At 50.1% G+C, this 922,746-nt stretch carries 863 protein-coding genes, 18 tRNA genes, 2 other RNA genes, 27 pseudogenes, 2 riboswitches and 2 other annotated features (2 of these 914 only partly in view); of the genes and pseudogenes, 593 read left to right on the forward strand and 317 right to left on the reverse strand.

Annotation, left to right across the window (positions count from 1 at the left end; genetic code table 11):
* The 4 genes from napB to D8682_RS21830 all read left to right on the forward strand — a co-directional run.
* Window positions 1-225 carry the 3' portion of a nitrate reductase cytochrome c-type subunit gene (gene napB, locus D8682_RS21815; RefSeq protein WP_064544552.1) on the forward strand. 213 nt of this gene lie to the left of the window's left edge, so 225 of the gene's 438 nt are visible here — the last part of the coding sequence; its start codon lies beyond the left edge, outside the window; its stop codon occupies window positions 223-225.
* An 8-nt stretch (window positions 226-233) separates the two neighbouring features.
* A complete protein-coding gene (gene napC / locus D8682_RS21820) occupies window positions 234-836 on the forward strand; it encodes a cytochrome c-type protein NapC (protein WP_064544554.1) in 603 nt (200 codons plus the stop codon).
* A 162-nt stretch (window positions 837-998) separates the two neighbouring features.
* Complete coding sequence (nudK, locus tag D8682_RS21825; protein WP_064544556.1) at window positions 999-1,574, forward strand: GDP-mannose pyrophosphatase NudK; 576 nt, start codon at window positions 999-1,001, stop codon at window positions 1,572-1,574.
* 152 nt (window positions 1,575-1,726) lie between these two features.
* Window positions 1,727-2,764, forward strand: coding sequence for a DUF1176 domain-containing protein (locus D8682_RS21830; RefSeq protein ID WP_370090882.1), 1,038 nt, complete (start codon window positions 1,727-1,729; stop codon window positions 2,762-2,764).
* Window positions 2,765-2,865: 101 nt separating this feature from the next.
* Here the strand turns inward: D8682_RS21830 and tkt are convergent, their stop codons facing one another.
* Both tkt and tal read right to left on the reverse strand, forming a co-directional pair.
* Complete coding sequence (gene tkt, locus D8682_RS21835; RefSeq protein ID WP_121815125.1) at window positions 2,866-4,863, reverse strand: transketolase; 1,998 nt, start codon at window positions 4,861-4,863, stop codon at window positions 2,866-2,868.
* 21 nt (window positions 4,864-4,884) lie between these two features.
* Entirely contained in the window at window positions 4,885-5,835 is a 951-nt protein-coding gene (tal, locus tag D8682_RS21840; protein ID WP_064544560.1) for a transaldolase, read from the reverse strand.
* A gap of 269 nt (window positions 5,836-6,104) precedes the next feature.
* Between tal and maeB the strand changes: the two genes are divergently transcribed.
* Window positions 6,105-8,384, forward strand: coding sequence for an NADP-dependent oxaloacetate-decarboxylating malate dehydrogenase (gene maeB, locus D8682_RS21845; protein WP_064544563.1), 2,280 nt, complete (start codon window positions 6,105-6,107; stop codon window positions 8,382-8,384).
* Window positions 8,385-8,439: 55 nt separating this feature from the next.
* Here maeB and hemF read toward each other — a convergent pair whose 3' ends face one another.
* A complete protein-coding gene (hemF, locus tag D8682_RS21850; protein ID WP_064544603.1) occupies window positions 8,440-9,345 on the reverse strand; it encodes an oxygen-dependent coproporphyrinogen oxidase in 906 nt (301 codons plus the stop codon).
* 5 nt (window positions 9,346-9,350) lie between these two features.
* The gene (gene amiA, locus D8682_RS21855; protein WP_064544604.1) at window positions 9,351-10,223 is read right to left on the reverse strand and encodes an N-acetylmuramoyl-L-alanine amidase AmiA; all 873 of its coding nucleotides are present in this window, start codon (window positions 10,221-10,223) and stop codon (window positions 9,351-9,353) included.
* A 196-nt stretch (window positions 10,224-10,419) separates the two neighbouring features.
* Between amiA and D8682_RS21860 the strand changes: the two genes are divergently transcribed.
* The 12 genes from D8682_RS21860 to D8682_RS21915 all read left to right on the forward strand — a co-directional run bounded on the left by D8682_RS21860 (window position 10,420) and on the right by D8682_RS21915 (window position 23,101).
* Window positions 10,420-10,845, forward strand: a complete 426-nt coding sequence (locus D8682_RS21860; RefSeq protein WP_064544564.1) for a GNAT family acetyltransferase — start codon at window positions 10,420-10,422, stop codon at window positions 10,843-10,845.
* Window positions 10,845-11,291 (forward strand): DUF2919 domain-containing protein, encoded by a 447-nt coding sequence (locus tag D8682_RS21865; RefSeq protein ID WP_064544566.1) that lies wholly within the window; start codon window positions 10,845-10,847, stop codon window positions 11,289-11,291. Before D8682_RS21860 ends, D8682_RS21865 begins: the two co-directional genes overlap by 1 nt.
* 64 nt (window positions 11,292-11,355) lie before the next feature.
* Window positions 11,356-11,931, forward strand: coding sequence for an RpoE-regulated lipoprotein (locus D8682_RS21870; protein WP_064544568.1), 576 nt, complete (start codon window positions 11,356-11,358; stop codon window positions 11,929-11,931).
* Window positions 11,932-12,034: 103 nt separating this feature from the next.
* On the forward strand, window positions 12,035-12,934 hold the full coding sequence (locus D8682_RS21875; protein ID WP_121815127.1) for a Dyp-type peroxidase: 900 nt from the start codon (window positions 12,035-12,037) through the stop codon (window positions 12,932-12,934).
* Window positions 12,935-13,146: 212 nt separating this feature from the next.
* Entirely contained in the window at window positions 13,147-14,163 is a 1,017-nt protein-coding gene (locus D8682_RS21880) for a sulfate ABC transporter substrate-binding protein (protein WP_064544572.1), read from the forward strand.
* Complete coding sequence (gene cysT, locus D8682_RS21885; RefSeq protein ID WP_064544574.1) at window positions 14,163-14,996, forward strand: sulfate/thiosulfate ABC transporter permease CysT; 834 nt, start codon at window positions 14,163-14,165, stop codon at window positions 14,994-14,996. Before D8682_RS21880 ends, cysT begins: the two co-directional genes overlap by 1 nt.
* Window positions 14,996-15,871, forward strand: coding sequence for a sulfate/thiosulfate ABC transporter permease CysW (cysW, locus tag D8682_RS21890; protein ID WP_064544576.1), 876 nt, complete (start codon window positions 14,996-14,998; stop codon window positions 15,869-15,871). Before cysT ends, cysW begins: the two co-directional genes overlap by 1 nt.
* On the forward strand, window positions 15,861-16,961 hold the full coding sequence (gene cysA / locus D8682_RS21895; RefSeq protein WP_064544579.1) for a sulfate/thiosulfate ABC transporter ATP-binding protein CysA: 1,101 nt from the start codon (window positions 15,861-15,863) through the stop codon (window positions 16,959-16,961). The genes cysW and cysA overlap by 11 nt, the downstream gene beginning before the upstream one ends.
* A 71-nt stretch (window positions 16,962-17,032) precedes the next feature.
* Complete coding sequence (gene cysM, locus D8682_RS21900; RefSeq protein ID WP_064544580.1) at window positions 17,033-17,944, forward strand: cysteine synthase CysM; 912 nt, start codon at window positions 17,033-17,035, stop codon at window positions 17,942-17,944.
* Between the two features lie 203 nt (window positions 17,945-18,147).
* Window positions 18,148-19,005 carry a helix-turn-helix domain-containing protein gene (locus D8682_RS21905; RefSeq protein ID WP_064544583.1) on the forward strand — a complete coding sequence of 286 codons (858 nt, stop codon included), beginning with the start codon at window positions 18,148-18,150 and terminating at the stop codon, window positions 19,003-19,005.
* 94 nt (window positions 19,006-19,099) lie between these two features.
* Window positions 19,100-20,404 (forward strand): MFS transporter, encoded by a 1,305-nt coding sequence (locus tag D8682_RS21910; protein ID WP_121815128.1) that lies wholly within the window; start codon window positions 19,100-19,102, stop codon window positions 20,402-20,404.
* Between the two features lie 42 nt (window positions 20,405-20,446).
* Window positions 20,447-23,101, forward strand: coding sequence for an alpha-L-rhamnosidase (locus D8682_RS21915; RefSeq protein WP_121815129.1), 2,655 nt, complete (start codon window positions 20,447-20,449; stop codon window positions 23,099-23,101).
* A 93-nt stretch (window positions 23,102-23,194) separates the two neighbouring features.
* Here D8682_RS21915 and crr read toward each other — a convergent pair whose 3' ends face one another.
* From crr to cysZ, 5 genes are all read right to left on the reverse strand, one after another.
* Window positions 23,195-23,704: a PTS glucose transporter subunit IIA gene (crr, locus tag D8682_RS21920; RefSeq protein ID WP_034459029.1), complete on the reverse strand. Its 510-nt coding sequence runs from the start codon at window positions 23,702-23,704 to the stop codon at window positions 23,195-23,197.
* 40 nt (window positions 23,705-23,744) lie between these two features.
* Window positions 23,745-25,472 (reverse strand): phosphoenolpyruvate-protein phosphotransferase PtsI, encoded by a 1,728-nt coding sequence (ptsI, locus tag D8682_RS21925; protein WP_064544588.1) that lies wholly within the window; start codon window positions 25,470-25,472, stop codon window positions 23,745-23,747.
* Between the two features lie 44 nt (window positions 25,473-25,516).
* Window positions 25,517-25,774: a phosphocarrier protein Hpr gene (ptsH, locus tag D8682_RS21930; RefSeq protein ID WP_034459025.1), complete on the reverse strand. Its 258-nt coding sequence runs from the start codon at window positions 25,772-25,774 to the stop codon at window positions 25,517-25,519.
* 395 nt (window positions 25,775-26,169) lie between these two features.
* A complete protein-coding gene (gene cysK, locus D8682_RS21940; protein ID WP_064544589.1) occupies window positions 26,170-27,141 on the reverse strand; it encodes a cysteine synthase A in 972 nt (323 codons plus the stop codon).
* Between the two features lie 164 nt (window positions 27,142-27,305).
* A complete protein-coding gene (gene cysZ / locus D8682_RS21945; protein WP_121815130.1) occupies window positions 27,306-28,067 on the reverse strand; it encodes a sulfate transporter CysZ in 762 nt (253 codons plus the stop codon).
* A gap of 231 nt (window positions 28,068-28,298) precedes the next feature.
* Here cysZ and zipA point away from each other — a divergent pair, with 231 nt between their 5' ends.
* From zipA to D8682_RS21960, 3 genes are all read left to right on the forward strand, one after another.
* On the forward strand, window positions 28,299-29,309 hold the full coding sequence (gene zipA / locus D8682_RS21950) for a cell division protein ZipA (protein ID WP_064544592.1): 1,011 nt from the start codon (window positions 28,299-28,301) through the stop codon (window positions 29,307-29,309).
* Between the two features lie 68 nt (window positions 29,310-29,377).
* Complete coding sequence (ligA, locus tag D8682_RS21955; protein WP_121815132.1) at window positions 29,378-31,396, forward strand: NAD-dependent DNA ligase LigA; 2,019 nt, start codon at window positions 29,378-29,380, stop codon at window positions 31,394-31,396.
* A gap of 1 nt (window position 31,397) precedes the next feature.
* Window positions 31,398-31,613 carry a DUF3820 family protein gene (locus D8682_RS21960; protein WP_034459012.1) on the forward strand — a complete coding sequence of 72 codons (216 nt, stop codon included), beginning with the start codon at window positions 31,398-31,400 and terminating at the stop codon, window positions 31,611-31,613.
* On the opposite strand, the pseudogene D8682_RS21965 reads toward D8682_RS21960, so the two are convergent.
* Window positions 31,614-32,602, reverse strand: a pseudogene (locus D8682_RS21965) (bile acid:sodium symporter family protein).
* A gap of 91 nt (window positions 32,603-32,693) precedes the next feature.
* On the opposite strand from D8682_RS21965, the gene D8682_RS21970 reads away from it, so the two are divergent.
* On the forward strand, window positions 32,694-33,632 hold the full coding sequence (locus tag D8682_RS21970) for a LysR family transcriptional regulator (RefSeq protein WP_121815133.1): 939 nt from the start codon (window positions 32,694-32,696) through the stop codon (window positions 33,630-33,632).
* A 119-nt stretch (window positions 33,633-33,751) separates the two neighbouring features.
* Here D8682_RS21970 and D8682_RS21975 read toward each other — a convergent pair.
* The 4 genes from D8682_RS21975 to D8682_RS21990 all read right to left on the reverse strand — a co-directional run bounded on the left by D8682_RS21975 (window position 33,752) and on the right by D8682_RS21990 (window position 34,152).
* Window positions 33,752-33,827, reverse strand: a tRNA-Lys gene (locus D8682_RS21975).
* A 3-nt stretch (window positions 33,828-33,830) separates the two neighbouring features.
* A tRNA-Val gene (locus D8682_RS21980) sits at window positions 33,831-33,906 on the reverse strand.
* 33 nt (window positions 33,907-33,939) lie between these two features.
* Window positions 33,940-34,015 (reverse strand) — tRNA-Val (locus D8682_RS21985).
* Between the two features lie 61 nt (window positions 34,016-34,076).
* Window positions 34,077-34,152: transfer RNA gene (locus D8682_RS21990), tRNA-Val, on the reverse strand.
* A gap of 260 nt (window positions 34,153-34,412) precedes the next feature.
* Here D8682_RS21990 and gltX point away from each other — a divergent pair.
* Window positions 34,413-35,828 carry a glutamate--tRNA ligase gene (gltX, locus tag D8682_RS21995; RefSeq protein ID WP_064544606.1) on the forward strand — a complete coding sequence of 472 codons (1,416 nt, stop codon included), beginning with the start codon at window positions 34,413-34,415 and terminating at the stop codon, window positions 35,826-35,828.
* Between the two features lie 63 nt (window positions 35,829-35,891).
* On the opposite strand, the gene D8682_RS22000 is transcribed toward gltX, so the two are convergent.
* Window positions 35,892-36,245, reverse strand: a complete 354-nt coding sequence (locus tag D8682_RS22000; protein ID WP_064544608.1) for a YfeC-like transcriptional regulator — start codon at window positions 36,243-36,245, stop codon at window positions 35,892-35,894.
* A gap of 221 nt (window positions 36,246-36,466) precedes the next feature.
* Between D8682_RS22000 and D8682_RS22005 the strand changes: the two genes are divergently transcribed.
* From D8682_RS22005 to D8682_RS22020, 4 genes are all read left to right on the forward strand, one after another.
* Window positions 36,467-36,542, forward strand: a tRNA-Ala gene (locus D8682_RS22005).
* Between the two features lie 48 nt (window positions 36,543-36,590).
* Window positions 36,591-36,666: transfer RNA gene (locus D8682_RS22010), tRNA-Ala, on the forward strand.
* Between the two features lie 278 nt (window positions 36,667-36,944).
* Window positions 36,945-39,122, forward strand: a complete 2,178-nt coding sequence (locus D8682_RS22015; RefSeq protein WP_238392786.1) for an EAL domain-containing protein — start codon at window positions 36,945-36,947, stop codon at window positions 39,120-39,122.
* Between the two features lie 41 nt (window positions 39,123-39,163).
* Window positions 39,164-40,804, forward strand: a complete 1,641-nt coding sequence (locus D8682_RS22020; RefSeq protein ID WP_121815135.1) for a diguanylate cyclase — start codon at window positions 39,164-39,166, stop codon at window positions 40,802-40,804.
* Between the two features lie 44 nt (window positions 40,805-40,848).
* On the opposite strand, the gene D8682_RS22025 is transcribed toward D8682_RS22020, so the two are convergent.
* Window positions 40,849-42,036: a NupC/NupG family nucleoside CNT transporter gene (locus D8682_RS22025; protein WP_064544614.1), complete on the reverse strand. Its 1,188-nt coding sequence runs from the start codon at window positions 42,034-42,036 to the stop codon at window positions 40,849-40,851.
* Window positions 42,037-42,386: 350 nt separating this feature from the next.
* Between D8682_RS22025 and D8682_RS22030 the strand changes: the two genes are divergently transcribed.
* Window positions 42,387-43,625, forward strand: coding sequence for an Nramp family divalent metal transporter (locus tag D8682_RS22030; RefSeq protein ID WP_121815136.1), 1,239 nt, complete (start codon window positions 42,387-42,389; stop codon window positions 43,623-43,625).
* 42 nt (window positions 43,626-43,667) lie between these two features.
* Here the strand turns inward: D8682_RS22030 and D8682_RS22035 are convergent, their stop codons facing one another.
* Entirely contained in the window at window positions 43,668-44,024 is a 357-nt protein-coding gene (locus tag D8682_RS22035; protein ID WP_064544618.1) for a DUF2502 domain-containing protein, read from the reverse strand.
* A gap of 152 nt (window positions 44,025-44,176) precedes the next feature.
* Window positions 44,177-45,166, reverse strand: coding sequence for an L-glyceraldehyde 3-phosphate reductase (gene mgrA, locus D8682_RS22040; RefSeq protein WP_064544620.1), 990 nt, complete (start codon window positions 45,164-45,166; stop codon window positions 44,177-44,179).
* Window positions 45,167-45,348: 182 nt separating this feature from the next.
* On the opposite strand from mgrA, the gene D8682_RS22045 reads away from it, so the two are divergent.
* Complete coding sequence (locus D8682_RS22045) at window positions 45,349-47,007, forward strand: alpha-keto acid decarboxylase family protein (RefSeq protein WP_121815137.1); 1,659 nt, start codon at window positions 45,349-45,351, stop codon at window positions 47,005-47,007.
* Window positions 47,008-47,070: 63 nt separating this feature from the next.
* Here the strand turns inward: D8682_RS22045 and D8682_RS22050 are convergent, their stop codons facing one another.
* The gene (locus D8682_RS22050) at window positions 47,071-48,303 is read right to left on the reverse strand and encodes an ion channel protein (protein WP_121815138.1); all 1,233 of its coding nucleotides are present in this window, start codon (window positions 48,301-48,303) and stop codon (window positions 47,071-47,073) included.
* A gap of 220 nt (window positions 48,304-48,523) precedes the next feature.
* Here D8682_RS22050 and glk point away from each other — a divergent pair, with 220 nt between their 5' ends.
* A complete protein-coding gene (gene glk / locus D8682_RS22055) occupies window positions 48,524-49,489 on the forward strand; it encodes a glucokinase (protein ID WP_064544626.1) in 966 nt (321 codons plus the stop codon).
* A gap of 30 nt (window positions 49,490-49,519) precedes the next feature.
* Here glk and D8682_RS22060 read toward each other — a convergent pair whose 3' ends face one another.
* From D8682_RS22060 to D8682_RS22070, 3 genes are all read right to left on the reverse strand, one after another.
* Window positions 49,520-50,251 (reverse strand): LytTR family DNA-binding domain-containing protein, encoded by a 732-nt coding sequence (locus D8682_RS22060; protein WP_064544627.1) that lies wholly within the window; start codon window positions 50,249-50,251, stop codon window positions 49,520-49,522.
* Entirely contained in the window at window positions 50,248-51,954 is a 1,707-nt protein-coding gene (locus tag D8682_RS22065; protein ID WP_121815139.1) for a sensor histidine kinase, read from the reverse strand. The genes D8682_RS22060 and D8682_RS22065 overlap by 4 nt, the downstream gene beginning before the upstream one ends.
* Window positions 51,955-52,777: 823 nt before the next feature.
* A complete protein-coding gene (locus tag D8682_RS22070; RefSeq protein ID WP_121815140.1) occupies window positions 52,778-54,019 on the reverse strand; it encodes a DUF1479 domain-containing protein in 1,242 nt (413 codons plus the stop codon).
* A gap of 241 nt (window positions 54,020-54,260) precedes the next feature.
* On the opposite strand from D8682_RS22070, the gene alaC reads away from it, so the two are divergent.
* Window positions 54,261-55,466, forward strand: coding sequence for an alanine transaminase (gene alaC, locus D8682_RS22075; RefSeq protein WP_064544633.1), 1,206 nt, complete (start codon window positions 54,261-54,263; stop codon window positions 55,464-55,466).
* 51 nt (window positions 55,467-55,517) lie between these two features.
* On the opposite strand, the gene ypdK is transcribed toward alaC, so the two are convergent.
* Together ypdK and D8682_RS22085 are read right to left on the reverse strand one after the other, a co-directional pair.
* A complete protein-coding gene (ypdK, locus tag D8682_RS27500) occupies window positions 55,518-55,592 on the reverse strand; it encodes a membrane protein YpdK (RefSeq protein ID WP_115631778.1) in 75 nt (24 codons plus the stop codon).
* A 343-nt stretch (window positions 55,593-55,935) separates the two neighbouring features.
* Window positions 55,936-56,127, reverse strand: a complete 192-nt coding sequence (locus tag D8682_RS22085; protein ID WP_064544635.1) for a hypothetical protein — start codon at window positions 56,125-56,127, stop codon at window positions 55,936-55,938.
* Window positions 56,128-56,446: 319 nt separating this feature from the next.
* Here D8682_RS22085 and D8682_RS22090 point away from each other — a divergent pair, with 319 nt between their 5' ends.
* From D8682_RS22090 to D8682_RS22110, 5 genes are all read left to right on the forward strand, one after another.
* Window positions 56,447-57,946, forward strand: a complete 1,500-nt coding sequence (locus D8682_RS22090) for an MDR family MFS transporter (protein ID WP_064544637.1) — start codon at window positions 56,447-56,449, stop codon at window positions 57,944-57,946.
* 75 nt (window positions 57,947-58,021) lie between these two features.
* Window positions 58,022-58,528, forward strand: coding sequence for a hypothetical protein (locus D8682_RS22095; protein ID WP_064544639.1), 507 nt, complete (start codon window positions 58,022-58,024; stop codon window positions 58,526-58,528).
* 12 nt (window positions 58,529-58,540) lie between these two features.
* Complete coding sequence (locus D8682_RS22100; RefSeq protein ID WP_064544641.1) at window positions 58,541-58,987, forward strand: DUF421 domain-containing protein; 447 nt, start codon at window positions 58,541-58,543, stop codon at window positions 58,985-58,987.
* Between the two features lie 119 nt (window positions 58,988-59,106).
* Window positions 59,107-59,958 (forward strand): aldo/keto reductase, encoded by an 852-nt coding sequence (locus D8682_RS22105; protein WP_121815141.1) that lies wholly within the window; start codon window positions 59,107-59,109, stop codon window positions 59,956-59,958.
* A 26-nt stretch (window positions 59,959-59,984) separates the two neighbouring features.
* Window positions 59,985-60,974 (forward strand): aldo/keto reductase, encoded by a 990-nt coding sequence (locus D8682_RS22110; protein ID WP_121815142.1) that lies wholly within the window; start codon window positions 59,985-59,987, stop codon window positions 60,972-60,974.
* A gap of 61 nt (window positions 60,975-61,035) precedes the next feature.
* Here the strand turns inward: D8682_RS22110 and D8682_RS22115 are convergent, their stop codons facing one another.
* The 3 genes from D8682_RS22115 to hpaX all read right to left on the reverse strand — a co-directional run bounded on the left by D8682_RS22115 (window position 61,036) and on the right by hpaX (window position 64,383).
* Window positions 61,036-61,929 carry a LysR family transcriptional regulator gene (locus D8682_RS22115; protein ID WP_064544648.1) on the reverse strand — a complete coding sequence of 298 codons (894 nt, stop codon included), beginning with the start codon at window positions 61,927-61,929 and terminating at the stop codon, window positions 61,036-61,038.
* A gap of 4 nt (window positions 61,930-61,933) precedes the next feature.
* Entirely contained in the window at window positions 61,934-62,734 is an 801-nt protein-coding gene (locus D8682_RS22120; RefSeq protein WP_064544730.1) for a MipA/OmpV family protein, read from the reverse strand.
* A gap of 260 nt (window positions 62,735-62,994) precedes the next feature.
* On the reverse strand, window positions 62,995-64,383 hold the full coding sequence (gene hpaX, locus D8682_RS22125; protein WP_121815143.1) for a 4-hydroxyphenylacetate permease: 1,389 nt from the start codon (window positions 64,381-64,383) through the stop codon (window positions 62,995-62,997).
* Between the two features lie 299 nt (window positions 64,384-64,682).
* On the opposite strand from hpaX, the gene D8682_RS22130 reads away from it, so the two are divergent.
* From D8682_RS22130 to catA, 13 genes are all read left to right on the forward strand, one after another.
* A complete protein-coding gene (locus tag D8682_RS22130) occupies window positions 64,683-65,147 on the forward strand; it encodes a MarR family winged helix-turn-helix transcriptional regulator (protein ID WP_064544651.1) in 465 nt (154 codons plus the stop codon).
* Window positions 65,148-65,478: 331 nt separating this feature from the next.
* On the forward strand, window positions 65,479-66,600 hold the full coding sequence (locus D8682_RS22135) for an amidase (protein ID WP_121815144.1): 1,122 nt from the start codon (window positions 65,479-65,481) through the stop codon (window positions 66,598-66,600).
* 42 nt (window positions 66,601-66,642) lie between these two features.
* A complete protein-coding gene (locus tag D8682_RS22140) occupies window positions 66,643-67,770 on the forward strand; it encodes an acyl-CoA dehydrogenase family protein (protein ID WP_064544655.1) in 1,128 nt (375 codons plus the stop codon).
* Window positions 67,771-67,792: 22 nt separating this feature from the next.
* Window positions 67,793-68,152 carry a hypothetical protein gene (locus tag D8682_RS22145; protein WP_064544657.1) on the forward strand — a complete coding sequence of 120 codons (360 nt, stop codon included), beginning with the start codon at window positions 67,793-67,795 and terminating at the stop codon, window positions 68,150-68,152.
* 8 nt (window positions 68,153-68,160) lie between these two features.
* Window positions 68,161-68,676 carry a nuclear transport factor 2 family protein gene (locus tag D8682_RS22150; RefSeq protein ID WP_238392787.1) on the forward strand — a complete coding sequence of 172 codons (516 nt, stop codon included), beginning with the start codon at window positions 68,161-68,163 and terminating at the stop codon, window positions 68,674-68,676.
* A gap of 28 nt (window positions 68,677-68,704) precedes the next feature.
* Window positions 68,705-70,015 (forward strand): Rieske 2Fe-2S domain-containing protein, encoded by a 1,311-nt coding sequence (locus D8682_RS22155; protein WP_064544661.1) that lies wholly within the window; start codon window positions 68,705-68,707, stop codon window positions 70,013-70,015.
* Between the two features lie 3 nt (window positions 70,016-70,018).
* A complete protein-coding gene (locus D8682_RS22160) occupies window positions 70,019-70,498 on the forward strand; it encodes an aromatic-ring-hydroxylating dioxygenase subunit beta (protein ID WP_064544734.1) in 480 nt (159 codons plus the stop codon).
* 10 nt (window positions 70,499-70,508) lie between these two features.
* Window positions 70,509-71,249 (forward strand): SDR family NAD(P)-dependent oxidoreductase, encoded by a 741-nt coding sequence (locus D8682_RS22165; RefSeq protein ID WP_121815146.1) that lies wholly within the window; start codon window positions 70,509-70,511, stop codon window positions 71,247-71,249.
* Window positions 71,250-71,258: 9 nt separating this feature from the next.
* A complete protein-coding gene (locus D8682_RS22170; RefSeq protein ID WP_121815147.1) occupies window positions 71,259-72,191 on the forward strand; it encodes a PDR/VanB family oxidoreductase in 933 nt (310 codons plus the stop codon).
* 10 nt (window positions 72,192-72,201) lie between these two features.
* Window positions 72,202-72,696, forward strand: coding sequence for a flavin reductase (locus D8682_RS22175; protein ID WP_121815148.1), 495 nt, complete (start codon window positions 72,202-72,204; stop codon window positions 72,694-72,696).
* 44 nt (window positions 72,697-72,740) lie between these two features.
* Window positions 72,741-74,081, forward strand: a complete 1,341-nt coding sequence (locus D8682_RS22180; RefSeq protein WP_064544670.1) for an MFS transporter — start codon at window positions 72,741-72,743, stop codon at window positions 74,079-74,081.
* Window positions 74,065-75,180 (forward strand): muconate/chloromuconate family cycloisomerase, encoded by a 1,116-nt coding sequence (locus tag D8682_RS22185; protein ID WP_064544672.1) that lies wholly within the window; start codon window positions 74,065-74,067, stop codon window positions 75,178-75,180. Before D8682_RS22180 ends, D8682_RS22185 begins: the two co-directional genes overlap by 17 nt.
* 33 nt (window positions 75,181-75,213) lie before the next feature.
* A complete protein-coding gene (gene catA / locus D8682_RS22190) occupies window positions 75,214-76,140 on the forward strand; it encodes a catechol 1,2-dioxygenase (protein ID WP_121815149.1) in 927 nt (308 codons plus the stop codon).
* Between the two features lie 43 nt (window positions 76,141-76,183).
* Here the strand turns inward: catA and D8682_RS22195 are convergent, their stop codons facing one another.
* The 3 genes from D8682_RS22195 to D8682_RS22205 all read right to left on the reverse strand — a co-directional run bounded on the left by D8682_RS22195 (window position 76,184) and on the right by D8682_RS22205 (window position 77,278).
* Complete coding sequence (locus D8682_RS22195) at window positions 76,184-76,459, reverse strand: type II toxin-antitoxin system RelE/ParE family toxin (RefSeq protein WP_121815150.1); 276 nt, start codon at window positions 76,457-76,459, stop codon at window positions 76,184-76,186.
* Window positions 76,460-76,741, reverse strand: coding sequence for a CopG family ribbon-helix-helix protein (locus D8682_RS22200; protein WP_121815151.1), 282 nt, complete (start codon window positions 76,739-76,741; stop codon window positions 76,460-76,462).
* 105 nt (window positions 76,742-76,846) lie between these two features.
* On the reverse strand, window positions 76,847-77,278 hold the full coding sequence (locus tag D8682_RS22205; RefSeq protein ID WP_083963319.1) for a hypothetical protein: 432 nt from the start codon (window positions 77,276-77,278) through the stop codon (window positions 76,847-76,849).
* A gap of 828 nt (window positions 77,279-78,106) precedes the next feature.
* On the opposite strand from D8682_RS22205, the gene D8682_RS22210 reads away from it, so the two are divergent.
* Window positions 78,107-78,679, forward strand: a complete 573-nt coding sequence (locus tag D8682_RS22210; protein ID WP_121815152.1) for a lysozyme — start codon at window positions 78,107-78,109, stop codon at window positions 78,677-78,679.
* Between the two features lie 210 nt (window positions 78,680-78,889).
* Window positions 78,890-79,420 (forward strand): hypothetical protein, encoded by a 531-nt coding sequence (locus D8682_RS22215; protein WP_121815153.1) that lies wholly within the window; start codon window positions 78,890-78,892, stop codon window positions 79,418-79,420.
* A 286-nt stretch (window positions 79,421-79,706) separates the two neighbouring features.
* Here the strand turns inward: D8682_RS22215 and D8682_RS22220 are convergent, their stop codons facing one another.
* Entirely contained in the window at window positions 79,707-80,246 is a 540-nt protein-coding gene (locus D8682_RS22220; protein ID WP_121815154.1) for a DUF2058 domain-containing protein, read from the reverse strand.
* A 233-nt stretch (window positions 80,247-80,479) separates the two neighbouring features.
* Between D8682_RS22220 and D8682_RS27505 the strand changes: the two genes are divergently transcribed.
* Window positions 80,480-80,725: a hypothetical protein gene (locus tag D8682_RS27505; protein WP_370090883.1), complete on the forward strand. Its 246-nt coding sequence runs from the start codon at window positions 80,480-80,482 to the stop codon at window positions 80,723-80,725.
* Between the two features lie 23 nt (window positions 80,726-80,748).
* Here D8682_RS27505 and D8682_RS22230 read toward each other — a convergent pair whose 3' ends face one another.
* Entirely contained in the window at window positions 80,749-81,675 is a 927-nt protein-coding gene (locus tag D8682_RS22230; protein WP_121815155.1) for a LysR family transcriptional regulator, read from the reverse strand.
* Between the two features lie 168 nt (window positions 81,676-81,843).
* Between D8682_RS22230 and D8682_RS22235 the strand changes: the two genes are divergently transcribed.
* Window positions 81,844-83,217 carry an MFS transporter gene (locus D8682_RS22235; protein ID WP_202914353.1) on the forward strand — a complete coding sequence of 458 codons (1,374 nt, stop codon included), beginning with the start codon at window positions 81,844-81,846 and terminating at the stop codon, window positions 83,215-83,217.
* On the forward strand, window positions 83,214-83,669 hold the full coding sequence (locus tag D8682_RS22240) for a type II 3-dehydroquinate dehydratase (protein WP_121815157.1): 456 nt from the start codon (window positions 83,214-83,216) through the stop codon (window positions 83,667-83,669). The genes D8682_RS22235 and D8682_RS22240 overlap by 4 nt, the downstream gene beginning before the upstream one ends.
* A gap of 149 nt (window positions 83,670-83,818) precedes the next feature.
* Here the strand turns inward: D8682_RS22240 and D8682_RS22245 are convergent.
* The 4 genes and pseudogenes from D8682_RS22245 to D8682_RS22260 all read right to left on the reverse strand — a co-directional run bounded on the left by D8682_RS22245 (window position 83,819) and on the right by D8682_RS22260 (window position 86,364).
* Window positions 83,819-84,343, reverse strand: a pseudogene (locus D8682_RS22245) (GNAT family N-acetyltransferase).
* 3 nt (window positions 84,344-84,346) lie between these two features.
* A complete protein-coding gene (locus D8682_RS22250) occupies window positions 84,347-84,616 on the reverse strand; it encodes a DUF1778 domain-containing protein (RefSeq protein WP_121815158.1) in 270 nt (89 codons plus the stop codon).
* Window positions 84,617-85,133: 517 nt separating this feature from the next.
* Window positions 85,134-85,208: transfer RNA gene (locus D8682_RS22255), tRNA-Arg, on the reverse strand.
* Between the two features lie 202 nt (window positions 85,209-85,410).
* A complete protein-coding gene (locus tag D8682_RS22260) occupies window positions 85,411-86,364 on the reverse strand; it encodes a formate/nitrite transporter family protein (protein WP_121815159.1) in 954 nt (317 codons plus the stop codon).
* A gap of 205 nt (window positions 86,365-86,569) precedes the next feature.
* On the opposite strand from D8682_RS22260, the gene ccmA reads away from it, so the two are divergent.
* The 9 genes from ccmA (at window position 86,570) to mlaA (ending at window position 93,728) form a co-directional block, all read left to right on the forward strand.
* A complete protein-coding gene (gene ccmA, locus D8682_RS22265) occupies window positions 86,570-87,178 on the forward strand; it encodes a cytochrome c biogenesis heme-transporting ATPase CcmA (RefSeq protein ID WP_121815160.1) in 609 nt (202 codons plus the stop codon).
* Complete coding sequence (ccmB, locus tag D8682_RS22270; protein WP_064544691.1) at window positions 87,175-87,834, forward strand: heme exporter protein CcmB; 660 nt, start codon at window positions 87,175-87,177, stop codon at window positions 87,832-87,834. Before ccmA ends, ccmB begins: the two co-directional genes overlap by 4 nt.
* Before the next feature lie 117 nt (window positions 87,835-87,951).
* The gene (locus D8682_RS22275; protein WP_121815161.1) at window positions 87,952-88,689 is read left to right on the forward strand and encodes a heme ABC transporter permease; all 738 of its coding nucleotides are present in this window, start codon (window positions 87,952-87,954) and stop codon (window positions 88,687-88,689) included.
* Complete coding sequence (gene ccmD / locus D8682_RS22280; protein ID WP_121815162.1) at window positions 88,686-88,898, forward strand: heme exporter protein CcmD; 213 nt, start codon at window positions 88,686-88,688, stop codon at window positions 88,896-88,898. The genes D8682_RS22275 and ccmD overlap by 4 nt, the downstream gene beginning before the upstream one ends.
* On the forward strand, window positions 88,895-89,374 hold the full coding sequence (gene ccmE / locus D8682_RS22285; protein WP_064544697.1) for a cytochrome c maturation protein CcmE: 480 nt from the start codon (window positions 88,895-88,897) through the stop codon (window positions 89,372-89,374). The genes ccmD and ccmE overlap by 4 nt, the downstream gene beginning before the upstream one ends.
* Complete coding sequence (locus D8682_RS22290; RefSeq protein ID WP_064544699.1) at window positions 89,371-91,323, forward strand: heme lyase CcmF/NrfE family subunit; 1,953 nt, start codon at window positions 89,371-89,373, stop codon at window positions 91,321-91,323. Before ccmE ends, D8682_RS22290 begins: the two co-directional genes overlap by 4 nt.
* Window positions 91,320-91,877 (forward strand): thiol:disulfide interchange protein DsbE, encoded by a 558-nt coding sequence (gene dsbE, locus D8682_RS22295; RefSeq protein ID WP_064544701.1) that lies wholly within the window; start codon window positions 91,320-91,322, stop codon window positions 91,875-91,877. The genes D8682_RS22290 and dsbE overlap by 4 nt, the downstream gene beginning before the upstream one ends.
* On the forward strand, window positions 91,874-92,956 hold the full coding sequence (locus tag D8682_RS22300; RefSeq protein WP_064544703.1) for a cytochrome c-type biogenesis protein CcmH: 1,083 nt from the start codon (window positions 91,874-91,876) through the stop codon (window positions 92,954-92,956). The genes dsbE and D8682_RS22300 overlap by 4 nt, the downstream gene beginning before the upstream one ends.
* A 13-nt stretch (window positions 92,957-92,969) precedes the next feature.
* Window positions 92,970-93,728, forward strand: coding sequence for a phospholipid-binding lipoprotein MlaA (gene mlaA, locus D8682_RS22305; RefSeq protein ID WP_064544704.1), 759 nt, complete (start codon window positions 92,970-92,972; stop codon window positions 93,726-93,728).
* 66 nt (window positions 93,729-93,794) lie between these two features.
* Here mlaA and fadL read toward each other — a convergent pair whose 3' ends face one another.
* Window positions 93,795-95,117 carry a long-chain fatty acid transporter FadL gene (gene fadL, locus D8682_RS22310; RefSeq protein WP_064544706.1) on the reverse strand — a complete coding sequence of 441 codons (1,323 nt, stop codon included), beginning with the start codon at window positions 95,115-95,117 and terminating at the stop codon, window positions 93,795-93,797.
* A 375-nt stretch (window positions 95,118-95,492) separates the two neighbouring features.
* Between fadL and D8682_RS22315 the strand changes: the two genes are divergently transcribed.
* From D8682_RS22315 to D8682_RS22340, 6 genes are all read left to right on the forward strand, one after another.
* Window positions 95,493-95,777, forward strand: coding sequence for a YfcZ/YiiS family protein (locus D8682_RS22315; RefSeq protein ID WP_064544709.1), 285 nt, complete (start codon window positions 95,493-95,495; stop codon window positions 95,775-95,777).
* Window positions 95,778-95,928: 151 nt separating this feature from the next.
* Window positions 95,929-97,080 carry an integrase core domain-containing protein gene (locus D8682_RS22320; protein ID WP_121813461.1) on the forward strand — a complete coding sequence of 384 codons (1,152 nt, stop codon included), beginning with the start codon at window positions 95,929-95,931 and terminating at the stop codon, window positions 97,078-97,080.
* 275 nt (window positions 97,081-97,355) lie between these two features.
* Window positions 97,356-98,666 carry an acetyl-CoA C-acyltransferase FadI gene (gene fadI, locus D8682_RS22325; protein WP_064544711.1) on the forward strand — a complete coding sequence of 437 codons (1,311 nt, stop codon included), beginning with the start codon at window positions 97,356-97,358 and terminating at the stop codon, window positions 98,664-98,666.
* A complete protein-coding gene (fadJ, locus tag D8682_RS22330) occupies window positions 98,666-100,789 on the forward strand; it encodes a fatty acid oxidation complex subunit alpha FadJ (protein WP_121815164.1) in 2,124 nt (707 codons plus the stop codon). Before fadI ends, fadJ begins: the two co-directional genes overlap by 1 nt.
* Window positions 100,790-101,010: 221 nt before the next feature.
* The gene (sixA, locus tag D8682_RS22335) at window positions 101,011-101,499 is read left to right on the forward strand and encodes a phosphohistidine phosphatase SixA (protein WP_064544715.1); all 489 of its coding nucleotides are present in this window, start codon (window positions 101,011-101,013) and stop codon (window positions 101,497-101,499) included.
* A 167-nt stretch (window positions 101,500-101,666) separates the two neighbouring features.
* Entirely contained in the window at window positions 101,667-102,818 is a 1,152-nt protein-coding gene (locus tag D8682_RS22340) for an integrase core domain-containing protein (RefSeq protein WP_121813461.1), read from the forward strand.
* A gap of 114 nt (window positions 102,819-102,932) precedes the next feature.
* Here the strand turns inward: D8682_RS22340 and D8682_RS22345 are convergent, their stop codons facing one another.
* Window positions 102,933-103,919: an IS110 family transposase gene (locus tag D8682_RS22345; protein WP_121813607.1), complete on the reverse strand. Its 987-nt coding sequence runs from the start codon at window positions 103,917-103,919 to the stop codon at window positions 102,933-102,935.
* Between the two features lie 243 nt (window positions 103,920-104,162).
* Window positions 104,163-104,714, reverse strand: a complete 552-nt coding sequence (gene smrB, locus D8682_RS22350) for an endonuclease SmrB (RefSeq protein WP_121815757.1) — start codon at window positions 104,712-104,714, stop codon at window positions 104,163-104,165.
* A 170-nt stretch (window positions 104,715-104,884) separates the two neighbouring features.
* On the opposite strand from smrB, the gene prmB reads away from it, so the two are divergent.
* The 6 genes from prmB (at window position 104,885) to D8682_RS22380 (ending at window position 109,493) form a co-directional block, all read left to right on the forward strand.
* Window positions 104,885-105,817, forward strand: coding sequence for a 50S ribosomal protein L3 N(5)-glutamine methyltransferase (prmB, locus tag D8682_RS22355; RefSeq protein WP_121815165.1), 933 nt, complete (start codon window positions 104,885-104,887; stop codon window positions 105,815-105,817).
* Window positions 105,818-105,896: 79 nt separating this feature from the next.
* On the forward strand, window positions 105,897-106,982 hold the full coding sequence (gene aroC / locus D8682_RS22360; RefSeq protein ID WP_121815166.1) for a chorismate synthase: 1,086 nt from the start codon (window positions 105,897-105,899) through the stop codon (window positions 106,980-106,982).
* 4 nt (window positions 106,983-106,986) lie between these two features.
* A complete protein-coding gene (gene mepA / locus D8682_RS22365) occupies window positions 106,987-107,811 on the forward strand; it encodes a penicillin-insensitive murein endopeptidase (protein WP_121815167.1) in 825 nt (274 codons plus the stop codon).
* Window positions 107,812-107,822: 11 nt separating this feature from the next.
* Window positions 107,823-108,620: a sulfite exporter TauE/SafE family protein gene (locus D8682_RS22370; protein ID WP_121815168.1), complete on the forward strand. Its 798-nt coding sequence runs from the start codon at window positions 107,823-107,825 to the stop codon at window positions 108,618-108,620.
* A gap of 16 nt (window positions 108,621-108,636) precedes the next feature.
* Window positions 108,637-109,191 (forward strand): elongation factor P hydroxylase, encoded by a 555-nt coding sequence (locus D8682_RS22375; RefSeq protein WP_162303073.1) that lies wholly within the window; start codon window positions 108,637-108,639, stop codon window positions 109,189-109,191.
* Window positions 109,192-109,217: 26 nt separating this feature from the next.
* Window positions 109,218-109,493, forward strand: coding sequence for a YfcL family protein (locus D8682_RS22380; protein ID WP_034497311.1), 276 nt, complete (start codon window positions 109,218-109,220; stop codon window positions 109,491-109,493).
* A 106-nt stretch (window positions 109,494-109,599) separates the two neighbouring features.
* On the opposite strand, the gene mnmC is transcribed toward D8682_RS22380, so the two are convergent.
* The gene (gene mnmC / locus D8682_RS22385; RefSeq protein WP_202914354.1) at window positions 109,600-111,600 is read right to left on the reverse strand and encodes a bifunctional tRNA (5-methylaminomethyl-2-thiouridine)(34)-methyltransferase MnmD/FAD-dependent 5-carboxymethylaminomethyl-2-thiouridine(34) oxidoreductase MnmC; all 2,001 of its coding nucleotides are present in this window, start codon (window positions 111,598-111,600) and stop codon (window positions 109,600-109,602) included.
* Between the two features lie 157 nt (window positions 111,601-111,757).
* On the opposite strand from mnmC, the gene fabB reads away from it, so the two are divergent.
* The 11 genes and pseudogenes from fabB to D8682_RS27510 all read left to right on the forward strand — a co-directional run.
* Complete coding sequence (gene fabB / locus D8682_RS22390; RefSeq protein WP_064544726.1) at window positions 111,758-112,975, forward strand: beta-ketoacyl-ACP synthase I; 1,218 nt, start codon at window positions 111,758-111,760, stop codon at window positions 112,973-112,975.
* Between the two features lie 231 nt (window positions 112,976-113,206).
* A complete protein-coding gene (locus D8682_RS22395) occupies window positions 113,207-114,388 on the forward strand; it encodes an MFS transporter (RefSeq protein WP_121815170.1) in 1,182 nt (393 codons plus the stop codon).
* A 469-nt stretch (window positions 114,389-114,857) separates the two neighbouring features.
* Window positions 114,858-116,252: pseudogene (tssI, locus tag D8682_RS22400) on the forward strand (type VI secretion system tip protein TssI/VgrG); the annotation flags it as partial.
* A gap of 67 nt (window positions 116,253-116,319) precedes the next feature.
* Window positions 116,320-117,482, forward strand: a protein-coding gene (locus D8682_RS22405) for an IS3 family transposase (RefSeq protein WP_121813398.1) whose coding sequence is annotated in 2 segments (ribosomal slippage) — window positions 116,320-116,581 and window positions 116,581-117,482 — 1,164 coding nt in all. Because the reading frame shifts where the segments join, the coding sequence is not laid out codon by codon here.
* 28 nt (window positions 117,483-117,510) lie between these two features.
* Window positions 117,511-118,227: pseudogene (locus tag D8682_RS22410) on the forward strand (type VI secretion system tip protein VgrG); the annotation flags it as partial.
* Between the two features lie 169 nt (window positions 118,228-118,396).
* Window positions 118,397-118,852, forward strand: a complete 456-nt coding sequence (locus D8682_RS22415) for a sugar tyrosine-protein kinase (RefSeq protein ID WP_162303037.1) — start codon at window positions 118,397-118,399, stop codon at window positions 118,850-118,852.
* A gap of 30 nt (window positions 118,853-118,882) precedes the next feature.
* Window positions 118,883-119,680: pseudogene (locus D8682_RS22420) on the forward strand (RHS repeat-associated core domain-containing protein); the annotation flags it as partial.
* Window position 119,681: 1 nt separating this feature from the next.
* Window positions 119,682-120,116: a hypothetical protein gene (locus D8682_RS22425; protein WP_064544743.1), complete on the forward strand. Its 435-nt coding sequence runs from the start codon at window positions 119,682-119,684 to the stop codon at window positions 120,114-120,116.
* 30 nt (window positions 120,117-120,146) lie between these two features.
* Window positions 120,147-120,957: pseudogene (locus D8682_RS27255) on the forward strand (RHS repeat-associated core domain-containing protein); the annotation flags it as partial.
* Window positions 120,958-120,968: 11 nt separating this feature from the next.
* Window positions 120,969-121,259 carry a hypothetical protein gene (locus D8682_RS27260; protein WP_238392788.1) on the forward strand — a complete coding sequence of 97 codons (291 nt, stop codon included), beginning with the start codon at window positions 120,969-120,971 and terminating at the stop codon, window positions 121,257-121,259.
* A 144-nt stretch (window positions 121,260-121,403) separates the two neighbouring features.
* Window positions 121,404-121,556, forward strand: a pseudogene (locus tag D8682_RS27510) (hypothetical protein); the annotation flags it as partial.
* A 41-nt stretch (window positions 121,557-121,597) separates the two neighbouring features.
* On the opposite strand, the pseudogene flk reads toward D8682_RS27510, so the two are convergent.
* Window positions 121,598-122,601 (reverse strand): annotated as a pseudogene (gene flk / locus D8682_RS22445) (flagella biosynthesis regulator Flk).
* A 104-nt stretch (window positions 122,602-122,705) separates the two neighbouring features.
* Here flk and pdxB point away from each other — a divergent pair.
* The 15 genes from pdxB to hisP all read left to right on the forward strand — a co-directional run bounded on the left by pdxB (window position 122,706) and on the right by hisP (window position 137,014).
* Window positions 122,706-123,836 carry a 4-phosphoerythronate dehydrogenase PdxB gene (gene pdxB, locus D8682_RS22450; protein ID WP_121815175.1) on the forward strand — a complete coding sequence of 377 codons (1,131 nt, stop codon included), beginning with the start codon at window positions 122,706-122,708 and terminating at the stop codon, window positions 123,834-123,836.
* Between the two features lie 69 nt (window positions 123,837-123,905).
* Entirely contained in the window at window positions 123,906-124,919 is a 1,014-nt protein-coding gene (locus D8682_RS22455) for an aspartate-semialdehyde dehydrogenase (RefSeq protein WP_121815176.1), read from the forward strand.
* Complete coding sequence (truA, locus tag D8682_RS22460) at window positions 124,919-125,734, forward strand: tRNA pseudouridine(38-40) synthase TruA (RefSeq protein WP_121815177.1); 816 nt, start codon at window positions 124,919-124,921, stop codon at window positions 125,732-125,734. Before D8682_RS22455 ends, truA begins: the two co-directional genes overlap by 1 nt.
* 24 nt (window positions 125,735-125,758) lie before the next feature.
* On the forward strand, window positions 125,759-126,418 hold the full coding sequence (locus D8682_RS22465) for a DedA family protein (RefSeq protein ID WP_064544758.1): 660 nt from the start codon (window positions 125,759-125,761) through the stop codon (window positions 126,416-126,418).
* A 138-nt stretch (window positions 126,419-126,556) separates the two neighbouring features.
* Entirely contained in the window at window positions 126,557-127,477 is a 921-nt protein-coding gene (gene accD / locus D8682_RS22470) for an acetyl-CoA carboxylase, carboxyltransferase subunit beta (protein ID WP_064544761.1), read from the forward strand.
* Between the two features lie 66 nt (window positions 127,478-127,543).
* Entirely contained in the window at window positions 127,544-128,812 is a 1,269-nt protein-coding gene (gene folC / locus D8682_RS22475) for a bifunctional tetrahydrofolate synthase/dihydrofolate synthase (protein WP_121815178.1), read from the forward strand.
* Window positions 128,802-129,530 (forward strand): cell division protein DedD, encoded by a 729-nt coding sequence (gene dedD / locus D8682_RS22480; protein ID WP_121815179.1) that lies wholly within the window; start codon window positions 128,802-128,804, stop codon window positions 129,528-129,530. The genes folC and dedD overlap by 11 nt, the downstream gene beginning before the upstream one ends.
* A gap of 268 nt (window positions 129,531-129,798) precedes the next feature.
* Window positions 129,799-130,284, forward strand: coding sequence for a colicin V production protein (gene cvpA / locus D8682_RS22485; protein WP_064544767.1), 486 nt, complete (start codon window positions 129,799-129,801; stop codon window positions 130,282-130,284).
* A gap of 39 nt (window positions 130,285-130,323) precedes the next feature.
* The gene (purF, locus tag D8682_RS22490) at window positions 130,324-131,841 is read left to right on the forward strand and encodes an amidophosphoribosyltransferase (protein WP_064544769.1); all 1,518 of its coding nucleotides are present in this window, start codon (window positions 130,324-130,326) and stop codon (window positions 131,839-131,841) included.
* Between the two features lie 157 nt (window positions 131,842-131,998).
* Window positions 131,999-132,568, forward strand: a complete 570-nt coding sequence (locus D8682_RS22495; RefSeq protein WP_064544771.1) for a UbiX family flavin prenyltransferase — start codon at window positions 131,999-132,001, stop codon at window positions 132,566-132,568.
* A 295-nt stretch (window positions 132,569-132,863) separates the two neighbouring features.
* Window positions 132,864-133,646 (forward strand): lysine/arginine/ornithine ABC transporter substrate-binding protein ArgT, encoded by a 783-nt coding sequence (gene argT, locus D8682_RS22500; protein WP_064544773.1) that lies wholly within the window; start codon window positions 132,864-132,866, stop codon window positions 133,644-133,646.
* 327 nt (window positions 133,647-133,973) lie between these two features.
* Window positions 133,974-134,756: a histidine ABC transporter substrate-binding protein HisJ gene (gene hisJ / locus D8682_RS22505; RefSeq protein WP_064544775.1), complete on the forward strand. Its 783-nt coding sequence runs from the start codon at window positions 133,974-133,976 to the stop codon at window positions 134,754-134,756.
* A 74-nt stretch (window positions 134,757-134,830) separates the two neighbouring features.
* Complete coding sequence (locus D8682_RS22510) at window positions 134,831-135,517, forward strand: histidine ABC transporter permease HisQ (protein ID WP_064544777.1); 687 nt, start codon at window positions 134,831-134,833, stop codon at window positions 135,515-135,517.
* Window positions 135,514-136,230, forward strand: a complete 717-nt coding sequence (locus D8682_RS22515) for an ABC transporter permease (RefSeq protein ID WP_064544779.1) — start codon at window positions 135,514-135,516, stop codon at window positions 136,228-136,230. Before D8682_RS22510 ends, D8682_RS22515 begins: the two co-directional genes overlap by 4 nt.
* A gap of 10 nt (window positions 136,231-136,240) precedes the next feature.
* Entirely contained in the window at window positions 136,241-137,014 is a 774-nt protein-coding gene (hisP, locus tag D8682_RS22520; protein WP_034497324.1) for a histidine ABC transporter ATP-binding protein HisP, read from the forward strand.
* Between the two features lie 78 nt (window positions 137,015-137,092).
* Here hisP and D8682_RS22525 read toward each other — a convergent pair whose 3' ends face one another.
* From D8682_RS22525 to yfcG, 3 genes are all read right to left on the reverse strand, one after another.
* Window positions 137,093-137,986: a TIGR01777 family oxidoreductase gene (locus D8682_RS22525; protein ID WP_064544781.1), complete on the reverse strand. Its 894-nt coding sequence runs from the start codon at window positions 137,984-137,986 to the stop codon at window positions 137,093-137,095.
* Window positions 137,987-138,002: 16 nt separating this feature from the next.
* Window positions 138,003-138,377 (reverse strand): dihydroneopterin triphosphate 2'-epimerase, encoded by a 375-nt coding sequence (gene folX / locus D8682_RS22530; RefSeq protein ID WP_064544783.1) that lies wholly within the window; start codon window positions 138,375-138,377, stop codon window positions 138,003-138,005.
* Window positions 138,378-138,468: 91 nt separating this feature from the next.
* Window positions 138,469-139,098, reverse strand: coding sequence for a GSH-dependent disulfide bond oxidoreductase (yfcG, locus tag D8682_RS22535; RefSeq protein ID WP_064544785.1), 630 nt, complete (start codon window positions 139,096-139,098; stop codon window positions 138,469-138,471).
* A 150-nt stretch (window positions 139,099-139,248) separates the two neighbouring features.
* Between yfcG and yfcF the strand changes: the two genes are divergently transcribed.
* From yfcF to yfcD, 3 genes are all read left to right on the forward strand, one after another.
* Window positions 139,249-139,893 carry a glutathione transferase gene (yfcF, locus tag D8682_RS22540; RefSeq protein WP_121815180.1) on the forward strand — a complete coding sequence of 215 codons (645 nt, stop codon included), beginning with the start codon at window positions 139,249-139,251 and terminating at the stop codon, window positions 139,891-139,893.
* A gap of 56 nt (window positions 139,894-139,949) precedes the next feature.
* Window positions 139,950-140,501 (forward strand): phosphodiesterase, encoded by a 552-nt coding sequence (yfcE, locus tag D8682_RS22545; RefSeq protein ID WP_064544790.1) that lies wholly within the window; start codon window positions 139,950-139,952, stop codon window positions 140,499-140,501.
* A 117-nt stretch (window positions 140,502-140,618) separates the two neighbouring features.
* Window positions 140,619-141,164, forward strand: coding sequence for an NUDIX hydrolase YfcD (gene yfcD / locus D8682_RS22550; protein ID WP_064544792.1), 546 nt, complete (start codon window positions 140,619-140,621; stop codon window positions 141,162-141,164).
* Between the two features lie 133 nt (window positions 141,165-141,297).
* Here yfcD and D8682_RS22555 read toward each other — a convergent pair whose 3' ends face one another.
* The 3 genes from D8682_RS22555 to ackA form a co-directional block, all read right to left on the reverse strand.
* Window positions 141,298-141,687, reverse strand: a complete 390-nt coding sequence (locus D8682_RS22555) for a hypothetical protein (RefSeq protein ID WP_064544794.1) — start codon at window positions 141,685-141,687, stop codon at window positions 141,298-141,300.
* 497 nt (window positions 141,688-142,184) lie between these two features.
* Window positions 142,185-144,326, reverse strand: coding sequence for a phosphate acetyltransferase (pta, locus tag D8682_RS22565; RefSeq protein ID WP_064544798.1), 2,142 nt, complete (start codon window positions 144,324-144,326; stop codon window positions 142,185-142,187).
* 134 nt (window positions 144,327-144,460) lie between these two features.
* Window positions 144,461-145,663 (reverse strand): acetate kinase, encoded by a 1,203-nt coding sequence (gene ackA / locus D8682_RS22570; protein ID WP_121815181.1) that lies wholly within the window; start codon window positions 145,661-145,663, stop codon window positions 144,461-144,463.
* A gap of 337 nt (window positions 145,664-146,000) precedes the next feature.
* Here ackA and yfbV point away from each other — a divergent pair, with 337 nt between their 5' ends.
* From yfbV to D8682_RS22595, 4 genes are all read left to right on the forward strand, one after another.
* Window positions 146,001-146,456: a terminus macrodomain insulation protein YfbV gene (yfbV, locus tag D8682_RS22580; RefSeq protein WP_064544802.1), complete on the forward strand. Its 456-nt coding sequence runs from the start codon at window positions 146,001-146,003 to the stop codon at window positions 146,454-146,456.
* A gap of 72 nt (window positions 146,457-146,528) precedes the next feature.
* Window positions 146,529-147,023: a YfbU family protein gene (locus D8682_RS22585; protein ID WP_064544804.1), complete on the forward strand. Its 495-nt coding sequence runs from the start codon at window positions 146,529-146,531 to the stop codon at window positions 147,021-147,023.
* Complete coding sequence (locus D8682_RS22590; RefSeq protein ID WP_121815183.1) at window positions 147,016-147,696, forward strand: sugar phosphatase; 681 nt, start codon at window positions 147,016-147,018, stop codon at window positions 147,694-147,696. The genes D8682_RS22585 and D8682_RS22590 overlap by 8 nt, the downstream gene beginning before the upstream one ends.
* 81 nt (window positions 147,697-147,777) lie before the next feature.
* On the forward strand, window positions 147,778-149,610 hold the full coding sequence (locus D8682_RS22595) for an SLC13 family permease (RefSeq protein WP_064544809.1): 1,833 nt from the start codon (window positions 147,778-147,780) through the stop codon (window positions 149,608-149,610).
* Window positions 149,611-150,182: 572 nt separating this feature from the next.
* On the opposite strand, the gene yfbR is transcribed toward D8682_RS22595, so the two are convergent.
* Both yfbR and alaA read right to left on the reverse strand, forming a co-directional pair.
* A complete protein-coding gene (gene yfbR, locus D8682_RS22600; RefSeq protein ID WP_064544811.1) occupies window positions 150,183-150,782 on the reverse strand; it encodes a 5'-deoxynucleotidase in 600 nt (199 codons plus the stop codon).
* An 80-nt stretch (window positions 150,783-150,862) separates the two neighbouring features.
* Window positions 150,863-152,077, reverse strand: coding sequence for an alanine transaminase AlaA (gene alaA, locus D8682_RS22605; RefSeq protein WP_064544813.1), 1,215 nt, complete (start codon window positions 152,075-152,077; stop codon window positions 150,863-150,865).
* 1,010 nt (window positions 152,078-153,087) lie between these two features.
* On the opposite strand from alaA, the gene lrhA reads away from it, so the two are divergent.
* The 14 genes from lrhA to nuoN all read left to right on the forward strand — a co-directional run bounded on the left by lrhA (window position 153,088) and on the right by nuoN (window position 169,957).
* Entirely contained in the window at window positions 153,088-154,023 is a 936-nt protein-coding gene (lrhA, locus tag D8682_RS22610) for a transcriptional regulator LrhA (RefSeq protein ID WP_064544815.1), read from the forward strand.
* Window positions 154,024-154,792: 769 nt separating this feature from the next.
* The gene (gene nuoA, locus D8682_RS22615; protein ID WP_064544817.1) at window positions 154,793-155,239 is read left to right on the forward strand and encodes an NADH-quinone oxidoreductase subunit NuoA; all 447 of its coding nucleotides are present in this window, start codon (window positions 154,793-154,795) and stop codon (window positions 155,237-155,239) included.
* 15 nt (window positions 155,240-155,254) lie between these two features.
* Entirely contained in the window at window positions 155,255-155,929 is a 675-nt protein-coding gene (gene nuoB, locus D8682_RS22620) for an NADH-quinone oxidoreductase subunit NuoB (protein WP_034458804.1), read from the forward strand.
* A gap of 89 nt (window positions 155,930-156,018) precedes the next feature.
* Window positions 156,019-157,830: an NADH-quinone oxidoreductase subunit C/D gene (gene nuoC / locus D8682_RS22625; RefSeq protein ID WP_121815184.1), complete on the forward strand. Its 1,812-nt coding sequence runs from the start codon at window positions 156,019-156,021 to the stop codon at window positions 157,828-157,830.
* A gap of 2 nt (window positions 157,831-157,832) precedes the next feature.
* Window positions 157,833-158,333 (forward strand): NADH-quinone oxidoreductase subunit NuoE, encoded by a 501-nt coding sequence (nuoE, locus tag D8682_RS22630; RefSeq protein ID WP_064544821.1) that lies wholly within the window; start codon window positions 157,833-157,835, stop codon window positions 158,331-158,333.
* Window positions 158,330-159,670: an NADH-quinone oxidoreductase subunit NuoF gene (nuoF, locus tag D8682_RS22635; protein ID WP_121815185.1), complete on the forward strand. Its 1,341-nt coding sequence runs from the start codon at window positions 158,330-158,332 to the stop codon at window positions 159,668-159,670. Before nuoE ends, nuoF begins: the two co-directional genes overlap by 4 nt.
* A gap of 202 nt (window positions 159,671-159,872) precedes the next feature.
* Complete coding sequence (nuoG, locus tag D8682_RS22640) at window positions 159,873-162,596, forward strand: NADH-quinone oxidoreductase subunit NuoG (RefSeq protein WP_121815759.1); 2,724 nt, start codon at window positions 159,873-159,875, stop codon at window positions 162,594-162,596.
* Window positions 162,593-163,570 carry an NADH-quinone oxidoreductase subunit NuoH gene (gene nuoH, locus D8682_RS22645; RefSeq protein WP_064512669.1) on the forward strand — a complete coding sequence of 326 codons (978 nt, stop codon included), beginning with the start codon at window positions 162,593-162,595 and terminating at the stop codon, window positions 163,568-163,570. Before nuoG ends, nuoH begins: the two co-directional genes overlap by 4 nt.
* Before the next feature lie 14 nt (window positions 163,571-163,584).
* Window positions 163,585-164,127: an NADH-quinone oxidoreductase subunit NuoI gene (gene nuoI / locus D8682_RS22650; protein WP_064544825.1), complete on the forward strand. Its 543-nt coding sequence runs from the start codon at window positions 163,585-163,587 to the stop codon at window positions 164,125-164,127.
* A gap of 12 nt (window positions 164,128-164,139) precedes the next feature.
* Window positions 164,140-164,697: an NADH-quinone oxidoreductase subunit J gene (gene nuoJ / locus D8682_RS22655; protein ID WP_064544827.1), complete on the forward strand. Its 558-nt coding sequence runs from the start codon at window positions 164,140-164,142 to the stop codon at window positions 164,695-164,697.
* Window positions 164,694-164,996 (forward strand): NADH-quinone oxidoreductase subunit NuoK, encoded by a 303-nt coding sequence (nuoK, locus tag D8682_RS22660; RefSeq protein WP_034458791.1) that lies wholly within the window; start codon window positions 164,694-164,696, stop codon window positions 164,994-164,996. The genes nuoJ and nuoK overlap by 4 nt, the downstream gene beginning before the upstream one ends.
* Window positions 164,993-166,834 carry an NADH-quinone oxidoreductase subunit L gene (nuoL, locus tag D8682_RS22665; RefSeq protein ID WP_121815186.1) on the forward strand — a complete coding sequence of 614 codons (1,842 nt, stop codon included), beginning with the start codon at window positions 164,993-164,995 and terminating at the stop codon, window positions 166,832-166,834. Before nuoK ends, nuoL begins: the two co-directional genes overlap by 4 nt.
* 129 nt (window positions 166,835-166,963) lie before the next feature.
* Window positions 166,964-168,493, forward strand: a complete 1,530-nt coding sequence (gene nuoM, locus D8682_RS22670; protein WP_121815187.1) for an NADH-quinone oxidoreductase subunit M — start codon at window positions 166,964-166,966, stop codon at window positions 168,491-168,493.
* Between the two features lie 6 nt (window positions 168,494-168,499).
* Window positions 168,500-169,957, forward strand: coding sequence for an NADH-quinone oxidoreductase subunit NuoN (nuoN, locus tag D8682_RS22675; RefSeq protein ID WP_064544832.1), 1,458 nt, complete (start codon window positions 168,500-168,502; stop codon window positions 169,955-169,957).
* Window positions 169,958-170,083: 126 nt separating this feature from the next.
* On the opposite strand, the gene D8682_RS22680 is transcribed toward nuoN, so the two are convergent.
* Window positions 170,084-171,871, reverse strand: a complete 1,788-nt coding sequence (locus D8682_RS22680) for a methyl-accepting chemotaxis protein (protein WP_064544834.1) — start codon at window positions 171,869-171,871, stop codon at window positions 170,084-170,086.
* Window positions 171,872-172,253: 382 nt separating this feature from the next.
* Here D8682_RS22680 and D8682_RS22685 point away from each other — a divergent pair, with 382 nt between their 5' ends.
* The 7 genes and pseudogenes from D8682_RS22685 (at window position 172,254) to D8682_RS22715 (ending at window position 178,426) form a co-directional block, all read left to right on the forward strand.
* On the forward strand, window positions 172,254-173,210 hold the full coding sequence (locus D8682_RS22685; protein WP_121815188.1) for a 2-thiouracil desulfurase family protein: 957 nt from the start codon (window positions 172,254-172,256) through the stop codon (window positions 173,208-173,210).
* A gap of 12 nt (window positions 173,211-173,222) precedes the next feature.
* Window positions 173,223-174,640 (forward strand): annotated as a pseudogene (phrB, locus tag D8682_RS22690) (deoxyribodipyrimidine photo-lyase).
* 10 nt (window positions 174,641-174,650) lie between these two features.
* Window positions 174,651-175,394, forward strand: a complete 744-nt coding sequence (locus tag D8682_RS22695; RefSeq protein WP_121815189.1) for a type 2 GTP cyclohydrolase I — start codon at window positions 174,651-174,653, stop codon at window positions 175,392-175,394.
* A 20-nt stretch (window positions 175,395-175,414) separates the two neighbouring features.
* Window positions 175,415-176,071, forward strand: coding sequence for a 5-oxoprolinase subunit PxpB (gene pxpB, locus D8682_RS22700; RefSeq protein ID WP_121815190.1), 657 nt, complete (start codon window positions 175,415-175,417; stop codon window positions 176,069-176,071).
* Entirely contained in the window at window positions 176,065-176,997 is a 933-nt protein-coding gene (pxpC, locus tag D8682_RS22705) for a 5-oxoprolinase subunit PxpC (protein ID WP_064544844.1), read from the forward strand. The genes pxpB and pxpC overlap by 7 nt, the downstream gene beginning before the upstream one ends.
* Before the next feature lie 17 nt (window positions 176,998-177,014).
* The gene (gene nei, locus D8682_RS22710; protein WP_121815191.1) at window positions 177,015-177,806 is read left to right on the forward strand and encodes an endonuclease VIII; all 792 of its coding nucleotides are present in this window, start codon (window positions 177,015-177,017) and stop codon (window positions 177,804-177,806) included.
* Between the two features lie 92 nt (window positions 177,807-177,898).
* Window positions 177,899-178,426: a hypothetical protein gene (locus tag D8682_RS22715; RefSeq protein WP_238392789.1), complete on the forward strand. Its 528-nt coding sequence runs from the start codon at window positions 177,899-177,901 to the stop codon at window positions 178,424-178,426.
* Window positions 178,427-178,541: 115 nt separating this feature from the next.
* Here D8682_RS22715 and D8682_RS22720 read toward each other — a convergent pair whose 3' ends face one another.
* Entirely contained in the window at window positions 178,542-179,828 is a 1,287-nt protein-coding gene (locus D8682_RS22720; RefSeq protein ID WP_064544847.1) for a citrate synthase, read from the reverse strand.
* Window positions 179,829-180,470: 642 nt separating this feature from the next.
* On the opposite strand from D8682_RS22720, the gene sdhC reads away from it, so the two are divergent.
* The 8 genes from sdhC to sucD all read left to right on the forward strand — a co-directional run bounded on the left by sdhC (window position 180,471) and on the right by sucD (window position 190,210).
* Window positions 180,471-180,875: a succinate dehydrogenase cytochrome b556 subunit gene (gene sdhC / locus D8682_RS22725; protein WP_162303039.1), complete on the forward strand. Its 405-nt coding sequence runs from the start codon at window positions 180,471-180,473 to the stop codon at window positions 180,873-180,875.
* Window positions 180,869-181,216, forward strand: a complete 348-nt coding sequence (sdhD, locus tag D8682_RS22730) for a succinate dehydrogenase membrane anchor subunit (RefSeq protein WP_064544851.1) — start codon at window positions 180,869-180,871, stop codon at window positions 181,214-181,216. The genes sdhC and sdhD overlap by 7 nt, the downstream gene beginning before the upstream one ends.
* Entirely contained in the window at window positions 181,216-182,982 is a 1,767-nt protein-coding gene (sdhA, locus tag D8682_RS22735; protein WP_121815192.1) for a succinate dehydrogenase flavoprotein subunit, read from the forward strand. The genes sdhD and sdhA overlap by 1 nt, the downstream gene beginning before the upstream one ends.
* Window positions 182,983-182,997: 15 nt before the next feature.
* Entirely contained in the window at window positions 182,998-183,714 is a 717-nt protein-coding gene (locus D8682_RS22740; protein ID WP_121815193.1) for a succinate dehydrogenase iron-sulfur subunit, read from the forward strand.
* A 275-nt stretch (window positions 183,715-183,989) separates the two neighbouring features.
* The gene (sucA, locus tag D8682_RS22745; protein WP_064544857.1) at window positions 183,990-186,797 is read left to right on the forward strand and encodes a 2-oxoglutarate dehydrogenase E1 component; all 2,808 of its coding nucleotides are present in this window, start codon (window positions 183,990-183,992) and stop codon (window positions 186,795-186,797) included.
* 14 nt (window positions 186,798-186,811) lie between these two features.
* Window positions 186,812-188,038, forward strand: coding sequence for a 2-oxoglutarate dehydrogenase complex dihydrolipoyllysine-residue succinyltransferase (odhB, locus tag D8682_RS22750; protein ID WP_064544859.1), 1,227 nt, complete (start codon window positions 186,812-186,814; stop codon window positions 188,036-188,038).
* A 133-nt stretch (window positions 188,039-188,171) separates the two neighbouring features.
* A complete protein-coding gene (gene sucC / locus D8682_RS22755; RefSeq protein WP_064544861.1) occupies window positions 188,172-189,338 on the forward strand; it encodes an ADP-forming succinate--CoA ligase subunit beta in 1,167 nt (388 codons plus the stop codon).
* Entirely contained in the window at window positions 189,338-190,210 is an 873-nt protein-coding gene (gene sucD / locus D8682_RS22760; protein WP_064544863.1) for a succinate--CoA ligase subunit alpha, read from the forward strand. The genes sucC and sucD overlap by 1 nt, the downstream gene beginning before the upstream one ends.
* A gap of 409 nt (window positions 190,211-190,619) precedes the next feature.
* On the opposite strand, the gene D8682_RS22765 is transcribed toward sucD, so the two are convergent.
* The 8 genes and pseudogenes from D8682_RS22765 to D8682_RS22800 form a co-directional block, all read right to left on the reverse strand.
* Window positions 190,620-191,057 (reverse strand): sugar tyrosine-protein kinase, encoded by a 438-nt coding sequence (locus D8682_RS22765; protein ID WP_162303040.1) that lies wholly within the window; start codon window positions 191,055-191,057, stop codon window positions 190,620-190,622.
* 122 nt (window positions 191,058-191,179) lie between these two features.
* Window positions 191,180-191,302, reverse strand: a pseudogene (locus D8682_RS22770) (hypothetical protein); the annotation flags it as partial.
* Between the two features lie 671 nt (window positions 191,303-191,973).
* A complete protein-coding gene (locus D8682_RS22780) occupies window positions 191,974-192,459 on the reverse strand; it encodes a hypothetical protein (RefSeq protein ID WP_121815196.1) in 486 nt (161 codons plus the stop codon).
* Window positions 192,460-192,504: 45 nt separating this feature from the next.
* On the reverse strand, window positions 192,505-192,873 hold the full coding sequence (locus D8682_RS26845; RefSeq protein WP_162303041.1) for a hypothetical protein: 369 nt from the start codon (window positions 192,871-192,873) through the stop codon (window positions 192,505-192,507).
* Between the two features lie 114 nt (window positions 192,874-192,987).
* A pseudogene (locus tag D8682_RS22785) lies at window positions 192,988-193,455 on the reverse strand (RHS repeat-associated core domain-containing protein); the annotation flags it as partial.
* Between the two features lie 141 nt (window positions 193,456-193,596).
* The gene (locus D8682_RS22790; RefSeq protein WP_121815197.1) at window positions 193,597-194,340 is read right to left on the reverse strand and encodes an ankyrin repeat domain-containing protein; all 744 of its coding nucleotides are present in this window, start codon (window positions 194,338-194,340) and stop codon (window positions 193,597-193,599) included.
* Window positions 194,337-198,401, reverse strand: a complete 4,065-nt coding sequence (locus D8682_RS22795) for an RHS element core protein (RefSeq protein WP_162303042.1) — start codon at window positions 198,399-198,401, stop codon at window positions 194,337-194,339. The genes D8682_RS22790 and D8682_RS22795 overlap by 4 nt, the downstream gene beginning before the upstream one ends.
* 459 nt (window positions 198,402-198,860) lie before the next feature.
* The gene (locus tag D8682_RS22800; RefSeq protein ID WP_162303043.1) at window positions 198,861-199,577 is read right to left on the reverse strand and encodes a GntR family transcriptional regulator; all 717 of its coding nucleotides are present in this window, start codon (window positions 199,575-199,577) and stop codon (window positions 198,861-198,863) included.
* 184 nt (window positions 199,578-199,761) lie between these two features.
* Here D8682_RS22800 and mngA point away from each other — a divergent pair, with 184 nt between their 5' ends.
* The 21 genes from mngA (at window position 199,762) to pnuC (ending at window position 216,946) form a co-directional block, all read left to right on the forward strand.
* Window positions 199,762-201,681 (forward strand): PTS 2-O-a-mannosyl-D-glycerate transporter subunit IIABC, encoded by a 1,920-nt coding sequence (gene mngA / locus D8682_RS22805; protein WP_121815198.1) that lies wholly within the window; start codon window positions 199,762-199,764, stop codon window positions 201,679-201,681.
* Between the two features lie 25 nt (window positions 201,682-201,706).
* Window positions 201,707-204,349: a mannosylglycerate hydrolase gene (mngB, locus tag D8682_RS22810; RefSeq protein WP_121815199.1), complete on the forward strand. Its 2,643-nt coding sequence runs from the start codon at window positions 201,707-201,709 to the stop codon at window positions 204,347-204,349.
* Window positions 204,350-205,068: 719 nt separating this feature from the next.
* Window positions 205,069-206,637 (forward strand): cytochrome ubiquinol oxidase subunit I, encoded by a 1,569-nt coding sequence (gene cydA, locus D8682_RS22815; RefSeq protein ID WP_064544870.1) that lies wholly within the window; start codon window positions 205,069-205,071, stop codon window positions 206,635-206,637.
* A gap of 15 nt (window positions 206,638-206,652) precedes the next feature.
* Window positions 206,653-207,792, forward strand: coding sequence for a cytochrome d ubiquinol oxidase subunit II (gene cydB / locus D8682_RS22820; protein ID WP_121815200.1), 1,140 nt, complete (start codon window positions 206,653-206,655; stop codon window positions 207,790-207,792).
* 14 nt (window positions 207,793-207,806) lie between these two features.
* Window positions 207,807-207,920 (forward strand): cytochrome bd-I oxidase subunit CydX, encoded by a 114-nt coding sequence (gene cydX / locus D8682_RS22825; RefSeq protein ID WP_064544874.1) that lies wholly within the window; start codon window positions 207,807-207,809, stop codon window positions 207,918-207,920.
* Window positions 207,920-208,213 carry a cyd operon protein YbgE gene (gene ybgE, locus D8682_RS22830; RefSeq protein ID WP_121815201.1) on the forward strand — a complete coding sequence of 98 codons (294 nt, stop codon included), beginning with the start codon at window positions 207,920-207,922 and terminating at the stop codon, window positions 208,211-208,213. The genes cydX and ybgE overlap by 1 nt, the downstream gene beginning before the upstream one ends.
* 147 nt (window positions 208,214-208,360) lie before the next feature.
* On the forward strand, window positions 208,361-208,765 hold the full coding sequence (gene ybgC / locus D8682_RS22835) for a tol-pal system-associated acyl-CoA thioesterase (RefSeq protein ID WP_064544878.1): 405 nt from the start codon (window positions 208,361-208,363) through the stop codon (window positions 208,763-208,765).
* Window positions 208,762-209,448 carry a Tol-Pal system protein TolQ gene (gene tolQ, locus D8682_RS22840; protein ID WP_072009447.1) on the forward strand — a complete coding sequence of 229 codons (687 nt, stop codon included), beginning with the start codon at window positions 208,762-208,764 and terminating at the stop codon, window positions 209,446-209,448. The genes ybgC and tolQ overlap by 4 nt, the downstream gene beginning before the upstream one ends.
* 10 nt (window positions 209,449-209,458) lie before the next feature.
* Window positions 209,459-209,890, forward strand: a complete 432-nt coding sequence (gene tolR / locus D8682_RS22845; protein ID WP_064544880.1) for a colicin uptake protein TolR — start codon at window positions 209,459-209,461, stop codon at window positions 209,888-209,890.
* 28 nt (window positions 209,891-209,918) lie between these two features.
* Window positions 209,919-211,175, forward strand: a complete 1,257-nt coding sequence (tolA, locus tag D8682_RS22850; protein WP_064544883.1) for a cell envelope integrity protein TolA — start codon at window positions 209,919-209,921, stop codon at window positions 211,173-211,175.
* Window positions 211,176-211,306: 131 nt separating this feature from the next.
* Window positions 211,307-212,599, forward strand: coding sequence for a Tol-Pal system beta propeller repeat protein TolB (gene tolB, locus D8682_RS22855; protein WP_064544885.1), 1,293 nt, complete (start codon window positions 211,307-211,309; stop codon window positions 212,597-212,599).
* A gap of 26 nt (window positions 212,600-212,625) precedes the next feature.
* Window positions 212,626-213,147 (forward strand): peptidoglycan-associated lipoprotein Pal, encoded by a 522-nt coding sequence (gene pal / locus D8682_RS22860; RefSeq protein WP_064544887.1) that lies wholly within the window; start codon window positions 212,626-212,628, stop codon window positions 213,145-213,147.
* Window positions 213,148-213,156: 9 nt separating this feature from the next.
* Window positions 213,157-213,954 (forward strand): cell division protein CpoB, encoded by a 798-nt coding sequence (cpoB, locus tag D8682_RS22865; RefSeq protein WP_064544888.1) that lies wholly within the window; start codon window positions 213,157-213,159, stop codon window positions 213,952-213,954.
* A gap of 164 nt (window positions 213,955-214,118) precedes the next feature.
* Window positions 214,119-214,194: transfer RNA gene (locus tag D8682_RS22870), tRNA-Lys, on the forward strand.
* A 63-nt stretch (window positions 214,195-214,257) separates the two neighbouring features.
* Window positions 214,258-214,333: transfer RNA gene (locus D8682_RS22875), tRNA-Lys, on the forward strand.
* 64 nt (window positions 214,334-214,397) lie between these two features.
* Window positions 214,398-214,473: transfer RNA gene (locus D8682_RS22880), tRNA-Lys, on the forward strand.
* A 16-nt stretch (window positions 214,474-214,489) separates the two neighbouring features.
* A non-coding RNA gene (locus tag D8682_RS22885) (RtT sRNA) lies at window positions 214,490-214,616 on the forward strand.
* 24 nt (window positions 214,617-214,640) lie between these two features.
* Window positions 214,641-214,716 (forward strand) — tRNA-Val (locus tag D8682_RS22890).
* Between the two features lie 3 nt (window positions 214,717-214,719).
* Window positions 214,720-214,795 (forward strand) — tRNA-Lys (locus tag D8682_RS22895).
* A 348-nt stretch (window positions 214,796-215,143) separates the two neighbouring features.
* The gene (nadA, locus tag D8682_RS22900) at window positions 215,144-216,205 is read left to right on the forward strand and encodes a quinolinate synthase NadA (protein WP_064544897.1); all 1,062 of its coding nucleotides are present in this window, start codon (window positions 215,144-215,146) and stop codon (window positions 216,203-216,205) included.
* A 24-nt stretch (window positions 216,206-216,229) separates the two neighbouring features.
* Entirely contained in the window at window positions 216,230-216,946 is a 717-nt protein-coding gene (gene pnuC, locus D8682_RS22905) for a nicotinamide riboside transporter PnuC (RefSeq protein WP_121815202.1), read from the forward strand.
* Here pnuC and zitB read toward each other — a convergent pair whose 3' ends face one another.
* Both zitB and D8682_RS22915 read right to left on the reverse strand, forming a co-directional pair.
* A complete protein-coding gene (gene zitB / locus D8682_RS22910) occupies window positions 216,947-217,879 on the reverse strand; it encodes a CDF family zinc transporter ZitB (protein ID WP_121815203.1) in 933 nt (310 codons plus the stop codon).
* A gap of 123 nt (window positions 217,880-218,002) precedes the next feature.
* Window positions 218,003-218,380: a YbgS-like family protein gene (locus D8682_RS22915; RefSeq protein ID WP_064545107.1), complete on the reverse strand. Its 378-nt coding sequence runs from the start codon at window positions 218,378-218,380 to the stop codon at window positions 218,003-218,005.
* 320 nt (window positions 218,381-218,700) lie between these two features.
* Here D8682_RS22915 and aroG point away from each other — a divergent pair, with 320 nt between their 5' ends.
* Window positions 218,701-219,753, forward strand: a complete 1,053-nt coding sequence (gene aroG, locus D8682_RS22920) for a 3-deoxy-7-phosphoheptulonate synthase AroG (protein ID WP_064544904.1) — start codon at window positions 218,701-218,703, stop codon at window positions 219,751-219,753.
* A gap of 63 nt (window positions 219,754-219,816) precedes the next feature.
* Here the strand turns inward: aroG and gpmA are convergent, their stop codons facing one another.
* From gpmA to modE, 7 genes are all read right to left on the reverse strand, one after another.
* Window positions 219,817-220,569 carry a 2,3-diphosphoglycerate-dependent phosphoglycerate mutase gene (gene gpmA / locus D8682_RS22925; protein ID WP_064544906.1) on the reverse strand — a complete coding sequence of 251 codons (753 nt, stop codon included), beginning with the start codon at window positions 220,567-220,569 and terminating at the stop codon, window positions 219,817-219,819.
* A 209-nt stretch (window positions 220,570-220,778) separates the two neighbouring features.
* The gene (gene galM, locus D8682_RS22930) at window positions 220,779-221,819 is read right to left on the reverse strand and encodes a galactose-1-epimerase (protein WP_064544909.1); all 1,041 of its coding nucleotides are present in this window, start codon (window positions 221,817-221,819) and stop codon (window positions 220,779-220,781) included.
* Entirely contained in the window at window positions 221,813-222,961 is a 1,149-nt protein-coding gene (gene galK, locus D8682_RS22935) for a galactokinase (protein WP_064544911.1), read from the reverse strand. Before galK ends, galM begins: the two co-directional genes overlap by 7 nt.
* Before the next feature lie 2 nt (window positions 222,962-222,963).
* Entirely contained in the window at window positions 222,964-224,010 is a 1,047-nt protein-coding gene (galT, locus tag D8682_RS22940; RefSeq protein WP_064544913.1) for a galactose-1-phosphate uridylyltransferase, read from the reverse strand.
* A gap of 9 nt (window positions 224,011-224,019) precedes the next feature.
* Window positions 224,020-225,036 (reverse strand): UDP-glucose 4-epimerase GalE, encoded by a 1,017-nt coding sequence (galE, locus tag D8682_RS22945; RefSeq protein WP_064544914.1) that lies wholly within the window; start codon window positions 225,034-225,036, stop codon window positions 224,020-224,022.
* Window positions 225,037-225,269: 233 nt separating this feature from the next.
* Complete coding sequence (gene modF, locus D8682_RS22950) at window positions 225,270-226,751, reverse strand: molybdate ABC transporter ATP-binding protein ModF (RefSeq protein WP_121815204.1); 1,482 nt, start codon at window positions 226,749-226,751, stop codon at window positions 225,270-225,272.
* 76 nt (window positions 226,752-226,827) lie between these two features.
* Entirely contained in the window at window positions 226,828-227,619 is a 792-nt protein-coding gene (gene modE, locus D8682_RS22955) for a molybdenum-dependent transcriptional regulator (RefSeq protein WP_121815205.1), read from the reverse strand.
* A 128-nt stretch (window positions 227,620-227,747) separates the two neighbouring features.
* On the opposite strand from modE, the gene D8682_RS22960 reads away from it, so the two are divergent.
* Entirely contained in the window at window positions 227,748-227,897 is a 150-nt protein-coding gene (locus D8682_RS22960) for an AcrZ family multidrug efflux pump-associated protein (RefSeq protein WP_064544922.1), read from the forward strand.
* A gap of 57 nt (window positions 227,898-227,954) precedes the next feature.
* Here the strand turns inward: D8682_RS22960 and D8682_RS22965 are convergent.
* Window positions 227,955-229,234: pseudogene (locus D8682_RS22965) on the reverse strand (DUF445 domain-containing protein).
* A 211-nt stretch (window positions 229,235-229,445) separates the two neighbouring features.
* On the opposite strand from D8682_RS22965, the gene umuD reads away from it, so the two are divergent.
* Together umuD and D8682_RS22975 are read left to right on the forward strand one after the other, a co-directional pair.
* A complete protein-coding gene (gene umuD, locus D8682_RS22970) occupies window positions 229,446-229,841 on the forward strand; it encodes a translesion error-prone DNA polymerase V autoproteolytic subunit (protein ID WP_238392790.1) in 396 nt (131 codons plus the stop codon).
* Window positions 229,842-229,843: 2 nt separating this feature from the next.
* Window positions 229,844-231,112 carry a Y-family DNA polymerase gene (locus D8682_RS22975; RefSeq protein ID WP_121815207.1) on the forward strand — a complete coding sequence of 423 codons (1,269 nt, stop codon included), beginning with the start codon at window positions 229,844-229,846 and terminating at the stop codon, window positions 231,110-231,112.
* Between the two features lie 79 nt (window positions 231,113-231,191).
* Here D8682_RS22975 and D8682_RS22980 read toward each other — a convergent pair whose 3' ends face one another.
* Window positions 231,192-232,292, reverse strand: coding sequence for a nickel/cobalt efflux protein RcnA (locus D8682_RS22980; RefSeq protein WP_121815208.1), 1,101 nt, complete (start codon window positions 232,290-232,292; stop codon window positions 231,192-231,194).
* A gap of 125 nt (window positions 232,293-232,417) precedes the next feature.
* Here D8682_RS22980 and rcnR point away from each other — a divergent pair, with 125 nt between their 5' ends.
* Window positions 232,418-232,690: a Ni(II)/Co(II)-binding transcriptional repressor RcnR gene (gene rcnR / locus D8682_RS22985; RefSeq protein WP_064544933.1), complete on the forward strand. Its 273-nt coding sequence runs from the start codon at window positions 232,418-232,420 to the stop codon at window positions 232,688-232,690.
* A 77-nt stretch (window positions 232,691-232,767) separates the two neighbouring features.
* On the opposite strand, the gene D8682_RS22990 is transcribed toward rcnR, so the two are convergent.
* From D8682_RS22990 to D8682_RS23000, 3 genes are all read right to left on the reverse strand, one after another.
* Window positions 232,768-232,844, reverse strand: a tRNA-Pro gene (locus D8682_RS22990).
* Window positions 232,845-232,918: 74 nt separating this feature from the next.
* Entirely contained in the window at window positions 232,919-234,682 is a 1,764-nt protein-coding gene (gene yejM, locus D8682_RS22995) for an LPS biosynthesis-modulating metalloenzyme YejM (RefSeq protein WP_064544935.1), read from the reverse strand.
* Window positions 234,683-234,701: 19 nt separating this feature from the next.
* Window positions 234,702-234,929, reverse strand: coding sequence for a YejL family protein (locus tag D8682_RS23000; RefSeq protein WP_064544937.1), 228 nt, complete (start codon window positions 234,927-234,929; stop codon window positions 234,702-234,704).
* Between the two features lie 136 nt (window positions 234,930-235,065).
* Between D8682_RS23000 and yejK the strand changes: the two genes are divergently transcribed.
* Window positions 235,066-236,073 carry a nucleoid-associated protein YejK gene (gene yejK / locus D8682_RS23005; protein ID WP_064544939.1) on the forward strand — a complete coding sequence of 336 codons (1,008 nt, stop codon included), beginning with the start codon at window positions 235,066-235,068 and terminating at the stop codon, window positions 236,071-236,073.
* A gap of 50 nt (window positions 236,074-236,123) precedes the next feature.
* Here the strand turns inward: yejK and rplY are convergent, their stop codons facing one another.
* On the reverse strand, window positions 236,124-236,408 hold the full coding sequence (gene rplY, locus D8682_RS23010) for a 50S ribosomal protein L25 (RefSeq protein WP_064544941.1): 285 nt from the start codon (window positions 236,406-236,408) through the stop codon (window positions 236,124-236,126).
* Between the two features lie 126 nt (window positions 236,409-236,534).
* Entirely contained in the window at window positions 236,535-238,295 is a 1,761-nt protein-coding gene (locus D8682_RS23015) for a DEAD/DEAH box helicase (RefSeq protein ID WP_121815209.1), read from the reverse strand.
* A 188-nt stretch (window positions 238,296-238,483) separates the two neighbouring features.
* On the opposite strand from D8682_RS23015, the gene rsuA reads away from it, so the two are divergent.
* The 3 genes from rsuA to D8682_RS23030 all read left to right on the forward strand — a co-directional run bounded on the left by rsuA (window position 238,484) and on the right by D8682_RS23030 (window position 241,095).
* Window positions 238,484-239,191: a 16S rRNA pseudouridine(516) synthase RsuA gene (gene rsuA, locus D8682_RS23020; protein WP_064544945.1), complete on the forward strand. Its 708-nt coding sequence runs from the start codon at window positions 238,484-238,486 to the stop codon at window positions 239,189-239,191.
* 15 nt (window positions 239,192-239,206) lie between these two features.
* Entirely contained in the window at window positions 239,207-240,409 is a 1,203-nt protein-coding gene (locus tag D8682_RS23025; RefSeq protein ID WP_121815210.1) for a Bcr/CflA family multidrug efflux MFS transporter, read from the forward strand.
* Between the two features lie 341 nt (window positions 240,410-240,750).
* Window positions 240,751-241,095: a YejG family protein gene (locus D8682_RS23030; RefSeq protein WP_064544949.1), complete on the forward strand. Its 345-nt coding sequence runs from the start codon at window positions 240,751-240,753 to the stop codon at window positions 241,093-241,095.
* Window positions 241,096-241,111: 16 nt separating this feature from the next.
* Here the strand turns inward: D8682_RS23030 and yejF are convergent, their stop codons facing one another.
* The 9 genes from yejF to D8682_RS23080 all read right to left on the reverse strand — a co-directional run bounded on the left by yejF (window position 241,112) and on the right by D8682_RS23080 (window position 252,931).
* On the reverse strand, window positions 241,112-242,701 hold the full coding sequence (yejF, locus tag D8682_RS23035; protein ID WP_064544952.1) for a microcin C ABC transporter ATP-binding protein YejF: 1,590 nt from the start codon (window positions 242,699-242,701) through the stop codon (window positions 241,112-241,114).
* Between the two features lies 1 nt (window position 242,702).
* On the reverse strand, window positions 242,703-243,728 hold the full coding sequence (locus D8682_RS23040; protein ID WP_121815211.1) for a microcin C ABC transporter permease: 1,026 nt from the start codon (window positions 243,726-243,728) through the stop codon (window positions 242,703-242,705).
* Complete coding sequence (locus D8682_RS23045) at window positions 243,725-244,822, reverse strand: microcin C ABC transporter permease YejB (RefSeq protein WP_064544956.1); 1,098 nt, start codon at window positions 244,820-244,822, stop codon at window positions 243,725-243,727. Before D8682_RS23045 ends, D8682_RS23040 begins: the two co-directional genes overlap by 4 nt.
* 8 nt (window positions 244,823-244,830) lie before the next feature.
* Entirely contained in the window at window positions 244,831-246,639 is a 1,809-nt protein-coding gene (locus D8682_RS23050) for an extracellular solute-binding protein (protein ID WP_121815212.1), read from the reverse strand.
* A 157-nt stretch (window positions 246,640-246,796) separates the two neighbouring features.
* On the reverse strand, window positions 246,797-248,374 hold the full coding sequence (locus D8682_RS23055) for a cyclic di-GMP phosphodiesterase (protein ID WP_064544960.1): 1,578 nt from the start codon (window positions 248,372-248,374) through the stop codon (window positions 246,797-246,799).
* Between the two features lie 242 nt (window positions 248,375-248,616).
* A complete protein-coding gene (mepS, locus tag D8682_RS23060) occupies window positions 248,617-249,183 on the reverse strand; it encodes a bifunctional murein DD-endopeptidase/murein LD-carboxypeptidase (RefSeq protein ID WP_064544962.1) in 567 nt (188 codons plus the stop codon).
* 421 nt (window positions 249,184-249,604) lie between these two features.
* Entirely contained in the window at window positions 249,605-250,312 is a 708-nt protein-coding gene (locus D8682_RS23070) for a phosphatase PAP2 family protein (protein WP_121815213.1), read from the reverse strand.
* A gap of 42 nt (window positions 250,313-250,354) precedes the next feature.
* Entirely contained in the window at window positions 250,355-251,335 is a 981-nt protein-coding gene (locus tag D8682_RS23075; protein WP_121815214.1) for a GTP-binding protein, read from the reverse strand.
* 132 nt (window positions 251,336-251,467) lie between these two features.
* Window positions 251,468-252,931 carry a mannitol dehydrogenase family protein gene (locus D8682_RS23080; protein WP_121815215.1) on the reverse strand — a complete coding sequence of 488 codons (1,464 nt, stop codon included), beginning with the start codon at window positions 252,929-252,931 and terminating at the stop codon, window positions 251,468-251,470.
* Window positions 252,932-253,139: 208 nt separating this feature from the next.
* On the opposite strand from D8682_RS23080, the gene uxuA reads away from it, so the two are divergent.
* Window positions 253,140-254,333 (forward strand): mannonate dehydratase, encoded by a 1,194-nt coding sequence (gene uxuA, locus D8682_RS23085; protein WP_064544970.1) that lies wholly within the window; start codon window positions 253,140-253,142, stop codon window positions 254,331-254,333.
* A gap of 113 nt (window positions 254,334-254,446) precedes the next feature.
* On the opposite strand, the gene yeiP is transcribed toward uxuA, so the two are convergent.
* Window positions 254,447-255,019: an elongation factor P-like protein YeiP gene (gene yeiP / locus D8682_RS23090; protein ID WP_064544972.1), complete on the reverse strand. Its 573-nt coding sequence runs from the start codon at window positions 255,017-255,019 to the stop codon at window positions 254,447-254,449.
* A gap of 166 nt (window positions 255,020-255,185) precedes the next feature.
* Here yeiP and D8682_RS23095 point away from each other — a divergent pair, with 166 nt between their 5' ends.
* Window positions 255,186-255,440 carry a YkgJ family cysteine cluster protein gene (locus D8682_RS23095; RefSeq protein ID WP_064544974.1) on the forward strand — a complete coding sequence of 85 codons (255 nt, stop codon included), beginning with the start codon at window positions 255,186-255,188 and terminating at the stop codon, window positions 255,438-255,440.
* Window positions 255,441-255,578: 138 nt separating this feature from the next.
* Entirely contained in the window at window positions 255,579-257,186 is a 1,608-nt protein-coding gene (locus D8682_RS23100) for an ABC transporter substrate-binding protein (RefSeq protein WP_064544977.1), read from the forward strand.
* Window positions 257,187-257,199: 13 nt separating this feature from the next.
* Here the strand turns inward: D8682_RS23100 and setB are convergent, their stop codons facing one another.
* Window positions 257,200-258,381, reverse strand: a complete 1,182-nt coding sequence (gene setB / locus D8682_RS23105) for a sugar efflux transporter SetB (RefSeq protein WP_064544979.1) — start codon at window positions 258,379-258,381, stop codon at window positions 257,200-257,202.
* A gap of 370 nt (window positions 258,382-258,751) precedes the next feature.
* Here setB and fruB point away from each other — a divergent pair, with 370 nt between their 5' ends.
* From fruB to fruA, 3 genes are read left to right on the forward strand one after another with little or no spacing between them, the layout of a single operon-like run.
* A complete protein-coding gene (gene fruB / locus D8682_RS23110; RefSeq protein WP_064544982.1) occupies window positions 258,752-259,885 on the forward strand; it encodes a fused PTS fructose transporter subunit IIA/HPr protein in 1,134 nt (377 codons plus the stop codon).
* A complete protein-coding gene (fruK, locus tag D8682_RS23115; protein ID WP_064544984.1) occupies window positions 259,882-260,820 on the forward strand; it encodes a 1-phosphofructokinase in 939 nt (312 codons plus the stop codon). The genes fruB and fruK overlap by 4 nt, the downstream gene beginning before the upstream one ends.
* A 16-nt stretch (window positions 260,821-260,836) precedes the next feature.
* The gene (fruA, locus tag D8682_RS23120; protein WP_064544986.1) at window positions 260,837-262,528 is read left to right on the forward strand and encodes a PTS fructose transporter subunit IIBC; all 1,692 of its coding nucleotides are present in this window, start codon (window positions 260,837-260,839) and stop codon (window positions 262,526-262,528) included.
* Between the two features lie 52 nt (window positions 262,529-262,580).
* Here fruA and nfo read toward each other — a convergent pair whose 3' ends face one another.
* Together nfo and D8682_RS23130 are read right to left on the reverse strand one after the other, a co-directional pair.
* Window positions 262,581-263,438, reverse strand: coding sequence for a deoxyribonuclease IV (nfo, locus tag D8682_RS23125; protein WP_064545109.1), 858 nt, complete (start codon window positions 263,436-263,438; stop codon window positions 262,581-262,583).
* Between the two features lie 66 nt (window positions 263,439-263,504).
* Window positions 263,505-264,554, reverse strand: coding sequence for a YeiH family protein (locus tag D8682_RS23130; RefSeq protein ID WP_121815216.1), 1,050 nt, complete (start codon window positions 264,552-264,554; stop codon window positions 263,505-263,507).
* Between the two features lie 104 nt (window positions 264,555-264,658).
* Between D8682_RS23130 and yieE the strand changes: the two genes are divergently transcribed.
* The 4 genes from yieE to cirA all read left to right on the forward strand — a co-directional run bounded on the left by yieE (window position 264,659) and on the right by cirA (window position 270,952).
* Window positions 264,659-265,525, forward strand: a complete 867-nt coding sequence (gene yieE, locus D8682_RS23135; protein ID WP_064544990.1) for a DNA-binding transcriptional regulator YeiE — start codon at window positions 264,659-264,661, stop codon at window positions 265,523-265,525.
* A gap of 176 nt (window positions 265,526-265,701) precedes the next feature.
* Window positions 265,702-266,811, forward strand: coding sequence for an SDR family oxidoreductase (locus D8682_RS23140; RefSeq protein WP_121815762.1), 1,110 nt, complete (start codon window positions 265,702-265,704; stop codon window positions 266,809-266,811).
* Window positions 266,812-267,016: 205 nt separating this feature from the next.
* On the forward strand, window positions 267,017-268,486 hold the full coding sequence (locus D8682_RS23145; RefSeq protein WP_064544994.1) for an amino acid permease: 1,470 nt from the start codon (window positions 267,017-267,019) through the stop codon (window positions 268,484-268,486).
* A gap of 495 nt (window positions 268,487-268,981) precedes the next feature.
* Window positions 268,982-270,952 carry a catecholate siderophore receptor CirA gene (cirA, locus tag D8682_RS23155; RefSeq protein ID WP_121815217.1) on the forward strand — a complete coding sequence of 657 codons (1,971 nt, stop codon included), beginning with the start codon at window positions 268,982-268,984 and terminating at the stop codon, window positions 270,950-270,952.
* Window positions 270,953-271,422: 470 nt separating this feature from the next.
* Here the strand turns inward: cirA and fghA are convergent, their stop codons facing one another.
* Window positions 271,423-272,253, reverse strand: a complete 831-nt coding sequence (fghA, locus tag D8682_RS23160) for an S-formylglutathione hydrolase (protein WP_121815218.1) — start codon at window positions 272,251-272,253, stop codon at window positions 271,423-271,425.
* A gap of 106 nt (window positions 272,254-272,359) precedes the next feature.
* Between fghA and D8682_RS23165 the strand changes: the two genes are divergently transcribed.
* From D8682_RS23165 to mglC, 7 genes are all read left to right on the forward strand, one after another.
* Window positions 272,360-273,484, forward strand: coding sequence for a YbfB/YjiJ family MFS transporter (locus D8682_RS23165; RefSeq protein WP_121815763.1), 1,125 nt, complete (start codon window positions 272,360-272,362; stop codon window positions 273,482-273,484).
* 116 nt (window positions 273,485-273,600) lie between these two features.
* Window positions 273,601-274,266 carry a GTP cyclohydrolase I FolE gene (folE, locus tag D8682_RS23170; protein WP_064545000.1) on the forward strand — a complete coding sequence of 222 codons (666 nt, stop codon included), beginning with the start codon at window positions 273,601-273,603 and terminating at the stop codon, window positions 274,264-274,266.
* 19 nt (window positions 274,267-274,285) lie between these two features.
* Window positions 274,286-275,443: a DUF418 domain-containing protein YeiB gene (yeiB, locus tag D8682_RS23175; RefSeq protein WP_064545002.1), complete on the forward strand. Its 1,158-nt coding sequence runs from the start codon at window positions 274,286-274,288 to the stop codon at window positions 275,441-275,443.
* Window positions 275,444-275,598: 155 nt separating this feature from the next.
* A complete protein-coding gene (gene galS, locus D8682_RS23180) occupies window positions 275,599-276,621 on the forward strand; it encodes an HTH-type transcriptional regulator GalS (protein ID WP_064545004.1) in 1,023 nt (340 codons plus the stop codon).
* A gap of 290 nt (window positions 276,622-276,911) precedes the next feature.
* Window positions 276,912-277,910: a galactose/glucose ABC transporter substrate-binding protein MglB gene (mglB, locus tag D8682_RS23185; RefSeq protein ID WP_064545006.1), complete on the forward strand. Its 999-nt coding sequence runs from the start codon at window positions 276,912-276,914 to the stop codon at window positions 277,908-277,910.
* 203 nt (window positions 277,911-278,113) lie between these two features.
* Window positions 278,114-279,634 (forward strand): galactose/methyl galactoside ABC transporter ATP-binding protein MglA, encoded by a 1,521-nt coding sequence (gene mglA / locus D8682_RS23190; protein WP_064545008.1) that lies wholly within the window; start codon window positions 278,114-278,116, stop codon window positions 279,632-279,634.
* Between the two features lie 19 nt (window positions 279,635-279,653).
* Entirely contained in the window at window positions 279,654-280,664 is a 1,011-nt protein-coding gene (gene mglC / locus D8682_RS23195; protein WP_064545011.1) for a galactose/methyl galactoside ABC transporter permease MglC, read from the forward strand.
* A gap of 41 nt (window positions 280,665-280,705) precedes the next feature.
* Here the strand turns inward: mglC and D8682_RS23200 are convergent, their stop codons facing one another.
* From D8682_RS23200 to ldtB, 6 genes are all read right to left on the reverse strand, one after another.
* Complete coding sequence (locus D8682_RS23200) at window positions 280,706-281,479, reverse strand: hypothetical protein (protein WP_121815219.1); 774 nt, start codon at window positions 281,477-281,479, stop codon at window positions 280,706-280,708.
* 23 nt (window positions 281,480-281,502) lie between these two features.
* On the reverse strand, window positions 281,503-282,216 hold the full coding sequence (gene sanA / locus D8682_RS23205; protein ID WP_064545015.1) for an outer membrane permeability protein SanA: 714 nt from the start codon (window positions 282,214-282,216) through the stop codon (window positions 281,503-281,505).
* A gap of 131 nt (window positions 282,217-282,347) precedes the next feature.
* Entirely contained in the window at window positions 282,348-283,232 is an 885-nt protein-coding gene (gene cdd / locus D8682_RS23210; RefSeq protein ID WP_121815220.1) for a cytidine deaminase, read from the reverse strand.
* A gap of 130 nt (window positions 283,233-283,362) precedes the next feature.
* Complete coding sequence (locus D8682_RS23215) at window positions 283,363-284,058, reverse strand: CidB/LrgB family autolysis modulator (protein ID WP_064545019.1); 696 nt, start codon at window positions 284,056-284,058, stop codon at window positions 283,363-283,365.
* Entirely contained in the window at window positions 284,055-284,456 is a 402-nt protein-coding gene (locus D8682_RS23220; RefSeq protein WP_121815221.1) for a CidA/LrgA family protein, read from the reverse strand. The genes D8682_RS23215 and D8682_RS23220 overlap by 4 nt, the downstream gene beginning before the upstream one ends.
* 194 nt (window positions 284,457-284,650) lie before the next feature.
* Window positions 284,651-285,571 carry a L,D-transpeptidase gene (gene ldtB, locus D8682_RS23225; RefSeq protein WP_064545113.1) on the reverse strand — a complete coding sequence of 307 codons (921 nt, stop codon included), beginning with the start codon at window positions 285,569-285,571 and terminating at the stop codon, window positions 284,651-284,653.
* Between the two features lie 232 nt (window positions 285,572-285,803).
* Here ldtB and D8682_RS23230 point away from each other — a divergent pair, with 232 nt between their 5' ends.
* Complete coding sequence (locus D8682_RS23230; RefSeq protein WP_121815222.1) at window positions 285,804-287,399, forward strand: ABC-F family ATPase; 1,596 nt, start codon at window positions 285,804-285,806, stop codon at window positions 287,397-287,399.
* Between the two features lie 136 nt (window positions 287,400-287,535).
* On the opposite strand, the gene D8682_RS23235 is transcribed toward D8682_RS23230, so the two are convergent.
* Together D8682_RS23235 and D8682_RS23240 are read right to left on the reverse strand one after the other, a co-directional pair.
* Window positions 287,536-289,899, reverse strand: a complete 2,364-nt coding sequence (locus D8682_RS23235) for a glycoside hydrolase family 31 protein (protein ID WP_121815223.1) — start codon at window positions 289,897-289,899, stop codon at window positions 287,536-287,538.
* 17 nt (window positions 289,900-289,916) lie between these two features.
* Window positions 289,917-291,218, reverse strand: coding sequence for an MFS transporter (locus D8682_RS23240; RefSeq protein WP_121815224.1), 1,302 nt, complete (start codon window positions 291,216-291,218; stop codon window positions 289,917-289,919).
* Between the two features lie 296 nt (window positions 291,219-291,514).
* Between D8682_RS23240 and D8682_RS23250 the strand changes: the two genes are divergently transcribed.
* The gene (locus D8682_RS23250; RefSeq protein WP_064545027.1) at window positions 291,515-292,588 is read left to right on the forward strand and encodes a LacI family DNA-binding transcriptional regulator; all 1,074 of its coding nucleotides are present in this window, start codon (window positions 291,515-291,517) and stop codon (window positions 292,586-292,588) included.
* A gap of 39 nt (window positions 292,589-292,627) precedes the next feature.
* On the opposite strand, the gene D8682_RS23255 is transcribed toward D8682_RS23250, so the two are convergent.
* The 6 genes from D8682_RS23255 to moeA form a co-directional block, all read right to left on the reverse strand.
* Window positions 292,628-293,761 carry a CfaE/CblD family pilus tip adhesin gene (locus D8682_RS23255; RefSeq protein WP_064545029.1) on the reverse strand — a complete coding sequence of 378 codons (1,134 nt, stop codon included), beginning with the start codon at window positions 293,759-293,761 and terminating at the stop codon, window positions 292,628-292,630.
* Complete coding sequence (locus tag D8682_RS23260) at window positions 293,758-296,445, reverse strand: TcfC E-set like domain-containing protein (RefSeq protein ID WP_121815226.1); 2,688 nt, start codon at window positions 296,443-296,445, stop codon at window positions 293,758-293,760. Before D8682_RS23260 ends, D8682_RS23255 begins: the two co-directional genes overlap by 4 nt.
* Window positions 296,446-296,568: 123 nt before the next feature.
* Entirely contained in the window at window positions 296,569-297,102 is a 534-nt protein-coding gene (locus D8682_RS23265) for a CS1 type fimbrial major subunit (protein ID WP_064545032.1), read from the reverse strand.
* 514 nt (window positions 297,103-297,616) lie between these two features.
* Window positions 297,617-298,333: a hypothetical protein gene (locus tag D8682_RS23270; RefSeq protein ID WP_064545034.1), complete on the reverse strand. Its 717-nt coding sequence runs from the start codon at window positions 298,331-298,333 to the stop codon at window positions 297,617-297,619.
* 334 nt (window positions 298,334-298,667) lie between these two features.
* Window positions 298,668-299,417, reverse strand: coding sequence for a molybdopterin-synthase adenylyltransferase MoeB (moeB, locus tag D8682_RS23275; protein WP_064545036.1), 750 nt, complete (start codon window positions 299,415-299,417; stop codon window positions 298,668-298,670).
* 2 nt (window positions 299,418-299,419) lie between these two features.
* Window positions 299,420-300,652: a molybdopterin molybdotransferase MoeA gene (gene moeA / locus D8682_RS23280; RefSeq protein ID WP_064545039.1), complete on the reverse strand. Its 1,233-nt coding sequence runs from the start codon at window positions 300,650-300,652 to the stop codon at window positions 299,420-299,422.
* Between the two features lie 256 nt (window positions 300,653-300,908).
* On the opposite strand from moeA, the gene iaaA reads away from it, so the two are divergent.
* The 5 genes from iaaA (at window position 300,909) to gsiD (ending at window position 307,234) form a co-directional block, all read left to right on the forward strand.
* Window positions 300,909-301,862, forward strand: coding sequence for a beta-aspartyl-peptidase (iaaA, locus tag D8682_RS23290; RefSeq protein ID WP_064545043.1), 954 nt, complete (start codon window positions 300,909-300,911; stop codon window positions 301,860-301,862).
* Window positions 301,862-303,712 (forward strand): glutathione ABC transporter ATP-binding protein GsiA, encoded by a 1,851-nt coding sequence (gsiA, locus tag D8682_RS23295; RefSeq protein WP_121815227.1) that lies wholly within the window; start codon window positions 301,862-301,864, stop codon window positions 303,710-303,712. Before iaaA ends, gsiA begins: the two co-directional genes overlap by 1 nt.
* Before the next feature lie 31 nt (window positions 303,713-303,743).
* Window positions 303,744-305,285 (forward strand): glutathione ABC transporter substrate-binding protein GsiB, encoded by a 1,542-nt coding sequence (gene gsiB / locus D8682_RS23300; RefSeq protein WP_121815228.1) that lies wholly within the window; start codon window positions 303,744-303,746, stop codon window positions 305,283-305,285.
* A gap of 114 nt (window positions 305,286-305,399) precedes the next feature.
* A complete protein-coding gene (gene gsiC, locus D8682_RS23305) occupies window positions 305,400-306,320 on the forward strand; it encodes a glutathione ABC transporter permease GsiC (RefSeq protein ID WP_064545050.1) in 921 nt (306 codons plus the stop codon).
* 2 nt (window positions 306,321-306,322) lie between these two features.
* Window positions 306,323-307,234 carry a glutathione ABC transporter permease GsiD gene (gene gsiD, locus D8682_RS23310; protein ID WP_064545052.1) on the forward strand — a complete coding sequence of 304 codons (912 nt, stop codon included), beginning with the start codon at window positions 306,323-306,325 and terminating at the stop codon, window positions 307,232-307,234.
* On the opposite strand, the gene D8682_RS23315 is transcribed toward gsiD, so the two are convergent.
* Window positions 307,231-308,235, reverse strand: coding sequence for a LacI family DNA-binding transcriptional regulator (locus D8682_RS23315; protein WP_064545054.1), 1,005 nt, complete (start codon window positions 308,233-308,235; stop codon window positions 307,231-307,233). The genes gsiD and D8682_RS23315 overlap by 4 nt on opposite strands.
* 258 nt (window positions 308,236-308,493) lie before the next feature.
* Here D8682_RS23315 and D8682_RS23320 point away from each other — a divergent pair, with 258 nt between their 5' ends.
* Window positions 308,494-310,542, forward strand: a complete 2,049-nt coding sequence (locus tag D8682_RS23320; protein WP_064545056.1) for a TIM-barrel domain-containing protein — start codon at window positions 308,494-308,496, stop codon at window positions 310,540-310,542.
* Between the two features lie 23 nt (window positions 310,543-310,565).
* Window positions 310,566-311,945, forward strand: coding sequence for an MFS transporter (locus D8682_RS23325; protein ID WP_121815229.1), 1,380 nt, complete (start codon window positions 310,566-310,568; stop codon window positions 311,943-311,945).
* Window positions 311,946-311,986: 41 nt separating this feature from the next.
* On the opposite strand, the gene rimO is transcribed toward D8682_RS23325, so the two are convergent.
* Window positions 311,987-313,300 carry a 30S ribosomal protein S12 methylthiotransferase RimO gene (rimO, locus tag D8682_RS23330; protein WP_064545060.1) on the reverse strand — a complete coding sequence of 438 codons (1,314 nt, stop codon included), beginning with the start codon at window positions 313,298-313,300 and terminating at the stop codon, window positions 311,987-311,989.
* Between the two features lie 208 nt (window positions 313,301-313,508).
* Here rimO and D8682_RS23335 point away from each other — a divergent pair, with 208 nt between their 5' ends.
* The 4 genes from D8682_RS23335 (at window position 313,509) to D8682_RS23350 (ending at window position 316,787) form a co-directional block, all read left to right on the forward strand.
* Window positions 313,509-313,814, forward strand: a complete 306-nt coding sequence (locus tag D8682_RS23335) for a hypothetical protein (RefSeq protein WP_064545063.1) — start codon at window positions 313,509-313,511, stop codon at window positions 313,812-313,814.
* Between the two features lie 3 nt (window positions 313,815-313,817).
* Window positions 313,818-315,035, forward strand: coding sequence for a serine hydrolase (locus tag D8682_RS23340; RefSeq protein ID WP_064545065.1), 1,218 nt, complete (start codon window positions 313,818-313,820; stop codon window positions 315,033-315,035).
* A gap of 143 nt (window positions 315,036-315,178) precedes the next feature.
* Entirely contained in the window at window positions 315,179-315,562 is a 384-nt protein-coding gene (locus D8682_RS23345) for a biofilm formation regulator BssR (RefSeq protein ID WP_064545067.1), read from the forward strand.
* Between the two features lie 106 nt (window positions 315,563-315,668).
* Window positions 315,669-316,787: a PQQ-dependent sugar dehydrogenase gene (locus D8682_RS23350; protein ID WP_064545069.1), complete on the forward strand. Its 1,119-nt coding sequence runs from the start codon at window positions 315,669-315,671 to the stop codon at window positions 316,785-316,787.
* Between the two features lie 3 nt (window positions 316,788-316,790).
* On the opposite strand, the gene D8682_RS23355 is transcribed toward D8682_RS23350, so the two are convergent.
* A complete protein-coding gene (locus D8682_RS23355) occupies window positions 316,791-317,417 on the reverse strand; it encodes a glutathione S-transferase family protein (RefSeq protein WP_064545071.1) in 627 nt (208 codons plus the stop codon).
* A gap of 248 nt (window positions 317,418-317,665) precedes the next feature.
* Between D8682_RS23355 and dacC the strand changes: the two genes are divergently transcribed.
* Window positions 317,666-318,871: a serine-type D-Ala-D-Ala carboxypeptidase gene (gene dacC / locus D8682_RS23360; RefSeq protein WP_064545073.1), complete on the forward strand. Its 1,206-nt coding sequence runs from the start codon at window positions 317,666-317,668 to the stop codon at window positions 318,869-318,871.
* Window positions 318,872-319,005: 134 nt separating this feature from the next.
* On the opposite strand, the gene deoR is transcribed toward dacC, so the two are convergent.
* Window positions 319,006-319,773: a DNA-binding transcriptional repressor DeoR gene (gene deoR / locus D8682_RS23370; protein WP_121815230.1), complete on the reverse strand. Its 768-nt coding sequence runs from the start codon at window positions 319,771-319,773 to the stop codon at window positions 319,006-319,008.
* 90 nt (window positions 319,774-319,863) lie between these two features.
* The gene (gene ybjG / locus D8682_RS23375) at window positions 319,864-320,472 is read right to left on the reverse strand and encodes an undecaprenyl-diphosphate phosphatase (protein WP_121815231.1); all 609 of its coding nucleotides are present in this window, start codon (window positions 320,470-320,472) and stop codon (window positions 319,864-319,866) included.
* A 235-nt stretch (window positions 320,473-320,707) separates the two neighbouring features.
* Between ybjG and D8682_RS23380 the strand changes: the two genes are divergently transcribed.
* Window positions 320,708-321,928 (forward strand): MFS transporter, encoded by a 1,221-nt coding sequence (locus D8682_RS23380; RefSeq protein ID WP_064545079.1) that lies wholly within the window; start codon window positions 320,708-320,710, stop codon window positions 321,926-321,928.
* A gap of 129 nt (window positions 321,929-322,057) precedes the next feature.
* On the opposite strand, the gene metG is transcribed toward D8682_RS23380, so the two are convergent.
* On the reverse strand, window positions 322,058-324,091 hold the full coding sequence (gene metG, locus D8682_RS23385) for a methionine--tRNA ligase (protein ID WP_064545081.1): 2,034 nt from the start codon (window positions 324,089-324,091) through the stop codon (window positions 322,058-322,060).
* 163 nt (window positions 324,092-324,254) lie between these two features.
* Between metG and apbC the strand changes: the two genes are divergently transcribed.
* The 6 genes from apbC (at window position 324,255) to D8682_RS23415 (ending at window position 329,685) form a co-directional block, all read left to right on the forward strand.
* Window positions 324,255-325,367: an iron-sulfur cluster carrier protein ApbC gene (apbC, locus tag D8682_RS23390; RefSeq protein WP_121815232.1), complete on the forward strand. Its 1,113-nt coding sequence runs from the start codon at window positions 324,255-324,257 to the stop codon at window positions 325,365-325,367.
* Between the two features lie 795 nt (window positions 325,368-326,162).
* Window positions 326,163-327,851, forward strand: a complete 1,689-nt coding sequence (locus D8682_RS23395; protein ID WP_121815765.1) for a sensor histidine kinase — start codon at window positions 326,163-326,165, stop codon at window positions 327,849-327,851.
* Complete coding sequence (gene btsR, locus D8682_RS23400) at window positions 327,845-328,573, forward strand: two-component system response regulator BtsR (RefSeq protein ID WP_064545087.1); 729 nt, start codon at window positions 327,845-327,847, stop codon at window positions 328,571-328,573. Before D8682_RS23395 ends, btsR begins: the two co-directional genes overlap by 7 nt.
* Window positions 328,574-328,629: 56 nt before the next feature.
* Window positions 328,630-328,893, forward strand: coding sequence for a type II toxin-antitoxin system Phd/YefM family antitoxin (locus D8682_RS23405; RefSeq protein ID WP_064545089.1), 264 nt, complete (start codon window positions 328,630-328,632; stop codon window positions 328,891-328,893).
* A complete protein-coding gene (locus D8682_RS23410; protein ID WP_064545091.1) occupies window positions 328,877-329,146 on the forward strand; it encodes a Txe/YoeB family addiction module toxin in 270 nt (89 codons plus the stop codon). Before D8682_RS23405 ends, D8682_RS23410 begins: the two co-directional genes overlap by 17 nt.
* 68 nt (window positions 329,147-329,214) lie before the next feature.
* Window positions 329,215-329,685, forward strand: coding sequence for a DUF1456 family protein (locus D8682_RS23415; protein WP_064545093.1), 471 nt, complete (start codon window positions 329,215-329,217; stop codon window positions 329,683-329,685).
* A 45-nt stretch (window positions 329,686-329,730) separates the two neighbouring features.
* Here the strand turns inward: D8682_RS23415 and D8682_RS23420 are convergent, their stop codons facing one another.
* Window positions 329,731-330,699: an XdhC family protein gene (locus tag D8682_RS23420; protein WP_121815233.1), complete on the reverse strand. Its 969-nt coding sequence runs from the start codon at window positions 330,697-330,699 to the stop codon at window positions 329,731-329,733.
* Window positions 330,686-331,276, reverse strand: coding sequence for an NTP transferase domain-containing protein (locus D8682_RS23425; protein WP_121815234.1), 591 nt, complete (start codon window positions 331,274-331,276; stop codon window positions 330,686-330,688). The genes D8682_RS23420 and D8682_RS23425 overlap by 14 nt, the downstream gene beginning before the upstream one ends.
* 202 nt (window positions 331,277-331,478) lie before the next feature.
* Here D8682_RS23425 and D8682_RS23430 point away from each other — a divergent pair, with 202 nt between their 5' ends.
* The 5 genes from D8682_RS23430 (at window position 331,479) to D8682_RS23450 (ending at window position 340,005) form a co-directional block, all read left to right on the forward strand.
* A complete protein-coding gene (locus D8682_RS23430) occupies window positions 331,479-334,268 on the forward strand; it encodes a xanthine dehydrogenase family protein molybdopterin-binding subunit (protein WP_121815235.1) in 2,790 nt (929 codons plus the stop codon).
* The gene (locus D8682_RS23435; protein ID WP_064545101.1) at window positions 334,265-334,819 is read left to right on the forward strand and encodes a (2Fe-2S)-binding protein; all 555 of its coding nucleotides are present in this window, start codon (window positions 334,265-334,267) and stop codon (window positions 334,817-334,819) included. Before D8682_RS23430 ends, D8682_RS23435 begins: the two co-directional genes overlap by 4 nt.
* The gene (locus tag D8682_RS23440) at window positions 334,816-336,057 is read left to right on the forward strand and encodes a cytochrome c (protein WP_121815236.1); all 1,242 of its coding nucleotides are present in this window, start codon (window positions 334,816-334,818) and stop codon (window positions 336,055-336,057) included. The genes D8682_RS23435 and D8682_RS23440 overlap by 4 nt, the downstream gene beginning before the upstream one ends.
* Window positions 336,058-336,854: 797 nt before the next feature.
* Window positions 336,855-338,654 (forward strand): carbon starvation protein A, encoded by a 1,800-nt coding sequence (locus tag D8682_RS23445; RefSeq protein WP_064545105.1) that lies wholly within the window; start codon window positions 336,855-336,857, stop codon window positions 338,652-338,654.
* A gap of 364 nt (window positions 338,655-339,018) precedes the next feature.
* Window positions 339,019-340,005 (forward strand): IS110 family transposase, encoded by a 987-nt coding sequence (locus D8682_RS23450; protein ID WP_121813607.1) that lies wholly within the window; start codon window positions 339,019-339,021, stop codon window positions 340,003-340,005.
* A 377-nt stretch (window positions 340,006-340,382) separates the two neighbouring features.
* Here the strand turns inward: D8682_RS23450 and D8682_RS23455 are convergent, their stop codons facing one another.
* Window positions 340,383-340,760, reverse strand: coding sequence for a hypothetical protein (locus tag D8682_RS23455; protein WP_202914357.1), 378 nt, complete (start codon window positions 340,758-340,760; stop codon window positions 340,383-340,385).
* A gap of 213 nt (window positions 340,761-340,973) precedes the next feature.
* On the reverse strand, window positions 340,974-343,397 hold the full coding sequence (locus D8682_RS23460) for a DUF3772 domain-containing protein (protein WP_064545115.1): 2,424 nt from the start codon (window positions 343,395-343,397) through the stop codon (window positions 340,974-340,976).
* Between the two features lie 375 nt (window positions 343,398-343,772).
* On the opposite strand from D8682_RS23460, the gene D8682_RS23470 reads away from it, so the two are divergent.
* The 11 genes from D8682_RS23470 (at window position 343,773) to sfmF (ending at window position 356,289) form a co-directional block, all read left to right on the forward strand.
* Window positions 343,773-344,234 carry a PTS sugar transporter subunit IIA gene (locus D8682_RS23470; protein WP_064545119.1) on the forward strand — a complete coding sequence of 154 codons (462 nt, stop codon included), beginning with the start codon at window positions 343,773-343,775 and terminating at the stop codon, window positions 344,232-344,234.
* The gene (locus D8682_RS23475) at window positions 344,231-344,554 is read left to right on the forward strand and encodes a PTS fructose transporter subunit IIB (RefSeq protein WP_064545121.1); all 324 of its coding nucleotides are present in this window, start codon (window positions 344,231-344,233) and stop codon (window positions 344,552-344,554) included. Before D8682_RS23470 ends, D8682_RS23475 begins: the two co-directional genes overlap by 4 nt.
* Window positions 344,555-344,567: 13 nt before the next feature.
* Window positions 344,568-345,671: a PTS fructose transporter subunit IIC gene (locus D8682_RS23480; RefSeq protein WP_121815238.1), complete on the forward strand. Its 1,104-nt coding sequence runs from the start codon at window positions 344,568-344,570 to the stop codon at window positions 345,669-345,671.
* Between the two features lie 30 nt (window positions 345,672-345,701).
* Window positions 345,702-348,335 (forward strand): mannosylglycerate hydrolase, encoded by a 2,634-nt coding sequence (mngB, locus tag D8682_RS23485; protein ID WP_121815239.1) that lies wholly within the window; start codon window positions 345,702-345,704, stop codon window positions 348,333-348,335.
* 8 nt (window positions 348,336-348,343) lie between these two features.
* Window positions 348,344-350,254: a PTS sugar transporter subunit IIA gene (locus tag D8682_RS23490; protein ID WP_121815240.1), complete on the forward strand. Its 1,911-nt coding sequence runs from the start codon at window positions 348,344-348,346 to the stop codon at window positions 350,252-350,254.
* Between the two features lie 372 nt (window positions 350,255-350,626).
* Window positions 350,627-350,761: a hypothetical protein gene (locus tag D8682_RS27360; RefSeq protein ID WP_255424152.1), complete on the forward strand. Its 135-nt coding sequence runs from the start codon at window positions 350,627-350,629 to the stop codon at window positions 350,759-350,761.
* A 10-nt stretch (window positions 350,762-350,771) separates the two neighbouring features.
* Window positions 350,772-351,323, forward strand: a complete 552-nt coding sequence (fimA, locus tag D8682_RS23495) for a type 1 fimbrial major subunit FimA (protein ID WP_064545243.1) — start codon at window positions 350,772-350,774, stop codon at window positions 351,321-351,323.
* 115 nt (window positions 351,324-351,438) lie between these two features.
* Entirely contained in the window at window positions 351,439-352,134 is a 696-nt protein-coding gene (gene fimC, locus D8682_RS23500) for a type 1 fimbria chaperone FimC (protein WP_121815241.1), read from the forward strand.
* Window positions 352,134-354,734, forward strand: coding sequence for a fimbrial biogenesis usher protein (locus D8682_RS23505; RefSeq protein WP_255424154.1), 2,601 nt, complete (start codon window positions 352,134-352,136; stop codon window positions 354,732-354,734). The genes fimC and D8682_RS23505 overlap by 1 nt, the downstream gene beginning before the upstream one ends.
* Window positions 354,735-354,761: 27 nt before the next feature.
* The gene (fimH, locus tag D8682_RS23510) at window positions 354,762-355,766 is read left to right on the forward strand and encodes a type 1 fimbria D-mannose specific adhesin FimH (protein ID WP_064545132.1); all 1,005 of its coding nucleotides are present in this window, start codon (window positions 354,762-354,764) and stop codon (window positions 355,764-355,766) included.
* Window positions 355,767-355,797: 31 nt separating this feature from the next.
* Window positions 355,798-356,289, forward strand: coding sequence for a fimbria assembly protein (gene sfmF / locus D8682_RS23515; RefSeq protein WP_121815766.1), 492 nt, complete (start codon window positions 355,798-355,800; stop codon window positions 356,287-356,289).
* A gap of 83 nt (window positions 356,290-356,372) precedes the next feature.
* Here sfmF and fimZ read toward each other — a convergent pair whose 3' ends face one another.
* The 3 genes from fimZ to D8682_RS23530 all read right to left on the reverse strand — a co-directional run bounded on the left by fimZ (window position 356,373) and on the right by D8682_RS23530 (window position 359,262).
* Window positions 356,373-357,005 (reverse strand): fimbria biosynthesis transcriptional regulator FimZ, encoded by a 633-nt coding sequence (gene fimZ / locus D8682_RS23520; protein WP_064545134.1) that lies wholly within the window; start codon window positions 357,003-357,005, stop codon window positions 356,373-356,375.
* A 553-nt stretch (window positions 357,006-357,558) separates the two neighbouring features.
* Complete coding sequence (locus tag D8682_RS23525) at window positions 357,559-358,290, reverse strand: LuxR C-terminal-related transcriptional regulator (protein ID WP_064545136.1); 732 nt, start codon at window positions 358,288-358,290, stop codon at window positions 357,559-357,561.
* A 369-nt stretch (window positions 358,291-358,659) separates the two neighbouring features.
* Window positions 358,660-359,262 carry a LuxR C-terminal-related transcriptional regulator gene (locus tag D8682_RS23530; protein WP_064545138.1) on the reverse strand — a complete coding sequence of 201 codons (603 nt, stop codon included), beginning with the start codon at window positions 359,260-359,262 and terminating at the stop codon, window positions 358,660-358,662.
* Window positions 359,263-359,517: 255 nt separating this feature from the next.
* Window positions 359,518-359,614, forward strand: a riboswitch (TPP riboswitch).
* Between the two features lie 34 nt (window positions 359,615-359,648).
* On the opposite strand from D8682_RS23530, the gene thiM reads away from it, so the two are divergent.
* The 3 genes from thiM to D8682_RS23545 all read left to right on the forward strand — a co-directional run bounded on the left by thiM (window position 359,649) and on the right by D8682_RS23545 (window position 362,060).
* Entirely contained in the window at window positions 359,649-360,437 is a 789-nt protein-coding gene (gene thiM, locus D8682_RS23535; RefSeq protein ID WP_121815244.1) for a hydroxyethylthiazole kinase, read from the forward strand.
* Window positions 360,434-361,243: a bifunctional hydroxymethylpyrimidine kinase/phosphomethylpyrimidine kinase gene (gene thiD, locus D8682_RS23540; RefSeq protein ID WP_121815245.1), complete on the forward strand. Its 810-nt coding sequence runs from the start codon at window positions 360,434-360,436 to the stop codon at window positions 361,241-361,243. Before thiM ends, thiD begins: the two co-directional genes overlap by 4 nt.
* A gap of 70 nt (window positions 361,244-361,313) precedes the next feature.
* Window positions 361,314-362,060, forward strand: a complete 747-nt coding sequence (locus D8682_RS23545) for a GntR family transcriptional regulator (RefSeq protein ID WP_064545144.1) — start codon at window positions 361,314-361,316, stop codon at window positions 362,058-362,060.
* Window positions 362,061-362,170: 110 nt separating this feature from the next.
* On the opposite strand, the gene D8682_RS23550 is transcribed toward D8682_RS23545, so the two are convergent.
* The 3 genes from D8682_RS23550 to D8682_RS23560 are packed head-to-tail and all read right to left on the reverse strand — an operon-like array spanning window position 362,171 to window position 365,414.
* Window positions 362,171-363,133, reverse strand: a complete 963-nt coding sequence (locus D8682_RS23550) for a PfkB family carbohydrate kinase (protein WP_064545146.1) — start codon at window positions 363,131-363,133, stop codon at window positions 362,171-362,173.
* On the reverse strand, window positions 363,120-364,136 hold the full coding sequence (locus D8682_RS23555; protein ID WP_121815246.1) for an ADP-ribosylglycohydrolase family protein: 1,017 nt from the start codon (window positions 364,134-364,136) through the stop codon (window positions 363,120-363,122). Before D8682_RS23555 ends, D8682_RS23550 begins: the two co-directional genes overlap by 14 nt.
* Entirely contained in the window at window positions 364,137-365,414 is a 1,278-nt protein-coding gene (locus D8682_RS23560; RefSeq protein ID WP_121815247.1) for a nucleoside permease, read from the reverse strand. It lies immediately after the preceding gene.
* A 263-nt stretch (window positions 365,415-365,677) separates the two neighbouring features.
* Between D8682_RS23560 and fbaB the strand changes: the two genes are divergently transcribed.
* Window positions 365,678-366,730, forward strand: coding sequence for a class I fructose-bisphosphate aldolase (gene fbaB, locus D8682_RS23565; RefSeq protein ID WP_121815248.1), 1,053 nt, complete (start codon window positions 365,678-365,680; stop codon window positions 366,728-366,730).
* Between the two features lie 75 nt (window positions 366,731-366,805).
* On the opposite strand, the gene yegS is transcribed toward fbaB, so the two are convergent.
* On the reverse strand, window positions 366,806-367,705 hold the full coding sequence (gene yegS, locus D8682_RS23570; protein WP_064545154.1) for a lipid kinase YegS: 900 nt from the start codon (window positions 367,703-367,705) through the stop codon (window positions 366,806-366,808).
* An 886-nt stretch (window positions 367,706-368,591) separates the two neighbouring features.
* Between yegS and D8682_RS23575 the strand changes: the two genes are divergently transcribed.
* Together D8682_RS23575 and D8682_RS26850 are read left to right on the forward strand one after the other, a co-directional pair.
* Window positions 368,592-370,736 (forward strand): autotransporter domain-containing protein, encoded by a 2,145-nt coding sequence (locus D8682_RS23575; RefSeq protein WP_237930532.1) that lies wholly within the window; start codon window positions 368,592-368,594, stop codon window positions 370,734-370,736.
* 247 nt (window positions 370,737-370,983) lie between these two features.
* On the forward strand, window positions 370,984-373,353 hold the full coding sequence (locus D8682_RS26850; RefSeq protein ID WP_162303044.1) for a diguanylate cyclase: 2,370 nt from the start codon (window positions 370,984-370,986) through the stop codon (window positions 373,351-373,353).
* A gap of 220 nt (window positions 373,354-373,573) precedes the next feature.
* Here the strand turns inward: D8682_RS26850 and D8682_RS23595 are convergent, their stop codons facing one another.
* Entirely contained in the window at window positions 373,574-374,587 is a 1,014-nt protein-coding gene (locus D8682_RS23595; RefSeq protein ID WP_121815250.1) for a tyrosine-type recombinase/integrase, read from the reverse strand.
* 115 nt (window positions 374,588-374,702) lie between these two features.
* Entirely contained in the window at window positions 374,703-375,002 is a 300-nt protein-coding gene (locus tag D8682_RS23600) for a helix-turn-helix transcriptional regulator (protein WP_121815251.1), read from the reverse strand.
* 143 nt (window positions 375,003-375,145) lie between these two features.
* Between D8682_RS23600 and D8682_RS23605 the strand changes: the two genes are divergently transcribed.
* The 9 genes from D8682_RS23605 to D8682_RS23645 all read left to right on the forward strand — a co-directional run bounded on the left by D8682_RS23605 (window position 375,146) and on the right by D8682_RS23645 (window position 381,165).
* Complete coding sequence (locus tag D8682_RS23605) at window positions 375,146-375,424, forward strand: regulatory phage cox family protein (RefSeq protein ID WP_121815252.1); 279 nt, start codon at window positions 375,146-375,148, stop codon at window positions 375,422-375,424.
* Between the two features lie 10 nt (window positions 375,425-375,434).
* A complete protein-coding gene (locus D8682_RS23610; RefSeq protein WP_121815253.1) occupies window positions 375,435-375,614 on the forward strand; it encodes a hypothetical protein in 180 nt (59 codons plus the stop codon).
* Complete coding sequence (locus D8682_RS23615; RefSeq protein ID WP_121815254.1) at window positions 375,611-376,111, forward strand: replication protein B; 501 nt, start codon at window positions 375,611-375,613, stop codon at window positions 376,109-376,111. The genes D8682_RS23610 and D8682_RS23615 overlap by 4 nt, the downstream gene beginning before the upstream one ends.
* 66 nt (window positions 376,112-376,177) lie before the next feature.
* Window positions 376,178-376,414, forward strand: coding sequence for a DUF2732 family protein (locus tag D8682_RS23620; protein WP_121815255.1), 237 nt, complete (start codon window positions 376,178-376,180; stop codon window positions 376,412-376,414).
* On the forward strand, window positions 376,411-376,701 hold the full coding sequence (locus D8682_RS23625) for a DUF5405 family protein (protein WP_121815256.1): 291 nt from the start codon (window positions 376,411-376,413) through the stop codon (window positions 376,699-376,701). The genes D8682_RS23620 and D8682_RS23625 overlap by 4 nt, the downstream gene beginning before the upstream one ends.
* 2 nt (window positions 376,702-376,703) lie before the next feature.
* Window positions 376,704-376,979, forward strand: coding sequence for a DUF5405 family protein (locus D8682_RS23630; protein ID WP_121815257.1), 276 nt, complete (start codon window positions 376,704-376,706; stop codon window positions 376,977-376,979).
* Complete coding sequence (locus tag D8682_RS23635) at window positions 376,969-379,107, forward strand: replication endonuclease (protein ID WP_121815258.1); 2,139 nt, start codon at window positions 376,969-376,971, stop codon at window positions 379,105-379,107. The genes D8682_RS23630 and D8682_RS23635 overlap by 11 nt, the downstream gene beginning before the upstream one ends.
* 289 nt (window positions 379,108-379,396) lie before the next feature.
* A complete protein-coding gene (locus tag D8682_RS23640; protein WP_121815259.1) occupies window positions 379,397-380,506 on the forward strand; it encodes a ParA family protein in 1,110 nt (369 codons plus the stop codon).
* Window positions 380,503-381,165: a RelA/SpoT domain-containing protein gene (locus D8682_RS23645; protein WP_121815260.1), complete on the forward strand. Its 663-nt coding sequence runs from the start codon at window positions 380,503-380,505 to the stop codon at window positions 381,163-381,165. Before D8682_RS23640 ends, D8682_RS23645 begins: the two co-directional genes overlap by 4 nt.
* Before the next feature lie 339 nt (window positions 381,166-381,504).
* Here D8682_RS23645 and D8682_RS23650 read toward each other — a convergent pair whose 3' ends face one another.
* The 3 genes from D8682_RS23650 to D8682_RS23660 form a co-directional block, all read right to left on the reverse strand.
* The gene (locus D8682_RS23650) at window positions 381,505-382,743 is read right to left on the reverse strand and encodes a DUF3644 domain-containing protein (RefSeq protein WP_202914358.1); all 1,239 of its coding nucleotides are present in this window, start codon (window positions 382,741-382,743) and stop codon (window positions 381,505-381,507) included.
* A 361-nt stretch (window positions 382,744-383,104) separates the two neighbouring features.
* Window positions 383,105-384,139 carry a phage portal protein gene (locus D8682_RS23655; RefSeq protein WP_121815261.1) on the reverse strand — a complete coding sequence of 345 codons (1,035 nt, stop codon included), beginning with the start codon at window positions 384,137-384,139 and terminating at the stop codon, window positions 383,105-383,107.
* A complete protein-coding gene (locus D8682_RS23660) occupies window positions 384,139-385,911 on the reverse strand; it encodes a terminase ATPase subunit family protein (RefSeq protein WP_121815262.1) in 1,773 nt (590 codons plus the stop codon). Before D8682_RS23660 ends, D8682_RS23655 begins: the two co-directional genes overlap by 1 nt.
* 165 nt (window positions 385,912-386,076) lie before the next feature.
* Here D8682_RS23660 and D8682_RS23665 point away from each other — a divergent pair, with 165 nt between their 5' ends.
* From D8682_RS23665 to D8682_RS23750, 18 genes are all read left to right on the forward strand, one after another.
* On the forward strand, window positions 386,077-386,898 hold the full coding sequence (locus D8682_RS23665) for a GPO family capsid scaffolding protein (protein WP_121815263.1): 822 nt from the start codon (window positions 386,077-386,079) through the stop codon (window positions 386,896-386,898).
* A 31-nt stretch (window positions 386,899-386,929) separates the two neighbouring features.
* Window positions 386,930-388,000: a phage major capsid protein, P2 family gene (locus D8682_RS23670; protein ID WP_121815264.1), complete on the forward strand. Its 1,071-nt coding sequence runs from the start codon at window positions 386,930-386,932 to the stop codon at window positions 387,998-388,000.
* A 3-nt stretch (window positions 388,001-388,003) separates the two neighbouring features.
* Window positions 388,004-388,756, forward strand: a complete 753-nt coding sequence (locus D8682_RS23675) for a terminase endonuclease subunit (protein WP_121815265.1) — start codon at window positions 388,004-388,006, stop codon at window positions 388,754-388,756.
* 92 nt (window positions 388,757-388,848) lie between these two features.
* Window positions 388,849-389,355, forward strand: coding sequence for a head completion/stabilization protein (locus D8682_RS23680; RefSeq protein WP_121815768.1), 507 nt, complete (start codon window positions 388,849-388,851; stop codon window positions 389,353-389,355).
* Window positions 389,355-389,558 (forward strand): tail protein X, encoded by a 204-nt coding sequence (locus tag D8682_RS23685; RefSeq protein WP_121814369.1) that lies wholly within the window; start codon window positions 389,355-389,357, stop codon window positions 389,556-389,558. The genes D8682_RS23680 and D8682_RS23685 overlap by 1 nt, the downstream gene beginning before the upstream one ends.
* Window positions 389,549-389,770, forward strand: coding sequence for a primosomal protein (locus D8682_RS23690; protein WP_115631019.1), 222 nt, complete (start codon window positions 389,549-389,551; stop codon window positions 389,768-389,770). Before D8682_RS23685 ends, D8682_RS23690 begins: the two co-directional genes overlap by 10 nt.
* Window positions 389,754-390,263, forward strand: a complete 510-nt coding sequence (locus D8682_RS23695) for a lysozyme (protein ID WP_121815266.1) — start codon at window positions 389,754-389,756, stop codon at window positions 390,261-390,263. Before D8682_RS23690 ends, D8682_RS23695 begins: the two co-directional genes overlap by 17 nt.
* Window positions 390,260-390,685: an Rz-like lysis system protein LysB gene (gene lysB, locus D8682_RS23700; protein ID WP_121815267.1), complete on the forward strand. Its 426-nt coding sequence runs from the start codon at window positions 390,260-390,262 to the stop codon at window positions 390,683-390,685. The genes D8682_RS23695 and lysB overlap by 4 nt, the downstream gene beginning before the upstream one ends.
* On the forward strand, window positions 390,573-390,818 hold the full coding sequence (lysC, locus tag D8682_RS27265) for an Rz1-like lysis system protein LysC (RefSeq protein ID WP_121815268.1): 246 nt from the start codon (window positions 390,573-390,575) through the stop codon (window positions 390,816-390,818). Before lysB ends, lysC begins: the two co-directional genes overlap by 113 nt.
* Window positions 390,781-391,248, forward strand: coding sequence for a phage tail protein (locus D8682_RS23710; protein ID WP_121815269.1), 468 nt, complete (start codon window positions 390,781-390,783; stop codon window positions 391,246-391,248). The genes lysC and D8682_RS23710 overlap by 38 nt, the downstream gene beginning before the upstream one ends.
* Window positions 391,241-391,693: a phage virion morphogenesis protein gene (locus D8682_RS23715; RefSeq protein WP_121815270.1), complete on the forward strand. Its 453-nt coding sequence runs from the start codon at window positions 391,241-391,243 to the stop codon at window positions 391,691-391,693. The genes D8682_RS23710 and D8682_RS23715 overlap by 8 nt, the downstream gene beginning before the upstream one ends.
* Window positions 391,694-391,885: 192 nt before the next feature.
* Window positions 391,886-392,596: a hypothetical protein gene (locus tag D8682_RS23720; protein ID WP_121815271.1), complete on the forward strand. Its 711-nt coding sequence runs from the start codon at window positions 391,886-391,888 to the stop codon at window positions 392,594-392,596.
* Window positions 392,597-392,747: 151 nt separating this feature from the next.
* Window positions 392,748-393,389, forward strand: coding sequence for a phage baseplate assembly protein V (locus D8682_RS23725; RefSeq protein WP_121814361.1), 642 nt, complete (start codon window positions 392,748-392,750; stop codon window positions 393,387-393,389).
* Window positions 393,386-393,736 carry a GPW/gp25 family protein gene (locus D8682_RS23730; protein WP_121815272.1) on the forward strand — a complete coding sequence of 117 codons (351 nt, stop codon included), beginning with the start codon at window positions 393,386-393,388 and terminating at the stop codon, window positions 393,734-393,736. The genes D8682_RS23725 and D8682_RS23730 overlap by 4 nt, the downstream gene beginning before the upstream one ends.
* A gap of 4 nt (window positions 393,737-393,740) precedes the next feature.
* Entirely contained in the window at window positions 393,741-394,649 is a 909-nt protein-coding gene (locus D8682_RS23735; protein ID WP_121815273.1) for a baseplate assembly protein, read from the forward strand.
* Window positions 394,642-395,172 carry a phage tail protein I gene (locus tag D8682_RS23740; RefSeq protein ID WP_121815274.1) on the forward strand — a complete coding sequence of 177 codons (531 nt, stop codon included), beginning with the start codon at window positions 394,642-394,644 and terminating at the stop codon, window positions 395,170-395,172. The genes D8682_RS23735 and D8682_RS23740 overlap by 8 nt, the downstream gene beginning before the upstream one ends.
* Before the next feature lie 11 nt (window positions 395,173-395,183).
* Complete coding sequence (locus D8682_RS23745; protein WP_121815275.1) at window positions 395,184-397,106, forward strand: phage tail protein; 1,923 nt, start codon at window positions 395,184-395,186, stop codon at window positions 397,104-397,106.
* Window positions 397,107-397,118: 12 nt separating this feature from the next.
* Window positions 397,119-397,643, forward strand: a complete 525-nt coding sequence (locus tag D8682_RS23750) for a tail fiber assembly protein (RefSeq protein ID WP_121815276.1) — start codon at window positions 397,119-397,121, stop codon at window positions 397,641-397,643.
* Window positions 397,644-397,671: 28 nt separating this feature from the next.
* On the opposite strand, the gene D8682_RS23755 is transcribed toward D8682_RS23750, so the two are convergent.
* Window positions 397,672-397,860 (reverse strand): hypothetical protein, encoded by a 189-nt coding sequence (locus tag D8682_RS23755; protein ID WP_121815277.1) that lies wholly within the window; start codon window positions 397,858-397,860, stop codon window positions 397,672-397,674.
* A 245-nt stretch (window positions 397,861-398,105) separates the two neighbouring features.
* Here D8682_RS23755 and D8682_RS23760 point away from each other — a divergent pair, with 245 nt between their 5' ends.
* The 8 genes from D8682_RS23760 (at window position 398,106) to D8682_RS23795 (ending at window position 404,685) form a co-directional block, all read left to right on the forward strand.
* Window positions 398,106-399,293 (forward strand): phage tail sheath protein, encoded by a 1,188-nt coding sequence (locus D8682_RS23760; protein ID WP_121815278.1) that lies wholly within the window; start codon window positions 398,106-398,108, stop codon window positions 399,291-399,293.
* A gap of 13 nt (window positions 399,294-399,306) precedes the next feature.
* Complete coding sequence (locus D8682_RS23765; protein ID WP_121815279.1) at window positions 399,307-399,828, forward strand: phage major tail tube protein; 522 nt, start codon at window positions 399,307-399,309, stop codon at window positions 399,826-399,828.
* Window positions 399,829-399,890: 62 nt separating this feature from the next.
* Window positions 399,891-400,196: a phage tail assembly protein gene (locus D8682_RS23770; protein WP_121815280.1), complete on the forward strand. Its 306-nt coding sequence runs from the start codon at window positions 399,891-399,893 to the stop codon at window positions 400,194-400,196.
* Between the two features lie 32 nt (window positions 400,197-400,228).
* Window positions 400,229-400,348 carry a GpE family phage tail protein gene (locus D8682_RS23775; protein WP_121814353.1) on the forward strand — a complete coding sequence of 40 codons (120 nt, stop codon included), beginning with the start codon at window positions 400,229-400,231 and terminating at the stop codon, window positions 400,346-400,348.
* On the forward strand, window positions 400,341-402,746 hold the full coding sequence (locus D8682_RS23780) for a phage tail tape measure protein (RefSeq protein WP_121815281.1): 2,406 nt from the start codon (window positions 400,341-400,343) through the stop codon (window positions 402,744-402,746). Before D8682_RS23775 ends, D8682_RS23780 begins: the two co-directional genes overlap by 8 nt.
* Before the next feature lie 12 nt (window positions 402,747-402,758).
* Window positions 402,759-403,220: a phage tail protein gene (locus tag D8682_RS23785; protein ID WP_121815282.1), complete on the forward strand. Its 462-nt coding sequence runs from the start codon at window positions 402,759-402,761 to the stop codon at window positions 403,218-403,220.
* Window positions 403,220-404,386, forward strand: a complete 1,167-nt coding sequence (locus D8682_RS23790; protein ID WP_121815283.1) for a phage late control D family protein — start codon at window positions 403,220-403,222, stop codon at window positions 404,384-404,386. Before D8682_RS23785 ends, D8682_RS23790 begins: the two co-directional genes overlap by 1 nt.
* 77 nt (window positions 404,387-404,463) lie before the next feature.
* Window positions 404,464-404,685, forward strand: a complete 222-nt coding sequence (locus D8682_RS23795) for a DNA-binding transcriptional regulator (RefSeq protein WP_162303074.1) — start codon at window positions 404,464-404,466, stop codon at window positions 404,683-404,685.
* 390 nt (window positions 404,686-405,075) lie between these two features.
* Here D8682_RS23795 and yegQ read toward each other — a convergent pair whose 3' ends face one another.
* The 11 genes from yegQ to D8682_RS23850 all read right to left on the reverse strand — a co-directional run bounded on the left by yegQ (window position 405,076) and on the right by D8682_RS23850 (window position 422,412).
* Window positions 405,076-406,437, reverse strand: a complete 1,362-nt coding sequence (gene yegQ, locus D8682_RS23800; RefSeq protein ID WP_064545158.1) for a tRNA 5-hydroxyuridine modification protein YegQ — start codon at window positions 406,435-406,437, stop codon at window positions 405,076-405,078.
* A 108-nt stretch (window positions 406,438-406,545) separates the two neighbouring features.
* Window positions 406,546-408,654 carry a DUF4034 domain-containing protein gene (locus D8682_RS23805; RefSeq protein WP_121815285.1) on the reverse strand — a complete coding sequence of 703 codons (2,109 nt, stop codon included), beginning with the start codon at window positions 408,652-408,654 and terminating at the stop codon, window positions 406,546-406,548.
* An 11-nt stretch (window positions 408,655-408,665) separates the two neighbouring features.
* Window positions 408,666-409,352: a DUF1266 domain-containing protein gene (locus tag D8682_RS23810; protein WP_121815769.1), complete on the reverse strand. Its 687-nt coding sequence runs from the start codon at window positions 409,350-409,352 to the stop codon at window positions 408,666-408,668.
* A gap of 32 nt (window positions 409,353-409,384) precedes the next feature.
* Window positions 409,385-410,587, reverse strand: coding sequence for a PcfJ domain-containing protein (locus tag D8682_RS23815; RefSeq protein ID WP_121815286.1), 1,203 nt, complete (start codon window positions 410,585-410,587; stop codon window positions 409,385-409,387).
* Between the two features lie 27 nt (window positions 410,588-410,614).
* On the reverse strand, window positions 410,615-411,322 hold the full coding sequence (locus tag D8682_RS23820; RefSeq protein WP_121815287.1) for a tetratricopeptide repeat protein: 708 nt from the start codon (window positions 411,320-411,322) through the stop codon (window positions 410,615-410,617).
* A 26-nt stretch (window positions 411,323-411,348) separates the two neighbouring features.
* Complete coding sequence (baeR, locus tag D8682_RS23825; protein WP_064545165.1) at window positions 411,349-412,071, reverse strand: two-component system response regulator BaeR; 723 nt, start codon at window positions 412,069-412,071, stop codon at window positions 411,349-411,351.
* Window positions 412,068-413,462, reverse strand: coding sequence for a two-component system sensor histidine kinase BaeS (gene baeS, locus D8682_RS23830; RefSeq protein ID WP_064545167.1), 1,395 nt, complete (start codon window positions 413,460-413,462; stop codon window positions 412,068-412,070). Before baeS ends, baeR begins: the two co-directional genes overlap by 4 nt.
* Window positions 413,459-414,874, reverse strand: coding sequence for an MFS transporter (locus D8682_RS23835; RefSeq protein ID WP_121815288.1), 1,416 nt, complete (start codon window positions 414,872-414,874; stop codon window positions 413,459-413,461). The genes baeS and D8682_RS23835 overlap by 4 nt, the downstream gene beginning before the upstream one ends.
* A gap of 85 nt (window positions 414,875-414,959) precedes the next feature.
* Window positions 414,960-418,040 (reverse strand): multidrug efflux RND transporter permease subunit MdtC, encoded by a 3,081-nt coding sequence (gene mdtC, locus D8682_RS23840; protein WP_121815289.1) that lies wholly within the window; start codon window positions 418,038-418,040, stop codon window positions 414,960-414,962.
* Complete coding sequence (locus D8682_RS23845) at window positions 418,037-421,162, reverse strand: MdtB/MuxB family multidrug efflux RND transporter permease subunit (protein WP_121815290.1); 3,126 nt, start codon at window positions 421,160-421,162, stop codon at window positions 418,037-418,039. Before D8682_RS23845 ends, mdtC begins: the two co-directional genes overlap by 4 nt.
* Window positions 421,162-422,412: an MdtA/MuxA family multidrug efflux RND transporter periplasmic adaptor subunit gene (locus D8682_RS23850; protein ID WP_121815291.1), complete on the reverse strand. Its 1,251-nt coding sequence runs from the start codon at window positions 422,410-422,412 to the stop codon at window positions 421,162-421,164. Before D8682_RS23850 ends, D8682_RS23845 begins: the two co-directional genes overlap by 1 nt.
* A 229-nt stretch (window positions 422,413-422,641) precedes the next feature.
* Here D8682_RS23850 and D8682_RS23855 point away from each other — a divergent pair, with 229 nt between their 5' ends.
* Together D8682_RS23855 and D8682_RS23860 are read left to right on the forward strand one after the other, a co-directional pair.
* A complete protein-coding gene (locus D8682_RS23855) occupies window positions 422,642-422,989 on the forward strand; it encodes a type II toxin-antitoxin system RelE/ParE family toxin (RefSeq protein ID WP_064545177.1) in 348 nt (115 codons plus the stop codon).
* A 1-nt stretch (window position 422,990) separates the two neighbouring features.
* Window positions 422,991-423,308, forward strand: a complete 318-nt coding sequence (locus tag D8682_RS23860; RefSeq protein WP_064545179.1) for a helix-turn-helix domain-containing protein — start codon at window positions 422,991-422,993, stop codon at window positions 423,306-423,308.
* Window positions 423,309-423,339: 31 nt separating this feature from the next.
* Here D8682_RS23860 and yegD read toward each other — a convergent pair whose 3' ends face one another.
* Window positions 423,340-424,698, reverse strand: coding sequence for a molecular chaperone (gene yegD, locus D8682_RS23865; RefSeq protein ID WP_064545181.1), 1,359 nt, complete (start codon window positions 424,696-424,698; stop codon window positions 423,340-423,342).
* A 97-nt stretch (window positions 424,699-424,795) separates the two neighbouring features.
* On the opposite strand from yegD, the gene alkA reads away from it, so the two are divergent.
* Complete coding sequence (alkA, locus tag D8682_RS23870) at window positions 424,796-425,647, forward strand: DNA-3-methyladenine glycosylase 2 (RefSeq protein WP_121815292.1); 852 nt, start codon at window positions 424,796-424,798, stop codon at window positions 425,645-425,647.
* A gap of 20 nt (window positions 425,648-425,667) precedes the next feature.
* On the opposite strand, the gene D8682_RS23875 is transcribed toward alkA, so the two are convergent.
* Entirely contained in the window at window positions 425,668-429,000 is a 3,333-nt protein-coding gene (locus D8682_RS23875) for a diguanylate cyclase (protein ID WP_121815293.1), read from the reverse strand.
* A gap of 370 nt (window positions 429,001-429,370) precedes the next feature.
* Here D8682_RS23875 and udk point away from each other — a divergent pair, with 370 nt between their 5' ends.
* The 3 genes from udk (at window position 429,371) to asmA (ending at window position 432,548) form a co-directional block, all read left to right on the forward strand.
* Window positions 429,371-430,012: a uridine kinase gene (gene udk / locus D8682_RS23880; protein WP_064545187.1), complete on the forward strand. Its 642-nt coding sequence runs from the start codon at window positions 429,371-429,373 to the stop codon at window positions 430,010-430,012.
* 86 nt (window positions 430,013-430,098) lie between these two features.
* Window positions 430,099-430,680 (forward strand): dCTP deaminase, encoded by a 582-nt coding sequence (gene dcd, locus D8682_RS23885; RefSeq protein WP_064545189.1) that lies wholly within the window; start codon window positions 430,099-430,101, stop codon window positions 430,678-430,680.
* 23 nt (window positions 430,681-430,703) lie between these two features.
* Complete coding sequence (asmA, locus tag D8682_RS23890; protein WP_121815294.1) at window positions 430,704-432,548, forward strand: outer membrane assembly protein AsmA; 1,845 nt, start codon at window positions 430,704-430,706, stop codon at window positions 432,546-432,548.
* 105 nt (window positions 432,549-432,653) lie between these two features.
* Here asmA and D8682_RS23895 read toward each other — a convergent pair whose 3' ends face one another.
* The gene (locus tag D8682_RS23895; protein WP_121815770.1) at window positions 432,654-434,234 is read right to left on the reverse strand and encodes a TerC family protein; all 1,581 of its coding nucleotides are present in this window, start codon (window positions 434,232-434,234) and stop codon (window positions 432,654-432,656) included.
* Between the two features lie 660 nt (window positions 434,235-434,894).
* Between D8682_RS23895 and D8682_RS23900 the strand changes: the two genes are divergently transcribed.
* The 41 genes and pseudogenes from D8682_RS23900 (at window position 434,895) to wzzB (ending at window position 480,632) form a co-directional block, all read left to right on the forward strand.
* Window positions 434,895-436,028 carry a polysaccharide export protein gene (locus tag D8682_RS23900; RefSeq protein ID WP_064545195.1) on the forward strand — a complete coding sequence of 378 codons (1,134 nt, stop codon included), beginning with the start codon at window positions 434,895-434,897 and terminating at the stop codon, window positions 436,026-436,028.
* 6 nt (window positions 436,029-436,034) lie between these two features.
* A complete protein-coding gene (wzb, locus tag D8682_RS23905) occupies window positions 436,035-436,478 on the forward strand; it encodes a low molecular weight protein-tyrosine-phosphatase Wzb (protein ID WP_064545197.1) in 444 nt (147 codons plus the stop codon).
* A 2-nt stretch (window positions 436,479-436,480) separates the two neighbouring features.
* Entirely contained in the window at window positions 436,481-438,649 is a 2,169-nt protein-coding gene (gene wzc, locus D8682_RS23910) for a tyrosine-protein kinase Wzc (protein WP_121815295.1), read from the forward strand.
* Between the two features lie 132 nt (window positions 438,650-438,781).
* Window positions 438,782-439,618 carry a colanic acid biosynthesis glycosyltransferase WcaA gene (gene wcaA, locus D8682_RS23915; RefSeq protein WP_064545201.1) on the forward strand — a complete coding sequence of 279 codons (837 nt, stop codon included), beginning with the start codon at window positions 438,782-438,784 and terminating at the stop codon, window positions 439,616-439,618.
* Window positions 439,619-439,620: 2 nt separating this feature from the next.
* On the forward strand, window positions 439,621-440,106 hold the full coding sequence (gene wcaB / locus D8682_RS23920; protein WP_074388546.1) for a colanic acid biosynthesis acetyltransferase WcaB: 486 nt from the start codon (window positions 439,621-439,623) through the stop codon (window positions 440,104-440,106).
* Window positions 440,103-441,320: a glycosyltransferase gene (locus D8682_RS23925; protein ID WP_121815296.1), complete on the forward strand. Its 1,218-nt coding sequence runs from the start codon at window positions 440,103-440,105 to the stop codon at window positions 441,318-441,320. Before wcaB ends, D8682_RS23925 begins: the two co-directional genes overlap by 4 nt.
* Window positions 441,295-442,515 carry a colanic acid polymerase WcaD gene (wcaD, locus tag D8682_RS23930; protein ID WP_121815297.1) on the forward strand — a complete coding sequence of 407 codons (1,221 nt, stop codon included), beginning with the start codon at window positions 441,295-441,297 and terminating at the stop codon, window positions 442,513-442,515. Before D8682_RS23925 ends, wcaD begins: the two co-directional genes overlap by 26 nt.
* Before the next feature lie 8 nt (window positions 442,516-442,523).
* Window positions 442,524-443,276 (forward strand): colanic acid biosynthesis glycosyltransferase WcaE, encoded by a 753-nt coding sequence (wcaE, locus tag D8682_RS23935; RefSeq protein WP_121815298.1) that lies wholly within the window; start codon window positions 442,524-442,526, stop codon window positions 443,274-443,276.
* 97 nt (window positions 443,277-443,373) lie between these two features.
* Complete coding sequence (gene wcaF / locus D8682_RS23940) at window positions 443,374-443,919, forward strand: colanic acid biosynthesis acetyltransferase WcaF (RefSeq protein WP_121815299.1); 546 nt, start codon at window positions 443,374-443,376, stop codon at window positions 443,917-443,919.
* 129 nt (window positions 443,920-444,048) lie between these two features.
* Entirely contained in the window at window positions 444,049-445,170 is a 1,122-nt protein-coding gene (gene gmd / locus D8682_RS23945; protein ID WP_064545254.1) for a GDP-mannose 4,6-dehydratase, read from the forward strand.
* Between the two features lie 2 nt (window positions 445,171-445,172).
* Window positions 445,173-446,138, forward strand: a complete 966-nt coding sequence (locus D8682_RS23950) for a GDP-L-fucose synthase (protein WP_121815300.1) — start codon at window positions 445,173-445,175, stop codon at window positions 446,136-446,138.
* A 2-nt stretch (window positions 446,139-446,140) separates the two neighbouring features.
* A complete protein-coding gene (locus tag D8682_RS23955) occupies window positions 446,141-446,620 on the forward strand; it encodes a GDP-mannose mannosyl hydrolase (protein ID WP_064545212.1) in 480 nt (159 codons plus the stop codon).
* Window positions 446,617-447,837 carry a WcaI family glycosyltransferase gene (locus D8682_RS23960; RefSeq protein WP_121815301.1) on the forward strand — a complete coding sequence of 407 codons (1,221 nt, stop codon included), beginning with the start codon at window positions 446,617-446,619 and terminating at the stop codon, window positions 447,835-447,837. Before D8682_RS23955 ends, D8682_RS23960 begins: the two co-directional genes overlap by 4 nt.
* A gap of 2 nt (window positions 447,838-447,839) precedes the next feature.
* A complete protein-coding gene (gene cpsB, locus D8682_RS23965) occupies window positions 447,840-449,285 on the forward strand; it encodes a mannose-1-phosphate guanyltransferase (protein WP_121815302.1) in 1,446 nt (481 codons plus the stop codon).
* Between the two features lie 61 nt (window positions 449,286-449,346).
* Window positions 449,347-450,720, forward strand: a complete 1,374-nt coding sequence (gene cpsG, locus D8682_RS23970; protein ID WP_121815303.1) for a phosphomannomutase CpsG — start codon at window positions 449,347-449,349, stop codon at window positions 450,718-450,720.
* A 119-nt stretch (window positions 450,721-450,839) separates the two neighbouring features.
* Window positions 450,840-452,234: an undecaprenyl-phosphate glucose phosphotransferase gene (gene wcaJ / locus D8682_RS23975; protein ID WP_121815304.1), complete on the forward strand. Its 1,395-nt coding sequence runs from the start codon at window positions 450,840-450,842 to the stop codon at window positions 452,232-452,234.
* A 108-nt stretch (window positions 452,235-452,342) separates the two neighbouring features.
* The gene (locus D8682_RS23980; RefSeq protein WP_121815305.1) at window positions 452,343-453,815 is read left to right on the forward strand and encodes an MOP flippase family protein; all 1,473 of its coding nucleotides are present in this window, start codon (window positions 452,343-452,345) and stop codon (window positions 453,813-453,815) included.
* Between the two features lie 80 nt (window positions 453,816-453,895).
* A complete protein-coding gene (gene wcaK, locus D8682_RS23985) occupies window positions 453,896-455,176 on the forward strand; it encodes a colanic acid biosynthesis pyruvyl transferase WcaK (RefSeq protein WP_121815306.1) in 1,281 nt (426 codons plus the stop codon).
* Complete coding sequence (gene wcaL / locus D8682_RS23990) at window positions 455,173-456,399, forward strand: colanic acid biosynthesis glycosyltransferase WcaL (RefSeq protein WP_121815307.1); 1,227 nt, start codon at window positions 455,173-455,175, stop codon at window positions 456,397-456,399. The genes wcaK and wcaL overlap by 4 nt, the downstream gene beginning before the upstream one ends.
* A gap of 9 nt (window positions 456,400-456,408) precedes the next feature.
* Window positions 456,409-457,836: a colanic acid biosynthesis protein WcaM gene (wcaM, locus tag D8682_RS23995; protein ID WP_121815308.1), complete on the forward strand. Its 1,428-nt coding sequence runs from the start codon at window positions 456,409-456,411 to the stop codon at window positions 457,834-457,836.
* Between the two features lie 177 nt (window positions 457,837-458,013).
* A complete protein-coding gene (galF, locus tag D8682_RS24000) occupies window positions 458,014-458,910 on the forward strand; it encodes a UTP--glucose-1-phosphate uridylyltransferase GalF (protein ID WP_121815309.1) in 897 nt (298 codons plus the stop codon).
* 369 nt (window positions 458,911-459,279) lie between these two features.
* A complete protein-coding gene (gene rfbB / locus D8682_RS24005) occupies window positions 459,280-460,365 on the forward strand; it encodes a dTDP-glucose 4,6-dehydratase (protein WP_121815310.1) in 1,086 nt (361 codons plus the stop codon).
* Window positions 460,362-461,264: a dTDP-4-dehydrorhamnose reductase gene (gene rfbD, locus D8682_RS24010; protein WP_121815311.1), complete on the forward strand. Its 903-nt coding sequence runs from the start codon at window positions 460,362-460,364 to the stop codon at window positions 461,262-461,264. The genes rfbB and rfbD overlap by 4 nt, the downstream gene beginning before the upstream one ends.
* A 55-nt stretch (window positions 461,265-461,319) precedes the next feature.
* Window positions 461,320-462,198 carry a glucose-1-phosphate thymidylyltransferase RfbA gene (gene rfbA / locus D8682_RS24015; RefSeq protein WP_121815312.1) on the forward strand — a complete coding sequence of 293 codons (879 nt, stop codon included), beginning with the start codon at window positions 461,320-461,322 and terminating at the stop codon, window positions 462,196-462,198.
* A gap of 1 nt (window position 462,199) precedes the next feature.
* Entirely contained in the window at window positions 462,200-462,748 is a 549-nt protein-coding gene (rfbC, locus tag D8682_RS24020) for a dTDP-4-dehydrorhamnose 3,5-epimerase (protein WP_121815313.1), read from the forward strand.
* Between the two features lie 5 nt (window positions 462,749-462,753).
* Complete coding sequence (locus D8682_RS24025; protein WP_121815314.1) at window positions 462,754-463,728, forward strand: FAD-binding oxidoreductase; 975 nt, start codon at window positions 462,754-462,756, stop codon at window positions 463,726-463,728.
* A 15-nt stretch (window positions 463,729-463,743) separates the two neighbouring features.
* Window positions 463,744-464,517, forward strand: a complete 774-nt coding sequence (gene rfbF, locus D8682_RS24030; RefSeq protein WP_121815315.1) for a glucose-1-phosphate cytidylyltransferase — start codon at window positions 463,744-463,746, stop codon at window positions 464,515-464,517.
* Window positions 464,518-464,521: 4 nt separating this feature from the next.
* Window positions 464,522-465,603 (forward strand): annotated as a pseudogene (gene rfbG, locus D8682_RS24035) (CDP-glucose 4,6-dehydratase).
* A gap of 26 nt (window positions 465,604-465,629) precedes the next feature.
* Window positions 465,630-466,943, forward strand: a complete 1,314-nt coding sequence (gene rfbH / locus D8682_RS24040; protein WP_121815316.1) for a lipopolysaccharide biosynthesis protein RfbH — start codon at window positions 465,630-465,632, stop codon at window positions 466,941-466,943.
* A 47-nt stretch (window positions 466,944-466,990) separates the two neighbouring features.
* The gene (gene rfbC / locus D8682_RS24045; protein WP_238392791.1) at window positions 466,991-467,527 is read left to right on the forward strand and encodes a dTDP-4-dehydrorhamnose 3,5-epimerase; all 537 of its coding nucleotides are present in this window, start codon (window positions 466,991-466,993) and stop codon (window positions 467,525-467,527) included.
* 8 nt (window positions 467,528-467,535) lie between these two features.
* On the forward strand, window positions 467,536-468,414 hold the full coding sequence (locus D8682_RS24050) for an NAD(P)-dependent oxidoreductase (RefSeq protein ID WP_121815317.1): 879 nt from the start codon (window positions 467,536-467,538) through the stop codon (window positions 468,412-468,414).
* A 15-nt stretch (window positions 468,415-468,429) separates the two neighbouring features.
* The gene (gene wzx / locus D8682_RS24055) at window positions 468,430-469,791 is read left to right on the forward strand and encodes an O-unit flippase-like protein (RefSeq protein WP_162303045.1); all 1,362 of its coding nucleotides are present in this window, start codon (window positions 468,430-468,432) and stop codon (window positions 469,789-469,791) included.
* Window positions 469,772-470,758: a glycosyltransferase family 2 protein gene (locus D8682_RS24060; protein WP_238392792.1), complete on the forward strand. Its 987-nt coding sequence runs from the start codon at window positions 469,772-469,774 to the stop codon at window positions 470,756-470,758. Before wzx ends, D8682_RS24060 begins: the two co-directional genes overlap by 20 nt.
* A gap of 162 nt (window positions 470,759-470,920) precedes the next feature.
* A complete protein-coding gene (locus tag D8682_RS24065; protein WP_121815319.1) occupies window positions 470,921-472,018 on the forward strand; it encodes a glycosyltransferase in 1,098 nt (365 codons plus the stop codon).
* A complete protein-coding gene (locus tag D8682_RS24070; RefSeq protein ID WP_121815320.1) occupies window positions 472,015-473,094 on the forward strand; it encodes an EpsG family protein in 1,080 nt (359 codons plus the stop codon). The genes D8682_RS24065 and D8682_RS24070 overlap by 4 nt, the downstream gene beginning before the upstream one ends.
* A 2-nt stretch (window positions 473,095-473,096) precedes the next feature.
* Window positions 473,097-474,164 carry a glycosyltransferase gene (locus D8682_RS24075; protein WP_121815321.1) on the forward strand — a complete coding sequence of 356 codons (1,068 nt, stop codon included), beginning with the start codon at window positions 473,097-473,099 and terminating at the stop codon, window positions 474,162-474,164.
* Between the two features lie 11 nt (window positions 474,165-474,175).
* Window positions 474,176-474,943, forward strand: a complete 768-nt coding sequence (locus tag D8682_RS24080) for a glycosyltransferase family 2 protein (RefSeq protein WP_121815322.1) — start codon at window positions 474,176-474,178, stop codon at window positions 474,941-474,943.
* A 41-nt stretch (window positions 474,944-474,984) separates the two neighbouring features.
* A complete protein-coding gene (gene cpsB / locus D8682_RS24085) occupies window positions 474,985-476,406 on the forward strand; it encodes a mannose-1-phosphate guanyltransferase (RefSeq protein WP_121815323.1) in 1,422 nt (473 codons plus the stop codon).
* Between the two features lie 61 nt (window positions 476,407-476,467).
* A complete protein-coding gene (gene cpsG, locus D8682_RS24090) occupies window positions 476,468-477,841 on the forward strand; it encodes a colanic acid biosynthesis phosphomannomutase CpsG (RefSeq protein WP_121815324.1) in 1,374 nt (457 codons plus the stop codon).
* 145 nt (window positions 477,842-477,986) lie between these two features.
* Window positions 477,987-479,396: an NADP-dependent phosphogluconate dehydrogenase gene (gndA, locus tag D8682_RS24095; protein ID WP_121815325.1), complete on the forward strand. Its 1,410-nt coding sequence runs from the start codon at window positions 477,987-477,989 to the stop codon at window positions 479,394-479,396.
* Window positions 479,397-479,645: 249 nt separating this feature from the next.
* Window positions 479,646-480,632, forward strand: a complete 987-nt coding sequence (gene wzzB, locus D8682_RS24100) for an LPS O-antigen chain length determinant protein WzzB (RefSeq protein ID WP_121815326.1) — start codon at window positions 479,646-479,648, stop codon at window positions 480,630-480,632.
* A 64-nt stretch (window positions 480,633-480,696) separates the two neighbouring features.
* Here the strand turns inward: wzzB and hisIE are convergent, their stop codons facing one another.
* The 9 genes from hisIE to hisL all read right to left on the reverse strand — a co-directional run bounded on the left by hisIE (window position 480,697) and on the right by hisL (window position 487,932).
* Window positions 480,697-481,308 (reverse strand): bifunctional phosphoribosyl-AMP cyclohydrolase/phosphoribosyl-ATP diphosphatase HisIE, encoded by a 612-nt coding sequence (hisIE, locus tag D8682_RS24105; protein ID WP_121815327.1) that lies wholly within the window; start codon window positions 481,306-481,308, stop codon window positions 480,697-480,699.
* Window positions 481,302-482,078 carry an imidazole glycerol phosphate synthase subunit HisF gene (hisF, locus tag D8682_RS24110; RefSeq protein ID WP_121815328.1) on the reverse strand — a complete coding sequence of 259 codons (777 nt, stop codon included), beginning with the start codon at window positions 482,076-482,078 and terminating at the stop codon, window positions 481,302-481,304. Before hisF ends, hisIE begins: the two co-directional genes overlap by 7 nt.
* Entirely contained in the window at window positions 482,060-482,797 is a 738-nt protein-coding gene (gene hisA / locus D8682_RS24115) for a 1-(5-phosphoribosyl)-5-[(5-phosphoribosylamino)methylideneamino]imidazole-4-carboxamide isomerase (RefSeq protein WP_064545274.1), read from the reverse strand. Before hisA ends, hisF begins: the two co-directional genes overlap by 19 nt.
* A 5-nt stretch (window positions 482,798-482,802) precedes the next feature.
* Window positions 482,803-483,393 (reverse strand): imidazole glycerol phosphate synthase subunit HisH, encoded by a 591-nt coding sequence (gene hisH, locus D8682_RS24120; RefSeq protein WP_121815329.1) that lies wholly within the window; start codon window positions 483,391-483,393, stop codon window positions 482,803-482,805.
* Window positions 483,393-484,460 carry a bifunctional histidinol-phosphatase/imidazoleglycerol-phosphate dehydratase HisB gene (gene hisB / locus D8682_RS24125; RefSeq protein WP_121815330.1) on the reverse strand — a complete coding sequence of 356 codons (1,068 nt, stop codon included), beginning with the start codon at window positions 484,458-484,460 and terminating at the stop codon, window positions 483,393-483,395. The genes hisH and hisB overlap by 1 nt, the downstream gene beginning before the upstream one ends.
* Complete coding sequence (gene hisC, locus D8682_RS24130) at window positions 484,457-485,539, reverse strand: histidinol-phosphate transaminase (RefSeq protein ID WP_121815331.1); 1,083 nt, start codon at window positions 485,537-485,539, stop codon at window positions 484,457-484,459. Before hisC ends, hisB begins: the two co-directional genes overlap by 4 nt.
* Window positions 485,536-486,843 (reverse strand): histidinol dehydrogenase, encoded by a 1,308-nt coding sequence (gene hisD, locus D8682_RS24135; protein ID WP_121815332.1) that lies wholly within the window; start codon window positions 486,841-486,843, stop codon window positions 485,536-485,538. Before hisD ends, hisC begins: the two co-directional genes overlap by 4 nt.
* Before the next feature lie 4 nt (window positions 486,844-486,847).
* Window positions 486,848-487,747, reverse strand: coding sequence for an ATP phosphoribosyltransferase (gene hisG / locus D8682_RS24140; protein ID WP_064545284.1), 900 nt, complete (start codon window positions 487,745-487,747; stop codon window positions 486,848-486,850).
* Window positions 487,748-487,783: 36 nt separating this feature from the next.
* Window positions 487,784-487,906 (reverse strand) — a sequence feature (His leader region).
* A complete protein-coding gene (gene hisL, locus D8682_RS24145) occupies window positions 487,882-487,932 on the reverse strand; it encodes a his operon leader peptide (protein ID WP_202914407.1) in 51 nt (16 codons plus the stop codon). (Overlaps the previous feature by 25 nt.)
* 197 nt (window positions 487,933-488,129) lie before the next feature.
* On the opposite strand from hisL, the gene D8682_RS24150 reads away from it, so the two are divergent.
* The 5 genes from D8682_RS24150 to D8682_RS24170 all read left to right on the forward strand — a co-directional run bounded on the left by D8682_RS24150 (window position 488,130) and on the right by D8682_RS24170 (window position 492,918).
* Window positions 488,130-488,957, forward strand: a complete 828-nt coding sequence (locus D8682_RS24150; RefSeq protein ID WP_121815334.1) for an SDR family oxidoreductase — start codon at window positions 488,130-488,132, stop codon at window positions 488,955-488,957.
* Between the two features lie 38 nt (window positions 488,958-488,995).
* Complete coding sequence (locus D8682_RS24155; RefSeq protein WP_121815335.1) at window positions 488,996-489,922, forward strand: LysR substrate-binding domain-containing protein; 927 nt, start codon at window positions 488,996-488,998, stop codon at window positions 489,920-489,922.
* Window positions 489,923-490,048: 126 nt separating this feature from the next.
* Window positions 490,049-491,347, forward strand: coding sequence for a 4-aminobutyrate--2-oxoglutarate transaminase (gene gabT / locus D8682_RS24160; RefSeq protein WP_121815336.1), 1,299 nt, complete (start codon window positions 490,049-490,051; stop codon window positions 491,345-491,347).
* A 154-nt stretch (window positions 491,348-491,501) separates the two neighbouring features.
* On the forward strand, window positions 491,502-491,564 hold the full coding sequence (gene yoeI, locus D8682_RS27515; protein WP_115631794.1) for a membrane protein YoeI: 63 nt from the start codon (window positions 491,502-491,504) through the stop codon (window positions 491,562-491,564).
* Complete coding sequence (locus tag D8682_RS24170; RefSeq protein ID WP_064545291.1) at window positions 491,554-492,918, forward strand: APC family permease; 1,365 nt, start codon at window positions 491,554-491,556, stop codon at window positions 492,916-492,918. The genes yoeI and D8682_RS24170 overlap by 11 nt, the downstream gene beginning before the upstream one ends.
* A 113-nt stretch (window positions 492,919-493,031) precedes the next feature.
* Here the strand turns inward: D8682_RS24170 and sbcB are convergent, their stop codons facing one another.
* The gene (gene sbcB, locus D8682_RS24175) at window positions 493,032-494,459 is read right to left on the reverse strand and encodes an exodeoxyribonuclease I (RefSeq protein ID WP_064545293.1); all 1,428 of its coding nucleotides are present in this window, start codon (window positions 494,457-494,459) and stop codon (window positions 493,032-493,034) included.
* Between the two features lie 276 nt (window positions 494,460-494,735).
* Here sbcB and dacD point away from each other — a divergent pair, with 276 nt between their 5' ends.
* From dacD to cobT, 24 genes are all read left to right on the forward strand, one after another.
* Complete coding sequence (gene dacD / locus D8682_RS24180; RefSeq protein WP_121815772.1) at window positions 494,736-495,902, forward strand: serine-type D-Ala-D-Ala carboxypeptidase DacD; 1,167 nt, start codon at window positions 494,736-494,738, stop codon at window positions 495,900-495,902.
* A gap of 218 nt (window positions 495,903-496,120) precedes the next feature.
* Entirely contained in the window at window positions 496,121-496,591 is a 471-nt protein-coding gene (gene sbmC / locus D8682_RS24185) for a DNA gyrase inhibitor SbmC (protein WP_064545295.1), read from the forward strand.
* 90 nt (window positions 496,592-496,681) lie between these two features.
* Window positions 496,682-497,740, forward strand: coding sequence for an FUSC family protein (locus tag D8682_RS24190; protein ID WP_064545296.1), 1,059 nt, complete (start codon window positions 496,682-496,684; stop codon window positions 497,738-497,740).
* 155 nt (window positions 497,741-497,895) lie between these two features.
* Window positions 497,896-498,216 (forward strand): DUF496 family protein, encoded by a 321-nt coding sequence (locus D8682_RS24195; protein ID WP_064545298.1) that lies wholly within the window; start codon window positions 497,896-497,898, stop codon window positions 498,214-498,216.
* A gap of 302 nt (window positions 498,217-498,518) precedes the next feature.
* Window positions 498,519-498,696: riboswitch (cobalamin riboswitch) on the forward strand.
* Window positions 498,697-498,798: 102 nt separating this feature from the next.
* Entirely contained in the window at window positions 498,799-500,181 is a 1,383-nt protein-coding gene (locus tag D8682_RS24200; RefSeq protein WP_121815337.1) for a cobyrinate a,c-diamide synthase, read from the forward strand.
* Entirely contained in the window at window positions 500,178-501,137 is a 960-nt protein-coding gene (gene cbiB / locus D8682_RS24205) for an adenosylcobinamide-phosphate synthase CbiB (protein ID WP_121815338.1), read from the forward strand. The genes D8682_RS24200 and cbiB overlap by 4 nt, the downstream gene beginning before the upstream one ends.
* 9 nt (window positions 501,138-501,146) lie before the next feature.
* The gene (locus D8682_RS24210; protein ID WP_121815339.1) at window positions 501,147-501,779 is read left to right on the forward strand and encodes a cobalt-precorrin-8 methylmutase; all 633 of its coding nucleotides are present in this window, start codon (window positions 501,147-501,149) and stop codon (window positions 501,777-501,779) included.
* The gene (gene cbiD / locus D8682_RS24215) at window positions 501,776-502,924 is read left to right on the forward strand and encodes a cobalt-precorrin-5B (C(1))-methyltransferase CbiD (RefSeq protein ID WP_121815340.1); all 1,149 of its coding nucleotides are present in this window, start codon (window positions 501,776-501,778) and stop codon (window positions 502,922-502,924) included. The genes D8682_RS24210 and cbiD overlap by 4 nt, the downstream gene beginning before the upstream one ends.
* Entirely contained in the window at window positions 502,918-503,520 is a 603-nt protein-coding gene (locus D8682_RS24220) for a cobalt-precorrin-7 (C(5))-methyltransferase (RefSeq protein WP_121815341.1), read from the forward strand. Before cbiD ends, D8682_RS24220 begins: the two co-directional genes overlap by 7 nt.
* Window positions 503,510-504,079 (forward strand): decarboxylating cobalt-precorrin-6B (C(15))-methyltransferase, encoded by a 570-nt coding sequence (locus D8682_RS24225; RefSeq protein ID WP_121815342.1) that lies wholly within the window; start codon window positions 503,510-503,512, stop codon window positions 504,077-504,079. Before D8682_RS24220 ends, D8682_RS24225 begins: the two co-directional genes overlap by 11 nt.
* Window positions 504,072-504,845, forward strand: a complete 774-nt coding sequence (locus D8682_RS24230; protein ID WP_121815343.1) for a cobalt-precorrin-4 methyltransferase — start codon at window positions 504,072-504,074, stop codon at window positions 504,843-504,845. The genes D8682_RS24225 and D8682_RS24230 overlap by 8 nt, the downstream gene beginning before the upstream one ends.
* Window positions 504,826-505,887 (forward strand): cobalt-precorrin 5A hydrolase, encoded by a 1,062-nt coding sequence (cbiG, locus tag D8682_RS24235; RefSeq protein ID WP_121815344.1) that lies wholly within the window; start codon window positions 504,826-504,828, stop codon window positions 505,885-505,887. Before D8682_RS24230 ends, cbiG begins: the two co-directional genes overlap by 20 nt.
* On the forward strand, window positions 505,881-506,606 hold the full coding sequence (locus tag D8682_RS24240; RefSeq protein ID WP_121815345.1) for a precorrin-3B C(17)-methyltransferase: 726 nt from the start codon (window positions 505,881-505,883) through the stop codon (window positions 506,604-506,606). The genes cbiG and D8682_RS24240 overlap by 7 nt, the downstream gene beginning before the upstream one ends.
* A gap of 158 nt (window positions 506,607-506,764) precedes the next feature.
* Window positions 506,765-507,562 (forward strand): cobalt-precorrin-6A reductase, encoded by a 798-nt coding sequence (locus D8682_RS24245; protein WP_121815773.1) that lies wholly within the window; start codon window positions 506,765-506,767, stop codon window positions 507,560-507,562.
* Window positions 507,559-508,356 carry a sirohydrochlorin cobaltochelatase gene (locus D8682_RS24250; protein WP_121815346.1) on the forward strand — a complete coding sequence of 266 codons (798 nt, stop codon included), beginning with the start codon at window positions 507,559-507,561 and terminating at the stop codon, window positions 508,354-508,356. The genes D8682_RS24245 and D8682_RS24250 overlap by 4 nt, the downstream gene beginning before the upstream one ends.
* Window positions 508,353-509,054, forward strand: a complete 702-nt coding sequence (locus tag D8682_RS24255; protein ID WP_121815347.1) for a cobalt-factor II C(20)-methyltransferase — start codon at window positions 508,353-508,355, stop codon at window positions 509,052-509,054. The genes D8682_RS24250 and D8682_RS24255 overlap by 4 nt, the downstream gene beginning before the upstream one ends.
* A gap of 53 nt (window positions 509,055-509,107) precedes the next feature.
* On the forward strand, window positions 509,108-509,635 hold the full coding sequence (locus D8682_RS24260) for an energy-coupling factor ABC transporter permease (RefSeq protein ID WP_121815348.1): 528 nt from the start codon (window positions 509,108-509,110) through the stop codon (window positions 509,633-509,635).
* Between the two features lies 1 nt (window position 509,636).
* Entirely contained in the window at window positions 509,637-509,918 is a 282-nt protein-coding gene (locus D8682_RS24265) for an energy-coupling factor ABC transporter substrate-binding protein (RefSeq protein ID WP_121815349.1), read from the forward strand.
* Window positions 509,905-510,501 (forward strand): CbiQ family ECF transporter T component, encoded by a 597-nt coding sequence (locus tag D8682_RS24270; protein WP_121815350.1) that lies wholly within the window; start codon window positions 509,905-509,907, stop codon window positions 510,499-510,501. Before D8682_RS24265 ends, D8682_RS24270 begins: the two co-directional genes overlap by 14 nt.
* An 11-nt stretch (window positions 510,502-510,512) precedes the next feature.
* A complete protein-coding gene (locus tag D8682_RS24275) occupies window positions 510,513-511,322 on the forward strand; it encodes an ATP-binding cassette domain-containing protein (RefSeq protein WP_121815351.1) in 810 nt (269 codons plus the stop codon).
* Window positions 511,319-512,854, forward strand: coding sequence for a cobyric acid synthase (locus D8682_RS24280; protein ID WP_121815352.1), 1,536 nt, complete (start codon window positions 511,319-511,321; stop codon window positions 512,852-512,854). Before D8682_RS24275 ends, D8682_RS24280 begins: the two co-directional genes overlap by 4 nt.
* Window positions 512,851-513,393: a bifunctional adenosylcobinamide kinase/adenosylcobinamide-phosphate guanylyltransferase gene (gene cobU / locus D8682_RS24285; RefSeq protein WP_121815353.1), complete on the forward strand. Its 543-nt coding sequence runs from the start codon at window positions 512,851-512,853 to the stop codon at window positions 513,391-513,393. Before D8682_RS24280 ends, cobU begins: the two co-directional genes overlap by 4 nt.
* Window positions 513,393-514,136 (forward strand): adenosylcobinamide-GDP ribazoletransferase, encoded by a 744-nt coding sequence (gene cobS, locus D8682_RS24290; RefSeq protein ID WP_064545358.1) that lies wholly within the window; start codon window positions 513,393-513,395, stop codon window positions 514,134-514,136. Before cobU ends, cobS begins: the two co-directional genes overlap by 1 nt.
* A 222-nt stretch (window positions 514,137-514,358) precedes the next feature.
* The gene (gene cobT / locus D8682_RS24295) at window positions 514,359-515,411 is read left to right on the forward strand and encodes a nicotinate-nucleotide--dimethylbenzimidazole phosphoribosyltransferase (protein WP_121815354.1); all 1,053 of its coding nucleotides are present in this window, start codon (window positions 514,359-514,361) and stop codon (window positions 515,409-515,411) included.
* A 9-nt stretch (window positions 515,412-515,420) separates the two neighbouring features.
* Here the strand turns inward: cobT and D8682_RS24300 are convergent, their stop codons facing one another.
* The 6 genes from D8682_RS24300 to D8682_RS24325 form a co-directional block, all read right to left on the reverse strand.
* Window positions 515,421-516,710, reverse strand: a complete 1,290-nt coding sequence (locus D8682_RS24300) for a Fic family protein (protein WP_121815355.1) — start codon at window positions 516,708-516,710, stop codon at window positions 515,421-515,423.
* Window positions 516,711-516,825: 115 nt separating this feature from the next.
* A complete protein-coding gene (locus D8682_RS24305) occupies window positions 516,826-517,800 on the reverse strand; it encodes an MDR family oxidoreductase (RefSeq protein ID WP_121815356.1) in 975 nt (324 codons plus the stop codon).
* Between the two features lie 78 nt (window positions 517,801-517,878).
* Window positions 517,879-518,994, reverse strand: coding sequence for a hypothetical protein (locus D8682_RS24310; RefSeq protein ID WP_162303046.1), 1,116 nt, complete (start codon window positions 518,992-518,994; stop codon window positions 517,879-517,881).
* Window positions 518,927-519,352 carry a hypothetical protein gene (locus D8682_RS24315; protein ID WP_121815358.1) on the reverse strand — a complete coding sequence of 142 codons (426 nt, stop codon included), beginning with the start codon at window positions 519,350-519,352 and terminating at the stop codon, window positions 518,927-518,929. The genes D8682_RS24310 and D8682_RS24315 overlap by 68 nt, the downstream gene beginning before the upstream one ends.
* A gap of 55 nt (window positions 519,353-519,407) precedes the next feature.
* Entirely contained in the window at window positions 519,408-520,424 is a 1,017-nt protein-coding gene (locus D8682_RS24320) for a hypothetical protein (RefSeq protein ID WP_121815359.1), read from the reverse strand.
* A gap of 2 nt (window positions 520,425-520,426) precedes the next feature.
* A complete protein-coding gene (locus tag D8682_RS24325; protein ID WP_064545349.1) occupies window positions 520,427-520,897 on the reverse strand; it encodes a DUF6795 domain-containing protein in 471 nt (156 codons plus the stop codon).
* Between the two features lie 282 nt (window positions 520,898-521,179).
* Here D8682_RS24325 and D8682_RS24330 point away from each other — a divergent pair, with 282 nt between their 5' ends.
* The 4 genes from D8682_RS24330 (at window position 521,180) to D8682_RS24345 (ending at window position 524,522) form a co-directional block, all read left to right on the forward strand.
* Window positions 521,180-521,512: a helix-turn-helix transcriptional regulator gene (locus D8682_RS24330; RefSeq protein ID WP_121815360.1), complete on the forward strand. Its 333-nt coding sequence runs from the start codon at window positions 521,180-521,182 to the stop codon at window positions 521,510-521,512.
* Window positions 521,513-521,811: 299 nt separating this feature from the next.
* Window positions 521,812-523,254 (forward strand): IS1182 family transposase, encoded by a 1,443-nt coding sequence (locus tag D8682_RS24335; protein ID WP_121815361.1) that lies wholly within the window; start codon window positions 521,812-521,814, stop codon window positions 523,252-523,254.
* Window positions 523,255-523,562: 308 nt separating this feature from the next.
* Window positions 523,563-524,024 (forward strand): DUF6389 family protein, encoded by a 462-nt coding sequence (locus D8682_RS24340; protein ID WP_064545376.1) that lies wholly within the window; start codon window positions 523,563-523,565, stop codon window positions 524,022-524,024.
* Window positions 524,025-524,075: 51 nt separating this feature from the next.
* Window positions 524,076-524,522: a GNAT family N-acetyltransferase gene (locus tag D8682_RS24345; protein ID WP_121815362.1), complete on the forward strand. Its 447-nt coding sequence runs from the start codon at window positions 524,076-524,078 to the stop codon at window positions 524,520-524,522.
* A gap of 298 nt (window positions 524,523-524,820) precedes the next feature.
* Here the strand turns inward: D8682_RS24345 and D8682_RS24350 are convergent, their stop codons facing one another.
* From D8682_RS24350 to D8682_RS24360, 3 genes are read right to left on the reverse strand one after another with little or no spacing between them, the layout of a single operon-like run.
* The gene (locus tag D8682_RS24350) at window positions 524,821-525,528 is read right to left on the reverse strand and encodes a GNAT family N-acetyltransferase (protein WP_121815363.1); all 708 of its coding nucleotides are present in this window, start codon (window positions 525,526-525,528) and stop codon (window positions 524,821-524,823) included.
* Between the two features lie 37 nt (window positions 525,529-525,565).
* Complete coding sequence (locus D8682_RS24355; protein ID WP_121815364.1) at window positions 525,566-526,036, reverse strand: SRPBCC family protein; 471 nt, start codon at window positions 526,034-526,036, stop codon at window positions 525,566-525,568.
* Window positions 526,037-526,051: 15 nt separating this feature from the next.
* Window positions 526,052-526,729: a DUF1571 domain-containing protein gene (locus D8682_RS24360; protein ID WP_121815365.1), complete on the reverse strand. Its 678-nt coding sequence runs from the start codon at window positions 526,727-526,729 to the stop codon at window positions 526,052-526,054.
* A 334-nt stretch (window positions 526,730-527,063) separates the two neighbouring features.
* Here D8682_RS24360 and D8682_RS24365 point away from each other — a divergent pair, with 334 nt between their 5' ends.
* Complete coding sequence (locus D8682_RS24365; RefSeq protein ID WP_064545387.1) at window positions 527,064-527,327, forward strand: DUF1471 domain-containing protein; 264 nt, start codon at window positions 527,064-527,066, stop codon at window positions 527,325-527,327.
* Between the two features lie 84 nt (window positions 527,328-527,411).
* Here D8682_RS24365 and D8682_RS24370 read toward each other — a convergent pair whose 3' ends face one another.
* Window positions 527,412-528,338, reverse strand: coding sequence for a LysR family transcriptional regulator (locus tag D8682_RS24370; RefSeq protein ID WP_064545389.1), 927 nt, complete (start codon window positions 528,336-528,338; stop codon window positions 527,412-527,414).
* Between the two features lie 224 nt (window positions 528,339-528,562).
* Between D8682_RS24370 and D8682_RS24375 the strand changes: the two genes are divergently transcribed.
* The 3 genes from D8682_RS24375 (at window position 528,563) to D8682_RS24385 (ending at window position 532,694) form a co-directional block, all read left to right on the forward strand.
* Complete coding sequence (locus tag D8682_RS24375) at window positions 528,563-529,795, forward strand: dicarboxylate/amino acid:cation symporter (RefSeq protein ID WP_064545391.1); 1,233 nt, start codon at window positions 528,563-528,565, stop codon at window positions 529,793-529,795.
* Window positions 529,796-529,827: 32 nt separating this feature from the next.
* Window positions 529,828-531,018 (forward strand): cystathionine beta-lyase, encoded by a 1,191-nt coding sequence (gene metC / locus D8682_RS24380; RefSeq protein ID WP_064545393.1) that lies wholly within the window; start codon window positions 529,828-529,830, stop codon window positions 531,016-531,018.
* Window positions 531,019-531,308: 290 nt separating this feature from the next.
* Entirely contained in the window at window positions 531,309-532,694 is a 1,386-nt protein-coding gene (locus D8682_RS24385) for an FAD-binding oxidoreductase (protein ID WP_121815366.1), read from the forward strand.
* 127 nt (window positions 532,695-532,821) lie between these two features.
* On the opposite strand, the gene D8682_RS24390 is transcribed toward D8682_RS24385, so the two are convergent.
* The 6 genes from D8682_RS24390 to D8682_RS24415 all read right to left on the reverse strand — a co-directional run bounded on the left by D8682_RS24390 (window position 532,822) and on the right by D8682_RS24415 (window position 542,207).
* Window positions 532,822-534,834, reverse strand: coding sequence for an acyltransferase family protein (locus tag D8682_RS24390; protein WP_121815367.1), 2,013 nt, complete (start codon window positions 534,832-534,834; stop codon window positions 532,822-532,824).
* Between the two features lie 333 nt (window positions 534,835-535,167).
* Entirely contained in the window at window positions 535,168-535,866 is a 699-nt protein-coding gene (locus D8682_RS24395; protein ID WP_121815368.1) for an RluA family pseudouridine synthase, read from the reverse strand.
* Window positions 535,867-535,958: 92 nt separating this feature from the next.
* Window positions 535,959-539,096, reverse strand: a complete 3,138-nt coding sequence (locus tag D8682_RS24400) for a CusA/CzcA family heavy metal efflux RND transporter (protein WP_121815369.1) — start codon at window positions 539,094-539,096, stop codon at window positions 535,959-535,961.
* Between the two features lie 10 nt (window positions 539,097-539,106).
* On the reverse strand, window positions 539,107-540,357 hold the full coding sequence (locus D8682_RS24405) for an efflux RND transporter periplasmic adaptor subunit (RefSeq protein WP_121815370.1): 1,251 nt from the start codon (window positions 540,355-540,357) through the stop codon (window positions 539,107-539,109).
* Between the two features lie 85 nt (window positions 540,358-540,442).
* Window positions 540,443-540,787, reverse strand: a complete 345-nt coding sequence (gene cusF / locus D8682_RS24410; RefSeq protein WP_121815371.1) for a cation efflux system protein CusF — start codon at window positions 540,785-540,787, stop codon at window positions 540,443-540,445.
* A gap of 34 nt (window positions 540,788-540,821) precedes the next feature.
* Window positions 540,822-542,207, reverse strand: coding sequence for a Cu(I)/Ag(I) efflux RND transporter outer membrane protein (locus D8682_RS24415; protein ID WP_121815372.1), 1,386 nt, complete (start codon window positions 542,205-542,207; stop codon window positions 540,822-540,824).
* 182 nt (window positions 542,208-542,389) lie between these two features.
* On the opposite strand from D8682_RS24415, the gene D8682_RS24420 reads away from it, so the two are divergent.
* From D8682_RS24420 to ldtA, 3 genes are all read left to right on the forward strand, one after another.
* Window positions 542,390-543,073: a copper/silver response regulator transcription factor gene (locus tag D8682_RS24420; RefSeq protein WP_064545410.1), complete on the forward strand. Its 684-nt coding sequence runs from the start codon at window positions 542,390-542,392 to the stop codon at window positions 543,071-543,073.
* Complete coding sequence (locus D8682_RS24425) at window positions 543,063-544,505, forward strand: Cu(+)/Ag(+) sensor histidine kinase (RefSeq protein WP_121815373.1); 1,443 nt, start codon at window positions 543,063-543,065, stop codon at window positions 544,503-544,505. The genes D8682_RS24420 and D8682_RS24425 overlap by 11 nt, the downstream gene beginning before the upstream one ends.
* A gap of 91 nt (window positions 544,506-544,596) precedes the next feature.
* Window positions 544,597-545,529, forward strand: coding sequence for a L,D-transpeptidase (gene ldtA, locus D8682_RS24430; RefSeq protein WP_121815775.1), 933 nt, complete (start codon window positions 544,597-544,599; stop codon window positions 545,527-545,529).
* 97 nt (window positions 545,530-545,626) lie between these two features.
* Here the strand turns inward: ldtA and D8682_RS24435 are convergent.
* Window positions 545,627-545,702, reverse strand: a tRNA-Asn gene (locus D8682_RS24435).
* Between the two features lie 455 nt (window positions 545,703-546,157).
* On the opposite strand from D8682_RS24435, the gene D8682_RS24440 reads away from it, so the two are divergent.
* From D8682_RS24440 to D8682_RS24480, 9 genes are all read left to right on the forward strand, one after another.
* Window positions 546,158-547,279: a branched-chain amino acid ABC transporter substrate-binding protein gene (locus tag D8682_RS24440; protein WP_064545415.1), complete on the forward strand. Its 1,122-nt coding sequence runs from the start codon at window positions 546,158-546,160 to the stop codon at window positions 547,277-547,279.
* 163 nt (window positions 547,280-547,442) lie between these two features.
* Window positions 547,443-548,357, forward strand: a complete 915-nt coding sequence (locus D8682_RS24445) for a branched-chain amino acid ABC transporter permease LivH (protein WP_064545417.1) — start codon at window positions 547,443-547,445, stop codon at window positions 548,355-548,357.
* Window positions 548,358-548,367: 10 nt separating this feature from the next.
* Window positions 548,368-549,660, forward strand: a complete 1,293-nt coding sequence (gene livM / locus D8682_RS24450; RefSeq protein ID WP_121815374.1) for a high-affinity branched-chain amino acid ABC transporter permease LivM — start codon at window positions 548,368-548,370, stop codon at window positions 549,658-549,660.
* On the forward strand, window positions 549,657-550,532 hold the full coding sequence (locus D8682_RS24455; protein ID WP_121815375.1) for an ABC transporter ATP-binding protein: 876 nt from the start codon (window positions 549,657-549,659) through the stop codon (window positions 550,530-550,532). The genes livM and D8682_RS24455 overlap by 4 nt, the downstream gene beginning before the upstream one ends.
* Window positions 550,529-551,260, forward strand: coding sequence for an ABC transporter ATP-binding protein (locus tag D8682_RS24460; RefSeq protein ID WP_121815376.1), 732 nt, complete (start codon window positions 550,529-550,531; stop codon window positions 551,258-551,260). The genes D8682_RS24455 and D8682_RS24460 overlap by 4 nt, the downstream gene beginning before the upstream one ends.
* A 205-nt stretch (window positions 551,261-551,465) precedes the next feature.
* The gene (locus tag D8682_RS24465) at window positions 551,466-552,899 is read left to right on the forward strand and encodes an EmmdR/YeeO family multidrug/toxin efflux MATE transporter (protein ID WP_305038225.1); all 1,434 of its coding nucleotides are present in this window, start codon (window positions 551,466-551,468) and stop codon (window positions 552,897-552,899) included.
* Between the two features lie 278 nt (window positions 552,900-553,177).
* Window positions 553,178-554,692, forward strand: coding sequence for an AbgT family transporter (locus D8682_RS24470; protein WP_121815378.1), 1,515 nt, complete (start codon window positions 553,178-553,180; stop codon window positions 554,690-554,692).
* A gap of 112 nt (window positions 554,693-554,804) precedes the next feature.
* On the forward strand, window positions 554,805-555,956 hold the full coding sequence (locus D8682_RS24475; RefSeq protein ID WP_121815379.1) for an integrase core domain-containing protein: 1,152 nt from the start codon (window positions 554,805-554,807) through the stop codon (window positions 555,954-555,956).
* 375 nt (window positions 555,957-556,331) lie between these two features.
* Window positions 556,332-557,318, forward strand: coding sequence for an IS110 family transposase (locus D8682_RS24480; RefSeq protein ID WP_121815380.1), 987 nt, complete (start codon window positions 556,332-556,334; stop codon window positions 557,316-557,318).
* Window positions 557,319-557,399: 81 nt separating this feature from the next.
* Here D8682_RS24480 and D8682_RS24485 read toward each other — a convergent pair whose 3' ends face one another.
* From D8682_RS24485 to D8682_RS24495, 3 genes are all read right to left on the reverse strand, one after another.
* Entirely contained in the window at window positions 557,400-558,320 is a 921-nt protein-coding gene (locus tag D8682_RS24485; RefSeq protein ID WP_121815381.1) for a L,D-transpeptidase family protein, read from the reverse strand.
* Window positions 558,321-558,538: 218 nt separating this feature from the next.
* Window positions 558,539-561,985, reverse strand: a complete 3,447-nt coding sequence (gene mfd / locus D8682_RS24490) for a transcription-repair coupling factor (RefSeq protein ID WP_121815382.1) — start codon at window positions 561,983-561,985, stop codon at window positions 558,539-558,541.
* A 143-nt stretch (window positions 561,986-562,128) separates the two neighbouring features.
* Window positions 562,129-563,202, reverse strand: coding sequence for an acyltransferase family protein (locus tag D8682_RS24495; RefSeq protein ID WP_121815383.1), 1,074 nt, complete (start codon window positions 563,200-563,202; stop codon window positions 562,129-562,131).
* Window positions 563,203-563,502: 300 nt separating this feature from the next.
* On the opposite strand from D8682_RS24495, the gene lolC reads away from it, so the two are divergent.
* The 5 genes from lolC to cobB are packed head-to-tail and all read left to right on the forward strand — an operon-like array spanning window position 563,503 to window position 568,413.
* Window positions 563,503-564,702, forward strand: a complete 1,200-nt coding sequence (gene lolC / locus D8682_RS24500) for a lipoprotein-releasing ABC transporter permease subunit LolC (protein WP_121815384.1) — start codon at window positions 563,503-563,505, stop codon at window positions 564,700-564,702.
* Window positions 564,695-565,399 carry a lipoprotein-releasing ABC transporter ATP-binding protein LolD gene (lolD, locus tag D8682_RS24505; RefSeq protein ID WP_121815385.1) on the forward strand — a complete coding sequence of 235 codons (705 nt, stop codon included), beginning with the start codon at window positions 564,695-564,697 and terminating at the stop codon, window positions 565,397-565,399. The genes lolC and lolD overlap by 8 nt, the downstream gene beginning before the upstream one ends.
* Entirely contained in the window at window positions 565,399-566,643 is a 1,245-nt protein-coding gene (gene lolE, locus D8682_RS24510; RefSeq protein ID WP_064547765.1) for a lipoprotein-releasing ABC transporter permease subunit LolE, read from the forward strand. The genes lolD and lolE overlap by 1 nt, the downstream gene beginning before the upstream one ends.
* Window positions 566,644-566,673: 30 nt before the next feature.
* Complete coding sequence (nagK, locus tag D8682_RS24515) at window positions 566,674-567,585, forward strand: N-acetylglucosamine kinase (RefSeq protein WP_121815386.1); 912 nt, start codon at window positions 566,674-566,676, stop codon at window positions 567,583-567,585.
* A gap of 3 nt (window positions 567,586-567,588) precedes the next feature.
* A complete protein-coding gene (gene cobB / locus D8682_RS24520) occupies window positions 567,589-568,413 on the forward strand; it encodes a Sir2 family NAD+-dependent deacetylase (protein WP_121815387.1) in 825 nt (274 codons plus the stop codon).
* A 758-nt stretch (window positions 568,414-569,171) separates the two neighbouring features.
* Here the strand turns inward: cobB and potD are convergent.
* The 4 genes from potD to potA are packed head-to-tail and all read right to left on the reverse strand — an operon-like array spanning window position 569,172 to window position 572,973.
* The gene (gene potD / locus D8682_RS24525) at window positions 569,172-570,218 is read right to left on the reverse strand and encodes a spermidine/putrescine ABC transporter substrate-binding protein PotD (RefSeq protein WP_121815388.1); all 1,047 of its coding nucleotides are present in this window, start codon (window positions 570,216-570,218) and stop codon (window positions 569,172-569,174) included.
* Between the two features lies 1 nt (window position 570,219).
* Window positions 570,220-570,999, reverse strand: coding sequence for a spermidine/putrescine ABC transporter permease PotC (gene potC / locus D8682_RS24530; protein WP_121815389.1), 780 nt, complete (start codon window positions 570,997-570,999; stop codon window positions 570,220-570,222).
* Complete coding sequence (potB, locus tag D8682_RS24535) at window positions 570,996-571,853, reverse strand: spermidine/putrescine ABC transporter permease PotB (RefSeq protein WP_121815390.1); 858 nt, start codon at window positions 571,851-571,853, stop codon at window positions 570,996-570,998. Before potB ends, potC begins: the two co-directional genes overlap by 4 nt.
* Window positions 571,837-572,973, reverse strand: coding sequence for a spermidine/putrescine ABC transporter ATP-binding protein PotA (gene potA, locus D8682_RS24540; RefSeq protein ID WP_121815391.1), 1,137 nt, complete (start codon window positions 572,971-572,973; stop codon window positions 571,837-571,839). The genes potB and potA overlap by 17 nt, the downstream gene beginning before the upstream one ends.
* Window positions 572,974-573,239: 266 nt before the next feature.
* Here potA and pepT point away from each other — a divergent pair, with 266 nt between their 5' ends.
* The 4 genes from pepT (at window position 573,240) to D8682_RS24560 (ending at window position 577,888) form a co-directional block, all read left to right on the forward strand.
* Window positions 573,240-574,466 (forward strand): peptidase T, encoded by a 1,227-nt coding sequence (gene pepT, locus D8682_RS24545; RefSeq protein ID WP_121815392.1) that lies wholly within the window; start codon window positions 573,240-573,242, stop codon window positions 574,464-574,466.
* A 229-nt stretch (window positions 574,467-574,695) separates the two neighbouring features.
* Window positions 574,696-575,415: a hypothetical protein gene (locus D8682_RS24550; protein ID WP_121815393.1), complete on the forward strand. Its 720-nt coding sequence runs from the start codon at window positions 574,696-574,698 to the stop codon at window positions 575,413-575,415.
* A gap of 146 nt (window positions 575,416-575,561) precedes the next feature.
* A complete protein-coding gene (locus D8682_RS24555; RefSeq protein ID WP_121815394.1) occupies window positions 575,562-576,713 on the forward strand; it encodes a hypothetical protein in 1,152 nt (383 codons plus the stop codon).
* A gap of 641 nt (window positions 576,714-577,354) precedes the next feature.
* Window positions 577,355-577,888, forward strand: coding sequence for a hypothetical protein (locus tag D8682_RS24560; RefSeq protein ID WP_121815395.1), 534 nt, complete (start codon window positions 577,355-577,357; stop codon window positions 577,886-577,888).
* Window positions 577,889-577,952: 64 nt separating this feature from the next.
* Here the strand turns inward: D8682_RS24560 and D8682_RS24565 are convergent, their stop codons facing one another.
* The 7 genes from D8682_RS24565 to D8682_RS24595 form a co-directional block, all read right to left on the reverse strand.
* Window positions 577,953-579,074 (reverse strand): cupin domain-containing protein, encoded by a 1,122-nt coding sequence (locus D8682_RS24565; RefSeq protein ID WP_121815396.1) that lies wholly within the window; start codon window positions 579,072-579,074, stop codon window positions 577,953-577,955.
* A gap of 71 nt (window positions 579,075-579,145) precedes the next feature.
* The gene (phoQ, locus tag D8682_RS24570) at window positions 579,146-580,606 is read right to left on the reverse strand and encodes a two-component system sensor histidine kinase PhoQ (RefSeq protein WP_064547720.1); all 1,461 of its coding nucleotides are present in this window, start codon (window positions 580,604-580,606) and stop codon (window positions 579,146-579,148) included.
* A 2-nt stretch (window positions 580,607-580,608) separates the two neighbouring features.
* Window positions 580,609-581,280: a two-component system response regulator PhoP gene (gene phoP / locus D8682_RS24575; protein WP_064547718.1), complete on the reverse strand. Its 672-nt coding sequence runs from the start codon at window positions 581,278-581,280 to the stop codon at window positions 580,609-580,611.
* Between the two features lie 157 nt (window positions 581,281-581,437).
* On the reverse strand, window positions 581,438-582,808 hold the full coding sequence (purB, locus tag D8682_RS24580; RefSeq protein WP_064547716.1) for an adenylosuccinate lyase: 1,371 nt from the start codon (window positions 582,806-582,808) through the stop codon (window positions 581,438-581,440).
* A gap of 20 nt (window positions 582,809-582,828) precedes the next feature.
* Window positions 582,829-583,458, reverse strand: a complete 630-nt coding sequence (hflD, locus tag D8682_RS24585) for a high frequency lysogenization protein HflD (RefSeq protein ID WP_064547714.1) — start codon at window positions 583,456-583,458, stop codon at window positions 582,829-582,831.
* A 46-nt stretch (window positions 583,459-583,504) separates the two neighbouring features.
* Window positions 583,505-584,626 (reverse strand): tRNA 2-thiouridine(34) synthase MnmA, encoded by a 1,122-nt coding sequence (mnmA, locus tag D8682_RS24590; RefSeq protein ID WP_255424172.1) that lies wholly within the window; start codon window positions 584,624-584,626, stop codon window positions 583,505-583,507.
* Window positions 584,627-584,680: 54 nt separating this feature from the next.
* Window positions 584,681-585,130 carry an NUDIX hydrolase gene (locus tag D8682_RS24595; RefSeq protein WP_064547710.1) on the reverse strand — a complete coding sequence of 150 codons (450 nt, stop codon included), beginning with the start codon at window positions 585,128-585,130 and terminating at the stop codon, window positions 584,681-584,683.
* Between the two features lie 115 nt (window positions 585,131-585,245).
* On the opposite strand from D8682_RS24595, the gene D8682_RS24600 reads away from it, so the two are divergent.
* Entirely contained in the window at window positions 585,246-585,743 is a 498-nt protein-coding gene (locus tag D8682_RS24600) for a methylglyoxal synthase (protein ID WP_064547709.1), read from the forward strand.
* Here D8682_RS24600 and rluE read toward each other — a convergent pair.
* On the reverse strand, window positions 585,738-586,370 hold the full coding sequence (gene rluE / locus D8682_RS24605) for a 23S rRNA pseudouridine(2457) synthase RluE (RefSeq protein ID WP_121815397.1): 633 nt from the start codon (window positions 586,368-586,370) through the stop codon (window positions 585,738-585,740). The genes D8682_RS24600 and rluE overlap by 6 nt on opposite strands.
* A 134-nt stretch (window positions 586,371-586,504) precedes the next feature.
* Between rluE and icd the strand changes: the two genes are divergently transcribed.
* On the forward strand, window positions 586,505-587,755 hold the full coding sequence (icd, locus tag D8682_RS24610; RefSeq protein ID WP_064547705.1) for an NADP-dependent isocitrate dehydrogenase: 1,251 nt from the start codon (window positions 586,505-586,507) through the stop codon (window positions 587,753-587,755).
* A 148-nt stretch (window positions 587,756-587,903) separates the two neighbouring features.
* Window positions 587,904-588,653, forward strand: a complete 750-nt coding sequence (locus D8682_RS24615) for a hypothetical protein (protein WP_162303047.1) — start codon at window positions 587,904-587,906, stop codon at window positions 588,651-588,653.
* A 51-nt stretch (window positions 588,654-588,704) separates the two neighbouring features.
* Here D8682_RS24615 and D8682_RS24620 read toward each other — a convergent pair whose 3' ends face one another.
* Together D8682_RS24620 and D8682_RS24625 are read right to left on the reverse strand one after the other, a co-directional pair.
* Window positions 588,705-589,832 (reverse strand): site-specific integrase, encoded by a 1,128-nt coding sequence (locus D8682_RS24620; RefSeq protein WP_121815399.1) that lies wholly within the window; start codon window positions 589,830-589,832, stop codon window positions 588,705-588,707.
* Window positions 589,813-590,058, reverse strand: a complete 246-nt coding sequence (locus D8682_RS24625; RefSeq protein WP_121815400.1) for an excisionase — start codon at window positions 590,056-590,058, stop codon at window positions 589,813-589,815. The genes D8682_RS24620 and D8682_RS24625 overlap by 20 nt, the downstream gene beginning before the upstream one ends.
* Before the next feature lie 578 nt (window positions 590,059-590,636).
* On the opposite strand from D8682_RS24625, the pseudogene D8682_RS27270 reads away from it, so the two are divergent.
* The 4 genes and pseudogenes from D8682_RS27270 (at window position 590,637) to D8682_RS24645 (ending at window position 591,975) form a co-directional block, all read left to right on the forward strand.
* Window positions 590,637-590,924, forward strand: a pseudogene (locus D8682_RS27270) (site-specific DNA-methyltransferase).
* Window positions 590,925-591,007: 83 nt separating this feature from the next.
* The gene (locus D8682_RS24635; protein ID WP_121815402.1) at window positions 591,008-591,277 is read left to right on the forward strand and encodes a type II toxin-antitoxin system RelE/ParE family toxin; all 270 of its coding nucleotides are present in this window, start codon (window positions 591,008-591,010) and stop codon (window positions 591,275-591,277) included.
* A 95-nt stretch (window positions 591,278-591,372) separates the two neighbouring features.
* Window positions 591,373-591,747, forward strand: a complete 375-nt coding sequence (locus D8682_RS24640; RefSeq protein WP_121815403.1) for a helix-turn-helix domain-containing protein — start codon at window positions 591,373-591,375, stop codon at window positions 591,745-591,747.
* A 93-nt stretch (window positions 591,748-591,840) separates the two neighbouring features.
* Window positions 591,841-591,975 (forward strand): HP1 family phage holin, encoded by a 135-nt coding sequence (locus tag D8682_RS24645; protein WP_370090884.1) that lies wholly within the window; start codon window positions 591,841-591,843, stop codon window positions 591,973-591,975.
* A 54-nt stretch (window positions 591,976-592,029) separates the two neighbouring features.
* On the opposite strand, the gene D8682_RS24650 is transcribed toward D8682_RS24645, so the two are convergent.
* Window positions 592,030-593,141, reverse strand: a protein-coding gene (locus tag D8682_RS24650; protein ID WP_121815405.1) for an IS3 family transposase whose coding sequence is annotated in 2 segments (ribosomal slippage) — window positions 592,030-592,880 and window positions 592,880-593,141 — 1,113 coding nt in all. Because the reading frame shifts where the segments join, the coding sequence is not laid out codon by codon here.
* A 75-nt stretch (window positions 593,142-593,216) separates the two neighbouring features.
* Here D8682_RS24650 and D8682_RS24655 point away from each other — a divergent pair.
* Window positions 593,217-593,741, forward strand: a pseudogene (locus D8682_RS24655) (IS3 family transposase); the annotation flags it as partial.
* Between the two features lie 99 nt (window positions 593,742-593,840).
* Here D8682_RS24655 and D8682_RS24660 read toward each other — a convergent pair.
* Window positions 593,841-594,047 carry a DUF6500 family protein gene (locus D8682_RS24660; RefSeq protein WP_121815406.1) on the reverse strand — a complete coding sequence of 69 codons (207 nt, stop codon included), beginning with the start codon at window positions 594,045-594,047 and terminating at the stop codon, window positions 593,841-593,843.
* 275 nt (window positions 594,048-594,322) lie between these two features.
* On the opposite strand from D8682_RS24660, the gene D8682_RS24665 reads away from it, so the two are divergent.
* Window positions 594,323-594,694, forward strand: a complete 372-nt coding sequence (locus tag D8682_RS24665; protein ID WP_121815407.1) for a hypothetical protein — start codon at window positions 594,323-594,325, stop codon at window positions 594,692-594,694.
* A 651-nt stretch (window positions 594,695-595,345) separates the two neighbouring features.
* Here D8682_RS24665 and D8682_RS24670 read toward each other — a convergent pair.
* A protein-coding gene (locus D8682_RS24670; protein WP_121813401.1) for an IS3 family transposase occupies window positions 595,346-596,508 on the reverse strand; the annotation gives its coding sequence in 2 pieces (ribosomal slippage) (window positions 595,346-596,247 and window positions 596,247-596,508; 1,164 coding nt in all).
* A gap of 666 nt (window positions 596,509-597,174) precedes the next feature.
* Between D8682_RS24670 and D8682_RS24675 the strand changes: the two genes are divergently transcribed.
* The 12 genes and pseudogenes from D8682_RS24675 (at window position 597,175) to D8682_RS24725 (ending at window position 607,754) form a co-directional block, all read left to right on the forward strand.
* Window positions 597,175-597,603 (forward strand): DUF1441 family protein, encoded by a 429-nt coding sequence (locus tag D8682_RS24675; RefSeq protein WP_202914361.1) that lies wholly within the window; start codon window positions 597,175-597,177, stop codon window positions 597,601-597,603.
* Between the two features lie 5 nt (window positions 597,604-597,608).
* Window positions 597,609-597,758: a hypothetical protein gene (locus D8682_RS26965; protein WP_202914362.1), complete on the forward strand. Its 150-nt coding sequence runs from the start codon at window positions 597,609-597,611 to the stop codon at window positions 597,756-597,758.
* A 308-nt stretch (window positions 597,759-598,066) separates the two neighbouring features.
* Entirely contained in the window at window positions 598,067-598,747 is a 681-nt protein-coding gene (locus D8682_RS24680; protein ID WP_064547701.1) for a DUF1120 domain-containing protein, read from the forward strand.
* A 138-nt stretch (window positions 598,748-598,885) separates the two neighbouring features.
* Window positions 598,886-599,554, forward strand: coding sequence for a DUF1120 domain-containing protein (locus tag D8682_RS24685; protein ID WP_162303048.1), 669 nt, complete (start codon window positions 598,886-598,888; stop codon window positions 599,552-599,554).
* 275 nt (window positions 599,555-599,829) lie between these two features.
* A complete protein-coding gene (locus D8682_RS24690; protein WP_121815410.1) occupies window positions 599,830-600,543 on the forward strand; it encodes a fimbria/pilus chaperone family protein in 714 nt (237 codons plus the stop codon).
* Between the two features lie 21 nt (window positions 600,544-600,564).
* Window positions 600,565-602,979, forward strand: a complete 2,415-nt coding sequence (locus tag D8682_RS24695; RefSeq protein WP_121815411.1) for a fimbrial biogenesis usher protein — start codon at window positions 600,565-600,567, stop codon at window positions 602,977-602,979.
* A complete protein-coding gene (locus D8682_RS24700; RefSeq protein ID WP_121815412.1) occupies window positions 602,976-603,551 on the forward strand; it encodes a hypothetical protein in 576 nt (191 codons plus the stop codon). Before D8682_RS24695 ends, D8682_RS24700 begins: the two co-directional genes overlap by 4 nt.
* A gap of 83 nt (window positions 603,552-603,634) precedes the next feature.
* Entirely contained in the window at window positions 603,635-604,303 is a 669-nt protein-coding gene (locus D8682_RS24705) for a DUF1120 domain-containing protein (protein WP_064547694.1), read from the forward strand.
* A 68-nt stretch (window positions 604,304-604,371) separates the two neighbouring features.
* Complete coding sequence (locus D8682_RS24710) at window positions 604,372-605,028, forward strand: DUF1120 domain-containing protein (protein WP_162303049.1); 657 nt, start codon at window positions 604,372-604,374, stop codon at window positions 605,026-605,028.
* Window positions 605,029-605,139: 111 nt separating this feature from the next.
* On the forward strand, window positions 605,140-606,087 hold the full coding sequence (locus D8682_RS24715) for a LysR family transcriptional regulator (RefSeq protein ID WP_121815413.1): 948 nt from the start codon (window positions 605,140-605,142) through the stop codon (window positions 606,085-606,087).
* Window positions 606,088-606,414: 327 nt separating this feature from the next.
* Window positions 606,415-606,624 (forward strand): annotated as a pseudogene (locus D8682_RS27520) (hypothetical protein); the annotation flags it as partial.
* Between the two features lie 254 nt (window positions 606,625-606,878).
* Window positions 606,879-607,754 (forward strand): 5'-methylthioadenosine/S-adenosylhomocysteine nucleosidase, encoded by an 876-nt coding sequence (locus tag D8682_RS24725; RefSeq protein ID WP_121815414.1) that lies wholly within the window; start codon window positions 606,879-606,881, stop codon window positions 607,752-607,754.
* Between the two features lie 497 nt (window positions 607,755-608,251).
* Here D8682_RS24725 and D8682_RS24735 read toward each other — a convergent pair whose 3' ends face one another.
* Window positions 608,252-608,908, reverse strand: a complete 657-nt coding sequence (locus D8682_RS24735; RefSeq protein ID WP_064547685.1) for a VIT1/CCC1 transporter family protein — start codon at window positions 608,906-608,908, stop codon at window positions 608,252-608,254.
* 237 nt (window positions 608,909-609,145) lie between these two features.
* Window positions 609,146-609,421, reverse strand: coding sequence for a DUF1471 domain-containing protein (locus D8682_RS24740; protein ID WP_121815415.1), 276 nt, complete (start codon window positions 609,419-609,421; stop codon window positions 609,146-609,148).
* Between the two features lie 353 nt (window positions 609,422-609,774).
* On the opposite strand from D8682_RS24740, the gene D8682_RS24745 reads away from it, so the two are divergent.
* Together D8682_RS24745 and D8682_RS26970 are read left to right on the forward strand one after the other, a co-directional pair.
* Window positions 609,775-610,017: a hypothetical protein gene (locus D8682_RS24745; RefSeq protein ID WP_064547681.1), complete on the forward strand. Its 243-nt coding sequence runs from the start codon at window positions 609,775-609,777 to the stop codon at window positions 610,015-610,017.
* A 133-nt stretch (window positions 610,018-610,150) separates the two neighbouring features.
* On the forward strand, window positions 610,151-610,327 hold the full coding sequence (locus tag D8682_RS26970) for a hypothetical protein (RefSeq protein WP_166642068.1): 177 nt from the start codon (window positions 610,151-610,153) through the stop codon (window positions 610,325-610,327).
* Between the two features lie 79 nt (window positions 610,328-610,406).
* On the opposite strand, the gene D8682_RS24750 is transcribed toward D8682_RS26970, so the two are convergent.
* Window positions 610,407-611,111 carry an oligogalacturonate-specific porin KdgM family protein gene (locus tag D8682_RS24750; RefSeq protein ID WP_064547679.1) on the reverse strand — a complete coding sequence of 235 codons (705 nt, stop codon included), beginning with the start codon at window positions 611,109-611,111 and terminating at the stop codon, window positions 610,407-610,409.
* A gap of 444 nt (window positions 611,112-611,555) precedes the next feature.
* The gene (locus D8682_RS27280) at window positions 611,556-611,924 is read right to left on the reverse strand and encodes a hypothetical protein (RefSeq protein WP_064547677.1); all 369 of its coding nucleotides are present in this window, start codon (window positions 611,922-611,924) and stop codon (window positions 611,556-611,558) included.
* A gap of 208 nt (window positions 611,925-612,132) precedes the next feature.
* Here D8682_RS27280 and D8682_RS24760 point away from each other — a divergent pair.
* Window positions 612,133-612,208 (forward strand) — tRNA-Thr (locus D8682_RS24760).
* A gap of 286 nt (window positions 612,209-612,494) precedes the next feature.
* Here D8682_RS24760 and D8682_RS24765 read toward each other — a convergent pair.
* Together D8682_RS24765 and D8682_RS24770 are read right to left on the reverse strand one after the other, a co-directional pair.
* On the reverse strand, window positions 612,495-612,737 hold the full coding sequence (locus D8682_RS24765) for a DinI family protein (RefSeq protein WP_074388583.1): 243 nt from the start codon (window positions 612,735-612,737) through the stop codon (window positions 612,495-612,497).
* 104 nt (window positions 612,738-612,841) lie between these two features.
* Window positions 612,842-614,272 (reverse strand): lytic transglycosylase F, encoded by a 1,431-nt coding sequence (locus tag D8682_RS24770; RefSeq protein ID WP_232886923.1) that lies wholly within the window; start codon window positions 614,270-614,272, stop codon window positions 612,842-612,844.
* Window positions 614,273-614,652: 380 nt separating this feature from the next.
* On the opposite strand from D8682_RS24770, the gene cspA reads away from it, so the two are divergent.
* The 3 genes from cspA to D8682_RS24785 all read left to right on the forward strand — a co-directional run bounded on the left by cspA (window position 614,653) and on the right by D8682_RS24785 (window position 615,766).
* Entirely contained in the window at window positions 614,653-614,862 is a 210-nt protein-coding gene (gene cspA / locus D8682_RS24775) for an RNA chaperone/antiterminator CspA (protein ID WP_034456078.1), read from the forward strand.
* A 280-nt stretch (window positions 614,863-615,142) separates the two neighbouring features.
* Window positions 615,143-615,301 carry a YqaE/Pmp3 family membrane protein gene (locus D8682_RS24780; RefSeq protein WP_064547671.1) on the forward strand — a complete coding sequence of 53 codons (159 nt, stop codon included), beginning with the start codon at window positions 615,143-615,145 and terminating at the stop codon, window positions 615,299-615,301.
* Between the two features lie 159 nt (window positions 615,302-615,460).
* Window positions 615,461-615,766, forward strand: coding sequence for a hypothetical protein (locus tag D8682_RS24785; RefSeq protein ID WP_121815417.1), 306 nt, complete (start codon window positions 615,461-615,463; stop codon window positions 615,764-615,766).
* A gap of 14 nt (window positions 615,767-615,780) precedes the next feature.
* Here D8682_RS24785 and D8682_RS24790 read toward each other — a convergent pair whose 3' ends face one another.
* Window positions 615,781-616,308 carry a DUF523 domain-containing protein gene (locus tag D8682_RS24790; RefSeq protein WP_064547667.1) on the reverse strand — a complete coding sequence of 176 codons (528 nt, stop codon included), beginning with the start codon at window positions 616,306-616,308 and terminating at the stop codon, window positions 615,781-615,783.
* 155 nt (window positions 616,309-616,463) lie between these two features.
* Between D8682_RS24790 and D8682_RS24795 the strand changes: the two genes are divergently transcribed.
* A complete protein-coding gene (locus D8682_RS24795; RefSeq protein WP_064547665.1) occupies window positions 616,464-617,171 on the forward strand; it encodes a CTP synthase in 708 nt (235 codons plus the stop codon).
* Here the strand turns inward: D8682_RS24795 and D8682_RS24800 are convergent, their stop codons facing one another.
* Window positions 617,172-618,380, reverse strand: coding sequence for a CynX/NimT family MFS transporter (locus D8682_RS24800; protein WP_121815418.1), 1,209 nt, complete (start codon window positions 618,378-618,380; stop codon window positions 617,172-617,174).
* Window positions 618,381-618,477: 97 nt separating this feature from the next.
* On the opposite strand from D8682_RS24800, the gene D8682_RS24805 reads away from it, so the two are divergent.
* Complete coding sequence (locus D8682_RS24805; RefSeq protein WP_064547660.1) at window positions 618,478-619,266, forward strand: helix-turn-helix transcriptional regulator; 789 nt, start codon at window positions 618,478-618,480, stop codon at window positions 619,264-619,266.
* 5 nt (window positions 619,267-619,271) lie between these two features.
* On the opposite strand, the gene D8682_RS24810 is transcribed toward D8682_RS24805, so the two are convergent.
* The 3 genes from D8682_RS24810 to yeaG all read right to left on the reverse strand — a co-directional run bounded on the left by D8682_RS24810 (window position 619,272) and on the right by yeaG (window position 623,206).
* The gene (locus D8682_RS24810; protein WP_121815776.1) at window positions 619,272-619,718 is read right to left on the reverse strand and encodes a DUF441 domain-containing protein; all 447 of its coding nucleotides are present in this window, start codon (window positions 619,716-619,718) and stop codon (window positions 619,272-619,274) included.
* A gap of 199 nt (window positions 619,719-619,917) precedes the next feature.
* On the reverse strand, window positions 619,918-621,201 hold the full coding sequence (locus D8682_RS24815) for a YeaH/YhbH family protein (RefSeq protein ID WP_064547658.1): 1,284 nt from the start codon (window positions 621,199-621,201) through the stop codon (window positions 619,918-619,920).
* 70 nt (window positions 621,202-621,271) lie between these two features.
* Window positions 621,272-623,206 carry a protein kinase YeaG gene (gene yeaG / locus D8682_RS24820; protein ID WP_064547656.1) on the reverse strand — a complete coding sequence of 645 codons (1,935 nt, stop codon included), beginning with the start codon at window positions 623,204-623,206 and terminating at the stop codon, window positions 621,272-621,274.
* Window positions 623,207-623,690: 484 nt separating this feature from the next.
* Here yeaG and D8682_RS24825 point away from each other — a divergent pair, with 484 nt between their 5' ends.
* The gene (locus D8682_RS24825) at window positions 623,691-624,440 is read left to right on the forward strand and encodes a MipA/OmpV family protein (RefSeq protein ID WP_121815419.1); all 750 of its coding nucleotides are present in this window, start codon (window positions 623,691-623,693) and stop codon (window positions 624,438-624,440) included.
* A gap of 91 nt (window positions 624,441-624,531) precedes the next feature.
* Window positions 624,532-625,383, forward strand: coding sequence for an aldo/keto reductase (locus tag D8682_RS24830; protein WP_121815420.1), 852 nt, complete (start codon window positions 624,532-624,534; stop codon window positions 625,381-625,383).
* Here the strand turns inward: D8682_RS24830 and D8682_RS24835 are convergent.
* Both D8682_RS24835 and gapA read right to left on the reverse strand, forming a co-directional pair.
* The gene (locus tag D8682_RS24835; RefSeq protein ID WP_121815421.1) at window positions 625,380-626,267 is read right to left on the reverse strand and encodes a D-hexose-6-phosphate mutarotase; all 888 of its coding nucleotides are present in this window, start codon (window positions 626,265-626,267) and stop codon (window positions 625,380-625,382) included. The genes D8682_RS24830 and D8682_RS24835 overlap by 4 nt on opposite strands.
* A gap of 76 nt (window positions 626,268-626,343) precedes the next feature.
* Complete coding sequence (gapA, locus tag D8682_RS24840) at window positions 626,344-627,339, reverse strand: glyceraldehyde-3-phosphate dehydrogenase (protein WP_064547648.1); 996 nt, start codon at window positions 627,337-627,339, stop codon at window positions 626,344-626,346.
* Between the two features lie 345 nt (window positions 627,340-627,684).
* Between gapA and msrB the strand changes: the two genes are divergently transcribed.
* Together msrB and D8682_RS24850 are read left to right on the forward strand one after the other, a co-directional pair.
* Window positions 627,685-628,098 (forward strand): peptide-methionine (R)-S-oxide reductase MsrB, encoded by a 414-nt coding sequence (gene msrB / locus D8682_RS24845; RefSeq protein ID WP_064547646.1) that lies wholly within the window; start codon window positions 627,685-627,687, stop codon window positions 628,096-628,098.
* Between the two features lie 42 nt (window positions 628,099-628,140).
* The gene (locus D8682_RS24850) at window positions 628,141-628,416 is read left to right on the forward strand and encodes a YeaC family protein (protein ID WP_121815777.1); all 276 of its coding nucleotides are present in this window, start codon (window positions 628,141-628,143) and stop codon (window positions 628,414-628,416) included.
* 98 nt (window positions 628,417-628,514) lie between these two features.
* Here D8682_RS24850 and D8682_RS24855 read toward each other — a convergent pair whose 3' ends face one another.
* The 4 genes from D8682_RS24855 to sppA all read right to left on the reverse strand — a co-directional run bounded on the left by D8682_RS24855 (window position 628,515) and on the right by sppA (window position 633,550).
* Window positions 628,515-629,786, reverse strand: coding sequence for a glycoside hydrolase family 18 protein (locus D8682_RS24855; RefSeq protein ID WP_121815422.1), 1,272 nt, complete (start codon window positions 629,784-629,786; stop codon window positions 628,515-628,517).
* Between the two features lie 164 nt (window positions 629,787-629,950).
* On the reverse strand, window positions 629,951-630,580 hold the full coding sequence (gene pncA / locus D8682_RS24860; RefSeq protein ID WP_121815423.1) for a bifunctional nicotinamidase/pyrazinamidase: 630 nt from the start codon (window positions 630,578-630,580) through the stop codon (window positions 629,951-629,953).
* Between the two features lie 9 nt (window positions 630,581-630,589).
* A complete protein-coding gene (ansA, locus tag D8682_RS24865; RefSeq protein WP_064547638.1) occupies window positions 630,590-631,606 on the reverse strand; it encodes an asparaginase in 1,017 nt (338 codons plus the stop codon).
* A 93-nt stretch (window positions 631,607-631,699) separates the two neighbouring features.
* Window positions 631,700-633,550 (reverse strand): signal peptide peptidase SppA, encoded by a 1,851-nt coding sequence (sppA, locus tag D8682_RS24870; protein ID WP_064547636.1) that lies wholly within the window; start codon window positions 633,548-633,550, stop codon window positions 631,700-631,702.
* 159 nt (window positions 633,551-633,709) lie between these two features.
* On the opposite strand from sppA, the gene D8682_RS24875 reads away from it, so the two are divergent.
* The 4 genes from D8682_RS24875 (at window position 633,710) to D8682_RS24890 (ending at window position 637,624) form a co-directional block, all read left to right on the forward strand.
* Window positions 633,710-634,261, forward strand: a complete 552-nt coding sequence (locus tag D8682_RS24875) for an NAD(P)H nitroreductase (RefSeq protein ID WP_121815424.1) — start codon at window positions 633,710-633,712, stop codon at window positions 634,259-634,261.
* A 118-nt stretch (window positions 634,262-634,379) separates the two neighbouring features.
* A complete protein-coding gene (selD, locus tag D8682_RS24880; RefSeq protein ID WP_064547632.1) occupies window positions 634,380-635,423 on the forward strand; it encodes a selenide, water dikinase SelD in 1,044 nt (347 codons plus the stop codon).
* Between the two features lie 4 nt (window positions 635,424-635,427).
* Window positions 635,428-637,416, forward strand: coding sequence for a DNA topoisomerase III (locus tag D8682_RS24885; protein ID WP_064547629.1), 1,989 nt, complete (start codon window positions 635,428-635,430; stop codon window positions 637,414-637,416).
* Window positions 637,343-637,624: a DUF1496 domain-containing protein gene (locus D8682_RS24890; RefSeq protein ID WP_074388582.1), complete on the forward strand. Its 282-nt coding sequence runs from the start codon at window positions 637,343-637,345 to the stop codon at window positions 637,622-637,624. The genes D8682_RS24885 and D8682_RS24890 overlap by 74 nt, the downstream gene beginning before the upstream one ends.
* Here the strand turns inward: D8682_RS24890 and D8682_RS24895 are convergent.
* Window positions 637,584-637,997: a pyrimidine (deoxy)nucleoside triphosphate diphosphatase gene (locus tag D8682_RS24895; RefSeq protein WP_064547628.1), complete on the reverse strand. Its 414-nt coding sequence runs from the start codon at window positions 637,995-637,997 to the stop codon at window positions 637,584-637,586. The two genes, D8682_RS24890 and D8682_RS24895, sit on opposite strands and share 41 nt — an antisense overlap.
* 76 nt (window positions 637,998-638,073) lie before the next feature.
* Here D8682_RS24895 and D8682_RS24900 point away from each other — a divergent pair, with 76 nt between their 5' ends.
* The 8 genes and pseudogenes from D8682_RS24900 (at window position 638,074) to D8682_RS24930 (ending at window position 645,165) form a co-directional block, all read left to right on the forward strand.
* Window positions 638,074-638,649, forward strand: a complete 576-nt coding sequence (locus D8682_RS24900; protein ID WP_202914408.1) for a carboxymuconolactone decarboxylase family protein — start codon at window positions 638,074-638,076, stop codon at window positions 638,647-638,649.
* Window positions 638,642-639,262 (forward strand): CDP-alcohol phosphatidyltransferase family protein, encoded by a 621-nt coding sequence (locus tag D8682_RS24905; protein WP_064547623.1) that lies wholly within the window; start codon window positions 638,642-638,644, stop codon window positions 639,260-639,262. The genes D8682_RS24900 and D8682_RS24905 overlap by 8 nt, the downstream gene beginning before the upstream one ends.
* Window positions 639,263-639,559: 297 nt before the next feature.
* Window positions 639,560-641,936: pseudogene (locus D8682_RS27365) on the forward strand (type VI secretion system Vgr family protein).
* Window positions 641,937-641,940: 4 nt separating this feature from the next.
* Complete coding sequence (locus tag D8682_RS24915) at window positions 641,941-642,699, forward strand: hypothetical protein (RefSeq protein ID WP_133521357.1); 759 nt, start codon at window positions 641,941-641,943, stop codon at window positions 642,697-642,699.
* A gap of 19 nt (window positions 642,700-642,718) precedes the next feature.
* Window positions 642,719-643,420, forward strand: coding sequence for a hypothetical protein (locus tag D8682_RS24920; RefSeq protein WP_121815426.1), 702 nt, complete (start codon window positions 642,719-642,721; stop codon window positions 643,418-643,420).
* Between the two features lie 539 nt (window positions 643,421-643,959).
* The gene (locus tag D8682_RS27295) at window positions 643,960-644,181 is read left to right on the forward strand and encodes a hypothetical protein (protein ID WP_238392793.1); all 222 of its coding nucleotides are present in this window, start codon (window positions 643,960-643,962) and stop codon (window positions 644,179-644,181) included.
* A 23-nt stretch (window positions 644,182-644,204) separates the two neighbouring features.
* Complete coding sequence (locus tag D8682_RS24925) at window positions 644,205-644,837, forward strand: hypothetical protein (RefSeq protein ID WP_238392794.1); 633 nt, start codon at window positions 644,205-644,207, stop codon at window positions 644,835-644,837.
* Window positions 644,838-644,877: 40 nt separating this feature from the next.
* Complete coding sequence (locus D8682_RS24930) at window positions 644,878-645,165, forward strand: type VI secretion system PAAR protein (RefSeq protein WP_121815427.1); 288 nt, start codon at window positions 644,878-644,880, stop codon at window positions 645,163-645,165.
* A gap of 49 nt (window positions 645,166-645,214) precedes the next feature.
* On the opposite strand, the gene D8682_RS24935 is transcribed toward D8682_RS24930, so the two are convergent.
* From D8682_RS24935 to D8682_RS24965, 7 genes are all read right to left on the reverse strand, one after another.
* Window positions 645,215-646,510, reverse strand: coding sequence for a rhodanese-like domain-containing protein (locus D8682_RS24935; protein ID WP_121815428.1), 1,296 nt, complete (start codon window positions 646,508-646,510; stop codon window positions 645,215-645,217).
* A gap of 84 nt (window positions 646,511-646,594) precedes the next feature.
* A complete protein-coding gene (locus tag D8682_RS24940) occupies window positions 646,595-647,218 on the reverse strand; it encodes an ATP-binding cassette domain-containing protein (protein ID WP_121815429.1) in 624 nt (207 codons plus the stop codon).
* Window positions 647,218-648,786, reverse strand: coding sequence for an ABC transporter permease subunit (locus tag D8682_RS24945; protein ID WP_121815430.1), 1,569 nt, complete (start codon window positions 648,784-648,786; stop codon window positions 647,218-647,220). The genes D8682_RS24940 and D8682_RS24945 overlap by 1 nt, the downstream gene beginning before the upstream one ends.
* A complete protein-coding gene (locus D8682_RS24950) occupies window positions 648,783-649,958 on the reverse strand; it encodes an ABC transporter substrate-binding protein (protein ID WP_202914363.1) in 1,176 nt (391 codons plus the stop codon). The genes D8682_RS24945 and D8682_RS24950 overlap by 4 nt, the downstream gene beginning before the upstream one ends.
* A gap of 10 nt (window positions 649,959-649,968) precedes the next feature.
* Window positions 649,969-650,628: a TVP38/TMEM64 family protein gene (locus D8682_RS24955; RefSeq protein WP_121815431.1), complete on the reverse strand. Its 660-nt coding sequence runs from the start codon at window positions 650,626-650,628 to the stop codon at window positions 649,969-649,971.
* Window positions 650,629-650,646: 18 nt separating this feature from the next.
* Window positions 650,647-651,453 (reverse strand): exodeoxyribonuclease III, encoded by an 807-nt coding sequence (xthA, locus tag D8682_RS24960; RefSeq protein ID WP_064547592.1) that lies wholly within the window; start codon window positions 651,451-651,453, stop codon window positions 650,647-650,649.
* 199 nt (window positions 651,454-651,652) lie between these two features.
* Complete coding sequence (locus D8682_RS24965; RefSeq protein ID WP_064547589.1) at window positions 651,653-652,525, reverse strand: hypothetical protein; 873 nt, start codon at window positions 652,523-652,525, stop codon at window positions 651,653-651,655.
* A gap of 530 nt (window positions 652,526-653,055) precedes the next feature.
* Between D8682_RS24965 and D8682_RS24970 the strand changes: the two genes are divergently transcribed.
* The 6 genes from D8682_RS24970 (at window position 653,056) to spy (ending at window position 659,891) form a co-directional block, all read left to right on the forward strand.
* Window positions 653,056-654,276: an aspartate aminotransferase family protein gene (locus D8682_RS24970; RefSeq protein ID WP_064547587.1), complete on the forward strand. Its 1,221-nt coding sequence runs from the start codon at window positions 653,056-653,058 to the stop codon at window positions 654,274-654,276.
* Window positions 654,273-655,307: an arginine N-succinyltransferase gene (gene astA, locus D8682_RS24975; RefSeq protein WP_064547585.1), complete on the forward strand. Its 1,035-nt coding sequence runs from the start codon at window positions 654,273-654,275 to the stop codon at window positions 655,305-655,307. Before D8682_RS24970 ends, astA begins: the two co-directional genes overlap by 4 nt.
* Window positions 655,304-656,776 (forward strand): succinylglutamate-semialdehyde dehydrogenase, encoded by a 1,473-nt coding sequence (gene astD / locus D8682_RS24980; RefSeq protein WP_121815432.1) that lies wholly within the window; start codon window positions 655,304-655,306, stop codon window positions 656,774-656,776. The genes astA and astD overlap by 4 nt, the downstream gene beginning before the upstream one ends.
* Before the next feature lie 2 nt (window positions 656,777-656,778).
* Entirely contained in the window at window positions 656,779-658,107 is a 1,329-nt protein-coding gene (gene astB, locus D8682_RS24985; protein ID WP_121815433.1) for an N-succinylarginine dihydrolase, read from the forward strand.
* A gap of 11 nt (window positions 658,108-658,118) precedes the next feature.
* Window positions 658,119-659,084 (forward strand): succinylglutamate desuccinylase, encoded by a 966-nt coding sequence (astE, locus tag D8682_RS24990; protein ID WP_064547579.1) that lies wholly within the window; start codon window positions 658,119-658,121, stop codon window positions 659,082-659,084.
* A 324-nt stretch (window positions 659,085-659,408) separates the two neighbouring features.
* Window positions 659,409-659,891: an ATP-independent periplasmic protein-refolding chaperone Spy gene (gene spy / locus D8682_RS24995; protein WP_064547577.1), complete on the forward strand. Its 483-nt coding sequence runs from the start codon at window positions 659,409-659,411 to the stop codon at window positions 659,889-659,891.
* A gap of 177 nt (window positions 659,892-660,068) precedes the next feature.
* On the opposite strand, the gene hutG is transcribed toward spy, so the two are convergent.
* Both hutG and hutI read right to left on the reverse strand, forming a co-directional pair.
* Window positions 660,069-660,866 carry an N-formylglutamate deformylase gene (hutG, locus tag D8682_RS25000; RefSeq protein ID WP_121815434.1) on the reverse strand — a complete coding sequence of 266 codons (798 nt, stop codon included), beginning with the start codon at window positions 660,864-660,866 and terminating at the stop codon, window positions 660,069-660,071.
* Window positions 660,850-662,079 (reverse strand): imidazolonepropionase, encoded by a 1,230-nt coding sequence (gene hutI, locus D8682_RS25005; protein WP_121815435.1) that lies wholly within the window; start codon window positions 662,077-662,079, stop codon window positions 660,850-660,852. The genes hutG and hutI overlap by 17 nt, the downstream gene beginning before the upstream one ends.
* Window positions 662,080-662,284: 205 nt before the next feature.
* Between hutI and D8682_RS25010 the strand changes: the two genes are divergently transcribed.
* Entirely contained in the window at window positions 662,285-663,649 is a 1,365-nt protein-coding gene (locus D8682_RS25010) for a formimidoylglutamate deiminase (protein WP_121815436.1), read from the forward strand.
* Window positions 663,649-664,194: an environmental stress-induced protein Ves gene (gene ves, locus D8682_RS25015; RefSeq protein WP_064547570.1), complete on the forward strand. Its 546-nt coding sequence runs from the start codon at window positions 663,649-663,651 to the stop codon at window positions 664,192-664,194. Before D8682_RS25010 ends, ves begins: the two co-directional genes overlap by 1 nt.
* Here ves and hutC read toward each other — a convergent pair.
* Window positions 664,185-664,943: a histidine utilization repressor gene (hutC, locus tag D8682_RS25020; protein WP_064547568.1), complete on the reverse strand. Its 759-nt coding sequence runs from the start codon at window positions 664,941-664,943 to the stop codon at window positions 664,185-664,187. The two genes, ves and hutC, sit on opposite strands and share 10 nt — an antisense overlap.
* Window positions 664,944-665,103: 160 nt before the next feature.
* Here hutC and hutH point away from each other — a divergent pair, with 160 nt between their 5' ends.
* Together hutH and hutU are read left to right on the forward strand one after the other, a co-directional pair.
* Window positions 665,104-666,648 (forward strand): histidine ammonia-lyase, encoded by a 1,545-nt coding sequence (gene hutH, locus D8682_RS25025; RefSeq protein ID WP_121815437.1) that lies wholly within the window; start codon window positions 665,104-665,106, stop codon window positions 666,646-666,648.
* Between the two features lie 17 nt (window positions 666,649-666,665).
* Entirely contained in the window at window positions 666,666-668,351 is a 1,686-nt protein-coding gene (gene hutU, locus D8682_RS25030) for a urocanate hydratase (protein WP_064547564.1), read from the forward strand.
* Window positions 668,352-668,355: 4 nt separating this feature from the next.
* Here hutU and yddG read toward each other — a convergent pair whose 3' ends face one another.
* Window positions 668,356-669,246: an aromatic amino acid DMT transporter YddG gene (gene yddG / locus D8682_RS25035; RefSeq protein WP_121815438.1), complete on the reverse strand. Its 891-nt coding sequence runs from the start codon at window positions 669,244-669,246 to the stop codon at window positions 668,356-668,358.
* A gap of 94 nt (window positions 669,247-669,340) precedes the next feature.
* Window positions 669,341-670,165 (reverse strand): ammonia-dependent NAD(+) synthetase, encoded by an 825-nt coding sequence (gene nadE, locus D8682_RS25040; protein ID WP_121815439.1) that lies wholly within the window; start codon window positions 670,163-670,165, stop codon window positions 669,341-669,343.
* 265 nt (window positions 670,166-670,430) lie between these two features.
* Here nadE and osmE point away from each other — a divergent pair, with 265 nt between their 5' ends.
* Window positions 670,431-670,769: an osmotically-inducible lipoprotein OsmE gene (gene osmE / locus D8682_RS25045; RefSeq protein ID WP_064547558.1), complete on the forward strand. Its 339-nt coding sequence runs from the start codon at window positions 670,431-670,433 to the stop codon at window positions 670,767-670,769.
* Window positions 670,770-670,865: 96 nt separating this feature from the next.
* Here the strand turns inward: osmE and katE are convergent, their stop codons facing one another.
* Window positions 670,866-673,124, reverse strand: a complete 2,259-nt coding sequence (gene katE / locus D8682_RS25050) for a catalase HPII (RefSeq protein WP_121815440.1) — start codon at window positions 673,122-673,124, stop codon at window positions 670,866-670,868.
* Window positions 673,125-673,270: 146 nt separating this feature from the next.
* Between katE and cedA the strand changes: the two genes are divergently transcribed.
* Window positions 673,271-673,510, forward strand: a complete 240-nt coding sequence (gene cedA / locus D8682_RS25055; protein ID WP_121815779.1) for a cell division activator CedA — start codon at window positions 673,271-673,273, stop codon at window positions 673,508-673,510.
* A gap of 75 nt (window positions 673,511-673,585) precedes the next feature.
* Here cedA and D8682_RS25060 read toward each other — a convergent pair whose 3' ends face one another.
* The 13 genes from D8682_RS25060 to D8682_RS27370 all read right to left on the reverse strand — a co-directional run bounded on the left by D8682_RS25060 (window position 673,586) and on the right by D8682_RS27370 (window position 683,753).
* Complete coding sequence (locus tag D8682_RS25060; protein ID WP_064547554.1) at window positions 673,586-674,272, reverse strand: tetratricopeptide repeat protein; 687 nt, start codon at window positions 674,270-674,272, stop codon at window positions 673,586-673,588.
* Window positions 674,273-674,405: 133 nt separating this feature from the next.
* A complete protein-coding gene (locus tag D8682_RS25065; protein ID WP_121815441.1) occupies window positions 674,406-675,803 on the reverse strand; it encodes an L-cystine transporter in 1,398 nt (465 codons plus the stop codon).
* 133 nt (window positions 675,804-675,936) lie between these two features.
* Window positions 675,937-676,527: a metal-dependent hydrolase gene (locus tag D8682_RS25070; protein ID WP_064547550.1), complete on the reverse strand. Its 591-nt coding sequence runs from the start codon at window positions 676,525-676,527 to the stop codon at window positions 675,937-675,939.
* A 114-nt stretch (window positions 676,528-676,641) separates the two neighbouring features.
* Window positions 676,642-677,403: a 2-dehydro-3-deoxy-D-gluconate 5-dehydrogenase KduD gene (kduD, locus tag D8682_RS25075; protein ID WP_121815442.1), complete on the reverse strand. Its 762-nt coding sequence runs from the start codon at window positions 677,401-677,403 to the stop codon at window positions 676,642-676,644.
* A 153-nt stretch (window positions 677,404-677,556) separates the two neighbouring features.
* Window positions 677,557-678,225 (reverse strand): hexitol phosphatase HxpB, encoded by a 669-nt coding sequence (gene hxpB, locus D8682_RS25080; RefSeq protein WP_121815443.1) that lies wholly within the window; start codon window positions 678,223-678,225, stop codon window positions 677,557-677,559.
* Between the two features lie 284 nt (window positions 678,226-678,509).
* Complete coding sequence (locus D8682_RS25085; RefSeq protein ID WP_121815444.1) at window positions 678,510-679,073, reverse strand: BRO family protein; 564 nt, start codon at window positions 679,071-679,073, stop codon at window positions 678,510-678,512.
* A gap of 268 nt (window positions 679,074-679,341) precedes the next feature.
* The gene (locus D8682_RS25095; RefSeq protein ID WP_121815446.1) at window positions 679,342-680,457 is read right to left on the reverse strand and encodes a phage integrase Arm DNA-binding domain-containing protein; all 1,116 of its coding nucleotides are present in this window, start codon (window positions 680,455-680,457) and stop codon (window positions 679,342-679,344) included.
* Entirely contained in the window at window positions 680,432-680,695 is a 264-nt protein-coding gene (locus D8682_RS25100; RefSeq protein WP_202914364.1) for an excisionase, read from the reverse strand. Before D8682_RS25100 ends, D8682_RS25095 begins: the two co-directional genes overlap by 26 nt.
* Before the next feature lie 138 nt (window positions 680,696-680,833).
* Window positions 680,834-681,055: a hypothetical protein gene (locus D8682_RS25105; RefSeq protein ID WP_121815448.1), complete on the reverse strand. Its 222-nt coding sequence runs from the start codon at window positions 681,053-681,055 to the stop codon at window positions 680,834-680,836.
* Window positions 681,048-682,883: a hypothetical protein gene (locus D8682_RS25110; protein ID WP_121815449.1), complete on the reverse strand. Its 1,836-nt coding sequence runs from the start codon at window positions 682,881-682,883 to the stop codon at window positions 681,048-681,050. The genes D8682_RS25105 and D8682_RS25110 overlap by 8 nt, the downstream gene beginning before the upstream one ends.
* A 211-nt stretch (window positions 682,884-683,094) precedes the next feature.
* A complete protein-coding gene (locus D8682_RS25120) occupies window positions 683,095-683,373 on the reverse strand; it encodes a hypothetical protein (protein WP_121815451.1) in 279 nt (92 codons plus the stop codon).
* 72 nt (window positions 683,374-683,445) lie between these two features.
* Window positions 683,446-683,625: a DUF1482 domain-containing protein gene (locus tag D8682_RS25125; protein WP_121815452.1), complete on the reverse strand. Its 180-nt coding sequence runs from the start codon at window positions 683,623-683,625 to the stop codon at window positions 683,446-683,448.
* Window positions 683,622-683,753 (reverse strand): hypothetical protein, encoded by a 132-nt coding sequence (locus D8682_RS27370; RefSeq protein ID WP_255424155.1) that lies wholly within the window; start codon window positions 683,751-683,753, stop codon window positions 683,622-683,624. Before D8682_RS27370 ends, D8682_RS25125 begins: the two co-directional genes overlap by 4 nt.
* Window positions 683,754-684,054: 301 nt before the next feature.
* On the opposite strand from D8682_RS27370, the gene D8682_RS25130 reads away from it, so the two are divergent.
* Complete coding sequence (locus D8682_RS25130) at window positions 684,055-684,264, forward strand: hypothetical protein (RefSeq protein ID WP_121815453.1); 210 nt, start codon at window positions 684,055-684,057, stop codon at window positions 684,262-684,264.
* 57 nt (window positions 684,265-684,321) lie between these two features.
* On the opposite strand, the gene D8682_RS25135 is transcribed toward D8682_RS25130, so the two are convergent.
* Together D8682_RS25135 and D8682_RS25140 are read right to left on the reverse strand one after the other, a co-directional pair.
* The gene (locus tag D8682_RS25135) at window positions 684,322-684,480 is read right to left on the reverse strand and encodes a DUF1391 family protein (protein ID WP_121815454.1); all 159 of its coding nucleotides are present in this window, start codon (window positions 684,478-684,480) and stop codon (window positions 684,322-684,324) included.
* A gap of 210 nt (window positions 684,481-684,690) precedes the next feature.
* A complete protein-coding gene (locus tag D8682_RS25140; protein WP_121815455.1) occupies window positions 684,691-685,131 on the reverse strand; it encodes a helix-turn-helix domain-containing protein in 441 nt (146 codons plus the stop codon).
* A 104-nt stretch (window positions 685,132-685,235) separates the two neighbouring features.
* On the opposite strand from D8682_RS25140, the gene D8682_RS25145 reads away from it, so the two are divergent.
* The 22 genes and pseudogenes from D8682_RS25145 to D8682_RS27375 all read left to right on the forward strand — a co-directional run bounded on the left by D8682_RS25145 (window position 685,236) and on the right by D8682_RS27375 (window position 696,652).
* Window positions 685,236-685,487, forward strand: a complete 252-nt coding sequence (locus D8682_RS25145; protein ID WP_121815456.1) for a YdaS family helix-turn-helix protein — start codon at window positions 685,236-685,238, stop codon at window positions 685,485-685,487.
* 9 nt (window positions 685,488-685,496) lie between these two features.
* Complete coding sequence (locus D8682_RS25150; RefSeq protein ID WP_238392795.1) at window positions 685,497-686,048, forward strand: toxin YdaT family protein; 552 nt, start codon at window positions 685,497-685,499, stop codon at window positions 686,046-686,048.
* A gap of 10 nt (window positions 686,049-686,058) precedes the next feature.
* Complete coding sequence (locus D8682_RS25155; RefSeq protein WP_121815457.1) at window positions 686,059-686,301, forward strand: hypothetical protein; 243 nt, start codon at window positions 686,059-686,061, stop codon at window positions 686,299-686,301.
* A 67-nt stretch (window positions 686,302-686,368) separates the two neighbouring features.
* The gene (locus D8682_RS27525) at window positions 686,369-686,569 is read left to right on the forward strand and encodes a DUF4222 domain-containing protein (RefSeq protein WP_370090885.1); all 201 of its coding nucleotides are present in this window, start codon (window positions 686,369-686,371) and stop codon (window positions 686,567-686,569) included.
* 16 nt (window positions 686,570-686,585) lie between these two features.
* A pseudogene (locus D8682_RS25165) lies at window positions 686,586-687,311 on the forward strand (conserved phage C-terminal domain-containing protein); the annotation flags it as partial.
* 308 nt (window positions 687,312-687,619) lie between these two features.
* On the forward strand, window positions 687,620-688,321 hold the full coding sequence (locus D8682_RS25170; RefSeq protein ID WP_121815460.1) for a DUF1627 domain-containing protein: 702 nt from the start codon (window positions 687,620-687,622) through the stop codon (window positions 688,319-688,321).
* Window positions 688,322-688,323: 2 nt separating this feature from the next.
* Window positions 688,324-688,617, forward strand: a complete 294-nt coding sequence (locus tag D8682_RS25175; RefSeq protein WP_121815461.1) for a hypothetical protein — start codon at window positions 688,324-688,326, stop codon at window positions 688,615-688,617.
* A 62-nt stretch (window positions 688,618-688,679) separates the two neighbouring features.
* Window positions 688,680-688,829 (forward strand): hypothetical protein, encoded by a 150-nt coding sequence (locus D8682_RS26860; protein ID WP_162303050.1) that lies wholly within the window; start codon window positions 688,680-688,682, stop codon window positions 688,827-688,829.
* On the forward strand, window positions 688,826-689,350 hold the full coding sequence (locus tag D8682_RS25180) for a hypothetical protein (protein ID WP_121815462.1): 525 nt from the start codon (window positions 688,826-688,828) through the stop codon (window positions 689,348-689,350). Before D8682_RS26860 ends, D8682_RS25180 begins: the two co-directional genes overlap by 4 nt.
* Window position 689,351: 1 nt before the next feature.
* Window positions 689,352-689,747, forward strand: a complete 396-nt coding sequence (locus D8682_RS25185) for a hypothetical protein (RefSeq protein WP_238392796.1) — start codon at window positions 689,352-689,354, stop codon at window positions 689,745-689,747.
* On the forward strand, window positions 689,737-690,237 hold the full coding sequence (locus tag D8682_RS25190; protein ID WP_121815463.1) for a hypothetical protein: 501 nt from the start codon (window positions 689,737-689,739) through the stop codon (window positions 690,235-690,237). The genes D8682_RS25185 and D8682_RS25190 overlap by 11 nt, the downstream gene beginning before the upstream one ends.
* Entirely contained in the window at window positions 690,230-690,721 is a 492-nt protein-coding gene (locus D8682_RS25195) for a class I SAM-dependent methyltransferase (RefSeq protein WP_121815464.1), read from the forward strand. The genes D8682_RS25190 and D8682_RS25195 overlap by 8 nt, the downstream gene beginning before the upstream one ends.
* Window positions 690,722-690,897: 176 nt before the next feature.
* Window positions 690,898-691,764, forward strand: coding sequence for a hypothetical protein (locus D8682_RS25200; RefSeq protein ID WP_121815465.1), 867 nt, complete (start codon window positions 690,898-690,900; stop codon window positions 691,762-691,764).
* An 11-nt stretch (window positions 691,765-691,775) separates the two neighbouring features.
* Entirely contained in the window at window positions 691,776-692,018 is a 243-nt protein-coding gene (locus tag D8682_RS25205) for a hypothetical protein (RefSeq protein WP_121815466.1), read from the forward strand.
* Between the two features lie 2 nt (window positions 692,019-692,020).
* Entirely contained in the window at window positions 692,021-692,419 is a 399-nt protein-coding gene (locus D8682_RS25210; protein ID WP_121815467.1) for a hypothetical protein, read from the forward strand.
* 544 nt (window positions 692,420-692,963) lie between these two features.
* Window positions 692,964-693,143, forward strand: a complete 180-nt coding sequence (locus D8682_RS25215; RefSeq protein WP_121815468.1) for a hypothetical protein — start codon at window positions 692,964-692,966, stop codon at window positions 693,141-693,143.
* A 155-nt stretch (window positions 693,144-693,298) separates the two neighbouring features.
* Window positions 693,299-693,613 carry a Ref family recombination enhancement nuclease gene (locus D8682_RS25220; RefSeq protein ID WP_121815469.1) on the forward strand — a complete coding sequence of 105 codons (315 nt, stop codon included), beginning with the start codon at window positions 693,299-693,301 and terminating at the stop codon, window positions 693,611-693,613.
* A pseudogene (locus tag D8682_RS25225) lies at window positions 693,610-695,085 on the forward strand (DNA cytosine methyltransferase); the annotation flags it as partial. The gene D8682_RS25220 and the pseudogene D8682_RS25225, both read left to right, overlap by 4 nt.
* Before the next feature lie 2 nt (window positions 695,086-695,087).
* Window positions 695,088-695,228 carry a YlcG family protein gene (locus tag D8682_RS25230; protein WP_121815471.1) on the forward strand — a complete coding sequence of 47 codons (141 nt, stop codon included), beginning with the start codon at window positions 695,088-695,090 and terminating at the stop codon, window positions 695,226-695,228.
* Complete coding sequence (locus D8682_RS25235) at window positions 695,225-695,827, forward strand: hypothetical protein (protein ID WP_121815472.1); 603 nt, start codon at window positions 695,225-695,227, stop codon at window positions 695,825-695,827. The genes D8682_RS25230 and D8682_RS25235 overlap by 4 nt, the downstream gene beginning before the upstream one ends.
* A 374-nt stretch (window positions 695,828-696,201) precedes the next feature.
* A complete protein-coding gene (locus D8682_RS25240) occupies window positions 696,202-696,471 on the forward strand; it encodes a hypothetical protein (protein WP_162303051.1) in 270 nt (89 codons plus the stop codon).
* A 58-nt stretch (window positions 696,472-696,529) separates the two neighbouring features.
* On the forward strand, window positions 696,530-696,652 hold the full coding sequence (locus D8682_RS27375; protein ID WP_255424156.1) for a hypothetical protein: 123 nt from the start codon (window positions 696,530-696,532) through the stop codon (window positions 696,650-696,652).
* A 117-nt stretch (window positions 696,653-696,769) separates the two neighbouring features.
* Here the strand turns inward: D8682_RS27375 and D8682_RS25245 are convergent, their stop codons facing one another.
* The gene (locus D8682_RS25245; protein ID WP_121815474.1) at window positions 696,770-697,180 is read right to left on the reverse strand and encodes a type II toxin-antitoxin system HicB family antitoxin; all 411 of its coding nucleotides are present in this window, start codon (window positions 697,178-697,180) and stop codon (window positions 696,770-696,772) included.
* A 64-nt stretch (window positions 697,181-697,244) separates the two neighbouring features.
* Window positions 697,245-697,433: a type II toxin-antitoxin system HicA family toxin gene (locus D8682_RS25250; RefSeq protein WP_121815475.1), complete on the reverse strand. Its 189-nt coding sequence runs from the start codon at window positions 697,431-697,433 to the stop codon at window positions 697,245-697,247.
* A gap of 135 nt (window positions 697,434-697,568) precedes the next feature.
* Here D8682_RS25250 and D8682_RS25255 point away from each other — a divergent pair, with 135 nt between their 5' ends.
* The 22 genes from D8682_RS25255 (at window position 697,569) to D8682_RS25360 (ending at window position 716,385) form a co-directional block, all read left to right on the forward strand.
* Window positions 697,569-697,874 carry a hypothetical protein gene (locus D8682_RS25255; RefSeq protein ID WP_162303052.1) on the forward strand — a complete coding sequence of 102 codons (306 nt, stop codon included), beginning with the start codon at window positions 697,569-697,571 and terminating at the stop codon, window positions 697,872-697,874.
* Between the two features lie 43 nt (window positions 697,875-697,917).
* Window positions 697,918-698,298 carry a hypothetical protein gene (locus D8682_RS25260; protein WP_121815477.1) on the forward strand — a complete coding sequence of 127 codons (381 nt, stop codon included), beginning with the start codon at window positions 697,918-697,920 and terminating at the stop codon, window positions 698,296-698,298.
* Window positions 698,299-698,479: 181 nt separating this feature from the next.
* Window positions 698,480-698,971: a DUF1441 family protein gene (locus D8682_RS25265; RefSeq protein WP_121815478.1), complete on the forward strand. Its 492-nt coding sequence runs from the start codon at window positions 698,480-698,482 to the stop codon at window positions 698,969-698,971.
* Window positions 698,971-701,046: a phage terminase large subunit family protein gene (locus D8682_RS25270; protein ID WP_121815479.1), complete on the forward strand. Its 2,076-nt coding sequence runs from the start codon at window positions 698,971-698,973 to the stop codon at window positions 701,044-701,046. Before D8682_RS25265 ends, D8682_RS25270 begins: the two co-directional genes overlap by 1 nt.
* Window positions 701,047-701,057: 11 nt before the next feature.
* A complete protein-coding gene (locus D8682_RS25275; protein WP_121815480.1) occupies window positions 701,058-701,282 on the forward strand; it encodes a hypothetical protein in 225 nt (74 codons plus the stop codon).
* Window positions 701,282-702,805 (forward strand): phage portal protein, encoded by a 1,524-nt coding sequence (locus D8682_RS25280; RefSeq protein ID WP_121815481.1) that lies wholly within the window; start codon window positions 701,282-701,284, stop codon window positions 702,803-702,805. Before D8682_RS25275 ends, D8682_RS25280 begins: the two co-directional genes overlap by 1 nt.
* The gene (locus D8682_RS25285; RefSeq protein ID WP_121815482.1) at window positions 702,714-704,798 is read left to right on the forward strand and encodes a ClpP-like prohead protease/major capsid protein fusion protein; all 2,085 of its coding nucleotides are present in this window, start codon (window positions 702,714-702,716) and stop codon (window positions 704,796-704,798) included. Before D8682_RS25280 ends, D8682_RS25285 begins: the two co-directional genes overlap by 92 nt.
* Window positions 704,799-704,843: 45 nt before the next feature.
* A complete protein-coding gene (locus D8682_RS25290) occupies window positions 704,844-705,209 on the forward strand; it encodes a DUF2190 family protein (protein WP_121815483.1) in 366 nt (121 codons plus the stop codon).
* A gap of 45 nt (window positions 705,210-705,254) precedes the next feature.
* Window positions 705,255-705,608, forward strand: a complete 354-nt coding sequence (locus D8682_RS25295; protein ID WP_121815484.1) for a head-tail joining protein — start codon at window positions 705,255-705,257, stop codon at window positions 705,606-705,608.
* Window positions 705,605-706,243: a hypothetical protein gene (locus tag D8682_RS25300; RefSeq protein ID WP_121815485.1), complete on the forward strand. Its 639-nt coding sequence runs from the start codon at window positions 705,605-705,607 to the stop codon at window positions 706,241-706,243. Before D8682_RS25295 ends, D8682_RS25300 begins: the two co-directional genes overlap by 4 nt.
* A complete protein-coding gene (locus D8682_RS25305) occupies window positions 706,240-706,809 on the forward strand; it encodes a hypothetical protein (protein WP_121815486.1) in 570 nt (189 codons plus the stop codon). The genes D8682_RS25300 and D8682_RS25305 overlap by 4 nt, the downstream gene beginning before the upstream one ends.
* On the forward strand, window positions 706,809-707,318 hold the full coding sequence (locus tag D8682_RS25310) for a phage major tail tube protein (protein WP_121815487.1): 510 nt from the start codon (window positions 706,809-706,811) through the stop codon (window positions 707,316-707,318). The genes D8682_RS25305 and D8682_RS25310 overlap by 1 nt, the downstream gene beginning before the upstream one ends.
* 43 nt (window positions 707,319-707,361) lie before the next feature.
* The gene (locus D8682_RS25315) at window positions 707,362-707,979 is read left to right on the forward strand and encodes a phage tail protein (RefSeq protein WP_121815488.1); all 618 of its coding nucleotides are present in this window, start codon (window positions 707,362-707,364) and stop codon (window positions 707,977-707,979) included.
* Window positions 707,979-708,602: a phage baseplate assembly protein V gene (locus D8682_RS25320; RefSeq protein ID WP_121815489.1), complete on the forward strand. Its 624-nt coding sequence runs from the start codon at window positions 707,979-707,981 to the stop codon at window positions 708,600-708,602. The genes D8682_RS25315 and D8682_RS25320 overlap by 1 nt, the downstream gene beginning before the upstream one ends.
* Window positions 708,603-708,640: 38 nt before the next feature.
* On the forward strand, window positions 708,641-708,976 hold the full coding sequence (locus D8682_RS25325) for a GPW/gp25 family protein (protein WP_121815490.1): 336 nt from the start codon (window positions 708,641-708,643) through the stop codon (window positions 708,974-708,976).
* Entirely contained in the window at window positions 708,973-709,869 is an 897-nt protein-coding gene (locus tag D8682_RS25330) for a baseplate J/gp47 family protein (protein WP_121815491.1), read from the forward strand. Before D8682_RS25325 ends, D8682_RS25330 begins: the two co-directional genes overlap by 4 nt.
* Window positions 709,866-710,396 carry a phage tail protein I gene (locus D8682_RS25335; RefSeq protein ID WP_121815492.1) on the forward strand — a complete coding sequence of 177 codons (531 nt, stop codon included), beginning with the start codon at window positions 709,866-709,868 and terminating at the stop codon, window positions 710,394-710,396. The genes D8682_RS25330 and D8682_RS25335 overlap by 4 nt, the downstream gene beginning before the upstream one ends.
* On the forward strand, window positions 710,397-712,304 hold the full coding sequence (locus tag D8682_RS25340) for a phage tail protein (protein ID WP_121815493.1): 1,908 nt from the start codon (window positions 710,397-710,399) through the stop codon (window positions 712,302-712,304).
* 90 nt (window positions 712,305-712,394) lie between these two features.
* Window positions 712,395-713,870 carry a phage tail sheath C-terminal domain-containing protein gene (locus tag D8682_RS25345; RefSeq protein ID WP_121815494.1) on the forward strand — a complete coding sequence of 492 codons (1,476 nt, stop codon included), beginning with the start codon at window positions 712,395-712,397 and terminating at the stop codon, window positions 713,868-713,870.
* A 10-nt stretch (window positions 713,871-713,880) separates the two neighbouring features.
* A complete protein-coding gene (locus D8682_RS25350; RefSeq protein ID WP_121815495.1) occupies window positions 713,881-714,390 on the forward strand; it encodes a phage major tail tube protein in 510 nt (169 codons plus the stop codon).
* A gap of 60 nt (window positions 714,391-714,450) precedes the next feature.
* The gene (locus D8682_RS25355) at window positions 714,451-714,738 is read left to right on the forward strand and encodes a phage tail assembly protein (RefSeq protein ID WP_162303053.1); all 288 of its coding nucleotides are present in this window, start codon (window positions 714,451-714,453) and stop codon (window positions 714,736-714,738) included.
* Between the two features lie 114 nt (window positions 714,739-714,852).
* Window positions 714,853-716,385 (forward strand): hypothetical protein, encoded by a 1,533-nt coding sequence (locus tag D8682_RS25360; protein WP_121815497.1) that lies wholly within the window; start codon window positions 714,853-714,855, stop codon window positions 716,383-716,385.
* A gap of 87 nt (window positions 716,386-716,472) precedes the next feature.
* Here the strand turns inward: D8682_RS25360 and D8682_RS25365 are convergent, their stop codons facing one another.
* The gene (locus D8682_RS25365) at window positions 716,473-716,982 is read right to left on the reverse strand and encodes a hypothetical protein (protein ID WP_162303054.1); all 510 of its coding nucleotides are present in this window, start codon (window positions 716,980-716,982) and stop codon (window positions 716,473-716,475) included.
* 46 nt (window positions 716,983-717,028) lie between these two features.
* Here D8682_RS25365 and D8682_RS25370 point away from each other — a divergent pair, with 46 nt between their 5' ends.
* The 5 genes from D8682_RS25370 (at window position 717,029) to D8682_RS25390 (ending at window position 720,794) form a co-directional block, all read left to right on the forward strand.
* A complete protein-coding gene (locus tag D8682_RS25370; protein WP_121815499.1) occupies window positions 717,029-717,235 on the forward strand; it encodes a tail protein X in 207 nt (68 codons plus the stop codon).
* A gap of 4 nt (window positions 717,236-717,239) precedes the next feature.
* Entirely contained in the window at window positions 717,240-718,280 is a 1,041-nt protein-coding gene (locus D8682_RS25375; RefSeq protein ID WP_121815500.1) for a phage late control D family protein, read from the forward strand.
* A 322-nt stretch (window positions 718,281-718,602) separates the two neighbouring features.
* Entirely contained in the window at window positions 718,603-719,523 is a 921-nt protein-coding gene (locus D8682_RS25380) for a hypothetical protein (RefSeq protein WP_121815501.1), read from the forward strand.
* Window positions 719,524-719,598: 75 nt separating this feature from the next.
* Window positions 719,599-720,033, forward strand: a complete 435-nt coding sequence (locus D8682_RS25385) for a hypothetical protein (protein ID WP_121815502.1) — start codon at window positions 719,599-719,601, stop codon at window positions 720,031-720,033.
* A 224-nt stretch (window positions 720,034-720,257) separates the two neighbouring features.
* The gene (locus D8682_RS25390) at window positions 720,258-720,794 is read left to right on the forward strand and encodes a YniB family protein (RefSeq protein ID WP_064547543.1); all 537 of its coding nucleotides are present in this window, start codon (window positions 720,258-720,260) and stop codon (window positions 720,792-720,794) included.
* Window positions 720,795-720,828: 34 nt separating this feature from the next.
* On the opposite strand, the gene D8682_RS25395 is transcribed toward D8682_RS25390, so the two are convergent.
* From D8682_RS25395 to pfkB, 3 genes are all read right to left on the reverse strand, one after another.
* Entirely contained in the window at window positions 720,829-721,689 is an 861-nt protein-coding gene (locus tag D8682_RS25395) for a fructosamine kinase family protein (protein ID WP_064547541.1), read from the reverse strand.
* Window positions 721,690-721,791: 102 nt separating this feature from the next.
* Window positions 721,792-722,082 (reverse strand): type V toxin-antitoxin system endoribonuclease antitoxin GhoS, encoded by a 291-nt coding sequence (gene ghoS, locus D8682_RS25400; protein WP_064547539.1) that lies wholly within the window; start codon window positions 722,080-722,082, stop codon window positions 721,792-721,794.
* Between the two features lie 113 nt (window positions 722,083-722,195).
* A complete protein-coding gene (pfkB, locus tag D8682_RS25405; RefSeq protein WP_121815503.1) occupies window positions 722,196-723,125 on the reverse strand; it encodes a 6-phosphofructokinase II in 930 nt (309 codons plus the stop codon).
* Between the two features lie 288 nt (window positions 723,126-723,413).
* Between pfkB and D8682_RS25410 the strand changes: the two genes are divergently transcribed.
* The 11 genes from D8682_RS25410 (at window position 723,414) to ihfA (ending at window position 733,710) form a co-directional block, all read left to right on the forward strand.
* Window positions 723,414-724,172, forward strand: a complete 759-nt coding sequence (locus D8682_RS25410; RefSeq protein WP_121815504.1) for a YdiY family protein — start codon at window positions 723,414-723,416, stop codon at window positions 724,170-724,172.
* Window positions 724,173-724,525: 353 nt separating this feature from the next.
* A complete protein-coding gene (locus D8682_RS25415) occupies window positions 724,526-724,756 on the forward strand; it encodes a hypothetical protein (RefSeq protein ID WP_121815781.1) in 231 nt (76 codons plus the stop codon).
* 347 nt (window positions 724,757-725,103) lie between these two features.
* Window positions 725,104-726,204 (forward strand): porin, encoded by a 1,101-nt coding sequence (locus D8682_RS25420; RefSeq protein ID WP_064547532.1) that lies wholly within the window; start codon window positions 725,104-725,106, stop codon window positions 726,202-726,204.
* Between the two features lie 384 nt (window positions 726,205-726,588).
* Window positions 726,589-728,517, forward strand: coding sequence for a threonine--tRNA ligase (gene thrS / locus D8682_RS25425; RefSeq protein WP_064547530.1), 1,929 nt, complete (start codon window positions 726,589-726,591; stop codon window positions 728,515-728,517).
* A gap of 4 nt (window positions 728,518-728,521) precedes the next feature.
* Window positions 728,522-729,064 carry a translation initiation factor IF-3 gene (gene infC / locus D8682_RS25430; RefSeq protein WP_074388328.1) on the forward strand — a complete coding sequence of 181 codons (543 nt, stop codon included), beginning with the start codon at window positions 728,522-728,524 and terminating at the stop codon, window positions 729,062-729,064.
* A 96-nt stretch (window positions 729,065-729,160) separates the two neighbouring features.
* Complete coding sequence (gene rpmI, locus D8682_RS25435; protein ID WP_005968897.1) at window positions 729,161-729,358, forward strand: 50S ribosomal protein L35; 198 nt, start codon at window positions 729,161-729,163, stop codon at window positions 729,356-729,358.
* Window positions 729,359-729,404: 46 nt separating this feature from the next.
* Window positions 729,405-729,761, forward strand: a complete 357-nt coding sequence (gene rplT / locus D8682_RS25440; protein WP_000124850.1) for a 50S ribosomal protein L20 — start codon at window positions 729,405-729,407, stop codon at window positions 729,759-729,761.
* Window positions 729,762-729,833: 72 nt separating this feature from the next.
* Window positions 729,834-729,957 (forward strand) — a sequence feature (Phe leader region).
* Window positions 729,839-729,883, forward strand: coding sequence for a pheST operon leader peptide PheM (gene pheM, locus D8682_RS25445; protein ID WP_001386830.1), 45 nt, complete (start codon window positions 729,839-729,841; stop codon window positions 729,881-729,883). (Overlaps the previous feature by 45 nt.)
* Before the next feature lie 63 nt (window positions 729,958-730,020).
* Entirely contained in the window at window positions 730,021-731,004 is a 984-nt protein-coding gene (gene pheS / locus D8682_RS25450) for a phenylalanine--tRNA ligase subunit alpha (RefSeq protein WP_064547527.1), read from the forward strand.
* 14 nt (window positions 731,005-731,018) lie between these two features.
* Window positions 731,019-733,406, forward strand: a complete 2,388-nt coding sequence (gene pheT, locus D8682_RS25455) for a phenylalanine--tRNA ligase subunit beta (RefSeq protein ID WP_064547525.1) — start codon at window positions 731,019-731,021, stop codon at window positions 733,404-733,406.
* Window positions 733,407-733,410: 4 nt separating this feature from the next.
* Window positions 733,411-733,710: an integration host factor subunit alpha gene (ihfA, locus tag D8682_RS25460; RefSeq protein ID WP_001229265.1), complete on the forward strand. Its 300-nt coding sequence runs from the start codon at window positions 733,411-733,413 to the stop codon at window positions 733,708-733,710.
* A 61-nt stretch (window positions 733,711-733,771) separates the two neighbouring features.
* On the opposite strand, the gene D8682_RS25465 is transcribed toward ihfA, so the two are convergent.
* Window positions 733,772-734,716, reverse strand: coding sequence for a VirK/YbjX family protein (locus D8682_RS25465; protein ID WP_121815505.1), 945 nt, complete (start codon window positions 734,714-734,716; stop codon window positions 733,772-733,774).
* A 387-nt stretch (window positions 734,717-735,103) separates the two neighbouring features.
* On the opposite strand from D8682_RS25465, the gene btuC reads away from it, so the two are divergent.
* The 7 genes from btuC to selO all read left to right on the forward strand — a co-directional run bounded on the left by btuC (window position 735,104) and on the right by selO (window position 741,457).
* Window positions 735,104-736,084, forward strand: a complete 981-nt coding sequence (gene btuC / locus D8682_RS25470; RefSeq protein ID WP_064547521.1) for a vitamin B12 ABC transporter permease BtuC — start codon at window positions 735,104-735,106, stop codon at window positions 736,082-736,084.
* A 14-nt stretch (window positions 736,085-736,098) separates the two neighbouring features.
* Window positions 736,099-736,650: a glutathione peroxidase gene (locus D8682_RS25475; protein ID WP_121815506.1), complete on the forward strand. Its 552-nt coding sequence runs from the start codon at window positions 736,099-736,101 to the stop codon at window positions 736,648-736,650.
* Window positions 736,650-737,396 (forward strand): vitamin B12 ABC transporter ATP-binding protein BtuD, encoded by a 747-nt coding sequence (gene btuD / locus D8682_RS25480; protein WP_064547517.1) that lies wholly within the window; start codon window positions 736,650-736,652, stop codon window positions 737,394-737,396. The genes D8682_RS25475 and btuD overlap by 1 nt, the downstream gene beginning before the upstream one ends.
* Window positions 737,397-737,475: 79 nt before the next feature.
* Window positions 737,476-737,937 (forward strand): NlpC/P60 family protein, encoded by a 462-nt coding sequence (locus D8682_RS25485; protein ID WP_064547515.1) that lies wholly within the window; start codon window positions 737,476-737,478, stop codon window positions 737,935-737,937.
* 135 nt (window positions 737,938-738,072) lie between these two features.
* A complete protein-coding gene (locus tag D8682_RS25490) occupies window positions 738,073-739,047 on the forward strand; it encodes a LacI family DNA-binding transcriptional regulator (protein ID WP_064547512.1) in 975 nt (324 codons plus the stop codon).
* 168 nt (window positions 739,048-739,215) lie between these two features.
* The gene (locus tag D8682_RS25495; RefSeq protein ID WP_121815507.1) at window positions 739,216-739,947 is read left to right on the forward strand and encodes an EAL domain-containing protein; all 732 of its coding nucleotides are present in this window, start codon (window positions 739,216-739,218) and stop codon (window positions 739,945-739,947) included.
* Between the two features lie 64 nt (window positions 739,948-740,011).
* Window positions 740,012-741,457, forward strand: a complete 1,446-nt coding sequence (selO, locus tag D8682_RS25500) for a protein adenylyltransferase SelO (RefSeq protein WP_121815508.1) — start codon at window positions 740,012-740,014, stop codon at window positions 741,455-741,457.
* Between the two features lie 14 nt (window positions 741,458-741,471).
* On the opposite strand, the gene D8682_RS25505 is transcribed toward selO, so the two are convergent.
* The 8 genes from D8682_RS25505 to D8682_RS25540 all read right to left on the reverse strand — a co-directional run bounded on the left by D8682_RS25505 (window position 741,472) and on the right by D8682_RS25540 (window position 749,710).
* Window positions 741,472-742,251 (reverse strand): heme ABC transporter ATP-binding protein, encoded by a 780-nt coding sequence (locus tag D8682_RS25505; RefSeq protein WP_121815509.1) that lies wholly within the window; start codon window positions 742,249-742,251, stop codon window positions 741,472-741,474.
* A complete protein-coding gene (locus D8682_RS25510) occupies window positions 742,244-743,230 on the reverse strand; it encodes a FecCD family ABC transporter permease (protein WP_370090886.1) in 987 nt (328 codons plus the stop codon). The genes D8682_RS25505 and D8682_RS25510 overlap by 8 nt, the downstream gene beginning before the upstream one ends.
* A gap of 11 nt (window positions 743,231-743,241) precedes the next feature.
* Window positions 743,242-744,072, reverse strand: coding sequence for a hemin ABC transporter substrate-binding protein (locus D8682_RS25515; RefSeq protein WP_121815510.1), 831 nt, complete (start codon window positions 744,070-744,072; stop codon window positions 743,242-743,244).
* Window positions 744,069-745,100 carry a hemin-degrading factor gene (locus D8682_RS25520; RefSeq protein ID WP_064547503.1) on the reverse strand — a complete coding sequence of 344 codons (1,032 nt, stop codon included), beginning with the start codon at window positions 745,098-745,100 and terminating at the stop codon, window positions 744,069-744,071. The genes D8682_RS25515 and D8682_RS25520 overlap by 4 nt, the downstream gene beginning before the upstream one ends.
* Window positions 745,101-745,109: 9 nt before the next feature.
* Window positions 745,110-747,086 carry a TonB-dependent hemoglobin/transferrin/lactoferrin family receptor gene (locus D8682_RS25525; RefSeq protein ID WP_064547500.1) on the reverse strand — a complete coding sequence of 659 codons (1,977 nt, stop codon included), beginning with the start codon at window positions 747,084-747,086 and terminating at the stop codon, window positions 745,110-745,112.
* A gap of 203 nt (window positions 747,087-747,289) precedes the next feature.
* Complete coding sequence (hemP, locus tag D8682_RS25530) at window positions 747,290-747,454, reverse strand: hemin uptake protein HemP (protein ID WP_064547497.1); 165 nt, start codon at window positions 747,452-747,454, stop codon at window positions 747,290-747,292.
* Window positions 747,455-747,671: 217 nt separating this feature from the next.
* Window positions 747,672-748,718, reverse strand: a complete 1,047-nt coding sequence (gene aroH, locus D8682_RS25535; protein ID WP_064547495.1) for a 3-deoxy-7-phosphoheptulonate synthase AroH — start codon at window positions 748,716-748,718, stop codon at window positions 747,672-747,674.
* Window positions 748,719-748,876: 158 nt separating this feature from the next.
* Window positions 748,877-749,710, reverse strand: a complete 834-nt coding sequence (locus D8682_RS25540; RefSeq protein WP_064547494.1) for a pyruvate, water dikinase regulatory protein — start codon at window positions 749,708-749,710, stop codon at window positions 748,877-748,879.
* 348 nt (window positions 749,711-750,058) lie between these two features.
* On the opposite strand from D8682_RS25540, the gene ppsA reads away from it, so the two are divergent.
* Window positions 750,059-752,431 (forward strand): phosphoenolpyruvate synthase, encoded by a 2,373-nt coding sequence (gene ppsA, locus D8682_RS25545; RefSeq protein WP_064547492.1) that lies wholly within the window; start codon window positions 750,059-750,061, stop codon window positions 752,429-752,431.
* 139 nt (window positions 752,432-752,570) lie between these two features.
* Here ppsA and D8682_RS25550 read toward each other — a convergent pair whose 3' ends face one another.
* Window positions 752,571-753,968 (reverse strand): glycoside-pentoside-hexuronide (GPH):cation symporter, encoded by a 1,398-nt coding sequence (locus tag D8682_RS25550; RefSeq protein ID WP_064547491.1) that lies wholly within the window; start codon window positions 753,966-753,968, stop codon window positions 752,571-752,573.
* Window positions 753,969-754,280: 312 nt separating this feature from the next.
* On the opposite strand from D8682_RS25550, the gene D8682_RS25555 reads away from it, so the two are divergent.
* Both D8682_RS25555 and gss read left to right on the forward strand, forming a co-directional pair.
* Window positions 754,281-756,665, forward strand: coding sequence for a glycoside hydrolase family 3 N-terminal domain-containing protein (locus D8682_RS25555; protein WP_121815511.1), 2,385 nt, complete (start codon window positions 754,281-754,283; stop codon window positions 756,663-756,665).
* Window positions 756,666-756,750: 85 nt separating this feature from the next.
* Entirely contained in the window at window positions 756,751-758,628 is a 1,878-nt protein-coding gene (gene gss, locus D8682_RS25560; protein WP_121815512.1) for a bifunctional glutathionylspermidine amidase/synthase, read from the forward strand.
* 3 nt (window positions 758,629-758,631) lie between these two features.
* On the opposite strand, the gene rprA is transcribed toward gss, so the two are convergent.
* Window positions 758,632-758,738: antisense sRNA RprA (rprA, locus tag D8682_RS25565), an RNA gene on the reverse strand.
* Window positions 758,739-758,935: 197 nt separating this feature from the next.
* A complete protein-coding gene (gene ydiK, locus D8682_RS25570; protein ID WP_064547487.1) occupies window positions 758,936-760,036 on the reverse strand; it encodes an AI-2E family transporter YdiK in 1,101 nt (366 codons plus the stop codon).
* A 287-nt stretch (window positions 760,037-760,323) separates the two neighbouring features.
* Here ydiK and D8682_RS25575 point away from each other — a divergent pair, with 287 nt between their 5' ends.
* The 19 genes from D8682_RS25575 to eutR all read left to right on the forward strand — a co-directional run bounded on the left by D8682_RS25575 (window position 760,324) and on the right by eutR (window position 778,861).
* Window positions 760,324-763,380, forward strand: coding sequence for an FAD-binding and (Fe-S)-binding domain-containing protein (locus D8682_RS25575; RefSeq protein WP_121815513.1), 3,057 nt, complete (start codon window positions 760,324-760,326; stop codon window positions 763,378-763,380).
* A complete protein-coding gene (menI, locus tag D8682_RS25580) occupies window positions 763,377-763,787 on the forward strand; it encodes a 1,4-dihydroxy-2-naphthoyl-CoA hydrolase (RefSeq protein ID WP_121815514.1) in 411 nt (136 codons plus the stop codon). Before D8682_RS25575 ends, menI begins: the two co-directional genes overlap by 4 nt.
* A 183-nt stretch (window positions 763,788-763,970) precedes the next feature.
* A complete protein-coding gene (gene eutS, locus D8682_RS25585) occupies window positions 763,971-764,306 on the forward strand; it encodes an ethanolamine utilization microcompartment protein EutS (RefSeq protein WP_064547481.1) in 336 nt (111 codons plus the stop codon).
* A gap of 4 nt (window positions 764,307-764,310) precedes the next feature.
* On the forward strand, window positions 764,311-764,772 hold the full coding sequence (eutP, locus tag D8682_RS25590) for a EutP/PduV family microcompartment system protein (protein ID WP_064547479.1): 462 nt from the start codon (window positions 764,311-764,313) through the stop codon (window positions 764,770-764,772).
* The gene (eutQ, locus tag D8682_RS25595; protein WP_064547476.1) at window positions 764,769-765,458 is read left to right on the forward strand and encodes an ethanolamine utilization acetate kinase EutQ; all 690 of its coding nucleotides are present in this window, start codon (window positions 764,769-764,771) and stop codon (window positions 765,456-765,458) included. Before eutP ends, eutQ begins: the two co-directional genes overlap by 4 nt.
* 12 nt (window positions 765,459-765,470) lie before the next feature.
* Window positions 765,471-766,280 (forward strand): ethanolamine utilization cob(I)yrinic acid a,c-diamide adenosyltransferase EutT, encoded by an 810-nt coding sequence (gene eutT / locus D8682_RS25600; protein ID WP_121815515.1) that lies wholly within the window; start codon window positions 765,471-765,473, stop codon window positions 766,278-766,280.
* Complete coding sequence (gene pta, locus D8682_RS25605; protein ID WP_121815516.1) at window positions 766,270-767,280, forward strand: phosphate acetyltransferase; 1,011 nt, start codon at window positions 766,270-766,272, stop codon at window positions 767,278-767,280. Before eutT ends, pta (D8682_RS25605) begins: the two co-directional genes overlap by 11 nt.
* Window positions 767,281-767,525: 245 nt before the next feature.
* Window positions 767,526-767,819 (forward strand): ethanolamine utilization microcompartment protein EutM, encoded by a 294-nt coding sequence (gene eutM, locus D8682_RS25610; RefSeq protein ID WP_034455942.1) that lies wholly within the window; start codon window positions 767,526-767,528, stop codon window positions 767,817-767,819.
* A 105-nt stretch (window positions 767,820-767,924) separates the two neighbouring features.
* Window positions 767,925-768,212 carry an ethanolamine utilization microcompartment protein EutN gene (eutN, locus tag D8682_RS25615; protein WP_064547470.1) on the forward strand — a complete coding sequence of 96 codons (288 nt, stop codon included), beginning with the start codon at window positions 767,925-767,927 and terminating at the stop codon, window positions 768,210-768,212.
* A 15-nt stretch (window positions 768,213-768,227) separates the two neighbouring features.
* Window positions 768,228-769,637: an aldehyde dehydrogenase family protein gene (locus tag D8682_RS25620; protein ID WP_064547468.1), complete on the forward strand. Its 1,410-nt coding sequence runs from the start codon at window positions 768,228-768,230 to the stop codon at window positions 769,635-769,637.
* A 10-nt stretch (window positions 769,638-769,647) separates the two neighbouring features.
* Window positions 769,648-770,487 carry an ethanolamine utilization protein EutJ gene (gene eutJ, locus D8682_RS25625; protein ID WP_121815517.1) on the forward strand — a complete coding sequence of 280 codons (840 nt, stop codon included), beginning with the start codon at window positions 769,648-769,650 and terminating at the stop codon, window positions 770,485-770,487.
* On the forward strand, window positions 770,477-771,664 hold the full coding sequence (locus D8682_RS25630) for an iron-containing alcohol dehydrogenase (RefSeq protein ID WP_064547464.1): 1,188 nt from the start codon (window positions 770,477-770,479) through the stop codon (window positions 771,662-771,664). The genes eutJ and D8682_RS25630 overlap by 11 nt, the downstream gene beginning before the upstream one ends.
* 46 nt (window positions 771,665-771,710) lie before the next feature.
* The gene (eutH, locus tag D8682_RS25635) at window positions 771,711-772,955 is read left to right on the forward strand and encodes an ethanolamine utilization protein EutH (RefSeq protein WP_064547462.1); all 1,245 of its coding nucleotides are present in this window, start codon (window positions 771,711-771,713) and stop codon (window positions 772,953-772,955) included.
* A complete protein-coding gene (gene eutA, locus D8682_RS25640) occupies window positions 772,952-774,349 on the forward strand; it encodes an ethanolamine ammonia-lyase reactivating factor EutA (protein WP_121815518.1) in 1,398 nt (465 codons plus the stop codon). The genes eutH and eutA overlap by 4 nt, the downstream gene beginning before the upstream one ends.
* A gap of 12 nt (window positions 774,350-774,361) precedes the next feature.
* The gene (locus D8682_RS25645; RefSeq protein WP_064547459.1) at window positions 774,362-775,723 is read left to right on the forward strand and encodes an ethanolamine ammonia-lyase subunit EutB; all 1,362 of its coding nucleotides are present in this window, start codon (window positions 774,362-774,364) and stop codon (window positions 775,721-775,723) included.
* 19 nt (window positions 775,724-775,742) lie between these two features.
* Window positions 775,743-776,636, forward strand: coding sequence for an ethanolamine ammonia-lyase subunit EutC (gene eutC / locus D8682_RS25650; protein ID WP_064547457.1), 894 nt, complete (start codon window positions 775,743-775,745; stop codon window positions 776,634-776,636).
* 13 nt (window positions 776,637-776,649) lie between these two features.
* Window positions 776,650-777,309 carry an ethanolamine utilization microcompartment protein EutL gene (gene eutL / locus D8682_RS25655; RefSeq protein ID WP_064547455.1) on the forward strand — a complete coding sequence of 220 codons (660 nt, stop codon included), beginning with the start codon at window positions 776,650-776,652 and terminating at the stop codon, window positions 777,307-777,309.
* A gap of 7 nt (window positions 777,310-777,316) precedes the next feature.
* On the forward strand, window positions 777,317-777,790 hold the full coding sequence (gene eutK / locus D8682_RS25660) for an ethanolamine utilization microcompartment protein EutK (RefSeq protein WP_064547453.1): 474 nt from the start codon (window positions 777,317-777,319) through the stop codon (window positions 777,788-777,790).
* An 18-nt stretch (window positions 777,791-777,808) separates the two neighbouring features.
* Complete coding sequence (gene eutR / locus D8682_RS25665) at window positions 777,809-778,861, forward strand: HTH-type transcriptional regulator EutR (protein WP_064547451.1); 1,053 nt, start codon at window positions 777,809-777,811, stop codon at window positions 778,859-778,861.
* Between the two features lie 130 nt (window positions 778,862-778,991).
* On the opposite strand, the gene D8682_RS25670 is transcribed toward eutR, so the two are convergent.
* Window positions 778,992-779,426 carry a hypothetical protein gene (locus tag D8682_RS25670; RefSeq protein WP_121815519.1) on the reverse strand — a complete coding sequence of 145 codons (435 nt, stop codon included), beginning with the start codon at window positions 779,424-779,426 and terminating at the stop codon, window positions 778,992-778,994.
* A 227-nt stretch (window positions 779,427-779,653) separates the two neighbouring features.
* Here D8682_RS25670 and nudI point away from each other — a divergent pair, with 227 nt between their 5' ends.
* The 5 genes from nudI (at window position 779,654) to D8682_RS26975 (ending at window position 783,032) form a co-directional block, all read left to right on the forward strand.
* Window positions 779,654-780,079 (forward strand): nucleoside triphosphatase NudI, encoded by a 426-nt coding sequence (gene nudI, locus D8682_RS25675; RefSeq protein WP_121815520.1) that lies wholly within the window; start codon window positions 779,654-779,656, stop codon window positions 780,077-780,079.
* Window positions 780,080-780,114: 35 nt separating this feature from the next.
* Window positions 780,115-781,434 (forward strand): sensor histidine kinase, encoded by a 1,320-nt coding sequence (locus D8682_RS25680; RefSeq protein ID WP_121815521.1) that lies wholly within the window; start codon window positions 780,115-780,117, stop codon window positions 781,432-781,434.
* Window positions 781,434-782,048, forward strand: coding sequence for a response regulator transcription factor (locus D8682_RS25685; RefSeq protein WP_121815522.1), 615 nt, complete (start codon window positions 781,434-781,436; stop codon window positions 782,046-782,048). The genes D8682_RS25680 and D8682_RS25685 overlap by 1 nt, the downstream gene beginning before the upstream one ends.
* A gap of 101 nt (window positions 782,049-782,149) precedes the next feature.
* Window positions 782,150-782,653, forward strand: a complete 504-nt coding sequence (locus D8682_RS25690; protein ID WP_121815523.1) for a heme-binding protein — start codon at window positions 782,150-782,152, stop codon at window positions 782,651-782,653.
* Window positions 782,654-782,870: 217 nt separating this feature from the next.
* Window positions 782,871-783,032: a hypothetical protein gene (locus D8682_RS26975; RefSeq protein ID WP_166642090.1), complete on the forward strand. Its 162-nt coding sequence runs from the start codon at window positions 782,871-782,873 to the stop codon at window positions 783,030-783,032.
* Window positions 783,033-783,103: 71 nt separating this feature from the next.
* On the opposite strand, the gene D8682_RS25695 is transcribed toward D8682_RS26975, so the two are convergent.
* Together D8682_RS25695 and D8682_RS25700 are read right to left on the reverse strand one after the other, a co-directional pair.
* The gene (locus D8682_RS25695; RefSeq protein WP_051873658.1) at window positions 783,104-783,418 is read right to left on the reverse strand and encodes a hypothetical protein; all 315 of its coding nucleotides are present in this window, start codon (window positions 783,416-783,418) and stop codon (window positions 783,104-783,106) included.
* A gap of 296 nt (window positions 783,419-783,714) precedes the next feature.
* Window positions 783,715-783,903: pseudogene (locus D8682_RS25700) on the reverse strand (hypothetical protein); the annotation flags it as partial.
* A 213-nt stretch (window positions 783,904-784,116) separates the two neighbouring features.
* Between D8682_RS25700 and D8682_RS25705 the strand changes: the two are divergent.
* From D8682_RS25705 to D8682_RS25740, 8 genes are all read left to right on the forward strand, one after another.
* A complete protein-coding gene (locus tag D8682_RS25705) occupies window positions 784,117-784,944 on the forward strand; it encodes an aminoglycoside phosphotransferase family protein (protein ID WP_121815524.1) in 828 nt (275 codons plus the stop codon).
* A 413-nt stretch (window positions 784,945-785,357) separates the two neighbouring features.
* Window positions 785,358-785,726 carry a Fe-S cluster assembly scaffold SufA gene (gene sufA / locus D8682_RS25710; protein WP_121815525.1) on the forward strand — a complete coding sequence of 123 codons (369 nt, stop codon included), beginning with the start codon at window positions 785,358-785,360 and terminating at the stop codon, window positions 785,724-785,726.
* Window positions 785,727-785,734: 8 nt separating this feature from the next.
* Window positions 785,735-787,219, forward strand: a complete 1,485-nt coding sequence (sufB, locus tag D8682_RS25715; RefSeq protein WP_121815526.1) for a Fe-S cluster assembly protein SufB — start codon at window positions 785,735-785,737, stop codon at window positions 787,217-787,219.
* 16 nt (window positions 787,220-787,235) lie between these two features.
* A complete protein-coding gene (sufC, locus tag D8682_RS25720) occupies window positions 787,236-787,982 on the forward strand; it encodes a Fe-S cluster assembly ATPase SufC (protein WP_121815527.1) in 747 nt (248 codons plus the stop codon).
* Window positions 787,957-789,237, forward strand: coding sequence for a Fe-S cluster assembly protein SufD (gene sufD, locus D8682_RS25725; protein ID WP_121815528.1), 1,281 nt, complete (start codon window positions 787,957-787,959; stop codon window positions 789,235-789,237). The genes sufC and sufD overlap by 26 nt, the downstream gene beginning before the upstream one ends.
* Window positions 789,234-790,454, forward strand: a complete 1,221-nt coding sequence (gene sufS / locus D8682_RS25730) for a cysteine desulfurase SufS (protein WP_121815529.1) — start codon at window positions 789,234-789,236, stop codon at window positions 790,452-790,454. Before sufD ends, sufS begins: the two co-directional genes overlap by 4 nt.
* Window positions 790,455-790,467: 13 nt before the next feature.
* The gene (sufE, locus tag D8682_RS25735) at window positions 790,468-790,884 is read left to right on the forward strand and encodes a cysteine desulfuration protein SufE (protein WP_121815530.1); all 417 of its coding nucleotides are present in this window, start codon (window positions 790,468-790,470) and stop codon (window positions 790,882-790,884) included.
* A 100-nt stretch (window positions 790,885-790,984) separates the two neighbouring features.
* Window positions 790,985-792,034, forward strand: coding sequence for a L,D-transpeptidase family protein (locus D8682_RS25740; protein WP_121815531.1), 1,050 nt, complete (start codon window positions 790,985-790,987; stop codon window positions 792,032-792,034).
* Window positions 792,035-792,106: 72 nt separating this feature from the next.
* Here D8682_RS25740 and D8682_RS25745 read toward each other — a convergent pair whose 3' ends face one another.
* Window positions 792,107-792,343, reverse strand: coding sequence for a major outer membrane lipoprotein (locus D8682_RS25745; protein ID WP_034455915.1), 237 nt, complete (start codon window positions 792,341-792,343; stop codon window positions 792,107-792,109).
* Between the two features lie 307 nt (window positions 792,344-792,650).
* Entirely contained in the window at window positions 792,651-794,063 is a 1,413-nt protein-coding gene (gene pykF / locus D8682_RS25750; protein WP_064547424.1) for a pyruvate kinase PykF, read from the reverse strand.
* Window positions 794,064-794,810: 747 nt separating this feature from the next.
* Between pykF and D8682_RS25755 the strand changes: the two genes are divergently transcribed.
* Window positions 794,811-795,125, forward strand: coding sequence for a hypothetical protein (locus tag D8682_RS25755; RefSeq protein ID WP_064547422.1), 315 nt, complete (start codon window positions 794,811-794,813; stop codon window positions 795,123-795,125).
* Between the two features lie 88 nt (window positions 795,126-795,213).
* On the opposite strand, the gene D8682_RS25760 is transcribed toward D8682_RS25755, so the two are convergent.
* The 8 genes and pseudogenes from D8682_RS25760 to dhaK all read right to left on the reverse strand — a co-directional run bounded on the left by D8682_RS25760 (window position 795,214) and on the right by dhaK (window position 803,792).
* The gene (locus tag D8682_RS25760; protein ID WP_121815532.1) at window positions 795,214-796,104 is read right to left on the reverse strand and encodes a transporter substrate-binding domain-containing protein; all 891 of its coding nucleotides are present in this window, start codon (window positions 796,102-796,104) and stop codon (window positions 795,214-795,216) included.
* 56 nt (window positions 796,105-796,160) lie between these two features.
* Window positions 796,161-796,961, reverse strand: coding sequence for an amino acid ABC transporter substrate-binding protein (locus tag D8682_RS25765; protein WP_121815533.1), 801 nt, complete (start codon window positions 796,959-796,961; stop codon window positions 796,161-796,163).
* A gap of 523 nt (window positions 796,962-797,484) precedes the next feature.
* Window positions 797,485-797,658 (reverse strand): annotated as a pseudogene (locus tag D8682_RS27530) (EAL domain-containing protein); the annotation flags it as partial.
* Between the two features lie 152 nt (window positions 797,659-797,810).
* Entirely contained in the window at window positions 797,811-798,527 is a 717-nt protein-coding gene (locus tag D8682_RS25775) for a PTS transporter subunit EIIC (protein WP_121815535.1), read from the reverse strand.
* A 396-nt stretch (window positions 798,528-798,923) separates the two neighbouring features.
* Window positions 798,924-800,569 (reverse strand): annotated as a pseudogene (locus D8682_RS25780) (dihydroxyacetone kinase subunit DhaK).
* A 72-nt stretch (window positions 800,570-800,641) separates the two neighbouring features.
* Window positions 800,642-802,062: pseudogene (gene dhaM, locus D8682_RS25785) on the reverse strand (dihydroxyacetone kinase phosphoryl donor subunit DhaM).
* A gap of 16 nt (window positions 802,063-802,078) precedes the next feature.
* A complete protein-coding gene (gene dhaL / locus D8682_RS25790) occupies window positions 802,079-802,711 on the reverse strand; it encodes a dihydroxyacetone kinase subunit DhaL (protein WP_121815536.1) in 633 nt (210 codons plus the stop codon).
* Between the two features lie 10 nt (window positions 802,712-802,721).
* Entirely contained in the window at window positions 802,722-803,792 is a 1,071-nt protein-coding gene (gene dhaK / locus D8682_RS25795) for a dihydroxyacetone kinase subunit DhaK (RefSeq protein ID WP_121815537.1), read from the reverse strand.
* A 580-nt stretch (window positions 803,793-804,372) separates the two neighbouring features.
* On the opposite strand from dhaK, the pseudogene D8682_RS25800 reads away from it, so the two are divergent.
* Window positions 804,373-805,473 (forward strand): annotated as a pseudogene (locus D8682_RS25800) (glycerol dehydrogenase).
* 124 nt (window positions 805,474-805,597) lie between these two features.
* Window positions 805,598-807,523, forward strand: coding sequence for a dihydroxyacetone kinase operon transcriptional regulator DhaR (gene dhaR / locus D8682_RS25805; protein ID WP_121815538.1), 1,926 nt, complete (start codon window positions 805,598-805,600; stop codon window positions 807,521-807,523).
* Here the strand turns inward: dhaR and D8682_RS25810 are convergent.
* The 4 genes from D8682_RS25810 to D8682_RS25825 all read right to left on the reverse strand — a co-directional run bounded on the left by D8682_RS25810 (window position 807,501) and on the right by D8682_RS25825 (window position 810,112).
* Entirely contained in the window at window positions 807,501-808,049 is a 549-nt protein-coding gene (locus D8682_RS25810) for a cob(I)yrinic acid a,c-diamide adenosyltransferase (protein ID WP_121815539.1), read from the reverse strand. The two genes, dhaR and D8682_RS25810, sit on opposite strands and share 23 nt — an antisense overlap.
* Before the next feature lie 2 nt (window positions 808,050-808,051).
* Window positions 808,052-808,417 carry a glycerol dehydratase reactivase beta/small subunit family protein gene (locus D8682_RS25815; RefSeq protein ID WP_121815540.1) on the reverse strand — a complete coding sequence of 122 codons (366 nt, stop codon included), beginning with the start codon at window positions 808,415-808,417 and terminating at the stop codon, window positions 808,052-808,054.
* Window positions 808,418-808,486: 69 nt separating this feature from the next.
* Window positions 808,487-809,650, reverse strand: coding sequence for a 1,3-propanediol dehydrogenase (gene dhaT, locus D8682_RS25820; RefSeq protein ID WP_121815541.1), 1,164 nt, complete (start codon window positions 809,648-809,650; stop codon window positions 808,487-808,489).
* A 33-nt stretch (window positions 809,651-809,683) separates the two neighbouring features.
* On the reverse strand, window positions 809,684-810,112 hold the full coding sequence (locus D8682_RS25825; RefSeq protein ID WP_121815542.1) for a heme-binding protein: 429 nt from the start codon (window positions 810,110-810,112) through the stop codon (window positions 809,684-809,686).
* Between the two features lie 401 nt (window positions 810,113-810,513).
* Between D8682_RS25825 and D8682_RS25830 the strand changes: the two genes are divergently transcribed.
* Genes D8682_RS25830 through D8682_RS25850 form a run of 5 tightly spaced genes read left to right on the forward strand, consistent with a single transcriptional unit; the run spans window position 810,514 to window position 815,902 of the window.
* Window positions 810,514-812,181: a propanediol/glycerol family dehydratase large subunit gene (locus D8682_RS25830; protein WP_121815783.1), complete on the forward strand. Its 1,668-nt coding sequence runs from the start codon at window positions 810,514-810,516 to the stop codon at window positions 812,179-812,181.
* Between the two features lie 13 nt (window positions 812,182-812,194).
* A complete protein-coding gene (locus tag D8682_RS25835; protein WP_121815543.1) occupies window positions 812,195-812,785 on the forward strand; it encodes a propanediol/glycerol family dehydratase medium subunit in 591 nt (196 codons plus the stop codon).
* Window positions 812,782-813,207 carry a diol dehydratase small subunit gene (locus D8682_RS25840; protein ID WP_121815544.1) on the forward strand — a complete coding sequence of 142 codons (426 nt, stop codon included), beginning with the start codon at window positions 812,782-812,784 and terminating at the stop codon, window positions 813,205-813,207. The genes D8682_RS25835 and D8682_RS25840 overlap by 4 nt, the downstream gene beginning before the upstream one ends.
* A 13-nt stretch (window positions 813,208-813,220) precedes the next feature.
* The gene (locus D8682_RS25845; RefSeq protein ID WP_121815545.1) at window positions 813,221-815,041 is read left to right on the forward strand and encodes a diol dehydratase reactivase subunit alpha; all 1,821 of its coding nucleotides are present in this window, start codon (window positions 813,221-813,223) and stop codon (window positions 815,039-815,041) included.
* A gap of 45 nt (window positions 815,042-815,086) precedes the next feature.
* Window positions 815,087-815,902 carry an MIP/aquaporin family protein gene (locus D8682_RS25850; RefSeq protein WP_121815546.1) on the forward strand — a complete coding sequence of 272 codons (816 nt, stop codon included), beginning with the start codon at window positions 815,087-815,089 and terminating at the stop codon, window positions 815,900-815,902.
* Between the two features lie 478 nt (window positions 815,903-816,380).
* On the opposite strand, the gene D8682_RS25855 is transcribed toward D8682_RS25850, so the two are convergent.
* The 4 genes from D8682_RS25855 to pth form a co-directional block, all read right to left on the reverse strand.
* Entirely contained in the window at window positions 816,381-817,415 is a 1,035-nt protein-coding gene (locus D8682_RS25855) for an IS110 family transposase (RefSeq protein WP_121815547.1), read from the reverse strand.
* Between the two features lie 214 nt (window positions 817,416-817,629).
* Complete coding sequence (locus D8682_RS26865; protein WP_162303055.1) at window positions 817,630-818,007, reverse strand: HTH domain-containing protein; 378 nt, start codon at window positions 818,005-818,007, stop codon at window positions 817,630-817,632.
* 492 nt (window positions 818,008-818,499) lie between these two features.
* Window positions 818,500-819,591, reverse strand: coding sequence for a redox-regulated ATPase YchF (gene ychF / locus D8682_RS25865; protein ID WP_064547413.1), 1,092 nt, complete (start codon window positions 819,589-819,591; stop codon window positions 818,500-818,502).
* A gap of 137 nt (window positions 819,592-819,728) precedes the next feature.
* On the reverse strand, window positions 819,729-820,313 hold the full coding sequence (gene pth / locus D8682_RS25870; RefSeq protein ID WP_064547411.1) for an aminoacyl-tRNA hydrolase: 585 nt from the start codon (window positions 820,311-820,313) through the stop codon (window positions 819,729-819,731).
* A gap of 274 nt (window positions 820,314-820,587) precedes the next feature.
* On the opposite strand from pth, the gene ychH reads away from it, so the two are divergent.
* Complete coding sequence (gene ychH, locus D8682_RS25875) at window positions 820,588-820,866, forward strand: stress-induced protein YchH (protein ID WP_064547408.1); 279 nt, start codon at window positions 820,588-820,590, stop codon at window positions 820,864-820,866.
* A gap of 57 nt (window positions 820,867-820,923) precedes the next feature.
* Here ychH and dauA read toward each other — a convergent pair whose 3' ends face one another.
* The 4 genes from dauA to lolB form a co-directional block, all read right to left on the reverse strand.
* Window positions 820,924-822,630, reverse strand: a complete 1,707-nt coding sequence (gene dauA / locus D8682_RS25880) for a C4-dicarboxylic acid transporter DauA (RefSeq protein ID WP_121815548.1) — start codon at window positions 822,628-822,630, stop codon at window positions 820,924-820,926.
* Between the two features lie 97 nt (window positions 822,631-822,727).
* Window positions 822,728-823,675: a ribose-phosphate diphosphokinase gene (prs, locus tag D8682_RS25885; protein ID WP_008454180.1), complete on the reverse strand. Its 948-nt coding sequence runs from the start codon at window positions 823,673-823,675 to the stop codon at window positions 822,728-822,730.
* Between the two features lie 122 nt (window positions 823,676-823,797).
* The gene (ispE, locus tag D8682_RS25890; RefSeq protein WP_064547404.1) at window positions 823,798-824,667 is read right to left on the reverse strand and encodes a 4-(cytidine 5'-diphospho)-2-C-methyl-D-erythritol kinase; all 870 of its coding nucleotides are present in this window, start codon (window positions 824,665-824,667) and stop codon (window positions 823,798-823,800) included.
* Entirely contained in the window at window positions 824,667-825,290 is a 624-nt protein-coding gene (gene lolB / locus D8682_RS25895; protein ID WP_064547402.1) for a lipoprotein insertase outer membrane protein LolB, read from the reverse strand. The genes ispE and lolB overlap by 1 nt, the downstream gene beginning before the upstream one ends.
* 204 nt (window positions 825,291-825,494) lie before the next feature.
* On the opposite strand from lolB, the gene hemA reads away from it, so the two are divergent.
* Genes hemA through kdsA form a run of 6 tightly spaced genes read left to right on the forward strand, consistent with a single transcriptional unit; the run spans window position 825,495 to window position 830,816 of the window.
* Window positions 825,495-826,751: a glutamyl-tRNA reductase gene (gene hemA / locus D8682_RS25900; protein ID WP_121815784.1), complete on the forward strand. Its 1,257-nt coding sequence runs from the start codon at window positions 825,495-825,497 to the stop codon at window positions 826,749-826,751.
* 35 nt (window positions 826,752-826,786) lie between these two features.
* Window positions 826,787-827,869 carry a peptide chain release factor 1 gene (gene prfA, locus D8682_RS25905; protein WP_064547400.1) on the forward strand — a complete coding sequence of 361 codons (1,083 nt, stop codon included), beginning with the start codon at window positions 826,787-826,789 and terminating at the stop codon, window positions 827,867-827,869.
* Window positions 827,869-828,699 (forward strand): peptide chain release factor N(5)-glutamine methyltransferase, encoded by an 831-nt coding sequence (gene prmC, locus D8682_RS25910; RefSeq protein ID WP_121815549.1) that lies wholly within the window; start codon window positions 827,869-827,871, stop codon window positions 828,697-828,699. The genes prfA and prmC overlap by 1 nt, the downstream gene beginning before the upstream one ends.
* A gap of 19 nt (window positions 828,700-828,718) precedes the next feature.
* Window positions 828,719-829,108: an invasion regulator SirB2 gene (gene sirB2, locus D8682_RS25915; protein ID WP_064547396.1), complete on the forward strand. Its 390-nt coding sequence runs from the start codon at window positions 828,719-828,721 to the stop codon at window positions 829,106-829,108.
* A gap of 3 nt (window positions 829,109-829,111) precedes the next feature.
* Window positions 829,112-829,921 (forward strand): invasion regulator SirB1, encoded by an 810-nt coding sequence (gene sirB1 / locus D8682_RS25920; RefSeq protein ID WP_064547394.1) that lies wholly within the window; start codon window positions 829,112-829,114, stop codon window positions 829,919-829,921.
* A 40-nt stretch (window positions 829,922-829,961) separates the two neighbouring features.
* Window positions 829,962-830,816, forward strand: coding sequence for a 3-deoxy-8-phosphooctulonate synthase (gene kdsA, locus D8682_RS25925; protein ID WP_064547392.1), 855 nt, complete (start codon window positions 829,962-829,964; stop codon window positions 830,814-830,816).
* A 148-nt stretch (window positions 830,817-830,964) separates the two neighbouring features.
* Here kdsA and chaA read toward each other — a convergent pair whose 3' ends face one another.
* Window positions 830,965-832,068 (reverse strand): sodium-potassium/proton antiporter ChaA, encoded by a 1,104-nt coding sequence (chaA, locus tag D8682_RS25930; protein WP_064547379.1) that lies wholly within the window; start codon window positions 832,066-832,068, stop codon window positions 830,965-830,967.
* 475 nt (window positions 832,069-832,543) lie between these two features.
* Between chaA and D8682_RS25935 the strand changes: the two genes are divergently transcribed.
* The gene (locus D8682_RS25935; RefSeq protein ID WP_133523077.1) at window positions 832,544-833,236 is read left to right on the forward strand and encodes a gamma-glutamylcyclotransferase; all 693 of its coding nucleotides are present in this window, start codon (window positions 832,544-832,546) and stop codon (window positions 833,234-833,236) included.
* A gap of 44 nt (window positions 833,237-833,280) precedes the next feature.
* Here D8682_RS25935 and D8682_RS25940 read toward each other — a convergent pair whose 3' ends face one another.
* Complete coding sequence (locus D8682_RS25940; protein WP_121815551.1) at window positions 833,281-833,634, reverse strand: DsrE/DsrF/TusD sulfur relay family protein; 354 nt, start codon at window positions 833,632-833,634, stop codon at window positions 833,281-833,283.
* A 107-nt stretch (window positions 833,635-833,741) separates the two neighbouring features.
* On the opposite strand from D8682_RS25940, the gene D8682_RS25945 reads away from it, so the two are divergent.
* Entirely contained in the window at window positions 833,742-835,142 is a 1,401-nt protein-coding gene (locus D8682_RS25945; protein WP_121815552.1) for a YchO/YchP family invasin, read from the forward strand.
* Between the two features lie 95 nt (window positions 835,143-835,237).
* Here D8682_RS25945 and narL read toward each other — a convergent pair whose 3' ends face one another.
* Both narL and narX read right to left on the reverse strand, forming a co-directional pair.
* Window positions 835,238-835,888: a two-component system response regulator NarL gene (narL, locus tag D8682_RS25950; protein ID WP_064547361.1), complete on the reverse strand. Its 651-nt coding sequence runs from the start codon at window positions 835,886-835,888 to the stop codon at window positions 835,238-835,240.
* Complete coding sequence (narX, locus tag D8682_RS25955; protein WP_121815553.1) at window positions 835,875-837,665, reverse strand: nitrate/nitrite two-component system sensor histidine kinase NarX; 1,791 nt, start codon at window positions 837,663-837,665, stop codon at window positions 835,875-835,877. The genes narL and narX overlap by 14 nt, the downstream gene beginning before the upstream one ends.
* 307 nt (window positions 837,666-837,972) lie before the next feature.
* Here narX and D8682_RS25960 point away from each other — a divergent pair, with 307 nt between their 5' ends.
* The 9 genes from D8682_RS25960 to D8682_RS26000 all read left to right on the forward strand — a co-directional run bounded on the left by D8682_RS25960 (window position 837,973) and on the right by D8682_RS26000 (window position 850,859).
* Window positions 837,973-839,367, forward strand: coding sequence for a NarK family nitrate/nitrite MFS transporter (locus D8682_RS25960; RefSeq protein WP_121815554.1), 1,395 nt, complete (start codon window positions 837,973-837,975; stop codon window positions 839,365-839,367).
* A gap of 195 nt (window positions 839,368-839,562) precedes the next feature.
* Window positions 839,563-840,270 carry a GntR family transcriptional regulator gene (locus D8682_RS25965; protein ID WP_064547355.1) on the forward strand — a complete coding sequence of 236 codons (708 nt, stop codon included), beginning with the start codon at window positions 839,563-839,565 and terminating at the stop codon, window positions 840,268-840,270.
* 8 nt (window positions 840,271-840,278) lie between these two features.
* Window positions 840,279-841,253 carry a sugar phosphate isomerase/epimerase gene (locus tag D8682_RS25970; RefSeq protein ID WP_064547353.1) on the forward strand — a complete coding sequence of 325 codons (975 nt, stop codon included), beginning with the start codon at window positions 840,279-840,281 and terminating at the stop codon, window positions 841,251-841,253.
* Window positions 841,254-841,368: 115 nt separating this feature from the next.
* Window positions 841,369-842,610, forward strand: coding sequence for an MFS transporter (locus tag D8682_RS25975; protein WP_121815555.1), 1,242 nt, complete (start codon window positions 841,369-841,371; stop codon window positions 842,608-842,610).
* Between the two features lie 299 nt (window positions 842,611-842,909).
* Entirely contained in the window at window positions 842,910-846,656 is a 3,747-nt protein-coding gene (locus D8682_RS25980; protein ID WP_121815556.1) for a nitrate reductase subunit alpha, read from the forward strand.
* Window positions 846,653-848,188 (forward strand): nitrate reductase subunit beta, encoded by a 1,536-nt coding sequence (narH, locus tag D8682_RS25985; protein ID WP_121815557.1) that lies wholly within the window; start codon window positions 846,653-846,655, stop codon window positions 848,186-848,188. Before D8682_RS25980 ends, narH begins: the two co-directional genes overlap by 4 nt.
* Window positions 848,185-848,886, forward strand: a complete 702-nt coding sequence (narJ, locus tag D8682_RS25990; RefSeq protein ID WP_121815558.1) for a nitrate reductase molybdenum cofactor assembly chaperone — start codon at window positions 848,185-848,187, stop codon at window positions 848,884-848,886. Before narH ends, narJ begins: the two co-directional genes overlap by 4 nt.
* 2 nt (window positions 848,887-848,888) lie before the next feature.
* Window positions 848,889-849,566, forward strand: a complete 678-nt coding sequence (gene narI, locus D8682_RS25995) for a respiratory nitrate reductase subunit gamma (RefSeq protein ID WP_064547343.1) — start codon at window positions 848,889-848,891, stop codon at window positions 849,564-849,566.
* Window positions 849,567-849,872: 306 nt separating this feature from the next.
* The gene (locus D8682_RS26000; protein ID WP_121813607.1) at window positions 849,873-850,859 is read left to right on the forward strand and encodes an IS110 family transposase; all 987 of its coding nucleotides are present in this window, start codon (window positions 849,873-849,875) and stop codon (window positions 850,857-850,859) included.
* Window positions 850,860-851,011: 152 nt separating this feature from the next.
* Here D8682_RS26000 and D8682_RS26005 read toward each other — a convergent pair.
* The 4 genes from D8682_RS26005 to D8682_RS26020 all read right to left on the reverse strand — a co-directional run bounded on the left by D8682_RS26005 (window position 851,012) and on the right by D8682_RS26020 (window position 852,745).
* Window positions 851,012-851,096: transfer RNA gene (locus D8682_RS26005), tRNA-Tyr, on the reverse strand.
* 43 nt (window positions 851,097-851,139) lie between these two features.
* Window positions 851,140-851,224 (reverse strand) — tRNA-Tyr (locus tag D8682_RS26010).
* Between the two features lie 166 nt (window positions 851,225-851,390).
* Window positions 851,391-852,233, reverse strand: coding sequence for a formyltetrahydrofolate deformylase (purU, locus tag D8682_RS26015; protein ID WP_064547341.1), 843 nt, complete (start codon window positions 852,231-852,233; stop codon window positions 851,391-851,393).
* A gap of 53 nt (window positions 852,234-852,286) precedes the next feature.
* The gene (locus D8682_RS26020; RefSeq protein WP_121815559.1) at window positions 852,287-852,745 is read right to left on the reverse strand and encodes a YchJ family protein; all 459 of its coding nucleotides are present in this window, start codon (window positions 852,743-852,745) and stop codon (window positions 852,287-852,289) included.
* A 115-nt stretch (window positions 852,746-852,860) separates the two neighbouring features.
* On the opposite strand from D8682_RS26020, the gene rssA reads away from it, so the two are divergent.
* From rssA to D8682_RS26045, 5 genes are all read left to right on the forward strand, one after another.
* The gene (gene rssA, locus D8682_RS26025) at window positions 852,861-853,769 is read left to right on the forward strand and encodes a patatin-like phospholipase RssA (RefSeq protein WP_064547337.1); all 909 of its coding nucleotides are present in this window, start codon (window positions 852,861-852,863) and stop codon (window positions 853,767-853,769) included.
* Window positions 853,770-853,861: 92 nt separating this feature from the next.
* Entirely contained in the window at window positions 853,862-854,875 is a 1,014-nt protein-coding gene (gene rssB / locus D8682_RS26030) for a two-component system response regulator RssB (RefSeq protein WP_064547335.1), read from the forward strand.
* Between the two features lie 199 nt (window positions 854,876-855,074).
* Window positions 855,075-855,983, forward strand: a complete 909-nt coding sequence (gene galU, locus D8682_RS26035) for a UTP--glucose-1-phosphate uridylyltransferase GalU (RefSeq protein WP_064547333.1) — start codon at window positions 855,075-855,077, stop codon at window positions 855,981-855,983.
* A gap of 24 nt (window positions 855,984-856,007) precedes the next feature.
* Window positions 856,008-857,348, forward strand: coding sequence for a UDP-glucose/GDP-mannose dehydrogenase family protein (locus tag D8682_RS26040; RefSeq protein ID WP_064547332.1), 1,341 nt, complete (start codon window positions 856,008-856,010; stop codon window positions 857,346-857,348).
* 14 nt (window positions 857,349-857,362) lie between these two features.
* Window positions 857,363-858,373 (forward strand): NAD-dependent epimerase, encoded by a 1,011-nt coding sequence (locus tag D8682_RS26045; RefSeq protein ID WP_064547330.1) that lies wholly within the window; start codon window positions 857,363-857,365, stop codon window positions 858,371-858,373.
* A 144-nt stretch (window positions 858,374-858,517) separates the two neighbouring features.
* Here D8682_RS26045 and hns read toward each other — a convergent pair whose 3' ends face one another.
* Complete coding sequence (hns, locus tag D8682_RS26050) at window positions 858,518-858,928, reverse strand: histone-like nucleoid-structuring protein H-NS (RefSeq protein ID WP_034494985.1); 411 nt, start codon at window positions 858,926-858,928, stop codon at window positions 858,518-858,520.
* A 556-nt stretch (window positions 858,929-859,484) separates the two neighbouring features.
* Between hns and tdk the strand changes: the two genes are divergently transcribed.
* Window positions 859,485-860,090, forward strand: coding sequence for a thymidine kinase (gene tdk, locus D8682_RS26055; protein ID WP_064547328.1), 606 nt, complete (start codon window positions 859,485-859,487; stop codon window positions 860,088-860,090).
* Between the two features lie 122 nt (window positions 860,091-860,212).
* On the opposite strand, the gene adhE is transcribed toward tdk, so the two are convergent.
* Window positions 860,213-862,900, reverse strand: coding sequence for a bifunctional acetaldehyde-CoA/alcohol dehydrogenase (adhE, locus tag D8682_RS26060; protein WP_121815560.1), 2,688 nt, complete (start codon window positions 862,898-862,900; stop codon window positions 860,213-860,215).
* 479 nt (window positions 862,901-863,379) lie between these two features.
* Here adhE and D8682_RS26065 point away from each other — a divergent pair, with 479 nt between their 5' ends.
* The 7 genes from D8682_RS26065 (at window position 863,380) to D8682_RS26095 (ending at window position 871,397) form a co-directional block, all read left to right on the forward strand.
* On the forward strand, window positions 863,380-864,027 hold the full coding sequence (locus D8682_RS26065) for a YchE family NAAT transporter (RefSeq protein WP_064547324.1): 648 nt from the start codon (window positions 863,380-863,382) through the stop codon (window positions 864,025-864,027).
* A 761-nt stretch (window positions 864,028-864,788) separates the two neighbouring features.
* On the forward strand, window positions 864,789-866,423 hold the full coding sequence (gene oppA, locus D8682_RS26070) for an oligopeptide ABC transporter substrate-binding protein OppA (RefSeq protein WP_121815561.1): 1,635 nt from the start codon (window positions 864,789-864,791) through the stop codon (window positions 866,421-866,423).
* A gap of 217 nt (window positions 866,424-866,640) precedes the next feature.
* On the forward strand, window positions 866,641-867,561 hold the full coding sequence (gene oppB / locus D8682_RS26075) for an oligopeptide ABC transporter permease OppB (protein ID WP_064547319.1): 921 nt from the start codon (window positions 866,641-866,643) through the stop codon (window positions 867,559-867,561).
* A 14-nt stretch (window positions 867,562-867,575) separates the two neighbouring features.
* A complete protein-coding gene (oppC, locus tag D8682_RS26080) occupies window positions 867,576-868,484 on the forward strand; it encodes an oligopeptide ABC transporter permease OppC (protein WP_064547317.1) in 909 nt (302 codons plus the stop codon).
* Between the two features lie 11 nt (window positions 868,485-868,495).
* A complete protein-coding gene (locus D8682_RS26085) occupies window positions 868,496-869,509 on the forward strand; it encodes an ABC transporter ATP-binding protein (protein ID WP_064547315.1) in 1,014 nt (337 codons plus the stop codon).
* Window positions 869,506-870,510: a murein tripeptide/oligopeptide ABC transporter ATP binding protein OppF gene (gene oppF, locus D8682_RS26090; RefSeq protein WP_064547313.1), complete on the forward strand. Its 1,005-nt coding sequence runs from the start codon at window positions 869,506-869,508 to the stop codon at window positions 870,508-870,510. The genes D8682_RS26085 and oppF overlap by 4 nt, the downstream gene beginning before the upstream one ends.
* Window positions 870,511-870,569: 59 nt before the next feature.
* On the forward strand, window positions 870,570-871,397 hold the full coding sequence (locus D8682_RS26095) for an ion transporter (protein WP_370090887.1): 828 nt from the start codon (window positions 870,570-870,572) through the stop codon (window positions 871,395-871,397).
* A gap of 50 nt (window positions 871,398-871,447) precedes the next feature.
* Here the strand turns inward: D8682_RS26095 and D8682_RS26100 are convergent, their stop codons facing one another.
* Both D8682_RS26100 and cls read right to left on the reverse strand, forming a co-directional pair.
* On the reverse strand, window positions 871,448-871,777 hold the full coding sequence (locus tag D8682_RS26100; protein WP_034455830.1) for an HI1450 family dsDNA-mimic protein: 330 nt from the start codon (window positions 871,775-871,777) through the stop codon (window positions 871,448-871,450).
* Between the two features lie 37 nt (window positions 871,778-871,814).
* Window positions 871,815-873,275 (reverse strand): cardiolipin synthase, encoded by a 1,461-nt coding sequence (gene cls / locus D8682_RS26105; RefSeq protein ID WP_121815563.1) that lies wholly within the window; start codon window positions 873,273-873,275, stop codon window positions 871,815-871,817.
* A gap of 205 nt (window positions 873,276-873,480) precedes the next feature.
* On the opposite strand from cls, the gene D8682_RS26110 reads away from it, so the two are divergent.
* The gene (locus tag D8682_RS26110) at window positions 873,481-873,663 is read left to right on the forward strand and encodes a YciY family protein (protein WP_074388575.1); all 183 of its coding nucleotides are present in this window, start codon (window positions 873,481-873,483) and stop codon (window positions 873,661-873,663) included.
* Window positions 873,664-873,710: 47 nt separating this feature from the next.
* Here the strand turns inward: D8682_RS26110 and D8682_RS26870 are convergent, their stop codons facing one another.
* Both D8682_RS26870 and D8682_RS26115 read right to left on the reverse strand, forming a co-directional pair.
* Window positions 873,711-873,866 (reverse strand): hypothetical protein, encoded by a 156-nt coding sequence (locus tag D8682_RS26870; protein WP_157092958.1) that lies wholly within the window; start codon window positions 873,864-873,866, stop codon window positions 873,711-873,713.
* A gap of 112 nt (window positions 873,867-873,978) precedes the next feature.
* On the reverse strand, window positions 873,979-874,236 hold the full coding sequence (locus D8682_RS26115; RefSeq protein WP_064547307.1) for a DUF1471 domain-containing protein: 258 nt from the start codon (window positions 874,234-874,236) through the stop codon (window positions 873,979-873,981).
* Between the two features lie 288 nt (window positions 874,237-874,524).
* Between D8682_RS26115 and D8682_RS26120 the strand changes: the two genes are divergently transcribed.
* Window positions 874,525-874,872, forward strand: coding sequence for a hypothetical protein (locus D8682_RS26120; RefSeq protein ID WP_064547305.1), 348 nt, complete (start codon window positions 874,525-874,527; stop codon window positions 874,870-874,872).
* 77 nt (window positions 874,873-874,949) lie between these two features.
* Here the strand turns inward: D8682_RS26120 and D8682_RS26125 are convergent, their stop codons facing one another.
* Window positions 874,950-875,246: a YciI family protein gene (locus tag D8682_RS26125; protein WP_064547302.1), complete on the reverse strand. Its 297-nt coding sequence runs from the start codon at window positions 875,244-875,246 to the stop codon at window positions 874,950-874,952.
* Between the two features lie 223 nt (window positions 875,247-875,469).
* Here D8682_RS26125 and tonB point away from each other — a divergent pair, with 223 nt between their 5' ends.
* Window positions 875,470-876,189 (forward strand): TonB system transport protein TonB, encoded by a 720-nt coding sequence (tonB, locus tag D8682_RS26130; protein ID WP_064547300.1) that lies wholly within the window; start codon window positions 875,470-875,472, stop codon window positions 876,187-876,189.
* A 62-nt stretch (window positions 876,190-876,251) separates the two neighbouring features.
* Here tonB and pqqU read toward each other — a convergent pair whose 3' ends face one another.
* From pqqU to D8682_RS26150, 4 genes are all read right to left on the reverse strand, one after another.
* Window positions 876,252-878,375 (reverse strand): TonB-dependent receptor PqqU, encoded by a 2,124-nt coding sequence (gene pqqU, locus D8682_RS26135; RefSeq protein ID WP_121815564.1) that lies wholly within the window; start codon window positions 878,373-878,375, stop codon window positions 876,252-876,254.
* A 244-nt stretch (window positions 878,376-878,619) separates the two neighbouring features.
* Window positions 878,620-880,086 carry an L-asparagine permease gene (ansP, locus tag D8682_RS26140; protein WP_064547296.1) on the reverse strand — a complete coding sequence of 489 codons (1,467 nt, stop codon included), beginning with the start codon at window positions 880,084-880,086 and terminating at the stop codon, window positions 878,620-878,622.
* Window positions 880,087-880,295: 209 nt separating this feature from the next.
* The gene (locus tag D8682_RS26145) at window positions 880,296-883,391 is read right to left on the reverse strand and encodes a beta-galactosidase (protein WP_121815565.1); all 3,096 of its coding nucleotides are present in this window, start codon (window positions 883,389-883,391) and stop codon (window positions 880,296-880,298) included.
* A gap of 112 nt (window positions 883,392-883,503) precedes the next feature.
* Entirely contained in the window at window positions 883,504-884,610 is a 1,107-nt protein-coding gene (locus tag D8682_RS26150; RefSeq protein WP_121815566.1) for a LacI family DNA-binding transcriptional regulator, read from the reverse strand.
* Window positions 884,611-884,697: 87 nt separating this feature from the next.
* Here D8682_RS26150 and D8682_RS26155 point away from each other — a divergent pair, with 87 nt between their 5' ends.
* Both D8682_RS26155 and pptA read left to right on the forward strand, forming a co-directional pair.
* Window positions 884,698-885,498, forward strand: coding sequence for an arylamine N-acetyltransferase (locus tag D8682_RS26155; RefSeq protein ID WP_121815567.1), 801 nt, complete (start codon window positions 884,698-884,700; stop codon window positions 885,496-885,498).
* Between the two features lie 61 nt (window positions 885,499-885,559).
* Window positions 885,560-885,790: a tautomerase PptA gene (pptA, locus tag D8682_RS26160; RefSeq protein WP_064547288.1), complete on the forward strand. Its 231-nt coding sequence runs from the start codon at window positions 885,560-885,562 to the stop codon at window positions 885,788-885,790.
* Window positions 885,791-885,834: 44 nt separating this feature from the next.
* Here pptA and D8682_RS26165 read toward each other — a convergent pair whose 3' ends face one another.
* Entirely contained in the window at window positions 885,835-886,869 is a 1,035-nt protein-coding gene (locus D8682_RS26165) for an AI-2E family transporter (RefSeq protein ID WP_064547286.1), read from the reverse strand.
* A gap of 480 nt (window positions 886,870-887,349) precedes the next feature.
* Between D8682_RS26165 and mdtJ the strand changes: the two genes are divergently transcribed.
* The gene (gene mdtJ / locus D8682_RS26170; protein ID WP_083963401.1) at window positions 887,350-887,727 is read left to right on the forward strand and encodes a multidrug/spermidine efflux SMR transporter subunit MdtJ; all 378 of its coding nucleotides are present in this window, start codon (window positions 887,350-887,352) and stop codon (window positions 887,725-887,727) included.
* Window positions 887,714-888,043, forward strand: a complete 330-nt coding sequence (gene mdtI, locus D8682_RS26175) for a multidrug/spermidine efflux SMR transporter subunit MdtI (RefSeq protein WP_064547282.1) — start codon at window positions 887,714-887,716, stop codon at window positions 888,041-888,043. Before mdtJ ends, mdtI begins: the two co-directional genes overlap by 14 nt.
* A gap of 37 nt (window positions 888,044-888,080) precedes the next feature.
* Here the strand turns inward: mdtI and D8682_RS26180 are convergent, their stop codons facing one another.
* The 4 genes from D8682_RS26180 to D8682_RS26195 all read right to left on the reverse strand — a co-directional run bounded on the left by D8682_RS26180 (window position 888,081) and on the right by D8682_RS26195 (window position 892,459).
* Window positions 888,081-888,887: a serine protease gene (locus D8682_RS26180; RefSeq protein WP_064547281.1), complete on the reverse strand. Its 807-nt coding sequence runs from the start codon at window positions 888,885-888,887 to the stop codon at window positions 888,081-888,083.
* A 289-nt stretch (window positions 888,888-889,176) separates the two neighbouring features.
* Window positions 889,177-889,500 carry an acid resistance repetitive basic protein Asr gene (gene asr / locus D8682_RS26185; RefSeq protein WP_064547279.1) on the reverse strand — a complete coding sequence of 108 codons (324 nt, stop codon included), beginning with the start codon at window positions 889,498-889,500 and terminating at the stop codon, window positions 889,177-889,179.
* A 149-nt stretch (window positions 889,501-889,649) separates the two neighbouring features.
* Window positions 889,650-891,134 carry a carboxypeptidase M32 gene (locus D8682_RS26190; RefSeq protein WP_121815568.1) on the reverse strand — a complete coding sequence of 495 codons (1,485 nt, stop codon included), beginning with the start codon at window positions 891,132-891,134 and terminating at the stop codon, window positions 889,650-889,652.
* A 74-nt stretch (window positions 891,135-891,208) separates the two neighbouring features.
* Window positions 891,209-892,459 (reverse strand): MFS transporter, encoded by a 1,251-nt coding sequence (locus tag D8682_RS26195; protein WP_121815569.1) that lies wholly within the window; start codon window positions 892,457-892,459, stop codon window positions 891,209-891,211.
* A 99-nt stretch (window positions 892,460-892,558) separates the two neighbouring features.
* On the opposite strand from D8682_RS26195, the gene D8682_RS26200 reads away from it, so the two are divergent.
* The 3 genes from D8682_RS26200 to bioD all read left to right on the forward strand — a co-directional run bounded on the left by D8682_RS26200 (window position 892,559) and on the right by bioD (window position 895,657).
* The gene (locus tag D8682_RS26200; protein WP_121815570.1) at window positions 892,559-893,467 is read left to right on the forward strand and encodes a LysR family transcriptional regulator; all 909 of its coding nucleotides are present in this window, start codon (window positions 892,559-892,561) and stop codon (window positions 893,465-893,467) included.
* 117 nt (window positions 893,468-893,584) lie between these two features.
* Window positions 893,585-894,802: a sugar metabolism global transcriptional regulator Mlc gene (mlc, locus tag D8682_RS26205; RefSeq protein ID WP_064547271.1), complete on the forward strand. Its 1,218-nt coding sequence runs from the start codon at window positions 893,585-893,587 to the stop codon at window positions 894,800-894,802.
* A 159-nt stretch (window positions 894,803-894,961) separates the two neighbouring features.
* A complete protein-coding gene (gene bioD, locus D8682_RS26210; RefSeq protein ID WP_121815571.1) occupies window positions 894,962-895,657 on the forward strand; it encodes a dethiobiotin synthase in 696 nt (231 codons plus the stop codon).
* On the opposite strand, the gene clcB is transcribed toward bioD, so the two are convergent.
* The 4 genes and pseudogenes from clcB to D8682_RS26230 all read right to left on the reverse strand — a co-directional run bounded on the left by clcB (window position 895,610) and on the right by D8682_RS26230 (window position 898,541).
* Window positions 895,610-896,905 carry a voltage-gated ClC-type chloride channel ClcB gene (gene clcB / locus D8682_RS26215; protein ID WP_121815785.1) on the reverse strand — a complete coding sequence of 432 codons (1,296 nt, stop codon included), beginning with the start codon at window positions 896,903-896,905 and terminating at the stop codon, window positions 895,610-895,612. The genes bioD and clcB overlap by 48 nt on opposite strands.
* A 59-nt stretch (window positions 896,906-896,964) precedes the next feature.
* Window positions 896,965-897,420, reverse strand: a pseudogene (locus D8682_RS26220) (CBS domain-containing protein); the annotation flags it as partial.
* Window positions 897,421-897,423: 3 nt separating this feature from the next.
* Window positions 897,424-897,972, reverse strand: a complete 549-nt coding sequence (locus tag D8682_RS26225; protein WP_370090789.1) for a DUF805 domain-containing protein — start codon at window positions 897,970-897,972, stop codon at window positions 897,424-897,426.
* 125 nt (window positions 897,973-898,097) lie between these two features.
* On the reverse strand, window positions 898,098-898,541 hold the full coding sequence (locus D8682_RS26230) for a hypothetical protein (protein WP_121815572.1): 444 nt from the start codon (window positions 898,539-898,541) through the stop codon (window positions 898,098-898,100).
* A gap of 142 nt (window positions 898,542-898,683) precedes the next feature.
* Here D8682_RS26230 and D8682_RS26235 point away from each other — a divergent pair.
* Both D8682_RS26235 and D8682_RS26240 read left to right on the forward strand, forming a co-directional pair.
* A protein-coding gene (locus D8682_RS26235; RefSeq protein ID WP_121813401.1) for an IS3 family transposase occupies window positions 898,684-899,846 on the forward strand; the annotation gives its coding sequence in 2 pieces (ribosomal slippage) (window positions 898,684-898,945 and window positions 898,945-899,846; 1,164 coding nt in all).
* A gap of 111 nt (window positions 899,847-899,957) precedes the next feature.
* Window positions 899,958-901,132, forward strand: a protein-coding gene (locus D8682_RS26240; protein WP_370090864.1) for an IS3 family transposase whose coding sequence is annotated in 2 segments (ribosomal slippage) — window positions 899,958-900,210 and window positions 900,210-901,132 — 1,176 coding nt in all. Because the reading frame shifts where the segments join, the coding sequence is not laid out codon by codon here.
* Here D8682_RS26240 and D8682_RS26245 read toward each other — a convergent pair.
* The 3 genes from D8682_RS26245 to D8682_RS26255 all read right to left on the reverse strand — a co-directional run bounded on the left by D8682_RS26245 (window position 901,051) and on the right by D8682_RS26255 (window position 902,619).
* On the reverse strand, window positions 901,051-901,782 hold the full coding sequence (locus D8682_RS26245) for a phage integrase Arm DNA-binding domain-containing protein (protein WP_121815573.1): 732 nt from the start codon (window positions 901,780-901,782) through the stop codon (window positions 901,051-901,053). The genes D8682_RS26240 and D8682_RS26245 overlap by 82 nt on opposite strands.
* Before the next feature lie 372 nt (window positions 901,783-902,154).
* A complete protein-coding gene (locus tag D8682_RS26880) occupies window positions 902,155-902,376 on the reverse strand; it encodes a hypothetical protein (protein WP_162303056.1) in 222 nt (73 codons plus the stop codon).
* Between the two features lie 3 nt (window positions 902,377-902,379).
* A complete protein-coding gene (locus D8682_RS26255) occupies window positions 902,380-902,619 on the reverse strand; it encodes a hypothetical protein (protein WP_121815575.1) in 240 nt (79 codons plus the stop codon).
* Window positions 902,620-902,799: 180 nt separating this feature from the next.
* On the opposite strand from D8682_RS26255, the gene D8682_RS26265 reads away from it, so the two are divergent.
* The 5 genes from D8682_RS26265 to D8682_RS26285 all read left to right on the forward strand — a co-directional run bounded on the left by D8682_RS26265 (window position 902,800) and on the right by D8682_RS26285 (window position 905,093).
* Window positions 902,800-903,222, forward strand: a complete 423-nt coding sequence (locus D8682_RS26265; RefSeq protein ID WP_121815577.1) for a toxin YdaT family protein — start codon at window positions 902,800-902,802, stop codon at window positions 903,220-903,222.
* A 186-nt stretch (window positions 903,223-903,408) separates the two neighbouring features.
* Window positions 903,409-903,561 carry a hypothetical protein gene (locus D8682_RS26885; RefSeq protein ID WP_162303057.1) on the forward strand — a complete coding sequence of 51 codons (153 nt, stop codon included), beginning with the start codon at window positions 903,409-903,411 and terminating at the stop codon, window positions 903,559-903,561.
* Between the two features lie 213 nt (window positions 903,562-903,774).
* Window positions 903,775-904,155: a hypothetical protein gene (locus tag D8682_RS26275; protein ID WP_121815579.1), complete on the forward strand. Its 381-nt coding sequence runs from the start codon at window positions 903,775-903,777 to the stop codon at window positions 904,153-904,155.
* A 168-nt stretch (window positions 904,156-904,323) separates the two neighbouring features.
* Complete coding sequence (locus D8682_RS26280) at window positions 904,324-904,476, forward strand: Hok/Gef family protein (protein WP_162303058.1); 153 nt, start codon at window positions 904,324-904,326, stop codon at window positions 904,474-904,476.
* A gap of 152 nt (window positions 904,477-904,628) precedes the next feature.
* Complete coding sequence (locus D8682_RS26285; RefSeq protein ID WP_121815581.1) at window positions 904,629-905,093, forward strand: GyrI-like domain-containing protein; 465 nt, start codon at window positions 904,629-904,631, stop codon at window positions 905,091-905,093.
* 192 nt (window positions 905,094-905,285) lie between these two features.
* On the opposite strand, the pseudogene D8682_RS26290 reads toward D8682_RS26285, so the two are convergent.
* A pseudogene (locus D8682_RS26290) lies at window positions 905,286-905,810 on the reverse strand (IS3 family transposase); the annotation flags it as partial.
* A 75-nt stretch (window positions 905,811-905,885) separates the two neighbouring features.
* Between D8682_RS26290 and D8682_RS26295 the strand changes: the two are divergent.
* Window positions 905,886-906,997, forward strand: a protein-coding gene (locus D8682_RS26295) for an IS3 family transposase (protein WP_121815582.1) whose coding sequence is annotated in 2 segments (ribosomal slippage) — window positions 905,886-906,147 and window positions 906,147-906,997 — 1,113 coding nt in all. Because the reading frame shifts where the segments join, the coding sequence is not laid out codon by codon here.
* Here the strand turns inward: D8682_RS26295 and D8682_RS26300 are convergent.
* The 4 genes and pseudogenes from D8682_RS26300 to D8682_RS26320 form a co-directional block, all read right to left on the reverse strand.
* Window positions 906,998-907,243: pseudogene (locus tag D8682_RS26300) on the reverse strand (IS3 family transposase); the annotation flags it as partial.
* A 30-nt stretch (window positions 907,244-907,273) separates the two neighbouring features.
* Window positions 907,274-908,436 (reverse strand): IS3 family transposase gene (locus tag D8682_RS26305; RefSeq protein ID WP_121813401.1). Its coding sequence is split into 2 segments (ribosomal slippage): window positions 907,274-908,175 and window positions 908,175-908,436, totalling 1,164 coding nucleotides; the frame shifts between segments, so codons are not numbered across the junction.
* A 574-nt stretch (window positions 908,437-909,010) separates the two neighbouring features.
* Window positions 909,011-909,493, reverse strand: coding sequence for a macro domain-containing protein (locus D8682_RS26315; RefSeq protein ID WP_238392797.1), 483 nt, complete (start codon window positions 909,491-909,493; stop codon window positions 909,011-909,013).
* Window positions 909,494-909,506: 13 nt separating this feature from the next.
* Window positions 909,507-909,758: a hypothetical protein gene (locus D8682_RS26320; RefSeq protein ID WP_121815584.1), complete on the reverse strand. Its 252-nt coding sequence runs from the start codon at window positions 909,756-909,758 to the stop codon at window positions 909,507-909,509.
* Between the two features lie 118 nt (window positions 909,759-909,876).
* Between D8682_RS26320 and D8682_RS26325 the strand changes: the two genes are divergently transcribed.
* Window positions 909,877-912,237 carry a hypothetical protein gene (locus tag D8682_RS26325; RefSeq protein ID WP_121815585.1) on the forward strand — a complete coding sequence of 787 codons (2,361 nt, stop codon included), beginning with the start codon at window positions 909,877-909,879 and terminating at the stop codon, window positions 912,235-912,237.
* Between the two features lie 31 nt (window positions 912,238-912,268).
* On the opposite strand, the gene D8682_RS26330 is transcribed toward D8682_RS26325, so the two are convergent.
* On the reverse strand, window positions 912,269-912,712 hold the full coding sequence (locus D8682_RS26330; protein WP_121815586.1) for a hypothetical protein: 444 nt from the start codon (window positions 912,710-912,712) through the stop codon (window positions 912,269-912,271).
* Window positions 912,713-913,309: 597 nt separating this feature from the next.
* Window positions 913,310-914,104 (reverse strand): hypothetical protein, encoded by a 795-nt coding sequence (locus D8682_RS26335; RefSeq protein ID WP_121815587.1) that lies wholly within the window; start codon window positions 914,102-914,104, stop codon window positions 913,310-913,312.
* A gap of 525 nt (window positions 914,105-914,629) precedes the next feature.
* Between D8682_RS26335 and D8682_RS26895 the strand changes: the two genes are divergently transcribed.
* From D8682_RS26895 to D8682_RS26385, 9 genes are all read left to right on the forward strand, one after another.
* Window positions 914,630-914,812: a hypothetical protein gene (locus tag D8682_RS26895; protein ID WP_162303060.1), complete on the forward strand. Its 183-nt coding sequence runs from the start codon at window positions 914,630-914,632 to the stop codon at window positions 914,810-914,812.
* A 126-nt stretch (window positions 914,813-914,938) separates the two neighbouring features.
* Entirely contained in the window at window positions 914,939-915,553 is a 615-nt protein-coding gene (locus D8682_RS26340; RefSeq protein ID WP_121815588.1) for a recombination protein NinG, read from the forward strand.
* A 175-nt stretch (window positions 915,554-915,728) separates the two neighbouring features.
* Entirely contained in the window at window positions 915,729-915,869 is a 141-nt protein-coding gene (locus tag D8682_RS26350; RefSeq protein WP_121815590.1) for a YlcG family protein, read from the forward strand.
* Window positions 915,866-916,663 (forward strand): antitermination protein, encoded by a 798-nt coding sequence (locus tag D8682_RS26355; RefSeq protein ID WP_121815591.1) that lies wholly within the window; start codon window positions 915,866-915,868, stop codon window positions 916,661-916,663. Before D8682_RS26350 ends, D8682_RS26355 begins: the two co-directional genes overlap by 4 nt.
* Window positions 916,664-916,984: 321 nt before the next feature.
* Window positions 916,985-917,061 (forward strand) — tRNA-Cys (locus tag D8682_RS26360).
* A gap of 1,148 nt (window positions 917,062-918,209) precedes the next feature.
* Window positions 918,210-918,518: a hypothetical protein gene (locus D8682_RS26370; protein WP_121815592.1), complete on the forward strand. Its 309-nt coding sequence runs from the start codon at window positions 918,210-918,212 to the stop codon at window positions 918,516-918,518.
* 400 nt (window positions 918,519-918,918) lie between these two features.
* Window positions 918,919-919,296, forward strand: coding sequence for a DNA-packaging protein FI (gene gpFI, locus D8682_RS26375; RefSeq protein WP_121815593.1), 378 nt, complete (start codon window positions 918,919-918,921; stop codon window positions 919,294-919,296).
* A 2-nt stretch (window positions 919,297-919,298) separates the two neighbouring features.
* The gene (locus D8682_RS26380; protein ID WP_121815594.1) at window positions 919,299-919,676 is read left to right on the forward strand and encodes a head-tail joining protein; all 378 of its coding nucleotides are present in this window, start codon (window positions 919,299-919,301) and stop codon (window positions 919,674-919,676) included.
* On the forward strand, window positions 919,673-920,380 hold the full coding sequence (locus D8682_RS26385; RefSeq protein ID WP_121815595.1) for a hypothetical protein: 708 nt from the start codon (window positions 919,673-919,675) through the stop codon (window positions 920,378-920,380). Before D8682_RS26380 ends, D8682_RS26385 begins: the two co-directional genes overlap by 4 nt.
* A 336-nt stretch (window positions 920,381-920,716) precedes the next feature.
* On the opposite strand, the gene D8682_RS26390 is transcribed toward D8682_RS26385, so the two are convergent.
* The 3 genes from D8682_RS26390 to D8682_RS26400 form a co-directional block, all read right to left on the reverse strand.
* Entirely contained in the window at window positions 920,717-921,244 is a 528-nt protein-coding gene (locus tag D8682_RS26390; RefSeq protein ID WP_121815596.1) for a DUF805 domain-containing protein, read from the reverse strand.
* Window positions 921,245-921,370: 126 nt separating this feature from the next.
* On the reverse strand, window positions 921,371-921,751 hold the full coding sequence (locus D8682_RS26395) for a hypothetical protein (protein WP_162303061.1): 381 nt from the start codon (window positions 921,749-921,751) through the stop codon (window positions 921,371-921,373).
* Window positions 921,752-921,921: 170 nt separating this feature from the next.
* Window positions 921,922-922,746 (reverse strand): IS3 family transposase gene (locus D8682_RS26400; RefSeq protein WP_121813401.1) (it continues 338 nt past the right edge of the window). Within the gene, window positions 921,922-922,746 belong to an annotated coding region that runs on past the window's edge; the region does not span the whole gene.

Here is a 922,746-nt window from a genome sequence, read left to right on the forward strand (position 1 = left end):
GTGAGCAAAAACACTAACCGTTGCCTGCAATGCCATGGCGTTGAACATTACCGCACCACAGGAGCGCCGCGTGTCAGCCCGACGCACTTCATGGATAGCGATGGCAAAGTGCTTTCGAACGTCGCACCGCGCCGCTATTTCTGCCTGCAATGTCATGTTCCTCAAACCGATGCGACACCGATTGTGGAAAATACCTTCACGCCGTCTAAAGGCTTTGGAAACTAGGGGCCATTATGGATAAATCAACCGGTAAACCCGGCATCATCCGCCGTATATGGCAGTGGTGGCGTCGCCCGAGCCGCCTGGCTCTGGGCACGTTGCTGCTGATTGGCTTCGCTGGTGGGATTATTTTCTGGGGCGGTTTTAACACCGGCATGGAAATGACTAACCGCGAAGAATTTTGTATCGGCTGCCATGAAATGCGTGCCAACGTCTACGAGGAATACATGCAGACCGTGCATTACAACAACCGTAGCGGCGTGCGGGCCACTTGCCCGGATTGCCACGTCCCGCACGAGTGGGTGCCGAAAATTATCCGTAAACTTCAGGCCAGCAAAGAGTTGTATGCCAAAGCGTTTGGCATAATCGACACGCCACAAAAGTTTAATGACCATCGTCTGGCGATGGCGCAAAACGAGTGGCGCAGGATGAAAGACAACAACTCGCAAGAGTGCCGCAACTGCCACAACTTTGACTACATGGATTTCACCGCGCAGAAAACTGTAGCGGCGAAAATGCACGATAAAGCAGTTAAAGATGGGCAAACCTGTGTGGATTGCCACAAGGGGATTGCACATAAGTTGCCGGATATGAGCGAAGTAAAAAATGGCTTTTAGTCTGTAACCACCCTCATCCTGACCTTCTCCCTGAGGGAGAAGGAACGGGTTCGGTTCTCTCCCTCTCCTGTGGGAGAGGGCCGGGGTGAGGGTAATCAAATTGACGCTTACCCACTTAGCAGCCTATGATTATCGGCTCCCCTAACTCGTTGTGGAGACGGTATGTCGATTAAAATCGAAGTCATCAAAGATAAAATCCTCTCAGATAATTACTTCATCCTGCGCAATATCACCTACGATTTATACCGTAACGACTCCGAAGCGATTCGCCATAAACGCGAAGTCTATGACCGGGGTAACGGCGCGACTATGATGCTGTATAACCGCGATAAAAAAACCGTGGTGCTGACACGCCAGTTCCGCGTCGCGACGTGGGTCAACGGTAACCCTGACGGCATGTTGATTGAAACTTGCGCGGGGCTGTTGGATGCCGACGAACCGGAAGTTTGTGCGCGTAAAGAAGCCATCGAAGAAACGGGTTACGAGGTCGGGGACGTTGAAAAATTGTTCGAGCTGTATATGTCGCCGGGCGGTGTCACTGAGTTAATCCATTTCTACATGGCGGAATACAGCGACGCTCAACGCGAAAATGCGGGTGGTGGGATTGATGACGAAGATATTGATGTGCTCGAAATTCCCTTCCAACAAGCGATGGAAATGGTCGCGACAGGTGAAATTCGTGATGGAAAAACAGTCATTCTGTTACAACAGCTGAAATTACGCGGATTTATGGATTAAAGAGTTTAAAATTCAATGGATTATGGATGGGTGTTTTTAACAATATCTATCCGATAAATCTGATTGAGCACAAACGTTAACCAGACGAAGATATCGCCACATTTTGTCCATTTTTTCTCTTCGTCTTCTCAGGATACGTGTCGCCAATGTTTCTGCGCAAAGCATCGCTGTTACTGTTTTTATTCTTTATAGCGAACTCTGCCTTTGCGGCAGCGGCACAAAAATCGTTTTCCGATTGGCAAGTCACCTGCAACAACCAAAATTTTTGTTCAGCCCGTAATTCTGGGCTGCATAAAGGTCTGGTCATGACACTGACCCGCAGTGCCGGTGCGCATACCGACGCGACGCTGAGAATCGATTTAGGCAATATGACCACTGCCGACATGACAGCGCTGCCGATTGCCTCACAGTTGTTAGTGGATGGCGAGCTGCTGGTGTTGGATGCGGAAAAATGGCAGATAACACCCCACCATCTCAAAACCGGTGATGCGGATGCGATAAATGGTTTCCTCGAAAAAGTCGGCAATGCGGATGCCATTACCCTGAAACAAGGGAAAGGAAACATCTCGCTCAGCGGACTAAAAGCATCGTTGCTGTTTATTGATAGCCAGCAACAGCGCGTCGGTAGCGAAACAGCCTGGGTCAAAAAAGGTGACGATCCGCCATTGAGTGTCCCGCCCGCTCCCGCTCTAAAAGCCGTCAAACTGACTAACCCAACACCGACGCCATTGACGCAAGTGGAAGTCAGCGACTTAATGGATTATGGATCCTGGCGCATCAATAGCAGCCAATGCTCGTTAGATCCTGCGCGTCGGGATGTTCGCGTGTTTGCTGTCAGTGACGACAAAGCGTTGCTGATGATTGGTTGTGAGGCAGGAGCTTACAATATTGTCGATCTCGCGTGGGTGGTATCGCGCCAGAAGCCGTTCGCTGCACGGCAAATCCATCTAAAACTGCCTTTCACACCAGCAAGCGGTAACACCGAACTTGAACTGATGAATTCAGGATACGACGAAACCAATAAAGAGCTGACCACGCTTGCGAAAGGGCGCGGTATCGGTGACTGCGGAGTCGCGACGCGCTGGCGTTTCGACGGGCAACGTTTCCGTCTGGTGCGTTATGCCGAGGAACCGACGTGTGACGGCTGGAATGCTAGCCCGTCGTGGCCGACGTTGTGGGTGACGAAGTAAGATTTATTGTAGGGCGGATAAACGCAGTGTCATCCGCCAATTGCACCGGAGTACAACGGCGGATGACGCAAGCTTATCCGCCCTACAAGAGCGTAAACGAATCAGACACCTAAAACCTTCTTCGCCTTCGCCACCACATTCTCGGTGGTAAAGCCAAAGAACGGGAACAGCTTATCGGCAGGTGCCGATTTCCCGTAAGTGGTCATGCCAACAATCGCCCCTTTCAGGCCGACATACTTGTACCAATAATCCGCAATACTCGCTTCCACCGCCACTCGTGCAGCAACTCCAGAAGGCAGCACTGACTCGCGATACGCCTCTTCCTGCGCATCAAAAATATCGGTGGAAGGCAGTGAAACTACGCGCACTTTATGGCCTTCAGCCGCCAGCTTATCTGCCGCCAGCACCGTAATTTCCATCTCTGAACCTGTCGCGATCAGAATCACATCCGGCGTACCGCCACTGTCTTTGAGAATGTAACCCCCACGGCTGATGGCGTTGACCTGTTCTGGCGTGCGTTCCATTTGCGCAAGGTTCTGGCGTGAAAGAATCAGAGCTGTCGGGCCGTTATGCCGCTCGATTGCCGTTTTCCACGCCACCGCGGCTTCCACCTGGTCGCATGGGCGCCAGGTGCTGAAGTTTGGTGTCATGCGCAGGCTGGCGAGTTGCTCAACTGCCTGGTGCGTTGGGCCATCTTCACCCAGGCCAATTGAATCGTGGGTATACACCATAATTTGCCGCGCTTTCATCAGTGCTGCCATACGCGCAGCATTACGCGCATATTCAACAAACATCAGGAACGTGGCGGTATATGGCACAAAACCGCCATGGTGGGCGATGCCGTTGGCGATGGCGGTCATACCGAATTCGCGCACGCCATAGTGAATGTAATTCCCGGCGATGTCCTCTTTGATGGATTTGGACTCTTTCCAGATGGTCAGGTTACTTGGGGCCAAATCCGCAGAGCCGCCAAGCAACTCTGGCAAACTCGGGCCATAGGCGTTGAGCGCGTTTTGCGAGGCTTTACGGGTGGCAATTTTTTCCGGATTAGCCTGCAATTTTTCGATGAAGTTCTGCGTAGTTTCCTGCCAGTTTTCTGGCATGTCTCCGTGCATCCGGCGGTTAAATTCAGCAGCCAGTTCAGGATGAGCTGTGGCGTAAGCGGTGAATTTATCATTCCATGCGGCTTGCGCTTGCTCGCCTTTTTCTTTGGCATCCCAGGCGTGATAAATCTCTTTTGGGATTTCAAACGCCGGATAGTTCCAGCCCAGTTGTTTACGGGCGAGCGCTACTTCTTGCTCACCAAGCGGTGAGCCATGCGCTTCTTCCTTACCGGCTTTATTGGGTGAGCCAAAACCGATGACGGTACGGCAAATAATCAGCGACGGTTTATCTTTAACACTCTGCGCTTCCTGAATGGCTTTCTTCAGGGCTTCGGGGTCGTGACCGTCAATTTCGTGCACCACATGCCAGTGATAAGCCTCAAAGCGTTTCGCGGTATCGTCGGTAAACCAGCCTTCGGTTTCACCGTCAATTGAGATGCCGTTGTGATCGTAGAAGCCAATCAGTTTGCCCAGCCCGAGGGTACCCGCCAGCGAACAAACTTCATGGGAGATGCCTTCCATCAGGCAACCATCACCCATAAAAACGTAAGTAAAGTGATCGACAATTTCATGGTCGGGGCGGTTGAATTGCGCCCCTAATGTGCGTTCAGCAATCGCCATGCCGACGGCATTAGCGAGACCCTGGCCAAGTGGACCGGTGGTGGTTTCCACGCCTGGCGTATAGCCAATTTCCGGGTGGCCAGGGGTTTTGGAGTGAAGCTGACGGAAGTTTTTTAATTCCTCCATCGGCAAGTCATACCCGCTCAGATGCAACAGGCTGTAGAGCAGCATCGAGGCGTGACCGTTGGAGAGAATAAATCTGTCCCGGTCAGCCCAGGTGGGGTTCGTCGGATTATGGTGCAAGAAGTCATTCCATAACACTTCGGCAATATCTGCCATCCCCATCGGGGCACCTGGGTGGCCCGAATTGGCTTTTTGTACCGCGTCCATACTCAGGGCACGAATGGCATTAGCAAGCTCTTTACGAGATGACATGTTTCACTCCGTGGTTGTCGTTCAAAGTTTGGCGGCGAGTAAATCTTCCAGTTTGCGTTGATCAATGGCGAACAGGCGGATGCCTTCTGCGAGTTTTTCGACGGCCATGGGATCCTGATTATGTTCCCAACGGAAATCAGCTTCGCTAATCGGTTCTGGACGGCGGAAGCCTTGCGAAGTCGGCACCAATTTACGCACTACCGGTTCATCACTTTCCTGCAATTGTTGCAGCAGGTTAGGGGCGATAGTCAGGCGGTCGCAGCCCACCAACGCCAGAATTTGCTCGGTGCGGCGGAAACTCGCGCCCATCACAATGGTGTTGTAGTTATGCTGCTTAAAGTAATCATAGATATTGCGCACCGATTTGACGCCTGGATCTTCTTCAACCACATACGGGTCCATCGGTTTACGAGCCTGATACCAGTCGTAGATACGGCCAACGAACGGTGATATCAGGAATACGCCCGCTTCGGCACAGGCACGCGCCTGGGCAAATGAGAACAGTAGCGTCAGATTGCAGTCGATACCTTCTTTTTGCAGTTCCTCAGCGGCACGAATCCCTTCCCATGTTGAAGCGAGTTTGATAAGAACTCTCGATTTATCAATGCCAATTTCTTCATAAAGCGCAATCAAATGGCGCGCTTTGGCGATGCTTTTTTCTTTATCGAAAGAGAGGCGGGCGTCGACTTCCGTCGAAACACGGCCAGGAATGCTTTTAAGTATTTCCGCGCCGAAATTAACTGCCAGTTTGTCGCTGGCCTGTACAACCTGCGCTTCTAGCGTGTCTCCGCGCTGTTTACCGTAAGCAATGGCATCATCAATGAGCGTTTGATAGTGCGCTAAACCTGCGGCTTTCAGTAATAACGAGGGGTTGGTTGTTGCATCAATAGGCTGGTAATGGCGGATAGATTCGATATCGCCGCTGTCGGCAACAACGGTGGTGAACTTCTTGATACTCTCTAGCTGGCTCATGACTATCTCCTTAAAATACAGAATATTACTTACATGCTCCATGTTGCTTGTGACGAAAATTCATCAAAGGCATAACTAAAAAGCATAGCAGATAGGCATGGCATTGTTGTTAATGCCAGGTAACATAGTAGTTCTGGTTTTCTAACATTTTTATAAGTCGTTGCTGATAGTATGGCTATGTTCAAAGTTTAGAGCGCCTGCAAGCGCGATACTACGTGGCCTACAAAGTCCTTACCGACCCTTGAGAGTAATAAGAAAGGAACGAAGAAATGGATGAACAACTGAAGCAAAGTGCCCTCGATTTTCATGAATTCCCAACTCCCGGAAAAATTCAGGTATCACCAACCAAACCACTCGCCACTCAGCGTGACCTGGCATTGGCATACTCCCCGGGCGTGGCGGCACCTTGTCTTGAGATAGAAAAAGACCCGCTTGCGGCCTACAAATACACCGCACGTGGCAACCTGGTCGGCGTGATTTCCAACGGCACTGCAGTGCTGGGTCTGGGCAACATCGGCGCACTGGCAGGCAAGCCGGTGATGGAAGGTAAGGGGGTTCTGTTCAAGAAGTTTGCCGGTATCGATGTGTTTGATATCGAAGTCGATGAAATGGATCCGGATAAGCTGATTGAAGTTATCGCAGCGCTCGAGCCTACTTTTGGTGGCATCAACTTAGAAGACATCAAAGCCCCAGAGTGTTTCTACATCGAGAAAAAACTGCGTGAGCGCATGAACATTCCTGTGTTCCATGACGATCAGCACGGCACAGCCATCATTTGTACCGCTGCGGTGCTTAACGGCCTGCGCGTAGTTGAGAAGAATATTTCTGATGTCCGCCTGGTGGTTTCTGGCGCGGGCGCTTCTGCGATTGCCTGTATGAACCTGCTGGTTCAGTTGGGTATCCAGAAACACAACATCGTGGTTTGCGACTCGAAAGGCGTTATCTACAAAGGCCGTGAAGCCAACATGGCGGAAACTAAAGCGGCCTACGCGGTGGACGATAACGGCAAGCGCACGCTGCTTGAAGTCATTGAAGGTGCGGATATTTTCCTCGGTTGTTCTGGCCCGAAAGCCATGACACAGGAAATGGTCAAGAAGATGGCGCGTTCGCCACTGATTCTGGCGTTGGCGAACCCTGAACCGGAAATCCTTCCACCGTTGGCAAAAGAAGTGCGCCCTGATGCGATTATCTGCACCGGCCGTTCTGACTTCCCAAACCAGGTGAACAACGTGCTGTGCTTCCCGTTCATCTTCCGTGGCGCGCTGGATGTTGGCGCAACGGCGATTAACGAAGAGATGAAACTGGCAGCAGTTCACGCCATTGCCGAGCTGGCACATGCCGAGCAAAGTGATGTGGTGGCTTCAGCTTACGGCGAAGAAGAGCTGACTTTCGGCCCGGATTACCTGATTCCAAAACCGTTCGACCCGCGTCTAATCGTGCAAATCGCACCAGCGGTAGCGAAAGCGGCAATGGACACCGGTGTGGCTACGCGCCCAATTCAGGATTTCGACGCTTACCGCGAAAAACTGACCGAGTTCGTTTACAAAACTAACCTGTTTATGAAGCCGATCTTCTCGCAGGCGCGTAAAGATCCGAAACGTGTGGTGCTGACCGAAGGTGAAGAAGCGCGTGTGCTGCATGCGACTCAGGAACTGATTACCTTGGGCCTGGCGAAGCCGATTCTGATTGGCCGCCCGGCGGTTATCGAAATGCGTCTGAAGAAACTGGGCCTGCAAATGCGCGCCGGTGTCGACTTCGAAATCGTGAATAACGAATCCGATCCGCGTTTCAAAGAGTACTGGAACGAGTACTACAACATCATGAAACGCCGCGGCATTACGCAAGAACAAGCGCAGCGTGCGGTGATCAGCAACACGACGGTGATCGGCGCTATCATGGTGCATCGTGGTGAAGCTGACGCGATGATTTGTGGCACCATCGGTGAATATCACGAGCACTTTAGTGTGGTTGAGAAGCTGTTCGGCTACCGTGAAGGCGTGAAAGCGGCGGGGGCGATGAACGCGCTGTTGCTGCCAAGCGGCAACACCTTTATTGCTGACACCTACGTCAATGACGATCCATCGCCGGAAGAGTTGACCGAAATCACTTTGCTGGCTGCAGAAACGGTGCGCCGCTTTGGGATCGAGCCGAAAGTTGCGCTGCTGTCGCATTCCAACTACGGTTCTTCCGATTCGAAAGCCGCCTGCAAAATGCGCGCGACGCTGGAGATGGTGCGTGCTCGTGCACCAGAGCTGGAAATTGACGGCGAAATGCACGGTGATGCGGCATTGGTGGAAAGCATTCGCAACGAACGTATGCCAGACAGCCCGCTGAAAGGTTCGGCAAATATCCTGATCATGCCGAACGTGGAAGCGGCACGCATTAGCTACAACTTACTGCGTGTTTCAAGCTCCGAAGGGGTGACCGTCGGGCCAGTACTGATGGGCGTGGCGAAACCGGTGCACGTGTTAACGCCGATTGCTTCTGTTCGTCGTATTGTGAATATGGTGGCGCTGGCGGTAGTTGAGGCGCAGACCGTTCCGTTGTGATTGTTTGGTGGAGTCTTGTAGGTCGGATAAGCGCAAGCGTCATCCGACAACAGGGTTAGACCCAATCTTTAACCGGCAAGAAATCACGATATAAGGCAGCCTCCGGGCTGCCTTCTTCTGGCTGATAGTTATATTCCCAACGCACCAGTGGTGGCATCGACATTAAAATCGACTCTGTACGCCCGCCGGTCTGCAAACCAAATAACGTGCCACGATCCCACACCAGATTAAACTCGACATAACGGCCACGACGATAAAGCTGGAAGTCGCGCTCACGCTCGCCCCACGGCAACGCTTTGCGTCGCTCGACAATGGGCAAATACGCATCCAGATAACCGTTGCCCACTGCCTGCATAAAGCTAAAGCAATGCGCAAAATCAGGCGTGTTGAGATCGTCAAAGAACAAGCCGCCAATACCGCGCTGTTCGTTGCGATGCTTAATAAAGAAGTAATCGTCGCACCACTTTTTGTAACGCGGGAATACGTCATCGCCAAACGGTTGGCACAGGTCGTGCGCAGTTTTATGCCAGTGAACGGCATCTTCTTCAAAACCGTAAAACGGCGTTAAGTCAAAACCACCGCCGAACCACCACACCGGTTCACAGCCCGGTTTTTCTGCGATGAAAAAACGCACATTGGCGTGGCTGGTGGGAATGTACGGGTTGAGCGGATGCACTACCAGCGATACGCCCATTGCTTCAAAACTGCGTCCGGCAAGTTCCGGACGATGTGCGGTGGCTGATGCAGGCATGGCATCACCATGAACGTGAGAGAAGTTAACTCCCGCTTGCTCAAAAATACCCCCGCCACGTAACACCCGACTGCGCCCACCGCCGCCACCTTCGCGCTGCCAGCTATCTTCTTCAAATGAGGCACCATCAACGGCGCTGAGTTGTTGGCAGATGGTGTCCTGCAATTGCAGCAGGAATTGTTTTACGGCGTGAATATCAGGCGTGTTCATAGGCATCAACGTTTTTTGCTGTGAGCTTTTTGGTTATCAAACCAATGGAAGTAGCTAATGACGCCAGAGGCAATGGCATTAGCAATTTTTTGGCGGAACGCGGTCGTGCCAAGCAGTTTCTCTTCACCGGGATTAGTGATGAAGGAGGTTTCGACCAGTACTGACGGGATCGACGGTGATTTCAGGACCACAAACGCCGCTTGTTCCGTATTACGGCTGTGCAGTTTGTGCACTGGCTTTATCTGTTTGAGGATATGTGAGCCGAGTGTCAGGCTGTTTTTGATGGTATCGGTTTGAACCAAATCGAACAGAACCTGCTGTAAATACTGATCTTTGTGTTTCACTTTGCTGCCCGCGACGTCATCGGCGGCGTTTTCTTTATCAGAAAGGTATTTTGCCATCGCACTACTGGCGCCACGATTGGAAAGGGCAAACACCGACGCACCGGCTGCGGATGGGTTGGTAAATCCATCGGCATGAATCGACATAAAGAGATCGGCACCGTGTTTATGGGCGATTTCAACGCGATCGTATAGCGGAATAAATTCATCGCTGGTACGTGTGAGTTTGGCCTCTATCCCATTACTTTTTAAAATGTTTCTCACATTTTTAGCAATGGCCAGTACCACATGTTTCTCTTTGGAACCATTATGACCAATCGCGCCGGTATCAATACCGCCGTGACCAGGGTCGAGCATCACCACCCGGCGAGCGCCAGATTTTTTCGTCGGTTTGCTGTGGTTAGTGGTGGTTTTAAGGGGTTTAGCTTCGGAACTGGCCAAAGCCTTATTTACGCCTGTTAAGGTTAAGGCAGCCAAACCAGTCAGCAGTAGCTGGCGGCGAGTAGTCAAATGCGTCAGTGATTTAATTTTGCTCATACGGCGAGTTTTTTTATCTTCAAAATTGCTGATAGGCATTTATAGCGTATCGGCAAAGGGTAAACGACAAGCATTTTCCGGAATTTTTATTTCGAAAAATGAATGAGTGGCTAGTATGCCATTTTTTCGCTGCTTATTGGCTAAACGGAAACTTAAAGCCATAATCAGGCTTTTAGACTTTCAGGTGGCTGATCCCATGGAAATACGTGTTTTTCGCCAGGATGATTTCGAAGAAGTCATTACGCTTTGGGAACGTTGCGACTTACTGCGTCCGTGGAACGATCCTGAAATGGATATTGAGCGCAAACTTAATCATGACGCGGATCTGTTCTTAGTCGCGGAAGTGGGTGGCGAAGTCGTTGGCTCATTAATGGGCGGCTATGACGGCCACCGTGGCTCCGCTTATTACCTCGGCGTGCACCCAGAATTTCGTGGTCGCGGCATCGCCAATGCGCTGCTCAGCCGGCTGGAAAAAAAGCTGATTGCCCGCGGTTGCCCAAAAATTCAAATCATGGTGCGTGAAGAAAACGACCTGGTGATTGGCATGTATGAGCGGCTCGAGTACGAGCAGCAGGATGTGATGCTACTCGGCAAACGGCTGATTGAAGACCAGGAATATTAATGCCTGAGCTGTATCCACCGTCGGATTACGATACTCACGGTAATCTGAAAACACCCATTTTGTTTTGGTGTATTCTCCTGCTGCAGGCACGAACCTGGTTTGTGTTGGTGCTTGCAGCGGCGTCCCGCCAGCAGGGCGATGCCATCCTCAGTGTGTTCTATCCTGACCGCGATACTTTTTGGTTTGGATTATTGCCCGGTATCCCCGCCGCGCTGGCATTCATGATTAGCGGTCGTCGCCATTTGCACCCTCGGTTATGGGCGATTTGGCGCTGGGTTTTAGTTGCCGCGCAGGGTATCGTTCTGGCCTGGCAACTGCTGCTTTTATGGCAAGGCGAAGAGTTAACCGCTGTGACTTTATCGCTGCTGATAGCCGATATCTTTGCCTTGTGGTGGCTGTGTAGCAGCCAACGTTTACGCGATTACTTCACTCTTAGCCGTGATTAACCTGGCACTTTTGGGAAAGTTTGTACTCCAAAACGCGTCCCCATGCTTAATAAAGGAATTTCTGATGAAAACACTGCGCCTGATGCTAATAGGATTGCCACTGGTTTTAAGTGGGTGCTCGACGCTGTCTTCGGTCAACTGGTCTGCGGCAAATCCAATGAACTGGTTCGGTTCGTCGCTTGAAGTGAGCGAGCAAGGTGTGGGTGAAATCACTGCCAGCACACCAATGGATGAAAAAGCCGTTAGCAGTGCATTGAACGATAACTACCGTTTGCGCAGCGGCATGAAAACCGATAACGGCGAGATTGTGCGCTTCTATGAAGCCATGACTGACAGAACGGTGATGGTTGTCGTTAACGGCGAAAAAGGTACGGTCAGTCGTGTCGATGTGCTGGATAGCGATATTGAAACCGATAGTGGCGTTAAAATTGGCACCACCTTTAGCACTCTTTATGACAAAGCATTTGGTTCGTGTGTCAAAGCGACCGGTGACGACAGCGATGGCGTTGAGTGCAAAGCACCTAACAGCCAGCATATTAGCTATCTGTTTAGCGGCGAATGGCATGGTGCGCCGGAGTTGATGCCATCTGACGACACGCTCAAAAACTGGAAAATCAGTAAAATTATCTGGCGTCGATAAAAATTAACCCTGGGTTTGCGTCTTCTCAAGAAGGCGCCGCCGCGATTGGGTATCATCAGGGAATAAACGCCACGTAGAGTGGCGTGTTCATTTAGGAGGATTCATGTCTCGTGTTCAAACTGGCATTCTGCCAGAACATTGTCGCGCCGCTGTTTGGCTGGAAGCGAGTTTTCAGGGCGATTTCGATGCCATTCGTCAGGGCTGCAAAACCTTCAATCAGTCACTGAGTGCTTTGCAGGATAAATTCCCGGAAGCCAATTTAGGCGCGGTAGTGGCATTTGGTCATGACCTGTGGCGCGATTTAAGTGGCGGCGTGGGTGCAAGCGAGCTGAAAAACTTCACGCCGTTAGGCAAAGGCCTGGCACCAGCGACCCAGCACGATGTGATGATCCACATTCTTTCTTTACGCCACGATGTGAATTTCTCTGTGGCGCAAGCGGCACTGGCGGCATTTGGCGACGCGCTGAAAATTGAAGAAGAGATCCACGGCTTCCGTTGGATTGAAGAACGCGATCTCAGTGGTTTCGTTGATGGTACTGAAAACCCGCAAGGCGAAGGGACGCGCCGTGAAGTCGCGGTAATTAACGATGGCATTGATGCCGGCGGCAGTTATGTGATGGTGCAGCGTTGGGAACACAATCTCAAGCAGCTCAACCGCATGAGCATTAGTGACCAGGAAATGGTCATTGGCCGTACCAAAGAAGCCAATGAAGAGATTGATGGTGACGAGCGCCCGGTCACGTCGCATCTGACCCGTGTCGATTTAAAAGAAAACGGTAAAGGTCTGAAGATTGTGCGCCAGAGCCTGCCATACGGCACCGCCAGCGGCGCTCACGGCCTGTACTTCATCGCTTATTGCGCGCGTTTGCATAACATCGAGCAGCAATTGCTGAGCATGTTTGGCGAAACCGACGGCAAGCGTGACGACATGTTGCGTTTCACCCGACCAGTGACCGGCGGTTATTACTTCGCACCGTCATTAGATAAGTTATTGAACCTGTAGAATTAAATAGTGGATGGTGCTTGCGCTTATCCACCTTACAACCCGTCGGGTTAGCGTTCGCGACGCCCGACAAATCCCCGCAAAAAAACCTTATACCCCTTTCTTATTGCAAATCACCAAACGATATATAAAACCGTTACAGCTTTGACACTCGTTATAAATACACTGGTAACCATAAAGCATGACCGTTACCACAATTATAAGGGTGCCCAATGGCCAATACATCTGTGAAAAAACTCTGGAGTGCGCTTGTTGTTTCTGCATTATTGGCAGGTTCAGCCCATGCTACAGAACTGCTGAACAGCTCTTATGATGTGTCTCGCGAGCTGTTTGCCGCGCTGAATCCGGCCTTCGAAAAACAGTGGGCGCAGGAAAATAGCGGTGACAAGCTGGTGATTAAACAATCTCATGCCGGGTCATCAAAACAGGCGCTGGCGATTTTGCAGGGTTTAAAAGCAGACGTTGTAACTTATAACCAGGTTTCAGATGTGCAGATCCTGCATGACAAAGGCAACCTGATCCCAGCCGACTGGCAGACCCGTTTGCCAAACAACAGCTCGCCTTTCTACTCCACCATGGCATTCCTGGTGCGCAAAGGTAACCCAAAAAACATCCACGACTGGAGCGATTTGGTTCGCCCGGACGTAAAACTGATTTTCCCTAATCCAAAAACTTCCGGTAACGCGCGTTATACCTGGTTAGGTGCATGGGGTGCGGCGAACAAAGCTGACGGTGGCGATAAAGCCAAAACCGAACAGTACATGACGCAGTTCCTGAAAAACGTTGAAGTGTTTGATACCGGCGGCCGTGGCGCAACCACCACTTTTGTTGAGCGTGGCTTGGGTGACGTGCTGATTAGCTTTGAATCTGAAGTGAATAACATCAGTAAGCAATACGAAAAAGACGGCTACGAAGTGATCGTCCCAAAGGTCAATATTCTGGCTGAATTCCCGGTGGCGTGGGTGGATAAAAACGTTAAAGCCAACGGCACTGAAAAAGCCGCCAAAGAGTATCTGAACTTCTTGTACAGCCCGGCGGCGCAAATCATTATCACGGATTATTACTACCGCGTGAATAACCCGGAAGTGATGGCGAAGCTGAAAGATAAATTCCCGCAGACCGAGCTATTCCGCGTGGAAGATGAATTCGGCGGCTGGCCTGAAGCGATGAAAACCCATTTTGCCAGCGGCGGTGAGTTCGACAAGCTGCTCGGAAAGGGGCGTGAGTAATGTTTGCTGTTGCCTCCAAACGGGTGCTGCCAGGCTTTACCTTAAGTCTCGGCACCAGTTTGCTGTTCGTTTGCCTGATTTTACTGCTACCGCTCAGCGCGCTGGTAATGCAACTCTCTGAGATGACGCTGGCGCAGTATTGGGAAGTGATTACCAACCCGCAGGTGGTTGCCGCTTATAAAGTGACGCTGCTGTCAGCGGGCGTGGCTTCCATCTTCAACGGTTTCTTCGGCATGCTGATGGCGTGGATTTTAACGCGCTACCAGTTTCCAGGCCGCAGCCTGCTGGATGCGTTAATGGATTTGCCGTTTGCCTTGCCAACGGCGGTGGCGGGTTTAACCCTTGCGGGGCTGTTTTCGGTCAATGGCTGGTACGGCGAATGGCTGGCGCAGTTCGGCATTAAAGTGACTTATACCTGGCTGGGCATTGCCGTTGCGATGGCGTTTACCAGTATCCCGTTTGTGGTCCGTACCATTCAGCCAGTGCTTGAAGAACTGGGGCCTGAATATGAAGAAGCGGCTGAAACCCTAGGCGCAACGCGCTGGCAGAGTTTCCGTCGCGTGATTTTACCCGAGCTTTCACCGGCGCTGATGGCGGGTGTTGCGCTGTCGTTCACGCGCAGCCTTGGCGAATTCGGCGCGGTTATTTTCATCGCCGGTAACATCGCCTGGAAAACCGAAGTGACATCGCTGATGATTTTCGTGCGTTTGCAGGAGTTCGATTACCCGGCAGCCAGCGCGATTGCTTCGGTGATTCTGGCCGCTTCACTGCTGTTGCTGTTCACCATTAACACGTTGCAAAGTCGCTTTGGTCGGCGCGTGGTAGGTCACTGATGACGGACGTAACTGAATTGAAAAGCTATCGCCGCACCGGTTTTAACTGGGGAAAATGGACGCTGATTGGCCTCGGCGTACTGATTTCGTTTTTGCTGCTGGTGGTGCCGGTGGCGTCTATTTTTGCGCAGGCTTTCTCGAAAGGGTTGATGCCTGCGCTGCAAAATATTGTTGACCCGGACATGCTACACGCCATCTGGCTGACGGTGATGATTGCGTTGATTACCGTACCGGTGAACCTGGTGTTCGGTATTTTGCTGGCCTGGCTGGTGACGCGTTTTGATTTCCCTGGCCGCCAGTTATTACTGACGCTGCTGGATATTCCATTTGCGGTTTCGCCTGTTGTCGCAGGCCTGATTTATCTGCTGTTTTACGGCTCCAACGGCCCGCTTGCTGGCTTTATGGATGCGCATAATATTCAGATTATGTTCGCCTGGCCGGGCATGGTATTGGTGACGATTTTTGTCACTTGCCCGTTTGTGGTGCGTGAACTGGTGCCGGTGATGTTAAGCCAGGGCAGCCAGGAAGATGAAGCGGCTATTTTGCTTGGCGCATCCGGTTGGCAAATGTTCAGACGCGTCACGTTACCGAATATCCGCTGGGCGCTACTTTACGGCGTGGTGTTAACCAACGCCCGCGCCATTGGCGAGTTTGGTGCCGTGTCGGTGGTTTCCGGTTCTATTCGTGGTGAGACTTTCTCGCTGCCGTTACAGATTGAATTGCTACAGCAGGATTACAACACCGTCGGCTCGTTTACTGCCGCCGCGTTATTGACCCTGATGGCTATCGTTACGTTGTTCTTAAAGAGTGCGGTGCAGTGGCGTTTGAATAGCCAGGAAAAACGCCTGCAACAGGAGGGGAATCATGAGCATTGATATTACCAATATTAAGAAATCTTTTGGTCGCACCCAGGTGCTGAACGATATCACGCTTGATATCCCTTCGGGTCAAATGGTAGCGCTGTTGGGGCCGTCTGGCTCCGGTAAAACCACGCTGCTGCGTATTATCGCCGGGCTTGAGCACCAGAACAGCGGGCGCATTAGTTTCCATGGCACCGATGTGAGCCGCATTCATGCGCGTGAGCGTAAAGTGGGCTTTGTCTTCCAGCATTACGCGCTGTTTCGCCACATGAACGTGTTCGACAACATCGCTTTTGGTCTGACGGTTTTGCCACGCCGTGAGCGTCCTTCAGCCGCGGTTATCAAACAGAAAGTGACGCGTTTGCTGGAAATGGTGCAGTTAGCCCATCTGGCGGATCGTTTCCCGGCACAGCTTTCCGGAGGGCAGAAACAGCGTGTGGCACTGGCGCGTGCGCTGGCGGTTGAACCGCAAATTCTGCTGCTTGATGAGCCGTTTGGCGCGCTGGATGCGCAGGTGCGTAAAGAGTTACGCCGCTGGTTGCGCCAGTTGCATGAAGAGCTGAAATTCACCAGCGTCTTCGTCACCCACGATCAGGAAGAAGCGATGGAAGTCGCCGATCGCGTGGTAGTGATGAGCCAGGGGAATATCGAACAGGTTGATACACCGGAAGCGGTATGGCGTGAACCTGCGACTCGCTTCGTGCTGGAATTCCTCGGTGAAGTGAATCGCATGAAAGGCACCATTCGCGGCAGCCAGTTCCATGTTGGTGCGCACCGCTGGCCGCTTGGATTTACGCCTGCTTATCAGGGCGCGGTGGATTTGTTCTTACGCCCGTGGGAAGTAGACGTTAGCCGCCGTACTAATCTGGATTCACCGCTGCCGGTGCAGGTGCTGGAAATCAGCCCGCGTGGGCATTACATGCAGTTGGTGGTTCAGCCACTGGGCTGGTACGACGAACCGTTAACCGTGGTTTTGCGTGAAAACCATGTTCCGGTGCGCGGCGAACGTCTGTTCGTTGGCCTGCAACATGCACGTTTGTATGAAGGGAAGAATCGAATCCAGCGCGTTTTTAATGACCAGGTAGACCTGGCGCAGACTGCCTGATAAGTTTACCGCACAACACGACACGCAAAGGCGGCCCACGTGGCCGCTTTTCTTATTTTTTGGACAGGCAAGTGAACACCTTAGAAAGCACAATTGGCAATACGCCTCTGGTTAAATTACAACGCACTGGCCTTGATAATGGCAGTGAAATTTGGGTCAAGCTTGAAGGCAATAATCCGGCAGGTTCGGTAAAAGACCGAGCGGCACTCTCGATGATTGTGCGCGCTGAAGCTCGCGGTGAAATCGCGCCTGGAGATACGCTCATAGAAGCGACAAGCGGGAATACCGGAATTGCGCTGGCGATGATTGCTGCCCTGAAAGGCTACCGCATGAAACTGTTGATGCCGGACAACATGAGCATGGAACGCAAAGCGGCGATGCAGGCTTATGGTGCCGAGTTGATTCTGGTGACCAAAGAGCAGGGCATGGAAGGCGCGCGCGAACTGGCGCGTTTGATGGATGAGCGTGGTGAGGGCAAAGTTCTCGACCAGTTCAATAATCCCGATAATCCTTATGCGCACTACAGCACCACCGGGCCAGAAATCTGGAACCAGACGCAAGGGCGAATCACACACTTCGTTTCCAGCATGGGAACCACTGGTACGGTAACCGGCGTCAGCCAGTTTATGCGTGAGCAAGAAAAACCGGTCAAAATTGTTGGCCTCCAGCCGGAAGATGGCAGCAGCATTCCGGGGATCCGCCGCTGGCCTGAAGAGTGGCTACCGAAGATTTTCAATCCCAGCCTGGTTGATGAGGTGATGGATATGTCACAAGTCGAAGCCGAGCGAACCATGCGAAAACTTGCGCGTGAAGAGGGGATTTTCTGCGGTGTGAGTTCTGGCGGTGCAGTTGCTGGCGCGATGCGTGTAGCGCAGGCAAACCCTGGTTCTGTGGTGGTGGCAATTATCTGCGATCGTGGCGACCGCTATTTATCAACCGGCGTTTTTGGCGAAGAGAGTTATTCGCAAGGTTCCGGCATCTAAGTTCAAAATGGTTTTGTAGATAACGCTCTGCAAAACCTTTTCCCCTCGCAGTTATCCTCCCGATGCTGAGTTAATCGGCAAAAATGATAGTAATGTCACGGCGACTTACGCTGTAGTGCCATTTCACTATAATGACTTGTCATTAATATTAAGCTCTAATATCTCTATCACCACGATGTAATAAATAATTGGCAGGTGAATAGATGGAAATTAAACAACCAGAGGACTTTTTTCTCTCACAGGCACACGCTTTCTGTTTATTCATGTTGAATAATCAGGAGGTGGCGGATGTTCATGGTCATGATTTTGATGAGCTGGTTATTGTTCGCGGTGGCAGTGGTTTTCATATTATTAATGATCAGGTGGAGTTGGTTTATGCGGGAGACTTCTTTTTTGTTTCTGCAAATGACACGCACTACTACGAGTCGACCAATAATCTTTCTTTGATTAATCTTCTGTTTCATAAAGACCGGCATTTTAGTTTTATACATAATATTGATGTATTGCTTGATGTGGTAAGGGAAAGTATCCGTCCTCCATCGAGAGAGTTTCTCTCTTTAACCGAAAGTGAACTGGATAAAATCGTATTGTTAACCGATGGGGTCACGGCGAGGCGTGATGATCCTTTTGATGCGATTTACTTCTCGACAACGGAGGCGGTTATTCTGGAAATAATTTCTTTGTTGTGCCGTTGCATTGCACGCAAAGGTGAAAGAAATCGAAGCATAGAGAATAGCGGACAAAAAATTATTAATTATGTGCGGCAAAATTACGCGAAGAACATTAACTGGAGCAATCTATGTGATGAATGTGGCATGGCTAAACGCACGATGTTTCGTTTTTTTAAACAGATCACAGGCACCACGCCTGAGAAATTTCAGCAAATTTGTTGCCTGTTAAAAGCTCAGGAACTGTTACGCACGACTGACTGGCCAATAAGAGATGTTGCCTTATTTTGTGGATATGTTAATGCCTCTCGATTGACTGATGTTTATAAGAAGAGATTTTCCCGCACCCCTACACAAGAAAGACATCTAAGTTTTTCAATAGCAGAGTCATAAATATCATTGTATTAATCCTTTATACGAATGTGTTTTTATTTTTATGGGAAGAAGTAACACATGATGTAAGTCATAATTTAATGGAGTAAATAATATGGGCAAATTGAAAGTAACTAACCCCTGGTATGTTGGGGTGGTTTCAGGGATGGCTTCTTATATCGACTCGGCCGCTATAGTTTCCAATGGTACCGCTTTAGTTATTTATCAGAAGGCTATTGGTATTACTTCTGCTGATATCGGTGTCCTTTCAGGCGTGTTAACGCTATGCATTGCTATCGGGGCATTTTTAGGTGGCCGGCTGGGGGATCGCCTTGGCAGGCGCAAAGTGTTTATTGCCACCATGGCAATGATTGTTCTGGGGTCGCTGATGTTGGCATTCGGTGAAGTCTTTGTCGTGTTGCTGGCTGGGACAATATTTGTTGGTCTGGCGACAGGTGCCGATTTACCGGTTTCTTTAGCAACCATTGCAGAGGCTGCCAACGATAACAACCGCGGCAAGATAATCGGCTTATCCAATCTTCTTTGGCTGGTGGGCATCAGTACTACGATGGGGGTTTCAGCCGTTGTTGGGGGCTGGGGACAATTGGGGGCACAAATTATGTATCTCCATGTCGGTATTGTCGCCGCCGTATTACTGCTGTTGCGTTGGACTATTCCTGAATCACCGATGTGGCTGGTTGCTCGTGATGAGAACCGTCGAGGTGCGACAACCGTTCGCGCACAAAAGTCATCGTTTAAAGATTTGCTGCATGGGAAGTACTTATGGCCGTTTGTCGCATTATGCTTTTTTTATACGCTGGTCAATCTGGCGGCAAATACCGGTGGGCAATTCGGGACTTATGTCGCGGTGAATGTGGTTGGTATTACGGTTGAAGAAAATTCTCTCTGGAACCTGTTGTTAATGCCGGTGGGCGTGTTGTCCGGTTTGTTATTTATGAAGATGGTCGATACCTCAAAAAGGATGCTGGTGTTTATTATTGGCGCATTCTTTTTTGCCGGTGGTTTCTTGATGCCGGTGTTGCTTAATTTCTCTCAGTTATCATGGTTCTGCTTCCTTTTATTTACGGCTACCGGTAGCGGTATGGCTTTTGAAGGAATTATGAAAGTATGGTCGCAAGAGTCATTCCCGACCATGTTACGTTCAACGGCGCAGGGCGCGATTGTGGGTGTCGCTCGTTTATCATGTGCTTTATTAGCTTTTGTCACACCGGTATTACTCGATGCCGGACCGGTGGCGTTGTATACCATTCTGACTTCGATTGTTGCATTAGGTATGTTTATAGGCTGGTTGTGTTTCCATCGCCAACAACGTAATGAATTCTCCAGTGAAGGAGAAATGATTACCGAGAAACAGATTACAGCATCGACCTTGCCCGTAGAGGCCATTCAGACAAAATAATTATCTCGTATAAATATTCAGTAATCTAAGGAGCATATCATTATGCTATCAGTAAAAAAGATCACGCTTGACTATGAATTGTCTTTATCGGGAGTCGATAACTTTCCGGTTATCGGTTGGGAAATTGCCAGTGATCAACAGAGTGTTAAGCAAATTTGCTATCAGTTACAGGTTAGTCATGATAAATATTTCGACGTTATTTTATTTGATAGTGGATTGATAAATAGTGATGCTTCGGCGAATGTTAATATTAATGACATTTTGCTGCATCCTTCAACGCGTTATTTTGTACGGGTGAGAATTAACGATAACCACGGAGAGGAGAGCCCGTGGAGTGCAGTCGCTGAGTTTATTACCGGGATGATGGATACCCCGTGGTTAGGTGATTTTATTTCTGCTGAGAAGTCCGCTGATAAAGATAATTCTAAAGTCACATTAGTGAGAAAACCCTTTTCACTCAATAAAGGCAGTGCAGTTGCTTCTGCTTATTTACATGTCTCCGCATTAGGGCTTTATCAGTTCTATCTCAATGGTCAAAAAGTCGGTGATGATGTGCTGACGCCAGGCTGGACTAGCTATCATCACCATCTGCTTTATCAAACTTATGATTTGAGTGAGCAACTCCAGCGTGACGATAACGTTATTGGCGCGGAGCTAGCGGCGGGCTGGTTTAAAGGCGATATGGGTTTTACCCGTGACAGAAATTATTATGGTGAACAAACCGCACTGATCTGCCAGTTAGTCATTCACTACCAGGATGGAACCCAGCAGATTGTTGTGACGGATGATTCCTGGCATGGGGAAGATTCACCAATTCTGTTCTCGGAAATCTATGACGGTGAAATTTGCGACGCAAGCCTTGAGCGGGAAGGCTGGAATAATACCGGTTATGATGCCTCTTACTGGCGGCCTGTCAGCCTTGTTCCATATGATAAAAAAGTACTTACCGCGCAGAGTGCCTGCAAGGTGAAAAAAATAGCCGCGCTGGAGCCGGTTGCCATTATCACTACTGCGCAAGGCGATACGGTTATCGACTTTGGGCAAAACCTCAGTGGCTGGGTCGAATTTAAAGTGAGTGGCAAGCTCGGTGACAAAGTTATCTTGCGCCATTTCGAGACATTGGATGCTGAGGGCAATGTTTATCTCGATAATCTGCGTTCTGCGAAACAGCGTGTGGAGTATGTTTTAAAAGGCGATGCGGAGGAGGTCTATCATCCTCAGTTTACTTACCAGGGATTCCGTTACGTTAAAGTCGAAAGCTACCCTGGCAAGATATTGCCTGAGAATTTCAAAGCGCTGGTACTCCATTCTGATATGGCACATACCGGGCATTTCAACTGCTCAAATGAAGACTTAAACCAGCTACACCACAATATTTTGTGGGGATTAAAAGGCAATTTTGTTGATGTCCCAACCGACTGCCCGCAGCGTGATGAACGGCTGGGGTGGACCGGTGATGCGCAGATATTTTGCCGTACTGCCAGCTATCTGATGCACACGCGTAATTTCTTCGCTAAATGGCTCAGGGATCTGAGACATGACCAGACGCCAGAAGGCGGCGTACCGCATGTGGTACCTGATATCCTCACCGGGCATTGCGCGAATGATATCAACCTGGCCGCAGGTGGGACGCACTCTGCGGCGGCATGGGCGGATGCTGCGGTGATTAATCCGTGGACGATGTACCTGATGTACGGCGATACGCGGATTCTGGAAAACCAGTATCAGAGCATGAAAGGCTGGGTGGATTTCATGCTTACTCATTCAGAGAACCTGATATGGCGCTATAAATTGCAATTTGGCGATTGGGTGGCGCTGGATGCCAAAGAAGGGAGCTATTTTGGCGCGACGCCGACGGATCTTGTCTGCACGGCCTATTTTGCCCATTCAACCGAGTTATTCAGCCGGGCTGCCAAAGCGTTGAATCGAACAGAAGATTTTGAGCGCTACAGTGCCTTGCACCAGCAAATCGTCCAGCGTTTTCAGGATGAATTTTTCACGCCATCAGGCAGGCTGGCGGCGAGAACCCAGACTGCGCATATTCTGGCGCTCTATTTTAACCTGGTGCCGGAACCGTTCCGCGAACGCACGGTGAATACGCTGGTTGAACTGCTGCATGAACATGATGGGCATTTGGTGACGGGTTTTGTCGGGACACCTTATTTTTGCCATGCACTAAGCCAGAATGGGCGAGAAAAAGAGGCGTGGGAGCTGTTGCTAAAAGAGGATTTCCCTTCCTGGTTATATCAAGTAAAAGCTGGCGCGACGACCATTTGGGAGCACTGGGATGGCCTGAAACCCGATGGCACAATGTGGAGCGCAGATATGAACTCGTTTAACCATTACGCGTATGGCGCGGTGGGGGAGTGGCTATATCGCTCTGTAGCGGGGATTGAGGCTGACGTCGATGAGCCGGGCTTTAAGCATCTGATTATCGAGCCGACTATCGGTGGTGGTTTGTCTTTTGTTGATGCGAATTATCAGTCTATTTACGGCGAAATTGCGGTTAGCTGGAAGGTACTGGATGAAAGAGTGACGCTAAATGTTACGGTGCCGCATAACACGCATGCCACCATCAAACTTTCGAGCCTGGGAGAACTGCTTTCAGCTCAGGACGTGGACTTCAAACAGCAGGGAACCAGCGGGGTTGCCAACGTAGGATCGGGGAATTACACAGTCGAATATCTGCGCGCATAGAATCGAATTAGCGACAGACGAAAAAAAACCGGGAATGCTGACATTCCCGGTTTTTTTCTTTAAATACAGGACGGTTAATCCTGTATCTAATAATTACTTCTTGATGCGGATTACCGGGGTTTCGCCCACAGTCACGCTACCAGTCAGTTTGATCAGCTCTTTGATTTCGTCCATGTTGGAGATAACAACTGGAGTCAGGGTAGACTTCGCTTTCTCTTCCAGCAGGGCCAAATCGAACTCGATAACTACGTCGCCTTTCTTAACACGCTGGCCTTCTTCTGCGATGCGCTTGAAGCCTTCGCCTTTCAGTTCAACAGTATCGATACCGAAGTGAACGAACAGCTCAATGCCGCTATCGGATTCGATAGAGAAAGCATGGTTAGTTTCGAAGATTTTACCGATGGTGCCGTCAACCGGAGCAACCATTTTGTTGCCAGTCGGTTTAATTGCAATGCCATCACCAACGATCTTCTCGGCGAACACCACATCTGGAACATCTTCAATATTGACGATTTCGCCAGAAAGTGGGGCAACAATCTCAATGGTTCCGGTGTCTTTTTTATCATCAGAAACCAGAGATTTCAGTTTATCAAACAAACCCATGATCTTCTCCTAAGCAGTAAATTGGGCCGCATCCGGTGGATTAGCAGATTGTTTTTTCTTCAATGAACTTGTTAACCAGCATCATTAACTCGTCCGTTGTCGGTTGAGCAAGAGCTTGCTCTGCTAACACCTTCGCATCTTCGAAGTTCGTGTTACGAATAATCTTCTTAATGCGCGGGATAGAAATGGCACTCATACTAAATTCGTCCAGACCCATACCCAGCAACAGAAGTGTAGCACGTTCGTCGCCTGCAAGCTCACCACACATACCGGTCCATTTACCTTCTGCATGAGAAGCATCAATAACTTGCTTAATCAGAGTCAGTACGGACGGTGACATTGGCTGGTAAAGATGTGAAATCATATCATTACCACGGTCAACTGCCAGGGTGTACTGAGTTAAATCATTGGTACCGATACTAAAGAAGTCGACTTCTTTTGCCAGATGGCGAGCAATCGTGGCCGCAGCCGGAGTCTCAACCATCACACCGACTTCAATAGTTTCGTCAAACGCTTTGCCTTCTTCACGCAGCTGCGCCTTCATGATTTCAATCTCAGCTTTCAGTGCACGCACTTCTTCAACAGAGATAATCATTGGGAACATGATACGCAATTTACCGAAAGCGGAAGCACGCAGGATAGCGCGTACCTGGTCATGCAGGATCTCTTTACGATCCATTGCGATACGCACAGCACGCCAGCCCAGGAACGGGTTTTCTTCTTTCGGGAAGTTCATGTACGGCAGCTCTTTGTCGCCACCGATATCCATGGTACGTACGATAACTGCTTGCGAGCCACAGGCTTCAGCAACAGCTTTGTACGCCGCGAACTGCTCATCTTCAGTTGGCAGTGAATCACGGTCCATGAACAGGAATTCTGTACGATACAGACCTACACCTTCTGCACCATTGCGCTCAGCACCGTCGACATCACGAACAGTACCGATGTTTGCGCATACTTCTACCTGATGACCATCGAGAGTGATTGCTGGCAGGTCTTTCAGTTTTGCCAGTTCAGCTTTCTCAGAAGCTTCTTGCTGCTGTACAGCGCGCAGGGCTTCGATCTCGTCGTTGGTTGGGTTAACGTAAACTTTATTGTTAACAGCATCGAGGATCAGGTAATCGCCGTTCTTCACCTGGCTGGTCACGCTACCGGTACCGACGATCGCTGGCAGTTCAAGAGAACGCGCCATGATGGAGGTATGGGAAGTACGGCCGCCGATATCGGTGATGAAACCCAGCACCTTTTGCAGGTTCAGCTGTGCAGTTTCAGACGGAGTCAAATCTTTAGCCACCAGGATAACTTCATCCTGAATAGAGCTAAGGTCGATAATTGCCAGACCGAGGATATTGCGCAGTAGACGCTTACCGATATCGCGTACGTCAGCCGCACGTTCTTTCAGGTATTCATCGTCTAGCTCTTCCAGCGCGACCGCCTGGCCTTCGATAATTTCGTGAGCCGCTGCATCAGCAGTCACTAATTTATCTTTGATAAGGGCTATGATTTCCTGCTCAAGCTCTTCGTCTTCCAGCAACATAATGTGCCCTTCGAAGATAGCTTCCTTTTCTTCACCGAAGGTCTCGCCAGCTTTAATTTTGATCGTTTCCAGCTGTGCTGACGCTTTCGCGCGCCCGCTTAAGAAACGTTCAACTTCCTGCGCAACTTTGTCGGCAGAAATTTTCTTCCGGTCGATGACAATTTCATCTTCCTTCAGCAAAAGTGCCTTGCCGAAAGCGATACCCGGGGATGCTAAAATGCCTGAAATCATAACCCTACCTTACTTGTGACTGATATTTACGAAGAACCCAGAACTTACTCGAGTTCAGCCATCAGTTTTACCAGATGCTCAACTGCTTTCTGATCATCTTCACCTTCAGCGGAGATGGTCACTACAGTCCCTTGAGTCAGGCCCAGAGTTTGCAGTTTGAACAGGCTTTTGGCGCTTGCGCTTTTGCCGTTGGAGGTCACAGTGATCTCAGAAGTGAAGCCTTTAGCTTCTTTAACAAACTGAGCAGCAGGGCGGGTATGCAGACCGTTTGGAGCGGTAATGGTAACTTCTTGCTGGAACATTGTATTTCCCCAACTTATAGGTTTTGTGTTGTGGAACTAAAGTCTAGCCTGGTGGCAAAACTTTAGCCTGTATAGTTAGCGTCGACGTTAACTGAAGACTTTACGCGACACAGGATGCTTTCGGGAACCACGAAATGTGCTCTGACATTTACCATGCGCTTCGCGGCTCGCTCGTCATTAATCATTATGCCGTGAAATGTGATTTTGCACCAAATCGATAAATCGATTCAGCAGACGTATCTCACACTTCGATTAATTTCGCGCATCAAAATAATTTGCTGGATAGATACCAGACCTGAAAGGGTGACGCAATGCCAGGGTAGCTAAAAGTTTGACGGACGCCACAAAAAAGCACCCATTTGGGTGCTTTTTTACTCGAACCTACCTGGTTGGCATCACTGTTGCAGTTCTTTTTCAGTGAAAAGATCGGCAAACAGGGCGGTACTCAGATAACGCTCCCCGGAGGATGGCAGTATAACCACAATATTTTTATTGGTAAATGCTTCATCTTCCTGAAGTTTTAATGCTGCAGCCACTGCCGCACCGGATGAAATCCCAGCAAGTATGCCTTCTTCTTCCATCAGACGGCGCGCAGTAGAAATAGCTTCGTCGTTAGTGATGGCGATAACTTTGTCGATCAGTTTGAGGTCGAGGTTGCCAGGAATGAAGCCTGCACCAATACCCTGAATTTTGTGCGGCCCAGGCTTGATTTCTTCACCTGCTAACGCCTGAGCAATGACTGGAGAATCCGTTGGCTCAACGGCCACGCTTATCAGATCCGTTTTGCCTTTGGTGTTTTTGATATAGCGGCTCACGCCGGTCAGCGTACCGCCAGTACCTACGCCGGCAATGAAGACATCGACTTCGCCGTCAGTATCTTCCCAGATTTCTGGGCCTGTGGTTTTTTCGTGGATTTCTGGGTTGGCCGGGTTACTGAACTGCTGCAACAACAGGAATTTTTCTGGATCGCTGGCAACGATTTCTTCAGCTTTCTGAATTGCACCTTTCATGCCTTTCGCGCCTTCAGTTAGTACCAGATTAGCGCCAAGTGCTTTCAACAGTTTACGACGTTCAATACTCATGGTTTCAGGCATGGTTAGCGTTAACTTGTAGCCACGCGCTGCAGCAACGTAAGCCAGGGCGATACCTGTGTTACCACTGGTAGGCTCAACTAACTCGACTCCCGGCTTGAGTACACCGCGTTTCTCGGCATCCCAAATCATATTGGCTCCGATACGGCATTTGACGCTAAAGCTCGGGTTGCGGGACTCTACCTTTGCCAGGATGCGTCCATTACCGATACGGTTCAGGCGAACCAGCGGCGTATGACCGATTGTCAGAGAGTTGTCTTCATAGATCTTGCTCATAGCCTGTCCTTTAACTGTATGAAATTTGGGAAACCTCTTCAGCATACCTGCTTAGAAGTTATGCGGAAGTAAAGAAATCGTATATCTATATGTAGAAGGGTAATAAGCTGTAGCAAGAAGGAATAACAAGGAATAAGGAGCGGTAGAAACCGCTCCAGAAAAAACTACTTCCACATGGCGTGTTTTGGGCGATAACAATCAACCCACATCGCGGTCGCGCCGCAGACCGCAACCGGCATGATGACCAGGTTCAGGAAAGGAATCAGTGTGAACAGACTGATCAGCGAACCAAACTGCATGTTAATACCTTTCTTCTCACGCAACGAAATGCGCATCTCCTTGAATGGCACTTTATGGTTATCAAACGGATAGTCGCAATACTGGATAGCTAGCATCCAGGCGCTAAATAAGAACCATAAAACGGGTGCAACAGTTTGGCCGATGCCCGGTATGAAGTAGAGCACCAGCAGCACCAAAGCACGCGGTAAATACCAGGACAGCTTCTGCCATTCGCGTTTCATAATCCGTGGGACATCTTTCATGATGCCCAACACGCCGGTATCTGGCGGGGTGCTCCCTGTCAGACGCGCTTCAAGTTGCTCTGCCAGCAATCCGTTGAATGGTGCGGCAATCACGTTCGCAATGGTCGAGAAGAAATAACCAAATACCAACAGGATAGAGACCACTGCCACTGGCCAAATCAAATAGCTTAACCACTGCAACCAGTCTGGAACGTATGAAAGTAGGGTTGGAACCCACACATCCAGGCGTGTAAATAGCCACCAGAATGCGCCACCCATCAGTAAAATATTGACCAACAGCGGCATGAGCACGAAACGTTTGATTCCAGGCTCACGGACCAACTTCCAGCCCTGCGAAAAATAATAAACGCCACTGCGTGGCACGCTTCCTGATGGTGAAACCATAATCTGAACGAACTCCTTTTTGGGCTTTGCTTTGACATGCATATCCATCATAACTGAGTGTCAGCAGAAAAACTTATTAGGAAATGGTCGAAAAAACAGCAAAAAGTCGATTTCAGTCCATCTTTATGCTGAGAAAACTCTGTGCGGACTTGCACTTGAGCAGATGGGCAAATACTCTTAGTGAGTAAATGTTTGCCGCGGTGGCAAGGTGTTAGAACAACAGAGAATATAATGATGCAGGATTTGCGTCTGATATTAATCATTGTTGGCGCGATCGCCATAATAGCCTTACTGGTTCACGGTCTGTGGACGAGTCGTAAGGAACGTTCATCCGTTTTTCGTGATCGTCCATTGAAACGCATGAAGTCTAAGCGTGACGAATACGAGCCGGATGGCGACGAGGCTGACGATGAGCAAGATGATGGAGTAGGTGAGGTGCGTGTGCGTCGGGTAACTCCTGCGCCAGAAACAGTGACTCGCGAGCCAGAAATGCCTCGTCAGCCGCAAGCACCTCAACACCAATACGAGCCACCTTACGCTTCTGCTGAACCACGTCAGAGTTCGCCTGTGCGTCAACCTGAACCGGTCATGCCGCGTCAGGAAGTGCCAGTCGCACCGACGAATCACCAGCCAGCACCTCAACAGCATGTGCAGCCGGCGGTCCATCAAGCCCCACAACCGGCGCTACAACAGCCTGTTGTACCGCCAGTGGCACCGCAAGCTCCGATTCAACAGCCAACAGTTCAGCACGTAGAACCTGCGGTTGAACCGGCTGTTGCTCAACCGGCTCCGACACCAGAACCACCGGAACGTCGTAAAGAAACGGTGATTGTGCTTAATGTCTCGGCTCATGCGGGCAGTATGATTAACGGTGATGTGCTGTTAAACAGTATTCAGCAGGCGGGCTTTATTTTTGGCGAAATGAATATTTTCCACCGTCATCTGAGTCCTGATGGTAGCGGCCCGGTTCTGTTCAGCCTTGCTAATATGGTTAAACCAGGTTCGTTTGACCCAGAAAGCATGACGAATTTTGCAACGCCTGGCGTGACAATCTTCATGCAGGTACCATCTTATGGCGACCCGGCGCAGAACTTTAAGCTGATGCTTCAGTCTGCTCAGCATATTGCTGATGAAGTCGGTGGTGTTGTGCTTGATGATCAACGTCGCATGATGACGCCGCAAAAAATGCGTGAATATCAGGATCGTATCCGCGAAGTGGTTGAAGCAAACGCAACCCACTGATACCCATCCTGAACATGTTTATCCCTAAACCCCCGCATGTCGGGGGTTTTTTATATTGATGGTGCGATATGGACACAATCGAACAACAAATTACTCAACTGCGAACCACGCTTCGCCATCATGAATACCTTTATCATGTGCTTGATAACCCAGAAATCCCTGATGCGGAATACGACCGCCTGATGGGGGAATTGCGCTCACTTGAAGAAGCGCATCCTGAGCTCATTACCCCCGATTCACCGACACAGCGCGTAGGGGCTGCACCTTTAAGCGAATTTACCCAAGTTCGCCATGAAGTGCCGATGTTGTCGCTCGATAACGCCTTTGATGAAGCGAGTTACCTGGCATTTAACAAGCGTGTCCAGGACCGCTTAAAAAGCACCGAAGCCGTGACTTTTTGCTGTGAACTGAAACTGGATGGCCTGGCGGTAAGCCTGCTCTATGAAGACGGTGTATTGACTCGTGCTGCCACGCGTGGCGACGGTACGACGGGTGAAAATATCACCGCCAACGTGCGTACCATTCGTGCTATTCCACTCAAATTGCGCGGCACAAATTTTCCTCGCCGCCTGGAAGTACGTGGTGAAGTGTTCCTGCCACAGGCGGGCTTTGAGAAAATTAACGAAGAAGCGCGCCGTACGGGCGGAAAAATTTTTGCCAACCCTCGCAATGCGGCGGCCGGATCATTGCGCCAGCTCGATCCTCGCATTACGGCAAAACGCCCATTAACCTTCTTCTGTTATGGCGTCGGCTTGCTTGAAGGTGGTGAATTGCCAGCCAGTCATCATGCACGTTTGCAGCAGTTCAAAGAGTGGGGCCTGCCAGTTAGCGACCGCATTCGTCTGTGCAACACACCAGAAGAAGTACTGGCATTTTATCACCAGGTTGAGGCCGACCGCCCAACACTCGGCTTTGATATTGACGGTGTAGTCATCAAAGTGGATTCGCTTGCGTTGCAAGAAACACTCGGCTTTGTTGCTCGTGCACCACGCTGGGCAGTGGCGTTTAAATTCCCGGCTCAGGAACAGATGACCTTTGTTCGTGACGTTGAATTCCAGGTTGGGCGTACTGGCGCTATTACCCCGGTTGCACGTCTTGAACCTGTTCAGGTCGCGGGGGTGTTGGTCAGTAATGCCACACTGCATAATGCGGATGAAATTGAGCGCCTGGGCTTAAGAATCGGTGATCGCGTGGTCATCCGTCGTGCTGGCGATGTTATCCCACAGGTTGTTGGTGTGGTGGAATCTGAGCGCCCGGAGAACACCGCAGAGATAGTTTTCCCGACTCATTGCCCGGTTTGTGGGTCAGACGTTGAACGTGTGGAAGGCGAAGCGGTAGCTCGTTGCACCGGAGGTCTGATTTGTGGTGCGCAGCGTAAAGAAGCGCTTAAGCATTTTGTCTCTCGCCGTGCACTGGATGTTGACGGGATGGGCGACAAGATCATCGATCAACTGGTGGAGAAAGAATACGTTCACACCCCAGCCGATCTATTTACTTTGACGCCGGGTAAACTTACCGGGCTCGACCGCATGGGGCCGAAGTCTGCGCAAAACGTGGTTGATGCGTTGGTTAAAGCCAAAGAAACCACCTTTGCGCGTTTCTTATATGCACTCGGTATTCGTGAAGTCGGCGAAGCGACAGCTGCTAGTTTAGCCGCTCACTTTGGTACGCTTGATGCGCTGTCTGCTGCGAGCATCGAGGAGTTACAAAAAGTTCCTGACGTCGGCATTGTGGTGGCTACTCATACGTTTAACTTCTTTGCCGAAGAGAGCAACCGTGAAGTGATCCGCCAGTTGACGGAAGAAGCGGGCGTCCACTGGCCAGCTCCCGTGGTTATCAAAGCCGAAGAAATTGACAGCCCTTTCGCCGGTAAAACGGTGGTGCTGACTGGCTCGCTGAACATCATGTCGCGTGACGATGCGAAAGCACGTTTGGTGGCGTTAGGTGCAAAAGTGGCAGGTAGTGTGTCGAAGAAAACGGATCTGGTGATCGCGGGCGAAGCGGCGGGTTCTAAGCTTGCTAAAGCTCAGGAACTGGGTATTGAGGTGATTGATGAAGCTGAAATGATTCGCTTATTGGGTGAATGAAATGGATAAAGAACAGCTTATTGAGATAGCCAATACTGTGATGCCGTTCGGCAAGTACAAAGGCCGCGTGTTGATCGATGTACCGGAAGAATATTTGCTGTGGTTTGCTCGCAAAGATGAGTTTCCGCAAGGCCATCTGGGTGAGTTGATGAGGCTCACATTGCTGATTAAAACTGAAGGGTTAGAGGGGCTGGTTAAGCCCCTCAAACGGCATTAATTAAGCATTGTCGGTGGCGGCTTTGGCCGCCACTTGAGTCTCTTTCTGGTAACGCCTTGCCAGAACAGCACAAATCATCAGCTGCAACTGGTGGAAGATCATCAGTGGCAGCACCATCATCCCCACGGTAGCGACCGGGAATAAGATATTTGCCATCGGAATACCATTCGCCAGGCTCTTTTTTGAACCGCAGAACACGATAGTAATTTCGTCCGCCTTACTAAAACCCAGACGTCTGGCGACGAACATATTGATACTGATAACAATGGCCAGCAATATCAGGCTCACAACAACGATAAACAGTAGTGAACCTAAACCGACTTTGTGCCAAATTCCATGTCTGACCGCCTCGCTAAACGCCGTGTAGATAACCAGAAGAATTGATGTCTGGTCAGTCTTACCTATCCATTTTTATGGCGTGCAACCCAATCACCAATCCACGGGCGCGATAAATGCCCGGCGACAAATGGCACCAGCAACTGCAACATAATACTGCCGACTTGTTGCAGGCTACCGCTTGCGCCGTGGACGTGCATCACCATGCCAACTAACAATGGCGAGAGGAAAATACCGAGCAGGCTTGAAGCGGAAGCGGCGCATACGGCCGCAGCAACATTCCCTCCGGCAAGTGAAGTGAAGGCAATGGCAGATTGCACGGTGGCAGGCAGAATGCAAAGGTACAAAAAGCCGGTGTAAATTTCCGGACTGACATTAACTGGTGCCCACCAGGCAAACAAAACACCCAATACCGGGAAGAGTACAAAGGTGCTGCACATCACCCACAAGTGCAGCCGCCAGTGGCTGCTACCCGCGATAATTGCCTCACGCGAAAGCTTTGCGCCGTGCATAAAAAATAGCAATGCAATAGCCGCAGTTGTTAGCCCTTCAAAAAAGCCCACAAAACTACCTTGAGCCGGGAAGAAAGACGCCAGCAGTACGGTAACAATCAACGTCATCGTAAAAGGGTCGAGCACGCGAAAGAGTTTCATCATCATTCCTCAAACTGTTATCGCCCCATTGTGCTTTTATCGTTTTTAGAAATAAAATTGATTTATTGAATACATTAATGAAAAAAAACAGATGAATTACTCTCTGCGTCAGTTAAAAGTCTTCGTTGCCGTGGCTCATGCTGGAAGTTTTAGCCGGGCAGGGGAGCAAATTGGCCTGAGCCAATCGGCAGTCAGCCACAGCGTGAAAGAGCTGGAAAATGAAATAGGCGTAAAACTGTTGGATCGCACCACGCGCGAAGTTGTGCTGACGGATGCGGGCCAACAACTGGCAGCACGGCTTGAGCGGTTGCTGGAAGAGTTGACCAGTACATTGCTGGACACGCGCAGTGTCGGCCATCAACTAAGCGGTACCGTGCGAGTTGCGGCAAGCCAGACTATTTCCGCTCATTTGATGCCACAATCTATTGCGGCGGCGGCACTGAAATATCCTGCTATTCGCTTCGTGCTACATGACCGTCCGCAGCAGTGGGTGCTGCAAAGTATTCGCCAGGGGGAAGTGGATTTTGGCATGGTTATCGACCCCATTCAGGCAAGCGATCTGGATTGTGAGGCTGTGCTATCTGAGCCTTTTTTATTACTGTGCCGTAATGACCATCCATTTGCTGCCTGCAAACAGGTTCCATGGCAGGAGCTACAAGGTACAAATCTGGTTTTGCAGGATTATGCATCGGGCAGTCGACCATTGATCGATGATGCATTAATGCGCCAGGGCATTGAGGCAAATATTGTGCAGCAGATAGGTCATCCGGCGACACTGTATCCTATGGTTGAAGCTGGAATCGGCATTAGTGTACTTCCCGCACTTGCATTGCCATTACCGCAAGGCCGGCCATTGGTTGTGCGGCCACTTGTCCCGGTGGTGGAGCGGAAATTAATGCTGGTACGGCGCAAAAATCGCTCGCTATCGCGTGCAGCGGAGGCGATTTGGCAGGTTGTCCGTCAACAGGCCCAGCAGTTAACTGCAGCGCGCCAGGGCGATCCGCTATTTGATAATAATGAGGTTTTGTAGGGGGAAATTAGCGTAAGCGGCAATGTTGTTTCGCAGCACTCAGCTTGAACCTGCCGTAGGTTCAAATCCCGCCCGAATCGCGTATAGCAAAAAGGCGCCTTTAGGGCGCCTTTCTACATTGGTGGGGCGTGCAGGATTCGAACCTGCGACCAATTGATTAAAAGTCAACTGCTCTACCAACTGAGCTAACGCCCCGAATGGTGGGTGATGACGGGCTCGAACCGCCGACCCCCTCCGTGTAAAGGAGGTGCTCTACCAACTGAGCTAATCACCCAAACTTCGGTACTGCTATCGCAAGAGTAGATAATGGTGGGTGATGACGGGCTCGAACCGCCGACCCCCTCCGTGTAAAGGAGGTGCTCTACCAACTGAGCTAATCACCCAAATCTTATCTCTTACTGTACTTCTTAATGACTACACACTGCGGTATCACTCACTAATGAATGGTGGGTGATGACGGGCTCGAACCGCCGACCCCCTCCGTGTAAAGGAGGTGCTCTACCAACTGAGCTAATCACCCCCGCTGTGTGGAGTCGCATTATAGGGAGAGTTGAAAATGAGTCAACGCCTTTTCTAAAGATTTTGTTTGTTCGTCGTAAAAATAAACAATGCGATCGCGAAATATCCATTGGTGATTGATTTATCACCAGAATATAAGGATTGCTGAGAACACAAGGTATCGACATTGAGGAATCAGCACACAGTGGTAGAATGTTTTCGACTAAATATTCCCTGGCATTTGCCGGTTTCCCGGCACTTTTGCGTAATTAAGGCCGTTTAATGAAAATCAAAACTCGCTTCGCGCCAAGCCCAACAGGCTATTTGCACGTTGGTGGCGCTCGTACTGCTCTTTACTCATGGCTTTTTGCTCGTAACCACGGCGGCGAGTTTGTGCTGCGTATAGAAGACACTGATCTTGAGCGTTCAACCCCAGAAGCTATCGAAGCTATTATGGATGGCATGAATTGGTTGAGCCTTGAGTGGGACGAAGGCCCGTACTACCAGACCAAACGTTTTGATCGCTACAACGCGGTTATCGATGAAATGCTGGAAGCGGGCACAGCGTATAAATGTTACTGCTCTAAAGAACGCCTTGAAGCGCTGCGCGAAGAACAAATGGCGAATGGCGACAAGCCGCGTTACGATGGCCGCTGCCGTCACGGTCATGAACATCACGCGGCAGACGAACCTTGTGTGGTGCGTTTTGCCAACCCGCAAGACGGTTCTGTGATTTTCGACGACCAGATCCGTGGCCCAATCGAATTCAGCAACCAGGAACTAGACGATCTGATCATTCGCCGTACCGACGGTTCCCCAACTTATAACTTCTGTGTGGTGGTCGATGACTGGGATATGGAAATCACCCACGTTGTTCGTGGTGAAGACCATATCAACAACACACCTCGCCAGATCAACATCCTGAAAGCGTTGAATGCACCTGTTCCGGTATATGCGCACGTATCTATGATTAATGGCGATGACGGTAAAAAGCTTTCTAAACGCCACGGTGCCGTAAGCGTCATGCAATATCGTGATGATGGTTATCTGCCTGAAGCTTTGCTGAACTACCTGGTACGCTTGGGTTGGTCACACGGCGATCAAGAGATCTTCACGCGTGAAGAGATGATCAAGCTGTTCACCCTTGATTCAGTCAGCAAATCTGCCAGCGCATTTAACACGGAAAAATTGCAGTGGTTGAACCACCACTACATTAACCATTTGGCACCTGAATATGTTGCCACGCATCTGCAATGGCATATCGAGCAGCAAAATATTGATACCCGTAATGGCCCGCAATTGGCTGAACTGGTGAAACTGCTTGGCGATCGCTGCAAAACTCTGAAAGAGATGGCTGAAACTTGCCGCTACTTCTACGAAGACTTCAGTGAGTTTGATGCGGATGCTGCGAAGAAACACCTGCGTCCGGTTGCGCGTCAGCCACTGGAAGTGGTGCGTGACAAACTGGCAGCGTTAACTGACTGGACAGCAGAAAACGTGCATAACGCAATTCAGGCAACAGCTGATGAACTGGAAGTGGGTATGGGCAAAGTTGGCATGCCACTGCGCGTAGCGGTTACTGGAGCAGGGCAGTCACCTGGTCTGGATGTCACCGTCCATGCAATTGGTAAACAACGTTCTATTGCGCGTATCAACCAGGCGCTGGAATTTATTGCACAGCGCGAAGCACAACAGTAACGCGTACGGTAATAAAGAGTACTTGCTAACAAGCCGGCTTATGCCGGCTTTTTAATACTCGTCTTATTCATCACGAATACTTAAACGTTTTAAAACTCCCGCAATTCCTTCCCGAAGAAGCAGTGCAGACAACTTTTCTTGCTCAACTATCGACATCTGTTTCATCGAATTAAGCAGAAGGCCTTCCAGGGAAGTGTCATTAACATGGTAGTTGCTGTGTTTCTCAGAAACACGTTTTGCACTATTAATAAAATCGCGTACACGTTCGTCAACATGAATCAGCCGAGCTTTACCACCTTGAACACCGGGTTTTTGCGTGGTGAGCCAACATTCTTTACGTACCCATTTGTTGATTGTTTGACGACTGTAACCGGTAATTATCGCCAGCTCTTCTGGGGTCATACGTTCCTTGAGCACAGTTTTTCCTTAAGTCCAAAGGGGTTATTAGTGGTTCATTTTAGAGGATCATTTTACTGGAAACTGTGACAGGATTAACTACAGCATCATGATATGCAATTAGCTTTGTTCACATTGTTTGCTTTTTCGACGATCAACCGCAGAACAAGAATTTGCCGTTGACACTGTTGAATGGGTTTCATATGATGCCGCCCGTCGATACGACACGGTGTTCACGGTATGGGGCTATAGCTCAGCTGGGAGAGCGCTTGCATGGCATGCAAGAGGTCAGCGGTTCGATCCCGCTTAGCTCCACCAAATCTTAACCAGCAAGATTTGAACCGTTTACACAATAAGACCCTTCGTGGGGCTATAGCTCAGCTGGGAGAGCGCTTGCATGGCATGCAAGAGGTCAGCGGTTCGATCCCGCTTAGCTCCACCAAAATATAAAACCCTCGCCTGATGGCGGGGGTTTTTTCGTTTTAATAACAAAAAAACTCAAAATCACCGCACACCAGCGACATTTATTACACATCTATTCACCTAGTGAATATATCAAACTATTTCTCTTTGTTGGGATGTGTAAAAGATGAAGTAAATTAAAGAGATGTGGTATTTCGCAAACTTGATCTGCGCAATAAATAAACGTATTATTCATCACCGAATAACGCTGCCAAACAATGCAGAATACTCACTCCAGAGCTTATGACTTTCCGAAAAATGATAAAAAAATCCGTCACAGCACTGGTTTTAAGCCTTCTGCTTGTTCCTCTTTCTCGCTACATCTCACCCGCTACAGTTGTTGAATCTAAGCAGATTTATCTCGCATACCTTCCAATAAGTTTCATGATCGCGATGGTGCTTATCTATGGGCGGTTAGGTATTATTCCGTTAATAATAGCTTCAATCGTCGCATATTCATTCTGTTTGAAAATATCCTGGTTTGCGGTGGTGGTATTTGTCCTTTGTCTGGTCTCTGCAATATCAGTTTGTTGCATGATGGCTCGTTATTATCTCGGTGCACGCTGGCGTCATGGTTTAGCAGATAAAGGTATTGGCATCAGGATATTTTGGCTTGGTTTTGTTGTCCCATTCTTTATTAAAATATTGATGTATATTTCCGGAATATATATTCATTTTCCTGCTCGGGTTGCAGCGTATTTCGGTGATAACTCACTTATTTTCATGGTGGTCGATTTCCAAAGCCTGGTTGCCGCATCGCTTATTTTTACCCCTTTATTCTATTACCCATTAAGGATGATCCTGAATCCTTATTATGCGCGCGCATTCTGGCTCCGTTGTGTGGTGCGTGATTTTGTTGGGCCGCGCCGTTGTTACTCCTTGACTTGGGTCTTTTGCTTAATAACCCTGCTGGGGGTTTTGTGTTCCTCCTGGGGGGTTCTGCAGGTTTCTGGCTATCTGGTACCGGTCATCTTCGTGCTATTTGCTCTCGGAATCCGCCATTTCGGCCCGCGTATCATGGGGCTAATGTGGGCGATTTCTGCATGGTTATTGCTGACCTATAACGATGGTTTCCTGTATGGGGTAAATACTGAATTTGCTCTGTCCTTTATTCTCTCGGTATTTATCTCATTTAGCGTCTGTATGGTGTATATGACGTCGATGTTCAAGAAAAATGAGTGGATGAAGCGTATTTATCGTTCGCAAGCCCTGACTGACCCCTTAACTCAGTTACCGAATATTCGTGCGCTGGAACATCATGTGCAATGTTACCCAAAAGGGACGTTGTGTTGCTTGCGTATGTCTAATCTGGAATTTTTAAGTCGCCATTATGGCATGATGATGCGTATTGACTGTAAACGTATTATCACCAGCCAATTAACCCCTTTGCTACATCAAGGTGAACAGGTATTTCAATTACCTGGCAGTGAATTATTAATATTTTTACATACTCAGGATGCTGCTGCACGCCTCGGCAATATGGTCGATACACTCAATAGTAAACAAATAAAATGGCATAACACCATGCTGGACATTGAGTACAGTGCATCTTATAGCGCTATCGATAATGACCTTGTTGAATTACACCATACATTAGGGCAATTAAGTTATCTGTCTGAACAGGCTTGTGCCAGCAGGCGTGTGCTAAGTCTGAATACCCGAATTGAAGATGTTTCAGGCCAGACGACAGATCGCGTTTTACTTCTGCAAAAAATTAAACATGCTTTGAATGATGAACAATCTTTTGTGCTGTATGCCCAACCCGTTATGAATGTGCAGGGGAAGGGCTATCACGAAATACTCAGTCGTTTAATATTAGAGGGCGAAGTTATTACGCCGGATAAGTTTATTCCTGTGATCACTGAATTTAACCTCAGTACCCGCTTCGACATGCTAATCATGAAGAAACTGGTGAGTTTCCTGCAGCAACATGCTGTTGAAAGCCAACAACCGCGTTTTTCTGTCAATCTTATGCCGTTGACGTTAATGCAAAAAGATATCGCCCAGGACATTGTTTCCTTGTTTGCTGAATATCAGGTGCCAACCTGCAGTGTAATTATTGAAGTTACTGAGGAACAGGCATTTTCAGAATCAGAAATCTCAATGCAGAACATCACGCTGCTGCGTGAAAGCGGCTTTAAAATTGCTATTGATGACTTTGGCACTGGCTATGCCAATTACGAAAGACTCAAACGGCTTCATGCGGACATTATCAAGATTGATGGGTGTTTCATCAAAGACATCACATCGGACTCGCTTGATCCGCTGATTGTTAAATCAATATGTGACATGGCACAAGCGAAGCAGCTCAGTGTCGTTGCCGAGTTTGTTGAAACTGAAGAACAGCGCACCCTTTTGCTTAGCCTTGGCGTAGAGTTTTTACAAGGTTATCTGATTGGCAAACCAGAGCCTCTTAATACAGTCCATACTTTTTAAGGTAGCAGTATGTTGCGAGCATCTGATCACAGGACTTTATTGTGAGCACTTCCAGAGCGAATAGATTCCGTTTACCGTTGGCCAACACACTGCGTGTTATTCATCTGTGCTTTATTTTTGTTTTTGTCCTGACCGCCATATTGTTCTGGCAGCAAGGGCAGTTGTTTAGCCAGGGTTATCGCACCGGGCAGTTAAGCCACCTGGAAAGCGTGATTGCGCGGCTTGAAAGCAGAGCACAATACAAGGTTGATAATCTTCGCTATTTAAAACGAATTTTTATTGAAGCGATGGATGATCCGATTTTTCCTGGTAGCCCGGTGGCTCCCTGGGAAGTCAATGAGAATGCGATTCAAAGGCCACTATGGATAGGCGAGTTACCCCTGCCTGATACTGTCACTGAAGATGAAGCTTTTCAGGGCAAAGAATCACAGGAAGTGCGTAATCAACTCAATGGGTTGCGTAAAATACAGGGGCTTTTCCCGCTGGCAACCGGGGAACATGAACTGCTTGCCGATTTGTACTATATCTCGCGTGAAGGTGAATTTATCGCCTCTTTATCGCAAGAAGTTAACGAGCAACTGATCAATAGTTATAACCCGCACGAAAAGCAGGGTAGTTTCGTATTGGCTTCACCGCTTTTGAATCCCCGGCGCGCACCGTTCTGGACGCGGCAAAACATCGCTAACAGCGATGAGACAGTGATTAACGCGGCGATACCAGTCGATTTTGGTGGTGAATGGGTCGGGTTGTTGGGCATTGCATTTGATAATCAGTCAGTACAGAAATTTCTTGCCTCTTCATTACCTGAAGGGACGCAAAGTGCCTACCGATTATATGATGAGCAGTTAAAACCGCTGACAAAAGCGGTGGGTGCGGAAAACAACGTACAGCTGAACGTGGAGCAGAAGAAAACCATTCTCAAGATGTTGATTGATAAACCGCGCGGCACTTTCCGTTCCGGGTCGGTATTTATCACTTTTGGTAAACTGAGAGGGACACACTCGGTTCTGGTGAGCACCCAAACCCTGAGCCAGGGGCTGCACGAAGATTTTGGGCGATTCAGTCTACTTCTCGTCACGATGTTTTTGATTTTTGTGCTTTCTCTTTTAGGAGCACATCGCATTATTTGCCGCCTGGTGGGCAATATGGGCAATTTACAACGTGAAATGCAGCATCATGCGCTTCACGATGATTTGACCGGAGTACTTAACCGGCGTGGTTTCTTCGAGAAAACATCGCAAGTCAGCCCTAATTATGTCGATTACACCCTCGTTCTGTTGGATCTCGATCACTTTAAAAAAGTCAATGATATGTATGGACACCAGGTCGGTGACAATGTGTTGATCCACGCCACTGGGCGTATCCAGCGTGCCATACGTAAACAGGATATTTTGGGGCGTATAGGCGGTGAGGAGTTTTGTATTTACCTGCCAAACTCTGACCTTAAAACCGGGATCATGGTGGCGACACGTATCAAATGGGAGCTTGAGTCATCGGCGTTGATTCTTGAAGATGGCTCGCAGTTACCTGTCACCGCATCGCTGGGTGTCGCGTCGTATCGCGAGCATCCTGAATACATGCTTGAGCAGATCCAATCCCTTGCGGATATGCGTATGTACAGGGCCAAAGCACGCGGAAGAAATCAGGTGTGTTGGTTGGGTGAAGATAAATTTCAGGCATAAAAAAACCGAGGCGTAAGCCTCGGTTTTTGTTTGTAGCGTCAGGATTACAAGAACAGGCCTGCAATAGAAGCAGACAGAATGCTCACAAGCGTTGCGCCATAAACCAATTTCAAGCCGAAGCGAGAAACCACATTACCTTGTTCTTCGTTCAGGCCTTTAATCGCACCAGCGATAATCCCGATAGAAGAGAAGTTAGCAAACGACACCAGGAACACAGACAGGATACCTTCCGCACGTGGGGAGAGCGTACCCGCCAGTTTTTGTAGATCCAGCATCGCAACGAATTCGTTCGATACCAGTTTGGTTGCCATGATACTGCCAACCTGCAGGGCTTCATGTGAAGGAACACCCATCACCCAGGCTATTGGATAGAAGATGTAACCCAGAATGCCCTGGAAGGAGATACCGAAGATAGCTGCAAACAGTGCGTTCAATGCAGAGATCAAAGCGATAAAGCCAATCAGCATTGCGGCAACGATAATCGCAACTTTAAAACCTGCCAGGATATATTCACCGAGCATTTCGAAGAAACTTTGACCTTCGTGCAGATTAGACATCTGCAGGTTTTCTTCGCTCTCTTCAACACGGTATGGGTTGATAAGAGATAACACGATGAAGGTACTGAACATGTTCAATACCAGCGCTGCGACCACATATTTAGGTTCGAGCATCGTCATATAAGCGCCGACAATCGACATGGACACAGTAGACATGGCCGTAGCGGACATAGTGTACATGCGGTTGCGGGACATCTTACCGAGAATATCCTTATAGGCGATAAAGTTCTCTGACTGTCCCAAAATCAGTGAGCTTACGGCGTTAAAGGATTCCAGTTTACCCATACCATTCACTTTAGACAGAAGGGTACCGATAAAGCGGATAACAATTGGCAGCACGCGAATGTGTTGCAAAATACCAATCAGCGCAGAGATAAAGACGATTGGGCAAAGTACTTTCAGGAAGAAGAAGGCGAGTCCTTCGTCATTCATCTTACCGAATACAAAGTTTGTCCCTTCATTAGCGAACGACAGGAGTTTCTCAAACATTTCTGAGAAGCCTCTCACGAAGCCCAGGCCCACTTCTGAGTTCAGGAAGAACCAGGCGAGAATGAGTTCGATCACTAACAATTGAACGATAAAGCGAATACGGATCTGCTTACGATTGCTGCTGAGCAACAAAGCAAGCAACGCAACCACGGCAAGCGCTAAAACAAAATGCAGAACGCGGGACATATTTGCTCCAAATATTATGAGGCAGGTTTAATTTCGTTGCACATTCTATGTAACAAGCAATAAGAAAACGAGAGCAATCGCACACTATAGTAATGACATGTGACCAATCTCAAAATTAGTGATCAACCATACATTTCTGCTATGTTAAGTAAAGAAGGTAAAAGTTGCGTCAATGCACATATCTTCATAATAGTTGTTGTCTTCATTGTGGTTCGTTAATCGGCGCCTAAAAATCCCTCATTGTTTCAAACTATAGAAGAAATCAGTTTTTGTCCCTTAAATGAATTTGATAATCATTCTCACTTTTGCTAGCTTGAAACATAGCAAAGGCTATATCTCAGAGGCAGATGATGACTAATACTCGCGTTGAAAATAGTGGTACTCGCACAGCGCGCAGATTACGCCTGGCGTTGATGGGGCCGGCTTTTATTGCTGCCATTGGTTATATCGACCCTGGTAACTTTGCCACCAACATCCAGGCGGGGGCCAGCTTTGGCTATAAATTGCTGTGGGTGGTGGTCTGGGCCAACCTGATGGCGATGCTCATCCAAATCTTGTCTGCAAAACTCGGCATCGCGACCGGTAAAAATCTTGCCGAACAGATTCGCGACCATTATCCGCGCCCGGTCGTCTGGCTTTACTGGGTACAAGCCGAAATTATTGCCATGGCGACAGATCTCGCCGAATTCATTGGTGCGGCGATTGGTTTTAAATTAATCCTCGGTGTTTCTTTATTGCAGGGCGCGGTGCTGACAGGTATTGCCACGTTCTTAATCTTGATGCTGCAACGGCGCGGCCAAAAACCACTCGAAAAAGTGATTGGCGGGTTATTGCTATTTGTCGCAGCCGCTTACATTGTCGAACTCATTTTCTCACAGCCTAAACTGGTGGATCTGGGCAAGGGTATGTTGATCCCGAGCCTGCCAAACAGCGAAGCGGTATTTCTGGCGGCGGGTGTGCTTGGCGCCACCATCATGCCGCACGTTATCTATCTGCACTCGTCGCTCACCCAACATTTACATGGTGGCAATCGGGCTGAACGCTATTCAGCGACCAAATGGGATGTGGCGATAGCAATGACCATCGCCGGATTTGTTAACCTGGCGATGATGGCCACCGCCGCCGCGGCATTTCACTTCACGGGCCATACCGGTGTTGCTGACCTCGACGAAGCTTATCTCACACTGCAACCGTTGCTCAGTCACTCGGCGGCTACCATCTTTGGTTTAAGCTTAGTTGCTGCGGGCTTGTCGTCTACTGTGGTGGGGACGTTAGCCGGGCAAGTGGTGATGCAGGGCTTCGTGCGTTTTTATATCCCGCTATGGGTTCGCCGCTCCGTGACCATGGCACCGTCATTCATTGTGATTCTGATGGGGCTTGATCCCACTCGCATCCTGGTGATGAGCCAGGTATTACTCAGTTTCGGGATTGCCCTGGCACTGGTTCCACTGCTGATTTTTACCAGCAATGACAAACTGATGGGCGATTTAGTCAATACACGCGTCGTGAAAACAACGGGGTGGGTGATTGTGGCGATAGTGGTTGCGTTGAATTTGTGGCTGCTGATTGGGACGGTGTTGGGGCTGTAAGAGTGAAAACGGTGGGGGTGATAATCCCCCCACCGTTAAGTATTAGTGGCGATGACCGCCGCCGTGACCATGTCCACGGCCACCACGTCCTGGGCCGCGATGGTCATCCCGGTCATTCCAGCCCGCGCGGTAGCCCTTCTCAAAGCTGCTACGGCCACGGTCTTTATACCAGCCACGATGGTAACCATTGTCATGACGGTGCCAACCGCGATCGCGCCATTCATAGTTACGATGCCAGTAATCGCGGTCCCTCCAGCCGCCACCATCCCAGTAATTACCGCGATAATCCTGATCGCCAATTTGAAGCTTCACCGACGGCAGCAGGGTGATTTCGCCCGCATTCGCCATCATCGGTACAGATGCCAGTAATGCAATCGCAAGAATCAGTGACCTGAACATACTCTCTCCTCATACACGGTAACCGCCAGGGCGGCTTGTTATCCGTATAGTAAGTTGTGGTAACTAAGTGTTTCATCGCCACAACTCCTAATTCGCAGGGTAGAGCACTTTTTGCTAATTTAGTTTAACAATTGACCATTCAATGTTAACGGTTACACTAAAATTTCTTCGATCTCGGCAAGCTCTGCGGCGCTGAAATGACGATTTGCTAACATCCCCACCGCATCATCAATTTGGCTGGTCTTACTTGCACCAATCAGAACCGATGTCACTGCGTCACCACGCAGTACCCACGCCAGCGCCATCTGCGAAAGCTTCTGCCCACGACGTTGTGCTATCGCATTCAATTTACGCACTTTTTCCAGTTTTACCTCGGTGAGTTGCTCAGCATTAAGGAACTTGCTGTCACTGGCTGCGCGGGAATCGGCAGGGATGCCGTCCAAATAACGATCGGTCAACTGGCCGCCTGCGAGAGGCGAAAACGCGATACTGCCGACGCCTTTCTCTTGCAGCACATCCAGCAAACCGCCTTCAACCCAACGCTCAAACATCGAATAACGAGGCTGGTGGATCAGGCATGGTGTACCCAGATCGTTCAGAATATCAATGGCTTGAGCAGCCAGTTCTGCCGGATAGTTTGAAATGCCGACATACAGCGCTTTGCCCTGGCGCACGATGCTATCCAGCGCGCGCATCGTCTCTTCAAGCGGGGTTTCCGGGTCCGGACGGTGATGATAGAAGATATCGACATACTCAAGCCCCATGCGCTTCAGGCTCTGATCAAGGCTTGAAATCAGATACTTACGAGAACCCCAGTCACCGTAAGGCCCATCCCACATGGTGTATCCCGCTTTTGACGAAATAATCAGTTCGTCACGATATGGAAGGAAATCTTCACGCAGGATGCGGCCAAAGTTTTCTTCTGCCGAACCTGGAGGCGGCCCGTAGTTATTCGCCAAGTCCAGATGGGTAATACCGCAATCAAAAGCACGGTGTAATAACTGGCGGCTGTTAGCCAGAAGCGTGGTGTCGCCAAAGTTGTGCCACAGGCCCAGCGAAATCGCCGGGAGTTTTAAACCGCTGCGTCCACAACGACGATATTCCATTGATTCATAACGTGCAGAATTTGCCTGATAGACCATGTTGGTTCCTTCGTCAGTAAAAATACCCAATTTAGTGTATACGTTTTCACAAGGTTTCTGGCTATCAGACTACACCGCAGTTAAGTGTAAATCCTTCTTTCCATAGCCTTATTCGTGTGGATTCTCGACAGCGATCACATATGCCCAATACTCACTGTAAGCCCTCTGAGAAGGAATGCGTCATGACTTACCGTGTAGCGGACTATATTCTCGACCGATTCACCGAAGCCGGGATCAACCATTTATTTGGTGTCCCAGGTGACTACAACCTACAGTTTTTGGATAGCGTGATTGAAAACCCGACTCTAGCCTGGGTTGGATGTGCCAACGAACTGAACGCCGCTTACGCCGCTGACGGTTATGCGCGTTGTAATGGTGCCGCCGCGTTACTCACCACCTTTGGCGTGGGTGAATTAAGCGCAATAAACGGCATCGCCGGAAGTTACGCCGAATACTTACCGGTTATCCATGTGGTGGGCGCGCCCTGCCTTGGGGCACAACGGCGCGGCGAATTGCTGCACCACACATTAGGTGACGGCGATTTTTGCCATTTTGCCAGAATGGCGCAGGAGGTGACGGTGGCTCAGGCTTCGCTCACACCGGAAAACGCCTGTTACGAAATTGACCGTGTTTTACAACAAGCCCTCACGCAACGCCGTCCGGGTTATTTGCTGCTCCCCAGCGATGTCTCCCAGGCTCCAGCCATTCGCCCGACTCAACCTCTGTTCGCTGTGCAATCAGGTTGCGATCCGGCATTGCTGGCCGAATTCCGCGCCTGTGCCCAGGAACGCCTCGCAGAAAGCCGAAGCGTGGCGTTATTGGCTGATTTCCTGGCGCTGCGCTTTGGGCAACAAAAAGCGCTGCAGCAATGGATGGACGACACCCCGATGCCTCATGCCACCATGCTGATGGGCAAAGGGTTATTTGATGAAGGCCAGCAAGGGTTTGTCGGAACCTACAGCGCCTCGGCCAGCGATGAAAAAGTGAAGCACGCTATTGAACGCGCTGAGCTGGTCATCTGCGCCGGCGTCAAATTCACCGACACGCTCACCGCCGGGTTCACGCAACACCTCACCGAACAACAAACTATCGACATTCAGCCACACGCCACACGCATTGGTGACCGTTGGTTCAGTGGCATTGCGATGGCGCAAGCCGTTGAGGTGCTGCATCAGCTGTGTAAACACCAGGTTTCCGGTTGGCCGGTGCCACAACAAAAGCCGCCTGCGTTACCCTCCACCACCAACGGAACGCTGGACCAGCACGCCTTCTGGCAATTAATGCAAAACTTCCTGCAAGCGGGGGACATCGTGCTGGCCGACCAGGGAACCGCCGCTTTTGGTGCCGCGACGCTGACCTTGCCTGCAGGTGTGACCTTTATCGCTCAGCCGCTCTGGGGCTCGATTGGTTTTACCCTCCCGGCGGCATTTGGCGCACAAACTGCCTGCCCAAATCGGCGAGTGATATTGCTGGTAGGGGACGGTTCGGCACAACTGACTATTCAGGAAATGGGGTCGATGCTGCGTGACCAGCAGCGGCCAGTGATCTTCTTGCTTAATAATGATGGTTACACGGTTGAGCGGGCGATACATGGCGCGGAGCAGCGCTATAACGACATTGCGCCATGGAACTGGACGCAAATCCCGCAAGCGATGAATGTTCACAATCCGGCGCAATGCTGGCGAGTAACAGAACCGGTGCAGTTAGAAGACGTGATGCAGAAGGTGGCAAAAGCAGAACGACTTACGCTTGTGGAAGTCGTCCTGCCGAAACAGGATATACCCGAATTGTTGCATGCCATCACAACATCGCTGGCAAAACGCAATGCCGCAAGAGACTGATGACTGGCCTCTTCGTAGGTCTGATAAGCGATAGCGTCATCCGACAAAGCAGGTAACGCAGAGCTACACTTTCGGTTTCTCGGCCATCATCACCGGTTTACCCGCCAGCAGCAGCCAGGCGGGTAACATCACGATGCACAGCAGCGGCAGCAACTTGATATCTGGCACAATTGCCATTGCCATAAACAGGCTAAGCCAGCCGTCACGCGTGACCACCAACACCAGGCCAAGGACGGCACATGACAGGGTAATTGCTGCCGGAACCGCTTCGACATGCTGATGGAGCATCATCCCCAGCGCAACCCCGACAAACACCACCGGGAAAATCCGTCCGCCACGGAATCCGCAGGCTGAGGCAACCACCAGCGCGGCCAGTTTTACCACCACAAACATGAACAGGGTGGCCACGGAAAAACTCCCGGCGGTCAGCTGGCGCATTTCATCCAGCCCCTTGAACAGTGTGACTTCGCCGCCAATCAGCCCTAATACCCCTAACAGAAAACCGCCGGTGCCAAGAATAAACACCGGGTGCTTGAGCTGGTGAATCATGCGATGCGCACGCGGCAAACACCAGACGGCGACCATCCCCAATGCAATCGCGATAGTCGCTACCACGGCTCCACTGAAGATATCCACCACGCGCAATTCCGTATATTGCAGCACCGGTATCGAGAAATCAGGCTGGAAGAACAAATCGGTGGTCATGGCTCCGGCAGCGGCGGCCATCAGCGGGGCGAAAAGCCGGTCCCACAACGGTACATCGTTGCTGCTGTTCAGCGTTTGCGAAAACACTAACGCCGCCGCAACTGGCGTACCAAATAGCGCACCGATGGTTCCTGCTGCGGCGAGAATAGTCCAGTCGAGCGCGGCGACTTTAGGCAATAAACGCGCACCAATCGCCACCGCCAACGCAATATTCACCGACATAATAGGGTGTTCCGGCCCGAGGCTAACCCCACCGGCAAGCCCCAGCAGCAGCGCAATAATCAGACCTGGTAGCACCATCACCGGTACCGGCGAGCCAATCAACGGCTCTGTTGCCGGATCGGGCCCCGCGTGGCCTGGCATATAGCGCACCACCAACCCAACCGCGATGCCGGTGACGGTCAGCATCAAAAGAATCCACATCGGGGAGTTCATATTGAGGTCGAAATTGGCGGGCAGGGTAACCCACAGGTATTTTTGCAAAACCGCAGCGACTTTCATCACTACAATCAATACCAGACTGGAACAAACCCCAATGATTAACGCTGGGACAGAAAGAACCAGCATGGTTCTGGCTCGCGGATGGAGCATAAATTTTCCTTACTCTAAATTTATTCAGCGCAAATCGTCGCGGCAAACCCTCTGCCTGATTAGTTTTAAGCCACTGTGCAATACCGGCTGAAACGCTCAAGCTAATCTGTGACGAAGATCGATAATCCCAAGGCACTTCTCATCTGGTCGTTGTTGTTTAGGCTAGCTAATTTTACAGTGATGCCAGATCTTATTTTGACTTTAGCGGAGCAGTGAAAGAATGACAAAATATGCTTTGGTGGGAGATGTAGGCGGCACCAATGCGCGTCTGGCACTGTGCAACGTTGAAAATGGTGACATCACCCAGGCAAAAACCTATTCGGGCCTCGATTTCCCAAGCCTGGAAGCGGTGGTGGCGCATTATCTCAAAGAGCACAATGTCGCCGTGACTGACGGTTGTATCGCCATTGCATGCCCGATTACTGGCGATTGGGTGGCAATGACCAACCATACCTGGGCATTCTCTACCGCCGAGATGAAAAAGAACCTCGGCTTTGAACATCTGGAGATTATCAACGACTTTACCGCCGTTTCCATGGCTATTCCGGCTCTCAAAAAAGAGCACCTGATCAAGTTTGGTGGCGATGAGCCAGTCGAAGGCAAACCGATTGCGGTTTATGGTGCTGGCACCGGGCTTGGCGTCGCACATCTTGTTCACGTCGATAAACGCTGGGTGAGCCTGCCGGGTGAAGGCGGTCACGTCGATTTTGCGCCAAACAGCGAAGAAGAGGGGATTATCCTCGAAGAACTGCGTACCGAAATCGGCCACGTTTCTGCAGAACGTGTGCTTTCCGGCCCCGGTTTAGTGAATTTGTATCGCGCGATTGTTAAATCAGACGGGCGTGAACCAGAAAACTATAAACCGAAAGACATTACCGAAAAGGCTGTTGAAGACACGTGCACCGACTGCCGTCGTGCCTTGTCGCTGTTCTGCGTCATCCTCGGGCGCTTTGGCGGTAACCTTGCGTTAAACCTTGGGACGTTTGGCGGCGTGTACATTGCGGGCGGTATCGTGCCACGTTTCCTCGAATTCTTTAAAGCTTCCGGTTTCCGTGGCGGTTTTGAAGACAAAGGGCGTTTCAAAGAATACGTGCACAACATTCCGGTGTATTTGATTGTTCACGATCAACCAGGATTGCTGGGCGCTGGCGCGCATTTGCGCCAAACGCTGGGGCAGGTTCTGTAATCCCATCGGGCGCAAATTCTTGCGCCCGTTTTACAAACGCATCAACTGGCGAAACTCTTTCACTTTGCTACGACTCACCGGCACCTGAAATTCCAAATCCTGCAAACGCAAAATATAGGTATTGTTAAACCACGGTTCTATCTCACGGATTTTACTCAGGTTAACGCAATATGAACGATGGCAACGGAAGAAATGGCTTTCCGGTAGGCGATGGCAAAACTCAGTGATGTTCATCGACATGACATACGCTTCACGTCGCGTATACACAAAGGTCATTTTCTCGTGCGCTTCGGCGTAATAAATATCGTTAACATCGGTAACGATAATCCGCTCATCTTTCACCAAATTAACCGTCAACGCTTCACGCCCCGGGGTGTTAGCAGCGGCAGGGGCGTTTTGTTGCTGGAAAGCGGCTTCCAGCTTTTGCAGCATCCCAATAATGCGCGACTCTTGATACGGCTTGAGAATGTAGTCGAAAGCCTCCAGCTCAAACGCCTCCACTGCATGTTCTTTCCAGGCGGTGATAAACACAATAAACGGCTTATGAGCAAACTTACTGATGTTTTGCGCCAGCAACACGCCATCTAAAGAGGGGATGTTGATGTCGAGAAAAATAGCATCAACTTCATGATGTTGCAGATAACGCAGCACATCCATGCCGTCATCAAAGGTGCCCACCACTTCCATCTGGCTGTGCTCTTTGATAAGCCAGTTAAGCTCCTGCTGAGCCAGGACTTCATCTTCTACGATGAGGACTTTCATAGATTACCTCCTTGTTGCGGCAATAAAGGTGGAACGGTACTGGCGGCGTGAGGCACATAAAATGCAATCTCAGTGCCTGGCTCAAGGCGACGAATATGCAGGCCTTCACCGTAGAGTAATTTTACGCGGTGATGCACATTCAACAGGCCGATTTTATTGCCCGGCATTTCGTTGGCCTCCACGCGTTCAATCACCAGCGGATCAATACCGTTACCGGTGTCGCGCACCGCAATTCGCACGCGATTACCGCTCTCCTCAACGCTGATGGTCACCACGCCTTTGCCTTTACATGGCTGTATCCCGTGGACAATCGCATTCTCAACCAGCGGTTGGATCAGCAGGCTGGGGATCAGGCAATTCACCTCTTCATCAATGTGATAAATCACCGTCAGCTTGTCGCCAAAACGTGCCTGCTCAATGGCGATGTAATCCTTTATTTGATACAGCTCTTTTTTAATATCGATCTGTTCATCGTCTTTTAATTCAATGTTGTAGCGCAAATAGCGCGACAAGTTATAAATCAACTGGCGTGCGGTATCGGGATTCATGCGAATAGACGAGGATATCGCGTTCAGGGCATTGAACAGAAAATGAGGGTTAATTTTGCTTTGCAGCGCGCGTAGTTCGGCTTTATTTGCCATTTCGCGCAACTGCTCGGCACGGGAAACTTCCAGTTGGGTGGAAATAATCTGCGAAAGCCCGACTGCCATCTCCTGCAAAGTAGAGGTAATTTGATGAGCATGGCGGTAATAGATTTTCAGCGTGCCGGTGACGACACCTTTTTCCCATAACGGAATAATAATCAGCGAGTGAATTTCCGGGGTGCGATAAGCCTCATCATCGTTACGGATAATGATTTTTCCTTCGCGCAGCGCCAGTTGGGTGCGGGGGCTAATCCCGTTATCATTCTGTTTATAATTGCTTTCCCCAAAACCCACGTAGGCTAACACTTTCTCTTTATCGGTAATGGCTACCGCGTCGGCGTTAATATCCTCGCGGATAATATTACAAACCTGGCGCAGTGATTCGCTGTTCACCTTGCGGAACAACGGCAGCGTTTTATTGGCAATATCCAGCGCCAGCTTGGCCTGACGCGCGGCGCTGGCCTCTTTCTCACCTTCAACACTTTGCACCAGCAACACAATAAAGCCGATGGAAACGGTGCCGACAATCATCGGAATACCGATTTTCGACACAATATCGATGCCCAGTGAAACAGACGGCGCCCACAGCACCACTAAAACCATGGTCATGGTTTCGCACAACATCCCGGCAATAATCCCCACCCGCCAATGCTGAGCTTTCGGTATTTTGCGGTTTATCCAACCGGCAATACAACCGGCGACAATACTGGTTATCAGGCAAGGAACGGCGGTAATCCCGCCGATATCAATCAGATAACGATGAAGCCCGGCGATAATACCGGTAATAATGCCGACCCACGGCCCAAATAAGATCCCGCCCGCCATCACGGCGATAATCCGCACGTTAACCAGCGAACCTTCAACATGCACGCCGGACCAGGTGCTGAACAGGGCAAACATCGAGAAAATAGCGGTGACGGCCAGTAACTCTTTCGGCGTGTGGGCGTTCTTATGCAACAACTCGCGGAACAGGCGGATGCGGATTAAAAAGAACAGGCAAATAAGCATCAGCGCCGCTCGGTCAAACACCGCCAGCAGCATATTAAAAATTTCGTGCACGGGTAACTCGCGTGACCAGGAATGGAAGGGCAATGATAAGGAAATTACTGAGTGGTTACCAGAAACGTGGATTTTTGGGACATGGTTGCCCTCATCCCGGCTTCTTCCCCAGGAGAAGGGGAAAGAAAACCGTTCAGTTCCCTCTCCCTGGGGCTGTCTCTTAGTCACATCTTTGAAAGGCGGTTCCTGCCGAGCCGGAGAAGGTTCCGTTCACCAGGCGACAGAGGGTTTATGTCGACCCGGAACCGGTGAACGTCTTAGGGTGACCACCGTCGTCACCCTAAGAACCCTGACTCCCGGCAAATAAATCGCCGCAAGCGGTATACCTCCATTTTGCCTCCGTGTCAGGGTCGGTTGCGATTCGTTCCAGACGATCGCGCCCTCCAGCCGCTCCCGGCGGCTGGACCCTGCCACCTGGAGTCAAAATGGAGGCGATTTAAGCCGGACCCGAAATTCAAGGACAAAGTCAAAAACCAGAGCGGTTTTGACTTTGTTCCCGGCTTCAGTCGCACCGTTTTTCGCCCTTCAGTCGGGGTCACGTGGCCGGGAGCCACGTGAGAGAGCGATCGTCGGGAACGAATCGCGAACGACCCCGAATGTTGGGTGAAAAACGGTGTTTACCGCTTTAGCGGCGATTGATTTGCCGGGCGCCTGGATTATCAAGGGGTTGGCGTTAACCCCTTGATACGTTCACCGTTTTCGTGAATTAAAGAGATAACTGAACGCACGGGTGAACGGAAAATCAGCGAGGCTTGCAGATCTGACCCTGACAAAATTGCCAGGGCGAGTTGTGACTAAGAGACACCCCCCTGGGGAGAGGGGATTACTTCCCACCTAACTGCTCGCGCCCGGCGGCTGTCATATCCGCTGGCATCGCACGTCCGGTGAAATCAACCTCGAAATCATCGGCGGCAAAATCAGGTGGTGATTTACCTTCAACAAAGGATGACCACTGGCGCTCAAGGTAAGCGGCGTTCTTCTCACACCATGGTGCGGCGGCGATATACATCACGTTGCTATCAAATTCACCAAGATGTTCATTTTCAACAGCATGGATCACATCGCAGTGCCAGAAAACCGTATCGCCCGCTTCCATATCCGGAATTGAGGAAATCCCTGTTAATAAAAGGGGATGCCACTGCTCGTTAATAGAAAGTGCGCGGCCAGGCTTCGCTTCGCACAGCGATTCTTCCGGCACATCATCCTGCAAAGCGCGCAGTAAAATGTAGGCCATCGCATTCGCTACCGGCAGCAAGGTTAGTGTGCCGCCATGTTTACGCTGCGGGCTAAGCGCCGTCCAGCCCTGGAAAGTACGGAACATCGAACACACCGCTGGCGATGGGAATTCACGCACTTCGGTACGCCCTTCAGCAGCAAACGGGCTGTATTTCTGCCATTCACCAGAAAACACATGGCGATAAACATGGCGGAAATTCTCATCCAGCCAGCGTTCAACTGAACCGCCATCCACATGTGGAGACAGGCCCAAAGAGTTGGAACGCGGCGGGCGGCGGCGGGTACGGTCGGCATAGCTCACCACACGGTCCGGGTCGAAATGCTGCTTACCGTTGCTTTCGGTTTCCCATAAATTATTCAGAAACACCTGCACCGCTTTCATGCGGGCATGTTGGCGCGCTTCAACCTGCGGCTTCGACCAGTAGATGCCGTAAATTTGCGGCTTACTGGCGGCAAGTGTGCCAAAATAGTTATCTTCTGCAGCGTTCTTCAGTTTCTCGACAAAGTTATTGCGCTCCAGATAATTCCCGACTTCCTCATTCCAGGCTTGCGCCTGAGATTGCGGGAATACCCCTTTCACGGTGCAACAACCCCGCTGGCGAATAAGTGCTTTTTGCTGCTCGCTAACGCGATGATTCACGATATCGTCAGCATTAATTTTTGGCACTGGGTTTTCCCCGCGCGCCAGCTCTGCGCGGATCTCGTCGATCTGGCGCTTCATATCGCCTTCGAGTTGCTCAAAAGCGGTTTGGTAATTTGGCAGTTCGTGGCGAAGTTTTTGTTTTATCTCACGGATTGCACGCGGTAAGTCATCAATCTGTAGGGTCATGGTGATACTCCACGTCTCTTAAAGAAGGTTATTGGATTGTTGCGACATGGTTAATGTAATCCACTTGTATCAAATAAAATAGGGATAGGCTTCGAATGAAGCATCCTCTTTTTGGTGGAATAAAAATATTTCTCTTTCCCTCTCGACAGATGATTTTTATTCAGGCTATTTTCTAAACAAGCCACATCGCGTGGCAGCGTCGCTCGGACGGTCCGGGCGCTAACGTTAATCTGAGGAATTTATGGCTGACTCCAGTCCAAAACGTCGTTTTTCGCGTATCGATCGCCTCCCGCCGTATGTATTTAATATCACCGCTGAGCTGAAAATGGCGGCGCGTCGCCGTGGCGAAGATATAATCGATTTCAGCATGGGCAACCCTGATGGCCCAACTCCGCCGCACATCGTTGAAAAACTCTGCACCGTTGCGCAGCGTGAAGATACCCACGGTTACTCCACCTCCCGAGGTATTCCGCGTTTACGCCGCGCTATTTCGCGCTGGTATAAAGATCGTTACGACGTCGAGATTGATCCGGAAAGCGAAGCCATTGTCACCATTGGCTCGAAGGAAGGCCTGGCGCACCTGATGCTGGCAACCCTCGACCACGGCGACACGGTGCTGGTGCCGAACCCAAGTTACCCGATTCATATTTACGGCGCGGTCATTGCCGGAGCGCAAGTGCGCTCGGTGCCGCTGGTGGAAGGCGTCGATTTCTTTGCCGAGCTGGAACGTGCGATTCGCGAAAGCTACCCGAAACCGAAAATGATGATCCTCGGCTTCCCATCGAACCCAACCGCGCAGTGCGTAGAACTGGAATTTTTCGAACGTGTGGTGGCACTGGCAAAACGTTACGACGTGCTGGTGGTGCATGATTTGGCCTACGCCGATATCGTTTATGACGGCTGGAAAGCCCCGTCAATTATGGAAGTCCCTGGCGCTCGCGATGTCGCAGTTGAATTCTTTACCCTGTCAAAAAGCTACAACATGGCGGGATGGCGCATCGGGTTTATGGTGGGCAATAAAGAGCTGGTGAACGCACTGGCGAGAATCAAAAGTTACCACGACTACGGCACATTTACGCCGCTACAAGTCGCGGCCATTGCGGCACTAGAAGGTGATCAACAATGTGTGCGCGATATCGCCGAGCAGTACAAGCGCCGGCGTGATGTGTTAGTGAAAGGCTTGCACGAAGCGGGCTGGATGGTGGAATGCCCGAAAGCGTCGATGTATGTGTGGGCGAAAATCCCTGAGCACTATGCACAAATGGGGTCGCTGGAATTTGCCAAAAAACTGCTTCAGGATGCGAAAGTCTGCGTTTCGCCAGGCGTGGGTTTTGGGGATTACGGTGACACGCATGTGCGCTTTGCGCTGATTGAAAACCGTGACCGTATTCGCCAGGCGGTACGTGGCATCAAAGCGATGTTCCGTGCCGATGGGGTATTGGGTTAACGTTTAATGGTTGAATGATGAAAAACAGGAGCCAATGGCTCCTGTTTTTCATCATTCAACCATCATCACAAACGTACCGACCCAAACCAACAAAATAAACGACAAGCCCATCATGAAATATTTCACGTTACATTGCTCCGCGCGTGCTGCCGCGCAATTTTGCTAAAAAATTCAGTATAGAAAGATGAAACCGCCATTCATGACTTTTGGGATTAACTTCACCATATGGCCGCTGCATATTGTATTTTTTTGGCTAATGAATCGATTCGCCGGCGCTAATGTACTCTCCCTTTCAGAGTGAATACAAGAGCCAGCAAACTGAGAAAAGCATCATTTTTTAAACTTTACATTTCGTGCGAATCGACTGTGACAAAGTCGCCATAATTCAATGAATTATGTGGGATGTATTTTGGAAGGGGAAAGCAGGAACAGGCCCTTGCGAGCCTGGATTAATGACGAAGCCGTTGGGTTATTTCACCGCGTCGTGGGCATTTTCCATCGCCTGCTTTAAGGCTACGTTTTGTCTGTTTTGCTCGGCCATATAACAGGCATCTTTGCTGACTCCCTGAGCCTGGCATTCTGCCTGGCGCTGCGCCGGAGTACTACAGCCAACCAATGTTCCAGCCATACCTACAACCATCATCAACATTATTTTTTTCATTGCTGTTTAACCCAAAATTAAGAAGAAGCCGCCGCAGCGGAAACGCCGTTTCTGGCGCTGGCATAATCCATTATTTTTGGTATGGGTAAATTAGGAAAAAGCTTAATCATTGATGCGGAAAATGTATTTATTTCCAGATCACAAATTGCTAAATGGCCGGTGAATCTCCAGTGACCCGATACTACAAGGCGGGCAATGGTGTGATTTCGGATTTATCACAGCCGTTTTTAGGGGCGTTTCGTGCGCCATCCATTGACCGGGTGAAACTATTCACCCTACATTAATTACCAAATTAATTAATCCCAAGCTGACAGGTAACATGACAGTCACCGAAACACCTCAGGCAGAAACGCATCAGCAGGCAACTTCAATTCGTTTATTGTTCTGTGCGCTGATGCTGGTCATGCTGCTCGCCGCACTGGATCAGACCATCGTTTCCACCGCCTTGCCGACCATTGTCAGTGAGCTGGGTGGGCTGGAAAAACTCTCCTGGGTGGTCACCGCTTATCTGCTTTCTTCCACTATTGTGGTGCCGCTATACGGTAAATTTGGCGATCTGCTGGGGCGCAAGATCGTGCTGCAAACGGCTATCGTGATTTTCTTGCTTGGCTCCGCGTTATGCGGGCTGGCGCAAAATATGACGCAGTTAATTCTGATGCGAGCCTTGCAAGGGTTGGGTGGCGGCGGGCTGATGGTGGTCACTATGGCGGCGGTGGGCGATGTTATCCCGCCTGCGGATCGCGGCAAATATCAGGGCTTGTTTGGCGGGGTGTTTGGCCTTGCCACCGTAATTGGCCCGCTGATTGGCGGGTTCCTGGTTGAGCATTTCTCCTGGCGCTGGATTTTCTACATCAACCTGCCGCTCGGTGTCTTCGCGCTGCTGGTGATTGGCGCGGTGCTCAAACCGCAAACCGCGCGTATTCGCCACCAAATCGATTTTCTTGGCGCGGGTTATCTCGCCGCCTCGCTGACCTGTTTAATCCTGTTCACCAGCCAGGGCGGCACCGTAATGGCGTGGTCTGACCCGCAACTGTGGTGCATTTTTGCCTTTTTTGTGGTGACGCTCGGCGGTTTTATTTATGAGGAGCGGCGGGCATTTGAGCCGATCATTCCCCTCGGCCTGTTCCGTGACCGCACTTTCTTATTGAGTTGCCTGATTGGTTTTATTATCGGCATGTCGCTGTTTGGTTCGATGACTTTCTTGCCGCTTTACTTGCAGGTGGTGAAATCGTCCACGCCGACCGAAGCCGGGATTCAGTTACTGCCGCTGATGGGTGGGCTGATGCTGACCTCAATTATCAGTGGCCGCATCATCAGCAAAATAGGGCGCTATCGCATCTTCCCGATCGTTGGTACCTTGCTGACGTTTATCGCCATGTTATTGCTCGGCACGCTTAAAATCGACTCACCTATTCACACTCTCTATCTCTACATCGCGTTGTTGGGCTTTGGTCTGGGCATGGTGATGCAGGTGTTGGTGCTGGCGGTGCAAAATAGCGTGGAGCAAAAAATGATTGGTGTTGCGACCTCCAGCACCACGCTGTTCCGCCAGATTGGTGGCTCGATTGGCGTGGCGGCCTTCGGCGCAATTTTCACTAATGTGCTGCAAAACAAACTGAGCGAATTGCTCCCACCTGATACTCAATTGCCCCGTCAACTGGGTGCAAAGGCGGTGCATGAACTTCCGGCGGCGCTGCAAAATGATTATCTGCAAGCCTTTGGCTCGGCATTGCATTCGGTGTACCTGATTTCTGCGGCAGTGGTGGTGTTTGCGTTCATCCTGTCATTGCTGATGAAGGATGTACCGCTGCGTAAATAATCCAGGCTGGCTAGTGTTGCCGCTGTTGACTAGACTTCAAAACAGCCACTTACTCTGCATTGGCCGGATCAATAAATGAAAACAACGCCCGCCAAACAATCTTCACCCGTGGCCGAAAAACCGTTCTGGCTGAACTTTGAATTTCAGCTGCGGCGTGTCGGTTTTGTGCTGTTGCTGCTGATTGTTGCGGCCGCTCTGGCGGGGCTATTTTCACGCGGCTATCTCAGTGAGGCCACCCGTTCGAACGACGACCATTCCCTCACTGTTGATTACGAAAAATTCAATCGCCTGATGAGCGACATGGACATGAAAATCACCTCGGTTACCCCGCCTGGGAAACGTAACCGTATTGTGCTGGGCGGTGATTTTATGGAGGGCTTTCGCATTGATACGCTGCAGCCGCAGCCGGATAAAATGTACAGCCTGAATGGCGAGATGATTCTGGAATATCAACCGATGGCACCTGGTGTTAAGCAAACATTGTGGTTAAGTCTGACGCCGATGAAATTCGGGGCCATGAAAAGCACCGTCGCAATTGATAACGGCGCTGAAATCCCTTTCCAACAATTTATTTATCCCTAAGGTAACCAGACAATGGATATGGTAATAAGGGCGCTGGCCATTTATCTGATATTGATGGTGGTGTTCAAGATTGCTGGCCGCCGTACGCTATTACAGATGACCTCCTTTGATTTGATATTGCTATTAATTATTAGCGAGGCCACGCAACAAGCGTTATTAGGCAATGACTTTTCCGTCACCGGAGCCATGCTGACCATTGTCACCTTGATCGTGGTGGATATGCTGTTTGGTTTGATAAAGAAACATTTACCGGGAGCTGATGATTTTCTTGATAATACGCCAGTCATTTTGGTTGAAAGCGGCTATTTGTTTCAGGAGAAAATGAAAAAAGTCGATATTTCCTGTGATGATATTTTACAAACAGCCCGTGTTGATCACGGAATCACCCAACTGGCAGAAATTAAATTCGCCATTCTCGAACGCAACGGGCATATCTCGATTGTCCCGGAAAGCAAATAATCCCGCCGCTCGTATTCATTAATGAATTCTGCTAATAAACCCTAGCGAATTAGGGTGCCTAATCAGATAAACCTGTTTGCGTTATGCTTTTTCCCACACCACAGATTAGGGGGAACGCTATGCAAACCGTCACATTGAACAACGGTATCGAAATGCCACTGCTGGGCTTTGGCGTCTTTCAGATGACAGAGGCCGCAGAATGCGAACGTGCGGTTATTGACGCCATTGAAACCGGCTACCGTTTGATTGATACCGCCGCCTCTTATCAGAACGAAACGCAAGTCGGTAATGCTTTAAAAAACAGTGGCATTGCCCGTGAAGAGTTGTTTATCACCACCAAACTATGGTTGCAAGACGCCAACTACGAAGGCGCGAAAGCGCAGTTCGAACGTTCGCTCAACCGCCTGCAAATGGATTATGTCGATTTGTATCTGATTCACCAGCCGTACGGTGATGTGCATGGCGCGTGGCGTGCGATGGAAGAGTTGCAGCAAGCCGGGAAAATCCGCGCCATTGGCGTCAGTAACTTCCAGCCTGATCGACTGGCTGATCTTATCGCTTTTAACAGCGTGGTTCCCGCCGTCAACCAGGTGGAGGTGAACCCGTTCCATCAGCAACTGCATGCCGCGCCGTGGATGCAAAGCCGTGGCATTCAGCCAGAGGCCTGGGCTCCGTTTGCTGAAGGGCGCAACAATCTGTTCCAGCATCCGCTATTAGCGGCGATTGCGGCAAAACACGGTAAGAGCATCGGGCAAGTCGTCCTGCGCTGGATCTTCCAGCGTGGCATCGTTTCGCTGGCGAAAACCGTGCGCCAAACTCGCATGGCAGAGAACCTCAATATTCTGGATTTCGAACTGAGCCGCGACGATTTTCTGCAAATTACCGCGCTGGATACTGCGACCAGTGCCTTCTTCTCGCATCGTGATCCGGCGAGGGTTGAGTGGCTAACCGGCCGCAAACTAGACGTATAACTTCCACCCATTCACGAGGAATCATTATGCAAAAGCGTTATCTCGGTCATTCTGGTCTTGAAGTTTCCGCACTGGGTCTGGGTTGTATGGGGCTAAGCCACGGCTATGGCCCGGCAACGGATACCCGCCAGGCCGTGGAATTGATTCGTGCTGCCGTCGAGCGTGGCGTGACATTTTTCGACACCGCCGAAGTGTATGGCCCGTATCTCAATGAAGATGTTGTCGGCGAAGCATTAAAACCGTTCCGCGACCGCGTAGTTATTGCCACCAAATTCGGCTTCACTTTTGGTGAGGATAATAAGCAGCAAATTTTAAACAGCCGTCCGGAACATATTCGCCTGGCGGTGGAAGGGTCGTTACGCCGTTTGAAAACCGACGTTATCGACCTGTTGTATCAGCATCGTGTGGATCCCGATGTGCCGATTGAAGACGTCGCAGGTGTAGTAAAAGACCTGATTGCTGAAGGGAAAGTGAAGCACTTTGGTTTGTCCGAAGCGGGGGCGCAAACCATTCGCCGCGCCCATGCTGTGCAACCGGTCACCGCGCTGCAAAGTGAATATTCGATGTGGTGGCGTGAGCCGGAGCAAGAAATTCTGCCGGTGCTAAAAGAACTGGGGATTGGGTTTGTGCCGTTTAGTCCGTTAGGCAAAGGCTTCTTGACCGGCTCAATTAAGTCTGGCACCACCTTCGGCGCGGATGATTTCCGTAGCAAAGTACCGCGTTTTGCTGCTGATGCACTGGAAGCCAACGAAAAACTGGTTTCTTTGCTCAGTGAACTGGCCGCAGAAAAAGGGGTAACCCCGGCGCAAATCGCACTGGCGTGGTTGCTGGCACAGGAACCGTGGATTGTACCGATTCCGGGAACCACGAAGCTACATCGTCTGGAAGAGAACCTGGCGGCGGCGGATTTAACCCTTGCGCAGGATGATTTGCGTAAAATCACCCTGGCACTGGAAACGGTGAAAATCGTCGGTGAACGTTATCCGGCGGCATTGCAGGCTCGCGTCGGGCGTTAATCCTGAAAATGTCGGGTTGGGTTTTGTAGGGTGGATAAGCGTTAGCGTCATCCACCGTTTTTTATTCTGAATAACGCAACGAATCGATAAGTAATGCAAAGGCAGGTGGGTGTTGTTTACGGCTGGGATAATAAAGGTAATAGCCCGGAAATGTTGGGCACCAGTCGGCAAGAACCTGCACCAGCTCCCCCGATTTCAGCTCATCCTGAACCATATCATCAGGGACGCAGGCCAGGCCAAACCCAGCCAGCACGGCATCAATCCGTTCGGAAAGCAGATTAAAAATCAGCTGGCCTTCCACGCGCACGCGCAGGGGTTTAGCGTCTTTTTCAAATTCCCAGTGATACAAACCGCCTGCGGTGGGTAAACGCATATTAATACAACGATGATGTTGTAATTCATGCGGCGTTTGCGGAATGCCTTGCGCCTGTAGATATTGCGGCGAACCGACAACCACCATGCGTAAATCCGGCCCGATTCTCACCGCCACCATGTCTTTATCGACACTTTCCCCCAGCCGAATTCCGGCATCGAAACGGCCCTCGACAATATTGACAAAACCGTTATCGACCACCAGCTCGACATTAATATCCGGGTACTGTTTGAGGAACGGTTTTAGCTTCGGCCACAGTAGTTTACGCGCGGAATGTTCACCGGCAGAAAGCCGGATATTACCTGATGCACCGCCATTTAATTGCAGAATGCTTTCCAGTTCGCTCTCAAGTTCCGCCAGGCGAGGCTCGAGGCTGGCAATGAGTCGCTCACCGGTTTCGGTGGGGGCAACACTGCGGGTGGTGCGGGTCAGCAACCTCACATTTAAACGTTCTTCCAGGGCTTTCACCGCATGACTTAACGCGGATTGTGAAACGCCCAGTTTCCCTGCGGCTTTGGTAAAACTCCTTTCTTTTGCCACCACCAGAAAGATTTGCAGCTCATTGAAATTTTCTTTAAGCATCTCGCTACCAGATATAACCTACGGCCAAAATCCCATACAACTCACCGTTATGCTGCACGATAGGGCTGTCGGCAATATCTTTATCATAAAACTCGTAGTTGGCCGCCAGCATCCCCACCCATTTTGGGCTGAAACGGTAACTAGTAATCACTGCAGCCATAGGCGAGAAGGTGGTTCCGGTATCCCATTCTGGCCGTTGGGCGGTGGCCTCACTTTTCGAAACGCCACCAAAGTAATAGTTCGCCATCTTATCGCTGCGAATCATCATCCCCATGCCAGGCATCACCAGCAAATTCCCTTTTACGATAGGGAAATCCGCCCACAACAGTAGTTCCTGGCCATTACTGCGCCCGGTGACATCAGAACTGACACGGGCGCTAAGCAGTGCATACGGGGTAATAATAGTGCCGCCGACGCCCGCTTCAAATTCTGACTTTCGCTTGTGCATCCCATCGAAAGCATCTTCATCATCGGGATCCAGGTTACCAAAGCGGAACCTGCCATACGCATAAGCGGCGGTGTTGTCATCAAGATGAAAATAGTAGCGACCACGGTCGCCGAGATACATGAATTGATCGCCAAAATAGAGCGCGCCGGGGATGACATAAGTTTCATCTTTTTGCGCTTCGTAACGTGCCGTGCCGCTAATCACCGCGCCGCCCAAAATCAAACCCTTGGGGATGGGGCTGGTGTCATTGTCTTTCGCGAATAGCTCTAAGGAGCCAAGATCGACCTCGGCGTGAACAGAGGCACTAAGCAGCAACAGGGGGCTGAGTGCTGTGGCTAAATGTCGGTTTAGTCTCATCGGGTTTCCCAAAAATGGTGAGCGCGTCGGGTATTTTAATTTCTGCCACAATGTCCGTCCTGTTCTAATCATTGCTGATGATTTCATTATATAAATGATGGACTTTCTACCTGGCGGTTACTCGCATAGTTTAGCCCAAAGACCGAGAAGATCACTAAAGGTGACTTGTTTCATTTTGCGGAGCATTTTCTGGATAAAAAAAGCCCAGAATAGCGATGTGCATTCCGGGCTTTCATCATTCAAAGAGGCTATTTTCAGTGTTACAAACTGCTTCTTTGCGCCATCTTCTTCATCGGAATCAATGAAATAACAATTGCGCCCAACACCAGGAACCCAGCAACCATATAAATACCGGCGTTGAAATTACCGGTGACATCTTTCATCCAGCCCATCAACAATGGCCCTAACGCGGCACCAGTCATACCGGTGGCGTTGATCACCACAATACCCAGGGCGCGGGCTTGCAAAGAGATGGATTGATCCGGCGTGGTCCAGAAAATGACCATCGCGGCAAATGCACCTGACGAGGCCATCACAATGCCGGTAAATTGCAGCATCGGATTGCTGCTTGAAGCTGTTAAAACCCAGCCTGCGGCGGCAAACAGATACGGCAACAGAGTGTGAATTTTACGTTCATTAAAGCGGTCAGAACGCTTACTCCACCAAATCATCCCGACAATAGTACAAACTTGCGGAATCGCGCTGAGTAAACCAATGGTGATGTTATTACTTTCCTGGTTAAAACTGCGCAGGATAAGCGGCGTCCAGACGCTCAAGGCGCTTAATGTGTTGGTGAGGCAAAAATAGGCCAGCGTATAAAGCATAATCACCGGCGTAAATAATTCCCGCAGCATGCCGCGTTGGGATGTCGGGCCGATATTGGTGCCTTGTTGTGATTTCTGAATCGCCAGTTTATCGGCTTCCATCATCTCGTTCAGGCAGGCTTTATCATCGTCGGTCAGCCATTTGGCTTTCGACGGTGAGTCATCCAGCCAGAACCACACCACCAGACCTAACAACACCGACGGGAACCCTTCGAGCAGGAACAGCCATTGCCAGCCTTTCAGGTTGAGCAAGCCATCAAGGTTAAGAATATAGCCGGAAGCGAGCGAGCCCAGCGCCATGGTGACGGGCATCGCAATCATGAACAGCGCATTCGCCCGAGCGCGATATTGCGCAGGGAACCAGTATGTTAAATAGAGCAACAAACCCGGTAAGAATCCGGCTTCAGCAATCCCCACCAGCATACGCAACACGTAAAGGCTGCCAGGGCCGGTGGCAAACATCGTCGCGGTGGAAGCAATCCCCCAGACCACCATCAAAACGGCAATCCAGCGGCGTGCACCGACAATACTCAGCATGATGTTACTCGGCACGCCGCAGATAACATACATCACATAAAACAGCGTGGTCGCCAGGCCAAACATGGTGCTGGTGAGGCCCAGATCTTTGCCCATTGTCAAACCGGCAAAGCCAATGTTGATGCGGTCCAGATACGAAAAAACAAACAGCACAAACAAGAAGATAATCAACCGACGAAACAGTTTTTTAATCACCGCCTGTTGCCGGGGATCCAGTGCTATTTCGCCTGGTGATGGCGGTGCCAGCACCTCGGAGCGAGCCTGTTCCAGAGAAGGACTTTCGTTCATGAAGAGCTCCACATTGCGTTTATTAGTATTGTTAGTCCGGTGTTGTCATGGATTGAGCACTGCCCGTCCCAGCCAACGCAAACCCGTGCGCTAACGTATAGGAAAGAGGAAGATTGGATGTCAATGCGGTGTTGTAAAAATGATACAAAAATGTTGTTCATGTGGCATTTTTGAATCATTAAGTGTGCGGTAATCGCCCAAAATTCAGAATTGAACAATAGCGTTGTCCGAAGCGCTATAGCCGCCAGGTTTAAGCAGGTATAATCGCCCAATTGACAACTGTCTTGCTAAGGAACCTCATGAGTAACCTAAAGAAAACACCGGATGTGGATGCCGAATTTCACCGTGAGGAGTTCCCGTTTTACTGGATAGTCAACGTCTATGCGCGCTACACCCAAATCATGGAAGTGACGCTGAAAAAGGTGCAACTGGATGTCTCTGGCTTCCGGGTCTTAATGGTGACGCAGCAATATGGCAAGGCCAGCATTTCGCAAATCTCCGAATACGCGATGGTCAAAATGCCGACGGTAACCAAAATTGTTGGCCGCCTGCGCGATGAAGGTTTAGTCACCACCGCCAGCAGTGAACAAGATGCGCGAGTCACCGAAGTGATGTTGACTGCCAAAGGCCAGCAAAAAGTGGAAGAAGCGTACCGTCTGGCAGGTAAAGTTTTCGAGAAAGGGTTTAAGGGCATGAGTGTGGCGCAGGTGGAAAAAATGAATCTTTCACTGGCTAAAGTGCTCGATAACCTGAACGAAATTTGATCCTGATCGACAGAATGACAAATTTGTGACCGCGTTAAAAATTTCTTCCAACCCACTGTAAAATAAATATTTTTTATCCACTCGTCGTCCTGGGTTCTCATGACGACTTTTTGGCATTCGCCAAATATTTCCTTATCAATTCATCAGCATAATCAAAAATTCATTTGTTAAATCTAGTTAATTTCATGTTAATTGTTCGTGAAATTTACGTGAAATATTACTTGAATTTTCATCTAAATATTCCATGATTGATTCATATTTACTCAGAACGAAAAAGCAGCGATGACTGCTTACCTAATGTGATTCACATTATCTGATTAAGGCCTTAATGATGAAGTCTATTTGTGAGAACAATGGTTATGTAGAGCAGTTTGTCCTCGGCGAGGGTGAACTGCGCTTTGCGGTAAAAGACACCCTGGATATCGCTGGTTACCGTACTCGTGCCGGATGTCCGGCTCTCGCAGCAGCACCTGTTGCGCAGCATCATGCTGGCGTAGTGGCGACGTTACTCAACAACCGCTGCGTGCTGACCGGCAAAACCACGCTGCACGAACTGGCATTCGGGGTGACGGGCATTAACGCCTGGAGCGGCACCCCGGTGAACCCGCTGTTTCCGGCGCTGATCCCTGGCGGTTCATCGAGTGGTTCTGCGGCGGTTGTCGCATCCGGTGAAGTCGATTTTTCACTGGGTACTGACACTGGCGGTTCGGTGCGTATGCCTGCCGCTTGTTGTGGAGTGTTGGGGCTGAAACCCGGTTACGGTGTCATCAGCCGCGATGGGGTTTTACCGGCACACAGCTCGCTGGATTGCGTCGGCATTTTTGCCCGTAACGCTACGGTGCTGCGCCAGGTTCTGACGCACCTTTCGATTCCTGTCGGCGAGCCAATCACTGCGTTGCCTGAAGTGGCCTTTGTGGCGGCGGCAATCCCAGAAATTGACGCGCTTCTGCTGGGGCAACTCGAACAACAGGGCATTCGTCCGCACCATTCACAACTTCCTGCGCTTGCCGACGCACACCGCGCCGGGCTGGCGATTATTAGCCACGAAAACTGGCAGGCGTTTAACTCATTGCTCAGCAGTGAAGAGGTTTCGCCAGATGTCGCGAGCCGTATTCGGGCGGGCAAAGATGTGGACGCTGCCGCTTTGGCTAACGCCGAACGTGTGCGCATCAAATTCACCGCCGAGGTGGATGCGTTACTTGAGCAAACACCTTTGCTGGTGCTGGCAACCTTGCCGGAACTTCCTCCAACGCTACAAGAAGCACAAGACCCGCTTAGCGTCGTCAACCTGACTCGCCTGGTGCGGCCTTTCAATCTCAGTGGACATCCGGCAATCACCCTGCCGATGGGCGAACTACGTGGTCGTCCGGTCGCCTTGCAATTAGTGGCGGCCAAAGGACGTGAAGGCTTGTTGGTTCAGGCCGCCGAGTGGTTTTGTCGGGGATTAGTGTAAGCGCCATCCACCATCTGCACCCCATTACTTCGGGAGTTAGCCATGTCTGTCGTCAACGTTCGTGAAGAGCTGGTTCCGTTACTGAGTGAAGTGACGACTCGTAGCGCCGATTTTGAACATCAACGCCATATTTCTGAAGACATTATTACCCGCTTCAAACAGGTCGGTGTGTATCGCGCACTGGTGCCGAAAATTTACGGCGGCGACGAATGCTCACCCGCGCAGTTTTGCGAACTGATTGAGCAAATTGCCACAGCAGACGGTTCGGCAGGTTGGGTGGCAAGTTTTGGCATGAGCCCGTTCTACCTTGGGGCGTTGCCGCCGGACACCCTGAAAGAGCTATACCGCGATGGGCCAGACGTGGTGTTTGCCGGTGGAATTTACCCGACACACAAAGCCATGCGGGCCGATGGGGGTTATCGCGTTAGCGGGCGCTGGAGTTTTGCCAGCGGCAGCATGGGCGCATCGGTGTTTGGCGTGGGTATCCAGCCAGATGAAGAAAAAGCGCTGCCGCGTATGGCTGTGCTGCCACGGGAATATGTGCAGATTGATCCGGTGTGGAACACCGTCGGGCTGGCCGGAACCGGCAGCCACGATCTGCTGGTTAACGACGCGTATGTTCCGCAGGAGTGGACGTTTATTCGCGGTGGCGCACTGAATCTGGAAGGGGCGCTGTATCGCTATCCGGTGCTTTCCCTCGCCACGCAAGTGCTGTCAGTGGTGGCGTTGGGTGTGGCTCGCGCGGCACTCAATGAAATCTACCAGATTGCCCATCGTCAGCAGTCGGTTACTGGCGCGCCGAAGCTTGCTGAAAGGCCACAGGCACAGATGCAAATTGCCCGATGTGAAGCGGATCTGCGCTCGGCCCGCGCCTGGTTCTACGAAGCTATCGACGAAGTGTGGCAAAAATTGCTCGCCGGTGACGAAGCCAGCCCAGAACAAATTAATGCCTTGCGTCTTTCTTCGACGCACGTTACCCGCGTGGCAGCAGAAGTGGCACGCCAGGCGCTGGCACTCAACGGCATGGGCGGCGTTGCGATGACCAGCCCGCTGCAACGTTATGTGCGCGACACCATGGTGATTACGCAACACGCCTTTATGGGCGACCTCTCTTATCTCAACGCCGGTACGGTCTTTTTCGGTGGCAAACCGCTGCCGGGTTACCTGTGATTCTTTTCTAAAGGAGCAATAAATGAGCCAGACAAACAAATTACGTGTGCTGTTCTGCATCGGGGTTAATCAGAACTTTTTCGATGCCAGCCCAACGGAAGCGAAGCAAGTGTGGGGCGCTTTTGGCGTGATGATGAAAGGGGTTGAAGAAACCCCCGGCATCCGCGTGATTGGCAATATGGATGACGACCAGTTAATGGTTGGCCCGTCCACCACCGCACCGTGGACGACTTACATTCTGGCCGATGCCGACGCGCTGGAAAACGTCGCGGCAGTATGCAACTTGTTCCGCACCACGCCAGTGGGTGATAGCGGTAGCAAGCTGTGGAAGTACTGCAAAATCGAAGCGCGTGTTGGGCGTGAACTGATTATTCAGGGCTAACGGAGTCGATGATGAATTCACCGGACGCGCAGCGTTTACAGCAGCTTGAAGACCAGCAAGCCGCCAGGGTTTGTATCAGCCAGTACATGTGGTTGTGCGACAAACTCGACACGGCAGAAACGGTACAGGCTATCGGCGAACTGTTTACCGCAGACGCCTGCTGGGAAGGTGTCGGCGAGCCTTACGCCGCGCGCCTGGGAAGACATCTTGGGCGTGAGGCGATTGTGGCGATGATGGCAGGTTATGTGCGAACCCCGGCGCATTTTGCCATGAACGCCCATTTTCTTTGCTCTGAAGCGCTCAGCCAGCAGCCCGACGGCAAGCTCTGTGGCCGCTGGCTGATGTTGCAAACCTCCGAGTTTTCCGCCGGAGGCGCTCATCTCAACGCGGCGGAAATTAACGTGGAATTTTGCCGCGAAGCCAGCGGTATGCGTATCCACCGTTTTACGACGCGCAACCTGTTCAGCCGCCCGGTAAACCACTGGCATGCAGCGGATGAACTCCCGGTGCCGGATAAAAAATAGACAGCCGAAGACGTGCAGGAGATTGGACATGAATTGCGACAACATCATCAACATAAAAAATATTGATACCACAGCGCCAGCGGTGCCTGATTGCGCGGAAATTGCCGCCTTAGTGCAACACGATCGCGTGCACACCTCGCTGTATAACTCAGAGCAATTATTCCAGCTCGAGCTGGACAGAATTTTCAGCAAAACCTGGGTTTGGGTGGCACATGCCAGCGAAATCCCGGAAACCGGCAGCTTTAAAACCACCGAAATCGGCACCCAGCCGGTGATTGTGGTGCGTGACCGTAAAGGCACCGTTCATACCTTACTGAATCGTTGCCGCCACCGCGCCGCCACCGTTTGCGAACACCGCAGCGGCAAAACCAACAGCTTCGTCTGCCCGTACCACGGCTGGGGTTATGCGCTGGATGGCACTCTGCGCGGTGTTCCGCACCCGGAAAGTTATGCCGACCAACTGGAAAAGGGCGAGTTAGGGCTGGTGTCGCTGCGTACCGAACAATACGCCGGAATGATTTTTGCCACCTTCAATGAACAGATTGAACCGCTGGAAGATTTCCTCGGTGCTGCCAAAAAATGGATGGACCTGTTTATGAAACAGGGCGCGGGCTTCCCGATTAAAACCGGGCCTGCACACCGTTTCCGCTTCCCGGGTAACTGGAAAATCCAGCTCGAAAACACCACGGACGGCTATCACTTCCCGGTGGTGCACCGCTCGTTCCTTAGTTCTGTCGATAAGCAGACCGAAGAGATGCTCAACTTCGTCGATGGCAGCGGTTATGTCGAAGATTTGGGTAATGGCCACAGCGTGATGGTGATGATCCCGGAACTGGTGGATTTGGACGCTAATCTCGACGCGCCGATCCCGGAACGCTTTAGCGAACTTGCTGATGCGTTGCGTCTGGAGCACGACGAACAGCAAGTGCGCCGTATTGTCCGCGCCGTCGGCGGTTCCGGCTTTAACCTCAATATCTTCCCGAACATTGCCTGCTCGATGGCGTTCTTCCGCGTGTTACAGCCGGTTTCGGTCAAGGAAACTGAAATTCACCATGCGGTGATCATGATGGACGGCGGGCCAGAAATCGCCAACCAGGCCAGATTGCGCCTGCATGAACACTTCCAGGGGCCTATGGGCTTTGGCACACCGGACGACTCCGAAGCGTGGGAACGCGTGCAGCGCGGCGCAACCTCCGGCAACGATCTGTGGATCATGCTCAACCGCGGGCTGGCGGGGGAATACCGTACAGACGATGGTTTGCGCAGCGATGTCAGTGCTGAAACCGGCATGCGAGCGGCTTACCAGATGTGGAAAAAACTGATGACGGAGGCGGAATAAATGATGAAGCCAGATTCTGATCTGTTTGCGGCGATGTCGCTGATTAACCTCGAAGGCGATCTGCTTGATCAAGGCGAATTCAACGCCTGGCTGGAGTTATGGCAGCGCGACGGCTTGTATGTGGTGCCGATTGACCCACAGGAAACTGATTTTAAAAACACCCTGAACTACGCCTGCGACGACCATGAAATGCGCGCCCGCCGCGTGAAACGCCTGTATAGCGGCGAGTCGATCTCCACTACGCCGCGCGCCAGGACGTTGCGCACCTTGTCGCGTTTTCGCCTGCTGGAATCGCAGGATGACGTGATTGTGGTGCGTGGGGCGCAGTCGCTGTGGGAACACCGCAAAGGCCACAGCCGCCACTACGCCGCAGACATTACCTGGCAGTTACAACGTCAGGGTGATCAACTGCTTATCAAACAAAAAGTGATCCGCTTGATCAACAGCGACGATGTGCTGCACAGCATCGGTTACATCCTTTAAGGGGCTATTTATGACACAAACCGTATTAGTCACAGGTGCTGCTGCCGGACTGGGAAATGTCATCGCCAAATACCTGCTGGAGCAGGGATTCCAGGTGGTGTTGTCGGACGTGAACCGCGAACGTGCGCAGCAGGCGGCAGACAACCTAGATAACGGCCAGGGCAAGGTGCTGGCGGTCGGGCTGGATATTCGCCAGCCGCAGGATTTTGAACTCGCGCTGGCGGCAACCGTTGAGCGTTTTGGCAGCCTGGATGTGCTGGTTAACAACGCCGCGCTGACGCTGGCAACCCCGGTAATGGACATCACTGTCGATGAATTTGACCAGGTGATCTCCACTAATCTGCGCGGCACGTTTGTTGGTTGCCAGACGATGGGGCGCTACTTCGCTAAGCGTGGCTACGGGCGGATTATCAACCTCGCTTCGCTGGCAGGACAGAACGGCGGCACCGCTTCCGGCGCGCATTACGCCGCGTCAAAAGGCGGCATTTTGACGCTGACCAAAATCTTTGCCCGCGAGCTGAGCAAATCCGGCGTCACGGTTAATGCCATCGCCCCAGGGCCGATGGATTTGCCTTCGGTTCATGCGCTGGTGCCGGAAGAAAAAATGGCCGGACTGTTGCAGATGATCCCGGTCGGCAAGCTGGGCGAGGCCGAGTTTGTTGCTCAGGCCGTGGCATTACTGGCTTCACCACAGGCATCGTTTGTTACTGGGGCAACCTGGGACATCAACGGTGGCCTGTTTATGCGCTAAGGAGCGGACATGCTGACTTTGCAAATTATTAAGCGCGAATTGCAGGGCGATGTCGTGCTACTCACGCTCGCCCACGCCGACGGCCTTGAGCTTCCGGAATACGGTGCAGGTGCGCATATCGACCTGCATCTGAGTGAAGATCTGGTACGCCCGTACTCGCTGTGTGGCGACCCAAAAAACCGCCAGCATTACCAACTGGGCATTCTGAAAGACAGTCAATCTCAGGGCGGATCGCTGGCGGTGCATACCCTGCGTGAAGGCGATGAAGTGCAGGTCAGCGTGCCACGAAATCTGTTTGCTCTTGAAGCCTGTGCGGCACATAGCCTGCTGATTGGCGGCGGGATTGGCATCACGCCGATGCTGGCGATGGCCGCAGAACTGCACGCCGCCGGGCGCTCTTTTACTCTGCATTACGCTTGCCGTTCACGCTCTGGTGCGGCGTTTGTCGCGCAACTGGAAAGCGCGCCGTATGCCGAAAAAGTTCAGCTGCATTTTAGCGACGAGCAGCGCCTGAACCTTTCAGCGGTGCTCAGCGATGTACCACCGAATACCCATGTGTACGTCTGCGGCCCGACGCGATTAATGGATGCGGTCAATGAGACGGCCAAAACCCTGAATTACCAGGCGCAACAGATTCATCAGGAATGTTTTAGTGCCGATGTCCAGATTCAGGGCAAGGCATTTGAAGTGGTGGCGGCGGCCAGCGGGATCACCGTGCAGGTGGCTGAAAACCAAAGCATCGTCGAAGCACTGGCACTGGCGGGTTTGAAAGTGTGCGTTTCCTGTAAACAAGGGATTTGCGGCAGCTGCCTGACCGATGTGCTGGAAGGCGAACTGGACCACCGCGACAGCTATCTGACGGATGAAGAGAAAGCCGATGGCGATCAAATCCTGTTGTGCTGTTCCCGCGCCAAAGGCGCGCGTTTAATCATCGATTTGTAAGGAATATCCCATGACTCTGCAAACAGATTTTCGTAATGCGATGGCGCAACTGGGGAGCGCGGTTTCGGTGATTACCACCGATGGCCCGGCGGGAAAATTCGGCTTCACGGCGTCTGCGGTATGCAGCGTGACCGACCAGCCGCCAACCTTGCTGGTGTGTATGAACCGCAACTCCTTCGCTAACGACCATTTCAAACAAAACGGCGCGTTATGCGTCAACGTGTTGTCCGGTGAGCATCAGGATTTGTCCGGCGTTTTTGCCAACGCCAGCCTGCGTTCTGAGCAACGTTTTCTGCACGATAACTGGCAGGTAATGGCCAGCGGTGCGCCGGTTCTCAGCTCATCAGTCGCCAGCTTCGACTGCGTTATTGATACCTGCCACGAAGTCGGCAGCCACACGGTGTTTTATTGCCAGGTGCAGGCGATTCGTGTCAGCAAACAACCACGCGGCCTGGTCTACTTTAACCGCCGTTACCACACCATCGGCGACGATGTTGAAGTGTAGCCGCCAACGGTTTAGCGCATCTTTTATCCACGAGGAAACGCTCCATGAGTGACATCGCGAAAGAAAATGCACCGCACGATGCCCGACAAATGCGCAAGCTTGTTATCGCGTCGGTGCTTGGTAATGCGCTGGAATGGTACGACTTTTTCCTCTATGGGACGGCCGCCGCACTGGTGTTTGGCCCGTTGTTCTTCCCGGTGGGCGGCGATCCGCTACAGGGAACGTTGTTAGCGTTTTCAGGCTTTGCGGTCGGTTTCCTGGCTCGCCCGCTGGGTGGGATTGTGTTTGGGCATTTGGGTGACCGATACAGCCGCAAAATGACGCTGGTGATGACGCTGTCGTTAATGGGCGCGACCACCTTTGTGATTGGTCTGCTGCCGGTTTACGCACAGATTGGCATTTGGGCGCCGATTTCACTGATCAGCCTGCGCTTCTTACAAGGCGTGGCATCCGGTGGCGAGTGGGGCGGTGGTGTACTGATGTTGAGCGAAAATGCGCCGACATCACGCCGTGGATTCTTTACCGCCTGGAGCCAGATGGGGGTTTCCGGGGGCTTTGTGTTGTCGGCATTTGCCTTCTGGCTGGTGCAGAAACTCCCGGAAGCGGCTTTCATGAGTTGGGGTTGGCGGGTGCCGTTCCTGCTGAGTCTGCTGATTTTTCTGGTCGGGGTTTATATCCGTAAAAACATCCGTGAAAGCCAGGTCTTTCAACAGGCTAAGCCTCAAGACCAACACGAAAAACTGCCATTGCTGGTGCTGATTAAAGAGCACCCGAAAGCGCTGTTGCAGGCCATCGCGCTGCGGTTGCCAGAGAATGGCGCGTCCTACATCTTTTTCACCTTCTCGGTGGTGTATGCCAAACACATTGGTATCAGCACCGGCGTCATCATTAGCGCGGTGACGCTTGCGATGGTGGTGGAGCTGTTCTCGATTCTGTTCTGGGGCGCATTGTCTGACCGTATCGGCCTCAAACCGGTGTATTACGTCGGTGTGATTGGCTTGCTGGTGATGGCTTTCCCGTTCTTCTGGCTGCTGTCGACCGGCGATTATGGCTGGATCATGGTCGCGATGATCCTCGGTTTACCGGTGTGCCACGGGGCGATGATCGGTACTCAGCCGTGCATCATGAGCGATCTCTTCCCGGTGCGGGTACGTTACTCAGGCCTGGCGCTGGGGCATGAAGTGGGATCGATATTTTCCGGTGGTTTAGGGCCGATGCTGGCGGTGGCGTTGCTGATTGAATTTGATGCTTACTGGCCGGTTTCATTATTGCTGATGGGCTATGCCCTGCTGGCGCTGATTGCGCTGTGGAGCCTGCCTTCACAGAAAAAATCACCGGCGTTGCCGCGTTTAACTGAAGGAGCTGTTAATGAGTCTCACAATTGAGTCAGTTGCTTGCTGGCTGGTGGATATCCCGACCATTCGTCCACACAAGCTTTCCATGGCAACCATGGGCTGCCAGACGCTGACTATCATTCGCATGACCTGTGCGCAGGGTGTTATCGGCTGGGGAGAGGCGACCACCATCGGCGGTTTGAGCTACGGATCGGAAAGCCCGGAGGCGATTAAGTCAGCCATTGAGTGCTACCTGGCACCGTTATTGTGCGGCAAAACCTTTAACGGCGTGGCCGCGCTGGCGGACGTGATGAACGCCAGCGTGAAGGGAAACACCTTTGCAAAATCGGCACTGGAAACCGCGTTTCTTGATGCGCAGGGAAAAGTGCTGGGATTGCCGGTCAGTGACTTGCTGGGCGGTGCGTTAACTGAGCGCCTGCCGGTGCTGTGGACGCTGGCGAGTGGCGATACCGAAAAAGATATCGAAGAGGGAAAACGCCTGCTGGCCGAAGGGCGACACAATACTTTCAAACTGAAGATTGGTGCGCGCGCTCTGGAAGTGGATATTCGCCACGCGCTGGCAATTAAATCTGCTCTTGGCGGTGATGTCAGTATCCGTGTTGACGTTAACCAGGCGTGGGATCTGACCACCGCCATAAAAGGCATGACGCAGTTGCAGGACGGCGGTATCGACCTGGTGGAACAGCCGACGCCGCAGTGGGACCGACAAGCTTTGATCACGCTAAGCCAGCGTTTTGCAGTACCGATCCTCGCTGATGAATCCGTGGCAACCAGCCACGATGGCTACGCCCTGGCGAGCAACGGGTTCAGCGGTGCTTTTGCCCTGAAAATTGCCAAAGCAGGCGGGCCAGTGCAGGCGCTGAAACTGGCGCATGTGGCACAGGCGGCGGGCATTGGGCTGTATGGCGGCACCATGCTGGAAGGAACGCTGGGCAGCGTCGCCTCATTGCACGCCTGGTCGACAATCAACATGCAGTGGGGAACCGAAATGTTCGGCCCGTTACTGCTTAAGGACGACATTGTGGTACGCCCGCTGGATTTCAGCGACGGGCAGGTCACATTACCGCAGGGGCCAGGGCTGGGCATTGAAATTGACGCAGATAAACTGAATTTTTACGCCAGAAAATAAGACAGACTCTTACCCTACAGTGAGGAATATAAAATGACAGTGAATCCAGTAAAAACATCTGAATTAGAAAAGTTACTTGCTATCAGCAGCGGGTTAGTTTCACAGCAAGGCAACGAGCGCTTAAAAGTCATTCTGCATCAAGTGCTGGGTGATATTTGCCAGACCATCAAAAAATACGATATTACCGATGAAGAATTCTGGCTGGCGGTTAATTACCTGAATGAATTAGGCGAGCGTAAAGAAGCGGCATTATTAGCGGCGGGTTTAGGGCTGGAACATTATCTGGATATCCGTGCTGATGAAAAAGAAGCGGCAGCCGGAATTGAGGTGGGAACACCTCGTACCATCGAAGGCCCGTTGTATGTGGCAAATGCGCCATTAAGCCAGAATTATGCGCGCATGGATGACGGCACAGAGCAGGCTGAAATCATGTGGTTACAAGGCAAAGTGACGGACTCCAACGGCAAGCCAGTTGCTGGGGCGGTTGTTGATATCTGGCACGCCAACACGCTGGGGGGATATTCATTCTTTGATCAGTCGCAAAGCCAATACAACTTGCGCCGCCGCATCCAGACCGGTGCCGATGGCAGCTATGCCGTGCGCAGTATTGTACCGTGCGGCTATGGTTGCCCGCCAGATGGCCCAACGCAAAAACTGCTGACTGCCGTGGGTCGCCATGGCAACCGCCCGGCGCATATCCACTTCTTTGTCTCAGCGCCTGGTTATAAACATTTAACCACCCAGATTAACCTGAATGGTGATGCTTATTTATGGGATGACTTTGCTTTTGCCACCCGTGAAGAATTAATTGCCGACCCGCTTAAAATTACCGACACGCACATTGCAGAACAGCGCAAAATTAACCAACCGCACACCGAAGTGAATTTCGACTTCACGCTGGTGGCGGCAAGCGATAATAGCGATGAAGCCAAAATTAAAAGAATGCGCGTGATGGAATAAGACGGGAAATATTAGATCTGAGAGGCAGCGTGATTCTGCTGCCTTATCTATTTTCTCGCGTATGCCATACCCGCAGAATATGCAGCGAATTAACCTTGAGTTCATAGTGCATTTCATAGCTGCCAACAATCAGACGGCGTACTTCGCGTGGCTCATATTTTTCCAGCATCGGTCCCATGCGTGAGTATGTTAGTAAATTTGCTGGAGCAACCACCAATGATTGAAGAACGTGTGCGGCCGCTTCTGCATTGGCTTTAGCAAGAAAGGCATGGAGCCGATCTAGATCCTGCAATGCGTGATCGGTCCAGAAAACCTGCATTTATTTGCGCCTGGATTGAGGTGTTGTGAGTGGGGTTTCAGTGTTCAGACTGTTTACCCATTTCATGACATCAGCATGTTCAACCACACGCCCTTCGTCAACATCCTGCATCCCTTGCAAAATCATCTGATGACGGCTTTCTTCCTGCTCAATGATCGCGGCCAATGCCTGCTTAACTATCCAGCCACGAGAGCGGTCATAATTTGCTGCCAGTTCATCGATTTTTTCAGCCATCTCAACGGGTATATGAGCGGTAATAACTCTGGTTTGTGATTGTCCCATGGGAATTGCTCTATATGATTAAAAGTTAATCATAGCTAATCATCGGTAAGGGGGCAACGCTATTCAGGTGCAGTACGCTAACCCCCTGGAGAAAAACGTTGCTGCCTAACCGTGCAAAAATCGCGGTGCCTGCAAATCCTCGACCAGTTCATTGATTAACTCAAATAACATGCCAGTTAATGCGCGGTTCACATCCGCCGAATGGGCACGGCTTAATAATGTTTGGGTGAGCGCGTGGCAATACTGGCGCTGTATTTCTGAATCGTGATTCACCTGTATTTTGACTTCTTTTTCGACGGTGAGGCATTCCACCAGATAAGCAGGCAGCGGCTGCTCAAAGGTGGTTTTCATCACTTCCAGACAGTGCGCAATTCGCCCGCAAAGCGCTTGTTGTTCGGTTACTGTTTTGCATTCGATCAGCTCATCGGCAAGCAATTCGCAGACATTGAGGATCTGGAATAAATCCATGCTGGCGGTAATGGGGGAAAGCAGGGCGTTGCTGGAGTGCAGCTGAGAAAAATTTTGAGCTGACATCATGATGATTGTCTCCGTAGCGAGAGTTATAAACTTCGTCACCACCGGAGTTCCTACGCTCAAGTTGGTGGCGCTAATGGGGGTAGGAATACCAGACTCTCTACGATAGCTGGCCAACCCGAAGGTTGCCCCATCAGCGCCACCGTTGATAAGGATAAAGGTGTGCGAGTGCTGCGACAATCAAAAAGACGCTAACGCCATGATTTCGCCATAGAGAGTGCTCAGGTTCCTACGCCCGACACCAGATTTTGCTGGTGCGCAGAAAGAATACGACCTAAGGTTTGCAGCTGACAAGTCAGATTGTTGGGTTTTCAGCGTTGCATTTGTGCGATGCGAGACTGCTCGCAGAATTGTTGTTTCAGGAACCTCAAAGATTTTTATGCAATCGGTTATAGCGTATTGAAATGTCTTCTTTGCTCTTTTGCCGCATTACTCGGCGGAGTCTCGCCCCATTGGGGCCAGCGCAAGCGCTGTTAAAAAGGCTGAAACCATTTATTCTGCAACTCGAATGCTAACGAGTATATAAATGAACCTTTTAGGTGAGGAATAGATTTGATTAACGCTGCTTAAATATTAGATGATACCGAATGATAATATCAGACATTGGTGCTATTGAATAAATAAAAATAAGAAATTTATTGGTTATTTGGTATGGCGCAGTTATTCATAACTTATTGATTTTTTGTCATTGCATTTTTCTTGAGTTATTTTTCAAGATAAATATATTTTCGTGGCAGGCTTTAGAAAGCCACTTGAATTTTATTGACTATACTTATCTAAATGTTGGCTATATTTTAAATCTTGGTGGTTGATAAATAATATGGAGGCGTTATGGCTAAAACATCAAAAGTTATTGTCGGCAGAAATACATGGGATCGTGAGACAATTCCCCTTTCTGCAACATCCGTAGTAAAACGAATAGAGGGGTTTTATAGCTCGCCCTATGATGATAACGGGGCAAAACCAGGAGGGACGTGGACTATCGGATATGGCACCATAATTGACGCACAAGGCAAAGCAGTTACTTCGCAAACACAACCGATCACAGAAGCAGAAGCTGAAACGCTACTTCGGCGAGATATGGAAGGAGCTACACGCGATGTCGCACTACGAGTGAATGTACCTCTGCTAGAGTGCGAAGCCGCAGCGCTCATCTCGTGGACATATAACCTTGGTGGTGGAAATTTAGCAAAATCAACAATGCTGAAGTGTATAAATTCAGACCAAAGGTCGAGCGTGCCTGACGAGATGCGTAAGTGGATTAATCAAGAAGGTAAGCCGTTGCTCGGTTTGCTGCGACGGCGCTGGGCAGAAGCGGCAATTTTCATTGGCATAGATTCTGTAAATGCCTGTATCAGAGCGTGGAATGAAATTGAAAGCCTGGACGATTGGCCATCATTTTAATTAACCGTGTCGGTTTTTTATCATAATGAATATATCAGGGACGAAAAACCAATTCTGAAAAATGACGAGATTTATCGTGCAGTTCTGCTGCGCGAATTAGTTTGTTGTGATAATGGTATTGATACATGATTTTGACGAGAAAAAAAACAGGATCTATTACTTCCCCCCCTGTTAATGCTTAAATGAAAATCCTTATGATGAGTACGAAAAATGGAACCAATTCTAGTTATTGTGTGGATTGCTGTAGTTGTTTTTGCAATGACATCATTAATAGCATTGTTATATCTTTCTGGTTTTTTGCCTAGTGTTAATCCTGATCATGGTAAGTATCTATTCAAGATACTCATTGTGGAAATAGTAATTGTATCAGTATCTTCTTTCAGCTATTACATACAGGCCCAGTCACACCCTAAAGATCTGCTCACAATACCTCTTTCAAATGTCATGTTAAAAGAGCAAGACGAGGTAATAGCTGCTAAGGATGAGAATAAAATGCTATTTATACGATCTCCGGATGTAAGCAGAGCAAGGAGAAAGGCAGAGGTTCAAATATCCAACCAACAAAGCTTCTCGAATTCACGCCCCCTAATATTAGAGCCAGACGCACCACAATCTGTTGATGTTTCTGGGAAAAAATATAAAATTTACTATATGCAAATGGGTACGTTAGATCCAGACCCAAGAGAAAAACAGGCACATCCAAAAGATTTTGTTCTTTTATCAATAGAAAAGTCGAATTAATCACCAGGCGTTGTTGTAAGTATTTAGACGGCAATAACTATTATCTGGTTTATGTCATGCACAATTCAGGTTTAGTACCTGAATTGATATTTTAATCGGTTATTATACCTGCTTTATGACGGAATAATTCAGAGTCTGAAACTGGGTTTCAGAATTTCATAGTAAGAGGGGATAGCTTTTTCTGTATACGCTTAAATTTAGGAGATACGACTTATTGAGATGAGGGCAACGGAGTCAGCCCGTTGCCCTATGAGATTCTGACCAGCTAAACACCTGGAAATCTTGATTACCACATCAAATCATCAGGAACGATGAAATCTGCGTATGGATCTTCTTCGTCCTGCGCTTCCTGGCTGAGCGCGCTATTCAATACAATATAGCTCGCATCACGCTGGGCAATTTTATCGGCGACACTCGCGGGGATAATCGCGTATTCACCGTCAGGGTTACTGTCTGTAACCAGACGAGCGATGGCGAGGCGGCCATTAGTTAATTGAGTTTGCGTTACCTTATCCACATAGACTTTTTTAATTAAATTATTATCTGTGAAGTTGTAACCAATATCACCTTTTGGAATAACAATTCTGTTCATTTCAATGAGTTGTTTTATCTGCGCTTTTAATTCTTTAGATAACGTAGCTTGCTTTTGTTGCTCGCTTAACTGTTTATCACGTTCGATCTGTGCCTTTTTATTTTCTTCCACAGCCTCTCTTGCCTCACGAGCCTGAACCCGCGATTTTTTAGCCGTTCTTTGTACTTTCGCTACTTTTTTACTGCTGACTAAGCCAGCTTTAAGCATCTGTTCTTGTAATGTGAGTTTTGTCATGTTCGTGTCTAAAACCAATAAAAAATGTTGAGGGGATTATACCTTTAATTTTCGAGGCTGTGCGAGGTTGTAGGAGCCAGAGTGCATCAGTTTGGTTTAACGCCTTGTAAGGCTGTGGTTTGGCGGTACCTGATGTGTTGCACGAGTAAAAATCACCCGAATGCATGATTTTATGTGATGCAGATCACGTTCATGGTGAGGTGTTCCTTGTGAACACATCGTGACACAACCAGATAAGGTGGTCAGAAATGAAATATTATTTTGCTGCTTTGTTGTTATCTGCCATTGCCGCACCTTGTTATTCGCAAACTGTGGAGACCGAGAGTAATCAACCTGTCCCTAAAAGGACCAGCACCAGCGAGTATCAGCTCCAACACGCCCAGTCTTTCGGACCGGGAGTATTGGAGCTTGATACGGAGTGTTACAGCTTACCGAAGCCGGAGCATCAGCCCGGTGTAAATTGTGTCCCTGATTATTAAAACTCGGTCTTCCCCCAGTCATCTCATGGCTGGGGTTTAGTTCCTGTCTTTTTCATCTCAGCTGCCTCATCCCAACCGTGGGCTTCATTGATAAAGTGCAGTACTGCGCTTGAACGCTCATCAATCCTTGAAATCAACAACAACTCACTCACCATTTCCGGTTGATCCAGCGGCACAATCCTTATCCCAGGCATGGTTAAGTGGGTGATGGTTTCTGGCACGATGCTCAGCCCAATGCCTGCTGCGACCAGGCCGGGAATACTCATCAGCGACGGGACATACATAATGTTCTCAGGGTGCAAATGGTTTTGTCGGCACGCCTGAAGAGTATGTGAGGTCAAGCCGATACCGGCAGCGTCTTGCAAAAACACGAATTTCTCGTGGCGCAGCGTCGACAGATCACTGGTAAAACTATCTGCCAGCTCGTGGTTATCCGGGATCAGCAACACCAGTCTCGACTTGCTGAATTGATGAATGCGCAGACGGTCCGGCAGGTGATCTTTAAACACCCTGGCAAAGGCCAGATCCAGTTTATGGTCGAGCAACATTTCGAACTGCGCGCTAATTCCCGCATCCACCAGCGAGACTTTGACGTCGGGGAAGGTGCTGAAGTAGTGCCGCAGTAATTGCGGCAGGTTGGCCTCGAATAACGCCGAGTGATAGCCGATGTTTATCTCACCCACCTCGCCACGCCGGGCACGCCGTGCTGCGGCAATCGCCAGCTTACCGGACTCGATGGATTGCCGCGCATGGGGTAAAAATGCCTCGCCCGCCGCGGTCAACACCACGCCACGGTTTTCCCGCCGAAACAGCGCCAGCCCCAGCTCAGACTCAAGAGTACGCATTAACTGGCTCAGTGCGGGTTGCGCAATGCCCAGTTGTTCGGCCGCCCGGCTGAAATGCTGCAAATCTGCGGCGACAACGAAGGCTTTCAAATGACGTAGTTCCATAATCCTCAGTGATAAGTTGAGCTTATCTATTTATCGTAATTTTGATAATTATTCTGCAGAGGGGATGCGCTAATGTCTACTGACTTCGACGTTTCCTGCGTGCACCTGTGCCGGAGCGGAGTGGTATGGATATCCTGCAACCATAATAATTAAAGGACCACTACCTCAATGAATACAACAACTCACGCGAGTCATGACCTACGCATGCCCCGCAAAGCGGTCACCGCCGCGACCATAGGTACTGCCCTGGAATGGTTTGATTTCACGCTGTATGGCGCGGTGTCAGCAACCATTCTGCCTAAATTGTTTTTCCCGGCGATGGAGCCGACCGCCGGTTTGCTCGCCTCGCTTGCAACCTTCGGTGTGGGTCTGGCCGCTCGCCCTGTGGGCGCGATCACCTGCGGTTATCTCGGTGACAAATTGGGTCGTCGCAACCTGATGTTGGCAACCGTGACACTGATGGGTCTGGCATCAGTACTGATGGGCCTGTTGCCGACCTATGCCCAGGTCGGTATTTGGGCACCCATATTGCTGGTTATCCTGCGAATTATTCAAGGTTTCGCGCTGGGCGGTGAGTCCACTGGGGCACAACTGATGGCGCTGGAGCACGCTTCTCCAGACCGACGCGGGCGTTATTCCGGCTTACTCGGCCTGTGTTCACCACTCAGTCAGATACTGGCCAACGGCGTGTTGATGGGGCTTGCCGCGACACTATCAACCGCGCAATTCGAAAGCTTCGGCTGGCGCATTCCCTTCGTCATGAGTTTCGTGCTGGTGGTGGTCGCCATCTTTATCCGGCTGAAAGTCGACGAAACCCCTGCGTTTGTCGCCCTGAAAAAGACGCCGGTCAAGCAGGAAAAAAGCCCGCTCAAGACCGCGGTAGGCAGCCACTACAAAACCATCCTGCGCCTGATGTTCTTCTTCTGCTCGCCAGCGGCGCTGTTCTATCTGATTGTGATTTTCTCCCTCAGCTACCTGACCAAGCACCTCGGCTTTAGCCAGTCGACAGGCTTTATGTCACTGATGGTGGCAAACATGTGCGCGATTTTTGGTGCGCTGGCGGGAGGGTATTTGTCCGATCGTTGGGGGCGCAAAAAAGCACTGGCCTTTGGTTCGTGCATGACCCTGCTGATCCTGTTCGTCTACTTCCCGATCCTCAATACATTAAACGTCGGGGCGATCATGGCTGTTATGGGGTTGTTCCTTGGCTTCACCCAGTTTCAGAGCGGCATCCAGCCCGTGGCCTTCGCCGAAGCGTTTCCAACCCAGGTGCGTTATTCGGGTTCCGCACTGGCCTACACCGGCGCAAACCTGGTGATCGGTGGCCCGATGCCGATGATCGCCGTGTGGTTGATGAGCCAGTCGAACAACTCGCCATGGCCTCTGGTGACGCTGTGCGCTGCTATCAACCTGATCTCGCTTGCCATGATCCTCATTGGCCCAGAAACCCGCGGCATCGACCTGAATACCGTCGCAGCACCTGACACGGAAGCAAATGCTGCTTCAGCTCTCTTTTCAAATAACACAATAGGACGACCATGAACCGCACCGTCTTCATCCTTAACGGCCCAAACCTGAACCTGTTGGGTCGTCGTGAGCCGCACATTTACGGACACACTACGCTCGAGCAGATACGCCAACGCAGCGAACGGCTCGCCGGAGAACTTGACCTGGTATGCGATTTTCGCCAGACCAACCACGAGGGCGTGATGGTCGACTGGATTCAGGAAGCCTTCGAGCAGGGCGCTGCGGTAATCATCAACCCGGCCGGCTTTTCGTTTCATTCGATTCCGGTGCTCGATGCCCTGAAGATGCTCGACACACCGCTGATTGAACTGCATCTGTCGAACATCCATGCCCGTGATGAACTGCATCGATACTCAATTATGTCGGGCGTGGTCAATGCCGTGATTTGTGGCATGGGGGCCGACGGTTATCCTTTGGCGATCCGCGCCATAGATGATTTGCTGCGCAGGCAGGTGGTTAACAACTGATCCTTTTTCGACGGATGCATGCAGGGCGGTCCAGAGGCAGATAAGTGCCGGGGCCGCCTTTTCATGTTTTCAGTTGCAAGCTTAGGAAGCAAAACGTCAGCGATTGGGGAATAGAGTCTGGAGGAGACGGGATGTATTGGGACTTCTCGTTATTGGTCTTCAAACAGCTTTTCGATGGACTTCGTTGGATAGAAAAGCGAATTTTCGTTACTTCCTGTAAGGGTAATGAAACCTAGTTTTAAGTAGAATTGTTTTGCCCGCGCATTTATAGCTTCAACAAACATTCCATGTACACCAACCGCCAGGGAAGCCAGATAAACGACGTTCATCGCATGCGTGACGAGTGTGCTTCCCCATTCTTGTCCCTGAAGGGATTTGTGAACGGCCAGACGACCCAATGTGACACCTGGAACATTGGCATAAGGCACTTTCCGCTTCAGTGAATTCGATGGAAGCGTTTCCTTTTAAAAAAAGCTACCAGTAAGAGTGTAATAACCGACGACCTTCGGATTCGGCTCTTTAGTCAGAAGCAAATAACCCCGCAAAATTCGACCACTATGCTGGCGTGCAAGATGTGCAGTAAGAAAATTATTTAGCGACTCCTCACCACAATCGAAGCCCGAAAAATCATATTCGATATCTTCTGAAAAAATCTCAATGGTCAAATTAGCCACGTCCTACTCCATGTTTTGTAGACGCTTAACAGCTCGATTCAGCCTCTCATTCGGAGCAGGCGGATTGCTGATGGCATCCATCACAAGGTTCCATGATTCTTCGTTGAGGAGCAGACGACGATGCTGCTCAATAATTTCCGCTGCTCGTTCTGAGGCACTGGCAACCATAAACTGGGTAATCGTCTGGTTGGACATGGCTGCCGCTTCTTCGATCATGCTCTTGTCGTCATCGGTTAATCTGAGATCGATGCGCTGTTTCTTCAATGCTGACATTACGTGCTCCTTGCCTGTTCACGCTATGCGGCAGTCATTCTCTTCGCTTCAGTTATTCAAAGAGATTTAAACTCATCTGAATTGTACGGCTTAGTTCCGTACGTCAGCTATAGAGATCGTCGACAAATCATTCAACTCGTCATTTTTAAATTATGAGTTCCGGATCCCGCGAATGTGTTCTGGAGACGCCAATACCACAGCTAACTCAGAGGTGAATGACGTGTTTAATTAGCTTATCTTACGCTCGCTGGTTTTCAGGTGACAAGTAGAATAATGGGAGTTACAGCGTTGCATTTTTGATGTGCGAAGGGGCTCGCAAACAACAAATTAAGACTGGATTAGTAGGGTGGATAAGCGGCAGCGTCATCCACCATTTGCTGCATATTGTCGGAAGACGCTTCGCTTTTCCGACCTACAAAAAGCGGATGTGAGAAGACGTTGAGATACGGAAATATGGTTATGTAGGCTGATTTATTGGGTTTTTGTAGTCTTGGGTAGACGATGGGATATATGTAAATGGTGTCCCCTGCAGGAATCGAACCTGCAACTAGCCCTTAGGAGGGGCTCGTTATATCCATTTAACTAAGAGGACTCATACCCTTCATACTTTAAATTGTGGAGGTGTTGGCTGCATTCACAAATCCCAGTCACTTACTCAAGTAAGCTCCTGGGACTTTGTTCTCTTGCCGCCTACCCACAATTCAAATTATTTTGGGTATTGCGGGCAGTAGTATACCCGCTTTTAGAGCGGAGTTAAGGGGCAAACAGGCTGATTGCCTGAAACGTAACCAGTTTTATCTGCGTTGCGCCTGTTTTCCGCTTTTGCCGTCTTCCACTTCCTGTTTGCGTTTTGCTTCAGCTTTCGCCTCGGCTTTTTTCTTATTGCTCATATCGTTACGGATTTGTGCGTGGCTGATCAGCGCGAAGATAAATGTTCCGCCGCAAATGTTGCCTGCAAGCGTGGGTAATGCGAATGGCCAGAAGAAATCGCTCCAGTGGATGGTGCCGTTAAAGACCAGGTAGAGAATTTCTACAGAGCCGACCACGATGTGGGTTAAATCACCCAGTGCGACGAGCCAGGTCATGATGATGATCACCACTATTTTTGCCGCACCCGCCGCCGGGAACATCCACACCATGGTGGCGATAATCCAGCCGGAAATAATGGCGTTGGCAAACATTTCACCTGCGGTGTTGTGCATGACTTCCATGCCGATGGTGACGAAAGCATCCCGCGTTTCTTCGTCGAATATTGGCATATATTCAAACGCAAACGCGGCAAGCCCGGTGCCGATAATATTACCCAGTAGCACCACGCCCCATAAGCGCAGCAACAGCAGGAGGTTTGCCCCGTTGGGTTTGTGCATGACAGGCAGTACGGCGGTGACGGTGTTTTCGGTGAACAACTGTTGGCGCGCCATGATGACGATAATAAACCCAAAGGTGTAGCCGAGGTTTTCCAGTAAAAAGCTGCCGGGTACACCTTCGAGATTGACGTGAAATACCCCTTTCGCCAGCAGCGATGCGCCCATCGATAAACCCGCCGCAATCGCCGACCACAGCAATGCCATCGCGTCCCGTTCTAACTCTTTTTCACCGTCCTGACGGATATGTTCGTGGATGGCCATCGCCCGCGAGGGTAGGCGTTCCTCATCGACTTCTATCTTTTCGCCGTGATCTTTCTCATCACTTTCGACCTCGATGGCATCGGTGGATTTATCGATTTTGTCTTCTTTTAATTCATCCATATTTCGGGGCACTCGCGGGGTGTTTGTTTCTTTAAGCGTAGCGGTTTTTAGCTCTGTGCCTCCTGGCGTCAGCTAATTCGACTTAATTTTGATCCAGGGGGTAAGGATTACCTCTTTTGGAGTACCGCAACGGCGCGAGCCAATCTGGAGCAAAGCCTATGATGTGTTATGATTTTGCATCCCGAGACAAGGAGTGACTCCTCAAATGCTTGATGCGATTAACCTGACCTGCGTACGTGATGACCGCGTGTTATTTAGCGAGTTGTCGTTTAGCGTACGCCCAGGTGAAATGGTGCAAATCGCCGGGAAAAATGGTGCCGGGAAAACGTCGCTGTTGCGGATTTTGGCGGGGCTGGCACAAGCTGAGGATGGCGAAGTGAAGTGGCAAGGGGAAACGTTATCCCGCGCGCGCGAACACTATCATCAGGATTTGCTGTGGCTCGGGCATCAGCCCGGTATCAAAACGGTTCTCACCGCCTTTGAAAATCTCAGCTTTTATCACACGCAAGGTGCGGAATCACTACGTTGGCAAGCACTTACTGAAGTGGGTTTACTGGGGTTTGAAGATGTCCCGGTTCACCAGCTTTCGGCCGGGCAACAACGGCGAGTGGCGTTGGCCCGTTTGTGGTTAAGCGCACACAAACTGTGGATTCTGGATGAGCCTTTCACCGCCATTGATGCCGCGGGTGTAGAAAAACTCACGCATCAGCTCCAGCGCCATACCGAAAATGGCGGCATGGTCATTCTTACTACGCATCAGCCGCTGGCGGTCGACAATCTGCGCCAGATTCATTTGCAGGAGAAACGGGCATGATGCGCCGGATTTTTCTGCATGAACTGCGAGTGGTGTTCCGCAAAGGGGCGGAAATCGCCAACCCGTTGTGGTTCTTTCTGATCGTTATCACGCTGTTTCCACTGGGGATAGGTCCTGAGCCGCAATTACTGGCGCGCATTGCGCCGGGTGTGATTTGGGTTGCGGCGCTGTTGGCGTCGTTGCTGGCGATGGACAGGCTGTTTCGTGATGATTTTCAGGACGGTTCGCTTGAGCAACTGATGTTGCTACCCATCCCTTTGCCAATGGTGGTGTTAGCGAAAGTGACCGCTCACTGGGTGGTGACCGGTTTGCCATTGCTGATCCTCTCGCCGCTTGCCGCTTTGTTGCTCGGGCTGGATTTTTACGCCTGGAAAGTGATGGCGTTGACGCTGTTGTTGGGGACGCCAACGTTGAGTTTTTTGGGCGCCCCAGGCGTGGGGTTGACGGTGGGGTTGCGGCGTAGCGGTGTGCTGCTGAGTTTGCTGGTGCTGCCGCTGACTATCCCGCTGTTAATTTTTGCGACCGCCGCTATGGACGCAGCCTCTATGCATCTGCCGGTTGACGGTTATATGGCTATTCTTGGTGCATTTTTAGCGGCCAGCGCGACATTAAGCCCGTTTGCTACGGCGGCGGCGCTGCGTGTGAGTGTGCAATAGATTTGTCGGATGACGCTGCGCTTATCCGACCTACGTGAAACATAACATATCAATATTTTGTAGGGTGGATAAGCGCAGCATCATCCACCATTGTTTTGATTTCGTGAGCAAATAATTATGTGGAAATGGTTACATCAGCTCGCTAAACCCGAGCGCCTTTACCAGCTTTGCGGGCTGTTTGTGCCGTGGTTTGCGATGTTCAGCGCGGTGCTGTTAGTGGCAGGTTGTGTCTGGGGTTTTGGATTTGCGCCTGCGGATTATCAACAAGGCCAGAGCTATCGCATTATGTATCTTCACGTACCTGCGGCGATCTGGTCAATGGGCATTTATGGCTCGATGGCGATGGCGGCGTTTATTGGCCTTGTCTGGCAGATGAAAATGTCTGACCTTGCCGTGGCGGCGATGGCGCCAGTGGGCGCGGTGTTTACCTTTATCGCGCTGGTGACTGGTTCTGCATGGGGTAAACCGATGTGGGGAACCTGGTGGGTATGGGACGCGCGGCTGACATCCGAGCTGGTGTTGCTGTTTCTCTATATTGGCGTGATTGCGCTGTATAACGCCTTTGACGACCGCCGTCTGGCCGGGCGCGCGGCAGGGATTCTGGTACTGGTCGGCGTGGTGAACTTGCCGATTATTCACTACTCGGTGGAGTGGTGGAACACGTTGCATCAAGGTTCAACTAACATGCAGCAAAGTATCGACCCTTCAATGCGCACTCCGTTGCGCCTGACCATTTTCGGTTTTCTGGTGCTGTTTGCCACGCTGACGCTGATGCGTTTGCGTAACCTTATTTTACTTCAGGAGCAGCGCCGCCCGTGGGTGATGGAACTGGCGAATAAAGGGAGAAACTCATGACCGGGGCATTTTTGAGTTGGGGTGATTTTTTTGCCATGGGCGGCTACGCGTTTTACGTCTGGCTGGCTGTCGCGCTGACCTTTATCCCGTTGCTGCTTTTGCTGGCACACACCCGTGTGCAGCGTCGTGCCATTTTAAATGCGGTCAGACGCCAACATGCACGGGAAAAGCGTATTCAGGCGGCACAACATGCAGAGGGAACTGAATGAATACTCGTCGCAAAAATCGACTCTATCTGGCGCTGTCTGTGCTGGTGGGGTTAGGGCTCACTATCACGCTGGTGTTGTATGCGCTGCGCAGCAATATCGACCTGTTTTATACGCCGAGCGAAATCCTGTATGGCAAAGGTGAAAGCCATCAGTTGCCTGAAGTGGGGCAGCGTTTGCGCGTTGGCGGCATGGTGCAACCGGGCAGTGTGAAGCGTGATAAAGATACGCTGAAAGTCACCTTCAAACTTTACGATGCCAGCGGCGTAGTCGACGTCAGTTTCGATGGCATTTTGCCAGACTTGTTCCGCGAGGGGCAGGGTGTGGTCGCACAAGGCGAGTTTGAGGCTGGTAATAAGATTGCCGCCAAAGAAGTGCTGGCAAAGCATGACGAAAATTACACCCCGCCGGAAGTGAAAGAAGCGATGGATAAGAACCACCAACGCGCCCCGCAGGCCTATAAGGATAACGCCTCATGATGCCAGAAATTGGCAGTTTTTTGCTTTGTCTGGCGCTTGGCTGGTCATTGTTACTCAGTGTTTATCCGTTGTGGGGCGTAAAGCGTAATGACTCGCGCCTGATGGCCTCTTCGCGTCCGTTGGCCTGGGCGCTGTTTATCACGCTGTGCGCCAGTTTCCTGGTGCTGGTAAACGCCTTTGTGGTGAACGATTTTACCGTGCTGTATGTGGCGAATAACTCCAACAGCGAGTTGCCGGTATGGTATCGCGTTGCCGCCACCTGGGGCGCACACGAAGGTTCGCTGCTGCTGTGGGTGTTGCTGCTGAGCGGATGGACGTTTGCGGTGGCGTTGTTTAGCCGCAGCATGCCGCAAGATGCTGTCGCACGCGTGTTGGCAGTGATGGGGATGATTAATTTCGGCTTCCTGCTGTTTATCATTTTCACTTCTAACCCATTTACCCGCACGCTACCGGATTTCCCTATCGAAGGGCGCGACCTGAATCCTCTGCTGCAAGACATCGGGCTGATTTTCCACCCGCCGTTGTTGTACATGGGGTATGTCGGTTTCTCTGTGGCGTTTGCATTTTCGATTGCCGCACTGATGGCGGGAAAACTGGATTCGGCCTGGGCGCGCTGGACACGCCCGTGGACTTTAGCGGCGTGGTCATTTTTAACCATCGGCATTGTGTTGGGTTCGGCCTGGGCTTATTACGAGCTGGGCTGGGGCGGCTGGTGGTTCTGGGACCCGGTTGAGAACGCCTCGTTTATGCCGTGGCTGGCGGGTACTGCGTTAATTCACTCGCTATCGGTGACGGAAAAACGTGGCAGTTTCAAAGCCTGGACGGTGTTGTTGGCGATTACCGCGTTCTCTCTGTGTTTACTCGGCACTTTCCTGGTGCGTTCGGGCGTGCTGGTTTCGGTACATTCGTTTGCATCCGATCCGGCCCGCGGCATGTTTATTCTCGCTTTCCTGGTGATTGTGATTGGCGGCTCGCTGCTGCTGTATGCGGTGAAAGGCAGCAAAGTCCGTTCACGCGTCGGAAATAGTCTGTGGTCGCGGGAATCCTTTTTACTCGGCAATAACGTGCTGTTGATCGCCGCCATGCTGGTGGTGTTGCTGGGCACGTTGCTGCCTTTGGTGCACAAGCAACTGGGGCTGGGCAGTATTTCTATCGGTGAACCGTTCTTCAACACCATGTTTACCGCGCTGATGGCGCCGTTTGCATTGTTGCTCGGCATTGGCCCACTAGTGCGCTGGCGTCGTGATGAACCACAAAAGCTGGTGCGCAGGTTGGTGGTTGCCGTGGTGGTGACCGTGGCGCTGGCGTTAACTTTGCCGTGGCTAATGCAAGACCGCATCGAAGCGATGACGGTGGTCGGTTTGCTGATGGCGGTATGGGTGTTTGTGCTGGCGTTAACCGAAGTCTACGAGCGTGCTACGTATCGCCATGGTTTGCTGAAAGGCTTATGGAAATTGCCACGCAGCCACTGGGGCATGGTGTTTGGCCATCTGGGGCTGGCGGTGACGGTGGTGGGTATCGCGTTTAGCCAGAATTACAGCATCGAGCGCGATGTGCGCATGAAAGTCGGCGACAGCATCGACATCCACCAGTATCACTTTGTGTTCCGCGATGTTCACGAACTGAACGGCCCAAATTACCGTGGCGGCGTGGGGATTATCGACGTCACACGCAATGGCAAACCTGAAGCCACGCTGCACGCTGAAAAGCGTTTCTACAACAGCAACCGCGCCATGATGACCGAAGCGGCGATTGATGGCGGCGTGACGCGTGACCTGTACGCCGCGCTCGGTGAAGAGCTGGATGACGGCAGTTGGGCGGTTCGCCTCTATTACAAACCTTTCGTGCGCTGGATTTGGATGGGCGGAATTTTGATGACGCTCGGCGGGCTGTTCTGCTTATTCGACCCGCGTTATCGCCAACGCAAAAACATGCCGGAGGCCGCATGAATCGCAAAGTCTTATTTATCCCGCTGGTACTGTTTTTACTGCTGGCTGCGATGCTGCTGTGGCAACTAGCGCGTAATGCGCAGGGCGATGACCCAACCAATCTGGAATCGGCGTTGATTGGCAAGCCAGTGCCGGTGTTTCGTCTCGAATCGCTTGAAAATCCTGGCAAGATTTACGACCAGTCTGTGCTGACTGATGGCAAACCGTTGTTGCTTAACGTCTGGGCGACCTGGTGCCCAACTTGCCGCGCCGAACATCAATACCTTAACGGCCTGAAAGCGCAGGGCGTGCGGGTGGTCGGCATGAACTATAAAGACGATCGCCGCAAAGCCATTACCTGGCTGAATGAATTAGGTAATCCTTACGCGCTGAGCCTGTTTGATGGCAACGGGATGCTGGGGTTAGATCTGGGCGTTTATGGCGCACCGGAAACCTTCCTGATCGACGGCAAAGGGATCATCCGTTATCGCCATGCCGGTGATCTTAACGATCGCGTCTGGCAACAGGAGCTGAAACCGCTGTGGGAAAAATACAATAAGGAGGCAGGCGCATGAAACGCGGTTGGCTAATTCTCATCGCATTCCTGTTCTCCTTTAATGTTCTGGCGGCGATCGATACTTTCCAGTTTAAAGACGAAGCGCAAGAACAGCAGTTCCGCCAGCTCACAGAGCAACTGCGCTGCCCGAAATGCCAGAACAATAGCATTGCCGATTCTAACGCCATGATCGCTTCGGACATGCGTTTGAAAGTTTATGAACTGCAACAGCAGGGGAAAACCAAGCAGCAAATCATCGATTATATGGTGGAACGTTACGGTAATTTCGTGACTTACGAACCGCCAATGACGCCCGCAACGCTGATTTTATGGGTACTTCCGGTGCTGTTTGTGCTGGGCGGTGCGGGTGTGATTGTGAGGCGCAGCCGCAAGCGGCGGGTGCATTTTAGTGACGAGCCTGAAAAAGCAGCGCTGCCTACCGTCAGTAAAAAAGCCCATTTTTGGTTTTTTGCACCGGGAGCGGTGATTTTGCTGGTCGTGAGTTCGGGCGTTTATCTGAAAACGTCGGATATAAAGCAGGTTCGAGCCTGGCAAAAAGTCTCAAATCAGACACCTCAACTATTGCAACGTGCTTTAGACCCGCAAGCCAGGCCGCTGAATATGCCGGAAATGGCCAATCTCGGTCTTGGATTACGCACGCAATTACAGCATGAACCTAACAATATTGAGGGCTGGATGATGCTCGGACGTATTGGTATGGTTCTTAATAATGCATCAACCGCTACACAAGCCTTTGCTCATGCGTATAAACTGTCGCCCACTAACGATAATGTAAAGCTGGGCTATGCTGAAGTATTGACCCGTAGCGGCGACCCGCAGGATAACCAACTGGGTGGTGATCTGTTGCGAGAGTTGCTCAAATCGGATCATACAAATGTTCGCGTTCTAAGCTTGTTGGCGTTTAACGCTTTTGAGCAGCAACATTACTCTGAGGCAATAGGTGCATGGCAAATCATGTTGCGAGTTCTGCCAGCAAATGACTCGCGTCGCGCTGTGGTGCAAAGAAGTATTGAGCAGGCGACCGCAGCGCTTGCTGGCGGGGGCGGCACCAAACCTGAGAGCGTAGAACAGCAATAACAGGGAGAGAATTATGAATTTCCGCCTCACTGGGCTGGCATTGGCTGTGACTGTTTTGGTCGGCTGTGCCAGCTCGGGCGATACACAACCGCAAGGGCGTTCGGACCCGCTAGAAGGGTTCAACCGCACGATGTACGACTTCAACTTCAATGTGTTGGACCCGTATGTGGTGCGCCCGGTGGCTGTGGTATGGCGTGATTATATGCCGCAACCGGCACGTAATGGGATAAGTAACTTCACCAGTAACCTCGAAGAACCTGCCTCTATGGTGAACAACTTTATCCAGGGCGACCCGTATCAGGGGATGGTGCATTTCACTCGTTTCTTCCTGAACAGCTTGTTGGGGATGGGTGGGTTAATCGATGTTGCGGGGATGGCGAATCCGAAGTTACAGCGTCTTGAGCCGAACCGTTTCGGTACTACGCTTGGGCATTATGGCGTGGGTTATGGCCCATATGTGCATTTACCGGCATACGGTAGCTTCACGCTCCGTGAAGATGGCGGTGAGTTGGTCGATGATTTGTATGCGCCACTGTCCTGGCTGACCTGGTGGATGTCACTGGGTAAATGGACGCTTGAAGGTATCGAAACTCGTGCGCAATTGTTGGATTCCGAAGGCTTGCTGAAGCAATCTTCAGACCCCTATATTTTGGTGCGTGAAGCCTACTTCCAGCGCCATGATTTCCAGGCCAACGGCGGGAAGCTCACGCCACAAGAGAATCCGAACGCATCAGCTATTCAGGATGATCTAAAAGATATCGACTCTCAGTAACCTTCTGGAATGAGAGACATAAAAAAGGCGAAACTGAGGTTTCGCCTTTTTTTTCACCGTTAACTATTAGAATGCGTAGTTAAAGTTCATGCCGTACAACCAGGCTTTACCTGCAGACTGGAAGGTGTATGGACCTTCTTTGATCTCAACGTTCTGGCCATGCATGTAGGAAACACCGACATCGACAGACGCATCTTCGTTAAATGCGTAGGTGGTACCCGCACTGATCCAGAAGCGGTCCTGATCCGGGATAGAGATTGAACGATGGTCTGCCGGAACTGGGCTATCGTCAAATGCAATACCGGTACGGAAGGTCCAGTTCTTATCCATAAAGTAGGTGGTACCTAAAGCAATACGGTACGCATCTTTAAAGCTTTCATCTTTATAGAACAGAGTCTGGCCGTTGGTGCCAGTGGCTTTCAGCTCCTGGAACTGGCTCCAGCTGGTGTAAGCGATGCTGTAGTGAATCGCCCACTGTGGATCAACTTTGTTATAACCGGACAGTTCCCACATTTCTGGCAGGTTCAGCGTCAGAGAACCTGGAACGGTTTGCCCGTTGGTACCAGCAGGCAAGCCAAATCTGGACAGCAGTGGGTTATACGCAGAAGGCAGGTTGCTCTTATAGTCGCCGTCGAAATCGATTTTGATTTCTGAGCGATACGTTAAGCCGTAACGGTTGTTCTTATCGATTTCATAAAGAATACCGGCGTTCCAGCCATAACCCCACTCGTCACCTTTCAGGTGCGCGATTTGAGTATCGCCAGGAATACGGGAAACCGGGCCTGCCAGTGACGGAGGCAATGCGCCAGAACCGGCAACGATTTGGCCTAAATCACCTGCGTAGCGCTCGATTTTAGCTTTAGCGTAAACCGCATCAAAGCCAAGACCGAAGCTCCAGTTGCTGTTCAGGCGGTATGCGCCGCTCAGATTCAGGTTCATCGTGGTCAGATCGGTCTTACCACCCATCGAACCTGCGGTGTAATCGTCGGCAAATTCTGTCGCCAAACCGTAGTTAGAGGTAACAGAAGCACCCCAACCAAACTGTTCGTTAATCGGTGCAACGAAGTGGATGTTTGGCACCCAGGCGGTCGGTGCGATGTTATTCGCATCGGTGCTGCGGCCTGTTGGTGAGGTTCCGGAAATATTGACGTCGGGATCGATGAAGACGGCACCGCCAGAGAAAGAAGGGCGGTCAAACATCATAATTGTTGCAGGGTTACGGCTGGCAGAGCCCGCATTATCTGCAACTGCACCTTCCCCCGAATAAGCTCGGCCCAGGCCAGAGGAAGAGAACTCGTTTAATTGAAAGCCGGCCGAGTACGCCTGCGAAGAGACTATTGCCACTGCAACCGCGAGGGCTGACTTTGTAAACAGGTTTTTCTGGCTCATGACCAAAACCTCATCGTAGATTTATTTTTATACAAACAATGTTACATACCGTAACAGGAGCGCGAATAGTAGGGGCTGATCTGTTACAGAGAAATCAGACCAGTGGCGAGAGTATAGGTCTGACCAGATGGAGTGTTGCAAGTTTGTATCTAAGAATTTTCAAATTTGATCGTAGAAACGAGATCTGCCTGGCAAAATCGGGTTCTTCGTCACTACGCAAAATAGGTGAATCTTGTTTTAGATCATTTTTAAGTGTGATTTGGGTCACTTGCGGATTTTGACAAGATTAACGACTGGAGTCGCTTCAACAGGGAGCGTAAAATAAGCAGGAATTGTTTAATCCTATTCAATGCGAAATACAGAGGAAATCATAAAATGAGTAAGAACACTGCTGATGAAACCCCGGTTTGCTGCTGTATTGATGTTGGTTCCATCATCGATAACACCGATTGCACAGCAACATACAGCCGCGTGTTTGCAACCCGTGCTGAAGCTGAAGAAACTCTGGCTGCGCTGACCGAAAAAGCACGTGCCGCAGAATCTGAACCTTGCCAGATTGTTCCGCGTTATACCGAAGAAGCTGACGGCGTACGTCTGGATATCGACTTCACTTTCAGCTGCCAGGCTGAAACTATGATCTTCCAGCTCGGCCTGCGTTAAATGTAAAAATGTCGGATGGCGCAAGCTTATCCGACCTACAAGTGCCAATCGTGGGTGGATAAGCGAAAGGGTACAAACCGGGCACATGGGTAACACTTTAGACCGGACACATGGGTAACAGTTATAAACGGTATAGCAGAGGAGACTCACTATGCCCTGGACTGAGACCCGACCCATGCAACGTCTTGATTTCATCCGTGCCAGCCAGACTGGCACGGAGCCTTTCTCCACTCTGTGCCGCCGCTTCGGCATCAGCCGCAAAACTGGCTATAAATGGCTGCAGCGCTTTAACCCTGATGACCCGGCCTCTCTTTTTGACCAGCCCCGTACCCGGCTCACACATCCTGAACGCCTGCCGCCCGGGATTGTTCAGCAGCTTATCGATGTTCGCGTAAAACACCCCGACTGGGGACCTAAAAAAATCCGCGCCTGGCTGATTAATCACCAGGTGCCGTTTGATGTGCCAGCCGCCAGCACTATCGGCGATATCCTGAAGCGTGAGGGGCTTGTCATCCCCCGCACTCATCGTCGCCGTACGCCCGGAAACCGGCAGCCACTGACGACCATCAGCGAGGTCAATCAGGTCTGGAGTGCCGACTTCAAGGGCAAGTTCCGCCTGCTCAGCCAGCAGTACTGTCACCCCTTCACCCTGACCGATAACCACAGCCGGTATCTGCTGTCCTGCGAGGGAACGTTCCGGGAAAGCGAGTCCTTTGTCCGGGGCTGCCTGGAGCGGGCGTTCCTTGAATACGGCCTGCCGGAGGTACTGAAAACCGATAACGGTCAGCCTTTTGCCGGCACCGGTATCGCCGGGCTGAGTCGCCTCGCAGTCTGGCTGATTAAGCTCGGTATCCGGCCGGAACGCATCCGTAAGGGTCATCCTGAAGAGAACGGTCGCCATGAGCGCATGCACCGCTCCCTGAAACACAGCCTGAGCTTCGGTAACCGGAGGGCTTCGCTCGAAGCACAACAGGCCTGGTTCGACAGTTATCGCCGGGAGTTTAATCAGGAGCGGCCGCACGAAGCGCTGGGCGGCCTGACGCCGGGCGGTATCTGGGTACCGTCGCCGAGGCGATGGGACGGGAAAATACCGGAGGTGAGCTATCCGGAAGGGGCAAGAGTGTACCGAGTGGGTCCCAAAGGGGTGATACACATCGGGAAACGAGTGTTCCTGAATCAGGCGCTGAGAGGGGAATATGTGATGCTGGAAGAGCGTAGCGACGGGCTTGAAGCGATAATATTTAACCAGATGGACCTTGCTTACTACGACAGACGTAAGCAAAGTATCATCCGGATAGATTAGGCAGAATGTGTTACCTATGTGGCCGGTCTGATCTGTAACCTATGTGACCGGTCATACAGAAAGCGTCATCCACCTTCTTTCACTTTAATATCCTTCTTTAAAGCGTGTCCCCCCTCCCAATTCTTTAGTCCACCGGTTGGCTGATTGTAACTTTTTGGTTAAAACTGTGATCAGGTCAGACCACTATTGGTCATTTACAATTTTATTCCTGGAAATATGTAGTTACAGCAATATGGCTGTTGTTTCATAGACAAAGGGAAAAACAGGGGAGCGTTATGAGTCAGGCACTTCCGCTGGTCACCCGTCAGGGCGACCGCATTGCCATCGTCAGTGGGTTACGCACACCGTTTGCTCGCCAGGCTACGGCATTTCACGGTATACCTGCCGTCGATCTCGGCAACATGGTGGTCAGCGAATTGTTGGCCCGCAGCGAAATTCCCCCAGAAATCATTGAACAATTGGTTTTCGGCCAGGTTGTCCAGATGCCGGAAGCGCCAAACATTGCCCGTGAGATTGTCCTGGGGACAGGAATGAGCGTGCATACCGATGCCTACAGCGTCAGCCGTGCTTGTGCGACTAGCTTCCAGGCAGTGGCGAACGTCGCCGAAAGCCTGATGGCAGGCACCATTCGCGCGGGGATTGCCGGTGGTGCTGATTCATCATCCGTTTTGCCCATTGGCGTGAGTAAAAAACTGGGGCGCGTACTGGTGGATGCCAATAAAGCGCGCACGCTGGGGCAGAAGCTGAAACTGTTTTCACGTTTGCGCCCGCGCGATTTATTACCTGTTCCACCAGCCGTTGCGGAATACTCAACCGGTTTACGGATGGGCGACACCGCCGAGCAAATGGCGAAAACTCACGGAATTACTCGTGAACAACAAGATGCGCTGGCGCATCGCTCCCACACCAAAGCAGCGATTGCATGGCAAGAAGGCAAACTGAGCGAAGAGGTCATGACTGCCTTTATCCCGCCTTATCGCCAGCCTTTCAGCGAAGATAATAACGTTCGCCAAAATTCGTCGATTGCCGATTATGCAAAACTGCGTCCGGCGTTTGACCGCAAACATGGCACGGTGACTGCGGCAAACAGCACTCCGTTAACCGACGGGGCGGCAGCGGTTATTCTGATGACCGAATCACGCGCCAAAGAATTGGGTTTGAAGCCGCTGGGCTATTTGCGCAGTTACGCTTTCACTGCGGTTGATGTCTGGCAGGACATGCTGCTCGGCCCCGCATGGGCAACACCGCTGGCGCTTGAAAGAGCAGGCATCACATTGAATGATCTGACCTTATTCGATATGCACGAAGCCTTTGCTGCACAGACGCTGGCTAACCTGAAGATGCTCGCCAGCGAGCGTTTTGCTCGCGATGTATTAGGCCGCGCTCATGCGACCGGCGAAGTGGACGACTCTAAATTTAACGTTTTAGGCGGCTCGATTGCTTACGGACACCCGTTTGCTGCAACGGGGGCGCGCATGATCACGCAAACGCTGCATGAACTGCGGCGCCGTGGCGGTGGATTTGGTTTGGTTACCGCCTGCGCGGCAGGTGGCCTGGGTGCTGCAATGGTTCTGGAGGCCGAATAATGGAACAGACTTCCGCTTTCAACTTACATGTCCGCCTCGACAATATCGCCGTTGTGACAATTGATGTGCCGGGCGAAAAGATGAATACCCTGAAAGCCTCTTTCGGGCCTGACGTGCACAACATTATTAAACAGGTTCGCGATAACACGGCCCTGCAAGGCTTGATATTTATCTCAGGAAAGCCTGATAACTTTATTGCCGGTGCTGACATCAACATGATTGCCAGTTGCCAGACTGCGCTTGAAGCCCAAACGCTGGCGCATCAGGGGCAACAAATCATGGCCGAAATTGCAGCGCTTCCGATTCCGGTGGTGGCGGCTATTCATGGCGCGTGTCTCGGCGGCGGGCTGGAACTGGCGCTGGCCTGTCATTCGCGTATCTGCACCGATGATGAAAAAACTAAACTCGGCTTACCTGAAGTGCAGTTGGGTCTGTTGCCGGGTTCTGGTGGCACACAGCGTTTGCCGCGTTTGATTGGCGTCAGCCATGCGCTGGACATGATCCTGACCGGGAAACAATTGCGCCCGCGTCAGGCGCTGAAACTGGGGCTGGTCGATGAAGTGGTGCCGCAGTCGATTTTGCTGAAGGCGGCAGTTGAACTGGTGGCAAAAGGCCGCCAGCCATCGCGCATTTTGCCGGTTCGGGAACGTATTCTTGCAGGCCCGCTTGGCCGTTCACTGTTGTTTAGCATGGTGGAGAAAAAAACCGAGCAAAAAACGCGTGGTAATTATCCTGCCACGTTGCGCATTATCGAAGTGATAAAAGTCGGGCTTGGGCAGGGCAGTTTTAGTGGTTATGAGTCGGAGGCGAAAGCCTTTGGCGAACTGGCGATGACGCCACAATCAGCGGCATTACGCGGGTTGTTTTTTGCCAGCACAGAGCTTAAAAAAGAGCACGGTGCTGATGCATCTCCACGGCCGATAAATGCGGTTGGCGTGTTGGGCGGTGGCTTGATGGGCGGCGGGATTGCCTTTGTCACTGCCACCAAAGGCAAATTACCGGTGCGCATCAAAGACATTAATAACGGCGGCATTAACCATGCGCTGAAATACAGTTGGGATTTGCTGGATAAAAAAGTGCGTCGTCGCCATCTGAAAGCGGCGGAGCGCCAGCGTGAAATGGCGCGGATCTCCGGCGGTACTGATTATCATGGTTTCCATAACCGTGACATCGTTGTGGAAGCCGTTTTTGAAGATCTGGCGCTTAAGCAAAAGATGGTTGCGGAAATCGAACAAAACTCCGCACCGCATACTATTTTTGCTTCTAATACTTCCTCGCTGCCGATTGCCGATATTGCGGCAAACGCCGCACACCCTGAACTTGTCATCGGTCTGCATTACTTTAGTCCGGTAGATAAAATGCCATTGGTTGAAGTTATCCCACACGCTGGAACCAGTGCGGAAACCATTTCCACAACCGTTGCATTGGCTAAAAAACAGGGCAAAACACCGATTGTGGTGGGCGATAGCGCAGGCTTCTACGTCAACCGTATTTTGGCGCCTTACGTTAATGAAGCGATGCGTTGCCTGGTGGAAGGGGAGCCTGTCGATAAAATTGATAATGCGCTGGTGGCGTTTGGTTTTCCGGTCGGCCCAATCCAACTTTTGGATGAGGTGGGAATCGATGTAGGGACTAAAATTAGTCCTATACTTCAGCATGCTTATGGCGATCGTTTTGCCGCACCACAAAGTATTACAGCAATATTGAATGACGATCGCAAAGGTAGAAAAAATGGGCGTGGTTTCTATCTTTATCCAGGGAAAGGGAGTAGAAGCAAAAAGCAGGTTGATGCTGCAATTTATACCCTGCTGGGCGTTTCGCCAAAAGGCGCACTGGCTGAAAAAGAGATCGCACAACGCTGCGTGATGATGATGCTCAATGAGGCGGCTCGCTGTCTCGATGAGGGCGTGGTTCGCAGTGCTCGCGATGGTGACATCGGCGGCGTATTTGGTATTGGTTTCCCACCGTTCCTCGGTGGCCCGTTCCGTTATATGGATACACTGGGAGCGGGTGAAGTCGTCGCGCAGTTGCAACGCCTGGCTAGTCAGTACGGGGAGCGTTTTGCTCCTTGCGACCGACTTTTACAAATGGTGGAAGAACAACGAAATTTCTGGGGAAAGTGAACCTCAGAAATGAAACTGTAGTCAAAGAAACATAAACATATGGCTCGGTGAATGGATGCTGGTCGGTCATTTAATAAACAGTGATTGACTATACTTGCACCATTGAGGTAAAAAACAGCGTTTCATTCGATGTACGGATAAGGCACAATGCCCGGCTGCTGAATTCTCCTCTCAAGTTTCAGGGGAATTCAAGCATTCCTGGTTAACAAAAGCGGTGCAATATGCAAGTTTTTATCATGCGTCACGGCGACGCAGCACTCGATGCCGCCAGCGACTCGGTACGTCCACTCACCCAGTGTGGTTGTGATGAATCCCGAGTCATGGCGACGTGGTTGAAAGGTCAAGTAGCGGATATCGAACGTGTTCTGGTGAGCCCTTACCTGCGAGCCGAACAAACCCTGGATGTAGTGCGGGAAGCACTGAGTCTTCCAGGTAAAGAAGACATTCTGCCGGAATTGACACCGTGCGGCGATGTGGGCCTGGTGGGTGATTACCTGCAAGCTCTGGCAAATGAAGGGGTTGAATCAGCGTTGGTGATTTCCCATTTGCCGTTGGTCGGCTACCTGGTGTCTGAGCTCTGTCCACAAGAGACACCTCCGATGTTCAGCACTTCGGCTATTGCTAATGTCACACTTGATCCCGAAACCGGGAAAGGGGTGTTCAACTGGCAGATGAGTCCGTGCAATCTCAAGGTTGCTAAAGCTATCTGAAAGCCGTAAGCATGAAAAAAAGAGCCGCGAAATGCGGCTCTTCTTATTTGTGCGATCATACGATAAGTTTGGTGGATGACGCTGCGGTACAAACCGGGCACATGGGTAACACTTTAGACCGGACACATGGGTAACAGTTATAAACGGTATAGCAGAGGAGACTCACTATGCCCTGGACTGAGACCCGACCCATGCAACGTCTTGATTTCATCCGTGCCAGCCAGACTGGCACGGAGCCTTTCTCCACTCTGTGCCGCCGCTTCGGCATCAGCCGCAAAACTGGCTATAAATGGCTGCAGCGCTTTAACCCTGATGACCCGGCCTCTCTTTTTGACCAGCCCCGTACCCGGCTCACACATCCTGAACGCCTGCCGCCCGGGATTGTTCAGCAGCTTATCGATGTTCGCGTAAAACACCCCGACTGGGGACCTAAAAAAATCCGCGCCTGGCTGATTAATCACCAGGTGCCGTTTGATGTGCCAGCCGCCAGCACTATCGGCGATATCCTGAAGCGTGAGGGGCTTGTCATCCCCCGCACTCATCGTCGCCGTACGCCCGGAAACCGGCAGCCACTGACGACCATCAGCGAGGTCAATCAGGTCTGGAGTGCCGACTTCAAGGGCAAGTTCCGCCTGCTCAGCCAGCAGTACTGTCACCCCTTCACCCTGACCGATAACCACAGCCGGTATCTGCTGTCCTGCGAGGGAACGTTCCGGGAAAGCGAGTCCTTTGTCCGGGGCTGCCTGGAGCGGGCGTTCCTTGAATACGGCCTGCCGGAGGTACTGAAAACCGATAACGGTCAGCCTTTTGCCGGCACCGGTATCGCCGGGCTGAGTCGCCTCGCAGTCTGGCTGATTAAGCTCGGTATCCGGCCGGAACGCATCCGTAAGGGTCATCCTGAAGAGAACGGTCGCCATGAGCGCATGCACCGCTCCCTGAAACACAGCCTGAGCTTCGGTAACCGGAGGGCTTCGCTCGAAGCACAACAGGCCTGGTTCGACAGTTATCGCCGGGAGTTTAATCAGGAGCGGCCGCACGAAGCGCTGGGCGGCCTGACGCCGGGCGGTATCTGGGTACCGTCGCCGAGGCGATGGGACGGGAAAATACCGGAGGTGAGCTATCCGGAAGGGGCAAGAGTGTACCGAGTGGGTCCCAAAGGGGTGATACACATCGGGAAACGAGTGTTCCTGAATCAGGCGCTGAGAGGGGAATATGTGATGCTGGAAGAGCGTAGCGACGGGCTTGAAGCGATAATATTTAACCAGATGGACCTTGCTTACTACGACAGACGTAAGCAAAGTATCATCCGGATAGATTAGGCAGAATGTGTTACCTATGTGGCCGGTCTGATCTGTAACCTATGTGACCGGTCATACACTGCGCTTATCCACCCTACAAAATCAAAATCAAAATCGTAGCTACCGTCTTGGACGTCAAGCGGTAGCTGCATAATTTTCATCCCATGGTAATCGGGTTTTCAGTACGCCGAAGCACATATGTACCAGCTTACGCATCACTGCACCCAGCGCCGCTTTTTTCGCCTTACCTTTCGCTACCAGCCTTTCATATATCGCCTTCGCGGGTTTATTCCACCGGATTGCACTCAGGGCTGCTACATACAGTTTGGCTCTGACTATTGAGGGGCCTGTTTTTGACATATGTGCCCGCCCGCGTACCGAACTGCCGGACACTCTCTCCACCGGTGTTATTCCCAGATACGCTGCCACCTGCGAGGCACTTTTGAACGTCCCGTCTTTCAGTAGTGCCAGCATCTCCCGTCCCACCTGCTCCTTCACACATTTTATCGATTTCAGCAGCTCCAGATCGGCCTTCAGTCCCGGGTCGTTATCTGTGTGGTCAGTAATGAGCTTTTCTATCCGTTCCAGTTCATCACTCAGCCAGCCGTGTGTCCGCTCCAGTGAGCCTATGACCTCCCGTGGTGTCGAGGTTGAATGCGCTTTTTCAAGCCGGTTGGCCGTCCTCTGCACATCCTCTTTCAGCGCGTCGCGCTGACGCAACAACGCCCTGAGTTTACGGACTTCAACTGACGGTGGGACCCAGGCATCGGGATGCTTCAGCTCGCCATAACAGGCCAGCACAAATGCGTCCACTGTGTCATTTTTCGTGAGGATATCCATTCCGCAGGCAAACTCACGGACACGGTATGGATTGGCCATGCAGACAGAAATCCCCGCATCATGAAGCCCATACGCCAGATTCTCATGGTAGATACCCGTGGCTTCCATCACGACTGTCATATTATCAGAGGCGCATTTTTGGGCCTCCAGCCAGTCGATGATTTTGCGGGCCACACAGGGTTCATTGGTGAAGACTTTCTGCTTTTTCTTACCCTTAATACCGGCAACAAGCAGACAGACATCTATTTTATTTTTGCTGATATCAGCACCGAGAAAAGCCATATTTCATCTCCTTCCACGTGAACCAACACGCCATTCCAGCCTTGTACATGCGAAGTCAGAGCTTCTGGTTACCGTTCGGATTTTGAGTGGCGTGAAAGGTGAAACGGAGGGCTTAAGCTACGTCGGAAGATCGAGGTCTTCAGGTCGGATACAAGCTTCCTCCGTTTCATGTAACCGGTAGCTAACCAGCTACCGGTTCAAGATACAAGGTCGGATAAGCGCAGCGTCATCCGACATAAAATCTTAAGGCAATTCCGGCGGCATCCACTCTTCGATTTCAATCAACACCAGCAATGCGGCATCACCGCCATACTCTTTCGGCGCCTGGTGAAATGCCATAATGTGCGGGTGTTGCGCCAGCCACAGCGGTGTTTGCTGTTTCAATACATGTTTTCCATGTCCGTGCATCACACAGGCACAAAATACGTGTTCACGACGACAAGCGGCGATTAACGCACCTAATTCTTGTTTGGCTTGTAACTGCGTCAGGCCATGTAAGTCGAGGAATAACTCTGGCGAATAATCACCACGACGAATTTTTTTCAGCTCAAAGTGGCTGACATCTTCGCGCACATAGCGCGTAGGGCCTTCTGTCGCCAGGCGTGGCTGGAATTCATCAGAAAAATAATGACTGGCATCGGCTTGTTCCTGTAACAGCCGTTTCACCGGGACTTGCTGTATTTTCTTGCGCATTGGACGATGAACAATCGTGTCCTGAGTCAGTTTTTTGGTACCGCTCATCAAACCACGGAAAAGGTTCTGATCATCAACGCTGAGCGGAGTTTTCTTTTTCATCTGGCTCATCTCGCATTCGTTATTGCCGCTAGTTTACCTGGTTTGCCGTCCATCACTAAATAAAACGCAATTTTCCCGACGGTGAGCGTAATTGATATGCTGATTTGTCGCGGTCTTCATGGCAAACTAATCGATTATTGAATTAGCGCGAACGGCCTGCGGAGGGCAACGTGGATAAAATTTTCGTCGATGAGGCAGTGAATGAGCTGCACACCATTCAGGATATGCTGCGCTGGGCAGTAAGTCGTTTTAGCGCCGCCAACGTCTGGTATGGTCACGGTACCGATAACCCGTGGGACGAAGCCGTTCAGCTAGTGCTGCCAAGCCTCTATCTGCCGCTGGATATTCCAGAAGATATGCGTACAGCACGCCTGACTCCTAGCGAGCGTCATCGTATTGTTGAGCGCGTGATTCGCCGCGTAAACGAGCGCATTCCGGTCGCTTATCTGACTAACAAAGCCTGGTTCTGCGGCCATGAGTTTTATGTTGATGAGCGTGTGCTGGTGCCACGTTCCCCGATTGGCGAGCTTATCACCAACCGTTTCGCCGGTCTTTTCGACCAGGAACCACACCATATTCTGGATATGTGCACCGGCAGTGGCTGTATCGCCATCGCTTGTGCTTATGAATTCCAGAATGCGGAAGTGGATGCGGTCGATATTTCTTTGGATGCGCTGGCAGTTGCCGAGCAAAACATCGCTGAACACGGTCTGGAAAACCAGGTAACGCCGATTCGTTCCGACCTGTTCCGCGACCTGCCGAAAATTCAGTACGACATTATCGTCACTAACCCGCCGTATGTGGATGCGGAAGATATGTCTGACCTACCAGGCGAATTCCGCTTCGAGCCGGAATTAGGTTTAGCTGCGGGGACGGACGGCCTGAAACTGGCGCGTCGTATTCTGGCGTGTGCCCCGGACTACCTCGCTGATGGCGGCATCCTGATCTGTGAAGTCGGGAACAGCATGGTACATCTGATGGATCAGTATCCGGATGTGCCGTTCACCTGGCTTGAGTTCGACAACGGCGGTGACGGCGTGTTTATGCTGACTAAATCGCAGTTGATTGACGCGCGTGAACATTTCAGCATTTACAAAGATTAATCTGTGCAGGCGGGCCTTTTGGCCCGTCTTCTTTTGCTGACAACACAACGAAAATGACAACGGTAAGGAGCCGTGACAAATGGCAGGAAATTCTATCGGACAAGTATTTCGCGTAACGACATTTGGTGAATCCCACGGTGTGGCGTTGGGTTGTATCGTTGATGGTGTGCCGCCCGGCATTCCGCTTACCGAAGCTGATTTACAACACGACCTCGATCGCCGCCGCCCAGGGACGTCCCGCTATACCACGCAACGTCGTGAACCTGACCAGGTCAAAATTCTTTCTGGTGTATTTGAAGGCATGACCACCGGTACCAGCATCGGTCTGTTGATTGAAAATACCGATCAGCGTTCACAAGATTACAGCGCAATCAAAGACGTGTTCCGTCCGGGCCACGCTGATTACACCTACGAACAAAAATACGGCCTGCGCGATTACCGCGGCGGTGGTCGTTCTTCCGCCCGCGAAACCGCGATGCGTGTAGCCGCTGGTGCAATTGCTAAAAAATATCTGGCGCACAAATACGGCATTACCATTCGTGGCTGCCTGACGCAAATGGGCGATGTACCACTGGAAATCAAAGACTGGGATCAAGTTGAGCAGAACCCGTTCTTCTGCCCGGATCCGGATAAAATTGAAACGCTTGATGAACTGATGCGCGCGCTGAAAAAAGAAGGCGACTCCATTGGTGCGAAAGTCACCGTGGTGGCGGACAATGTGCCACCAGGCCTTGGCGAACCGGTATTTGATCGTTTAGATGCCGATATTGCCCATGCGCTGATGAGCATCAACGCGGTGAAAGGTGTCGAAATCGGTGATGGCTTTGGCGTAGTCAATCTGCGCGGTAGCCAGAACCGTGACGAAATCACTAAACAAGGTTTCCAGAGCAACCACGCTGGCGGCATTTTGGGTGGTATCAGCAGTGGCCAGCAAATTATCGCCAATATAGCGCTGAAGCCGACCTCAAGCATTATGGTGCCGGGCCGTACGATTAACCGCGAAGGCGAAGAAGTTGAGATGGTCACCCGTGGCCGCCACGATCCTTGCGTCGGTATTCGTGCTGTTCCTATCGCCGAAGCCATGTTAGCGATTGTTTTGATGGATCATATGCTGCGTCAACGTGCTCAAAACGGCGACGTGACGTTCCCTCTTCCGCGTTGGTAATGCGATGAAAAAAATGCTCGTCGGGCTGCTGGCGTTACTTGCCAGCACCGCTACTTTTGCAGCCACTCCGTGGCAGAAAATTAGTCATCCGATTGCGGGTAGTGCGCAATCTATTGGTGCTTTTTCTAACGGCTGTATCGTTGGTGCCCACGAGTTGCCGCTAAACGATCCGCGCTATCAGGTGATGCGTCAGGATCAACGTCGCTATTTCGGTCACCCCGATTTAGTGATGTTTATTCAGCGCCTGAGTAATCAGTCCACACAGCTTGGTCTTGGTACGGTGTTGATTGGTGATATGGGCATGGCGGCAGGTGGGCGTTTTAGCTCAGGCCACGCCAGCCACCAAAGCGGGCTGGATGTAGACATCTTTTTGCAGTTACCTAAAACACGCTGGACGTCTGCACAGTTACTTAAACCGCAGGCGCTGGATTTAGTCGGCAGCGATAATCAGCATGTGGTACCGCGTTTGTGGCAACCTGAAATTAGCAGCCTGATCAAACTTGCGGCGAAAGATAACGACGTCACGCGGATCTTCGTCAATCCGGCGATTAAGCAACAATTGTGTCTGGATGCCGGAGCCGATCGTGACTGGCTACGCAAAGTTCGCCCGTGGTTTGCTCATCGTGCGCATATGCACGTGCGTCTGCGTTGCCCGGCTGATAGCCTTGAATGCGAAGATCAACCCTTACCGCCGCCAGGCGACGGTTGCGGGGCTGAATTGCAAAGCTGGTTTGCACCACCGCCTCCTGGGAGTAGTGCACCGAAAAAGAAAACTCCACCCCCAATTCCGGCCTCATGTCAGGCCTTACTGGATGAGCACGTTCTCTAACGGATAAAATCATGGAATGGTTTATGGTTTCCCCCCTGATGCTGGCGGTGCTGTTTTTTGTCGCCATGGGTGCAGGGTTTATCGATGCTCTGGCGGGTGGGGGCGGTTTGATTACTATACCCGCATTGTTAGCGACAGGAATGTCACCGGCTCAAGCTCTGGCGACCAACAAGTTGCAGGCCTGCGGCGGTTCAGTTTCATCCTCGATCTATTTTATTCGCCGCAAAGTGGTCAGCCTGCAAGATCAGAAACTCAATATTCTGATGACGTTGATCGGCTCAATGACCGGTGCGTTACTGGTTCAGCATGTAAAATCAGACGTGCTGCGCCAAATTCTGCCAATACTGGTCATTAGCATCGGTCTGTACTTCTTATTGATGCCAAAACTGGGTGCCGAAGACCGGCAGCGTCGCTTATACGGCCTGCCATTTGCGCTGGTCGCTGGCGGGTGTGTCGGGTTTTACGACGGTTTCTTTGGCCCTGGTGCGGGTTCTTTTTACGCGCTGGCATTTGTCACGTTATGCGGCTTTAACCTCGCCAAAGCTACCGCTCACGCCAAAGTGTTAAACGCCGCGTCTAACCTCGGTGGCTTACTGCTGTTTATCATTGGCGGGAAAGTGATTTGGGGAACCGGTTTTGTGATGATGGCCGGGCAATTTATAGGGGCGCGAATGGGATCGCGTCTGGTATTGAGTAAAGGCCAAAAACTGATCCGCCCGATGATAGTGATTGTCTCGGCGGTGATGAGTGCCAAACTCTTATTTGATAGCCACGGAACGGAGATCCTCCATTGGTTGGGGATAGCTTGAGATGACAACAGCAATGATGACAATAAAAACAGAACACCATTATCAGGAACTTATCGATATTTTCGATAGCTGCTTTAAAGACGATTTTAATACACGTCTGATTAAAGGCGACGACGAACCGATCTATCTTCCAGCAGATGCGGAAATTCCTTATCACCGTGTAGTGTTTGCCCACGGTTATTACGCCAGCGGGATGCACGAGATTTCCCACTGGCTTATCGCTGGCAAAGCGCGCCGTGAACTGGTGGATTTTGGTTACTGGTATTGCCCTGATGGGCGTGATGCCGAGACACAAAGTAAATTCGAGGATGTGGAAGTTAAACCCCAGGCGCAGGAATGGTTACTGTGCGTGGCAGCCAACTTCCCGTTCAATGTCAGTTGCGACAACCTGAGCGGCGATGTCGACCCGGACAGAATCGCCTTCCAGCGTCGGGTGCATGCGCAGGTGATGATTTACCTGCAAGAGGGCATACCGGCTCGCACGGCAAAACTGATTGAAGCACTGCGGGAGTATTACAAAACCCCGCCGCTGGCCGCAGAACAATTCCCGTGGCCGGAAGATTTAAATTAATTACCTGCAAAAAAAGAGGAAGTACGATGATCGCGGAATTTGAGACACGCATACTGGCGCTAATTGATGAAATGGTTGAGACAGCCAGTGATGACGAGCTGTTTGCCAGCGGTTATCTGCGTGGCCACCTGACTCTGGCTGTTGCCGATGTAGAGCATGGTGAAGATCACAGCCCGGAAGCGCTGCACGGTGCGGTATCCGGCAGCCTGGAGAAAGCGATTCAGGCAGGTGAGCTTTCGCCGCGCGACCAGTCTTTGGTGCTGGAAATGTGGGACAACTTGTACCAGAAAGCGCAATTTTAAGTTATTCCCCTCACCCTAACCCTCTCCCCAGGGAGAGGGAACTGTTCGGTATGCTTTTCTCCCTCTCCTGGGGGAGAGAGCCGGGGTGAGGGCGTTAAACTCACCCCTATTTAACTTCTTTCCCCTTCAGCAATTTTCTCACCCAAAATCGATTCGGATTTAACGCTGCCAATATTTCACCATCCATCGGAACGGGTTCATCACTCATTTGTGCTGCCAGAATCTCTGCCGCCAGTGGCGCACTGCAAAGCCCTCTCGAACCGAGGGATGCCAGCATAAACAGATTTGGGTACACCGGCGCGGTTTCGGCATTTTCATGGCTTTCAACCAGCGTTGCGTAAGCTTCAAGTGTGGCGTTGTAGTCAGGAACAGATCCAATCATCGGCATATGATCGCGTGACGCGCAACGGACTCCACAACGAGCTTCTCCGGCACTGACATCGACGTCTTGAGGCCATTGCACATCCGGCAGGCAGTTAAGCAAACGCTGGCGATTATGCTGCTGATCTTCATCGTTATAGCGCATCTCCTCCACGCCCCGATGATAGCTCGCCCCGATGCAATGTTGCTGATTGTTCGGGTTTTGTGGCGTCAGATAACCGTCGTAACACAACACCTGGCGTAACTCTGAAAGTGATGGCGTGGTGGGAATATGGCTCACCTGTCCGCCGACAGCGGAAATCGGTAACTTCTCGGTTTGCGGGAATTTATTGATTTTATAGCCGTTGGCTAACACCACTGCGGCATGCTGCTGAACGGTATTGTCAGCGAAGGTTAATTGCCACGCATCAGATGCCTTGCTTAAGGATTCAACACGATGCTGATAATGCGTTTTTAATCCCATCTTTTCGGCGCACGCCAATGCTCCGGCTGCCAGTTGTGCCGGGCATAGCCAGCCACCGAGCGGGTAAGTGACTCCGCCATGGCCTGTTTCAACGCCACACAGTTCTGCCACCGTTTCGGCACTCACCGCTCTGGCAAGTAATTCTGGAAATTCGAGGCTCAGCAGTTGCTCGATTTTATGCTGGCTCTTTTCGTCCCAGCCCAGTTGCGTGACGCCACACCAGTCATGATCAAACTCTACTGGCAATGAGTCATATAAACGGCGGGCAAAGGTAAATGCAGCGCTGAAAAAGCGGGTGAGTGTGGCGCTGTGGGTATTGAGCAGCGGGTAAAGCGCGCCCTGGCGGTTGCCGGAAGCGCCAAGGGCCGGAGCACTATCTTCGCAGTACAGCGTGACCTGCCAGCCACGACGCAGCAAAGCGAGTGACAGCAGGGCGCTGGCAATACCGCCGCCAATAATCGCGACTTCGTTGCCTCGGGCTGCGGGGCGAGCATACCAGGGCGCGCGGGGTGGCGATTCGAGGGCGTTTTCCATCACTCCCGTCAGCATTTCCCGCTTGCGGCCAAAGCCTTTGCTTTTGGTCATCGTGAAACCGGCGTCAATCAAACCACGACGCACAAATCCTGCGGAGGTGAATGTCGCCAGCGTGCCACCTGGGCGAGCCAGTTTTGCCATTGCGTTAAATAGTTGCGGCGTCCACATGTCTGGATTTTTTGCCGGGGCAAAACCATCAAGGAACCAGGCGTCGACCTGATTATTTAACGTGTCATCTAACTGCGGTATTAGCTCGTTAATATCCCCAAACCAGAGGTCCAGAGTGACGCGTCCACCAGACAGCAAAAGGCGATGACAGCCCGCGATAGGTAGTGGCCATTGTTGCTGTAATTGCTGAGCAAAAGACGCCAGTTCGGGCCAGTGCGCATGAGCAGCGTGTAAATCTTTCGCTGTCAGAGGGAATTTTTCAAAACTAATAAAGTGCAGGCGCTGTAGGGTAGAATTCGGCTGTTTTTGGCAGAATTGTTCAAAAACTTCCCATAAAGTCAGGAAGTTAAGTCCAGTGCCAAATCCGCTTTCACCGACGATAAACAGTGAGCGGTCGTGGGTCGCAAAACGTTCTGACAAACGATTTCCCCCAAGAAAGACATAACGAGTTTCCTCCAGTCCATTATCATTAGAGAAGTAAACATCGTCGAACTCTCGGGATACAGGTGTACCCTCTTCGTTAAAGCCCAGATTGGCCGATTGTATTGGGGAGTGTTTCACGTAAGTTACTCGTCTGGCAGGCAGTGAAAGGATAGTAACGATGTGTGCGAAGCGGCGCAAATTTCAGGCCGTTTTGTCTGATCGGACTTGTTCGGCGTACAAGTGTACGCTATTGTGCCTGTCGAAATCCTAAATAGTGCAGTGGAAGAGGTATTGAATGAAACGTGCAGTGATTACTGGTCTGGGCATTGTTTCCAGCATCGGTAACAACCAGCAGGAAGTCCTGGCATCTCTGCGTGAAGGTCGCTCGGGGATCACTTTCTCTCAAGAGTTCAAAGATTCTGGAATGCGCAGCCACGTGTGGGGTAACGTTAAACTGGACACCACCGGCCTGATTGACCGTAAAGTTGTCCGTTTCATGAACGATGCCTCTGTCTATGCTTATCTTTCAATGCAGCAAGCTATTGAAGATGCTGGTTTGAAAGAAGAAGTTTATCAAAGCAACCCGCGTGTTGGCCTGATTGCAGGTTCCGGTGGTTCTTCTAAATCTCAGGTATTCGGTGCAGACGCAATGCGTAGCCCGCGCGGCCTGAAAGCGGTTGGTCCTTATGTTGTGACCAAAGCGATGGGTTCTGCGGTTTCCGCATGTCTCGCGACTCCGTTCAAAATTCACGGTGTGAACTACTCCATCAGCTCCGCATGTGCGACTTCTGCGCACTGTATCGGTAACGCTGTTGAGCAAATTCAGCTGGGCAAGCAGGACATCGTTTTTGCTGGCGGCGGCGAAGAGCTGTGCTGGGAAATGGCCTGTGAGTTCGATGCAATGGGCGCACTGTCGACCAAATACAACGAAACGCCGGACAAAGCGTCCCGTACCTATGATGCGAGCCGTGACGGTTTCATCATCGCAGGCGGCGGCGGTATGGTTGTAGTTGAAGAACTGGAGCACGCTCTGGCTCGTGGCGCACACATCTACGCTGAAATCGTTGGCTACGGCGCGACTTCTGATGGCGCAGACATGGTTGCTCCATCTGGCGAAGGCGCAGTGCGCTGCATGAAGATGGCAATGCATGGTGTGGATACCCCGATTGACTACCTGAACACCCACGGGACTTCTACGCCGGTTGGCGATGTGAAAGAACTGGGCGCAATCAAAGAAGTCTTCGGTGACAACTCACCAGCTATGTCCGCGACCAAAGCGATGACTGGCCACTCTCTGGGTGCCGCTGGCGTTCAGGAAGCTATCTACTCTCTGCTGATGCTGGAACACGGTTTTATCGCGCCAAGCATTAACATTGAAGAGCTGGATGAGCAGGCTGCTGGTCTGAATATCGTGACTGAAACTACCGAGCGTCAACTGAATACTGTTATGTCTAACAGCTTCGGTTTCGGTGGGACTAACGCCACGCTGGTGATGCGCAAAGTTAACGCGTAATTCATCGCAAACAGCGATTATTTCTAACGGGGTGCCTTTGGCGCCCCGTTTTTTTTGCCATTTACAATTATTGACAGCATCAATCACTGAAGGCACTATCTCGCCATAACATTATCAATTTGATAATGCGTAAGCGTTCAACGTCAACCAACGCACCCTTAATCTGAACGTTCAGAGGGAAAGGGCGTGGTGGTCTCCTCGCCTTACTCTGCAATAAATGGAGTAAGCAGCATGTCTGCATTGATTGATTCTCAGCTAAAAAATACCAAATCAGGAAATAAGTCTTTATTTAATATCACCTTTGCGGTGTTTCTTACCTATATGACAGTTGGCTTACCGCTGCCTGTTATCCCGCTTTTTGTGCACCACCAACTCGGCTATGGCAACACCATGGTGGGGATTGCCGTGGGGATTCAATTCCTGGCAACGGTTTTAACACGTGGTTACGCAGGGCGCCTGGCGGATCAGCAAGGTGCAAAGCGCTCGACCTTACAAGGCATGTGTGCCTGCGCCTTTGCGGGAGTTGCTTATCTGTTGGCAGCATTGTTGCCGGTTGATGCAATGGCTAAATTCGGGTTACTGATTGTCGGTCGTTTGATTCTCGGTTTTGGCGAAAGCCAACTGCTGACTGGCAATCTTACCTGGGGAATGGGTTTAGTGGGCCCGGCGCGTTCCGGCAAAGTAATGTCCTGGAATGGGATGGCGATTTATGGCGCATTAGCTGCTGGTGCACCGCTGGGTTTGTTGTTAAATAGCCATTGGGGATTTGTCGCGTTGGGTGTGTCGACCATTGCACTGCCATTGGTCGCCTGGGCGTTCAATGGGCGCGTTCGTGCAGTACCGGCGCATAATGGTGAGCGTCCTGCGCTGTTTGCCGTGATTGGGCTTATCTGGAAACCCGGAGTCGGTCTGGCATTGCAGGGTGTTGGTTTTGCTGTTATCGGTACTTTTGTTTCGCTCTACTTTGCTGCTAAAGGCTGGGCCTGGGCGGGTTTCACGCTCACCGCATTTGGTGGCGCTTTTGTCCTGATGCGTGTGTTTTTTGGCTGGATGCCAGACCGTTTTGGTGGTGTGCGTGTGGCTCTGATTTCGCTGGCGATAGAAACTGTCGGGTTGGTTTTGTTATGGCAAGCGCCGGAAGCGAGCGTTGCGCTAATGGGCGCGGCGCTCACCGGTTGCGGCTGTTCACTGATCTTCCCGGCGCTGGGTGTTGAAGTCGTGAAACGCGTTCCGGCGCAAGTGCGCGGCACAGCACTCGGCGGTTATGCGGCATTTCAGGATATCTCTTACGGTATCGCTGGCCCGCTAACCGGGCTGTTAGCCACATCGATGGGCTATCCATCGGTGTTCCTTGCTGGAGCGATTTCTGCGGCCATGGGGATTGTCGTGACATTAATCGCTTTCCGTAAATAATGTCTGCCACCCGTTATGGGTGGCAAATTGCTACAACACGATCCACAGCAGTGCCATGACCACAACCAGCGCAACCAGCGCCATGCCTGGTCGCGCACTCACTATCTTCATCGGCCCATAAAGGGTGCCCCGTTTTTTTGCCATCCTTACACGATCTCCTATGGAGGTAGTGATCGTTGTAAGTCAATATTCCAAAAGTTAGATCTTGTAGATTTGTTTTTATTTCTCTTATTCCCTACCAATTTGCTTTGAGTCAGAACGATTAATTCACAGTGTAAATCCCTTTAGGGTAACCATACGCAAAATTAATTAAATAGTTGATATATAAGTGATATATTTATCAATTTTCTGATTTTCAACCTGAAAAACTGACCGCGGTCACACTATAAAAAAACAGACTGCTTATTCTTCTTCACCTGTTAACCATGTTTATCATTTGTCCGGCAGCGCGTCGGCACAGGGAAGAATTATGTCAGTAAAAGGACTGCGTTTTACGCTACAGGTGGCGGGGCTTGAGCCGGACACCTTTGCGGTGGTGAGTTTCTTCCTCCGCCAGCATTATTCCTCCTCCTTTATCCTCGACGTCGATGTTGCCAGCGACTCCTTCCGCCAGACTGCCGAACAGTTACTCGAGCAGAATGCCACGCTGACGGTCTGGCAGGGTGCCACCGCCGTGCGCCATGTCAGCGGCATGATTGCCACCTTCGGCATGAGCGAGAACAACGGCTGGCAGATGCGCTACCGTTTCCGCATTCATCCTCCCCTGTGGCGCTGCGGCCTGCGCCAGAACTTCCGTATTTTTCAGCAGCAGGATATCCGAACCATCACCGCCACGTTGCTGGCGGAAAACGGCGTCACGGACTGGACCTCCTCCTTTTATGAGAGCCATCCGGCACGGGAATTCTGCGTTCAGTACGGGGAAACTGACCTGGATTTTCTGGCAAGACTGTGGGCCGAGGAAGGCATCAGCTTCTTCGATGACGCCTCAGCGCAGGTGCAGAAACTGACGCTGTGTGATGACGCAGCTGGACTGGTCCGCGCAGAAAATACCTTTCCCTTTAACCCGAATACCCCGGACGTGACCAGGGAGTGCATCAGCGTGTTTCGTTACGAAGCGAACGTGCTGCCGTCTTCGGTCATGAGCCAGGATTACACCTTTAAGGTACCGGACTGGCCGGGGAGGTATAACCACAAGGCCGACAGCCTGAACGGCCAGCGCGCACAGTATGAAATTTATGATTATCCGGGGCGTTTCAAGGATGAGCAGCACGGCCGGGATTTTACCCGTTACAAAACCGAGGGCTGCCGCAATCAGGCGGAAACTGCCACGGGGACCAGCACGTCAGCGACGTTATGGCCGGGGGTGCGTTTCACCCTTTCCGGTCACCCGATAAAGGCCCAGAACCGGGAATGGCAGGTGGTGAGCAGTATCCTGACCGGTGACCAGCCGCAGGCGCTGCATGGCAGTCGCGGCGAGGGCACCACCCTCATCAACCAGTTCAGTGTGATGCCCGCCACACGCACCTGGCGTCCGGCCCCGCGCTTCAAACCGAAAGTCGATGGCCCGCAGAATGCGGTGGTGACCGGCCCGCCGGGGGAGGAGATTTTCTGCGACGAACACGGGCGGGTGCGGGTGAAATTCCGCTGGGACCGTTATCACGGCGGCACGGAAGACAGCTCGTGCTGGATACGGGTGTCACAGGGGTGGGCCGGTGCCGGGTTTGGTCACCTGGCGATACCGCGTGTCGGCCAGGAAGTGATAGTCGATTTCCTCAACGGTGACCCGGACCAGCCGATAGTGATGGGGCGGACTTATCATGAATTTAACGGTTCACCGGGAGACCTGCCGGGAACGAAAACGCAGTTTGATCCTACCCGCGAATAGTGGACACGAGACTAAGTGAGTAAACTCTCAACCAGAGGTGACTCACATGACAAGAACAGTATCAACCAGCAAAAAGCCCCGTAAACAGCATTCCCCTGAATTTCGCAGTGAAGCCCTGAAACTCGCTGAACGCATCGGTGTTGCTGCCGCTGCCCGTGAACTCAGCCTGTATGAATCGCAACTTTATAACTGGCGCAGTAAACAGCAGCAACAGCTCTCATCCTCTGAGCGTGAAAATGAACTCGCTGCTGAAAATGCTCGTCTCAAACGCCAGCTGGCGGAACGGGACGAGGAGCTGGCCATTCTCCAAAAGGCCGCGACATACTTCGCGAAGCGCCTGAAATGAAGTATGTCTTTATTGAAAAACATCAGGCTGAGTTCAGCATCAAAGCCATGTGTCGCGTCCTCCGGGTGGCCCGCAGCGGCTGGTATGCGTGGGCTCAGCGGCGTGCGAGGCTAAACTCACGCCAGCAGTTCCGTCTGAGTTGTGACAGCGCCGTGCACGAGGCTTTTCACCGGGCAAAACAGCGCTACGGCGCACCGCGCCTGACCGATGAACTGCATGCTCAGGGTTACCGCTTCAGCGTGAAAACCGTGGCAGCCAGCCTGCGTCGTCAGGGGCTTCGGGCGAAAGCGTCACGGAAGTTCAGCCCGGTCAGTTACCGCGAGCATGACCTGCCGGTGTCGGAGAACCTGCTGAAGCAGGATTTTTACGCCAGCGGTCCAAACCAGAAATGGTCGGGTGACATCACCTACTTACGTACTGATGAAGGCTGGCTATATCTGGCTGTCGTCATCGATCTGTGGTCACGTGCTGTTATCGGCTGGTCAATGTCATCGCGGATGACGGCACAGCTGGCCTGCGATGCGCTACAGATGGCGTTGTGGCGACGTAAGCACCCGGAAAATGTCATCGTTCACACCGACCGTGGTGGGCAGTACTGCTCAGCGGATTATCAGGCGCTACTGAAGCGGCATAACCTGCGCGGTAGCATGAGTGCAAAGGGTTGTTGTTACGATAATGCCTGTGCAGAAAGCTTCTTCCACTCACTGAAAGTCGAATGTATCCACGGTGAACGCTTTATCAGCCGGGAAATGATGCGGACGACGGTGTTTAATTATATCGAGTGTGATTACAATCGGTGGCGTCGCCACAGTGCCTGTGGCGGACTCAGCCCGGAACAATTTGAAAATCTGAATCTCGCTTAGGGCCGTGTCTGCATTACGTGGGTAGGATCAGATGACCCTCCGCTCAAAAACCTACAAGGGCAGCGGGTTTAACGAACTGCGCTTTGATGACGCGACCTCAGCGGAGCAGCTGTACCTCCATGCGCAGAAGAACATGGACACTGAAGTGCTCAATAACCGCACCACCGATGTGAAAGTCAACCATAGCGAAACCATCGGTGGCAACCAGGTCATCACCGTGAAGCAAAACCAGCTGCAGACGGTGGTGCAAAACCAGAAAGAAATCGTGGGGCAAAACCAGAGTATCACCGTCGGCCAGAACCAGTCGGAGACGGTGGGTATTGTCCGCGCGCTGACCGTGGGGCTGGCTTACCAGACCACCGTCGGGGGCGTGATGAACACCTCGGTGGCGCTGACGCAGTCCTCACAGGTGGGGATACAGAAATCGCTGGTGGTCGGTAAGGGGTATCACGTCAGCGTCGGGGAGAATGTCACCTTCACGGTGGGTAAAAACCGCACCGAGAGCACCGGCAAGGTGGCGGTGTATTCCGCAGGTGAGCATCTGGAACTGCGCTGCGGGATGGCGAGGCTGGTGCTGACGAAGGACGGGAAAATCTTCCTCAACGGCACCGCCATTAATCTGCAGGGTGTGCAGAGCGTCAGCGGCGATGCCCTGATGATTAACTGGAACTGCGGTCTGACGGACAATCCGCCGGAAGCACCGGAGGCGGACAGCCGCCAGCCGCCGGACATGCGGCAGTTCTGAATGGCAGCCCCGCGTAACCATCAATTTTCAGTTCATGTAAACAGAAGGATTTGTGTATGACCGGTAATCTTACTGGAATTTTAAGTGTAGGTCCTGGTATTGGAGCCTGGGTCGGTGAGTTGAGTAATTGCTCACAATATGCAAAATGTTTATCAGAGTTGTTGGGGTAATGATGAACAAAAATAAATTGACAATACTGATCATTGTTGTAATGGCTTTTATATTATTCAGATACATGTTTAGTGTTATCTTTAAAAACGATAAACCTTTAAGGAAGGAAGCTGAAAATAAGGTTTCTTTATTTCAATCTCTTTATAACAGCCAGCATTTAGATAAGATATACAATGAATCCTGTGATGATTTTCAGCAAGCAACACCCCGAGATGAATTTCTATCAATTATGAATGGAAAGATGGAGGTGTTCGGTGAGTTTGAACATTCAACTTTATTGCATAGTAATGTTATCAACTCAAAAAAAATAATTTTAAGTTACCGAACAACTTATAAATACTACTCTTTAATTGAGGAGTTTATCTACAATTATAATGATAAAAAAGACTTATGCCTGCAAAGCTTTTATATCGATGATTCAGGTAAACGAGGTAATGTAATTAAACTGAAATAGGACTATTACTCAGTACACAGATAAACTGTACGTACCCCCCGTCGTACCTTGGCGGAGAAACTGCAGCAGGATGCAGGGATGGCGTTCAGGCCGGAACTGGTGAGCCTGCTGGATAACCTGGAGCGGGAGCTGCGGACTGACCAGGTCAGTGAACAAAGCCGCCAGTGGCTGATGCAGTGTGGGCTGACGGCAGAACAGATGAAAAGCCAGCTGGAGGCGGAGCACACACCGGAGAGAAAACTCCACCTGTACCACTGCGACCACCGTGGACTGCCGCTGGCACTGATTGATGAAGGGGGAGCTATTGCGTGGCGTGCGGAATACGATGAATGGGGAAACCTGCTGTCAGAGGATAACCCGCAGGCTCTGCAACAGCTCATCCGGCTGCCGGGGCAGCAGGCGGATGAAGAGTCGGGGCTGTACTACAACCGCCACCGTTATTATGACCCGCAACAGGGGCGGTATATTACCCAGGATCCTATTGGGCTAAGGGGTGGGTGGACTGCTTATGTTTATCCGCTAAATCCAGTTCAATATAGAGATCCGAAGGGGTTGAGCAGCCAAATCAACTTAGGTACAGGGTTTGAGGGTTATGGTAGAAATATTAGTAGCTTAGATATTTTAATGACACAGAATGGAGCATCACCCTATGAAGTAGCACAAGCTAATCACAATATGTGTATAGGTGCTAATGGTTGGAATCCAGGGAATACTTATGCCAAAGGAATCGTGTTTGATGCATCGGCAATCGGCATAGGTGGGCTTGGTGGTGGGAGTTTTAATGGTGTTCTTACTTGTCAGCAATATACTAAATGCATAGTGAATTAACATGAAAAAATATAAATTCTATATTGTTGGGGTTATGTTAAGCACCCAAGTATTGATTGGCTGCAGCGATGAAGGTTCCCGTGATGCAATGCTTACAGTCGAGGCATTTCACGAGCAATTCAATTTAAAAGATTTTGAAAAAATTTATGTAGATATAGTTTCTAAAGAATTTAAAGATTCAATGACAAAGTCAGATTATTTTTCCCTTATGAACAAAAATGCTTCTGTGCTTGGAAGTTATCAATATGGGAGGTTATTAAAAAGCGATCAGGTAAAGGTATTGATTGGGGATGGTAATATAAGATTGACTTATCATTCGATATACTCTAATTATGAATTGAATGAGATGTTTATAATAAAGAAAGAAGATGGTCGGGATAAAATAAAACAAATAGTTTATGACGATATTCATGTTGTAACACTCAAAGAGAAATAATTCAGTTAATACTTAATTATGGCACTGTAGTGGCTGGCGAAGTGCGGGCTGAACGTGGAACAGATGGAAAACCAACTGGAGCCGGAACACATCCCGGAGAGAAAAATCCATCTTTACCACTGTGACCACCGGGGACTGCCGCTGGCGCTGATTGATGAAGCAGGAGCGATAACCTGGCAGGCAGAATACGATGAATGGGGCAATCAGCTGACAGAAGAAAACCCGCATCATCTGCAACAACTCATTCGTCTGCCGGGCCAGCAGGCTGATGAAGAGACGGGATTGTATTACAACCGCCATCGTTATTATGACCCGCAGCAGGGGCGGTATATTACCCAGGATCCGATTGGGTTGAGGGGGGAATTTATATAAATATACGAATAATCCAGTGCAGGAGGTTGATCCACTGGGTTTGGTTAACCTATTTGACATAATTTGGGTTGATGAAATTGAAGGAACAACTTCTATTGATCTAACAGGATCACTTGATATTGTTACATTAGGCGGAAATGCTGGCTTTGGTGTTGCGTTTAGTAAAAAGAAAGGTGATTGGATTTCAGATATTTGCTTCTATCTGGCTGCATGTGGACATATGGGTTCAGGAGGTAATGTCGGAGCAGTTCTGACCGTAAGAACCTCAGGTGCTCAACCGTCGACAGGGGTAGGACGCTCAGGTGGGATTGGCGCAAGTGGTGGGGCTTTTGGACGATTTGGCATTGCGATACAGGATGATTTAGACAATCCAGGTTCACCTTTAACATCAGCTAGTATTGGTGTCGGCGCTGGTTATTATTCAGGAAGCCTTGTTTGTCAAACACCTCAAATCTGCTTGGTTAATTAAAAGGAATATTTATGCGATCTTTGAATATTTTAGTAATTATGCTCGTTGTATGCGCCTGTACTCCAATAGATGTGGATTTGGCACAAAAATGTGTTGATAGATTTCATTCTATGTATGAAAAAAAAGAGTATGCTGAAATTTATGCCGAAACATCTAGTGTACTTAAAATTGAAGCAACGGAAGAGCAATTTGTAAGTGTTTTAACTGAAGCTGAGAATAAAAATTTGGGGGTATTCAAAAAATCGACATTGAAAAGTAAAAAAAATCATATTATTTATTTAGTAATAATGAGATTGTATTGACATATATCTCAGAGTATACAAAAAGAAATGTTTATGAGGTTTTTGTCTATGAAATAGTTAATGGCGCAATGAAATTAAAAGGATATCATTATGATTCTATTAATTAATGCGTCGTATATTATGTAGTATTATCCTTTAATGTACTTTGTCTACGATACCCTGGACCGGCTGACGCAGGAAAGCGGCTTTGACGGCAGAACACAGCGTTACCACTACGGCCCCACCGGGCAGCGCATCCGCAGCGAAGATGCGCACTGTTTTTACCATTACGATCGCTACGGCAGGGTGACGGAAAAGGATGAACGGCGCATTCACCCGCACGGCAGCATCACGCACCACTACAACACAATCCACAGCAGTGCCATGACCACAACCAGCGCAACCAGCGCCATGCCTGGTCGCGCACTCACGACTTTCATCGGCTCGATAAACGGTGCCCAGATTGGGCTGGCTATAGGCTGAATATGATGTGTCTCAAGCGCCGCTGGCTGGCGTTGCGCCCGCTTTAAAAACACCTGATTCAAAATATCCTGCACTTGTGCTGCGGACAGTAACGTCTGTGGCGTCGCCTGGAAGCGTTGCTGGGAGTAATCGGTCATCTCTTGCCATTCAGCCGGTTCCAGTGGCTGCTTCAGTGCGGCCTGAATGGTATGCAGGGTAGGCGCATTTTGCTGACTCAATGTCTGGCGCGCTTGCAGCCAGGTGGTCAGCAAAGTGAAGTGTTTGGCTGGAATCAGTTCGCCTGTTTTCACGCCAGAAAGCTCAAGCATCGATTGCCAGATTAATTTTCCGGATTCGCCCGTCGCGGCGGTCAGTTTGGCGACCTGTTTATTTAACGAGTTATGCTCTGCCGGAAGCAGCGGGCGGTCGGTGGCCTGGCGCTGTTGCGGTTGTGGGATCGCCAGTTGGTTATTTTGCAATAACGTCAGCACGCTTTTGAGCTGCTCTGGGGTGAGCTGACTTAGCGCAGTCTGGCCAAATTGCTGGCGAATGTAGTCGCTGACAGCCTGGCGATTATTGCCCTGCGCCAGCAACTCGCTGAGCTGCTGAACCACCTGGCGTGTGGCGTGGCTGGTTTGAGCCACGCTAACTCGCTGATTAAGATTTTGTTCGGCTGCCGGGAAGTGGCGCGACAACAGTGGTGTTTCACTTTTTAGCCCGAGATCATGCTTGAGTCCCGCCCACACTTCAGCACTTTGTTGCTGGTTTAGCGCAACAATTCGCGTGATCAATCGTTCCAGAACGGTACGTTGTTTGGAGGAAAGCGGAAATTCGCCTGCCGCAGAAGGTGTGGAGGGAGGTTCCCCGAAGGACGCGTAGCCGCCCCTTGAATGGGTTGCATAGTCTAAAAATCCTTTGTCGTTCCCCGGCTCAAGTATGCCAGGCCGCAAGATTATGGCACACTATCGGGCTTATTCTCGACGTTTAACAAACAGGTAGCGTAAAGTGAAAATCCTCGTTGACGAAAATATGCCCTATGCACGCGAATTGTTCAGTCGCCTTGGTGATGTGACTGCTGTTCCCGGGCGCCCGATCCCAGTCTGTGAACTGGCGGATGCCGAGGCATTAATGGTGCGCTCGGTCACCAAAGTAAATGCCGATTTGCTTGATGGCAAAGGGATTAAATTTGTCGGTACGGCAACGGCGGGTACTGACCACGTTGACGAAAACTACCTTGAGCGCGCAGGTATCGCGTTTTCTGCAGCCCCTGGTTGCAACGCTATCGCCGTTGTCGAATACGTCTTTTCTTCACTGTTAATGTTAGCTGAACGTGATGGTTTCGAGTTGGCCGACCGCACGGTGGGGATTGTTGGCGTCGGTAACGTCGGTTCACGCTTGCAGGCACGCCTTGAAGCCTTCGGCGTTCGTACACTACTTTGCGATCCACCTCGCGCGGATCGTGGCGACACAGGCGATTTCCAGCCGCTGGAAACGCTGGTGCGCGAAGCGGATGTGCTGACATTCCACACGCCATTGTTCAAAGATGGCCCATACAAATCGCTGCATCTTGCCGATGAAAAACTGATCTCAAGCCTTAAACCAGGCAGCATTCTGATTAACGCCTGTCGTGGCCCGGTGGTCGATAACGCCGCGCTGCTGAAGTGTCTGGAAAATGGCCAGGATCTTAGCGTGGTGCTGGATGTCTGGGAACCAGAGCCAGACCTCAATGTGGCGTTGCTCGATAAAGTCGATATTGGCACCTCACACATTGCCGGCTACACGCTGGAAGGCAAAGCACGCGGCACCACGCAGGTGTTTGAAGCATTCAGTGAGTTTATTGGGCAGAAACAACAATTGGCGTTAGACACTTTATTGCCCGCCCCTGAATTCGGTCGCATTACCCTGCATGGTCCGCTCGATCAGCCGACACTCAAAAGACTGGTTCATCTGGTGTATGATGTGCGCCGCGATGATGCCCCGTTGCGTAAAGTGGCGGGAATTCCTGGTGAGTTTGACAAGTTACGCAAAAACTACCTGGAACGCCGTGAATGGTCATCGCTGTATATTCAGTGTGATGATGAATCTGCGGCACAAACACTGCAAAATCTCGGTTTTAGCGCAGTTTATACCCGCTAGCCCTAATCTTTGTCCCATCGGGCGAATGTCCGGTGGGACGCTGTTTTATCAAGTCTGGAGTAAACCAACATGTCTGAAGGCTGGAATATTGCCGTTTTAGGTGCCACGGGTGCCGTAGGCGCAGCTGTGATTGAACTGCTTGCTGAACGCCAGTTCCCGGTTGGTGAATTGTATGCCCTGGCGCGTAATGATAGCGCGGGTGAAAACATTCGTTATGAAGGCAAAACGGTGATGGTTCAGGATGCTGAATCATTTGACTGGACTCAGGTTCAGCTCGCGTTCTTCGTGGCAGGCGTTGAAGCCACGGCGCGTTACGCAGAAGAAGCCACTAACGCCGGTTGCCTGGTGATTGACTCCAGCGGCCTGTTCGCCATGGAACACGATGTGCCGTTAGTGGTGCCTGACGTGAATCCTTTTGTGTTGGGTGAATACCGCAATCGCAACCTGGTGGCTGTTGCCGATAGCCTGACCAGCCAATTGCTGACCGCGCTGAAACCGCTGATTGAACAAGGCGGTTTGTCGCGCATTCAGGTGACCAATTTACTGGCGGCTTCTGGGCGTGGCAAAAGTGCAGTCGATGCGCTGGCCGGGCAAAGTGCGCGTTTGCTGAATGGTTTGCCAATCGAAGATACCGATTTGTTTGGTCGCCAGTTGGCCTTCAACATGCTGCCATTAGTGCCAGATGCGGAAGGCAGCGTGCCTGCTGAACGCCGCCTGGTGAATGAAGTGCGTAAAGTGTTGCAGGACGAAGGCGTGATGATTTCTGCGAGCATGGTTCAGGCTCCGGTATTTTACGGTCACGCACAAATGGTCAACTTCGAAGCGATGCGCCCGCTGGCAACTGAAGAAGCGCGTGATGCGTTTGGCCAGTTTGAAGATATCGAGCTTTCTGAAGAAGGGCAGTTCCCGACTCAGGTTTCCGATGCTTCCGGCAGCTCACATCTTTCTATTGGTTGTATTCATAATGATTACGGTATGCCTGAGCAGATTCAATTCTGGTCTGTTGCCGATAACGTGCGTTTCGGTGGCGCGTTGATGGCGGTGAAAACAGCTGAAAAATTAGTGCAGGAGTATATGTACTAATGTCCGACGTGTTACCTGAAATACCGCGGCGTAAAATTGCGCTCGGCATTGAGTATGACGGCAGTAAATATTATGGCTGGCAGCGCCAGAACGAAGTGCGCAGCGTGCAGGAGAAGCTCGAAAAAGCGCTCTCTAAAGTGGCGAATGAGCCGATTCACGTGTTCTGCGCAGGACGAACGGATGCTGGTGTGCATGCCACCGGTCAGGTCGTGCATTTCGAAACCCGTATGGATCGTAAAGATGCCGCATGGACTCTGGGTGCAAATGCGAATTTACCTGGAGACATTGCGGTGCGTTGGGTTAAAGCTGTGCCGGACGATTTCCATGCCCGATTCAGCGCCATGGCGCGTCGCTACCGTTATGTCATTTATAACGAACGGCTGCGTCCGGCTGTGATGGGGCAGGGTGTGACGCACTTTTATCACCCGCTTGACGCCGATAAGATGCACCGTGCAGCGCAGTGTCTGTTGGGCGAGAACGATTTTACCTCGTTCCGTGCGGTGCAGTGCCAGTCGCGCACACCGTGGCGTAACCTGATGCACATCACCGTGACCCGTTATGGCTCATACGTGGTGGTGGACATCAAAGCGAACGCATTTGTGCATCATATGGTGCGTAACATTGTTGGCAGCTTGATGGAAATTGGTTGTGGGAATCAGGACGAAAACTGGATGGCGCAATTGCTGGCGGCGAAAGACCGCAAGCTGGCAGCAGCCACCGGTAAAGCAGAAGGTCTGTACTTAGTCTGCGTTGATTATCCTGAACATTTTGCGTTACCTAAACCCCCGATGGGTCCACTTTTTTTAGCTGACTGACCCTTGTCGAAAAGGTAGATAACTATGGAATTTATCCGCTTTATTATTGATTTTATATTGCACATTGATGTGCATTTGGCGGAGTTGGTTGCGCAGTATGGTGTTTGGGTTTACGCCATTCTGTTTTTGATTTTGTTCTGTGAAACCGGCCTGGTGGTGACACCATTCTTGCCTGGCGACTCTTTATTGTTTGTTGCCGGTACGCTGGCAGCCTTGCCAACCAACGATCTGAACGTCCATACCATGGTGATTTTAATGGTCATCGCCGCCATTATTGGCGATGCCGTGAACTACACTATCGGGCGGTTGTTTGGAGAAAAGCTGTTCAGTAATCCGGACTCAAAAATCTTCCGCCGCAGTTATCTTGATAAAACCCACGCTTTTTACGAGCGTCACGGCGGAAAAACGATTATCCTCGCGCGCTTCGTACCGATTGTGCGAACTTTCGCACCGTTCGTCGCCGGGATGGGGCATATGTCCTATCGTCATTTTGCGATGTATAACGTGGCCGGTGCGTTGCTGTGGGTACTGTTATTTACCTACGCAGGTTACTGGTTTGGAAACTTCCCGATTGTGCAGGAAAACTTGAAATTACTGATAGTGGCGATTATCGTCCTGTCAATTCTGCCGGGTGTCATCGAAGTTCTCCGTCAAAGGTATGCGGCCAAACGCCTACAAAAGTAACCCCATCGCGCGGTTCGACCACTTTTTTATCCAAAGTCGCGGGCCGTTATGTTTTAATGAGCACCATTTATGGTCTGGGGCAGCTATTGCTGCCACAGAAAAACTGGCATCGACCAGGTTCAAGCAGAAAGGTCATCAATGAGCTGGATTGAACGAATTCTCAATAAGAGCAACGTCACCCCTACCCGCAAGGCGAGTATCCCTGAAGGGGTGTGGACTAAATGCGACAGCTGTGGCCAGGTTTTGTACCGTGCCGAACTGGAACGCAATCTTGAAGTCTGCCCAAAATGCGATCACCACATGCGCATGTCTGCGCGCGATCGCCTGCACAGCCTGTTAGATGAAGGCTCGCTGTTTGAATTGGGTAGTGAACTTGAGCCAAAAGATATCCTCAAGTTTAAAGACTCCAAAAAGTATAAAGATCGTCTGGCATCAGCCCAGAAAGAAACTGGCGAGAAAGATGCGCTGGTGGTGATGAAAGGCACGCTCTATAACATGCCAGTTGTTGCTGTGGCGTTTGAGTTTGCCTTTATGGGCGGTTCTATGGGTTCTGTTGTGGGCGCGCGTTTTGTGCGTGCCGTTGAACAGGCTCTGGAAGATAATTGCCCGATGATTTGCTTCTCCGCATCCGGTGGCGCACGTATGCAGGAAGCGCTGATGTCGCTGATGCAAATGGCGAAAACCAGTGCCGCACTGGCAAAAATGCAAGAACGCGGTTTGCCGTATATTTCGGTTCTGACTGACCCAACGATGGGTGGGGTTTCTGCAAGCTTTGCGATGCTTGGCGATCTCAACATTGCTGAGCCAAAAGCGTTGATCGGCTTTGCAGGCCCACGCGTTATCGAACAGACCGTTCGTGAAAAACTGCCGCCGGGCTTCCAGCGCAGTGAGTTCCTGATTGAGAAAGGGGCGATCGACATGATCGTTCGCCGTCCGGAAATGCGTCTGAAACTGGCAAGCGTTCTGGCAAAACTGACAAATCAGCCTGCACCAAATCCTGATGCGCCGCGTGAACCGCTAGTGGTTCCGGCAGCACCGGAAGAAGGTCACGAGGCCTGATTGTTAATAAGGGCAGGCCGCACAGGTTCTGCCCTTTTTCTTGAACCGTAGCGTAGAGCGGGCATCATGGAAAAAACTCAAACACCTCAAGCCACGTCGCCCCTTGCCACGTGGCTTTGTTATCTGGAAAACCTCCATTCTAAAACCATCGAGCTTGGCCTTGAGCGCGTCAAAAAAGTGGCGGCTACGCTTGATGTCCTGAAACCTGCGCCAACGGTGTTTACGGTTGCCGGGACAAATGGCAAAGGCACAACTTGCCGTACCCTGGAAAAGGTGTTGATGGCGGCGGGTTACAGCGTTGGTGTGTACAGTTCACCGCATCTGGTGCGTTACACCGAGCGCGTACGCGTACAAAGCGAAGAGCTGGACGAGGCTTACCACACGGCGGCCTTTGCGCAGATTGAAGCGGCGCGTGGCGAGACATCACTGACCTATTTCGAATACAGCACCTTGTCGGCCCTGTTGCTGTTTAAGCAACTGGCGGTTGATGTTGTGATTCTTGAAGTGGGTCTGGGCGGGCGCCTGGATGCGACCAATATCGTCGATGCCGATGTCGCTGTCATCACCAGTATCGCGCTTGATCACACTGACTGGCTGGGGCCAGATCGCGAAAGCATCGGGCGTGAAAAAGCCGGGGTCTTCCGTGGTGGAAAACCTGCTGTCGTCGGTGAGCCGGATATGCCGCAGACCATCGCTGATGTGGCGGCTGAAAAAGGCGCTCATTTGCTGCGCCGTGGTGTGGACTGGTCTTACAGCGTTGAAGAGAATAGCTGGAGCTTCAAAGACGCTCAGGGCGAGTTGAGTGGGCTGCCGTTGCCACTGGTGCCGCAGCCAAATGCGGCAACGGCGCTGGCAGCATTGCGCGCAAGCGCGCTGAATGTTAGCGATGACGCTATCATTCAAGGAATTAAAGAGGCGACTCTACCAGGGCGATTCCAGGTCATTTCGCAAGCGCCATTGGTTATTCTGGATGTGGCGCACAATCCCCATGCGGCGGCTTATCTTGCCGGGCGGCTGGCAGAGTTGCCGAAACGTGGCCGCGTGCTGGCGGTCATCGGAATGCTGCATGATAAAGACATCGCCGGGACGCTGGCATGTTTGTCCCCGCAAGTCGATAGCTGGTATTGTGCTCCATTAGAAGGGCCACGCGGTGCGAGTGCTGAACAACTGATTGAACATCTCGGTCAGGGTGAAGTCTACGACACAGTGGCTGAGGCCTGGTATGCTGCCATGAACGCAGCAACGGAAAATGATACCGTGCTGGTGTGTGGTTCATTTCATACAGTAGCCCACGTAATGGAAGCGCTGGACGCGGAGAAAGCAGGTGGCGAGTAAGTTTCAAAATCGATTAGTCGGAACCATCATTCTGGTCGCACTGGGGGTCATTATCCTGCCAGGGTTGCTTGATGGTCAGAAAAAGCATTATCAGGATGAGTTTGCAGCTATTCCTCTGGTTCCAAAACCAGGTGATACCGATGAGCCAGATATGCTACCCGCGGCGACTCAGGCACTCCCTTCACAACCACCGGAAGGTGCAGCTGAAGAAGTGCGTGCCGGTACGGCGGCAGCGCCAGGGCTGGATATCGCTTCGCTGCCTGGTGATAGCGGGGCGGGCATTGATGAAGTCCCTGTTTCCCGTGAACAGCCGAAACCGAAGCCCGTCGCTGAGAAACCAAAACCGAAGCCGGTAGAGAAACCGCAGAGCAAGGTCGAGGCTTCTCAAACGGAAGAGCGCCTGGCGATGATGAACGAAGAACCGCCAGTGCCAGAAAAGCCTGCGAAGCAAGAGACGACCGAACAAGCACCAACCGGGAAAGCTTACGTTGTGCAACTTGGTGCATTGAAGAATGCCGACAAAGTGAATGAAATTGTTGGTAAACTACGCGGCGCAGGGTTCCGTGTTTACACGTCACCATCAACACCGGTACAAGGAAAAGTCACCCGTATTCTGGTGGGGCCGGATGCCTCGAAAGACAAGCTTAAGTCTTCACTGGGCGAGCTGAATTCGCTTTCCGGGCTGAACGGTGTGGTGATGAATTATACGGCGAGATAGAAATTAGCCCGATTTGAGTTCAGGTCGCCCTCACCCCGACCCTCTCCCCCAGGAGAGGGGGAAAAGTGGCACTGATCTCATCCCCTCTCCCTCAGGGAGTGGGCCAGGGTGAGGGTTGTTTTAGGGCAAAATTTTAATGGCGTTGAGCATTTTTTCAACGCCATTATTTATTTACGCGAGGGAAGGAAATCCCTACGCAAACGTTTTCTTTTTCTGTTAGAATGCGCCCCGAACTGGACGTCAGGGCGATTTGTCGTGAGATTTGTTCATGGTCTGGATAGATTACGCCATCATTGGAGTCATCGGTTTTTCGGCTCTGATTAGTGTTATTCGTGGGTTTGTGCGTGAAGCGTTGTCGCTGGTGACATGGGGTTGTGCTTTCTTTGTTGCCAGTCATTACTACACTTACCTGTCAGTCTGGTTCACTGGCTTTGAAGACGAACTGGTACGTAATGGAATAGCTATCGCGATACTGTTTATCGCGACACTCATCGTCGGTGCGATAGTCAATTATGTGATTAGCGCACTGGTTGAGAAAACCGGCCTGTCGGGTACAGACAGGGTGTTGGGGATCTGTTTCGGTGCGTTACGTGGAGCGCTGATCGTCGCCGCCATTCTGTTCTTTCTTGATACGTTTACTGGTTTTTCTAAGAGTGACGACTGGCAAAAGTCGCAGCTTATCCCGCAATTCAGTTTCATCATCAGATGGTTCTTTGACTATCTGCAAAGCTCGTCAAGTTTCTTGCCCCGGTAATCGTATCGGGGGGTTGTGGCTTAATGAGGAAAAGACAACATGTGCGGTATTGTCGGTATCGCCGGTTTTATGCCGGTCAACCAGTCGATTTATGACGCGTTAACGGTGCTTCAGCATCGTGGGCAGGATGCCGCAGGCATCGTCACCATTGATGCTTTAAACTGTTTTCGTCTGCGTAAAGCTAATGGTCTGGTGAGCGATGTATTTGGTGCCATTCACATGCAGCGCTTGCAGGGAAATATGGGCATCGGCCATGTGCGTTACCCGACAGCGGGTAGCTCAAGCGCTTCAGAAGCTCAGCCATTCTATGTGAACTCCCCGTACGGCATTACTCTTGCACACAACGGTAATCTGACGAACGCGCACGAACTGCGCCAAAAGCTGTTCGAAGAAAAGCGTCGTCATATTAACACCACCTCTGATTCCGAAATCCTGCTCAATATTTTCGCCAGCGAGCTGGATAACTTCCGCAACTATCCGCTGGAAGCCGACAACATTTTTGCTGCCATTGCTGCGACTAACCGCCAAATCCGCGGCGCATATGCGTGTGTGGCAATGATTATCGGCCACGGCATGGTGGCTTTCCGTGATCCGAACGGTATTCGTCCGTTGGTGATGGGCAAGCGTGATTTGGGTGATGGCCGTACCGAATACATGGTGGCCTCTGAAAGCGTGGCGCTTGATACGCTGGGCTTTGAGTTCCTGCGTGATATCGCGCCGGGCGAGGCGGTTTACATCACTGAGAAAGGGCAGTTGTTCACCCGCCAGTGTGCCGACAACCCAACCAGCAACCCTTGCCTGTTCGAATACGTTTACTTCGCGCGTCCGGACTCGTTCATCGACAAGATTTCCGTTTACAGCGCTCGCGTTGAAATGGGTAAAAAACTCGGTGAGAAAATTGCCCGTGAGTGGGAAGATTTGGACATCGACGTGGTTATCCCGATTCCAGAAACTTCCTGCGACATCGCGCTGGAAATTGCCCGTATTCTCGACAAGCCATATCGTCAGGGCTTCGTGAAGAACCGCTACGTTGGCCGTACCTTTATCATGCCAGGCCAGCAACTGCGTCGTAAATCTGTGCGTCGTAAACTCAACGCCAACCGCGCTGAATTCCGCGATAAAAACGTGCTGCTGGTGGATGATTCCATCGTGCGCGGTACCACTTCCGAGCAGATTATCGAGATGGCACGTGAAGCGGGTGCGAAGAAAGTTTACCTGGCTTCTGCGGCACCTGAGATTCGCTTCCCGAACGTGTATGGCATCGATATGCCAAGCGCCAACGAACTGATTGCTCATGGCCGTGAAGTGGATGAAATTCGTCAGCTAATCGGTGCAGACGGTTTGATTTTCCAGGATCTGGACGATCTGATTGAAGCGGTTCGCATTGAGAATCCGGACATCACTCAGTTTGAGTGCTCGGTATTCAATGGTATCTACGTCACCAAAGATGTTGATCACGAATACCTTGAGTATCTTGAGTCACTGCGTAATGACGATTCGAAAGCGATTCAGCGCCAGAACGAAGTGGAAAACTTAGAGATGCATAACGAGGGTTAATACCATCCTCACCCTAACCCTCTCCTTGAAGGAGAGGGGATAGAACGGTTTCTCCCTCTCCTGTGGGAGAGGGCGGGGTGAGGGGCAGCACTGCTTGCATCCCGCCCCATCTTGCGGCAAAGTCAGCCCAGATAAACTCCTCGGGCGAACGTAAATTATGAAACGGTTAATTGTTGGGATTTCAGGTGCCAGTGGCGCGACTTATGGTGTGCGACTGCTTCAGGTGCTGCAACAATTGCCGGATGTCGAAACTCATCTCATCCTCAGCAATGCCGCTCGCCAGACACTCGCGCTGGAAACCGATATTTCCTTAAGAGAAGTTCAGGCATTTGCTGATGTAGTTCACGACTCGCGTGATATCGCCGCCAGCCTCTCCTCAGGCTCTTTTAAGACCCACGGCATGGTCATATTGCCCTGCTCAATCAAAACCCTTTCTGGCATCGTTCATAGCTATACAGATGGCCTGCTGACACGAGCCGCCGATGTAGTGCTGAAAGAACGTCGTCCGTTGGTGCTTTGCGTACGTGAAACCCCGCTGCACCTTGGCCATTTGCGCTTGATGACCCAGGCGGCTGAAATGGGCGCGGTGATTATGCCGCCGATGCCGGCGTTCTATCATCGCCCACAGAGCGTGCAGGATATTATCGACCAGACAGTGAATCGGGTCATCGATCAGTTTGATATTGAGCTTCCGCAAGATCTGTTCACACGCTGGAGTGGGGCTTAAACACTGTCCCAGTGTGGTGCATCACAAAACCCTTCGCCTCAAAATGGGGCGATTTTGTAACCTCGATCACTTCCAGAACATTTATCCGCTATTTTCCTCCGTTAATGCTTTTTCCTCATACCAGACCTGCTATCTTTCAATCTCGTGACAGGGTTGTAACTTTTATTTAACACGCTGGTGCGCACTTTCTTTCACGCAAGAAAAAGTGGCATGAGAACTGCAACTCTGCTTCGCAACACAAAACAAATACAACACGACATTACACATAATAAGACCAGTTACTTGAGGGTACCGTATGAAAAAGCAAGTTCTTGCTCTGTCTTTACTGCTTGGCCTGAGTGCCACCGCCAGCGTTTTCGCAGCCATTCCACAGAGTCTTCGTCTTGGTACGGACACGACATACGCGCCGTTTTCTTCTAAAGACGCGAAAGGGGATTTTGTTGGTTTCGATATTGATCTCGGCAATGAGCTCTGTAAGCGCATTAATACTAAATGTACGTGGGTTGCCAGTGACTTTGATGCGCTGATTCCATCGCTTAAAGCGAAGAAAATCGACGGTATCATCTCCTCACTTTCCATCACCGAAAAGCGCCAGAAAGAAATCGCCTTCTCAGACAAACTTTATGCTGCTGACTCCCGCCTGATTGCCGTTAAAGGCTCCCCAGTTCAACCGACTCTTGATTCCCTCAAAGGCAAGCACATCGGTGTGTTGCAAGGCTCTACGCAAGAAGCGTATGCCAACGCTGAATGGCGTAGCAAAGGAATCGATGTGGTGCCTTATGCTAACCAGGATCTGATTTATTCTGACCTTGCAGCGGGTCGTCTGGATGCTGCTTTCCAGGATGAAACCGCGGCGAGCGAAGGCTTCCTGAAACTGCCTGCCGGTAGCGGTTATGCGTTTGCTGGCCCTGCGGTGAAAAACAAACAGTACTTTGGTGATGGCACCGGTATTGGCTTGCGCAAAGAGGACACTGAGCTGAAAGCGGCCTTTGATAAAGCACTGGCTGAAATGCGTAAAGACGGCACTTACGACAAATTTGCGAAGAAGTACTTCGATTTTAATGTTTACGGTGAATAACGTTATCCCGTAGTCTGTAGCCCGGTTATGATTCGTCATGGCCGGGCTGAATAGAATTGCAAACTAGCGCTGAATTGTTTGCACTGATTTAGTGCAAATTTTTTCGGGTGCACCAGAATGGCAATTTCCTTGCATCCTGTTGGTGCAGTGTCTTTTTTGAGTGAAAGTGCCGGAGTAGCATGGCGAGCTTACACCCAGGAAAAACACTATATTAAGATGCATAAATTGGCATAGAACATGCAATTTTATACGGTTAAAAAGCCATCGCACATAAAATTTACCCGAGCATCTTGAAGGGCGACGGGTGCAGTCTATTCGAGGATAATTATGAACAAGCAGATCATTGCTCTTTCTTTAGTACTGGCATTTTCCAGTGTATCCACAGCTTTCGCCGCAATTCCTAAGAATTTACGTATCGGCACTGACCCAACTTATGCTCCGTTTGAGTCGAAAAATGCTCAAGGGGAATTGATCGGTTTTGACATCGATCTGGCAAAAGAACTTTGTAAACGCATCGAAACCAACTGCACCTTCGTGGAAAATCCACTGGATGCGCTGATCCCTTCGTTGAAAGCGAAAAAAATCGACGCGATTATGTCGTCACTTTCCATCACTGAAAAACGCCAACAAGAAATTGCCTTCACCGACAAACTGTACGCGGCAGATTCGCGTTTAGTGGTCGCTAAAGGTTCGCCAATTCAGCCAACGCTTGAGTCGCTGAAAGGTAAGCGTGTTGGTGTGCTGCAAGGCACCACGCAAGAAACCTTTGGTAACGAGCACTGGGCACCTAAAGGCATTGAAATTGTCTCTTATCAGGGTCAGGACTCTATTTACGCCGACTTAACCGCTGGCCGTATTGATGCGGCATTCCAGGATGAAGTGGCCGCCAGCGAAGGTTTCCTGAAACAACCTGTTGGTGCCAATTACCAGTTTGGTGGCCCATCAATTAAAGACGAAAAGCTGTTCGGCGTGGGTACCGGTATGGGTCTGCGTAAAGACGATACCGAGTTACGCCAGGCGCTGAACAAAGCGTTTGCAGAAATGCGCAAAGATGGAACTTACGAGAAGTTAGCGAAGAAATACTTCGACTTCGATGTTTACGGTGGTTAACAGTCACCAGTGGTTCAACCTGCCCGTAAAGGGCAGGTTAGGTTTGTGCAAACACTGACGACAGGATACGCACCATGCTGTACGGTTTTTCAGAAGTCATTTTTAAAGGGGCGATCGTCACGCTGGAACTGGCGTTAAGCTCCGTTATCCTCGCCGTTATTATTGGCCTGGCGGGAGCTGGTGCTAAGTTATCCAAAAATCGCCCGTTAGCCATGCTGTTTGAAGGTTATACCACATTGATTCGTGGTGTTCCTGATCTGGTGCTAATGCTGCTGATTTTCTACGGCCTGCAAATGGCACTCAATGTGTTAACCGACTGGCTGGGCGCGTCTCAGTTTGATATCGACCCGATGGTGGCTGGTATCATTACACTCGGTTTTATCTACGGAGCCTATTTTACCGAAACCTTCCGTGGCGCTTTTATGGCGGTACCGAAAGGCCATATCGAAGCGGCAACCGCTTTTGGCTTCACCGGTTCGCAAACTTTCCGCCGTATTCTCTTCCCGGCCATGATGCGTTATGCGCTTCCGGGCATCGGTAATAACTGGCAGGTCATTTTAAAGTCCACTGCGCTGGTGTCGTTGTTAGGCCTGGAAGATGTGGTTAAAGCTACTCAACTGGCCGGGAAAAGCACCTGGCAGCCGTTCTACTTTGCGATTGTCGCTGGGCTTATCTACCTGTTCTTTACCACGGTATCGAACGGTGTGCTGCTCTGGCTTGAACGCCGTTACTCGGTTGGCGTGAAGAGGGCTGATCTATGATCGAAATTATTCAGGAGTACTGGAAAGCGCTGCTGTGGACAGACGGTTATCGCCTCACCGGTGTGGCTATCACGCTGTGGCTGTTGATTTCTTCGGTCGTGATGGGCGGGATTCTGGCGCTGTTCCTGGCAATTGGCCGTGTCTCAAGCAATAAGTTTATCGCGTTCCCTATCTGGCTGTTTACCTACATCTTCCGTGGTACACCGCTGTATGTGCAGTTGCTGGTGTTCTATTCCGGGATGTACACGCTGGAAGTGGTGAAAGGCACGGTGTTGCTCAATGAGTTTTTCCGCAGCGGCCTGAACTGTACGGTGCTGGCGCTGACGCTAAATACCTGTGCCTACACTACAGAAATCTTTGCCGGGGCGATTCGCTCTGTGCCGCACGGTGAAATTGAAGCGGCTCGTGCTTATGGTTTCTCGCCATTCAAATTATATCGTTGCATTATTTTGCCATCGGCGTTGCGTATCGCGCTGCCTGCGTACAGCAACGAAGTGATTTTGATGCTGCATTCTACGGCGCTGGCGTTTACCGCTACAGTGCCGGATTTGCTGAAGATCGCCCGCGATATCAACTCCGCTACCTACCAGCCGTTTACGGCCTTCGGGATTGCTGCGGTGCTGTACCTGTGTATTTCCTATGTGCTGATTAGATTGTTCCGCAAGGCTGAGCAACGCTGGTTGCAGCATGTTAAACCAAGCTCAACACATTGAGTGTGCAATGATGACTGATAAAAAATTAAGCGTTACCGACCTGCACAAGCGCTATGGGCAACATGAAGTGCTGAAAGGGGTTTCTTTACAAGCCAACGCTGGCGATGTCATAAGCATCATTGGCTCATCGGGTTCCGGTAAAAGTACCTTTTTACGCTGCATTAACTTCCTCGAAAAGCCGAGTGAAGGGACGATTGTCGTCAATAACCAGAACATAAACCTGGTGCGCGATACTGACGGGCAATTGAAAGTTGCCGATAAAAACCAACTCCGTTTGCTGCGTACGCGCCTGACGATGGTGTTCCAGCATTTTAACTTGTGGAGCCATATGACGGTGCTGGAAAACGTCATGGAAGCGCCGATTCAGGTGCTTGGCCTGAGCAAGCAAGAAGCGAAAGAACGTGCGGTTAAGTATCTGGCGAAAGTCGGCATTGACGAGCGCCAGCAGGTGAAATATCCGGTGCATCTGTCCGGCGGCCAGCAACAACGTGTTTCTATTGCCCGTGCGCTGGCGATGGAACCGGAAGTGTTGCTGTTCGATGAACCGACTTCCGCGCTCGACCCTGAGCTGGTAGGCGAAGTATTGCGTATCATGCAGAAACTGGCCGAAGAGGGGAAAACCATGGTGGTAGTCACGCATGAGATGGACTTTGCGCGCCACGTTTCAAACCATGTAATTTTCCTGCATCAGGGCTTAATCGAAGAAGAAGGGACGCCAGAAGAGTTGTTTGGTAACCCGAAAAGTGCGCGTTTGCAGCAGTTCTTGTCGGGATCGCTGAAATAATTCCCCCTCACCCTCTCCCCAGGGAGAGGGTGCTCGCTTTCCCCTTCTCCTGGGGAGAAGGTTGGATGAGGGCGTTTCCTACCGCACCACATCCCCAAGCGCTTCCTCAAGGTCATACCAACGAAAACCAAACCCGGACTCCTCAAGCCGCTTTGGCAATGCGCGTTGCCCGCCTAACACCAATACCGAAGATTCACCCATCATCATTCTTACCGCAGTTGCCGGTGCTCGCATAAACGCCGGGCGATTGAGTACGTGGCCGAGTGCATGAGAAAATTGTTCATTGCGAACCGGGTAGGGCGAAACCATGTTGAAAGGCCCGCGTAGATCGTTATCCAGCAACCACAGAATGCCGTTGACCATATCGTCGATATGAATCCATGCCAGATATTGCCGCCCATCGCCCATCGGCCCGCCCAGGCCTAAGCGGAAAATCGGCAGTAGTTTCGCCAGAATCCCGCCTTTTGGAGCCAGAACTACGCCGGTACGCAGCAGGCAGACACGTGTGTGCTCGCTCTGCGCGCCACAGGCGATTTGTTCCCAGCGGGCGCAGAGTTTATGGGTAAATTCATTGTGCGGCGGCTCATCTTCGTTGACGACCACTTCGCCGAGATCGCCGTAATAGCCTGCGGCTGAGCCGGAGATAAATACTGACGGCGGCGTTTGACTGGTTTTAAACATCTCGACCAGACGTTCGGTGATTTGCCAGCGGCTGTTACACAACCGTTGTTTTTGCGCTTCGGTCCAGCGTTTGTCAGCAATAGGTTCGCCCGCCAGATTGATGACGGCATCAAAGCCATCAAGACTGGAGTTCTCACTTAACCCTTTCCAAAGCATGACTTTTTGATCAAAAAGTACGCGGGCTTTCTCAGGGTTTCGAGTGACGACGGTGACATCGTGCCCTAATTCCAGCAAGCGCGGCACCAAATGGCGGCCAATCAATCCGGTTCCGCCGGTAATCAGTATCTGCATGGTCGTCTCCAGCTTATTACGCCTGGCGACGCCAACTCATCGTCATGGATACCGAGTCGGCATAACGCAGCGCGTGAAGTTTATCGATTTCCACTTCAGCATAAGACACCCACGGATGGTCGCATGCGATATCGAGCACATCCTGAGTTAATTTTTCTAACAATGAGAAGCGATGATTTTCAACCAACTGGATGATTTGTTTGGTAATGGTGCGGTAGTTCAGCGCATCGTTGATGTCTTCGCTGGCACGCGCTTTATCTGCCGGATAATGAATCGCGACGTTAACGACAATATCCTGGCGATTGGCAATTTCTTCTTCTTTGATGCCAATGAAAGTGCGCAGGCGTAAATTTTTAATTCGAATAATCGCGTCTGGTTGTGGGGATGACATTGCAGGTTGCCTCCATGTAGTAATTTCCGACCTAGACTATACCCAAAATGCATGAGGAAAAAAATTGCGCGCCTTGTCGGGCGCGCAGGGTTTAGTTTTGTTGCGCTTTCTCATAGGCGCGTTCGGTTGCCGGGCGTGAGCGGATTCTCTCAAACCAGTTTTGAACAGCAGGGAAGTGCGCCAGGTTTATGCGTTGGCGCTCATGGGAAACCGTCCACGGGTAAGTCGCAATATCGGCGATGCTGTACTCATCGCCGCCAAGCCACGGGGTTTTCTCCAGTTGCTTATTGAGAACGCCATATAAGCGTTGAGTTTCCACCTGGTAACGCTCAATGGCGTAGGGGACAGGCTGGGGGGCGAAATGATTAAAGTGGTGGTTCTGGCCGAGCATTGGGCCAAAACCACCGACTTGCCAGAACAGCCATTGCAGGGTGTGGGCGCGCTCACGCAAATCTTTACTCAATAGCTCGTTGGTCTTTTCGGCCAGATAAAGCAGGATTTCGCCTGACTCAAACAGGCTCAATGGGCCGCCACCATCGGTAGGATTCCTGTCGATAATTGCCGGAATTTTATTGTTCGGGGAAATCGCCAAAAAGGCAGGCTGAAACTGATCTCCTTTGCCAATATCAATACGATGAATGGTGTACTCCAGACCTGCCTCTTCCAGAAACAGCGTGATTTTGTGGCCGTTTGGTGTGGGTGCGTAGTAAAGGTCGATCATCTCATTACCATCCTGACATCAGTTTTCTTATAAACCTATGGAGTATAGACTTTTTGAAAAAACTGCTCTGTAGATGAGTTTTGCTCAAGTGACAGGCGTGATTTTCCGCTATATGTTCAATAGCCTGGGTAACTAAATCATGGGGATATTATGAGTCAGCCGACAATAACGCTTTGGTCCGATAGCAACTACTTTAGCCCGTATGTCATGTCTGTTTATGTTGCCTTGAGAGAGAAAGGTCTAAACTTCACGTTGCAAACTATCGACCTGAATAGCGGCCAAAATCTGCAACCTGGCTGGAAAGGGTATGACCTGACTCGCCGTGTCCCTGTCATTGCGGTCGATGATTTTGTACTGAGTGAGTCTTCGGCCATTACTGAATATCTCGAAGAACGTTTTGCTCCACCGACATGGGAGCGCATTTATCCACACGATCTGGAAAAACGTGCCAGGGCCCGCCAAATTCAGGCCTGGATCCGTAGCGATTTAATGCCGATTCGCGAAGTGCGTTCTACCGACGTTGTTTTCGCAGGAGTGAAGAAGCCACCATTAACAGAGCGTGGGCAGGGTGCGGCACAAAAACTTCTGGCTACCGTCGAGGGATTATTGCCCATCGGCCAGCAAAATTTGTTTGGTGAATGGTCAATTGCCGACCTGGATCTGGCATTGATGCTGAACCGTTTGATCTTAAATGGTGATGAAGTGCCTGAGCGCTTAGAAGAATACGCAACATTCCAATGGCAGCGGGCTTCGGTTCAGCGTTTTCTGGCACTTTCCGCAAAGCATTCTGGCTGATTCGTCCCATAATTCGTTATGATAAATTTGCTTATCATTAACAGGAATGTGGTTTTATGAAGCTAATGTTTGCCTCGGATATTCATGGTTCGCTACCCGCGACAGAACAAGTGTTGATGCACTTTGAACGTAGCGGTGCTAAATGGCTGATATTACTCGGTGACGTGTTGAATCACGGGCCGCGTAATGCCTTACCGGCGGGCTATAATCCAGGTGCTGTTGCTGAGAGATTTAACAGCATTGCGGATAAAATTATTGCGGTACGCGGGAACTGTGACAGCGAAGTCGATCAGATGCTGCTACATTTTCCGATTACCGCCCCCTGGCAACAGATTTTAATGGCTGACCAGCGTTTATTTGTGACGCATGGTCATTTATATAATCCTGACAAACTGCCGCCGCTGGCAGAAAATGACGTGCTGGTTTTTGGCCACACTCATTTACCATTGGCTGAAAAACAAGACACGGTTTATCTATTCAATCCAGGTTCGGTAAGTATCCCAAAAGGTGGGTTCGAAGCGAGTTACGGCATGCTAAACGATGGTGTTCTGAGCGTTCACGCACTGAATAACGATGGGGTTATTGCACAGGTGGAGATTACCCCGTAACTTACCTTAAAAATTAGACCCGTTAGCATTCGAGTTGCAGCCAACACCCCTGCAGCTTGAAGGATGACGGGTATAACCATTACGCGCCATAAGAGCGCCCTGAATAAGGTTTCCCCGATGGTGGAACAGAGTCATTTTGTTGGCACGGAATGGGTAGACATTGTCAATGAAGACAATGAAGTCATTGCGCAATCAAGCCGTGAGCAAATGCGCGCACAGCGTTTACGTCATCGCGCGACCTATATCGTTGTGCATGACGGTATGGGTAAAATTTTGGTGCAGCGCCGCACCGAAACTAAAGATTTTATGCCTGGTATGCTGGATGCCACTGCAGGTGGAGTGGTTCAGGCCGACGAGCAATTACTGGACTCTGCTCGCCGCGAGGCTGAAGAAGAACTGGGTATTGCGGGTGTGCCGTTTGCCGAGCATGGTCAGTTTTACTTTGAAGATGCCAATTGCCGCGTATGGGGAAGCCTGTTTAGCTGCGTTTCGCATGGCCCGTTCGCGTTGCAGGAAGAAGAAGTCAGCGAAGTGTGCTGGATGTCGCCAGAAGAGATTACTGCTCGCTGTGACGACTTCACGCCAGACTCTTTAAAAGCACTGGCATTATGGATGACCCGCAACGCTAAGAATGAATCTCAGCACACCGCTGCTGCGGAATAATTCATTTCTGATATTGTTTTCTGCGAGACCTGCCCCGGAAGTTAATTCCGGGGTGAGTGTAGAAAAATACACATTACGTTAATGGTACGAATGTTTTTTTACTTATAACCTCTTCCCCGTATTTACAATAACACTACAGTGCTCCGCTCGAATTAATAACTTCTTTAATTCTTCTGATTGCCACATGCACGTTTTTTGTCGAGTAACTAAAATAGTCCAGATGGATTATCTTTTTCTTATCAAACCCTCTGCGGGCAAACATAAATTTCAAACCTGGAATGACGACGATAATATCGAAGCCCTGAAGCTCGATTTCTTTTGCGTCAGCATAGGTCGTGTCTGACTCGACTAGCCATGGCAGATCAAGGCTTTCAACCTGTTTACGTAATGAATATATGTATTCATTGTGGTCGACGATAAAATGAGATAACGCGTTGCCTTGCATCATGATAGGGTTAAAACATATTGAAAAACTGGGTGTGCAAACAACACATATTTTCGTCATTCGGTTGCTGTTTTCCATATGGTTCTATTCCTGGTTTATTAGTCTGTGAACATCCAGAGGGTAAATTTTATGATGTTTTTGATTGTGTAAAAAACACCTATTATAAAAAACAGGGCAATAAACGTTAGTTTTGGATTCTCAACGCCTGGCGTAAAGGAGTACCAACCTGAAAATGTTAAGCTCGAAATGACATAGGTCAAATATAACAATAAAATATTGTCGGTGTATTTTTTCCGCATAGTCACAATGTCCTTTTGTCATAAATAATGATGGGTAAGAATTGGTGATTAGCAATGAGTGGCACTTTTCTTTAAAAGCCTGAAATTTCTTTTTTGTGCAAAAAGTGCTATTACAATATCCATACTATAAAAGTGTATTAGTAGAATTAATATGTAATTTTTTGTAAATTTGCGCGAGATGAAACGAATGGACAGTCGTTGTATGTGATGTGCAGTGGGGAAGAACCAATAAAAAAGGCCGCATATCAATGCGGCCTTTTTGCTTCTCTTAAAGATTTAGTCTTGTTGAGAAGACTGAATCGCCGTCAGAGCGATGGTGTAAACGATATCGTCTACCAGTGCGCCACGAGACAGGTCGTTGACTGGTTTACGCATACCTTGCAGCATTGGCCCGATGGAGATCAGGTCTGCTGAGCGCTGTACCGCTTTATAGGTGGTGTTACCGGTGTTCAGGTCTGGGAAGATGAACACGGTAGCGCGACCCGCAACCGGTGAGTTTGGCGCTTTGGACTTAGCAACGTCAGCCATCACTGCGGCGTCGTACTGCAACGGACCATCGATAACCAGGTCAGGACGTTTTTCTTGAGCAATACGTGTAGCTTCACGTACTTTTTCAACATCGCTACCTGCACCAGAAGTCCCGGTGGAGTAGGACAGCATTGCAACGCGTGGGTCGATACCGAATGCAGCAGCGGAATCCGCAGACTGAATGGCGATTTCTGCCAGTTGCTCAGCAGTTGGATCCGGGTTGATCGCGCAGTCGCCGTAAACGTAAACCTGTTCTGGCAGCAGCATGAAGAACACAGAAGAAACCAAAGAGCTACCTGGTGCAGTTTTGATCAGCTGCAACGGTGGACGAATGGTGTTCGCGGTGGTGTGAACAGCACCGGAAACCAGACCGTCAACTTCGTCTTGCTCAAGCATCAATGTACCCAGCACTACGTTGTCTTCCAGTTGCTCACGCGCAACGGCTTCGGTCATGCCTTTGCTCTTACGCAGCTCAACCAGACGTGCAACGTAGCTTTCGCGAACCACTTCAGGGTCAACGATTTCGATGCCTGCACTCAACTCAACGCCTTGTGCTGCTGCAACACGGGTGATTTCATCCGGGTTACCCAACAGTACGCAAGTTGCGATACCACGTTCAGCACAGATAGATGCCGCTTTCACGGTACGTGGCTCTTCGCCTTCCGGCAGCACAACACGTTTACCGGCTTTACGCGCCAGTTCAGTCAGCTGGTAGCGGAACGCTGGAGGAGACAGACGACGGCTGCGCTCTGAAGTTGCAGTCAGAGACTCGATCCAGTCTGCATCGATGTGGCTTGCCACATATTCCTGCACTTTCTCGATACGCTGATGGTCATCAGTTGGGACTTCCAGGTTGAAGCTTTGCAGGCTCAGGGAAGTCTGCCAGGTGTTGGTATCAACCATGAACAGCGGCAGGCCAGTGGCAAATGCACGCTCACACAGTTTGGTGACGCGTGGGTCCATTTCGTAGCCACCAGTCAGCAGAACTGCACCGATGTCTACACCGTTCATGGCGGCCAGGCACGCGGCAACCAGCACGTCTGGACGGTCTGCAGAAGTGACCAGCAGAGAACCCGGACGGAAGTGTTCCAGCATGTGCGGGATGCTGCGCGCACAGAAGGTTACAGACTTCACGCGACGAGTTTTGATATCGCCTTCGTTGATGATGGTTGCGTTCAGGTGACGCGCCATATCGATTGCACGTGTGGCAATCAGATCGAAGCTCCACGGCACACAACCCAGAACTGGCAGCGGGCTGTCAGCAAACAGGGATTTAGGATCGATATTAGCGATGCTCGCTTTTGTGGAGTCATCAAAAATTTCGGACAGATCGGGACGGGTACGACCCTGCTCATCAACTGGGGCATTCAGTTTGTTAATGATAACGCCAGTGATGTTGGTGTTCTTGCTGCCACCGAAGCTGCTACGAGCCAGTTCGATACGCTCTTTCATCTGCTCTGGGGAGTTGTTACCCAGGGACATGACGAAGACGATTTCAGCGTTCAGTGTTTTTGCGATTTCGTAGTTCAGAGACTGCGCAAACTGATGTTTACGAGTCGGAACCAGACCTTCAACCAGAACCACTTCAGCGTCTTTGCTGCTGGTGTGGAAGTTGGCGATGATCTCTTCCATCAGCACGTCTTGTTGGTTGCTGGACAACAGCGACTCAACGTGGTTCATGTGCAGCGGTTCAGCAGTAGGGATGCTGGAGTTTGCACGCACGATGCTGGTGGTTTGATCTGGAGTATCGTCACCGGTACGCGGTTGGGCGATAGGTTTGAAAACGCTAAGGCGAACGCCTTTTTGTTCCATAGCACGGATAACACCAAGGCTGACGCTGGTCAGGCCGACGCTGGTTCCGGTAGGGATCAACATAATAGTACGGGACACGGTATAACCTCTTTGTCTTTACCCTTCATACTTCAAGTTGCAGGGGTGTTGGCTGCAACTCGAATTATTTTGGGTATAGCCCTTTTCAGGGTTCAGAAAACAACACCGCCAGCGAAGGCTGGCGGTAAGGAGAATCAAGCGGTCAGGCGAGATGCATCCTGAGCGATAACCAGTTCTTCGTTGGTCGGAATGACCATCGCAGGAACGGTACCCTCTTTGTTGATGTAGCCTGATTTGCCGAAACGAGCAGCCAGGTTGCGTTCGTGGTCAACTTCAAAGCCCAGAACGCCCAGTTTGCCCAGAGACAGTTCACGTACCATTGCTGCGTTTTCACCAATACCACCAGTGAACACAACGCCGTCCAGACGACCTTCCATCAGCGCAGTGTAAGAGCCGATGTATTTCGCCAGGCGATGGCAGAACACGTCCATTGCACGTTTAGCATCTTCTTTAGTGGTGTAGTTATCTTCAACATAACGGCAGTCGCTGGTGACTTCAGTCAGACCCAACAGGCCAGATTCTTTAGTCAGCATTTTGTTGATGTCATCAACGCTCATGCCCAGGGAGTCATGCAGGTGGAAGATAATCGCAGGATCGATGTCACCAGAACGAGTACCCATTACCAGGCCTTCCAGTGGAGTCAGACCCATAGAGGTGTCAACACACTGGCCGTTACGGATAGCAGAAACAGAACCGCCGTTGCCCAGGTGGCAAGTGATGATGTTCACTTCTTCCACTGGCTTGTTCAGCATTTTTGCGGCTTCTTGAGTCACATAGAAGTGGCTGGTGCCGTGTGCACCGTAGCGACGAACGCCGTGCTCTTTATACAGTTTGTACGGCAGAGCATAGAGGTAAGATTCTTCTGGCATGGTCTGATGGAACGCGGTGTCAAACACAGCAACGTTTTTATCAGCCAGTTTAGGGAAGGATTTCAGTGCTTCTGCGATACCGATCAGGTGCGCTGGGTTATGCAGTGGTGCAAAAGAAGCAGTATCTTTGATACCCTGAATCACGGTCTCGTCGATAACAACGGAGCTGGTGTACTTCTCGCCGCCGTGAACAACACGGTGACCGATAGCAGTCAGTTGCTCGGACAATTCAGGTTTTTGTGCCAAAATGGTATTAACCATAAAGTTCAGAGCTTCGCTGTGAGCGGCGCCTGCGCCCAAAGCCGCTTCTTGTTTACCGCCATCCATTTTCCACTTGATACGTGCTTCAGGAAGATGGAAACATTCGGCTAAACCAGAGAGGTACTCATCACCGTTTAACGCATCAATAATTGCGAATTTCAGTGAAGAGCTACCGCAGTTCAGAACCAGTACTAGCTTACTCGACATGGAAGTACCTACTTTTATACGTGGCTAAAAAAACGTCAGTGAGTCTCTCAGCGTAGCGCATGATGAGCCTGACATTTATGATTAACGTCATGCCAGAAGCGTTTTTTTTGGCATGGCGAATAAATACTCTAATGTTTACGCCATCTTGCACGTTTATTCGGCGATGGCTAACAGAGCAAAAATTTGACAACCTGCGGTTTCCCTTCTATGGCCGTCAAAGGCCGGCACAGGATACCTGATTGCGATGGCTAAAGACAAAAGTTTTTGAACCATGTAATTTAGAGTTGTTAAGTTGCACAAAAATTTTATTTTTTATATGTGAAGTTGAGGTAAAGCCATGTCAACACCCCAAAATAGCCATGTAAGTTGGTTTAGTCTGTTCAGCCGTGGACAACACTATTCAAAGACCTGGCCTGTTGATAAACGCCTCGCGCCTATCTTTGTAGAAAACCGTGTGATCCGCGCCACGCGTTTTGCCATCCGCTTTATGCCTCCACTCGCTGTGTTTACGCTGACCTGGCAAATTGCCCTTGGCGGCCAACTTGGCCCCGCCGTTGCCACCGCTTTATTCGCCTGTAGTCTGCCGATGCAGGGGTTATGGTGGTTAGGTAAACGTTCCGTGACGCCACTTCCGCCATCCATTTTGAGCTGGTTCTACGAAGTCCGTGGCAAATTGCAGGAAGCTGGGCAGGCGCTGGCGCCAATCGAAGGCAAGCCAGACTACCAGGCGCTGGCAGAAGTTTTGAAACGTGCGTTCAAGCAGTTGGATAAAACTTTTCTGGATGATTTGTAAAGTCCCTGCCGTTACGCATATAAAGAAGGATATTTTTTCGCAGGATTAATCCTGCGCAACAGGAGCTAAGAAATGGAAATGACTAACGCCCAGCGTCTGATTTTATCTAATCAGTACAAAATGATGACCATGCTCGACCCGGACAACGCCGAGCGTTATCGTCGCCTGCAAACGATCATCGAGCGCGGTTACGGCCTACAAATGCGCGAACTGGATCGGGAGTTCGGTGAGCTGACAGAAGAAACCTGCCGCACAGTTATCGATATCATGGAGATGTATCACGCTCTGCATGTCTCCTGGACTAACCTGAAAGACAACCAGGAAATCGACGAGCGTCGTGTGACTTTCCTTGGTTTTGATGCAGCAACTGAAGCGCGTTTCCTGGGCTATGTTCGCTTTATGGTGAACATTGAAGGCCGTTATGCTCATTTTGATGCGGGCACTCATGGCTTCAATGCGCAGACCCCAATGTGGGAAAAATATCAGCGTATGTTAAAAGTCTGGCAGTCTTGCCCACGTCAGTACCATTTAAGTGCGAACGAGATCGCGCAAATTATTAATGCCTGAGGGGAGAAGCGTAGTGAAGTGCAAAGGTTTCTTGTTTGATTTGGATGGGACGCTGGTTGATTCTCTGCCAGCCGTCGAACGAGCCTGGATTAACTGGGCAAAGCGCTTCGATATTTCGCCACAGGAAGTTTTAGGTTTCATTCATGGTAAACAGGCGATCACTTCGTTACGTCACTTTATGGCGGGCGCGCCTGAAGAAGAGATTCAGCAGGAGTTTTTGCGTCTTGAAAAAATCGAGTCTGAAGACACCGACGGCATTGTGGCGCTGCCTGGTGCCGTTGAGCTGCTGGCTCATTTGAACGAGGCGGGCATTCCGTGGGCTATCGTGACTTCGGGTTCATACCCGGTAGCGTCTGCTCGTCGTGCTGCGGGTGGTTTACCTAAGCCCGAAGTGCTGGTCACCGCTGAACGTGTTGCTCGTGGGAAGCCAGAGCCTGATGCCTACTTGCTCGGTGCGCAACTGCTTGGCCTCGAGCCAGAAGAGTGCGTAGTGGTCGAAGACGCGCCAGCTGGCGTGTTGTCGGGTTTAGCCGCGGGCTGCCATGTGATAGCCGTTAATGCTCCAGTAGATACGCCACGCCTTGAGCATGTCGATTATGTGTTGCATTCACTGACTGAGCTTCTGGTTCAAAAGTTGTCTGATGGCACCGTCGAAGTGTTTAGAAAACACTGAACACATGATTTAGCCCCGCGATAGCGGGGCTTTTTTATGGCAAAATTTTATCCCCCTGAGACAACTACATAAGGAATTGTTTTGAACTCAGAACTGGTTTGGGTTTTATCACTCTTAGCGATTGCAGTGGTGATGTTCGCCACTGGTAAAGTACGTATGGATGCGGTCGCATTACTGGTTATCATCGCTTTTGTCCTTAGCGGGACACTCACTCTTAGCGAAGCCTTCTCGGGCTTTAGCGACCCCAACGTTATTCTGATTGCTGCGTTATTTATTATTGGCGATGGCCTGGTGCGCACCGGCGTTGCCACCAAAATGGGCTCCTGGCTGGTGGATGTGGCGGGCAGCAGTGAAACCAAAATGCTGGTTTTGCTGATGCTAACCGTTGCCGGACTGGGCGCATTTATGAGCTCGACGGGCGTGGTGGCGATCTTTATCCCAGTAGTACTCAGCGTTTCAATGCGCATGAAAATTTCACCGTCGCGCTTAATGATGCCCCTGAGTTTTGCGGGGTTGATAAGCGGCATGATGACGCTGGTCGCGACTCCGCCAAACCTGGTGGTTAACAGCGAACTGTTGCGCGAAGGTTTGCAGGGCTTTCAATTCTTTAGTGTTACGCCAATCGGTCTGGTTATTTTGCTGTTGGGCATCGGCTACATGCTTATCGCACGCTTTGCGTTAAACGGGCAGAAAAAAGACGACGGCAAACAACACTGGCGACGCCGCACGTTTCGCGACCTGATTAAAGATTATCGGCTAACCGGACGCGCGCGTCGTCTGGCGATTCGCCCTGGCTCACCGATGGTTGGTCGCCGTCTTGATGATTTAAAGCTGCGTGAGCGCTATGGCGCAAACGTGATTGGCCTTGAGCGTTGGCGCAAATTCCGCAAGGTTATCGTTAATGTTACGGGCGTCACCGAATTCCGCGCTCGCGACGTTTTGCTTATCGATATGTCGGCTTCTGAAGTCGATCTGCGTGAGTTTTGTAGCGAGCAAATGCTGGAGCCGATGATACTGCGCGGCGAGTATTTCTCGGACCAGGCGCTGGATGTTGGCATGGCGGAAGTGTCGCTTATCCCGGAATCAGAATTAATTGGGCAAACGCTGCGCGAAATAGGTTTCCGTACGCGTTACGGATTGAACGTTGTCGGATTGCGTCGCAATGGCGCAGCGCTGGAAGGTCTGCTGGTAGATGAAGCTTTGCAATTGGGCGATATTTTGCTGGTGGTCGGTGACTGGAAACTGATTAGCCAGCTGCAACTAAAAGGCCGAGATTTTCTGGTACTCAATTTGCCAGTGGAAGAGGGTGAGGCATCACCTGCTCACAGCCAGGCTCCCCACGCGATTTTCTGCCTGGCGCTGATGGTTGCCCTGATGCTGACTGACGAAATCCCTAATACCATTGCGGCGATTATCGCTTGTTTGTTGATGGGAAAATTCCGCTGCATCGACATGGAAAGTGCTTATAAAGCGGTGCATTGGCCAAGCATTATCTTGATTGTCGGGATGATGCCGTTTGCACTTGCGCTGCAAAAAACTGGTGGCGTGGATTTGATAGTTAACGGGCTGATGCAGATGGGTGGGGGTTATGGCCCATACCTGATGTTGGTTTGCCTGTTCGTTATGTGCGCCGCGATTGGTCTGTTTATCTCGAACACGGCAACGGCGGTTCTGATGGCACCGATTGCGTTAGCGGCGGCAAAAACGATGGGCGTCTCGCCTTATCCATTTGCGATGATTGTGGCGCTTGCAGCCTCTGCGGCATTTATGACTCCGGTATCTTCACCGGTTAATACTCTGGTCCTGGGGCCGGGGAACTATAAGTTCAGTGATTTTGTGAAGATGGGCGTGCCATTTACCGTCATCGTGATGGTGGTGAGTGTGGTGATGGTGCCGATGCTGTTTCCATTCTAAAACAACCCTCACCCTGAGGGAGGTGTCTCTTGGTCACACTTTGAGGGGCGGTTCCTGCCGATCCGGAGAAGGTACCGTTCACCAGGCGATTGAATGTATATGTCGCTAATGAACCGGTGAACGTCTTAGGGTGACCACCGTCGTCACCCTAAGAAGCCGGACTTCCGGCAAATAAATCGCCGCAAGCGGTAAACCTCCATTTTGCCTCCGTGTCAGGGTCGGTTGCGATTCGTTTATTCGGCACAGGGATGTGCCGAATAAACGAATCGCGAACGACCCCGAATGTAGGGTGAAAAACGGTGTTTACCGCTTTAGCGCGATTGATTTTCCGGGCGCCTGGATTATCAAGGGGTTGGCGTTAACACCTTGATACGTTCACCGTTTTCGGGAATTAAAGAGATAACTGAAAACACGGGTGAACGGAAAACCTGCGAGGCTAACAGATCTTACCCTGACAAAATTGCCAGAGTGAGTTGTGTATAAGAGACAGCCCTGAGGGAGAGGGGGAACACCAATCCGGACAATTCCCTCTCCTGGGGGAGAGGGTTAGGGTGAGGGCGCAATATCCAGAGTTAAAGCGGCGAATCCTGGCTAATCTCATCGAGCGAAAGCTGGAAACTTGGCACAAACACATTCATGAAGTAATCCATCTCTTCGCTGTGGCGATCCGCCAGCGTTTTTTCGAGTCGGCTTTTTGCCAGCAAGAATTCATTGTTACCCGCAGAGAGTTCTTCGAGGCATTTCAGATACGCACATAGCGCATCAGCCTGTTTGACGATGGCGCGATCTTCTTCGCTGCTCTGATGTTCATCAATTAGCGGTGCCCAAATATCGCGTAACTCTTCTGGCACCATATCGATCAATTTCTGCTGCGCAATTTTCTCGATAGCTTTGTATTCGTGGGCTATTTGCGTGTTGAAATATTTCACCGGAGTCGGCAGGTCACCGGTCAGCACTTCACTGGCGTCGTGATACATCGCTAAGAGTGCGACATGCTCAGCGTTAACCTGCCCGTTAAATTTTCGGTTCTTGATCACGGCTAAGGCATGAGCAACCATCGCGACTTGTAGACTATGCTCCGAAACATTTTCGGTACGCACATTGCGCATCAGTGGCCAACGATTGATTAATTTCAGACGTGAAAGGTGGGCAAAGAAATGGCTCTGGCTCATGGGTACACTCGGGGTCTACTGCAAAGAAAACCATTGTGCGGGGAGTCGGGGGAAGATGCAAACATCTCCCCCCGTGGGTATTACTGGTGGTAATGACCGAGGAAGCGACCAAACTTATTGATAGCCATATCCAGCTCATCAACGCGCGGTAAAGTCACGATACGCACATGATCAGGCCACGGCCAGTTAAACGCTGTTCCTTGAACTAACAGCACTTTTTCTTGCAACAAGAAATCCAGCACCATTTTTTGGTCGTCATGGATATTAAAGCGCTTAGCGTCAATTTTAGGGAACATATACAGCGCACCGCGTGGTTTCACGCATGACACCCCGGGAATATCGTTTAGCAATTCCCATGCCCGGTTACGCTGTTCATACAGACGCCCACCCGGTGCAATAAATTCGCTGATGCTTTGATAACCGCCAAGTGCGGTTTGAATGGAATGCTGTGCCGGAACGTTGGCACACAGGCGCATTGACGCCAGCATCTCCAGCCCTTCAATATAACCTTTCGCGTGTTTCTTCGGCCCATTCAGAACCATCCAGCCCTGGCGGAAACCGGCAACACGGTAAGTTTTCGACAAACCATTAAAGGTAATTGTCAGCAGATCTGGCGCGAGTGCTGCAATTGAATGGTGCTGGGCTTCGTCGTACAGAATCTTGTCGTAAATTTCATCCGCAAAAATAATCAAATTATGCTGGCGGGCGATTTCAACAATTTCCAGCAGCAGTTCTTTGGAATAGACCGCACCGGTAGGGTTGTTCGGGTTAATAATCACAATACCGCGGGTACGAGGTGTGATTTTAGAACGAATATCATCAAGGTCCGGGAACCAGTCGGACGACTCATCACATAAATAGTGAACAGCTTTGCCACTCGATAGTGAAACTGCGGCGGTCCATAAAGGATAATCAGGCGCAGGGACCAGCATCTCATCACCGCTGTTAAGCAATGCCTGCATAGATTGAACAATAAGTTCAGATACACCGTTACCGATGTAGATGTCTTCAACCGTCACATCCCGCATTTCACGTGCCTGATAATGCTGCATGATGGCTTTACGTGCGGAGTAGAGTCCTTTCGAGTCGCAATACCCTTGCGCTGTAGGCAGGTTACGAATCACATCGACAAGGATCTCATCCGGGGCATCAAAGCCGAATGGCGCTGGGTTGCCAATATTCAGTTTGAGGACTTTGTTTCCTTCTTCTTCGAGGCGTTTCGCCTCTTTGAGAACCGGGCCACGGATGTCGTAACAGACGTTATCAAGTTTGCTGGATTTTTCGATTGGGGACATGAACCTGACCTTAAATGTTAGCGCCACTTCCTGCCGTGGAAGCGACCAGGGAACAATGTACTCCTGCGCCGCACAGATTTGAAGGTTATCGAAGCGCCAAATAGTAATAAATCTTCAATTTTGAGAGTGGTAGTAAATTGCTGTTGAATAGTGATTTTGCAGGATTATATGTTGATGATCATATCAATATTGACCGAAAATATAGGTTATTGAGTTGTTTGCCATGGTAGTCACTGCGTTAATGCATAGAGTGCAGTCAGTCATGCTGACCGAAATGCGAATTATATTGAGTAATAGTTAAGGAAAATTGAATATTCATGCTTATGGTTAAATGAAGTGCATTAGTGCGAGTTAATAATATGTATATAAAAATAACCGAGTATGTGATTAATATAAACAAGGAATATAGTTAAATTGCTTCTCTTTTAGCTTGTAGAATTTTGGACATTTCTGCGAATAAGCTACTGATGAATGAATTAAAAAAGAGAATGAGATCGGATAATTCGCAACAAAAGTTATGGGATGGCGTGTTTTGCGGTAAGATACACTACTGAAAATGGTAGGTGGTTTTCGGTATAAATAACGCAACTCCATGTTTTATGGTGGGTTGGTTTGTCTGCGTTGTAGTGTGTCAATTGCCAGTACAATGAAGTGACTTAAAGAAAATCCCCATCCTGTTTACACTTGTTTCTGCTATGAGTTGAATAAATAAAGCTCAGTACTGAAGTGGATTTACAATAATTACTCAGTTTTAATTTCAGTGACTAGTACGTTAAGACGAATGTTTGTATGTTGTTAACGACAGTATAATATCCCAGAAATACGTGCTTTGCATTATTGCTTCGCGTACCTCTGGCAGTATGAAAAATAAATAAGTCAGAACGGCTGTCAGGATGACGGTGCTCCCCTTCGGGAGGCGTTCTGTAAAAGGGAATTGCTTTATCTTTTTGATAAATCACAGCAATAAAACTAAGGCAGACTCGTAAGAGCAACCTGATAGTGAAAAAATTATGATTAACGCAAATCGTCCGATACTCAATCTCGACCTCGATCTGCTCAGGACTTTTGTTGCCGTAGCGGATCTGAATACTTTTGCCGCTGCAGCCGTTGCGGTTTGCCGCACTCAATCGGCTGTAAGCCAGCAGATGCAGCGCCTTGAACAGTTAGTAGGAAAAGAGCTTTTTGCCCGTCATGGCCGTAATAAACTGCTGACCGAGCACGGTATCCAGCTCCTTGGTTATGCGCGAAAGATTCTGCGTTTTAATGATGAAGCTTGTACTTCGCTAATGTTTAGTAATTTGCAGGGCGTATTAACGATTGGAGCATCTGATGAAACTGCGGATACCATCCTGCCGTTTCTGCTTAACCGGATAAGCTCGGTGTACCCTAAATTGGCGTTGGATGTGCGTGTTAAACGTAATCCGTTTATGGTTGAAATGCTTAATCAGCAGGAAGTGGATCTCGTCGTCACGACGTCGAAACCTGCGCATTTTGAATCCATTGTGTTACGGACTTCGCCAACTTTATGGTACTGCGCCGCTGATTACGTGTTCCAGAAAGGTGAAACGGTGCCTTTAGTGGTGCTCGATAACCCTAGCCCGTACCGTGACATGATGATTGAACAACTCAACGCTGCACGCATTCCGTGGCGTATTGCTTATGTTGCGTCAACACTTTCTGCTGTACGCGCTGCGGTAAAAGCCGGGTTGGGGATTACATCACGGCCTGTAGAAATGATGAGCCCAGAACTGCGCGTGCTTGGAGGTGCCGATGGTTTGCCAGCGATGCCTGATACGCAATACATGCTGTGCCGTAATTTGCAAACCACTAATGATTTAGCTCAGGCTATTTTCAGTGCGCTGGAAAACAACCCGAATCCATATCGTTACGTGGTTTCCTCAGACGAGGACGGCGATACCATGTTGATGGAAGGCGATTTCGAGTAACGCATTCCCCGTCATAATTCGAGTAGCAGGGGTGTTGGCTGCACTATTCGGCTCATCCACGAGCCTCACCCCTTTGGGGCCGCCGCAAGCGGCGTTCAAATCTGCCTACCTGCAACTCGAATTATTTAGGGGATGTAGCCGTCATAAGGGTTTGTTAGTAACAATTTATGAAATTCGAAAACAGGTCATTGAGCACTTTTTGGGTCTCAATGGCTTGTTTTTTAATCAGTGAACGTTAAGTTGACGGGTGTTTTGTAAAAACACGTTTTAAAACAATCTACTTTACCTCCTCTTTGTCACCTGTCTTCTCCTGCTAGCCTACTAATCAACTCGTGTTTAATTGTTAAAAAATACGCTGCAATGTTGTCATTTTTTGATATGAATTAACAGAAGCGTGTCTCAGATCAAGAAAATACTCCCTATAGGGGGGATGAATAGTTGAGAAATCCTGCCAAAATAGAGCAGCAGTTAATTTTTTCCTCCTTAACGGACACGATTCACCTTCATTAAAACCGAGTTAATAACTCGGCGTTACTAGCTTTTAAGGTACTTAATGTTAATGAAGTTGGCTTCATGTAAATTAATGTGTGGATACTTTTGTTAAAGTTGACAAAAGGTTATAGAAAGGAGTAAAAAAACCCATCAATGTGCTGGTAAAGTTTTGATTCCGGCAGTTATTGTAAGGTTTATTGTTCCTCCCCATGAATCGATGTGGTGTTCATCTGCCAGCAAGAGCAGAGACTTTGGCGCCACTTTTGATGAGTAAGCAATGAGTATGTCAACATCCACTGAAGTTATCGCTCACCATTGGGCGTTCGCAGTCTTTCTTATTGTTGCCATAGGCCTGTGTTGCGTAATGCTTCTCGGGGCCTGGTTCCTTGGCGGGAGAGCTAAGGGTCGGCACAAAAACACTCCCTTCGAGTCAGGTATCGACTCAGTTGGTACAGCGCGCTTACGCCTATCCGCTAAGTTCTACTTGGTTGCCATGTTCTTCGTCATCTTCGACGTGGAAGCCTTGTATCTCTACGCGTGGTCAGTGTCTATTCGTGAAAGCGGATGGGTAGGCTTCGTCGAGGCCGCAATTTTCATTTTTGTGCTACTGGCAGGCCTGGTGTATCTCGTGCGCATTGGCGCGCTTGATTGGACTCCCGCGCGTTCGCGTCGCGCCCATATCAACCCAGAAACCGACAGTATTACTAACCGTCATACGCAGTAAAAATGAGGCAATAAGATGGACTATACGCTCACCCGCATAGACCCCGACGGTGAGAACGACCGTTACCCCCTGCAAAAACAGGAGATCGTAACCGATCCCCTTGATCAAGAAATCAACCGTAGCGTGTACATGGGCAAGCTCGAACATGCCATGCACGATATGGTGAACTGGGGGCGTAAAAACTCAATTTGGCCTTATAACTTTGGCCTTTCTTGCTGCTACGTTGAGATGGTGACCTCGTTTACCGCGGTTCATGACGTGGCACGTTTTGGTGCCGAAGTACTGCGTGCATCTCCGCGTCAGGCCGACCTGATGGTGATTGCAGGAACCTGCTTTACCAAAATGGCTCCCGTTATTCAGCGCCTTTACGATCAAATGCTTGAGCCAAAATGGGTGATCTCGATGGGTGCCTGCGCTAACTCCGGCGGCATGTACGACATCTACTCTGTGGTACAGGGCGTGGATAAATTCCTGCCTGTGGATGTTTACATCCCTGGTTGCCCACCGCGCCCGGAAGCTTACATGCAGGCTCTGATGCTGCTGCAAGAATCCATTGGCAAAGAGCGTCGTCCATTGTCCTGGGTTGTTGGCGATCAAGGTGTTTATCGCGCCAACATGCAGTCAGAACGTGAACGTAAACGTGGCGAGCGTATCGCTGTCACCAACTTGCGGACACCAGACGAGATTTAATATGCGCCTGTGGGCAGTGTGAGTTTACTTCGCATATCAATAATACTAGCGCGAAGCCACTGCTGACAGTCACCACAGTACCATTTGCAATGGTGAGAATTATGACCGATTTAACTGCGCATGATGCCAACCAGGAAGCCTGGCAAACCCGTGACCATTTAGATGATCCGGTAATTGGCGAACTGCGTAACCGTTTTGGGCCGGATGCCTTCACTGTTCAGCCAACCCGCACTGGTGTTCCGGTGGTCTGGGTTAAGCGAGAGCAATTACTCGAAGCAGTCGATTTCTTAAAGAAACTTCCGAAGCCCTATGTCATGTTGTTCGACTTACACGGCATGGATGAACGTCTTCGTACTCACCGCAACGGTTTACCGGCTGCGGATTTTTCCGTTTTCTACCACCTGATTTCTATCGATCGCAACCGCGATATCATGCTCAAGGTGGCGCTGTCTGAAAACGATCTGAATGTACCGACAATCACCAAACTTTTCCCGAATGCCAACTGGTATGAGCGTGAAACCTGGGAAATGTTTGGCATTACCTTTAATGGCCACCCGCACCTGACGCGCATCATGATGCCGCCAACGTGGGAAGGCCATCCGCTGCGTAAAGATTATCCGGCGCGTGCCACCGAATTCGATCCGTTTGAATTGACCAAACAGAAAGAAGACCTCGAGATGGAAGCGCTGACCTTCAAGCCTGAAGAGTGGGGCATGAAGCGCAGCAGCGAGCATGAAGATTTCATGTTCCTGAACCTCGGTCCAAACCACCCATCCGCGCACGGTGCATTCCGTATCGTTCTGCAACTCGACGGTGAAGAGATTGTCGATTGCGTACCGGACATCGGTTACCACCACCGTGGTGCTGAGAAAATGGGCGAGCGTCAGTCCTGGCACAGCTACATTCCGTATACCGACCGTATCGAGTATCTCGGCGGTTGCGTAAACGAAATGCCATACGTGCTAGCGGTTGAAAAACTGGCGGGTATCAAGGTTCCAGAACGTGTAGACGTTATCCGCGTCATGCTGTCTGAACTGTTCCGTATCAACAGCCACCTGCTGTACATCTCCACGTTTATTCAGGACGTGGGCGCGATGACTCCGGTGTTCTTCGCCTTTACTGACCGTCAGAAAATTTATGACCTGGTTGAAGCGATTACCGGTTTCCGTATGCACCCGGCCTGGTTCCGTATCGGCGGTGTGGCTCACGACTTACCAAACGGTTGGGAACGTCTGCTCAAAGAGTTCCTCGACTGGATGCCAAAACGTCTGGATTCCTACGAGAAAGCTGCGCTGCGTAACACCATCCTGAAAGGTCGTTCTCAGGGCGTTGCTGCCTATGGCAAGAAAGAAGCGCTGGAGTGGGGCACCACTGGTGCTGGCTTGCGCGCAACGGGCGTTGACTTCGATATCCGTAAAGCTCGCCCTTACTCTGGTTATGAAAACTTCGACTTCGAAATCCCGGTCGGCGGTGGCGTCAGTGACTGCTACACCCGCGTGATGTTGAAAGTTGAAGAGCTTCGCCAGAGCTTGCGCATTCTTGACCAGTGTCTGAAAAACATGCCTGCTGGCCCGTTCAAAGCTGACCATCCGCTGACAACGCCGCCGCCGAAAGAGCGCACGCTGCAGCATATCGAAACCCTGATCACTCACTTCCTGCAAGTTTCGTGGGGCCCGGTGATGCCGGCTAACGAATCCTTCCAGATGATTGAAGCGACGAAAGGGATTAACAGTTACTACCTGACCAGCGACGGCAGCACCATGAGCTACCGTACCCGTATTCGTACTCCGAGCTTTGCGCACTTGCAGCAAATCCCGTCGGCGATTCGCGGCAGCCTGGTTTCTGACCTGATTGTCTATCTGGGTAGTATCGATTTTGTAATGTCTGATGTGGATCGCTAACTATGCACGATAAACAACAACCCCAGGCAGAAGCCTTTGAGCTGAGTCAATTCGAGCGTGATGCGATTGAGCACGAAAAACATCATTACGAAGATGCTCGCGCAGCGTCTATCGAAGCGCTGAAGATTGTTCAGAAGCAGCGTGGCTGGGTGCCTGACGGCGCGATTTATGCCATCGCTGAAGTTCTGGGCATTCCAGCCAGCGACGTAGAAGGTGTTGCCACATTCTACAGCCAGATTTTCCGCCAGCCGGTAGGCCGCCACGTTATTCGCTATTGCGATAGCGTGGTTTGCCACATTACGGGCTACCAGGGCATTCAGTCGGCAATCGAAGCAAAACTGGACATCAAACCGGGTCAAACCACGTTTGATGGTCGCTTTACCCTGCTGCCAACCTGCTGTCTGGGTAACTGCGATAAAGGGCCGACCATGATGATTGATGAGGACACTCACAGCCATCTGACGCCGGAAGCGATCCCTGACTTGCTGGAGCAGTACAAATGAAAACCGTTATTCGTACTGCCGAAACCCATCCGCTGACCTGGCGGCTGCGTGATGACAAACAGCCGGTCTGGCTGGATGAATATCGCAGCAAAAACGGCTACGAGGGTGCTCGTCTTGCGCTGACTGGCCTTGCACCGGATGAAGTCGTTAACCGTGTTAAAGACGCTGGCCTGAAAGGGCGCGGCGGTGCGGGCTTCTCCACCGGTCTGAAGTGGAGCCTGATGCCGAAAGACGAGTCCATGAACATCCGTTACCTGCTGTGTAATGCCGATGAAATGGAACCGGGTACTTATAAAGACCGTTTGCTGATGGAGCAACTGCCACACCTGTTGGTGGAAGGCATGCTGATTTCTGCATTCGCCCTGAAAGCTTACCGCGGTTACATCTTCCTGCGCGGCGAGTATATCGAAGCGGCTGTGCATCTGCGCCGCGCGATTGCTGAGGCGACCGAAGCGGGCTTGCTGGGCAAAAACATTCTCGGTTCTGGTTTTGATTTTGAGCTGATCGTACATACCGGTGCCGGGCGTTATATCTGTGGTGAAGAAACCGCGCTGATTAACTCCCTGGAAGGCCGCCGTGCGAACCCACGTTCAAAACCCCCATTCCCTGCTTCAAGCGGCGTGTGGGGTAAACCAACGTGTGTAAACAACGTTGAAACCCTGTGCAACGTGCCAGCGATTCTGGCCAACGGCGTGGAGTGGTATCAAGGCATTTCGACCAGCAAAGATGCTGGCACCAAGCTGATGGGCTTCTCTGGTCGTGTGAAAAACCCAGGCGTTTGGGAGTTACCGTTCGGTACCACCGCGCGTGAAATTCTCGAAGATTACGCTGGTGGCATGCGCGATGGCCTGAAATTCAAAGCCTGGCAGCCGGGTGGGGCAGGGACGGATTTCCTGACCGAATCACACCTTGATCTGCCGATGGAATTCGAAAGCATTGGTAAAGCGGGTAGCCGTTTAGGTACCGCACTGGCGATGGCCGTAGACCATGAAATTGGTATGGTGCCGCTGGTTCGTAACCTGGAAGAGTTCTTCTCCCGTGAATCGTGCGGCTGGTGTACACCTTGCCGTGACGGTCTGCCGTGGAGCGTGAAAATACTGCGTGCGCTGGAACGTGGCGAAGGCCAGCCTGGGGATATCGAGACACTTGAGCAACTGTGTCGTTTCCTTGGGCCAGGTAAAACCTTCTGTGCGCATGCGCCAGGTGCGGTTGAGCCATTGCAGAGTGCGATTAAATATTTCCGCGACGAATTCGAAGCGGGCATTGCCAAACAAGATTTCGGGAACACCCGCGCGATTAGCGGGATTCAACCGAACTTGTTAAAAGCGCGCTGGTAACACCTGACAACAAGTTTGCAGGTTATAAAATTTTATAATTAATGCCTGAAAAGTAATCAAGAATTTCGCACTGAGGCAAGGCGGCAAAGGAGTGAATCCCTGGGAGTTTAGTTAACTAAATGACCAGGGTGAGCGAGAGAAGCCAACGCAGTCGCAGTGTGAAAGACGAAGATTATTCAGGCCAACTGGAAGCATGCTGACTATGGCTACGATTCATGTAGACGGCAAAGAATATGAGGTAAACGGGTCAGACAACCTGCTACAAGCATGTCTGTCTCTCGGCCTCGATATTCCTTATTTTTGCTGGCACCCGGCGCTAGGCAGCGTCGGTGCTTGCCGCCAGTGCGCGGTGAAGCAATATCAAAACGCAGAAGATCTCCGTGGCCGCCTGGTGATGTCTTGTATGACACCCGCCTCTGACGGCACGTTTATCTCCATTGACGATAGTGAAGCGAAAGAATTCCGTGAAAGCGTGGTTGAGTGGTTAATGACTAACCACCCGCACGACTGCCCGGTTTGTGAAGAAGGTGGCAACTGCCATCTGCAAGATATGACGGTGATGACCGGCCATAGCTTCCGTCGCTACCGCTTCACTAAACGTACTCACCGCAATCAGGATCTCGGCCCATTCATCTCTCACGAAATGAACCGCTGTATCGCCTGTTACCGCTGCGTGCGTTATTACAAAGATTACGCTGACGGCACCGATTTGGGTGTTTACGGCGCGCACGATAACGTCTACTTCGGTCGTCCTGAAGACGGTACGCTGGAAAGTGAATTCTCCGGTAACCTGGTAGAAATCTGCCCGACCGGCGTATTCACAGATAAAACGCACTCCGAGCGTTATAACCGTAAGTGGGACATGCAGTTCGCACCAAGCATCTGCCAGCAGTGCAGCATCGGCTGTAACACCAGCCCGGGTGAGCGCTACGGTGAATTGCGTCGTATCGAAAACCGCTACAACGGCACCGTGAACCACTACTTCTTGTGTGACCGTGGCCGCTTTGGTTATGGCTACGTCAACCTGAAGGATCGTCCACGTCAGCCGATCCAACGTCGTGGCGACGATCTGATCACCCTGAACGCTGAACAAGCGATGCAGGGCGCGGCAGATATTCTGCGCCAGTCGAAGAAAGTGATCGGTATCGGATCCCCACGCGCCAGCGTAGAAAGCAACTTTGCGCTGCGCGAGCTGGTCGGTGCGGACAACTTCTACACCGGTATCGCAACCGGTGAACAAGCTCGCTTGCAACTGATGCTCAAAGTGCTGCAAGAAAGCGGCATTCATACTCCGGCCCTGCGTGAAATCGAATCTTACGATGCGGTTTTGGTACTCGGAGAAGACATTACTCAGACCGGTGCGCGTGTTGCGCTGGCTGTGCGTCAGGCCGTGAAAGGCAAAGCGCGTGAAATGGCAGCGGCACAGAAAGTGGCTGACTGGCAGATTGCCGCAATCCTCAACATTGGTCAGCACGCTAAACACCCACTGTTTGTCACCAATATAGACAGCACTCGTCTGGACGACATCGCAGCATGGACTTACCGCGCTCCGGTTGAAGATCAGGCTCGTCTGGGCTTTGCGGTTGCTCACGCGCTGGATAGCAATTCCCCAGCCGTTGAACTCGATCGCGACCTGAAAAACAAAGTCGACGTGATTGTGCAAGCGCTGGCGGGTGCGAAGAAACCATTGATCGTTTCCGGTACTAACGCCGGTAGCGAAGCGGTCATTCAGGCGGCAGCCAACGTGGCTAAAGCGCTGAAAGACCGTGGTGCCGATGTCGGTATCACCATGGTGGCTCGTGCGGTCAACAGCGTTGGCCTCGGTCTGATTGGCGGCGGCTCGCTTGAAGAAGCGTTGAGTGAACTGGAAAGCGGTGCTGCCGATGCGGTAGTGGTGCTGGAAAACGATCTGCATCGCCATGCTTCTGCAACTCGCGTTGATGCAGCACTGAGCAAAGCGCCGTTGGTGATGGTTATTGACCACCAACGCACGGCAATTATGGACAAAGCCCATCTGGTGCTGTCCACCGCAAGCTTCGCTGAGAGTGACGGTACGGTGATTAACAACGAAGGTCGCGCACAGCGTTTCTTCCAGGTTTATGACCCGTCTTACTATGACCACTCCGTGGTGATGCTCGAAAGCTGGCGCTGGCTGCATTCTCTGCACAGCACCGTTGAAAGCCGTGAAGTGGACTGGACGCAGTTAGATGATGTTATCGATGCATGCGTGAAAGCGTTGCCACAACTGGCCGGAATTAAAGATGCGGCACCGGATGCCAGCTTCCGTATTCGTGGTCAGAAACTGTCGCGTTCTCCAATCCGCTCCAGTGGCCGTACCGCGATGCGCGCCAACATTAGCGTGCATGAACCGCGTCAGCCGCAGGATAAAGACACCATGTTCGCCTTCTCTATGGAAGGGAACAACAGCCCGACGGCTAATCGTCAGCAAATTCCATTCGCATGGGCACCAGGCTGGAACTCACCGCAAGCATGGAACAAATTCCAGGCCGAAGTGGGTGGCAATCTGCGTCACGGCGATCCGGGTGTGCGCCTGATTGAAGCCTCCGAAACGGGTATGGATTTCTTCACTGATGTGCCGGAAATCTTCCACGCTGAAGACGGGAAATGGCGTATCGCGCCGTACTACCATCTGTTTGGTAGTGATGAAATGTCCCAGCGTTCTCCGGTGTTCCAGAGCCGTATGACTGAGCCGTACATCAAGCTTAATCCGTCTGATGCTGCAAAACTCGGTGTTAATGCGGGTAGCCTGATTTCGTTTAGCTATGAAGGCCAGACGCTAAGTCTGCCGCTGCAACTTTCCGAAGGACTGGCGGCAGGGCAGGTAGGTTTACCGATGGGGATGCCTGGCATCGCTCCGGTACTGGCGGGTGCTTGTCTTGAAAATCTTCAGGAGGCTGGCCAATGAGTTGGTTAACACCGGATGTTATCGACATTCTGCTGAGCATTCTCAAAGCGGTCGTAATCCTGCTGGTCGTGGTGACATGCGGCGCGTTCATGAGTTTCGGTGAGCGTCGTTTGCTGGGCCTGTTCCAGAACCGTTACGGACCGAACCGTGTTGGCTGGGGCGGCTCGCTCCAGTTAGTCGCGGACATGATCAAAATGTTCTTTAAAGAAGACTGGACTCCGCGCTTTGCGGACCGCGTCATCTTTACTCTGGCACCGATGATTGCTTTCACCTCGTTGTTGCTGGCCTTTGCTATTGTGCCGGTCAGCCCAAGCTGGGTGGTTGCCGACCTGAACATTGGTATTTTGTTCTTCCTGATGCTGGCGGGTCTGGCGGTTTACGCCGTGCTGTTCGCCGGTTGGTCAAGTAACAACAAATACTCACTGTTGGGTGCAATGCGTGCTTCTGCGCAGACACTCAGCTACGAAGTGTTCCTCGGTCTGTCTTTGATGGGCGTTGTGGCGCAGGCGGGGTCGTTCAATATGGGCGATATCGTGGATAACCAGGCGAACCTGTGGAACGTGATCCCACAGTTCTTCGGTTTTGTGACCTTCGCTATCGCAGGCGTCGCGGTTTGTCACCGTCACCCGTTTGACCAACCAGAAGCCGAGCAAGAGCTGGCCGATGGTTATCACATCGAATATTCAGGCATGAAATTTGGCCTGTTCTTCGTGGGTGAATACATCGGTATCGTGACTGTTTCTGCCCTGATTGTGACCCTGTTCTTTGGTGGCTGGCATGGCCCGTGGTTACCGCCGTTCATCTGGTTCGCGCTGAAAACCGCGTTCTTCATGATGATGTTCATTTTGATCCGTGCAGCATTACCGCGTCCACGTTATGACCAGGTAATGTCCTTCGGCTGGAAAATTTGCCTGCCGTTGACACTGGTCAATCTGCTGGTGACCGCCGCGGTCATTCTCTATCAGGCACCATAAGGGGTGAAAAAACCATGACATTGAAAGAGTTAGTGGTTGGTTTCGGCACCCAGGTACGCAGTATCTGGATGATTGGTCTGCACGCGTTTGCCAAACGCGAAACGCAGATGTATCCGGAAGAGCCAGTCTATTTACCGCCGCGCTACCGTGGCCGCATCGTGTTAACGCGCGATCCGGACGGCTCCGAGCGTTGCGTTGCCTGTAACCTGTGTGCGGTAGCCTGCCCGGTAGCCTGTATCTCTTTGCAAAAAGCAGAAACCAAAGACGGCCGCTGGTATCCAGAGTTCTTCCGTATCAACTTCTCGCGCTGCATTTTCTGTGGTTTGTGCGAAGAAGCGTGCCCAACCACGGCGATTCAGCTGACACCAGATTTCGAACTGGGTGAGTTTAAGCGCCAGGATTTGGTCTACGAAAAAGAGGACCTGCTGATTTCCGGTCCGGGCAAATACCCGGAATATAACTTCTACCGGATGGCGGGTATGGCAATCGACGGCAAAGATAAGGGCGAAGCGGAAAACGAAGCCAAGCCTATCGACGTCAAAGGCCTATTACCTTAAAGGAGCAAGGCAATGGAATTCGCTTTTTATATTTGCGCAATCATCGCGGTTGGGACCACCTTACGGGTGATCACGCATACCAATCCGGTGCATGCCTTGCTGTATCTGATCATCTCGTTGTTGGCTATCTCCGGCGTGTTCTTCGCGCTGGGAGCGTACTTTGCCGCAGCGCTTGAGATTATCGTCTACGCCGGTGCCATCATGGTGTTGTTCGTTTTCGTGGTCATGATGCTGAACCTCGGTGGTGCGGTCGTTGAACAAGAGCGCAACTGGCTGAAACCGCAGTTGTGGATTGGTCCTGGCATTTTGTCAGCCATCCTGCTTTCGGTGCTGGTGTACGCGATTCTGAGTCTTAATGACCAGGGGATCGACGGTACCTCCGTCAGTGCTAAACAAGTGGGTATCGCACTGTTTGGACCGTACGTTCTGGCAGTGGAATTAGCCTCGATGCTGTTGTTGGCGGGTCTGGTTGTGGCATTCCACCTTGGTCGTGAAGACCGTCCGGGTGAAGTGCTGAGCAACCGCCAGGCTGACCAGGCTGTGAAAAGAAAAACGGAGGAGCACGTATGATTCCGCTGCAACATGGACTTATCCTCGCGGCTATCTTGTTCGTACTGGGGCTGACTGGCCTGGTGATTCGTCGCAACCTGCTTTTCATGCTGATTAGCCTGGAAGTGATGATTAACGCCGCGGCTCTCGCCTTTGTGGTCGCGGGCAGTTATTGGGGCCAGGCTGATGGCCAGGTGATGTATATACTCGCGATTAGCTTAGCTGCTGCCGAAGCCAGTATCGGCCTCGCACTGTTACTGCAGCTCCATCGTCGTCGCCAGAGCCTGAATATCGATTCAGTAAGTGAGATGCGTGGATGAACCTTCTCTGGTTAACCATTCTTTTGCCTTTTATTGGCTTTTTGTTGTTGGCGTTCTCGCGTGGTCGTTGGTCAGAAAACCTTTCTGCCACGGTTGGGGTCGGCTCGATTGGGCTGTCCGCGTTAGTCACGGCGATTGTTGGGTTCGACTTCTTCAATAACGGGCAACAAGCCTTTACCCAGCCGTTGTGGACGTGGATGTCAGTGGGCGATTTTAATATCGGCTTCAATCTGATCCTCGACGGTTTGTCACTGACCATGCTGTCGGTGGTCACGGGTGTTGGCTTCCTGATCCACATGTACGCTTCCTGGTATATGCGTGGGGAAGAGGGCTATTCCCGCTTCTTCGCCTACACCAACCTGTTTATCGCAAGCATGGTTGTTCTGGTGCTGGGCGATAACCTGCTGCTGATGTATCTCGGCTGGGAAGGCGTGGGTCTGTGCTCGTATCTGCTGATTGGTTTCTACTACACCGATCCGAAGAACGGCGCTGCGGCCATGAAAGCGTTCGTGGTAACCCGCGTGGGCGACGTGTTCCTCGCTTTCGCACTGTTCATTCTTTACAACGAACTGGGCACGCTGAACTTCCGCGAAATGGTTGAACTGGCACCGCAGCACTTTGCGGCTGGCAACCAAATGCTGATGTGGGCAACCCTGATGCTGTTAGGCGGCGCGGTAGGTAAATCTGCTCAGTTGCCATTGCAGACCTGGCTTGCGGATGCGATGGCTGGCCCAACGCCAGTTTCAGCGCTGATCCACGCGGCAACCATGGTTACCGCCGGTGTCTACCTGATTGCCCGTACTCACGGCCTGTTCCTGTTAACGCCTGAAGTGCTGCATTTAGTGGGCATCGTGGGTGCAGTGACGCTGGTAATGGCAGGCTTTGCGGCGCTGGTGCAAACCGATATCAAACGTGTGCTCGCGTACTCGACCATGAGCCAGATTGGCTACATGTTCCTGGCACTGGGTGTACAAGCGTGGGATGCGGCGATTTTCCACCTGATGACGCACGCGTTCTTCAAAGCGTTGCTGTTCCTGTCGTCTGGTTCGGTGATTCTTGCCTGCCACCACGAACAAAACATCTTCAAAATGGGTGGTCTGCGTAAGTCCATTCCGCTGGTGTATATCTGCTTCCTGGTCGGTGGTGCAGCCTTGTCTGCGTTGCCACTCATTACTGCGGGCTTCTTCAGTAAAGATGAGATTCTGGCCGGTGCGATGGCGAATGGTCATGTGAACTTGATGGTTGCTGGTCTGGTCGGTGCGTTTATGACCTCACTGTATACCTTCCGTATGATCTTCATCGTCTTCCACGGTAAAGAGCAGATTCACGCGCATGCACTTAAAGGCATTACTCACCACTTGCCGCTGATTGTGCTGCTGGTGTTGTCCACTTTCGTGGGTGCCATGATTGTTCCGCCATTGGCGGGCGTCCTGCCAGCAACCACTGAGCTTGCGCACGGTAGCGTGCTGACCCTGGAGATTACCTCAGGCGTTGTGGCTATCGCCGGTATCCTGATTGCTGCCTGGTTGTGGCTGGGCAAACGCACTCTGGTCACCGCCATTGCCAACAGCGCACCGGGCCGCTTCTTCGGTACCTGGTGGTTCCATGCCTGGGGCTTCGATTGGCTGTACGATAAAGTCTTCGTTAAGCCATTCCTGGGTATCGCCTGGTTGATTAAGAGCGATCCGCTGAATTCACTGATGAACATTCCGGCAGTTCTTTCACGCTTTGCAGGCCGTGGCCTGCTGGTGAGCGAGAACGGTTACCTGCGCTGGTATGTGGCTTCAATGAGTATCGGTGCGGTCGTGATTCTGGGCTTGCTGCTGGTCTTGCGCTAACTCCATACAACTCCCCCTCTCCATCAGGGAGAGGGTCGGGGTGAGGGTGGTTTACCTTCCCCGGCGTCTTAATACAGATGGGAAAGTGAGTGATGTTTTGGTTTATTTTGACTTAGGGACACAAATGCCATGCTATTACCCTGGCTGATACTCATCCCCTTTATTGGCGGCTTCTTCTGCTGGCAGACTGAACGCTTCGGCGTAAAAGTGCCGCGTTGGATTGCGCTGATAACGATGGGACTGACACTGGCTCTCTCGATGCAACTGTGGTTAGCCGGTGGCTACACGCTAACGCAATCTGCAGGTTTGCCGCAGTGGCAGTCTGAATTTGTTTTGCCGTGGATCCCACGTTTTGGGATTGAAATCCACCTGGCGTTGGATGGCCTGTCACTGCTGATGGTGGTCCTGACCGGCCTGCTCGGCGTGCTGGCGGTACTCTGTTCCTGGAATGAAATCGAAAAATATCAGGGCTTCTTCCACCTCAACCTGATGTGGATCCTCGGTGGCGTTATCGGCGTGTTCCTGGCCATCGACATGTTCCTGTTCTTCTTCTTCTGGGAAATGATGCTGGTGCCAATGTACTTCCTGATTGCACTGTGGGGCCACAAAGCCTCCGACGGGAAGACGCGTATCACCGCTGCAACCAAGTTCTTCATCTATACCCAGGCAAGTGGCCTGGTGATGTTGATTGCCATTCTTGGCCTGGTGTTTGTGCATTACAACTCAACCGGCGTCTGGACATTTAACTACGAACAACTGCTGCACACCGAAATGTCCAGCAGCGTTCAATGGTTGCTGATGCTGGGCTTCTTCATTGCATTTGCGGTAAAAATGCCAGTGGTTCCCTTGCACGGTTGGCTGCCGGATGCGCACTCCCAGGCACCAACGGCGGGTTCTGTCGACCTCGCAGGTATCTTGCTGAAAACAGCAGCCTACGGCCTGCTGCGTTTCGCACTGCCGCTGTTCCCGGAAGCTTCCGCTGAATTTGCCCCAATCGCTATGTGGCTGGGTGTCATCGGTATCTTCTACGGCGCGTGGATGGCCTTCGCACAAACCGATATCAAACGCCTGATTGCTTATACCTCCGTTTCCCACATGGGCTTCGTGTTGATTGCCATTTATACCGGCAGCCAACTGGCTTACCAGGGTGCGGTGATTCAGATGATTGCGCACGGTCTTTCTGCGGCCGGTATGTTCATCATCTGTGGTCAGATTTACGAGCGTCTGCATACTCGTGATATGCGTCTGATGGGCGGCCTGTGGAACAAAATTAAATGGCTGCCGGGTCTGTCGTTGTTCTTTGCGGTGGCAACTCTGGGGATGCCGGGTACCGGTAACTTCGTTGGCGAATTTATGATTCTGTTCGGCAGCTACCATGTCGTGCCAGTGATTACCATTATCTCTACCTTCGGCTTGGTCTTTGCCTCTGTTTATTCTCTGGCGATGATTCATCGTGCTTACTTCGGTAAAGCAAAAAGCGAAATCAGTGATAAGCAACTGCCAGGCATGTCGCCGCGCGAGTTCTTTATCATCCTGTTGCTGGTGGTGTTGTTAGTCCTGTTGGGCTTCTACCCGCAGCCAATTCTGGATACTTCGCATGCCGCGATGAGCAATATTCAGCAGTGGTTTACCAGTTCAATTCCAACTACAAGGCCGTAATTCGCCATGACTATAACTCCTCAACAATTGATCGCGCTGCTACCGCTGCTCGTCGTCGGATTGACGGTGGTGGTTGTGATGCTCTCCATAGCGTGGCGACGCGACCATTTTGTCAATGCAACACTGGCAGTAATCGGCCTGAACGCCGCACTCGTTTCACTGTGGTTTGTTGGCCAGGCTGGCGCAATGGACGTCACGCCGCTGATGCGCGTCGATGGCTATGCGATGCTTTACACCGGTTTGGTTTTGCTGGCGAGCCTCGCGACTTGTACCTTTGCTTACCCGTGGCTCGAGGGTTACACCGACAACCGCGAAGAGTTTTACCTGCTGGTGCTGATTGCAGCCCTCGGCGGTATTCTGCTGGCAAACGCCAATCACCTGGCGGCACTGTTCCTCGGCATTGAGTTAATTTCACTGCCGCTGTTCGGCCTGATTGGTTACGCCTTCCGACAGAAACGTTCGCTGGAAGCCAGTATCAAGTACACCATTTTGTCTGCCGCAGCCTCTTCATTCCTGCTGTTCGGTATGGCGCTGGTGTACGCAGAGTCTGGCGACTTGTCGTTTGTAACGCTCGGTAAGAGCCTCGCAGACAACATGCTCCACGAACCGCTGCTGCTGGCAGGTTTTGGTCTGATGATTGTCGGCCTCGGCTTTAAACTGTCACTGGTTCCATTCCACCTGTGGACCCCAGATGTTTATCAGGGCGCTCCGGCTCCGGTTTCCACTTTCCTGGCAACCGCCAGCAAAATCGCCATCTTTGGTGTGGTGATGCGTCTGTTCCTCTACGCGCCAGTCGGCGATAGCGAAGCGGTACGCGTGGTGCTCGGTATTATCGCCTTCATCTCTATCATCTTCGGTAACCTGATGGCGTTGAGCCAGACCAATATCAAGCGTCTGCTTGGTTACTCGTCTATCTCACACCTTGGTTATTTGATGGTGGCATTGATTGCGCTGCAAAGCGGCGACATGTCGATGGAATCGGTTGGTGTTTATCTGGCAGGCTACCTGTTCAGCAGCCTTGGTGCGTTCGGCGTGGTGAGCCTGATGTCCAGCCCGTACCGTGGCCCGGATGCAGATTCGCTGTATTCTTATCGTGGTCTGTTCTGGCACAAACCAATTTTGTCTGCGGTCATGACGGTGATGATGTTGTCACTGGCAGGTATCCCAATGACACTGGGCTTTATTGGTAAGTTCTACATCATTGCGGTCGGTGTTCAGTCTCACCTGTGGTGGTTGACTGGCGCTGTGGTACTGGGTAGTGCGATTGGTTTGTACTACTACCTGCGTGTGACGGTGAGTTTGTATCTGAATGCACCGCAACAGCCAAACCGTGATGCTCCGACTAACTGGGCGTTCACTGCTGGCGGTGTGGTGGTGTTGATCTCCGCCGTGCTGGTGTTGTTGCTGGGTGTTTATCCGCAACCGTTGATCAGCCTGGTGCGTTTGGCAACACCGATGATGTAAGTGGTTTTGGTCGGGTTAGCGCCCGCGACCCCTGCTAAATCCCCAAATATAAAGGCTACCGAATCGGGTAGCCTTTTTTTTGCTCTGAGTTTACTGGGGAGCCGAAGCCGGGTTTTTCCTGCCGCCTTACAGACGGAACTGATTCACCGCAAGAGTCAGTTCACTTGCCTGATCCTGGAGTGCCGCCGAAGCGGTGGTTGATTCCTCAACCAGGGCGGCGTTCTGCTGCACCATGGTATCGAGTTGCGCTACCGCAGTATTGATCTCTGCAATGCCTTTCATTTGCTCATCCGCAGCCTGGTTAATCTCCGCCATCATCGTCGTGACTGAAGAAACACTGGTGACAATTTCCTGCATGGTATTACCGGTATGGTGAACCTGCTTTGCACCCGATGACACACTCGTCACTGTCGAGTCGATAAGCACTCTTATCTCTTTAGCTGCCTGCGCACTACGACTTGCCAGGTTTCGTACTTCATTTGCCACAACCGCGAATCCTCTTCCTTGTTCACCTGCGCGAGCGGCCTCTACCGAGGCATTGAGTGCCAGAATATTTGTCTGGAACGCAATGCCATCAATGACGCCGATAATATTGCCGATCTTCTCGGAGGCAGCTTCTATGGTGTTCATGGTCTGAATCACTTCGCGTACTGAGTTACCACCACGACGTGCCACCTCAGCGGCAGAAAGAACGGCCTTGTTTGCTTCATGAGATGAACTGGCAGAGTGCGCGACTGTTGAGGCGATCTGTTCTAGTGCCGCTGAGGTTTCTTGCAGGCTTGCGGCAGCAGATTCTGTCCGCGCAGAAAGATCGATATTCCCGGAGGATATTTCCTCGGAAGCAATGCGCACCGACTCGCTGCTGCTACGAATAGATTTCATCACCACCGCGAGTTTGTCGACAAACCGGTTAAACGCGCTGGCAATCTGTGCCACTTCATCTTTGCCGTCTACCGCTAAGCGCTGGGTTAAGTCCTCCGTACCCTGAGCGATGGAATCCATTGCCTCGCGAATGCGGATCAGCGGGCCAAGGCTGCGTTTAGTGATAAAGCTGACGATCAGTGCGGCGAGCGCAATTAGTACGAACATAGAGACAGTTGAAGTCCAGAGCAGTGAACGCATGCTTGCGGTTGCCTCTGCTTTATCCATCGCCACAACGATGTACCAGTTGGTGCTTTTAACCGGCATGGCAATCATAAAGGTTGGGCGTCCCAAAACATCAGCCTGAATCGGTACTGAAGAATTCAGCAACTCTGGCAGGCTGAGTGCCTGTGCGATACCGGACAGGGGTTTGAGGGTGAGCGATTCGTCCGGGTGCGCGATGATCGTCCCATTAGCATCCATCAACATGCCGAAGCTGCCTGCGGTTGGATGAATAGCCCGAACGTTGGCTATCACCGCATCCATATTGATGTCGCCTTCTACCACACCCAGTAGTTCTCCGTTTTCAATACGCGGAGCTGCCACGGTGACAATAAGTTTTCGCGTACCGGCATCCTGATAAGGATTCGTCACAATGGGCTTTTTCGCTTGAGCAGCCTGGATATACCACGGACGAGAAGTGGGATCGTAACCTTCAGGAATACCCGACGCATCGGAGGAAATATCTCGTTTGTCCGGATAACCAATATCGACATTAATAAAATTCCCTGAAGTGGCAACCAGGGTTAACAGTGGAACCGGATCGGTATCGCTGACATGGGGTGTCAGAGAGCTAATTTGTGCGACTTTGGTTTCAGTCCACTGATTCACGGTTGCCGAGTGACTCTGCGCCAGGGCGGTAAGCGTACTATTGATTGAATTATTGTTTGCCGAATGGCTAATTAGATAATTAATAGAGGTATTTACACATAATGCGCCGACGACAATTAATGTAGTCGCAACTAAAACCCTACTGCGGATGGAGTTAAACATGCTGTAACCTTCCGGGTTAATTATAAATTCATTAGTGGCTATTAACGACCGGAATGGGGATAACTTTAATTATTTATACCGATAAAGGGTGGCTGAATATAGTCAATATATACGCAAGTTGTTGCTGTGTTAAAACGCTACAATCCCAATCCAAAAGGGTTGTTAATATATCTTATGAACTGAGCTTCAAATTCTCGTAGTATTAATGAGTCAAAGGGCGGGAAAACATTAGCTTTGTTTAAAATACGTTGGCTTGTCATAGAGTTATCCTTTAAAAAATAATTCTGGTTGTATTGAGATGGTAAGAGAAGTCATCCCGATGCAGCAAAGATTATCTGTTGGGCTTGCTACACTTAACGGGACACATTCAAAGGAGTACGTCATGAGCGATAAAATTCCCATTGGCATCAGCGCTTGTTTACTCGGGGAAAATGTCCGCTTTGATGGCGGGCATAAACGGCTGGCATTTGCCGTCAATGAATTAGCGCCGTGGGTGCATTTCGAACCTGTATGCCCTGAAATGGCGATTGGTTTACCGACACCAAGGCCTGCTTTGCGGCTAGTCAAACTAGATGAGGGGCAAGTAGCCTTGCGCTTTAGCAATCATCACGAAGGGGATTTAACCCTGGCGATGCAACAATTTTCCACACGTCGTGTAGCCAGTCTCGATCATCTGTGCGGTTATATTGTTTGTGCCAAATCTCCAAGCTGTGGCATGGAACGGGTAAGAGTTTACGACCCCGAGGGAAGTAATAACCGAAAAAGTGGCACCGGGATATTTACCGCGGAACTGAAACGACAATTGCCGTGGCTTCCGGTTGAAGAAGATGGGCGTTTGTACGATCCGGCAATTCGCGAGAACTTTGTCGAGCGCATTTATACACTTCATGAACTTAATAATTTACGCCAGTCTGGTCTGACACGAGGCGGACTCATTGGTTTTCATAGCCGATACAAATTATTGCTCCTCGCTCATTCTCAGCCGCAATACCGCGAACTGGGGCGCTTTGTTGCCGATATAGAAAGCTGGGATTCACTGGATGCTTTTTTCATTGAATACCGTCAGCGCTTGATGGATTTGCTTGCCCATCAGGCGACACGTCGTAACCACACTAATGTGCTGATGCACGTTCAGGGATATTTCCGCCGCCAGTTAAATTCGCGCCAGCGCCAGGAGCTATCAGGGCTTATCGACAGATATCGCCAGGGAACCCAGCCTTTACTGGCACCCATCACCTTGTTAAAACACTATATGGCAGAATATCCTGACGCTTATCTGGCGCAGCAGCGCTACTTTGAGCCTTATCCTGAAACGTTACGCTTACGTTTGGGCAATTAATCATGGAGTTGTATGACCACGCATTTGGTCTGGTTTCGCAATGATTTACGGGTGAACGATAACCTGGCGTTGGCAGCGGCCTGCCGTGACCCTGGTGCCCGAGTGATTGGCATATTTATCGCCACTCCGCTGCAATGGCGTAAACATGAGATGTCGCCTCGTCAGGCTGAATTCATCTGGCAGCATTTGCAAAGCTTGCATGCCGCGCTTGCGGAAAGGGGAATTGAGCTGTTTGTTCGGCAAGCTGATGGTTTTGATGACTGCGTCGGTTTCCTGCAAAACTTCTGTGAAACGCAGAAGGTGGACGCGTTTTTTTATAACTATCAATACGAGCTGAATGAGCGCCAGCGCGATGCCGCAGTAGAAAAGGTGTTATCCCCAGGCGTGGTTTGCCAGGGTTTTGATGACAGCGTTTTATTGCCGCCAGGTAGTGTGACGACGGGTAATCACGAGATGTACAAAGTGTTTACGCCGTTTAGCAGAGCATTTATCAAACGCCTTAATGAAGGTCTGCCTGAATGTGTTTCAGCGCCGCAAGTGCGCAAAACCACTATGCCTGAACCACAAAAACTCACCGTATTTGATTACCCGTGCCAGCCCATTGACCCGAATCTTTTCCCCTGTGGTGAAAAACAGGCGATTAACCAGTTGCGCCTGTTTTGCCGCCAGTCGGTCGTGGATTACGCGCAACAGCGAGATTTTCCCGCCATCGACGGCACCAGCCGTCTGTCGGCTTATTTGGCTGTTGGGGTGTTGTCGCCGCGCCAGTGCCTGCATAGATTATTGAAAGAGCATCCTCAGGCGCTAGAAGGGGGGGCGGGGCCGTCTGGTTAAACGAGTTAATCTGGCGTGAGTTTTATCGCCATTTGCTGGTGGCATACCCAAAACTTTGCCGTCATCAGCCGTTTATCTCATGGACAGACAACGTCACCTGGCGACAAGATGACGCTCAGTTTGTTGCCTGGCAACAAGGCAGAACCGGTTTTCCAATTGTCGATGCGGCGATGCGGCAGTTGAGCTCCACGGGCTGGATGCACAACCGCTTACGAATGGTGGTGGCCAGTTTTCTGGTCAAAGATTTATTGGTCGACTGGCGGCAGGGTGAACGCTACTTTATGTCACAACTGATTGATGGCGATCTGGCCGCAAACAACGGTGGCTGGCAGTGGGCTGCCTCGACGGGGACTGATGCCGCACCCTATTTTCGTATCTTTAACCCGACCACCCAAGGCGAGCGATTCGATGGGAAAGGTGAATTTATCCGCCAGTGGTTGCCAGAACTGAGTAGGGTGCCTGATAAACACATTCATACCCCATGGGTTTGGGCCGATAAGCAGTCACTGACGCTGGACTATCCCCGTCCCATTGTTGACCATAAACAAGCACGTATAACGACACTCGCGGCTTATGAAGCGGCGCGTAAATCTTGAGAGAAAGAAAATGAAAAATAGCGAACTGGAACGCCTGATTAACGAAAAACTCAACAGCGCCGCAATCAGCGACTATGCGCCAAATGGTTTGCAGGTTGAAGGGCGCGAAGAAGTGCGCAAAATTATCACTGGCGTGACGGCAAGTCAGGCCTTGATAGATGAAGCGATACGCCAGCAAGCGGATGCGGTGATTGTTCATCACGGTTACTTCTGGAAAGGAGAGTCACCGGTGATTCGTGGCATGAAGCGCAATCGCCTGAAAGCGTTGCTGAGTCACGACATCAATCTCTACGGCTGGCATTTGCCGCTCGATGCTCATCCACAGCTTGGCAACAACGCGCAACTCGGGGCGCTGCTGGGGATTGAAACCAAAGGTGAAATTGAGCCGCTGGTGCCGTGGGGCGAGTTTCCGACGCCGCTGTCAGGTGTCGAACTGGCATCATGGATTGAGATGCGCCTTGGGCGTACACCGCTGTGGAGCGGTGATACCGGTCCTGAGCAAATTCGCCGTGTCGCCTGGTGTACTGGTGGTGGGCAAAGCTTTATCGATAGTGCGGCTCGTTTCGGTGTTGATGCGTTTATCACTGGCGAAGTGTCCGAACAAACGATCCATTCGGCACGCGAACAGGGTCTGCATTTCTATGCGGCCGGGCATCACGCCACTGAACGCGGCGGCATTCAGGCACTGAGTGGCTGGCTGAATAGCGAAACAGATTTGGACGTAACCTTTATCGATATCCCTAATCCGGCATAGCGCCAAACCAAGGAGCAAAAGTGCAAAGAGCACGGTGTTATCTGTTAGGCGAAAGCGCAGTGGTTCTTGAGCTGGAACCCCCTTTATCGCTAGAAAGTCAGCAACGCATCTGGGGATTAACTCAACGACTATTGGAATCACCAGCGGTTTCGGAAGTGATTCCTGGGATGAACAACATCACTGTGGTTCTGCGTGAACCACAAAGCCTGGCACTGGATGGCATTGAGCGGATTCAGCGCTGGTGGGAAGAGAGTGAGGCGATGGTACCGGAATCCAGGCGCATTGAGATCCCGGTGATTTATGGCGGCAGTTTCGGCCCCGATCTCGACGAAGTGGCTGGGCATTGTGGATTATCGCCGCGTCAGGTTGTGGAGTTGCACTCCTCGGTTGACTACATCGTCTACTTCCTTGGCTTCCAGCCTGGTTTCGCCTATCTCGGCGGTCTGGCACAAAGGCTTGAGACTCCGCGCCGTGCTGAACCGCGTTTGATGGTTCCTGCCGGTTCGGTGGGGATTGGTGGCAGCCAGACAGGGATTTATCCGCTCGCGACACCGGGTGGATGGCAGCTTATCGGCCAGACCCCGGTGCAATTATTCAATCCGACAGCTGAAATGCCAACGTTGTTAACGCCGGGTGATACCGTACGCTTCGTGCCTCAAAAGGAGGGTGTGTGCTGAAAATAATTCGTGCAGGAATGCACATGTCGGTGCAGGACACCGGACGTTATGGTTATCGGCAATTGGGCGTGAGCCGTTGTGGTGCGTTGGATGCGCCAGCACTGCAAATGGCGAATTTACTGGTGGGTAATGCACCAGAAAGTGCGGCGCTAGAAATCACCCTGGGCAATTGTGTCATTGAGTTCACCCAGGATGGTTGGTTTGCCTTAACCGGGGCGGGCTGCCACGCTGAGCTGGATGGTCATGCCGTGTGGACAGGCTGGCGCCTGGCAGTGAAAGCAGGCCAACAACTACGCCTGAAAGCACCGGAACGTGGGATGCGAAGCTATCTTGCTGTGGCGGGCGGGTTAGATATTCCTGAAGTGCTGGGTTCTTACAGCACCGATTTGAAAGCACAGGTTGGCGGTCTGGAAGGGCGGTTAATTAAAGATGGCGATGAAATCCCACAACTGCCTGCAACGCGGCATTTCCGCGAAGCGCGTGGGGTGAAGCAACTGCTGTGGGGAAATCGCATACGCGCACTGGAAGGGCCGGAATATCACGAGTTTACGCAAACCTCGCAGGATGCGTTCTGGCGTTTACCATGGCAGCTAAGCCCGCAAAGTAACCGGATGGGTTATCGCTTGCAGGGGCAGCGTCTGGAGCGCACCACCGACCGCGAATTGCTGTCACACGGACTGTTGCCGGGAGTGGTTCAAGTCCCCCATAACGGTCAGCCCATCGTATTGATGAATGATGCGCAGACCACAGGTGGCTATCCAAGGATTGCCTGTGTTATCGAAGCGGATATGTTTAATCTGGCACAATTACGGCTTGGTGAACCGATCCATTTTGTGCACTGCACTCTGGAAGAGGCGCTCAAAGCACGACGCGAACAGCAAATCTATCTTGAACAGTTGGCCTGGCGGCTGAATAACGAAGACTGATTATTAAGGATGATGTGATGCCAGAAGGCCCAGAAATCCGGCGCGCAGCAGATAAACTCGAGGACGCCGTTTTAGGCAAATCGTTAACGGGTGCCTGGTTTGCGTTTTCGGAACTGAAGGCGTTTGAAACTGAGTTGGTTGGTCAAAAAGTCGCGCGGATAGAAACGCGCGGCAAAGCCTTACTGACACACTTTTCCAGTGGCTTAACCCTGTACAGCCACAATCAGCTTTATGGGGTATGGCGCGTGGTTAATGCCGGTGAAATGCCGCAAACCACACGAATCTTACGCGTGAAATTACAGACTGCGGATAAAGCCATTCTGCTCTACAGCGCGTCAGATATCGAAATGCTCGATGCAAATCAGCTATCGAACCATCCTTTCTTGCTACGTGTGGGGCCGGATGTGCTTGATATGACGCTGACGCCACAGCAGGTAAAAGATCGTTTATTGTCGTCACGCTTTCGTAAGCGGCAGTTTAGTGGTCTTCTGTTGGACCAGGCTTTTCTGGCGGGTTTGGGAAACTACCTGCGGGTTGAAATTCTCTGGGCCGTTGGGTTACTGGCGCATCATAAAGCACAGGATTTAACCCCTGAACAACTCGAAAAACTGTCTCACGCGCTGCTGGATATTCCACGGTTTTCATACAACACGCGTGGCACTGTGGATGAAAACAAACACCATGGGGCGATTTTCAGCTTCAAGGTTTTTCATCGGGCAGGGGAGAAATGCGGGCGCTGCGGTGGGGTAATCGAGAAAACGATGCTCTCTTCGAGGCCGTTTTATTGGTGCCCTGGCTGCCAGCATTAAAGAATCCTGAAGATTGCGTTTATTTCATAGGATGGAAATCGAGTATATTGAGATGCAGATCACAAAAAAGTCTTAAAGGAAGATGTTGCACCATGAGTTATCGTTTCGCCATTGCTGCCGTGGCAGCCGTTTTAGCCCTGACAGGGTGTGCAAAATCGAAAAGCACCGACCCGGCGCCAGCATTTGATTTCGGTTCGTCGCGGGTGACCGTGACGCATATCCCGACAAAAACCGACGATGGCACCGCTATACACGTGACCATTGATAACAAGGATGCCGGTGTGCTGGGGACGGGTGAGAGCCTTGAGGTACAACTTCCAGAGGGCAAACACAAAGTCGGCGGCTATGCTCGTACGCTGATTGGCCGTGTGACCATAGCACCTGTCGAAGTGTCGTCATCGCGCGATGTTATCAGCCATGTGACCTATTCTGTTACGAACGGCAAACCGATATTTATCGTCCGTGCCGCAACCCCGGTTCCGCAACCGAAGTCAGAATCGATTCCCGCAGAACCCGTTCCGGTTATGCCGCAGCAAATTGAAGCCCCAGTCACTGCCGAACCGGCGCAAACTGAAGCACCTGCTGCGCCAGTAGTAACGCCGGAAACGCCGCAGGTATAATGCTGGCCAACTCCCCGCTCAGAAAAGACAAAGCCCATGTAAAACATGGGGATGCCAGCAATTTTAAGAATAAAAAAACGCGCCGATTGGCGCGTTTTTGTTTCCAGCATCGAACTTATTTTTTCAAATCAGATTCGAAATCACGCTGCGCGTAGCCAGTATACAACTGACGTGGGCGGGCAATTTTAATGCCGTCATCATGCATTTCGTTCCAGTGAGCAATCCAGCCAACGGTACGCGCCATCGCGAAGATAACGGTAAACATGGACGATGGAATACCCATTGCTTTCAAGATAATGCCTGAGTAGAAGTCCACGTTCGGGTAGAGTTTCTTCTCGATGAAGTACGGGTCGTTAAGCGCGATATGCTCAAGCTCCATCGCCACTTCCAGCAGGCTGTTATCTTTCAGATTCAGCTCTTTGAGAACTTCATGGCAGGTCTCACGCATTACAGTGGCACGCGGGTCGTAGTTTTTGTACACGCGGTGACCAAAGCCCATCAGGCGGAAAGAGTCATTTTTATCTTTCGCGCGACGGATGAATTCTGGAATGTGCTCAACGCTGCTGATTTCTTCGAGCATTTTCAGTGCAGCTTCGTTAGCACCACCGTGTGCTGGCCCCCACAGGGATGCGATACCGGCAGCAATACAGGCGAACGGGTTAGCGCCAGAAGAGCCTGCGGTACGGACGGTAGAAGTAGAGGCGTTTTGCTCGTGGTCGGCGTGCAGGATCAGAATACGGTCCATTGCGCGCTCAAGAATCGGGTTAACTTCGTATTTCTCGCACGGCGTAGAGAACATCATGTTCAGGAAGTTACCGGAGTAGGACAGGTCGTTACGTGGATAAACGAACGGCTGGCCAATAGAATATTTGTAACACATTGCTGCCATCGTTGGCATTTTGGACAGCAGACGGAACGCGGCTATCTCACGGTGGCGTGGGTTATTCACGTCCATGGAGTCATGGTAAAACGCAGCCAGCGCGCCGGTTACACCACACATTACCGCCATCGGATGGGAGTCACGACGGAAACCGTGGAACAAACGGGTGATTTGTTCGTGGATCATGGTGTGACGGGTAACGGTAGTTTTGAATTCTTCGTATTGTTCCTGAGTCGGTTTTTCGCCGTTCAGCAGGATATAGCAGACTTCCAGATAATTGGAGTGGGTTGCCAACTGATCGATTGGGAAACCACGGTGCAACAAGATGCCTTCATCACCGTCGATAAAGGTGATTTTTGACTCACATGAAGCCGTAGAGGTGAAACCCGGGTCAAAAGTAAACACACCTTTAGAACCAAGACTACGAATATCAATTACATCCTGGCCGAGTGTGCCTTTTAGCACATTCAGTTCCAGAGCATCATCACCGTTGTAGGTGAGAGTTGCTTTCTTATCAGCCATTACGGTCTCCTTAGCGCCTCATTTTATCAGACTGCGGGATACCTGATTTGCGTTCAAACACATCGTGTTCGTTACCCGTTTTTTGTTCGCTCGTGGCTCTGTTTTGATTGTGTACTGCCAGGGTACAGAGCGATGGGCGCTTGCAGGTAACATATGCCACGCAGGCGAAAAATCAGCAAATCAAGGTGTTAGCAGTCCATATCATTCAAACCTGTATACCACTAATAACCGTCCTAATTGACTGGGTCAAGACTGACACACTGTTACATAACTTATTATCAGGTGAAAGGCTGACCCTATAACTTTTACGAATTATACGGCTTTTCTGGCTCCGTTTGTAACAATAATGTTTAACTTTTGTCAAATTAAGTGATTAAAATTTAAAATAATGTTGTTATCGTGATCCTGCTCACTGTTCCGACTAAAACCCTTCAAACTATATGTAGGTTAATTGTAATGAATTTGTGAAACGCCTATACTGCCGCCAGGTCTCCGGAATACCCTGCCACCGGGAGCCACCCAGCGTTGTAGCCAGTTTTTTGGCATCTGGATGTAGCTGTTTTTGCATGACGCACAGTTATAGAAAGTTCACGCTGTCTGACCCCGCCTGCAGACCCGGAGGAAGGAAACAATAAGAACAGCATGTGGGCGCTATTCATGATAAAAAATGCGAAAAAAGAAAGACCTGTAAACCTCGATCTCACTACAATGAGGTTCCCCGTCACTGCAATCGCTTCCATCCTCCATCGTGCATCCGGCGTGATCACCTTTGTGGCTGTAGGCATCCTACTGTGGTTGTTAGGCCAGTCACTCTCGTCTCCAGAAGGCTTCCTTGTTGCGTCAGCAATAATGGGCAGCTTCTTTGTTAAATTCATTATGTGGGGCATCCTCACAGCACTGGCTTATCACGTTGTTGTGGGTATTCGCCACATCATGATGGACACCGGTTTGCTGGAAGAAACCCTGATAGCGGGCAAACGATCCGCGATGATTTCCTTTGTTATTACTGTCGTGCTTTCACTTCTCGCAGGAGTCCTCGTATGGTAAGCAATGCCTCCGCATTGGGTCGCAATGGTGTGCATGACTATATTCTGGTTCGTGCATCCGCCATCGTAATCACCCTGTACATCATTTATATGATTGGGTTCTTCGCCACCGCTGGCGATTTAACCTACGAGGTCTGGAGTGGCTTCTTCGGCTCCGCCTTCACCAAAGTGTTCACCCTGCTGACATTGTTCTCGATTTTGATCCATGCCTGGATTGGCATGTGGCAGGTGTTGACCGACTACGTTAAACCAGTGGCGATTCGCCTTGGGCTGCAACTGCTGATTGTTGTTGCACTGTTGGTTTACGTCATTTATGGATTCGTTGTGGTGTGGGGTGTGTAATGAAGTTACCGGTCAGAGAGTTTGATGCAGTTGTTGTCGGTGCGGGTGGTGCAGGTATGCGCGCCGCATTGCAAATCTCCCAGTCAGGCCAGACTTGCGCCTTACTGTCCAAAGTTTTCCCAACCCGTTCCCATACCGTGTCTGCGCAGGGTGGTATTACCGTAGCACTCGGTAATACCCACGAAGACAACTGGGAATGGCATATGTATGACACGGTAAAAGGTTCCGATTACATCGGTGACCAGGACGCCATTGAATATATGTGCAAAACCGGCCCGGAAGCGATTCTGGAACTGGAGCACATGGGTCTGCCGTTCTCCCGTCTTGATGATGGCACTATTTACCAGCGTCCGTTTGGTGGCCAGTCGAAAAACTTCGGCGGCGAGCAAGCGGCACGTACAGCTGCTGCGGCTGACCGTACCGGTCACGCACTGTTGCACACGCTGTATCAACAAAACCTGAAAAACAAAACCACGATCTTCTCCGAATGGTATGCGCTTGATCTGGTGAAAAACGCCGATGGCGCTGTGGTCGGTACTACCGCGCTGTGTATCGAAACCGGCGAAGTGGTGTACTTCAAAGCGAAAGCGACCATTCTGGCAACCGGTGGTGCGGGCCGTATTTATCAGTCCACCACTAACGCGCACATTAATACCGGTGACGGTGTTGGCATGGCGCTGCGTGCAGGCGTGCCAGTACAAGATATGGAAATGTGGCAGTTCCACCCAACCGGCATTGCTGGCGCAGGTGTACTGGTCACAGAAGGTTGCCGTGGTGAAGGCGGTTATCTGCTGAACAAACACGGCGAGCGTTTCATGGAGCGTTATGCGCCAAACGCCAAAGACCTGGCGGGCCGTGACGTTGTTGCGCGTTCCATCATGATTGAAATCCGTGAAGGTCGCGGTTGTGATGGCCCATGGGGTCCACACGCTAAACTGAAACTCGACCACCTGGGTAAAGAAGTTCTGGAATCTCGTCTGCCGGGTATCCTTGAGCTTTCACGTACCTTTGCACACGTTGACCCGGTTAAAGAACCGATTCCGGTTATCCCAACTTGCCACTACATGATGGGCGGCGTTCCGACCAAAGTGACTGGTCAGGCACTGACGGTGAACGAGCAGGGCGAAGACGTCGTCATTCCGGGCCTGTTTGCGGTAGGCGAAATTGCCTGCGTATCGGTTCACGGTGCTAACCGTCTGGGCGGTAACTCGCTGCTGGATCTGGTGGTGTTTGGTCGTGCAGCTGGCCTGCATCTGCTGGAGTGTATCGCTGAGCAAGGCGAACTGCGTGATGCCAGCGAAGACGAAATTAATGTCGCTCTGGAACGCCTGAACCGCTGGAACAACAACCGTGACGGTGAAGATCCCGTGCAAATCCGCAAAGCGCTTCAGGAATGTATGCAGCATAACTTCTCGGTATTCCGTGAAGGTGATGCGATGGCGAAAGGCCTTGAGCAACTGAAACTCATCCGCGAACGCCTGAAAAATGCCCGTCTGGATGACACTTCAAGCGAGTTCAACACCCAGCGTGTTGAGTGCCTGGAGCTGGATAACCTGATGGAAACCGCTTTTGCTACCGCTGTTTCCGCTAACTTCCGCACCGAAAGCCGTGGCGCACATAGCCGCTTCGACTATCCGGACCGTGACGATGCGAACTGGCTGTGCCACAGCTTGTATTTGCCTGAGTCGGAAAGCATGACGCGCCGTGAGGTCAACATGCAACCGAAACTGCGTCCGGCATTCCCGCCAAAAGTGCGTACTTATTAATAGCGGAGCAAAGTGATGAAACTCGAATTCTCTATTTATCGCTACAACCCGGATGTTGACGATGCTCCGCGTATGCAGGAGTACACCCTGGAAGGGGAAGAAGGGCGCGACATGATGTTGCTTGACGCGCTGATGCAGTTGAAAGAAAAAGATCCGTCGTTGTCGTTTCGTCGTTCATGCCGTGAAGGGGTTTGTGGCTCCGATGGTGTGAACATGAATGGCAAAAATGGTCTGGCCTGTATCACCCCAATCTCCGCATTAGGTAATGGAAAGCAAAAGATTGTGATCCGGCCACTACCTGGATTGCCAGTTGTGAGAGATCTGGTGGTGGACATGGGACAATTCTATGCTCAATATGAGAAGATTAAGCCTTACCTGTTGAATAATGGACAAAATCCACCTGCTCGTGAGCATTTACAGTCACCTGAGCAGCGTGAAAAACTGGACGGCCTGTACGAGTGTATTCTTTGCGCATGTTGCTCGACTTCCTGTCCGTCCTTCTGGTGGAACCCAGATAAGTTCATCGGGCCTGCAGGTTTACTGGCGGCATATCGTTTCCTGATCGATAGCCGTGATACTGAAACCGCCAGTCGTCTTGACGGTATCAGTGATGCTTTCAGCGTATTCCGCTGTCATGGCATCATGAACTGCGTCAGTGTTTGTCCTAAGGGGCTGAACCCGACGAAAGCCATCGGCCACATTAAGTCGATGTTGCTGCAAAGAAGCGCATGATAGTCCCCTCTCCTGGGGGAGAGGGTTAGGGTGAGGGCAATCGATGCTGAACACAGCCTTCACCCCGACCCTCTCCCTGAGGGAGAGGGAGTAATAAAAATGCAGGAAATCTTTAAAAACTGCCCTGTTGCGACAGTTTTTAAAGGTTCCTTCGCGAGCTGCCTGACAAGTTAATGGCTCGTTGTTGTGAACCCCGGTAATGCGTACAACTTCTGTATTCTGTACGTAATAGTTATTCACGGCGAAATAAGCATATAAATGCTTAAGGGATCACGATGCAGAACGGCGAAATGAAAGCCTGGCTGGATTCCTCTTACCTGGCAGGTGCAAACCAGTCCTGGATAGAGCAGCTCTATGAAGACTTCTTAACCGATCCTGACTCTGTTGATGCGCACTGGCGCTCAATGTTCCAGCAATTACCTGGAACCGGGGCCAGACCGGATCAATTCCATTCCAAAACACGTGATTATTTCCGTCGTCTGGCGAAGGATGCCTCACGTTATTCCACCGCAATTACCGACCCTGACACTGACGTTAAGCAAGTCAAAGTGTTGCAGCTGATCAACGCCTGGCGTTTCCGCGGGCATCAAGCTGCAAATCTTGACCCGCTTGGCCTGTGGAAGCAGGACGCGGTTCCCGATCTGGACCCAGCCTTCCATAATCTGACTGATGCTGATCTTCAGGAAACCTTCAACGTGGGTTCTTTTGCCAGCGGCAAAGAAACCATGAAGCTGGCTGACCTGATTGATGCGCTCGAACAGACTTACGGCGGTTCAATCGGTGCGGAATATATGCACATCACCAGCACCGAAGAGAAACGCTGGATTCAGCAGCGTATTGAATCGGTTGTCGGTCACTCAACATTTACTGTTGAAGAGAAAAAACGCTTCCTGAGCGAACTGACCGCAGCAGAAGGCCTTGAGCGTTACCTGGGCGCGAAATTCCCAGGAGCTAAACGCTTCTCGCTGGAAGGCGGTGACGCACTGGTGCCAATGCTCAAAGAGATGATCCGCCATGCGGGTAAGAGCGGCACACGTGAAGTGGTTCTGGGCATGGCACACCGTGGCCGCCTGAACGTGCTGATCAACGTGCTGGGTAAAAAACCACAGGAACTGTTCGACGAGTTCGCGGGTAAACATAAAGAGCACCTCGGCACCGGTGATGTGAAGTACCACATGGGCTTCTCATCTGACGTTGAAACCGAAGGTGGCCTGGTTCACCTGGCGCTGGCGTTTAACCCATCGCACCTTGAAATCGTCAGCCCTGTGGTTATCGGTTCGGTGCGTGCGCGTCTGGATCGTCTGGAAAAACCAGGTATTAATCAGGTTCTGCCAATCACCATTCACGGTGACGCAGCGGTAGCCGGGCAGGGCGTAGTTCAGGAAACCCTGAACATGTCCAAAGCGCGTGGTTACGAAGTGGGCGGTACTGTTCGCATCGTTATCAACAACCAGATTGGTTTCACCACGTCCAACCCGCTGGATGCGCGTTCTACACCGTACTGTACTGATATCGGTAAGATGGTGATGGCACCGATTTTCCACGTGAATGCTGATGACCCTGAAGCGGTGGCGTTTGTCACCCGTCTGGCACTGGATTTCCGTAACACCTTTAAGCGCGACGTGTTTATCGACCTGGTTTGCTACCGTCGCCATGGTCATAATGAAGCTGATGAGCCAAGTGCCACTCAGCCAGTGATGTACCAGAAAATCAAGAAACACCCGACGCCACGTAAGATTTACGCTGACCGTCTTGAGCAGCAAAAGCTGGCCACGTTAGAAGATGCTACCGAAATGGTGAATCTGTACCGTGACGCGCTGGATGCTGGTGAATGTGTGGTGAAAGAATATCGCCCAATGAACATGCATTCCTTTACCTGGTCGCCATACCTCAACCACGAGTGGGATGAGAGCTATCCGAACAAGGTAGAAATGAAGCGTTTACAGGAGCTGGCTAAGCGTATTAGCAGCGCGCCTGAAACCGTGGAAATGCAGTCACGCGTGGCGAAAATCTACAGCGACCGCATGGAAATGGCTAACGGCGCCAAGAAATTCGACTGGGGTGCAGCTGAGAACCTGGCGTACGCAACACTGGTAGATGAAGGTGTTTCTGTGCGTCTGTCTGGCGAAGACGTTGGCCGTGGAACCTTCTTCCACCGTCACGCTGTGATTCACAACCAGACTAACGGTTCGACTTACACCCCACTGCAACACGTTCACAACAGCCAGGGCCAGTTCAAAGTTTGGGACTCCGTCCTGTCTGAAGAAGCGGTACTGGCGTTTGAATACGGTTATGCCACGGCGGAACCACGTACGCTGACTATCTGGGAAGCTCAGTTTGGCGACTTCGCTAACGGTGCTCAGGTTGTTATCGACCAGTTCATCAGCTCTGGCGAGCAGAAATGGGGCCGTATGTGTGGCCTGGTGATGTTGCTGCCGCACGGTTACGAAGGCCAGGGCCCGGAACACTCATCCGCACGTCTTGAGCGTTATCTCCAACTGTGTGCAGAGCAAAACATGCAGGTTTGCGTGCCTTCTACTCCAGCGCAGGTTTACCACATGCTGCGTCGTCAGGCGCTGCGCGGGATGCGTCGTCCTCTGGTCGTCATGTCACCGAAATCTTTACTGCGCCACCCACTGGCCGTTTCCACTATGGATGAACTGGCTAACGGCAGCTTCCTGCCAGCGATTGGCGAAGTTGACGAGCTGGACCCGGCAGGCGTGAAACGCGTGGTCATGTGTTCTGGTAAGGTTTATTACGATTTGCTGGAACAGCGTCGTAAGAATGATCAAAAAGATGTCGCAATTGTGCGCATCGAACAGTTGTATCCATTCCCGCACCAGGCGGTGCAGGAAGCATTGAAACCATTTGCTCACGTACATGATTTTGTCTGGTGCCAGGAAGAGCCGCTTAACCAGGGCGCATGGTACTGCAGCCAGCATCACTTCCGTGAAGTCGTTCCATTTGGATCAGCCCTGCGTTATGCAGGTCGCCCAGCCTCCGCATCACCTGCGGTAGGGTACTTGTCCGTTCACCAGAAACAGCAGCAAGATCTGGTTAATGACGCGCTGAACGTCGATTAATTAAAGGATAAAAAATGAGTAGCGTAGATATTCTAGTTCCTGACCTGCCTGAGTCCGTTGCCGATGCGACAGTTGCAACCTGGCATAAAAAACCGGGTGACACCGTTACCCGTGACGAAGTGCTGGTAGAAATCGAAACTGACAAAGTGGTACTGGAAGTACCGGCGTCTGCAGATGGTGTTCTGGATGCTGTACTGGAAGATGAAGGGACAACCGTAACCTCTCGTCAAATCCTTGGCCGCCTGCGTGAAGGCAACAGCTCTGGTAAAGAGACTTCTGCGAAAGCTGAAACCAAAGAGTCTACTCCGGCACAGCGCCAGCAGGCTTCTTTGGAAGAGCAGAGCAATGACGCACTCAGCCCGGCGATTCGCCGCCTGATTGCCGAGCATTCCCTGGACGCTAATGCCATTAAAGGTAGCGGTGTCGGTGGTCGTATCACCCGTGAAGATGTTGATAAACATCTGACTCAGGCGAAATCAGCTCAACCAGCTCAAGCTAAAGCGGCGGCAGAAACTAAAGCACCGGTTGCTCCACTGGCTGGCCGCAGCGAAAAACGCGTGCCGATGACTCGCCTACGTAAGCGTGTTGCTGAGCGTCTGCTGGAAGCGAAAAACTCCACCGCCATGCTCACCACGTTTAACGAAGTGAACATGAAGCCAATCATGGAACTGCGTAAGCAGTACGGTGAATCTTTCGAAAAACGCCACGGTGTACGTCTGGGCTTCATGTCCTTCTACATCAAAGCGGTGGTTGAAGCACTGAAACGCTACCCAGAAGTTAACGCTTCTATCGATGGCGAAGACGTGGTTTATCACAACTATTTCGACGTGAGCATCGCGGTTTCCACACCGCGTGGTCTGGTAACGCCAGTACTGCGTGATGTTGATACCCTGGGTATGGCTGACATCGAAAAACGTATTAAAGAACTGGCTGTTAAAGGCCGTGACGGCAAGCTGACCGTGGAAGATTTGACCGGCGGTAACTTCACCATCACCAACGGTGGTGTGTTTGGTTCACTGATGTCTACGCCGATCATCAACCCGCCGCAGAGCGCGATCCTCGGCATGCACGCTATTAAAGACCGACCAATGGCGGTCGACGGTAAAGTTGAGATCCTGCCAATGATGTATCTGGCACTGTCTTACGATCACCGTCTGATCGATGGCCGCGAGTCTGTGGGCTACCTGGTGGCAATTAAAGAGCTGCTGGAAGACCCAACTCGTCTGCTGCTGGACGTTTAGTACCCTACGCCCGGTAGTTAAAGCTACCGGGCCTACAATTATCACCTGCCTTGTAGGTCGGATAAGCGAAGCGTCATCCGATGAGAATTGCGACAACTGACCTACATGTTTTTATGAAGGATGGATAGAACTCATGAACTTACACGAGTATCAGGCGAAACAGTTGTTTGCTCGATATGGCCTACCGGCTCCAGTCGGTTACGCCTGTAACACACCGCGTGAAGCGGAAGAAGCGGCATCCAAAATTGGTGCAGGCCCGTGGGTAGTAAAATGTCAGGTTCATGCTGGTGGCCGCGGTAAAGCGGGTGGCGTGAAAGTGGTTAACAGCAAAGAAGACATCCGTACTTTTGCTGAACACTGGCTGGGCAAACGCCTGGTGACCTATCAAACAGATGCAGGCGGCCAGCCGGTTCACCAGATTCTGGTTGAAGCTGCAACTGACATTGATAAAGAACTGTATCTTGGCGCGGTGGTTGATCGTAGTTCCCGTCGCGTAGTGTTTATGGCGTCCACCGAAGGTGGCGTTGAAATTGAGAAAGTTGCGGAAGAAACCCCGCACCTGATCCACAAAGTTGCCCTGGATCCGCTGGCAGGCCCAATGCCTTACCAGGGCCGTGAACTGGCGTTCAAACTGGGTCTGGAAGGTAAGCAAGTTCAGCAGTTCACCAAAATCTTTATGGGTCTGGCGAACATCTTCCTTGAGCGCGACCTGGCGCTGATCGAAATCAACCCGCTGGTTATCACCAGGCAGGGTGACCTGATTTGTCTTGATGGCAAGCTGGGTGCCGATGGCAACGCACTGTTCCGCCAGCCAGAGCTGCGTGAAATGCGTGATCCAAGCCAGGAAGATGCACGTGAATCTCAGGCTGCACAGTGGGAACTGAACTACGTTGCGCTTGATGGCAACATCGGTTGCATGGTTAACGGTGCAGGCCTGGCAATGGGCACCATGGACATCGTTAAACTGCACGGCGGCGAACCAGCTAACTTCCTGGACGTTGGCGGCGGCGCAACGAAAGAGCGCGTAACCGAAGCATTCAAAATCATTCTGTCTGACGACAAAGTGAAAGCCGTTCTGGTTAACATCTTCGGCGGTATCGTGCGTTGCGACCTGATCGCAGACGGCATCATCGGCGCGGTTGCAGAAGTGGGTGTTAACGTTCCAGTGGTAGTACGTCTGGAAGGTAACAACGCGGAACTGGGTGCGAAGAAACTGGCAGATAGTGGCCTGAATATTATTGCAGCGAAAAGTCTGACGGATGCAGCACAGCAGGTTGTTGCTGCCGTGGAGGGGAAATAATGTCCATTTTGATCGATAAAAACACCAAGGTGATTTGCCAGGGTTTCACCGGCAGCCAGGGGACTTTCCACTCCGAGCAGGCGATTGCATACGGTACGCAAATGGTTGGCGGTGTAACGCCAGGTAAAGGCGGCACCGAGCATCTGGGTCTGCCAGTATTTAACACCGTACGCGAAGCAGTAGAAGCTACTGGTGCAACTGCAACGGTAATCTACGTTCCAGCTCCGTTCTGCAAAGACTCCATTCTGGAAGCTATCGATGCAGGTATTAAGCTGATTATCACCATCACCGAAGGCATCCCGACGCTGGATATGCTGACTGTGAAAGTGAAACTGGACGAAGCAGGCGTGCGCATGATTGGGCCAAACTGCCCAGGCGTTATCACCCCAGGCGAGTGCAAAATCGGTATCATGCCAGGTCACATCCATCTGCCAGGCAAAGTGGGCATCGTTTCCCGCTCTGGTACGCTGACTTATGAAGCGGTTAAACAGACTACTGATATCGGTCTGGGCCAGTCCACTTGTGTGGGCATCGGCGGTGACCCAATCCCTGGATCTAACTTCATCGATATCCTGAAGATGTTCGAGGAAGATCCGAAAACTGAAGCTATCGTGATGATCGGTGAGATCGGTGGTAGTGCCGAAGAAGAAGCTGCTGCTTACATCAAAGAGCATGTCACCAAGCCAGTTGTTGGTTACATCGCAGGTGTGACTGCGCCGAAAGGCAAGCGTATGGGTCACGCGGGGGCAATCATTGCAGGTGGTAAAGGTACCGCGGATGAGAAATTCGCAGCACTGGAAGCCGCTGGCGTGAAAACCGTTCGCAGCCTGGCTGACATCGGCGACGCACTGAAAGCTATTTTGCCTCAGTAAGTAAAAGAAATAAGAGTAAATCCCCTAAGCAGTTGAAGCTGTAGTTTCAAATGGGAAGGGGATAATGTTCGACATGGTTGGCCGCTCTATTGAGTGGCCTTTTTTATGATTGGCATATTTCGTTCGTATGAACGAGTCATTAAAACTCGGTCATGATCCCAAAGGGTTATTCTGAACTTTCACGGTTTCGGGCATGGAATTCCCTCTTTCAGTCGTCTGGTATCATACCTGGTGCGGCAGCTAGTGCTGGCAGCTGCGTAGTTCCCGCTCCTGGTTATCCAGCAGCGCCAACAGTTCTGGCATCAATTCCAGCCCTGCGTCCTGCTGCTGCAGTTTCTCCGCCAAGGTACGACGGGGGTTTTGGTCAGGTCATGCTACGTACATTTTATCTGTGTACTGAGTAATAGTCCTATTTCAGTTTAATTACATTACCTCGTTTACCTGAATCATCGATATAAAAGCTTTGCAGGCATAAATCTTTTTTATTATTATAATTGTAGATAAACTCCTCAATTAAAGAGTAGTGTTTATAAGTTGTTCGGTAACTTAAAATTATTTTTTTTGAGTTGATAACATTACTATACAATAAAGTTGAATGTTCAAATTCGCCGAACACCTCCATCTTTCCATTCATAAATGATAGAAATTCATCTCGGGGTGTTGCTTGCTGAAAATCATCACAGGATTCATTATATATCTTATCTAAATGCTGGCTGTTATAAAGATATTGAAATAAAGAAACCTTATTTTTAGCTTCCTTCTTTAAATGTTCATCGTTTTTAAAAATAACACTAAACATGTATCTGAATAATATAAAAGCCATTACAACAATGATCAGTATTGTCAATTTATTTTTGTTCCTGCGATAGAGAACTTACCTAATAAACCGCCTCCCATCATTGCCCCTTTTGAGTCTGTCTATCCTGGTGACACATCCGCTTCAGAAGCGGAAAGTGATGCTGCTCCTTTCATCGCCAGACCCGCTCCACTATGGTCGCAGTGGTAAAGATGGATTTTTCTCTCCGGGGTGTGTTCCGGCTCCAGTTGGTTTTCCATCTGCTCCACGGTCAACCCGCACTGCGTCAGCCACTGCAGTGCCATAATTAAGTATTAACTGAATTATTTCTCTTTGAGTGTTACAACATGAATATCGTCATAAACTATTTGTTTTTTAGAAACTATATCTACATAAATTTTTTCAAAATCTTTTAAATTGAATTACTCGTGAAACTCTTCGACTGTAAGCATTGCATCACGGGAACCTTCATCGCTGCAGCCAATTAATATCTGGGTGCTTAACATAACCCCAACAATATAGAGTTTATATTTTTTCATGTTAATTCACTATGCATTTAGTGTATTGCTGACAAGTAAGAACACGATTGAAACCCCACCACCAAGCCCACCTATGCCGATTGCCGATGCACCAAACACGATTCCTTTGGCATAAGTATTCCCTGGATTCCAACCATTAGCACCTATACACATATTGTGATTAGCTTGTGCTACTTCTCATCAGCCTGCTGGCCCGGCAGGCTGATCAGTTGTTGCAGATTTTCCTCATCATAGTGCTGGTTCTGCATTCTGACGGGATGGTACAACTCTTTCGGGTTGCGGCCATCTACCTCATTACCCCACGGATCGAACTCAGCCTGCTAGTCCGCTTCCCCCTGCAGGCTGAGCAGCGCCAGAGGCGTCCCCAGGTGGTAGCAGTAATACAAGTGCACAAGGGAGAAAACCCCTATGTTGAGACCATAAAGTAATCAATTCTTAATATTTACTTTACCAGGGTTTAACTTTATAACTTCGCCACGCTTACCCCCATCATCAATAAAGTAAGTGCCTAAATATAAAGGCTCTTTGTTATTTTTTCGAATAAATTTATAATCTTCTATTAATGAGTAATTATCATAAGTTGAACGATAAGTAAGAATCACTACATTATGGTTTATGACGTTACTGTATGTTAGTTTTAATTCGTTTAAATTACCTAGCACTTCTTTTTTTCGCTTCATGAAATCAATGAAATCAATGAAATCAATGAAATCAATGAAATCAATGAAATCAATGAAATCATTTTCTGTTATTATTTTTTTGAAATCATTAGTTGTGTTGTTATAAATCTCGTTTATTTTCCCTTGATTATAAAGTTCCTGTATGTAAACAACTTTATTTTGTGCTTCAAGTCGAATACCCTCATCATCTTCTAAAGGTGAACTGATTATGTATATCCAGAAAAAAAATAACACATATTAGGATCATGATAATGCATATGATTTTTTTATTATTCATCATTACCCCAGCAGTTCAGATATACATATCGTAGGTTGCGAGCATGTTATAGCACCACCGTAAACTCCCGCGCCAGGACCAAAACTTAATGTTCCAGAAAAATTACCACTATTGTCTTTTGCTCCTGATGCAGATAGTTTGCCCAATAAACCGCCAGAGTATATCACACCACTTGAATCTGTCTGGCCAGTGGCTAGGCCCCCACTTGAAAGAGTTCCAGATAAAGCTAATCCAGCTGCAGCGCCGATACCACCATTGTCACCATGTTTACAGGTCATATAATATGCACATATATCTTTATTTCCTGAGGCTGCGCTGTTTGTTCCAATAGCGATTCCGGCAGAAAGACTTCCTCCAGTAAACACATCCACTGAGGCGCCAATATCAACTGAAATAGACCCTGATAGTGGCTGATAATGAGGCCCATTTGCTGCATCTAACGCAGCACCAATGTCTTCAGTTGGTAAATTAAATGCTGAACCAGTTCACTTACCAAACTCGCTCAACCCCAATGGATCCTTTCTTTGTAGTGGATCTAACGGATAACTGTACTGATTCCACCCACCATTCAGCCCAATAGGATCCTGGGTAATATACCGCCCCTGCTGCGGGTCATAATAACGATGGCGGTTGTAATATAACCCCGTCTCTTCATCAACCTGCTGGCCCGGCAGACGAATGAGTTGTTGCAGATGATGCGGGTTCTTCTCCGCCAGCTGATTGCCCCATTCATCGTATTCTGCCTGCCAGGCTATCGCTCCTTCTTCATCAATCAGCGCCAGCGGCAGTCCCCGGTGGTCGCAGTGGTAAAGATGGATTTTTCTCTCCGGCGTGTGCTTAGGCTACAGCTGCTCCACGCTCAGCCCGCACTGCGTCAGCCACTGGCGGCTCTGGTCACTGCGCAGCTCCCGCTCCAGGTTATCCAGCAGGGTCACCAGTACTGGCATCAAAACCATGCGCTCGTTTTTTTGAGCGGATAAATCTTGCATCATATTATGAAAATTGTATTCCCCATGACTTTTTTTGGTATTTCATTGCGAACTTTACTTTCTCAAAATGTATTTATTATAGTTTTCACTTTCCACAAATTAAATTTAAAGTTGATCTCTGGTTATAAAGCTATAAAGGTAAAAAATTAATTTCTTATCTCCCATCATGATTGACAAATCTAAAGGTGTATACCTAGAGCCAACATTCTGATTGAAATTTGCACCTGAATTTAATAAAAATCTCATCATGTTAAAATCTTGTAACCCGATAGAGTAATGAAGTGCAGTAAAATAATATCCATCATCTGTTACCGAATCAATATTTGCACCATTGTGTAGTAAACATATCATTTCAGGTTTGTTTTTTCTTTTAGTCGCTATATGGATTGGATACTCACCATATTCAGATATAGAATTTACACTCATTTCCTCCCCGATAAATAGCTCCTCCATTTGATATCGTTGGAGCAATTTTTCCAAATCCAACAGGGAAGAATTTTTTTTAAACTCAGATAGCCATTGTACAATGGCAGTTTCCCCTTTTGACTCTGCAAGCTCTAATGCTGTTTTACCAAATTTATTTTTAAACTCAATATCAGCACCTTGCTTTACCAAAATTTTAACAATATCTAGATACCCTTTAGAAGCAGCTTCATGCAATGCAGTATAGTCCTGTTCTTCTGGTGAGTTAACATCAACACCTAATCTAATAAGTTTTTTTACAGTGTCAACATCACCACAAGATGCAGCATAATTTATTGGATATGTTTGAAGTAATTTAGACTTAAAATGATAATTTTTAGGTTTTAAGAAAAAATCTGGAACATCATCAGAATAGAAATTTTTCATTTGCTCGAAGGCCTACAATAGCGTTTAACATCATTAGCAGATCTACGCAATGCATTAATAACTTCGTTTATTTGTGAATTATGCTTTCCTGGTGCCCATTTGTCATCCCATTCTTGCCTCATACGCGCACAGTCCTCCCAACGCTTTTGGTTAGTCAAAGCTGCAACACATTTACTTAAACCATCGTTTGGTTTCTGCTCGCAGCGATATTTATATGCTTCATATTCCAATTGTGCCTGAGTTTCTTCCTTAGACGTGCGTGATAGTTCCCTCTGACTATCACCTGATGTCGCCAGAACCGCTCCCCCAGCAGCAGCACTACTTACCATTAGCCAGTCAATACCTGCGAGCGCAGCAGGTATTACAAATGCAATTAAACCCAGTGGATCAACCTCCTGCACTGGATTATTCGTATATTTATATAAATTCCACCCACCCCTCAACCCAATAGGATCCTGGGTAATATACCGCCCCTGTTGCGGGTCATAATAACGGTGGCGGTTGTAATACAATCCTGTCTCTTCATCAGCCTGCTGGCCCGGCAGACGAATGAGTTGTTGCAGATGATGCGGGTTTTCTTCTGTCAGCTGATTGCCCCATTCATCGTATTCGGCCTGCCAGGCTATCGCTCCTTCTTCGTCAATCAGCGCCAGCGGCAGTCCCCGGTGGTCACAGTGGTAAAGATGGATTTTTCTCTCCGGGGTGTGTTCCGGCTCCAGCTGCTTTTCCATCTGCTCCACGCTCAGCCCGCACTGCGTCAGCCACTGGCGGCTCTGGTCACTGAGCTGGCCGCTGCGCAGCTCCCGCTCCAGGTTATCCAGCAGCGTCACCAGCTCCGGCATCAGCACCAGCCCCGCGTCCTGCTGCAGTTTCTCCGCCAGCGTGCGGCGGGTGGTGGTGCTCAGCGCGGCTGTCGCCGTCTCCACCCGCAGCAGGGGCGTAAAACTCCCCGGCAGGTACACCGTCTGGATACGCGATTTATCCGTCTGCGTGGTGGTCAGCCGGTCGCCCTCCTGGCCGTACCACACGCTTTCCGCCGGCTCTGTCGGCACGTACCAGCCGCCATCATATGCCTCACCCTGCCACACCTGTTTGCGGATGCGGCGGCCCAGCGGATCATAAGCATAACGGCCCTCCGTCAGCAGGTGACCGTTCTGCATCCGGCGGTAATGCGTCAGCCGGTGCTGGTGGTCATAGCCGTAGTGGTGCGTGATGCTGCCGCGCGGGTGGATGCGCCGTTCGTCCTTTTCCGTCAGCCTGCCATGCCCGTCGTAATGGTAAAAACAGTGCGCATCTTCGCTGATGCGGTTAGCCGGCCAGCTCTGCGGCAGTGCCGGGAAGGCCTTCCTGTCCGCCACCCGGTTGCCCGCCGGGTCGCTCAGGCTCAGTTGCGACAGCGTATGCTGCGCGGAGGTTATCTGGGTGCTGAGTAACCGTCCGGCCCCGTCATACCGGTAATCGCGCTGCTCATGCGCCCCACGGATACCGGTCAGCTGCCCGTCTGCATTCCAGCCGTAATCGCGGTTAAGCTGAGGGAGGCTCAGGTGATGGTGCTGTAACTGCCCGGCGGGGGTCCAGGCCGTCGTCAGTTCATAACCCCCGAAGGTGCGCTGTGTCTCGCGGTGCAGGCGGTCACGGGTGAAGTCCATCAGCGGCGAGTCACCGAACTTCATGCCTGCCAGATACCCGCTGCCGTAGGTCAGCCACGCCACCGGCGGCAGGTTATCCGGCTTAAACCGGTTCATCAGCCCCTGCTCACTGTAGGCCTGTTTTGTCTCGTGCTGCCAGAGCAGCGCCTGCGTTGCCGGATCATGCACCGTCTGGCGCTCACTGATAAGCCGCCCCCGGCTGTCGTAAGCGTAGTGAACCGCCACCTGCTGTCCGGCGCTGAGATGGCTGATATCCGCCAGCCAGCCCCGTTCGTTGTAGCCCCACTGTTCTGCCGGTTCGTCATTCACCGTGCGGTGTGTCAGGCGGTCTGCCTCATCGTAATGCCAGTGCGTGATGAGCTGTTCATCTTCGCTGCGGATGAGCTGCCCGGTGGGGCCGTAGTGGTAACGCTGCGTTCTGCCGTCAAAGCCCGTTTCCTGCGTCAGCCGGTCCCGCACATCGTACCCAAAGGTGGTGGTGGCACCGTTCTCGTTTATCAGTGCCGTGACACGCCCGGCCGGGTCGTGCTCCATCCGGCGTGTCAGCCCGCCCTGGGTGGTGCTGACCACGTTACCCCACGCATCATACGCCGTGGTGGTACGACTGCCGTCCGGGGACATCACGGCGGTGAGGTCGCCGGCGACGTTGTATTCATAACGCGTTTGCCTGCCCTGCGCGTCCTGCTGACTGACCAGCCGGCCGCGCGCATCGTAAGTCCGGTAGCGGCTGAGGCCTTCTTCCTGATGCACGGCACTCAGTTGCCCGAACCGGTCATATTCATAGCGGGTTTCATAGCCCGAGCAGTCGGTGTACGTCAGAAGCTGGCCGTAGCGGCTCCAGCTCATCTGGCGGCTGCCGGTGGCATCGTCGCGGGTGGTGGGATATTCGCTGTGCGGATCATCATAACCATAACGCGTCACACTGCCGTCCCGCTGCACTTCGCCGGTCAGCCTGCCGTGCTCATCATAGTCACGCCGGCTTTTCAGTCCGTCCGGGTGAACCGTGCTGGTCAGTTGCTGCTGGCGGTTGTAGTAAAACGCCGTGCGGCGGCCATCCGGGGCGACGGTCTCCGTCAGCTGGCCGCTGCCGGGGCTCAGCCGGTACTGCGTTGTGCGTCCCGCCGCATCCGTCTGCGCCACCAGTCTGCCGGCCGGATCGAACTCGCTGCGGGTGAGGCTGCCGTCGGCAAATTCCTGTTTGACCACCCGTCTCATGCCGCCTTCACCGTCGGTGTGCAGCACCTCGCGGCGGTTCAGGCTGTCGGTGGTGGTGACGCGATTCTGCTCATAGCGGTAGGTGTAGCTTAAGCCAGCGGGGTTGCGCTGCTCCGTCACCCGCCCGTCAGCGTCATAGACATAACGCATCTCCGGGCGACCGGCGTAACGGTGCGCCACCATCCTTCCGGAATGCAGTGCATCATACGTGAAGCCGCGCACGGCGGTGCCGCTGCGGTCGTCCACCCCGGCCAGCTCGCCCCGCGGGGAATAGTGATAGCGCACCAGCGGCTCAGCCGGCAGGTTATCCGGGTAAAGCGGGTCACGGGTGAGCCACACTTCCGCCAGGCGCACGCCGGTGTCGGTGCCGTAACCGGTGGCGGGCAACGCCTCCGGGAAAAGCGGCTGTTTTTGTTTCCGGGCCTGTTCTGCGCGCTGTGCCTGTGTGGTCAGCACCAGCCGGAAGCGGCGGCCTGCGCCATCGGTGACACCGGTGATGTCACCGCTGAATTCACCGGCAACCTCACGGTGAAAGGTCATCCTGTGCCCGACATTATCCACCAGTCCGGTCAGTATCCGGTACGGCGGCAGCGGCGCGGGCAGCACCTCGTCGACGCCGGGGATGCGCTCACACCCGCCGAGCACCCACCACGGCCGCTGCGGGCTGCTGGTGGCGAGGTAGCGATGGGGGCTCAGGCGAAGGTCTTCCGGGAGTGCCCGCCAGAGGGCATACAGCGGGTGGTTATCCTGCAGGGCGGCCACGCCCCCCCGCGCCAGCCAGAGGGATTCACTGCGGCTGAGCGCCACCTCCCCCGGAAACAACGGAGTAAAGTGCAGGCTTCTGCCGCCGTTGTCATTGAGTATCAGGGCGTTATCGCGTATCTGCAGATGCACATCAAAAGGCGCTTTCCAGCCGGGGCCAAACACGCCCACCGGTGCCGGCGTCCGGGTCTGATAACTGCTGTAGGTACGGGAAAGCACCAGCGGCAGCGGCCCCGGCAGGGCAAGGTCGGTTTCACCGGGCAGCACCTTGGCCCCCAGCAGCGGGTTCACCGGGTGGCCGGAGGTTCTGCCGCCCGGGCACACCGAGCAGGCCACCCCGGTTGGTGCGCCAATCATCACCCCTGGGGAGCCCTGAACTATCGGGCCGCCCGTTGCCGTCATGTCACCCATCCGTGCCGCGGGTTTACCGGTCATACACAAATCCTTCTGTTTACATGAACTGAAAATTGATTGGCTTCAGGCGCTTGCCTGCGGACGACATCAACGCCGTAGCGGGCAAAGAATAAACACCGTGAACAGGGGGAGAAGAATAATCTGTCTGGTTTTTTATTATGTGAAAGACATCAACTTTTTAGGTTGAAAATCAGAGGGCGTGTAAATATATATTCTATATATCAATTAATTAATTGATTTCATGGATAGGTGTGATGAAGGGATTCGTGTTGTGAATTAAACGCAATATCATCATTGTTATTTTCAGCATTGCCACCCTTTGAGTGATGAAGTCATTCAGACCCAAATCGATTCCACAGTTTGCATACGAATGCGCTCTTGCTCACTGATTGCTGTTTATAGCACCATTTGATGTAGTGAATTCAATGATGCTATGAGGGAAATAATATGAGGGAAATAAGTGGAAGGGCTTTAACAAATTTAATGCTTACGCCGCGCCACTAACGTAAATTTGTAATCGTCACTTTTGAATACGTTACGGCTGAACTCAAACACCTGTCCGTCCCTTAAATAGCCACGCGACACCTTTTCCAGAACCGGTTTGCTGGCATCAACTCCCAACGCTTTAACGACGTCTTCAGATGGCATCACCGGAATTATCTCTTGTTCGCTGCGGTCGATAACCATCTTCTTCACGTTCTCGATGAAGTGATATTTCGAATTCTCCATCACCTCCCAGGTGAGATCGGGGAACAGCGTGAGTGGCATCCAAGTTTCTTCCAGCGTAACGGGTTTCTGTTTAATGAAACGCACGCGTTTCACATGCCAGACTTTGTCGTCGACCGCCAGTTGCAGGTGGGCGGCCAGAATGTCATCCGCTTTAGTAACTTCAAAAATCTGCACTTCGCTGTGGGTTTCGACATTTCTGTCGGCCAGTTTTTCATAGAGGCTGGTCAACTGGTAAATGTCGTAATTGACCTTTTCCTCTTTAACGTATGAACCGCTGCCTTGAATGCTCTCGATGATTTGCTGTTCGGTGAGTTGTTTGAGCGCCTGACGGACAGTCACCCGGCTCACCGCAAACTGTGCCTGAAGCGCTGATTCTGTGGGCAGTGCGTCACCCGCTTTCAATTCACCGTTTTCCACCTGCAAGCGGATAGCATCGGCAATCTGACGGTACATCGGTTTTTTACCCACCACATAGTCCTCTTAGAACGTTAGAAATCTCACCAGATGATAGCCCCAATCATGGCAGCTGTTAATCGATAAGTATTAATACAAATTAAATACAAATTATCGATAAGGTTAAATTGATCACATAAAGGTATTATTTATATCGATACACTGCGCAACATCAAAACTCATTCCCGACGAGGAAATAATGAAGCTGACGGCGTTAACTCACCCGGATTTGATCACGCTGCAAACCACGTTTAACAGCCGTGATGATGCGATTCGTGCCATGGCAGGCCAACTGGCGGCATTGGGGAAATTACATAATCTGGAGCAATTCCTGGCCGAAGTATTTTCCCGAGAAGCGCAAGGTCCAACCGCTTTGGGCGAAGGGCTGGCAGTCCCTCACGGTAAAACGAATGCCGTAAAAGAAGCGGCTTTTGCTGCCGCGACGCTGGCGTCACCGATTGACTGGGAAGGAATCGACGGGCTGGAGTCGGTACAGATGATCTTCTTGCTGGCAATCCCTGAAGGGGAGGCTGGATCAACACATATGCAGCTTCTGACCGCGTTGACCACTGCATTGGTGGATGACGAGGTGCGCGAGAAAGCGATGCGTGCCACGACGGTGAATGAGTTTATGGCGTTGCTAAATAGTGAGCCAGAAAGTGTGGCGCGGGATGAAGATACAACACGCCCGACCATTGTTTGTGTAACCGCTTGTCCGGCAGGGATTGCTCATACTTATATGGCGGCTGAATATCTGGAAAAAGCCGGGCGTAAGCTTGGCATCAATGTTTACGTCGAAAAGCAAGGGGCGAACGGCGTTGAAGGGCGGTTAACGGCCCGGCAGATTAATCAGGCACATGCCTGCGTGTTTGCGGCAGAAGTGGCAATTAAAGAAGCCGAACGCTTCAAAGGTATTCCTGCTATTCGTACCCCTGTTGCCGAACCGATTAAACACGCCGAGCGCATTTTGCAGCAGGCGCTGGCGCTGGAACCCATTTCTGATGAGCGCCTGCAACAGCAAGATGAAACGCAATCCACACCAGGTTTTAAAACTGAGTTAAAGCAGGCGCTACTCAGCGGCATTTCTTTTGCCGTTCCGCTGATTGTTGCCGGTGGCACCGTGTTAGCGGTCGCTGTTTTGCTGGCGCAGATTTTTGGTTTGCAGCATTTGTTCGAACTCGAAAACTCGTGGTTGTGGATGTACCGCAAACTTGGCGGCGGAATGCTGGGCACGCTGATGGTGCCGGTTCTGGCGGCTTATACCGCTTACTCTTTGGCTGATAAACCCGCGCTCGGGCCTGGTTTTGCAGCGGGCCTTGCGGCCAACATGATTGGTTCTGGTTTTCTCGGTGGGGTAGTGGGTGGCTTAATCGCAGGCTACCTGATGCGCTGGGTGAAAAAACACATTCGCCTCAGCCCTAACTTCAACGGCTTTTTAACCTTCTATCTCTATCCGGTGATTGGCACGCTGGTCGCGGGCAGCCTGATGCTGTTTGTCATTGGCGAACCTGTTGCGTGGCTCAACACTTCGCTCACCCACTGGTTGAACGGATTATCCGGCAGCAATGCCTTATTGCTGGGCGCAATTATCGGCTTTATGTGTTCGTTTGACCTCGGCGGCCCGGTGAATAAGGCTTCATACGCATTTTGTCTCGGCGCGATGGCGAACGGGGTGTTTGGCCCATACGCCATTTTCGCCTCGGTCAAAATGGTATCGGCCTTTACGGTCACCGCTTCTACGTTAATCGCTCCTCGTCTTTTCAAAGATTTTGAGATTGAAACCGGTAAATCAACCTGGTTGCTCGGGCTGGCAGGGATCACCGAAGGCGCGATCCCAATGGCAATTGAAGATCCGATCCGTGTGATTGGTTCCTTCCTGGTGGGATCGGTAGTCACTGGTGCGATGGTTGGTGCGATGAATATTGGCTTATCGACACCGGGTGCGGGCATCTTTTCTTTATTCCTGCTGCATTCCGGTGACTTCAGTGGCCTGACTGCCGCTGCGGGATGGTTCGGTGCGGCATTGGTTGGCACGGTCATTTCAACATCGGTATTGATTTTGTGGCGTAAGCACGCCGTTAAGCAGGGCAAATATTCCCCAGAAAGCGCTCTATCGTAATCACTCAGAAGTAAGGCAAACAAGAATGAAAGCTGTATCTCGTGTTCATATTACTCCCCATATGCATTGGGACCGTGAATGGTATTTCACCACTGAGGAATCCCGCATCCTGTTGATTAATAACATGGAGGAGATTCTGGCACGCCTTGAGTGTGACCCTGACTATAAATATTACGTGCTCGATGGACAAACGGCGGTACTGGAAGATTACTTCGCGATTAAGCCGGAAAATAAAGCACGTGTTAAAGCGATGGTAGAAGCGGGCAAGCTGATTATCGGCCCGTGGTATACGCAAACTGACACCACCATTGTTTCTGGTGAGTCGATTGTGCGCAACCTGATGTACGGCATGCGTGATTGCATGGCGTTTGGCGAGTCGATGAAGATTGGTTATTTGCCCGATTCGTTTGGGATGTCGGCACAACTGCCGCATATTTTTAACGGCTTTGGTATTAAACGCGCGATGTTCTGGCGAGGTTGTTCCGAGCGTCACGGAACAGACCGAACCGAATTCTTATGGAAAAGCAAAGACGGCAGTGAAGTGGTCACTCAGGTACTGCCGTTGGGTTATGCGATTGGTAAATATTTGCCAGAAGATGAAGTCGGCCTGCGTAAACGCCTCGACAGTTATTTTGAGGTGCTGGAAAACGCTTCCGCCACGCAGGAAATCTTGCTGCCAAACGGGCATGACCAAATGCCACTGCAACAAAATATCTTCGCGGTTATCGATAAACTGCGCGAGATTTACCCGCAACGTGAATTTGTCATGAGCCGCTATGAAGACGTATTCGAAAAAATTGAAGCGTTACGCGACAAACTTGCCACGCTGGAAGGGGAGTTCATTGATGGTAAGTACATGCGAGTGCACCGCACTATCAGCTCTACTCGCATGGATATCAAAATTGCTCATGCGCAGATTGAAAACAAAATCGTCAATATTCTTGAGCCGCTGGCGTCTATCGCTTGGTCACTAGGTTTTGAGTATCACCACGGCCTGCTGGAGAAAATGTGGAAAGAAATCCTCAAAAACCACGCTCACGACAGCATCGGTTGCTGCTGTAGCGATAAGGTGCATCAGGAAATCATGACCCGCTTTGTGCTGGCGGACGACATGGCTGAAAATTTGATTCGTTTTTATATGCGTAAAATTGTCGACAATATGCCGACAACAAGTGCCGATAAGCTGACATTTTTCAACATGATGCCTTATCCACGCGAAGAGGTGATTAACACCACGATTCGTATCCGTGCCCGTGAGTTTTCCCTGAAAGATGAACATGGCAATGAAGTGGAATACTTCATTCGCGAAGCGCGGGAAATTGACCCAGGACTGGTCGACAGGCAAATCGTCCATTACGGCAATTACGATCCCTTCATGGAATACGATATTCAGCTCAACCAGGTACTGCCTGCGATGGGGTATTGCACGTTGTATGTTGAAGGGCAAAAACCAGGACTGCAACGTGTACTGCCTGAAGCGGGTGAAGCGCTGTTGGAAAACAATTTCTATCGTATCAATCTCAATCAAAACGGCACGCTGTATATTACCGATAAGCAAAGTGGGCTGAGTTACGACCAGGTTTTGCAGCTGGAAGAGGGGTCAGATGATGGCGATGAGTACGATTACTCACCTGCCAAAGAGGAGTGGCTGATTTACTCGACAGAAAGTGCTCACCAGTGTGAGGTGAAGCATGAAGCCTGGCAAAGCATCGCAACGCTGAAATTGCGCATGGTGCTGCCTGATAATCTGCAACAACGGGCTCAACGGCAAACTAGCGGTTATCTGGATGTGGAATGCCACGTTACGCTGGCGCATCACAGCCGCCGCATTGATATCGAAATGTGCCTTGATAACCAGGCCTGCGATCATCGTGTGCGAGTCCTGATCCCAACGCCATTTGCCTCGTCAACGGTGCTGGCGGATAACCAATTCGGCACTATCACGCGTCCGGTAGAGGATGTGGCAATGCAAAACTGGCAGGAGGAAGGCTGGAAAGAAGCGCCAATCCCGGTGTGGAATTTGTTGAATTACGCTGCATTGCATGACGGTAAGAATGGAGTGGCTCTGTTTACTGACGGGCTGCGTGAATTTGAAATCGTCGGTGAGAGAAAAGACACTTTCGCACTGACGTTATTCCGTTCGGTAGGAGTATTAGGTAAAGAAGAACTGGTATTACGCCCAGGAAGGCCATCAGGTATCAAACTGCCAACGCCTGATTCACAACTGCGCGGAAAATTATGCTGTCGCTTTAGTCTGATGGCATTTTGCGGTTCGCCAACGACTGCGGGCATTGCTCAGCACGCTCGTACCTGGCTGACACCGGTTCAGTGCTATAACAAAATTCCGTTTGATGCGATGAAGCTTAACCGGGCAGATTTTTCCACACCGGGCACATTTAGCCTGCTTACGATGCCTTCAGTCGGTTGTATGCTCAGTGCACTCAAAAAAGCCGAAGATCGTGATGAGTTGATTATGCGTATTTTTAACCCTGATGAGCAGCATTGTGGGGAAGGCATGGTGGCTTGCACACTGCCTGTCGTGGGGTGGATGGAAACAGGAATGGATGAAAATCCGTTGCAACAACAATCAGAAAGGGCAGGGCACTTTGCGCGGCTTCAACCTTGCCAGTCACGCACATTTAGCCTGGCACCAGACCGCTCAAGATAGTTTCATTGTCATCATCGGTGTTTTAAAGCCACGTTTTTACGTGGCTTTTTTGTTTTTTTTGACTTCATCACGACCTGCTAACCCTATCAAAAATAATGTTTTGTTAAATTAATAATTATTAAAGGTGAAATATTTGTTAATTTAAAGCCAGAAAAGAAACGAATTCAGAGAAATACCGTGAGGTGATTAACACAATACGTCACTACTTCGTGAAAGTTTAATTTCCAAACCTGGCTTCAAATAAATAACTTTTGTTTATAGATATCATCCTTTCATTAACGACGGTGTGTTTTATAAAACACATCATTAACAATGGGTTTACCATTAAGCTCAATGAGAAACTAAATTAACAAAAGAAGGGAAAATTGCGCTAGATCAATATGTAAAACTAGCAAATGGTGTGGAAAAGGGCGTAAATTGTTGCAGATCAAGATGGCGGTAAGACGACATTTTCGCTATAAATTGATCGCTGTCGAGAAACGTAAATAACACTAAGCAATTACCTGTTTATCGTAGGGAAATTGCAGGGTAATATATTTGCGGATTATTTTTGGTTTTTATTAACGTGTTTGTAACCTTTCATCTTTCTTCGTTACATGTAAATAAAATGACGGAGGGATGAAGTCTGGAAGCGAATGTTTTTGTATTAGGGCATGCGTTGTGGTTTTCCCTACGGCGAACCACGGTCGGAGTCTTCATGCGAAGAGCAAGGAGTCAAGATGTTTGATATTGTCGAACTGTCGCGCTTACAGTTTGCCTTGACCGCGATGTACCACTTTCTGTTTGTGCCACTAACGCTCGGTATGGCGTTCCTGTTGGCCATTATGGAAACCGTGTACGTTCTGTCAGGTAAGCAAATTTATAAAGATATGACCAAGTTCTGGGGCAAGTTGTTTGGTATCAACTTTGCTTTGGGTGTGGCCACTGGTTTAACCATGGAGTTCCAGTTCGGCACAAACTGGTCTTACTACTCACACTACGTGGGTGACATTTTTGGTGCCCCGCTGGCCATCGAAGGTCTGATGGCGTTCTTCCTTGAATCCACCTTTGTAGGTCTGTTCTTCTTTGGTTGGGATCGCCTGGGTAAAGTTCAACACATGGCGGTAACCTGGCTGGTGGCTCTTGGCTCCAACCTTTCTGCTCTGTGGATTCTGGTCGCCAACGGCTGGATGCAGAACCCAATTGCTTCCGACTTCAATTTCGAAACCATGCGTATGGAGATGGTGAGCTTCTCCGAACTGGTACTGAACCCGGTTGCTCAGGTTAAATTCGTTCACACCGTGGCTTCTGGCTACGTGTGCGGTGCGATGTTCATCCTCGGTGTCAGTTCTTACTACTTGCTCAAAGGCCGTGACGTCGCATTTGCGAAACGTTCATTTGCCATCGCTGCAAGCTTCGGTATGGCGGCAATCCTGTCTGTTATCGTGCTGGGTGATGAGTCTGGTTACGAAATGGGTGATGTGCAGAAAACCAAGCTGGCTGCCATTGAAGCCGAGTGGGAAACTCAACCGGCTCCGGCAGCCTTTACGCTGTTTGGTATCCCGGATCAGGATAAGCAAGAAAACCACTTCGCAATTCAAATTCCTTACGCGCTGGGCATCATTGCCACTCGCTCAGTGGATACACCGGTTATCGGTCTGAAAGACCTTATGGTGCAACACGAAGAGCGTATTCGTAATGGCATGAAGGCTTATAGCCTGCTGGAACAACTTCGTGCTGGTTCGAAAGACCAGGCCGTTCGCGATAACTTTGAGTCCGTCAAGAAAGACCTGGGTTATGGCTTGCTGCTGAAACGCTATACCCCGAATGTTGCTGATGCGACGGAAGATCAGATTCAGAAAGCAACCAAAGACTCGATTCCACGTGTTGCTCCGCTGTACTTTGCATTCCGTATCATGGTGGGTTGTGGCTTCCTGATGCTGTTCATCATTGCGGCTTCCTTCTGGACCGTAACGCGTAATGCCATCGGCTCGAAAACGTGGCTGCTGCGCGCTGCGCTGTATGGTATCCCACTGCCGTGGATTGCGATTGAATCTGGCTGGTTTGTTGCTGAATACGGTCGTCAGCCATGGGCTGTTGGTGAGGTATTGCCGACTGCGGTTGCCAACTCCTCTCTGACCGTGGGCGATCTGATCTTCTCCATGGTACTGATTTGCGGCCTTTACACGCTGTTTATGGTGGCGGAACTGTTCCTGATGTTCAAATTTGCTCGCCTTGGGCCGAGCAGTCTGAAAACAGGTCGCTATCACTTTGAGCAGTCCAATGTGGCTTCTCAGCCGGCACGCTAAGACAGGAGTCGTCAAATGATCGATTATGAAGTATTGCGTTTTATCTGGTGGCTGCTGGTTGGCATTCTGCTGATTGGTTTTGCAGTCACCGATGGCTTTGATATGGGCGTAGGTATGCTGTCCCGCATCATTGGCCGTAATGACGTTGAACGCCGCATCATGGTGAACTCCATCGCCCCTCACTGGGACGGTAACCAGGTATGGCTCATTACCGCAGGTGGTGCGCTATTTGCTGCCTGGCCGATGGTTTACGCGGCTGCGTTCTCCGGCTTCTATGTAGCGATGATTCTGGTGCTGGCTTCATTGTTCTTCCGTCCGGTAGGTTTTGACTACCGTTCGAAGATTGAAGACATGCGCTGGCGTGGTATGTGGGACTGGGGCATTTTCATCGGTAGCTTCGTGCCGCCGTTGGTTATCGGTGTGGCGTTCGGCAACTTGCTGCAAGGCGTGCCGTTCCACGTTGATGAATATCTGCGCCTGTACTACACCGGTAACTTCTTCCAGTTGCTGAATCCGTTTGGCCTGTTGGCAGGTGTCGTGAGCGTATCGATGATTCTTGCTCAGGGGGCAACTTACCTGCAAATGCGTACCGTAGGTGAACTACATCTGCGTACCAAAGCGGCGGCGCAAATCTCAGCGCTGGTGATGATGGTGTGCTTTGCACTGGCGGGTGTTTGGGTAATCTACGGTATCGATGGCTACGTTGTGACTTCAGAGTTGAACCACCACGCAGCATCGAATCCGTTGACTAAAGAAGTGGCACGTCAGGCGGGTGCCTGGATGGTGAACTTCAATAACATGCCGATTCTGTGGCTCATCCCTGCGTTGGGTGTGGTATTGCCGCTGTTGACTGTGTTGATGTCCCGTCTGGATAAAGGTGCGATGGCATTCCTGTTCTCCTCACTGACTCTGGCTTGTGTGATTCTGACTGCTGGTGTGGCGATGTTCCCGTTCGTGATGCCTTCGAGCACCATGCTGAACGCTAGCCTGACCATGTGGGATGCAACATCCAGCCAGCTGACGCTGAACGTGATGACCTTTGTTGCTGCGGTATTTGTGCCGATCGTTCTCATCTACACCATCTGGTGTTACTGGAAAATGTTCGGTCGAATCACCAAAGAGCATATCGAAAGCAACACCCACTCTCTGTACTAAGTAAGGAGCTGATTATGTGGTACTTTGCATGGATTCTGGGGACGCTGCTGGCTTGTGCTTTCGGCATCATTACCGCCCTGGCACTTGAGCACGTAGAAGCTGCTAAAGCGGGTAAAGAAGAACATTAATGGACGGAATTATCGCAAAGTTGTATGCGGTAATGGATAAGAGCCCTTTAAGGGCTCTTTCCTTGATCATGGCATTAGTTCTGGCCGGATGTATGTTTTGGGACCCGTCACGTTTCGCAGCGAAAACCAGTGGTCTGGAAATCTGGCATGGTTTTTTGCTGATGTGGGCGGTGTGCACCGGTGTGATACATGGCGTGGGCTTTCGCCCGCGCAAAGTGCTGTGGCAGGGCGTTTTTAGCCCGTTACCTGCGCAAGTAGTTTTGCTGGCCGGATTGGCTATTTTCTTCTTCTGATGCTTCTTTAACCGCTAAGATTTTTCCTTAATATTTATGGGCATTAACAAGCCCATAAATATTTACCTAACGTTTAGTGCTACCCATTCCCAACCCCCATCCTCTTGCGTATAGTAGCAACGTTTAATTGCATTACCGGGATGTAAAGTGAGTACAACGTTGTTTCGATGGCCGGTTCGTGTCTACTACGAAGATACTGACGCCGGTGGTGTGGTATACCACGCCAGTTATGTTGCTTTTTATGAAAGAGCACGCACAGAGATGCTGCGCCAACACCACTTTAACCAGCAGGATTTGTTGGCAGCGAGCATCGCCTTCGTCGTACGCAAGATGACAGTGGATTATCTTGCGCCTGCCCGACTCGACGATTTACTCGAAATCCAAAGTGAAATTACATCAATGCGTGGCACATCTTTGGTGTTTACGCAGCGAATAGTCAATGCCGATGGCAGGGTACTCAATGAAGCTGAGGTCCTGATCGTTTGTGTTGATCTTCTCTCAATGAAGCCTCGTGCGCTTCCCAAGTCTATTGTCGCGGAGTTCAAGCAGTGACTGACATGAATATCCTTGATTTGTTCCTGAAGGCTAGCCTTCTGGTCAAATTTATCATGTTGATTTTGATTGGTTTTTCCATTGCATCATGGGCAATCATTATTCAGCGTACGCGAATCCTCAATGCTGCTACTCGTGAAGCAGAAGCGTTTGAAGATAAGTTCTGGTCGGGCATTGAATTGTCCCGTCTTTATCAAGAAAGCCAGGGCCGCCGTGACAATCTTGCTGGCTCTGAACAAATTTTCTATTCAGGCTTTAAAGAGTTTGCCCGACTGCACCGTGCTAACACACATGCGCCGGAAGCGGTCGTCGAAGGGGCATCTCGTGCCATGCGTATTTCCATGAGCCGTGAGCTGGAAACGCTTGAAACGCACATTCCATTCCTCGGAACGGTCGGTTCCATCAGCCCATACATCGGCCTGTTTGGTACGGTTTGGGGGATCATGCATGCCTTTATCGCACTCGGTGCGGTAAAACAAGCAACCCTACAGATGGTTGCGCCAGGTATCGCAGAAGCTCTGATTGCAACCGCAATCGGCCTGTTTGCTGCAATCCCTGCGGTTATGGCGTATAACCGCCTGAACCAACGTGTGAACAAACTGGAATTGAATTACGACAACTTCATGGAAGAGTTCACGGCTATCCTGCACCGTCAGGCTTTTACCAGCAGCGATAAGCAGTAAGGGGTAAGTCATGGCCAGACGTGGACGTGGGCGTGGTCGTCGGGAATTAAAGTCCGAAATTAACATCGTTCCTCTGCTAGACGTGCTGTTAGTGTTGTTGCTCATTTTTATGGCAACGGCTCCTATTATCACGCAAAGCGTTGAGGTTGATTTACCTGATGCGACAGATTCGCAAACGGTAAGCAGTAATGATGAACCGCCGGTCATTATTGAAGTGTCCGGGGTAGGGCAGTACAGCGTGGTGGTTGAGAAAGATCGTATGGACCAGTTGCCGTCTGAGCAGGTTGTTGCGGAAGCACAACGTCGTTTACAGGCAAATCCAAAAACGGTCTTTTTGATCGGTGGTGCTAAAGATGTTCCTTACGAGGAAATCATCAAGGCGCTTAACCTGCTGCATAGTGCAGGGGTGAAATCCGTCGGTCTGATGACGCAGCCAATCTGATCCATCTCGCGATATTTGGGAACCGATAGTGTCAAAGGCAACCATAGAAAACGATAAGCTCAAGCGCGCGATAATCGTCTCAGTGATCCTGCATATCATTTTGGTTGCAGTCCTGATTTGGAGTTCGTTTGACGAGAACATCGACGCCAGTAGTGCTGGTGGCGGTGGGGGTTCGGCTATTGACGCGGTCATGGTCGACCCAGGTGCAGTTGTTCAGCAGTACAATCGTGAACAGCAACAGCAGGCGAGTAGCAAACGTGCAGCAGAGCAACGCGAGAAACAAGCGCAACAACAGGCTGAAGAACTTCAGGAAAAACAGGCTGCTGAACAACAGCGTCTGAAAGCTCTGGAGAAAGAACGCCTGGAAGCGCAGGAACAAGCGAAGCAGCAAACAGAACAGCAGAAACAAGCGCAAGAAGCAGCCAAAGAAGCGCAAGAGCAACAGAAACAAGCAGAAGCCGCGGCAGCGAAAGCTAAAGCAGATGCCAAAGCTCAAGCTGATGCTCAGGCGAAGGTTGCGGAAGACGCAGCGAAGAAAGCGGCTGCGGATGCACAGAAGAAAGCGACTGAAGAGGCTGCTAAAAAAGCGGCTGATGCTGAGAAGAAAGCTGCTGCAGTAGCTGTGGCTGCGGCTAAAAAAGCGCAGCAAGAAGCTGAGAAGAAAACTGCGGAAGAAGCAGCGAAGAAAGCTCAGCAAGATGCAGAGAAGAAAGCCGCTGCTGAGGCTGCCAAAAAAGAAGCTGCAGCAACTGCCGCTGCAGAAAAAGCGGCGTCGGATAAAGCCGCGGCTGAAAAGGCTGCTGCTGCAAAAGCCGCTTCTGATAAGAAAGCCGCTGCGGATGCTAAGAAAAAAGCAGCTTCTGATAAGGCCGCTGCCGATAAAGCAGCAGCTGCAGGCGTTGACGATCTGTTCGGCGACCTGAGCTCAGGTAAGAATGCACCGAAAACGGGTGCTGGGGCGCAAGGTAATAGCGCTGCGGCTGCCGGAAAAGGGAATAATAAAAAAAATGGCGCTACTGGTGCTGAGATCAATGGTTACGCAGGGCAGATAAAAGCAGCAATTGAAAGCAAGTTTTACCAGGATCCTGCCTTTAGCGGCAAGACTTGCACATTGCGCATAAAACTGGCTCCTGATGGCCTATTACTTGATATCAAATCAGAAGGTGGCGATCCGGCACTTTGTCAGGCTGCCATTGCGGCGGCACGACTGGCGAAGATTCCGAAACCGCCTAGCCAGGACGTTTATGAAGTTTTCAAAAACGCGCCTATCGACTTTAAGCCATAGTAAAATTTTCCTCGCGAAAGTGGGGAAAACTAACCAGGCTGTGTCACAGAGTTTTGGTAGTTTTGTGTATTTGAGTTTGTTAACATTCTGCTAAATTATCGTGGGCTGTGGGTCCAGATAAGGGAGATATGATGAAGCAGGCATTTCGAGTTGCATTAAGTTTTTTAATGCTGTGGGCAGCAGTACTGCACGCAGAAGTTCGTATTGAGATAACCCAAGGGGTTGACTCAGCACGTCCAATTGGTGTTGCGCCGTTCAAATGGGCAGGCCCAGGTGCTGCACCAGAAGATATTGGTGGCATCGTTGCTGCTGATTTACGTAACAGTGGCAAATTCAATCCATTGGATCGTTCACGTTTACCGCAGCAGCCTGGCTCCGCCCAGGAAGTGCAACCGGCAGCGTGGACCGCTCTGGGTATTGATGCCGTTGTCGTCGGCCAGGTCACACCAAACGGTGATGGCAGCTATACCGTTGCTTACCAGTTGGTTGATACCTCTGGCGCACCGGGTACTGTACTGGCTCAGAACTCCTACAAAGTGAACAAACAGTGGCTTCGCTATGCCGGTCATACCGCCAGCGACGAAGTGTTTGAGAAGCTTTCAGGTATCAAAGGTGCATTCCGTACGCGTATCGCTTACGTTGTGCAGACTAACGGCGGCCAGTTCCCATACGAACTGCGCGTGTCTGATTACGATGGCTACAACCAGTTTGTGGTTCACCGTTCTCCGCAGCCGTTGATGTCACCAGCCTGGTCTCCAGATGGTAGCAAACTGGCTTATGTAACGTTTGAAAGTGGCCGTTCAGCGCTGGTTATCCAGACTCTGGCAAATGGCGCAGTGCGTCAGGTAGCTTCTTTCCCACGTCATAACGGTGCGCCAGCCTTCTCTCCAGATGGCAGCAAACTGGCGTTCGCATTGTCGAAAACCGGTAGCTTGAACCTGTATGTAATGGATATTGGCTCTGGCCAGATTCGTCAGGTGACTGATGGACGTAGCAATAACACTGAACCAACCTGGTTCCCGGATAGCCAGAACCTGGCTTACACCTCAGATCAGGCTGGTCGTCCTCAGATTTACAAAGTGAATGTAAATGGCGGTGCTCCACAACGTATTTCCTGGGAAGGTTCTCAGAACCAGGATTCCGATGTGAGTTCCGACGGTAAGTTTATGGTGATGGTGAGCTCCAATGGTGGGCAACAACATATCGCCAAACAGGATCTGGTAGCGGGTGGCGTACAAACTTTATCGTCAACGTTCCTGGATGAAACGCCAAGTCTGGCACCTAACGGCACGATGGTAATCTACAGCTCTTCTCAGGGGATGGGATCTGTGCTGAATCTGGTCTCAACAGATGGGCGTTTCAAAGCGCGTCTTCCGGCAACCGATGGTCAGGTTAAATTCCCTGCCTGGTCGCCGTATCTGTGATAATAAAATATTAAAGGATCAAAGAAATGCAACTGAACAAAGTGCTGAAAGGGCTGATGCTGGCACTGCCTGTTATGGCAATCGCTGCGTGTAGTTCTAACAAGAGCGCCAACAACGAGAGCGGCGAAGGTATGCTGGGCGCCGGCACTGGTATGGACGCTAACGGTAGCAATGGCAACATGTCATCTGAAGAACAGGCTCGCCTGCAGATGCAACAGCTGCAACAGAACAACATCGTATACTTCGGTCTGGACAAATATGATGTTTCTTCTGAATTCGCTGCAATGCTGGATGCGCACGCTAACTTCCTGCGTAGCAACCCATCTTACAAAGTGACTGTAGAAGGTCATGCGGACGAACGTGGTACTCCGGAATACAACATTTCCCTGGGTGAGCGTCGTGCTAGCGCTGTTAAGATGTACCTGCAAGGTAAAGGCGTTTCTGCAGACCAGATCTCCATCGTTTCTTACGGTAAAGAAAAACCAGCAGTACTGGGTCATGACGAAGCGGCTTACGCTAAAAACCGTCGTGCCGTTCTGGTTTACTAAGAGAACAGTATGAACAGTAACCTCAGACATCACTTGTTGAGTCTGTCGTTACTGGTTGGCATAGCGGCCCCCTGGGCCGCTACTGCTCAGGCGCCAATCAGTAGTGTCGGCTCAGGCTCGGTCGAAGACCGTGTCACTCAACTCGAGCGTATTTCTAACGCTCACAGTCAACTCTTAACCCAACTTCAGCAACAACTCTCTGATAACCAAAATGATATTGATTCCCTGCGTGGTCAAATTCAGGAAAACCAGTACCAGTTGAATCAGGTTGTGGAGCGTCAGAAGCAAATTTTATTGCAGATTGACAGTCTCGGCAGTGGTGCTGCGGCAGGACAAGCGGCAGGCAGTACCGATCAGGGTGCCGCTGCAGCGGCAACACCTGATGCCGGTGCGGCAGCTCAGACACCTGCAGCAGCAGCCCCTGCGCAAGGTGGTGACGCTAACAGTGACTACAATGCAGCTATTGCCATGGTGCAGGATAAGTCCCGCCAGGACGAAGCTATTGCTGCATTTCAAAGTTTTATTAAGAAGTACCCAGATTCAACTTATCAGCCAAATGCAAATTATTGGCTCGGTCAGTTGAATTACAACAAGGGGAAAAAGGATGATGCGGCGTTTTATTTTGCTTCTGTGGTGAAAAATTACCCAAAATCTCCTAAGGCCCCGGATGCAATGTTTAAAGTCGGTGTGATCATGCAAGACAAAGGCGATACCGCCAAAGCGAAAGCTGTCTACCAACAAGTGATCAAACAGTTCCCAAATACCGACGGCGCAAAGCAGGCGCAAAAACGTCTGAATGCGATGTAGTGAGTGCGGCCTGACCAGATATTGCTGTTTTTCTGGTCAAGCCGAACGAAACGCGAGCCATTAGGTGATCTTGATCGAAATTCTTGTTGCGTCAAAATCTTAAATCAGTAATATATGCCGCCGTTGCCAAGGGATATCAAACAAACCGAAAGTGACACGAAATTGGGGCGTTAGCTCAGTTGGTAGAGCAGTTGACTTTTAATCAATTGGTCGCAGGTTCGAATCCTGCACGCCCCACCAATTTCGAAGCAGTACGAAGTAAGTGAATCGTGAAGAGTTTGAAGAAGCAGTAAACCGCATTGCGGGGCGTTAGCTCAGTTGGTAGAGCAGTTGACTTTTAATCAATTGGTCGCAGGTTCGAATCCTGCACGCCCCACCAATTATGGATGTAGTGCGAAGTCAGTGAGTCGTGAAGAGTTTGAAGAAGTAGTAAACCGCATTGCGGGGCGTTAGCTCAGTTGGTAGAGCAGTTGACTTTTAATCAATTGGTCGCAGGTTCGAATCCTGCACGCCCCACCAATTATGGATGTAGTGCGAAGTCAGTGAGTCGTGAAGGGTTTGAACCTGCAGCAGGTTCGAGTTGAGCGAAAGCGAAACAGCGTTGTTTTAGCAACGACCCGAAGGGTGAGGCCAAAGGCCGAGTCATCCTGCACGCCCCACCAATTTTTAAAGTAGTACCGAAGTTTGGGTGATTAGCTCAGTTGGTAGAGCACCTCCTTTACACGGAGGGGGTCGGCGGTTCGAGCCCGTCATCACCCACCATTCGGGGCGTTAGCTCAGTTGGTAGAGCAGTTGACTTTTAATCAATTGGTCGCAGGTTCGAATCCTGCACGCCCCACCAAATTCAGACAAAAGCGCCTTCAGGGCGCTTTTGTTGTTTCTAAGGCTCGATCTTTTTCGTGCTGGGTTCGAAGCTGCAGCAGATTCGACAAAATCGTCGGGAACGATTTTGCATCACCGCTTGCGGTGACCCGAAGGGCGAGTCTCTGGATAAGGCGAGTGATATCCTGCACGCCCCACCAAAGGCGCCTTTTTGCTATCTGCAATTCCGAGTTGAAAATAAATTCCCCACGACAATTCACCTATAATTCGCTATCTTGTTTAGCATATAAAACAACCTTAGCCATTTCTGGTCAGTCTTTATCAGAATAGTGCTAATTTGGTTAAGTCAGGCAAACGAGAAAGCACTATGAGCGTAATGTTCGATCCAGAAACAGCAATTTATCCCTTCCCACCTAAACCACAGCCTTTGAGCGCGGATGAAAAGCAATTTTACCGTGAGAAAATCAAGCGTCTGCTGAAAGAGCGGAATGCTGTGATGGTGGCTCACTACTATACCGACCCCGAAATCCAGGCTCTGGCTGAAGAGACTGGCGGTTGCATTTCTGACTCCCTCGAGATGGCACGTTTTGGAGCAAATCATCCTGCTACCACGTTGTTGGTGGCAGGGGTTCGCTTCATGGGTGAAACCGCGAAAATCCTGAGCCCAGAAAAAACTATCCTGATGCCAACGCTGAACGCCGAGTGCTCTTTGGATCTCGGCTGCCCAATCGAAGAATTTAACGCCTTCTGCGATCAACATCCTGATCGCACAGTGGTGGTCTATGCTAATACTTCCGCAGCGGTAAAAGCGCGTGCTGATTGGGTCGTGACATCGAGTATTGCAGTCGAATTAATTGAGCATCTCGACAGTCTTGGCGAGAAAATTATTTGGGCACCGGATAAACATCTGGGAAGTTATGTACAGAAGCAAACTGGCGCAGACGTGTTGTGTTGGCAGGGGGCATGTATTGTACATGACGAGTTTAAAACCCAGGCGCTAACGCGCATGAAAGCACTCTATCCGGATGCCGCTATTCTGGTACACCCCGAATCGCCGCAAGCCATAGTGGATTTGGCAGATGCTGTCGGTTCAACCAGTCAGCTCATCGCCGCCGCTCAAACGTTGCCAAATAAACAACTGATCGTGGCCACTGACCGCGGTATTTTCTACAAAATGCAGCAGGCATGTCCGGATAAAGAATTGTTTGAAGCGCCTACCGCAGGTGAAGGCGCAACCTGTCGTACTTGTGCACATTGCCCGTGGATGGCGATGAACGGCCTTAAAGCCATCGCTGAAGGGCTGGAGCAGGGTGGAGCAGAACATGAGATTCATGTTGATGCTGCGTTGCGTGAGGGCGCACTGGTGCCTTTAAATCGAATGCTCGATTTTGCTGCTGAATTACGACGTAATATTAAGGGTAACGCGTAAGGAATTTAACCCCAAGGAGCGAATATGGATTTTTTAAGCACGCAGAATATTTTGGTCCACATTCCCATCGGAACGGGTGGGTATGATTTATCGTGGATTGAAGCGATTGGAACCGTGGCGGGTTTGCTATGTATCTGGTTGGCTAGTTTAGAAAAAATCAGCAATTACGCATTCGGTTTAATTAACGTTACGCTATTTGCGATTATTTTCTTCCAAATCCAACTCTACGCAAGCCTGTTACTACAGTTGTTTTTCTTTGCGGCTAATATTTACGGTTGGTATGCCTGGTCGAGACAGACGAGTGAAAATCAAACCGCTCTCCATATTCGTTGGTTACCTCTGCCCAAAGCATTTGCCTGGATTGCAATTTGTGTGGGGGCGATTGGGTTGATGACGGTATTTATCGATCCGGTCTTTGCTGTCCTGACCCGAACTGCGGTTACCGCGATGCAGGCCATGGGTCTGAATGTGACGATGCCGGAGCTTCAGCCCGATGCGTTCCCATTCTGGGACTCCTGCATGATGGTACTGTCGATTGTGGCGATGATTCTGATGACCCGCAAATACGTCGAAAACTGGCTGCTGTGGGTAATCATTAACATGATCAGCGTGGTTATCTTCGCCTTGCAAGGCGTCTACGCGATGTCACTCGAATATTTGATCCTGACGTTTATTGCGCTCAACGGTAGCCGCATGTGGATCAACAGCGCGCGTGAACGCGGCTCACGCGCACTGTCTTAATTAGTGGTGGTGATGAGCATGGCCGTGATGGTCATGCTCATGTAAATCACAGTCCTGACCGTGGCAAACCTGATACTCCATTTGTACCGTGGCATGTTCAATCTGATATTCATCTTTCAGAAAATGGTGGATGCGTTCCAGCAGGGCGTCGTGATCGTGCGGTGGCACCACCTGAACATGCAACGTCATTAACGGTTTTTCACCGACCAGCCAGATATGCACGTGGTGAACGTCGCGGACTTCGGGAATCGTTCTGATTAACTTGCGCTGCAAAACGGGGATATCAATGGCGTTTGGTGCGCCTTCGAGCAACTCATTAACGCTCTCTTTTAGTAAATTCCACGCGCTGCGCAACACCAGGCATGACACCAGTATTGAGAGAATAGGGTCAATTGGCGTCCAACCGGTCCACAAAATAATAAGCGCCGCAGCGATAGCTCCCACCGAACCTAACAAATCTCCCATAACGTGCAGAGCAGCAGCACGCACGTTGATATTTTTTTCTTCATTTCCGCGATGCAAAATCCAGAACGAAAATAGATTCGCCAGTAACCCGGCAAAAGCGATGATCAGCATGGTCCAGCCAGCAATCGGCTGCGGCTGATAAAAACGCTCTATCGCCTCCCAGACGATCAAGATCGTTATCACCACTAAGGCAATCGCATTCACAAATGCGGCAAGCGTGGTCAGCCTCAGCCAACCGAAGGTATGACGGGCATTCGGCGGACGACGGGCAAATTTCACCGCCATTAGCGCGACCAGCAGCGCTGCCGCATCAGTCAGCATATGCCCTGCATCAGCAAGTAAGGCAAGTGACCCTGATATCACCCCACCGATGACTTCCGCCACCATAAATAGCGCCGTGATGGAAAATGCCCAGAACAGACGTTTGGAGTTGGAATCACCCGAAGAATGTTGATGTGTATGCGCCATGATTTCTCAGTATTTGAAAAGCAACAATGCGCTAATTATAACCACTAAAGCTGATCAACTTATTGAATAAAACCTATAAAAAAGGAGAGCCTAAGCTCCCCTGGTTTTTTCAGCTGGCTGATTTTACTGTGAAGTCCCGTCCACTTTGCTGTTCACATCATTGCCGCTGCCGGTTTCAACCTTTTGGTTGGTATCCGGGCATTTACCGTCTTTACACATCGAATTTTTATGAATTTCATCCTTGCTCATTCCATCACTGGTCAAACCGCTATTACTGGTTGAGCCATTTGGATGGAGCATGGTGCCGCTATTGTTGATATTGCTGTTATCAACGCCTTTCGGGGCTATGTTCTGATTCGCGCCAGGTGCAACCTGGCCTGCTTCAGCGCCAGCATTAGCCTGGCCGTTATTCATGCCGCTGGTGTCGGCAGCCAAAGCTGCGCCGCTGGCAAGAGTGAGGGTTGCTGTCAGGAAAAGAGTGGTTAATTTATTCATCATGATGCTCCTGTTATGGTCGTTATTGCTGGATAACTTCTTCCAACAGTGCACAGGTCCTATTCGGATTAAATTATTTCTATCGGTGATACCTGCCAACTTTAATAATCTAATCAGAATACAATTTTGCCAAAATGATACTTTTTGGTGTTAACAATTAAAAATTGTAGCGTCATACCGAGCTTTTACCATTTATTGACCGCTTTTAGGTCGTTTTCAGGAATATTCTGCCTGAAGTGTAAAAGCCCGTTTACACTTCAGGCTTGAAGCGATAGATTGAAGGGATTGCAACTAAGCTAAATCTAAAGGCCATTTCCGGAAATATCATGAATTATCAGAACGACGACTTACGCATCAAAGAAATCAACGAACTTTTGCCTCCAGTAGCGCTGCTCGAAAAATTCCCTGCCACTGAAAAAGCAGCTGCAACGGTATCTGGCGCGCGCAAAGCGATTCATAAAATCCTTAAAGGAAATGATGATCGTCTGCTGGTTGTCATCGGCCCTTGCTCCATTCACGATATCAAAGCGGCGAAAGAGTATGGCGCGCGTTTACTGACATTGCGTGAAGAACTGCAAGGTGAGCTGGAAATCGTTATGCGTGTTTACTTCGAAAAACCACGCACGACGGTGGGCTGGAAAGGCCTCATCAACGATCCGCAAATGGATAACAGTTTCCAAATCAACGATGGCCTGCGCATTGCTCGTAAGCTGTTGTTAGATATCAATGACTCCGGCCTGCCAGCAGCGGGTGAGTTCTTAGATATGATTACTCCGCAGTATCTGGCGGACTTGATGAGCTGGGGGGCTATTGGCGCACGAACCACAGAATCTCAGGTTCACCGTGAACTGGCGTCGGGTCTGTCATGTCCGGTCGGCTTCAAAAATGGTACCGACGGCACGATGAAAGTGGCGATTGATGCTATTAATGCCGCTGGCGCGCCACACAGCTTCCTGTCTGTGACGAAATGGGGTCATTCTGCCATTGTGACGACCAGCGGAAATGGTGACTGCCATATCATTCTGCGCGGCGGTAAAGAGCCAAACTACAGCGCGGAGCACGTCGCTCAGGTTAAAGCGGATTTAGTGAAGGCAGGCCTGCCTGCACAGGTGATGATCGATTTCAGTCATGCCAACAGCAGCAAGCAGTTTAAGAAACAAATGGAAGTTGGCGCCGATGTTTGCCAGCAAATCGCTGGTGGCGATAAAGCCATCACCGGTGTGATGATTGAAAGTCACCTTATTGAAGGCAATCAGAACCTGGAAAGCGGTGAACCGTTGGTTTACGGCAAGAGCGTGACCGATGCTTGTATCGGCTGGGAAGATACTGAAGTTGTGTTGCGCCAGTTGGCTGATGCAGTGAAAACGCGTCGCGGCTAAGTCTTGACGCAGTAACAATAAAAAAGGCGTGGTTTTCACCACGCCTTTTTCACATCTAACGAATTACTTCGCTTTACCCTGGTTTGCTACCGCTGCGGCTTTTGCTGCGATCTCATCAGCATTGCCCAGATAGTAGCGCTTCAGCGGTTTGAAGTTCTCGTCAAACTCATACACCAACGGTACGCCAGTTGGGATATTCAGCTCAAGAATTTCGTCTTCGCCCAGGTTATCAAGGAATTTAACCAAGGCACGCAGGGAGTTACCGTGAGCGGCAACAATCACGCGTTCGCCGCTTTTCATGCGTGGCAGAATGGTTTCATTCCAGTAAGGGATTACGCGATCGATAGTTAATGCCAGGCTTTCAGTTACCGGCAGCTCTTTATCGGTCAGGCTTGCATAACGTGGGTCATGGCCTGGGAAGCGTTCGTCATCACGCGTCAATTCTGGAGGTGTTATCGCAAAGCCACGACGCCATTGTTTAACTTGCTCATCGCCGTATTTTTCTGCGGTTTCTGCTTTGTTCAGACCCTGCAGCGCCCCGTAATGACGCTCATTCAGCTTCCAGGATTTTTCAACTGGCAACCAGGCCTGGTCCAGTTCATCGAGGATGTTCCACAGAGTATGGATGGCACGTTTCAGCACAGAAGTGTAAGCAAAGTCGAAAGAGTAGCCTTCGTCTTTCAGCAACTTACCTGCTGCTTTCGCTTCAGTTTGACCTTTCTCAGACAGATCAACGTCATACCAACCGGTGAAGCGGTTTTCGTTGTTCCACTGGCTTTCACCGTGACGAACCAGAACCAGCTTAGTAACAGCCATAGTTTACTCCTTAATGAGCCTGTGATTAATGATAACGATTATCATTATATTGCCGCGAAGGGGCGAGCGGCAATGCTAAACGTTTAACATAGCGAAAAAGAGTGTGGAGTGTAAGTTGGATGTGAATAGTTGTTATATTTTTGTCGCTAAACGGCGGGAAATCCAGCGATTCGCAGAAGAATTGCCCTCCGTGGAGGAGGGCAAGGCACTTAGAGTGGAATGAACTCGTATTCCGTAATGCTTAAGTACTCTTCATGTGGCTGTAACCAGCAATCAGGTTGTGGCCATTCCGGATGATTAGGGCTGTCTGGCAGGAATTCGCTTTCCAGCGCCAGGCCCTGGTACGCATTGTACGTTCCTTGTTCCCTTGCCGGTGTACCGTCCAGATAATTCCCGCTGTAAAACTGCAATGCCGGTGCGGTGGTGTAGACCGTCATTTGCAGTTGATTGTCGCTCGACCAAAGGTGTGCTGCTGGCAGGCTGGCATCGCCCTGTGCTTGTAACAAGAACGCATGATCGTAGCCTTTAACCAGCACCTGGTCGTTATCAGACAGGAAATCATCAGCGATGGTTTTCACTGTGCGGAAATCAAAGCTGGTACCTGCCACATCTTTAAGCCCGGCCTGTGGAATACCGTTGCTATCGACTGGCAAGTAGCTATCGGCCAGCAGTTGCAGGCGATGTTGACGAATATCGTTCTGCTTACCGTCGAGATTAAAGTAGGCGTGATTGGTCAGGTTCACCGGGCATGCTTTGCTGGTTTTGGCGCGGAACTCAACAGTAATGCAGTTATCTTCGGTGAGAGCATAACGCGCGGTTGCACGTAATTCGCCAGGGAAGCCTTGATCGCCATCTTGTGAATCGAGGGTGTACAGCACTTCATGTTCGTTCTGGCGCACAATACGCCAGCGACGTTTGTCGAAGCCATCTGGCCCGCCATGTAGCTGATGTGCGCCCTGGTTTGCTGTCACGTTGATGGTGACGCCATCGCGCTCAAACTGGCTGTTGGCAATCCGGTTTGCGTAGCGCCCGACAGTTGCTCCCAGATAAGCTGACTGATTCAGATAATCTTCCGGTGTTTCGCAGCCAAGCAGCGTTTCGCGTACGCTTCCGTCTTTCATCGGCACACGACACGACAACAGGGTAGCGCCCCAGTCCATGACTGAGACAACTAACCCCGCGCTGTTGCGCAGGGTGGAGATGCGGAACGGTTGCCCATCCGGTGCAAGCTGTGGTGTTTCTTTTAGCATTGGCCCGCGCCCTCCGAAGGTTTGCAGACATAAAAGGTTTCTTTTATGCCGGTTTTGGCTTCGTACTGTTTGGCGACCGCTTGTTGTACTGCAGGAACCAAATCTTCCGGGATCAATGCAACGATACAACCACCGAAGCCGCCACCTGTCATACGCACGCCGCCTTTATCGCCAATTGTGGCTTTCACGATTTCAACTAACGTATCGATTTGTGGCACGGTGATTTCGAAATCATCGCGCATTGACGCATGAGACTCAGCCATCAGTTCGCCCATACGTTGCAAATCGCCTTTTGCCAGCGCATCGGCAGCTTCTACGGTACGAATATTTTCGGTGAGGACATGGCGCACACGCTTAGCGACAACCGGATCAAGTTCATGTGCCACAGCGTTGAATTTTGACAACTCAACATCACGCAGCGCTTTCTGAGTGAAGAAGCGTGCACCAGTTTCGCATTGCTGGCGACGGGTATTGTATTCGCTGCCCACCAGCGTGCGTTTGAAGTTACTGTTGATGATGACCACGGCCACGCCTTTTGGCATCGAAACCGCTTTGGTACCCAGCGTGCGGCAATCAATCAGCAACGCATGATCTTTTTTACCTAACGCAGAAATCAGCTGATCCATAATGCCGCAGTTACAGCCGACGAACTGGTTCTCTGCTTCCTGGCCATTTAAGGCAATTTGCGAGCCGTCCAGCGCCAGATGATAAAGCTTCTGGAACACGGTACCCACTGCGACTTCCAGCGATGCCGATGAACTCAAGCCCGCACCTTGTGGCACGTTGCCGCTGATCACTAAATCGGCGCCGGCAAAGTTTTTATCACGCTTTTGCAGATGCTTAACCACACCGCGAACATAGTTGGACCATTGCTGCGTGTCGTGGCTCAGAATCGGTTTGTCGAGTGAAAACTCGTCGCTTTGATTGTCATAATCCGCGGCGATCACGCGTACCATGCGGTCATCACGTTTTGCGCAGCTAATGACCGTCTGGTAATCGATAGCACAAGGAAGCACAAAACCGTCGTTGTAATCGGTGTGCTCGCCAATCAGGTTAACGCGGCCAGGAGCCTGAATAGTATGGGTTGCCGGATAACCAAAGTGTTCGGCGAAGAGGTGTTGGGTGTTATCTTTCAGACTCATTTTTATTCTCCGGATTGGCGAAAGTGAATATCGGAAACGGCACGCAAGCGTTCTGCGGCTTGCTCTGCGGTTAAATCACGTTGGGTTTCAGCCAGCATTTCATAGCCGACCATAAATTTACGCACGGTTGCGCTACGCAATAGTGGTGGATAGAAGTGAGCATGCAACTGCCAGTGACCATTTTCCTCGTCATTAAACGGTGCGCCATGCCAGCCCATAGAATAAGGGAATGAGCACTGGAAAAGGTTGTCGTAACGGCTGGTCAGTTTTTTCAGCGCGAGTGCTAAATCACTGCTCTGTTCAGCCGTCAGGTCAGTGATACGCAGTACATGAGTTTTCGGCAGCAGTAGCGTTTCAAACGGCCAGGCGGCCCAGTAAGGCACTACTGCAATCCAGTGTTCAGTTTCGACGACTGTGCGGCTGCCATCTTTAAGCTCGCGTTGTGCGTAATCGACCAGCATTGGCGAGCCATTTTCTGCAAAGTATTCGCGCTGCAATACATCTTCACGCGCCACTTCATTAGGCAGGAAACTGTTCGCCCAAACCTGGCCGTGCGGATGCGGGTTGGAGCAGCCCATCGCCGCGCCTTTATTCTCAAAAACCTGCACCCACGGGTAAGTTTTGCCTAAATCCGCAGTCTGTTCTTGCCAGGTTTTCACCACTTCTTCCAGCGCATTTACGGAAAGCTGTGGCAGGGTTTTACTGTGATCTGGTGAGAAACAGATAACCCGGCTGGTGCCGCGAGCGCTTTCACAACGTAAAAGTGGGTCGTTGCTCGCTGGTGCATCTGGGGTATCCGTCATCAACGCGGCAAAATCATTAGTAAAAACAAAAGTGCCGGTATATTGCGGATTTTTGTCACCAGTAACGCGTGTGTTGCCTGGGCACAAGAAGCAATCCGGATCGTGGGCCGGTAAAGTTTCATTGGACGGAGTTTCCTGCGCCCCTTGCCACGGGCGCTTAGCGCGGTGCGGGGACACCAGAATCCATTGTCCTGTCAGTGGGTTAAAACGGCGATGTGGATGATCCACCGGGTTAAACTGCTCCATCACATTTCCTTAGTCTGGATAACCTTGAGGGTGGCGAGACTGCCAGCGCCAGGTATCATCTGCCATTTCTTGCAGAGTACGGCTGACACGCCAGTTAAGTTGTTGATCGGCTTTGGTGGCATCTGCCCAGTAAGCTGGGAGATCGCCATCTCGACGCGGGGCGAAGTGATAATTCACCGGTTTTCCGCAAGCGGTGCTGAAAGCATTGATCACATCCAACACGCTGCTACCAATGCCTGCGCCGAGGTTATAGATATGCACGCCAGGCTTGCCTTGCAGCGTTTGCATGGCGGCAACGTGGCCTTCAGCGAGATCCATAACGTGAATGTAGTCGCGAACGCCAGTGCCGTCTTCGGTTGGATAATCATTCCCGAAGACCGCCAGTGAATCACGGCGTCCTACCGCAACCTGTGCGATGTATGGCATCAGATTATTTGGGATACCTTGCGGGTCTTCACCCATATCACCTGATGGATGCGCGCCGACCGGGTTGAAGTAACGCAATAGCGCCACGCTCCAGTTCGGCTGGGCCTTTTGTAAGTCAGCCAGAATCTGTTCAACCATTAACTTGCTGCGGCCATATGGGCTGGCAGGCGTGCCGGTTGGGAAGCTTTCAACGTAAGGGATTTGCGGCTGGTCGCCATAAACTGTCGCGGAAGAACTGAAGATGAAATTGGTGACATTGGCGGCGCGCATCGCTGAAATCAGGCGTAACGTGCCGGTCACGTTGTTGTCGTAGTATTCCAGCGGTTTGTTAACCGATTCGCCGACCGCCTTCAGGCCAGCAAAATGGATCACGGCATCAATCTGGTGATCGTGGAAAATTTCTGCCAGTAGCGCTTCATCGCGAATATCACCATCAATGAACATAGGGTGTTTACCGCTGAGGCGTTCAATCACTGGCAGAACGCTGCGTTTGCTGTTGCACAGATTATCCAGAATGACTACGTCGTGGCCATTTTGTAGCAGTTGTACACAGGTATGACTGCCAATGTAACCGCTACCACCTGTTACCAATACTCTCATTTTTCGCTCCATTACGCGTATGGTATGTAATAAACATAGCATAACAGAGATGTCAAAAGTGTGACATGTGCTAAATTAGTGGAATCGCTTACACTAATGTTTCATCGACAATCATTAGCTGAAAAAATGATTATAAATCAAATGGTCATAGCGAGGGTGCTGCGGGTTATCCGAAAGTCGCTGCGCTAATCCGATTGATAAAAAATGAGTAACGGAAGCGACTTCCAACAGTGTTATTGAGCTGGTGCTAAATCGTCAATTTGATAGCGATATGCCTCGCCATCAGCCACAAAAGTGAGCCGTTTAGTGATGCACTCTGGCGCGTCTTCGGCGTGGTGAGAGACAAACAGCAACTGGGTTTCCCCTTCACCAATCAGAATATCAATGAAACGGCGTACTAGCTGGCGATTCAGCGGATCCAGCCCTTGCAGAGGTTCGTCGAGGATTAAAAGCGTCGGGTGTTTCACTAACGCCCGAGCGATCAGTGCAAGGCGCTGTTGGCCCCAGGAAAGGCTATGGAACGGTGCGTCGGCAATGGCGTTGTCCATACCGAGCATGTTCAGCCATTGGCGAGCTAGTTTTTGCTGGCGGTCAGAAACAGCCTGGTAAATGCCAATCGAATCAAAATAGCCGGAAAGCACCACATTGCGCACCGTGGTACTAACACGGTAATCAAGATGCAGATTACTGCTGACATACCCGATATGCTTTTTGATGTCCCAGATGGTTTCACCGCTGCCACGACGGCGGCCAAACAGAGTCAGATCGTTGCTGTAACCTTGAGGATGATCGCCGGTCACCAGGCTTAATAACGTCGATTTACCTGCGCCATTTGGGCCGACTATTTGCCAGTGTTCGCCAGGATTTACCGTCCAGGACAGTTTGTGCAGGATTGGCCTGTCGTTATATTCCACCACGCCGTCACGCAGAATAATACGCGCCTGATCCACAGGAAGTGTGTAGCGAGCACTCGGGTCGTCTGCTTCCGGCAGTGCGACGCCCACCAGTTTTTCACTATGGGCCAGTTGTGCAATCAGCGCTTGTTCGAGCAGTTTTTGCTTTTTGCCTACTTCAATCAGCGCACAATCGGCCAGCACGCCCGCAAATTGCACAAAATCAGGAATTTCATCGAAGCGGTTAAGCACCAGCACCACGGTGTAGCCCTGGGTGCTCAGTTCACCTAATAACCCAGCGAGTTGCTCACGGGACTGCACATCCAGCCCGTCAAACGGCTCATCAAGAATAAGCAAATCAGGTTGCGGCATCAGCGCCTGACAGAGCAGCGTTTTGCGCGTTTCACCGGTCGAAAGGTACTTAAAACGGCGGGTTAATAACGGAGTAATACCAAACAGTTGCGCCAGTTTCTGGCAGCGAGCTTCATCTTTAATTTCATCCTGAATAATTTCTGCCGTGGTGCGGCCGGTATCGTCTTCGTCAGGGCTCAACAAATCAGTGTTATTACGCTGCCATTCATCGCTAACTAACTTTTGTAGTTGTTCAAACGAAAGGTGAGCAATACGGGCAAACGAGCACTGGCGCTCGCCTTTTTGCACGGGCAGGGATCCTGCAAGTGCACGGGCCAGCGCTGATTTTCCACTACCGTTGGCGCCGACAAACGCCCAGCTTTCACCGGCGTTAATGGTTAAATCATTGAGGGCAAGAGTTCGGGTGTCGCTAAGGTGGAAGACCCCTTGCGATATTTGCAACACAGACATATACCATCCCAGTTTTTGCAGTGATTAAACTCAGATTTACGGATTGCCTGTGTTGTTGTCAATTCACCGTTTGGTTTTAGCACAGAGTGGCGATAATCACGCGATCGGCATTAAAAAATGCTATGACTTTAGCACCTTCTACCAGACTCTGAATTTCTACCACGCTATTAGGAACCGTGGCGCACAGCGTTTGTCCGTCCGGCAATTGCACCAGAACTTCGCTCTGTTCGCCACCTTGCTGAATATTGCTGATAATGCCAGTGAGTTGGTTATCGGCGCTGCTGGCGCGTTGAGGAGCCGTAGTGATTTCAACCCACGGCGCTTTAATTAACACCAGCACTTCTTTGCCTTCGCTCAAACCCAGGCGTTCGGCGCTCTGGCGCGTAATGGCGGCTTGCAAACGTGTGGCACCATCCGCCAGTAAAATATCGACATGTTGCTGCACTTGTTCGCTATCGCGATGCAATACGGTGCCGAAAAGCTGGTTACGGGCGCTGGTTTGCAAAGAAAAGCGGGAAATCGCGGCGAGCAGGCTATCGAGCGGCAATGCGTCATCACGCAGCACATCGAACGCTTTTTGCTGGATCTGCGCGAGCAATTCATACAACTGAATCAGGCGTTCGCCGTAACGCGTCAATATTGCACCACCGCCGCCTTTACCGCCGGTCGCTCGCTCAACTAATGTCTCGTCGCTTAACTGATTCATCTCGTTGATAGCATCCCAGGCACTTTTGTAGCTAATACCTGCGAGTTTGGCACCCTGGCTAATTGAGCCGGTATGTTGTATTTGTTTAAGCAGCGCGATACGACGTGGATCGGCGAACAGCCGCTGTTGGAGTTTCAGCGTGAGTAAAATTTCAGCCTGCATAACCGCTCCGCAATAGTAAAAACGTCATTTTCTTCTATTGCGGCGGGATGAGCAAATGGCACAAAAGGAGAGTGCGTTTTTCTGTCAGGTCGTTAGAATACTCGTTCTCACTTTTGTTGGAGGCATCCATGTTAGAGTTACTAAAAAGCTTGGTGTTTGCCGTGGTCATGGTGCCAATCGTTATGGCGGTGATCCTCGGTCTTATCTATGGATTGGGTGAAGTCTTTAACGTCTTCTCAAAAGTCGGTCACAACGACCAGCCGAAACAACACCATTGATTTTCTAAGATTTCCCTAACGCCCGCATCAGCGGGCGTTTGCTTTTTTATCTTCCCTTCATAAATTCAGCAACGGTAGCGCCGCAGGTATCTGCGACAGCAGGTACAACACCAACCCGATTGAACCGCCAACCAGCGTGCCGTTAATGCGGATAAACTGTAAATCCTTACCGATATTCAGTTCAATTTGCCGTGACATATCCTGAGCATCCCAGCTTTTGACCGTGTCGCTAATATGGCGAGTCAGGAAGATGGCGAACTCCGGTGCCATTTTCTGCACTGCCTGCTCCAGATGCTCATTCAGTGAAGTGCGTAGCGCACTGTCAGCAATCAGCGTTTCGCCCAACCACTGTCCGGCCTCTGCAATTCGCTGCTTCACGCGCGAGTCTTCAGAATTGACGTCCACTTTCAGCCATTGGCGCAAATCCCCCACAGTTCGCCCAGATAGCGATTGAACGCCTCATCTTCTTTCAGATAATTTTTGATGCTGTCGGCTTTTTCAGCCATTTGTGGCGAGTTTTTAAGATTGTCGATGAGCTTTAACGTCGCGCGATCAAAAGCCTGGCGGATCTGATGCCCCTGATCATGGCTCACGTCATCCAGAAACGAATTAACTGCACTGGAAACCAGATCGGCACTATGTTCCCCCAGCCATTCTGTTGGCAGGAGTTTGGCCTTACGTGGATGCTCTGTTTCCAGCCAACGTACAATCTGGCGGGCAATAAAAGCCCGCGTGCTTTCACGTTTTATCAGCGTCAGCATCTGGGCAATAACCGAGTCGAGCAGTTCCTGATGGCGGTTATTTTTAGTCAGGCTCTCCAGCAGCAGGGCACTTGAATGTGTCAAATCGACTTTATCGATGGCCTTGTGAACGGCCTGGCGGATTAAACGCTGAATACGGGTGTCATCCGTCAGGTCTAAAAAACCGCTCATCACTTGCAACAGATGTTGCCCGACACGCTGTGCGTTGTCGGGCTTGCTGAACCACTGGCCAATCATCTGTGCCGGTTCATGGCGACGAATTAGCGCAATAAGGGATTGGGTATCGAGGAACTTTTCTTGCACGAAGATACCCAGATTCTCGCCAATTCTGTCTTTATTGCGCGGGATAATCGCCGTATGGCGGGAGATAAAGGGAATCGGTACGCGATGAAACAGTGCTGCAACGGCAAACCAGTCAGCCAGTGCGCCCACCATGGCCGCTTCGGCGATAGCTTTTAAACCGCTAACCCAAAATCCCGGTGGCAAAAAGAGGGTGGCCACAAACGTTACAGCGGCAACCAGCAGTAAGGACAGCGCAAGGCGCTTGGTACGTTTTAGTTCAGCTATTTTCTCCATTCGCTAAGCATAGAACGGTGAGAGCGGAAGCGGTAGGGCAAGTTTGTATGGTGATTTCTTCCGTAGAGAAGCGCGCTTATTTTTACCACCTAAATTTTCCGCGACTTCAGTTTGTTATAAGAATCTTCCTGTAAGCAACTTGATCGGGATGCTTATTTAAATAATGCTGTGTTTATATACAGTATTTGTTGGTGGGGATTTATGGCTCCGTTTGTTTCTATTAATTATTGTCAATCAACGACATCGGGGGCATGACTATGGGGGATTTCCATCACCGGCGCAGGATTATGCAGAACAGAGCATTGATATTTACCAATTGCTGATGAAGCATCCTGCCACCTATTACATGCGGGCCTCTGACGATTCGATGATTGAGGGCGGCATCGCTAATGGCGATTTACTGGTGGTCGACAGTGCGCGAACGGCGGCGCATGGCGATATTGTGATTGCGGCGATTAACGGTGAGTTTTTTGTCAGGCAATTACAACTCCGGCCCTCCAGGCAATTAATTCCACGCCATCGTGGCTGCAAACCTATTCACCTCGGTACTGATGAGGCGCTTGAGGTATTCGGTGTTGTCACTTTCATCGTGAAGTCGATGAGCTAATAATGTTTGCCCTGGTTGATGTGAATAGTTTTTACGCCAGTTGTGAAACCATATTCAGGCCGGATCTGAAAGGTAAACCGGTGGTTGTTTTAAGCAACAATGATGGATGCGTTATTGCTCGTAACGCCGAGGCCAAAAACTGTGGTGTACAAATGGGGGGCGCTTACTTTAAGCACAGAGAGCTCTTCCGGCAAAATGGGGTTATTGTTTTCAGCAGCAATTACGAGCTGTACGCTGATATGTCTGAAAGGGTTATGACGACGCTGGAAGAAATTTGCCCACGCGTGGAGATTTACTCTATTGACGAAGCGTGCTGTGATTTTTCGGGCGTAAGCCATTGTCTCAATCTAGCGGAATTTGGCCGAGAAATACGTACCACTCTTTTACAGCGTACGCATTTAACTGTTGGTGTGGGGATAGCCCAGACAAAAACACTGGCTAAGCTAGCCAATTACGCGGCTAAGCGGTGGCAACTGCAAACGGATGGCGTGGTTGACCTATCCAGTGTTGAACACCAGCGCAAACTGATGGCGAAATTACCGGTTAATGAAGTTTGGGGAGTTGGCCGTCGAATCAGTAAAAAACTCGACGCGATGGGGATCAAAAATACGTTGCAATTGGCGGAGACTGACACGCGTTTTATCCGCAAACATTTCAGTGTGGTGCTTGAGCGCACGGTACGCGAACTACGGGGGGAATCGTGTCTGGGGTTTGAAGAGTTTATGCCGACGAAACAAGAAATTATCTGTTCTCGCTCGTTTGGTGAACGGGTGACGGAGTACGAATACATGCGTCAGGCGATTTGCAGTTATGCAGTGCGCGCCGCAGAAAAACTCAGAGCCGAGCACCAGTATTGCCGCCACATTTCTGCTTTTGTCAAAACGTCACCTTTCTCAGTCAATGAGCCCTACTACGGCAACCGGGCTACGGTCAAACTGCTAACCCCCACGCAGGACACCCGCGATATTATCGCCGCGGCTACACGTTGCCTGAACGTTATCTGGAGAAACGGCTATCACTATCAAAAAGCCGGGATTATGCTCTGCGACTTTTTTAGCCAGGGGGTTGCGCAGCTCAATCTGTTCGATGAAAACCCGCCAAGGGTCAATAGCGAAGCACTGATGCAGGCGATAGACAGTATTAATAAGAAGGCAGGTAAAGGAGCGCTCTATTTTGCAGGGCAAGGAATTGAGCAACCGTGGAAAATGAAAAGAGCGATGCTTTCGCCGCGCTATACCACGCGTTGGTCAGATTTGCGGATGGTCAAATAGGGCATAGCTGGCATTAGACAACGTCCTTCAGGTAAGTGGAAAAGCGTTGTGGCGAGCAAAACGTTTTTCCCGATCAACATCAGTTTGTGATCCCGGCGTAACCGTGTATGCCCATATACAGGCCAACCATTGCTATCAGGGCGCTTGAGAAATAAGGCGCTCTTCTGGCTATGGTGCTAAAACCGCTCCAGCGTTTCGTTGCTTGTTGCACGCTCACCGCAGCGGCAACACCTACAGTGACCAGAGTTAACGCAAGGCCAATACTGAAACAGACCACCATTGCCGCTCCCAGAGTGAATGCCTTTAACTGGATACAAATAAGTAGCACGGTAATAGCAGCAGGGCAGGGAATTAAGCCGCCAGTGAGTCCGAATAATAATATTTGCCAGTTTGTCACTTCCTGGCCGGTAAAGCGGCGTTTAATGTCGTTCGCATGGGCCAGTTCGTGCGCGTCCTGATACTCTTTAGAGCCCACATCCAGGCCTTCCAGTGCTGAATGATCGTGTTCATGAAACGCGACGTTGTAATCATGCACATGGCCTTGATGACCTAAAGACAGGCGAACAGTAAAGTTGTGGGGCTCAGGGATAGGCTGCTTAGATTCTAAGAAGTCGCCTTTATCAACAAAATCGAACACTTGCGAAAATGTTCCTGCACCACGATGAGTTGTCAGTGAAACCTCATTCGCTTGCCATTTGTTGCCAGACAACGTGCGTAAACGCCATTGCGGGGGCTGATTTTCCTCAAAAATTGAAAGCTCAACGCGCCCGTGACCCGTATTGATGATTCTGGATTCATCATGCGAGTGGTGCTCTGTCTGTTGCTCAAGTTTCCAGAGTTGTTCTCCTTTCCAGGTGCGCCAGAACATCCAGATTGCTGTTCCCAGAATAATAAACGCGGAGATTAACTGTAACCATGGTTCAACAGATTCAGCGGTAAACTGCTTGCTGAGATACATCCCACCAAACGCGATTAGCCAAACGATAGCGGTGTGCGAAACGGTCGCTGCCACTCCCAGCATCACAGCCTGCTTGATACTCCCTTTAATCGCAATGATGAAAGCCGCCATCATAGTTTTGGAATGACCGGGTTCAAGGCCATGTAATGCGCCTAGTAAAATCGCGCTGGGGATGAAAAACCAGGCGTTACCTTGCTGAATCAGTGTTGAGAAATCGTTCATGAGAATGTTTCTTAGTCATTTATTATAAGCGCTGCGATTCTACTCCCCCCCAGTACCAAATACTACCCCCCAGTAGATTGGCAATGATACAATCTTATCTGTACTTCACTTATTGAGGCCTTTGTATGTCGCATACCATCCGGGATAAACAAAAACTAAAAGCACGTACAAATAAAATTCAGGGCCAGGTTGTAGCACTAAAAAAAATGCTTGATGAACCGCATGAATGCGCCGCCGTACTACAACAGATTGCGGCTATACGTGGCGCAGTTAACGGTTTAATGCGAGAGGTGATCAAAGGTCATCTTGCTGAACACATTGTTCATGAGAGTGACGAGGTGAAGCGTGAGGAAGATCTTGAGGTGATATTGAAAGTGCTGGATTCCTATATTAAGTGACCCTGGTTGCCGGAAGTATTGCAGATAAAGAAAAGGGGCTAATCTTTCGATTAACCCCTTGACCTATCAAAGTATTCTGGTCGGCACGAGAGGATTTGAACCTCCGACCCCTGACACCCCATGACAGTGCGCTACCAGGCTGCGCTACGTGCCGACTGCCAAATAATACTACTTATTTCATGATTGTTTGCAAGCCAGCTTTTTGCTAACTGGCTCATAAATAAGCAATCAATTGGCGATGAAGCGTTTCTCGTCGGTCAGTACTTGCAGTAATAATCCCAGCTGCGGCTTGGTTTCTTTAATCGCTTCGCCTTTCAAATTGTACATCCGATAGTTGCCGTTGTTATCCAGCACCAGCGTCATGGTCGGTAAAGTAATCGCGAGGCTGTTATTGTCAGCACCCACGACCCAGTTATTGCGTCGAGTTGCTGCAAACAGGTCTTCACCCTGTGAGTACTCATTTGCCGGGTTTTTGACGTGTAGCAGGCGCTGCATCAGCGTGGTCATCACATCCTGATGATCGGTGAGTTTGGCGATGGTTTGTGCCGGAGTACCAGGCCAATGGATAACCAGTGGCACCTGAATGCGTGAGCGTGACCAGGCGAAGGAATCCTGCTCTTGACCCAGCGGCACACCGTGACCTGCGGTAATAATCACTACCGTATTCTGGAGTTTCCCGGCCGCATCAAGTGCGTCAAGTACGCGCTTAATTTGCTCATCAACGTTGCCTGCTGCGCGAGAATAGCGACGAGTAAAGGCTTGCTGATTACTGTCTGCCGTGATGTTGGTGCCATTAAAGGCAACCCAGGAGAACCAGCGGTTGTCATCAGATGCGTATTGCGTCAGCCAGTTAATCCATTGCGAGGCGGTTTGTGTGTCAGACTGGCTTTGCGCAGAAGGCAAAGAGAAGTCGGACAACAACGCCTGGCGATACATTGAAGAGTCGAAGCCATCGGAGGCGAAAAGCCCCAATTGATAGCCCTGCTGGTTCAATGCAGTAATTAATGCGGCAGGGACGCGGGCAGATAAAACACCGTCCATATAGGCCGGTGAGATACCGTAGAACAGGCCAAAGATGCCGTTATCGGTGCCATTACCCGCGCTCATATGCTGAGTGAAGTTAATATTGTTGCTGGCGAACTGGCTCAGATTCGGCAGAGTTTTCTGCACACTTTCGGCATTCAGGCCGTCGACGGTGATCAGCAAGACATTATTGCCCGTTCCCATATCGCGGAATTGCAGGTCACTCAGCGGATACTGTACCGAAACGGCTTCAGGATTACCCTGTTCCACGAGGCGACGCTGGTACTCTTTCGCATCCAGCAGGCCATGTTTTTCAAGGAATCGGCGGGCCGTCATCGGGTAAGAGAGCGGCAGGTTGGCGCGCTGCATAGTAATCGGGCGATAGAAGTTCGCATCCGCCCAGATATACATAATGTGGCTGCTAAAGAAGGCGACAAAAAACAGCGTAACGACGGGTTTAGCATAATGCTTGCGCCGCCCGAGGCTGCGCAGTTTTTGCCAGCTCCAGGTTGCAAACAGCATCTCTATCAATAAAATCACCGGCACGCTGATAAACATCAGCTGCCAGTCACGCGCCATCTCACTCTGGTCGGGGTTAATCACCAGTTCCCAGACAATCGGATTAAGGTGGAGATGGAAGCGAGTAAAGACTTCACTGTCGATGAGTAGCAGCGTCATGCCAGCGGTGGCAAGTGCTGCCGAGAAAAATCGCATCAAACGTTGCGACATGACAATGAATGTCAGCGGGAAGAGGATTAGTAAATAGGTGGCGAAAACCACAAAGCTGAAATGGCCGATAACACTCAGCCAGGAATAAATACGACCCGTGAGCGTTGTCGGCCAGTCGGCGACAAACAGATAGCGGCTACCCAGCAGCGTTGCCAGCAGGATATTGAACAGGGCGAACCAATGTCCCCAACTGACCATCTGGGAAACTTTTTCGCGGTAGCGCTGACGGTTAGTCACCATAACGTGTAACTAGAATCCCTTATTGAGCTTTGTCTTCGCTCACGGAGGCTTGCAACGCCTCTGCGAAAGAGCGAGCCAGCGAGCGGCGTTGAGCTGAAGCCACGCTGGTATTAATCAGGTTGGTGACCATATTTCCCAGCACCATCAGGGAAAGATCGGTTGGCGTTTGGTGCTTTTCCAGCACGCTAGCCAGTTCACTCAACAGTTCTTCGACGCGTTCGTCACTATAACGGGATATTTGTGGCATAAATTAACAATCAGTTAGATTCAGGAAAGGGCGTTATCTTACCGTAGGAAGACTTGGTTTTCTGCTTTTTTATCTTCTATTGCACAAGGCTTCCGGCAATGGTTGAATACCGCCGAGTCTAAAAGGAGAGTTTATCATGAGTCTGGATATCAACCAGATTGCCTTACACCAGTTGATCAAGCGCGGCGAAGAGACACTTGAAGTTGTGCTGCGCGATTCTCTGTTGGCAACGAACGGCGCCGTAGAAGAAATGATGGCCGAATTGCACCGTGTCTACAGTGCGAAAAATAAAGCATATGGCCTGTTCAGCGAAGAGAGTGAATTAGCCGAAGCGTTACGTTCACAGCGTAAAGGCGACGAGGATTTCCTGGCGTTCAGCCGTGCAGCGACCGGTCGTTTGCGTGATGAACTGGCCAAATATCCGTTTGCTGATGGCGGCATTGTGCTGTTTTGCCAATACCGTTATTTGGCGGTGGAATATTTACTGGTCGCCGTGCTTAATAATTTAAGCAGCATGCGCGTCAACGAAGAGCTGGATATCAGTTCCACGCACCATCTGGACATCAACCACGCCGATATCGTGGCGCGTATTGATTTGACCGAATGGGAAACCAATCCGGAATCGACTCGTTACCTGACTTTCCTGAAAGGGCGAGTCGGGCGCAAAGTTGCCGATTTCTTCATGGATTTCCTGGGAGCCAGCGAAGGTTTAAACGCCAAAGCGCAGAACAAAGGTTTGTTGCAAGCGCTGGACGACTTTACCAACGAAGCGCAACTGGATAAAAACGATCGTCAGGCCGCGCGTCAGCAGGTTTATGCTTACTGCAACGAGCAACTTCAGGCAGGTGAAGAGATTGAACTTTCTTCGCTTGCGGATGAGTTACCATGGGCTGTCGATGACAAAAATTTCCAGCAGTTCACCGCGGATAAAGGCTATGAACTTGAAGAGAGTTTCCCGGCCGACCGCAGTACGCTGCGCCAGTTAACCAAATTCGCCGGTAGCGGTGGTGGGTTAACGATTAGCTTTGACGCCATGTTATTGGGCGAGCGCATTTATTGGGATCCTGCGACCGATACGCTGACCATTAAAGGCACGCCGCCTAACCTGCGCGATCAGTTACAGCGTCGCAGTTCTGGCAAATAGTCATAAAAAAACCCGCCGAAGCGGGTTTTTTTTTCGAGCTAAATTCGCGATTAAGCGCGAACGAAGTCGATGTGGTTCAGTTTTGGCTTGAACGGGTGACGCTGAACAGCCTGAACTTTAACCTTAACTTCTTTACCGTCTACAACCAGAGTCAGAACTTCTTCGTAGAAACCTGGTTTAGTTTGCAGGTTCATTACGTTGTCGTGATCCAGTTCGATAGAGATCGCAGCTTCGGAACCACCATAGATGATTGCCGGGAATTTGTTAGCTGCACGCAGGCGGCGGCTCGCACCCTTGCCCTGCTCTTTGCGTTCTACTGCATTGATAGTAAACATTAACTGTTTCTCTCTTAAATAATCCTGTTACAGGCGACCCAGCAACAGGTAAACGTTCTGCTTTGCGGATGCAAAAGCGGGCGGGATTATAGCCATATCTGGCTCTGGCTTCAATGAAAAGAACCTTTAGCCACGCAATTCATTTGCGCGACGGAAGCGTCCTTCGTAATCAAATACCTTTTCCCGCACGTTCCAGAAGTTGCCATTCTTGCGTGCCACGACAAAGTCCGGGTGGCGAAGCGCGGATTGCTGAGCGACCACATCGGCGGCGTTTATCCAGCGCAGCGGCACGCCAGGCGCACGGCTGTGAGGGCGAATAAATAGCTGTTCAAACGCCATACGCTGGGCGGGTGTTTGCAGGCGGAACCGTTCGCTGACATCGGTGCCGTCTTCATCAAAATAGGTAATCTTCAGCCAGTCGCCTTTTTCATCGCCACCGTGTTGCAGCGTCATGCCGCCGCAGCGCAGAACCAGCGCGTCTTTTAATTTCAGTGCGGCTTTTAACATATCGTCCGGGTCGACCAGAACACTCGCGCATTGGTGGCAGCGCCGCGCGGCAATATCATTTTCTGCGTTGCATTGCGGGCAATTTTTAAAGCGGAAACGGTAATCGCACTGTTCGCGCGTACCGTCATCATCTTCAAACCAGCCCTGGCAGCGGCGACCAAAGTGCTCAATCAATTTGCCGTCGCTGGTGGTTTTTCCCCAGAAGGTGTTGGCAAAACCACAGGAAGGGCAAAAAACTTGTACCGGCACATTGTCGCTTTTGCCTTTCGCCGCACCCACTTCCGGCGTGAACAAATCATGAGGATTCCCGGCGTAGTCCAGAATCAAACAATCCTTTTTACCGGGCGCCAGGCGCAACCCGCGACCGACAATTTGCTGATAAAGACTGACCGATTCCGTCGGGCGCAGAATCGCAATTAAGTCGACATGCGGTGCGTCAAATCCGGTAGTAAGCACTGAAACGTTGACCAGAAAACGGAACTGCTGGTTTTTAAACGCTTCTATTAATGTATCGCGGGCAGGGCCTGGGGTATCTGCGGTAATCAGTGCCGCATCATTTACGGGTAACAGAGCCGTGACTTCTTTGGCGTGTTCAACGGTTGCGGCAAAAACCATCACGCCGCGCCTGTCGGCGGCAAATTCTATAATCTGGCTGATGATGTGCGGGGTAATGCGTTTTTGCTGTTTGAGCTCGAGGTTAAGATCCGCTTCGCTGAACAAACCATTGGATTGCGACTGTAAACGGCTGAAATCGTACTGCACCACCGGCATATCCAGGCGTTCCGGCGGTGTTAAATAGCCGTGCTTAATCATGTAGCGCAGCGGTAATTCGTAAATGCAGTCGCGGAACAGCGCATTTTCGTTGCCGCGCACCATACCGTGATAGTGAAAATGATAAATCCAGCCTTTCCCCAGACGGTAAGGTGTAGCGGTCAACCCCAACAGGCGCAGCTTAGGATTGGCGGTGCGTAAATGGGTGAGGATTTGCTGATATTGGCTATCGTCAGAATCACCAATACGGTGGCATTCATCGACAATAAGTAATGAAAACTCGCCGTGGAATTGCTCAAGATTGCGCGCCACTGACTGTACGCTACCGAAAACAACTTTGCCGTGGCTCTCTTTACGTTGCAGACCCGCGGCGAAAATATCGGCTTCCAGACCAAGTGCACGATATTTCGCATGGTTTTGCGCCACGAGTTCTTTGACGTGTGCCAGCACCAGCACCCGTCCGCGAGCGACTCGGGCAAGCTCAGCAATCACCAGGCTTTTTCCCGCACCCGTCGGCAATACAATCACCGCTGGTGTGATGTGTTTGCGGAAATGGGTGAGGGTGGCGTCTACGGCTTCTTGTTGGTAGGGGCGGAGTGTAAAAGACATCGTGGCTCTGATTTAGGGAAATAACGCGCTCAATTATGGCATGAATCGGGGTTTTACCTTGAGAGACTTTTCTATCCCGCTATACTGGCAAACTAATTAACAGGCAAACGATTTATACCCTTATAAAATGGGCGAATGCCCTGTCAGCCGTTTTGTGCTGGCACCTCTATGAAACAGGCAATATTTTAATGCGACTCGATAAATTTATCTCTCAGCAGCTTGGCGTGAGCCGCGCTATTTCTGGCCGTGAAATCCGTGCCAGCCGTGTCACTATTGATGGCGAAGTGGTGCGTGATGCCTCTTTCAAACTGAACCCTGAACATCAGGTTGAGTTCGACGGACGCTCGTTGACCCAGCAAAACGGCCCTCGCTACTTTATGCTGAATAAGCCACAGGGTTACGTTTGTTCCACCGAAGATCCGGACCATCCAACCGTGCTGTATTTCCTTGATGAGCCAATGGCGCACAAACTGCATGCCGCCGGGCGTCTGGATATTGACACCACCGGACTGGTGCTGATGACCGACGATGGCCAATGGTCACACCGTATTACTTCTCCGCGCCATCATTGTGAAAAAACCTATCTGGTGACGCTTGAGAATCCAGTTTCCGATGACACAGCAGAACAATTCACCGCGGGTGTTCAACTGCATAATGAAAAAGATTTGACGCTGCCTGCGGTACTTGAAGTGATTACTCCGCTGGAAGTGCGTTTGACCATCAGCGAAGGGCGTTATCACCAGGTAAAACGTATGTTTGCCGCCGTGGGTAACCATGTGGTTGGTTTGCACCGTGAACGCATTGGCGCCATCGCGATGGATGCGGATCTTGCACCGGGTGAATATCGCCCATTAACCGAAGAAGAAATTGCCAGCGTAGGCATGCCGCCGCGTTGATTCCGGGAGGATGCGTTGAGTAGTAAGCAAAATTCGTCAATTGGTATCGTGGTTATCCTTGGCCTGCTGGCCATGTTGATGCCGCTATCAATCGATATGTACTTACCGGCTTTGCCGGTCATCGCCTCGGAATTTGGCGTGCCAGCAGGCAGCGCGCAAATGACGCTGAGTACTTATATTCTTGGTTTCGCGATAGGCCAGCTCTTTTATGGCCCGATGGCGGACAGTATTGGGCGTAAGCCGGTGGTGCTTGGCGGTACGCTAATCTTTGCGGCGGCGGCGATTGCTTGCGCGCTCTCCCAAACGATTGACCATCTGATTGCCATGCGTTTTCTGCATGGTCTGTCAGCGGCAGCGGCCAGTGTGGTGATTAACGCGCTGATGCGCGATATTTACCCGAAAGAAGAGTTCTCGCGCATGATGTCATTCGTCATGCTGATAACCACCATTGCGCCGCTGGTTGCGCCAATGGTTGGCGGGGCAGTGCTGGTGTGGTTTAGCTGGCACGCTATCTTCTGGATTCTGGCGTTAGCGGCTCTGCTGGCATCGGCGATGATCTTCTTCATGATTCATGAAACGTTGCCGGTTGAGCGGCGTCAGAAGTTCCATTTGCGCACCACGATAGGCAACTTCGCGACTTTGTTCCGCCACAAACGCGTTTTGAGCTATATGCTGGCAAGTGGTTTTAGCTTTGCGGCGATGTTCTCATTTTTGAGCGCCGGGCCGTTTGTTTACATCGAACTCAATCACGTTGCGCCGCAGCACTTTGGTTATTACTTCGCGCTTAACATCGTGTTCTTGATTGTGATGACCCTAATTAACAGTCGCTTTGTGCGCCATTTTGGCCCACTGGCGATGTTCCGCTTCGGGCTGTTCGTGCAATTTGCCATGGCAATTTGGCTGGTGCTAAGCACCGGGCTGGGGCTAGGTTTTTGGTCAATGGTGTTGGGCATTGCGGTGTTTGTTGGCTGTGTTTCGATGGTGTCGTCAAATGCGATGGCGGTTATTCTCGATGAATTCCCACATATGGCAGGAACGGCGTCGTCGCTGGCTGGCACGTTCCGTTTTGGTATTGGTGCGTTAACCGGCGCGCTGTTATCAATCGCAAGCTTTAACTCCGCATGGCCAATGATTTGGTCGATTGCGGTGTGCGCCACATGCTCAATCGTTTTTTATCTCTACGCCAGCCGTCCTCGACTCGCCGCGACAAAATCCTAAAGTCCAAAAACGGGTATCGCCAGATACCCGTTCTTTAATCCAAATCAACGAAATTCTCCCATAAGCGCCTACAATTTGTTTCTCAAATGTAAACGCATCGACAATAAAAAGTCACAGCTTTGTGGTTAAAAAGGTTGAGTTACATCGTGGAAAGCGTTACATATAGCGCCGAAACGTGTGCAGCACCACAAAAATTAAACGTTAAATATGAAATGGTAGACAAATAATTACAACGGATGTAAGCGGTTTCGAGGTTGTTTACACACAAAACATCAACATTGTGTTAACCTTTTATGTAAATCGTTTGTGAAATAATTTTGGATTCTTTTGGGGATACCACAGTGAATACGTTACAACTTTCCATCGTTCATCGCTTACCACACCGTTATCGTTGGTTGGCGGGTTTTGCAGGTTCCCGAGTTGAACCGATTCCGCAAAGCGGGCAGAGCGCTGAAAATTGCCTGATTGGTCTCAAATTGTTGAGCGACAACAGCGATTCTGCATGGCCAACAATGCATAAATTAAGCCTCGCATTGCGAGATATCGAAGTAGATTCTTCGGTCGTGGAATGTGAAGGTGAGCCGTGCTTATTTGTGAATCGTCAGGATGAGCTTGCAGCAACTTGCCGACTGAAAAATTTTGGTGTTGCTATTGCTGAGTCTTTCTCCAGCGCGAATCCTTTTTGACTCTAAAATCTGCGAGTCAGGCAAGTGCAAGTAACTGGCGTGTGTATTCCGCCTGGGGTGCAGCAAAAATTTGCTGGCAGGCTCCTTGCTCGACCACCTCTCCCTGTCGCAATACCACAACCTGATGGCATAACGATTTCACCACGCGCAAATCATGGCTGATAAAAATGTAGGCCAACTGATGCTTCTCTTGTAACGACTTCAGCAGTGCCAGAATTTGCGCTTGTACCGAACGATCCAGAGATGATGTCGGTTCATCAAGAATCATCAATTCCGGTTGTAAAATGAGCGCTCTGGCAATCGCAATCCGCTGTCTTTGTCCGCCAGAAAACTCTGCTGGATAGCGATGCATCGTTTGTGGATCTAACCCCACTTCCTGCATGGCAACGCTAACTTTCTGCTCACGTTCGGCTGCACTTAACGCAGGCTGATGGACGCGCAAACCCTCTTCAATGATCTGCAAAACATCGAGCCGTGGATTAAGCGACGAATTTGGGTCCTGAAAGACGACCTGGATGCGGTTACGCAGTGGTAGCAGCTTTTTGCGATTGAGAGAGTGCAGCGGCTTTCCGTCAAACCAGATCTCTCCGCTGGAGTGAATCAGGCGCAACAGCGCAAGCCCCGTGGTGCTTTTCCCCGAACCGGATTCCCCAACCAGACCGATGCTTTCACCCGCGCGCAGCGCAAAGCTCAGATTTTTAATCCCATAGTGGTGGCCGACGGTTTTCCTGAGTAGCCCACGGCGAATCGGGAAGGCAACCTGTAAATCACGAACCGTTAATAGTGGCGTGCTGGTTTCATCGACGGGTCGCGGGTTTCCCCCTGGTTCTGCGGCTAGCAATTGTTGGGTGTAAGGATGCTGCGGTGAGGCTAACAATCTCATCGTCGAGTTTTGCTCAACACATTTTCCGTTACGCATTACGGCGACGTTATCCGCCAGCTTTTTGACGATATTCAGATTATGGGTGATGAACAGCAGTCCCATATTCAGCTCTTGCTTGAGCTCTTTCAGTAATTGCAGAATTTGAGCCTGCACCGTGACATCCAGCGCCGTTGTCGGTTCGTCGGCAATCAGCAATTCCGGGCGGGTTAACAACGCCATGGCAATCATCACGCGCTGGCGTTCTCCGCCGGAAAGCTGGTGGGGGAAATCGGATAAACGGTTTGCCGCGTTACGAATCCCTACTCTATCCAGGCAGGTCAGCATTTCCGCGCGAGCGGCTTCACGGCGCATGCCACGATGCAGCGATAACACTTCATATAGCTGCTTTTCAATATTGTGAAGTGGATTGAGCGAAACCATTGGTTCCTGAAAAATCATGGCGATTTTATTGCCACGCACACCGCGAAGTGTGCGTTCAGGTGCGTGGAGTAGCTCCTGACCCTTAAAGAAAATCTCCCCCGCAGGGTAGACAACCGGAGGGGCTGGCAATAAACGCAGCACCGATAACGCGGTAACGCTTTTTCCGGAACCCGATTCCCCAACTAGCGCCAGCGTTTCACCGGCATTCACCTCAAGGGATAAATCGTCCACCACTTGCCGGACGGTATCGCCGCTACGGAAAGCGACAGACAGATGACTGATGGAAAGCAGCGGGGTTGTCATATCAGTACACCTTGCTCGGGTCGAAGGCGTCGCGCACTGCTTCACCGATAAAAATAAGGAGTGTCAGCAAGATGGCCAACGAGAGGAATGCAGTGATGCCAAGCCACGGAGCCTGAAGATTATTTTTCCCCTGCAACAACAGCTCACCGAGTGACGGTGAGCCAAGCGGTAAACCAAAGCCGAGGAAATCCAGTGAGGTGAGGGTGGTAATCGAACCGCACAGAATAAATGGCAGGAATGTCAGCGTGGCGACCATGGCGTTTGGCAACATATGGCGCGTGATTATCGACCAGTCACTCACACCCATCGCCTGAGCGGCACGAATGTAATCAAAGTTTCGGGTCCTTAAAAATTCAGCGCGCACCACGCCGACCAGACTCATCCAGCCAAACAGTACGGTAATGCCGAGTAGCCACCAGAAATTCGGCTGGATAACGCTTGAAAGCAGGATTATCAGAAATAGCGTCGGCATGCCTGACCAAACCTCGATAAACCGCTGGCCCCACAAATCCACACGCCCGCCGTAATAGCCCTGAACCGCACCGGCAAGTATCCCAATGACACTGGAAAACAGTGTCAGCATCAGCCCGAACAGGATAGAAATGCGGGTGCCATAGAGGATCCGCGCCAGCACATCTCCGCCGTTGGCATCCGTCCCCAGCCAGTTTTGGCTACTCGGTGGTGAAGGAAAGGGGACAGAAGTGGCAAAGTTAATCGCATTGTAGCCAAAGCGGATCGGTGCCCACAGCACCCACCCTTTTTGACTCAGCTGCTGCGTAAGCCACGGATCCTGATAATCGGCAGGTGTTGCCAGAGGGCCGCCGAAATCGCTTTCGCTGTAGCTGGCGATAAACGGGAAATAAAGCCGTTCCTGATAATGCACAATCAACGGGCGATCGTTGGCTATCAGTTCGGAACCTAACGTGAGCAAAAAGAGAAACGTGAAAATCCATAGTGACCAATAGCCGCGCTTATTTTGCCGAAACCGTGCCCAGCGGGCTTGATTGACAGGACTTAAATGGCTCATCCACGGCCCTCGAAATCAATACGCGGATCAACCAGCGTGTAAGTGATATCGCTCAGAATATTGAGCAGCAAACCTATTAAGGTAAAAATGTATAAGGTGCCAAACATCACCGGGTAGTCGCGGGAAATGGTGGAGTCATAGCCCAATAAACCCAGCCCGTTTAGTGAGAACATCACTTCGATAAGCAGCGAGCCGGTAAAAAACATACTGATGAACGTGGCAGGAAAACCTGCAATCACCAGCAGCATCGCGTTGCGGAACACATGGCGGTAGAGAATTTTACTTTCATCCAACCCTTTGGCTCGTGCAGTGACCACATACTGCTTGCGAATTTCATCAAGGAACGAGTTTTTCGTCAGCATCGTCAAGGTCGCAAAGCCACCCACCACTGTTGCCAATACTGGTAATGTGATGTGCCAGAGATAATCAATGATTTTGCCATACCACGGCAGGGTATCGAAATTTGTCGATACCAGGCCACGCAGCGGGAACCAATCCAGGTAACTCCCACCAGCAAACAAAACAATCAGCAAGATAGCGAACAGGAATGCAGGGATGGCGTAACCAATAATAATTAATGTACTGCTCCAGATATCAAAACTGCTGCCGTTGCTAACGGCTTTGCGGATCCCCAGTGGGATCGACACCATGTAGATAATTAAGGTGCTCCACAAACCAATCGAGATAGAAACCGGCAAGCTTTCTTTGATCAGATGCAAAACCGAAGCGCTGCGGAACAGACTGTCGCCGAAGTCAAAACGCAGATAATCGCCGAGCATTTTGAAGTAGCGTTCATGAATCGGTTTATCGAAACCGTAGCGGTGAGTGATTTCAGCAATCACTTCCGGGTCGAGGCCACGCGCGCCACGGTACTGGCTGTCGCCAACGTTACCCACACCGACTCGAGCATGACCGCTCCCCATGTTATCCGTCGTCAAACCCGGGACCCCTGCGTCGCGGCCAAATTGAATCGCTGCGATAGCCTGATCCACTGGGCCACCAGGTGCAATCTGTACGATGAAAAAATTGATGGTGATAATCGCCCACAGTGTCGGGATTATCAGCAGCAAGCGACGTAACAGATAACTTCCCATGAGTTCCCTTAACGCCGGTTTTCTGGTAATTGAGCGGCTTTATTGACGTCATACCACCAGGTGTCAAAGCCAGTTGTGTATAACGGATGGATGGCAGGTTTGGAGAGTTTTCCCCACCAGGCGAAGCGGTCTGCTGCCATGTACCACATCGGAATCATGTAATTATTCCATGTCAACACACGATCCAGTGCACGCCCCAATGGCAGCAATTTTTGTTTGTCACCTTGATGCGCCACAATTTGAGAGACCAGTTTATCGACTACCGGGCTTTTTACTCCCGGCGCATTGTAAGAGGAGTCGATGTATTCTGAGGCCCATGAAATTTGCACATCCGCGCTAGGGTAAGGCATGGCGCTGTAAACCCTCGGCATCATGTCGTAGTCACGGCTGCGCAGGCGATTGGTGAGCTGCGAGTTATCCACCTGACGCACCTCCATTGTGATCCCCAGGCGTTGTAAATTATGCTGGAACGGTAAAACCCACTGGGTGTTGCCGGTGGTGCCAATCAACAACTCGAAGCTAAACGGTTTCCCGGTTTTCATATTGATGAGCTTCTGGTCTTTGAGTTCCCACCCAGCATCTTTCAACAAGTTCAGCGCTTTGAGTAGGTTGTCACGGTCAAAGCCATCACCGCGGGATTTTGGCGGGTTGTAGATAGTGGTAAACACCTCTGGCGGTAAGTCATCTTTCATGGGGGCCAGGATCGTCAATTCATCGGCATTCGGGTAATCCCGCGCGGCATATTCTGTGTTCTGGAAATAACTATTCGCCCGATTGTAGGCCCCATAAAACAGCGCTTTATTCATCCATTCAAAATCGAACGCCAGGCCAATCGCTTCGCGGACTTTTCGGTCTTCGAAGATCGGGCGCTGGATATTAAATGCCAGCCAGCGTGTGTCCTGAGCGGCATCGTTGGGCCGTTCTTCTTTTATAATGAAATGATTCGCAAAGTTCTTTCCGGTATAGCGTGTCGCCCAATTCTTTGCGCTTGCTTCGATGTGAAAATCGTAGGCTCCGGCCTTAAAAGCTTCAAAAGCGACATTGTCATCGAGGTAGTAGTCGTAACGGATGGAGTCGAAATTCCAGCGACCACGGTTTACCGGTAAATTGGCAGCCCAATAGTCTCTGACGCGGGAGTAGGTAATATATTGCCCCATGCGCCATGCCGTTATTTTATAAGGGCCACTGGCCAGCGGAGGAGCAGAAAGCGGGTCGCTGAGCTTATGATCTTTCCAGAATTTTTCAGGGAACACCGGGAGCGAGAATAGCCCCAGCATCCGTTCTTTACTGGGGTCCGCCAGCTCGATGCGCACCGTTAACGGCGCGATGGCTTTAACTTTTGCGCCCTTATAAATCAGGCGAAACTGCGGCACACCTTCAGTCATGAATTTATTGAAAGTGAAAGCGACATCGCTGGCTTTGATGGGCGTCCCATCATGAAAACGTGCGCGGGGATTAATTTCAATTTCAGCCCAGGCAAAATTGCTGGGATAGCGCGCCATTTCACCGATTAACGGGTAATAACTGCCAGGCTCATCATCTGAGGTGGTAAAAAGCGTGTCATACAAGGATTCGGTACGCACGCCAGGATTGCCGCGTAGCGCATAACGGTTGAAGTTATCAAAGGTGCCAATCGCCGACAGTGTGATGTTTCCGCCCTTTGGGGCTGCGGGGTTGACGTAATCAAACTGCGTGAAGTTAATGGCGTACTTAGGTTCACCTAACACGGCGAAGGAATAGCTTTCCTTGATGTTTTCAGCCTGGCTTGAGGTCGCAATCAGGCAAAGGCTTAGCAAAGCAAAGGCGCGGGCAAACATCTATGGGCCTATCCTTGTCAGAGCGGAGATATTACCTCATTATTTTATCCCAAAATAATATCAATTCTCAGGTAACACGCCACCGCATAATAACTTCATGATGATGAATCATAAGTTATACCCGTCAGACTTCAAGCTGCATCTGTGCTGTCCTTTCTTATGTAAGCTCTTGGTACTCTTTTTGCTGGCCTTCCCATTCCTGCAATTGCTCAAAGGTGAGAGGGCGGGAGAAGTAGTAACCCTGTAAGTAATTCACCCCCTGGTCAATCAACCATTTGGCTTGCTCACGGGTTTCAACCCCTTCGGCGACGGTGGTCATACTGAGTTTACGTGCCAGAGTAAGCACGGCGTCGAGCACCGGAGAGGTGACGGTTTCAAAGCCGATCGAGTTAACAAAGCCACGATCAATCTTGAGATAGTCCAGTTTAAAGCGTTCGAGATAGATTAGTGCGCTGTGTCCTGTTCCAAAATCATCGACAGCAATTTCATATCCCTGCTCGTGCATCCAGGTAAACAGGCAACTGGCTTCATTTTCTTTAACCATATCGCGTTCGGTGATTTCAAAAATCAACTGGAAGTGATGAGGGGGCATCGAGGCGGCAAAAGCTTGAATATCTTCTTTGAAGGTTGGCGAGTGCAAATGGCTGGGCGCGAGATTGATACCAAGTCGTGCACCGGGCGGTAAAACATGCTGGAGTTTTTTGGCATCCCGCGCGATCAGTTCAAACAAGTGGCGGGTGAGGGGAACAATCAATTGCTGGGCTTCTGCAAAGGCGATAAATGCATCTGGAGGAATGGGGCCGGCAATAGGATGGTTCCAGCGCATCAACACTTCAACCCCGGACATCTTAAGCTCTTTGGCATTCACGACGGGTTGATACACCACAGAGAATTGCCCGCGTTTAATGCCGGTCAGAATCTCTTTTCCTGAGCGTAGGCGCACAGTAAGCAACCAGGCACATAACGCACTGCTCAGTATGCCGAAAACTAAACCTGTAAGAATGGATATTTGAATGTCTTCAGCAGGCCAGGTTTCACCATATAGCGCTAATTTGATGGGGTAATTCTGAAGAGTAATGATGCGTGTAGGGTGCGTTGGCAACTCTGACACATTCATTACGTTGTTGGATTGCGTGGTTAGTGCTTTATTGCCGACGATAATCGCCATCGAAACCAAATCGCTTTGACGAGTGCTGAATAATAAATAAGGCGTGAGGTCAACATTCAGAGTAGCGAAAACGCCGCGGCCAGCAATCACCGGGTTTTTAAACCATGCGGTAACTGTCGGTTTGCCGGGCATCATTGGCGTGCCGTGCAGGATATCAATATCGACGCTTTGATTAAGATCGATGTCAGGGACGATTTGGTGCATATCCATCAGCATGCTGCCCGTTGCGGAAGAGCAGTAAGCTTCACCATTTCGCACTAACACAAAGGCGCGGACGTTGGCGTTAAAGGCGGCTCGCGAGGTGAGTTCACCCGCAACTTGATGGCAATCAGAAAGCGTTAACGGCTGGATACTGCTGGTGGTGGACTGAAGTTCATTGAAAAAGCGGCTTAGATAGTCACGTATATCTTGCGTCAGCATGTCATAACTGGCTTCACGCTTACTGTGTAGCGTGAGGCTGGTTATTCCACCAATCAATAGCGCAGCAAGGATACCCGCCAAAATACTGAAGGCGGCAATTTGCCGGATAGAGGTAAAGTAGCGTGAAAATATATTCTTCGAAAACATGGATAACGGGTTCCTGCAAGCGCAAGAGACTTATGGTTTATTTGCGTTTTTTTGGACTATAACGCAAAAACTGCCATTGCGTCATAAAGTTTCTAACGGAAATTATGATCATTTTGGAATCGTTTACTGTTAGAACTTACTGAATTTCAGACAATAAAAAACGCTGCCTGGGCAGCGCTTCTTGTCTCGTCGAATTGTTTTCTTGCAAACAGCCAAGGGATTAACTGTCTGCAAGAACCGCATCAACTGCGGCTCAGTACGCGTCGGGCTTCGTTATAACGCTTCTTCCAGTACGGTTCGTCCATGCTTGAAATCGTCACACCACTGCTGGTGGAAGCATGTACAAACTGATTGTTGCCGATATAAATACCAACATGTCGACCGGTCGAACCTGCACGGAACAGAACTAAATCACCAGTACGTAATTTATTACGTGAAATCGATTTACCTGAGTCCTGTTGTTCAGAAGTTGAACGAGGCAACTCTAAACCAAATTGTTCACGGAATGTGCGTTGTACAAATGCTGAACAATCAATACCGCTTTTATTGCTGCCGCCAAGACGATAACGAACGCCTTTCCAGCTTGCATATTGATCCATGAGACGTGTTTTCACATCTACATTACGGACCATCTCTTCGAATTCATCCTGAGAAGCTTGCAGTAAAAAACCATCTTTATTGCCGACTGCATGCGTCTCAGAATGCATATTTGCGGTGTTTGTCGAACTACATGCTGACAGCATTACTGCCACAGCAATTGCGGGAATCGCCCGCAAGATATATCTCAAAATAGGCTGAGATTTGACCATTATGTTTGTTATCCCTTGAAGTCCTTAACGATAAATATCGTTATGCAAAATGCCAACGTGACGAGACTAATTACCTGAACGCCATGAAACAATTGCTTATACGCAAAACTGTGGCATGACGCACAAATTTATTCACACTGAGAATGATTTGGCTTTAAGCACAAAACGTATCCGAGGGTACCCTATCAACACAGACGTGGCGAGTGGTTTTCACTGATTTTTTATAAGAAATTGTGATGTTAATAAACGATAAAGAATATTGCTCATTTGTTAATCGTGATTGGTGTTTATATGTGCAATCACTTCATTTTTGTGGGGAAATGTAAAGGTTAAATATTAGCCTTTTTTGATGGCGAGATGAAAAATCATCAGAGTTCATTCCATTCTCTGATGATTGGGATTCATTCGTGTTTTTCAGATGTTAATTATTTGTATTGGAGCGTTCCGGTAAATAGCGATCCAACAGACTAATTAACCCGTCGCTTATTGTGGTTAATAGCACCCATGGCAAACAAACAAGCGCAATAGAGAGCGAGCCTACGAAGATATCAGTAAACCAATGTGCGCCAATCATCATGCGTGGCATCATGAAAATCAGGAAAATAATAACGGCAATACCAAACGCTTTTTTGCCGAAATAGCGCAGCATGAAGCCAGTGAAAATCAGCAACATTAACCCGTGGTCGCCAGGGAAACTGTCTTTGGAAGCATCCTTCGTCGGGAAATGCAGCAATTCACTGACGCGATAAATATCGGTGAAATACAGCGAAGGGCTGACGTGAGATTCCGGAATCAAATGGCCGAGCTGATTAATAATCACTGCGCAAAATAGCATCACAATCCCCATGATGAACATGCGGCGGCGACCGGTGGCTGATTCTTTACGCCAGAAGCTGAAAAACAGTGAACCCATCGCTAATAACGAAATACCATCAAACACCCGATTATTGGTCACAGCAACAAGTAACAAAAAGGTATGGCTCTTAACCAGCGCCTGGTTAAAGAAATGGAAAATGTTTGAATCGATTACGAACCAATAGCCGTGGCTTGGGGGTAGATACCAACTAAAAAATAGGGCTAAACCCAGCGCGTTCAGCGCCAGGATTACTGATAATCGAAGATTTTTCATACAATATCACGAGGCATTTTAACAAAGGGCGAAAGGGTAGACTTACAAACTTAAACGTAACTTCAACAGGGAAGTTTGCAGTGCGTTCCAGTCAACTTCACCGCTATGAATTAACTCGATGCGGCTGTCCGGTGGTGCGACATTTTGCGTTTCAATATGGAAATCAAGTCCCTGGCGGTTAATGCGCACCAGACCTTCCGCAATTCGCAGCACACCTTTCACGCGGTCGACGGGGGCAAGTCTGGTCCATTCCAGAATCCCGACAGTGTCAAAAAGTGTATCGGCATCAAAAATCCAACCGCAACCAACATAACCCTGGCCACTATTAATGCTGCGTTGCCAGCGTTGATGCTCCGGCAGGCTTAACGCGGCAAGCCCCTTTGATGCGGCGTGGCTGTGACTGTGTTCAGGGCTGGAAGGAAGCTCGCGGAGATTTATACGTGGTCTATCGAGAAGACGGATGTCGATGTTGCCGTTACTCGCTGCAATAATTTCACGCCCCGCAGCTTCGCGCTGTTGCCATTCGGCCAATGCATTGCGGCTTTCATCGCAGGCCCGGTCTTCTTTATTGGCAATAATAATATCGGCGGCAGCCAGCTGATCGCGGAAGTTATCATTATTAATTGCGCGTTCATCAAGCAATTGGCGAGGATCCAGCAAGCAGAGCGTGGCGTTGAGCTCTATCCACGGTTGGTAAACTTCAGCGGTCAGCATATCAAGGATTTGTTTGGGATGCCCGAGGCCGGTTGGTTCAATCAGCAAACGGTCGGGTTTACCCTGGCGTAGCAACGTGTTCAGGCCAACTTGCATTGGCAAACCATTCACGCAACACATACAACCGCCGGGGATTTCTTTCAACAATGCGCCACTGTCAGCTAACAATGCACCATCGATGCCGACTTCGCCAAATTCGTTCACCAGCACAGCCCATTTTTCATGCTCAGGTTTATTGGCCAGCAAATGCAGAATGGTGGTGGTTTTACCGCTACCGAGAAAGCCGGTAATAAGGTTGGTTTTAGTCACAGGTGCTCCGGACAGGTTTAGTAAACCTTACGTGATTGAATGATCACAATCCTGAACAATATTGATGAAAAAAGGAAGACTGAACGCGCCTCGCTTCCTTGTTCAGCGCGTTTAAGGGCATAGATCGTTAAATTAATCGACCAGTTTTGCTACTGCTTCGCGCGCGCCGAGGTTGCATAATTCGCTCCACGCAATTTGGATACGGGCAACAAATTGTTCATCAACAGGCAGGTCGCTACCAAAGATTTCATGCAGGTTGAGTAGGGCGAGTACCCGTTCTTCAGCAGTGCTGCCTTCAACCAGCATTTTTATTTTTCCGGCCAGCGGATCACGAATATCAATCTCATTGCCAGCGTCATCAGTGCCGCTGACATAACGCATCCAGCCTGCGATGCCCAGTGCAAGACAAGGCCATTCATCACCTTGCTGGAGATGCCAGCGCACACTTTCCAGCATACGTTGCGGCAGTTTCTGGCTACCGTCCATCGCGATTTGCCACGTGCGATGTTTCAGCGCCGGGTTTTCGAAACGGTCGAGTAACTTATGTGCATACTGCTGCAAATCGACACCAGTCACGCGCAGTGTCGGCGCTTGTTCCTGCATCATTAAGCGATGCGCAGCCAGGCGGAAATTGTTATCAGCCATACAATCATTGACGTGCTGATAGCCCGCCAGATAGCCGAGATACGCGAGGAAAGAGTGGCTGCCGTTAAGCATGCGCAGCTTCATTTGTTCCCATGGCATCACGTCGTCGACCATCTCAACACCCACTTCTTCCCATGCCGGGCGGCCAGCGACAAAGTTATCTTCAATCACCCACTGGATAAACGGTTCGCCTGAAATCGCGCACGGATCTTCTACGCCTAAGGCATCGGTGATTTCTTGCAGTGATTCCGGCGTTGCCGCAGGGACAATTCTGTCGACCATGGTGCTTGGGAAGGTCACGTGCTCACGGATCCAGTCGGCTAACTCCTGGCTGCGCGTTTCTGCCATGCCAATAACCGCGTTGCGAACGACATGGCCGTTGTCGGGAATGTTGTCGCAGGAAAGTACGGTAAAGGGACACAACCCGCGCTCGCGACGGCGATTAAGTGCTTCCACCAGAATGCCTGGTGCAGAATGGGGCTCGGCAGGATTTTGCAAATCGTGAATAATTCGTTCGTTACTATTGTCGAGTTTTCCGGTCGCCGGGTCGATGCAATAACCCTTTTCAGTCACAGTCAGGGAAACAATCGCCACCTGCGGTTCGCAGAACTTCTCAATGATTGCATCAAGGCCATCAAGTTTTGCGTTCAGGCACTCATTCACCGCACCAATAATAATTGCCTGGTTACCGTCACGGCCTTTTTCCAGCACGGTATATAAATGATCCTGGGCCCGCAGCGCGCTCATCAGTTTGTCGCCACTGAACAAGCTAATTTCACAAATGCCCCAATCGCCCGCCAATTTATTGAGTACCCGATCGGTTAACAACGCCTGGTGTGCACGATGAAATGCGCCAAAACCAAAATGGACGATGCGGGTTTTTAACGCTTTGCGATCATAGCGTGGCTGCTGAACGCTGGCGGGGAGCGTGACCGAAGCAATTGTATTCATAATTGTAAATCCTGATTAACGAATTAGTAACATTGCGCAGTCTAAAGTTATATGACAACAAATTAAATTGGTGTGCTGGCTTTATCCCTTTAATGTGAGCTGGATCAACCAATATCACCGCAAAAATTGACCGAAAAGAAGAATCCGGTATGGTAGTAGTCAATACAGCATTTATAATTGGTATGACAACTTAACTGAGGAACTGTCGATGGAACAAACATGGCGTTGGTATGGCCCAAAAGACCCGGTATCTCTGGATGATGTGCGTCAAGCGGGCGCGACCGGTGTCGTTACTGCTCTGCATCACATCCCAAATGGCGAAGTGTGGCCGGTTGCTGACATTAAAGAGCGTCAAGCCGTGTTGGCAGCGAAAGGGCTGACCTGGTCTGTAGTAGAAAGTATCCCGGTGCACGAAGAAATTAAAACTCACTCCGGTGACTACGATAAGCATATCGCAAACTACCAACAAAGCATTCGTAACCTGGCAGAATGTGGCATCGACACCGTGTGCTACAACTTCATGCCAATTCTGGACTGGACGCGCACCGACCTGGAATATGAATTGCCAGATGGCTCAAAAGCCCTGCGTTTTGACCAGATTGCCTTTGCGGCATTTGAGCTGCACATCCTGAAGCGCAAAGGCGCTGAAGCGGATTACAGCGAAGAAGAGCAGCGTCAGGCGCTGGACTACTTCAACAATATGTCTGATGCCGAAAAAGAAAAACTGACCCGCAATATCATTGCCGGTTTACCCGGTGCGGAAGAGGGTTACACCCTGGACCAATTCCGTGCGCGTCTGGCGGAATATGACGGCATCAGCAAAGATCAATTACGCGAAAACATGGCGTACTTCCTGCGTGCGATTGTTGCCGTAGCAGAAGAAGTTGGCGTGCGTCTGGCAGTTCACCCGGACGATCCACCGCGTCCAATTCTTGGCTTGCCGCGTATCGTTTCTACCATTGAAGATATGCAGTGGCTGAAAGAAACCGTCAACAGCATTTATAACGGCTTCACCATGTGTACCGGTTCTTATGGCGTTCGCGCTGATAACGACCTGGTGCGGATGATTGAAACCTTCGGCGATCGCATTCACTTTACCCATCTGCGCGCAACTTGCCGCGAAGATAACCCGAAAACCTTCCATGAAGGCGCGCACCTGCAAGGTGATGTGAACATGGTTGCGGTGGTGAAAGCGATTCTGACTGAAGAACAGCGTCGTAAAAATGCCGGTGATGTGCGTCCGATCCCAATGCGTCCGGATCACGGCCACCAGATGCTTGACGACCTGCACAAGAAAACCAACCCTGGTTATTCAGCAATTGGCCGCCTGAAAGGTCTGGCTGAAGTACGCGGTGTGGAACTGGCTCTGAAACAGACCCTGTTCCCGGACTTGCTGAAGTAAGCTAAAAATTCCCTGATTGTCTCCTTCTCCCTCAGGGTGAAGGTCGGGATGAGGGGGTTTTACAGACATAAAAAAACGCGCCAATTGGCGCGTTTTTGCATTCTAAACAGCAATTAATCTGCACGACCCATAGAACGCTTTTCAGCGATATGGATGCGGATCTTTTCACCGGTCACCATATATTCTGGAACCTGAATCACCAGGCCAGTCGACATCGTTGCGGGCTTGGTACGGGAGCTTGCTGACGCGCCTTTGATGCCTGGTGCGGTTTCAACAATTTCCAGATCCACAGTCTGTGGTAGTTCAAGTGCCAGCAGTTGGCCATCCCAGGTCAGAACCTGCATGTCTGGCATGCCGCCTTCTGGAATGAACTGCAACTCGTCTTCAATCTGATCTTTAGAGAAGATATACGGGGTGTAATCTTCTTTATCCATGAACACGTATTCGTTGCCATCGATGTAAGAGAAATCAACGTAACGGCGGGTCAGGGTAATGGTGTCGACGATATCGTCACCTTTAAAGCGTTCTTCAACTTTCTGGCCAGTACGGACATCAGAAAAACGCATTTTATAGAGGGTTGCAGCGCCACGTGCGCTCGGTGCCTGAATATCAATATCTTTAACAATCAGCAGTTTGCCGTTGTAATTCAGTACCATACCTTTTTTGACTTCGTTAGCTCTTGCCATCGATGTTTCCTGTAAAAAATTGAGAGTCGAAAATATTGCGACAAATTACTCGCGGGGCGAGTTTCAGGCAAGCGGATTCACTGCTGAAAGCCGATAAATGCACATAGTAAAGCCACGTGACTACTGCTACAGTCCAGATCCTTGTCAGCCCACCGGAGCATTGCAGATGGACTGTCGTCCCGATTGCGGCGCATGTTGTACCGCGCCTTCCGTATCAAGCCCAATCCCTGGCATGCCGCATGGCAAGCCGGCCAATACATCCTGCATTCAACTTGGCGCTGACATGCGTTGTAAAATTTTTCTTTCTCCGCTCAGGCCGAAGGTCTGCGCCAGTCTGCAAGCCACGCGTGAAATGTGTGGCACCACGCGCCAGCAAGCCATGGATTATCTGATATATCTCGAAGCGGCGACGGCCCCTTAACGGCCCATATCCTGGCCGTTTATTCTACCATAACCAGAATAGGGTCAAATATTTAACATGTTGATCATGATATAAATTCCTTGCCTTTGCCTGTCTGAATCTATCAGCAGGAATCAATCATTGGGAAAAGGAAATACCATGAGTAAAAATCTACTGTTATGGCTGGTCAGCCTGATGGCAGTGCTGCCTCTGCAGGCCGCTGAAATCCCACCAGGAACCGTGCTCTCCCCCCAGCAAATTTTCCGCTATAACAATCACAGCGATCCGAACAGCATTGATCCGCAAAAAGTGGAGGAAAATACTGCCGCGCAGGTGGCACTGGATCTTTTTGAAGGGCTGATATGGCTGGATGGCGAAGGGAATCCCCAACCCGCGCAGGCACAGAGTTGGCAAAAAAGTGACGATGGAAAAACTTACATTTTCAGCTTACGTCCTGGACTAACGTGGTCAGACGGATCGGCGCTGACGGCGCAAGATTTTGTCACCGGCTGGCAGCGGGCAGTTGACCCGGCGATTGCCAGCCCCTTTGCTGACTATTTAGCCGCGGCACACGTTGTTAATGCCCAACAGATTGTCAGCGGAAAACTCGCTCCTCAGGAACTGGGTATCCGTGCTGTGGACCAACATACGCTGGAGATCAAGCTCGACCAGGCTACACCATGGTTTATTTCCATGCTGGCATGGCCCACGACATTCCCGGTACCGCACCGCCAGGTGGCGCAGTATGGTGACCGTTGGACGCGGCCAGAGAATATTGTGACCAACGGGGCGTTCGTGTTGGAGCGCTGGATAGTGAATGAGAAAATTATCGCGAAACGTAATCCACATTACTGGAATAATCAGAAAACAGTGCTGGAGCAGGTTGAGTATCTGGTCATCGACAATGCTGTTTCAGGTTATAACCGCTACCGGGCTGGGGATGTTGATTTAACCTGGGTTCCCGCCCAGCAAATCTCTGCGATTCAACGACAAACGCCACAAGAGTTGCTGACTCTTCCACGCCTGAATACCGAGTTTTACACCTTCAATACCATGAAAGCACCGTTTAACGATGTGCGAGTCCGCCGTGCGTTATACCTGACAGCAGACCGGGAGCTGATTGCTGAAAAAGTGCTAGGTCTGCGCGTGCCTGCTACAACTTTGACGCCTGCTCAGGTCGCGGATTTCATGCCTCCTGAATTACCCGATCTGTCGCAACCCATGCGAACGCGTATCGCCGAGGCACAAGCGTTGTTAAAGGAGGCTGGATATGATGCAGAGCATCCACTGTCGTTTGAGATTTTTTACAACAAATACGATCTGCATGAAAAAACGGCGATAGCGTTGGCTTCAATTTGGCAGAAAAATCTACGAGCTAACGTCACTCTGCGTAACATGGAGTGGAAAACCTATCTCGATTCCCGGCGGAGCGGGGATTTTATGTTATCGCGTCAGTCCTGGGATGCTACTTATAACGAACCTTCTACCTTTTTGAATACGCTACTGGCAAACAACCCTGAAAATGTCGGGCACTGGCAGGATGCTCAGTATAATCAACTGATTACGCAGGCTGCCAGCAGCACTGATGCCAAAAAACGCAACGAGTTGTACGCCGAAGCCGAACGCAGAATCAATCAACAAGCTCCGCTTATCCCGCTGTATTATCAGCCAATGATCAAAGTGCTAAAGCCTTATGTCGGCGGTTTCCCACTGCATAACCCGCAGGATTACGTCTATAGCAAGGAGCTGTATATCAAGCAGCACTAAATAAGCGAGCAGGCTAAATGTCTTTGATGCGTACCATGCACCAGGCTGTGATGCCAATCATGCCCAGCGCGATATAAAACACGGTGTGGTAGTTCCAGATTTCAGCTACCACACCGGCCATCGACCCGGCAATAATCCAGCCGACACGCGTGGTATTGGTATACAGCGTGGTTGCAGCTCCTGCCTGGCCTGGCATTAAATCCTGAAAATAGAGCATGCCGATACCCGCCAAAATGCCGATGAAAATCGCGTTCAGCAGCTGCAAAGCCAGCAGCATAAATTCGTTATGCAGCGTTAGCATACCAATGTAAAACAGCAGTCCTGCAACGCCTGCAATACGCATCAGGAAGCGCTTACCGAAGCGTTTGGCGTAGTAACCGGCAATCAGCATCGTTGGGATCTCAAGCCCGGCGGCTGTCCCCATCATCACACCCGCTAATTTCTCCGGCAGATGTAATTCATGAATGATGTAAAGCGGCATATTAATGATGTACAGGCTGTTACAGCCCCACATCATGGTGCAAGCAACAAACAGCAGTAAGGCGTCACGACGGTTACGGCGGGGGGCTTCAAGCGTGGTGGTTTTCACTGCCAATTCTTTACGCATCGACGGTAACAGCATTCGCACCATCACACTGCACACCACAAACGCCAGTGCGGCACTGAGATACATCGCGGTAAAGCCAAACCCAAGAGCCAGTGCATAAGCGATTGGCGGGCCAATAACCCAGGCGAGCGATACCTGCGCACGCAAAATAGAGCTGAACATCACGGCCTCGCGACCAGTGCGGTCTGCATGTTCGCGCGCCAGGGCAAACATTTGTGGGTTCGCGGTAGAGCCAAAGCTACTGAGGAAAACCCCGACAAACAGCAACACGAAATAGTTACGGTTCCAGGCAAACAGCACGCAGGCTAAAGCGCCCAATAAACAGCAAACAAAAATGAGCGATTTACGATCGCCTTTGCGATCGGAGCGGCCAGCAAGAAACTGGCTGACCAAAATACCGATAACCGCGCTGCCGGTAAAAAAGAAACCTACCATCGCCGGACGGACATGAACTTCTTCAGTCAGAAACAGGCTCAGAGTCGGGGTTTGTAATGCACCCGCAATTCCGGTCAAAAAAGCTACAATCAAAAAGGCAGAAGAAGTGATATCAAGGGGCTTGCGGGTTGCTGCTATCGGGGAGTTTTGCATGCTCTCAGTGTCGCTTATCAATGAACGCGCGGAGTTTACGCGCCTTGTCAGGAAATAAACAGTTGTTCAAATCAAAAGCAGCCCGAAAAGTTAAAACGCTGTTCCTGTTTAGGTTCAGCAAAAGCTGAAGTTTCTACATTGAGTGCTGAACGTACCGTGTCGTTGTTTGTAATTGCCGCGACTATCGCGGTAAAAATGTGCGTAACCTCTAAATTTCGGCAACGAAATCACAACATGACTTGCCTGAATCGCGGGGAATCTTCACACTCCTTGAAACGTTTCAGCGTCGTCTTATTTTGTATCAGGAGTGGGATGGCGCATTTTTTCTCATTGCAGCTGAATCGTTTCAATTCAGCAGGAGAGGAGAACCATGTTCCAGTTATCTGTGCAAGACATACATCCCGGTGCTAGTGCCGGAAATAAAGAAGAAGCGATACGTCAGGTTGCCGCAGCACTTGCGCAAGCTGGCAATGTCAGCATTGGCTACGTTGAAGGTATGCTGGCTCGCGAGCTGCAAACCTCTACTTATCTGGGTAACGGTATTGCCATTCCGCACGGCACCACTGATACCCGCGATTTAGTATTGAAAACCGGCGTTCAGGTGTTCCAGTTCCCACAAGGGATCGAGTGGGGCGAAGGCCAGACTGCTTATGTCGCTATTGGTATCGCCGCCAGCTCTGATGAGCACCTCGGTTTACTGCGTCAGCTGACACATGTATTAAGCGATGACGAGGTAGCTGAACAACTTAAAAACGCCACTTCAGCAGAAGAACTTCGCGCTTTGCTGATGGGCGAAAAACAGTCTGCATCTTTACTGTTCGATAACTCATTACTGGCGCTGGATGTCACCGCAACCGACTTGATGACTCTGCAAGCATTAAATGCCGGGCGCATCAAACAGGCTGGTGCGGCAAACACCGAATTTGTTAGCCATGTTATTTCCAGCAAACCCCTTTATTTAGGCCAGGGCATCTGGCTGAACGACAGCACAGAAGGCAATCTTGCCAGCGCTGTCGCTATCAGCCGTCCTGCAGCTGTATTTGAAACTGAAGGCCAGCCGGTATCGCTTTTGATGACGGTGGCTGTGGCCGACGATCAACCCTTACAGGTCCTTAACCGCCTGAGCGACATGCTGATCAACAACACGGCTGACCGCTTGCTGAACGCAGATGCGCCAGAGTTGCTGACGCTGCTGACCAGTGACGCAGCGCCTGCACAAAATAGCCTGAGCGCCGAATTCCAGATTCGCAATGAACACGGTTTACATGCTCGCCCGGGCACCGTGCTGGTGAACACCATTAAACAATTTAACAGTGAGATAACCGTGACCAACCTTGATGGCACCGGCAAGCCTGCCAATGGCCGCAGCCTGATGAAAGTTGTGGCGCTTGGCGTGAAGAAAGGCCATCACTTGCGCTTTACCGCACAAGGTGATGATGCTGAACAAGCGCTGAAAGCGATTGGTGAAGCAGTCGCAGCCGGTCTTGGCGAGGGGGCAGCATGAGTCGTCGCGTCGCAACAATTACTCTGAACCCGGCATACGATCTTGTCGGTTACACCCCGGAAGTTGAACGTGGTGAAGTTAACCTGGTACGTACCACTGGCCTGCACGCTGCGGGTAAAGGCATCAACGTTGCTAAGGTTCTGAAAGATCTGGGCATCGACGTTACCGTTGGCGGCTTCCTGGGTAAAGACAACCAGGATGGTTTTCAGCAATTGTTCAGCGAACTGGGCATTGCTAACCGTTTTCAGGTGGTGCAGGGCCGTACCCGTATCAACGTTAAGCTAACCGAGAAGGACGGTGAAGTTACCGATTTCAACTTCTCTGGTTTTGAAGTCACGCAGTCGGATTGGGATCGCTTTGTTGCGGATTCCCTGAGCTGGCTTGGTCAGTTCGACATGGTCTGCGTCAGTGGCAGCTTACCCGCAGGTGTTTCTCCAGAAGCCTTCACCGACTGGATGACCCGTCTGCGCAGCCAGTGTCCGTGCATTATTTTCGATAGTAGCCGCGAAGCATTAGTCGCCGGTCTGAAAGCGGCACCATGGCTGGTGAAACCGAACCGCCGTGAACTGGAAATCTGGGCAGGTCGTAAACTTCCGGATATGAAAGATGTGATTGATGCTGCCCACGCGCTGCGTGAACAGGGGATTGCTCATGTGGTGATTTCTCTGGGTGCTGAAGGCGCACTTTGGGTTAATGCATCCGGTGAATGGATAGCGAAACCACCAAGTTGTGAAGTCGTCAGCACTGTAGGTGCCGGGGATTCCATGGTCGGTGGGCTGATCTACGGCCTGTTAATGCGTGAATCCAGTGAACATACCTTACGCCTGGCGACGGCAGTTGCGGCACTGGCGGTAAGTCAGAGCAACGTCGGTATTACCGATCGTACTCAACTGGCGGCCATGATGGCTCGTGTTGATCTGAAACCTTTTAACTGACAGCAGGAGAGGAACAATGAAAACGCTGCTGATTATCGAACCTGGTCTTGGACAGGCTCGCGCTTACCTCGCTAAAACGCTGTTGGGTTCCGCAGCTCAGAAGGCGCGTCTACAGATTATCGACAACCCGAACGATGCCGAAATGGCGATTGTGGTAGGTAATGCCATTCCTGCTGATAGCTCGCTGAACGGCAAAAAGGTATATCTGGGTGATATTGACCGTGCAGTTCAGCACCCGGAACTGTTTTTAGGTGAAGCGAAAGACAAAGCCAAACCTTACACGGCACCGGTAAACGCAGCACCTGTGGCTTTGGCTAAAGGGCCGAAACGTGTGGTTGCCATAACCGCTTGCCCAACGGGCGTCGCGCATACCTTTATGGCTGCTGAAGCCATTGAAACCGAAGCGAAAAAACGCGGCTGGTGGGTAAAGGTTGAAACTCGCGGTTCGGTTGGTGCGGGTAATGCGATTACGCCAGAAGAAGTCGCGCAAGCGGATTTGGTGATTGTTGCGGCAGACATCGAAGTGGATCTGGCTAAGTTTGCCGGAAAACCGATGTACCGCACCTCAACCGGTTTGGCGCTGAAGAAAACCGCGCAGGAGCTGGATAAAGCCGTTGCTGAAGCGACACCTTATGAAGCGGTTGGGCAAAGCAACACTGCCGCCAAAGAAGGCAAGAAAGAGTCAGCGGGCGCTTATCGCCACTTGTTGACCGGTGTGTCATTCATGTTGCCGATGGTGGTCGCGGGCGGTTTGTGTATCGCGCTGTCATTTGCTTTCGGTATCGAAGCGTTTAAAGAGCCGGGTACGCTGGCGGCGGCACTGATGCAAATCGGTGGCGGTTCAGCCTTTGCGTTGATGGTTCCTGTTCTGGCGGGCTACATCGCGTTTTCTATCGCTGACCGTCCAGGCCTGACGCCAGGTCTTATCGGCGGTATGTTAGCGGTTAGTACTGGTTCAGGTTTTATCGGCGGTATTATTGCGGGCTTCCTCGCAGGTTACATTGCGAAGCTGATCAGCACTAAGCTGAAACTGCCAACCAGTATGGAAGCGCTGAAACCGATCCTCATCATTCCATTGTTCTCAAGCCTGATCGTGGGTCTGGCGATGATTTATCTGATCGGTACGCCGGTTGCGAAAATCCTCGAGGGTCTGACTCACTGGCTGCAAACCATGGGCACGGCGAATGCGGTTCTGTTGGGCGCAATCCTTGGCGGTATGATGTGTACTGACATGGGCGGGCCGGTAAATAAAGCGGCTTACGCCTTTGGCGTCGGCTTGCTCAGCACTCAAACGTACGCACCAATGGCGGCGATTATGGCTGCTGGCATGGTGCCACCGTTAGCGATGGGCCTGGCAACATTTGTTGCGCGTCGTAAATTCGACAAAGCACAACAAGAAGGCGGCAAAGCGGCGATGGTTCTCGGCCTGTGCTTTATCACCGAAGGGGCTATCCCGTTCGCGGCTCGTGATCCAATGCGTGTTCTGCCGTGCTGTATCATTGGTGGTGCAGTGACAGGTGCGATTTCCATGGCGGTGGGTGCCAAACTGATGGCGCCACATGGCGGTCTGTTTGTGTTGCTGATTCCTGGCGCGATTACACCGGTTGTCGGTTACCTGATTGCGATTGTGGCAGGTACCTTGCTGGCAGGGTTGTCTTACGCCTTCCTCAAACGCTCAGAAACTGAATTAGCGGTTAAAGCGGCGTAATACACTTTACTGATTTCAAGCTCCCGGTTTCCACCGGGAGCTTTTTTTTTGCTTATGCAGCAGCTTCTTGATGCTGTTGTGCTTTCAGCCACGCAATCTCTTCGGCCCATATATCCGGGTTCGTGGTTTCCAGAATCAACGGAATTCCGTCAAAGCGGTTATCACGCATGATCCAGCTAAACGGCGTGTGGCCAATATTGCCTTCGCCGAGGCTGTTATGACGGTCAACACGGCTAGCGAAGGCACTTTTCGCGTCATTCAGGTGCATGCCGCGCAAGTATTTGAAGCCAACAATACGCTCGAATTCAGCGAAGGTTTTTTCACAATCAGCTTCAGTACGCAGGTCATATCCCGCAGCAAAGGCGTGGCAGGTATCGATACACACGCCAACGCGTGATTTATCTTCTACGCCATCAATAATCGCCGCCAGATGTTCAAAGCGGAAGCCAAGGTTGCTACCCTGGCCTGCTGTATTTTCAATCACCGCCGTCACGCCTTTGGTTTTATCCAGCGCAATGTTAATCGACTGCGCGATACGCGCCAGACACTCTTCTTCAGGGATTTGCATCAGGTGGCTGCCCGGATGGAAGTTCAATAGTGACAGGCCCAACTGCATGCAGCGTTCCAGCTCATCAATAAAGGCTTCACGGGATTTTTCCAGCGCTTCTTCAACGGGGTGACCGAGGTTAATCAGGTAGCTATCGTGGGGGAGGATTTGGCCTGGACCGTAATGGTACTTTTCACAGGCACGTTTGAAATTGCTGATAACTTCTTCGGTCAGCGGCGCGGCACGCCACTGACGTTGGTTTTTGGTGAACAGGGCAAAAGCAGTGGCTTCAAGCTCATGTGCGCGAATCGCGGCATTTTCCAGACCACCAGAGGCACTAACGTGTGCGCCAATAAACTTCATCATTCTTTCTCCTGTCAAAACCCGCTACCGGGAAAGCGATAATGATAGCGGGTTAGGCAGGAAATATCAGGACATAAAATGATGCACGCCGAGGTTAATCGCGCCACCCCCAACGATGAGCCAGATAAACAGCACCAGGGCCATCAACAGCGGGCGCACACCGGCTTTTTTCAGCGCGCTGAAGTGGGTGGTCAAACCCAACGCGGCCATTGCCATGGCTAACATGAAAGTATCCAGTGTTATCAAGGCATTGACAGCCCATGTTGGCAGCAGGTGTAGCGAGTTAAACATCGCGACGACAATAAACAGCACTGCAAACCATGGGATAGTAATTTTACTTTTCTGCGCCTGACCTGCCGGAGCCAACTGCTTAACGCGAGCGGCCAGGAAAATCAGGAACGGAGCCAGCATCATCACGCGCAGCATTTTCGCAATTACCGCAGCATTTTCAGTCTCAGGGCTGATGGCATGACCCGCCGCCACCACTTGCGCCACTTCGTGCATGGTCGAACCGGTATAAATCCCGAAGGTTTCCGGTGTAAACCAGTGCGTCACATACGGATAAATCATCGGATAAATAAAGATTGCCAGCGTGCCGAAAATCACCACCGTCGCTACAGCTACCGTAACTTTACTGGCTTCAGCTTTAACTACCGGTTCGGTTGCCAGAATCGCTGCGGCACCACAAATACTGCTACCGGCACCAATTAACCAACTGGTTTGTTTATCCAGACCAAACACTTTCTGACCTAACCAACAGGCGAGGGCAAAGGTGCTGCTTAATGTCAGCACATCGATAATCACACCGCTGACCCCGACATCGGCTATTTGCGAAAACGTCAGTCGAAAGCCATAAAGAATGATGCCGAGGCGCAACAGATGTTGTTTGGCAAACAGCACGCCACCATCACAGTGTTGCCAGATTTTTGGGTACAGCGTATTGCCAATGACCATCCCGCATAAAATGGCGAGAGTTAGTGCTCCAAGGCCAAGGCCAGCAACGGAAGGAATGTTACCCAACCACAGTGCCAGCGCAGTAATTGCGCCTGCAAGCGCAAGACCTGGCAGGAAATGCCACAATGAATGACGATGAGTGGGAATTGATAACGTAGCCATAACCTTCTCCTTAGTGTTGGCAAAAGTGTATGGCTTGCTGGCTTAAAAATAAAATTGATTATATATTTATAACCAATCTGAATAAGTGTTAAGGCGCAATCACGATGCACATCACTCTGCGGCAACTCGAAGTTTTTGCCGAAGTCCTCAAAAGCGGTTCTACCACCCAGGCTTCACAGATGCTGTCGCTGTCGCAGTCGGCAGTAAGTGCTGCGCTGTCCGATCTCGAAGGGCAATTGGGTGTGCAGCTATTTGATCGTGTTGGTAAACGTTTGGTGGTCAACGAACATGGTCGTTTGCTGTATCCGCGCGTCGTGGGCTTGCTGGAACAGGCAACGGAAGTCGAACAGTTATTTAAAGAAGATAACGGCGCGATTCGCGTTTATGCCAGTAGCACCATCGGCAACTATATTCTGCCGGAAATGATTGCCCACTATCGCCGTGATTTCCCGGCGCTACCGTTGGAAATGAACGTCGGTAATAGCCAGGATGTGATTAACGCAGTGGCAGATTTCCGTGTCGATATTGGCCTGATAGAGGGGCCGAGCCATATGACGGATCTGGTCACCGAGCCCTGGCTTGAAGATGAGCTGGTGGTGTTTGCGCCGCCGAGTGCACCTTTCTTGCAACAGCCGATCACCCTGGATAGCCTGGCGGAACAGCCGTGGATCCTGCGCGAGAAAGGCTCCGGTACGCGTGAAATCGTTGATTACCTGTTGTTATCGCATTTGCCGCAATTCCAGCTTTGTATGGAATTAGGCAATTCAGAAGCGATTAAACACGCCGTGCGTCATGGCCTGGGCATTAGCTGCCTGTCACGTCGGGTGATTGAAGAACAGTTGGCCGCGGGATCGCTGGTGGAAGTGCCTGTGCCGTTACCACGCCTGGTGCGGACGCTGTATCGTATTCACCATCGCCAGAAGCATATATCCAACGCCTTACAGCGTTTTTTGAAATATTGCGATGAGTAAGATGGGTTTATATAAATATAAATCAATACACCGTAATTAAACGAAAGTTAATTAATGGAGTCAGTGCAGTGTAAAATACGATTAACCGTAAATCTATTTTATATTGCTGCGTTTATTGATTCGCTGTTTATAAAGCGCCACATAGTATGGCGTTTTTAAATTCAGAGTATTTCAATATGAGCAAACTACTGATTACCGGCGCAACAGGCTTTCTGGGCGGCGCTGTACTGGCGCGGGCGCTATCAGATTCATCTTTTGAATCCATTCTGCTACTGGTTAGAGCAAACACGGCTGGTGAAGGTGTCGCTCGTGTCAGAAATAACCTGGCTAATTTTGGGTGTAACGAAACACTACTCGCTAAAATTAATGAAAAAAATATATTGCTGGGTGACCTGGCTTATTCCGAAGACTTTTTGAATGATGAAAGACTTTCCTCGGTGACTCATGTTATTAACTCCGCTGCCGTCGCTTCATTTGGTGATAACGCATTAATCTGGAAAGTGAATGTTGAAGGCACACTAAAATTCGTTAAACGCATGGCTGATGTTTCTGGTTTAGTGCGCTTTGTGCATGTGGGAACTGCTATGTCTTGCGTGCCTGAAGCGGGAACCCTGGTCACTGAGAGCATGACACGTAAGCCTGAAGAAGAGCATTTGGTGCAATACACCTGGTCTAAATCCACCATCGAACAATTAATCGTCGAACAATGCCCGCAGCTCCCGCTGGTGATTGCACGTCCGTCGATTGTGGTCGGCCACAGTGAAGAAGGGTGTCGTCCATCCAGCAGTATTTTCTGGGTATTCCGTATGGCTCTGATGCTTGGGAAATTCATGTGCGCGATGGAAGATAAGATTGATGTGATTCCGGTGGATTACTGCGCTGAAGCTTTGTTGTTATTAACTCAACATATTGAACTCACTGACAAGGTTTACCATATTTCTGCCGGGGATACGGGAAGTACCCGATTTGTTGAAATTGACCGCGCTATGGCAGCTGCATTAGATCAGAACCCTATTTATGCGACTTATCAGCAAGTAGATTATAGCGAGCTTGTCAAAAATCGTAGAGAATTCAAAACTATTTATGGGCCATGTAACGAGCGTCTTATGCTAAGAGCGATGCGTTTATACGGTGAATTCTCGATGTTAAATGTGCGTTTCTCGAATAAAAAACTGCTGGATTTAGGCATGTCGCTGCCGCCGCGCTTCGTTGACTACATTAATCGCTGTGTCGACACCACCCGCGATTTCAGTATCCCTGAATTAATGAAGGTTGATTTTAAATAAAATAACCCGCCAAACCGCATGGGGAATGGATTCCCGCGTAGCACGACAGCCTGGCTCACGCCCTCTTTTCATCTACTATCATAAGTGCGTTACTTATAATTCTTCTCCGATCATGAAGCTCTCTTATAACTTCGTATTTCTACTACATGTATAGGGCTGGTTTGCTACAATCGCGCCTCATTTTTTGGAAGGACCGCAATTTTCTATGGTTTCTCAAGATCAAACAACACAAGCGCCTGGCTTACGACGTGAGCTAAAAGCGCGCCACTTAACGATGATCGCCATTGGCGGATCCATCGGTACCGGGCTATTTGTTGCCTCTGGTGCAACCATTTCTCAGGCGGGTCCTGGCGGCGCGCTGTTGTCCTACATGCTGATTGGTCTGATGGTGTACTTCCTGATGACAAGCCTGGGCGAGCTTGCGGCATACATGCCGGTTTCTGGTTCATTTGCCACCTACGGGCAGCAATACGTTGAAGAAGGCTTCGGCTTCGCGCTGGGCTGGAACTACTGGTACAACTGGGCAGTCACTATCGCGGTTGACCTGGTCGCCTCACAATTGGTGATGAACTACTGGTTCCCGGACACCCCAGGCTGGATCTGGAGTGCGTTGTTCCTCGGCATCATGTTCCTGCTCAACTACATCTCTGTTAAAGGCTTTGGCGAAGCAGAATACTGGTTCTCACTGATTAAAGTGACGACGGTTATCATCTTTATCATTGTCGGCGTGATGATGATTCTTGGCATCTTCAAAGGTGCACAACCTGCGGGGTGGAGCAACTGGGCGGTAGGCGATGCGCCATTTGCGGGTGGGTTCTCCGCCATGATTGGTGTGGCGATGATCGTCGGCTTCTCCTTCCAGGGGACTGAGCTTATCGGTGTTGCTGCGGGTGAATCTGAAGATCCAGGTAAGAACATTCCACGCGCTGTGCGTCAGGTGTTCTGGCGTATCCTGCTGTTCTATGTGTTCGCGATTCTGATTATCAGCCTGATCATTCCTTATACCGATCCGAGCCTGCTGCGTAACGATGTGAAAGACATCGGCGTTAGCCCGTTCACTCTGGTATTTGAACATGCAGGTCTGCTCTCTGCTGCGGCAGTGATGAACGCCGTTATCCTGACTGCAGTACTGTCAGCGGGTAACTCCGGGATGTACGCATCGACTCGTATGCTTTACACCCTGGCATGTGATGGCAAAGCGCCACGTATTTTCTCTAAGCTGTCCGCTGGTGGTGTGCCGCGTAATGCGTTGTATGCAACCACGGTTGTGGCGGGCTTGTGCTTCCTGACATCAATGTATGGCAACCAGACCGTGTACCTGTGGCTGCTGAACACATCCGGTATGACTGGCTTTATCGCCTGGTTAGGTATCGCGATCAGCCACTACCGTTTCCGTCGTGGTTATGTGAAGCAAGGGCTGGATCTCAACGACCTGCCGTACGTTTCTGGCTTCTTCCCTGTCGGGCCTATCTTTGCCTTCGCCCTGTGTCTGATTATCACACTGGGCCAGAACTACGAAGCGTTCCTGGCCGATAAGATTGACTGGGCTGGGGTGACAGCGACCTATATCGGTATCCCGCTGTTCCTGGCAATTTGGTTCGGCTACAAAATTACCAAAGGGTCTCGTTTTGTGAAATACAGCGAAATGACATTCCCAAAAACGTTTAAGAAGTAATAAATTTCGAACCGACAATATTACAAGGTTCGTTAATAAAAAAAGGGCAACGATATATTCGTTGCCCTTTTTTATTTATCAAGAAAGCCCTTTTTTACCCTGATTATCTATTGGATATTCCTTCGCCGTATCGCCGTTTCTTGGGTGTCAGGCGGCAATATGCAGCCGCAATTGCTCGATAAACACTATCTGCGTAAGCACGGTAAAAGCGCCTATTACGGTCAATAAATAGCGGTCAATAATTCACTTCACAATGGCGGATGACACTTCGTTTATCCGCCCTACAAACCCCGTTCCTGCCGTTACAACTGCACTCGATACCTTACAAAATTTAACAATTTGATTGATAACCATTCTCGTTTAATTTATGGTGTCGCCACGCTTTACCCCGGCTGGATGTCGGTGAGTAAGGTTCGACGTCGTTTGCCAATGTAGCGGGCGACGCACCAAGGAATGTGAGCCTTTTAGCTTGTAATTCACCTCATGGAGAAAGGAATGTTAAGGTTGAATCCCATCGTCCGGGGAGGACTCTGCGCGTCAATAATCACCGCTGCGTTTCCGGTAATTGCCGAACAACGTGAAGACACGATGGTGGTGACTGCGTCTGCCACCGAGCAAAACCTCAAAGATGCCCCAGCCAGTATTAGCGTTATTACTCAAGAAGATCTGAAGAAAAAGCCTATCCAGAACCTGAAAGATGTTTTGCAGGAAGTCCCAGGTGTGCAACTGACTAATGAAGGGGATAACCGCCAGGGCGTCAGTATTCGTGGTCTGGACAGTAGCTACACGTTGATTTTGGTTGATGGTAAGCGGGTGAACTCGCGTAATGCCGTCTTCCGTCATAACGATTTTGACCTGAACTGGATCCCGGTTGACGCCATTGAACGTATCGAAGTGGTGCGTGGGCCGATGTCTTCACTTTACGGTTCCGATGCGTTAGGCGGCGTGGTCAACATTATTACACGCAAAGTGGGCAAGGCCTGGCACGGCACCGTGACGGCAGATACCACCATTCAGGAAAATCGCGATCGCGGGGATTCTTATAACAGCAACTTCTTTACCAGCGGCCCCATCATCGACAACCTGCTCGGCGTCAAAGTTTACGGCAACCTTGGCAAGCGCGAAAAAGACAAACAAGAATCTTCCAGCACCAGTACTACGGGTGAAACGCCGCGCATTGAAGGCTATACCACGCGCAGCGGCAGTGCGGAATTTGCCCTGACGCCAACCGAAAACCAGGACATGAGCTTTGGTTATGGTTTTGACCGCCAGGACCGTGATTCTGACTCGCTGAATAAAAACCGTATGGAGCGCCAGGATTACTCGATTTCCCATAACGGGCGTTGGGATTACGGCAATACCGAACTGCGTTTTTATGGCGATAAAATCGATAACCTCAATCCAGGCAACAGTTCACCTATCACCTCGCGCAACAACAGCCTCGATGGCAAACTGGTGCTGCCTTTGGGCGACATCAACCAATTACTGACCTTTGGCGGCGAATGGCGTCACGATAAATTAACTGACCCAGTTAACCTCACCGGCAGTAACAGCAGCGAAACCTCTGCCAGCCAGTACGCCTTGTTCCTGGAAGATGAATGGCGGATTTTCGAACCGCTGGCGTTGACCACCGGCGTGCGTATGGACGACCACGAAACTTACGGCGATCACTGGAGCCCGCGTGCCTATCTGGTGTATAGCGCGACCGATACCATCACCATGAAAGGCGGCTGGGCAACGGCATTTAAAGCGCCATCGTTGCTGCAACTGAGTCCCGACTGGACCAGCAACTCTTGCCGTGGCTCTTGTAAGATTGTCGGCAGCCCCGATCTGAAACCAGAAACCAGTGAAAGCTTCGAATTCGGTCTGTATTACGCAGGCGATGAAGGTCTACTGGATGGTGTGTCTGGCAGTATCACCACCTTCCAGAACAACCTCGACGACATGATTGATATTGACCGCACGCAGAACCGTGCACTGGCGCCGTCGTATCCAAACTTTGTTGGTTTTGACAGCGCGGGTCGGCCAATTTTCAAATATTACAACGTTAACAAAGCGCGTGTTCGTGGCGTAGAAACTGAGGTGAAAGTGCCATTCAACGATCAATGGAAATTGACGCTGAATTACACCTATAACGATGGGCGAGATTTGAGTGGCGGTGACAATAAGCCGCTGGCTTCACTGCCATTCCATACCGCCAACGGCACGGTGGATTGGTTGCCGCTCGATGACTGGTCGTTCTATGTTTCTGCGAACTACACCGGCGAGCAGCGTGCCACGACTGATGGCGCACCAACACCTGGCGGTTATGTGGTGTGGAATACCGGTGCGGCATGGAAGGCGACGAAAGACATCAAATTGCGCGCGGGTGTGCTGAACCTCGGCGATAAAGATTTGAGCCGCGACGATTACAGTTATAACGAAGATGGTCGTCGTTACTTTATGGCGGTGGATTACACGTTCTGATTTTCCCCCCTCGCCCTGGCAATCTTGTCAGGGTGAGATCTGTAAGCCTCGCTGATTTTCCGTTCACTCGTGCGTTCAGTTATCTCTGTGATTCCCGCAAACGGTGAACGAATCAAGGGGTTAACGCCAACCCCTTGATAATCCAGGCGCACGGCAAATCAATCGCCGCAAGCGGTAAACACCGTTTTTCACCCAACATTCGGGGTCGTTCGCGACTCGTTCCCGACGATCGCTCTCTCACGTGGTTCCCGACCACGTGACCCCGACTGAAGGGTAAAAAACGGCGCGATTGAAGCCGGGAACAAAGTCAAAACCGCCTTGGCTTTTGACTTTGACCTTGAATTTCGGGTCCGGCTTAAATCGCCCCTCAAAGTTGTGACTAAGAGACAGCCCTGAGGGAGAGGGGATAGCCCAGTTTTCTCCCTCTCCTGTGGGAGAGGGTCGGGGTGAGGGCAAACTAAATCAAACAGTTACCCCAAATGCTCCGCGTGGAACCGCAAATGGTCTTCCACAAACGAAGCAATAAAGTAATAACTATGGTCGTAACCTGGCTGTACACGCAGAGTTAACGGCCAGTTTTTCTGCCGCGCCACTTCAGCAAACTGCGCGGGTTGTAGTTGATCTGCTAAGAACTGATCGGCATCCCCTTGATCGATAAGCACCGGAATCGCCTGCGCGCTATCGGCCTGCATCAATAAACAGCAGCTATCCCATTCGCGCCATTTCTCTTCGTCTGCACCTAAATAAGCCGCAAACGCTTTTTTCCCCCACGGGACGCGCGTTGGATTCACAATCGGCGCAAATGCAGAAACCGAACAATAACGACCAGGGTTTTTCAACGCGATGCTCAGTGCGCCGTGGCCGCCCATCGAATGGCCGAAAATAGAGGCCTTATCGCTGATGCTGAAATTATCGGCAATTAACGCGGGCAACTCGTGATTAATGTAGTCGTATATGCGGAAATGGTCAGCCCACGGCTGCTCTGTCGCGTTCAGGTAAAAACCTGCGCCCTGGCCGAGATCGTAACTTTCATTATTCGGCACATTTTCACCGCGCGGACTGGTGTCCGGCATCACCAGAACAATGCCCAGTTCAGAAGCGACACGTTGTGCGCCCGCTTTAGTGGTGAAGTTTTCGTCGTTACAGGTCAGGCCTGACAGCCAGTACAGAACGGGTGGGGGAGTGGTGCGCGGAGTTGGCAGAAAAATACTGAACGTCATCGGGCATTTCAATACCGCGGAATCATGGCGCCAGCGCTGCTGCCAGCCTTCAAAACATCGGTGTTCTTCAAGCAGTTCCATATAAATGTCCTTAAATATATTCAATATCAATGAATAACTTTCACTTCACCCCAGTCTAGTCATGCGGCATCATGCTGGCAACGAAATCGTAACAATTGGGGGCGATGTGGCACTTCGTATCGCGTTGACGGGATTTCTGGTGTTGGTGGTGGCAATGGGCATTGGCCGCTTTGCCTTTACGCCACAAGTCCCGCTGATGATAGCGGAAGGGCAACTTACCTTAACCAGTGCGGGTTTGGTAGCCGCGATTAACTATCTCGGCTATCTGATTGGCGCGTGGGATGCCATGCGCGCGCACCGGCGTGTCGAATTCCGTTTGATGCTCGGTGTTTGGGGGGCGGTGGTTTTGACGCTGTTATCCGCCACCGTCGATTCCGCATTGTGGCACGCGCTGATTCGCTTCCTGATTGGCTGTGCCAGTGGCTGGGCAATGGTGTTAATTGCCGCCTGGAGCAACGAGCAACTGGCGCGTTTAGGCAAGCCCGGTTTAAGCGCTGCGGTATTTGCCGGTCCTGGTGCCGGGATATTTATCAGCGGTTTGCTGGCGGTGGCGATCCACAGTTATGGTTTATCCGCAGCTCACGGCTGGTTGGTTTATGGCGTTCTGGCGTTGTTATTGATCTTATTAATCGCCCGCAACTTACCACGCAAAGGGGAGTTACATCGCCCGGAAACGGCACCCGAACCGCTGGTTTTAACCGCGCCGCTCAAACGGCTGCTGTTGAGCTACAGCCTCGCCGGATTTGGCTATATTCTGCCCGCGACGTTTTTATCGCAAATGGCTAGCGCACGTTTTCCTGGTAGCGCATTCGCGCAATTCGTCTGGCCGATATTTGGCGGTGCGGCGGTATGCGGTATTTTGCTGGGTATTGCCACACGATTTTGGCTGCAAACCCATCAACGCTTAGCGCTGGTCCTTTGGTTGCAGGCGCTTGGAGTATTCGCCTCAGATATCATTCCCGGTATTAGCGGGCTGGTTCTGGGGGCGTTGTTAGTGGGCGGCGGGTTCTTATGTGCGGTGCAATTGTCATTACAATATGGCCGTGAACTGGCACCGCAACATACCCGTTATATGGCGGGATTACTGACCAGCGGATACGCGATGGGGCAGTTGGTTGGGCCAATGTTATCGGCAACCTCGACTTCGCTAACCGGGCAACTGGAGCCAGCTTTATATGTCGCAGGGTTGGCATTGTTGGTTGGTGGCGGTTTAGTTTGGCGAAGGTTTTGACGATTTCATTAATTATCGTTCGCACTACTGGATTATGCGACCGTGCTCACGCACAATAAGCGCACACTTTGCCCCATGTAGGGCCGAGGTCAGCCACACCTGCAGGAGAAAATAGTATGCCATCATTAAGTCCAGAAGCCGCATTGGTTCACGAAGCATTAGTTGCACGCGGCCTGGAAACCCCGCTGCGTCCGCAATTGCGTGAACTTGATAACGAAACCCGCAAACGTCAGATTGCCGAGCATATGACGGAAATCATGCAGTTGCTGAATCTTGATTTGAGCGACGACAGCTTGATGGAAACGCCGCATCGCATCGCCAAAATGTATGTCGATGAGATTTTCTCCGGCCTCGATTATGCCAACTTCCCAAAAATCACCGTCATCGAAAATAAGATGAAGGTCGATGAAATGGTCACCGTGCGCAACATCACGCTCACCAGTACCTGTGAACACCATTTCGTGACTATCGACGGTAAAGCGACAGTTTCATATCTGCCAAAAGACACCGTCATTGGCCTGTCAAAAATTAACCGCATTGTGCAATTCTTTGCCCAGCGCCCGCAGGTTCAGGAACGCTTAACTCAGCAAATCCTGATTGCCCTGCAAACGCTGCTTGGCACCAACAATGTGGCGGTATCTATTGATGCGGTCCATTATTGTGTGAAAGCGCGTGGTGTGCAGGATGCAACCAGTGCCACGACGACCACGTCGTTAGGCGGCTTGTTCAAATCCAGCCAGAATACCCGTCAGGAATTTCTGCGCGCTGTGCGTCATAACTAACATTTATCAGGCAGGGTGTATGGAGAGAAACGGTACGCTGGATTTTGTCCGTGGCGTCGCTATTCTCGGCATTCTGCTGCTTAATATCGTGGCCTTCGGTTTGCCGAAGGCGGCGTATCTGAACCCTGCCTGGTCCGGTGCTATTACTGACCGCGAGGCCTGGACATGGGCCATTCTTGATCTCTTTGCCCAGGTCAAATTCCTCACCTTATTCGCTTTATTATTTGGCGCTGGCTTGCAGATGTTGTTACATCGCGGCAAACGCTGGATTCAGTCACGTCTGACGTTATTAGTCTTGTTGGGTTTCATGCACGCTATCTTGTTATGGGATGGCGATATTTTGCTGGCTTATGGTTTAGTCGGCCTGGTGTGCTGGCGCTTGATTCGCGACGCGCCGGGGATTCGCTCACTGTTTAATACCGGGGTAATTCTCTATCTCACCGGCATTGGGGTATTGCTGTTGCTGGGCTTTATCTCTGGTGATGCGCCGAACCGTTCCTGGGTGCCGGATGCGGCCAACCTGCAGTATGAGCAATGGTGGAAATTGCAGGGCGGGAGCGAAGCTATCAGTAATCGCATTGACTTACTTTCCTCAAATTTAGTGGCGTTAGGCGCGCAGTACGGCTGGCAACTGGCTGGAATGATGCTGTTGGGCGCGTCATTAATGCGTAGCGGTTGGTTGCGTGGGGCGTTCAGTTTGCATCATTACCGCCGCACCGGCTGGTGGCTGATTATCGTCGGTATGTTAATCAACATTCCGGCTATTTATGCCCAGTGGCACCTTGGCTGGGGTTATCGCTGGTGTGCTTTCTTGCTGCAAGCCCCGCGTGAATTGAGTGCGCCGTTTCAAACTATCGGTTATGCCGCGCTGGCATTTGGCTACTGGCCGCAGCTTTCGCGTTGGCGACTGGTGAATGCTGTCGCGCATGTCGGGCGCATGGCGCTATCGAATTACTTGCTGCAAACGCTGATTTGCACCGCATTCTTCTTCCAGATGGGCGGTTATATGAAGTATGACCGCCTGTCGCTGCTGGCTTTCGTTCCCGCGGTCTGGGTCATCAACATTGTCTTTTCAATGCTATGGCTGCGTTTCTTCCGCCAGGGGCCAATTGAATGGCTATGGCGACAACTCACAGCACGTGCTGCTGGGGTTTCTCTGAAACATACAACAAGATAATGATATACATCACAAACGTTAACGATTTGTATGTAACCGTTTTCATCGATGTGATCATCCTCACGTAGTCATTCCCGCGTCGCTGCCAGAATAGCCACCTTGCCAAATACAGGGTGCATTCATGAGACTAACTCCTCTTTCGACTGGTGAAAAATATGATCACCATTCGTGACGTTGCCCGCATCGCTGGTGTCTCAGTGGCGACCGTTTCTCGTGTACTTAATAACAGCGCGCTGGTCAGTGCGGACACCCGTGAAAGCGTAATGCAGGCGGTGGCGCAGCTGGGTTATCGGCCAAACGCTAACGCCCAGGCTCTGGCAACTCAGGTCAGCGATACCATCGGCGTGGTGGTGATGGATGTGTCCGATCCGTTCTTTGGCGCGCTGGTGAAGGCCGTGGATGTTGTGGCACAGCAGCACAACAAATATGTGCTCATCGGCAACAGCTACCACCAGGAAGAAAAAGAGCGTCATGCCATTGAAGTGTTGATTCGTCAGCGCTGTAACGCATTGATTGTTCATGCTAAAGCTCTCGGCGATCAAGAATTAGCTGAGTTCCTCGATCAAATTCCCGGCATGGTGCTGGTTAACCGAATTGTGCCGGGCTACGAACACCGTTGCGTGGGGCTTGATAACGTCAGTGGTGCGTTGATGGCAACACGAATGCTGTTTAATCAAGGTCATCAACGCATTGGTTATCTGGCCTCCAGTCATGCGATTGAAGATAACGCACAACGCCGTGAAGGCTGGATGCGTGGCATGACAGAGCAGGGGATTACCCCGCCAGAAAGCTGGGTAGGCGTAGGTTCACCGGATATGCAGGGCGGCGAAGCGGCAATGGTGGAATTGCTTGGCCGCAATCTGCAACTCAGTGCGGTGTTTGCTTACAACGACAGCATGGCGGCCGGAGCGTTAACTGCCTTGAAAGATAACGGGATTGTCGTGCCGCATCATGTTTCAGTGATCGGTTTTGATGATATTCCCATCGCACGTTACACCGATCCGCAACTCACCACGGTGCGATACCCCATTGTTTCAATGGCGCGTCTGGCGACGGAACTGGCGCTACAAGGGGCGGCAGGAACGCTCGATATTGGTGCAACGCACTGTTTTATGCCGACTTTGGTGCGCCGTCATTCGGTGGCTCCACGGCAAATTGCGGCATCGATCACTCTCTGAATAAAGTCTTTGATGTAACCGGTTTCAATTTGTGAGTAAATTCACAGTTAATTAACATTGCGATGACTATGATGTCAGCGTTTTATCAGCTGAAACTATATGTAACGCTGACTCATCAGTTTGCGCATAGGTATTAAGCAAAAAAATCATCAATAAAAGCAGTTATGGATCGTTACCGAACACGGAAGAGTTTTTTACTATAGAAAATTTTCGGCATTCAGTAACATTTTTGTAACAGTGCTGCCTGCCTGAATACCTAATGTACTACCCTGCAAAAAACCGGAGATACCATGAATAAGAAGGTTTTGACCCTGTCCGCTGTTATGTCTTGCATGTTGTTTGGCGCAGCCGCTCATGCAGCTGATACCCGTATTGGTGTGACCATTTATAAATATGACGATAACTTCATGTCAGTGGTTCGCAAAGCAATTGAGAAAGACGCAAAAGCTTCTCCAGACGTAGAACTGCTGATGAACGACTCGCAAAACGACCAGTCCAAGCAGAACGATCAGATTGACGTACTGTTGGCAAAAGGCGTGAAAGCACTGGCAATCAACCTGGTTGACCCTGCTGCTGCGGGCACCGTTATCGAAAAAGCTCGCGGCCAGAACATTCCAATCGTGTTCTACAACAAAGAACCTTCTCGTAAAGCGCTGGATAGCTACGACAAAGCTTACTACGTGGGTACTGACTCTAAAGAGTCTGGCATCATCCAGGGCGACCTGATTGCTAAACATTGGGCAGCTAACCCGGCATGGGATCTGAACAAAGATGGTCAGGTTCAATTCGTTCTGCTCAAAGGCGAACCAGGCCACCCGGATGCTGAAGCTCGTACTACCTATGTTATTAAAGAGCTGAATACCAAAGGCCTGAAAACTCAACAGCTGCAGTTAGATACTGCAATGTGGGATACCGCTCAGGCAAAAGATAAGATGGACGCATGGTTGTCTGGCCCGAACGCTAACAAAATCGAAGTGGTTATTGCCAACAACGATGCGATGGCAATGGGTGCAGTTGAAGCGCTGAAAGCGCACAACAAATCTTCTATTCCAGTCTTTGGTGTTGATGCCCTGCCAGAAGCTCTGGCACTGGTTAAATCTGGCGCAATGGCCGGTACCGTTCTGAACGATGCCAACAACCAGGCTAAAGCAACCTTCGATCTGGCTAAAAACCTGGCCGATGGTAAGCCTGCCGCTGAAGGCACTAAGTGGAAGATTGAGAACAAAATCGTTCGTATCCCATACGTCGGTGTTGATCAGAGCAATCTGGCTGAATTTACTGGTAAATAAGTATCCTTCATACTTCGAGCCGCAGATGCGTTAACTGCACTCGCTCACCCCGGTCACTTACTTAAGTAAGCTGCCGGGGACTCACGAGCTTGTCGCCTTTGTGCAACTCGAATTATTTTGGATATGGTTTTAAAAAAAGTGTCGAGCCGGATGTGATTTTCGTCCGGCTCAATCCACTCAGTGACACTATTGGAACCGTAATTATGGTCGACAATATTACAAATCAGTCGTCGGAATATTTGTTGGAAATGACCAACATTAATAAATCATTCCCCGGCGTTAAGGCACTGGATAATGTTAATTTAAAAGTTCGTCCTCATTCCATTCACGCATTAATGGGTGAGAACGGTGCAGGCAAATCAACATTATTAAAATGCCTATTTGGGATCTATGCCAAAGATTCCGGCAGTATTCTTTTTCAGGGACAAGAAGTTAACTTTTCCAGCACCAAAGAAGCGCTGGAAAATGGTATTTCTATGGTGCACCAGGAATTAAACCTGGTTTTACAACGTACCGTAATGGATAACATGTGGCTGGGGCGCTACCCAACTAAAGGTGTATTTGTCGACCAGGACAAAATGTACCGCGATACCAAACATATTTTCGATGAACTGGATATTGATATTGACCCTAAAGCACGTGTGGGCACATTGTCAGTATCACAAATGCAGATGATCGAAATTGCCAAAGCGTTTTCTTACAATGCCAAAATCGTCATTATGGATGAGCCAACATCCTCGCTGACAGAAAAAGAAGTTAATCACCTTTTCAAAATCATCCGTAAATTAAAAGAACGCGGCTGCGGTATTGTTTATATCTCCCACAAAATGGAAGAAATTTTCCAGCTGTGCGATGAAATCACGATTTTACGTGACGGGCAGTGGATTGCCACCCAGCCATTAGAAGGGCTGGATATGGATAAAATTATCTCCATGATGGTGGGCCGCTCGCTAAACCAACGCTTCCCGACAAAAGAAAACGTGCCGGGTGAAGTGATTATGGAAGTCCGTAACCTGACTTCACTACGTCAGCCTTCGATTCGCGATGTTTCCTTTGATTTGCACAAAGGGGAAATTCTTGGCATTGCTGGTCTGGTCGGTGCAAAACGTACTGATATTGTTGAAACACTTTTTGGTATCCGTGAAAAATCAGACGGTACTATTACGTTGCACGGCAAAAAGATTAATAACCATAGCGCGAACGAAGCGATTAACCATGGCTTTGCCCTGGTGACAGAAGAACGTCGCTCAACCGGTATTTATGCGTACCTGGATATTGGTTTTAACTCACTGATTTCTAATATTCGCAATTATAAAAACAAAGTTGGCTTACTGGATAATTCGCGCATGAAAAGCGATACCCAATGGGTAATCGACTCAATGCGTGTCAAAACACCAGGTCATCGCACGGCGATTGGTTCGCTGTCCGGTGGTAACCAACAAAAAGTGATTATTGGCCGTTGGTTATTAACACAGCCAGAAATTTTAATGTTAGATGAACCGACTCGCGGGATTGATGTTGGGGCTAAATTTGAAATTTATCAGCTTATTGCTGAACTCGCCAAAAAAGGGAAAGGAATCATCATTATTTCGTCCGAAATGCCAGAGTTGTTAGGGATTACAGATCGTATCCTGGTGATGAGCAATGGTCTCGTTGCCGGAATTGTAGACACTAAAACAACCACGCAGAACGAAATATTACGTCTTGCGTCTGTGCACCTTTGATAATTTAGGGGCTATTAAAATGAGTGCGTTAAATAAGAAAAGTTTTCTAACTTATCTGAAAGAAGGCGGCATTTATGTCGTATTGCTGGTGCTGCTGGCGATTATTATTTTCCAGGACCCAACGTTTTTAAGCTTGATGAACTTAAGTAACATTCTGACCCAGTCTTCCGTGCGTATCATCATTGCATTGGGTGTGGCGGGGCTGATTGTGACTCAGGGTACTGACCTGTCAGCAGGTCGCCAGGTAGGTTTAGCGGCGGTTGTCGCGGCGACATTCCTGCAATCAATGGAAAACGTAAACAAAGTTTTCCCTGAAATGAGCACCATGCCAATCCCGTTGGTTATCCTGATCGTTTGTGCTATCGGCGCAATCATTGGTCTGGTTAACGGTATTATCATTGCTTACCTGAACGTGACGCCGTTTATCACCACTTTGGGTACCATGATCATCGTTTACGGTATCAACTCCCTGTACTACGACTTTGTTGGCGCATCGCCAATTGCGGGGTTCGATAGCGGGTTCTCGACCTTTACCCAGGGCTTTATCAAGATGGGTAACTTTAAGCTCTCGTACATCACGTTCTATGCGTTGATTGCGATTGGCTTTGTCTGGATTCTGTGGAACAAAACGCGCTTTGGTAAGAACATCTTCGCCATCGGTGGTAACCCTGAAGCCGCTAAAGTTTCTGGTGTTAACGTTGCACTGAACCTGATCATGATTTACGCGCTGTCTGGTGTGTTCTACGCCTTCGGCGGGATGTTAGAAGCTGGGCGTATCGGTTCTGCGACCAACAACCTTGGCTTCATGTACGAACTGGATGCGATTGCGGCGTGCGTCGTCGGCGGTGTGTCATTCAGCGGCGGCGTGGGGACGGTCGTGGGCGTGGTGACCGGTGTTATCATCTTCACCGTCATCAACTACGGTTTGACGTATATCGGCGTGAACCCTTACTGGCAGTACATCATCAAGGGTGCGATCATTATCTTCGCGGTCGCACTGGATTCATTGAAATACGCACGTAAGAAGTAATTTATTGTCAGGGTGGGCGAAGGCTCACCCTGATCATTTAATCAAAATGCACTGTCAAACTGCTCTTTTTTATCCACCGGATAAACTTTCCCATCAAAACGCAGAATAATATCTGTTTCCTCTTCGCCAACCTTTGTTTCTGCACATTTACCGGCTTTATCCCGGTTTGTTTCATTTGAGACTTTTTTATCGTGTACTCGCAGATCGGCATAGCCGTTGCTGGTAGTGTTTAACACCGAAATAGTTCGCTTGTTTTTCGTAAAATATCCCGTGCAAGCCCCATCCCACTCTCCGCTGTCAATCACCATACTGAAGTGATTAACCAGCAAAGGCAGCGTTTTGTCTTTAAGCACATACATATTCAGGCTTTCAACACCGAACTGGTTAACATTGGAAGAACCAGTATGGACAAAGCGGATGGCAAAGGCGCGTAAATCTGGGGTGAGCTGGTAACGTGCTGTATCGATGGTGACAGAGCTAGTTGCTATCGCATCATCCTGAATGGCTTGCGGGTGGGTATTGCGCGCAATTACCTTACCGCTATGTGTGTCCGTCACTAACACATCGACGTCGTAGATGGGCATATTGGGGTCAGCGTCGGGTGCGGATAACATCATCACCATAATGGTTTTGTCTGGAGCCCACGGCCACACTTTGCAGGCACTGTTACTTTCATTTAGCTGACTTGTAGGATGCAGCAACGCGGCCTGTGTTTTTAACTGCGCCATGCATTCTTCTTCTGCCTGCGCCAGTGCAGGTGCAGCCAGCAGACTGAGTGCGGGAACCAATGCCAGTAATATTTTATTAACAGCCATTCTTCCTTCCTTGAGGGCTTACTTTAGGGTTTTTTCTGTAACTCCAGCAACTGTTCTGGCGTCACAGCCGGATAAGCTTGTGCATCTTCAGGTACTTCATGCATTGCAGGAATTGGCACCAATGGGCCAAGAAAACGCGGTTCACGTTTAAAGATATACAGATCCGCGAGCGCGCCTAATCGGGCACCAAATTCACGGATACGTACAGTCATCATATTTTTTGGCGAGGGAACGGCGTAACACTGCGCCTGGATACCCATATGCAAGGCAATAAATAGCGCACGTTCGCAATGGAAACGCTGGGTGATAATGATGAAATCGTTGGTATCAAAGACTTTGCGGGTACGAACGATAGAATCCAGGGTACGAAAACCAGCGTAATCCAGCACGATGTCGGCCGGGTCAACACCACCGGCAATCAGATCTTTACGCATGGTCATGGGTTCGTTGTAGCTTTGCAGGGCATTATCGCCGCTTAACAGCAGGTAATTTACTTTACCGCTGTTATAAGCATTTAACGCGCCCTGAATACGGAATTGGTAATACTGATTAATCACGCCTGTGCGGTAATATTTGGCGGTTCCAAGCACCACGCCGACCTGGCGGTAGGGCAAGTCCTGCAATTCATCATAGACGTAAGGCGCAGTTTTCCAGCTTATCCAGCGGTCAAGACATAGCGCAGCGACCACAGCCAATCCGATTATCACCAACAGGCTATAAAACACGCGCTTCAACATGGACTTGCGGCTCTAAAAAAGGAGGGAATTTTATTCAAGGCTACTTTACCTGGTGGGTAAGAGCAAGATTCACTGCGTTGGTTGCGTTAAATTTAAACAGTACGGACGCAAGCACGCCCGTACTGTGAATATCAATTCAAAAGTGCGCGGTCAATATTCATACAGCCCAGCGCTTTTAATGTGGCAGCGGTCGCATCCCATTGAGTTAGTGGTGCTTCGGCTTTTTCAGCAAGTATTGCCCGCTGAATATCGTTATAGTCATAACCCGAAAGACTCAGCAGATTCAGTGCGGCCTGCAGTGGTGGCAGGGAAGGATTGAATGCCGCGTTTTCTGCATAGCTCCCTTTGAAAATCGTCCCGTCACGCATTTCCAGCGCCACACCTGAAGGCGCGTTGCTGTACGGCGCATGGCTACGGTTTGCCGCGGCAATGGCGGCACGGCTTAATTCATCGCCCTGCAACTCAAAGCCATGGTCCATTTCATCAAGCAGCAAGGTTTTGATTTCTAAATCGCGTGGGCCAAAGGCATCAGGCAGATAATCGCCAAGCGTGGCGGGTTTACGGCCTGGCAAATTAATGCGTAGTGCTACACCGCTATTCAGCTCGTTCATAAACTGGCGGCAATGGCCACAAGGTGTGTAGTTAACCGTAATGGCGGAGAGTGCTTTTTCACCGCGCATCCACGCGTGAGTAATTGCGCTCTGCTCGGCATGAACGGTCTGCTGCATGGTGGAGCCGAGAAACTCCATATTGCCGCCAAAATAAAGGTTACCGCTTACACCGCGCGCCACAGCGCCGACATAAAACTGTGATAAATCAGCACGTGCACAAGAGGCTGCGAGTGGCAATAAGGCGAAGGCCAATGCATCGTCATCAAGGCCGGTCTGAGCTTTCAGTGATTCTACTTCGGAAGCAATAAACATTGCCGGGAAATGAGAGTCAGTAATCAAGGGTTGCAGTGCGGTTTGCAGTGCAGCCGGGAGTTGTGCGAGAGCAGCCTGAAAACGTGAGCGCATGGAAATTAGCCTCATAACAAGTGATTGACCCGTAGTTTACGGGTCTGTATAGGCTTTATATGTGATCTTCATCTAATTACAAATGCAACGTATGAAATAAAGAATGAAAATGCGCGATCTCTCGCAAGTTTTAACCTACAACGGCCAAAATAACCGGGAACAGGAACGGGGCAATCAGTGAGGTAATGATGCCGCAGATCACCAGCGCCAATGAGCTAAAAGCCCCTTCCTGGTAATCAAGTTCCGCGCAGCGAGCGGTGCCGAGGGCATGAGATGCCGTCCCCATCGCAAGACCACGAGACGCCTTAGTGGTAATGTTCATTAAATTCAAAAGGGTATGACCAAATACGGCACCCAAAATACCGACAAAAATCACACAGACTGCGCTAATCGCCGGGATCCCACCGATACTGCCACCGACTGCCATTGCGATAGGGGTGGTCACTGATTTCGGCAAAATCGAAGCGGCAATTTGCGGAGTTGCCCCCATCAGTAATGCCACCGAAGTACCGGTAATCATCGCCACCATACTGCCAATAAAACAGATAGTGATAATGGATTTCCAGCGCGCGCGAATCTGGTGAAGCTGTTCGTAAAGCGGGAAGGCGAGGGCAACAACGGCCGGTTGCAGCAAGTCATTTAATACTTTACTGCCTTCGAAATAATGTTCGTAAGGGGTACGGGTCAAGACCAGGATTGGGATTATCACAATCATGGAAATCAGCAACGGGTTCAGAACCGGCGATTTATAACGGACAGCAACCTGGCGAGCCAGGAAAAAAGTCGCCAGTGTTAAAGGTAAAGACCACCAAAGATGATGAATCATTTTGTCTCACCCTCGCGCTCGCTCACCACTTTACGCTCGCCATGCATTAACTGGGAACTCCAGCTCACCACCACTAACACCACCAGGGTACTGATAAAACATGAGACCACGACAGGGCCAAATTGTTGTTTTATTACATCGACATACTGCATCACACCTACGCCAATCGGCACAAACAGCAGCGCCATGTTACGAATCAATATTTGGCAACCGGGTTTAACCCATTTGGCAGGGACGATTTGCAGCGACAGCAATACAAACAAAATCAGCATGCCAATAATGCTGCCGGGGATGGTGATAGGAAGCAGTGACGAAATGGCAATACCTGCATATAAGCATATGTAAATTAATATAAATGCCCGCAGGTACTGCCATAGTGTGGTGAGTGAGTTACGCATAGTGATTACCTTTTAGAAAACGCATTCATCATACAATTAAACTCAAAAATGTGCTACCGGTCACATCATGAATTATTAGCATACCAAACATTCCTGTCTGGAACGTTCCAGAAAGTTTTGGGCATTATCACAACACATATTTTGAGGACAAAAAAAGCGGCCCGTAGGCCGCTCTTCAAAGCTGTAATCTTCGCTTAGTTCAAGCGTACCGGCATACCGGAACGGCCCTGAATAGCTTGATCCAATACGGTGCTGTCAACGTCAGGCTGAGCGGTAATCGCGGTCACGTTGTTTTTCAGCGTGATAGGGACAATCTCAGTGGAGTTGAACTGCGCTTCAGTGGTCGACAGTGGGTTATGCACTTCAATGTAGCGCGTACCATCTGGCTCAACGGTGGCTTTAACCGGTTCGTTGATGAACTGAACGCGGGTACCGACCGGCACTTTCTCGAACAGGAATTTGATGTCTTCATTACGCAGACGCACACAACCGTGGCTCACGCGCAGGCCGATACCAAAGTTTGCGTTGGTACCGTGAATTGCATACAGACGACCAATGTACAGTGCATACAGACCCATCGGGTTATCCGGGCCAGCTGGAACAACCGCTGGCAGTGGCGTACCGGCAGCAATATATTCTGCGTGCATTTTCTTCGTTGGCGTCCAGGTTGGGCCCGCTTTCTTACGTTCTACTTTTGTTGTCCAGTTCAGTGGGGTGTCTTTACCCAACTGGCCGATACCGATTGGCAGCACGATAACCGTGTTGGAGCCAGCAGGGTAATAGTAGAGGCGCATTTCAGCACTGTTAATAACAATACCTTCATGGACGGTGTCCGGCAGAATCAGCTGCTGAGGAATATTCAGGATGGTACCAGGCTTTGGCAAATACGGGTCAACACCCGGGTTTGCTTCCAACATGTTGGAAAGACCCATCTGGTAACGTGCTGCGAATTCTTCCAGCGGTGCGGTGCTACCTTCAGGAATGGTGACAACCTGGTTTTGACCAATCAAACGGCTGCCATCAGTAGGCAGAGGATAGGTCACGGCAGAAGCTGTTTTGCTAAAAGACACGACAGCCACAAATGCCAGTAAAATAGTGCGTAGTTTCATATTCATGGTATGCGAATTATTTACGGCCATGCAGGCTAGTTAGTGAAGAAACGGAGCGGTTTAGCCGCGCATTATATGTGCATTCTCGCGACCAGGGAAATCAGATGTGTATTAAATCACATTTTTTTCCATATTGATTATTTTATCGCCAGTGAACAAGCAGGGCGATCTGCACATTGAGTTATGGCATAATGTGCCGGATCTCACATCTTAAAACTTCTTTTACCAGGACATCTCTGTGCTAGTTTCCAGCAACGTCACAATGCAGTTCGGCAGTAAGCCGCTGTTTGAAAATATTTCTGTCAAATTTGGCGGCGGCAACCGTTACGGCTTGATCGGCGCTAACGGTAGCGGCAAGTCTACCTTTATGAAGATCCTCGGTGGCGATTTAGAGCCAACGCTGGGTAACGTTTCACTTGATCCGAACGAACGCCTCGGTAAGTTGCGTCAGGATCAATTCGCCTTTGAAAAATTCACCGTGCTCGACACGGTAATCATGGGCCACGCTGAACTCTGGGAAGTAAAAGAAGAGCGCGACCGCATTTACGCGTTACCAGAGATGAGCGAAGAAGACGGCTACAAAGTGGCTGACCTGGAAGTGTTGTACGGCGAAATGGACGGTTACACCGCTGAAGCACGCGCGGGCGAACTGCTGTTAGGTGTCGGCATTCCTGTAGAACAACATTACGGCCCGATGAGCGAAGTTGCTCCAGGCTGGAAACTGCGTGTGTTGCTGGCGCAGGCACTGTTCTCAAACCCAGAGATTCTGCTGCTTGATGAACCGACGAACAACCTGGACATCGACACCATTCGTTGGCTGGAAACCGTGCTGAACGAACGTAACAGCACCATGATTATCATTTCGCACGACCGTCACTTCCTGAACATGGTGTGTACTCACATGGCGGATCTGGACTACGGCGAACTGCGTGTTTATCCAGGCAACTACGACGAATACATGACGGCAGCAACACAAGTGCGTGAACGCCTGCTGTCTGACAACGCGAAGAAAAAAGCGCAGATTGCAGACCTGCAATCCTTCGTTAGCCGTTTTAGTGCCAACGCCTCTAAATCTCGCCAGGCGACTTCTCGTGCGCGTCAGATTGATAAAATCAAACTCGACGAAGTTAAAGCATCCAGCCGTCAGAACCCGTTCATTCGCTTCGAGCAGGACAAGAAACTGTTCCGTAATGCGCTTGAAGTTGAAGCTATGTCTAAAGGCTTTGATAACGGCCCACTGTTCAAAGGCGTTAACATGCTGCTGGAAGTGGGTGAAAAACTGGCGATTCTGGGTACCAACGGCGTGGGTAAAACCACTCTGCTTAAAACCCTGGTTGCTGAACTGTCTCCAGACGCAGGTACTGTGAAGTGGTCTGAGAATGTGCAAATCGGCTATTACGCACAGGATCACGAATACGAATTCGAAAATGACCTGACGGTGTTCGACTGGATGAGCCAGTGGATGCAGGAAGGCGACGACGAGCAAGCGGTGCGCAGCATTCTTGGCCGTCTGCTGTTCAGCCAGGATGACATCAAAAAGCCTGCTAAAGTGCTTTCCGGTGGTGAAAAAGGCCGCATGTTGTTTGGTAAGTTAATGATGGAACGCCCGAACGTTCTGGTGATGGATGAACCTACCAACCACCTGGATATGGAATCTATCGAGTCGCTGAACATGGCGCTGGAGATGTACCCAGGAACGCTGATCTTCGTTTCTCACGACCGTGAGTTTGTTAGCTCGCTGGCAACGCGTGTGATTGAGATTACCCCAGAGCGTGTGATTGACTTTACCGGCGGGTACGAAGATTACCTGCGCAGTAAAGGTATTGACGGTTAATTTAGTTTTGTAGGGTGGATAAGCGCTAGCGTCATCCACCATTTGCACCTGATTGTCGGATGACGCTGCGCTTATCCGACCTACGAAATAGCTTCGTCAGCAGTTTTAAACCGCCTTTCGGCGGTTTTTTTATATCTTAAATCTTCAATAAATCCTGCTCAATGCCATCAACAACCAAACGGCGTTTTTCCCCAGCAGGAAGCGTCAACTTCATCTCGCTCCATGCCGGTTGATAATCCCCTTTACGGCTAAACGACACATGAATCTCATCTGCCGTACAGCGAATTTCCCAGCTCAGCCACAACGCATTACCTTGCTGATAACCCCATGACTCGCCGTCGTCTTCAAACAGGCTGCCGTGTGAAACGCCAGTCCCTTGCAACGGATACACTTTCAACTCGCGCACATTATCAGCGCTCGCTAACACATGCGTAATGCGTGCAGAGTGCGGCAGGGCAGCACCGGCGCGCACCAGCAGCGGCAGGCGTTCGAGCGGAGCATCAACCACAATTGTCTGGCCGCCGCTATACCACTGGCCGGTGTAGTAATCGTACCAACCCGCGCCGTTTTCTGGCAGCCAGATTTCGCGCTCGCGTTGGCCTTCTTCCACCACACTTGCGACCAGCAAATCACGGCCCAGCATAAAGTCATCACACTCTTCGAAGGTTTTCGCGTCGTGCTCATGATCAAGGAAGGTGGAGCGCAGCATCGGTTCGTCGTCAGCATGGGCTTGCCACAGCAGCGTGTAGAAATACGGTAGCAGGCGATAGCGTGTTTCAATCGCGCTACGGATTGCCGGAGTCACACTTGCGTACATCCACGGCTCGTTGACAGTCTGGTCATCATTCCATGAGTGAATGGTGAAGCGCGGGTGCATCACGCCATTTTGTACCCAACGGACAAACAGCTCGGCATCTGGTTTGTCGCCAGAGAAACCGCCGACGTCATGCCCGACGTTATACAAACCTGACAGGCTCATGCCCACGCCCATACGAGTGTTGTAGCGCAGCGTATTCCAGTTGGTGCGGTTATCGCCGCTCCAGGTTTGCACGTAACGCTGCATCCCGGCGCAACCTGAACGCGAAATCAAATACGGGCGTTTTTCCGGTGCAAAGGCTTGTTGTGCTTCGAGCGAGGCACGCATCATCAACAGCGGCATGACCGGGCGAATATTTTTGATGGCGATTTCCTGGCCAAAGCCGTAGCAACGCGCTTCGCCATCCCACACTTCGTATTCGTTGTTATCGTTCCAGGTGGAGTCGATACCCATTTCCAGCAGTTGCGTAGTGACGCCGTTTTGCCACCATTTGACCGTTGCCGGGTTGGTGAAATCGAGGTGTGAACCTTCATCGTCCCAGAAGACCGAGCGTTCCGGGCTATCTTGCTCGGAATCTTTAATAAACAGACCTTGCTCAACCACTTCCTGATAACGAGGGTGATCCTGCAACAGGCACGGCTTAATGTTCGCCGCCAGTTTGATGCCCGCATCGTGGAATGCCTGGCTCATCACTTTTGGTTGCGGCACTTTGTCGTCGTTCCAGTTGAACACATAACGCTTGTTTTTGATGGAAGTGTAGCCCGATGACAACTGGAACGAATCGCATGGGATCGCATGCTCGTTACATAGTTTGATAAAACTCATCAGCTGGTTTTGCGCATCAGGTGCATCGGTGTAATGCATGGTTGAGCCGCTGTAACCGAGGCTCCATTTCGGGCCAAACAGCGTTTTACCGGTCAGGCGCACAAACGCTTTGGTGACATCTAAAACCTGCGGGCCGAGGAACAGGTAATAATCGACATCGCCCGACTCTGCCTGCCAGCGGCGATACGGCAGGTGATAGTTGTCAATTTCGTTACCCAAATCCAGCCAGCAACTGCTCAGGTTGTCGTAAAACATCCCGAAGCTCACATCCGGACGGCGCGTGATGGTAAACGGAATATGCTTGTACAGCGGGTCAGTGGATTCCGCGTTGTAACCCATCGCATCCAGGTTACGCATTTCGTAGCGTTTACCGGTACGCTGCAACGGGCCAGCTTTTTCGCCCAGGCCGTAATAACGTTCTTCTTTGAAGCGGCGCTGATAATGCGCCACGCCATCGCCATGGGCGTTCAGCAGATAAGCGCTGGTTGGGCGGTCGCTTGCCAGCAATTGCCACTGGGAATCCTGATTCAGATATTCCCACTCCAGCCACAGCGGCTGGTGAACAGTGACGCGCAGTTTATCGGTGCTGATGCGCAGAGTGTCATCTAATTCTTCTACCGTGAAACCAGGCAGAGCGAAACCTTGCAGGCTTTCACGGTCGCGGCCTTCCCACGGCACATCACTTTCTGGCGCAATGCTCCAGGTGCGGTTCAGTGCCAGTTTGTTTTCGCGCTTAATCAGCACGCGGAACATGCCTTGCTCCAACACGAACAAATTCAGGCGATGTTTCCCATCCACGCTTAACTCAACGTGGTTGGCATCAGATTTTAATAGTGTCCAGGTTTTCAACGTTTTCATCGTTCACAATCCATCTATCAGGCGCGCTTAGTGCGGCGTTCAGCAATAAAAGAAACCAGGAATACAGCGCCAATCAGGTCAAAGAAGCCCATGGCGATAAACAGCGGGTTGTAGCCAATTTTGTCGGCGGTGACGCCAATCAACAGTGAGAATAAGAAGCTGGCGATCCAGGCCGCAGAACCGCGCATGCCGTTAACCGTCGCCATCTGGCCTTTATCAAAGGAGTCCACAACCAGCGCACTCAACATGCAGGAAATAATCTGGTGCCCGAAGCCACCAATCGAAATCAATGCAATGGTGACGTACGGATCTTTAGTGATGGCAACCAGTGCCAGCGAGATCATCAGGAAAGCCCCGGTCACCGAACTGGCGACGATGGAGTTGGTGCGTGAGTAACCAAACCAGCGGGTATAAAGCTTGGTCAGATAGCCACTTGCCACGCTGCCGAGGTCGGCGGCGAGGAACGGCAGCCAGGCGAACATGGCAATTTGTTTGAGATCCATTCCACGTTCGTTTGCCAGATACAGCGGAACCCAGAAGCTCAACACCGCCCATGCCGGTTCGGCCATAAAAGCAGGGATAGCAATACCGTAGAAACGCTTGTTTTTGCCGACGGTTTTCAGTGCAGTCAGGAAAGGCAGTTTCACCGCAGCAGGTTCGTTATCTTGTTTGATGAACTCCAGTTCTTCTTTGCTGAGGTTCGGGTGCTGTTCCGGGTTGTGATAGAACATCCACCACAAAATAACCCACAACATGGCTAACACGCCGGTGAACATAAACGCGCCCTGCCAGCCGAAAGAGGAATGCGCAAAATAGACAATTGGCGGTGCCAGCATGGCACCAATCGAGAAACCAACGCCTGCCCAACCCGCAGCAATAGGGCGCTCTTTTTTCGGGAACCATTCGCCAATCGTTTTGGCGTTAGCTGGGGTTGCCGCAGCTTCAGCACCTCCCATAAAGAAGCGCAAGATAGCCAGATGCAGCCAGCTTCCGGCACCTGCGTGCATGATGCACACTACCGCCCAAAGACCTGCGCAAATTAAGAAGCCCAGCTTGAGGCCGATTACGTCAATCAGCCAGCCACAAATCGGTTGGAAGAGGGTATAAGCAAGCTGGAATGAAGCGACAATCCAGGAATATTGTTCAGTGGTAATACCAAGACTGGTTTTCAGCTCTGGAGCCAAAATACCCAGTGAGTTCCGGGTAATGTAGTTAACGGTAACGCCTAACAAGAACAGCACCAGAACCCACCAACGCAGGTTGCGGATGGTGCGCCTGCCCTTTACGGCAGTGACACCCGGATTAATGCCATGACTCATGTCGTTCTCCACGAAACAGCTGTATCTATCGGAAAAATTTATCCATTCATTGATTGAATAAATTTGTATCTCATTGATTAATAATTATTTTAATGAATGCTTGCCAAGAAATAGCAGGTTCAATCTCGGCAATGGAGAAAGCGTAGAGCAGCAAGAACATTCGCAATAGCGACTTCGGTGCAAAAATTTTCATTTGAAAGCCAATTACGTGCGTTCGATAACGAAAAAACCAGTAATAAAGCCCTACAATTTGTCGTGAAAATTTTTTCATTGCCAAAATGGGCATAGATCACATAATGAGTAAAAAGCTAAAAATCACTGAAATTGCAGCAGAAACAGGGCTCTCCATCAGTACGGTTTCCCGCGTGCTGGCCGGGAAATCAAATACCAGCGAACTGGCCCGGCAACAGGTGCTCAACTGCGCCGAGCGAAAAGGCGTGCTTGAGGGCATGGCGGCGGGGCGTATGTTACTTAACAGCCTGGTCGTTTTTGCGCCGCAGCGTGCATTTGATGAGCGATCTGACGTTTTTTATTATCGCGTCACCCAGGGGCTGAGCAAGGCGCTGATACCCCATGAAGTGCGGCTGCGTTACTGCGCGCTGGAAGAAAACGACAGCGACGCCAACATGTTCCTGAGCAAAATGAATGAGCCAGAAACGGAAGCGGCGATCTTACTGGGCATTGACGATCCGCACATTCACGATCTGGCAGTCGATCTCGGTAAGCCTTGCGTGTTGATCAACTGCCGTGACCGCAAAATGCGTTTGCCGGGAGTGGCACCGGATCACCAGTTAATTGGCGACTTTGCCGCGAGTTATCTGTTTGAACAGGGCCATAAAGAGATCGTCACTTTGCTGTGCTTACGGCGCTATACCATGGAGTTGCGTCTTGCCGGTATTCGCGATGCCTGGGAGGCTAGCAACCTGCAATTTGATGACGCACGCCACCTGATTACCGCGCAAAGTTTCAGCTCCAAAGAGAGTGAAAAGTTAATCAGCGAATTTCTGGAAAACACGCCGCGCCAGCAGTTACCCACGGCTTTTTTGGTGGGTGGTGATTTTATGGCGGCAGGAGTGGTCAGTGCGCTGCAAAACGCGGGTTTGCGCGTGCCGCATGACATTTCGGTAATGAGTATCGACGGTTTTAATCTGGCTGCAATTCACGATGTGCCGCTAACTTCGGTACACGTCCCACGCGACCAGTTAGGCGAAGAAGCGGTGCATATTCTCCAACAGCGTTTAATCCGCCCGGATGCGCCGGTGGGGAATTTATTGCTCAATGGAATGTTGGTGGTGCGTGATTCAGTGCGCCGTATTCGCCCGAATAAAAACCATACGGCGGTCAGCAGCGTGGGGCTTTATGACGAGTGAAAGCTGCACACCTCAGATTGCGAGGTGTGCAGTAATCAATTAATCCACCGTCGGCGTGGTTGGCGTGAAAATCACACTCAACGTTCCGCGATAATGCCCGGCATTTTTATCCCGAATCGAAAATTTATCGACGCTGATAACTAATGGGGCGGGTACGCATAACACGGGATAGGTGAGGCTGGGCAATCTGACCGGGCGAATTTTGTTCTGGTTGATTTGCGTCCAGACAATACTCTGATTGTTTTGCACCGCCAGCATTCCGCCGGTTTCCGGGTCCTGAAGTTTAACGTGATAATCAATTCTGTCGCGTTCAGGGCCTTTTGTTCCTTCCTCCCGGAAAATTGAAAAATCGCCGCTCGCCCGGTCTGCTGGCAACACGCCTTCATCCTTGAGCCGCAATTCAAAGCGGGTACTGTTTGAGTTGTAACCATCGTACAAACACATATCCAGATAAGTGGTATCTTGCGCATACGCGCTGGCATCTGGCGCTCCACGCGGGCGTAAATCAAGCTCCACTAAAGGAGCTGCGCTGCTAAATTCCGGGAAATAAATATCAATATGGCTTGGGTCAATGACATTCAGCTCGATATGGGAATTGAAATCGGCCAGAAATGTTACGGGACTCCACTGCATTAATTTAAAGTGCAAATCAGCCTGCCACAGCCCGCCTACGGGTAATTTTCGGAGTTCAGCGGCGGGAATAGAGGTGGTGAGTGACGTCTCTGAAGTATGGGCTGTACCAACCTCACAGTCGTAAATGGCGGCAGAATAAATTTGGAAGTGCCCCTTATATCCGGGACAGTCTCCTCCGAACTCTCGTTGTTCAGAAAAACCGGATAAATTCAGTACCACCTGCATTCCGCTGCGTTTTTCCGTAAATAACAGCGGTATCGTTGTAGTCCCGGTGGCAGCCCAGACTTGTTTAGTGCTGCATTTGCCATGCTTTGGATCGCTGTTACTTTCGCAGACCCATCCATTCCTTCCCCACTTACCATAATCTTCTGTGTCATATCCACCCGATTCGCGCGCCCAGATGCTGATATCGGCGGAAGGCGGTGACACGCGGTCAAAGGTGCGCTGAATATTGACCGTGCTGGGTGCCGGTGGTCTTACGTCTGCCTGTGCCCCATATGTCATAGCCCACAGCATGATTAAACTGATTATTCGTTTCATTGTTTTCCTCCCTGAGCGGATGACGCGGTTTCAACGGCCTGGCTGGATTTCAGTTTCACCAGCAACAATTCATGCACATCGTCAGGCAAATCTTCACGAAGAATGGGTTGGCAAGATACATCGCCCACGAAGCGGATAATGCCGCGCTGTTTTTTCACCTTCAGAGGGCACTGATAAACGGTGTCCTGGGACAAAACATAAAGCGCTGGGGCGTTGGTGGTCAGTTCTGCGGTAAATCCGCCTCCCTCGCTGAGCAATAGCATTTTGCTGTTCAGCCCGACAACCGGTTGCGCAGTGACAGCCAGCGGTAAAAGAAGGCGGCCAGTAAAGCCATAACGATGCTCAATCTGTACATGGCGTAGGCGTAATTTACCCGGCAGCAGCATAATATTTCGCCCTCCCGCTCCATTGACGATATTGGTTGTGCTGCCCTGATTGAGCGGTGCACTGCTGTCGCTCACGTCTACCACCGCAGGCTCGAAGCCCATTAACGGGAATAATGCTGCTCCCCCTTGTGTGATATGTGCGGTACGGTTTCCGCTAACTTGCGCGTCCACGGCAATGCCTTCATCCACTCCAGCAGAGTCTTCAATATCTACCAGTACGGCAGAGGAGGGTTCATTGAAACCTGCCGCACCCCAGTGAATGCCTTCCCGGCTGGCAGCAACGGTTGAACTCCAGGTTCCGCTGAATGCGGTAGTGTGTTTATTGTCTTGCTGGTCATAACTGTCAGACAGCGCCGAACTCAGGTTGCCGTATTGCCCCTCCAGTCGCCCACTGATCCCGGTATCCAGCGTATCGGTGTTGATGCCACCCGCTTCAAGCGTCAACTCTTTGTGTTTATCACGATCCTGATACCAGCTATGCGCGACGTTATAAGACAGTTGTGATGGCTGGTTTTCGCTGTCACGGTAATCCGTGCTCAGACGGGTTGACTGGCTGTTGCCTGTTTCATCAGCGCGGGGGGACTGGTTCACGGAAAGTGAAAGGTACACGCCATTATCTGTGCCGTTGAAACCGTCATCCTCGCGCCGGAAAACACCCAGCGTTGTATTGAATATCCAGTCGCTGCGGCTGAATGCTCGCGAGGCGCTGAACTGTAGCGTTTTCGAGGTGTTATTTTCACTGGCCTGTTGTAACAGGTTGTCTTCGTAGCTTTTGTCTTCCTCCCACGGCGTGTGGTAGTCAGAATTATTTTTTGTGCGGATGTAGCCCAGCATAAAATTCCATGCCAGGGCATTAGCCGTGAGTGTGGCATTCAGACTCTCATAACATCCCTGGCTACTGTAATCGTTACTGTCATTTTGGGTGCTAGAACAATGGTCGCCGGAAGAAGAAAAACGATAAATGTTCAGGCCGGGCATGTTGTTGGCAGACCAGTTAATTTGTTCGCTGTCGCCCTGGCTTCCTTCTGTGCTGTGAAACAGTCTGCCGATCAGGTCAACGGTACCCGCAGCGTCCAAATCCTGGGAATAATCTATGCCGGGTTCAATGTAACCGGCGCTGTCTACAGCTGCCGTGCCCAGCGTGAAAGAAAGTGTAGAGATCAACGGAACGCGCACGCCAGCCTGGAAGGCTGCGTTGTCCTGCGTGTCGCTGTCGCTTATTTTGCCACCCTGTATAAACCAGTGGGCTTTACCGTCATCCAGCCCGCCAGTTTTGGTAAACGGGGCGCTTTCGGTGCGCACAAGCTGGTTACTTTCATAGACGCGCAGGGTGACGTTGTAACTCCCCGAGGGGAATAATGCGCTATCAATATTCTGGTTGCCGGGCGAGAGATAAAAAGAGCCAAGCAGTTGTTCATTACGGTAAGCATCGACCCGCGCACTACGGGTCAGCAGAATAGTAAGCGGTGTACCCTGGCCTGCCTGTTCACGGTTCAGGTAACTCATTGTGGTGCCGATACGCACGCCGTCAATGGCTCCGAGGGGCAGGAAACTGAAGTTGAAATTCCCTCCCTGGTTGTTGAATAACATTCGGCTGTCCATGCGGCCCAACTGCGTGTAATAACGTTGCCCAATGTCATAGCGATAATAAAGATCGTTAAGATCAGCCTGGTTATCGTAGTCATCTTCATTTTGTGAGGCTGAAAATGACCAGTCACCACCGATATAACTGTTGTCGCTGACCCCCAGCGCACCCGAGCCCTGTATATAAAAATTGCTGAAGTCTTCCTGAGCAAGAAAGTTCATATCCTGCTGGTGAATAAAGGCATTCACCACATCTGTGGTAGTCGGGGAGAGATATAAAGACTGCTCACCGGAAGCGGGGAGCCACTCCTTCTTTATAAACAGAGTTACGCTGTTTTCATTGTTATCGTAAATAGCATCAACGCTGTCAGTTTTAATAAACCCACAACCGGTACTTTGCTGTCCATAACTGCAAGCAAGAATATCATTGCGCGCCAAAGGTGCCGCCAGGGCATTAAGGATTTGCTGGTAATCTCTATCGGTGGGTTTTACGGGTAATTCGAGTGCGGCGAGGACTTTTTCTGGCTCGAGGAATTTCACGCTATCCAGACTGACAATTGCATCAAAAAGGCCGACATGTTTAGCCGCTATCACTACATCGACACGCTCCTGTATACCCTGCGCAAGAATTTCAAACCCGGCGGGGATTTTTAAAGAGGCTGCATTAGTATTCAGTGAAAATGTGGCAAGGAGTATAAAATAATATTTCTTCATTGATGTACGCCTGCACGGGGAAATAATACCCATCATCCAACTTTTATTAACTAAGAAGGAAATGATCGCTGAATATAAATACAGCCAGCATATTACTGGCTGTATTCGGAGAAAAAGGGCGAATTATGGCCCTGTAACGACATCCTGATAAAGATAAATACTGACCACACCCTGATACATACCGGTTTCCACAGGCCCTTTAGTCGCCTGGGCAATGGTTAACTCTTTCGACACAGAGCCGGTTTTTGCTGCATCTGCGCCATTAGGGAACAGAACCGCGGTGGTGATATCAATCGGTGTGGTGCTGCTCATTACTTCACCGCCCCAGCTTACAGAAAGAGGGATCAGGGTAGCCGTCGGCCCGGTGTTATTCACTAACTGCGCGTCAGTGATTAATTGCAGATGCACATCACCAGCGGTAGATGCGGTGGCATTTGACCATATTTTTGTCATCAGAGAGACAGGAGATAAACCATTACCTGGAATATATTGCATATCTACCGATTTCGGTAACGCGCTACCGTCAGAAAGTGTCATATCAATACTGGCATCAACGTTTGCTGTAACAGTAATATCTTTCTGCACGGCAACCGCTGAGCCTGCCAATGAAATAAACAAGGCAGCAACAGTAAGGGGTTTAACCATAAATGACTTCATTAAATTATCCTTAATATAATTAAATTTACAATAGAGTTAAGTAACATGTCGTTACTGGTGTTTCGGTATTATTCCCGTCATACTTCAAGTTACATGTGCGTTGGCATTCCGCGCTCACCCCAGTCATTTACTCAATTAAGCTCCAGAGGATTCACTTGATTGCCATCTACCTGTATCTCGAAGTCGGCGGATATAATTAGTTAGGGTGTATCGGTAGTGCATTGGTGAATGTAAATACTGACCACTCCATAATATAAATCAGTATTTAATTGACCCTGATTCAACATTGATATTACTAGCGGCCTAGCCAGTGATCCAGTATTAACTCTACTCTCCGTATCGGGGAATAATGTTGATATGGGGAAGCAAATATCAGTATTAACGCCAGCGTTTAATCTACCCCCCCCAGGTAACTTTTAAATCGGCATTAGTATTGATACTTTCATCGTAAGAAAATGGGATAAGCTTAGGGGCTAAAGGCAGATTCAGGCATATACCACCTGACACATAATTTTTAGTTTAGATTAAATTCAACGCTGGTGACTTTTTTATCAATCCAGTTTTTATATTTAACCATAACTCTTTCATAACCTACTGTGGCGGGCAATGAGTATTGCTTATCAGGGAATATATTACGATTATCTTTTTCCCATTGGCATTCAGCGTCTTCTTTTCCATGCTGACACAAACCCACATCAATAATTTTCACACGCTGTGTGCCATTATTTTGTAAATACCGATTATCTTTAGTCAGGGAAATATCAATTTTGGGCTGACTGGGGGGGACAGTCACTAAAATTCCCCAGACAAGATTCACACTGACATCGGTTTTAATCTCTGTTCCTGTCGTAGTCGATGATGGTTCATCAAGCGACGGCACACTCTCAAACATGACGCGATAGATTTCTTCTTTTTCTGGCATGTTCATGGCGACAAAGCGGATAAGCTTACTGCTGCCGCCGGGAATGGCAAATTTAGGCGGCATAATGGCTAAGCCATTTTCGCTTCCGGTCTCGACAACAACTTCTTTTTCTTCGGGAGTGCCGGGATTAGTTATTTTAAGCAGGCGGGTTTTTACAAACTGCACATCATTAGTTTTTGATAATAACCTTACGCTGCCTTCGCCTTTTGTATCAAGGCCCACAGCCATCGGGTAAACAGTAATGTTTGCCTGGGTAATAGTACAATAAAGAAAACACATCCAGGCTACCGGGCGGAAAAATGTGGACATAAATTAAAATCCTTAGTTACAGGCAGTCACTAAATCTTAATGATTAAGCAGAAACAGATACCAGACAAATCCGGAAGGACTATAAAAAATTAAATTGATTTAATATATGTAAAAAAATAGATCGATAAGATCAATATATTTAATCGTGAGGCTTGATGGGCGTGGTAATTCATTTGTGACGTGAATTGATGATAATACATTAATAGTTTTTGATAAATAATTAACTTTGAAATATGACAAATTAAATCAGGAATATCAGGAGGTGGTTTATGAGGAGGGAGCCACTTTTTATAGGGATAAAAAATGGCTTTCAGGAAGTTAATGTAGTTTGCGGTTACCCGCACACCTCACATTGCGGATTGCGCGGCAGTTTCATCTCGCGGAACTGGCAGGTCATCGCGTCGTACATCACGATTTTCCCGCTGGCCGGCGTGCCGTAATGCGCCAGCAGTTTGATGGCTTCCATCGCTTGTAAAGAACCAATAACGCCGACTAACGGTGCCATCACACCCGCTTCAACACAGGTGAGCGCGTTGTCGCCAAACAGGCGGCTCAGGCAGCGGTAACACGGTTCGCCATCCTGATAAGTGAATACGCTGATTTGCCCTTCCATACGAATGGCCGCAGCGGAAACCAGCGGTTTTTTCAGCGTAAAACAACACTGATTGAGCTGATTGCGAATCGCCACGTTATCAGTGCAATCCAGTACCAGATCGTGCTTCGCTACTAACTCCAGCAGTTGCGTTTCATCAAGCAGCGCATTAACCGTATCAATCTGAATATGCGGGTTGATTGCGGCCAGCGCATTGCGCGCAGAGTCGACTTTTAACTGCCCAATTGTGGCATCGCGGTGCAGGGTCTGGCGCTGCAAATTAGACAGCGCCACAGTATCAAAATCTAACAATGTCAGGTGGCCGACACCTGCCGCCGCCAGATACGGCGCGCTGGCGCAACCGAGACCGCCGAGCCCAACAATCAAAACACGCGCGGCTTTCAACGCTTCCTGGCCGTCAAAATCAAAACCACGCAAAATAATTTGCCGGTTGTAGCGCATCATTTCTTGATCGCTCAGTTCAGCGCTCATGGTTAGCCCCCAAACAGATGATTAAATGGCTCAACGTCAACCCAGTCGCCCGCCTCAACGTTACTACGTTCAAGCTCCAGTACGATAAAACAGTTGGCCTGGCTAAATGAGCTGAAAATATGTGAACCCTGATGGCCAGTGCTCAATACTTCTAATTGCCCATCTTCACCGGTACGCATAATGCCACGCTGGAAATCGAGGCGGCCGGGGGATTTTTTCAGGCGGCCGACGGTACGCACACGCTGGCGTGGTGGCAGGGCATTACCTTGCTGGCCGCTTAATTTGGCTAACAGCGGCTGAACCAATTGGTAGAAGGTTAGTGCCGCAGAAACTGGATTACCCGGCAGGCCGCAGAACCAGCTGTTTTTCAGGCGACCAAAGGCAAACGGTTTACCTGGTTTAATTGCCAGTTTCCAGAAACCAACTTCACCGAGTTCTTCAAGCAACTGTTTGGTGTAATCCGCTTCACCGACCGAAACGCCGCCGCTGCTGATCACCACATCGGCCTGGCTGTCAGCTTCAATAAATGCCGCTCGCAGAGTTTCAGGATCATCACGGATAATCCCTAAATCAATGACCTCGCAACCTAATTGCTCAAGCATGATATGCACCGCCAGGCGGTTGGTGTCGTAAATTTGCCCTTCGCCAAGCGGAGTGCCTGGCAGTTGCAGTTCATCACCGGTTGAGAACACGGCGACGCGAATCGCGCGTAGCACCGCGACTTCGGCGATACCCAGTGAGGCAATTAGAGGTAATTCCGCGGCAGTCAGTTTTTTACCCGCAGGTAGCACGCTCGCGCCCTGGCGAATATCTTCGCCACGCAGGCGAACGTTTTGCCCGTTTTTCACGGCTTCGTTAAAACGCACGCCGCTTTCGGTGACGGTGGTTTCTTCCTGCATCACCACCGCGTCGGTACCTGCTGGCACCGGTGCACCGGTCATAATGCGAATGCAGGTTGCCTCCGGCCATTCACCGCTAAAAGGTTGACCAGCGAAAGCTTTTCCCGCCACCGGCAATGCCGTACCTAACGCCAAATCTTTCAGGCGTACCGCGTAGCCATCCATTGCAGAGTTATCAAACCCCGGGACATCAATTGGTGAAGTGACAGGGTGCGAGGTAATGCGCCCGGCAGCCTTCAGCAAAGGGATGGACTCAGATTCGGTGACAGGAACAATACGCGACAACATCTGTTCCATTGCGGTTTCGAGGGGGATAAGACCGGCGGTAAATTCCATGAAAGCTCCTGCAACGCGGGAAAAATATGGCGAACATTATGTCAGAGAAATGCCTGGTGCTGAATGTTCCATTGGGAGTAATCGAATTCGGCATTTTCCTTTACATCACATTTACATCTTTCTATATTCAAAAATCGTCTCATAGCGATTCAATTTATCTGATATTTATAGCTTTCCCTGGTCGGATAAGCGCAGCGTCATCTGACCACACAACGGACTCCGACAATATAACGAACTCTGACAAGGCAATGTCGAAATGAGCAAAGCAGTAATCGCGATTCACGGTGGCGCGGGAGCCATTACTCGTGCACAACTCAGCCCTGAAAAAGAGCTGCTATATATTAAAGCTTTATCGGAAATCGTTGAGGTGGGCCAGTCCGTGCTGGGGGCGGGCGGCAGCGCGTTAGACGCCGTCACCGAAGCGGTGCGCTTGCTCGAAGAATGCCCGTTGTTTAACGCCGGTATCGGCGCCGTCTTTACCCACGACGGCACCCATGAACTGGACGCCTGCATCATGGATGGCAACACCCTCGAAGCGGGTGCCGTGGCGGGTGTCAGCCATATTCGCAACCCCGTTCTGGCAGCGCGCCAGGTGCTGGAACACAGCCCACATGTGCTGTTGATTGGGCGCGGTGCAGAAAACTTTGCACAGCAACAAGGCCTTGAGCCTGTTTCGCCGGACATCTTTTTCACTCAGGAACGCTGGGATCAACTACAACGTGCCCGAACCAGCCAGCAAACCGTGCTTGATCACGATGGTGGTGAGCCGATCAATTCAGATACCAAATTTGGCACGGTCGGAGCCGTGGCACTCGATCAATATGGCAATTTGGCCGCCGCAACCTCTACGGGCGGGATGACCAACAAAATGCCAGGCCGCGTAGGCGATTCACCGATTATCGGTGCGGGTTGCTATGCCAATAACGCCAATGTGGCCGTCTCTTGTACCGGAACTGGCGAAGTATTTATGAAAACGCTTGCGGCCTACGATATTGCAGCGTTGATGGAATATGGCGGGCTGAGTCTGCAACAAGCGACAGAACGCGTAGTGATGGAAAAACTTCCGGCGCTGCAAGGCAGTGGCGGGGTGATTGCTATCGATAACGAAGGCAATGTGGCGTTGCCATTTAATAGTGAAGGGATGTACCGCGGCTACGGTTATGTCGGGGACGCCCCAAACGTTGGAATTTATCACAGCCAGGAGCATTGATGCCCCATAGTCACGAACTGCCCGACGACGAAGTGCTGTCTGTTAGCCGACTGAACGTTCGTTTTCGCCAGGAAAATGCCGACACCCAGGCGGTGTCCGATTTGTCGTTTGTGCTAAAGCGCGGCGAAACACTGGCGATTGTCGGGGAGTCCGGCTCTGGGAAATCAGTCACAGCGCTAGCCTTAATGCGCCTGCTGGAAAAGACCGCGAGCATTGTTGAAAGCGAAAAAATTTTGCTGCGTCGCCGCAACGGTGAGGTGATTGAACCGGCGACGCTGAGTTCATCGCAAATGCGCCATGTGCGCGGCGCGGATATCGCCATGATATTCCAGGAGCCGATGACGTCGCTCAACCCGGTATTTCCGGTGGGTGAACAAATTGCCGAATCTATCCGCCTGCATCAGGGGCTGGATAAACAGGCGGCGCTGGAAGAAGCACGGCGTATGCTCGAACGGGTACGCATTCCGGAAGCAAAAGCTATTTTGGGGCGTTATCCGCATCAGCTTTCTGGTGGCATGCGCCAACGCGTGATGATAGCGATGGCGCTGTCGTGCCGTCCGGCGGTGTTGATTGCCGATGAACCGACCACCGCACTCGATGTGACGATTCAGGCGCAAATCCTCCAGCTTATCCGCGTGCTGCAAGATGAAATGCATATGGGCGTGATATTTATCACCCACGATATGGGCGTGGTGGCCGATATGGCCGACCGCGTGCTGGTAATGTATCGAGGCGTGGCCGTCGAAACAGGCAGCGTGGAACAGATCTTTAACGCGCCTGTTCATCCTTACACCAAAACGCTATTGGCTGCGGTGCCGCGTCTTGGCGCGATGAATGGCCGTGATTTACCGCGCAAATTCCCGCTGGTGAATCCAGAACATCCTGACCGTACAGAACCTGAAACCGAACAAGACACTATTCCGTCTGGTGCGGTGCCGGTGCTGCAAGTGCGCGACCTGGTGACGCGTTTTGATATTCGCAGTGGCATTTTCAACCGCGTCACCAGTCGCGTATACGCAGTAGAAAAAGTGAGTTTTGACTTATGGCCTGGCGAAACGCTGGGGCTGGTGGGAGAGTCAGGAAGTGGCAAATCCACCACCGGACGGGCGCTGTTGCGGCTGGTAGAAACTCAGGGTGGCAGCATTCATTTCAACGGCCAACGTATCGACACGCTCTCCAATGCCGACATGCAGCATGTGCGCAAAGACATCCAGTTTATTTTCCAGGATCCGTATGCCTCGCTCGACCCGCGTCTGACGGTGGGTTATTCGATTATGGAACCGTTGCTGGTTCATAACGTGATGTCCACAGCGCAGGCGCAACAACGCGTGGCGTGGTTACTCGAACGCGTGGGATTGCAGCCCGAACATGCGTGGCGTTATCCCCATGAGTTTTCCGGCGGTCAACGGCAGCGCATTTGCATTGCGCGCGCACTGGCACTCAATCCGAAAGTGGTGATTGCCGATGAGTCTGTCTCGGCACTGGATGTCTCTATTCGTGCGCAAATCATCAACTTGCTACTCGATTTACAGCGTGAGTTTGGCATCGCCTTTTTGTTTATTTCCCATGACATGGCGGTAGTTGAGCGCATTTGTCATCGCGTGGCGGTGATGTATCTCGGGCAAATTGTCGAAATCGGCCCGCGTCGCGCGGTGTTTGAAAACCCGCAGCACCCGTATACCCGCAAACTCATGGCTGCTGTACCGGTTGCCGACCCCGCGCACCGTCGGCCTAAACCTGTTTTGCTTTCTGATGACATCCCCAGTAGCACGCACAAACTGGGGTTTGAACCGCATGTTGCAACGCTTGTGAATGTTGGACCAGGGCACTTTGTTGCCCGGTCACAGTGATATTTTTGGCAGGGATAATCAGGAGAACTTCATGACCGCATTAAAAAGTACCAAGTGGCTAGTGGCCGCAGGTCTGGCAACCAGCGTGATTGCCGCTCCGGCATTCGCTGCAAAAGATGTCGTTGTTGCTGTGGCATCCAATTTCACCACGCTTGACCCGTATGATGCCAACGATACGCTGTCGCAGGCGGTGGCAAAGTCGTTTTATCAGGGGCTATTTGGTCTGGATAAAGAGATGAAACTGCAAAACGTGCTGGCAGAAAGCTATACCGTTTCTGACGACGGGCTGGTTTACACCATCAAACTGCACTCGGGGGTTAAATTCCAGGATGGCACCGATTTCAACGCCGAAGCGGTGAAGGCCAACCTTGATCGCGCCAGCAATCCGGAAAACCACCTCAAGCGCTACAACCTGTATAAAGCGATTGCTAAGACCGAAGCGGTTGACGCCAGTACGGTAAAAATCACCCTCAAACAGCCATTCTCGGCGTTTATCAATATTCTGGCCCATCCGGCAACGGCGATGATTTCCCCGACGGCACTGAAAAAATATGGCAAAGAGATTGGTTTCCATCCGGTCGGCACTGGCCCATATCAACTGGACACCTGGAACCAGACCGATTTTGTGAAGGTCAAGAAGTTCGACGGTTACTGGAAACAGGGTTTACCTAAACTCGACACCATCACCTGGCGCCCGGTGGTGGATAACAATACCCGCGCGGCCATGCTGCAAACCGGCGAGGCGCAATTTGCCTTCCCAATTCCTTACGAACAGGCAGGGGTGCTTGCGAAAAACGACAAGCTGGAACTGGTGGCTTCGCCTTCCATCATGCAGCGTTACCTCAGCATGAACGTGACGCAAAAGCCGTTTGATAACCCGAAGGTGCGTGAAGCCATTAACTATGCGATTAACCGCCAGGCGCTGGTGAAAGTGGCGTTTGCCGGTTATGCGACGCCAGCCGAAGGCGTAGTACCGCCGTCTATCGACTTCGCGCAAAAATACAAACCGTGGCCGTATGACCCGGCCAAAGCGCGTGCATTGCTGAAAGAAGCAGGCTATCCGAACGGTTTCGAAACCACTTTGTGGTCGTCTCATAACCACAGTACCGCGCAGAAAGTGTTGCAGTTCACTCAGCAGCAACTGGCGCAAGTGGGCATCAAAGTGAAGGTTACCGCGATGGATGCCGGGCAACGAGCTGCTGAAGTGGAAGGCAAAGGGCAAAAAGAGAGCGGCGTGAGAATGTTCTACACCGGTTGGTCGGCCTCGACTGGCGAAGCTGACTGGGCATTGTCGCCGTTGTTTGCCTCATCTAACTGGCCACCAACGCTGTTTAACACCGCGTTCTACAGCAATCCGCAAGTGGATAAAGACCTGACGGACGCGCTGAAAACCACCAACCGTGATGAAAAAGCGAAACTGTATAAAGACGCGCAGGACACTATCTGGAAGGAAAATCCGTGGGTGCCACTGGTGGTTGAAAAACTGGTTTCTGCGCACAGTAAAAACCTCAGCGGTTTTTATGTAATGCCGGATGCCGGGTTTAGTTTTGATGATGCGGATTTGAAAGAGTGATGATTTTGGTGGCGTGTTTTCACCCTCACCCCGACCCTCTCCCTGAGGGAGAGGGGGTACGACACTCGATCCAATCCCCTCTCCTGGGGGAGAGGGTTAGGGTGAGGGGGGACAATGTTTAACTATTTCCTCAAACGCCTACTGGGCCTGATCCCCACATTGCTGATTGTCGCGGTGCTGGTGTTTCTGTTCGTCCATATGCTGCCAGGTGACCCGGCGCGGTTAATCGCCGGGCCTGATGCAGACGCCACCGTTATTGATATGGTTCGCAAACAGTTAGGCCTGGATTTACCGCTCTGGCAGCAATTCTTACACTATATCGGCAACATTTTGCAGGGCGATTTTGGTATCTCTATGGTATCGCGCCGTCCGGTTTCCGAAGAGATCGCCAGCCGTTTTATGCCAACATTCTGGCTCACGCTCACCAGCATGGGGTGGGCGGTCATTTTCGGGCTGTTCACTGGCATTATTTCTGCCGTCTGGCGTAATCGCTGGCCGGACAGACTGAGTATGACGATTGCGGTTTCCGGTATCTCTTTCCCAGCCTTCGCACTCGGCATGCTGCTGATGCAGGTTTTCTCCGTAGAACTGGGCTGGTTGCCGACGGTAGGGGCCGATAGCTGGCAGCACTACATTCTGCCGTCTGTCACGCTTGGCGCGGCAGTGGCGGCAGTGATGGCTCGTTTCACCCGTGCTTCCTTCGTCGATGTGCTGCAAGAAGATTACATGCGTACCGCGCGTGCTAAAGGGGTCAGCGAAACACTGATAGTTCTCAAACATGGGCTACGCAACGCGATGATCCCCGTGATTACCATGATGGGGCTACAGTTTGGCTTCCTGCTCGGTGGCTCAATTGTGGTCGAAAAAGTGTTTAACTGGCCGGGGCTTGGGCGCTTGCTGGTGGATTCGGTCGAGATGCGCGACTACCCGGTGATTCAGGCGGAAGTGTTGCTGTTCTCGCTGGAATTTATTGTCATCAACTTAGTGGTGGATTTGCTGTATGCCGCCATTAACCCAGCTATCAGGTACAAGTAAGGATGCGACTCTTTAACTGGCGACGCCAGGCGGTACTGAACGCGATGCCGATAGTTCGGCCCAATCAAGTGCGCACCCCGTGGCACGAATTTCTGCGCCGTTTGCGCAAGCAGCCGGTGGCGATGTTTGCCGGGGCTTTCGTGCTGTTTTTGGTTGCTATCGCGCTTATCGCGCCGTGGATTTCTCCGTTCGATGCGGAAAACTATTTTGATTACGATCGGCTCAACGAAGGGCCGTCGATAGTGCACTGGTTTGGCGTAGATTCGTTAGGGCGCGATATTTTCAGCCGCGTGCTGGTGGGAGCGCAAATCTCGCTGGCGGCAGGGGTGTTCTCGGTGTTGATCGGCGCGGTAATTGGCACCGTTTGCGGCCTGCTGGCGGGATATTACGAAGGCTGGTGGGATCGCGTCATTATGCGTATTTGTGACGTGTTGTTCGCCTTCCCTGGGATCTTACTGGCGATTGCAGTAGTGGCAGTAATGGGTACCGGCATGTCGAACGTGATAATCGCGGTGGCGATTTTTAGTATTCCTGCTTTTGCCCGCCTGGTGCGCGGCAATACGCTGGTGCTAAAACACCAAACCTTTATTGAATCGGCACGCAGTATTGGCGCCTCGGATGCGACGATTATCTTCCGCCATATTTTACCGGGCACGGTTTCGTCGATAGTGGTCTATTTCACCATGCGTATTGGCACATCGATCATTTCCGCGGCGAGCCTGTCGTTCTTAGGGTTAGGCGCACAGCCACCAACACCAGAGTGGGGCGCGATGTTAAACGAAGCACGCGCCGATATGGTGATTGCCCCACATGTGGCAATTTTCCCGAGTCTGGCGATTTTCCTGACGGTGCTGGCGTTTAATTTATTGGGAGATGGGCTGCGCGACGCGCTGGATCCCAAGATAAAAGGTTAACCCATTTTGTGTTCCCGTCGGGTGACAAGGCATAACTCTGGTAAGGAATGCACCGGAGGTTGTTCGCCCTGCATGGCATTGAGAATAGCGGTTGCCAAATCTTCACCTATCACCCTGAAAGGGACGTCAAAACCCGTAGGTTTTATCGGCAGAAATGATGAGATATCGCTGCTAAAAACTCCGGCAAAGAACGGGTAGTGACAGCGCTGTTGCCGGGTATAAAAGCTTGCTCCTAGCATCTGTAAGTCGCTGAGAAAGATGATGTAGTCAGGAGGGATGGGGAGCTGGTGGAAATAACGCAGCGCCTCGAAACCGGACGCCTCACTGATTTCACCCTGGAAGAGATATTCTTCATTCACTTTCAGGTTTTGCTGGCGTAAGGCTTCGCGCCAGGCCTGCGTGAAGATTGCTCCCTGCGCACTCGATTTTTCCAACGTGACCAGCGCAATATTTTGATATCCCGCCATTTTTCCCTGTTGCACAGCTTCTTTTGCTACCGTGGCAAAATCCAGATCTACCCAGTTGAATTGGCCATTCAGGGTAGAGCTGCGTCCAAGCGTGGCAAACGGGAAATTATTTTTATGCAAATACTCAATACGAGGATCGTTGATTTGAGTGTTGGTCAGTATGACGGCGTCGGCTTTGCGTTGCTCAACAATTTTTTGTAGCCACAGTTTTTCATCTGCATCGTCCAGTGCCAGGTGCAGGATGGTGTCGATATCCTGCTGGCGCAGGCGGGTTTGCAGACCCGCAGCAACGCGCATGAAAAAAGAGGCCGTGTAGAAGTTGTCCCGTTCACCCGATGGTAGCAGGAGCGCAACGGTGTTGACCTTACCCTTGCGCAGATTTCTGCCCGCAGCATTGGGCCGATAACCATAGAAATTTGCCGCCTCAAGTACGCGCTTTTGCGTTGCCATACTGACTTCAGGGTGGCTATTCAGTGCTCTTGAAACGGTGGCAATGGAGAGATCCAGTATTTTTGCCAACTCTTTGATATTCATCTATTCCTTTTCCCACACATGGACGATTACGCCATATCTATATTTTACTCTGCTAAGTTTTACCATTTGCGATGACTGCCGCATAAATATATCACGGTTGACCTGGGGATATTTGAATAATAAACACGAGATCACAACTCTCAGATCCTTTTACTTATTGGGCTAGTTCCTTCATTGACTTGCTGCTTAATGTTAACCATTATCGGAAACGTTTCCGGAAAAATAATTATAACTTCCAATAAATAAAATGAGGTCATGATGAACACCCTACAAATTAAAGATAACTCGCTGTATTGGTCATGGAATGGTTATTACCTTTCCATTTTTCCTTGGGGTAAAGATAGTTTAAGAATTATTTCAGGTATTCAACCTGATAGTAGTGAAATTCCGGGTTGGGCTTTGCTGGAACAACCCGATATTACTGTGCGGTTTGAACGAGATGATACAAGTCTGACGCTGATTAATGGGAATATCAGCGCATCTGTTGACCAGCAAGGACGGATTGCTTTTTATAATCAGAAAAAAGAGTGTTTACTGGAAGAATTATGGCGGCAAAGAGACAATGGAGAGCATTTTTGGGATGAGGGCCATCAATCAAAAAATAAAGTCAGCGCATTAAAAATATCTGGCCGGGAAATGAAACCATTAGCTGGAAATGCAATGGAAATAAATGTCAGGTTTGAAGCTAATCCAAATGAAAAAATGTGTGGGATGGGACAGTATCAGCAGCCTTTTATTAATTTAAAAGGCTGTGCTATTGAATTAGCTCAGCGAAATTCTCAGGCCAGTGTGCCCTTTATGGTCTCGAGTCTGGGATATGGTTTTTTATGGAATAACCCCGCGGTAGGCGAAGTTATTTTTGCGAATAACGAAACGCGCTGGCATGCTCAGGCCGCATCGCATATTGATTACTGGATAACGGCAGGTGATACCCCTGCGCAAATCATCAGAAACTATGCGAACGCCACCGGTAAACCCCCTTTGATGCCCGAATTTGCCCTGGGTCTGTGGCAATCCAAATTACGTTATCGCACCCAGCATGAGTTGCTGAGTGTGGCACGTGAGTATCGTGATCGCGGTATTCCTCTGGCGGTGATTGTCGCCGATTTCTTCCATTGGCCGGTGCAGGGCGACTGGAAATTTGATTCACGGGAATGGCCCGATCCCGCTGCGATGACCGCAGAACTCAAGGATATGGGTACGGAATTGATGGTTTCAGTCTGGCCGACGGTGGATGTGAAAAGTGAAAATTATCCTGCGATGAACGAGCAGGGCTTGCTGGTGAATACCCGCAAAGGGCTAAACATCAACTTCGATTTTTTAGGTAATAGCCGCTTTATCGACCCTACGAATCCTGAGACTCGCCAGTTCGTCTGGGATGTCTGTAAGAGGAACTATTTTGACAATGGCGTAAACCTATTCTGGCTTGATGAGGCTGAGCCAGAATATGGTGTCTATGATTTTGATAACTATCGTTATCACATAGGTAATACCCTCGAAACGGGCAATATCTATCCACTGCATTATACCGAGGCTTTTTACGACGGTCTGCGCGAAGCGGGGCAGAGTAATCCGGTAAGCCTGGTGCGCTGCGCATGGGCCGGTAGCCAGCGCTACGGTGCCTTGGTTTGGTCTGGCGATATCCACTCATCATTTGAGTCGATGCGTAACCAACTCTGCGCTGGGTTAAGCATGGGCATGGCGGGTATCCCGTGGTGGACCACTGATATTGGTGGATTCCATGGCGGTGATGTCAGCGATCCCGCATTTCATGAGTTGTTAATACGCTGGTTCCAGTGGGCGGTATTCAGCCCGGTGCTGCGCATGCATGGACACCGCGACCCCATTACTGAGCCAGAAATCCCTTACCGCGACGGTATCGCACAATGCAACACCGGAGCCGGCAACGAGCTATGGAGTTTTGGTGAATCCACCTTTGCGATTCTCAGCCGTTACGCAACGCTACGAGAAAGGCTGCGGCCGTATCTACGCAAACTCATGCAGCAAGCCCATGAGACAGGCGAGCCGTTAATGCGCCCGCTGTTTTATCACTATCCCGAGGATGAGCAAGCCTGGCAGATAACCGACCAATATCTATTTGGCGAAGACGTTCTTGTTGCGCCAGTGGTTAACGCAGGGGAGAGGCAACGTCGTGTCTGGTTACCGGGTAACACGGTGTGGGTTGACGTGGTTTCGGGTGACCGCCATGAGGGCGGCCGGTTTATCAGCGTTGCCGCACCACTCGAAACGTTACCTTTGCTGGTACGTGATGGCGCAGAGGTTCTGCGGCTGATTCGCCCATTCTGACACGGGTAAATAGGGAGAGCATGATGAGTGGAATATCTAATGATTTGGGTGTGGCCAGTCACCCAGTTGGGCTGGCAAAACTTTCAGTAAGTGAAAAGATAGGTTACGGCTTGGGAGATGCTGGTGGCACGATTATTACCGGACTTATCTCGAACTTTTTAACCTTCTTTTATACCGATATTTTTGGGTTAACACCGGCGGTGGTGGGAACACTATTCCTGGTGCTACGTGTGATTGACGCTATTTCTGATCCACTGATCGGGGTTATTGCTGACCGCTCCTCGACCAAAATGGGGCAGTTCCGGCCGTTTATACTCTGGACAGCCATTCCATTAGGACTGATTGCATTTCTGACTTTTAGCGTTCCGGATTTGGCTTATCACTGGAAGGTGCTTTACGCCGTTGTGACCTACTTTGCGCTCTCGGTGCTTTATTCCCTCAACAACGTGCCTTATTGCGCATTGATCACCAAAATCACCACTAATCCGCTGGAGCTTGTTTCATGCCAGTCCTGGCGTTTTGCGTTGTGTGGCGTGGCGGGTTTCGCCGTCTCGGTTGGTTTGCCGATTATGGTGGATTACTTTGGCAAGGGGAATGCGGTTCGGGGATATCAGTATGGTGTAGGCGTTCTGGCATGTTTAGCCATCGCGATGTTTCTACTGTGCTTTTATGGTGTGAAAGAGCGAGTAGTGGCTCGAAACAATCATACGTTTAACCTGCGTGAAAGCCTGAAAAGTATCCGGCGTAACGATCAGCTTTTACTGACCTTTGTGATGTCGTTACTGATCATCAGCATCTTTAACACTAAGGGTGGGGTCGCCATGTATTTCATTACTTATGTACTGCATGGTGATGCGACCTATACCTCGTTATTTTTTGGCATGGCGACGTTGGGAGGAATTACAGGTTCAATTCTGGTGCAATATTTGACGCGCAGTTTTGAGATTAAAACCCTCTATTTCTGGGTGAATATGGTTCTGGCACTCGCTCACTTCGCAGTTTGGTTTGTTCCCGGGACAGCGACCACAGTGTGGCTGGTTTTAGTCTTTGTTTGTTGTGTCGTGTTGGGTCTTATTTTACCGATGCACTTTACCCTTGTGACCTTTGCCGATACGTATGGTGAATGGAAGTCAGGCCGCCGTTCATCGGGCATGAACTTTGCGTTTAACCTATTTTTTGTCAAGCTGGCATGGGCAGTAGCAGGGGTTATCGTCAGCGTTGTACTGACCGTTGTGGCTTACCGTTCCGGTATGGAAAACCAGACACCATTGTCTTTGGCGGGGATCACGATGCTTTCCACTGCGATACCCGGTGTGCTGCATTTATTGCTGGCAGCGACGGTGTGGTTTTTCAGGATTGATAATAAAATGGTCGCACAAATGGAGCAGGAATTAGGTCGTTAAAGTAAAGAGCCTTTCCAAACAGGAAAGGCTCTTTTGAAGGATTAAACCACTGAACCCCACAGGTCATATTCGTCTGCGTTTTCCACTTTCACGCGCACGACATCACCTGGTTTCAATTTTGTTTCGCCATTCAGATAAACCGCGCCGTCGATTTCTGGTGCATCTGCCATGCTGCGGCCAATCGCGCCTTCTTCGTCAACTTCATCAACGATCACCAGAATCTCACGGCCCACTTTTTCTTGCAGACGTTCAGCAGAAATCTGCTGTTGCAGCTGCATGAAGCGGTTCCAGCGCTCTTCTTTCACGTCTTCCGGCACCGGATCGGCCAGTTCGTTAGCGGTCGCACCTTCTACCGGGCTGAACTTGAAGCAACCGACACGATCCAGACGGGCTTCTTTCAGGAAGTCGAGCAGCATCTGGAAGTCTTCTTCAGTTTCGCCAGGGAAGCCGACAATGAAGGTGGAACGCAGCGTCAGATCCGGGCAAATCTCACGCCATTGCTTAATGCGCTGCAACTGACGATCCACGCTGCCTGGGCGTTTCATCAACTTCAGAATGCGCGGGCTGGCGTGCTGTAAAGGAATATCCAGATACGGCAGGATCTTGCCTTCGGCCATCAACGGGATCACATCATCAACGTGCGGATACGGATAAACATAGTGCAGACGTGTCCACACGCCCAGTTTGGAAAGCTGCTCGCACAGGCTAACCATGCTGGTTTTCACCGGCTCGCCGTTGTAGAAACCGGTGCGGTGTTTAACATCAACGCCGTAAGCAGAGGTATCTTGTGAGATAACCAGCAACTCTTTCACACCGGCATCAACCAGACGTTTAGCTTCGGACAGCACATCGCCAATCGGGCGGCTGTCGAGATCGCCACGCATCGAAGGGATGATGCAGAAAGTACAACGGTGGTTGCAGCCTTCAGAAATTTTCAGGTACGCGTAGTGACGCGGGGTCAGTTTCACGCCTTGTTCCGGCACCAGGCTCAGGAACGGGTTATGTTTTGGTTTCGGCACATAGTGGTGAACGTGCTGCAAAACTTGCTCGTAGCTATGCGGGCCGGTGATTTCCAGAACTTTAGGGTGCACTTGGCGGATTTGATCTTCTTTGGCCCCTAAACAGCCGGTCACAATCACTTTGCCATTTTCGTTCAGCGCTTCGCCGATCGCTTCGAGCGACTCTTGTACGGCACTGTCGATAAAGCCACAGGTGTTAACGATAACCATATCGGCATCATCATAGCTAGGCACTACATCGTAACCTTCGGTGCGCAGCTCAGTCAGGATCCGTTCAGAATCAACGAGATTTTTTGGGCAGCCTAGGGATACAAAGCCAATACGGGGTTGTTGCATACGGGTTACGCTCACAAAGTAAACAGAAAATAAAAGCCGGGCGATTCTACACGGGTTTTCGGTATGGCTCTACTGGTTGTTTTTAAAGTGACGCAGGATCAAATTCAGACTAATCGACATGCCTTAGCTTTTGCTTAGCCAGGACGCAGGCTCTATTATCTCCCCGCTTAACTTAATTGTAACGTCCCGTTCAACCAGAGAATCCCTAATGCCTAAGATTTTAGCCCTTTCCGGGATGCTAATTGCTGTCCTGGCGACCACTGCCTGCAACATTATTCCTACGCCACTTAACACCCCACCGGCAACTGCGCAGAAGTTTGTTTGCGGCGGCGAAAAACTGGCTATCGATGGCGACTACGCCTGGTATAACGGCAACCGTTACTCCTATCAAAATATGACTAACGGGCAGGCGTTTTATCGCTATCACAGCAGTAACTTCGGCCTGAAGAAAGTCGGTGAAAACCGCACCATGCTGATTGGTCTTGATGCCAAACCTTGTGTTGCGGCGAATTAATAAATGAATTCACCCCGTCACCTGACGCGCCTGAGTACGCTGCTGCTCGGTTTTATGCTGGCGGGGTGTGGCACGCTGTCGAACGTTGCTCCTGAGGCGGAAGTGCCGCAAAAGGCGCAACGTGCTTGCGGTTCGCCTGCAAATCACGATATTAACCAGTGGCTGCCCGCTCTGGTTGAACAGCAGTCGCCGGCGATGGTGGTTGGGGTGATTGACGCCAATAACCAACGTCACTACTGGCAATTTGGTGTCACCGATACGAAACACCACCATCCCGTCAATGAACAGACGTTATTTGCCGTCGGTTCCCTCAGTAAAGGCATGACCGCCGAAGCGACCGCGGTATTAGTGGCGCAGGGGCGCCTGCATTGGTCTGATACGCTAGAAACCTTAATGCCGCCGTCGGTGCCATTAAGTGCCGATGCGAAGCAAATCACCTTGCTGCAACTGGTGACCCATACCTCCGGCTTGCCACGGCAAAATATGGATTTGCCGATGCTGACGGCTTTTATTCGTTATCTGGGAAACGGTGAGAATTTTTACGCACATCTCGATAGCGACGAAGTAGTGGCCGATCTGGCTGATTTTTCAAAACCAGGCAGCACCGGGCCTCTATATTCCAACCTCGGCTATGCGGTGCTGGATTATGTGTTGCGTTATCAAACCGGCCAGCGCGCCGACCAACTGGTGCAAACGCTGATTTTCGATCCATTAGGGATGCGCAATAGTAGCTTTACCCCGCAAAAACTGAAAAGTTACCCGCAGCGCGCCATCGGGCATGCCGGAAGCCAGCCGAAGTTTATTCCCCGTGGGCAAGTGGTACCTGACTGGCAGTTCACCGGCAATATGCTCGGTGCAGGCGGTTTGTATACCGACACCGCCGATTTACTGACTTTTGCCAGCGCACATCTTGCCAGCACCGGCGATGCCACACTGGATAAAGCCCTCCACGACACGATGCAAATCTATTACCCGCGTGACAAAGAAGCGGCTAATATCGCCTGGGTAACGGACACCTACGGCGAACAAGCCATCACTTATCAGGTCGGATATATCGGTGGTTATTCCAGCTACATCGGTATTGATCGCCAGAATCATTTCGCGGTGGTGGTGTTACAAAATAGCTTCACCTGGCAAAACAACCTTGGACACAGTGTGTTACGTCAAATGTTTGAGGAAAAGTATCAAGCCGCCACTTGCCGCGGGGTAACTGCTTCGTAACACCTTGTTTCTACGTAGATATTACTATTTGTAAAATTTGTTGCTGAGGATCAAGAAATACGGGGAAATAAAACTGGTTTGCCTAAAATTTATCCATACTATTACTGTGTGTTATAGATTCTAATCACACGGGGGGTAAATGTATGAATGGGGAATCACTCAAACGCGATCTCTTGAAAAAGATGATTATCGCCAAAATAGACATCGCTGCTTACCTCTTGATGAGAAAAGCAAAAGGCTATATGTCTGTGATTGAAACTGGGCATTTACGCGATAATTTGTTCGACTTGTCTGCTGAGTATCGTGAGATGGCTTCACGCCTCAATTCCCATCTTGCCGCACCAGAAATGGCGAGCATCAATCAGGGAATTGGCGCGGTATCTTCAGCCGCCGTTTGCCTGATGACAGGGTGTCACGACTGCCCGCAATATATCGCCATAGATGCTGAAAAACTGGAAAACTGCCTGCGACAACTTTCCGCCAGCCTGAAAGATATTATGAGTCACCAACTGGCCGTAGAAAGTTGAAACCTCGAGGGGAGGAGACTCCCCTCTGGTAAAGTTTTTGTAAAACTCCCATCCCTGAAATTCTGCAAAGCTAACCTTATCGGGTAGATCCGCAAAGGAGCAAGCTATGTCACGGTTGCCGTTCCGCTCATTCATTGCCGCATCTTTACTGCTTTGGGCAGGCGTTGCCCTCGCCGCTGAGGTCAAAGTGGAGGTGCTACAAAGTAAGCTCGATCATCCCTGGTCGTTAGCTTTTCTGCCCAATAATCAAGGAATGCTGATAACGCTGCGTGATGGGCAATTACGGCGCTGGCGACCAGGCGAAGGTTTAGGTGACCCGATTGTTGGCGTGCCCAAAGTTTGGGCGCATGGACAAGGGGGATTACTGGATGTGGTTTTGGCGCCAGACTTTGAAAAAAGCCGCCGCGTCTGGCTGAGCTTTGCAGAAGCCAACAGCGATGACCAGGCGGGTACTGCCGTCGGTTACGGCACGCTGAGCAGCAATATGCAGCGGCTGGAAAACTTCAAAGTGGTGTTCCGTCAGATGCCGAAACTGTCGACCGGCAACCACTTTGGCGGGCGCATGGCGTTTGATGGTAAGGGCTATCTGTTTATCGCATTGGGCGAAAACAACCAACGGCCAACGGCGCAGGATTTGGATAAGTTGCAGGGCAAACTGGTGCGCCTGACGCAAAACGGCGACGTGCCAGCGGATAACCCATTTGCCGGTCAACAAGGCGCGCGCAGTGAAATATGGTCGTACGGGCACCGCAACCCACAGGGTATGGCGTTTAATCCGGCCAATGGGGAATTGTGGCTCAACGAGCATGGCCCGCGCGGTGGCGACGAAGTCAACGTGGCAAAACCGGGTAAAAATTACGGCTGGCCGCTGGCAACCTGGGGCATCAATTACAGCGGAATGCCGATCCCTGAAGCCAAAGGAGGAATTGTAGCCGGTACTGAACAGCCAATTTATTACTGGAAAGTCTCTCCGGCGGTGAGCGGCATGGCGTTTTACGACGCCGACAAATTTCCGCAGTGGAAAGGGAAACTGTTTATCGGTGCGCTAAAAGAGAAAAACCTGATTGAACTGACGCTTTCTGGCGACAAGGTCACCGATCAACAGCGTTTACTGGATGAGCGGGGTGAACGTATTCGCGATGTGCGCGTCGGCCCGGACGGCTATCTGTATGTCCTGACCGACGAATCTGACGGGCAATTACTGAAAATCAGCCCCTCTGGCTAGTTTTTAGCTCAATGGAATCATAACGATTTTCTTGAATGCCGGGCGCTGGGTCAGTTGCTGATACCAGCGTTGCAGGTTGGGGAAATCATTCCACTTGATATCGAGATTGAACAGGTTATAAACGCTTGGCGCCAGCGCAATATCCGCCACGCTGAATGTCTCGCCACCCAACCATTTTTGCTGCGCCAGTTCGGCGTCCACCATGGCAAACAGGGCGTTACAAGCGTCGACACTGTCTTCAATCAGCTTTTGATCGCGCAATTCCGGCGCGGTGCGCACCAGGCTGAAAAACACGCCACGATGTGGGCCTGCCAACGAGGTAGCTGCCCAGTCCATCCATTTTTCACCGCGTGCTCGAGCGGCAGGTTGGGCAATCCACAGCGATTCTTTGCCATACTGTGCGGCCAGATAACGCACGATAGTATTGGATTCCCACAGCGTCAGGTCGGTGGCATCGTCGTGAATACACGGCACCAGCGCATTCGGGTTCATCGCCAGATATTCTGCATCATGGGTTTTGCCAAATTTGCCGCCAGCCGGAATCGAGCGGTATTCCACGCCTAACTCTTCCAGGCACCACAAAACTTTCTTCACATTCGTTGAATTGTCTCTGCCCCAAACTGTGATCATTTTGTTTCCTCTTTGTTAGTTTGCATCTCAGTATGCCGTGTGCTGGCGAAGAAAACAGCACGCAAGTTCAACGGTTGCTAAAAAACTCATCAACGTGGCGGCAACTCACGCAGTTATCGAATAAACTTAAAAAACTTTACCAACGCTATGTTTCATTAAGCGGTTTCACACGTTAGCTTACTGGCAACTTGAAATATTAAGTAACGGCGTGTGTCGTGACTTTTTTAGAATGGATACTGGGTGGTGTTATGAAAACTTTGCAAATTCCTGCTTCGCTACGTGCTTTACTGGCAGGGTCAACCCTGCTGCTGTTAGCCGCGCCTGCGGTGAGTGCTGAACAGACGGCTGATGCACCGCAAGTTGATGCTAAAGCCTGGATCTTAATGGATTACGCCAGCGGCAAAGTACTGGCGGAAGGTAATGCCGATTTGCAGCTCGATCCGGCGAGTCTGACCAAATTAATGACCAGCTATGTGGTTGGCCAGGCTATCAAAGCCGATAAAATCAAACTGACCGATATGGTCACCGTCGGCAAAGACGCATGGGCCACCGGTAACCCGGCGCTGCGTGGATCTTCGCTGATGTTCCTTAAACCCGGCGATAAAGTCTCGGTTGAAGATTTGAATAAAGGCGTGATCATTCAGTCAGGCAACGATGCCAGCATCGCGATTGCCGATTATGTGGCGGGCAGCCAGGATTCGTTCGTCAGCCTGATGAACAACTATGCGCAAAAGCTGAATCTCACTAACACCACCTTCAAAACCGTACATGGCCTTGATGCGCCAGGGCAGTTCAGTACCGCACGCGACATGGCGCTGCTAGGCAAAGCCTTAATTCACGATGTGCCAGAAGAGTACGCCATCCACAAAGAGAAAGAGTTCACCTTTAACAACATCAAGCAGCCGAACCGTAACCGCTTGTTGTGGAGCTCAAATCTTAACGTCGACGGCATGAAAACCGGCACCACCACAGGCGCAGGCTACAACCTGGTGGCCTCCGCAACTTCTGGCGATATGCGTTTGATTTCCGTGGTGCTGGGCACCAAAACTGACCGTATTCGTTTCAATGAAAGTGAAAAGCTGCTGACGTGGGGCTTCCGCTTCTTTGAAACCGTCACGCCGATTAAACCAGATGCCACTTTTGTCACTCAGCGCGTGTGGTTCGGTGATAAAAGCGAAGTGAATTTGGGTGCGGGTGAAGGTGGCTCGGTTACCATTCCGCGCGGCCAACTGAAGAACCTGAAGGCAAGTTTCAAACTTAACGATCCGCAACTGACCGCGCCGCTGAAAAAAGGCCAGGTTGTCGGGACTATCGATTTCCAGCTTAACGGCAAGTCAATCGAACAGCGTCCGTTAATGGTGATGCAGCCAGTGGAAGAGGGTGGTTTCTTTAGCCGGATGTGGGACTTTGTGATGATGAAGTTCCATTCGTGGTTCGGCAGCTGGTTTGCCTAATCCCTCCTTCATACTTCGAGCCGCAGATGCGTTGGCTGCACTCGTGAACCCCAGTCACTTACTTATGTAAGCTCCTGGGGCTTCACTCCTTTGCCGCCTTTCTGCGACTCGAATTATTTTGGAGGACTATTTTGCTATTTCCATTGAAGAGAAAGATTCTCTGATACCGCAAACGCCACAAACTCGGCGTCGGGTTGTTCGTTGCTGATTAGCAAATCAAATGCCGAAAGTGGCCCCATGCAGGCTGCGCGAACTTTGCCAAATTTACTGCTGTCGACGACAAGTACACGCTGTTGTGCCATCGCTAATGCCCAGTTTTTTACGGGTAATTCATCAAGATTAAAACAGGTTGCGCCATGACGAGGATGAACGCCTGCCGCTGAGAAAAAAGCGATGTCCGGGCAAAAATTATTCAGGCATTCCTGGAAATTAATCGGCTTGAAAATCGCATTGCTGGCGTGAAATTCACCGCCACTTAAAATCACCCGACAGCCGGGTTTATCCTGCAACGCCAGAAAAGTGTTTAACGAATAACAAACGCCGGTAAATTCCAGAGAGTCATCGATGGCTTCAATGATGTACGGCGTTGTGGTGCCGCAGTCAAAAAACACCGTTTGATGCGGGCGCACCAGTGCCGCTGCGAGGCGTGCAGCGTGGCGTTTTTCCTCAATGCAACGGGTTTTCTGGTCACTTAACAGATAGTGATTGGCGGTGACGCTACGGGGTTCGAGAACCACATAGCCGCCCAGCAGTACGACCGGCCCAGCGTCATTGCTCAGGTCACGGCGAATGGTCATTTCAGAGACACCTAACAAAGCAGATGCTTCTTTGAGGTGAATTTTGTCGCTGCGTTTAAGCGCCTGAATCAGGCGGTTGATGCGTTCGTCGCGCCGGGTTTCCATGATGAGCAGCTAAACCTTTTTGTGCCCTCTCCAGGCGGAGAGGGTTAGGGTGAGGGCGTTAATTAACGCATCTTACCTTTGCAAAAACAGTTAGTCACGCACCCAGCCTTTGCGGATGAACAGGGCAAAACAGAAACGATAAGCCTGATGCAGGCTTGCATACATCTGTTTGCCAAGCAGGTTCCATACCATTTGCGCCAGCAGGCAAGAACAGAGTCCGACCAGCAACCCACCGAGCATATCCAGCGGCCAGTGCACGCCGAGATAAACTCGCGACCAGGCGATGACGCAACCGATGGCAAACAACAGCACACCCGACCACACACGATGCCAGAGCAAAAATGCCAGCGCGAAAGTGAAAATCACTGTGCCGTGGTCGCTCGGGAACGAGTCGTCCGGTGCATGATGCATGAAGTTATAGCCAAATCCAGTGACGAACGGTCTGTCATGCGGGAAGAGATGGCCAATAATCCACGATAACGACACGCTGATAATCAGAGCTAAAGCGGTTTTGATAACCATCATTCGTTGGGCCGCCATGTGTTGGCGTTGGCCCCACAACCAAAGAATGGCAATCAGCAACGGCACGATGCTTATCAAATCTTTGGCGATAAAAATCGCGAGCTTAATTAGCCACTCGGGTGATTCTGGCGTGGCGTTAATCAGCAAGAAAAGTGCCTGATTGAGTTGTTCGAGCATAATGTTTTAAGTCCCTAAACCAGCAAAAATAGCGCCAAGCTAAAAATTCATTGCGCCTTGCTCGGGCACCTGGAGCCAAAAGAGAATTTACAGATTATGTAGAGGATATTAAGAGAACCTTAAACCACAGAACAATCGACCGGTTGTTTGCAACAATGACTATCTACTGCGCTGGCAATTTATTAAACTGCGCATGTTTTTCGTTTCTTCAAGTCATTATCCTTCTGAGTAACTCATGCAAAATAATAAGCGACTGGGTCGCCAGGCATTGCTGTTCCCGCTGTGCCTGGTGCTCTATGAATTCTCGACCTATATCGGCAACGATATGATCCAGCCAGGCATGCTGGCGGTTGTTGAGCAATACAATGCGGGAATCGAATGGGTGCCGACCTCCATGACGGCCTATCTGGCGGGCGGGATGTTTTTACAGTGGTTGCTCGGGCCGCTATCAGACCGTATTGGCCGTCGCCCGGTGATGTTGACCGGCGTGGTGTGGTTTATCGTCACCTGTCTTGCCACGCTGCTGGCGCAGAATATCGAGCAATTTACCTTCTTGCGGTTCTTACAGGGCGTCAGCCTGTGCTTTATTGGCGCTGTGGGGTATGCCGCAATCCAGGAATCCTTCGAGGAAGCGGTGTGTATAAAAATCACCGCGCTAATGGCGAATGTGGCGCTAATCGCGCCATTGCTTGGCCCGCTGGTCGGTGCCGCGTGGATTCATTACGCGCCGTGGGAAACCATGTTTGTGCTGTTTGCGGCGCTGGCGGCATTTTCGTTTTACGGATTACACCGTGCAATGCCGGAAACTGCGACGCGTCTGGGTGAGAAGCTCTCGCTGCGAGATTTAGGCCATGATTACAAGCTGGTGCTGAGCAACGGGCGTTTTGTTGCAGGCGCGCTGGCGATTGGTTTTGTTAGCCTGCCGCTACTGGCGTGGATTGCGCAATCACCGATTATCATTATCAGCGGTGAAAAACTGTCGACCTACGAATACGGGTTGCTGCAAGTGCCGATCTTTGGCGCGTTGATTCTGGGTAACCTGGTGCTGGCGCGTTTAACCTCACGCCGTAGCGTACGCTCGCTGATTATTCTTGGCGGCTGGTGGATTGTGCCGGGGCTGGTGGTTGCCGCTGTAGCAACCGTAGCATCGTCCCATGCGTATCTATGGATGACGGCCGGATTGAGTATTTACGCCTTTGGTATTGGCCTTGCCAACGCAGGCCTGGTGCGTCTGACACTGTTCGCCAGTGATATGAGCAAAGGTACTGTTTCGGCGGCGATGGGTATGTTACAGATGCTAATTTTCACCGTTGGTATCGAGGTGAGTAAGCATGCTTATCTGTTTGGTGGCAATGGTTTGTTCAGCCTGCTGAATTTGTTGGGTGGGGTTATCTGGCTGGGTTTGATGTTCGTGTTTTTGAAAGATAAGAGTGTGGGTAATCGTACTGACGCGTAGCAAAACCACCCTCACCCTCACCCTAACCCTCTCCCTGAGGGAGAGGGGATAGCCGGTTTTCACTCTGAGGGAGAGGGGAGTCCGGTTTCCTCCCTCTCCTTTGGGAGAGGGCCGGGGTGAGGGGACAAATTACTTAACAGCCATACCCGCTTGTGCGCCGCTATCCGGGCTTAACAGGAAGATATCTTTCCCGCCAGGACCTGCTGCCATCACCATCCCTTCAGAGATGCCGAAGCGCATTTTACGCGGTGCCAGGTTGGCGACCATAATCGTCAAACGGCCTTCAAGTGCGGCGGGATCAGGATAAGCAGAACGGATACCCGAGAACACGTTACGTTTCTCGCCGCCCAGATCCAATGACAGACGCAGCAGCTTGTCAGAACCTTCAACAAATTCTGCTTTCTCAATCAGCGCAACACGCAAATCCACTTTGGCAAAATCATCAAACGCGATAGTTTCAGCAATCGGGTCATCCGCCAGTGGGCCAGTTACCGGTGCCGTCGTCGCCTTCACTTCTTCTTTCGAGGCTTCAACCAGCGCTTCAACCTGTTTCATCTCAATGCGGTTATACAACGCTTTGAAGGTATTCACTTTATGGTTCACCAGCGGGGTGTTGATGCCATCCCAGCTCAGCTCACAGTTCAGGAAGGCTTCAGCTCGCTCAGAAAGCGTAGGTAGAACCGGTTTCAGCCAGGTCATCAACACGCGGAACAAGTTAATGCCCATGGTGCAGATGGCTTGTAGGTCGGCATCGCGGCCTTCTTGTTTTGCTACCACCCATGGTGCTTGCTCATCGACATAACGGTTTGCGGCGTCGGCCAGCGCCATAATTTCACGCACGGCTTTACCGAATTCGCGGCTTTCCCACGCTTCGCCAATTGACTGCGCCGCATCGGTGAAGGTTTTGTACAACGCCGGGTCAGCGATTTGTGCAGACAGTTGCCCGTCAAAACGCTTGGCAATAAAACCTGCGTTACGGGAAGCCAGGTTGACCACTTTGTTGACGATGTCGCTATTCACGCGCTGCACGAAATCTTCCAGATTCAGATCGATATCGTCGATACGTGAGGACAGTTTCGCGGTGTAGTAGTAACGCAGGCTGTCGGCATCGAAATGGTTCAGCCAGGTGCTGGCTTTAATGAACGTACCGCGCGATTTGGACATCTTCGCGCCGTTGACCATCACATAACCGTGGACAAACAAATTGGTCGGCTTGCGGAAACCGCTGCCTTCCAGCATGGCTGGCCAGAACAGGCTGTGGAAGTAAACGATGTCTTTACCGATGAAGTGATACAGCTCGGTGGTGGAATCTTTCTTCCAGTATTCGTCGAAGCTTTCGGTATCGCCGCGTTTGTCACACAGGTTTTTGAACGAACCCATGTAACCGATTGGCGCATCCAGCCAGACGTAGAAATATTTACCCGGTGCACCAGGAATTTCGAAGCCGAAATAAGGCGCATCGCGGGAGATATCCCACTGTTGCAGGCCAGACTCGAACCACTCCTGCATTTTGTTCGCCACTTGCTCTTGCAGCGCACCACTTCGGGTCCAGGCTTGCAGCATTTCGCTAAACGATGGCAAATCAAAGAAGAAGTGCTCGGAATCACGCATTTCAGGCGTTGCGCCAGACACCACCGATTTCGGGTCGATAAGCTCGGTTGGGCTATAAGTTGCGCCACAAACTTCACAGTTATCGCCGTATTGGTCTGGAGCTTTACATTTCGGGCAGGTGCCTTTGACGAAACGGTCCGGCAGGAACATGCCTTTTTCCGGATCGTAGAGCTGAGAAATGGTGCGGTTTTTAATAAAACCGTTCTCTTTCAGGCGGCCATAAATCAGCGACGCCAGCTCACGGTTTTCATCGCTATGCGTAGAGTGATAGTTGTCATAGCTGATGTTAAAACCAGCAAAATCAGTCTGATGCTCCTGGCTCATTTCGGCAATCATCTGCTCTGGTGTAATGCCTAACTGCTGTGCTTTCAGCATGATAGGTGTGCCGTGGGCATCGTCTGCGCAGATGAAGTTGACCGTGTTTCCGCGCATTCGTTGGTAACGGACCCAGACATCAGCCTGAATGTGCTCCAGCATATGACCGAGGTGGATTGAGCCGTTAGCGTACGGAAGTGCGCACGTTACCAATAATTTTTTCGCGGTTTGAGCCATAGTAGAAATTGCATCTTCTAAAGAGAAAAGGGCTTTAGATGTTAACCGAGTGCCGCCCCGCGGTAAACCACACAAGGTGCACAAGGAAATTTTTATCGCGCCGGATGGCTTCTGGTATGCTTAACAAACTGCAATGTCCGATAAAAAAACATAAGGAGTCGGGATGAACTCTCAATCCCAGGCAAGCAAATCCCCCGAGCAGCTACGCGCTATGGTCGCCGGGACACTGGCCAATTTTCAGCACCCCACCCTCAAACATAATCTGACCGCCCTAAAAGCCCTGCATCATGTCGCGATGCTCGATGACACGTTACACGTCGAGCTGTTGATGCCGTTCGCCTGGCGTAGTGGTTTTGAGGCTTTACAAGAGCAATGCAGCTCAGACTTATTGCGCATCACCGGCGCAAAAGCGGTTGACTGGAAACTCAGCCACAACATCGCCACGTTAAAGCGCGTGAAGAACCACCCTGGCATTAACGGTGTGAAGAATATTATTGCGATCAGCTCTGGCAAAGGTGGGGTTGGCAAGTCTAGTACGGCAGTCAACCTGGCGCTGGCGTTGGTTGCCGAAGGGGCGAAAGTCGGGATTCTGGATGCGGATATTTATGGCCCATCAATCCCGACCATGCTGGGTGCAGAACACGAACGCCCAACCTCACCGGACGGCACACACATGACGCCGATTGTGGCGCATGGTCTGGCAACCAACTCCATCGGTTACCTGGTCACAGACGAAAACGCCATGGTGTGGCGCGGCCCAATGGCCAGCAAAGCGCTGATGCAGATGCTGCAAGAAACCATGTGGCCGGATTTAGATTACCTGGTGCTGGATATGCCGCCGGGTACGGGTGATATCCAGTTAACGCTGGCGCAAAACATTCCGGTTACCGGCGCTGTGGTGGTCACCACGCCGCAAGATATTGCGTTAATTGATGCGCGCAAAGGCATCGTCATGTTCGAGAAAGTCGACGTGCCGGTACTGGGCATCGTTGAGAACATGAGCATGCACATTTGCAGTAACTGCGGCCATCACGAGGCGATTTTTGGCACCGGCGGTGCGCAGAAACTGGCGGATCAATACCACACCAAATTGCTGGGGCAGATGCCATTGCACATTACGCTGCGTGAAGATCTTGATGCCGGTAAACCGACGGTGATTAGCCGCCCTGAAAGCGAATTTACGGCGATTTATCGCCAGTTGGCGGGGAGCGTTGCCGCGCAGCTATACTGGGGCGGGGAAGTGATCCCTGCGGATATCGCGTTCAGAGCGGTGTAATTTTCTACCCCCCTCATCCCAACCTTCTCCCTGAGGGAGAAGGAGAAAACCGAGTTCCCTCTCCAGGGGCTGTCTCTTAGTCACATCTGCGCGAGTCGGGAGACAGTTCCGTTCACCCAGTGTTCAGTGTTTCACATAGCCACTGAACCGGTGAACGTCTTAGGGTGACCACCGTCGCCACCCTAAGAACCCCGACTCCCGGCAAATAAATCGCCGCAAGCGGTAAACACCGTTTTTTACCCAACATTCGGGGTCGTTCGCGACTCGTTCCCGACGATCGCTCTCTCACGTGGTTCCCGACCACGTGACCCCGACTGAAGGGTAAAAAGCGGCGCGATTGAAGCCGGAACAAAAGGTCAACGTCAAAACCCGAATACCACACCGAGCCGGTTTTGACCTTGTTCCCGGTATAAATTGCCCCAGTGTTCCCCATAAGTCAGGGTGGAGCTGCCGGGAGCAGCGAAAGAAAGCGATCGTCGGGAACGAATCGCGAACGACCCTGAACGTTGGGGATAAGCTGGGGTTTACCGCGCAGCGGCAATTTAATCACCGGGCGCCGGGGTTGCCAGGGGGCTGGCGTGAGCCACCTGGCACGTTCACCGTTTTCGGGAATTAAAGAGATAACTGAACACACTGGTGAACGGAAAAACCTCTCATCTTACAGAGCTCAACCTGACAAAATTGCCGGGGTGAGGGCTATTTATTCCCAAAATCAATAATTATTGAATCGCTTCAAAGAAAGTTAAGCGTGAACGTTGTATGTTACGCGCCCTCAAAGACTCAACGGCGGGCGCAATGTACGAATTTAACCTGGTGTTACTGCTGCTTCAGCAGATGTGCGTCTATCTGGTTATCGCCTGGTTGATGAGTAAAACGCGGCTGTTTATCCCGCTGATGCAGGTCACCGTTCGTTTACCACACAAATTACTCTGCTACGTCACCTTCTCCATTTTTTGCATTATGGGTACCTATTTTGGTCTGCACATTGATGACTCCATCGCCAATACGCGAGCGATCGGCGCGGTGATGGGCGGGTTGCTCGGCGGGCCGTTGGTGGGTGGCCTGGTCGGGCTAACCGGTGGGCTACATCGTTATTCCATGGGCGGCATGACCGCGCTGAGCTGCATGTTTTCTACCATTGTTGAAGGCTTGCTCGGCGGCTTGTTACACCGTTTGCTGATTCGCCGTGGGCGCAGCGATTTGCTGTTTAACCCGCTGACCGCCGGTGGTATCACGCTGCTGGCTGAATTCTTCCAGATGGGTATTATTCTGCTGATTGCACGCCCGTTCGCTGACGCACTCAACCTGGTGAAAAGTATTGCCGCGCCGATGATGGTGACCAACACCGTCGGTGCCGCGCTGTTTATGCGCATCTTGCTAGACAAACGCGCGATGCTTGAAAAATACACCTCGGCATTTTCTGCCATGGCGTTGAAAGTCGCGGCCTCCACCGAAGGGATTTTGCGCCAGGGGTTTAACCAGGAAAACAGCATGAAAGTGGCGCAGGTACTGCATCAGGAGCTGGATATCGGTGCCGTCGCGATTACCGACAATGAAAAGTTGTTGGCGTTTACCGGCATTGGCGCGGATCACCATCTGCCGGGCCGCCCGATTTCTTCGGCTTACACCTGGCAGGCCATTGAACGCGGTGAAGTGGTGTATGCCGATGGTAACGAAGTACCTTACCGCTGCTCGCTGCATCCAAACTGCAAGCTTGGCTCAACGTTAGTGATCCCACTGTACGGCGAAAACAGCCGCGTGATTGGCACCATCAAACTGTATGAAGCGAAAAACCGCCTGTTCAGCTCGATTAACCGCACGCTTGGCGAAGGCATCGCACAACTGTTATCCGCACAGATTCTGGCGGGGCAGTACGAACGGCAAAAGCAGATGCTCACGCAATCAGAAATCAAACTACTCCACGCGCAGGTCAACCCGCATTTCCTGTTTAACGCACTGAATACGCTGGTGGCGGTGATCCGCCGCGATAACGAACAGGCTTGCCAACTGGTGCAATATCTCTCGACATTCTTCCGTAAAAACTTAAAGCGCCCGAGCGAGATAGTGACACTTGCCGATGAAATCGAGCATGTGAACGCCTATCTGCAAATCGAACAAGCACGTTTTCAGTCGCGCTTACGCGTGCAACTGAATGTTCCGCAGGCGCTGGCGCTGGTTCGCTTACCCGCCTTCACTTTGCAGCCGATTGTCGAAAATGCGATCAAACACGGCACCTCGCAACTGCTCGGGGTGGGAGAAATTACCATTAACGCCTGTCAAATAGGCGAACATCTGCACTTGTCTGTGGAAGACAATGCCGGGTTATATCAGGAAAACCCCAGTGCCAGCGGGCTGGGTATGAGCCTGGTGGATAAACGCCTGCAAGCCCGCTACGGCGATGACTGTGGTATTAAAGTGGATATAGAAGCAGACCGATTTACCCGTATTACCCTACGTTTACCTCTGGAGGAAACCCCATGTTAAAAGTACTGATTGTCGACGACGAGCCGCTGGCGCGTGAAAACTTGCGCATCATGCTGCAAAACGAGCCTGACATTGAGATTGTGGGGGAGTGTGGTAATGCAGTTGAAGCGATTGGTGCTGTGCATCGTTTGCACCCTGACGTGGTGTTTGCGGATATTCAGATGCCACGCATCAGCGGCCTGGAAATGGCGAGCATGCTCGACCCTGAACAGCGTCCGTACATCGTGTTTCTCACCGCGTTTGATGAATACGCGGTACGGGCATTCGAAGAACATGCTTTTGACTATTTGCTCAAACCGATAGACAGCAAACGGCTGGAGAAAACCTTGCACCGTTTGCGCCATGAACGCATCGATCAAGACATCACCCTGCTGGCACCAAACCAGGAAGATCTCAAATTTATCCCGTGTACCGGGCAGAGTCGCATCTACCTGCTACAAATGGAAGAAGTGATGTTTGCCAGTAGCCGGATGAGCGGTGTGTATGTCACTAACGCGCAAGGTACTGAAGGATTTACTGAACTCACATTACGTACGCTGGAAAGCCGCACTCCCCTGGTACGCTGCCATCGGCAATATCTGGTCAATATGAAGCACCTCAAAGAGATCCGTTTTGAAGATGGCGGCCAGGCAGAGCTAATGCTGCGCGACGGGCAATCCGTTCCGGTCAGCCGCCGCTATTTAAAAAGCCTGAAAGAGGCGTTGGGGCTAAAAGCGATGTAGTTTTTATCCACTCACCGGCCTATACTTGTACAATAAATTGCACAAGTGGAGCTTACATGCAGGTTATTACATTTTCTGAGGCGCGTAATCGGCTCAAAACCGTTCTTGATGACGTTGTGGACAATGCCGATATTACAGTTATCACCCGCCGTGATGCTGAAGATGCGGTAGTGATGTCGTTGGATTACTACAATTCCTTGATGGAAACCGTTCATTTGCTCAGCTCTCCGGCAAATGCGACACGCCTGATGGAATCAATGGCGCAGGCACAGGCAGGTAAAATCTCACGGAGAGAGATTATTGATGAAGACAACGAATAGATTACTCGCATGGACCGATCACGCCTGGGATGATTATCTATGGTGGCAAACGCAAGATAGAAAGACGTTAAAGCGCATTAATAAACTGATTGAAGATGCGCAAAGAAATCCTTTTGATGGTTTAGGAAAACCTGAACCGTTACGTGAAAACCTCAGTGGGTTGTGGTCCCGGCGGATAAACGAGGCAGATCGTCTGGTTTATAGTGTTAGCGACGATCTGCTCACCATTTTCCAGTGTCGCCTGCATTACTAAATCTGCGCACAGCTTCAGAACGCTATATACTGCCCGCTTTCAAGATTTAGAACGAGAGAACCATCACTATGATGAATAACGACGTATTACGCAGCGTGCGCTACATGCTGAATTTGGGCAACGACGATATGGTGAAAATTTTCGCCCTGACCGACACTGCCGTGACTGCTGAGCAAATCGTAACCTGGACCAAAAAAGAAGATGAAGAGAACTTCAAACTGTGTCCAGACATCCTGATGGCGAACTTCCTTAACGGTTTGATTTACTTCAAACGCGGTAAAGATGAAAGCAAACCTGCACCGAAAATTGAACGCAAGATGACCAATAACATCATCCTGAAAAAGCTGCGTATTGCGTTTGATTTGAAAACCGACGACGTTCTGGAAATTCTGACCACCCAAGAATTCCGCATCTCAATGCCAGAAATCACCGCGATGATGCGCGCTCCAGAGAACAAAAACTTCCGCGAATGTGGCGACCAGTTCCTGCGTTACTTCCTGCGTGGTTTAACTGCTCGCGTGCACGTCGCGAAGAAGTAAGCCTTATTGCGGCGGATGACGCTTACGCTTATCCGCCCAAAAAAATTATCCCCGAGCTTCGTTTTTCCGTTTCACGATATCCGCCATCACCGCCAGAGCAATTTCTGCGGGTGTCTTGCTGCCAAGCGGCAAGCCAATGGGCGCGTGAATACGTTGCAGCTCTGATGTGCTTAACTCCGCAAGTTTTTCTAAGCGCTCAAGCCTGCGCGCACTGTTCTTTTGCGACCCCATCGCACCAATGTAAAATGCGGGTGTATTCACCGCTTCCATCATCGTCAGGTCATCCATGCGTGGATCGTGGGTCAACGCGACAATCGCGGTATTAGCGTGGCAGGGGTGTTGCTCAAGATAGTTAGCCGGAAACTGTTTCAGCAGCGTAATGTCAGCTTTTAGCTGGGCGGCAAAGTTTTCCAGCACTTCTGGACGGTTCTCGCAAACTAACACTTCAAAACCCAACGCACTGGCAAACTCGGCGCAATACAGCGCCACACTCGACAACCCGGCAATCAGCAGGCGTGGAGCGGCGGCAATATGCAGTGTCACCTGTTGTCCATCGCGTGCAACCTGGGTCATATCAGCGAACTCTTTCACTTCCAGATGGCGGCAAGGCTCAGGCAACGTCAGGCATTTTTCCAGCGCAAAATGGCCATTCAGCGCCTGATGCATCTTTTCGAGATATTCCACATTTCCCGGCGTAGCAGGCAGGTATTCGACCAAAATATCCAGCAAGCCGCCACAGGGGAGTGCTATCCCTGGTTCCAGCCCTCCTTCGCCATAACGCACAATCTGGCTGGCTTGCTGATACTCACCTTGCGCAATACGTTGTAAAAAATCCTCTTCTACACAGCCACCGGAAAGCGAACCGCAAAAACGCCGATCGGCGGTGGCGACCATCAAGGCTCCTGGTGAACGGGGCGATGAACCATAAGTGTTTAATACCGTACACAACCAAACCGGTTGCTGAACAAGCCAGATACACGCCTGGCGGACCACGCTGATATCAAGGTGCTGCATGATTTTTCTCACTCCGTTGAGCCAGTTGTGAGGGGAGGTCGATATCGCGCTGTGAATCGCTATCTTTAACTTCGATAAAATGAATGGTTTTACCATGCAGCAATTCCCGCGCACCGTTGTCACCGGTTAACTGGCAAAGCTTGCCAAACCAGGCCGGTGAAAACCCCACCGGATGGCCAGGTTGTGCATTCACATAAGGGCGCACCAAAGGGTGAAATTCCAGAGCCTGTGCCACTTCGACAAAAACAGAAGGGGGGACAAACGGCATATCCGCCAGATGAATCAGCCAGCCATGCCACTGTGGGGTTGCGCAAACACCTGCGGCAATCGACTCGCCCAATCCGCTGCTCGCGATAAGCGTAAAGGGAACCTGTTGTGCGCGGCACAACGCTTGAATTTCACTATTTTCCGGACGCGTCACCACATGTACCGCAAGGCCAGAAGCCAGAGCATGGTGCAGTGTTTGCGCAAACACGCTGCCATCGTTGAGCAACGCATTGAGTTTATTGCCTTGTCCACCCGCTTTTTTGAAGCGCTCTGCACGCCCGGCTGCGGTGATAATAATGCCAGCTTTCATGTTCAAGACTGATTCCTCAGTGCTTTTCTATTTGCGCCAAAACGCCAATGATTTGCGCAATAATGTTTTTTTTATGAAAATGAGATGTTAATTCTCACATGATTTAAGTTAAATACATATACTTATATTCACTACGGAAATACGTTGAAAATACACTCAATTGTTTGAAAAAAAGACAATAATAATTTAAATGGGATGTTTTATGAGCAATTTTAATCCATCACGGCGCAGCTTTATTAAACGCGCGGTGGTTGCCGGAGTCGCGGTCTATCTCGCCCCTCTCTATAGCCGAGCCTATGCCGCGCTATTTGAGCAAAAAATTCTCCAGTCTCCGAACTGGGATGCGAAAAACAAGCGCATCCGTTTCCGTATTGATGGTCGGGCGAAAGTCATGGGGCATAAAGTTTTTGCGCGTGATATTCGCGCTGTCGATATGCCGCACTGGCCGCAGAAACAGGCGCACGCTTTTATTCTGCGCACCACCAAAGCCGACAGGCTGTTTAATGGTATCGATCTCTCGCTATTAGGCGATGACCTGAAACCGGATCGCGTTGTCACAGCCGTTGATCTGGCGCGTGATGGCCTGGCATTCCCGGCGTTTTACGGCGAAGACATGCTCCTGCCGACCGGCAAAACGCCAGCTTACCTCGGGCAAGCGGTCGCTATTCTGATCTACCACGATTTTGCTCGCTTTCGTTTTGCCAAAGATAAACTGAAATTCAAAGACGAAGTGATCCAATACGGCGCTGAAACTGGCCCGCTGGAGCGTGACCCCTGGGGCACTTTCCGTTTCGTGCGTGTCGGTGGCGCAACTTCGCAAGATGACGACCATTTCTCCAGTCTGAAAGATATGCCGATTTTCCCGTTGTCGATGAGAAGGCATTTGCCGGTCTGGCCGGAAGGGCGTGAAGGCGGCAAACTCGATGAAGAAGGGATGTTCTACGCAGGCCAAATTGCTGACGAACTGAAAAATCCGCCACAAGACTGGCTGGTCATGTCTCGCCGTTACACCACCCAATCTATCGATACCGCGGCACTTGAGCCAGATAACGCCAACGGCTGGTTCGATGAAGCGACCCAAACTTTGCATTTAGTTGTGCCAACTCAATCCCCGCAGGAAGTGGCTGACGAAATGCCGCGCATGCTGGCAAAACGCACCACGCCGGTGAAACAGCTGATTCTGCATCCGTGTTACACCGTCGGTTACGGTTCCAAAGATCACTACAACTTCCCGTATTACGGCGCGGTGGCGGCAATGTATGGCGACGGGCATCCGGTGCGTCTGGCGAACGACCGTTACGAGCAGTTCCAGAGTTCGCTCAAACGCCACGCCTTTGACATGAATTACACCATCGCGGTCAACAAAAATACCGGCATCATGCAGTCGTTCCTTGGCGATATGACGGCCAACGGCGGCGGGCGCAGCAACTTTACGCCGTCTGTGTCGATGGTTGGTGCAACGGCGGCGCAGTCCATTTACTACTTCCCGAAAAGTGATTTATCGGCGGTGGGCGTTGCTTCTCGTGCTATTGATGCCGGTTCAGCTCGCGGATACGGCACGCTGCAAAGCATGGCAGCCACCGAAATGATGGTCGATGAAATTGCTGCAGAACTGAAGATTGATCCGATTGAATTCCGTATGCGCAACGCGCTGAAATCGGGCATGAAAAACACCCAGGGGGCGATCCCGGCTGGGGCGATTCGTGTGGACGAAGTGCTGGCAAAAGCTGCAAAACATGAGATGTGGCTGAAACGTGCTGAACGTAAAGCTGAATTTGAAATGAAGAACCCCGGCAAGCGCTTTGGCGTGGGCTTTGGTTGTGTACAAAAAGATTTTGGCACCGGAGCGGAAACCTCGTTTGCGCGGGTAGAAGTCAGTGCTGACGGGCGCATAGCTTTGCATCACAGCGGTGCGGAAATGGGTACCGGCATGTCGACTTCGCAATCGGTGCTGTGCGCACAATGGCTGGGGAAACCTGCGGACGAAGCGCATTTCTCGGTCACGGACTGGAGCACGCTGCCGGTTGTCACCAGCGGCGACCCGTACATTATGTCGCAGGAAGAACAGGACAAACTGGCGGCGAATCCTTCCTGGTCGCCGTCTTACTGTTCGCCATCCAGCGCCAGTAACTCAGCATATTACTTCTCCCACAGCACGCGTGAAGCGGCGCGCCTGGTGTTTGAACACGGCTTGTGGCCTGCGGCAATGTCTATCTGGACCACCGGTATTGGCGGCGGTCAGGCTGCACCATTAGTGGTGCGCATCGAAGACGCTCGTTGGGTAGAAGGCGGTTTAACTGCCGCTGGTATGGAAATTTTAAGCCTCGAACTGCTGGCGAAAAAAGCCCACGAAATGGGGCTGATGACCGGTGCGACGGTACACGTCTTTAACCGCTGGCAGTGGGCCGAAGCCGATTTCAATATTGGCGGACAAAGCAAACGCCTGCCGATTGACGGCCTGTCGGTGCGTAATGGCAACGGTGAATTCACCACACTTGCCCGCGAACATGTTTACTATCCGCCAACCCAGCGTAATAACGCCTCTGTAACCTATTACAGCGCAGTCGGCACGCTGGCTGAAGTGGCTGTGAGCCTGGCGACCGGCGAAGTCGAACTGTTGAATCACCACTCGATTATGGAGTGCGGCAATTTAATCGTCCCGGAGCTGGTTTCCGGGCAATTGCAGGGCGGGCTGGCGATGGGTATCGGCCACGCGCTACACGAATATTTACCGCTTTATGAAGACGGACCCGGCAACGGCACATGGAACTTCAACCGTTATCACCTGCCGCGTGCCAGCGACGTTGCGGTCTGGAAACAGACTGGCGATGTGCTGCCTGCGCTTTCGGAAACCGACCCGCCAAAAGGTATGGCTGAAGTCGTGATGATCCCAGTGGTTGCCGCGTTGGTTAACGCCATCGCCGACGCCACCGGCCACCGTTTCCGTGATTTGCCTGTCCGTGCTGAAAATATTCGTGAGGTATTACCATGAGCATCAAAACTAAACCAATGACGCTGACCATCAACAACAAATCGTACGGCCCAATCGACGTGCCTGAAGGGTTGATGATGATCGATTTTCTGCATGAATATGTCTATTTGACCGGCTCACGTCTGGGTTGCGGGCAGGGGATTTGCCACGCCTGTGTGGCGATTGTTGATAACCCAAGCGGCACCAGCGAAGAAGTGCGCACCTGCATTACCGGCGCGCATTTCTTTAACGGCAAAAAAGTGCGCACCGTTGAAGGCCACGCCAAAGTTGATGAACAAGGTGAAGTGGTCGAGCTTTCGCCAATTCAGCAATCTTTCCTCGATCATTACAGCTTCCAGTGCGGCTACTGCACACCGGGCTTTGTCAACGCGGCGACGATTTTCGTTGAAAAACTCAAGCGCGAACCGATTGCCCGTGAAGAACTGGAAGGGGCAATTTCTACTGCGCTGGAAAACCATATCTGCCGCTGTACCGGCTACGTGCGCTACTACGAAGCGGTGCGTGATGTGGTGCTGAAAACGCCAGGATTAGTGAAGGAGGCGGTGAAATGAAAAAACGTCTTGCGCTAATTGTGCTGGCGATTGTCGTCATTATTGTGGCGATTTTGTACTGGCGGGAATACCGCACGTATGACGGCCCGGTGCAGAAAGTGACCGCCAGCAAGGAACAAATCGAACGTGGTCGTTATCTGGCAAAAGCCGCTGACTGCGCGGCTTGCCACACCGCATCTGGCGGCGCACCACTGGCGGGCGGCTATCCGTTAGAGTCCCCTTACGGCACCATTTATGGCAGCAACCTGACGCCCTCTGCGGATAACGGCATTGGTCGCTGGACGAAGGACGATTTCTATCAAGCGTTGACCGAAGGTGTGACCCCTACCGGGCGTCACCTGTTCCCGGCGATGCCATACACCTCTTACAAAAATATCTCGCGCCAGGATTCAGATGATATTTACGCGTATCTGATGACGCGCCCGGCCGTCAATGTGGCAACACCAGATAACGAAATGAGTTTCCCGTTCAACCAGCGTATCGCGCTGATTGGCTGGAATATTCTGTTCCATAACAAGGATCCTTTACCGGCGATATCTGAAGGCAAATCTGCCGACTGGCAGCGCGGGCGTTATCTGGCTGATGTGCTGGGGCATTGCGGTGAATGCCATACCGAGCGTGGGTTACTCGGACAGATGAAGCTGGATAAAGCGATGCAAGGCGGGGAATTAGGGCGCTTTATGGCTCCTGATATTACGCCAAAAGCGTTAGCACAACGTGGCTGGACGCCTGACGATGTGAAGCAATTCCTCACCACGGGCTTTGCCCCGCAGGGCAGCGCGTTTAGCGAAATGCACATGGTGGTCGACCTCAGCACCCAGCATCTGACGCCTGAAGACCAAAAAGCGATGGCGACGTATCTGATGGGCGAAATGCCTCCTGCTGCGGTTCCGGCGGCATTGGGCAAAGGTAACGAAGCAGGGCGCATGACTTATCTCGACCAGTGCGCCGGTTGCCACGCACGTGAAGGCGAGGGCAAACCGCACGTGGCGGTGTCGATGCTCAACAACGCCACGTTGCGCCAGCCAGATGCCAAAAACCTGATTGTCTCAGTACTTGACGGCCTGCCAGCGCAGAATTTCCCGAACGGCGAAAGTATGCAGAGTATGCCTGGTTTCGGTGACCGCTTGAACGATGAGCAAGTTGCTGAACTGGTGAATTACCTGCGCGTGACGTGGGGTGGTTTGCCGGGGGATGTGACGGCGGAGCAGGTGAAAGCGTTGCGGGCTGAGAAGTAGTGTGAGGTCCTGTCCCTCTCCCTCGGGTCACACCCACCGTTGAAGGGTGTTTCCTGCCGGTTCGGAGACGGTTCCGTTCACCAGGCGACAGAGTATTTATGTCGCCACGGAACCGGTGAACGTCTTAGGGTGGCCACCGTCGCCACCCTAAGGACCCGGACTCCCGGCAAATAAATCGCCGCAAGCGGTAAACCTCCATTTTGCCTCCGTGTCAGGGTCGGTTGCGATTCGTTCCCGACGATCGCGCCCTCCAGCCGCTCCCGACGGCTGGACCCTGCCACCTGGAGTCAAAATGGAGGCGATTTAAGCCGGACCCGAAATTCAAGGTCAAAGTCAAAAGCCTGGGCTGTTTTGACGTTGTTCCCGGCTTCTATCGCACCGTTTTTCACCCTTCAGTCGGGGTCACGTGGTCGGGAACCACGTGAGAGAGCGATCGCCTGGAGCGAGTCGCGAACGACCGCGAATGTTGGGTAAAAAACGGTGTTTACCGCGCAGCGGCGATTGACTTGCCGGGCGACGGGGTCGCCAGGGGGATGTCGTAATCCCCATGGCACGTTCACCGTTCATTGATATTTATGGGATCGGATTACATTCAGGTGAACGGAAAATCGCCGCTCCGCCATAGGCTCCCCTCAGGTGAACGGAAAATCGCCGCTCCGCCATAGGCTATACCACTTACTCCCCATATCTAACCGCTCACACGCCAATACAACCACTCACTAAAACTCCCCCCACTTGCCTGAGTCACCCATGCCAGCATATCGCTGAACTTTTTATCTTTGGCACTGGAGTGGGTTATGCAACACGCACTAACGTTTGTTATCGCGACCCTGTGTATTCTGGCTATCTGCTATCGCCTTTACGGGGTGTTTTTCGTCCGTAAAGTGTTGAATGCCGATGACTCGGAAATCACACCGTCACATATTCTTGAGGACGGCAAAGACTACGTCCCAACTAAAAAATGGGTTAACTTTGGCAGCCACTTTGCGGCGATTGCCGCCGCTGGTCCGTTGGTCGGCCCGGTGCTGGCAGCACAATACGGTTATCTACCAAGCTTCTTATGGCTGTTAATTGGCTGCGTGGTGGGCGGTGCGGTACACGATACCGTGGTGCTTTTTGCCTCCATGAAGCACCGCGGTAAGTCACTCTCAGAAGTGGCGAAAGCGGAGCTGGGGCCTGTAGCCGGCTGGTGTACTGGCCTGGCGATGTTATTTATCATCACGATTACCATGGCAGGTTTGTCGATGGTGGTGGTTCACGCACTGGAACGTAACCCGTGGGGCACCTTCGCGGTGTTCATGACCATCCCGGTGGCGATTGGTGTCGGTCTGTGGGAGCGTTTCACCGGCAGCATGCGTGGTGCAACCTGGGTTGGCATTATCGTGATTTTCGCCTGTGTGATTGCAGGGCCGTATATTCAGGAATCTGCTTTCGGTGAATGGCTGAGTTTCCGCGCATCTACCGTCAGTTTGGTTCTGCCGTTCTATGCATTTTTTGCCACCGCACTGCCTGTGTGGATGCTGCTTACGCCGCGTGGTTACCTCTCCAGCTTTATGAAAATCGGCGTATTCGGTGCGCTGGTGATTGGTGTGGTGTTCATTAACCCGGAAATTCAGTTCCCGGCGGTGACGCAATTTATTCACGGTAACGGCCCGGTATTAGCAGGCCCAGTCTGGCCGTTTATCTCTATCACCATCGCCTGTGGCGCGATTTCTGGTTTCCACGCGTTTATCGGTTCCGGTACCACGCCGAAGCAAATCGATAAATGGAACGACATTCTGCCAGTGGCTTTCGGTGCGATGCTGGCTGAATGTGTGGTCGGTGTGATGGCGTTAATCGCGGCAACCGCTCTGCATCCTGCGGATTACTTCGCCATCAACGCGACACCTGAAGTCTTTGCCGGTCTTGGCATGGATGTGGTCAATCTGCCACAGCTTAGCGAATCCATCGGACTGGATTTATACGGGCGTACCGGTGGGGCAGTGACTCTGGCAGTGGGGATGGCAGACATCTTCACGCGTATCCCGTGGTTCAGCCATTTAGCCTCGTATTTCTTCCAGTTCGTCATCATGTTTGAAGCGGTATTTATCCTGACTGCGGTAGATTCCGGTACCCGTGTTGCGCGTTACTTGCTGCAAGATTTCCTCGGCGACATCTGGTCTCCGCTGAAACGCACCAACTGGATGCCTGGCGCAATTGGTTGCAGCATCGTGGCCTGCGTGTTGTGGGGTTATCTGCTGAACTCCGGTGACATCAACTCAGTGTGGGCGCTGTTTGGGGTATCGAACCAACTGATGGCTTCCATTGGCCTGATGATCGGTGCGACCATTATTCTGCGTATGTCGGAAAAACGCTGGTACGTACTGACCTGTCTGATCCCGCTGTCGTATCTGTATGTGACCGTAAACTATGCCGCCTACTGGATGGTGAAGAACGTTTACTTCAATAGCGCAGCTAAAGGCTTCAACATCTTCAACGGTACGATTTCGATTGTGATGGTCGCGTTGGGGCTGGTGATTATGGTGGCGTCGATTCAACGCTGGTTTGTGCTGTGGCGTGCTCGCGGTAACTCAGAGCCGATTGAATTGTTGTCATAACTTAAGTCGTTATTTAAGCAGTACTAAAAGCCGGTCTTCCATGACCGGCTTCAGATTGCTGATAAAGGGTGATAAATGTGTTTTGTAGGGTGGATAAGCGCAGCGTCATCCACCATTTACGCCAGTTGTGTCGGATGGCGCTGCGCTTATCCGACCTTGTATCTTGAACCGGTAGCTGGTTAGCTACCGGTTACATGAAACGGAGGAAGCTTGTATCCGACCTGAAGACCTCGATCTTCCGACGTAGCTTAAGCCCTCCGTTTCACCTTTCACGCCACTCAAAATCCGAACGGTAACCAGAAGCTCTGACTTCGCATGTACAAGGCTGGAATGGCGTGTTGGTTCACGTGGAAGGAGATGAAATATGGCTTTTCTCGGTGCTGATATCAGCAAAAATAAAATAGATGTCTGTCTGCTTGTTGCCGGTATTAAGGGTAAGAAAAAGCAGAAAGTCTTCACCAATGAACCCTGTGTGGCCCGCAAAATCATCGACTGGCTGGAGGCCCAAAAATGCGCCTCTGATAATATGACAGTCGTGATGGAAGCCACGGGTATCTACCATGAGAATCTGGCGTATGGGCTTCATGATGCGGGGATTTCTGTCTGCATGGCCAATCCATACCGTGTCCGTGAGTTTGCCTGCGGAATGGATATCCTCACGAAAAATGACACAGTGGACGCATTTGTGCTGGCCTGTTATGGCGAGCTGAAGCATCCCGATGCCTGGGTCCCACCGTCAGTTGAAGTCCGTAAACTCAGGGCGTTGTTGCGTCAGCGCGACGCGCTGAAAGAGGATGTGCAGAGGACGGCCAACCGGCTTGAAAAAGCGCATTCAACCTCGACACCACGGGAGGTCATAGGCTCACTGGAGCGGACACACGGCTGGCTGAGTGATGAACTGGAACGGATAGAAAAGCTCATTACTGACCACACAGATAACGACCCGGGACTGAAGGCCGATCTGGAGCTGCTGAAATCGATAAAATGTGTGAAGGAGCAGGTGGGACGGGAGATGCTGGCACTACTGAAAGACGGGACGTTCAAAAGTGCCTCGCAGGTGGCAGCGTATCTGGGAATAACACCGGTGGAGAGAGTGTCCGGCAGTTCGGTACGCGGGCGGGCACATATGTCAAAAACAGGCCCCTCAATAGTCAGAGCCAAACTGTATGTAGCAGCCCTGAGTGCAATCCGGTGGAATAAACCCGCGAAGGCGATATATGAAAGGCTGGTAGCGAAAGGTAAGGCGAAAAAAGCGGCGCTGGGTGCAGTGATGCGTAAGCTGGTACATATGTGCTTCGGCGTACTGAAAACCCGATTACCATGGGATGAAAATTATGCAGCTACCGCTTGACGTCCAAGACGGTAGCTACGAAGAAGTTTGTCATCAGTCTCAAGCCGGTCTTCCATGACCGGTTTCAGATTGCTGTTAAAGGGTGATAAATGTGTTTTGTAGGGTGGATAAGCGTAGCGTCATCCACCATTTACGCCAGTTGTGTCGGATGGCGCTGCGCTTATCCGACCTACGAAGAAGTTTCGTCATCAGTCTCAGGCCGGTCTTCCATGACCGGTTTCAGATTGCTGACAAAGGGTGATAAATGTGTTTTGTAGGGTGGATAAGCGTAGCGTCATCCACCATTTACGCCAGTTGTGTCGGATGACGCTAACGCTTATCCGACTTACGAAGAAGTTTGTCATCAGTCTCAAGCCGGTCTTCCATGACCGGTTTTTTTATTGGCAGGCTTTCATTTCTGCGTTGGTCAAATCAGCACGGCTGCAATCCAGTTCACGGCCAGAAGGGCCTTTAGCGGAAGCTTCACCGGCTGGCATGATCATACCGTTCGCACGGTTTTTACCGGTCCAGCTAACACCCGCGCTACCATCTGGAGAAATAGCAATCGACAACACTACGCCCTGGCCGGTGGCTTCATAGTAGTTATCGTTTACTTTCTTCAGCTTCATCTGTTTACCGTTGAGATAAACCGGGCCGCCCTGGTCGATATGCACTTCGCCCGGATGACCTTTGCCGTTAAACAGCGGCAATGCGGCACTCGCGGAAAAGACTACAAAACCCAGAACCAGCGCCATCGTTTTTAGTTTGCTCATCATTAACTCTCTTATCATTATCGTGCTCAATCTTCACCGTGGTGAAGTCGAGAAGTGGAATATTTCCGGTGCGAGATAATGCTGCCGTGAGCCAGATACGATATTGACTTATATCAAATTGGTGAATGAGTTGAGGGGGTAAAGATTCTTAATATTGATGTGTTGAGGGAGCAGAGAATAAAGCCGCAACGCGTTTCAGGCGTTGCGGCCAGGCTCTTATTCTTCAGTTGCGCGTTTAGGGGCAGGTTGTTCGAGAACCATCGTTTGTGTCTGGCTCAGGCTTATCCCTGCGGCACGTAGCATTTTAAGGATCTCGTACAGCAGGTCGCTACGCGTTGAGCTGACCATACGTGGGCTATTCACATAACCGGTGACACTCAGCACAATCCCGGTTGGCCCCAGCTCTTTAAAGCTGACTGACGGCGCGGGGTTTTCCAGAATAGATTCATGCAGCTTATAGGCTTCGAGCAGCAAATTACGCACTTGCTCCGGGTCGATATCCAGCGGGAAGGTGAGCGTAATGGTTGCCACACCTTGCGCGTTACCCATCGTGGCATTACGCACGTTCTGCGAAATAAGCTGTGAATTGGGCACAATAACCGTGGATTTGTCACCTAACTGGATCTCGGTGGCGCGCACGTTAATACGGCGAATATCGCCCTCAACGCCGCTGATACTCACCAAATCTCCCACTTTCACTGGGCGCTCAGTTAACAGAATCAGGCCGGAGATAAAGTTCTTCACTATCTCCTGTAAACCAAAACCGATACCTACCGACAAGGCACTGACGATCCACGCCAGTTTGTTCCATTCAATGCCCAGCATCGACAGCGTCAGCATGATAATCAGCACGTAGCCGACGTTGGTGAACAGCGTGACCAGCGAGGCACGCAGGCCCCTGTCCATATTGGTTTTTGGCAGGAAATCGTTATCCAGCCAGCGGCGTGTTGAGCGCAGTACATACCAGCCGACAGCCAGACACAACACGGCGTTAACGGCGTGTGCCGGGATAATATTCATCCCTTCGAGACCTTTACCGCCCCATATTTCGGCAATTTTGATCAGCAACTCCATCGGCGTCGTGGTGCCGAAGGTGCCATTCAACAGTGCAACGGCGGCCATCACCAACAGGCTGGTTTTGCCTAAAGCGGAGAACAGCGTGGCGGCAAGCGAGAGATGGCGGTCATTAAGGCTCAGCGTGCTTTTGAGGAGCTTCCCGCTCTGGGTGGTCGGTGAAAAGACCGCTTCACATAAATCGACCACGAAATGAATCAGCAGATACAGGCTACAAACCACCAGGCCAATCCACAGCAGTTCGAACGTGACGAAGCGCGCCAGCGGAATGTAGCCAATCAGCAATGCCATCAGGATAACGAAGGCGGTCAGGCTAATGACCAGATGAATCAGACCGGCAACCGTCGAGCGGGCCTCGGTTTGCTCGCCTTCGGCACTCATTTTTCGGCGGATCCTGTTCACCCGAATCGGTGCAATCAGGCAATTGAGCGCCACCAGTAAGGCCGCCAGTCCGTTGCCAAACAGCGTGGCGGCAATGCTGGCACCGACTAACGCATTCAACTGTTCGATGATGCCAAAGATAAAGATGAAGGTTGCCAGCAAAATTGGGAACGAGGCCAGCGTTTTTGCCAGTGGGTCGGCAATACCCGGCAGACGCCAGGAAGGATGGCTATTCGACAGTAACGCGATACCCAGTCCAGCAATCACCGCTGAAAAATAGGTCAGTTCGACCATCTGGTCGGCAAATTCAAGCACCCATTGCGAGGTGTCAGGCAGGCGGGTCAGGGTATAGCACAACAACTGCATGCTGATACCCAGCGTCAGCGTGGTGCTTAATGTGGTAAAGCAGGCGAGGAAACTGCGACGAAAACGGCCTTGCGGCAGCCAGCGAGGCAGCACCCAATTCATTGGCTTGTCCAGCGCTTTGCGGCCAAATAGCCCAATGGCTAACGCCAGCAGCAGATAAACTGCGCTCCCAAAACGCCAGTCGTCGCTCCAGGCCTGATGCCAGGCCGCACTCACTTGTGTGCCGAAATCGTCGAAACGCGAGGCATCTTTATCGCTTGGGTCAAAGACTGGCGACCAGAAGTTCTCGCCAAGAATACTGCCGGTGTTAAGCGCGATTTGGGTTTTCAGCGCGTCACGACGCAGCCCTGAAATTTGTGATGAGAGGTTTTGCGCCCCCACGGCAATGGCTTTGCTTTGCTCTATTTGCGTGGTGAGCAAGGCTTTACTGTTGTTCAATTGTTTGCGCTGGCTGACAACCTGCGGTGTTTCCGTCAGCGTACCCGGTGCCGGGGCTGGCCCAAGCACATCCAGTTGCCCCTGAATCTGTGCCAACTGCGGAGCCAAAGCAACGGCGAGCTTATCCGCATCACTGACCAGTTTTAGCGCATCGTCATTCAGGGTGGTGAACTGTTTGTCCGCTTTCGCAGTCGAGACGCGCTGTTTGAGTGAATCCAGGCGTTTTTGCAACGCAGGTAACTCAGTGCTGGCGTTGACCTTAACCGGTTCTTCCGTAGCAGATTGCCCGGCGGCGTCATCAGCCTGAGAAAGAAATGGGGTCATCATCAAACAAGATAGCAATGCCAGTAAGAGCAGCGGCATTCTTAATGGTTTACGCATAGAAAGAATTTTCCGGGATATCGAAAAGACAGAAATTGGAGACAAGCGGATAAGGATACTCGGAATTTAGCGGATGCCAATCAGAGTAAGTCTATTTATGTTCCCGATGGCGTCAGGTTGGCGGCCATATGAACCGTGTTGCTCTGCTAATCGGCCACTGGTTTTGTAATGGTACTATTTTTTAATTGGTGACAAATAAATATGGAGCGCATCACAAACCAGTATGCTTTTTTGACTCGGATCTCTCTTTTCTTGCCTCCCCACATAATTCGTTTCCTCTTCCAGGCGGAAAATATCTCTCTTTTTGCATGAACAATATGCTCTAGTATATCAGTCAGCCTAATTACAATAATACGTTGCTGGAGATAGACGTATATGCTCATTACTCGTGATAATATTTTCTTAAATAAAACATTCAGGGATAAGCGGGAAATTTTTTGCTTCCTGGCGACACATGCTGTCGCACAAGGGTGGGCCGAAGATGCTAATAAAATTGAAGCGGATCTTTGGGCGCGGGAGAATCAATATTCGACGGGTTTTGAAAGCCAGATTGCTATTCCCCACGCTAAAACTGCCAATGTTTCCCATGCCGGGGTGATTTTTATTCGTCTGCAAAATCCCATTGATTGGGAAAGTCTGGACGATCTTCCAGTACAAATTATTTTTGGCCTGCTGGTTCCTGAATCTGGAGCGAAATTGCTGCACTTACAAATTATTAATAGCCTTGCAAGCCAAATCGTTGATGACGAATTCAGAGCGCGTTTATTTGCGGTCAACGATGAAGACGAACTATTTCAGTATATGAAATCGCGTATCGCTATTGAGGAGGAAGTATGAATATTGTCGGCGTCACATCATGTATTGCTGGTTTAGCCCATACTCCGATGGCAGCCAAATCCCTGGAAAAAGAGGGAGGGCGTCTGGGGCATCAGATAAAAATAGAGCAACAGGGTGCCATGGGGATCATGAACAGAATCACCGATGATGATATTCAAGCTGCAGATTTCGTACTTATTGCTGCTGACCGTACCATTGAAGAAGAAGAACGCTTCGCCGGGAAAGTCATTATTCGGGTAAAGATAGGCCAATGTGTTAGCCATGCATCTGATGTCATAACGAAATGCGTTTCGGCTGTTGAGGCTCGTCTGAATAAATAACCAAGGTGATGTCATGAAGAAATTAATGATAGAGATAAAGAATCATCTTATGACGGGTATTTCCTTTGCCCTGCCAGTTATTATTGCCGGTTCCCTGATGGTGGCGGTTGCCAAAATTATCGGTCTGGCGATCGGTGAGTCTAATCTTGATGCCTTCGCTAATAGCCATGGACTGGCAAACTGGCTGTACCTCACGCAGGACATTGGATTTAAAATTATTGGGCTAATGAACTATGTTCTCGGTGCCTATGTTGCCTATTCAGTGGCAGGTAAAAAGGGTCTGGCCTCCGGTTTTACTGCTGGCCTAATTGCCTCGCTAACCGGCTCTGGTTTTATCGGCGCAGTGCTGGGTGGTTTGTTGGCCGGTTATTCTTCTGAGTGGGTCGCACGTAAGATAAAAATTACCGGCTCGGCGGCAAGCTCCGTCCCGCTGATTATTCTGCCATTTATCACCGTTGGCTTGCAGGTACTGGTGATGTTATTGCTGCTCGGGGATGTGCTGAGCTGGCTGAACACCTCGCTGATGGCCTGGGTTCAGCAGATGACGAAAGATGGCACCAGTACAGTTGTGCTGGCGGCTGTTCTTGGCGGGATGATTTGCTTTGATCTCGGCGGGCCGGTTAACAAAGCGGCATGGGGAACAGCAAATGTTTTGTTCCTGAGCGGTGTATATCTTCCTGCTATTCTGGTTAATGTCGCCATTATTATTCCACCGCTAGGCTACGCGGCTGCTCGTTTTTTACGCCCTGACAACTTTAATCAGACGCTGAAAGAAGCTGGCAATGGTTCGATTATTATGGGGATTCTGGGGATCTCCGAAGGTGCCATTCCCTTCACCCTGCGCAACCCGGCGCGGTTAATTCCTCTTAATGTTCTGGCAGGGACTCTGGGGGCGGTTACCGTTGCGTTATTAAAAGCTTATCCAATTATGCCACCGTTGGGTGGGCTATATGGTGGTTTCACCGTTGGAAACCCGTGGGCTTATTTCATTGGTGCATTGGTTGGCACTGCTGTTATTGCTTTTGGGGCCAATCTACTGGTGAATTTCAATGATGAAGAGTCAGGTATTAAATCCAGTAATAATCCTACTGAAGAGATTGAAATAAAATTTGATTAAGTTTTGCACTTTGCGTAATGGGAGATTGGTATGAAAAATAAAATTGTCCATATTTACAGCCATACTCACTGGGATCAGGAGTGGTATTTCACATCATCGCGTTCACGTATTTATCTCTTTAATCACATCAAAAATGTGATTCGTATACTGGAGAATAACGATGACTTTCCCTGTTACCTGCTGGATGCGCAAAGTGCGTTAATTGAAAGCTATTTGCTGTGGGCTCCGGAAGACAAAGATGTATTGTTTAAATTAATTGCTGAAAAACGTCTGCTCACGGGACCGTGGTACACCCAAACCGATCAGCTGGTTATTCATCAAGAGTCGCTGGTACGCAACCTCTGGTATGGAATTAAGGTCGCTACTGATGCGGGCAGCAGCATGGCTCTGGGCTATGTTCCTGACTGTTTTGGTCAGGGGGGCAATATGCCGCAGATCTACAAACAGTTCGGTATTCACCACGCGCTTTTCTGGCGTGGTATCGCGGACAACACGCTGCGGGAAACCGAGTTTATCTGGCAGGGTGAAAACGGCGATCGGATCTTTGCAGTGCAGATGCCATGGGGTTACCACTATGGTGGGCTTCTTGATGAAACTCCCGAAAAAATGGCGACGTTCCTGAATGAAAAAATGTCACCGATTGAAGCGCGTAGTGACCGTGAAAACTTGCTTTACCCGCACGGTTTTGATCAGGCTCCGGTGCGTGAGAATCTGCCGGATCTGGTGAAGCAATTCAATGCCTGCGACGATGAAGGACACTACCAGATAAGTAGCCCTCTGGACTTCCTGGAGGCGCTGGAAAAAGAGTCTGCAAACGATGTGCGGATACTCCAGGGCGAGCTGACTGAGGGCAAACACTCCCGCGTGCACAAGACGATTTTCTCATGCCGGGCCGATCTGAAGTTACTCAATAACGAGATTGAATCGCTGTTGGTCAATACGCTTGAGCCTGTGCTAGCCATTAGCCGCAGCCTTGGGCATGCATATCCGTCAAAAATCATCGCTGATATTTGGAAACTGATGTTTTATAACGCCGCCCATGACAGCATCGGCGGTTGTAACAGCGACGATACTAATCAGGATATTTTCTTCCGCTATAAGCAGGCTCGCGATTTAGCCGTCAACTTGCTGGAGCTGCATAGCCGATTAATTGCCATTCGTACCCAGCGCGAGCACGATTACACGTTCACTGTATTCAACCCGCTAACTAATACAGCCGCGCCACAGGTGACCTTCGAGGCATGGTTGCCGGGTATCCCATTCACCCTGCGCGATTCGGCGGGCAATGCATTGCCCTATGTGATTGAAGAACAGACCGATTTGACCAGTTACGTATTGAACCAGACCATTCGACTTAATCCTGGCAAGCCATACCATAAACCGGAGAAGGTTTATCGCACTAAAGTGACGGTGAACAGCAGTGACTTACCTGCTCTCGGTTATACCCGCTGGCATCTTGATTTTGATGCTGATGGGGCAAGTAAGCGGGTCACGGATAATATGATGGTCATCGAGAACGCATTTTATCGCATGGAAGTGGAAGAGAACGGGTTGCTCACCATCAAGCATAAAACCACCGGTAAACGCTATGAGCGCCAGATGCTGTTGGTGGAAAATGGCGATGATGGAGATTCCTACAACTATTCGCCGCCGCGTGGTGACTTGATTGTTACCTCCGAAGGTTGCCTGGCTTCAGCCCACCGGGAGAATAATGGCCTGAATCAGTCGTTGTTACTTGATTATGTACTTAAAGTTCCTGGCAACCTCGAAGAGCGGGCGCAGGGTATCGCCACCTCTACAATGAAAGTCGCGGTGCATGTGACTCTGCAGTATGACGACATAATCCGCTTTACAGTTGACGTGGATAACCAGGTGCTCAGTCATCGTTTATGCGTCCATTTCGCGACGGACATACTGGCAAATGTCTCTTATGCGGATCAGTTGTTTGGTGTGGTTGCGCGCCCGGTGCAACTGAGTAACGCCCTGAAAGTGTGGGAAGCGGAAAACTGGCATGAAAAACCGATTTCCATTGAGCCAATGCAAAGCTACGTGAACCTGCATGATGAAAAGCATGGTTTCACATTGCATACCAATGGCGTGCGTGAATATGAAATCGTCGGCGACAATTTCGATACCATTTCCGTTACTCTATTCCGTTCATTCGGTTACATGGGCAAAGAGAACCTGCTCTATCGTCCGGGGCGTGCGTCGGGTGAGTCGGTAGTGGCGACACCAGATGCACAGTTGTCTGGACCGTTGTCCTTCGCATTTGGCTGGCGTATCTATAGCGGCTCGTTTGACGAGGCACAGCATGCGCGGCTATCGAAATCGTTGCTGACATCGTTTCCGGTCTATCAGGACAGCGACTTCCTCAATGGCCGTCTGCGTTTTTGCCTGAGCGATGAACAACGCACATATCCGCAGGAATACAGTCTGCTGGCCCTGCCTGATGGCCCGGAAGATGCACTGGTCAGCGTGGTGAAATGCGCAGAAGAGGGCGAGGGGTTAATTTGCCGCTTCTATAACCCAAATCTGAATGCCACAGCCACCATTCCGGCGCTGAATAATGCTCGTTACGTCTTGCTGGACGAGAAAACCCCGTCACAGGAAAGGGCGGCGCTAAACCCTAATGATGTGCAGACGTTGTACGTAGAAATAGTGTGAAGAGAGAAATGAGACTGTTTACCAATAAGCGGATCAGAGATATTTTCACCCAGATTGCTCAAGGGAATGTGACGCAAACCTCTTTGGCCAAAGAGATGAATGTGTCCACGCGAACCATCCGCAGTGACCTGAAAGATCTAAATGATATCGTTGGCGGGTTTGGTAACAGTCTCATTCACCATCGTAAGAAAGGTTTTTCCATTCAGGTTAACAATCCTGCGGGTCATAAAACGCTGCTTGAACAGTCACAAAGGCCCTGGAAAGAGACTCGTTCGACAGCAGAACGCCGCCGGGCTTTACTGTCGACGCTATTGCGCCAGGATGCGGAAATCTCGCTTGAGGAGTTGGAGTCGACGTGGTTTATCAGTATCTACAGCCTGAGAAACGACATTGCTTTGCTTAAGCGTCATTTTGCCCTCTATGACCTGAGTATCGTTTCTGGAGGGGTCGATAAATTTAAACTCTCTGGCAGCGAAATAGCGTTTCGTCGCTGCATTTACGATAACCTGCTGCGCTCAAAAGAAGCGGAAGAAGATTACCAGGGGATCTTTGATTCGTTGGCGAAGATTTCCAACATCAAGCTGGCGCTGAGTGACTACTTTGTTAGCCATGGATTAGTGGTAAGCGATGTCAATTTGCGGTTTTTTACCCTGATTTGTGGGATTACCTGTGAGCGCATTCTCCGGGGAAGTTGGCTGTTGGATTATGAGTTTGACGCTTGCGAACCGCACTTAAAAATAGTCGCGCGCGATATTCTTCCCCTGCTGCTGGCGGATGCCGTACCTAACATTGCGCAAAGCGAAATCGATTATATGGCGATGAATCTCGCCGCGTTTTGTTCAATGACGAGTGAAAATGCGCTCGAGCATGAGCAGCACGACGCCGAGCGTGCGGTGATGAACCATTTTTTGAGTTATGTCAGTTCGTCCTGGTTCTGCGACGTCAGTTATGATGAGCTGTCACGCAAGAATCTGCTTAGTCACATTCAGGCCATGCGTATACGCGTTAATAATAACATCACTATTATCAACCCGTTGATTGAGCAAATTAAGCGTCACTATCCGTTGATGTACGAAATGACGCTGGCTGCTTTTAGTGAGCTGGAACACTTCTTTTCTAACAAAATTAGCGATGATGAGATTGGCTATCTCGTCATGCATATCGGGGCCATTCTTGAAGAGATTCATCTGAAAGACGAAGGTCACACTATCAGTGCATTAGTCGTCAATGATCAAGGTGAAGCCTCAACCCGGATCGTCTGCCAGAAAATAATCCGGATGTACCCCAACATTGCTATGACAAAGTGTGTTTCGGTTGAGCAGTACAAAGCGATGACCCGTGTGGAAGAGAGCATTGTCATAAGCTTTGTAGCCATTGAAGAGAAGAACAAACGTGTTATCAATTTGCCTCCGTTGCCAGAAAGATGGCAGTTAGAAAACATGAAGTACTTTTTAACCGCTGAAAACACGCCACCTGCGGCGATGGTGAATTATTTTTCTGCGGATCACTTTTTTGTATTTGAAAGCCACGTCCATACCAAGGAGTCGCTGATTAACTTTCTCTCCTCACAATTAGAATTAAAAGGAAGAGTTGATGAGCATTATTTAGACTCAGTAATTGAACGAGAAGTGCGAGCGTCAACATTGCTGGATGATAAAATCGCCATTCCACATCCATTAGGTCTGGTAGCATTAAGTACTATGGTGACGGTGGCTATATTTCCTGATGGAATTGAATGGGATGTGGGGAAAAAAGTTAAACTGGTCTATATGCTAGCCATTAGTGAGGATGCTTTTGTCGATAGCATGATTATTTATGATTATCTGACAAATATTCTTGATAACGACGTTATTGATAATTTAAGTCAGTGTGAAAATTATTCTGAGTTTATAGCATTGTCACAAAAATATTTTTTATAAAACATTCGGAATAAGAATGTTATACATAATCATTTTAGCCGCTTACAAAATCCCTCCCGGTATCCTTTCCTAACGTCTATACCCTAAATAATTCGAGTTGCAGTCAGGCGGTAAGGCCAGCACTCCCTGGCACCCTGTAGCGTAGTATGGGGTGGATTTTAACAAGTTTGAAACAAATTTCTTAATCCAGAAGATACTAATAACCTACTGTAATAAAAGCCATTTAAGTAACAAATCACTATTGTTTACTGATTTCCCGCCGTTGTTTCCTGGTCTTTAATAAGACATTCCTTAGGCAAGATAAAGGATTTACACATGTTATTAGCTATGCGATTAATTTAAATTATTAACATCGAGAAGATGGTGTTTTAAATGTTAATTCATCGTTTTCGAGAAGATGAAAATATCTCCGCATGGATTGGGGAGTTGGGGGCTATTTGGCTCAGTAAATCAACTGGAATAATGAATGAAGGATACATTATTCAAACAGGATATTTTAATAATTAAAGGAATCTCCATGAAATTTAGTAAAATTGCTTGCTCTTTGGTTGCTGGCATTGCATTAGTGAGCGGTGCGGCACAGGCCGATGCGGTGACGGTAAATGGCGGTACCGTACACTTTCAAGGTGAGCTGGTGAATGCTGCCTGTTCGGTAAGCACCAAGTCTGCCGATCAGATTGTGAAACTCGGCCAGTACCGTACCGCGGCGTTCACTAAAGTGGGTGACACTTCAGCGCAGATCCCTTTTACCATCGTCCTGAACGATTGTGATACCAGCGTATCCACACTGGCTTCTGTGGCTTTTTCAGGCCAAACGGATGGCACTGACCCAACGCTTCTGGCTATTAACTCTGGTGATAATAGCACCACCGCAGGCGGCGTAGGTATCGAAATTCTGGACAATAAATCGCAAGTATTGACCCCGGATGGCAGCACATTCTCTACCGCGAAAACTTTGGTTGATGGCACCAACACCTTGCCATTTACCGCGCGTTATAAAGCGACCGCTGCCACTGCAACAGCAGGCCAGGCGAACGCAGATGCCACCTTCGTGATGAAATACGAGTAATCGGACCAGGCAGGGATGACGATAGCCACAGGGATGAGGCTAAACAGAAGATTATTATTCCGCATGCCGCACCTGGCTCTGTTACGTCGATTAATAATAATGATGGTGCTTTGTAATGACGACTTTATTTAAACCAGGTCTGGCGGTAATGCTGTGCCTGTTATTAACATGTTTTAATGTGCATGCTGCTGGAGGCGTTGCTCTGGGGGCAACACGAGTTATTTATCCGGCCGATGCCAAACAAACTTCGCTCTCAATTAATAATAGCGATGACAAAGAGCGTTATTTGGTGAATTCGTGGATTGAGAATAATCGTGGGGAAAAAGACAAAAAATTTATTGTTACGCCCCCGCTTTTTGTCAGTGAGCCTAAAAGTGAAAACACGCTGCGGATTATTTACGCCGGGCCACCGTTGCCAACCGATCGTGAGTCCATTTTCTGGATGAACGTGAAAGCGATTCCCTCGGTGGATAAATCCAATCTCGCAGGCAATAACGTGCTGCAATTGGCGATTTTGTCACGTATCAAATTATTTGTTCGTCCTAAAAACCTGCAAATGCAGCCAGATGAAGCGTTTAAACAACTGCGTTTTAGCCGTAGCGGCGAGCATCTGAGTATTCACAATCCTTCGCCTTATTACATCAGTACGGTCAATCTGAAGGTCGGTAACGAGAAACTGGCAAATACCATGGTTGCGCCAAAAAGTGTGGCGCAGGTGACGGTCCCAGCCACGCTAAAAGGAACCATCTCCTTCCAGACCGTGAATGATTACGGTGCGGTAACCCCTGTGCAAAAGGGCGCAATGCTGTAATGCGGGCTCTGCACAACAAGGATACCGGGCAGATGATGAACAAGTCAGTTACTCCGATTGCGGCGATGGTGATGGCAGCGCTTTGGCCTGCAATCAGTTCAGGAGAAAGCTATTTTAACCCTGGTTTTTTGTCGCCAGAAGATGCTGCTGTTGCGGATTTATCGCGTTTTGAAAAAGGGAGCCAACAGGCTCCTGGTGTGTATCGTGTGGATATCTGGCGTAACGCTGAATTTATCGCAACCCAGGATCTGCGCTTTGATGCCAGTAACAAGGCGGATGGAAAGGTAAGCGCGGACGGTCTGGTGCCGTGCCTTGATACAGGCTGGTTGCAGCGTCTGGGGCTGAATATGCTTGCTTATCCTGCGCTTGCGAAATTAAAGCCTGGGGAATGCGTGCCGTTGGCGGAGCTCATCCCTGGTTCAGAAACCCACTTTGATTTTGCCAAACTGCGGTTGGATATAAGCCTGCCGCAAGTGTCGTTGCTTAATAGCGCTCGCGGGTATATTCCTGCGCAAGAATGGGACGAAGGCATCCCTGCGGTACTGCTCAACTACAGCTTTACTGGAAACCACGGCAGTTATGACGATAACTATTATTTAAGCCTGCAAAGTGGCCTGAACTATGGGCCGTGGCGGCTGCGCAACAGTGGTGCCTGGAGTTATACGCGCGGTGATGGTTACCATTCCAACAACTGGAATAACATCAGCACATATGCGCAGCGGACAATCATCCCACTCAAAAGCGAGTTGGTGCTCGGCGACAGCAACACCAGCAGTGATGTGTTCGATAGCCTGGGTTTTCGCGGTGCACGGCTCTATTCGGCAGACAGCATGTACCCGGATAGCCTGCAAGGTTACGCGCCAACGGTGCGCGGCATCGCACGGACAAACGCCAAAATCACCATCCGCCAGAATGGTTTTGTGATTTACCAAAGCTATGTGTCACCGGGCGCGTTTGCTATTAACGACCTGAATCCTACCTCCTCAAGCGGCGATCTTGACGTTACCCTGGAAGAAAAAGACGGTACGCTGCAAAAATACACGGTGCCTTATTCCACCGTTCCGCTGTTACAGCGTGAAGGGAGGCTAAAATTCGACCTGGTTGCCGGGGATTTCCGCAGCGGTAGCGACCAACAAGAAACGCCATTTTTCACTCAGGCTACGCTGATTGCCGGTTTACCCCGCGGTTATACAGCTTACGGCGGCACACAACTTGCCGAGGATTATGCCTCGGTGGCGCTGGGCGTTGGTAAAAATATCGGGGAGTGGGGGGCCATTTCACTTGATGTCACTCATGCCCGTAGCAAACTGGCGGATGACAGCGAACATGAAGGCCAATCGCTTCGTTTCCTGTATGCCAAATCCCTCAGCAATTACGGTACTAACTTTCAATTGCTCGGCTACCGCTACTCAACTCGTGGCTTCTACACGCTGGACGAAGTGGCCTACAAAAATATCGAAGGTTACGAATTCGCCGATGAACAAGACGGCAACCACAACACTGAGCCGGTGGTGCAGAGTTATCACAACTTGCGCTACAGCAAGCGTGGGCGTTTTCAGGTCAACATTTCTCAGGGGCTTGGCGATTATGGCTCATTCTACGTTTCAGGCAGCCAGCAAACCTACTGGGAAACCAACGAGAACAACACCTCTTACCAGGCAGGATATGCCAGTGGCTGGCGCGGAATCAGTTACTCGATGTCGATGTCATGGAACAAATCGGTCGGTATTTCCGCCAGCGATCGCATCATGGCATTTAACCTATCGGTGCCGTTCAGCACGTTATTGGGGCATGGTTACTCACGTTCCAGCACCCTCGACCGCGCCTACGCCACATTTGCCGCCAGTAACAATTCAGAAGGTGACTCCACGCTGCAAACTGGGATCGGCGGCACATTACTTGAAGGGCAAAACCTGAGCTACAACGTCACCCAGGGATACAGTGACAGCAACGGCTACACCGGAAGTGCCAGTACCAACTGGCAAGCCACTTACGGCACGGTGGGATTGGGCTACAACTACGACCGCGACCAACATGACTATAACTGGCAAGCATCGGGTGGTGTGGTAGGACATGCCGATGGCATCACCTTTAGCCAGCCGCTCGGAGATACCAATGTGTTAATCAAAGCGCCGGGTGCCAGCGGTGTTGGCGTCGAAAACCAAACCGGGGTGAAAACCGACTGGCGCGGTTACGCCGTGATGCCTTATGCCACGGTTTACCGCTACAACCGTATCGCACTGGATACCAACACCATGGATGACCATACCGATGTTGAAAATAACGTCAGTAGCGTGGTGCCAACGGAAGGGGCATTGGTACGGGCCGAATTTAAAGCGCGGATTGGCGTGCGGGCTATCTTCAACGTGACGCGTGGCGGACGCGCCGTGCCATTCGGCTCGATGGTGCGTGAAGAAACCAGCGGTGTCACCAGTATGGTGGGAGATGAGGGGCAAATTTATCTCAGCGGCTTGCCGCTGCAGGGAAAACTGCTCATTCAGTGGGGCGATGGCAAAGATTCACACTGTTACGCACCTTATACATTACCGCCAGAAAGCCTGACTCAGGCAGTCGCCGTGGTGAGTGCCACCTGTTCATAGAATGGCGCACTATTCAGGGATTTGTTTATGAAATTGATGACATCTTTAGCAGGGGCGGTGCTTCTGGCATGTGTACTACCGGCGTCTGCCACGGTCTGCAAAAACTCAAACGGCGTGCCGACGGATATCTTTTATGACCTGTCAGACGTATTCACCAGTGAAAATAATAACGTCGGGCAAATCATTACGCTTGCTAACAAAACCGGTTGGGTTGGCGTCAATGCCACCTGCCCGGCAGGGACCAGCGGCAACACCACCATGCGTAGTTATGTGAACGCGTTGCCGGTGCAAGAAACCATTGGTGGGTATCAATATATGAAACTCAATGACTATCTCGAAGGGGCAATGAGCATCACCGACAGCTATTCGGGGCAGTTTTTCCCGCCGAAAAACTATATCCAGATGGGCAGCCATCCTAATGTTTCTAAACAACAACCCTTTCCAGTTAATGATTCTAAACTGGTTTTTAAACTCAAAGTGACACGGCGATTTATCAACATGGTGCCGATTCCAAAACAGACCATGTTTACGGTGTATGTCACCACGCGTAACACCGACCCGTTGACCACACCGGTTTATACCATCAGCTACAGCGGTAAAATTGAAGTACCGCAAAGTTGCGAAATCAATGCAGGCCAAATCGTCGAATTTGATTTTGGCGACATTGGTGCTTCGTTATTTAGCCAGGCAGGAGCCGGGAACCGTCCGCAAAGTGTTACGCCACAAAGTAAAACCGTTGCCATCAAGTGCACCAATGTGGCGGCGCAGGCCTATCTCTCTTTACGTATTGAAGCTGAAAAAGCTTCCGGCAATATCATGGTCTCTAACAACGACGATCTCGGCTTTGTCGTTGCGGATAGCAGTGGTTTGCCGTTAATTCCTAATAATCTGAGCAGTAAAATCCATTTTCGCCTCGATGATGCAGCTGCTGCGCAGGTGGGGATTCGCGCCTGGCCTGTGAGCGTCACCGGGAATAAACCTGCAGAAGGGCCGTTTACCGCGCGGGGCTATTTGCGGGTGGATTATGACTAAAACCTGGAGTGGCAATTTTCTGCTGGTCTGCATGCTGGTCGCAGGCGTGATGAACAGTGCGCAGGCCGATTCCCCGCTAGGCGAAGTCAATATCGAGCTGCGTGGCAACGTGGTGGATTTTAGCTGTTATGTCGAAATGGGTGATGACAATAAAACGGTGCAACTCGGTAGCTGGCCGACAAAACAACTGCGTACTGCAGGCAGCACTACGCAAAGCATGCCGTTCAGTTTGAAACTAAACGGCTGCCCGCCAGGAGCGGCATCAATCACTTTTTCGGGGAAGCAAGCCACTGGCAACCCCGGTTTGCTGGGGTTAAATGAGAGTAGTGTCAGCAATGTGGCTATTGAGCTGCGCGACCGGGATAAAACGCAATTGCCACTGGGGCAGGCAAGCCAGGATGTGGTTGTAGATGAGAATGGTAATGCGGTATTAGCCTTTTTTGCTAATTACATCGCCCTGGCCAATAACCCGCAACCGGGACCGGCCAACGCAGATGCTACGTTTATGATTAATTATTATTAACGGATAAAATATACCGCAGTGAAATAATAAAGCCGGGTTTTATTTCCGGCTTTATTATTTTAATTGTGACCTGCAACGTGTTTTTATAATAATTCTTTTACACGGGCATAGTCGATGAGTTCGACAATCGAGGAGACGTGAAGCTTGGAGAAGATATTTGACTTATGTGCGCTAATGGTCTTGCTGCTGAGCAGCAGTTGTTCGGCGATTTCCTTATTTGATAACCCATTAGCAAGGTGACGTAATACGGTTATCTCCCGATTAGATAATGGCATGTCGTCAGTTGCACCATTGCGTGATGCCGGGTTGCTAATTAATTCCAGGGTTTCAGAGGGAAAGAACGAATACCCTGCAAGCAACATTTCTACCGCGTGATAGATATCTTCCTGTTCTTTCCTTTTGCTGACAAAGCCGTTTGCACCAGCTTGAATGGCGCGGCCAGCATAAAATTTTTCAGACTTAGATGACAAGAAAAGTATGCGGGTGTCGGCTTGTATACTTTTGATTCTCTTTAATAAAGCAAATCCGTCGATGGACGGCAATTCAATGTCAAGAATCACCAGGTCGACAAGATGGCTGCTCATGTAGTTAATGACCTCGCGGCTGTCATCTGTTTTCATCACGACTTCTATATCTTTATTTTTCTGTAACAGTACTTCAATCGACATTCTGACAATAGGGTGTTCGTCCATGATAATTACGGATGCAGGTTTCATATTATTGCCTCATTTTTTGAGAAACTCATCGCATTGATACATAGTCACTGGCGGCTAAAGTGATGAAACGCTTTATTAGCTATTATTTTATAATGTATGCAATATGTTCCCTTCAACTTAAAACCATACCTCAATGTACTGTTTGCTAATGATTTCGAGTGTAACTGGATAATTATTTGTCTAATCGAAAATACATATTTAGATTTTCTAATCAAGCAATTTGATTATACATCTATATAAATTCAGAGAAAGGCTGCTGTTATCTATAGCCAGTAATGGTGCGATCAAATTCTAATTATTCAGGTTGAGTATTTGTTATTTGGATAATACAACTATGTTAGTTAAAATATTTGGATAAAAAGTTTGTTTTTAATGTGAAGAATAGTGCGATATCTCAAATGTATATTATTTGTTATATCTGGCATGAGGTTGTCAGATGGGACATCGTTCTGTAGTCGCCTGGCGGGCGGAAAAAGAGTGTCCAGGAATAGTTATAATTGTTAATTACTTGCTCTGATTTAACAAAATTAATACATTAAAAATAGGCAATTTCCTATGTTTCGCTCGAAAGTGCTTTCGTTAGCACTTCTGTTTGTTTCAACTCAATGGCAGGAGACATTTTATTCAGCAGATGTATCAGAGATTTATTGTTCTCAAGATCAAGGCGAGCGGCAATACGTCCAAGGGTATAAACGACGTAGTGATAGGGCTTGTTTAATTTAACGGCAATTGCTTTCAGCGATTCTCCTTGCGCCACCCCCAACAGAATATTCCACTCCCGATTAGAGAACAGTGTCGAAGAGGATAAATCCGATGAGGAAGATAGCTCCTGCAGGCTTTGTTGCTGTGTCAATCGGTTGACCAGATTGGTGATTTCCTGCCAGCGTTCCACGACAGGAAAGCGTGACGCAGCATTAATCAGCTTCACGGCGCTTACGCAGCGGCAGGCTGTTAATTGCGTTATGTTGAGTTGCGGCCAGGTTTTTTGCCATTGCCGTATCGTATTCAACATATCAAGGGGCGCTTCATTAACACCATCAAGATCGAGGAAAATGCGTGGTAGGGGAATTTGTTCAAGCCACGCCTCAACTTCCTTTAGAGAAGCGCAGACCTGCGTATGTTGAGACTTGAAAAAGTGTTGCGTCAGCGCCAGGGCAAGCCAGGAATCGGTTGTCACCAGGATAAGATCAAGTGGTTGCGCAAGGGGTTCTGCGTGATTTTTTTGTTGCAGGTATTCCAGGCGGTCAAAGACAATCAGTGTTGTACTGCTATAGAGATTGGCCATGCTGCCATTTCTGATACGACGATATCTGCGTTTGCGTGCGGCTATGTACAAATGCTTAGCCATCCACTGCGCGAACTGAGGGCGTGTTCGCTCTGATTTGGACCAGCGTCACTGTTGAAGCAGATGTCATTTCCATATTTTTCGCTGACAGTATGAGTTAATACTGAGATTGCATCGCTAAAATTAATCAGAAGCTAAATGATTTAGACTTCTGATTATATCGTTACAATGTATTCTGTCAGAAAATAAAAATATAATATATTAGGCATGCCTTAAGAGCATGTAAGTAGTTTCTTAAAGAGATAATAACATTTGTGGGTGTTAAATGATAAGGAACGCTAACTAGTCGTTGCGGCGCAAAAATATTGGCTAATGAATTAAAGAAAGAAGATGGATTTTTATAAAGTTCATCAACTCATACTGGTCCCGGATTTTCAGTTTTTTCATTATCACTTTACGATATATTCTTGCAGTATCTTCCTCTATCTGCATTAGATGGGCCGCATCCTGTAGCGAATGTCCCCGGGCGATGTAGATAAGTAACTGCCGTTCAGCACTGGTGAAATTGCATGTGGTGCAGTAGTAGCAAATCCTGGCAGACACCGCCGTGGTGTTGTTTCTGCGCCAGCCAGCCTCCGTCCAGTGGGCTATTTTACGGGTGACTTCATCAACCTCATCTTCGCGAAAGATAACCGGAAGCATATACAGGCATGGGCGGAACATGAGGCTTTGGTGTTCTTTATGTCGGCAAATAAGAATAACTCGTTGGGATTTTGTCGCATTGGGAATTTCAAAACAGTCAGCAGTAAACCAATTATCAGCCAGTGACATAAAAACAATATCGGCAGTACTATGTTCTTCGCCGGGTAAAAAATAAAAATCTTCATTTCGCTGGCGGTAAATTTTTTCAATGATAATTTTTAGACCATGAGCAAAATGACTATTATTTTCCCGTATCGCAATTGTAAGCATGGGGTTTCTCGGTGAGTAATAGAACGGATAACGATCGTAATGAAATAAATACTGAAATTAAATAACCTGAAACTTAATTGACAACTCGCTCGGGATGAGACATTGCCAGGGGATTTCCTGGTGGTTGGTAGCCAAGTGAAGAAATGGCGAGAATTAAAAAAATGAATCAACCCATTTAGCCCACAGTGATATCCCTGGTTTACAGCGCTGGCCACTCGCTTTATCCTGATGGGCGATTAATCACATATACGATTAATCAATGACTCGGGGTGCCCTTCTTTGTGAAGGCTGAGAAATACCCGTACCACCTGATCTGGATAATGCCAGCGTAGGGAAGTCAGATGCCTGTCCGGCATCCCTTCTTCACGCCGGACAGGAGCTTTATGATGCAGCCTGACCTGCTACCCGGCCACCGCGCCGTTTTGTCTTTACAGCAACTTCGCAACATTTCCCCGCTTGTTCACTGCATGACTAACGACGTCGTGCAGAGTTTTACCGCCAACGTTTTGCTGGCTATAGGTGCGGCTCCCGCCATGGTGATTGAAGCACAAGAAGCCGCTCAATTTAGCCCGGTTGCCGACGCGCTGCTAGTCAATATTGGCATGCTGACAGCCGATCGCCGTGATGCCATGCTTGCAGCCATTCATGCTGCAAATGAATCCGCCACACCCTGGGTGCTGGATCCGGTTGCCGTTGGCGGCCTGACGTTCCGTACTCAATTCGCCCATCAGGTGCTCGCGCTAAAACCTGCGGCCATTCGCGGGAATGCATCTGAAATCCTCGCACTGGCGGGGGAGCATTCTGGTGGAAGAGGCGTGGATAGCACCGATGATGCGTTTTCCGCACTACCTGCGGCGCAGGCGCTTGCTCGACTGACTGGCGCGATTGTCGCGGTGACGGGTGAGCGTGATTACATTACTGATGGTGAAAACAGCTGGAGCGTGGCGGGCGGCGGCATTTTGATGACGCGTGTGGTCGGCACCGGTTGTGCGCTTTCAGCGGTAGTTGCCGCCTGTTGCTCTTTGCCGGGCTCGCGGCTGGATAACGTCGCTGCGGCTTGCCAGTTTATGAAGTTTGCAGGCCAGCAGGCTATATCCGCCAGCTGTGGTCCCGGGAGTTTTATTCCGGCATTTCTCGATGCACTTTACGGGCTGAATGGGGAGGCGTTGGCATGAAAGGGTTAACACGTATCAATGCACTGACCATTGCCGGAACCGACCCGAGCGGCGGCGCGGGTATTCAGGCCGACCTGAAAACTTTCTCGGCGTTGGGGGCATATGGCACCAGTGTGATTACCGCGTTAGTGGCGCAGAACACGCGTGGCGTGCAGTCGGTTTATCGTATTGAACCGGCCTTTGTTGCCGCGCAACTGGACTCCGTGCTCAGTGATGTGCGCATCGATACCATTAAAATCGGCATGTTAGCGGAAACCGATATTGTGGAAGCGGTGGCTGAACGGCTGGCGTTTTACCACGCACAAAATGTCGTGCTCGATACGGTGATGCTGGCGAAAAGTGGCGATCCTTTGCTTGCGCCCTCGGCGGTTGACAGTTTACGCCGTCGGCTTCTGCCGCAAGTGGCGCTGATTACGCCGAACCTGCCGGAAGCCGCCGCCCTGCTGGATGCCCCACACGCACGCAATGAACACGAAATGAAGCTACAGGGCGACGCATTGTTAGCTATGGGCTGCAAAGCGGTGCTGATGAAAGGCGGACATCTTGACGATGCTGAAAGCCCGGATTGGCTATTTACCCGCGATGGCGCACAGCGCTTTACCGCGCCGCGCGTACAAACGCGCCATACTCATGGCACTGGCTGTACGCTTTCTGCGGCACTCGCCGCACTTTATCCACGCTATCACGACTGGCCGCAAACAATTCTGGCGGCGAAAACGTGGTTGTCTCAGGCTTTAGAGCAAGCAGATTCGCTGGAAGTGGGTAACGGAATTGGACCGGTGCATCATTTTCACCAATGGTGGTGATTGAGGTAATACCACTATAAGACCATTGAGTTATACTGGTTTCACCTTATCTTCCGGACATTTGCGCGACATGGAACAGGTTCACACTCAGCTCATTGAGCAACTTATCCAGCGGTTTTCGCAGGCTGATAACACGCCGCTGTATTTGAAATTCGCCGAAACGGTGAAGGCGGCAGTACGCAGCGGTATTTTGCCCCAGGGCAATATTTTGCCGGGCGAACGCGATCTCAGCCAGTTGACTGGCGTTTCGCGCATTACGGTGCGCAAAGCGATGCAGACGCTGGAAGACGACGGCGTGGTGACGCGATCCAGAGGTTACGGTACGCAAATTAACTCCACTTTTGAGTATTCGCTCAAAGAGGCGCGCGGGTTTTCTCAACAGGTGGTTTTGCGCGGTAAAAAGCCGAACACGCTGTGGGTCAATAAACGGGTGGTGAAATGCTCGCCGGAAGTGGCAGAACAATTAGCCGTGGCGGCAGATAGCGACGTGTTCTTGCTCAAACGTATTCGTTACGTTGATGAAGATGCGGTATCAGTGGAAGAATCGTACGTTCCTGCGGAGTTGATCGCCGACCCTGATGAAATCGGTGTTTCATTGTATGACTACTTTCGCAGCCAGAACATTATTCCTCAGCGCACCCGTAGCCGCGTCAGCGCCAGAATGCCGGACAGCGAATTCCAGTCGCACATCAAACTGGAAACGCCAGTGCCGGTTCTGGTTATCAAACAGGTTGCTTTTGACCCACAAAACCGGCCCATCGAGTACAGCATCAGCTACTGCCGCAGCGATCTATACGTTTTTGTTTGCGAGGAGTAGACCCGTCATACTTCAAGCTGCATCTTTGTTGGCTGCGTTCTCTCACCCGAATCACTTAGTTTACTAAGCTCATCGGGACTCGCTCTCTTGCCGCCGCGATGCCGCTCGAATTATTTTGGGTATCGGTATAGTTGTTCCAGAAACGGCGCACAGTCGCCGCCCCGATGGCTGACAACATAAGACGCAACTGCATTTCCCAGACAAACTGCTTCTGCCAGACTCCATCCTGCAGCCAGCCCCGCTAACGTGCCGCCCGCATGGCTATCGCCCGCACCAATGGTATCAACCACTTGTGCCGGGAAAGGAGCCACCAGCGCGATGGCGTCGTGGGAGCCAAACCACGCGCCTTGTTTATCGAGCCGCACGATGAGCGGCGCGTCATAACGTTCAAGCCAGGCACGGCAAATCCCTTCTATATTGTCGCCAGCCACCTCCAGCCATTCGGCTGCAATCGCGGCCTCCTGGCGGTTAAGCGAAACAATCGGTTTGCAGGCCATAATCCGCGTCAGCAGCGGGGCGGGAATATCAGCGATGCGTGGGCCAAAATCGATAAATGCCGTGACGCCGTTCAGCGATTCAAGCCAGCTCACCAGCAGTTCCGCACATGGCCCGGCCAGTTGATAACCCGAAAGCGACAGCAAAGTGCCAGGAGCGAGCTGTAACTTATCCAGCCACGGTTGATTCCACTGATGTTCGACACCTCGAAACGACATAAACGTTCTTTCGCCATCCGGCTCGACCAGCGCCAGGCACCAGCCGTTATCACCGCTGTTGGTGTGGATTTCGCTTTCGATGCCTTGTTTTTCAAGACTGCTGCGGATGATATCCGCCCAGGTTCCCTGGCCAATGGGCAGCGCATTTTTCGAAGCGATGCCGAGGCGTGACAGTGTTAGTGCGATATTCAGCGCACAGCCGCCGATATTTACGCTTTGTTGTTGCAGCTCGATATCGCAACCGCGCCACGGCAGAGAGTAAGCGTCGGCAATGACATCAATCACCGCCGAACCGAGTACGCAAACCGGGCGTTTTGCTGCCAGCCCTGGTAAGCGGGAACGTAATTCAGCGGCTTTCATTGCGCGCCTCCCTTTGCTGGCGATAGCCCATAAACAGGCGGCTGTAACGCGTAAAGTCGAGCTGGTTGACATCATCAAGCTCGCGTTTGAGTTCAGTATCAATGCTCTCTACGCCGTGCAGTGCGCCACAAATTGCCGTCGCCATCGCGCCGATGGTATCGGTATCGCCGCCGAGATTGGCGCATAAAATCGCGCAGCGGTTAGGATTGGTTTGCGCCAGTTCCACCATCGCAATGGCTGCCGCGACAGATTCAATAGTGCTGGTGCCGGTACCGACCAGTTGATAAATCTGTTCCATGCCAGACTCGGTGCCGGGTGCGTTTCTGGCCACGTTGAGCGCCAGTTCGATACGTGCGCCCAGGGAAGCATTAAATGTGGTGACGCGCTTTTCCTGAGCGTGGCGGGCAATCGACGGCAGTTCATCGCAGATGGTTTCCCAGCTTGTTCCTTCAATAGCTTTCGAAATTGCCCAGGCAATGACTACCGCACCGGCAAGGGCGAGGTCGGATTTGTGCGTCGGGCTTGAGGCGAGCGCTACTTCATCAATAAAAGCATCAAGATTGCCGGTAGGTAGCAGGCAGCCCAACGGTGAAGCGCGCATCGCCGCGCCGTTGGTTACGCCATTGTTTTCCAGCGCGCTAACCGGCGTGCCTTGTTTAATCGCATTCAATGCAATCTTTGATGTCGGGCCGAGGACGTTTTTATTGAACGCATCAAAGCCTTCAGCCCAGCTTAAAATGTGGCGGCCAATGGTATCGGCATTAATGACGCCATCATGTTCGATAATCGCGTCCGCCAGCGCCAGCGCCATCGAGGTGTCGTCAGTAAACTCTGCCCGGTTAAAATAACAGGCGGCGTTATTTTCCGCAGGGCCGGGCAGGAAGCGGTCAATCCAGCCAAAGTGCGCTTTCACTCGCGAGCGTGGCCACAACTCCGACGGCATTCCCATTGCATCACCTAACGCCTGGCCATAAAAGGCTCCAAGAATTCGATTTTCCATCATTTATGCTTCCTTTAGATCTTTTTCAGTTTGATTGCCAGCAACGGCAATAGTGGTGATCTCTTTGTCCGACTCGCGGAAAAACACCATAAACAGCACGGTAATGACTGTGATCATGATGGCACCAAAGCCCCACATTCCGGCCCAGTTGAAGGTCTGACCGTTTACAGGCGTTGGGTAGGCGAACATTTTTTCCATCAGCGCTGCACCGATGCGATAGCCGAGCAAGCTACCGAACCCCTGACAACACAGCGTAATCAGCCCTTGTGCTGCGGTGCGCATATGGACGGGCGCTTTTTTATCAACGTAAATGTAGGCGGTGACGTAATAGAAGTCGTAACTCACGCCGTGCAACAAAATGCCAAGGAACAGCAGGCCGTAGGTAAAGATGTGGTCGGCGCCACCGTAAACGAAGAAGCCGTAACGGATGGCGGCGGTGATAAGACCAAGCAGTAATACCTTTTTAATGCCAAAGCGCTTAATAAAGAATGGCAGCGCCAGCATAAAGAAGATTTCGGAGAACTGGCCGAGCGTCATCCATCCAGTGGCGTTATGCATACCGACTTCGGTCAGATACCCGTTGGCGAAGATGTAATAGAACGCCAGCGGCATAGCAAACAGGAATGAGCAGAAGAAAAAGACCAGGAAGTTTTTGTCTTTGAGCAACACAATTGCATCAAGACCGAGCATCACTTTCAGGCTCATTTTGCCGGTGCTTTTTGGTGGTGTGTTGGGCAAGGCCAGCGCAAAAATACCCAGCAGCAATGAGCTACCGGCGGTTATCAGTAACGGAACGTTGGTGGGCGAGATATCGCTAAAACCGAGCATTTGCGGCAAGAAACCGCACACTAAACCCGAGGCAATCCAGCCGATAGTGCCCATTACACGAATGCGCGGGAAGTCCCGCTCCACATCCTCGACGTTGGAAAACGCGATGCTGTTAGTCAGCGCGATGGTTGGCATGTAGGTCAGGGAATAGGCCAGCAGCAGCGGGAAGAAATAGACAAACTCGGTTTGTTGCGCCGCCAGATACATCAGCACCGCACCGACAAACATCAGCAGTGCCAGCACCTTTTGCGCGGCAAAGAAACGGTCGGTCAGCGAGCCGACCAGAATCGGCGACAGAATAGCGGCGATAGCGGTACAGGCGTAAGACCAGCCGATTTCAGTTGGGCTAAAGCCACTTTTGTTGAGGAACAGCCAAAGCGGGACGAACCAGGCGCCCCAGATAAACCATTCAATAAACATCATGAATGAAAGGCTAATTGTTGTACGTTTCATACGTTGAACCTTCATGATTGTGTTGGGTACACCATAACCATACCAATCAATAATACCTTTTAAATACCTTTGTGTTGATTATATGATCGGTGTGGCAAAAAAACGCATCCGTGTTTACCAGACTATACAACCCAAAACCAACCAAAAGTGCTCCCGGAGTGGCGAAGAACGCCACTCACGACCAGGATTAGGTCTGCTTGTTTTTTAGCAGGACTATTCATCAACAGCGGGCAGGGCGCTCGCTGAAATAACGGGAGCGTATTATGACTGATATTGCGCAGTTGCTTGGCAAAGATGCCGACGGCTTGTTACAGCATCGTTGTATGACTATTCCGGCAGACCAGTTGTCTCTGCCTGGCTCGGATTATGTAGACCGCGTGATGGTGGATAACAACCGCCCGCCTGCGGTGCTCCGTAATATGCAGACGCTGTATAACACCGGGCGGCTGGCAGGCACCGGTTACCTGTCTATTTTACCTGTCGATCAGGGTGTGGAACACTCTGCTGGGGCATCGTTTGCGGCCAATCCACTCTATTTTGATCCCAAAAACATTGTTGAGCTGGCGATTGAAGCGGGCTGTAATTGTGTTGCCTCAACCTATGGCGTGCTGGCCTCTGTGTCGCGCCGCTACGCGCACCGCATTCCTTTCCTCGTCAAGCTGAACCACAACGAAACGCTGAGTTACCCAAATACCTTTGACCAGACGTTGTACGCCAGTGTTGAGCAGGCGTTCAATATGGGCGCGGTGGCGGTCGGCGCGACCATTTACTTTGGTTCGCCGGAATCACGCCGCCAGATTGAAGAGATCTCGGTGGCGTTTGAACGTGCGCATGAACTGGGGCTGGTTACTGTGCTGTGGGCGTATCTGCGTAACCCAGATTTCAAAAAAGATGGCGTGGATTACCACGTTAGTGCTGATCTCACCGGGCAGGCGAACCATCTGGCGGCCACAATTGGCGCGGATATTGTGAAACAGAAGATGGCGGAAAATAACGGCGGCTACAAGGCGGTGAACTTTGGTTATACCGACGACCGTGTTTACACCAAACTGACTAGCGATAACCCGATCGATCTGGTGCGTTATCAACTGGCGAACTGCTATATGGGCCGCGCCGGGCTGATAAACTCCGGCGGTGCTGCGGGTGGTGAAACCGATCTTTCTGACGCGGTGCGCACTGCGGTAATTAACAAACGCGCAGGCGGTATGGGGCTGATTCTGGGGCGCAAAGCCTTTAAGAAATCTATGTCTGAGGGCGTGAAGTTAATTAATGCGGTTCAGGATGTTTATCTGGATAGCAAAGTGACTATCGCCTGATTTATTGCCCCTCTCCCTGAAGGCTAGCTCCAGCGCCTGTGGGAGAGGATTAGGGTGAGGGCACTCATCCGGGAGTTAACCCAGCAGCGGGCAGTTTGGTGGCAGGCGGCAACTGAGCGCATTGGGATGGATATCAATGCGGAATTTCTGGCTGGTCAACGGCTCGCCATCAAGGTTAAAGGTAATGTCGTGCGGGGCGGTTATCTCAAACCAGGATGAACGCCCATCAATAATATTGGGGTTGTCGTCTGATTGCGTGAGAGTTTTAAAAATTGCTGGCAGCAACTCTTCGCCAGTGAAAATCCGCAACTCTAACAAACCATCATTAATCAATGCCTGCGGGCAAAGTTCCTGCCCACCGCCCGCCTGGCGGCCATTGCCGATACCGATCACCAGCGCATCACCTTGCCATTCAAAACCTTCCCCACGAATTTCGCAGCGGTCAGGTTTGAGCGTGTCCAGGCGAATCAAACCATGAACAAAATAGGCGATACCACCCAGGGCGGCTTTTAGTTTTTCTGGTGTTTCAGTGGTGATACGCGTGCCAAAACCACCGGTCGCCATATTAATAAAGAAGTAAGACTCGTTAACCTGCACCAGGTCGATATCGACACCTTTACCGACAATCGCCAACTGCAAAGCTTTGTCGAGTTCCTGAGGAATGCCGACGCTGGTGGCAAAATCATTGGCGGTGCCTAGCGGGAGAATGCCTAGCACCGGACGATGTTCCGGAGCAAGTTGTGCCAGCGCCGTCGCCACTTCGTTTATCGTGCCATCGCCACCGCCCGCAACCACGGTATCCGCGCCTATGCGCGATGCTTCTTCCACATAACGAATCGCATCCCCTTTTTCCCAGGTGACGCGAATATGTAACGTATATCCTTCTTCGCGCATGACCTTCACGGCGCTACGCAAGATGTCGTTTTCCGCACCTTTGCCGTTCAGGATAATAAGCGTGACTGGAAACTGCTCCATGGTACACCTCTGGAAATGTGGTTGAGTTCAGAGTGTATCTTATCTGTGGCAATGACGAGTAAGAACAGGCTGAGTCTGTGGAGTTAAGCAAAAAAGAAGTTCCTTGGCAGAGATTTTATTTTTAATAGGATGTTGTACTTTTCACGAGTTAATTTATTTGAATTACGTCAACAATATTTCCCGTAATTAAACCTGAACAATATCACTATTAATTAATGGGCAGATAAAGTCGTGCCTGCATAACGGTGGTTCATCTGCGTTGAATGCGTGTAAAACCCTGGTGTATCGAGCTAACATCAACACTAAAAACAGGGTTATCAGACCAGTTGATGAAGTTGGTGTTATGTTGATTTTTGGATGTAAATGCGACTGAATTGCATTTGAGTTGGTTTTTTTATCTTTTAAATGGTTTTAAATTGCTATAATTCACTAAGACTTTTTCTTAGATCGGTAACCACGCAGGCAAACGCTTCGGCAGGGAAAAACGAGCGTGAATGAGGCTGAAAATGAGCCTAAAAAATGTGATCTATGTCATGTTTTTCAGTAACATAATGTCAGTGTTTGAATTGTTTTAATATTTCCAGTAATCAATTTTTAATGATTTTTAAGAGTCGCGCGCTCTTATTTTTCGACGAAAATTATCACAATTATCTTGTCAATTTAACTTATGTTGCATTATATTTCGCCCCCAATATAGATACGTGTCATGACAAGTGACCTCGCTACTGGTACTTCTTCTTAAGAAGTATCCTGTACTTCATGGATATTATAATTACTGGAAGTAATAAATTTAATTATGAAATTAAATAAACCTAACAATTTTAAATTGTCATTGCTGGCATCTTTAATCGTTTCTAATATCTCGATTTCTTATGCTGCTTCAACAATGGATTATGAACTCGAGGTTTTAAAAAATGTCGGGCAAGGTACGGCAATATCTTCTGATGGTAGTGTGATCGGTGGTACCTATGAAATATCTGACCAGGTTTACCGTTCATTTATCAAAAAAAATGGTCAGGATATTGATATCTCAGTATTGAATAACGATGGTCGTGATGTTTATATCACCGGGATTTCCGATAACGGTGAAGTTGCGACGGGTTACTTTAATGATGCTCAAGCCACTGAGTCAGAAGCCTATGTATATAACCTGGTCACGGGTAACGTCACCATTGTAGGTAAAGATAAAAGCCTTAAGGAAGTTTCTGCTCTTGCGGTATCTGGTGATGGTAAAACCATTGTTGGTTTGGCAGACCAACACGCCTACCGTTTTTCAGAAGTTGAAGGGCTTTCATTTTTAACTAACAGCAATTCCGGTCCTTCTAGTGCCAACGGCATCAACTACGATGGCAGTGTTATTGTCGGCCGAGCGTTAATCAACAATGAAGCTCAGGCATTTAAATATACTGATGCTAAAGGTGCTGTTTCATTAGGTTCTTTGCGTAAAAATAATGATGGTTCATCCGCTGCCAATGCCGTTTCTTCAAATGGCCTGGTGACGGTGGGTTATTCAGATGATGACAATGATGAGATGCATGCATTTCGTCATACTGATGCCGAAGGCATGAAAGATCTGGGTACCCTGAAAAAAGACAATACCGGTTTTTCATCTGCATCTGCGGTTTCACATGATGGCGAATTTATTGTCGGTTCTTCATGGAATGAAGATGATAATCAGCGCGGATTTGTCTATGTCTCAAGCGCGAACAAAATGTTCGAGCTAAGCCCTCTGGATAAAAGCCTGAATGGTGGCGAGTCCAGCGCCGAGGCGATTTCTGATGATGGCAAAGTGGTTGCCGGATATGTAGAAACGAACAACAATGAAACGAGCGCAGTGCTGTGGAAATTACACTATTCCACAGGTATGACGCCACTTGAGCCGTCTAAACCCGTTGAACCACAGAAGCCCGTTGACCCGATTGACCCACCAAAACCGGTAGACCCAGTTGATCCACCGAAACCAGTTGATCCGGTTGACCCGCAGAAGCCAGTTGACCCAATTGTTCCGCCGGACACGGGTGATCGCACTCAACCATCAAAACCAGTTGACCCGATTGTACCGATTGATCCGCGTGAGCCGACAGTGCCCTTGGTATCAGACCCAATTGATATCAATAAAACACGCCAGTCAATCAACAAAATGGCAGAAAACGGCTATAAGATTCTCGATCTCTATCAGACCGCGTTATATAACCTGGCTGAAAGCCGTTGCCAGATGGGCGATAGTGACCACTGCGTAGGTTTATTTACCCAGTATGATGACGTTCACCAAAATAACCGTATTGCGACAGGTCTGTTTGGTTCATTCCGTTTCCCGGCAGAAAACTGGACGATGGGTGGGTCACTGAATTTAGCCAATCATACTAATCTGGTCGAAGGTTATAAAACCAGCGGGAATAACCAACCTGGCGTGGGGACGTGGTTACGTTACCAGGAAAATAAAGATAACGTCGGCTTCAGTTCGGAAATTTCAGCGGCCTTCTTACAACAAGGACTGGAAATTAGCCGTGCCGCTCAATATGGGACAGAAGCGGGCAAAGGGAATTCTAAAATTAAAGGTTATTACGCCAGCTTAACCGCCAGTTACGGTATTGTTCTCAACGAACAAACACGCGTAACCCCACTGGCTGCGCTGAAATATCATAAGGTTTCTCGTGCCGGTTACACTGAACAAGATAATATTGATTTCCCTGCTACTTATGGGCGCATGGGCAATGAAAACTTCGATCTTCAGTTAGGTGTTGATATGAATCATCAGCTCACTGAGTCTGTCGAATTAGATGCGGGTGTCGGTGCTGATATTAAGCTTCATCATAAACGTGATGCGTTCACCGGCTTGATTCAGTATGTCAACGATGCGGATTCTATTTACGACCGTGGCGATAGCCAAAGCGTTAAGCCTTATGCACAAGTCGGCGTAAATTATTACATCACCCCTAATTCAACCCTGCGCGGGAATGTCGGCTACCAGACGACTGATTATCAGAACGACGGTATGCAGGTTGGGTTGAGTTATTCCTACCACTGGTAATGTTAATACCCTGCAAGCTGCAGATGCTGTCGCAGTATCTGCGGCTTTGTGGGAGCCCGCACTATTACACCTACTGCATCTGAACATGCCAAAGTGGTGCTTCATCTTCTTCTGAGTGATGGTATTGATAATTTGGGTGAATGATAACAGGTCTGAATTATAACTGATGTTGTATAAGATCAAAGCTCACCCTATCTCATTGAGGTAGGGTTCTGACCCATACAATAATAATTATGATGGGCCGCAAATGCAGCAAGACCGCCAGGAACTTATCCGATCGTTGTACAACGAGTACATCGAGATGTACGCAGCACGCGATGAACGCCTAACCACGCGGTTCAGTAACAATTTCAGTGGCTACACCGGCAGCGGTGATTTTCTGGTCAAAAACTCGGATGAGTGGGTGGAAATAACCCGCCAGGATTTCGCACAAATACCCGAACGTCTGCGCATCGAAACGCTGGATCTTTCTTTCCAGGATGTCAGTGACGATGTGGTGGTGGTCACAGCCTTCTTCCATATTCATTTGCCCATTGTTGATCAAATTTTGTCGAACGAAACGGCCCGGCTGGTATTGATTTTCCGACTAGAAAATGATGACTGGAAAATTGCGCATAGCGGTATCTCTATTCCGTACAGTTCAGGTCAGCAAGACGAAATTTACCCATTGATTGCAATGCGAGAGCAAAACCGCAAGCTCGAGGAACTGGCCAGGGAACGCACCCGTGAATTGTCTGCACGTAACCATATTCTGTGGCTGAACAATCAGGTGCTGGAGCAACTGAGTCAGAATGCTCCACTGTCCAGAGTACTGGACACCATGGTGAGTATTATCAATGAGTATCGTCCCGGCATGCAGGGAGCTGTATTGTTAGTTTCTGACGATGGCCGAGAGCTGAGAGGATGTTCCGCACCTGATTTGTCTGAGGCGTGGTTAAGCGCGACAAAGTGTCTCCCAATATTGGAAGGATTCGGGTCTGCTGTGACAGCCGTTCTTCGTGGAGAAACAGTCATTGCGGAGGATGTGGCAACACATCCATGCTGGGCCGAAAAGCGTGAAAAAGCGCTCGACCTCGGAATGCGTGCATCCTGGGCTCAGCCTATCAAAAACAATGAAGGGGAAATCCTCGGAGCCTTCACCCTGTATAAACGAGCGCCAGCAGTACCAGATATCCATGACCTTGCCCTGCTAGAAGACTACGCCCGGCTCGCGCAAATGGTCATCGAGCGTTCGCGTCTGGCCGAGGCATTGCATGAAAGCCAGGTACTCTATCGCCTGATAGCAGAAAACAGTAACGATGTGGTCTGGGTGATGCAATACCCCTCGATGCAGTACAGCTATATCAGCCCTTCAGTGGAGAGATTGCGTGGCTGGAAGCAGGAAGAATTGTCCAGTCACTGTCTGGCTGCCTCGATGTCACCGGACTCATTCAGGCAGTGTCGAGATGTACTGGCGGAGCATTTTCAGCGCGTTAATGACGGTGATATGACGGGCCGTTTCATCCATATTGAGACAGAGGTCTTGCACAGGGAAGGGCATTGTGTCCCTATCGAGGCAGCGGCGACTATCATGCTGGACTACGCAGGAAAACCGACCCACGCAGTGGGCAGCTCGCGGAACATCACCAAGCGTAAGACGGCGGAGAAAGCACTGGCTCAGGTTCGTGAAGAACTCGCCAACCAATTACTGTTTGCGCAAACCCTCATCAACGCAATCCCTAACCCGGTATTCGCTAAAGACTGTGCCGGACGCTATCTGATGTGTAACAGGGCGTTCGAAGAACTCAAAGGAAAATCACCCGAAGAAGTCCTGGGCAAAAACGCTTTCGATCTCTGGCCTCAGGAAGTGGCTCAGGTCTTTGTCGAGGCAGACATCGCTCTGTTAGATCATCCAGGTTCTATGGCCTATGAAGCGAGGATAGTGCATCGCGATGGATCATGTCGGGACGGGGTGTTTAGCAAGGCAGTATTCCACGACAGCAACAGCGAAGTGGCGGGTGTAGTGGGCGTCATGATGGATATCACAGAGCGTAAAGCTGCGGAGGAAGCCATCCGCAACATGGCGTTTGTCGATCCGCTGACCGGTTTGCCCAATCGGCGGATGATGGAAGAGCGGCTTGGGCAAATGCTTGCGCTCGCCCAGCGGGAAAAGCGCAAGTTGTCACTGCTGTTTATTGATTTGGATAAGTTCAAGGTGGTCAACGATCAGTATGGGCACAATGCCGGCGATTGGTTACTGATGCAGGTTGCGAGCCGGATACAGGCTGTTCTACGAGCGTCTGATATTGCCACGCGCATCGGCGGCGATGAATTCGTTATCCTCCTGCCTGATGTTAGCAACACAGAAGATGCTGTTTTGGTGGCTGAGAAAATCCGTGCCTTTCTTGAAAAACCTTTCATCATGGACGATGGTGTGGAGCTGGATATTTCATCAAGTATCGGTGTGGTGATGTACCCAGACCTGGCAGATAACGCTCGCGATTTACTGCATTCTGGTGACGAAGCCATGTACCGTGCCAAAAAGAGTGGCAGGAATGCAGTGGAAGTGTTTTGTAAGCCGACCCCGGATACAGAATATGTCATGCGCCGAGGACTTCAGTGCAATAGTCTTCATTAGCCCTGACGCCTGGGGGAACAGCATTGAAGAGTGCCGTTGCTTTTGCGATGGCACACTGCGTCACGAGCAACCAATCTACTGGATGTAAAAAGCACCTCAAACGGGATAAGTACAAAAAAGAAGGCCTGCGCAAGGGCCTTTTTCTTTGCCGCTAATACGGGCTTTCAGCGGTAGAATGCGGGTTTGCGAGATACTCAAGCCCCCTGAAAGCCCCGTAAAGCTACTCTTCTGTGGACACTGTGTGGACGTTTTTCACGTCAGTTCCACCGTGTAATGGATTTCGCATCACTGCATCTTGCAGGTACTCGGGTGCAAAGTGAGCATAGGTCATGGTTTGCTCTATTCGCGAATGCCCTAGTATTCTTTGCAACGTAATAATACTTCCCCCGTTGATCATAAAGTGAGTTGCAAAGCTGTGCCTAAGTGCGTGGGTTGCTTGACCAGATGGTAAATCGGGTTTCACTTCTTTAAGGGTTCTTCTGAACTGTGTATAAGACGCATCCAAAAACAGAAACCCTCGCTTGTTACAGCTAATCAGTTCGGCTACTTCTTTTGATACCGGAACTGTGCGCGGCCTGTTTGTTTTCGTCTTAACGAACGTCACACGATTCTGGATGATGTGCTCGGCTTTTAATTTCGCAGCCTCACCCCATCTTGCTCCAGTGCTCAGGCAGAGTACGGCGATCTTCTTGTTATCACCTTGCAACCTTGATAACAAAAGCACGATTTCATCCTGCGTCAGATACCCAGTTTCCGGTTGCTGCTCTTTGAGCCGCTTCATGCCTCTGAACGGATGTTCACCATTGAATAATTCAGCATCAATGAGCGCTGTAAACATTCCGCTCAAACAAGTCAGGTCGCGATTAATACTTGCAGGTTTAATACCCAAGCTCCTACGCACAGTGCTGTACTGGCTGATTAACGATTTAGTAATCTGAAACGCACATGGGTCTTCGGTTATCTTGGTAAAGAGTTCAATCTTACTAAGATACGATTTACCATAATCCTCATGCTGTCCTTTTAACTTCCACCACACTTGGGTCAGTTGTGACAGACGTCGTTTGTCTGTTGGCTTCGACAGCCATTCTTTATTGTGGTGGTTGTATTGAGTGTGCTTTTCAAATGCAACTGCCTCGCTTTTCTTTTCAAACTTCCTGCGGATACGCTTTCCGTCGCGACCAGCAGGTCTTATGTCCACTTCCCATCGACCATCATCGAGTTTCTTGATTGTCATCAGAAAACCCTCCGAGTGGTATGTTTACTTTTTGCTCGTAATTCTTTACGTCTGTACTTAGGGTATTTATCTGCCAATAACATACATTTCGAATGTATGTATCGATGATAAATGGTTATCCAGTTTTTTGCTCTGAGTGGGGTGAGATTGTTATTCCTTGCCCAAAGTGTGCGAGTGCCGGTGCAATCTGCCCGGATTCTGGATTTATTTGGTCGGTAATGAACCACATCGTATATTTATTAAACTGAGGGTGTTGCAATATCTTCATTACTGCCTGTATTCCCATATCTTTAACCCCCTTCTCATAGCTAGACATTGAACTATAGGGGATTCCTGTTAACTCACTGAATTGTCTTCGATTAAGTCTTTCTGACTCACGCAAAATAGCAAGCTTTTCATGGATAGGTAGTGTCATAGATTTAAGTCCATTGTTGATAATAAAACGATAACAGAGTAATCTTTGCGAAATCGGGTGCTTAGTGAGTCGATTAAGCAACTACTCATGGTGACTATTAGCGATTTTAGACGACTAATAACGTAAACGGAGAATCGTAGCAGATGAGCAAACAGGTTGTAAGCGCCTCGGATGCCGTACCTTATCAAGAGTTCGCTCGGCTTATTGGGAAGCCGGTATCGGCAGTAAAGAAAATGATAGAGAGAGGAAAGCTTCCAGTAGTTGAAATGACAGATCCGCAATCTTGCACTGGTCGTGCTGGTGAGTATTGGATCTACCTGCCAGCCTGGAATAATGGGATGAAAATGGCGTATGAGAGCCGCCCTAAAGAAATCAGGGAAGGGTGGTTAATGTGGCTGGGTTTAGGCGAGCCGATGAGCTGAGGGGAATGTGATGACTGAACCACGATGTATTGCTCAACTCCTGCACACCCATCAGGCAATGCGCCCGATGGATTTCACTATTACCCACGGCAAAGGACGTAAAGGCGTAATCATTCGTCAGCCGCGTCGTTATAACGTTACCGGAGCTTTTCAGCGTTGCCTGAAAGTGGCAGGGAGACTATTTAAATGACAGTCATGACATTTGCAGTAGTGAAAAATCAACCTTCTGGCCTGCGTGGTCTGGTCGCTAAACACCTGGCAAAACCTCGCTGGGTTGAATCCTGTAATTTCTACAATGACATGCTGGAACGTGAACGCCTTACACTTTGCTTTCACGCTCAGTTAAAACAACGCCATTCAGTCATGCGTCTGGAAGAAATGAACGATTGTGATCGTGAGCGTATTGTCTGCGCCATTGATGAACTGCGCGGCGCATTCACAAAACAGCGAGCTTTAGGCGTAAGTAAAGCAGGGTTCATTGGTCGTCTGACCGTGAGCCAGCGACGCACGTTGTTTTTACATGCAGGGCTGACAGAAGATGAATTTAATCAACCGTACTGGTATATCGAAAACGAACAATGTCATTGGCGGGATGCTCTCATACGGGCAATGCGCGAGCTGTTTAATTTATTTGAATACACGCCAGTAATATTGACAGCAGTTAAACCTGAACAATATCTCCATTAATTAATGTACGGAAAAAATTAACGCACTTCACGGTGTGTGGCTTTTTATTATCTGGAGTCAGGGATTATGGCCGTAAGAATTAACCACCAACGTAACACCGAACAATTAAATTCACTTCTCACTCAGGCTCGAGCGGAAGGCAAGGCTGATGCGGCTGTTAAGTACTCGTCACACATTGACGGGCTTATCCGTCATATCACAAACAACGAACTGTCTGGTGTTGAGATTGTGGAACTGCTTCACCAGGAATCGCGGAAGTTGCATGAATCAGGTCTGAGTTATCAGCAAGGGGCTGGCTTGTGAGTAACCGTCGGGTCATCGTCAAAAACTGGTATTCGGTCACTAAGCTGAATGGCTCATTTGTTCTGGCTGATGTTAAACACGATAAGGATACCGGTGCGGTTTCTTATCCAACGGTCGCCATTTATTCCAGTGAGTTAAAGCTGATTTCCGACCTGATTAACCTGATGGTTAAACGGGCTATTTTTCTGAAACGAGTCAATAACACCAACGAACTTTTAAAAGAGATAAATCACTGTGGCGAGCTGTGTCAGACCGCCATGAATAAAATCAATAATGTTGAGGGTTAAATATGTCTGTCCATATTCAGGTTGGCGATAAATGGGTCATTACCAGCGATCAGTATCAGTTTATTTTGCAGGAAAAAAAGATAGCGAAAACAGGGAAAATGGCAGGCAAAGAATGGTTAGATACTATCGGTTATTACCCGAAAATTAACCAGCTTGTATCCGGCCTGATCCACCATCATATCCAGACCTCCGCTGTCGATTCGATTGAAACAATGACCGCAGAAATTGCGCGCATTGCACAAGTATGTGAAAACGCTTTTAAAGCCAATGCACAGTAATGAGCAGGGGCATACAGCTCCTTCTGCAACACCTCTGATTCAAAGCACCGGCAAGTCATTCGTCGGTGCCTATCCCTGGAACGCTCCGCGCGAGGCTATCTCGCGAGATCCCTATGACAGACCTCTTACACGTGACGAACACCGTCAGGTGCAAGCGGTTTTAGCTGATATTAATACACTTCCTCATACCCTTGGCACCAAATTCAGTAACCGTTATTACTGGCTTAAACGCCACTCAAGCCAGCTTGATGCTCTGCGATTCCTGACCTCCACTTTTAAACGGCGCTTATGGCCGCGCATTGAACGCGTCAATCTCAATCACCGGATGAACACTGCCGCCTCGATGCGTTTTCTGTCCGAACAGGATGCTTATTCACAGCTGCCGGGTATGAACGATAAAGCGCTGGAGAAGTTCGCGGGTCGGATAGCGGCTCAGTTATTCAGTGCATACGAAGAACTCAGCGACAGCTACGCCAGTGAACATGAGGGCGATAAAAAGGAAGTGCTGTTTACTGATGAGGCGCAATCCTGGCTCTACGGTGAAATTGCGGGGGCAGCCCGCGCATTCAACGTTACGCCACTGCACTGGAAAAAGTATCGCAAAGGAAAACTCACAGTACGTGAAGCATTTTCAGCGGTGTTCCGTCTGATTACCGATGACTGGTGGGTGGGGCAGTTTAAAGCACAGCGCACCCGCTGGAATGAAGCGCTGTTAATTGCAGTCGGTGAGGTCAGTAAGAAACGTTCACCTTACGCCAGTAAACAAGCCATTCGTGATGTACATGCGCGTCGCCTGGCTAATCTGGAATATCTGAAAAGCCGCGAATTGGAGAACGTGGAAACCGGCGAGCGGATCGACCTGATTGATAAGGTGCTTAAAAGCATTTCTAACCCTGAAATCCGCCGCATGGAATTAATGAACACCATTGCGGGGATTGAGCGTTACGCTTCCAGCAAAGGTGATGTCGGAATGTTTATTACCATCACTACTCCATCCAAATATCACCCTACACGCGTCACTGGTGCGGATAAAACCGTCCAGCTTAACCATAAATGGAACGATGAAGCCTACAGCCCAAAAGAGGGTCAGCGCTATCTGTGTGACATCTGGAGCAAGATGCGCACCGCATTCAAAGACAATGGCCTTAATGTGTATGGCATGCGCGTCGTCGAGCCTCACCATGACGGCACACCGCACTGGCACATGATGCTTTTCTGCCAGCCTGACCAGCGTCAGCAGGTTATCGGGATCATGAGTCGTTACTCTTTAAAAGAAGATGGTGATGAGCGCGGGGCGGCCAAAAATCGCTTTGAGTGTAAGCACCTCAACAAAGGTGGGGCGGCGGGTTATATCGCAAAATACATCGCGAAGAATATCGACGGTTACGCGCTGGATGGCGAACTGGATAAAGATACAGGTAAACCGTTAAAAGACACTGCAGCCGCAGTTAATGCCTGGGCGTCCACATGGCGCATCCCTCAATTTAAACCGATTGGTGTTCCGACAATGGGCGCTTATCGCGAGCTGCGTAAATTACCGCGTGGCGTGAGCATTGCCAGTGAGCTTGATGAGCGAGTCGAAGATGTCAGAGCCGCAGCCGACGGCGGTGATTTTGATTTGTACATTGCCGCACAGGGTGGGGCAAACGTTCCACGTGACGCACAAACCGTCCGTGTCGCCCGTAAGGTGGCTGACGAGCTTAATGCGTATGACGAGGAGGTGCAGAAGGTTGTGGGCATCTTCGCCCCGCATCTTGGCTCTGACAATGTTCATGTCACGCGTACAACTCAATGGCGTATCGTTGCTAAAGCCGTTGACGTTGACCTTAATCTTTTGACCTTAAAGAGCTGCTCTGCCGCGACTCGGAGTCCTGTCAATAACTGTGGGTCAGGTGGTTTGAATAGTGAAGCGGAAATAATCCCTATAGCATCTGAGCAAGCCACCGCGGTGCCGAATCTTTTGGATAGTGGTGCTGCTAGCTGGGATGATTCTGAAGTTAAGAAAATGTTTAGAGACGCACTAACAGAACAGACATTCGGAATGTCGGTACACGCAACGAACTTTTGCTCCAGAAAAAGCGTGGGGCCGAACTCCATCAGTAACTCAAATGTATTAGCTCAGACTTGATATGACGATGTTCTGTAGTAAGACATGATTACATCTGACAGTCTGCTAAGAGCTGTGAGTTCAACCGATGCATGCAACACACTTATTGAACCGTTCTGCGGGTGATTCAGCTATTAGCGGGAATGCCAGTGTATACTGGCATAAAGAAAAGTGTAGTATGTCAAGTTCAGTGCTGGCTGCAAAAAAATGCTCTGTTCATTGGATGCTATAAGACCTAGGCTTGTTAAGCCTAAATTAGTTAAAAAATAATATGTATCGTTATAATATTTTTTTCAAAGGAGATTTCTAAATGTCATCTATAGCCATTTTTAATAACAAAGGCGGTGTCGGCAAATCAACAATGACCTATCACTTGGCCCATGCATTAGCAGAGTCAGGAAAAAAAACATTGATGATAGATCTAGATCCTCAGTCTAATTTAAGTCTTTTCGTCCTTGACGATGAGCAGATAGAAAAAATTTGGGATGCAGAAGATCCATTTATTGAAGATTATGAAAAGGCAAAATCTGATTGTTCGGATATTGAATTCAGTCAAATACATAATGAGCCACGATCAATTCACTACATACTGAAACCCTCAGAAGATGGTCAGTCAGAAGAAGAACAACTACCCCCGAGTATAAAAGTTAATGATAACTTACATTTAATTCCTGGCAGATTAACATTGCATCTTTTTGAAAACAAACTTTCAAAGCAGTGGAGTGAAGCATTTTTGGGTGAACCTCAAGCCCTTCGTGTTATCACTGCCATAAGAAGGATTTGTAAAATTTATACGGAGAAACTTGGCTTCGATGTGATATTGATTGATACATCTCCGAGTCTAGGTATCTTGAATAAGGTTATAATATCTAATTCAGATGGTTTTTTGATTCCATGTGCTCCTGATATGTTTTCTGGTTACGGAATAAAGAATATAGGGAGTGCATTAAAAACATGGAAAAAAGACTTTGATACAATGATGTCGTTACTTCCTAATTCTAAAAAAACGTACCTACCTAACAAGTTCGTAAAATTAATAGGCTATACAATATATAATGCAAAAAAAAGAGAGGATGCATCCAATCCACTTAAAATAGCCAAAGCACATTACAACTGGGCAGAAAAGCTACCAAATAAAATTTTAGATCATATACCCGAAGAATGCTATGCCCCTATCCCTAAAGAAACCATAAAGAAGTTTATTGGTGGAAACTCCATAATATATGGTCACGCTACAATGCCTGCGAACGCCCAAAAATATAAGAAACCTATGTGGCTTCTTCCATCAAGCGACTCCATTTACGACGCTCAGGATAGAAGTACTATCAATGGACGAAGGGATGAATATCTCGCAACTCGTCAAGTGTATACATGTTTTGCTAATGAAGTCCTTTTACGAGTAGAGGAGATTAGCAAATGAATATGAAAAATGAAGATATCATTCAAAGCATCAATGAACATATTCATGACTATGAGATATTCTCAGATAGAATCGTATCATATATTACTAGGGATCCTATTCTAAAAGAGCATGTTCATAGTCATAAAAAAAGAACAAAAGATATAGAGCATTTAAATGAGAAAATTACTAGAAAAAATGAGAAAATAAGAGAATTAGGTGGTTTAGAAATAAACAAAGACAATGTAATGGATTTAATTACTGATATCGTAGGAATAAGGATACTTCACATACACCAAGGTCAGTTTGATGCCATACACAAACGACTTATGAAATATGTTGATGATGGCGAGTTAGCTTTGTATGAAACCCCCAAAGCTTACACATGGGATCCTGAATATGCATCATTCTTTAGAGATGAAGGCATAACTACAGAACAAAAAGAAAGCTTCTATACTAGTGTTCACTATGTTTTCAAAGCTAACTCCACGAGCAAAATAACATGTGAGGTTCAGGTTAGAACCCTGTTTGAGGAGGTTTGGGGTGAAATAGATCACGCAGTTAACTATCCAAAAGTAAGTGATAATATTTTCATAAAGGAACAACTAAAGGTTTTTGCTAGAATTGTTGGCGCAGGAACCAGAATGTCACACTCAATTTTTAAAATAAATAACAATTAGATTTAGAATTAAAATCAAGTACAGTCATTGATTGTACTTGATTTTGTTAGACGCTATTTTATTTGTATATCCCATAATGCTCTTCACTACAAACTAAATATTTTTATCATTGCATGTCTATTTACTCAGGTAGGTCTGAATCACCACGTATAATCCAGACTTTTCAACCCTGTATCCAAAGGCAGTCCTGCCTTAGTGCTTGTAATATCCGCTCCTGGCGCAGAGCAGCCTGTCAAATCAGGTTTAGCTCTGTGCCGTAACAGCGTCAGATCAAATCTAAGTTAATACAATTCCATGGTTAGTGAGCAAGTCATCAGGTTCATGACTTGTGTATAATAGCTATTTTCTTTTGTATGATGCAATTGCATCATCTAACCAGTTAGGCTGTGATAGATTAGAAATGAACCAATTGATGAATTTATCTGAATAACGGTGTCGGCTATCAATTTCATAGTGCATTTCAGATTTTCTATCTTTTTGAATACCATGTTTTTTTATTACGGCCTGAAATGAATACGTGGTTATATTGACATCTTGCTTTGAATTTATAAGTGCAATTGCACCAGTGCTATAATGTGGATGAGTTGTGTCAGGGTCCTTTGTTTCCCTAATGATAATGGCCTTTTGGCCGTTATCACCTGTACTCAGCACCAAATCACTATTTTTCTTACTGCGACTTAATGTCAAACGGTAATCCATCGGAATACTGAACTCAAAGGAATTAGCTTCCGCTGCAGTTTTATTAAATTTATCTAAAAATTCAGCCACGGCATCTGCTGTCATCTCTCCATAGTTTTCCTTAATCATCGCGATTTCACTATGAGCTCCATCTACAACTAAACTGAGCATGCCAACACTTTGGCCAGAAAGTGGCGAACAACCCATTTCGAGGGTGTATCTTTGTTGATAGTTCAGTACATTAGCTTGAAATAAGCGGGACAATTGAGGTTGTAGCTCTGGGATCAGCAGATGAATGGCGCTATCTCGGAGCTCAATCAATGATTCAATGTTTTTTCTAATGGGGTCATTCTGCTGCAAAGTTTTATTTACCGCATCGGTAATAGAAATCGAGCGTCTATTCTTTTGAAAAACAGCTTCCGAGCCGGATGTTTTTATCAGAATGGCCTTCAGCATCAGTTCCCAAGCATTGACAGAAAAAATGCAAAAAGCCTCAACTCGGTTCTCTAAGCTAGGACGATTGTATACTTCTAATGCAAGTGTAAAAGCATCAAGGCTACGTTTCATCAAGCTACGACTTAGGCGCATGTCGGGCGTTAGAGCTTTCGCTTTTAAAGACTGTGACATCAACTGGCAGAAATCGTCATCAGAAAGCTTGAGCACCCCTTCGGCTCGCCACAGTTTTTCGTCTATTTGGTGTAGATGTACGCCATTTAATTTCTCATTAATATATTTCCGTACACTGTTTTCGTTGTAGCCTGTTTTGGCCACTAAATCGCCTATCGTAAAATTTTTATTATCACGTTCGTATTCGCGTAACGCACAAACCAGTTGAATCTGCTTAGCTGACCGACTCATCATAAAATCCATATTACTTGAGATAGAAGAGCGATCTTCCATAATAAACGTTCATTTTCCATGACTTAGATCCCATATGAGTCATGCATGCACCGTACGCATCAAATTGCATTAATCCATCTACTAATTTTTCACTCTAAAGCGCCAGGCGTCATACGGGTTACGATATGTCAGGCAACTGCATTAAAACCGACCCATGAAGCGGGCAGGCGTGGCGGGGATAGCATTGCGCGCTGGCGTGGTATTTATTTTATTTAATTTGCGCCTGAGCGCGTCGTGATGGCGAGTTTTGGTGTTCCGCTTCGCTTGGGTGGGGTTGTTGGTGTACGCACTGTGTGGCGCTTCTGAGGGCGTGAGGCTAGGGCGTAAAAAAGCCGCTACGTGAGCGGCTGAAAGCGGGGGATTATTCGGCGGGTGTCAGCTCGTAAGCCTTAAAGCGGATCACCTCCTCACCAATCCACTCATTCACCTCCTTGATTCGCTCCTGCAACGGCGTCAGCTCATTACGCACAAACACCTGTGCGGCCTTCACCACGTCACCGAAACCGCCGGTATTATTCGGGATGACACCCATCATTTGCGGTGGCACACGGTGCGCGCTCATTAAATCCTCGGCGCTGGCTTTCTTGATGTTAAAGAAATCATCTTTGGTCGCCACCTCGCTGAGTGGGACGATTTTAATCCCGTCCGGTTTACCGTTCGGCGCGTAGAAAAACAGGTTCTTGAAGTTCCCCAGTCCCTTCGAGCTGCGCATCGCCTCGCGCAGGGATTCCACATCCGTGCTGCTCTGCGCGGCGTCCGTCACATACATGATGTAACCGGCGTGCGCGCCGTTCTGGTAATACTTGCGACGGAAAAGCGTTGCCGATTCATTCAGCCAGGCTGAATTAAGGGCGCTGAGGTATTCCGGCAGGCCGTACAGCTCCTGGTTAATATCCGGCTCCAGTAAATGGAACACCGAACCCGGCGCAAACTCATGCGGGGTGACAAACGACTGCACAAACCAGTACGCATCCTCGCCGGTGCCTTTACGGGTGTATTTGGCCGGTGAGGTTTCGAGCCGTAACAGCTTGCCGGTGACACTCATGCGCTTTTCTAAAAACGCATTGCCGAACACCAGAAAATCCAGCGCGAAGCGGCTGAAATCCTGCTGCGAAAGCAGCGGGTGCGGGATAAAGGTCGAGGCGAGAATATTACGCTTTACATAAATCGGCGAGCTGTGGTGAACGGCAGCGCGCAGCGTTTTAGCAAGACCGGTAAAACTCACCGGCGGCTCAAACCATTTACCGTTACCGACGCACTCGGTGTAGTCGAGAATGTCACGGCGATCGAGCACCGGCGACGGCTCACCAAAGGTGAAGGCTTCCATTTTTTGCGGTGCCGCAGCCGGTGGTGTGATGGTATTTTTTGCTGCGTGATATTTGCGTTTCTTCGCCATTAGTTGAACTCCAGAATTGAGGTTGATGCGTTGCCGCTACCGGCAGTTAATGGCTCATTTAACAGGGCGTGCATGGTTGCCCACGCGACATCGGCGTGGCTGGCTTCTTCGCTGCGGCTGGCGTCATAGGTGGCACTGCGCCCGCTGCTGGTCATGGTTTTACGGATAGCCATAAACGAGGCGGTGATGTCGGTATAACTCACGTCATATTCCAGGCATCCGCGGCCAATGGTGTCTTTGGCTTTGAGCACCATCGCGGTTTTCACCTCCGGGCTGTAACGGATTTCCCGCGCTGCCGGGTAGAACGCTCTGACGAGCTGGTAAACACCCTGGCCGATACCGGTCGCATCGATACCGATGTACTCGACGTGGTATTTTTCGGTCAGCTTTTTGATGGACTCGGCCTGGGTCGCAAAGTCCATCCCTTTCCACTGGTGACGCTCCAGAATGCGGAATTTACCGCCAGCTACCACCGGCGGAGCCAGCACCACGCATCCGGCACTGTCGCCGGTGTGTGACGGGTCGTAACCAATCCACACCGGGCGATAACCAAACGGGCGTGTGGCGAACGGCTGCCAGTCATCCGCCCAGGCTTCCATACTGTCGACCATGCAGCGTTGCAGCTCCTCGAACGGAAACACCGAGGCTTTGTCGTCGACAAACTCGCACATGAACAAATTGCGGAAATCTTCGGCGCTGTTTTCTCGCTTCAGCGTGTCGAGATTAAACAGGTCACAGCCCCCGGCGAGCGCATCCTCAATGGTGACAATCTGCCGCCACTGGCCATCGGCACAGGCCATGCCGTTTTTTAATGCGGTGTGGCTGATATCGAGATCCACACACTCGCTTTTATCCGACCGGCCTTTGTTAAACAGCTCGCCTGACCAGAACGGGTACGCGCCATGCGCCAGCGTGGACGGGGTCGAAAAATAGGTTGAGCGCAGATGCTGTTGCGAAGCCATGCCCGATGCCACTTTGCGCAGTTTTTGGAAGTTGGGGATCCAGAAAATCTCATCGACCAGCAGGTCACCGTTATGGCTCTGCGCAGTGTTGGAATTGGTGCCGAGAAAAATCAGTTTTGCGCCGTTGTTGCCGATGACAATCGGGTCGCCTGTCAGGTCAACATCGACCAGGCGCGCAAACTGGATGATGTACTCGCGGAACACATACGCCTGCGTCTTGGATGCCGAGAGAAAAATCTGGTTATGGCCGGTTTTCAGGGCGCGTAACAGCGATTCACGCGAGAAATAAAATGTTGCGCCAATCTGGCGGGATTTGAGGATATTGCGGATACGGTGTTGCAGTCCCGCCTGATGCCAGCCGAGCTGATACTCAAAGGATTCGGCAAAGAAAATCTCCTCCAGTTTCTCGATAGCCTCGTCGCTGAAATAGTTCTTTTTCGGCTTCTTACGCTCGCCTTTATTGCGGTTCGCCACGTTGGGATTTAAATCCGCTTCACTGCCGGTCTGGTTATAGCGATTCACCCGCGCCAGCCGCTCAATCTGTCGGCCTAACAGGTCGATTTCTTTGAAGTCGCCGCCGTCTTTTTTCGGCTTGGTAATCAGCTGAATTAATCGTGCTTCGAGGCTGTTTTCGACTCGGGTGATCGGCGCGATGCCGTCCCATCCGTCGCGCTGTTTCCAGCTCTGCACTGTCGGGCGTTTCTGTCCGAGCATTTCGGCAATCTGTGGCACGGAAAACCCCTGCCAGTAGAGCAGTGACGCCTGTCGTCGTGGATCTTTAAGAATGGAGGTATCGGTGGTGATGGTCATGTTTGCCTCGCGTTATTCGACAGAGGCAAGGCTACTGAAGCGGGGTGCGATGCGCGCTAAGGTGCTGTTGTGTCAGGGGTAAGCCATCCGGGATGAATGGCAGGCCGGGTGCAGAGTCAGGAAACTAAGCCTGACCCAATCACCCCACACTCAGGACTCCTGAACATGGCAAAGAAAGTTTCTAAATGGTTCCGCATCGGCGTCGAAGGTGACACCTGCGACGGTCGCGTGATCAGCGGCACCGATATTCAGGAAATGGCCGATTCATTCGACCCGCGTGTCTACGGCGCACGCATCAATCTCGAGCACATCACCAGTGTGTTACCTGACAGCCCATTTTGCCGCTACGGCGATGTCACCGAGCTGAAAGCCGAAACCATTGATGATGATTCGGTACTGAATGGCAAGCTCGCGCTGTTTGCCCGCATCACCCCGCTGGCGAACCTGGTGGAAATGGTCGGCAAAGGCCAGAAGGTTTACACCTCGATGGAAATTCGCCCGAATTTCTCCAACTCCGGCAAGTGCTATCTGATTGGCCTCGCGGTCACTGATGACCCGGCAAGCCTCGGCACTGAATATCTGGAATTCTGCTCGCGTGCCAAAACCAATCCGCTCGCGGGTCGCAAAGAACGTCCGGAAGATTTGTTCTCGGTTGCCACCCTGGCTGAGCTGGAATTTGAAGACCAGCCCGACACCCTGCTGAACAAACTGACCGACACCGTCAAAGGCATTTTCAGCCGTAAACAGGCTGATGATGACGCACGTTTCAGCGATGTGCACGAAGCGGTAACGGTGGTCACAGAGCAGGTGCAGGCCAACCACGACGCCACCGAGCAACGCCTGAACGCGATGGAGCTGTCATTCAGCACCCTGAAAGGCGAACTCTCCACGCTGGAAACCTCACTCGACAACACGGAGAGCTTTACGCAGCGCCGTCGCGAACCGGCAAGCGGCGGCAATGGCGACTCAGTGCTGACCAACTGTTAACCCCGAACAACCTCATTAATCAGGAAAAACAATGCGCCCACAAACCCGCTTTAAATTTAACGCCTACCTCACCCAGGTGGCGAAGCTCAACAACGTCGACACCGGCGACATGACCAAAAAATTCAGCGTTGACCCGTCCGTCACGCAAACGCTGATGAACACCATGCAGGAGTCATCCGACTTTCTGACCCGCATCAACATGGTACCGGTCGCGGAAATGAAGGGGGAAAAAATCGGTGTCGGTGTCTCCGGCTCAATTGCCAGCACCGCCGATACCGCCAGTGGTCATGAGCGTCAGACCGAAGATTTCACCGCGCTGGAGTCCAATAAATACGAATGTGATCAGGTCAATTTCGATTTCCATATTCGTTTTCGTACCCTCGATTTATGGGCGCGTTTCCAGGACTTCCAGCTGCGTATTCGTAACGCCATTATCAAACGTCAGTCGCTCGATTTAATGATGGCCGGTTTCAACGGCATTAAGCGTGCTGCAACCTCTGACCGCAGCAAAAATCCCCTGTTGCAGGACGTGGCGGTCGGCTGGTTGCAGAAATACCGCAACGAAGCGCCCGCACGTGTGATGAACAAACATACCGCTGAAGATGGCACTGTTTCGGATGTGATCCGCGTGGGTAAACACGGCGATTACGCCAACCTCGATGCGCTGGTGATGGATGCCACCAATACCATGATTGCGCCGTGGTATCAGGAAGACCCTGACCTTGTGGTGATTTGTGGTCGTCAGCTACTGGCCGACAAATACTTCCCGATTGTGAATCAGGAGCAGGCCAACACCGAAGCGATGGCGGCGGACGTGATTGTCAGCCAGAAACGCATCGGCAACCTGCCAGCGGTGCGCGTGCCGTTCTTCCCGGCGAATGGCCTGATGGTGACTACCCTCGAAAACCTGTCGATTTACTACATGGATGACAGCCATCGCCGCATCATCGATGAGAACGGCAAGCTTGACCGCATCGAAAACTACGAATCCATGAACATTGATTACGTTATCGAGGATTACGCCGCCGGTTGCCTGGTTGAAAACATCCAGCTCGGTGAGTTCCCTGCGCCGCCAAAAGATGAACCGGCAGCGGAGGCATAAACCATGACGAGTCCCGCCGCACGTCACATGATGCGGGTCTCGGCCATTGTGACCGCGCAGCGGGACGATAACCCGCTGCGCCATGCAAATGCTTACGAGCAGATGCTGGTCAAACTGGCCGCCGACCAGCGCATTTTAAAAACCATTCATTCCATCGAGCGCAAGGCCGACAAAAAGCGCGCGCTGTTGCCGTCCTATGCGCCGTGGGTCGCCGGTGTGCTGGCCGAAGGCAAAGGCGCGCAGGATGACATCGTGATGACCGTCATGCTGTGGAAGCTCGATGCCGGTGATATTGCCGGTGCGCTGGAGATTGGCCGCTATGCGATGCAGTACGGGTTGACCATGCCCGCGCTGCACAAACGCACCACACCGTATGTGCTCGCCGAGGATGTGGCACTGGCGGCCATGCGTGCCCATGCCGCTGGTGAGTCAGTGGATGTCGCTTTGCTGCTGGCAACCCAGACCCTGACCAGCACCGCTGATATGCCCGACAAAGTGCGTGGACGCCTGCACAAAATCACTGGTCTGGTGCTCCGTGACAAAGGGATGCTGGCGGATGCCCTAGAACAGCTTAAGCGAGCCATGCAGCTCGATGCACAGGCGGGTGTGAAAAAGGACATTGAGCGCCTCGAAAGCGCGCTGAAACCTAAGCCCGTCATCGTGAAAAAACCAAAGACAAAACCGCGAGCGCGTAAACCAGCGACCACACCAGGTAAACGCGGTCGTCCCCGCAAAGTGGCTAACACCACCGGTTAAGAATGCGCCCCGCGCCGGACGGCACGCCGGTTGAGACTGGATTTATTCCTCATCGATACCGGCGTCCACCGTCCACCTATTTTGAGGTTGTCATGACGACAGTGATTATCAGCAAGCCTGAAAGCCCGCAGGCCGGTCAGGGTGTGGTTATTCCCCCGCGCCCGGTCGCGGAAGCGGCCATTACCAATACGGCTTTTTTCCCCGACGTTGAGCCGCTGCGCATTCGCGAGCTGCTGCGCCTTGAGCACACCATCACACCGGTTCGGCTGCGCGCCGCCATTGTTGACGGCATGGCCGAAACCAACGCCGAGCTGCGTGACTACCGCCGTGAGCAGATGGCACTCGGGTATGACAGCCTGGCTGCCGTACCGGCTGACGCGATTGATGGTGAAAGTGTGCGGTGTTTTTACTACCTGCAAGCCGTGACCGCGATGACCACCGCGAAGCTTTATGAGAACTATCGCGGTGTGGATGCGAGCGCCAAAGGGGATAAAAAAGCCGACAGCATCGAGAGCACCATTGATGAAATGTGGCGGGATATGCGCTGGGCGGTGTCGCGCCTCCAGGACAAATCCCGCTGCATCATCGGGCAAATCTGATGAAGGTTTTTGCGCTCCAGGGCGACACCCTCGACGCACTGTGTGCACGCCATTACCGGCGCACCGAGGGTGTGGTCGAAGCAGTGTTACTCGCCAATCCAGGTCTTGCAGAACTCGGTGAGGAGCTGCCTCACGGCACCGCGGTTGAACTGCCGGATGTCGATTCCTCACCGGTCACGGAGACCCTGAATTTATGGGACTGACAATGGAAAAAATCACCACGTTTGTCACTTACTGGCTGTCGGTGGCGCTGGCGTATTTCGGTACGCAGACGCCGGAAAAACTGGCGCTGTATGTCGGCGGGGGCTGTGCGATTTTCACCGCGCTGGTGAATTTCTGGTATCGCCGCCAGACCTTCCGCTATCTGCGCGCAATGGGGCTGAATGAGGAGGTGGTGCGTGGCATCAATCGTTAAACGTTGCAGTGTCGCGGTAGTGCTGGCGCTTGCCGTTCTGCTGCCGGATTTCTCATTACTGAAAACCTCACCCGACGGGCTGGCACTGATTGCCGACCTCGAAGGGTGTCGCCTGAAACCGTACCAGTGCAGCGCCGGTGTCTGGACATCAGGCATCGGTCACACCGCAGGCGTTACGCCAAAAGGCGATATTACCGAGCGTCAGGCCGCGCAGAACCTGGTCAGCGACGTGCTCAATGTTGAGCGCCGTCTTGCGGTCTGCGTGCCGGTAGATATGCCGCAACCGGTGTATGACGCGGTGGTGAGTTTTGCGTTTAACGTTGGCACCGGTGCGGCCTGTCGCTCAACGATGGTGAGCTACATCAAGCGTTACCAGTGGTGGCAGGTGTGTGACCAGTTCCCGCGCTGGGTGTTTGTGAATGGCGTCAGAAATACCGGGCTGGAAAACCGCCGCGCACGTGAGCGCGCTTACTGTCTCAGGGGGATGGAATGAAAACACTGATGATTTTGCTGTTGCTGGCCGTCGCCGGTCTGATGTGGATGAAGCGCGAAAACAACACGCTGACCCGCTCGTTTGAAAAGGCAAACCGTGTCGCCGGTGAGCAGCAAACCCAGATCATCATGCTGCGCAATCAGCTCGGTGTTGCTGCAAAACTCAGGCAGCGGAATGAACAGGCGCAGGTGGATTTACGCAACCAGCTCACCACCGCAAACACGCTGGCGGCGAACCGTGGCAACACCGTGACGAGGTTACTCAATGAAAATAAAGCGCTGCGTGAGTGGTATGAGTCTGATTTGCCTGATGACATTATCCGGCTGCACACCCGCCCCGCCTTCACCACCACCGCTGATTATTTACAGTGGCTGTCCGAAAGTGGCGCTGTGTCCGATACCGGCAAGCAGCCCGCACACTAACGGTGATTTAAGCGCGGACATTCGCCAGCTTGAGGCGGCACTGGTCAGCTGTGCCACCCAGACTGAAACCATCAAACATTGTCAGGACACACTCGATGCTCAAGCCCGCCAGTTTACGCAAAGCGCTCTGTGATGCGGCACCGGTGCTGCGCAATAATCCCGACATGCTGCGCATTTTTATCGACAGCGGGAAAATCGCCTCCACGCTTGCCAGTTCGCTGTCGTTTGAAAATCAGTACACGCTGAATGTCGTGGTCACCGATTATCACGGCGATCTGGATTACCTTATCGTGCCGGTCAATGCCTGGCTGCGGGAAAACCAGCCCGACATCATGACCACCGATGAAGGGCGCAAAAAAGGCTTCACGTATATCGCCGATATTAACGACGACGAAAGTGTTGACGTGAGTATCAGCCTGTTGCTGACTGAGCGCACGCTGGTCAGGCAGGAAGGGGAAACGCTGCACGTGAAGCACGCCGCCGAGCCACCGTTGCCGGACAATGTCACCCGCCCGATGGAACTCTATGTGCACGGCGAACTGGTGAGTCAGTGGCATGAATGAGCTCAAACCCTTTGAAGATAAGCTCGCTGGTCTGATTGCCAGCCTGTCACCGGCTGCGCGCCGCAGGATGTCGGCTGAGATTGCGAAACAGCTCAGAACCTCGCAACAACAGCGCATCAAACGTCAACAAGCCCCGGACGGCACGCCGTATGCCGCCCGTAAACGCCAGCCGGTGAAAGGTAAAAAAGGCCGGGTGAAACGTGAGATGTTTACCAAACTACGCACCAACCGGTATATGAAGGCGAAAGGCTCTAACGAGGCTGCGGTGGTGGAATTTACCGGACGCGTGCAGCGCATGGCGCGTGTGCATCAGGAGGGGTTAAGGGATAAGCCAAACCGGTATAGTGAGGGTGTGCAGTATGAGGCACGGCCATTGTTGGGAGTTAATCAAGATGAGCGACAATTAGTCGAGGATATAATTATCAGTCATCTTGCAAAGGTTTAGCTACAGTCTTTTACTAATACTAAATTAATACTTTGCATTACGTTGATGTATTTATACTTACAAATAGTCCTAAGCTATCAATAACACCAACCAAGTAATTTATTTCTCCCAAATCAATTTACTAATTTTCGTATTAATTCTGTGTTTTTTTAATGAACTGCATTTGTTTGGCATTAGTTGTCGAGGTTAACAATGAGCAAACAACGAGTACTCATAGCAATAGCACAGCATGTGCAACTGATCGAACGTGCCAAACGTATGCTTGCAGCGGATGCTGCGGGTCGCCCTTTACCTGAAGAGGCTCAGTATCATCAACGCGAATTAGAAAATTTTGAGGCATTACTGAAGAATATTGTTTTCGATATTAAAGGTGAGATACCTGAAGAAAGCGAGTGGATAGCACCCTCATCATTTGCACTTTCCAACACAATTCGTAACGATGATTTTGGCTGGTTAAAAGCATATAAGCGTGGGTTAGAAATATCAAAAAACTATTTTCAGTCTTTGCTTACCATCTATTCTGATGAGGTGCATATGGGCGATAAGTATAACGTAGGAGAAGGGAATGTTGTGCTTATTCACTCAACCGCTCAAGACATTTCAAATCGACGAGATACCGAAATTACTACACGCGAATCTATAGATCTGGTTGTGCTGGCAAGCCAGTTATCTGAACTTCGTAGGGAGCTGAGACGAGAGTTAGCATTAAGGGATGATTCACTTCCCGAGCATGACATTGCACTTGGTGTTTTAGCTGAAGCAGAGGAAGCCGCCAGGGAGGGAACTGGTGATATAAGTAAAATTCTTGGCCGCCTCAAGGGGGCTGCGAGTTGGTGTTTGGATGTAGCCACCAAAATTGGGGTTAGCGTTGCTGCAGACATAATTAAATCAAGCTTGAAATAGACTAAATGGATATTTCGCAATAAGTTGCGACTAACATATAAGCTGGACGGTTTTACAGCTTCAGTAAGATTACATCCTGGTCTGGTTGTGCTATCAATCAGATAACGCTCTTGCGTTGCTGCTCGCCCGTACAGGCGGCATCCTTTCCCTCATGAATACTCTCTCATCACTCCAGGATCTCGCGCGCCTGCTGCGCAACCTTATCCGCACCGGCGTCGTGACCGATGTCGACACCGTGCGGGCATTATGCCGTGTGGAAACCGGCGGTATCATCACCGACTGGTTGCACTGGCTGACACCCCGCGCTGGTCGCTCACGTACATGGTGGGCACCGTCTGTCGGCGAGCAGGTGTTAGTGCTGGCGATGGGCGGCGAGCTGGACACCGCTTTCGTTCTGCCTGGCATCTACTCCGATGATAACCCCGCGCCGTCAGTCTCCGCCGACGCGCTACACGTTTCTTTCCCTGATGGTGCAATTCTCGAATACGAACCGGAGACCGGTGCACTGACTGTTTCGGGTATTAAAACCGCCATGGTTACGGCGTCTGAATCTGTGGTCGTCACAGTGCCGCTTGTGACCGTCAAAGCCAGCCAGAAAATCACCCTCGATACACCGGAAGTGGTCTGCACGAACAAGCTCACCACCGGCACGCTGGAAGTGAAACAGGGCGGCAGCATGAGCGGCAATATCGAGCACAGCGGCGGCACGTTTAAATCCAACGGCGTGCAGGTTGATGACCACGACCACGGTGGAGTGCAGCGTGGCGGAAGTCTGACGGAGGGTATCCTGTGACGGCTCGTTATCTCGGCATGGATCGTGCCACCGGCCTGAGTTTGTCCGATTCCGGACATATCAGTCAAAGCGTGCGCGACATTCTTATCACCCCCATTGGCTCACGCGTGATGCGCCGCGATTACGGCTCGCTGTTATCAGCACTGATTGACCAGCCCGATAACCCGGCGCTGCGCCTGCAAATTATGTCGGCCTGTTACATGGCCATCCTGAAATGGGAGCCGCGTATCCGGTTGACGGCCATCACCTTTGAGAGCACCACCGCAGGCGCGTTATTCGTCGATATCACCGGCACGCGTACCGGCACCGGTGGCGCGCCTTTTTCCTTAACCATTCCCCTGAGCTGAGATTATGGCAACCATTGACCTGAGCCAGTTACCGCCGCCGGACGTGGTCGAGGTACTGGACTATGAAACCCTGCTCGCCGAGCGCAAGGCGACACTGATTTCTCTTTACCCGGAGGAGGAGCAGGAAGCCGTCGCGCGGGTGCTGGCGCTGGAATCCGACCCCATCGTCAAGCTGCTGGAGGAGAACGCGTATCGTGAGCTGATTCTGCGCCAGCGGGTTAACGAGTCGGCACTGGCGGTGATGCTGGCATTTTCCAGGGCAAATGACCTCGATGTGCTCGGCGCAAATAATAACGTCACACGCCTGGTCATTACGCCAGCCGATGACAGCGCTATCCCGCCAGTGGCGGCGGTGATGGAATCCGACAGTGATTTCCGTCTGCGTATTCAGCAATCGTTTGAAGGGCTGAGTGTTGCTGGTCCTGTCGGGGCGTATCAGTTCCATGGCCGCAGTGCCGACGGGCGGGTCGCTGATGTGTCGGTGATCAGCCCGTCACCGGCCTGTGTAACGATTTCCGTGTTGTCGCGTGAAGGGAACGGCACCGCCAGTGATGAGCTGGTGAACATTGTCAGCCTTGCCCTGAATGATGAGAACGTGCGCCCGGTGGCTGACCGTGTGACGGTGCAGTCGGCGGTCATTGTCGACTATGTAATTGACGCGACACTTTACCTTTACCCTGGACCCGAACTGGAGCCGGTGAGGCAGGCTGCCGAGGCCAAACTGAAAGCCTATATCAGCGCGCAGCACCGCCTCGGGCGCGATATTCGCAAGTCGGCCATTTATGCCGCTTTACATGTGGAGGGTGTGCAGCGCGTCGAGCTGACTAAACCGCTGGCCGACATCGTGCTCGATGACACTCAGGCCTCGTACTGTGCGGATTACCAAATCGTTATCGGGGGTGCTGATGAATAACGTCCGGCTGCTGCCGGTTGGCTCCTCTGAGCTTGAGCTGGCCGCCGCAAAAGCCTGTGCCGAACTGACGCGCGTCCCGGTGCCGCTGCGCCAGCTCTGGAACCCGCTGGAATGCCCCGCACCGCTGCTGCCGTATCTGGCGTGGGCGTTTTCGGTTGACCGCTGGGATGAGAACTGGACGGAAGAAGCCAAACGCAACGTTATCCAGACCGCCAAATACATTCACAAACACAAAGGCACCATCGGCGCTATCCGGCGCGTGGTGGAGCCGCTCGGCTATCTGATTAATGTCACCGAGTGGTGGCAGAGCAACGAAGCACCCGGCACGTTTCGTCTTGATATTGGCGTGCTGGAAAGCGGCATTACCGAGGAAATGTACCTCGAAATGGAGCGCCTGATTGCTGATGCAAAAGCCGCCAGCCGTCACCTGACTGGCCTGAACATTACCCAGGATGTCAGGGGCGAATTTTACGTCGGTGGCATGAGCTATGACGGCGACATTATTACCGTGTACCCCGGATAAAAGAGGCAATTATGACCGTGAAATATAAAACACTGCTGACCACCGCCGGGGCGGCAAAACTGGCTGCTGCCACCGCAGGCGGCACACTGATTAGCCTGACACACATGGCTGTCGGGGATGGCGGCGGCTCGCTGCCGGAGCCGGATGTCAGCCAGACAGCCCTCATCCGTGAAAAATGGCGCGCAGAACTGAATAAAATCAGCATCGATGTCAATCACGATAATTACGTGGTGGTCGAGCTGGTTATTCCGCCGGAACGGGGCGGATTCTGGATGCGGGAAATGGGCTTGTTTGATGCTGATGGCACACTTATCGCCATTGCCAATATGGCCGAAAGCTACAAGCCGAAACTGGCTGAGGGTTCAGGCCGCGCGCAAACCGTGCGTATGGTGATTATGGTCAGTGCCATTGAGTCGGTTGACCTGACCATCGACACCACCACGGTGATGGCGACCCAGGACTACGTTGATAATCAACTCGCGGAACATGAACGCTCGCGCCGACATCCTGATGCCACGCTGGAGGATAAGGGTTTTACCCAACTGAGCAGCGCGCTCAACAGTGACAGCGAGGTGCTGGCCGCCACGCCGAAAGCGGTGAAAGCCGCATTTGATATGGGCGATAAGGCGAACAAAAATGCCGACAGCCGCCTGCTCAAAGAAAACAACCTGTCGGATTTACCTGATGCTGGTCAGGCTCGCCAGCATCTCGGGCTGAAAGGTGCGGCGGTGATGGATACCGGCACCACGGCGGGAACGGTGGCGGCGGGTGACGACGCGCGTATTGTTAACGCCCTGCAGAAAGACAAAAACCTTTCTGATGTGGAAAACAAGGAACAGGCTCGGGAAAACCTCGGGCTGAAATCCGCCGCCTTGTGTGACGCTCAGACCTCAAGCGCGGATGTCACTCCCGGGCGCGTGCTCGTCAACGGAGGCACATTCTCCATTGGTGCTAATCAGGTTCAGATGCAGGTGGGCAAGGCCAGCTTCCGGTTCAGTGATAATGGCGACGTCACCGTCCCACGCGCAATTAACATCGGCGACAGTGACACGGGGTTCCTGGCAAACGGCGACGGCAGCGCATTTATCCGGGCCAATAATGCGAATATTGGTTGGTGGGATAGCAGCAAATTTGTACTTGATAGATATTTTCAAGCTAATGGCGGATTACAGACATCCAGTATTGAACTGACGGGCGGCGCATCGGTTATCGACTTCCATTTTAATTCTGATGCCAATGACTACAACATCCGTCTGTTTAACAATGCTTACAACCAGCTTTCCATGCAGGGCGTGGCAGCCAATCCACTCTTTAACCATTCCTCTGGGCAGTTTGTTGGCAAAGGATTTGCGGGAGGATGGGGATCTGAGTGGGGTAATTTTCAAGTTGCCCCATTTAATGCCGCAGACACCTATTCCCCTGATGGAGATGCCTGGTGTCCTCTGATTAAAGGCCACGGTCAAAAAGGTACTGGCTACGCCTCCAGTGTTGCCTTTGGTTTTTACATCCCTAAAGGCCAGGCTTTCAATGACCCCGTTATCCTGGTCAAAAATGATAACGGAACAATTAGTCGGTGGATGTTCAATAACCAGAGCGGGGATATCGGTTACTCCACTGGTCCGGTTAATCGTAATGTTGCGTTTATGGACTGGGTCAATAACCGTGTAGTCGATGTACAAACCTGGGTAAATGGCAACTTTTGCACCATTCCGCAACGTGATGCAAAAGCCGATATTTCATGGGTGCGCACCTATTTTGTGCAGAGCATCCGCTTCGGGGCATCTGGTGAATATCAGGAGCGTAGTAACAACGAACGAGTAGGCGGCGGCGTCATGACATCTTTTGCTGACCGGGGGAGTTCAAATTACTGGATCCGTATCCGTCCCCTGCAATACCTCATTAATGACGTCTGGTATACAGCCGCCTACTCATAAGGATTTACAACAATGAAAATAATGAAGAATTTCACCCCATCGGTTAAACAAATGGGTGATATTGCAGTACTGGTTTTTAGCGATGAAGACGGGAAAGACTGGTACGAAGCGCAAAAGGAATTTTCGAAAACCAGCCTGAAATTTATGTTTGATGCTAGGGGCAATATTATTGCAGCTTCATGGGATGCTTCCATGCTGGCGCCTGATAATTTATCCGTTTCAGAAATTAAAAAATCCAGTGTTCCCGTGACGTTTTTTGAAGCGGGTACGCGCTGGGTCTTTGATGGTAAAAAAATCATCCCATTCAGCTATTCGCAGGAAGAACTACAGCAGCAGGCTGAGGACGAACGCGCCCGGCTTATTAGTGATGCGAAAGGAAAAATCGTTGTCAGCCAGACAAAATTAGTACTGGGCCGCACTTTAACTGATAAACAAACGACCAGCCTAAATATGTGGCTTGATTATATTGATGCGCTGGAAGAACTCGACCTGACAGAATCCTCCATTAACTGGCCACCTTTCCCGGCAGACAAATAGCAGACAAAAAAAAGCCCGCATCAGCGGGCTAGACAGACTTTTTCTCTCTTATTTCTCTGTTCGTCACATCAACGCAGTCATCACAAATATCACCGTCCAGTGACATCAGTCTGGAAAACAGGCTCCGACGTTTTCCGCAGTGCGCACACTCAAAACCCATCGGCAGCAACGCGTGGGCAACCAGTAACAGCATCAAGACACCCGTGATCATCAGCACCGCACATACTCCCTTATGAATATTGCGGAAAACGATAACGGCAATACATCTTTATAGATAATGGATATAAACGATCAATTCTCGCTAATTGATCGCTCTCGTCGATCAATCTCATCACCTGACAATCCAGTGAGTTAACTTTGGTTTGTCCTTGTTGTGCCTGACCTCAGCCAGCACCCATCGTTAGCCCTCATATCACACAACACCTGAAAATAGACACTTCTGAAAACTACGGAGTGAGCCGGATGAGTGATTACCACCACGGCGTGCAGGTTATTGAAATTAACGACGGCACGCGTGTTATTTCCACGGTCTCGACGGCGGTCATCGGCATGGTGTGTACCGCCAGCGATGCCGACGCGCAGACCTTTCCCCTTAATGAGCCGGTCTTAATTACTAATGTGCAGACCGCCATTGGCAAAGCCGGAACCAAAGGCACCCTGGCGGCTTCCCTCCAGGCGATTGCTGACCAGTGCAAGCCGGTGACGATTGTGGTGCGTGTCGAAGAAGGTGACGACGAGGATGAAGATGCCGCCCGCGCGCAGACCATCAGCAATATCATTGGCGGCACTGATGTAAACGGTAAATACACCGGCATTAAAGCCCTGCTGACGGCTGAGGTCGTAACCGGTGTGAAACCGCGCATTCTCGGCGTGCCGGGGCTGGATTCGCAGGAAGTGGCGGTTGCGCTGGCATCGGTGTGCGTCAGCCTGCGCGCCTTTGGCTATGTCAGTGCGTGGAACTGCAAAACAATTTCTGACGCCATCAAGTATCGCGACAACTTCAGCCAGCGTGAGCTGATGGTTATCTGGCCGGACTTTATCGCCTGGGATACGGAGACGAATGCCAGTGCTCCGGCGTATGCCACGGCACGTGCACTCGGTTTGCGTGCCTTTATTGACCAGACCGTCGGCTGGCACAAAACCCTGTCCAACGTCGGGGTGCAGGGTGTCACCGGTATCAGTGCTTCGGTGTTCTGGGATTTACAGGCCTCCGGCACCGATGCTGACCTGCTCAATGAGGCAGGAGTCACAACCCTTATCCGCAAGGATGGTTTTCGTTTCTGGGGAAACCGCACCTGTTCTGACGACCCGTTATTCCTGTTTGAGAACTACACCCGCACTGCACAGGTGATCGCCGACACGATGGCCGAGGGGCATATGTGGGCGGTGGATAAGCCGATCACACCGGTACTTATCCGCGACATTGTTGACGGCATCAAGGCCAAATTCCGCGAGCTGAAAACCGCCGGTTACATCGTCGATGCAGATTGCTGGTTTGATGAAACCGCCAACGATAAAGAATCCCTGAAAGCCGGGAAACTCTATCTCGATTACGACTACACGCCGGTGCCACCACTGGAAAACCTCACCCTGCGTCAGCGCATCACCGATAAATACCTGGTGAACCTGATCGCCTCGGTCAACGGATAAGGAGCGCTGAATCATGGCAATGCCCCGCAAGCTTAAATCACTCAACCTGTTTAACGACGGCCTCAGTTATATGGGTGTGGTGTCCTCGGTGACGCTGCCGAAGCTCACCCGCAAACTGGAAAATTATCGCGGCGGCGGCATGAACGGTGCCGCGCAGGTGGATTTTGGTCTCGACGATGATGCACTCACGATTGAGTGGACGCTCGGCGGTTTCCCGGATGAAGAACTCTGGGCGCAGTACGCGCTGCCGGGTGCCTCCAGTGTGCCGCTGCGTTTTGCAGGCTCCTACCAGCGCGACGACACCGAAGAAGAAACCGCCGTCGAGGTGGTGGTGCGTGGCCGTCACAAAGAATTTGACGGCGGCGACAGCAAACAGGGTGAGGACACCGAAACCAAAATCACCACGGTGTGCACCTATTACAAGCTGACGATGAACGGTAAAGAGCTGATTGAAATCGACACCCTCAACATGATTGAGAAAGTGAACGGCGTCGACCGTCTGGAGCAGCGCCGCCGCAATATCGGTCTGGCTTAAAGTATTGACCGGTCAGCCAGGCTGGCCGGTTATCCCTTGTGAAATCCACGGAGAACAACCCCATGAGCAACGCAAAAAAATACAAGAACACTTCTGATAACCCGAACATTGTGACCCTGGTGAAGCCGGTTAAACGCGGTGACATTGTGATTGAAACGGTCACCCTGATTAAGCCGACCGCAGGCACCCTGCGCGGGGTGAGTCTCGCTGATGTCGCCAGCTCGGATGTGAACGCGCTGATTAAAGTGCTGCCGCGTATGACTTACCCGAGCCTCACCGAGTCGGATGTCGCCGCGCTGGAACTGCCGGACATGATGACGCTAGCCGCGAAGGTGATCGGTTTTTTGGCTCCGGCTTCGGCGGCTTAAGCTTCCCGTCGGGTTTATCGGTCGACGACCTGATGGCGGATATTGCGGTGATCTTCCACTGGCCGCCATCAGAACTCTACGCCCTGAGCCTGAGCGACCTCATCAGCTGGCGCGAGATGGCGCTAAAACGTAGCGGAAATTCTCATGAGTAATAACGTCAGAATTGAAGTGCTGCTTAAAGCCGTTGACCAGGCGACGCGCCCGTTTAAACACATCCAGACGGCGAGCAAGGCGCTGGCGGGGGATATCCGCAACACGCAGAAAACCCTCAAGGATTTAAACGGCCAGGCATCGCGTATTGACGGTTTTCGTAAAACCAGCGCGCAGCTTGCGGTCACCGGTCAGTCACTGGCAAAAGCAAAACAGGAAGCCGCCGCGCTGGCGGTGCAGTTCCGGAATACCGCCAGTCCGACGCGTGCACAGGCGCAGGCACTGGAAGCCGCAAAGCGTTCGGCTTCGGAATTGCAGACCAAATATAACGGGTTGCGTCAGTCGGTACAGCGCCAGCGGCAGGAGCTGGCACAGGCGGGAATTAACACCCGCACCCTGTCATCCGACGAGCGCCGTCTGAGAAATTCGCTCAGCGAAACCACCGCGCAGCTTAATCGCCAGCGGGAAGCCCTGGCGCGGGTCAGCCGACAGCAGGACAGACTCAACGCCGTCAACAACCGTTATCAGGCCGGTAAACAGCTGGCCGGAACAGCGGGCGCGGTCGGGGCGGCGGGTATCGGCATGGCAACTGCCGGTGTAGCCGCCAGTGTCGGTATCCTGAAACCCGGCTATGACTTTGCGCAGAAAAATTCCGAGTTGCAGGCGGTACTCGGGGTGGAAAAAACCTCACCGGAAATGGAAGCCCTGCGTAAACAGGCGCGCCAGCTCGGCGATAACACCGCAGCGTCAGCAGATGATGCCGCCGGTGCGCAGATTATTATCGCCAAATCCGGCGGGGATGCGGCGGCCATTCAGGCAGCGACACCGGTCACGCTGAATATGGCGCTCGCCAACCAGCGCACCATGGAAGAAAACGCCGCGCTGCTGATGGGGATGCGCTCGGCGTTCCAGCTTTCCGACGACAAGGTCGCGCACATTGGCGATGTGCTTTCGACCACGATGAACAAAACCGCCGCAGACTTTAACGGGCTGAGTGATGCCCTCACCTATATCGCGCCGGTGGCGAAAAATGCCGGTATCAGCATTGAAGAAACCGCCGCGATGGCCGGTGCGCTGCACGATGCGAAAATCACCGGCTCGATGGCAGGCACCGGCAGTCGTGCGGTCATCAGCCGTTTGCAGGCACCGGTCGGCCAGGCGAAAACGGCACTCACTGAGCTGAAAGTCAGCACCGCCGACAGCAAGGGCAACATGCGCCCGCTGTTTACCATCCTGAAAGAAATGCAGGGCAAATTTGAGAAAAACAAACTCGGTACAGCGCAGCGTGCCGAGTACATGAAGGTCATCTTTGGCGAGGAAGCCAGTTCGGCGGCTGCGGTACTGATGACCGACGCCATGACCGGCAAACTCGACAAACTCACCGCCACCTTTAAAGCCTCGGACGGCAAAACCGCCGAACTGGTGAAGGTGATGCAGGACAACCTCGGCGGCGACTTCAAAGAGTTTCAGTCGGCGTATGAGGCGGTCGGTACTGACCTGTTTGACCAGCAGGAATCTTCCCTGCGCCAGCTGACACAAACCACCACCAAATATGTGCTGAAACTTGACCACTGGATTGTGCAGAACAAAGGACTCGCGCAGACGCTGCTCAAGGTCGGGGGCGTGGCGCTGGCGGTGGTCGGTCTGGTCGGGGCGATTGGTCTGGTGGCATGGCCGGTGATTGCCGGTGTCAATGCCCTGATTGCCGCTGCTGGTCTGCTCGGCACCGCGTTTACCGTGGCCGGTGGCGCAATGATGACGGTGCTCGGCGCGCTCAGCTGGCCGATTGTCGCCATCGGTGCCGCCATCGCCGGCGGTGCGCTGCTCATCTATCAATACTGGGAGCCGCTGAGCGCATTCTTCAGCGGTGTGGTGGAAGGACTGAAGGCTGCCTTTGCGCCGGTGGCTGAGATGTTCGCGCCACTGGCTCCGGTGTTTGAGGCTATCGGCCAGAAAGTTCAGGGGGTCTGGCAGTGGTTCAAAGAGCTGATTGCCCCGGTGAAAGCCAGCAAGGACACGCTCGACAGTTGCAAGGAGTCTGGCGTGGCGTTTGGTCAGGCACTGGCCGGTGCTTTCCGGCTCGCCATGACACCATTTACCGCCCTGCGTGACGGAATCGAGTGGGTACTCGACAAGCTCGGCCTCATCAACCAGGAGTCCGGTCAGCTCAGTGTGCAGGCCGAAAAGGTCAACGCTTATGCCAGCGGTACCAGTGGTTATCAGCCGGTCACCGCCAGCAGTGGCAAAACCTACACTGACCAGAGCCGCAATGAGTATCACATCGCCATCGGCGGCAGTGTGCAGAACGGTGGTGAACTTGACCGCCAGCTGCGCGACAGCCTGGAAAAATACGAACGCGAGAAACGGGCGAAACAGCGTGCCAGCATGATGCACGACTAAGGAGGAATCACCATGATGCTTGCCCTCGGCATGTTTGTTTTTCAGTTACAGACACTGCCTTATCAGAGCCTGCAACGAGACGTGGATTATCGCTGGCCGTCGAACAGCCGCGTCGGTCAGCGACCGGCGATGCAGTTCCTCGGCGTGAATGAGGAAAAAATTGTCCTGAGTGGAAGCCTGTTGCCGGAAATCACCGGCGGCAGGCTGTCGCTGCTGGCACTCAACCTGATGGCGGATGAGGGGCGTGCCTGGTCACTGCTCGATGGCAGCGGCACCATTTACGGCATGTTTGTGATTAATTCGGTCAGCGAAACCCACAGCGAGTTTTTTGCCGATGGCTCAGCCATGAAAATTGATTTTACCGTCAGCCTGACCCGCGTGGATGAAACGTTGACGGCGATGTTTGGCGATATCGAGAAGCAGGCCGAAAGCCTGGTCGGGAACATGCAGAGTAAAATCGGAGGGTTATTTTAATGCTGACCGGAATGACACTGGATGCCGGGGCAAGCATGGCACCGGCGTTTATGCTCACCCTCAATCAGCAGGACATCACCCGTAATATCAGTGACCGGCTGATTAGCCTCAGCATGACCGATAACCGCGGCTTTGAGGCTGACCAGCTCGATATCGAACTCGATGACACTGACGGCCTGATTGAGTTGCCGGTGCGCGGCACAGTCTTGTCGCTGTTCCTCGGCTGGCAGGGTTCGGCGCTGCTGGGGAAAGGCCAGTTCACGGTCGATGAAATTGAACACCGTGGCGCACCGGATACGCTGACTATCCGTGCGCGCAGTGCAGATTTTCGCGGCACGCTCAATTCACGCCGTGAGGCGTCCTATCACGACACCACGCTCGGGGAACTGCTGAACACTATCGCCAGCCGTAACAAACTGACGGCCAGCGTCGCCCCGCAGTTCGCCGCGATTGCTGTCCCGCATATTGACCAGACGCAGGAGTCGGATGCGAAATTCCTCACCCGTCTGGCAGAACGCAACGGAGCGGAGGTATCGGTCAAGGCGGGGAAACTGCTGTTCCTGAAAGCGGGTGCCGGTGTTACCGCCAGCGGCAAACCCATTGCGCAGATGAGCATCGAGCGCCGCGACGGTGACCGTCACCAGTTTGCGATTGCTGATCGGGGTGCTTACACCGGCGTGACCGCTAAATGGTTGCACACCAGAGAGCCGAAAGAACAAAAGCAGCAGGTCAAACTCAGGCGTAAGGCTAAACCGCAGAACCTGCGCGCCCTCCAGCACCCGAAGGCTAAGCCGGTAAAAGCGAAGAAAGCACCAAAGGAAAAGGAAGCGCGCGAGGGCGAGTACATGGTCGGTGAGGAAGATAACGTGTTTGCGCTGACCACCACTTACGCCAGCAAGACGCAGGCGATGCGCGCGGCTCAGGCTAAATGGGACAAACTGCAACGCGGGGTGGCGGAGTTTTCGATTAGCCTGGCGATGGGTCGTGCAGATCTTTACCCGGAAACACCGGTCACCGTTTCAGGCTTTAAGCGCGTCATCGACGAGCAGGCATGGACAATCACTAAGGTGATGCACTCACTCAGTAACAGCGGCTTCACGACGTCTCTAGAGCTTGAGGTGAGGCTTATTGATGTAGAGTATCAGGAGGAGGGGGAACGCGAATGAATGATTTCAAGTTGTTGTTATATAATGATTTAATGGGTAAAATAACGACATCAAACGAATTCAGTCGAGGTGTTGAAATGTTCCATTGCCCATTGTGTCAGACCGCTGCCCACGCCCGTACAAGCCGCTATCATTCCACCGAAACAAAAGAGCGTTATCACCAGTGCCAGAACGTGAATTGCAGCGCGACTTTTGTGACACTGGAGACCGTAAAGCACTACATCGTTAAGCCAGGCGAGAGAACACCGGTACTGCCTCACCCGATGCAAGGTGGCCAACAACAAATCCACTGGATGTAAAAAAAGGCACCTCAAATGGGGTGCCTTTTTATCGATGTGGTCAATGTGTGGACATGACCTGAAATAAATCCTTTTATTTCAACTAAATACAAACAAAAAAGAAGGCCTGCGCAAGGGAGATTGCACAGGCCAATGAGGTGGTTCCTGGTACATACCCATCATACTTCAAATTGTAGATGCGTTGGCTTTCCTCGTTCACCCCAGTCACTTACTTGAGTAAGCTCCTGGGGATTCACTGCGTCGCCGCCTTTCTACAATTCGAATTATTTAGGGTATAGCTTGAATTTATGGGTTATGTTTTTCAGCTCAGCGATAATAACCGCATCTAACGAAGCGGTATGTGATCGGTTTCTAAGAAATCCTCTTGCGCTAAAAAATCCCCTAAATTAACTATTTAGCGTGTGGATCGCGTGAGGTCTGACCTGCCAAATTGCGCATCAGCAGCGCATAATCCAGCGAGACATCTTCCGGCACAGGCATCCATACGGTGTGACCATCACCCGGAGCCACGTCAATCGGCTGCGCTTTAGTATTTTCCAGCACTTCGAGGGTGAAAGTGACGTTACCTTGCGGCGTCATTAATTCCAGGCTGTCGCCGAGCAGGAATTTATTCTTCACTTTTACCGCCGCCAGCTCGCCACGACGCTCACCGGTAAATTCGCCGACAAACTGTTGGGTTTCAGAAACCGAATGGCCGTAATCATAATTCTGATACGAATCGTGATTGTGACGGCGCAAGAAACCTTCGGTGTAGCCGCGATGTGCCAAACCTTCAAGTGTGGTCAGCAGCGTTGGGTCGAATGGCTTACCGGCAGCGGCATCGTCAATCGCGCGGCGATAAACCTGAGCGGTACGCGCGCAGTAGTAATAGGATTTGGTGCGGCCTTCGATTTTCAGTGAGTGCACACCCATTTTGGTCAGGCGTTCAACGTGTTCAATGGCGCGCAGATCTTTCGAGTTCATGATGTAAGTGCCGTGTTCGTCTTCGAACGCGGTCATGTATTCACCTGGGCGTTTGGCTTCTTCCATCATAAACACTTTGTCAGTCGGTGCGCCGGCGCCCAAAGTTGGCTCGATATTTTGTACCGGAATCGGCTCATGAAGATGCACGATATTACCGACATCATCTTCTTTGCCTTCTTCAACTTTGTATTCCCAACGGCAGGCGTTGGTGCAGGTTCCCTGGTTTGGGTCGCGCTTGTTGATGTAACCAGAAAGCAGGCAGCGGCCTGAATAAGCCATGCACAATGCGCCGTGAACGAAAATTTCCAGTTCCATATCCGGCACTTGTTCACGCACTTCGGCGATCTCTTCGAGTGACAGTTCACGGGAAAGGATCACGCGGGTCAGCCCCATTTGTTTCCAGAACTTCACGGTTGCCCAGTTTACGGCGTTGGCTTGCACCGAAAGGTGAACATCCATTTCCGGGAATGCTTCACGCACCATCATGATTAAACCAGGATCGGACATGATCAGCGCATCCGGGCCCATATCGATAACCGGTTTCAGGTCACGGATAAAGGTTTTCAGCTTGGCGTTGTGCGGGGCAATGTTGACAACCACGTAGAATTTTTTACCCAGCTCATGGGCTTCGTTGATGCCCAGTTGCAGGTTTTCGTGATTGAATTCGTTATTGCGCACTCGCAGGCTGTAACGCGGTTGGCCCGCATACACAGCATCGGCGCCATAGGCGAAGGCGTAACGCATATTTTTCAGCGTTCCGGCTGGCGAAAGAAGTTCTGGTTTAAACATGATTTTCTCGTTCTGATTTCAGGTCAGAACCACCGCACAGGATGCGATGGTTTTAAGGCACAATTTTAGGGCGGGCATTGTATCGCCAGTGAGCGCCTGAGTAAACGGCTACACCATCGGGTTGACCTCGCCTGGCAGTTCGGAGGCCGGGATACGCGCGGTGTGCCAGGCGTAACGTAAACGTTTCCAGAACGTGTCAAAATGCACCACAGCCAGGCAATCTCTTACCACATCACTATCCGGATAGAGTGCTTCGGCAAAATGGGCCCATCTCGCACTTTGTTTGATATTAAACAACGTCTTATCCTGCTTGTTGCCATACAAACGCGACAGCGTCACCATCGCCTGCAACGTGCCTTTGTTAGCTTCTTCCTGCACCAGCGCCAAATGCGCATGTGCCAGCGTCAAATCGGTGACTTCAAAAATATTGAGCATGAATAGCGCCCAGGCCTGTTCGTGACCCAACTGGTGCGCCTGCCAGAGGTTATCCAGCAGATTTTTTTCGTAGCCGGGCCACTTAGCGCAGTCGCTTTCTTCCTCGCACAATCGCTGATTACAGATAGCGAGGCTGAAATGAATATCCCGTAAATCCGCTTCATATTCGCTATAACCGCCATTGGCGATCAGGCTCCGCGTGCTGTCGCGAAGGGCGATTTGCTCAAGCAAAATTTGTGCGGCGCGCTGATAACAGTCCAGTGCAGTCGCGGTTTGATAAGGGACAAGAGTGCCATCGATACGATTGTTATATTCATCACCCAGCCATTGGAGTGCGCCGGGGATATTACGCTGCGCACCAGCTTCTGCCAGCGCTACGCAATACTCCGGGCGGTTGAGCCAGCCGAAGGAGCGGATGGTCCATTTCCAGGTCGCGCTGTATTTTATGGCTGAAACTTTCGCAAGCCAGGCGTTACCCTGTTGTTCATTTTTCTCAAAGCCAAACAGCCCTGCGTGCTGGAAATAACCGCGATAAATCAACGCCGCCCAGCCTTCTGCCTGTTGTGAGTTTTGGCAAATAAAATTATAAATCCAGTGGCTGTCCGGGAAATCGCGGAGCGCAAATTTGAGTGCCTGATAGGTGAAATAGTTACTTAGGCTCTTTTTCTCCATGACTACTCGCTGGATACAGCGCCAAAGTGCTTCTTCATTCTTTGAGTCGTCATAGCAGTCCAGCAACCATTCCAGCGCATTGTGGCGGTCTTCCTGGTTGCGGGCATGGCAGGCAATAGCTTCCGCTTTGGCGATGGTTTTCTCAAGGGTTGCTGGGGAGTCAATATCTTTGATGCGCAGGTCGCGGCATTCGTCCCACCAGATCAGCAGTTCCAGGTGCTCACGCTCGCTATCAGACAGATGCGCACAGGATGGCGATGCGAGGAACTCCTCAATTTCTTGATGGGAACCGCGCCAGCGTGGCATGCGAAACGGAAGATACTCGTCCAGCGCGTGGTATGCCGTCGGGAAAATGGCCAGACATACTGTTATCCAGTATTTTTGGGGGGATTCGTTGTCGGGTGCTGGCAGCACCTGTGGGCGTGGCAGGGAGGGGCAGACGGCTTTGTCCAGTGATAAACCGGAATACGCCATCAGCGCGTCCATTTCTTGCGGTGAACGCAGATGAAATTTAGCCAGTTTCGGTACGCCAGCGGCGCCAGCAGTCTCTGCACCTTCCAGAAAATCAGCCAGCCAGTCGGGTTCGCCAAATACCTGCGCGTTGGTGCTGGCGAGTGAGGCCGCCATCCACTGGCGCGGTTCGCAGTCAATAGCGTTGATTGCAGCAATCACCATCTGTTCATTGCAGGCGCTGGCGCAAACCCACATTGCGTCCGTCGTATCGCGCGCCCAGCCGTAGCTGCGGTATAGCCAGGCACGATGGTTCCAGTATTGCGCTTCGGCAAGCCAGGCGTGAGTGGAACGCGGGCGGGCATTTTGCCAGGCTTTGATCAGCGCCAACCCTTCTGGGCCAGCTTCAACCAGTGGCTCCATATCATTGAGGGGGTTACACATCTGTGTCCAGGCGTGGAAATAGCGTCTTTCCGCCTCGCGGCTGGTGAAGCTTTCCGCCAGCGCATGGTTAAACAGGGCGTCCAGTTCGTCGTAGCGTTTCGCTTGCAGCTGGCTGGCAATATCGGCGATAAACCACTCTCGTTGCCCGCTATTTTCCTCCATTTTGCTGTTACACATTGTCGCGGTGGCGTTAATAACGGCATCGTTCAGTTCCATGTGTTCATCCCTCAATTCAGTTCGAAAATTTTAAATTCATTCCACGGCAATGCCCGCCAGTGACTGAACGGATTCTCCAGATATTGCATGACGATCTGGAGATCGCGCCCGGCAACCGTCGCTGGCGTGCGGTGGAGTTCCAGCCAGATCTGGCGAGCGCGCACGTAGGCGGTGGCGTAATCTTCCCAACTGCTGAAACAGTCCTGGGCGCGCTGGGCGTTGAGCAGTAAAACCAGCCACGCGTGTTCTTCACTGCACCAGCCTAACCCGGCGATGCAGCGTGTTAAAAAGGCGGTGCGCGCGCAGTCGAAAGCCAGTGCGTCGCGTACCTGTCCACGGGCGGCTAACTGGTCATAAAAACCGTAGGGTGTTTGACCCACACCGCCAGGCCAATGATTTAAAATATCAGCCACTTGTCCGCGTAGTGCGCCGCCATCAAGATCTTCTTTCAGCCCGAGTTCTTTTTTTACCTGTTGCGCCAGTTGCTGGCGTTTAGCGTTATCAATCTTGAACGTTAGCGTGATGTCTTTAGTTTTAAGCCCGTTACGCAACATGAGAATATCAGCCAGCGCCAGTGCCCATTGGCGTCGACGGGTATCGTGGCGTCTTTTCTCAAGATGTTCTTTTCCTGGTTCTTGCGCTGTTCTGGTTTTAGCTCGCTTCGCTTTTTTTCTGGCTCTCCAGAAAATAATCAGCATGGCGATTAGCAGTGAAAGGAGGAGATGCAACGTTACTTCCTCTCGTCAGCGGTAAGATAGCGGGTGGTTTGCAGCGTGAGGCCTTCAATTTCAAACGGTTCGCTGCTGGTGTTTTTCCCGGCAAATGTCGGGTGCCATTTTTTTTGCGGATACAGCATTTCAGCCGCGGTTGCCACCGTCGGGTCAATGGTTTGCAGATGGTGCATTTCGCCTGGCGCGCTGTGAAGCAGCAACCACTGGAACGCGATGGGCGGCGTGGCGAAGTGTTGCAGCAAATGGAAATTGTTGTGCAGCACGCTCAGCAGAAATCCCTCGTCCTGGATATCGGTAATGAATTTCCAGCCTTGATGTTCCGCTGTCTTTTCATAAACGATACCCATGCCTTCGCAGTCGGCATGGCGTACCGGTAGCGGGGCAACATGGCGCAGTAAATGCAGAACGTCGGTGGCGTATTTTTTTACCGGATGGCGGTTTTGCTTACCTTTGATCTGCTCGATCTCAGGCCCATCCGGGGTGACCCGCAGGCTGATGGTGACGTGGGGAATATTGTTATCGTCGCGCAGGCTGAACAGGCGCATCGCTCCCTGTTCAAGGCGGCTGGCATAGTGATCGCCGTAACCGCCAGTGAGGGCGTTAGCATCCTGGAAGTGCCCCACACAGTGCTGCATATGCCAGGATTCATAGGCCATTTCACTGCGTAGCGCCGGATGCGTGGCGTCAAACTCATACAGCGTCCCGCTGGCCACGCTGATGACTTTTTTCAGCACCTCCTGGGTGGTGGGGCACCAGCCTTGCTGACGGCGGCGCTGCATTTTTTTATGCTCAGCCTCGCGCATCTCCAGTACGGTAAAACAGTTGATACGCTGTAGTTTTCCAGCCAGACGGGTGTCGTTTTGGCGGGAGAGAAATTCCACCACATTACGCTCAGTGGCGTGGATGTCCGGATGCTGTGGGTCGAGATAATAGAACGTGCCGCCGTCGGCCAGTTTCGGCGGTAACCATGCAGGCATGTCAGTGCCGATTCCGAACCAGGTGGCGTAATCAATTGCGTTGCGTACCGGGTTTACGTGAGGGAAACTGCCAATTACCCAGCGATAAAAATGGTTGGCCAACCAGCGGCGAATGTCTTCGCTATCGCTGCGCTGTTCACTGCGCATGACGATTGTCGCCATGACATCGGTCGAGTTGATGACATTGCGCGGTTGATAGGTTTTTTGAGCGTTATTGTCACACATGGCTTTCCCTTGCCTGGTTTGTCAGCGTCAGTCTACTCGCAGATAGTGCCCATCGGCTCGGACGTTCATGCCAAAACCGCATTCAGCGGGTTCACCTGTGGTGGCGTCGATGGCTTCGGGCGAAACGGTGAGCGAGATGTCACATTGAATATAGTCGCCTTCCCGCAGAGCGATAACCCCTTTGTTGTTTTTGAGTGTCACCTTCTCTGAGAACTCGCCCATATTGGGGCCGTAATAAAGCGCCATCATGCCGAGATAGTAACCCTGAAAATCAACAGAATAGGCGGATTCTTTTTCGAGGTCTTTTAAGGTGAATGTCTCCCAGGATGCCAGCCCAGCGTAATTCCAGTATTCACCCGCAGCGGAAGTCGGCTTCGGCAAGGCCGCCAGCTTTTCTTTGATAAGCCCCAGGTTGTAAACAGACTTGGCATCGTCAGGTTTGAGCATCAGCCAGGCGCGAGCTTTACGCCATTCTTTCTGGCGCATCCAGGTGAGTGCCACATTGTTGTACGCGGTGGCGATAGCCTGGTCATCGAGTCGGCAACCTTCGCTCCAGGTCACCTGATTTTCGAAGGCTTCGCGTGCTTTAGGGTAATCTTTGGCTTTGTAGAATTGTTCGCCCTGGCTTGCGTAAGAAGGGATTTTTGCGCAGTCGGCGGCCATTTGTTGTTCGGTGATTTCTGCATGGGCCATGCCCGATACCAGCAGCAATAACGCAAAATTGCGTATCTTCATTGTCACTCACATCCGTATAAATGAGGTTAATCAATCCGGCTGGCATCGGCTTCCCAGCGGTAACCCACGCCATACACGGCACGGATAAACGACTGTTCTTCATCCAGCGCTTCGAGCTTACGGCGCAGGTTTTTAATATGGCTGTCGATGGTGCGGTCGGTGACGACGCGGTAATCGTCATAAAGCTGGTTCAACAGTTGTTCGCGTGAAAAGACTTTACCCGGTTCATGTGACAGGGTTTTTAACAGACGAAATTCAGCCGGAGTTAAATCCAGCAGTTTGTCGTGCCAGCTAGCCTGGAAGCGGCTTTCATCGATAATCAACGGGCTAATTTCATCGGCAGCGATGGGGTCGCGCTGGCGTTTGCAGCGGCGCAAAATGGTTTTGACTCGTGCCACGACTTCACGCGGGCTGTAAGGTTTGCAGATGTAATCATCGGCACCAATTTCCAACCCTAACAGACGGTCGATTTCCTCGATTTTGGCGGTCACCATCACGATGGGAATTTCGCAGAAGCGGCGGATTTCACGGCACAGTGTCAGGCCGTCGGTGCCGGGGAGCATTAAGTCGAGCAGGATTAAATCCGGTGGTGTCTGGCGCACAAAAGCCAGCACTTTATCGCCGTGGGTAATTAATTCTGGTGCATATCCCGCGGCACGTAAGTAATCAATTAACAGTTGGCCGAGCTTAGGCTCGTCTTCAACAATTAAGATGCGCGGTGTGTTTTCGTCAATCGGTAACTCGGTCATACAGGTCTCAACGATTCTGGCTCCAGCGGTAACTCTACTGTAATGCTAACCCCGCCGAAAGGCGAATGGGTCGCGGAAAGCTTGCCATTATGGGCGTCGACAATGTTCTGGCAGATAGACAACCCAAGCCCTGAGCCGCCACTGGCGCGGTTGCGCGAACCTTCAGTTCGGTAAAAGCGCTCAAACAACATGGTCAACTGTTCGTCATTGACGCCCGGCGCGCTGTCGGCGAAGTGCATCACGAAACGCTGATTCACCACTTCACCGGAAATAACCAATTGCCCACCGGCATCAGTATAACGCAGGCTGTTTTCCAGCAAATTATTGAATAATTGCATTAAACGGTCACTATCACCAAAAATGGTCACGCTGTCCGGCAGTGCCAGGCTAATGGTTAAACCGCGCGAATTAAAACGCTCACGGAACGCACCAGCAACAATTTCCAGTAAGTTAATAATATCCAGCGACTGCTTCTGATAGGCCAATGCCCCTTCGTCGGACATCGACAACTGGTGCAAGTCATCAACCAGTTTGGTTAGCGTCGCGACTTCCATTTGTAGCGAGACAACGGATTCAGGGGTGAATTTGCGCACGCCATCCTGAATCGCTTCCAGCTCGCCACGCAAAATGGCCAGCGGGGTGCGTAATTCATGGGAAATATCCGCCATGTAGGCGCGGCGCATGTTGTGGTTTTTCTCAAGCGTACTGGCAAGTTGGTTAAAGTCTTGCGCTAGTTTGCCCAGTTCATCCTGGCTGGTGGGATCGACGCGAGTGGTGAAATCCCCGGCGGCCAGTTTATGGGTGCCTTCAACCAGCCGTTTCACCGGAGCCAGTAGCCCGCGAGCGAGGAAGAAGGTGGCCGCCGCCGCAAGCAGGGAGGAGAAAGCGACGATAATCCAACTGGTGCGACGTTGCTGTCTGTCGAAATTAATATCGGTGTTGCGTGTGAGCCGTTCAACGGGCGAAGCCACCACCCAACCGGCGTCACGGCCATTCACGTTAATCGCCCGGCGCATACCATCGCCGGGAACCGGGCCACGCGGGCCAACCAGTACTTTGTAATCTTCATCGACAACCCAAAACTGGGTGCGCCAGCCGTGGGGTGGCAGGTTATGATTTTCATCATCGCTATGCTCAAAAGAGCGCAATAGCTTGAACATAAAACGGTCGTTGTTGCGCAGGAACTGCCAGTTACCGTGCTGCGCATATTGTTCACCCAGCGCTTCGCTGAGCATCTCCAGACGCTGTTCATTGCCGCGTTTGATGTAGTCAATAAACCCATGTTCGAAGCTGAGCCGCACGCCCCAGTGCATGGTGGCGAGTACCACCAGGCAGGTGGAGAAAATCGCCAAAAACAGTTTGCCGGTAATGCCTGGCCGCCACAGCTTCATGAGCTACTCCTTTTACGCCGCGCAATCACGACATTTTTGGTGGTGTCCTTTGGGACGCGAGCAAAAATTAGCGCTGGCAGAGCGATAACCACTGCCATGCTGAGATACGTATACATAAAGACGCTGTGAACCACGGTGCTATCTGCCGTCAGTTGATGATGGCCATACATGCCCAGTAACAATCCGGCGATGGTGACGCCAATACTCATCGAAAGCTGCATCACCATCGACAACAAGCTGTTGCCGGAGCTTGCCAGATCGTCAGGCAGATCTTTTAGCGTCAGGGTGTTCATTGAGGAGAAACGGGTGGAGTTCACCATTCCGAGCAAGAACAGCACCACCGGCAACGCGTAATACCAGCCCATCAGCGCGGTTGCCATAAACAATAAGATGACCAGCGCCAGAGCAAGCGTGGAGGTGACTAACACGTTGCGGTAGCCAAAGCGGTTTACCACCTGCACCACAATGCGTTTCATGCCCATGCTGCCCAGCACCATCGGGACCATCATTAACCCAGCGTGGAACGGCGAAAACCCGAGGCCGATTTGCAGAAACACTGGCGTCATAAACGGGATCATGCCGCTGCCGATGCGTCCGCAGAAGCTGCCCAGTAAACCGAGTGAAAAGGTCTGCGTCTTAAATAGATTGAGGTTGAATAAAGCGTTGTCATTGGCTTTGGCGTGCCACAAATAGAGCGCCATTGCCGCCGATCCGCCGCCGACCAACATCCACAGCGTTGATGGTGTGATGCCCAAACCTTTGGCGCCATCCAGCGCAATGGTCAGCGCCGCCATACCGAAGGCCAGCAGCACAAAACCCATCATGTCGAATTTGCGCGTCTGCATGGTGTAGTTTGGCATTAGCCACAGCGTGGCGATGGCACCGATAATGCCCACCGGAAGATTAATTAAGAAGATCCAGTGCCAGGAGGCGTATTCCACCAGCACGCCGCCGAGCGCGGGGCCAAGCAACGGGCCAATTTGCCCAGGCAAGGTGACGAAGGTCATCGCCGCCATATACTGCTCGCGCGGGACGATTTTCATCACCGTCAAACGCCCAACCGGCACCATCATTGCGCCACCGATCCCTTGCACCACGCGCGCCATCACCAGCTCGTCAAGGGTTGCTGCATGGGCGCATAACAGCGAACCGATAGTGAACAAGACGATGGCGGTGAAAAAGATATTGCGCACGCCAACACGGTCAGCCAACCAGCCGCTGGCCGGCAACATTACCGCCACCGTTAAGACATACGACACAATCACCGAGTGCATATGCAGCGGGCTTTCACCGAGGCTCGCCGCCATGGAGGGCAGGGCGGTATTGACGATGGTGGTGTCCAGCGACTGCATGAAGAAGCCGAAGGCGACAATCCACAGTTGCCAGCGCACGGCAGCAGGCAGTTCAGTCATTTAACTATCCTTCATAAACGGTGGATGACGCTGGCGCTTATCCACCCTACAACGGCAAGGTTTTGTAGGGCGGTTAAGCAAAGCGTCACCCGCCAGCGATTGCTGAAGTGGTTTTACGCGCAAACCGCATCCGTAAACGGTCAAAGAACAGATACACCACCGGCGTGGTGTACAGCGTCAGCAATTGGCTGACCACCAGACCGCCGACAATGGTAATCCCGAGCGGCTGGCGTAGTTCCGCGCCATCACCGCTGGTAAGCACCAAAGGTAATGCGCCAAACAGCGCTGCCAGCGTGGTCATCATAATCGGGCGGAAACGCAGTAAGCAGGCCTGGAAAATAGCCTCTTCAGGTTGCAGATTGCCGTTGCGCTGCGCGTCGATGGCGAAGTCCACCATCATGATGGCGTTCTTCTTCACAATGCCGATTAACAGCATGATACCGATGAGTGCAATCAGGCTAAATGGCGCACCAAAAATTTCCAGCGCCAGCAATGCGCCAACCCCCGCAGACGGCAAAGTCGAGAGAATCGTCAACGGGTGAACGTAGCTCTCATATAAAATCCCCAACACGATATAGACCGTGGCGATGGCGGCGATGATTAACAACACCTGCGATTTCATGGTGTCCTGGAAAACTTGCGCGGTACCGGCGTACATGCCGCGCACCGTTGAAGGCACGCCGAGCGCGGTCATGGTACGGTCGATAGCTTCACTGGCTTGTGACAACGAGACACCCGTCGGCAGGTTAAAGGAAACCGTCGAGGCGGCAGAAAGCCCCTGGTGGTTCACCGACAGCGGTGCATTCGCGGGCTGCCATTTTGCAAACCACGACAGCGGTATTGCTTTGCCTTCTTTATTAATGACGAACATTTGATCCAGTGCGCTGATGTCTTGCGTATAGCGCGGGTCAACTTCCATCACCACTTTGTACTGGTTAAGCGGCTGATAGATGGTTGAAATCTGGCGCTGGCCGAAGGCGTTATTCAACAAGGCATTGGCGTCTTGTACGCTAATTCCCAGACGCGCCATCGAGTCACGGTCATAAAGCAGATCCATTTCCGCGCCATTGTTTTGGCTGTCGGAGTTAACGTCAGCAAGTTGCGGCAGTTTGCTCAGCGCCTGGCGGATTTTTGGCTCCCAGGTTCGCAGATCGGCCAAATTATCGGAAAGCAGCGTGTACTGGTAACTGGCGTTGGCCTGACGACCACCGACACGAATATCCTGCACCGCCATCAAGAACAGGCTGGCACCCGGCTCTTTTGCCAGTGATTTGCGCAGGCGGTCGATCACTTGTTGCGCGGTTTCTTTGCGCTCGGAAAGTGGCTTGAGCGAGATAAACATCATGCCGCTGTTAACGCGCGAACCACCGGTAAAGCCGGTGACGTTCTCCACCGCCGGATCATCACGCACAATCTTCATGAAATCCTGCAACTTACCGCGCATCGCCTGGAAGGAAATGCTTTGGTCGGCCTGAATATTGCCCATCAAACGCCCGGTATCTTGCTCCGGGAAAAAGGTTTTCGGGATGGCGATATACAACCAAATGTTGAGCGCCATGGTCGCCAACAGCACTACGCCAACCAGTTTGGTATGATTCAACACCCACTTCAGCGAGCGGCCATAGCCTTGCTGCATCGCCACTAACAGGCGACCAAATCCACGCTGACGAGTCGGAGAATGCTTCGGGTTATTCTTTAATAACCAGCCACACATCATCGGCGTCAGGGTAATCGACACCACCAGCGAAATCCCGATGGCGACCGACAGCGTGACGGCAAACTCTTTAAACAAGCGGCCAGGCAACCCGCCCATTAATAACAGCGGCAGGAATACCGCCACCAGCGATAAGCTCATCGACAGCACGGTAAACCCGACTTCGCGCACCCCCTGAAGTGCGGCCTGCAACGGTTTAACTCCCGCTTCGAGATGACGTGAAATATTTTCCAGCACCACAATGGCGTCATCCACCACAAAACCGGTGGCAATCGTTAGCGCCATTAGCGACAAGTTGTTCAGGCTAAAGCCGCACAGATACATGGCGATAAACGTGCCGATTAACGACACCGGAACCGCTACCGCTGGAATAAGCGTGGCGCGGCCAGAGCGCAGGAACAGGAACACCACCAGAATCACCAGCGCGACTGAAATCACCAGCGATTGCTCGACTTCCGCAAGTGAGGCACGAATGGTTGGCGAGCGATCCTGAGCGATTTGCAAATCTATTGAAGCCGGAATGGTTTCACGCAGATCGGGGATTTTTGCCCGAATGCGGTCCACCGTTTCGATGATGTTTGCTTCCTGTGACTTACGGATCATCAGCAAAATCGCCGGTTTCGCGTTCGCCATCCCGGCGTTACGCACATCCTGCACCGAGTCGGTCACGGTGGCGACATCGCTCAAATGCACCGCCCCACCGTTGTTGTAATGGATGATCAACGGCTGATATTCGGCTGCGGTTTTCAGTTCATCATTAGTCTGCAATTGCCAGCGGCGTGAGCTGTCTTCCACCGCACCTTGCGGGCGACGGACGTTGGCGTTATCAATAGTGGTACGCACGGCATCCAGTGAAACACCCTGGTTAAACAGCGCTTGCGGGTTGAGCGCCACGCGTACCGCCGGGAGCGAGCTGCCGCCGACATCCACATCGCCCACGCCATCAATTTGCGCCACGGTTTGCGCCAGTTGCGTGGAGGCAAAATCATATAACTTCCCCTGGGAAAAGGTGTCGGAAGTCAGCGTCAGAATCATAATCGGTGCATCTGACGGGTTGGCTTTGCGGTAGGTCGGGCGGCTTGGCATTCCGCTCGGTAACAAACTTTGCGCCGCGTTGATTGCCGCCTGCACATCGCGTGCAGCGCCGTTGATATCCCTGTCGAAGGTAAATTCCAGAATGATGCGCGTACTGCCCAGTGAACTTGATGAGGTCATCTCATTCACGCCCGCAATGCGCCCGAGTGCGCGCTCAAGCGGTGTGGCAACCGACGAAGCCATAGTTTCTGGCGAAGCGCCCGGCAGTGATGCACTAACCATAATCACCGGGAAATCCACCTGCGGCAGCGGGGCTACCGGCAGCAGACGGAAGCCCAGCACGCCGCACAAGGTAATGGCGACAGTCAGTAAAATGGTGGCGACTGGCCGATAGATGAACAGTGCGAAGAATTTCACAGCACTTCCTCATCACGACGAGCAAAACGGCGACGCACCGCGTGCGACAGGTTATCGAACAGCAAATAGATAACCGGCGTAGTAAACAGCGTTAGCACCTGGCTGACCAGCAACCCGCCGACCATGCCGATACCCAGCGGGCGGCGCAGTTCCGCACCAACACCCATCGACAGCATCAACGGTAATGCACCCAGCAATGCGGCAAGGGTGGTCATCAGTATCGGGCGGAAGCGCAGTAAGCAGGCCTGATAAATCGCGTCGTAGGGTTTCATCCCTTGTTCACGTTCAGCTGCCAGCGCGAAGTCGATCATCATGATGGCGTTTTTCTTGACGATACCGATCAGCAAAATGATGCCGATAATGGCGATAACATCCAGTTCGGCTCCCGCCAGCATCAGCGCCAGTAGCGCCCCGACACCTGCCGTTGGCAACGTCGACAAAATAGTAATCGGGTGAATAAAGCTTTCGTACAACACGCCGAGCACGATGTACATCGCCACTACCGAGGCAACTATCAACCAGATGGTGTTGCCTAACGCCGCCTGGAAGGCGAGGGTGCTACCCTGGAATTGGGTGCTGATGTCTGCTGGCATCGCCAGATCTTTTTCCGCCGCCGTAATCGCCTGCACCGCTTCGCCGAGCGAATGGTCACTGGTGACGTTGAAGGAGAACGTGGACGACGGGAACTGGTCGAGATGGTTGACGGTCAGCGGTGCAAAACGCTGCTCGATTTTGGCAATGGCGCTGAGCGGCACGCTGCCGCCATCGGTGCTGGCAAGGCGAATGTTATCCAGCCCGCCTAGCCCAGGCGTGGTAGTGGTGTCGTGCTCGAGCACCACGCGATACTGGTTTGCCTGGGTGTAAATGGTGGAAATCAGGCGCTGACCAAAGGCGTTATACAGTGCGTTATCGACATCTGACATCGAAATACCCAGGCGGCTGGCGCTGGCGCGGTCAACATTGATATATGCCACCAGCCCCTGATCCTGCCAGTCGCTGCTGACATCCGCGAGTTCCGGCAGCGCGCGCAGTTTTTCGGTTAGTTGCGGCACCCAGGTGCTGAGTTCGTCAAGCGAGGTGGCCTGTAAGGTGAACTGATACTGCGTGCGGCTGACGGTGGTGTCGATGGTCAGATCCTGCACCGGTTGCAGGTAAAGCTCGATGCCCGGCACTTTAGCCACATTATTTTGCAGCCTCTGAATCACCACCGGAATACGGTCGTCACGGTCGTTCAGCGGCTTGAGGTTGATTTGCAAACGCGCACTGTTGAGCGACGGGTTGGTGCCATCCACGCCAATAAACGACGTCAGGCTTTCGACCGCCGGATCTTTCATGATGACATCGGCAACCTGCTGCTGGCGCTGCGCCATGCTGGAAAACGAAACTGATTGGGGTGCCTGCAAGGTGCCCTGAATAATCCCGTTATCCTGAATCGGGAAGAAGCCTTTAGGAATGAAAATCCACAGCACCACCGTCAGCGCCAGGGTGCCAAACGCCACGCCCAGTGTCAGCCACGGGTGGTGCAACACGCGGGTCAACAGGCGGCCATATCCGGCAATCACACGGTCGAAGAAACGCTCACTGGCGCGCGAAAAACGGTTCTGTTTGCGCAGCGATTCGTGGCTTAACATGCGTGCGCACATCATCGGCGTTAGCGTTAATGACACTACCGCTGAGATTAAAATGGCGATCGCCAGCGTGACGGCAAACTCGCGGAACAGGCGGCCAACAATATCGCCCATAAACAGCAGGGGGATCAGTACCGCAATCAGCGAAAAGGTCAGCGAGATAATCGTGAAGCCAATTTCTCCGGCCCCTTTCAATGAGGCAGCCAGCGGCTTTTCGCCTTTTTCGATATAACGCGAGATGTTTTCAATCACCACTATCGCGTCATCAACCACAAAACCGGTGGCGATAGTGAGCGCCATTAGCGTCAGGTTGTTGATCGAAAAATCAAGAAACACCATCACGCCAAAGGTACCAATCAACGACAGCGGAACCGCCACCGCCGGGATAATGGTCGCCGGGACATTGCGCAGGAACAGGTAAATAATCATCACCACCAGGGCGATGGCGAGCATCAACTCATGCTGGGTGTCGCTGACCGAGGCACGAATATTGGTGGTGCGGTCGCTGAGTAATTTCACCTCGACCGATTTAGGCAAACTTTTGGTTAATGCGGGCAACATCGCACGAATGCTGTCGGCGGTGTCGATGATATTCGCGCCAGGCTGGCGTTGCACGTTCATCACAATCGCCGGCTGCTTGTTGGCCCATGCACCGAGCCAGGCGTTTTCCGCCCCTTGCTCAACGGTGGCGACATCGCCAAGGCGAATCGGTGCACCGTTCTGGTAAGCAATAATCAGATTGCGATACTCAGCGGCAGACTGCATTTGGTCGTTTGCAGATAGCGTCACGGAGCGGCCCGGGCCATCAAGGCTGCCTTTTGCCGAATTGACGTTGGCGCTGGTAATTGCGGTGCGCACGGTTTCGCTGGTTAAACCTAGTGCGGCAATCGCTGGCGCGTTCAGTTTCACGCGCACCGCAGGGCGCTGGCCGCCGGAAAGCGTTACCAGGCCGACACCGGAAACCTGCGATATTTTCTGCGCCACACGCGTTTCCACCATATCTTCGACTTGCGTCATCGGCATGGCGGTTGAGGTGATGGCGAGCGTCATAATCGGCGGATCGGCCGGGTTCACTTTGCTGTAAACCGGCGGGTTCGGCAGGTCAGTCGGCAACAGGTTAGTGGCGGCGTTAATCGCCGCTTGCACTTCTTGTTCGGCGACATCAAGCGGCAGCGTTAGCTGGAATTGCAGCGTCACCACCGAAGCTCCACCGGCACTTTGCGAAGACATTTGTTTCAGGCCAGACATCTGCCCAAACTGGCGTTCAAGTGGGGCGGTGATCGCCGACGTCACCACATCCGGGCTGGCACCTGGATAGAGTGTGACGACCTGAATTGTCGGGTAATCGACTTCTGGTAGCGCTGAAACTGGCAGGAAGCGGTAACCGATAATCCCGGCAATTAAGATAGCCACCATTAGCAGGGTGGTGGCAACCGGCCGCAGGATAAACAGGCGCGATGGGCCTCCTGTGGCGCCAGGGGGTAATACCTGCATCAGGAAGCCGCTCCGTTACGATGATGTTTTGCTGGCGCGTCAGTGCTTTTTGCCGGCGTGGTTGAGGTCGCGGATTGTGCTTCAACCACTTCCACTTTGGCGCCTTCGGTCAGGCGGTCAATACCGTCGGTTATCACGCGGTCACCGGCAGAAACTCCGGCGGTGATCACGACTTTCTGGCTATCCTGAATGCCGATGGTTACCAGATGTTTGCTGACTTTATCTTCGCTATTAAGCACCCAAACGAAGTTGCCTTCGTTACCCATTTGTACCGCCGCAGTCGGGATAACGACCGCATTTTGCTGGGTATCCACCAACATGCGCGCGTTAACGAACTGGTTTGGGAACAGCGCGTCGTCTTCGTTATTGAAACGCGCCTTGAGTTTGATGGTGCCGGTGGTGGCGTCGATTTGGTTGTCGAGACTCAGTAAAGCACCGCTGCTTAGTTTCAGCTTGTTGGTACGATCCCACGCTTCGACGCTCAGTGTCATACCCGCTTTCTGTGCTTTTACCACCGTGGCAATATCATTTTCAGGCAAGGTGAAAATCAGGTCGATAGGGTGCGTTTGGGTGAGCACCACAATGCCTGTGGTATCACTGCTGGAAATCTGGTTGCCGACATCGACTTGTTTTAAGCCGACGCGGCCATCAATCGGTGCGGTGATGCGACTCCAGTCGAGCTGTAATTGCGCGCTGGCAACGGTGGCTTCATCGGCCTTAATGGTACCGACAGATTCATTGACTAACGCTTGTTGGGCGTCCAGTTCCTGGCGGGATACCAGGTTGGTTTTGACCAGTTGCTGAAAACGCGCCAAATCCCGGCGGGCATTGGCGAGAGTCGCCTGATCTTTTGCCAGTTGGCCTTGAGCCTGGGCAAGAGCGATTTTGAACTGGCTTGGGTCGATTTCTGCCAGCAAATCACCGGCTTTAACTTGTTGCCCTTCCTGGAAGTGAATCGCCTGTAATTGCCCGTCGACACGGCTGCGTACCGTCACGGTATTTGCCGCAGTAATGGTACCGAGGCCAGTGAGATAACGCGGCACCGATTCACTGGTCGCTATTGCCGCCTGAACCGGAGCAAGCGCCGCACCGCGTATCCCATGACGACTGCCAGCGGAGCGCTGTTGTGCTGATTGCGAACCTGCGGTGTCGTTACTGGAATTCGTGCTGCGCCAGTAAAAAACGGCGGCAATAACGACAATGACTGCGGCTGCAATCCATAACCCACGTGCGGTGCGAGTGCCTTTCATAGTTGTAAGTGTTCTCTTCCTGGAGCCTATAGGCCTAATGATACTAGTGTAGTGAGTGAGGGTGGCGGAAAAATGGAGGAAATATGAAGTACTGTATGGATAAGTCTTAGAAGGCGGTTTTTTGCGTACAGGCTCGTAGGAATACGCTTGAATAGTATCCTGTTCATTTCTTAAGCAATAAACTGTAGTTTATATTTCAAATATAACCTATAGTTTATAAGGCGACGCTATGACATGGAAGATATTGACTACAAAACGGTATGAAGAATGGTTTGATGAGCAACACAATGATCTTCAGGAAAAGATGCTTGCAGTGATGGGGCATTTACGGTTTTGGGGGCCTTGTTTGCCTCGTCCCTATGCCGACACTGTAAATGGTTCACGTTTTGCCAACATGAAAGAGTTGAGAGTTCAGCACCAGGGTAAGCCCGTTCGGGCATTTTATATTTTTGATTACCGCCGGAATGCTGTTCTGTTGTGCGCAGGTGATAAGTCGAAAACTAAACGGTTCTACGAATCGATGATCACGATTGCGGACAAAGAGTTTATAGCTTGGTTGAAGTCACAGGAAAAATAATATGAAAAACAATCCGAAAGGTTACAGCACATTAGAAGAGTTAATTGCTCGTCGTTCACCTGAAAGTCAGCAACGAATAGCTGAAGCGACTCAGGAACTGATTCTGGAAAGCTGTTTGAATATGATTCGCGAGCAAATGGGCTGGTCGCAGCAACAACTGGCCGACGCGATGGGCATTAGCCAACCGGCGGTGACGGCGATTGAAAAACGCGGTAATGAAGTCAAATTGGGAACGTTAAAACGTTATATCGAAGCGTTGGGCGGCAAGCTTTCGCTGCAAATTGAATTTCCCGATGGGGTGAAACATCTGAAAATCTAAAACGCCGTGAGTTTCCCCACGGCGTTGTGTTTTAGTCTTTAAATACCACATCAGCCCAGCGGGCCAGACCTGCGGTCACCGAGCCGAAATCATCGCCGCCTGCCAGCGGAATGCCTGGTAATTGCTGCGCCAGTGCCTGTTTTAGCAAAGGTGAACGGGCGCTACCGCCGGTAAGATAAATCACGTCCGGTTTCACGGCGCTGTTTTCCAGCGCCAGCGTGACTTGCTCCAGAATCCGTTGCAGCGGCTGGCTAATCGCACTTTCCAGCTCGGGTTGGCTGATTTCGCAGCCTAATTCTTTGCTGATAAACGGCAGCAGCGTGGCGACTTGTTGGCTGTCGGAAAGCGCAATTTTGCTCTCTTCCGCAGCACGCACCAGGCGATAGCTCAGGCGCTGACGCCAGACTTTTTGCAGATACGCGACTTTTTCAGGATCGCGTGAATCGCGTACCAATTCATTGAGCATGCGGCCATTGGCACTGCTGTAAAAATCATTTTGCGCGGGAACGTCGTTTATCGCCACCGCATTCCACCACGGCAATACTGGCAGTGCGATGCCTTTCTCTGTTTGACCACCCATCCCTAATAATGGGGAAAGCTGTTTGAACGCCAGCATAATATCGAGGTCGTTACCGCCAACACGGCAGCCACTGTGGCCGAGCAGGCTTTGTTCGCGGTCGCGACGGGCGCGCCATTGCGGCCCCATCAGCAAGACTGAGCAGTCGGTGGTACCGCCACCGATATCGACGACCAGCACCTGTTTTTCTTCGGTTAGCGTGGCTTCAAAATCCAGGCCCGCCGCTACCGGTTCAAACTGAAACACCACATCTTTAAAGCCAGCACGATGTGCTGCGCGGTCAAGAATGCCTTGCGCCTGCTGGTTTGCTTCATCGCCACCTAAGCCCTGGAAGTTAATCGGGCGGCCAATCACGGCCTGGGTAATCGGCTCGGCCACCTGGCTTTGCGCCTGATTGCGGATGTGCAGCATCATGGCGCAGACTAAATCTTCAAACAGCGCGACTTGCTGCGGTTTTAAGCCGGTGGCGCCAAGGAAAGATTTTGGCGATTTAACAAAGTAAACCTCTTCCGGGTCTTCCATGTACTGGCGCAGGGAACTGAGCCCGAACTGCACACTAGCGGGCAAAACATCAATATCTTCTTCGCGGTTAAAAGAGACCGCACGGCGTAGCAAAGCCTGGGTTTCTTTCCCGGTTGCCGGAACCTCATGATGGCGATATAACCACTCACTGACCGCTTCACGCGTTGGTGCACACAGCATCGACGGAAGCAATGTTGAACCGTTTTCCATCTCCAGCGCCTGTGGAACACCATCGCGCATCACTGCTACAGAGCAGTTTGCAGTACCATAATCAAAGCCTATAAATTGCATAACGTCCCCATGCCGTGAAGAAGGGGGGCGACTTTAGCGGAATGTCAGGCGTCGGGCAACTATTTGGGCAGAAGTTAACGAACCACAGGACGAGATAATGTATCAACTGAACTACAACCCGCCTTATGACTGGCAGTGGATGTTTGGATTTCTGGCTGGCCGCGCGGTCAGTGGCATTGAAACCGTCAGTGAAACACGTTACTGCCGCAGCTTTGCACTCGGTCACTATCAGGGATTACTGACGCTAGTTCCTGACGAAGCGGCCTGTCAGTTGAATGTGACCCTGAGTGCAGGTTTGCAGCCGGTTGCCAGTGAAGTTCTGCAACGTATAAAGCAACTGCTGGATCTCGAATGCCAGCCGCAGATCATTCTTGAAAGCCTGGGGGATTTATCGGCGGCCCGCCCAGGATTGCGTTTGCCGGGTTGTATGGACACTTTTGAACAGTCGATACGGGCGATTTTAGGTCAACTGGTGAGTGTGGCGATGGCGGCAAAACTCGCCAGCAAACTGGCGCAAGCTTTTGGTGAGCCAATGGCCGAAGACCCGAACTGGCGGATTTTCCCAACGCCCGAGCGCCTGGCATCATTAAGCCCTGAACAGCTCAAAGCCCTGGGAATGCCGCTTAAACGCGGCGAAGCGATTATCCATCTGGCGCGTTTAATGGTGGCAGGGGTATTTCCGCAACAGTGCCCTGCAGATGTGGAACAAGGGGTCAAGGCGCTGACAACGTATCCAGGCATTGGCCGCTGGACAGCAAACTACATTGCTTTACGCGGCTGGCAGGCCAGCGATGTCTTCCTGGCCGATGATTACCTGATTAAGCAACGATTCCCGGGCATGACACCGGCGCAAATTCGCCGTTATGCCGACCGCTGGAAACCCTGGCGTTCTTATGCGTTGTTGCATATTTGGTATAGCGAGGGTTGGCACCCCGATATTCCCGATTGAATCCCAATTCCCACAGGGAATCAGTTAATCGCGAAATAGCTGGTATTAAGCAACATCTCCAGCGGCAGCGGTTGGGTGACAGCTTCACCATAGATCAGGTCGATGCCGATGCCGGAAAGCGTGTCCATTACCATCGGCATATCGGCTGGCCCGGCAATGGTTTGCAGGAACTGGCGCTGTGCATGACCGTGGATAATGGTGACCATCATTTCGTCCATCAGGTTGGAATGCACGTTCTGAATCAGTTCCTCATCAACAATGATGTAGCTGAACTTCTGGCGTGAAATTCGTTTAAAGATGTCGAGGTCACGCCCGACGTGACTGAGGATTAAATGGCAGCCGCTGTCACGCAGGCGTTGCAGGTTGCTGTCAATTTTTTCATCTTCACTCTGCAGTGCTTCGCAATGGATGACCAGGTGCAGCAAGCGTGCTGGCAACACACTGCGCGCTAAACGTGCCAGGATTTCATCGACCACTTTGTCACTGGCGAGACCGTGAGAGGAGAGGGCTAGCGCCACTCCAAAGCCTTTATTGGTCACTGGCTGGGCATATTTACTGAAGAACTCTTCGAAAATCCGCAGATCGAGCGTGCATTGCAGCTCTTTGTCCGTTACTGCGGCGCGGAATGCAGACTCATCCAGCACCGCGTCGTCACTTCCCCAGAAACGTAATGACAGCAGATAGAAACTGGTCGATTCCGGGATGCGCGGTGGGGCAATGGCACGGGCGACCATCAGGATTGGGCTGTCGTTAATGATGCGCTTTTGCTCATCCATCGGCAGGTTTTGGTTCTCTTTGCGGATGCTGTGCTGTGAAGATTCAAACACCGTAACCCGGCCACGCCCGCCATTCTTCGAGGCGTAGCAGGCAATATCTGCCTGCGAGAGTACTTCAGACGCAATACGGTTGTCGGCATCAACTTGCGTGATACCGGCACTTGCGCCGATACGATGTAAACGCCCATTCCACGTAAAGTGATAGTCGTTAATGCTTTGGATTATTCGCTCAGAAATATGGCGCGCATTATCCGATGAGCAATCAGGCAGCAGTAAGCCAAATTCATCGCCACCCAGGCGCGCGAGGAAATCGCCGGTGCGTAACATGCTGAGCATCAATGACGACAATTCACGCAGTAACGCATCGCCAGCAGCGTGACCTGCGGTGTCGTTTACCGCTTTAAAGCGGTCGAGGTCGATAAACACCAGGGCATGGCGTTGACGATTTTCTCCGGCACTTTGCAGCAAACGTTTGAGATGATTTTCGAAGCTGACGCGGTTGGCAAGGTGGGTTAGCCCATCGTGCGAGGCGCTGTAACTCAACTGTTTGAGCATTTTGCGCGATTCGGTCACATCCTGAATAACCAGCACTGAGCCGATACTTTGCCCATCGAGCGTGGTGAGCGGCGTGATGCTGTAATGGATATCGTAACTGCCGCCATTACGGCAATGCAGAACCACCTCATGTTCGATGGTGGTGCGTGAATAATCGCCGCTATGAATGTTTTCCATCACCGGGCCTGTGTCGCCGAAAGTGATGTGCAGGATAGCCAGAATATGTTGGCCGATAGCCTGCTGTTGCGGCCAGCCGCTGAGCTTTTCGGCGATCGGGTTCATAAAGGTGATATTCATATCGACGTCGGTACAAACTACGGCCTCACCGATGGAGTCCAGCGTGATGTGCAGACGCTCTTTTTCCTGATACAGCGCTTCGTTCAGTTGCTTAACTTCCGTCATATCCATGTTGATGCCGAGCAGGCGCTCAACATCACCATTTTTATTCAGCACGCGGTTTGCCAGCGAACGAATATGGCGAACGCCTTCTTTAACATGGATGCGGTATTCCATCTTAAACGGAATACGAGCTTGTAGGGCATCGCGCACCGTTTTCTCAGCAGCGGCCGCGTCATCTGCAACAATACGTTCAAGCCACAAAGCGTATGTTGGTTTCACATGTGGCGGGACTTCGTAGAGGTCGAACATGCGTTTATCCCAACTGATAACATCGCTCCCCAGATCCCATTCCCAAATACCAATGCCGCCTGCTTCATTAGCCAGCGTGATGCGCTCCATCAGACGTTTGTTCACCCACTCGGTATGTTTGAGGTCGTTAATGTCTTCAATTTGCGCGATTAAATAGAGTGGGGAACCGTCAACGTCACGCACGATAGAAACGGCCAGTAACGCCCACACCACATCACCTTTACTGGTGTAATAGCGTTTTTCCATCGAATAGCTATTAATACTGCCGCTAACCAACATATTGAGTTGCTGTAGATCGGCGTGTAAATCTTCCGGATGGGTGATTTGTTGGAACGTCAGCGAACGCAGTTGTTCTGCCGTATAACCGAGGAATTTGCTCAGCGATTTATTGACTTGCAGCCACTGGCCGTCTGTCGAAACCAGTGCCATACCGATGGCGGAATACACCATCGCGTTACGAAAACGCGCTTCGCTTTCAGTGATGTGCTTGCGCTCTTCACGGAATGAATACATCACCATGGTCATGACGTTGGCAGGCAATAAAATCATCAGGAAGGGGAGCCACGGAGCATTATTCATTACCGTGGTATGAGGCTCCATGGAGACCTGGTTGTGAGTAGCCATCATTAATGAAACAACCATCAATGTGCCGAGGAAAACAATAAAGGCTTCCAGACGTGGCAGGCGAATCGCACTCCACATCAGAAACACAATAATAAAGGTAAATGGCCACGGCATATAACGCAGTGTCAGGTAGCTAAGGGCCAACGTAACGACCAAAGTGAATATGGTTTCTAGTAATAAATTGGGATTTTTATGGCGCAATAAATAGCCAGGTTTAAACAATAACGCCGTTGGCACTAACGCAAGCGCGCCGATAGTTTCGGAGAGCACCCAGACGAAAAAAGTTTTGGCGAGGTTACCGCTATCAGGACCTGCCAGCCATAACGCCAGTACGCCGCCGACAATAGGCGGAACGATCGCGCTACAGATGACCAGCTTGACCCAATTGCTCAGGTTTTGCAGCGGGTTATGCTGCGGCAACATGCGGCGCATTAATGAGGCGCCGAGCAACGCCTCAATAATATTAATGATGGTGTACCCGAGACTAATCTCATGCAGTGGCTGAAAAATAGCGGAAGCGCAGAGATTCCCTAATGTACACACCGCAATGACCATGGGCCATTTACGGAAAGTATTGCGGAATAAAGCCACCATCATTAGGGAGGTCGGGAACCACAGTGGGGCTAAAACAGTCCCTACAAGAGATAATTCCAGCGAGTACCAGGTAAATATAAAGCTTAAAAGCCCCAACCCCACAGGCAGTACGAAGGAAGGCATCGCGAATAACTCTTTTGTGCTTTGTTTGATCATTACCGCAAATCCGTTAAGGCGTGCCGCCAGGTGCCATGCCCGGATGCAAATAAAAAGATAAGTTTCGGTTTATGCTAGTACAAACAATTTACATTTCCTATGTAGTCTGGTCATAAATTAGCATCAAGAAGTCATAAATACTGATATTTGACAGACTTATTTTCCTTTTGCATGAAAAACCATTCTTATTGCGCGGGTATTGATTCCTTTGCATTCCTTTGCTTTGTGCAGCTTATCTGTCTGGTAGCTTAAATCACCTCCCAAAGCGCATTACTCTGGTATCAGCGGGCGGATCTCCCTATAATTGCCGCGTTTGACGTCTCTCACGTCGCCCCTCCTCAACATTTAAGTCAACAAGGCTCGTTACAACATGACTGACAAGTCCCATCAATGCGTCATCATCGGGATAGCCGGTGCGTCGGCTTCAGGAAAAAGTCTTATAGCCAGCACACTGTATCGCGAACTGCGTGATCAGGTTGGTGATGAACACATTGGTGTCATTCCAGAAGACAGTTACTACAAAGACCAAAGCCATCTTTCGATGGAAGAACGAGTCAAGACCAATTACGACCATCCCAACGCGATGGACCACAATTTGCTGTTCCAGCATCTTCAGTCGCTGAAAGCCGGTAATCCGATTGAGCTGCCGGTTTATAGCTATGTGGAACATACCCGTACCGGTAACACTGTTCACTTAATGCCCAAGAAAGTGATAATTCTGGAAGGGATTTTGTTGCTGACCGATGCGCGCCTGCGCGAAGAGATGAACTTCTCCATCTTTGTGGATACGCCGCTGGATATTTGCCTGATGCGCCGTATGAAACGCGATGTTAACGAACGTGGCCGTTCAATGGATTCGGTGATGGCCCAGTATCAGAAAACCGTTCGTCCTATGTTTTTACAATTCATCGAACCCTCCAAGCAGTATGCCGATATTATCGTGCCGCGCGGGGGAAAAAACCGTATCGCCATTGATATTCTGAAGGCGAAAATCAGTCAGTTCTTTGAATAACCCTGGTATTTACCTGTCGTAGCGTGGCTATATCTGGCGCGCTGTGGCAGGGTAACCAAAACTGAGCTTGATAAGGAGCATCAACGATGCGTTTGTGTGACCGCGATATAGAAGCCTGGCTTGATGACGGGCGCTTAACGATTACCCCTCGTCCGCCAGTTGAACGCATTAGCGGTGCGACTGTTGATGTCCGTTTGGGGAACAAATTCCGTACCTTCAGCGGCCATACAGCACCGTTTATTGATTTAAGCGGCCCGAAAGATGAAGTGAGCGCCGCTCTTGAACGCGTGATGAGCGACGAAATTGTCCTCAACGAAGGCGATGCCTTCTACCTGCACCCTGGCGAGTTGGCTCTGGCGGTCACGCTTGAATCCGTTACGCTGCCTGCTGATTTAGTCGGTTGGTTAGACGGACGTTCATCCCTGGCACGTTTGGGGCTGATGGTGCACGTCACCGCACACCGTATTGACCCAGGCTGGCATGGCTGTATCGTTCTTGAGTTCTATAATTCCGGTAAACTACCGCTGGCTTTACGCCCTGGCATGATGATCGGTGCACTGAGCTTCGAGCCACTCTCAGGCCCGGCGGCACGCCCTTATAACAGCCGCCAGGATGCAAAATATCGCGATCAGCAAGGTGCGGTTGCAAGCCGTATTGATAAGGACTGAGTTCCCATCTGTATGAGGGCTGTATGAAACGATTTTTAACCACGCTGATGATCTTGCTGGTGGTACTGATAGCCGGTCTTTCTGCGTTGGTGCTGTTGGTTAACCCCAATGACTTTCGTGCATATATGGTGCGCCAGGTTGAATCACGCAGTGGCTACCAGTTGAATCTGGATGGCCCACTGCGTTGGCACGTCTGGCCACAACTGAGTATTTTATCCGGGCGTATGTCACTCACGGCACTCGGCGCCAGCCAGCCATTACTCACGGCTGAAAACATGCGTCTGGATGTGGCGTTAATTCCGCTGATTTCCCACCAATTAAAAGTTCACCAGGTGATGCTCAAAGGGGCGGTGATTCAACTTACCCCGCAAACTGAAGAGCGCCGTGCGAAAGATGCCCCAGTTGGCCCATCAGGCAATATCCCGGAACCTGACGAAACTCGAGGTTGGTCTTTCGATATCGCCAAATTGAAAGTTGCCGACAGCGTGTTGGTGTTCCAGCACACCGGTGACGAGCAAATCACGGTGCGTAATATCAATCTGCAAATGGAGCAGAATGAGAAAAAACAGGCGCACATTGAGCTGAGCAGCCGCATTAACCGCGATCAACGCGATATGAACATGTCGTTGGTCGCCGATCTGAATGCTGCCGATTATCCGCAGCAGCTTAGCGCCACTATCTCTAAGTTCAATTACCAGCTTCAAGGGGCCGATCTTCCTGCTAACGGGATTTCTGGCACCAGCTCAATGACGGCACGCTGGATTGAACCTGAGCGTCGTCTCGAACTCAGCCAGTTGCAATTGACGGCGAACGACAGTGATTTGCAAGGCAGTGCGAGTGTGGTGCTGGAAGAGAAACCTCAGTGGGTGCTCAATCTCCGCTCCAATAAATTGAATCTCGATGCTCTGGTGGCTGCGAATGCAGTAACCAACACCCAGGCGGTACAGCGGGCGCAACAGCAACCGACGTTGCCACGGCCGATTATCGCCTCAGGAATTGAAGATACCACTTACCAGAACCTGCGCGGCTTTAGTGCGCAGGTTAACCTTGCCGCTTCCAGTGTGCGCTGGCGCGGGCTGAACTTCACCGATGTGCAATCGGCGATGACTAACCAGTATGGTCTGATGACGGTGTCTGAGCTGACGGGGAATCTGGGGCGCGGTAGCATGTCGTTCCCGGGTGAACTTGATGTTCGCAACAATCCACCGCAATTAACCTTCCATCCGAAAGTAGACAACATCGAGATCGGGCAGATTCTGACTGCCTTCGACTATCCGATTGCCCTGTCTGGCTTGCTGTCGATGGAAGGGGAGTTTAACGGCGACAAACTCAATGCCGACGCTTTCCGCCGCAGTTGGCAAGGTGATGCGAGCATTACTCTGTCAAATTCCACTATGCAGGGGATGAACTTCCAGCAGTTGATTCAGCAAGCGGTAACGCGCAGCAATAGCGATGTGCAGGCTAAACAAAACTTCGACAATGTCACAACGCTTGATAACCTCACGGCGCAGGCCAGGCTCAATAACGGCAATCTGGAGCTCAAGAAAATGGAAGGGAAATCTTCTATGCTGGAGCTGACCGGGCAAGGTTCACTGGATTTAGTCAAACAGCAATGTGATACCCGGTTTAATGTCACCGTGCTGGGCGGTTGGGAAGGGGACAGCAAGCTGATTGAAGTGCTGAAAACCACGCCAATCCCATTGCGCGTGTATGGCCCGTGGCAGAAGCTGAATTACTCTCTGCAAGTGGATCAGGCACTGCGCAAGCAGTTGCAGGGTGAAGCGAAACGTCGATTGAATGACTGGCTGGATAAGCACAAAGACAGCAATAATTCGAAAGATGTGAAAGAGTTATTGAAGCAGCTTTAATCACATCAATATGGCGGATGACGCTTGCGCTTATCCGCCCTACAACGGCTAAATCTCTTTCGTAGGTCGGGTAAGCGAAGCGTCACCCGACATTAACTTCGCGCCTTACACTTCGTAATCCATCTCTTCATCGTCCTCGAGCGGCACAATCTGCACTTTCTGAACACGATGGCTTTCCACTTGCAGAGTGCGTAACAGGAAATTCCCTACCTCAACCGTTTCTCCGGTGACCGGAATATGCTGGAGCGATTCCATCAATAACCCGGCAATAGTGTGATAGTTACGTTTGTCTTCCAGCGGCAACGGTACGTACTGGACTAAATCCTCGAGCGGCATATGGCCGTTTGCCGTCCAGCTTCCATCCGGGTTTTTCTGGATGTCGTGGCGCGCATCGATCTCTTCCACTTCATTGGGCAGATTACCAGCGATGGTTTCCATCACGTCACTTATCGTCACCACTCCTTCGACGGAACCAAACTCATCCACCACAAAAGCAAAGTGTGTTCGGCCATGACGGAATTGCTCCAGCGCCGTCAGCAACGGCAGTGTTTCCGGGAAAACCAGTGGCTGGCGAATCAGCACTTCAAGATTTAACGGCTCGCCATTAAGCGACTGCTGGAGCAAATCGATGATATGCACCACACCCAGAATTTCATCGTCATCTCCGGTTATCACCACGCGGGTATGTTGGTTTTTATCCAGTAGCGCGCGGATCTCTGGCTCGGGCTCACTCAGGTTGATGTGTTCGACGTCATGGCGTGAGGTCATGATGCTGCTCACTGTGCGCTGGTTCAGGTTCAGCACACGTTCAATCATCAGCCGTTCTTGCGGTTCGAAAATTTCGTCTTGCTGCGCGTGATCGGCAATCAACGATGCCGTCTGTGCGTCTAACTCAGCCTCTTCCTTTTTACCGTTTAACAAACGCAACACGGCTTCAGCAGTGCGCTGGCGCAACGACTGGTCGGCTGATAAGAAGCGGCGGCGATTGAAAATGGCGAGTTGGTTCAGACTTTCAATGATCACTGAGAAGCCAATGGCGGCGTACAAATAACCTTTCGGGATATGGTAGCCAAAGCCGTCAGCCACCAGACTAAAACCAATCATCAGCAGGAAGCTCAGGCACAAAATCACAATAGTCGGATGGCTATTCACAAAACGTGTCAGCGCTTTGCTGGCTAACAGCATCAGGCAAATCGCGATAATCACCGCCGCCATCATGACGGGTAGATGGTCAACCATCCCGACGGCCGTAATCACCGAATCCAGCGAAAACACGGCATCCAGAACCACAATTTGCATCACCACGGGCCAGAACCGCGCCCCGCGCCGCTGGGTCTGGCTTTCGCTGTCTTTGCCCTCAAGCCGCTCATTAAGTTCAACGGTTGCTTTGAATATCAGGAACAACCCGCCGAATAACATGATCAGATCCCTCGCACTAAAGGCGAGATCGGCGACATGAAACAGCGGGCGAGTCAGCGTGACAAGCCATGATATCGAGGCCAGCAACAGTAAGCGCATCAACATGGCGAGGATAAGCCCGGTTACGCGTGCGCGGTCACGTTGGGCTGGAGGTAATTTTTCGGCAAGAATAGCAATAAACACCAGGTTATCGATTCCAAGGACTAGCTCAATAACGACCAGTGTTACCAAGCCTGCCCAAATCGAGGGGTCGGCAATCCACTCCATATGCTTTTCAGTAGCTCCACTAAAGATGACAAATGTCACCATGAAATGATGGTGAACCAGGATAAAAAATGCAATGTCAGGGGTGGGATAAATCCTGTACCGCTTAAATGCCAGGTAATCCTCCGCGTAAAACCTTTTAATTTCCATGGTAAACGATTCATTATTTTGTGAAATAAACGCCGATTGCATTTTCTTATAATGAAATTCACATGAGATAGTTCTGTATATTATTGTTTGACGTACCACTTATTAATTTCCTGTCAATATAAAGAAAATCCTAAAGCGATATAAATGTGCGGTTAATATTATTCTTAAAAGTCCCGATATTGTTCGGTGGTGCCTTGCCTGATATAGGCTTAACTGCAACAATCGATATCGTTATCTGATAATAGATGTATTTTTATTATTTCCTGTATACAAAACTATTTTATTTTTAGTGGGTTGGTAGCTGCAAGCCAGGGGCGGTAGCATGCTTGAAGGCCAGAGAATAAGCCTCAATTATTCTGTCAATAGGATGTCGGGAAATAAGTGTTTTTTTAGGATTGATGCCAGTTATTCCTAACGGCAACCAGGTTTCAATTCATGCCTCATTCATAAACCTAACGAGTCACTTATTTTATTCGTTCAGGATAATTACTCTGCCATAGTGATAAATACTCAATGATAAAATACAAACTTAAATTGATGCCTTTATTGGTGTCGGTAACCCTTATGAGTGGTTGCACAGTCCTCCCCGGAAGCAATATGTCAACGATGGGGAAAGATGTTATCAAGCAACAGGATTCAGATTTCAATCTGGACCGTATGGTTAACGTGTATCCGTTAACACCGCGCCTGGTAGAACAATTACGCGTTCGTCCGGCTGTCGCGCAGCCAAATATGTCCCTCGATCAGGAAATTTCTGCTTATCAATATCGCGTAGGGCCAGGGGATGTCCTGAACGTCACCGTTTGGGATCACCCGGAACTTACCACGCCTGCGGGCCAATACCGTAGCTCAAGCGACGCCGGTAACTGGGTGCAGTCTGACGGCACCATGTTCTATCCGTATGTCGGCAAAGTGAAAGTTACCGGCAAAACCCTTTCTGAAATTCGTAGTGATATTACCAGCCGCCTTGCGACGTACATCGCAGATCCGCAGGTGGACGTTAATATCGCTGGGTTTAGATCTCAAAAAGCGTACGTCTCGGGCCAGGTCAACAAATCAGGGCAGCAGGCGATTACCAACGTCCCGCTCACCGTTCTGGATGCGATCAATGCCGCAGGTGGCCTGACCGATGCTGCCGACTGGCGCAACGTCGTGCTGACGCACAACGGCCAGGAAAAACGGATTTCCCTGCAAGCGTTGATGCAAAACGGTGACCTGAGCCAGAACCATCTGCTCTATCCTGGCGACATTTTATTCGTGCCACGCAATGACGATCTGAAAGTGTTCGTGATGGGTGAAGTGAAGAAACAGACCACCCTGAAAATGGACTTCAGCGGCATGACGCTGACCGAAGCGCTCGGCCAGGCCGAAGGTCTGGATATGACCGCCTCAAACGCCAGCGGTATCTTTGTGATTCGTCCAATCAAAGAGAAGCAGGGCGGCAAAATTGCCAACATTTATCAGCTTGATATGTCCGATGCGACTTCGCTGGTGATGGGCACCGAATTCCAGTTGCAGCCTTATGACGTGGTGTATGTCACCACCGCACCGGTCACGCGCTGGAACCGTCTGATCAACCAACTGCTGCCAACCATCAGTGGCGTTCGTTATATGACGGACACCGTCAAAGATATCCATACCTGGTAAGGCGCTATGTTCAACAAAATATTGGTTGTCTGTGTGGGGAACATCTGCCGTTCCCCAACCGCTGAGCGGTTACTGAAAAGTTATCACCCGCAGCTTACCGTGACCTCGGCGGGGCTCGGGGCACTGGTGGGGAAAGGGGCGGATGTTGGCGCTGTACGTGTGGCGCAACAACATAACCTCTCACTTGAGGGGCATTGCGCGAAACAGATCTCCGGCAAACTGTGTCGCGAATACGATCTGATTCTTGCGATGGAAAAGCGCCATATTTCGGCAATTTGCGAAATGGCTCCAGAGATGCGCGGCAAGGTGATGTTGTTTGGTCACTGGGATGCGGAGCGGGAAATTCCCGACCCGTATCGCAAAAGCCACGACGCTTTTGAAGCGGTTTACGGTCTTCTGGACCAGAGCGCCCAAAAATGGGCTCATGCACTCAACGCTCATCAGGGATAACAATGACAGAAAAATCACACCGTTCGAGCGCCCCGACTGAGGGCAATGATGAAATTGATATTGGCCGATTGTTTGGTACGGTTCTCGAAGCCCGTTGGTGGGTTTTGGGGATCACGGCAATCTTTGCAGTGCTGGCGATGGTTTATGCGCTGTGTGCCACGCCAATTTATAAAGCCGACGCCCTGGTGCAAATCGAGCAAAACGCTGGTAACTCACTGGTCAATAATATTAGCTCCGCACTGTCTAACAAACCACCAGCCTCTGCCGCAGAAATTCAGCTGATTCAGTCGCGTCTGGTGCTGGGTAAAACGGTTGATGATCTTAACCTTGATATTGCGGTGCAGAAAAACAGTTTCTGGCTGTTGGGTGCCGGTTGGGATCGGCTACAAGGTCGTCAGAATGACACCGTCGTCGTAGACTCTTTTACCCTTCCGGCAGGGCAGGGCAAAAATCTCTTTACCCTGGAAGTGCTCAGCCCAACGCAGTATTTACTGACCAGCGATAACGGGCTCAGCGCGAAAGGGCAGGTAGGGCAACCGCTAAGCAAAGATGGCATCACCATCAATGTGAATGCGATTAAAGCACAGCCTGGCGATAGCTTTACGGTGACCAAATACTCCACGCTCGGCATGATAAACCAAATTCAGGGCAACCTGACGGTGGCCGAAAATGGCAAAGACACCGGGGTGCTGAGTCTCTCTTATACCGGCGAAGACAAAGAGCAAATCCGCGCCATCCTCGACAGCATCACCCGCAACTATCTTGAGCAGAACATCCAGCGTAAATCGGAAGAGGCGGCGAAAAGCCTGAAATTCCTCGCCGAACAACTGCCGGACGTGCGCAGTCGTCTTGATGCGGCAGAAAACAAACTGAACGCCTATCGTCAACAGCAAGACTCCGTTGACCTGTCACTGGAAGCGAAATCTGTCCTCGACACCATGGTGAATATTGATGCGCAGCTCAACGAGTTGACCTTCAAAGAGGCTGAAATCTCCAAGCTTTACACCAAAGTGCATCCGGCTTACCGCACGCTATTGGAAAAGCGCCAGACCCTGGAAGAGGAAAAAGCTCGCCTGAACGGGCGTGTGACCGCGATGCCGAAAACTCAGCAGGAAATCGTGCGTTTAACGCGTGATGTTGAGTCCGGCCAGCAGGTTTACATGCAGTTGTTGAACAAACAGCAAGAGCTGAAAATCACGGAAGCCAGCACGGTCGGCGATGTGCGCATTGTCGATGGGGCGATCACCCAACCGGGCATGGTCAAACCGCAACGCGCGCTGATTATCTTTGGCAGCATTATTCTCGGCCTGATGTTATCGATTATGGGCGTGTTGTTACGTTCGCTGTTCAACCGTGGCATTGAAAGCCCGGCGGCACTGGAGGAAGCGGGAATTGGTGTCTACGCCAGTATCCCACTTTCTGAATGGCAGAAATCCCACGACAACGCCATTGTGCGCAATGTTAAAGGGGCGAAACGCAATAAACAGAGCCAATTGCTGGCGGTGGGCAACCCGACGGACCTGGCCATCGAAGCGATTCGTAGCCTGCGCACCAGTCTGCACTTCGCCATGATGCAGGCGTCAAACAATGTGCTGATGTTAACTGGCGTCAGCCCGTCCATTGGTAAAACGTTTGTTTGTGCCAACCTTGCGGCGGTAATTAGCCAGACTAACAAGCGCGTGCTGTTGATCGACTGCGATATGCGCAAAGGCTATACCCACGAATTGCTGGGCACGACCAATACCAATGGACTGGCAGAAGTGTTGACAGGCCAGGCAGATATTACCCGCTGCGCACAAAAAACCTCGGTGCCTAATTTCGACCTCGTGCCGCGTGGCGTGGTGCCATCCAACCCTTCCGAACTCTTAATGAGCGAGCGTTTTGGCGAACTGGTGAGCTGGGCAAGCAAGAACTATGACCTGGTGTTAATCGATACCCCGCCAATTCTGGCCGTGACCGATGCCGCAGTGGTTGGTCGCCATGCTGGCACCACGCTGATGGTGGCGCGTTATGCGGTGAATACGCTCAAAGAAGTCGAAGCCAGCCTCAGCCGCTTTGAACAAAACGGCATCGCCGTGCGTGGCGTGATCCTCAACTCAATCTTCCGCCGCGCGGCAGGATACGAGGATTACGGTTACTACGAGTATGAATATAAATCTGATGCGAAATAGATAAGTTTGTCGCCCTCACCCTAACCCTCTCCCCCAGGAGAGGGGATCTATTGCTCCTTCTCCCTCAGGGAGAAGGCCGGGATGAGGGGTGTTTACCACTGACTCGTCATAAAAAATTTCAAGGGGAGTGTCATGAAACGCCCACTTATCTCTATCTATATGCCGACCTGGAACCGCCAGCAGTTGGCGATCCGCGCCATCAAATCGGTGTTGCGTCAGGATTACGAAAACTGGGAAATGTTAATCGTGGATGACTGTTCTTCCTCCTTTGAACAGCTCCAGCGTTTTGTCGACGAACTCGGCGATGCTCGTGTGCGCTACATGCGCAATGATTTCAACTCTGGTGCGTGTTCGGTGCGTAACCAGGCCATCAGCCAGGCTTTGGGCGAACTCATTACCGGGATTGACGACGACGATGAATGGACGCCCAACCGTCTGTCGGTTTTTTTGGCGCATCAACACCAACTGGTGACGCACGCTTTCTTGTATGCCAATGACTATGTTTGCGAAGGCCAGGTTTACTCGCAGCCTGCCAGCCTGCCGCTGTACCCGAAATCGCCGTTTTCCTTAAAGCTGTTTTATAAGCGCAATATCATCGGCAACCAGGTGTTTACCTACGCCGATCGCTTCAAAGCCTGCCTGTTTGATACCTCTCTGGCTGCCGCTCAGGATTACGACATTTTCCTGCGTATGGTGGTGGAATACGGCCAGCCCTGGAAAGTGGAAGAAGCTACGCAAATTCTGCATATCAACCACGGCGAAATGCAGATAACCAAATCCCCGAAAAAGTTCGCCGGTTACTTTCACTTCTATCAAAAGCACAAAGACAAATTCGACCGCGCCAGCAAGAAATACCAGCTGTTTACGCTCTATCAAATTCGCAATAAGCGCATGTCTTTGCGCACCTTATTAGCGTTGCTGAGTGTGCGTAACACCAAACGCCTGGCTGATGGATTACGGGGGAAATAACGGTGCTTGAAGATCTGCGCGCAAACTCCTGGAGCCTTCGCCCATGCTGCATGGTGCTGGCTTATCGCATCGCCCACTTTTGCTCGGTATGGCGTAAAAAAAGTGTCATTAACAACCTCTGGGCTGCACCCGTCATCCTGCTGTATCGCTTTATCACCGAGTGCCTGTTTGGTTATGAAATCCAGGCGGGTGCCACCATCGGACGACGCTTCACCATTCACCACGGTTATGCCGTGGTGATTAATAAATTCGTGGTCGCTGGCGATGATTTCACTATTCGTCACGGCGTCACTATTGGCAATCGCGGTAAAAATCTTGCCTGCCCGGTGATTGGCAACGGGGTCGAACTGGGCGCGAACGTGGTGATTATTGGCGATATCACTTTGGGTCATAACGTGACTGTCGGTGCGGGCAGTGTGGTACTGGACAGCGTGCCGGATGGGGCGTTAGTGGTCGGCCAGAAAGCGCAGATAAAGGTTATAAAATGAATATCATGCAATTTAACGTGCGCCTCGCCGAAGGCGGTGCTGCGGGTGTGGCGCTGGATCTCCACCAACGCGCCCGCGCGGCGGGTTTCAGTTCACGTTTTATCTACGGGTACGGTAAAGGCGGTAAGAAAAGCGCCAGCCACGATAAATTCCCTGGTGTGGAAAAACATACGCCACGCCTGACTTCAATTGCCAACATTGTGCTATTTCGCTTTTTTAACCGCGACCCGTTTGGCAACCTCAATAACCTGTATCACAAAGTGACGCGTAGCGCGGAGCCGGTGGTTCTGCATTTCCACGTGGTTCACAGCTACTGGTTGAATCTCGAAGAGATGGTGACATTTTGCCAGCGCGTCAAAGCGCATAAGCCGGATGTCACGTTTGTCTGGACGCTGCACGATCACTGGAGCATTACCGGGCGTTGCGCGTTTCTCGACGGCTGCGACGGCTGGAAAACCGGCTGCCAAAAATGCCCTTCTTTGAATAACTATCCGCCAGTGAAGCGCGACCGCGCTCATCTGCTGATCGACAGCAAGCGCCAGCTGTTTCGCGAAATGTTAGCACTGGGCTGCCAGTTTATTTCCCCGAGCCAGCACGTAGCCGATGCCTTTAACCGCATTTACGGGGCAGGGCGCTGCAAAATCATTAACAACGGCATCGATGTGGCGACCGAAGCGATTCTGGCAGAACTGCCGCTGACGCACGCAACACGAACAAAACCGAAAGTCGCCGTGGTGGCGCACGATTTACGTTATGACGGCAAAACCAATCAGCAACTGGTGCAGGCGATAATGGCACTGGGCGACGAAATCGAGTTGCACACCTTCGGTAAATTCTCGCCATTTAACGGCGCGAACGTCGTCAACCACGGTTACATGACCGATAAAAAAGCGCTGATGAGCCAGCTGAATGAAATGGACTCGCTGGTGTTTAGCTCGCAGGTGGATAACTACCCGCTGATTTTGTGCGAAGCGTTGTCGATTGGCGTGCCGGTGATAGCCACGCAAAGTGAAGCGGCAGATGAAGTGCTGCGCAAAGTCGGTGGTAAAACCTTTAGCGATGGGCGCGTGCTTGAACTGGTGAAAATGCCAAAAGAACAACTGGCGCAGCAGGTGTTTGGCAAAGAGTTGCCGGCGTTTAAAAGCGCCAGTCGCCAGGCGTTTAGTGGACAACAGATGCTGGAGGAGTATGTCTCGTTCTATCAAAATCTGTAGTTATCTGCTGCTGCCGTTCATCTATCTGGTGGTCAACGTCAAGTTGGCCTCACTGGGGGAAAGCTTCCCGATAACGATAGTGACCTTCTTGCCCGCGATCCTCTTTTTGTACATTGAACGCATCAACGTAAAAAAATTGATGATTGCGTTGGGCATTGGCGCGGGGCTGACGGCATTTAACTACATCTTTGGTCAATCGCTGGATGCCAGTAAATATGTCACCTCGACACTATTGTTTGTTTATATCGTGCTGATTCTGGCGATGACCTGGAGCTGCCGCTTCAAAACTATTTCACAGCATAATCACCATAAAATACTAAGGGTATTTTATGGTGTAGTCGGCATTATTGTGATGCTGGCTGCGGCGGAAATGGCACAGATTATTCTGACTGGCGGCAGTAGCCTGATTGAGAAAATTTCGAAGTTTCTTATTTACAGTAATAGCTATGTTCTGAACTTTATTAGCTTTGGTGGTAAGCGAACGACGGCATTGTATTTTGAGCCAGCATTTTTTGCTCTGGCATTAATCTCAATTTGGCTCAGCATCAAACAGTTCGGTATCAAAACGCCAAAAATTGATGGTATGATTCTGGCAGGGATAATTCTTTCAGGATCGTTTTCAGGGGTAATGACTTTTATCCTGTTTTATCTTCTTGAATGGGTATTTCAGTACCTTAATAAAAATGCCATAAAGAAGAAGTTGCCTCTGGCAATTATTTCTTTTTCCGTATTTTTAGTTGGGTTGATATTCGCATTCCCTTATATCGCGACGCGTCTTGGCGATTTAGGAACGGAAGGGTCGTCATCGTATTATCGCATCATTGGTCCGTTAGCGATGGTCGGATATTCATTGAGCAATATCGATGGGGTGGTTCGTTTCGGATCTTTATATGAATATGTCGCATCATTCGGAATCTTTAACGGTGCGGATGTCGGTAAAACAGTAGACAATGGTTTGTATCTGCTGATTATTTATTTTTCCTGGTTCGCAGTATTACTGACAATTTGGTATATGTCGAAAGTCGTTAAAATGATGCGCACGGCATTTGGGAATAATGAAAATTTCCGCGTGCAATTATGGCTTTTTACGCCTGTATCACTCTTTTTTACCGGCTCAATATTTAGCCCTGAATATGCGTTCTTAATTGTTTGCCCATTTATTTTGCGTAAGGCACTCAAAATTACGAACACCTGAGGTCCAATATGTTATTAAGTGTCATCACTGTTGCTTATAAAAATCTCGCCGGTATAGAAAAAACCTGGCAGTCGCTGGCTCATTTAGCAAAGGCACCAGGCATCACATTTGAGTGGGTTGTGGTGGATGGCGCCTCAAACGACGGCACGGCAGAATTTCTGGAAAACCTCAACGGTCAGTACCAGTTACGCTATGTTAGCGAGAAAGATAACGGCATTTATGATGCGATGAACAAAGGTATTGAGATGGCTCAAGGCCGTTATGCTTTGTTCCTCAATTCAGGTGACATTTTCCATTCGGATATCATCACTGTCGCGCATCAGCTCGCTGCTATGCCGCTTACCGATAATGCGATGGTGATTGGTGATGCATTATTAGACTTTGGTGATGGCACCAAAATAGAACGCCGGGCAAAACAGGGCTGGTATATTTATCATAGTTTACCCGCCAGCCATCAGGCGATATTTTTCCCGATGTCTGGGCTGCGCAAATATCCTTACGATCTGCAATATAAAGTTTCATCTGATTACGCGTTAGCCGCCAGAATGTATAAAAAAGGCTATGCATTTAAACGCGTCAAGGGTCTGGTGTCCGAATTTTCCATGGGTGGTGTGTCGACTTCAAATAATATTGAGCTGTGCCGGGATGCAAGAAATGTACAGCGCAAAATATTAGGCGTGCCGGGTTTTATTGCAGAATTATCTTACAGGCTTCGTTTGCGTACCACTGGAAAAGCTAAAGCACTTTATAACAAAGCATAAGGTGGATGACGCTGGCGCTTATCCACCCTACAACTACGACTGACCCGTAGGTCGGATAAGCGTAAGCGCCATCCGACAAAGTGAATAAGAGAATATTATGCAAGAATTAAATGGCTTCTCGGTACCGAAAGGTTTCCGTGGCGGGCACCCTATTAAGGTTCAACTGTGGTGGGCGGTACAAGCAACATTATTTGCCTGGTCGCCACAAATATTTTATCGCTGGAGAGCCTTTTTATTGCGTTTATTCGGCGCACGAATTGGCAAAGGGGTGGTGATACGCCCGTCAGTGAAAATTACTTATCCATGGAAATTAACTCTTGGCGATTATGCCTGGGTGGGCGATGACGCGGTGTTATATACACTGGGTGATATTACCATCGGTGCAAATTCCGTGGTGTCACAAAAGTGTTATTTATGTACCGGTAGTCACGATTATATGAGCAAACATTTCGATATTACTGCCACACCAATTGTTATTGGTGAGAAATGTTGGCTGGCAACAGATGTATTTGTTTCACCTGGCGTGACGATTGGCAATGGCACCGTCGTCGGTGCGCGCAGCAGTATTTATAAATCATTACCGGCGAATGCCGTTTGCCGGGGAAACCCGGCTGTAGTGGTTCGGGAACGTATTACGCCCTAATGGGGTTAAACGTCGCCCTCACCCTAGCCCTCTCCCCCAGGAGAGGGGACCGCTCGGTGTTCTCCCTCTCCTGGGGGAGAGGGTTGGGGTGAGGGGGATGTCGACATGTTAAAAGAGGAAAAATCCATTATGACTAAAGTAGCTCTCATCACGGGTGTAACCGGGCAAGACGGCTCCTATCTGGCGGAACTGCTGCTGGAAAAAGGTTATGAAGTTCACGGTATTAAACGTCGTGCTTCTTCTTTCAACACCGAACGTGTTGACCATATTTACCAGGATCCGCATTCCGGTAATCCTAAATTCCATCTGCACTACGGTGATCTGACGGACAGCTCCAACCTGACCCGTATTCTTTCCGAAGTGCAGCCGGATGAAGTGTATAACCTCGGCGCAATGAGCCACGTTGCGGTTTCATTTGAATCGCCGGAATACACCGCCGACGTTGATGCGATGGGGACTTTACGTCTACTGGAAGCGATTCGTTTCTTAGGCCTTGAGAAGAAAACCCGTTTCTATCAGGCATCCACTTCTGAGTTGTACGGCCTGGTACAAGAAACGCCGCAAAAGGAAACCACGCCTTTCTATCCGCGTTCACCGTATGCCGTCGCCAAACTTTATGCTTACTGGATAACCGTAAACTACCGCGAATCCTACGGCATGTACGCCTGTAACGGCATTTTGTTCAACCACGAATCCCCACGCCGTGGCGAAACCTTCGTGACCCGCAAAATCACCCGCGCTATCGCCAACATCGCGCAGGGCCTGGAAAAATGCCTGTATCTGGGCAACATGGATTCCCTGCGTGACTGGGGCCATGCCAAAGACTACGTGAAAATGCAGTGGATGATGCTGCAACAAGAAACTCCAGAAGATTTCGTGATTGCCACCGGTGTGCAGTATTCCGTGCGTCAGTTCGTGGAAATGTCAGCCGCGCAACTGGGTATCAAACTGCGCTTTGAAGGCACTGGCGTTGACGAGAAGGGCATCGTTGTTTCTGTTACGGGCCACGACGCACCTGGCGTGAAACCAGGCGACGTGATTGTCTCCGTTGACCCACGTTATTTCCGTCCTGCTGAAGTGGAAACCCTGCTGGGCGACCCAACCAAAGCTCACGAAAAGCTGGGCTGGAAGCCAGAAATCACGCTTAAAGAGATGGTTGGCGAGATGGTCGCTAAAGATCTGGAAGCGGCGAAAAAACACTCGTTGCTTAAGTCCCACGGTTACGAGGTTGCCATCGCGCTGGAGTCCTGAGCATGAATAAACAACGTATCTTTGTTGCCGGCCATCGCGGGATGGTCGGTTCCGCCATCGTGCGCCAGCTTGAGCAACGTGCAGACGTTGAACTGGTGCTGCGTAGCCGTGACGAACTAAACCTGTTGGATGGCGCGGCGGTTAACGCTTTCTTTGCAGAACAGCGTATTGACCAGGTTTACCTGGCGGCGGCAAAAGTCGGCGGAATTGTGGCGAACAACACTTATCCGGCGGACTTCATCTACGAAAACTTGATTATCGAGAGCAACATTATTCACAGCGCGCATACGCACAATGTCAATAAGTTGCTGTTCCTCGGCTCATCGTGCATTTACCCAAAAATGGCGAACCAGCCGATGGCGGAAAGCGAGCTGCTGCAAGGCACGCTTGAAGCGACTAACGAGCCGTATGCGATTGCCAAAATCGCCGGGATAAAACTGTGCGAGTCGTATAACCGCCAGTACGGTCGCGATTACCGTTCGGTGATGCCGACTAATTTGTATGGCCCGCACGATAACTTCCACCCAAGCAATTCGCACGTGATCCCTGCGTTACTGCGCCGTTTCCACGAAGCGACACAGCAAAACTCGCCGGATGTGGTGGTGTGGGGCAGCGGTACTCCAATGCGTGAGTTCCTGCATGTTGATGATATGGCGGCAGCCAGCATCCACATTATGGAACTGGCTAGCGAAGTGTGGCAGGAGAACACTCAGCCGATGCTTTCGCATATTAACGTCGGCACCGGTGTGGATTGCACCATCCGCGAACTGGCGCAAACCATCGCCAAAGTCACGGGATACCGTGGCCGTGTGGTATTTGATGCCACCAAACCCGATGGCACGCCGCGCAAACTGTTAGATGTAACGCGCCTGCGCCGTTTGGGTTGGTATCCGGAAATCACTCTGGAACCTGGCCTTGCCAGCACCTACCAGTGGTTCCTCGAAAACCAGCAACGGTTCCGGGGGTAATGATGTTTCTGAGTGCTGAAGACTTCGCCACCGTTGTCCGCTCCACGCCGCTTCTCTCCATCGATCTGATTGTTGAAAATCAGGCCGGCGAGTTCCTGTTGGGGCAACGCACTCAGCGCCCGGCACAGAACTTTTGGTTCGTGCCGGGTGGCCGGGTACGCAAAGATGAAACGCTGGAGCGGGCTTTTGCGCGCTTAACCGAGGCTGAATTAGGCACGCCGCTCACGCTGCAGGACGGTGAGTTTTACGGCGTGTGGCAGCACTTCTATGACGACAACTTCTCCGGCCCCGAATTTTCCACGCACTACATCGTGCTGGGGTTTCGCCTGCGCGTCGACGCTGATGCGCTGCAACTGCCGGACGCGCAGCACAGTGATTATCAGTGGTTAACACCTGCTGATTGGCTTGCACGCGGCGATGTGCATGACAACAGTCGCGCTTATTTCCTTGCTGGTAAGACAGAAAAGGTCATCGGATTATGAAGATTCTGGTCTACGGCATTAACTATTCACCGGAGCTGACGGGCATCGGCAAATACACCGGCGAGATGGTGGAATGGATGACGCGCCAGGGCCATGAGGTGCGGGTGATTACCGCACCACCTTACTATCCGGTCTGGGAAGTGCATCCCGATTATTCCGCCTGGAAGTACCAGAAAGAAGTGGGGGCCGCCACCGTCTGGCGCTGCCCGTTGTATGTACCAAAGCAGCCTTCAACCTTAAAGCGCCTGATTCATTTGGGCAGCTTTGCACTGAGCTCTTTATTCCCGCTGCTGGCGCAACGCCGCTGGAAGCCGGATCGCATTATCGGCGTGGTGCCGACGTTGTTTTGTGTGCCGGGCATGCGCCTGCTCGCAAAACTCAGCGGTGCACGCACCTTGCTCCATATTCAGGATTACGAAGTCGACGCGATGCTCGGCCTCGGAATGGCGGGCAAAAAGCAGGGCAAAGTGGCGCGCCTGGCGCAGCGCTTTGAACAGAGCGGTCTGCATAACGTCGACAACGTTTCGACGATTTCCCGTTCGATGATGAACAAAGCGGCCGAAAAGGGTGTTGATCCTAAACGCGTGATCTTCTTCCCTAACTGGTCGGAAGTGGAGCGTTTTCACGGTATTTCCCGCGAAGAAATTCTGGCGGTACAAACCCACCTGCAACTTCCGGTTGATAAAAAAATCATCCTCTATTCCGGCAACATCGGCGAAAAGCAGGGGCTGGAAACGGTGATTGAAGTGGCGGAGCGTTTTGCACTCCAGCCGTATGTATTCGTGATTGTTGGCCAGGGAGGCGGCAAAGCTCGCCTGCAAAAACTCACACAAGACAAAGGGCTGCACAACGTGGTGTTCCATCCGTTGCAGCCTTACGACGCGCTGCCCGCTTTGCTAAAACTCGCCGATTGCCATCTGGTTATCCAGCGCCGTGGTGCGGCTGATGCCGTGCTGCCATCAAAACTGACCAACATTCTTGCGGTGGGCGGCAATGCGGTGATTACCGCAGAAGCAGACACCGAGCTTGGCCAGCTTTGTGAGGCGTTTTCCGGTATTGCGGTGTGTGTCGAACCGGAATCGGTTGACGCCTTAGCCGAGGGCATAGAGCGCTGCCTGCAACTTCCAGAACACAACACTGTGGCATGTGACTATGCCGAGCGCACGCTCGAGAAAAACAGCGTGTTGAATCAATTTATTGCGGACATTCAGGGTTAATTATGACTCATTCCAGACTCTATCCGGTCATCATGGCTGGAGGAAACGGCAGCCGTTTGTGGCCGTTGTCCCGCGTGCTTTACCCGAAACAGTTCCTGTGCCTGAAAGGCGAACTGACAATGTTGCAAACCACCGTTAGCCGTTTAAACGGCGTCGAGTGCGAAAGCCCGGTGGTGATTTGCAATGAAGAACACCGTTTTATCGTCGCCGAACAACTGCGTGAGTTGAACAAGCTGACGGAAAATATTGTGCTGGAGCCTGCCGGGCGCAATACCGCACCGGCAATCGCGCTGGCTGCACTGGCGGCGAAGCGTAACCAGCCGGATACCGATCCGCTGATGCTGATCCTCGCTGCCGACCACGTTATCCAGGACGAAGAAGCCTTCCGAAGTGCGGTACGTAATGCCCTGCCGTATGCCGAAGCCGGGAAACTGGTCACCTTTGGCATCGTGCCTGACTTACCAGAAACCGGCTACGGCTACATTCGCCGTGGCGAAGTTGCCAGTCTCAATACCACTGATGCGGATGCCGTGGCCTTTGGCGTGGCGCAGTTTGTCGAAAAACCGGATATCGACACCGCGCAGGCTTATGTTGCCAGCGGTGAGTATTACTGGAACAGCGGCATGTTCCTGTTCCGCGCTGGGCGCTACCTGGAAGAGCTGAAAAAATTCCGCCCGGATATTCTCAGCGCCTGCGAAAAAGCGATGGCAAATATCGACCCGGATCTCGACTTTGTGCGCGTTGACGAAGCGGCGTTCCTGGCCTGCCCGGATGAATCTATCGACTACGCCGTGATGGAAAAGACCGCCGACGCCGTGGTAGTACCGATGGACGCGGGCTGGAGCGATGTCGGTTCATGGTCATCGCTGTGGGAAATCAGCACCAAAAACCAACAAGGCAATGTGCATCACGGCGATGTCATCAGCCACTCTACCGAGAACAGTTACATCTATGCCGAATCCGGTCTGGTGACCACCGTTGGCGTGAAAGATCTGATTGTTGTGCAGACCAAAGATGCGGTGCTGATTGCCGACCGCGACCACGTGCAAAGCGTGAAGAAAGTGGTGGAGCAAATCAAATTTGATGGCCGCCATGAACACCATAACCACCGCGAAGTATATCGCCCGTGGGGCAAATACGATTCCATCGACGAAGGCGAACGCTACCAGGTGAAACGCATCACCGTGAAACCGGGCGAGGGCCTGTCTTTGCAGATGCACCATCACCGTGCCGAGCACTGGATTGTGGTGGCGGGTACCGCAAAAGTGACGCTGGGTGAAGAAGTGAAACTGCTGGGCGAAAACGAGTCCATCTACATTCCGCTGGGCGTCACGCACTGCCTGGAAAACCCCGGGAAAATCCCCCTCGACCTGATTGAAGTGCGTTCCGGCACTTACCTCGAAGAAGACGACATTGTGCGTTTTCAGGACCGGTACGGGCGCATTTAGCTTTTGTCGGATGACGTTGCGCTTATCCGACCTACGAAATCTGTTGCTCCAGGGAGCGAAAATGACACAGAAACTGACCTGTTTTAAAGCCTACGACATTCGTGGTCGCCTGGGCGAAGAGTTGAACGAAGACATTGCTGAACGTATCGGCCGCGCGTATGGCGAGTACCTGAAGCCGAAAACCATCGTGCTGGGTGGCGACGTGCGCCTGACCAGTGAGCGGCTGAAACTGGCGCTGGCGAAAGGGTTGCAGGACGCGGGCGTCGATGTGCTGGATATCGGACTGTCGGGCACCGAAGAGATCTATTTTGCCACCTGGCATCTGGACGTGGACGGCGGCATCGAAGTGACCGCCAGCCATAACCCGATGGACTACAACGGCATGAAACTGGTACGCGAAGGGGCGCGCCCGATCAGCGGCGATACCGGCCTGCGTGATGTGCAGCGTCTGGCGGAAGCCAACGACTTCCCGCCGGTAGATACGGCTGCGCGCGGCAGCTACCAGAAGATTTCGGTGGTTGAGGCGTATATCGACCACCTGTTCTCGTACATCGATGTGGCCAATATCAAACCGCTGAAGCTGGTGATTAACTCCGGTAACGGCGCGGCAGGCCCGATTGTCGATGCCATCGAAGCGCGTTTTAAGCGACTTAATGTGCCGCTGACGTTTATCAAAGTGCACAACCAGCCTGACGGCAATTTCCCGAACGGTATCCCGAACCCGTTACTGCCCGAGTGCCGCGACGACACCCGCAACGCGGTGATTGAACACGGCGCGGATATGGGCATTGCCTTTGACGGTGATTTCGACCGCTGCTTCCTGTTCGACGAGAAAGGGCAGTTTATCGAGGGCTATTACATCGTTGGCCTGCTGGCGGCGGCGTTCCTCGAAAAACAGCCGGGGGCAAAAATCATTCATGACCCGCGCCTGTCGTGGAACACGGTCGATATCGTGGAGCGCGCAGGTGGCACACCGGTGATGTCGAAAACTGGTCATGCGTTTATCAAAGAGCGGATGCGCCAGGAAGATGCGATTTACGGCGGTGAGATGAGCGCCCATCACTATTTCCGTGATTTTGCCTACTGCGACAGCGGGATGATCCCGTGGCTGTTGGTGACAGAACTGTTGTGTCTGAAGGGCAAAACTCTGGGCGAACTGGTGTGTGACCGCATGGCAGCGTGGCCGGCGAGCGGGGAAATCAACAGCAAACTGGCCGACCCGAAAGTTGCGATTGCACGGGTGCAGCAGCACTTTGCGCCACACGCTGAAGAAGTGGACCACACCGATGGCGTGAGCATGGCGTTTGCTGACTGGCGCTTTAACCTGCGGAGTTCAAATACCGAGCCGGTGGTGCGCCTGAATGTGGAATCTAAGCGCAATGAGCAGCTGATGCAGGCACGAACGCAGGAAATTATGGAACTGTTGAATCAGTGATCTGACCAGGCATAGGTCGCCCTCACCCTAGCCCTCTCCCCCAGGAGAGAGGATGTTCTTTGTTCCCTCTTCTGGGGGAGAGGGGCGGGGTGAGGGGGAATTTTAATAAAGGTAAAACGATGACAAACCTAAAAAAGCGCGAGCTACCAAAAACCAACGCATCGTTGATCTCTATGGTGCAACGTTTTTCTGACATCACCATTATGTTTGTTGGGTTGTGGGTGGTGTGTCAGGTCAACGGGTTACCGTTTTTGTACATGCACTTACTGATGGCGCTCCTGGCTCTGGTAGTTTTCCAGATGATTGGCGGAATGACCGACTTTTACCGTTCATGGCGTGGGGTGAGGATCACCAGCGAGCTGATGTTGCTGCTGCAAAACTGGACGTTGAGCCTGATCTTTAGCGCCGGATTACTGGCGTTTAATCCCGACTTTGACGGATCTTTCTGGGTCTACCTGGCCTGGTACGTGCTGACGAGTTTCGGCATGATGCTGTGCCGTTCGTTTATCCGTCTGGGTGCCGGTTGGTTGCGCAATATGGGCTACAACACGCGGCGTATTGCTATCGCCGGTTCGCTCCCGGTGGGTTATACGCTGGCCGAGAGTTTCCGCAACGAACCGTGGCTGGGCTTTGATGTCACGGGCGTGTATGACGACCAGCAACCAGAATCTCCGCATGGTGATTATGCGGGCTGTTTCGCAGATTTAGTGGAACAAGCACGCGCCGGACGTATCGACAATATCTACATCGCGATGGCGATGAGCGAAGAAGTACGCATTAAATCACTGGTGCGTGAGCTAACCGATACCACCTGTTCAGTGATGCTGATCCCCGATGTTTTCACCTTCAATATTCTGAACGCTCGCACTGAAGAAGTTAACGGTGTGCCCGTGGTTCCGCTATTTGATACGCCGCTCAACGGCATTAACCGCGTGCTGAAACGCCTCGAAGACATTGTGCTGTCTGCCATGATCCTGCTGTTTATTTCGCCGGTGTTGTTGTGCATCAGTGCGGTGGTGAAATTGACCTCCCCTGGCCCAGTTATCTTCCGCCAGACACGCTACGGCATGGACGGTAAACCGATCAAAGTCTGGAAATTCCGCTCCATGAAGGTGATGGAAAACGACAGCGTGGTCACGCAGGCCACCAAAGGCGACAAACGTGTGACGCCAGTTGGCAATTTCCTGCGCCGTACTTCTCTGGATGAACTGCCGCAATTTATCAATGTGCTGATGGGGGAGATGTCGATTGTCGGCCCGCGTCCACATGCGGTGGCGCATAACGAGCAATATCGCTCGCTAATTGAAGGCTACATGCTGCGCCATAAAGTGAAACCGGGGATTACCGGCTGGGCGCAAATCAACGGCTGGCGTGGCGAAACCGACACGCTGGAAAAAATGGAAAAGCGCGTGGAGTTTGACCTGGAATACATCCGCGAATGGAGCCTGTGGTTTGACATCAAAATTGTCTTCCTGACCATTTTCAAAGGCTTTGTTAACAAAGCTGCGTATTAGATGACAAACCTTTTGTAGGTCGGATAAGCCTCGCGTCATCCGACACTAACGACGTAAATGGTGGATGACGCATGCGCTTATCCACCCGACACATTAACGGATAACACCATGAGCCTGAGAGAAAAAACCATCAGCGGTGCTAAATGGTCTGCCATCGCCACGGTGATTATTATTAGCCTCGGCCTCGTGCAGATGACTTGGCTTGCACGCATTTTCGACAACCACGAATTTGGTTTGTTGACGGTATCGCTGGTGATTATTGCGCTGGCGGATACGTTGTCGGATTTTGGGATTGCCAACTCAATTATCCAGCGTAAGGAGATAAGCCATCTTGAGCTGACGACGCTGTACTGGCTAAACGTCGGCCTTGGCGTAGTCGTGTTCGCGTCGGTATTTTTACTCAGCGATGTTATCGCCTCGGTGCTGCGTACCCCGGCACTTGCCCCGTTGATTAAGACGCTTTCATTTGCATTTATCATCATCCCGCACGGCCAACAATTCCGCGCATTAATGCAAAAGGAACTCGAGTTTTCAAAGATTGGCTCGATTGAAACCGTTTCAGTGATGGCCGGCTTTAGTGTGACGGTTGGCGCTGCGATGTTTTACCCGTTTGCCATGACCGCGATTATGGGTTACCTGGTCAACACCACGGTACGTACCGCATTGTTTGGCTTCTTTGGCCGCAAAATCTATCGCCCTGGCCTGTATTTCTCGCTGAAATCGGTCAGTTCCAATCTGAAGTTTGGTGCATGGTTAACTGCTGACAGCATTATCAATTATGTGAATACCAATCTTTCCACGCTGGTGCTGGCGCGCATTCTTGGTGCCAGCATCGCCGGTGGTTACAACCTCGCTTACAACGTGGCGGTGGTGCCACCGATGAAGCTGAACCCGATTATCACTCGCGTGCTGTTTCCGGCCTTTGCCAAGATCCAGGACGATACCGACAAGTTACGCATCAACTTCTACAAACTGCTGTCGATTGTCGGGATAATTAATTTCCCGGCACTACTCGGCCTGCTGGTGGTGTCGAATAATTTTGTGCCGCTGGTGTTTGGTGAGAAATGGCAGTTTATTACGCCAATCCTGCAACTGCTGTGCGTGGTCGGGCTGCTGCGTTCTATCGGTAACCCCATCGGCTCGCTGCTGATGGCTAAAGCGCGGGTTGATATCAGTTTTAAATTCAATGTATTCAAAACCTGTCTGTTCATCCCGGCGATTATTGTCGGTGGACATCTCGCTGGCGCATTGGGCGTGACGTTTGGCTTCCTGTTTGTGCAGGTGGTGAACACCGTTCTGAGCTATTTCGTGATGATTAAGCCAGTGCTCGGTTCCAGTTATCGCCAGTACATTCAGAGCATCTGGCTGCCGTTTTATCTCTCTATTCCAACCGTTGTGGTCAGCGCTGCTTTGGGCATCGTCCTTAAAGGGCATCTTTCGCTCGGCCTGCTGGTCAGCGTGCAAATTGCAGCCGGTGTCCTGGCGTTTATCGTGATGCTGGCAGCCTCCCGTAATGCGCTGGTGGTAGAGATGAAGCGCCAGTTCATTCGCATTCACCCTCACTCTAACCCTCTCCCTTAGGGAGAGGGGATCTGCCGGACTCCTCCCTCTCCTGGGGGAGAGGGCTGGGGTGAGGGCGCCCATTTGAAAAAGAGGTCTATATGAAGTTATTGATTCTTGGCAACCACACTTGCGGCAACCGCGGTGACAGCGCCATTCTGCGCGGATTGATTGATGCCATCACCACGATTGATGACAGCGTGCAGGTCGATGTCATGAGCCGTTATCCAGTGAGTTCGGCCTGGCTATTGGGTCGCCCGGTGCTGGGTGACGGTCTGTATAAGCAGATGAAACAACATAACAACGCGGTCGGGCTGATGGGTCGCGTGAAAAAAGTCCTGCGCCGTAAGTACCAGCACCAGGTGTTGATGGCGAAAGCCACTGACAACGGGCGCTTGCGTAATATCTCTATCCCACAAGGGTTTATCGATTTCGTTAAGTCGCTGCAAAAGTATGACGCGATTATTCAGGTCGGTGGTTCGTTCTTTGTCGATTTGTATGGCGTTTCGCAGTTTGAACACGCGCTGTGCAGTTTTATGGCGAAAAAGCCGGTCTACATGATTGGTCACAGCGTTGGACCATTCCAGGACCCGCAATTTAACCACCTGGCGAGCTATGTTTTCGGCCATGCCGAGGCGCTGATTTTACGCGAAACCGTCAGCCTGGATTTGATGAACCAAAGTAACATCGATAGCAGCAAAGTGGAGCAGGGCGTCGATACCGCCTGGTTGGTGGATCATCACAATGACAGTTTTGTGCCGAGCTACGCGGTGCAGCACTGGCTCAATACCATCAAACGCAAGAAAACGGTCGCCATTACGCTGCGTGAACTTGCACCTTTTGACAAACGTCTTGGCACCACGCAGCAAGCCTATGAGCAGGCATTCGCCTCGGTGGTGAATCGCGTGATTGACCAGGGTTATCAGGTACTGGCGCTCTCGACTTGTACCGGTATCGACAATTACAACAAGGATGACCGCATGGTGGCGCTTAACCTGCGGCAGTATGTGAACTCTCCCGAGCAATATCACGTCGTCATGGATGAGCTTAATGACCTGGAAATGGGCAAGATTCTCGGTGAATGTGAGCTGACAGTTGGCACGCGTCTGCATTCCGCCATTATTTCGATGAACTTCGGCACCCCAGCGATTGCCATCAACTATGAACACAAATCCGCAGGCATTATGAAGCAGCTAGGCATGCCGGAAATGGCGATCGAAATCCGCCAGTTGTTGAATGGTTCCTTACAGAGCGTGGTAGCGGATGTGTTAGGGCAATTGCCGGCAATCAATGAACGCCTCGCGCATGCCGTGCGTGCCGAACGTGAAGATGGCCTGCGCATGGTGGAGTCAGTTCTGGCGCGCGTGAAGGGGGTGAAATGAAAGTCGGCTTCTTCTTGCTCAAATTTCCGGTGGCATCCGAGACTTTCGTGCTTAACCAAATCGTCGCGTTCATTGATATGGGCTATGAAGTGGAAATCGTCGCCATTCAAAAGGGCGATTTGACCCATACCCATTCGGCTTTCAAAGAGTACCAGCTCGCCGAGAAAACCACCTGGCTGATGGACGAGCCTGCGGGCAAGGTCGCAAAACTGCAATCCCGCGTGTTGAATACTTTGCGCGGTTCGCTGCGCCCACGAACCTGGCGCGCGCTCAATGCAAAACGCTATGGCGATGAAGCTCGTAATCTGATTCTCTCCTCGATTTGTGGCCGTAACCCACAATCTGTGCAGGCTGACGTCTTTATTGCCCACTTCGGCCCGGCGGGTGTGACAGCGGCAAAACTGCGTGAACTTGGCTTGCTGAAAGGCAAGATCGCCACGGTTTTCCACGGCATCGACATTTCTGGTCGTGAGGCTTTGGCGCATTACACCCCTGAATATCAAAAACTCTTTAGCCGTGGCGACTTGATGTTGCCAATCAGCAATTTGTGGGCAGGGCGTCTGCAAAAAATGGGCTGCCCAGTCAACAAAATTAGCGTGTCACGCATGGGCGTCGATATGGAGCGCTTCTCGCAGCGCCGCGTGAAAGCTCCCGCTAAAACGCTGGAGATTATCTCGGTGGCACGGCTGACCGAGAAGAAAGGGCTGCATGTGGCGATTGACGCCTGCTTGTTGTTAAAAGAGCGCGGCGTGAACTTTCGTTACAACATTCTTGGTATCGGCCCCTGGGAAACGCGCCTGCGCACGCTTATCGAACAGTATCAGCTCGACGATGTGGTGTTTATGCCTGGCTTTAAGCCGAATCACCAAGTGAAAGCGATGCTCGATGAAGCCGACTTATTCTTGCTGCCGTCGGTCACGGGCGAAGACGGCGATATGGAAGGGATCCCTGTCGCGCTGATGGAAGCGATGGCGGTCGGGATCCCGGTGCTTTCTACCGTACACAGCGGTATCCCGGAGTTGATCGATTCGGGGCGTTCTGGCTGGCTGGTGCCAGAAAACGATGCGGGAGCGCTGGCAGATAGCTTGCAGGACTTCTGCAATATCGATGAAAGCGAGCTAAAACCGATGCTGAGTTTGGCTCGTAACAAAGTTGAAACAGAGTTCAATCAAAAAGTTATCTATCAGAACTTAGCTCGCCAGTTACAGATGTTAAGTATGTAATGAGGACGTATGCGTAAACAGTCTAAAACTCCCCACACTTCCTTCTCTTCCTCACGCCGCCAGTTACTCAAAGCCAGTTCCGTGCTGGCCGCGGTGCCATTCATCTTGCCACGTAGCGTGTTCGCGGCAGCGGGCAACAGCGCAATCAGCGTGCAAAAATTCTATAGCGGCGACTGGATTGCCGCCTTCAAACAAGCTTTTACTACGGCTGATACTGTCAGCGTTCCCGCCGATATAGTCTGCGATAACATCAACACTGCGATTTTTATGCCGGAAGGGAAAACCTTGCGGGTTGCGGGTGGTTTGAAGGGCAACGGCAAAGGGCGTTTTGTGCTGCAAGACGGCTGCCAGATTTTGGGCGAGAAGGGCGGGCGGTTTAACAATATCACCCTTGATGTGCGGGGTTCAGACTGCACCATCAAAGGCATTGATATGAGCGGCTTTGTGCCAGTGACGCAAATCTACATCGGCGGCAAAGACCAGCGCACCATGCGCAACCTGGTGATTGATAACATTACGGTACACGATGCGAACTACGCCATTTTGCGGCAGGGTTTCCACAACCGGATGGAAAACGTCAAGATCACCAATGGCCATTTTAGTCGATTGCAGGGTGACGCCATCGAATGGAATGTGGCAATCAACGACCACAATTTGCTTATCTCCGACCATGTGATTGAAAACATTGATTGCACCAATGGGAAGATCAATTGGGGGATTGGCATTGGTCTGGCGGGCAGCACCTACGACAACGAATATCCGGAAGATCAGGCGGTGAAAAACTTTGTTGTTGCCAATATTACGGGTAGCAATTGCCGCCAGCTAGTCCACGTTGAAAACGGTAAACACTTCGTTATTCGCAATATTAAAGCTCGAAATATCAATCATACTTTTAGTAAGAATGCAGGCATCGATAACGCGACAGTGGCTATTTATGGCTGTGATAATTTCGTTATTGATAACGTCGATATGGTCAACAGCGCGGGATTTCTGATTGGTTACGGGGTAATTAAAGGTAACTACTTGTCTATTCCGCAAAATTTTAAACTAAATGATATTACGCTTGATAATACGGACATGCGGCTTAAAAGTAGGGGTATCCAAATTTCATCAGGCAATGCGACATCTTTCGTAGCGATTACCAATGTGGCGATGAAACGGGCAACGCTTGAACTGCATAACAAACCGCAACACTTATTTCTGAGAAACATCGATGTGATGCAGTATTCTGAAGCCGGTCCAGCATTGAAACTAAACTTCGATTTGCGTAAAGACGTGCGTGGCCGCTTTATGGCCAAAGATGATACGTTGCTGTCGCTTGCCAATGTGCGTGCGGTGAACGAGAAGGGCAGTAGTTCGGTTGATATCGACCGGGTAGATCATCAACACGTGAACACCAGTGGATTGAATTTTTCGCTGCCAGCGGTGAATAAGTAGATTGTCAAATCAGATTGCGATTTATCCGAGCTTTTGAAAGGCTTAAATCAAGACTTTAGTTTTGCGTACTTTCTTGAGAACGTTAAGATGAAGGTCTATTTTTTGGGGATCAATTCATGCTGGCATCAGCGCACGAAAAGACTATAATCCCCGAACCATTTTGAGGTGGGTTTGAATATGATTAATTTGAAAGCAGTTATTCCGGTAGCAGGCTTGGGTATGCATATGTTGCCTGCCACAAAAGCGATTCCAAAAGAGATGCTACCGATAGTCGATAAGCCGATGATTCAATATATCGTCGATGAAATTGTGGCTGCTGGTATCAAAGAAATCGTGCTGGTGACGCATTCCTCAAAGAATGCCGTGGAAAACCATTTCGACACCTCATACGAACTTGAAGCTCTGCTTGAGCAGCGTGTTAAACGCCAGTTGCTCGCGGAAGTTCAATCTATCTGCCCACCGGGCGTGACCATTATGAACGTGCGTCAGGCTCAACCGTTGGGTCTTGGTCACTCCATTCTGTGTGCTCACCCTATCATCGGTGATAACCCATTTGTTGTCGTGTTACCTGACGTTATCCTCGATGGTGCCAGCGCTGACCCATTGCGTTATAATTTGGCGGCAATTATCGAGCGTTTCAGAGAAACGGGGCGTAGCCAGGTTCTGGCAAAACGTATGCCGAACGTAGATTTGTCTGAGTACTCGATGATCACCACTGAAGAACCTCTGAGCAACGACGGGCAGATTGGTCGCATTGTTGATTTTGTGGAAAAACCTGACCAGCCACAGACTCTGGATTCCGATCTTGCAGCGGTAGGGCGTTATGTTTTATCTGCAGATATCTGGCCTGAACTTGAGAAAACCGAACCGGGTGCCTGGGGCCGTATCCAGCTTACCGACGCCATTGCGGCACTGAGTAAAAAGCAAGCAGTAGAAGCTGCGTTGATGACCGGCGAAAGCTACGACTGTGGCAAGAAAATGGGTTATATGCAGGCATTTGTGCAGTATGGTCTGCGTAACCATAAAGAAGGCCAGAAGTTCAGGGATAGCATTCAGAAATTGTTAGCTCGTTGATTGCTTTGTAATCAATGAAGATAGGTGTCTGATGAAAAGAACGGCAGTCAAAAGTGGCGGTGTAGTTACAATTTTGTAACTTTACTGCGGCTGACTGCCTTTTTTTTGGATAAAATTGGGTATAACAATTGCCGCTGCGTATTCGAATATTCATCATCCTGAATATCCGAATGTGTTGCAAAATGTAGGTCGCTACCTGGCGAAACGGGTAGTACGAGAAGAAGTTCAGTCCACTGGTAGCTGTTGAGCCAGGGGCGGTAGCATGCCTGGGGCTAAATTTTACTCATACCATCTTTAGCCACACTAAAAATAAACGCCCGATATTTTTTATCGAAGAAAATTATTACAAGATCATAGAGAGACTTTCCCGTGAAAATTCTTGTTACTGGTGGTGCCGGATTTATTGGCTCTGCGGTCGTTCGTCATATTATAAATAAGACTCAAGACAGCGTCGTTAACGTCGATAAATTAACCTATGCAGGTAATTTAGAATCATTAGCTGAAGTATCGACTAATGATCGCTACGCATTTGTTCAGGCTGATATTTGTGACAGAAATACTCTGGATAAAATTTTTGCCGAACACCAGCCGGATTCGGTAATGCATTTGGCTGCTGAAAGCCATGTTGATCGCTCTATCACTGGTCCTGCTGAATTTATCGAAACCAATATTGTTGGCACTTATACGTTGTTAGAAGCGGCTCGCGCATACTGGTCGCAAATGAGTGATGCTCGGAAAACCAATTTCCGTTTCCATCATATTTCTACCGATGAAGTTTATGGTGATTTACCGCACCCGGATGAATGCCCGGCAGGAGCAGAACTTCCGTTATTCACCGAAACAACCTCTTATGCGCCAAGCAGTCCTTATTCTGCTTCTAAAGCATCGAGCGATCATCTAGTTCGTGCCTGGCAGCGTACCTATGGTTTGCCTTGCATCGTAACAAACTGCTCAAATAACTACGGCCCATATCACTTCCCGGAAAAACTCATTCCGTTGGTAATCCTGAACGCCCTCGAAGGCAAAAACTTACCTGTCTACGGCAAAGGCGATCAGATCCGTGATTGGCTGTATGTCGAAGATCATGCGCGTGCGTTGTACACGGTTGTGACTCAAGGTGTGCTTGGCGAGACTTATAATATCGGTGGGCACAATGAGAAGAAAAATCTCGATGTGGTACTGACTATTTGTGACCTGCTCGATGAAATGGTTCCTAAAAACACTTCATACCGTGAACAAATTACCTATGTTGCGGACCGTCCAGGCCATGACCGCCGTTATGCTATTGATGCCAGCAAAATCAGCCATGATTTGAACTGGAAACCACAAGAGACCTTCGAAAGTGGGATTCGTAAAACGGTTGACTGGTATTTAACTAATCAGCAATGGGTCGAAAATATTAAAAGTGGCGCGTATAAATCCTGGATTGAACAGAATTACGGTGAGCGCAAATGAATATTTTATTATTTGGTAAAACAGGGCAGGTTGGTTGGGAGTTACAGCGCTCATTGGCACCGCTCGGGAATATAATCGCAGTCGATGTTCAATCCACTGAGTATTGCGGTGATTTTAGCAACCCAGAAGGGGTTGCAGAAACGGTTCGTCGCGTGAAACCAGATGTTATTGTCAATGCTGCAGCCCATACCGCAGTTGATAAAGCCGAAAGTGAACGTGATTTCGCCCAATTGTTGAATGCCACAAGTGTTGAAGCCATCGCAAAAGAAGCAGAAAAAATTAATGCCTGGCTGATTCATTATTCAACGGACTATGTTTTCCCTGGCGATGGCGACAAACCCTGGATAGAGACCGATGCGACCGCACCGTTAAACACCTACGGTGAAACAAAACTCGCGGGTGAAATTGCCGTACAACAGAATTGCACTAAACACTTAATTTTCCGTACCAGTTGGGTATTTGCTGGAAAAGGTAATAACTTCGCAAAAACCATGTTGCGACTGGCTAAAGAGCGTGAAGAGCTTTCTATTATTAACGATCAATTTGGTGCACCGACTGGCGCAGAGTTATTGGCTGATTGCACAGCTCATGCGATAAATAAGGCTATAGTGAACCCTGAAGTTGCGGGCTTATATCACCTGGTGGCTTCTGGTACGACGACCTGGTTTGATTATGCGAATCTGGTATTTGCAGAAGCAAAAGCAGCGGGTCTGGAATTAGCTGTCATGAAAACGAATCCGGTTCCTACAAGCGCATACCCTACACCTGCGCAACGTCCTCACAATTCACGTCTAGACACTACCAAATTCCAAAAAACCTTTGGTTTAACACTACCGTCCTGGGATTCAGGCGTTAAACGTATGCTAGCGGAAATCTTTGCTGCTTCGAATACGCAATAAATAAAATTAATTAGTTGCCTGAGAGCTAGCTGCTTCATTAAACGGAATATTAAAAATGACTTCACGTAAAGGTATTATTCTTGCTGGTGGTTCTGGAACCCGTTTGTATCCAGTAACCATGGCGGTGAGTAAACAACTGCTGCCTATTTATGACAAACCAATGATTTACTACCCACTCAGTACACTGATGCTGGCGGGTATTCGCGATATTTTGATTATTAGCACTCCTCAGGATACTCCGCGCTTTGAGCAGTTGCTTGGTGATGGTTCCCAGTGGGGGCTAAATCTGCAATATAAAGTTCAGGAAAGTCCTGATGGTTTGGCGCAAGCCTTTATCATCGGTGAAGAATTTATTGGAAATGACAATTGCGCATTAGTACTTGGCGATAACATTTTCTACGGACATGATCTCCAGAAACAACTTGAAAATGCCGTTGCCAAAGAGTCAGGTGCTACGGTATTTGCTTATCATGTTCATGATCCAGAACGTTACGGTGTGGTTGAGTTTGATAAAGAAGGTAAGGCAATTTCTCTTGAAGAAAAGCCCCTTGAGCCAAAAAGCAATTATGCAGTAACGGGACTTTATTTCTACGATAATAGCGTTGTAGAAATGGCGAAAAGCCTGAAACCTTCTCCTCGTGGTGAATTAGAAATTACGGATATTAACCGGATCTACATGGAGCAGGGACGTATGTCCGTGGCGATGATGGGTCGTGGGTATGCCTGGCTGGATACTGGAACACATCAGAGTTTAATTGAAGCAAGTAACTTTATTCAGACCATTGAACTGCGTCAAGGCCTGAAAGTCTCTTGTCCTGAAGAGATTGCTTTCCGTAAAGGTTTTATCGATGCTGAACAAGTTAAAAAATTAGCGGAACCATTATCAAAAAATGACTATGGTAAGTACCTGCTGAAAATGGTTAAAGGTCATTAATATGAATGTCATTAAAACAGCAATCCCAGAAGTAATGATCTTTGAACCGAAAGTCTTTGGTGACGATCGAGGTTTCTTTTTCGAGAGTTTTAGCAAAAAAATATTTGAAGAAGCCATTGGCCGCCAGATTGAGTTTGTACAGGATAACCACTCAAAATCGCGTAAAGGTGTTCTACGGGGTCTGCACTTTCAAAAAGATGAGCACGCACAAGGTAAATTAGTGCGATGTACAGCTGGTGAAGTATTTGATGTCGCTGTTGATATTCGCAAAGGATCGCCAACTTTTAGTCATTGGGTTGGTGTTCATTTGTCGGCAGAAAATAAGCGACAGCTATGGATCCCTGAAGGATTTGCTCATGGTTTTTTGACGATAAGTGAGACTGCCGAGTTTCTTTACAAAGCGACAAATTATTACGCACCGTCAGCTGAAGGTAGCATCCAATGGAATGACGAAACGATTGGCATTGAATGGCCATTGTCAGGTGTTCCAGAATTGTCTGCAAAGGATGCTATCGCCCCATCCCTTAATTCCATCTCTCTACCCGAGTAACAATTGTGTCGCATATCATCAAAATTTTTCCTTCAAGCATTGAATTTAGCGGGAAGGATGACGAATCAATTCTCGACTCTGCGCTTAGCGCCGGTATTCATCTTGAGCACAGCTGCAAGAATGGCGACTGCGGCGTTTGTGAGTCTGAGTTGTTAGCCGGCAGTGCTGTCGATGCAGAAGGTAAGTTATATGGTGAAGGGGATCGTATACTCACCTGCAACTGTAAGCCGAGAAGCAGTCTTGAGTTGCATGCACATTATTTCCCTGAGTTAGCAGGGCAGGTGAAACGAGTGGTGCCATGTAAAGTCAGTTCAGCAATGATGGCATCCCATGATGTATTGAAATTAATTTTACGCACACCGCCAACTTCGAAAACAGGCTTTCTACCTGGTCAATATATTAACTTGCAATTTAAGGGTGTGACGCGCAGTTATTCGATTGCCAATGCAAATGAAAATGATGGCATTGAATTACATATCCGCAATGTTCCAAATGGCCAAATGAGCAGTCTGCTATTTGATGCTCTTCAAGAAAATACGCTTATGCGTCTTGAAGGGCCTTGTGGGACTTTCTTTATCAGATCAAGTGAAAGACCTATTATTTTCCTTGCAGGTGGCACCGGATTTGCACCCGTAAAGGCTATGGTTGAACAATTGCTTGCGGATAAATCAAAACGCGAAATCTATATCTACTGGGGTATGCCAACAGCAAAAGATTTTTATTCGGATTTGCCATCAGAATGGAGTAGTACATTTAATAATGTGCACTTTATTCCTGTTGTTTCAAGTAGTGATGATTCATGGGCCGGACGTAAAGGCTTTGTTCATCGCGCAATAATGGAAGATTTTAACAGTCTTGAGTCCTTCGATATTTATGCTTGTGGATCACCTTTGATGATCGATGCAAGTAAAAAGGACTTTATTGCAAAGAATCTATCTGTAGATAATTTCTATTCCGATGCTTTCACAGCATCTAAGTAAAATAGAGGGTTAGACATGAAAGCGGTGATTTTGGCAGGTGGGCTTGGGACTCGTCTAAGCGAAGAAACAGTTTTAAAACCAAAACCGATGGTTGAAATCGGTGGTAAACCTATTCTGTGGCATATTATGAAAATGTATTCCTCTCATGGAATTCGTGATTTCATTATTTGTTGTGGATATAAGGGATATGTCATTAAAGAGTATTTCGCAAACTATTTCTTGCATATGTCAGATGTGACTTTCCACATGGCTGAAAACCGTATGGAAGTACATCATAAACGTGTTGAACCATGGAATGTCACCCTGGTTGATACCGGTGATTCTTCCATGACTGGTGGCCGTTTGAAACGTGTAGCTGAATATGTCAAAAATGACGAAGCTTTCCTTTTCACCTATGGTGATGGTGTGGCTGATGTCGATATTTCCGCAACGATCGAATTCCATCGTGCGCATGGTAAGAAAGCTACATTGACTGCTACATATCCACCAGGCCGCTTTGGTGCACTGGATATCCGTGATCGCCAGGTTCACTCCTTCAAGGAAAAACCAAAGGGTGATGGCGCATTGATTAATGGTGGTTTCTTTGTTCTTCACCCATCAGTCATCGACTTAATCGATAATGATGCGTCAACCTGGGAACAGGAACCTCTGATGAAGCTTGCCGAGCAAGGTGAATTGATGGCCTACGAGCATACCGGCTTCTGGCAGCCAATGGACACATTACGCGATAAAATCTACCTTGAAGAGCTTTGGGAAAAGGGCAATGCCCCCTGGAAGCGCTGGGAGTAATTGAATGATCGATAAGAATTTTTGGCAGGGTAAGCGAGTATTTATTACCGGCCATACTGGGTTTAAAGGCAGCTGGTTATCGCTTTGGCTGGCAGAGATGGGTGCTGAATTAAAAGGCTACTCGCTGCAAGCACCTACCGAACCGAGTCTGTTCGAAATGGCAAAAATTGGCGATGTCATGGAGTCTGAGATTGGTGATATCAGAGACTTCGAACAACTTCGCAATTCAATGCAGGCATTTAAGCCAGAAATTGTTTTTCATATGGCGGCACAGCCGTTGGTTCGTTTGTCCTATGATGAGCCAATTGAAACCTACTCGACTAATGTGATGGGAACAGTCCATTTGCTTGAAGCTGTTAAGCAGACGGGCGGAGTGAAGGCTGTAGTAAACATCACCAGCGATAAATGTTATGAAAATCGTGAATGGGTGTGGGGTTACCGTGAGCATGAAGCTATGGGGGGTATGATCCTTACTCCAATAGCAAAGGATGTGCCGAACTCGTTGCTGCCGCATATCGCAGTTCTTTCTTTAATCCAACTCAGTATGCAAAACATGGTGTCGCACTTGCTTCGGTAAGAGCGGGTAATGTTATAGGTGGCGGTGATTGGGCAAAAGATCGATTGATCCCGGATATCCTCCGTTCGTGCGAAAATCACCAGTCCGTCGTAATTCGTAATCCGCATTCCATTCGCCCATGGCAGCATGTGCTTGAGCCACTTTCTGGCTACATCCTTATTGCTCAGCACCTGTTTAACGATGGTGTTGAATTTGCAGAGGGATGGAATTTTGGGCCACGCGAAGATGATGCACAACCTGTTGAGTTTATTGTCGATACAGTAGTGAAACTTTGGGGTGAAGACGCAAGCTGGCAACTTGACGGTAAAGACCACCCCCATGAAGCCCATTATCTGAAATTAGATTGCTCGAAGGCGCGCATGCGTTTAGGCTGGCAACCCCGCTGGGGGCTGGTGGAAACATTGGGTCGCATCGTCGAATGGCATAAAGCGTGGAGAAACGGCGAAGATATGCTGGCTTGCACAAAACGCGAAATTCATGACTACATGACATCCTCTTCTTTAAGTTAAGTTTATTAGTAACAGGAACCAGAGCAATGACAGTAAATAACCTGCGTGAACAAATATCCCAACTCGTTGCCCAGTACGCTGATGAAGCATTGAGTCCTAAACCTTTTGTTGCAGGTGCCAGCGTCGTACCGCCATCAGGTAAAGTTATTGGCGCGAAAGAATTGCAACTGATGGTTGAGGCTTCATTAGATGGTTGGTTAACAACCGGTCGCTTCAATGACGCATTTGAAAAGAAACTGGGTGAATTCATTGGTGTTCCGTATGTATTGACCACAACTTCTGGTTCATCTGCTAACTTGCTGGCATTAACCGCGCTGACTTCACCAAAATTAGGCGATCGTGCCCTTAAACCAGGCGATGAAGTGATTACCGTTGCTGCTGGTTTCCCAACTACAGTTAACCCAGCCATCCAGAACGGTTTGATTCCAGTATTTGTTGATGTTGATATCCCAACTTACAACATTGATGCTTCGCTGATTGAAGCTGCTGTCACTGACAAATCTAAAGCAATTATGATTGCCCACACTTTGGGTAACGCATTTAATCTAACAGAAGTGCGCCGTATTGCTGATAAATACAATTTATGGTTGATTGAAGATTGTTGTGATGCGTTGGGTACAACCTACGATGGTCAAATGGTGGGAACTTTCGGTGATATCGGAACAGTAAGCTTCTATCCTGCACACCATATTACTATGGGTGAAGGTGGTGCGGTATTTACTAAATCAGGTGAACTGAAAAAGCTGATTGAATCTTTCCGTGACTGGGGCCGTGATTGTTATTGCGCACCTGGTTGTGATAACACTTGCGGTAAACGCTTTGAGCAGAAATTAGGATCATTACCACATGGCTATGATCACAAATATACCTATTCTCATCTTGGCTATAACCTCAAAATTACTGACATGCAGGCAGCTTGTGGTCTTGCGCAGTTAGAACGTGTAGAAGAGTTCGTTCAAAAACGTAAAGAGAATTTCGCCTACCTGAAACAGGGTTTACAGTCTTGCGTAGAATTCCTGGAACTGCCTGAAGCAACCGAGAAATCTGAACCATCATGGTTTGGTTTCCCTATCACACTAAAAGAAACTAGTGGTGTGAACCGTGTTGATTTAGTTAAGTTTCTTGACGACGCCAAAATCGGTACCCGCTTATTGTTTGCTGGTAATCTGACCCGCCAGCCATATTTCGAAAATGTGAAATATCGTGTAGTTGGTGAGTTAACTAATACCGACCGTATTATGAATCAAACTTTCTGGATTGGTATTTATCCGGGCCTGACAACTGAACATTTAGATTATGTTGTCAGCAAGTTCGAAGAGTTCTTTGGTTTGAATTTCTAATTACATATACTAAGGATAAGAGAGTGGAAACTCTCTTATTTATTTAAATGAAAATTACAGAATTACAGATACCAGGTTGTTTTTTGATTGAATCACCAAAGTTTGGTGATGCAAGAGGAAGTTTCGTAAAAACATATCATGAAGCGATTTTTAGTGAACTTGGTATTGATATGAAAATTGCCGAAGAATTTTATTCCTTTTCAAAGAAAGATGTAATTAGAGGAATGCATTTTCAGTTACCACCAAGTGATCATGATAAATTAGTTTATTGTGCAAACGGCTCTGTATTAGATGTCTTTTTAGATATTCGGAAAGACTCTAAAACATTTGGACAATATCTCGCAATTGAACTATCTGCGATGAATGCCAGGAGTTTATTCTTGCCAAGTGGTATAGCACATGGTTTTTTATCTCTCGAAGATAATAGTCTGATGGTTTATAAAACCAGTACTGTTCATAACCCAATTAAAGATGCCGGTATTTCGTGGGACAGTTTTGGATTTAAGTGGCCAGTAAAATCCCCCATAATTTCTGATAGGGATTTAAAACATACGAGCTATACTGATTTTAATAATCCATTTTGAGATTAAAAATGAAAATACTTTTGACGGGTACTACAGGATATATTGGCCAAAAAACTGCTGAATTTCTTGCAAATTCCGGACACGATATTCACTCTGTTGTTAGAAAATTACCTGAAAATGTGCATTTGTTGAACGAGAATAAAATAAAGTATTATCTTCTTTCGCAATCATCGATCAAAGATATTGTTTTTGATGTCAAACCCGAAATAGTAGTTCATATAGCATCAAAATTTCTGGCAGTACATAACTATGATGATATTGATGATTTAATATCAAGTAATATTATCTTCCCTACGCAATTACTTGAAGCGATGTGTCTCGCCGGGGTTAAGAATTTTATCAATACAGGAACATCATGGCAGCATTATAATTCAGAGAGCTATAATCCAGTCAACTTATACGCAGCAACTAAACAAGCATTTGAAGATATTATTAAGTATTATACTGACACAAATAAAATTAAAAGCATTACGCTTAAAATATATGATTCCTATGGGCCCCAGGATAACAGAGGAAAGCTTATATCTTTATTAGATCGACTTGCGACTTCTCAGGAAAAATTAGAGATGTCTCCAGGTCAACAAAAAATTAGTTTGGTACATGTTAATGATATTTGTCGTGCATTTCATATCGCTGTAGATGATATTATTGAACGGGATCTTGGATATAATATTCAGTATGGGCTAATGAACGATGAAAAAATATCTCTTATGGAGTTAGTATCTGTATACGAAAGTGCGAACAATTGCAATTTAAATATTATCTGGGGGGGGCGTGAATACAGAGAGCGTGAGGTTATGTACCCTGCGGAAAATCTCAACACCTTACCAGGTTGGTCCCCCCAGATATCGCTCTTGGATGGCCTTAAAATTTCTAACAGATCTTAACCACTGTGGCATTCAATGAACATAGCTGTAATGTTAAAAAAATATAGCCAATTATTAATTGGGCTATTTAATCAATTTTTTAATATGGTTACACCATTTATAATTACAATTATTGGACTGAAATATATTAGTGTTGATAAAGGAAGTATTTGGATAATATTTTTATCAATGATGGTATTAATTAGCCTTTTTGACTTTGGGCTTTCACCGACAACAATTCGTAATATTAGCTATGTAATTGGTGGCGCGAAAAAATTAACAAAAGATGGTATTTCAAATTTTGAGCATGATTCTAAAATATCATATCCGCTGTTATCAAGACTTCTTAAAGATGTTAAAAATATATATGCGTATATAACTTTTTTCGCATTTTTCATAATAGCAATTGGTGGTGGAGGTTATTTCTTTCTAATTTCACCATCAGGAATGAAGTGCGAAATATTAGTGGCGTGGTTGATATATTCAACTGGGCTTTTATTGAATTTGTATTATTTGTACTACACTCCTGTATTATGCGGAGTAGGGGTAATACAACATGCTTATTACTCTAATATAGCTGGGCGCATATCTTGGTTGATTGCAACAATCATTGTTGCTTTATATTGGCCTGGCTTAATAGGTTTCTCTTTAGCTTTTGTTTTTTCTGTGCTTATTAATAGACTTGTTATTTCACATTACTATAATCGTAATTCGTACATTATTGAAGCTAAAAAATTTACGGCTCAAGATGAATCTACAATACCTTATATAGCTCATAATACAGTTAAGCTTGGGACAGTAAGTATTGGCAGTTTTATGATAAGTCGCGCTACAGTATTAATTGCTGCAGCATTTCTACCGCTCGCAATTGCTGGTGAATATACATTCACTTTACAGGTATATATGGCGTTGTTAGCTGTAGGTAATGTGTATATTTCTATTAAAATTCCTGATTTATCAAGATTTGTTATGAGAGGTGATATAATCAATTCACGCGAATTAATTATAAAAATACTATCTGTTTCAGCAGGGATTTATTTATCTGGATTTTTGTTTTTTTATTTTTTATCTGATTATATCATTAAAGTTTTTCATGCAAAAGTAGGCTTCCTTCCTGATAAATACTTACTTATTTTGGGAGGGGTATATTTTCTTGAGTTACTTCATTCGCTTTGTGCTACGATTTTAACAACAAAAAATAAGATTCCATTCGTAAAACCAGCACTTATTTCCGGTGTGTTAATAGTAATATCTTCATATGCATTACTCAAATACACATCTCTAGGTCTTGTTGCTGTAATTGTTGCGCAGGGTTCTGTTCAACTTATGTATAATAACTGGAAGTGGCCATTGGTTGTTTATAGGGAGTTTTTTACGCATGATAAATATAAAACCTAATCGTTGTTTGATTAATACATCGAAAGATAGCAGTGATATTATTCTAACAATAGCTATCCCAACATTTAAAAGATTTGATCTCCTAAAAGAAACTATGAGAAGTGTTTTTGCAAATGCTTTTTTTCTAAATGTAGAAGTCATAGTTATTGATAACAATCCCGATGAAGATGAGCTAGCTATAAATGAAATGGATGAATTTTTGAATGAATCATTCAAATATTACAAAAATTCTGAGAATTACGGCATGTTTGGTAATTGGAACCAATGCTTAGCTTTGGCTACTGGTAAATATATAACAATACTCCATGATGATGATCTACTTCGAACTTGTTTTAGTCAAAAGGTGGAGGAGGCTATTCATCTAGGATGTTCTGCATTTGGGTATTCTTGGGAGACCTTAGATGAAAGACTTGTTGATAAAAAACAAAACGTAAATCCTATATATGAATGTTTGAAAAAAAGATTCCAATTTATGAAAAGAGAGAAAGCAAAAAGTTTTCTTGAATTAAGGGATTTTTTCTTTGCAAATCAATTTATAGGAACATTAGGTGTTGTCTTTGAAAGAGATAAAGCATTATTGATAAATGGTTTTGACGAGAATCTTTACCCAATAGCCGATTATGATTTTTGGATTCGATGGGTGGTTAACTATGGGGGGATTAACTTTTTCCCAGAAAAAATATCAATTTATCGAGTGAGAGTTAATGAATCTATGAGGCCAGAAGTTATACATTCGTTCATCGAAAAAAACCATATGCTTAGAGATGACATACAAAAGAAAGGATTAATAAATGTTTCGGAATCATGCCTTAAATCATTAAAAGAAAGGGATGAATTATTATTTAATTTTATCTGGAGTTCCCCAGAGTTTTATAAAAAAACATATAAAAATATTCTTTTATTTCTTATTCTTCGATGCAAGTGTTACTTCTTTTTAAAAAAATGTGAAATACAAAACAATAAATAAGTTTCAGTGTTGGTTATTTTTAACTGCTAAAAAAATATATCAGCAATTAGTAAGCGTAAGCATGAATAAAACATTATAGGTTAGATGAACGGCTATCGGTTATGCCTAATATCTTTGTAGTATAAGTTTTATTTCTGATTCTTTTGTATAGGCTTGGTTTAAATGTCGAAAATTTTAGTTGTAACAACGGCTCCTATTTTTCCAATGAACAGCGGTTATAAAAACTCAGTGTTGGGTCGAATTGACGAATACGTGGAATTGGGACATGATGTTGTTGTTGTTCAAATTATAATGGAATCTGAAAGGAACAATACAGATAACCTTGTTCCCGATAAACTTTCAGGACTGTCTTTTTATGATGTGTACCCTTCGAAGCGTACTTTTAAAAAAGAAATCCTGAGTCTGATGACGACGAAGACCAGATTTGAGCAATTATACGAGGATGTATTACTTAGAGAAAGCATAGAAAGAATTATTGATACTGAAAGGCCAGACATTGTTACAGCAGAATCTTTATGGGCACTCAATGCTTTACCTCTAAATAGCAATTTCGTACTTACTTGCATTTTCCATGATGTCGTGAGAAACTTTTTTTGGGAAATGTATAAATCTCAGCCATTATCGCTAAAAAAAATTATATTTCTAAATGACGCTATTAAAATTTTTAGTCGTGAGAAAAAACTATTAAGTAGAAATAAAATTAATGAATATATTTTTTTGACAAAAGAAGATCGTGATTGGTACATTTCGAATTTTAATTTTGATAAAAAATTATGCAAGCTGGCCTCAAATCACTTATTAGTGAATAAAATTCAGCGTGAACCCAATTATAAAAAACCTTTTATATTAATACCTGGTAGCATAGAGTTTTCCCAAAACTATTATGGGCTGAAGTGGTTTGTAAAAGATATTTACCCATTTATAAATAAAAAAATTGATATTTTTGTTACTGGTAGAGCATCTGTCGAAAGAGTTCACATGATTTCGGCAGATGGAAATTTTCACTTTACAGGAGAATTGAATGGTGCACAGTTCAATAAACTTAGTTCATCCTGTATATGTGTATTAGCTCCTATAATTACTGGGACCGGTATTAAAATTAAAATATTAGAGGCAGTACAGAAAGGCATACCAGTAATTACTACAAAATTCGCATCAAAAGGTATAGAATCTGCGCTTTGCATATATGGTGATAAGGATACAGACGAAAGTTTTATTACAAAAATAAATGATTTTCTTAATGAGAATGTAAAGGAATGATTAAGGATTATATACTATTTTCTCTTATGTTTTTTGGGATTATATTATCTCTATTTTCCTCATCTAAACGTGACGTTTTTAGTTGTGTATTGTTAATATTGCTAGCGGTACTAATGGTTTTTATAGCCGGTTTAAGGGCAAACGATAGTGATTATTATGCGTATAAGGAAATGTATGAATCGGTGCCTATGGTATACGATTTTAGTTTAACTTCAATACGTGATATACATGGGGAAGTAGGTTATCTTTATCTATCCTCATTATTTAAAACAATTGGTATTTCATTTCAGGTTTTCCTTTTTTTTATTGCTTTTTTATCAATAACACTGACAGTGTCAGCATTTAATAAAATTAGCATATTACCTCTTCTTTCACTAATTTTTTATCTAAGCCATGCATTTCTTGTTAGAGATATGATACAGATCCGAGCAGGTTTAGCTGTCAGTATAATATTATTTTCTATTGTAAATATTAAAAGCTATAAGAAAGGTATCTTGGCAATTTGCATTGCTGGCCTAATTCACTCAGGTGCGTTTGCTGTTGCTATCATTTATCCTTTTCTTAGAAAAAAAGTAATATCTGTGAAGATGTTTATTTTTGCTTTTGTCGTACTAATGCTATTTTCATACGTAAATGGCTTGAGTGTTATTCTATCGACACTTGCAAATTACAATCTATTACCTTCTAGCATTTCAACCTATATAGGTTGGGCTGAATATGATTATAGAATTCCTGTTGTAACAAATCCTGTATTTATAAAAGGATTATTAATAATTTTTTTACTTCATAAATATATTGGTAGAGAGCTAAAGTCGGAAGCAATCATTACCTTATATAATCTCTATGTAATTGGTATGCTTTTCATGGCGGCATTTAGTGAAATGGCGATTCTATCTGGCAGGCTATCTTCTTTCTTGACTGCTGGGGAAAGTGTATTAATCATTTATGCGCTTTTCTATAAAAGAAACCTTTCATTGTCTTATATGCTATTTTTAGCAATAGTTATTCTCCAAATGTTTTACGATTTGTACATTTCAAATGTTCATCCAAATGTAACAATTTTGGGCATGAGTTAAAAATGAAAAAAATTAAAGTAGGAGTAGTACTCTCAGGACTAAAGAACCAAGGTCCAGTGAATGTTGTCAGGACTTTAGTGAATAAAAGAAAAAGTGTCAAATATACCATCTTTTGTTTATCAGATAACATTGATGATATAATTTTGTCAGAGTTTATTGACTATGGTGTTGAAGTTTATTTTACTAAAGAAAATTCTTTTTTTAAAAGAATTTTATTCTTGTATCAAATTTTAAAAAAACATCCCCAGGATGTAATTCATTCTCATGGTATTACTGCAGATCTATATTGTTGTTTTATTAAGAATAAAAAAATATCTACTGTGCATAATAGATTGCTTGAGGACTATATACCTTTATTTGGCTTTTTTGTAGGTCATATGGCGTACTATGTTCATGCATTTATCCTTGGTAGATTTAATCATCTTGTGTCATGTGCTGAGTCGGTTGATGTTATCCTTGAAAATGCAAAAATTAATCCCAATAAATCAGTTATTAGAAATGGAGTTAACCTTGAGAAATTCAAGGTGTTAAATCCTGATGAAAAAGAAAAATTGCGTGTACAGTATGGCTTTGACCATAAGGATAATATTCTTGTTTATTGTGGGTCTCTTTCTAAAAGAAAGAATGTAATAGGGTTACTGAAGCGACTTCAACTCAACGCCAATGATAGATTAATTATTGTTGGTGATGGTCCTCTTGATAGTGAATGTAGAAAAATTGTTGAGCATGATGCTCGTTATATTTTTACAGGCAGTATTGAGTCTCCTGTAAATTATTACCAAATTGCGAATGTTTTTTTATCTGCGTCTGAGTCTGAAGGTTTCCCATTGGCTCTCTTAGAGGCTTATGCTTCAGGATGTATTCTTTTTGTAAGTAATATTCCTTCTCATGCAGAGATTTCTCACCTCCTAAATAATAATTGCATATACTTGTTTGATTTGTCTGATATGAAAATAAATATTCCAAATAATATTTTTGAGAATGTACCCGCTCATCAAAATTTTAGTAAAATTTCTGACGCTGAGATGTCGCGCCAGTATGAATTATTATTTCATTCTATTATCGATTAAGGCTGCATGTAATGATCTATGTTTCAATTGTTTCTCATGGACATTTTGAACTTATTAAAGAATTAGGGGCTGTAAAATGTCTTTCCCAAAGCCCCAATATAAAAATAACCATTAAAGATAATATAGGGGAGAAAAAATTAGAAACCTATAGTGAAGAAATTGGCGTCAGTTATTTGAAATCCAAAGATAAAAAAGGTTTTGGTGCAAATAATAATGATGTTTTTGAACTTAATTCAAAATTGATGACAGGTGAAGATTTCTTTGTCATTATGAATCCTGATATATATGTTACCGCCAAATCAGTATTCGAAGTGGTTTCTGAAATGAAAAGTACTAATGCAAAAATAGCTACTATAAATTTGTATAGAGATGAAAATAAAACAGAATATGATCATTCAATAAGAAAATTCCCAGGTCCATTAGATTTTATTAGTTCTTTCTTTTTTAAAAAAAATAAATGTATTATTGATAAATCTTTAATTACTGAACCTGTTTATGTTGATTGGGCTGCTGGATCTTTTTTGATCTTTAACTCTGATTTTTATTCTAAACTAGGTGGTTTTAACGAGAAGTATTTCATGTACTGTGAGGATGTAGATATTTGCTGGAGAGCAAAAATTAGATATAATGTTTCTGTTTTATATTTTCCACAAATTTCAGCTGTTCATCTTGCTCAATTTAACAACAGAAGTATTTGGTCTAAACATTTTTATTGGCATGTTAAAAGTATTATGCGTTTTTTAATTTGCAAGTATAAGTTTCACCTATTCAATCAATAGATTTTTTGATTTTTATTTATTCATATTATTAGGTCGCTATTATGATCCCAGTCATCCTTGCCGGTGGTACAGGCAGTCGCCTGTGGCCACTATCTCGAGTTCAATATCCAAAGCAATTTTTGAATCTAACTAATAATCAATCTATGTTGCAGGTGACTCTGCATAGGTTATTCCCTCTTATTTCAGAAAATCCGATTGTAATATGTAATGAAGCCCATAGATTTATTGTGGCTGAGCAGTTGCTGCAGTTAAATAAGTTAGCGAAGAATATCATTCTAGAACCTGTTGCGCGAAATACTGCTCCAGCTATAACACTTGCCGCATTAGCAGCTCAGCGTAATTCTGCTGATTACGATCCAATATTATTAATCTTGGCTGCTGACCACGTTATTCAGGATGAAGAGGTATTTCGTGAAGTGGTTCAGAACGCGCTGCCATATGCGGAGTCTGGAAAACTGGTGACCTTTGGTATTATTCCGACTCAACCAGAAACTGGTTACGGTTATATACGGCGTGGTAATTCATTAGATGGTTTAAGTCTAATTTCAGGATTTGAAGTTGCTGAATTTGTCGAAAAACCTGATATCACTACCGCGGAGGCCTACGTTGCCAGCGGTGAATATTACTGGAACAGCGGTATGTTCCTGTTCCGCGCCGGGCGCTACCTCGAAGAGCTAAAAAAATTCCGCCCGGATATTCTCAGCGCCTGCGAAAAAGCTATGGCCAACATCGACCCGGATCTCGATTTTGTACGTGTCGATGAAGCGGCGTTCCTGGCGTGTCCAGACGAATCTATTGATTACGCGGTAATGGAAAAAACTGCCGACGCCGTTGTAGTGCCGATGGACGCAGGCTGGAGTGACGTCGGCTCCTGGTCATCGCTGTGGGAAATCAGCACCAAGAATCAGCAGGGTAACGTGCACCACGGCGATGTGATCAGTCACGACACCGAAAACAGTTTCATTTATGCCGAGTCCGGCCTGGTCACCACTGTTGGCGTGAAAGATTTAGTAGTGGTGCAGACCAAAGATGCGGTGCTGGTTGCCGATAGAAATTGTGCTCAGGATGTGAAAAAGATTGTCGAGGAGCTTAAAGCAAGTGGTCGCCATGAACACCACAACCATCGCGAAGTGTATCGCCCGTGGGGTAAATACGACACCATTGATTCCGGTGACCGCTATCAGGTGAAACGCATTACCGTTAAACCGGGCGAGGGGTTGTCTTTGCAGATGCACCATCACCGTGCCGAGCACTGGATTGTGGTTGCGGGGACCGCAAAAGTGACACTGGGTGAAGAAGTGAAACTGCTGGGCGAAAACGAGTCCATCTACATTCCGCTGGGCGTCACGCACTGCCTGGAAAACCCCGGGAAAATCCCCCTCGACCTGATTGAAGTGCGTTCCGGCACTTACCTCGAAGAAGACGACATTGTGCGTTTTCAGGACCGGTACGGGCGCATTTAGCTTTTGTCGGATGACGCTGCGCTTATCCGACCTACGAAATCTGTTGCTCCAGGGAGCGAAAATGACACAGAAACTAACCTGTTTTAAAGCCTACGACATCCGTGGCCGCCTGGGCGAAGAGCTGAACGAAGACATCGCCGAACGAATTGGCCGTGCTTATGGCGAATACCTGAAACCGAAAACCATTGTGCTGGGCGGCGATGTGCGCCTGACCAGTGAAACCCTGAAGCTGGCATTAGCGAAAGGGTTGCAGGATGCAGGCGTCGACGTGCTGGATATCGGTTTGTCCGGCACCGAAGAAATCTATTTTGCCACCTGGCATCTGAACGTGGACGGCGGCATTGAAGTGACCGCCAGCCATAACCCGATGGACTACAACGGCATGAAACTGGTGCGCGAAGGTGCCCGCCCAATCAGCGGCGATACCGGTCTGTTCGATGTACAGCGCCTGGCCGAAGCCAATGACTTCCCGCCGGTTGATGCAGCTAAACGCGGCAGCTACCAGAAAATCTCCGTGGTTGAGGCTTACATCGACCACCTGTTCTCGTACATCAACGTGGAAAACATCAAGCCGCTGAAACTGGTGATTAACTCCGGTAACGGCGCGGCTGGCCCGATTGTCGATGCTATCGAAGCGCGCTTTAAAGCGCTCAACGTGCCGCTGACGTTTATCAAAGTCCACAACACCCCGGACGGCAATTTCCCGAACGGTATCCCGAACCCGTTATTACCGGAATGCCGCGACGACACCCGTAATGCGGTGATTGAACACGGCGCAGACATGGGGATTGCCTTTGACGGTGATTTCGACCGTTGCTTCCTGTTCGATGAGAAAGGGCAGTTTATCGAAGGGTATTACATCGTTGGCCTGCTGGCCGCGGCGTTCCTCGAAAAACAGCCGGGCGCGAAAATCATTCATGATCCACGTCTGTCGTGGAACACGGTGGATATCGTCGAGAGCGCAGGCGGCACGCCGGTGATGTCGAAAACCGGTCATGCGTTTATCAAAGAGCGTATGCGCCAGGAAGACGCGATTTACGGCGGCGAAATGAGCGCCCATCACTACTTCCGCGATTTTGCTTACTGCGACAGCGGGATGATCCCGTGGCTGCTGGTGACCGAGCTGCTGTGCCAGAAAGGAAAAACCTTGGGCGAACTGGTGCGCGACCGTATGGCGGCCTGGCCGGCGAGCGGTGAAATCAACAGCAAGCTGCAGGACCCGAAAGTCGCCATTGCCCGTGTGCAGCAGCATTTTGCACCGCACGCGCAGGAAGTGGACCACACCGATGGCGTGAGCATGGAGTTCGCCGACTGGCGCTTTAACCTGCGCAGCTCCAACACCGAGCCGGTGGTGCGTCTGAACGTAGAATCGCGCGGGGACACTAAATTGATGGAACAGAAAACGGCTGAAATTATGAAATTGCTACTTCAGTAATTTTCTAGACTCTGAATAATAGTTCGTCAGCAGGCTATTAGAGCAGATCAAACTCTACCCAGGCCCTACAAACCTGAGTTAACATCAAGACAATATTTAGTACGGCGTTGAAGTCGTAGTAACCTTCCAAAGACAGGAGTTTGTAATGTCCAAGCAACAAATCGGCGTCGTCGGTATGGCAGTAATGGGGCGCAACCTGGCGCTGAACATCGAAAGCCGTGGTTATACCGTTTCCGTGTTCAACCGTTCAGGCGATAAAACTGAAGAAGTTATCGCTGAGAATCCGGGTAAGAAGCTGGTTCCTTACTATACGGTGCAAGAGTTTGTTGAGTCTCTAGAAACTCCACGCCGCATCCTGTTGATGGTTAAGGCTGGTGAGGCCACGGACAAAACCATTGATTCACTCAAACCATATCTTGAGAAGGGCGATATCCTGATTGATGGTGGCAACACCTTCTTCCTGGATACTATCCGTCGTAACCGTGAACTGTCTGCTGAAGGATTTAACTTCATCGGTACCGGTGTATCTGGTGGAGAAGAAGGCGCATTAAAAGGCCCATCCATCATGCCTGGCGGCCAGAAAGCCGCTTATGAATTGGTTGCGCCAATTCTAAAACAGATCGCGGCCGTTGCTGAAGATGGCGAACCTTGTGTGACCTATATCGGTGCGGATGGTGCTGGTCATTATGTGAAGATGGTTCATAACGGTATTGAATATGGCGATATGCAGCTTATTGCTGAAGCTTATTCTCTGCTGAAACATGGCCTGAATCTGTCTAACGAAGAGCTTGCTTCTACCTTTACCGACTGGAATAAAGGTGAGCTGAGCAGTTACCTGATTGATATCACCAAAGATATCTTCACTAAGAAAGATGAAGACGGTAAATATCTGGTTGATGTGATTTTGGATGAAGCGGCTAACAAAGGGACGGGTAAATGGACTAGCCAGAGTTCACTGGACTTGGGTGAACCTCTGTCATTAATTACTGAGTCGGTCTTTGCTCGCTATATCTCTTCTTTAAAAGAACAGCGTGTTGCTGCATCTAAAGTTCTTAGTGGCCCGCAGGCTAAACCATTTGCTGGTGATAAAGCTGAATTCGCTGAGAAAGTACGTCGCGCATTGTATCTGGGTAAAATAGTTTCTTATGCTCAAGGTTTTTCCCAACTACGTGCCGCATCTGAAGAGAATAACTGGGATCTCAACTATGGCGAGATTGCTAAGATCTTCCGTGCGGGTTGTATTATCCGTGCCCAGTTCCTGCAGAAAATCACCGATGCTTATGCAGAAAACCCAGCCATTGCCAACTTGCTGTTAGCACCGTACTTCAAGCAGATTGCCGATGAGTATCAGCAAGCGCTGCGTGACGTAGTTTCTTACGCGGTACAAAACGGTATTCCAACACCGACCTTCTCTGCAGCTATTTCTTACTACGATAGCTACCGTTCAGCAGTTCTGCCTGCCAACTTGATTCAGGCGCAGCGTGACTACTTCGGCGCGCATACTTACAAGCGAACTGATAAAGAAGGTGTGTTCCATACCGAATGGCTTGATTAAAATCTATCTATAGATGTTTTATCCAGCGGTCCTTTCGGGGACCGTTTTTTTTAAGATAAGCTCTCTGGTTTTCTATGCTAATCCTGAGTATAGTTGATGCTATTGTTGTAAATGTAACAATTTAATAACATCGGAAAGGTGTTTTGAGCTGTAAACAAAAACATACTTTTCAACGAATTTTTTTATAACCCCTTGTTATACTAGCGCTGTAAACAATTACCTCTCTGAACAATTTCGATTAGGGTAACCATGAATCAAAATAGCAATGATGTGATAAAAAATCGCATCGACAGCAACGAAGAATCTATTGATTTGATTGATCTTTTAATGCAGTTGTGGAAAGGGAAAGTGACTATTATCGCTTTCGCTGTAGCGACCGTTATTCTTGCAGTGATCTATTTGTTTGTTGCTAAAGAGAAATGGACCTCTGAAGCTATCATCACATTGCCGGATTCGGGGCAAATAGCGAACTACAACAATTCGATGAACGTTTTATATGGCCCAGCAGCTCCTTCAAACGTAGAAGTTCAGCAGCGCTTCTTTAGTCGTTTTAATTCCGCTTTATCTGCATTGTCAGAACAGTTAGATAATCAGGCAAAACCTGAAAAACTGACTATCGAACAATCCGTTAAAGATCAACCTGTCCCACTAAAAGTAAGTTATGTAGCCACGAGTGCAGCAGATGCGCAAAAAACGCTCACAACTTATATTCAGCAAATCAACAAACGTGTGGTTACTGAACTGGATGATGACTTGCAAACCAGCATGAATTCTAAAGTTGACGATCTGAAAGTAGATTTAGCAACTAAAGAAAAAATTGCTCAGGAACGCAAAGACAAGCGTCTGGAGATCCTGAATCAGGCATTGATTGTTGCGCAGCAATCCAACATCAAAAATACCCTGGTTCAGCAGGCTGAAACGCTGTCTGAAGACACCTTGTTTGTACTGGGTAGCGATGCGCTCTCTGCGACTATAAAGAACGAAGCGACGCGTCCATTGCCGTTGGATGAGTCTTACTTCAATGCGCGCCAAACTTTGTTAGCGATTAGCGCTTTGAAATCTAAGCCAGATACCACTTACGCGTTTCGCTACGTGATGAAACCAAGTTTACCTATTCGACGTGATAGCCCGAAAAAGGGACTAACGCTTGTGTTAGGTGCTTTGGTTGGTCTGATTCTTGGCTCGGGTGTTGTGCTTAGTCGTAACGCATTGCGTAATTACAAGCCTGTTGTATAAGCATTAGTGATAGTTATAGAAAAGGCCGCGTAAGCGGCCTTTTTCACATCTAAACGTCCAAAACCTACTTATGCCTTTCCCGTAAATTCTCAATCACCGCACTCAAATCCAGTTCCTGATCCTGCAAGAGCACCAGCAAGTGATAGACCAAATCAGATGCTTCATTCTTCAGCTCAAAGCGGTCATTAACCGTTGCTGCCAGCGCCGTTTCCACGCCTTCTTCACCCACTTTCTGGGCAATACGCTTGGTTCCACTTGCGTATAGTTTCGCGGTATACGAACTTTCCGGGTCTGCACTCTTACGCGAGGCCAGCAGTTGCTCAAGTTGATACAAGAAGTGCCAGTCGTGATGGGTTTCACCGAAGCAGCTTGAGGTGCCTAAATGGCAGGTTGGCCCAATTGGGTTCACCAGAATCAGCAGCGTGTCGTTATCGCAATCTGGGGCAATACTGACCACGCCCAGGAAGTTTCCGGAGGTTTCACCTTTGGTCCACAAACGCTGTTTGGTGCGGGAGAAGAAAGTGACTTTTCCGCTTTGTTCAGTCTGTGCCAGCGCTTCCGCATTCATGTATCCCAGCATCAACACTTCGCCAGATTTCGCGTGTTGGACGATGACCGGCATCAGGCCAGCGGTTTTTTCCCAGTCCAGTTTTTCTCTTTGTTCTTGTGTTAGCACACTCTTATCTCCACGCCTTGTTGAGCCAGAAAAAGTTTCAACTCACCAATATTGATAATTTGCTTATGGAACACAGATGCAGCCAGTGCACCGTCGACATCTGCATCACGGAAGGCTTCAAGGAAGTGTTCCATGGTTCCCGCGCCACCAGAAGCAATCAGCGGGACGTGGCAAACTTCACGCACTTTCTTTAATTGCGCAAGGTCGTAGCCGTTGCGCACGCCATCCTGGTTCATCATGTTAAGCACGATTTCCCCGGCCCCGCGCTTTTGCACTTCCTGCACCCAGTCCACCGTTTCCCACGTCGTTACGCGCGTACGGCTTTCGTCACCGGTATATTGATTGACGTGATATTTGCCGGTTTCGCTATCAAACCAGGTATCGATACCGACCACAATACACTGCACACCAAAACGGTCCGCCAGACGAGTGATTAGCTCCGGGTCTGCCAGGGCAGGGGAGTTGATGGAAATTTTATCCGCGCCATATGAGAGAATTTGCGCGGCATCTTCAATTGACTTAATCCCGCCTGCCACGCAGAAAGGTATATCGATAACTTCCGCCACGCGCGACACCCAGCTTTTGTTGACCACACGGCCATCACTTGATGCGGTAATGTCGTAGAACACCAGTTCGTCTGCGCCTTCCGCAGCATAACGTTGTGCCAGCGGCACGATATCACCGATGATTTCATGGTTGCGGAACTGCACACCTTTTACGACTTGCCCGTCGCGTACGTCCAGGCAAGGAATTATCCGTTTTGCCAGCATGAAATCGCCTCCATTACGTTGAATTTCCCTTCCAGCAGTGCGCGACCAACAATCACACCTTGTACGCCAGTGCCACGCAGTGCGGCTATATCGTTAATGTCGCCAATGCCGCCGGATGACTGGAACGCCACTTGCGGGAAACGTGCGCAAACTTCCTCATACAGCGAAACGTTCGAACCCGCCAGCGTGCCATCGCGAGAAATATCGGTACACAGAACGTGCTTGAGCCCAACGGGTAGATAGGTTTCCACCAGTTCTTCAAGCGAAACGCCGGAGTTCTCTTGCCAGCCACTCACCGCAACATGTTTGTTGCCTTGTTCATCGATACGCACATCCAGCGCTAGTACCAGTGCATCCGCGCCAAAACGCGTAAACCAGCCCTTTACGACTTCAGGTGATTTAACGGCTGTTGAGCCCACCACTACGCGGGCGACACCGGCTTCCAGCAGCGCGGCCACATCGTCTTCAGTACGGACTCCACCGCCGACCTGAACCGGAATATTGACGCCAGCCACCAGTGTTTTAATCAGTGGAATTTGGCGTTTTGCCGGGTCTTTTGCGCCGGTCAAATCGACCAGGTGCAACACCTGCGCGCCTTGCGCTTCGTAATCTTGCAGGCGCGGTAACGGATCGTTGCCGTAATCGCGTTGCTGACCGTAATCCCCCTGATGGAGGCGCACCACTGTGCCGTCTATTAAATCGAGAGCGGGAATGATCATGGTGCTTACATCTCCAGGAAGTTTTTCAGTAATTTTGCGCCTGCCGCACCCGAGCGTTCCGGGTGGAATTGCACACCAAAGAAGTTATCTTTTTGCACCGCTGCGGTGAAGGCTTCACCGTAGCTGGCTTGCGCGATGGTATTGGCGCAAACCGGCATTGCATAGCTGTGCACAAAGTAAAAATAATCGCCGTCGTCGATGCCACGGAACAAGCGGTCGCCCGCTTTCGGGTAAACGCGGTTCCAGCCCATGTGTGGCAAAGGCAAACCGTGGTCGACCATTTTCAACACCGGTTGCTCGATAATGCCCAGCATATCTATGCCGTTGCTTTCGTCGCTGCGCGCGCCTAATAGCTGCATGCCGAGGCAAATCCCCAGTACCGGTTGGGTACAGGCTTTAATGAGATCGACCAGTTCACGCTCGCGGATTTGGTTCATTGCCGCCTGAGCGGTGCCCACACCGGGTAAAAAGAGTTTATCGGCGCGTAGCACCACATCCGGGTCGCGGCTGACCAAAGGTTCATAGCCGTGGCGCTGAATGGCTGATTTTACCGAATGCAGGTTGGCGCAACCGGTATCGAGGATCACCACATCCATCACAACACTCCTTTCGAGGAGGGCAGCGTGTCACCTTCAACTTTAATCGCCTGGCGCAGCGTGCGGCCAAAGACTTTAAACAGGCTTTCGACACGGTGATGGTCATTTTTGCCTTTGGTTTTCAGGTGCAGCGTCACGCCCATGGTGTATGACAGCGAACGGAAGAAGTGCTCGACCATCTCGGTGCTCAAATCACCCACGCGCTGGAAGTTGTACTCGGCTTTATATTCAAGGTGCGGGCGGCCAGAAATATCCAGCGCACAGCGTGCCAGGCATTCGTCCATCGGCAAGGTGAAACCAAAACGCGTAATACCGCGTTTGTCACCCAGAGCAATTTTCAGCGCTTCGCCCAGTGCCAGGCCGGTGTCTTCAACGGTGTGGTGGTCGTCGATATAAAGATCACCTTTCACGCTGATATCCATCCGGAAACCGCCGTGGGTCGCAATCTGGTCCAGCATATGGTCGAAGAAGCCCACGCCAGTGTTAATTTTGCTGCTGCCTTCGCGGTCGAGCCAAACCTGCACGTCGATTTGCGTCTCTTTGGTGGCGCGTTCAACATGGGCGTAGCGGTCACGTTTAGTCAGCTTTTCGCCGATCATCGGCCAGTTCAGCGTTTCGCCGTGGTAGCGTAAACCCTGAATCCCCATGTTTTCAGCCAGTTCGATATCTGTAGCACGGTCACCAATCACATAGCTGTTTGGCTTATCCAGCACACCTTCTTCCAGGTAACCTTTCACCAGAGCAATTTTAGGCTTACGGCAATCGCAATTGTCCGCAGGTAAGTGCGGGCAAATCAGCACATCGTCAAAATTTACGCCCTGCGAGGTAAACACTTGCATCATCAGGTTGTGCGGGCCGTCGAAATCCGCCTGCGGGAAACTGTCGGTTCCCAAACCATCCTGATTGGTGATCATCACCAGCTTGTAGCCCGCTTTTTGTAATTGCAGCAGAGCGGGGATCACCGCTGGCTCAAAGGCTAACTTGTCCATGCGATCCACCTGGAAATCTTTCGGTGGCTCGGAAATTAAGGTGCCGTCACGGTCGATAAAAAGAATTTTCTGGCTCACACGCCCTCCGTGGCCGTCAGGCCGGGTTGTTCACGCAGCGCAGCAAGGGTGCGCTCGCACTCAAGACGGGTGCCGACGGTAATCCGCAGGCAGCCGCTTAATGATGGTTGTTTGTTTTGGTCACGTAAGATAATGCCCTGATCCCACAGAGATTTAAATACAGCACTTGAGGCGGTGATGCGCGCGATGACATAGTTTGTTTCGGAGTCGAAAACTTGCTCAACGCAGTCAATGTCTTGTAGTGCGGTGACCAGAAATTGGCGATTCACCAGCACTTGCGCCACACGTTCACGCATCGCATTAATGCCTTGCGGGCTTAATGCCTGAGCGGCGATATCAGCAACCGGCGTTGAAAGCGGATAAGGTGCGATGACTTTCATCAGCAAGTTAATCACTTCTTCATTCGCCAGGGTGAAGCCACAGCGTAATCCGGCCAGCGCAAATGCTTTGGAGAGTGTACGCAGCACCACAAGGTGCGGATATTCATTCAACCAGCCAGCGAGTGTGGCCTGCGGGCAAAACTCAATATAGGCTTCGTCGGCTACCACCAGTGCTTTACCGCGTGCCATTTCCAGCAGAACACGCAAATCCTGAGGATTGATCAACTGTCCGGTGGGGTTGTTCGGGCTGCAAACGTAAACCACTTTCACGCCATCAAGATTTTCGGCGATGGAGGGCAAATCAAGTTGCCAGTCTTCCAGTGCTTGTACGGTGCGGCATTCCACACCAATAGTTTCAGCGCTGACGCTATACATGCCGTAAGTCGGCGGGCAATACAGCACCGCGTCTTTACCCGGTTCGCAAAATGCGCGAATCAGCAGTTCGATACCTTCATCGGCACCTCGGCTCACCAAAACTTGCTCGGGTTTCACGCCAGAGTATTCAGCGTAGCGTTCAATCACCAGTTTTGGCTGGCATTCCGGATAGCGGTTCAGCGTCTGTTGCGTCAGCTGATATTCCACTGCCGTGGGATATTCATTGGCGTTTAACCACACATCGCCATTACCGCCCAGACGGCGAGCCGACTGGTAAGGGGTCAGGGCGCGGACATTTTCGCGGGCTAACTCAATAATGCTCATTGCATCTCCTTCAGCGCAGCAACGCGCAGGGTAACAGCGTTTTTGTGGGCATCCAGCAGCTCGGCGGCGGCCAGAGTTTCAATGGTTTTAGCCAGGCTTGCAAAACCTTGTGGCGAGAGTTCCTGAACCGTCATACGTTTCTGGAAATCCGCCAGACCAAGGCTTGAACAGGTCGAGGTGTAACCGTAGGTCGGCAGGACGTGGTTGGTGCCAGAAGCATAGTCGCCAGCGGATTCCGGTGACCAGTCACCGAGAAATACCGAACCGGCACTGGTGATAGAGTCGACCAGGTCACGGGCGTTACGCGTTTGGATAATCAGGTGCTCCGGGCCGTACTGGTTAGAAATCTCAATGCACTGCTCTAAATCACGGGCCACAATCAGGCGGCTGCTTTCCAGAGCTTTACGCGCCGTTTCAGCCCGTGGCAGAGCTGCTAACTGGCGTTCGACGGCTTCGGCAACGGCTTGCGCCATTTGCGCGTCTGGCGTCAGTAAAATAACTTGCGAATCCGGGCCATGCTCTGCCTGAGAAAGCAGGTCGGACGCTACAAAATCAGGTGTTGCGCCGCTGTCGGCAATCACTAAAACTTCAGACGGGCCAGCAGGCATGTCGATGGCCGCGCCATCAAGACGCTGGCTGACCTGGCGTTTAGCTTCGGTAACAAAAGCGTTACCTGGCCCAAAAATCTTATCCACTTTTGGGATGCTTTCGGTGCCCAGTGCCAGCGCGGCGATGGCCTGTGCACCGCCTACCTGAAACACTTCCTGCACACCACACAGTTGCGCGGCATAGAGAATTTCATCGGCAATCGGCGGTGGTGAACACAACACCACTTTTTTGCAGCCGGCAATACGTGCAGGCGTGGCAAGCATCAATACGGTTGAAAACAGCGGGGCAGAGCCGCCAGGGATATATAAACCGACGGAGGCAACCGGGCGCGTCACTTGTTGGCAGCGTACGCCAGGCATGGTTTCAATATCGACCGTCGCCAGTTGCTGAGCCACGTGGAATTTTTCAATATTCGCAACAGCCACCGCCATCGCATCTTTAATTTCTGAACCCAGGCGCGCCACGGCTGCGGCAATTTCCTGCTCGCTGACTTTCAGTTGTTGCACATCGGTTTTATCAAACTTTGCGCTGTATTCACGCAGAGCCGCATCACCGTTGGCTTTCACATTATTAAGAATTTCAGCAACCGTGCGGGTAATGCTTTCCGATGCAGAAATGGCAGGGCGGGTGAGCAACGCCTGTTGCGCTGCTGCATCGCACTCATTCCAGTTAATCAACGTATTGAAGTTTGCCATGGTGTTACTCCATCATCTTCTCAATTGGTAACACCAGAATTGAACTGGCTCCCAGCGCTTTCAATTTTTCCATGGTTTCCCAGAACAGGGTTTCACTACTCACCATGTGCATCGCTACGCGTTGCTGGTCGCCCGCCAGTGGCAGAATGGTTGGGCGTTCAGCGCCTGGCAGCAGAGAAATAATTTCATCCAGACGCTCGCTTGGTGCATGCAACATAATGTATTTCGATTCACGTGCCTGAATCACACCCTGGATGCGGGTCATCAGTTTGTCGATCAGTTGTTGTTTTGCTTCTGGCATTTCGCCGTCACGCTGAATCAGGCAGGCTTTAGAGCGGTAAATTACTTCTACTTCGCGCAGGCCGTTAGCTTCAAGTGTTGCGCCAGTAGAAACCAGGTCACAAATCGCATCCGCCAGTCCCGCACGTGGTGCAACTTCCACAGAACCATTCAGTAAACAGGATTTGAATTGCACGCCTTTGCCATCAAGGTAGCGCTTTAACAGGTGCGGATAAGAAGTAGCGATACGTTTATTGTTGAGGCTTGCCGGGCCATCCCAGGGCTCATCAACTGAAATCGCCAGTGAGAAACGGCAGCCACCGAAATCAAGGCGACGCAGCGTGAAGTAACGCGGGTCTTCGCCCTGGGCGCGGCGCGTCAGCAACTCTTCTTCCAGCACGTTCTCGCCAATAATGCCGAGGTCGACCACACCGTCCATAATCAGCCCAGGAATATCGTCATCACGGACACGCAAAATGTCGATTGGCATATTTTCTGCCAGCGCAATCAGGCGCTGAGTGTGCAGGTTGATTTTTATGCCACAGCGAGCGAGCAATTCGCGTGAATCATCGCTTAAACGGCCTGATTTCTGAATAGCTATGCGTAAACGGTTGTTGTCTAACATGGGTAAATACTCCTGGTAAATTCTTGTCTGACGCCCAAAAAAAAGCCCCCGGAAGAAATCTTCCGGGGGCTTTTTGACTCGTTCATGCACCACTGGAAGATTTTTCTGTCTCCCAGCACACATCGCCTGAAAGACTAGTCAGGATGATGGTGATGATGGTGGTTAGTATTTTGAACGCGTGTCATAAAATTCTCGTATGAATGACTATTCATTGTGTGCAATTAACCTAAACCAGTTCCCCCTTTCAGCGCAAGTGCTTTTTATCCCCGCAATTAATATTCTGTTTAGCAGCACTGATTGTCAGTTGCGCAGTCCTGGCGTAGCCTTAATCAAGAGCTAAAAATCGCAGCAGTGAGAAATGCTGCAATCCAGGAGAGAATGCATGAAAAAAGTTGCGATTGTCGGGTTAGGCTGGCTGGGAATGCCGCTTGCGATGTCTTTGTCAGCGCGGGGTTGGCAAGTGACAGGAAGCAAAACCACCCTTGATGGCGTCGAGGCCGCGCGCATGAGCGGTATCGACAGTTATCAACTGCAACTGACCCCCGAACTGATTTGCGAGAGCGACGATCTAGATGCATTGCTTGATGTGGATGCGTTGGTCATCACGCTGCCAGCTCGGCGCACCGGTGAAGGCGACGATTTTTATCTGCAGGCGGTGCAGGAAATTGTCGACAGCGCGTTAGCTCACGATATTCCGCGTATCATTTTCACTAGCTCCACCTCGGTGTATGGCGAAAGAGAAGGCACGGTGAAAGAAACGTCGCCACTTGAGCCGGTTACCGCCAGTGGGCGCGTACTTAAAGAGCTGGAAACCTGGTTACATGATTTACCTGGGACGTCGGTCGATATTCTGCGTCTGGCGGGGTTAGTCGGGCCGGAACGCCATCCAGGACGCTTTTTAGCTGGAAAAACTGACGTGGCGAATGGTGCACATGGCGTCAATCTGGTGCATCTGGAAGATGTCATTTCAGCAATTACGCTGTTGTTACAGGCTCCAAAGGGCGGTCACATCTATAATTTATGTGCGCCAGATCACCCAACGCGTGCCGAGTTCTATTCTTTGATGGCACGTCAGATGAATCTCGACGCACCACAGTTCAGAACTGAAGTGCAAAATGGCCGCGGTAAGCTGGTGGATGGCAACCGTATTTGCAATGAACTTGGGTTTGAATATCAGTATCCAAACCCGCTGGTGATGCCCATGCAGTAACTGCTGTGGGGCATGACTCGTGACTGCCAGGAACGAGTATGAAACCACTGCTGGATGTATTGATCATTCTCGATACCCTTGATAAAGAAGGGAGCTTTGCTGCGGCGGCGGCAAAGCTCTTCAAAACGCCTTCCGCGCTCAGTTATACCGTTCAAAAACTCGAAAACGATCTCAACATTCAAATTCTTGACCGCTCCGGCCACCGCGCGCGTTTTACGCGAACGGGTCAGCTTCTGCTGGAAAAAGGCCGCGAAGTGCTGCATTCCGTACGCGAACTTGAACAGCAGGCAATCAAACTTCATCAGGGCTGGGAAAATGAGCTGGTGATCGGCGTCGACGATTCGTTTCCCTTTTCTTTGCTGACGCCGCTGATCGAAGGTTTTTACAAAAGTTACAGCGTGACACGGCTGAAATTCATCAACGGTGTGCTGGGTGGTTCATGGGAAGCGCTGACCGAAGGGCGGGCCGATATTATTGTTGGTGCGATGAGTGACCCGCCATCCATCAGCGGTTTCGGTTTTACCTTGCTCGGCCAACTCGAAAGCGTGTTTGTCGTCGCACCTCATCATCCACTGGCCGATGCCGAAGAGCCGCTGAATCGCCGCGTCATTAAACGCAGTCGTGCGGTTATTGTGGGGGATACTTCGCGCCTGGAACCGTCACGATCGATGCATTTACTCGAAGATCAAGATGCTATCACCGTTTTTGACTTCAAAACCAAACTCGAATTACAGATAAGCGGCATTGGTTGCGGCTACGTTCCGCGCTATATGGCGCAGCGTTTTATCGAAAGCGGCGTGTTGATTGAAAAAGACGTCGTTTCCCATGTGCCGTTTGTGCCGGTGTGGATTGGCTGGAATGAGCAAACCGCAGGGCTTGCCAGTGAATGGTGGCGCGAGCAAATCGTCAATAATCCTGAAATCGCGGTGGTGTACGGAACCTCGAAAAATAATACCAATGGGTGAGTGGCAGGTCATATTCATCACATCTATTGTTTATAGTGGAACGATATTTCTTCGAAAAGTGTCTTCGCGTTTAAATTCTCTCCTCAACTTTGTTTTGTTGAGGTTTTTTGTGCGCAAGGAGTCTGTATGAAGCAAACCAATCAGCAATGGCAGTCACGGCGTGAGCAAGCAGTTCCGCATGGGGTCGGCAATGCGTTGCCGGTCTATATTGAAAAAGCGAAAAATGCGGAAATTTGGGACGTTGAAGGCAAACGCTATATTGATTTTGCTTCTGGTATTGCGGTGCTGAATACCGGGCATAACCATCCCGCAGTGATTGATGCAGTACGTCAACAGCTTGAACAATTCACCCATCCTTGTTTCCAGGTCACACCTTACGGCAACTATATTGAGCTTGCCGAACGGTTGAATAAACTGGTGCCGATAAGCGCACCTTGCCAGACCTTGTTCCTGACAACAGGAGCAGAAGCGGTGGAAAATGCCATTAAAGTGGCGCGTATTGCTACCGGGCGCTCGGCCATTATTGCATTTCGTGGCGCGTTCCATGGGCGCACGCTGCTGGGCATGGCGTTAACCGGTAAAGTTCAGCCGTATAAAAAAGGTTATGGCCCGTTCCCGGCTGGTATTTACCACGCGCCATATCCTGCTGCTTATCTTGGTGTAAGTGACACTCAGGCTTTGGCATCACTGGCGGGTATTTTTGCCGCTGATGTTTCGCCGGATGAAGTTGCCGCCATCATTATTGAACCGGTACAAGGGGAAGGGGGCTTTTATGCAGCATCACCTTCCTTTATGAAACAATTGCGTGCGCTATGTGATAAGCACGGGATTGTGTTAATTGCCGACGAAATTCAAAGTGGTTTCTGCCGTACCGGTAAAACCTTTGCTATTGAACACAGCGGTGTGGAGCCGGATCTCGTCACCATGGCCAAAAGCCTGGCGGGTGGCTTCCCGTTATCCGCGCTAGTCGGTAAGAAATCGCTGTTTGAAAAAGCGATGCCGGGTGGGCTCGGCGGTACTTATGCCGGGTCGCCGGTGGCAATTGCAGCAGCGCTGGCCGTTACAGACATTATTGAGCAGGAAAGTCTCAATCAGCGCGCCCAGATTATTGGCGAGCAAATCACCCTGCGTTTACAGCAAATGGCAGAGCAATTTGACTGCATCGGTGATGTGCGTGGATACGGGGCAATGATTGCGATGGAACTGGTCGAAGAGCGTGACAGCCATCGTCCGAATAAAGAATTAACTCAGGCACTTGTCAAAGAAGCAGGCAAGCAGGGACTGGTTTTATTGTCATGCGGCGTGCGTGCGAATGTGATTCGTTTTCTTGTCCCTTTAACAGCCGAAAAAGAAATTGTTAATGAGGGCCTCAATATCTTGTCTTCTTGCCTCGAATTAGTGCAAAATACGCGCCTCACTAAATGAGAACAAAAAACCGACGTTAAACGCGTCGGTTATTTTTTTGCATTAAGTTCAAGCAGTCAAACAGGCATCCGCCAAAAAAACCAAGAGGCCGGGCTTCGTACCGGATAGATACTAGCTTTTAAAAAACGACAGTCGTGTCGCCGAGGAAATTTAGATGGGGCAGCTTTTTGCTTTTGCGCAGGTATTCGCCGTTTGGGGGAATGACCATGTCGCTTAACGTCACCGCAGGTGCAAAATCTCGTGTTGAACTCCGTAAGAGCCTTACGCTTATTCCGGTAGTTATGATGGGCCTCGCTTATATGCAGCCTATGACCTTGTTCGATACATTTGGGATTGTATCTGGCCTTACCGACGGACATGTCGCGACGGCTTACGCGTTTGCCCTTGTGGCAATTTTGTTCACCGCGTTAAGTTATGGAAAGCTAGTACGCCGCTTCCCGTCTGCGGGTTCCGCTTATACCTACGCTCAAAAAGCAATCCACCCAGTGGTTGGCTTTATGGTGGGCTGGTCGGCATTGCTTGATTATCTGTTCATGCCGATGATCAACATTTTGCTGGCTAAAATCTATTTTGAAGCCCTGGTGCCGTCTATCCCATCGTGGATTTTCGTGGTGCTGCTGGTTGGCTTTATGACTATCTCCAACCTGCGCGGCATTAAAACCGTGGCAAACTTCAACAGCCTGATTGTTGTGCTGCAGATGATTGTTATGGTGGTTATCACCGGTCTGGTTATTTACGGTGTTGCAAACGGCGAAGGTGCCGGTACGCTTGCCAGCACACGTCCATTCTGGTCTGAGCACGCCAACGTGGTGCCGATGATAACCGGTGCGACCATATTATGTTTCTCGTTCCTTGGTTTTGACGGCATCAGCTCGCTGTCTGAAGAAACCAAAGATGCAGGCCGTGTCATCCCGAAAGCGATTTTCCTGACCGCCCTGATTGGCGGTGTGATCTTCGTTGTGGTGTCTTACTTCCTGCAACTGTACTTCCCGGACATCTCTCGCTTCCATGATCCGGACGCGTCGCAGCCTGAAATCATGCTGTTCGTGGCAGGCAAAGCCTTCCAGTTCGGTATCCTGATTTTCTCCTGCGTGACCGTTCTGGCTTCTGGTATGGCGGCACATGCGGGCGTTTCACGCCTGATGTATGTGATGGGCCGTGATGGCGTGTTCCCGGAGCGTTTCTTCGGCTACATTCATCCGAAATGGCGTACCCCTGCGCTGAACGTGGTTCTGGTGGGTATCATTGCATTGTTCTCGGTTAAATTTGACCTAGTTACTGCGACTGCGCTGATTAACTTCGGTGCGCTGGTGGCGTTCACCTTCGTTAACCTGTCAGTGATTTCCCAGTTCTGGATCCGCGAAGGCCGTAACAAGACCATCAAAGATCACTTCAACTATCTGGTGCTGCCAACTTGTGGCGCGCTGACAGTGGGTGCATTGTGGATTAACCTGGAAGAAAGCTCGATGATTCTGGGTCTGATTTGGGCGGCTATCGGCCTGACCTATCTGGCCTTTGTGACTCGTCGCTTCCGTAACCCGGTTCCACAGTTCAACGAAGATTTAGCGTAATCGCTAAACACCAAAAAGGCCGCGCAAGCGGCCTTTTTGTTATGGATGCTTCGTCCTGAATGGGTCTTGTCCTTTGTAGGGCGGATAAGCTTGCGCCATCCGACATCTTGCTATCACCCCACTAAAAACTGCGCATACTCGAACAACTCCTTCAACAACGCCGTCTTCTCTTTATCACTTTCATGCAGGTTATACAGCGCTTCCAGTTCTTGCGCGTAGGCTTGCAACGCTTCCTGAGACAACACTTCACGGCGATGCTGCAACCAGCGCTGCTGCTCGGCTTCATCCAGGGTGCCAGGGAAGTTACGCGCCCGATAATTAAACAACAGCTTCTCAATCCGTTTATCGGCGAAGGTAATGTCCAGCGCGGGTAAATTCTGCGGATCGGTTTGCAGCACAATACGCATGGCTGCGCGGTCGGCATCGCTGAAAAAGCCGTTATACAGCTGCGCATCAACATTATCTGAAGGCACAAAAGGCTCAGCTTCAGCAAAAATCGCCACCGCTTTCTCGCGTACGGAAGGGTGCTCTCGCAATAGCTTCAGGTTATCCAGGCAACGTTGACGATCGATTCCTAAACGTTCTGCATCTTCCGGGCGCAACGTATTCGCCACCGCTAAGACCGGGCATTTATTCAAATGAACCAGCTTGATTGGCACGGCCGCAGTATCACCAAGTGCGGCTTTCGGCGTATACAACCGCTCGCGCAACGCATCCGCATCCAGCTCCAGAAGTGGAGAAATATCACCCGCCAAATCGACCATAATCACCGCGTTTTTGTTATCCGGGTGCCAGGCGAGTGGGGCAATCCAACTGGTGTTACCGCGCCACGCGCCAAACATTCCCGAGACATGTACCAGCGGTTTCATCTGCGGAACATCAATCAGCGTGGTGAGTTTGTGTTTGGAACGGTGGCTGTAGAGATACTCAAACAGGCGCGGCTGGCGGGTTTTCACTAGTTGTGCCATCGCGATAGTGGCGTACACATCAGACATCGCATCGTGTGCATTCGCATGCTCAATGCCGTTGGCTTTGGTCAAATGTTCAAGGCGGAAGCTCGGCAAACCGTCTTCGTTTTCCGGCCAGACAATTCCTTCCGGGCGCAATGCGTAACAGGCGCGCATCACATCGAGCAAATCCCAGCGCGAATTATCGTTTTGCCAGCTCCAGCCATACGGATCATAAAAGTTACGGTAAAAGATATTGCGCGTCACTTCATCATCAAAGCGCACATTGTTGTAACCCACGACGCAGGTTTTTGGATGGGTAAAAATGGTGTGGATGCGTTTTGCAAAATCCGCTTCGTTGACGCCACGCGCCAGCGCTTGTTGCGGAGTAATGCCGGTAATCATCACGGCTTCTGGCTGTGGCAGATAGTCATCCGCCGGTTTGCAGTAAAAAACTTCCGGTTCGCCAATCACGTTAAATTCAGCATCGGTACGAATAGCCGCGAATTGCGCCGGGCGGTCGAGCGATGGACTTTTACCGAAGGTTTCATAATCATGAAAAAGGAAGGTCGGTTGTTGCGTTGTCTTATCCACGGTTTACTCCCGCCCTTGAGTGTTGTTTAACGTACTGTTATTAAACTGAAATCCCACTAAAACCCTCTCCATGTGCCAATCATTGTTATCAGGTACTGCAACCGCCAATGGTAAACCATTAACCGCCCTGCAAGAAGTCTTCGCGATGACGGAATAGTATATTCCTCAACTGTATGCGAGCGCTCTCATTCATATCTTTTTGCAATTTAATTGCGAAAAAAGTCGCAAACTGCAGTAAAAGTGGCGGCTGAATTTTTTGTTACTGAGGGTATATCGTTGAAGATCCGTCTGTTTGTTGTCTGTTCCTTGCTGTCACTTTCTGCTCACTCCGCTTTTGCCGACGATACCTTTTTTAATGCGCCACCCCCTCCACAAATTCAGGCGGGCTCTTGGGTATTGATGGATTACACCACCGGGCAAATTCTGGCAGCGGAAAATGAGCATGTGCGACGCAACCCGGCGAGTCTGACCAAGCTGATGACCGGATACGTGGTCGATCGTGCCATCGACAGTGGCCGCATCACGGCAAACGACATGGTCACTGTCGGCAAAGATGCCTGGGCAAAAGGTAATCCGGTATTTGATGGCTCGTCGCTAATGTTCCTGAAAGCGGGTGACCGACTGACAGTCCATGACCTCAGCCGCGGGTTAATTATTGATTCAGGGAATGATGCTTGTGTTGCTCTGGCAGATTACGTCGCCGGTGGGCAGCCACAATTTGTAGCGATGATGAACAAATACGTGCAGCAGCTCCGCCTGCGCGATACCCACTTCGAAACGGTTCATGGTCTGGATGCACCTGGCCAGCACAGCACAGCCTATGATCTTGCGGTACTTTCGCGTGCAATAATCCACGGTGAACCCGAGTTTTATCACATGTATAGCGAGCGCAGCCTCACCTGGAATGGCATCACGCAACAGAACCGTAATGGTTTGTTGTGGGACAAAGGGCTGAATGTGGACGGCCTGAAGACCGGCCATACTGCGAGCGCTGGCTTTAATCTTATTGCGTCAAGCGTGGTCGGTGAGCGCCGTTTAATTGCGGTGGTCATGGGCGCTGAAAGCCCGAAAGGGCGCGAAGATCAGGCGCGGAAATTACTGCACTGGGGCCAGGATAATTTCGATACCGTACAGGTTCTGCATAAAGGCAAAAAAATTGGTACTGAGGCTATCTGGTACGGTGATAAAAAACAGATCGAAGTTGGTACAAATCAGGATGTTTTTTTGGCGCTGCCAAAATCTGAAGTCCCTAACATCAAAGCTAAATATGTCCTCGACAAGCAAGAGATCGAAGCGCCGATTGCTGCCAACCAACATGTGGGTGAAATCGAGCTTTTTGATCGCGACAAGCTGATTGCCCACTGGCCGTTGGTGACGCTAACGGGCGTCAAAAAGGGCAGCACATGGTCGCGGTTTAGCGACTATCTGAGCCACAAATTGTAATTCCTTAATCAGTGTTAAAAGGGTCGACAGTCATGTCGGCCCTTTTTTTCATCTGAACGGCTGGTCTGTACTACGATCTACAGGCGGATCTACAGGCGAAAGTTTTTCAAAAAGCGATCCTGCTCGCAAAGTAACCACATCACCCTGACAATGGATTGTTTCCCTGCACAAGAGTGGTGTATAAGCATACAGTGTTTTTAAATCTGTCAGGAGGTCATATGGAATTTAACGTACAACAAGTGAATGAACGTAAAGTCGCTGGTTTTCATATGGTTGGGCCGTGGGAACAAACGGTCCATCAGGGCTTTGAGCAACTTGCCCTGTGGGTCAAAACCCACCAGATAGCCGGGGAAGAATGGCTGGCGGTTTATTACGACAACCCCGACGTTGTACCCGCAGAAAAACTGCGCTGCGACACCGTGGTCTCGGTGGCTGAAAACTTTACCGTGCCGGATAACAGTGAAGGCGTGATTGTGACGAGCATCCAGGGCGGCCAGTATGCGGTGGCACGCGCCCGGGTTGATGACAACGACTTTGCCAAGCCGTGGAATCTGTTTTTTGACAGCGTCCTTGCTAATAATAGCTACCAGATAACCGGAAAACCCTGCTTCGAACACTATCTTAACGATGGTTCAGAAAGTGGAGTCTGGGAAATAGACATGTATATTCCGGTGGCAGATCAAGTCTGATGCTAAAGGGGGCTTATGCCCCCTAACTTTGTGATGTTCATTCCATAAAAACAGGTACAATCCCGTTTTTTATTTTCTGGGGAACTGAGTGTGCGTCCTGACAAATCACTAAGCCCATTTGAGATCCGCATATACCGCAATTACCGTATCGTGCATGGGATCCGCATCGCACTGGCTTTTATTCTCACCTTTCTTATTGTTCATCTTCTGAAAGTGCCCGAAGGGACATGGCCGTTGATCACGCTTGTGGTGGTCATGGGGCCGATCTCTTTTTGGGGCAACGTCGTGCCACGCGCCTTTGAGCGAATTGGTGGGACGATATGCGGTGCAGTCATGGGACTTGTGGCGCTGAAACTTGAGCTGTTCTCGCTACCGCTGATGTTGGTGTGGTGTGCCATTGCCATGTTCATCTGCGGCTATCTGGCGCTGGGGAAACGCCCGTATCAGGCTCTGCTGATTGGCATCACCCTTGCGGTGGTGGTTGGCGCACCGGCAGGAGACATGGAAATTGCCCTTTGGCGCAGCGGCGATGTCATCTTCGGCTCGTTGCTGGCGATGTTATTTACCAGCATTTATCCGCAGCGCGCCTTTATCCACTGGCGCATACAAATGGCGAACTTCGTCACTGCCTTTGGTCGGGTTTACAACGCGGGCTTCTCACCTAATTTATTAGAGCGCCCAAGGCTTGAAAAACACTTACACAAAGTGTTGAGTGATGTCGTAAGAATGCGTGCACTCATCGGGCCAAGCAGCAAAGAAACGCATATTCAAAAGTCTATCTTCGAGGCAATACAAACCGTCAGCCGCAATCTGGTGTGCACTCTTGAGTTGCAGGTCAACGCTTACTGGGCATCAAGGGAAAGCCACTTCCTGATGATCAACGCACACACGCTGCGCGAAACGCAACAAATGACCCAGGGCACGCTTGCCGCCATCGCACTGGCCTTGCACGATGGCAACCCGTCGACGATTTCAGCGAACAATGAAAAGCTGACTGAAATCGTCAGCGAGTTGCGCGAGCTCATACAAAATGGCCAAAATGGGAAACTTCAGGAAACGCCTATTCATGGTTACGTCTGGCTGAGTCTGGAACTTGCTCGTCAACTAGAATTGCTGTCGCAGTTGATCTGTCGCGCGTTACGCAAATAATTGCTCAGCCTGGTGTGAATTGCTGGTTTCGATTCAGCAGCAATTGAGGTTAAGATAGCGAAACAATGAATTATCAGCGGCTGCCGCTACCATTAAGGTTATCTTATGGCGGCTGTCTTAACGAATCCGAGTATGAAATTAGCAGGGGTATAAAAATGGAACCAATCAAACCATCTTTCCAGGACGTGCTTGAGTTCGTGCGTCTGTTCCGTCGCAAAAACAAACTGCAGCGTGAAATCCAGGACGTACAGAAAAAGATCCGTGATAACTCAAAACGTGTTCTGCTGCTTGATAACCTGAGCGACTACATCAAACCGGGTATGAGCATTGAAGCTATTCAAGGCATCATCGCCAGCATGAAAACCGACTATGAAGACCGTGTTGATGACTACATCATCAAAAACGCTGAACTGTCTAAAGAGCGTCGTGAAATTTCCAAAAAACTGAAAGTCATGGGCGAAATCAAGGCCGATTAATTAGCTGTCGTAGTGTGGATAAGCGAAAGCGTCATCCACCGTTTGCGCCAGTGTTGTCGGATGGCGCTTCGCTTAGCTGACCTACGCAGAGTTTTTCCAACAGTGTTACCAACCGCCGCCAGGCGGTTTTTTTTATCCCCAGTCTCTGGGGGCAGATACGCGTCAGCGACATTTACCGTAAAGATTAAAAAATCAGTAAAAATTGTCATAGCGCAACTCTCGAAATCTATTAGCTTTTACACTGTGTCTGCTTTTAAATATTTAAGAGTGTGATGCTTTGAAGGTCATGCTCGCAATAACTGACTCGTTTATGCCACGCGATTAACCAAAATAGTCCGTGGCTGGGAAGGGGGTGACAATCCCCCGCAGCCCCCGCTGCTGTGATGCCGACGAACCCGCAAAACCACTGATCTAATGATTGGGAAGGGCGGGCGAGAGAGACGCTAAGCCAGAAGACCGACTTGTCATCCTTATTCTCAACAACTCCTTCGGTGGGAAGTCAGTTGTCATCAGATGCGTGCAGCCTCAGGGTGCGCGTACGTGCTGACATCCGTGCTTTGCCGAAACAGTGATAAGGCAACCATGGCAGCGGCAGCAAAACACGCATTCGTCATTGCAGGCACCAGCAGCGGCTGTGGTAAAACCACCGTCACGCTCGGGCTGCTCCGCGCCTTCATGCAACGCAACCTTTGCGTTCAACCCTTCAAAATTGGCCCCGACTACCTCGACAGCGGTTGGCACAGTGCAGTAAGTGGCATTGCCTCGCGCAATCTCGATGCTTTCATGTTGCCCACTTCCACGCTAAATGGTTTGTTCGCTAAACAAATGCAGCACGCAGATGTCGCCGTCATCGAAGGGGTGATGGGGTTGTACGACGGCTACGGCACCGACCCCAACTATTGCAGCAGCGCCGCGATGGCTAAACAGCTCGGTTGCCCGGTGATATTGCTGGTCGACGGCAAAGCGGTGTCTACCTCCATTGCCGCCACTGTCATGGGCTTCCAGCGCTTTGACCCAACGCTAAACATCGCAGGCGTTATCCTCAATCGCGTCAACAGCGACAGCCACTACCAGTTACTTGCTGATGCCATCACCCGTTACTGCGGCTTGCCCGTCTTAGGGCGCTTGCCGGTGATGGCCGATGTCGAGTTACCGTCGCGCCACCTCGGCCTGGTTCCGGCACAAGAACACTCCCCGCAAGATGAACGCTGGCAGCGCCTGGTGCAGCAAATTGAAGAAACCGTTAACCTCGACCATCTTCTGGCGTTATCTCGCCTTAATACCCTGCCTCAGGGTGCTGCGCCCGCCATTGCTGATGCCGCACTGGCCGACGGGCTAACACTCGCCCTTGCTGAAGACGAAGCTTTCAACTTCTACTATCCCGATAACCTCGAAATGCTCGAGCACGCCGGGGTGAAAATCCAGCGCTTCAGCCCGCTGCATGACGCAAAAATCCCTGACTGCCAGATGATTTGGCTTGGCGGTGGTTACCCCGAAGTCCATGTGGCAAAACTCGCCGCGAACAGTCGCATGCGCGAATCCCTGCAAGCTGCCCATCAACAGCACATTCCGCTGTATGCCGAATGTGGCGGCTTAATGTATTTGGGCGAAACGCTGACTGACAGCGAAGGCGAAACCCACGCGATGTGCGGCGTGTTGCCAGGCCATAGCCAGATGGGCCAACGCCTGACACGTTTTGGCTATTGCGAGGCCACCGCTGTGCAAAACACCTTGCTGGCGAAAAAAGGCGAAACCTTGCGTGGCCACGAATTTCATTACTCCGATTTCAACGGCCCGTTGCCCGCAGCGTTAGATTGCTGCAAATGGCGTGATGGTGTCGCCGTTTCCCGCTGGCAGGGAGGCGTTCAGCAGCAGGCGACTTTTGCCAGCTACCTGCATGTCCATTTCGCTCAACGCGCGAATTTGCTCAACCCCTGGCTAACGCTTGCGAGGAATCACCTATGACATTGCTTGCCTGGGCCATGGCCTGGCTGCTGGATTACTGGTTTGGCGACCCGCCGCACTGGCCTCATCCGGTGCGCTGGATAGGCAATCTAATCACCGTAACCCAACGCATTATTCGCCAATTTTGCAAAAGTGACCGCGCGCTGAAAATCGGTGGTGGCGTGCTGTGGCTGGTGGTGGTCGGCACCACATGGGGCGTGAGCTGGGGCGTATTGTATCTCGCCAACCTGCTGCATCCGTGGCTCGGGTGGTTAGTCGAAGTGTGGATGATTTACACCGTACTTGCCGCACGTTGCCTGAGCGATGCCGCACTCGACGTTTACCGCGCGCTCAAACATGGAACCCTTGCCGAAAGCCGCGAAAAATTGTCGTGGATTGTTGGGCGCGACACCTCGCAACTTGAGCGCCCGCAAATCACTCGCGCGGTGGTAGAAACCGTGGCTGAAAATAGTGTCGATGGCGTGATAGCTCCGCTGTTTTTCCTGCTGTTAGGCGGCGCACCGCTGGCGATGGCCTACAAAGCGGTCAACACGCTGGACTCGATGGTGGGGTACAAAACTGAAAAATACCGTGCCATTGGTTATGTCAGCGCCCGGCTCGATGACCTTGCCAATTATTTTCCTGCTCGCCTGAGCTGGCTGCTACTGACCATCGCCGCTTTTTGCTTACGGGCTAATCCCCGTCAGGCTCTGCGCATTGGCTGGCGCGATCGCTATCAACACAGCAGCCCAAACTGTGCCTGGTCTGAAGCCACGGTTGCAGGCGCACTAGGGATCAGGCTCGGTGGGCCGAACACCTATTTTGGCGAGCGGGTAGAAAAACCGTGGATGGGCGATGAGCATCGCGGCGTCGCCATCGACGACATTACCCGCACTATTCAACTGATGATGTTGGCTTCCCTGTTGGCTTTACTGCTCTTTGCTGCCATGCGCGCACTCGTGCTCGGCATCGCTTAAGGACACCCGATGAACTACCTGCAACAACCGCAGCTTATTGAACAACACAGCTTTGAAATCATTAGCGAAATAATTGCTGCTGAGCACCCAGCGTATCGTTTTAACGATGCGACCGAGGAAGCGATAATCAAACGGGTTATCCACACCACCGCCGATTTCGAGTGGCTGGATATTCTGTGGTTTTCGCCGGATGTCATTGCACAACTGACAAACAGTTTGCAGCGCGGCTGCACCTTGTACACCGACACCACCATGGCGCTCTCAGGCATTAATAAAACCCTGTTGGCCGAGTTTGGTTGCAGTTGCCGCTGTTATATCAGCGACCCACGCGTGGTGGCTCATGCCAAAGAACAGGGCGTGACCCGCTCGATGGCGGCAGTGGATCTTGCCTTAGAGGAACAGGGCGAAAAGATCTTCGTCTTCGGCAACGCGCCTACTGCACTGTTTCGCTTGCTGGAAAAAGGCGCACAACCGGCGGCGGTAATCGGCGTACCAGTCGGTTTTGTCGGGGCGGAAGAGTCCAAAGAAGCGCTGGTGGAAAGCGGCTTACCGGCGATTGCGGCGCGTGGGCGCAAAGGCGGCAGCAACGTTGCGGCGGCGATTGTCAATGCGCTGCTTTATAGCCTGCGGGAGGCTCAGTGAGCGAACAACCTGCCGATTGCGTCTGGCATAAAGGTAAGGCGTATCGCAAAGGGTACACCACCGGTTCTTGCGCTACGGCGGCGGCAAAAGTCGCCGCACTCATGGTGCTGCGCCAGCACGTCATTGACCAGGTTTCAATCGTGACACCGTCTGGCGTCACGCTACACCTCAACGTTGAAATGCCCGTCATCGAAGGCCAACAGGCGACGGCGGCTATCCGCAAAGACGGCGGCGATGATGTCGACGCCACCCACGGCATGCTGATATTTGCCCGCGTGCAGCTCAACAACAGCGGCACTATCACCCTGCGCGGCGGCACCGGTATTGGCGTGGTCACACGCAAAGGTATCGGCTTGCCTATTGGCGAATCAGCAATCAACCGCACGCCACGCCAGACAATTGACGCGGCGGTACGTGAAGTGATTGGCCCTGAGCGCGGTGCGGAAATTGAAATTTTTGCCCCGGAAGGCGAGGCGCGCGCGCAGAAAACCTATAACCATCGCCTCGGGATTTTGGGCGGCATTTCAATCATCGGCACCACCGGCATTGTGATGCCGATGTCTGAAGAGAGCTGGAAACGTTCGCTGGCGTTAGAGCTGGAAATGAAACGCGCAGCCGGGCTGGATAAAGTGATTCTGGTACCGGGCAACCACGGCGAACGCTTTGTGCGCGAACAGCTGCAACTGGATGGTGAATGTGTGGTGACGATGAGTAACTTTGTCGGCTACATGATTCAGGAAGCAGTGCGCCTCGAATATCGCCATATCGTGCTGATTGGCCACCCCGGCAAACTGGTGAAAGTCGCCGCCGGAATTTTCCACACCCACAGCCACATCGCCGACGGGCGCATGGAAACGCTGGTCGCTCACCTCGCGTTAATGGGCGCGCCGTTTGCGTTACTCGAAGCCGTCAACCAGTGCGACACCACCGAAGCGGCGCTCGAAATCATTACGGAACAGGGCTGGCAAAGGGTGTTTGAACGCCTGGCAATGCGTATCTGTGAGCGCGTTGCCGAGATGCTGCGTTTTACCCAATCCCCGCCAAAATGTGACGCCATTTTGTTCTCGTTCGAAAACCAGGTGTTAGGCAGCAGCCGTCCGGTCGCAGAGATTGCCGGGGAATTAGCGGGAGAAAAGCGATGCTAACCGTGGTCGGAATTGGGCCTGGTGCCACGGAATACCTCACTTTGCAGGCGCACGCTGCAATTAATGAAGCGCAGATTCTGGTCGGTGGTGCACGTCAGTTGGCGATGTTTGCTGATATCGGCGCTGAAACCCGTCTGCTGGATAGCGATCTTGACGGCTTAATTTCTTGGCTCCGCGAGCGCCTGGATAAGCGCGTCGTGGTGCTGGCCTCGGGCGATCCGCTGGTTTACGGCATCGGCAAACGGCTGGCGGCGAATTTCCCGCCCGAACAGTTACGCATTATGCCAGGCATTAGCTCTATCCAATATCTGTGCGCTAAAGCAGCGGTTGATATGAACGACTTATGGATAACCAGCAGCCACGGGCGTGAACCTGATTTCAATGCCATTGCGGCGCATCAAAAAGTGGCAATGGTGACGGACCAAATCATCGATCCTTACGCCATCGCCCAGGCCATGCTGATGCGCGGCCTGAACCCGACGCTCATTATTGGCGAGAACCTGTCGTCAGCGGATGAACGAATCCATCGCTTGCCAGCCAGTGATGTGGCGCAAAGCTACGCGATGAACGTAGTGGTGATCCTCAATGAAAGATGAACTTTTTTTACGCGGTGCCCGCGTGCCGATGACCAAAGAAGTGGTGCGTACTCAGGCGCTGGATCGCCTGCAATTACAGCACGCCACGCACTTGATCGACATCGGCGCTGGCACCGGCAGCGTGTCGCTGGAAGCGGCAATACGCTACCCACAATTGCAAGTTAGCGCGATTGAACGCAACCCCGATGCACTGGCGTTAATGGTGGAAAACCGCCAGCTCTTTAACTGCCCGAACGTTGAAATCATCAGCGGCTACGCGCCAGTTGAGTTGAATGTGATGGCCGATGCGGTGTTTATCGGCGGCAGCGGCGGGCAATTAACCGAGCTTATCGACTGGTCGCTGGCCCATTTGCATCCTGCCGGGCGGCTGGTGATGACCTTTATTCTGCAGGAAAACTTAACCTGCGCCTTAGCGCATCTCGAGCAGTGCGCTGTGAGCGAAGTTGACTGTCTGCAATTGCAGGTCGCGCAATTCACCAGACTTGGCAGCGGGCACTACTTCAAACCGAACAACCCCACGTATTTGATTTCTTGCCTCAAGGAAGGAAGCCATGACTGAACAATTTGATACCCGCAAAGTGTGGTTTGTTGGTGCGGGGCCAGGCGACAAAGAACTGATCACCCTGAAAGGCTACCGCGTTTTGCAACAAGCGGAAGTGGTGATTTACGCCGGATCGCTGATTAACCCTGAACTGCTCGACTACTGTCCGCCAGGCGCGCAATGCCATGACAGCGCCGCACTTAATCTTGAAGAAATCATTGAACTGATGGAGAACGGCGTAAACGCGGGCAAGCTGGTGGTACGCCTGCAAACCGGCGATCTCTCGCTGTACGGCTCGATTCGTGAGCAGGGCGAAATGCTGACTGAGCGTGGAATTGGCTATGTTTCTGTGCCGGGTGTGAGCGCATTTCTGGGGGCTGCCGCGCAACTTGGCGTGGAATACACCGTGCCGGAAGTCTCGCAAAGTTTGATTATCACGCGCATTGAAGGCCGCACGCCGATGCCTGCGCTCGAACAGTTAGAAGCATTCGCACAGCACCAAACTTCGATGGCGATTTTCCTTTCTGTGCAGCGCATTAACCGCGTGGCAGAGCGCCTGATTGAAGGGGGTTACCCTGCGGATACGCCAGTCGCGGTGGTCTACAAAGCGACCTGGCCCGACTGCCAGGTGTTACGCGGCACCCTGACCACCATCGCCGAACAAGTGCGTGAAGCCGGAATTCGCAAAACCGCGCTGATCATGGTCGGGGCATTCCTCGGCGAGGAGTACCACTACTCGAAACTTTATGACGCAGGGTTCAGCCATGAATACCGCAAAGCCTGAGTCGATGGCGCTGTTTTGTCTCACCCCTGGCGGCGTGGCGTTAGCCGAACGGTTGCGCGCGACCCATCCACTGACCTGTTTCACCAGTGAAAAACTGCTGCAACCGGGGTTTATCCCGTTCGGCGGCAGCTTCGCGCAAACCGTGCAACAGGCATTTAGTCAATATTCGGCGCTGGTATTTATCGCCGCTACGGGAATTGTCGTGCGGGTGATTGCACCGCTGGTGAATGACAAGCTGCACGACCCGGCGGTGGTGGTGATGGATGAACGCGGCGAGCATGTGATCAGCCTGCTTTCCGGCCATCTTGGCGGCGCGAATCAACTCACGCGCCAGCTCGCCGCCACCCTGGGGGCCGATCCGGTCATTACCACCGCCACCGATGTTAACCAACTGGCGGCACTCGATACGCTGGCGGCAGCGCTTGACGCCACAATGCAGGATTTCCGCCAGACGGTGAAAACCGTCAACCAAATGTTGGTCAGCCAGCAGCGCGTTGGCCTGTGGTGGGACAGCGAATTTGCGCCACACGCCGAGCGATACGACACGCGCGGTTTTATCCCGGTCGACAATCTTGATGCGCTGCCAGAGCTGGATGCGTTGGTGTGCGTCACGCTGCGCAATGCGTTACCGCCACAGACGATCCCGCTGTTTAAAGTGGTGCCGAAGCGCGTGGTTGCGGGGATTGGCTGCCGTCGTGATACCGCGCCACACACCGTCGCCAGCTTGTTAAACCAGCAACTGGCGGACAATCATTTCGACCCGCTAGCCTTGCGGGCGATTGGCAGTGTGTCCCTCAAGCAGGACGAACCCGCGTTGTTAGAACTGGCACACCTGCGACAAATCCCTTTCGAAATCTTTAGCGTTGACCAACTTGCCCAGCATGAATATCGCTTTCCGGCGTCGGAATTTGTGCGCCTCACCGTCGGCGTGGGCAGCGTGTCACAACCCGCTGCGTGGCTGATGAGCAACGGAAACCTGGTGGGCAACACGCTGCGCGAGCAGGGCGTCACCATAACTTTAGGAGTTTCAGACAGATGTTAACGGTAATTGGCATTGGCCCCGGCAGTGAAGCCATGATGACCCAGGAAGCGATTGCGGCCTTGCAGGAAGCGGAAATTGTCGTCGGTTATAAAACCTATACCCACCTGGTGAAGCCATTAACCGGCGACAAACAGGTGATCAAAACCGGCATGTGCAAAGAAATCGAACGCTGCCAGACCGCCATCGAACTGGCGCAAGCCGGGCATAACGTGGCGCTTATCAGCAGCGGCGACGCCGGAATTTACGGCATGGCAGGGCTGGTGCTGGAGCTGGTGACTTCGCAGCAACTGGATATTGAAGTGCGTCTTGTGGCGGGTATTACCGCCAGCATCGCCGCCGCGTCATTGCTCGGCGCGCCATTGATGCACGATTTTTGCCATATCAGCCTCAGCGATTTATTAACCCCGTGGCCGGTTATTGAAAAACGCATTATTGCTGCCGCGTCTGCCGACTTTGTTATCTGCTTCTACAACCCGCGCAGCCGTGGCCGCGAAGGGCACCTGGCACGTGCGTTCGAATTAATGCGCGAGTTTACCCTGCCGCAAACGCCGGTTGGCGTGGTGAAAGCCGCCGGGCGAAAAAAAGAACAAAAATGGCTGACCACCTTTGGCGAAATGGACTTTGAGCCGGTCGATATGACCAGCCTGGTGATTGTCGGCAACAAAACCACCTTCGTGCGCGATGGATTAATGATTACGCCGCGAGGTTACGAGCTATGAGTGAACCTCTTGCTCCGGTAGGTCGGATAAGCGCAGCGTCATCCGACATCATGCACCGAACACTCGATTCCGTAGGTCGGATAAGCGCAGCGTCATCCGACATCATGCACCGAACACTCGATTCCGTAGGTCGGATAAGCGAAGCGTCATCCGACATGATGGCCCCAGGCGAATCATCGGTGCTGGTATTTGGCGGCACCAGCGATGCGCGGTTCATCTGCCAAATCCTCGATGAACAACGCATTGCCTACACCTTGTCGGTGGCGACGGCGGTTGGCGAATCACTGGCGGGCGACATCGGCGGGCAAATCCGCGTCGGGCGTATCGACCGCGATGAAATTGCTGACTGGCTGCTGCGCCACGCGGTGCGCTGGGTGATTGACGCCTCGCATCCGTATGCTGAACTGCTCAGCCGCAACATTACCGCGGCCTGCGAAACGGTGGGGGTAACGCTCAGTCGTTACCAACGCCGTAGTGAACTCAATGACCTGGAACACCCGTTGCTGCACAAAGTCGCCAGCCTGCCAGCCGCCTGTGCCGTGGCGCAGGAATATGGCCCGCGCGTGCTGCTGACCACCGGCAGTAAAGAACTGGCGGCCTGGCAGCAAGGAATGCCTGGCAAAACGCTACTGGCGCGGGTGTTACCGACCAGCGAAGTGATTGCCGAATGTGAAGCGCTGGGGTTGGGTGTCGACAACATTATTGCGTTGCGCGGCCCGTTCAGCGCCGAGTTCAACGCCGCCATTTACGCCTTCTGCTCACCGGATGTGGTGATCACCAAAGAATCCGGTGCCGAAGGCGGCTATCTCGACAAAGTGAATCCGGCGCTGGAGCGCGGCATTCCCTGTGTGGTGGTGGTTCGTCCACAGCCGTTAGTCACTGGACCCGAATTACTGCAAAGCCGTGAAGATGTGAGCCGCCGTGTGACACGCTGGCTGCAAGAGAGGAAAGCATGAAAAAAGCCCTGTTGGTGATCAGTTTCGGCACCAGTTATCACGAAACCTGTAGCAAAAATATTGTTGCCTGCGAAGAACAACTGGGGCGCACTTTTGCTGACCGCGACCGGTTCCGCGCCTTTACCTCCGGCATGATTATCCGCAAGTTAAAAAAGCGCGATAATCTGGAAATCGACTCCCCCGCGCAAGCGTTAAAGCGCCTTGCCAAACTGGGTTATCAGGATATTGCCGTGCAATCGCTGCATGTGATTAACGGCGATGAATACGAAAAAATCGCCCGTGAAGTGCAGGCATACAGCCACTTATTCCAGCGCGTGGCCTTAGGTACGGCGCTGCTGAGTGATTTCAACGACTACGAGTTGTTGCTTGATGCCTTGCAAAGCCAGATGCCAAAACTTGCCGCCGACGAACGGGTAGTATTTATGGGCCACGGAGCCAGTCACCATGCGTTTTCTGCCTACGCCTGTCTCGACCATTTAATGGCAGCGCGCCAAATCCCCGCCCGCGTTGGCGCGGTAGAAAGCTACCCGGAAATCGACCTGATCGTACGTGGCTTGCAGCAAGAAAAGGTGCGCAAAGTCCACCTGATGCCGCTGATGTTAGTGGCGGGCGACCATGCGATTAACGACATGGCATCCGACGAGGAAGACTCCTGGAAAACACAGTTGCAGGAAGCGGGAATCGAAGCGCAAGCGTGGCTGCAAGGTTTGGGGGAAAACCCGCAAATCCGTGCGATGTTCGTTAACCATTTGCAGCGTGCGCTGGAAAAATCACTTGTTGAGGTCGCGGCATGAGCGGGCGTTTATATGCTCTTGGCACCGGCCCTGGCGCCAGCGATCTGATAACCGTTCGCGCCGCTCGTATCATCGGAAAGCTCGATGTGCTGTACGCGCCAGCGGGGCGCAAAGGCGGTGACAGCCTGGCGCTATCGATTGTGCGCGAATACTTAAGTGACAGCACCGAGCTGCGCACTTGTCACTTCCCAATGAGTGCCGATAACGACGAAAAAGCGGTGGTGTGGGATGAAACTGCCGCCGCCCTTAAACATGAAGTGGAGCAGGGTAAACAGGTGGGGTTTATCACCCTCGGTGATTCGATGTTATTCAGCACCTGGGTGTTTTTGCTGGCGCGAATCGGTAACCCGGAATGGCTGGAAATTGTGCCAGGTGTAACTTCATTTGCCGCCATTGCTTCCCGCGCACAACTGCCGCTGGCAATGGAGGCGCAATCGCTGGCGGTGATGTCGTGCACCGCTTCCCATCAAGAATTAAGCCAGGCATTACGCGCCCACGACTGCGTGGTGTTGATGAAAGTGTACGGGCGTTTTGCGCAAATCAAAGCATTGTTGCAACACCTCGGCATCATCCAACACGCGGTGTTAATGGCGGAGGCGACGTTACCAAACGAGCAGTGTTTCCGTAACCTGGAAGCGGTGCCAGACGACCAGCAATTACCGTATTTTTCGACCATTTTGGTTAACAAGCAGTGGTAGATGTCGGTCGGATAAGCGAAGCGTCACCCGACATTAACGGCTAAAGGAAAATCATGGAATCGTTACTTAAAAAACTCTCGCTAAGCGGCTTAGGCATGGGAATGCTGTTGCTCATTGTGCCGCAAGAAGCGTTCGCCATGCACATTATGGAAGGCTTTTTGCCGCCAATGTGGGCGCTGGCGTGGTGGATTTTGTTCCTGCCCTGTTTGTATGTTGGCCTGGTGCGTTTACGCCAAATCGTCGCCCATGACAGCAACCAGAAAGTGCTGTTGGCACTGTGCGGTGCGTTTATTTTTGTACTCTCGGCGCTAAAAATCCCGTCGGTCACCGGAAGCTGCTCACACCCGACGGGCGTGTTCTTGTGCGCGATGGTCGCCGACTTAACCACCTATTTTGTCACCTCGATACAGCTCGGCGTGGCGTTCCCGGACCCATACTTCGGCATCACCGGCTCCAGCCTGAAATTTATGGGTATCTTCTGCCTGACGCAAATCCCGATTGCGATTGCTGAAGGTCTGCTAACGGTGATGATTTACGACCAACTCATCAAGCGACAAATGCTTCCAGCCAGGAGCCAATAACATGAAAAAAATGCTGATTTTGCTCGCCCTGGTGGTGGGATTAATGGTGGTGCCGTTCTTTATTCCCCACGGTGGCGAATACGGGGGATCTGATGACCAGGCTGAAGGCCAGATTCAGGTCATCGCTCCAGACTATAAACCGTGGTTCCAGCCGCTTTATGAACCGGCGAGTAGCGAAATCGAAAGCCTGTTGTTCACCTTGCAAGGCTCTCTCGGCACGGCGGTGATTTTCTACATTCTGGGGTTCTATCGGGGCCGACGCGGCGACCATGCTGGGGATTGATAAACTCAGCTACCAGAGCCGTTGGTGCCGAGTTTCGCCGCTGCGCAAATTCGCGTTGTATCTGCTGATGATGACGCTGGCGTTTGCGTTACCGCCCGTCGGGCAGGCGCTTTGGTTGTTGATGCTTGCGGCTCTTACCTGTTGGTTGTTGCGCGTCGGGCCAATGCGCTATTTGCGCTGGCTGGCGGTGCCGCTCGGTTCGTTTTATATCGGCATTGATGCGCAAGGTTTACTGGTGGCGAACCAGACGTTCTGGCGCAGCCTGGCGGCATTGGCTGCCACTTACTGGCTGGTGCTCAATCTGCCGTTTCCGCAGCTCATCATCTTACTGCAACGCTTACGAGTGCCACGGTTGCTGACCGAGCAAATCCTGCTCACCTGGCGTTTTATTTTCATCCTGTTGGACGAAGCACAGGCCATTCACCGTGCTCAGTCGTTACGTTTCGGTTATCGTACCTTGCCTGGCAGTTACCGCTCGCTAGCCATGTTAATCAGCATGTTATTTACCCGCGTGCTGCTGCGTTACCAGCAAATGTCCACCACGCTGGATGTCAAACTTTACCAGGGTGATTTCCACCTGTGAGAACCGCTCCAATGCTTAGCACGCAAAATTTATCTTTTTGCTATCAGGACGATACCGTACTACACGGTTTAAACTTCGATTTTGGCGCGTCCCCGGTGACGGGGATCGTCGGCAAAAATGGCTGCGGTAAATCCACCTTGTTTATGAACCTCAACGGTGTGTTACGGCCGCAACAGGGCGCGGTGTTGTGGCAGAGCAAAGCGATAAATTACACTAAAGCCGGGCTGATTGAGCACCGCCAGCGCGTCACCACCGTGTTTCAGGACCCGGAGCAGCAAATTTTCTACACCGACATCGACAGCGATATTGCCTTTAGTTTGCGTAACCTTGGCGTCGATGAAGCTAAAATTGCCCGCCGTGTCGAGCGCGCGATTGAACTGGTGGATGCGCAATCTTTCCGCCACAAACCGATTCAGTATCTCAGCCACGGGCAAAAGAAACGTGTGGCAATTGCCGGGGCGCTGGTGATGGAAGCCGACTATTTACTGCTCGACGAACCGACCGCCGGGCTTGACCCATCGGGCCGTCAGCAGATGATTGAAATCATCGCCCGTATTACCGAGCAAGGTAAGCATGTGGTGATCTCAAGCCATGATATTGATTTGATTTATGAAGTCTGTGACCGCGTGTATGTGATGAACGGCGGCAAAATTGTCGCGGCAGGTGAGCCAGGCGCGGTCTTTAGCCAGGCCGACATGCTGCGTGAAGCCGGGCTGGTGCAGCCGTGGCTGGTCAAATTGCACAGCCAACTTGGGTTCCCGCTGTGCAAAACCGAAACTCAATTATTCGACGCCTTGCGCGTTGCAAAGGAAGCAGGATGAGCCTTTCAATCATGGTGCAGGGCACCGCCTCAGACGTGGGCAAAAGCATGCTGGTTGCGGGGCTGTGCCGGATTTTCGCCCAGGACGGCCAGCGTACCGCGCCGTTTAAATCGCAAAATATGGCGCTCAATTCCGGCATTACGCCAGACGGCAAAGAGATGGGCAGGGCGCAGATTTTCCAGGCCGAAGCGGCAGGCATCGCCCCCGACGTGCGCATGAATCCGGTGCTGCTCAAACCCACCAGCGACTGTAAAGCGCAGGTGGTGTTGATGGGTAAAGTCGCCACCAATATGGATGCGGTGACTTATCACAATTACAAACCGCAACTGAAAGCGCAAATCCGCGAGGTCTACCAAAGCCTGGCCGCAGAGCACGACGTGATGGTGCTGGAAGGCGCAGGCAGCCCGGCAGAAATCAATTTACGTGACCGTGACATCGTTAATATGGGGATGGCAGAACTGGCGGAATGCCCGGTGATTTTGGTTGCCGATATTGACCGTGGCGGCGTATTCGCCGCCATTTACGGCACCATCGCGCTGTTGCTGGAACATGAAAAATGGCGTGTCAAAGGCGTGATCATTAATAAATTCCGTGGCGACGTGGCGCTGCTGTATTCCGGTATCGAACAGATTGAAGCATTAACCGGCGTGCCTGTTCTTGGCGTGATGCCGTGGCTGAACGTTGATCTGGAAGATGAAGACAGCGTGGTGCTGGAAAGCGGGAAATATGATTCCGTGACCGAGAAAGATTTAGATATTGCAGTGCTGCAACTGCCGTATATGTCGAACTTCACCGACTTTAACGCGCTGGCGGCGCAACCCGACGTGCGCCTGCGTTATGTCAGCAAACCAAACGAACTGCAAAACAGCGACCTGGTGATTATACCGGGCAGTAAAAATACGCTGGGTGATTTGCGCTGGCTGCGTGAAAACGGCCTTGAGCAGGCGCTACTGGCGCATCACGGTAAAAATGGCGCGGTGCTGGGCGTTTGCGGCGGTTATCAGATGCTCGGGAAGCATATTTACGACGAAGTGGAATCCGGTCTTGGCGAAATGCCAGGTATCGGCCTACTGGATGTCGTTACGCGTTTTGCCAGTGTCAAAACCACCACCCGCGTGGCGGGGCAGGTTCAGGCAGATCTTCCGGGCGTATTTGCTGCCAGTTCCGGTACTTCGCTCCAGGGTTATGAAATCCATATGGGTGAAACGCAGCGTGGTGAAAATACTGCGCCATTTGCTACCTTCACCGAATGCAATACTCAGCCTTATCATCACGTTGACGGTGCAATCAGTGACGACGGGCGAGTGCTGGGCACTTATCTGCATGGTCTGTTTGATAGCGGCGAATTTACCCGTAGCCTGCTCGACAGTCTGCGCCAGCGCAAAGGGCTGACCGCCTGGCAAGGCGAAGTGTTCGACTTTCAAAAGCATAAGGATCAGCAGTTTAATATCCTTGCCGACGCGATGCGTGAACACATTGATATTGAAAGAATCTACCAAATCATGCGTGAGCATCAGGAGCAAGCAGTATGAAACTCCTCACCGGCGGTGCACGCAGCGGCAAAAGCCGCCACGCCGAGCAACTGGCGGCAAACTTTGAGCGCGTGTTGTATATCGCCACCTCGAAAATTTTCGATAGTGAAATGGCAGCGCGCATTCAGCACCATCGCGATAGTCGCCCGGCGCACTGGCGCACGGTTGAGCAATATCGCGACCTAAACACGGTGATTAATCAGCATAATTCAGCGCAAGAAGCGGTGCTGCTGGAATGCATTACCACGCTGATTACCAACGTGATGTACGACGCGGCGGGTGATAAGCCGGAAGACGACTGGGATTTTGAGTCGATGGAGCAGGTCGTGAATCAGCAGGTCGATATTTTGCTGGCGGCCATTGCGGCAACTCCGGCAGAGGTGATTTTAGTCACTAACGAAGTGGGAATGGGCATTGTGCCGGAAAACCGTCTGGCGCGGCATTTCCGCGATATTGCCGGGCGCGTCAACCAGCGCCTGGCGCAGCGTGCCGACGAAGTCTGGCTGGTGGTTTCAGGGATAGGAGTAAAAATTAAATGATCTTCCGTTTGTTCTTCGCCACCTTGCAGTTTATGAGCCGCATTCCGGTGCGCGCCCGCTGGGCGGATGGTATCGAAACGCATCAGTATGTGCGCGGCATTGTGACATTCCCGTTTGTCGGACTGGTACTGGGCGCATTAGCGGGCGTAGTGTTCACACTGCTACAACCGTGGGCGGGTTTACCTTTAGCGGCAATGGGTTATGTGCTGGCGCTCGCGCTGCTGACCGGCGGTTTCCATCTTGATGGCCTGGCGGATACCTGCGACGGGATTTTCTCGGCGCGAACGCGTGACCGGATGTTAGAGATCATGCGCGACAGCCGCCTTGGCACCCACGGCGGGCTGGCGCTGATTTTTGTGATTGTGACAAAAGTGCTGGTGGTGAGTGAACTGGCGCTGCGCGGCGGCAACATGCTGGCGCTGCTCGCCGCGGCTTCTGTCGCCGGGCGCAGCGCCAGTGTGCTGCTGATGCATAACCACAAGTATGCGCGTGAGAAAGGGCTGGGGAATCTGTTTATCGGCAAAGTGACCGGCACGCAAACGCTGCTGACGTTGCTGGGAGGCGCGGTGTTATGCACACTTTTGCTGCCGTCTTCCGGCCTGCTGGCGTTGGTTATCACGCTGCTTGCGATATATGGCCTCGGCTGGATGTTGAAGCGCACGCTCGGCGGGCAAACCGGCGACACGCTGGGTGCCGCTATTGAGTTAGGCGAGCTTGTTTTTTTGTTGGCACTGTTGCGCTAGTTGTCGGATGACGCTGTCGCTTATCTGACCTACGAAAACCGATTTGTCGGATGACGCTGCGCTTATCCGACTTACGAAAACCGATTTGTCGGATGACGCTGCGCTTATCCGACCTACGAAAATCGATTTGTCGGATGACGCTGCGCTTATCTGACCGACGAAAACCGTAGCGTCATCCACCATTTTTTGTCCCGATGTTGATAACGTTGTATAGAGAAAAAAATGCAAACACTGAACTCCCTTTTGGCCACCATTTCCCCGCTTGATAGCGAAGCCATGGCGCGCGCGCAACAACACATTGATGGCCTGTTAAAGCCTTTCGGGAGCCTCGGGCGCCTGGAAGCATTAGCGGTGCAACTGGCGGGAATGCCAGGCATGAAAAATGGCCTGAACACCAAACGCAAAGCGATCCTCGTGATGTGTGCCGACCATGGTGTGTATGCTGAAGGTGTGGCGATTTCCCCGCAAATTGTCACCGCGATTCAGGCAATGAACATGACGCGCAAAAATACCGGCGTATGCGTACTGGGCGCGACCGTCGGTGCGGAGATTCATGTAGTTGATGTCGGTATCGACAGCGACGTACTGCCTGGCGTGCTGGATATGAAAGTCGCGCGTGGCAGCGGCAACATCGCGCAAGGCCCGGCGATGAGCCGCCAACAAGCTGAAGATTTGCTACTGGCTACCATGCAACTCACCATGGCAAAAGCCGCTGAAGGCGTCACGCTGTTTGGCGTCGGCGAACTGGGCATGGCGAACACCACGCCTGCGGCGGCGATGGTCAGCGTATTAGCGGATTGCTCACCAGACGACGTTGTGGGGATGGGGGCGAACTTCCCGTCTGACAAAATGCACCACAAAATTGCCGTCGTGCGCCAGGCGATTAAAGTGAATCAGCCCGATGCCGCAGACGGTATCGACGTGCTGGCAAAAGTGGGCGGCTTTGATTTGGTCGGTATGACGGGCGTAATGCTTGGCGCGGCGGCAGCGGGTTTGCCGGTAGTTCTTGATGGCTTCTTGTCTTATGCCTCAGCGTTGGCGGCCTGCCAGATTGCGCCAGGTGTGCGTGAATACTTAATTCCTTCGCATTTGTCTGCTGAAAAAGGTGCGGTGATCGCAATGAATAAGTTAGGGCTGGAGCCATATTTGCAGATGGGCATGCGTTTAGGCGAGGGCAGCGGTGCGGCACTGGCGATGCATCTGGTTGATGCCGCGTGCGCAATGCACAATGAGATGGGTTCGCTGGCGGACAGTAATATTGTGCTGCCTGGGTGATTTCCCCCGTCACCTATTTGCCACGATATACGCCGTCTGTTGGTCATTAACCTGCACCTGTCGGGCTAATCCTTCATGTACCAGAACGCGCAACGCGGTGCGGGCGGTACCGTCCGAAACGCCCAATAGCTGGCTGACCTCCGCGGCGGTGTACAGCCTCTGAGGTTCAGACAACATAATATTTAGTAATGCTATCTGGCGCGGTCGCAGTCTGGAAAGTGCGCCAGAGGCTGCCAGTTGGCTATCAACCGCCGCGCGGCGACGGATAATTTCATGGATAAAATCGAGATATTTCGTCGTCGCCCGCTTGATGGTACTTGCCTGGTGCTCCAGAAAGTAAGTGATGTCCATACCATCATGCTCGGTGTACTGGTAGCTATGGGCATATTTAACCGGCGCGGCATGCAGAAGCTGGCTTATCGAGACAAAGCGGAAGGCTTCGTAGCCATTTTTTAGCATAAACCAGTAAAATAGCGCGCGGCTGGTGCGGCCATTTCCATCCCTGAAAGGATGCTCGTGCGCGAGCATAAAATGCAGAATGCACGCCCGAATGAGTGGGTGAATGTATTGCCCGTCGGTATGGTTGGCGAAATCGCAAACCTCTTGCAGGCGTTGGGGAATAGTGGCCGCGGTGGGTGGTTGATGGGCGATATTGCCATCGTAATCCGCAATTACAATGTCATCGGTGTCCCGAAACATGCCGGGTTGGTATTTCGCGTCGTTGATGCCGCTCATCCCAACAGCATGGAAATGCCGGATAAGCTCGATGGTGAGCGGTTCAGCCAGATGTTCGGGGATTTTAGCCATTAGACGGGCATTCCCGGCAATCATTTGCTCATCTTCGGTACGCGGCTGACGCCCGGTTTCCAGCATATTACGCGCAACCAGTGTCGTGGTATTGGCCCCTTCAAGCTGGCTACTGGTTATCGATTCATCGAGCTGTAATTGCGATAACTCGGCACCCCCCGCAGGCAGTTGTTGGAGATATTCTCTTAAGGCCGTTTGTGTGGTGTGTTTGTCCGCCAGTTCACACACTTCTGAGATAAGTGGCGTGATATTGAACCCTGCTTGTTCCCCAGCTTCATTACGGTAATTGACGGGTTGTAAGGCAGCGCTACGGGCGTTGCGCGTCAGCGTCCAGGCTAGCTCCAGATCCTCACCGCGTTTGACCCGATGGCGAAATTCATCGAAGGGCAAATAACGGCCTTTATTGTCCAGAATACGGCTGTATTGCTGGTGGGTTGCTAATTGCGCACCAGTGAATGCGGAAAATGGAATTAAGCCTGGAGGGTGCTTCATCAATCTATCTCAATTTTTAATATTATTGAGATAGATTAGTCGTGGAGGGGGATAACTACAACAAACTATCTCAATTTTTATAAATATTGAGATAGTTTGCGAAAGAGGCGAGAGCTTACTTCACCTTAACTAACGTGCGGCCCTGAATCTCATTGTTCATAAAGCTCTCTGCCACAGCAGGCGCTTGCTCCAGGCTGATTTCCGTCGTCGCCATCTCATAGAAACTCTCCGGCAGCAACTTCGCCAGGCGCTCCCACGCAGCAATTCGGCGCTCAATTGGTGCGCTCACTGAATCCACACCTTGCAGGCGCACGTTACGCAGAATAAATGGCATCACCGTAGTTGGCAGCGCGAACCCGCCCGCCAGGCCACAGGCAGCGACACAACCAGAGTAGTTCATCTGCGCCAGCAATTTAGCGAGCACATTCCCGCCCACGGTATCGACCGCACCAGCCCACACTTGTTTTTCCAGCGGGCGAGTTTCTGCAAATTCGCTGCGCGGCAGAATGCGGCTGGCGCCCAACTGGCGCAAATAATCATGGGTCGATTCACGGCCAGAAACTGCCACAACCTGATAACCCAGCGCGTGGAGCAGGGCGATGGCAGTGCTGCCCACGCCACCACTGGCACCGGTTACTACCACTTCACCGCTTTGCGGTGTAATGCCGGCTTCTTCCAGCGCCATGACGCACAACATGGCGGTGAAGCCTGCGGTGCCGACGATCATCGCTTTGCGTGCGGTTAAGCCTGCAGGCAACGGAACCAGCCATTCAGATTTCACACGAGCTTGCTCGGCAAGGCCGCCCCAATGGTTTTCGCCCACTCCCCAGCCGGTCAACACCACTTCTTGCCCTGCGCTAAACGCGCTGTCGCTGCTGCTCGCTACGCGGCCTGCGAAATCAATGCCTGGCACCATCGGGAAGTTGCGGATGATTTTGCCTTTACCGGTGATTGCCAGCGCGTCTTTATAGTTCAGGCTTGACCAATCGACGTCGACCAGCACATTTCCCAACTCCTCAGCTGGAACGGCAATTTGCTTCACTTCGGCTTGCGTCTGGCCGTCAACTTGTTCAAGAACCACAGCTTTCATAATCAATCCTCTTATTTTGTTTCTCATGCCCCACACGGTATACCCGAAGCCGTTGAGAATAAAGAAGCCCGGTACTTTTTAGCGCCACTGTCCGGCGGAAGTATCCAGATTCGCTTGATCGGGATAGGACTTGCCCAAAGCGGCATCACGCAATGATTCCGGTACATCCCAGATCATCACTTTTTCAACGCCGTCGTTATTTTTTAAATAGACCCACAATTTGTCGCCTTTCCAGCTAAAGGCGCTTGCAGCAACGGTGTAACCTGTATCAGGAACCAGTTGTGCAATAATCGTCCCGCTTTTCATCTCAAGAATAGTGGTATCCAGGGCCAATAATCTTCCGTGAGCCGTGCGCGCTACGTGGGACACGGGTTTGTCGAATTTCAGATAAGGTAATCCGCTATCCAGATTGATGATAAAAATGGGGTTAGCCTGGTAAGCTGAACCTTCTGACGGAGCGAGTCCCCATCTGGATTCCAGGCTACCAAAGAACATCCCATCAATGTTTGTTTTGACACTCTGGACGACTTGCCCTGTTTCAGCCGATAGACCATATCCGCCCCAGTCTTGCCGCCAAACCAGGCTGTCGTTAAATTTAATGGAGGTGAGGCTTCGCGATTTAGATGAATTCACCAGCCTTATCGCGGCTTCGCGTGATTCAACCATCCCTGCTTTGCTCGTCAGTTTCCCCTTTTTTAGGGACAGGTTAAAAACTGGGCTGTCATTGCTACTCCAAAGCGCGACGTTTTCCCCAGGATTGATTAACCAGTTTTCCAAAAATGCCTGCCGTACCCCAGGGAGCGCAATCTCGCGGCTTTTTTTACCATCAGGTGTCCACGAAAGTAACTTATAGATTACGCTGGGTTGCTCGCCGTTGGCCGACGAGGTGACTTTGTCCAGCCCCCATAACCTGCCGGTATCATCAAGTTTTAGGGAGGTAATGGCGGATTGCCCCTGAAAATTGTGCAATAACTTGATTTTATTTTCTTTAAAATCAAATAATTGCATTTTAGCGAATGTTGATACGATCAGTTGATCATCGGGCAATAGCAGCATCTGCCAGTCTTCAAAGGACTGGCTATAGATTTTGAACTGCTCGGGATCGTTACCTGAAAACTCGGGGATTTTACTGACGGGGACATCGAAAACAGGGGCCGGTGTGGTTGGATTGCCAGTGATGGCTATTTCTGGCACCAGCCTGTTGAGCGTTGTCCACTAATACAGTAGTCGCCTGATCTATGGTTTTTTTTAACTCCGGATGGTTGGCGAAACTGGCTTCAAGCCACGGGTGTTCCATTTTGGACAGGACGTCAGAAACATCCTTCCATTGAAAATCACCCAGCCCTGCATTCTGGAAACCTTGAGTCAGTTTTTGTCTGACCTCGTTGACTGTGCCGGGGATCAAAAAGTACGGTCCATTGTAGTAGTAATCCTGGTTATCTTTTTGATTATAAGTAGGATTTTGCAAGGTTATTGTGCTTAAGCCAACATCTGCTGCTGCTGATATCAGGGGGAGTGATATCAGGATGCACAGCGGCAAGAGACTCATCATTCGTATTTTTCTTTTTACATAAATATGGGTTTTCACTGTGGGGAATACCAGCCTCTTAAGGTTGAACCAGACCACGGGTATGAACCCAACCACTGGTGACATTCTGGGTTGAAGGATGGGTATAACGCACAAAAGTGAAACCTGCCTGCGGAGGTTTATCCGACGCGGGGACTTTGTCCCCATCAATAAGAAAAGCATTCGTGCTGTTCTGGCAAATTTCATTTGGCGCATCATAAAAATAGAGGCGCTGATGTTGGTTAGAGACTGTGCGCGTAACAAAATTTATGGGTGCTGCATTTTCGCCGGTTGCCTGTTGATTAGCGGTATTACAAATTTGCACTTTTGTTTTAACGACCTCTTCAGGTAACCATCCTTCAATAATTTTTTTGGTGACAGGATGGACATAACGACTCCAGATAAAGCCCGGTTGTTGCCCCCATGATAGCGCCAGTATTTTGTCGTTATTCACAACAAATGCATTTACGGTGCACTCTTTGTTCGGTGCCCAATAAAGGTGTTGGCGTTTTTCCTGGCTGGCAATATAGCGAACGCTCGAGTCCCCCTCTACTTCAAAGGCGTTAGGGTAGAAACCTCCTGTCGGATCATCCGTCATGTTTTGGTTTGCCTGAAAGCACCGATCATCTTGCATCTTGCACATGCGGTAGTTTTCTAATACGGCAGGATCCGTGGTGAGCTTTTGCGGATGCTCCTGATCGCGTTCATCCCACAACTCCCCCGTTTTTTCATTGTAGACAACCCAACCATAATGCCCGGCGCCAGGGGCTGAATCTGCATGCGCCTGCCGCACGTTTATGATTTGAATAAACCACATTTCCTTGCGGTTATCGTGTTTCTCCATAAGGACATCCAGATCGGTTGCTTTGGGATGTTCGGCGGCAATCATAGATTGGTTACTGCTTGCTAAGAGTTTTCTTAGCGGAATACGACAGTCACGAACAGGAGCAACGGCTGCATTATCACTCCATGTAACGGTCGCTGTTTTCGCATATGAAATAGAAATGAGCAGCGAATGAGAGATAAGCAATATGCCCATGATAGAACGAAGCTTCATAATTATTCCCTGGTCTGCACCTTGCAAAAATAATGTACTTCCGACTTATCGGTTTTTATGTTTGCCTGTGATAAATCACAATTCAGCGAAACACGATCGTTAGATGAATAGCCTGAGAAAACACCGCCAATGCCTGAATCTTGATATCCGGTGAGTGTCTCTGAACCCTGCTCAATAATCACCGACCAGCGAGTGAAACGGTCTTGCGGCCCAATGGGAATAAAGACATTCCATTCACCTTTTGGCGCTAGTGAAAAGTAACCCTTCGAATCAGTCGTGGTGGTTTGCATGATTTGCGCCGAATTGGCTAATGAAACGTTGACGTTAGCCAACGGTTGCCCTTGCCTGGTTAAAACACCTTCGATATGCGGACTGTTGTAATCATGGTAAACGCAGCCATTTAAAAAGGTTGCGGCGGCTAAAACTATCATCAGCGATAAAACTTTAAAAACCGGCGCTCGATTATTCGACATTGCGGGATAACTCTAGATAGTGAAATGCTCCATTGGGAGGAATCTATCATATCTGGAAGAAGAGGGGCGACCGCGGAGCCAGGTCGTAGCAAAGTCATCAATGTTACCTGCTGCAACAACCAAAATATCTTTGGAAAACGACTCGCAACTTACTCATTAGTGGGTTGGTTAACACTAACGGCTACGGTATAGTCAGCGCCGCTGCGGCAAAATCCGCAGCCAGGTTTCGCAGCCTGAATATCACATCGGGAACACATACAATTTTTCTCCTGGAGAATATTTATGACGTTACCCAAAAGTCTTATCTTATTGACTACTCAAAACGACTGGCATCCTGCGGATATCATCGCTGCCCTGCGTAAAAAAGGCACTTCACTGGCAGCTTTATCCCGTCAGTCAGGATTGAGCTCTTCAACGCTTGCAAATGCACTTTCCCGCCCGTGGGCAAAAGGGGAAATGCTGATAAGCCAGGCGATTGGTGTTCCTGCTGAGGATATCTGGCCGAGTCGTTACTTTGACCCAAATACACGTAAACCGATTAGCAGACCAATGCGTATGCGCCCAAAAAAATTCGCGGAAAGTAAAAGAGGCGAGGGGTGTGGTAATCATTCATAGAAATGAAGCGGCTTTGAAACCCATTTAGCTTCTTTGCTACTCTGAAACCAGAACCAGATTGTCTGGGTGGGTATAAAAACAATAAAGCCTGCTTAGATAAACCTGAGCGGGCGATTGGATTCTGCCGTGGACCATGAGTTTTGACGGTCTGCTGTGTGCCCAGGCTGTGTGAAAACTGCTGATCACTTTTTGGTCTAAGCAGCGACTTTATATGTTCAACCATTCTTGATAAACCCATGCGGTAACCTACTTTATTTAATAAAATTAAAAGCATACGATTAAATATTGCGGGTACAGATATGACCCATCACATTAAAGGCCAGGGCAGACATCAGGTGACTTTACTCCCTGAAGTGCTGGATGATTTTGTCACTGAAGATAACCCAGTTAGAGTAGTTGATGTATTTGTAGATGGATTACAGCTTGATTCTCTTGGTTTTGAGAGAGTTAATGCAAAGCAGACCGGGCGGCCTGGGTATCACCCCGCAACCATGTTAAAGCTGTACATTTATGGATACCTGAACCGCATCCAATCGTCCCGCAGGTTAGAAAAAGAGGCTCATCGGAACGTTGAGCTGATGTGGTTACTTGAACGATTAACGCCTGATTTTAAAACCATTGCCGACTTCAGAAAAAACAATAGTAAAGGTATCAAAAACACCTGCCGAGCTTTTATTGACCTGTGTCGGCAGATGCAAATGTTCACCGATGTAGTTGTTGCCATCGACGGCAGCAAGTTCAAGGCAGTAAACAGTAAATCGAACAACTTCACACCTCAGAAAACAAAAGGTCACATCGAAAGGGTCGAGCAAAGTATCGCTCTATACCTGAATAAGCTCGATGAAGCTGACAAGACTGCTGAGCCTGAAATAATCGCTGATTTAACAGCGACGAAACTGGCATGGTTGCAAAATCGTTTAGAAGAGTTAAAACAAATTCTGCAGGCCGTGGAGCAGCATCCCGATAAACAATTGTCGCTGACAGATCCTGATTCCCGTTTGATGAAAATAAACAATGTTAACCGCCAGGTTAGCTATAACGTTCAGACTGCCGTTGATGCTAAATATCACCTGATTGTTGCGCATGAAGTAACGAATACACCAGACCGTGGGCAGCTAACAGCGGTGACAAAATTAGCGCAAGACGCTGTTGGCAAAGCGGATATTACCGTACTGGCTGATAAAGGTTACTACAGCCGGGGTGATATTAAAGCAACGCAGGACTTAGGTGCCGTAGCCTTAGTACCAAAAGGCGATACCTCAGGCGCTGACCGCAAAGGTCTTTTCAATCGTTTATTGTTCAAATATGACCAGGAAAAAGATATTTATATTTGTCCGATGGGTAGCGAGCTTCAGAACAGATTTACGGTGGTTGAGGATGGTTTAGAGCAGCAAATGTACTTTAACAATATTGCTTGTCGCGATTGCAGTCAGCGGTCAAGGTGCACCACATCAAAACGCGATCCGAGACGTATAAGGCGCTGGGTTAATGAAGCAGAAATGGAAGACATGCAAGCCAGGCTTAACGCATCGCCAGAAACAGCTGTCGTGCGAAAGCAAACGGTAGAGCATCCGTTCGGGACAATTAAAATGTGGATGGGAGCGACTCACTTCCTGACGCAACGGTTTAAAAACGTCAGCACAGAAATCAGTCTGCATGTGCTGGCTTATAACCTGAAAAGGATGATGTCAATCTGGGGTACTGAAGGACTGACCATTAAGCTGCGAGGGCAATGCAACTAGCGGGAGTGGCCGCTTTAACCCCTGATAACAAGCCATTAGCACTCCATATCAAGCCACAAAAGCCTCGTTCTACCTCTAGATACAAATCACAGCGGATACAGTCAATATCAGGAATATCTTGCATCCCTGACTGAGGATAGTACTCAGATACTGCAAAAAATGAGTTTTTACACAGCCTGTGCCAGGAGCGGAAGTTGCAGCGACGAAGTATGATAAATTATGTAGGGCTGATTACGATTAAGGAAAACTTAACAACCTTAGCCATTTATGTATCAGCGTGATGAGAAAAAATTAGGGAGACATAAGCTTTGACGGAGACTGAATACAGAGAAGTGTTGCAAGACACGTTAAAAGGCTACACACAAAGTGCAGTCGATATGATCTTTAAGATCAAGACTAACCTTCCAGAAAAAGCTAAGTCAGTCGACGTCGGTATCCATCCTAATCAGGATGAGGATGGAATGTTTTCTGTCATGGTCCATCTTTGTGGCCCGGACCTATATGTTCTCAACAAAGCTATAGCGGATTATCGATTGCTATTTGATGTGAAATTTATCGGGGGCAAATTACAACCAAATGTCCCGATATTGGATCCTGACGAAGTTTCATTTTCGATCAATGACTTGATTGTTGAAGTTAGTATTGATTGGGTTAAGACAATATGGGATTTATCTGGAGGTCTGAAAATTCCAGGATATGTATTTGGAGACGAATGTTCTTCAACAGGCCTTATACCATTGAGCAAATGCACGCCACACAGTGACAAATAATACCACACAGCTATCATGGCGATACGATGACAATTAACGGATTATAAGATCATGATAAATATGGAAGTGGGTACCCAAATTCATTACCCGATATTACTGAAGGTCTGGGAATCATCCGTACGTGCTACGCATGATTTTTTACAGGAACAGGATATTCAGGCGCTATGCCCCCTGATACTGCATACGTATCTTCCAGGCCTGACTATTACGTTCGCTCGTCTTAGCTGTGACAGTTCGATCGTGGGCTTTATAGGGGTAAGCGAAAACCGCATTGAAATGCTCTTTGTGGATGCAGGTCAACGCGGAAAAGGCATCGGGAAATTACTCCTGTTACATGCTATCGACGAGCAAGGTGCTGATGAGCTCGACGTAAACGAACAGAATCCTCAGGCTGTTACCTTTTATAAAAAACATGGTTTTGAAACTGTGGGTCGTTCTGAAGTTGACGGCCAGGGCAGGCCATACCCTTTGTTGCATATGAAGCTACAGAGAACCTAATCTTCCCATACAATCAAGTCCACCCCTCGCTCATAGCAGTCTGATGGCATTATTTTTCCTGTTTGGTGCTAAAAGAGGACTACGCATACTCTGGAAAAAATGTAAGCGAAAAGGGGGCATAATCGCTGGAATTACGGACCTTTATTCTGTCCCTAAGTGAATGCATTACACTTCACCAATATCATCAATGACCTTTTACCCCCAGCGGCAGTTTCCATTCATTCTTCATGACGGCCCGTCCACACTCGCCGTACTACGGAAAGGCCGTCTTGCTTACCTTGAAGACAAAATGAGTGGTTCAAGGTTTGTTGCTGCGAAAATAAGTTTCAAGCTTCAGCTTCTGCGTACCGTCTTCCGCAAAATTATCAGGCGAAAGCCAGTCTGTAAGAGCCTTTTCTATGACCGGCCATTCAATATCGATAACAGATAACCAGTCAGTATCACGGTTACGTTGCTTACGGGTCATAGCTTGACGGAATCGCCCTTCAAATATGAATCCCATTCTTTCGGCAGCATTTCTTGAAGCCAGATTTAGTGAATCACAGCGCCAGACAACACGACGATAGCCAATGCAGAAGGCATTCTTCAGCAAAAGATAAATGGCTTCCGTTCCCAGTACGGTTCGTTGCATAAGTGGTGACCAGGTAACATGCCCTATTTCCAGCACACCATTAACCGTATCAATATTGTTAAAGCAGACAACCCCAACCGGACGGGCACTTTTAATCTCTGTCACGGCCCATGTCACCAGGTTGCGGTCTTCGATTTTATTTTTAATCCAGAACATCATGTCCTGTAAGCAAGCTGGCTTTTCTGCGCCAAGCCAGGTCCAGTCTCTGTCATCTTCTGCCACAGAAAATGCCTCGAAAAGGGCTTCGCAATGGCTGATTTCAAGAGGTAAGAGATGGCAATGTTGGCCGCGAATTATGCACTGCTTAGGGAAAGGTGCAGGCTGCCAGTCCGGTAAGGAAAAGCCAACGGTCTGACCATAATTATTTGTATTCAAAGATTATTTACCTCTTATTTTTGAAAGAGTCGCTTCATCAATATACTTCGACACGAGTCCCTAATTTGCGGGCCAGCCCTTTTGCTCCATCGCGCATCACCATATGGTGGTTCCAGCGGAAAATGGGTGCTGCCAGCGGCGCGAGGTAGTTCATCCATCGGGTGTTAGTCCGGATATTCCAGTCATACCTGACGATTGTATCCACTCCATTGTCAGAAAAAGACCATACTCCACGTCCTTCAACCTCGCCACTGGCTTCCCCTTCTAAAAGACAAAAGGGCGTAATATTTAATACATGGATATCAAAGGTGATGCGATAGGGGAGCACACCTTTCCAGGTATAACGATGCAAAGCGCCAATCCCCTGAATATCACCTTTCTTTAACTCAATAATCTGCTCCAGACTTCCCCACCATTCAGGCCACAGGTCCGGATGGCAAAGAATATCCCATACCTCCGATACAGAAGCTTCGACCCGCCAGATGGTGCAAAATTTATAGTCAGCCATAGAGCAAAGCTCCCATTACGGCGCGAAAAAAGCAGAGGGGAAATGGATGTTGATAACCATTGCATCCATGAAGACGGTTTCCAGTAATTTTCCATCCGAGGCGTAACTGGCTACTTTGATGGGAAATCCAGATTGCTTATCTAACCAAATCTCATATTGGTGAACAGCATCGACGGTCTTTCCTTCAGGGCCGGCCACGGATAAGTGCAATGTCGATTTGCCCGCTACTATCTCGTCACCAATAGTGGCTGTTGTACCGCCATGTTGCAGACGACGAATATTATTCAGCAGAACGCCTAAGTCTGATTGATCCACCCGATGACCATTACCATCTTGTATTAGTGAATCTGTTGGCGACAGATTCAAAACAGGAAATGTTCCCAATCCAAATGGCCACAACTTAACTTTGCCACTGACCGGGTTATAGATGAGGACGGCGCCGGAATGTGGCGTAGTAAAATCCATCCGTACATAGCCCGGTTTACGATAGCTATAGCGAATGATTTTAGGTTCATCCTGAGGCGAGCGGGAGCGCACCGTAACCTGGTATGACTGGATTTGTTCAAAATGTTGCAGGGAGAGAATAATGGGATCGGTCATGGCTGAACTCTGCGAAAAAGCCGCCGCCACAGCTGCTTTGTCCGCCGCGTATGCAGTGTCGTTAAAGCTAAAGATAAGTAATGTTGTCAGCATTACTGCAAAAGAGACTAAGTCGCTAATGATTGTCTCCTGCCTTGAAATAGCCGTTAAACAGGATCTCCTGAGAACACTATCAGTATGTCGGATAATATCTAAAAGTGTATGGTCCGTTTAAACGGATACTTACAATTGATTCTCGTGTCTATTCGCTTTGCTCAGCGGCTCTTGGATCACAGGGATATCGCATGGACACTGGCTTTCTAAGCGGATCGGCATAGTTGAAGAGCATTTATTTTGAGTCCAATCTGTCCAACTTAACTCCTCACTTCCCTCACTACACCTAAACTTTAAATGGTTATTTTGTATTTCAGTTAATGAGGATGTGATGATGAAAAAGTTATTGTATTTTTCTGCGGTAGTCACCCTTGCTGCACTCCCTTTAATCACCCAAGCCGCCCCAGCCCAGGAGCTACCAAACGGGACCACACTAAAACAGGAGATGGGCTCAGTTTCAGCAAAAGCCAGCACCATTGATGAGCTGGACGCCAAGTTGCGTGCTGAAGCCACTCAACAAGGCGCAAGCGCCTATACAGTCACTTCTGCTTTCGATAATAACCAGGGCGTGTACGGAACCGCGACTCTCTATAAATAACGTTTTATCACCAGACAGGATGTTTCATCTGGCAAGTTAACGGCTCCCTTTAATGGGAGCCTGCCATTTTTTAGGGCGGAGAAATCATCCCGGGATCCAGTTGTCCCATACGGGTAAAGGACCGAGTTCCGCCACCATAAAATCAATAAAGGATCGTACCTTGGGGTTACTGTACTTGCTGGGAAAATACAGCGCATACAGGGCGTGGGTTTCGCAGGTGATGATACTGTCGAGCATCAGCGGGGTGAGTTCTTCTTTTTGAATATGATCACCAATCAGATAGGTGGGTAAATACGCCACGCCCTGATCTTCTAATACCGCCTTCAACAGCACCAGGCTGCTGTTGGCCTGGATTGGCATATTTAGTTTCAACTGGTGCAGGCGATCCTGTTCGTCTGCGACCTTCAGCACCGGCGTGAGGCCAGGGTAAACCAGACAATCATGATCCACCAGGTCGCTACGGCGCTGGGGCATCCCTTTTTTAGCCAGGTATCTGGGCGATGCGCAGTATGCCCAGCGGATTGGCACCAGCTTGCGCATTGCGTAGTTTTGCGGTGGTGCAGTTGAGATGCGCAGCGCGATGTCGAAATCTGTTTCGTTAAGATTGACGAAGTTATCGTTGAGATCGATATACAGATTCACATCCGGAAACTGAGAGCGATATTTATCCACCAGATTCACCAGGCGGGAATAACCGAAAGCGATGGAACAGGTTATCCGTAATTCACCATGTGGGCGGTGATAATAACCGGATGTTATATTCAGAGTTTCATCAAATTCTTGTAGTAATTTATTGGCGCGGTTAAATAAATATTGCCCGGCATCGGTCAAGGTGATACTGCGGGTGGTACGTTTAATTAATGTTGTACCCAGCGTATCCTCCATGGCCGTCAGGCTTTTGCTTACCGCTGAAGGCGATACGTTAAGCTGAGTAGCCGCTTCAGATAATCCTCCGCAATCGATGATTTTGACGAAAAACTCTAAATGCTTCAGTGAAATCGGCGTCCCCATACTTTCCTTTTATTCACAAGTGATTTGCAAAAACGGTACAAATAGGCCGTTACATTCGCATTTTAAACATGTAACTATTGAATCACAGGAAACAACTTGCTGGCAAAATGAAAAAATAGCAACTTAAGTGAGTTACGTCACAAAATATAAGGAGGCGAAAAAGAAAGTCATCAAATTGTGAATTTAATCTCATTTAATATAATTTAAATTAAAAGGTACCGGTTATGTGGTCACGACTTGAACCCTACAGATCTTCTATTATTTTATTAATTGCACTGGTTATTGGTGGGTTGTTAGGTATATACGCCCCAACGTTTGCAAGTACACTCCAGCCAATAGGGCAGATATTTTTAAACCTGTTGTTTATGATTATTGTGCCGCTGGTAGGGATCAGCGTCATGTCTTCTATCGCCAGTATGACCGACCTGAAAAGGCTGGGACGTATTATGGCGATTATCTTCATTGTTTCTATCTCGATGGCCTTTATTCCTGCTGCCGGGATTGTGGCGCTGGCGCTATGGTATAACCCCGCGCAGGGCGTCACTATCGATCTCTCACAATCCGTGCAGGCGGGCAGTGGAAAGATGGATTTTGTCAGTATGATCACCACGAATGACTTTATCGGGTTGTTCTCAAAGTCCAATATTCTGGCGCTGATCGTAATGGCGATTATTGCAGGCGTTGCGATTGGGCAGTCGGAGCAGGCGGGTAAACGTATTGCATTGCTGCTGGAAGATGCCAATACCGTCATCATGAAAATCGTTTCAATCATTATGAAAGTGGCACCGATAGGCCTTGGCTGCTATTTCGCCGCAACGATGGCCAGTCAGGATTCTGCCCTGTTGTTAACCTTTGCCCGTGCGATTGGCCTGTTTATGGTTGCCACGCTGGTCTACTTCATTTTCGGCTCTATTCTCTATTCATACATCGGTGGCGGAATTCCTGCGGTCAGAGCCTTCTGGCGTAATGCGATTGAACCTTCGGCAACTGCGCTGGGCACCTGTTCTTCACTGGGTACGCTACCCGTTACGCTGCGCGCCGGTAAAGCGATGGGGATTAACCCGGAAATCGTTGATGTGTCCATTCCGCTGCTGGTCAATCTCAATAAAGGCGGCGTGGCGATGATTGCCGCGTTGAAAATTGTCTTTATCTATTCCGTGCTGGGAATGGAATTCACCACCGAGACTTTCTTCCTGACAATGCTGATTGCTGTCCTCTCCGCCATTATCGTCGGCGGTGTACCGGGTGGTGCGTTTCTGGGAGAGATCTTTATTGTCACCACGCTAGGGCTACCGATGGAAGCGATCCCGATGCTGGTGGTGCTGGGCACGATTACGGATGCACCAGCCACGCTGATTAATGTTATCCACGATTTGAATGCGGCACAGATTGTCGAGCGGTTCGCTGGTAAAAAGCAGACCAACGCCGAAATTAGCTCTACTGCCGCTGTTGTATAGGTTTTCACACGGATTAAAGAACAGGAGATGTTATGAAAGACGCAATTAAGCTTGAAACTCAACTGGTCGTCGCCGGACGCGACAAACGTTTTACCCAAGGGGCGGTGAATCCAGTTATCCAGCGCGCTTCTTCGTTGGTGTTCGATACCGTGAAAGATAAAAAGTTTGCTACGGCCAATCGCGCTAACGGTGAACTGTTTTACGGCCGTCGCGGAACCTACACGCACTTTGCCTTTCAGCAGGCAATGAGCGAACTGGAAGGTGGCGTGGGCTGCGCGCTTTATCCGTGCGGTGCAGCCGCGGTAACCAATGCAATTCTGGCATTTGTACAAAGTGGTGACCATATTCTGATGACGGGGGCGGCTTATGAACCAACCCAGGATTTCTGTAATAAGATCCTGAGTAAATTCAACGTTGAAACCACATATTACAATCCACTGATTGGCGCTGGCATTGTTGACCTTCTCCGCCCAGAAACTAAGGTAGTGTTCCTGGAGTCGCCGAGTTCAATCACTATGGAAGTCCAGGACGTACCGGGGATGGTGAAGGCAATCCGCGCGGTGAATCCGGAGATCGTCATCATGATCGATAATACCTGGGCGGCGGGCGTGTTGTTTAAAGCACTGGATTTTGGGGTGGATATTTCCATTCAGGCGGGTACTAAGTACACCATTGGCCATTCAGACGGCATGCTGGGTACGGCAGTCTCTAACGCCCGTTGCTGGGATCGTCTGCGTGAGAACTCCTATCTGATGGGACAAACGCTGGACGCCGACACGGCTTACAACGGTAGCCGTGGATTACGCACGCTGGCGGTGCGTCTTAAACAGCATCAGGAGAGCAGTATTCATATCGCCCGTTGGCTGTCGGCAAGACCGGAAGTCGCTCGGGTGAATCATCCAGCATTACCTGAATGTCCAGGCCATGAATATTTTCAGCGTGACTTTGCTGGTAGCTCGGGTCTGTTCTCGTTTGTACTGAAAAAGAGACTGACTGACGAACAGATGGCTAATTTCCTCGATAACTTCTCATTGTTCCACATGGCCTATTCCTGGGGTGGATTTGAGTCGTTAGTTCTGGCGAATCAGCCGGAGGAGCTGAACAGTATTCGCCCTGCAGGAAATGTCGATTTTAGCGGAACGCTAATCAGAGTGCATATTGGGCTGGAAGATATTGACGACCTGATTGCCGATCTGGAAGCCGGATTCGCCCGTATCAGTTAACCTGTTGTAATCAAGGCCGGATGGCGTCGACGCTTATCCGGCTTAATTAATCTTGCAGGCTTTGCTCAGCCATTCATATCAGCCCCTTAGGGGGTTCAAATATTCGCCATCAGGCGCTATCAAAATCAAACCTATTCCATCAAGAAAATCCCGTCTCAGCTAGATGAATAATCCGGTGTTGACTCTGATTCAGGCCAGAGCAAAACACTTCCCAATAAATACCCTTCAAAGCATCAGCGCTCAGGAAATCAACCATAATTAGTAGGGTTATTCAAAGCCAGGAGACAATCATGAAGGAGTTACTAAAGGTCAATATCGACGAGTTCAAAAGCCATTTTCTGGGGGAAGTGATTCTTCCTGACGAGGCTGGCTACGACGAGGTTCGCCAGATCTGGAATGCCATGATCGACCGTAAACCTGCACTGATAGCACGCTGCATCTCACCTGAGGATGTCATGCAGGCCATCGAATTTGGACGAACGCAAAATCTCCTCATTTCAATCCGTGGAGGAGGGCACAACATCGCGGGCAATGCCGTGTGCGACGACGGTTTGATGATCGACCTTTCACTGATGAAGAAAGTGCAAGTGGATCTCTCCACCAGAAGGGCCCGCGTCGAGCCAGGCTGCACCCTGGGCGACTTTGATGAGGTAGTGCAGGCACATGGCCTTGCCACGCCCCTGGGCATCAACTCGACCACCGGTGTGGCCGGCCTGACACTCGGTGGGGGTTTCGGCTGGCTGAGTCGCAAGTACGGTATGACTATAGATAATCTGGTCTCCGCGGAGGTTATCACCGCGGATGGCAGCCAACTTCATGCCAGCGAAACAGAAAATGCGGATCTCTTTTGGGGGCTGCGGGGCGGGGGTGGCAATTTCGGAGTTGTGACTCGCTTCGAATTCCAGCTCCATCCCGTTGGGCCGAACGTGCTGAGTGGGCTGATCGTCTTTCCGTTCTCTCAGGCAAAACTTGTTATCTCGCAGTTCGCCCGGTTCACCGAGACGATGCCGGAAGAGCTCAATGTTTGGATGGTCACGCGTAAGGCGCCTCCACTTCCGTTCTTGCCCGACGACGTTCACGGGAAAGAGATGGTCGCGCTGGCGCTGTGTTATGTGGGCGACCCTAAAGAGGGCGAGAAGCTTATCGAGCCGCTACGTGAGTTCGGCACGGTGCTTGGCGAGCATATCGGAGTACAGCCTTATATCGCCTGGCAGCAGGCATTCGACCCGCTATTGTCGAAGGGGGCGCGCAATTACTGGAAGTCACATAACTTCTCGCAACTCAGTGAGGGCGTTATCGATGCCATCATCGAATACGCTGCCAGATTGCCGTCACCTCAGTGTGAGATTTTCATCGGGACGATTGGAGGCCAGACAGCAAGTGTCGCGCCCGATGCCATGGCTTACTCAAGCCGGGATGCCAATTACGTGATGAATGTGCACGGTCGCTGGGAGTCGGCCGCCGAGGATGAGCACTGCATCGCCTGGGCGCGCGAATTCTTCGCTAAGTCACAACCGTTTGCCAGCAGCGGTGCGTATATCAATTTCCTCACCCAGGAGGAGAGCGACCGTATCGCTTTTGCTTACGGTGCAACCTACAACCGACTTGTGGAACTCAAGAATAAGTACGACCCGACGAACCTCTTCCGGATGAATCAGAACATCAAACCGGTATGAGACCAGGTATTGCGCCTAACAACAGTATGTAGCCGAGACACTACGCACACTGTGAATGCCAGAGGTTAGGCGCAGTCACGATGCAGTTCCTATTGCAATGGGATGGGTATCGACTTCATCGGCATATCTATCCATTCCCCGGCGATTTAGTCAGCTCGGTATATTCCTCTGGTTTAAATGCTTGTCGGAACATCGGTATCAATAACTGACTTCCAAACTCACTTAGATGATTATCATCAGAGTAGAGCGGTTGACCTCCCTGGTTACCCCAGCAACGACCACTGTGGCAAAGATAAGGTAGAGGGTCGAGAATTTTGACCCCACACTGCATCGAGGCCTCATCTTGCGCATCCCAAATCACCTTTTGACGTTGCTGATATTCTTTCAGTGAAATAGATATATCGCGGGCGGGGTTGCCAAACATAAGCGCTCTGGCCATGGTATTGGGAACATCCATTGCCATCTCAGGGATTGGGCGAACTAAAAATACCCTTTGGCTGTTTTCAATGGCACACATGGTTTTTATTAATTGCGCTGTAAATTGTTTATTTAAATTTGGGCTTGGTCGATCATTTAGGGTGTCAAAGTATCCCATCGGGATATTAAAAAAAGCATCCTTTTCATTTTGCCCAAGGAGAGCAAGAGAACTTCTGTTGGCAATAAAGACCAGTTTGTTTTTGTACTCGTGATTTAGTAATTGAATGGCTTTATCATTAAAAGTTTTACAATCATCATTAATATCTTCCCTTCGTTTAAAATCTAATACAGTCGGGCAACTGGCATAATCCATCTCAATAACAGAGCCGGGTGCAACATCAGCAATAACAGATGCCACCATACCTGCATGGCTATCACCTAATACAATAGCTGTTAGTTCACCTTCGCCATAACTACATTTCGGCGACTCACTACCTTCGCCAGGCGTAAGAAGGCAATCTTGCATACGGGAAGCGTTGTTAAGCTTCGGAGTCATCGCCATTTCAATCGCCGGATTAATACGGTTCTCCAGTTGTTGATAACGAGCCGCCACAGCCAGTAATACGGCACACATCACGGCCGCTCCTAATACCCAATTTTGCTTACCGGGCGATACCGAAGCGAGTATTTTACGGGCCGGGTTTTCTACCAGGAGTAAAGAAGCCTTACCCAGTAACACACTCAATATTATTCCCGCCACAATCCAGCCAGGATGGTACTGCTTGCTGGCATAGGTCAACGCGACCACTAAGGGCCAATGCCAAAGGTAAATAGAGTAAGAACTGGCGCCGATTTGGCGGGCGATGATATTGGATGTAAAAATAGACTGCTGGCGATTAGCAATTAAAACTAACATCGCACCCATTACTGGCACCATGGCATAAACACCGGGCCATGGTCGGGAAGAATCAAATAATGTCACCGACAGCGCCATTAATATAAAACCGATAAACTCTAACACGCGGGCAAGTTGCTGCGGCATGGAATGTTGGCGAGTTAGCCACCACACCAAACTACCGGCTAACATTTCCCAGGCGCGCGTGGGTAATAAATAGAATGCGCTCCCGGGTAACCGTGGGCTGGCGTAAAACGAGAGCGCCAGCGACAACACTCCTGCGGCAATCAGCGCAAACTTAACTCCACGACGACCAAACCAACGCCAAATTAATATGCAGCCCAGTGGCAGCAAAATATAAAATTGCCACTCCAGCGAGAGTGACCAGGTGTGTAGCAACCAATTTTCGTGGGAAGCAATATCGAAATAACCCGCTTCACGCCAGAACTTTAGATTGGAGACAAAGGTTAACGCCGTTACAGCATTGGCCGCCAGTACGCGATAGTCTGCCGTGGGCAACCATAACCAGCCAATAATGAGCAACACCACGCATAACACTATTAAAGCCGGAATAATCCGTCGGGCTCGCGCCAGATAAAAAGCCCACAGCGAAAATTTCCCGAGTTCCAGCCCGTTTATGATGATGGCCGTCATCAAGAATCCAGAGATGACAAAAAATACATCAACCCCGGCAAAACCGCCGCCAAATCCAGGTATACCAAAGTGATAAAATACGACTGCTAATACTGACCAGGCTCGCAGCCCATTGACATCATGGCGAAATGCTTTAGGTGTTAGCGAGGCAGGACGGGACAAATTAATAACCATAAGTTACCAGATTCCAGTATATCGCGATAATGCAGCCAACCTGCATCGTGACAAATCAATCCCGACAAGCGCACAAAATACACTTGGGGTGAATATAATTTCATCTCTGACATAACTACCAGGAAACGTGTGCTGAACGACACAAATTTATCCGGGGAATGATTTGTCGGAATGATCAAGCAGACAGTTCTTAATCATTCAGTGAAGCATAATACTTTTTCTCCGCTTTTGCTGGCGGATATATTCAGCGAGTAAATAAAACGATGAAATCATCTATTTCATCAATCAAACCATACGAAAAGTTCTGCTGCGCTATACCATCAGCTTTCCCTTTTAGAACGGGCTGGCGTGATGGGCTTTGATCAACTCCCCGCTAATGGGATGAACAAAATGTAGCTCACTGGCGTGCAGCATCAGCCGAGGTGTTTGTTCCGTGCCTGGCAGCAGGCGGCCACCATACAGGTCGCAACCCAAAATAGGGTGGCCCAATTGCTGGCAGTGGATGCGGAGTTGATGAGTACGCCCGGTTTCTGGGGTGAGCTGTACCCGCGTCAACGGCAGTAACTTCCCGTCTGCCAGTTCATGATAAAAGCGTTCAACGACCTGATAGAAAGAGCGAGCTGGCTTGCCGTGGATTGCGCAAATTGACATCAGCGGGAACAGCGCCGGGTCTTTGGCAATCGCTGCGTCTATCAATCCTTCGTTGTGCTCCACATGCCCACACAGCAGCGCACTGTAAACTTTGGTCACTGTGCGCTGGCTGAATTGTTGGCAAAGGGCGGCATTTATCGCTTTATTGCGGGCAATCACCATCAGCCCGGAAGTTCCGAAATCCAGGCGGTGCACCAGGGTGCAGCCTGCGAATATCTGTACCAGCCGATGATGCACCGAATCGAGATTTTGCGGATTTTTCCCCGACAGGCTGAGCAGCCCGCTGGGTTTATTGATAATGACCAGGTGATCGTCCTGATAGAGATTTTCGATCGTGTCATGGCACGGCGGGGCAATAAAGGTATCGATAATCGTAGACATCAGGCTACCCGGATGAAGAGTGGGTGCGGATGATAACCAATTTTAAACTGACTGGCGAATTTGGCTCCCGGAGCCGGGAGCCGTTTAGTCAGTTAGCTTTTGTGTCGGCGTAGCCAGATTAATTTGTAGGCCGCCGGAATGATAAACATCGATAACAACGGTGCGGTAATCATCCCGCCGATCATTGGCGCAGCAATTCGGCTCATCACTTCTGACCCCGCTCCGGTTCCCCACAAAATAGGTAACAGGCCAGCAATAATCACTGCCACCGTCATCGCTTTTGGCCGGACGCGCAACACCGCACCGTGGTAAAGCGCATCATCAAGCCCTTCGCTGGTGAACGTTTCCGGGGGCGCGAGTTGCGGATTCGCTTCAATAGCCTGGCGCAAGTACATCAGCATCACCACGCCAAACTCCGCGGAAACCCCAGCGAGGGCGATAAAACCGGTACCGGTGGCGACTGACATATGGAACCCTTGCCAGTACAGGAACCAAATACCGCCCACTAAAGCGAACGGCAGGCTCATCAGAATCAGTAACGCTTCATCAAAGCGGCGGAAGGCCAGATACAACAACACAAAGATAATCACGAGGGTCATTGGCACCATCAGTTTCAGTTTCTTGTTGGCGTGTTCCAGTAATTCAAACTGCCCGGAATACGACACGCTGGTGCCCGGTTTAAGTTTCACCTTTTCATCAATTACCTTTTTCAGATCGTCGACAATCGACACCATGTCACGCCCACGCGCATCAATGTAAATCCAGTTGGTCGGGCGCGCATTCTCGGTTTTGAGCATCGATGGGCCAGAGAGGACGCTGACGTCGGCCACATCACCGAGCGTGATTTGCTGCTTCATTGGCGTGAGGATTGGCAATTTTTTCAGCGTTTCCGGGCTATCGCGCAAGCCTTGCGGGTAACGAATGTTGATTGGATAGCGTGCCACACCTTCCACCGTTTCACCCACCGTGGCACCGCCGATGGCAGAGGAGATAAACAGCTGAACGTCGCCCACGGTCATACCATAGCGTGAAGCTTTTTCGCGGTTGATTTTCACATCAATATAACGCCCACCTTCCAGGCGGTCGGCCAGTGCCGAAGTCACACCAGGAACCGTTCTGGCGACTACTTCAATACGCCGTGCAGTTTCATCCAGGTCGGTAAGATCGGTGCCGGAGACTTTGATACCGATCGGGCTTTTGATGCCGGTAGACAGCATATCAATGCGGTTGCGAATCGGCTGAACCCAGAGATTCGCCAGCCCCGGTAAGCGCACCGTGGCATCCAGCTCTTCAATGATTTTGTCGACGGTCATCCCTGGTCGCCACTGATCCTGCGGCTTCAGTTGAATGGTGGTTTCCACCATTTCCAGCGGGGCGGAATCGGTCGCCGTTTCTGCTTTGCCAGACTTACCAAACACCGAAGCCACTTCCGGCACGGTTTTAATCAGTTTATCAGTGGTTTGCAGGATTTGCGCCGCCTGGCCAGGAGAGACACCGGGCAGCGTTGAAGGCATATACAGTAAATCGCCTTCGTTAATTTTCGGCAGGAATTCACCGCCTACTTTGCTGAGCGGCCATATCACGGTGATTATTGATAACACCGCCACCAGCAGAGTTAATTTTGGCCATTGCAGGACTTTGAGCAAAAACGGGTGATACATCTTTATCAGCATGCGGTTCAGTGGATTACTGTTTTCCGCAGGGATTTTCCCTCTGATCCAAAAACCCATCAGAATAGGAATGACCATAATCGCCAGCAATGCGGAACCGGCCATCGCATAGGTTTTGGTAAAGGCCAGAGGCCCGAATAAACGTCCTTCTTGCCCTTCCAGAGTAAAAATCGGAATGAACGACAGGGTGATGATCAGCAGGCTGATAAACAGGGCAGGGCCAACTTCAACAGAGGCATCGGTAATCACTTTCCAGCGCGTTTCGTTATCAATACTTTTCCCCGCGTGGTTATGCCCCCAGTCCTCAAGCCGTTTATGCGCGTTTTCTATCATCACAATGGCGGCATCCACCATTGCCCCCACCGCAATCGCAATGCCGCCCAGCGACATCATGTTGGCGTTTAACCCCTGAAAATGCATGATGATAAAGGCAATACACAGCCCGAGCGGGAGCGAAATAATAGCGACCAGCGCGGAACGCAAGTGCCAGAGGAACAGGGCACAGACCACGGCGACAACGATAAATTCTTCCAGCAATTTATGGCTGAGGTTTTCAATTGAACGGTCAATCAACTGGCTACGGTCATATGTCGTCACCACTTCTACGCCTTCCGGCAGGCTTTTTTTCAGCACCTCAAGTTTGTCTTTAACCGCGGCAATAACATCGCGCGCATTCTTTCCGGAGCGCAACAGCACCACGCCTCCGGCAACTTCTCCCTGACCATTAAGCTCGGCAATGCCACGGCGCATTTCTGGCCCAATCTGCACGCGCGCCACATCCCTTAAATAAACCGGCACGCCGTTTTCGACGGTTTTCAGCACGATATTATTGAAGTCATCAATATTTTGCAGATAACCACTGGCACGAACCATGTACTCCGCTTCGGACATCTCAACGGACGAACCGCCCGCTTCCTGATTAGAAGAGCCAAGCGCATTTTTCACCTCGCCCAGCGTCACGCCATATTGCGCCAGTTTCATTGGGTTGATCTGGATTTGGTACTGCTTAACCACGCCGCCCACCGAGGCCACTTCCGCGACATTAGGAATGGTTTTTAACTCATATTTCAGGAACCAGTCCTGAAGTGAACGTAATTCGGCGAGATCATGTTTACCGCTGCGGTCAACCAGCGCGTACTCAAACACCCAGCCCACGCCGGTCGCATCAGGGCCAATCTCGGTGTTAACGCCCGCAGGCAACTTAGCCTGCACCTGGTTGAGGTACTCCATGACCCGCGAACGCGCCCAGTACAGATCGGTGCCATCTTCGAAAATCACGTAGACGTATGAGTCACCAAACTGCGAGAAACCGCGCACCGTTTTGGCGCCAGGCACTGAAAGCATGGTGGTCGTCAGCGGGTAAGTCACCTGGTTTTCAACAATCTCAGGCGCCTGGCCTGGGTAGCTGGTCTTAATAATCACCTGAACGTCCGAGAGGTCAGGTAAGGCGTCTACCGGCGTGTTGATAATGGTCCAGGTTCCCCAAATGCTCAGGAACAAGGCCGCCATCATTATCAGAAAGCGGTTCGCCACAGAGCGCCTGATAATCCATTCAATCATCTTCGTCTCCTTACTTTTCTGGATGCGCGTTGGCGGAAGCATTGCTCTGACGCATACGATCCAGCGCTCCGCTAATATTGGCTTCCGAGTCAATCAGGAACAGACCACCGACAACAACGGATTCCCCTTCACTCAGGCCTGATTCAATCCCCGTCTGGTTTTGGGATTCATGCAGTACTTTGATTTGCTTCGGCACAAACTGGCCTGCATGATCAACGGTAATCACCCGTTGTTCACGGCCATTGTCGATAACCGCCTGCGAAGGAATCAGCAACATTTCCGGGCTTTGGGTATTGAGCTTCAGGTAGGCGTTCATACCGGGTTTCAGTTGCTCATCTTTATTATCGACTTGCAGGCGCACTTGAAGGGTTCGCGTAACCGGGTCGAGGCTCGGCAGGATTAACCATTTTTCGATGGTGAAAGTTTTGCCAGGGTATGCCGGGACAGAAATCTCAAACTGGGAGGACTCTTTGAGCAGATACACGATAGATTCGGGGACGGCGGCGCTAATCCACACCGGGTCCATGCCCTGAATCTGGGCCACCACTTTATCTTTTGAAATGTTCATCCCGGTTCTCAGATCAAACGCGGTGATCACGCCATCAATCGGCGCTTTAATCGTGAAGCGAGTCTGAATAGAACGCGTGCTGCGTAAGCGCTGAATATCTTCTTCAGACATCCCCGCCAGACGAAGACGTTCGAGCACACCTTTGAGTTGTGTCGCGGAGCCACCGGTTTCAGACAGTAATAGATATTCGCTCTGCGCCTCGACCCATTCAGGGATCGTAATATCCACCAGCGGGGTGCCTTTTTTTACTTTATCGCCAATCGTCAGCGGATAAACTTTTTCAATAAACCCCTCTGAACGCGCTTGTACAATAACAAACTGGTATTCGTTAAAACTGACATTGGCGGGAATCGTCTGGGAATAGGTTAAGCGCCCCATTTGGACTTTTTCAGTTTTCAGCCCCAGATTTTGCACTTGTGCCGGATCGATACGAATGCCCTGATTATTTTCGCTGCTACCTTCATCGGCATATTTCGGCACCAGATCCATATCCATAAAGGGCGACTTCCCGGGCTTATCAAACCTGGTATCGGGTTTCATTGGGTCATACCAAAAAAGCACCTTACGCTCGGTCGATTGCGTGGCCATTTTAGGGACAGAAGCAAAATAGCGGTAAGCAGCAACGGATATTATCCCTCCGACGATCAGACTGCTGATAATAAGCGCAGTATTTTTTATTTTTAAAGAAGCCATATTTCTTCCTGATAAATAAAATGGCAAGCGGGATTTGTAGGGTGGATAAGCGATAGCGTCATCCACCATTTTGAAGTGAACCTCACTAATTAGCCTTAATTTCCTGAAGCAGAGAAGTATTACCTTGCTGAATAAAACTAAAATTTACATTATTCCCAGCTTTCAGTGATTTAATATTGGCGTCTAATTCGCTGAAGGTAAATCGCATGGTCATTGCTGGCCAACTGACTGCCGGAATAGCCTCATGTGCAATCGTAATTTTTTTATTTTCAATATCAATATCTTTAATTATGCCCTTGGCCGTAATCACTTGCTGTTGTGCGGCGGTAATGGTGGCAACCGCATCGCTTTGGGTCGATTCTGCTGCCTGAACTCCGGCAACCATAGCAACTGAGAAAATGCCAAATAAAGCAATTTTAATTGAACGCATATTAATGATTCCTCTGATATCAAAACGAAAATAATTATTGAGTCCAGCCGCCACCCAGAGCCGTAAACAAGGTGATTTCATTAACTTGTTGAGAATATCTCAGGTCGAGTAATGATTGCTGTGTTGAAAATAGTGAACGCTCTGCATCGAGTACCTCGATATAACTCACGGCACCGCTGGAATATAACCCTTTGGCACGTTGTAGCGTGATTTGCAGTGAGGCAAGATAATGTTGCTGTGCCGTAATTTGTTGGCTGATGGTTTCACGCAGCGCAAGAGCATCAGCAACTTCTTTAAAAGCGGTCTGAATTTTTTGCTCGTAATTGACAACAGACTGCTGCTGGCGAATTTTTGCCAGTTCAAGGTTGGCACTATTACGTCCGGCATTGAAAATAGGGATCTCAATTTTCGGGACGAAATTCCACATCCCACTGGCAGGATTAAACAGGCTTGAAAGCTCGGTACTGCTGCCTGAAACCCCACCCGTCAATGAAATAGAAGGGAAGAATGCGGCCCTGGCGGCACCAATATCGGCATCGGAGGCTTTTAACAGATGTTCGGCTTCCAGAATATCGGGCCTTTGCAGTAAGATTTCAGAAGACAAATTCGGCGGAAGCTGTACCGGATTAATATCTTTGTCGCTGTGGATTTGGTCATCAGGTTGAGCGGTATAAGTTCCCAGTACCAGTTGCAGTGCATTGTCCGCTTGTGCCAGTTCACCTTCTCTTTTGGCGATTTCTGCACGGGTACTTTCAATCAAGCCACGAGATTGTTCTAACGCCAGTAAGTTAGTACTGCCGGTGATAAGCTGTTTTTCCACAAAGGCATAAGATTGCTGGTAATTCTGGAGCGTTTCTCGGGCAATATTCAATTGCTCAGCCGCCAGTCGCTGGTTGAAATAGCTCTGCGAAACATTAGAAATCAGCAGAATATGCACTGCCCGCTGTGCTTCCTCACTGGCAAAGAATTTTTGCCGGTCGGCATCACTCATGTTTTTCAGTTTGCCGAAGAAATCCAGTTCAAAGCTAAGGGCCATACCTGCTTCATATTTTTGGTCAGTGGAACTGTCACTTTTTAACCCGCCACTGTAGGTAGTTTCTGCCGAGGCGTTGAGCTGCGGGTATCTGTCGGCGTCCGTGACATTGTATTGCGCACGCGCTTCCTGAACTTTTAACGCCGCCATCCGCAGATCTCGGTTGTTTTGCAGTGCGGTATCGATAAGCCTGATGGCCTGCGGATCGGCAAAGAAGTTACGCCAGCCGGTGTCCTGATAACCGACCGTTGCCGGAACCAGTGCATTTTTCGAGAGTGAGAAACGCTGTGGCACCGGCGTTTCAGGGCGCTGATAATCGGGTGCCAGCGAAATACACCCTGTCAGAATGAATAACGTACTCAGTGTTAAAAGCTTAAGTTTGAACATGTCACTTCTCGTCCCTGCAAGCCGGTTACATCAGGCTGATAAATTCTGCAGACACTTTACGGGAGCGACTCTGTTGGGTGAGTGACAGGATAATGACAAAGCTGTCATTTTGCGCTTATCTCATTGATCTCGCCCTGTTGCCCACTAGAATGGCACCACCACACTGAAAGGGAGGAGAGGTTGTGAAAATATTAGTCGTCGAAGATGAGGCCAAAACCGGTGAATATCTGTGCAAAGGTTTGAAAGAGGCCGGTTTCGTCGTTGATCTCGCAGACAATGGTTTGACGGGTTACCATCTGGCGATGACCGGTGATTACGACCTGGTGGTGCTGGATATCATGCTTCCTGACGTGAATGGCTGGGAAATCGTCCGCATGCTGCGGGCCGCGAAGAAAGGAATGCCGGTCCTGCTGCTTAGCGCCTTAGGCACCATTGAACATCGAGTGAAAGGCCTTGAGCTGGGCGCGGATGACTACCTGGTAAAACCTTTTGCTTTTGCAGAGCTGTTGGCTCGCGTCAGAACGCTGTTACGCCGTGGCTCGACAGTAATCGCCGAAAGCCAGTTTCAGGTGGCCGACCTGACACTTTTTTTGGTTTCCAGGAAAGTGACCCGTGGCGCAAGCCGTATCACGCTGACCAGCAAAGAATTTACACTACTGGAGTTCTTTCTGCGCCACCAGGGCGAAGTCCTGCCGCGCTCTCTTATCGCCTCCCAGGTTTGGGACATGAATTTTGACAGTGATACCAATGCAATTGATGTTGCGGTGAAGCGGTTACGCGCCAAAATTGATAACGATTTTGAACCTAAATTAATCCAGACCGTTCGCGGTGTCGGGTATGTTCTTGAGGTGCCTGATGAAGATTAGCGCGAAACGTCGACCTCTATCTCTGGCAGTCAGGTTGACCTTATTTATTAGTCTTTCGACTATTCTCGCTTTTCTGATCTTTACCTGGGTGATGATAAATTCAGTAGAACAACATTTTTCTGAGCGGGATGTTTATGATCTGAAACAAATCAGTTCAGTGCTGGAAAATATCATCAAAGAACCGAAAAAAAGTGAAGCGCAGAAAATAGAAAAGCTCAGTGACATCCTGACCAGTTACCAGAATATTACGGCTTTGCTTCGTGACGGGAATAATAATATTCTTTATCATTCGTCTAAAGGTGCCGACCTGAGTGCTATTCTTCCCTCACAATATCCGGGTGCAGGAAAGGTACTATTGTGGTCCGGGAAAATGAGTGAAAATGAAAAACACTCTACTATGGCGAATAAAAACACCATTTACCGAATTATAGAAACACCCATTAAAACATCTGAAAATACCCATGAGGCGCCTTATATTTTATTGACGGCAATGTCCTTTGACTACCACCAGCATTACATTGATACGCTAAAGGTGGACCTTATTTATATTGCCCTGGCAATCAGTGTTTTGATTGTTCTCATTGTTTTATTTGCAGTTTATAAAGGGCACCAGCCATTAAGAAATGTCAGCATGAAAATAAAAGACATTTCTTCTGAGAACTTAGATGTCAGACTGGAGCCAGACCGGGTGCCGATTGAGCTTGAACAACTGGTTATTTCTTTTAATCATATGCTTGAACGGATAGAAGATGTGTTTATCCGCCAGGCTAATTTTTCTGCGGACATCGCCCATGAAATACGCACGCCGATTACCAACCTGGTGACGCAGACGGAAATTTTATTAAGTCAATCAAGAAGTAATGACGAGTTGAAAGAGGTTCTTTATTCTAACCTCGAAGAATATAATCGCATGGCGAAGATGACCAGCGACATGCTATTCCTGGCTCAGGCGGATAATAACCAACTCATTCCTGAACAAGTGACGCTCGACATCAGGGATGAAACCAGCAAAGTCTTCGAGTTTTTTGATGCCTGGGCTGAGGAGCGCGGCGTCCGCCTTGCCATTAACGGCGATGCTTCCAGAGTCAAAGGTGACCCACTGATGCTGCGCCGGGTGATTAATAATCTTGTCTCCAATGCGATTCGCTATACTCCCGGCAACATGACAGTCACCGCGCATATTAATGAACGCGAAAGATGGGTTGACCTGATTATTGAAAACCCAGGAACACCTATACCTGAAGAGCATCTCAACCGATTGTTTGATCGCTTTTATCGCGTTGACCCGTCAAGGCAAAGAAAAAGTGAGGGCAGTGGGATTGGCCTGGCCATTGTAAAATCTATTATTACCGTCCACCAGGGTAAAATTAGCGTGGCTTCAGATGCGGTTTCAACTCGCTTTACCATCTCACTGCCCAAAATTTCCGACTGACTCCCGCTTATCATTTTGTAAGACTTTCCTCACAAAAAACTCAACGGAGGGTTATATTTAGCTTATCTATATCATGTTTGAGAACAGGGAAATGATGATTCGATTATCCTGGCTGGCCCTGGTGCTTGCCTCCGTTAGCAGTAGCGCTCTGGCAGTCAGCTATCCGCTACCACCCGAGGGTAGCCGCCTGGTCGGTGCGCCGTTAACCATTAGCGTTCCGCAAGGGAATACCCAGCCGCTGGAGTATTATGCCGCGCAGTACGGGCAAGGTTTCAGCAATATGCTGGAAGCCAACCCAGGTGTCGATCCGTTCCTGCCAAAAGCGGGTATCCAGTTGATCATTCCACAGCAGGTGATTTTGCCGGACACCGTACGCCAGGGCATTGTGATTAACGTCGCCGAAATGCGGCTTTACTACTACCCACCGGAGAGCAACACGGTGGAAATCCTACCTATTGGTATTGGCCAGGCTGGGCGCGAAACGCCGCGTAACTGGGTGACGAGGGTGGAGCGTAAGCAAGAAGCTCCGGGCTGGACACCAACGGCGAATACCCGGCGCGAGTACGCGAAAGAGGGTAAAACCTTGCCAGCTTACGTGCCACCAGGTGAGGAAAACCCGATGGGGCTTTACGCGATTTACATCGGCAAGCTGTACGCTATCCACGGCACTAACGCCAACTTTGGTATTGGCTTGCGCGTCAGCCAGGGGTGCATCCGTCTGCGTAAAGACGACATAAAATATTTGTTCGATAACGTGCCGGTGGGGACGCGCGTGCAGTTTATTGACCAGCCGGTGAAAGCAACCGTCGAGCCAGATGGGCGGCGTTGGCTGGAAGTGCATGAGCCGTTGTCCCGCAACCGTGCGGAGTTTGAATCTGACAATAAAGTCCCACTGCCTATGACCCCAGCACTGCGCAATATGACTGAAGGTTACGGTGTGGATGCCGTCATGGTGAGTGCCGCGTTAACCCGCCGTTCCGGGATGCCGGTGCCGATTAGCATGGTATCCGGAAAAACCGGGTAGTTTTAAATACTGGGATAAGGGCAGGCGCGGGAATTCGAGACGCGAAAAGTAAAAACATAAAAGCCCGCTTAAGTTTCCTTAAGCGGGCTTTCGAATTTGGCTCCTCTGACTGGACTCGAACCAGTGACATACGGATTAACAGTCCGCCGTTCTACCGACTGAACTACAGAGGAATCGGTTAACGGGGCGCATATTAACGATTAGCTCGTGGCATGTCAAAGGGTTCGCGTAAAACTTTTTTGTTTGCTCTTTTTATAGTCAACTTGTTGAGTTTTAACACGAATTGTCCTAGTCTGGGTTGAACTAACAGCATCCCTTCATTATGTAAGTTCTTTATTGGTGCAAAGCCGCTTCGTTCATCACTTATTTGCTTTATTGTTAAGCAGATGTGATCCCCGCTGTAATTTCATCGCGTTGTGCCGAGCGCCTTACCAGCGCACTCTATACTGACATATGTCGAAACATTGACATTTGGTTAACAATTCTGGCAACCATTTTGCTTAATGTTCAAGGCCGTGATTAATCACAGGGAAAAGCAGTTTGTATTTTGTTCGCGTTTTTGCTTTTGAAAATGGCTCTTACACCGTTTTGCATAAACCTCTTTGCTGATTTGCTAAGGAACATACAAATGTCGCTGAAATTTATCAGAAGTCCTCTTTCTCTTGTGTTGGCTGGTTGTCTGGTGACGGCGTTTTCCGCCCACGCCGATATTGTGATTGGTGTTGCTGGGCCATTTACCGGGCCGAATGCGACTTATGGTGATCAGTACTGGCATGGCGCGACGCAAGCCGCGGAAGATATTAACGCCGCCGGTGGCATCAACGGCGAAAAAATCAAGCTGGTGCAGGGTGATGATGCTTGTGAACCAAAACAGGCAGTGTCAGTTGCTAACCGTCTGGTGGATCAGGATAAAGTGAATGCTGTGGTCGGGCATTTTTGTTCTTCATCTACCGTACCGGCCTCAGAGGTGTATAACGACGCCGGTATTCTGACTATCACCCCTGGGTCGACTAACCCAATTATCACTGAACGAAACATGAATGATCTGTTCCGCATGTGTGGGCGTGATGACCAGCAAGGGCAGGTCGCCAGCGATTTTATTATCGACAAGCTTAAAGCCAAGCGTGTGGTGATCATTCATGACAAAGATACCTACGGGCAGGGGCTGGCGGATGCCACCAAAGCAGCGCTGGCGAAACGCGGCGTCAACGATGTGATGTACGAAGGGTTGTCGCGCGGCGAAAAAGACTTTAATGCGCTGGTGACCAAAATCAGTGCACAAAAACCTGACGTGGTGTTCTTCGGCGGTTGCCATCCGGAAGCGGGGCCACTGGTACGCCAGATGCGTGAGCAGGGCGTGCAGGCTAAATTCTTCTCCGGCGACTGTATCGTCAACGAAGAGATGGTTACCGCGGCAGGCGGACCGCAATACACCAACGGCATCTATATGACCTTCGGCAAAGATCCGCGTTTAATTGCCGACGGCAAAGCGGTTATCGATAAATTCCGCGCTAACAAATTTGAGCCAGAAGGCTACACCCTCTATTCCTACGCCTCTGTGCAGGCTATCGCTGCGGCATTTAAAGCCACTGGTGGCACCGATTCGGCTAAAGCCAGCGCCTGGCTGAAAGCTAATCCGGTGGATACTGTGATGGGCAAAAAAGCCTGGGATAGCAAAGGCGACCTGAAGGTGTCGGACTATGTCGTTTATGAATGGGACGACAAAGGCAAATACAAAGAAGTCCAATAAGGTTCGCTGGACAACAATACGCTATTGGGGTTTGTCGGGGGGATAAGCGGTAGCGTCATCCACCATTTACGCCTGTGATTGCAGGTGAAAGTGTCGGGTGACGCTCCGCTTACCCGACCTACAAAAGAAGTTTGTCCGCCGCCCTAAAAGAGATTGCCTATCTATGGACGCATTCTTCCTGCAACAGTTGATTAATGGCTTAACGCTAGGTTCCGTCTACGGGTTGATAGCCATTGGCTACACCATGGTTTACGGCATTATCGGCATGATTAACTTCGCGCACGGCGAAGTGTATATGATCTCCGCTTATCTGTGCGCCATCGGCCTGGCGCTACTGTCGTTCTTCGGCCTGCAATCATTCCCGTTACTGATCCTCGGCACGTTGGTGTTTACCATTGTGGTGACGGGTGTGTATGGCTGGACCATTGAGCGCATCGCCTATAAACCGCTGCGCAACTCGACACGTTTAGCGCCGCTGATCTCCGCCATTGGCATGTCGTTGATTCTGCAAAACTATGCACAAATCAGCCAGGGGCCGCGCCAGCAGGGCATTCCCACCATGCTTGATGGCGTGCTCCGTTTACATATTGGCGATGGTTTTGTGCAAATCACTTATACCAAAGTGTTCATCCTGATTGCTTCGTTTGCTGGCATGTTGCTGCTTACCTGGATAATTGGTAATACCAGACTGGGGCGCATGTGCCGTGCGGTTCAGCAAGACCGCAAAATGGCTTCGATTCTGGGGATTAATACCGACCGCATTATCTCGCTGGTGTTTGTGATTGGTGCGGCGATGGCGGGGCTGGCGGGTGTGTTGATCACCATGAACTACGGTACTTTTGATTTCTACGCCGGTTTTATTATTGGCATCAAAGCGTTCACGGCGGCAGTGCTGGGCGGGATTGGCTCGTTGCCTGGCGCGATGCTTGGCGGGTTAATTCTTGGTATTGCCGAGGCGCAGTTCTCGGGCATGGTGAATTCCGATTACAAAGATGTGTTCTCGTTTGGATTGCTGGTGGTGATCCTCATTTTCCGTCCTCAGGGGCTGCTTGGCCGACCTTTCGTTGCCAAAGTGTGAGGGAGAAAAAATGACAACAGAAACGGTTATGCATGAAGGTTTTTCCCTCAAACGCTGCGTGCTGGACGCGATTTTCGCCGGTCTTGTCGCATTGATTGTTTTTGGCCCGATAGTCGGTGTGGTGCTGGATGGCTACAGCTTTAATTTCGAAGGGCAGCGGCTGGTGGTCATTATCGCAGTGGTGATGGTCGGGCGTTTTTTATTGAGCGCTTTTTTGACCACACACGCCGGGATACGTTTTTTGAGCCGCTTTGAAACGGATAACTCGGGTGTGTATGTGCGCCCACCGGAATACAAAAGCCGCCTGCGCTGGATTATTCCGCTGGTGATTGCACTGGCAGTTTGTTTCCCGTTTGTGGCGACCAAATATGTACTGACAGTAGCGATCCTCGGGCTGATTTACGTGCTGCTTGGCCTTGGGCTGAATATTGTGGTGGGCCTCGCGGGGTTGTTGGACCTGGGTTACGTCGCCTTTTACGCCATTGGCGCGTATGGCCTGGCGCTGGGGTATCAATACCTCGGGCTGGGTTTTTGGTCGATGTTACCGCTTTCGGCGCTGATGGCGGCGGCGGCAGGTGCGCTTCTTGGTTTCCCTGTATTGCGTATGCACGGTGATTACCTGGCAATTGTGACGCTGGGATTCGGGGAAATTATCCGTCTGGTGCTCAACAACTGGCTGACGTTTACCGGCGGCCCGAACGGGATCTCCGCACCGCCGCCGACGCTGTTTGGCCTTGAGTTTGGACGGCGCGCCAAAGAAGAAGGCGGAGTGCCGTTCCATGAGTTTTTCCATCTTACCTATAACCCCAACCTGAAGTTTATTTTTATCTACACCATCCTGGTGCTGGTGGTTTTGCTGGTGCTGTACATCAAACACCGCCTGACACGCATGCCAATTGGCCGCGCCTGGGAAGCGTTGCGTGAAGATGAAATTGCCTGCCGATCGATGGGGCTGAATCATGTGCTGGTTAAGCTATCTGCTTTTACGCTGGGTGCTTCCACCGCGGGTATTGCCGGGGTCTTCTTCGCCACTTATCAGGGCTTTGTTAACCCGACATCGTTCACCTTCTTTGAGTCGGCGTTAATTCTCGCCATTGTGGTTTTGGGTGGCATGGGGTCGACGATTGGCGTGGTGCTGGCAGCGTTTGTGCTGACCGTGACGCCCGAACTACTGCGTAGTTTTGCTGAATATCGCGTGCTGCTGTTTGGCATGTTAATGGTGGTGATGATGATTTGGCGGCCACGTGGTCTGATTCGCATCAACCGTAGCGGCTTTGTGGTGCGCAAAGGAGTGGCGCCATGAGTGAAATGATTCTTAGCGTCGAACATTTGATGATGCACTTCGGCGGTATTAAAGCGCTTAACGACGTGAATCTTGAGGTGCGCCGTGGGTCGATTACCGCACTGATTGGCCCCAATGGTGCGGGAAAAACCACGGTATTTAACTGCCTGACCGGTTTTTATAAAGCCTCCGGCGGCAATATCCTGTTTAACACGCGTGATAAAACCACCAACGTGATTCAAATCCTCGGGCAGAAATTCCTGCCTGGCGACTGGGTTAATCCGGCGCAACTGGGTTCGCGTCTGTTCTACAAAATGTTCGGCGGCACACACCTGGTAAACCGCGCCGGGCTTGCGCGAACCTTTCAAAATATCCGCTTGTTCCGGGAAATGTCGGTGGTGGAAAACCTGCTGGTGGCGCAGCACATGCAGGTGAACCGTAATTTGCTGGCCGGTGTGCTGAATACGCCTGCGTATCGACGCGCCGAAAGCCGTGCTTTAGACCGCGCGTTTTACTGGCTGGAAGTGGTGGAACTGGTGGATTGCGCCAACCGCCTGGCGGGTGAGATGTCTTATGGGCAACAGCGGCGGCTCGAAATTGCCCGTGCGATGTGTACCGCGCCGGAAATGATCTGCCTCGATGAACCGGCTGCGGGTTTGAACCCGGTTGAAACCCGCACGCTGAGTAAGATAATCCGCTTCCTGCGCGACCACCACAGCATCACCGTGCTGCTAATTGAACATGATATGGGCATGGTGATGGAGATTTCCGACCACATCATTGTACTCGACCACGGGGACGTGATTGCGCAGGGTAAACCTGAACAAATCCAACACGATGACAAAGTGATTGCCGCCTATTTGGGCACCGACGAAGACGAGGTCAGTGTATGAGTGAGGCGATGCTGGAATTTCGCAATGTGGACGTTTTTTACGGCGCGATTCAGGCGCTAAAACAGGTTTCTTTGCAGGTCAACGAAGGGGAAACCGTGGCGTTGATTGGCGCGAACGGGGCCGGGAAATCGACGTTGTTGATGTCGATTTTCGGCCAGCCCCGTATTCGCGCCGGGCAAATTCTGTTTCGTGGCGACGACATCAGCCATAAATCGACGCACTTTGTGGCGTCTGGCGGCATTGCGCAAGCGCCGGAAGGGCGACGGATTTTCCCGGATATGACGGTCGAAGAAAACCTGCTGATGGGCACTATACCCATCGGTAATCAGTATGCCGCGCAGGATTTGCAGACCATGTTTGATCTGTTCCCGCGTTTAAAAGAGCGCCGCAAACAGCGAGCGATGACCATGTCAGGTGGCGAGCAGCAAATGCTGGCGATTGCCCGCGCGCTGATGAGCCGCCCGAAATTGTTATTGCTGGATGAACCAAGCCTGGGATTAGCGCCGATTGTGGTGAAGCAAATCTTCCACACGCTGCGTGAACTGGCGCGCAACGGCATGACGATTTTTCTCGTGGAGCAGAACGCCCACCACGCGCTGAAACTTTCTGACCGCGGTTATGTGATGGCCAACGGGCAGATCAGGTTGAGCGGCAGCGGCGAGGAGTTGTTGGGGAACGAGGAAGTGCGGAAGGCGTATTTAGGCGGCGATTATCCCCGTCATACTTGAAGCTGCCTCGGCGTTGGCTGCACTCACTCACCCCAGTCACTTACTCATGTAAGCTCCTGGGGATTCCTGAGTTTGCCGTCTTGATGCAACTCCAATTATTTAGGGGATAGGATGATGAACCTGTTTTATACAAAAAACTCTTTGCAGGATAACGATTTGTAAATCATTATTTGAAATGTGGTTTCACTTCCCCCCAAGGTCAATCTTGAACTTACAAGCAGCACTTCACCAGCGTGTGGCTAAAACACGCTGGTATGCCAAACGAAAAAGTTATCGTGTCCTGTTCTGGCGCGAAATAACTCCCCTTGCAGTGCCTATCTTCCTGGAAAACACCTGCGTTTTATTGATGGGCGTGTTGAGTACCTTCCTGGTGAGCTGGCTGGGAAAAGAGGCGATGGCAGGCGTCGGTCTGGCCGACAGCTTCAATATGGTGATTATGGCGTTCTTTGCCGCGGTGGATCTCGGTACTACGGTGGTGGTGGCGTTCAGCCTCGGTAAACGTGACCCGAAACGGGCGCGTGATGCCGCACGGCAGTCGCTGATCCTGATGACGATTATTGCCATCGGGCTGGCCGCCGGTATTCACCTTGCGGGTGAATATGTGGTGAATATTATTGCTGGCGCGGCAACGCCTGAAGTGAAAGCGCTGGCGTTGTCTTATCTACAAACGACAGTCTGGAGTTACCCGGCGGCGGCGATTGCGCTTATCAGTAGCGGCGCATTGCGTGGGGCAGGGAACACCAAAATCCCGCTGCTGATTAATGGCGGGATGAACATCCTCAACATTATCATCAGTAGCATCCTGATTTATGGCGCGCTGGGCTGGAACGGGCTGGGCTTTTTTGGCGCCGGACTTGGGCTGACTATTTCACGCTATATCGGTGCGCTGGGCTTTATTTATGTTCTGGTGGTGGGTTTTGCCCCTTCGTTACGTATCTCGCTGAAAAGCTATTTCCGCCCGCTGAAAGTCGGCATTTTGTGGGAAGTGCTGGGGATTGGTATTCCCGCCAGTATCGAATCGGTGTTGTTTAACGCCGGTAAATTGCTGACGCAAATGTTTGTTGCCGGAATGGGCACCAACGTGATTGCTGGTAACTTCATCGCCTTTTCCATTGCGGCGTTGATTAACTTACCGGGGAACGCGCTGGGTTCGGCATCCACCATTATTGTCGGCAAGCGTCTGGGGAAAGGGCAAATTGGCCAGGCGGAACGGCAACTGCGCCACGTATTCTGGCTGTCTACGCTTGGCCTGACGATTATTGCCTGGGGAACCGCGCCGTTTGCCGGCTTGATGGCGTCGTTTTACACCAGTGAAGATGACGTCAAAGAAGTGGTTAAAATCCTGATTTGGTTGAACGCGGCATTTATGCCGATTTGGGCGGCTTCGTGGGTTCTACCTGCTGGCTTGAAAGGGGCGCGTGATGCGCGTTTCGCCATGTGGGTTTCCATGGCAAGTATGTGGGGCTGTCGCGTGGTGGCGGGCTACACATTAGGCATTGTGCTGGGAATGGGCGTGGTCGGTGTCTGGATGGGGATGTTCTTCGACTGGACAGTGCGCGGCGTATTGTTCTACTGGCGCATGGTCAGCGGTCGCTGGCTTAAAAAATACCCTCGTCCTAAAAAAGAACCGCTCCCGTAAACCGTTCATCTGGACGGTTCTTCCCTGGTCGGATTCGCAGTAGCGGTATCCGACTTTTATTCTGCATGATTAATTATCCACCAGCTCAATATCTCGTCATTCATCCAAAACATGATATCTATCACCTGTTAACGTCTCGTTTTGACTATTAACGTAAAGTTAGTAGCTGTTAATTATTCTAAAATGTTATTAATTGCACCAAACAATAACTTCTATGAATGAAACAGTGAGCAGAGGTAGGAATGAGTACAACGACAAGGAACACGGAAGGTCGTCTAATGACAGGATTTCTCAACGCTGTTGAGAAAGCAGGGAATAAATTACCCGAACCCGCTTTGATCTTTTTCTATTTTTTATTGGTCGTTATGGCAATGTCGGCGGTGCTTTCCACCATTGATTTCGATGTCATAAATCCTGTTACAAATGAAGCCGTTAAGATTAATAACCTGCTTTCAGCTGAGGCCTTAACGGTCACCATTTCTTCGATGGTCACCACATTTACCAGTTTTGCACCGTTGGGGATCGTGCTGGTGGCGATGCTCGGTGTCGGCGTGGCAGAAAGCTCAGGTTTTATTAATACCGGCCTGAAGAAAATGCTGCGTGTGACGCCGAAGAAACTGTTAACCCCGATGATTATTTTCGTCGCCATGTTCAGCCACGTGGCGGCTGATGCGGGTTACGTGCTGGTGATTCCATTGGGCGCAATTATCTTTATGTCTGCCGGGCGCCACCCGTTAGCCGGTATTGCTGCGGCATTCGCCGGGGTATCGGGCGGCTTTGCAGCCAACATGGTGCCAACCGGTAACGATGCGTTACTGCAAGGTTTCACCCAAACGGCGGCGCAGTTGCTGGACAACACTTACACTGTTAACACGCTATGTAACCTGTTCTTCGGCATCGGTTCGACGGTGATGATTACGCTGGTTGGCTGGTGGGTAACCGAACGCATTGTTGAGCCGCGCGTGTCAAAACTGAAAATCGACGGTGATTATCAGCATAACGAAGATATGAGCAACTACAGCGTACAGGAAAGCCGTGGTTTTAAAGTGGCTGGCCTGGTGATGGTTCTGGGGCTGGCTGGGCTTGCCGCTCTGGCATGGCCTGAAACTTCGTTGCTGCGCGGTAGTGATGGCTCGCTGACCAGTTATGGTGCGCCAATCATGAAATCTATCGTACCGCTGATTTTCTTGATCTTTATTATCCCTGGTATTGTTTACGGTTTTGTCGCCGGGACATTCAGCAGCGGTAAAGACGTCATCAATGCGATGAATGAATCCATGAGTAAAATGGGTTCGTACATGGTAATGGCCTTCTTCTGCGCCATGTTTATCAAAGCGTTTGGCGATTCCAATATTGGTACCTTGATTGCACTGGCCGGTGCCGATGTGCTGAAAACCATGGCGTTGCCAGGTGAAGCTACCATTATTGGTATGATTTTGCTGACGGCGGTTGTGAACATTCTGATTGGTTCTGCTTCGGCAAAATGGGCGCTGTTGTCGCCAATTATGGTGCCAATGCTGATGGCGGTGGGGATCTCCCCGGAACTGACGCAGGCTGCGTTCCGTATCGGTGACTCAACCACCAACATTATTACGCCGCTGATGGTGTTCTTCCCGCTGGTGGTGGTGTATTGCCAACGCTATGTGAAATCCACCGGTGTGGGTACGCTGGTATCGATGATGGTGCCGTACTCGGTAATCTTCTTTATCTGCTGGAGCATCTTCCTGCTGGTGTGGTGGGCAGTTGGCTTGCCGTTGGGCGTTAACGCGCCGTACACGTATCCGATTTCGTAATCGGTTTAAATGTAAAGGGTGGATGACGGCGGTACAAACCGGGCACATGGGTAACACTTTAGACCGGACACATGGGTAACAGTTATAAACGGTATAGCAGAGGAGACTCACTATGTCCTGGACTGAGACCCGACCCATGCAACGTCTTTATTTCATCCGTGCCAGCCAGACTGGCACGGAGCCTTTCTCCACTCTGTACCGCCGCTTCGGCATCAGCCGCAAAACTGGCTATAAATGGCTGCAGCGCTTTAACCCTGATGACCCCGCCTCTCTTTTTGACCAGCCCCGTACCCGGCTCACACATCCTGAACGCCTGTCGCCCGGGATTGTTCAGCCGCTTATCGATGTTCGCGTAAAACACCCCGACTGGGGACCTAAAAAAGTCCGCGCCTGGCTGATTAATCACCAGGTGCCGTTTGATGTGCCAGCCGCCAGCACTATCGGCGATATCCTGAAGCGTGAGGGGCTTGTCATCCCCCGCACTCATCGTCGCGGTACGCCCGGAAACCGGCAGCCACTGACGACCATCAGCGAGGTCAATCAGGTCTGGAGTGCCGACTTCAAGGGCAAGTTCCGCCTGCTCAGCCAGCAGTACTGTCACCCTTTCACCCTGACCGATAACCACAGCCGGTACCTGCTGTCCTGCGAGGGAACGTTCCGGGAAAGCGAGTCCTTTGTCCGGGGCTGCCTGGAGCGGGCGTTCCTTGAATACGGCCTGCCGGAGGTACTGAAAACCGATAACGGGCAGCCATTTGCCGGCACCGGTATCGCCGGGCTGAGTCGCCTCGCGGTCTGGCTGATTAAGCTCGGTATCCGGCCGGAGCGCATCCGTAAGGGGCATCCTGAAGAGAACGGTCGCCATGAGCGCATGCACCGTTCCCTGAAACACAGCCTGAGCTTCGGTAACCGGAGGGCTTCGCTCGAAGCACAACAGGCCTGGTTCGACAGTTATCGCCGGGAGTTTAATCAGGAGCGGCCGCACGAAGCGCTGGGCGGCCTGACGCCGGGCGGTATCTGGGTACCGTCACCGAGGCGATGGGATGGAAAAACGCCGGAGGTGAGCTATCCGGAAGGGGCACGGCTTTACAGGGTGCGAACCAAAGGTGACATCTACATCGGCAAACGGTTGTTCCTGAATCAGGCGCTGAGAGGGGAATATGTGATGCTGGAAGAGCGTAGCGACGGGCTTGAAGCGATAATATTTAACCAGATGGACCTTGCTTACTACGACAGACGTAAGCAAAGTATCATCCGGATAGATTAGGCAGAATGTGTTACCTATGTGGCCGGTCTGATCTGTAACCTATGTGACCGGTCATACACTGCACTTATCCGACCTGTGGTTCGATTTTGACTTTGTATGGTGGATAAGCGTTAGCGTCATCCACCATTTACGCCAGTTGTATCGGATGACGCTGCGCTTATCCGACCTTGTATCTTGAACCGGTAGCTGGTTAGCTACCGGTTACATGAAACGGAGGAAGCTTGTATCCGACCTGAAGACCTCGATCTTCCGACGTAGCTTAAGCCCTCCGTTTCACCTTTCACGCCACTCAAAATCCGAACGGTAACCAGAAGCTCTGACTTCGCATGTACAAGGCTGGAATGGCGTGTTGGTTCACGTGGAAGGAGATGAAATATGGCTTTTCTCGGTGCTGATATCAGCAAAAATAAAATAGATGTCTGTCTGCTTGTTGCCGGTATTAAGGGTAAGAAAAAGCAGAAAGTCTTCACCAATGAACCCTGTGTGGCCCGCAAAATCATCGACTGGCTGGAGGCCCAAAAATGCGCCTCTGATAATATGACAGTCGTGATGGAAGCCACGGGTATCTACCATGAAAATCTGGCGTATGGGCTTCATGATGCGGGGATTTCTGTCTGCATGGCCAATCCATACCGTGTCCGTGAGTTTGCCTGCGGAATGGATATCCTCACGAAAAATGACACAGTGGACGCATTTGTGCTGGCCTGTTATGGCGAGCTGAAGCATCCCGATGCCTGGGTCCCACCGTCAGTTGAAGTGCGTAAACTCAGGGCGTTGTTGCGTCAGCGCGACGCGCTGAAAGAGGATGTGCAGAGGACGGCCAACCGGCTTGAAAAAGCGCATTCAACCTCGACACCACGGGAGGTCATAGCCTCACTGGAGCGGACACACGGCTGGCTGAGTGATGAACTGGAACGGATAGAAAAGCTCATTACTGACCACACAGATAACGACCCGGGACTGAAGGCCGATCTGGAGCTGCTGAAATCGATAAAATGTGTGAAGGAGCAGGTGGGACGGGAGATGCTGGCACTACTGAAAGACGGGACGTTCAAAAGTGCCTCGCAGGTGGCAGCGTATCTGGGAATAACACCGGTGGAGAGAGTGTCCGGCAGTTCGGTACGCGGGCGGGCACATATGTCAAAAACAGGCCCCTCAATAGTCAGAGCCAAACTGTATGTAGCAGCCCTGAGTGCAATCCGGTGGAATAAACCCGCGAAGGCGATATATGAAAGGCTGGTAGCGAAAGGTAAGGCGAAAAAAGCGGCGCTGGGTGCAGTGATGCGTAAGCTGGTACATATGTGCTTCGGCGTACTGAAAACCCGATTACCATGGGATGAAAATTATGCAGCTACCGCTTGACGTTCAAGACGGTAGCTACGAAGACGTTTGTCATCAGTCTCAGGCCCTGTTGAAACACAGGGCCTTTTCTATTGGGGAAATCTAAATTTCGGTCGTTGTCGCAGGGTCTGCATTGACCATTACCGGCATGCCAGAACGGTGCTGCATGGCTTTTTCCATCACCACCGCGTCCGTTTCTGGTGCAGACTGGAACTGTTTCATCTGCTCATTGAGCACAATCGGCAGCACTTGCGGATTGTCATTAATATCTTTCGACAGGGGCTGATGGACTTCAACTAAACGGCTGCCGTCGGGTTCAATTGAGGTCTTAATCGCGGTATTAATGATGCGCACCTGCGTCCCGACCGGCATCTCTTTATACAGAGCTTTGATGTCGCCATCGCGCAGACGAATACAGCCAGAACTGACGCGCATACCGATACCAAAATCAGCATTTGTGCCGTGTAACAAGTAGACCCCGCCATAGGCGGCAAGGCGAATCGCATGGTAGCCCATCGGGTTATCCGGGCCGGCAGGCACTACCGCCGGGAGTTTAATGCCATTTGCCAGGTAGCGTGCGCGAATATTAGCGGTTGGTGTCCAGGTTGGGTTGGCGCGTTTGTCTGAAACGGTTGTCACCATGGTTGGTGTCACGGTATCTCCACCGAGTTGGCCAATACCAATCGGGTAAACGGTTACGCTGTTTTTTCCTGCCGGATAATAATAAACACGCAATTCAGCCAGGTTGAGTACCAACCCCTGGCGTGGTGCATCAGGTAACAGCATTTGGCGCGGAATTGTCAGCACACTTCCAGCGCGAGGGACATAAGGGTCAACCCCAGGGTTTGCCTGGAGCAAAGCCAGGAAGCCGACATTGTATTTTTTCGCAATCTCTTCCAGCGAACCGCCGTCATCCTTCACGACATGGAAAAAGTTCTTGCCGATTAATCGGCTTCCTTCAGGTGGCAAAGGATAAGAGTTGGCTACTGCCTGAAATGAGACCAGCGTTGCGCTAACCAGCATGATCGACGCCAGCCAGCGAACGACGCGTGCTTTGCGAGATGATGAAATGCTCTGAGAGGTAATCACAATAAACCCTATGAATAGTATGCATGTTATAAAAAGGTTAATTGATGATTATGACGGGAGTGCGTGTAGGGAAGTCCTGGCGGATTGAAAGGATGTGTAAATGTTACAAAGAGAGTGCCTTAGATAGAAAGCTCTAAGGCACTGCTGGCAGATTAAGCCGCTGCGTTCTGCGCGAGCTGCTGCATAAAGTTACGCACCCATTCCATCCGGGCTTTGCGGTCGGCGAGATCTTCAATAAATTTCAGGCGAGTTGGCCCATCCAGACGGTAGTGCTGAGGCTGTTTTTGCAGCAAGCCAATCAGCCAAACCGGATTGACATGGTTCTTCTCGGCAAACTCAATCACGCCACCTTTTTCGTTGCCTTCAATTTTACGCACCCCGAGTTTCTGCGCCTGCTGGCGCAACGCGGTAATATCCAGCAGGTTACGTGCGGGATCCGGCAGCAGGCCAAAGCGGTCAATTAACTCGACTTTTAACTCGTCCAGTTCATGCCCGGTTTTTGCACTGGCAATGCGTTTATAGAATGACAGTCGGGTATTGACGTCCGGGATAAAATCATCAGGCAACAGGGCAGGCATGCGCAGTTCAACTTCGGTCTGGCTGCTGGTCAAATCTTCCAGTGACGGCTCGCGGCCATCTTTAAGCGCATCGACCGCATTTTCCAGCATCTCCATATACAGCGAGAAACCGATGGTTTCCATCGAACCGCTTTGGCCTTCGCCAAGCAACTCACCCGCACCACGAATCTCCAGGTCATGAGTCGCAAGCGCAAAACCGGCACCTAAATCTTCGAGAGAAGCGATAGCCTCCAGGCGTTTCTGTGCGTCGGTGGTCATTGCTTTTGGATGTGGGGTTAACAACCATGCGTAAGCCTGGTGATGCGAACGCCCGACGCGGCCACGTAACTGGTGCAACTGCGCAAGGCCGAAATGATCGGCACGTTCGATGATAATGGTATTGGCAGTCGGAATATCGATACCGGTTTCGATAATCGTGGTACACACCAACACGTTAAAACGCTGGTGGTGGAAGTCGTTCATCACTCGTTCCAGTTCACGTTCACGCATTTGCCCGTGACCAATGGTGATACGTGCTTCAGGCACTAATACCGCGAGGCGGTCTGCCGCCTTCTGGATGTTTTCCACATCGTTATAAAGATAGTAAACCTGGCCGCCACGCAGCACTTCACGCAGTATGGCTTCACGGACGACCAGTTCATCGTACTGGCGAACGAAGGTTTTCACCGCCAGGCGGCGTGCCGGAGGGGTGGCGATAATCGACAAATCGCGCATCCCGCTCATTGCCATATTCAGCGTGCGTGGAATCGGTGTTGCAGTTAGCGTCAGGATGTCGACATCGGCGCGCATCGCTTTAATCCGTTCTTTATGGCGCACGCCAAAACGATGCTCTTCATCGACAATCAGCAGGCCGAGATCTTTCATCTTCACATCATTTTGCAGCAGCTTATGGGTGCCGATAAGAATATCGACTTTCCCTTCGCTGGCTTCCTGCAGAATTTGCGCTTGCTCTTTGGCCGTGCGGAAACGCGATAACATTTCGATACGCACCGGCCAGTTGGCGAAGCGGTCACGGAAGTTATCCAGATGCTGTTGAGCGAGCAGGGTGGTCGGCACTAACACAGCAACTTGTTTGTGGTTTTCCACCGCGAGGAAGGCGGCGCGCATCGCCACTTCGGTTTTACCAAAGCCCACATCACCGCACACCAGTCTGTCCATTGCCAGCGGCTGGCACATGTCGCTCAATACCGCATTAATAGCCTGGGCCTGATCCGGTGTGGTTTCAAACGGGAAAGCATCACAGAACAGCTGATACTGTTCGCGGTCATGCTTAAACGCAAAACCTTGTTTTGCGGCACGCTGCGCATAAATATCCAGTAATTCTGCAGCCACATCGCGCACTTTCTCGGCGGCTTTTTGACGGGCGCGTGACCAGGCATCGCTGCCAAGTTTATGCAGCGGCGCATTTTCTTCGGCACCGCCCGCATAGCGGCTGATCAAATGCAGCGATGAAACCGGCACGTAAAGTTTGGCGTCGCCGTGATAGGTCAGCATCAGGTATTCAGCTGTTATGCCGCCCGCTTCAAGCGTGGTTAATCCAGCATAACGCCCAACGCCATGTTCAAGATGCACCACCGGCTGGCCGGTATGTAGCTCAGCCAGGTTACGAATCAAGGTATCCGGGTTGATGGTACGGCGGCTATCCTGACGGCGGCGGCTGACGCGTTCACCCAACAGGTCGCTTTCGCAAATCAATGCACGGTTGCGCAGGGTATCGATAAACCCATGCTCGCTGGAACCCTGCATCAAATAACGGCCATTATCGGCGGCTTCATCAAGACGATAGATGCGCTTTGGCGCTACTTTTATCCGTGATAGCAGCTCACCCAGTGCTTCACGTCGGCCTTCACTTTCTACGGAAAACACCACCGGGCCGGCGAACGACTCTAGGAATTTACGCAGGTTATCGAGCGGGGCTTTTTGCTGTGCCTGAACAGAAAGGTCAGGCAGGGCGCGATAACCCAGATTGGTGAACGCGGCTTTGTCCGCTAACGATTCGGTTTTGAGCTGAATACGCGGCCAGGCTTTTAACTCGCTGAACAGCTCGTCCACGCGCAGCCACAGGCTTTCTGGCGGCAGCAACGGGCGCATCGGGTCGACGCCGCGATTTTCGAAACGGGCAAACGTATCCTGCCAGAAACGATCGGCGCTAGTTTCGATATCGCCGGTATTAATCAGCAGAGTATTTTTGGGGAAGTAACTAAACAGCGCTGGTAATGGCTCGCTAAAGAATAACGGCTGCCAGTACTCAATCCCCGCCGGGAGCGTGCCTTTGCTGACTTGCTGATAGATATGCTCAGGTTCACGCTTCACGTCAAACTTGTCGCGCCACTGGCTACGGAACAGCTCGATGGCGTTTTTATCGGTCGGGAATTCGTGTGCGGGAAGTAAATTAATGGCGTCGACTTCTTCGAGCGTGCGCTGGGTGTCGACATCAAACACGCGCAGACTGTCGATTTCGTCATCAAAGAAGTCGATGCGATAAGGCTGGTCACTACCCATCGGGTAGAGATCAAGCAACGCGCCACGGGTGGCAAATTCACCGTGTTCCATTACCTGATCGACGCTGCGATAACCTGCTTGTTCTAACTGGCTGCGCAAATTATCACGTGATAATTGCTGCCCTTTGTTCATCACTAGCGCATGGCCGTGCAAAAAATTGTGCGGGCAAACGCGCTGCATCAGAGTATTCACCGGCAGGATTAACACGCCGCGCTGCATGGTTGGCAACTGATAGAGCGTGGATAAACGCGAAGAAATAATTTCCTGATGCGGCGAGAAACTGTCGTACGGCAGCGTTTCCCAGTCGGCAAGATTCACCACCAGGCTTTCCGTAAACTGAGTTATCTCGTCATGCAGGCGCAAGGCGTTCTGCATATCCGGCGCGATAAGCACCACCGGGCCATTATGGCGCTCGACGATTTCGGCTACTTCAGTTGCACAGGCAGAACCGGTGAGTTCACCAAGCTGGCGTTGATCGCCAGCTTTAACAGGTAAGGAATAGCGATAATTTTCAGGCATAGAAGATATCAATATCTCTCAGGTTGCATCTTTTTTGTGGGGCTATAGTTCGCAGACGCGTCAAGAAGTTGCCTTGTATTATCCGCGATCGTTTAGCCAATCGCAAAGCCTGCGGAGATTTCGTCCTTCCAGCCAAAGCTCGCTTAACGTGTGTCGGTCGCTACCACCATTTTCGCTGGCGGTGAAAAGAACATATCACCGCACAGGGTGCGCGATAATTTTCTGAATCCTAAGCCCAACAAGGTACATATCGCCAGGCTGGCAAACGGATAAACCAACAAGATGGCGAGCAACAGGTTACCCGAAATTCGCCCTGCGCTAATTTGCCCCAGCATAAACAAGCTCAACGCTTCAATCACGATGCGGTGAGTGGTGTAAATCGCGATGGTATTGGAACCTACAATATTCAGAAATGCATCGGAACGGCATTCACGCCAGCTATCCAGTAGATAAAACAGCTTCATAATGACAAAAATCGACAATACGGAAATCATCACTGGAATGTTAACCAGATACAACGCAGCAGAGAGCAGGGCAGTGGCTGCGAACATCAAAGGATGTTGGCGAAGATTAAACGCTTTCATTGCGCTCATCAGTTGCGGGCCAAACCACGCGCCAAGCCCGTAGTAACACATATTGCGCACCACGCTGTTCATTCCCCACCACGGTAGCGGCATAAAGCTAATCACCACATTCACTGCCAGCAGCAACATGATGACCGGGACTTTGTAGCGGCGCAGGCTTTTGAAAATCACAAAATAGAGCAGTAGCGCGTAGAGATACCAAAGGCTGGTACTGGCTTTTGCCATGCTGGTGGCAAATTGCAGCAGATTTTCTGAGTAGACCGCGTTGGACGCCGGGTTACGCACCAGTTCCGGTGCCAGCCATTGGTTAATTAACGAGATGCCCAGCCACTGCAACACGCCCCATAACAGCAGGACATAAAAGATATTCCAGATGCGTTTATCAATGCAGTCGCGCCATTTCACCGTCTCAATGTAGCGGGTGATGAGAAAGCCGGAAATAAAGAAGAAAACCGGCATGCGGAAAGGGGCGAGATATAAATTCAGGTAAATCCAGCTTTTGGCGATGACCTCCGCAAGCCCGGTCTGTTGCTGCACCAGATGCGGGTAAAAAGTGATGACCGAGTGATATATAACGACAAGGCAGATGCACAATCCCTTGATATGGTTGATCCACAATTGTTTGTCTTTCATGTGCCAGGAATACCTTCAGTTGGCTTTTATTTGTTTTTAGGGTGGAAGAATGGCGGGCTTTTTATTATCTGATTTGTCTGTTTTTGTAATAATCTGGAAAATTTCGGAAATTCCGCAGGGACAATTAATGACCATTTCTGCGCAGCATTGCTGCGAAAACAAGATGTTAGGAGATTGATTTAAAAGGTATTTCACTTGTTCTGAAAAAACAAAAAAACGTTATGTTTCATTTACTTGATACGTTATCGCTTATATACTTCTCGGCAACTTTGCATCCGCAACTGCAACAAGACGGAATACATGTATCAACCTGTCGCGTTATTTATAGGCCTGCGCTACATGCGTGGGCGAGCAGCTGACCGCTTCGGTCGCTTCGTCTCCTGGCTGTCAACTATCGGCATTACGCTTGGCGTGATGGCGTTAGTCACCGTGCTTTCCGTGATGAACGGTTTTGAGCGTGAGCTGCAAAACAACATTCTTGGGCTAATGCCGCAAGCGATCATCACCTCGCCTGGCGGCTCGATTAATCCTGAAACACTTCCAGCAAAAGACCTCAACCTTGAAGGCGTCACGCGAGTTGCCCCCATTACCACGGGTGATGTAGTGCTGCAAAGCGCACGTAGCGTCGCCGTCGGGGTGATGCTGGGCGTGAAGCCAGAAGAGAAAGATCCACTTTCGCCATTTCTGGTCAACGTTAAGCAGACCGACCTTGTCGCCGGGAAGTACAACATCATTCTGGGCGAACAACTTGCCGGGCAACTGGGTATAAAACGTGGTGACAGCATCCGCGTTATGGTGCCGTCTGCCAGCCAGTTTACGCCGATGGGGCGCTTGCCAAGCCAGCGTCTGTTCACCGTGATTGGCACCTTCGCGGCAAACAGTGAAGTCGACGGTTACCAAATGTTGGTCAACCAACAAGATGCCTCGCGCCTGATGCGTTATCCGGCGGGCAATATTACCGGCTGGCGTTTATGGCTGGCGGAACCGCTGAAAGTTGATGTGCTGAGCCAACAAACCTTGCCGCAAGGCACCGAATGGAAAGACTGGCGCGAACGTAAAGGCGAGCTGTTCCAGGCGGTGCGCATGGAAAAAAATATGATGGGGTTGCTATTAAGCCTGATTGTGGCGGTTGCCGCCTTTAACATCATTACGTCGCTCGGTTTGCTGGTGATGGAGAAACAAGGTGAAGTTGCCATTCTTCAGACTCAGGGGCTAACACGTCGCCAAATTATGGCGGTGTTTATGGTGCAAGGGGCGAGTGCAGGCGTGATTGGCGCTCTGCTGGGTGCGCTATTAGGCGCGTTACTTGCCAGCCAGTTGAACAATTTAATGCCGATTATTGGCGCGTTGCTGGATGGTGCCGCGCTGCCCGTCGCCATCGACCCTGTACAAGTTATTGTGATTGCGATTATCGCTATGGCGGTCGCTCTGTTATCCACGCTTTATCCTTCGTGGCGCGCTGCCGCGACACTTCCCGCTGAGGCTTTACGTTATGAGTAATTCTGTCCTGTTGCAGTGTGACAAGCTGTGCAAACGCTATCAGGAAGGCAAAGTGCAAACGGACGTGTTGCATGATGTCAGCTTCAGCATCAATACCGGCGAGTTAATGGCGATTGTCGGTAGCTCCGGTTCCGGCAAAAGTACCTTGCTGCATCTGCTGGGCGGGCTGGATACACCCACTTCTGGCGATGTGATTTTCAACGGTAAGGCGATGAGTTCTATGTCGTCTGCCGCTAAAGCCGAACTGCGTAACCGCGAGCTGGGCTTTATCTACCAGTTCCACCATTTGCTACCTGATTTCACCGCGATGGAAAACGTCGCCATGCCGCTGTTAATCGGTAAAAACAATACCGATGACACCAAGCAACGCGCGTTGGAAATGCTCAAAGCTGTGGGGCTTGACCATCGCAGTAATCACCGTCCTTCCGAGCTGTCCGGCGGTGAGCGCCAGCGTGTAGCGATTGCCCGCGCGCTGGTGAATAACCCACGCCTGGTGCTGGCGGATGAGCCGACGGGTAACCTCGATGCGCGTAACGCAGACAGCATTTTTGAACTGCTTGGCGAATTGAATGTGCGCCAGGGAACTGCATTCCTGGTGGTGACCCACGACTTGCAACTGGCACGTCGAATGTCTCGTCAGCTTGAAATGCGTGATGGCCGCTTGACCAGCGAACTGACTTTGATGGGAGCCCATTAATGGCTTCGCCACTGTCACTGCTTATTGGTTTGCGTTTTAGCCGCGGGCGTCGTCGCAGCGGCATGGTGTCATTGATTTCTGTCATCTCTACTCTGGGTATTGCTTTGGGTGTGGCGGTGCTGATTGTCGGTTTGAGTGCGATGAATGGTTTTGAGCGTGAGCTGAACAACCGCATTCTGGCGGTGGTGCCGCACGGTGAAATCGAGCCGGTTAATCAGCCATTCCATGACTGGAGCGGCGTATTACAGCGCGTTGAGAAAGTGAAAGGCATTGCAGCAGCGGCACCGTATATCAACTTTACAGGCCTGGTAGAAAACGGGCCGAATCTGCGCGCTATTCAGGTAAAAGGTGTTGATCCCGCTCAGGAAGTTCGCCTTAGTGCTTTGCCTCAATATGTGCAAAACAACGCGTGGCAGAATTTTAAAGCCGGTCAGCAACAGATTATTATCGGTAAAGGTGTTGCCGATGCCCTGAAAGTGAAACAGGGCGACTGGATCTCGATCATGATCCCGAACAGCGATGGTGGCACCAAACTGCTGCAACCGAAGCGTGTGCGTCTGCAAGTTGCAGGTATTTTGGCGCTCAGCGGCCAGCTTGATCATAGTTTTGCGATGGTGCCCATGGCGGATGCGCAGAGCTATTTAGATATGGGCGATAGCGTCACAGGTATCGCCATCAAAGTGAATGATGTGTTTAACGCCAACCAACTGGTGCGTGATGCCGGTGAAGTGACCAACGCTTACGTGTACATCAAAAGCTGGATTGGCACCTACGGTTACATGTACCGCGATATCCAGATGATTCGCGCCATCATGTATCTGGCGATGGTGCTGGTGATCGGCGTGGCCTGTTTTAATATCGTCTCTACGCTGGTGATGGCGGTGAAAGACAAAAGTAGTGATATCGCCGTGTTGCGAACGTTGGGGGCGAAAGACGGTTTGATTCGCGCGATTTTCGTCTGGTACGGTCTGCTAGCGGGGTTGTTCGGTAGCGTAAGCGGGGTGATTGTCGGCGTGTTAGCCTCCTGGCAATTAACCAATATTATCCGCGTGATTGAAAAACTAATCGGCCATCAATTCCTGTCAGGCGATATCTACTTTATTGATTTCTTGCCATCAGAACTTCACTGGCTGGACGTATTCTATGTACTGATCACAGCCTTGTTACTGAGTTTGCTCGCCAGTTGGTATCCGGCTCGCCGTGCCAGTAATATCGATCCAGCTCGGGTATTAAGCGGACAATAAATTCTAAAAACTGAGGGGAGCGGCAAATCGATGTACTACGGATTTGACATTGGCGGCACGAAAATGGCTCTTGGAGTTTATGATACTGAACGCCGGTTACAGTGGGAAAAGCGCGTTCCTACGCCACACGATAGCTACGAGAACTTCCTGGCGGCTATCGTTTCCATGGTACAGGAAGCCGATAGCCGTTTTGGTACTAAAGGGTCGGTAGGCATCGGTATTCCGGGTATGCCGGTCACCGACGATGGCACGTTGTATGCGGCAAACGTGCCAGCAGCCAGCGGCAAACCTGTGCAGGCCGACTTGAGCTCGATGCTCGGGCGTGAAGTACGCATGGATAATGACGCCAACTGCTTTGCGCTGTCCGAAGCCTGGGATGACGAGTTCCGTGATTATCCGGTGGTTATGGGCTTAATCCTCGGCACTGGTGTCGGTGGTGGCATCATCGTCAACGGCAAATCCATTACCGGGCGTAACTACATTACTGGCGAGTTCGGCCATACCCGTCTGCCGGTTGATGCGCTCAACGTGCTGGGGCGTGATATTCCGCTTACGCGTTGTGGTTGTGGTCAGCATGGCTGTATCGAAAACTATCTTTCAGGCCGTGGATTTGCGTGGGTTTACCAACACTTCTACTCTGAACCACTGGATTCCAAAGAAATCGTTGCTCGCTATCGTGCGGGTGATGAGAACGCTGTGGCGCACGTCGAACGTTTCGTAGAGCTGTTGGCTTGCTGCCTGGGCAGCCTGTTAACGGCAATCGATGCGCATCTGGTGGTCATCGGCGGTGGGTTATCTAACTTTACTGAGCTGTACCAGCTACTGCCTGAGCGTTTACCTAAGTATCTTTTGCCCGTAGCAAAAGTACCGCGCATTGAACCGGCTCGTCATGGTGATGCCGGTGGCATGCGTGGTGCGGCATTCCTCCATCTCACGGAGTAACTTATGTTATCGCGTCGTCAACATCGGCTCAGCCGGTTCAGAAAAACCAAACGCTTGCTCAGGCAGCGTTTGCGTCAGCGCGCTTTTTTCAGAGACATTCCTGGACCTGAAGCGATGGAAAAACCCAGAGTAGTGGTACTGACCGGCGCGGGTATTTCCGCCGAGTCAGGGATTAGGACTTTCCGTGCCACCGATGGCTTGTGGGAAGAACATCGGGTAGAAGACGTGGCAACGCCGGAAGGCTTCGCCCGTGACCCGCAATTAGTGCAGGCGTTTTATAATGCGCGCCGCCAGCAGCTTCAGCAGGCAGAAATTAAACCTAATGCGGCTCATCTTGCATTGGCGAGGCTTGAGGAAGAGCTAGGCGACCACTTCCTGTTAGTGACGCAAAATATCGATAATCTGCATGAACGTGCTGGTAATAAAAATATTATCCATATGCATGGCGAGCTGCTGAAAGTACGTTGTGCGCAAAGCGGGCAAGTTATTGCGTGGAAAGGTGACATCACCCCGCAGGATCGCTGCCATTGCTGCCAGCTTTCTGCACCGCTGCGCCCACATGTTGTCTGGTTTGGTGAAATGCCGCTCGGTATGGATCACATCTATCAGGCGCTGGCGACGGCAGATTACTTTATTGCCATCGGCACGTCCGGGCACGTCTATCCGGCTGCCGGTTTTGTCCACGAAGCCCGCTTGCAAGGCGCTCATACCGTTGAACTGAATCTTGAACCGAGCCAGGTTGGCAGCGAGTTCGAAGAGAAGTTTTATGGTTTAGCCAGTGAAGTGGTGCCGGAGTATGTGGATAGATTGTTGAAAGGGCTTTCTTAAAACCATCCTCACCCTAACCCTCTCCTTTGGGCTGTCTCTTAGTCACATCTTTGTGAGACGGGAGGCAGTTCCGTTCACCCGATGTTCAGTGTTTCATATAGCCACTGAACTGGTGAACGTCTTAGGGTGACCACCGTCGTCACCCTAAGAACCCGGACTCCCGGCAAATCAATCGCCGCAAGCGGTAAACACCGTTTTTCACCCAACATTCGGGGTCGTTCGCGACGCGTTCCCGACGATCGCTCTCTCACGTGGTTCCCGACCACGTGACCCCAACTGAAGGGTAAAAAACGGCGCGATTGAAGCCGGAACACAAGGTCAACGTCAAAACCCAAAGACCACACCGAGCCGGTTTTGACCTTGTTCCCGGTATAAATTGCCCCAGTGTTCCCCATAAGTCAGGGTTGAGCTGCCGGGAGCAGCGAAAGAGAGCGATCGTCAGGAACGAATCGCGAACGACCCTGAACGTTGGGGATAAGCTGGGGTTTACCGCGCAGCGGCAATTTAATGACCGGGCGCCTGGATTATCAAGGGGTTGGCGTTAACCCCTTGATACGTTCACCGTTTTCGGGAATTAAAGAGATAACAGAACGCACGCGTGAACGGAAAATCAATGAGGCTTACAGGTCTCACCCTGACAAAATGCCCGGGTGAGTTATGTATAAGAGACAGCCTTGAAGGAGAGGGGATACTCCGGAGGGATGTTCTCCCTCTCCTTTGGGAGAGGGCCGGGGTGAGGGGGTACATCAACGCTAAACTCAGCGTCCCGCCTTCAACTTCTGATAGTAATTCTCATAAATCGTACTAGCGTCGCCGACATCGTTCTGCCACTCACCATTTTTCAGCACGGCTTCATCCGGATAAAGCGTTTTATCGCCGGAGACTTCTTTAGGCAGCAATTTGCGTGCTTCAAGGTTTGGCGTCGGGTAGCCAATAGTTTCTGCTACCTGTTTTGCTATTTCCGGGCGCAGCAGGAAGTTAATCAATTTCAACGCACCGTCTACGTTTTTGGCATTGGCCGGAATAGACAAGTTATCCATCCAGAAAATTCCGCCTTCTTTCGGCCAGACAATTTCCAGCGGCGTGCCTGCCTGGCGGGCAACATACGCAGAGCCATTCCACACCATACCGAGATTCACTTCGCCTTCCATATACGGGTTGGCTGGGTTATCTGAGTTGAATGCCGCTACGTTTGGCATCAGCTTTTGCAGTTCGTGATACGCCGCTTCAATCTCTTTCGGGTCAGTGGTGTTGCCGGAATAACCCAGCTTACGCAGCGCGACCTGGAACACTTCGCGCGCATCATCGGTCAGCAGCAGGCTTTGCTTGTATTCCGGCTTCCATAAATCAGCCCAACTGGTCACCGTTTTCGGGTCGATAGCATCACTGTTTACGCCAATAGCAGTGGCACCCCAGATATAGGGAATGGAGTAATCGTTATTCGGGTCAAAGGGCTTATTAAGCATTTCAGGATCGAGGTTTTTGAAATTGCTCAGTTTGCTTTTGTCGATCTTCTGGATCATGCCTTCTTTGCGCATTTTCGCCACAAAGTAAGTTGATGGCACCACTAAATCATAGGCACCGTCTTTATAAGTTTTGAGCTTGGCGTACATGGTTTCATTCGACTCGTAAGTCGAATAGATCACTTTGATGCCGGTTTCCTTGGTGAACTGTTCAAGCAGGCCTGGCGGCACATACTCGGTCCAGTTATAGAAATAGAGCGTCTTGCTGTCGTCGGCATGTGCAGCGCCCATACCCAGTGCCAGAGCGCCTGCGGCTAACAGGTGGCGTGGCCATTTAGTCATATTAATGTCCCCTGGTTTTATCACGAAGAATAAGCTGACTGGCAATGACCAGGACCAGCGAGAGTACTAACAGAATAGTGGCAAGTGCGTTCACCTCTGGCGAAACACCCACCTTCACCATTGAGTAAATCTTCAATGGTAAAATTTCATAACTTGGGCCGGTCACAAACGATGAAACCACCACGTCGTCCATCGAGAGGGTAAAACTGAGCAACCAGCCAGCGGCGACGGCAGGCATCGCGAGTGGCAGCAGGATCTTGCGCAGAATAGTTAATTCGCTGGCACCCAGATCTTTCGCCGCTTCTAACATACGCACATCAAACCCTTTCAGCCGTGAATAGACGGTAACCACCACAAACGGCAGGCAGAAAGTTATATGTGAGAACAACAACGACCAGAAGCCGAGCGACACCCCGAGCAGCATAAACAGCACCAGCAGTGAAATCGCCATCACGATATCGGGCGACATCATCACCACAAATAGCATACCGCTGACGAACGGCTTACCACGAAAACGGTAGCGATACAGTGCCACCGCGGTCAGCGAACCAATCAGCGTTGCTGCGGTGGCAGAAACCACCGCCATGGTCAGCGAATGTTGCGCGGCCTGTAGCAGGCTGTCGTTATTCATCAGCAAGCTATACCACTTTCCGGTAAAGCCCTGCCAGTTAATGCCGAAACGCGAACTGTTAAACGAGTTAACGATCAAAATGATGATGGGAATATAGAGATACGCATAAATAGCGGTCATAAAGCCGCCACGGAGCAGGCGACCTATCATTCTAATTCCACCTTTTTATTCAACAAACTGGCGGCACGCCAGTAAATCAGCAGCATCAGGCCCATCACCAGCGTCAGTGTAATGCTGGTTGCCGCGCCAAACGGCCAGTCGCGGATATTCAGGAACTGGCTCTTAATCACGTTGCCAATCAGCAGGTTTTTCGCCCCACCCATTAAGTCGGAGACATAAAACAGGCCCATCGCCGGCAGCATCACTAACAGGCAGCCAGCAATAATGCCCGGCATGGTGAGCGGAATAATAATGCGGATAAAGGTCTGAAGTTTGCTGGCCCCTAAATCACGCGCCGCTTCCAGCAGTGGCTTATCAAGCTTTTCAATGCTCGAATAAAGCGGCATCACCATAAAGGGCAGCAGGATATACACCAGGCCAAGAATGACGGCGCTTTCGGTGTACATGATACGAATCGGGGTATCTATCACGCCGAGCCACAGCAAGAACGCGTTCAAATAGCCTTTGGTGCTGAGGAAAATTTTCAGCCCATAAATGCGAATTAACGAGTTGGTCCAGAAGGGGACAATCAGTAAAAACAGCAGCAGCGGGCGCACCCGTTCTGGTAAACGTGCGAGGAACCACGCAAAAGGGTAGCCCAATACCAGACAGGCGAGGGTGGCAATCACCGCCATATTTAACGAGTGCAGCAAAACCTGCGCGTATAAAGGGTCAGCAAGCCGGGTGTAGTTATCCAGCGTGAAAACCATGCTGACGAAATTAGCGTCATCACGCGTCAGGAAACTGGTGCCGATGATCATCAGGTTGGGCAGGAACACGAACAGCACCAGCCAACCGACGATAGTGGCGATCACAAGGTTCTGGAATTTACGCGAGCTCTTCATCTGCCAGCACGACCTCCCAACTTTCAACCCAGTTAATCGACATTTTCTGGTCGAGCGTGTGGTCAAAATCAGGGTCGTCTTCATTGAAGAATTCGCTGACCATCACCATTTTGCCGTTTTCCAGCTCGACATTAGATTCCAGCGTCATGCCTTTATAGTTACGCTCCCGCACATAACCGATTAAACCCTCGGCCACATGAGTATCGTTGATTTCTTCAACGCGTAAATCTTCCGGGCGTAACAGCACTTTTAAATGCTGACCTGCGGTAACCGGCATGCTCGCGTAAATATGGCATTCGCGGCCTTCAACGCTCGCCAGCACGCGCTGCTCATCAACACGTTCGATAACAATCGCATCAAAGATGTTGATTTCACCAATAAAGCTCGCCACGAACAGGTTTTTTGGCTCTTCGTAAATTTCGCGCGGCGTGCCGTCTTGTTCAATGCGACCATCGCGCATCACTACAATCCTGTCCGACATGGTCAGCGCTTCTTCCTGGTCGTGAGTGACAAATACGAAGGTAATGCCGAGTTTGCGCTGGAGGGCTTTTAGTTCGTTCTGCATCTGCTTGCGCAATTTGTAGTCGAGCGCAGAAAGCGACTCATCAAGCAGTAACAATCGCGGTTTATTGACCACCGCCCGCGCAATGGCCACACGCTGCTGCTGGCCGCCAGAAAGCTGATGCGGTTTCCGTTGGGCAAATTCCTCTAACTGCACCATTTTTAACGCTTCAATCACGCGGGGCGTTATCTGCGCATCAGGCGTTTTCTGCATTCTTAAACCGAATGCGACGTTTTCAAAAACGGACATATGAGGAAACAGAGCATAGCTCTGGAAGACGGTATTAACGTGGCGATGCTCTGCGGGAAGCTGCGTAATATCCTGGTTATCAAGAATAATCTTGCCAGAATCCACGCTTTCCAGTCCGGCGATTAGGCGCAGTACGGTGGTTTTCCCACAGCCAGAAGGACCAAGGAGTGTCAGGAATTCACCATGATTGATGGTGAGAGATAAATCAGAAATTACGGTTTTGCCATCAAAGCTCTTACCTACTCCCGCCAGTTCTACCAGCGGTGAAAGCGAACGTTGCTGTTTATTCAATTTTTTACGCTGTCCCATATAAGACGCATCAAATTGCGGGCTGATGCGGGGTTTGTGAGTAACCACCTTGCGGTTTTGCACGTTAAGTAAGGGCAGGCATTCTACGGCAAACCATTGAAATCGCCAATCCTTGATACCTTAGTGTGGCCTGGATTTGAATACCAATGGGTAACAGTTACCCAATTCACGACTATTTTTAACTCTGGCAGGCTAAAAGTGACCTAACGCAATATTTGCATTTGTGGCTTACTGATAATGAAGTCACAAAAATTGAGGGTAGCGACATGGATAAATTACTTGAGCGTTTCTTACATTATGTCTCTTTGGACACGCAGTCCAAGCCGGGCGTAAAACAAGTTCCGAGCACAGAAGGGCAGTGGAAGTTGTTGCGGTTGCTGAAAGAGCAAATGGAAGAGATGGGTTTGGTGAATGTGACGCTGGGCGATCATGGCACCGTGATGGGAACGCTTGCGTCCAACATCGATAAAAAAGTCCCGCCCATTGGTTTTATTTCCCACGTCGATACCGCACCTGATTTCACGGGTAAAAATGTGAATCCACAGATTGTCGAAAATTATCGCGGTGGCGACATTGCGTTAGGTATCGGCGATGAAGTGCTCTCCCCGGTGATGTTCCCTGTGTTGCATCAGTTGCTTGGACAAACCCTGATTACCACCGATGGTAAAACGCTGCTCGGCGCGGATGATAAAGCCGGTATCGCCGAAATTATGACGGCGATGACGGTGCTCAAAGAGAAAAACATCCCCCACGGCGATATTCGCGTTGCCTTTACACCTGACGAAGAAGTCGGTAAAGGCGCAAAACATTTTGATGTCGAAGCCTTTGATGCGCGCTGGGCCTACACGGTTGATGGTGGTGGCGTCGGTGAACTGGAATGCGAAAACTTCAATGCGGCGTCTGTAACCATTAAAATTGTCGGCAACAATGTTCACCCCGGTTCAGCAAAAGGAGTGATGGTTAACGCGCTGTCGCTTGCTGCACGTATTCATGCCGAAGTACCCGCCAACGAAAGCCCGGAATGCACTGAAGGCTACGAAGGTTTTTATCATTTGCACGGAATTAAAGGCTCGGTCGATAAAGCGGAGATGCACTACATCATTCGTGATTTTGACCGCGAACAGTTTGAAGCACGTAAACGCAAAATGATGGATATCGCCAAGAAGGTCGGCAAAGGTCTGCATCCTGGTTGCTATATCGAGCTGATTATCGACGATAGCTATTACAACATGCGCGAGAAAGTGGCTGAGCACCCCTACATTGTGGAAGTGGCGCAACAGGCGATGCGTGATTGTGATATCGAGCCCATCATGAAGCCCATTCGCGGCGGTACCGATGGCGCTCAGCTGTCATTTAAAGGTTTGCCTTGCCCGAACCTGTTCACCGGCGGCTATAACTACCACGGCAAACACGAGTTTGTGACGCTGGAAGGGATGGAAAAAGCGGTAGCGGTGATTGTGAGGATTGCGGAGCTGACGGCAGAGCAGGGGTGATTGAATAGGGTGCTGGTGGGGCGGTAGATAATAAAGGGGTGTGGAGCCCCTTTAATATTAGCTTATGAATAATATGACAGTCTGTTTAGTGCCAGGGGCGGACTCTGTATGGATTCTCTCATATTTAAGGTATCATTATGCAATGTGACAGAAAGTGAAATAACAGGCAGAAAGCCAACATATTAATGATCTTAGATTTCTAATAAGCGTTAGTCAGATAGGGGCTCTAATGGAAGATTTAGCATGTAACTGGTCACCGAAATTGATCGTTGAGCTTATAAAAAGCATTGCTTGGCCAGTAGTTGTTCTTCTTTTCGGTTTCAGTTTCCGAAGTCGATTGTTTGGAATAGTAAGTTCTTTTTTTTCTAAAAGTCAGGTATCAGAAATATCCGCTACAACATCAGGTGTATCGGCAAAATTCGTGGCAGCCAAGCAATCAATAGAAGTATTGGAAACTGCAGGTTCCAATGCAGCAAATTTACCCAAAGATATGGGTGTTGAGGCTATAAGAGAAAGGCACGAACAGATTAAAACAGAGTTCAGTGAGGAATTATATCAAGCAATAATCAAGCACGCATTTTACTTAGATATTAGCAATGAAGAAAAAATCGAGTTATTATCACGAGAGATATCTGTTTTTCAAAGTGCAATACGATATTTTGATATTAACAAGGTGTTGTTTCGTTCACAGTATGAATTATTTAATAGCATAGTTGGTAATAATAATTTTCTTAGTAAAGAAGATGCGATAAAGCACTTTGAAATAACAAAGAAAACTAATAGAGAAGCACTTTCGGATTGGGACTGGATTAAATATACCGCCTATCCAGTAAGTAATCATCTTCTATATGAAGATGATAATGGTTACAAACTTACTCCTCTAGGAAGATCGTATATGGCTTTTATGTCAAAGAACCCACAATTGGTCGACGAGCTTGCAAAATTATAGCTAGAGGTAATGTATTTTCCTCGCTCATAGCCGCCTGCTGTGTATCAGATGGCGGCTATGAGCCTGAAAATTATGCTGCTAACACCATGTTAAACTATTTGATGATGTGGTCGTAAACAGGTCATCACACATACTAAGGACCAGAAATGTCTTCACAAAAAACAATAGAACGCTTCGTTGCAGCAGACGTAAGCGGCGCTATATGGTTGCGACTAAAACGACTCACAAGCTCACAACTTTGTAAAAAAATAATTCAAAAAAATCATCCGTCATTACAAGAAGATGAATACGTTAATAAATCAATTGGAATGTCCTCTGCAATACGAAGTGCAATTGGATATTGGGAAACTGAAAATGGTGGATTAAATTCTAAAATTCTCTCCAGGTACTATGCTTTATTACAGATAAGCTTAGCTGAACAGATTTCTTCAGGAGATCCTAAAGATGATTTAAAAGCTGTACAAAAGCATACTGAGTCGGGGCATGGATTATTTACCCAAACTATTGAAGGCGCAACTTTTCCTGACAATATAAAAATTGGTTGTGTCCGGGGTGGACATTTTTATGCATATGCGAAAAAAATAGGAATTGAAATTAAAAAATATGCTGCAGAGCGACGCCCAAGAAATAATGAAGAATTGGAAGCATCAAACACATATACTTTGACTGATCTATTAAGACGGATTCCAGAATTGAGACCATTATTAAAAGAAATCCTTGGTGAAAATCCTCTTTCATTTCAAATTGGCCATGCAACTAGAAATACGATATTAAAATCAAAAAGGTCCTCACCACAAGGATTAGCACAATCTACACCAGAGATATCAGTATTTACATATGCGGCTATTTATCCAAAAGGTGCTAAAATAACTGCTGAGGAACTTAATTCTTATAACTTAGAAATTAAAGATATTGAGAAAGAGTCTGAAGAAAACCTAAGCAAACATAGCGAACCATATTTCGTCGGGAAAGTTTATCACCCTGATAATGATTTATGGTGGGATCATGTTGTAACACATAAATCTGGTTATTGTGGGACAAGTGTAATTGTACCCTTCTGGGGCACTCAAGACCCATTTGTACTACACTTGGTCGTATTATACACGCTAAGTATTATAGTTAGGTATCTCCCAGAAACATGGTATGAGATAGAGCATGGTAGACTTGATTATATCAACTCTCTCTTGGAAAATTATTTGGCTATTTTCGATAGTGTGTTGCCTAAACTTGCAGTAGAAAGGTTAACAAAGACACATTTAGTTGTGACTTCACCTGATAGTATGAATTCTCCCATCTAATTAATTAGATTTCGTGCAAAAAAATTTCAAATGTGAATAGCCATTACTTCTGTGGTCAGTTTTGGGGGAGGTTAAAAGAGCCAACTTCCGCTCCTCGCTCTTAGCTGACGTTCGTTCATGGCTTTCAGGAAGTCTCGATTAGGCGAACTCCAGGCCACCGAAAAGCCTTCCAGACATATAGTATTCCCTTTGGCAATAAATCTTGGTAGTGGCTAGAGCTATGTATTTTTTCACCATAATTAAAAAATACATTCTAAATAGCCACCATCAAAAATAATTACACCATAACTAAATATAATTCAGTAACTCAGTATTTATATAAAATAAATAACATTTAAAGTAACTGCTAATAACTCTTGAAATCCCAATCGCCAGTTTTCATTTATTTGTGACCTGTGCCGAAAATTTTCGGTTTCCAATAATTAAGGATAGCTCCACTGTTGACTTGTACAGTGCTTTTGGCAGAGAGTAAGCAGATAGAAAGATATTATCCTATATCCAAAATAATTCGAGTGGCATTGAGGCGGCAAGCTAACACCGGTGCAACTCGAAATATGAAGGGTATAAATGAATCGCCCCCGCCTGGTGCTGTAACACCAAACGAGGGCTAACCACAACGTAAACTTCACAGGAGTCACGCTATGGCTATCGCCGATAGTAACACATTCGCTCGTCCTGAAATCACTGCTACTCAATCCATTATTGCGGGAGATATCGCAGCTTTATTAAAAATACCGTTGGGTGCCACCCATGATTTATTTCAGGTGGTGGATATTTGCCAACGTTATGCTGATGAATTAATCGAACTTCATAATCACGCTGAATATATAGCGTTGTGCGGGCGTTTACTGGCGGGGTTGAATGTACTGAAAGTAGTTTTGAAATCACCGTTGCCAAAACATCTAATTGAACAATTAACGGTGAATGAAAATAATTTTGCTGAATGTCGCAATCCACTTTCAACAGATTCAGAGACCACCTGTGAATATTGTTCTGCATTAACCATGGTTTTATTGAACCAGCAAATAATGCCTGAGCAGCAGGAACAGATCAGCGAATTGTTATTTGAATTATTGACTATGCTGGCAGAGGATTTGAAGGTGCCGCGTTTTATTCGTACGACGACAGGGCTGGCAATGATAGATGGCGAAACTGTGTCGGCGGGCATTCACTGAGGAACGGTTTTCCCGCCTTCTCAGCCAACAAGTCGCTGAGAAGGCGGGATAGGGCCGGGGGATATCAGTCTTCGAAATACCAGTAACCGCTGTTAACCAGTGCGGCCAGCATTGCCAGGAACGACGGGTCTTCGAGCGCATCACCAAACATTTCTGCTTTCAGTGTGATGTTGCTCGCCAGTGCTTCAAGAGCCGGGCGGTGTGGGCTGTCAATTTTCTCGCCGTTGACGTAAATCTCGTCGGCAATGCGCAGCACGCGTAAGCCACCCAAACGAGTAATGGCGTCACCCTGTTTCAGGGCATCGTAAATCTCATCAGGCTGATATGGCGGTTCTGGCGGAGCCACATCCAGTTCATGTCGTGACTGGGATACGAACTCACCAAACCAGGTTTTGAAGTGCTCAGGCTGATTGATAAGACCCAGCATCATCTCGCGTAATTTATCCATCTCTTGCGGCAGAACATCCGCAGGGTGCTGGCGCGCAGGCACATCAGGGTCGGTATAACGCTGGCTGCCCAGTTCACGTTGCAGCACATAATCGGCAAAACCACTGATAAGCTCGCGGCCGCTTGGGGCGCGGAAACCGACAGAGTAGTTCATCGAGTTTTCCAGCGAGTAGCCTTCGTGTGGGAAACCTGGTGGGATATAGAGAATATCGCCCGGCTCCATCTCTTCGTCGATGATGGCGTCGAACGGTTCAACTTGCAGCAAATCAGGATGCGGGCAGTGCTGTTTCAGGGCGACTTTTTCCCCAACACGCCAGCGACGGCGGCCAACGCCCTGAATGATAAATACGTCGTACTGGTCGTAATGCGGGCCAACGCCGCCGCCTGGTACCGAGAAAGAGATCATCAGATCGTCAATTCGCCAGTCCGGTAGTGCGCGGAAGGGGCGCATTAAGCGTGCGCTTTGTTCATGCCAGTGGTTAACGGCCTGAACCAGTAAAGACCAGTTGTTTTCGCCCAGGTGATCATAGCTCTGGAATGGGCCGTGGCTGACTTGCCATCTGCCGTCGTTATGGCTGACCAGGCGGCTGTCCACCTCGTTTTCCATGGCAAGGCCTGCCAGTTCATCCGGGGAGATTGGGTCGATGAAGTTTTTGAAGCCACGTTTTAGAACCACCGGGCGTTTTTGCCAGTAGTTCGCGATGAAATCGGGCCAATTTAGGTCGAGTTGATAGTCCATATTATTATCCGGCAGGTGAAGGAGCCTGCCGAGGATTATAACGGATGGTGCTGCCGGTTACGGGAGTATTTTCAATCTTCTTCTCGGTCTGGACGCTGGCGTGCAAAAATCACTTCCATCCGTGTGCCGCCCAGTTCGCAGCTCGAGGCCTGGATTTGACCATCATACTGTTCGACGATTTCGCGAGCGACCGATAAACCCACCCCCTGGCCCGGCCGTAAGGTATCGGCACGTTGCCCACGGTCAAACACCAGGCTGCGTTTGCTTTCCGGGATGCCTGGGCCATCGTCATCAACAAATAAATGCAGCGTGTCGTCCAGTTGGCGGCCTGAAATCTCAACAAACTCAAGGCAGTATTTACAGGCGTTATCCAGCACGTTGCCCATCACTTCCATGAAGTCATTTTTCTCACCGACGAAGGTGATCTCCGGCGAGATATCCAGCGTGATATTCACGCCTTTACGCTGATACACCTTATTGAGCGCCGAACAGAGGCTGTCGAGTAATGGGGCGACGGAATGAAGTTCCCGGCTAAGTAACGGGCTGTCGCCACGCATACTGGCGCGATGCAAATAGTAGCCAATTTGCTGCGAAATACGGCTGATTTGCTCAAGCATTACCGGCTCCGCTTCTTCGATATTCTGTTTATTGGTTCGTAACGAACGCAGGGTAGTTTGCAGTACCGCCAACGGTGTTTTCAGGCTGTGGGTTAAATCCGTCAATGTGGTGCGGTATTTGTCATAGCGGTCGCGCTCGGTACGCAACAGGCGATTAAGATTGCGCACAAGGCTGGTCAACTCGCGAGTCGTTTCGGGGTTCAGGCTGTCGCGGTCATGTTTTTCAAGCTCGCGCACTTCTTTCGCCAGCGCTTCAATTGGGCGCAAACTCCAGCGCGCGGCGAACCAAAGCAACGGGATCACTAACAACAGGTTGGCGAGGAAAACGCAGGTAAACAGGCTCCACACCGTATACGAACGTTTTAATTCGATAGGAATGGTGTCGACAACCACAATGGTTAAGGCGGGCATTTTACCCATGGCTGGGTATTTGTTGACTGCAACTGAGTGGCTGACTTCATCGCTGTAATCGCCATCATAAAAGTCTTTGAGTTGGTTCTGGAGCTTTTCATCGTTACCCAGCAAGGCGTGACTGGTATCAAAATTCGCGTCCAGATCGTGAAAACCATCGCTGACCAGCCACTCTTTCTTTATCTGTTGCACCACATGCGGCAAATCACGTTGAGCCCACATCAGATTACCTTTTTCATCATAGATAAGGGCCATCGTCGGGGTTTTCAGATTAAGATTTTCAGGAATAACGACATTAATTTTACCGTTCTCGTAGGTTGAGAGGGTATAAAACAGGTTGCTCTCCCCGCGCAGTAAACGGAAAGTTGTTTTATCAAAACTGATGTTGTAACCCACCAGCGCCACTAAACCGTAGGCCAGTGACAGCACCATGACGACCACGGCGGTCGCCAGTAAAAAGCGAACCCTTAGCGATAACGGTAAAAAATGTCGGCTTAATTTCATGGTTAACGCAGGTCGAAACGGTAGCCCTGACCACGTACTGTGGTGATAGCTTCATGCTGATACTCAGCCAGAATCTTTTTACGCAGGCGGCCCATCAGCACATCAATAGTGTGGCTTTCTCGCAGTTCGGCATCGGGGTAAAGCTGGAGCATTAAGGAATCTTTGCTGACGACTTTGCCATGGTTGCGAATCAGCGTTTCCATAATGGTGTATTCGAACGCGGTCAGCTTGATGAGGTTGTCATTAATGAGCAGTTCGCGACGTGACAAATCAACCTGGAAGGGGGGCAGAGAAATTACCTGTGAAGCCAGGCCACTGTTGCGGCGCATTAACACCTGCATGCGGGCAACCACTTCTTCAAGATGAAACGGTTTGGTCACGTAATCATCGGCACCGGCACCCAGCACTTCGACCTTATCCTGCCAGCCTTCACGCGCGGTAAGCACCAGAATAGGAATAGTCACGTCGTGACTGCGCCAGCGGCGAATCAGGCTCAGGCCATCTTCATCGGGCAGCCCTAAATCGACAATGGCAATATCGGGGGTATGTTCACTCAGGAAATAGTCTGCTTCTTTGGCATCTTCAGCGGCATCAACCTGATGGCCGGACTCACGCAACTGAACCTTGAGGTGGTGGCGTAACAGAGCATTATCTTCCACAACGAGTACACGCATTCGATTTCCCCAGTCTATAAATGGCATTGATAGTTTAACGCTAATTATGACGGGGAGGGGATAAACCTTGGGTAAACAGTTGGATTGGTGTTGAGTTTAGGGCACCCTAACCCTCTCCTGGGGGAGAGGGTTAGGGTGAGGGCGTCCAGGCTTACAATTATTTCAACTCATCAACCATAGTAATAGCGCGGCCAATATAGTTAGCTGGCGTCAGCTCTTTCAGGCGAACTTTCTCTTCTTCTGGCAGTTCGAGGCTGTCGATAAACTGTTTCATGCCTTCAGCATCGACGCGTTTACCGCGAGTCAGCTCTTTCAGTTTCTCGTACGGCTTTTCAATTCCGTAACGGCGCATCACGGTTTGAATCGGCTCAGCCAGCACTTCCCAGTTGAGATCCAGCTCTGCCAGCAGACGGTCGCGGTTCACTTCCAGTTTGCTCACACCTTTCAGGGTGGACTGATAGGCAATCAGCGCATAGCCAATGCCAACACCGAGGTTACGCAGTACGGTGGAGTCAGTCAGGTCACGCTGCCAGCGGGAAACCGGCAGTTTGCTCGCCAGGTGTTGCAGCATTGCGTTGGACAAGCCCAGGTTGCCTTCGGAGTTTTCGAAGTCAATTGGGTTAACCTTGTGCGGCATGGTGGAAGAGCCGATTTCGCCTGCTATGGTTTTCTGCTTGAAGTGATTCAGGGCGATGTAACCCCAAACATCACGATCAAAGTCGATCAGAATGGTGTTGAAACGCGCGATGCAGTCGAATAATTCAGCGATGTAATCGTGTGGTTCGATCTGCGTGGTGTACGGGTTCCACTGGATGCCCAGAGAAGTCACGAACTCCTCGCTGAACTGGTGCCAGTCAACTTCCGGGTAAGCCACCATGTGCGCGTTATAGTTGCCGACCGCACCGTTGATTTTACCGAGGATGTCCACTTTCTCTAACTGACGGAACTGGCGCTCCATACGGTATGCCACGTTTGCCATCTCTTTACCCATGGTCGATGGGGTAGCAGGCTGGCCGTGGGTACGGGAAAGCAGTGGGATGTCGCGATACTGAACCGACAGGTCTTTCACCGCATCGATAACTTTACGCCAGTACGGCAGTACCACATCTTTGCGGGCTGTTTCCAGCATCAACGCATGGGACAGGTTGTTGATGTCTTCTGAAGTACAGGCGAAGTGGATAAATTCAGATACCGCATGCAGGGCAGGGATAGCCGCTACTTTTTCTTTCAGAAAGTACTCAACGGCTTTTACGTCGTGATTGGTGGTGCGTTCAATGGTTTTGATGCGTGCAGCATCTTCTACACTAAACTCAGCGACAATTTTATCAAGGTAACCGATTGCGTCTGCGTCAAAAGCAGGAACTTCCTTGATCGCTGTGTGCGTGGCCAGTTTTTGCAGCCAACGTACTTCGACTTGTACGCGAAATTTCAGCAGACCAAATTCGCTGAAAATAGCGCGCAGAGCGCTGACTTTGTCACCGTAACGTCCATCAACGGGGGATACGGCGGTCAGTGAGGATAATTCCATAAGTTACAACTCCAAAGAGGTTAACAATGAGCAAGAATTTGTTTGGCCTGAGCACACAGGCGACTACGAGAAAACATTAACTGCAAACGTCCACCGCCAACCTGGTGCCAGAGCACGGCGGCGCGAATACCGGCCAGTAACGAGGCGCGGACTTTGCTTTGTACCTGCGGGCTTTGCAGCACGGCAGGGGAACCGGTGACCTGAATCCGTGGGCCTAGCGGGCTGATGACATCAACATAAATACCCGCCATGGCGCTCAGCAGCGTATCGGACTCAAGATCAAAATGTTCAAGCTGACGTTGTAAGCCAGAAATACTGGAACCGAGCTTATCCATCGCGCCTTTGCTGCCGTGAAGTTTACGCTCCAGCACCATCAGGCTCAGGGTATAACGCGTTAATTCAGCGTTCATGCCCTGGCGATTGCTGGCGTTCAGCACGCCCAGCAAGGTTTCGAGGCCCAATTTCAGGTTGGCTTCATTTCCACCAAAAACGTCCAGCGTGGAGCCTGGGTTTTGGTCGATAACGCTGTTCAACGAAACATGCAGCGCATCGTTATCACAATGCCCCTGGTGAGCCAATTGCTGAACCAGACGGGCAGACTGGCAGATCCCTGCCAGCGCGATAGTGATGTCATAGTAATTTTTGGCCACGAAGGTATTCGTCCTTGTTTGCGATGTTTGCGATTAAACTTTGCGATTAAACAACAAGCGGCAGACGCTGCTCAATAACACCACCACCGAGGCACACTTCACCGAGATAGAACACGGCTGACTGGCCTGGGGTGACGGCGGCAACGGGCTCGTCAAAACGCACTTCAATACGATCCGCATCAAGCGGCGTAATGGTGCAAGGAAGATCGGTCTGGCGATAACGCGTTTTTACTGTGCATTTCAACGGCTCGGTCAGCGTTTCGCGGTCGACCCAATGAAGTTGCTGCGCAATCAAGCCAACGGACATCAGTCGTGGATGCTCACTACCTTGTGCAACCACCAGAATATTGTTCTCAACGTCTTTATCGACCACATACCACGGATCTTCGCTACCTTCTTTGGTGCCACCGATACCCAGACCTTTACGCTGTCCCAGCGTGTGGTACATCAACCCCTGATGCTCACCAATAGCTTCACCATCAACGGTGATGATTTTACCCGGCTGTGCAGGCAGGTAACGGCCGAGGAATTCGCGGAATTTGCGCTCGCCAATAAAGCAGATACCGGTAGAGTCTTTTTTCTTCGCGGTGATCAAGTCTAACTCTTCCGCAATACGGCGCACTTCAGGCTTTTCAAGCTCGCCAACCGGGAACAGGCTTTGCGCAATTTGCTCGTGGCCAAGCGTATAGAGGAAGTAGCTTTGATCTTTATTGCTGTCTAAACCGCGCAGCAGGCGGCTTTTTCCGTCCACGTCTTCGCGACGCACGTAGTGACCGGTGGCGATGTAGTCGGCACCTAAATCTTCAGCGGCAAATTCGAGGAAGGCTTTAAATTTGATTTCTTTGTTGCACAGAATATCCGGGTTGGGTGTGCGCCCGGCTTTGTACTCTTCCAGGAAGTGTTCGAACACGTTATCCCAGTATTCTGCGGCAAAGTTTACGGTGTGCAGTTCAATGCCGAGTTTGTCACAAACGGCTTGTGCGTCTGCTAAATCAGCGGCTGCGGTGCAGTACTCCTCGCCATCGTCCTCTTCCCAGTTCTTCATGAACAGGCCTTCCACCTTGTAACCCTGTTGTTGTAACAAGTAAGCGGAAACGGAGGAATCGACACCGCCGGACATCCCGACGATCACTTTTTTCTGGCTGTTATCAGACATGGAGTCACTCACGACATTGAACTTAAAGGCGGCGTATTCTAGCACGCATCACCGGGCCTGGCACCCTTAACTAAAGGGCCAATTAAATGCACCCAGCATACTGAGCGGATAACGTTCAGCGCGTTGATAGCAGCGAATACTCTCAGCGACTAAAGGTGAGCGTAAATTTTCAGCGTTAACAATTTGTTGCGGATCCAGCCATAAACAACGATCGATGTCGCTGTCATGCGGCGAGGTAGGGAGTTGTTCTTCAAGATCGATGGCAAACAGAAATCGCAGAAAAGGGGTGTTATCCGGGGCTATCCATTGGTGCATGCGGATAAACGTTTGCGGTTGCGCAGAAATACCGGTTTCTTCATATAATTCGCGCGTAGCGGCTTCAACCAGTGTTTCGTCAGCTTCCAGATGCCCGGCAGGCTGATTCCACGTGGCTTTGCCATTGATTGTTTCTTCAACAACTAAAAATTTCCCCTGCGCCTGAACGACGCAAGCGACGGTAACGTGCGGTTTAAACATCGTTATTCTCCCTGTCTCAAATTCATTAGCACGATCATTTTAAAGTGATCTGGATCACATTTTTGTCTTGTGCCATATACTCGTGAGGTTTGGCACTTTCCACGAGGGTACTTCGATGCAACTTACCACGCGCATTATGCCGCAGAGCAAACGTATCGCTTTAGTGGCACACGATCCTTGCAAACCTGACCTTCTCAACTGGGCCGTTGATAACCAAATGGCGCTCAGCAACCATATCATTTATGCAACCGGTACCACGGGGAACCTGTTGCAATCCCACACTCGTTTGTCCGTTCTGGCATTAATGAGCGGTTCAATTGGCGGCGATCAACAGCTTGGTTACTTGATTGCCTCGGGCCAGATTGATGTGCTTATCTTCTTCTGGGACCCGCTGAGTGCCGTGCCCCATCACTCTGATGTAAAAGCGTTAATGCGGCTGGCAACGGCCTGGAATATACCGATTGCCAGCAATGCCTGTAGCGCGAACTTCCTGATTCATTCATCTTTATTTGAACAAGCTCTGGAAATTACCGTCCCGGATGGTGATGCTTTCCTCAGCAGCCGGGTTTCTCACGTTACGCAACATGGTGTTAATACGCAGCAGCTTTTATAGCGAATCCAGCGGAATCTCCCGCCATTCACCCGGTGCCAAACCGGCAAGCTCAAGATTGCCCATAGAAAAACGTATCAGGCGTAGCGTTGGATAGCCGACATGCGCCGTCATCCTTCGCACCTGTCTGTTTCGCCCTTCGTATAAGGTGATTTTCAACCAACTTGTTGGAATCGCTTTACGCTCACGAATAGGCGGATTTCTCGCCCATATCCACTCCGGCTCGCAAACCAGTTCAGCGCCAGCGGGCAGGGTAGGACCGTCGTTTAGCGTGATTCCGTTACGCAGTGATTCCAGCGCTTCTTCCGTAGGCAAACCTTCAACCTGCACGAAATAAACTTTGCCAGTGCGCTTGCCAGGCTGAGTCAGTTGCGCCTGTAATGCGCCATCGTTGGTTAATACCAGCAAACCTTCGCTATCGCGATCTAAACGACCTGCCGCGTAAATTCCTTGTAACGGTATGTAATCTTTCAGCGTGCTGCGACCCGCTTCATCGGTAAATTGCGGTAGCACATCGTAGGGTTTATTGAAGATAACCAGCCGCTTCGGTCCACTTGTTGCGGGCTTTTTGACTGGGCGTCGCGTGCTGAATCGTTTAACTGTTGGATTTCTAAAAGAAGTTTTATTCATAGTGTTTTCAGACGTCAGGGATTAACGCATTATAACGGAAATCACCAGTGATTGGCGCGGGCCTGATATTCAAGTAGTATTGACACGCACATTACAAATCATTAACAAAAAGAAGCGCTCGAAGGAGAAGGTTAATGGAAAGCAAAGTAGTTGTTCCGGCGGAAGGTAAAAAGATCACCCTGCAAGATGGCAAACTGAATGTTCCTCACAACCCAATCATTCCTTTCATTGAAGGTGATGGTATCGGTGTGGACGTGACGCCAGCGATGATTAAGGTGGTTGATGCTGCCGTGCAGAAGGCCTACAAAGGCGAGCGGAAAATTTCCTGGATGGAAATCTATACCGGCGAAAAATCTACCCAACTTTATGGCCAGGATGTCTGGCTGCCAGAAGAAACTCTGGACCTGATTCGTGATTACCGCGTGGCGATTAAAGGGCCACTGACCACGCCAGTTGGCGGTGGCATTCGTTCTCTGAACGTTGCTCTGCGTCAGCAGCTTGACCTGTACGTGTGCCTGCGTCCGGTGCGTTATTACCAGGGCACTCCTAGCCCGGTTAAACACCCAGAGCTGACCAACATGGTTATCTTCCGTGAAAACTCAGAAGATATTTATGCCGGTATCGAGTGGAAGGCTGACAGCGCTGAAGCTGAAAAAGTCATCAAATTCCTGCGCGATGAAATGGGCGTAACGAAAATTCGTTTCCCTGAACATTGCGGTATCGGCATCAAGCCGTGCTCAGAAGAAGGCACCAAACGCCTGGTTCGTGCAGCCATCGAATACGCAATCACCAACGACCGTGATTCTGTGACCCTGGTTCACAAAGGCAACATCATGAAATTCACCGAAGGTGCTTTCAAAGACTGGGGCTACCAACTGGCGCGTGAAGAGTTCGGCGGCGAACTGATTGATGGCGGCCCATGGGTGAAACTGAAAAACCCTAACACCGGCAAAGAAATCGTTGTAAAAGACGTGATCGCCGATGCGTTCCTGCAACAGATCCTGCTGCGCCCTGCTGAATATGATGTTATCGCTTGTATGAACCTGAACGGTGACTACATCTCCGACGCCCTGGCAGCTCAGGTTGGCGGTATCGGTATTGCACCAGGCGCTAACATCGGTGACGAATGCGCACTGTTCGAAGCGACCCACGGCACTGCACCAAAATATGCTGGCCAGGATAAAGTGAACCCAGGTTCCATCATCCTTTCCGCAGAAATGATGCTGCGTCATATGGAATGGTTCGAAGCGGCTGACTTAATTGTTAAAGGTATGGAAGGCGCGATTAACGCCAAAACCGTAACTTACGATTTCGAACGCCTGATGGATGGCGCTAAGCTGCTGAAATGTTCAGAGTTTGGCGATGCGATGATCGAACATATGTAATTCGATTTATTGTTAAATCTATTAACGGGAGCTTAATGCTCCCTTTTTTATTAGTTCGCTTGCTAATGGTTATCAAAATTTTATCAAAATAAGTTATCAAAACCCCATGCCTCTTGACCTATGATGTGTATCAATTAAGACACTAAATATGAAGGATAGGGATGTGGGTTGTCTAAAATGCGGAAGAAAAGAAACAATTAGAGCACATTTAATACCAAAGGTTTTTTGTAGAGAAGTACAAGTTGGGAAAATGCATGCGGCTGGTGTTGTTGGTAGCAATAAATTTACGCCAACACAGTCAGGTATTTTTGATAAACATATACTTTGTGCTAAATGCGACGGAGAGTTAGGCGATCTAGAAAACTATGCTGCGAAAAAATTTAGAGTAATTAGAAGTAATTTTAAAAATTCAAAACTTGGGGTTCATGAAATGCTAAGTGCAGACTCCAATAAAATTCTTAGGTTTGCTGCGGGAATATTATGGAAATATAGCATTGCTGCGAAAGATTTTGGTCAGATAGATTTATTGGGGTTTGATGATGAAATTAAAAAATATGCATATGGTGAAATAGAAAAGCCATCTTTTTTGGATGGTTGCTTTTTTTGGCTTCGATTGAATGAAGGTAGTTCTGACTTATTTGCTTATCGGGCACCTATTATGATGAGTATAGATGGTGTAAATACATTCAAATTCTTACTTGGTGGAATGCTTTTTTTTATAAAAGTCGATGATAAAGATTTGCTTTTACCACAGTTTAAGGATCTATTGCTGGGTAATTCATTAGGAATTAGGTTTTTACTAGCACCTGCATTATTATCTGAAGAGTTTCAAGAGGCTCGAAAGCTTGCTTTTTCTCAAGGTTCTTTGAGTGATTTTTTGGATAAAAATGGATCTTAAATATTGATTACTAAAGCTGGAGGGTGACTCTTGTCACCCTCCAATAAATTATCATATACCAACCAGTATCCAGTCTTTTCCTCTGTCGTCATTGTACCGATCCGTTTGTTTCTGTGTTTTGTGCCCAAGTAACTTTTGGGTATTAATGCCTTGTTCTTTATAGAGCCGTTCCGACAAGGAACGCTGCTCATGAAAAGTAGCTGGTGTACCATCACCCCAATCAATTTTCGCTTTATCCCTGGCTTTGCTGAAATTCATTGTGATGGTGTTGGATTTTACCTGCGCACCTCTTTCTGCCTGTGAAGTAGCCCGGAAGAAATGCACAAGGTAGGGGCTAACAGCGTAATCTCTGCATCTGGCCACGACATCCCGCAAACACCAATTAATCGCGTTGCATCGCAGCGACAGTGGGATCGCTAACTTACTACCAGTCTTTTCTTGTTCAACATGAAGATGGTCATCCCAAATGTCACTGAATTTCATCCGGGAAATATCACCCAAACGCTGACCTGTAACGAGCGCCAGCAACATTGCATTGCCTAAATACTTATGGTGCGCATCTGCGAGCTCAAATATTTTCAGCCATTCTTCCAGGCTTAAACGCTGGCGAGTGATTCGACGCCGTGGTTGCTTGGTTGCCAGTGCCGGATTATAGCCTGGTGGTACCTCGCCAAAATGCTGAGCTTCCTTAAATACATCGATTAATACCGACCGTATTACTTGTGCCATTCGGGGTTGGCCGGCTGATATGGAATCATCAAGAATCTGAGCAATATCTCTTACATCGACAGATGAGATTAATTTCATTGCCGTTCTCTCACGAAGGATTGCTACAGGCTTGGCCTTTTGTTTGAACGTATTCGGTTTAATGTCACCAGATTTAACCCTTTCTTCCTGAATAACCCAGTAGCGATCTAGCCAGGTAGAAACCGTTATTGCTTTCCCTTTGCTGGTGGCAATTCGATCACTAATCGCTAATACCTGCCTTGTACGTTGTTCTGCCAGTCTGGAATTCGCTTCAATGGCGATTTCAATTGCCTCCATCTCATTATCTCCTAATGCATGAAATTTCCCCGTCATGGGGTGTTTATAGCGCCAGTAAACTTTATTGACCTTCCGGCTATATAAGGGATAAAGATTTGGCACGTTGACTTTGTTTTTACGGGGTCGTGCAGCCATCAGCCAGGATCCTCTGGTGTTTTGGTGAGTCTGACTTTCGGATCTCGGGCTTCGCTAATTCGCCCACAAGCTCCGCATCCTCTCGAACCCGCCACAGACGGCCTTGCTTCATGGCGGGTGGAGAAAACAGGTTTTGCTTCGCGTAGCGCCGCAGAGTGCTCATTGCCGGCGGATTGCTCCGGAATTTCTCTGCTGCCCATTCCTCAAGCGTTAACATTTGGATCATGGCTATTTCTCCATAAAGCCCGGCTGCACCCGGGCGTAATGAACTACGCATATTTGTAACTGTACTTAAGGTTGATTTGGGGTGTACGACTCCCTCGCAAGATGGCGATTAAAAAAGGAATTACGCTTCACTAATTGCCCTAACATTCAGGGCAATTAAGGCAGAGCAATTACGCTTTGAAGTTACCGATATAAGTATCCACTGCACTTATCAAATCAGAAACCTCGCTTCGGCGGGGTTTTGTCGTTTTTGGAGGTCGAAAATGAAGTAGTAAAGCGGTGAGACCGCAAATACAGATGCTTGATTGATTTCAGGCAGCGCGACGACGGTGTATCTGCGGTCGGGTTCCCATGGCGACGTAGTGAGGGAAAGGGGGCTGATAGCATCACTGAGTTTGGATTAGCGACCCGATTAACGCATCAAACAGCCTAAAAAACACGATGGTGCACCGCGAAACCTATAGCGGCAATTAAACAGCGCAAAATGCGGGCTGGTACACCCAATATCGTCATTCATATCTTGCTGTGTGTTTTGTTCAGAGTTACATGTGTGGCAACACACAATTATGGAATAAAAGCATGCTAAAACAGCAAGATATGACAGAGGTGGCAAAAGCGGTTTTCAACGAATTTAGTAATGAACCCGTGACTGAAAAGCCAACTGATATGTTGCGGCAGATTATCAACGCCAGCAGTAAACCTGGCGATGTTGTGGCTGATTTCTTTATGGGGTAAGGATCGACAATAAAGGCGGCTATTTCTCTGGGACGGCGGGCGATAGGTGTGGAACTGGAATGCGAAAGGTTTGAGCAGACAGCGGAAGAAATTAAAGAAGGTTATAAAAATATAACCATTAATGAGAAATAATAACGTTATTGTTTGCTTTTAAACGTGAGTGGGTTATATTTAATTCATCCCAAGGGATATGTTCTTTAACAAGTGAGGGCGACATGCCAAAGGTCATTTGGACCCGGTATGCGTTGCGCCAGCGAGACAAAATCGACAGCCGTTACCAGAAAGCAATTAGCGAGAAGGTAAACGAACTGAAGAACTGGCCGGATGTTCATCTGGATAGTACAAAGCTCAAAGGCTCGGATAGCCACTTTCGGGTTAGAGTCGGTAAATACAGGATCATCTTTGAGGTTCAGAAAGGGGAGCCGGTAGTTATCGAGATTCAGGAAGTGCTACGCAGAACGGACCAGACGTACAGCAAGCATTAACAAGGCGGGGAAACCCGCCAGCCCTCGCTTTTACGTTACTTGGTTATATTGTTAGATATTTAATTGTTTAGTTATTTGGGCACGAAGGTGATGAGATGAGCCGCATACAGTTTATTACTGACGCGGACGGTGTAAAGCAGAGTGCTGTGATACCAATTGAGTTGTTTAATCGGCTGGTTGAAAGCGCAGACCTGGATGAGTTCTATGAATCTATCCCGGTAGAAGCTGGTCCGCATGATAACGAAACCATTCCAAATGAAGTGGTTGAAATCAAATACGATAAAGATGTCAGCCTTCAGGCTGCGTGGCGTATTTATCGTGGAATGACCCAGGATGATGTTGCTACTGCCCTTAAGATTTCGCAGGCAGCAGTAGCAAAAATGGAGAAAAGCCAGAAGCCTCAGAAGGCGACTCTGGAAAAGTTGGCGGCTCTGTACAACTGCCGTCCAGCACAACTCATTCTGGATTAATCAATCTGAAACCATAAAGGGCTCACTTCGGTGAGCCCTTTTTTATTCCCATCACACAGCACCCGCATTCAGTTAGGTGAGAGTATGTACCGAATGGAAAAATTCACTAATGGTGCCGCAGTAGGAGCTGGCACAACGACAACACTGTTTGGCGCTTTGTCTCTGAATGACTGGGCGCTGGTAGTTGGAATTGTCTGCACTGTCGGAACATTTGCTATCAACTTGTAGTGGCACACTGAATTTGGCCACCTGAATAGAGGTGATATTGTAAGCACACCTGTTTTAGTTCCACGCACTTTTTGAGGTTTCCGGTTTTTCAGCCATCAGTCGGTATTCTTCCGGTGTCAGGTTATTCAGTGATTCATGAGGCCGCTCGCTGTTGTATTCCGTCAGCCAGCGCTCTGTAATTTCCCTTGCTTCATTCAGCGTTCTGAACAGATAAAAATCCAGGATTTCTGTCCGGTACGTCCGGTTAAAGCGTTCGATAAAGGCATTCTGTGTCGGTTTACCCGGCTTAATAAATTCCAGCAACACACCATGCTCTTCGGCCCACTGCCCCAGAGCCAGTGATATCAGTTCCGGGCCGTTATCCATCCGCATCTTCAGCGGATATCCGCGATTCGCCACTATCCTGTCCAGCACCCTTACTACCCGCTGAGCCGGGATATTCAGATCGATTTCTATCGCCAGTGCTTCGCGGTTAAAATCATCCACCACATTGAAGGTTCGGAAGCGCCTGCCGCACACCAGCGCATCGTGCATAAAATCGATGGACCAGCTCTGGTTAAGTGCTTCTGGCGTCGCCAGCGGCGCCGGATTACGCACCGGCAGGCGTTGCTTCCCCTTACGACGAAAATTCAGTTTCAGCAGGCAGTAAATCCGGTGAACCCGCTTATGGTTCCAGGCGTGCCCCTGTCTGCGCAGCACCTGAAACAGCTTCTTAAAACCGTACCGCGGATAGCGTTCTGCCAGTTCAGTCAATACCTGGATCACCGGTTCATCACGCCGGGTATTGGGCTGGTAAAAATATACGGTCCTGCTCAGCGATAACGTCCTGCATGCCTGGCGGATGCTCATGGCAAATTGTGTGGTCAGATAGCCAACAAGCTCCCGCTTTATCGCTGGTTTTAAAGCTTTTTTTCGATGACATCTTTCAGAGCCCGGCATTCAAGACTGAGATCAGCAAACATTTGTTTGAGACGGCGGTTTTCATCCTCCAGGTCTTTCATCTTTTTAATATCAGAGGCTTCCATCCCGCCGTACTTTGCTTTCCAGTTGTAGTACGAAGCCTCCGATATTCCGGCTTCACGGCAGACATCCTTGACCGTACGTCCGGCTTCAACAGACTTCAGAACGGCGATGATCTGGTGCTCAGTGAATCGGGCTTTACGCATGGCGATCTCCTCAGGGGACATAATCAGTATGTCGGAAGATCTCTAAAAGTGAATGGTTCGTTTTACCGGGATACTTACATTACCGAGCCTAATCAGGCCTGGTGCGGTGATGTGACTTATATCTGGACGGGAAAACGCTGGGCTTATCTGGCTGTTGTACTCGATTTGTTTTCCCGTAAACCGGTTGGCTGGGCGATGTCATTTTTCCCTGATTCAGCACTGACAGGTAAAGCCCTGTCGATGGCCAGGGAAGCACGGGGAAAACCGGCTAATTTACTGTATCACTCGGATCAAGGAAGTCACTATACCAGCAGGAATTTCAGACAGTTACTGTGGAGATATCAGATAAAGCAAAGCCTGAGTCGCCGGGGAAATTGCTGGGATAATAGTCCAATGGAACGGTTCTTCAGAAGCCTGAAAACAGAGTGGGTTCCGGATAATGGGTACGCTAATTTTAGCGAAGCCAGCACAGCGATAACGAATTACATCATGGGATATTACAGCCAGCTCAGACCTCATCAATATAATGGAGGTCTGACGCCGAATGAATCAGAACGATTGTTCTGGAAAAACTCTAAAGCCGTGGCCAGTTTTTGTTGACCACTACAACTGGTACTACCGGGGTAAGGAGTATCGAAGAAAATTGAGAGATAGTGATGCTTCTTGCACAGAGTAATAGTGCTGGTTAGCTTAATTGAGTCATATAAGGGATATGATTTTTTTGGCTTTTTCGAAGTGGTCTAGCTTCATTTCCATGATCCACCAATGAGCGACTTCCATGAGTAATTCCGGATCATCATTCTTATTGGCAAAGAAAGCATAAAATGACACGCCAACATTATCTCCTTTAGCCGCAATCTTGGCTTCACAGACTCTGACTATCTTTGCACGAATACTTGCCCTCATTACCATTCCTTGATAATTGCTCTGGATTTTCATACTACCACGGCACGACAAGCGGGTAAAAACAGTCAAGACCATAGTCTTAAGGTGCAAGATTTTCCGTTCCCATCACGAGCAACTGGCATTTGCTGGTCGCATTTGTTTCTACTCGTTGTGAGTGGTTTTTGTCGGCCAATGGAAGCAAAGTGGACAAGAAACCTCAAGTTACCCTTGGGACATAACACTACCAGCGAGAATGACTTTCTGTATATTGATGCTTTCTTTACTGAGATAGCCATATGCGTACATACACCAAAGCTGCCGTTGAAGCTCATGGCCTTATCACTAGTAAAGGCATCGACCCTGTAATTGCTTGGGAAACAGCCATTGCATCAGCCATCGAAAGTGTTTCTTCTAGAAAAAAAGGTTGCCCTAAAGTGACCTTTCTCGGGTTGGCTTATGCTGGATATCTAAAGGATATCGATGCTGATGCTAGTGCGAAATTAAATGGCATCTTACGTGAGCGTGCGATATCTGCTGCAAATGCACTCCTGGCACAGCCTGGTATGAGTAAAAAAGACCTCACTGTCATGCTTGGATATGCTTATAAACAAGGATCATATGACATTGTTATTCACTTAGCAGGGATGGGGATTCTTCAGAGACCATAGAGACATCACAGCAGGTATTCACTGAGATCCTGTCATAATGCTTTGTACCGCGGCGTCGTGATGGGATTATTTCTTGGTTTTCAAAACGGAGAATTATCCTGAATACAGTTAGCCACGAGTCATTTCAAACCATCCTGAAAAGTATCCAAGGGAACCCAAACAGTGACCATCAAGAGGAATGCAGAAACACAGCAGGTCGCTGGCTTGAAGAATTTCAGCTAGGTTTACCTACATTAACACCAGAACAGGCTCAACAATTACGGGATCTTCTCTGACCGCCTCCGGGCGGTTTTTTATTACAGTCCCCTTAGCCTGGGAGAAGCTGCAAGTCTAGTTCCCCGACAACTATGCTGAATTTGGTAACTCTCTCGAAAGAGTGGAACAAAGAGTAAGACCAAGCTTAATTATTCGGATGAATGACAGCGATGGGTAAGACGATGAGCACCAGTGAGCTGGTGCCCTATGTTACTGCTGTGTTTACAGCCCCAGGAATTCAGTCATTTTACTCTCACGTTTAACGATGATCAGCGCTTCAAGTGTTGCAAGAGCTTGGGTATTTGGTCCATAACGCAACATACTGCGCATTTCTCCCACTGAAACACCAAACAGGATAGAAAGGATTGATCCTACCCACGTAATGCAGACACGGCCCTAAGCGAGATTCAGATTTTCAAATTGTTCCGGGCTGAGTCCGCCACAGGCACTGTGGCGACGCCACCGATTGTAATCACACTCGATATAATTAAACACCGTCGTCCGCATCATTTCCCGGCTGATAAAGCGTTCACCGTGGATACATTCGACTTTCAGTGAGTGGAAGAAGCTTTCTGCACAGGCATTATCGTAACAACAACCCTTTGCACTCATGCTACCGCGCAGGTTATGCCGCTTCAGTAGCGCCTGATAATCCGCTGAGCAGTACTGCCCACCACGGTCGGTGTGAACGATGACATTTTCCGGGTGCTTACGTCGCCACAACGCCATCTGTAGCGCATCGCAGGCCAGCTGTGCCGTCATCCGCGATGACATTGACCAGCCGATAACAGCACGTGACCACAGATCGATGACGACAGCCAGATATAGCCAGCCTTCATCAGTACGTAAGTAGGTGATGTCACCCGACCATTTCTGGTTTGGACCGCTGGCGTAAAAATCCTGCTTCAGCAGGTTCTCCGACACCGGCAGGTCATGCTCGCGGTAACTGACCGGGCTGAACTTCCGTGACGCTTTCGCCCGAAGCCCCTGACGACGCAGGCTGGCTGCCACGGTTTTCACGCTGAAGCGGTAACCCTGAGCATGCAGTTCATCGGTCAGGCGCGGTGCGCCGTAGCGCTGTTTTGCCCGGTGAAAAGCCTCGTGCACGGCGCTGTCACAACTCAGACGGAACTGCTGGCGTGAGTTTAGCCTCGCACGCCGCTGAGCCCACGCATACCAGCCGCTGCGGGCCACCCGGAGGACGCGACACATGGCTTTGATGCTGAACTCAGCCTGATGTTTTTCAATAAAGACATACTTCATTTCAGGCGCTTCGCGAAGTATGTCGCGGCCTTTTGGAGAATGGCCAGCTCCTCGTCCCGTTCCGCCAGCTGGCGTTTGAGACGAGCATTTTCAGCAGCGAGTTCATTTTCACGCTCAGAGGATGAGAGCTGTTGCTGCTGTTTACTGCGCCAGTTATAAAGTTGCGATTCATACAGGCTGAGTTCACGGGCAGCGGCAGCAACACCGATGCGTTCAGCGAGTTTCAGGGCTTCACTGCGAAATTCAGGGGAATGCTGTTTACGGGGCTTTTTGCTGGTTGATACTGTTTTTGTCATGTGAGTCACCTCTGGTTGAGAGTTTACTCACTTAGTCTCGTGTCCACTATTCGCGGGTAGGATCAGATTTCCCCTGCGCTCAAAAGTTCCTTACTTACTTCATCACGTGTTTTTTCATGGGTTTTGATGTTGCAGAGATACAGACATTTCATACGGAAATTTTTAAGGCATTTGGTTGATTGTGCCATTTGGCGTACTCCTTATGTCGTTGGTAATTGCTGCAGGGTATGGGCAATAAACTTCCATGTCAATCATTTCAACTTGTTGAAAAATATAAAAAATATATTTTTTATTGGAGCGATCTAATTAATTTAAGGAATGGTAGTTGACACATTTTAATATTGTGATTAGTCGTCAATACCCAGTCTTTGTGAGTTCTCTTTGTAAAATACCGTTGAGACTCAATATCTCATTGCTGATCTGGAATCCGAATGATCAACGCTTGTTCTCAATGGCGTGTCAGTGCTCTTCATATGAGAGGGCTGAGTAACATTCCTGGGAGTTTTCACGGGACCTCCCGAGGGGATAGGTCTATCCACGGGGGCGAACACCGCGGGAAACGGCTAGTTTTTTGCACTTTATTGACATCATCATCCGTTTAATTTATTGTTTTTATTAACAATAAAATTGTCAGGATGTCGAATTGCTCATTATTTGTTCGCCATCATGGATAACGAACTCAAGAATTTTCGCCTCAACATCAAACAGCTTGCAGCGATGACGGATCTGCATCGTCAGACCATAGCCAGCAGACTGAGCAACATCCCCGTTGCACCGGGAAGCAACCCCAAACTTAAACTCTATTCCGTGCTCGACATCCTCGTGGCTCTCCTGACCCGTACCGCTGACCCGGCCCAGATTAAAGTCGATGAAATGTTACCGCCCGATCGCAAGGCGTGGTTTCAGTCTGAGCGCGAGCGGCTCAAGTTTGAGCAGAAAACCTCACAGCTTATTCCGGCCAGCGATGTAACCCGCGAGTTCTCGTCTATGGCGAAAGCGGAGAACCAGTCGTCCAGTATTCCTGGCCGCAGCCGGATCTACAGTCTGTCCGTGAAATCGCAGCAGGTTTTTCGACAGCTAGTAAAAAGAGGTTGATGGGCATGAATGTTGGTTTGGTCGCGACACCCGAGCTAATGAACCTGATTACGACACAGGGATTTGGCAGCACGGAAGACAAAGACTGGCATATCTCGCGATTAAACATAGACCTGATGAATCAGGGTTTTTTAGTCAGTCTGGATCTCGAATGAGTTTTATCTCAATACGCCAGCGTGATAAATGATATATGTGCATTAACTCAAATAATTGGTGTTATTTATATTCTTTAAATGGAGTCGTTTATTTGGATTTCCAAATAATGAATGATAATTTTTTGTCAAAAAAAACAACAACATACATAGTTAATTAAGAAAGCGTTAAAACCTGATTATCGTCCGGGGTGCTATTCTGTTCATTCATTTGTGGGGATAATGCTTCCCATCGAAAGGCAGCGAATATATGAATGTTTTATTTAACTACCTTTTTTAATTCCCCACCAATATGAATGAAAGGACTACTCATGAAAAAAATTATTCTGGCGAGTTTGATTGCTGCTGCGGCATCTTCCTCTTATGCTGCAGAAACTACAACACTTAAAGTACAAGGCAAGATCATTACCGCTGCCTGTACGCCAAACCTGAGCAATGGCGGCGTTGTAGATTTTGGCGCAATTAGCCTTGGCGAATTATCTGCTACTGACGTGACTCAATTGGGTCAGAAAAATATTACCCTTTCTATCACTTGTGATTCTGCAGCTAAAGTTGCATGGACAACATCTGATGACAGAAATGATTCTCTCAACAATATTGAAATTGTGAATGCTGATGCTATTGGCGGGAATACTGCTGAAGCAGCAGCGCAATATGGCCTGGGCAAAACCGCAGAAGGCGTGAATATTGGTGCTTATGCAGTTACTGTAAACGTCCCTTCTGTGACGGCTGACGGCGCAGCTAAAGACGCAATCAGCACCGATGACGGCACCGTATGGAGCAAATCAGCAACCGGTAGCATGTTGAATGGCAACGGCGGTTTTATCCGTAATATGACTGTGGCTGAGAGTGGTTCACTGGCTCCAGTCGCCTTCACCCAGGCTTCATTCCCATTGTTAGTGACCGCTGCGGTTGATAACAGCACTAACCTGGCGATTACTGATGAAACCATTCTGGATGGCCAGACAACTATCAGCCTGGTTTACCTCTGATATTCATTAGTTATTTAATCTACGTATTTCAGAGGGCTTAATGCCCTCTATGTTAAAAATTATGATGGAAGGATAGAGCCTTAATTTAAGGTTCGTATTAGCCACCCTCTAATATTCACATTCAAAATGAGGTTTTACATGAAGAAAATAATTCTGGCTACATTAGTGGCAGCTGCTACTTGCTCTTCTTATGCGGCGGAAACAACCCAGCTTAAAGTGCAGGGTAAATTGGTTGCTGCAGCCTGTACCCCTTCTTTAAGTGATGGTGGCGCGGTTGATTTCGGCGATATCTCTGTGAGCGCACTGAGTGCAACAGAAGTAAACCAGATGGGTGACAAGCATATTACGCTGACTATTGAGTGTGATTCAGCTACCAAGGTTGGTTTTACCAATGAAGATACCCGTAAAGATACCGACCCGAATATTTCGGTGAAATTTGATAACGGTGTTGTTCTGGGTAACCCAGGTAATATCTTCGGCCTGGGTCAGACTGCCGAGGGTGTGGGCATTGGCTCTTATGGTATTCGCGTTGATTCAAATAACGTTACCGCTGATGGCATTACTACGCCGATTATTTATCAGCAAAAGGATCATGCGGCTGGAGCAGGATGGACCGCGAGTGCCGGTACTTTGCAGGACAGTGATTTCCGTACGATCACCGTTGGTGACCCTACAACACCTAAAGCTTTCATCACTGGTGTTTTCCCTATGACGGTAGCAGCAGCAATTCAGCCAACCGAAACACTGAGTTTGACTGATGAAACTGCGCTGGATGGTGAAATGACATTTAGCCTGGTTTACCTCTAATAACACCGTTGTTTCTCAAGCTTTAGCGGGGGCATTCAGCCCCTGCTAATTTTAATATTGATTTATAAGCAGCATATATTTTCATCTGACAAACACCATTAATTAAAAATGACTTTGTTACTGCCGCACGGACTGGCTGGTATTTATTATTTGTGAAAATAAGGCTGATGAAAGTGGTTTTATTTTATTCCCAGTCTGAAGCGACTCATTGTTATTTGCTTCAGTAACCAACTAATTGCCCAACACTCTGGGCATTATTACAGGATTAACTGAATATGTTTTCAACTTCTAAATTATCTCGTGCTGTGATGTTGAGTCTGCCTTTGTTTTTTGCCGCAACGCATATGACTCCGACAATAGCAGCAGGTTTGGTGCCTGAAACATCGTTGCTGCTGATTGAAGAGTCTGAGAATGGCGGAACAATTAACCTCACCAATACCGACTCTTTACCTAATTTGCTTTACACCACGATTAACGATTTACCGGACGATAAAGGCACACATTTGACGGTAACCCAGCCCGTTGTGCGTGTTGAACCCGGCCAGACTCAGCAATTGCGTTTTATTCTGCGCACAGATGCACCGCTGACCACCGAGCATTTAAAACGCGTGGTATTTGAAGGTATTCCACCGAAAGACCCGTCAAAGAATATGAAGATTGGTTTTAACCTGCGCCAGGATATTCCGGTTCTAATCCACCCGAAAAACCTGCCGGTAGTGAAAGACGCCTGGACATTACTGAAATGGTCCACTGCGGGCAACACGCTGACGGTGAAAAACCCGAGCCCATATGTCGTGCGCATGGGGCAGGGCGTTGAAACGCTGCCTTCTTCTTCCCGCGCGAAACTGGCGAAAAGTTATATTCTGCCGGGCGAAACTATGACCGCCACACTGAATAAATCACCAGGCAGTGACAACCAGTTGAAATTCACTCCGGCCAGCCGTTACGGCATTGATGTGCCGAGTTATACCGCGCCACTTAATAAATAATTGACCTATTGAGAAAACTTAATGTTTAAATTATCAACTGTATCTCTCTACGTAAACGCATTGCTAAAAAGTGCGCTACCCGTGGTGATATTAATAAGTACGCATGCTTACGCACGAGAATATACTTTTGATACTAATATCCTGAAACAACGTGGAGTCGATTCCAGTGTTAATAGCTATTTTGCTAATGAAGCAAAATTCTTACCGGGTATGCATTCGGTTTCTCTGAAAGTGAATGGCAAAGATAAAGGCACGCTGGCGGTCCGTTTTGGACCGCAGGGCGAGCTGTGTGTTGATAATGAATTTTTGTCGGCAGCCGGCCTGCAAACCATAAAAGATCCCGATCCGCAGTCATGCCATGACTATCGCGAAGAATATCCAGGTGCCACGATAACGCCGGTGCCTAACGCGGAACGGCTGGATCTGGTGGTACCACCGGAAGCGGTGAATAACTCGCTGGATAATACGCCGGCGAATGTTATCCACGGTGGCACGGCAGGGATGCTGAACTACAACTTGTTCAGCACCTCCAGCCATTACGACGGTGGCAGTTCTGATTACAGCCAGGCACAGCTGGAAGCGGGCGTGAATATCGCCGACTGGTTTGTACGCAGCAATTATGTCTTTACCGATAGCGATGGAAACATTTCCGCTAACAGCCTGTACACCTACGCGGCGCACACTTTTGTCGACCAAAAAATGCAGTTGCAGATAGGGCAGGTCAACGCCAATTCCGGTCTGTTTGCTGGAGCACCGATTAACGGTTTCCTGTTAACGCCGGAAAGCGCCTTAATTGCCGGTGATTCTGGTGTAACGGTAAGCGGGATTGCGCGTATGCCTCAGGCGCGTGTTGAAATCCGCCAGACCGGCCAGTTGATTTATTCAACGCTAGTTCCCGCAGGGCCATTCGCGCTGGATAACGTGCCGATTGTGCGTACCAATACCGATCTGGACGTTACCGTGGTGGAGACTGACGGCACCACCAACCATTTCGTTATCCCTGCTTCCAGCCTTAACGCAAAGCGGCTTTCCCGGCCATTGGGGTTTTCGATGTCGGTGGGGAGAGTCAGGGATACCGATTCTGATTACAGTGACCCGACTGTGGCTAATTTGTCAGATGGCTGGAGCCTTAGCCCCAACTTTAACCTGACCGCGTCGGGCGTACTGGCAGCTGATTACCAGGCTGCGGGTGCCATGATCGATTATCTCCCGTCGAACAACTGGACGGTGGGGGCCAGTCTGCTGGCCAGTAAAGAGTCTTTTGGTGATTCGAGTCAGGGCACGAAAAGCGAACTGTCCACCAGCTTTTCGCCGGTGAATTCGTTGTCGGTGTCGTTTGCTGCGGCAAAATATTCCGCGGATTACCGCGAGCTTACTGATGCCATGAATGACGATTACAACAGTTATCAGAGCAGCTACAGCTCCTCCGTGAGCTGGAGCCAGGGGCCGCTCGGGACATTTTCCCTCGGTTACAGCCTGAACAAAGGCACTGATGATAATGAAGATTCCCGCTATGTGAATGCCTCCTGGGGAAAGACGTTCAAATACGCCTCGGTCCAGGTTAACTGGCAAAGCCAGGTGGGGAGTACCGATGAAGACCAGGAAGATGAAGATCTCTTTTATGTCAACGTCAGTATCCCGATTGGCTCGCAAAGCATTAGTACGCACATGCGTAAACAAGGGGATGACACCTCGTACGGTGTCTCCACCAGCGGCGAGATCACGAAGAACAGCAATTACTCGATTTCCGTCGATCAAGATCAGAACGACAACAACACCAGCTTCAATGGCAACATCAATTCCAACCTCCACTACACGCAACTGAGTGTCGGGGCGGGTGGCAGTAACGATCATCAAAGCAATTACAACATGAGCCTCAGCGGGGGAATCGTGATGCACGACGACGGTGTAACCTTCTCGCCTTATGCGGTGAAAGACACCTTTGCGATTGCCAGCTTGAGCGAGCCAGTGAGCGGCATTGAAATTTCCACCCCACAAGGCACGGTCTGGACGGATGCCTGGGGGCAGGCGGTAATACCGGGTATGCCGCTGTATCGTAATGCACGTATCGAAATTAACGGCAACACGTTGCCTCAGAGCATGGATCTGGCAAACGGCACCAAGATGGTTGCAGCGGGGCATGGTTCGGTCGGGAAAGTCGGTTTCAAAGTGATGAACTCGCGCAGGGTCATGATTCAGGTGAAACATCCGGATGGTCAGTTGTTAAGTAAAGGGAGCTCAGTGGTGGATGAGAAGGGCAATTACGTGGTTACCGTGGTGGATGATGGTCATGTCTTCCTGAACGATGTAGAAGGGATTTCTGCACTTTATGTCACCAATGATGACGGTAAACGACAGTGCCAAATCGACTGGAAGCTGGCAGACAAACAGGACAAGGAAGCCTTTTACGAAGAAACAGAGGGCGTATGCCGATGAGAACATTTTCCCGAATCACAACGATCGGCGCGCTGGCGGTTATCAGTAGCTTTATGGCCGTACCCGCCAGCTTTGCAAACAGCGATTGCCAGATGACGCTTTCGCAACCCGAAGTGGATTTACAGGTATTGCGCCAGGACGAGGCGGTAAAGACCGGGCAAGGCTGGAGCGTGATGCAGGAGAAGGACATTAACGTCAACGTGTTCTGTACCACGCCTCGCAAAATGGCGGTGTTCTTCCACGGTAACGCAGGGGATAAAGGCTATTTCAGGTTTGGCAGCCAGAGCGGCCTTAGCGGCAAAGTGTCGCAGCTGATGGTTGACGGGCAACACTACCCGATGGCGAAAACCGTTAATCCCGGCAGCTTTTTGCCGGACGGCAGCGCCGCGGAAGAACTGCTGGTTCATAACCGTGAAGGGATTATGGCCGTTAATGGCAACTCTGCGGTGCAAGGGCAGCAAATGAATTTCAGGCTGACACTAACTCCGGTATTGAAAGAGAGTGAGTTTAAGGTGTCTGACCGTACAACACTGACTTCGGATATCGGTCTGGTGATGATCGACGATCAATAAATGACTGCGGCGGGAGAGGAATTCTCGTTTTCTTTTAAAGGGTATTTCTCACTTAGCTCCATTCCAAATTGAAGATCATCGAAATGAATAAATTACTTTTCGCTACTTTACTTACCATGGCAACCAGCTCCGCTTTTGCGGGTGAAACCAGCACCACTCTTAAGGTGCAGGGGACATTGACCACTTCAGCCTGCACTCCCACGCTGAGCAATGGCGGGATTGTGGATTTTGGCACGATTCAAGTTAGCTCCCTAAGCTCGACGCAACCCAATAGTTTGGGCCAAAAAGATATTAGCCTCAGTATTACGTGTGATTCAGCCACCAAGGTTGGTTTTACCGTTATCTCCAATCATGAAGAGGGTAATCCTTATAATAGTGTCGAGTTCAGCAATGGAAATGTTGTGACCAACCACGACAACCTATTTGGTTTAGGAAAAACCGCAGAGAATATCGGAATCGGTTCTTATGGTGTGTGGGTTGACGCCTCTTCAATAAACGTTGATGGTTCGACAGCACAGCTGATGTCCAGGGGGACTGGCAGTAATCCAGGGGACTGGAATACAAGTATGGGTGTCTTAAGGGGCAGTGACTCCATAGTGACCTCTTTCGGCAGTTTTAATGAACCAGTCGCTTTTAACAGCGCAACATTTTCTCTGGAAGTTGCAGCGACGGTGCAGCCGACTGATACACTGGCTATTACTGACACAACATCGTTGGATGGTGAAATGACAATTAGCCTCTTTTACCTCTAGTGGTACGAAAAACGAATCACGTTTTTTTTATTAATTAACAAAATGAAAGGATATTTATGCGGAACATAATGATGGCCAGTGTCATTCTTAGCCTGGCTAATTCTTCTTATGCTGCAGGGAGCATTCCGCTTAAGGTTGAGGGGAAAATATTAACCGCGTCTTGCACACCCACATTCAGTAACGGTGGCGTTATTGATTACGGGAATATAGTTGCCAGTACTTTAAACCCTACTTCTGCAACTAAGCTTGAGACGAAAAACATCACACTAACCATAAATTGTGTTTCTCCGACGAAAGTAGGATTCAGCTCTAATGACGATCGTCAGGATAGTGATGCGGCATTGTATAACATTAATGTTGACCCCGCCTATAATTTTGGTCTGGGAAAAACAGCCACGGGCGTGAATATTGGATCTTATGCCGTGCAGCTTAATAACAGCGCAGTAACTGCAGATGGCGTGAATGCGAATCTAATTTATATACAGAAAGATAACTTCTCGAACCCTGATAGATCATGGACAGATTGCGGTGGCTTCTATGCGCAGTCACTTCAGCAAGACAACTGGCGTATTATGACGGTAGGGACTGGCCTGGACCCTATTGCATTTACAACAGCAGAATTCCCGATGGGGGTCACTGCGGGGATTCAGGCAACGGATACTCTTGGACTTATCGATAATACGCCGATTGATGGTCAGCTGACTTTTAGCTTGATTTATCTTTAAGAGCTTTGGGTAACAGCATAAATGTGTAAACTCGCGTACAAATGCGGGTTTACACTATGGTTTCAATATCAAAGCTATACTTAAGGAATATTCTAAGATGAGAGCTTTTCCATGAAAAAAAGTCATGCTGTTGATGGTTTTATCACCATGAAGGGATTCGACCTTAACCTCCTGAATGTTTTTGAAGCTGTTTATTTGTATGGCAGTGTGACCACCACCGCAAATGTGCTGAGCACTACCCCTGCGGCCATAAGCCAGGCTTTAGGTCGATTACGCGTTTATTTTGGCGACCCGCTGTTTATTCGCCAGGGTCAAGGGTTGAAACCCACCATAAATGCTACCTATATTCATGAAAAATTGGGTGGGACCTATGACGATTTGGTTTCTCAGTTTCACGATTTAAAAAATGAGAATGATAACGAGAATAAGAACAAGCTGGTGATTAACTGTTCTCTTTTAGTAACAACAAGAATTCTCGGTCCGTTAATAAAAATCATGGATAATATATCCCCAAAAAGTCATTTGGTTCATGACAATAATAATAATTCTGTCGAGTCGGTAGATGACGTGTTGACTTTCAGAAAGGCGGATATTGTTTTTGATGTTAGCCCGCATAGTAATATGTCGCGAAATACTTACAAGATTTACGAGGAAAAATTTATCGCGGTCTGTTCGCAATCGCATCCCCGGCTTAAAAATACATTCATGTTCAGTGATATACCTAACGAAATATTTGTCAGTATCACATCGGATAGCACCGAAATAAGCGCGGCTAAAACCGAAATAGAAAATGCGATTAATATGCAGAGAAATTTTCGTTTTCAGGTTACATCCGTTATGGCTGCACTGAGTTTTGTTGAGCAGTCTGATGCGGTGGCTTTTGTCCCTGTCAGCGCCTTCAACAAATATAAAGAGTGTTACAACCTAAAGATGCTGGAAACTGAATTTCTCCTGCCTTCAGTGCCGATATATATGGTGTACAACAAAAGCGCACTGAACAGTCCGTTCTTTGCCAAAGTAGTGTCAGGTTTGCAAGAACATTTCTCTTTGCCATATTAATTAGTGGCAACGGTATGGATGCAGAGGCTTTCCGTGTTAAGAATGGGTTGGCAGGGCGGGCATTGATCAACTCTCCGTCGCTCGGAAGTACAAAAACGGGTGGTCCAATTACTACAGTGGATGCCGGATTGATGAGTGCAGAGGTCAACTGTATCCGTATCAATGACAATAACTCCCCGTCTTCATGTTCATGATAAAAGCGCTCCACGAGCAATCATCCCCAAAACTAAAATTAACTATTTAAGAAACAGTAACTTAACGAAGGGTGGTTTTAGTAAGCAGAGTACAAACTTGAGATTGTATTTTTCAATATTTTCAAATAGTTGAGTTATTTCCCTGAATGTAATGTTCAGTCATATGGAATGGTTCGAAGCGGCTGACCTGATCGTTAAAGGTATGGAAGGCGCGATTAACGCTAAGACCGTAACTTACGATTTCTCTGATTTCAAAACGGGAGCCTGGTGCTCCCGTTTTTTATGCTTTCACAAGAACCCCAAACTGCACCATATTTCTACTGACCAACACACTATGGCATAACGAAATAATTCCCCTCAGAGTAATATTACTATATCAATGGGGGTTAGCTGAAAATGGCGGCAACCGGTTCCCGTTGTGAAATTATATTTATTAAAAAACGAATCTTCAGTTGAGTGCGGCTAAAATATTTCTACAATGCGGATGCGCATTGTTTCGTTAATGAAAGCTATGACATTGATTTTCAGTCAGGGTTACCAGGTTTTTCAGTGGGACAGTATTTAGGTAATTAAATAACAACTAACGGATATTAATTTATGAGAGAGTATGTTAAGAAAATAGCTTCGTTTGCGACATCTGGCTTAGTCGTCGCATGTATTGCTGGATGGGTTCCTGCAACGGTGTTAGCGGCAGAAAAAGAAAAAATTGAGGAAAGGCCAATCCTTATTCAAGGGCCAATGCCTATTGAAGCTGAAAAATTCGCCAAAAAATTAACTGATGTAAAAATTGAGAAATCAGGGAGTTTTGTATTTTATATAGGTACGCTGGATAATTACCCAGTTATAGTTTCTAAAACCGGTAAAGGGATGGAGAATACAGCTGCTAATACCGCTATAGCAATTGAGAAATATCACCCTATTGCTATTATTAACCAGGGGACATCCGGTGGGCATGATCCTGATTTAAATGTGGGTGACATTGTCCTGGGAAAAAGAACGGTAAATACGGGTTCTCTGAAATCAGGTGATTTAGGTAAAAATCAGGGAAGCAACCCAATGACCTGGGGGCCAATGGACTTAATGGCTTCTGAAGGTAGTGGATCAGATCCTAATGCTAAAAAAATTCGTTATTACGAAGGTGATAAGGACTTACTGGCATCTGCTATTGCGGTGAAAAATACCTATACAAAAGGTAAGGTTGTGGAAGGGACTATTGCTTCATCAGATTTTTGGAATGATGAAATTGATCGAATTAATTGGTTTCATGTGAATTACGGTTCATCTGTAGAAGAAATGGAGGGTGCTGCAGGTGCACAAATTGCAAGCGCTTATGGTGTGAAATTCTTGGGTATAAGAGTTCTGTCCAATAATAAAAGCAATGGTGGTAAATATAACCCGGCAACAGCGGAAGGAAACCAGGATTATGTTTATGAAGTGGTTAAGCATTATATTTCAACACTAAAAAGCAAATAGTTTTAGAAAAAGCTGAGTTGTTTATGCAGTAATGCCAGTCAGTTAAGCAACTGACTGGCTGCAGCCAAACAGGTTCATATACCCGCACAGCCAAGTAAGGCTGTGTGTGAAGTTTTCAAAAATGTGCCATTAGATTTCAAACTATAGACTTGAAGTGTCTGAGATCACTTAGCCTCGGCATGAGCCGGGACTTTTTCATTCGTGTTTTTGGTAAGTTAGGTGATTTGGCACAAAAACCTAATAATCACGCAAGGTAACTGTTTATCCTTCTCTCCGTCAGCCATCACCAGGGTGACAGGTAATAGATTTACCATAATAAGAGTGATAGCAATGAGTCGTTGGCTCATGATAATGGGCCGTTTTTTTACTCCGACGAACTCATAACGCTGTCTAACTTATCAGCAATAAATGTGAAAAGGCTCACTTCGGTGGGCCTTTACACATTTAGCGCCAATCATTCAGCAACCTCTTCTTTCCTTGTTGCAGGCAGGTGGAGTTCACCCCCCCAGAGCAATCGTGATGGCGACGATCACAGTACCCACCGCTGCGAAGATAAAGCCGATAAACCAGGGACGGCTTGAACTGGCATAGCGAGCCAGGCCACGACCGAGTAACACCAGCATCAGGAGAGCGATAGCGTGGGAAAGACGCAAAGCCAGTACGGTGTCGTCGAGGAACATAAATGGCAGTAAAACGGGAAAAGTGGAGAGAAACACCAGTAAGAAAACCCCCAGGCAGTTACGCAGATCGTTCCAGGTGAGCATGCGACCCATCGTCACACTATGGGACTCTTTAAATCGCGTCTGCCAGCTTTTAAGTTCAGCATCAGAGCAATTCTCTGCCAGAAATGGGGGCAGGGCATCGCGCATGGCTTCCAGTGCGGCTGAATCACCTTCCGGTAACTGGCGTAGTTTTTTCTCCAGGCGCACTAAACGTCCTCGCTCAGCCAGGGTTGTGATGAGGTAAACAATGGCATCGATTATCCCCCATGCGATGTTACAGCCGATACCGGCGATAAGCAGATCCTTGACCTCTGCCTTTCCCGCTTCGAAGGCGTTAAAACAGCCCGTGAAGGTGAGTACCATCAGCAGACCGAATAGGATCTCGGAGTGACGGGATATTGGGTCTAACGGGGAGAAACGGGATTGGTTCATTGAGAGCACTCACTTTATGGTTAACACAAAGAGTGGATCGGAACTGGATGTGCTGAATAAGAAATCAGCATATTCAAATTGTAGTGCTGCTCTATCAACTGAGCTATATCACCATGTGAGAAGTTAGTGCGAAATTACAGTCTGAGAGATACTTTTAGATTAAAAAAAACAACTGCTGACCTTACTAATACGGCTCCTTGCGGAGGAGCCGTTACATATAAAGCATGCGGATGAATACTATTTGTAGAGTATTGCTGTTCCGTATATTTGCCCTTCAATATCGCGTTCAGAAATTATTTTATAACGGGTCGCCCCTTTTTGAGTTGCCTCTGTACCAAGGAAAACCTTTACATCATTAGCGGAATCTCCCCAGGCAGAGATGGTACCCATCTCTTGTAGATGTGTCGTTCCATGAGCTAATTCTTGGGCTGGAGTCTCTATGGCCGCTGCTATGGCGGTTACAGGAAGTACCAGAAGAGCCGCCGTCATAGAGAAATAGATCAATCTTTTCATCTTCACATCCTCGTAACTCTCAAGTGGATGAGCGTTCGAAATCTATCGGCACTTTAAAGTGTAGATGCAGGGAGAAGATAAACAGTGGATAAATTATCGATTTATGAGCGATTTCTCATGGTATTTCTTTAAGAGGTAATCTAAAAAATATATCGATATGCCGGAGCGAAAATCGGCTGGAGTCTTTGTTTACATTAAAAATAAACTATATGAAACGAATACACGGTGGTTCATATTGATTGGCTTATCAATAGCCTAATCGAAAATGTGTATTGATTTAAGCAGCAACCCCCGAGGGGTCTATAATTTAGCTACGTCATATTGGCGCGACTTGCCAATTCTGGGGACCTACTATGAAGAAATACGCATTGATCCTGCTGGCCGCTTCTACCCTGATAGCCACAATACCCGCACAGGCCACTGAGCAGTCACGGCAGCGCCAGGATGGCCGTGATGTAAGGCAGACCACTCGCGAGGCATCACGTAACGTCAAGCAGGAGTGTCGCGATGGCCTTGTTGGTAATGCTGATTGCCGACAGGACCACCGTCAACATAAGCAGGAAGGTCGTGATAAAGCTCGTGATATCAAGTACTGAGGTGTGCTGAGAAGGGATTAGTGCATAAATATTAGTTTAAAATTGTATTTATTCTGGCACGACGGGCTAAGCAACTGAAGTGTATGATTTGTGCCCGCCATAATGGTGTGCTAACCCACGTAAGGAATTTCCCATGAAAAAATATGCTTTAATGCTGCTTGCAGCTTCCACTCTGATGGCTTCAGTATCTGTACTGGCAACGGAGCAGGCTCAAGAGCGCCAAGATGGGCGCGAAGCCAAGCAAGAATGTCGTGACGGTCTTGTTGGCAATGCCGATTGCCGCCAGGAAAAGCGTGATATCAAACACTGATATCAATAAGGGGTAAGAGTTACTCCTGGTTAGTGCAGTAAAAATCCCGCCATGTCAGCGGGATTTTTATTATCTGGATTTAGAAAGTATATTTGATACCCATACGATAACGAACTTCCATTTCGTCTTTCTCATGGTCTTGATTGTAACGTGGAACATATCCGATTTCAGTATATGGTTTCCAGTGTTTATCAATGCTATAGCTGGCTACAACGTTATAGAGCCAATAATTATGCTCGCCTTCATAATCTTCATAATTTGTGAAGCGATATTCAAAATCACCGACAATAGAGAATTGTTGATAGGTATAACCAAGTTCCCAGTTAAATTGGTTATAGTTTTTGTCCTCAACACCGGCGTTTTCACTCACCTCAATACCTGGACGCCAACGCAGAGATGTCATCCAGTTATCGTTAATATTGTAGATGGCTTTAACCTGCACGCGGTAACCAATATAGGTATCACCAACATCAAGGTTAACTGCTGGCGCAATTGTTAACTGATCATTGATGATGAAGTTCTTACCAAATTCAAATTCGCTACCATTGCCACTGTATTTCTCAATGCCGTTTTTGTAGCCTTCTTTATCAACTTCTGTTTTTTCAGATACTTTGCCTTCAACGCTCGCAAAATAGCCATCTTCAGTAGTGTGGCCTATTTTAATCCTGTCAGCGTTGGTGCCGCTTTCTGGTTTAAATTCATGACGATAATCCAGTGTAACCGCACCTGAAGAAACTGAAACTAATAATGTAGCTAAAGCACTAAGTTTAAAGAGACATTTCATTTAGTCTTTCCCTGTTGTGAATTAAAAAATCAGTCATCGGACTGGTGACGATGCTAATTAATTTTGCTTTCAGAAAGAGATAGTTTGATCAAGAAAATGAAATCATGTTTCAATTGTTTTGTTCGTTATTAAATAAAATAATTATTGATTTTTTCTACAGCATTGGAGTTGCTCAAGAGTTGTGGTGTTAATAAACCGTAAATATATCGTCATGGGAATATAACCAAAATGATGTAGCACGGAAAAGAAGGACAATGTTGAAGGTGGGAATCAATTGATTTGAGTTGAGAAAGGGAAAAAGAGAGGGCGTGAAATATTTATTAGATTGTGTTTACCTAAAATAGGTAAGAGCGGGAAGATTCTACCCCCGCTTTTATTGGTGGATGACAAGCCCTTCTTAACACTCACCGATTTGCCATATCCTGCCTGCGGCCTTTAGCCAGATTACGTGTCAGGTTTTTCATACCGTGGTAATTGGGTTATCTCATAAGTGCTTGTGCTTTGTATGGTGCAGCGATCTGGATTCGGGTTCCCCGAATAAAACAAGTAGTACTGCTGCTTTTCAGGGAAGAAAACCAGGTCATCTCCATTCTGAAAACTGGTGACACGAAAAGGAACGTCATTCCTTGTTTTGGTTTTCTTCACGCCTGAAGCAACCAGAAAGTGATCATCCCACTTCATTGTCGAAAGGTTATGGCTAAACCGTGATATGACAACATTTTCGCGCATTGGGCATGACAGTTTGGTCGCAGTGGCGGCAAAGGCGGATGATTGAATGAAGCCTAAAAGGCTAATGAAGAGAATGAGTTTCATAAAACACCTCATTTTGTAATGTATTGTAATGCAAGGGTAACATGTCTTACCAAAGAACTTAACCTTGGGTGATTGTTGGTTAAAGTTTATGCAAAATCGCGAATTTTCATTTATGGCTGGTTGTTTTAAAAACAATAAGTTGAATTTTTAAGCGAACGATTCGCAGGGAATTGCATAGCTGATCGGCTTTGTGTAGAGTGTTCTCCACGCCGACTTAGCTCAGTAGGTAGAGCAACTGACTTGTAATCAGTAGGTCACCAGTTCGATTCCGGTAGTCGGCACCATATTTAAAAAAAACCACCTTTCAGGTGGTTTTTTTTCGTCTGTGCCTTAGCCAATGTGAAGTGATTGAGAGGAAGCTTAACGGCAAACACTTCCTCAATGACTCTGGGGTTAGATCCACCCCTGATGGCTTGCAAACCAAACTACAATTGCCACCACAATTAATATCACCGTTGTTTTTCTCATGCTTTCTCGACCTGTTTAAAAGATTTTGGGCATAGTATTGCGTAGCTCAGAACAGGAGAAAACTCGTGAAAATCCTCGTTTCAGCAATACCTCGGATGATATTTACTCTTCAGAAACCAGCCAAAAATCTGCTTCGTCGAACATTTCTTCAACCAGACGGTTAATTTTCTCTTTTTCATTCTTGGTGCAATCACTGTTTACTGCATTAGCTTGCATTGGTTTCACCCTGACTTGCGCATCAGGGAAGAGGCCGTGAACTCGCCTTGTTAATTCTGCAAGAATCTTTTCATTTGCACCGGGAAGTCCCGCCACATTTCGTTTGTCGTAAACCAATTCAACGAACATTAATACTTCCCTCTTAAGGCTGTGTTTTTGTACAGTAATAAATCTCTGCATTCAAGGCAAGTAGAGTTACCCAAAAAAGAAACTCAATAAAAAAATTGCGCTGCCTATTCCACTTTACTGGCATCAGGTGGGGTGTCAGCCTTACGTGCTTTCGCCTGTTCCATTATGAGTTGGTAGGCTACGTAATACTTGAAGATGTTGCTTACATATTGAACAGTTTCATTGCCGATACGTAGTTGTGCAATACGTTCGACATTGTTAAACCAGATATTAGGGTCAAGTCCTTTGGTTGCTGCCTCTTTGCGTAGACGGGCTATTTTGGCTGGGCCAGCATTATAAGAGGCGAAAGTGAAAAGTAATTTATTCAGATCGGTCATTTTCTCATCAGCAAAATAACGATCACGCATAAAACGGATATATTTTACCCCTGCATTAATATTAGGGTCGATCAACCTAATATCGCCGACTTTTAACTCTTTGCCGGTTGTTGGCAGTACCTGCATCACTCCAATTGCGCCACTTTTGCTACGAACTGTTTGGTCAAGGCGTGACTCTTGATACCCTTGTGCGGCCATCATCAGCCAGTCGACATTGTATTGCTCGCCGTATTTGCGGAAAATTTCTGTAACCTGATGAAACTTCTCTAATTCAGCTTGTGAACGTGCATCTTTTACCCATTTGGTGTTGCGCAAATATTTATAAACCTGCTGATTACCAAAAGAAGTGCCAATTTTATGCGCGGCAGTAAATTCATCGAGCTGTGCTTTCAGAAGAGGGGAGTTCTTACGCATTGCCAATGCGATAGAGCTATCATCACGGAGTGTAATATTTTCATAAACGACCAGGTTTGGATAAATCTGTGTCCACAATATGGCCAGGTAACGATCGACTACGGTGTAATCGGCAAGATTGGCATTCACCATCTCCAGAATGTCTTCCGGCTCGAAATTACCAGGGGCTTTGATAACGACTACGGGTGGCAGTTTTTTCTCGGCCAGGCTCTTATTCAGTGTTTCAATGCTGGAGACATAACTCGTCGACGGATTGACAAACACGGATTGCCCCGAAAGCGAATCGGCATTTTTGAGCTCGGGTGCCTTATTACTCGCAATGACCAACTCAGGGACATTGGTTACTAACGGCGTACTGAAATCGACCAGTTTTTCGCGTTCAGGAGTGATCGTCAAGTTAGCAGCGATGACATCGCCACGTCCGGCGATAAGCTGAGGAATAAGTTGGTCCCGTGCTGTTGGTATAAAAACAAGATGTGTTTTTTGTGAAGGTTTAAGACCTTTATTGATTTGTTTATCAAACTGTTGCATCAACTCCAACATGATGCCCCGCTGAGTCCCATTGTTATCAATAAAGTAAAAAGTTTTACTATAAGGAATCAAAACGCGAATGATGCGCCGCTGTTTCATCACATCATAGTCACCAAAAACCGTATTGATTTGAGTATCAAACTTCAAAGGCTGGTCATCGGTGGCTGCATGCGTCATCGGCAAAAATGAGGAAAGTAAGAGTAACACCCACATTAAGCGCACCATGGTGACATCACCTAAAAATTCTGGTTGCGTACCGTTTAACTATAGCTCGCGCGATGATGTTTTGATTGAAAAATACTCCATATGCAGCGTTACAGAAATGGGTACGGAAGGGGGTTTATGTTAATGAGAAAATTATTATTTGAAAATAATTCTTGCTTCCAGAACGCTGCCGTGCGTTAATGCGTCATCGGTTTGGAAGACAGACCTTATGAAAGCAGTTTTAGTAAAGCAGTCCTCAGTTCAAGCGCTATCAAGTCATCAGATACCCTTCTTCGTGAGTCTCCTCCTAAGTGCCTAAATAAGAAACGTTCTGCAATACAGACCACGTTCGCCATATAAAATGGCTATAAAATATTGAGGAAGTATCTATGTCTAAAATGACTGGTTTAGTAAAATGGTTCAACCCAGAAAAAGGTTTTGGTTTCATCACTCCTGACAATGGTAGCAAAGATGTGTTCGTTCACTTCTCTGCCATTCAGAGCAATGATTTCAAAACTCTGGACGAAGGTCAGAAAGTTGAGTTCTCTGTTGAGAACGGCGCTAAAGGTCCATCAGCAACTAACGTTGTTGCTCTGTAAGACTGCTAACGCATAACTGCGACTGACGCATGCGAAGACGGTGAATAACCCGAGCCGGAAGTCAAAGTGAATAAACCCGCCATGTGCGGGTTTTTTGTTATCTAAAATCCACTAAACCCCGCTTTTTTCCTTATTATTAATCACATAATATTAATGAGGTTATCGCTGTTCTTTACATTAATTAACGATATACCTTCAGTTGGTTTACGCTGAGTAGACTATGCTTGTAGCGGAATATACTTTTTTATATGTATATAACATTAATAACTGGAGTTTTTTTATGGGCTTTTGGCGTATTGTTTTTACGATTATTTTACCACCGCTTGGTGTATTGCTGGCTAAAGGATTCGGTTGGGCATTTATTCTGAATATTGTACTGACACTGTTGGGCTATATTCCTGGATTAATCCACGCGTTTTGGGTGCAAACCCGCGATTAATAAAATAAAACCTATTCATTGTTTAAAAGCTGGCGGGGCGGGTGACAACAGGAGTCGCTCGCCAGAGGTGCCCGGCTGGATTTATCTGCCCTCTGTTTACTTTTACACCTAAGAATGTTCTGATATAGCCAATTATTTGATGAGCTACAGAGTCGTTTTATGTTTCAGTTAAAGCCGGGAATGCTGGCAATGATTATTGGTTCCCGTACTGCCGCAGGGCGTGTGAACATCGGTAAATCAGTCGAGCTTTTTGGCCTGTGCGAGCCTGGCGAAAGTTTTGTTAATCCGGTTACTGGTGTGGTAACGCAACTTCCTCATGATGCAAATCATCCGCTATGGTTGGTGACGGGTAATGTGGTGGCGTTCGATGGGCGCGAAGGTTATACCTTTGTTCGGGCAGAATATCTGATGCCACTCGACAAGACATTATTGCCAGAGAGCGAACAACAGCAGGTTGTGCACTGATCGACTGTTGGGCTTCATTCGCGATAGCTATCTTCTTCATGCGTTAACTCTCCGTCTAAAGCCTCAATGCGGGCAATTAACGCAGGAAGCTCACCTTCAGCGTAAACCTCGATACCATTTTGTCGTAGTAATGCCGCAGCCACTCCCATTCCAGGCTGTGTGACTCCCTGAAAAGTTCCGTCGTAAATCTTCGTACTGCCGCAAGTTGGGCTGCCATCGGTCATTAATGCCAGGCGACATCCAGAGTCTTGAGCCGTTTTTAATGCCAGGAAAGCTGCCAATAGATATGCCTGACTCACATCTGAACCATCACTTTCCTGAATTTTTGCATCGCCATTAAGCGCAGCAGGGCCACTACCACCCACTAGTTCAGCAGGCAAACGCGGCGTCGTGAGGCCTGCGGCCAATTCAGGGCAATGGACGATGAGCCGTTGTTCTTGTTGCCAGCGTGCTAACACACTATTTATGAGAGGTTTATCCTGCCCGTTATAGCGAACTTTAAAGCCCATCAGGCAAGCACTAATCAGTATTTTTGTTTTCATTTCGCCACGTAAAGTCGGGTGAGAAAAGTACGGTACACTACTGTGATGGTGCTGCGCCACCCTGCTAATTTTGGGCGTTGCAAGGCAAAAGGTAGTGGCATACTCTATTATTCCTTATGTAGTAGCTGCTGTTAAACATAAGGATAATCAAATAAATGCCTCCATTACCTTTGAAAGAAACGCTGCGTGTTGCGCTGGTGGGTGATTACAACCCTGCGGTGATCGCACACAAGGCAATTCCTCTGGCTTTAGATAATGCAGCTGAATACCTTGACGTAACTGTTGACTATGACTGGCTGCCTACACCTGAAGTAACAAGTCCGGAGGATCTGGTGGGGTATGACGCCATCTGGTGTGTTCCTGCTAGCCCCTATCAAAATGAAGACGGTGCTTTTCTGGCAATCCGTTACGCTCGTGAGAACCAAATTCCGTTTCTTGGCACATGCGGTGGCTTCCAGCACGCCGTTATTGAATATGCGCGCAATGTCCTGGATTTGGGAGATGCGGGTCATGCAGAAACGAGTCAACAGGGAAGCCTGGTCATTGGGCCATTGAGTTGCTCACTGGTGGAGAAATCCGATGCTATTGAGCTAAAACCTGGGTCACTGATCGCTGAGGCCTATGGGCGTTCGATAATTGAAGAAGGCTACCATTGCAATTACGGTATTGCCGACTTTTTTGCCGGGCAACTGGAGACATCTCAATTGCAGCCAACCGGGTGGGATAATCAAGGTGAAATCCGCGTAGTTGAGCTTCGTGGACATCCTTTTTTTGTCGGAACACTTTTCCAGCACGAACGTAATGCATTGAAGGATAAACCTGCGCCGCTAGTTGAAGCGTTGCTAAAAGCGGCGCAGCGTTAATCAGGAAGGGTGGCCAGGTTGTGCTGGGCTGATGATCTGTGCATCACGCCCGGCAAAACCACCAAATACCGCCATCACGCACGCCAACACTGCGCACCCAAGCAGTGGCAAGCTCCACTGGCCAGAGAGATCGTGTACTTTCCCCATCATCGGCGGCCCGAAAGCCGCTAATAAATATCCCATACATTGCGCCATACCAGACAATGCGGCGGCCTGATGAGCACTATTTGCCCGCAAGCCGATAAACGTCAGGCCAAGAATCATCGTCGCACCAGAGCCAAAGCCAAATATCACGACCCAAACACTGGTGAAGTCTGGAATTAACAGTAAACCAATTGCGCTCAGTCCACACAACAAGGCCATGAGGATGGCGATACCGCGATGGTCTTTCATTCGGCCTAAAATCATGCCGATAAATAAACCGGGTGCGGCGGTGGCTAATTGCATCAGGCCATGCAACGAACCCGCTTGCGCTTCACTATAACCGTGACTTATCAGTATCGAAGGCAGCCAGCCAATCACCACATAATAAATGAGCGAATTGATCCCCAAAAACAGAGTCACTTGCCAGGCAAGCGCAGATTTCCAGATCCCCCGGTTATGTAAGGCATTACTGTTGCTTAAGGTCGATATGTTGTGATTCGACAACTGCGGCAGCCAAACTAGCAATGCCACCACGGGGAAAACCATCAGCGCCATCAGTGCGCCAGGCCAGCCGTAACCGTGTTGCGCGATGGGAACCACCATCATTGAGCCGATAGCTGCAGCAACGCCCATGGTCAGTGAATACGCACCAGTGAGTCGCGCCACTTGTCCTGGGAAATCGCGCTTAATCAATCCAGGCAAAAGCACATTCCCCATGGCGATCCCACAGCCAATAATCGCGGTGCCACTATAGAGCAGCACCGTGTTTCCCATCGAACGTACAGCAATTCCTGCACAGATAATCAGCATAGCTGCAAACAAGCTACGTTCGATACCGAACCGGCGTGCAATCCCTGCCGCCAGTGGAGAAACAATCGCAAAGGCTAAAAGTGGCAGGGTGGTAAGCACGCCCGTTTGTGCAGTTGTGAGGCTGAAGGATGCGCGAATCATATCCAGCAATGGCGCCGCGCCGGTAAACGTCACGCGCAGCGTGGTGGCTATCATTAAAATGCCGAGCAACAGCAGACCGTTTTTTTTCACATTTGAAGTTGAAATTGAAGACATACACATACCTCGTAAGACGATGCGCACAAGATACATGTTTTGGGAATGGAAGAAATCAACGTAAAATGCCAGCTTATCCCTAAAACCGGACAATATTATGGAGCGTGGCTTAGCCCTGGAAGGATTCGACCCTGATAGCAATCGACATCCTGCTCAGGCGTTTAGCATCCTGGTTTCTGAAACTGAGAACGAAATTGCCTTCCATCAGCATCGCAAAGGTCAACTGATTCTGGCTTTGCATGGCGGGATTACTTGTGAAGTTGAACAGGCGAGGTGGATGGTTCCCACACAGCATGCAGTCTGGATCCCCGGTGAAATGCCACACAGTAATCGCGCGACCGCGAACGCCAGACTTTGTTTTCTGTTTATCGAACCCGATGTTGTGGAGATGCCATCACAATGCTGCACGTTGCGAATTACTCCGCTAGTGCGTGAATTGATCCTGCATCTGACACAGCAAAATGAACGCAATTTAGCGCAACCGGAGACGCACCGGCTGGTTCAGGTTTTGTTCGATGAATTGCCGCGCCAGGCTGTAGAGCAATTGCATTTGCCGATGTCGGGGCATCCTAAAATTCGCTTTATTGCTGAACGAATGGCTGCGGATCCACAGCAACGTCAGACGCTGGAGCAATGGGCTTCACAACTGGCGATGAGCGAGCGCAACCTTGCCCGGCTGGTGGTGAAAGAAACGGGGCTCAGTTTTCGCCGTTGGCGGCAACAGTTACAACTGATTGTCGCGCTGCAGCTATTAATTGGTGGTGCTTCGGTGCAAAAGGTGGCCAGCGAACTCGGCTATGACTCGACCAATGCGTTTATTACGATGTTCAAAAAAGCGCTCGGTAATACACCTGGGCGCTATCTTGCCTCGCTAGAACCACAGTAGCTGATTCACTGTTTACCAATGACGAGCGACACAAGCCCTGCGGCAATCAGCGGGCCGACGGGCACTCCGTGGAATAATGCGACACCTAAAACCGTTCCTACCAGCAAACCGGCGACTAAACTCGGCTGACTGCTCATTAAGGTCACACCACGACCGCCGAGCCATGAGACGAACACGCCGACTGCGATCGCAACCAGTGATTTCCAGTTGGTAAACGAGTGCAACAGTGTACTTGCAGGTAAAGTACCGCTAGCAATCGGAGCCATAACGCCAATGGTCAGAATAATAATCCCCACGGTCAGCCCCTGCTTTTCAATCCACGGGAAAAACTGACTCAGTGGGGTAACTCGGACAATAATGAGCACCAGAATGGATACCGCAACGGTGGTGTTATGGCTGACAAAACCCAGTCCGGCAAGCGCCAACAGGATTAATAGCGTAGAGTCGAAGATCATAGCTGTTCCTTGCGAAATATAAAGAGAAGGCTGTTTTTATTGTTATTAATAACTTTACGCGCAGGTGTGCTGTGACGTCAGCCTTTTTAAGTCGATACAGAGGATTTTGTGCAATTGCATGATAAAAATTAAGATTTTGCAATTAAGCGGGAGGGATTAAAAAGTCAGCCAGAATAAAACTGGCTGACTTGTGGTGTTAGCTGAAACTATTACTCGCCTGCTTGTGGAACAGCTCACGGAATACCGGATAAATATCATCCTGATCGCGAATATGCTGCATGGCGAAGTTATCAAACGTTGACTGTAAGTCTTCGTATTCGCGCCACAGAGTCTGGTGGGCGCGGCGGGTGATTTCAATGTAGCTGTAATAACGCACCATCGGCAGTAATTTCTTCGCCAGTAATTCATGACACAACGGCGAATCGTCTGCCCAGTTATCACCATCTGAAGCCTGTGCAGCATAGATATTCCACAATGCCGGGTCGTAGCGCTCTTTCACCACTTCATCCATCAATTTCAGGGCGCTTGAAACAATCGTGCCACCGGTTTCCTGTGAGTAAAAGAACTCGTGCTCATCGACTTCCTTGGCCTGGGTGTGGTGGCGGATATAAACCACGTCCACGTTTTTATACGTCCGACTCAGGAACAAATAGAGCAGAATATAAAAGCGTTTAGCCATATCTTTGGTGGCCTGGTCCATCGAACCGGAGACATCCATTAAGCAGAACATAACTGCCTGGCTTGAAGGCTCAGGGCGTTTTTCATAATTTTTGTAGCGTAAATCGAAGGTATCGATAAACGGTACGCGGGCAATTTTCTCGCGCAGTTCAGCAATCTCTTTGCGCAAGCGTTCTTCTTCAAGCAACTGCGCAGGTTCGCTGTTGCTTACCGTTTCAAGACTGTCTTCTAACTCATGTAACTGGCGACGTTTACCCGCAGTCATCGCGGTGCGGCGGGCCAGCGAGTTTTGTAACGAACGAACCACGCTGATATTGGCGGGTACGCCATTCGATGTGTAACCCGCTCGATGGGATTTAAACTCAGTAATTTGGCGATGCTGATTCTTCTTCAGATTCGGCAAGGCTAAGTCTTCAAACAATAAGTCGAGATATTCGTCTTTCGAAATTTGAAAGACGAACTCATCCTGGCCTTCACCATCCTGGCTTGCCTGGCCTTGACCCGCACCGCCCCCTCCGCCACCCCCTTGCGGGCGTTCAATGCGGTCATTTTGCACGAAGTGATCGTTGCCCGGATGAACACGATGGCGCAGACCGCCACGACCCTGATGAAACATCGGTTCGCTGATATCTTCACTTGGGATCGAGACCGATTCGCCGCTATCCACGTCGGTGACCGAACGCTTGTTGATGGCCTCGGAAATCGACTGTTTAATCTGTGCCTTATATCGGCGCAAAAAGCGCTGGCGGTTAACCGCACTTTTATTTTTGCCGTTCAGTCGCCTGTCAATAAAATAGGCCATAGTTCCCCCAAACTTCTTTGCCAACTGCGCAGGGGGGCCACACTGTGTGGCCCCATCTTTGACTCAGCCGTTATGAAGATTTACGTACCCGCAGATACCATTCGCACAGCAGGCGAACTTGTTTGCGCGTATAGCCTTTCTCCATCATACGATCGACAAAGTCATCGTGTTTTTTCTGCTCGTCGGTAGAGGTTTTGGCATTGAACGAAATAACCGGCAGCAATTCCTCGGTGTTCGAGAACATTTTCTTCTCGATAACCGTGCGCAGCTTCTCGTAGCTCGTCCAGTTAGGATTACGACCATTGTTATGGGCGCGGGCACGCAGTACAAAGTTGACGATTTCATTACGGAAATCTTTCGGATTGCTGATGCCAGCCGGTTTTTCAATTTTTTCCAGCTCCGCATTCAGGGATTCACGGTCAAACAGCTGGCCGGTATCCGGGTCGCGGTATTCCTGATCCTGAATCCAGAAGTCAGCGTAGGTAACATAACGGTCGAAAATGTTTTGCCCGTACTCTGAGTAAGATTCGAGATATGCGGTCTGAATCTCTTTACCGATAAATTCAGCGTATTTCGGGATCAGGTAGCCTTTCAGATGCTCAAGGTATTTCTCGGCCATCTCCTGCGGGAACTGCTCTCGTTCGATCTGCTGCTCCAGCACATAGAACAAATGCACCGGGTTTGCTGCCACTTCAACGTGGTCAAAGTTGAACACGCGAGAGAGGATTTTGAATGCAAAACGTGTAGACAGCCCGTTCATGCCTTCGTCTACACCAGCGTAATCGCGGTACTCCTGGTACGATTTCGCTTTTGGATCGGTGTCTTTCAAACTTTCACCATCGTACACCCGCATTTTGGAGTACATGCTTGAGTTTTCTGGCTCTTTCAAACGCGAAAGGATCGAGAAGCGCGCCAGCGTTTCCAGGGTACCCGGGGCGCATGGTGCATGCAACAATTCACTGTGCGTGAGCAGTTTTTCGTAGATTTTTATCTCTTCGGAAATCCGCAGGCAATAAGGCACTTTGACAATGTAAACACGGTCAAGGAAGGCCTCGTTATTTTTGTTGTTACGGAACGTCACCCACTCAGATTCGTTGGAGTGCGCAAGAATAATACCGTTAAACGGCAGGGCAGAGATGCCTTCGGTCCCGTTATAGTTGCCTTCCTGGGTTGCGGTCAGCAACGGGTGGAGCACTTTAATCGGTGCTTTGAACATCTCGACAAATTCCATGATGCCCTGGTTTGCACGGCACAGTGCACCAGAATAGCCATAAGCATCAGGATCGTTTTGCGCGTGGTTTTCCAGTTTACGAATATCCACTTTACCGACCAGCGCTGAGATATCCTGGTTGTTCTCATCACCCGGTTCAGTTTTGGCAATCGCAATCTGCGCCAGAATCGATGGCCAGACTTTCACTACACGGAATTTTGTGATGTCGCCGCCAAACTCATGCAGACGTTTTGCCGCCCACGGCGACATAATAGTGCCCAGATAGCGGGTAGGGACGCCGTACTCTTTTTCAAGAATAGAAGCATCTTCTTGTGGATTAAACAGGCACAGCGGGTGGTCATTCACCGGGCTGCGTTCGCCATTAGCACTCAGCGTGTAAATTGGCACGCGCTGCATTAACGCTTTCAGGCGTTCAGCGAGTGATGATTTACCACCACCCACAGGCCCCAATAAATAGAGAATCTGTTTCTTCTCTTCCAGTCCCTGGGCTGCGTGTTTCAGGTAGGCAACAATTTGTTCAATGGCTTCTTCCATGCCATAGAACTCTTCAAACGCCGGATAACGGGAAATTACCCGATTCGAAAAGAGACGGGACAGCCGGGGCTCTGTGGCAGTATCCACCATCACTGGCTCACCAATGGCCATCAATAGCCGTTCTGCCGCATTGGCATAGGCACTGCGATCTTGCTTACAGATTGCAAGAAACTCCTGCAGTGTGAACTCTTCGTCCTTGGCAGCTTCATAACGCTGGCGATAGTGATCGAATATATTCATGGTATGCCGTCCTTTCGTATTTAGCACAGGTTAGAGAGCCGTTCGTATGAGTAATGGAGGCTCCCGGAAGACGTCTCCTGAATCTCGAGCAACCCTTATGCCAACTTCTCTTACCCGTCAATATTCAAGTTGTAAGCGCGTTTACTGCAACTCGAATGTTTCAGGGTAGCGTGGCATTTTCATTGCCGCGTTCAGCGTATTTCATCTTCCTAAAATAAAGCGTAGATGGCATTTGCAAAACTTGCATACGGCCACAAGCCAATTTCAATGACATATCAATAACTCATCCAAATAATTCTCCTTTTGTTGTAAAGGGAAGTGGTTGGTATCACATGTGATTCATAAAACTGAAAAGAAGATGAAACCTGTTTGCGAGATGTTGTTCAGTTGCTCTGATGTATCAAATTGGTAAAAAATTTGGGGTGAGAAAGCAAGGGGGTTACACTCTAATTGCTAATTATTTGATTAAAGGACTTAAAGGATTGTGAGCAAATTCAAAATTATTACATTGGGTGTACTCATTGCATCAACTTTTCCTGCGGCGCAAGCAGCAGATGGCCCCTGGTCTGTAGGGGCGGCAGCTCTGGTAACGCCTAACATGTACAAAGGCGATCAAGACCGTTTGTATCCGATCCCAATGGTGGGTTATGAGGGGGAGAGTTTCTACCTGCGTGGCTTAACCGCAGGTTACTACTTGTGGAATGACCAGGCTGACAAGCTTTCCATCATTACCTACTATTCGCCTATCTTCTTCCGAGCGAAAGACAGCGACTCTAAAAGCATGCGCCAGTTGGATAATCGCAAAGCGACTCTGATGGCCGGGCTTTCTTATGTACATAACACGCAATATGGTTTCTTGCGCACTGTGCTGGCGGGTGACACGTTGGGCAATAGCAACGGCGTAAACTGGGATACCGCCTGGTTGTATCGCTACAACAGCGACAGATTGACGTTTACGCCGGGTATCGGGATAACCTTGAGCAGCGAAAACCAGAATGAATATTACTATGGCATCAGTAAGAGTGAGTCGCAGCGCAGCGGTTTAGATTCCTATGACCCGGATAGCAGCTGGGCACCGTACGTTGAACTGTCTGTAAACTATAGGCTGACAGATAGCTGGAACGTCTTCGGTATGGGTCGCTACGTGCACCTGGCTAATGAAGTCACCGATAGCCCGATGATTGATAAAGAGTGGACGGGAATTTTGATGACAGGCATTACGTATAGTTTTTAGTCGCGCACTAACGCAGTGCAATTTATGCACTTATCCGGGGCGCTTGCGCCCCGTTTGCATTATGGTGGTGCAACGAGTTAAGGGGGATGTGATGGCAAAACAAATAATCTTTTCTGGAACACAACCGCTACCGGCAATTGGGCAAGGCACCTGGTATATGGGGGAAAAGTCTGCGCAATATGTCGAAGAGGTGAATGCACTAAGAGCGGGCATCGATCTCGGCCTGACTCTCATCGACACGGCAGAAATGTATGCCAATGGTGGGGCAGAAAAAGTTGTGGGTGAAGCTATTAGCGGCAGGCGTGATGAGGTTTACCTCGTTTCGAAAGTCTACCCCTGGAATGCCGCCGGGCCGAGCGCTATTCAGGCCTGCGAGCAGAGCCTGAAACGGCTAAAAACGGATTATCTCGATCTTTATTTGCTGCACTGGCGCGGGGATATTGCACTGGAAGATACGGTCAGCGTTATGCAGCAACTGGTGCAACAGGGCAAAATTCGTCGTTGGGGTGTTTCAAACCTCGACTATGCAGATATGCAGGAGTTGTGGAGTGTTACGGGTGGGCGCGAATGTGCCACCAATCAGGTGCTTTATCATCTTGCCTCACGTGGCATTGAGCATGATTTACTTCCCTGGTGCCAGCAGCAAAAAATGCCGGTGATGGCTTATTGCCCGTTAGCACAAGCAGGCCGGTTGCGTAGCGGGTTGATGAACCATCCTGTGCTTAATGATCTTGCACAGCAAAAAGGGGTGACGGTTGCGCAGTTACTGCTGGCGTGGGTCATTCATCATGAAGGCGTGGTCGCAATTCCAAAAGCAGGCAGTGTGGCGCATGTCAAAGAAAATGCCCTGGCGCTTGAGATTACATTGAAGCAGGAAGAAATCACTTTGATGGAAAAGGCGTTCCCGGCACCGGGCCGCAAAACGCCTTTAGATATGGTTTAAGCTTTTTTCGCGACGCTCAGTGTCGCCGCTAAGCGTGCAGGTTTATCTGCAGTTGCTTTCTGCGGTGCGCTTGCGCAGGCCGTTTCGACACAAACGAAAGTCTTGTAACCATCGTCTGGCATATCTGCCATAGAAGCAGACAATGCCGGGCCAGGGTTCCAGCCAACCACGTTAACGTGATGGTGATGTACAACATTGATAGCGCGGTTCAGGCTTGCATCATGGATAACGCTGCACTCTTCTGGTTCCAGATACACACGGTCAGTACGGTCCGGGAAGGTCTGCACGCCGTCAGTTAACTGGCCTTCAGAAGCATTAAGCACTTTATCGATATATTTTTTACCCAGCCCGCTCACTTTCACATCAGCAATATCGCCAACATTAAAGTAAGTGTGTAGTGCGGAGTTAACCTCGAATTCGCCGTGCGCTTCCAGTTCCATCTCACAGGTTTTACCCAGTTTGTAACGTGCATACAGGGTGAAATCGTGTGGCCAGAATTTACGCGTTGCATCGCTGCTTTGTAATTCGAAAGTCAGAGAAACGCCGCTTTCATCTTCGTTATGAGCGCTCAAAGCCCATGGCAAGTTACGGGCAAAACCGTGCGCGGGTAAGTCTGATTGCGCGGCAGGGCCAAACCATGGCCAGCAGATTGGCACACCACCACGAATGGCTTTACCGTCCTGGAATGGGGTGTTGTCGCTCAACCAAAGCACTTCTTCTTCACCAGCAGGTTTCCATGACAGCAGGTGCGCGCCTTGCAATGTCACAGAACCGCGAGCTTGTGGATGGTCAACAACGATAACTTCCAGCTCGTCAATTTGGCGGCGAGACACAGAAGAGGTGATTTGTTCAATAACCGGAAGGGCAAAAATTTTATTAATCATTTGTTCAACCTATCGATCAAAGGCGAAAAAAAAGGGCGACCACAGTCGCCCTTCAGGATTAATCACTCATCTCAACTTATTTGGAGATGTGAGCAATCAGATCCAGTACTTTGTGAGAGTAGCCAGTTTCGTTGTCGTACCAGGAAACCAGTTTCACAAATTTGTCGTTCAGTGCGATACCAGCTTTAGCATCGAACACGGAAGTGCAGATTTCGCCGTTGAAATCAGTAGAAACAACGTCGTCTTCGGTGTAACCCAGAACGCCTTTCATTGCGCCTTCAGAAGCCGCTTTCATTGCTTTCTTGATTTCTTCGTAGGTAGCCGCTTTTTCCAGACGAACGGTCAGGTCAACAACAGACACGTTTGGAGTTGGAACACGGAACGCCATACCAGTGATTTTACCGTTCAGCTCTGGCAGTACAACGCCTACAGCTTTAGCAGCACCGGTAGAAGAAGGGATGATGTTCTGAGCTGCGCCACGACCGCCGCGCCAGTCTTTATGAGACGGGCCATCAACAGTTTTCTGAGTAGCAGTAGTTGCGTGAACAGTGGTCATCAGGCCTTCAACGATACCGAAGTTGTCGTTGATAACTTTAGCCAGTGGAGCCAGGCAGTTAGTGGTGCAAGATGCGTTAGAAACGATATCCTGGCCAGCATATTTTTCGAAGTTAGCACCACGAACGAACATAGGAGTGCTGTCTTTAGAAGGACCAGTCAGAACAACCTTTTTCGCGCCAGCAGTGATGTGCTTACGAGCGGTTTCGTCAGTCAGGAACAGACCAGTTGCTTCAGCAACTACATCAACGTTGACTTCGTTCCACTTCAGGTTAGCCGGGTCACGTTCTGCGGTAACACGGATAGTTTTGCCGTTAACAACCAGGTGGCCGTCTTTGACTTCTACAGTGCCGTTGAAACGACCGTGAGTTGAGTCGTACTTCAGCATGTAAGCCATGTATTCAGCGTCTAACAGGTCGTTGATTGCAACGATCTCGATGTCAGAACGTTCCTGAGCAGCACGGAAAACAATACGGCCGATACGGCCAAAACCGTTGATACCTACTTTGATAGTCATATATTCCACCAGCTATTTGTTAGTGAATAAAAGTTGCCTGTAAAATTACAAAAACCTTACTCAGCGTCAAGCGGAATCGTGTCAATCATTGCGACAAATCAATCCTATGGACATCATTTGAACGACTGAACCGCCTCGCGCTCCCCTTTTGGCTCTATATCCAAATGGGGATGATACAAGGAATTTTAAAGATCAATTCCAACAAGAATGTGACACCGATCACAAATGGCACTGAGCCAGAAATTCAGGGCTAAGTTTAGAACAAAAAACCGCACGGTGTTGTTAATTTTTTGTTAGAATCATGCTGTTATCAGTTACAGTACCCACTGCCCGAGATGTACGCATATGGCTAACCAATTACCTCCTGATTTATCGAAAAAAAACCTTTCTGAGATGCAGTTGTATGTCACCCAGAAGCATGGCACTGAGCCACCGTTTTCCGGTCGTCTGCTGCATAACAAGCGGGAAGGTGTCTATCACTGTCTGGTCTGCGACGCACCGTTGTTTATGTCAGAGTCCAAGTATGACTCAGGCTGCGGCTGGCCTAGCTTCTATGAGCCGGTGAGTGACAACGCAATCCGTTATATCAAGGACTTTTCACACGGCATGGAGCGGGTAGAAATCCGTTGTAACAATTGCGAAGCCCATTTAGGTCATGTCTTCCCGGATGGCCCTCAGCCAACGGGTGAGCGATACTGCGTAAATTCAGCTTCGTTGAACTTCACCGATGATAAAAACGGTGAGCAAATCGAAGGCTGAAAAATCGATTCAGCAAATTATTCCACAGGAACTTGCCGCATGATGAACCTGGATGAAATGTTAGAAGCAATGACACCGGAAGTTTATCAACGTCTGGTGACCGCCGTTGAGCTGGGGAAATGGCCAGACGGTGTGGCACTGACACCCGACCAAAAAGAGAACAGTTTGCAATTAGTGATGATGTGGCAGACGCGTCATAACACTGACCCGCAACATATGACCATCGGCACCGATGGCAATATCGTGATGAAGAGTAAGCAGCAACTGAAAGCCGAGTTTGGTATCGAACCCGCGCCGATTTTGACCGTGAAGCTGTAACGAGTTGTTTTTTCTCCCTCTCCCTGACCCTCTCCCAATGGGAGAGGGGACAGATCGAGTAGGGTGGGTAAGCTTGCGTCACCCACCGAATAACGACGTTAATGCTCCGTTTTAATCCCTAAATCTTTGGCTAACTCTTTTGCCAGGCGGTTGTTGTCATCCGCGCCATACTCCCAGAACATCGCGCCACCTAAGCCTTTCGCTTTGATGTACTCCGCTTTGATTGCCACAGAACGTGGGTTCTCATAAGAGATGGCGAACAACGGCTTCCCTTCGGCTGACTTGACGGTCAAGTAGGGGACATGCGCGTCATCATCCCAGTTTTCAGTGAAGCGCTTTTGCGGGTCGTTAAGCATTTTGCTAACAATATCGTTATATTTCATGTAACTGTCTTTAGTCAGGTCAACGCCTAAGGACATAAACAGCGCTTTCTCGCTATCGCCGAAATAGGGTTGAGTGACCGGGTTTTTAGCCGCGTCTGGTTTATCCCAGTCAATACCTGGCTCAGTGGCGCGTTTAGGAATGCGGCCATAGAAACCGATGCCGAGGTTCATCTGCGCGGGTTTTAAGCCAGCTTTAATATAATTATCGACCACGAAATTCACGTTATATTTGTCAGCAGCCGCCACGGTTGGCCAGGTTTTCGAATCATACAGATTGGCGTTGAAGTACTGAGTGCCATACGCCATGTCGTAAGTCATCAGGTTGATGTAATCCAGCGCAGGCGCAATGGCTTTCACATCCACCCATTCGGTTGGGCTTTTCACGTTTGCGCCGACAGCAATTGTCAGCAGTTTCTCTTTGCCAAGTGCTGCACGCAGTTCATTTAGCAATGCGGTGAAATTAGCGCGATCTTCAGGAAGGCTTGCCACCAGCCCCCACGCGCCATTCACCGGATACTCCCAGTCCAGATCGATACCATCCAGACCGTAACGCTTGATCACATCCTGTACCGAACGGATAAAAACGGTGCGATTTTCAGGTGTAGCCGCCGCCCCAGAGAAACCACGCGCGCCCCAGCCGCCGACCGAAAGCAGGACTTTCAGTTGTGGATTCTGTTTACGCAGCGCAGGGATTTTCTCAAGGTCAGACATCACTTTTGGTGAAAGCCAGATTTGGTGAAGTTTAGAGGCATCTTTTAACGCAGGATTAGTTTCATCTTTTTCATCGTTGTAGATCAGGCCAAACGAGTAGTTGAGATGGGTAATCTGGCGGACATCGAGTTTATCGATATCACCACCGGGCCCGGCAGTGACATCACCGCCACCGTTGAAATAACCTACCGAGAGGTAAGAGCTTGCCTGAGCCACACCAGCACAAGCGATTTGTATCACTGCCAGCAACGGCAGCAGCTTACGCGTGAAAACCATTGGGGAGTTCCTCTTTGACGGACAAATAAGAAATACAGCTAAAATGCTGTATAAATAAGCAACTTGATTATGAGAGCGCTCTCATCAATGAGCGAGCACTAAAAGTTCAGAATGAGAGCGGAATCGAAAAAAGGGGAAAGGGCGCGTTTACGCCCTGGAGAAAATTAGTAAGTAAAATCAGCGAGTGTCATCAGCGTAGCGCCAGCCGCTGACATATCCTGGAACGCCCGCAGGCTGTCTTGCGGATGCAGATTCACGCCACGGCAACCATCAGTGATAACCGTAACTTCATAACCCAACGACAACGCATCCAGTACCGTGAACTTGACGCAATAATCCGTCGCTAGCCCAACCACAATCAGCTGTTTAATCTCGTGGCGGAATAACCAATCGTCGAGCTGGGTTTTCTGGCGATGTCCATTGTCGAAAAAACCACTGTAGCTATCAACGAGGTGATTTTCGCCCTTTTGAAAAATAGCGTCGATTTCCTGCGCATTAAGCAAGGGGTGAAGTTCCGCGCCTTCACTGTTCTGAACACAATGATCCGGCCACCAGGTTTGTGTCAGCCCGTCGAGTTTCCCCTGCGTATAAGGCTCAGCTTTTTGCACGCTGGCAAAACTACCGTGATCTGCCGGATGCCAGTCTTGTGTGGCAAGCACCGCGTCACCACGGGCTTTACAATGCGCGATTAACGCGTTCGCCAAATTAATCGTGCTGTCACCTTCAGGCACAGCAAGCGCCCCACCGGCGCAAAAATCATTTTGTAAATCGACTATCACTAACGCGCGTTGCATGGCTTCTCCTTACTCGTCAGGGGTGAGTTCGCCGCGTAAGTTGCGTGACATCGCCTCACGAATAGTCTGAGCATCCAGATTTTGGCTGAGTAGATAGTGCAGTTTAGTCAGTGTCGCCTCTACCGTCATATCGTAGCCGCTAATAACACCTGCTTGAGCCAATGCATTACCGGTCGCGTAGCCACCCATATTCACTTTACCGGACATACATTGCGTCAGGTTGACCACCACAATGCCGCGTGAACAGGCCTCTTGTAACTCTTTGAGGAACGCCCCGTGTTGTGGAGCATTGCCCACACCATAAGAGCGCAGAATCAACGCTTTCACAGGCTGGCGTAAGAAATTACCGACCACATCCGCAGAAATTCCCGGGTAAATCGTCACCACGCCAATCGGTTGTGGAGTGATCGGATGAACGATTAACTCACCTTCACCGTGTGGTGCGGCAGGAGTATTCAGACGGCGAATGTGAATCCCGGCTTCGAGCAACGGTGCAAGATTCGGCGAGGCGAATGCATCAAAACCGTCGGCATGGGCTTTGGTGGTGCGGTTGCCACGGTATAGTCGATTGTTGAAGAACAGCGTCACTTCGTTTATCGGGAAGTTTGCCGCAACATAAAGTGAGTTGAGCAGGTTAATTTGCCCATCAGAACGCAGCTCGGCCAATGGAATCTGTGAGCCAGTTACAATGACCGGTTTACCGAGGTTTTCCAGCATAAACGACAACGCCGAGGCGGTGAATGCCATGGTGTCGGTACCATGAAGGATCACGAAACCATCGTACTCGTCGTAATGCGCTTTGATGTCATCAGCAATGTGCTGCCAGTCTTCCGGTGTCATATCGGAAGAGTCCATTAGCGGCTGATATTCATGAATGGTGAAATCAGGCATTTCCGGGCGATGGAATTCTGGCATCAAAGCCAGCTGGCGTTGTAAGTGACCGGAGACAGGAATGTAACCGTGTTCTGAGCGCTGCATACCGATAGTACCGCCGGTGTAGGCAACGTAGATGGATTTCTTTTGCATGAGTGAACTCAGGGCTTTTACACAATGGGGCGCAGTATAAGACGGCAGGGCAAAAAAATCAGCCCGGTGAATACCGGGCTGATGTTGATATTATTATCGCACATCACCACAGGTGAGGCAGAAGGCATAGCGATTCTGCGGATCATTCATGGTGCCAAACTTATCGTTTTGCGCTTTCACCGCCAGAGCCGCATCCGCCAGTGGTGCAGGCAAATACGCTTGTAACGCTTGCGGCAACATGGCGCGTACCGAGCCGCTCATGCTCTCGAACACCATATCCAGGAAGCTTGGATCATCTTTCCAGAAATCCAGATGCCAGGTTTTCAGCTTCGCCAGTTCAGCGGCTTTTGCCACCGCATCGTCGAAATCACCCAGGCTATCGACCAGGCCGTTAGCTTTGGCATCCTGCCCAGTCCAGACATGACCCTGCGCGATTTCATCAATTTGCTCTGGTGTTTTCTTACGAGAATCAGCCACCAGATTGATAAAACGCTTATAGCCATTTTCGATGGTCAACTGCATCATCTGCTGGACTTCCGGTGGTAACGACTTCGTCACCGCAACGTCGGCCAGGGCCGAAGTCGCCACGCCATCCGTATGAACACCAATCGAATCGAGGCTGTTTTCCACGGTATTAATCACCCCAAAGATACCGATTGAACCGGTCAAGGTATTGGGGCTTGCGACAATATAATTGGCTGGCGTGGAAATCCAGTAACCGCCAGATGCCGCCATACCGCCCATCGAAACGACAATCGGCTTACCGGCTTCACGTGCGGCTTCCAGTTCATCACGAATCACTTCTGACGCGCTCACACTGCCACCAGGGCTGTTGACGCGCAGTACAATCGCCTTCACTTTAGGATCAAGACGCGCTTCGCGGATTTGCAACGCTGTGGTATCACCGCCGACCTGACCCGGAGTTTCCTGGCCGTCCATGATGGCGCCATCTGCGAGGATCACCGCAATCGCGTCACCTTTATCCTCAGGCTTTTTCACCACATAGTCATACATGCTGGTATAGCTGAAATCTTTGCTTTCTTTGTTCCAGCCGAACTGTTTAATCATCGCTTTATCAACCGCCGCGCTACTCGCCAGTTCATCAACCAGTTTGTTATCCAGCGCGTATTTTGCGGTGTCGCCGCCGAGTTTTTGCAGGTTATCGAGCAAACCTTGCGCCCCAGGGAACACCTGCTGTGCCGTAATCTGGCGGTTAGCCGCAATGGTGCCCAGGTAGTTTTGCCAAAGTTCACCAATCCAGCGGCTATCGGCTTCACGCGCCGCAGGGGACATATCGTCACGAATAAACGGTTCGACAGCAGACTTATAAGTCCCAACGCGGAAGATATGCGTGGACACTTTCAGCTTATCGAGCAGCGTTTTGTAATACAGCGAATTCGTAGCAAAGCCGTGTAAATCCACCACGCCTTGTGGCGACATCCAGATTTTATTAGCGAAGCTTGCCAGATAATATTGCCCTTGGTTGTAGCTATCACCCACGGCATAAACCGGCTTACCACTGTCGCGGAATTCGCGCAGCGCCTTACCGATGTACTGCATAGACGGCTGATCACCACCGGCAAAATCTTTTAAATCCAGCACAATACCGGTGATATTGCGGTCGTCTTTCGCCTGACGAATGGTATCGACCACATCAAACAGCGAGTTTTCTTGCAAGCGGTCAGAACTGGCGCCGAGCAACTGACGGCCAATGACACCTAATTTATTACTGACCGACGGCTTATCGACCACCACACCGGTGATATCCATCAATAACGCGCCGCGTGCAGGCTCTGCTGGGGCACTATTAATCTGTGCCCAGATCCCAACGCCAACCAACACCAGCAGTACAAAAAAGAGATTGAGAATAAACTCTCGAATAAAGTTAAGCAGACGCCAGGTCCACTTAAAGAAACCGGCAATAAACCGCCCGATAGTGCGCATGTATTCTCCGAATTACCCAGTTTTAGCTGAGGTATAGCTAAAGTGATTGCTATCCTAAATACCCCCAGGGCAAATGTCAGTAGGAAATCTGCCGTGTGCTGTAACAAAATCTACAGTCGTGTTAGTTTCGCTGATTAAAATCATGACAGGAGTTATCAAATGGATGCACTTGAACTACTTCTTCACCGTCGCAGTGCTTCGCGCCTGGTGGAACCCGCTCCTGCGGGCGAAATTCTGGAAAACATTATTCGTGCCGGTATGCGCGCGCCTGACCACGGAACCTTGCAGCCGTGGCGCTTCATTGTGATTGAAGGCGAAGGCCGCGACCGCTTCAGCCACGTGCTGGAACAAGCCGCTATTGCTGAAGAGCTTGACGAGAAGGGCATTGAAAAGGCACGCACCGCGCCATTCCGCGCACCGATGATTATCGCTGTGGTGGCATATTGTGATGACAACCATAAAGTCCCGGTCTGGGAGCAAGTGGTTTCTGCGGGTTGCGCGGTGATGGCGATGCAGATGGCAGCAGTCGCTCAGGGCTACAACGGCATCTGGCGCACCGGTATCTGGACTGAAAGCGAAGCGGTTCGTGAAGCACTTCATTGCCGTGAGCAAGATGAAGTGGTCGGTTTCTTGTATTTGGGTACCCCGCAACTCAAAGCCTCTACTACGGTCAGCGTGCCAGACATCACTCCGTTTGTGCGCAAATTCTAAGCAAACAATCAAAACCTGTCTGGATTGTGACCAGGAATGGGGCAATTCAGACATGCGGTCTTACTACTCGTTGAATTGAGCGCTACCATAGAGCGATTGCCAATGACAGGAGTAGTCTATGAGTGAGCAAACCGTTCGTTTGACGCAGTACAGCCACGGAGCTGGTTGCGGCTGCAAAATTTCCCCGAAAGTCCTGCAAACTATTCTGCAATCTGAGCAGAGCAAATTTGTCGACCCAAACTTGCTGGTTGGAAACGAAACCAGTGATGACGCGGCGGTTTACGATCTCGGCAACGGCACTTGCGTCATCAGCACCACCGACTTCTTTATGCCGATCGTCGACGATCCTTTCGACTTTGGGCGCATTGCCGCCACTAACGCTATTAGCGACATCTACGCGATGGGCGGCAAACCGATTATGGCTATCGCTATTCTGGGCTGGCCGATCAACACCCTGGCTCCTGAAATCGCCCGTAAAGTGATTGAAGGCGGGCGTTTTGTTTGCCAGCAAGCCGGGATTTCTCTGGCGGGCGGCCACTCAATCGACGCGCCAGAACCTATCTTTGGCCTTGCCGTCACCGGCATTGTGCCAACCGATCGTGTGAAGAAAAACAGCTCCGCGACACCAGGTTGCAAACTCTTCCTCACCAAGCCACTCGGCATCGGCGTGTTGACTACCGCTGAGAAAAAATCGCTGCTCAAACCAGAACATTACGGCCTCGCGGCAGAAATAATGTGCCAGCTCAACAAACCTGGCGCTGAGTTTGCTGATATCGAAGGCGTCACGGCGATGACTGACGTCACGGGTTTTGGCCTGCTGGGCCACCTGAGCGAAATGTGCCGTGGTGCGGGTGTCCAGGCCGAAATCTGGTTCGATAAAGTCCCTAAATTGCCAGACGTTGAAGCCTATATCGCCCAGGGCTGCGTGCCCGGTGGCACCTCGCGTAACTTCGCCAGCTATGGCTACTTAATGGGTGAAATGAGCGAAGCGCAGCGTGATTTGCTTTGTGACCCGCAAACTTCCGGTGGCTTGTTGCTGGCTGTTGAGGCGGATGCTGAAGCTGCGGTGGCGGCAGTTGCTGAAAAAAATGGCATCACGCTGACTGCCATTGGCGAGCTAAAAACCGCTCGTGGCGGCCGCCCGATGATTGAGATTCGCTAGTCGGATGCGTCTGTTTATTGCCGAAAAACCCAGCCTCGCTCGCGCTATTGCTGACGTGCTACCTAAACCTCATCGTCGGGGTGATGGCTTCATTGAGTGTGGTAATGGGCAAGTCGTGACCTGGTGCATCGGTCACTTGTTGGAACAGGCTCAGCCGGATGCTTACGACGGGCGTTACGCACGCTGGAATCTGGCTGACTTGCCGATTGTGCCGGAAAAATGGCAATTGCAGCCGCGCCCATCGGTCACCAAACAGCTCAACGCTATCAAAAAACTGTTGGTGCAAGCCGACGAAGTGGTTCACGCAGGTGACCCGGATCGCGAAGGGCAACTGCTGGTGGATGAGGTTCTCGACTACTTGCAACTGGCGCCGGAAAAGCGCCAGCAAGTACAGCGCTGCCTGATTAACGACCTTAACCCGCAGGCAGTTGAACGTGCAATTACTCGCCTGCGTTCCAATAGCGAGTTCATCCCGCTGTGTGTTTCAGCACTGGCGCGAGCACGAGCTGACTGGCTTTACGGCATCAATATGACCCGCGCCTACACCATTCTTGGGCGTAACGCGGGTTATCAAGGCGTGCTTTCGGTCGGGCGTGTACAAACCCCAGTACTGGGTTTAGTGGTACGTCGCGATGAAGAAATCGAGAATTTCGTCGCCAAAGACTTCTTTGAAGTGAAAGCGCACATCGTCACGCCAGCCGATGAACGTTTTGTCGCGACATGGCAGCCGAGCGAGTCTTGTGAACCCTATCAGGATGAAGAAGGGCGCTTGCTGCATCGCCCGCTGGCAGATCATGTGGTCAACCGCATCGGCGGACAGCCAGCCATCGTCACGGCGTATAATGATAAACGGGAATCAGAAGTCGCCCCGTTACCGTTTTCGCTCTCGACCTTGCAAATTGAGGCGGCCAAACGGTTTGGTGTCAGTGCGCAGAACGTGCTGGATATCTGCCAGAAACTCTACGAAACGCACAAACTTATCACTTATCCGCGTTCGGATTGCCGTTACTTACCGGAAGAGCATTTTGCTGGCCGCCATGCGGTACTGAATGCGATAAGCATTCATCAGCCCGATTTGCTGCCACAACCGGCGTTAAATACGGATTTGCGCAACCGCTGCTGGGACGACAAAAAAGTCGACGCGCACCACGCGATTATTCCCACCGCGCGCAGCTCCAAAATTTCGCTTTCTGAAAATGAAGCTAAAGTTTACAACCTGATCGCCCGACAATACTTAATGCAGTTCTGTGCCGATGCGGTGTTCCGCAAATGCACTATCGATCTCGATATTGCTGGCGGCAAGTTTAACGCCAAAGCGCGTTTCCTGGCGGAAGCTGGCTGGCGCACGTTGCTGGGTGGTAAAGAGCGCGATGAAGAGAACGACGGTACGCCGTTGCCAGTGGTCGCTAAAGGCGATGAATTGCTGTGTGAAAAAGGCGAAGTGATAGAACGCCAGACTCAACCGCCGCGCCATTTCACGGATGCGACGTTGCTCTCAGCGATGACCGGGATTGCTCGTTTTGTGCAGGATAAAGATCTTAAAAAGATCCTGCGCGCGACGGACGGACTAGGCACTGAAGCGACCCGTGCGGGGATTATCGAATTGCTGTTTAAACGCACCTTCCTGGTGAAGAAAGGGCGTTATATCCACTCTTCGGATGCCGGACGGGCCTTGATTCACTCGCTCCCTGAACTGGCGGCACGGCCAGATATGACGGCGCAGTGGGAATCGACGCTGACGCAAATCAGTGAAAAACAGTGTCGTTACCAGGACTTCATGCAGCCGCTGGTGCAAACGCTATATGACCTGATTCATCAGGCGCGAACCAAACCAGTGCATCATGCTTTTAAAGGGGTTAAAGCCCCTGACGAGCAGAAAAAACCGCGTAAACAATGGGCGAAAAAAGAGGGAAGTGATGATGCGACTAAAAAGCCTGCTCGCCGCCGCCGTGCTGCTGATGATAAGCCTGCCGGGGATGGCGCAGCGTCTTGATCCACAGGTAGATATCTCGGTACCTCCGGAAGTCTTCAGTACTCAGGGCCAACGAGCAGCACCGTGCAGCCAGTGCTGCATCTACCAGGATCAAAATTATTCTGAAGGGGCGGTGGTAAAAGCCGAGGGCGGCGTTTTACTGCAATGCCAGCGTGATGAAAAAACGCTTAGCACGAATCCTTTAGTCTGGCATCGCGTAAGGCCATAAACGCTTTAAGTAATGGGATATCTGCCGGGGCAAGCGGGTAATCAAACGCCTCGGCAGGTAAACACCAGACCAGTTCACTGTGGCAAAGCGCGGTCAATTCACCGCTGAATTCGCTTACATGCCACGCATGAAGATGAATGATTCGCCCGGACACTTCTCGCTGGTGGCTGGCAACGTAATCGCCCACCACCGCTTTAATCGCCAACTCTTCTTCCAGTTCCCGCGCAAGCGCCGCCGGTTGTGATTCATTGGCATCCACCTTGCCGCCAGGAAATTCCCATAAACCGGCTTGGTCGCCACTTTCCGGGCGACGTGCGAGCAAAATTTTACCGTCCTGCTCGATGATTGCCGCAACAACATCAATGGTTTTCATGATACCGGTCCGTTCTTTATCTATGGGCGTGGCATAATACGCGCCACCAAAGATTATCTGAAGCTCTTCCCGAATGATGAATAAAAACAGATCCCCATGGGTACCGCCACTTGATGCGCTGCCCGCCAGTTTACGGCCCATTGTTGCCATGCAAAAAAAACATTTCGGCTCGGTGCTGAACCCCACACGCTGGTGGGGACGTTTCCCGTATTTATTCTGGCTGGTGGCACTGTTTGTCGGGTTCCTTGAAAGACGGCGTTCCGGCATCGATCCCATCGTCCGTTCGCTGGTGATGACGCGCGTTTCCCAACAATGTTGCTGCGAATTCTGTATTGATGCCAATAGTCTGCGGCTGGCTGAACGCAGCGGTTCGATGGACAAAGTGCTGGCGGTCGCCAACTGGCGTGAAGAAACGCTATTCACTGCCAAAGAACAGGCAGCACTGGCCTACGCAGATGCGATGACAGCCACTCCGCCGAATATCAGTGATGCGCTGAAAGATGAATTGAAAGTCCATTTCGATGACAAAGCTATCACTGAATTAACAGCACTAGTTGCGTTTCAAAACCTGTCAGCCCGCTTTAATGCTGCACTGGATATTCCGGCGCAAGGGTTATGCGTCACCCCGACTGAGAAGCCGCCACATGTTTGATAGTTACCTTCATCCCCGTGTTAAACCGTTGCTTGAGCGTGTGGCGCAAACCCTGGATAAACCGACTATCACGCCAGACGGGCTGACGCTGTTTGGTTTTGCTATCGGCGTGCTGGCATTACCGTTTCTGGCATTGCAGTGGTATAGCGCAGCACTGGTGGCGATTGTGCTCAACCGCTTGTTTGATGGTTTAGATGGTGCGCTGGCGCGACGACGCGGCCTGACCGATGCGGGCGGGTTTCTGGATATTGCGCTGGATTTTCTGTTTTACGCGCTGGTGCCGTTTGGTTTTATTCTTGCCGACCCTGCACAAAATGCGCTGGCGGGTGGTTGGCTACTGTTCGCATTTATTGGCACCGGCAGCAGTTTCCTGGCCTTTGCTGCGGTGGCGCAAAAGCATCAACTTGATAACCCCGGCTATGCGCACAAATCGTTTTATTACCTCGGCGGCTTGACGGAAGGCACGGAAACTATCGCGTTGTTTGTGCTGAGTTGCCTGTTCCCGCAGTGGTTCGTTTGGTTTGCGTGGGTGTTTGGAGCATTGTGCTGGATGACGACATTGACGCGGGTGTGGAGTGGCTATCAGACGTTAAAGCGCGTGGAGTTGCCCTAAGCCTCACTGTGTGTGAATGGGGGATCCTTTCCCCCTATCCTGCAATACCACAAATGCCCGTAACCTCCTGCGGGTTCATTTCCTAACATCTCCGAATGTGACCTCGCTCACTGATCAATCCTCTGATTAAGCCTACCTTTCTTTTTAATTATCATATTGATTTTATTATATTTGTTTGAATTATGTGTGACATGGAATCATACATTCAGGCTAATAACTCCATCTAAATTAAAGGAATAACGTGATGGCATCTGATGCGTTTCATGGATCCGTTTTCTCTACATCAGGGAGAGCGCTGTGTCGTTAAAAGGACTGCGTTTCACACTGGAAGTGGAAGGGCTGGAGCCGGACACCTTTGCGGTGGTGAGCTTTCGCCTGCTGCAGCACAACTCCGCTGCATTTGTCCTCGATGCTGACGTCGCCAGCCAGTCTTTCCGCCAGACGGCTGACCCGTTGCTGGAGAAAAACGTCACCCTGACGCTCTGGCAGGGGCAGAAAGTCCTGCGCCATGTCAGCGGCATTATTGCCACCTTCGGCATGAGCGAGCACAACGGCTGGCAGATGCAGTACACCCTGCGTATTCATCCTCCCCTGTGGCGCTGCGGTCTGCGCCAGAACTTCCACATCTTCCAGCAGCAGGATATTCAGACCATCACCGCCACGTTGCTGGCAGAAAACGGCGTCACCAACTGGACGTCGGTGTTTTATGAATCCCATCCGGCCCGGGAATTCTGCGCCCAGTATGGTGAAAGTGACTTCGCTTTTTTGAGCAGACTGTGGGCCGAAGAAGGCATTTTCTTCTTTGACGACGTCTCCCCGGACGGGGGGCAGCGGCTGATGCTGACTGATGATGTGACCGGCCTGCGCAGGCGGCAGGATGCCTTTCCCTTTAACCCGAATGTGTCGACAGGCGCCACCACGGAGCACATCAGTGTGTTTCGTCACGAAGCGGGTATCGCTCCGTCATCGGTCACCAGCCTGGATTACACCTTTAAGATGCCGGACTGGCCGGGGGGGCTATCGCCAGAAAGCCCGGGACCTGAATGGCCAGCGCTCGCAGTATGAAGTGCTGGATTATCCGGGGCGTTTTAAGGATGAACAGCACGGCGAAGATTTCACCCGCTATAAACTGGACGCCTGGCGTAACCAGGCCGAAACCGCCACCGGCACCAGCAACTCTCCGGCGCTGTCGCCGGGCGTGCGCTTCCCCCTTTCCGGCCACCCGATAAAAAGCCACAACCGGCAATGGCAGGTCATCAGCAGTGCGATGACCGGTGAGCAGCCACAGGCGCTGCACGGCAGTCGCGGCGAGGGGACCACCCTCACCAACCGGTTTGTGGCCATACCGGGAGACCGCACCTGGCGCCCGAATCGCCCGCAGAAACCAAAGGTCGACGGCCCGCAGAGCGCGGTGGTCACCGGTCCGCCGGGGGAGGAAATTTTCTGCGACGAACACGGGCGGGTGCGGGTGAAATTCCGCTGGGACCGTTATCACGGCGAAACAGAAGACAGCTCGTGCTGGATACGGGTGTCGCAGGCGTGGGCCGGTGCCGGGTTCGGTCACCTGGCGATACCGCGTGTCGGCCAGGAAGTGATAGTCGATTTCCTCAACGGTGACCCGGACCAGCCCATCGTGATGGGGCGTACGTATCATGAAAATAACCGCTCGCCGGGCAGTCTGCCTGGCACAAAGACGCAGATGACCCTCCGCTCAAAAACCTATAAGGGTAGCGGGTTTAACGAACTGAAATTCGACGATGCGACAGCTAATGAGCAGGTGTATTTCCATGCGCAGAAAAACATGGATACCGAGGTGCTCAATAACCGCACCACTGATGTGAAAGTCGACCACACCGAGACTATTGGTAATAACCAGAGCATCACCGTCGGTCTGGGGCAGACGGTGAAGGTCGGCAAAGAGAATGCCGGCGGGCATGACCAGAACATCACCGTGGCGCACGACCGCAGTATCACGGTACGCAATGACCAGACCCTGAAAGTCACCCGTGACCACACCGTGAATACCGGCCGTGATGACGGTCTGACTGTGGCAAAAGACCGCAAGGTGACAGTGGAAGGGAAGCAGGAGCACAACACCTGCGGAGACCACCTCAGCCTGGTGGAAGGTAACCACAGCCTGGAGGTGAAAGGTGACCTGGCCCAGAAAGTGGCGGGTGCGCTGGGCACGGATGCACAGGGCGATATCGTGCTGCAGAGCAATACGAAAATCACCCTGAAAATGGGCAGCTCATTTATCGTCATCCATCCTGGTGGCGTGGACATCAGTGGGCTGAAAATCAACCTCAACAGCGGTGGCAGTCCGGGTAATCCGGTGCCGACGCAATTACCGGCGATGCTGAATGCGCTGACGGGTGAAGATGGTAATTCGCCAGATGAGCCACAGCAGGACGGATACGGGAGTGATGGTGGTGGAAATGGCTCAGGAGGTGGGGATGACTCTGGAGGACAGGATGAGCCAGAGGATTCTGTGTTTGATGAGCAATTTTTACTTCGAGATGACGAAGGGAATCCTATCGAATTACAAAAATATAAAATAACAACAACTAGCGGAGTGGTATATCGAGGAGTAACCGATCCGGATGGGAAAACAGAACGAATAAAAACTACTGAGGAAGAATATCTGGTTTTTGAATATGATTTAGACTTGGAGTAATAAAATGCCATTAACGAATAATCGTGGAACGTCGAATTCAAGACCAAGTAGTTTACATGTTGTCACAGGTAAAATAATGTATAGTCGAAAAGCTACTGAGGAGGGGTGGCTAAAAGTAAAGCTAGATAACGGTAATTTTGATTTTCTTCATGAAAATGTGAAGCTTATTGTAAAAGGAGAGAAAAATGGAAGGCTTTATCTCTTAGTGGCTAGTGATAAATCAAATTTAATAGGTCAGACCATTAGTTTGCAGCAAGAAAATGCATTAAAATATTTAAGTAGCAAAGGCCCCATGCAAAAGAGTGCTTCAATTAAAGTAGAATATGTCGGGAAACCAGTTAAAACCACCTCAAGATTCAAAGGTGATTTAATACAGCAGTTCGCAAATTTATATGTTAATGGCTCAATCATAAAAGTTACACTTAATAGTTTGTGGCCACCAAAATATTCTTACTCACCTATCCCTGCAGGGGTTCATAAGCTAATGTCTCCTGACAACTCACATGCTAAAAATGCTCCAACAGACTGGTACAGAAAGGCATTTTCACCTGGGGTTATAACGTGTAATGATATCTGGTTTCCTATAGAATTAAATGGGGAAGGAGGTAATAGCTCGCGTTACATCCATCTTGGTAATTTATCTGAAGGTTGTGTGACAGTATATGACGTTGAGAAGTGGAATGTTGTATACGATTATTTGATTAATCACAGAATTCCAGGAACCAAGGGGATGTATGTGGGTGAAATCACGGTGGTGACATAATGGATTTTGGGGTGAATACATGCATTATGTAAAGTCTTTTTTATTATTCATAATAACTTTGTCTATTGATTGTCATGCGGATTCAATTGTTGCAAAAAAAATAAGTAATGGTGATTGCGAACAATATTCTTCCTATAAAAGATCTATAGAAAGTCTGAATGGCGTAGATAGCTTTAACAAGCTAACTGACTACATCAGTGAAAATGAAGTCCAATGTGATGATGCACAGAGTGATGTCAATGAAATCCTGAAAAAAATTTATGCTTACTTTCAGGGTGGAGTTAGAGTAGAGGCAAGTGCCGTATTTTTTTGTGATAATATTATTGATGAAAAAGTATGTGAAAGTGAACATTCAGATGGGACTGAACATGGCCACTTGCGTTCTGAAAGAAATAATTTCAGATATCTTAATGTAGCGAAGAATAGCATTTTCATACCTGCGGTTGTAAATAAATACAGTATCTACAAAGTATTTTATAGCTGGCAGAACCCATTGCTGATAATTGATTATGTGTATCCTATAGAAACATTACGTTTCAAACCAATAAAAGAAAATGAGTATTATAAGCTATCTGATCATGATTTTGGTAATATGATTAATACAGTGGTGAGTCCTTCAGATATTAACTCTGGTTATTCTTCGAATAAATGGCTTATTGTTTTATATAAAAAGAATGAAAGTGATTATATCAAGGCTGTATGGTATTACCAACCCAATTAAACGAAAATTTTTTTGCACTATAGAATCTTTAGTATCAAATGAATAGATTTTTTATGGGGTGATAAATTCAACATAACACAGCCAATAAATAGATGAAGGGAAGGTTCTCTTGCCATATTGACAGACGACTGTAGAGTGACCATAAAAAACTAGTCATATTAAATAAAACTCAAAGTCTCACTCACTATAATAAGGATATTTATGCCGTTAGCCGCAAAACTGAATGATCAAGGAACTGAACACGATGGTTTTCATTCCACGCTGATATATCTTTTTCCATAACGGTATTGTAATATATGCAAAATATAAAATTAAGGTTGATATAGGAGATAAAAATAAGAAAGGTATTGGAGAGGTTAGTGAAGAAGAACCTCCAGATAATGATAGTTGGGATGAAGGCGAAGGTGAATGGGCTATCTGCAAAGCAATGAATAAAGATAGCTCAACTTATAGAGTAATTTTATGAAAATAAACATTTTTTTAAAAATTTAGTATTCACTATTTACTTTGTTTCATTTAACATTTTTGCAGGAGTTAATATGGATACTGTTAGGTATTCGGCGTATTTCAATACTAAAGGTAGCTTGTGTATTTTATCAGTAAATGGATTGGATTATTTAAGCACTTTGGATGGTTCAAGAACCATTAGTACCGGGAGTGATATTACTGACGTATTAGAGAATAATAAAGAAAACACTATAGGGTTAATTTTTTACCCTTCAAAATCAAAAAAAACAGAACAGAATATTCTTGTGAAGTAAAGGTTGTTAAATTAACTCCAAACATGCCTAATGAAACGATAACTAATTTCAAGGTTAGCTTTGATGGTGCAAACGAGCGTTCCTTTACCGATCCTCAAGGCTATTCCATCGAAGACATTAAAGACACGACCTTTAATACAATAGTAAAAGGAGTATCTAATAGAATTAAATTTAGTGGACATGAAAAACCTAATGATTGGTTGACAGCCTCCAGAAATTTTATTGTAGAAGGCATTCCTGAATGGCAATGGACAAAAGCCACTCCTCAACAGAATAATATGGAATTACGGAATCAACTGATTGTTATATATAAAGACATACTTAATGACTTGGAAGGCAATGATCTTGTAAATGTAAAAAAGAAATATTCTATTGCTTTAAAAGAATATGCGATAACAGATTTCACAGAAGATACTGAGTTATTTTTTAATTCGATTGGAATCGTAGATGCAATTAAGCAAGGGAAAGTAAATTCCACTCCAGACTGGGATAAATTTAAAGTATTAGTATATCAAAAAAATAGAATATTCTGTCTTGGCATTGGCGGTGCAAGTCGAAGATCTCCTATCCAGTTTTTCGATGAAAAAGGAGAGCATATATTCTCCTGGAACCCCTTCTTCGCCATGATCGACGGTAAAATGGTATTAGTTCGTTAAATAAAAACTAATATCTTCACTGACTGCAATAAGGATATTTATGCCGTTAGCCGCAAAACTGAATGATCAAGGAACTGAACACAATGGTTTTCATTCCACGCCGATAGTTGCTGGTTCACCAACAGTATTTATTGATGGTTTACCTGCAGCCCGTTTGGGTGATCCGCTCTTTGAGCACAGCAAACCGCCAGATCACCCACCTTATCCTCGCGCTATCTCAAGTGGCTCTGGGACAGTGTTTATAGATGGGATTCCGGCAGCCAGAACAGGGGACAGTATTAGCTGTGGCGGTGTTGTGATTGGGAGTGGGACTGTCAATATGGGTTAAATGGAACCATCCTCGTCCTCTCCGGCAGGAGAGGACGAGTTAAAACATCTTACAGAGGCTTACGCTCACCCGTAGCTACCGGATTCTGCGGATTACTACTCCACTCATACCAGCCGCCGTCGTACACGCCGACATTCTTCCAGCCCATCGCACGGGCATACATGAAGGTTTCTGATGCGCGCCAGCCAGTACCACAGTAAAAGGCCACTTGCTGATCCGGCGTAATATTCCAGCTCTTCCACATGGCGGCGATGTCATCAGCAGAACGCATGGTGCCGTCCGGATTATGGAAATCTTCCATATGCGTCGAGTCAGAACCCGCATGGCCCCAGCGCGCACCGGCAATCTCACCTTTTGGCTTGATGTAGCTATAACCACTGGTAGTGCCGATAAACTCCGGCCACGAACGGATACTGACCAGCGAGGCATCTTTGCGGCCTAACAACCCGCGCGCTTGCTCGGTGTCGAGCATCAGCTGTGGTTGGCCTGGGAATGGCGCACCAAAATCGGCTGCCGGTTTAACCTCGTTTGGCAAACCGCGCTCTACAGGTAATTTGGCGTCAGCCCAACTCTGCCAGCCACCATCCAGCAAACGCACGTCTTTCACGCCGGCATACAGCAGTATTTGTGCGACACGCGCCGCAGCATAGACATCACGTCCGTACATCACCACCGTGGTGTCATGACGGATACCGTGTTTTGCCAGCAAAGCTTTGAGTTGGTCGTCAGACACTTTATTCCATAACGGCTCGCTTTCGATATCGTTGGTATCGATGTAATCCGCACCAGGAATATGGCTTAACAGATACTGTTTCGGTGCACCCCAGGCGGCTTCGATGATTTTGACTTCGCCCGCAGGTTTTGCCACAACGTCTTTATTCTGCATCAGGTTATGTAGCCACTGCGGATAAACAAGCTGCTCGAAGTGGGCCATTTTCTGCAAACGTGCCGGTTGTTGCAGGGCATCAGACAGCAGAGCGATGTACTGATAACCCAGTTTGGACAGCCGCACTTTTACCGCTTTTGTCTCATCACTTTGACCGTACAGCGCAATCAAACTATCTGATGCCAGATTGTGTTGTTTTGCCCACAGTTGCAGTTGCTCGTCATTCATCATGCCTAACCAACTGGCCGATAAATTAAGCGCGGCAGGCTCGTGGCCACCAACACCGTTCAGGGTTTGCGGCCAGCCGTTATAAAAAGCACTGGGACGGGTATCAATCACCACGCCGTGCTGCGCCTGAAGGTTGGATAAAGTCATTTGGGAAGGCAGTTCTGCGGCAAGAGCCATGTGCGCCAACCCAGATAACATCAAGGCGGCGGTTAGTTGAGAAACACGTTTCATCTTATAACCTGAAAAAGAGAGAAAAAAGAGGCGCTATCTTGCGCCATTCACGTGAGTGATTCCTTGCGTTACCGCATATTTGATTCACAGCGTAATAATCTGCCCATCAGGCGGAATATCCTGCGGGTCATGGGTGACCAGCACCACCGGAATAGCTTGTTGCTCAACCTGTTGCCAGACGAACTGGCGAAATTGCTCGCGCAAGGTTTGATCAAGGCGCGAGAAAGGCTCGTCGAGCAACAGAGCTTCTGGCTTCGCTAACAATGCCCTTAACACACTAATCCGTGCATGTTCCCCGCCAGAAAGAGTCGCCGGGTCACGACGTGAAAAGCCCGCTAACTGCGCATTTTCCAGCGCTTGTTCAACGCAATGCTGCCGTTGTTCGCGACTTTTAACCGCGGCCGGAATCGCCATTGCCAGATTTTGCCCGACATTAAGATGGTCAAATAACAGCGCATCCTGAAACAGAATACCGATGTTTCGCCGTTCGGTCGGCAGCGTATCGCGACGCTGTTGGTTTAGCCATAACTCGCCGGTCACCGTAAATTCAGCGGGTAATGCGCCAATTATCCAACTTAAAAACGTTGATTTACCCGCTCCTGATGGTCCCATCAGCGTCAGCACTTCCCCCGCAGAAACGGTGAAATTAAGCGCGTGAATCAGCGAGCGGGAATTCCTGGTAATGGTGCAATCCTGAACACACAGCATTAGCGTAATCCTTGTCGAAAACGCCCGAGCAGGCGGCCAACCTGAAGCGTGATGATAAACATGATGAATGGCAGCAGCATCTGCAACAACGCCTGAATCGCCTGTTGTTGCGGATCGCCACCGCTGCTCAGTGCCACAGTTTGGGTGGTGACAGTGGTAAAACGCCCAGCCCCCGCGTACAGCGTCGGTAAATATTGCGCGATGCTGACTGAAAACCCGACCGCTAGCGCCGCCAGAAGAGGGCGTGCCAGCAGCGGTAATTTAACCAAACAGACAATTTTCCACGATGACCAGCCAAAGGTGCGGGCGGTGATAACCAGACGCGGATCTATCTGCTGCCAGGCGGGCCGCGCTACCAAAAGCATATACGGCACAACCCACAGTAAATGGCTCCAGATAACACCGGGCCAGCCGCCGTCTTGTTGCAAAATTAACAGCATACGATATTGCCCGGCGACCAGCGGTAAAGCAGGCAAAAATAGCGGTAGCGCTAGCCACAGATCAAAACGGGGATTGCCACCCTCAAGCCACAGAATAATCACCAGCAAGCCAGTGAAACTGCTTGCCAGCGCCAGTAGCAGCGTGGTGCCCAATGGCGACAACTCAGCCGCTTGCCATCCTGAAAACGCCCAGCCATCCGGCAAAATAGCAGGATAAAACCAACCCTCGGCCATCGACCAGATAACCAGCATTGCCAGCGCCGCGATGCAGGTTGCCGTCATCACCAACCCTAAACTTGATGCCAGTGGCTGGATATTAAGTAGATGTCTTTGACCTGAAAAACGCCCGACTGCGCGGCGAAACACGCGCCATAAAATCCAGCCCAACACGATAAAACAACCTAACAGCCCGACTAATAACAGTGAGGTCAACATGCCCATCGCCACGCGCTGCGGGTCGGCATCGTTCAACCACTGCCACGCCAGTACCGCCAGCGTCGGTGGGTTGTTCGGACCGAGAATAATGGACACATCCACCACGGACAGGCTGTAGGCCACCACCGCCAGTAATGCCCATTTCAGACGCGGCAACAATGACGGAACCAGCACGCGAATGCGGCATTGTAGCGGGCCATAGCCCAGGCTGCGTGCGACGGTGAGCTGTTGGGAAAGGGTTTGGTAATTGAGCTGGGTGCTGGCTATCCATAATAAAAACCAGCTCTCTTTGAGCGCCAGCAAAATACCCAGACCCATGCCATATTCATCAAGATGAAATGAGATGCCGCATAAGCGAGCGAGCCAACCGTTATCGGCGAACAGGAACAAAAAACCGCTGGCGAATGCGACGTGCGGTAGCGCTAATAAAAGCGGCAGTTGCGCGGCATAACGCCGCCAGCGAGCGCCAGGCCACAGGCCACAAAGCAGCACCAGACATAACACCAGCGAACCCGCGACGCTAATCACCGTCGAGTTGAGTGTTGCCAGTAAAGCACCAGACCATTGGTTGTCAGCCCATAGTGCCTGCCAGATTTCAGGCATCAGTGCGGGTTTTGCCATCATCAGCAAGCCCGGAAGCAGTGGGGCAAAAACGCAACCCACGGCAAACCAGGCTAATAAACGTAGACTCATTTCGCCCCGTAGCGTTGTAACCACTCTTTTTCCAGCGCGTTTACCCAGGCGGCATGCGGCTCTGGCAGATACGGTACCGCTTGCAGATGGGCAGGTTTTTGGGCATTAAGCTGTTCGCCCAAAGGTGCGGGCAGCGTTGCGCTATCCAGAATGGTGGTATCGCCCCAAATTGCCGGATTAGCCTTACGGATTTGCGCTTGCGGTGACATCAGGAAATTAGCCACCACTTGTGCACCAGCCTGCGCGCGGGCATTGGCGGGGATCGTCACAAAGTGAACGTTGCCCAGCATGCCTTGCGCAAAGCCAAATGCCCTTGCGGTATGCGGCAGTTGTTTGCGGTCAATAAGGTTATCGACATGCGCCGGATTAAACGTTACCGACATCAACAGCTCGCCATCCGCCAGCATGCGGTCCATGCGTGCAGGCGTTGGTGGGAAGGTTTTTCCCCCGCGCCATAATAGCGGATGCAGTTGGTCGAGATAATCCCACAGTGGCGCAGTCACCTGCTTAAAGGTGGCCGGATCAGGCGGCAGGCGCAGCGCTTGCGGCTCTCGAGTCAGCACAATCAGCAGTTGTTCAATAAACGCGGTGCCAGTGAAATCAGGTGGGCGGGGGTAGCTCAATTTGCCAGGATGCGCTTTGGCAAATGCCAGCAGTTCAGGTGCACTGCGCGGGAATTTCACACCCGTTTGCGCATTGCCGATCAACATCAATTGAGCGCTGCCCCACGGTGCTTCGGCACCGTCAGTCGGTTGCGAGAAATCCTCACGTACTGGTTTTTTCTGGTCGACATAGCGCCAGTTGGGTAATTCCCACGCCCAGCCATCTTTTAGCAAACCGGCCTGTTTCAGAGTATGGAAGTTTTCACCATTCACCCACAGCAAATCGACCGAGCCATTATCTTTGCGCCCTGCGCTGTCTTCGCTCTGAATACGTTTTACCGCGTCGGCAGCATCCGCCAGGCGCACGACTTTGAGCGTCACGCCATAGTGTTGCTTCATTTCTCCGGCGACCCAGTCGAGATAGCTGTTTACCGCAGGGTCGCCGTCCCAGGCGTTGAAGTAAACCGTCTGGCCTTTTGCCTGCTGGCGCAGGCTATCCCAGTCAGTAGGCTGTGCAAAGCATGAAAAGCCGATCGCAACCAGCGACAGCAAAAGCGTTAAAAGACGCAAAATGGGATCCTTATGATTTTCGCAGCAAGCGGACTATCCAGCGCGAGAACAGCGGCAGGAAGCCGAGCAGAGCGAACATCAACATCATACCGGGTGAAAGAATATCGCTAAGACTACGCAACTGGCTCAATTGGCGGCCAGCATTGAGATAAACCACAATCGCCGGCAGCATCCCGACAAGGCTAACGGCAAAATAACCCAGCGTTTTGACCGATGTCAGGCCCATCAGCAAATTGATAAGAAAGAACGGGAAAATGGGCGTCAGTCGTAATGCAAAAAGATAGTACAAGCCTTCGCGTTCCACACCGCTATTGATTGCAGCCATCGGTGTGGCGAAACGAAGGCGTACCCAGGCGCGTAATAAATAGCGGCTAATCAGCATGGCAAGCGTTGCGCCACAGGTCGCCGCCAGCGCCACCAGTACGGTGCCCTGGAATAGCCCAAACTGCGAGCCAGCCAACAGCGTTAAGAGTGTTGCGCCAGGAATTGAAAGGGTAGTGACGAGCACATAAATCAGAAAGAAAGCCAGCGCCGTTTGTAGCGGGTGCTGCTGATGCCAGTCAGAAAACTGTGCCTGATAGTGTTGCAGTGCCGCCAGGCTGCCTGGCGGCAAAAAGAAGATGAGCAGGACAAAAACCACAACCAGCGTGGCAAACAGTAACTTACGCATCGGATGTGGTGTTTTCCCTTACAGCTTAAATTCAGCCCAAACGGGTGCGTGGTCTGAAGGTTTTTCCATGCTACGAATATCGTAATCAATGCCGGTCGCAACACAGCGTTCAGCCAGCGGATGGCTTGCCAGCAGCAGGTCGATACGCAGACCACGGTTGTCATCGAAGCCTTTTGAGCGGTAATCAAACCACGAGAACTTGTCTTGTGCATCCGGGTTGGCATGACGGAAGGTGTCGACCAGGCCCCAGCTAATCAGGCGGTCCATCCACTCGCGTTCTTCCGGCAGGAAGGAACATTTACCAGTGCGCAACCAGCGTTTGCGATTCTCTTCGCCGATGCCGATGTCGAGATCGGTTGGGCTGATATTCACATCACCCATAATCAGCACCGGACTGTCTTTCTTCAAAGAACTGTCGAGATAGTTTTGCAGATCCTGGTAGAACTTCGCTTTGGCCGGGAATTTGGTCGGATGGTCGCGGCTTTCGCCCTGCGGGAAGTAACCGTTAATCACCGTCAGGTTACCTAATGGCGAAGGGATTTCAGCCATGATCAGGCGGCGTTGTGCTTCTTCATCGTCACCAGGGAAGCCACGGCGCACCGAAATCGGTGTCTCTTTGGTGAGCAGCGCCACACCGTAATGGCCTTTCTGACCATGATAAAAGACGTTGTAGCCAAGCTTTGCGACATCTTCGAGCGGGAACATGTCGTCATGGACTTTGGTTTCCTGCAAACCGATAACGTCAGGCTGATGCTGTTCAACAATGGCTTCAAGTTGATGCGGACGGGCGCGCAGGCCGTTGATATTAAAAGAGACGAATTTCATAAGTCGCTGCCGTGGTTACTTAACAATGTTGCAGGATGGTAGCAGAAAATCGATAGAAATGCCGGACAGGATGACATCTTTGGATTATTTACGCGATGGCTGAATCAAGTGGTTTGGGCATTGATTTTGTTGGAATTCCAGTTACATGCCTAATGCTGTAACTGGAAAGAAAACAGGGATGTTATTTTTATACAAAATATCAGTTTTTATAGACGGTAAATTGCCCCTTTTTGAATGCTGCCATGCGTGGAACTCGGATTTCTGGGCGGAAAAAACTATTGATTAAGTTATTCATTTGGTTGGTGCTAACCATTCCAAAGAGGATATTTTGATCTTCATCAGGCAATAAGCGAATGGTAGCGATAATGTAATGAGCTAACCCTTGCAGTGAAAACTGTCTGCCCTGGAAAAATATATCTGTCCTGGGTATTTCCCGATCGGCGAGCATGCTTTTACAGTAATCACTGAGATCGTTTATTTTACAACTCGGTGTTTCCAGTGTTAATTGATCAAGTAAAACCATTGATGAGTTACTAAATTGTGAGTGCTGGTAATTAATTTTAAAGAATGTTTTACCAAAACGGCTTCTGTTTTTTTTAAGACTACATCCTGCTTCAAGCGAAAAGAAAACATAGTCTGTATTTGCCAGTCCGTGGACATCTAATGGATGACTATTTTCTGAGGGGAAGGGGATTCCTTTAGCCATCAGTTGTTTGCGTGAATAAAGGACTAAATCTCCTTTGTCATTAATGACACGATTATTGTTTGTGGCATGCAAAGCATAAAAAGGTGTAGCCATGAAATAGCTTAAAAAGACTTTCTCACGACTGCTTAATGGGTGGAGCATTTCCCGTAAAAAATGGTAATTACTTAAAGAGAGATGGCTTGCGGAAGAAAAGCGAACTCCGGCAGATACCCTTAGTGCGTGAACCATTTTTTGTGCCAGATAACTCTCATTGCTATACCATAGTGAGCCACGACTGAGCATATATTCACTGGCTTTATTTGACCATCTGTTGCGTGTTATACGCAACAGTTTCTCTCCGATTTTTATCTCTTTGCTTGTTAACATTATTTCATCATCCAATGATGTGTAGTGTTTATATATTTACGGCATGTATATAAATAATATATATGTTATATTTATAATGGTGGGTATTTAGGTTTTTATTATACATACGCATAAAAAAAATGGGAATACACCTACCACTCGCCATATTTCAAGTTCATGCACGTTGGCTGTATTCATTCACCCGACAAATCTTCCGGGAGCAGATATGCCCTGTTTAAGGGCGTATGCGGTTTTTTGGTGCAACAAACTTAGTGCAAACCCCAGCATTGATCACAAATCCAGTATTAAATTTTACTACTGCATAATATTTCTTGTTTTCGTGTTGCGATCCATACACCGCCATAAAACTATGCACTAATTATTCACTTTATGTGAATAGCGTGTATTTGTAACTCATTGATTTTTCAATCACACCTCTGTGCTATTCATTTATATCGCTGGCTGGCACGAAGCGTGCAATCTACATTTACAGCGCAAACACCCAATTATTTAACATTCAAATAACTTTTTATTTACCGTAAGAGGTCGCTATGTCGCAGTCAATTACCCGCCAGAATTTCGACGATTGGATGATGCCCGTTTATGCCCCAGCTTCTTTTATTCCGGTACGTGGTGAAGGGTCGACGTTATGGGACCAGCAAGGCAAAGATTACATCGACTTCGCGGGCGGCATCGCAGTGAACGCTCTCGGTCATGCCAATCCTGAACTGCGCAAAGCGCTGGAAGAACAGGCGGCAAAATTCTGGCATACCGGCAATGGCTACACTAACGAGCCGATTTTGCGTCTCGCAAAACAGCTGATTGATGCCACTTTTGCCGAGAAAGTGTTCTTCTGCAACTCCGGCGCTGAAGCCAACGAAGCGGCTTTAAAGCTGGCGCGTAAATACGCACATGACAACTTTGGCCCGCAGAAAAGCGGCATCGTTGCTTTCAAAAATGCCTTCCATGGCCGCACGCTATTTACTGTTTCCGCTGGTGGACAACCGGCTTATTCACAAGATTTTGCCCCGTTACCACCGCAAATCAGCCACGCGATTTATAACGACCTGCAATCTGCCAGTGAACTGATTAATGAAAATACCTGCGCAGTGATTGTGGAACCGATGCAGGGTGAAGGCGGCGTGGTGCCAGCTGACCCAACATTCCTGCAAGGCTTGCGCGAACTGTGTGATCGTCACAACGCAGTGCTGATTTTCGATGAAGTACAAACTGGTGTGGGCCGTACCGGCGAGCTGTACGCTTACATGCACTACGGCATTACGCCGGATGTGCTTTCAACCGCCAAAGCATTAGGTGGCGGCTTCCCGATCGGTGCCATGCTGACGACTGATAAATTCGCCAAAGTGATGGTGGTGGGCACCCACGGCACCACTTACGGCGGTAACCCGCTGGCGGGTGCGGTTGCCGGGCGAGTAATGGAAATCATCAATACGCCTGAAGTGCTTAATGGCGTGAAACAGCGTCACGCCTGGTTTGTGGAGCGTTTAAACAACATTAACCAGAAGCATCAGTTGTTCAGTGAAGTGCGCGGTCTGGGGTTGTTAATTGGCTGCGTATTGCAACCGCAGTACAACGGAAAAGCTAAACTTATCTTACAGGCTGCTGCGAATGAAGGCTTGATGATGCTGATCGCTGGCGCGAATGTGGTGCGTTTTGCACCGGCATTAATTGTCAGCGAAGGCGAAGTGCAACAAGGGTTGGATCGTTTTGAGCGCGCCTGTGAACGCTTCTTAGCGGGAGAGCAATCATGATGGTTATCCGTCCGGTTGAGCGCGGTGATATATCCGGGCTGCTGGCGTTGGCGGGTAAAACAGGCGGCGGGTTGACCTCGCTGCCTGCGGATGAAAAAACGCTGTCGGCACGTATCGAACGCTCCATTCATACCTGGCAGGGTGGCCTGCCAAAAGGCGAACAGGGCTATGTTTTCGTCCTGGAAGATTCCTCAACCGAACGCGTGGTAGGTATTTGCGCCATTGAAGTGGCCGTCGGGTTAAACGACCCCTGGTACAATTACCACGTTGGCACGCATGTTCACGCTTCCAAAGAGCTGAACATTTACAACGCGTTGCCGACGCTGTTTCTCAGCCATGATCACACCGGTAGCAGCGAGCTGTGCACGTTATTCCTTGATGCTGACTGGCGCAAAGAGGGCAACGGTTACTTACTGTCTAAATCGCGCTTCCTCTTTATGGCAGCGTTTCGCGATCGTTTTAACGACAAAGTGGTCGCTGAGATGCGCGGCGTGATTGATGAACATGGCCATTCACCGTTTTGGGAAAGCCTCGGCAACCGCTTCTTCTCAATGGAGTTTAGCCGTGCAGATTACTTGTGCGGCACCGGGCAGAAAGCGTTTATCGCCGAGTTAATGCCAAAGCATCCTATTTATACCGATTTCCTGTCGGCCGAAGCACGGGCGGTGATTGGTAAAGTGCATCCGCAAACGGCCCCAGCGCGAGCAGTTCTCGAAGCGGAAGGTTTCCGCTACCGCAATTACGTGGATATTTTCGACGGCGGGCCAACGCTGGAATGCGACATCGACAGGGTTCGCGCGATTCGTAAAAGCCACCTGGTGGAACTGGTGATTGGACAACCGGCAACCGAAGAGCTGCCGATGTGTCTGGTCGCCAATGAAAAATATAATGATTTTCGTGCCATGTTGATTAAGGCGAACCCAAAAGGCGACCGCCTGATTGTTGATGCCCAAACCGCTGATGCCCTGAAATGCAGCTCCGGTGATCGGATTCGTTTGGTGCGTTTGTGCCCCGAGGAGAAAAAAGTATGACTCAGTGGATTAATGGACAATGGCTTTCCGGGCAGGGTGAATCACTGCAAAAGCATAATCCGGTGAATGGCGAGTTGCTGTGGGAAGGCATTGCGGCGGATGCGCAGCAAGTCGGGCAAGCGTGTGATGCGGCAAGTGTCGCATTTCCGGCATGGGCGAAACGCCCGTTTTCCCATCGTCAGGCAATTGTTGAGAAATTTGCCACGCTGCTTGAGGCCAACAAAGAAGCATTAACCGTCACCATTTCTCAGGAAACCGGCAAACCGCGCTGGGAAGCGGCCACCGAAATCACGGCGATGATCAACAAAATCGCCATCTCGATTAAGGCTTACCACACGCGTACTGGCGAAACTCACACCGAAATGCCAGACGGCGCGGCTACATTACGCCACCGTCCGCACGGCGTGTTAGCGGTGTTTGGCCCGTATAACTTCCCAGGGCATTTGCCAAACGGGCATATCGTGCCGGGTTTGTTGGCGGGTAACACGATTGTCTTTAAACCAAGTGAACTGACGCCGCTGATTGGCGAACAGGTGATGAAACTTTGGCAACAGGCAGGGGTGCCGGATGGCGTGCTGAACCTGGTGCAGGGCGGGCGTGAAACCGGGCAGGCGTTAGCGCAACAGCCAACGCTCGACGGTTTGTTGTTTACCGGCAGCGCGAATACCGGTTATCAACTTCACCGCCAGTTTGCCGGGCAGCCGGAGAAAATTCTCGCGCTCGAAATGGGCGGAAACAATCCGCTGATCGTCGAAGATCCTCAGGATATCGACGGAGCTGTTCATCTGGTGATTCAGTCGGCATTTGTCACCGCCGGGCAGCGTTGTACCTGTGCGCGCCGTTTGCTGGTTAAACAGGGCGCGCAGGGCGATGTATTCCTGAAGCGTCTGGTAGAAGTGGCGGCGCGTATTCGCCCTGATGCCTGGGACGCCGTACCGCAACCCTTTATTGGCGGGCTAATTTCAGTTCAGGCCGCTGAACGCGTGCTGAGCGGCTGGCAGGAGCATATCGCGCGCGGCGGCAAAGCGTTGCTTGAGCCGAAGCTACTGAAAGCCGGAACCTCGTTGCTAACGCCGGGAATTGTCGAACTAACGGGTGTCGCCAATGTGCCAGACGAAGAAGTGTTTGGCCCGTTGCTGACCGTTTATCGTTATACCGATTTCGACCAGGCGATTGCCATGGCCAATGACACTCGTTATGGGCTGGCGAGCGGGTTGATTTCGCCACATCGTGAGCAATTCGAGCAACTGTTACTGGAAGCGCGAGCCGGGATTGTGAACTGGAATAAACCGTTAACCGGAGCTTCCAGCGCGGCACCCTTTGGCGGCGTTGGTGCATCTGGCAACCATCGTGCCAGCGCCTGGTATGCGGCAGATTACTGCGCGTGGCCAATGGCTACACTGGAAAGCCCGTCATTCCCGCTGCCTGCCACCCTCAGCCCTGGGCTTGATTTTAGCGGTAAGGAATAATCATGAAAGCGCGTGAAGTTAATTTCGATGGACTGGTGGGCTTGACCCACCATTACGCAGGGCTGTCTTTCGGCAACGAAGCTTCCACGAAGCACCAGTTCCGTGTCTCCAACCCGAAGCTTGCCGCGAAACAAGGCTTGCTGAAGATGAAAGCGCTGGCGGATGCTGGTTTTGCACAAGGGGTGATTGCGCCACAAGAAAGACCCAATATTCCTTTGCTGCGCCAGTTAGGTTTTAGCGGCACTGACGCGCAAATTATTGAGCGAGTGGCAAAGCAAGCGCCGCAACTGTTATCGGCAGTCAGTTCTGCTTCATCTATGTGGGTGGCGAACGCAGCAACGGTTTGCCCGTCGGCGGACAGCTTAGATGGCAAAGTGCATTTCACAGTGGCGAATCTTAACAACAAATTCCATCGTGCCAGTGAAGCGCCCACTACTGAAAACGTACTGCGCGCCATCTTCCGTAACCAGCAGCATTTTTCTGTACACGCTGCATTGCCGCAAGTGGCGATGTTTGGCGATGAAGGGGCGGCTAACCATAACCGCCTTGGCGGTGCGTATGGTGAGCCATCCACCCAACTGTTTGTTTACGGCAGGGAAGAGGCCAAAGCCGGACAGGCTCCGGCACGTTATCCCGCTCGCCAGACGCTAGAAGCAAGCCTGGCGGTGGCGCGCCTGAATCAGGTCAAACCTGAATTAGCAGTCTACGCACAACAAAACCCAGCGGTTATCGACCAGGGCGTTTTCCACAACGACGTGATAGCGGTATCTAATCGCGAGGTGCTGTTCTGCCACGAGCAGGCATTTTTGCATCAAGAGGCGCTTTACCAACAGTTGCGTGAAAGAGTGCCTGGTTTTAGCGCCATTGAAGTTCCGGGCGATAAAGTATCGGTGGCGGATGCGGTGGCAACCTACCTGTTTAACAGCCAGTTGCTCAGCCGTGACGATGGCTGCATGACGTTGGTGTTGCCGGAAGAGTCACGCCAGCACGCGGGTGTGTGGCGCTACCTTAATGAAGTGCTGGCGGCAGATAACCCAATCAGTGAACTGAAAGTGTTTGATCTGCGTGAAAGCATGGCGAATGGCGGTGGGCCTGCGTGTTTACGCTTACGCGTGGTGCTCAACGATACCGAGCAACAAGCGGTTAATCCTGCGGTCATGATGAACGACACTTTGTTTGTCACGCTCAATAACTGGGGAGATCGCTGGTATCGTGACCAGTTAACGCAGGCCGATTTAGCCGATCCGCAATTACTGCGTGAAGGACGCGAAGCACTCGATGAACTGACGCGTATACTAGACTTAGGTTCTGTTTATCCGTTTCAGCAATAGCTGGAGGCACAATGTTGGATTTTCTGGCGCAAACCCTGGCAGGGAAAGTGCCAACTCATAGCGCAGGTAAGAATACTCATCTGCATTGGCAATGGTGGGATGAAGGGATTTTGACCCTTATTCCACATCAAAGCGTGGAAAAAACGCTGGTGTTATCGGCGGGCATTCATGGTAACGAAACTGCACCGGTGGAAATCCTCGCGCAGTTAGTGGACAGCCTTCTGGCAGGCAAGATGGCTTTGCAATGGCGGGTGTTGGTGATCCTCGGCAACCCTGCGGCGTTGCGAAGCAACCAGCGTTATCAACACAGTGATATGAATCGCATGTTTGGCGGCGGCTGGCAGCAGTTCCCGGAAAGCGTGGAAACGCAGCGTGCCTGTCGCCTGGAGCATGCGTTAGATCTGTTTCTGGCCGAGTGCGAAGAGACGACTTGCTGGCATCTGGATATGCACACTGCGATCCGCAGCTCGTACCACCCGCGTTTTGGCGTGTTACCGGCGCGCGCTTTGCCTTACGATGAGGAGTTTCTCACGTGGTTAGGCTGTGCCGGTTTGCAAGCGCTGGTGTTTCATCAGGAACCGGGCGGCACATTTACCCATTTCAGTAGCGAGCATTTTAATGCGCAGAGCTGCACGCTGGAGCTGGGAAAAGCACAACCGTTTGGTGAAAACGATCTTAGCCAGTTTGAAGTGACCCGCCAGGCGTTGCAGGCACTGCTGAGCGGTGAAACATCTCCTTGTGCCGAGAGCAAACCGCTACGTTATAAAGTGGCGCAGCAGATCACGCGCCTGAGCGATGACTTTGTGCTGCATATGTCAGCGCAAACGCAAAACTTCACCGGGTTCCCAAAAGGCACTTTGCTGGCTGAAGATGGTGACACGCGCTATGTCGTGAAAGAGGATATCGAGTTTGTTTTATTCCCGAATCCGAAGGTGGCAATTGGATTGCGAGCCGGTTTAATGCTGCGCGAGATATGATTATTTCTGGCCTCGAATTCTGAGGCCAATAAATAATCACCCCTGCTGACAATAAGATGCAGATAATTCTTATTCGATGCTTTATTCAACATTCTAATTACGCTACACTCTCTTCATAATTCCTTTAAAATCATCGCATTGTTATATTCTGTTGCAATTCCTGCCTGCTTTATCCTTATTCTCTCCATAATTGCTGCAAATTTGTTTTTTACCCTTGCAATGCTTTACCGATGCGGACTATTACTTGACGCAGAACACCGTAGACTTAATTTCGTCAACGCGGCAAACCTTGTCGTAATAGAAATCAGAACAGGAATAAACAATATGCGTAAACTAACAGCTCTCTTTGTTGCTTCAACTCTGGCTCTGGGCGCGGCAAATCTGGCTCATGCAGCTGACACCACCACGGCGGCCAAAACGGATGCACCAATGATGCACCATAAAGGTATGCGTGGCGGCAACCACGATATGATGTTTAAGGACCTGAACCTGACCGACGCGCAGAAACAGCAAGTGCGTGACATCATGAAAGAACAGCGCGGTAAAATGGAGCGTCCTTCAGTAGAAGAACGTCGTGCGGCGCACAACATCATCACCAGCGACAGCTTCGATAAAGCCAAAGCACAGGCGCAAGTCGATAAAATGGCTGAACAGAACAAAGCTCGCATGATGGCTCATATGGAAGCGCAGAATAAGATCTACAACATTCTGACGCCGGAGCAGAAAAAACAATTTAATGCCAATTTTGAGAAGCGTCTGACAGAACGCCCTCAACATGAAGGTAAAATGCCTGCAGATCAGGAATAACTGATCGATTGACTTAAGACCGCCGGTTTTGTCCACAAAGCGTTATCGCAGTGGGCAGAACCGGCGGTTTTTTTTTACCCGTCCTGCAACTCGAATTATTTAGGGTAAATATCTTAATCTTCAAATTTTTTGTAGGGTGGATAAGCGCAGCGTCATCCACCATTAACGACTCGCCACTCAGGCTATTTGCTGCGCACTACTCAACATCGAACGAATAAGCTGTTCGAGCAACGGTTGCAGTTGCTGCGCACGATCGCCGCGCCATGCGAATGGCGGCTGTTCATCCATATAATTGCACTGCGCCAGTTCCAGTTGCACCGCGTGGACCCCTTGAGCGGGTTGCCCGTAAGCACGGGTAATGTAGCCCCCTTTGAAACGCCCATTCGCCACCCAGCTAAACTGTTTCTGCGAAGCCGCGCAAGCCACCAGATGCTCTTCAATCAGCTCATCACAACTCTTGCCACCGTTGGTCCCGAAATTGAGATCCGGTAGTTTCCCTTCAAACAAACGCGGAATCTGGCTGGCAATAGAATGCGCGTCAAACAACAGCGCGTAGCCATGCTCGGCTTTCATCCTTTCCAGCTCGCTTTGTAATTGCAGATGATAAGGCTGCCAGATATTGTCCAGCGCTGCTTTGCGCGACTGCTGGCTGGGTTCTTTACCGGGGATAAAAACCGGCGTTCCATCAAACAACGTTTCAGGATACAACCCGGTAGTGGCGGTGGTGTAGAGCGGTTTATCATCGGCGGGGCGGTTTAAATCGATAACCATGCGCGAATAGTTACCGCTAATCACGCTGCCGCCCAACGTATGGATGAAGTCATAAAGTTTTGGGATATGCCAGTCGGTATCTGGCAATGGTTTTGCTGCATCGCTTAACGCCGACTCAACTTCTGGCGTTAGAGCCGTGCCTGCGTGAGGAATGCTGATAAGGATCGGCAGTTTCCCTCGGCTGAAATTAAAAGGTGCTGTCACGTTTCTCTCCCTGATAAATCACGGTGCAGGGCAGTTGCCCCCCTAACCAATAGACTAGTTCTGCAGGACGCGCCACGGGCCAGTGCACAAAGTTAGCAACTTTCCCGCACTCAAGACTGCCGTGGCTTTCACGAATCCCCAAAGCCTGCGCGGCATGCAACGTCACACCCGCCAGCGCTTCTTCAGGCGTTAAGCCAAACAGGGTGCAGGCCATATTCAACATTAAACGTAATGAGAGCGCCGGAGAGGTGCCTGGATTCATATCACTGGCGACCGCCATCGGCACGCCATATTTTCGAAATGATGCCACTGGTGGCTGCTGTTTTTCCCGCAACAGATAAAATGCCCCCGGCAACAGCACCGCAACGGTATTGGCTGCGGCCATTGCTTGTGCGTCAGCCTCGGTGGCGTATTCCAGATGATCGGCAGATAACGCCTGGTAACGCGCCGCCAGGCTACTGCCTGCAAGAGCGGAAAGTTGTTCGGCATGGAGTTTTACCGGCATGCCTAAAGCGCGGGCGGCAGCAAAAACGGTTTCAGTTTGCGCGGGGCTAAAAGCCAGATGCTCGCAAAACGCATCCACCGCATCCGCCAGCTTTTCGGCGGCGACTCGCGGCAGAAGTTGTTCGCAGACTACTTCAACCCATTTGTCGCCATCGCCGCTGAACTCCGGTGGAATGGCATGTGCAGCAAGACAAGTGGCATACACTTCGACCGGCAATGTTTCGCCAAGTTTGCGAATCACGCGCAGCATTTTGATTTCGTTGTCGATATCCAGCCCATATCCTGACTTAATTTCGACTGTCGTCACCCCTTCTTGCAAAAGCTGGTGCAAACGATGACGAGCCGAATTCAGCAGTTCATCTTCGCCAGCCTCGCGCGTGTTGCGCACCGTGGAGAGGATCCCACCACCTTTTGCGGCAATTTCTGCATAGCTCACGCCATTTAAACGCATTTCAAATTCAGCACTGCGATCGCCACCGAACACCAGATGGGTATGACAATCAATAAAACCAGGGGTCAGAATCCCGCCATCAAAATGGTGATGTTCCTGCGCCTTAATGGCAGGGAGTTCGTGACGTGCACCCAACCAGACGATTTTCCCTTGATGCACCGCGATGACACCGTCTTCAATCGTGTGGTACTGCCCGTCTTTCATAGTGACAAGCGATGCGCCACTCCACAGGCTGTCGCAGATGCGAGGGTAGGTCATGACATTCTCCACGTCAGGTTGTATAGACAATTGACTACAACCTAGCGCAGCATATTAAGTTGAGCAACCAGGTTGCGACTAAAGCACCGGACAACTGCTCATTTTGTTGTCCGTCACACAATTTTTTAGCAAACGATGAATTTGGATTGCGTCGGCATGAATTAATCGCTAAATCATTGTCATCGCAAAAGAAGGAATTAAAACTATGCCAGCATTTTTTGCTCCAGTGGTCATGCTCCCGCAAGGTTGGGGGCACAACGTGCGTATTAGCGTCAATGAACAAGGGACGATTACTCATGTCGAGGTTGGCGCGTCTGGTGAGAATGCCACGCTGCTGGCGGGCGTGGTGATTCCTTCTATTTCAAATTTACACTCGCACGCTTTTCAGCGGGTGATGGCCGGGCTGACTGAAGTGGCGGGCGACCCGCAGGACAGTTTCTGGACGTGGCGCGACATGATGTACCGCATGGTGCAGAAATTATCTCCAGAGCAAGTCGGTGCGATTGCCACGCATTTATATATTGATATGCTCAAGGGCGGTTACACGCAGGTCGCTGAATTTCATTATTTACATCATGACGTTAACGGAAAACCGTACGCGTCTGGTGATTTGATGCTACAGCAATTGCTGCTTGCTGCCGATAACAGCGGAATAGGGCAAACGCTATTGCCGGTGCTGTATAGCCATGCGGGCTTTGGGGCGCAGCCACCACAACCCGGTCAGAAAAGATTTATTCAGGATGTCGACCGTTATTTGCGCCAGCAACAAGCACTGGGCACCGCATTACGTCGCTATCCGCATATTAATCACGGCCTGTGTTTCCACTCGTTGCGGGCGGTGACGCAAGAGCAAATGGAAGATGTCCTGGAAGCGAGCGACTATCGCTTGCCGGTGCATATCCATATTGCCGAGCAAGAAAAAGAAGTGAATGACTGCGTGGCCTGGAGTGGTGAGCGCCCGGTGGAATGGCTGTTTAACCGCTTTGCCGTCGATGACCGCTGGTGCCTGGTTCACGCCACGCATTTGTCGGCTGAAGAGTTGACCCAAATTGTCGAAAGCCGCGCGGTGGCGGGCTTGTGTCCGACTACCGAAGCGAATCTCGGCGATGGTATCTTCCCGGCGACGAATTTCATCGCCCAGGGCGGGCATTGGGGAATTGGTTCCGACAGCCATATTTCCGTCAATGCGCTGGAAGAATTACGCTGGCTCGAGTACGCACAACGTCTGCGCGACCGCCGCCGTAACCGGATTGTGTTGCCGGAACTGCCGCAGGTTGGAGAAGTGCTCTGGCGCCAGGCGGCAGTAGGTGGAGCGCAAGCATGCGGGGTGACCATGGGGATGATAGCGACTGGGCAACGTGCCGACTGGTTAGTGCTCGAACGCGATTCGTGGCTGGCAAATATTGCCGATTACGCGCTGATTAACCGCTGGTTGTTTGCTGGACGCAGCGACCAAATTAGAGATGTGTGGGTGGCTGGAAAACAGATAATTTCTGACCGGCAGCACCCGCTCGATGAACAAAGCAACACACAGTTTGCCCAGGTAATGCGCACCCTTCAGGAGTGGTGATGGAATTCTTTGATATACGGAAAGTGCCCGTCAGCTTGTGGCGAAACGGGGCCGGAGAAACCCGAGAAATTTGCTGCTTTCCACCTGCAACGCGTGATTTCAACTGGCGTGCCAGTATCGCTTCAATCGCCAGTAGCGGCGAGTTTTCGGCATTCCCGCAGGTCGACCGTGTTATCACTTTGCTTGAAGGCGGCGAAGTCGTTCTGGATGCCGGAAAGGCGTTTCGTCACACCCTTAAGCACTTTCAGCCGTTTGCCTTTGCCGGGGATTACACCGTAAAAGCCGAGCTGAAACAGGGGATGTCGATGGATTTTAATATCATGACCCATCGTGACCGTTGCCGCGCCAAAGTGCGCGTTGCCGACCGCACATTCACCACTTTCGCCCCGCGTGGCGGCATTGTGTATGTGTTGAGTGGTGAATGGCAACTGGGTGACAAACTGCTGACGCCGGAGCAAGGCGCGTGGTGGCAAGATGGCCGCCACACTTTGCGCTTGCTGAAAACCGAAGGGAAATTGCTGTTTAGCGAAATCACTTACCTCTGACTACTGCTGAAACTCCCCACTAACTGATAACGCGTGCCCGGATACAACAGCCGGGCCACCGTCACCACCTGCGAATGGTGCCAGGTTCGCCGTTGAATCAACAGGCAAGGCTGGCTGGCAGTCACTTCGAGCAGCCCTTGCTGTGTTTCATCCGCCAGCACCGCTTCGACGATATGTTCGCCCGAGGTTAACGGCGCAACCTTGCTCAAATAATGGTGCGGGGTGATGGTGCGGAAATCTTGCTGTAAATAATCTGCGGCCAGCGCCGGATTCACATACCGCGTTTCAAGCTGTACCGCCATATCGTTATCGTAATGAACCAGTTGCGAATAAAACAGCGGCTCGCCAATGTTCACTGAAAAGGCGTGTGCCAGTTTTTCATCGGCTTGCACTTGTTCAAGTACCACGACCTGATTGCGATAATGGTGACCGCGCGCGGCGATCTCCTCGGCAATGCTGCCCACTTCCAGCATTGCGGTATGGCCTTTTTGCTCGGCCACAAACGTCCCGACGCCCTGCATCCGCACCAGCCAACCTTCTCCGGTCAGCTCGCGAAGCGCGCGATTGATGGTCATTCTGCTGACATTGAGCGCATTCACCAACTCAGTTTCCGACGGCACGCGCTGATGAGCAAGCCAGCTGCCGCTGCGAATCTGGCTAATAATTGCCTGCTTAACCCGCAAGTAAATCGGCGCGGGCAAATCACTGATAGCGGCGCGTAGTTGGGCAAGAGGCTGCGTATCTGACATCAACGGTTCCTTAAAAATGGTATTTTGCGGTGAAAGCGGGATCTCGCTCACTGTTCAATAAAAATTACCTATTACCTGCTGGCGGTCATTTGGGTTTATTCGTTAGGTTGTCTATACAACCATATACGTTCATATGAATTGATGCCATCAGGATGTCGCTATGTCACTGCAAAAAAAGCTGTGTTGTCTTACTCCGGGGCGCGTAACGCTCGCCACTCTGCGTGAAATCTACCACGGAAGCGTCACTCTAAGCCTTGATCCGCAGGCGGTTGATGCTGTCGTGAAGTCACAACAAACCGTTGAAGCCATCGTCAACCAAGGCGATGTGGTTTACGGCATTAATACGGGTTTTGGCAAACTGGCGCAAACCACCATTGCCAAAGACCATTTGGCTGAACTGCAACGCAATCTGGTGCTTTCGCACAGCGTTGGGTTAGGGAAACCGTTGCCAGATGACGTGGTACGCCTGGTGATGGCGAGCAAAATTATCAGCTTGGCGCGCGGCCATTCCGGTGTGCGTATGAACGTTATCGACAGCTTACTGCGCCTGTTTAATGCCGGTGTGATGCCGGTTATTCCGGAAAAGGGTTCGGTTGGCGCATCGGGCGATCTCGCCCCGCTGGCCCATCTTTCGCTGATGTTACTGGGCGAAGGAAATGTGCGTATTAACGGCGAAGAAATACCAGCCGTTGCCGGGCTAAAAATGGCGGGCGTCGAGCCGTTAGTGCTCGGGCCAAAAGAGGGGCTGGCGTTACTCAACGGCACCCAGGTTTCGACGGCGCTTGCGCTGCGCGGCTTGTTCGAAGGCGAGAAAGTCTTTGGTGCAGGGCTGGTGGCGGGGGCGTTATCGCTCGAAGCGATTAAAGGTTCGGTAAAACCGTTTGATGCGCGCATTCACGAAGCGCGTGGGCAAACCGGGCAAATTGACGTTGCCGCCGCTGTCAGAGCGTTGCTGGCAGACAGCGAGATTGTCGATTCCCATCAACATTGCGGGCGTGTGCAAGACCCGTATTCCATTCGCTGTGTACCGCAAGTGATGGGCGCATGCCTCGATAACCTGCGCCACGCGGCACGAGTGCTGCAAATCGAAGCCAATGCCGCATCCGATAACCCGCTGGTGTTTAGCGAAACCGGTGAAGTGATTTCTGGCGGCAATTTCCACGCCGAGCCGGTGGCCTTTGCCGCAGATATTATCGCGCTAGCAGTCGCTGAAATCGGCGCGATTTCCGAGCGCCGTCTGGCATTGTTGCTGGATACCGGGCTTTCTGGCTTGCCGCCATTCCTGGTGAAAGAGGGCGGAATTAACTCCGGCTTTATGATTGCCCAGGTCACCGCCGCTGCACTGGCATCGGAAAACAAATCGCTGGCGCATCCTGGCAGCGTTGACAGCTTGCCAACCTCAGCCAACCAGGAAGACCACGTTTCGATGGCGACTTACGCTGCTCGCCGCCTGGGTGACATGTGCTTCAACACCGCCGCTGTGGTGGGCATTGAAGCGATGGCTGCCGCGCAGGGCATCGAGTTTTCGCGCCCGCTGCGCAGCTCACCACTCATGGAGCAGGTGTTCAACGGTGTGCGTGAGCGCGTCGCCTTCCTCGAGAAAGATCGCTTACTGGCACCTGATATTGAAAGCATGCGCCAGTGGGGTGCCAGCGGTGAGTTGCCTGCTGTGATTACTCAACTGTTTCCTTCTACATCGGCCTGAAGCCGGGAGCCACTACAATGACTGAATCTGTAAAACAGGCGGTAGCCCGCACGGTACGCGCTCCACATGGCAACACATTACATTGCGAAAACTGGTTGATCGAAGCGGCTTACCGCATGATCCAGAACAACCTTGATCCTGATGTGGCAGAGCGTCCGGAAGATCTGGTGGTGTACGGTGGGATCGGCAAAGCGGCACGAAACTGGGAGTGTTTTGAGCAGATCCTCGCTTCGCTACGCAGCCTGAAAGCCGATGAAACGCTGTTGGTGCAGTCCGGGAAACCGGTAGGGATTTTCCGCACCCACGCCGACGCACCACGTGTGCTAATCGCCAACTCCAACCTGGTGCCACACTGGGCGAACTGGGATCATTTCCACGAACTCGATAAAGCCGGGCTGATGATGTACGGCCAGATGACTGCTGGCTCGTGGATTTACATCGGTGCGCAGGGCATCGTGCAGGGGACGTTTGAAACCTTCGCGGAAGCCGGACGCCAGCATTACGGTGGCGATTTGCGCGGCAAGTGGATCTTGACTGCGGGACTCGGTGGTATGGGTGGCGCACAACCGCTGGCAGGCGTGTTAGCGGGCGCTTCGGTGCTGGCGATCGAATGCCAGGAGTCACGTATTGATTTCCGCCTGCGTACCCGTTACCTGGATTACAAAGCAACCAATCTTGACGAAGCGCTGGCAATGATCGAGCAAGCCAATGCGCAGAAAAAAGCGATCTCGGTTGGGCTGCTGGGTAATGCAGCAGAACTGGTGCCTGAACTGGTTAAACGCGCCAAAGCGGGCGGCATTAAACCAGATATCGTCACCGATCAAACGTCGGCTCACGATCCGGTCAACGGCTATTTGCCGCTGGGCTGGACAGTTGAACGCTGGCAGAGTGAGCGCACCACACAGCCAAAAGTGGTCGAGAAAGCGGCGCGTGAATCGATGGCGGTGCACGTTCAGGCCATGCTCGATTTCTGGGAGATGGGCGTGCCGACGGTGGATTACGGCAACAATATCCGTCAGGTGGCATTCGATGAAGGTGTAGAAAATGCCTTTGATTTCCCGGGCTTTGTTCCGGCCTACATTCGCCCGCTGTTCTGCGAAGGAAAAGGGCCATTCCGCTGGGTGGCGCTGTCGGGCGATCCGCAAGATATTGCAAAAACCGATGCCAAACTCAAAGAGCTGTTCCCGGATAACCAGAATCTGCATCGCTGGCTGGATATGGCGCAAGAGCGTATTGCCTTCCAGGGATTACCGGCGCGTATTTGCTGGCTGGGGCTGGGAGAGCGCCATCGTGCAGGGCTGGCGTTTAACGAAATGGTGCGTAACGGTGAGTTGAAAGCGCCGGTGGTGATTGGCCGTGACCATCTGGACTGCGGTTCGGTGGCGTCACCAAACCGTGAAACCGAGTCGATGAAAGATGGCTCTGATGCGGTTTCTGACTGGCCGTTGCTCAACGCACTATTAAATACGGCTGGTGGTGCGACATGGGTCAGCCTGCACCACGGCGGTGGCGTGGGGATGGGCTTCTCGCAACACGCCGGAGTGGTGATTGTTGCTGATGGCACACCGGAAGCGGAAGTGCGCTTAGGCCGCGTATTGTGGAATGACCCGGCAACGGGCGTGATGCGTCACGCCGATGCCGGTTATGAGAGTGCCATTGAGTGTGCGAAGCAGCATGATTTGAAGCTGCCGATGGTGAAATAACGCGTTAACCATAACGGCGGGTTGCTAGCCAACACAGCAGTGACCCGCCAACCACCATACTGACTCCCTGCCAGAACCCCCAGCCCGGATGTAACCCCAACCACAAACTGGCGATTAACGCCGAAAGCACTGGCGTGAAATACGATGCGGTTGCCAGCAACGTCATATTGCCGCGCTGAATGCCATGGTTCCATGCCGAATAGGCCAGTGCTGTCGATGCACCCATAAATAACAATTGCAGCGTGGCAGGCAGCGTAAAGTGAATCGGCGCTTCGTTAACGAAGGCAAACTTCACCCACAGCACCAGCGCGGTGGCGCAGAAAAACAGCGACACGCCATTTTTCCCGTCACTCCAGCGGCGCGTAATATTGCAGTACAACGCCCAGATTAGCGCGGCGGCGAAAGCGAGGCTGTAAGCCAGCGGGTTGTCGAGAATGTTGTGCCACATCTGTAGCACCGACCAGTCGCCATCGCCTTTCATCACCTGAACGATGCCCGCAAGGGAAAGCGCAAGTCCTGGCCATAACCATAAATTGCTGCGTTGTTGATTGATAAACAGCGCCAGTAAAATGGTCAGGCTCGGCCACAAATAGTTAATCATCCCCAGTTCCAGCGACTGGCTGCGGTTGTGCGCCAGCCCGATTGCCAGCGCGAGGCAGATTTCATAGCTGACGAATAACCCGCCGCCAATCCACAAATAACGAGTCGGGATTTCGCGGATTTTCGGTAAACCACGCGCCAGGCACAAGCAGACTGCGCTAACGGTATAAATTAGCGCAGCACCACCAACCGGGCCAAAGTGTTCGCTGATGCTGCGTAATAAACCAACCGAGGTGCTCCAGAGGAGGATCGCCAGCAGCCCAAAGGCGGTGGCGCGTTTTGCAGAGCTGTCCATGTGTATCCAGAGTGGTATTGGCGGATGGCGCTGCGCTGGGAAAACCCGTTGTAGGTCGGATCGCAGCGTCACCCGACGCTATTTTCAGAAATGGCTATTTCCAGAAATCGTCAAACACCGTGATGGGTGTGCGGCGTTTGTGTTCGGTTTTCAGATACCAGCCTTCGATGATTTTGCAGGTGGCATCGTCCAGAGTTTTACCTTCCAGATAATCGTCAATCTGTTCGTAAGTCACGCCCAGTGCGGCTTCGTCCGGCAGAGAAGGGCGGTCGTCTTCCAGATCGGCGGTTGGCGCTTTCTGATACAAGTGTTCCGGGCAACCGAGTGTTTTCAGCAGCGCTTTGCCCTGGCGTTTGTTGAGGCGGAAAATGGGGTTGATATCAGTGCCACCATCGCCGTATTTGGTGAAGAAACCGGTCACCGCTTCAGCGCCATGATCCGTTCCCACCACTACGCCTTTGGTCATTCCCGCAATGCTGTACTGGGCTTTCATGCGCTCACGGGCTTTTTCGTTGCCACGGATGAAATCGCTCAGTTCAATACCCGCTTCACGCAGCGCCTGTTCGCTTGCCAGCACCGCACCTTTAATGTTTACGGTTAATACGCGATCGGGCTGGATAAAGGTGATGGCGTCCTGGCAGTCTTGCTCATCAGCCTGCACGCCGAATGGCAAACGGACGGCGATAAACTGATAGCTGTCGTCAGCGGTTTCCTGGCGCAATTCGCTAATGGCGAGTTGGCACAGTTTACCGGTCAACGTGGAATCCTGGCCGCCGCTAATACCCAGAACCAGAGATTTAATAAACGGATAGGTTTTCAGATACGATTTCAGAAAATCGACACTGACACGAATTTCGTGTTCGGCATCGATCTGTGGTTTAACCCCTAGTGCCTGGATAATCTCTTGTTGCAGAGCCATTTAACCCTCCGGTTGCGGTGTGCCTGCGCGCGCAGGCAGCCATAGTCATATTTGTTAAAACTACCCGTTTGTCGGTAAAACGACAAGACTCATGCGATCGCTCCGGAATCATTTGACGCGATTTAGAGCGATTTGGCGCTAACCTGATGTTATGTCGGGTAATCCTAAATTTTGTTCATTTGGTCTGAATAGTTGAAAAAACCGCTTTTATATTCCAGGCTTATCTAACACGTTTAAGCAATTCCCTGAAAAACGAGGATAAAATATGAACAAGAATTTTGCGGGTTTTTTATGTGCAGCAGCGGTTATGACTATGCTTGCGGGTTGTACTGCCTACGACCGTACCAAAGATCAGGTCGCCACGCCGGTCGTGAAAGACGTGAAAAAAGGCATGAGCCGTGAGCAAGTGCAGCAGATTGCCGGTAAACCTTCGTCAGAAGTAACCATGATTCATGCGCGTGGGACTTGCCAGACTTATATTCTTGGCGAACGTGCAGGCAAAACCGAGACTTACTTTGTTGCACTGGATGACACCGGGCATGTGATCAACTCCGGCTATCAGACTTGTGCCGAGTACGATACTGACCCACAGACCAAGAAATAATATTGTAGTTTTGTCGGATGGCGCTAACGCTTATCCGACCTACGAAATGCAGTTGTAGGGTGGATAAGCGCAAGCGTTATCCACCTTTTTTTTGGGTTAAGCCGGAATATGCCCAACCTTATTATGGCGGGACCAAACCCGATGTGCGGCGAGTAGTGTCAGGAATTCATCGGTAAATAAATTCGTGACACTGTCACCTTCTATGACGCCTTCCTCGCCCTGGCTATCAATGCCCAGTTTGGTTTTAAACTGGCGGGCATCTCCGGCAAGGCCAATCACCTTCAAGTGTTTATAGGCTTCCAGTAAATAATATGTCGCGTCGCCATTGCTCAGAATGGTTTGCAGATCGCCTCCCGGCACTATCACGGCGTCGACACTGACCGATGGCGAACCGGCAAAGGTAGCGCCAATCGGCAGTAAAGAACCGTCGTCCGCGCTTACTTCGCCCATGCGTGAGAATAGCAGTTTGCTATGCACACCCTGAGCTTTCAGCGCCTGCATCACCGCCAGAACATCTGCCGCATTGGCTTTTTCACTGAGTAGAATCGCCACCACGCGGCCTTTCACCGAACCACTTGGCACCGCATACAGACTCAGGCTGGGGTCTTTCTTCAGGCCGTTGACATCTTTCGGTGGTGCAACGTGCATTTGCTCGTCGGAAAGCTCAATTCCGAGATTTTCAGCAACCGGTTGGGCGAGTGAAATATCAATGTGCGTCAGGTGATCCAGCACTCTTTCGCGGATATACGGTCTTGCCACTTTGGACAATTCAAAGCTAAAGGCGCTGATAATATGTTGCTGTTCGACTGGCGTTTGGCTTTGCCAGAACAGCCGCGGCTGCGAGTAATATTCACCAAACGATGGGCTGCGTTCGCGAATCTTATGTCCTTCAACCCGCGTTTGATAACTCTCAAAGCCGCCACGTTTCGGCCCCGGAGGCGTTTCGCGCGGCCAGTTATCGTTAATGGAGTTCGGTTCGTAATTGGCAGGGTTGTTGTCGATATCCATGCGGTGCATGCCATCACGCTGGAAATTGTGATACGGGCAGGTGGGGCGGTTTATCGGGATTTCATGGAAATTCGGGCCACCCAGGCGGCTGATTTGTGTATCGGTGTAGGAGAATAAGCGCCCCTGCAACAACGGGTCATTACTGAAATCAAGCCCCGGAACGATATGCCCCGGATGGAATGCCGCTTGTTCGTTTTCGGCAAAGAAGTTATCCGGATTACGGTTGAGCGTCATTTTGCCCACCAGATGGACTGGAACCAGTTCTTCCGGAATCAGTTTGGTCGGGTCTAACAAGTCAAAATCATATTTGAATTCGTCTTCTTCAGGGATTAATTGCAGCCCCAGTTCGTATTCCGGAAAATCACCGGCTTCAATAGATTCCCATAAATCACGGCGGTGGAAGTCAGGGTCGCGGCCCGTTAGTTTTTGCGATTCATCCCACACCAGCGAGGCTTTACCGGCGGTCGGTTTCCAGTGGAAGCGCACGAACGTCGCTTTGCCTTCGGCATTAATCATGCGGAAAGTATGAATCCCGAAACCTTCCATGGTGCGATAGCTGCGCGGCAGGCCGCGGTCAGACATCGCCCACATGACGTTATGCAGGGTTTCAGGTTGCAGGGAAACATAATCCCAGAAGGTGTCGTGGGCGCTGCCACCTTGCGGGATTGCCCAGTGTGGCTCTGGTTTTACCGCGTGGACGAAATCGGGGAATTTATGTGCATCCTGAATAAAGAATACCGGCGTGTTGTTGCCGACTAAATCGAAAATACCTTCGTCGGTGTAAAACTTGGTGGCGAATCCGCGGATATCACGCACGGTATCGGCTGAACCTGCACCGCCCTGCACGGTAGAAAATCGCACAAAGACCGGGGTGATTTTGTCGGGGTCTGAAAGGAAATCTGCTTTGGTAATTTCTGCCATATTCTTATAGGGCTGGAAGTAACCGTGAGCTGCAGAACCACGAGCATGGACGATGCGCTCGGGGATACGCTCATGGTCGAAGTGGGTAATTTTTTCCCGCAGGATAAAATCTTCCAGAAGCGTAGGCCCGCGCGTACCGGCACGCAGTGAGTTTTGGTCATCGGCAATGCGCACACCTTGATTGGTGGTAAGCGGGAAGTTTTCTCCATCTTTGCGATGTACATCGAGGGATTTCAGTTTTTCGTTGGAGGTATCCGGGCTTTTATAACTTCCTGCAGCGGTAGGTTGCGCTCCTGGTGAACTGGGGTCGGTGGAAGGGCGGTGAGAACCATCTTCAGGTGCCAGAGAATCCATACCGGGCTTTGATTCATTGGCGTCATGTATTGGTGCACTGTGAGTTAAAGGATGTTTATTGTGCGTCGACATTGAATATTACCCCTTTAGTTAAAGCTGTTTTGTCGGGCAAAACAGCTTTAACTATAGAACAAGGTCATCTCAACGCGAGACGTGGAGGGGCGTTCTCCGTTATCATAGCGAAGTTACTCCTCAATTTAGTTTTGATTCTATTGCCTATGAAACCTTTGCGCCAACCGAATACTCGCCCTGTTCTTACGTATCAACCACGCGTTGAACCCGTACCACCGGCTCATGCGTGGCGAGTTGAAGGATTTAAAGACGTGTGGATGCTGCGTAATCGCTATGTGGCTTTTGTGCTGGTGGGAGATGCGTTCCGTCAGTCGCCGCCATTTACATTACCAGAGTCAGCGCAGCGTTGGGCGATACAGGTAAGAAGTGAGAATGATGTAGGCTGATCTATCCATCATCCTTCAAGTTGCAGGGGTGTTGGCTGCAACTCGAATGCTAACGGGTATCGAATGACGGCGGTTTTACCCGCCGTTACTGATTTCTTCAAACTCTTCGCAGCCGGTATCAAACCCTTCCGTGCAACTGACGTTCAGCCAATGCAATGCTTTCTGTTTATTGGTCGCGATAAAGCCTTTTTCACCATTTAAAAACAGCATTCCTGCCCAGTATTCGGCATAACCCGTGCGGGAAAGTGCCGAGCTGCGCTTGAACCAGAATGCCGCTTTGTCATCGTCTTGCACCACACCCACGCCATTTGCGTACAGCATGCCGTAAAACATTTGGGCATCGACCGCTGAGTCACTCTCAATGTCCTGTGAGGCGCTTTCCAGTAACTGCATGGCTTTCGAATAATCGGGCTTGCCCGCCTGGGTGTTCACCAGAATACGCGCCAGAACCACGCTTCCTGGTTTACTGCCGTGGGCGACGGCCTGTTCGGCTAACGATTTTGCCTGCTGGTAATCGCCATTTGCAGGATCATGGATTTTGAGTTGGGCCAGCAGAGCCATAGCATCGGCGTCACCCTGGGCCGCTGATTTTGCCGCCCAGCTTTCCGCTTGCTGATATTCGCCCGCACTGAAAAGGGTATCGGCAAGGTAAAACTGGGCGCGGCTGTCACCTTCCTGCGCATGTTGCAGGTAGGGGCTGTCCGGTGTTTCAGCCCACGCCGATGAGAGACACAACAGCAATAAAAAATAGAGTCGTTTCATAGAGAGAAGGGGTCCGTAGGAGACAATTTTATTTTGGCACCCTTTTGGGGCGCTCTATTTTATCAATAAAAAACGGCTCCCTTTTCAAGGAGCCGTTGTATTGTCGCAGATTCTACGGTGGTTTAGCTACTGCTTAGCGATGTGCCAGTTCGGCTTCTTCGTCGCTATTGAGTATTTCTTTATCGGTTTGTTTCATCAACTGGCTGGTGATGGTACCTGCCGTCATGGAACCGCTGACGTTCAGCGCGGTACGGCCCATGTCGATAAGCGGTTCAACCGAAATCAGCAATGCCACCAGCGTGACCGGCAAGCCCATGGCTGGCAGGACAATCAGGGCAGCGAATGTTGCACCACCACCGACACCCGCAACGCCTGCGGAGCTTACGGTGACAATCCCGACCAGTGTGGCAATCCAGACTGGATCCAATGGGTTGATACCGACGGTTGGCGCGACCATCACGGCCAGCATCGCTGGATACAGACCCGCACAACCGTTCTGACCGATGGTGGCCCCAAACGACGCGGCAAAGCTGGCGATGGACTCAGGCACACCCAGACGGCGAGTTTGAGCTTCAACGTTCAATGGAATACTGGCTGCACTGGAGCGGCTGGTGAAGGCAAAGGTCAGCACAGGCCAGACTTTGCGGAAGTATTTCAGCGGGCTCACACCGTTGACTGCCAGCAGAACCGCGTGCACGCCGAACATAATTGCCAGACCGAGGTAAGAGGCCACCACGAAACTACCGAGTTTGATGATGTCTTGCAGGTTTGAACCAGCAACGACTTTGGTCATCAGCGCAAGAACACCGTACGGCGTCAGTTGCATGACCAGACGCACCAGTTTCATGACCCAGCTTTGCAGCGTGTCAATCGCAACCAGAACACGCTCGCCTTTTGGCGCATCGTCTTTCAGTAGTTTAAGAGCTGCTACACCGAGGAACGCGGCGAAAATCACCACGCTGATGATCGACGTTGGGTTAGCCCCTGTCAGGTCAGCAAACGGGTTCTTCGGCACGAATGACAGAATCAGTTGCGGTACGCTGAGGTCAGCCACTTTACCCACATAAGTGGTTTCGATTGCGCTCAGACGAGCGGTTTCAGCGGTGCCCTGCACCAGGCCTTCAGCCGTCAAACCAAACAAGTTGGTGACCAGCACGCCGACCAGCGCTGAAATCAGAGTGGTAAACAGCAATGTCCCGATGGTCAGAACGCTGATTTTGCCCAGAGAAGAGGCGTTATGCAGACGTGCCACCGCACTCAGGATAGAGGCAAATACCAGCGGCATGACGATCATTTGCAGTAATTGAACATAGCCGTTACCGACAATGTTAAACCACTGAATAGACTGTTTCAGTACCGGACTGTCTTCGCCATAAATGGTGTGTAATGCAAGACCAAATACCACACCGATCACCAGACCAAGCAGTACTTTTTTTGCCAGACTCCACTGTTTGTTGCGAGTTTGTACTAGCAACAGCAACAGCAATAGAATAACGAACATGATAACGTTCGCTATGAGTGGAAAATTCATCCCCGTATCTCCTGAGTATATTTAAAACAGATGGACTGATTGCCACCTTTATTCTGTAAAGCGTACCAGAACCCTGGAGTTACTCTTATATTCAAAAGGAATTGATTATTACAATTTGAGCTATTTCGTTTAATTATTGTTCCAGGTGGTTATTTAAAAAACTATTAAAGGTCATTTGCAGCGAAATTATCATGTGCGATGACCAGCGCACCGCGCTGTTATCGGGCACACTTTGCGGCATCCACACGGCCAGACCAAACAACACCATGCACAAGGCACGTTCCAGTTGATTACCTTTTTGCGGCCTGATGATGGGAAAGCGAAAGCGCCAACGGCAGGGCCAAAGGAGTGGGACACCCGCAGGAGTGAGCATATCTGCCAAAATATGGCTTAAGTAACCCAACACCATGCCTTGAAGGGCATCGGCGGGAATCACCCAACTTTCGGGGACTTTGAGATAGAACAGTGCAAGGCTTGCGAAGACGGCAAATAAGCTGTGGGTAAAGCCCCGATGGCCGCAGGCGCGGGCAATGGGTTTGGAAAACCACGGCAAGCGTTGACCGAGAAATGACTTTGGGTGGTCAATATCAGGCAGCAAACAGGTCAGGATGGCTGAAGGCACAATATGCCACCAGTCTCCTTGAGCAAGCACAGGCGTGAGTTCGGCGTTTTTAGCGAATACTGCACAGGCAATGGAAAAAAGAAGGTGACCTTCCGCCGTCATGATACTACCTGGATGAAAACTGTCGATTCATACAGTATAGGGTTTTTATACAGTAGACGGAAGAGGTGACGGCGTAACATTTTGCAACCGCCGGATTCCCCGGCGGCGTGTTGTTTAGCGGGCTAACCAGCCTCCGTCGACGGCAATGGTGTAACCGTTGACATAATCGGAAGCACTGGAGGCAAGAAACACCACCGGGCCTTGCAGATCGGCAGGAACACCCCAACGACCCGCGGGAATTCGCTCGAGGATTTCATGGCTGCGGACTTCATTATCACGCAGTTGTTGAGTGTTGTTGGTTGCCATGTATCCCGGCGCGATCGCGTTGACATTGATATTATGTTGCGCCCATTCATTTGCCAGCAGGCGCGTTATGCCAAGCACGGCACTTTTAGATGCGGTGTAAGACGGGACTCTGATACCGCCCTGGAAGGACAACATGGAGGCGATATTAATAATCTTGCCGCCAGTGCCTTGTTTAATGAACTGTTTTGCCACCGCCTGAGAGAGAAAGAATACTGATTTAATGTTCAGGTTCATTACGTCATCCCAGTTTTTCTCGCTAAATTCCAGCGCATCTTCCCGGCGAATGGTGCCTGCGTTATTTACAAGGATATCTATTTTCCCCATTCCTGCCACGGCCTGCGCAATGATGTCAGGGATCGCGTCTTGTTGGCTTAAATCTGCCTGGATGGCGAGAAAACGGCGATCCAAATCTCGCACTTTTTGCGCCGTTTCATGCGGGATTTTGCGGTTTACGCTGACGATGTCACAACCAGCCTCGGCAAGGCCAATCGCCATTCCCTGACCCAGTCCTGTATCGCATCCCGTAACAACAGCGACTTTGCCTTGCAGATTAAAAGCATCGAGAATCATAGTTACTCCGGTATCCGGAAAAGCGCATTTGCGCGTGTCTGTAAAGAGTAGATACGGGAGGGGGAAACTCAAATATTTTTGAAATACTGTTTTAAAAAATTAGATGTCGGTATGGTTTTGAGACTGATGCGGGGAGGCCCGCATCGTAATAAATTAGCCAATCAGGTGTTCGGCGCGTAATTCACTCAGCGAAGACAACTTCACATTTGCCAGGCTCCAGCGCACGTCGTCACGGTTTTCTTCTGCGGGAACCACAATAGAACGCATGCGTGCGGCTTTGGTGGCAACCATGCCATTCACGGAGTCTTCAAGCGTTACACAGGCGAGCGGGTCAACAGCCAATTTAGCAGCGGCATCCAGATAAACCTGCGGATGGGGCTTGCTGTAAGGCAGATGTTCTGCCGAGGCGATGGCATCAAACTGGGAACGTAAGTCGAACATTTCCAGCACTCGCTCAAGCATATGTGCAGGTGAAGCAGACGCTAAACCCACTTTCAGACCTTGCGCTTTACATAAAGCGACAGCTTCACGCACACCAGGCAAAATCGGACGCGTCTCTTCAATCAGGGCAATGGCGCGAGTAATCACGCGGTTTGTCACTTCCTCACGAGATGGGCCGTTCCACGGTTGTTTGGCAAACCACAGGTCAACAACCAGGTCGATACGCAAACCCAGCGTGTCAGGGAGTTCAGAGCGGCGGGAAATATCCACACCAACGCTAGCCAACACTTCCAGCTCGGCTTTGTCCCATAATGGTTCAGAATCAATCAGTAAACCGTCCATATCAAAAATCGCAGCTAAAATTTGGCGAGTCACAGCCATGTTTCGACTCCTGTCGGTGTGCATTACAGTTAAGATTACTTATCAATAGCTGGAATTTTCGCTTGTTGCCACTGCTTTGTGAGAATCGCCCGTAAAGCTCAGGCGAAATCCCCCCGGAAGAGGTAAACTTTGTGCGTGTAAGTTTTGTAGTGCTGTAATAGCTTGGAATATAACTGTTTTTTTCTTTCTCCAAAACCTCTCCAAAACTTTTCTCCAAAACAGCCCCTAAAAAGCAGGATCCGAAGTTAATTTTCAACCCCAGCACTGACTGGGGTTTTATCTCATTAGTGCGATGCTGTCAGGAAATTCATTTCTTCTAACGTCATTTTCCGCAGTTCGTCCCGCGTAAAAAATATCAACCCTTTCGCCTTTAACCACTCCATCATTGATTCATGACTGATGACGATTTCACCCTCGCGCAAAATCCGGCAAAAAATCGGCTTAAAATTTTGGTAGTAAATTATTTCCGTTCGGTTGGCATGATCGCCAGTGCAGATGGGTGGGAATACGGGTTGGATTTCTGGCTGGCCAACTTCGCGATCGAGGATATCGAGCACCCACCGGCGAAATTCTTTAGCGACCGCTGTCCTGGCAAACATGGCGATCAGATGTGCGCCGCGAAGGGAAAAAATTCTGACAGTTTTTTGATAATTCCCTGAGGCGGTCAATTTGACCGTCTCAGACATTCCACCTGAAAACTCATCTATATTGCGGTTATAAATTTTTGTGACAGCATCATCCGACTTGTATCCAAGCGCTTGCGCGATTTCTACAGCGGTGAGGTAGATAGAGTTATTGCGGGAAACAACATTGAATTGGGTGTTATGGAATGCGAGTTGAGTAGACATGTGATTAACCTTTTCAGTGAGGTAATCACCACCTTCAGGTTCCAATCTTGGGGTGGTGAGCTGTGCAGGGTTGGAACTACCGGCTGAAAAGACCCGGCCAACCTTTCGGTTGCCCCACACAGCCCACCATAAATCGCGAATGTGGCCATGCTTAACACATAAAAAAACCGCTTAACGCGGTATGCGTCTTTTCAGATATCCGGGGTTCCAATCCCGGCACCAGATTTTGCTGGTGCAGGCGGACTATAATCCCGGACGTGTAATTTTGTCAAATCACCAGCCTGATCCATTCCTTTCCTCGATCGTCGTTATACCGGTCCGTTGTAGATTGTGTTTTATGGCCCAATAAAATTTTAGTATCAATACCCTGAGCACGGTATAGGCGTTCCGATAGCGAACGTTGCTCATGAAAGCTCGCAGGTGTTTTTCCTGCTGGTGGAGTTATTCCCGCAGCATCCCGGGCCTCGGCAAATTTATTCGTCAGCGTGTTAAGGTGCACAGGCTTATCATTATTTTTTTTTCCGTGTACAAGATATTTGCTTAAAAAGCGATCCCGGCATTTGCGTACAACATCCTCGACAGTCATCCCAACCTCATCGCAGCGCAGACTCAACGGAATGGCGATGCGCGAGCCTGTTTTAATTTGAAATACATGCAGATGATCATCCCAGATATCTGTAAATTTCATATTGGCTATATCTTCCCGACGCTGGCCTGTGACTACAGCCAAAAGCATCGCGTTGTGTGCATACCGGTCCGTGGGTATCTGCTCCAGAATTTTTCGCCATTCCTCAACCGAAATTCGAGCACGTGAAACTTTAACTGCGGGTTTTTTTGTTGCGCCTGGTGGATTCCATCCCGGCGGTACTTCTCCCGCGTGCTGAGCCTCCAGAAAAATATCAACCCAAAGAACTCTATTATTCATGGCACTACTGGCATGGCCTGCATCAAGATACTCATCCAGCAAAAGAGCAAAATCGCGCACCTCGAGATCTTTAAGTGGTCGAGATCCCAGACGTGCAGACAACAGTTCTGCCATTCGTTTTTTTTCTTTAAAACTGACAGTAGAAAGCTCGCCTGCATCGAGCCTTTGTTGCTGAATCTTTATATACCGCTCCACCCAGGCTTTGAGGCTAATGCCGCGCTGTTTGACGGCTGCGGGGTTTTCGTCGATCTGACGTAGATAATGCTCGGCTTCTGCCGCTGTGATTCGCTGATTTGCGATGGAGGCGATTTTTTCGGCCTTGTCTTTATCAGTACCTAGCCCGTGAAATTTGCCAGTGATGGGGTTTTTATATTGGTAGTAGGTTTTAGATGTACGGCGGTCAAACCGGGCATAAAGCCCGGCGATGGAAATGCTATTTTTTCGTGGCCTTGGTGACATCGTTTAAAATTCCCCGCAAAATTTCATCATCATCACTATGAATTTCCGGCTCCACGCCTATTGCGCCAGGGCCGATATATTGTGCCCGTTCATCAATACACCACCTTGTACCAATCTTTACTGGCCTTGGTTGTATGTAGCCCAGCTTTCCATGCTTCACCAGGCAGGCAGTCGTGATCGGAAACTTCATTCTGCGGCTCTTCCATTCGCTCAACGGGATTAGAGATTGCTCGCTCATGGTCATTACTCTCAATGACCGGCCCATGTTAACGACAAGAGCCGGATAATGTTGATTATCCAAAATCAGTCCGCGCTATCGGTAAATCTGATCACCAAAGCTATGGCCACAAACGCAAAGAAGACGCCGGCCAGAATCTTAAGTAAGACCATGTTTACCTCGCTTTTTCTGTATTGTGGGCTTTGATACCAACGGGCGATCTGGTGCTTCTTCATAGATTCCCTTACTCACGCGCAATCTGGATCGCATGTTCCATACATGCCATTTTGTCCAGTTGCGACCGTCATCGATGATAACTATTGCGCCGGCACGATGATTCGGCGGAACCCCATCGAGCTCCTCGTCCATTTCATCAAGCATCGCATTTTTCCTGAATGTTCAGGATGCCATCAGCCAGGGTATCAGCCATGCCTGGAATATCATCGAGTATGCCGAAGCAAGCTGGGTTAGTGCACAAACCCTGAAGCGCTGCGAGAGTGAGTTGCTGGTGATAGGTGAGCGCCAATGAAGCGACCTGTGGGTTTACAATCTCAGCCACTTGATTGACGCTTTCGGTCTTGTGGTTAACAGATATGGCTTTTTGCTCTGCTTCGGTGAGTGGGGTGCGATATTCCATGATCGCATCCAGTGCTACTTGCTGACGAACTGCTTCGCTTTCAGACCAGCGGTCAAGAATCGTGGTTCCGACATCGTGAATTTCATCATCGTTAAAGCCTGGCGACAGACAAAACTCCGCGCTCTCAATATCCTTCAGTAATAACGGCACAACCTCAGAGATTCGATGACCGACAGTGCAAAGTAATTGTTCCGATTCATGCCAATTCATAATGCCTGTGCGACCGAAAAGCAGGTCATTAAGTGCGTGGGCGATTTCTATATCACGATCAAACATATCAGGGCGTTCATCAGGTGGCGTATCCGGACCGGCCAGAATCTCCTCGAGCGTAAAGGTGCTACGACCTGCGTTTACTTCTTGCGCTGGCTGGCCATCGCCAGCTGTGTTTTGTTCCGGCTCACCATCTGTTGTGTTTTCGATGCTAGGAACATTAACTGCGCTCTGAGTACCCTCTTCGATAGCATTTCCATTATCCTTATGAATTGACTCTGGTTTAATACCGCATGCTGCCGCAATGATTTCTGGCGTCGGATGTTCGTGATTGGTTTCGGTCAACAGCTGGGTCAAATATCCGATAAGTGCGCCAGGGCGTATCTCCAGGTCATCCGGGGCGCACTTAACTGAATAAATAGTAATGGCGCGGGAATAGTCCAGACCACCTGGGATGCTGCGCCAGGATTCGAACCACTGCGGGAAAGGTTTCTCTTTGGTATTGATGATTTCACGTGCGCGGTTAACGACGCCGCTAGATGGGTTATAAATATCAAAATCCATTGAGCGGCCAACAAGACCAAGAGCGATTTCAAGTGCAAGAATATCGTGGGTCATGACGAACCCGACTCCGCGATCGGTTTGGTTCTGGCCACCGGCTATAGCGCCTGATGGTGTTCGCAATTTTTCATTTGCTGCTTTCTGCCGTGCGGAATCAATGAGAGATACGGAGCCGCCAGAAGATACCGGCGCGCTGCGTTTTTCAGGTGGAGTATCCAGCCATTTCGCTATGAATGTTGCATAGGCTGGCCATTGCGCATTTTCTTTCACATTTGCACGCACTGCTTCAAGTAATTCAATCTGGCGCTCAGGAAGTAGAGCCAGCACGCGTGATTCTCTGGAGATGGCTTCATGCAGCTCTCGTGCGGGGCTTGGTTCGGTATCGATGGTGAGATCGGTCGCCATGCTGTGCTGCTCAGGGGTAACCGCTTCAAGTGGCCCATAAAGAGCGAGCAGGGCGGCGCGAATACCTTTTGACGCTTTGGATATATCTACTAACTCAGGATTCTTAGGCTCTTCAGATTCTTGTGAGACATATTCAATAATGTTGGTTTCTTTAACCCAGCGATAATCAGTGGACCATTCATTAATTGGTGGACGATCCATTCCAGGCGCATCTTCAATGATTTTTACATCAAAGTAATGCTCAGCAATATCTGCAAATTTTTGGAAAAACTCACCAGGAATAATTATCGTGGCAGCTTTTTTATTCGCAGCCTCTTTAAAAATCGTATAGGTAGGTAAATTTAGTTTTTCTGCCTGGCCTTTTTTTGGTACGAAACAACCAATAAACGGTTTCATAATATCTCCAGTTAATAACGATGATGGCCAGCACGCAATGGCCGCTGCTTGTGATAGGCATTACGCACTTTAATTAATTTGTTTTTTGAATCTTTCCATTTAACGCAAACAGGGCAGTAATAACCGGTTCCGGGATTAAATTTATGCCCTGTTGGAAGTTCTTTAAGCACGGCTGCATCGAAAGAGGATCCGCAGCCGGTGCAAATACCGGTCACGCTTTCCACTTCTCACTTTGAGTGCATGAACCTGTGCGAACCTTAGAAAGAGCTTTGGTTTCCGCTTCACGGATAAGCAACCAGATGCGCTCCAGCTCATCAATAGCTGACTTACCATCAGGAAATGCGTCATGCACAATGCCAGCAGAAAATAAAACTATGTTTTTTCCACATGGCTGAGTTTTAATAAAAGCGAATGATTCGCCATCGACATTGGCAGTAACTTCGGCAACGTCATGGCTTAATTTATAAAGAGTGAATATTTTATTAAACATTTTTAATCCTTAAATTTTGATTGCAAAAATCCCTGCCATTGCAGGCATATAAATAGATGAATTAAATTTTTATTACTGGCGAGCTATACCTTCAACTGGAAGGCACTGGCCATTAAATATTCTTTCTTCTAAAATAACCAACTCACAAACTTCCTGGCTCGTATGGATGGTCAATACTGCTTCTTCGCAAGCATCATTAACCGGAGAGCACGCGGCGGTGGTCAAATAAAATAAAACACCGGTGGCAATCATAAAGCACCGCCCATAATTTCAGCCTCACGGAGCTGGCGGATACCTTCATCAAGCATATCCATATCGAGAGTAAATACTGCGATTGCAATTTTAACGTGTGCGACCTGTATCCAATATGAAGTATCCATAAATCACCTCGATAAAATCAGACTTTGCGGTGCAGTGCCGGGTGCCTCCCGGTAGTCACAACCAGCTGGTCGTTGTGACTGACACCTTATTACCCAAAACGGTGAGTCTCTTTCCGCTGTGCCGCGAGCGCTTAGCCGCATTCACTGCACTGCAAAGCCTATTTAATTTTAAATATTTCAACTTTATTAACGTTTTAAGACTGATGCTAACCTTTCTTGCTGGGTACTCATCCGTGCCCGATTCATGAACTCCACGCTGTAACGTGGTGCTCTCCATCACTATTCAATGGAAGATAAAATTATGTCTATGTTCAAAGATGATGCTGAACGCAATAAATTTTTACTTGAGCAATCATCCATCATTCTTGCTGGACTGCTTGCTGCACCAGAGGATAGATACTCATCAAATGTTTCCAATTTAGTAGGCTCCGAATTTGACAGAGATGAATCCCTGATGACTCTTCATGGGGCTATTTTTCGTGACCTGTTAGAAAAATTTAAAGACGCTTAAGCTACCACGGCAGGGTATTAGCTCTGCCGTAGACCCTATAACACTGGGCAGTTGGTATTAGTCGTTAATGCTCTGGCGAGCGAACCAGCGATTTGCACCAGATTCAGTTTTGAATGTTTTGCTTTTAGTGAAAGTAAGAGCGGTCCAGGTACCGTTGTTGTTATTAACAACGCCAGTTGCCATAGTTTCGTTGTTTCCAAAATCATGCTTTTCCATCTCTTCTCCATTTAAGCCCTGTGACGCTGGGTAGCGGAACGTTTAGCCAGAACCGCTACGCTTAGTAGCTGTCGATGGAGTAATTAAACCAGCAGTTTAAACCTATTGCAACCTCAGCAATCAAAATAATTAAACTGTAGGTTGTAAGTGGCTGAATTTTTGACGAAAAAAAACCGACAAAAAGTCGGTTTTTTTTCATTGGGGATATGCTTACTGTTCTTTTTTAGCTTGTATTATTTCATCAATGTTTCTTGATTTTATTAATTCTTTGAATAACTTATCGTATTTATCAACGGTAAGCCTTAAGGCCTCTATGTGATGATCTTTTTCACTTTCCGGAAGCCTATCAAATAGCTTTAGTAGTGCTCTGTGCCTGTCATTTAGTTCGGAAGGATTGTAGTCATCTTCTACTGGCGCGGCATTCTCTGATGTCTCATCCCCCAGTAACCATGCCAGTGATACACCAAAAGAATCCGCTATCTTAATGGCTGATTCTTTACTGATATTTCCAGTCGTGAACCATTTGCCAGCCGCTTGCGGCGTTATTTCGCAAATCCGTGCCAGCCCAGACTTGTTCACACCAGATCGCTTCATCAGCACATTCAATCGCTCCGCCAAAGGCGGTGACGTCAAAGTTTTTTCTTTTTTCATATCAACATTATAAACCAAAGGTTGCGAACCAAAAACAAACTGTAGGTTGCGTTTAAATGAAACTGATGGTTTAATTTATTCAACCTTCAATACGGAAACTAAAAATGAGCATCGAAATACTACAGCGAGCAATTGACGCCCTTGGGTCCACTAAAAAATTTGCCGAACAGCTCGGGATTAGCGAGCAGGCTGTTGGCCGCTGGAAGAATAAATATAAGGGCATTGTCCCATCTGGCCGCGTTCTTCATGTCGCCGCCATTTCTGGCATCAGCCCTCATGAGTTACGCCCTGATCTCTACCCTAATCCAACCGATGGCCTACCAGCTGATCAACAGAATATCAGCACCAACATTTAAGGATGAATCATGCAAATCGCTCTGCACCAAAACAATAGCAATCGGCGCGGCAAAAATCTGATGTTTGCGCATCAGTCGGTAAGCCGCAAAACGGATTGCGACATATCGCATGAAGATATTCGCTGTGCTGTTCGTGGTTGGGCTGCGAGCGAAGGCGGGCAGGAAGCCGTAGCAATCATGATCGTTAATGCCTGGAAAGCGCATGGCAGTGCCGGTCTTAAATTGCCCGACGATACAGCGAGGCAAAAACAAAAGATTTTCCGTTGGCTTGATGGTGATTCGCCACGGTATCGCGAATACATCCGGATCCTCACGCCAGCAATTCTGGATGTATTGCCGGTTGAGTTCCGCAATCGTGTTATCGCGCCAGATTTGAAAATGCTGCTGGTCACCACCGGAATGAAGGAGACATCCGAGGCCATACAGGCTGTCGCAATGGATGCCCCTGAGCATCAAAAACTGAAGGAAATAAGCGAAGGGATTATCTCCATGTTTCGTTTGGATCCGAGCTTAATCTCGCCATTGATGGACATGGTAACCATGACCCTTGGAATAGTTTGAGGTGCCAAATATGCGACATGAAGAATTCTTGCGTGGTCAGCTCAAAAAAATCCTGCTGGCTGCAAGTTACGACGACAGCCAGACGGGTGCCGCGGTGGAACATGCGATGGATTACAAACGCACGAACCCGAACGCCGGCACTGAAATAGTTATCGCAAAGGCGAAATTCTTTGCGAAACACAACACCCGTCCAGCCACTCCAGAGCGCCGTGAGCCTATCAGGCAAGCAGCATTGCCGAAGTGGAAAAGATAGCCCGAGGAAATCGGAGGTAATCATGTGTGACGTTCAGACCCGATTACGTTGTTTGTTGCAGCGGAATATGCCAGGAGCCGCGCCATGCAGCTGCGGCACCGTTCGCCCTGTGGCCAAGCGCTATAAGGATCGATATGGGAATGGACTCACAGTGATTACAGCAGGCGTGAAAACGATTATTTACCGGCGCGATGGGTACGACATGAACTGTGAAATGCGTCGTGAGAAGTTTCTCGAAAAGTTTATAGAAGTTGAGGTGAAGTTGTGAACAGGCGGGGTGAATTATGAGCATGGATCTTATGGTTCGGGTCATGAAGCTTAAGGTCGGAAATCCGCTTCGCAAACTGGTGTTGCTGAAGTTGGCTGATAACGCCAGCGATAAAGGGGAGTGCTGGCCGAGTTATCAGCATATCGCCGAGCATTGCGAAATAACCAGGCGCTCAGTGATGAATCATATCAGTGCGCTTTGTCAGTGTGGCTTTCTCAGAAAAGAGTTCCGGAAAGGTATGAATGGTAATGCCAGTAATGTGTATTACCTCACCCCAGAGAATGGGGATATTTCCCGACTAAAAGATAGTGAAACAGATTCACCACCTAGTGAAGAAGATTCACCAGAGGGTAGTGAACAAGATTCACTAGGTAGTGAAGCAAATTCACCACCCAGTGCACCAGATTCACCACGGGGTAGTGAACCAGATTCACCCAGAATCAGTCACTCTTTTGAACCAGTCAAAGAACCAGTCATAAAACAAAAAGAGTGTCAGGCAGACGAACTGCCAGACGATTTCGACGATCCGGCTTTGCGGGTTTTAAACCACATGAACCGAACTACCGGTGCAAAGTTCCAGGATGGCAAAACCACGATGGGATTTATCAACGGGCTGCTGGTGGGGGAATACGTCGCTGACGAGTTGATCCTGGTTATCGATCACCGCACTGAACTCTGGGCTAACGATTTGAAAATGTCCCAGTACCTTTCCCCGAAGACACTTTTTAGTTTTGAAAACTTTGAGGGATATCTGCCTCTGGCCCGCAAGTGGCATGACGATGGTAGGCCTGCACTGAATAGTAAGCCAGTCGAAATCGACACCGAAGAGCGGGATATTGCCCGCAAACGCTTTCTCGGTACGAGCATAAATATCATGCAAAAAAGCGCCATCGAATTTGCGACGCGAAAATCAGCCGCCACGGCAGGCATTAAAAATATGTCTCCTGAGGTCGCCAAAAAAATTTGGGACAAGCTCTGGCAGGACAATGCCCAGCGCATCCATGACAACGAAAAAATTAACCGGGCTAATGCCTGATTCTGGAGAAAGCTATGGAAACGATTCTGGAAGTGCTGAAAAAAATGGAAAAGGCGACCGCTCGCGAAATGGCCGCCCGGATGAAAATTGACGCACCTGATGCGCTGGCCATGCTGCGTGACCATGAGGATCGCGGCGAAGTCAACCAGGTGAATGGGTACTGGCAGTTGACCGGTAGGGCATCAAAAAAACCAGCCAATGCGGTACCGAAAAAAACGAAGCCACCGGCAAGCAAAATTAACGAGGCCGTACTGGTAAAACTCCTGCATGAGCATGGTGCCATGACTAGCGAGCAGCTGGCAAAACTGGCTGATACCACCGTCAGAACGGTAGCGTCCACGCTGGCCATGCCGGTTAACAAGGGCCGTATTGTGCGCGAGAAGCGCGGCAACGTATTTCATTTCAACGTTGTCAGCAAAACGGCACTCGGTGCATCAAAGTTGCCTGAAAGCGCATCAAAACCCGCAATTCCCGTTACAGAAACTCCAAAAACTGCATCAATTCCTGAAAAAACCGAGACACCTGCACCTCAAAGCTCAACCGCATTTGTCGACACTATTCCGCAATTAGTATCGACGAACGGTCAGCCGGCCGCACTGACACCGAAAATTATCGCCGGCGAAATTCGCAAAACCAAAAGCCGCCTGGTGCAGCTCGAAAAACTGCGCGTGACCGTTCGCACGCAGACCCGTCTGCAACGTTCACTGGGGTTATGACCATGACAAACAAACCGGACGAAACAGTCAAATCTCAGGTTGCTGATTTTATCAAAAACAATCCAGGCCATCGCGCCAGTGAGATTGCAAAAGGGCTCGGGATTAAATCAAGTACGGCGGGCACAGCGCTTTCAGCACTTTTCAAAGAACATCGGATCGAGGTTCAGGGCAGGCCAGGTCATTACCGGTATTACGCCGCGTCATCGATGTCCATGCCATCCGGTTTCGGCGTGAGTGCGGGTATGAAATTGTTTAATGACTGCCTGGCAAAGGTGCGCGCATGCCAATACCAGTAAATTGCCCTAAGGGAGTTAGGCCTCGAATCATCCACCGCGAGCCACGAGGTGCATGGTGTGCAATGGGATACGTGAATATCGCCTGCACCTGTGAATGTCTGCGAGTGGCAACCGGTTACAGCAAAGGCGGAAGGGCGTGGGAAACCGCAGAAGTTAAAGCCATTACGGTATGGAACGAAAAAGTTAAAAATTATTCAGGAGCAGGGAAATGACAGTAAAAATTTATACAGCCATACCGAGTGACTTATCACCGCCGGTACCGGATTCGATGGGTTACGGATTTTGTGTTGATGTCGTGCTGGCCACTGATTACGCCGTGCTCAAAAGTGAGCGTGATGCGCTGGTGGCGGAGAGTGCGAAGTTAACTCAAAGATGGCGCCTGCTGACGATAGAAAATATCAAGATATGCGAACAGTCAGAAAACGTCTATGCCGCAGGCTACAAGCATGGGCTTCAACACGCAGGTGATGGCGCGGCACAATCAGAGTGTGTTGAAGATGAATTCTGTGGACTAGCGCTAGCAATTTTGAGCAAGGCCGAAATACCTGCCACCGACGCCGCCATTGCAAACATTCAGGCGCAGGGCGTGGAGAAGTTTGCAGCCAACGAGCGTGAATGGGCTACGCACTGGGAAAAGCATGGCGTCACTGATGGAAGCGCTTCACGTTGTTTAATGGTGGCTCAGGATGCTGAAAAGTTCGCCGAAGAGCTGCGCAAGGGTGAGGTGAAATAGCATGGCTATCGTCTGCGACAAGCACCTTACCGATGAAGTAGTGAATCAAGCGTTTGAGGGTACTAACTTCGGGCGTACCGACTTCAGGACTATCCTGGCTGAAACCGTAATGAAGCGTGCCGCTGGTTATCACTCCGGTGGGACGGCTACCTATATCGCCACAGAACTTGGCCTGTTGAGCCCAAAGAACCAGAGCGCAACAAAACTTGGTCTGACATTCGCATTTCACCATTACTACAAGCAGAGCGTGCGTGATGCCATTAACAAAGCAGGCGCGGTTGCGTGCCAGCGTTGCGGCATGAATCAACCAGAATCTGATGTTGCTGAACAGCATGGGCATTGCCCCGAATGCGGTGAGTTCCTTTGGTATGACGAGGAATATAACGATGAGCAATAACATTGAACTTATGCAGCACGCTCTGGGCATCAATGAGCGCAACCGCGAGCCATACCGAAACTATTTTCTTGCGAGCACTGAAAGCTCAGACAGCAAAGTCTGGTCAGCGCTCGTCGAGAAGGGATTTGCCACCTCTCACCCGGCACCAAAACATACCTGTGGTGATGTGGTTTACCGGGTAACGGAAGCTGGCCAGGTTGCAGCAATTTCCGCCTTGCCTGAGCCGAAGAAAAGAACGCGATATGACGATTACCTGCATTCTGAAGTGGTCGAATCATTCGGCGAATGGCTTGGGGTAAACCTTCCGAAGTTCGAATATCGAGAGGTTGATTATATCCGTGGAAAATGGGAGTACCGGATGTATCGACGCTCCCGGTGCTATTGGGATTCGTATCGAGATGTTGAAGGCGACTGGAAGCCCACAAAGAAAGCGGCAAAGGCCAGCTACAAAGAAGCATTGAAGAAACGCAAGGAGTCCACCCATGACTAACCCCACACCTTCAATTCTGGATATGTGCTGCGGCTCCCGCATGTTCTGGCTCGATAAGGAGGATGAGCGCGCAGTGTTTAGCGACATTCGCAGCGAAGAACACATGCTTTGCGACGGTCGCCGCCTGGTCATTCGTCCGGACCTGATTGCCGATTTTCGTGCACTTCCATTCACTAACGACTCTTTCCCTGTCGTCGTGTTCGACCCACCACATCTTGAACGTGTTGGCGAAAATGCCTGGATGGGTAAGAAATATGGTCGGCTCGACAAAAAAACATGGCGTAGCGATTTGCGCGCCGGGTTCGCTGAGGCGTTCAGAGTGTTGTGGCCACAAGGTGTGCTCATCTTCAAATGGAACGAAACGCAGATACCGGTCAGCCAAATTCTGGCGCTAACAGATCAGAAGCCAGTGATTGGCCAGCGTACAGGCAAGGGTGACAAAACTCACTGGATTCTATTTGTGAAGGAGGCCAGCAATGGATAAGGGAATGGAAGCACCGATGGTCAATCTGAAGTCAGCGGTAAAGAAGTCATTTTGCGCGTAATCATTTTTCCGGCGAATTTAAATGAATTACCATGATGCTTTTTGTTTTCAATAATGTATCTTTGCAGAAATTTTTTTCTTTCAACTAATTTTCTTTTCTATTTGAAGGGTATCTGATGACCGTCCAACAAGTTACTGAGCTTGAAATCGCCTATGGTGGCGACGCTTACTCCGAAAATGAAATTGATGCAAAAACCTTAGGCGAAGCGCTCACTTCATTAAGTGGTTTAATTGAAAACGCAGAAAAAATTCTACACGGTGAGGCTGCTGACCCTCAAGTAAACATCAGGGCGACTCGCGAAGGATCCTTTACTCTTTTAGTTTCAGTATTGGGAAGCCTATCTACCCTCCAGTTACTTGGTTTTTCAGTTGCCGCTGGGGCAGGAGCTGGTACTTTGATGGGGGTAATTGAATGGTTAAGGGGGCGCAAGCCGCAAGAAGTAATAATTGATGAGGCAAACAACAGTGCAACGTTGATTGTTGATGGCGAATCAATCAATTGCTCTAATGATGTGCAAAAATTAGTTACCAGCCCAATTATTCGCAACGAAATATCCAAACTTGTGTATCAGCCGTTGCAAACGGAACGCACATCTAGTTTCAGGATTAAAAATGCTGGAGAAGACGTAATCATTATCCCTCAGGACAGCTCTGCGCCGTACAAACCAGTTCGTCATACTATTGAACAGGTGACCCATGTGGATGAGCTTCAGCTAAATGTGAAGTTTACTAAACTAAGCTTTACTTCAAATACTGGCTGGAAGATGATTTTACCAAACGGCGATGAAGTTGGTGTACGCATGGAGGATGATGCTTTCATGGCTAGAGTTACTAGCAATCAGATGACTTTCAGCAAAGATGACCTTTTTGTGGTGGATGTTAAAAAATCTGTTAAAGAGACCAATGGTAATTTTGGAAATCCCACGTACACTATCACCCAGGTTGTGCGGCATCGTGCAGCAGAAGATCGTCGTATTCTTTGATAGGTAGCCAAATGTCCATTTTGAGTGTCATGTTGATAATCACTGCTGCGGTTGCCAGTTTTCTGGCAGCCCGATATGTGGTTTATCACGTGCTGGTCTGGTTAAAGCCAAGCAAGACATTAAAGCTAACTTATCTTGATCATGAAGGGGTAAAGCACACTCGTGAAACTTCTTTGGACGATAAAGATGCTAGGGCGCTTGTCTCTATTTTAAATGAGATACGGCGTGATGCTGATTTGAAGCAGGATGCCTAGCAATGATACAGCATAAAAAATATCTTGCTGGGCAGGCTTGGTGCACACCTTTAGCTAATATGGTTTTACTAAAGGGGAGTGCATTTATTGGGCTTTCTTCTGATTTTAACTCTTTTATTCCAGGCTTAGCCGTTGTTGTTTCGCACTTCTTTCTTCTGGCTCTGACGTTTATAAATGTTCCAAGCCAAGAGGATGTACGAGTTGCCGTTGATTTGCGCAGATCCCGAAAAAACCTAAATAAGCTAAAATCTCAGCCAGGCACAACGCCTGAACAAGTGATAGAAATTGATTCGGCGTTGGCAGCCCTGCGAAGTAAAGAAATAGCTAAATGTATCTCAGATGTTGACCATTCTTTAGCTATTTACAATCAAGCCTTACAAGAAGATACTGAAAAAACCTAAATCATTTATTAACCCGCTACGGCGGGTTTTTTATTATCTGCTGACCATCACAATTTTTACCTCTCTCAACCAGATCGCCAACGTTCTGGAAAAATACACAGTACATCCCCAAATACATTTACAGATTTAATGATTGTCTAAATGAATTCATCCGGCAGAAATAGTCATGTTGCGTAATAATTGCAATGATAAATGTCCCGTTATGGCTGGTGATACATTAACAATGTTTTACATTTAACTCACAAAATAAACACAAGCGCGGCGTATCAAAGATTGAGCAGCATTACCGCAACACAACTCTCGTATTTCAAATATATCCATTGAATTATTTATAAACATTCAGACATGAATCATTTCAGCATGTCAACCACTGAGTGATTATCAATCAAAAAGACTATTGATCGGTAAATTCGATCGATAAGTACCAATTCGATCTGTATGGCCTATTAGCACTAAGCATAAAGTGCGACTAACTTTGATTAACGCACAAGGATAAACCTGAAAAACCCTGACGGGAGAACATACCACCTTTGGATTAAAATCAATGACAAGTGAACAGCTTATTAAATATTTTGATTTACATGGAGTGGGGCGTTATGAGGTTTATCATTTGGCTGATAAATCATTTGTACCGGTAAAATTGAGGGAAACGCAGCATGTCGCAGATTTTCCAACGATGATTGAACTACTCAAGGCGGCAGGCTACACAGTCACGGAGAATTGATTTATAATAATCAAGTCAGCCTGAACACCTGACAGCCAGAACCGCTACGCCATCCAAGGAATTGAGATGGCGAATAAATCAAGTCTTACCCCACATCCTCACACCGCATCCAGTTGTCGCGGTGTTTCTGTTTGTCTGCACCCAGGCGGTGCGGCATGAGCAAGAAACGCACCCATAAAACCAAAGCCGAACAACAACACCTTGAACGCGTTGCTGCTCTGGGCTGCATTGTTTGTTCAAACCTCGGTTACCCAGACAGCCCTGCAATAATCCACCATATCCGCACAGGTCAAGGAAAAGGCCAGCGCGCCAGTCATTTCGAAACACTACCTCTTTGCCCTATACATCATCAATTCCATGGTATTGGCATGTCATATCACGATTGCCCAAAAACATGGGAAGCCAAATTCGGTACTGAGCTTGAGCTGCTTGAGCGAGTTCGTAAGGAATTGGGGCTGGTGGCCGCATGAAAATCACATACGGATCCGTTTGCAGTGGTATTGAAGCCGCGAGCATAGCCTGGGATTCTCTGGGCTGGAAGCCAGCATGGTTTTCAGAAATAGAACCATTTCCGTGCGCTGTTTTAGAACATCACTGGCCGTGGGTGCCAAACATTGGCGACATGACCAAAATCGCCGCCGGTATTCGCCGCGGCATTATTCCCCCAGATATTTTAGTGGGCGGCACACCATGTCAGGCATTCAGCGTGGCTGGTTTGCGTGCAGGCCTGTCTGATGCTCGCGGGCAATTAACTCTCTCTTATGTGGAATTGGCAAATGCAATCGATGACGAACGAAGACAACGCGGAGAAAAACCAGCAATTTTTGTCTGGGAAAACGTTCCAGGAGTGCTCAGCACCAAAGATAATGCCTTTGGATGCTTTTTGGCAGGACTTGCCGGCGAAAGTCTCGAATTGCAGCCATCAGGGAAAAAATGGTCAAACGCTGGTTGTGTGTATGGACCACAAAGAGTTGTCGCCTGGAGAGTCCTTGATGCTCAATTTTTCGGAGTGGCCCAACGCCGCCGCCGTGTGTTCGTTATCGCAAGTGCTCGAGACGACTTTGATCCCACAAAAGTACTTTTTGAGCGCGACAGCATGCGCCGGGATACTCCGCCGCGCAGAGGCGAGGGGGCGAAAACTTCCAGCCATATTGGAAACCGCATTGACAACGGTAGCCACTGGGACAACTCAACTAACCCACATCCAACCCTGAATCAATCAAACAATGTCGGTGGCATTGGCCTAAGCAATCAAGAAATTTTTAGCCAGCGCGGTGCGGGTATTGTCGGTGCCTATCGGATGAAGGCATTTGGCGAATATGCCAATGATGAAACCGCATCTACCTGTAAAGCGAGGGATTATAAAGACGCAACCGATCTGGCTGTGACATCGGTGGCATATTCCGATACAAGCCGAACTCTATTAGGGAAGGAGAGCAGCAGCACTGCTGAGGATTTGGAAACATACGCCTTGGCGTTTCCTGAGCGCATGAGCGGTACACAGTCTGCATCCACTGAAAATTTATCTCCCGCTTTAATGTCGCGTAATCCGACAGCGATCGCCTTTAGCAGTAAAGATTACGGCGGCGATGCTATAGAAAACCTCTCACCAACATTACGTGCCGGTAATTCAAATAACAGCAATCCTAACGGCGGGCAACCTCCAGCCATTGCACACGATATGCAGGTCCGCCGCCTGACCCCACGTGAGTGCGAGCGCCTCCAGGGCTTCCCCGATGATCACACCCTTATTCCATATGGCAGAGTTATTAGGGCCGAAAAAATGGAAGCAGATTACACAAAATATCTGATGCGTAACGGCATGCTCACTTTCGAGGAGTGCTGCGGCAGGGCGGCGGATGGCCCACGTTATCGAGCTATTGGAAACAGCATGGCAGTACCTGTCATGCGCTGGATAGGTGAACGCATTGCGAGGGCTATTTCATGACACACCCAGTCATCATCCTTGAGCTGAGACGCAGATGGCTCGCCCTTCGTTGTTTCCGTTCCGCCGGTTCAGTGCTGGTGGATTACCGAATTATTCAGAACTACGCCAAACGATTAATCGCAGGAACCGCAAAATGACCCCTAAAGAACGCCGAGCGCATCACGCAGCAATAGAACGCGCAGCAGCTGCGCCACACAAACGCTGGTTAGGGCGATTTACCCCACTCACTGGCATCCAATCGGCGTGGATACAATCATTACTGACGGTCTGGGGTGAGTGCGTCGGTGGTAAAACCCACGCACAATACAGGCTTGAGAACTGCAATCGTTTCGTATCAAAAGCAAAAGAAGAAGAGTGGTCTGACAGTCAGTTATCCTGCATCACTGCGGCTCTAAAGCAGGCCAGATTAGAAGGTTATAAAGGGCGCGAGGCTGTACGGCGTGCGCATACTGTTTTATGGGCGGTCACACTGAGTGAGATGATCGATGAGGCCAGCCAGAAGGATGATGCAGATTTAATTGAGCAGGCTGTGTTGAAGTGCTTTACATCGGATGATCCGGTTTATCGAATTGGCATCAGTTATTACACCACCCGCAAAAAGATTTCGGATATAGCGCGGGAATTGCAGGAAATTGCGCCATGGCTATCCAGTGACAAAGCACGCGAACGGGTTAAATGGTGTTTGCAGATATTCAGGTCGAAGGTTTTTTTATCGGTAAAAAAACACACAAAATGAATCAATTGTGCTTATTGTTGGTAGAAAACTTGAAATCTACCCAGAAAAGTCAATAATTCACTCATGCTTAGCAAAGCTGCGCCACGATGGCAGCGACGACAAGCGAATAAACATAACGCAAGACCCGCTCACAAGGCGGGTTTTGTCGTTTATGGGAGTTTTAAAAAAGAAGTAGAAAAGTGGAAAGACCGCACAAACTGATGCCTGATTGATTTCAGGCGGTGCGGAGATGACGTTATCTGCGGTCGGATTCCCGTGGCGACGTACTGATGGTATGAATATGTAACTAATTTAAAAATAAAAAACTTAACCAATATTCTGATAGTAATCTATCTGTAACATGCTCCATGCATATGCAAATGATTGGAGTAAATATGAGTAAAAGTATTGGTTATTATATGGAAAACGGTGGCACTGGTCAGGCTGCTGGTAAGATGTTTAAGCTGCATGGGATGGAAATTGGTGTATTCATGGGAATGACAACCATTAACGAGGTGAACGTATTTGCATTCGTTCACCCTGTAAATGGGAGAATGGATATTCCATTGAACTCTCCCTTATCCATTCCAATAGAAATAGGTGGGAATAAAGTAATAGGCCCAATTTTGACACCTGTTTTGTACGATGTCATTCAAGTTGAATAATTATTTTCATCAATAATAAAAACCCACTTCGGTGGGTTTTTTATATCTGGAGAAGTCTATGAACGAAAAAATCGTGTTGGGAAAAGTCGTCATTGCCATTATTGATGGCATGCCGAAGTATGCCTATATAACTCACCAGACTGATCAGCAGAAAAGTATACGCTTAGAACCCGCCGGATAGGATAGCCAGCTCAGTGCTGGGTTTCGCATAGGCGCTACGATGACAGCGCCGATAAGTACGCAATCCGAATATGAAAAACCCGCCCATAAGACGGGTTCTGTATTTCTGAGCATGGGGTTAATGCCGTGCAATTTCTTTTCTCGCCAGTTCGGCAAGGAAAGAAGAACGGTTTTTGTAGCGACCATTCTTTTCAATATATCGGTCGATAGCCGTGATGAGATTGCCAGGCATCGTTAAATTAAATTTTACCGCCTTGGTTTCATACTTGCCTGGATCGATATCCAGCAGCGCCATAAAGCCACCATCCTGAGTCAGCCTTTCATCTCCAACATAAATGCCTGGCTCTTTAGGTGCTGGCACATGCTCGCCTTGCTCGGTTAATACTTCCATGTGCTGGCTGAAAGCTGACTCAGCATCACGTATAGCCGCTTCCAGAGTATCACCGGCAAAGAAACACCCCTCAACATCAGGGAAATAACCGTCATACTCGCCGCTTTCAGTTTTGAATATAAAAAGTGGATAAATCATAAATACCTCATGTTTCAGCCAATTGATGAGTAGTGTTAAGGGGCGGCTTTCACCGCTCCCTGAGTTACAACAGCTTAAGACCTGATATCTCCTGAGCTTGCCGGATAATCCCCCGTGATGTGTCTTTTCTGGGGTGGGGTACGGTGATGATTTTCCGAACCCCTGGTTTAGTCAGCGTTACGTGGCTCCCACTTTGCCGCTGCTTAACCCATCCATCAGCTATTAGTCGTTTTATTAACTCTGCACTACTCATCAATCCTCCATTTCGTCTTGATGTGGTTATTATACCCACCACATGGATGATGTAAAGTAATTTGTGGGTTGTATACCCACTTTTTATTTATTCTACATGGTTCACTTTGGTGGGCCTTTTTATGGAAGAAAAACCGTGCCCTTCAAACCGCCAGAAAACGAAATCGCGGGTTATTTTCTCGTTTGTATTTTAACGATTCTCGGAGTTTTATCGAAAATAGCCCACCGTGTTATGAATGGCATCCCTGTATCGTTCTGGGGTGCCATCTGTCAGATCATCATTTCGACGTTTGCCAGTGCGCTGATTCTGATGCTTGCCGTTCGCTTTCAGTGGCATTATACCGCAACGGCAGCAGCGTGCGGAATATCGTCCTGGTCTGGTGTCACGATAGTCACTCTGTTTGAAAAAAAGCTGTTGTCACGTCTTAGTAACCAGCATTAAACCCGCTGCCTTTCGACCATTCCCATTCCATCGAGGATTCAAAATGCTCACGATACGCTTAATGCTCAACGGCGTCGCCACTGCTTTTCAAACCAATCGTGCTATCTCACTCGTAGCGAAACATAACCAAGGATTTGATGAACTATTGGGTTTTATTAGCGACCCGATGACAACACGTATCACCGATATTGAACCCGATGAAAAAGCATTGCGCATTGGGGATCGGATTGCAGAGAGTGATGTGTGCGTGATTGTTAAATTCGATGGAAGCCGCGGTGAACATATGACGTGGATGGCTGGGTCGGCTCATCCCGATGGCATGCGCCTTATCAGCTTATGCGAGGGGGATTCAGTGCACATACTGGATAGTGGCGCGGTGTTGTTTAAGTGGCCAACTGAAAGCAATGCCGCCGGACATTCCTGACCTTATTTTCACGGGTCCTCCTGGAGGGGGTGGGGCCTCCACGGGCGAAAACATCGCGGAGAAAAACTAGTTTTTTGTATTTTTTTTGAATCATCACCACTGGTGTAATTTTTTGATATTTTTAATTTAATTTTTTTTCAGTGGTGAAAGTGATTGTTTTTTATTCACCACTGGAGCCGTTATGGATCAGGAGTTGAAGAACCTTCAACTGAGCATTGCACAGCTGGCAGCATTGTCTGGGATGCACCGTCAGACAGTTAGCGCAAGACTGAAGAACATCCCGCCAACTGGTGGTAACGGAAGTAACTTGACGCTTTATTCACTGACCAGCGTCATCGGGGAATTAATGCGCGCGGCACCACCGAGCGATGATGATGATATGGATGCCCACGAACGTAAGGCATGGTATCAGTCTGAACGCGAGCGCCTGAAATTTGAGCAAGAAACATCACAGTTAATCCCTGCGAGTGATGTTGCCAGAGATTTCGCGGCAATCATTAAGGCTGTTGTGCAAACACTGGAAACTTTGCCAGACATACTGGAGCGGGATTGCGCATTGACACCCTCTGCAGTGAAAAGAGTTCAGGACATCATCGATGACCTGCGGGATCAGATGGCGCAAAAAATTTATGATGCCGATGATGACAAGGAGGAGGCGTCGCAGGAGGAGTAATGACGATTCAGGCAACATCGAGCGTCACCAGAAAAAACACATCTGGCATGATGAAAGCCCCGAGAAGAATGCCGGTGGCTGATGCTGTAGCGAAATTTATGCGCGTGCCAATGGGGGCCGGTAACTCAGTTCCCTGGGATCCTCTGGTTGCACCCTATGTCATTGAAGCAATGAATTGCCTGGCGTCGCGTGAGTTTGATGCGGTGATATTTGTTGGCCCGGCGCGAACAGGTAAAACGATTGGTCTGATTGATGGGTGGGTAGTTTATAACGTTGTCTGCGATCCTTCCGACATGCTGATTATCCAGATGACAGAAGAAAAGGCGCGGGAACACTCCAAAAAACGCCTAGCGAGAACATTCCGTTCCAGTCCTGAAATGGTCAAAAGACTCAGCCCAAACCGCAACGACAACAACGTCTACGACAGAACATTCCTGAATGGGAATTACCTGAAGATTGGCTGGCCATCCATCAATATCATGTCGTCGTCGGATTATAAGTGCGTGGCGCTGACTGACTATGACCGATTTCCCGAAAATATCGATGGCGAAGGTGATGGTTTTACGCTGGCCTCGAAGCGTACTACAACATTTATGTCATCCGGTATGACGCTCGTGGAAAGTTCACCTGGGCGCGATATTACTAATGTTAAATGGCGACCAACCTCTCCGCATGAAGCCCCGCCAGCGACGGGAATATTGTCGCTCTATAACCGTGGCGATCGCCGGCGCTGGTATTGGCCATGCCCACATTGCTGCGAATATTTTCAACCCTGTGCGGCTGTTGTCGCTGGTTATCAAGAAATCATAGATCCAGTTATGGCCAGTGAAGCGGCTTTTATTCAGTGCCCACATTGCGCGGGTGAAATTAAAGCGGATAAAAAGCGCGAGCTCAATGGTCTGGGTATCTGGCTGCGCGACGGCGAAACGATTAATAAACTGGGTGAGCGTGGTGGAGAACCAAGACGCTCAAGAATCGCTTCATTTTGGATGGAGGGACCCGCAGCTGCATACCAGACGTTACAGCAGCTCGTTTATAAACGGCTGACCGCTGAACAGGATTACGAGGCGACGGGAAGTGAAGAAACACTGAAAGCAGTCATCAATACTGACTGGGGGATCCCATACCTGCCGCGTTCCGCAGTGGATCAACGGCGTGGTGATGAACTGATGGCAAGGGCTGAGGATTATGGTAAGCGCCTGGTACCGCCGAAAGTACGTTTCTTAGTGGCATCTGTTGACGTGCAGGGTGGTAAGAAGCGCCGCTTTGTGGTGCAGGTTGTCGGTTATGGTCAGCATGGTGAGCGGTGGGTAATCGACCGATTCAATATAAAAACTTCCCTTCGTTGCAATTCACATGGTGAAGCACTTCAGATTGATCCAGCCGGCTATCCGGAGGACTGGGATTTATTGATTTCTGACGTGCTGGATAAGGAGTATCGCTTACAGGCTGATGATAAGCGGACCATGGGTATACAGTGGATGGCAGTGGATTCTGGTGGTGAGGATGGTGTGACGGGGAATGCGTATGCATTCTGGCGTCGCTGTCGTAAGCAAGGCCTGAAACGCAGAGTCTATTTGTTCAAGGGTGATAGTCATACGCGCAGTAAGTTGGTTAATCAATTTTTCCCTGATAACACAAAACGCTCAGACAGATCGGCAGATGCACGCGGTGATGTGCCTCTGTATCTTTTGCAGACTGATCAGCTAAAAGACCGAATGAGTAATGCATTGAGTAGGGATGTACCTGGTCCCAATTTTGTCCATTTTCCAGACTGGCTCGGTGAATGGTTTTATGAAGAATTGACCTATGAGGAACGAGGGGCTGATGGCAAATGGAAAAAGCCAGGTAAGGGTGCTAACGAAGCCCTAGATCTGATGTGTTACTGCCATGCCATGGTGATCATTAAGCGATACGACAAAATCGATTGGAGCAGGCCTCCTCCATATGCGCAGGAAATAGGGATAAGGGAAATCCCACCGGTGTGGACAGCAACAAAATCCTTACCAGCAGATCATGCAGAAGAGAAAAAAACACAATCCCCGCCTCTTTCAGAAACGCGGGGATTTTTTTAATAGGCTGAACAATGACGGTAGAAGAAATTAAAGAGATGCGTGACGCTGCGCGTGCCGCATTGCGTGATGCGATGGATGCACAAAGCGTAAGTTTTGGTGGTGTCAATAATCGCTCAGTTACTAGGCAAAGCATTAAAGAATTGGAGGATATTTTTTTACGCTGGGATCGACGTTATAAAAATGCCACCGGCGGCGGTGGTAAATCTTATTCGCGAGTGAGATTCAGGAGTGACTGATGGGAGTGCTTGGACGAATGCTGGCCTCGGTATCACCTGGATGGGCTGCGCGTCGCGCGAAAGCCAGGATGCAATTACAGGCTTATGAAGCAGCAAAACCAACCAGAACACATGCAGCAAAACGCGAGGGTAGAACAGCGAATAGTGCTGTTTCTGGCGGAGCTGCTTCGCTGCGTGAGCAGGCTCGCTGGTTGGATGAAAACCACGATCTTGCGGCTGGGATTTTGGATAAAATTGAAGATCGGGTAGTAGGAGCCGATGGCATCCAGATTGAACCACATCCATTGCGGGCCGACGGAAGTGTACATGAAGAATTTGCAGTGATGTTGGCGGCTCGTTTCGCTGAGTGGGCGCTAAGTCCCGATGTGACGGGGTTGCATACTTTTGCTGAAGCACAACGGATGATGCTCCGGACGGCAATGCGTGATGGGGAGGTATTTGTTTCACTGGTGCAGGGTAATGCGCCAGGACTTATTCACAGAACGCCGGAAAAACTAGCCTTTGAGATGCTAGAGCCTGATCTAATTCCGATGAATTTTAGTACGTTTGGTAACGAAGGTGCGCAAACAGTCCAGGGTGTCGATGTAAATAGCTGGGGGCGGCCAATCGCCTATCACGTTTTGAAGGTTCATCCTAGTAGTGTAGTGGTGGGAAGTGGTGCTATGAAGAAAGTGCCAGCCAGAAATATGCTACACCTGGCTTTTCGCAAACGCATTCATCAGTTGCGCGGCGTGTCGTTTTTCGCTCCGGCATTAATACGCATTGCTGATTTGAAAGAATATGAACAGTCGGAACGAATATCCGCTCGTATCGCTGCATCACTGGGTTTTTATATTAAGCGAGGTGATGCCAGTACATTTGATAGTGATGGTGACTGGAATGGCGAGGAAGCAAAGGACCGTGAATTTGAGATGTCCTCTGGCCAGATATATGACCGATTAGCACCTGGGGAAGATCTGGTAATGCTGGAATCTAATCGGCCAAACACTCATCTGGCTGAATTCCGTAATGGGCAACTGAAAGCAGTGGCCGCCGGTACCCGTACAGGATATTCCAGTATTTCTCGTGATTATAATGGCAGTTATTCCGCACAACGTCAGGAACTTATTGAATCAATGGAAGGATACGCCATTCTTCAAAACTGGTTTACCTCTCACATTATTCGCCCATTGTATCGTACCTGGGTAGATATGTTTCCGAGAAATGAAATTCCCTCTGATGTTATTCCTGCATCACTTTATAACGCCATCTATCTAGGCCCCGTAATGCCATGGATTGATCCGGTGAAAGAGAATGAAGCGTGGAAAATACAAATTCGTGGCGGTGCGGCGTCAGAGGCTGAATGGGCAAGGGCTCGCGGGCGTAATCCTGATGCGGTGAAACGTCAACGCCAGCGTGAAATCAAATACAACCAGGAGCATGGACTTATTTATGACACAGATCCCGCAAACGACAATCCATCTGCAGGCGGAGGGAGTGTTAATTCTTCCCCAGGCAAGCCTGAAGACGGAAAGTCGAAATGAGAACTGGTATGAAGTCTCTGCCGCTACGAGCAGCAAGCCGGCAGAGGTAATTATTTTTGACAGCATTGGTGGCTGGGGAATATCGGCCAGACAATTACTGAGTGAGGTCCGCGATGCGGGCCTTTTTTCTGCGCCGGCAGTGGATATTCGAATTCACTCACCTGGGGGAAGTGTGCTGGATGGATTTGCCATTTATAACACGCTGGCACGCCTCACTGGTGCGGTGAATATTTACATTGATGGTATGGCGGCATCCATGGCATCGGTGATCGCTATGCTTCCCAATGCAACAGTACACATTCCTGAGAATGCCTGGATCATGATTCACAATCCATGGGGCGGGATGATGGGGGATGCAAACGAAATGAGGGAGTATGCCGATTTCCTCGATGGACATACAAAAAATATCCTTTCCGCTTATGCCCAAAAAACCGGATTGGATGACGCTGAACTGCGAACAATGATGGATGCAGAGACATGGATGACTGGATCTGAAGCGGTCGAAAAAGGGTTTGCTGACGTATTGCTGCCAGAGATGGCCATAGCAGCGAGCATCAATAATAACGTAATGAAGGAATTCTCAAAAATGCCAGAAGCCGCAAAAAACTGGTTCGCTCCACATGCGCAAACCACTCAACAACCAACTCAATCCCCACCGCAACCACAGCAACCACAGCAGCCTGCTGCGACCGTTGATATCGGCGATGTGGCCGCGCGCGCCATGCAGATGATGCAGGAAAAGGATGCTCAGCGGCGCGTAGCTGTAGCAAATGTGTTTGAAAAATTCCCAGCTTTTCAGACATTAAAAGCTGAATGTGAAAACGATATGCTGTGTACCGATGTTGTTGCACGCGAACGGCTTATGGATGCAATGGGTGCTCAGTGCCAGCCGCTCGGTGGATGGACACCATATGCCGATAATGGGAATGTAGTGGGTGATTGCGTTAAAAACATCATCATGGCGCGCTCTGGTAAAGGAGTACGTGAAAAAGATAACCCATATTCTGGCATGACTCTGGCGGAACTGGCGCGCGTATCTTTGACTGATCGCGGTGTTGGTGTGGCGGGGCAGGGGCGTTATGAAATTGTTGGTATGGCGTTTACCCATGATTCCAGTGATTTCCCTTACATCTTGATGGATGTCGCCACTAAGTCAGCTCTGGCCGGTTGGGATGAATCCACAGAAACATTTGATCAATGGACTCGCTCCGGTACGTTACCAGATTTTAAGGCAGCACATCGTGTAGGAATTGATTCCTTCCCGACTCTACGAGAAGTCCGCCCAGGAGCTGAATATAAATATGTGACCGTGGGGGATCGCGGCGCGAAAATTATTCTGGCCACGTATGGTGAATTATTCAGTATTAACCGTCAGGCAATTATCAATGATGATCTCAGCTTTATTACTACAGTGCCTTCTGGCATGGGTTCTGCGGCAAAAGCGACCATTGGCGATCTGGTGTACGACGTATTAATCAGCAACCCTGAATTTGATGGATTGCCATTATTTGATGCTGAACGTGGAAACCTCATTAATGGAGTGTTATCCATCAAAGCATTATCGGATGCCCGTTCACAAATGAAGCGCCAGAAATCGGAAACTGGTCGTCATCTAAATATTTCTCCTGAATTCCTGCTGGTGCCGACCGTGCAGGAAACATTGGCTGACCAATTGCTGCATTCTATTAGTATTCCAGGCGCTGAATATAACGCCAATATTAAAAACCCAGTGCAAAACATGGCCACCATCATTGCTGATCCTCGACTGGATGATGCCGATGAAAACGCTTGGTATCTGACGGCAGCGAAGGGACGTGACACCATTGAAGTTGCGTATCTTGATGGCAATGCTGCGCCAGTCGTGGAGTCCACTGATGGCTTTACGGTTGATGGTGTCACTATGAAAGTGCGCATTGATGCTGGTGTCGCGCCGATGGATTACCGCGGTTTGTTGAAATCCACGGGTACTGTCGCTGCTAAATCCAGCAAGTAAATCTGACGGGGCGTAAGCCCCATTTTTAATCCGGAGTCAAAACAGATGGCAAAGAATTATTACGAAGATGGCAATACGATGGACTGGACAAACGATACCAGTGCCGATGTTAAATCAGGTGATCTCATTATTCTGGGCTCCCCCGATAAAGCTCCTGGTACCGGTGTCGCTGCAGGTGATATTCCGATTGGCGGCCATGGTGTCATGTTGATGACCGGTGTCTTTGATTTTCCGAAAGAGCCTGGGGGCATCTGGCGTCAGGGCGATAAGCTATATCTATCTCCGAACGGTACTATTACAAATGTGGCAGATGATGGTGCCGCGACACCAGTCGCTTATCCGTTTGCGGGTACGGCATGGAATAACGCAGCATCAGCCGACCCAAAATGCCAGGTACGTATCGGTTATTAATATTAATCCCCATCTGATGAGGTGGGGATTTTCTGGAGGTTCCCGATGGATTTTGATGCAGTAATGAAAAAAGCTGATGATCTTCTAATCAAAACATTCAAAACGATTAAGAATGTTACGTTATGGCCTGGCGGCTCCTCTCCCCGATTAATTGAGGCAATTTTCGATCAGCCATACGAAAGAACTGATATTCCTGATGGTGGGCGTATAGAAGGTTCAAGTATCAGTATTACTGCGCGTGATAGTGACATTATCGATCTGAGCAGAAAAGACACTGTCTATGTTGGTGAAGATAAATTTTTTGTGAAGGAATTGCAGCCCGATGGATTGGGTATGACCCGTGTCATGTTGTCTGAATATAAAAAGTCTGCTTTTGATATACCGGACAGTCGATTATGAAATCGGGTTTTTATGTGGATGCCAGTGAGCTACAGACAATTCAAAAGGCGCTGGGGGCAACCTATAAACAAACTAATTTGGCGTATAATCGAGCATTAGAAAAGACGCTGAATAAACTTCAAATCAATTCTATTTCAATGATGAGGGATGTTACAGGCGCGAAAAAAAAGGAGATCATTAAACGGAGGGTGAAAATCTTTACGGTGCGCACTTCTGGAGGGAATAGCAGAATGCCAGGGCACGGTAAAATCTGGCTTGGTCTTAATGATATGCCTGTAAGTGCTATTAAAGGGACGATGAAGAATCCATCTGGCGGGAAAGCAAAAAACCGCAAGCGTGATGAACGTGGACGATTTATATCTGGTCGGGGTAGTCGAGGGGCAACGTTTAATCCCAAATCATCAGGGTTAAATACAACATCTTATCCTGGTGGTTTTGTAACAACTTTCAGAGGGAAACGATCAATATACTTCCGCACTGAAGGTAAGCCATTTCTGAGTGAAGCAAAAATCCATATTTCAGACCCAGTAAAAGAAGAGATCCCCTCAGATATCTTTGCAGGTGCGAACGAACTGCTGATGGAGATATTCAATAAAGAGCTTAAAGGGCTAGTGAAGCGGGGCTATAACGGATGAACGGTGTTTTATATCTCGATGATTATCAAAATGCAGTGCTGGCTGAGCTAAAAAAAATCCCGTGGGCAGTTACAGTGGGTATATATCCTGAACTTACAGCTGATTTTCAAACCCCTGCTATATTCTTTGATGTTTCGCAATGGTCGCGCGCGGAACAAGAAAATGGCGGGAATGTGACGCTTGAGCTGACCAATATGCTTTATATCGTACGGCATTTTGAATCCGCACAGGATGTCGATGAAAATGAAATAGGTTCAACAGAAACGCGGGTACGTAATGCCGCGCTGAAAATATCAGACTGGATCCATGGGAAGCAATTTGGACCCGGTACCGCTCCAGCTGTGTTTGAAAATGCGGAGCCCATGTTCTGGCAAAAAGGCGAAGATGTGCGCCCAAATCACGCTATCTGGGGCGTATCATTTACTCAGCGATTAGCGGTCGGGCTTGATCCATTTGCCGAGCCTGATGCGCCATTGCTTAAAGAATTCTGGATGGGTATTTTTCCTGAAGTCGGTGTGGCACATAAAGATGATTATGTGCTTGTCGCCAAAGCGGAGGATAACTAATGCCTGTTTATCGCGGTTGTTCGTTGTGGATGAATGGCCTTGAAATAGCTGACACCGTGTCATATACGCCGCCAGAAATAAAAATAACCCAGAAATTATTCAAGGCTGGCGCAATGAATGCGCCAGTGCCAGTTGATGACGGCACTGAATTAATGACCGCCTCGTATAAATGTCAGGGAATGGATGCCATGGCATTTATGGTGTTTGGCATCATTCCTGGCGTCCGTGCACGCCTTTCTGTGCGCCGTGCATATCGAGGACCGCTTGAAGATATCACCATGATTGAAGAGGAAGTTGAGGGATTTGTTAGCGCCATTCGTGCTGATGAACACGGTAATAATGATAAGGATACGATTGGACAAATCGTCACGGTATCGGCCAGTTATTATCGCGTATCTGCCAATGGTGTTTATCCACTTTTGGAAATTAATCCTGTTTTGGGGCTGCGTAAAATTCTTGGTATTAACGTTCTTGGTATGCCAGGTAATTTCATGTCATTAATTCTTTAATTACCTCATTCCCCGGAGCGAGGTGTTTACCGGGAGTCCTTCAATGAAAATAGATCCCATCGCCATTCTTGGCTCAAACATCCGTGAACAAGTAGAAAATTATCTCGATGAACTGCCTCCCCTGATGATGTGGGGAAGCTTCATTTTTCAACTCAGCACGCTGGCATACAGTAAACTCACGATACAAGATACCTGGTCATGGGTATCACAGGGTTTAATCGGTAAGCGCGATAAGCTTCAGTACACGGGGAAAAAAGCCCCTACTATAAAATTTGATTGTGAAATGTATGATTCTTTTATTAATCCATCATTATTGACTAAATCGATTGAAAAATACGGCATGGTCAATGCATTGTCGGTTGATCCGGTTGAGCATTTGCGCCTGCAGGGGAATTTACAGCAGCCATTTATGTTGGTTACTGGTAGTGGAAAAGTGATGGGTTATTGGGTGCTGACAGATATTAATCAGACAATGGACTCTTTTCGGACCAGTAGTGAGGCGAGGCATCAGGTCATCACACTGACTCTACAATTTTATGGTTATCGATTGAATATTGATGAACCAGTATCAACCACCATTCCGCTCGGCGGCATTACGAAAGAGCAAAAAATTCAGGACGCATTGAAAAAAATGCGCGATGTAATTGCAGGAGTCGGCTGATGGATGGTTTTGAACTCTCAGATTTACGCCGTCGTGTCAGAGATATAGTCCGCGGTGGTGTTATTCATAGTGTGCAAATGTCACCGCCACGCTGTCGTGTCACATTTGGAATTGATCCCATATCAGGCAATGAACATGTGACGACCTGGCTACCCTGGTTTACGCGTTCTGATGCAGAGAAACAGGAATGGAGCGTACCTGCTGCGGGCTCTCCAGCTACTGTATTCAGTGAAGGTGGTGAATTGCGGGGTGGCGTAGTTCTGGCAGGCTACATCACAGATGATCAAGCTGCCGCTTCAGATTCTCCACATCAACATATTACGCGGTATGGTAATGGTGCCACGGTGATGTATGACACTCAGACCAATCAGGCAGAAATATCATTGCCTGAAGGCGGAAAAGTGATCGTTATTGCCTCTGGTGGTATTGAGTTACAGGGTAATGTGAATATCACTGGCGACCTGAATGTAACCGGCAATATCACGGATAACAATGGTGGGTCCGGCTCGCTGCAGGATCTGCGTGTAAAATACAATGGGCATACTCACAATGAAAATGGCGAGACTGGTGGCGTAACCGACCCACCCAATGAACCCATAAAGTCAAAGGAAATCGTCAAATAATAACCCGCAAATTGCGGGTTTTTTTATAGGTGAATTTTATGCAGGGAATGAATCGCGATACCGGCATGCATCTCGGCGCCACTGAACATATTCGCCAGTCTGTTAAAGACATTCTGAGTACACCACTTGCATCACGACGAATGCTTATGGAATACGGCAGTGAGGTTCTGGACCTTGTTGATCACCCAGATGATCGCACTACTGCCATTCGCGTCGTAATGGCCACGGCGATTGCCTTGGCTCGATGGGAGCCACGTATTCAAATTGATGCGATAAATGTGCAGAAGGCTGGAGGCGGAGAAATTTTAATTGATATCGATGCGACTGATATCGAGAGCCAGTTACCGATAATTCTTGAGGGCATTTCTTTATGAGCCAGACCATCGATTTAAGCCAGTTGCCACCCCCGGCTGTAATTGAAATGCCGGAGTTTGAAATGCTGAAGCAAGAACGGTTGGCGGAGCTGCAAGGGCTGGACCCGGTTTTTAATGCACTCCTTGAATCCGATCCAGCCATCAAATTGCTGGAGATACTCGTTTATCGGGAAATGGTGGGCGTGCAGCGTTTTAACTCCGGTATCTGGGCGGTATTACTGGCCTATGCCATGGGCGCTGACCTTGACCAACTCGGCGCAAATTACGACGTTGCCCGCCGTGAAATCACGCCTCCGGACAATACCGTCATTCCACCGGTTCCGGCCGTGATGGAATCTGATGATGAATTTCGTTATCGCATTCAAATCTCATGGCACGCGCTCAACACGGCCGGATCGAACAAAGCTTATGAATATCACACGTTATCAGCGGACGGGGATGTACTGGACGCCATCGCCTACGGTCCGCCGCAAACTCAGCCGGGATATGTGGATGTTTATGTACTTTCCCGCACCGGCAACGGCGTCCCGCCTCAATCACTTCTCGACACCGTAACCGCCGCCCTTAATGCGGAATTTGTCCGACCGCTAACGGATTTTGTGACCGTGCGACCGGCGACAATTATCGATTATCAGATTGTGGCCACGATTTACACCGACGCGGGGCCGTCCAGTGATGTGGTCATGGAAAACGCCGAGGCGGCCGCCTGGCGCTTTGCCGAGCAACAACACCGATTCGATAACCGTGTCGATATTGGCGGGGTATATCGGGCATTGAGACAGCCAGGGACAACCCATGTGGAATTAACATCACCGGCGGCGGATTTGATCCCCGTTACCGGCCAGGTGTTTCATTGCACCGATGTCATCCTGACGCGAGGCGATAACGTATGACATTCAAATCATTGTTACCGCCGAACGCCACACCGGGGGAGCTGGCGCAAGAGCAAGTTATGGCCCACGTCGGGGAATCGCCCATCGATATTCGCACGGTAAAAAATCCCGACCTCTCTCCCGTGATTGTCCTCCCCTGGCTGGCATGGGAATCCGGCGTGACGTTCTGGGATGATGCGTGGATGGAAAGCCAAAAACGGGGCGCGATAAAAAATTCACCCAAAGTGAACAAAACGCGAGGCACGCCCGGAGCCGTGCGCGAGGCATTACTGGCCACCGGCTACAGCGTGGACGTTATCGAATGGTTTAACGATACTCCACCGGCCGCACCTTACACATTCCGCGCAACCATCAACGGCCTGGCATCCGAGGCGGCATTATTAACGATTACTAACCAGATTAATGACGCCAAAAACGCCCGAAGTTTATTGTCACAAATTGATATGAAATCGCCAGATATTCGCGGCGAGTTTTTCATGGGCGGGATTATCACCGGCACTATCACGGCAACTATTGGAACGGCTTAAATGACGACATATTACACAATCATCACGGACGCAGGACAAGCACTACTGGCGCAGGCTATCGCAAGCGGCGTGCCGGTCACGCTTACGCAATTTGCAGTGGGCGACGGCGGCGGCCAACCTATCACCCCCGACCCGGCTATGGTGGCGCTGGTGGGCGAAACGTTCCGCGACAATATCAGCAATATGGCCACCGACCCGGCGCAACCTAATGCGCTGGTTACACAGCTTATTGTTCCAAAAGAAAGCGGAGGTTATACGGTCCGGGAGGTCGGATTATTTACCAGTGATGGGACATTATTCAGTGTGGCCAACTATCCGGATCAGATAAAACCGCCCGCCGATAGCGGTTACGCTATGAATCTTGATTTACGTTATGTGCTGGCTGTATCGGATACGAGTGCCATCACAGTTATCATTCAGCCCAGCGATTATCTGACGGAAGAACGAGCAAATACACTTTATTTGCGAATTGGTAACAATCTTTCAGAAATAGCCGCAGCCGGTGCAGAGGCGCAGCAATTATCCCGTGATCATCTTGGTCTGGGTACCGCTTCCACTCATCCTGTACAGATGCATCTAACAGACAGCAGCACTCCGGGTGCCGTGCTAATGAATGGTTCATGGGGTTTGGGTGGTCCAGCCATTCGCCTCGACGACCCATATTTTTTATCAACAGAAGGTCACCCATCGACAATTTTTACGCAGGGTGGCGGGCCTGAAGATGATCATTTTGGCCCGTTTGGTGCAGGCGTCCACATCCTATATGGCGGTGACGCCACCGTTGTACATACGGCGAATTGGTTTATTACTAGCGCAGGTCAATTAACGGTCGAATGGCTAGTAATCGATAAAGCAACAGGAGCCATATCAATACAAAACAGACAGGCATTATTTGGCACACTAAACCCACCTAGCGCCAGCCAAATTACAGAGGGGCATGTTGTAGGGCGATTATCTGCGGATTCATTTGAACAACATGGAGTTCCGTTGCCTGGAACAATTCAGACGTATATGGCTACACCTGCCAGCCTTGATGTTGCGCCTTTTGGGTGGTCAATGTGTAGCGGGTTACTTGATGGGCCAGACGCACCAGGGCCGAGTTATGGAACGGTGTTAACTCTGTCATCCGGTGGAACTGGTGGGAATGTTTCTATACCACCTCAAGGCGTTGGTAGTTGGATACAGCAGATATTTTATACGACAGACGGCAGGATTATTAACAGATTTAGAACAAACGATTCGCCGTTTGCGCCGTGGATTTTGCAATATTCAACGCAAAACCCACAACCAGCCGACGGAATAGTCGATATGGCATTAAGCGCATATGTTTGGTTTGAAAGTGCGGCGGGAACAACTGAATATTTGCCAGGCTGGGTTCTTACGGGTGGTGGTGACTTTGGCGCTGATAATGGTTCTTACTATGCACGTCAACCGATGGTGCAATGGGTTACTGGTACATGGACAGCCGTCGGAGTGCTCGGATTAAAAGCTAAAAAGCTATCATCTTTAAACATGACATTGATAGAAGTGCCAGAAGTTATTACCGCCATGAATAACCTGGTGATGTACGAACCAGACGAACCAAAATACCCGAACGCTAAATATCTGATAAGTGATGAAGGCTGGGACTGGTACGAGGCCAAAAAGAAGATTTCAGGGCGCTATCTCATCGGTATTGAAGCGGAAACAGGGCGGGTTATCTCATGCGCCGATAATGTAGACGCCTTTTGGCCTGAAGGTCATAGCCTCAGAGTCATTGACGAACTTCCGGCAGGGTTTAAAGCTGACGGGACGTGGGTTTTTGATGGGGTTAACTTTACCGCATTGCAGGTAGCACAGCCAAAAACGCAAGTGGAATTGCTGTGGGAAGAAGTTGCAGAACTAAAGGCCATGATTAGAAAAAAATGATTTAAGAAACAGCAAACCAAAGGCATTCGCCGCCGCAAGGCATGAATTAACCACAACCACCTTTTGGTGGTTTTTTTTCGAGGAAAATATATGGATTTGCATGGTACTCGCACAAAGGAAACTGACAGCAAAACCAAAGCGGTGACCACGGTCAATATGTCTGTCATCGGACTGGTAGGAACTGCACCAGATGCCATTACAGGGGTTGCCGCCAATATTATGACGGGTAGCACTATCATGAATACGGCCATTGTTTTTACGGCCACTGATGTGGGGTTTTCCGGTAATCAATTACGCGTCACGGCTATTTCAGGGGAAGCTGATGCTCTGAGTACTTTAGCCACTTTCGCTGATGGAATGTTAACCATTGCACTTAAGGTCAATGCCACTGGTATATCAATTGCTACTGCTGCAGATATCGTTACTGCGGTTGATGCTGTCATTACATCAGAGATTACTGCTACCCTTTATCCAGGTATTACTGGTGCTGGCATCGTTGATCCTTTTGCTGCCGTTAATCTGAAAAATGGCGAAGACGAACCTTTCCCACTTTACACCCCTGCAATTATCTCTGGCAGCCGCACTCAAGCGAAAAAACTTGGCATCACCGGCACGCTATATGCAGATACTCAAGATATCCTGGCTCAGGCAGGCGCGCTGATGATAGTCGTCAGAGTTGAGGAAAATGTTGATGAACAACTGCAGATAGCCAACATCCTAAAAGGCATTACGGCGCTGGAAATGTCACAGGGTACATTGAATTATCAACCCCGCATTCTTATCGCGCCAGAATGGAGTACTGATGATGGCGTGGGCAAAGCTCTGGAGAGTATGGCCAACAAATTGCGGGCGGTGACCTATCTGGATTCTGAATCGATGGCGACCGCGGAAAGTGTTGCCCGTCGTGGCCAGATGTATGGCGGACGCGTAGAAATCCTCCGCCCAAGAATTATGGTGACTGACTCTGTTACGGGCGCCATCGTAAGTCGACCATATTCAGCGGCTGCCGCCGGCCATCGTGTACGTATCGATGAGCAGAATGGCTGGTGGTGGTCAAAATCCAATAAAGATGTATATGGCTTTGTTGGTCTTGAGCAAATTGATAGCTTCATCATTGGTGATGAAATGTGTGTGGCCAACCAGCTCAATCAGGCGAATATCAGCACCATTATTATGCTTGGTGGGTTCCGTCATTGGGGTAACCGTCTATGCACAGCTGATCCACAATGGCGATTTGAATCTGTTCGTCGCACTATGGATGCGATTGAAGATTCAATTCAAATAATGGTCACTAAAAATTACATTGACCGTCCTATCGATAAAGCCCTATCCATTTCTCTGGTGGGTTCAATTAATAGTTATATTCGGCAAGAAATAGCGCGGGGTTCAATTAATGGTGGGAGAGCCTGGCTTGATCCTGAATTAAACACCGCGGAATCTCTGGCAGCCGGAAAGGTGTATGTCAACGTAGCTATTGCACCGAAATCTCCAGCTGAAGAAATTATCATCACGTACAGCATCGACAATACGTATACCGTTAGTGAATTCACTGGCGCGGCGGCGTAAGGAGCTAAAAATGGATCTGAGTTTTATTTATAGCAAAAGCTCAATGTGGACGCAGAATGGTTCACGAATTGGTGATTTGCGTTCTTTTACGCCACCTGCGATGACCGGGATTATCGGAGATCATAAAACAACCTGGATGGATACGGCCATGCCAGTTGATACCGGGATGGAGCCAATGCAGTGCACGTTCAAAACGGGTGCTGATCCTGATGTTTTGTCTCTGTTTGGGTTTATTCCCACTGCGACTACACGTATTCAGATGCGCCGTACTTACAAAGATAGTAATGGTGCACTGCTTACCTTTACCGACGAACTGGAAGGCATCATCGCGACCATTGAATCAGATGAACATGGCACCGATGGTCAGGAGGCCGTGGGTTGCACGGTGACCATGAGGCTGAGTTATTACCGCTTAACGATTAATGATCAGGAAATTTACGAGATTGACCCAAAAAATATGATCCGTGCAGTGCGTGGTGTAAATACCCTGCAGGCTGAGAAAGATGCCTTATTGATGTAGTACGAAAAAAAACCATTTATGGCACCGTTACGGTGCCTTTTTTTTATCCAGGAGAACACAATGGAATATCCAGCAGACACCACCGTTATCACCCTTAGCCGCCCACTGAAAACTACCACCGGCGAGAAAACCGAATTGCATCTTAGAGAGCCAACGGTAAGAGATAAACTGGCATTCGAAAAAACACAAGGTGGCGCATTGGAAAAAGAAATCACCATGATAGCGAGTCTTTGCGGCGTCGAACCCTCAGAGCTTTACCTGTTATCCGCTTATGATTATGCGCAACTGGGGAGGGCCGTCGATACTTTTTTGCTACCGCCGGAAGAGCGTTCGAATCCCAATTCCTAGGAAACTACACCGGAATAAACTACTGGTGCAGGCTCAATCTTGATGAGCAAATGAGCTTGCCCTTGAGTGTTTACGCCATCTTTAAAAAACTGGCCATAACCCGGAGTAAATCTCATGGCAAAAAGTAGCAATTTTAAAGCAACCGTGAAGTTCGGCGCAGAGGTTGATCCGAGCTTTGGCCAGGCAGCATCATCGATTGGTAGAACGCTCGGCGGTGCCGCTGAAGAGGCGGCCAAAGAAATAAACAAACTCACCCGAGAACAACAAAAGCTCACCCGCGAAATCAAAAAGGGAGTACTGGCCGGTGAGGATGTCTCTGAACTTAAAAAACGTTATAGCGAACTGGGCGGGGAGATTGATCAGGCATCGAGAAAGCTCTCGCGCCTGAATGCGCTAGGCCGGGTGGGAGGCGCATTCCGTGCAGCGGGCGCGACCGGAATAGCCATTGGCGGGCGAGCTATTGGCGGGTTGACTATTGGGGGTGGCGTACTCTCTGGAGCCGCCGCCGGAGGTATCGCATTAAATGCGAATACGGCGGAGCAGCTGGGTAAGGCGCAGGGCTACGGGCTGGATTTCGGTACGCACATGGCATATCAGAACATTGGTAAAGCGATCGGGATTGATGAGGATGCTGTAGGCGATTTACTCGACGAGATGAAAAACAAAATCGGGGAAATCGGCAACGAAAAAATGCTCGATCCATTGTTGGGCCAAATTGGATACACCAAGGCACGCGCCAACAGGGAGATGAAAAGGGACCCAAATAAACTATTTCAGGACGTGATGAAACTGGTTAACGAAAACGTCAAAAGAGGAAAAATGTCGGCCGCCGAGGCGGGGTCTTTTGCAGATCAGCTTTTCGGGGGTGAAGCGCAAAAAATTGTTTCATACATGACGACGTTAGGCATGACGTTTGAAGACCTGACGGCCGCCGGGAAAAAATACAACCTGACGACAGAGGAGGGAGCCAAACAGGCAGTAAAAGGGCAATATGCGCTTAATAGTCTCTGGGGCGTTGTTACATCAGGTGCGCGAGAAATAATAGGGCAAACTCTCGGCGCGGCGAGTGATGATATTCTGAAAGGTGCGGATAAATTAAAACAAGAATTTACGATTCTAGGGCCAAAAATAACAACCATGGTCACGGATTGGCTTAAACCCGGAGAAGGTGGGGAGACTGGGCCGGAACGATTATGGAATGGGCTGGAGAGCTTTGGTAAAGCTATTTCAGCTCTTGCTGACTTTATAACAAAACTTTATCCATCATTATCGGAAAAAGGGGAGGAAAAAACAGTATCAGAAGCCAGAACCAGGGCAGGTGTGGAATTTGATGAAACACAAAAAGCATTGCCAATAAAACAGCAATTGAGCGGGCGTGAACTTCGCAATACCAAAAATCAAATTATGGATGAGGCCGAAAGAGAGTTCAGGCTAAGAAATATCTCAATTCCATTAGCTGAGGATGTTAATTCGGTAACTGGAGTACCATTCCCGACTGGAAATTCAACAAGCGAATCTAAGGTCGTAACTAATCATATAGCGCCAATTATTAATGTTTATCCGTCACCCGGGAGAGAGGGTGAAGAGGTTCAGGGTGAGTTAATGAAAATATTCCCTGACCTTCCATCGTATACATATGATCAGTAGTGATTGTTATTATATATTATGGTGATATCCGATACACCATAAGAAATATAAGGCGTACCGGACGAAGCATTATTTAAATATTAATTATTAAATTTCAATCCCGCATTTATTCGCAAATTCTGTGACCGCTTCAGTTGAACCAATGGCGCTTATATCGGCAGAATTGACAATCTTATCTGAAGCCGTTGCCTGTAAAGTGACTGTTTCTTTTGCATCACGAATACCCCGGAGAACTTTCCTTACTGTGGCTGGAGCATTGTTTAACTTAGACGTTAATGCTAAATGCGTGGCGGATGGTCTGGAAATAGTGACGGAACGCCGAGTCATGATTAGTTCGTTGTCGACCTTAATAAGAATATTTCCATGGTATTTTTCACGACCCGTTACTGTCGATTCATAATCTGGTTTCATATAGGAAACCTCCACCATTTCGCCAAAACATGATGCTGTAATCCCATGACCATCAGCATTTAATCCAATCAAAATGGAACTTTCAGACGCTCCAGGCATGACACCCCACTGGTCGGCGAGTGCTGGTGAGGAAATGAAAATTGAAGTAATAAGAACTGAACAGGAAGGAATCTTTTTAAATATCATAATAAAACCCTATTGAATTAAAAATTAAGTAACTAAGTGGGGCTGTATGAATTACACAACAAAAGACAATGAAAAACTTGACGTAATATGCTGGAAAAATTACGGCTCAACGAAAGGAACGTTCGAGGCTGTTTTATTTTCTCCAGAAAATTATGACGCAACGACCGCTGAAATCTTCAATGCGGGAACGGTGATTGAGTTGCCGCCTGTTGAACCAGCGAAGCGGAAAGCTGTAACCAGGCTCTGGGAGTAAAACCATGAAAGCGCCACTCACAGGAACCGAGCCATGGCAGCCAAATTTTTCAATTTCGATTGAGGAGGCTGACATCACGGAGGAAGTGCGTCAAAACCTTGTCAGTCTGTCACTAACTGATAATGGCGGCAATACAAAGCAGAGTGATCAGATTGTGTTTGCTGTTGCATCCGACACGCTCAAGCTCCCCCCTAAAGGTGTAAAGGTTTCTATCGCCATGGGATTCGGCGAGGAGCTGGTGGATAAAGGCACTTATATTGTCGATGCCATGGCCTCCGGAGGATCCAATTCTGCGCACCGGATTGTGCAGATAACCGCGCGAGCATTTTCTAAAACAAATGCTCGTGGCCACAGCGCGCTGCAATCCCAAAAAACACGTTCGTGGTCAGGCGTTAGCTTAGGGGATGTTGTCAAATCCATCACTGCTGAACACCAACTGGCGGCGGCCATTCCTGAGGAACTGGCCAATATTCAGATTGAACATATCGATCAATTGGGTGAAAGCGATATGAATCTATTGACGCGACTGGCAGGACGTTACGGTGCCGTAAGCAAGGTAACGCATGATAACTGGGTTATAACCCCGCGAGGCTCCCTTACAACGGTTAGCGGAACGCCTTTGAAAAAATACCTCATCAACAGGAACATGGTCGGAAGATGGAGCTATCAATCAAATAGTGACAGTCCGGACACATCGACATCTGGCGGGGGAACGCAAATCATCTCGTACAAAGACATGACTGATGGAGGTAAAACAAAAACACTTACGATAGGAAGTGGTGAGCCAGTAATCCAATATTCATGGCCACAACCAGATTTGCAGTCTGCCCGTGAAATTGCAGCTGGCTTTTCAACAGGAAGTAAAAAAAAGCTGGTAGGGATGAATGTTGGTCTGATAGCGACCCCTGAGCTTATGAATCTCACCGCGCAGTGCCTTATCACGACACAGGGATTTGGCAGTGAAGAGGATAAGGATTGGCATATTTCACGATTAAACATGGATCTCACAAATCAGGGTTTTTTGGTGAGTCTAGATCTGGAATGACAATCACAATCACCATAATTACCTGAATCCGCATTAATAAACTTTATCTATCTTCACCCTCTGGAGCGCTATGACCTTTTCACAGAAAAAGGATAAACAGTGCAAGGAATGCCACATCATTTTTACCCCCTCGAATCGAAGACAAATCTACTGCACCCCGGCCTGCAAAATGTGTGCTTACCGCAAAAGGAAATTCGAAAAAAACCTAGAAATGTAAATCCGTTACGCTCCGTTACGTAACAACGTAACAATTCAGCAACACCGTAGAAACAGCCCCGACACCTGACTATACATACAGTCATATCACCCATCAGGAGGCGATATGAGAGATGTAATTGGTGACGAGTGCGGCAATGAAATGATGCCTGGCCAAGCAAAACACAGCGCGGCCAGCACAACACATTCGCCGGAACCGTCAAAATCAGATGACGAAAAAGGGGCTGTTTCGATGGAACATCCACATGTAAAAGTTTACAACGAACCAAAATTTATCGACCAGGCTTCACCACATACCGGCGGCGGCATGATGGGATGCGGTGATGGTTTTGGTTTTGGCGGTGGGGGCATGGGTGGTGGTCTGCTGATTGGCGCATTGCTGGGGCGTGGGCTGTTTAATCATGGTGGCGAAGGCAATTGGGGTGGTCATCGCGGCGGCGAAGGCTGCGAGCGTCCGGTGTTTGATGCGGCGATTCTTTCTAAGCTGGGAACCATTGAAGGCCAGGTGCCTTTGGTTGGCTCTCAGACTCAGACTGCTATTGCTATGTCTACCGGGCAAATCACCACTAACGCCTTGCAAGTTGCGTTGGGCCAAGCCGGGCAGAACACTGCAATCGCCCTGGCTAACCAAAACCAGGTCGCTGGCGTTAAAGATTCGGTGCAAGCCGGTACTTTTGCGACAGCAATCGGAATCCGTGATGATGGCGATAAAACCCGCGCGCTCATTCAGCTTAATGAGACTGCGGCGCTCAATCGTCAGTTGGGTGTTCTTGAAACCACTCTGCTGTTAGAACGTCATGGCCGTGGATTTGACCGTGATCATCACAGCCTGGTAATTCAGAACACCAACACGGCTAACGCTATGCAACAGCAGCAGCAAGCTCAGGGGTTCCAGGTTAACCGCCTGTTCGACATGATGCATTGTTGCGATCAGAATATTCGCGCTACTAACCAGGCGATTAATATCGGTGCGGGGACCCAAACCGCCACCCCAACTAACACCTCCACAAATAACCGCGTTAATTGATGAGCGCATCGAAAAACGTTGTGAAAAATCGGCCCTCGTGAGGGGGCCGTTTATTCCGTTTGTCTTGGGGGTGATATGTACAACAATATTTATGGCGCTAATCCTGCTTATAACCCGATGGCAATGTTAGAGCAGAATTTAAGAGAGCAATTAGGCCAGATTGAGCAGATGGCGCGACAGTATGCTGCACCACAACAGCTCGCGGCACCGAGTATTGAGCAACGCCTGGCGGCAGTCGAACAGGCTTTGCAAAATCAGCAAAATCAGCAAGGTCAAGGGGCATCACAGCCAATGCAGGCGATCAGCGCCGCGATCGAAAAAAACATGACGCCGGATGATCTGCAATACTTGGCCGGCAATATTCAGCGGCTGCCAGATTTTTTCAATGGCAGTGATGGTCGCGATATTTTGCGCATGGTTGTTGATGGATTAAAAAAATCAGGAGAGAGTGGTGGCACTGCAACTACAACTACAACAGCGGCCCCCGAACCCGGGAAGACCGCCGGATGATGACGATGATGACGATGATGGCTTAGATGATGTGCCAAGGATGGCAACCTAAAATCGTTCTCCAAAACTATTCGTTAATTACATGAAATTAAACACAATTAAACATTGTAAAACGCACTGGGAAAACACCTGAAAATAAGTGCTTACATAATGAATATTAAGAAGAAATTGTTAATCTATGCTATCTTTGTGCGTGTAAGTTACGTCTTAACCAAGGGGAACGAATGACGTATCAACAAGCTGGACGCATTGCCGTACTCAAACGTGTGGCTGGCTGGGTAATTTTCATCCCGGCGATGATTTCAACACTGATATCAATTCTTAAGTTCATGTATGAACACAGCGAAAAGCAGGCGGGGATTAATGCTGTCATGCTGGACTTCGCACATGTCATGATTGAGATGATGCGTTTTAATACGCCATTCTTAAATTTCTTCTGGTACAACTCGCCACAACCTGACTTCCATCAACAGGCCAATATTCTGTTTTGGGTGATCTACATGCTGATCTTTGTCGGTCTGGCATTGCAGGGATCTGGCGCGCGAATGAGCCGCCAGGCGAAGTTTCTGCGTGAAGGGGTAGAGGATCAGTTGATACTGGAACAAGCCAAAGGCCCCGAAGGGTTAACCAAGGAACAAATCGACGCGAAAATCGTGGTGCCGCGACACACCATTTTCCTGCAAATATTCCCGCTCTATATTTTACCCATCATTATTATCGTTATCGGTTATTTCTTCTTTTCTTTGCTCGGCTTCATCTAGAAAAACGCCACTCCAATAGGGAGTGGCGAATTATTCATGCTGCCAGAACGCGTTCCAGCGCTTTTTGCGCGGTGACTAGATGTTGACCGCCGAATAGAATCGCGCGGTTAAGCAAAGTATAGAGTTGATAAATAGGCTGGCGCTCAAGGAAATCTGTAGGAAGAGGGGAAACTGACTGGTAACCGTCGTAGATTTGCGGTGGTTGATCCGGATGCAACGGTAACATTGCCAGGTCGCACTCTCTGTCACCCCAGTAACAGGCCGGATCGTAGATAAATGGCCCATCGGTACCCATCGCGCAATTTCCTGACCACAAATCGCCATGCAGTAATGAAGGCTGCGGTTGATGGGAGGCAAGAACCTGATGCACAAAATCGACGATCAGGTCGATGTCGCCAAACTGAATCCCTTTTTCAGCCGCCAGTTCAAGCTGCCAGCCAATGCGTTGCTCTGCAAAGAATGTTGACCAGCGGCGTTGCCAGGCATTGGGCTGCGGAGTGGTGGAAAGATCATTATCAAAATCGAGCCCAAATTGCGGCTGTTCACTCCACTGATGCAGGCGCGCGAGTTGTTGCCCCAACAAGAAGGCGTTGTGGGCATCCAGGGGTTTAGCGGGCATATATTCAAGGAGCAGGAAACTGTAATCCCTATCGCTGCCTACCGCCCAGACTTTCGGTACGCGCACTGTGTTGCTGCGTGCGAGTAGTTCAAGTTGATCGGCTTCGGCAGTGAAGATGGGTAACAGCTCGCGAGTGTCGCTTTTGACAAAAATCTCATGACCGGCATAGTGAATTCGCCAAGCAGCATGAATTTCCCCTCCGGGTAATTCAGTGCGTTGTTCAATTTCAGCGCTACCGAGTTGTTCACTTAACAGACGACTTATGGCTTGCCACATAATGCTTCTCTCCAGGTTATCTGGTAGATCATTAGTTTATCGCTGTTAACCGGGTCAAACTTCGAACTAACGCACATCCCCGGTCAGGAGTTTTAAACCAGGCTATTGACTCTCTTGTCGCCAGCTATCCCAGGTGGTGATTGAAACTTCTGGCTCTATTCCCAGCGCCAGTTTAGCGAGCCCACGGGCAAGCTCTTCAACTTCAGTCTGCTCTAATGTACTTATCAAGCCGAATGAGTTGCTGCCTAATTCGTGAATTTTCCCTTCGTCATCGGTAAAGGTGAGTAAAAAACCTCCACGAGTCAGCGTGTTATTCAGTTCGTTAAGGTCCGTGAGATTGTGCTCCTGGAACTTTAATGTGACAACATAACGCTCAATGTCTCCGCTACTCATGGTTCACCCCATTGTTATCCCGAAGGTTTTAGCATAGTTGATCTGCACAAAATGGCGACATTTGCCGTCGTGGCGAACCGCCCCGAGCAGGGCGGCCTGTTAACTCAGTCTTGTTAACTGCATAAGTAGTCGTAGATTTTTTGGGTATTTTCCATGGAGCACAAACGGGTGCCGTGATTGAGTGTGGCGGCACTCCCGGCGGCGACACCGAATCGGACCATATCAAGTAGTGGGGCATTTTCAGCTAGTTTCAGCGTCATCGCGCCGACCATGCTGTCTCCGGCACCCACTGTACTTTGGCTTTTCACTGGCGGTGGTACCACCTGAACAGAACCATTAGCATCTACGCCCAATGCGCCCTGCGGACCAAGCGAAACGACCACGCGTTTGGCTTTTCCGCTATCAACGATTTCCTGAGCTGCCTTACGCACATCGTCAGGTTGTGTGAGGTCGCGATTGACTAATGCACTGAGCTCTTTTTGGTTAGGTTTCACCAACTCAATATTGCCGATTTCCAGAGTCGCTTTGAGCGCTTCGCCTGAACTATCAACGATGCAGCGTATCCCGGATTTTTGGGCCGCTTTGACTAACCCGCAGAGTTTCGAAACATCAATACCTGGTGGAAGACTGCCGCTGATAACCAGAATGGAGCCCGCTTCAATAGTGAGGACTTTTTCTTCCAGGCGGCGAAACTCATCATCGGTAAGGGCCGCACCTGGCATCACAAAGCGATACTGCTCACCGGTAGACTCGGCGTGAACGTGCAAGTTTTGCCGCGTCCAGTCGTGAGCATCTACGGTATCAATGGCAACATGTTCATCTAAAAGCAGATTGCTAAGGTGTTCGCCTGTTGCACCACCGGAAGGAAAAATGGCAGTTGCTTGCCCGCCGAGGTGGGCAATCGCTCGCGCAACGTTAATTCCACCACCGCCTGGTTCAAATACCGGAGCGGTGCATCGTAGTTTACCTTCGGGATAAATTTGTGTCGTCAGTGTTGCGCTGTCCAGAGAAGGGGCAAGTGTCAGTGTGTAAATGCGTGTCATATATCCTCCTTAATTTAGCATTGGGATAAAGCGTAGCACTGTTTAGACAAGAGAATGTCAATTAACACCATGATTTATCAAATAATTTGTAAAATAACCCTACGCACTATGTTTATGAAAATTAAGATGTTTTAAGAGCTCTCTTATTCAAAAAATGAAAGAAGAATTCATTGCTATGTTATTCGAGCTTTTTTATAATTTGTTACCTTTCTTGGCTCATAAATATTTGATCCACAGAAAAGATTCCGGAACCTTGATGGTTTCTTTTTATGTTGTACGGACGATTAAATGAATTTTGTTAAGACAGTACCGGCTGCAATTTTGCTGACCGGAAGTGCGCTATTGAGTCACTTTGCAATTGCAGATAATTCGGTTTTCACTGTCATGGATGACCCAGCCACCGCAAAGAAACCGTTCGAAGGTAATCTGAATGCAGGCTACCTTGCACAATCAGGTAACACCACCAGCTCCTCGCTGACCGCTAACTCCAACTTGACCTGGTACCAAACGGCAACCGCATGGTCACTGTGGGGCAATGCAAACAATACCTCGTCTAATGATGAACGCTCTTCTGAGACTTATTCCATCGGAGGCCGTAGCCGTTACAACATGACTGACAGCGATTACCTGTTCGGTCAGGCGAGTTGGTTAACTGATCGGTATAACGGTTATGACTCAAGGGATGTACTGACTGCTGGTTATGGTCGCCAGTTCCTTAATGGCCCAGTGCACAGTCTGCGTTTGGAATTTGGTCCTGGTGTACGTTATGACGAGTATACCGATGGTGGTCATAAGACTCAGCCGTTGGGCTACGCATCAGGTATTTATAACTGGCAGTTAACCGATAACGCCAAATTTATCCAGGGCGTGTCTGTACTGGGTAGCGAAGATACGACGGTAAACTCTGAAACTGCGCTTGAAGTTGCAATCAATGAGCACTTTGGTTTGCGGGTTGGCTATAACGTCACCTGGAACTCAAATCCGCCAGATTCTGCACCTGAACATACCGACAGACGTACTGCAGTGACTCTTGGTTATAAGATGTAATTGATTAAGCCGGGTCATTCCCGGCTTTAAACCCATCACTTACTTAAGTTTAGCTTCTGTTGATGTGCTTCTTTGCCGCTATCATTCATTGCACTGGAATGTTTTGGAGCGAATTGTTTTATTTTTATCCATGTCGCTAATATTATTTTGGTCCGTAGTTTTATTTATAATAAAATTAATTAAGAATTTTAAATTCTTCACAATCTCTCCTTAATTCTCTCTTTATTCATATTTTTGGTATATTTGACACGAATTGATAAAGTATTGGTCTTGTCAGAAATGTGATCTAGATCTACTCTTATTTTGTGGCAGGTTAATAGCTTGCTGATCCATTAAATAAGAGAAAAATGAATATGAAAAATATCCAATATGCCGCTGTAGTTGTTACTCTTTCCATGCTTTCATTTGGTGCCTCTGCTGCACAATCTTCTGCAACCACAGGCACACAAACAGCACCATCACCTGTCTGGAATGTTGCCGATGTTGAAGCGGGCTCCAATATTCAACTGGGCGAGCTGTCTACGGGACAGTCAATGGATGACGCTTTTAATGTCTATACTCTGGTTGCCGGCGACTGGTCATAGTCACGTGCATTGTTTAATTATCTTTCTGCGCAGGTTTGATAACCTATCATTCGTGCTAAAAGTTACATAAATAAAAAACCGAGCATAATGCCCGATTTTTTATTTATACCCCCGCAAACTAATTCCCTCGTCATTACTGGTCTGTTAAAAAACCAAGTGTCATCATCGCTTGAGATATATCTATGAAACTAGTTTCTAAATTAGGGTTGGTAGTTTCTTTGTTTATTTTTAAACTTTAAACCATTCTGTAATATTTCTATAACCTCATGCCGATAATAATCTCTGCGTTTTTGACAAGGTGTCTCTTGATTAATTATCGCGTATTAGAAAGGGGTTTAGGAGCAAACATGAAAAATTTTACATTCGCAGGAGTGACATTAAGTTTACTGCTGACATCAACGTCTATGCATGCAGCAGAAGTTTATAATAAGGATGGAAATAAATTAGACATTTATGGAAGAGTAAAACCAGAAATCTATCTGAGCGACAATAATAGCGTTGATGGTGATCAGTCTTATATTCGATTTGGTATTAAAGGTCAGACTGAAATTAATAGTCAACTCACTGGTTTTGGTCAGTGGGAGTATCAGGTTGCAGCCAACAAAGTCGAAGGTGATAGCAATACGGCAAAAACGCGTTTGGCATTCGCAGGTCTAAAAGCTGGTGATTTTGGGTCATTTGATTACGGTCGAAACTATGGTGTGCTTTATAATATTGGATCATATACCGATGTCATGCCTGAATTTACGACTGAATCTTATGCTAAAACTGATAATTTCATGACTACCCGTACTAATAGTGTGGCAACGTATCGTAATACTACTTTCTTCGGTTTAGTTGATGGCTTAAAACTGACCGTTCAGTTTCAAGGGAAAAACGAGAATGACGGTCGGTCTACCAGTAAGCAAAACGGTGAAGGTGTAGGGACATCGTTGACTTATGACATTAGCGATACCGGGATGAGTATGGGGATGGGCTATAGCAACTCTAACCGTACTCTGGCACAGAGAGACCTGACTTATGGTCAGGGTGATAATGCGGAAGCATGGAATGCGGGAGTGAAATATGATGCCAATAACATTTATCTGGCAGCAATTTATGCTGAGACGAGCAATATGACACCGATTTCTGGTACCGCAACAATTAATGGTGAGAACCAAAGTATTAGTGGGTTTGCGAATAGGAATCAGGCATTTGAACTTGTTGCACAATATCTGTTCGATTTTGGCTTCCGGCCTTCAATAGGCTACGTTTACTCGAAGGGTAAGGATATTGAGGGCGTAGGTGACGTGGAGTTAGTAAAATATGTCGATGTCTCTGCTACCTATTTTTTTACTAAAAACATGTCTGCTTTTATTGATTACAAAATTAACCTGTTAAGCGACGATAATGCTTTGCAACTTAACAACGATAATGTTGCTGCTGTAGGTGTTGTTTATCAGTTCTAAATAGTTCCAGTTCTTATTCTCTACCCGCCTGAATAACTGAAAATTAAATATTTGCGTCATGGCGAAAGCCATGGCGCTATTGATTAACACATTTGATTAATACATGGATCTTAATAAAAATATTTAGTACAGACGTATTGTTCATTTTTCTTCCTTTTTTTCAGCATGTTATCCACAACTTCTTAAGTTCTGCCTTTATCCTCACCTCAATGACGTGTACTATTGCCTCGTCTAATCAGCAGGTTGAAGTGGGTACATTTTAGATTCATGTACACAGTTTGCGAGGTGAAGCATTCAACCACTCCTAACTTACTGATTTATTTAAACTATATAAAGTTGCATGTGATCTTGCGTATGGGTCACCACTGCGAATAAGGACTTATAATGCCTGTTATTACTCTTCCTGATGGCAGCCAACGCCATTACGACCACGCTGTTAGCCCATTGGATGTCGCTCTGGACATCGGTCCTGGCCTTGCGAAAGCCTGTATTGCAGGCCGTGTAGATGGCGAACTGGTTGATGCGTCTGATGTTATTGAGCACGATGCTAAACTCGCAATTATCACCGTTAAAGATGAAGCTGGCCTGGAGATCCTCCGCCACTCGTGCGCCCACTTATTGGGCCATGCCATCAAACAACTGTGGCCGCACACTAAAATGGCGATTGGCCCGGTTATTGATAACGGTTTTTACTACGACGTTGACATTGACCACACGCTGACGCAGGAAGATCTTGAGCTGCTCGAAAAGCGTATGCACGAGTTGGCTGAGAAAGATTACGACGTCATCAAGAAAAAAGTGAGCTGGCATGAAGCCCGCGAAACCTTCGTGAACCGTGGTGAAAGCTACAAAGTCGCGATTCTTGATGAAAACATTAGCCAGGATGATAAGCCTGGTTTGTATCATCATGAAGAATACGTTGATATGTGCCGCGGTCCGCACGTACCGAACATGCGTTTCTGCCATCATTTCAAGTTGCAGAAAACTTCCGGTGCTTACTGGCGTGGCGATAGCAGCAACAAAATGTTGCAACGTATTTATGGCACAGCCTGGGCTGATAAGAAGCAATTGAATGCTTACTTGCAACGCCTGGAAGAGGCGTCCAAGCGTGACCACCGTAAAATCGGTAAGCAACTCGACCTGTATCATATGCAGGAAGAGGCACCTGGTATGGTGTTCTGGCACAACGACGGCTGGACTATCTTCCGTGAACTGGAAGTGTTTGTACGCTCCAAGCTCAAAGAGTACCAGTATCAGGAAGTGAAAGGCCCGTTCATGATGGACCGTGTGCTGTGGGAAAAAACCGGCCACTGGGACAACTACAAAGATGCGATGTTTACCACTTCTTCAGAAAACCGTGAATATTGCATCAAACCAATGAACTGCCCAGGCCATGTGCAGATCTTTAACCAGGGCCTGAAATCCTACCGTGACTTGCCATTGCGTATGGCTGAGTTTGGTAGCTGCCACCGTAATGAGCCGTCAGGTGCGTTACATGGCTTGATGCGCGTTCGTGGCTTTACTCAGGATGATGCTCACGTATTCTGTACTGAAGAACAAGTGCGTGACGAAGTGAATAGCTGCATCCGCATGGTCTACGACATGTACAGCACCTTCGGTTTTGAAAAAATCGTTGTGAAGCTGTCAACTCGCCCTGAAAAACGCATCGGTACCGACGAAATGTGGGATCGTGCAGAGGCGGATTTGGCCGTAGCATTGCAAGAAAATAATATTCCGTTTGATTATCAACCGGGAGAGGGTGCATTCTATGGCCCTAAAATTGAATTTACCCTGTATGACTGCCTGGATCGTGCATGGCAGTGCGGGACTGTACAGTTAGACTTCTCTTTGCCATCGCGTTTGAATGCGTCTTATATTGGTGAAAGTAATGAACGCCTGGTGCCGGTAATGATTCACCGTGCAATTCTCGGGTCAATGGAACGTTTTATTGGTATCCTGACCGAAGAATTTGCGGGTTTCTTCCCAACCTGGCTTGCGCCAGTACAAGCAGTGGTGATGAATATCACTGATGGACAGTCTGAATACGTTAACGAATTGACCCGTAAACTGCAAAATGCAGGCATTCGTGTAAAAGCAGACTTGAGAAATGAGAAGATTGGCTTTAAAATCCGTGAACACACGTTGCGTCGTGTCCCTTACATGTTAGTTTGTGGCGATAAAGAGGTCGAAGCAGGCAAAGTAGCCGTTCGTACTCGTCGTGGCAAAGACTTGGGTAGCATGGACGTCAACGAATTGATTGAAAAACTGCAGAATGAAATTCGCAGTCGCAATCTTAATCAACTAGAGGAATAGAGTTATTAAAGGCGGAAAAAGAGTTCAACCGGCGCGTCCTAATCGCATAAACAGAGAAATTCGTGCCACTGAGGTTCGTCTGACAGGTATAGAAGGCGAGCAGCTAGGTATTGTCAGTCTGAATGAAGCTTTAGAAAAAGCCGAGGAAGCTGGGGTTGATTTAGTTGAAATCAGTCCTAATGCCGAACCGCCTGTTTGTCGAATTATGGATTACGGCAAATTCCTCTACGAAAAAAGCAAATCTTCTAAGGAACAGAAGAAAAAGCAAAAAGTTATTCAGGTCAAGGAAATTAAATTCCGACCTGGTACCGATGATGGCGACTATCAGGTAAAACTCCGCAGCCTGGTTCGCTTTCTGGAAGAGGGTGATAAAGCTAAAATCACACTGCGTTTCCGCGGTCGTGAAATGGCTCACCAACAGATTGGTATGGAAGTGCTTAACCGCGTCCGTGACGATCTGAGTGAACTGGCAGTCGTCGAATCCTTCCCATCGAAGATCGAAGGCCGTCAGATGATCATGGTGCTCGCTCCGAAGAAGAAACAGTAAGGCCATCAAGTAACAGTTCTCGCGAGGTTTCGGCCTCGTGAGATTTGTTCGCCTTCTGGTTCGTTTTATTAACAATGCGAAGTGGAAAGTTATTAAATGCCAAAGATTAAAACTGTACGCGGCGCCGCTAAGCGCTTCAAAAAGACCGCCGGTGGTGGTTTTAAGCGTAAGCACGCTAACCTGCGTCATATTCTGACTAAAAAGTCTACTAAGCGTAAACGTCACCTGCGTCCGAAAGGTATGGTCTCCAAAGGGGATCTGGGCCTGGTCATCGCTTGCCTGCCGTACGCATAAGTAGCACTTTTTTAATTAATTCAGAATATAGAACAGGAGAGCTAATATGGCTCGCGTAAAACGTGGTGTTATCGCACGTGCTCGTCACAAAAAAATCCTTAAACAAGCCAAAGGCTACTACGGTGCGCGTTCACGCGTTTACCGCGTTGCTTTCCAGGCTGTTATCAAAGCTGGCCAATATGCTTACCGTGACCGTCGTCAACGTAAGCGTCAATTCCGTCAGCTGTGGATTGCACGTATCAACGCTGCAGCTCGTCAGAACGGGATCTCTTACAGCAAATTCATCAATGGCTTGAAAAAAGCTTCTGTTGAAATCGACCGTAAGATCCTGGCTGACATCGCCGTATTCGACAAAGTGGCATTTACTGCACTGGTTGAGAAAGCGAAAGCAGCTCTGGCGTAAGCCAGTTATTAGAGGGAGCTTGTCTCCCTCTTTTAATTTCTAATGTTTAACACTGAGCAAATAAGGTAACTGCAAGCATGAATGCTGCTATTTTCCGTTTCTTTTTTTACTTTAGCACCTGAATCAGGGGGCTTTGCGCGTAAGAAAAGAAACGAAAAATAGCGCCGAAAGCCTCCACTATGGAGGCTTTTTTTTTGCATTCCGCTTTTTGTATACGGATCAACTACCCCGGCAATTATGCCGGCATAAGAGGAATACCATGCCACATCTCGCAGAGCTGGTTGCCAACGCAACGGCCGCCATAAACGAGGCCCCGGATGTTGCCGCGTTAGACAACGTACGCGTCGAATATTTAGGGAAGAAGGGCCATCTGACCCTCCAGATGACCACCCTGCGTGAATTGCCACCGGAAGAGCGCCCAGCTGCAGGTGCGGTCATCAACGAAGCTAAAGAGAAAGTGCAGGAAGCACTGAACGCTCGCAAGAATGCACTGGAAAGTGCCGCTCTGAATGCTCGTTTGGCAGAAGAAACCATTGATGTCTCACTGCCTGGACGTCGTGTTGAAAACGGCGGTTTGCACCCGGTTACGCGCACCATTGACCGTATCGAAAGCTTCTTCGGTGAACTGGGCTTCACCGTGGCGACAGGCCCTGAAATCGAAGATGACTACCACAACTTCGATGCTCTGAACATTCCAGGGCACCACCCAGCTCGTGCGGACCACGATACTTTCTGGTTCGATGCAACCCGTCTACTGCGTACTCAGACTTCTGGCGTACAGATTCGTACCATGAAGGATAAGCAGCCGCCGATTCGTATTATCGCGCCTGGCCGTGTGTATCGTAACGACTACGATCAGACGCACACGCCAATGTTCCATCAAATGGAAGGTTTGATTGTTGATACCAACATCAGCTTCACCAACCTGAAAGGCACATTGCACGATTTCCTGAACAACTTCTTCGAAGCTGATTTGCAGATTCGTTTCCGTCCGTCCTATTTCCCATTCACTGAGCCTTCCGCAGAAGTGGACGTGATGGGCAAAAACGGCAAATGGCTGGAAGTTTTAGGCTGTGGCATGGTGCACCCAAATGTCCTGCGTAATGTCGGTATTGACCCAGAAGTCTACTCAGGCTTCGCATTTGGTATGGGCATGGAGCGTCTGACCATGCTGCGCTACGGCGTTACCGATTTGCGTGCATTCTTCGAAAATGATTTACGTTTCCTCAAACAGTTCAAATAAGGGCGGGATATCCAATGAAATTCAGTGAACTCTGGTTACGCGAATGGGTAAATCCAGCCAACAGCAGTGAAGAGCTTTCCAGCCAAATCACGATGGCTGGTCTTGAAGTTGATGGTGTTGATGCCGTTGCGGGTGCATTTAATGGCGTAGTTGTGGGTGAAGTGGTTGAGTGCGGCCAACACCCCAATGCTGACAAACTGCGTGTAACAAAAGTGAATGTCGGTGGCGAACGCCTGTTAGACATCGTTTGTGGCGCACCAAATTGCCGTCAGGGCCTGAGAGTTGCCGTTGCAACTGTTGGCGCTGTCCTGCCTGGCGATTTCAAAATTAAAGCGGCCAAACTGCGTGGCGAACCATCAGAAGGCATGCTGTGCTCATTCTCTGAGCTGGGTATTTCCGACGATCACGACGGCATTATTGAGCTACCACAAGATGCACCGATTGGCACCGATATCCGCGAATACCTGAAGCTTGATGACAACACTATCGAAATCAGCGTGACGCCAAACCGTGCCGATTGTCTCGGTATCATCGGTGTCGCTCGTGATGTCGCTGTCGTTAACAAGCTGCCATTGCATGAGCCAGAAATGGTTGCGGTTGCTGCGACAATCACCGACACGCTGCCAATTCGTGTGGATGCGCCAGAAGCGTGCCCGCGTTACCTGGGCCGCGTGGTTAAAGGCATCAACGTTAAAGCGCCAACCCCACTGTGGATGAAAGAGAAACTGCGTCGTTGCGGTATTCGTTCTATCGACGCGGTCGTTGACGTGACGAACTACGTATTGCTTGAACTTGGCCAACCGATGCACGCGTTCGATATGGACCGCATTGACGGTGGCATCGTGGTGCGTATGGCAGAAGAAGGTGAAACCCTGACGCTGCTTGATGGCAATGAAGCGAAGTTGAAAGCTGATACCCTGGTTATCGCCGACCACACTAAAGCGCTGGCAATGGGCGGTATCTTTGGTGGCGAACATTCTGGTGTGAATGATGAAACCCAGAATGTGCTGCTGGAGTGCGCATTCTTCAGCCCACTGTCTATCACTGGGCGTGCGCGCCGTCATGGTCTGCATACTGACGCATCCCATCGTTATGAGCGTGGCGTGGATTCTGCGTTGCAGTACAAAGCAATGGAACGAGCAACTCGTCTGTTGACTGACATCTGCGGCGGTGAAGCCGGTCCGGTTATTGACGTTACCAGCGAAGCACATTTGCCAAAAGCTGCCACAATTACTCTGCGTCGTAGCAAGCTGGATCGTTTGATCGGCCATCATATTGAAGATGCGCAGGTTAGCGATATTTTGCGTCGTCTGGGTTGTGAAGTCACTGAAGGCGACAACCAGTGGACCGCGGTGGCACCAAGCTGGCGCTTTGATATGCAGATTGAAGAAGATCTGGTCGAAGAAGTGGCGCGCGTTTATGGCTATAACAGCATTCCTGATGAGCCTGTACAAGCGGGTCTTATCATGGGCAGCCATCGCGAAGCAGACCTTTCTCTTAAGCGTGTGAAAACCATGCTGGTCGATAAAGGTTACCAGGAAGTGATCACCTATAGCTTTGTTGACCCTAAAGTTCAGCAACTGCTGCACCCTGGTGAAGAACACCTGATTCTGCCAAGCCCAATTTCCATTGAAATGTCAGCGATGCGTTTGTCCTTGCTGACCGGGTTGCTCAATACTGTGGTTTACAACCAAAACCGTCAGCAGAGCCGCGTACGCATCTTTGAATCAGGTTTACGCTTTGTTCCTGATACACAGGCAGACCTGGGTATCCGTCAGGATCTTATGCTGGCTGGTGCCATCTGCGGTAATCGCTACGAAGAGCATTGGGATCTGGCGCGTAACACCGTCGACTTCTATGATTTGAAGGGCGATCTGGAAGCGGTACTGGATCTGACTGGTCAGCTTTCTGACATTGAATTTAGAGTCGCCAGCAACCCAGCTTTGCATCCAGGTCAAAGTGCCGCAATTTATTTACGTGGCGAATACGTTGGTTTCATTGGTGTTGTGCATCCTGAGCTTGAGCGTAAGCTTTCTCTCAATGGCCGTACACTGGTGTTCGAAGTACTGTGGAACAAGCTTGCAGACCGCGCTGTGCCTGAGTCGAAAGAGATTTCTCGATTCCCGGCGAACCGTCGTGACATCGCGGTTGTTGTCGCTGAAAACGTTCCCGCAGCAGATATTTTGGTCGAATGTAAGAAAGTTGGCGCAAATCAGGTAGTTGGCGTAAACTTATTTGATGTGTACCGTGGTAAGGGTGTAGCCGAAGGTTATAAGAGCCTTGCCATAAGCCTTATCCTCCAGGATACGGGCCGTACACTCGAAGAAGAGGAGATTGCCGCTACCGTTGCAAAATGTGTAGAGGCATTAAAAGAGCGATTCCAGGCATCATTGAGGGATTGAACGTATGGCGCTTACAAAAGCTGAAATGTCAGAATATCTGTTTGATAAGCTAGGGCTTAGCAAACGTGATGCTAAAGAGTTGGTAGAGCTGTTTTTCGAAGAGATCCGTCGCGCTCTGGAGAACGGTGAGCAGGTTAAACTATCAGGCTTTGGTAATTTTGACTTACGCGATAAAAACCAACGTCCCGGGCGTAACCCGAAGACTGGTGAAGATATTCCTATTACGGCACGCCGTGTAGTGACCTTCCGACCTGGTCAGAAGTTGAAGAGTAGGGTTGAAAACGCGTCGCCAAAAGACGAGTAACCTGAATAAACCAAAAAGGCCGCTTATGCGGCCTTTTTCTTTGCTGTGTAAACAATACCTATCAAGCAGCCAGTTTGGCTACCTGTTCCGCCATCTCATCAAGTAACTGGAAACGGCGACGATATTCCGCGCGTTTCTTACTCGCGATGCTCTCAAGTGTTTTACGTTCTAATTGCTGAGGTAATTGCCAGCGCCAGCTATTCTGTTTCACCCCTTCAATAGATTGCCAGAACTCATCATAGCTGGCGTGGAAATGCCGGCCCTTGCTCAAACGGTAACGCAACGCGCGGAAAACATGGCCATTATCGCTGACGCCATAAATCCCCGAAATATTCGTCTGGGCGGCAAATTGCCAAATAAACTCCATGATCACGCGTTTAGGGAACAGACCGTGGCAGGCGCGAGTCGCTTGTTTAATCACGTCGTGAGAAATTTGCTTTCTTGGCCCTTGTAAGCCGCCAATCACCAGATGCCATTGGTCGTTTTCACGAATAACGCTAAAAGTCAGGCTGGCGATCACATTTTCATTGCCATCGCGCAACCAAATGGTGCTTTCACCTTCACGCTCGGCGCTTTTTGCGCAGCAGGCGGAAAGGGTAAACTGGCTGTCATCTTTCCCGCAGAACGTGACCAGTTGGGTTTCGGACACTGAGGTTAATGCCGCGGCGAGTTGTCGCGAAGGTAATCCGTCCACGAATTGATAATGGCTGATCACCGCATCCGCTCGCTGATTTGCGTTTAAACCGCGAACTAAATACTGGCGATGAGGCTTGCTGGGCAGGGTGACTTGCGCTTTCAACATTTGTTCAAAATCAGAACGCTGCCCAAGCTTTTCAAGCATGCGACATGTTGGTGTGTAGAACAGCGCTGTGCGCAGCATAAATTTGAAGCGGTAACTACGCTTATGCCAAATCGTGCTCGGGAGCAATTTTCCTGCAATGAGGTCTGAAATGATATTTCTGCGTGGTTTGTGCAGATAGGTATTTAGCAGTGTGTTGTCCGACACGGTAATTATCTCCTGATAGATTTGTACTTATTTTAAGTCCTGTTATCTGGAATGGTTATTACCTGCCGGTTTATATTTTTACTTTCGTTTAGAGAATATTTAGGTTTCCTGTGTTTTTTATAATCACATGAATTTATTGTTATTTTTAGTATTCTAACTATATTATTATCTTCCAGATAAATTTCTGGTGTTTATTATTTAGTGGCGGTTGTAAATTATATTTTTTCTACGATCTGCTATTTGTTTAATTCCTGTATAACATTGAGTGAGTAGCCTCACGGATATCTCACTCCAAAGAAAAAGCTTTCCTTTAAAGCTTGTCGTGTTACGGATACTCCCCGTAAAATCAGACGCATGAATGATTTTAAATCGGACGCCCCCCTCCAGATGCAGATTTTTGTCGAACGACAACAACGTCACGAACGCCTCTGGCTGCTCGCCTTATTTTCCACCATGCTGGGAATGGCTGTACTGAGTCTGTGCGCCGGAGAGCAGTGGTTTTCCCCGCAACACTGGATGCGTGAAGATGCGCAGCTGTTTATCTGGCAGATTCGCATGCCGCGCACCTTAGCTGTTCTGCTGGTCGGGGCGGCACTTGCGGTATCTGGCACCATCATGCAGGCGCTGTTTGAAAATCCATTGGCTGAGCCTGGGCTGCTTGGCGTTTCTAATGGCGCAGGGGTGGCGCTAGTGGCTGCGGTGTTGCTTGGGCAAGGGATGCTACCGAGCTGGGCGTTAGGGATCTGCGCAATATTCGGCGCGCTGGTTATCACGTTTATCTTGCTGCGCTTTGCAAAGCGTCACCTTTCAAACAGCCGCCTGCTGCTTGCTGGCGTGGCGTTGGGAATTATCTGTAGCGCTTTAATGACCTGGGCTATCTATTTCAGTACCAGCCTCGATTTGCGTCAGTTAATGTACTGGATGATGGGTGGCTTTGGTGGCGTGGACTGGCGGCAATGGTGGTTGATGATAACTCTGCCACCCGTGATGCTGTGGTTATGTCGCAACTACGCGCCGTTGAATTTAATGGCTCTTGGCGAAATATCGGCTCGCCAGTTGGGCTTACCCGTCTGGCTTTGGCGAAATATTCTGGTGATTACCACCGGATGGCTGGTGGGGGTGAGTGTCGCGCTGGCAGGAGCTATTGGCTTTATCGGCCTCGTTATCCCTCATATGTTACGCCTCAAAGGGTTAACCGATCATCGGATTTTGCTACCCGCGAGTGCATTAGCCGGTGCCACTGTATTACTCGGTGCTGACATTATTGCTCGTCTGGCACTGGCTTCAGCCGAATTACCTATAGGCGTCGTGACGGCAACGTTAGGCGCACCTGTATTTATCTGGCTATTATTAAAGGCTGGGAAATAACAATCTAAGAGGTCGTGATGCAAGACATTCTAAACACTGAAGTAACCACCATTGACGGTGAAGCGACAACGCTCGAAAACTGGAAAGGGAAAGTGCTACTGCTGGTGAACGTTGCCTCTAAGTGCGGCCTGACAGTGCAATATGAACAATTAGAAAACCTGCAAAAAGAGCTTGGGCACGAAGGTTTCTCGGTGCTGGGTTTCCCATGCAACCAGTTCCTGGGGCAAGAACCGGGTAGCGAAGAAGAGATCAAAACCTTCTGTAGCATGACCTACGGCGTCACATTCCCCATGTTTAGCAAGCTGGACGTTAATGGTGAAAACCGTCATCCACTGTACAAAAAACTGGTTGCCGCCGCACCGGCTGCCGTTGCACCTGAAGGCAGCGGTTTTCTTGAGCGCATGAGCAGCAAAGGCCGCGCGCCAGCCCATGTTGGCGATATTCTCTGGAACTTCGAAAAATTCCTGATTGGCCGCGATGGTCAGGTGATTCAACGTTTTTCACCGGATATGACGCCTGATGACGCCACTATTGTTGATGCTATTAAGTCGGCGCTGGCGAAGTAATGGTGTTGTTGCAGCTTAATGATGTCGCGGTGGCGGAGCGGCTTGGGCCCATCTCCGCTGCTGTTCAAACGGGCGAACTGGTCCATCTTGTTGGGCCAAATGGCGCGGGCAAAAGCACGTTGCTGATGCGTGCAGCAGGGCTTAGCTCGGGGGCTGGGCAAATTATGTTTGCCGGGAGCAATCTCAGCGACTGGCAGCCAACACAATTGGCTCATCAGCGTGCTTATCTTTCTCAGCAACAAATGCCGCCATTTTCGATGCCCGTTTGGCATTATCTGCAACTGCACCAGTCAGTCAGCCCCTCCGATTCGGTCATGCTCAAGCTGGTCGAAGATTTGGGGCTGGCGGACAAACTCACACGCAGTGTGAACCAGCTTTCGGGTGGGGAATGGCAACGTGTTCGCTTAGCCGCTGTGGTGTTGCAGATTCATCCAGAAATCAACCCGCAGGGGCGTCTGCTGCTACTGGACGAGCCGATGAACAGTCTGGATGTCGCGCAGCAAACCGCATTGGATAGAATCCTGATGGCACTTTGCGAAGCCGGTATCGGCGTGGTCATGAGCAGTCACGATTTAAATCACAGTTTGCGACATGCGCACACCGTCTGGTTATTACGCTCGGGTAAAATGATTGCACAAGGCAATCGGGATGAAGTGCTCTCGCCGCAACATTTAGCAACAGCTTATAACATGCACTTCCGTCGATTGCAGATAGAAGGGCATAGTATGCTAATAGCCCCATTGTAGGTGATGGTAAAAACTTGCACCAAATCATGGGAAAGCGCTAAATTACTGGAAATTTTAAAACGGGTGAGGATTAGCCTGAATGCGTTTATGGATAATTGTTGTGGCATGTCTGGTACTCGCAGGGTGTAGCAGCCATGCGCCTCCACCAAATTCTCGTTTGTCCGATTCAATAACGGTTATTGCCAGGCTCAATGATCAACTCAACGGCTGGCGTGGCACTCCCTATAGCTATGGCGGAATGAGCCGCCGTGGTGTCGACTGCTCCGGCTTTGTCTCGGTGACCTTCCGTGACCGCTTCGAGCTACAGCTGCCGCGTGAAACCCGCCAGCAAGCGAAAATCGGCACGCAAATTGATAAAGACGAATTACTGCCAGGCGATCTGGTTTTCTTTAAAACAGGCGCTGGTGAAAGTGGTCTGCACGTGGGGATTTACGACACGGACAACCAATTCATTCATGCCTCAACCAGCCGTGGTGTGATGCGTTCTTCGCTGGATAACGTTTACTGGCGTAAAAAGTTTTGGCAGGCCCGCCGCATCTAGCGCAATTCTCCCAGTCTTAGGGCCAGTCACTGGCCCTAAACGTGACACCCTTCAGCAATTCCGTGGTTAACCCAGGTACAACCCATAATTTCAGGTAATATTTGGCAGCATCACGCCCCCTCGAAAGGATAGTTTATGGTTACTCTGGAAGATGTTGCCGCCAGTGCAGGTGTGTCCCGGGCGACCGTTTCACGCGTGGTGAATGGCGACAACAAAGTCAAAGCGCAGACAAGAGTTAAAGTCGAAGCGGCGATTGTTGAATTAGGTTATACGCCGAATCCGGCGGCTCGCGCCTTAGCCTCAAGCCAAAGTAATACCTTAGGGCTTGTCACCACTTCCTATCGTGGCGGCTTTTTTGGTGCGCTGATGGACACCGTACAGAGTGAAACTGAGTTGCATGGCAAGCAGCTGTTGGTGACGCAAGGGCGCGACACCGCAGAGAAGGAGCTAAACGCTATCCAACGCCTGTTTAATCTGCGTTGCGATGGCCTGGTCCTGCACGTGCGCGCCATCAGCGATGAAACGCTTTATCAATTGGCTGAGCGGGATCACAAATTCATTGTTTTAGACCGTGACGTTCCGGGGCTTGAAGAGCGATGTGTGGTGTTTGATCACCGTGCGGCGAGTGCGCTTGCGACTCAAGTGTTTATTGATGCCGGGCACACCTCGATTGCCTGCCTGCATGGTCCGAGCGGGCGTACATCCAGCCTGCTGCGCAAGCAGGGGTTCATGGATGCCATGTCTAAAGCAAAACTGAAACCTGCTGCGGTATTGGGAGGGGAGTACGACATGCCCTCAGGCTACCAACTTACCTCACAACTGCTTGAAAACATTCAGCCTACGGCACTCTATTGTTGCAATGAAGAACTGGCGATAGGCGCGATGCTTGCCATCACCGAACATGGTCTGAGAATTCCCCAGGATATCTCACTTATTTGTTATGACAGCGGTGAACGAGCGCCGTTTGTTCGCCCGGCATTAACCAGTGTTCATTTTCCAATAACCGAAATGGCGAGCTATGCTATCCGGAAATTATTGGATAAGCATTGTGAGAATCAATCGTTTTCTCCGGAGATAATCCACCGAGGTTCCATTCTCCAAATTCGCTAAAACTGGCGATATTGAGATATCCAGGATAATATCATTATCTTCAAAGAAGATTATGATAAAACATTCAGGGATGAACTTGTCTTTAATTACAATAAAATCAATCCAGTTAACGCTGGATGCTCATCGTGTCACGATGCCATCCACCCCATTACCTAAACGGTTGGCATCATGATTCTGAATCTCGATACACAATATCGTTCGGACTTTTATTTTCAGCCGGTTTACTTACCAGACGGTGAGGTGTTAGGCGTTGAACTAATAGTGAATTTTGTTGGGGTTGATGCTCCGGTACGTATTCCAACAGAATTAGTTGCGCCGGTTATTAAATCGGAACAGCAATTAATATTATTCAACGAGCAAATAGAATTACTTGAAAATTATCAAACGTTCTTTAAGACTCAAAGTATCACTGTCTGGGTGAATATAAACGCGGTAATCGTTGATGCAATTTTGGCCGATGCCGGGTTGATTGCACGTCTGGCACAGCTTTCGTTCCTTGAGTTTGCCATCAATGAGAACTTTCCCGAGCTAAATCGCGGTAATGAAAATGTCCGTTTAAAGTCAATTTCTAAGCATTATCCATTAGCGTTGGATAATTTTGGTGCAGGAATTGCGACCAGTAAACCGATCTTTGATGGGCTATTTAAATGTGTATTTATGGATAAAACATTTATTCATAAACAAATTAAACAACGCTCTTTCGAGCCATTTATGTTAGCCATGCTCGCGCAGCTTTCTCCGTTTTGTCAGACTCTGATAATTACCGGAGTTGATGACGAAGCTGCTCGCCAGAAAGTGCTTTCTCTCGCCGCTTTTGCCATGCAAGGAAATCTCTGGCCGGGAATTGCACCTGCAAAGCTGGAAGAGTGGTTTCACCTGAATTCGCCAACTTTGAACTAATACCCCTGCCAACGTGCCGTGTTTAAATCGTCACACAAGCACTACACTATCGGCAGGAGGTTCCATGACCAATAACCCTGAATTTAACAATAGCTGGCACGACGAACTGCCCGGCTTTTACACGGCGCTAAAACCTACGCCGCTGCATAATGCCCGACTATTTTATTATAACCGTCCGCTTGCCAACGATCTGGGGCTTGATGCCTCACTGTTTGACGAATCTCATTCTGGTATCTGGAGCGGCGAAACGCTGCTGCCGGGTATGCAGCCACTCGCGCAGGTTTATAGCGGGCATCAGTTTGGTGTCTGGGCCGGACAACTGGGTGATGGGCGTGGCATTTTGCTGGGTGAGCAGCAACTGGCTGACGGGCGTAAATTTGACTGGCACCTGAAAGGGGCCGGTTTGACACCTTATTCGCGCATGGGCGATGGCCGCGCGGTATTGCGTTCCACCATCCGCGAATTTCTCGCCAGTGAAGCGATGCACGGGCTGAATATTCCCACCACCCGCGCGCTGAGTATTGTGACCAGCGACACGCCGGTGCAACGTGAAACCACCGAACAAGGTGCGATGCTGATCCGTGTGGCGCAAAGCCATGCACGTTTTGGTCACTTCGAGCACTTTTACTACCGCCGTGAGCCACAGAAAGTCCAGCAACTGGCGGATTACGTGATTGCCCATCACTGGCCACAGCTTGTCGATGAAGCGGATAAATATCAGCTTTGGTTCCGTGATGTGGTCGAGCGTACCGCACAGATGATTGCGCACTGGCAAACCGTCGGTTTCGCACATGGCGTGATGAATACTGACAATATGTCGATTTTGGGTCTGACGATGGATTACGGCCCGTACGGTTTTCTCGACGATTATCAGCCTGACTTTATCTGCAACCATTCCGATCATCAGGGGCGTTACGCATTTGATAATCAGCCTGCCGTGGGGTTGTGGAACCTGCAACGACTGGCGCAAACCCTGTCACCGTTTATTTCAGTTGAATGGCTGAATGAAATTCTCGACCACTATCAGTTCGCCTTGATGAAAGCGTTTGGTGAGCTAATGCGCGGCAAACTGGGGCTATTGACGGAACAAACGGCGGATAACGAAATCCTCACCGAGTTGTTCGGCCTGATGGCAAAAGAGGGCAGTGATTACACACGGACCTTCAGGATGTTAAGCCTGACCGAGCAACACTCAGCCAGCTCGCCATTGCGCGATGAGTTTATCGACCGTGAGGGTTTTGATAGCTGGTTTACTCGTTACCGGGCGCGTCTGCAAACCGAGCAGATAAGCGACGAACAGCGCCAGCAGATGATGAAAGCCGCCAATCCGTCCGTAGTGTTACGCAACTGGCTGGCTCAGCGCGCCATTGACGCGGCAGAGCAGGGAGATGTGAGTGTTCTGGCGCAACTGCATGAAACGTTGCAACAACCGTTTGCCGATCATTCGGGCGATGTCACACAACGCCCACCGGACTGGGGCAAACGGTTAGAGGTGAGTTGTTCGAGTTAGTGAGTTTTAGTTGATCACTGCTTCAACCAAACCTGTGGCACCGGGTGTTCGGGATGATTGAACACCCGCAAATCTGCCTGATACCAATGCTGTAGCGTCGATTCATCCAGCACTTCCTGCGGCGTGCCATTTGCCACCAGCCTCCCTTCATGCAACAACACAATTCGGTCGGCCCATAGCGCGGCCAGATTCAAATCATGCAGCACCACACAAACCGACAGCGTGCCCATCAGCGATAAACGGCGCAACAAACGCAAAATATGTTGCTGATGATACAAATCCAGCGCGGAAGTGGGTTCATCCAAAAACAGCCAGCCATGAGGTTGCCCGTTATGCCACAACTGCGCCAGTGCGCGGGCGAGTTGCACGCGCTGTTGTTCACCACCGGAAAGCTGGCAGAAATCGCGTCCGGCGAGCGCATCGCAACCCGTCAGTGCCATCACTTCCTGCACCACGCTTTTGGTGTCTTTTTCAGGCCAGGGCGCACGTCCCATGGCAATCACGTCTTCTACCGCCCAGCTAAATGCCATACCGCTACGCTGGCGCATCACCGCACGTTTACGGGATAACGCTTCACCTGACCATTCCGTTATTGCGCGTCCGGCAAGGCTAATTTCACCGTTTTCAGGGGGTTGAAAACCGGTGAGCACCCGTAACAGCGTGGACTTTCCTGCACCGTTTGGGCCGATTAACGCCACCACTTCACCTGCCGTCAACGTCAGATTAATGTCATCGAGCAATTTTCTTGCGCCCAGGCGCAAGGTGACGTTGTGCGCCTGCAAAAGATCAGCCATCACTTTCCCTCTTTTGGCGGAATATCAACGCTAAAAACCACGGGCCACCCAGCAGGCTGGTCAGCAAACCCACCGGCATTTCCGCAGGCGCGACCAGCGTGCGTGCCAGCGTGTCAGCAACCAGCAGTAACATCGCACCAGCTAGCACCGAACCGGGGATCAACCAGCGATGATCGGCACCGAGCCACATCCGTACCAGATGCGGAACCACCAGGCCGACAAAACCTATCACGCCGCTTACCGCCACTGCCGCGGCGACCAATAGCGCGCTCAAAATCAGCAACTGACGTTGGGTTTTTTTGACATCCACACCCAGGTAATGCGCTTCTTCATCGCCAAGCTGCAACAGGTTGAGTCGTTTGGACAGAAACGAAATCACAATTGCCGCCGGAATAATCAACGAGGCGGTTGCCAGTAACGTGGACCACTGCGCTTGCCCCAGGCTACCCATTCCCCACAGCGAGAGTTGGCGCAATTGAGCATCGTTACTGATCCACGATAAAACGCCGACCGCTGCACCGCACAGGGCATTAATGGCGATGCCCACCAACAGCAGGCGAGACAGGCTATTGTTGCCCTGACGGCTGAGGAAGAAAATCACCAGCGTGACGGCAAGGCTGCCGAGAAACGCCGCCATCATCGGTACATACAATGCCAACACCACAGGAAGCGCCAACGGTAAAACCACCGAAAATCCGACCGCCAGTGCCGCGCCACTGCTGATGCCGAGTAAACCCGGATCGGCCAGTGGATTGCGAAACAGCCCCTGCATCACGCAGCCTGAAAGTGCCAGTGCGCCGCCAACCAGCGTGGCAAGCAACACGCGCGGCAGGCGAATATTTAGCCAGATATGGCGCAGCGCTTCATCCTGCGCTTGCCATAACACCGCAATGGAAAGGCGCATGGCACCTAAATTAGCAGCAACCAAAGACAGCGCCAGTAACGCCAAAACCATGGCGAACAGCGCGCGTTGGGGCAGGGGCCGGCGTATCAAGGTAGTTGCTCCGCTTTAGTCCGTAACGCAAGAATCGCATCTGGCGTTTGCAGGCCGAAACCGAGCAGCGCCATATCATCGACGATCAACAACTGGCGAGTTTTGCCTGCGGGCGTTTGTGCGAGGCCGGGCAATTTCCAGACATTATCTTCTCCACCCAGCGTTTTCACGCCATCGGCGGTGATCAGAACCAACTGTGGCTGGCTGGCAATCACACCTTCCTGGGACATCGGCTGATAACGTTTGAAACCCTGCATCGCATTTTGCAAACCGGCGGCATGAATGGCGGCATCTGCCGCAGTTTCTTGCCCAGCGGCCATCGCAGTCATCCCGCCGTGGCTCATGATAAACAGCACTTTTACCGGCAGTGGTTTTTCAGGAATCGACGCCAGTTTGCTGTGCACTTGTTGGCGCAAAGCCGCACCCTGCGTCGTTTTCCCCATCGCCTGAGCGACCGCATCAATTTTCTCATCGATGCCTGCCAGCGAGTTATTCGCTGGAATGGTCACCACTTTGACTTTGCTACTGGCGACTTGCTCCAGTGCCAGCGATGGTTTGGCCTGCGCGCTTGCCAGCACCAGCGTTGGGCGCATGGCCAGAATGCCTTCGGCATTGAGCTGGCGCATGTACCCCACGTCCGGCAGTTTGGTCGCGGCTGCCGGATGCAGACTGGTGCTGTCACGAGCGACAAGTTGGTCACCCGTTCCCAGAGCAAAGGCGATTTCCGTCACATCGCCGCCAATTGTCACTACTCGTTGATTGGCGGCGGCCATTGCCGATAACACAATCGCTGGCAAGGCAAACAGGGCAATTAACCTGCGTTTCATGCAGCCAGCCCTTTGCTTACCAGCGCTTCTAATTGGCTGCGCCATTGTTGCTGCTCTGGCTCACCTTCGGTGCGTTGGCCGTACAGTTGGGCGATTTGCGTGCCGTCGGCGGCAAATAACTCCAGGCTGGTCACGAAACCATCACCACTTGGTTTGCGGGTTACCCAGCTTTCCGCAATGGTGTCGCCCAGTAAATGCAACGTGAATTGTGGATTGAAGATGTTAATCCAGTTATCCATCGGCACCACTTTTTCCACTACGCCGGTGAAAATCTGCACCGCGCCACGGTTGCCAACAAACACCATGATTTCGTTTTGGTCTTGTTTGGCTTGTGCCAGTAGTTGCGCCAGAGCGTTGTTATCAACCTGGCAGGCCAGATCCTCCGCAACCAGACGGAACGCCTGCTGACGTGTCAGCTGGTGGCGTTTGAGCAAACTAAAGAACTGATGCACATCGTTCATGCTGCGCCATTCGGCTTCTACCTGGCGGCCATCCACCGTCGGCGTCATCACCACTTCTTCTGGTGCCTGCAACTCAAGCGCTGGGTTATCGGCATAGATAAACTTCGCCAGCATATCGCCCCAGGCGCTGAAATCCGTATTGTCGGTGGTGTAAACCTTCAGTAGAGCATCGCCCTGACGGTCAAAGAACTGCACGCTTTGGCGTTCGCCACGGGCGGTTTCTTCACGAACGTGGAAGGCCAACGCCCATTGATTCAGGAACAGGCGCAAATCCAGCGCGCGTGGGTTCAGAACCAGGCCCGCGTGGCCGTGCAGTTGCTGGTTTTCAAAACGCCCGATGTGCTCATGTACTGCATATTCGTTGCGGCAAATGGATTTGATTTCACCGACGCTTTCCAGCGAAGTGAGAATATCGCGGATCTCGCCTTTTAAGCGCCAGGCATCATGCCCGACGCGGGCATGAGTCAGTTCGGCTTCACTGATATTCATCAGTTTTGCGATGTCACGGGCATATTTTTTCGGGTGCTGTTGTTTGAGCTGTAACCAGTTTTCATAATGCTGAGTCATATCGTTTCCTTACCATTGATAACTAACAAAGATTTTGCCGTTACGGCCATCTTGAGGGATCCCCTGCGGCGACCAGTATTCCTTGTCAAAGGCGTTACCCAGCACCAGGGAAGTCGTCAGCCCGCGCAACTGCTGTTGGCCTTTATAGCTGACGTAGAAATCGTTGACGCCGTAACCTGGCTGTTCACTGTATTCACTGCTGACATGCGTTGAACGCGCGGCAAAGGTGCCAATCCAGCCAACTGAGAAGCCACTTTCGGCTACCGGAACGTCGAGAATGCTGGTTACGGTGTCCGGGTTCAGGCTGGAAATCCACTCGCCAGTATCTTCGTCTTTGCCCTGGGTACGGTTATAGGCGAGATCGAGGTTGAACCAGCTGTTGGTGTATTTCGCGGTCATATCCCAACCCCAGATTTTGGCGTTAGGGACGTTATAGGACATGGTGGTCGCTTTGGCGAAATCGACAGTCGTTGAGATGTAGTCTTCGGCTCGGGTGCCGAAGTAGCTCGCTTTGAACTCCAGCCCATCGTCAGCCAGCATCAAATCGTCGAAGCGCAAGCCAAAACCAACTTCCTGGGTGGCGTTGGTTTCCGGGCGCAGATTGGGGTTCGGTACCCAATAGTTGGTGTAACGCGAGCCAATCGAGAAGTGTTTGGCATCGTTATACATTTCGCCCATGGTTGGAGCGCGGAATGCCTGAGCGTAAGAGCCAAATAGCATCAACCAGTCGGTTGGCGTGATGGAAAGTGCCGCGCGGGACGACCATTTGTCAGCATTCACATCGTCGTAGCCATCGCTGCTGCCGCTGTAATTGTCATAACGCGTACCGGCTAAAATGGACACTGGCAGGTCGCGCAGCGTAATTTCATCCTGCAACCAGCCTGAACCGAAATCGATATTGGCTTGCGGGAAGCCGGTGGTATTACCGCCTGGCTCCTGATCCTGGCGGTAATATTCACCGCCGTAAGTCAGCAAATGTGCGGCGAAGCTGTCAGTAAACAGGCGGCTGCGGTTTTCCAGTTTTGCGCCGCTGGTGGTTTGCTTGCGGAATTCAGCCCCGTCGGTTTGGCCCTGGGCATTGATGCGCGCTTCAGACCAGTAAGCGGTGGCATCGGCATTCAGCCAGTCACTTTGCTCTGGCCCAATGTGATATTTCAACTGCGCATCACGCTGTATTGTTGAGCGATCCACCATCGGGTTGCTCGGATCAGCCGTGGTGACCTGTGGGTTTTTAGGTTCCTGAGCGGCGTTATTGTAGTAACGCAATGAACCGGCCAGAGACTGCGCAGGGTCGATGAACCAGGTGCCTTTAGTCAGGAAGTTATTAATGCTTTCGTCGTTCGGCGCAGTTTCGCCATTGCTTTGGTTGATGTCGCCACGGTCGCGGCTTGACCAGGAAACCAGGCCATCAAAGTTATCGGTGCGACCAAAAGCGCTGGCACCCATTCCGACGCTATGATCGCCGGTTCCACCGGTGCCAAACACACGGTAACCGCTGTTTTGGCCTTCATACAGCAAATCGCTGGCATTCACTGTTTGGTAAGAAATGACGCCGCCCAGTGCGCCGCTGCCATATAACAGCGCTGCAGGGCCACGTACCACTTCGATTCGTTTGATTAACGCAGGATCAAGGAATGTGCTGTTGAGGTGCCCGGTGTCAGTCCCCTGGCGAACTCCGTCAACCAGCATTAATACGCCACGGCGGTCATAACCACGCATACTCACATCCTGGCCGTTTGTGCGCCCGGAACCGGAAACGGTGATCCCTGGAACTTTACGTAACATATCGGCGGCGGAAGAAGAGGTTTGGCCTTCAGGGGTATCGGCATCAATGATGGTGACCATCATTGGCGCTTCAAAAGTGCTGCGTTCATTACCGGTAGCCACCACCGTCATTTGGTCATCTTTCGCGAAAGTGGGCAGGGCAGTAAATACCGCAACAGTCAGTAATGACAGACGGAAGCCGACTGTGTGTAAAGCAGGCATGCGTAAATCTCCATAGGAAAATTTAAAATCGCTGGCTGCCTTGGGAACACCTGGGTGGCTTGCGTAATTTATGTTTTATAAACCCTAAATAATTCGAGTTGTAGGAAGGCGGCAAGGGAGCTTATCCCCAGGAGCTTACATAAGTAAGTGACTGGGGGAAGTGAGTGCAGCCAACGCGCCTACAGCTTGAAATATGACGGGTTTTATTTGGTCAGGATTAACTTTCCTGCCTGGGTCTGACGTAATTGGTATTGCTGGCCTTCGTGAACAATCACCACGCGTCCGTCAGGGCCGAGTAACAACTTGCTGTCTATCTGGCGGGGAACGGCCGCAGATTGCGGATTCGTAGCAGTGAAGTTTTTTTCCATGTATCACTCGATATACAAATGACAATCAATCCAACAATGATAATCATTATCAATAAACTATGTTTCGCCATCAAGTGTTATTTGTAGGAAATTTGTGAATAGATCAATTTTGAGCGAACGAGAGAGTTTAAAGAAATGTCGGGGGTCGCTAACGCTAGCCCGACCTACAGAAAGGCAGTTGTTGGGTGGATAAGCACAAGCGCCATCCACCAAAATATCAGAAGCGGCTATCTGTCGCGTCAGCCAGCATATCGAGCAGCGTTTTGGTGTCTTCCCAATTCAGGCAAGGGTCGGTAATCGACTGACCATAAACCAATGGTTGCCCGGCAACGATTTTTTGCGTGCCTTCCTGAATGAAACTTTCAGCCATCACACCAGCAATAGCGCGTGAACCGTTACGAATCTGGTTGCAAACGTCTTCACAGACTTCCAGCTGGCGGCGATGCTGTTTTTGGCAGTTGCCGTGGCTGAAGTCGATAACCAATTGCTCTGGTAAATCAAATTCGTGCAGGCTATCGCATGCCGCAGAAATATCCGCTGCGTGGTAGTTTGGCTGTTTGCCACCGCGCATGATGATATGGCCGTACGGGTTGCCACTGGTTTGATAAATAGTCATCTGGCCGTGTTTATCCGGCGACAGGAACATATGGCTGGCGCGGGCGGCACGAATCGCATCAACCGCAATACGCGTATTACCGTCGGTGCCATTTTTGAAACCAACCGGGCAAGAAAGGGCAGACGCCATTTCACGGTGGATCTGGCTCTCCGTGGTACGCGCACCAATCGCCCCCCAGCTAATCAAATCGGCAATATACTGGCCGATCACCATATCGAGGAATTCAGTTGCCGTTGGTACACCTAACTCGTTCACCTGCAACAGCAAACGGCGCGCCTGCTCAATGCCATGGTTCACGCGATAGCTGCCGTTCAAATCGGGATCGGAAATTAAGCCTTTCCAGCCCACTACGGTGCGCGGTTTTTCGAAATAAGTCCGCATCACGATTTCAAGGCGATGCTGATGTTGTTCACGCGCGGCTTGTAAACGGCGGGCGTAATCCATTGCCGCATCCAGGTCATGGATTGAGCAAGGGCCAACTATCACCAGCAGGCGATTATCTTCGCCATTAAGGATTTTTTCGATACGACGACGGGAGGCTGTTACGTTTTGTGCGACTTGTGGGGACACAGCCAAACGCTGTGCCAGTTCCGCAGGTGTAACCAGACTGTCGATGCGCGCAGTGCGCAATTCATCTGTTTTATTCATTGGGTGTCTCAGAAATTTTGTCTTCAGCTCGGCAAAAGTACCGGGAAGTGATGGCAGTCACGATAAACCAATTTATGTTGAATTCAACCGTCAACTGAATCGTGACCACCAGATTGCGTAAAGCCTATCATACAAAATCGCACCCTTGCACTAGTTTGTTAGTACATGCGGCGATTCAACCCCATGATGTCGAGGATTTTGGTTGCCATCTCTTCAACTGAGTAATTAGTACTGTTGAGATAGCGGATTTGGTTCTTGCGAAACAGGGCTTCCACTTCTGCCACTTCAAGGCGGCATTGACGCATTGACGCATAGCGGCTGTTTTCACGGCGCTCCTCACGAATAGCCGCGAGGCGTTCGGGATTGATAGTCAGGCCAAACAATTTGTGTTGCAGTGGTTTCAGTACTGCAGGCAATTGGATGTTATCCATATCGTCGGCGATGAACGGATAATTTGCTGCCCGAATGCCAAACTGCATGGCGAGGTATAAACTGGTCGGCGTTTTCCCGCAGCGTGATACGCCAAGCAAGATAACCTGTGCCTGATCGAGATTGCGCATCGAAATGCCATCATCGTGGGCAAGTGTGTAATCAATGGCCGCAATACGCGCATCATATTTGATTAAATTACCCGGATTCAGACCGTGTGTCCGATGGGCAATAGGCGTCGGTTCAAGTTTCAATTCTTGCTGTAACGGGGCGACCAGCGCCTGCACGATATCCTGACAAAAACCCTCACTTTGCAAAATAATGTCACGAATTTCCGGTAAAACGATGGAATAAAATACCAGCGGACGCACGCCAGATTGCTGGTAAATCGCATTGATTTGTTCTCTCACGGCGTTCGCGCGGCTGACGTTTTCGACAAACGGCAGCGTGATACTGTTAATGGCGACCGGAAACTGTGACATCACCGCATGCCCAAGCACTTCGGCGGTGATAGCGGTACCATCGGAGATATAAAAAACTTGCCTGTCTACTGTGCTATCCATTTTTCAATCCTGTCAGTGGTAACTCTGATAAGTGACGACTTCTGGCTGAAGCATAAATTAAAACTTCCCCTCATGGATCAATCTCAATTCATTTTTAAAACTGAAACGTGGTTTTTATTTTTAATGAAATGAGTGGTTCATTTTTATTATCAGCTTAAACCATTATTAATATAGGGTTTAAATTAAGAATCAATAAGTTATGTGAAAAGTAAATAAATCTTAAAATTTCAAATTTTTATTTTGCTTGATCGATTCACCGGTTTCATTCCTGTGAGTAATTATGCCAATCTAAAAGGGATGTAATGTGTTTCTGGTACCCATTCATATATCACAAAAAGGATTGTTTCGATGTCCAACTCGTCACCGCTGGTGCTTTGGTACAACCAACTTGGCATGAATGATGTAGACAGGGTCGGGGGCAAAAATGCCTCTCTGGGTGAAATGATTACCAACCTTTCAGGTATGGGTGTTTCCGTGCCGAATGGTTTTGCCACCACGGCCGAGGCGTTTAACTTCTTTCTTGACCAAAGTGGCGTGAACCAGCGTATCTATGAACTGCTGGATAAAACGGATATTGACGATGTCACCGAGCTTGCAAAAGCGGGTGCGCAAATCCGCCAATGGATAATCGACACGCCGTTCCAGCCTGAGCTGGAAAAAGCCATCCACGATGCCTACGAACAACTTTCCTCTGACGATGCTGATGCCTCTTTCGCCGTGCGCTCCTCCGCGACCGCAGAAGATATGCCGGATGCGTCGTTTGCCGGACAACAAGAAACTTTCCTCAACGTGCAAGGGTATGACGCGGTGTTGGTTGCCGTAAAACACGTCTTTGCTTCGCTGTTTAATGACCGTGCGATCTCTTATCGCGTTCATCAGGGCTACGACCACCGTGGCGTGGCGCTTTCTGCTGGCGTGCAGCGCATGGTGCGTTCTGACCTCGCGTCCTCGGGCGTGATGTTCTCCATCGATACCGAATCAGGTTTCGACCAGGTGGTATTTATTACCTCCGCTTATGGCCTTGGCGAAATGGTAGTGCAGGGCGCAGTCAACCCGGACGAATTCTACGTTCACAAACCGACTTTGGCTGCGGGGCGTCCTTCGATTGTGCGCCGCAACATGGGCTCGAAAAAAATCCGTATGATTTACGCACCTAGCCAGGAACATGGCAAACAGGTTCGTATTGAAGATGTTCCGCAAGCGTTGTGCGACCAGTTCTCCATCACGGCGGATGAAGTGCAGGAGCTGGCGAAACAAGCGGTACAAATTGAGAAACACTATGGCCGTCCGATGGATATCGAATGGGCTAAAGATGGGCACACCGGCAAGCTGTTTATTGTGCAGGCACGTCCAGAAACGGTGCGTTCTCAGGGCCAGGTCATGGAGCGTTATCAGTTGCACGCTCAGGGCAAAATTGTCGCTGAAGGGCGCGCCATCGGCCATCGCATCGGCGCGGGTCCGGTCAAAGTGATCCACGATATTAGTGAGATGAACCGTATTCAGCCGGGTGATGTGTTAGTCACCGACATGACCGACCCGGACTGGGAACCGATCATGAAAAAGGCGGCGGCGATTGTCACTAACCGTGGCGGACGTACCTGTCACGCGGCAATCATTGCCCGTGAGCTGGGTATTCCGGCGGTAGTGGGTTGTGGCGACGCGACTGAGCGCATGAGCGAGGGGCAGAACGTCACGGTTTCTTGTGCGGAAGGCGATACCGGCTACGTCTATGCCGAACTGCTGGATTTCAGCGTGAAAAGTTCTACCGTCGACACCATGCCGGATCTGCCGTTGAAAATCATGATGAACGTCGGTAACCCGGATCGTGCCTTTGATTTTGCCTGCTTGCCAAACGAAGGCGTAGGGCTGGCACGTCTGGAGTTCATCATCAACCGTATGATTGGCGTGCATCCGCGTGCATTGCTGGAATTCGACCAGCAAGAGCCTGCATTGCAAAGCGAAATCCGCGAGATGATGAAAGGCTACGACGATCCGGTTGAGTTTTACGTCGGTCGTCTAACTGAAGGGATTGCCACATTGGGCGCGGCATTCTGGCCGAAGCGCGTGATTGTGCGTCTGTCTGATTTCAAATCTAACGAATACGCCAACCTGGTAGGCGGCGAGCGTTATGAGCCGGAAGAAGAAAACCCAATGCTCGGTTTCCGTGGCGCGGGTCGTTATGTATCCGATAGTTTCCGTGAATGCTTCGCGCTGGAATGCGCCGCCATGAAACGCGTGCGTAACGAAATGGGCCTGACGAACGTCGAAGTGATGGTGCCGTTTGTGCGTACCGTCGCGCAGGCTAAAGCCGTGGTGGAAGAACTGGAACGTCAGGGTCTGAAACGCGGTGAGAACGGCCTGAAAATCATCATGATGTGTGAGATCCCATCCAACGCCTTGCTGGCCGATGAGTTCTTGCAATATTTCGATGGTTTCTCGATTGGTTCAAACGACATGACCCAGTTGGCATTGGGGCTGGACCGCGACTCTGGCGTGGTTTCCGAACTGTTTGACGAGCGCAACGACGCGGTAAAAGCACTGCTGTCGATGGCTATCAAAGCGGCGAAGAAACAAGGTAAATACGTCGGTATCTGTGGGCAAGGCCCGTCTGACCATGAAGATTTTGCGGTGTGGTTGATGGAACAGGGGATTGATAGTCTTTCTCTGAATCCGGATACCGTGGTGCAAACCTGGTTGAGTCTGGCAGAAGCGAATAAGTAAAAAAAAGGCTCCTCATTGTTGAGGAGCCTTTAATATTTGTAGGTCGGATAAGTTGTAGGGTGGCTAAGCGCCAGCGTCATCTACCATTGTTGTCGATTATGTCGGGGGCGCTGCGCTTGCCCGACCTACCAATCGTTTATTACAAGGCTTTTGGCGTCATCACGCCAGTGACTTCACTTTCACTCTGGAACTTGCCGACACGCAGGTCGCTCACAATACTGTTCATTCTCTCTTCAGTTAACTTGTAATAACGAATCGAGATAGCGGTAATTAAGTAGAAAATAGCCGGTAACACAGTAAACAGAATCAGTACGCCACGCACGGCCTCGGCTGATTGTTGTTCCACACCCGCCTGATAACCAAACCACGCAAGACCCCAACCGGTTAACGCACCACCAATCGCTACACCCAATTTAATGATGAAGATATTTGCCGCAACGTTCATACCGGTAATACGGCGTTGGGTCTTCCATTCACCATAGTTATTAGCATCGGTAATCATTGACCATTGCAGTGGAGCATTAATACCTTGCAGGATATTAAGCACGATATGCACCAGGAAAGCCGGTATCCAATATTCGGTTGGTAACACCAGGAATAATAACCCGATCACCGCACTGAGCACGTTTACCCATATTGAGGCGCGGATCTTACACATCCAGCTACCCAATTGTTTAGCAAACAGGCTACCAAATACCGCCGCGATAGTCGTTGCCAGCATAAACATCGAAATAATGCCACTGCCTTGATGAAGGATATATTGCACGAAATAGACCAGCAGGCTACCACGTACCACGACACCACACAACATCGCAAGGTTATAAACCGACAGAATACGCCATTGGTCGTTCTTTAATAAGATTTTCACGTCGCGCAGGATATTCAGGTTTTCTTCTTTGACCGGCGTAATACGTTCACGGGTGGTGGCAAAGCACACCAGGAACATCAGGCAGCCAATCACACCGAAGATCCCCATTGCCCACTGCATGCCAACGGCTCTGTCGCCCGGCGAAATAAAATCAGCCAGTGGCAGAATCAACGCTGTACCCATCGCACCACCAATTGGCGCAATGGCAAAACGCCAGGATTGCAGGGACAGGTTTTCTTGTGGATCTGACGTAATCGCCGCACCTAAAGAGCAATAAGGAATATTTATTGCGGTATACATTATTGTCATGAATATATAAGCCAGAACGGCGTAAACAATTTTACCGGTCTGCGAGAAATCAGGTGTTGAATAAACCAGCACACAACTGACGGCGAAAGGAACACAAATAATCAATAACCAGGGGCGGAATCTCCCCCAACGGGTTTTGGTCTGGTCGGCAATCGCACCCATGATAGGATCGGTAATAGCATCCAGTACCCGGACGACTAAAAATAATGTCCCCATTACCGCCGGGGGCAAACCATAAATATTGGTATAAAAATAAGCCAGAATGGCGACCGAAGAATCAAACACGATGTGACTTGCCGCATCACCTAGTCCAAAACCCATTTTTTCTTTGTTGGTAATTTTTTCTGTAAGCACCGACATGTATTCACCTTTATTAAGAGCCGGAATATAGACCTCGCGGATAGCACTAGTTATAAATTGTGAATCTGAGCAGGAGTATTGTAATTTTTCATTTGTGTTTTATGTTTCTTATCAAATGTGACGGGGTTATCTCTTATCGCCTCGGCTTCGTCCTGAAAGCCTCATTTTTCTGGCATATTTTTGAATTACGTCACACTTATGGCTAAAAACCAAAAAACGTAATCTTGCGGGTTATTCTGACAATTGTTTGCCTCTTCAGTCATCACTCATATTGATACTTTCGCAAACCGCTGAACTCGAAAGGGGAACACTATGTCTGCCATTTATAAGCAAGCTCATCGCCCGATTCATGAACGTGTCAGCGATCTGCTTTCACGTATGACTGCCGAAGAAAAATTCGCCCAAATGCACGCGTATTGGCTGATTTTATCCAGCGACGGCCATCACCGTGAACGGACCGATTTAAGCGATGAGTTTGCTGGCGTAACCGAGCAAGCAGCACTTGGCGAGCGTCTGAAACTGGGCGTCGGGCAAATTACCCGCCCGTTAGGCACCCACATTGTCGATGCTAAAGAGGGTGTCCGTGCGGCTAATCGCTTGCAGAAAACCCTGATTGAAGAGACTCGGCTGGGCATTCCGGCCCTGTTTCACGAAGAGTGTTTAGTCGGGTTGCTGTGCAAAGATGCCACGCTGTTCCCGTCATCACTCAACTACGGCTCCACCTGGGATGTTGATCTTATCGAACGTGCGGCGGCAGCGATTGGCGAAGAAGCCCGCTCGACCGGTTGCCATCAGGGACTTGCGCCAGTGCTGGATGTGTCACGCGATGTGCGTTGGGGGCGCACCGAAGAGACATTCGGTGAGGATCCGTGGCTGGTGGGCATGATGGCCACACACTATGTCAAAGGCTTACAGGGCAAAAATCGCGACTTGTTGGCAACGCTAAAACATTACGTCGGCCATTCATTTAGCGAAGGCGCGCGCAACCATGCCCCTGTCCATCTTGGTTTTTGCGAATTAAACGATACCTTCCTGCTGCCGTTCGAAATGGCGGTAAAACTGGCAAATGCGGGCTCGGTGATGCCTGCTTATCACGATATTGATAACCAGCCAGGCCACTCGGATGAATTCTTACTGACCACCGTGTTGCGTGAACAATGGGGCTTTGATGGGCTGATTGTTGCTGATTATGGCGGCGTGAGTTTGCTGCATCAGCATCACGGTATTTCGCACGATGCGGCAGAATCTGCGGCGCTGGCATTTAATGCCGGGCTGGATGTGGAACTACCAAAAGATGACTGCGCGCGCCATCTGGCCCAAGCCGTTGAGCGTGGTTTAATCACCATGGAAAAAGTGGATGAGATTGTCGCTCGCGTGTTGAAAGAGAAATTCCGCCTCGGGTTATTTGAACAGCCTTATCGCGATGAAAGCGGCGTCGTATTGCAAAGTGAATCGACAAAAAATATCGCTCGGGAAGTCGCCACACGCTCCATCACCATGCTAGAAAACGACGGAACGTTACCGCTGAAAGGGCAGCCGCGCGTGGCGGTTATTGGGCCAACGGCCGACGACCCGCTGGCTTTGCTCAGTGGTTATAGCTTCCCGGTGCATTTGATCATCAGCGATATGCTGGAGCAAACTTCACAAGTCGTCACCCCACTGCAAGCACTGCGCGAACAACTGGGTAGCGACAACATCCGTTATGCCAAAGGTTGCCATATTATCGAAAAACGTATGGCTGGCGCGCCTGTTTTCCCCGGTGATAGCGGCGGCAAACCGATGCAGTCTTCTCCGGTTTCAAACGACATTTCATTGATTCCTGATGCGGTGAAAGTCGCCCAACAAAGCGATGTTGTGGTGCTGTGTGTCGGGGATTTATCCGGCTTATTCCAGAGCGGTACAGTGGGCGAAGGTTCAGATACCGACAGCCTGATGTTGCCGGGTGTACAGCAGCAATTGCTGGACCAACTGATTGCCACCGGCAAACCGGTGGTCGTAGTGATGACCGGCGGGCGTCCTTACAATTTAGGCGGCCAGGAAGACAATGTTGCGGCATTACTGATGGCCTGGGCGCCAGGGCAAGAAGGTGGGTACGCCATTGCTGACGTGCTAACAGGGCGCGCAGAACCCGGCGGGCGGCTGGTAGTTTCCATCCCTAAAAGTGCGGGCGCGATGCCGTATTACTACAACCACAAACTCAAAAGCGGCGGCACGCCGTTTGCCTTCCACTTCGGTTCCCGTTATCCGTTTGGTTTTGGTAAAACCTGGACTGAGTTCGACTACAGCCCGCTGCAATTTTCCCGTCACGAGGTGCCGAATGATAATGGTGTGGTGAATGTCAGCGTGACCGTCAGCAACCGTGGGGTGGTGGCAGGCAGCGAAGTGGTGCAGCTTTATGTGCACGATAAAGTGGCGTCGATGGTGCGGCCGGTACAGGAGCTTAAAGCTTTCCAGCGAGTACATCTTGAGCCAGGGGCCAGTGCCAGTCTCACTTTTGATATTCCCACCGATATGCTGAATTTCACCCGTCGCAATGGCGAACGCGTGGTGGAGCCTGGCGAGTTTGAGATTCGTGTTGGCGCATCAAGTGGCGATATTAAAAGCTCGGGAATTGTGCGGGTCACCGGTGACACCCGGGTCATCAACGGGAAGTGGCGAATGGTAAGTCATTGCGAGGTAGAGCATTTTTGCGCGTAAAGATCCTTTTTCCGAACGAAGCGCGTAAGATTGATGCTTATCCTTGCTGTCGGGATGGCAGCGATAAATTTCTAAGGCTGTTGTCATGAGTGTAAGCACTTCAGAAAGCCATGCTCCTTTTGGTGCGTTATTAGGCCATGCCCCAGGCGGTGTGGCCATTTACTCCTCAAATTACGATTCGCTTGACCCCAACGCCTGGCCGGATGACACGTGGTTCAGACATTATCTGGACCACGAATACATGGGCTATAAGTGGCAGTGTGTCGAGTTCGTGCGCCGCTTTCTTTATATCAATCACGGGATAGTTTTCACTGATGTCAGCATGGCATATGAAATCTTCTCGTTGCGCTATCTGCGCCAGGTCGTCAATGACAATATTCTTCCCCTTCAGGCGTTTGCCAATGGCTGTGAACGCGCACCAGTCGCCGGTTCATTGCTGGTCTGGCAACAAGGGGGCGAGTTTGAGCACACCGGACATGTGGCGGTGATTACTCAGGTTCTGGCCGATAAAGTCAGGATCGCTGAGCAAAACGTCATCCATCATCCACTGCCAGTCGGCCAGCAATGGACCCGTGAACTGGTTTTGGTCAATCAGGATGGGAAATACTTCATTCAGGACACCTTCGATGATACGGAGATCTTAGGCTGGATGATTCAGACGGCGGAGAGTCAATACAGCCTGCCGCAACCGGAAATTCCGGCCCAGTGCCTGGCGATTCATTGTCAGCAAGTCGATGATAAAGGGCAGTTTGCCAGTCACTGGCTGGATGAGCAGGACCCGGTCGAGTTGGCCTATGTTCAGGCCAAAGAAGGGCACATTGTTAATGCCAATCCGTATCGTTACTTTACGCTGTCCCACAGTGCGGAACAGGAACTCATTCGCGCCACCAATGAGCTGCATCTCATGTATCTGCATGCCACCGACAAGGTGCTGAAAGACAATGAACTGTTGGCGTTGTTCGATATTCCGGAAGTGTTATGGCCGCGCCTGAGACTCTCCTGGCAGAATCGTCGCCATCATATGGTGACGGGGCGTCTTGACTTCTGCATGGATGAACGCGGATTAAAAGTGTACGAATACAATGCGGATTCGGCCTCATGCCATACCGAGGCCGGTTTGATTCTGGCGAAATGGGCGCAGCAAGCGGGTGTGACAGAAGGTAGCGATCCTGGTGAGCGTTTGTTTAATGCGCTAACCAATACCTGGAAACATAGCTATGCGCGTCCGTTTGTCCATATCCTGCAAGATAACGACGCGGAAGAGAATTACCATGCGCAGTTTGTTCAACGCTCTCTGGCGAAGGCGGGGTTTGAAAGTAAAATTCTGCATGGCCTGGATCAGCTGCAATGGGATACCACCGGGCAATTGGTTGACGGCGAGCATCGCCAGATTAACTGCGTGTGGAAGACGTGGGCATGGGAAACTGCACTCGACCAGTTGCGCGCTGAGAGTGAAGCCGCCTACGCCGGGCTGCCGATTCGTACCGGGCATTCTCAAGATAGCGTCAGGTTGATTGATGTCTTGTTGCGCCCGGAAGTGATGGTTTTTGAACCGCTATGGACCATTATTCCCAGCAACAAAGCGATACTGCCGGTGCTTTGGTCTTTGTTCCCGAACCACCGCTACCTGCTGAATGCGGATTTCGAAGTCAATAAAGCGCTTGAGCAAAGCGGTTATGCCGTCAAACCGATCGCCGGACGTTGCGGCAATAATATCGGGCTGATTAGTCACCAGGAGCAAGTGCTGGATGAAACCAGCGGCAACTTCTCCGGGCAGAAAAATATCTACCAACAACTCTGGTGCTTGCCTAAAGTGGCTGGTCGTTATGTGCAGTTATGCACGTTTACAACTGGCGGGCATTACGGTGGGGTGTGCGTCCGTTCTGAGAACAGTCTTGTGATAAAAAAAGAGAGCGATATCGATCCGCTGCGCATTCTTGGCGATGAGCACTTTGTTAAATAACACGCAAAAAAAAGCCCATCGTTGAGATGGGCAAAGACTACACACAGCAATTCGTTGTTTCACTCAGGGGATTTCCATGCTTATAAATCAATGCGTTGATTCATAGCCGTGAAGTAATAGTAGGTATATCCCCTGGGAGCGTCACTCGGATTCCTCTCAATAGTTAATGGATAGTTAACGATTAAGATCACATTTCTCGAATCGAAACTCTGTGCGGAAGATAAAAGCGGAGGGATAGATAAGCATTGCTAACCTTTACGCTTGTGTTACTCCCCGATTGAGGGAGCAACACAAGTTTCAATGACGGTTATTCTCGTTCTTCCAGAACTTCAACCACTTCATTGGGGTCGTCTTGCGGGGCTGGTGCTTCATGAATCCACACCGAAATCAGGCGATATGAAACCGCCAGCAGAACCGGCCCGATAAACAAGCCAATCATGCCAAAGGCAATCAAACCGCCAATGACGCCAGAAAGGATCAGGATCATCGGCAAGTCAGCACCCATACGAATCAGCACCGGACGAATAAAGTTATCCATCGTGCCGACCACACAACTCCACACCAGCAGCACGGTGCCCCAGGTGTTATCACCCGTCCAGTACAGCCAGGCAATGGATGGAATCAGCACCAGCAACGGGCCGATTTGCACCAGGCAACACATCAGCATCACCACGGTTAACAGTGTGGCGTTGGGGATACCGGCAATCGCCAGACCCACGCCGCCCAATATCGACTGAACCAGTGCTGTGACCACCACGCCCAACGCCACTGCGCGAATCGCTTGCCCGGCCAGTAACACGGCGGCATCGCCGCGTTTGCCTGCCAGACGGAACGCAAAATGGCGAATCCCATTGCCCAGCGTTTCACCTTTTGCATACAGCAACACGCTGAACAACAGCATCAGGCCGCAGTGCATCAGGAAGCTGCCAACGTGAATCGCTTGTCCAAGGAACCAGGTCGTGGTGCTGCCAATATAAGGGCGAATTTTTGCCATAATGGCGCTGCCGCCGCTGTCTACCAGCGTATTCCAGCCAGAGTAAAGGCTGTCACCGATCAGCGGAATGCTATGGAGCCAATCAAATTTCGGCAATTCCATATTGCCTTTGGTAGCCCACTCAATAACCGGGCCGCTGTTATCCACCAGGCTATTAACCAGCAGCGCCACCGGAATAACAAACAGCATCAGTAGCAGAAGCGTCATCACCAGTACGGCTAGCGAACGCTTTCCCCACAACAAATGTTGCACTCTGATCATCAACGGCCAGGTCGCAAGAACGATTGTCCCCGCCCAGGCGAAGCCGAGCACAAACGGACGGACAATCCAGATACAGGCGATCATCATCACCGAAATAAACAACACCGACAGCAAGATCTGCAGCAGATCCTTTGGCTGACTGACTTTAACCATAGATAAAATCACCTTAATAACCGATCGCGGGCAAAGTGCCTGCGTTAAAACCGCAAAGCGGTAACGATAATGATGATGTATTTACAGGATTTTTAACAGGAACAAAACAGTCAGGCATGTCCTAAAAAAATGTGTTAAAAAATGGGGACCCCTGATTCTTCAAGCTGTGGATGCGTTAACCGCGTTCATCACTTCGCCTGCAACTCGAATTAATTAGGGTATTAGGATGAATATTAGAATTAATATACGCAAACGATAACTTACAACTCATATGGGTCGACCCAGCAATGATCCCACAAATTTCTCAGGCACCAGGCGTTGTTCAATTGGTGCTCAATTTTTTGCAGGCACTGGAACAACAAGGCTTTACCGGCGATACCGCAACCAGCTACGCTGACCGGCTCACGATGGCAACCGATAACAGTATTTATCAGTTGCTACCGGATGCGGTTTTATTCCCCCGTTCTACGGCTGACGTTGCATTATTGACCCGGCTTGCCTCAGAAGAACGCTTCAAATCCCTGGTCTTTACACCGCGAGGCGGCGGCACTGGCACCAACGGCCAGTCCCTCAATAAAGGCATCGTCGTCGACATGTCGCGCTACATGAATCGCATCATTGAAATCAACCCTGAACAAGGTTGGGTGCGTGTCGAAGCGGGCGTGATAAAAGACCAGCTAAACCAATATCTCAAACCTTACGGTTACTTCTTCGCTCCGGAACTGTCTACCAGCAACCGCGCCACACTTGGCGGGATGATCAATACCGACGCCTCGGGGCAAGGCTCGCTGGTCTACGGGAAAACGTCCGATCACGTGATGGGAGTGCGCGCTGTTTTGCTCAGTGGCGATATTCTTGATACCCACCCGATGTCGACCTCACTTGCGCAAGACCTTGGCCGTGACGACAGCCCGACCGGCAAGATTTATCGCACGGTGCTTGAGCGTTGCCGTGAACAACGCCAGCTGATTATCGACAAATTCCCGAAACTCAACCGTTTCCTGACGGGCTACGATCTACGCCACGTTTTTAACGACGATCTTTCGCAGTTCGACCTGACGCGCATTCTTTGCGGCTCCGAAGGTACGCTGGCGTTTATCACCGAGGCGAAGCTGGACATTACGCCGCTGCCAAAAGTGCGTCGTCTGGTGAACATCAAATATGATTCATTCGATTCCGCGCTGCGCAATGCACCGTTTATGGTGGAAGCACGCGCGCTTTCCGTCGAAACCATCGATTCAAAAGTCCTCAATCTGGCGCGGGAAGATATCGTCTGGCATTCAGTGAATGAATTGATCACCGATGTACCGGGCAAAGAGATGCTCGGCCTGAATATCGTGGAATTTGCTGGCGACGATCTGGAATTAATCGAAGGCCAGGTTGCTGCGCTGTGTGAGCGTCTTGACAGCTTAATTGCCGAAGGTGAGGGGGGCGTTATCGGCTGGCAGGTTTGTACTGAACTGGCTGGTATTGAACGCATCTATAACATGCGTAAAAAAGCCGTCGGCCTGCTGGGGAATGCCAAAGGGCAGGCCAAGCCGATTCCCTTTGCGGAAGATACTTGCGTACCACCGCAGCATTTGGCCGATTACATCACTGAATTCCGCGCATTACTTGATAGCCACCACCTGAGTTACGGTATGTTCGGCCACGTTGATGCTGGCGTTTTGCATGTGCGTCCGGCCCTGGATATGACCGATCCGCATCAGGAAGTGCTGATGAAGCGCATTTCCGACGATGTCGTGGCACTCACCGCCAAATACGGCGGTTTGTTGTGGGGTGAACACGGTAAAGGTTTCCGCGCTGAATACAGCCCGGCGTTCTTTGGCGAAACGTTGTATGAAGAATTACGCCGCATCAAAGCGGTCTTTGACCCGGATAACCGCCTGAATCCAGGTAAAATCTGCCCGCCGTTAGGTGTCGATGACCCGATGATGCAGGTCGATGCGGTAAAACGCGGGACTTTCGATCGGCAAATCCCGATTGCGGTGCGCTCCTCATGGCGTGGCGCGATGGAGTGTAATGGCAACGGTTTGTGCTTTAACTTTGATGTGAATAGCCCAATGTGCCCGTCGATGAAAATCACCAGCAATCGCATTCATTCGCCAAAAGGGCGCGCAACGTTGACGCGCGAATGGCTGCGTTTGTTAGCCGATCGTGGCGTCGACCCGGATGCGTTAGAAAAACAGATGCCGGAAAAACGTGCCAGCCTGCGCACGCTAATCGAGCGCTCGCGTAACTCCTGGCATGCCCGCAAAGGCGAGTACGATTTTTCTCATGAAGTGAAAGAGGCGATGTCCGGTTGCCTGGCGTGTAAAGCGTGTTCTACGCAGTGTCCAATTAAAATCGACGTGCCGGAATTCCGTTCGCGTTTCTTGCAGCTTTATCACACCCGTTACTTGCGCCCAATGCGCGACCATCTGGTGGCGACCGTCGAAAGCTACGCACCACTGATGGCGCGAGCGCCTAAAACCTTCAACTTCTTTATGAGCCAACCGTGGGTGCGCAATCTGTCGGCCAAACACATTGGCATGATTGATTTACCGATGCTCTCCACGCCAACGCTGCAGCAGGAATTGGTCGGGCATGCGTCTGCGAACACCACGCTTGAACAGCTCGAAAGCTACAGCGCACAACAGCGAGCCAAAACGGTGCTGGTGGTTCAGGATCCGTTCACCAGTTATTACGATGCGCAAGTGGTGGCGGATTTTGTGCGTCTGGTGACTAAATTAGGCTACAACCCGGTGGTGCTGCCATTCTCTCCAAATGGTAAAGCGCAGCATATTAAAGGCTTCCTGCAAAAATTTGCCCGCACCGCGCGTAAGACTTCGGAGTTCCTGAACCGCATTGCGAAGTTGGGAATGCCGATGGTTGGCGTCGACCCGGCGCTGGTGCTTTGCTATCGCGACGAATATAAACAAACGCTGGGTGATGAACGTGGTGATTTCCAGGTGCAACTGGTTCACGAATGGCTGCCAGCGGTGCTTGATAACCGCGAAACCACGGCGGTGAGCGGCGAGTCGTGGTATTTGTTCGGCCACTGTACCGAAGTGACGGCACTGCCGACTTCGCCAAACCAGTGGGCGGCTATTTTTGCGCGTCTGGGGGCGAAACTTGAAAATGTCAGCGTCGGTTGTTGTGGCATGGCGGGAACCTACGGGCATGAAGTGAAAAACCATGCCAACTCACTGGGGATTTACGAACTTTCGTGGCATCAGGCAATGCAGCGCCTGCCGCGTCAACGCTGCCTGGCGACCGGCTATTCGTGCCGCAGCCAGGTCAAACGTGTGGAAGGCAATGGTGTTCGCCATCCGCTACAAGCATTACTGGAGATTCTGGGATGATCTGGCGACGTGAAGTGAATCTTGAAGCGCTCAATAAAATGGGTGCCGACAATATGGTGCAGCATGTGGGCATCGTTTTTACCCGCATTGGCGAGAACGAACTGGAGGCTATCATGCCAGTTGACCATCGCACCCGCCAACCGTTTGGTTTGTTACATGGTGGCGCTTCGGTGGTGCTCGCAGAAACGCTCGGCTCGGTGGCAGGATATTTATGCACCGAAGGGGATCAAAATATTGTTGGGTTAGAAGTTAACGCTAACCATTTGCGCTCAGCACGTGTTGGCATTGTGCGCGGTGTCTGCAAAGCGGTTCATGTTGGGCGTCGCCATCAGGTTTGGCAAATTGAAATCAGCGATGAGCAAGAACGGCTTTGTTGCACTGCCAGATTAACAACTGCTGTGGTCTGATTAATACCAATAATAATGACGGCGAGATATTATCTCGCCGTTTTTTATTTACATTTTGAAATCAATATTGGTGTTTCCTTATTTATTAGGTGATCAACTTCACCTTTCCTCATTACTTGCCGAAATTTGTTATTCCCTTTTCCAGATTATTGTCAGCATGAAGAAAATTCTTCAGGAGGCGCAATGGAAAAGGAACGCATTATTCAGGAATTTGTTCCTGGAAAACAGGTCACACTGGCGCATCTAATTGCCCACCCCGGTGAAGAACTGGCAAAGAAAATAGGCGTTCCTGGTGCTGAAGCCATTGGCATTATGACCCTGACTCCAGGGGAAACCGCGATGATCGCAGGCGACCTTGCGACGAAAGCTGCAAGTGTACAAATTGGTTTTCTCGACAGATTCAGCGGTGCGCTGGTTGTTTATGGATCAGTAGGTTCGGTAGAAGAAGCGCTACAACAAACCATTGCCGGCCTCAGTAACATCCTCAGTTATACCGTCTGTACGCTGACACGGAGTTAGCCCTATGAAACGCATCGTGTTTGTCGGCGCTGTGGGGGCAGGGAAAACAACGTTGTTTAATGCGTTGCAGGGGAATTATTCGCAGGCGAGGAAAACCCAGGCCGTTGAGTTTAGCGATACCGGAAATATTGATACGCCAGGGGAATTTTTTAGCCACCCCCGTTTGTACGCGGCGTTAATTAATACCCTGACTGACGCCGAATTACTGATATATGTCCACGCCGCAAATGATTCCCAGTGCCGTATTCCTGCGGGATTATTGGATATTTATCCACATCTAAAACGTGTTGCGGTAATAAGCCAAATTGATCTACCCGATGCAAATATTGCGCAAACCGAGGAGCTGTTAATTAATTCAGGTTTTGCGCCACCGATATTTGCGCTGAACAGCCTTGATGCTTCAAGCGTCAGGCAACTTGAGAATTATCTGACTGAAGCATGTGGCCAGGAGGAACCTGTTCAATGAAAAAGCTCATTACGGCGAATGATATTCGTGACGCTCATCACCAAGGCCTGAAGACGATTGCTTATGTCCTCAAAGAATCCATCGTCACCCCTGAAGCGCGTGTGGTTGCTGAGCAATTAGAGATTGCGTTAGTGGAAGACGCGGTTGCTCCGGCACCAGCAGCGGATAGCCCACCACAGCGCTCAGAACGCCAGCGTATTCGTGAAGAAATCATTGCTCAGCTACCGGAAGGCCAGTTCACCGAAAGCCTGGTGGCGCAGCTGATTGCGAAAGTTGAACAAGAGCAGAAAACCCGTTCTGGCAGCGGTATGCAGCCAGGTTTTCACTCCATCACCGGCAAAGGCGGCATCAAAGTCATTGACGGCAGTTCGGTGAAATTTGGCCGCTTTGATGGCGCGCAGGAACCGTGTGTCGGGTTAACCGACCTGGTCACCGGTGCCGATGGCAGCAGCATGGCGGCAGGGTTCATGCAGTGGGAAAACGGCTTTTTCCCGTGGACGCTGAATTACGACGAAATCGATATGGTGCTGGAAGGGGAGTTACATATTCGCCACGAAGGGGAAACGCTGATTGGCAAGGCCGGGGATGTGATGTTTATCCCGAAAGGCTCCAGTATTGAATTTGGCACCCCCAGCCACGTTCGTTTTCTGTATGTTGCCTGGCCTGCCAACTGGCAGGAATGCTAAGGCGGGGCGCATATGAGCACCTTCATCACCGAAGATTGGCTACGGGCAAACCACACGCTCAGCGAAGGCAGCGAAATCCGTCTGCCGGTTGACAGCCGCATGACGCCCTCGGCCCGCGAACTGATTGACGCTCGCCATCTGCTGGTGAAATTCCAGGATGACGAGGGTCGCCTGTTTGTTGAAGAGCAAGAACAATTGCAGCCGGTACATGGTTTGACAAGTGAACCCGCCGCACAGGTTGCACATTGTGAGTTGTGCAAGCAACACGTGCAGGAAAAGCCTGACACGTTAACCCACCTGAATGCGCAAGTGATGGTGGCGAAAAATGATCCTCGTCTGGCGTTTCGTGCCAGCCTGGACAGCTCGATTGCTACAGCGGTATGGCTGCAAACAGAGTTCGATAAATCCGCCGCACTGTGGCTTGCGGATATCCGTTCCCTACTGGGCAATATCATGCGTGCCGATGCACTGGAAAAAGCGCTACCCGAGCAGCAAATCGTCGGCTTATCGGCGGATGATTTACACCGTTTATCGCACCAACCACTGAAATACCTTGGGCACGATCATCTGGTTCCCGACGCGGCTCATGGGCGCGATGTGGCACTGCTTAATCTGTTACGCACAAGTATTCGTGAAAGCGAAATCTGTGCAGCGCAGGTGTTTATCGGCGTGGATTACCACGTGCAAAAAGCCGATTTATTGCAGGCGCTTAATCGCCTCTCCAGCGCGGTTTATGTGTTGATGATCTTGTGTCTGAAAAAAGAGTGGCCGGATGCGAAAACACTGCAACGACGTTTAGCCGGAGGCACTCATGCTGCTTGAACGTTGTCGTCGCCAGGCACAAAACCAGCCTAAGCGCGTGGTTTTCCCGGATGCACAAGATGCCCGGGTTATCGAAGCGGCGCACTACTTACAGCATTACGGCCTGGCGCAACCTATTTTACTGGCGAATCCGTTTGCCTTGCGCCATTTCGCTCTGACCGCGGGGTTACCGCTTGACGGGCTACAGATTATTGACCCGGCGATGTCACAGGCCTGGCTGACGCAGTTTCAACAGCAGCTTACGCAGCGTCTCGGCGACAAAACGCCAGATGACGCAGCCGTGCGCTTACGTGACCCGCTGTGGTTTGCGGCGGCGATGGTTCAGGCCGGTAAAGCGGATCTGTGTATCGCCGGGAATATTTCATCGACTGCCGCGGTTTTGCGGGCGGGGCTGAAAGTCATCGGCCTGCAGGCGGGGGTGAAAACGCTGTCATCGCTGTTTCTGATGTTGCCGCCGGAAGGTGAGCGGATGCTGGGTTTTGCAGATTGCAGCGTGGTGCCACAACCCACGGCGGCACAGCTTGCTGATATTGCTATCAGCAGCGCGCAAAGCTGGGAAGCCATTACCGGGCAAACTGCTCGAGTCGCTATGTTGTCGTTTTCGACCAATGGTAGCGCCAGACACCCGTGTGTCGCGACGGTACAGCAGGCGACGGACATGGTGCGTGAACGAGCTCCGGATTTGTGTGTGGACGGTGAACTGCAATTTGACGCGGCATTTGTTCCCCAGGTCGCGGCACAAAAAGCGCCAGAAAGTGAGCTGGCAGGGCAGGCCAACGTATTGGTTTTCCCGTCGCTTGAGGCGGGCAACATCGGCTACAAGATTGCCCAACGCTTAGGAGGGTTCCGCGCGCTAGGTCCATTGATTCAAGGGCTAAATGCACCCTTGCACGATCTTTCTCGTGGTTGCAGTACGCGGGAAATTGTTGAATTGGTGTTGGTCGCTCAAACCACCCTCACCCCAACCCTCTCCCTGAGGGAGAGGGAGGAAACGGCCTGATCCCCTTTCCTGGGGGAGAGGGAGGAAACGGCCTGATCCCCTTTCCTGGGGGAGAGGGAGGAAACGGCCTGATCCCCTTTCCTGGGGGAGAGGGAGGAAACGGCCTGATCCCCTTTCCTGGGGGAGAGGGAGGAAACAGTCTGATCCCCTCTCCTGGGGGAGAGGGTTAGGGTGAGGGCGAACATGAAGGCGAGCAGTGAAACGAAACAAAACAAGACTTTTAACCGAGTGAGAGGAAATAAATCATGGAAGCACTAGGACTGATCGAAACCAGAGGTTTGGTTGCTGTGATTGAAGCATCGGACGCAATGGTCAAAGCGGCTCGCGTCAAACTGGTAGGTGTAAAACAAATCGGCGGTGGGCTGGTAACAGCCATGGTTCGTGGTGATGTGGCGGCCTGTAAAGCCGCGACAGATGCCGGGGCTGCCGCCGCTCAGCGTATTGGTGAACTGGTCTCCGTTCACGTCATTCCACGCCCACATGGTGATTTGGAAGAAGTTTTCCCAATTGGCCTGGGTAGCGACAAAACGATCGACTGATCGTCGGTGACGTCATCCCCGGACGTCACCCTTCTTTAATCTAATTATCTGGCAGCCTCAGGGCGGCACGGGATAGTTGTACCTGAATGTTGTCCGGAGGCGAGCATGAAGCTAGCTATGGTCGTAGGTCAAATCGTTTGCACAGTCCGCCATAGCGAGCTGGCACACGACAAATTACTGATGGTGGAGATGATTAATCGCCAGGGTGAACCGAGCGGCGAATGTGCAATAGCCACTGACAGCATTGGTGCCGGAAACGGTGATTGGGTGTTATTGGTGGGCGGCAGCTCCGCCCGCCGGGCACACCACAGTGAAGCCTCTCCTGTCGACATGTGCGTGATAGGCATTGTCGATGAAGTGGTCATGGATAGAGAAATCATCTTCCATAAATAGTGAGGGTTGAACGACATGGACAGGCAGCAAATTGAACAGGTGGTAAAGGCGGTACTCGCAGGCATGGCGGTGAACACCACAGCAGAATCCACTGCGAAACCCTGCGGTGCGGGTGTTTTTGTCTCACTTGACGACGCGGTTCAGGCGGCTAATGTCGCCCAAAAATCTTTGACCAGCGTAGCGATGCGTCAAAAAGCCGTTGCGGCCATCCGCCTTGCGGGTGAACAACATGCACAACCGCTTGCGGAAATGGCGGTAGCGGAAACCGGAATGGGGCGTGTCGCCGATAAATGCGCCAAGAATATTGCTCAGGCGCGCGGCACACCTGGTGTTGAATGCCTGACTCCGCAAGTGCTGACGGGTGATAACGGCCTGACGCTTATCGAAAATGCACCGTGGGGGGTTGTCGCCTCGGTGACTCCGTCAACCAACCCTGCCGCCACCATCATTAATAATGCGATCAGCATGATTTCAGCCGGCAATAGCGTGGTGTTTGCTCCACATCCGGCGGCCAAAAAAGTCTCACAGCAAACCATTACCTGGCTTAACGAAGCGATTGTCGCGGCAGGTGGCCCGGCGAATTTACTGGTGACCGTGGTTAATCCTGATATTGAAACCGCGCAACGCTTATTCAAATTCCCTGGCATCGGTTTGCTGGTGGTTACGGGCGGCGAAGCGGTGGTAGAAGCCGCGCGCAAACACACCAATAAACGCCTGATTGCTGCCGGTGCGGGCAACCCGCCAGTGGTGGTGGACGAAACTGCCGACATTTCTCGTGCGGCAAAATCCATCGTGCAGGGCGCATCGTTTGATAACAACATCATCTGCGCAGATGAAAAAGTGCTGATTGTGGTGGCAAGCGTAGCAGATGCGCTGCTCGAAGAAATGCAGCGCCATCACGCCGTGTTACTCAGCAATGCGCAGGCAGAACAACTTCAGCCGGTGTTGCTTAAAAATGTCGATGAGCACGGAAAAGGGCAAGTCAGCCGCGATTGGGTCGGGCGTGATGCGGCGAAAATTGCCGCGGCCATCGGCCTTAACGTGGCACCTGAAACACGCTTGCTGCTGGTCGAAACCACGGCGCGCCATCCGTTTGCCGTCACCGAAATGATGATGCCAGTGCTGCCGATGATTCGAGTGGCAAACGTCAGCGAAGCCATTGCTTTGGCGGTGAAACTGGAAGGCGGTTGCCACCACACCGCGGCGATGCACTCACGCAATATCGAAAATATGAACGCGATGGCCAATGCCATCGACACCAGTATTTTCGTTAAAAACGGCCCTTGTATTGCCGGGCTGGGGCTGGGCGGTGAAGGCTGGACCTCGATGACCATCACCACGCCAACCGGCGAAGGCGTGACGTCGGCCAGAACCTTTGTGCGCCTGCGTCGCTGTGTACTGGTCGATGCTTTCCGCATCGTATAAGGAGCTTGTCATGTCACGTACCGAACAGACCTGGCTCAACGACCGTTTAAGTCATGCTGCTTTGCTGTGCAACGGGCAACCCGATGCTGCGCAACAACCACTGTGGTTGGGTATCGATCTGGGCACTTGCGATGTGGTGTCACTGGTTGTGGATAGTGACTGCCAGCCAGTTGCGGTCTGCCTGGACTGGGCCGATGTGGTGCGTGACGGCATCGTGTGGGATTTCTTTGGTGCGGTGCAAATCGTGCGCCGTCACCTCGACACGCTGGAACAACAGTTGGGATTTCGTTTTACCCATGCTGCGACCTCATTTCCACCAGGCACCGATCCGCGCATTTCCGTCAATGTGCTGGAATCCGCCGGGCTGGAAGTCAGCCGTGTGCTGGATGAACCGACAGCCGTCGCCGATATGCTGCAACTCGACAAAGCCGCCGTGGTGGATATTGGCGGTGGCACCACGGGCATTGCGGTGGTGGCGCAAGGGCAAGTGATTTACTCCGGCGACGAAGCGACCGGTGGGCACCACATTTCCCTGACGCTGGCCGGTAATCGGCGCATCGCGCTGGAAGAAGCGGAACAGATGAAGCGCGGCAGCGATGCGACTCTCTGGCCGGTGGTTCGCCCGGTATACGAAAAAATGGCCGATATCGTGGCGCGCCACATTGAAGGTTACGACATTGAACACCTCTGGCTGGCGGGCGGTTCCTGTATGCAGCCCGGTGTGGAAGGGTTGTTCCAACAGTCTTTCCCTGGTGTCACGGTGCGGCTACCGCCACATTCAATATTCATGACCCCACTCGCCATCGCGGTTTGTGGCATGACAGAAGTGGAGGGTGCTCATGCGCAGTGAAGAAATGCAGTCCGCGCTGTATCAGGCGCTGGACATGATGAATGCCCGCAACGTGCGCGAGTTTTCTGTTCCCCCCGCCACGTTTATGGGGCCGGGTGCGGTGGCTCGTTGTGGCGAAGCATTACGCGAGCGTGGCATTAACCGCCCTTTGTTGATGGTCGATGGCATGTTGCATGGTGCCGGAATGACCGAAGTGCTGGAGCGCAATCTCAGGCACAGCGGCATTGATTACGAAGTCTGGCCTTGCCCGCCGGGTGAACCTGTCGACCGCGACATTGGTGCCGCCGTTGAGCAAATCGCCCGTTGCCAGTGCGATGGCATTATCGCCCTCGGTGGCGGCTCCGTTCTGGATGCCGCCAAAGTGGTCGCGGTGATTGCCACCAATCCTGACTTAGCCCTCGACAATCTTGTGGCAGGCACTCGTCTGAATCGCCGCTTGCCGTTTATTGCTATCCCGACGACTTCAGGTACCGGTTCGGAAGCCACTAATGTCGCGGTGATTATTGCGGCACAAACGCACCGTAAACAGGTGCTGGTTCACGCCATGCTGATACCCGACCTGGCGATTATTGATGCCTGCCTGACGTTAGGTGTCCCGGCTCATATCACCGCCGCCACCGGAATCGACGCATTAACGCACGCGATTGAAGCCTACGTGGCAAGCAATGGCACACCGCTCACTCGAGGACTTGCTTATCGCGCCATTAGTAGCATCGGCCAGGCTTTACCGCTGGCGGTTGGGCAAGGGCATGATTTAGCCGCACGTGAAGCGATGATGCTGGCCTCTTACATGGCGGGCATGGCGTTTTCCAACGCGGGACTAGGTTTATGCCACGCCAGTGCGCATCAGATTGGCGCGGCGTATGGCATCCCCCATGGCAAAGCTAACGCCATCATGTTGCCCGCCGTGATGAAATTTAACCAACTGGTATGCAAAAGCACCTACGGAGAAATTGGCCACGCGCTGACAGGGAAATCTTGCGCGGCCAGCGAGACTATCGCCTGCGTTGAACACCTCATTAACGAACTAGGACTTGGTTGCGGATTACGTGCAGCAGGAGGCTGCGAAACTGACTTTGCCAACTTCGCTCGTGCGGCACTGAGCGACATCTGTATTACCACCAATCCACGCACTGTGACGGAAGCCCAGATTATTGAGCTGTATCAGGACGCCTGAACGGACATGACACCCGCCTGCCAGCAGGCGATGAAGGAGAAGGGATATGGGAATTAACGACATTATCATGTACATCATGATGATTTTTATGCTAATTGCCGCCGTTGACCGGGTATTCACCCAGTTTGGCGGTTCAGAAAAAATCCTCGGTTTTATTGGGCTAGGCAAACTCGGGAAAAGTATTTCCGGTTCCGGTGGCCAGTTCGAAGAAGGTTTTATGGCAATGGGTGCGCTGGGGTTGGCAATGGTCGGGATGACGGCGCTGGCACCGGTTCTGGCTTACTTGCTTGGCCCGGTGATTATCCCGGTCTATGAAATGCTTGGCGCCAACCCGTCGATGTTTGCCGGAACCTTGCTGGCTTGCGATATGGGCGGTTTCTTCCTTGCTAAAGAACTTGCTGGTGGGGATGTCGCCGCCTGGATGTATTCGGGGCTTATTCTAGGCTCAATGATGGGGCCAACCATTGTGTTCTCGATTCCGGTGGCGTTGGGCATTATCGAGCCTTCCGACCGGCGTTATCTTGCATTGGGCGTGTTGGCAGGGATTGTCACTATTCCTATCGGTTGTATTGCCGGTGGGCTGGTGGCGATGTATTCCGGTGTTGAAGTGAACGGGCAACCGATTGAATTCACCATGAGCTTGATTCTACTCAATATGATCCCGGTGATAATCGTCGCAGTGCTGGTGGCGCTGGGGCTGAAGTTCATCCCGGAAAAAATGATCAACGGTTTCCAGATTTTCGCCAAAATTCTGGTCGCCCTTATCACCATTGGCCTGGCGGCCGCAGTGGTGAAATTCCTTGTCGGCTGGACCATCATTCCAGGGCTTGATCCTATCTTCATGAGCGAGGGTGACAAACCTGGCGAAGTGATGCGCGCCATCGAAGTGATTGGCTCGATCTCTTGCGTGTTGCTGGGCGCTTATCCGATGGTTCTGCTGCTGACTCGTTGGTTTGAAAAACCGCTGATGAGTGTCGGCAATCTGCTGAAAATCAATAATATTGCGGCGGGTGGCATGGTGGCGACACTGGCCAATAACATCCCTATGTACGGCATGATGAAGAACATGGATGCGCGCGGCAAAGTCATCAACTGCGCGTTTGCGGTGTCGGCGGCTTTCGCGCTCGGTGACCATCTGGGCTTCGCGGCAGCCAACATGGCACCGATGATCTTCCCAATGATCGTCGGCAAATTGGTGGGTGGCGTGACGGCGATTGGCGTTGCCATGATGCTGGTACCGAAAGAAGAAAATACTCCGGCTGCGGTGGAATCAGCGGAGGCGCAATCGTGAAAATCCGCGAACTCCTGAGCGTTGGCATTGATGTTGGTACCACCACTACGCAGGTGATTTTCTCCTGCCTGGCGTTGGTCAACCGGGCTGCGATTTCGCAGGTGCCGCGCTATGAGTTCGTGAAACGTGAAATCACCTGGCAAAGCCCGGTGTTTTTCACCCCGGTTGATGTCGATGGGCATCTGCGCGAAGCCGAGCTGTTAACGCTTATCCTCGCGCAGTATCAGGCCGCAGGTATTGCACCTGAAGCGATTGATTCCGGCGCCATTATTATTACCGGCGAAACCGCCAAAACCCGTAATGCACGGCCTGCCGTGCTCGCGCTCGCACAACAGCTTGGCGATTTTGTCGTCGCTACCGCAGGTCCGCATCTTGAGTCGGTGATTGCCGGTTACGGTTCTGGTGCGCAGGCACTCTCACAACGCCAGCTAAACCGGGTGATGAATATCGACATCGGTGGTGGCACCGCCAACTACGTGCTGTTCGAAGGTGGCAAGGTGGTGGCGTCAGCTTGCCTGAATGTCGGCGGGCGGCTGTTTGAAACCGATACCCACGGCAACGTCACTTTTATCCATCAGCCAGGCAAGTGGATTGCTGACGAGCTATTCGGCGAAGGCCAACACTCGCTGACAACCGCACAGCTTGAAGCCGTTGCCGACCGCATGGCGCAACTGCTTTTTGAAGTGATAACCGGCGATATTTCACCGCTGGCGCAGCGTTTATTAATGACCGATACGCTGTCTGGCGGGAAAGCTGCGGACGTGATTACGCTGTCTGGCGGAGTGGGGGAATGCTATCGCCAGCCGCCAGCCAACCCCTTTGAATTCGGTGATATTGGGCCGCTGCTGGCACAGGCGATTCATCGCCACAGCGGGTTTTCCACACTCCCGGTGCAAGTTCCTGAGCAAACCGTGCGTGCCACCGTCATTGGTGCCGGTGCGCATACGCTTTCGCTTTCCGGAAGCACCATCTGGCTTGATGAGCTGACCCTACCGCTGCGCAACATTCCGGTTGTTCATCCTATCGGCCACGACGACCTGGCTTTGAGCTGGCAACAGGCTTTGGCGCTGATGGATCTCAACGCGACACAAGACTGTTACGCCCTGGCGGTGCCGTCTGAATTACCAACCTGTTATGCAACCGTACAGCAAGTGATTGATGCACTGAATATTTTCAACCAGCGTTTTCCCTGTTCACAGCCGCTGATTGTGGTAGCGGAGCAGGATCTGGGCAAAGCGTTGGGAATGCTGCTTTATCCGCAAATGAAGCAGCGCAAAGTTGCGGTGATCGACGAAGTGGTCACCCGTACTGGCGATTATATCGATATTGGTTTGCCACTGTTTGACGGGGCTGTCGTTCCGGTAACCATTAAATCGCTCGCCTTTCCTTCCTGAGGGATCGACACAATGAAATTAAAAACCACGTTGTTTGGGCAAGTTTATCAGTTCAAGGATGTTAAAGAAGTGCTGGCGAAAGCCAACGAACTGCGTTCCGGTGATGTGCTGGCAGGCGTTGCCGCACAGAGTTCGCAGGAACGTGTGGCGGCAAAACAGGTGTTGTCTGAGATGACGGTGGCGGATATCCGCATGAACCCAGTTATCGCTTACGAAGACGACTGCGTGACGCGCATTATTCAGGATGACATCAACGAAACTTCCTATGCCCGGATTAAAAACTGGAGCATTAGCGAGCTGCGTGAATACATCCTTAGCGATGAAACCAGCGTTGATGACATTGCGTTCTTGCGCAAAGGCATCAGTTCTGAAGTGGTGGCTGCGGTGGCAAAAATCTGCTCGAACGCAGATTTAGTCTATGGCGGCAAAAAAATGCCGGTCATCAAAAAAGCCAACACTACCATTGGCTTACCCGGCACGTTCAGCGCACGCCTGCAACCGAACGATACCCGCGATGATGTGCGCAGCATTGAGGCACAAATTTACGAAGGGCTGTGTTTCGGTGTGGGCGATGCTGTCATTGGGGTTAACCCGGTGACCGACGATGTTGGCAACTTAACCCGCGTGCTCGACACCATTTACAGCGTTATCGACAAGTACTCCATTCCGACGCAAGGCTGCGTACTGGCGCACGTCACCACACAAATTGAGGCGATTAAACGCGGCGCACCTGGCGGGCTTATCTTCCAGAGTATTTGTGGCAGCGAGAAGGGGCTGAAGGAATTTGGCGTCGAGCTCGCCATGCTGGACGAAGCGCGCGCGGTAGGTGCGGAGTTCAACCGTATTGCCGGAGAAAACTGCCTGTACTTCGAAACCGGGCAGGGGTCGGCATTGTCTGCCGGAGCCAACTTTGGTGCAGACCAGGTGACGATGGAAGCGCGAAATTACGGTCTGGCGCGCCATTACGATCCGTTTATCGTCAACACCGTTGTCGGCTTTATTGGGCCGGAATATCTCTATAACGACCGCCAGATTATCCGCGCCGGTCTGGAAGACCACTTTATGGGCAAGCTCAGCGGCATCTCAATGGGCTGTGACTGCTGCTACACCAACCACGCGGATGCGGACCAAAACCTCAATGAAAACCTGATGATCTTGCTGGCGACCGCCGGGTGTAACTACATCATGGGCATGCCGCTTGGCGATGACATCATGCTGAATTATCAAACTACGGCCTTCCACGATACCGCCACTGTGCGTCAGTTGTTGAACCTGCGGCCTTCGCCGGAGTTTGAGGCATGGCTGGAAACCATGGGGTTGATGGCAAATGGCCGTTTAACTTCACGGGCGGGCGACCCGTCGTTGTTCTTCTGAAATCATCAGGGAAATCATCATGGATCAAAAACAGATTGAAGAAATTGTACGCAGCATTCTGGCAAACATGGATACACCGGAAAATGCAGTACCGCCTGTGCAGGCCGCTTCCCCAACCACGCCTGCCGCAACGACTACGGCTGAAGAAAGCTGTAGCGTCGATTTAGGTTCTGTTGAGGCGAAAATGTGGATTGGTGTGCAGAACCCGCATCGCGCAGATGTGCTGGAAGAATTGCGCCATAGCACGGTTGCCCGTGTGTGTACGGGGCGTGCTGGCCCGCGTCCGCGTACTCAGGCGTTGCTACGTTTCCTGGCCGACCATTCCCGTTCCAAGGATACCGTTCTCAAAGAAGTGCCAGCCGAATGGGTGCAGCAACAGGGTTTGCTGGAGCTGCAATCAGAAATCAGCGACAAAAACCTATACCTGACCCGCCCGGATTTAGGGCGCCGTCTGAGTGCGAATGCTATCGAATTGCTGCGCACCAGCTGTAAGCAAAACCCGGATGTTCAGGTGGTTATCTCCGACGGGCTTTCAACCGATGCGATAACCGCCAACTACGGCGAGATTTTACCGCCACTGCTACAGGGGCTGGAACAGTCTGGTCTGCATGTCGGCACGCCTTTCTTCGTGCGTTACGGGCGCGTGAAGATAGAAGACCAAATCGGCGAGCTGTTAGGTGCGAAAGTGGTGATTTTACTGGTCGGCGAACGACCAGGGCTTGGGCAATCTGAAAGCTTGTCTTGCTACGCCGTGTATTCACCAAAAACAGCCACCACGGTTGAAGCCGACCGTACCTGCATTTCCAACATTCACCGGGGTGGCACACCGCCAGTAGAAGCGGCTGCCGTCATTGTCGAACTTGCAAAACGTATGCTGGCGCAGAAAGCGTCGGGCATCAACCTGACTCGTTAAAGGGAGCGATATCATGCCAGCTTTAGATTTGATTAAACCGAATGTGAAAGCGATGCGGGTTATCGCCAACGTGAGCGAAGGATTTGCCCGCCAGTTGAAATTGCCTTCCCATATTCGTAGCCTGGGTTTGATTACTGCCGATTCCGATGATGTAACCTATATCGCAGCCGACGAAGCGACTAAACAGGCACAGGTTGAAGTGGTATTTGGCCGTTCATTGTACGCAGGTGCTGCACATGGTCCATCGCCAACAGCCGGGGAAGTGCTGATTATGCTGGGTGGGCCGAATCCGGCGGAAGTGCGCGCCGGGCTGGATTCCATGCTTGCCACTATCGAACAAGGACCAGCATTCCAGTGGGCCAACGATGCAGAAGATACCGCGTTTTTGGCACATTTAATTTCCCGTACAGGGTCGTATCTTTCGACTACCGCCGGAATTTTGCTGGGTGACCCAATGGCTTATCTGGTTGCGCCGCCGCTGGAAGCCACCTTTGGCATTGATGCTGCGCTGAAATCTGCTGATGTGAGCATTGTTACCTACGTGCCGCCGCCATCGGAAACCAACTACTCCGCGGCGTTTATGACTGGTAGCCAGGCTGCATGTAAAGCCGCCTGTAATGCCTTTAGCGAAGCGGTGCTTGAGATAGCACGTAACCCAATCCAGCGCGCGTAGGGGGCCAATAATGAACTCTCTCGGCTTACTGGAAGTTTACGGTTTGGTGGCGGGTATCGACGCTGCAGATGCGATGCTAAAAGCGGCAAACGTGCGTTTACTCAGCCACGAAGTGCTCAACCCTGGCATGGTGACGCTGGTTGTCGAAGGTGACCTCGCGGCCTGTCGCGCTGCGCTGGATGCGGGGTCTGCTGCTGCCAGCCGCACCGGGCGAGTCATTAGCCGTAAGGAACTGGGCCGCCCGGATGAAGATATCGAGCGGCTGGTTTGTGGGTTTGGGCGTAAACCTGCGGTTAAAAAACCGCAGTATACCCAACCACTGCTTGATGCCCTGGAAACTCAGGCGCATGGCATGACCGTCGGTGAAGTTGCGGCACATTTTAACTGGCCGCTTGAAGAAGCTAAAGCACAACTTGATGCGCTATTCCGTGACGGGAAATTGCGCAAACGTAGCAGCCGCTATCGTCTGAAGCCGGATTAGCGACGCAAGGAATCGCGTATGAGTAGCAAAATAAATGCTGACTTACACCATTTGCGTAAAACTGAGTACGCGCTGGACGAAAAAGTGATGCCTCTGATTGAAGAAGAGAGCGTACAACAGCGCGTCACTAAAGATGTGTATGAACATGCCTGCACCATAACGGCATGGCAGCAACTCTATGATCAGCTCCAGCCTGGGCATTTTCAGGGGGAGCTGACGGAGATGCTGCTGGATGATATTCAGATGTTTCGTGAATACACCAGTCTGGCGCTTCGTCAGTCGTGCATGGTATGGCCAAATGCTTTTTGGTTTGGCATACCTGCTACTCATGGTGAAAAGGGGTTTATCGGTTCCCAACTGCTGGGGAAGGAAGAGATCGCGGTCCGCCCTGGCGGGGCTGAATTTGAGCTGAGCACGCCAGACGAATACACCATTCTTGGGGTCGTCATCGCCAACGATGTGTTATTTCGTAACGCCGGGCTGTTTCATGAACCGGAAACACTGTTTAAGCTTTTGCTGAATAACTCTGCGCTGGATGTCTGCCAGCAGAAGAAAGAGACACTGTGGTGTTTTATCCATCATGCCCTGGCTCACGGCAGTATCGATCCGCAATCTATGCGTAATGAGAATGTACGCAAAGTGCTCACCCATAATCTGTTATCCGGGGTGAGTGAACTGCTGGAAAGTGCCCAGCCTGTCTCTTCTGAGGTAATCTCACGCAAAATCAGTTACCAAAAGTTGGTGTCGCAAGCGCGTGACTGCGTGCTAAGCCGCACGTCGGAACCGTTAACGGTGCTCGACCTTTGTAATGAACTGCACGTTAGCCGCCGTACTTTGCAAAATGGCTTCCAGGCGGTGCTGGGTATCGGCCCGAATGCGTGGTTAAAAACCCTGCGCCTGAATGCCGTCCGCCGTGAGTTGATAAGCCCATGGTCGACCTGGAGCACAGTGAAAGATGCCGCTATGCAATGGGGTTTCTGGCATCTGGGGCAGTTTGCGACGGACTATCAACGGCTGTTTCTTGAGAAACCTTCTGAGACGCTGCATTTGCGGCAACGGGATTTACAGTAAAGGGGGATTTTCAGCGCTGCTACTTTAAAACGAAAAAGAGCACAAAGAAAATGTCGGGTGACGCTGCGCTTACCCGACCTGGGAAATGCCGTTGTAGGGGGGATAAGCGCTAGCGTCATCCACCAGTTTTTCAGGCTACATTTGCAGTACGCAAAAAACGCGGCGTTTTTAAATCATCCACCAGTGCATTAACCAGCCTCATCAATAAACCATTCAGTTGTTGCATTGTCTTCAACGGTAGCGAGCGGCATAACAACGCTCGCGCAACAGCCAGGCAGTAATCACAAAGATCGTCGTTATCCGCAAGCCATTTCGCTTCGGGGAATTCAGACGGATCGTCAACCGATAATTGTTCAATACGTGCAGCGGATAATGGTTTATCCAGATTCTCTTTTATCGCTTCAATATGTGCATATACGTAATTGCACAGCGCTGCACATTCGGCTGGGTTTTCGCTATCGATTAATATATCGGTGAGTAATTCGCAGCGTTCGGCAAGATCGATAATGTCGAGGTTTTTGGTGTTAATTGAAATAGGTGTTAAGTAGTGAAGATAAGCAACCATTTCGGCGTCCTTTCTAACGAATGAATGATTAAAAGTGATTTTCCGTCAGTGTGCAGGACGCCAGGCCTGGCACCTGATTTCGCAGGTGCGTGGGTATATTATTGCTTTAAAAACGCATACGAAAGCGTGTGATTCAGATACTGGAAAGCCACTCGCAAAATATTTTTCTAAGCAAATTGAGTAATCTGTTAAGGTCATACGGCGGCCATAAAACATAAGGAAATCCAATGCGTCAGAGAGTTATCGTTTGCCCGATTATTGAAAATAATGGCGAAGTGTTGCTGTGTAAGATGGCGGACGATCGCGGTGTTTTTCCCGGCCAATGGGCGCTATCTGGCGGAGGAATGGAGCCTGGGGAGAAAATGGAAGAGGCGTTATTGCGCGAAATCCAGGAAGAGCTGGGGGCTGAGTTACAGATAACCCGCATCAAACCCTGGACCTTTGCGGATGATATTCGGGTAAAAACCTATGCTGATGGTAGCAAAGAAGAAATCTACATGATTTATCTGTTGTTCGATTGCATCAGCGCCAATCGCCAGGTCACTTTTAATGAAGAGTTTCAGGAAATCGCCTGGGTCAAACCGTCAGACTTGAACAACTATGATTTAAACGAAGCGACCAGAATCACCTTTACCAGGAAAGGATGGCTTTGACCGCTGTTTAACACTTCGCCGAAATAAGGAACGCGATGCGTAAACTACTCATCTGGCTGATTCTCACGGTGCTCTCTGGCGGCGGTGTGGTTATCTATGCGTTACATCAGCAGTATGAGGAACAAAGTGCGGAGTTTCGTATTTTGTACCGTGATATCACGGTTAAGCTTGCGCAAAATGATGTGATCCTCGCGCTGCTTTCGAACAGCAGCGACCCGAAAGTCGTGCAGCAAAAATTCCCCTATATTCTGCGCTGGCAAACACAGCCTCATGATCCTCCGCGGCCAGATATAAACCCAGCACGCGCCGGGACTTACTGGATAAATTCTCCGCAAGGCTCTCTGTTAATTGATTTACCCGGTTTACTGGCTGATTTTGTCCGTTCACAGAAGTTTCACCACTTTAGCCTGAGCTGGCAGGGAGCACCGCTTCTTACGCAAGGCGCAGAGGGAACTGACGACTGGTGGCGTTGGGAAAAACAGATTACCAGCCCATCTCAGCCATTAAGTCTGACAGTCACCAATAACCCTGACTGGCGAAATTTACCCTGGCTTTTAATGGTGCTGGCGGGCCTTTTCTGGGCGGTTGTTATCTACTTTTATAATCAGTACCAGAAGACAAAACGCCAACGCAATATTGCCGATTTACGTGCGCATTTCTCTGAGTTGTCACGGCTTAATGCGATGGGGGAAATAGCCGCAGGCATGGTGCATGAGCTGAATCAGCCGCTCACCGCCATTCTTAGTTATTCGCAAACCGCACAGCGCCTTATTGCACAACAACAGGCTGAAAAGGCGCTTCCACTGCTGGATGCCTCCGTTACCCAGACAAAACGCATTAGCGCGTTGCTGCGAACCTTCCGCGAGAAATTACACAGTGATGAACAGGCGTTGCAGCCTGTGGATTTGCGCCGGGTTTGTGAGCATGTGGTAACGCTGCTGGGCAATGAAATCCAGCGTGGCAAAGTCACCGTGATAAACAACATTCCTGATTCACTGCCACCGTTAATGGCGTCTCCACTTGGGATTGAACAGATATTCCATAATTTGCTCAACAATGCGATTCAGGCACAGCAGCAAATACCTGCGGGTAAAGCCTGGGTAAGAATCAATGCAAGTCAAAGTGAAAACAGTATTGTTTTAACCGTTACCGATGGCGGCCCAGGGCTTACGGAGCAGGCACTGGAGCAAGTATTTATGCCTTTCTTCACGACTCGAAAAGAAGGGCTGGGGTTAGGAATGGCGTTGACCGAAACGCTGGTACAACGGCTTAACGGCAGCATTCAGGCAGAAAATAGCCCCAATGGCGGAGCGTGTTTTACCCTGATATTTCCCTTTGCTCAACAGGAGGCATGATGGCGCAATGTATCTACCTAATTGATGACGATGAAGCGATACGCTTTTCGCTAAGCGCACTTCTGGCGACCATGGGATGGGAAACGAAGGTTTTTGAAAGCGTGCAGTGTTTTATGGAAGCAGAGCCTGATGTGCAAAACCTGAACGGTTGTTTACTGCTGGATATTCGCATGCCAGGAAAGTCAGGCATTACGTTGCTTGAGAACTGGCAGCAAATGGGGAGCACTTTGCCAATCATTATGATGACGGGTCACGGCAGTATCGATCTTTGCCGTCGTGCATTTAAAAATGGCGCGTTTGAGTTTCTTACCAAGCCAGTTGATGCAGATTTGCTGATTGAAACAGTGGGGGCGGCACTCGAACAACAGAAACTCAGCCAGCAACAGCGTGAAAATCAGGCCGATTTACAGGCGAAACTGGCGACTCTTTCTGCCCGCGAGCATGAAGTGATGGCGCTTATCATGCAGGGGAAATCGAACAAAGAGATGGCTCGCGATCTTTCGTTGTCACCGCGAACCGTGGAAGCGCACCGCGCGAGTTTGTTTGCCCGGCTAGAAATAAACTCGCTGGCGAAGCTGATTAAAATCTACGGTGGTTTAAAAGGAACTACGTAAAATTACCTGGTTTACCAGGTATTCGCCCGAATGGTTTCGCATCGCACGGTTGGTTACCTTAACTCTGGTAAATTAATCACTCCGAGTTGAGGGAAGAAACCATGAAAAAATCAATCTTGTTAGCGGCTGTTCTGTTCAGTGGTGCCGCAGCAATGCCTGCATTCGCCAGCAACGTGCTGAGCGAAAAGAACCTCTCACTCGAGTTTGCCGAAAAGCTCGCACAGAGCGCAATCCAGGCCTGTAGCGCTAAAAACTACAACGTGGCGGTAACGGTTGTTGACCGCGCGGGTGTGGTGAAAATTGTTAAACGCATGGATAACGCAGGTCCGCATACTGTAGAAGCCAGCCGTATGAAAGCATACACCGCGCTGACTACCAAAAATGCCACCGGTGATGTTATGAAGAGTGCGCAGGATAACGCCGGTGCGCAGAATATGCGTGATATCCCTGGCTTCTTATTATTGGGCGGTGGAGTTCCTGTCAAAGTCGATAACCAGACTATTGGCGCTATTGGTATTGGCGGCGCACCTGGCGGGCATTTGGATCAGCAATGTGCGGTTGACGCGCTCGAAGCAAATAAATCACTGCTCAATACTTCCGCTTAATAATCCATCCATTTTGTTTAAGTTGCAGGTCTATTATATAGCCTGCAACTTAAATTATTTCAGCTATAAGTTGTATCTCACGCGCTATATAAAACAGCCTTGAATCCAGCGCACCTTGCCCATGAACTCTTTTTTTGTCAAAATAACGGCGTAAGCGTCAAATACTTTAAGTATTACACGGACGTTATTTATACAGATATGAGTTTATGGAGCTATAATGAAGTATGTACTTGCACTTATGTTGGGCGTGGTATTATCCGGTTGTACAGCTAATGACTGGGTAGATGCTGCTGGTGGCATAATGCAGGCTAAAGATAGCCATGAAAAAGACAGCAGGAATAAGCGTATAAAAGCGGCTAATAAGGCTGCAGGTTACTAATATTTAGAGAAATTCACACATCCCTCTTCTGACTGTATAGAGTGAGAAGAGGAATGATCTTTTATGATGACTTACTGGCTAAATACTCCTTTGGCTCTCGCCTGTTGGCAGGAGATATAGCCATAATGTTTGCGGTTTCCATTCTCATCGAATGCCACATAAAAAGGCATTGTCTCAGCATCTTTTTTTAGCGTGTAATTGATGCAAGTCCCATTGATTTCTGGAACATTCATCTCACTGTCTGGTTTCCCACCCGCTGCAATAACGGAGCTTTTTGTCGCATTAGTCGCGTACGTCGCTTGTACTAACGGATCATTATCAAACTTCATAAAACTGAAACTACAGGCACTTAATAAAGGCACAATTATAAAAGGTGTATAGCGCATTGAATATCCTTCCGTAGAATATAATTACCAACAAAATTAAAATTAACGAACCGATTTTTCTTGCTCGTCAAAGCCACTTTCTCATATATATTAAGCGTATGAAGGACTCAGTACAATTACCGGGCTAATGGTCACGGTATTTAACAAAATGAAGAACAGGGGATATTGTCGCTGGGCATAAAAAAGCCCCGCAGATGCGAGGCTCACGGACAGGGGAATATGTTAATCGAACACACCGTTAATGACGGAGGTCACAATGGCCATGCTTAAAGCAATAAGCACCAAATCATTACCCACCGCTTGCCATGAGCCTCATTCGACTTTCCGTTACCCTGGCCTTTGTTGCCCTGGTTACCGCTATTACCACTGTTACCGTGATTACCGCCACCATTGCCGTTGCCCGGGTTTGCATAAACGGGGGCGGCAAGGACAGTCAGAGAAATAACCGCCGCAAATGCAGTTTTGAGAGTGCGACGCTTAATCATGATGCTTATTCCTTGAGGGGAAATACACACTTTGAAAATATGATGAGGTTATAACCTTAACAATCTTATGTTTTCTTATTTTTAAATACAGTTGCATGAATGACCTAACCATCAGATTTAAGTTGAGAAAAATTTACTCAAGCTATGAGTTAGAATTGTTCACATGCCTGTCGCATTCAGTGACTTTCACGATAAGGAAGTAAGGAAAATATTATGGACATTAGCGGGTTCACACTCTGGTTAGATCGCTGGAACCTCATTCCAGATGGTACACCGTTCACAACCCATACCTCCAAACTCTTGCCTGTTGAGACAATAACAGGAGGTATGAAAGCCATGCTTAAAATCACAGATGATGCGGATGAACAATCCGGTAATGCTCTAATGTCATGGAGGGAAGGAAATGGCGCAGCACAGGTTATTGCATATGAAAATGAAGCCATTCTTCTCGCACGCGCAATGGGGGAGGCATCACTCTCCTCTATGTCCCCGGAAGGTCAGGATGCTGAGGCGTGTCGGATTTTATGCTTTACAGCAAACAGACTTCACACCACCCCAAAACGGCCTTTACCACAACTTCCGACTCTGGCTGAGTGGTTTTGTCCTCTTCAATCAGCAGCCCAGCTGTATGGAGGCATCCTGTCGCGTAGCGCTGAAATAGCAGAAGAGTTGTTATCGACTCCACAAGAGTTGGTCGTATTACATGGCGACTTACATCATGAGAACGTTCTTTATTTCGGTGCCTCAGGCTGGCTGGCCATTGATCCAAAAGGAATCATCGGTGAACGAGGTTTCGACTTTGCCAATATTTTTACCAATCCGGATCTTGGCAATCCCATACCCCGGGTTGCTACTGTCCCAGGAATATTTAAACAACGACTGAATCTGGTTAGCGAAATGGCGGGCCTTGATAGAGAGCGTCTACTCAAATGGATCATTGCGTGGTGCGGACTCTCAACAACATGGTCACTCGAGAGCAACGAGACAGCATCCATAGCATTAGAAGTTGCAGCGCTGGCAGTGTCCGAACTGAATCAGTGAACATGCAGTCTCGAGTTAAATGCCCATAGGCCACCTGTCTGGATCTTGAAACAGGAAGTGTTGAGGCTATTTTCACGTCACCAGATTAAGCAGAAATAGTTAAATTGTTGATGTTGCAGTAAATCGTTGTTTTCAGACATTTTAGGTTACCTATCGCATAAATCGGTATTCTCTATACATCTTTTACTTTCTATCACCTAATCATTCGCCCGGCATTTAAATCCTTCTCAATTCAGTGGCTTAAATAGCTCTTTTCACCACCTGCAAGACTTTCAGTAGGGTCTATCCTTAGTTAAGACGCCTAAAAATGCAGCATTTTTCGAATACCCCTGTTATCAGGATGTTGTATTGATAATAGTTATCATTAACATGGGGTGTAGGCCTTTAGGCGCCAAAACATTAAGAGGTGAACTATGGATGTGCAAACCGGTAGCTTCGATCCCAGTGAATTTGCCTGGAAGGGACTGACGTTGACCCCTGATGCGTGCTCACATATTCGCAAACTGGCAAGCCAGCAACCTGGATTTTTGGGTGTGCGTTTGGGGATTAAACAGACAGGTTGTGCAGGGTTTGGCTATGTACTGGACACCGTAAAAGAACCAAAACCCGACGATCTCCTTTTTGAAACAGACGGCGCAAAGCTGTGGGTGCCACTTTCAGCGATGCCGTTTATCGACGGGACGGAAGTCGATTATGTGCGCGAAGGATTAAACGAAATATTCAAATTCAACAACCCGAAAGCCCAGCACGAATGTGGCTGTGGTGAAAGCTTTGGGGTGTAGGCGGGATTATGTCACGTAACACTGAAACGTCTGAAGAAGTGCAAACCTGGGCGGGCAGCCATTCTTATAAAGAAGGTTTTTTCACCCAGTTAAAAACCGACGAAATGGCGCACGGCATCAACGAAGATGTGGTGCGGGCAATTTCTGCGCGGCGTAATGAGCCTGAGTGGATGCTGGAATTTCGCCTGAGCGCATATCGTGCCTGGCTTGAAATGGAAGAGCCGCACTGGCTGAAGGCCAATTACGAAAAACTTAACTATCAGGATTACAGCTATTACTCCGCGCCGTCGTGCGGGAGTTGCGACGATAACGGTGAGTCTCAACCGGGTGCGGTTCAGAAACCCGGCAGCAACGCCTATCTGACCGGTGAAGTAGAAGAGGCATTTAAACAGCTAGGTGTTCCGGTGCATGAAGGCTCGAATATCGCCATGGATGCGATTTTTGACTCCGTTTCTGTTGCCACCACTTACCGTGAAAAACTCTCTGAACAGGGGATTATTTTCTGCTCCTTTGGCGAGGCGATTCACGAATTCCCTGAGCTGGTGCAAAAGTATCTCGGCACCGTGGTTCCGAGTAACGACAACTTCTTTGCCGCACTTAACGCGGCGGTTGCCTCCGACGGCACGTTTATTTATGTGCCGAAAGGCGTACGTTGCCCGATGGAGCTTTCTACCTATTTCCGTATTAACGCCGAGAAAACTGGGCAGTTCGAACGTACCATTTTAGTCGCTGATGAAGGCAGCTACGTCAGTTATATCGAAGGGTGTTCAGCACCTGTGCGCGACAGCTATCAGCTTCACGCAGCGGTGGTGGAAGTCATCATCCATAAAGATGCTGAAGTGAAATATTCCACGGTACAAAACTGGTTCCCAGGCGATGGCAACACGGGTGGCATTCTGAATTTTGTGACCAAACGTGCGCTGTGCGAAGGGGCAAATAGCAAAATGTCCTGGACGCAATCCGAAACCGGTTCTGCTATTACCTGGAAATACCCAAGTGTCATTCTTCGTGGCGATAACTCTATTGGCGAGTTTTTCTCTGTCGCCCTGACAGCCGGGAATCAGCAGGCCGACACTGGCACCAAGATGATTCACATCGGCAAAAACACCCGCTCGACGATTATCTCGAAAGGGATCTCGGCCGGACACAGCCAGAACAGTTATCGCGGTTTAGTGAAAATCATGCCGACGGCGACCAACGCCCGTAACTTCACACAGTGCGACTCGATGCTCATCGGCCCGGACAGCGGCGCGCATACTTTCCCGTATGTTGAATGCCGCAACAACACCGCCCAGCTTGAGCACGAAGCGACCACCTCGCGCATCGGGGAAGATCAGTTGTTCTATTGCCTGCAACGCGGGATAGCCCAGGACGATGCAATTTCGATGATCGTCAACGGGTTCTGTAAAGACGTGTTCTCAGAATTGCCGCTCGAATTCGCGGTGGAAGCACAAAAACTATTAGCGATCAGTCTGGAACATAGCGTCGGTTAAGGATTAAGGGAAAATTATGCTGAGCATTAAAGATTTACAGGTAAGCGTTGAGGACAAAGAGATCCTGCGCGGTTTGAGCCTTGAAGTGAAACCGGGCGAAGTACACGCCATCATGGGGCCGAACGGCTCCGGGAAAAGCACGCTTTCCGCAACGCTTGCCGGGCGTGAAGATTACGAAGTCACTGGCGGACAGGTGCATTTCAAAGGCAAGGGTCTGCTGGAATTATCGCCGGAAGACCGTGCCGGAGAAGGCATTTTTATGGCGTTCCAGTATCCGGTAGAAATTCCGGGAGTCAGCAACCAGTTCTTCCTGCAAACCGCGCTGAATGCGGTGCGAGAGTATCGCGGCCTTGAAGAACTCGACCGTTTTGATTTTCAGGATTTGATGGAAGAGAAGATCAAACTGCTGAAAATGCCGGAAGATTTGCTGAGCCGTTCAGTGAACGTGGGTTTTTCTGGCGGTGAGAAAAAACGTAACGATATTCTGCAAATGGCGGTGCTTGAACCGGAACTGTGCATTCTTGATGAGTCAGATTCCGGGCTGGATATTGATGCGCTGAAAATTGTCGCTGAAGGTGTTAACTCCCTGCGTGATGGCAACCGTTCATTCATCATCGTTACGCACTACCAGCGTATTCTTGATTACATCAAGCCTGATTTTGTTCATGTGTTGTATCAGGGCAGGATTGTGAAATCGGGAGATTTCAGTCTGGTGAAACAACTGGAGGAGCAGGGTTATGGCTGGCTTACCGAACAGCAGTAACAGCAACGCTCTGCAACAGTGGTACCACCTGTTTGAAAGCCAGGGCGATAAACGAAGCAAAGAAGCGCAGGAACATATGCAGCAAATGCTGCGTCTGGGTCTGCCAACGCGCAAACATGAAAACTGGAAATATACGCCACTTGAAGGGCTACTGAATAATCAGTTTATCTTGCCCGCACCTGAAGTTTTTACAGCTGTGCAACGCGACGAGCTGGTGCTGCCAATAGATGCGTGGCGACTGGTGTTTGTCGATGGGCGCTTTAACGCTGAGTTAAGTGACGATCTCACCAATAGTGGTTTTGACGTTATCGTTGATGAAAAGCGTGATTCTTTGCCAGCAGCCGTGCAGGGTGAAGTGTTTCTGCATCTCACTGAAAGCCTCGCCGAAAGCGTGACGCATATCCGTGTTGCGCGAAATCATAGCCCCGCTAAGGCGTTGTTATTGATGCACATCAGTCGTGGCAGTGAATTGGGTGAAATGAATACTGCGCACTATCGCCACCATTTATCTCTTGGTGAGGGTGCTAAAGCGACGGTTATCGAGCATTACGTCAGTCTGAATGATCAGGCGCATTTCACGGGCGCACGCTTGACTGTAGATGCAGCGGCAAACAGCCAGTTGCACCACTACAAGCTGGCGTTTGAGAACGCGCAAAGCTACCACTTTGCCCATAACGATTTAGTGATAGGCCAGGATGCCACCGTTGACAGCAACAGCTTCTTGTTGGGTGCCGCGGTGTTGCGCCATAACACCAGTTCGCAGCTCAATGGCGAAAATACGCAGTTGCGCATGAACAGTCTGGCGTTGCCGATTAACAACGAAGTGTGCGACACGCGAACCTGGCTTGAACACAACAAAGGCTACTGCAACAGCCGTCAGCTGCATAAAACCATCGTGCGCGATAAAGGCCGTGCGGTGTTTAACGGCATGATCAAAGTGGCGCAGCATGCGATTAAAACTGACGGGCAGATGACCAACAACAACCTGTTGCTTGGGCGTCTTGCGGAAGTGGACACCAAGCCACAACTGGAAATTTACGCCGACGATGTGAAATGCAGCCATGGTGCCACCATCGGCCGTATCGACGATGAACAGATGTTCTACCTGCGTTCGCGTGGCATTAAAGAGCAGGCTGCACTTCAGATGATTATCTATGCCTTCGCCGCAGAGCTTACGGAAAGCATTCGTGACGAAGCATTAAAACAGCAAGTGTTGGCGCGGATCGGCCAACGGTTTGCAGGGGGCGAGGCATGAGTTTTTCCATAGAACGGGTGCGTGCTGATTTTCCAATTTTAAGCCGGGAGGTTAACGGGCAGCCGCTGGTCTATTTAGACAGTGCCGCCAGCGCGCAAAAACCGCAGGCGGTCATTGATGCTGAACTGGATTTTTACAGCCACGGTTACGCTGCGGTACATCGCGGGATCCATACGCTGAGCGCGGAAGCGACACAGTTAATGGAAAACGTACGCAACCAGGTTTCGCGTTTTATTAATGCGCAATCGCCGGAAGAAATCGTTTTTGTTCGCGGCACCACCGAAGGGATTAACCTGGTCGCCAACAGCTGGGGGCGTGCCAATATCCAGGCCGGAGATAACATCATTATTTCCACCATGGAGCACCACGCGAATATCGTGCCGTGGCAAATCCTCTGTGAGCATACCGGTGCAACACTGCGTGTGATTCCGCTGAATCAGGACGGCACGTTGCAACTGGATGTGTTCCCTACGCTGATTGATGAGCGTACAAAATTGCTGGCGATTACCCAGGTTTCTAACGTACTGGGTACTGAAAATCCGGTGCGAGAAATGATCGCCACAGCGCATCAGGCTGGTGTGAAAGTGCTGGTGGATGGGGCTCAGGCCATCATGCACCACTCTATCGATGTGCAAGAGTTGGATTGCGATTTCTATCTTTTCTCGGGGCATAAAATTTACGGCCCAACGGGTATTGGCGTGTTGTATGCCCGTGAAGAAATCCTGCAAAACATGCCACCGTGGGAAGGGGGCGGATCGATGATCGCCAGTGTGAGTCTGACCGCAGGCACGACCTACGCCGCGGCACCGTGGCGCTTCGAAGCGGGGACGCCAAATACGGCTGGGATTATCGGACTGGGCGCCGCATTACGTTATGTCGAGAGCCTAAACTTAACTGAGGTGAGCGAGTACGAGCAATCACTGATGCGTTATGCGCAGCAGGCGCTTCACGCGGTTCCAGACCTGACGATTTACGGCCCGGATCAACGTCTTGGGGTGATCGCGTTTAATTTGGGTAAACATCATGCCTACGACGTGGGGAGTTTTCTCGATAACTATGGCATTGCGGTGCGTACCGGGCACCATTGCGCCATGCCGTTAATGGCGTTCTACCAGGTTCCGGCGATGTGTCGCGCTTCGTTCGCCATGTATAACACTGAAGAAGAGGTGGATCGCCTGGTGACGGGGTTACAGCGTATCCATCGTCTATTGGGCTAACAGGGAGAAAGCCATGGCCACCATGCCCGACAAAGAAAAGTTATTGAAGAATTTCAGCCGCTGTAGCAATTGGGAAGAGAAGTATCTCTACATCATTGAACTTGGCGGGCGTCTGCCCGAGTTTCCTGAAAGTGAGCGCAAAGCGGAAAACACCATTCAGGGTTGCCAGAGTCAGGTGTGGATTGTGATGCAGCAACAGCCTGATGGTGTGATGAAGCTTGAGGGCGACAGCGACGCCGCTATTGTCAAAGGGCTGATTGCTATCGTGTTTATTCTCTACCAGCAGATGACTGCGCAGGATATTGTTGCGTTTGATGTTCGCCCATGGTTTGAGAAACTTGAGTTGGCTCAGCACCTTACACCTTCTCGTTCCCAGGGGCTTGAAGCAATGATCCGCGCAATCCGTACCAAAGCTTCTAATCTTAGCTAAACTCAAAGAACAGCTTTCATCCTGTAAACGCGAGGTAATTTTATTGCCTCGCATGGCTTTCAGCATTCCGGCGTTCAGCCGGTGAATACAGGAATTCAGTATGAAACGCGCGTTCTCTCAAATTACATTAATTCTTATCAGTGCCCTGGCGGCAAGCCAGTCGGCCTGGGCCGTTGACTATTTATTGCCCCCTCCGGGCAGCCGAATAATCGGCGAGAATCAAACCTATATTGTTCCTGGTGATGGTAAAAACCTTGAGGCAGTTGCTGCGAAATATAATACCGGAGTGTTACTGTTAATCGAGGCAAACAATACCGTTGACCCTTTCTTACCGAAACCGGGCAGTGAATTAACCATACCGTCGCAAATGATTCTGCCAGATGCCCCGCGTGAGGGGATTGTTATCAATTTGGCCGAGTTGCGGTTGTATTACTATCCGCCAGGGCAGAACCGGGTTGAGGTTTATCCGCTCGGTATTGGTCAGCTTGGGCGTGAAACACCGGTGATGGTGACTCGCGTCAGTCAAAAAATCCCTAATCCGACCTGGACGCCAACCGCGAATATTCGTGCACGTTCAGCCGCACAAGGTATTACGCTGCCCGCAGTGGTGCCAGCAGGGCCTAATAACCCACTTGGGCGTTATGCACTGCGCCTGGAGCAGGGCGGCGGTGAGTTTTTGATTCACGGCACTAATGCCCGTAACAGTATTGGCTTACGCGTGAGTTCGGGTTGTATGCGTATGCGTGCGCCGGATATTAAAGCGTTGTTTAGCCAGGTAGCGTGGGGGACACGGGTTCAAATCATCAACGAACCGGTGAAATTCAGCATCGAACCTGATGGCAGGCGTTATGTGGAAGTGCATCAGCCGTTGTCGCGTAATGACTGGGAGAATCCACAAACCGTGCCGATTGCTATTTCAGCCTCGTTTGGTTCGTTTATCGACAACCCGATGAGTGACAAAGCGCAAGTGGATAGTGCCATCGCAAGGCGAGCGGGTTATCCGGTGTTAGTGAATGCTGCACAAGGTGTTCCATCACAACCCGTCAACATTACCCCGATACAGAGCGTCAGAACGACCACAGGCAGCGCGCCTGCGACAAACAGTACTGGGAGCATGGTTAGCCGGCAGAGTAGCGTGGTGATGAATTAGAGGCGTTTTGAGTGCAGGATATTCAGGCAAAAAAAATGGCGCACAATGTGCGCCATTTTAATACAAGTACTCTTACTTACGGTAAGAGTGAGCTTGGTTGTCCAGACGCTGGTTAGCGCGTGCTGCGTCGTCTTTAGCAGCTTGAACGTCAGAACGCATTGCGTTCACGTCGTTGCTCAGCTGATCAACTTTAGCGTTCAGAGTCTGAACGTCAGAAGACAGTTGATCGATTTTAGCGTTAGAAGAACAACCTGCCAGCATAGTAGAAGCCAGGATTACCGCGCCCAGTACCAGTTTAGTACGATTCATTATTAATACCCTCTAGATTGAGTTAATCTCCATGTAGCGTTACAAGTATTACACAAAGTTTTTTATCTTGAGAATAAATTTTTGATGGGAATGCACTTAAATTTGATCGTTCGCTCAAAGAAACACCGAACCGAGGCTAAAACCTAAAAAAAATAGAAAAAACAGAGGATTTTAATCGGATTCATCTTAGTAAAACACGACTTAAATAGAGCAGGCCGATTTGCTTTTTAATCAGAAATGGCTTCTAAGCCGAATAAAAAAAGCGCCCGAAGGCGCTTTTTAAGCAAATTATTCGTTCACAGTAAATTTACAGTACGTGAACAGACGCAGTATTGGTTGTGCCACTTGGTACCAGAGCACCAGAAACCATCACTACGATGTCGCCTTTGCGAGCCAGGCCGCTTTCCAGCGCAACTTCTTTACCCAGACGGTAGAAATCATCAGTAGAAGCGATTTCTTTAACCAACTGAGGAATCACACCTTTGCTCAGAACTAACTGACGAGCAGTCACTTCATTGGTGGTCAGCGCCAGAATAGTTGCGTTCGGGAAGTATTTACGCACAGCTTTCGCTGATTTACCGCCCTGGGTTGCGACCACAATGACTGGCGCTTCCAGGTTTTCTGCAGTTTCAACCGCACCACGGCAAACTGCTTCAGTAATGCGCAGTTTACGGCTGTCATGGTTGTTATCCAGACGGCTGGTCATCACGCGGTCAGTACGCTCACAGATAGTAGCCATGATGGTCACGGCTTCCAGAGGGTATTTACCTTTAGCAGACTCACCAGACAGCATTACTGCGTCGGTACCGTCGATGATGGCGTTAGCAACGTCACCAGCTTCTGCACGGGTAGGGCGTGGGTTTTTGATCATGGAGTCGAGCATCTGAGTTGCAGTGATAACAACTTTACGAGCGCGAACACATTTCTCGATCATCATCTTCTGAGCGAAGATAACTTCTTCAACCGGGATTTCAACGCCCAGGTCACCACGAGCAACCATGATACCGTCTGAAGCTTCGAGGATTTCGTCGAAGTTGTTCAGGCCTTCCTGGTTTTCGATTTTAGAGATGATCTGGATGTTTTCGCCGCCATGAGCTTTTAAATGCTCGCGGATTTCAACGACGTCAGAACGTTTACGGATGAAGGACGCAGCAACGAAATCAACGCCTTGTTCGCAACCGAAGATCAGATCTTGTTTGTCTTTTTCAGCCAGAGCGGGCAGAGCGATGGAAACACCTGGCAGGTTAACGCCTTTGTTTTCGCCCAGGTCGCCGTTGTTTAGTACTTTACAAACAACGTTTTTACCTTCAATTGCAGTGACTTCCATACCGATCAGACCATCGTCTACCAGTACAGTATTGCCCACGCTCAGGTCGCTGGTGAAACCTTCGTAAGTCACAGCAACGATGTCGCTGTTACCTACAACAGTTTTGTCAGTGGTGAAAGTGAAAGTCTGGCCCGCTTTCAGAGAAACGTCTTTGCCGCCTTCCAGTTTGATGGTGCGGATTTCAGGACCTTTGGTGTCCAGCAGAATTGCTGCTTTCTTACCTGATGTCGCCATTACGTTGCGCAAGTTCTTGATACGCTGACCGTGTTCTTCGTAGTCACCGTGGGAGAAGTTCAGACGCATTACGTTCATGCCAGCATCAAGCATGTTGCTCAGCATTTCTTCGGATTCGGTTTTTGGACCGATGGTGCAAACAATTTTAGTCTTTTTCATGACAGTCTTATCTGTAAGTTGAGAAGGATTGTGAAAATTCGGTTCCGGTCGATACGGGCGCCGGAGCGCAAACTAAAGCTGGTATTGTTCAAGTGCCACCTGGTAAGGATAGGTGACAGAAATAAAGCGTGCAGAGGAAAGTGTGCTTGCGGTTCAGCCTGCCGGTGATGTGGATTGCTTTCTAATGTAATAAGACAGTTCAATGTGCTGAAACCATTCAAGTCAGGACCTCGCATATTATAGAGGTAACTTGCAGCGAAAGGAATTAAAAACACTGTTTCAAAATCGGAATGCGCAGAAATACAGCGAAGTGTTATCAATGCGTTAATAAAATATTGCCGAGACTGGTAAGAAAAAAAGAGTGGTGTCCTGTTTTTGGCAATGGGTTTACATCCGGAAAAACGCTTCAGCTTTCTCTATATGATGAATGGATCTTAAAAATTATTTGCAGAATGTAATATTTTTTTGAAAGCAGATTGTGGGCATTAAAAACCCCTTACTGGACAACGAAGTTCCCACGCTGGCAAATCTCGTTACTATTCAGAAATAGCCCTTTACACGGTAAGCTTTCAATTGTTATTCACGGATGAGCAATTTAGCGCCAATTCACTTGAAATATTTTCAACTTAAGTTTTATTAATCTTTATGTGCTTGATTAGGTTATTTCTTAGCTACATTATTATTGAACAATGGATAGGAGGTAAATGATTTACCTCTGAGTGTTATTATTAATCACGGATTTTGATTATGTTGTCACTGGAAATGGAAGAAGATGTTGTCCTGCGGGTAAAAGGCATGGAGAAAATGCTTGAAGGAATTGTCCGCGAACTCAAAGCTAACAAGGGTGTTGTCGATGAGTTTATTCGGGATGATATTGCTAGATTCCGACATTGTTCAAAAGATGTAATATCACACCATGTTCAGGTTTCGCGCAGCGTACGTAAAAGACTGGAAGACGTCACCATCCATTCTCAAAAACGCGTACGCAAAACAGCACAGAATAACTTGTTATATGGTGTATTGTGCGGAATGTCTTTCTGCATGATTCTGCAATTGATGTAATTAACATCAATTCATGGTAACTGTATTGGGGGAGAAAGTAAGCTTTCTCCCTTTTTTATCACTGATATTCAGAAATATGATTGAATAATCATGACTCTTTTTGAGTTAAATATTTATACATAGACGATGTCAATGGGATATGAAGATTAATGCTTTTACCTGGTAAGGTATGATTAAACCATTGTTCATAGAACTGTTTGAAATCTGGGCGTTCAAATCGAGTTAAAAGCGTCTTATCAATAATTTTTTTAAACTCAGTATCGTCATGACGTAGCATAATACCGAGGTTCTGGGCAGGACCGAAAACCCCATCTGAAACAGCATATTGTGATGAATTCCCACTATTTTCAATAAGTTCTCTTAATGACACTTCATTCATGGCAGCAGCAAAACATTTATGATTGCTCATCATATCAAATGACTCTTTCATCGTTGGTTGAGAAAGGATCAAAATATTAAGCTTTTGCAGACGGTTAAGCTGATTAAGATTCACTAAGTCAGATGAGCCTCTTGCCACACTGATTGTTTTCCCCGCTAAATCGTTATAGGTGTGAACAAAATTCCCTGCCTGCATCCCCGCACGTGTACTCACAGATAAATAATGGCGAGAGAAAAGAACAAGGCTTGCACGTTTCACAGTATCAGTGTTCACCGAACAGTCCATATCAATAATATTATGGTTTAGCATTGTGGTGCGCATCGTAAGGGGCACCGGAACATAATTAACCGCCAGATTGCTAATATGCAGTTCCTTTTTCAAGGATTCGGTAACATCTCTGCATAAGTCAATGACATATCCAATAACATGCCCATCGCTGGTTTTATAAGAGTAGGGGGCTGCATCACGATAGCCAATATTAATCATTTTACGTGCAGAAATATTCTGCAAAGTGGAGAGGTTTGAGTCGGCATGAACCAGTCCTGTATAGCAGACGAATAAAAAACTTAGGCTATATGTAAGAAAACTCATTTTTTTCATTTTTTTAACTTTTTATTGTTGGCTAAATTCCCCGGGGGTGCCCCGGTGAAAACCTTTTAATAAGAATAAAATTGTTTCGAAAGCGTTGATTGCTGCAACTCAGGTGATAATGGCAAGTTGAGCGTAATACCTTCAGGCATGATTGGCTGCATGAACCATTTGTTATAAATAGTAATGAATTCAGTGCTCAACATCAGGCGCTTCATCGCGTGATTAATCAACTCCGCAAATTGGGGGTTACCTTTCTGCATCGGCATTCCGATGGGCAGGCGCGGGCTTAGCAAGTCATCTGATAGGGTAAACGCCTCGGGATTGGCTGAAAGCGCTATTTGCCCAAGTAATAAAACCTCACTGGAGATAATTGCTGGCGTTCTGCCGCTTTCAAGTTCAGAGAAGGCTTTAACATTGTCGGTATCAAGGTCAATGTTAAGGGATAGCTGATACAAAGCATTAGCATCCTGGATGTGCCTGACGAACACGGTGCCACTTTTTACCATCACCGTATGCCCATTAAGTTCGGTAATGCCCGAAATATCATCTTCCTTACGCGAGACAAAACGAGTTGCCGAAAAGAAATAGGGTTCGGAAAACGTCACGGTTTGTTGGCGCTCGGCGGTGTAGATCGTGGGAATACATCCCATATCGATCGTTTTATTTTTGATGGTTAAAAATTGAGTAGCAATGGTGACTGGAACCCAATTAATCTTCAACAATGGCAGATGAAGTTCCTGCCTGATCATGTCGACCAGTTTATAGCAGATATCAATGGAGTATCCGTGTGGTTTGTTATCTGCAACATAGGAGAAGGGGAAAACATCTGTCTCATAGCTCAGCGTAATCGCGCTGGTTTTCTCGATTCTTCATGGCTTTTCTATTCAAAAAATCCAGCACCAGAACCAACGCCATAGGCAATCAAGACCCCTGGCATCAGGTAAATGGCTACCGTCCCGGTAATCGAATGATACCAGTGGTACCCCCCGTGGTTGTTGGGCTCCTTCCTTGCCGGCGGCACAACTTCATGACGAATGAGCTCTTTATCAACCATTGTTCTGTACGTGCTCTTATTAAATGATTAAAGAAGGCTTAGTGGGATTTAATAATATAAACTGTGATCTTTATTTTCGTTTATATGTCGATTTTTTTAAAATGTTGTTTGATTGGTGTTAACTTGTCGTGGTTTTTTTTCCGGTTTGTCATGTTCACGAAAAACATGTTCAATATTTCATTCGAAAACATGAATTATAGAGTTGGCTAATTAGTACGTCAACGGCAAACATTGACATAATCATGATTTCATACGTATTTCTGATTTAATTATTGATAGAATAAATAGTCATAAAATAGCTGTTCTATAAACCGAGATATCCATCATTCGCATACTTATGCATGAGACTCTAAAACTTCGCATAATTTGTTAACAGGTTGTGGGTGATGAAACAGGAAGCCATGGGCTAAATGGATGCCACAGTTCTGAACTATTTGATATTCCTCTTCAGTTTCGACACCTTCAATCAAAACTTGGTTACCTGAAGTTTTGCAAAGTTCTACGACATGATGGAGAAATGCCTCACCCCCCCAGTACCAATGTACGGCTCTTTAACTTTTTGCGATTCGGTAATTTCCATTTCTAGTTGCCATCAGTTTGCTAACCAGACTAAGGAAGTTAGTGTCGAGCAATGTTTGTGGTGAAATATTTACCGAAAGCGTCATGCCAGGAAAACGAGACAGTTCATGATGAATAGCTTCAACGGCATGTTCCTGTACCCAAAAAAATCGACTTCCGGCATCATACCGACGCGTTCGTAATATTCTAAAAAGTAGGGAGGGGGGATTTTCCCATCACCGCTTTGGTGTCGTAACAACACTTCCATTGCGACAATTTTTTGATTATCTAGATTTATCTGGGGCTGATACCACAGAACAAAATTAACCCTATTTTGCAGGGCGTTAATATTATTAATCATGGCAGGAGTTGCCCATCCGACCATATGCTGGATAGGCGGAACGATATGCCATAGGGTTGCATAGTAGGCGATGATGTAATCCATCGCGGGAGTCATTAAAAATGGGATGAACATTACCGGGTTCAACACGACCGGCACACCAAAGATCAGGGGTTCATTGATGTTGAAGATAGCTAACGGCAGTGAAGCATTGATTAAATGGCGGTTAGATGGGGTGCGGCTAATTAAGAGGCTCAGCGTCCCTCCACTTCCTCCAGAGGCACACCATGTCTCATAAAAGGGAACACTTAATATATTTAATGATTCGCGTCCGGCTTTCCAGGCATCAAGGTTGGATGTCGTCGCATTCATGAATCTAAAGCCAATGTCCTGGAAAATATAATAACCGTGGATGCCGAAGAACCAGCAACAACAACTAAGTCTCGTAATACTGAAAATGGCATAATAGCCATAGTGCAACTGAAAATGGCCTGCGAAATTCGGTTGTTAATAAAATTTAACTGGTTGGGAATGTTATTTGCATTTTTTATGGTTAAAAAATATTATATCACTACAATCAAAATGACGATATTGAATTTTATTCCTGATAGCTGTTAAGTAGAGAAAAAAATAACATTAACTGGATATGTTAGTTACATACACACTCCACGCGATACTTCATTTTTATTTGTGCGTATTTTCCATAGGTGGTAATTTTTCAACTGTCCAAAAATACACATTATTGCTCATGCAGCCAAGAATTAATTCTGAACAGTGAAAATTTATTAATCTATTTGGGCTGGTTATTTTAAAATGCGGAAGGAGGACCATAACCCCCCCTCAACGTCACTTATTTACTCTAATTCATAATGCGGCCTAAGCGTGCTCCTCCTGGGCTTTAAAGACCATGGCAATGGCATGAGCGCCAGGGTCCATGTTACCTACCAGGCTGTCGCTATTTAGATATGAAGAGCGACCGGCGTTGGCTTTAGCGGAATGGTAGGTTTTCTCGGCTCCCGCCTCAGCGGCCAGGTATGCGTTTTTAAGGTCGTCTGGTTGGTTTGTAAGCGCTTCGAGAGCGGGTTGCAATGCGTCAATCAATGTACGATCACCTAAATCGGCACCACCATAGAACTTCATCTGTGCCAGACCCGTTTGCAGCGCTGTTACAACTGACTCACCGTTCTGGAGTGATTGACCTGTAGCTGTAATCAATACACCGCTGGAGCCGCCCATCACCACGGTTAAACGCTCACCAATTAATGCGCAAAGCGTTTCCAGCTGGTTCAGCGGTAACTGGTTTTGTTGGTGTAATGAGGCAATTTCGTGGGCCCCGGCAGCAAATGTTGAACCGGTATCACCGTCGCCCATTTTGGCATCCAGCGCATTAAGTACACTTTCCAGGCTCGATAACGTTTGGGTGACCACATCCATATAGTGACCCACTGCGTTATTTTCTGAAGGCTGGAATGCGACTCGGGCGCTTTGTAAAGCACAGGGCATGATGCGCGGTGAACGCAGGCGAACCAGTGTTTGCCCGTTAGCGGTTTCTACATCAGCCATCAGCGCTTTTTCAATATTGCCTTCCATTACCATTACCGTGATGGAAAAACCTTTTATATCCAGCGCACTTACTAGCGCTGCAGGCCTAATCAGCCAGTCGATACGGCCTGCTAAAGCGCTATGCACCAGTTCACGATTAAGGACAGCCATCTCGGTAACAGGAACGCCGCTCGGGCTGTGGAGCATCATCACCAGACGACCTGTCGCCGGTAACGCTGCGAGCAGTTTATCGACCATCAGTTTGATGATTTGCTGGCTATTTTGAGTGTGAATAACGCTGGACCCCGGTTCGCCATAAATATCAATTCCAAGCTCTGCCTGGCCAGGATGGTGGCGAACGGCAGCATCAGGATCCTGGGGAGGGTGGCAACTGGAGAGGGCAACACCAAGACTAAAGACGCGCGCCATAGCAAACGCGTTTCTTGCACAACTGTGTCCAGGCAGCTGCCTTGTTTGGCAAAATGACCCGCCACTTTATGGATAAGGATCGTGCCTGCAATACTGAGCGGCTGTTTGTTATCCGGCAGTGAAATATCATCCCCGACGATAACCATTTCGACTTTGTAGCCCAGACGACGCGCTTTTTCTGCCGCCGACCCAAAGTTGAGCCGATCGCCGGTGTAGTTCTTAACAATAAGCAGGTAGCCTGCTTCACCCGTCACCGCCTGGATTGCCGTCAGTACCGCATCAACACTCGGTGAAGCAAATCAATCACCGCATACCGCCGCAGTTAACATTCCTTTGCCAACAAAACCGACATGGGCAGGCTCATGCCCGGCACCACCGCCGGAAATAATGGCAACCTTGCTTTTATCCAGCTCACTGCGCCCCACGCACCACAATACGGATGGCCGGGTCGGTTTCCAGTCGGCTAAATTGTTCCACGGGCTGGCGACAATGGCCCCCTCGATGGCGTCATTAACAAGATTTTCGCGTTGATTATAGAAAAATTGCGACATAACGGTTTCCTGAACATGAGGTACAACATTCGCCCGGAGCGAATGTTAAGGATGGAAGATTGGGTTGTGTAACTACGAACGGACGGGTACGTTTTCCAGCGTTAGCGAGTCACCGTTGCAAAAATTTTGCAAGGCATCTCCCTGTTGGCAGAGGAACGGAATACCAGCCTCTCTGGCAATAATTGCACTATGCGACAGAGCGCTTCCTTCTTTCAGGCTGATACCTGCCACTTTGCGGGTATCCAGTTGAAGCACCACGGAGGGAGAAATATCATCGGCAATGATGATCGTCGGGCGCTGAAGTTGCGGGTGTCTTTCCGTGGTTTGCGTCAGATGGCCTAGCGTGCGCTGCAAAATATCGTCTACGTCGATGTAACGCGCTTGTAGATAGGCATCATCCAGCTGACGATACTGCGCACTTAAATCAGCCATCACAGTATGCCAGGCCCATTCGGCGCTATAGCCATGAGTGCGCAGCAATTCGCTGGCGCTGTCAATGAGTTCTGCATCGTCGAGCAGGGTATGGTGACCCGAAAAAATCGTCGCAATGTCGTCGGAATATTTTTCAGCAGCCAGTTGGGTGAGGTTGTTGAGATCGTCAAGAGTATGGCTGATGGCCATTTTCAGACGTCTGGCTTCTTCATCAGCGCTGTTACTGGCTGATTCACTTAATGAAAAATTAACCGGAGAGTAGCGCAGCACCTCACCGCTGACAGTAACCATACCCGCAGTGGATTGCTGGCGGGAAGGTAGTGTTGCCAAATCCTCGCCAAAGTTTTCCGCCGCCAGTGTTTTAAATGCTGCCAGTGCTTCAGCGGCTTCCGGGCCTTTAGCAATTAAGCGAAGTGTGTCGTGGTAGCGAACCTGGAGCAGGGCAATCTGGTTAATGCTATCTGGCTTGACGCATTTACCGTCTTTTTCGAGCACCAGATGTGCATCAAACCCTGCCAGCGCTGCAACCAACCGCGCCGCTGGGCGAACATGCAAACCATGAGGATTGTTGATGACCGCAGTGGCAGACAACGCTTCACCGCCAGGTGATTCATTACTCGCCAACGTTGGTGCTGGGGTCTCTTCCGCTGGTAGCCCTAACTGCATACGTTTCACCTGTAGCGAGTTTTGCGCATCCATGATCACTTTTTCAATGCCAGCACCTGCGGCTGCGCTGACTGTAGCCGCTAAGGTTCCTTCTACCAGAGACGCTGCGCATAAGCGGACTTTCTGTGCGATGGCGGGGTCGAGTAATTCCAAAGCCGTCTCAGCACTCAGTAAGGCGCTCCCCATATCCATCATGACCAGCACATGATCGGTATCGGCCACGGATTCAATCGCTTCCATGATTTTAATAGGATCCGTACCAATGGGATTCACAGGATCGTCGATCCCTGCGGCGATGGCCAACCGACAGCAATCCCCCTTAACATCTGCCGGGCTAGTTCCCCGACTCCCTGGCCCAGTTGGGCGCTATGAGAAACAATTACCAAGTTTACCATCGCCTTATCCTTTGCTTTACTCTCTCGCCGCCGCGGCCAGCATTTGCATCATAAACAACACTGAGGTTGCACCAGGATCCTGATGCCCGATGCTGCGCTCACCCAGATAACTGGCGCGCCCTTTGCGAGCCTGCATCGTAATGGTCGATTGTGCGGCCTGCTCAGCAACCTGGCAGGCAGTATCCAGGGCCGCCAGCAGCGACAAATTTTGTTCGCTGGACTGCTTTAGCGATTCGGCAACCGGTAGCCAAACATCACACATGGTTTTGTCACCAGGCTCTGCTTTGCCTCGGTTAATCACGCCGTCGGCACCTTCACTGATCATCTGATACAGCTCATTGAGCATCAGACTTTGGTGGGCCTGAGTCACTTGGGCTGCACGAATAAAGAAGGTTCCAAAGAGTGGGCCACTGGCGCCGCCAACATTGGAAAGCAGCACCATGCCGGTGTTCTTCAGGATAAAACCAATGTCTTTGTTAGCAATGGAAGGGAGTTTTTCCACGACCTTGCTAAAACCACGGTGCATATTCAGCCCATGGTCGGCATCACCTATTTCTCTGTCCAGCCCGGTCAGAAAATCACACTCGGAGGTGAAAATCTTCCCGCAGCGGTAGAGCCAGTTAACAATTTGATTTTTGGTTAGTGACATTGCAATCTCCTTAGTGACCCCAATTCAGTGCAGGGGTGTGAACAGGGGCATCCCACAAAGCGAGAGTCTCTTCATCCGCTTTCAGTAAGGTAATCGAGAAGCCTGCCATATCCAGCGAAGTACACCAGGTGCCGACCAGATTACGAACGATAGAAATCCCGGCTTCCTGGCAGCATGTTTCCAGGCGGTTGTAGACGGCGTACAGCTCAGAAAGTGGGGTGGTTCCCAAGTTGTTGACCATCGCAATCACCTTATCGCCGCTTTGCAGTGCCTGTTTGGCTTGTTTTACTTCCTGCCAATTGCCCTTGGTGCGATCCCATTGGCGCAGGGTTCGGCTGTAGTTACCATTTTCGAGTAAGGTGCTAAACATCTCATCTACGGTGTTATCCAGCGAGGTGAAACTGCGGCGATCTATACCTGGTTCACCGTGAATGCCCACGCCAAACTCCATTTCGTCATCCTGAAGCTCGAAAGAGGGGATCCCCGCCGCAGGAACGGTACAGGCGCTTAACGCGATACCAATAGAGAGCCCCACATTATTCAGCTTGCGACCCAGTTCGGCACAGGCTTCCAGAGAATCGCCTCGTTCTGCTGCCGCCCCAACCAACTTTTCAATCAAGACCGTATTGGCAACACCGCGGCGTCCTGCGGTGTACAGGCTATCTTTTACTGCCACATCGTCATCGACCACCACCGTGGTGACTTTAACGCCGCCTTCGTGTAGCAGCTCGGTTGCGGTTTCAAAATTGAGGATATCGCCGGTGTAGTTTTTAATAATCAGCAGGACGCCTTCACCGCCGTCAATCGTCATGGCGCATTCGTACATTTTGTCCGGTGTTGGGGGGGTGAAAATCTCACCAGGACAAGCCCCGGTAAGCATTCCCTGGCCGATAAAGCCGCAATGCATCGGTTCATGGCCACTACCGCCGCCAGATAAAAGAGCGACTTTCCCGGCAATAGGGGCATCGGCACGGGTCACGTAAACCGGGTCCTGATGCAGTTTCAGTTCAGGATGAGCTTTAGCCAGCCCACTAAGTTGCTCGCTCAGTACATTTTCCACACGGTTAATCAGTTTTTTCATTATTCATACTCCGCAGGAAATCTATGGGCCATTGGGGTGTTCAGGCCCGGTGTAGGGTATCGGCATTCACAAAACCTTTTGCAGCCGACGAATAATTCTCTCCTGGGCAGGAAAAAAGAAAATAGTGAAAAAACCAGTTCCATAGTGGAACGAAAAATCATTAATTTGTTTCAAAATGGAACTCATTTTGCCAGCAAACAACAACAATGAGAGCCAGGGCAATCTTTTGAATGTTTCTGATGTGCTCGCCAGGTCCAGTGGGCATCATTTTTTCGGAGGGTTGAGGAAAATAGGGTTATTATTCAGTTTCTGTATTCACACTGACTGTGATGCAAAGACGGATCAGGATCTCAATCCTTACTTTTACTCAGGTTATGCGTTCCATAATGAAACTTATATTTTAATTTTACGTTTCACATGGGAACAAAAATTATGAAGATTTTTTTGTCCCGCACCCGCTCTAGAGTGATGTTACCGCGCCGCAGTGTTCAACCTCTCGCTGGAATCGATTAGCAAGAGTGAGCAACGTCAGGCGTCATCATGTAAATGAGTTCAAAAAATCAATTTGAGGGTGAAGAGAATGCTACAAGTTATTCAATCTCCGGAAAAATATCTCCAGGGTCCTGATGCATCCGCGTTGTTTGGTCAATATGCTAAAAATTTAGCGGATAGATTTTTTGTGATTGCTGATGATTTCGTGATGAAGCTGGCTGGGGACAAGGTGCTCAATGGTTTGCACCAGCACGATATTATCTGCCACGCAGAGCGTTTTAACGGTGAATGTAGCCATGTGGAAATCAACCGCCTGATTGCCATTCTGAAACAGAAAGGCTGCAAAGGCGTGGTGGGTATCGGTGGAGGGAAAACCCTCGATACCGCAAAAGCGATTGGTTATTACCAGAAACTGCCAGTTGTTATCATCCCGACCATTGCTTCTACTGATGCGCCAACCAGCGCGTTGTCTGTTATTTACACCGAAGCCGGCGAGTTTGAAGAGTACCTTATTTACCCGAAAAACCCCGATATGGTGGTGATGGATTCTGCCATTATCGCCAAAGCGCCAGTACGTTTGCTGGTGGCCGGGATGGGCGATGCACTCTCTGCCTGGTTTGAAGCGAAAGCGTGTTATGACGCAAGAGCGGTCAGCATGGCGGGTGGGCAGTCCACCGCTGCGGCATTAAGCCTGGCGCGCCTTTGCTACGACACCTTGATGAACGAAGGTGAAAAAGCACTGCTGGCGGCACAAGCAGGTGTGGTGACGACGGCACTGGAACGCATTATTGAAGCAAACACCTATCTGAGCGGTATTGGCTTTGAAAGTAGCGGTTTGGCGGCAGCGCATGCGATTCATAACGGTTTCACCATCCTTGAAGAGTGCCACCATCTTTACCACGGTGAAAAAGTCGCTTTCGGTACGCTGGCACAGTGAGTGCTGCAAAACAGCCCGATGGAAGAGATTGAAACGGTGATGGGCTTCTGCCAGCGAGTCGGCCTGCCAATCACACTTGTGCAGATGGGCGTTAAAGAAGGCATTGAAGAGAAAATTATGGCTGTTGCAAAAGCAACCTGTGCGGAAGGGGAAACGATTCACAATATGCCATTCCCGGTTTCGGCAGAAAGTGTTTATGCCGCCATCCTTGCAGCAGACCGTTTTGGCGAACAGTGGCTGGCAGGTAAATAACGCCAGCTGACAAAGAAAATGACGACACGGTTAAAAACGTGACCTTGCCTCCGCCTTTCGGCGGGGGCATTTTTGCCCTTATGGCAGCTGGAATCGGCACCTGTTGCTGGGGCTAAAACAGGCTATGACTATGCAGAATCAAAAAAACGAACAGGAAGTTTCCTCCTTTATAGCTCAATCCTGGCATCGTTGCGGGAAAATTATGCAGCGAGAAACATGGGGTATCCCTCACCAGGCTCAGGGGCTAACTTTTGAGTCCATCTGTCGTCGTAAAACCGCGCTGCTGGCTATTGCTCAAGCCGCTCTGGAAGATGCCTGGGAGTTTATGGATAGCCGCGCCTGTGCGTTATTTATTCTCGATGAGTCTGCTTGTATCCTCAGCCGCTGTGGTCACTCTGAAACCCTGGAACAGCTTGAAACGTTGGGATTTCTTGCCGGGAGTTATTGTGCGGAAAGCATCATTGGGAGTTGTGCCCTTTCGCTGGCGGCTATGCAGGGGCAGCCGATAAAAACCCACGGCGAGCAACATTTTAAACAGGCGTTGTTTCCTTGGTCATTTTGCTCAACACCGGTGTTTGATAACAACGGGCGGCTTTTTGGATCGATAGCATTGTGTTGCCGAACCACCGAGGCAACACCCGCAGACTTGCCGCTGACTCTCGCAATTGCCAGAGAAGTCGGGAACTCACTCTTAACCGACAGTTTGCTGGCCGAATCTAACCGCCATCTGAACCAGATGTACGGCCTGCTGGAAAGTATGGACGACGGGGTGATGGCGTGGAATGAACAAGGCGTTTTGCAATTTCTTAATGTGCAGGCAGCAAACATGCTTCATCTGGATAATCAGGTCAGCCAGGGGAAGAATATTAGTGAACTGCTTACGCTCCCGGCTTTGCTGCGCCGGGCGATTAAACATGCCAAAGCGCTAAACCACGCTGAAGTGACATTTGAAAGCCAGCACCAGTTTATTGATGCAGTGATCACTCTGAAGCCCATCGTCGAAGAGCAGGGCAACAGTTTTATCTTGTTGCTCCACCCGGTTGAACAGATGCGTCAGCTAATGACCAGCCAACTGGGCAAAGTGAGCCACACCTTTGAGCAAATGTCGGCTGATGATCCTGAAACTCGCCGTTTAATTCACTTTGGTCGCCAGGCGGCGAGAGGGCGTTTCCCCGTGCTGCTGTGTGGGGAAGAAGGCGTGGGAAAAGAGCTGATTGCTCAGGCTATTCATAATGAAAGTGAGCGCGCCGGTGGCCCCTATATTGCCGTGAATTGCCAGTTATATGCAGACAGTAGTCTGGCGCTGGGTTTTATGGGAAGTGCGCCAAATAGCGACGAAAATGGGCGATTAAGTCGGTTAGAACTGGCTAATGGCGGAACCCTTTTCCTTGAGAAAATTGAATATCTGGCACCAGAACTTCAGTCAACGTTATTGCAGGTGATCAAACAGGGGGTTCTGACGCGCCTCGATGCCCACCGTCTTATTCCGGTCGATGTGAAAGTCATCGCCACCACGACGGTTGAGCTTGGAAATCTGGTGGAACAGAACCGTTTTAGCCGCCAGCTTTATTACGCATTACACTCCTTTGAGATTGTTATTCCCCCTCTGCGTGAGCGCGCGAACAGCATCCCATCGTTAGTACACAATCGGCTACGCAGCCTGGAGCGGCGTTTTGCTTCTCGCCTGAAAGTCGATGACGATGCTCTGTTGCAACTGGTGGCATATTCCTGGCCGGGTAATGATTTTGAGCTAAACAGCGTGATTGAAAATATTGCCATCAGCAGTGAGCATGGTCGCATTCGCCTGAGCAATCTTCCTGCCCACTTGTTTAGCGAACGCCCTGGCGACAGAAGTAATTCCTCATTGCTACCTGCCAGTCTGACGTTCTCCGCCATCGAAAAAGAGGCTATTATTCATGCGGCCAGAGTCACCAGTGGCCGAGTGCAGGAGATGTCTCATCTGCTTAATATTGGCCGCACGACTTTGTGGCGCAAAATGAAGCAATACGATATTGATGCCAGCCAGTTTAAGCGCAGACATCTGGACTAAGTTGCGGTTCTGGATGGCACTCTTCCAGGCGAGCCATAGAAAACAGCGCATCAGACAGCCGATTAATGTAACCCTTCAGCGCATCACGCAATGGGATGTCGCGATCTATTGCCACCAGGGTTCGCTCAAGCTGACGAGCTAACGTACGGGCGACATGCAATTGCGCTGAAGCCATGTTTTTCCCAGGAATCACAAACGCTTTCAATGGGCCGGTTATCGTCATGTTCTGGTCAATCAGCTGTTCCAGCTCGCTAATATCTTCAGCTTCAATGACACGAGTTAACCGAGCCGCGCCTTTGGCATCGCTGGCCAATTCGGCTCCGACGATAAACAAGTCTTCCTGAACCTTATGCAGAGACTGGCGCAACGGCGTGATTTCGCTGGCTGCATAACAGACGCCAAGTTGAGAAATTAGCGCATCAACGGTGCCGTAAGCTTCCACCCGGATATCGTCTTTATAGATGCGGCTACCACCAAACAGGGCGGTGGTTCCCTTGTCTCCGGTGCGGGTATAAATATGATACATCGCTAAGTTGCCTCACTAAAAGGGATCACTTTGACCAGTTGCCCGGCATTCGCACCAATGTTGCGCAGCTTACGCAAACTACTCTCAGGCGCGCAGCTCCGCAGCGCCTGGTCGATGGGCAATTGGGCATGAGTTAACACTGCTTCACCCAAGGCACTGACCCCCAAACCCACACGCAATGCGGAGCTACGCGCTGCTCGCTGACCGAGCTGGAGTGCGCTTTCCCCGGTGTTTTGCAACGAGGTCTGGCAAGGAACTCCTTGTTCTTCCAGCCCCATACAAATCTGAAAAATAATGTCATTGCTGACTATCTTTTCATCGTAAAACAGATGCACGGCAGGCGGTTTAGGAATGCCAAGATTCTGCATGGTTTTGGCTCCATGACGAGTGAATACAAGGGGGGAGGAAATGGGCCGAACAGGTGGCCCATAGAATCATCAGAACGCCTGACGGAAGATTTCAACAATGTCTTTCTCATTACCTTTTCGTGGGTTAGAGAAAGCATTACCGTCTTTCAGTGCCATTTCAGCCATGTATGGGAAGTCAGATTCTTTAACGCCTAAATCGCACAGGTGCTGCGGAATACCCACATCTGCAGAAAGACGGGCAATCGCGTTGATGGCGAGTTCAGCTGCATCCATTGTTGATAAACCCGTGGTGTTCTCACCCATAAATTGCGCGATGTCGGCGAATTTTTCCGGATTGGCAATCAAGTTATATCGTGCGACATGAGGCAGTAAAACCGCATTTGCCACACCGTGCGGCATATCGTAAAGGCCGCCTAACTGGTGAGCCATGGCGTGAACATAACCGAGATTCGCGTTATTGAATGCCATGCCAGCTAGCAGGGAAGCGCAGGCCATATTTTCGCGCGCAACCAGATTGGTGCCTAAGGCCACAGCCTGACGCAGGTTGGTCGCAATCAGTTTAATCGCCTGAATAGCCGAGGCGTCGGTAACCGGGTTGGCATCTTTTGAGATATAAGCTTCTACTGCGTGGGTTAATGCATCCATACCCGTTGCCGCGGTAAGACCTGCTGGTTTGCCAACCATCAATAGTGGGTCGTTAATCGAAACCGAAGGCAGGTTACGCCAGCTCACAATAACAAACTTCACTTTGGTTTTGGTGTTGGTCAACACACAATGGCGAGTCACTTCACTGGCTGTACCGGCGGTGGTATTCACGGCAATAATCGGTGGCAATGGGTTCGCCAGCGTTTCAATACCTGCGTAGCTGTACAGATCTCCCGGATGCGTTGCGGCAATGCCAATCCCTTTACCGCAGTCATGCGGACTACCGCCACCAACGGTAACAATCACGTCGCATTGCTCTTTCTGGAAAACAGCGAGTCCATCGCGAACATTAGTATCTTTCGGGTTGGGTTCTACGCCATCAAAAATAACCACGTTGATTCCAGATTCACGCAGATATTTTACGGTCTGATCCACCGCACCATCTTTAATTGCGCGTAAACCTTTATCCGTCACCAGGAGTGCTTTTTTACCCCCTAATAATTCGCAGCGTTTCCCTACGACAGAGACTGAATTAGGGCCGAAAAAGTTCACATTTGGAACCAAGTAATCATATATGCGATTGCTCATAATAAACCTTCATAAATTGCTGAGGAAATAATATTAATTTTGAGAAAAACAATTAAGTGCGACGGTTGCTAATTGAATATCTTGCTCTACGGTGCCACCGCTGACACCAACCGCACCGATAATTTGACCATTTTCAATAATAGGGAAACCGCCACCGAAAATAACAATGCGCTGTTGGTTAGAAAGTTGTAAACCGTAAAGAGATTGCCCCGGCTGGACATCATGCGTGATTTCATGAGTAGGTTTTTTCAGGCAGCACGCTGTCCAGGCTTTGTTTAGCGCAATCTCGTAACTGGTGATGAAAGCTTGATCCATCCGCTGTACCAGTAGGGTGTTTGCACCACTATCCACCACGGAGAACACGACTGGTACGTGCATTTCCAATGCGGTTTGCTCAACAGCTTCAGCCATTTTTTTCGCGATAGCGAGGCTGACATTGCCAGCGGCATGACTTTTTTTCATGTGATCTCCTGATAATAATATTCTACCGGCATTACCAGGGCCGGATGGATTAATCAAATAGGTTGCCGATAAAATATTGTGAAGGTTATTTAGGTTATTGCCTTACGTTTTCATTCTATCTTTACGCAATTGAATATAAAGTCAATAGTGCCAAAATAGCGAAAATTAATTCTGTGGTTATATTTTGGGTTGTTTTTTGGAATAAATAATGGTTAGGATCACATTTCTTTGAAGAATTTATTATTGCTGTTTCATTATGAAACCTGACAGTAAAAAACACGTGCCAAAATGAAACGTAATTAATTTTGTTTTTATATCACGCTATTCATCTTAAATTTTCGTCAATTACCGCTGGGGGCATTGGCCCTGGGCGTCACACTTATCCTTTGAGCCAAAATATGATGAAAAGATCAAAACGATTTGAGGTTCTCGCCCAACGCCCCGTGAATCAGGATGGCCTGATCGGCGAATGGCCAGAAGAAGGCTTGATTGCAATGGGAAGCCCGTGGGACCCATGCTCTTCCATTAAAGTAGTCGACGGATTGATTGTAGAGCTGGACAGTAAACCGCGCGCCGAGTTTGACATGATCGACCGCTTTATCGCCGATTACGCCATCAACATTGCCGAAACTGAACGAGCCATGGCGCTGGATTCGCTGGATATTGCGCGCATGTTGGTGGACATCCACGTGAGTCGTGCCGCGATTATTAAAGTCACCACCGCTATTACTCCAGCTAAAGCAGTCGAAGTAATGGCTCATATGAACGTGGTCGAGATGATGATGGCGTTGCAGAAAATGCGCGCCAGACGCACCCCATCGAACCAATGCCATGTTACCAATCTCAAAGATAACCCGGTCCAGATTGCCGCAGATGCAGCCGAAGCGGGGATCCGTGGTTTTTCAGAACAGGAAACCACGGTGGGTATTGCCCGCTATGCGCCATTTAATGCCCTGGCGTTACTGGTCGGTTCCCAATGTGGACGCCCAGGCGTGCTCACTCAGTGCTCTGTTGAAGAGGCTACGGAGCTGGAGCTGGGTATGCGTGGCTTTACCAGCTACGCAGAAACAGTATCGGTGTACGGAACAGAACCGGTATTTACCGATGGAGACGATACCCCTTGGTCTAAAGCGTTTCTTGCCTCCGCTTATGCTTCCCGCGGGTTGAAAATGCGTTATACGTCGGGCACAGGCTCGGAAGCATTGATGGGGTACGCGGAGAGTAAGTCGATGCTGTATCTCGAATCTCGCTGTATTTTTATCACTAAAGGGGCCGGGGTTCAGGGGCTGCAAAATGGTGCCGTGAGCTGCATTGGTATGACAGGGGCGGTGCCTTCGGGGATCCGCGCTGTATTGGCCGAAAACCTGATTGCCTCCATGCTGGATCTGGAAGTGGCTTCGGCCAATGACCAAACCTTCTCCCATTCGGATATTCGCCGAACCGCCCGTACGCTGATGCAGATGTTGCCGGGTACTGACTTTATTTTCTCCGGTTACAGTGCGGTGCCGAACTACGACAACATGTTCGCGGGCTCGAACTTTGATGCGGAAGACTTCGACGATTACAACATCCTACAGCGCGATTTGATGATAGATGGCGGGCTGCGTCCCGTGACCGAAGAAGAGACTATCGCCATTCGCCAAAAAGCGGCCCAGGCTATCCAGGCAGTATTCCGTGAGTTGGGATTACCGGTAATTACGGATGAAGAAGTCACCGCAGCAACCTATGCCCACGGCAGCAAAGATATGCCACCTCGTAACGTGGTGGAGGATCTGAGTGCGGTTGAAGAGATGATGAAGCGCAATATTACCGGGCTGGACATTGTGAAAGCGCTGAGTTGCAGCGGCTTTGAAGACATTGCCAGCAACATTCTCAATATGCTGCGCCAGCGTGTCACCGGGGACTACCTGCAAACTTCTGCCATTCTTGACCACCAGTTTGACGTGGTGAGTGCCATCAACGACATCAACGATTACCAGGGGCCGGGCACCGGCTATCGCATCTCACCAGAGCGTTGGGAAGAGATCAAAAATATCGCCACTGTCATCCAACCAAACACCATTGAATAAGGGAAAACCGACAATGGAAAATAGCGTCAAGAAGGCTCCGGTGTTCACTCTGAATCTGGTGGAAGGAGAGGTTGCAGCCACAGGCGAACGTGTGGATGAAGTGGTCATTGCGGTAGGGCCTGCATTTGATAAGTACCAGTATCAGACGCTGATCGACATGCCTCACAAAGCGATTATTAAAGAGCTGGTGGCGGGTGTTGAGGAAGAGGGGCTTCATGCACGAGTGGTGCGTGTTCTGCGCACCTCGGATGTTTCGTTTATGTCCTGGGATGCCGCAAACCTAAGTGGTTCCGGTATTGGGATTGGGATCCAGTCTAAGGGGACGACGGTCATCCATCAGCGTGATTTACTGCCACTGAGTAACCTCGAATTGTTTTCACAAGCCCCGTTACTGACGCTCGCCACTTACCGCCAGATTGGTAAAAACGCGGCCCGCTACGCGAAACGGGAATCTCCGTCGCCCGTACCGGTGGTTAACGACCAGATGGTGCGTCCTAAATTTATGGCTAAAGCGGCGTTGTTCCATATCAAAGAGACCAAACATGTGGTGCCGAATGCGAAGCCTGTCACTCTGCACATCGAAATTTCCCGGGAGGAACAATGAACAATAAACCAATGACCGTTGAGGATTACCCCCTCGCTTCGCGCTGCCCTGAACGCATTAAAACGCCGACGGGAAAGCCATTAACGGATATCACCCTAGAAAATGTGCTCGCCGGGAAAATTGGCCCGCAGGATGTTCGTATCTCCCGACAGACTCTGGAATATCAGGCACAAATTGCCGAACAAATGCATCGCCATGCTATTGCGCGCAATTTGCGTCGGGCGGGGGAGTTGATTGCGATCCCGGATGCCCGAATTCTGGAAATCTACAATGCTTTGCGTCCTTTCCGTTCAACGGTCGCCGAGTTGCTGGCGATTGCGGACGAGCTGGAAACTTGCTACCAGGCAACAGTAAATGCGACTTTTATCCGCGAAGCCGCAGAGGTTTACCAGCAACGCGACAAGCTGCGTAAAGCAGGCTAAGGGTACAACGTTTATGGCATTAATAGCGGGGATTGATATTGGCAACGCCACTACTGAGGTGGCGCTGGCCGAGTCCGGCGAACATGGCCCACGATTTTTGACCAGCGGGATTGTCTCAACCACCGGAACAAAAGGTACCAAGGAAAACATTCCAGGGGTGATAGCCGCACTGGAACAAGCACTGGAAAAAACCGGGCGATCTAAAAATGAGGTGGCGTTAATCCGCCTCAATGAAGCTGCACCGGTTATCGGTGATGTGGCGATGGAAACCATCACTGAAACCATTATTACCGAGTCCACCATGATTGGTCACAACCCCCAAACGCCGGGTGGTGAGGGGATTGGCGTGGGGACGACCATTGCACTGGAAAAACTGGTTGATGTCGATTACCAGGAGTATGACAAAGGCTGGATCCCGCTTATCGACAGCCGGATTGATTTCCTGGATGTTGCCTGGCAACTGAATGCGGCTCTGGATCGAGGGATTAATATTGTCGCGGTGATCCTGCAACAAGACGATGGCGTGCTTGTCCATAACCGCTTGTCGCGGACATTACCGATTGTTGATGAGGTGACGTTGCTTGGGCAGGTGCCTGAAGGGGTTCTGGCGGCGGTAGAAGTGGCTGCGACGGGGCAGGTGATCTCTGTGCTTTCAAATCCCTATGGTATTGCGACTTTTTTCAATCTTAGCCCGCAAGAAACCCAGATGATTGTTCCGGTTGCCAGGGCATTGATTGGTAACCGTTCCGCTGTGGTACTGAAAACTCCAAAAGGTGATGTGAAATCACGGGTTATTCCAGCGGGGAACCTCTTTATCCGCGGGGAGAAACGCAACGCGCAAGCGGATGTGGCCAGTGGCGCAGAGATCATCATGCAAGCGGTAAACGGTTGTGCGCCAATTCTGGATATAAAAGGTGAGCCCGGAACTCACGCGGGAGGCATGCTTGAACGCGTTCGTCAGGTGATGGCTTCTTTGAGTGGACACGGTGCTGATGAGATTTTCATTCAGGACTTGCTGGCAGTGGACACGTTTATTCCCCGTAAGGTTCAGGGGGGAATCGCCGGTGAGTTTTCAATGGAAAATGCCGTTGGGATCGCCGCGATGGTGAAATCAGACCGCCTGCAAATGGAAGTCATTGCCCGCGAATTGAGCCTGAAACTGAATACCCATGTGGAAGTTGGGGGAGTAGAAGCCAATATGGCTATTGCTGGTGCGCTGACCACGCCTGGCAGCGCTGTACCTTTGGCGATCCTCGACCTTGGTGCGGGTTCAACCGATGCGGCGACCATCAATGGTTCCCGGCAGGTGAAATCAGTCCATTTGGCCGGGGCGGGCAATATGGTGAGTTTGCTGATTAAAACCGAACTGGGATTGAGTGATTTATACCTCGCAGAAGAGATCAAAAAATATCCGCTCGCCAAAGTGGAAAGTCTGTTCAGTATTCGTCACGAAAATGGCGCGGTGGAGTTTTTCCGAGAACCGTTAAGCCCGTCAGTTTTTGCCAAAGTGGTTTACATCAAAGCAGGCACTCTGGTGCCTATCGAAAACCATACCTCACTGGAAAAAATCCGGCTGGTGCGCCGCCAGGCAAAACAGAAAGTCTTTGTCACCAACTGCCTTCGTGCATTACGTCAGGTCTCGCCAGGAGGCTCCATCCGCGATATTGATTTTGTGGTATTGGTGGGCGGTTCCTCGCTGGATTTTGAAATTCCGCAGCTTATTACGGAAGCCCTTTCCCATTACGGCGTTGTTGCCGGACAGGGCAATATTCGTGGCACAGAAGGGCCGCGTAATGCGGTAGCCACTGGACTGGTACTTCCCCTGGAAGCCTGAGGCCGCAATTTTAATCTTCCTTTGTATCTACAGCAGGATCCTATCATGAGTCAGACATCAAGTTTAAAAGGGCAGTGTATTGCTGAAATGCTGGGCACCGGATTGCTGGTCTTCTTCGGTGTCGGGTGTGTGGCAGCGCTAAAGGTGGCAGGAGCCAATTTTGGCCAATGGGAAATCAGTGTGATTTGGGGCTTAGGCGTCGCGATGGCTATTTATCTGACCGCCGGAATTTCTGGCGCGCATCTAAACCCGGCGGTGACGCTTGCATTCTGGCTGTTTGCCTGCTTTGAACGACGCAAAGTATTGCCTTATATCGTGGCCCAAATAGTTGGTGCATTCTTTGGTGCGGCGTTAGTTTACGGTCTGTATTCCAGCCTGTTTATCGACTATGAACAGGCGCACCATATGGTGCGAGGAAGCGTTGAAAGCCTGCAACTGGCGGGTGTTTTTTCTACCTATCCGAATATTCATCTCGGATTGGCTCAGGCATTCGCAGTGGAAATGGTCATCACGGCAATTATGATGGCGATGATTATGGCGCTATCTGATGATGGCAACGGGATCCCGCGCGGGCCGCTGGCACCGCTGTTAATTGGTTTACTGATTGCGGTTATTGGTGCATCCATGGGGCCGTTAACCGGCTTTGCCCTGAATCCTGCGCGCGATCTGGGCCCGAAAATCTTTGCCGCACTTGCCGGCTGGGGAAAAGTAGCCTTTACCGGTGGATTCACCATCCCTTATTTCCTGGTTCCGCTCTGCGCACCTGTTGTCGGTGCTCTTCTCGGAGCATGGCTCTACCGTCAACTGGTGTCTCCTCATCTTCCTTGCGAAAAGCCTGCGGCGGTTACTGAGCGCCAGTAGGTTAAGCCGAATAATAAAATCCACGCAAATGCGTGGATTTTTAACTGTCCCCCTTAAACCCCCCTCTTGGGGAGGTGTGATTGATTCTGTAAGGCTTACAGCCTGAAGAAAGTCGATACTGGTTCTCCTTACTCATCACAAGTAAAAGGAGGTATGCCAACATGGGCCATTATAGAAGTTAATCACCTCATGTTTATTGTTTAACATTAACAGGATTGAGAAGTGTCCTGGATTACTGATCCATATATGGACGCCCCGGGTATTACAAGTACTGGTTCGATACGGTTTGCGACCATATATCCGGCGTCATTAGTAGGTTAAGTTACCCGCGCCATGATGTTATCCGAACCCTGTTTCCTTATCACTACACCGGTATAAAATTACCCAGGATCACTTCAGGCTGTTACAGGGACGGTAGCCGTTTTCTCATCAGTGCCTGCAAACTCAGAGAGACATGTTTCCTTTAACACTGTATTAGTTAACTCACAGCGAAAGCCTTGTTCATATTAAAATCAACACCATCAGTCAGTATGCGCCAGATGATCCGGGTCAGTTTGTTCGCTAAAGCTACGGTGGTTTTCAGAAAACCTCGTCGAGCCTCCAGTCTTTTCAGCCAATAACCCATGCTGTCATCACGTTTTTTCACGCATCGCATCACTGAGCGTGCACCATGGATGACCAGTGTTCTCAGGCTGCGATTGCCATTTATTGTCACAGAGGACAATTTTTGTTTTCCTCCCGAACTGTGCTGCCGGGGAACCAGACCGCACCAGGCAGATAATTCTCTGCCACTGGAAAACTGCACTGCATCCACTTCACTGATAAAAGCCGCAGCGATAAGCGGGCCGACACCCGGGATCGTTAATAAATGACGATATGCTGTCTGTTGTGAAGATAATGCCGCAATTTCTTTATCCAGACAGGTGACTCGTTCATTCAGTGCCTGCATATCTTCCCGTAATGAAGAAAGTAAACGGCGAAGCGTGAAAGTTAAGTCATTAGATGCATCTTCAATAAGTTCAGGTAGCTGCTGCTGGTGGCACTGAATTCCAACAGGAATAATGAGACCATATTCAGCGAGCAGAGAACGAAGCTGGTTAGCCAGCGCGGTTCTCTGCTCAACCATAAGCTGACGGGTATTTCGTAGTGCTTTGATATCCTGCTGTTCCGTGGTTTTGACCGGAACAAAGTGAATGCCCAGGCGGCATGCTGTTTCACAAATTGCCAAAGCATCGTTGGCATCGTTCTTCTGGCTCCTGACAAATGCTTTCACGTGCTGGGCGGGGATAAGTCTTACGCTATATCCCATGGAACCGAGGGTTCGCCCCCAGAAATGAGAAGTTGAACAGGCTTCCATCGCAATTAAAGTACCGGGTTCAAACTGGCGAAGCGTATCCAGCAATTTCTGACGCGATATTTTTCTATTCCAGGCCACGGAACCATCAACCATCCAGACACATACCTGAAAAACTGATTTAGCAATATCGATACCAACAACTCTGATCGTGTTCATGTGATGTTACTCCCGGATTAATGCAGTCCGTAAAAGTATGGCACTGGCTACTTCAGGAAGGGGCGTCCATCACATCACTACAATCTGCTCAATCCAAATGGTTAAGTTTTGATGAAAATGCACTGGATATGTGACTCTTCATCCAGGGAATCATTAAGAGTAGTGAATACCAATAGCCCCTGACGTTAAAACAACATCTGGGGCTAATTGAGGACTAGTTATAGAGCTCGGTTTTACCGTTTGAAGAGAAGAGTCTCATTTTATGTTCAACCACGGCTTTAGCAGCTTCAATCGGGCGAAGATAGAGGCTGCTTGGCTCATGACCCCTTTTCAGAATATTTTTTACATTGTTGCCATATATCTCACCAGGAAGTGATATTGAGTGACAGTTTTCGAGCATCAGACCCATACCTGGCTTACTCGATACTTTATTCTCTTTCCCGAAGAAATAATCATTCACTGTATCGATATCTCTGCGCAGAGTACTGGCAGAGATGTTTAATACCTGAGCTATCTCTGCAGTAGAACGCCACCCACTTTGTGATGCTAGAATGTTAATTAAATCTCGTTGTCTTTTAGTAAGCACTTTCATCCTCAGTCTCTTTAAGCAATGTCTATGCTCCATAGCATTAGTTATATCTATCAGGGCAGGGCATGACAAAGAAATACCAAAAGGTGGAGACGATATGATAATGAACATCTCCCTAGCATAACTGGAGAAAATTGACTTGTGGACGCAGGGTGGAAGTAAAAATAGGCATTATTGCTACAATTCTGGATGGAGGAAATAACATAAAATACCAATATTATTAACATGGTTGCTGTTGCTAATATGGAATTAACTCATCTGAAGGTTACGTGTTTTTCCAGACTGTATTACAGGGCGGTAGCGATTGCAGTGCCCGAATGAGGTCGTGTGTGGGATTACTATCCAAGGGTAATGTCACATGTATTCAGCAAAAACTGCACTTCTATAAAATTAGCTCAGACGTCATAAAAAGAAAAATCCACGCCTTTGCGTGGATTTTTAACTGCTTCATCAATCAGCACGGCATTATTAAACGCCGTGAGACGTGAAGAGGGGTTAAACGTTGAACAAGAAGTTCATAACATCGCCATCTTTAACGATGTAGTCTTTACCTTCAGCACGCATTTTGCCTGCTTCTTTCGCGCCTTGCTCACCTTTGTAGGTGATGAAGTCTTCGAAGGCAATAGTCTGAGCACGGATGAAGCCTTTTTCGAAGTCAGTGTGGATTTTACCCGCAGCTTGTGGAGCTGTAGCGCCAACTGGGATAGTCCATGCACGTACTTCTTTCACGCCCGCGGTGAAGTAAGTTTGCAGATTCAGCAGCTCATAACCCGCGCGGATCACGCGGTTCAGGCCAGGTTCTTCCAGGCCCATTTCTGCCATGAACTCGTCACGGTCAGCATCGTCGAGTTCAGCAATATCAGACTCAACGGCGGCACAGACAGCAACAACTACAGAACCTTCAGCAGCGGCGATTTCGCGCACTTTGTCGAGGTATGGGTTGTTTTCGTAACCGTCTTCATTGACGTTCGCGATATACATCGTTGGTTTCAGCGTCAGGAAGCTCAGGTATTTGATAGCCGCTTTGTCTTCTTCGGTCAGAGGAAGCGCACGCAACATACCGGCGTTCTCAAGCTGTGGCAGACATTTTTCCAGCGCAGCCAGTTCAGCTTTTGCGTCTTTATCGCCGCCTTTTGCTTTCTTCTGCACGCGGTGGATGGCACGTTCGCAAGTATCCAGATCTGAAAGCGCCAGCTCAGTGTTAATGACTTCGATGTCATCGGCTGGATCAACTTTGTTATTCACGTGAATGATGTTGTCGTTTTCAAAACAACGCACTACGTGGCCGATGGCTTCGGTTTCGCGAATGTTGGTCAGGAACTGGTTACCCAGGCCTTCACCTTTGGATGCGCCTTTCACCAGACCGGCGATATCAACGAACTCCATGGTAGTTGGCAGAATGCGCTGTGGTTTTACGATTTCGGCCAGTTTATCCAGACGTGGGTCCGGCATTGGTACCACACCAGTGTTCGGCTCAATGGTACAGAACGGGAAGTTTGCAGCTTCGATTCCCGCTTTGGTGAGCGCGTTGAACAGGGTTGATTTACCAACGTTCGGCAAGCCGACGATACCGCATTTGAATCCCATGGTTTAATTCACCTTAATTACTTGATATTCAATGAGTTGATGTTGTCTCATTGATAAAATGATCATAACTTTCCCCATTATACACCCAAACGGCATATAACGGGCGCAGAAATCCTTGCTGAAAGCCGCGAGAACGTTTATTGCGCTTTAAAGGCGTGCAGGCGATTGGTGGCTTTGGTTAAACCTTCTTTCAGCCATACCTCAGTGCAACGTGCCGCTTCGTCTACTGCATCATCAATCAGCTTCTGTTCGCTAAGGGGAGGTTTGCCCAGCACAAAGCCGACAACTTTGTTTTTATCACCAGGATGGCCGATTCCGACGCGTAAGCGGTGAAAGTTAGGGTTATTGCCCAGTTTGCTGATGATATCTTTCAGGCCATTGTGGCCACCGTGGCCGCCGCCGAGTTTGAATTTTGCCACACCTGGCGGTAGATCTAACTCATCGTGCGCAACAAGAATTTCATCTGGCGCGATGCGGAAAAATGTCGCCATCGCCCCAACAGCTTTACCACTGAGGTTCATAAACGTGGTTGGCACCAACAGGCGAACATCTTCACCGGCAAGGTTTATGCGCGCTGTGTAACCGAAGAATTTGCTTTCTTCTTTGAGCGACTGATTATGGCGCTGTGCAAGCAGATCCACATACCAGGCTCCTGCGTTATGGCGGGTTGCAGCATATTCCGCACCTGGATTTGCCAGGCCAACAATTAATTTAATGCTCACGTTTAATATCCTGAAAACAGACAAGAGCCGCGTAGTTTACTGTGCCCAGGACTCGATGACAAAGAAGCAATGCAATCCCTATTCAAGTGTTGAATAGTTCACCATCTAAACAATTAGAATTTCATGCTATTCAGCGAGTTATTTGTAAATATATGTAGGCTTTCATTCGTAATTGTGATCGCCCACGCACATAATTCGAAGCGGTGTTGTCTATACTTTACACACAAGGAATGGGGATTTCCCCCGCCGACCCAGGTACACCCGGAGGTGACATATGAAACGCAAAAACGCTTCATTACTCGGCAACATTTTCATGGGCTTGGGGCTTGTCGTCATGGTGGGTGGTGTTGGTTACTCAATTTTAAACCAACTCCCTCAATTCAATTTCCCGCAATATTTCGCCCACGGTGCTGTGTTAAGCATTTTTGTTGGTGCGGTGCTTTGGCTGGCTGGTGCGCGTGTCGGTGGGCACGAACAAGTAGGTGACCGTTACTGGTGGGTGCGCCACTTTGATAAACGTTGCCGCCGCGATGACAGCCATAAACATAGTTAACTAAATTTAGAAAATGAAAACGGTTCTGTCGCAGAACCGTTTTTTTTGGCAAAAACTTTACTCAGCCAATGCAGCCTGAATATCCGGGAAGAAAGCAAGGCGACCCGCAATGGGCTTAACACCCGCACGAGCCAGCGTTTTAAGCGGCTGAAACTCCAGGTTAGTTACCCGCAACTCGCAACCTTCCGGCAGTTTTTCCACAAAACGTTGAAACGCATCCAGTCCACCGGCATCCAGTACCGGAACGGCATCCCATTGCAAAATAATCAGATGATTTTGCTCAACGCGCTGGGCGAGATCATTAAATAATCCCTTGGCGGCGGCGAAGAATAGCGGCCCGGTGACGCGTAATGCCAGCACACCTTCTGGCGTAGGAATGTTTACCGGTGCCAGACGGGTCATGCGGGCAATGCGACGCATAAACAGTAAAGAGGCCAGCACAATCCCCACGCTAATCGCGATAACCATATCGAACAGCACCGTTAACGACATGCAGATAAGCATGACGATGATGTCGTCTTTCGGCGCACGGCGCAGCAGGCTGACCACTTTATGCGCTTCACTCATATTCCACGCCACCATTAGCAGCAGGGCGGCCATTGCGGAAAGCGGCAACCAGGAAAGCAGAGGGGCCAGCACCAATAACGCCATAATCACCAGCAATGCGTGAATCACGGCAGCCATCGGTGATGTTGCGCCAGCGCGCACGTTGGCGGCTGACCGGGCAATGGCGGCGGTGGCAGTAATCCCACCAAAGAATGGCGCAATGATATTGCCCATCCCCTGGCCGATAAGTTCGCTGTTGGCGTTATGTTTGGTGCCCGTCATACCATCTAACACCACGGCGCACAGCAGCGATTCAATTGCGCCGAGCATCGCCATCGAAAAGGCTGCCGGGAGCAGGGCGCTTAAAGAATCCCAGCTCAGCGTGAAGTTTGAGTTGGGAATATTCCACGGCAGCATCAGTTGTGGCAACAGTTGTGGAATGCCATTGCCCTGGGTGCCGTCAGCCAATACATAGTGGAAGCGTGAGCCGATAGTCGCCACATCGAAGCCTGCTGCATGTACCGCTGCCATGGTGGCACAGCCTGCCAGCAGTGCCGGTAAGTGGCCGGGTAAACGAATGCCAAAACGCGGCCAGAGAATCAACACGCCGAGTGTCACGATGCCAATTGCCGCATCGCCGAGATTAATCGTTGGCATTGCCATCGCCAGCGCCGCCACTTTATTCAGGTAGTGTTCCGGCACGTGTTCCAGCGTCAGGCCAAAGAAATCTTTCACCTGCATAGTGGCGATGGTAATCCCAATCCCGGAGGTAAAACCGAGTGTTACGGAAAGCGGGATGTATTCAATCAGGCGGCCAAACCGCGCCAAACCAAACAAAATAAGAAACACGCCGGACATCAATGTGGCGATGAGTAAACCCGCAAGGCCGAACTGTTGCGCCACCGGATAGAGGATCACCACAAACGCCGCTGTTGGGCCGGAAACACTGAAACGTGAACCGCCGCTTAAGGCAATCACAATCCCGGCAATCGCTGAAGTATACAGGCCATACTGCGGGGCGACACCGCTGCCAATCGCTAACGCCATCGCCAGGGGAATAGCAATAATCCCTACGGTAATACCAGCGATAACATCGCGGCTAAAACGAGAAACCGTGTATTTCTCTCGCCAACAAGCGTCTACCAGAGCGCGGAAAGGTAATATAGAAGAAGATACGTTTTTCACTTTGATTCCATCCGTGAGCGCATCATCTGTCATTTATGAGGGATATGGCAGGTGAAGGAGGCATTGGTTTAATAAATACATACTACAAAAGAAAAAACCCGCCGCAGCGGGTTTTTTTAAACGAGTTCGATTAGTGCTCGAACATCGCAGAGATTGATTCTTCATTGCTGATACGGCGAATAGCTTCAGCCAACATGCCAGACAGAGTCAGGGTGCGGACGTTAGGCAGTGCTTTGATTTCATCAGACAGTGGGATGGTGTCACATACGATAACTTCGTCGATCACGGAGTTACGCAGGTTGTGAACCGCATTGCCGGAGAAAATCGGGTGAGTTGCGTAAGCAAACACACGTTTAGCACCACGCTCTTTCAGTGCTTCAGCTGCTTTGCACAGAGTGCCGCCGGTATCGATCATATCGTCAACCAGTACACAATCACGGCCAGATACATCACCGATGATATGCATAACCTGGGAAACGTTAGCGCGAGGACGACGTTTGTCGATGATAGCCATGTCGGTATCGTTAAGCAGTTTTGCGATAGCACGAGCACGCACAACGCCACCGATATCTGGAGAAACCACGATTGGGTTTTCCAGGCCGATTTGCAGCATATCTTCTAGCAGGATTGGGCTACCGAAAACGTTATCTACAGGAACATCGAAGAAGCCCTGAATCTGTTCTGCGTGCAAGTCCACGGTGAGAACACGGTCAACCCCAACACTTGAGAGGAAGTCAGCAACCACTTTCGCGGTGATTGGCACACGGGCGGAACGCACACGGCGATCCTGACGAGCATAACCAAAGTAAGGGATAACAGCGGTGATACGACCTGCAGAAGCACGGCGCAGGGCGTCGACCATAACAACCAATTCCATAAGGTTGTCATTAGTTGGTGCACAGGTGGACTGGATGATGAAAATATCACCACCGCGTACATTTTCGTTGATTTGTACGCTTACTTCTCCGTCGCTAAAACGACCGACGGCGGCGTCACCAAGGGAGGTGTACAGGCGGTTGGCAATACGTTGTGCTAGTTCCGGGGTGGCGTTACCAGCAAAAAGCTTCATATCAGGCACGAGAAAAACCTCAGGCATGCGTCCAGTGGCGGATGGAACTACCGCAGCTTATGCGGGCGGGGTAGCGCCATCCAGGCGGTGTATAAAGAGCTTGATGCAACGTCTGAAACAAGGTGACGTTGTCACCAATACTCAGCTTGCCCGGATATGGCCTGATGCAGCGGGGAGACATTAACGCCTCGCGCAACAAACCCATGCAGCCATTCCGGGGCTTGCTTAAGCACCTGGCGGGCAGCGTTCTCGGTGTCAAATTCAGCAAACACACAAGCGCCGGTGCCGGTCAGGCGCGACGGCGCGTATTCTAACAGCCAGGAAAGCAGCTCATCAACCTTACGAAAACGTTTTCTTGCGATAACCTCACAATCATTACCAAATTCACAGTTTAATAACGTGTCAATTGATCTGATCGGGGTATTTCGTGGTAGCTCTGGATCTTTGAAAATGACAGGCGTGGGAATGCTGACGCCAGGATGTGCAACCAGGTACCACTTTTCCGGTGGAGAGACGGGGGTGAGCTTCTCACCAACACCTTCGGCAAAAGCGGCAAATCCACGCACGAATACGGGGACGTCGGCGCCGAGAGTGATACCCAACGCCGCCAGTTGATCTTCAGTCAGGCCGGTGTTCCACACATGGTTTAGCGCCACCAACACTGTTGCTGCATTTGATGACCCGCCACCTAAACCGCCGCCCATTGGCAATCGTTTTTCAACGCTGATTTCTGCCCCAGCACCCTGCGGCAACGTGCCCATCAGCAGGGCGGTGTCTTGCAATAATCGAGCCGCGCGGACAATTAAATTCTCTTCATCCGGCACCCCTTCAATCGGAGTAGCTAAGCGAATTTGACCATCATTTGTCGGCTCAATGCTGAGGGTGTCGCCATAATCAAGGAACTGAAATAAAGTTTGTAAATTATGGTATCCGTCTTCACGACGACCGGTGATATACAAAAATAAATTCAGTTTTGCTGGGGATGGCCAACGTTTTCTCATTATTTGACTGTCCAGTTATCCATTTTGAGTTTGATACGCTGTGAGCCTTCGCGCAGTTCCATATTTGACGGCAGAGCAGGCTGCACACTGTCGTCATAATCGCTATACACCACTTTCCAGGTTTTGCCGTCCTGGGTGTAGTTGATTTCACTCAGGCGATATTGAGCATCAATTTTATAGTCAGTGGCCTCACCCGGCAGGCCGAGGATCCATTGACGCAGGCTATTGAGCGGAATAGGCATTCCCGTCAATTTACCCACCATCTCTTCTGCATTATCGGCGACGTACTTTTTGCCATTGCGGTCGGTCAGTTGCACGACACCAGGCTGCGCATTGAGCTCAAGCTCGGTGCTGCCTAACGGGTTAGTCAATAATAAGCGATAGCGATCCGGCGAGGTTTGTTGCCAGTTATAGCGTGCATAAACTTTTTGACTATCGGAGAGATAAGCAAAAGCACCACGTGTTTGATATTGGGTGATTTTTTGTACTTGTTGCTGGTGTTGTAACCACTGCGGAGAGTCAGGACTTTTGCCTGGACCGCTTGGTTTTGGCGTGACACAAGCAGTCAAAATAAGGCTTGCCAGTGGCGCAAGGCGCAGCAGACGGGCTTTCGTCATAGACATAGAGGCAACGGTTCCTTCTCATTAATTTTAGTTGTTAACTGTTTATGCTAGCGGCGCATAGTCAGGTCGTCTATGGTCATGTTGTCTTAAATCATTAATTGTAGTGATACCCCACAAGGAGTGGCTCCCTTTTATTGACTGCACGCATCCTGTATGATGCGCCGAGTTAATCCTTATCAACATCGGTATTACTCAGACCGCTCAATGACCCTTTTAGCGCTTGGCATCAACCATAAAACAGCTCCAGTCTCGTTGCGAGAACGTGTTACGTTTTCGCCGGACACGCTCGACCAGGCATTGAACAGCCTGCTCGAACAGCCGATGGTGCAAGGTGGGGTGGTGTTGTCGACGTGTAACCGGACTGAGCTGTATCTGAGCGTCGAAGAACAGGAAGACCTGCACGAGCAGCTCGTGCGCTGGCTATGTAATTACCACAACCTCAACGAAGAGGAAGTGCGTAAAAGCCTGTACTGGCATCACGACAACGACGCAGTCACCCATTTAATGCGTGTCGCAAGTGGTCTTGATTCGCTGGTGCTCGGCGAGCCACAAATCCTCGGGCAGGTTAAAAAGGCCTTTGCCGACTCACAAAAAGGGCATTCGCTTTCCAGCGAACTGGAGCGCATGTTCCAGAAGTCCTTCTCCGTTGCCAAGCGTGTTCGCACCGAAACCGAAATCGGCGCGAGTGCCGTATCCGTTGCGTTCGCGGCCTGCACCCTGGCACGACAAATTTTCGAATCCTTATCGACTGTCACCGTGTTGCTGGTTGGTGCGGGTGAAACCATTGAACTGGCGGCGCGTCATTTACGTGAACACAACGTTCAGAAGATGATTATTGCCAACCGCACGCGTGAACGCGCTCAGGTGCTGGCTGATGAAGTCGGTGCCGAGGTAATAAGCCTGAGTGACATTGATTCTCGCTTGCAGGAAGCTGACATTATTATTAGTTCCACCGCCAGCCCACTGCCAATCATTGGTAAAGGCATGGTCGAACGCGCGTTAAAAGCTCGCCGCAACCAGCCGTTACTGTTAGTCGACATCGCCGTCCCGCGCGATGTTGAGCCGGAAGTAGGCAAACTGGCGAACGCCTATCTGTATAGCGTTGACGACCTTCAGGCGATAATTCAAAGCAACCTCGCGCAGCGCAAGGCTGCCGCCGTTGAAGCTGAAACGATTGTCGCACAGGAAAGTGGTGAGTTCATGGCCTGGTTGCGTGCCCAAAGCGCAACGGAAACTATCCGTGAATACCGCACACAAGCAGAACAGGTTCGTGATGACCTGGCTGCTAAGGCTATCGCCGCGCTCCATCAGGGTGCCGATGCCGAAACAGTCCTTCAGGATTTGGCATGGAAATTAACCAACCGCCTGATCCACGCTCCAACCAAATCGCTCACGCAGGCTGCCCGTGACGGGGATGACGAACGCCTGCAGATTCTGCGCAACAGCCTCGGGCTGGATTAGCAAATAAACTCTTATTACAAGGTGAAACACCGCCCATGAAGTCTTCTATCGTTGCCAAACTAGAAGCTCTGCAAGAGCGCCATGAAGAAGTTCAGGCACTGCTTGGGGATGCTGCCACAATTGCCGACCAGGATCGTTTCCGTGCTTTGTCACGTGAATATGCCCAGTTAAGTGACGTTTCCAGTTGCTTCCTGAAATGGCGTCAAGTGCAGGAAGATATTGAAACCGCACAAAGCATGCTCGATGACCCGGAAATGCGCGAAATGGCGCAAGAAGAATTAAACCAGGCGAAAAGCGACAGCGAAGAATTAGAACAACAACTGCAAGTCTTGCTGCTGCCAAAAGATCCTGATGACGAACGCAACGCTTTTGTGGAAGTTCGTGCCGGGACCGGCGGTGATGAAGCGGCTATTTTTGCCGGTGACCTGTTCCGTATGTACAGCCGTTACGCAGAAGCACGTCGCTGGAAAGTTGAAATACTGAGCGCCAACGACGGTGAACATGGTGGCTTTAAAGAAGTAATCGCCAAAATCAGTGGTGAAGGTGTTTACGGCCGTTTGAAGTTTGAGTCCGGCGGTCATCGCGTGCAGCGTGTTCCGGCAACTGAATCTCAGGGGCGTATCCATACTTCCGCTTGTACCGTCGCGGTGATGCCAGAAATTCCTGAAGCGGAATTGCCAGATATCAACCCAGGTGATTTGCGTATCGACACCTTCCGTTCCTCGGGCGCGGGCGGTCAGCACGTTAACACCACCGACTCTGCAATTCGTATTACCCACTTACCGACCGGGATCGTAGTGGAATGCCAGGACGAACGTTCCCAGCATAAAAACAAAGCCAAAGCGCTTTCGGTATTGGGTTCGCGTATTCGTGCCGCTGAAATAGCAAAACGCCAACAGGAAGAAGCTTCAACGCGCCGCAATTTGCTGGGCAGTGGCGATCGTTCAGACCGCAACCGTACTTATAACTTCCCGCAAGGCCGTGTAACCGACCATCGCATCAACGTGACGTTATACCGTCTGGATGAAGTGATGGAAGGGAAACTCGACGCATTGATCGAACCTATCGTGCAGGAGTTCCAGGCAGACCAGTTAGCGGCGCTGTCTGAGCAGGATTAATGGATTTTAAACACTGGTTACAACAGGCAATTGCCCAGCTTCAGGAAAGTGAAAGTCCGCGTCGCGACGCGGAAATCCTGCTGGGTTTTGTCACCGGTAAAGCACGAACCTTCATCCTCGCTTTTGGTGAAACCGAGCTGGCAGCCGAGCAACAGCAACAACTTGCTGTTTTGCTGGCAAGACGTGTGAAGGGCGAGCCTATCGCGCATTTGGTTGGCGAGCGTGAGTTTTGGTCGCTGCCTTTGCGCGTATCGCCGGTGACGCTTATTCCGCGCCCTGATACCGAATGCCTTGTCGAACAAGCCCTCGCCAGAATGCCTGCCACCGCGTGTTCCGTGCTGGACTTAGGCACCGGTACCGGGGCGATTGCGTTGGCGATTGCCAGCGAGCGCCCGGATTGTGACGTTGTCGCACTGGACTTGATACCTGATGCGGTTGAACTTGCGCGCGATAATGCGAGTCGCCTTGGAATAACCAACGTTGAGGTCTTGCAAAGCAACTGGTTTAGTGCGCTCAATACGCAGCGTTTTGCCGTGATTGTCAGTAATCCACCCTATATTGATGAGGAAGATCCGCACCTTTTACAGGGTGATGTTCGCTTTGAACCTCGCAGTGCGCTGGTGGCTGATAACCACGGTTTGGCCGATTTACGCACGCTGGTGGAAACATCGCGCAACTTCCTTGAATCGGGCGGTTGGTTATTGCTCGAACACGGTTGGCAACAGGCAGCACAAGTTCGTGAACTGTTTAGCGACGCCGGATATACCGAGATACAAAGCTGTCAGGATTACGGTGGCAATGACCGTCTGACAACAGGACGCTTTTTCTAAAGATAAGGAACTGAGCAAAATGGCAACTTACTTCGCGCTCAAGCATTTTCATATTCTGACGGTTATCATTTCCGTGAGTTTGTTCGTTTTACGCTACTGGTGGCAATACCGCGATTCAGCCATGTCGAACAAGCGCTGGGTGCGCATTGTGCCGCATGTGAATGATACGCTATTGCTGGTCAGCGGTGCTGCACTGGTGATGATTACGCATTTCTATCCCTTCACGCCGCAAGGTGCATGGCTGACTGAGAAGCTATTTGGCGTTATTATCTATATCGTTTTAGGGTTTATCGTGCTGGGCAAACGCCCGCGCAGTCAGCAGATCCGGCTATTTGCCTTTTTGCTGGCGCTGGTGGTGCTTTACATCATCATTAAACTCGCCACCACCAAAATACCATTACTGGGGTAAGTCATGAGGTCGTTAGCCGATTTCGAATTCAATCAGGCGCCGTTGTGCGAGGGCATGATTTTAGTCTCGCAGTTGATCCGTGATGATTTCCCGGCAGAAGAAGTGCGTGCACAACTGGAAAGCCTGGCAAGCCTGGCGCGGGAAGAGATCTGCGAAGGTCAGCACCAGGATGTGCAACTCGAAAAATTAGTCGAGCTGTTTTATGGCAGTTGGGGTTTTAAAGACTCCAGCGGCGTTTACCGTTTATCCGATGCATTGTGGCTTGATAAAGTGCTGACAAAACGCCAGGGAAGTGCGGTGTCTTTGGGGGCGATTCTGTTATGGATTGCCGAGCGCCTTGATATCCCGTTAAATCCTGTAATTTTCCCCACGCAGCTAATTTTGCGTGGCGACTGGATGGACGGCGAAATGTGGCTGATCAACCCATTTAACGGCGATACGCTCAACGAACATACGCTGGAAGTGTGGTTGAAAGGTAATGTCGGGCCAACAGCTGAACTGTTCGATGAAGATTTAGATGAAGCTGATAACGCGGAAGTGGTGCGTAAATTACTCGACACCCTTAAATCTGCGCTGATGGAAGAACGTCAAATGGAACTGGCACTGCGTACCAGTGAAACGTTGCTCCAGTTTAATCCGGAAGACCCGTATGAAATTCGCGATCGTGGCTTAATTTATGCGCAGCTTGATTGCGAACACGTGGCTCTTACCGATCTCAGCTATTTTGTCGAGCAGTGCCCGGAAGACCCGATTAGCGAGATGATCAAAGCGCAAATTAATTCGATTTCGCAAAAACAGGTCACTTTGCACTGATGCTAAATTTTTAAATGTTTCCCAACAAGGCGAGATAAAGATGGAACAAAAAGTGGTTAAGATTGGTGACATCAACGTCGCAAACGACCTGCCGTTTGTGCTGTTTGGCGGCATGAACGTACTGGAATCACGCGACCTTGCAATGCGTATTTGTGAGCATTACGTCACCGTGACCCAGAAACTGGGCATTCCATACGTGTTCAAAGCGTCCTTCGATAAAGCCAACCGTTCATCCATCAACTCTTATCGTGGCCCAGGCCTCGAAGAAGGGATGAAGATTTTCCAGGAACTGAAGCAAACCTTCGGCGTGAAAATCATCACTGACGTTCATGAAGCAAGCCAGGCACAACCTGTTGCCGATGTAGTTGATGTGATTCAGCTGCCTGCGTTCCTCGCCCGCCAGACCGATCTGGTAGAAGCGATGGCGAAAACCGGTGCGGTGATCAACGTCAAGAAGCCTCAGTTCGTCAGCCCTGGTCAAATGGGTAACATCGTTGATAAATTCCACGAAGGCGGTAACGACCAGATTATCCTGTGTGACCGTGGCGCGAACTTCGGTTACGACAACCTGGTTGTCGACATGCTCGGTTTTAGCGTAATGAAGCAGGTATCTAACGGTTCACCGGTTATTTTCGACGTGACACATGCTCTGCAATGCCGCGACCCGTTTGGTTCAGCGTCGGGCGGCCGTCGTGCGCAGGTGACTGAACTGGCTCGTGCCGGTATGGCGACTGGCCTGGCAGGTCTGTTTATCGAAGCGCACCCGGACCCAGATAACGCACGTTGTGATGGCCCATCTGCATTGCCGCTGGCGAAGCTCGAGCCATTCCTCAAGCAAATCAAAGCGATTGACGATCTGGTGAAGAATTTCGAACCACTGGATACCAGCAAGTAAGTCAGGACTAATGGCGGATGACGTTGCACTTATCCGCCCTACAAAAATCAGACTTTTTGACGTGGTAGGGTGGATAAGCGCGAGCGTCATCCACCAAAATAAAAAGCTCTTATCTCACGATAAGAGCTTTTTTTATGACGCAAATTCGTCAGGCAAAAATCGTCATCAAATAAGCGGCAAACAGCGCAAGGTGCGCGGTGCCGTTGAGCACATTGGTGCGCCCGGTTGAAAACGAAATCTGGCATAACACTAGCGAAGTTAGCATGACTACCAACTCCGGCATCCCTAAACCAAAGGTCAGGTCGTTGCCCGTCAACATCGCAATCAGCGTCACCGCAGGGACTGTCAGTGAAATCGTCGCCAGTACCGAGCCAAAGAACAGATTCATGGCTCGCTGAACCTGGTTACTCAATACTGCTTTCAACGCCCCCAGGCCTTCAGGCGAGAGAATCAATAATGCCACCAGGAAGCCAGTAAATTGCGCAGGTGCATTCAGTGTCGTTAGCAGTGACTCCAGCGGGCCGGCATTCATTTTAGTGACCGCAATTACCGCTACCAGATGCACGATTAACCAAATGGAATGCCAGGTGCTGCTATGCGCAGATGGCTTACCATGATGCGGGTCGTCGTCGTCAGACTCATCTTCATGCTCGTAAACGAACAGGCTTTGGTGCGTACGGGTCTGAATTAACAAGAACACGCCATACATCGCCGCTGAAATCGCGGCCGCCATTAACGCCTGGCCGGTGCTAAAGTTGCCTGCTGGCAGCGCGGTCGGTAACACCAGGACGATGACAGCCAGCGGAAACAGCGCGATTAAATACTGTTTGATGCCGAACAAATTCATATATTGCGTGGCGAATTTACGGCCACCCAACAGCAATGAGAAACCCACCAGCCCGCCAGTCACAATCATGATGATGGAATAGAGCGTGTCACGCATCAGTGTCGGCGCAGCATCACCGGTTGCCATTAATGCGGAAATCAGGCTGACTTCAAGAATAACTACAGAAAGACTCAGAATCAGGGAACCGTAAGGTTCACCTAAACGGTGCGCCAAAACGTCTGCATGGCGTACCACGCTAAAGGCGCTACTTAAAATACCCACCAGCGCCAGAATGTTGATACCCACTACCGCCGACATTGACTGGCTTCCTCCCCATAAAACCAGTACCACCAGCGCTAATACCGGGAAAATGAGGGAACTCTCCTTATGACGGGTTTTCACCGCCTCATGTTGTGTTTTCGTCAAAATACTTCTCCATATCCAGAGGTGCTAAGCCATTTCTTCATTATAGTCAGACATTAAAACCCCGTTAAAATAGCAAACAATGTTGGATTTCTGCGGAAATTTACTCAGTTTTACCGCTTTCATAGCTATAGTATTACTGATGAATGAAAATCAATGTTTGGTGATTTTAGTCAATACAAAACAAGTGGATATACATTCATGTAAAGCAATTAACTGGAAGGTAGTGATGATAAATGACATAAGAAAACCTTATCCAACACTTAATCTATTGATATTGCTATCCAAACGCTGCCACACCTTTCAGTATGGCAAGTTAATATGACATTTTTGCTGTTTTGTGATCCTCGTCAAACTTGCCAGAGTCCCGCAGATTGCATATGTTTTCTTATAGACTGTTACTAATAGTAAGCAGTTTTAAAAAGCCCGGAAGGCGCATCTGACGTGACAAGGAAGTATGCAGTGGCGGAGGTGTATCGTGTTAACGCGTGATTTCTTAATGAAAGCGGATTGTAAGACAGCTTTTGGTTCCATTGAGGAATCGTTGTTGTGGACCCCTGAACAGCGTCTGGCTTCTCTTGCTGCAACGCTGGCTTGTCGTCCCGATAACAGTCCGGTATGGATTTTTGGCTATGGTTCCCTGATGTGGAACCCGGCATTCGAATATGAAGAGTCAGCCGCAGGCACGCTTGTTGGCTGGCATCGTGCATTTTGTTTACGTTTAACCGCCGGGCGCGGCACCGCTTGCCAACCGGGACGCATGCTGGCGCTAAAAGAGGGCGGGCGCACCACCGGTCTTGCGTACCGTCTGCCTGAAGCGATGCTTGAAGACGAACTGACGCTGGTCTGGAAGCGAGAAATGATCACCGGCTGTTACTTACCCACCTGGTGCAAACTGGAACTGGATGATGGCCGCGTGGTGAATGCTCTGGTGTTTATCATGGACCCGCGCCATCCACTCTACGAAGCTGATACCCGTGCTGAAATCATTGCCCCACTGATTGCCGCCGCCAGCGGCCCATTGGGCACAAATGCGCAATATCTGTTTTCGCTGGAACAAGAACTGATGAAGCGCGGGATGCAAGATGATTGTCTGGATGAGCTGGTGAATAAAGTTAGAGCATGGCTCCAACCGAAAGATGACGAAGGGCTACAGCCTGGATTTGCCTGAAAGATCATTCCGGCCTTCTGCTGAGGGCCGGAATAAAGTGGCTATCAGAAGGTTAATACTTTATCGGCGCTCAGCGTCCACTCCGCCAATTCCACTAGCGTGCCAATCTCTACGCCATCTACCAATGGCAGAGCCGTGATACCACGCCCGTCGGTGCAGGTTTTGCATAATTTCACTGGTACATTCTGCGCCGTTAAAATCTCCAGCATTTGCTGGATGTTATAGCCCTCAGCCGGTTTTTGGCCGCGCAAACCGGCGGTCACCGCATCAGACATTAAAAACAATTTCACTTGCGGCTGTGGCTGCTGGTCGCATAGCGCAATCGCCAGACGCAGGCTGTTGAACAGAGATTCGCTGCCATAAGCAGCCCCGTTGGCAATCATCACAATCTTCTGCATATTTCCTCCTTCCTGGGTGAACGCAAATCATACCTTATAAAACCCAGAGTAATCTGTGTTTACCAGTTTGGGCGTGAATTGCAGGGTTGAGATGTTATAATTTCCAGATGTTTAGAAAAGCCGTTCCATTTTTTACCCTGTCTTATGCACTCCTCAGCGCTGGAGGGGCTGCCAGTACCCGGCAGACCTTTATCGAACAAGCCGAAAATCCTTTTGACCAAACCACCGAACAATTACCGGACTTAGGCATGGCGCCGGAAAGCGATGCCACGGCGCGGGAAATCGCCGCCATGGCGAAGAAATTCGGTGAAGCGAGCATGGTGGATGATGGGCTGGATGCGGGCGATCAGGCGCGGATGTTCGCTTTTGCCCGGTTGCGCGATGTGTTAACCAGCAAAGTGACCAACGAAGCGGAATCGCTGTTATCGCCGTGGGGTAAAGCCAGTATCAATTTACGGGTGGATGAACACGGTAACTGGAATGGCAGCAACGCCTCGCTGTTTAGCCCGTGGGAAGATAACAGCCGTTATTTGACCTGGAGCCAGGTGGGGTTTACCCAGCGCGATGATGGCACCATCGGCAACCTTGGGGCCGGGCAACGTTGGGTTGCCGGTGACTGGTTGCTGGGCTACAACGCGTTTTACGACAATCAGCTTTCCACCCATTCGCAGCGCGCAGGGTTTGGTGCCGAAGCGTGGGGCGAATATCTACGTCTTTCGACAAATTTCTATCAACCGCTAAAAAACTGGCAAGAAGGCGAAAGTGAAACGATGGAGCAGCGCCTGGCACGGGGTTACGACGTGACCGCACAGGCCTGGTTACCGTTTTACCGGCACATCAATACTAGCCTGAGCTTTGAGAAGTATTTTGGTAACAGCGTTGACCTGTTTGATAGCGGCACCGGTTATCGCAACCCGGTGGCGGTGACGATGGGGCTGAATTATACCCCCATCCCGTTATTGACGCTGACCGCCCAGCATAAGCAGGGGGAAAGTGGTGTCTCGCAGGATAACCTTGGCCTGAAAGTGAATTATCGTTTTGGTGTGCCGGTGAGTAAGCAGATTTCTGCGGCTGAGGTCGCCACCACCAGTTCGCTGCGCGGTAGCCGCTACGACAACGTGGAACGTAATTCGCTGCCGGTGATGGAATATCGTCAACGTAAAACGCTGGCGGTCTTTTTGGCAACACCGCCCTGGGAATTACAGCCTGGTGAGACTGTGGCACTGAAGCTGCAAATCCGCGCCAGTCATGGTATCCGCAGCGTAATCTGGCAGGGTGACACCCAGGCGCTGAGTTTGACGCCACCTGCAGATAATCGTGACACCAGCGGTTGGAGCATGATTATGCCAGCATGGAGCGAGCAAGGGCCCAATGAGTTCCGTCTTTCGGTAGTTATCGAGGATGATAAAGGCCAGAAAGTGACCTCTAACTGGATTACGCTGCAGCTGGCGGAGCCGTTGATTGTCAACCCGGTTGGTGACCCCAGATATGAGTTGTTGCCCGAATAGTAGGTTATGTCGGATGGCTGTCATGTCGGATGACGGGATTTTGTAGGGTGGATAAGCGCAGCGTCATCCACCATTCTTTTCCATCATTCAAACCATCAGAAAATACGATCCTGATGCACCCACACCGCCGCTTCAACGCGGGATTTAAGCTTCATCTTCTTCAACAAATGCTTAACGTGAACCTTCACCGTACTTTCGGTGATGTCCAGACGGCGTGCGATCATCTTGTTCGGCAAGCCCTGGGCGATAAGTTTGAGAATGTCGCGCTCGCGCGGCGTAAGCAGATTCACATCACGGTCAGAGGTGGCGCGGTTGGCGCGCAAACTGGCAGCCAGCACTGGCGTTAACGCTTCACTCAGTACCATTTCACCGGCGGCGGCTTGTTGCAAGGCTTTCAGCAAATCTTCCGGTTCCATGTCTTTCAACAAATAACCATCTGCGCCTCTTTTCAGCGCCGTCACCACATCTTCTTCATGGTTCGACACGCTAAACACCACGATGCGGCCAGAAAGCGGTTTTTCACGCAGGCAATCCAGCGTTTCCAGACCGTTCATACCCGGCATATTCAAATCCAGCAGAATCAGATCCGGGTCGAGTTCCTCCGCCAGTAGCACGCCTTGCGCACCATTGCCCGCTTCACCCACGACGGCTAACTCCGGCGCCATACTGATCAATTGTTTAACACCAGTACGCAGCATCGGATGATCGTCGATGAGCAAAATGGTTGAGGCTTCAGGGTGACTCATGATTGGCTCCTGTGGCTATTTCGGGGATAAAACTGACGACGATCTGGGTACCGCCATTTGGGCGCGCCAGTACCTGGCAGTCACCTTTCAGACTCTGCGCGCGGTCACGCATAATGATCAGTCCGTAATGATTGCGCCGCTCGCCGTTGTCGGGGATACCACGACCGTTATCCCATATGGTTAAGGTCATTTGATTCTCGCGATGTATCACGCTTACCCCACATGCGGTGGCGCGGGCGTGTTTGAGGCAGTTATTCAACGCTTCACGGGTGATTTGCACCAGATGAATCGCCTGATGTGAGGGCACCAGACGCGGCGGTACTTGATAATCAAGAACCACCGGGAAACCCAGTTTTTCACTAAACTCGCGGCAACTCTCTTCAAGCGCCGGACGCAGTCCTGGCTCGATTAACTGCAGGCGGAAAGTGGTCAGCAGTTCGCGCAACTGTCGCCATGAAGTATTCAGTTCGCTGCGCATCTGGCTGAGTAAGGTCTGCATCTCAGGCGGCAGCGTGGCCCCCTGCATTTGCAAACAGCTGACCTGCATCTTCAGGCAGGATAGCGATTGGGCGATGGAGTCGTGCAGTTCACGGGCAATGGCGGAACGCTCTTCCATCACCACCAGTTGCTGTTGGCGTTCATATTGCCTTTCCAGCGCGAGAGTGGCCGTCAGTTGTTCCATCAGGGTCAGCACTAATTGCTGCTGGTCGTGCGTCAGACTGCAGCCGATCGGTAATTGCGCCAGCACCAGGCCATATTGAATGTGGTTGTCGGTTAATCGCCACTTTTGCGGCGTGGATTCGCAAGGCTGCGGTGCTGGTTCGCGTGGGCAAAGATTGCAGCCGCTGGCTTCGCAACTGCTGTCTGGCTGGTAGGTGTATTCTTCGTAATTCTCTTCATCTTCATACTCATACACCCGCAATTCGAGATTCCGCAGCGGTGTCAAATGCTGTAGTTCGCTGAGTACCGGAGACAGGCGCTGGCACAGCGGAGCCTGCGAGTGCAGGCGGCGATTAGCCTGATAGAGAAACGATAACATCTGATTCTTTTGCTCAAGCCCGGCGGTTTTCTCGCGCACGCGCTGCTCAAGGCTGGCGTAACTTTCTGCCAGTTCCGCCGACATACTGTTTAAGGCGATGCCCAGCGTTGCCATCTCATTTCGCCCGCGTACCTGCACGCGATGGGTGAAGTCACGCTGGCCAATCGCCTGAGCCATAGTTAATAATTTTTGCCACGGGCGTAGCAGGCGTTTGCGTAACCAGATGACGGTGAAAATGATCAGCAAACCCATTAACGCGGCCATGCCCATTTGTAGCTGAATAATTCGCTGCAGGCGCAGTTCGGTGGTGTGATCAAAGGTGGTGACCAGTTGGTCTATGCGCCCGACGAAGCCCGCGACATGCGGTTTGACCTGGTCGGCATTCTGGGCACGACGCAGTGCGGGTTCTAGCACCTCGCGCCAGTAATGTTGCAGTGCAGCTAATTTGTCTTGTTGCCCATCCTGCTGTGCGGCTTGCGCTAAATCGTTGCTCCAGCTGGTCTTTTCCATCTCGCCGAGCAGGGCGCTGTCTTGTTCGGTGAGCGGAATGGCGGCCAGCAGACGATAGCTCTGCATGCGCATCGACCCGGCTTTGTTGATAGCGTGCGCGTTGCCCTGAATACCTTGTGCCAGCCAACCCGCCAGGCTCATTCCCGCAACACCGAGCAACGCCAACAACAGCACTATCAATGCCAGTTGGTTAAACAAGGTGAGAGGGGACAGCAGGCGTTTTAGCATCGAAAGGTGAACTCCGGAGTCAGGATAGAGAGTGCGGGTATTCTCAGACATCCCCTGGAGTATACCCATACCCCTTAAGGATTACCCACTAATTGCCAGGGGTGGCATAGCGAGATAGCGGGTGACTAACACCTGCTTTCAGCCATGTGAAAAACCACACTATTTTCATTTTCAGTGCTTACCCATAAAGAATGACGGTGAGTTTTTGAACGTTGTTTAGATGGTTTATCCCTTGATTCACATCAATTTCTATTCCTGATTAGCCCCTAATGTGGCGGCAATTACTCTCACTTTTTTTGAGGTGTTTATGTCCCAGTCTCCCGATAGTAGCCAAAAAACGGGATCGCTTATTACCGAGTGGCGACCAGAAGAACCGGCGTTTTGGCAAAGCAGGGGTCACGGCATTGCCAGCCGCAATTTATGGATTTCCGTACCTTGTTTGTTGTTAGCATTCTGCGTGTGGATGCTGTTTAGTGCGGTGGCGGTAAACCTGAATAAGGTGGGTTTCAACTTCACTACTGACCAGTTGTTTATGCTGACCGCGCTGCCGTCAGTTTCCGGGGCTTTGTTGCGCGTGCCTTACTCCTTTATGGTGCCGGTATTCGGTGGCCGCCGCTGGACGGCGTTCAGTACCGGGATTTTGATCATTCCTTGCGTGTGGTTAGGTTTTGCGGTGCAAAACCCAGCAACGCCATTTAGCGTGTTCATCATCATCGCGCTGCTTTGCGGTTTTGCGGGGGCAAACTTTGCCTCCAGCATGGCGAATATCAGTTTCTTCTTCCCGAAAGCAAAACAGGGTGGTGCACTGGGTATTAACGGCGGACTGGGGAACCTGGGCGTGAGCGTGATGCAGCTTGTTGCGCCGCTGGTGATTTCGCTGTCGATGTTTGCAGTATTCGGTGGAACTGGCGTTGAGCAAGCGGATGGCACCATGCTGTTCCTCGAAAACGCCGCCTGGGTGTGGGTGCCATTGCTGGCGATTTTCACTCTCGCCGCGTGGTTTGGTATGCACGACCTCGCCACCTCGAAAGCCTCGTTGAAAGAACAGTTGCCGGTGCTTAAACGCGCGCACTTGTGGATCATGGGCGTACTCTATCTGGCGACTTTCGGTTCGTTTATCGGTTTTTCTGCCGGTTTTGCGATGCTGGCAAAAACCCAGTTCCCGGATGTCAACATTCTGCACTTCGCCTTCTTTGGCCCGCTGTTCGGTGCGCTGGCGCGTTCTGCGGGTGGCGCAATTTCCGACCATTTTGGTGGCACCAAAGTGTCGCTGATTAACTTTGTATTTATGGCGATTTTCAGTGCGTTGCTGTTTACCACGCTGCCACACAATGGTGTCGGCGGTAACTTTATCGCCTTCTTCGGGGTATTCCTGATGTTGTTCCTGACGGCGGGTTTGGGGAGCGGTTCCACCTTCCAGATGATCTCCGTTATCTTCCGTAAGTTGACCATGGATCGTGTGAAAGCGCAGGGCGGCACTGAAGAAAGAGCGTTGCGCGAAGCGGCAACCGATACGGCGGCGGCACTGGGCTTTATCTCGGCGATTGGTGCTGTTGGCGGCTTCTTTATCCCGAAAGCATTTGGCACATCCCTTGCTCTAACCGGTTCTCCGGCGGGGGCAATGAAAGTTTTCCTGGTGTTCTACATTGTTTGTGTGGTGATTACCTGGGCCGTTTATGGCCGCAAATCATCGCGTAAATAGTCCATTTTTAACCATTTGGTTATCCCTTGCGCGGCTTCGGTCGCGCTTTTTTTTGCCTGAAATACCCCCCTGATCCTGCCTTATTCTGAGAGAAACCTCACATTTAGAATAACTACTACCCCTGGTACCATTGTCACTTTCGCAGGCAAAGAGTACCTTTGCCGTAAATCTGGTTTAAACCAAATGGGTTAAAGCATGAAAAGCCGTTCCACAGTAGAAGCCGCAAAAGAGATGCTCAACGACTGGCTGAGCAAAGGTGTGGTACAGCCGGGCAGTAAATTACCTTCTGAACGTGAACTGGAAGAGTTACTGGGCATCAAGCGCATGACACTGCGGCAGGCGCTGTTGTTTCTCGAAGGGGAAGAAAAGATCTTCCGTAAAGATCGTCGCGGCTGGTTCGTTGCCTTACCGTGTTTCAAATACACCCCGAACACGTCCACCAGTTTTAAGCAGGCCGCACTTGAACAGGGCCGTTTGCCATCCTGGGGATTCCTGGAGAAAGAGCGTGTTTATAGTGCTGAGCCGGAAATTTTGGCGTTGTTGAACGTCAAAGAGGGTGATGAAATCTACCAGATTTGTGGATGGGGAGCCCTTGATAATCATAAAGTTTTCTATCATGAAACCTTTATCAATGCGCAGTTTGCACCCGGTTTTATCGACAAATTAGGCGACCGTTCATTTGTTGATGTGTGGCAAGAAGCCTTCGGCAAAAGCTCGCACACGCAGCACTTAGCGTTTAAACCAACACGGCTTTCGGCGGGCGCCTGCAAAGGTATGGGCGGCACGCCCGGTACACCGGCTATCCGTGTTGAAAAATACCGTGCCGACGAAGCCGGGCACGTTATTCAGGTTGATATTGAATATTGGCGTTTTGAATCTGTAGAGTTTTATATCGATTTATAGGAGTTACCATGGATAGCATCCAAGCTACAAAAATTGTCGAGCGCGCCGCGAATCTGCCGCTTTATCTGCATGCCTATGCGTTTCATTTAAACATGCGTATGGAGAAGATCCTGCCGGAAGATTTGCTGGATATTGCCAGCCAACAGCAACTGAAAGGGGTGAAGATTCATGTTGTTGATGGTGAAAGCCAGTCGCTAAGGCATGCCAGCGGTGAGCGGCTCGAGCGTTTTGCGGCGAAAGCGCGCCAGCTAGGGCTGGATGTGCATATCGAAACCAGTGCATCGGATGCGCGGACGATTGATGAAGCGGTCAATATTGCGCTGAAATCGGGTGCCACGTCAGTGCGGTTTTACCCTCGTTATGAAGGTTCGTTGTCTGAGGTAATGGACATTATTGCGAAGGATATTCAGTACATTAAAGCGCAATACCAACACAGCGGCCTGACCTTTACCCTTGAGCAACACGAAGATCTGCAAAGTCACGAATTGGTGCACCTGGTGCAACAGGCCGACTTCCCGCAGCTTTCCCTGCTGTTTGATTTTGCCAACATGATTAATGCCAATGAAGAGCCACTTGAAGCGTTGGCGGTGATGGGAAAAGAAACCACCCAGGTACATATCAAAGATGCGCTGATTAATCACGAAGGTACCGGACGCGGACATACCGCATGTATTTCCGGGCAAGGAGAATTGCCGTTTAAAGAGTTGCTGCTGCAATTAATCTGTTTAGGTGAGGATAAACCCCAGGTCACGGCATTCGGTCTGGAAGAAGAAGTGGATTATTACGCGCCCGCATTTCGTTTTACCGATGAAGACAGCAACCCATGGATCCCATTACGTGAGATGAGTGAAACTCCTTTACCCACATCGGGGCTGGCTGAAAGGCTGAATAAAGAAATTGATGATGCAATGAATCAAATAAGTCATGTCCGCAATATTGTTGCTGACTTGAATAAAGATGCGCTAGCTGTTTTAAATAAATAATTAGAATCATTTAAAGCCAAGTTTCTCACATTGTGTGAGATGGCTATATTCTCAAAAATAATGAATGCCGCTAATTCAGGGTGGGGTGTCTTATGCTAACTAAAAAAGATGGACTATATTTAGTCTTTTGGTTCTGTGCGGTGGAACAATATATAAATTGCCTTCGTTGAAAGATGCATTTTATGTTCCTATGCAGGAGTATTTTCATCTCACCAACGGTGAAATTGGTAACGCGATGTCGGTCAACTCGATTGTCACGACGATTGGTTTCTTCCTGTCTATTTATTTTTCTGACCGTCTGCCACGCCGGTTTACCATGTCGTTTTCACTGATCGCCACCGGTCTGTTGGGTATTTACTTATCCACCATGCCGGGCTATTGGGGGATACTGTTTGTTTGGGCGCTGTTTGGTGTGACCTGCGACATGCTCAACTGGCCGGTGCTACTAAAGTCCGTCAGTTTACTCGGTGACAACACCCAGCAAGGGCGCTTGTTTGGCTTCTTCGAAACCGGACGTGGCATTGTTGATACTATTATTGCCTTCAGTGCACTGGCAGTGTTTACCTGGTTCGGTAGCGACTACTTTGGTTTTAGAGCGGCTATTATATTCTATTCCGCTATCGCGATTGTCGTCGGCGTGGTCATTATGTTTGTGCTGAAAGAAAGCCCGGAAGAACAAGTGGTGAAGCAAGAATGTTCTGAGGAAAAAGCAGATAAACCAGGTATGGGTAGCGTATTAAAAAATAAGACCGTTTGGTTAATTGCTTTCAGCGTATTCTTTGTGTATGCGGTGTATTGCGGCCTGACTTTCTTTATTCCATTCTTAAGAAATATCTACGCATTACCGATTGCCCTGGTGGGTGCTTACGGGATTATTAACCAATATTGCCTGAAAATGGTCGGTGGCCCAATTGGCGGTTTAATTGCCGATAAAGTTTTAAAATCACCAAGCAAGTATCTGTTCTATACCTTTATTGTTAGTGCCATTGCATTAGTCGGCCTGATTTTATTACCACATGAACATATGCCTGTTTATTTGGGTATGGCTTGTACTTTGCTGTTTGGCGCAGTGATCTTTACCCAACGTGCCGTGTTCTTTGCCCCTATCGGCGAGGCGGGCATCAGTGAAAAGAACACCGGTGCGGCGATGGCGCTGGGCAGCTTTATTGGTTATGCCCCGGCGATGTTCTGCTACAGCCTGTATGGTTACATTCTGGACCACAACGCTGGGCTTATCGGCTACCAGATTGTGTTTGGTTTGATGGCGGTATTCGCTTGCGCAGGGATTATCGTTTCTGGCCTGCTGATGAGAAACATCCGTGCGACTCGCCAGCCTGAACTTGTCGAATCTGTCTGATGTATATTTGGGGCTTGCCTTGCTGCAAGCCCCAGTGATTACCCCTTAATACCCAGTCGCTCAATTTTCAACTCCTTTTTAGCCGTAAATACCGATAAATAATATTTGTTATTAATGACTTACTTTCTGTTTGGCGCTTGCCACTTTGGTGGTATATCGGCTGTTCTTGCCTGGAAACTGCTCAACCCCAGTTGATCCTCATCAATTCTCCCCACCTATGCGCGGGTTACCGTGCCAGCAGTCTTAGCAATGTCGACCTTACCAGAAGAGCCTCCAGGCTCCACATCAGGAGAACCCCGATGAGCAAATTTCTTGACCGGTTTCGTTACTTCAAACAGAAGGGCGAAACTTTTGCCGATGGACATGGCCAACTGCTCGATACCAACCGTGATTGGGAAGAAGGTTATCGTCAGCGTTGGCAGCACGACAAAGTGGTTCGCTCCACTCACGGTGTAAACTGCACAGGCTCCTGTAGCTGGAAGATCTACGTCAAAAGCGGCCTGGTGACCTGGGAAACTCAGCAAACCGACTACCCGCGAACCCGCCCTGATATGCCAAACCATGAGCCACGCGGCTGCCCACGCGGTGCAAGCTACTCCTGGTATCTCTACAGCGCCAACCGCCTGAAATATCCTTTGATGCGCAAGCGCCTGATCAAACTGTGGCGTGAAGCTAAAACCCTTCATGCTGACCCGGTCGACGCCTGGGCTTCCATCATCAACGACCCGGAAAAAGCCAAAAGCTATAAACAAGCCCGTGGTCGCGGTGGTTTTGTGCGCTCGAGCTGGCAGGAGGTGAATGAGCTGATTGCTGCCGCCAACGTCTTTACTGCCAAAACCTTCGGCCCTGACCGTATCGCGGGTTTCTCACCGATTCCAGCGATGTCGATGGTTTCGTACGCTTCTGGCGCGCGCTATCTTTCACTGATTGGCGGCACCTGTCTGAGCTTCTACGACTGGTACTGCGATTTACCACCGGCTTCACCAATGACCTGGGGCGAGCAAACCGACGTCCCGGAATCTGCCGACTGGTACAACTCCAGCTACATTATCGCCTGGGGTTCTAACGTCCCGCAGACGCGTACACCTGATGCCCACTTCTTTACCGAAGTGCGTTACAAAGGCACCAAAACTGTGGCGGTGACGCCGGATTACGCCGAAATCGCCAAACTGTGCGACCAGTGGCTGGCACCAAAACAAGGCACTGATGCCGCGATGGCACTGGCAATGGGCCACGTGATGCTGCGTGAGTTCCACCTCGATAACCCGAGCCAGTATTTCACCGATTACGTGCGCCGCTATACCGACATGCCAATGCTGGTGATGCTCGAGGAGCGTGACGGCTTCTACGCAGCAGGCCGTATGCTGCGCGCATCTGACCTGGTGGATGGCCTCGGCCAGGAAAATAACCCGCAGTGGAAAACCGTGGCCATCGATAGCCAGAACGGCGAACTGCTGGCACCGAATGGTTCGATTGGTTACCGCTGGGGCGAGAAGGGCAAGTGGAACCTTGAGCAGCGCGATGGCACCAGCGGTGAAGAAGCTGAACTGCGCCTGAGCCTGTTGGGTAGCCACGACGAAGTGGCGGATGTCGGTTTCCCATACTTTGGTGGTGAAAGCACCGAACACTTCAGCAACGTGAAGCTCGATAACGTACTGATGCACAAACTGCCGGTTAAACGACTTCAACTGGCTGATGGTTCAAGCGCGTTAGTGACCACCGTTTATGACCTGACGCTGGCCAACTATGGCCTCGATCGTGGTCTGGACGACTCGAATTGCGCAGCAAGCTATGACGATGTTAAAGCGTATACCCCAGCGTGGGCTGAGCAAATCACCGGCGTTTCTCGCCAGAACATTATCCGCATCGCACGTGAGTTTGCTGACAACGCAGATAAAACCCATGGCCGCTCGATGATTATCGTCGGTGCCGGGATGAACCACTGGTTCCACATGGACATGAACTACCGTGGCCTGATCAACATGCTGATCTTCTGCGGTTGCGTCGGCCAAAGCGGTGGCGGCTGGGCACACTACGTTGGCCAGGAAAAACTGCGCCCACAAACCGGCTGGACTCCGCTGGCGTTCGCCCTCGACTGGCAGCGCCCACCGCGCCATATGAACAGCACGTCATTCTTCTACAACCACTCCAGCCAGTGGCGCTATGAATCGTTGACCGCAGAAGAACTGCTCTCTCCGCTGGCAGATAAATCCCGTTATAGCGGCCATTTGATTGACTTCAACGTGCGTGCTGAACGCATGGGCTGGTTGCCGTCAGCACCTCAGCTCAACACTAACCCGCTGCATATTGCACAGCAGGCGAAAGCGGCAGGCATGAGCCCGGCGGATTACACCGTTCAGCAGCTGAAAAGTGGCGATATTCGTTTTGCCGCCGAGCAACCGGATGCCGGCAATAACCATCCGCGCAACTTGTTCGTCTGGCGTTCAAACCTGCTGGGTTCTTCCGGTAAGGGCCACGAGTACATGCTCAAATACCTGCTGGGTACCGAAAACGGTATTCAGGGCAAAGACCTCGGTAAAGAAGGCGGCGTGATGCCGGAAGAAGTCGAGTGGGTGGATAACGGCCTCGATGGAAAACTGGATCTGGTTGTAACGCTGGACTTCCGTTTGTCGAGCACCTGTTTGTATTCCGATATCGTGCTGCCAACGGCCACCTGGTATGAGAAAGACGATATGAATACTTCGGATATGCATCCGTTTATTCACCCGCTTTCTGCAGCCGTTGACCCAGCCTGGGATTCAAAAAGCGACTGGGAAATCTATAAAGCCATCGCTAAGAAATTCTCTGAAGTGTGTGTCGGCCATTTGGGCAAAGAAACCGACGTGGTAACGCTGCCAATTCAGCATGATTCCGCAGCAGAACTGGCGCAGCCGTTTGGCGTGATGGACTGGAAAAAAGGTGAATGCGACCTGATTCCAGGTAAAACCGCACCGCATCTGGTGACGGTTGAACGCGATTACCCGGCGACCTACGAGCGTTTCACCTCGGTTGGTCCGTTGATGGAAACCATCGGCAACGGCGGGAAAGGTATCGCGTGGAACACGCAGTCTGAAATGGATCTGCTGCGTAAGCTCAATTACACCAAAACGGAAGGCCCGGCAAAAGGCCAGCCGACTCTCAACACGGCTATCGACGCCGCAGAAATGATCCTCACCCTGGCACCCGAAACCAACGGCCAGGTAGCCGTGAAAGCCTGGGCGGCGCTCAGTGAATTTACCGGTCGTGACCATACGCATCTGGCGCTCAATAAAGAAGATGAAAAGATTCGCTTCCGCGATATTCAGGCACAGCCGCGCAAAATTATCTCCAGCCCAACCTGGTCGGGCCTGGAAGATGAACACGTTTCTTACAGCGCTGGTTACACCAACGTTCACGAGCTGATTCCATGGCGCACCCTGTCTGGCCGCCAGCAGCTGTATCAGGATCACCAGTGGATGCGTGATTTTGGCGAAAGCCTGCTGGTGTACCGTCCGCCGATTGATACCCGCTCCGTCAAAGGCGTGATGGGTAAAAAATCCAACGGTAATCCGGAGAAAGCGCTGAACTTCCTGACGCCGCACCAGAAATGGGGCATTCACTCAACTTATAGCGACAACTTGCTGATGCTGACGCTGTCACGCGGCGGGCCGATTGTCTGGATGAGTGAAATCGACGCCAAAGATTTGGGCATCGAAGATAACGACTGGATTGAAGTGTTCAACAAAAACGGTGCGCTGACGGCGCGTGCAGTGGTCAGCCAGCGTGTGCCTGAAGGCATGACCATGATGTATCACGCGCAGGAACGCATTGTGAACTTGCCTGGTTCTGAAATTACCGGCCAGCGTGGCGGGATTCATAACTCGGTCACCCGTATTAGCCCGAAACCGACGCACATGATTGGCGGTTACGCGCAACTGGCTTACGGCTTTAACTACTACGGCACCGTCGGTTCCAATCGTGATGAGTTCGTGGTGGTGCGCAAGATGAAAGACATTAACTGGTTAGACGGTGAAGGCAACGACCAGAAACAGGAGAGCGTAAAATGAAAATTCGTTCACAAGTCGGCATGGTGCTGAATCTTGATAAGTGCATCGGCTGTCACACCTGTTCTGTGACCTGCAAAAACGTCTGGACCAGCCGCGAAGGGATGGAGTACGCGTGGTTTAACAACGTCGAAACCAAACCGGGGATTGGCTACCCGAACGACTGGGAAAACCAGGAAAAATGGAAGGGCGGTTGGATCCGTAAAATCAACGGCAAACTGCAACCACGCATGGGTAACCGCGCCATGTTGCTGGGTAAAATCTTTGCTAACCCGCATCTGCCGGGCATCGACGATTATTACGAGCCGTTTGATTACGACTATCAGCATCTGCATAACGCACCGGAAGGCAAGCACCAGCCGATTGCGCGCCCGCGCTCGCTGATTACCGGCCAGCGGATGAACAAAATCGAAGCGGGCCCGAACTGGGAAGAGATCCTCGGTGGCGAATTTGAAAAACGCGCCAAAGATCAGAACTTCCAGAACATGCAGAAGGCGATGTACGGCCAGTTCGAAAACACCTTCATGATGTATTTGCCGCGCTTGTGCGAACACTGCCTGAATCCAGCCTGTGTCGCGACTTGCCCAAGCGGGGCGATTTATAAGCGTGAAGAAGACGGCATTGTGCTGATTGACCAGGACAAATGCCGCGGCTGGCGGATGTGTATCACCGGTTGCCCGTACAAAAAGATCTACTTCAACTGGAAAACCGGCAAATCAGAGAAGTGCATTTTCTGTTATCCGCGTATTGAAGCGGGGATGCCGACAGTCTGTTCGGAAACCTGTGTGGGCCGTATTCGTTACCTCGGCGTGGTGTTGTATGACGCCGATGCCATTGAACAGGCCGCCAGTACCGAGAACGAAAAAGATCTCTACGAGCGCCAGTTGAGTATTTTCCTCAACCCGAACGACCCGGCGGTTATCGAACAGGCGCTGAAAGATGGCGTGCCGCAGAGTGTGATTGATGCCGCGCAGCAGTCGCCAGTGTACAAAATGGCGATCGACTGGAAGCTGGCGCTGCCGCTGCATCCTGAATATCGCACGCTGCCGATGGTTTGGTATGTGCCGCCGTTGTCGCCAATTCAGTCTGCGGCTGACGCGGGTGAACTGCCGCATACCGGCATTCTGCCTGACGTTGAAAGCCTGCGTATTCCTGTTGAATACCTGGCGAACTTGCTGACGGCGGGCGACACCGCGCCGGTGCTGCGTGCGCTGAAACGCATGATGGCGATGCGCCATTACAAACGTGCTGAAACGGTCGAAGGCGTTATTGATACCCGTGCACTGGAAGAAGTTGGGCTGACGCAAGCGCAGGCGCAGGAAATGTATCGCTATCTGGCGATTGCTAACTACGAAGATCGTTTCGTGGTGCCATCAAGCCACCGCGAGCTGGCGGCGGATGCGTTCCCTGAAAGCAAAGGCTGCGGCTTCAGTTTTGGCGACGGTTGCCACGGTTCTGATAGCAAATTCAACCTGTTCAACAGCAAACGTATCGACGCGATTGATGTGTCGAACAAAACGGAGCCAAAACCATGATTGAGCTGCTGATCATTTCCCGTTTGCTTGAGTACCCGGATGATGCTCTTTGGCAGCATCAACAAGAGCTACGCGATGCTTTAGCCGAGGGCGAGGCGCTTAATTTGCAACAGGCTGCTCAACTCAACGGCTTTATTACGACGCTGTGCAGCCGTGATTTGCTGGATGCGCAGGCCAGTTACAGCCAGCTGTTTGACCGTGGGCGCGCCACTTCATTGCTGTTGTTTGAACATGTTCACGGCGAATCTCGTGACCGTGGCCAGGCGATGGTCAACCTGATGAACCAGTATCAGCAGGCGGGTATGGAAATTGACAGCCGTGAGCTGCCGGACCATCTGCCGCTGTATCTTGAATATCTGTCGCAGCGGGAAGAAAGCGAGGCGCGTGGCGGTTTGCAGGATGTCGCGCCGATTCTGGCTCTGCTGGCAGCACGCCTGAAACAGCGTGAAAGCGATTATGCGGCGCTGTTTGATGTGCTGTTGGCTATCTCGCAAAGCGATGTGGTGGTGGAAAGCGTTAGCCAGCAAATTGCGGATGAAGCACGTGATGATACGCCGCAAGCACTGGACGCCGTCTGGGAAGAAGAACAGGTGAAATTTGTGGCTGACGCAGGGTGCGGCGAGTCTGAAATCAGCAGCCATCAGCGTCGTTTTGCCGGGGCTGTCGCTCCGCAGTATCTGAATATCGGAGGACAGTAATCATGCAATTTCTCAATGTGTTCTTCTACGACATCTATCCCTACATTTGCGGCACGGTATTCCTGCTCGGCAGTTGGTTGCGTTACGACTACGGCCAGTACACCTGGAAAGCCGGTTCCAGTCAGATGCTGGATCGCAAAGGGATGAACCTGGCGTCCAACCTGTTCCATATCGGGATTCTGGGGATTTTCGCTGGTCACTTACTGGGGATGTTAACGCCGCACTGGATGTATGAGTCTTTCCTGCCCATCGATGTGAAGCAGAAAATGGCGATGATCGCCGGTGGTGCATGTGGCGTGATGACGCTGGTGGGTGGTTTGTTGCTGCTTAAGCGTCGTCTGTTTAACCCGCGGATTCGTGCGACATCAACGACGGCGGATATACTGATCCTTAGCCTGTTGATGATTCAGTGCGCACTGGGCTTGTTGACCATTCCATTCTCTGCCCAACATATGGATGGCAGCGAGATGATGAAACTGGTCGGCTGGGCGCAGGCAGTGGTGACGTTCCAGGGCGGTGCATCTGAGCACCTTGATGGCGTGGCGTTTATCTTCCGCGTGCATTTGGTATTGGGTATGACGCTGTTCCTGTTATTCCCGTTCACCCGTCTGGTGCATGTATGGAGCGCGCCGGTGGAGTATTTGACGCGTAAATATCAGGTGGTTCGCGCTCGTCGCTAAGTTTTGTTGTTTAATTTGAAGATACCTGGCTTAGGCCGGGTATTTTTTTGTGCTTTTGTTGGCGTGGCTGTGTCGGATGACGCTGCGCTTATCCGACCTTGTATCTTGAACCGGTAGCTGGTTAGCTACCGGTTACATGAAACGGAGGAAGCTTGTATCCGACCTGAAGACCTCGATCTTCCGACGTAGCTTAAGCCCTCCGTTTCACCTTTCACGCCACTCAAAATCCGAACGGTAACCAGAAGCTCTGACTTCGCATGTACAAGGCTGGAATGGCGTGTTGGTTCACGTGGAAGGAGATGAAATATGGCTTTTCTCGGTGCTGATATCAGCAAAAATAAAATAGATGTCTGTCTGCTTGTTGCCGGTATTAAGGGTAAGAAAAAGCAGAAAGTCTTCACCAATGAACCCTGTGTGGCCCGCAAAATCATCGACTGGCTGGAGGCCCAAAAATGCGCCTCTGATAATATGACAGTCGTGATGGAAGCCACGGGTATCTACCATGAGAATCTGGCGTATGGGCTTCATGATGCGGGGATTTCTGTCTGCATGGCCAATCCATACCGTGTCCGTGAGTTTGCCTGCGGAATGGATATCCTCACGAAAAATGACACAGTGGACGCATTTGTGCTGGCCTGTTATGGCGAGCTGAAGCATCCCGATGCCTGGGTCCCACCGTCAGTTGAAGTCCGTAAACTCAGGGCGTTGTTGCGTCAGCGCGACGCGCTGAAAGAGGATGTGCAGAGGACGGCCAACCGGCTTGAAAAAGCGCATTCAACCTCGACACCACGGGAGGTCATAGGCTCACTGGAGCGGACACACGGCTGGCTGAGTGATGAACTGGAACGGATAGAAAAGCTCATTACTGACCACACAGATAACGACCCGGGACTGAAGGCCGATCTGGAGCTGCTGAAATCGATAAAATGTGTGAAGGAGCAGGTGGGACGGGAGATGCTGGCACTACTGAAAGACGGGACGTTCAAAAGTGCCTCGCAGGTGGCAGCGTATCTGGGAATAACACCGGTGGAGAGAGTGTCCGGCAGTTCGGTACGCGGGCGGGCACATATGTCAAAAACAGGCCCCTCAATAGTCAGAGCCAAACTGTATGTAGCAGCCCTGAGTGCAATCCGGTGGAATAAACCCGCGAAGGCGATATATGAAAGGCTGGTAGCGAAAGGTAAGGCGAAAAAAGCGGCGCTGGGTGCAGTGATGCGTAAGCTGGTACATATGTGCTTCGGCGTACTGAAAACCCGATTACCATGGGATGAAAATTATGCAGCTACCGCTTGACGTCCAAGACGGTAGCTACGGTTCGGTTTTGATTTTGGTTTTGGTTTTGGTTTTGAATTTTGGTTTTGTAGGTTGGATAAGCGAAGCGTCATCCAACAAGAAATGCTGAGTATGGTGCGATTTGGATAAGTTCGGGAGTTATTACTAAGAGATGGTGGCGGGGGAAGGATTCGAACCTTCGAAGTCGATGACGGCAGATTTACAGTCTGCTCCCTTTGGCCGCTCGGGAACCCCGCCAGGGGTGTTTGCTATTACAGGCCGTGCTTTTGAAGCTTGATGATGGTGGCGGGGGAAGGATTCGAACCTTCGAAGTCGATGACGGCAGATTTACAGTCTGCTCCCTTTGGCCGCTCGGGAACCCCGCCAGGGGTATTACATTTTTTTGGCTTTCTTGCTCGCGTCCTTTGTCTGGAAGCGGGGCGCATCATATCAAATGAAGCGCCGCTGTAAAGCATTCACTGTAAGAAAATGAATCGTTTGCCGTTTTTTTACACGTAACGTTGTAAAGCTAAACAATTCATACGCCAACAGCTAGAGAATGATGGTGCGATTGCCATAAACAAACACGCGTTGCGCCAGTACCTGGTATAACGCGCGGCTTAAAACGTTTTTCTCAACATCACGCCCGGCGCGCATCATATCTTCTGCGGTGTAGGTGTGATCGACGTGAATTACATCCTGCATGATGATTGGGCCTTCATCCAGATTGTCATTCACATAGTGCGCGGTGGCACCGATGATCTTCACGCCACGTTCGTATGCCTGGTGATAAGGACGAGCGCCGATAAACGCTGGCAGGAACGAATGGTGGATATTGATAATCTGGTTCGGGAAGCGTGAAACAAATTCTGGCGTCAATACGCGCATATATTTTGCCAGTACCACGTAATCCGGTTTGTGCGCTTCAATGGCATCTGCCATCTGCTTATCGTGATCTTCACGAGTCAGCCCTTCATGGCTCACCAGCTCAAACGGAATATCAAAACGTTCTACCAGAGTGCGCAGCGTTTCGTGATTGCCGATAACCGCGGCAATTTCGACATCCAGGCCGCCATAGTTGGCTTTCATTAATAGATCGCCCAGGCAGTGCGCTTCTTTGGTCACCAGAATGACGACGCGGCGACGGCCAGCAGGCGTTAACTCACGCACCGAACCTTCAGGCAATGCGCTATCTAAATCGGCCAACAGGGTGTTGTCGTTGAAAATACCTTCAAGCTCGGTACGCATAAAGAAGCGACCGGTGCGATGGTCAACAAACTCATTGTTCTGAACAATGTTCAGCTCGTGTTTGTAACAAATATTGGTGATCTTGGCGATTAACCCTTTTGCGTCAGGGCAGATGGTGCGTAGTACTTTTCGTTGTAATGCTTGCATCGCTTGGTAAGTCCTGTTGTGCGTGTATTTGCTTCAATGTCTGCCACGGCTCGTTATCGGCCACAGCACTTTTTAAATTTTTTCCCGGAGCCGCAAGGGCAGGGGTCATTACGGCCAAACTGTGGGCGCATCCCATCAGCATAGTACCACTGACCGTTTTCCTTTAAGAAACGCGAACGTTCGATGATGGCACTTTCTACGCCTTGCTCTTCAAAACGCGCCACGAAACCGACGAAACCTTCGTTCTCATCACGTCCGTCAGCGGTTTCATACACCGTCAAACCCAGCCAATGTGTCGTTGCAAAACTACCCGAAATATCGCTTTTCAGTGTCGGGCTGCGTGTCTGCGGATACCAGCTTGTTACCAAATAATCTGCTTCCTGCATCACATAGGCGGTATAACGTGAGCGCATAAGCTGTGACGGGGTTGGCGCATACCGGTCTGCGCGTAGGTAAGGCTGGCAACATAAGCTATACTCCAGACCGCTACCACATGGGCAAAGTTGCGACACAGCATCTCCTTGGTTACAAAAAAAGAGTCGGCGTAAATACGCGGGGTTGATATGTTAACTGAGCAGTGGCGACTTCGTCACGGATGATATACCGGGGAACAAAGACCGAGGCGGAATGAGACAGGTAAAGATCGGCCTGGCGTTAGGGTCGGGAGCAGCAAAAGGATGGGCGCATATTGGTGTCATTAATGCGTTAAAACGTGCAGGCATTCAGATTGATATCGTTGCAGGTTGCTCCGTAGGGGCACTGGTCGGTGCCGCTTATGCCAGTAATCGCTTGCCTATGATGGAACGGTGGGTGCGCTCGTTCGGCTATTGGGATGTTCTGCGACTGATGGATCTTTCCTGGCGCCGTGGCGGTTTGTTGCGTGGCGAAAGAGTGTTCAATAACATTCGCAAGATAATCACCGAAGAAAATATTGAAGACTGCGCGCTGCGCTTCGGTTCCGTTGCCACCAATTTAAGTACTGGCCGCGAGCTATGGTTCACGGATGGTGATCTGCATCAGGCGGTTCGTGCGTCTTGTAGCATGCCTGGGTTGTTGTCGCCTGTTGGATACAACGGTTATTGGCTGGTGGATGGTGCGGTGGTCAACCCTGTGCCAGTGTCGCTAACCCGAGCGTTAGGGGCCGATATCGTTATCGCAGTCGATCTACAGCACGACGCGCATCTGATGCAGCAAGATTTACTTTCCGTCAATATGACGACGCCATTGGCAGACAACCAGGTGCAACCTGATAGCTGGCGCGGACGGTTGCGTGAGCAACTGGGTAAAATCACCACCCGACGAGCCAGTACTACGCCAACGGCGATGGAAATCATGACCACTTCCATTCAAGTGTTGGAAAACCGCCTGAAACGCAACCGTATGGCGGGCGACCCACCAGATATTTTGCTGCAACCTTTCTGCCCGCAGATTTCAACTCTGGATTTCCACCGTGCCGCTGAGGCGATCAGTGCCGGGAGCCTGGCGGTTGAAAAAAAGATAGATGAGTTGCTGCCACTGGTTCGTACCCATGAATGAATTTTCTGATTTACATGACTTCTGGCAATTCTGACAGGCGACCAAGGCCATACCATGCCACTATTTAATTATTGCCAGTCAGGGGAGCGCACATGACACAGCCACTCGATGGAAAGCTCATCCTCATTGTTGAGGATGAGCCCGTTTTCCGCTCTTTGCTGGATAATTACCTTACCTCTTTAGGGGCGATAATTACGGTTGCCACAGATGGCATTGATGCGCTGGAGAAAATGAGCCATTTAGCCCCTGATTTGTTGATTTGCGATCTGGCTATGCCGCGCATGAACGGGCTAAAACTGGTAGAGCATTTGCGTAATGAAGGGATTCAAACGCCGATACTGGTCATTTCGGCCACCGAAAATATGTCAGATATCGCCAAAGCATTACGCTTTGGTGTGCAGGATGTCTTGCTCAAACCGATTAAAGATCTCAACCGCCTGCGTGAAACGGTGTTCGCCTGCCTCTATCCCAACATGTTCAATTCTCGTGTCGAAGAAGAAGAGCGATTATTTAAAGACTGGGACGCGCTGGTTAGCGACCCGCAGGCAGCATCCAAATTATTGCAAGAGTTGCAACCTCCCGTGCAACAAGTGATGTCGCACTGCCGCATCAATTACCGTCAACTGATCACCCTTAATCAGCCTGGGCTTGTGCTGGATATCGCGCCGCTTTCAGAAAACGATCTGGCATTTTATTGTCTTGATGTGACCCGCGCCGGGGATAACGGTGTGTTAGCCGCGTTGTTATTACGCGCGTTATTTAATGGCTTACTGCAAGAGCATCTTTCCCAGCAACGCCAGCGCTTACCAGAGTTAGGGAATTTACTTAAACAAGTGAACCAGTTATTACGCCAGGCGAATTTGACCGGCCAATTCCCGTTGATGGTGGGCTATTATCATAGCGAGCTCAAGAATCTGATTTTGGTCTCGGCGGGGCTGAATGCCACCTTAAATACCGGCGAGCATCAAATCCAGGTCAGCAACGGTGTGCCGTTAGGAACCCTGGGCAATACTTACCTCAACCAAATCAGCCAGCGCTGCGAATCCTGGCAGTGCCAGGTTTGGGGTACGGGCGGGCGATTACGCCTGATGTTGTCTGCGGAATGAGCATCTGGACGACTGAAAACATTTAGTTTTTCTCCCCTGACAGCGTGGGTGTTAATATCGCAATTAACTCATTCGTATTTATCTTAAATTACCAACGCATCGGGTAAACAGCCGTAGATTTCATTTTTAAGCTGATATACTCGAGGCGTTTTTTAATTGACTTGCAAGTGAAAACTTGAACAGTCCAGGAGATTTTTCAATGGCTGCCCTTAATTCAAAAGTAAGAAAAGCAGTAATCCCTGTCGCGGGATTAGGCACGCGTATGTTACCGGCTACTAAGGCTATTCCTAAAGAGATGTTGCCTTTGGTTGATAAACCTTTAATTCAGTATGTGGTCAACGAATGTATCGCCGCAGGTATTACTGAAATTGTTCTGGTGACTCACTCTTCGAAAAACTCCATCGAAAACCATTTCGATACCAGTTTCGAACTGGAAGCGATGCTGGAAAAACGCGTTAAGCGCCAGTTGTTGGAAGAAGTTCAGGCTATTTGCCCTCCACATGTCACGATTATGCAGGTTCGACAGGGTCTGGCAAAAGGCCTTGGTCACGCCGTGTTGTGTGCTCACCCGGTTGTGGGTGATGAGCCAGTTGCGGTAATCCTGCCTGATGTGATCCTTGATGAGTTCGAATCTGATCTTTCCCAGGATAACCTGGCTGAAATGATCAAACGTTTTGATGCTACAGGCCACAGCCAAATCATGGTTGAGCCCGTAGAAGATGTGACGGCTTATGGTGTTGTTGACTGCAAAGGCGTTGAATTGAACGCAGGCGATAGCGTGCCAATGGTGGGTATCGTTGAGAAGCCGAAAGCAAATGTTGCGCCATCCAATCTTGCTGTAGTGGGGCGTTATGTCCTGACGGCAGATATCTGGCCGCTGCTGTCCAAAACGCCTCCGGGTGCTGGCGATGAAATTCAGCTGACTGACTCCATCGCTATGTTGATGGAAAAACAGACTGTTGAAGCCTACCACATGAAAGGCGTTAGCCATGACTGCGGTAATAAACTCGGCTACATGCAGGCGTTTGTGGAATACGGTATCCGTCATAGTTCTCTGGGGCCAGATTTTAAAGCCTGGTTAGAAGAGATTGTTGGCGCGAAAAAGTAATTCATTTCAACGCAGGAAAGAAAGATGAAAGTTACTGTATTTGGTATCGGCTATGTTGGACTTGTGCAGGCTGCGGTGCTTGCAGAAGTCGGTCACGAAGTGATGTGCATAGATGTCGATGCGAAGAAAGTTGAAAATCTGAAAAACGGCGTGATCCCGATTTTTGAACCTGGCTTAACGCCACTGGTTAAGAAAAACTATGAAGAAGGCCGTTTGCAGTTCAGCACCGATGCTGAAATGGGTGTTCATCATGGTGAAATGCAATTTATTGCTGTTGGAACGCCGCCTGATGAAGACGGCTCTGCTGACCTGAAATATGTCACTGCTGTGGCGCGTACTATCGCGCAGCACATGACTTCCCATAAAGTTGTGCTCGATAAGTCTACCGTTCCAGTCGGAACCGCAGACAGAGTGCGCAGCGTAATGGAAGAAACGCTGAAAGCGCGTGGCGTAGAAATTCCATTCGATGTAGTTTCTAACCCTGAATTCCTGAAGGAAGGTGCCGCAGTTTCTGACTGTATGCGCCCTGAGCGTATTGTTATCGGTACTGATAACGATGATGTGGTCGATTTATTGCGTGAACTGTATGAACCGTTCAACCGCAATCATGACCGTATGATCCTGATGGATATCCGTAGCGCCGAGTTGACCAAGTACGCAGCCAACTGCATGCTGGCGACTAAAATCAGCTTTATGAACGAAATCTCTAACCTGGCAGAACGTCTGGGTGCGGATATCGAGAAAGTGCGTATGGGTATCGGTTCTGACTCACGCATCGGTTACAGCTTTATCTATCCTGGCTGTGGTTATGGTGGTTCCTGCTTCCCTAAAGATGTGCAGGCACTGATTCGTACTGCTCAGCAGATTGGCTATACACCACGTATTCTGCAAGCAGTCGAAGAGGTAAACCACGACCAGAAGTTAAAACTCCCTGAGTTTATTTCTCGTCACTTTGGTGAAGACCTGAAAGGCAAGACCTTCGCGCTGTGGGGGCTCTCTTTCAAACCGAATACTGACGATATGCGTGAAGCCTCAAGCCGCGTCCTGATGGAAGCGCTTTGGGAACGCGGTGCTCAGGTGCAGGCGTATGACCCGGAAGCAATGGATGAAACCCAGCGCATTTACGGACATCGTTCAGACCTGAAATTGATGGGTACCAAAGAAGCTGCATTACAAGATGCAGATGCTCTGGTTATTTGTACAGAGTGGCAAAGTTTCCGTGCACCTGATTTCGATGCAATTAAGAAATCACTAAAGCAACCGGTTATCTTTGACGGCCGTAACCTGTATGATCCTGAGAGACTCAGCAAGCGCGGCTTTGTTTATTATGCAATCGGCCGCGGAGCGTCCATCAATATTGCATAATAAATGAGGGTTGTATGAAATTTCTGGTTACCGGCGCCGCAGGCTTTATTGGATTCCATGTTAGTGAACGTCTGCTCAACGCCGGTCACCAGGTTATCGGTATCGATAACCTGAACGACTATTATGACGTCAATCTCAAACAAGCTCGTCTTGATCGCCTTGCTCCTCATTCATCATTCCGTTTCGAAAAAATTGACCTCGCCGATCGTAATGGTATGGCGCAATTATTTGCCACTGAGAAATTCGATCGTGTGATTCATCTTGCTGCGCAAGCTGGTGTTCGTTATTCAATCGATAACCCTCACGCTTATGCGGATTCAAATCTGGTAGGGCATTTAAATGTGCTCGAAGGTTGCCGCCATAATAAAGTCGGGCATCTGTTATATGCGTCTTCAAGCTCAGTATATGGCCTGAATCGTAAACTCCCGTTCTCCACGGATGACAGTGTCGATCATCCAATTTCTTTATATGCGGCAACTAAAAAAGCCAACGAGTTGATGTCACATACCTACTCGCACTTATATGGATTGCCAACGACGGGTTTGCGTTTCTTTACCGTTTATGGTCCGTGGGGGCGCCCGGATATGGCGTTATTTAAATTTACTCGTGCGATTGTCGAAGGGAAGAGTATTGATGTTTACAATCACGGACAAATGCGTCGTGATTTTACTTATATCGATGATATTGCTGAGGCGATTGTGCGTTTACAGGACGTCATTCCACAAGCTGATGCACAATGGACGGTAGAAGAGGGAACGCCAGCAACTAGCTCAGCGCCGTATCGTGTATATAACATCGGTAATAGCAACCCAGTGACGCTGATGGATTATATTACGGCCCTGGAAACCTCACTGGGTAAAGTTGCGCACAAGAACATGCTTCCTATGCAGCCTGGTGACGTGCTGGAGACCAGTGCGGATACACAGGCGCTGTATGATGTTATCGGCTTCAAGCCACAGACATCAGTAAACGATGGCGTACAGAACTTTGTAGACTGGTATAAGGCTTTCTATAAAGTCAGCTGACACCGTGATTAGTTTGTAAAATGAAAAAGGAAGCTCAGGCTTCCTTTTTTGTGGATACTGCTTTCGGCATAATTTAAAAAAACATTACACACAAATAAAAATCCCGCCGAAGCGGGATTTAATAAGCAGCACTAAAAGCGAAAATTAGGCAATCAGGAAGTCTTCCAGTTTCTTGCCTTGTTCTTCCATTGCTTTTTTGATTACTGCTGGAGTACGGCCCTGGCCAGTCCAGGTTTTGCTTTCGCCGTTTTCGTCGATGTACTGATATTTAGCTGGGCGCGCAGCGCGTTTTGCTTTGCCTGCAGATTTAACAGCAGCCATGCTATTCAGTAATTCGTTAGGATCAATGCCGTCAGCGATCAGCATTTCACGGTATTGTTGCAGTTTACGAGTACGCTCTTCAATTTCTGCAGCAGCAGCATTATCTTCTTCGCGACGTTCGTTAACAACAACTTCTAATTTTTCCAGCATTTCTTCCAGCGTTTCCAGAGTACATTCTCTAGCTTGTGCACGAAGAGTACGGATGTTGTTCAGAATTTTAAGTGCTTCGCTCATTTTAGTAATCTCAATCTTATATTGATGGTTGGCTTGATGGGCTAATAATAGAGGCTTAAATTAACTTCTGCAATAGGCGGGAATGTAAGGAATTCAAAATTCCATAATATTTTGTCGATTTATAAAAGAACATTAACTTAAATTTTGCTTCATACGGCGGGAAAACAAAACGTGGATAACTCACTTTTTCAACAACAACCCTGATAGTAACAGGGGTTGTTGAGGCTCTAAATTGAGGTGTGACCGCATTAATGGTGAAATATCAACCTTTGGTATTATTGTCCTAAACAGTGGATATTCTTAATAGATAATTATTATTAGGGATTCAATGAGTTCCATCGTATAGCAATGAAAATGCTGAAAACTCCGTAAGTTAAGTGCAGCGTGACGAACTTCAAACATCAGGTGCATAACAACCATTTTGCTCTACTACTTATATATCAGAAGAACAATACAGAATTTTTTCTTACAAACCTCAGGCAACGATAACTCTGTAACGGCTTATGATATAATCCGTGTTAATAATATTTACATTTTAACTCAGGCTAGCTGACCAATGGCACAACTCTACTTTTACTATTCCGCAATGAATGCGGGTAAATCCACGGCATTACTGCAATCCTCATACAACTATCAAGAGCGCGGGATGCGTACGCTGGTGTATACCGCAGAAATTGACAACCGGTTTGGCTCTGGGAAGGTGAGTTCACGTATTGGATTATCGTCGCCCGCTAAGCTCTACAATGGCTCAACCCAATTATTCAATGAAATAAGTGAAGAGCATCAGCGTGATGCCGTGCATTGTGTTCTGGTGGATGAATGCCAGTTCCTGACACGCGATCAAGTACTAGCGTTATCAGACGTGGTGGATGAATTAGATATTCCCGTACTGTGTTATGGATTACGTACTGATTTTCAGGGCGAATTATTTGGCGGAAGCCGCTATTTATTAGCGTGGTCAGATAAGCTAGTAGAATTAAAAACTATTTGTTTCTGTGGTCGCAAAGCCAGTATGGTGTTGCGACTTGATCAGGAAGGCCGTCCATATAACCAGGGTGAGCAAGTGGTTATTGGTGGCAATGAACGTTATGTGTCGGTTTGCCGCAAGCATTATAAAGAAGCGCTACAAAAAGGCTCTCTGCAGGGCATCCAGAGCGCATAAAAAATAAAAGCGAGGGGAAGGCTAGTCTTTCCCGCTGGTCTTCGTGAAGGGCTGTACATTGCGAATTTGAAAAGCAGACATAAAAAAACCCGCCGAGGCGGGTTTTTTATTAGGCTTTACAATTAAGCGGTTTTCTTCGCTTTCTTGTCAGCTTTAGCTGCTGGAGCAGCTTCTTTTGCAGTCGATGCTGGCACGCTACCTTCTTCTACATAATCACGACCGTAGAAGGTATCCATCAGAATCTGTTTCAGTTCAGAGATCAGTGGGTAACGCGGGTTAGCACCGGTACACTGGTCATCGAACGCATCTTCAGACAGTTTATCAACGTGAGCCAGGAAGTCAGCTTCCTGAACGCCTGCTTCGCGGATGGACTTAGGAATACCCAGTTCAGCCTTGATGCTTTCCAGCCATGCCAGCAGTTTTTCGATCTTAGCAGCAGTACGGTCGCCCGGTGCGCTCAGACCCAAGTGGTCTGCGATTTCAGCATAACGACGACGCGCTTGTGGGCGGTCATACTGGCTGAATGCAGTCTGCTTGGTTGGGTTGTCATTCGCGTTATAGCGGATAACGTTGGAAATCAACAGGGCGTTCGCCAGACCGTGAGGAATGTGGAACTGTGAACCCAGTTTGTGCGCCATTGAGTGGCACACACCCAGGAAGGCGTTAGCAAACGCGATACCGGCGATGGTCGCAGCGTTGTGTACACGCTCACGAGCAACTGGGTTTTTAGCGCCTTCGTTGTAAGATGCTGGCAGGTTTTCTTTCAGCAGTTTCAGTGCTTGCAGAGCCTGACCGTCAGAGAATTCGCTAGCCAGTACGGAAACGTAAGCTTCCAGTGCGTGAGTCACGGCATCCAAACCACCGAAAGCACACAGGGACTTAGGCATATCCATCACCAGGTTGGCATCAACAATTGCCATATCTGGAGTCAGAGCGTAGTCCGCCAGCGGGTATTTCTGACCAGTTGCATCATCAGTTACAACAGCAAACGGGGTCACTTCTGAACCAGTACCGGAAGTGGTGGTAACCGCGATCATTTTCGCTTTTACGCCCATTTTCGGGAACTTGTAGATACGCTTACGGATGTCCATGAAGCGCAGCGCCAGTTCTTCGAAGTGAGTTTCTGGGTGCTCGTACATAACCCACATGATTTTCGCAGCATCCATCGGTGAACCGCCGCCCAGCGCGATGATCACGTCTGGTTTGAAGGAGTTCGCCAGCTCTGCACCTTTACGTACCACGGTCAGAGTTGGATCCGCTTCTACTTCGAAGAATACTTCAGTTTCAACGCCAGCTGCTTTCAGAACAGAAGTGATCTGGTCTGCATAGCCGTTATTGAACAGGAAACGGTCGGTAACGATCATCGCACGTTTGTGACCATCAGTAATCACTTCGTCCAGCGCGATTGGCAGAGAGCCGCGGCGGAAGTAGATAGATTTCGGAAGTTTATGCCACAACATGTTCTCAGCTCGCTTAGCAACGGTTTTCTTGTTGATCAGGTGCTTAGGACCCACGTTCTCAGAGATGGAGTTACCACCCCATGAGCCACAACCCAGAGTCAGGGAAGGCGCGAGTTTGAAGTTGTACAGGTCACCGATACCACCCTGTGAAGCAGGGGTGTTGATCAGGATACGTGCAGTTTTCATTTTGTCGCCGAAGTGCTTAACGCGCTCTGGCTGGTTGTCCTGGTCTGTGTACAGGCAAGAGGTGTGGCCGATGCCGCCCATCTCAACCAGTTTCTCAGCTTTAACAACAGCGTCTTCGAAGCTCTTAGCACGATACATAGCCAGAGTTGGAGACAGTTTTTCGTGAGCGAATGGCTCCGAATCGTCAACAACGCTAACTTCACCAATCAGGATCTTGGTGTCAGCCGGTACAGTGAAGCCTGCCAGTTCAGCAATTTTAGTTGCTGGCTGACCAACGATAGCGGCGTTCAATGCGCCGTTTTTCAGGATGATGTCCTGAACAGCTTTCAGCTCTTTACCCTGCAGCATGTAGCCGCCGTGGGATGCAAAACGTTCGCGTACTGCATTGTATGCAGAGTCAACAACGATAACTGATTGCTCGGAAGCACAGATTACGCCGTTGTCGAAGGTTTTAGACATCAGGATAGAAGCAACAACACGTTTGATGTCGGCAGTTTCGTCAACAACAACAGGGGTGTTACCTGCGCCAACACCGATTGCTGGTTTACCGGAGCTATATGCTGCTTTAACCATGCCTGGACCACCGGTTGCCAGAATCATGTTGATATCTGGGTGGTGCATCAGAGCGTTAGACAGTTCGACAGATGGCTGGTCAATCCAACCAATCAGATCTTTAGGTGCACCAGCAGCGATAGCAGCTTGCAGAACGATGTCTGCGGCTTTATTGGTCGCGTCTTTTGCACGTGGGTGTGGAGAGAAGATGATCGCGTTACGAGTCTTCAGGCTGATCAGAGATTTAAAGATAGCCGTTGAAGTTGGGTTAGTCGTTGGCACGATACCGCAGATGATACCGATTGGCTCAGCGATAGTGATAGTCCCGAAGGTGTGGTCTTCATCCAACACACCGCAGGTTTTCTCATCTTTATAGGCGTTGTAGATATACTCAGAAGCAAAGTGGTTTTTGATCACTTTATCTTCAACAATACCCATGCCAGATTCGGCAACGGCCAGTTTCGCGAGAGGGATTCGAGCATCAGCGGCAGCCAGAGCGGCGGCGCGGAAGATTTTATCAACTTGCTCTTGAGTAAAGTTGGCATATTCACGCTGGGCTTTCTTGACGCGCTCTACAAGTGCGTTAAGTTCAGCGACATTAGTTACAGCCATAATGCTCTCCTGATAATGTTTAAACTCTTTTAGTAAATGAGCTGCTCGAGTCGACAGTATAGTCAGCGGGCAACAGCTTGCGTAGAAGAGGGCCACGACTATCCAAAAACTTCCCAAAACATCTTGCTGATTTACTAAAAGAGCCTTATCGAAAAAACCTATTCATGGTCTGAATCATACGCTCTTCAGATGTTTCCAAGAGTACTCACTTCTGAGTGGGTTTTTTGTGACTTGCATCACATTATCCTAAGGCTGACTCCATTCAGCATGACAGATTCAGGTTATTGATAAGTCTTTAAAATTCTTGTCACAGCAAAGCTAAAACAAACTACCATATTTTCAACAAGTGAGTAACAATATTGTTTAATATCGCAATTGCGCATAAAAGTAGTTATCTATGCTGCGAAAGGGCGTAGCGCCAGAACTGGTTTTCCATTACATTACCGCGGCCTTTGCTACGTTCATTTGCGGAGTTTTTAGTGGCTCAATCCTTATTTGATTTGCCAACCTATTTTAAGTTCTTTATTGGCTTGTTCGCGCTGGTAAACCCAGTTGGGATCATTCCCGTGTTTATCAGCATGACCAGCTACCAAACCGCGTTGGCGAGGAATAAAACAAACCTTACCGCCAACCTGTCAGTAGCGATTATTTTATGGACGTCGTTGTTCCTCGGTGACGGTATCCTCCAATTATTCGGCATATCAATTGATTCCTTCCGAATTGCCGGCGGCATTCTGGTGGTGACCATTGCGATGTCGATGATCAGCGGTAAACTGGGTGAAGATAAACAGAACAAACAAGAAAAATCAGAAAGTGCTATTCGCGAAAGCGTAGGCGTCGTTCCGTTAGCTCTTCCATTAATGGCAGGTCCTGGTGCAATCAGTTCGACTATTGTCTGGGGCACGCGATACCACAGCTGGAATTATTTAATCGGTTTTACGATTGCCATTGCGCTCTTTGCTTTTTGCTGTTGGTTAGTTTTCCGTCTAGCTCCTTTGCTAGTGCGCCTGTTAGGGCAAACGGGGATTAACGTTATTACCCGTATAATGGGTCTGTTATTGATGGCTCTGGGTATTGAATTTATTGTGACTGGTCTGAAAACCATTTTCCCAGGATTATTAAGTTAGTTCTGCTGAAAGCTACATATGAAAAAGCAGAATAACCATTCTGCTTTTTTTTGTTAAATTCCCACCAACTGATTTGAATCATAAGCGCTGCTGTTCTTTTCACTAGAAAACCATTCATAAGAAAATGCTTTGGAAACCGTATATTAGCGGCCCCGGCATTTGTCCGTTGTACATAAAGTTAACAATCAAATCGTTATTTAACTAACCCTACACAATGATGCTTGCTGCAGCTTTATTGAGATGATATTAGTTAATCAAGCTGTCTTGCAGATGAATGTGCTAAAAAATAACCAATTGTTAATTTTATGTGAACGCTAGTGTGTTGTGTTCATGTTGCAACAGAACAAGCCAGATTAACACTGCAATTTCTTTATTTTTTAGCGTGTTAACTCGACAAAATGCATTGATGCAGCATCTTTCCAGACGACGTTCTGGATAGATAAAAGAGAAATGGTTAACAAATTTGCAAATTGTATTGGCGGGAATTAGGTGCTTTTGATACTTTCCGGACAACACAATTATCTGAAAAATGTTTCATTTACAGATGACTCATCAAAATCAACCTCAGTACAGGGTAGGTTGATTAAGAATCGACGGAGCAGGGTGCCATAAAGAGCATCCCCCAAATAAAGTCGGTGATAGCAAGTAAGACAAAAAATAAAGCCTGGCAGTTGCATAACGCTCTTGCACTGTAAAGGAACCCCTGAGGGGAAGAGGCTGGCTTTCGGGTCGGTAATTATAATGAGTGGAGTATCAACACAATGTCCATCATCACAAAAAAAAGTCTGGTAGCAGCAAGCATTTTATCCGCGCTAATCGTAGGCAATGTGGCCATGGCGGCCGAAGTTCCTGCCGGTGTTCAACTGTCAGAAAAGCAAACGTTGATTCGCAATAACGGTGCTGAACCACAGTCTTTGGACCCAAACAAAATTGAAGGTGTTCCTGAGTCAAACGTGAGCCGTGACCTGTTTGAAGGCTTACTGATTACCTCTCCAAAAGACGGCCACCCAATTCCGGGCGTGGCAGAGTCCTGGGATAATAAAGATTTTAAAGTCTGGACCTTCCATCTGCGTAAAGATGCGAAATGGTCTAACGGCGAGCCAGTTACGGCACAAGATTTCGTCTATAGCTGGCAGCGTCTGGTTGATCCAAATACTGCTTCCCCATACGCAAGCTACCCGCAATACGGCCATATCGTAAACGTTGATGCCATCATCGACGGCAAAATGAAACCAAGTGAACTGGGCGTAAAAGCCATTGACGACCACACGCTGGAAGTCACTCTGAGCGAGCCTGTTCCTTACTTCTACAAACTTCTGGTTAACCCGGCGATGTCCCCGGTGAATAAAGCGGCCATTGAGAAGTTTGGTGAGAAGTGGACCCAACCTGCCAACATCGTGAGCAACGGTGCTTACAAACTGAAGGACTGGGTGGTTAACGAACGTATCGTGATGGAGCGTAATACCAATTATTGGGATAACGCGAAAACTGTTATTTCACAAATTACTTATCTGCCAATCTCTTCTGAAGTCACAGATGTTAACCGCTACCGCAGCGGCGAGATTGACATGACATATAACAACCTGCCAATCGAACTGTTCCAGAAGCTGAAAAAAGAAATTCCAGCTGAAGTACACGTTGACCCGTATCTGTGTACTTATTACTACGAAATCAACAACCAGAAAGCTCCGTTTAACGATGTGCGCGTCCGTACCGCTCTGAAACTGGGCCTGGATCGTGACATCATCGTTAATAAAGTGAAGGCGCAGGGCGATCTGCCAGCTTACGGCTACACGCCTCCTTATACTGACGGTGCAAAACTGACTAAGCCTGAGTGGTTCTCATGGACTCAGGAAAAACGTAATGAAGAAGCTAAGAAATTGCTGGCTGAAGCGGGCTACACCAAAGACAAACCGCTGACCTTCGACCTGCTGTACAACACTTCCGATCTGCACAAGAAACTGGCCATCGCTGCCGCTTCTATCTGGCAGAAAAACCTCGGTGTGAACGTTAAGCTGGTAAACCAGGAGTGGAAAACCTTCCTTGATACTCGTCACCAGGGCAACTACAACGTTGCACGTGCTGGCTGGTGTGCGGATTACAACGAACCGACTTCCTTCCTGAACACCATGTTGTCTGGCAGCTCAATGAACACCGCGCATTATAAGAGCCCGGCCTTTGACGCCATCATGGCGGAATCGCTGAAAGCAACAGATGAAGCACAACGTGCCGCCGCGTACGATAAAGCGGAACAGCAGTTGGGCAAAGATTCTGCAATCGTTCCGGTTTATTACTACGTGAACGCCCGTCTGGTGAAACCATGGGTAGGCGGTTATACCGGCAAAGACCCGATGGATAATATCTATACTAAAGATATGTATATCATCAAACATTAATGGCAATTCGTGGGGTAAGTTTTACCCTTCATACTTCACGCTGCAGGTGCGTTAACTGCGCTCATTCACCCCAGTCACATAGTTTGTCTATGTTCCTGGGGATTCATGAGTTTGTTGCCTTCCTGCACCGTGAATTATTTAGGGTAAAAAGGGTAGGACTTACCCCATCGTGTCTTATTTAATCGCATGCTAAAGGCACAGCCAGAAGGTACGGGCAATGTTGAAATTTATTCTACGTCGTTGTCTGGAAGCAATTCCGACACTCTTTATTCTTATAACTATTTCATTCTTCATGATGCGTCTTGCGCCGGGTAGTCCATTCACCAGCGAACGCGCGCTTCCGCCAGAAGTGATGGCGAACATCGAAGCTAAATATCATTTAAACGATCCAATCACGACACAGTATTTCAGTTATTTGAAACAACTGGCACACGGTGATTTTGGCCCGTCATTTAAATACAAAGATTATTCAGTAAACGATTTGGTCGCCTCAAGCTTCCCTGTCTCGGCAAAATTAGGTGCTGCTGCATTTATCTTTGCGCTTGTTTTAGGTGTTTTAGCGGGGGTCATCGCCGCACTGAATCAAAATACCAAATGGGATTACGCCGTAATGGGGGTGGCCATGACGGGGGTTGTTATCCCGAGTTTCGTGGTGGCGCCATTACTGGTTCTGATATTTGCGATAACACTTAAGTGGCTGCCCGGAGGCGGGTGGAACGGCGGTGCCATTCAATACATGATCCTGCCGATGGTTGCACTTTCATTAGCTTATATTGCGAGTATCGCGCGTATCACTCGTGGCTCAATGATTGAAGTGCTGCACTCTAACTTCATCCGTACAGCTCGCGCTAAAGGTTTGCCAATGCGTCGCATTATTTTGCGCCACGCGTTGAAACCGGCTCTGTTACCTGTACTGTCTTATTTGGGCCCAGCTTTTGTCGGTATCATTACCGGCTCGATGGTTATCGAAACCATTTACGGGTTACCGGGTATTGGCCAGTTGTTCGTAAACGGAGCGTTGAACCGTGACTACTCACTGGTTCTGAGCCTCACCATTCTGGTAGGCGCGCTGACGATTCTCTTTAACGCGATTGTTGACGTGCTGTACGCCGTTATCGATCCAAAAATCCGTTACTGACACTGGAGTTCGCCATGATGTTGAGTAAGAAAAACAGCGAGGCGCTGGAAAACTTCAGTGAAAAACTAGAAGTAGAAGGCCGTAGCCTTTGGCAAGATGCCCGTCGCCGTTTTATGCATAACCGTGCCGCGGTTGCCAGTTTGATTGTTCTGGCGATTATCGCGCTGTTCGTGGCCTTTGCGCCGATGCTGTCGCAGTTTAGCTACTTTGATACCGACTGGGGAATGATGTCGGCAGCACCAGATATGGAATCCGGGCACTACTTTGGCACAGACTCCTCCGGTCGAGATCTGTTAGTTCGCGTGGCAATCGGCGGGCGTATTTCTCTGATGGTGGGTGTCGCTGCGGCGCTGGTCGCGGTAGTCGTTGGCACATTATACGGCTCGCTCGCGGGTTATCTGGGCGGTAAAACCGACTCAGTGATGATGCGCTTGCTGGAAATCCTCAACTCCTTCCCATTCATGTTCTTCGTGATTTTGCTGGTGACCTTCTTTGGGCAAAACATCCTGCTGATTTTTGTGGCAATCGGGATGGTTTCCTGGCTGGATATGGCGCGTATCGTCCGTGGCCAAACTCTAAGCCTGAAACGTAAAGAGTTCATCGAAGCAGCCCAGGTTGGCGGTGTCTCTACCGTTAACATCGTTGTTCGCCACATTGTGCCAAACGTACTCGGCGTGGTGGTGGTTTACGCCTCGCTGCTGGTGCCAAGCATGATCCTGTTCGAATCTTTCCTGAGCTTCCTGGGTCTGGGTACACAAGAGCCATTAAGTAGCTGGGGTGCATTGCTGAGCGATGGTGCCAACTCCATGGAAGTATCCCCATGGTTGCTGATGTTCCCGGCAGGCTTCCTGGTTATCACTCTGTTCTGTTTCAACTTTATCGGCGATGGCCTGCGTGATGCCCTCGACCCGAAAGATCGTTAAGGAGTGCCGCGATGAGCACAATTGAAAATCCTGCGGTGGTGACTCCACTGAGCCAGACTTCTACGCTGTTAGACGTAAAAGATCTGCGCGTCACCTTTGGTACTCCAGATGGTGACGTTACGGCGGTAAACGATCTGAATTTCAGCCTGCGCGCCGGTGAAACACTGGGTATCGTAGGTGAATCCGGTTCCGGTAAATCGCAAACAGCATTTGCGTTGATGGGCTTGCTGGCGGCGAATGGCCGTATTGGCGGGTCGGCTAAATTCAACGGTAAAGAGATCCTGAATCTGCCAGAGAACCAACTCAACCGACTGCGTGCAGAGCAGATTTCCATGATCTTCCAGGACCCAATGACCTCACTGAACCCTTACATGCGTGTAGGTGAGCAGTTGATGGAAGTGCTGATGCTGCACAAGAAATTGGGCAAAGCCGAAGCCTTTGAAGAATCTGTACGTATGCTTGATGCGGTAAAAATGCCCGAAGCGCGTAAGCGTATGCGCATGTTCCCGCATGAGTTTTCCGGTGGTATGCGTCAACGTGTGATGATTGCGATGGCGCTGCTGTGCCGTCCAAAATTGCTGATTGCCGACGAACCGACCACTGCGCTGGACGTCACCGTTCAGGCGCAAATCATGACGCTGCTTAACGATCTCAAACGTGAGTTCAATACTGCGATCATCATGATTACCCACGATCTTGGCGTAGTCGCCGGGATCTGTGACAAAGTGCTGGTGATGTATGCAGGTCGTACTATGGAATATGGCCAGGCGCGCGACGTGTTCTACAACCCGGTTCATCCTTACTCCATCGGCCTGCTCAACGCGGTTCCACGTCTTGATGCTGAAGGCGAATCTTTGCTGACCATTCCTGGCAATCCACCAAACCTGTTACGTCTGCCGAAAGGTTGCCCGTTCCAGCCACGTTGCCCACACGCCATGGAAATCTGCAACACGGCTCCGCCGCTGGAACAATTTGGTGAAGGCCGCTTACGCGCTTGCTTTAAGCCAGTGGAGGAGTTGGTATGAACGCCGTGACACAAGATAAAAAAGTCCTGCTGGAAATTGCCGATCTTAAAGTTCACTTTGATATCAAAGACGGCAAACAGTGGTTCTGGCAACCCTCCAAAACGCTGAAAGCGGTTGATGGCGTGACACTGCGTTTGTACGAGGGTGAAACGCTGGGTGTGGTAGGGGAATCAGGTTGCGGGAAATCGACCTTTGCCCGTGCCATTATTGGCCTGGTCAAAGCCACCGAAGGCAGAGTTGCGTGGCTGGGTAAAGATCTGCTGGGGATGAATCAGGACGAGTGGCGCGATGTGCGCAGCGACATCCAGATGATTTTCCAGGACCCGCTGGCATCACTCAACCCGCGTATGAATATCGGCGATATTATTGCTGAGCCGCTGCGTACCTATCACCCGAAAATGCCGCGTCAGGAAGTCCGTGACCGTGTGAAAGCGATGATGATGAAAGTGGGCTTGCTGCCAAACCTCATCAACCGTTATCCGCACGAATTCTCAGGCGGCCAGTGTCAGCGCATCGGGATTGCCCGCGCGCTGATCCTTGAGCCAAAACTGATCATCTGTGACGAACCCGTTTCGGCACTCGATGTATCCATTCAGGCTCAGGTGGTGAACCTACTGCAAAAACTGCAACGTGAAATGGGACTGTCGTTGATCTTCATCGCCCACGACTTGGCGGTGGTAAAACACATTTCAGATCGCGTCCTGGTGATGTATCTGGGTCATGCAGTTGAGCTGGGTACTTACGACGAGGTGTACCACAACCCGCTGCATCCTTACACCAAAGCCTTGATGTCTGCGGTACCCATTCCCGACCCGGATTTGGAAAGAAACAAAACGATACAACTTCTTGAAGGGGAGTTGCCATCGCCTATTAACCCGCCGTCAGGCTGTGTTTTCCGTACCCGTTGTCCTATTGCTGGGCCAGAATGTGCCAAAACTCGCCCGGTGCTGGAGGGCAGCTTCAAGCATGCCGTTTCCTGTCTTAAGGTAGACCCGTTATAATCTCGCAGGGCTGGCATGATGCCAGCCCTTTTTGTTTGTGAGGTTACTTGCCCGTGCTTATTCCTGTTACCCGTCAGCGGTTGTACCATCTTCTCTTTGACCAAAGAACACGCTCAGGTCGGCGCTTTGAAGCGTTCTGCGGCTTATTAGCTTTACTGAGTGTGATTGCGGTCTTTATCGAGTCAGGACTCGGCACGCAATACCATCTGACCTACGATGAATGGCAGCTCTTTGTGGGCATGGAAATCTGCTTCACACTGCTGTTCACACTGGAATATATTCTGCGGGTGCTGTGTTGGCCTGACCCCAGAAAGTACGTCTTCAGCTTCTGGGGCTTCATCGATCTGGCGACGATTTTGCCGCTGTACGTGTTGTGGCTGTGGCCTGAAATAGGCGTCAATTACGTGTTTGCGTGGCGCGCAATGCGTGCAATCCGCGTACTTAGAATACTCAAACTGCTGCGCTACATGCCGACGTTGCACACGTTATGGCAAGCTATTGTTAATGCTCGCCACCAATTGATTCTGTTCTATTCCTTTATTCTCATCGTGATGGTGGTCGCTGGTGGCCTGATGTACGGCATTGAAGGGCCGCCAAACGGTTTTACTAACCTGGGGACGTCGGTGTACTGGGCGGTGGTGACGGTGACGACAGTGGGGTATGGCGACATCACTCCGCATACCGGGCCGGGGCGCATGGTCGCTTCAATTCTTATCTTGATTGGTTACTCGGTGATTGCCATCCCAACTGGGATTATTACCGCGCATATGACTAACGAGTTTCAGAAACAGCGGAATGCCCGTTTGTGCCCAAACTGCCATAAAGGCAATCACGACGAAGAGGCTCGATTCTGCAAATCCTGTGGGAGTGCGTTACCTAAGCTGTAGGTCAGATGTAAATGGCGGATGACGCTAACGCTTATCCGCCCTACAAAGGCTTACTCGCGCCAAAGAATATGGCAGAGTTTGTGGTCTTTTTCGCGGCACAACAGTACACGTGCGAAGATGTCGTTAATTTCACCGCCATCGGTATCGGCCAGGCCAATCACCACTTCGGCGAAGAAATCAGGGTTCAGATCGAAATCCACATGTTCCTGCCAGTCTTCTGCCGGGTCAAAAAGCTCAGCACCGCCGCGTTCTTCAAATTGCAGATTAAACAAAATTACATCGGCCGGGTCGAGGTTATCGACCGCCAGCTCAAGAAAAATATCGTAAGCCTGCTCGAGGGTTTCATCTTCTGTCAGGCGATTGTTCAGATCCATTTCCATGTCTGGTTCCACTTATTAAATACTGATGCGCCACGTTTTACAGCAACGGGCTAAAGAAGTAAAACAGTCGCTCTACCACGCGCTGCCACATTGGACGCTTAACCCACAAACGCTGGTCTAACAGGCGAGAGCGGGAGATATAATCGTCTTGTACCGCCGCCAGATCGCTGGCAAAACCGGAGTCATCAATCACCAGCGTAATCTCGAAATTAAGCCACAAGCTGCGCATATCCAGATTCACGGTACCGACTAAACTCAATTGCCCATCGACCAGCACACTCTTGGTGTGCAGCAGACCGCCTTCAAACTGGTAAATTTTCACCCCAGCAGCCAGTAACTCAGTGAAGAAGGCTCGGCTCGCCCAGCCCACCAGGAGAGAGTCATTCTTGCGTGGGACAATAATACTCACGTCGACGCCACGTTGCGCCGCGGTGCAAATAGCATGTAGCAAATCATCACTCGGGACGAAATAAGGCGTCGTCATAATTAAATATTCACGCGCCGCATAAACTGACGTTAGCAGCGCCTGATGAATTAAGTCTTCCGGGAAACCAGGACCTGAGGCAATGGTATGAATGGTATGCCCGGTCGCCTCTTCAAAAGGCATAATATTCGCGTCTGGAGCCGGTGGTAAAATACGCTTACCGGTTTCTATCTCCCAGTCACAGGAATAAACAATCCCCATCGCGGTGGCGACCGGGCCTTCCATACGCGCCATTAAATCGACCCATTGCCCGACGCCAGCATCCTGTTTAAAGAAACGCGGATCGACGAGATTCATACTGCCGGTGTAAGCAATGTAGTTATCGATCATCACCATTTTACGGTGCTGGCGTAAATCCATACGGCGCAGGAACACACGCATCAGGTTAACTTTGAGCGCCTCAACCACTTCGACGCCAGCGTTACGCATCATATTCGCCCACGGACTGCGGAAGAACGCGACGCTACCCGCAGAATCGAGCATTAATCGGCAATGAATCCCGCGACGCGCGGCTGCCATCAGCGATTCAGCAACCTGGTCAGCTAAGCCCCCTGGCTGCCAGATATAAAACACCATCTCGATATTGTGGCGAGCCAACTGGATGTCACGAATCAACGCGTGCATCGTTTCATCTGACGTGGTGAGCAGTTGGAGTTGGTTGCCTTTGACACCGCCAATCCCCTGGCGGCGCTCACACAGCTGGAACAGTGATGTCGCCACTTCGCTGTTTTCTTCGGCAAAAATATGTTTGCAGCTTTTAAGATCGTTCAACCATTTGGCGGTTGATGGCCACATGGCACGCGAGCGCTCTGCGCGGCGTTTACCCAGATGCAGTTCGCCAAATGAGAGATAGGCGATGATCCCAACCAGCGGAAGAATATAAATGATAAGAAGCCATGCCATGGCTGAAGGAACTGCACGACGCTTCATCAAAATTCGTAGCGTCACGCCGGCTATTAAAAGCCAGTAACCTAAAATTATCAGCCAACTAAAGACTGTATAGAAGGTTGTCATCGTTCAAAAATCCTTTAGAAACCGTATGCTTTTGAGTTTACGCACAACAGCCAGCGGTTAACACTAAAACTATACCCAAAATTGGGAATACGAGCAGCCAGCGGGCCAACAGCTTGAAGTGTGACGGGTATAATCGTAAAACGACTGGTCTGTAGGGCAGAAGGCACTATAATGGCGCGTCTTACATGCAACCCGAGTCGTAAAAATGAGGCGTAGTAGAACTGAGGTCGGACGGTGGCGTATGCTTCGTCAGACGCAACGGCGCAGATCGCGTTGGCTGGAAGGTCAGTCACGCCGCAACATGCGCATTCACGCCATCAGAAAGTGCCAGACAAACCGCGCGCGTAATTCCTTGCTGTTTGCTATTCACGATCAATGGGCGTCGTAAAGAAAAGGGCACCGCTCGCGGTGCCCAGTATCATTTAGCTGCGACCTTTAGAAGAAATGCATCGCAAGTACAATAATCAGAACTGTTATTGTGGCCGCCGCCACTAACACCATTGGGTGACTGGCCAGCCAGGCATTCCAGCGAGCTTCCTGATTTCCCACCGATTGCTTATGTTGTTCATAAGACTCATCAAAAAGATCCATGAAAATTTCCCGACAAATTCAATAACAGCATTAACTTAAAATTACCCATTCAGTACGCTGCGCATTGTCACCTTTTGTGAATCTTTGAACAATGTTTCCTGGTTATCCAATGTTATTTGTAGAGGGTCGCCTCTCCGTAGACCTGCCCATCATCGCTACTCTCGGTCGTGATCGTATAGGCTGATGCACCGTTGTTTATTGCTTCTGCTTTAAGGGAGTTTTCCACTTCTTCAATAGTGCTCCCCCTTGCTGTGAGGGTGCCGCTTTGTTGGTTATAAGAGGTTTCATCGGCGAGAGTATCAACAGCCAGGGTCGTTATCGGAAGGGCTATCAGGACCGCAGCTACTGAAAAATAAAGTAAATTTTTCATCATTACATCCTCAAGGCTTACGAGTGATTAAAAGTAATTACCTCATAAAGTGTAGGTGAAATGACTTGGCGAAAAGTCAAAAAAACGATGGGATAATTCTCATTTTGTTAATGCTAAAACATGACGAATTTGCTGTTTTGATTTTCATGCAACACTTGTGAATTGGAACCGTGTCAGCCGATCATGATTGCGCTCGGCAGTTAGATTTATTCAATAAACCGGATAACATTGACTACTATTAGGGGGAAGCCGCTAAAGGGTTGATTTTCGTAACCTAAGGAATGAATCATGTTGAAAAAATTCTGTGTTATTGCCGTGACAGGCGTTCTTGTTTCAGGCTGTGCATCCCAGAATGATTTATCCCCACAAGAAAAGAAATACCAACGTGTAAATGCCGCCGCGCATCAATGTGCAGAAGAAGTAAAAAATAAAACCATCGAATTAACCGCCAAAGGAATGTCAACTACCGTCCGTTGGACGACCTTACAGTATGTGGTGACAGGCTCCGATGGCACAGAAAATCTGCGCGCAGTTGAGTACAGAACGTCCACAGTTCTGGATAATGACGTACCGGGGAGTGCGTGGAAAATATGCATGCAAAATGCCGATGCGTTGGTCCCAGAGTTGAAGTTCTGAGTGTCGTATTCAGAAAGAAAAGGCACTTCAAAATACGATGAGTACTTATTTGTGCCCTTTATGAATTAAAGAATAAATCAGAAGACCTTTTTATAGGGCTTGATCGCGACCTGTTTAACGACGCCAGCGGCGATATAAGGATCGGCCTCGGCCCAGGCTTGTGCATCTTCTAGCGACGCAAACTCAGCAATAACCGTTGAACCGGTAAAACCCGCAGCCCCTGGATCATTGCTATCAACGGCAGGCATTGGCCCCGCGGTTAACAAGCGACCTTCATCGCGTAAAAGTTGTAGGCGTGCAAGATGGGCAGGGCGCACAGCTAGCCGCTTTTCGAGAGAATCGGCATTATCTTCCGCATAAATGATATACAGCACGTGCAGCACTCCTTTTGATATGAGGGTTGTAAAATACGGTAAGTGAATGGCGCAAAGACTGCAATTGAAACATAAACAAGATGTTAAATCGCGGTCACGAATGGGGGAAAAACCTGCAGGTGGAAGGAAAAAGAGCCACTTTCTTCGATGCGTTGTTGAATATGATTGCTATTTGCATTTAAAATTGACGCCTGTTTAAGAGACTTAAGCCATTATGACGTCAATGACCCTTGATTTACCTCGCCGCTTTCCATGGCCAACCGTTCTCTCGGTTGTGATACATGGTGCTGTTGTCGCGGGGTTGCTCTATACCTCGGTACATCAGGTTATTGAGTTGCCAGCGCCCGCACAGCCTATCAGTGTCACCATGGTGACCCCGGCTGAGCTCGAACCCCCACAACCTGAAGTGGTGCAACCGCCTCCGCAGCCGGTAGCAGAACCTGAGCCAGAACCGATTCCCGAACCGCCAAAAGAAGCGCCGGTCGTCATCCATAAGCCTGAGCCGAAACCCAAACCAAAGCCTAAGCCAAAGCCGGTGAAAAAAGTGGAACAGCCGAAGCCAGAAGCCAAACCGGTTGAACCCCGTCCAGCAACTGCGGTAACCAACACTGCACCAGCTCGTCCGGCACCGGTTGCTAAAACGGCACCAGTGGCGTCTACCGCTCCGGTTGCGACAGGGCCACGCGCGCTTAACCGTAATTCGCCACAGTATCCTTCTCGTGCACATGCGTTACGCATTGAAGGTAAAGTGCGGGTGAAGTTTGATGTTGGCCCGGATGGCAGCGTGAGTAACGTGAGCATCCTCTCCGCAACGCCTGCCAATATGTTTGAGCGTGAAGTGAAAATGGCGATGAAAAAATGGCGCTACGAAAGCGGAAAGCCAGGCCAGGGTTTGATTGTCAATGTGGTCTTCAAACTTAACGGCGGCGCAACGATGGAGTGATCAAGCTCCTTGCCAAATAAAAACGGAACCTAATGGTTCCGTTTTTTGTTTATAAGCTGTACTTACAAGAAGGTGTAACTCAAATTCACACCCACGCCATAATTGCGCCCCGGTGCAGGTTCGAAGTAGCGACCATTACTTTCGTTGACGATGACAGAGCCGACATATTCCCGATCAAATAAGTTATCGACACGCCCCCAAACATCCAACAGCCAGCGTTCCTGAATACGCAATTTGTAACCGCTGTTGAGCGAGGCAACCGTATAAGCAGGCGCCTGTTCGCTATTCTCATCATTGGCCTGAATGTCACTCATATAGCGAACGTCAGCACCGGCATAAAAACCTTCTGGCGGTGCGTATTCCAGCGCCGCGTAGCCCATGTTACGCGCAATACCCGGAATGCGATTTCCCTCGCAATTGTCTTCACCCCCACAAGCGTTACTGCGATACGTTGCATCCAGATAAGTCCACGCCATTTTTACGCGCCAGTCATAACCTAACTGGCTATCAGCAGAAAGCTCCATGCCACGACGGCGTGTCTCACCGGCATTTTTATAGGTTGTGCGGCCACCACTACTTTGGTCGGCAACAATCTCATCGTCGGTGTCTGTCTGGAATAGCGCGGCGGTCAACAAACTGTTGCCGACCCGGGTTTTGCTGCCGATTTCTATGGTGTCGCTGGTGGATGGCTTCAGACCGAAATTCAAACCCGCCTGGCCATTATCACGATAGGAGAGTTCGTTGATGGTCGGTGTTTCAAAACCGCGACCCGCAGAGGTATACACATTCCACGCATCGTTGACTGCATACTTCAGTGCCGCCGCTGGCAGCCATTTGTGATAGCTCGCGTCACCACTGTCATCGCCATTCCGGGCAGTAATGTATTCGTCATTCGAATCGAAATAAACCGAACTAAAACGCACACCAGCATCGAGACTCAGCTTATCGGTGAATTGCCACGCGGTTTGTAGATACGGGTCTACATTCCACATCAGATTACGTTCGTCACGGCGCAAATCGCCTTTCTCACCCAAAACCGTGGTGCCATTTTCGACCACAAAGTTTTCATAGCCTTTGCGCTTTTCTGACATGGTTTCGTAATCAAGACCCGTGGTAAATGTCACTGGGACAGATAGCAGATTGCCACGGTGCGTCCAGCGTGAATCAATCCCCTGATAATGGCGGCTCAGCTCAATCACACCACCGGGATGAGTTGGGTTTAACTGCGGAGCGACGGGTATCGATTGGTATTGAGTGGTTTCGCGCACACCTGCATAGGTCATGACACTGAGGTCATCATTAGCGGTTAATTGCCTGTCGTAACGCAGGCCGGCCTGCGTTTGTTTTGTGGTTTTACGCGTATTGTACTGCTCAGCGCGAGGTGCCTGAGTGGGGTTATCGTGCCATTCCTGCTCGGTTAAACCGCCTGGGTCGTTGGCATCAATATCGACGCTATTGAGCAGCAGCGTCAATTTACTGGCTTCATTAAGGCGCACACCCAATTTGGCGTTACCGAGATTTTTTTGCGCGCTACTGTGGTCACGATAACCATGAGTGGTAAAGCGCGAAGCCGAAACCGCGTAATCGACATCGCCCGCTTGTGTGCCATCGCCTGTTGCACCGGTGGCTTTAATGCTGTTGCGCCAGCTTCCGAAACTGCCGTAATAACTGCTGGCTTCCAGCGTTGGTGGCTGAGTTCCGGTAGTGGTGCTGACATTCACCACACCGCCAGAAGCGTTACCGTAAAGTGCGGAGAAGGGGCCACGTAACACCTCGATACTTTCTACGCTATTGATGTCGATATTTGAGGTTTGGCCCTGGCCATCAGGCATGGTTGCCGGAATGCCATCGACATACATGCGTACGCCACGCACACCGTAAGTGGAACGCGAACCAAAACCACGAACCGACAACTGTAAATCCTGCGCATAGTTTTGACGGTTCTGGACTTGCAAGCCAGCAACACTGCCCAGGCTCTCGGAAAGATTTACACGCGGTGCCGCCTGGCGCATATCATCGCCATTAACAACACTCACCGCCGCAGGCGTATCCAACTCGGAAATCGTGCCTTGTGTTGCAGTCACGACCATCGTCTCTTCTGCCGCAAGCGCGGGCAGGGCGAACGAAGAAAGGGCCGGAACTAAGATAAGTGGAAGAGACAGCTTTCCATGTTGCACAATTTTCATCAGACATTTTCACAGGTAGGAACATTTACGCTCCGGACGAACCATCTGGAACATTCAAGTGCATATGTTAATACTTGTGATGAATGTTTGAAAAGTGTTAACGGCACATAACGTTAATGCGATGAAAAACGGCAGGCTAAAAAAATAGCCCCAAAATGGGGCTATCAGATGGCTGACAAAGGCCACTAAACAGGTGTTGCAGGGGGATTAGCGATAGCGTCATCCACCCTTTGCGCAAGTTTTGTCAGCTGGCGTTGTCTTCGTAGTGTTTATTAACATCGTGAGCGAGTTCATGGACACGTTTACGTGCACCAAACCAGCCAATGACAAGCACCAAAGCAATCAATGGGATAGAGGCGATGGTGTAGGTTCCATTCGGGTAATCAAAGGCCATCAACACTAACACGCTGAACAGGAATAACAGCGTCAGCCACGAGGTGAAAGGCGCACCCGGCATTTTAAAGCTGACATCTGCGGCTTTGCCTTCTTTAATCGCTTTGCGTAAACGCATCTGGCAAACCACGATAAACGCCCAGGAAGAAATAATACCCAGCGAAGCCACGTTAAGGACGATTTCAAAGACCTGCGACGGCACCAGGTAATTCAGGAATACGCCAATCACATACACTCCAAGCGTCACCAGAATACCCGCGTAAGGGACTTGCTGCTTGCTCATTTTCGCCATGAATTTAGGCGCTGAACCGCCCATCGACATCGAACGCAAAATACGTCCGGTGGAATAGAGGCCAGAGTTCAGGCTGGATAATGCAGCACTCAGAACCACCATATTCATAATGTCGCCGATATACGGCACGCCGAGTTTTGAGAAGAAGGTGACAAATGGGCTTTGTCCGGCTTGATAGGCATTCCATGGCAACAACAGCACCAGTAAAACCACCGAACCGACGTAGAAAAGACCGATACGCCAGATAACGCTATTAATGGCTTTTGGTACCATATTCTGCGGGTCTTTACACTCGCCAGCCGCCGTACCCACCAGTTCAATCGAGGCGAAGGCAAATACCACGCCTTGCACCAGCACTAATGCCGGTAATAAACCGTGTGGGAAGAATCCGCCGTTATCGGTAATTAAATGGAAACCCGTGGTATTGCCATCGAGCATTTTCCCGCTGCCGAGGAAAATAGTACCCACCACCAAAAAGACCACGATGGCGAGGACTTTAATTAACGCGAACCAAAATTCCATTTCGGCAAACCACTTCACGCCGATCATGTTCATGGTGCCGACTATGCCCAGTGCGCACAGTGCAAATACCCATTGCGGTACATCACCGAAGGCACCCCAATAATGCATATATAAAGCGACAGCGGTAATGTCGACAATGCCGGTCATTGCCCAGTTGACGAAGTACATCCAGCCTGCAACATACGAAGCTTTTTCACCGAGAAATTCACGGGCGTAAGAAACGAAGCTGCCGCTTGATGGGCGATGGAGCACCAGCTCGCCCAGTGCGCGTAAAATGAAGAAAGAGAAGATCCCGCAAACCAGATACACCAGCGCTAACGCCGGGCCTGCCATTTGCAGACGAGCACCTGCACCTAAAAACAGACCGGTGCCAATGGCGCCGCCGATGGCAATCATTTGTACCTGACGATTACCCATCGCTTTGTGATAACCGGAATCATGAGAATTGAGCCAGCGTCGCTTGGCTGCGTGTTTTTCTGCTTCCGTTTTGTGTGTTGCTTTCATGTTAACCCTGTTCCCTTGTTAAAAGATCCCCGTGCATTTGCCTGGCATTTTTATAACTTCAGCGCCATGGCAAATCGGGCGCTAGATCCTATACAGGATTGTTAACGGACGCTAATGTCTTTTTTTGAAAAAGGGGGTTGGGGCGCGAAAAAAATGTTACGAAAATGCAACGCGGAAAACCCGCGCTGCATAGAGGAAGATGCGAGGAATCAGCGGCGCTGCCAGCTTATCGCGTAGTGATAGTGTTTTTTATCAAGCCAAAACTCGGGTGATACGCTCGGGCTCCAGGAGTCATCGCCACCTACGCCCATATGGAAACCATCCAGATTTAAACAAGTTCCAGCTTGCTTGACCAATAAATGGCGATGCGAGGTTTCGCGCAATTGTTGTTGGCTAAAGCGGCTGATATTGAAATGGAAGTTCCCCTGCCAAAGGTTGTCGCCATATTCCAGCCTCTGGGTAGCGCAGCGCAGGCCGTTTTCGGATGGGAAAACATACGGCGTATACAGATCTTCAAGCGGGCGCTGCCAGTGGCCAAATAATGCCGATTGCTGGCGATCAGGGTAGTTTTCATGCGGCCCCAGCCCCAGCCAACTGACAGGCGCATCAATTTGCGCTAACTCGCAAGTCAGCCCGATGCGCGCCGGAGGCGGGGTGCCAAAAGCGACCTCAACATCAACGCTAATATGCAGTGTGCCTTCGCAATCAATACGCCAGCTTTTATGGCTGACAAACAGCGTTTTCCCGTTGTGCTGCCAGCTATGTGTGGTGCGGATCAGCACTTCGTTGGCCAGTTGTTCGGCTTCACAATTTTGCAACTGGGATTCCAGTTGATACATGCCCGCCGCTTTCCAGCGTTCGACCCAGGCGTTGGGATCGATACGGCTGGCTTCACTGACGCCAATGTCGTTATCCAGCGGGGCGCGAGTGAACTGGTCTTGCAGTGGTTGCAGCAGTGCGGGTTGCTGCGCTTTCCACCACTGGCTTAATAAACCGGTTTCACGATTGAACTGCCAGTGGTGCTTGCCGAGGCGAATAGTGAAATGACAATGGCTGGTTTCAAGCCCTGGCGTTTCACCGCTAAATGGCAGCGGTGTGCCGCTGAGTATGCCCGGTAACTGCCATTGATCCCAGGCGCAAACATGCCCGGCTTCACACCAGTCGGTAGCGTGGATTTGCTGCACTTTCACCGTCAGCCACACGTCGCCATTTTGGGTTATCGGCGGCAGGGCATCAAAAACCAGGTTCTGTGTGCCTTCAGGGGCAATATCTAACAACACTTCACCTTCTGCGAGCAGTACACCAGCCTGCGAAACATCCCAAATCAGGCGCTCGTTATCGCTAGGGCGGAACAAATATTCGCTTGTCACTTCAAGGCGCAATGGTGTTTCACGATGCAGGGCGAACTGGAAAAACTGCTGTGCTTGCTGGGCTTCATACAGCGCCGGATGCGGTGTGCGGTCGGCAAACACCAGGCCATTCATACAGAACTGCCGATCGTTTGGTTTGTCGCCAAAATCACCGCCGTAAGCTGACCAGGCTTCACCGTTTTCGTCATGTTTAATCAACGACTGGTCGACCCAATCCCAGACAAAGCCGCCTTGTAAGCGAGGATGCTGGCGGAATGCTTGCCAGTATTTGTGGAAGCCGCCAAAGCTATTGCCCATGGCGTGGGCATATTCGCAAAGGATCAGCGGGCGTGTTTCATCCGGCATGCCGATCCACTTTTTAATCGACCATTTTGGCACCGCCGGGAACGGCTGATCCTGGTCGACACGCGCGTACATCGGGCAAATGATATCGGTGGCAGCACTGTTGGCACCGCCGCCTTCATATTGCACCGGGCGTGTGGGGTCGAATGATTTTATCCAGCGATACAGAGCGTCATGGTTCGCACCATGCCCGGATTCATTACCGAGCGACCAGATGATAATAGAAGGGTGGTTAACATCGCGTTGTACCATGCGCGTGACGCGTTCTGTCATCGCAGGTAGCCAGACCGGGTCGTCACTCAGGCGATTCATTGGCACCATACCGTGGGTTTCAATGTTCGCCTCATCCACCACATATAAGCCGTAACGGTCGCACAGCCGATACCACAATGGGTGATTGGGATAATGCGAGCAGCGCACGGCGTTGAAGTTGTGCTGCTTCATTAACACGATGTCCTGGCGCATGGTTTGTTCGTCCATGACCTGGCCGTTTAGCGGATGATGTTCATGGCGGTTGGTGCCACGGATCAGCAATGGTTTACCGTTTAACTTCAACAACCCCTGATGGATTTCAACTTTACGGAAACCGACATCATAAGCTTCTGCTTCGATCGTCGCGCCCAGGTTATTGCGTAACGTCACCACTGCGCGATAAAGGTGGGGTTGCTCGGCACTCCACAGGTGCGGGTTGGCGACCGCAATTTTTAACGTCGTGCGGTCATGATATGCGCCACGTTCATCAATAATTTCACTGCCGAGGGCTTGCTGTTTTTCGCCGATGCAATCTTCGCCGTGCCACAATTGCAAGCTGACTTGCCCAGCGCTGTCGATATTGCCTTTAACAACCACCTGAGCTTGCAATATCGCGTGGCTAAAATCTTCGTTTAACTGCGAGCTGATACGCACATCGCTGATTTGTGTGGCGGGTTTATGCAGCAGCGTCACGTCGCGGAAAATCCCGCTCATACGCCACATGTCCTGGTCTTCCAGATAGCTGCCGTCGGACCAGCGCAGCACCATGACCGCAAGGCGGTTTTGCCCTGAGTGCAGCACGCCACTGAGATCAAACTCCGATGGCAGGCGGCTGTCTTGCCCGTAGCCAATCCAGTGCCCGTTACACCACAAGTGAAACGCTGAATTCACACCATCAAAAATAATCCGTGTCTGGCCGCTCTCAAGCCAGGAAGATTCGATACTAAATGTGAGCGAGTAACAACCAGTGGGATTTTCTTCAGGAACGTGCGGTGGGGTGACCGGAATGGGATAAGTGACATTGGTGTAAATCGGCGCATCGAAACCATGCATTTGCCAGTTTGATGGTACCGGAAAAGTCTGTGCATCCGCTAAGTCCGCATCCAGCCAATCTTCGGGAACCTTCTCGGGTTGCGTAAAGTAGCTGAACTGCCAGTCCCCGTTCAGGTGTTTCACACTTTCTGAAACTGCGTCTTCGCGCGCAGCCCGTTCATTACGCCAGCTGGCAAACGGTGGATGAGCTGGCAGGCGGTTTAATTGCGTGACTGCCGGGTTTTCCCAGTCACGGCGGCCAAGAATCGCTGCCAGAGAGGCGGCAACAGTACCTGATTGAATTGTCATGCTGGAGGTTCCTTTGCATTTTTGTGATGCGCTCACAATTTATAGCAATATGATTTTTGTCACTGGCAAAGTAAAGCAGCAAAACAGCTTCAGGTGAGGCGATTCACAGAAATTACTTCAGCCGCGAAACCTGGCGGGCGAGCACAGTCAGCGCATCGGCCAGCGTTTGTGGGGAAGGGGTTGAGGTATCTGGCGCGGCCGTCGTTTTACGTTCGATAAGCGTGATCGGCAGTACCGTGGCCTGCACGGGCATATTTGGCGAGCGTATTTGTTCAATCAGGCGGTCAACGCTGGCAGAACCCAGCAGCTTAAAATCTTGTTTGATGGTGGTCAGCGGCGGGATAAAACAGGCGCTGTCTTCGGTGTCATCATAACCCATTACCGATACTTGCCCCGGTACCGCTAAACCAGATTCATTCAGCGCCCGTAACGCGCCAAGTGCCATTTGGTCGTTGGCGACCAGCAGGGCAGTGAAAGTGATGCCCTGGCCGATTAATGCCAGTGTCTGTAGATAACCCGCTTGTGAGCTCCAGTCGCCTTGCAATTGTGCCACGGCGGTCAGCTGATGCTTTGCCAGCGCCTGTTGCCAGCCTTCAAGACGCAGGCGCGCAGAAACGGAAGCCAACGGCCCACTCAGTAAAGCAATTCGCTGGTGGTCTTGCGCAACCAGATGCTCAACCGCCAGATGCGCACCTGCCGTAGCATCAAAGATAATACTGTCCAGATTCAGCGCGGGTGAGACATCGAGGAACAGCACGGGCACCGTGCCAGACATTTCGTTGATGATTCGTGCCTGCTCACTTTCCAATGGAATGTTGACGATCAAACCGTCGACGCGCTGCGCAAGCAAGTTGTTGACAGCACTTTTGCAGGCTTCTGGATCAGGCTGTTCAATCATCGACATCATGACATTAAAGTGCCGCCGGCTGGCCTGTGACTTTATGGCAGCGGCGATTTGCGACGGGGCATGTAGCGACAAATTACTGGTCACCAGGCCAATGTTCTGGCTCAGTTTCCCAGCCAGCTGCTGCGCTACACGATTGGGAACGTAATTGAGCGACTGCATGGCCGCTTCGACTTTACGCCGGGTTTTATCAGAAACATGCGTCGCCTGATTAATCACGCGTGACACCGTTTGATAGGAAACATTGGCATGTTTCGCCACATCGTAAAGCGTTATCGACTTGGTTTTCACGGTGAGTTTCCTTATGGCGCTCATATTCCTGAGTGTGTAGGGCATTATCGATCATCTGCGAGCAAAAAAACGCATTATAGTGAATTCATCTGTTTTTAAGAGATTGAGATCATGGCTTTTGACCTTCAGGCATATTTCACGCGCATTGGTTTCCAGGGCGAGGCAAAACCGGATCTGGAAACCTTACAACGCATTCATCTGCTGCATACGTGCGCCATTCCTTTTGAAAATTTGGATGTGCTGTTAAGACGAGAAATCCGCTTAGAAATAGAGTACGTTTTTGAAAAACTGGTGGTCGCAGGGCGAGGGGGATACTGCTACGAGCAAAATGCATTGCTGCGTGCGGCTCTTGAGAGTATCGGCTTTGTGGTCGAAGACCTGGCTGCCCGGGTGTTGATTACGCAACCTACCGAGATGCCGCCGCGAACGCATCGTTTATTGCTCGTCACCCTCAATCAACAACGCTACCTGGCCGATGTTGGTTTTGGTGGCAAAACGCTGACGTCCCCGCTGCGATTCGACATGGACGTCGTGCAGACCACCGATTTCGGTGATTATCAATTAACGCAGGTGGATGGTGACTTTTTGCTGAGCACGCATCAGCAGGATAAATGGCTGGCGCTGTATCGTTTCGATTTGCAGCCCCAGTATCTGTCAGACTTCGAGGTGGCTAATTATTATGTTTCGACCTGGCCGCAGTCGCATTTCTGCCAACATTTAATGATCTGTTTGAAAAATGCCGATGGCACAACGTTTACGCAAAATGACAGGCAATTTAACGATGGCCAGCCGCGGACGCTTGACGATGCCGCCGAGTTTTATCAGTTGCTACAGGATAAATTTGGTTTGCGGGTCAATCACCCACGCTATGGCTTCAGTCTTGCGGAATTCGCAGCGATTTCTCTGCCTTAACAGTTGCAAGGAACGGGCGCTTAACGTAAGTATATTGTTTCCAATAAAGGAGAGAACCACTGTGCCACATATCACTGTAAAACACTTTCCGCGTGAACTGACTGACGAACAAAAAGAAGCGCTGGCTGCCGATATTTGTGCCGTACTCAAGAAGCATTTCAATTCAACGGATGAATCATTGTCTGTCGCGTTGACCCCAATCCAGAAAGATCGCTGGAAAGAGGATGTTTACGATAAAGAGATCGCCCCAGCTCTGGATACGCTGGCTAAAAAACCGGGTTACACCCTGTAAACTTTGCTCAGAGCCGCTCCCCAATGGCGAACGGCTCTGGCTGATTAGCTTTTTGTGACATCACTCAACAACACGGCGATACTCTTGCCGCCTTCGGTTTGCTCCAGCGCGATTTTCACCGCAATCGTCAGTGGTACCGACAACAGCATACCTACCGGCCCTAGTAGCCAACCCCAGAAAATCAACGACAAGAACACTACCAGAGTCGATAGCCCCAGCCCTCTGCCCATCATGCGTGGCTCGATGATATTGCCAAACACCAGGTTGATAGCCAGATAACCGGCAACCACCAGTAATGCTTCATACAAGCCACTGAAGACCAATACTTGCGCGACAGGCGGGATCGCTGCCAGTACCGAACCGATGTTAGGAATGTAATTGAGTGAGAAGGCGAGAAGCGCCCAGACGAAGGCAAAATGCACATCTAACATGATGAGCATTATCCAGACTACCAGGCCGGTGACCAGGCTAATCACAGTTTTGAGCACCAGATAATGGCTTACGCTGTCTAATGCTCGCTGAATCGCGACCATGCCGACTTCGGGACGGGACATTAATTGCTGAAGTTTTATTGGCAGCTGTGGCACTTCTATCAGCATGAATATCACGGTTAGCAGCAGTAAAAAGATCGATGACATAGCATTAGAAAGCTGGGTGATAAGACGTGTGGCAAGCGTCATCGCTGAATTCGGGTCGATATACTTGAACAGTTCATCCACTGACACCTTGATTCCGGCCCGTTGCAGCCACGGGTCAATTGCCTGCAGAGGGGAAATAAACGAGGCACGGTATTGCGGCACGGTGCGTGTCAGTTCATTGAGAATGGTGCCAAGATAGGCCAGCAGCAGTACAACCAGGAAGATAATCACCGAAATCACCAGGGTAATCGCCAGCACACGTGGGACATGAATGCGCTCCAGACGACGGATCATCGGGTTGACCACGATGGCAATAAATAGCGCCAGAATAAACGGAACGATCATATCGGCCGCCACTTTTATTCCTGCCAGGATGATGACCAGCATCCCGAACATGAGGACGACTTTTAATCCACCTAACGTAATAATGGGTTTTGCCACTATTGACGATCTCCTTCACAATAATTCGTTCCTTAATTATGGGTATAATACGGGGGTGCAACTGACTAATACACCGTTATTTTTTTGGCAAATCATCGTAAAGAATTGAAAAGAGAGGTTGAGAATATTCTTTGATATGCTAAAAATTAGCAATCTTTAGCTACTGAGGACAATTTACTATCCGCAACTGATGAGAAGCAACAACGCGGATACGTTGTGAAAACTATGGACATTATGCTTACCAACAAGCTGCTCCACACGTCAGAAATCCATCAAACACCCTCGTTTACTTTTGCTTATTCACTTTGCGGTGAACAGCACTGGCGCAACGCGCTTTAGATCCGCTCTCCTGCTTATCCCGTCATATTTCGCGCCCCAGCTGCGTCTGCATGTTTTGCTGGAACTCGAATTATTTAGGGAAAAAATACACACATTTTATTTTAAAGCTTTCGTACAGCTATTTTCTCTGTCAGGAGAGGAATCATGATCTATTGGATATTATTAGCATTAGCCATTGCTGCGGAAATTACCGGCACTTTATCAATGAAATGGTCGAGTGTTAGCGATGATAACCTCGGTTATATTTTCATGCTGTTAATGATCACACTTTCTTATATTTTATTATCATTCTCGGTGAAAAAAATCGCCCTCGGCGTGGCTTACGCTATGTGGGAAGGTATCGGTATTTTATTTATTACTTTATTCAGTGTGCTGCTGTTTGATGAGTCAATCTCATTGCTAAAAATAATTGGACTCACGACGCTGGTGGTCGGGATCGCGCTGATTAAATCAGGTACCGCGACCAAGAAAGAAAGCGCCAGGAAACCAATAAAGGGTAGCGAACATGCAGTCGTTTGAATGGATTCACGCATTATGGTTACTGGCGGCAATTGTGTTGGAAATTGTCGCCAACATTTTCCTGAAACACTCGGATGGTTTCCGTCGTTTTGGTTACGGCGTGCTCTCTCTGTGTGCGGTACTGGCGGCCTTCAGCGCGTTGTCTCAGGCGGTGAAAGGTATCGAATTGTCGGTGGCTTACGCGTTGTGGGGCGGGTTCGGTATTATCGCCACCGTAGCGGCGGGCTGGATTTTGTTTGGTCAACGCCTCAACCGTAAAGGATGGATAGGGCTGGTTCTGTTGCTTACGGGTATGGTGCTCATCAAACTGGCGTAAAAGAAAAGCCGCCTGGCATGAGTGCCGGGCGGTGTCATCATTGACTAGCTAATTTCTGTAACTGCTCGCGAAAACCGGTAACTGAGATCGCCCGGTTGTCGGCGCGATAGCGGTCTTTAGCCGCAGGAGCCGAACTTTGTACGGCGATTAATTGCCAGCCGTTTTCTGTTTTCAGCATTAATGGCGAACCACTGTCACCAGGCAAAGTGTCGCACTGGTGTGATAACACCGTTTTCTGCGCCCAACCGGTTATCTGGCAATCATTATGCGTGTAGAGATCGTCGAGATGGTCTTCCGGATAACCCGACTGCGTGACTTTACGGTCCTGGTTTTTCAGCGCTTCGGTGAGCGCATCACGGTCGCCTTCAAACAGCGGCAACGGCGTGATGCCTGAAGGCGGGTTGTGCAACACAATCAGGCCAAAATCGTGAGGTGCCGCATTAGATGGCACAATCCAGCCATCGCCGTCAGGTTTCAACCGACGCCCCAGCGTGGATTCTACTCGCCCTTCAATATCATGAATCTCGTAACGCCACTTTCCTTTCTGCGAAACAAACCGCAAAGCAATCGCTTTGTCAGGAGTCCCGCGCGGCGGTTGCAGCAAACAATGTCCTGCGGTTAGCGCCAGATGGGGGGAAATTAAGGTCGCAGTGCATAAATTACCGCTGGCAGTCTCAAGCTGACCAATGGCATCCCACGGGGAACTGGCTGAATCGGCGACACGTGTGCGGTCATCCTTACCAAAGAACAGCGTTTTGACGTCAGCAGTGCTCTCGTCATCTGCATGGGAAAGGGCAGGTAAAAAACACAGCACGCCTAACAACAACACCACTTTTTTGCGCATATCACTCTCTGATGGGGCGATTAATTTTAATTTTTATACCCGTCATCCTTCAAGCTGCAGGGGTATATATAGAACCTGTGAATGGATTAACTATAGACGGGTAGCACAGAAAGTGGGAGTAAAAAGTCATTACAGCCAGAAGCTTAGCGTAATAATGCCGCAAAGAATGAGCAGCGTGAGGATGATTTCAAAACTATAGCGTCGCAACATCATCCAGACTCCGGAAGTAAACACCCGGCGAGCCGGGTGTTTGTAGTGTGGCTATGCTTTCGGGATTGCCCCGACAACCTTATGCTGCTGGCTGAGTAGCTGGTTTAGCCGCTTCAGTTTTTGCTACAGGTTTTTTGTGGTGTTTTTTAGCAGCTTGCGCTTTCTGTGCAGCAGGTTTCGCAGCATCAGCTTTCGCTACAGGTTTTTTATGGTGCTTTTTAGCTGCCTGAGCTTTTTGCTCGGTTGCTGCTTTTTTGTGTTTTTTATGATGAGTAGTGGTGGCAGCAGGTGCTTTAGCCGCAGAAGTTGCAACTGGCGCTGCAGTTGCAGTCGTTTCAGCAGCGAAAGCGGCAGAGGACAGACCCATTGCAGCGACTACAACCAGAGCTAATACTTTATTCATCTCGACATCCTCAAATTTGTTTATGTTTGAACCCCTGAGGGGCCGTTGAGATGAACTATAAACTCGTGGATCAATGGCTTCAGTGAGTGATTGGTGTCGGCGTGTAACGGTTTGTACAAAGCCGGGGAAAGTTCCCCGGCTTTGGTGGCTTACAAGTAACGAGCTTCCAAATGTTTACGGAAATACAGCGGGTTGAGATCTTCACCCGTTGCATTAGTGATCAGCTCTGAAGTGGTGAATCGGCTGCCGTGCTGCCAGATATTCTGGCGTAACCAGTCGAACAGTGCGCTGAAGTTGCCCTCGGCAATATCGGCTTCAAGCTGCGGCAAGGCGAGTTTGGCGGCGTTGAACAGTTGTGCTGCATACATTGCGCCCAGCGTGTATGACGGGAAGTAGCCAAACGCGCCGTCCGTCCAGTGAATGTCCTGCATGCAGCCGTTGCGGAAGTTGTTTTTGGTAGACAGCCCCAGCCAGTGCTGCATTTTCTCATCCCAAAGTGCCGGAATATCTTCAACTTCGATTTCGCCATCGATGAGCGCACGCTCAATTTCGTAGCGCAAAACGACGTGGGCCGGATAGCTGACTTCATCGGCATCAACGCGAATATATCCGCGTTCAACGCGCTGGTTTACCGCAATAAAGTTCGCCGCTTCAAACGCCGGTTGTTTGCCGAAGCGCGTGGTCACCATTGGCAGCAGCAGTTTCAGGAACTCTTTACTGCGCCCTAACTGCATTTCAAAGAACAGACTTTGGGATTCGTGGATCGCCGTAGAACGTGCCAGAGCAACGGGCTGACCAAGCCATTCACGCGGCAGGTTTTGTTCATAGCGGGCATGGCCGGTTTCATGGATCACGCCAAATAATGCGCTAACCAGATCGCTTTCATCGTAGCGAGTCGTGATGCGCACATCTTCCGGCACACCGCCGCAGAATGGATGCGCACTAACATCCAGCCTGCCGCCGTTAAAATCAAAACCCAGTAACTTCATGGTTTCCAGCCCCAATTCGCGCTGGTCGTGCGTGGCGAATGGGCCGGTTGGGGTAATAACCGATTCTTTCGCCTGCTTATCAACGACTTTTTGCAGTAAATCAGGCAGCCAGCTACGTAAATCACCAAATAGCACATCGAGTTTGGCGCTAGTCATGCCCGGCTCGTAAATATCTAACAGCGCGTCGTAGCAGGATTTTCCTTTGGCATCGGCACGCAGTTTTGCCTCTTCACGGCAAACGCGAACCACTTCCTTCAAATTGGCGGCAAACCCTTGCCAGTCGTTAGCGGGCCGCTGCGTACGCCAGCCATGCTCGCAGCGCGTACCGACCAGCGATTTTTCTTCTACCAGCGAGGCGGGCAGCAAAATGGCTTCCTGATATTGGCGGGTCATTTCACGCAGGTTGGCGCGTTCAACATCATTGAGATCTTCCTGAACCGCAGCCTGTAACAGCGTGGCGATTTTTTTATCGGTCAGGATTTGGTGTTGCAAAACGCTGAGTTCCGCCAGCGCTTCGCCACGAGCGGTGCTGCCATTGGGTGGCATATTGGTGAACATATCCCAGCCAGCGATGGCTGAGAGGTGTCCGAAACGGGAAAGACGCTGGAAGGTGCGGGTGAGGTGATTGTAGTTTTGCTTTTCCATAGTGCCTCGTGAAGAGATGATTTACGCAAGCGAAAATAGCAAAAAGCCATCCCGAAAACGAGGCCGTAACGGGGTTAATGTGCGTGGTGATGCAAACGCGTGCCGACTAACAATGCAATCACCAAAAGAGAGCCAATAAAACTCGCCACACCGCCCCAACCAAATGCGTGCCAGAAGATGCCACCGAGCGTCCCGGCAATGCTTGAACCAAGGTAGTAGCTAAACAAATATAACGATGAGGCTTGCCCTTTCGCGCGTTTCGCCCGTGGGCCAATCCAGCCACTGGCGACCGAGTGTGCAGCGAAGAATCCGGCAGAAAAAAGCAGCATCCCAATGAAAATAATCGCCAGCGGTGAAAACACGGTTAATACCAGGCCGAGCAACATTACCGCAGTGGAGAAAATCATCACCGGGCCACGGCCAAATTTGGCGGTCATTGCCCCGGCTTTTGGCGAACTCCAGGTTCCGGTTAAGTAAGCCACCGACAGCAGGCCCACCACCGCCTGGCTCAAATACCACGGCCCTTGCATTAAGCGATAACCAATGTAATTAAACAGCGTGACAAACGCGCCCATCAGCAAAAATCCCTGGGTGAATAACAGCGGTAACCCCTTGTCGCGCCAGTGCAAACGGAAGTTAATAAACAGCGTTTTCGGGCGTAATGAAGAAGGGCGAAAGTGCCGCGATTCAGGCAATATTTTCCAGAACATTAAGGCTGAGGCGAGGGCGAAACAGCCGATGGCGGCGACCGCAATGCGCCAGTTAAACAAATCAGTCAGCACACCGCTTAACAGGCGGCCACTCATACCGCCAATTGAGTTGCCACTGATGTACAAACCCATCGAAAAGGCCACGACACTCGGATGAATTTCTTCACTCAGATAGGTCATACCCACCGCGGCGACGCCGCTGAGCGATAGCCCAATCAAGGCGCGCATCACTAATATGCCGTGCCAGCTGGTCATCATAGTGGAGAGCAGTGTGCAGCTTGAGGCGAGCAACAACGCCGTTACCATGACTGGTTTGCGGCCAATGGCGTCAGAAAGTGGCCCGGTGAATAACAACCCAACGGCTAACATGGCGGTAGAAACTGACAGAGAAATACTACTACTGGCGGGGGATACGCCAAATTCATGCGATAGCACGGGCAAAATGGGTTGCACACAATAAAGCAGCGCAAAGGTGGCAAGTCCGGCAGAAAATAGCGCCAGGGTGACGCGCATGAATTGGGGTGAACCCCGCTTAATATAAATTGCCGGCTGGAGGGGAAGTCTGTCGTCTACATCTTCTGCCGGAGCGGTGTTGACGAGGGTTGTACGGCTCAAAATCGATCCTTAGTGCACTTTTGAAGTCTTCTTTTCAGAGTAGAAAATCGGGAATGTTCTGTCTAATATATTAATAATCTCAATTGATATGTTTAAAATATGAATATTGAATTGCGCCACCTGCGTTACTTTGTTGCGGTGGCTGAAGAGCTGCATTTTGGCCGTGCCGCTGCACGTCTGCGAATCTCACAGCCGCCCCTGAGCCAGCAAATACAAATTCTGGAACAACAAGTCGGGGCGCGTTTACTGGCGCGAACCAACCGCAGCGTGAGCCTAACCGCGGCGGGTGATCAGTTTTTGCTCGATGCCAGGCAGATTTTAAGCCAGGTTGAAAGCGCTGCCGCCCGCGCCGCCCGGCTGCATCACGGTGAAACAGGCGAATTACGCATTGGTTTCACCTCATCGGCACCGTTTATCAAAGCCGTCTCTGACAGCCTGTCGACATTTCGCCGCAGTTATCCCGATGTGCATTTACAGATGCGGGAAATTAACACACGTGCGCAAATTGCACCGCTGAATGAAGGTGAGCTTGAACTGGGGCTGATGCGCAATACGCGGCTGCCGGACACTCTCGACTGGAAACTGGTGTTAAGGGAACCGCTGATGGCGATGGTGCATCGCGACCATCCGTTAGCCCAATGTACGGCGATTTCCCTGCAACAACTGGCAAACGAGCCTTTTGTCTTTTTTGACCCGCACGTCGGAACTGGCCTGTATGACGATATTCTTAGTTTGTTACAACGTCACGACATTACGCCGTTTATCACCCAGGAAGTGGGCGAGGCGATGACGATTATCGGCCTGGTTTCCGCGGGGCTAGGTGTTTCGATCCTGCCTGCATCGTTTAAACGCGTTCGGATCTCGGAAGTGGTTTGGTTGCCCATTGAAGAACCCGAGGCACAATCAGAAATGTGGCTGGTGTGGCCTAAACATCGCGAGTTGTCTGCCGCAGCACTTCGAATCTCCGCATTGCTAACGGAGTCAATAACTCGATTAAAAGGCATTTAAAGCACCGTAATATGTGCGGTAAATCACAACCCTACGTAAATATTTGACTCCTTTGGTTGAAGTGTTTCACCATAGCCCAAAGTTTATTTCGAAGCGCGAAAATAAAGGGAGTCGCAAGTGGTTGCTGATAGCCAACCGGGCCATATTGATCAGATCAAGCAAACCAATGCGGGCGTAGTTTATCGTCTGATTGATACCCATGGACCGGTGTCGCGAATCGATCTTTCTCGTCTGGCGCAACTCGCTCCTGCCAGTATCACGAAAATTGTTCGTGAAATGATAGAAGCGCATTTGGTGCAGGAAACGGAAATCCAGGATCCCGGTAGCCGGGGGCGTCCTGCGGTGGGTCTGATGCTGGAAACTGAAGCATGGCACTATTTGTCTGTGCGGATTAGCCGTGGGGAAATCTCTCTCGGTCTGCATGATTTAAGCAGCAAATTGATTGTTGAAGATACCGTCTCGCTCGCGGTTGAAGACCAGCAGCCGCTCATTGAGCGGATAATCGCGCAAATCGACCAGTTCTTTATTCGTCATCAGCAAAAACTCGAACGCCTTACGGCGATTGCTATCACCATGCCGGGGATTATCGACACCAAACGCGGCATCGTTCATCGCATGCCGTTTTATGATGTCTGTGACATGCCTTTGGGCGAGATCCTCGAAAACTACACCGGCGTGCCGGTGTATGTGCAACACGACATCAGCGCGTGGACCATGGCAGAAGGGCTGTTTGGTGCCTCTAAGGGCGCACGCGATGTGATTCAGGTGGTGATTGATAATAACGTCGGTGCCGGCGTGATTACCGATGGGCGTCTGCTTCATGCGGGCAGCAGTAGCCTGGTCGAGATTGGTCATACTCAGGTCGACCCTTACGGTAAACGCTGCTATTGCGGCAATAACGGTTGCCTTGAAACCATTGCCAGCATCGACAGTGTGCTGGAATTGGCCCAGTTGCGCATGAGCCAGTCGATGGGCAGCATGCTGCATGTCCAGCCACTGACCGTTGAGTCGTTGTGTGATGCTGCGTTAAACGGCGATCTATTAGCGAAAGATATCATTCTTGGGGTGGGGACCAACGTCGGTCGAATCCTGGCGATTATGGTCAACTTATTCCATCCACAAAAAATTCTTATTGGTTCGCCACTTAATCGAGCCGCAGAAATTCTGCATCCGGCGATTACCGCTTGCATTCGTCAGCAGTCGTTACCGGCTTATAGTGAACATATGATTGTTGAAAGTACCCAGTATAATCACCGTGGAACCATGGCGGGTGCAGCGCTGGTAAAAGACGCAATGTATAACGGTTCGTTATTGATTCGCCTGCTGCAAGGCTAATGTTTATGGCTTGATCCACTAAAAATTGCGCTATCTCAATCTGACTGAAGCACTATTCTTTTAGACTTTCCCTCCTGAATTATTCAATTTCTAATCACTCATATCCGTCTTACAAATAAATAAAGACGGGTATTTGCAGCATTTCCTTGGGAGTTAGTCATGCTTACGCGTTTCTTTATAACGGGTACCGATACTGCAGTCGGGAAGACTGTGGTTTCACGCGCCTTGTTGCAGGCGCTTGCAGCCAGCGGCAAAAGTGTTGTCGGCTATAAGCCGGTAGCCAAAGGAAGTAAAGAGACGCCAGAGGGCCTGCGCAACAAAGATGCGTTAGTTCTGCAAAGTGTTTCCACACTTGAATTGCCTTATGCAGCTATTAATCCTATCGCGCTGAGCGAAGAAGAAAGCAGCGTGAGTCATAGTTGCCCGATTAACTATTCGCTGTTGTCTGACGGGTTGCAAAATTTAGCCGGGCAAGTGGACCACGTTGTGGTTGAGGGCACTGGCGGTTGGCGGAGTCTGATGAATGATTTACGCCCGTTATCTGAATGGGTAGTTCAGGAACAAATGCCGGTGTTGATGGTTGTGGGTATTCAGGAAGGCTGTATTAACCATGCTTTGCTGACGGCTCAGGCCATTGCAAATGATGGCTTACCGCTGATTGGCTGGGTGGCGAACCGCATCAACCCAGGCCTTGCGCACTACGCAGAAATCATTGATGTATTAAGCAAAAAACTGCCAGCGCCGCTGGTGGGCGAGCTGCCTTATTTACCACGCGCAGAACAGCGTGATTTGGCAAATTACATCGATTTATCCCGCCTTTGCGGCGCTCTGGCGATAGACCGTTTGCGGGCGTAACCAGCGCGAAAGTGCTGAAGCAATCACGCACGACAGCAACAGACCGGGGAGCAATGTAAACTCCCCGGTCATTTCACAAACCATCAGCGTGGACATTATCGGTGCATGTGTGGTGGCGGCCAGCAGTGTTGCCATTCCGGTTAATGCCAGCAAAATCGCAATGTTATCGCCACTCCACGCCCATATCCCGTACCACTGCCCGACCAACATTCCCAATGCTGCGCCAACAAATAACGTCGGAGTAAATACGCCGCCCGGCGCACCAGAGCCGCTGCTTGCCAGCACTGCCGCCAATTTGTAAACCAGAACACCTGCCACGAACAGCAGTGCAGGCGGTTGCGAGAGAAATGACTGCACCACGCTGTAACCGTTACCCCAAACCAGCGGGGTGATAAGCGACAGCAACCCAACCAGCAATCCCCCTAACGCGAGTTGCCACGGCGGGCTTAAATGCAGACGCTGGAATATTTTGCTGCTTTGCGCCATAAGCCAGAGAAACAGTGGCCCAGCAAGCCCCGCGAGCATACCGAAGGATGCCATCAGCAAATATTGAACTGGCTGCGGAGCGCTGAGTGCGCGCACGGTGTAGAGCAGCGCTTGTTCGTCATTTAACAAGTGGGTCATCAGCAGGGCACTGACAGCGGCAATGACCACGGGGCCGAGGGAGGCGAGCATCAACGTGCCAAACAGAATCTCTGCGATAAACAAGCTACCCGCCAGCGGGGCATGATAGGCGCTGGCCATCCCGGCTGCCGCACCACAGGCGACCCACAACTTCCATTCGTCTGAACGTGAAAAACGCTGCGCGAAAACAGAGGCAAAGACGGTTGCCAGCAGTACCATCGCACCTTCACGGCCAATGGCGCTGCCGCTGGCGACAACAATCAAAGAGGCGGCAGATTTGACCAGGCTTGCGCAAACATCTAAGCGCCCGTCGCCGGTTTCAATCGCCTCCATATAGTCGGTGGGAGCCGAAGAGCGCTGGCGTGTCGCACGCTGCCATGCCCAAAGTAGCGTACCGGCAAGCAATCCACCTATTGCAGGGGTGAGCAGTCTTCGCCAGGGCGGTAGTGCCGCCGCAGCAGCGACCAGGCTGCCACTGTGGTCACCTAAAAAAAGACCTTCAAGGAAATACATCGACTGGCGAAACAGCCAGACAACCATTGCTGAGGCGATACCAATCCAGACGGCGAATATTAGTCGCCGTAGCATGCCTTTCATGTCGGGGAAGTGGTGTAAGCGGTGCATAGCAAGCATTGTAGGGTGGATAACCGCGAGCGTCATCCACCAATGTGAAGTAAACCCTGCTACGGTTGGTGAATATTCAATACCCGACGAGTGCGTCCCGAGCTGAGATAGTCAGCGATGTAATCCTGCGAAATCTCACCACTATAACGACCATCTTCATCGGTTATCGGCATCCACACCATGTTGTGCTCGTAGAGTTTTGACAGCACGATACGCAAGTTATCTTCTGCGCGCCCGGTCACTCTGAAGGGGTGGAGCACATCTGCGCAAACTCCTGTGGCTCCCCGCGCTTCACGGCGTTTCACAAATCCTAATGGTTTACCTTCATCGTCGACCACGGTTATCGAACGCATATCGTTGTCATCCATGATCGAGAAAGCTTCTGGTAGCGAAGTCGATTCACGAGCGGTGACGGTCGGTTGCTGGCCGGTAACGTCTCCTGCTTGTACCAACAGCAGGCGTTTCAGCGTGCGATCCTGGCCCACAAACGAGCCAATAAATTCGTTAGCCGGTTTACATTAGCTCACGATTTCATCGGTAGCTGGAATGGAAACAGAATTGGCTGGTCGGTATTTATTGTTTTCTGTTTTTGATTTCGGTAGTGCAAGCAGAAAGTTGAAAACGAAATTGAATATATACAAACCCCACTGGAACTGCCACTTCGAACTAATGTATTCACCCCAAATGTAGTCAGGTAGAAAACTGTTCTCTTTGCGTAGAGAAGCCTCCCAGCTGGTTATAAGAGCCCACAAAATAATAAAAACAGCAAAAATAAAAGTCATGCAAAAAATAAGGGTTACCCACCAGCCACTCAGACCAATATCATGCAATCGCCTGGCAGTGAACGTTAAATCAGCCAGAAAAGGATAACTACTAACAACAATTAAAATGGAAAAAAAATCACGTGGTTCAGAAAGTTCAAAACAAATGTACTGTGAATACAAGTCTGCTAGCACAAAAGCAAGCAACTGAAATAACGAAAAAAAGAAGTAGGATTTACGATCGGCCACTCCTCTGAAACAAAAGGCTTTCCTGTATCCGTTGATCGCATTCGTTATAAAAAACATCAGACAAATTTTCCTGTATATCAAAGTAGTACCAATAGAGACTGGCTCAGCAACGAAAGCTAAATCGCTAACACTTTACATACGGCAATTAAAAGCCCGCCCGGTGTGGACGGGAAGTGTCGCAATCATTGCGGGTTGGCGCTTAGCTTCTCTTTTAATTCATTAATACAATCACGGCCAGCTTGCTTATAGGCTTCGGCTGCTTCACCGGAGTATTTAAGGTTAACTGCATCTTCGAACTTCCCTATAGGCCCATAGAAAGAACCCGCCGCGATATAGAATGTTTCACCTGTCCAGACGGCGAAAATAGTCCGGTGGTTATCTCCGCAATTTTTACGGAAAGCCACGTTGGAAAAACGTTCTGGATCAAGGTAAAGATAGTCGCAAGTGAAATTGCCGGGCAACTCGGTGATTTGGGCACCACTCAGGTTCAGAGCACCACGCACATACAGGTCTTCTGGTAGCGCGGTGATTTGGGTGTTGCTCAGGTTGAGATCGCTACCTACATCCAGGTCTACTGGTAACTCGGTGATTTGGGTACCGCTCAGGTTGAGTGTCCAACCCACCATCAAGCCTTCTGGCAGCTCGGTGATTTGGGTGCCGCTCAGATCGAGAGCGCCACCTACTTCCAGGTTTTCTGGTAGTTTGATCCTACCCGCGAATAGTGGACACGAGACTAAGTGAGTAAACTCTCAACCAGAGGTGACTCACATGACAAAAACAGTATCAACCAGCAAAAAGCCCCGTAAACAGCATTCCCCTGAATTTCGCAGTGAAGCCCTGAAACTCGCTGAACGCATCGGTGTTGCTGCCGCTGCCCGTGAACTCAGCCTGTATGAATCGCAACTTTATAACTGGCGCAGTAAACAGCAGCAACAGCTCTCATCCTCTGAGCGTGAAAATGAACTCGCTGCTGAAAATGCTCGTCTCAAACGCCAGCTGGCGGAACGGGACGAGGAGCTGGCCATTCTCCAAAAGGCCGCGACATACTTCGCGAAGCGCCTGAAATGAAGTATGTCTTTATTGAAAAACATCAGGCTGAGTTCAGCATCAAAGCCATGTGTCGCGTCCTCCGGGTGGCCCGCAGCGGCTGGTATGCGTGGGCTCAGCGGCGTGCGAGGCTAAACTCACGCCAGCAGTTCCGTCTGAGTTGTGACAGCGCCGTGCACGAGGCTTTTCACCGGGCAAAACAGCGCTACGGCGCACCGCGCCTGACCGATGAACTGCATGCTCAGGGTTACCGCTTCAGCGTGAAAACCGTGGCAGCCAGCCTGCGTCGTCAGGGGCTTCGGGCGAAAGCGTCACGGAAGTTCAGCCCGGTCAGTTACCGCGAGCATGACCTGCCGGTGTCGGAGAACCTGCTGAAGCAGGATTTTTACGCCAGCGGTCCAAACCAGAAATGGTCGGGTGACATCACCTACTTACGTACTGATGAAGGCTGGCTATATCTGGCTGTCGTCATCGATCTGTGGTCACGTGCTGTTATCGGCTGGTCAATGTCATCGCGGATGACGGCACAGCTGGCCTGCGATGCGCTACAGATGGCGTTGTGGCGACGTAAGCACCCGGAAAATGTCATCGTTCACACCGACCGTGGTGGGCAGTACTGCTCAGCGGATTATCAGGCGCTACTGAAGCGGCATAACCTGCGCGGTAGCATGAGTGCAAAGGGTTGTTGTTACGATAATGCCTGTGCAGAAAGCTTCTTCCACTCACTGAAAGTCGAATGTATCCACGGTGAACGCTTTATCAGCCGGGAAATGATGCGGACGACGGTGTTTAATTATATCGAGTGTGATTACAATCGGTGGCGTCGCCACAGTGCCTGTGGCGGACTCAGCCCGGAACAATTTGAAAATCTGAATCTCGCTTAGGGCCGTGTCTGCATTACGTGGGTAGGATCAGTTCGGTGTGTAGTGGCACACTGAATTTGGCCACCTGAATAGAGGTGATATCATCACCTCATAGTCAAAACAGGTGACATTATTACCGGACGTAACAGACGCAATTTTAGCCCCGAGTTTCGCCTCGAAGCTGCCCAGCTTGTACTCGATCAGCACTACACCGTTGCCGTCGCTGCCACTGCGATGAATGTCGGCAAATCCACGATGGACAAATGGGTTCGACAACTGAAAGAAGAGCGAGCGGGAAAATCACCCATAGCTTCACCCATGACACCTGAGCAGATTGAGATACGTGAGTTGAAGAAAAGACTTCAACGCGTTGAAATGGAAAGGGATATATTAAAAAAGGCTACCGCGCTCTTGATGTCAGACTCCCTGAACAATTCTCATTAGTTGAGAAACTCAGGGCGCGGTTTCCTGTTACCGTTGTGTGCAACGTGTTTGGGGTTCATCGCAGCAGTTATAAATACTGGCGGCAGCCCAGGAAGCCTGACGCCACGAGAGTGGCATTACTGAGCCTTGTGCGCGAAGTTTATCGCGAAAGTAACGGCTCAGCAGGAGCGCGAAGCATTGCCGCGATGGTCACCACCAAAGGTATAAAGCTGAGCCGCTGGCGGGCAACAAAGCTGATGAAAGCACTCAATATTATCAGCTGTCAGCAACCTGGCCATCGTTATAAGATGGCGTCTAAGGAACACATTGAGATCCCTAATTATCTGGATCGCCAGTTTGCTGTTACCGAGCCTAATCAGGCCTGGTGCGGTGATGTGACTTATATCTGGACGGGAAAACGCTGGGCTTATCTGGCTGTTGTACTCGATTTGTTTTCCCGTAAACCGGTTGGCTGGGCGATGTCATTTTTCCCTGATTCAGCACTGACAGGTAAAGCCCTGTCGATGGCCAGGGAAGCACGGGGAAAACCGGCTAATTTACTGTATCACTCGGATCAAGGAAGTCACTATACCAGCAGGAATTTCAGACAGTTACTGTGGAGATATCAGATAAAGCAAAGCCTGAGTCGCCGGGGAAATTGCTGGGATAATAGTCCAATGGAACGGTTCTTCAGAAGCCTGAAAACAGAGTGGGTTCCGGATAATGGGTACGCTAATTTTAGCGAAGCCAGCACAGCGATAACGAATTACATCATGGGATATTACAGCCAGCTCAGACCTCATCAATATAATGGAGGTCTGACGCCGAATGAATCAGAACGATTGTTCTGGAAAAACTCTAAAGCCGTGGCCAGTTTTTGTTGACCACTACAGCCTGATTGTGCAGCATTGAATACCCGCCACCATTCCTCTATCTGAAGGCGTTGACGCATAACTTTTGCCGCGGGTTTCTTTGTGGCCAGCGCAGGATTAAATCCTGGTGGTACTTCTCCGGCATACTGCGCCTCTTTGAACAAATCCACCCAGACACTTCTGACCAGTTGCGCCATCCGAAATTTTTCTCGGTCTGTATACTCATCTAAAATACCAGCCATCTCACGTACACCAACTTTTTCAAGCAACATATTCGGGATCCTATCTGACAGAATTTTTGCACATGCAATCCGATTCCTTACGGTGGATGCAACAATCTCACCACGACCCATGCGCTTTTCTTGGACGACGCAATATTGATCAACCCACCCCTTAACCCTTAAGCTGACTGATTTTTCAGCTGCTTTAGCTTCTTTCAGTGCTAGGTCTACAAGTGCGTATGACTGACTGGTAGCTTGCTCAGCAAAAATGCGGTTTAACTCAGTGGCTGCGGTTTTCGCTGCGTCTGCATCCGTACCAAACCCTTCGTATTTATTGGTGACCGGGTTTCTATACTGCCAGTAAATCTTATTGGTTCGCTTATCTAGCTTGAAATATAAATTTGGAATATTGAGGTTATACGTGCGTGGTCTTGCAGCCATTTAGCGTTTTCTCCATCAGGGCTCTTGCCTTATCAGGAATGTTTTTTGGTATCTCAGTTCGGGTAACCATGCCGATAAATTTGGCATCTTCATCCACGACCCAGATCCGACCCTGCTTTACAGCGGGTGGAAATGTTTGCTTCGTTTTTGCAATGTGATTAAGTGCTGAGTATTTCAACTCATAACTAAATCCATTTGGACCGCTTGCCCATTCCCGTATGGGTATATGCCGTCCCATATATTTCTCCGGAACCGGCTCATCATAATGATATGAGCTGGATAATGTTGATTATCAAAAATCAGTCCGCGCTATCGGTAAGCCAGAGCACCAGCGCTATGACCACGAACGCAAAGAAGATGCCGGCCAGAATTTTAATTGCGAGCATGTTTGCCTCTCTTTTGCTGAATTGTTGGAGCTGAAACCAGAGGGCGGGCTGGTGGTAACTCAAACCGCCCCTCACTTATGCGCCGGCGGCTGTTCATATTCCACTCAAGCCAGGTCGTCCAGTCGCAACCGTCATCGATGATAAGTGTGGTACCGGCGCGATGACTGGGAGAAACCACATCGAGATCCTCATCTTGTTCGTCATACATCGCTTAGTCCCGCCATTCATCAATTTCGTCCTGTATGTGGTCGTCGATCTCGTCGCAGTCAGCTTCTTCATTGAGATACAGGCGAGCTTCTTTAAGGTACTGCACGCTGCGTGCTCGGTACCATTCAGCAAACTCTGGCGACCAGCCTTTACTATCCCCATCAAAATCCACCTTGGCGTTATTTTCGGCCATTTGCTGAATCATGGCGCCGGCGGTGATAACGGCACATTCACGGATGGCCACAAACGGTAAATCGCTGGGTCACCAGATATAACGGAGTGGTCCCTTCTGACTGGGTACTCCGCGTTTACCTGGCAACCGGCGTAACCCCGCACGAACTACGTCCAGATCTTCACCCAACCCCAACGTCTGGCATTCCAGCTGATGTACAGACTAACACCTAGGGCACCTAAGGACTGATTAATGGAAATCAAACACGAACACATGGAGGCCGTGCTGCTGGCTTGGGCAGGGAAAAAAGACCAGCGGCGCGTTGCTGATGCGATTGCGGAGCAGTACTCCCAACTCGGTGGTGGTGATTTGAAAATCAAACCCGGCAAAACATGGTTGAACCAGCAGAATATTTTCCATCGTTGGCTTAAAGGGGAAAACCCAGATCAGCGCGAGAAAATCCGCCAGCTTACTCCAGCCATTCTGCGAGCTATGCCTCGCTCTGTGCGCCACCGATTGAGTATCTACGACACCCTTGAACGCCGAGCTATGCAGGCCGCTCAGGATGCGCTGGGTGCTGCTATTGACGCTCATGACGACGCTATTGAATCGCTGTACAGCAAAGTGCAGGCGAGATCTGGCAGCGGCCCGACTGGCACACAGCAATACCACTGAGGCCTCAGTCATGACCCATGAACAATTCCTACGTAGTCAGATCCGTAATTTATTGCTGACTGCGAAGTACGACGAGACCCGCCTGCAGCGTTCATTGGGGTTGTGATTGTGTCGATACCAGTGAATTGCCCGAAAGGCACAAAGCCCAGAATCATTCACCGTGAACCACGCGGCGCATGGTGTGCAATGGGGTACGTGAATATCGTCTGCACCTGTGAATGCCTGCGAGTGGTGACCGCTTACAGCAAAGGCGGCAGGGCGTGGGAAACCGCAGAAGTTAAAGCCATTGAGAAATGGAACGGCGAAGTGAACAAACTAAACAATGGAACTGGAAAATGAGAAAATACCGCAAAGGCGCTATGTAATGGGAATATTCGCCACAGGTGCTCCGTTATTCATTGAGGCAGCGCGCGGTAAATGCCAGGTAAGGGCATGGATCGATTTTAATCAGTTGGCGTTATTCTTGGAGGTAATTGGCGTGGAACGTTACGAGGTTCATAACAAAGCGTTACCTAACACATTTTTGCAGGCTAAATCTTCAGGAGGGGAGTCATGTTTTATTTGACGTGTTTGATCGTGGCTTCATTCTTGATCTTAACATCCAGCGCAGGGGATGTCAGGGGGCTTATCTTTGGGGGGATGGTGAACATCATTGCAGTTTTAACTCTATTCTCAGGAGTGCGACGGGATAAATTAATCTGCCCGAGCATTAATACCTCTGATGCGGTAAGCCTAAAATTAGAAGACCCTGATAAACGAATGCTGCGGCTTCTCACTGAAAACACTGGCCGCTATTCCATAGATAAAGATGGGGTGGTTTCAACGAACTGGAATCACCCGGCAGTGCAGGCGGAAATGCGCAGGCAAATTGAGGCCATAGAGAAATTGTGGCCTGTAGAAATGCAGCACGAAAAGAAAGTGAATAGCCAATGAGTTATCGTAGAATGCCGGCGGGTGCTTGAGACTATCTGTCTCGAGCATTAGCAGAAGGCAGATGGAGAAAAGCCCCGAGTAATTTTTTCAAATTAACCCGAGGCCCCTCGTATGCTCGCAACATCAAGGTTAGCCTCTTACAGACCATCAGGTCAAGGAGTAGGAGCTATGAAACAGCAAAGGGCGATATTAATCGCCATAATCGCAATCTGTATCACGGTCATTATGGTGGTACTGGTAACGAGGAAAGACCTCTGTGAGGTTCGGTTCCGAACTGGCCATGCGGAGATTGCTGTTTTCACGGCTTACGAATCCGAGTAAGAGCACCGGCGGGGAGGAATCCCCGCCACTCTTCATGGAGTGGCGCAAGGCGTTCTCAGGCACCCAAACTAAACCGCTCAGGCGATTTTTTCATTATCCGGCCTGACGTCAGGTTAGGGTATAATTCAAATTTACCTTGGAAGACAATCATTATGAAACCAAAGACTGAGCATATAAAAAGCTTCTGTGTGGCGGGGCTTTGCGTACGTACGAAAAACATTGATGAGTTCAATTCTGAAAGCGCAAGAATCCCTGGGCTATGGACACAGTTCTATTCAGAGGGAGTGGCAGAGCAGATCTCAACACGGCTACCAGACACTCCAATTTTCGGCGTTTACTCAGCCTATGAAACTGACGCTGCCGGCTTTTATGATTTAACCGTTGGTGTATCTGTTGATAAGTCAAACAGCGATTTTGAAAATATTGTCATTGAAGCTGGAGAATATCTCGTTTTTGAAGCTAGAGGGGCTATGCCCGATGCTATTATTCACACTTGGTCTTATATCTGGTCCTATTTTGAACAACACCCTGAGATATGTCGCAGTTTTCTTACCGATTTTGAAGCTTACAAAAGCTCAGAAGAAGCTCATATCTATATAGGCATTAGCACTACATAATCTTTTCAAATTCCATTTATTTGTCTACACAGCATCAATTAACACATCTGCTATGTGCACATCAAATTGTTCAAAAAATACACTTACCGTACGTTTCCGTATGGTTGGGCTTCAGACTCCTAATAGGAGCCCAAAAAAATTTGCATATAGTGAAATATTGCTAACGCGTACGCAAAAGTTACCGTGTAGTGGTCAACAAAAACTGGCCACGGCTTTAGAGTTTTTCCAGAACAATCGTTCTGATTCATTCGGCGTCAGACCTCCATTATATTGATGAGGTCTGAGCTGGCTGTAATATCCCATGATGTAATTCGTTATCGCTGTGCTGGCTTCGCTAAAATTAGCGTACCCATTATCCGGAACCCACTCTGTTTTCAGGCTTCTGAAGAACCGTTCCATTGGACTATTATCCCAGCAATTTCCCCGGCGACTCAGGCTTTGCTTTATCTGATATCTCCACAGTAACTGTCTGAAATTCCTGCTGGTATAGTGACTTCCTTGATCCGAGTGATACAGTAAATTAGCCGGTTTTCCCCGTGCTTCCCTGGCCATCGACAGGGCTTTACCTGTCAGTGCTGAATCAGGGAAAAATGACATCGCCCAGCCAACCGGTTTACGGGAAAACAAATCGAGTACAACAGCCAGATAAGCCCAGCGTTTTCCCGTCCAGATATAAGTCACATCACCGCACCAGGCCTGATTAGGCTCGGTAATGTAAGTATCCCGGTAAAACGAACCATTCACTTTTAGAGATCTTCCGACATACTGATTATGTCCCCTGAGGAGATCGCCATGCGTAAAGCCCGATTCACTGAGCACCAGATCATCGCCGTTCTGAAGTCTGTTGAAGCCGGACGTACGGTCAAGGATGTCTGCCGTGAAGCCGGAATATCGGAGGCTTCGTACTACAACTGGAAAGCAAAGTACGGCGGGATGGAAGCCTCTGATATTAAAAAGATGAAAGACCTGGAGGATGAAAACCGCCGTCTCAAACAAATGTTTGCTGATCTCAGTCTTGAATGCCGGGCTCTGAAAGATGTCATCGAAAAAAAGCTTTAAAACCAGCGATAAAGCGGGAGCTTGTTGGCTATCTGACCACACAATTTGCCATGAGCATCCGCCAGGCATGCAGGACGTTATCGCTGAGCAGGACCGTATATTTTTACCAGCCCAATACCCGGCGTGATGAACCGGTGATCCAGGTATTGACTGAACTGGCAGAACGCTATCCGCGGTACGGTTTTAAGAAGCTGTTTCAGGTGCTGCGCAGACAGGGGCACGCCTGGAACCATAAGCGGGTTCACCGGATTTACTGCCTGCTGAAACTGAATTTTCGTCGTAAGGGGAAGCAACGCCTGCCGGTGCGTAATCCGGCGCCGCTGGCGACGCCAGAAGCACTTAACCAGAGCTGGTCCATCGATTTTATGCACGATGCGCTGGTGTGCGGCAGGCGCTTCCGAACCTTCAATATGGTGGATGATTTTAACCGCGAAGCACTGGCGATAGAAATCGATCTGAATATCCCGGCTCAGCGGGTAGTAAGGGTGCTGGACAGGATAGTGGCGAATCGCGGATATCCGCTGAAGATGCGGATGGATAACGGCCCGGAACTGATATCACTGGCTCTGGGGCAGTGGGCCGAAGAGCATGGTGTGTTGCTGGAATTTATTAAGCCGGGTAAACCGACACAGAATGCCTTTATCGAACGCTTTAACCGGACGTACCGGACAGAAATCCTGGATTTTTATCTGTTCAGAACGCTGAATGAAGCAAGGGAAATTACAGAGCGCTGGCTGACGGAATACAACAGCGAGCGGCCTCATGAATCACTGAATAACCTGACACCGGAAGAATACCGACTGATGGCTGAAAAACCGGAAACCTCAAAAAGTGCGTGGAACTAAAACAGGTGTGCTTACAGTAACAGCAAACTGGCGATCCAGATAATTAGGGATCTCAATGTGTTCCTTAGACGCCATCTTATAACGATGGCCAGGTTGCTGACAGCTGATAATATTGAGTGCTTTCATCAGCTTTGTTGCCCGCCAGCGGCTCAGCTTTATACCTTTGGTGGTGACCATCGCGGCAATGCTTCGCGCTCCTGCTGAGCCGTTACTTTCGCGATAAACTTCGCGCACAAGGCTCAGTAATGATCCTACCCACGTAATGCAGACACGGCCCTAAGCGAGATTCAGATTTTCAAATTGTTCCGGGCTGAGTCCGCCACAGGCACTGTGGCGACGCCACCGATTGTAATCACACTCGATATAATTAAACACCGTCGTCCGCATCATTTCCCGGCTGATAAAGCGTTCACCGTGGATACATTCGACTTTCAGTGAGTGGAAGAAGCTTTCTGCACAGGCATTATCGTAACAACAACCCTTTGCACTCATGCTACCGCGCAGGTTATGCCGCTTCAGTAGCGCCTGATAATCCGCTGAGCAGTACTGCCCACCACGGTCGGTGTGAACGATGACATTTTCCGGGTGCTTACGTCGCCACAACGCCATCTGTAGCGCATCGCAGGCCAGCTGTGCCGTCATCCGCGATGACATTGACCAGCCGATAACAGCACGTGACCACAGATCGATGACGACAGCCAGATATAGCCAGCCTTCATCAGTACGTAAGTAGGTGATGTCACCCGACCATTTCTGGTTTGGACCGCTGGCGTAAAAATCCTGCTTCAGCAGGTTCTCCGACACCGGCAGGTCATGCTCGCGGTAACTGACCGGGCTGAACTTCCGTGACGCTTTCGCCCGAAGCCCCTGACGACGCAGGCTGGCTGCCACGGTTTTCACGCTGAAGCGGTAACCCTGAGCATGCAGTTCATCGGTCAGGCGCGGTGCGCCGTAGCGCTGTTTTGCCCGGTGAAAAGCCTCGTGCACGGCGCTGTCACAACTCAGACGGAACTGCTGGCGTGAGTTTAGCCTCGCACGCCGCTGAGCCCACGCATACCAGCCGCTGCGGGCCACCCGGAGGACGCGACACATGGCTTTGATGCTGAACTCAGCCTGATGTTTTTCAATAAAGACATACTTCATTTCAGGCGCTTCGCGAAGTATGTCGCGGCCTTTTGGAGAATGGCCAGCTCCTCGTCCCGTTCCGCCAGCTGGCGTTTGAGACGAGCATTTTCAGCAGCGAGTTCATTTTCACGCTCAGAGGATGAGAGCTGTTGCTGCTGTTTACTGCGCCAGTTATAAAGTTGCGATTCATACAGGCTGAGTTCACGGGCAGCGGCAGCAACACCGATGCGTTCAGCGAGTTTCAGGGCTTCACTGCGAAATTCAGGGGAATGCTGTTTACGGGGCTTTTTGCTGGTTGATACTGTTTTTGTCATGTGAGTCACCTCTGGTTGAGAGTTTACTCACTTAGTCTCGTGTCCACTATTCGCGGGTAGGATCACAAACCCTTGTGCCTCAAACAGAGTACATACAGTTTCGTGAATTGTGTTGATCGCCTTAGTTTTGGCCTTTTGATTCATCTATTGCTCCGTAGGTATAGCTGCCAGCATCGAGGATCCGCCCGAAAGAGGACCACCATAGCTAAGCACTTGCTCCCATGTTTCTGTTTCTGCCGATTTCGTTTTCACTGACAAAAAATCGGCCTAGCTTAGGATGACTTCACTGTGCTCTCTCGGTGAAGCCAATACATAGCCGAGCCGTCGGCCAAATATTTCCTAATATATTTGATAATATTCAAATTTTAGTGGATATACCCCTATAGGGGGCAGTTTGGATATAGAGAATTATAGTAGGGGGTTGAGGGCCAATGAAACGAAAACGTACGCTAAGAGTGTAACCTTATATATTTTGGTTAAAGAATACGCTTAATGTACAAAAATTTCCGATATCCAAACTGACCCCTTTTTAGATAGCATTATATAAGCTCTATTCATACTGCTTTTCCTGTTGTCATTTTTCCCTCTTGTCATTTTGAGGTGCTCCAGACGGCTCATAGATAAAAACATGAACGTCACTTAATGGCTGCATAGCGTGTTTTATTTTTTCACAAACTACAGACCAATCAAGTCCTCCCAATCCAGCACCCAGTGGTGGAATGGCTATGGACTTGATACCCATTTTTTGTATATCCCCAGCAAGGGAAACTAAACCAGAATCAATATCTTCTATTTTGCTAGAGCCTTTCCAGTGTCTCTTCGTTGGGAAATTGATGATGAAACGAGGGTTCGTAAGTTGTCCAGTTTCAAAAATAAACATCTTTCCAGGGTGCACTTCGTTTTTCTTGCATGCAATCGCGTAGGCCTTGAAATTCTCAGGCCAAGTTTTTTTAAATTGCAATGCAAGTCCTCTGCCCATAACTCCTACACAATTGACTGTATTTACTATAGCTTCTGCATCAGCTCGCAAAATGTCACCATGTGTTATCTCGATCACTTTTACGGTCTCCTCAGTAATACCAATGAGTGTTAATGCTAACAGGTGGTTTGTGTGTTGCTGTTTCGTATTCCTGTCTGCGGGCTTCCTGCGCCTGTGTTACCCGGCGTTCGTCTTCGATGGCACTGAGTACCCGAGTCCGTACCTGCGCCTTAATGTCCTTTGGAAGTTTTTTATTGCCCTTCAGGCCCATGGCCAGCGCCTGTGCAACAAACGCGTCAGCCAGCCGTTTCTCTTCGGCGGCGGTGAGTTTTTTGTGTGCCATCGTGTGTCTCCGGAACGCTCATAAGTTTAGTAACATATTACGACATATAGGAAATTTTTGTTATGTCCTGTGCTGTGTATGATGTGCAAATAACCATCATAAATCCAGGGATAACAGAATGAAAATGGTACTGCCGGTTGACGGCTACCGCTCGGCGACGGAATTCATGGCCGCCATGCAGGGCAGCGAAGGGGATACTCACTGGCTGATGAAGCAGGCAGAACACTGGCATGGGGGGATTCACCTCTGTGACGGTTTTGCCGGCAACGCGGTCTTTAAACCCGGCAGCCACGGCCTGAAATGTATGACCGATGGTCAGGTGGTTGCCTGGCGACTGAATGATGATTATCAGACGGCGGCATTCGGAAAAAAGATGCTGAAATTCAGCTCCACCTTCGTACTCATCAAGTCCACCTGTACCCCGGATAAAGACAAGCCTGACCATGCGCTGGAGTTCCACACCCTGTGGATGCAGATAGCCCCGCTGTCTGAGTACGGCATGACGGATACACCGACCGCCACGGTGACTGCCAGTACGCTGAAAATTCGCCAGGACAACACGCTTCCCGGCTGGATACGTGGCGGGCTGAGGGAAGGGATTAATGTTCCTCATGATGCACTGCGTCACTATGAGGCCCCGCTGGATACACAGACCACGCTGCCACGTGGTGCCGTGGTGGAAATTAAGCTGGAGGCATCATTCCTGCTTAACGGTAAACCCGCGCCGTTTATCTTTGTGTCTGTGGTGTTGGTACCGGAAGGGACGAAAAGCGGGTTGCCGGCTGGCGGATCCGGCTGGGTCTCCGGGCTGGATACGTTCGTGAAACGCCAGAGCGCCACGCTGCCGGCCTGGATGCTGGTCGCCCGTCAGCATGGCGTGTTTAATCAGGTGGTGACGGTTTCCGGGGATGATGCTCCTGAGGTTAAGGCCGGGGAGATTATCGGCCACCTGAGCCTGGATGAGCGTCCGTATGGGGCCCCGCAGCACTTCTGCCATCTGGAAGTGTTCAGTCAGGACACGCGGATGAAGGATTTTCTGGCGAACAAGGCCGGGGTGACGACCGGTGCGGCAGTGTTGCACACGCTGGCGGACAAAACGCGCTGGCTGCATCGGGAGAAGGATAATACGTTTGTGGTGGCCGGTGTGGGTGGGGATCCTTCACCCAGTACTGCCGAGCGGTACACCCCGGAAAGCGAGTGCCGGAAAGTGGAAGCGGACGGAAAGACCTGGTATTACATTCCCGGTGAGCTGTCATGGATGGCGGCGGAAGACGTGGAGAAAGCGAACCAGTTTGACCTCGAAAAGCGGGGCTTTATGCCGCTGGAGCAGGAGGACGCACCGCAAAGTATTTTCCAGACCCCGAAAGAGGGCTGGCTGCGGCGGACGTACGAACGACTGGAGGCGCTGGCCCGGAGTGAAACGCGGGATATGTATTCCTCGCGCTACACCGAGAAATACCAGAGACTGCTGAAACTGATGGATCTGAACCAGGATGGTGTGATTGATGCCGGCGAACTCTGGCGGTTTCTGCATAACACACAGCCGCATATCCGGTATCAGGTACAGCGATTCGTGGTGAAGCACCACAGCGAATGGCTGAAAGATGGTATGTCGGCTCTGTGGCAGGCAGCACTGAATGAACAGGCGAAGAAACACCCGGATATGGCGCTGTATAACCGGGACTTCATCAACAAGCTGGTGTGGATGAAGGATGTACCGGAGATCCGCAGCGGTGAAGCTCTGTGGCATATGCATCCGATTGTGTTTCTTGATGCCATTGCTGCCAGCAGAGGACGTATCACGTTAGCAATGCTGAGGATGATCTGGACGAGTATCGCTAATGTTAGTGATGAGTTGTTGCAGCAAGTAGCCGATGAACTGAATGCTAATCTGGATTTATGTCATCTGAATACAGAGGAAAGGCTTTATCACTTTATGGCTCAGGTTTATCAGGAGACCGGACCTGCATTTTCGATAACGGAAAGTCTTGATTATCCTCCGTCGAGATTATCATCGCTTTTTTTATATTACCGTAATCATGTTGAAGAGCAGTTGCTTGATGGCAGAACTGAAACGCATAAGGCTAATCAAGTTAATATTGCAAATAAAGCATATGGCGGTCGGAATGGCAATATTAATCCGGGTGATGGTTGGCGATATAGAGGGCGAGGGATGAAACAAATAACAGGTCGTTATAATTACATTGCTTTTACTAAGTATAGTGAAGCTACATGGGGTGAAACGATTAATTTTGAAGATGAACCTGAGATTGTATCTTCTTCAATAAAACAGGCTGTTCGTTCAGCGTTGTATTTTTGGGATGCTCATGCACTTTACAAAAAAGCAGACGAAGGGATAACTAGAAATGTGTGTGACGCTATAACTAACGTTGTTAATGCAGGCACTGATTCAAGAACGCTTAGATATGGCAACTTGATGAGGTTCTATGATTCTCAGATCTTCTCTGCCGCGTTCTAATATGAAGCCGGCTTATATAAGCCGGTGTTTCTTAATTATAGAGTGACTCAAAGTTATCTTTTATAGTGTCAGTCACACATTGTATTTTAGCTACAGGTGTGGATTTTTTATAAACATCCACACCTGTAAATGTTTTATCGGATGGTACATTTACATCACTTAGTGCTGTTAGGTTGTAAGAATACTCACCATTGATGAAACTTACCGAATTATATATATATTGACCTGATTTATTTGCAAGTCTAACATTCGATGAAAAAACACCTGGAATATCCAAGTTGTATAATTTTGTATTCAGCGTAATGTCAGTTTTATTGGGGGTGCCATATGAATAAATAAGAGTGTCATTATCCCTTTCTATCTTCATAGTCTTGCCGTGTGACGTGTTACATTGAAATACTAATTTGTCGTGTGCGTATGTATTAAATGCGAGCAAAAATATGCTTGCTAAGATAATCAGTTTTATTTTTTTCATATCAGCTCCGTTGATTCATGGATCATATTGTATGAATGATCCTCTTGAGATCCTTTTAGTCTGCGAGTAATCTCTTGTCCTGTAAAGGGGTTTGAAGCCCAACCGTACGAGAACGTACGCTAAGTACATTTTTTAAGCAGGCTGGTCGAGTAAAGAAAACGAGGGTTTTATTTACTTTCCCTTTGATGCTAGTAACCATGCGGTTCCCGGCACTTTCGGTGTTAATAAACCCGGGAATAATATCAACGTAAATCAGCCCGACAATACTACGAGTTTATATACTTAAAATCATATGGTTACGTTCTTAACGTACGTTTCCGCTCCATTGGGCTTTTAAACCCCTATTACTATTAACAGCAAGGCTCAGGGTGAAGGTGGCGAATAGAGCGCCATTTCCCAGTCCTCAAGCGGTGGCGATATATTAAAGGATGGATCGCACCAGGACCTCAAGTAATCAGTAGCTCTTCTTTGGGCATGCGTGAAGTTGAGAACGTTGCCTTCACCATCAACCTCTATTACATTCGCAAAGATTGCGATTGAAGTGGTCTACAAAAACTGACCATAGATTCCGTTTTTCAAGCGACATCCAAGAAAGTTCTATGGAAGGATTTTGTTAATAAACTCCCATGTTAAGCAACACCCCTGACGGATAGATTCACTGTTCCAGCAATCAAAAAAATCATCGGCGCTCATTACAGGATGACGTCCACACATATAGTATGTGGTCAATTCAACGTTGCCAATACGCCGCAGATAGGGGATAACCCGGGTAAGATTTTTGTGATCTATCCAGCAGCTTGTTTCAAAACCGATCAATGGGCGACCTGACATTTCTGCATTCCCGACATCTTCGAGTGTGGGAACAGAGGATTGTTTCAGATTTACCAGGGCAAAATGGTATTCTGTCTTTCGCACAGAATGTTCAAGCTGTACTAATACGCACGCACCATACTCGTTGTTCGGTAAATTCACCGCCAATACATCTCCGACACTGAAATGCGACACCCTCAGTTTTTTAGGTAGTGTAGGGCGACGAAGTGGTCTGGGATTGTCCAAGATAATTTTTGCAGCAAATACATCAAGCGCTTTTTGCCGTTTCTTTTGGGCCTCAGAATCAATGTCCAGCCAATCTTTACACGCCCCCTGAGATATTAACTGGAGAGCATGAAGACGAACTTCTTCTTGTAATTCCCCAATCTTCCAGAGTGAAAAGGCCAGCGATGTCCAGTAAATTTCTGAGCCCAGGAGATCCCTGCAATAATCTTTCTCCCAAGCTCGAACTTCAGACATGATATCAGCCAGTGACTTCCCATCTTTCCATGCTTCTGTGACAGCGCTGTAAATATCGTGCGCCATATCACTGTCTATAATATTAATTCCATCTATTGCCATAAAGCCGTATTGACCCTCTACGTTTTATCAACCGAACGAAAACGCACGTCAAGTATATTTTTTAACCAGAATGGTGCTTTCACTGCCATGACGCAAGATAATTATAAAGGCCATTAGCTGCCCGTCAATTTGGATTGCTCTGTCCCGGTTTTCTGTTGGAAACGACCAAGTAATTTGCGAACAGGTAACCAAGTAAAATGCGAATACCCAATCACATTCTTTAAAACCCCACCTGTCTACGTAGCACTAATAGCTTGATTCCCACATCTGTAACCCAAACCCCGGATTTGAAATAAATCACCCTAAACAACTCAGCAATTTTCAGACCTGAATCACATCAGCTTATCAACCAGTTGGTATCTATTACGTCCATTAATAATTGATCGGTAAAACAGATCGATTGGTGCCAATTCGATCTGTGCGGCCTATTGGGTTTAAGCCAAAAGTGCTACTACGGTTTGTCAGCGCGCAAAGGTAAAACGGACTAGCCCCGGATGGGGAACATACCACCTTTGGATAAAACTAATGACAATTGAAGAGCTTGAAATGTTTGTACATTCAGCTGGACGCTATCAGGTATTTTCAGATGGGTGTGGTAATTATGCAGTAATACCAATTATGGAGTCAGCCGTTCTTAACACTACTGAATCGCATGAGCAACTCAGTGCGCCGCCAAATGATTTGATTTATAATAATCAAACGGGCTGAACACCCTGAGCTTATCGCGCCACCGGAGAGAATCGGAATGGCGCACCAGTCAAGAATTACCCCAAAGACCCACACCGCAACCAGTCGTCGCGGTGTTTCCGCACATCTACACCCTGGCGGTGTGGCATGAGCAAAAAGCCTTCTCGTCGAAAATGCGCAAACAAAAAATGCCGGCAATGGTTCAAGCCATCACGACCAGAGCAAACTGTTTGTAGTTATTCCTGCGCCTGTGCGTACGGTAAAACCCACACAGCTAAAACAAAAACCAAAGAAGAACGGGAAGCAAAACGCCAGGCCAAAAAACAACAAAAGGCAGCACATGCCGCCTGGCGGGAACGTAAAGCTGCAGTTAAACCATTATCGCACTGGATGGACATGACTCAGCGTGCGGTAAACGACCTGATACGTGAAACGGATCTGGCGAACGGCGGGGGTTGCATATCCTGCGGCACCCGTAACGCTGACTCATGGCACGCTGGCCATTACCGCACAACCGCAGCCGCCAGCCAGTTACGTTTCCACCACGACAATATTCATCTCCAGTGCCATTCCTGCAACGTCCACAAATCCGGCAACATCGAGCTTTATCGCATCAACCTCGTCAAAAAAATTGGCGAGACTCGCGTATTAAGCCTGGAAAGCAACAGCGCCACCCATCGTTATTCCCGCGAAGAACTATCAACCATCCGCGCCACCGCTCGGGCAGACCTGCGCGCACTGAAGCTGCTGGTGGTCGCATGATTAGCCTCATTTCAATAGCCTTTATTCCGGATAGCCTGAAGTCAAGACGCTGGCGCTTATGGGAATACAGAATTATTTACCGCTCATTAAAGAGAATTTCCGGTACCCATGATGCTTATAAGCGGCTCCGAATGAGTATCTGGGTATGGCAGAACATCGAGATGGAGAGTGCGTTATGACACACCCAATCATCATCTTTGAGCTGAAGCGCAGATGGCTCACCCTTCGTTGTTTCCGTTCTGCCGGTTCAGTGCTGGTGGATTACCGAATTATTCAGAATTATGCCAAACGATTAATAGCCGGAGCTGCAAAATGAACCTTGAGAGCCTTGTTAAATTCTTTGCTCCAAAATCAATGTCACCAGGTGCCGTTCCGTGCGGCATAGCTACTGGCACACTTACTATTACAGACGTTATGGCATCAATAGGCATGGCAACATCCAGAGCCGCAGTTGGTATTGAGTTGTATTTTGCTAAGGCGGGCGTACTTGCACCAGATAACATCCTGGCTTATCTCAAGGAGCTGGCCACCAATCGCGCGTGCAGGCATCGAGCTCTGCAGAAGATGACTGAAGCGGATCGTGACAAATTCCTGCATACCCTGGTGTATTACGTTTTCCGTGATTACTCGCTTAGCGCGGCCAGCAGGGTGATATGTACCAATTGTTGTGGCGAGGGCTTTATTGATGCAGAGGTTTTCACCATGAAAGCGGCAATGGGCCAGATGACGCGATCATCAGAGATTCAGCTCATGCGCTTTAGTAAGCCGATGCCTGGCAACGACCTTAAGCCTAAGCGGGAAGTGGTGCGTGCGCTCTGCAACCCGTGCGAGGGAAAGGGCTCCATAAAAAATGAATGTCGCTGCCGTGGCCGCGGCGAGACTCTCGATAAGAAGAAAACGGAACTCCAGGGCATACCGGTTTACAAAGAGTGTCCACGTTGCAAGGGGAGGGGCTACCCACGGCTTAAGGATACTGAGATTTTTAAGGCTTTGGGTGTTACAGAGATGATATGGCGTAGAAATTTCAAGTTGTTCTTTGAGCGCCTGGTGGAGCATTGTCACATCGAGGAGTCTTATGCTGAGGGTATTCTGAAAAAGATAACAGTTTAAAAATAAACGTTTAGGGTATGCGTTATTGCAAGCATGTTGGTTTTTGGCTACGCTCATTCTAACGATGGGAATCTACACCCAGAACGTTACCAACCATCAAGAACCCGCTCACAAGGCGGGTTTTGTCGTTTTTGGTACTCCAGCGCTTCTGGCACGAAACGCCCTTAGCATGAAATGTGAATAGTAATCCTTCTTAGCTGTATAATATCCGCTCAGCCTTCTTCCTGGAGGTGTGTTGATTTACCTTGTTTGCATAGTTGATTTACCTTGTTTGTATAGTTGAGTGTCGGGTTTTACTCAGCCCCAGTCGTGGGGTTTTTTACCGGTTTAGTTCAACAGGCAGAACGGCTGATTGCAAAATCAGAAGGGCGGTGGTTCAACTCCATCAACCGGTACCAGTGCGGTCAATTGATATTCAGGCGTTTTCCGCTCAATGGGGCGACTGGGTGGGTTTGATTCCCGCTGACCGTACCAAAATGCTTTTCAGTCTGCGCAGATGGGTAACCCTGAGTGACTGGAGAGCGTATCAGTCTGAATGCCGGGTAATTATACATCGTACTTTCCCTGGTAGACCGCATTCGCTCAGCGTTCAGTCTGATACCTCCAGGTATCTCCTTTACCACTTCGGTGGGTTGTATTCTGGTTTTATCTTTCAGGCCCTGCTATGCGGGGTCTTTTTATTTCTGAAAACCTAACTGAGTCATAGACACTGGCATTGTTGTGCTATGACTCTCAAGCCTCGCTTATCGCGGGGCTTTTTCTTTTCGGCTTACAAGCAATATCGAAGCCTCATCCTGTGCTGACCCTTTACTGATGGCTATCTATCTTTGAATGATTATTCAAAATTAAATCGATTCAGCATTGGTAGCTCACATGAATTGATTTAGGATTCGCCTCGTTGCTTTGCAGGTAACACATAGTAAAAACCCATTGGCTTGTAATTAGATTTTTTGATTTGCTTAGGCCTCGTCCGAGGCTTTTTTACCGGTTTAGTTCAGCAGGCAGAACGTCTGATTGCAAAATCAGAAGGGCGATGGTTCAACTTCGCTAGCTGATACCAGGCAAGTGTAGACCTGTTTTTGGGATGGACAGACAGGCCTACCGACGCATAGTCCAGACGTGCAGGACTTTAAAGAACGACAACGGTGACTGTGGGGAAGTAGACCCGCACCAATTGCGGTCAATTGATATTCAGGCACCTATCCCATCAATGAGCGCCTGGGCGGGTTTGATTCCCACCGACCGCACCAAATGCTTTTCAGCCAACAAAAACGGGATAATTCCTGAGTGGCTTGAGAGCGTATCAGTCTGAACGCTGGGTAATTATATATCGTACTTTCCCTGGTAGGCCACAATCGTTCAGCGTTCAGTCTGATACTTACCTGTGTATCGTTAGCAACCTTCCGAATTGAGTTCTCGTTTTACTCAGCCCCTCATGCGGGGCTTTTTTATTGATAAAACATAACCAGGCCAAAGCCACTGCTTCGTTATGCTATGAACCCTCAAGCCTCGCTTATCGGCGGGGCTTTTTTATGGACGAAATCCCATGCCATTCAAGCCGCCAGAAGACGAAATTGCGGGGTATGTCCTCGTTGCCATTTTTACGGGCCTCGGTGTGTTATCGAAGATTGCCCACAGTATTCTTTCTGGCATTCCGACGTCGTTCTGGGGCGCGGTATGCCAAATCATCATCTCAACATTTGCAAGTGCGCTGGTACTGATGCTGGCCGTTCGCTTCCAGTGGCACTACACCGGAACGGCAGTTGCCTGTGGAATATCATCCTGGTCCGGCGTAACGGTCGTGAATTTGCTTGAAAAGAAACTGCTGTCTCGCCTGAACGGCAAAAAGATGTAGATAGAAGCTCTTGCCACTCAAAGAGCTTCAATAAAGTTAAAAGCCGATTCCTGTTCCAACAGAAACCCCACCAACACCTGAGCTTCCGCCCGATCCTGATACACCAACAGCACAGCCGCTGAGTAGGAATGTGAGTATAGCAATAGTGACAAATTTCAAATCGCATCTCCAAAGTGGTTTCGTACGAAACGTATTAACTCAGCACCAGAAGAAATAAACAAGGAATAATAGTCATGGCAAAACCAGATTGGGAGGCCATCGAATCGGCTTACCGAGCTGGCTTGATGTCACTGCGTGAAATCGCCTCGCAGCATGGCATTACCCGAGCCTGATAAATTCGTCGTCATTCAGATCGCTTAACCGGTTAACAGGGCGGCGAGACCGCCCTTTGGATATAAAAATGGAAAAAAAAGACATCATTGCGCGTCTGAATCAGCTATCTGATGAGCTTGGACCAGGAATTGATACATCGGGCTCGGTTGCTGATCTTGAGCTGCGCCTGCGTGAAGCGGAAGACGAATTTGCAGCGATTAATGGTGATGATGGGGCTGGCTCTGACGGCGACGGTAGTCGTTCCGCGAACCTGAAGTCCGACGTAACGAACGGTCATATCGACTCATCCACTGGCGAGCGAATTAACGTGAAGCCATTAATGTGCCTGCACCTGAAAGTGTTTAATACCCGCGGGAACCTGGTATCAAAATGCGTATCACCAGGGGAGTGGGTGGAAATTGCCTCCGGTGATTTTGACCATAAAAAGATGATCAAAGGCGGTTAAAAATGTCATTCGATAATCTTTTTGATGAGGCCATGTTCGCTGCTGACAATGAGATTATCGACGCCATGGGGGCTAATGCGGTTATTGACATTAACGGCATTAAAACCCCTGTTCGTGGCGTATTTGATAATCCGGATGCAACGGCAACATTCAAAACGGGTGGCAGGTTAAAGGCCACTGCGCCAACCTTTTTCGTTAAAAGCCAGCATGTTGTAGGGATAAAAGAAAGGGACGAAGTCGTTATTAAAGGTGAATCGTACTGGGTCGAGAAAATAGAGCCGGATGATACGGGCAGTCGGGTGTTGACGCTCGGCACCGGAAAGCCAGGAAAACCAGCGGCTGGCGTACCCGGCCCCAAAAGCTGGAGCGGAAACAAATGAGCACCAGAGGATCTCGCGGGCGTCGTAGCTCGCCCTTTGAAATCGATCTCGGTGAACTGCAGTCGCTGGGGGCGGCACTCGGTGCAACAGCCAATCAGATGCGCCTTGCTTACAGTCGCGCGCTCAATCGCACCGTGCAAACCCTGACAAAAGCGTCCGTGAAGCTGATGAGGCAGGAGGCGGGGATACTGGATGCGAAAACCATTAAGCGCCGTGTCCTTTCTTTCGAGCATCAACGAGAGTCGGCTCGAGAATTGGGTGGGATGAAGTTGTGGTATGGCCTCAATCAAATCCGCTTAAGTGAGCTCAGGGGGATGATAGAGGGTAATGCCTCCTGGCAGGACGAGCATCATAAACTTCGCGACCCGAAAACGGGCCGGTATGTATCGGACCGGGAAACGTCGACCGTACGTTTCAGACCGCGTGGTGCCGCATTAAAGGATACGGATTTTATGGATGCGTATGTGGGCGAGAATCGGAAGGGCAAAAAAACTATTTTTGTTCGCGGTGAACAGAACAGGAGGCGGGAGGCCGAGATGGATATTTACGCTCCCATGCTGGATAAGATCGAAGATGATATTTTTCAGCGAGTCCCCGAAATATTTTTGCACCACTACGAAACTGATTTGAAGGGCCGCGTGAAGGCGGGGATCCATACATCATTACGCGGTAAACGCTCCGGAGGGCGCTATCGCGTAGATTGAGCCACCCGCCCACTGTTAGGTTTTCTGGCAGTGTGGTGATTCTAGTTCCAGACAAGGATAGTTTACCATGCACCGTTAGGTTCTCCGGTAGCGTGGTTATTTGAGTATGACTAAGGTCGAGATTGCCGCCCACTGCCAGGCCATCTGGTAGCGAGGTAACATTTTTGTTATCTGCCAAATCAAGGCTACCAGGTATATCAATAGCACCATTCTCTGAAACGGAATACGGAATTGATTTTCTGGTTAAATACTTAATTAAATCGAAAGTCATATATTATTCCTGCATGAGCGCCATATAAGCATGATGGCGGTAAATAGTGTTTAGCCACACATAAATTAGCTCACAGCCTCATCGGTAGCCGGAGTGGAAATAGAATCATCTGGTCGGTATTTATTCTTTTCTATCTTTGATTTCGGCAGTGCAAGCAGGAAATAGAAAACAAGACTGACCATATAAAATAAAATAGTCGAAAAAATGATAAAGTGTAGGTATCTGTCTGTTGGCGTAAATATAAAAAACATTACGAGTGTTATAAACAATACAAGTATAAGTACCACGCAGAAATACAAAGTTGACCACCAACCACTCAGGCCAATATCATGCAATCGCCTGACAGTGAACGCTGAACTTGCCAAGAATGAATAAATAATGGTAGCAAAAAGAGCAGGAATAACTATATTCCTAACCTGAATTTCGCCATAAAGGTTCAGGGTAACGGTTTGAAAATAAAGTAAAATCAGTTCAAATAGTGTAAAAAAAACAAACGGAAAGAGCGCAAAAAAGAAGTAGGATTTACGATCGGCCACTCCCTTGTAACAAAAGGCTCTTTTGTAGCCGTCAATTCCATTAGTTATAAAAAACATCAGACAAATTTCCTGTATATCAAAGTAGTACCAGTTGAGATTGGCTCTCAGTACTGCAAGTTAAATCGCAAACGTTCTACATCCGGCATTTAAAAGCCCGTCCGGAGTGGGCGGGAAGTGCCACAATCATTGCGGCCTGGCGCTTAGCTTCTCTTTCAGTTCATTTATGCAATCACGAGCAGCTTGTTTATAGGCTTCGGCTGCTTCACCGGAATATTTGCGATCAACCACATCTTCGAATTGTTCTATCGGTCCATAGAAACAATCCGCTGAGATATGGAGTATTTTATTTACCCTGACTGCGAAAATTGTCCGGTTGTTATCTCCGCAATGTTTACGGAAAGCTACACCGGAGAAATGTTCAGGATCAAGGTAAAGAGAACCGCAAATGAAATAGTCGGGCAGGGTGATGATTGGGGTACAGCATAGAAAAAGCTCGTCACCAACCACCAGGTTATCTGGCAACGTGGTAATTTGGGTTCCACTCAGGTCGAGTTCACCCTCCACTATTAGGCCTTCTGGTAGCATGCTGATTTGGGTATCACACAAGATGAGCTTCCCCCCCACCATCAGGCGTTCTGGCAGTTCAGTGATTTTTGTTCCACTCAGGTCTAGTCCGCCGCCAACCGCTAGGTTTTCTGGCAGTATGATCCTACCCACGTAATGTAGACACGGCCCTAAGCGAGATTCAGATTTTCAAATTGTTCCGGGCTGAGTCCGCCACAGGCACTGTGGCGACGCCACCGATTGTAATCACACTCGATATAATTAAACACCGTCGTCCGCATCATTTCCCGGCTGATAAAGCGTTCACCGTGGATACATTCGACTTTCAGTGAGTGGAAGAAGCTTTCTGCACAGGCATTATCGTAACAACAACCCTTTGCACTCATGCTACCGCGCAGGTTATGCCGCTTCAGTAGCGCCTGATAATCCGCTGAGCAGTACTGCCCACCACGGTCGGTGTGAACGATGACATTTTCCGGGTGCTTACGTCGCCACAACGCCATCTGTAGCGCATCGCAGGCCAGCTGTGCCGTCATCCGCGATGACATTGACCAGCCGATAACAGCACGTGACCACAGATCGATGACGACAGCCAGATATAGCCAGCCTTCATCAGTACGTAAGTAGGTGATGTCACCCGACCATTTCTGGTTTGGACCGCTGGCGTAAAAATCCTGCTTCAGCAGGTTCTCCGACACCGGCAGGTCATGCTCGCGGTAACTGACCGGGCTGAACTTCCGTGACGCTTTCGCCCGAAGCCCCTGACGACGCAGGCTGGCTGCCACGGTTTTCACGCTGAAGCGGTAACCCTGAGCATGCAGTTCATCGGTCAGGCGCGGTGCGCCGTAGCGCTGTTTTGCCCGGTGAAAAGCCTCGTGCACGGCGCTGTCACAACTCAGACGGAACTGCTGGCGTGAGTTTAGCCTCGCACGCCGCTGAGCCCACGCATACCAGCCGCTGCGGGCCACCCGGAGGACGCGACACATGGCTTTGAT

It is taken from the genome of Buttiauxella sp. 3AFRM03 (genome assembly GCF_003675305.1).
GTDB classification, from domain to species: domain Bacteria; phylum Pseudomonadota; class Gammaproteobacteria; order Enterobacterales; family Enterobacteriaceae; genus Buttiauxella; species Buttiauxella ferragutiae.

Excerpts from the sequence above, each read along its gene's own strand:
- D8682_RS23635 (WP_121815258.1), top strand. The coding sequence starts at position 376,969 with ATGCACAGTAATGAGCAGGGGCATACAGCTCCTTCTGCAACACCTCTG.
- rluE (WP_121815397.1), bottom strand. The coding sequence starts at position 586,370 with ATGAATAAAACTTCTTTTAGAAATCCAACAGTTAAACGATTCAGCACG.
- D8682_RS24330 (WP_121815360.1), top strand. The coding sequence starts at position 521,180 with ATGACGTTACCCAAAAGTCTTATCTTATTGACTACTCAAAACGACTGG.
- aroH (WP_064547495.1), bottom strand. The coding sequence starts at position 748,718 with ATGAATAAAACAGATGAATTGCGCACTGCGCGCATCGACAGTCTGGTT.
- D8682_RS22495 (WP_064544771.1), top strand. The coding sequence starts at position 131,999 with ATGAAACGGTTAATTGTTGGGATTTCAGGTGCCAGTGGCGCGACTTAT.
- D8682_RS23555 (WP_121815246.1), bottom strand. The coding sequence starts at position 364,136 with ATGATGGAAAATCGAATTCTTGGAGCCTTTTATGGCCAGGCGTTAGGT.
- D8682_RS26880 (WP_162303056.1), bottom strand. The coding sequence starts at position 902,376 with ATGTATGACGAACAAGATGAGGATCTCGATGTGGTTTCTCCCAGTCAT.
- narH (WP_121815557.1), top strand. The coding sequence starts at position 846,653 with ATGAAAATTCGTTCACAAGTCGGCATGGTGCTGAATCTTGATAAGTGC.
- mepA (WP_121815167.1), top strand. The coding sequence starts at position 106,987 with ATGAAAAAAATGCTCGTCGGGCTGCTGGCGTTACTTGCCAGCACCGCT.
- galE (WP_064544914.1), bottom strand. The coding sequence starts at position 225,036 with ATGAGAGTATTGGTAACAGGTGGTAGCGGTTACATTGGCAGTCATACC.
- tdk (WP_064547328.1), top strand. The coding sequence starts at position 859,485 with ATGGCACAACTCTACTTTTACTATTCCGCAATGAATGCGGGTAAATCC.
- nuoE (WP_064544821.1), top strand. The coding sequence starts at position 157,833 with ATGCACGATAAACAACAACCCCAGGCAGAAGCCTTTGAGCTGAGTCAA.
- mglB (WP_064545006.1), top strand. The coding sequence starts at position 276,912 with ATGAATAAGAAGGTTTTGACCCTGTCCGCTGTTATGTCTTGCATGTTG.
- wcaD (WP_121815297.1), top strand. The coding sequence starts at position 441,295 with ATGTCTCGTTCTATCAAAATCTGTAGTTATCTGCTGCTGCCGTTCATC.
- D8682_RS25245 (WP_121815474.1), bottom strand. The coding sequence starts at position 697,180 with ATGATTTATCCACTTTTTATATTCAAAACTGAAAGCGGCGAGTATGAC.
- ychF (WP_064547413.1), bottom strand. The coding sequence starts at position 819,591 with ATGGGATTCAAATGCGGTATCGTCGGCTTGCCGAACGTTGGTAAATCA.
- D8682_RS22340 (WP_121813461.1), top strand. The coding sequence starts at position 101,667 with ATGCCCTGGACTGAGACCCGACCCATGCAACGTCTTGATTTCATCCGT.
- D8682_RS26190 (WP_121815568.1), bottom strand. The coding sequence starts at position 891,134 with ATGGAAAAGCAAAACTACAATCACCTCACCCGCACCTTCCAGCGTCTT.
- eutS (WP_064547481.1), top strand. The coding sequence starts at position 763,971 with ATGGAAAAGGAACGCATTATTCAGGAATTTGTTCCTGGAAAACAGGTC.
- D8682_RS25355 (WP_162303053.1), top strand. The coding sequence starts at position 714,451 with ATGGAATATCCAGCAGACACCACCGTTATCACCCTTAGCCGCCCACTG.
- D8682_RS24225 (WP_121815342.1), top strand. The coding sequence starts at position 503,510 with ATGAAAGATGAACTTTTTTTACGCGGTGCCCGCGTGCCGATGACCAAA.
- nuoM (WP_121815187.1), top strand. The coding sequence starts at position 166,964 with ATGCTATTACCCTGGCTGATACTCATCCCCTTTATTGGCGGCTTCTTC.
- livM (WP_121815374.1), top strand. The coding sequence starts at position 548,368 with ATGACAACAGAAACGGTTATGCATGAAGGTTTTTCCCTCAAACGCTGC.
- D8682_RS24965 (WP_064547589.1), bottom strand. The coding sequence starts at position 652,525 with ATGTTAACAAGCAAAGAGATAAAAATCGGAGAGAAACTGTTGCGTATA.
- D8682_RS25365 (WP_162303054.1), bottom strand. The coding sequence starts at position 716,982 with ATGATATTTAAAAAGATTCCTTCCTGTTCAGTTCTTATTACTTCAATT.
- D8682_RS25120 (WP_121815451.1), bottom strand. The coding sequence starts at position 683,373 with ATGTTTAATAAAATATTCACTCTTTATAAATTAAGCCATGACGTTGCC.
- D8682_RS21870 (WP_064544568.1), top strand. The coding sequence starts at position 11,356 with ATGAAAACACTGCGCCTGATGCTAATAGGATTGCCACTGGTTTTAAGT.
- D8682_RS23070 (WP_121815213.1), bottom strand. The coding sequence starts at position 250,312 with ATGAAAAATCTTCGATTATCAGTAATCCTGGCGCTGAACGCGCTGGGT.
- yeiP (WP_064544972.1), bottom strand. The coding sequence starts at position 255,019 with ATGGCAAGAGCTAACGAAGTCAAAAAAGGTATGGTACTGAATTACAAC.
- pheT (WP_064547525.1), top strand. The coding sequence starts at position 731,019 with ATGAAATTCAGTGAACTCTGGTTACGCGAATGGGTAAATCCAGCCAAC.
- mglA (WP_064545008.1), top strand. The coding sequence starts at position 278,114 with ATGGTCGACAATATTACAAATCAGTCGTCGGAATATTTGTTGGAAATG.
- sppA (WP_064547636.1), bottom strand. The coding sequence starts at position 633,550 with ATGCGCACTATCGGGCGGTTTATTGCCGGTTTCTTTAAGTGGACCTGG.
- ptsH (WP_034459025.1), bottom strand. The coding sequence starts at position 25,774 with ATGTTCCAGCAAGAAGTTACCATTACCGCTCCAAACGGTCTGCATACC.
- ldtA (WP_121815775.1), top strand. The coding sequence starts at position 544,597 with ATGATGATTCGATTATCCTGGCTGGCCCTGGTGCTTGCCTCCGTTAGC.
- cedA (WP_121815779.1), top strand. The coding sequence starts at position 673,271 with ATGAAACCTTTGCGCCAACCGAATACTCGCCCTGTTCTTACGTATCAA.
- D8682_RS25145 (WP_121815456.1), top strand. The coding sequence starts at position 685,236 with ATGAGCATCGAAATACTACAGCGAGCAATTGACGCCCTTGGGTCCACT.
- D8682_RS24200 (WP_121815337.1), top strand. The coding sequence starts at position 498,799 with ATGGCAGCGGCAGCAAAACACGCATTCGTCATTGCAGGCACCAGCAGC.
- D8682_RS23615 (WP_121815254.1), top strand. The coding sequence starts at position 375,611 with ATGACAGTCATGACATTTGCAGTAGTGAAAAATCAACCTTCTGGCCTG.
- rfbH (WP_121815316.1), top strand. The coding sequence starts at position 465,630 with ATGACAGTAAATAACCTGCGTGAACAAATATCCCAACTCGTTGCCCAG.
- D8682_RS26200 (WP_121815570.1), top strand. The coding sequence starts at position 892,559 with ATGAATATTGAATTGCGCCACCTGCGTTACTTTGTTGCGGTGGCTGAA.
- D8682_RS25010 (WP_121815436.1), top strand. The coding sequence starts at position 662,285 with ATGCCAGCATTTTTTGCTCCAGTGGTCATGCTCCCGCAAGGTTGGGGG.
- D8682_RS21905 (WP_064544583.1), top strand. The coding sequence starts at position 18,148 with ATGGAAATTAAACAACCAGAGGACTTTTTTCTCTCACAGGCACACGCT.
- hemA (WP_121815784.1), top strand. The coding sequence starts at position 825,495 with ATGACCCTTTTAGCGCTTGGCATCAACCATAAAACAGCTCCAGTCTCG.
- D8682_RS25135 (WP_121815454.1), bottom strand. The coding sequence starts at position 684,480 with ATGGAAAAGCATGATTTTGGAAACAACGAAACTATGGCAACTGGCGTT.
- D8682_RS23770 (WP_121815280.1), top strand. The coding sequence starts at position 399,891 with ATGAGCAACGCAAAAAAATACAAGAACACTTCTGATAACCCGAACATT.
- selO (WP_121815508.1), top strand. The coding sequence starts at position 740,012 with ATGACCAATAACCCTGAATTTAACAATAGCTGGCACGACGAACTGCCC.
- D8682_RS23055 (WP_064544960.1), bottom strand. The coding sequence starts at position 248,374 with ATGTTTTCGAAGAATATATTTTCACGCTACTTTACCTCTATCCGGCAA.
- D8682_RS23790 (WP_121815283.1), top strand. The coding sequence starts at position 403,220 with ATGCTGACCGGAATGACACTGGATGCCGGGGCAAGCATGGCACCGGCG.
- D8682_RS25575 (WP_121815513.1), top strand. The coding sequence starts at position 760,324 with ATGATCCCACAAATTTCTCAGGCACCAGGCGTTGTTCAATTGGTGCTC.
- D8682_RS25760 (WP_121815532.1), bottom strand. The coding sequence starts at position 796,104 with ATGAAAAAAATGAGTTTTCTTACATATAGCCTAAGTTTTTTATTCGTC.
- D8682_RS22035 (WP_064544618.1), bottom strand. The coding sequence starts at position 44,024 with ATGTTCAGGTCACTGATTCTTGCGATTGCATTACTGGCATCTGTACCG.
- D8682_RS22345 (WP_121813607.1), bottom strand. The coding sequence starts at position 103,919 with ATGGCTTTTCTCGGTGCTGATATCAGCAAAAATAAAATAGATGTCTGT.
- D8682_RS25205 (WP_121815466.1), top strand. The coding sequence starts at position 691,776 with ATGTCCATTTTGAGTGTCATGTTGATAATCACTGCTGCGGTTGCCAGT.
- cvpA (WP_064544767.1), top strand. The coding sequence starts at position 129,799 with ATGGTCTGGATAGATTACGCCATCATTGGAGTCATCGGTTTTTCGGCT.
- osmE (WP_064547558.1), top strand. The coding sequence starts at position 670,431 with ATGAACAAGAATTTTGCGGGTTTTTTATGTGCAGCAGCGGTTATGACT.
- D8682_RS24745 (WP_064547681.1), top strand. The coding sequence starts at position 609,775 with ATGAAGAAATACGCATTGATCCTGCTGGCCGCTTCTACCCTGATAGCC.
- D8682_RS23445 (WP_064545105.1), top strand. The coding sequence starts at position 336,855 with ATGCAACACGCACTAACGTTTGTTATCGCGACCCTGTGTATTCTGGCT.
- ansP (WP_064547296.1), bottom strand. The coding sequence starts at position 880,086 with ATGAAAGCAACACACAAAACGGAAGCAGAAAAACACGCAGCCAAGCGA.
- yfcG (WP_064544785.1), bottom strand. The coding sequence starts at position 139,098 with ATGATCGACCTTTACTACGCACCCACACCAAACGGCCACAAAATCACG.
- D8682_RS24715 (WP_121815413.1), top strand. The coding sequence starts at position 605,140 with ATGAAAAAAAGTCATGCTGTTGATGGTTTTATCACCATGAAGGGATTC.
- D8682_RS23380 (WP_064545079.1), top strand. The coding sequence starts at position 320,708 with ATGCAAAATAATAAGCGACTGGGTCGCCAGGCATTGCTGTTCCCGCTG.
- cbiB (WP_121815338.1), top strand. The coding sequence starts at position 500,178 with ATGACATTGCTTGCCTGGGCCATGGCCTGGCTGCTGGATTACTGGTTT.
- D8682_RS24735 (WP_064547685.1), bottom strand. The coding sequence starts at position 608,908 with ATGAACCAATCCCGTTTCTCCCCGTTAGACCCAATATCCCGTCACTCC.
- D8682_RS23505 (WP_255424154.1), top strand. The coding sequence starts at position 352,134 with ATGCGGGCTCTGCACAACAAGGATACCGGGCAGATGATGAACAAGTCA.
- pta (WP_121815516.1), top strand. The coding sequence starts at position 766,270 with ATGCTGCTTGAACGTTGTCGTCGCCAGGCACAAAACCAGCCTAAGCGC.
- D8682_RS23610 (WP_121815253.1), top strand. The coding sequence starts at position 375,435 with ATGACTGAACCACGATGTATTGCTCAACTCCTGCACACCCATCAGGCA.
- lysB (WP_121815267.1), top strand. The coding sequence starts at position 390,260 with ATGAAAACACTGATGATTTTGCTGTTGCTGGCCGTCGCCGGTCTGATG.
- D8682_RS23575 (WP_237930532.1), top strand. The coding sequence starts at position 368,592 with ATGGATTATGAACTCGAGGTTTTAAAAAATGTCGGGCAAGGTACGGCA.
- fabB (WP_064544726.1), top strand. The coding sequence starts at position 111,758 with ATGAAACGTGCAGTGATTACTGGTCTGGGCATTGTTTCCAGCATCGGT.
- D8682_RS25300 (WP_121815485.1), top strand. The coding sequence starts at position 705,605 with ATGAAATCGGGTTTTTATGTGGATGCCAGTGAGCTACAGACAATTCAA.
- D8682_RS24770 (WP_232886923.1), bottom strand. The coding sequence starts at position 614,272 with ATGTGGGTGTTACTCTTACTTTCCTCATTTTTGCCGATGACGCATGCA.
- D8682_RS25155 (WP_121815457.1), top strand. The coding sequence starts at position 686,059 with ATGCGACATGAAGAATTCTTGCGTGGTCAGCTCAAAAAAATCCTGCTG.
- D8682_RS23630 (WP_121815257.1), top strand. The coding sequence starts at position 376,704 with ATGTCTGTCCATATTCAGGTTGGCGATAAATGGGTCATTACCAGCGAT.
- D8682_RS22215 (WP_121815153.1), top strand. The coding sequence starts at position 78,890 with ATGGAACCAATTCTAGTTATTGTGTGGATTGCTGTAGTTGTTTTTGCA.
- D8682_RS23340 (WP_064545065.1), top strand. The coding sequence starts at position 313,818 with ATGAATTCACCCCGTCACCTGACGCGCCTGAGTACGCTGCTGCTCGGT.
- D8682_RS23680 (WP_121815768.1), top strand. The coding sequence starts at position 388,849 with ATGACGACAGTGATTATCAGCAAGCCTGAAAGCCCGCAGGCCGGTCAG.
- ppsA (WP_064547492.1), top strand. The coding sequence starts at position 750,059 with ATGTCCAACTCGTCACCGCTGGTGCTTTGGTACAACCAACTTGGCATG.
- eutR (WP_064547451.1), top strand. The coding sequence starts at position 777,809 with ATGAGTAGCAAAATAAATGCTGACTTACACCATTTGCGTAAAACTGAG.
- D8682_RS24795 (WP_064547665.1), top strand. The coding sequence starts at position 616,464 with ATGCCTCCATTACCTTTGAAAGAAACGCTGCGTGTTGCGCTGGTGGGT.
- D8682_RS22095 (WP_064544639.1), top strand. The coding sequence starts at position 58,022 with ATGAAAACAACGCCCGCCAAACAATCTTCACCCGTGGCCGAAAAACCG.
- D8682_RS23815 (WP_121815286.1), bottom strand. The coding sequence starts at position 410,587 with ATGTGTGACAATAACGCTCAAAAAACCTATCAACCGCGCAATGTCATC.
- cobT (WP_121815354.1), top strand. The coding sequence starts at position 514,359 with ATGCAAACACTGAACTCCCTTTTGGCCACCATTTCCCCGCTTGATAGC.
- pnuC (WP_121815202.1), top strand. The coding sequence starts at position 216,230 with ATGGATTTTTTAAGCACGCAGAATATTTTGGTCCACATTCCCATCGGA.
- D8682_RS23475 (WP_064545121.1), top strand. The coding sequence starts at position 344,231 with ATGAATATTGTCGGCGTCACATCATGTATTGCTGGTTTAGCCCATACT.
- D8682_RS24635 (WP_121815402.1), top strand. The coding sequence starts at position 591,008 with ATGCCAAAGGTCATTTGGACCCGGTATGCGTTGCGCCAGCGAGACAAA.
- nuoB (WP_034458804.1), top strand. The coding sequence starts at position 155,255 with ATGGACTATACGCTCACCCGCATAGACCCCGACGGTGAGAACGACCGT.
- dhaK (WP_121815537.1), bottom strand. The coding sequence starts at position 803,792 with ATGAAAAAACTGATTAACCGTGTGGAAAATGTACTGAGCGAGCAACTT.
- D8682_RS25320 (WP_121815489.1), top strand. The coding sequence starts at position 707,979 with ATGGATGGTTTTGAACTCTCAGATTTACGCCGTCGTGTCAGAGATATA.
- D8682_RS24265 (WP_121815349.1), top strand. The coding sequence starts at position 509,637 with ATGAAAAAAATGCTGATTTTGCTCGCCCTGGTGGTGGGATTAATGGTG.
- D8682_RS25505 (WP_121815509.1), bottom strand. The coding sequence starts at position 742,251 with ATGGCTGATCTTTTGCAGGCGCACAACGTCACCTTGCGCCTGGGCGCA.
- oppA (WP_121815561.1), top strand. The coding sequence starts at position 864,789 with ATGTCCATCATCACAAAAAAAAGTCTGGTAGCAGCAAGCATTTTATCC.
- D8682_RS24675 (WP_202914361.1), top strand. The coding sequence starts at position 597,175 with ATGGATAACGAACTCAAGAATTTTCGCCTCAACATCAAACAGCTTGCA.
- D8682_RS24070 (WP_121815320.1), top strand. The coding sequence starts at position 472,015 with ATGATTAAGGATTATATACTATTTTCTCTTATGTTTTTTGGGATTATA.
- wcaL (WP_121815307.1), top strand. The coding sequence starts at position 455,173 with ATGAAAGTCGGCTTCTTCTTGCTCAAATTTCCGGTGGCATCCGAGACT.
- hutH (WP_121815437.1), top strand. The coding sequence starts at position 665,104 with ATGTCACTGCAAAAAAAGCTGTGTTGTCTTACTCCGGGGCGCGTAACG.
- D8682_RS26885 (WP_162303057.1), top strand. The coding sequence starts at position 903,409 with ATGGGGTACGTGAATATCGTCTGCACCTGTGAATGCCTGCGAGTGGTG.
- hisA (WP_064545274.1), bottom strand. The coding sequence starts at position 482,797 with ATGATCATTCCCGCTCTCGATTTAATAGACGGCACAGTGGTGCGCCTC.
- D8682_RS24700 (WP_121815412.1), top strand. The coding sequence starts at position 602,976 with ATGAGAACATTTTCCCGAATCACAACGATCGGCGCGCTGGCGGTTATC.
- odhB (WP_064544859.1), top strand. The coding sequence starts at position 186,812 with ATGAGTAGCGTAGATATTCTAGTTCCTGACCTGCCTGAGTCCGTTGCC.
- D8682_RS25970 (WP_064547353.1), top strand. The coding sequence starts at position 840,279 with ATGGATAGCATCCAAGCTACAAAAATTGTCGAGCGCGCCGCGAATCTG.
- wzc (WP_121815295.1), top strand. The coding sequence starts at position 436,481 with ATGACAGAAAAATCACACCGTTCGAGCGCCCCGACTGAGGGCAATGAT.
- pykF (WP_064547424.1), bottom strand. The coding sequence starts at position 794,063 with ATGAAAAAGACTAAAATTGTTTGCACCATCGGTCCAAAAACCGAATCC.
- ves (WP_064547570.1), top strand. The coding sequence starts at position 663,649 with ATGGAATTCTTTGATATACGGAAAGTGCCCGTCAGCTTGTGGCGAAAC.
- D8682_RS24925 (WP_238392794.1), top strand. The coding sequence starts at position 644,205 with ATGCCTAATGAAACGATAACTAATTTCAAGGTTAGCTTTGATGGTGCA.
- cls (WP_121815563.1), bottom strand. The coding sequence starts at position 873,275 with ATGACAACCTTCTATACAGTCTTTAGTTGGCTGATAATTTTAGGTTAC.
- D8682_RS22200 (WP_121815151.1), bottom strand. The coding sequence starts at position 76,741 with ATGGGACAATCACAAACCAGAGTTATTACCGCTCATATACCCGTTGAG.
- D8682_RS22590 (WP_121815183.1), top strand. The coding sequence starts at position 147,016 with ATGCCTGAGGGGAGAAGCGTAGTGAAGTGCAAAGGTTTCTTGTTTGAT.
- D8682_RS26145 (WP_121815565.1), bottom strand. The coding sequence starts at position 883,391 with ATGACAATTCAATCAGGTACTGTTGCCGCCTCTCTGGCAGCGATTCTT.
- D8682_RS24400 (WP_121815369.1), bottom strand. The coding sequence starts at position 539,096 with ATGATTGAATGGATTATCAGGCGCTCTGTGGCGAACCGCTTTCTGATA.
- D8682_RS25825 (WP_121815542.1), bottom strand. The coding sequence starts at position 810,112 with ATGAAAAAAAGTCATGCCGCTGGCAATGTCAGCCTCGCTATCGCGAAA.
- galF (WP_121815309.1), top strand. The coding sequence starts at position 458,014 with ATGATTAATTTGAAAGCAGTTATTCCGGTAGCAGGCTTGGGTATGCAT.
- fadJ (WP_121815164.1), top strand. The coding sequence starts at position 98,666 with ATGGAACAGACTTCCGCTTTCAACTTACATGTCCGCCTCGACAATATC.
- D8682_RS24415 (WP_121815372.1), bottom strand. The coding sequence starts at position 542,207 with ATGTTCAAACTTAAGCTTTTAACACTGAGTACGTTATTCATTCTGACA.
- D8682_RS23315 (WP_064545054.1), bottom strand. The coding sequence starts at position 308,235 with ATGAATATCAAAGAGTTGGCAAAAATACTGGATCTCTCCATTGCCACC.
- metG (WP_064545081.1), bottom strand. The coding sequence starts at position 324,091 with ATGGCTCAAACCGCGAAAAAATTATTGGTAACGTGCGCACTTCCGTAC.
- D8682_RS21960 (WP_034459012.1), top strand. The coding sequence starts at position 31,398 with ATGGATAAAGAACAGCTTATTGAGATAGCCAATACTGTGATGCCGTTC.
- sucD (WP_064544863.1), top strand. The coding sequence starts at position 189,338 with ATGTCCATTTTGATCGATAAAAACACCAAGGTGATTTGCCAGGGTTTC.
- D8682_RS26975 (WP_166642090.1), top strand. The coding sequence starts at position 782,871 with ATGAAGTATGTACTTGCACTTATGTTGGGCGTGGTATTATCCGGTTGT.
- phoQ (WP_064547720.1), bottom strand. The coding sequence starts at position 580,606 with ATGAAATTAAGCCGACATTTTTTACCGTTATCGCTAAGGGTTCGCTTT.
- yegS (WP_064545154.1), bottom strand. The coding sequence starts at position 367,705 with ATGGAGCAGTTTCCAGTCACGCTTATTATCCTGAACGGCAAAGGTGCG.
- D8682_RS22370 (WP_121815168.1), top strand. The coding sequence starts at position 107,823 with ATGGAATGGTTTATGGTTTCCCCCCTGATGCTGGCGGTGCTGTTTTTT.
- D8682_RS23355 (WP_064545071.1), bottom strand. The coding sequence starts at position 317,417 with ATGATCACAGTTTGGGGCAGAGACAATTCAACGAATGTGAAGAAAGTT.
- cpsB (WP_121815323.1), top strand. The coding sequence starts at position 474,985 with ATGATCCCAGTCATCCTTGCCGGTGGTACAGGCAGTCGCCTGTGGCCA.
- D8682_RS23130 (WP_121815216.1), bottom strand. The coding sequence starts at position 264,554 with ATGGCTACGTTATCAATTCCCACTCATCGTCATTCATTGTGGCATTTC.
- xthA (WP_064547592.1), bottom strand. The coding sequence starts at position 651,453 with ATGAAATTCGTCTCTTTTAATATCAACGGCCTGCGCGCCCGTCCGCAT.
- wcaA (WP_064545201.1), top strand. The coding sequence starts at position 438,782 with ATGAAACGCCCACTTATCTCTATCTATATGCCGACCTGGAACCGCCAG.
- folC (WP_121815178.1), top strand. The coding sequence starts at position 127,544 with ATGGAAAAAACTCAAACACCTCAAGCCACGTCGCCCCTTGCCACGTGG.
- yejM (WP_064544935.1), bottom strand. The coding sequence starts at position 234,682 with ATGGTGACTAACCGTCAGCGCTACCGCGAAAAAGTTTCCCAGATGGTC.
- D8682_RS24355 (WP_121815364.1), bottom strand. The coding sequence starts at position 526,036 with ATGGCTGACTATAAATTTTGCACCATCTGGCGGGTCGAAGCTTCTGTA.
- D8682_RS25690 (WP_121815523.1), top strand. The coding sequence starts at position 782,150 with ATGAAAAAATCAATCTTGTTAGCGGCTGTTCTGTTCAGTGGTGCCGCA.
- moeA (WP_064545039.1), bottom strand. The coding sequence starts at position 300,652 with ATGGAATTTACCGCCGGTCTTATCCCCCTCGAAACCGCAATGGAACAG.
- hns (WP_034494985.1), bottom strand. The coding sequence starts at position 858,928 with ATGAGCGAAGCACTTAAAATTCTGAACAACATCCGTACTCTTCGTGCA.
- deoR (WP_121815230.1), bottom strand. The coding sequence starts at position 319,773 with ATGGAAACCCGGCGCGACGAACGCATCAACCGCCTGATTCAGGCGCTT.
- gsiB (WP_121815228.1), top strand. The coding sequence starts at position 303,744 with ATGACCGCATTAAAAAGTACCAAGTGGCTAGTGGCCGCAGGTCTGGCA.
- D8682_RS26325 (WP_121815585.1), top strand. The coding sequence starts at position 909,877 with ATGAAAATGGTACTGCCGGTTGACGGCTACCGCTCGGCGACGGAATTC.
- D8682_RS22070 (WP_121815140.1), bottom strand. The coding sequence starts at position 54,019 with ATGACCCTACAGATTGATGACTTACCGCGTGCAATCCGTGAGATAAAA.
- D8682_RS22085 (WP_064544635.1), bottom strand. The coding sequence starts at position 56,127 with ATGAAAAAAATAATGTTGATGATGGTTGTAGGTATGGCTGGAACATTG.
- pncA (WP_121815423.1), bottom strand. The coding sequence starts at position 630,580 with ATGCAACGCGCGTTAGTGATAGTCGATTTACAAAATGATTTTTGCGCC.
- D8682_RS23145 (WP_064544994.1), top strand. The coding sequence starts at position 267,017 with ATGGTTTCTCAAGATCAAACAACACAAGCGCCTGGCTTACGACGTGAG.
- dsbE (WP_064544701.1), top strand. The coding sequence starts at position 91,320 with ATGAATCGCAAAGTCTTATTTATCCCGCTGGTACTGTTTTTACTGCTG.
- D8682_RS22790 (WP_121815197.1), bottom strand. The coding sequence starts at position 194,340 with ATGAAAAATTTCTATTCTGATGATGTTCCAGATTTTTTCTTAAAACCT.
- D8682_RS22235 (WP_202914353.1), top strand. The coding sequence starts at position 81,844 with ATGAATACAACAACTCACGCGAGTCATGACCTACGCATGCCCCGCAAA.
- D8682_RS25550 (WP_064547491.1), bottom strand. The coding sequence starts at position 753,968 with ATGTCGGTGCTTACAGAAAAAATTACCAACAAAGAAAAAATGGGTTTT.
- D8682_RS26865 (WP_162303055.1), bottom strand. The coding sequence starts at position 818,007 with ATGAAAGTGCTTACTAAAAGACAACGAGATTTAATTAACATTCTAGCA.
- D8682_RS24850 (WP_121815777.1), top strand. The coding sequence starts at position 628,141 with ATGAACCTGGATGAAATGTTAGAAGCAATGACACCGGAAGTTTATCAA.
- D8682_RS23690 (WP_115631019.1), top strand. The coding sequence starts at position 389,549 with ATGGGACTGACAATGGAAAAAATCACCACGTTTGTCACTTACTGGCTG.
- D8682_RS23785 (WP_121815282.1), top strand. The coding sequence starts at position 402,759 with ATGATGCTTGCCCTCGGCATGTTTGTTTTTCAGTTACAGACACTGCCT.
- D8682_RS26340 (WP_121815588.1), top strand. The coding sequence starts at position 914,939 with ATGAGCAAAAAGCCTTCTCGTCGAAAATGCGCAAACAAAAAATGCCGG.
- D8682_RS23895 (WP_121815770.1), bottom strand. The coding sequence starts at position 434,234 with ATGGAGTGGATTGCCGACCCCTCGATTTGGGCAGGCTTGGTAACACTG.
- wcaE (WP_121815298.1), top strand. The coding sequence starts at position 442,524 with ATGTTATTAAGTGTCATCACTGTTGCTTATAAAAATCTCGCCGGTATA.
- D8682_RS25105 (WP_121815448.1), bottom strand. The coding sequence starts at position 681,055 with ATGCTTGATGAAATGGACGAGGAGCTCGATGGGGTTCCGCCGAATCAT.
- D8682_RS24480 (WP_121815380.1), top strand. The coding sequence starts at position 556,332 with ATGGCTTTTCTCGGTGCTGATATCAGCAAAAATAAAATAGATGTCTGT.
- ychH (WP_064547408.1), top strand. The coding sequence starts at position 820,588 with ATGAAACGCAAAAACGCTTCATTACTCGGCAACATTTTCATGGGCTTG.
- D8682_RS26225 (WP_370090789.1), bottom strand. The coding sequence starts at position 897,972 with ATGTTTTTTATAACGAATGCGATCAACGGATACAGGAAAGCCTTTTGT.
- D8682_RS23425 (WP_121815234.1), bottom strand. The coding sequence starts at position 331,276 with ATGAAAGCTGGCATTATTATCACCGCAGCCGGGCGTGCAGAGCGCTTC.
- D8682_RS24955 (WP_121815431.1), bottom strand. The coding sequence starts at position 650,628 with ATGCGTAAGTTACTGTTTGCCACGCTGGTTGTGGTTTTTGTCCTGCTC.
- D8682_RS23550 (WP_064545146.1), bottom strand. The coding sequence starts at position 363,133 with ATGAAAGCCGCTGAATTACGTTCCCGCTTACCAGGGCTGGCAGCAAAA.
- D8682_RS23860 (WP_064545179.1), top strand. The coding sequence starts at position 422,991 with ATGAAAAACAATCCGAAAGGTTACAGCACATTAGAAGAGTTAATTGCT.
- D8682_RS26965 (WP_202914362.1), top strand. The coding sequence starts at position 597,609 with ATGAATGTTGGTTTGGTCGCGACACCCGAGCTAATGAACCTGATTACG.
- D8682_RS24560 (WP_121815395.1), top strand. The coding sequence starts at position 577,355 with ATGGCTATCGCCGATAGTAACACATTCGCTCGTCCTGAAATCACTGCT.
- D8682_RS23410 (WP_064545091.1), top strand. The coding sequence starts at position 328,877 with ATGAAGACAACGAATAGATTACTCGCATGGACCGATCACGCCTGGGAT.
- D8682_RS21910 (WP_121815128.1), top strand. The coding sequence starts at position 19,100 with ATGGGCAAATTGAAAGTAACTAACCCCTGGTATGTTGGGGTGGTTTCA.
- D8682_RS23780 (WP_121815281.1), top strand. The coding sequence starts at position 400,341 with ATGAGTAATAACGTCAGAATTGAAGTGCTGCTTAAAGCCGTTGACCAG.
- D8682_RS22585 (WP_064544804.1), top strand. The coding sequence starts at position 146,529 with ATGGAAATGACTAACGCCCAGCGTCTGATTTTATCTAATCAGTACAAA.
- yddG (WP_121815438.1), bottom strand. The coding sequence starts at position 669,246 with ATGGACAGCTCTGCAAAACGCGCCACCGCCTTTGGGCTGCTGGCGATC.
- D8682_RS22425 (WP_064544743.1), top strand. The coding sequence starts at position 119,682 with ATGAAAAAATATAAATTCTATATTGTTGGGGTTATGTTAAGCACCCAA.
- ydiK (WP_064547487.1), bottom strand. The coding sequence starts at position 760,036 with ATGGTTAAAGTCAGTCAGCCAAAGGATCTGCTGCAGATCTTGCTGTCG.
- D8682_RS22180 (WP_064544670.1), top strand. The coding sequence starts at position 72,741 with ATGAGTGACATCGCGAAAGAAAATGCACCGCACGATGCCCGACAAATG.
- D8682_RS22090 (WP_064544637.1), top strand. The coding sequence starts at position 56,447 with ATGACAGTCACCGAAACACCTCAGGCAGAAACGCATCAGCAGGCAACT.
- D8682_RS23260 (WP_121815226.1), bottom strand. The coding sequence starts at position 296,445 with ATGAAGAAATATTATTTTATACTCCTTGCCACATTTTCACTGAATACT.
- eutP (WP_064547479.1), top strand. The coding sequence starts at position 764,311 with ATGAAACGCATCGTGTTTGTCGGCGCTGTGGGGGCAGGGAAAACAACG.
- baeS (WP_064545167.1), bottom strand. The coding sequence starts at position 413,462 with ATGAAGCTGTGGCGGCCAGGCATTACCGGCAAACTGTTTTTGGCGATT.
- D8682_RS25835 (WP_121815543.1), top strand. The coding sequence starts at position 812,195 with ATGGAAAATAGCGTCAAGAAGGCTCCGGTGTTCACTCTGAATCTGGTG.
- D8682_RS22205 (WP_083963319.1), bottom strand. The coding sequence starts at position 77,278 with ATGATGTCAGCTCAAAATTTTTCTCAGCTGCACTCCAGCAACGCCCTG.
- D8682_RS26860 (WP_162303050.1), top strand. The coding sequence starts at position 688,680 with ATGGGATACGTGAATATCGCCTGCACCTGTGAATGTCTGCGAGTGGCA.
- D8682_RS25960 (WP_121815554.1), top strand. The coding sequence starts at position 837,973 with ATGTCCCAGTCTCCCGATAGTAGCCAAAAAACGGGATCGCTTATTACC.
- D8682_RS23645 (WP_121815260.1), top strand. The coding sequence starts at position 380,503 with ATGAATATGAAAAATGAAGATATCATTCAAAGCATCAATGAACATATT.
- wcaM (WP_121815308.1), top strand. The coding sequence starts at position 456,409 with ATGCGTAAACAGTCTAAAACTCCCCACACTTCCTTCTCTTCCTCACGC.
- D8682_RS24940 (WP_121815429.1), bottom strand. The coding sequence starts at position 647,218 with ATGCTGTGTGTTCAGGATTGCACCATTACCAGGAATTCCCGCTCGCTG.
- galU (WP_064547333.1), top strand. The coding sequence starts at position 855,075 with ATGGCTGCCCTTAATTCAAAAGTAAGAAAAGCAGTAATCCCTGTCGCG.
- D8682_RS23200 (WP_121815219.1), bottom strand. The coding sequence starts at position 281,479 with ATGGCTGTTAATAAAATATTACTGGCATTGGTTCCCGCACTCAGTCTG.
- D8682_RS25345 (WP_121815494.1), top strand. The coding sequence starts at position 712,395 with ATGGATTTGCATGGTACTCGCACAAAGGAAACTGACAGCAAAACCAAA.
- D8682_RS24210 (WP_121815339.1), top strand. The coding sequence starts at position 501,147 with ATGAACTACCTGCAACAACCGCAGCTTATTGAACAACACAGCTTTGAA.
- btsR (WP_064545087.1), top strand. The coding sequence starts at position 327,845 with ATGTTAAAAGTACTGATTGTCGACGACGAGCCGCTGGCGCGTGAAAAC.
- kdsA (WP_064547392.1), top strand. The coding sequence starts at position 829,962 with ATGGAACAAAAAGTGGTTAAGATTGGTGACATCAACGTCGCAAACGAC.
- D8682_RS24220 (WP_121815341.1), top strand. The coding sequence starts at position 502,918 with ATGCTAACCGTGGTCGGAATTGGGCCTGGTGCCACGGAATACCTCACT.
- oppF (WP_064547313.1), top strand. The coding sequence starts at position 869,506 with ATGAACGCCGTGACACAAGATAAAAAAGTCCTGCTGGAAATTGCCGAT.
- D8682_RS22395 (WP_121815170.1), top strand. The coding sequence starts at position 113,207 with ATGTCTGCATTGATTGATTCTCAGCTAAAAAATACCAAATCAGGAAAT.
- sufB (WP_121815526.1), top strand. The coding sequence starts at position 785,735 with ATGTCACGTAACACTGAAACGTCTGAAGAAGTGCAAACCTGGGCGGGC.
- oppB (WP_064547319.1), top strand. The coding sequence starts at position 866,641 with ATGTTGAAATTTATTCTACGTCGTTGTCTGGAAGCAATTCCGACACTC.
- D8682_RS21875 (WP_121815127.1), top strand. The coding sequence starts at position 12,035 with ATGTCTCGTGTTCAAACTGGCATTCTGCCAGAACATTGTCGCGCCGCT.
- cydA (WP_064544870.1), top strand. The coding sequence starts at position 205,069 with ATGTTTGATATTGTCGAACTGTCGCGCTTACAGTTTGCCTTGACCGCG.
- D8682_RS23220 (WP_121815221.1), bottom strand. The coding sequence starts at position 284,456 with ATGCGTAACTCACTCACCACACTATGGCAGTACCTGCGGGCATTTATA.
- D8682_RS22380 (WP_034497311.1), top strand. The coding sequence starts at position 109,218 with ATGATCGCGGAATTTGAGACACGCATACTGGCGCTAATTGATGAAATG.
- D8682_RS26850 (WP_162303044.1), top strand. The coding sequence starts at position 370,984 with ATGCAGCAAGACCGCCAGGAACTTATCCGATCGTTGTACAACGAGTAC.
- alaC (WP_064544633.1), top strand. The coding sequence starts at position 54,261 with ATGGCTGACTCCAGTCCAAAACGTCGTTTTTCGCGTATCGATCGCCTC.
- purU (WP_064547341.1), bottom strand. The coding sequence starts at position 852,233 with ATGCAAGCATTACAACGAAAAGTACTACGCACCATCTGCCCTGACGCA.
- sufS (WP_121815529.1), top strand. The coding sequence starts at position 789,234 with ATGAGTTTTTCCATAGAACGGGTGCGTGCTGATTTTCCAATTTTAAGC.
- D8682_RS22740 (WP_121815193.1), top strand. The coding sequence starts at position 182,998 with ATGAAACTCGAATTCTCTATTTATCGCTACAACCCGGATGTTGACGAT.
- cysK (WP_064544589.1), bottom strand. The coding sequence starts at position 27,141 with ATGAGCAAGATCTATGAAGACAACTCTCTGACAATCGGTCATACGCCG.
- D8682_RS23420 (WP_121815233.1), bottom strand. The coding sequence starts at position 330,699 with ATGCAGCACCTTGATATCAGCGTGGTCCGCCAGGCGTGTATCTGGCTT.
- cobB (WP_121815387.1), top strand. The coding sequence starts at position 567,589 with ATGTTATCGCGTCGTCAACATCGGCTCAGCCGGTTCAGAAAAACCAAA.
- menI (WP_121815514.1), top strand. The coding sequence starts at position 763,377 with ATGATCTGGCGACGTGAAGTGAATCTTGAAGCGCTCAATAAAATGGGT.
- btuC (WP_064547521.1), top strand. The coding sequence starts at position 735,104 with ATGCAGATTTTTGTCGAACGACAACAACGTCACGAACGCCTCTGGCTG.
- D8682_RS24830 (WP_121815420.1), top strand. The coding sequence starts at position 624,532 with ATGGCAAAACAAATAATCTTTTCTGGAACACAACCGCTACCGGCAATT.
- selD (WP_064547632.1), top strand. The coding sequence starts at position 634,380 with ATGAGTGAGCAAACCGTTCGTTTGACGCAGTACAGCCACGGAGCTGGT.
- D8682_RS22145 (WP_064544657.1), top strand. The coding sequence starts at position 67,793 with ATGAGCCAGACAAACAAATTACGTGTGCTGTTCTGCATCGGGGTTAAT.
- gsiA (WP_121815227.1), top strand. The coding sequence starts at position 301,862 with ATGCCCCATAGTCACGAACTGCCCGACGACGAAGTGCTGTCTGTTAGC.
- sufE (WP_121815530.1), top strand. The coding sequence starts at position 790,468 with ATGGCCACCATGCCCGACAAAGAAAAGTTATTGAAGAATTTCAGCCGC.
- D8682_RS23415 (WP_064545093.1), top strand. The coding sequence starts at position 329,215 with ATGATGAATAACGACGTATTACGCAGCGTGCGCTACATGCTGAATTTG.
- sufA (WP_121815525.1), top strand. The coding sequence starts at position 785,358 with ATGGATGTGCAAACCGGTAGCTTCGATCCCAGTGAATTTGCCTGGAAG.
- fimH (WP_064545132.1), top strand. The coding sequence starts at position 354,762 with ATGAAATTGATGACATCTTTAGCAGGGGCGGTGCTTCTGGCATGTGTA.
- D8682_RS25415 (WP_121815781.1), top strand. The coding sequence starts at position 724,526 with ATGAAAAATATCCAATATGCCGCTGTAGTTGTTACTCTTTCCATGCTT.
- ackA (WP_121815181.1), bottom strand. The coding sequence starts at position 145,663 with ATGTCGAGTAAGCTAGTACTGGTTCTGAACTGCGGTAGCTCTTCACTG.
- D8682_RS24325 (WP_064545349.1), bottom strand. The coding sequence starts at position 520,897 with ATGTCGAATAATCGAGCGCCGGTTTTTAAAGTTTTATCGCTGATGATA.
- D8682_RS24275 (WP_121815351.1), top strand. The coding sequence starts at position 510,513 with ATGCTTAGCACGCAAAATTTATCTTTTTGCTATCAGGACGATACCGTA.
- D8682_RS22290 (WP_064544699.1), top strand. The coding sequence starts at position 89,371 with ATGATGCCAGAAATTGGCAGTTTTTTGCTTTGTCTGGCGCTTGGCTGG.
- eutM (WP_034455942.1), top strand. The coding sequence starts at position 767,526 with ATGGAAGCACTAGGACTGATCGAAACCAGAGGTTTGGTTGCTGTGATT.
- D8682_RS22975 (WP_121815207.1), top strand. The coding sequence starts at position 229,844 with ATGTTTGCCCTGGTTGATGTGAATAGTTTTTACGCCAGTTGTGAAACC.
- dcd (WP_064545189.1), top strand. The coding sequence starts at position 430,099 with ATGCGTTTGTGTGACCGCGATATAGAAGCCTGGCTTGATGACGGGCGC.
- D8682_RS24345 (WP_121815362.1), top strand. The coding sequence starts at position 524,076 with ATGATAAATATGGAAGTGGGTACCCAAATTCATTACCCGATATTACTG.
- D8682_RS25740 (WP_121815531.1), top strand. The coding sequence starts at position 790,985 with ATGAAACGCGCGTTCTCTCAAATTACATTAATTCTTATCAGTGCCCTG.
- D8682_RS25210 (WP_121815467.1), top strand. The coding sequence starts at position 692,021 with ATGATACAGCATAAAAAATATCTTGCTGGGCAGGCTTGGTGCACACCT.
- D8682_RS26230 (WP_121815572.1), bottom strand. The coding sequence starts at position 898,541 with ATGGTGGGTTGGACACTCAACCTGAGCGGTACCCAAATCACCGAGTTA.
- D8682_RS22555 (WP_064544794.1), bottom strand. The coding sequence starts at position 141,687 with ATGGAAAACAGCAACCGAATGACGAAAATATGTGTTGTTTGCACACCC.
- lolD (WP_121815385.1), top strand. The coding sequence starts at position 564,695 with ATGAGTAATTCTGTCCTGTTGCAGTGTGACAAGCTGTGCAAACGCTAT.
- D8682_RS26870 (WP_157092958.1), bottom strand. The coding sequence starts at position 873,866 with ATGGATCTTTTTGATGAGTCTTATGAACAACATAAGCAATCGGTGGGA.
- D8682_RS24945 (WP_121815430.1), bottom strand. The coding sequence starts at position 648,786 with ATGAGTCTACGTTTATTAGCCTGGTTTGCCGTGGGTTGCGTTTTTGCC.
- D8682_RS24785 (WP_121815417.1), top strand. The coding sequence starts at position 615,461 with ATGTTTCAGTTAAAGCCGGGAATGCTGGCAATGATTATTGGTTCCCGT.
- D8682_RS23925 (WP_121815296.1), top strand. The coding sequence starts at position 440,103 with ATGAATATCATGCAATTTAACGTGCGCCTCGCCGAAGGCGGTGCTGCG.
- D8682_RS25125 (WP_121815452.1), bottom strand. The coding sequence starts at position 683,625 with ATGATTGCCACCGGTGTTTTATTTTATTTGACCACCGCCGCGTGCTCT.
- D8682_RS25195 (WP_121815464.1), top strand. The coding sequence starts at position 690,230 with ATGACTAACCCCACACCTTCAATTCTGGATATGTGCTGCGGCTCCCGC.
- D8682_RS25845 (WP_121815545.1), top strand. The coding sequence starts at position 813,221 with ATGGCATTAATAGCGGGGATTGATATTGGCAACGCCACTACTGAGGTG.
- D8682_RS22515 (WP_064544779.1), top strand. The coding sequence starts at position 135,514 with ATGATCGAAATTATTCAGGAGTACTGGAAAGCGCTGCTGTGGACAGAC.
- sdhA (WP_121815192.1), top strand. The coding sequence starts at position 181,216 with ATGAAGTTACCGGTCAGAGAGTTTGATGCAGTTGTTGTCGGTGCGGGT.
- D8682_RS24815 (WP_064547658.1), bottom strand. The coding sequence starts at position 621,201 with ATGGCCTATTTTATTGACAGGCGACTGAACGGCAAAAATAAAAGTGCG.
- asmA (WP_121815294.1), top strand. The coding sequence starts at position 430,704 with ATGAAACGATTTTTAACCACGCTGATGATCTTGCTGGTGGTACTGATA.
- clcB (WP_121815785.1), bottom strand. The coding sequence starts at position 896,905 with ATGCACCGCTTACACCACTTCCCCGACATGAAAGGCATGCTACGGCGA.
- D8682_RS23450 (WP_121813607.1), top strand. The coding sequence starts at position 339,019 with ATGGCTTTTCTCGGTGCTGATATCAGCAAAAATAAAATAGATGTCTGT.
- D8682_RS26085 (WP_064547315.1), top strand. The coding sequence starts at position 868,496 with ATGAGCACAATTGAAAATCCTGCGGTGGTGACTCCACTGAGCCAGACT.
- D8682_RS24930 (WP_121815427.1), top strand. The coding sequence starts at position 644,878 with ATGCCGTTAGCCGCAAAACTGAATGATCAAGGAACTGAACACAATGGT.
- D8682_RS24485 (WP_121815381.1), bottom strand. The coding sequence starts at position 558,320 with ATGCTGGTTAGCGCAACGCTGGTCTCATTTCAGGCAGTAGCCAACTCT.
- D8682_RS25230 (WP_121815471.1), top strand. The coding sequence starts at position 695,088 with ATGACACACCCAGTCATCATCCTTGAGCTGAGACGCAGATGGCTCGCC.
- D8682_RS26335 (WP_121815587.1), bottom strand. The coding sequence starts at position 914,104 with ATGGCAATAGATGGAATTAATATTATAGACAGTGATATGGCGCACGAT.
- D8682_RS25705 (WP_121815524.1), top strand. The coding sequence starts at position 784,117 with ATGGACATTAGCGGGTTCACACTCTGGTTAGATCGCTGGAACCTCATT.
- smrB (WP_121815757.1), bottom strand. The coding sequence starts at position 104,714 with ATGAAAAAGAAAACTCCGCTCAGCGTTGATGATCAGAACCTTTTCCGT.
- D8682_RS24255 (WP_121815347.1), top strand. The coding sequence starts at position 508,353 with ATGAGCGGGCGTTTATATGCTCTTGGCACCGGCCCTGGCGCCAGCGAT.
- yeiB (WP_064545002.1), top strand. The coding sequence starts at position 274,286 with ATGGAGAGAAACGGTACGCTGGATTTTGTCCGTGGCGTCGCTATTCTC.
- D8682_RS24170 (WP_064545291.1), top strand. The coding sequence starts at position 491,554 with ATGTCGCTTAACGTCACCGCAGGTGCAAAATCTCGTGTTGAACTCCGT.
- D8682_RS25695 (WP_051873658.1), bottom strand. The coding sequence starts at position 783,418 with ATGCGCTATACACCTTTTATAATTGTGCCTTTATTAAGTGCCTGTAGT.
- mfd (WP_121815382.1), bottom strand. The coding sequence starts at position 561,985 with ATGCCTGAAAATTATCGCTATTCCTTACCTGTTAAAGCTGGCGATCAA.
- D8682_RS26970 (WP_166642068.1), top strand. The coding sequence starts at position 610,151 with ATGAAAAAATATGCTTTAATGCTGCTTGCAGCTTCCACTCTGATGGCT.
- lolE (WP_064547765.1), top strand. The coding sequence starts at position 565,399 with ATGGCTTCGCCACTGTCACTGCTTATTGGTTTGCGTTTTAGCCGCGGG.
- D8682_RS24280 (WP_121815352.1), top strand. The coding sequence starts at position 511,319 with ATGAGCCTTTCAATCATGGTGCAGGGCACCGCCTCAGACGTGGGCAAA.
- D8682_RS24395 (WP_121815368.1), bottom strand. The coding sequence starts at position 535,866 with ATGTCTACGATTATCGATACCTTTATTGCCCCGCCGTGCCATGACACG.
- nudK (WP_064544556.1), top strand. The coding sequence starts at position 999 with ATGTCGATTAAAATCGAAGTCATCAAAGATAAAATCCTCTCAGATAAT.
- sbmC (WP_064545295.1), top strand. The coding sequence starts at position 496,121 with ATGGAATTTAACGTACAACAAGTGAATGAACGTAAAGTCGCTGGTTTT.
- hisD (WP_121815332.1), bottom strand. The coding sequence starts at position 486,843 with ATGGCAAACTTCAATACGTTGATTAACTGGAATGAGTGCGATGCAGCA.
- pqqU (WP_121815564.1), bottom strand. The coding sequence starts at position 878,375 with ATGAAAATTGTGCAACATGGAAAGCTGTCTCTTCCACTTATCTTAGTT.
- nuoL (WP_121815186.1), top strand. The coding sequence starts at position 164,993 with ATGAACCTTCTCTGGTTAACCATTCTTTTGCCTTTTATTGGCTTTTTG.
- modF (WP_121815204.1), bottom strand. The coding sequence starts at position 226,751 with ATGTCTGTGTTGCAAATATCGCAAGGGGTCTTCCACCTTAGCGACACC.
- D8682_RS24690 (WP_121815410.1), top strand. The coding sequence starts at position 599,830 with ATGTTTTCAACTTCTAAATTATCTCGTGCTGTGATGTTGAGTCTGCCT.
- D8682_RS25810 (WP_121815539.1), bottom strand. The coding sequence starts at position 808,049 with ATGTATCATATTTATACCCGCACCGGAGACAAGGGAACCACCGCCCTG.
- ihfA (WP_001229265.1), top strand. The coding sequence starts at position 733,411 with ATGGCGCTTACAAAAGCTGAAATGTCAGAATATCTGTTTGATAAGCTA.
- sfmF (WP_121815766.1), top strand. The coding sequence starts at position 355,798 with ATGCTGGTCGCAGGCGTGATGAACAGTGCGCAGGCCGATTCCCCGCTA.
- D8682_RS23215 (WP_064545019.1), bottom strand. The coding sequence starts at position 284,058 with ATGATTCATCATCTTTGGTGGTCTTTACCTTTAACACTGGCGACTTTT.
- D8682_RS22105 (WP_121815141.1), top strand. The coding sequence starts at position 59,107 with ATGCAAACCGTCACATTGAACAACGGTATCGAAATGCCACTGCTGGGC.
- D8682_RS24550 (WP_121815393.1), top strand. The coding sequence starts at position 574,696 with ATGGAAGATTTAGCATGTAACTGGTCACCGAAATTGATCGTTGAGCTT.
- galS (WP_064545004.1), top strand. The coding sequence starts at position 275,599 with ATGATCACCATTCGTGACGTTGCCCGCATCGCTGGTGTCTCAGTGGCG.
- rssB (WP_064547335.1), top strand. The coding sequence starts at position 853,862 with ATGACACAGCCACTCGATGGAAAGCTCATCCTCATTGTTGAGGATGAG.
- yfcE (WP_064544790.1), top strand. The coding sequence starts at position 139,950 with ATGAAGCTAATGTTTGCCTCGGATATTCATGGTTCGCTACCCGCGACA.
- D8682_RS22715 (WP_238392789.1), top strand. The coding sequence starts at position 177,899 with ATGAGTTATCGTTTCGCCATTGCTGCCGTGGCAGCCGTTTTAGCCCTG.
- purF (WP_064544769.1), top strand. The coding sequence starts at position 130,324 with ATGTGCGGTATTGTCGGTATCGCCGGTTTTATGCCGGTCAACCAGTCG.
- hutC (WP_064547568.1), bottom strand. The coding sequence starts at position 664,943 with ATGTCAGATACGCAGCCTCTTGCCCAACTACGCGCCGCTATCAGTGAT.
- galM (WP_064544909.1), bottom strand. The coding sequence starts at position 221,819 with ATGCTAAAAGAAACACCACAGCTTGCACCGGATGGGCAACCGTTCCGC.
- hisF (WP_121815328.1), bottom strand. The coding sequence starts at position 482,078 with ATGCTGGCAAAACGGATAATTCCTTGCCTGGACGTACGCGACGGGCAA.
- udk (WP_064545187.1), top strand. The coding sequence starts at position 429,371 with ATGACTGACAAGTCCCATCAATGCGTCATCATCGGGATAGCCGGTGCG.
- D8682_RS26330 (WP_121815586.1), bottom strand. The coding sequence starts at position 912,712 with ATGAAAAAAATAAAACTGATTATCTTAGCAAGCATATTTTTGCTCGCA.
- ccmE (WP_064544697.1), top strand. The coding sequence starts at position 88,895 with ATGAATACTCGTCGCAAAAATCGACTCTATCTGGCGCTGTCTGTGCTG.
- D8682_RS24805 (WP_064547660.1), top strand. The coding sequence starts at position 618,478 with ATGGAGCGTGGCTTAGCCCTGGAAGGATTCGACCCTGATAGCAATCGA.
- D8682_RS23665 (WP_121815263.1), top strand. The coding sequence starts at position 386,077 with ATGGCAAAGAAAGTTTCTAAATGGTTCCGCATCGGCGTCGAAGGTGAC.
- eutC (WP_064547457.1), top strand. The coding sequence starts at position 775,743 with ATGGATCAAAAACAGATTGAAGAAATTGTACGCAGCATTCTGGCAAAC.
- gltX (WP_064544606.1), top strand. The coding sequence starts at position 34,413 with ATGAAAATCAAAACTCGCTTCGCGCCAAGCCCAACAGGCTATTTGCAC.
- D8682_RS23745 (WP_121815275.1), top strand. The coding sequence starts at position 395,184 with ATGACCGTGAAATATAAAACACTGCTGACCACCGCCGGGGCGGCAAAA.
- D8682_RS23240 (WP_121815224.1), bottom strand. The coding sequence starts at position 291,218 with ATGAGTCATGGCATTAATCCGGGTGTCACTGCCGTAAAGGGCAGGCGC.
- D8682_RS24790 (WP_064547667.1), bottom strand. The coding sequence starts at position 616,308 with ATGAAAACAAAAATACTGATTAGTGCTTGCCTGATGGGCTTTAAAGTT.
- rsuA (WP_064544945.1), top strand. The coding sequence starts at position 238,484 with ATGCGACTCGATAAATTTATCTCTCAGCAGCTTGGCGTGAGCCGCGCT.
- D8682_RS24375 (WP_064545391.1), top strand. The coding sequence starts at position 528,563 with ATGTGGTCACGACTTGAACCCTACAGATCTTCTATTATTTTATTAATT.
- D8682_RS25395 (WP_064547541.1), bottom strand. The coding sequence starts at position 721,689 with ATGTGGCAAGCCATAAGTCGTCTGTTAAGTGAACAACTCGGTAGCGCT.
- D8682_RS25085 (WP_121815444.1), bottom strand. The coding sequence starts at position 679,073 with ATGTCTACTCAACTCGCATTCCATAACACCCAATTCAATGTTGTTTCC.
- D8682_RS22240 (WP_121815157.1), top strand. The coding sequence starts at position 83,214 with ATGAACCGCACCGTCTTCATCCTTAACGGCCCAAACCTGAACCTGTTG.
- D8682_RS25280 (WP_121815481.1), top strand. The coding sequence starts at position 701,282 with ATGGGAGTGCTTGGACGAATGCTGGCCTCGGTATCACCTGGATGGGCT.
- D8682_RS23980 (WP_121815305.1), top strand. The coding sequence starts at position 452,343 with ATGAGCCTGAGAGAAAAAACCATCAGCGGTGCTAAATGGTCTGCCATC.
- spy (WP_064547577.1), top strand. The coding sequence starts at position 659,409 with ATGCGTAAACTAACAGCTCTCTTTGTTGCTTCAACTCTGGCTCTGGGC.
- D8682_RS23670 (WP_121815264.1), top strand. The coding sequence starts at position 386,930 with ATGCGCCCACAAACCCGCTTTAAATTTAACGCCTACCTCACCCAGGTG.
- D8682_RS25295 (WP_121815484.1), top strand. The coding sequence starts at position 705,255 with ATGGATTTTGATGCAGTAATGAAAAAAGCTGATGATCTTCTAATCAAA.
- D8682_RS24740 (WP_121815415.1), bottom strand. The coding sequence starts at position 609,421 with ATGAAAAGATTGATCTATTTCTCTATGACGGCGGCTCTTCTGGTACTT.
- fimZ (WP_064545134.1), bottom strand. The coding sequence starts at position 357,005 with ATGAAACCTGCATCCGTAATTATCATGGACGAACACCCTATTGTCAGA.
- D8682_RS23000 (WP_064544937.1), bottom strand. The coding sequence starts at position 234,929 with ATGCCACAAATATCCCGTTATAGTGACGAACGCGTCGAAGAACTGTTG.
- sirB1 (WP_064547394.1), top strand. The coding sequence starts at position 829,112 with ATGAGGTCGTTAGCCGATTTCGAATTCAATCAGGCGCCGTTGTGCGAG.
- eutH (WP_064547462.1), top strand. The coding sequence starts at position 771,711 with ATGGGAATTAACGACATTATCATGTACATCATGATGATTTTTATGCTA.
- D8682_RS24680 (WP_064547701.1), top strand. The coding sequence starts at position 598,067 with ATGAAAAAAATTATTCTGGCGAGTTTGATTGCTGCTGCGGCATCTTCC.
- D8682_RS24155 (WP_121815335.1), top strand. The coding sequence starts at position 488,996 with ATGAAACCACTGCTGGATGTATTGATCATTCTCGATACCCTTGATAAA.
- D8682_RS23435 (WP_064545101.1), top strand. The coding sequence starts at position 334,265 with ATGAGCATCAAAACTAAACCAATGACGCTGACCATCAACAACAAATCG.
- D8682_RS25315 (WP_121815488.1), top strand. The coding sequence starts at position 707,362 with ATGAAAATAGATCCCATCGCCATTCTTGGCTCAAACATCCGTGAACAA.
- D8682_RS23480 (WP_121815238.1), top strand. The coding sequence starts at position 344,568 with ATGAAGAAATTAATGATAGAGATAAAGAATCATCTTATGACGGGTATT.
- D8682_RS25495 (WP_121815507.1), top strand. The coding sequence starts at position 739,216 with ATGATTCTGAATCTCGATACACAATATCGTTCGGACTTTTATTTTCAG.
- D8682_RS23235 (WP_121815223.1), bottom strand. The coding sequence starts at position 289,899 with ATGAAAACGTTGAAAACCTGGACACTATTAAAATCTGATGCCAACCAC.
- D8682_RS26100 (WP_034455830.1), bottom strand. The coding sequence starts at position 871,777 with ATGGAAATGGATCTGAACAATCGCCTGACAGAAGATGAAACCCTCGAG.
- D8682_RS24315 (WP_121815358.1), bottom strand. The coding sequence starts at position 519,352 with ATGATGAGTCTCTTGCCGCTGTGCATCCTGATATCACTCCCCCTGATA.
- D8682_RS25670 (WP_121815519.1), bottom strand. The coding sequence starts at position 779,426 with ATGGTTGCTTATCTTCACTACTTAACACCTATTTCAATTAACACCAAA.
- D8682_RS24725 (WP_121815414.1), top strand. The coding sequence starts at position 606,879 with ATGAGAGAGTATGTTAAGAAAATAGCTTCGTTTGCGACATCTGGCTTA.
- nuoF (WP_121815185.1), top strand. The coding sequence starts at position 158,330 with ATGAAAACCGTTATTCGTACTGCCGAAACCCATCCGCTGACCTGGCGG.
- accD (WP_064544761.1), top strand. The coding sequence starts at position 126,557 with ATGAGCTGGATTGAACGAATTCTCAATAAGAGCAACGTCACCCCTACC.
- D8682_RS26045 (WP_064547330.1), top strand. The coding sequence starts at position 857,363 with ATGAAATTTCTGGTTACCGGCGCCGCAGGCTTTATTGGATTCCATGTT.
- wzzB (WP_121815326.1), top strand. The coding sequence starts at position 479,646 with ATGAATCAAAATAGCAATGATGTGATAAAAAATCGCATCGACAGCAAC.
- D8682_RS21970 (WP_121815133.1), top strand. The coding sequence starts at position 32,694 with ATGAATTACTCTCTGCGTCAGTTAAAAGTCTTCGTTGCCGTGGCTCAT.
- sucA (WP_064544857.1), top strand. The coding sequence starts at position 183,990 with ATGCAGAACGGCGAAATGAAAGCCTGGCTGGATTCCTCTTACCTGGCA.
- astB (WP_121815433.1), top strand. The coding sequence starts at position 656,779 with ATGAAAGCGCGTGAAGTTAATTTCGATGGACTGGTGGGCTTGACCCAC.
- D8682_RS26275 (WP_121815579.1), top strand. The coding sequence starts at position 903,775 with ATGTTTTATTTGACGTGTTTGATCGTGGCTTCATTCTTGATCTTAACA.
- narL (WP_064547361.1), bottom strand. The coding sequence starts at position 835,888 with ATGAGTCACCCTGAAGCCTCAACCATTTTGCTCATCGACGATCATCCG.
- D8682_RS27375 (WP_255424156.1), top strand. The coding sequence starts at position 696,530 with ATGAACGAAAAAATCGTGTTGGGAAAAGTCGTCATTGCCATTATTGAT.
- D8682_RS22300 (WP_064544703.1), top strand. The coding sequence starts at position 91,874 with ATGAAACGCGGTTGGCTAATTCTCATCGCATTCCTGTTCTCCTTTAAT.
- D8682_RS23685 (WP_121814369.1), top strand. The coding sequence starts at position 389,355 with ATGAAGGTTTTTGCGCTCCAGGGCGACACCCTCGACGCACTGTGTGCA.
- D8682_RS23140 (WP_121815762.1), top strand. The coding sequence starts at position 265,702 with ATGAGCAAACTACTGATTACCGGCGCAACAGGCTTTCTGGGCGGCGCT.
- D8682_RS24625 (WP_121815400.1), bottom strand. The coding sequence starts at position 590,058 with ATGATCCAAATGTTAACGCTTGAGGAATGGGCAGCAGAGAAATTCCGG.
- yegD (WP_064545181.1), bottom strand. The coding sequence starts at position 424,698 with ATGCAATTTATAGGCTTTGATTATGGTACTGCAAACTGCTCTGTAGCA.
- D8682_RS26120 (WP_064547305.1), top strand. The coding sequence starts at position 874,525 with ATGTTGAAAAAATTCTGTGTTATTGCCGTGACAGGCGTTCTTGTTTCA.
- wcaF (WP_121815299.1), top strand. The coding sequence starts at position 443,374 with ATGCAAGAATTAAATGGCTTCTCGGTACCGAAAGGTTTCCGTGGCGGG.
- mepS (WP_064544962.1), bottom strand. The coding sequence starts at position 249,183 with ATGGTCAAATCTCAGCCTATTTTGAGATATATCTTGCGGGCGATTCCC.
- potB (WP_121815390.1), bottom strand. The coding sequence starts at position 571,853 with ATGAAGAGCTCGCGTAAATTCCAGAACCTTGTGATCGCCACTATCGTC.
- nfo (WP_064545109.1), bottom strand. The coding sequence starts at position 263,438 with ATGAAGTTTATTGGCGCACACGTTAGTGCCTCTGGTGGTCTGGAAAAT.
- D8682_RS23470 (WP_064545119.1), top strand. The coding sequence starts at position 343,773 with ATGCTCATTACTCGTGATAATATTTTCTTAAATAAAACATTCAGGGAT.
- D8682_RS22170 (WP_121815147.1), top strand. The coding sequence starts at position 71,259 with ATGCTGACTTTGCAAATTATTAAGCGCGAATTGCAGGGCGATGTCGTG.
- D8682_RS24970 (WP_064547587.1), top strand. The coding sequence starts at position 653,056 with ATGTCGCAGTCAATTACCCGCCAGAATTTCGACGATTGGATGATGCCC.
- D8682_RS24710 (WP_162303049.1), top strand. The coding sequence starts at position 604,372 with ATGATGGCCAGTGTCATTCTTAGCCTGGCTAATTCTTCTTATGCTGCA.
- D8682_RS25410 (WP_121815504.1), top strand. The coding sequence starts at position 723,414 with ATGAATTTTGTTAAGACAGTACCGGCTGCAATTTTGCTGACCGGAAGT.
- cydB (WP_121815200.1), top strand. The coding sequence starts at position 206,653 with ATGATCGATTATGAAGTATTGCGTTTTATCTGGTGGCTGCTGGTTGGC.
- D8682_RS26180 (WP_064547281.1), bottom strand. The coding sequence starts at position 888,887 with ATGCGCAAAAAAGTGGTGTTGTTGTTAGGCGTGCTGTGTTTTTTACCT.
- D8682_RS26390 (WP_121815596.1), bottom strand. The coding sequence starts at position 921,244 with ATGTTTTTTATAACTAATGGAATTGACGGCTACAAAAGAGCCTTTTGT.
- D8682_RS23875 (WP_121815293.1), bottom strand. The coding sequence starts at position 429,000 with ATGATCAAACAAAGCACAAAAGAGTTATTCGCGATGCCTTCCTTCGTA.
- D8682_RS22030 (WP_121815136.1), top strand. The coding sequence starts at position 42,387 with ATGACTAATACTCGCGTTGAAAATAGTGGTACTCGCACAGCGCGCAGA.
- D8682_RS23740 (WP_121815274.1), top strand. The coding sequence starts at position 394,642 with ATGAATAACGTCCGGCTGCTGCCGGTTGGCTCCTCTGAGCTTGAGCTG.
- D8682_RS24665 (WP_121815407.1), top strand. The coding sequence starts at position 594,323 with ATGCGTACATACACCAAAGCTGCCGTTGAAGCTCATGGCCTTATCACT.
- D8682_RS22980 (WP_121815208.1), bottom strand. The coding sequence starts at position 232,292 with ATGAACGATTTCTCAACACTGATTCAGCAAGGTAACGCCTGGTTTTTC.
- D8682_RS25350 (WP_121815495.1), top strand. The coding sequence starts at position 713,881 with ATGGATCTGAGTTTTATTTATAGCAAAAGCTCAATGTGGACGCAGAAT.
- D8682_RS24600 (WP_064547709.1), top strand. The coding sequence starts at position 585,246 with ATGCAACTTACCACGCGCATTATGCCGCAGAGCAAACGTATCGCTTTA.
- D8682_RS24475 (WP_121815379.1), top strand. The coding sequence starts at position 554,805 with ATGTCCTGGACTGAGACCCGACCCATGCAACGTCTTTATTTCATCCGT.
- D8682_RS23440 (WP_121815236.1), top strand. The coding sequence starts at position 334,816 with ATGAAAAAACGTCTTGCGCTAATTGTGCTGGCGATTGTCGTCATTATT.
- cdd (WP_121815220.1), bottom strand. The coding sequence starts at position 283,232 with ATGCGCTCACGTTTTCAGGCTGCTCTCGCACAACTCCCGGCTGCACTG.
- D8682_RS25755 (WP_064547422.1), top strand. The coding sequence starts at position 794,811 with ATGTTGTCACTGGAAATGGAAGAAGATGTTGTCCTGCGGGTAAAAGGC.
- D8682_RS22045 (WP_121815137.1), top strand. The coding sequence starts at position 45,349 with ATGACTTACCGTGTAGCGGACTATATTCTCGACCGATTCACCGAAGCC.
- thrS (WP_064547530.1), top strand. The coding sequence starts at position 726,589 with ATGCCTGTTATTACTCTTCCTGATGGCAGCCAACGCCATTACGACCAC.
- cusF (WP_121815371.1), bottom strand. The coding sequence starts at position 540,787 with ATGCGTTCAATTAAAATTGCTTTATTTGGCATTTTCTCAGTTGCTATG.
- mglC (WP_064545011.1), top strand. The coding sequence starts at position 279,654 with ATGAGTGCGTTAAATAAGAAAAGTTTTCTAACTTATCTGAAAGAAGGC.
- D8682_RS24460 (WP_121815376.1), top strand. The coding sequence starts at position 550,529 with ATGAGTGAGGCGATGCTGGAATTTCGCAATGTGGACGTTTTTTACGGC.
- D8682_RS27280 (WP_064547677.1), bottom strand. The coding sequence starts at position 611,924 with ATGAAACTCATTCTCTTCATTAGCCTTTTAGGCTTCATTCAATCATCC.
- D8682_RS26280 (WP_162303058.1), top strand. The coding sequence starts at position 904,324 with ATGAAACAGCAAAGGGCGATATTAATCGCCATAATCGCAATCTGTATC.
- D8682_RS25180 (WP_121815462.1), top strand. The coding sequence starts at position 688,826 with ATGACAGTAAAAATTTATACAGCCATACCGAGTGACTTATCACCGCCG.
- ansA (WP_064547638.1), bottom strand. The coding sequence starts at position 631,606 with ATGCAAAAGAAATCCATCTACGTTGCCTACACCGGCGGTACTATCGGT.
- yfcD (WP_064544792.1), top strand. The coding sequence starts at position 140,619 with ATGGTGGAACAGAGTCATTTTGTTGGCACGGAATGGGTAGACATTGTC.
- sucC (WP_064544861.1), top strand. The coding sequence starts at position 188,172 with ATGAACTTACACGAGTATCAGGCGAAACAGTTGTTTGCTCGATATGGC.
- D8682_RS22525 (WP_064544781.1), bottom strand. The coding sequence starts at position 137,986 with ATGCAGATACTGATTACCGGCGGAACCGGATTGATTGGCCGCCATTTG.
- gsiC (WP_064545050.1), top strand. The coding sequence starts at position 305,400 with ATGTTTAACTATTTCCTCAAACGCCTACTGGGCCTGATCCCCACATTG.
- D8682_RS25330 (WP_121815491.1), top strand. The coding sequence starts at position 708,973 with ATGAGCCAGACCATCGATTTAAGCCAGTTGCCACCCCCGGCTGTAATT.
- D8682_RS23530 (WP_064545138.1), bottom strand. The coding sequence starts at position 359,262 with ATGCTTACAATTGCGATACGGGAAAATAATAGTCATTTTGCTCATGGT.
- D8682_RS25645 (WP_064547459.1), top strand. The coding sequence starts at position 774,362 with ATGAAATTAAAAACCACGTTGTTTGGGCAAGTTTATCAGTTCAAGGAT.
- D8682_RS23600 (WP_121815251.1), bottom strand. The coding sequence starts at position 375,002 with ATGACACTACCTATCCATGAAAAGCTTGCTATTTTGCGTGAGTCAGAA.
- D8682_RS25270 (WP_121815479.1), top strand. The coding sequence starts at position 698,971 with ATGACGATTCAGGCAACATCGAGCGTCACCAGAAAAAACACATCTGGC.
- pheS (WP_064547527.1), top strand. The coding sequence starts at position 730,021 with ATGCCACATCTCGCAGAGCTGGTTGCCAACGCAACGGCCGCCATAAAC.
- rfbA (WP_121815312.1), top strand. The coding sequence starts at position 461,320 with ATGACTTCACGTAAAGGTATTATTCTTGCTGGTGGTTCTGGAACCCGT.
- yfcF (WP_121815180.1), top strand. The coding sequence starts at position 139,249 with ATGAGTCAGCCGACAATAACGCTTTGGTCCGATAGCAACTACTTTAGC.
- folX (WP_064544783.1), bottom strand. The coding sequence starts at position 138,377 with ATGTCATCCCCACAACCAGACGCGATTATTCGAATTAAAAATTTACGC.
- bioD (WP_121815571.1), top strand. The coding sequence starts at position 894,962 with ATGCTTACGCGTTTCTTTATAACGGGTACCGATACTGCAGTCGGGAAG.
- D8682_RS23045 (WP_064544956.1), bottom strand. The coding sequence starts at position 244,822 with ATGGGAAGTTATCTGTTACGTCGCTTGCTGCTGATAATCCCGACACTG.
- D8682_RS25100 (WP_202914364.1), bottom strand. The coding sequence starts at position 680,695 with ATGAGCGAGCAATCTCTAATCCCGTTGAGCGAATGGAAGAGCCGCAGA.
- crr (WP_034459029.1), bottom strand. The coding sequence starts at position 23,704 with ATGGGTTTGTTTGATAAACTGAAATCTCTGGTTTCTGATGATAAAAAA.
- D8682_RS26355 (WP_121815591.1), top strand. The coding sequence starts at position 915,866 with ATGAACCTTGAGAGCCTTGTTAAATTCTTTGCTCCAAAATCAATGTCA.
- D8682_RS22165 (WP_121815146.1), top strand. The coding sequence starts at position 70,509 with ATGACACAAACCGTATTAGTCACAGGTGCTGCTGCCGGACTGGGAAAT.
- D8682_RS22025 (WP_064544614.1), bottom strand. The coding sequence starts at position 42,036 with ATGTCCCGCGTTCTGCATTTTGTTTTAGCGCTTGCCGTGGTTGCGTTG.
- D8682_RS24615 (WP_162303047.1), top strand. The coding sequence starts at position 587,904 with ATGAAGGATAGGGATGTGGGTTGTCTAAAATGCGGAAGAAAAGAAACA.
- apbC (WP_121815232.1), top strand. The coding sequence starts at position 324,255 with ATGAACTCTCAATCCCAGGCAAGCAAATCCCCCGAGCAGCTACGCGCT.
- pfkB (WP_121815503.1), bottom strand. The coding sequence starts at position 723,125 with ATGACACGCATTTACACACTGACACTTGCCCCTTCTCTGGACAGCGCA.
- sufC (WP_121815527.1), top strand. The coding sequence starts at position 787,236 with ATGCTGAGCATTAAAGATTTACAGGTAAGCGTTGAGGACAAAGAGATC.
- D8682_RS24835 (WP_121815421.1), bottom strand. The coding sequence starts at position 626,267 with ATGATTAATAAAATTTTTGCCCTTCCGGTTATTGAACAAATCACCTCT.
- mngB (WP_121815239.1), top strand. The coding sequence starts at position 345,702 with ATGAAAAATAAAATTGTCCATATTTACAGCCATACTCACTGGGATCAG.
- D8682_RS26350 (WP_121815590.1), top strand. The coding sequence starts at position 915,729 with ATGACACACCCAATCATCATCTTTGAGCTGAAGCGCAGATGGCTCACC.
- tonB (WP_064547300.1), top strand. The coding sequence starts at position 875,470 with ATGACCCTTGATTTACCTCGCCGCTTTCCATGGCCAACCGTTCTCTCG.
- D8682_RS23850 (WP_121815291.1), bottom strand. The coding sequence starts at position 422,412 with ATGAAAGGCACTCGCACCGCACGTGGGTTATGGATTGCAGCCGCAGTC.
- D8682_RS22155 (WP_064544661.1), top strand. The coding sequence starts at position 68,705 with ATGAATTGCGACAACATCATCAACATAAAAAATATTGATACCACAGCG.
- aroG (WP_064544904.1), top strand. The coding sequence starts at position 218,701 with ATGAATTATCAGAACGACGACTTACGCATCAAAGAAATCAACGAACTT.
- D8682_RS25070 (WP_064547550.1), bottom strand. The coding sequence starts at position 676,527 with ATGACGGCGGAAGGTCACCTTCTTTTTTCCATTGCCTGTGCAGTATTC.
- D8682_RS23560 (WP_121815247.1), bottom strand. The coding sequence starts at position 365,414 with ATGAAACGTACAACAATTAGCCTTTCATTCATGATGTTTATTGAATGG.
- D8682_RS22695 (WP_121815189.1), top strand. The coding sequence starts at position 174,651 with ATGAAAAATAGCGAACTGGAACGCCTGATTAACGAAAAACTCAACAGC.
- D8682_RS23955 (WP_064545212.1), top strand. The coding sequence starts at position 446,141 with ATGTTTCTGAGTGCTGAAGACTTCGCCACCGTTGTCCGCTCCACGCCG.
- D8682_RS25095 (WP_121815446.1), bottom strand. The coding sequence starts at position 680,457 with ATGTCACCAAGGCCACGAAAAAATAGCATTTCCATCGCCGGGCTTTAT.
- mngA (WP_121815198.1), top strand. The coding sequence starts at position 199,762 with ATGAAGCTGACGGCGTTAACTCACCCGGATTTGATCACGCTGCAAACC.
- D8682_RS26110 (WP_074388575.1), top strand. The coding sequence starts at position 873,481 with ATGAGGCGTAGTAGAACTGAGGTCGGACGGTGGCGTATGCTTCGTCAG.
- D8682_RS23525 (WP_064545136.1), bottom strand. The coding sequence starts at position 358,290 with ATGGCCAATCTCTATAGCAGTACAACACTGATTGTCTTTGACCGCCTG.
- D8682_RS22680 (WP_064544834.1), bottom strand. The coding sequence starts at position 171,871 with ATGTTTAACTCCATCCGCAGTAGGGTTTTAGTTGCGACTACATTAATT.
- rfbC (WP_238392791.1), top strand. The coding sequence starts at position 466,991 with ATGAAAATTACAGAATTACAGATACCAGGTTGTTTTTTGATTGAATCA.
- baeR (WP_064545165.1), bottom strand. The coding sequence starts at position 412,071 with ATGACCGAGTTACCGATTGACGAAAACACACCGCGCATCTTAATTGTT.
- gmd (WP_064545254.1), top strand. The coding sequence starts at position 444,049 with ATGACTAAAGTAGCTCTCATCACGGGTGTAACCGGGCAAGACGGCTCC.
- sirB2 (WP_064547396.1), top strand. The coding sequence starts at position 828,719 with ATGGCAACTTACTTCGCGCTCAAGCATTTTCATATTCTGACGGTTATC.
- D8682_RS23545 (WP_064545144.1), top strand. The coding sequence starts at position 361,314 with ATGGAACAGGTTCACACTCAGCTCATTGAGCAACTTATCCAGCGGTTT.
- icd (WP_064547705.1), top strand. The coding sequence starts at position 586,505 with ATGGAAAGCAAAGTAGTTGTTCCGGCGGAAGGTAAAAAGATCACCCTG.
- D8682_RS25420 (WP_064547532.1), top strand. The coding sequence starts at position 725,104 with ATGAAAAATTTTACATTCGCAGGAGTGACATTAAGTTTACTGCTGACA.
- D8682_RS23765 (WP_121815279.1), top strand. The coding sequence starts at position 399,307 with ATGGCAATGCCCCGCAAGCTTAAATCACTCAACCTGTTTAACGACGGC.
- D8682_RS23350 (WP_064545069.1), top strand. The coding sequence starts at position 315,669 with ATGTCACGGTTGCCGTTCCGCTCATTCATTGCCGCATCTTTACTGCTT.
- D8682_RS24050 (WP_121815317.1), top strand. The coding sequence starts at position 467,536 with ATGAAAATACTTTTGACGGGTACTACAGGATATATTGGCCAAAAAACT.
- D8682_RS24695 (WP_121815411.1), top strand. The coding sequence starts at position 600,565 with ATGTTTAAATTATCAACTGTATCTCTCTACGTAAACGCATTGCTAAAA.
- cbiG (WP_121815344.1), top strand. The coding sequence starts at position 504,826 with ATGAATACCGCAAAGCCTGAGTCGATGGCGCTGTTTTGTCTCACCCCT.
- D8682_RS24495 (WP_121815383.1), bottom strand. The coding sequence starts at position 563,202 with ATGAAAGACAAACAATTGTGGATCAACCATATCAAGGGATTGTGCATC.
- D8682_RS24900 (WP_202914408.1), top strand. The coding sequence starts at position 638,074 with ATGAATAAAAACAGATCCCCATGGGTACCGCCACTTGATGCGCTGCCC.
- D8682_RS24270 (WP_121815350.1), top strand. The coding sequence starts at position 509,905 with ATGCTGGGGATTGATAAACTCAGCTACCAGAGCCGTTGGTGCCGAGTT.
- astA (WP_064547585.1), top strand. The coding sequence starts at position 654,273 with ATGATGGTTATCCGTCCGGTTGAGCGCGGTGATATATCCGGGCTGCTG.
- D8682_RS26000 (WP_121813607.1), top strand. The coding sequence starts at position 849,873 with ATGGCTTTTCTCGGTGCTGATATCAGCAAAAATAAAATAGATGTCTGT.
- alkA (WP_121815292.1), top strand. The coding sequence starts at position 424,796 with ATGTATCAACTGAACTACAACCCGCCTTATGACTGGCAGTGGATGTTT.
- amiA (WP_064544604.1), bottom strand. The coding sequence starts at position 10,223 with ATGAGCAAAATTAAATCACTGACGCATTTGACTACTCGCCGCCAGCTA.
- ybjG (WP_121815231.1), bottom strand. The coding sequence starts at position 320,472 with ATGCTCGAACAACTCAATCAGGCACTTTTCTTGCTGATTAACGCCACG.
- D8682_RS24905 (WP_064547623.1), top strand. The coding sequence starts at position 638,642 with ATGTTTGATAGTTACCTTCATCCCCGTGTTAAACCGTTGCTTGAGCGT.
- D8682_RS24885 (WP_064547629.1), top strand. The coding sequence starts at position 635,428 with ATGCGTCTGTTTATTGCCGAAAAACCCAGCCTCGCTCGCGCTATTGCT.
- D8682_RS25390 (WP_064547543.1), top strand. The coding sequence starts at position 720,258 with ATGACGTATCAACAAGCTGGACGCATTGCCGTACTCAAACGTGTGGCT.
- btuD (WP_064547517.1), top strand. The coding sequence starts at position 736,650 with ATGGTGTTGTTGCAGCTTAATGATGTCGCGGTGGCGGAGCGGCTTGGG.
- D8682_RS24750 (WP_064547679.1), bottom strand. The coding sequence starts at position 611,111 with ATGAAATGTCTCTTTAAACTTAGTGCTTTAGCTACATTATTAGTTTCA.
- D8682_RS24470 (WP_121815378.1), top strand. The coding sequence starts at position 553,178 with ATGACAGGATTTCTCAACGCTGTTGAGAAAGCAGGGAATAAATTACCC.
- D8682_RS25190 (WP_121815463.1), top strand. The coding sequence starts at position 689,737 with ATGAGCAATAACATTGAACTTATGCAGCACGCTCTGGGCATCAATGAG.
- D8682_RS24920 (WP_121815426.1), top strand. The coding sequence starts at position 642,719 with ATGCATTATGTAAAGTCTTTTTTATTATTCATAATAACTTTGTCTATT.
- D8682_RS25380 (WP_121815501.1), top strand. The coding sequence starts at position 718,603 with ATGAGAGATGTAATTGGTGACGAGTGCGGCAATGAAATGATGCCTGGC.
- D8682_RS25525 (WP_064547500.1), bottom strand. The coding sequence starts at position 747,086 with ATGCCTGCTTTACACACAGTCGGCTTCCGTCTGTCATTACTGACTGTT.
- D8682_RS25290 (WP_121815483.1), top strand. The coding sequence starts at position 704,844 with ATGGCAAAGAATTATTACGAAGATGGCAATACGATGGACTGGACAAAC.
- ybgE (WP_121815201.1), top strand. The coding sequence starts at position 207,920 with ATGGACGGAATTATCGCAAAGTTGTATGCGGTAATGGATAAGAGCCCT.
- D8682_RS24320 (WP_121815359.1), bottom strand. The coding sequence starts at position 520,424 with ATGAAGCTTCGTTCTATCATGGGCATATTGCTTATCTCTCATTCGCTG.
- D8682_RS23655 (WP_121815261.1), bottom strand. The coding sequence starts at position 384,139 with ATGGCGAAGAAACGCAAATATCACGCAGCAAAAAATACCATCACACCA.
- D8682_RS24405 (WP_121815370.1), bottom strand. The coding sequence starts at position 540,357 with ATGGCTTCTTTAAAAATAAAAAATACTGCGCTTATTATCAGCAGTCTG.
- eutJ (WP_121815517.1), top strand. The coding sequence starts at position 769,648 with ATGTCACGTACCGAACAGACCTGGCTCAACGACCGTTTAAGTCATGCT.
- D8682_RS25175 (WP_121815461.1), top strand. The coding sequence starts at position 688,324 with ATGACAAACAAACCGGACGAAACAGTCAAATCTCAGGTTGCTGATTTT.
- metC (WP_064545393.1), top strand. The coding sequence starts at position 529,828 with ATGAAAGACGCAATTAAGCTTGAAACTCAACTGGTCGTCGCCGGACGC.
- D8682_RS23900 (WP_064545195.1), top strand. The coding sequence starts at position 434,895 with ATGATAAAATACAAACTTAAATTGATGCCTTTATTGGTGTCGGTAACC.
- nagK (WP_121815386.1), top strand. The coding sequence starts at position 566,674 with ATGTACTACGGATTTGACATTGGCGGCACGAAAATGGCTCTTGGAGTT.
- sixA (WP_064544715.1), top strand. The coding sequence starts at position 101,011 with ATGCAAGTTTTTATCATGCGTCACGGCGACGCAGCACTCGATGCCGCC.
- asr (WP_064547279.1), bottom strand. The coding sequence starts at position 889,500 with ATGAATAAAGTATTAGCTCTGGTTGTAGTCGCTGCAATGGGTCTGTCC.
- D8682_RS23650 (WP_202914358.1), bottom strand. The coding sequence starts at position 382,743 with ATGGAAGATCGCTCTTCTATCTCAAGTAATATGGATTTTATGATGAGT.
- D8682_RS24360 (WP_121815365.1), bottom strand. The coding sequence starts at position 526,729 with ATGCTGACAACATTACTTATCTTTAGCTTTAACGACACTGCATACGCG.
- D8682_RS25855 (WP_121815547.1), bottom strand. The coding sequence starts at position 817,415 with ATGAACACGATCAGAGTTGTTGGTATCGATATTGCTAAATCAGTTTTT.
- ligA (WP_121815132.1), top strand. The coding sequence starts at position 29,378 with ATGGACACAATCGAACAACAAATTACTCAACTGCGAACCACGCTTCGC.
- D8682_RS23095 (WP_064544974.1), top strand. The coding sequence starts at position 255,186 with ATGGACTGTCGTCCCGATTGCGGCGCATGTTGTACCGCGCCTTCCGTA.
- D8682_RS23775 (WP_121814353.1), top strand. The coding sequence starts at position 400,229 with ATGGCGGATATTGCGGTGATCTTCCACTGGCCGCCATCAGAACTCTAC.
- ispE (WP_064547404.1), bottom strand. The coding sequence starts at position 824,667 with ATGAGAAAACGTTGGCCATCCCCAGCAAAACTGAATTTATTTTTGTAT.
- D8682_RS25385 (WP_121815502.1), top strand. The coding sequence starts at position 719,599 with ATGTACAACAATATTTATGGCGCTAATCCTGCTTATAACCCGATGGCA.
- D8682_RS26150 (WP_121815566.1), bottom strand. The coding sequence starts at position 884,610 with ATGAGCGCCATAAGGAAACTCACCGTGAAAACCAAGTCGATAACGCTT.
- D8682_RS24385 (WP_121815366.1), top strand. The coding sequence starts at position 531,309 with ATGAAGGAGTTACTAAAGGTCAATATCGACGAGTTCAAAAGCCATTTT.
- D8682_RS24335 (WP_121815361.1), top strand. The coding sequence starts at position 521,812 with ATGACCCATCACATTAAAGGCCAGGGCAGACATCAGGTGACTTTACTC.
- cpoB (WP_064544888.1), top strand. The coding sequence starts at position 213,157 with ATGAACAGTAACCTCAGACATCACTTGTTGAGTCTGTCGTTACTGGTT.
- yieE (WP_064544990.1), top strand. The coding sequence starts at position 264,659 with ATGCACATCACTCTGCGGCAACTCGAAGTTTTTGCCGAAGTCCTCAAA.
- D8682_RS24935 (WP_121815428.1), bottom strand. The coding sequence starts at position 646,510 with ATGAAACGTGTTTCTCAACTAACCGCCGCCTTGATGTTATCTGGGTTG.
- zipA (WP_064544592.1), top strand. The coding sequence starts at position 28,299 with ATGATGCAGGATTTGCGTCTGATATTAATCATTGTTGGCGCGATCGCC.
- D8682_RS24195 (WP_064545298.1), top strand. The coding sequence starts at position 497,896 with ATGGAACCAATCAAACCATCTTTCCAGGACGTGCTTGAGTTCGTGCGT.
- lrhA (WP_064544815.1), top strand. The coding sequence starts at position 153,088 with ATGATTAACGCAAATCGTCCGATACTCAATCTCGACCTCGATCTGCTC.
- narX (WP_121815553.1), bottom strand. The coding sequence starts at position 837,665 with ATGCTAAAACGCCTGCTGTCCCCTCTCACCTTGTTTAACCAACTGGCA.
- D8682_RS25170 (WP_121815460.1), top strand. The coding sequence starts at position 687,620 with ATGGAAACGATTCTGGAAGTGCTGAAAAAAATGGAAAAGGCGACCGCT.
- D8682_RS22260 (WP_121815159.1), bottom strand. The coding sequence starts at position 86,364 with ATGGATGAATTAAAAGAAGACAAAATCGATAAATCCACCGATGCCATC.
- galT (WP_064544913.1), bottom strand. The coding sequence starts at position 224,010 with ATGGAGCAGTTTAACCCGGTGGATCATCCACATCGCCGTTTTAACCCA.
- D8682_RS25235 (WP_121815472.1), top strand. The coding sequence starts at position 695,225 with ATGACCCCTAAAGAACGCCGAGCGCATCACGCAGCAATAGAACGCGCA.
- tolB (WP_064544885.1), top strand. The coding sequence starts at position 211,307 with ATGAAGCAGGCATTTCGAGTTGCATTAAGTTTTTTAATGCTGTGGGCA.
- D8682_RS24150 (WP_121815334.1), top strand. The coding sequence starts at position 488,130 with ATGAAAAAAGTTGCGATTGTCGGGTTAGGCTGGCTGGGAATGCCGCTT.
- eutN (WP_064547470.1), top strand. The coding sequence starts at position 767,925 with ATGAAGCTAGCTATGGTCGTAGGTCAAATCGTTTGCACAGTCCGCCAT.
- cirA (WP_121815217.1), top strand. The coding sequence starts at position 268,982 with ATGTTAAGGTTGAATCCCATCGTCCGGGGAGGACTCTGCGCGTCAATA.
- cpsG (WP_121815324.1), top strand. The coding sequence starts at position 476,468 with ATGACACAGAAACTAACCTGTTTTAAAGCCTACGACATCCGTGGCCGC.
- D8682_RS25150 (WP_238392795.1), top strand. The coding sequence starts at position 685,497 with ATGCAAATCGCTCTGCACCAAAACAATAGCAATCGGCGCGGCAAAAAT.
- yegQ (WP_064545158.1), bottom strand. The coding sequence starts at position 406,437 with ATGTTTAAACCAGAACTTCTTTCGCCAGCCGGAACGCTGAAAAATATG.
- gsiD (WP_064545052.1), top strand. The coding sequence starts at position 306,323 with ATGCGACTCTTTAACTGGCGACGCCAGGCGGTACTGAACGCGATGCCG.
- gpFI (WP_121815593.1), top strand. The coding sequence starts at position 918,919 with ATGGAAAAAAAAGACATCATTGCGCGTCTGAATCAGCTATCTGATGAG.
- D8682_RS23620 (WP_121815255.1), top strand. The coding sequence starts at position 376,178 with ATGGCCGTAAGAATTAACCACCAACGTAACACCGAACAATTAAATTCA.
- D8682_RS22150 (WP_238392787.1), top strand. The coding sequence starts at position 68,161 with ATGATGAATTCACCGGACGCGCAGCGTTTACAGCAGCTTGAAGACCAG.
- dacC (WP_064545073.1), top strand. The coding sequence starts at position 317,666 with ATGAAAACTTTGCAAATTCCTGCTTCGCTACGTGCTTTACTGGCAGGG.
- D8682_RS25520 (WP_064547503.1), bottom strand. The coding sequence starts at position 745,100 with ATGACTCAGCATTATGAAAACTGGTTACAGCTCAAACAACAGCACCCG.
- rfbD (WP_121815311.1), top strand. The coding sequence starts at position 460,362 with ATGAATATTTTATTATTTGGTAAAACAGGGCAGGTTGGTTGGGAGTTA.
- D8682_RS25485 (WP_064547515.1), top strand. The coding sequence starts at position 737,476 with ATGCGTTTATGGATAATTGTTGTGGCATGTCTGGTACTCGCAGGGTGT.
- fruB (WP_064544982.1), top strand. The coding sequence starts at position 258,752 with ATGTTCCAGTTATCTGTGCAAGACATACATCCCGGTGCTAGTGCCGGA.
- D8682_RS23960 (WP_121815301.1), top strand. The coding sequence starts at position 446,617 with ATGAAGATTCTGGTCTACGGCATTAACTATTCACCGGAGCTGACGGGC.
- nadE (WP_121815439.1), bottom strand. The coding sequence starts at position 670,165 with ATGGCTCTGCAACAAGAGATTATCCAGGCACTAGGGGTTAAACCACAG.
- D8682_RS25815 (WP_121815540.1), bottom strand. The coding sequence starts at position 808,417 with ATGCAGAATCTTGGCATTCCTAAACCGCCTGCCGTGCATCTGTTTTAC.
- fimA (WP_064545243.1), top strand. The coding sequence starts at position 350,772 with ATGAAATTTAGTAAAATTGCTTGCTCTTTGGTTGCTGGCATTGCATTA.
- D8682_RS24895 (WP_064547628.1), bottom strand. The coding sequence starts at position 637,997 with ATGAAAACCATTGATGTTGTTGCGGCAATCATCGAGCAGGACGGTAAA.
- yeaG (WP_064547656.1), bottom strand. The coding sequence starts at position 623,206 with ATGAATATATTCGATCACTATCGCCAGCGTTATGAAGCTGCCAAGGAC.
- D8682_RS22135 (WP_121815144.1), top strand. The coding sequence starts at position 65,479 with ATGAAGTCTATTTGTGAGAACAATGGTTATGTAGAGCAGTTTGTCCTC.
- adhE (WP_121815560.1), bottom strand. The coding sequence starts at position 862,900 with ATGGCTGTAACTAATGTCGCTGAACTTAACGCACTTGTAGAGCGCGTC.
- D8682_RS23810 (WP_121815769.1), bottom strand. The coding sequence starts at position 409,352 with ATGCTGATTATTTTCTGGAGAGCCAGAAAAAAAGCGAAGCGAGCTAAA.
- catA (WP_121815149.1), top strand. The coding sequence starts at position 75,214 with ATGACAGTGAATCCAGTAAAAACATCTGAATTAGAAAAGTTACTTGCT.
- hisG (WP_064545284.1), bottom strand. The coding sequence starts at position 487,747 with ATGTTAGACAACAACCGTTTACGCATAGCTATTCAGAAATCAGGCCGT.
- D8682_RS25310 (WP_121815487.1), top strand. The coding sequence starts at position 706,809 with ATGCCTGTTTATCGCGGTTGTTCGTTGTGGATGAATGGCCTTGAAATA.
- rplY (WP_064544941.1), bottom strand. The coding sequence starts at position 236,408 with ATGTTTACTATCAATGCAGTAGAACGCAAAGAGCAGGGCAAGGGTGCG.
- D8682_RS27525 (WP_370090885.1), top strand. The coding sequence starts at position 686,369 with ATGCCAGGAGCCGCGCCATGCAGCTGCGGCACCGTTCGCCCTGTGGCC.
- D8682_RS23250 (WP_064545027.1), top strand. The coding sequence starts at position 291,515 with ATGAGTAAAAAGCTAAAAATCACTGAAATTGCAGCAGAAACAGGGCTC.
- mlaA (WP_064544704.1), top strand. The coding sequence starts at position 92,970 with ATGAATTTCCGCCTCACTGGGCTGGCATTGGCTGTGACTGTTTTGGTC.
- fimC (WP_121815241.1), top strand. The coding sequence starts at position 351,439 with ATGACGACTTTATTTAAACCAGGTCTGGCGGTAATGCTGTGCCTGTTA.
- D8682_RS23040 (WP_121815211.1), bottom strand. The coding sequence starts at position 243,728 with ATGAGCCATTTAAGTCCTGTCAATCAAGCCCGCTGGGCACGGTTTCGG.
- D8682_RS24705 (WP_064547694.1), top strand. The coding sequence starts at position 603,635 with ATGAATAAATTACTTTTCGCTACTTTACTTACCATGGCAACCAGCTCC.
- D8682_RS24565 (WP_121815396.1), bottom strand. The coding sequence starts at position 579,074 with ATGGACTATCAACTCGACCTAAATTGGCCCGATTTCATCGCGAACTAC.
- D8682_RS27295 (WP_238392793.1), top strand. The coding sequence starts at position 643,960 with ATGGATACTGTTAGGTATTCGGCGTATTTCAATACTAAAGGTAGCTTG.
- narJ (WP_121815558.1), top strand. The coding sequence starts at position 848,185 with ATGATTGAGCTGCTGATCATTTCCCGTTTGCTTGAGTACCCGGATGAT.
- D8682_RS22120 (WP_064544730.1), bottom strand. The coding sequence starts at position 62,734 with ATGAGACTAAACCGACATTTAGCCACAGCACTCAGCCCCCTGTTGCTG.
- ghoS (WP_064547539.1), bottom strand. The coding sequence starts at position 722,082 with ATGAGTAGCGGAGACATTGAGCGTTATGTTGTCACATTAAAGTTCCAG.
- D8682_RS24305 (WP_121815356.1), bottom strand. The coding sequence starts at position 517,800 with ATGAAAGCTGTGGTTCTTGAACAAGTTGACGGCCAGACGCAAGCCGAA.
- rplT (WP_000124850.1), top strand. The coding sequence starts at position 729,405 with ATGGCTCGCGTAAAACGTGGTGTTATCGCACGTGCTCGTCACAAAAAA.
- D8682_RS25980 (WP_121815556.1), top strand. The coding sequence starts at position 842,910 with ATGAGCAAATTTCTTGACCGGTTTCGTTACTTCAAACAGAAGGGCGAA.
- hisC (WP_121815331.1), bottom strand. The coding sequence starts at position 485,539 with ATGAGCATTATTGAGTTAGCCCGCGAAAATGTCCGCGCCCTGACCCCT.
- mngB (WP_121815199.1), top strand. The coding sequence starts at position 201,707 with ATGAAAGCTGTATCTCGTGTTCATATTACTCCCCATATGCATTGGGAC.
- nei (WP_121815191.1), top strand. The coding sequence starts at position 177,015 with ATGCCAGAAGGCCCAGAAATCCGGCGCGCAGCAGATAAACTCGAGGAC.
- potA (WP_121815391.1), bottom strand. The coding sequence starts at position 572,973 with ATGGGACAGCGTAAAAAATTGAATAAACAGCAACGTTCGCTTTCACCG.
- D8682_RS24555 (WP_121815394.1), top strand. The coding sequence starts at position 575,562 with ATGTCTTCACAAAAAACAATAGAACGCTTCGTTGCAGCAGACGTAAGC.
- D8682_RS25375 (WP_121815500.1), top strand. The coding sequence starts at position 717,240 with ATGAAAGCGCCACTCACAGGAACCGAGCCATGGCAGCCAAATTTTTCA.
- D8682_RS23325 (WP_121815229.1), top strand. The coding sequence starts at position 310,566 with ATGAGTGGAATATCTAATGATTTGGGTGTGGCCAGTCACCCAGTTGGG.
- D8682_RS23270 (WP_064545034.1), bottom strand. The coding sequence starts at position 298,333 with ATGTCCACATTTTTCCGCCCGGTAGCCTGGATGTGTTTTCTTTATTGT.
- D8682_RS24230 (WP_121815343.1), top strand. The coding sequence starts at position 504,072 with ATGACTGAACAATTTGATACCCGCAAAGTGTGGTTTGTTGGTGCGGGG.
- gpmA (WP_064544906.1), bottom strand. The coding sequence starts at position 220,569 with ATGGCTGTTACTAAGCTGGTTCTGGTTCGTCACGGTGAAAGCCAGTGG.
- D8682_RS26245 (WP_121815573.1), bottom strand. The coding sequence starts at position 901,782 with ATGGCTGCAAGACCACGCACGTATAACCTCAATATTCCAAATTTATAT.
- ccmD (WP_121815162.1), top strand. The coding sequence starts at position 88,686 with ATGACCGGGGCATTTTTGAGTTGGGGTGATTTTTTTGCCATGGGCGGC.
- D8682_RS22220 (WP_121815154.1), bottom strand. The coding sequence starts at position 80,246 with ATGACAAAACTCACATTACAAGAACAGATGCTTAAAGCTGGCTTAGTC.
- D8682_RS23595 (WP_121815250.1), bottom strand. The coding sequence starts at position 374,587 with ATGACAATCAAGAAACTCGATGATGGTCGATGGGAAGTGGACATAAGA.
- hemF (WP_064544603.1), bottom strand. The coding sequence starts at position 9,345 with ATGAACACGCCTGATATTCACGCCGTAAAACAATTCCTGCTGCAATTG.
- D8682_RS24065 (WP_121815319.1), top strand. The coding sequence starts at position 470,921 with ATGTCGAAAATTTTAGTTGTAACAACGGCTCCTATTTTTCCAATGAAC.
- D8682_RS24240 (WP_121815345.1), top strand. The coding sequence starts at position 505,881 with ATGTTAACGGTAATTGGCATTGGCCCCGGCAGTGAAGCCATGATGACC.
- folE (WP_064545000.1), top strand. The coding sequence starts at position 273,601 with ATGCCATCATTAAGTCCAGAAGCCGCATTGGTTCACGAAGCATTAGTT.
- D8682_RS22185 (WP_064544672.1), top strand. The coding sequence starts at position 74,065 with ATGAGTCTCACAATTGAGTCAGTTGCTTGCTGGCTGGTGGATATCCCG.
- D8682_RS23050 (WP_121815212.1), bottom strand. The coding sequence starts at position 246,639 with ATGTTTGCCCGCGCCTTTGCTTTGCTAAGCCTTTGCCTGATTGCGACC.
- D8682_RS22115 (WP_064544648.1), bottom strand. The coding sequence starts at position 61,929 with ATGCTTAAAGAAAATTTCAATGAGCTGCAAATCTTTCTGGTGGTGGCA.
- nadA (WP_064544897.1), top strand. The coding sequence starts at position 215,144 with ATGAGCGTAATGTTCGATCCAGAAACAGCAATTTATCCCTTCCCACCT.
- D8682_RS24855 (WP_121815422.1), bottom strand. The coding sequence starts at position 629,786 with ATGGTTTTCACGCGTAAGCTGCTGCCGTTGCTGGCAGTGATACAAATC.
- hemP (WP_064547497.1), bottom strand. The coding sequence starts at position 747,454 with ATGGAAAAAAACTTCACTGCTACGAATCCGCAATCTGCGGCCGTTCCC.
- hutI (WP_121815435.1), bottom strand. The coding sequence starts at position 662,079 with ATGACCTACCCTCGCATCTGCGACAGCCTGTGGAGTGGCGCATCGCTT.
- D8682_RS24660 (WP_121815406.1), bottom strand. The coding sequence starts at position 594,047 with ATGAGGGCAAGTATTCGTGCAAAGATAGTCAGAGTCTGTGAAGCCAAG.
- D8682_RS24445 (WP_064545417.1), top strand. The coding sequence starts at position 547,443 with ATGGACGCATTCTTCCTGCAACAGTTGATTAATGGCTTAACGCTAGGT.
- msrB (WP_064547646.1), top strand. The coding sequence starts at position 627,685 with ATGGCTAACCAATTACCTCCTGATTTATCGAAAAAAAACCTTTCTGAG.
- sdhC (WP_162303039.1), top strand. The coding sequence starts at position 180,471 with ATGTGGGCGCTATTCATGATAAAAAATGCGAAAAAAGAAAGACCTGTA.
- nuoH (WP_064512669.1), top strand. The coding sequence starts at position 162,593 with ATGAGTTGGTTAACACCGGATGTTATCGACATTCTGCTGAGCATTCTC.
- D8682_RS23320 (WP_064545056.1), top strand. The coding sequence starts at position 308,494 with ATGAACACCCTACAAATTAAAGATAACTCGCTGTATTGGTCATGGAAT.
- napC (WP_064544554.1), top strand. The coding sequence starts at position 234 with ATGGATAAATCAACCGGTAAACCCGGCATCATCCGCCGTATATGGCAG.
- D8682_RS26040 (WP_064547332.1), top strand. The coding sequence starts at position 856,008 with ATGAAAGTTACTGTATTTGGTATCGGCTATGTTGGACTTGTGCAGGCT.
- mgrA (WP_064544620.1), bottom strand. The coding sequence starts at position 45,166 with ATGGTCTATCAGGCAAATTCTGCACGTTATGAATCAATGGAATATCGT.
- sdhD (WP_064544851.1), top strand. The coding sequence starts at position 180,869 with ATGGTAAGCAATGCCTCCGCATTGGGTCGCAATGGTGTGCATGACTAT.
- cobU (WP_121815353.1), top strand. The coding sequence starts at position 512,851 with ATGAAACTCCTCACCGGCGGTGCACGCAGCGGCAAAAGCCGCCACGCC.
- D8682_RS24645 (WP_370090884.1), top strand. The coding sequence starts at position 591,841 with ATGGAAAAATTCACTAATGGTGCCGCAGTAGGAGCTGGCACAACGACA.
- kduD (WP_121815442.1), bottom strand. The coding sequence starts at position 677,403 with ATGATTCTCGATGCTTTTAATCTGCAAGGCAAAGTCGCTGTTGTTACG.
- dauA (WP_121815548.1), bottom strand. The coding sequence starts at position 822,630 with ATGACAGATGATGCGCTCACGGATGGAATCAAAGTGAAAAACGTATCT.
- sufD (WP_121815528.1), top strand. The coding sequence starts at position 787,957 with ATGGCTGGCTTACCGAACAGCAGTAACAGCAACGCTCTGCAACAGTGG.
- D8682_RS25685 (WP_121815522.1), top strand. The coding sequence starts at position 781,434 with ATGGCGCAATGTATCTACCTAATTGATGACGATGAAGCGATACGCTTT.
- pal (WP_064544887.1), top strand. The coding sequence starts at position 212,626 with ATGCAACTGAACAAAGTGCTGAAAGGGCTGATGCTGGCACTGCCTGTT.
- aroC (WP_121815166.1), top strand. The coding sequence starts at position 105,897 with ATGGCAGGAAATTCTATCGGACAAGTATTTCGCGTAACGACATTTGGT.
- D8682_RS22455 (WP_121815176.1), top strand. The coding sequence starts at position 123,906 with ATGTCTGAAGGCTGGAATATTGCCGTTTTAGGTGCCACGGGTGCCGTA.
- D8682_RS25555 (WP_121815511.1), top strand. The coding sequence starts at position 754,281 with ATGTCTGCCATTTATAAGCAAGCTCATCGCCCGATTCATGAACGTGTC.
- lolC (WP_121815384.1), top strand. The coding sequence starts at position 563,503 with ATGTATCAACCTGTCGCGTTATTTATAGGCCTGCGCTACATGCGTGGG.
- D8682_RS25630 (WP_064547464.1), top strand. The coding sequence starts at position 770,477 with ATGCGCAGTGAAGAAATGCAGTCCGCGCTGTATCAGGCGCTGGACATG.
- D8682_RS23345 (WP_064545067.1), top strand. The coding sequence starts at position 315,179 with ATGAATGGGGAATCACTCAAACGCGATCTCTTGAAAAAGATGATTATC.
- D8682_RS25840 (WP_121815544.1), top strand. The coding sequence starts at position 812,782 with ATGAACAATAAACCAATGACCGTTGAGGATTACCCCCTCGCTTCGCGC.
- D8682_RS22375 (WP_162303073.1), top strand. The coding sequence starts at position 108,637 with ATGACAATAAAAACAGAACACCATTATCAGGAACTTATCGATATTTTC.
- rimO (WP_064545060.1), bottom strand. The coding sequence starts at position 313,300 with ATGCAACAACCCCGTATTGGCTTTGTATCCCTAGGCTGCCCAAAAAAT.
- yejK (WP_064544939.1), top strand. The coding sequence starts at position 235,066 with ATGAGTCTGGATATCAACCAGATTGCCTTACACCAGTTGATCAAGCGC.
- D8682_RS25110 (WP_121815449.1), bottom strand. The coding sequence starts at position 682,883 with ATGAAACCGTTTATTGGTTGTTTCGTACCAAAAAAAGGCCAGGCAGAA.
- cysW (WP_064544576.1), top strand. The coding sequence starts at position 14,996 with ATGACGGACGTAACTGAATTGAAAAGCTATCGCCGCACCGGTTTTAAC.
- D8682_RS24370 (WP_064545389.1), bottom strand. The coding sequence starts at position 528,338 with ATGGGGACGCCGATTTCACTGAAGCATTTAGAGTTTTTCGTCAAAATC.
- D8682_RS23255 (WP_064545029.1), bottom strand. The coding sequence starts at position 293,761 with ATGAAACGAATAATCAGTTTAATCATGCTGTGGGCTATGACATATGGG.
- D8682_RS23335 (WP_064545063.1), top strand. The coding sequence starts at position 313,509 with ATGCCTAAGATTTTAGCCCTTTCCGGGATGCTAATTGCTGTCCTGGCG.
- D8682_RS24365 (WP_064545387.1), top strand. The coding sequence starts at position 527,064 with ATGAAAAAGTTATTGTATTTTTCTGCGGTAGTCACCCTTGCTGCACTC.
- glk (WP_064544626.1), top strand. The coding sequence starts at position 48,524 with ATGACAAAATATGCTTTGGTGGGAGATGTAGGCGGCACCAATGCGCGT.
- modE (WP_121815205.1), bottom strand. The coding sequence starts at position 227,619 with ATGCAGGCTGAAATTTTACTCACGCTGAAACTCCAACAGCGGCTGTTC.
- D8682_RS25340 (WP_121815493.1), top strand. The coding sequence starts at position 710,397 with ATGACGACATATTACACAATCATCACGGACGCAGGACAAGCACTACTG.
- D8682_RS22100 (WP_064544641.1), top strand. The coding sequence starts at position 58,541 with ATGGATATGGTAATAAGGGCGCTGGCCATTTATCTGATATTGATGGTG.
- D8682_RS23715 (WP_121815270.1), top strand. The coding sequence starts at position 391,241 with ATGAATGAGCTCAAACCCTTTGAAGATAAGCTCGCTGGTCTGATTGCC.
- D8682_RS25250 (WP_121815475.1), bottom strand. The coding sequence starts at position 697,433 with ATGAGTAGTGCAGAGTTAATAAAACGACTAATAGCTGATGGATGGGTT.
- D8682_RS23405 (WP_064545089.1), top strand. The coding sequence starts at position 328,630 with ATGCAGGTTATTACATTTTCTGAGGCGCGTAATCGGCTCAAAACCGTT.
- D8682_RS24250 (WP_121815346.1), top strand. The coding sequence starts at position 507,559 with ATGAAAAAAGCCCTGTTGGTGATCAGTTTCGGCACCAGTTATCACGAA.
- lysC (WP_121815268.1), top strand. The coding sequence starts at position 390,573 with ATGACATTATCCGGCTGCACACCCGCCCCGCCTTCACCACCACCGCTG.
- D8682_RS23735 (WP_121815273.1), top strand. The coding sequence starts at position 393,741 with ATGGCAACCATTGACCTGAGCCAGTTACCGCCGCCGGACGTGGTCGAG.
- D8682_RS23395 (WP_121815765.1), top strand. The coding sequence starts at position 326,163 with ATGTACGAATTTAACCTGGTGTTACTGCTGCTTCAGCAGATGTGCGTC.
- D8682_RS24685 (WP_162303048.1), top strand. The coding sequence starts at position 598,886 with ATGAAGAAAATAATTCTGGCTACATTAGTGGCAGCTGCTACTTGCTCT.
- D8682_RS25945 (WP_121815552.1), top strand. The coding sequence starts at position 833,742 with ATGTTTAGAAAAGCCGTTCCATTTTTTACCCTGTCTTATGCACTCCTC.
- D8682_RS27360 (WP_255424152.1), top strand. The coding sequence starts at position 350,627 with ATGTTAATTCATCGTTTTCGAGAAGATGAAAATATCTCCGCATGGATT.
- D8682_RS22110 (WP_121815142.1), top strand. The coding sequence starts at position 59,985 with ATGCAAAAGCGTTATCTCGGTCATTCTGGTCTTGAAGTTTCCGCACTG.
- D8682_RS24890 (WP_074388582.1), top strand. The coding sequence starts at position 637,343 with ATGCGACTAAAAAGCCTGCTCGCCGCCGCCGTGCTGCTGATGATAAGC.
- D8682_RS24245 (WP_121815773.1), top strand. The coding sequence starts at position 506,765 with ATGGCCCCAGGCGAATCATCGGTGCTGGTATTTGGCGGCACCAGCGAT.
- eutT (WP_121815515.1), top strand. The coding sequence starts at position 765,471 with ATGAGCACCTTCATCACCGAAGATTGGCTACGGGCAAACCACACGCTC.
- D8682_RS22320 (WP_121813461.1), top strand. The coding sequence starts at position 95,929 with ATGCCCTGGACTGAGACCCGACCCATGCAACGTCTTGATTTCATCCGT.
- cpsB (WP_121815302.1), top strand. The coding sequence starts at position 447,840 with ATGACTCATTCCAGACTCTATCCGGTCATCATGGCTGGAGGAAACGGC.
- D8682_RS21880 (WP_064544572.1), top strand. The coding sequence starts at position 13,147 with ATGGCCAATACATCTGTGAAAAAACTCTGGAGTGCGCTTGTTGTTTCT.
- D8682_RS25200 (WP_121815465.1), top strand. The coding sequence starts at position 690,898 with ATGACCGTCCAACAAGTTACTGAGCTTGAAATCGCCTATGGTGGCGAC.
- D8682_RS24780 (WP_064547671.1), top strand. The coding sequence starts at position 615,143 with ATGGGCTTTTGGCGTATTGTTTTTACGATTATTTTACCACCGCTTGGT.
- thiD (WP_121815245.1), top strand. The coding sequence starts at position 360,434 with ATGAAAGGGTTAACACGTATCAATGCACTGACCATTGCCGGAACCGAC.
- thiM (WP_121815244.1), top strand. The coding sequence starts at position 359,649 with ATGCAGCCTGACCTGCTACCCGGCCACCGCGCCGTTTTGTCTTTACAG.
- D8682_RS25285 (WP_121815482.1), top strand. The coding sequence starts at position 702,714 with ATGACACAGATCCCGCAAACGACAATCCATCTGCAGGCGGAGGGAGTG.
- dhaT (WP_121815541.1), bottom strand. The coding sequence starts at position 809,650 with ATGAGCAATCGCATATATGATTACTTGGTTCCAAATGTGAACTTTTTC.
- D8682_RS23490 (WP_121815240.1), top strand. The coding sequence starts at position 348,344 with ATGAGACTGTTTACCAATAAGCGGATCAGAGATATTTTCACCCAGATT.
- purB (WP_064547716.1), bottom strand. The coding sequence starts at position 582,808 with ATGGAATTATCCTCACTGACCGCCGTATCCCCCGTTGATGGACGTTAC.
- D8682_RS23750 (WP_121815276.1), top strand. The coding sequence starts at position 397,119 with ATGAAAATAATGAAGAATTTCACCCCATCGGTTAAACAAATGGGTGAT.
- D8682_RS22050 (WP_121815138.1), bottom strand. The coding sequence starts at position 48,303 with ATGCTCCATCCGCGAGCCAGAACCATGCTGGTTCTTTCTGTCCCAGCG.
- cydX (WP_064544874.1), top strand. The coding sequence starts at position 207,807 with ATGTGGTACTTTGCATGGATTCTGGGGACGCTGCTGGCTTGTGCTTTC.
- D8682_RS23080 (WP_121815215.1), bottom strand. The coding sequence starts at position 252,931 with ATGAATACAATTGCTTCGGTCACGCTCCCCGCCAGCGTTCAGCAGCCA.
- fruA (WP_064544986.1), top strand. The coding sequence starts at position 260,837 with ATGAAAACGCTGCTGATTATCGAACCTGGTCTTGGACAGGCTCGCGCT.
- D8682_RS22250 (WP_121815158.1), bottom strand. The coding sequence starts at position 84,616 with ATGTCAGCATTGAAGAAACAGCGCATCGATCTCAGATTAACCGATGAC.
- wzx (WP_162303045.1), top strand. The coding sequence starts at position 468,430 with ATGAACATAGCTGTAATGTTAAAAAAATATAGCCAATTATTAATTGGG.
- yfbR (WP_064544811.1), bottom strand. The coding sequence starts at position 150,782 with ATGAGCCAGAGCCATTTCTTTGCCCACCTTTCACGTCTGAAATTAATC.
- D8682_RS21915 (WP_121815129.1), top strand. The coding sequence starts at position 20,447 with ATGCTATCAGTAAAAAAGATCACGCTTGACTATGAATTGTCTTTATCG.
- D8682_RS25940 (WP_121815551.1), bottom strand. The coding sequence starts at position 833,634 with ATGCAGAAGATTGTGATGATTGCCAACGGGGCTGCTTATGGCAGCGAA.
- potC (WP_121815389.1), bottom strand. The coding sequence starts at position 570,999 with ATGATAGGTCGCCTGCTCCGTGGCGGCTTTATGACCGCTATTTATGCG.
- D8682_RS23710 (WP_121815269.1), top strand. The coding sequence starts at position 390,781 with ATGCTCAAGCCCGCCAGTTTACGCAAAGCGCTCTGTGATGCGGCACCG.
- D8682_RS22230 (WP_121815155.1), bottom strand. The coding sequence starts at position 81,675 with ATGGAACTACGTCATTTGAAAGCCTTCGTTGTCGCCGCAGATTTGCAG.
- ccmA (WP_121815160.1), top strand. The coding sequence starts at position 86,570 with ATGCTTGATGCGATTAACCTGACCTGCGTACGTGATGACCGCGTGTTA.
- mdtI (WP_064547282.1), top strand. The coding sequence starts at position 887,714 with ATGCAGTCGTTTGAATGGATTCACGCATTATGGTTACTGGCGGCAATT.
- D8682_RS26320 (WP_121815584.1), bottom strand. The coding sequence starts at position 909,758 with ATGGCACACAAAAAACTCACCGCCGCCGAAGAGAAACGGCTGGCTGAC.
- ptsI (WP_064544588.1), bottom strand. The coding sequence starts at position 25,472 with ATGATTTCAGGCATTTTAGCATCCCCGGGTATCGCTTTCGGCAAGGCA.
- rcnR (WP_064544933.1), top strand. The coding sequence starts at position 232,418 with ATGTCGCATACCATCCGGGATAAACAAAAACTAAAAGCACGTACAAAT.
- D8682_RS24440 (WP_064545415.1), top strand. The coding sequence starts at position 546,158 with ATGTCGCTGAAATTTATCAGAAGTCCTCTTTCTCTTGTGTTGGCTGGT.
- D8682_RS23640 (WP_121815259.1), top strand. The coding sequence starts at position 379,397 with ATGTCATCTATAGCCATTTTTAATAACAAAGGCGGTGTCGGCAAATCA.
- D8682_RS25745 (WP_034455915.1), bottom strand. The coding sequence starts at position 792,343 with ATGAATCGTACTAAACTGGTACTGGGCGCGGTAATCCTGGCTTCTACT.
- D8682_RS23760 (WP_121815278.1), top strand. The coding sequence starts at position 398,106 with ATGAGTGATTACCACCACGGCGTGCAGGTTATTGAAATTAACGACGGC.
- D8682_RS26385 (WP_121815595.1), top strand. The coding sequence starts at position 919,673 with ATGAGCACCAGAGGATCTCGCGGGCGTCGTAGCTCGCCCTTTGAAATC.
- D8682_RS24260 (WP_121815348.1), top strand. The coding sequence starts at position 509,108 with ATGGAATCGTTACTTAAAAAACTCTCGCTAAGCGGCTTAGGCATGGGA.
- D8682_RS22315 (WP_064544709.1), top strand. The coding sequence starts at position 95,493 with ATGAGTAAGAACACTGCTGATGAAACCCCGGTTTGCTGCTGTATTGAT.
- D8682_RS24060 (WP_238392792.1), top strand. The coding sequence starts at position 469,772 with ATGATAAATATAAAACCTAATCGTTGTTTGATTAATACATCGAAAGAT.
- hxpB (WP_121815443.1), bottom strand. The coding sequence starts at position 678,225 with ATGGCTGTGACTCGCCAAATTTTAGCTGCGATTTTTGATATGGACGGT.
- D8682_RS25260 (WP_121815477.1), top strand. The coding sequence starts at position 697,918 with ATGCTCACGATACGCTTAATGCTCAACGGCGTCGCCACTGCTTTTCAA.
- D8682_RS25130 (WP_121815453.1), top strand. The coding sequence starts at position 684,055 with ATGTCTATGTTCAAAGATGATGCTGAACGCAATAAATTTTTACTTGAG.
- uxuA (WP_064544970.1), top strand. The coding sequence starts at position 253,140 with ATGGAACAAACATGGCGTTGGTATGGCCCAAAAGACCCGGTATCTCTG.
- D8682_RS25850 (WP_121815546.1), top strand. The coding sequence starts at position 815,087 with ATGAGTCAGACATCAAGTTTAAAAGGGCAGTGTATTGCTGAAATGCTG.
- D8682_RS25965 (WP_064547355.1), top strand. The coding sequence starts at position 839,563 with ATGAAAAGCCGTTCCACAGTAGAAGCCGCAAAAGAGATGCTCAACGAC.
- rfbF (WP_121815315.1), top strand. The coding sequence starts at position 463,744 with ATGAAAGCGGTGATTTTGGCAGGTGGGCTTGGGACTCGTCTAAGCGAA.
- D8682_RS23845 (WP_121815290.1), bottom strand. The coding sequence starts at position 421,162 with ATGCAGGTATTACCCCCTGGCGCCACAGGAGGCCCATCGCGCCTGTTT.
- D8682_RS24620 (WP_121815399.1), bottom strand. The coding sequence starts at position 589,832 with ATGGCTGCACGACCCCGTAAAAACAAAGTCAACGTGCCAAATCTTTAT.
- D8682_RS23720 (WP_121815271.1), top strand. The coding sequence starts at position 391,886 with ATGAGCAAACAACGAGTACTCATAGCAATAGCACAGCATGTGCAACTG.
- D8682_RS24390 (WP_121815367.1), bottom strand. The coding sequence starts at position 534,834 with ATGGTTATTAATTTGTCCCGTCCTGCCTCGCTAACACCTAAAGCATTT.
- tal (WP_064544560.1), bottom strand. The coding sequence starts at position 5,835 with ATGAGCCAGCTAGAGAGTATCAAGAAGTTCACCACCGTTGTTGCCGAC.
- D8682_RS23950 (WP_121815300.1), top strand. The coding sequence starts at position 445,173 with ATGAATAAACAACGTATCTTTGTTGCCGGCCATCGCGGGATGGTCGGT.
- D8682_RS26895 (WP_162303060.1), top strand. The coding sequence starts at position 914,630 with ATGACAATTGAAGAGCTTGAAATGTTTGTACATTCAGCTGGACGCTAT.
- rfbC (WP_121815313.1), top strand. The coding sequence starts at position 462,200 with ATGAATGTCATTAAAACAGCAATCCCAGAAGTAATGATCTTTGAACCG.
- wcaJ (WP_121815304.1), top strand. The coding sequence starts at position 450,840 with ATGACAAACCTAAAAAAGCGCGAGCTACCAAAAACCAACGCATCGTTG.
- gabT (WP_121815336.1), top strand. The coding sequence starts at position 490,049 with ATGAAGCAAACCAATCAGCAATGGCAGTCACGGCGTGAGCAAGCAGTT.
- D8682_RS22795 (WP_162303042.1), bottom strand. The coding sequence starts at position 198,401 with ATGACCGGTAAACCCGCGGCACGGATGGGTGACATGACGGCAACGGGC.
- rssA (WP_064547337.1), top strand. The coding sequence starts at position 852,861 with ATGAGACAGGTAAAGATCGGCCTGGCGTTAGGGTCGGGAGCAGCAAAA.
- D8682_RS23455 (WP_202914357.1), bottom strand. The coding sequence starts at position 340,760 with ATGATGAGCAAACTAAAAACGATGGCGCTGGTTCTGGGTTTTGTAGTC.
- hisH (WP_121815329.1), bottom strand. The coding sequence starts at position 483,393 with ATGGATGTGGTGATCCTCGATACCGGTTGCGCCAACCTGCATTCGGTA.
- D8682_RS23835 (WP_121815288.1), bottom strand. The coding sequence starts at position 414,874 with ATGACTGAACTGCCTGCTGCCGTGCGCTGGCAACTGTGGATTGTCGCC.
- D8682_RS23460 (WP_064545115.1), bottom strand. The coding sequence starts at position 343,397 with ATGCGTAAACCATTAAGAATGCCGCTGCTCTTACTGGCATTGCTATCT.
- D8682_RS26115 (WP_064547307.1), bottom strand. The coding sequence starts at position 874,236 with ATGAAAAATTTACTTTATTTTTCAGTAGCTGCGGTCCTGATAGCCCTT.
- alaA (WP_064544813.1), bottom strand. The coding sequence starts at position 152,077 with ATGTCCCCAATCGAAAAATCCAGCAAACTTGATAACGTCTGTTACGAC.
- D8682_RS23855 (WP_064545177.1), top strand. The coding sequence starts at position 422,642 with ATGACATGGAAGATATTGACTACAAAACGGTATGAAGAATGGTTTGAT.
- D8682_RS22140 (WP_064544655.1), top strand. The coding sequence starts at position 66,643 with ATGTCTGTCGTCAACGTTCGTGAAGAGCTGGTTCCGTTACTGAGTGAA.
- D8682_RS24875 (WP_121815424.1), top strand. The coding sequence starts at position 633,710 with ATGGATGCACTTGAACTACTTCTTCACCGTCGCAGTGCTTCGCGCCTG.
- D8682_RS25490 (WP_064547512.1), top strand. The coding sequence starts at position 738,073 with ATGGTTACTCTGGAAGATGTTGCCGCCAGTGCAGGTGTGTCCCGGGCG.
- katE (WP_121815440.1), bottom strand. The coding sequence starts at position 673,124 with ATGTCGACGCACAATAAACATCCTTTAACTCACAGTGCACCAATACAT.
- D8682_RS25370 (WP_121815499.1), top strand. The coding sequence starts at position 717,029 with ATGAATTACACAACAAAAGACAATGAAAAACTTGACGTAATATGCTGG.
- D8682_RS22510 (WP_064544777.1), top strand. The coding sequence starts at position 134,831 with ATGCTGTACGGTTTTTCAGAAGTCATTTTTAAAGGGGCGATCGTCACG.
- D8682_RS22720 (WP_064544847.1), bottom strand. The coding sequence starts at position 179,828 with ATGGCTGATAAGAAAGCAACTCTCACCTACAACGGTGATGATGCTCTG.
- D8682_RS26155 (WP_121815567.1), top strand. The coding sequence starts at position 884,698 with ATGGCTTTTGACCTTCAGGCATATTTCACGCGCATTGGTTTCCAGGGC.
- dhaR (WP_121815538.1), top strand. The coding sequence starts at position 805,598 with ATGACTATGCAGAATCAAAAAAACGAACAGGAAGTTTCCTCCTTTATA.
- D8682_RS22175 (WP_121815148.1), top strand. The coding sequence starts at position 72,202 with ATGACTCTGCAAACAGATTTTCGTAATGCGATGGCGCAACTGGGGAGC.
- D8682_RS25060 (WP_064547554.1), bottom strand. The coding sequence starts at position 674,272 with ATGAAACGACTCTATTTTTTATTGCTGTTGTGTCTCTCATCGGCGTGG.
- D8682_RS22210 (WP_121815152.1), top strand. The coding sequence starts at position 78,107 with ATGGCTAAAACATCAAAAGTTATTGTCGGCAGAAATACATGGGATCGT.
- D8682_RS25620 (WP_064547468.1), top strand. The coding sequence starts at position 768,228 with ATGGACAGGCAGCAAATTGAACAGGTGGTAAAGGCGGTACTCGCAGGC.
- D8682_RS23265 (WP_064545032.1), bottom strand. The coding sequence starts at position 297,102 with ATGAAGTCATTTATGGTTAAACCCCTTACTGTTGCTGCCTTGTTTATT.
- cysA (WP_064544579.1), top strand. The coding sequence starts at position 15,861 with ATGAGCATTGATATTACCAATATTAAGAAATCTTTTGGTCGCACCCAG.
- nuoI (WP_064544825.1), top strand. The coding sequence starts at position 163,585 with ATGACATTGAAAGAGTTAGTGGTTGGTTTCGGCACCCAGGTACGCAGT.
- D8682_RS22275 (WP_121815161.1), top strand. The coding sequence starts at position 87,952 with ATGTGGAAATGGTTACATCAGCTCGCTAAACCCGAGCGCCTTTACCAG.
- cysT (WP_064544574.1), top strand. The coding sequence starts at position 14,163 with ATGTTTGCTGTTGCCTCCAAACGGGTGCTGCCAGGCTTTACCTTAAGT.
- nuoC (WP_121815184.1), top strand. The coding sequence starts at position 156,019 with ATGGTGAGAATTATGACCGATTTAACTGCGCATGATGCCAACCAGGAA.
- D8682_RS24455 (WP_121815375.1), top strand. The coding sequence starts at position 549,657 with ATGAGTGAAATGATTCTTAGCGTCGAACATTTGATGATGCACTTCGGC.
- argT (WP_064544773.1), top strand. The coding sequence starts at position 132,864 with ATGAAAAAGCAAGTTCTTGCTCTGTCTTTACTGCTTGGCCTGAGTGCC.
- D8682_RS23805 (WP_121815285.1), bottom strand. The coding sequence starts at position 408,654 with ATGGAACTGAACGATGCCGTTATTAACGCCACCGCGACAATGTGTAAC.
- nuoG (WP_121815759.1), top strand. The coding sequence starts at position 159,873 with ATGGCTACGATTCATGTAGACGGCAAAGAATATGAGGTAAACGGGTCA.
- phoP (WP_064547718.1), bottom strand. The coding sequence starts at position 581,280 with ATGCGTGTACTCGTTGTGGAAGATAATGCTCTGTTACGCCACCACCTC.
- setB (WP_064544979.1), bottom strand. The coding sequence starts at position 258,381 with ATGCAAAACTCCCCGATAGCAGCAACCCGCAAGCCCCTTGATATCACT.
- rpmI (WP_005968897.1), top strand. The coding sequence starts at position 729,161 with ATGCCAAAGATTAAAACTGTACGCGGCGCCGCTAAGCGCTTCAAAAAG.
- D8682_RS26370 (WP_121815592.1), top strand. The coding sequence starts at position 918,210 with ATGCCATTCAAGCCGCCAGAAGACGAAATTGCGGGGTATGTCCTCGTT.
- fruK (WP_064544984.1), top strand. The coding sequence starts at position 259,882 with ATGAGTCGTCGCGTCGCAACAATTACTCTGAACCCGGCATACGATCTT.
- moeB (WP_064545036.1), bottom strand. The coding sequence starts at position 299,417 with ATGAGCGCTGAACTGAGCGATCAAGAAATGATGCGCTACAACCGGCAA.
- D8682_RS22130 (WP_064544651.1), top strand. The coding sequence starts at position 64,683 with ATGAGTAACCTAAAGAAAACACCGGATGTGGATGCCGAATTTCACCGT.
- eutL (WP_064547455.1), top strand. The coding sequence starts at position 776,650 with ATGCCAGCTTTAGATTTGATTAAACCGAATGTGAAAGCGATGCGGGTT.
- astE (WP_064547579.1), top strand. The coding sequence starts at position 658,119 with ATGTTGGATTTTCTGGCGCAAACCCTGGCAGGGAAAGTGCCAACTCAT.
- D8682_RS24075 (WP_121815321.1), top strand. The coding sequence starts at position 473,097 with ATGAAAAAAATTAAAGTAGGAGTAGTACTCTCAGGACTAAAGAACCAA.
- nuoA (WP_064544817.1), top strand. The coding sequence starts at position 154,793 with ATGAGTATGTCAACATCCACTGAAGTTATCGCTCACCATTGGGCGTTC.
- D8682_RS25325 (WP_121815490.1), top strand. The coding sequence starts at position 708,641 with ATGCAGGGAATGAATCGCGATACCGGCATGCATCTCGGCGCCACTGAA.
- gapA (WP_064547648.1), bottom strand. The coding sequence starts at position 627,339 with ATGACTATCAAAGTAGGTATCAACGGTTTTGGCCGTATCGGCCGTATT.
- nuoN (WP_064544832.1), top strand. The coding sequence starts at position 168,500 with ATGACTATAACTCCTCAACAATTGATCGCGCTGCTACCGCTGCTCGTC.
- lolB (WP_064547402.1), bottom strand. The coding sequence starts at position 825,290 with ATGTCTATGACGAAAGCCCGTCTGCTGCGCCTTGCGCCACTGGCAAGC.
- D8682_RS21865 (WP_064544566.1), top strand. The coding sequence starts at position 10,845 with ATGCCTGAGCTGTATCCACCGTCGGATTACGATACTCACGGTAATCTG.
- hisP (WP_034497324.1), top strand. The coding sequence starts at position 136,241 with ATGACTGATAAAAAATTAAGCGTTACCGACCTGCACAAGCGCTATGGG.
- dhaL (WP_121815536.1), bottom strand. The coding sequence starts at position 802,711 with ATGTCACTAACCAAAAATCAAATTGTTAACTGGCTCTACCGCTGCGGG.
- D8682_RS24595 (WP_064547710.1), bottom strand. The coding sequence starts at position 585,130 with ATGTTTAAACCGCACGTTACCGTCGCTTGCGTCGTTCAGGCGCAGGGG.
- prmC (WP_121815549.1), top strand. The coding sequence starts at position 827,869 with ATGGATTTTAAACACTGGTTACAACAGGCAATTGCCCAGCTTCAGGAA.
- D8682_RS26285 (WP_121815581.1), top strand. The coding sequence starts at position 904,629 with ATGAAACCAAAGACTGAGCATATAAAAAGCTTCTGTGTGGCGGGGCTT.
- D8682_RS23605 (WP_121815252.1), top strand. The coding sequence starts at position 375,146 with ATGAGCAAACAGGTTGTAAGCGCCTCGGATGCCGTACCTTATCAAGAG.
- D8682_RS24300 (WP_121815355.1), bottom strand. The coding sequence starts at position 516,710 with ATGAAGCACCCTCCAGGCTTAATTCCATTTTCCGCATTCACTGGTGCG.
- fadL (WP_064544706.1), bottom strand. The coding sequence starts at position 95,117 with ATGAGCCAGAAAAACCTGTTTACAAAGTCAGCCCTCGCGGTTGCAGTG.
- D8682_RS24640 (WP_121815403.1), top strand. The coding sequence starts at position 591,373 with ATGAGCCGCATACAGTTTATTACTGACGCGGACGGTGTAAAGCAGAGT.
- iaaA (WP_064545043.1), top strand. The coding sequence starts at position 300,909 with ATGAGCAAAGCAGTAATCGCGATTCACGGTGGCGCGGGAGCCATTACT.
- D8682_RS22195 (WP_121815150.1), bottom strand. The coding sequence starts at position 76,459 with ATGCAGGTTTTCTGGACCGATCACGCATTGCAGGATCTAGATCGGCTC.
- fghA (WP_121815218.1), bottom strand. The coding sequence starts at position 272,253 with ATGGAACTGCTTGAAGAACACCGATGTTTTGAAGGCTGGCAGCAGCGC.
- hpaX (WP_121815143.1), bottom strand. The coding sequence starts at position 64,383 with ATGAACGAAAGTCCTTCTCTGGAACAGGCTCGCTCCGAGGTGCTGGCA.
- eutQ (WP_064547476.1), top strand. The coding sequence starts at position 764,769 with ATGAAAAAGCTCATTACGGCGAATGATATTCGTGACGCTCATCACCAA.
- gndA (WP_121815325.1), top strand. The coding sequence starts at position 477,987 with ATGTCCAAGCAACAAATCGGCGTCGTCGGTATGGCAGTAATGGGGCGC.
- D8682_RS26380 (WP_121815594.1), top strand. The coding sequence starts at position 919,299 with ATGTCATTCGATAATCTTTTTGATGAGGCCATGTTCGCTGCTGACAAT.
- fadI (WP_064544711.1), top strand. The coding sequence starts at position 97,356 with ATGAGTCAGGCACTTCCGCTGGTCACCCGTCAGGGCGACCGCATTGCC.
- D8682_RS25240 (WP_162303051.1), top strand. The coding sequence starts at position 696,202 with ATGAGTAAAAGTATTGGTTATTATATGGAAAACGGTGGCACTGGTCAG.
- D8682_RS22685 (WP_121815188.1), top strand. The coding sequence starts at position 172,254 with ATGAGCGATAAAATTCCCATTGGCATCAGCGCTTGTTTACTCGGGGAA.
- pepT (WP_121815392.1), top strand. The coding sequence starts at position 573,240 with ATGGATAAATTACTTGAGCGTTTCTTACATTATGTCTCTTTGGACACG.
- D8682_RS23430 (WP_121815235.1), top strand. The coding sequence starts at position 331,479 with ATGAGCAATTTTAATCCATCACGGCGCAGCTTTATTAAACGCGCGGTG.
- D8682_RS22960 (WP_064544922.1), top strand. The coding sequence starts at position 227,748 with ATGTTAGAGTTACTAAAAAGCTTGGTGTTTGCCGTGGTCATGGTGCCA.
- tolR (WP_064544880.1), top strand. The coding sequence starts at position 209,459 with ATGGCCAGACGTGGACGTGGGCGTGGTCGTCGGGAATTAAAGTCCGAA.
- cysZ (WP_121815130.1), bottom strand. The coding sequence starts at position 28,067 with ATGGTTTCACCATCAGGAAGCGTGCCACGCAGTGGCGTTTATTATTTT.
- D8682_RS23015 (WP_121815209.1), bottom strand. The coding sequence starts at position 238,295 with ATGTCTTTTACACTCCGCCCCTACCAACAAGAAGCCGTAGACGCCACC.
- hisJ (WP_064544775.1), top strand. The coding sequence starts at position 133,974 with ATGAACAAGCAGATCATTGCTCTTTCTTTAGTACTGGCATTTTCCAGT.
- cpsG (WP_121815303.1), top strand. The coding sequence starts at position 449,347 with ATGACACAGAAACTGACCTGTTTTAAAGCCTACGACATTCGTGGTCGC.
- D8682_RS24800 (WP_121815418.1), bottom strand. The coding sequence starts at position 618,380 with ATGTCTTCAATTTCAACTTCAAATGTGAAAAAAAACGGTCTGCTGTTG.
- hutU (WP_064547564.1), top strand. The coding sequence starts at position 666,666 with ATGACTGAATCTGTAAAACAGGCGGTAGCCCGCACGGTACGCGCTCCA.
- D8682_RS25335 (WP_121815492.1), top strand. The coding sequence starts at position 709,866 with ATGACATTCAAATCATTGTTACCGCCGAACGCCACACCGGGGGAGCTG.
- D8682_RS22160 (WP_064544734.1), top strand. The coding sequence starts at position 70,019 with ATGAAGCCAGATTCTGATCTGTTTGCGGCGATGTCGCTGATTAACCTC.
- gss (WP_121815512.1), top strand. The coding sequence starts at position 756,751 with ATGAGTGTAAGCACTTCAGAAAGCCATGCTCCTTTTGGTGCGTTATTA.
- D8682_RS24915 (WP_133521357.1), top strand. The coding sequence starts at position 641,941 with ATGCCATTAACGAATAATCGTGGAACGTCGAATTCAAGACCAAGTAGT.
- D8682_RS25515 (WP_121815510.1), bottom strand. The coding sequence starts at position 744,072 with ATGAAACGCAGGTTAATTGCCCTGTTTGCCTTGCCAGCGATTGTGTTA.
- D8682_RS23795 (WP_162303074.1), top strand. The coding sequence starts at position 404,464 with ATGTTCCATTGCCCATTGTGTCAGACCGCTGCCCACGCCCGTACAAGC.
- D8682_RS24765 (WP_074388583.1), bottom strand. The coding sequence starts at position 612,737 with ATGTTCGTTGAATTGGTTTACGACAAACGAAATGTGGCGGGACTTCCC.
- D8682_RS25540 (WP_064547494.1), bottom strand. The coding sequence starts at position 749,710 with ATGGATAGCACAGTAGACAGGCAAGTTTTTTATATCTCCGATGGTACC.
- D8682_RS25830 (WP_121815783.1), top strand. The coding sequence starts at position 810,514 with ATGAAAAGATCAAAACGATTTGAGGTTCTCGCCCAACGCCCCGTGAAT.
- D8682_RS24425 (WP_121815373.1), top strand. The coding sequence starts at position 543,063 with ATGAAGATTAGCGCGAAACGTCGACCTCTATCTCTGGCAGTCAGGTTG.
- wzb (WP_064545197.1), top strand. The coding sequence starts at position 436,035 with ATGTTCAACAAAATATTGGTTGTCTGTGTGGGGAACATCTGCCGTTCC.
- ccmB (WP_064544691.1), top strand. The coding sequence starts at position 87,175 with ATGATGCGCCGGATTTTTCTGCATGAACTGCGAGTGGTGTTCCGCAAA.
- nuoJ (WP_064544827.1), top strand. The coding sequence starts at position 164,140 with ATGGAATTCGCTTTTTATATTTGCGCAATCATCGCGGTTGGGACCACC.
- D8682_RS21860 (WP_064544564.1), top strand. The coding sequence starts at position 10,420 with ATGGAAATACGTGTTTTTCGCCAGGATGATTTCGAAGAAGTCATTACG.
- D8682_RS23660 (WP_121815262.1), bottom strand. The coding sequence starts at position 385,911 with ATGACCATCACCACCGATACCTCCATTCTTAAAGATCCACGACGACAG.
- D8682_RS25140 (WP_121815455.1), bottom strand. The coding sequence starts at position 685,131 with ATGAAAAAAGAAAAAACTTTGACGTCACCGCCTTTGGCGGAGCGATTG.
- D8682_RS23675 (WP_121815265.1), top strand. The coding sequence starts at position 388,004 with ATGACGAGTCCCGCCGCACGTCACATGATGCGGGTCTCGGCCATTGTG.
- D8682_RS22415 (WP_162303037.1), top strand. The coding sequence starts at position 118,397 with ATGATGAACAAAAATAAATTGACAATACTGATCATTGTTGTAATGGCT.
- D8682_RS27370 (WP_255424155.1), bottom strand. The coding sequence starts at position 683,753 with ATGGATACTTCATATTGGATACAGGTCGCACACGTTAAAATTGCAATC.
- potD (WP_121815388.1), bottom strand. The coding sequence starts at position 570,218 with ATGACTAAATGGCCACGCCACCTGTTAGCCGCAGGCGCTCTGGCACTG.
- D8682_RS25680 (WP_121815521.1), top strand. The coding sequence starts at position 780,115 with ATGCGTAAACTACTCATCTGGCTGATTCTCACGGTGCTCTCTGGCGGC.
- nuoK (WP_034458791.1), top strand. The coding sequence starts at position 164,694 with ATGATTCCGCTGCAACATGGACTTATCCTCGCGGCTATCTTGTTCGTA.
- zitB (WP_121815203.1), bottom strand. The coding sequence starts at position 217,879 with ATGGCGCATACACATCAACATTCTTCGGGTGATTCCAACTCCAAACGT.
- prfA (WP_064547400.1), top strand. The coding sequence starts at position 826,787 with ATGAAGTCTTCTATCGTTGCCAAACTAGAAGCTCTGCAAGAGCGCCAT.
- D8682_RS23725 (WP_121814361.1), top strand. The coding sequence starts at position 392,748 with ATGAATACTCTCTCATCACTCCAGGATCTCGCGCGCCTGCTGCGCAAC.
- oppC (WP_064547317.1), top strand. The coding sequence starts at position 867,576 with ATGATGTTGAGTAAGAAAAACAGCGAGGCGCTGGAAAACTTCAGTGAA.
- D8682_RS23820 (WP_121815287.1), bottom strand. The coding sequence starts at position 411,322 with ATGAAGATACGCAATTTTGCGTTATTGCTGCTGGTATCGGGCATGGCC.
- D8682_RS22465 (WP_064544758.1), top strand. The coding sequence starts at position 125,759 with ATGGAATTTATCCGCTTTATTATTGATTTTATATTGCACATTGATGTG.
- ldtB (WP_064545113.1), bottom strand. The coding sequence starts at position 285,571 with ATGAATATGAAACTACGCACTATTTTACTGGCATTTGTGGCTGTCGTG.
- sanA (WP_064545015.1), bottom strand. The coding sequence starts at position 282,216 with ATGTTGAAGCGCGTGTTTTATAGCCTGTTGGTGATAATCGGATTGGCT.
- D8682_RS26265 (WP_121815577.1), top strand. The coding sequence starts at position 902,800 with ATGGAAATCAAACACGAACACATGGAGGCCGTGCTGCTGGCTTGGGCA.
- truA (WP_121815177.1), top strand. The coding sequence starts at position 124,919 with ATGTCCGACGTGTTACCTGAAATACCGCGGCGTAAAATTGCGCTCGGC.
- D8682_RS24080 (WP_121815322.1), top strand. The coding sequence starts at position 474,176 with ATGATCTATGTTTCAATTGTTTCTCATGGACATTTTGAACTTATTAAA.
- yfbV (WP_064544802.1), top strand. The coding sequence starts at position 146,001 with ATGTCAACACCCCAAAATAGCCATGTAAGTTGGTTTAGTCTGTTCAGC.
- D8682_RS25220 (WP_121815469.1), top strand. The coding sequence starts at position 693,299 with ATGAGCAAGAAACGCACCCATAAAACCAAAGCCGAACAACAACACCTT.
- D8682_RS25360 (WP_121815497.1), top strand. The coding sequence starts at position 714,853 with ATGGCAAAAAGTAGCAATTTTAAAGCAACCGTGAAGTTCGGCGCAGAG.
- D8682_RS27260 (WP_238392788.1), top strand. The coding sequence starts at position 120,969 with ATGCGATCTTTGAATATTTTAGTAATTATGCTCGTTGTATGCGCCTGT.
- yejF (WP_064544952.1), bottom strand. The coding sequence starts at position 242,701 with ATGACAACCCCGCTGCTTTCCATCAGTCATCTGTCTGTCGCTTTCCGT.
- galK (WP_064544911.1), bottom strand. The coding sequence starts at position 222,961 with ATGAGTCTGAAAGATAACACCCAACACCTCTTCGCCGAACACTTTGGT.
- astD (WP_121815432.1), top strand. The coding sequence starts at position 655,304 with ATGACTCAGTGGATTAATGGACAATGGCTTTCCGGGCAGGGTGAATCA.
- D8682_RS25215 (WP_121815468.1), top strand. The coding sequence starts at position 692,964 with ATGACAAGTGAACAGCTTATTAAATATTTTGATTTACATGGAGTGGGG.
- fbaB (WP_121815248.1), top strand. The coding sequence starts at position 365,678 with ATGACTGATATTGCGCAGTTGCTTGGCAAAGATGCCGACGGCTTGTTA.
- maeB (WP_064544563.1), top strand. The coding sequence starts at position 6,105 with ATGGATGAACAACTGAAGCAAAGTGCCCTCGATTTTCATGAATTCCCA.
- D8682_RS23100 (WP_064544977.1), top strand. The coding sequence starts at position 255,579 with ATGAGTAAAAATCTACTGTTATGGCTGGTCAGCCTGATGGCAGTGCTG.
- D8682_RS25305 (WP_121815486.1), top strand. The coding sequence starts at position 706,240 with ATGAACGGTGTTTTATATCTCGATGATTATCAAAATGCAGTGCTGGCT.
- D8682_RS25275 (WP_121815480.1), top strand. The coding sequence starts at position 701,058 with ATGACGGTAGAAGAAATTAAAGAGATGCGTGACGCTGCGCGTGCCGCA.
- D8682_RS25185 (WP_238392796.1), top strand. The coding sequence starts at position 689,352 with ATGGCTATCGTCTGCGACAAGCACCTTACCGATGAAGTAGTGAATCAA.
- cspA (WP_034456078.1), top strand. The coding sequence starts at position 614,653 with ATGTCTAAAATGACTGGTTTAGTAAAATGGTTCAACCCAGAAAAAGGT.
- D8682_RS22015 (WP_238392786.1), top strand. The coding sequence starts at position 36,945 with ATGATAAAAAAATCCGTCACAGCACTGGTTTTAAGCCTTCTGCTTGTT.
- wcaK (WP_121815306.1), top strand. The coding sequence starts at position 453,896 with ATGAAGTTATTGATTCTTGGCAACCACACTTGCGGCAACCGCGGTGAC.
- D8682_RS25265 (WP_121815478.1), top strand. The coding sequence starts at position 698,480 with ATGGATCAGGAGTTGAAGAACCTTCAACTGAGCATTGCACAGCTGGCA.
- narI (WP_064547343.1), top strand. The coding sequence starts at position 848,889 with ATGCAATTTCTCAATGTGTTCTTCTACGACATCTATCCCTACATTTGC.
- D8682_RS22060 (WP_064544627.1), bottom strand. The coding sequence starts at position 50,251 with ATGAAAGTCCTCATCGTAGAAGATGAAGTCCTGGCTCAGCAGGAGCTT.
- nudI (WP_121815520.1), top strand. The coding sequence starts at position 779,654 with ATGCGTCAGAGAGTTATCGTTTGCCCGATTATTGAAAATAATGGCGAA.
- D8682_RS25065 (WP_121815441.1), bottom strand. The coding sequence starts at position 675,803 with ATGAATTTTCCACTCATAGCGAACGTTATCATGTTCGTTATTCTATTG.
- tkt (WP_121815125.1), bottom strand. The coding sequence starts at position 4,863 with ATGTCATCTCGTAAAGAGCTTGCTAATGCCATTCGTGCCCTGAGTATG.